This is a genomic window from Streptomyces sp. R-74717, from assembly GCF_047305335.1.
In the GTDB taxonomy this organism is placed as follows: domain Bacteria; phylum Actinomycetota; class Actinomycetes; order Streptomycetales; family Streptomycetaceae; genus Streptomyces; species Streptomyces atratus.
In genome coordinates this window covers 2,982,843-3,902,754 of sequence record NZ_CP102361.1, presented here as the reverse complement: position 1 = coordinate 3,902,754, position 919,912 = coordinate 2,982,843, and the positions used below count along the sequence as shown (strand labels likewise).

The 919,912-nt window shown below is 69.9% G+C and carries 807 protein-coding genes, 9 tRNA genes, 35 pseudogenes and 3 riboswitches (1 of these 854 running past the window's edge); of the genes and pseudogenes, 505 read left to right on the top strand and 346 right to left on the bottom strand.

Going from position 1 to position 919,912, the window contains the following annotated elements:
• Window positions 1-821, top strand: partial view of an NADP-specific glutamate dehydrogenase gene (gdhA, locus tag NRF20_RS17530; protein ID WP_398632122.1) — the 3' portion only. The gene continues 517 nt to the left of window position 1, outside the view; the window shows 821 of its 1,338 coding nt (coding positions 518-1,338); the start codon falls outside the window, past its left edge; it ends in the stop codon at window positions 819-821.
• Window positions 822-1,002: 181 nt separating this feature from the next.
• On the opposite strand, the gene NRF20_RS17525 is transcribed toward gdhA, so the two are convergent.
• Complete coding sequence (locus NRF20_RS17525; protein ID WP_413752865.1) at window positions 1,003-2,037, bottom strand: hypothetical protein; 1,035 nt, start codon at window positions 2,035-2,037, stop codon at window positions 1,003-1,005.
• 352 nt (window positions 2,038-2,389) lie between these two features.
• Between NRF20_RS17525 and NRF20_RS17520 the strand changes: the two are divergent.
• Window positions 2,390-2,773 (top strand): annotated as a pseudogene (locus NRF20_RS17520) (IS701 family transposase); the annotation flags it as partial.
• 136 nt (window positions 2,774-2,909) lie between these two features.
• Here the strand turns inward: NRF20_RS17520 and msrA are convergent.
• On the bottom strand, window positions 2,910-3,575 hold the full coding sequence (msrA, locus tag NRF20_RS17515; protein ID WP_413752864.1) for a peptide-methionine (S)-S-oxide reductase MsrA: 666 nt from the start codon (window positions 3,573-3,575) through the stop codon (window positions 2,910-2,912).
• Window positions 3,576-3,646: 71 nt separating this feature from the next.
• Window positions 3,647-4,750 carry a hypothetical protein gene (locus tag NRF20_RS17510; protein WP_398632125.1) on the bottom strand — a complete coding sequence of 368 codons (1,104 nt, stop codon included), beginning with the start codon at window positions 4,748-4,750 and terminating at the stop codon, window positions 3,647-3,649.
• A gap of 68 nt (window positions 4,751-4,818) precedes the next feature.
• Between NRF20_RS17510 and NRF20_RS17505 the strand changes: the two genes are divergently transcribed.
• Entirely contained in the window at window positions 4,819-5,964 is a 1,146-nt protein-coding gene (locus NRF20_RS17505) for a cystathionine gamma-synthase (RefSeq protein ID WP_266358457.1), read from the top strand.
• Between the two features lie 65 nt (window positions 5,965-6,029).
• On the opposite strand, the gene NRF20_RS17500 is transcribed toward NRF20_RS17505, so the two are convergent.
• The 4 genes from NRF20_RS17500 to NRF20_RS17485 all read right to left on the bottom strand — a co-directional run bounded on the left by NRF20_RS17500 (window position 6,030) and on the right by NRF20_RS17485 (window position 7,646).
• Window positions 6,030-6,221 (bottom strand): DUF1059 domain-containing protein, encoded by a 192-nt coding sequence (locus NRF20_RS17500; protein ID WP_413752863.1) that lies wholly within the window; start codon window positions 6,219-6,221, stop codon window positions 6,030-6,032.
• Between the two features lie 64 nt (window positions 6,222-6,285).
• Window positions 6,286-6,537 (bottom strand): hypothetical protein, encoded by a 252-nt coding sequence (locus NRF20_RS17495; RefSeq protein WP_398632127.1) that lies wholly within the window; start codon window positions 6,535-6,537, stop codon window positions 6,286-6,288.
• Window positions 6,534-7,028 carry a sigma factor-like helix-turn-helix DNA-binding protein gene (locus NRF20_RS17490; RefSeq protein WP_413754567.1) on the bottom strand — a complete coding sequence of 165 codons (495 nt, stop codon included), beginning with the start codon at window positions 7,026-7,028 and terminating at the stop codon, window positions 6,534-6,536. The genes NRF20_RS17495 and NRF20_RS17490 overlap by 4 nt, the downstream gene beginning before the upstream one ends.
• An 87-nt stretch (window positions 7,029-7,115) precedes the next feature.
• A complete protein-coding gene (locus tag NRF20_RS17485) occupies window positions 7,116-7,646 on the bottom strand; it encodes a MarR family winged helix-turn-helix transcriptional regulator (RefSeq protein ID WP_398632129.1) in 531 nt (176 codons plus the stop codon).
• Window positions 7,647-7,802: 156 nt separating this feature from the next.
• On the opposite strand from NRF20_RS17485, the gene ilvA reads away from it, so the two are divergent.
• Window positions 7,803-9,032 (top strand): threonine ammonia-lyase, encoded by a 1,230-nt coding sequence (ilvA, locus tag NRF20_RS17480; protein WP_398632130.1) that lies wholly within the window; start codon window positions 7,803-7,805, stop codon window positions 9,030-9,032.
• A 320-nt stretch (window positions 9,033-9,352) separates the two neighbouring features.
• On the opposite strand, the gene greA is transcribed toward ilvA, so the two are convergent.
• Both greA and NRF20_RS17470 read right to left on the bottom strand, forming a co-directional pair.
• A complete protein-coding gene (greA, locus tag NRF20_RS17475) occupies window positions 9,353-9,850 on the bottom strand; it encodes a transcription elongation factor GreA (protein WP_266358450.1) in 498 nt (165 codons plus the stop codon).
• Window positions 9,851-10,033: 183 nt separating this feature from the next.
• Complete coding sequence (locus tag NRF20_RS17470; protein ID WP_266358449.1) at window positions 10,034-10,450, bottom strand: DUF4307 domain-containing protein; 417 nt, start codon at window positions 10,448-10,450, stop codon at window positions 10,034-10,036.
• A gap of 152 nt (window positions 10,451-10,602) precedes the next feature.
• On the opposite strand from NRF20_RS17470, the gene mca reads away from it, so the two are divergent.
• Together mca and NRF20_RS17460 are read left to right on the top strand one after the other, a co-directional pair.
• Window positions 10,603-11,484: a mycothiol conjugate amidase Mca gene (gene mca / locus NRF20_RS17465; RefSeq protein WP_398632131.1), complete on the top strand. Its 882-nt coding sequence runs from the start codon at window positions 10,603-10,605 to the stop codon at window positions 11,482-11,484.
• Window position 11,485: 1 nt separating this feature from the next.
• Window positions 11,486-11,725, top strand: a complete 240-nt coding sequence (locus NRF20_RS17460) for a hypothetical protein (RefSeq protein WP_398632132.1) — start codon at window positions 11,486-11,488, stop codon at window positions 11,723-11,725.
• 109 nt (window positions 11,726-11,834) lie between these two features.
• Here NRF20_RS17460 and NRF20_RS17455 read toward each other — a convergent pair whose 3' ends face one another.
• Window positions 11,835-15,095 carry a tetratricopeptide repeat protein gene (locus NRF20_RS17455; protein ID WP_413752862.1) on the bottom strand — a complete coding sequence of 1,087 codons (3,261 nt, stop codon included), beginning with the start codon at window positions 15,093-15,095 and terminating at the stop codon, window positions 11,835-11,837.
• 125 nt (window positions 15,096-15,220) lie between these two features.
• Here NRF20_RS17455 and NRF20_RS17450 point away from each other — a divergent pair, with 125 nt between their 5' ends.
• The gene (locus tag NRF20_RS17450) at window positions 15,221-17,251 is read left to right on the top strand and encodes a thioredoxin domain-containing protein (RefSeq protein WP_413752861.1); all 2,031 of its coding nucleotides are present in this window, start codon (window positions 15,221-15,223) and stop codon (window positions 17,249-17,251) included.
• 38 nt (window positions 17,252-17,289) lie between these two features.
• On the opposite strand, the gene NRF20_RS17445 is transcribed toward NRF20_RS17450, so the two are convergent.
• The 3 genes from NRF20_RS17445 to trhA form a co-directional block, all read right to left on the bottom strand.
• Entirely contained in the window at window positions 17,290-17,931 is a 642-nt protein-coding gene (locus NRF20_RS17445) for a TetR/AcrR family transcriptional regulator (protein ID WP_413752860.1), read from the bottom strand.
• A 2-nt stretch (window positions 17,932-17,933) separates the two neighbouring features.
• Complete coding sequence (locus NRF20_RS17440) at window positions 17,934-19,451, bottom strand: MFS transporter (RefSeq protein ID WP_398632136.1); 1,518 nt, start codon at window positions 19,449-19,451, stop codon at window positions 17,934-17,936.
• A gap of 151 nt (window positions 19,452-19,602) precedes the next feature.
• A complete protein-coding gene (gene trhA, locus NRF20_RS17435) occupies window positions 19,603-20,301 on the bottom strand; it encodes a PAQR family membrane homeostasis protein TrhA (protein WP_398632137.1) in 699 nt (232 codons plus the stop codon).
• Between the two features lie 196 nt (window positions 20,302-20,497).
• On the opposite strand from trhA, the gene NRF20_RS17430 reads away from it, so the two are divergent.
• The gene (locus NRF20_RS17430; protein WP_266358440.1) at window positions 20,498-22,348 is read left to right on the top strand and encodes a phosphoenolpyruvate carboxykinase (GTP); all 1,851 of its coding nucleotides are present in this window, start codon (window positions 20,498-20,500) and stop codon (window positions 22,346-22,348) included.
• Between the two features lie 274 nt (window positions 22,349-22,622).
• Window positions 22,623-24,368, top strand: coding sequence for an Ig-like domain repeat protein (locus NRF20_RS17425; RefSeq protein WP_413752859.1), 1,746 nt, complete (start codon window positions 22,623-22,625; stop codon window positions 24,366-24,368).
• 51 nt (window positions 24,369-24,419) lie between these two features.
• Here the strand turns inward: NRF20_RS17425 and NRF20_RS17420 are convergent, their stop codons facing one another.
• The 4 genes from NRF20_RS17420 to NRF20_RS17405 all read right to left on the bottom strand — a co-directional run bounded on the left by NRF20_RS17420 (window position 24,420) and on the right by NRF20_RS17405 (window position 28,185).
• Complete coding sequence (locus tag NRF20_RS17420; protein WP_398632139.1) at window positions 24,420-24,830, bottom strand: hypothetical protein; 411 nt, start codon at window positions 24,828-24,830, stop codon at window positions 24,420-24,422.
• 98 nt (window positions 24,831-24,928) lie between these two features.
• Entirely contained in the window at window positions 24,929-26,140 is a 1,212-nt protein-coding gene (locus tag NRF20_RS17415; protein WP_413752858.1) for a pyridoxal phosphate-dependent aminotransferase, read from the bottom strand.
• Window positions 26,141-26,419: 279 nt separating this feature from the next.
• A complete protein-coding gene (locus NRF20_RS17410) occupies window positions 26,420-27,277 on the bottom strand; it encodes an arylamine N-acetyltransferase family protein (RefSeq protein ID WP_413752857.1) in 858 nt (285 codons plus the stop codon).
• Window positions 27,274-28,185, bottom strand: a complete 912-nt coding sequence (locus NRF20_RS17405; RefSeq protein ID WP_413752856.1) for an NAD(P)-dependent oxidoreductase — start codon at window positions 28,183-28,185, stop codon at window positions 27,274-27,276. Before NRF20_RS17405 ends, NRF20_RS17410 begins: the two co-directional genes overlap by 4 nt.
• A gap of 96 nt (window positions 28,186-28,281) precedes the next feature.
• Here NRF20_RS17405 and NRF20_RS17400 point away from each other — a divergent pair, with 96 nt between their 5' ends.
• Entirely contained in the window at window positions 28,282-28,629 is a 348-nt protein-coding gene (locus NRF20_RS17400) for a winged helix-turn-helix transcriptional regulator (RefSeq protein WP_413752855.1), read from the top strand.
• Between the two features lie 22 nt (window positions 28,630-28,651).
• On the opposite strand, the gene NRF20_RS17395 is transcribed toward NRF20_RS17400, so the two are convergent.
• A complete protein-coding gene (locus NRF20_RS17395) occupies window positions 28,652-29,380 on the bottom strand; it encodes a two-component system response regulator (protein WP_398632143.1) in 729 nt (242 codons plus the stop codon).
• Window positions 29,377-33,681: a HAMP domain-containing protein gene (locus tag NRF20_RS17390; RefSeq protein WP_398632144.1), complete on the bottom strand. Its 4,305-nt coding sequence runs from the start codon at window positions 33,679-33,681 to the stop codon at window positions 29,377-29,379. Before NRF20_RS17390 ends, NRF20_RS17395 begins: the two co-directional genes overlap by 4 nt.
• Before the next feature lie 123 nt (window positions 33,682-33,804).
• On the opposite strand from NRF20_RS17390, the gene NRF20_RS17385 reads away from it, so the two are divergent.
• The 4 genes from NRF20_RS17385 to NRF20_RS17370 all read left to right on the top strand — a co-directional run bounded on the left by NRF20_RS17385 (window position 33,805) and on the right by NRF20_RS17370 (window position 38,592).
• Entirely contained in the window at window positions 33,805-35,718 is a 1,914-nt protein-coding gene (locus tag NRF20_RS17385) for a SpoIIE family protein phosphatase (RefSeq protein ID WP_413752853.1), read from the top strand.
• Window positions 35,719-35,778: 60 nt separating this feature from the next.
• A complete protein-coding gene (locus NRF20_RS17380; RefSeq protein WP_413752852.1) occupies window positions 35,779-36,675 on the top strand; it encodes a DUF3626 domain-containing protein in 897 nt (298 codons plus the stop codon).
• 30 nt (window positions 36,676-36,705) lie between these two features.
• Window positions 36,706-37,572 carry an AraC family transcriptional regulator gene (locus NRF20_RS17375; RefSeq protein WP_413752851.1) on the top strand — a complete coding sequence of 289 codons (867 nt, stop codon included), beginning with the start codon at window positions 36,706-36,708 and terminating at the stop codon, window positions 37,570-37,572.
• Between the two features lie 159 nt (window positions 37,573-37,731).
• A complete protein-coding gene (locus NRF20_RS17370; RefSeq protein ID WP_398632148.1) occupies window positions 37,732-38,592 on the top strand; it encodes a serine protease in 861 nt (286 codons plus the stop codon).
• Between the two features lie 66 nt (window positions 38,593-38,658).
• On the opposite strand, the gene NRF20_RS17365 is transcribed toward NRF20_RS17370, so the two are convergent.
• Window positions 38,659-39,480 (bottom strand): TetR/AcrR family transcriptional regulator C-terminal domain-containing protein, encoded by an 822-nt coding sequence (locus NRF20_RS17365; RefSeq protein ID WP_398632149.1) that lies wholly within the window; start codon window positions 39,478-39,480, stop codon window positions 38,659-38,661.
• 84 nt (window positions 39,481-39,564) lie between these two features.
• Between NRF20_RS17365 and NRF20_RS17360 the strand changes: the two genes are divergently transcribed.
• Window positions 39,565-40,416: a siderophore-interacting protein gene (locus tag NRF20_RS17360; RefSeq protein ID WP_413752850.1), complete on the top strand. Its 852-nt coding sequence runs from the start codon at window positions 39,565-39,567 to the stop codon at window positions 40,414-40,416.
• On the opposite strand, the gene NRF20_RS17355 is transcribed toward NRF20_RS17360, so the two are convergent.
• Window positions 40,411-42,039, bottom strand: coding sequence for an N-acyl-D-amino-acid deacylase family protein (locus tag NRF20_RS17355; RefSeq protein ID WP_413752849.1), 1,629 nt, complete (start codon window positions 42,037-42,039; stop codon window positions 40,411-40,413). The two genes, NRF20_RS17360 and NRF20_RS17355, sit on opposite strands and share 6 nt — an antisense overlap.
• A gap of 98 nt (window positions 42,040-42,137) precedes the next feature.
• Window positions 42,138-43,427, bottom strand: coding sequence for an amino acid deaminase (locus NRF20_RS17350; RefSeq protein WP_413752848.1), 1,290 nt, complete (start codon window positions 43,425-43,427; stop codon window positions 42,138-42,140).
• Window positions 43,428-43,630: 203 nt separating this feature from the next.
• Here NRF20_RS17350 and NRF20_RS17345 point away from each other — a divergent pair, with 203 nt between their 5' ends.
• The 4 genes and pseudogenes from NRF20_RS17345 to NRF20_RS17330 all read left to right on the top strand — a co-directional run.
• Window positions 43,631-44,683: a sugar kinase gene (locus NRF20_RS17345; protein WP_398632153.1), complete on the top strand. Its 1,053-nt coding sequence runs from the start codon at window positions 43,631-43,633 to the stop codon at window positions 44,681-44,683.
• A 73-nt stretch (window positions 44,684-44,756) separates the two neighbouring features.
• Window positions 44,757-45,515 carry an IclR family transcriptional regulator gene (locus NRF20_RS17340; RefSeq protein WP_398632154.1) on the top strand — a complete coding sequence of 253 codons (759 nt, stop codon included), beginning with the start codon at window positions 44,757-44,759 and terminating at the stop codon, window positions 45,513-45,515.
• Between the two features lie 6 nt (window positions 45,516-45,521).
• Window positions 45,522-45,941, top strand: coding sequence for a RidA family protein (locus NRF20_RS17335; RefSeq protein ID WP_413752847.1), 420 nt, complete (start codon window positions 45,522-45,524; stop codon window positions 45,939-45,941).
• Window positions 45,942-46,031: 90 nt separating this feature from the next.
• Window positions 46,032-46,181, top strand: a pseudogene (locus tag NRF20_RS17330) (GntP family permease); the annotation flags it as partial.
• A gap of 75 nt (window positions 46,182-46,256) precedes the next feature.
• On the opposite strand, the gene NRF20_RS17325 reads toward NRF20_RS17330, so the two are convergent.
• Entirely contained in the window at window positions 46,257-48,248 is a 1,992-nt protein-coding gene (locus tag NRF20_RS17325; RefSeq protein WP_413752846.1) for a serine/threonine-protein kinase, read from the bottom strand.
• Window positions 48,249-48,426: 178 nt separating this feature from the next.
• Complete coding sequence (locus NRF20_RS17320; protein ID WP_413754566.1) at window positions 48,427-50,091, bottom strand: chitinase; 1,665 nt, start codon at window positions 50,089-50,091, stop codon at window positions 48,427-48,429.
• Window positions 50,092-50,855: 764 nt separating this feature from the next.
• Here NRF20_RS17320 and NRF20_RS17315 point away from each other — a divergent pair.
• The 14 genes from NRF20_RS17315 to NRF20_RS17250 all read left to right on the top strand — a co-directional run bounded on the left by NRF20_RS17315 (window position 50,856) and on the right by NRF20_RS17250 (window position 62,889).
• A complete protein-coding gene (locus NRF20_RS17315; protein ID WP_398632157.1) occupies window positions 50,856-51,722 on the top strand; it encodes a hypothetical protein in 867 nt (288 codons plus the stop codon).
• Between the two features lie 75 nt (window positions 51,723-51,797).
• Complete coding sequence (gene cpaB, locus NRF20_RS17310; RefSeq protein WP_114246363.1) at window positions 51,798-52,505, top strand: Flp pilus assembly protein CpaB; 708 nt, start codon at window positions 51,798-51,800, stop codon at window positions 52,503-52,505.
• Between the two features lie 7 nt (window positions 52,506-52,512).
• A complete protein-coding gene (locus NRF20_RS17305) occupies window positions 52,513-53,817 on the top strand; it encodes a CpaE family protein (protein WP_398632158.1) in 1,305 nt (434 codons plus the stop codon).
• Window positions 53,818-53,820: 3 nt separating this feature from the next.
• A complete protein-coding gene (locus NRF20_RS17300; RefSeq protein ID WP_398632159.1) occupies window positions 53,821-54,312 on the top strand; it encodes a TadE family protein in 492 nt (163 codons plus the stop codon).
• A complete protein-coding gene (locus NRF20_RS17295) occupies window positions 54,309-54,701 on the top strand; it encodes a TadE/TadG family type IV pilus assembly protein (protein ID WP_266358410.1) in 393 nt (130 codons plus the stop codon). The genes NRF20_RS17300 and NRF20_RS17295 overlap by 4 nt, the downstream gene beginning before the upstream one ends.
• Window positions 54,702-54,759: 58 nt before the next feature.
• Window positions 54,760-56,097: a CpaF family protein gene (locus NRF20_RS17290; protein ID WP_266358409.1), complete on the top strand. Its 1,338-nt coding sequence runs from the start codon at window positions 54,760-54,762 to the stop codon at window positions 56,095-56,097.
• Window positions 56,098-56,107: 10 nt separating this feature from the next.
• The gene (locus NRF20_RS17285) at window positions 56,108-57,046 is read left to right on the top strand and encodes a type II secretion system F family protein (RefSeq protein WP_266358407.1); all 939 of its coding nucleotides are present in this window, start codon (window positions 56,108-56,110) and stop codon (window positions 57,044-57,046) included.
• Between the two features lie 14 nt (window positions 57,047-57,060).
• Entirely contained in the window at window positions 57,061-57,948 is an 888-nt protein-coding gene (locus tag NRF20_RS17280) for a DUF5936 domain-containing protein (RefSeq protein WP_266365282.1), read from the top strand.
• Window positions 57,949-57,999: 51 nt separating this feature from the next.
• Window positions 58,000-59,316 (top strand): sensor histidine kinase, encoded by a 1,317-nt coding sequence (locus tag NRF20_RS17275; protein WP_413752845.1) that lies wholly within the window; start codon window positions 58,000-58,002, stop codon window positions 59,314-59,316.
• 68 nt (window positions 59,317-59,384) lie between these two features.
• Entirely contained in the window at window positions 59,385-60,494 is a 1,110-nt protein-coding gene (locus tag NRF20_RS17270; RefSeq protein WP_413752844.1) for a response regulator, read from the top strand.
• Between the two features lie 254 nt (window positions 60,495-60,748).
• Window positions 60,749-60,979, top strand: coding sequence for a hypothetical protein (locus tag NRF20_RS17265; protein ID WP_266358403.1), 231 nt, complete (start codon window positions 60,749-60,751; stop codon window positions 60,977-60,979).
• Complete coding sequence (locus NRF20_RS17260; RefSeq protein WP_413752843.1) at window positions 60,979-61,587, top strand: pilus assembly protein TadG-related protein; 609 nt, start codon at window positions 60,979-60,981, stop codon at window positions 61,585-61,587. Before NRF20_RS17265 ends, NRF20_RS17260 begins: the two co-directional genes overlap by 1 nt.
• A gap of 31 nt (window positions 61,588-61,618) precedes the next feature.
• Window positions 61,619-62,230 (top strand): hypothetical protein, encoded by a 612-nt coding sequence (locus NRF20_RS17255; RefSeq protein WP_266358399.1) that lies wholly within the window; start codon window positions 61,619-61,621, stop codon window positions 62,228-62,230.
• Between the two features lie 8 nt (window positions 62,231-62,238).
• Complete coding sequence (locus NRF20_RS17250; RefSeq protein ID WP_398632163.1) at window positions 62,239-62,889, top strand: OmpA family protein; 651 nt, start codon at window positions 62,239-62,241, stop codon at window positions 62,887-62,889.
• A 60-nt stretch (window positions 62,890-62,949) separates the two neighbouring features.
• Here NRF20_RS17250 and NRF20_RS17245 read toward each other — a convergent pair whose 3' ends face one another.
• The gene (locus NRF20_RS17245) at window positions 62,950-63,141 is read right to left on the bottom strand and encodes a hypothetical protein (protein ID WP_398632164.1); all 192 of its coding nucleotides are present in this window, start codon (window positions 63,139-63,141) and stop codon (window positions 62,950-62,952) included.
• Window positions 63,142-63,152: 11 nt separating this feature from the next.
• Window positions 63,153-64,004 (bottom strand): helix-turn-helix domain-containing protein, encoded by an 852-nt coding sequence (locus NRF20_RS17240; protein ID WP_398632165.1) that lies wholly within the window; start codon window positions 64,002-64,004, stop codon window positions 63,153-63,155.
• A gap of 312 nt (window positions 64,005-64,316) precedes the next feature.
• On the opposite strand from NRF20_RS17240, the gene NRF20_RS17235 reads away from it, so the two are divergent.
• The 8 genes and pseudogenes from NRF20_RS17235 (at window position 64,317) to NRF20_RS17200 (ending at window position 68,367) form a co-directional block, all read left to right on the top strand.
• A complete protein-coding gene (locus NRF20_RS17235; RefSeq protein ID WP_413752842.1) occupies window positions 64,317-64,856 on the top strand; it encodes an ATP-binding protein in 540 nt (179 codons plus the stop codon).
• Window positions 64,857-64,901: 45 nt separating this feature from the next.
• Window positions 64,902-65,173, top strand: a pseudogene (locus NRF20_RS17230) (transposase); the annotation flags it as partial.
• A gap of 535 nt (window positions 65,174-65,708) precedes the next feature.
• Window positions 65,709-65,971, top strand: a pseudogene (locus NRF20_RS17225) (histidinol-phosphatase); the annotation flags it as partial.
• A 6-nt stretch (window positions 65,972-65,977) separates the two neighbouring features.
• Complete coding sequence (locus NRF20_RS17220; RefSeq protein ID WP_398632167.1) at window positions 65,978-66,829, top strand: hypothetical protein; 852 nt, start codon at window positions 65,978-65,980, stop codon at window positions 66,827-66,829.
• Between the two features lie 9 nt (window positions 66,830-66,838).
• On the top strand, window positions 66,839-67,144 hold the full coding sequence (locus tag NRF20_RS17215; RefSeq protein WP_413752840.1) for a hypothetical protein: 306 nt from the start codon (window positions 66,839-66,841) through the stop codon (window positions 67,142-67,144).
• Between the two features lie 167 nt (window positions 67,145-67,311).
• A pseudogene (locus tag NRF20_RS17210) lies at window positions 67,312-67,536 on the top strand (hypothetical protein); the annotation flags it as partial.
• A gap of 12 nt (window positions 67,537-67,548) precedes the next feature.
• Complete coding sequence (locus NRF20_RS17205) at window positions 67,549-68,160, top strand: hypothetical protein (RefSeq protein WP_398632169.1); 612 nt, start codon at window positions 67,549-67,551, stop codon at window positions 68,158-68,160.
• Between the two features lie 21 nt (window positions 68,161-68,181).
• On the top strand, window positions 68,182-68,367 hold the full coding sequence (locus NRF20_RS17200) for a hypothetical protein (RefSeq protein ID WP_398632170.1): 186 nt from the start codon (window positions 68,182-68,184) through the stop codon (window positions 68,365-68,367).
• Window positions 68,368-68,498: 131 nt separating this feature from the next.
• Here the strand turns inward: NRF20_RS17200 and NRF20_RS17195 are convergent, their stop codons facing one another.
• The 4 genes from NRF20_RS17195 to NRF20_RS17180 form a co-directional block, all read right to left on the bottom strand.
• Window positions 68,499-71,099 (bottom strand): MDR family MFS transporter, encoded by a 2,601-nt coding sequence (locus NRF20_RS17195; protein ID WP_398632171.1) that lies wholly within the window; start codon window positions 71,097-71,099, stop codon window positions 68,499-68,501.
• A gap of 404 nt (window positions 71,100-71,503) precedes the next feature.
• The gene (locus NRF20_RS17190; RefSeq protein ID WP_398632172.1) at window positions 71,504-72,808 is read right to left on the bottom strand and encodes a serine hydrolase domain-containing protein; all 1,305 of its coding nucleotides are present in this window, start codon (window positions 72,806-72,808) and stop codon (window positions 71,504-71,506) included.
• Window positions 72,809-73,040: 232 nt separating this feature from the next.
• Entirely contained in the window at window positions 73,041-73,856 is an 816-nt protein-coding gene (locus NRF20_RS17185) for a GPP34 family phosphoprotein (RefSeq protein ID WP_398632173.1), read from the bottom strand.
• A 239-nt stretch (window positions 73,857-74,095) separates the two neighbouring features.
• Window positions 74,096-74,674 carry a hypothetical protein gene (locus NRF20_RS17180; protein ID WP_413752839.1) on the bottom strand — a complete coding sequence of 193 codons (579 nt, stop codon included), beginning with the start codon at window positions 74,672-74,674 and terminating at the stop codon, window positions 74,096-74,098.
• A 460-nt stretch (window positions 74,675-75,134) separates the two neighbouring features.
• Between NRF20_RS17180 and NRF20_RS17175 the strand changes: the two genes are divergently transcribed.
• From NRF20_RS17175 to NRF20_RS17155, 5 genes are all read left to right on the top strand, one after another.
• Complete coding sequence (locus tag NRF20_RS17175; RefSeq protein ID WP_398632175.1) at window positions 75,135-76,004, top strand: LLM class F420-dependent oxidoreductase; 870 nt, start codon at window positions 75,135-75,137, stop codon at window positions 76,002-76,004.
• Between the two features lie 289 nt (window positions 76,005-76,293).
• A complete protein-coding gene (locus tag NRF20_RS17170) occupies window positions 76,294-76,833 on the top strand; it encodes a hypothetical protein (protein WP_398632176.1) in 540 nt (179 codons plus the stop codon).
• A gap of 106 nt (window positions 76,834-76,939) precedes the next feature.
• Window positions 76,940-78,292 (top strand): Dyp-type peroxidase, encoded by a 1,353-nt coding sequence (locus NRF20_RS17165; protein WP_413752838.1) that lies wholly within the window; start codon window positions 76,940-76,942, stop codon window positions 78,290-78,292.
• 115 nt (window positions 78,293-78,407) lie between these two features.
• Window positions 78,408-79,586, top strand: coding sequence for a PP2C family protein-serine/threonine phosphatase (locus NRF20_RS17160; protein WP_398632178.1), 1,179 nt, complete (start codon window positions 78,408-78,410; stop codon window positions 79,584-79,586).
• A 52-nt stretch (window positions 79,587-79,638) separates the two neighbouring features.
• The gene (locus NRF20_RS17155; RefSeq protein ID WP_398632179.1) at window positions 79,639-79,842 is read left to right on the top strand and encodes an isocitrate lyase/phosphoenolpyruvate mutase family protein; all 204 of its coding nucleotides are present in this window, start codon (window positions 79,639-79,641) and stop codon (window positions 79,840-79,842) included.
• 48 nt (window positions 79,843-79,890) lie between these two features.
• Here the strand turns inward: NRF20_RS17155 and NRF20_RS17150 are convergent, their stop codons facing one another.
• A complete protein-coding gene (locus NRF20_RS17150; protein ID WP_398632180.1) occupies window positions 79,891-80,394 on the bottom strand; it encodes a DinB family protein in 504 nt (167 codons plus the stop codon).
• Window positions 80,395-80,616: 222 nt separating this feature from the next.
• Between NRF20_RS17150 and NRF20_RS17145 the strand changes: the two genes are divergently transcribed.
• From NRF20_RS17145 to NRF20_RS17135, 3 genes are all read left to right on the top strand, one after another.
• Window positions 80,617-81,210 (top strand): hypothetical protein, encoded by a 594-nt coding sequence (locus NRF20_RS17145; RefSeq protein WP_266358375.1) that lies wholly within the window; start codon window positions 80,617-80,619, stop codon window positions 81,208-81,210.
• A gap of 217 nt (window positions 81,211-81,427) precedes the next feature.
• Entirely contained in the window at window positions 81,428-83,707 is a 2,280-nt protein-coding gene (locus NRF20_RS17140) for a Tox-REase-5 domain-containing protein (protein ID WP_413752837.1), read from the top strand.
• Between the two features lie 50 nt (window positions 83,708-83,757).
• Window positions 83,758-84,486: an Imm52 family immunity protein gene (locus NRF20_RS17135; RefSeq protein ID WP_266358373.1), complete on the top strand. Its 729-nt coding sequence runs from the start codon at window positions 83,758-83,760 to the stop codon at window positions 84,484-84,486.
• A 56-nt stretch (window positions 84,487-84,542) separates the two neighbouring features.
• Here NRF20_RS17135 and NRF20_RS17130 read toward each other — a convergent pair whose 3' ends face one another.
• The 3 genes from NRF20_RS17130 to NRF20_RS17120 form a co-directional block, all read right to left on the bottom strand.
• Window positions 84,543-84,992 carry a DUF3592 domain-containing protein gene (locus NRF20_RS17130; RefSeq protein ID WP_413752836.1) on the bottom strand — a complete coding sequence of 150 codons (450 nt, stop codon included), beginning with the start codon at window positions 84,990-84,992 and terminating at the stop codon, window positions 84,543-84,545.
• A 20-nt stretch (window positions 84,993-85,012) separates the two neighbouring features.
• On the bottom strand, window positions 85,013-85,597 hold the full coding sequence (locus tag NRF20_RS17125; RefSeq protein ID WP_413752835.1) for a hypothetical protein: 585 nt from the start codon (window positions 85,595-85,597) through the stop codon (window positions 85,013-85,015).
• A gap of 61 nt (window positions 85,598-85,658) precedes the next feature.
• Window positions 85,659-87,656: a hypothetical protein gene (locus tag NRF20_RS17120; protein ID WP_266358371.1), complete on the bottom strand. Its 1,998-nt coding sequence runs from the start codon at window positions 87,654-87,656 to the stop codon at window positions 85,659-85,661.
• Between the two features lie 608 nt (window positions 87,657-88,264).
• On the opposite strand from NRF20_RS17120, the gene NRF20_RS17115 reads away from it, so the two are divergent.
• A complete protein-coding gene (locus tag NRF20_RS17115; RefSeq protein WP_413752834.1) occupies window positions 88,265-90,745 on the top strand; it encodes an FtsX-like permease family protein in 2,481 nt (826 codons plus the stop codon).
• A gap of 240 nt (window positions 90,746-90,985) precedes the next feature.
• Window positions 90,986-92,221: a hypothetical protein gene (locus NRF20_RS17110; RefSeq protein WP_413752833.1), complete on the top strand. Its 1,236-nt coding sequence runs from the start codon at window positions 90,986-90,988 to the stop codon at window positions 92,219-92,221.
• A 24-nt stretch (window positions 92,222-92,245) separates the two neighbouring features.
• Here the strand turns inward: NRF20_RS17110 and NRF20_RS17105 are convergent, their stop codons facing one another.
• Complete coding sequence (locus NRF20_RS17105) at window positions 92,246-93,301, bottom strand: Lrp/AsnC family transcriptional regulator (RefSeq protein ID WP_413752832.1); 1,056 nt, start codon at window positions 93,299-93,301, stop codon at window positions 92,246-92,248.
• A gap of 85 nt (window positions 93,302-93,386) precedes the next feature.
• Here NRF20_RS17105 and NRF20_RS17100 point away from each other — a divergent pair, with 85 nt between their 5' ends.
• The 3 genes from NRF20_RS17100 to NRF20_RS17090 are packed head-to-tail and all read left to right on the top strand — an operon-like array spanning window position 93,387 to window position 97,635.
• Window positions 93,387-94,649, top strand: coding sequence for an MFS transporter (locus tag NRF20_RS17100; protein WP_413752831.1), 1,263 nt, complete (start codon window positions 93,387-93,389; stop codon window positions 94,647-94,649).
• Entirely contained in the window at window positions 94,646-95,935 is a 1,290-nt protein-coding gene (locus tag NRF20_RS17095; RefSeq protein WP_398632190.1) for an amidohydrolase, read from the top strand. The genes NRF20_RS17100 and NRF20_RS17095 overlap by 4 nt, the downstream gene beginning before the upstream one ends.
• 35 nt (window positions 95,936-95,970) lie before the next feature.
• On the top strand, window positions 95,971-97,635 hold the full coding sequence (locus NRF20_RS17090; RefSeq protein WP_398632191.1) for an amidohydrolase: 1,665 nt from the start codon (window positions 95,971-95,973) through the stop codon (window positions 97,633-97,635).
• 234 nt (window positions 97,636-97,869) lie between these two features.
• Here NRF20_RS17090 and NRF20_RS17085 read toward each other — a convergent pair whose 3' ends face one another.
• Complete coding sequence (locus NRF20_RS17085) at window positions 97,870-98,253, bottom strand: DUF192 domain-containing protein (protein WP_398632192.1); 384 nt, start codon at window positions 98,251-98,253, stop codon at window positions 97,870-97,872.
• A 112-nt stretch (window positions 98,254-98,365) separates the two neighbouring features.
• Here NRF20_RS17085 and NRF20_RS17080 point away from each other — a divergent pair, with 112 nt between their 5' ends.
• The 3 genes from NRF20_RS17080 to NRF20_RS17070 all read left to right on the top strand — a co-directional run bounded on the left by NRF20_RS17080 (window position 98,366) and on the right by NRF20_RS17070 (window position 100,570).
• Entirely contained in the window at window positions 98,366-99,166 is an 801-nt protein-coding gene (locus tag NRF20_RS17080) for a prepilin peptidase (protein ID WP_398632214.1), read from the top strand.
• 74 nt (window positions 99,167-99,240) lie between these two features.
• Window positions 99,241-100,044 (top strand): class I SAM-dependent methyltransferase, encoded by an 804-nt coding sequence (locus tag NRF20_RS17075; RefSeq protein ID WP_398632193.1) that lies wholly within the window; start codon window positions 99,241-99,243, stop codon window positions 100,042-100,044.
• 67 nt (window positions 100,045-100,111) lie between these two features.
• Window positions 100,112-100,570: a hypothetical protein gene (locus NRF20_RS17070; RefSeq protein ID WP_266358362.1), complete on the top strand. Its 459-nt coding sequence runs from the start codon at window positions 100,112-100,114 to the stop codon at window positions 100,568-100,570.
• Between the two features lie 99 nt (window positions 100,571-100,669).
• Here NRF20_RS17070 and NRF20_RS17065 read toward each other — a convergent pair whose 3' ends face one another.
• Window positions 100,670-101,821, bottom strand: coding sequence for a winged helix DNA-binding domain-containing protein (locus tag NRF20_RS17065; RefSeq protein ID WP_398632194.1), 1,152 nt, complete (start codon window positions 101,819-101,821; stop codon window positions 100,670-100,672).
• Window positions 101,822-101,872: 51 nt separating this feature from the next.
• On the opposite strand from NRF20_RS17065, the gene NRF20_RS17060 reads away from it, so the two are divergent.
• A complete protein-coding gene (locus NRF20_RS17060; RefSeq protein ID WP_398632195.1) occupies window positions 101,873-102,400 on the top strand; it encodes a hypothetical protein in 528 nt (175 codons plus the stop codon).
• A gap of 225 nt (window positions 102,401-102,625) precedes the next feature.
• Here NRF20_RS17060 and mgrA read toward each other — a convergent pair whose 3' ends face one another.
• Entirely contained in the window at window positions 102,626-103,666 is a 1,041-nt protein-coding gene (gene mgrA / locus NRF20_RS17055) for an L-glyceraldehyde 3-phosphate reductase (protein ID WP_398632196.1), read from the bottom strand.
• A 200-nt stretch (window positions 103,667-103,866) separates the two neighbouring features.
• Between mgrA and NRF20_RS17050 the strand changes: the two are divergent.
• The 4 genes and pseudogenes from NRF20_RS17050 to NRF20_RS17035 all read left to right on the top strand — a co-directional run bounded on the left by NRF20_RS17050 (window position 103,867) and on the right by NRF20_RS17035 (window position 109,189).
• Window positions 103,867-104,629, top strand: a pseudogene (locus NRF20_RS17050) (isoprenyl transferase).
• A gap of 587 nt (window positions 104,630-105,216) precedes the next feature.
• The gene (locus NRF20_RS17045) at window positions 105,217-106,539 is read left to right on the top strand and encodes a PhoH family protein (protein WP_093896785.1); all 1,323 of its coding nucleotides are present in this window, start codon (window positions 105,217-105,219) and stop codon (window positions 106,537-106,539) included.
• Between the two features lie 390 nt (window positions 106,540-106,929).
• Complete coding sequence (locus NRF20_RS17040; protein WP_413752830.1) at window positions 106,930-107,634, top strand: lytic transglycosylase domain-containing protein; 705 nt, start codon at window positions 106,930-106,932, stop codon at window positions 107,632-107,634.
• Between the two features lie 136 nt (window positions 107,635-107,770).
• Window positions 107,771-109,189 carry an AI-2E family transporter gene (locus NRF20_RS17035; protein ID WP_398632198.1) on the top strand — a complete coding sequence of 473 codons (1,419 nt, stop codon included), beginning with the start codon at window positions 107,771-107,773 and terminating at the stop codon, window positions 109,187-109,189.
• Window positions 109,190-109,258: 69 nt separating this feature from the next.
• On the opposite strand, the gene NRF20_RS17030 is transcribed toward NRF20_RS17035, so the two are convergent.
• Together NRF20_RS17030 and NRF20_RS17025 are read right to left on the bottom strand one after the other, a co-directional pair.
• Complete coding sequence (locus NRF20_RS17030) at window positions 109,259-109,804, bottom strand: alkyl hydroperoxide reductase (RefSeq protein WP_093896788.1); 546 nt, start codon at window positions 109,802-109,804, stop codon at window positions 109,259-109,261.
• A gap of 12 nt (window positions 109,805-109,816) precedes the next feature.
• Window positions 109,817-110,371 (bottom strand): peroxiredoxin, encoded by a 555-nt coding sequence (locus tag NRF20_RS17025; RefSeq protein ID WP_031083404.1) that lies wholly within the window; start codon window positions 110,369-110,371, stop codon window positions 109,817-109,819.
• Window positions 110,372-110,502: 131 nt separating this feature from the next.
• Between NRF20_RS17025 and NRF20_RS17020 the strand changes: the two genes are divergently transcribed.
• Complete coding sequence (locus NRF20_RS17020) at window positions 110,503-111,462, top strand: hydrogen peroxide-inducible genes activator (protein WP_398632199.1); 960 nt, start codon at window positions 110,503-110,505, stop codon at window positions 111,460-111,462.
• A 59-nt stretch (window positions 111,463-111,521) separates the two neighbouring features.
• On the opposite strand, the gene NRF20_RS17015 is transcribed toward NRF20_RS17020, so the two are convergent.
• The 5 genes from NRF20_RS17015 to NRF20_RS16995 form a co-directional block, all read right to left on the bottom strand.
• Window positions 111,522-113,930, bottom strand: coding sequence for an FtsX-like permease family protein (locus tag NRF20_RS17015; RefSeq protein WP_413752829.1), 2,409 nt, complete (start codon window positions 113,928-113,930; stop codon window positions 111,522-111,524).
• Window positions 113,927-114,613 carry an ABC transporter ATP-binding protein gene (locus tag NRF20_RS17010; RefSeq protein ID WP_398632201.1) on the bottom strand — a complete coding sequence of 229 codons (687 nt, stop codon included), beginning with the start codon at window positions 114,611-114,613 and terminating at the stop codon, window positions 113,927-113,929. The genes NRF20_RS17015 and NRF20_RS17010 overlap by 4 nt, the downstream gene beginning before the upstream one ends.
• A complete protein-coding gene (locus tag NRF20_RS17005) occupies window positions 114,610-115,134 on the bottom strand; it encodes a PadR family transcriptional regulator (RefSeq protein WP_266358344.1) in 525 nt (174 codons plus the stop codon). Before NRF20_RS17005 ends, NRF20_RS17010 begins: the two co-directional genes overlap by 4 nt.
• A 71-nt stretch (window positions 115,135-115,205) precedes the next feature.
• A complete protein-coding gene (locus tag NRF20_RS17000; protein WP_329833796.1) occupies window positions 115,206-115,451 on the bottom strand; it encodes a hypothetical protein in 246 nt (81 codons plus the stop codon).
• Window positions 115,448-116,419, bottom strand: coding sequence for an SPFH domain-containing protein (locus NRF20_RS16995; protein WP_413752828.1), 972 nt, complete (start codon window positions 116,417-116,419; stop codon window positions 115,448-115,450). Before NRF20_RS16995 ends, NRF20_RS17000 begins: the two co-directional genes overlap by 4 nt.
• Before the next feature lie 220 nt (window positions 116,420-116,639).
• Here NRF20_RS16995 and NRF20_RS16990 point away from each other — a divergent pair.
• Window positions 116,640-118,873: pseudogene (locus tag NRF20_RS16990) on the top strand (transglycosylase domain-containing protein).
• Between the two features lie 74 nt (window positions 118,874-118,947).
• On the opposite strand, the gene NRF20_RS16985 reads toward NRF20_RS16990, so the two are convergent.
• The 4 genes from NRF20_RS16985 to NRF20_RS16970 form a co-directional block, all read right to left on the bottom strand.
• Entirely contained in the window at window positions 118,948-120,417 is a 1,470-nt protein-coding gene (locus NRF20_RS16985; RefSeq protein WP_398632204.1) for a catalase, read from the bottom strand.
• A 133-nt stretch (window positions 120,418-120,550) separates the two neighbouring features.
• On the bottom strand, window positions 120,551-122,482 hold the full coding sequence (locus NRF20_RS16980) for a SpoIIE family protein phosphatase (RefSeq protein ID WP_398632205.1): 1,932 nt from the start codon (window positions 122,480-122,482) through the stop codon (window positions 120,551-120,553).
• 371 nt (window positions 122,483-122,853) lie between these two features.
• Window positions 122,854-123,552: a DUF402 domain-containing protein gene (locus NRF20_RS16975; protein WP_398632206.1), complete on the bottom strand. Its 699-nt coding sequence runs from the start codon at window positions 123,550-123,552 to the stop codon at window positions 122,854-122,856.
• Window positions 123,553-123,590: 38 nt separating this feature from the next.
• A complete protein-coding gene (locus tag NRF20_RS16970; protein ID WP_398632207.1) occupies window positions 123,591-125,015 on the bottom strand; it encodes a class II fumarate hydratase in 1,425 nt (474 codons plus the stop codon).
• Between the two features lie 106 nt (window positions 125,016-125,121).
• Here NRF20_RS16970 and NRF20_RS16965 point away from each other — a divergent pair, with 106 nt between their 5' ends.
• Window positions 125,122-126,651, top strand: coding sequence for a ricin-type beta-trefoil lectin domain protein (locus NRF20_RS16965; protein WP_398632208.1), 1,530 nt, complete (start codon window positions 125,122-125,124; stop codon window positions 126,649-126,651).
• 61 nt (window positions 126,652-126,712) lie between these two features.
• On the opposite strand, the gene NRF20_RS16960 is transcribed toward NRF20_RS16965, so the two are convergent.
• The 3 genes and pseudogenes from NRF20_RS16960 to NRF20_RS16950 all read right to left on the bottom strand — a co-directional run.
• Window positions 126,713-128,014: a M18 family aminopeptidase gene (locus NRF20_RS16960; RefSeq protein WP_398632436.1), complete on the bottom strand. Its 1,302-nt coding sequence runs from the start codon at window positions 128,012-128,014 to the stop codon at window positions 126,713-126,715.
• A gap of 426 nt (window positions 128,015-128,440) precedes the next feature.
• Window positions 128,441-129,808 (bottom strand): MFS transporter, encoded by a 1,368-nt coding sequence (locus tag NRF20_RS16955; protein ID WP_398632435.1) that lies wholly within the window; start codon window positions 129,806-129,808, stop codon window positions 128,441-128,443.
• Window positions 129,805-130,134: pseudogene (locus NRF20_RS16950) on the bottom strand (hypothetical protein); the annotation flags it as partial. The pseudogene NRF20_RS16950 and the gene NRF20_RS16955, both read right to left, overlap by 4 nt.
• Here NRF20_RS16950 and NRF20_RS16945 point away from each other — a divergent pair.
• Window positions 130,075-130,284, top strand: coding sequence for a hypothetical protein (locus tag NRF20_RS16945; RefSeq protein WP_398632442.1), 210 nt, complete (start codon window positions 130,075-130,077; stop codon window positions 130,282-130,284). The pseudogene NRF20_RS16950 and the gene NRF20_RS16945 overlap by 60 nt on opposite strands.
• Before the next feature lie 115 nt (window positions 130,285-130,399).
• On the opposite strand, the gene NRF20_RS16940 is transcribed toward NRF20_RS16945, so the two are convergent.
• Window positions 130,400-132,067, bottom strand: a complete 1,668-nt coding sequence (locus NRF20_RS16940) for a fumarate hydratase (RefSeq protein WP_398632434.1) — start codon at window positions 132,065-132,067, stop codon at window positions 130,400-130,402.
• Window positions 132,068-132,264: 197 nt separating this feature from the next.
• Between NRF20_RS16940 and NRF20_RS16935 the strand changes: the two genes are divergently transcribed.
• Together NRF20_RS16935 and NRF20_RS16930 are read left to right on the top strand one after the other, a co-directional pair.
• Window positions 132,265-132,927 (top strand): DUF1707 domain-containing protein, encoded by a 663-nt coding sequence (locus NRF20_RS16935; protein WP_398632433.1) that lies wholly within the window; start codon window positions 132,265-132,267, stop codon window positions 132,925-132,927.
• Between the two features lie 200 nt (window positions 132,928-133,127).
• On the top strand, window positions 133,128-133,511 hold the full coding sequence (locus NRF20_RS16930) for a WhiB family transcriptional regulator (protein WP_266358321.1): 384 nt from the start codon (window positions 133,128-133,130) through the stop codon (window positions 133,509-133,511).
• Between the two features lie 125 nt (window positions 133,512-133,636).
• On the opposite strand, the gene glpX is transcribed toward NRF20_RS16930, so the two are convergent.
• Complete coding sequence (gene glpX / locus NRF20_RS16925) at window positions 133,637-134,668, bottom strand: class II fructose-bisphosphatase (protein ID WP_398632432.1); 1,032 nt, start codon at window positions 134,666-134,668, stop codon at window positions 133,637-133,639.
• 142 nt (window positions 134,669-134,810) lie between these two features.
• Between glpX and NRF20_RS16920 the strand changes: the two genes are divergently transcribed.
• Window positions 134,811-135,329, top strand: coding sequence for a DUF4245 domain-containing protein (locus NRF20_RS16920; protein WP_266358314.1), 519 nt, complete (start codon window positions 134,811-134,813; stop codon window positions 135,327-135,329).
• 94 nt (window positions 135,330-135,423) lie between these two features.
• Here the strand turns inward: NRF20_RS16920 and NRF20_RS16915 are convergent, their stop codons facing one another.
• The 4 genes from NRF20_RS16915 to NRF20_RS16900 all read right to left on the bottom strand — a co-directional run bounded on the left by NRF20_RS16915 (window position 135,424) and on the right by NRF20_RS16900 (window position 139,300).
• Window positions 135,424-136,014 carry a malonic semialdehyde reductase gene (locus NRF20_RS16915; RefSeq protein ID WP_266358313.1) on the bottom strand — a complete coding sequence of 197 codons (591 nt, stop codon included), beginning with the start codon at window positions 136,012-136,014 and terminating at the stop codon, window positions 135,424-135,426.
• A gap of 274 nt (window positions 136,015-136,288) precedes the next feature.
• Window positions 136,289-136,555: an exodeoxyribonuclease VII small subunit gene (locus NRF20_RS16910; protein WP_114246423.1), complete on the bottom strand. Its 267-nt coding sequence runs from the start codon at window positions 136,553-136,555 to the stop codon at window positions 136,289-136,291.
• 104 nt (window positions 136,556-136,659) lie between these two features.
• The gene (gene xseA / locus NRF20_RS16905) at window positions 136,660-137,871 is read right to left on the bottom strand and encodes an exodeoxyribonuclease VII large subunit (protein WP_398632431.1); all 1,212 of its coding nucleotides are present in this window, start codon (window positions 137,869-137,871) and stop codon (window positions 136,660-136,662) included.
• Between the two features lie 40 nt (window positions 137,872-137,911).
• Complete coding sequence (locus NRF20_RS16900) at window positions 137,912-139,300, bottom strand: APC family permease (protein WP_413752827.1); 1,389 nt, start codon at window positions 139,298-139,300, stop codon at window positions 137,912-137,914.
• A 74-nt stretch (window positions 139,301-139,374) separates the two neighbouring features.
• Here NRF20_RS16900 and NRF20_RS16895 point away from each other — a divergent pair, with 74 nt between their 5' ends.
• Together NRF20_RS16895 and ppgK are read left to right on the top strand one after the other, a co-directional pair.
• A complete protein-coding gene (locus NRF20_RS16895; RefSeq protein ID WP_398632429.1) occupies window positions 139,375-140,364 on the top strand; it encodes a 4-hydroxy-3-methylbut-2-enyl diphosphate reductase in 990 nt (329 codons plus the stop codon).
• A 67-nt stretch (window positions 140,365-140,431) separates the two neighbouring features.
• Window positions 140,432-141,172, top strand: coding sequence for a polyphosphate--glucose phosphotransferase (gene ppgK / locus NRF20_RS16890; protein ID WP_266358306.1), 741 nt, complete (start codon window positions 140,432-140,434; stop codon window positions 141,170-141,172).
• An 88-nt stretch (window positions 141,173-141,260) separates the two neighbouring features.
• Here the strand turns inward: ppgK and NRF20_RS16885 are convergent, their stop codons facing one another.
• Window positions 141,261-141,866 (bottom strand): DUF6542 domain-containing protein, encoded by a 606-nt coding sequence (locus NRF20_RS16885; protein WP_398632427.1) that lies wholly within the window; start codon window positions 141,864-141,866, stop codon window positions 141,261-141,263.
• A 242-nt stretch (window positions 141,867-142,108) separates the two neighbouring features.
• On the opposite strand from NRF20_RS16885, the gene ychF reads away from it, so the two are divergent.
• Window positions 142,109-143,197 carry a redox-regulated ATPase YchF gene (gene ychF, locus NRF20_RS16880; RefSeq protein WP_266358303.1) on the top strand — a complete coding sequence of 363 codons (1,089 nt, stop codon included), beginning with the start codon at window positions 142,109-142,111 and terminating at the stop codon, window positions 143,195-143,197.
• 83 nt (window positions 143,198-143,280) lie between these two features.
• On the opposite strand, the gene NRF20_RS16875 is transcribed toward ychF, so the two are convergent.
• The 3 genes from NRF20_RS16875 to NRF20_RS16865 all read right to left on the bottom strand — a co-directional run bounded on the left by NRF20_RS16875 (window position 143,281) and on the right by NRF20_RS16865 (window position 144,532).
• Window positions 143,281-143,544 carry a type II toxin-antitoxin system RelE/ParE family toxin gene (locus tag NRF20_RS16875; protein ID WP_398632426.1) on the bottom strand — a complete coding sequence of 88 codons (264 nt, stop codon included), beginning with the start codon at window positions 143,542-143,544 and terminating at the stop codon, window positions 143,281-143,283.
• Window positions 143,537-143,806 carry a type II toxin-antitoxin system Phd/YefM family antitoxin gene (locus NRF20_RS16870; RefSeq protein WP_072483971.1) on the bottom strand — a complete coding sequence of 90 codons (270 nt, stop codon included), beginning with the start codon at window positions 143,804-143,806 and terminating at the stop codon, window positions 143,537-143,539. Before NRF20_RS16870 ends, NRF20_RS16875 begins: the two co-directional genes overlap by 8 nt.
• 219 nt (window positions 143,807-144,025) lie before the next feature.
• Entirely contained in the window at window positions 144,026-144,532 is a 507-nt protein-coding gene (locus NRF20_RS16865; RefSeq protein ID WP_413752826.1) for a DUF2004 domain-containing protein, read from the bottom strand.
• Between the two features lie 306 nt (window positions 144,533-144,838).
• Between NRF20_RS16865 and NRF20_RS16860 the strand changes: the two genes are divergently transcribed.
• Window positions 144,839-146,257 (top strand): ATP-binding protein, encoded by a 1,419-nt coding sequence (locus tag NRF20_RS16860; protein WP_398632423.1) that lies wholly within the window; start codon window positions 144,839-144,841, stop codon window positions 146,255-146,257.
• A gap of 174 nt (window positions 146,258-146,431) precedes the next feature.
• On the opposite strand, the gene NRF20_RS16855 is transcribed toward NRF20_RS16860, so the two are convergent.
• The 6 genes from NRF20_RS16855 to NRF20_RS16830 all read right to left on the bottom strand — a co-directional run bounded on the left by NRF20_RS16855 (window position 146,432) and on the right by NRF20_RS16830 (window position 152,765).
• Window positions 146,432-147,772, bottom strand: a complete 1,341-nt coding sequence (locus NRF20_RS16855; RefSeq protein WP_398632422.1) for a hypothetical protein — start codon at window positions 147,770-147,772, stop codon at window positions 146,432-146,434.
• The gene (locus NRF20_RS16850) at window positions 147,769-149,757 is read right to left on the bottom strand and encodes a hypothetical protein (protein ID WP_398632421.1); all 1,989 of its coding nucleotides are present in this window, start codon (window positions 149,755-149,757) and stop codon (window positions 147,769-147,771) included. The genes NRF20_RS16855 and NRF20_RS16850 overlap by 4 nt, the downstream gene beginning before the upstream one ends.
• A complete protein-coding gene (locus tag NRF20_RS16845; RefSeq protein ID WP_398632420.1) occupies window positions 149,754-150,545 on the bottom strand; it encodes a toll/interleukin-1 receptor domain-containing protein in 792 nt (263 codons plus the stop codon). The genes NRF20_RS16850 and NRF20_RS16845 overlap by 4 nt, the downstream gene beginning before the upstream one ends.
• A gap of 319 nt (window positions 150,546-150,864) precedes the next feature.
• Entirely contained in the window at window positions 150,865-152,121 is a 1,257-nt protein-coding gene (locus NRF20_RS16840) for a helix-turn-helix domain-containing protein (RefSeq protein ID WP_398632419.1), read from the bottom strand.
• A gap of 52 nt (window positions 152,122-152,173) precedes the next feature.
• Entirely contained in the window at window positions 152,174-152,632 is a 459-nt protein-coding gene (locus NRF20_RS16835) for a hypothetical protein (protein WP_398632441.1), read from the bottom strand.
• A complete protein-coding gene (locus tag NRF20_RS16830; protein WP_351198590.1) occupies window positions 152,541-152,765 on the bottom strand; it encodes a CPCC family cysteine-rich protein in 225 nt (74 codons plus the stop codon). The genes NRF20_RS16835 and NRF20_RS16830 overlap by 92 nt, the downstream gene beginning before the upstream one ends.
• A 445-nt stretch (window positions 152,766-153,210) precedes the next feature.
• On the opposite strand from NRF20_RS16830, the gene NRF20_RS16825 reads away from it, so the two are divergent.
• Both NRF20_RS16825 and NRF20_RS16820 read left to right on the top strand, forming a co-directional pair.
• Window positions 153,211-153,492, top strand: coding sequence for a type II toxin-antitoxin system Phd/YefM family antitoxin (locus tag NRF20_RS16825; RefSeq protein ID WP_398632418.1), 282 nt, complete (start codon window positions 153,211-153,213; stop codon window positions 153,490-153,492).
• Window positions 153,489-153,743 (top strand): Txe/YoeB family addiction module toxin, encoded by a 255-nt coding sequence (locus NRF20_RS16820; RefSeq protein WP_398632417.1) that lies wholly within the window; start codon window positions 153,489-153,491, stop codon window positions 153,741-153,743. Before NRF20_RS16825 ends, NRF20_RS16820 begins: the two co-directional genes overlap by 4 nt.
• Window positions 153,744-153,884: 141 nt before the next feature.
• On the opposite strand, the gene NRF20_RS16815 is transcribed toward NRF20_RS16820, so the two are convergent.
• A complete protein-coding gene (locus NRF20_RS16815) occupies window positions 153,885-154,682 on the bottom strand; it encodes an AfsR/SARP family transcriptional regulator (RefSeq protein WP_413752825.1) in 798 nt (265 codons plus the stop codon).
• 110 nt (window positions 154,683-154,792) lie between these two features.
• On the opposite strand from NRF20_RS16815, the gene NRF20_RS16810 reads away from it, so the two are divergent.
• From NRF20_RS16810 to NRF20_RS16780, 7 genes and pseudogenes are all read left to right on the top strand, one after another.
• On the top strand, window positions 154,793-155,326 hold the full coding sequence (locus tag NRF20_RS16810; RefSeq protein WP_398632416.1) for a redoxin domain-containing protein: 534 nt from the start codon (window positions 154,793-154,795) through the stop codon (window positions 155,324-155,326).
• A 73-nt stretch (window positions 155,327-155,399) separates the two neighbouring features.
• On the top strand, window positions 155,400-155,579 hold the full coding sequence (locus NRF20_RS16805; RefSeq protein WP_093896832.1) for a hypothetical protein: 180 nt from the start codon (window positions 155,400-155,402) through the stop codon (window positions 155,577-155,579).
• Window positions 155,580-155,652: 73 nt separating this feature from the next.
• On the top strand, window positions 155,653-156,186 hold the full coding sequence (locus NRF20_RS16800) for a MauE/DoxX family redox-associated membrane protein (protein WP_398632415.1): 534 nt from the start codon (window positions 155,653-155,655) through the stop codon (window positions 156,184-156,186).
• Between the two features lie 15 nt (window positions 156,187-156,201).
• Window positions 156,202-156,756: a TlpA family protein disulfide reductase gene (locus NRF20_RS16795; RefSeq protein ID WP_398632414.1), complete on the top strand. Its 555-nt coding sequence runs from the start codon at window positions 156,202-156,204 to the stop codon at window positions 156,754-156,756.
• Window positions 156,753-158,585, top strand: a complete 1,833-nt coding sequence (locus NRF20_RS16790; RefSeq protein WP_398632413.1) for an ABC transporter ATP-binding protein — start codon at window positions 156,753-156,755, stop codon at window positions 158,583-158,585. The genes NRF20_RS16795 and NRF20_RS16790 overlap by 4 nt, the downstream gene beginning before the upstream one ends.
• On the top strand, window positions 158,582-159,064 hold the full coding sequence (locus NRF20_RS16785; RefSeq protein WP_398632412.1) for a S26 family signal peptidase: 483 nt from the start codon (window positions 158,582-158,584) through the stop codon (window positions 159,062-159,064). Before NRF20_RS16790 ends, NRF20_RS16785 begins: the two co-directional genes overlap by 4 nt.
• A 109-nt stretch (window positions 159,065-159,173) precedes the next feature.
• Window positions 159,174-159,263 (top strand): annotated as a pseudogene (locus NRF20_RS16780) (type II toxin-antitoxin system YoeB family toxin); the annotation flags it as partial.
• A gap of 40 nt (window positions 159,264-159,303) precedes the next feature.
• Here NRF20_RS16780 and NRF20_RS16775 read toward each other — a convergent pair.
• Window positions 159,304-160,038 carry a carbonic anhydrase gene (locus tag NRF20_RS16775; RefSeq protein WP_398632411.1) on the bottom strand — a complete coding sequence of 245 codons (735 nt, stop codon included), beginning with the start codon at window positions 160,036-160,038 and terminating at the stop codon, window positions 159,304-159,306.
• 968 nt (window positions 160,039-161,006) lie between these two features.
• Here NRF20_RS16775 and NRF20_RS16770 point away from each other — a divergent pair.
• From NRF20_RS16770 to NRF20_RS16760, 3 genes are all read left to right on the top strand, one after another.
• On the top strand, window positions 161,007-161,753 hold the full coding sequence (locus NRF20_RS16770) for an IPT/TIG domain-containing protein (protein WP_398632410.1): 747 nt from the start codon (window positions 161,007-161,009) through the stop codon (window positions 161,751-161,753).
• A 328-nt stretch (window positions 161,754-162,081) separates the two neighbouring features.
• Window positions 162,082-163,317, top strand: a complete 1,236-nt coding sequence (locus NRF20_RS16765; RefSeq protein WP_413752824.1) for an IPT/TIG domain-containing protein — start codon at window positions 162,082-162,084, stop codon at window positions 163,315-163,317.
• Window positions 163,318-163,437: 120 nt separating this feature from the next.
• Window positions 163,438-163,581, top strand: coding sequence for a hypothetical protein (locus tag NRF20_RS16760; RefSeq protein WP_398632408.1), 144 nt, complete (start codon window positions 163,438-163,440; stop codon window positions 163,579-163,581).
• 129 nt (window positions 163,582-163,710) lie between these two features.
• Here the strand turns inward: NRF20_RS16760 and NRF20_RS16755 are convergent, their stop codons facing one another.
• A complete protein-coding gene (locus NRF20_RS16755) occupies window positions 163,711-166,338 on the bottom strand; it encodes a discoidin domain-containing protein (protein ID WP_413752823.1) in 2,628 nt (875 codons plus the stop codon).
• Window positions 166,339-166,414: 76 nt separating this feature from the next.
• Window positions 166,415-167,512 (bottom strand): threonine synthase, encoded by a 1,098-nt coding sequence (locus tag NRF20_RS16750; protein WP_398632406.1) that lies wholly within the window; start codon window positions 167,510-167,512, stop codon window positions 166,415-166,417.
• A gap of 254 nt (window positions 167,513-167,766) precedes the next feature.
• Between NRF20_RS16750 and NRF20_RS16745 the strand changes: the two genes are divergently transcribed.
• Complete coding sequence (locus tag NRF20_RS16745; RefSeq protein WP_398632405.1) at window positions 167,767-169,350, top strand: S8 family peptidase; 1,584 nt, start codon at window positions 167,767-167,769, stop codon at window positions 169,348-169,350.
• A gap of 107 nt (window positions 169,351-169,457) precedes the next feature.
• On the opposite strand, the pseudogene NRF20_RS16740 reads toward NRF20_RS16745, so the two are convergent.
• A pseudogene (locus NRF20_RS16740) lies at window positions 169,458-170,087 on the bottom strand (glycoside hydrolase family 18 protein); the annotation flags it as partial.
• A gap of 203 nt (window positions 170,088-170,290) precedes the next feature.
• Here NRF20_RS16740 and NRF20_RS16735 point away from each other — a divergent pair.
• The 5 genes from NRF20_RS16735 (at window position 170,291) to NRF20_RS16715 (ending at window position 175,448) form a co-directional block, all read left to right on the top strand.
• Complete coding sequence (locus tag NRF20_RS16735; RefSeq protein WP_398632404.1) at window positions 170,291-171,043, top strand: GntR family transcriptional regulator; 753 nt, start codon at window positions 170,291-170,293, stop codon at window positions 171,041-171,043.
• 395 nt (window positions 171,044-171,438) lie between these two features.
• Window positions 171,439-171,621: an SPOR domain-containing protein gene (locus NRF20_RS16730; RefSeq protein ID WP_256102713.1), complete on the top strand. Its 183-nt coding sequence runs from the start codon at window positions 171,439-171,441 to the stop codon at window positions 171,619-171,621.
• 42 nt (window positions 171,622-171,663) lie between these two features.
• Complete coding sequence (locus tag NRF20_RS16725) at window positions 171,664-172,068, top strand: (deoxy)nucleoside triphosphate pyrophosphohydrolase (protein ID WP_093896846.1); 405 nt, start codon at window positions 171,664-171,666, stop codon at window positions 172,066-172,068.
• Between the two features lie 223 nt (window positions 172,069-172,291).
• Complete coding sequence (locus NRF20_RS16720; RefSeq protein WP_266358264.1) at window positions 172,292-172,720, top strand: ATP-binding protein; 429 nt, start codon at window positions 172,292-172,294, stop codon at window positions 172,718-172,720.
• A gap of 193 nt (window positions 172,721-172,913) precedes the next feature.
• Window positions 172,914-175,448, top strand: a complete 2,535-nt coding sequence (locus NRF20_RS16715; protein ID WP_413754565.1) for a SpoIIE family protein phosphatase — start codon at window positions 172,914-172,916, stop codon at window positions 175,446-175,448.
• 84 nt (window positions 175,449-175,532) lie between these two features.
• Here the strand turns inward: NRF20_RS16715 and NRF20_RS16710 are convergent, their stop codons facing one another.
• Entirely contained in the window at window positions 175,533-176,246 is a 714-nt protein-coding gene (locus tag NRF20_RS16710; protein ID WP_398632403.1) for a PspA/IM30 family protein, read from the bottom strand.
• A gap of 63 nt (window positions 176,247-176,309) precedes the next feature.
• On the bottom strand, window positions 176,310-178,436 hold the full coding sequence (locus tag NRF20_RS16705) for a TPM domain-containing protein (protein ID WP_413754564.1): 2,127 nt from the start codon (window positions 178,434-178,436) through the stop codon (window positions 176,310-176,312).
• Between the two features lie 143 nt (window positions 178,437-178,579).
• Here NRF20_RS16705 and NRF20_RS16700 point away from each other — a divergent pair, with 143 nt between their 5' ends.
• Window positions 178,580-179,629, top strand: a complete 1,050-nt coding sequence (locus NRF20_RS16700; RefSeq protein ID WP_398632439.1) for a glycoside hydrolase family 18 protein — start codon at window positions 178,580-178,582, stop codon at window positions 179,627-179,629.
• Between the two features lie 27 nt (window positions 179,630-179,656).
• Here the strand turns inward: NRF20_RS16700 and NRF20_RS16695 are convergent, their stop codons facing one another.
• From NRF20_RS16695 to NRF20_RS16675, 5 genes are all read right to left on the bottom strand, one after another.
• Window positions 179,657-181,126 (bottom strand): glucoamylase family protein, encoded by a 1,470-nt coding sequence (locus NRF20_RS16695; RefSeq protein ID WP_398632401.1) that lies wholly within the window; start codon window positions 181,124-181,126, stop codon window positions 179,657-179,659.
• A gap of 241 nt (window positions 181,127-181,367) precedes the next feature.
• Entirely contained in the window at window positions 181,368-182,570 is a 1,203-nt protein-coding gene (locus NRF20_RS16690; RefSeq protein WP_398632400.1) for a glycoside hydrolase family 1 protein, read from the bottom strand.
• Between the two features lie 110 nt (window positions 182,571-182,680).
• On the bottom strand, window positions 182,681-183,589 hold the full coding sequence (locus NRF20_RS16685) for a carbohydrate ABC transporter permease (RefSeq protein ID WP_266358255.1): 909 nt from the start codon (window positions 183,587-183,589) through the stop codon (window positions 182,681-182,683).
• Complete coding sequence (locus tag NRF20_RS16680) at window positions 183,586-184,578, bottom strand: carbohydrate ABC transporter permease (RefSeq protein WP_413752822.1); 993 nt, start codon at window positions 184,576-184,578, stop codon at window positions 183,586-183,588. Before NRF20_RS16680 ends, NRF20_RS16685 begins: the two co-directional genes overlap by 4 nt.
• A gap of 5 nt (window positions 184,579-184,583) precedes the next feature.
• The gene (locus NRF20_RS16675; RefSeq protein WP_398632398.1) at window positions 184,584-185,834 is read right to left on the bottom strand and encodes a sugar ABC transporter substrate-binding protein; all 1,251 of its coding nucleotides are present in this window, start codon (window positions 185,832-185,834) and stop codon (window positions 184,584-184,586) included.
• Window positions 185,835-186,087: 253 nt separating this feature from the next.
• Here NRF20_RS16675 and NRF20_RS16670 point away from each other — a divergent pair, with 253 nt between their 5' ends.
• Entirely contained in the window at window positions 186,088-187,077 is a 990-nt protein-coding gene (locus NRF20_RS16670) for an acetylxylan esterase (RefSeq protein WP_413752821.1), read from the top strand.
• A gap of 149 nt (window positions 187,078-187,226) precedes the next feature.
• Here the strand turns inward: NRF20_RS16670 and NRF20_RS16665 are convergent, their stop codons facing one another.
• Complete coding sequence (locus NRF20_RS16665; protein WP_398632396.1) at window positions 187,227-187,454, bottom strand: hypothetical protein; 228 nt, start codon at window positions 187,452-187,454, stop codon at window positions 187,227-187,229.
• Window positions 187,451-187,651: a hypothetical protein gene (locus NRF20_RS16660; protein WP_398632395.1), complete on the bottom strand. Its 201-nt coding sequence runs from the start codon at window positions 187,649-187,651 to the stop codon at window positions 187,451-187,453. Before NRF20_RS16660 ends, NRF20_RS16665 begins: the two co-directional genes overlap by 4 nt.
• A 111-nt stretch (window positions 187,652-187,762) precedes the next feature.
• On the opposite strand from NRF20_RS16660, the gene NRF20_RS16655 reads away from it, so the two are divergent.
• Window positions 187,763-188,503, top strand: coding sequence for an XRE family transcriptional regulator (locus NRF20_RS16655; protein WP_398632394.1), 741 nt, complete (start codon window positions 187,763-187,765; stop codon window positions 188,501-188,503).
• Between the two features lie 4 nt (window positions 188,504-188,507).
• Window positions 188,508-188,978: an NUDIX domain-containing protein gene (locus NRF20_RS16650; protein ID WP_398632393.1), complete on the top strand. Its 471-nt coding sequence runs from the start codon at window positions 188,508-188,510 to the stop codon at window positions 188,976-188,978.
• Window positions 188,979-189,143: 165 nt separating this feature from the next.
• Here the strand turns inward: NRF20_RS16650 and NRF20_RS16645 are convergent, their stop codons facing one another.
• A complete protein-coding gene (locus NRF20_RS16645) occupies window positions 189,144-190,196 on the bottom strand; it encodes a LacI family DNA-binding transcriptional regulator (RefSeq protein WP_398632392.1) in 1,053 nt (350 codons plus the stop codon).
• A 183-nt stretch (window positions 190,197-190,379) separates the two neighbouring features.
• Here NRF20_RS16645 and NRF20_RS16640 point away from each other — a divergent pair, with 183 nt between their 5' ends.
• The 3 genes and pseudogenes from NRF20_RS16640 (at window position 190,380) to NRF20_RS16630 (ending at window position 191,812) form a co-directional block, all read left to right on the top strand.
• Window positions 190,380-190,847, top strand: a complete 468-nt coding sequence (locus NRF20_RS16640) for a MarR family winged helix-turn-helix transcriptional regulator (RefSeq protein WP_413752820.1) — start codon at window positions 190,380-190,382, stop codon at window positions 190,845-190,847.
• Between the two features lie 76 nt (window positions 190,848-190,923).
• Window positions 190,924-191,217: pseudogene (locus NRF20_RS16635) on the top strand (MFS transporter); the annotation flags it as partial.
• Between the two features lie 40 nt (window positions 191,218-191,257).
• Window positions 191,258-191,812, top strand: a complete 555-nt coding sequence (locus NRF20_RS16630) for an isochorismatase family protein (protein ID WP_413752819.1) — start codon at window positions 191,258-191,260, stop codon at window positions 191,810-191,812.
• Window positions 191,813-191,815: 3 nt separating this feature from the next.
• On the opposite strand, the gene NRF20_RS16625 is transcribed toward NRF20_RS16630, so the two are convergent.
• On the bottom strand, window positions 191,816-192,070 hold the full coding sequence (locus tag NRF20_RS16625; protein WP_413752818.1) for a hypothetical protein: 255 nt from the start codon (window positions 192,068-192,070) through the stop codon (window positions 191,816-191,818).
• A 285-nt stretch (window positions 192,071-192,355) separates the two neighbouring features.
• On the opposite strand from NRF20_RS16625, the gene NRF20_RS16620 reads away from it, so the two are divergent.
• The 8 genes from NRF20_RS16620 to NRF20_RS16585 all read left to right on the top strand — a co-directional run bounded on the left by NRF20_RS16620 (window position 192,356) and on the right by NRF20_RS16585 (window position 203,741).
• On the top strand, window positions 192,356-194,740 hold the full coding sequence (locus tag NRF20_RS16620) for an ABC transporter family substrate-binding protein (RefSeq protein ID WP_413752817.1): 2,385 nt from the start codon (window positions 192,356-192,358) through the stop codon (window positions 194,738-194,740).
• Between the two features lie 403 nt (window positions 194,741-195,143).
• On the top strand, window positions 195,144-197,015 hold the full coding sequence (gene typA, locus NRF20_RS16615) for a translational GTPase TypA (protein WP_398632387.1): 1,872 nt from the start codon (window positions 195,144-195,146) through the stop codon (window positions 197,013-197,015).
• A gap of 134 nt (window positions 197,016-197,149) precedes the next feature.
• Window positions 197,150-197,359 (top strand): hypothetical protein, encoded by a 210-nt coding sequence (locus tag NRF20_RS16610; protein ID WP_398632386.1) that lies wholly within the window; start codon window positions 197,150-197,152, stop codon window positions 197,357-197,359.
• 492 nt (window positions 197,360-197,851) lie between these two features.
• A complete protein-coding gene (locus tag NRF20_RS16605; RefSeq protein WP_398632385.1) occupies window positions 197,852-199,495 on the top strand; it encodes an ABC transporter substrate-binding protein in 1,644 nt (547 codons plus the stop codon).
• Between the two features lie 144 nt (window positions 199,496-199,639).
• Window positions 199,640-200,566 (top strand): ABC transporter permease, encoded by a 927-nt coding sequence (locus tag NRF20_RS16600; protein WP_398632384.1) that lies wholly within the window; start codon window positions 199,640-199,642, stop codon window positions 200,564-200,566.
• The gene (locus NRF20_RS16595) at window positions 200,559-201,524 is read left to right on the top strand and encodes an ABC transporter permease (protein ID WP_398632383.1); all 966 of its coding nucleotides are present in this window, start codon (window positions 200,559-200,561) and stop codon (window positions 201,522-201,524) included. The genes NRF20_RS16600 and NRF20_RS16595 overlap by 8 nt, the downstream gene beginning before the upstream one ends.
• A 14-nt stretch (window positions 201,525-201,538) precedes the next feature.
• On the top strand, window positions 201,539-202,597 hold the full coding sequence (locus tag NRF20_RS16590) for an ABC transporter ATP-binding protein (RefSeq protein ID WP_398632382.1): 1,059 nt from the start codon (window positions 201,539-201,541) through the stop codon (window positions 202,595-202,597).
• Window positions 202,590-203,741 (top strand): ABC transporter ATP-binding protein, encoded by a 1,152-nt coding sequence (locus NRF20_RS16585; RefSeq protein ID WP_398632381.1) that lies wholly within the window; start codon window positions 202,590-202,592, stop codon window positions 203,739-203,741. Before NRF20_RS16590 ends, NRF20_RS16585 begins: the two co-directional genes overlap by 8 nt.
• A gap of 325 nt (window positions 203,742-204,066) precedes the next feature.
• Here the strand turns inward: NRF20_RS16585 and NRF20_RS16580 are convergent, their stop codons facing one another.
• The 5 genes from NRF20_RS16580 to NRF20_RS16560 all read right to left on the bottom strand — a co-directional run bounded on the left by NRF20_RS16580 (window position 204,067) and on the right by NRF20_RS16560 (window position 210,187).
• Complete coding sequence (locus NRF20_RS16580) at window positions 204,067-205,152, bottom strand: ABC transporter ATP-binding protein (protein WP_266358229.1); 1,086 nt, start codon at window positions 205,150-205,152, stop codon at window positions 204,067-204,069.
• Window positions 205,153-205,178: 26 nt separating this feature from the next.
• A complete protein-coding gene (locus tag NRF20_RS16575) occupies window positions 205,179-206,144 on the bottom strand; it encodes an ABC transporter ATP-binding protein (RefSeq protein ID WP_266365265.1) in 966 nt (321 codons plus the stop codon).
• A 71-nt stretch (window positions 206,145-206,215) separates the two neighbouring features.
• Window positions 206,216-207,196, bottom strand: coding sequence for an ABC transporter permease (locus tag NRF20_RS16570; protein ID WP_398632380.1), 981 nt, complete (start codon window positions 207,194-207,196; stop codon window positions 206,216-206,218).
• A 93-nt stretch (window positions 207,197-207,289) separates the two neighbouring features.
• Window positions 207,290-209,077, bottom strand: coding sequence for an ABC transporter substrate-binding protein (locus tag NRF20_RS16565; protein WP_413752816.1), 1,788 nt, complete (start codon window positions 209,075-209,077; stop codon window positions 207,290-207,292).
• A gap of 75 nt (window positions 209,078-209,152) precedes the next feature.
• Entirely contained in the window at window positions 209,153-210,187 is a 1,035-nt protein-coding gene (locus NRF20_RS16560) for an ABC transporter permease (protein ID WP_266358224.1), read from the bottom strand.
• Between the two features lie 786 nt (window positions 210,188-210,973).
• Between NRF20_RS16560 and NRF20_RS16555 the strand changes: the two genes are divergently transcribed.
• The 6 genes from NRF20_RS16555 (at window position 210,974) to NRF20_RS16530 (ending at window position 217,519) form a co-directional block, all read left to right on the top strand.
• A complete protein-coding gene (locus NRF20_RS16555; protein ID WP_398632377.1) occupies window positions 210,974-212,605 on the top strand; it encodes an ABC transporter substrate-binding protein in 1,632 nt (543 codons plus the stop codon).
• 119 nt (window positions 212,606-212,724) lie between these two features.
• Entirely contained in the window at window positions 212,725-213,648 is a 924-nt protein-coding gene (locus NRF20_RS16550) for an ABC transporter permease (RefSeq protein ID WP_398632376.1), read from the top strand.
• Window positions 213,641-214,615: an ABC transporter permease gene (locus NRF20_RS16545; RefSeq protein WP_398632375.1), complete on the top strand. Its 975-nt coding sequence runs from the start codon at window positions 213,641-213,643 to the stop codon at window positions 214,613-214,615. The genes NRF20_RS16550 and NRF20_RS16545 overlap by 8 nt, the downstream gene beginning before the upstream one ends.
• Window positions 214,616-214,628: 13 nt before the next feature.
• Window positions 214,629-215,606 (top strand): ABC transporter ATP-binding protein, encoded by a 978-nt coding sequence (locus NRF20_RS16540; protein WP_093896876.1) that lies wholly within the window; start codon window positions 214,629-214,631, stop codon window positions 215,604-215,606.
• Complete coding sequence (locus tag NRF20_RS16535; RefSeq protein ID WP_413752815.1) at window positions 215,596-216,804, top strand: ABC transporter ATP-binding protein; 1,209 nt, start codon at window positions 215,596-215,598, stop codon at window positions 216,802-216,804. Before NRF20_RS16540 ends, NRF20_RS16535 begins: the two co-directional genes overlap by 11 nt.
• A gap of 196 nt (window positions 216,805-217,000) precedes the next feature.
• Window positions 217,001-217,519, top strand: a complete 519-nt coding sequence (locus NRF20_RS16530; RefSeq protein ID WP_413752814.1) for a hypothetical protein — start codon at window positions 217,001-217,003, stop codon at window positions 217,517-217,519.
• A 425-nt stretch (window positions 217,520-217,944) separates the two neighbouring features.
• Here the strand turns inward: NRF20_RS16530 and NRF20_RS16525 are convergent, their stop codons facing one another.
• Entirely contained in the window at window positions 217,945-220,077 is a 2,133-nt protein-coding gene (locus tag NRF20_RS16525; RefSeq protein WP_398632372.1) for a prolyl oligopeptidase family serine peptidase, read from the bottom strand.
• A 166-nt stretch (window positions 220,078-220,243) separates the two neighbouring features.
• Between NRF20_RS16525 and NRF20_RS16520 the strand changes: the two genes are divergently transcribed.
• The 8 genes from NRF20_RS16520 to NRF20_RS16485 all read left to right on the top strand — a co-directional run bounded on the left by NRF20_RS16520 (window position 220,244) and on the right by NRF20_RS16485 (window position 227,810).
• Window positions 220,244-220,438, top strand: coding sequence for a hypothetical protein (locus tag NRF20_RS16520; RefSeq protein WP_266358214.1), 195 nt, complete (start codon window positions 220,244-220,246; stop codon window positions 220,436-220,438).
• A gap of 71 nt (window positions 220,439-220,509) precedes the next feature.
• Entirely contained in the window at window positions 220,510-221,409 is a 900-nt protein-coding gene (gene mshB, locus NRF20_RS16515) for an N-acetyl-1-D-myo-inositol-2-amino-2-deoxy-alpha-D-glucopyranoside deacetylase (RefSeq protein ID WP_398632371.1), read from the top strand.
• Entirely contained in the window at window positions 221,406-221,849 is a 444-nt protein-coding gene (locus NRF20_RS16510; RefSeq protein ID WP_398632370.1) for a DUF6113 family protein, read from the top strand. Before mshB ends, NRF20_RS16510 begins: the two co-directional genes overlap by 4 nt.
• A gap of 175 nt (window positions 221,850-222,024) precedes the next feature.
• Window positions 222,025-224,121: a hypothetical protein gene (locus NRF20_RS16505; RefSeq protein WP_413752813.1), complete on the top strand. Its 2,097-nt coding sequence runs from the start codon at window positions 222,025-222,027 to the stop codon at window positions 224,119-224,121.
• 218 nt (window positions 224,122-224,339) lie between these two features.
• The gene (locus NRF20_RS16500; RefSeq protein ID WP_413752812.1) at window positions 224,340-225,278 is read left to right on the top strand and encodes an ABC transporter ATP-binding protein; all 939 of its coding nucleotides are present in this window, start codon (window positions 224,340-224,342) and stop codon (window positions 225,276-225,278) included.
• Window positions 225,272-226,027, top strand: a complete 756-nt coding sequence (locus NRF20_RS16495; RefSeq protein ID WP_398632367.1) for an ABC transporter permease — start codon at window positions 225,272-225,274, stop codon at window positions 226,025-226,027. Before NRF20_RS16500 ends, NRF20_RS16495 begins: the two co-directional genes overlap by 7 nt.
• A complete protein-coding gene (locus NRF20_RS16490) occupies window positions 226,024-227,202 on the top strand; it encodes a sensor histidine kinase (RefSeq protein WP_398632366.1) in 1,179 nt (392 codons plus the stop codon). The genes NRF20_RS16495 and NRF20_RS16490 overlap by 4 nt, the downstream gene beginning before the upstream one ends.
• On the top strand, window positions 227,199-227,810 hold the full coding sequence (locus tag NRF20_RS16485; protein ID WP_266358208.1) for a response regulator transcription factor: 612 nt from the start codon (window positions 227,199-227,201) through the stop codon (window positions 227,808-227,810). Before NRF20_RS16490 ends, NRF20_RS16485 begins: the two co-directional genes overlap by 4 nt.
• A gap of 68 nt (window positions 227,811-227,878) precedes the next feature.
• Here the strand turns inward: NRF20_RS16485 and NRF20_RS16480 are convergent.
• The 3 genes and pseudogenes from NRF20_RS16480 to NRF20_RS16470 form a co-directional block, all read right to left on the bottom strand.
• Window positions 227,879-228,134: pseudogene (locus NRF20_RS16480) on the bottom strand (coagulation factor 5/8 type domain-containing protein); the annotation flags it as partial.
• A gap of 91 nt (window positions 228,135-228,225) precedes the next feature.
• Window positions 228,226-228,948, bottom strand: a complete 723-nt coding sequence (locus NRF20_RS16475) for a class F sortase (protein ID WP_398632365.1) — start codon at window positions 228,946-228,948, stop codon at window positions 228,226-228,228.
• Window positions 228,949-229,094: 146 nt separating this feature from the next.
• On the bottom strand, window positions 229,095-230,192 hold the full coding sequence (locus tag NRF20_RS16470; protein ID WP_413752811.1) for a hypothetical protein: 1,098 nt from the start codon (window positions 230,190-230,192) through the stop codon (window positions 229,095-229,097).
• 664 nt (window positions 230,193-230,856) lie between these two features.
• On the opposite strand from NRF20_RS16470, the gene NRF20_RS16465 reads away from it, so the two are divergent.
• Both NRF20_RS16465 and NRF20_RS16460 read left to right on the top strand, forming a co-directional pair.
• The gene (locus NRF20_RS16465; RefSeq protein ID WP_413752810.1) at window positions 230,857-232,872 is read left to right on the top strand and encodes a GTP-binding protein; all 2,016 of its coding nucleotides are present in this window, start codon (window positions 230,857-230,859) and stop codon (window positions 232,870-232,872) included.
• Window positions 232,873-233,097: 225 nt separating this feature from the next.
• Window positions 233,098-233,391 (top strand): hypothetical protein, encoded by a 294-nt coding sequence (locus NRF20_RS16460; RefSeq protein WP_398632362.1) that lies wholly within the window; start codon window positions 233,098-233,100, stop codon window positions 233,389-233,391.
• Between the two features lie 48 nt (window positions 233,392-233,439).
• On the opposite strand, the gene NRF20_RS16455 is transcribed toward NRF20_RS16460, so the two are convergent.
• Together NRF20_RS16455 and NRF20_RS16450 are read right to left on the bottom strand one after the other, a co-directional pair.
• Entirely contained in the window at window positions 233,440-234,297 is an 858-nt protein-coding gene (locus NRF20_RS16455) for a tetratricopeptide repeat protein (RefSeq protein ID WP_398632361.1), read from the bottom strand.
• Between the two features lie 18 nt (window positions 234,298-234,315).
• Window positions 234,316-235,317 (bottom strand): GNAT family N-acetyltransferase, encoded by a 1,002-nt coding sequence (locus NRF20_RS16450; RefSeq protein ID WP_413752809.1) that lies wholly within the window; start codon window positions 235,315-235,317, stop codon window positions 234,316-234,318.
• Window positions 235,318-235,434: 117 nt separating this feature from the next.
• Here NRF20_RS16450 and fdxA point away from each other — a divergent pair, with 117 nt between their 5' ends.
• On the top strand, window positions 235,435-235,755 hold the full coding sequence (gene fdxA / locus NRF20_RS16445; protein WP_018956287.1) for a ferredoxin: 321 nt from the start codon (window positions 235,435-235,437) through the stop codon (window positions 235,753-235,755).
• A 123-nt stretch (window positions 235,756-235,878) separates the two neighbouring features.
• Window positions 235,879-236,976: a bifunctional succinyldiaminopimelate transaminase/glutamate-prephenate aminotransferase gene (locus tag NRF20_RS16440; protein ID WP_413752808.1), complete on the top strand. Its 1,098-nt coding sequence runs from the start codon at window positions 235,879-235,881 to the stop codon at window positions 236,974-236,976.
• A gap of 75 nt (window positions 236,977-237,051) precedes the next feature.
• Here the strand turns inward: NRF20_RS16440 and NRF20_RS16435 are convergent, their stop codons facing one another.
• Both NRF20_RS16435 and NRF20_RS16430 read right to left on the bottom strand, forming a co-directional pair.
• Window positions 237,052-237,480, bottom strand: coding sequence for an ATP-binding protein (locus tag NRF20_RS16435; protein ID WP_413752807.1), 429 nt, complete (start codon window positions 237,478-237,480; stop codon window positions 237,052-237,054).
• A 287-nt stretch (window positions 237,481-237,767) separates the two neighbouring features.
• A complete protein-coding gene (locus NRF20_RS16430; RefSeq protein ID WP_398632437.1) occupies window positions 237,768-238,715 on the bottom strand; it encodes a hypothetical protein in 948 nt (315 codons plus the stop codon).
• A gap of 61 nt (window positions 238,716-238,776) precedes the next feature.
• On the opposite strand from NRF20_RS16430, the gene dapE reads away from it, so the two are divergent.
• Both dapE and NRF20_RS16420 read left to right on the top strand, forming a co-directional pair.
• A complete protein-coding gene (gene dapE / locus NRF20_RS16425) occupies window positions 238,777-239,856 on the top strand; it encodes a succinyl-diaminopimelate desuccinylase (RefSeq protein WP_413752806.1) in 1,080 nt (359 codons plus the stop codon).
• 87 nt (window positions 239,857-239,943) lie between these two features.
• Window positions 239,944-240,693 (top strand): TIGR00730 family Rossman fold protein, encoded by a 750-nt coding sequence (locus tag NRF20_RS16420; RefSeq protein ID WP_114246479.1) that lies wholly within the window; start codon window positions 239,944-239,946, stop codon window positions 240,691-240,693.
• Between the two features lie 122 nt (window positions 240,694-240,815).
• On the opposite strand, the gene folP is transcribed toward NRF20_RS16420, so the two are convergent.
• Window positions 240,816-241,688, bottom strand: a complete 873-nt coding sequence (folP, locus tag NRF20_RS16415) for a dihydropteroate synthase (protein ID WP_413752805.1) — start codon at window positions 241,686-241,688, stop codon at window positions 240,816-240,818.
• 104 nt (window positions 241,689-241,792) lie between these two features.
• On the opposite strand from folP, the gene NRF20_RS16410 reads away from it, so the two are divergent.
• On the top strand, window positions 241,793-242,248 hold the full coding sequence (locus NRF20_RS16410; RefSeq protein ID WP_413752804.1) for a cell division protein DivIVA: 456 nt from the start codon (window positions 241,793-241,795) through the stop codon (window positions 242,246-242,248).
• Window positions 242,245-242,832 (top strand): DNA-3-methyladenine glycosylase I, encoded by a 588-nt coding sequence (locus NRF20_RS16405; RefSeq protein ID WP_398632356.1) that lies wholly within the window; start codon window positions 242,245-242,247, stop codon window positions 242,830-242,832. The genes NRF20_RS16410 and NRF20_RS16405 overlap by 4 nt, the downstream gene beginning before the upstream one ends.
• A gap of 14 nt (window positions 242,833-242,846) precedes the next feature.
• Here the strand turns inward: NRF20_RS16405 and NRF20_RS16400 are convergent, their stop codons facing one another.
• The gene (locus NRF20_RS16400) at window positions 242,847-243,659 is read right to left on the bottom strand and encodes an enoyl-CoA hydratase/isomerase family protein (RefSeq protein ID WP_413752803.1); all 813 of its coding nucleotides are present in this window, start codon (window positions 243,657-243,659) and stop codon (window positions 242,847-242,849) included.
• 313 nt (window positions 243,660-243,972) lie between these two features.
• Between NRF20_RS16400 and NRF20_RS16395 the strand changes: the two genes are divergently transcribed.
• The gene (locus tag NRF20_RS16395; protein ID WP_003966491.1) at window positions 243,973-244,140 is read left to right on the top strand and encodes a DUF3117 domain-containing protein; all 168 of its coding nucleotides are present in this window, start codon (window positions 243,973-243,975) and stop codon (window positions 244,138-244,140) included.
• 153 nt (window positions 244,141-244,293) lie between these two features.
• On the opposite strand, the gene NRF20_RS16390 is transcribed toward NRF20_RS16395, so the two are convergent.
• A complete protein-coding gene (locus NRF20_RS16390; RefSeq protein WP_266358193.1) occupies window positions 244,294-244,959 on the bottom strand; it encodes an O-methyltransferase in 666 nt (221 codons plus the stop codon).
• A gap of 182 nt (window positions 244,960-245,141) precedes the next feature.
• Between NRF20_RS16390 and sigE the strand changes: the two genes are divergently transcribed.
• From sigE to NRF20_RS16365, 5 genes are all read left to right on the top strand, one after another.
• A complete protein-coding gene (gene sigE, locus NRF20_RS16385) occupies window positions 245,142-245,903 on the top strand; it encodes an RNA polymerase sigma factor SigE (RefSeq protein WP_176740275.1) in 762 nt (253 codons plus the stop codon).
• A complete protein-coding gene (locus NRF20_RS16380; protein ID WP_398632354.1) occupies window positions 245,900-246,913 on the top strand; it encodes a zf-HC2 domain-containing protein in 1,014 nt (337 codons plus the stop codon). The genes sigE and NRF20_RS16380 overlap by 4 nt, the downstream gene beginning before the upstream one ends.
• Before the next feature lie 122 nt (window positions 246,914-247,035).
• Window positions 247,036-248,697 carry a trypsin-like peptidase domain-containing protein gene (locus NRF20_RS16375; RefSeq protein ID WP_398632353.1) on the top strand — a complete coding sequence of 554 codons (1,662 nt, stop codon included), beginning with the start codon at window positions 247,036-247,038 and terminating at the stop codon, window positions 248,695-248,697.
• 99 nt (window positions 248,698-248,796) lie between these two features.
• Window positions 248,797-249,282 carry a sec-independent translocase gene (locus NRF20_RS16370; protein WP_413752802.1) on the top strand — a complete coding sequence of 162 codons (486 nt, stop codon included), beginning with the start codon at window positions 248,797-248,799 and terminating at the stop codon, window positions 249,280-249,282.
• 118 nt (window positions 249,283-249,400) lie between these two features.
• On the top strand, window positions 249,401-250,060 hold the full coding sequence (locus NRF20_RS16365; RefSeq protein WP_398632352.1) for a hypothetical protein: 660 nt from the start codon (window positions 249,401-249,403) through the stop codon (window positions 250,058-250,060).
• A 152-nt stretch (window positions 250,061-250,212) separates the two neighbouring features.
• On the opposite strand, the gene NRF20_RS16360 is transcribed toward NRF20_RS16365, so the two are convergent.
• From NRF20_RS16360 to NRF20_RS16350, 3 genes are read right to left on the bottom strand one after another with little or no spacing between them, the layout of a single operon-like run.
• A complete protein-coding gene (locus tag NRF20_RS16360; RefSeq protein WP_398632351.1) occupies window positions 250,213-251,346 on the bottom strand; it encodes an Mrp/NBP35 family ATP-binding protein in 1,134 nt (377 codons plus the stop codon).
• A 44-nt stretch (window positions 251,347-251,390) separates the two neighbouring features.
• Window positions 251,391-251,948, bottom strand: coding sequence for a DUF1003 domain-containing protein (locus NRF20_RS16355; RefSeq protein ID WP_413752801.1), 558 nt, complete (start codon window positions 251,946-251,948; stop codon window positions 251,391-251,393).
• Window positions 251,938-253,212: a magnesium transporter MgtE N-terminal domain-containing protein gene (locus tag NRF20_RS16350; RefSeq protein WP_413752800.1), complete on the bottom strand. Its 1,275-nt coding sequence runs from the start codon at window positions 253,210-253,212 to the stop codon at window positions 251,938-251,940. Before NRF20_RS16350 ends, NRF20_RS16355 begins: the two co-directional genes overlap by 11 nt.
• 203 nt (window positions 253,213-253,415) lie before the next feature.
• Here NRF20_RS16350 and NRF20_RS16345 point away from each other — a divergent pair, with 203 nt between their 5' ends.
• Window positions 253,416-254,183, top strand: coding sequence for a hypothetical protein (locus NRF20_RS16345; RefSeq protein ID WP_413752799.1), 768 nt, complete (start codon window positions 253,416-253,418; stop codon window positions 254,181-254,183).
• A 95-nt stretch (window positions 254,184-254,278) separates the two neighbouring features.
• Here NRF20_RS16345 and NRF20_RS16340 read toward each other — a convergent pair whose 3' ends face one another.
• Window positions 254,279-254,800 carry a hypothetical protein gene (locus tag NRF20_RS16340; RefSeq protein WP_398632347.1) on the bottom strand — a complete coding sequence of 174 codons (522 nt, stop codon included), beginning with the start codon at window positions 254,798-254,800 and terminating at the stop codon, window positions 254,279-254,281.
• Between the two features lie 12 nt (window positions 254,801-254,812).
• Entirely contained in the window at window positions 254,813-255,928 is a 1,116-nt protein-coding gene (locus tag NRF20_RS16335) for a magnesium and cobalt transport protein CorA (protein ID WP_266358178.1), read from the bottom strand.
• Between the two features lie 409 nt (window positions 255,929-256,337).
• On the opposite strand from NRF20_RS16335, the gene NRF20_RS16330 reads away from it, so the two are divergent.
• The gene (locus NRF20_RS16330; RefSeq protein WP_398632346.1) at window positions 256,338-256,922 is read left to right on the top strand and encodes a suppressor of fused domain protein; all 585 of its coding nucleotides are present in this window, start codon (window positions 256,338-256,340) and stop codon (window positions 256,920-256,922) included.
• A gap of 101 nt (window positions 256,923-257,023) precedes the next feature.
• Here NRF20_RS16330 and NRF20_RS16325 read toward each other — a convergent pair.
• A pseudogene (locus NRF20_RS16325) lies at window positions 257,024-258,255 on the bottom strand (MFS transporter).
• Between the two features lie 158 nt (window positions 258,256-258,413).
• Here NRF20_RS16325 and NRF20_RS16320 point away from each other — a divergent pair.
• The 3 genes from NRF20_RS16320 to NRF20_RS16310 all read left to right on the top strand — a co-directional run bounded on the left by NRF20_RS16320 (window position 258,414) and on the right by NRF20_RS16310 (window position 260,816).
• Complete coding sequence (locus NRF20_RS16320; RefSeq protein ID WP_266358173.1) at window positions 258,414-259,052, top strand: DUF6758 family protein; 639 nt, start codon at window positions 258,414-258,416, stop codon at window positions 259,050-259,052.
• 110 nt (window positions 259,053-259,162) lie between these two features.
• On the top strand, window positions 259,163-260,029 hold the full coding sequence (locus tag NRF20_RS16315; RefSeq protein ID WP_398632344.1) for a PHP domain-containing protein: 867 nt from the start codon (window positions 259,163-259,165) through the stop codon (window positions 260,027-260,029).
• Window positions 260,030-260,210: 181 nt separating this feature from the next.
• Window positions 260,211-260,816, top strand: a complete 606-nt coding sequence (locus tag NRF20_RS16310; protein WP_093897497.1) for a MarC family protein — start codon at window positions 260,211-260,213, stop codon at window positions 260,814-260,816.
• A 77-nt stretch (window positions 260,817-260,893) separates the two neighbouring features.
• Here the strand turns inward: NRF20_RS16310 and NRF20_RS16305 are convergent, their stop codons facing one another.
• The gene (locus NRF20_RS16305) at window positions 260,894-261,046 is read right to left on the bottom strand and encodes a hypothetical protein (protein WP_198676864.1); all 153 of its coding nucleotides are present in this window, start codon (window positions 261,044-261,046) and stop codon (window positions 260,894-260,896) included.
• A gap of 221 nt (window positions 261,047-261,267) precedes the next feature.
• Between NRF20_RS16305 and NRF20_RS16300 the strand changes: the two genes are divergently transcribed.
• The gene (locus NRF20_RS16300; protein WP_093897496.1) at window positions 261,268-262,155 is read left to right on the top strand and encodes an NYN domain-containing protein; all 888 of its coding nucleotides are present in this window, start codon (window positions 261,268-261,270) and stop codon (window positions 262,153-262,155) included.
• 17 nt (window positions 262,156-262,172) lie between these two features.
• Here NRF20_RS16300 and NRF20_RS16295 read toward each other — a convergent pair whose 3' ends face one another.
• Both NRF20_RS16295 and NRF20_RS16290 read right to left on the bottom strand, forming a co-directional pair.
• Entirely contained in the window at window positions 262,173-263,021 is an 849-nt protein-coding gene (locus tag NRF20_RS16295; RefSeq protein WP_413752798.1) for an alpha/beta fold hydrolase, read from the bottom strand.
• A 132-nt stretch (window positions 263,022-263,153) separates the two neighbouring features.
• Window positions 263,154-265,001 carry a DEAD/DEAH box helicase gene (locus tag NRF20_RS16290; RefSeq protein WP_413752797.1) on the bottom strand — a complete coding sequence of 616 codons (1,848 nt, stop codon included), beginning with the start codon at window positions 264,999-265,001 and terminating at the stop codon, window positions 263,154-263,156.
• Between the two features lie 619 nt (window positions 265,002-265,620).
• Here NRF20_RS16290 and NRF20_RS16285 point away from each other — a divergent pair.
• A complete protein-coding gene (locus NRF20_RS16285; protein ID WP_398632341.1) occupies window positions 265,621-266,334 on the top strand; it encodes a ferritin-like fold-containing protein in 714 nt (237 codons plus the stop codon).
• A 50-nt stretch (window positions 266,335-266,384) separates the two neighbouring features.
• Here the strand turns inward: NRF20_RS16285 and NRF20_RS16280 are convergent, their stop codons facing one another.
• The 4 genes from NRF20_RS16280 to NRF20_RS16265 form a co-directional block, all read right to left on the bottom strand.
• Window positions 266,385-266,654: a hypothetical protein gene (locus NRF20_RS16280; protein ID WP_398632340.1), complete on the bottom strand. Its 270-nt coding sequence runs from the start codon at window positions 266,652-266,654 to the stop codon at window positions 266,385-266,387.
• 222 nt (window positions 266,655-266,876) lie between these two features.
• Window positions 266,877-267,104, bottom strand: coding sequence for a DUF3107 domain-containing protein (locus NRF20_RS16275; protein WP_218105578.1), 228 nt, complete (start codon window positions 267,102-267,104; stop codon window positions 266,877-266,879).
• 142 nt (window positions 267,105-267,246) lie between these two features.
• Window positions 267,247-267,888: a TetR/AcrR family transcriptional regulator gene (locus tag NRF20_RS16270; protein ID WP_030915445.1), complete on the bottom strand. Its 642-nt coding sequence runs from the start codon at window positions 267,886-267,888 to the stop codon at window positions 267,247-267,249.
• 168 nt (window positions 267,889-268,056) lie between these two features.
• Entirely contained in the window at window positions 268,057-268,269 is a 213-nt protein-coding gene (locus tag NRF20_RS16265) for a hypothetical protein (RefSeq protein WP_266358163.1), read from the bottom strand.
• Window positions 268,270-268,378: 109 nt separating this feature from the next.
• Between NRF20_RS16265 and NRF20_RS16260 the strand changes: the two genes are divergently transcribed.
• The 12 genes from NRF20_RS16260 to moeZ all read left to right on the top strand — a co-directional run bounded on the left by NRF20_RS16260 (window position 268,379) and on the right by moeZ (window position 283,342).
• On the top strand, window positions 268,379-269,341 hold the full coding sequence (locus tag NRF20_RS16260) for an alpha/beta fold hydrolase (RefSeq protein WP_398632339.1): 963 nt from the start codon (window positions 268,379-268,381) through the stop codon (window positions 269,339-269,341).
• Window positions 269,342-269,349: 8 nt separating this feature from the next.
• Complete coding sequence (locus tag NRF20_RS16255; protein ID WP_413752795.1) at window positions 269,350-270,615, top strand: DUF3152 domain-containing protein; 1,266 nt, start codon at window positions 269,350-269,352, stop codon at window positions 270,613-270,615.
• A gap of 166 nt (window positions 270,616-270,781) precedes the next feature.
• A complete protein-coding gene (locus NRF20_RS16250; protein ID WP_322110005.1) occupies window positions 270,782-270,877 on the top strand; it encodes an Ms4533A family Cys-rich leader peptide in 96 nt (31 codons plus the stop codon).
• Between the two features lie 228 nt (window positions 270,878-271,105).
• On the top strand, window positions 271,106-272,830 hold the full coding sequence (locus NRF20_RS16245) for an ABC transporter substrate-binding protein (protein ID WP_398632337.1): 1,725 nt from the start codon (window positions 271,106-271,108) through the stop codon (window positions 272,828-272,830).
• Window positions 272,831-272,832: 2 nt separating this feature from the next.
• Window positions 272,833-273,816 carry an ABC transporter permease gene (locus tag NRF20_RS16240; protein WP_413752794.1) on the top strand — a complete coding sequence of 328 codons (984 nt, stop codon included), beginning with the start codon at window positions 272,833-272,835 and terminating at the stop codon, window positions 273,814-273,816.
• A complete protein-coding gene (locus NRF20_RS16235) occupies window positions 273,813-274,802 on the top strand; it encodes an ABC transporter permease (RefSeq protein WP_266358154.1) in 990 nt (329 codons plus the stop codon). Before NRF20_RS16240 ends, NRF20_RS16235 begins: the two co-directional genes overlap by 4 nt.
• Window positions 274,799-276,418: a dipeptide ABC transporter ATP-binding protein gene (locus tag NRF20_RS16230; protein WP_413752793.1), complete on the top strand. Its 1,620-nt coding sequence runs from the start codon at window positions 274,799-274,801 to the stop codon at window positions 276,416-276,418. Before NRF20_RS16235 ends, NRF20_RS16230 begins: the two co-directional genes overlap by 4 nt.
• A 190-nt stretch (window positions 276,419-276,608) precedes the next feature.
• A complete protein-coding gene (locus NRF20_RS16225) occupies window positions 276,609-278,456 on the top strand; it encodes a DUF3492 domain-containing protein (RefSeq protein WP_398631211.1) in 1,848 nt (615 codons plus the stop codon).
• Between the two features lie 604 nt (window positions 278,457-279,060).
• Window positions 279,061-280,119 carry a hypothetical protein gene (locus NRF20_RS16220; RefSeq protein WP_398631210.1) on the top strand — a complete coding sequence of 353 codons (1,059 nt, stop codon included), beginning with the start codon at window positions 279,061-279,063 and terminating at the stop codon, window positions 280,117-280,119.
• 181 nt (window positions 280,120-280,300) lie between these two features.
• Window positions 280,301-281,266, top strand: a complete 966-nt coding sequence (locus tag NRF20_RS16215) for an NAD-dependent epimerase/dehydratase family protein (RefSeq protein ID WP_398631201.1) — start codon at window positions 280,301-280,303, stop codon at window positions 281,264-281,266.
• Window positions 281,254-282,078: a spherulation-specific family 4 protein gene (locus NRF20_RS16210; RefSeq protein WP_398631200.1), complete on the top strand. Its 825-nt coding sequence runs from the start codon at window positions 281,254-281,256 to the stop codon at window positions 282,076-282,078. Before NRF20_RS16215 ends, NRF20_RS16210 begins: the two co-directional genes overlap by 13 nt.
• Before the next feature lie 85 nt (window positions 282,079-282,163).
• A complete protein-coding gene (gene moeZ / locus NRF20_RS16205; protein WP_093897483.1) occupies window positions 282,164-283,342 on the top strand; it encodes an adenylyltransferase/sulfurtransferase MoeZ in 1,179 nt (392 codons plus the stop codon).
• A 93-nt stretch (window positions 283,343-283,435) separates the two neighbouring features.
• Here the strand turns inward: moeZ and NRF20_RS16200 are convergent, their stop codons facing one another.
• From NRF20_RS16200 to NRF20_RS16190, 3 genes are all read right to left on the bottom strand, one after another.
• Entirely contained in the window at window positions 283,436-285,013 is a 1,578-nt protein-coding gene (locus NRF20_RS16200) for an alpha/beta hydrolase (protein ID WP_398631199.1), read from the bottom strand.
• A gap of 141 nt (window positions 285,014-285,154) precedes the next feature.
• A complete protein-coding gene (locus NRF20_RS16195; RefSeq protein WP_398631198.1) occupies window positions 285,155-286,756 on the bottom strand; it encodes an alpha/beta hydrolase in 1,602 nt (533 codons plus the stop codon).
• Window positions 286,757-286,894: 138 nt separating this feature from the next.
• Window positions 286,895-289,723, bottom strand: coding sequence for a lysylphosphatidylglycerol synthase domain-containing protein (locus NRF20_RS16190; protein ID WP_413752791.1), 2,829 nt, complete (start codon window positions 289,721-289,723; stop codon window positions 286,895-286,897).
• Between the two features lie 173 nt (window positions 289,724-289,896).
• On the opposite strand from NRF20_RS16190, the gene NRF20_RS16185 reads away from it, so the two are divergent.
• Complete coding sequence (locus NRF20_RS16185; RefSeq protein ID WP_398631196.1) at window positions 289,897-290,322, top strand: MGMT family protein; 426 nt, start codon at window positions 289,897-289,899, stop codon at window positions 290,320-290,322.
• Window positions 290,323-290,534: 212 nt separating this feature from the next.
• Window positions 290,535-294,041 (top strand): ATP-dependent helicase, encoded by a 3,507-nt coding sequence (locus tag NRF20_RS16180; protein WP_413752790.1) that lies wholly within the window; start codon window positions 290,535-290,537, stop codon window positions 294,039-294,041.
• Window positions 294,042-294,084: 43 nt separating this feature from the next.
• Here the strand turns inward: NRF20_RS16180 and NRF20_RS16175 are convergent.
• A pseudogene (locus NRF20_RS16175) lies at window positions 294,085-294,198 on the bottom strand (SAM-dependent methyltransferase); the annotation flags it as partial.
• 215 nt (window positions 294,199-294,413) lie between these two features.
• Here NRF20_RS16175 and NRF20_RS16170 point away from each other — a divergent pair.
• The 3 genes from NRF20_RS16170 (at window position 294,414) to nudC (ending at window position 300,527) form a co-directional block, all read left to right on the top strand.
• Window positions 294,414-297,926: a UvrD-helicase domain-containing protein gene (locus tag NRF20_RS16170; protein WP_413752789.1), complete on the top strand. Its 3,513-nt coding sequence runs from the start codon at window positions 294,414-294,416 to the stop codon at window positions 297,924-297,926.
• Between the two features lie 214 nt (window positions 297,927-298,140).
• Window positions 298,141-299,535, top strand: coding sequence for a dipeptidase (locus NRF20_RS16165; RefSeq protein ID WP_413752788.1), 1,395 nt, complete (start codon window positions 298,141-298,143; stop codon window positions 299,533-299,535).
• A 44-nt stretch (window positions 299,536-299,579) separates the two neighbouring features.
• Window positions 299,580-300,527: an NAD(+) diphosphatase gene (gene nudC / locus NRF20_RS16160; protein ID WP_398631193.1), complete on the top strand. Its 948-nt coding sequence runs from the start codon at window positions 299,580-299,582 to the stop codon at window positions 300,525-300,527.
• A 99-nt stretch (window positions 300,528-300,626) separates the two neighbouring features.
• Here the strand turns inward: nudC and NRF20_RS16155 are convergent, their stop codons facing one another.
• Entirely contained in the window at window positions 300,627-300,881 is a 255-nt protein-coding gene (locus NRF20_RS16155) for a mycoredoxin (protein WP_093897475.1), read from the bottom strand.
• Between the two features lie 158 nt (window positions 300,882-301,039).
• Between NRF20_RS16155 and NRF20_RS16150 the strand changes: the two genes are divergently transcribed.
• The 5 genes from NRF20_RS16150 to NRF20_RS16130 all read left to right on the top strand — a co-directional run bounded on the left by NRF20_RS16150 (window position 301,040) and on the right by NRF20_RS16130 (window position 305,073).
• Window positions 301,040-303,292, top strand: a complete 2,253-nt coding sequence (locus tag NRF20_RS16150; RefSeq protein ID WP_398631192.1) for an ATP-dependent DNA helicase UvrD2 — start codon at window positions 301,040-301,042, stop codon at window positions 303,290-303,292.
• Between the two features lie 164 nt (window positions 303,293-303,456).
• Window positions 303,457-303,789: a hypothetical protein gene (locus tag NRF20_RS16145; protein ID WP_398631191.1), complete on the top strand. Its 333-nt coding sequence runs from the start codon at window positions 303,457-303,459 to the stop codon at window positions 303,787-303,789.
• Between the two features lie 172 nt (window positions 303,790-303,961).
• Window positions 303,962-304,330: a WhiB family transcriptional regulator gene (locus NRF20_RS16140; RefSeq protein ID WP_030915514.1), complete on the top strand. Its 369-nt coding sequence runs from the start codon at window positions 303,962-303,964 to the stop codon at window positions 304,328-304,330.
• A gap of 32 nt (window positions 304,331-304,362) precedes the next feature.
• Window positions 304,363-304,686 (top strand): hypothetical protein, encoded by a 324-nt coding sequence (locus NRF20_RS16135; protein WP_093897531.1) that lies wholly within the window; start codon window positions 304,363-304,365, stop codon window positions 304,684-304,686.
• A 171-nt stretch (window positions 304,687-304,857) separates the two neighbouring features.
• Complete coding sequence (locus tag NRF20_RS16130; protein ID WP_398631190.1) at window positions 304,858-305,073, top strand: hypothetical protein; 216 nt, start codon at window positions 304,858-304,860, stop codon at window positions 305,071-305,073.
• Window positions 305,074-305,125: 52 nt separating this feature from the next.
• On the opposite strand, the gene NRF20_RS16125 is transcribed toward NRF20_RS16130, so the two are convergent.
• Both NRF20_RS16125 and NRF20_RS16120 read right to left on the bottom strand, forming a co-directional pair.
• Complete coding sequence (locus NRF20_RS16125; protein ID WP_413752787.1) at window positions 305,126-306,520, bottom strand: ABC1 kinase family protein; 1,395 nt, start codon at window positions 306,518-306,520, stop codon at window positions 305,126-305,128.
• A gap of 41 nt (window positions 306,521-306,561) precedes the next feature.
• Window positions 306,562-307,707, bottom strand: a complete 1,146-nt coding sequence (locus NRF20_RS16120; protein ID WP_413752786.1) for a ThiF family adenylyltransferase — start codon at window positions 307,705-307,707, stop codon at window positions 306,562-306,564.
• Between the two features lie 219 nt (window positions 307,708-307,926).
• Between NRF20_RS16120 and NRF20_RS16115 the strand changes: the two genes are divergently transcribed.
• The 4 genes from NRF20_RS16115 to NRF20_RS16100 all read left to right on the top strand — a co-directional run bounded on the left by NRF20_RS16115 (window position 307,927) and on the right by NRF20_RS16100 (window position 311,807).
• Window positions 307,927-308,550 carry a M48 family metallopeptidase gene (locus NRF20_RS16115; RefSeq protein WP_266358130.1) on the top strand — a complete coding sequence of 208 codons (624 nt, stop codon included), beginning with the start codon at window positions 307,927-307,929 and terminating at the stop codon, window positions 308,548-308,550.
• 107 nt (window positions 308,551-308,657) lie between these two features.
• A complete protein-coding gene (locus NRF20_RS16110; protein WP_413752785.1) occupies window positions 308,658-310,340 on the top strand; it encodes a TerD family protein in 1,683 nt (560 codons plus the stop codon).
• Between the two features lie 11 nt (window positions 310,341-310,351).
• A complete protein-coding gene (locus NRF20_RS16105) occupies window positions 310,352-311,032 on the top strand; it encodes an AIM24 family protein (RefSeq protein WP_398631186.1) in 681 nt (226 codons plus the stop codon).
• 19 nt (window positions 311,033-311,051) lie between these two features.
• Window positions 311,052-311,807, top strand: coding sequence for an AIM24 family protein (locus NRF20_RS16100; RefSeq protein WP_398631185.1), 756 nt, complete (start codon window positions 311,052-311,054; stop codon window positions 311,805-311,807).
• Between the two features lie 85 nt (window positions 311,808-311,892).
• Here NRF20_RS16100 and NRF20_RS16095 read toward each other — a convergent pair whose 3' ends face one another.
• Both NRF20_RS16095 and NRF20_RS16090 read right to left on the bottom strand, forming a co-directional pair.
• A complete protein-coding gene (locus NRF20_RS16095; protein ID WP_398631184.1) occupies window positions 311,893-312,441 on the bottom strand; it encodes an NUDIX hydrolase in 549 nt (182 codons plus the stop codon).
• Entirely contained in the window at window positions 312,438-313,889 is a 1,452-nt protein-coding gene (locus NRF20_RS16090; RefSeq protein ID WP_398631183.1) for a zinc-dependent metalloprotease, read from the bottom strand. Before NRF20_RS16090 ends, NRF20_RS16095 begins: the two co-directional genes overlap by 4 nt.
• 192 nt (window positions 313,890-314,081) lie before the next feature.
• Here NRF20_RS16090 and NRF20_RS16085 point away from each other — a divergent pair, with 192 nt between their 5' ends.
• From NRF20_RS16085 to NRF20_RS16070, 4 genes are all read left to right on the top strand, one after another.
• Window positions 314,082-315,224: an SDR family oxidoreductase gene (locus NRF20_RS16085; RefSeq protein WP_398631182.1), complete on the top strand. Its 1,143-nt coding sequence runs from the start codon at window positions 314,082-314,084 to the stop codon at window positions 315,222-315,224.
• Between the two features lie 99 nt (window positions 315,225-315,323).
• Window positions 315,324-315,785: a molybdenum cofactor biosynthesis protein MoaE gene (locus NRF20_RS16080; RefSeq protein ID WP_398631181.1), complete on the top strand. Its 462-nt coding sequence runs from the start codon at window positions 315,324-315,326 to the stop codon at window positions 315,783-315,785.
• A 128-nt stretch (window positions 315,786-315,913) separates the two neighbouring features.
• The gene (locus tag NRF20_RS16075; RefSeq protein ID WP_398631180.1) at window positions 315,914-316,084 is read left to right on the top strand and encodes a hypothetical protein; all 171 of its coding nucleotides are present in this window, start codon (window positions 315,914-315,916) and stop codon (window positions 316,082-316,084) included.
• 144 nt (window positions 316,085-316,228) lie between these two features.
• Window positions 316,229-317,317: a PDZ domain-containing protein gene (locus tag NRF20_RS16070; RefSeq protein ID WP_398631179.1), complete on the top strand. Its 1,089-nt coding sequence runs from the start codon at window positions 316,229-316,231 to the stop codon at window positions 317,315-317,317.
• Between the two features lie 30 nt (window positions 317,318-317,347).
• Here NRF20_RS16070 and NRF20_RS16065 read toward each other — a convergent pair whose 3' ends face one another.
• Entirely contained in the window at window positions 317,348-317,917 is a 570-nt protein-coding gene (locus NRF20_RS16065) for a PPA1309 family protein (RefSeq protein ID WP_266358114.1), read from the bottom strand.
• A gap of 128 nt (window positions 317,918-318,045) precedes the next feature.
• Here NRF20_RS16065 and NRF20_RS16060 point away from each other — a divergent pair, with 128 nt between their 5' ends.
• The 4 genes from NRF20_RS16060 to NRF20_RS16045 all read left to right on the top strand — a co-directional run bounded on the left by NRF20_RS16060 (window position 318,046) and on the right by NRF20_RS16045 (window position 323,608).
• Entirely contained in the window at window positions 318,046-320,976 is a 2,931-nt protein-coding gene (locus tag NRF20_RS16060) for a UPF0182 family protein (protein ID WP_398631209.1), read from the top strand.
• 52 nt (window positions 320,977-321,028) lie between these two features.
• A tRNA-Met gene (locus tag NRF20_RS16055) sits at window positions 321,029-321,102 on the top strand.
• 213 nt (window positions 321,103-321,315) lie between these two features.
• The gene (locus NRF20_RS16050) at window positions 321,316-323,454 is read left to right on the top strand and encodes a tetratricopeptide repeat protein (RefSeq protein WP_398631178.1); all 2,139 of its coding nucleotides are present in this window, start codon (window positions 321,316-321,318) and stop codon (window positions 323,452-323,454) included.
• A gap of 80 nt (window positions 323,455-323,534) precedes the next feature.
• Window positions 323,535-323,608, top strand: a tRNA-Met gene (locus NRF20_RS16045).
• Window positions 323,609-323,671: 63 nt separating this feature from the next.
• Here the strand turns inward: NRF20_RS16045 and NRF20_RS16040 are convergent.
• From NRF20_RS16040 to NRF20_RS16025, 4 genes are all read right to left on the bottom strand, one after another.
• A complete protein-coding gene (locus tag NRF20_RS16040; protein ID WP_398631177.1) occupies window positions 323,672-324,814 on the bottom strand; it encodes an ABC transporter substrate-binding protein in 1,143 nt (380 codons plus the stop codon).
• Between the two features lie 32 nt (window positions 324,815-324,846).
• Window positions 324,847-325,716, bottom strand: a complete 870-nt coding sequence (locus NRF20_RS16035) for an ABC transporter permease (protein WP_398631176.1) — start codon at window positions 325,714-325,716, stop codon at window positions 324,847-324,849.
• Entirely contained in the window at window positions 325,713-326,522 is an 810-nt protein-coding gene (locus tag NRF20_RS16030; protein ID WP_413752784.1) for an ABC transporter ATP-binding protein, read from the bottom strand. The genes NRF20_RS16035 and NRF20_RS16030 overlap by 4 nt, the downstream gene beginning before the upstream one ends.
• A gap of 197 nt (window positions 326,523-326,719) precedes the next feature.
• Window positions 326,720-327,139 (bottom strand): Fur family transcriptional regulator, encoded by a 420-nt coding sequence (locus tag NRF20_RS16025; protein ID WP_413752783.1) that lies wholly within the window; start codon window positions 327,137-327,139, stop codon window positions 326,720-326,722.
• A gap of 161 nt (window positions 327,140-327,300) precedes the next feature.
• Here NRF20_RS16025 and NRF20_RS16020 point away from each other — a divergent pair, with 161 nt between their 5' ends.
• Window positions 327,301-328,752, top strand: coding sequence for a catalase (locus tag NRF20_RS16020; protein WP_413752782.1), 1,452 nt, complete (start codon window positions 327,301-327,303; stop codon window positions 328,750-328,752).
• Between the two features lie 74 nt (window positions 328,753-328,826).
• Here NRF20_RS16020 and NRF20_RS16015 read toward each other — a convergent pair whose 3' ends face one another.
• Both NRF20_RS16015 and hisN read right to left on the bottom strand, forming a co-directional pair.
• On the bottom strand, window positions 328,827-329,231 hold the full coding sequence (locus NRF20_RS16015) for a cyclic nucleotide-binding/CBS domain-containing protein (protein ID WP_093900550.1): 405 nt from the start codon (window positions 329,229-329,231) through the stop codon (window positions 328,827-328,829).
• Between the two features lie 164 nt (window positions 329,232-329,395).
• Window positions 329,396-330,196, bottom strand: coding sequence for a histidinol-phosphatase (gene hisN / locus NRF20_RS16010; RefSeq protein WP_413752781.1), 801 nt, complete (start codon window positions 330,194-330,196; stop codon window positions 329,396-329,398).
• A 118-nt stretch (window positions 330,197-330,314) separates the two neighbouring features.
• Here hisN and NRF20_RS16005 point away from each other — a divergent pair, with 118 nt between their 5' ends.
• Window positions 330,315-330,932 carry a TetR/AcrR family transcriptional regulator gene (locus NRF20_RS16005; protein ID WP_413752780.1) on the top strand — a complete coding sequence of 206 codons (618 nt, stop codon included), beginning with the start codon at window positions 330,315-330,317 and terminating at the stop codon, window positions 330,930-330,932.
• 122 nt (window positions 330,933-331,054) lie between these two features.
• On the opposite strand, the gene NRF20_RS16000 is transcribed toward NRF20_RS16005, so the two are convergent.
• The 4 genes from NRF20_RS16000 to NRF20_RS15985 all read right to left on the bottom strand — a co-directional run bounded on the left by NRF20_RS16000 (window position 331,055) and on the right by NRF20_RS15985 (window position 334,622).
• Window positions 331,055-331,378, bottom strand: coding sequence for a DMT family transporter (locus tag NRF20_RS16000; RefSeq protein WP_093900541.1), 324 nt, complete (start codon window positions 331,376-331,378; stop codon window positions 331,055-331,057).
• Between the two features lie 90 nt (window positions 331,379-331,468).
• Complete coding sequence (rsgA, locus tag NRF20_RS15995) at window positions 331,469-332,485, bottom strand: ribosome small subunit-dependent GTPase A (protein ID WP_266358104.1); 1,017 nt, start codon at window positions 332,483-332,485, stop codon at window positions 331,469-331,471.
• Between the two features lie 3 nt (window positions 332,486-332,488).
• Window positions 332,489-333,805 (bottom strand): 3-phosphoshikimate 1-carboxyvinyltransferase, encoded by a 1,317-nt coding sequence (aroA, locus tag NRF20_RS15990; RefSeq protein ID WP_398631170.1) that lies wholly within the window; start codon window positions 333,803-333,805, stop codon window positions 332,489-332,491.
• Window positions 333,806-333,908: 103 nt separating this feature from the next.
• Window positions 333,909-334,622 (bottom strand): M50 family metallopeptidase, encoded by a 714-nt coding sequence (locus NRF20_RS15985; protein WP_398631169.1) that lies wholly within the window; start codon window positions 334,620-334,622, stop codon window positions 333,909-333,911.
• A 65-nt stretch (window positions 334,623-334,687) separates the two neighbouring features.
• On the opposite strand from NRF20_RS15985, the gene NRF20_RS15980 reads away from it, so the two are divergent.
• The 9 genes from NRF20_RS15980 (at window position 334,688) to NRF20_RS15940 (ending at window position 343,104) form a co-directional block, all read left to right on the top strand.
• A complete protein-coding gene (locus tag NRF20_RS15980; protein WP_398631168.1) occupies window positions 334,688-335,503 on the top strand; it encodes an SOS response-associated peptidase in 816 nt (271 codons plus the stop codon).
• A gap of 29 nt (window positions 335,504-335,532) precedes the next feature.
• A complete protein-coding gene (locus NRF20_RS15975; RefSeq protein ID WP_398631167.1) occupies window positions 335,533-336,192 on the top strand; it encodes an alpha/beta family hydrolase in 660 nt (219 codons plus the stop codon).
• Between the two features lie 322 nt (window positions 336,193-336,514).
• Window positions 336,515-337,171, top strand: coding sequence for a sigma-70 family RNA polymerase sigma factor (locus NRF20_RS15970; protein ID WP_189273941.1), 657 nt, complete (start codon window positions 336,515-336,517; stop codon window positions 337,169-337,171).
• Complete coding sequence (gene rsrA, locus NRF20_RS15965; protein WP_114246548.1) at window positions 337,168-337,488, top strand: mycothiol system anti-sigma-R factor; 321 nt, start codon at window positions 337,168-337,170, stop codon at window positions 337,486-337,488. Before NRF20_RS15970 ends, rsrA begins: the two co-directional genes overlap by 4 nt.
• A gap of 154 nt (window positions 337,489-337,642) precedes the next feature.
• Window positions 337,643-339,088, top strand: coding sequence for an HD-GYP domain-containing protein (locus tag NRF20_RS15960; protein WP_413752779.1), 1,446 nt, complete (start codon window positions 337,643-337,645; stop codon window positions 339,086-339,088).
• Entirely contained in the window at window positions 339,085-340,377 is a 1,293-nt protein-coding gene (locus NRF20_RS15955) for an HD-GYP domain-containing protein (RefSeq protein ID WP_398631165.1), read from the top strand. Before NRF20_RS15960 ends, NRF20_RS15955 begins: the two co-directional genes overlap by 4 nt.
• Window positions 340,378-340,468: 91 nt before the next feature.
• Window positions 340,469-341,461: a tetratricopeptide repeat protein gene (locus NRF20_RS15950; RefSeq protein ID WP_398631164.1), complete on the top strand. Its 993-nt coding sequence runs from the start codon at window positions 340,469-340,471 to the stop codon at window positions 341,459-341,461.
• A gap of 97 nt (window positions 341,462-341,558) precedes the next feature.
• Complete coding sequence (gene def / locus NRF20_RS15945) at window positions 341,559-342,197, top strand: peptide deformylase (protein ID WP_114246551.1); 639 nt, start codon at window positions 341,559-341,561, stop codon at window positions 342,195-342,197.
• Window positions 342,198-342,411: 214 nt separating this feature from the next.
• The gene (locus NRF20_RS15940; RefSeq protein ID WP_413752778.1) at window positions 342,412-343,104 is read left to right on the top strand and encodes a D-Ala-D-Ala carboxypeptidase family metallohydrolase; all 693 of its coding nucleotides are present in this window, start codon (window positions 342,412-342,414) and stop codon (window positions 343,102-343,104) included.
• A 63-nt stretch (window positions 343,105-343,167) separates the two neighbouring features.
• Here NRF20_RS15940 and NRF20_RS15935 read toward each other — a convergent pair whose 3' ends face one another.
• The gene (locus NRF20_RS15935; protein ID WP_398631162.1) at window positions 343,168-344,142 is read right to left on the bottom strand and encodes a GlxA family transcriptional regulator; all 975 of its coding nucleotides are present in this window, start codon (window positions 344,140-344,142) and stop codon (window positions 343,168-343,170) included.
• 81 nt (window positions 344,143-344,223) lie between these two features.
• Here NRF20_RS15935 and NRF20_RS15930 point away from each other — a divergent pair, with 81 nt between their 5' ends.
• Window positions 344,224-344,436: a hypothetical protein gene (locus NRF20_RS15930; RefSeq protein ID WP_398631161.1), complete on the top strand. Its 213-nt coding sequence runs from the start codon at window positions 344,224-344,226 to the stop codon at window positions 344,434-344,436.
• On the opposite strand, the gene NRF20_RS15925 is transcribed toward NRF20_RS15930, so the two are convergent.
• The 5 genes from NRF20_RS15925 to NRF20_RS15905 form a co-directional block, all read right to left on the bottom strand.
• A complete protein-coding gene (locus tag NRF20_RS15925) occupies window positions 344,433-345,452 on the bottom strand; it encodes a ribonucleotide-diphosphate reductase subunit beta (protein ID WP_398631160.1) in 1,020 nt (339 codons plus the stop codon). The genes NRF20_RS15930 and NRF20_RS15925 overlap by 4 nt on opposite strands.
• Window positions 345,452-347,863 (bottom strand): ribonucleoside-diphosphate reductase subunit alpha, encoded by a 2,412-nt coding sequence (locus NRF20_RS15920; RefSeq protein WP_398631159.1) that lies wholly within the window; start codon window positions 347,861-347,863, stop codon window positions 345,452-345,454. Before NRF20_RS15920 ends, NRF20_RS15925 begins: the two co-directional genes overlap by 1 nt.
• A 137-nt stretch (window positions 347,864-348,000) precedes the next feature.
• A riboswitch (cobalamin riboswitch) is annotated at window positions 348,001-348,142 on the bottom strand.
• Window positions 348,143-348,293: 151 nt separating this feature from the next.
• A complete protein-coding gene (gene mctP, locus NRF20_RS15915) occupies window positions 348,294-349,931 on the bottom strand; it encodes a monocarboxylate uptake permease MctP (protein WP_398631158.1) in 1,638 nt (545 codons plus the stop codon).
• Window positions 349,928-350,182, bottom strand: coding sequence for a DUF3311 domain-containing protein (locus NRF20_RS15910; RefSeq protein ID WP_266358086.1), 255 nt, complete (start codon window positions 350,180-350,182; stop codon window positions 349,928-349,930). The genes mctP and NRF20_RS15910 overlap by 4 nt, the downstream gene beginning before the upstream one ends.
• 267 nt (window positions 350,183-350,449) lie before the next feature.
• On the bottom strand, window positions 350,450-351,214 hold the full coding sequence (locus NRF20_RS15905; protein ID WP_266365254.1) for a GntR family transcriptional regulator: 765 nt from the start codon (window positions 351,212-351,214) through the stop codon (window positions 350,450-350,452).
• Between the two features lie 279 nt (window positions 351,215-351,493).
• Here NRF20_RS15905 and NRF20_RS15900 point away from each other — a divergent pair, with 279 nt between their 5' ends.
• The 4 genes from NRF20_RS15900 to NRF20_RS15885 all read left to right on the top strand — a co-directional run bounded on the left by NRF20_RS15900 (window position 351,494) and on the right by NRF20_RS15885 (window position 356,250).
• Complete coding sequence (locus tag NRF20_RS15900; protein WP_398631157.1) at window positions 351,494-352,780, top strand: extracellular solute-binding protein; 1,287 nt, start codon at window positions 351,494-351,496, stop codon at window positions 352,778-352,780.
• Window positions 352,781-352,879: 99 nt separating this feature from the next.
• The gene (locus NRF20_RS15895; protein ID WP_114246561.1) at window positions 352,880-353,872 is read left to right on the top strand and encodes a carbohydrate ABC transporter permease; all 993 of its coding nucleotides are present in this window, start codon (window positions 352,880-352,882) and stop codon (window positions 353,870-353,872) included.
• Complete coding sequence (locus NRF20_RS15890; RefSeq protein ID WP_398631156.1) at window positions 353,869-354,699, top strand: carbohydrate ABC transporter permease; 831 nt, start codon at window positions 353,869-353,871, stop codon at window positions 354,697-354,699. The genes NRF20_RS15895 and NRF20_RS15890 overlap by 4 nt, the downstream gene beginning before the upstream one ends.
• Before the next feature lie 9 nt (window positions 354,700-354,708).
• Complete coding sequence (locus NRF20_RS15885; protein WP_398631155.1) at window positions 354,709-356,250, top strand: glycoside hydrolase family 3 protein; 1,542 nt, start codon at window positions 354,709-354,711, stop codon at window positions 356,248-356,250.
• A gap of 448 nt (window positions 356,251-356,698) precedes the next feature.
• Here the strand turns inward: NRF20_RS15885 and nagB are convergent, their stop codons facing one another.
• On the bottom strand, window positions 356,699-357,484 hold the full coding sequence (nagB, locus tag NRF20_RS15880; protein ID WP_393694751.1) for a glucosamine-6-phosphate deaminase: 786 nt from the start codon (window positions 357,482-357,484) through the stop codon (window positions 356,699-356,701).
• A gap of 196 nt (window positions 357,485-357,680) precedes the next feature.
• Here nagB and NRF20_RS15875 point away from each other — a divergent pair, with 196 nt between their 5' ends.
• Complete coding sequence (locus NRF20_RS15875) at window positions 357,681-358,751, top strand: SIS domain-containing protein (RefSeq protein ID WP_413752777.1); 1,071 nt, start codon at window positions 357,681-357,683, stop codon at window positions 358,749-358,751.
• Window positions 358,752-359,266: 515 nt separating this feature from the next.
• A complete protein-coding gene (locus NRF20_RS15870) occupies window positions 359,267-360,733 on the top strand; it encodes a histidine kinase N-terminal domain-containing protein (RefSeq protein WP_398631208.1) in 1,467 nt (488 codons plus the stop codon).
• Between the two features lie 174 nt (window positions 360,734-360,907).
• Here the strand turns inward: NRF20_RS15870 and NRF20_RS15865 are convergent, their stop codons facing one another.
• The gene (locus NRF20_RS15865) at window positions 360,908-361,165 is read right to left on the bottom strand and encodes a WhiB family transcriptional regulator (protein ID WP_003953983.1); all 258 of its coding nucleotides are present in this window, start codon (window positions 361,163-361,165) and stop codon (window positions 360,908-360,910) included.
• 319 nt (window positions 361,166-361,484) lie between these two features.
• Window positions 361,485-362,453: a diacylglycerol/lipid kinase family protein gene (locus NRF20_RS15860; RefSeq protein ID WP_398631153.1), complete on the bottom strand. Its 969-nt coding sequence runs from the start codon at window positions 362,451-362,453 to the stop codon at window positions 361,485-361,487.
• Window positions 362,454-362,691: 238 nt separating this feature from the next.
• Between NRF20_RS15860 and NRF20_RS15855 the strand changes: the two genes are divergently transcribed.
• Entirely contained in the window at window positions 362,692-363,069 is a 378-nt protein-coding gene (locus tag NRF20_RS15855) for a hypothetical protein (RefSeq protein ID WP_266365251.1), read from the top strand.
• 146 nt (window positions 363,070-363,215) lie between these two features.
• On the opposite strand, the gene NRF20_RS15850 is transcribed toward NRF20_RS15855, so the two are convergent.
• The 3 genes from NRF20_RS15850 to NRF20_RS15840 form a co-directional block, all read right to left on the bottom strand.
• Entirely contained in the window at window positions 363,216-364,169 is a 954-nt protein-coding gene (locus NRF20_RS15850; RefSeq protein ID WP_398631152.1) for an RNA polymerase sigma factor SigF, read from the bottom strand.
• On the bottom strand, window positions 364,166-364,579 hold the full coding sequence (locus NRF20_RS15845) for an anti-sigma regulatory factor (RefSeq protein ID WP_073781878.1): 414 nt from the start codon (window positions 364,577-364,579) through the stop codon (window positions 364,166-364,168). The genes NRF20_RS15850 and NRF20_RS15845 overlap by 4 nt, the downstream gene beginning before the upstream one ends.
• 230 nt (window positions 364,580-364,809) lie before the next feature.
• Window positions 364,810-365,070 carry a UBP-type zinc finger domain-containing protein gene (locus NRF20_RS15840; protein ID WP_266358079.1) on the bottom strand — a complete coding sequence of 87 codons (261 nt, stop codon included), beginning with the start codon at window positions 365,068-365,070 and terminating at the stop codon, window positions 364,810-364,812.
• A gap of 35 nt (window positions 365,071-365,105) precedes the next feature.
• On the opposite strand from NRF20_RS15840, the gene NRF20_RS15835 reads away from it, so the two are divergent.
• Complete coding sequence (locus NRF20_RS15835; protein ID WP_398631151.1) at window positions 365,106-366,710, top strand: Na+/H+ antiporter; 1,605 nt, start codon at window positions 365,106-365,108, stop codon at window positions 366,708-366,710.
• A 16-nt stretch (window positions 366,711-366,726) separates the two neighbouring features.
• On the opposite strand, the gene NRF20_RS15830 is transcribed toward NRF20_RS15835, so the two are convergent.
• Both NRF20_RS15830 and NRF20_RS15825 read right to left on the bottom strand, forming a co-directional pair.
• A complete protein-coding gene (locus NRF20_RS15830; protein ID WP_398631150.1) occupies window positions 366,727-367,662 on the bottom strand; it encodes a 1-aminocyclopropane-1-carboxylate deaminase/D-cysteine desulfhydrase in 936 nt (311 codons plus the stop codon).
• A gap of 34 nt (window positions 367,663-367,696) precedes the next feature.
• Window positions 367,697-368,428, bottom strand: coding sequence for an XRE family transcriptional regulator (locus NRF20_RS15825; RefSeq protein ID WP_398631149.1), 732 nt, complete (start codon window positions 368,426-368,428; stop codon window positions 367,697-367,699).
• Window positions 368,429-368,790: 362 nt separating this feature from the next.
• Between NRF20_RS15825 and NRF20_RS15820 the strand changes: the two genes are divergently transcribed.
• Window positions 368,791-369,009, top strand: a complete 219-nt coding sequence (locus tag NRF20_RS15820; RefSeq protein ID WP_266358076.1) for a hypothetical protein — start codon at window positions 368,791-368,793, stop codon at window positions 369,007-369,009.
• A 389-nt stretch (window positions 369,010-369,398) separates the two neighbouring features.
• On the opposite strand, the gene NRF20_RS15815 is transcribed toward NRF20_RS15820, so the two are convergent.
• From NRF20_RS15815 to NRF20_RS15795, 5 genes and pseudogenes are all read right to left on the bottom strand, one after another.
• Window positions 369,399-369,782, bottom strand: a complete 384-nt coding sequence (locus NRF20_RS15815) for a VOC family protein (RefSeq protein WP_266358074.1) — start codon at window positions 369,780-369,782, stop codon at window positions 369,399-369,401.
• Window positions 369,783-369,889: 107 nt separating this feature from the next.
• A pseudogene (locus NRF20_RS15810) lies at window positions 369,890-370,039 on the bottom strand (1-aminocyclopropane-1-carboxylate deaminase); the annotation flags it as partial.
• Between the two features lie 43 nt (window positions 370,040-370,082).
• Window positions 370,083-370,489: pseudogene (locus tag NRF20_RS15805) on the bottom strand (N-acetylmuramoyl-L-alanine amidase); the annotation flags it as partial.
• Between the two features lie 84 nt (window positions 370,490-370,573).
• Complete coding sequence (locus tag NRF20_RS15800) at window positions 370,574-371,770, bottom strand: globin domain-containing protein (protein ID WP_398631148.1); 1,197 nt, start codon at window positions 371,768-371,770, stop codon at window positions 370,574-370,576.
• A gap of 95 nt (window positions 371,771-371,865) precedes the next feature.
• Window positions 371,866-372,315 carry an RrF2 family transcriptional regulator gene (locus NRF20_RS15795; protein WP_398631147.1) on the bottom strand — a complete coding sequence of 150 codons (450 nt, stop codon included), beginning with the start codon at window positions 372,313-372,315 and terminating at the stop codon, window positions 371,866-371,868.
• Window positions 372,316-372,493: 178 nt separating this feature from the next.
• Here NRF20_RS15795 and NRF20_RS15790 point away from each other — a divergent pair, with 178 nt between their 5' ends.
• The 5 genes from NRF20_RS15790 to NRF20_RS15770 all read left to right on the top strand — a co-directional run bounded on the left by NRF20_RS15790 (window position 372,494) and on the right by NRF20_RS15770 (window position 377,465).
• Window positions 372,494-373,900, top strand: coding sequence for a family 2B encapsulin nanocompartment shell protein (locus NRF20_RS15790; protein WP_398631146.1), 1,407 nt, complete (start codon window positions 372,494-372,496; stop codon window positions 373,898-373,900).
• Between the two features lie 90 nt (window positions 373,901-373,990).
• A complete protein-coding gene (locus tag NRF20_RS15785; protein ID WP_398631145.1) occupies window positions 373,991-375,085 on the top strand; it encodes a family 2 encapsulin nanocompartment cargo protein polyprenyl transferase in 1,095 nt (364 codons plus the stop codon).
• A gap of 185 nt (window positions 375,086-375,270) precedes the next feature.
• On the top strand, window positions 375,271-375,939 hold the full coding sequence (locus NRF20_RS15780; protein ID WP_398631144.1) for a DUF6304 family protein: 669 nt from the start codon (window positions 375,271-375,273) through the stop codon (window positions 375,937-375,939).
• A gap of 180 nt (window positions 375,940-376,119) precedes the next feature.
• Entirely contained in the window at window positions 376,120-377,103 is a 984-nt protein-coding gene (locus NRF20_RS15775) for a DUF1648 domain-containing protein (protein ID WP_398631143.1), read from the top strand.
• A gap of 2 nt (window positions 377,104-377,105) precedes the next feature.
• Window positions 377,106-377,465, top strand: coding sequence for a GntR family transcriptional regulator (locus NRF20_RS15770; protein ID WP_398631142.1), 360 nt, complete (start codon window positions 377,106-377,108; stop codon window positions 377,463-377,465).
• Window position 377,466: 1 nt separating this feature from the next.
• Here the strand turns inward: NRF20_RS15770 and NRF20_RS15765 are convergent, their stop codons facing one another.
• Window positions 377,467-377,922, bottom strand: coding sequence for a group II truncated hemoglobin (locus NRF20_RS15765; RefSeq protein ID WP_398631141.1), 456 nt, complete (start codon window positions 377,920-377,922; stop codon window positions 377,467-377,469).
• Between the two features lie 191 nt (window positions 377,923-378,113).
• Window positions 378,114-378,770 (bottom strand): snapalysin, encoded by a 657-nt coding sequence (snpA, locus tag NRF20_RS15760; RefSeq protein WP_398631207.1) that lies wholly within the window; start codon window positions 378,768-378,770, stop codon window positions 378,114-378,116.
• 267 nt (window positions 378,771-379,037) lie between these two features.
• Between snpA and NRF20_RS15755 the strand changes: the two genes are divergently transcribed.
• The 5 genes from NRF20_RS15755 to NRF20_RS15735 all read left to right on the top strand — a co-directional run bounded on the left by NRF20_RS15755 (window position 379,038) and on the right by NRF20_RS15735 (window position 383,238).
• Window positions 379,038-379,991, top strand: coding sequence for a LysR family transcriptional regulator (locus NRF20_RS15755; RefSeq protein WP_398631140.1), 954 nt, complete (start codon window positions 379,038-379,040; stop codon window positions 379,989-379,991).
• 85 nt (window positions 379,992-380,076) lie between these two features.
• Window positions 380,077-381,084, top strand: coding sequence for an NAD-dependent epimerase/dehydratase family protein (locus tag NRF20_RS15750; RefSeq protein WP_398631206.1), 1,008 nt, complete (start codon window positions 380,077-380,079; stop codon window positions 381,082-381,084).
• Window positions 381,085-381,297: 213 nt separating this feature from the next.
• A complete protein-coding gene (locus tag NRF20_RS15745) occupies window positions 381,298-381,657 on the top strand; it encodes a DUF952 domain-containing protein (RefSeq protein WP_266358061.1) in 360 nt (119 codons plus the stop codon).
• The gene (locus NRF20_RS15740) at window positions 381,654-382,571 is read left to right on the top strand and encodes an NAD(P)H-binding protein (RefSeq protein WP_398631139.1); all 918 of its coding nucleotides are present in this window, start codon (window positions 381,654-381,656) and stop codon (window positions 382,569-382,571) included. The genes NRF20_RS15745 and NRF20_RS15740 overlap by 4 nt, the downstream gene beginning before the upstream one ends.
• 43 nt (window positions 382,572-382,614) lie before the next feature.
• The gene (locus NRF20_RS15735; RefSeq protein ID WP_398631138.1) at window positions 382,615-383,238 is read left to right on the top strand and encodes a nucleotidyltransferase domain-containing protein; all 624 of its coding nucleotides are present in this window, start codon (window positions 382,615-382,617) and stop codon (window positions 383,236-383,238) included.
• Between the two features lie 7 nt (window positions 383,239-383,245).
• On the opposite strand, the gene NRF20_RS15730 is transcribed toward NRF20_RS15735, so the two are convergent.
• Window positions 383,246-383,857: a TetR/AcrR family transcriptional regulator gene (locus NRF20_RS15730; RefSeq protein ID WP_398631137.1), complete on the bottom strand. Its 612-nt coding sequence runs from the start codon at window positions 383,855-383,857 to the stop codon at window positions 383,246-383,248.
• A gap of 102 nt (window positions 383,858-383,959) precedes the next feature.
• On the opposite strand from NRF20_RS15730, the gene NRF20_RS15725 reads away from it, so the two are divergent.
• Window positions 383,960-385,432, top strand: coding sequence for an MFS transporter (locus tag NRF20_RS15725; RefSeq protein ID WP_398631136.1), 1,473 nt, complete (start codon window positions 383,960-383,962; stop codon window positions 385,430-385,432).
• Window positions 385,433-385,501: 69 nt separating this feature from the next.
• On the opposite strand, the gene NRF20_RS15720 is transcribed toward NRF20_RS15725, so the two are convergent.
• Window positions 385,502-385,981, bottom strand: coding sequence for a VOC family protein (locus NRF20_RS15720; RefSeq protein ID WP_413752776.1), 480 nt, complete (start codon window positions 385,979-385,981; stop codon window positions 385,502-385,504).
• A gap of 368 nt (window positions 385,982-386,349) precedes the next feature.
• Between NRF20_RS15720 and NRF20_RS15715 the strand changes: the two genes are divergently transcribed.
• Window positions 386,350-386,467 (top strand) — tRNA-OTHER (locus NRF20_RS15715).
• A gap of 322 nt (window positions 386,468-386,789) precedes the next feature.
• Here NRF20_RS15715 and fxsT (NRF20_RS15710) read toward each other — a convergent pair.
• From fxsT (NRF20_RS15710) to NRF20_RS15685, 6 genes are all read right to left on the bottom strand, one after another.
• The gene (gene fxsT, locus NRF20_RS15710; RefSeq protein ID WP_413752775.1) at window positions 386,790-390,566 is read right to left on the bottom strand and encodes an FxSxx-COOH system tetratricopeptide repeat protein; all 3,777 of its coding nucleotides are present in this window, start codon (window positions 390,564-390,566) and stop codon (window positions 386,790-386,792) included.
• Window positions 390,563-390,961 (bottom strand): hypothetical protein, encoded by a 399-nt coding sequence (locus tag NRF20_RS15705; protein WP_413752774.1) that lies wholly within the window; start codon window positions 390,959-390,961, stop codon window positions 390,563-390,565. Before NRF20_RS15705 ends, fxsT (NRF20_RS15710) begins: the two co-directional genes overlap by 4 nt.
• Before the next feature lie 79 nt (window positions 390,962-391,040).
• Entirely contained in the window at window positions 391,041-391,394 is a 354-nt protein-coding gene (locus tag NRF20_RS15700; RefSeq protein WP_413752773.1) for an ASCH domain-containing protein, read from the bottom strand.
• Between the two features lie 658 nt (window positions 391,395-392,052).
• Window positions 392,053-392,655 carry a hypothetical protein gene (locus NRF20_RS15695; protein ID WP_413752772.1) on the bottom strand — a complete coding sequence of 201 codons (603 nt, stop codon included), beginning with the start codon at window positions 392,653-392,655 and terminating at the stop codon, window positions 392,053-392,055.
• 35 nt (window positions 392,656-392,690) lie between these two features.
• Window positions 392,691-393,188, bottom strand: a complete 498-nt coding sequence (locus NRF20_RS15690; protein WP_413752771.1) for an NUDIX domain-containing protein — start codon at window positions 393,186-393,188, stop codon at window positions 392,691-392,693.
• A 35-nt stretch (window positions 393,189-393,223) separates the two neighbouring features.
• A complete protein-coding gene (locus NRF20_RS15685) occupies window positions 393,224-394,579 on the bottom strand; it encodes a tetratricopeptide repeat protein (protein WP_413752770.1) in 1,356 nt (451 codons plus the stop codon).
• 223 nt (window positions 394,580-394,802) lie between these two features.
• Here NRF20_RS15685 and NRF20_RS15680 point away from each other — a divergent pair, with 223 nt between their 5' ends.
• From NRF20_RS15680 to NRF20_RS15665, 4 genes are all read left to right on the top strand, one after another.
• Complete coding sequence (locus NRF20_RS15680) at window positions 394,803-395,552, top strand: hypothetical protein (RefSeq protein ID WP_413752769.1); 750 nt, start codon at window positions 394,803-394,805, stop codon at window positions 395,550-395,552.
• A 76-nt stretch (window positions 395,553-395,628) separates the two neighbouring features.
• Entirely contained in the window at window positions 395,629-396,540 is a 912-nt protein-coding gene (locus tag NRF20_RS15675) for an aminoglycoside phosphotransferase family protein (protein ID WP_413752768.1), read from the top strand.
• 1 nt (window position 396,541) lies between these two features.
• On the top strand, window positions 396,542-397,234 hold the full coding sequence (locus NRF20_RS15670) for a class I SAM-dependent methyltransferase (RefSeq protein WP_413752767.1): 693 nt from the start codon (window positions 396,542-396,544) through the stop codon (window positions 397,232-397,234).
• A gap of 35 nt (window positions 397,235-397,269) precedes the next feature.
• The gene (locus NRF20_RS15665; protein ID WP_413752766.1) at window positions 397,270-397,848 is read left to right on the top strand and encodes an HAD domain-containing protein; all 579 of its coding nucleotides are present in this window, start codon (window positions 397,270-397,272) and stop codon (window positions 397,846-397,848) included.
• Window positions 397,849-397,913: 65 nt separating this feature from the next.
• Here NRF20_RS15665 and NRF20_RS15660 read toward each other — a convergent pair.
• Window positions 397,914-398,126 (bottom strand): annotated as a pseudogene (locus tag NRF20_RS15660) (mobilization protein); the annotation flags it as partial.
• On the opposite strand from NRF20_RS15660, the pseudogene NRF20_RS15655 reads away from it, so the two are divergent.
• Window positions 398,124-398,705, top strand: a pseudogene (locus NRF20_RS15655) (site-specific integrase); the annotation flags it as partial. The pseudogenes NRF20_RS15660 and NRF20_RS15655 overlap by 3 nt on opposite strands.
• Before the next feature lie 7 nt (window positions 398,706-398,712).
• On the opposite strand, the gene sodN reads toward NRF20_RS15655, so the two are convergent.
• Window positions 398,713-399,108 (bottom strand): superoxide dismutase, Ni, encoded by a 396-nt coding sequence (sodN, locus tag NRF20_RS15650; protein ID WP_093899557.1) that lies wholly within the window; start codon window positions 399,106-399,108, stop codon window positions 398,713-398,715.
• A 180-nt stretch (window positions 399,109-399,288) separates the two neighbouring features.
• Here sodN and sodX point away from each other — a divergent pair, with 180 nt between their 5' ends.
• A complete protein-coding gene (gene sodX, locus NRF20_RS15645) occupies window positions 399,289-399,747 on the top strand; it encodes a nickel-type superoxide dismutase maturation protease (RefSeq protein WP_327278033.1) in 459 nt (152 codons plus the stop codon).
• Here the strand turns inward: sodX and NRF20_RS15640 are convergent.
• Window positions 399,651-400,280 carry a CGNR zinc finger domain-containing protein gene (locus tag NRF20_RS15640; RefSeq protein WP_398631133.1) on the bottom strand — a complete coding sequence of 210 codons (630 nt, stop codon included), beginning with the start codon at window positions 400,278-400,280 and terminating at the stop codon, window positions 399,651-399,653. The genes sodX and NRF20_RS15640 overlap by 97 nt on opposite strands.
• Window positions 400,281-400,370: 90 nt before the next feature.
• On the opposite strand from NRF20_RS15640, the gene NRF20_RS15635 reads away from it, so the two are divergent.
• The 3 genes from NRF20_RS15635 (at window position 400,371) to NRF20_RS15625 (ending at window position 402,532) form a co-directional block, all read left to right on the top strand.
• The gene (locus NRF20_RS15635; RefSeq protein WP_398631132.1) at window positions 400,371-401,132 is read left to right on the top strand and encodes a class I SAM-dependent methyltransferase; all 762 of its coding nucleotides are present in this window, start codon (window positions 400,371-400,373) and stop codon (window positions 401,130-401,132) included.
• 147 nt (window positions 401,133-401,279) lie between these two features.
• Window positions 401,280-401,768: a SigE family RNA polymerase sigma factor gene (locus NRF20_RS15630; protein WP_266358045.1), complete on the top strand. Its 489-nt coding sequence runs from the start codon at window positions 401,280-401,282 to the stop codon at window positions 401,766-401,768.
• Window positions 401,765-402,532 carry a hypothetical protein gene (locus NRF20_RS15625; protein ID WP_398631131.1) on the top strand — a complete coding sequence of 256 codons (768 nt, stop codon included), beginning with the start codon at window positions 401,765-401,767 and terminating at the stop codon, window positions 402,530-402,532. The genes NRF20_RS15630 and NRF20_RS15625 overlap by 4 nt, the downstream gene beginning before the upstream one ends.
• An 88-nt stretch (window positions 402,533-402,620) precedes the next feature.
• Here NRF20_RS15625 and NRF20_RS15620 read toward each other — a convergent pair whose 3' ends face one another.
• From NRF20_RS15620 to NRF20_RS15610, 3 genes are read right to left on the bottom strand one after another with little or no spacing between them, the layout of a single operon-like run.
• Window positions 402,621-403,388, bottom strand: coding sequence for an amino acid ABC transporter ATP-binding protein (locus NRF20_RS15620; protein WP_398631130.1), 768 nt, complete (start codon window positions 403,386-403,388; stop codon window positions 402,621-402,623).
• A complete protein-coding gene (locus NRF20_RS15615) occupies window positions 403,385-404,323 on the bottom strand; it encodes an amino acid ABC transporter permease (RefSeq protein WP_398631129.1) in 939 nt (312 codons plus the stop codon). The genes NRF20_RS15620 and NRF20_RS15615 overlap by 4 nt, the downstream gene beginning before the upstream one ends.
• 27 nt (window positions 404,324-404,350) lie before the next feature.
• A complete protein-coding gene (locus NRF20_RS15610) occupies window positions 404,351-405,307 on the bottom strand; it encodes an ABC transporter substrate-binding protein (RefSeq protein WP_398631128.1) in 957 nt (318 codons plus the stop codon).
• Window positions 405,308-405,829: 522 nt separating this feature from the next.
• Between NRF20_RS15610 and NRF20_RS15605 the strand changes: the two genes are divergently transcribed.
• From NRF20_RS15605 to NRF20_RS15585, 5 genes are all read left to right on the top strand, one after another.
• Window positions 405,830-407,041, top strand: coding sequence for an NADP-dependent malic enzyme (locus tag NRF20_RS15605; RefSeq protein ID WP_398631127.1), 1,212 nt, complete (start codon window positions 405,830-405,832; stop codon window positions 407,039-407,041).
• Between the two features lie 219 nt (window positions 407,042-407,260).
• Entirely contained in the window at window positions 407,261-408,226 is a 966-nt protein-coding gene (locus NRF20_RS15600; protein ID WP_413752765.1) for a zinc-binding dehydrogenase, read from the top strand.
• Window positions 408,227-408,270: 44 nt separating this feature from the next.
• Window positions 408,271-409,671, top strand: a complete 1,401-nt coding sequence (locus NRF20_RS15595) for a cellulase family glycosylhydrolase (RefSeq protein ID WP_413752764.1) — start codon at window positions 408,271-408,273, stop codon at window positions 409,669-409,671.
• 67 nt (window positions 409,672-409,738) lie between these two features.
• Window positions 409,739-409,948 carry a sigma factor-like helix-turn-helix DNA-binding protein gene (locus NRF20_RS15590; protein ID WP_093899545.1) on the top strand — a complete coding sequence of 70 codons (210 nt, stop codon included), beginning with the start codon at window positions 409,739-409,741 and terminating at the stop codon, window positions 409,946-409,948.
• Entirely contained in the window at window positions 409,948-410,511 is a 564-nt protein-coding gene (locus NRF20_RS15585) for a Clp protease N-terminal domain-containing protein (protein WP_398631124.1), read from the top strand. Before NRF20_RS15590 ends, NRF20_RS15585 begins: the two co-directional genes overlap by 1 nt.
• 27 nt (window positions 410,512-410,538) lie before the next feature.
• On the opposite strand, the gene NRF20_RS15580 is transcribed toward NRF20_RS15585, so the two are convergent.
• Window positions 410,539-411,531, bottom strand: a complete 993-nt coding sequence (locus NRF20_RS15580) for a helix-turn-helix transcriptional regulator (protein WP_413752763.1) — start codon at window positions 411,529-411,531, stop codon at window positions 410,539-410,541.
• A gap of 1 nt (window position 411,532) precedes the next feature.
• Window positions 411,533-412,390, bottom strand: a complete 858-nt coding sequence (locus NRF20_RS15575; protein WP_398631122.1) for a DUF4097 family beta strand repeat-containing protein — start codon at window positions 412,388-412,390, stop codon at window positions 411,533-411,535.
• Window positions 412,391-412,553: 163 nt separating this feature from the next.
• Here NRF20_RS15575 and NRF20_RS15570 point away from each other — a divergent pair.
• A pseudogene (locus NRF20_RS15570) lies at window positions 412,554-413,234 on the top strand (hypothetical protein).
• Here NRF20_RS15570 and NRF20_RS15565 read toward each other — a convergent pair.
• Window positions 413,235-413,417 carry a DUF6104 family protein gene (locus NRF20_RS15565; protein WP_014176503.1) on the bottom strand — a complete coding sequence of 61 codons (183 nt, stop codon included), beginning with the start codon at window positions 413,415-413,417 and terminating at the stop codon, window positions 413,235-413,237.
• A 185-nt stretch (window positions 413,418-413,602) separates the two neighbouring features.
• Between NRF20_RS15565 and NRF20_RS15560 the strand changes: the two genes are divergently transcribed.
• The 13 genes from NRF20_RS15560 (at window position 413,603) to fxsT (NRF20_RS15500) (ending at window position 435,693) form a co-directional block, all read left to right on the top strand.
• Window positions 413,603-414,220 (top strand): CU044_2847 family protein, encoded by a 618-nt coding sequence (locus NRF20_RS15560; RefSeq protein WP_413752762.1) that lies wholly within the window; start codon window positions 413,603-413,605, stop codon window positions 414,218-414,220.
• Window positions 414,217-416,328, top strand: coding sequence for a trypsin-like peptidase domain-containing protein (locus NRF20_RS15555; RefSeq protein WP_398631120.1), 2,112 nt, complete (start codon window positions 414,217-414,219; stop codon window positions 416,326-416,328). Before NRF20_RS15560 ends, NRF20_RS15555 begins: the two co-directional genes overlap by 4 nt.
• A 94-nt stretch (window positions 416,329-416,422) precedes the next feature.
• Entirely contained in the window at window positions 416,423-417,454 is a 1,032-nt protein-coding gene (locus NRF20_RS15550) for an AAA family ATPase (RefSeq protein ID WP_398631119.1), read from the top strand.
• A gap of 7 nt (window positions 417,455-417,461) precedes the next feature.
• The gene (locus NRF20_RS15545) at window positions 417,462-421,037 is read left to right on the top strand and encodes an SAV_2336 N-terminal domain-related protein (RefSeq protein ID WP_413752761.1); all 3,576 of its coding nucleotides are present in this window, start codon (window positions 417,462-417,464) and stop codon (window positions 421,035-421,037) included.
• A gap of 303 nt (window positions 421,038-421,340) precedes the next feature.
• Complete coding sequence (gene fxsA / locus NRF20_RS15540) at window positions 421,341-421,538, top strand: FxSxx-COOH cyclophane-containing RiPP peptide (protein ID WP_398631118.1); 198 nt, start codon at window positions 421,341-421,343, stop codon at window positions 421,536-421,538.
• A gap of 157 nt (window positions 421,539-421,695) precedes the next feature.
• The gene (locus tag NRF20_RS15535; protein ID WP_413752760.1) at window positions 421,696-422,940 is read left to right on the top strand and encodes an FxsB family cyclophane-forming radical SAM/SPASM peptide maturase; all 1,245 of its coding nucleotides are present in this window, start codon (window positions 421,696-421,698) and stop codon (window positions 422,938-422,940) included.
• Complete coding sequence (locus NRF20_RS15530) at window positions 422,937-424,328, top strand: aKG-HExxH-type peptide beta-hydroxylase (RefSeq protein ID WP_398631116.1); 1,392 nt, start codon at window positions 422,937-422,939, stop codon at window positions 424,326-424,328. Before NRF20_RS15535 ends, NRF20_RS15530 begins: the two co-directional genes overlap by 4 nt.
• 80 nt (window positions 424,329-424,408) lie before the next feature.
• Window positions 424,409-427,402 carry an FxSxx-COOH system tetratricopeptide repeat protein gene (fxsT, locus tag NRF20_RS15525; RefSeq protein WP_398631115.1) on the top strand — a complete coding sequence of 998 codons (2,994 nt, stop codon included), beginning with the start codon at window positions 424,409-424,411 and terminating at the stop codon, window positions 427,400-427,402.
• A gap of 85 nt (window positions 427,403-427,487) precedes the next feature.
• A complete protein-coding gene (locus NRF20_RS15520) occupies window positions 427,488-427,901 on the top strand; it encodes a CU044_2847 family protein (protein WP_398631114.1) in 414 nt (137 codons plus the stop codon).
• Window positions 427,898-428,863: an AAA family ATPase gene (locus tag NRF20_RS15515; RefSeq protein WP_413752759.1), complete on the top strand. Its 966-nt coding sequence runs from the start codon at window positions 427,898-427,900 to the stop codon at window positions 428,861-428,863. The genes NRF20_RS15520 and NRF20_RS15515 overlap by 4 nt, the downstream gene beginning before the upstream one ends.
• Window positions 428,864-428,869: 6 nt before the next feature.
• Entirely contained in the window at window positions 428,870-430,819 is a 1,950-nt protein-coding gene (locus NRF20_RS15510) for a hypothetical protein (RefSeq protein WP_398631112.1), read from the top strand.
• Window positions 430,809-432,134: a CHAT domain-containing protein gene (locus tag NRF20_RS15505; protein ID WP_398631111.1), complete on the top strand. Its 1,326-nt coding sequence runs from the start codon at window positions 430,809-430,811 to the stop codon at window positions 432,132-432,134. The genes NRF20_RS15510 and NRF20_RS15505 overlap by 11 nt, the downstream gene beginning before the upstream one ends.
• Window positions 432,124-435,693: an FxSxx-COOH system tetratricopeptide repeat protein gene (fxsT, locus tag NRF20_RS15500; protein WP_413752758.1), complete on the top strand. Its 3,570-nt coding sequence runs from the start codon at window positions 432,124-432,126 to the stop codon at window positions 435,691-435,693. The genes NRF20_RS15505 and fxsT (NRF20_RS15500) overlap by 11 nt, the downstream gene beginning before the upstream one ends.
• Window positions 435,694-435,866: 173 nt before the next feature.
• Here the strand turns inward: fxsT (NRF20_RS15500) and NRF20_RS15495 are convergent, their stop codons facing one another.
• From NRF20_RS15495 to NRF20_RS15450, 10 genes are all read right to left on the bottom strand, one after another.
• Window positions 435,867-439,706, bottom strand: coding sequence for a multifunctional oxoglutarate decarboxylase/oxoglutarate dehydrogenase thiamine pyrophosphate-binding subunit/dihydrolipoyllysine-residue succinyltransferase subunit (locus tag NRF20_RS15495; RefSeq protein ID WP_413752757.1), 3,840 nt, complete (start codon window positions 439,704-439,706; stop codon window positions 435,867-435,869).
• Between the two features lie 257 nt (window positions 439,707-439,963).
• Window positions 439,964-441,040 (bottom strand): ATP-binding protein, encoded by a 1,077-nt coding sequence (locus tag NRF20_RS15490; protein WP_266358016.1) that lies wholly within the window; start codon window positions 441,038-441,040, stop codon window positions 439,964-439,966.
• A complete protein-coding gene (locus NRF20_RS15485; protein ID WP_014154105.1) occupies window positions 441,037-441,774 on the bottom strand; it encodes a response regulator transcription factor in 738 nt (245 codons plus the stop codon). The genes NRF20_RS15490 and NRF20_RS15485 overlap by 4 nt, the downstream gene beginning before the upstream one ends.
• 224 nt (window positions 441,775-441,998) lie before the next feature.
• Complete coding sequence (locus NRF20_RS15480; protein WP_398631108.1) at window positions 441,999-442,691, bottom strand: spermidine synthase; 693 nt, start codon at window positions 442,689-442,691, stop codon at window positions 441,999-442,001.
• Between the two features lie 220 nt (window positions 442,692-442,911).
• Complete coding sequence (locus NRF20_RS15475; protein ID WP_398631107.1) at window positions 442,912-443,541, bottom strand: hypothetical protein; 630 nt, start codon at window positions 443,539-443,541, stop codon at window positions 442,912-442,914.
• Window positions 443,538-444,839, bottom strand: a complete 1,302-nt coding sequence (locus NRF20_RS15470; RefSeq protein WP_413752755.1) for a hypothetical protein — start codon at window positions 444,837-444,839, stop codon at window positions 443,538-443,540. Before NRF20_RS15470 ends, NRF20_RS15475 begins: the two co-directional genes overlap by 4 nt.
• Window positions 444,836-445,636, bottom strand: a complete 801-nt coding sequence (locus tag NRF20_RS15465; RefSeq protein ID WP_398631105.1) for an ABC transporter ATP-binding protein — start codon at window positions 445,634-445,636, stop codon at window positions 444,836-444,838. The genes NRF20_RS15470 and NRF20_RS15465 overlap by 4 nt, the downstream gene beginning before the upstream one ends.
• 10 nt (window positions 445,637-445,646) lie before the next feature.
• On the bottom strand, window positions 445,647-446,591 hold the full coding sequence (locus NRF20_RS15460; RefSeq protein ID WP_398631104.1) for a zf-HC2 domain-containing protein: 945 nt from the start codon (window positions 446,589-446,591) through the stop codon (window positions 445,647-445,649).
• A gap of 14 nt (window positions 446,592-446,605) precedes the next feature.
• On the bottom strand, window positions 446,606-447,217 hold the full coding sequence (locus NRF20_RS15455; protein ID WP_398631103.1) for an RNA polymerase sigma factor: 612 nt from the start codon (window positions 447,215-447,217) through the stop codon (window positions 446,606-446,608).
• A 155-nt stretch (window positions 447,218-447,372) separates the two neighbouring features.
• The gene (locus NRF20_RS15450) at window positions 447,373-448,308 is read right to left on the bottom strand and encodes a LysR family transcriptional regulator (protein WP_398631102.1); all 936 of its coding nucleotides are present in this window, start codon (window positions 448,306-448,308) and stop codon (window positions 447,373-447,375) included.
• A gap of 134 nt (window positions 448,309-448,442) precedes the next feature.
• On the opposite strand from NRF20_RS15450, the gene NRF20_RS15445 reads away from it, so the two are divergent.
• Window positions 448,443-449,711 (top strand): MFS transporter, encoded by a 1,269-nt coding sequence (locus NRF20_RS15445; RefSeq protein WP_398631101.1) that lies wholly within the window; start codon window positions 448,443-448,445, stop codon window positions 449,709-449,711.
• A 373-nt stretch (window positions 449,712-450,084) separates the two neighbouring features.
• Here NRF20_RS15445 and NRF20_RS15440 read toward each other — a convergent pair.
• Window positions 450,085-450,285: pseudogene (locus NRF20_RS15440) on the bottom strand (IS5/IS1182 family transposase); the annotation flags it as partial.
• Window positions 450,286-450,821: 536 nt separating this feature from the next.
• Here NRF20_RS15440 and NRF20_RS15435 point away from each other — a divergent pair.
• Entirely contained in the window at window positions 450,822-452,147 is a 1,326-nt protein-coding gene (locus tag NRF20_RS15435) for a DUF4157 domain-containing protein (RefSeq protein WP_413752754.1), read from the top strand.
• A 631-nt stretch (window positions 452,148-452,778) separates the two neighbouring features.
• Entirely contained in the window at window positions 452,779-455,211 is a 2,433-nt protein-coding gene (gene lon, locus NRF20_RS15430; protein WP_398631099.1) for an endopeptidase La, read from the top strand.
• A gap of 123 nt (window positions 455,212-455,334) precedes the next feature.
• On the opposite strand, the gene NRF20_RS15425 is transcribed toward lon, so the two are convergent.
• Complete coding sequence (locus NRF20_RS15425) at window positions 455,335-456,093, bottom strand: polysaccharide deacetylase family protein (protein ID WP_413754563.1); 759 nt, start codon at window positions 456,091-456,093, stop codon at window positions 455,335-455,337.
• A gap of 226 nt (window positions 456,094-456,319) precedes the next feature.
• The gene (locus tag NRF20_RS15420; protein WP_266358002.1) at window positions 456,320-457,177 is read right to left on the bottom strand and encodes a lysozyme; all 858 of its coding nucleotides are present in this window, start codon (window positions 457,175-457,177) and stop codon (window positions 456,320-456,322) included.
• Window positions 457,178-457,405: 228 nt separating this feature from the next.
• Here NRF20_RS15420 and NRF20_RS15415 point away from each other — a divergent pair, with 228 nt between their 5' ends.
• Complete coding sequence (locus NRF20_RS15415; RefSeq protein ID WP_398631098.1) at window positions 457,406-457,903, top strand: MarR family winged helix-turn-helix transcriptional regulator; 498 nt, start codon at window positions 457,406-457,408, stop codon at window positions 457,901-457,903.
• Between the two features lie 29 nt (window positions 457,904-457,932).
• Here the strand turns inward: NRF20_RS15415 and NRF20_RS15410 are convergent, their stop codons facing one another.
• Window positions 457,933-458,718 (bottom strand): hypothetical protein, encoded by a 786-nt coding sequence (locus NRF20_RS15410; protein WP_398631097.1) that lies wholly within the window; start codon window positions 458,716-458,718, stop codon window positions 457,933-457,935.
• A gap of 365 nt (window positions 458,719-459,083) precedes the next feature.
• Between NRF20_RS15410 and NRF20_RS15405 the strand changes: the two genes are divergently transcribed.
• The 5 genes from NRF20_RS15405 to NRF20_RS15385 are packed head-to-tail and all read left to right on the top strand — an operon-like array spanning window position 459,084 to window position 464,848.
• The gene (locus tag NRF20_RS15405; protein ID WP_398631096.1) at window positions 459,084-462,053 is read left to right on the top strand and encodes a nitrate- and nitrite sensing domain-containing protein; all 2,970 of its coding nucleotides are present in this window, start codon (window positions 459,084-459,086) and stop codon (window positions 462,051-462,053) included.
• Complete coding sequence (locus NRF20_RS15400; RefSeq protein WP_398631095.1) at window positions 462,050-462,529, top strand: roadblock/LC7 domain-containing protein; 480 nt, start codon at window positions 462,050-462,052, stop codon at window positions 462,527-462,529. The genes NRF20_RS15405 and NRF20_RS15400 overlap by 4 nt, the downstream gene beginning before the upstream one ends.
• Window positions 462,526-462,939, top strand: coding sequence for a DUF742 domain-containing protein (locus NRF20_RS15395; protein ID WP_266357999.1), 414 nt, complete (start codon window positions 462,526-462,528; stop codon window positions 462,937-462,939). The genes NRF20_RS15400 and NRF20_RS15395 overlap by 4 nt, the downstream gene beginning before the upstream one ends.
• Window positions 462,920-463,570, top strand: a complete 651-nt coding sequence (locus tag NRF20_RS15390; protein ID WP_398631094.1) for a GTP-binding protein — start codon at window positions 462,920-462,922, stop codon at window positions 463,568-463,570. The genes NRF20_RS15395 and NRF20_RS15390 overlap by 20 nt, the downstream gene beginning before the upstream one ends.
• Before the next feature lie 30 nt (window positions 463,571-463,600).
• Window positions 463,601-464,848, top strand: coding sequence for a styrene monooxygenase/indole monooxygenase family protein (locus NRF20_RS15385; protein WP_398631093.1), 1,248 nt, complete (start codon window positions 463,601-463,603; stop codon window positions 464,846-464,848).
• 84 nt (window positions 464,849-464,932) lie between these two features.
• Here the strand turns inward: NRF20_RS15385 and NRF20_RS15380 are convergent, their stop codons facing one another.
• The 5 genes from NRF20_RS15380 to NRF20_RS15360 all read right to left on the bottom strand — a co-directional run bounded on the left by NRF20_RS15380 (window position 464,933) and on the right by NRF20_RS15360 (window position 470,928).
• Entirely contained in the window at window positions 464,933-466,108 is a 1,176-nt protein-coding gene (locus tag NRF20_RS15380) for an NlpC/P60 family protein (protein WP_413752753.1), read from the bottom strand.
• Window positions 466,109-466,274: 166 nt separating this feature from the next.
• A complete protein-coding gene (locus tag NRF20_RS15375; RefSeq protein ID WP_413752752.1) occupies window positions 466,275-468,824 on the bottom strand; it encodes a PQQ-binding-like beta-propeller repeat protein in 2,550 nt (849 codons plus the stop codon).
• Between the two features lie 81 nt (window positions 468,825-468,905).
• Window positions 468,906-469,172, bottom strand: a complete 267-nt coding sequence (locus NRF20_RS15370) for a hypothetical protein (protein ID WP_114246624.1) — start codon at window positions 469,170-469,172, stop codon at window positions 468,906-468,908.
• Between the two features lie 17 nt (window positions 469,173-469,189).
• The gene (locus NRF20_RS15365) at window positions 469,190-469,945 is read right to left on the bottom strand and encodes a TetR/AcrR family transcriptional regulator (protein ID WP_413752751.1); all 756 of its coding nucleotides are present in this window, start codon (window positions 469,943-469,945) and stop codon (window positions 469,190-469,192) included.
• Between the two features lie 47 nt (window positions 469,946-469,992).
• Window positions 469,993-470,928 carry an AurF N-oxygenase family protein gene (locus NRF20_RS15360; RefSeq protein WP_413752750.1) on the bottom strand — a complete coding sequence of 312 codons (936 nt, stop codon included), beginning with the start codon at window positions 470,926-470,928 and terminating at the stop codon, window positions 469,993-469,995.
• Window positions 470,929-471,108: 180 nt separating this feature from the next.
• Here NRF20_RS15360 and NRF20_RS15355 point away from each other — a divergent pair, with 180 nt between their 5' ends.
• The 6 genes from NRF20_RS15355 (at window position 471,109) to NRF20_RS15330 (ending at window position 481,193) form a co-directional block, all read left to right on the top strand.
• Window positions 471,109-472,221: a ferritin-like domain-containing protein gene (locus tag NRF20_RS15355; protein ID WP_398631088.1), complete on the top strand. Its 1,113-nt coding sequence runs from the start codon at window positions 471,109-471,111 to the stop codon at window positions 472,219-472,221.
• Entirely contained in the window at window positions 472,218-472,397 is a 180-nt protein-coding gene (locus NRF20_RS15350; protein ID WP_398631087.1) for a hypothetical protein, read from the top strand. The genes NRF20_RS15355 and NRF20_RS15350 overlap by 4 nt, the downstream gene beginning before the upstream one ends.
• Before the next feature lie 244 nt (window positions 472,398-472,641).
• Complete coding sequence (locus NRF20_RS15345; protein WP_398631086.1) at window positions 472,642-474,498, top strand: hypothetical protein; 1,857 nt, start codon at window positions 472,642-472,644, stop codon at window positions 474,496-474,498.
• Window positions 474,495-477,503, top strand: coding sequence for a helicase HerA domain-containing protein (locus tag NRF20_RS15340; RefSeq protein ID WP_413752749.1), 3,009 nt, complete (start codon window positions 474,495-474,497; stop codon window positions 477,501-477,503). Before NRF20_RS15345 ends, NRF20_RS15340 begins: the two co-directional genes overlap by 4 nt.
• Window positions 477,500-479,509, top strand: a complete 2,010-nt coding sequence (locus NRF20_RS15335; RefSeq protein WP_398631084.1) for a hypothetical protein — start codon at window positions 477,500-477,502, stop codon at window positions 479,507-479,509. Before NRF20_RS15340 ends, NRF20_RS15335 begins: the two co-directional genes overlap by 4 nt.
• A 475-nt stretch (window positions 479,510-479,984) precedes the next feature.
• On the top strand, window positions 479,985-481,193 hold the full coding sequence (locus NRF20_RS15330; protein ID WP_413752748.1) for a hypothetical protein: 1,209 nt from the start codon (window positions 479,985-479,987) through the stop codon (window positions 481,191-481,193).
• Between the two features lie 205 nt (window positions 481,194-481,398).
• Here NRF20_RS15330 and NRF20_RS15325 read toward each other — a convergent pair whose 3' ends face one another.
• The gene (locus NRF20_RS15325; protein ID WP_398631082.1) at window positions 481,399-482,283 is read right to left on the bottom strand and encodes an alpha/beta fold hydrolase; all 885 of its coding nucleotides are present in this window, start codon (window positions 482,281-482,283) and stop codon (window positions 481,399-481,401) included.
• 118 nt (window positions 482,284-482,401) lie between these two features.
• On the opposite strand from NRF20_RS15325, the pseudogene NRF20_RS15320 reads away from it, so the two are divergent.
• A pseudogene (locus tag NRF20_RS15320) lies at window positions 482,402-482,557 on the top strand (ADP-ribosylglycohydrolase family protein); the annotation flags it as partial.
• 23 nt (window positions 482,558-482,580) lie between these two features.
• Here the strand turns inward: NRF20_RS15320 and NRF20_RS15315 are convergent.
• The 9 genes from NRF20_RS15315 to ligD all read right to left on the bottom strand — a co-directional run bounded on the left by NRF20_RS15315 (window position 482,581) and on the right by ligD (window position 493,092).
• Window positions 482,581-483,057 carry a DUF3291 domain-containing protein gene (locus tag NRF20_RS15315; RefSeq protein ID WP_398631081.1) on the bottom strand — a complete coding sequence of 159 codons (477 nt, stop codon included), beginning with the start codon at window positions 483,055-483,057 and terminating at the stop codon, window positions 482,581-482,583.
• The gene (locus NRF20_RS15310) at window positions 483,054-484,121 is read right to left on the bottom strand and encodes an amidase family protein (RefSeq protein ID WP_398631080.1); all 1,068 of its coding nucleotides are present in this window, start codon (window positions 484,119-484,121) and stop codon (window positions 483,054-483,056) included. The genes NRF20_RS15315 and NRF20_RS15310 overlap by 4 nt, the downstream gene beginning before the upstream one ends.
• Window positions 484,122-484,125: 4 nt before the next feature.
• Window positions 484,126-485,583 carry a peptidoglycan D,D-transpeptidase FtsI family protein gene (locus NRF20_RS15305; protein WP_398631079.1) on the bottom strand — a complete coding sequence of 486 codons (1,458 nt, stop codon included), beginning with the start codon at window positions 485,581-485,583 and terminating at the stop codon, window positions 484,126-484,128.
• A 118-nt stretch (window positions 485,584-485,701) separates the two neighbouring features.
• Complete coding sequence (locus NRF20_RS15300) at window positions 485,702-487,081, bottom strand: FtsW/RodA/SpoVE family cell cycle protein (RefSeq protein WP_413752747.1); 1,380 nt, start codon at window positions 487,079-487,081, stop codon at window positions 485,702-485,704.
• A 122-nt stretch (window positions 487,082-487,203) separates the two neighbouring features.
• On the bottom strand, window positions 487,204-488,571 hold the full coding sequence (locus NRF20_RS15295; protein ID WP_413752746.1) for an ATP-binding protein: 1,368 nt from the start codon (window positions 488,569-488,571) through the stop codon (window positions 487,204-487,206).
• Window positions 488,568-489,344 (bottom strand): hypothetical protein, encoded by a 777-nt coding sequence (locus NRF20_RS15290; RefSeq protein ID WP_398631076.1) that lies wholly within the window; start codon window positions 489,342-489,344, stop codon window positions 488,568-488,570. Before NRF20_RS15290 ends, NRF20_RS15295 begins: the two co-directional genes overlap by 4 nt.
• Before the next feature lie 101 nt (window positions 489,345-489,445).
• Entirely contained in the window at window positions 489,446-489,775 is a 330-nt protein-coding gene (locus tag NRF20_RS15285; protein ID WP_413752745.1) for a zinc-ribbon domain-containing protein, read from the bottom strand.
• Window positions 489,772-491,952 (bottom strand): HEAT repeat domain-containing protein, encoded by a 2,181-nt coding sequence (locus NRF20_RS15280; RefSeq protein ID WP_413752744.1) that lies wholly within the window; start codon window positions 491,950-491,952, stop codon window positions 489,772-489,774. The genes NRF20_RS15285 and NRF20_RS15280 overlap by 4 nt, the downstream gene beginning before the upstream one ends.
• A 243-nt stretch (window positions 491,953-492,195) precedes the next feature.
• Window positions 492,196-493,092, bottom strand: coding sequence for a non-homologous end-joining DNA ligase (gene ligD / locus NRF20_RS15275; protein ID WP_398631073.1), 897 nt, complete (start codon window positions 493,090-493,092; stop codon window positions 492,196-492,198).
• A 61-nt stretch (window positions 493,093-493,153) separates the two neighbouring features.
• On the opposite strand from ligD, the gene NRF20_RS15270 reads away from it, so the two are divergent.
• The gene (locus NRF20_RS15270; protein WP_413752743.1) at window positions 493,154-494,218 is read left to right on the top strand and encodes a Ku protein; all 1,065 of its coding nucleotides are present in this window, start codon (window positions 493,154-493,156) and stop codon (window positions 494,216-494,218) included.
• Window positions 494,219-494,232: 14 nt separating this feature from the next.
• Here NRF20_RS15270 and NRF20_RS15265 read toward each other — a convergent pair.
• Window positions 494,233-495,126, bottom strand: a pseudogene (locus NRF20_RS15265) (RNA-guided endonuclease InsQ/TnpB family protein); the annotation flags it as partial.
• Window positions 495,127-495,188: 62 nt separating this feature from the next.
• Between NRF20_RS15265 and NRF20_RS15260 the strand changes: the two are divergent.
• The 6 genes from NRF20_RS15260 (at window position 495,189) to NRF20_RS15235 (ending at window position 501,444) form a co-directional block, all read left to right on the top strand.
• On the top strand, window positions 495,189-495,434 hold the full coding sequence (locus NRF20_RS15260) for a hypothetical protein (protein WP_266357959.1): 246 nt from the start codon (window positions 495,189-495,191) through the stop codon (window positions 495,432-495,434).
• Window positions 495,435-495,664: 230 nt separating this feature from the next.
• Complete coding sequence (locus tag NRF20_RS15255) at window positions 495,665-496,243, top strand: IS607 family transposase (protein WP_413752742.1); 579 nt, start codon at window positions 495,665-495,667, stop codon at window positions 496,241-496,243.
• Window positions 496,240-497,748: an IS607 family element RNA-guided endonuclease TnpB gene (tnpB, locus tag NRF20_RS15250; protein ID WP_413752741.1), complete on the top strand. Its 1,509-nt coding sequence runs from the start codon at window positions 496,240-496,242 to the stop codon at window positions 497,746-497,748. Before NRF20_RS15255 ends, tnpB begins: the two co-directional genes overlap by 4 nt.
• A gap of 19 nt (window positions 497,749-497,767) precedes the next feature.
• Window positions 497,768-499,717, top strand: a complete 1,950-nt coding sequence (locus tag NRF20_RS15245) for a protease pro-enzyme activation domain-containing protein (protein ID WP_413752740.1) — start codon at window positions 497,768-497,770, stop codon at window positions 499,715-499,717.
• Between the two features lie 268 nt (window positions 499,718-499,985).
• Window positions 499,986-500,705, top strand: a complete 720-nt coding sequence (locus NRF20_RS15240) for an HNH endonuclease family protein (RefSeq protein WP_413752739.1) — start codon at window positions 499,986-499,988, stop codon at window positions 500,703-500,705.
• 361 nt (window positions 500,706-501,066) lie between these two features.
• Entirely contained in the window at window positions 501,067-501,444 is a 378-nt protein-coding gene (locus NRF20_RS15235; protein ID WP_413752738.1) for a hypothetical protein, read from the top strand.
• A gap of 96 nt (window positions 501,445-501,540) precedes the next feature.
• Here NRF20_RS15235 and NRF20_RS15230 read toward each other — a convergent pair whose 3' ends face one another.
• The 3 genes from NRF20_RS15230 to NRF20_RS15220 form a co-directional block, all read right to left on the bottom strand.
• Window positions 501,541-503,124 carry an SWIM zinc finger family protein gene (locus NRF20_RS15230; RefSeq protein ID WP_413754562.1) on the bottom strand — a complete coding sequence of 528 codons (1,584 nt, stop codon included), beginning with the start codon at window positions 503,122-503,124 and terminating at the stop codon, window positions 501,541-501,543.
• A gap of 302 nt (window positions 503,125-503,426) precedes the next feature.
• On the bottom strand, window positions 503,427-504,137 hold the full coding sequence (locus NRF20_RS15225; RefSeq protein WP_413752737.1) for a hypothetical protein: 711 nt from the start codon (window positions 504,135-504,137) through the stop codon (window positions 503,427-503,429).
• Window positions 504,138-504,518: 381 nt separating this feature from the next.
• Window positions 504,519-504,590, bottom strand: a tRNA-Arg gene (locus tag NRF20_RS15220).
• A gap of 218 nt (window positions 504,591-504,808) precedes the next feature.
• Here NRF20_RS15220 and NRF20_RS15215 point away from each other — a divergent pair.
• The 25 genes from NRF20_RS15215 (at window position 504,809) to NRF20_RS15095 (ending at window position 530,776) form a co-directional block, all read left to right on the top strand.
• Window positions 504,809-505,243 carry a response regulator gene (locus NRF20_RS15215; protein ID WP_398633700.1) on the top strand — a complete coding sequence of 145 codons (435 nt, stop codon included), beginning with the start codon at window positions 504,809-504,811 and terminating at the stop codon, window positions 505,241-505,243.
• A 55-nt stretch (window positions 505,244-505,298) separates the two neighbouring features.
• On the top strand, window positions 505,299-506,294 hold the full coding sequence (gene nrtL, locus NRF20_RS15210; RefSeq protein WP_413752736.1) for an ArgS-related anticodon-binding protein NrtL: 996 nt from the start codon (window positions 505,299-505,301) through the stop codon (window positions 506,292-506,294).
• Between the two features lie 26 nt (window positions 506,295-506,320).
• Entirely contained in the window at window positions 506,321-507,712 is a 1,392-nt protein-coding gene (gene lysA / locus NRF20_RS15205; protein ID WP_413752735.1) for a diaminopimelate decarboxylase, read from the top strand.
• A gap of 95 nt (window positions 507,713-507,807) precedes the next feature.
• Entirely contained in the window at window positions 507,808-509,100 is a 1,293-nt protein-coding gene (locus NRF20_RS15200) for a homoserine dehydrogenase (RefSeq protein WP_413752734.1), read from the top strand.
• A gap of 6 nt (window positions 509,101-509,106) precedes the next feature.
• Window positions 509,107-510,177: a threonine synthase gene (thrC, locus tag NRF20_RS15195; protein WP_398633703.1), complete on the top strand. Its 1,071-nt coding sequence runs from the start codon at window positions 509,107-509,109 to the stop codon at window positions 510,175-510,177.
• A 379-nt stretch (window positions 510,178-510,556) separates the two neighbouring features.
• Window positions 510,557-511,474 (top strand): homoserine kinase, encoded by a 918-nt coding sequence (gene thrB, locus NRF20_RS15190; protein WP_114246665.1) that lies wholly within the window; start codon window positions 510,557-510,559, stop codon window positions 511,472-511,474.
• A 393-nt stretch (window positions 511,475-511,867) separates the two neighbouring features.
• Window positions 511,868-513,886, top strand: coding sequence for a transcription termination factor Rho (gene rho, locus NRF20_RS15185; RefSeq protein WP_398633704.1), 2,019 nt, complete (start codon window positions 511,868-511,870; stop codon window positions 513,884-513,886).
• A 424-nt stretch (window positions 513,887-514,310) separates the two neighbouring features.
• Window positions 514,311-515,414 carry an LCP family protein gene (locus NRF20_RS15180; protein WP_398633705.1) on the top strand — a complete coding sequence of 368 codons (1,104 nt, stop codon included), beginning with the start codon at window positions 514,311-514,313 and terminating at the stop codon, window positions 515,412-515,414.
• A gap of 142 nt (window positions 515,415-515,556) precedes the next feature.
• Window positions 515,557-515,781 carry a 50S ribosomal protein L31 gene (rpmE, locus tag NRF20_RS15175; protein ID WP_019764351.1) on the top strand — a complete coding sequence of 75 codons (225 nt, stop codon included), beginning with the start codon at window positions 515,557-515,559 and terminating at the stop codon, window positions 515,779-515,781.
• A gap of 155 nt (window positions 515,782-515,936) precedes the next feature.
• Window positions 515,937-517,013, top strand: coding sequence for a peptide chain release factor 1 (gene prfA, locus NRF20_RS15170; RefSeq protein WP_398633706.1), 1,077 nt, complete (start codon window positions 515,937-515,939; stop codon window positions 517,011-517,013).
• Window positions 517,014-517,055: 42 nt separating this feature from the next.
• Window positions 517,056-517,901 (top strand): peptide chain release factor N(5)-glutamine methyltransferase, encoded by an 846-nt coding sequence (gene prmC, locus NRF20_RS15165; protein ID WP_266357934.1) that lies wholly within the window; start codon window positions 517,056-517,058, stop codon window positions 517,899-517,901.
• A gap of 64 nt (window positions 517,902-517,965) precedes the next feature.
• On the top strand, window positions 517,966-518,613 hold the full coding sequence (locus tag NRF20_RS15160) for an L-threonylcarbamoyladenylate synthase (protein WP_266357932.1): 648 nt from the start codon (window positions 517,966-517,968) through the stop codon (window positions 518,611-518,613).
• Window positions 518,610-519,251, top strand: a complete 642-nt coding sequence (locus NRF20_RS15155; RefSeq protein WP_329840020.1) for a protein-tyrosine-phosphatase — start codon at window positions 518,610-518,612, stop codon at window positions 519,249-519,251. The genes NRF20_RS15160 and NRF20_RS15155 overlap by 4 nt, the downstream gene beginning before the upstream one ends.
• Window positions 519,252-519,407: 156 nt before the next feature.
• Window positions 519,408-520,673, top strand: coding sequence for a serine hydroxymethyltransferase (gene glyA / locus NRF20_RS15150; protein ID WP_398633707.1), 1,266 nt, complete (start codon window positions 519,408-519,410; stop codon window positions 520,671-520,673).
• 92 nt (window positions 520,674-520,765) lie between these two features.
• Window positions 520,766-522,151: an MraY family glycosyltransferase gene (locus NRF20_RS15145; protein ID WP_398633708.1), complete on the top strand. Its 1,386-nt coding sequence runs from the start codon at window positions 520,766-520,768 to the stop codon at window positions 522,149-522,151.
• Window positions 522,152-522,413: 262 nt separating this feature from the next.
• Window positions 522,414-522,851: a hypothetical protein gene (locus NRF20_RS15140; protein ID WP_413752733.1), complete on the top strand. Its 438-nt coding sequence runs from the start codon at window positions 522,414-522,416 to the stop codon at window positions 522,849-522,851.
• 228 nt (window positions 522,852-523,079) lie between these two features.
• Window positions 523,080-523,889 carry a F0F1 ATP synthase subunit A gene (atpB, locus tag NRF20_RS15135; protein ID WP_266357923.1) on the top strand — a complete coding sequence of 270 codons (810 nt, stop codon included), beginning with the start codon at window positions 523,080-523,082 and terminating at the stop codon, window positions 523,887-523,889.
• Window positions 523,890-523,970: 81 nt separating this feature from the next.
• A complete protein-coding gene (gene atpE, locus NRF20_RS15130) occupies window positions 523,971-524,234 on the top strand; it encodes an ATP synthase F0 subunit C (RefSeq protein WP_266357922.1) in 264 nt (87 codons plus the stop codon).
• Between the two features lie 42 nt (window positions 524,235-524,276).
• Window positions 524,277-524,822, top strand: coding sequence for a F0F1 ATP synthase subunit B (locus tag NRF20_RS15125; protein ID WP_413752732.1), 546 nt, complete (start codon window positions 524,277-524,279; stop codon window positions 524,820-524,822).
• Window positions 524,819-525,634, top strand: coding sequence for a F0F1 ATP synthase subunit delta (locus NRF20_RS15120; RefSeq protein ID WP_398633711.1), 816 nt, complete (start codon window positions 524,819-524,821; stop codon window positions 525,632-525,634). The genes NRF20_RS15125 and NRF20_RS15120 overlap by 4 nt, the downstream gene beginning before the upstream one ends.
• Window positions 525,635-525,772: 138 nt before the next feature.
• Window positions 525,773-527,344 carry a F0F1 ATP synthase subunit alpha gene (gene atpA, locus NRF20_RS15115; protein ID WP_266357918.1) on the top strand — a complete coding sequence of 524 codons (1,572 nt, stop codon included), beginning with the start codon at window positions 525,773-525,775 and terminating at the stop codon, window positions 527,342-527,344.
• A 3-nt stretch (window positions 527,345-527,347) separates the two neighbouring features.
• Window positions 527,348-528,262, top strand: coding sequence for a F0F1 ATP synthase subunit gamma (locus NRF20_RS15110; RefSeq protein ID WP_266357917.1), 915 nt, complete (start codon window positions 527,348-527,350; stop codon window positions 528,260-528,262).
• The gene (gene atpD, locus NRF20_RS15105; protein WP_266357916.1) at window positions 528,262-529,704 is read left to right on the top strand and encodes a F0F1 ATP synthase subunit beta; all 1,443 of its coding nucleotides are present in this window, start codon (window positions 528,262-528,264) and stop codon (window positions 529,702-529,704) included. The genes NRF20_RS15110 and atpD overlap by 1 nt, the downstream gene beginning before the upstream one ends.
• A 110-nt stretch (window positions 529,705-529,814) precedes the next feature.
• Window positions 529,815-530,189, top strand: coding sequence for a F0F1 ATP synthase subunit epsilon (locus NRF20_RS15100; RefSeq protein WP_266357915.1), 375 nt, complete (start codon window positions 529,815-529,817; stop codon window positions 530,187-530,189).
• A 140-nt stretch (window positions 530,190-530,329) separates the two neighbouring features.
• Window positions 530,330-530,776 (top strand): DUF2550 domain-containing protein, encoded by a 447-nt coding sequence (locus NRF20_RS15095; protein WP_266365238.1) that lies wholly within the window; start codon window positions 530,330-530,332, stop codon window positions 530,774-530,776.
• A gap of 122 nt (window positions 530,777-530,898) precedes the next feature.
• Here the strand turns inward: NRF20_RS15095 and NRF20_RS15090 are convergent, their stop codons facing one another.
• The 3 genes from NRF20_RS15090 to NRF20_RS15080 all read right to left on the bottom strand — a co-directional run bounded on the left by NRF20_RS15090 (window position 530,899) and on the right by NRF20_RS15080 (window position 534,789).
• Window positions 530,899-532,776 (bottom strand): glycosyl hydrolase family 18 protein, encoded by a 1,878-nt coding sequence (locus NRF20_RS15090; protein ID WP_398633712.1) that lies wholly within the window; start codon window positions 532,774-532,776, stop codon window positions 530,899-530,901.
• Between the two features lie 169 nt (window positions 532,777-532,945).
• Window positions 532,946-533,596, bottom strand: a complete 651-nt coding sequence (locus tag NRF20_RS15085) for a response regulator (RefSeq protein ID WP_266357913.1) — start codon at window positions 533,594-533,596, stop codon at window positions 532,946-532,948.
• Entirely contained in the window at window positions 533,593-534,789 is a 1,197-nt protein-coding gene (locus NRF20_RS15080) for a sensor histidine kinase (RefSeq protein ID WP_398633743.1), read from the bottom strand. The genes NRF20_RS15085 and NRF20_RS15080 overlap by 4 nt, the downstream gene beginning before the upstream one ends.
• A gap of 151 nt (window positions 534,790-534,940) precedes the next feature.
• On the opposite strand from NRF20_RS15080, the gene NRF20_RS15075 reads away from it, so the two are divergent.
• The gene (locus NRF20_RS15075) at window positions 534,941-535,483 is read left to right on the top strand and encodes a hypothetical protein (RefSeq protein ID WP_398633713.1); all 543 of its coding nucleotides are present in this window, start codon (window positions 534,941-534,943) and stop codon (window positions 535,481-535,483) included.
• 54 nt (window positions 535,484-535,537) lie between these two features.
• Here the strand turns inward: NRF20_RS15075 and NRF20_RS15070 are convergent, their stop codons facing one another.
• From NRF20_RS15070 to NRF20_RS15060, 3 genes are read right to left on the bottom strand one after another with little or no spacing between them, the layout of a single operon-like run.
• A complete protein-coding gene (locus tag NRF20_RS15070; RefSeq protein WP_398633714.1) occupies window positions 535,538-536,110 on the bottom strand; it encodes a cob(I)yrinic acid a,c-diamide adenosyltransferase in 573 nt (190 codons plus the stop codon).
• Window positions 536,111-536,123: 13 nt separating this feature from the next.
• Entirely contained in the window at window positions 536,124-536,873 is a 750-nt protein-coding gene (locus tag NRF20_RS15065; RefSeq protein ID WP_398633715.1) for an ABC transporter permease, read from the bottom strand.
• A gap of 13 nt (window positions 536,874-536,886) precedes the next feature.
• On the bottom strand, window positions 536,887-537,669 hold the full coding sequence (locus tag NRF20_RS15060) for an ABC transporter ATP-binding protein (protein ID WP_398633716.1): 783 nt from the start codon (window positions 537,667-537,669) through the stop codon (window positions 536,887-536,889).
• 90 nt (window positions 537,670-537,759) lie between these two features.
• Between NRF20_RS15060 and NRF20_RS15055 the strand changes: the two genes are divergently transcribed.
• From NRF20_RS15055 to NRF20_RS15040, 4 genes are all read left to right on the top strand, one after another.
• Window positions 537,760-538,401, top strand: a complete 642-nt coding sequence (locus tag NRF20_RS15055) for a TetR/AcrR family transcriptional regulator (RefSeq protein WP_398633717.1) — start codon at window positions 537,760-537,762, stop codon at window positions 538,399-538,401.
• Window positions 538,402-538,566: 165 nt separating this feature from the next.
• Window positions 538,567-539,415 (top strand): 3-hydroxyacyl-CoA dehydrogenase family protein, encoded by an 849-nt coding sequence (locus tag NRF20_RS15050; protein ID WP_398633718.1) that lies wholly within the window; start codon window positions 538,567-538,569, stop codon window positions 539,413-539,415.
• A 235-nt stretch (window positions 539,416-539,650) separates the two neighbouring features.
• Window positions 539,651-539,974: an STAS domain-containing protein gene (locus tag NRF20_RS15045; protein WP_266357903.1), complete on the top strand. Its 324-nt coding sequence runs from the start codon at window positions 539,651-539,653 to the stop codon at window positions 539,972-539,974.
• Window positions 539,975-540,223: 249 nt separating this feature from the next.
• Window positions 540,224-542,743, top strand: a complete 2,520-nt coding sequence (locus NRF20_RS15040) for an ATP-binding protein (protein ID WP_398633719.1) — start codon at window positions 540,224-540,226, stop codon at window positions 542,741-542,743.
• Between the two features lie 53 nt (window positions 542,744-542,796).
• Here NRF20_RS15040 and nucS read toward each other — a convergent pair whose 3' ends face one another.
• Window positions 542,797-543,468 (bottom strand): endonuclease NucS, encoded by a 672-nt coding sequence (gene nucS, locus NRF20_RS15035; RefSeq protein WP_093898543.1) that lies wholly within the window; start codon window positions 543,466-543,468, stop codon window positions 542,797-542,799.
• Between the two features lie 262 nt (window positions 543,469-543,730).
• Between nucS and NRF20_RS15030 the strand changes: the two genes are divergently transcribed.
• On the top strand, window positions 543,731-544,123 hold the full coding sequence (locus NRF20_RS15030) for an SCO5389 family protein (protein WP_014154035.1): 393 nt from the start codon (window positions 543,731-543,733) through the stop codon (window positions 544,121-544,123).
• A 77-nt stretch (window positions 544,124-544,200) separates the two neighbouring features.
• Here the strand turns inward: NRF20_RS15030 and NRF20_RS15025 are convergent, their stop codons facing one another.
• Complete coding sequence (locus NRF20_RS15025; RefSeq protein ID WP_398633720.1) at window positions 544,201-545,244, bottom strand: LLM class flavin-dependent oxidoreductase; 1,044 nt, start codon at window positions 545,242-545,244, stop codon at window positions 544,201-544,203.
• A gap of 209 nt (window positions 545,245-545,453) precedes the next feature.
• Here NRF20_RS15025 and NRF20_RS15020 point away from each other — a divergent pair, with 209 nt between their 5' ends.
• Entirely contained in the window at window positions 545,454-545,783 is a 330-nt protein-coding gene (locus tag NRF20_RS15020) for an ATP/GTP-binding protein (RefSeq protein WP_266357897.1), read from the top strand.
• Window positions 545,784-545,821: 38 nt separating this feature from the next.
• Here the strand turns inward: NRF20_RS15020 and NRF20_RS15015 are convergent, their stop codons facing one another.
• The 7 genes from NRF20_RS15015 to mce all read right to left on the bottom strand — a co-directional run bounded on the left by NRF20_RS15015 (window position 545,822) and on the right by mce (window position 555,608).
• Window positions 545,822-546,694, bottom strand: a complete 873-nt coding sequence (locus NRF20_RS15015) for an ABC transporter permease subunit (RefSeq protein WP_398633721.1) — start codon at window positions 546,692-546,694, stop codon at window positions 545,822-545,824.
• Window positions 546,691-547,854, bottom strand: coding sequence for an ATP-binding cassette domain-containing protein (locus NRF20_RS15010; protein ID WP_398633722.1), 1,164 nt, complete (start codon window positions 547,852-547,854; stop codon window positions 546,691-546,693). The genes NRF20_RS15015 and NRF20_RS15010 overlap by 4 nt, the downstream gene beginning before the upstream one ends.
• Before the next feature lie 205 nt (window positions 547,855-548,059).
• A complete protein-coding gene (locus tag NRF20_RS15005) occupies window positions 548,060-548,839 on the bottom strand; it encodes an ABC transporter permease subunit (RefSeq protein WP_266357893.1) in 780 nt (259 codons plus the stop codon).
• 5 nt (window positions 548,840-548,844) lie between these two features.
• The gene (locus NRF20_RS15000) at window positions 548,845-549,879 is read right to left on the bottom strand and encodes an ATP-binding cassette domain-containing protein (protein ID WP_398633723.1); all 1,035 of its coding nucleotides are present in this window, start codon (window positions 549,877-549,879) and stop codon (window positions 548,845-548,847) included.
• Between the two features lie 117 nt (window positions 549,880-549,996).
• The gene (locus NRF20_RS14995) at window positions 549,997-550,935 is read right to left on the bottom strand and encodes a cellulose-binding protein (protein WP_398633724.1); all 939 of its coding nucleotides are present in this window, start codon (window positions 550,933-550,935) and stop codon (window positions 549,997-549,999) included.
• Between the two features lie 184 nt (window positions 550,936-551,119).
• On the bottom strand, window positions 551,120-555,016 hold the full coding sequence (gene scy / locus NRF20_RS14990; protein ID WP_413752731.1) for a polarized growth protein Scy: 3,897 nt from the start codon (window positions 555,014-555,016) through the stop codon (window positions 551,120-551,122).
• Between the two features lie 163 nt (window positions 555,017-555,179).
• Complete coding sequence (gene mce / locus NRF20_RS14985; protein ID WP_266357886.1) at window positions 555,180-555,608, bottom strand: methylmalonyl-CoA epimerase; 429 nt, start codon at window positions 555,606-555,608, stop codon at window positions 555,180-555,182.
• 135 nt (window positions 555,609-555,743) lie between these two features.
• Between mce and NRF20_RS14980 the strand changes: the two genes are divergently transcribed.
• The 4 genes from NRF20_RS14980 to NRF20_RS14965 all read left to right on the top strand — a co-directional run bounded on the left by NRF20_RS14980 (window position 555,744) and on the right by NRF20_RS14965 (window position 563,022).
• A complete protein-coding gene (locus NRF20_RS14980; RefSeq protein ID WP_398633726.1) occupies window positions 555,744-556,943 on the top strand; it encodes an acetyl-CoA C-acetyltransferase in 1,200 nt (399 codons plus the stop codon).
• A gap of 62 nt (window positions 556,944-557,005) precedes the next feature.
• Window positions 557,006-557,962 carry a methylmalonyl Co-A mutase-associated GTPase MeaB gene (meaB, locus tag NRF20_RS14975; RefSeq protein ID WP_266357882.1) on the top strand — a complete coding sequence of 319 codons (957 nt, stop codon included), beginning with the start codon at window positions 557,006-557,008 and terminating at the stop codon, window positions 557,960-557,962.
• Window positions 557,963-558,203: 241 nt separating this feature from the next.
• Complete coding sequence (locus tag NRF20_RS14970) at window positions 558,204-560,687, top strand: protein kinase domain-containing protein (protein WP_413752730.1); 2,484 nt, start codon at window positions 558,204-558,206, stop codon at window positions 560,685-560,687.
• A 28-nt stretch (window positions 560,688-560,715) separates the two neighbouring features.
• A complete protein-coding gene (locus NRF20_RS14965) occupies window positions 560,716-563,022 on the top strand; it encodes a protein kinase domain-containing protein (RefSeq protein WP_413752729.1) in 2,307 nt (768 codons plus the stop codon).
• 20 nt (window positions 563,023-563,042) lie between these two features.
• Here NRF20_RS14965 and NRF20_RS14960 read toward each other — a convergent pair whose 3' ends face one another.
• Window positions 563,043-563,639, bottom strand: a complete 597-nt coding sequence (locus NRF20_RS14960; protein WP_413752728.1) for a PepSY domain-containing protein — start codon at window positions 563,637-563,639, stop codon at window positions 563,043-563,045.
• A gap of 119 nt (window positions 563,640-563,758) precedes the next feature.
• Between NRF20_RS14960 and NRF20_RS14955 the strand changes: the two genes are divergently transcribed.
• Window positions 563,759-564,421 carry a response regulator transcription factor gene (locus NRF20_RS14955; protein ID WP_398633730.1) on the top strand — a complete coding sequence of 221 codons (663 nt, stop codon included), beginning with the start codon at window positions 563,759-563,761 and terminating at the stop codon, window positions 564,419-564,421.
• The gene (locus NRF20_RS14950) at window positions 564,418-565,887 is read left to right on the top strand and encodes a sensor histidine kinase (protein WP_413752727.1); all 1,470 of its coding nucleotides are present in this window, start codon (window positions 564,418-564,420) and stop codon (window positions 565,885-565,887) included. The genes NRF20_RS14955 and NRF20_RS14950 overlap by 4 nt, the downstream gene beginning before the upstream one ends.
• Window positions 565,888-565,908: 21 nt before the next feature.
• On the opposite strand, the gene NRF20_RS14945 is transcribed toward NRF20_RS14950, so the two are convergent.
• The 4 genes from NRF20_RS14945 to NRF20_RS14930 form a co-directional block, all read right to left on the bottom strand.
• Entirely contained in the window at window positions 565,909-566,385 is a 477-nt protein-coding gene (locus NRF20_RS14945) for a MarR family winged helix-turn-helix transcriptional regulator (RefSeq protein ID WP_266357875.1), read from the bottom strand.
• Window positions 566,386-566,511: 126 nt separating this feature from the next.
• A complete protein-coding gene (locus NRF20_RS14940; protein ID WP_093898561.1) occupies window positions 566,512-567,276 on the bottom strand; it encodes an AIM24 family protein in 765 nt (254 codons plus the stop codon).
• Window positions 567,273-567,923, bottom strand: a complete 651-nt coding sequence (locus NRF20_RS14935) for an AIM24 family protein (protein WP_351256246.1) — start codon at window positions 567,921-567,923, stop codon at window positions 567,273-567,275. The genes NRF20_RS14940 and NRF20_RS14935 overlap by 4 nt, the downstream gene beginning before the upstream one ends.
• The gene (locus NRF20_RS14930) at window positions 567,923-568,555 is read right to left on the bottom strand and encodes an AIM24 family protein (protein WP_398633744.1); all 633 of its coding nucleotides are present in this window, start codon (window positions 568,553-568,555) and stop codon (window positions 567,923-567,925) included. Before NRF20_RS14930 ends, NRF20_RS14935 begins: the two co-directional genes overlap by 1 nt.
• Before the next feature lie 280 nt (window positions 568,556-568,835).
• Between NRF20_RS14930 and NRF20_RS14925 the strand changes: the two genes are divergently transcribed.
• On the top strand, window positions 568,836-569,186 hold the full coding sequence (locus tag NRF20_RS14925; protein ID WP_398633732.1) for a DUF3817 domain-containing protein: 351 nt from the start codon (window positions 568,836-568,838) through the stop codon (window positions 569,184-569,186).
• Entirely contained in the window at window positions 569,183-569,476 is a 294-nt protein-coding gene (locus NRF20_RS14920) for an MTH1187 family thiamine-binding protein (protein ID WP_030971479.1), read from the top strand. The genes NRF20_RS14925 and NRF20_RS14920 overlap by 4 nt, the downstream gene beginning before the upstream one ends.
• A 67-nt stretch (window positions 569,477-569,543) precedes the next feature.
• Here the strand turns inward: NRF20_RS14920 and NRF20_RS14915 are convergent, their stop codons facing one another.
• Entirely contained in the window at window positions 569,544-570,542 is a 999-nt protein-coding gene (locus tag NRF20_RS14915) for a DUF5937 family protein (protein WP_413752726.1), read from the bottom strand.
• 74 nt (window positions 570,543-570,616) lie between these two features.
• Between NRF20_RS14915 and NRF20_RS14910 the strand changes: the two genes are divergently transcribed.
• The 4 genes from NRF20_RS14910 (at window position 570,617) to NRF20_RS14895 (ending at window position 574,845) form a co-directional block, all read left to right on the top strand.
• Window positions 570,617-572,119, top strand: a complete 1,503-nt coding sequence (locus NRF20_RS14910; protein ID WP_398633734.1) for an MFS transporter — start codon at window positions 570,617-570,619, stop codon at window positions 572,117-572,119.
• A 10-nt stretch (window positions 572,120-572,129) separates the two neighbouring features.
• On the top strand, window positions 572,130-572,639 hold the full coding sequence (locus NRF20_RS14905) for a MarR family winged helix-turn-helix transcriptional regulator (RefSeq protein ID WP_114249309.1): 510 nt from the start codon (window positions 572,130-572,132) through the stop codon (window positions 572,637-572,639).
• A gap of 64 nt (window positions 572,640-572,703) precedes the next feature.
• The gene (locus NRF20_RS14900; RefSeq protein ID WP_398633735.1) at window positions 572,704-573,036 is read left to right on the top strand and encodes a DUF3817 domain-containing protein; all 333 of its coding nucleotides are present in this window, start codon (window positions 572,704-572,706) and stop codon (window positions 573,034-573,036) included.
• 108 nt (window positions 573,037-573,144) lie between these two features.
• A complete protein-coding gene (locus NRF20_RS14895) occupies window positions 573,145-574,845 on the top strand; it encodes a methylmalonyl-CoA mutase (RefSeq protein ID WP_413752725.1) in 1,701 nt (566 codons plus the stop codon).
• Here NRF20_RS14895 and NRF20_RS14890 read toward each other — a convergent pair.
• Together NRF20_RS14890 and NRF20_RS14885 are read right to left on the bottom strand one after the other, a co-directional pair.
• A complete protein-coding gene (locus NRF20_RS14890) occupies window positions 574,821-576,275 on the bottom strand; it encodes a sensor histidine kinase (RefSeq protein WP_413752724.1) in 1,455 nt (484 codons plus the stop codon). The genes NRF20_RS14895 and NRF20_RS14890 overlap by 25 nt on opposite strands.
• The gene (locus tag NRF20_RS14885) at window positions 576,272-576,952 is read right to left on the bottom strand and encodes a response regulator transcription factor (protein WP_413752723.1); all 681 of its coding nucleotides are present in this window, start codon (window positions 576,950-576,952) and stop codon (window positions 576,272-576,274) included. Before NRF20_RS14885 ends, NRF20_RS14890 begins: the two co-directional genes overlap by 4 nt.
• Window positions 576,953-577,016: 64 nt before the next feature.
• Between NRF20_RS14885 and NRF20_RS14880 the strand changes: the two genes are divergently transcribed.
• Window positions 577,017-578,144: a UDP-N-acetylglucosamine--N-acetylmuramyl-(pentapeptide) pyrophosphoryl-undecaprenol N-acetylglucosamine transferase gene (locus NRF20_RS14880; RefSeq protein ID WP_413752722.1), complete on the top strand. Its 1,128-nt coding sequence runs from the start codon at window positions 577,017-577,019 to the stop codon at window positions 578,142-578,144.
• 28 nt (window positions 578,145-578,172) lie between these two features.
• Window positions 578,173-579,192, top strand: a complete 1,020-nt coding sequence (locus tag NRF20_RS14875) for a GDP-mannose 4,6-dehydratase (protein ID WP_398633740.1) — start codon at window positions 578,173-578,175, stop codon at window positions 579,190-579,192.
• Here the strand turns inward: NRF20_RS14875 and NRF20_RS14870 are convergent.
• Window positions 579,183-579,809, bottom strand: coding sequence for a TetR/AcrR family transcriptional regulator (locus NRF20_RS14870; protein WP_413752721.1), 627 nt, complete (start codon window positions 579,807-579,809; stop codon window positions 579,183-579,185). The genes NRF20_RS14875 and NRF20_RS14870 overlap by 10 nt on opposite strands.
• A gap of 397 nt (window positions 579,810-580,206) precedes the next feature.
• On the opposite strand from NRF20_RS14870, the gene NRF20_RS14865 reads away from it, so the two are divergent.
• From NRF20_RS14865 to NRF20_RS14845, 5 genes are all read left to right on the top strand, one after another.
• Window positions 580,207-581,187, top strand: a complete 981-nt coding sequence (locus tag NRF20_RS14865) for a tetratricopeptide repeat protein (RefSeq protein WP_413752720.1) — start codon at window positions 580,207-580,209, stop codon at window positions 581,185-581,187.
• A 600-nt stretch (window positions 581,188-581,787) separates the two neighbouring features.
• A complete protein-coding gene (locus tag NRF20_RS14860) occupies window positions 581,788-582,429 on the top strand; it encodes a DUF6230 family protein (protein WP_413752719.1) in 642 nt (213 codons plus the stop codon).
• Window positions 582,430-582,525: 96 nt separating this feature from the next.
• Complete coding sequence (locus NRF20_RS14855; protein WP_413752718.1) at window positions 582,526-583,095, top strand: DUF6114 domain-containing protein; 570 nt, start codon at window positions 582,526-582,528, stop codon at window positions 583,093-583,095.
• The gene (locus tag NRF20_RS14850) at window positions 583,085-584,326 is read left to right on the top strand and encodes a hypothetical protein (protein WP_413752717.1); all 1,242 of its coding nucleotides are present in this window, start codon (window positions 583,085-583,087) and stop codon (window positions 584,324-584,326) included. Before NRF20_RS14855 ends, NRF20_RS14850 begins: the two co-directional genes overlap by 11 nt.
• Before the next feature lie 75 nt (window positions 584,327-584,401).
• The gene (locus NRF20_RS14845) at window positions 584,402-584,542 is read left to right on the top strand and encodes a hypothetical protein (RefSeq protein ID WP_398634837.1); all 141 of its coding nucleotides are present in this window, start codon (window positions 584,402-584,404) and stop codon (window positions 584,540-584,542) included.
• A 73-nt stretch (window positions 584,543-584,615) separates the two neighbouring features.
• Here NRF20_RS14845 and pyk read toward each other — a convergent pair whose 3' ends face one another.
• From pyk to pta, 3 genes are all read right to left on the bottom strand, one after another.
• A complete protein-coding gene (pyk, locus tag NRF20_RS14840; RefSeq protein WP_398634838.1) occupies window positions 584,616-586,046 on the bottom strand; it encodes a pyruvate kinase in 1,431 nt (476 codons plus the stop codon).
• Between the two features lie 74 nt (window positions 586,047-586,120).
• The gene (locus NRF20_RS14835) at window positions 586,121-587,368 is read right to left on the bottom strand and encodes an acetate kinase (protein ID WP_413752716.1); all 1,248 of its coding nucleotides are present in this window, start codon (window positions 587,366-587,368) and stop codon (window positions 586,121-586,123) included.
• Window positions 587,365-589,446: a phosphate acetyltransferase gene (gene pta / locus NRF20_RS14830; RefSeq protein WP_413752715.1), complete on the bottom strand. Its 2,082-nt coding sequence runs from the start codon at window positions 589,444-589,446 to the stop codon at window positions 587,365-587,367. The genes NRF20_RS14835 and pta overlap by 4 nt, the downstream gene beginning before the upstream one ends.
• Window positions 589,447-589,752: 306 nt before the next feature.
• Here pta and NRF20_RS14825 point away from each other — a divergent pair, with 306 nt between their 5' ends.
• Both NRF20_RS14825 and NRF20_RS14820 read left to right on the top strand, forming a co-directional pair.
• The gene (locus NRF20_RS14825) at window positions 589,753-590,778 is read left to right on the top strand and encodes an ATP-dependent 6-phosphofructokinase (RefSeq protein WP_093897439.1); all 1,026 of its coding nucleotides are present in this window, start codon (window positions 589,753-589,755) and stop codon (window positions 590,776-590,778) included.
• A gap of 241 nt (window positions 590,779-591,019) precedes the next feature.
• Window positions 591,020-592,027, top strand: a complete 1,008-nt coding sequence (locus NRF20_RS14820) for a hypothetical protein (protein ID WP_413752714.1) — start codon at window positions 591,020-591,022, stop codon at window positions 592,025-592,027.
• A gap of 30 nt (window positions 592,028-592,057) precedes the next feature.
• Here the strand turns inward: NRF20_RS14820 and NRF20_RS14815 are convergent, their stop codons facing one another.
• From NRF20_RS14815 to NRF20_RS14805, 3 genes are all read right to left on the bottom strand, one after another.
• Window positions 592,058-592,696 (bottom strand): XRE family transcriptional regulator, encoded by a 639-nt coding sequence (locus tag NRF20_RS14815; RefSeq protein ID WP_266365231.1) that lies wholly within the window; start codon window positions 592,694-592,696, stop codon window positions 592,058-592,060.
• Window positions 592,697-592,845: 149 nt separating this feature from the next.
• Window positions 592,846-593,520: a response regulator gene (locus NRF20_RS14810; RefSeq protein ID WP_266357842.1), complete on the bottom strand. Its 675-nt coding sequence runs from the start codon at window positions 593,518-593,520 to the stop codon at window positions 592,846-592,848.
• Window positions 593,517-595,208: an ATP-binding protein gene (locus NRF20_RS14805; RefSeq protein ID WP_398634842.1), complete on the bottom strand. Its 1,692-nt coding sequence runs from the start codon at window positions 595,206-595,208 to the stop codon at window positions 593,517-593,519. The genes NRF20_RS14810 and NRF20_RS14805 overlap by 4 nt, the downstream gene beginning before the upstream one ends.
• A 131-nt stretch (window positions 595,209-595,339) precedes the next feature.
• On the opposite strand from NRF20_RS14805, the gene NRF20_RS14800 reads away from it, so the two are divergent.
• From NRF20_RS14800 to NRF20_RS14780, 5 genes are all read left to right on the top strand, one after another.
• Window positions 595,340-596,710, top strand: coding sequence for a cation:dicarboxylate symporter family transporter (locus tag NRF20_RS14800; RefSeq protein WP_398634843.1), 1,371 nt, complete (start codon window positions 595,340-595,342; stop codon window positions 596,708-596,710).
• Between the two features lie 100 nt (window positions 596,711-596,810).
• Window positions 596,811-597,215 (top strand): MerR family transcriptional regulator, encoded by a 405-nt coding sequence (locus NRF20_RS14795; protein WP_114246729.1) that lies wholly within the window; start codon window positions 596,811-596,813, stop codon window positions 597,213-597,215.
• 3 nt (window positions 597,216-597,218) lie between these two features.
• Window positions 597,219-597,560, top strand: coding sequence for a thioredoxin (gene trxA / locus NRF20_RS14790; RefSeq protein ID WP_398634845.1), 342 nt, complete (start codon window positions 597,219-597,221; stop codon window positions 597,558-597,560).
• Window positions 597,561-597,750: 190 nt separating this feature from the next.
• Window positions 597,751-598,164, top strand: a complete 414-nt coding sequence (locus tag NRF20_RS14785) for a YciI family protein (RefSeq protein ID WP_398634846.1) — start codon at window positions 597,751-597,753, stop codon at window positions 598,162-598,164.
• A 1-nt stretch (window position 598,165) separates the two neighbouring features.
• A complete protein-coding gene (locus NRF20_RS14780; RefSeq protein ID WP_413752713.1) occupies window positions 598,166-599,428 on the top strand; it encodes an RNA polymerase sigma factor in 1,263 nt (420 codons plus the stop codon).
• A 143-nt stretch (window positions 599,429-599,571) separates the two neighbouring features.
• On the opposite strand, the gene NRF20_RS14775 is transcribed toward NRF20_RS14780, so the two are convergent.
• Complete coding sequence (locus tag NRF20_RS14775) at window positions 599,572-600,633, bottom strand: MarR family transcriptional regulator (RefSeq protein ID WP_413752712.1); 1,062 nt, start codon at window positions 600,631-600,633, stop codon at window positions 599,572-599,574.
• Window positions 600,634-601,575: 942 nt separating this feature from the next.
• Between NRF20_RS14775 and NRF20_RS14770 the strand changes: the two genes are divergently transcribed.
• Both NRF20_RS14770 and NRF20_RS14765 read left to right on the top strand, forming a co-directional pair.
• The gene (locus NRF20_RS14770; protein ID WP_413752711.1) at window positions 601,576-602,442 is read left to right on the top strand and encodes a helix-turn-helix domain-containing protein; all 867 of its coding nucleotides are present in this window, start codon (window positions 601,576-601,578) and stop codon (window positions 602,440-602,442) included.
• Complete coding sequence (locus NRF20_RS14765; protein ID WP_398635201.1) at window positions 602,439-602,624, top strand: DUF397 domain-containing protein; 186 nt, start codon at window positions 602,439-602,441, stop codon at window positions 602,622-602,624. Before NRF20_RS14770 ends, NRF20_RS14765 begins: the two co-directional genes overlap by 4 nt.
• Here NRF20_RS14765 and NRF20_RS14760 read toward each other — a convergent pair.
• Both NRF20_RS14760 and NRF20_RS14755 read right to left on the bottom strand, forming a co-directional pair.
• Window positions 602,564-603,010, bottom strand: a pseudogene (locus tag NRF20_RS14760) (transposase family protein); the annotation flags it as partial. The gene NRF20_RS14765 and the pseudogene NRF20_RS14760 overlap by 61 nt on opposite strands.
• Window positions 603,011-603,076: 66 nt before the next feature.
• Window positions 603,077-603,526, bottom strand: a complete 450-nt coding sequence (locus tag NRF20_RS14755; protein WP_413752710.1) for a DUF3995 domain-containing protein — start codon at window positions 603,524-603,526, stop codon at window positions 603,077-603,079.
• Window positions 603,527-604,099: 573 nt separating this feature from the next.
• Here NRF20_RS14755 and NRF20_RS14750 point away from each other — a divergent pair.
• Window positions 604,100-604,420: a hypothetical protein gene (locus NRF20_RS14750; RefSeq protein ID WP_413752709.1), complete on the top strand. Its 321-nt coding sequence runs from the start codon at window positions 604,100-604,102 to the stop codon at window positions 604,418-604,420.
• 65 nt (window positions 604,421-604,485) lie between these two features.
• Here NRF20_RS14750 and NRF20_RS14745 read toward each other — a convergent pair whose 3' ends face one another.
• A complete protein-coding gene (locus NRF20_RS14745; RefSeq protein WP_413752708.1) occupies window positions 604,486-604,797 on the bottom strand; it encodes an NIPSNAP family protein in 312 nt (103 codons plus the stop codon).
• 159 nt (window positions 604,798-604,956) lie between these two features.
• Here NRF20_RS14745 and NRF20_RS14740 point away from each other — a divergent pair, with 159 nt between their 5' ends.
• Complete coding sequence (locus tag NRF20_RS14740) at window positions 604,957-605,853, top strand: NAD(P)-dependent oxidoreductase (protein ID WP_413752707.1); 897 nt, start codon at window positions 604,957-604,959, stop codon at window positions 605,851-605,853.
• Between the two features lie 56 nt (window positions 605,854-605,909).
• On the opposite strand, the gene glgB is transcribed toward NRF20_RS14740, so the two are convergent.
• From glgB to NRF20_RS14720, 4 genes are all read right to left on the bottom strand, one after another.
• Entirely contained in the window at window positions 605,910-608,345 is a 2,436-nt protein-coding gene (gene glgB / locus NRF20_RS14735) for a 1,4-alpha-glucan branching enzyme (RefSeq protein WP_413752706.1), read from the bottom strand.
• Between the two features lie 146 nt (window positions 608,346-608,491).
• Complete coding sequence (locus NRF20_RS14730) at window positions 608,492-609,892, bottom strand: maltokinase N-terminal cap-like domain-containing protein (protein ID WP_398633942.1); 1,401 nt, start codon at window positions 609,890-609,892, stop codon at window positions 608,492-608,494.
• A gap of 238 nt (window positions 609,893-610,130) precedes the next feature.
• A complete protein-coding gene (gene treS / locus NRF20_RS14725) occupies window positions 610,131-611,837 on the bottom strand; it encodes a maltose alpha-D-glucosyltransferase (RefSeq protein ID WP_413752705.1) in 1,707 nt (568 codons plus the stop codon).
• On the bottom strand, window positions 611,834-613,885 hold the full coding sequence (locus NRF20_RS14720; protein WP_413752704.1) for an alpha-1,4-glucan--maltose-1-phosphate maltosyltransferase: 2,052 nt from the start codon (window positions 613,883-613,885) through the stop codon (window positions 611,834-611,836). The genes treS and NRF20_RS14720 overlap by 4 nt, the downstream gene beginning before the upstream one ends.
• Window positions 613,886-614,596: 711 nt before the next feature.
• Between NRF20_RS14720 and glgP the strand changes: the two genes are divergently transcribed.
• On the top strand, window positions 614,597-617,200 hold the full coding sequence (gene glgP / locus NRF20_RS14715) for an alpha-glucan family phosphorylase (protein ID WP_413752703.1): 2,604 nt from the start codon (window positions 614,597-614,599) through the stop codon (window positions 617,198-617,200).
• A gap of 144 nt (window positions 617,201-617,344) precedes the next feature.
• Here the strand turns inward: glgP and NRF20_RS14710 are convergent, their stop codons facing one another.
• On the bottom strand, window positions 617,345-619,378 hold the full coding sequence (locus NRF20_RS14710; protein ID WP_398633939.1) for a M4 family metallopeptidase: 2,034 nt from the start codon (window positions 619,376-619,378) through the stop codon (window positions 617,345-617,347).
• A gap of 696 nt (window positions 619,379-620,074) precedes the next feature.
• Here NRF20_RS14710 and NRF20_RS14705 point away from each other — a divergent pair.
• The 3 genes from NRF20_RS14705 (at window position 620,075) to NRF20_RS14695 (ending at window position 623,836) form a co-directional block, all read left to right on the top strand.
• Window positions 620,075-621,211 carry a patatin-like phospholipase family protein gene (locus tag NRF20_RS14705; RefSeq protein WP_398633938.1) on the top strand — a complete coding sequence of 379 codons (1,137 nt, stop codon included), beginning with the start codon at window positions 620,075-620,077 and terminating at the stop codon, window positions 621,209-621,211.
• Entirely contained in the window at window positions 621,162-623,522 is a 2,361-nt protein-coding gene (locus tag NRF20_RS14700) for a hypothetical protein (RefSeq protein ID WP_413752702.1), read from the top strand. The genes NRF20_RS14705 and NRF20_RS14700 overlap by 50 nt, the downstream gene beginning before the upstream one ends.
• A gap of 170 nt (window positions 623,523-623,692) precedes the next feature.
• Complete coding sequence (locus NRF20_RS14695; RefSeq protein WP_398633936.1) at window positions 623,693-623,836, top strand: hypothetical protein; 144 nt, start codon at window positions 623,693-623,695, stop codon at window positions 623,834-623,836.
• 32 nt (window positions 623,837-623,868) lie between these two features.
• On the opposite strand, the gene NRF20_RS14690 is transcribed toward NRF20_RS14695, so the two are convergent.
• The 5 genes from NRF20_RS14690 to NRF20_RS14670 form a co-directional block, all read right to left on the bottom strand.
• Complete coding sequence (locus NRF20_RS14690; RefSeq protein ID WP_413752701.1) at window positions 623,869-624,891, bottom strand: alcohol dehydrogenase; 1,023 nt, start codon at window positions 624,889-624,891, stop codon at window positions 623,869-623,871.
• A 122-nt stretch (window positions 624,892-625,013) separates the two neighbouring features.
• Window positions 625,014-626,786, bottom strand: coding sequence for an ABC transporter ATP-binding protein (locus NRF20_RS14685; protein ID WP_413752700.1), 1,773 nt, complete (start codon window positions 626,784-626,786; stop codon window positions 625,014-625,016).
• Entirely contained in the window at window positions 626,783-628,486 is a 1,704-nt protein-coding gene (locus tag NRF20_RS14680; RefSeq protein ID WP_398633933.1) for an ABC transporter transmembrane domain-containing protein, read from the bottom strand. Before NRF20_RS14680 ends, NRF20_RS14685 begins: the two co-directional genes overlap by 4 nt.
• Window positions 628,399-628,929, bottom strand: a complete 531-nt coding sequence (locus NRF20_RS14675; protein WP_398633932.1) for a hypothetical protein — start codon at window positions 628,927-628,929, stop codon at window positions 628,399-628,401. The genes NRF20_RS14680 and NRF20_RS14675 overlap by 88 nt, the downstream gene beginning before the upstream one ends.
• Window positions 628,926-629,186 carry a hypothetical protein gene (locus NRF20_RS14670; RefSeq protein WP_398633931.1) on the bottom strand — a complete coding sequence of 87 codons (261 nt, stop codon included), beginning with the start codon at window positions 629,184-629,186 and terminating at the stop codon, window positions 628,926-628,928. Before NRF20_RS14670 ends, NRF20_RS14675 begins: the two co-directional genes overlap by 4 nt.
• 108 nt (window positions 629,187-629,294) lie before the next feature.
• Between NRF20_RS14670 and NRF20_RS14665 the strand changes: the two genes are divergently transcribed.
• Both NRF20_RS14665 and NRF20_RS14660 read left to right on the top strand, forming a co-directional pair.
• Complete coding sequence (locus tag NRF20_RS14665; RefSeq protein WP_398633930.1) at window positions 629,295-630,131, top strand: helix-turn-helix domain-containing protein; 837 nt, start codon at window positions 629,295-629,297, stop codon at window positions 630,129-630,131.
• Window positions 630,128-630,343, top strand: coding sequence for a DUF397 domain-containing protein (locus tag NRF20_RS14660; RefSeq protein WP_398633929.1), 216 nt, complete (start codon window positions 630,128-630,130; stop codon window positions 630,341-630,343). Before NRF20_RS14665 ends, NRF20_RS14660 begins: the two co-directional genes overlap by 4 nt.
• Window positions 630,344-630,403: 60 nt before the next feature.
• On the opposite strand, the gene NRF20_RS14655 is transcribed toward NRF20_RS14660, so the two are convergent.
• A complete protein-coding gene (locus NRF20_RS14655; RefSeq protein ID WP_413752699.1) occupies window positions 630,404-631,357 on the bottom strand; it encodes an SDR family NAD(P)-dependent oxidoreductase in 954 nt (317 codons plus the stop codon).
• A 53-nt stretch (window positions 631,358-631,410) separates the two neighbouring features.
• Here NRF20_RS14655 and NRF20_RS14650 point away from each other — a divergent pair, with 53 nt between their 5' ends.
• Window positions 631,411-631,830 (top strand): MerR family transcriptional regulator, encoded by a 420-nt coding sequence (locus tag NRF20_RS14650; protein ID WP_398633927.1) that lies wholly within the window; start codon window positions 631,411-631,413, stop codon window positions 631,828-631,830.
• Between the two features lie 383 nt (window positions 631,831-632,213).
• On the opposite strand, the gene NRF20_RS14645 is transcribed toward NRF20_RS14650, so the two are convergent.
• Window positions 632,214-633,497, bottom strand: a complete 1,284-nt coding sequence (locus tag NRF20_RS14645) for an NAD(P)/FAD-dependent oxidoreductase (RefSeq protein ID WP_413752698.1) — start codon at window positions 633,495-633,497, stop codon at window positions 632,214-632,216.
• 205 nt (window positions 633,498-633,702) lie between these two features.
• Window positions 633,703-634,377 carry a helix-turn-helix domain-containing protein gene (locus NRF20_RS14640; protein WP_398633925.1) on the bottom strand — a complete coding sequence of 225 codons (675 nt, stop codon included), beginning with the start codon at window positions 634,375-634,377 and terminating at the stop codon, window positions 633,703-633,705.
• A 183-nt stretch (window positions 634,378-634,560) separates the two neighbouring features.
• On the opposite strand from NRF20_RS14640, the gene NRF20_RS14635 reads away from it, so the two are divergent.
• Window positions 634,561-635,769, top strand: coding sequence for a cytochrome P450 (locus tag NRF20_RS14635; RefSeq protein WP_413752697.1), 1,209 nt, complete (start codon window positions 634,561-634,563; stop codon window positions 635,767-635,769).
• Window positions 635,770-635,772: 3 nt separating this feature from the next.
• A complete protein-coding gene (locus NRF20_RS14630) occupies window positions 635,773-635,985 on the top strand; it encodes a ferredoxin (RefSeq protein ID WP_413752696.1) in 213 nt (70 codons plus the stop codon).
• Window positions 635,986-636,043: 58 nt separating this feature from the next.
• Here NRF20_RS14630 and NRF20_RS14625 read toward each other — a convergent pair whose 3' ends face one another.
• Window positions 636,044-637,918, bottom strand: a complete 1,875-nt coding sequence (locus NRF20_RS14625) for an ABC transporter ATP-binding protein (RefSeq protein WP_413752695.1) — start codon at window positions 637,916-637,918, stop codon at window positions 636,044-636,046.
• Window positions 637,915-639,786 carry an ABC transporter ATP-binding protein gene (locus NRF20_RS14620; protein ID WP_413752694.1) on the bottom strand — a complete coding sequence of 624 codons (1,872 nt, stop codon included), beginning with the start codon at window positions 639,784-639,786 and terminating at the stop codon, window positions 637,915-637,917. Before NRF20_RS14620 ends, NRF20_RS14625 begins: the two co-directional genes overlap by 4 nt.
• Window positions 639,787-639,971: 185 nt before the next feature.
• Between NRF20_RS14620 and NRF20_RS14615 the strand changes: the two genes are divergently transcribed.
• The 4 genes from NRF20_RS14615 to NRF20_RS14600 are packed head-to-tail and all read left to right on the top strand — an operon-like array spanning window position 639,972 to window position 643,643.
• Window positions 639,972-640,874 (top strand): ABC transporter ATP-binding protein, encoded by a 903-nt coding sequence (locus NRF20_RS14615; protein WP_413752693.1) that lies wholly within the window; start codon window positions 639,972-639,974, stop codon window positions 640,872-640,874.
• Window position 640,875: 1 nt separating this feature from the next.
• Window positions 640,876-641,652 (top strand): ABC transporter permease, encoded by a 777-nt coding sequence (locus NRF20_RS14610; protein ID WP_398633920.1) that lies wholly within the window; start codon window positions 640,876-640,878, stop codon window positions 641,650-641,652.
• A 31-nt stretch (window positions 641,653-641,683) separates the two neighbouring features.
• On the top strand, window positions 641,684-642,973 hold the full coding sequence (locus tag NRF20_RS14605; RefSeq protein ID WP_398633919.1) for a sensor histidine kinase: 1,290 nt from the start codon (window positions 641,684-641,686) through the stop codon (window positions 642,971-642,973).
• 19 nt (window positions 642,974-642,992) lie between these two features.
• Window positions 642,993-643,643: a response regulator gene (locus NRF20_RS14600; RefSeq protein WP_383973624.1), complete on the top strand. Its 651-nt coding sequence runs from the start codon at window positions 642,993-642,995 to the stop codon at window positions 643,641-643,643.
• A 3-nt stretch (window positions 643,644-643,646) separates the two neighbouring features.
• Here NRF20_RS14600 and glgX read toward each other — a convergent pair whose 3' ends face one another.
• On the bottom strand, window positions 643,647-645,881 hold the full coding sequence (gene glgX, locus NRF20_RS14595; protein WP_398633918.1) for a glycogen debranching protein GlgX: 2,235 nt from the start codon (window positions 645,879-645,881) through the stop codon (window positions 643,647-643,649).
• Between the two features lie 429 nt (window positions 645,882-646,310).
• Here glgX and NRF20_RS14590 point away from each other — a divergent pair.
• The 6 genes and pseudogenes from NRF20_RS14590 to NRF20_RS14565 all read left to right on the top strand — a co-directional run.
• Window positions 646,311-646,496, top strand: a pseudogene (locus NRF20_RS14590) (hypothetical protein); the annotation flags it as partial.
• Between the two features lie 261 nt (window positions 646,497-646,757).
• Entirely contained in the window at window positions 646,758-648,011 is a 1,254-nt protein-coding gene (locus tag NRF20_RS14585) for an Ig-like domain-containing protein (protein ID WP_398633917.1), read from the top strand.
• Between the two features lie 30 nt (window positions 648,012-648,041).
• Window positions 648,042-648,809 carry an enoyl-CoA hydratase/isomerase family protein gene (locus NRF20_RS14580; RefSeq protein ID WP_114246758.1) on the top strand — a complete coding sequence of 256 codons (768 nt, stop codon included), beginning with the start codon at window positions 648,042-648,044 and terminating at the stop codon, window positions 648,807-648,809.
• Between the two features lie 251 nt (window positions 648,810-649,060).
• The gene (locus NRF20_RS14575) at window positions 649,061-649,576 is read left to right on the top strand and encodes an ATP-binding protein (protein WP_413752692.1); all 516 of its coding nucleotides are present in this window, start codon (window positions 649,061-649,063) and stop codon (window positions 649,574-649,576) included.
• Between the two features lie 359 nt (window positions 649,577-649,935).
• Entirely contained in the window at window positions 649,936-650,757 is an 822-nt protein-coding gene (locus NRF20_RS14570) for a polysaccharide deacetylase family protein (protein WP_398633915.1), read from the top strand.
• Window positions 650,757-651,914 (top strand): hypothetical protein, encoded by a 1,158-nt coding sequence (locus tag NRF20_RS14565; protein WP_398633914.1) that lies wholly within the window; start codon window positions 650,757-650,759, stop codon window positions 651,912-651,914. Before NRF20_RS14570 ends, NRF20_RS14565 begins: the two co-directional genes overlap by 1 nt.
• 48 nt (window positions 651,915-651,962) lie before the next feature.
• Here NRF20_RS14565 and NRF20_RS14560 read toward each other — a convergent pair whose 3' ends face one another.
• Window positions 651,963-652,601 carry a GNAT family N-acetyltransferase gene (locus NRF20_RS14560; protein WP_398633913.1) on the bottom strand — a complete coding sequence of 213 codons (639 nt, stop codon included), beginning with the start codon at window positions 652,599-652,601 and terminating at the stop codon, window positions 651,963-651,965.
• Window positions 652,602-652,755: 154 nt separating this feature from the next.
• On the opposite strand from NRF20_RS14560, the gene NRF20_RS14555 reads away from it, so the two are divergent.
• Entirely contained in the window at window positions 652,756-652,971 is a 216-nt protein-coding gene (locus NRF20_RS14555) for an EF-hand domain-containing protein (RefSeq protein WP_266357792.1), read from the top strand.
• A 72-nt stretch (window positions 652,972-653,043) separates the two neighbouring features.
• Here NRF20_RS14555 and NRF20_RS14550 read toward each other — a convergent pair whose 3' ends face one another.
• The 3 genes from NRF20_RS14550 to NRF20_RS14540 are packed head-to-tail and all read right to left on the bottom strand — an operon-like array spanning window position 653,044 to window position 656,241.
• Complete coding sequence (locus NRF20_RS14550) at window positions 653,044-654,531, bottom strand: carboxylesterase/lipase family protein (RefSeq protein ID WP_398633912.1); 1,488 nt, start codon at window positions 654,529-654,531, stop codon at window positions 653,044-653,046.
• 9 nt (window positions 654,532-654,540) lie between these two features.
• A complete protein-coding gene (locus tag NRF20_RS14545) occupies window positions 654,541-654,693 on the bottom strand; it encodes a hypothetical protein (RefSeq protein WP_413752691.1) in 153 nt (50 codons plus the stop codon).
• A gap of 54 nt (window positions 654,694-654,747) precedes the next feature.
• Complete coding sequence (locus NRF20_RS14540) at window positions 654,748-656,241, bottom strand: long-chain-fatty-acid--CoA ligase (protein ID WP_413752690.1); 1,494 nt, start codon at window positions 656,239-656,241, stop codon at window positions 654,748-654,750.
• A 178-nt stretch (window positions 656,242-656,419) separates the two neighbouring features.
• On the opposite strand from NRF20_RS14540, the gene NRF20_RS14535 reads away from it, so the two are divergent.
• The gene (locus NRF20_RS14535; protein WP_413752689.1) at window positions 656,420-657,862 is read left to right on the top strand and encodes a PucR family transcriptional regulator; all 1,443 of its coding nucleotides are present in this window, start codon (window positions 656,420-656,422) and stop codon (window positions 657,860-657,862) included.
• Window positions 657,863-658,063: 201 nt separating this feature from the next.
• Here NRF20_RS14535 and NRF20_RS14530 read toward each other — a convergent pair whose 3' ends face one another.
• The 14 genes from NRF20_RS14530 to NRF20_RS14465 form a co-directional block, all read right to left on the bottom strand.
• The gene (locus tag NRF20_RS14530) at window positions 658,064-659,071 is read right to left on the bottom strand and encodes a terpene synthase family protein (RefSeq protein ID WP_413752688.1); all 1,008 of its coding nucleotides are present in this window, start codon (window positions 659,069-659,071) and stop codon (window positions 658,064-658,066) included.
• Window positions 659,072-659,572: 501 nt separating this feature from the next.
• On the bottom strand, window positions 659,573-660,991 hold the full coding sequence (locus NRF20_RS14525) for a DUF6177 family protein (protein WP_413752687.1): 1,419 nt from the start codon (window positions 660,989-660,991) through the stop codon (window positions 659,573-659,575).
• Window positions 660,992-661,073: 82 nt separating this feature from the next.
• Window positions 661,074-665,045 (bottom strand): type VII secretion protein EccCa, encoded by a 3,972-nt coding sequence (gene eccCa / locus NRF20_RS14520; protein WP_266357787.1) that lies wholly within the window; start codon window positions 665,043-665,045, stop codon window positions 661,074-661,076.
• A gap of 61 nt (window positions 665,046-665,106) precedes the next feature.
• Window positions 665,107-666,366 carry a MinD/ParA family protein gene (locus NRF20_RS14515; protein WP_413752686.1) on the bottom strand — a complete coding sequence of 420 codons (1,260 nt, stop codon included), beginning with the start codon at window positions 666,364-666,366 and terminating at the stop codon, window positions 665,107-665,109.
• Between the two features lie 53 nt (window positions 666,367-666,419).
• Entirely contained in the window at window positions 666,420-667,793 is a 1,374-nt protein-coding gene (eccD, locus tag NRF20_RS14510) for a type VII secretion integral membrane protein EccD (protein WP_413752685.1), read from the bottom strand.
• A 102-nt stretch (window positions 667,794-667,895) separates the two neighbouring features.
• A complete protein-coding gene (locus NRF20_RS14505) occupies window positions 667,896-668,207 on the bottom strand; it encodes a hypothetical protein (protein WP_266357784.1) in 312 nt (103 codons plus the stop codon).
• 281 nt (window positions 668,208-668,488) lie between these two features.
• Window positions 668,489-669,283 carry a DUF6508 domain-containing protein gene (locus NRF20_RS14500; RefSeq protein ID WP_413752684.1) on the bottom strand — a complete coding sequence of 265 codons (795 nt, stop codon included), beginning with the start codon at window positions 669,281-669,283 and terminating at the stop codon, window positions 668,489-668,491.
• Window positions 669,284-669,317: 34 nt separating this feature from the next.
• Window positions 669,318-669,716, bottom strand: a complete 399-nt coding sequence (locus NRF20_RS14495) for a hypothetical protein (protein WP_398630413.1) — start codon at window positions 669,714-669,716, stop codon at window positions 669,318-669,320.
• Window positions 669,717-669,730: 14 nt separating this feature from the next.
• Window positions 669,731-672,268 carry an ADP-ribosyltransferase gene (locus NRF20_RS14490; RefSeq protein ID WP_413752683.1) on the bottom strand — a complete coding sequence of 846 codons (2,538 nt, stop codon included), beginning with the start codon at window positions 672,266-672,268 and terminating at the stop codon, window positions 669,731-669,733.
• The gene (locus NRF20_RS14485; RefSeq protein WP_413752682.1) at window positions 672,265-672,672 is read right to left on the bottom strand and encodes a DUF6507 family protein; all 408 of its coding nucleotides are present in this window, start codon (window positions 672,670-672,672) and stop codon (window positions 672,265-672,267) included. Before NRF20_RS14485 ends, NRF20_RS14490 begins: the two co-directional genes overlap by 4 nt.
• Before the next feature lie 65 nt (window positions 672,673-672,737).
• Window positions 672,738-673,049, bottom strand: a complete 312-nt coding sequence (locus NRF20_RS14480; protein WP_398630410.1) for a pore-forming ESAT-6 family protein — start codon at window positions 673,047-673,049, stop codon at window positions 672,738-672,740.
• 21 nt (window positions 673,050-673,070) lie between these two features.
• Window positions 673,071-673,403, bottom strand: a complete 333-nt coding sequence (locus tag NRF20_RS14475) for a hypothetical protein (RefSeq protein ID WP_398630409.1) — start codon at window positions 673,401-673,403, stop codon at window positions 673,071-673,073.
• A gap of 327 nt (window positions 673,404-673,730) precedes the next feature.
• Window positions 673,731-674,018 (bottom strand): DUF397 domain-containing protein, encoded by a 288-nt coding sequence (locus NRF20_RS14470; RefSeq protein WP_413752681.1) that lies wholly within the window; start codon window positions 674,016-674,018, stop codon window positions 673,731-673,733.
• Window positions 674,000-674,842 carry a helix-turn-helix domain-containing protein gene (locus NRF20_RS14465; RefSeq protein ID WP_413752680.1) on the bottom strand — a complete coding sequence of 281 codons (843 nt, stop codon included), beginning with the start codon at window positions 674,840-674,842 and terminating at the stop codon, window positions 674,000-674,002. The genes NRF20_RS14470 and NRF20_RS14465 overlap by 19 nt, the downstream gene beginning before the upstream one ends.
• Window positions 674,843-675,011: 169 nt before the next feature.
• Between NRF20_RS14465 and NRF20_RS14460 the strand changes: the two genes are divergently transcribed.
• The 3 genes from NRF20_RS14460 to NRF20_RS14450 are packed head-to-tail and all read left to right on the top strand — an operon-like array spanning window position 675,012 to window position 675,897.
• Window positions 675,012-675,236, top strand: a complete 225-nt coding sequence (locus NRF20_RS14460) for a hypothetical protein (RefSeq protein ID WP_413752679.1) — start codon at window positions 675,012-675,014, stop codon at window positions 675,234-675,236.
• Complete coding sequence (locus NRF20_RS14455; RefSeq protein ID WP_413752678.1) at window positions 675,233-675,517, top strand: hypothetical protein; 285 nt, start codon at window positions 675,233-675,235, stop codon at window positions 675,515-675,517. The genes NRF20_RS14460 and NRF20_RS14455 overlap by 4 nt, the downstream gene beginning before the upstream one ends.
• Entirely contained in the window at window positions 675,514-675,897 is a 384-nt protein-coding gene (locus tag NRF20_RS14450; RefSeq protein ID WP_413752677.1) for a hypothetical protein, read from the top strand. The genes NRF20_RS14455 and NRF20_RS14450 overlap by 4 nt, the downstream gene beginning before the upstream one ends.
• 165 nt (window positions 675,898-676,062) lie before the next feature.
• Here NRF20_RS14450 and NRF20_RS14445 read toward each other — a convergent pair whose 3' ends face one another.
• Window positions 676,063-677,292: an amidohydrolase gene (locus NRF20_RS14445; RefSeq protein WP_413752676.1), complete on the bottom strand. Its 1,230-nt coding sequence runs from the start codon at window positions 677,290-677,292 to the stop codon at window positions 676,063-676,065.
• Entirely contained in the window at window positions 677,289-678,620 is a 1,332-nt protein-coding gene (locus NRF20_RS14440; protein ID WP_413752675.1) for an MFS transporter, read from the bottom strand. The genes NRF20_RS14445 and NRF20_RS14440 overlap by 4 nt, the downstream gene beginning before the upstream one ends.
• A gap of 206 nt (window positions 678,621-678,826) precedes the next feature.
• Here NRF20_RS14440 and NRF20_RS14435 point away from each other — a divergent pair, with 206 nt between their 5' ends.
• Window positions 678,827-679,852 carry an Lrp/AsnC family transcriptional regulator gene (locus NRF20_RS14435; protein WP_413752674.1) on the top strand — a complete coding sequence of 342 codons (1,026 nt, stop codon included), beginning with the start codon at window positions 678,827-678,829 and terminating at the stop codon, window positions 679,850-679,852.
• Between the two features lie 17 nt (window positions 679,853-679,869).
• Here NRF20_RS14435 and NRF20_RS14430 read toward each other — a convergent pair whose 3' ends face one another.
• Together NRF20_RS14430 and NRF20_RS14425 are read right to left on the bottom strand one after the other, a co-directional pair.
• A complete protein-coding gene (locus tag NRF20_RS14430; protein WP_413752673.1) occupies window positions 679,870-680,085 on the bottom strand; it encodes a hypothetical protein in 216 nt (71 codons plus the stop codon).
• Complete coding sequence (locus NRF20_RS14425; RefSeq protein WP_413752672.1) at window positions 680,075-681,553, bottom strand: UbiD family decarboxylase domain-containing protein; 1,479 nt, start codon at window positions 681,551-681,553, stop codon at window positions 680,075-680,077. The genes NRF20_RS14430 and NRF20_RS14425 overlap by 11 nt, the downstream gene beginning before the upstream one ends.
• 159 nt (window positions 681,554-681,712) lie before the next feature.
• Here NRF20_RS14425 and NRF20_RS14420 point away from each other — a divergent pair, with 159 nt between their 5' ends.
• The 4 genes from NRF20_RS14420 (at window position 681,713) to NRF20_RS14405 (ending at window position 686,668) form a co-directional block, all read left to right on the top strand.
• Window positions 681,713-683,092, top strand: a complete 1,380-nt coding sequence (locus tag NRF20_RS14420; RefSeq protein ID WP_413752671.1) for a dihydroorotase — start codon at window positions 681,713-681,715, stop codon at window positions 683,090-683,092.
• A 2-nt stretch (window positions 683,093-683,094) separates the two neighbouring features.
• Window positions 683,095-683,889 carry an IclR family transcriptional regulator gene (locus NRF20_RS14415; RefSeq protein ID WP_398630397.1) on the top strand — a complete coding sequence of 265 codons (795 nt, stop codon included), beginning with the start codon at window positions 683,095-683,097 and terminating at the stop codon, window positions 683,887-683,889.
• 128 nt (window positions 683,890-684,017) lie between these two features.
• Window positions 684,018-685,304 (top strand): M20 family metallo-hydrolase, encoded by a 1,287-nt coding sequence (locus NRF20_RS14410; protein WP_398630396.1) that lies wholly within the window; start codon window positions 684,018-684,020, stop codon window positions 685,302-685,304.
• Window positions 685,305-685,318: 14 nt separating this feature from the next.
• A complete protein-coding gene (locus NRF20_RS14405; RefSeq protein WP_398630395.1) occupies window positions 685,319-686,668 on the top strand; it encodes an MFS transporter in 1,350 nt (449 codons plus the stop codon).
• A gap of 273 nt (window positions 686,669-686,941) precedes the next feature.
• On the opposite strand, the gene NRF20_RS14400 is transcribed toward NRF20_RS14405, so the two are convergent.
• Complete coding sequence (locus tag NRF20_RS14400) at window positions 686,942-687,835, bottom strand: LysR family transcriptional regulator (RefSeq protein ID WP_398630394.1); 894 nt, start codon at window positions 687,833-687,835, stop codon at window positions 686,942-686,944.
• A gap of 281 nt (window positions 687,836-688,116) precedes the next feature.
• Here NRF20_RS14400 and NRF20_RS14395 point away from each other — a divergent pair, with 281 nt between their 5' ends.
• The 4 genes from NRF20_RS14395 (at window position 688,117) to NRF20_RS14380 (ending at window position 691,124) form a co-directional block, all read left to right on the top strand.
• Entirely contained in the window at window positions 688,117-688,797 is a 681-nt protein-coding gene (locus NRF20_RS14395; protein ID WP_398630393.1) for a CatB-related O-acetyltransferase, read from the top strand.
• Window positions 688,794-689,729, top strand: coding sequence for a virginiamycin B lyase (locus NRF20_RS14390; RefSeq protein ID WP_398630392.1), 936 nt, complete (start codon window positions 688,794-688,796; stop codon window positions 689,727-689,729). Before NRF20_RS14395 ends, NRF20_RS14390 begins: the two co-directional genes overlap by 4 nt.
• Window positions 689,726-690,073 carry a YciI family protein gene (locus NRF20_RS14385; RefSeq protein WP_398630391.1) on the top strand — a complete coding sequence of 116 codons (348 nt, stop codon included), beginning with the start codon at window positions 689,726-689,728 and terminating at the stop codon, window positions 690,071-690,073. The genes NRF20_RS14390 and NRF20_RS14385 overlap by 4 nt, the downstream gene beginning before the upstream one ends.
• Window positions 690,074-690,188: 115 nt before the next feature.
• Window positions 690,189-691,124 carry a GNAT family N-acetyltransferase gene (locus NRF20_RS14380; RefSeq protein WP_398630390.1) on the top strand — a complete coding sequence of 312 codons (936 nt, stop codon included), beginning with the start codon at window positions 690,189-690,191 and terminating at the stop codon, window positions 691,122-691,124.
• Between the two features lie 68 nt (window positions 691,125-691,192).
• Here the strand turns inward: NRF20_RS14380 and NRF20_RS14375 are convergent, their stop codons facing one another.
• The 6 genes from NRF20_RS14375 to gcvT all read right to left on the bottom strand — a co-directional run bounded on the left by NRF20_RS14375 (window position 691,193) and on the right by gcvT (window position 696,654).
• Window positions 691,193-691,585, bottom strand: a complete 393-nt coding sequence (locus tag NRF20_RS14375) for a type II toxin-antitoxin system VapC family toxin (protein ID WP_398630389.1) — start codon at window positions 691,583-691,585, stop codon at window positions 691,193-691,195.
• Complete coding sequence (locus tag NRF20_RS14370) at window positions 691,582-691,860, bottom strand: hypothetical protein (RefSeq protein WP_413752670.1); 279 nt, start codon at window positions 691,858-691,860, stop codon at window positions 691,582-691,584. Before NRF20_RS14370 ends, NRF20_RS14375 begins: the two co-directional genes overlap by 4 nt.
• A gap of 362 nt (window positions 691,861-692,222) precedes the next feature.
• The gene (locus NRF20_RS14365; protein ID WP_398630387.1) at window positions 692,223-693,605 is read right to left on the bottom strand and encodes an L-serine ammonia-lyase; all 1,383 of its coding nucleotides are present in this window, start codon (window positions 693,603-693,605) and stop codon (window positions 692,223-692,225) included.
• 184 nt (window positions 693,606-693,789) lie between these two features.
• On the bottom strand, window positions 693,790-695,049 hold the full coding sequence (glyA, locus tag NRF20_RS14360; protein ID WP_266357742.1) for a serine hydroxymethyltransferase: 1,260 nt from the start codon (window positions 695,047-695,049) through the stop codon (window positions 693,790-693,792).
• Window positions 695,050-695,069: 20 nt separating this feature from the next.
• Entirely contained in the window at window positions 695,070-695,447 is a 378-nt protein-coding gene (gene gcvH, locus NRF20_RS14355) for a glycine cleavage system protein GcvH (protein WP_266357740.1), read from the bottom strand.
• Window positions 695,448-695,538: 91 nt separating this feature from the next.
• The gene (gcvT, locus tag NRF20_RS14350; protein WP_398630386.1) at window positions 695,539-696,654 is read right to left on the bottom strand and encodes a glycine cleavage system aminomethyltransferase GcvT; all 1,116 of its coding nucleotides are present in this window, start codon (window positions 696,652-696,654) and stop codon (window positions 695,539-695,541) included.
• 141 nt (window positions 696,655-696,795) lie between these two features.
• Window positions 696,796-696,893, bottom strand: a riboswitch (glycine riboswitch).
• 159 nt (window positions 696,894-697,052) lie between these two features.
• Between gcvT and NRF20_RS14345 the strand changes: the two genes are divergently transcribed.
• The 16 genes and pseudogenes from NRF20_RS14345 (at window position 697,053) to NRF20_RS14270 (ending at window position 712,829) form a co-directional block, all read left to right on the top strand.
• Complete coding sequence (locus NRF20_RS14345; protein WP_266357736.1) at window positions 697,053-697,730, top strand: AAA family ATPase; 678 nt, start codon at window positions 697,053-697,055, stop codon at window positions 697,728-697,730.
• An 80-nt stretch (window positions 697,731-697,810) separates the two neighbouring features.
• Complete coding sequence (locus NRF20_RS14340) at window positions 697,811-698,581, top strand: enhanced serine sensitivity protein SseB (protein WP_398630384.1); 771 nt, start codon at window positions 697,811-697,813, stop codon at window positions 698,579-698,581.
• A 180-nt stretch (window positions 698,582-698,761) separates the two neighbouring features.
• Window positions 698,762-699,544, top strand: a complete 783-nt coding sequence (locus NRF20_RS14335) for an enhanced serine sensitivity protein SseB C-terminal domain-containing protein (RefSeq protein ID WP_266357733.1) — start codon at window positions 698,762-698,764, stop codon at window positions 699,542-699,544.
• A gap of 449 nt (window positions 699,545-699,993) precedes the next feature.
• Complete coding sequence (locus NRF20_RS14330; RefSeq protein WP_266357731.1) at window positions 699,994-700,998, top strand: ABC transporter permease; 1,005 nt, start codon at window positions 699,994-699,996, stop codon at window positions 700,996-700,998.
• A 95-nt stretch (window positions 700,999-701,093) separates the two neighbouring features.
• Window positions 701,094-702,869 carry an ABC transporter substrate-binding protein gene (locus NRF20_RS14325; RefSeq protein ID WP_398630382.1) on the top strand — a complete coding sequence of 592 codons (1,776 nt, stop codon included), beginning with the start codon at window positions 701,094-701,096 and terminating at the stop codon, window positions 702,867-702,869.
• A 145-nt stretch (window positions 702,870-703,014) separates the two neighbouring features.
• The gene (locus tag NRF20_RS14320; protein ID WP_398630428.1) at window positions 703,015-704,016 is read left to right on the top strand and encodes an ABC transporter permease; all 1,002 of its coding nucleotides are present in this window, start codon (window positions 703,015-703,017) and stop codon (window positions 704,014-704,016) included.
• Window positions 704,013-705,113: an ABC transporter ATP-binding protein gene (locus NRF20_RS14315; RefSeq protein ID WP_266357727.1), complete on the top strand. Its 1,101-nt coding sequence runs from the start codon at window positions 704,013-704,015 to the stop codon at window positions 705,111-705,113. The genes NRF20_RS14320 and NRF20_RS14315 overlap by 4 nt, the downstream gene beginning before the upstream one ends.
• Before the next feature lie 14 nt (window positions 705,114-705,127).
• On the top strand, window positions 705,128-706,333 hold the full coding sequence (locus NRF20_RS14310) for an ABC transporter ATP-binding protein (protein WP_398630381.1): 1,206 nt from the start codon (window positions 705,128-705,130) through the stop codon (window positions 706,331-706,333).
• 18 nt (window positions 706,334-706,351) lie between these two features.
• On the top strand, window positions 706,352-707,023 hold the full coding sequence (locus NRF20_RS14305) for a trimeric intracellular cation channel family protein (protein WP_266357723.1): 672 nt from the start codon (window positions 706,352-706,354) through the stop codon (window positions 707,021-707,023).
• 180 nt (window positions 707,024-707,203) lie between these two features.
• Window positions 707,204-708,073 carry a thioesterase family protein gene (locus NRF20_RS14300; protein ID WP_413752669.1) on the top strand — a complete coding sequence of 290 codons (870 nt, stop codon included), beginning with the start codon at window positions 707,204-707,206 and terminating at the stop codon, window positions 708,071-708,073.
• 51 nt (window positions 708,074-708,124) lie between these two features.
• Window positions 708,125-708,391 (top strand): annotated as a pseudogene (locus NRF20_RS14295) (helix-turn-helix transcriptional regulator); the annotation flags it as partial.
• Window positions 708,392-708,460: 69 nt separating this feature from the next.
• Window positions 708,461-708,799: a PadR family transcriptional regulator gene (locus tag NRF20_RS14290; RefSeq protein ID WP_266357719.1), complete on the top strand. Its 339-nt coding sequence runs from the start codon at window positions 708,461-708,463 to the stop codon at window positions 708,797-708,799.
• Window positions 708,796-709,689: a hypothetical protein gene (locus NRF20_RS14285; RefSeq protein WP_266357717.1), complete on the top strand. Its 894-nt coding sequence runs from the start codon at window positions 708,796-708,798 to the stop codon at window positions 709,687-709,689. Before NRF20_RS14290 ends, NRF20_RS14285 begins: the two co-directional genes overlap by 4 nt.
• Window positions 709,690-710,041: 352 nt before the next feature.
• A complete protein-coding gene (locus tag NRF20_RS14280) occupies window positions 710,042-711,268 on the top strand; it encodes an acyltransferase family protein (protein ID WP_398630379.1) in 1,227 nt (408 codons plus the stop codon).
• Between the two features lie 173 nt (window positions 711,269-711,441).
• Window positions 711,442-711,576: pseudogene (locus tag NRF20_RS14275) on the top strand (DUF4190 domain-containing protein); the annotation flags it as partial.
• Window positions 711,577-711,659: 83 nt separating this feature from the next.
• On the top strand, window positions 711,660-712,829 hold the full coding sequence (locus NRF20_RS14270; protein ID WP_413752668.1) for a cysteine desulfurase family protein: 1,170 nt from the start codon (window positions 711,660-711,662) through the stop codon (window positions 712,827-712,829).
• 36 nt (window positions 712,830-712,865) lie between these two features.
• Here NRF20_RS14270 and NRF20_RS14265 read toward each other — a convergent pair whose 3' ends face one another.
• Complete coding sequence (locus NRF20_RS14265) at window positions 712,866-713,546, bottom strand: N-acetylmuramoyl-L-alanine amidase (protein WP_398630377.1); 681 nt, start codon at window positions 713,544-713,546, stop codon at window positions 712,866-712,868.
• Window positions 713,547-713,607: 61 nt separating this feature from the next.
• Between NRF20_RS14265 and mnmA the strand changes: the two genes are divergently transcribed.
• Entirely contained in the window at window positions 713,608-714,738 is a 1,131-nt protein-coding gene (gene mnmA / locus NRF20_RS14260) for a tRNA 2-thiouridine(34) synthase MnmA (protein ID WP_413752667.1), read from the top strand.
• Between the two features lie 246 nt (window positions 714,739-714,984).
• On the opposite strand, the pseudogene NRF20_RS14255 reads toward mnmA, so the two are convergent.
• Window positions 714,985-715,124: pseudogene (locus NRF20_RS14255) on the bottom strand (IS5/IS1182 family transposase); the annotation flags it as partial.
• A gap of 94 nt (window positions 715,125-715,218) precedes the next feature.
• A pseudogene (locus NRF20_RS14250) lies at window positions 715,219-715,311 on the bottom strand (pyridoxamine 5'-phosphate oxidase family protein); the annotation flags it as partial.
• A 209-nt stretch (window positions 715,312-715,520) separates the two neighbouring features.
• Here NRF20_RS14250 and NRF20_RS14245 point away from each other — a divergent pair.
• On the top strand, window positions 715,521-716,255 hold the full coding sequence (locus NRF20_RS14245; protein ID WP_398630375.1) for a dienelactone hydrolase family protein: 735 nt from the start codon (window positions 715,521-715,523) through the stop codon (window positions 716,253-716,255).
• 443 nt (window positions 716,256-716,698) lie between these two features.
• On the opposite strand, the gene NRF20_RS14240 is transcribed toward NRF20_RS14245, so the two are convergent.
• A complete protein-coding gene (locus NRF20_RS14240) occupies window positions 716,699-716,893 on the bottom strand; it encodes a DUF397 domain-containing protein (RefSeq protein ID WP_398630374.1) in 195 nt (64 codons plus the stop codon).
• A gap of 11 nt (window positions 716,894-716,904) precedes the next feature.
• Entirely contained in the window at window positions 716,905-717,699 is a 795-nt protein-coding gene (locus tag NRF20_RS14235) for a helix-turn-helix domain-containing protein (RefSeq protein WP_398630373.1), read from the bottom strand.
• Between the two features lie 341 nt (window positions 717,700-718,040).
• Between NRF20_RS14235 and NRF20_RS14230 the strand changes: the two genes are divergently transcribed.
• Window positions 718,041-718,505 (top strand): ATP-binding protein, encoded by a 465-nt coding sequence (locus NRF20_RS14230; RefSeq protein ID WP_413752666.1) that lies wholly within the window; start codon window positions 718,041-718,043, stop codon window positions 718,503-718,505.
• A 76-nt stretch (window positions 718,506-718,581) separates the two neighbouring features.
• Here the strand turns inward: NRF20_RS14230 and NRF20_RS14225 are convergent, their stop codons facing one another.
• Both NRF20_RS14225 and NRF20_RS14220 read right to left on the bottom strand, forming a co-directional pair.
• Entirely contained in the window at window positions 718,582-719,382 is an 801-nt protein-coding gene (locus NRF20_RS14225) for an alpha/beta fold hydrolase (RefSeq protein WP_398630371.1), read from the bottom strand.
• Between the two features lie 95 nt (window positions 719,383-719,477).
• Window positions 719,478-719,813, bottom strand: a complete 336-nt coding sequence (locus NRF20_RS14220) for a DUF427 domain-containing protein (protein ID WP_266357695.1) — start codon at window positions 719,811-719,813, stop codon at window positions 719,478-719,480.
• A 120-nt stretch (window positions 719,814-719,933) separates the two neighbouring features.
• Here NRF20_RS14220 and NRF20_RS14215 point away from each other — a divergent pair, with 120 nt between their 5' ends.
• From NRF20_RS14215 to NRF20_RS14135, 17 genes are all read left to right on the top strand, one after another.
• A complete protein-coding gene (locus NRF20_RS14215; RefSeq protein ID WP_114246802.1) occupies window positions 719,934-720,473 on the top strand; it encodes a TIGR00730 family Rossman fold protein in 540 nt (179 codons plus the stop codon).
• A 42-nt stretch (window positions 720,474-720,515) separates the two neighbouring features.
• Complete coding sequence (locus tag NRF20_RS14210; RefSeq protein ID WP_398630370.1) at window positions 720,516-721,205, top strand: SDR family oxidoreductase; 690 nt, start codon at window positions 720,516-720,518, stop codon at window positions 721,203-721,205.
• A gap of 47 nt (window positions 721,206-721,252) precedes the next feature.
• The gene (locus NRF20_RS14205; protein ID WP_413752665.1) at window positions 721,253-722,278 is read left to right on the top strand and encodes a methionine synthase; all 1,026 of its coding nucleotides are present in this window, start codon (window positions 721,253-721,255) and stop codon (window positions 722,276-722,278) included.
• A gap of 30 nt (window positions 722,279-722,308) precedes the next feature.
• Window positions 722,309-724,501 (top strand): NAD-dependent DNA ligase LigA, encoded by a 2,193-nt coding sequence (gene ligA, locus NRF20_RS14200; RefSeq protein ID WP_413752664.1) that lies wholly within the window; start codon window positions 722,309-722,311, stop codon window positions 724,499-724,501.
• Between the two features lie 358 nt (window positions 724,502-724,859).
• Window positions 724,860-727,019, top strand: coding sequence for a putative bifunctional diguanylate cyclase/phosphodiesterase (locus NRF20_RS14195; RefSeq protein ID WP_398630367.1), 2,160 nt, complete (start codon window positions 724,860-724,862; stop codon window positions 727,017-727,019).
• Between the two features lie 199 nt (window positions 727,020-727,218).
• Window positions 727,219-727,515: an Asp-tRNA(Asn)/Glu-tRNA(Gln) amidotransferase subunit GatC gene (gene gatC / locus NRF20_RS14190; protein WP_015036350.1), complete on the top strand. Its 297-nt coding sequence runs from the start codon at window positions 727,219-727,221 to the stop codon at window positions 727,513-727,515.
• A gap of 5 nt (window positions 727,516-727,520) precedes the next feature.
• Complete coding sequence (gatA, locus tag NRF20_RS14185) at window positions 727,521-729,023, top strand: Asp-tRNA(Asn)/Glu-tRNA(Gln) amidotransferase subunit GatA (RefSeq protein WP_266357687.1); 1,503 nt, start codon at window positions 727,521-727,523, stop codon at window positions 729,021-729,023.
• On the top strand, window positions 729,020-729,259 hold the full coding sequence (locus NRF20_RS14180; protein WP_266357685.1) for a hypothetical protein: 240 nt from the start codon (window positions 729,020-729,022) through the stop codon (window positions 729,257-729,259). The genes gatA and NRF20_RS14180 overlap by 4 nt, the downstream gene beginning before the upstream one ends.
• Before the next feature lie 15 nt (window positions 729,260-729,274).
• Window positions 729,275-730,783 (top strand): Asp-tRNA(Asn)/Glu-tRNA(Gln) amidotransferase subunit GatB, encoded by a 1,509-nt coding sequence (gene gatB, locus NRF20_RS14175; RefSeq protein WP_114246808.1) that lies wholly within the window; start codon window positions 729,275-729,277, stop codon window positions 730,781-730,783.
• 54 nt (window positions 730,784-730,837) lie between these two features.
• Window positions 730,838-730,975 (top strand): hypothetical protein, encoded by a 138-nt coding sequence (locus NRF20_RS14170; protein WP_398630366.1) that lies wholly within the window; start codon window positions 730,838-730,840, stop codon window positions 730,973-730,975.
• 132 nt (window positions 730,976-731,107) lie between these two features.
• Window positions 731,108-733,234 (top strand): phosphocholine-specific phospholipase C, encoded by a 2,127-nt coding sequence (locus NRF20_RS14165; RefSeq protein WP_398630365.1) that lies wholly within the window; start codon window positions 731,108-731,110, stop codon window positions 733,232-733,234.
• Window positions 733,235-733,317: 83 nt separating this feature from the next.
• Entirely contained in the window at window positions 733,318-734,793 is a 1,476-nt protein-coding gene (locus tag NRF20_RS14160) for a hypothetical protein (RefSeq protein WP_413752663.1), read from the top strand.
• 185 nt (window positions 734,794-734,978) lie between these two features.
• Window positions 734,979-737,225: an MMPL family transporter gene (locus NRF20_RS14155; protein WP_413752662.1), complete on the top strand. Its 2,247-nt coding sequence runs from the start codon at window positions 734,979-734,981 to the stop codon at window positions 737,223-737,225.
• Window positions 737,225-737,779 carry a GNAT family N-acetyltransferase gene (locus NRF20_RS14150; protein ID WP_266357675.1) on the top strand — a complete coding sequence of 185 codons (555 nt, stop codon included), beginning with the start codon at window positions 737,225-737,227 and terminating at the stop codon, window positions 737,777-737,779. Before NRF20_RS14155 ends, NRF20_RS14150 begins: the two co-directional genes overlap by 1 nt.
• 73 nt (window positions 737,780-737,852) lie before the next feature.
• Window positions 737,853-738,533 (top strand): hypothetical protein, encoded by a 681-nt coding sequence (locus NRF20_RS14145; RefSeq protein ID WP_398630362.1) that lies wholly within the window; start codon window positions 737,853-737,855, stop codon window positions 738,531-738,533.
• A 411-nt stretch (window positions 738,534-738,944) separates the two neighbouring features.
• Window positions 738,945-739,130 carry a hypothetical protein gene (locus NRF20_RS14140; RefSeq protein WP_398630361.1) on the top strand — a complete coding sequence of 62 codons (186 nt, stop codon included), beginning with the start codon at window positions 738,945-738,947 and terminating at the stop codon, window positions 739,128-739,130.
• 69 nt (window positions 739,131-739,199) lie between these two features.
• The gene (locus tag NRF20_RS14135; RefSeq protein WP_413752661.1) at window positions 739,200-742,358 is read left to right on the top strand and encodes a helix-turn-helix transcriptional regulator; all 3,159 of its coding nucleotides are present in this window, start codon (window positions 739,200-739,202) and stop codon (window positions 742,356-742,358) included.
• A gap of 21 nt (window positions 742,359-742,379) precedes the next feature.
• Here NRF20_RS14135 and NRF20_RS14130 read toward each other — a convergent pair whose 3' ends face one another.
• From NRF20_RS14130 to NRF20_RS14120, 3 genes are all read right to left on the bottom strand, one after another.
• Window positions 742,380-742,682 carry a DUF6191 domain-containing protein gene (locus tag NRF20_RS14130; RefSeq protein ID WP_398630427.1) on the bottom strand — a complete coding sequence of 101 codons (303 nt, stop codon included), beginning with the start codon at window positions 742,680-742,682 and terminating at the stop codon, window positions 742,380-742,382.
• Window positions 742,683-742,713: 31 nt separating this feature from the next.
• The gene (locus NRF20_RS14125; protein ID WP_398630359.1) at window positions 742,714-743,892 is read right to left on the bottom strand and encodes a PQQ-dependent sugar dehydrogenase; all 1,179 of its coding nucleotides are present in this window, start codon (window positions 743,890-743,892) and stop codon (window positions 742,714-742,716) included.
• Between the two features lie 177 nt (window positions 743,893-744,069).
• The gene (locus NRF20_RS14120; protein WP_398630426.1) at window positions 744,070-745,026 is read right to left on the bottom strand and encodes an aldo/keto reductase; all 957 of its coding nucleotides are present in this window, start codon (window positions 745,024-745,026) and stop codon (window positions 744,070-744,072) included.
• Between the two features lie 169 nt (window positions 745,027-745,195).
• On the opposite strand from NRF20_RS14120, the gene NRF20_RS14115 reads away from it, so the two are divergent.
• The 7 genes from NRF20_RS14115 (at window position 745,196) to NRF20_RS14085 (ending at window position 755,662) form a co-directional block, all read left to right on the top strand.
• Window positions 745,196-746,146: a 2-hydroxyacid dehydrogenase gene (locus NRF20_RS14115; RefSeq protein ID WP_398630358.1), complete on the top strand. Its 951-nt coding sequence runs from the start codon at window positions 745,196-745,198 to the stop codon at window positions 746,144-746,146.
• Window positions 746,147-746,562: 416 nt separating this feature from the next.
• Window positions 746,563-749,400, top strand: a complete 2,838-nt coding sequence (locus tag NRF20_RS14110) for a putative bifunctional diguanylate cyclase/phosphodiesterase (protein WP_398630357.1) — start codon at window positions 746,563-746,565, stop codon at window positions 749,398-749,400.
• Between the two features lie 217 nt (window positions 749,401-749,617).
• Complete coding sequence (locus NRF20_RS14105) at window positions 749,618-751,474, top strand: acetolactate synthase large subunit (RefSeq protein WP_398630356.1); 1,857 nt, start codon at window positions 749,618-749,620, stop codon at window positions 751,472-751,474.
• Between the two features lie 22 nt (window positions 751,475-751,496).
• On the top strand, window positions 751,497-752,024 hold the full coding sequence (ilvN, locus tag NRF20_RS14100) for an acetolactate synthase small subunit (protein WP_018102507.1): 528 nt from the start codon (window positions 751,497-751,499) through the stop codon (window positions 752,022-752,024).
• Window positions 752,025-752,124: 100 nt separating this feature from the next.
• Window positions 752,125-753,126 (top strand): ketol-acid reductoisomerase, encoded by a 1,002-nt coding sequence (ilvC, locus tag NRF20_RS14095; RefSeq protein ID WP_037690024.1) that lies wholly within the window; start codon window positions 752,125-752,127, stop codon window positions 753,124-753,126.
• A 276-nt stretch (window positions 753,127-753,402) separates the two neighbouring features.
• Window positions 753,403-754,995, top strand: a complete 1,593-nt coding sequence (serA, locus tag NRF20_RS14090) for a phosphoglycerate dehydrogenase (protein ID WP_398630355.1) — start codon at window positions 753,403-753,405, stop codon at window positions 754,993-754,995.
• A 76-nt stretch (window positions 754,996-755,071) separates the two neighbouring features.
• A complete protein-coding gene (locus tag NRF20_RS14085) occupies window positions 755,072-755,662 on the top strand; it encodes a TetR/AcrR family transcriptional regulator (RefSeq protein WP_413752660.1) in 591 nt (196 codons plus the stop codon).
• 127 nt (window positions 755,663-755,789) lie between these two features.
• On the opposite strand, the gene NRF20_RS14080 is transcribed toward NRF20_RS14085, so the two are convergent.
• Window positions 755,790-756,932 carry a PucR family transcriptional regulator gene (locus NRF20_RS14080; protein WP_413752659.1) on the bottom strand — a complete coding sequence of 381 codons (1,143 nt, stop codon included), beginning with the start codon at window positions 756,930-756,932 and terminating at the stop codon, window positions 755,790-755,792.
• A gap of 179 nt (window positions 756,933-757,111) precedes the next feature.
• On the opposite strand from NRF20_RS14080, the gene NRF20_RS14075 reads away from it, so the two are divergent.
• Together NRF20_RS14075 and pruA are read left to right on the top strand one after the other, a co-directional pair.
• Window positions 757,112-758,038, top strand: a complete 927-nt coding sequence (locus NRF20_RS14075) for a proline dehydrogenase family protein (protein ID WP_266357658.1) — start codon at window positions 757,112-757,114, stop codon at window positions 758,036-758,038.
• Between the two features lie 47 nt (window positions 758,039-758,085).
• On the top strand, window positions 758,086-759,717 hold the full coding sequence (gene pruA, locus NRF20_RS14070; RefSeq protein ID WP_398630352.1) for an L-glutamate gamma-semialdehyde dehydrogenase: 1,632 nt from the start codon (window positions 758,086-758,088) through the stop codon (window positions 759,715-759,717).
• A 99-nt stretch (window positions 759,718-759,816) separates the two neighbouring features.
• Here the strand turns inward: pruA and NRF20_RS14065 are convergent, their stop codons facing one another.
• Window positions 759,817-760,287 carry a DUF1877 family protein gene (locus tag NRF20_RS14065; protein ID WP_398630351.1) on the bottom strand — a complete coding sequence of 157 codons (471 nt, stop codon included), beginning with the start codon at window positions 760,285-760,287 and terminating at the stop codon, window positions 759,817-759,819.
• Between the two features lie 90 nt (window positions 760,288-760,377).
• Between NRF20_RS14065 and NRF20_RS14060 the strand changes: the two are divergent.
• Window positions 760,378-760,698 (top strand): annotated as a pseudogene (locus NRF20_RS14060) (aminoglycoside 2'-N-acetyltransferase); the annotation flags it as partial.
• A 9-nt stretch (window positions 760,699-760,707) separates the two neighbouring features.
• Here the strand turns inward: NRF20_RS14060 and NRF20_RS14055 are convergent.
• Complete coding sequence (locus tag NRF20_RS14055) at window positions 760,708-761,571, bottom strand: NAD-dependent epimerase/dehydratase family protein (RefSeq protein ID WP_413752658.1); 864 nt, start codon at window positions 761,569-761,571, stop codon at window positions 760,708-760,710.
• Between the two features lie 134 nt (window positions 761,572-761,705).
• Here NRF20_RS14055 and NRF20_RS14050 point away from each other — a divergent pair, with 134 nt between their 5' ends.
• Window positions 761,706-762,542, top strand: a complete 837-nt coding sequence (locus NRF20_RS14050) for a helix-turn-helix transcriptional regulator (RefSeq protein ID WP_398630425.1) — start codon at window positions 761,706-761,708, stop codon at window positions 762,540-762,542.
• Window positions 762,543-762,560: 18 nt separating this feature from the next.
• On the opposite strand, the gene NRF20_RS14045 is transcribed toward NRF20_RS14050, so the two are convergent.
• Window positions 762,561-764,594, bottom strand: coding sequence for a phosphocholine-specific phospholipase C (locus NRF20_RS14045; protein WP_398630349.1), 2,034 nt, complete (start codon window positions 764,592-764,594; stop codon window positions 762,561-762,563).
• A 192-nt stretch (window positions 764,595-764,786) separates the two neighbouring features.
• On the opposite strand from NRF20_RS14045, the pseudogene NRF20_RS14040 reads away from it, so the two are divergent.
• The 18 genes and pseudogenes from NRF20_RS14040 to NRF20_RS13955 all read left to right on the top strand — a co-directional run.
• A pseudogene (locus NRF20_RS14040) lies at window positions 764,787-765,092 on the top strand (LysR substrate-binding domain-containing protein); the annotation flags it as partial.
• Between the two features lie 184 nt (window positions 765,093-765,276).
• Complete coding sequence (locus tag NRF20_RS14035) at window positions 765,277-765,405, top strand: hypothetical protein (protein ID WP_093772350.1); 129 nt, start codon at window positions 765,277-765,279, stop codon at window positions 765,403-765,405.
• A gap of 266 nt (window positions 765,406-765,671) precedes the next feature.
• Window positions 765,672-766,715 carry a 3-isopropylmalate dehydrogenase gene (locus NRF20_RS14030; RefSeq protein ID WP_398630348.1) on the top strand — a complete coding sequence of 348 codons (1,044 nt, stop codon included), beginning with the start codon at window positions 765,672-765,674 and terminating at the stop codon, window positions 766,713-766,715.
• A 403-nt stretch (window positions 766,716-767,118) separates the two neighbouring features.
• Window positions 767,119-768,207 carry a branched-chain amino acid aminotransferase gene (locus NRF20_RS14025; protein ID WP_413752657.1) on the top strand — a complete coding sequence of 363 codons (1,089 nt, stop codon included), beginning with the start codon at window positions 767,119-767,121 and terminating at the stop codon, window positions 768,205-768,207.
• Window positions 768,208-768,518: 311 nt separating this feature from the next.
• On the top strand, window positions 768,519-768,968 hold the full coding sequence (locus tag NRF20_RS14020; RefSeq protein WP_398630346.1) for a hypothetical protein: 450 nt from the start codon (window positions 768,519-768,521) through the stop codon (window positions 768,966-768,968).
• 53 nt (window positions 768,969-769,021) lie between these two features.
• Window positions 769,022-769,717, top strand: coding sequence for an ABC transporter ATP-binding protein (locus NRF20_RS14015; RefSeq protein ID WP_413752655.1), 696 nt, complete (start codon window positions 769,022-769,024; stop codon window positions 769,715-769,717).
• Window positions 769,714-771,978 carry an ABC transporter permease gene (locus NRF20_RS14010; RefSeq protein ID WP_413752654.1) on the top strand — a complete coding sequence of 755 codons (2,265 nt, stop codon included), beginning with the start codon at window positions 769,714-769,716 and terminating at the stop codon, window positions 771,976-771,978. The genes NRF20_RS14015 and NRF20_RS14010 overlap by 4 nt, the downstream gene beginning before the upstream one ends.
• A 132-nt stretch (window positions 771,979-772,110) precedes the next feature.
• On the top strand, window positions 772,111-772,791 hold the full coding sequence (ureA, locus tag NRF20_RS14005; RefSeq protein ID WP_266357642.1) for an urease subunit gamma: 681 nt from the start codon (window positions 772,111-772,113) through the stop codon (window positions 772,789-772,791).
• Window positions 772,788-774,476, top strand: a complete 1,689-nt coding sequence (locus tag NRF20_RS14000) for an urease subunit alpha (RefSeq protein WP_329835353.1) — start codon at window positions 772,788-772,790, stop codon at window positions 774,474-774,476. Before ureA ends, NRF20_RS14000 begins: the two co-directional genes overlap by 4 nt.
• Before the next feature lie 19 nt (window positions 774,477-774,495).
• Window positions 774,496-775,509, top strand: a complete 1,014-nt coding sequence (locus NRF20_RS13995) for an agmatine deiminase family protein (RefSeq protein ID WP_413752653.1) — start codon at window positions 774,496-774,498, stop codon at window positions 775,507-775,509.
• Window positions 775,510-775,512: 3 nt separating this feature from the next.
• Window positions 775,513-776,136, top strand: coding sequence for a TetR/AcrR family transcriptional regulator (locus NRF20_RS13990; RefSeq protein ID WP_413752652.1), 624 nt, complete (start codon window positions 775,513-775,515; stop codon window positions 776,134-776,136).
• Window positions 776,137-776,217: 81 nt separating this feature from the next.
• Window positions 776,218-777,558 (top strand): MFS transporter, encoded by a 1,341-nt coding sequence (locus NRF20_RS13985; RefSeq protein ID WP_413752651.1) that lies wholly within the window; start codon window positions 776,218-776,220, stop codon window positions 777,556-777,558.
• A 279-nt stretch (window positions 777,559-777,837) separates the two neighbouring features.
• Entirely contained in the window at window positions 777,838-779,445 is a 1,608-nt protein-coding gene (gene cimA / locus NRF20_RS13980; protein ID WP_266357631.1) for a citramalate synthase, read from the top strand.
• A 65-nt stretch (window positions 779,446-779,510) separates the two neighbouring features.
• Window positions 779,511-779,776 (top strand): annotated as a pseudogene (locus tag NRF20_RS13975) (family 1 glycosylhydrolase); the annotation flags it as partial.
• A gap of 210 nt (window positions 779,777-779,986) precedes the next feature.
• Window positions 779,987-781,351, top strand: a complete 1,365-nt coding sequence (locus tag NRF20_RS13970) for a hypothetical protein (RefSeq protein WP_398630342.1) — start codon at window positions 779,987-779,989, stop codon at window positions 781,349-781,351.
• Window positions 781,352-781,515: 164 nt separating this feature from the next.
• The gene (locus NRF20_RS13965) at window positions 781,516-784,197 is read left to right on the top strand and encodes a SpoIIE family protein phosphatase (RefSeq protein WP_398630341.1); all 2,682 of its coding nucleotides are present in this window, start codon (window positions 781,516-781,518) and stop codon (window positions 784,195-784,197) included.
• A gap of 137 nt (window positions 784,198-784,334) precedes the next feature.
• Complete coding sequence (locus tag NRF20_RS13960; protein WP_398630340.1) at window positions 784,335-784,781, top strand: hypothetical protein; 447 nt, start codon at window positions 784,335-784,337, stop codon at window positions 784,779-784,781.
• A gap of 444 nt (window positions 784,782-785,225) precedes the next feature.
• Entirely contained in the window at window positions 785,226-786,269 is a 1,044-nt protein-coding gene (locus NRF20_RS13955) for an NAD(P)/FAD-dependent oxidoreductase (protein ID WP_398630339.1), read from the top strand.
• 155 nt (window positions 786,270-786,424) lie between these two features.
• On the opposite strand, the gene NRF20_RS13950 is transcribed toward NRF20_RS13955, so the two are convergent.
• Complete coding sequence (locus tag NRF20_RS13950) at window positions 786,425-787,042, bottom strand: YceI family protein (RefSeq protein ID WP_398630338.1); 618 nt, start codon at window positions 787,040-787,042, stop codon at window positions 786,425-786,427.
• Window positions 787,043-787,270: 228 nt separating this feature from the next.
• Between NRF20_RS13950 and NRF20_RS13945 the strand changes: the two genes are divergently transcribed.
• The gene (locus NRF20_RS13945; protein ID WP_266357621.1) at window positions 787,271-787,795 is read left to right on the top strand and encodes a hypothetical protein; all 525 of its coding nucleotides are present in this window, start codon (window positions 787,271-787,273) and stop codon (window positions 787,793-787,795) included.
• A 65-nt stretch (window positions 787,796-787,860) separates the two neighbouring features.
• Window positions 787,861-788,251: pseudogene (locus tag NRF20_RS13940) on the top strand (DUF4185 domain-containing protein); the annotation flags it as partial.
• Between the two features lie 310 nt (window positions 788,252-788,561).
• Here the strand turns inward: NRF20_RS13940 and NRF20_RS13935 are convergent.
• From NRF20_RS13935 to sigJ, 3 genes are all read right to left on the bottom strand, one after another.
• The gene (locus NRF20_RS13935; protein WP_398630337.1) at window positions 788,562-789,119 is read right to left on the bottom strand and encodes a YcxB family protein; all 558 of its coding nucleotides are present in this window, start codon (window positions 789,117-789,119) and stop codon (window positions 788,562-788,564) included.
• Window positions 789,120-789,161: 42 nt separating this feature from the next.
• Window positions 789,162-789,593, bottom strand: coding sequence for a hypothetical protein (locus NRF20_RS13930; RefSeq protein WP_413752650.1), 432 nt, complete (start codon window positions 789,591-789,593; stop codon window positions 789,162-789,164).
• Between the two features lie 112 nt (window positions 789,594-789,705).
• The gene (gene sigJ / locus NRF20_RS13925) at window positions 789,706-790,605 is read right to left on the bottom strand and encodes an RNA polymerase sigma factor SigJ (protein WP_398630335.1); all 900 of its coding nucleotides are present in this window, start codon (window positions 790,603-790,605) and stop codon (window positions 789,706-789,708) included.
• A 101-nt stretch (window positions 790,606-790,706) separates the two neighbouring features.
• Between sigJ and NRF20_RS13920 the strand changes: the two genes are divergently transcribed.
• Both NRF20_RS13920 and NRF20_RS13915 read left to right on the top strand, forming a co-directional pair.
• A complete protein-coding gene (locus tag NRF20_RS13920; protein WP_266357613.1) occupies window positions 790,707-791,069 on the top strand; it encodes a hypothetical protein in 363 nt (120 codons plus the stop codon).
• A gap of 418 nt (window positions 791,070-791,487) precedes the next feature.
• Window positions 791,488-791,808, top strand: a complete 321-nt coding sequence (locus tag NRF20_RS13915) for a hypothetical protein (RefSeq protein WP_266357611.1) — start codon at window positions 791,488-791,490, stop codon at window positions 791,806-791,808.
• Between the two features lie 97 nt (window positions 791,809-791,905).
• Here NRF20_RS13915 and NRF20_RS13910 read toward each other — a convergent pair whose 3' ends face one another.
• A complete protein-coding gene (locus tag NRF20_RS13910; RefSeq protein ID WP_413752649.1) occupies window positions 791,906-793,135 on the bottom strand; it encodes a glycoside hydrolase family 64 protein in 1,230 nt (409 codons plus the stop codon).
• Between the two features lie 219 nt (window positions 793,136-793,354).
• Between NRF20_RS13910 and NRF20_RS13905 the strand changes: the two are divergent.
• From NRF20_RS13905 to NRF20_RS13885, 5 genes and pseudogenes are all read left to right on the top strand, one after another.
• Window positions 793,355-793,762, top strand: a pseudogene (locus NRF20_RS13905) (ATP-binding protein); the annotation flags it as partial.
• Between the two features lie 172 nt (window positions 793,763-793,934).
• Window positions 793,935-794,513: an AAA family ATPase gene (locus NRF20_RS13900; protein ID WP_413752648.1), complete on the top strand. Its 579-nt coding sequence runs from the start codon at window positions 793,935-793,937 to the stop codon at window positions 794,511-794,513.
• A gap of 10 nt (window positions 794,514-794,523) precedes the next feature.
• On the top strand, window positions 794,524-795,360 hold the full coding sequence (locus NRF20_RS13895; RefSeq protein WP_413752647.1) for an IS5 family transposase: 837 nt from the start codon (window positions 794,524-794,526) through the stop codon (window positions 795,358-795,360).
• A 72-nt stretch (window positions 795,361-795,432) separates the two neighbouring features.
• Window positions 795,433-795,864: an ankyrin repeat domain-containing protein gene (locus NRF20_RS13890; RefSeq protein ID WP_398630330.1), complete on the top strand. Its 432-nt coding sequence runs from the start codon at window positions 795,433-795,435 to the stop codon at window positions 795,862-795,864.
• A 154-nt stretch (window positions 795,865-796,018) separates the two neighbouring features.
• Window positions 796,019-796,891 (top strand): MBL fold metallo-hydrolase, encoded by an 873-nt coding sequence (locus NRF20_RS13885; RefSeq protein ID WP_398630329.1) that lies wholly within the window; start codon window positions 796,019-796,021, stop codon window positions 796,889-796,891.
• 81 nt (window positions 796,892-796,972) lie between these two features.
• On the opposite strand, the gene NRF20_RS13880 is transcribed toward NRF20_RS13885, so the two are convergent.
• The 3 genes from NRF20_RS13880 to NRF20_RS13870 all read right to left on the bottom strand — a co-directional run bounded on the left by NRF20_RS13880 (window position 796,973) and on the right by NRF20_RS13870 (window position 799,537).
• Window positions 796,973-797,440, bottom strand: coding sequence for a hypothetical protein (locus NRF20_RS13880; RefSeq protein WP_413752646.1), 468 nt, complete (start codon window positions 797,438-797,440; stop codon window positions 796,973-796,975).
• A 186-nt stretch (window positions 797,441-797,626) separates the two neighbouring features.
• Window positions 797,627-798,601, bottom strand: coding sequence for a GlxA family transcriptional regulator (locus NRF20_RS13875; protein WP_413752645.1), 975 nt, complete (start codon window positions 798,599-798,601; stop codon window positions 797,627-797,629).
• Window positions 798,602-798,700: 99 nt separating this feature from the next.
• Entirely contained in the window at window positions 798,701-799,537 is an 837-nt protein-coding gene (locus tag NRF20_RS13870) for a S1 family peptidase (RefSeq protein WP_398630326.1), read from the bottom strand.
• A 157-nt stretch (window positions 799,538-799,694) separates the two neighbouring features.
• Here NRF20_RS13870 and NRF20_RS13865 point away from each other — a divergent pair, with 157 nt between their 5' ends.
• From NRF20_RS13865 to NRF20_RS13845, 5 genes are all read left to right on the top strand, one after another.
• On the top strand, window positions 799,695-800,753 hold the full coding sequence (locus NRF20_RS13865) for a GlxA family transcriptional regulator (protein WP_398630325.1): 1,059 nt from the start codon (window positions 799,695-799,697) through the stop codon (window positions 800,751-800,753).
• Window positions 800,754-800,894: 141 nt separating this feature from the next.
• Window positions 800,895-804,767: an endo-alpha-N-acetylgalactosaminidase family protein gene (locus NRF20_RS13860; RefSeq protein ID WP_398630324.1), complete on the top strand. Its 3,873-nt coding sequence runs from the start codon at window positions 800,895-800,897 to the stop codon at window positions 804,765-804,767.
• 89 nt (window positions 804,768-804,856) lie between these two features.
• Complete coding sequence (locus NRF20_RS13855; RefSeq protein WP_413752644.1) at window positions 804,857-807,202, top strand: polysaccharide lyase 8 family protein; 2,346 nt, start codon at window positions 804,857-804,859, stop codon at window positions 807,200-807,202.
• Window positions 807,203-807,547: 345 nt separating this feature from the next.
• A complete protein-coding gene (locus NRF20_RS13850) occupies window positions 807,548-809,131 on the top strand; it encodes an acyl-CoA carboxylase subunit beta (RefSeq protein WP_114246860.1) in 1,584 nt (527 codons plus the stop codon).
• Between the two features lie 65 nt (window positions 809,132-809,196).
• Window positions 809,197-809,400 carry an acyl-CoA carboxylase subunit epsilon gene (locus NRF20_RS13845; RefSeq protein WP_398630322.1) on the top strand — a complete coding sequence of 68 codons (204 nt, stop codon included), beginning with the start codon at window positions 809,197-809,199 and terminating at the stop codon, window positions 809,398-809,400.
• Between the two features lie 163 nt (window positions 809,401-809,563).
• Here the strand turns inward: NRF20_RS13845 and NRF20_RS13840 are convergent, their stop codons facing one another.
• The 8 genes from NRF20_RS13840 to NRF20_RS13805 all read right to left on the bottom strand — a co-directional run bounded on the left by NRF20_RS13840 (window position 809,564) and on the right by NRF20_RS13805 (window position 820,032).
• Entirely contained in the window at window positions 809,564-810,145 is a 582-nt protein-coding gene (locus tag NRF20_RS13840; RefSeq protein WP_014048542.1) for a GTP-binding protein, read from the bottom strand.
• Window positions 810,126-810,731 (bottom strand): DUF742 domain-containing protein, encoded by a 606-nt coding sequence (locus tag NRF20_RS13835; RefSeq protein ID WP_398630321.1) that lies wholly within the window; start codon window positions 810,729-810,731, stop codon window positions 810,126-810,128. Before NRF20_RS13835 ends, NRF20_RS13840 begins: the two co-directional genes overlap by 20 nt.
• An 89-nt stretch (window positions 810,732-810,820) precedes the next feature.
• A complete protein-coding gene (locus NRF20_RS13830) occupies window positions 810,821-811,234 on the bottom strand; it encodes a roadblock/LC7 domain-containing protein (RefSeq protein WP_030980891.1) in 414 nt (137 codons plus the stop codon).
• Between the two features lie 53 nt (window positions 811,235-811,287).
• Window positions 811,288-814,428, bottom strand: coding sequence for a nitrate- and nitrite sensing domain-containing protein (locus NRF20_RS13825; protein ID WP_413752643.1), 3,141 nt, complete (start codon window positions 814,426-814,428; stop codon window positions 811,288-811,290).
• A 347-nt stretch (window positions 814,429-814,775) separates the two neighbouring features.
• Window positions 814,776-815,357 carry a GTP-binding protein gene (locus NRF20_RS13820; RefSeq protein WP_072487286.1) on the bottom strand — a complete coding sequence of 194 codons (582 nt, stop codon included), beginning with the start codon at window positions 815,355-815,357 and terminating at the stop codon, window positions 814,776-814,778.
• A complete protein-coding gene (locus NRF20_RS13815) occupies window positions 815,338-815,745 on the bottom strand; it encodes a DUF742 domain-containing protein (protein ID WP_398630319.1) in 408 nt (135 codons plus the stop codon). The genes NRF20_RS13820 and NRF20_RS13815 overlap by 20 nt, the downstream gene beginning before the upstream one ends.
• 132 nt (window positions 815,746-815,877) lie before the next feature.
• Complete coding sequence (locus tag NRF20_RS13810; protein WP_003966009.1) at window positions 815,878-816,300, bottom strand: roadblock/LC7 domain-containing protein; 423 nt, start codon at window positions 816,298-816,300, stop codon at window positions 815,878-815,880.
• Entirely contained in the window at window positions 816,301-820,032 is a 3,732-nt protein-coding gene (locus NRF20_RS13805) for a nitrate- and nitrite sensing domain-containing protein (RefSeq protein WP_413752642.1), read from the bottom strand. It abuts the gene before it with no gap.
• 580 nt (window positions 820,033-820,612) lie between these two features.
• On the opposite strand from NRF20_RS13805, the gene NRF20_RS13800 reads away from it, so the two are divergent.
• The 10 genes from NRF20_RS13800 to NRF20_RS13755 all read left to right on the top strand — a co-directional run bounded on the left by NRF20_RS13800 (window position 820,613) and on the right by NRF20_RS13755 (window position 825,196).
• Window positions 820,613-820,807 carry a hypothetical protein gene (locus tag NRF20_RS13800; RefSeq protein ID WP_413752641.1) on the top strand — a complete coding sequence of 65 codons (195 nt, stop codon included), beginning with the start codon at window positions 820,613-820,615 and terminating at the stop codon, window positions 820,805-820,807.
• 81 nt (window positions 820,808-820,888) lie between these two features.
• Entirely contained in the window at window positions 820,889-821,665 is a 777-nt protein-coding gene (locus NRF20_RS13795; protein WP_114246867.1) for a fumarylacetoacetate hydrolase family protein, read from the top strand.
• Window positions 821,658-823,130, top strand: coding sequence for a glutamate--tRNA ligase (gene gltX, locus NRF20_RS13790; RefSeq protein ID WP_398630316.1), 1,473 nt, complete (start codon window positions 821,658-821,660; stop codon window positions 823,128-823,130). The genes NRF20_RS13795 and gltX overlap by 8 nt, the downstream gene beginning before the upstream one ends.
• 218 nt (window positions 823,131-823,348) lie before the next feature.
• Window positions 823,349-824,068 carry an HAD family hydrolase gene (locus NRF20_RS13785; protein ID WP_413752640.1) on the top strand — a complete coding sequence of 240 codons (720 nt, stop codon included), beginning with the start codon at window positions 823,349-823,351 and terminating at the stop codon, window positions 824,066-824,068.
• 87 nt (window positions 824,069-824,155) lie between these two features.
• A tRNA-Gln gene (locus NRF20_RS13780) sits at window positions 824,156-824,227 on the top strand.
• A 25-nt stretch (window positions 824,228-824,252) separates the two neighbouring features.
• A tRNA-Glu gene (locus tag NRF20_RS13775) sits at window positions 824,253-824,325 on the top strand.
• Window positions 824,326-824,385: 60 nt separating this feature from the next.
• A tRNA-Glu gene (locus NRF20_RS13770) sits at window positions 824,386-824,458 on the top strand.
• An 8-nt stretch (window positions 824,459-824,466) separates the two neighbouring features.
• Window positions 824,467-824,538: transfer RNA gene (locus NRF20_RS13765), tRNA-Gln, on the top strand.
• A gap of 25 nt (window positions 824,539-824,563) precedes the next feature.
• Window positions 824,564-824,636, top strand: a tRNA-Glu gene (locus tag NRF20_RS13760).
• A gap of 92 nt (window positions 824,637-824,728) precedes the next feature.
• The gene (locus tag NRF20_RS13755; protein ID WP_398630424.1) at window positions 824,729-825,196 is read left to right on the top strand and encodes a monooxygenase family protein; all 468 of its coding nucleotides are present in this window, start codon (window positions 824,729-824,731) and stop codon (window positions 825,194-825,196) included.
• 59 nt (window positions 825,197-825,255) lie between these two features.
• Here the strand turns inward: NRF20_RS13755 and ndgR are convergent, their stop codons facing one another.
• On the bottom strand, window positions 825,256-825,972 hold the full coding sequence (ndgR, locus tag NRF20_RS13750) for an IclR family transcriptional regulator NdgR (RefSeq protein ID WP_030928691.1): 717 nt from the start codon (window positions 825,970-825,972) through the stop codon (window positions 825,256-825,258).
• 174 nt (window positions 825,973-826,146) lie between these two features.
• On the opposite strand from ndgR, the gene leuC reads away from it, so the two are divergent.
• The 4 genes from leuC to NRF20_RS13730 all read left to right on the top strand — a co-directional run bounded on the left by leuC (window position 826,147) and on the right by NRF20_RS13730 (window position 829,323).
• Window positions 826,147-827,571 (top strand): 3-isopropylmalate dehydratase large subunit, encoded by a 1,425-nt coding sequence (gene leuC / locus NRF20_RS13745; RefSeq protein ID WP_398630314.1) that lies wholly within the window; start codon window positions 826,147-826,149, stop codon window positions 827,569-827,571.
• A 5-nt stretch (window positions 827,572-827,576) separates the two neighbouring features.
• Window positions 827,577-828,170, top strand: a complete 594-nt coding sequence (gene leuD / locus NRF20_RS13740) for a 3-isopropylmalate dehydratase small subunit (protein WP_383077747.1) — start codon at window positions 827,577-827,579, stop codon at window positions 828,168-828,170.
• Window positions 828,171-828,274: 104 nt separating this feature from the next.
• Window positions 828,275-828,502, top strand: coding sequence for a hypothetical protein (locus NRF20_RS13735; protein ID WP_072487271.1), 228 nt, complete (start codon window positions 828,275-828,277; stop codon window positions 828,500-828,502).
• 143 nt (window positions 828,503-828,645) lie between these two features.
• A complete protein-coding gene (locus NRF20_RS13730) occupies window positions 828,646-829,323 on the top strand; it encodes an HU family DNA-binding protein (RefSeq protein ID WP_398630313.1) in 678 nt (225 codons plus the stop codon).
• A 91-nt stretch (window positions 829,324-829,414) separates the two neighbouring features.
• Here the strand turns inward: NRF20_RS13730 and NRF20_RS13725 are convergent, their stop codons facing one another.
• Window positions 829,415-829,618, bottom strand: coding sequence for a hypothetical protein (locus tag NRF20_RS13725; protein WP_093899138.1), 204 nt, complete (start codon window positions 829,616-829,618; stop codon window positions 829,415-829,417).
• 10 nt (window positions 829,619-829,628) lie between these two features.
• Window positions 829,629-830,312, bottom strand: a complete 684-nt coding sequence (cofC, locus tag NRF20_RS13720) for a 2-phospho-L-lactate guanylyltransferase (protein ID WP_266357579.1) — start codon at window positions 830,310-830,312, stop codon at window positions 829,629-829,631.
• A gap of 149 nt (window positions 830,313-830,461) precedes the next feature.
• Here cofC and NRF20_RS13715 point away from each other — a divergent pair, with 149 nt between their 5' ends.
• The 3 genes from NRF20_RS13715 (at window position 830,462) to NRF20_RS13705 (ending at window position 833,494) form a co-directional block, all read left to right on the top strand.
• Entirely contained in the window at window positions 830,462-831,214 is a 753-nt protein-coding gene (locus tag NRF20_RS13715; RefSeq protein ID WP_398630312.1) for a lysophospholipid acyltransferase family protein, read from the top strand.
• The gene (locus NRF20_RS13710) at window positions 831,211-832,221 is read left to right on the top strand and encodes an NAD(P)H-dependent glycerol-3-phosphate dehydrogenase (RefSeq protein ID WP_398630311.1); all 1,011 of its coding nucleotides are present in this window, start codon (window positions 831,211-831,213) and stop codon (window positions 832,219-832,221) included. The genes NRF20_RS13715 and NRF20_RS13710 overlap by 4 nt, the downstream gene beginning before the upstream one ends.
• A 115-nt stretch (window positions 832,222-832,336) precedes the next feature.
• On the top strand, window positions 832,337-833,494 hold the full coding sequence (locus NRF20_RS13705; RefSeq protein WP_266357574.1) for a D-alanine--D-alanine ligase family protein: 1,158 nt from the start codon (window positions 832,337-832,339) through the stop codon (window positions 833,492-833,494).
• A gap of 52 nt (window positions 833,495-833,546) precedes the next feature.
• Here the strand turns inward: NRF20_RS13705 and NRF20_RS13700 are convergent, their stop codons facing one another.
• Both NRF20_RS13700 and NRF20_RS13695 read right to left on the bottom strand, forming a co-directional pair.
• Window positions 833,547-834,035, bottom strand: a complete 489-nt coding sequence (locus tag NRF20_RS13700) for a DUF3515 domain-containing protein (RefSeq protein WP_398630310.1) — start codon at window positions 834,033-834,035, stop codon at window positions 833,547-833,549.
• A gap of 20 nt (window positions 834,036-834,055) precedes the next feature.
• Window positions 834,056-834,289: an Lrp/AsnC family transcriptional regulator gene (locus tag NRF20_RS13695; protein ID WP_093899132.1), complete on the bottom strand. Its 234-nt coding sequence runs from the start codon at window positions 834,287-834,289 to the stop codon at window positions 834,056-834,058.
• Between the two features lie 336 nt (window positions 834,290-834,625).
• On the opposite strand from NRF20_RS13695, the gene NRF20_RS13690 reads away from it, so the two are divergent.
• The gene (locus tag NRF20_RS13690; protein ID WP_266357571.1) at window positions 834,626-835,597 is read left to right on the top strand and encodes a thiamine-phosphate kinase; all 972 of its coding nucleotides are present in this window, start codon (window positions 834,626-834,628) and stop codon (window positions 835,595-835,597) included.
• 10 nt (window positions 835,598-835,607) lie between these two features.
• Window positions 835,608-836,160: pseudogene (locus NRF20_RS13685) on the top strand (bifunctional hydroxymethylpyrimidine kinase/phosphomethylpyrimidine kinase).
• 85 nt (window positions 836,161-836,245) lie between these two features.
• On the opposite strand, the gene rpmB reads toward NRF20_RS13685, so the two are convergent.
• The gene (rpmB, locus tag NRF20_RS13680) at window positions 836,246-836,431 is read right to left on the bottom strand and encodes a 50S ribosomal protein L28 (RefSeq protein WP_030928661.1); all 186 of its coding nucleotides are present in this window, start codon (window positions 836,429-836,431) and stop codon (window positions 836,246-836,248) included.
• Window positions 836,432-836,689: 258 nt separating this feature from the next.
• Between rpmB and NRF20_RS13675 the strand changes: the two genes are divergently transcribed.
• Entirely contained in the window at window positions 836,690-838,303 is a 1,614-nt protein-coding gene (locus tag NRF20_RS13675; protein WP_398630309.1) for a DAK2 domain-containing protein, read from the top strand.
• Window positions 838,304-838,323: 20 nt separating this feature from the next.
• Here the strand turns inward: NRF20_RS13675 and NRF20_RS13670 are convergent, their stop codons facing one another.
• On the bottom strand, window positions 838,324-838,647 hold the full coding sequence (locus NRF20_RS13670) for a hypothetical protein (RefSeq protein ID WP_413752639.1): 324 nt from the start codon (window positions 838,645-838,647) through the stop codon (window positions 838,324-838,326).
• A 67-nt stretch (window positions 838,648-838,714) separates the two neighbouring features.
• On the opposite strand from NRF20_RS13670, the gene recG reads away from it, so the two are divergent.
• From recG to mutM, 8 genes are all read left to right on the top strand, one after another.
• Window positions 838,715-840,940 carry an ATP-dependent DNA helicase RecG gene (gene recG / locus NRF20_RS13665; RefSeq protein ID WP_413752638.1) on the top strand — a complete coding sequence of 742 codons (2,226 nt, stop codon included), beginning with the start codon at window positions 838,715-838,717 and terminating at the stop codon, window positions 840,938-840,940.
• 96 nt (window positions 840,941-841,036) lie between these two features.
• A complete protein-coding gene (rsmD, locus tag NRF20_RS13660) occupies window positions 841,037-841,621 on the top strand; it encodes a 16S rRNA (guanine(966)-N(2))-methyltransferase RsmD (RefSeq protein ID WP_413752637.1) in 585 nt (194 codons plus the stop codon).
• Between the two features lie 26 nt (window positions 841,622-841,647).
• Window positions 841,648-842,127 carry a pantetheine-phosphate adenylyltransferase gene (gene coaD, locus NRF20_RS13655; protein WP_189279123.1) on the top strand — a complete coding sequence of 160 codons (480 nt, stop codon included), beginning with the start codon at window positions 841,648-841,650 and terminating at the stop codon, window positions 842,125-842,127.
• Window positions 842,128-842,226: 99 nt separating this feature from the next.
• A complete protein-coding gene (locus NRF20_RS13650) occupies window positions 842,227-843,300 on the top strand; it encodes a cell division initiation protein (protein WP_266357564.1) in 1,074 nt (357 codons plus the stop codon).
• Window positions 843,301-843,447: 147 nt separating this feature from the next.
• The gene (locus NRF20_RS13645; protein WP_398630305.1) at window positions 843,448-844,119 is read left to right on the top strand and encodes a YceD family protein; all 672 of its coding nucleotides are present in this window, start codon (window positions 843,448-843,450) and stop codon (window positions 844,117-844,119) included.
• A gap of 2 nt (window positions 844,120-844,121) precedes the next feature.
• Entirely contained in the window at window positions 844,122-844,295 is a 174-nt protein-coding gene (gene rpmF, locus NRF20_RS13640) for a 50S ribosomal protein L32 (RefSeq protein ID WP_003965982.1), read from the top strand.
• Between the two features lie 19 nt (window positions 844,296-844,314).
• A complete protein-coding gene (rnc, locus tag NRF20_RS13635; RefSeq protein ID WP_398630304.1) occupies window positions 844,315-845,139 on the top strand; it encodes a ribonuclease III in 825 nt (274 codons plus the stop codon).
• Window positions 845,140-845,232: 93 nt separating this feature from the next.
• Window positions 845,233-846,102, top strand: a complete 870-nt coding sequence (gene mutM, locus NRF20_RS13630) for a bifunctional DNA-formamidopyrimidine glycosylase/DNA-(apurinic or apyrimidinic site) lyase (RefSeq protein ID WP_413752636.1) — start codon at window positions 845,233-845,235, stop codon at window positions 846,100-846,102.
• Here mutM and NRF20_RS13625 read toward each other — a convergent pair.
• A complete protein-coding gene (locus NRF20_RS13625; RefSeq protein WP_398630302.1) occupies window positions 846,075-846,503 on the bottom strand; it encodes a winged helix-turn-helix transcriptional regulator in 429 nt (142 codons plus the stop codon). The genes mutM and NRF20_RS13625 overlap by 28 nt on opposite strands.
• Window positions 846,504-846,576: 73 nt before the next feature.
• Window positions 846,577-847,527 (bottom strand): CAP domain-containing protein, encoded by a 951-nt coding sequence (locus NRF20_RS13620; RefSeq protein ID WP_413752635.1) that lies wholly within the window; start codon window positions 847,525-847,527, stop codon window positions 846,577-846,579.
• A 145-nt stretch (window positions 847,528-847,672) separates the two neighbouring features.
• On the opposite strand from NRF20_RS13620, the gene NRF20_RS13615 reads away from it, so the two are divergent.
• The 5 genes from NRF20_RS13615 to NRF20_RS13595 all read left to right on the top strand — a co-directional run bounded on the left by NRF20_RS13615 (window position 847,673) and on the right by NRF20_RS13595 (window position 854,186).
• Window positions 847,673-847,954 carry an acylphosphatase gene (locus NRF20_RS13615; protein ID WP_398630300.1) on the top strand — a complete coding sequence of 94 codons (282 nt, stop codon included), beginning with the start codon at window positions 847,673-847,675 and terminating at the stop codon, window positions 847,952-847,954.
• A gap of 209 nt (window positions 847,955-848,163) precedes the next feature.
• Window positions 848,164-848,304, top strand: coding sequence for a hypothetical protein (locus NRF20_RS13610; protein ID WP_229846040.1), 141 nt, complete (start codon window positions 848,164-848,166; stop codon window positions 848,302-848,304).
• An 88-nt stretch (window positions 848,305-848,392) separates the two neighbouring features.
• Window positions 848,393-848,605 carry a hypothetical protein gene (locus NRF20_RS13605; RefSeq protein WP_018551753.1) on the top strand — a complete coding sequence of 71 codons (213 nt, stop codon included), beginning with the start codon at window positions 848,393-848,395 and terminating at the stop codon, window positions 848,603-848,605.
• A 317-nt stretch (window positions 848,606-848,922) separates the two neighbouring features.
• A complete protein-coding gene (gene smc / locus NRF20_RS13600) occupies window positions 848,923-852,543 on the top strand; it encodes a chromosome segregation protein SMC (RefSeq protein ID WP_413752633.1) in 3,621 nt (1,206 codons plus the stop codon).
• A 224-nt stretch (window positions 852,544-852,767) separates the two neighbouring features.
• Entirely contained in the window at window positions 852,768-854,186 is a 1,419-nt protein-coding gene (locus NRF20_RS13595; RefSeq protein ID WP_398630298.1) for a sugar porter family MFS transporter, read from the top strand.
• A gap of 75 nt (window positions 854,187-854,261) precedes the next feature.
• Here NRF20_RS13595 and NRF20_RS13590 read toward each other — a convergent pair whose 3' ends face one another.
• Complete coding sequence (locus tag NRF20_RS13590) at window positions 854,262-855,227, bottom strand: LLM class flavin-dependent oxidoreductase (protein ID WP_398630297.1); 966 nt, start codon at window positions 855,225-855,227, stop codon at window positions 854,262-854,264.
• Between the two features lie 58 nt (window positions 855,228-855,285).
• Window positions 855,286-856,686, bottom strand: coding sequence for a purine-cytosine permease family protein (locus NRF20_RS13585; RefSeq protein ID WP_413752632.1), 1,401 nt, complete (start codon window positions 856,684-856,686; stop codon window positions 855,286-855,288).
• Window positions 856,687-856,794: 108 nt separating this feature from the next.
• On the opposite strand from NRF20_RS13585, the gene ftsY reads away from it, so the two are divergent.
• Window positions 856,795-858,006, top strand: coding sequence for a signal recognition particle-docking protein FtsY (gene ftsY / locus NRF20_RS13580; protein ID WP_413752631.1), 1,212 nt, complete (start codon window positions 856,795-856,797; stop codon window positions 858,004-858,006).
• 166 nt (window positions 858,007-858,172) lie between these two features.
• Here the strand turns inward: ftsY and NRF20_RS13575 are convergent, their stop codons facing one another.
• Window positions 858,173-858,832, bottom strand: a complete 660-nt coding sequence (locus NRF20_RS13575; RefSeq protein WP_398630294.1) for a bifunctional DNA primase/polymerase — start codon at window positions 858,830-858,832, stop codon at window positions 858,173-858,175.
• 422 nt (window positions 858,833-859,254) lie between these two features.
• Between NRF20_RS13575 and NRF20_RS13570 the strand changes: the two genes are divergently transcribed.
• The 5 genes from NRF20_RS13570 (at window position 859,255) to ffh (ending at window position 866,939) form a co-directional block, all read left to right on the top strand.
• Complete coding sequence (locus tag NRF20_RS13570) at window positions 859,255-860,730, top strand: hypothetical protein (RefSeq protein ID WP_398630293.1); 1,476 nt, start codon at window positions 859,255-859,257, stop codon at window positions 860,728-860,730.
• Between the two features lie 343 nt (window positions 860,731-861,073).
• Complete coding sequence (locus NRF20_RS13565; protein WP_398630292.1) at window positions 861,074-862,432, top strand: ammonium transporter; 1,359 nt, start codon at window positions 861,074-861,076, stop codon at window positions 862,430-862,432.
• Window positions 862,429-862,767, top strand: a complete 339-nt coding sequence (locus NRF20_RS13560; RefSeq protein WP_093899110.1) for a P-II family nitrogen regulator — start codon at window positions 862,429-862,431, stop codon at window positions 862,765-862,767. Before NRF20_RS13565 ends, NRF20_RS13560 begins: the two co-directional genes overlap by 4 nt.
• Window positions 862,768-862,796: 29 nt before the next feature.
• The gene (locus NRF20_RS13555) at window positions 862,797-865,256 is read left to right on the top strand and encodes a [protein-PII] uridylyltransferase (protein ID WP_398630291.1); all 2,460 of its coding nucleotides are present in this window, start codon (window positions 862,797-862,799) and stop codon (window positions 865,254-865,256) included.
• Window positions 865,257-865,388: 132 nt separating this feature from the next.
• Window positions 865,389-866,939, top strand: coding sequence for a signal recognition particle protein (gene ffh / locus NRF20_RS13550; RefSeq protein WP_266357542.1), 1,551 nt, complete (start codon window positions 865,389-865,391; stop codon window positions 866,937-866,939).
• A gap of 59 nt (window positions 866,940-866,998) precedes the next feature.
• On the opposite strand, the gene NRF20_RS13545 is transcribed toward ffh, so the two are convergent.
• From NRF20_RS13545 to yhfZ, 8 genes are all read right to left on the bottom strand, one after another.
• The gene (locus NRF20_RS13545; protein ID WP_398630290.1) at window positions 866,999-868,240 is read right to left on the bottom strand and encodes a phosphopentomutase; all 1,242 of its coding nucleotides are present in this window, start codon (window positions 868,238-868,240) and stop codon (window positions 866,999-867,001) included.
• A 26-nt stretch (window positions 868,241-868,266) separates the two neighbouring features.
• Entirely contained in the window at window positions 868,267-869,430 is a 1,164-nt protein-coding gene (locus tag NRF20_RS13540; protein WP_413752630.1) for an alanine racemase, read from the bottom strand.
• Between the two features lie 2 nt (window positions 869,431-869,432).
• A complete protein-coding gene (locus tag NRF20_RS13535) occupies window positions 869,433-870,548 on the bottom strand; it encodes an aminotransferase class V-fold PLP-dependent enzyme (RefSeq protein ID WP_266357539.1) in 1,116 nt (371 codons plus the stop codon).
• A gap of 2 nt (window positions 870,549-870,550) precedes the next feature.
• Entirely contained in the window at window positions 870,551-871,507 is a 957-nt protein-coding gene (locus NRF20_RS13530) for a phosphotriesterase (protein WP_413752629.1), read from the bottom strand.
• A gap of 35 nt (window positions 871,508-871,542) precedes the next feature.
• Window positions 871,543-872,877: a YhfT family protein gene (locus tag NRF20_RS13525; protein ID WP_398630287.1), complete on the bottom strand. Its 1,335-nt coding sequence runs from the start codon at window positions 872,875-872,877 to the stop codon at window positions 871,543-871,545.
• Between the two features lie 41 nt (window positions 872,878-872,918).
• A complete protein-coding gene (locus NRF20_RS13520) occupies window positions 872,919-873,275 on the bottom strand; it encodes a DUF2620 domain-containing protein (protein WP_398630286.1) in 357 nt (118 codons plus the stop codon).
• A gap of 67 nt (window positions 873,276-873,342) precedes the next feature.
• Complete coding sequence (locus NRF20_RS13515) at window positions 873,343-873,729, bottom strand: PRD domain-containing protein (protein WP_266357532.1); 387 nt, start codon at window positions 873,727-873,729, stop codon at window positions 873,343-873,345.
• Between the two features lie 86 nt (window positions 873,730-873,815).
• Complete coding sequence (gene yhfZ / locus NRF20_RS13510; protein WP_114246907.1) at window positions 873,816-874,754, bottom strand: GntR family transcriptional regulator YhfZ; 939 nt, start codon at window positions 874,752-874,754, stop codon at window positions 873,816-873,818.
• A gap of 167 nt (window positions 874,755-874,921) precedes the next feature.
• Here yhfZ and ftsH point away from each other — a divergent pair, with 167 nt between their 5' ends.
• Window positions 874,922-876,835: an ATP-dependent zinc metalloprotease FtsH gene (gene ftsH / locus NRF20_RS13505; RefSeq protein WP_398630285.1), complete on the top strand. Its 1,914-nt coding sequence runs from the start codon at window positions 874,922-874,924 to the stop codon at window positions 876,833-876,835.
• A gap of 34 nt (window positions 876,836-876,869) precedes the next feature.
• On the opposite strand, the gene NRF20_RS13500 is transcribed toward ftsH, so the two are convergent.
• Window positions 876,870-877,730: an SAM-dependent methyltransferase gene (locus tag NRF20_RS13500; RefSeq protein ID WP_398630284.1), complete on the bottom strand. Its 861-nt coding sequence runs from the start codon at window positions 877,728-877,730 to the stop codon at window positions 876,870-876,872.
• Window positions 877,731-877,968: 238 nt separating this feature from the next.
• Here NRF20_RS13500 and proS point away from each other — a divergent pair, with 238 nt between their 5' ends.
• The 18 genes from proS (at window position 877,969) to NRF20_RS13410 (ending at window position 892,474) form a co-directional block, all read left to right on the top strand.
• Window positions 877,969-879,384: a proline--tRNA ligase gene (gene proS, locus NRF20_RS13495; RefSeq protein ID WP_398630283.1), complete on the top strand. Its 1,416-nt coding sequence runs from the start codon at window positions 877,969-877,971 to the stop codon at window positions 879,382-879,384.
• A 215-nt stretch (window positions 879,385-879,599) separates the two neighbouring features.
• Entirely contained in the window at window positions 879,600-880,193 is a 594-nt protein-coding gene (locus NRF20_RS13490; protein WP_030928573.1) for a hypothetical protein, read from the top strand.
• 157 nt (window positions 880,194-880,350) lie between these two features.
• On the top strand, window positions 880,351-880,794 hold the full coding sequence (gene rpsP, locus NRF20_RS13485) for a 30S ribosomal protein S16 (RefSeq protein ID WP_114246909.1): 444 nt from the start codon (window positions 880,351-880,353) through the stop codon (window positions 880,792-880,794).
• Window positions 880,795-880,796: 2 nt separating this feature from the next.
• Window positions 880,797-881,036, top strand: coding sequence for an RNA-binding protein (locus NRF20_RS13480; RefSeq protein WP_005311361.1), 240 nt, complete (start codon window positions 880,797-880,799; stop codon window positions 881,034-881,036).
• A gap of 79 nt (window positions 881,037-881,115) precedes the next feature.
• Window positions 881,116-881,700: a ribosome maturation factor RimM gene (rimM, locus tag NRF20_RS13475; RefSeq protein ID WP_398630282.1), complete on the top strand. Its 585-nt coding sequence runs from the start codon at window positions 881,116-881,118 to the stop codon at window positions 881,698-881,700.
• A complete protein-coding gene (trmD, locus tag NRF20_RS13470) occupies window positions 881,700-882,521 on the top strand; it encodes a tRNA (guanosine(37)-N1)-methyltransferase TrmD (protein WP_266357523.1) in 822 nt (273 codons plus the stop codon). The genes rimM and trmD overlap by 1 nt, the downstream gene beginning before the upstream one ends.
• Before the next feature lie 129 nt (window positions 882,522-882,650).
• Complete coding sequence (gene rplS, locus NRF20_RS13465; protein ID WP_093899094.1) at window positions 882,651-883,001, top strand: 50S ribosomal protein L19; 351 nt, start codon at window positions 882,651-882,653, stop codon at window positions 882,999-883,001.
• Between the two features lie 45 nt (window positions 883,002-883,046).
• Entirely contained in the window at window positions 883,047-883,817 is a 771-nt protein-coding gene (gene lepB / locus NRF20_RS13460) for a signal peptidase I (protein ID WP_398630281.1), read from the top strand.
• The gene (lepB, locus tag NRF20_RS13455) at window positions 883,810-884,886 is read left to right on the top strand and encodes a signal peptidase I (RefSeq protein ID WP_398630280.1); all 1,077 of its coding nucleotides are present in this window, start codon (window positions 883,810-883,812) and stop codon (window positions 884,884-884,886) included. The genes lepB (NRF20_RS13460) and lepB (NRF20_RS13455) overlap by 8 nt, the downstream gene beginning before the upstream one ends.
• Window positions 884,786-885,700, top strand: coding sequence for a signal peptidase I (gene lepB, locus NRF20_RS13450; protein ID WP_398630423.1), 915 nt, complete (start codon window positions 884,786-884,788; stop codon window positions 885,698-885,700). The genes lepB (NRF20_RS13455) and lepB (NRF20_RS13450) overlap by 101 nt, the downstream gene beginning before the upstream one ends.
• Window positions 885,701-885,751: 51 nt before the next feature.
• Complete coding sequence (gene lepB / locus NRF20_RS13445) at window positions 885,752-886,498, top strand: signal peptidase I (RefSeq protein WP_398630279.1); 747 nt, start codon at window positions 885,752-885,754, stop codon at window positions 886,496-886,498.
• Window positions 886,488-886,976, top strand: coding sequence for an NUDIX hydrolase (locus NRF20_RS13440; protein ID WP_398630278.1), 489 nt, complete (start codon window positions 886,488-886,490; stop codon window positions 886,974-886,976). Before lepB (NRF20_RS13445) ends, NRF20_RS13440 begins: the two co-directional genes overlap by 11 nt.
• A gap of 64 nt (window positions 886,977-887,040) precedes the next feature.
• Window positions 887,041-887,349, top strand: a complete 309-nt coding sequence (locus NRF20_RS13435) for a DUF2469 domain-containing protein (RefSeq protein ID WP_003965949.1) — start codon at window positions 887,041-887,043, stop codon at window positions 887,347-887,349.
• Window positions 887,350-887,485: 136 nt separating this feature from the next.
• Entirely contained in the window at window positions 887,486-887,845 is a 360-nt protein-coding gene (locus NRF20_RS13430) for a YraN family protein (protein ID WP_266357517.1), read from the top strand.
• Window positions 887,845-889,470, top strand: a complete 1,626-nt coding sequence (locus NRF20_RS13425) for a YifB family Mg chelatase-like AAA ATPase (RefSeq protein WP_413752628.1) — start codon at window positions 887,845-887,847, stop codon at window positions 889,468-889,470. The genes NRF20_RS13430 and NRF20_RS13425 overlap by 1 nt, the downstream gene beginning before the upstream one ends.
• Window positions 889,467-890,711: a DNA-processing protein DprA gene (dprA, locus tag NRF20_RS13420; RefSeq protein WP_398630277.1), complete on the top strand. Its 1,245-nt coding sequence runs from the start codon at window positions 889,467-889,469 to the stop codon at window positions 890,709-890,711. The genes NRF20_RS13425 and dprA overlap by 4 nt, the downstream gene beginning before the upstream one ends.
• Window positions 890,712-890,953: 242 nt before the next feature.
• A complete protein-coding gene (gene whiG, locus NRF20_RS13415; protein WP_093899085.1) occupies window positions 890,954-891,790 on the top strand; it encodes an RNA polymerase sigma factor WhiG in 837 nt (278 codons plus the stop codon).
• Between the two features lie 117 nt (window positions 891,791-891,907).
• Window positions 891,908-892,474, top strand: a complete 567-nt coding sequence (locus NRF20_RS13410; protein WP_398630422.1) for a TetR/AcrR family transcriptional regulator — start codon at window positions 891,908-891,910, stop codon at window positions 892,472-892,474.
• Window positions 892,475-892,554: 80 nt separating this feature from the next.
• On the opposite strand, the pseudogene NRF20_RS13405 reads toward NRF20_RS13410, so the two are convergent.
• A pseudogene (locus tag NRF20_RS13405) lies at window positions 892,555-893,172 on the bottom strand (M23 family metallopeptidase); the annotation flags it as partial.
• 277 nt (window positions 893,173-893,449) lie between these two features.
• Here NRF20_RS13405 and rpsB point away from each other — a divergent pair.
• The 10 genes from rpsB to NRF20_RS13355 all read left to right on the top strand — a co-directional run bounded on the left by rpsB (window position 893,450) and on the right by NRF20_RS13355 (window position 904,266).
• Complete coding sequence (gene rpsB, locus NRF20_RS13400) at window positions 893,450-894,388, top strand: 30S ribosomal protein S2 (RefSeq protein WP_413752627.1); 939 nt, start codon at window positions 893,450-893,452, stop codon at window positions 894,386-894,388.
• Between the two features lie 102 nt (window positions 894,389-894,490).
• Window positions 894,491-895,327, top strand: coding sequence for a translation elongation factor Ts (gene tsf, locus NRF20_RS13395; RefSeq protein ID WP_398630275.1), 837 nt, complete (start codon window positions 894,491-894,493; stop codon window positions 895,325-895,327).
• A gap of 159 nt (window positions 895,328-895,486) precedes the next feature.
• On the top strand, window positions 895,487-896,263 hold the full coding sequence (gene pyrH / locus NRF20_RS13390) for a UMP kinase (RefSeq protein WP_266357511.1): 777 nt from the start codon (window positions 895,487-895,489) through the stop codon (window positions 896,261-896,263).
• Window positions 896,264-896,443: 180 nt separating this feature from the next.
• The gene (frr, locus tag NRF20_RS13385; protein ID WP_093899080.1) at window positions 896,444-897,001 is read left to right on the top strand and encodes a ribosome recycling factor; all 558 of its coding nucleotides are present in this window, start codon (window positions 896,444-896,446) and stop codon (window positions 896,999-897,001) included.
• On the top strand, window positions 897,001-898,086 hold the full coding sequence (locus NRF20_RS13380) for a phosphatidate cytidylyltransferase (RefSeq protein ID WP_398630274.1): 1,086 nt from the start codon (window positions 897,001-897,003) through the stop codon (window positions 898,084-898,086). The genes frr and NRF20_RS13380 overlap by 1 nt, the downstream gene beginning before the upstream one ends.
• 101 nt (window positions 898,087-898,187) lie before the next feature.
• Entirely contained in the window at window positions 898,188-899,294 is a 1,107-nt protein-coding gene (gene rlmN, locus NRF20_RS13375) for a 23S rRNA (adenine(2503)-C(2))-methyltransferase RlmN (RefSeq protein WP_093899078.1), read from the top strand.
• A 41-nt stretch (window positions 899,295-899,335) separates the two neighbouring features.
• Window positions 899,336-899,452, top strand: a riboswitch (TPP riboswitch).
• A 74-nt stretch (window positions 899,453-899,526) separates the two neighbouring features.
• The gene (locus NRF20_RS13370) at window positions 899,527-900,636 is read left to right on the top strand and encodes a thiamine ABC transporter substrate binding subunit (protein WP_266357477.1); all 1,110 of its coding nucleotides are present in this window, start codon (window positions 899,527-899,529) and stop codon (window positions 900,634-900,636) included.
• Between the two features lie 161 nt (window positions 900,637-900,797).
• Window positions 900,798-902,411 carry an ABC transporter permease gene (locus NRF20_RS13365; RefSeq protein WP_266357476.1) on the top strand — a complete coding sequence of 538 codons (1,614 nt, stop codon included), beginning with the start codon at window positions 900,798-900,800 and terminating at the stop codon, window positions 902,409-902,411.
• Between the two features lie 2 nt (window positions 902,412-902,413).
• On the top strand, window positions 902,414-903,439 hold the full coding sequence (locus tag NRF20_RS13360) for an ABC transporter ATP-binding protein (protein WP_398630273.1): 1,026 nt from the start codon (window positions 902,414-902,416) through the stop codon (window positions 903,437-903,439).
• A gap of 374 nt (window positions 903,440-903,813) precedes the next feature.
• Window positions 903,814-904,266: an SRPBCC domain-containing protein gene (locus NRF20_RS13355; RefSeq protein WP_398630272.1), complete on the top strand. Its 453-nt coding sequence runs from the start codon at window positions 903,814-903,816 to the stop codon at window positions 904,264-904,266.
• Between the two features lie 12 nt (window positions 904,267-904,278).
• Here the strand turns inward: NRF20_RS13355 and NRF20_RS13350 are convergent, their stop codons facing one another.
• The 5 genes from NRF20_RS13350 to NRF20_RS13330 all read right to left on the bottom strand — a co-directional run bounded on the left by NRF20_RS13350 (window position 904,279) and on the right by NRF20_RS13330 (window position 909,533).
• A complete protein-coding gene (locus NRF20_RS13350) occupies window positions 904,279-905,400 on the bottom strand; it encodes an LOG family protein (protein WP_266357471.1) in 1,122 nt (373 codons plus the stop codon).
• A gap of 55 nt (window positions 905,401-905,455) precedes the next feature.
• Window positions 905,456-906,625 (bottom strand): hypothetical protein, encoded by a 1,170-nt coding sequence (locus NRF20_RS13345; protein WP_398630271.1) that lies wholly within the window; start codon window positions 906,623-906,625, stop codon window positions 905,456-905,458.
• Window positions 906,607-907,344, bottom strand: coding sequence for an ABC transporter ATP-binding protein (locus NRF20_RS13340; protein ID WP_398630270.1), 738 nt, complete (start codon window positions 907,342-907,344; stop codon window positions 906,607-906,609). The genes NRF20_RS13345 and NRF20_RS13340 overlap by 19 nt, the downstream gene beginning before the upstream one ends.
• 333 nt (window positions 907,345-907,677) lie before the next feature.
• Complete coding sequence (locus NRF20_RS13335; protein ID WP_266357465.1) at window positions 907,678-909,057, bottom strand: aspartate aminotransferase family protein; 1,380 nt, start codon at window positions 909,055-909,057, stop codon at window positions 907,678-907,680.
• Window positions 909,042-909,533: an Lrp/AsnC family transcriptional regulator gene (locus tag NRF20_RS13330; protein WP_030928325.1), complete on the bottom strand. Its 492-nt coding sequence runs from the start codon at window positions 909,531-909,533 to the stop codon at window positions 909,042-909,044. The genes NRF20_RS13335 and NRF20_RS13330 overlap by 16 nt, the downstream gene beginning before the upstream one ends.
• Before the next feature lie 178 nt (window positions 909,534-909,711).
• Here NRF20_RS13330 and NRF20_RS13325 point away from each other — a divergent pair, with 178 nt between their 5' ends.
• The 3 genes from NRF20_RS13325 to NRF20_RS13315 all read left to right on the top strand — a co-directional run bounded on the left by NRF20_RS13325 (window position 909,712) and on the right by NRF20_RS13315 (window position 913,105).
• Window positions 909,712-911,151 carry a gamma-aminobutyraldehyde dehydrogenase gene (locus NRF20_RS13325; RefSeq protein WP_266357463.1) on the top strand — a complete coding sequence of 480 codons (1,440 nt, stop codon included), beginning with the start codon at window positions 909,712-909,714 and terminating at the stop codon, window positions 911,149-911,151.
• A gap of 190 nt (window positions 911,152-911,341) precedes the next feature.
• Window positions 911,342-912,505 carry an ABC transporter substrate-binding protein gene (locus tag NRF20_RS13320; RefSeq protein WP_413754561.1) on the top strand — a complete coding sequence of 388 codons (1,164 nt, stop codon included), beginning with the start codon at window positions 911,342-911,344 and terminating at the stop codon, window positions 912,503-912,505.
• Between the two features lie 54 nt (window positions 912,506-912,559).
• Window positions 912,560-913,105 carry a hypothetical protein gene (locus NRF20_RS13315; RefSeq protein ID WP_413752626.1) on the top strand — a complete coding sequence of 182 codons (546 nt, stop codon included), beginning with the start codon at window positions 912,560-912,562 and terminating at the stop codon, window positions 913,103-913,105.
• A 1-nt stretch (window position 913,106) separates the two neighbouring features.
• On the opposite strand, the gene NRF20_RS13310 is transcribed toward NRF20_RS13315, so the two are convergent.
• The 6 genes from NRF20_RS13310 to NRF20_RS13285 all read right to left on the bottom strand — a co-directional run bounded on the left by NRF20_RS13310 (window position 913,107) and on the right by NRF20_RS13285 (window position 918,968).
• Entirely contained in the window at window positions 913,107-914,315 is a 1,209-nt protein-coding gene (locus NRF20_RS13310; RefSeq protein ID WP_398630268.1) for a serine hydrolase domain-containing protein, read from the bottom strand.
• Between the two features lie 109 nt (window positions 914,316-914,424).
• Window positions 914,425-915,117: a response regulator gene (locus tag NRF20_RS13305; RefSeq protein ID WP_266357456.1), complete on the bottom strand. Its 693-nt coding sequence runs from the start codon at window positions 915,115-915,117 to the stop codon at window positions 914,425-914,427.
• Window positions 915,114-916,319: a sensor histidine kinase gene (locus NRF20_RS13300; protein ID WP_413752625.1), complete on the bottom strand. Its 1,206-nt coding sequence runs from the start codon at window positions 916,317-916,319 to the stop codon at window positions 915,114-915,116. Before NRF20_RS13300 ends, NRF20_RS13305 begins: the two co-directional genes overlap by 4 nt.
• 12 nt (window positions 916,320-916,331) lie before the next feature.
• Complete coding sequence (locus NRF20_RS13295) at window positions 916,332-917,138, bottom strand: SAM-dependent methyltransferase (protein ID WP_398630266.1); 807 nt, start codon at window positions 917,136-917,138, stop codon at window positions 916,332-916,334.
• A 68-nt stretch (window positions 917,139-917,206) separates the two neighbouring features.
• On the bottom strand, window positions 917,207-917,911 hold the full coding sequence (locus NRF20_RS13290; RefSeq protein ID WP_398630265.1) for a glycerophosphodiester phosphodiesterase: 705 nt from the start codon (window positions 917,909-917,911) through the stop codon (window positions 917,207-917,209).
• A 22-nt stretch (window positions 917,912-917,933) separates the two neighbouring features.
• Window positions 917,934-918,968, bottom strand: a complete 1,035-nt coding sequence (locus tag NRF20_RS13285; RefSeq protein WP_413752624.1) for an adenosine deaminase — start codon at window positions 918,966-918,968, stop codon at window positions 917,934-917,936.
• A gap of 134 nt (window positions 918,969-919,102) precedes the next feature.
• On the opposite strand from NRF20_RS13285, the gene NRF20_RS13280 reads away from it, so the two are divergent.
• Complete coding sequence (locus tag NRF20_RS13280; protein WP_413752623.1) at window positions 919,103-919,828, top strand: DUF4190 domain-containing protein; 726 nt, start codon at window positions 919,103-919,105, stop codon at window positions 919,826-919,828.
• The last annotated feature ends 84 nt before the right edge of the window (window positions 919,829-919,912 follow it).

Sequence of the window (919,912 nt, the reverse complement as noted above, 5' to 3'; positions counted from 1 at the left end):
TCGGCTATCTGTTCGGCCAGTACAAGCGGATCACCAACCGTTACGAGTCCGGTGTCCTCACCGGAAAGGGCCTGGGCTGGGGCGGCGCCCAGGCGCGCACCGAGGCGACCGGGTACGGCTGTGTGCTCTTCACCGCCGAGATGCTCCGCAGCCGTGGCGAGTCCCTCGACGGGCAGCGCGTCGCCGTGTCGGGCTCGGGCAATGTCGCGATCTACGCGATCGAGAAGGCCCAGCAGCTCGGCGCGACCGTGGTGACCTGCTCCGACTCCAACGGGTACGTCGTGGACGAGAAGGGCATCGACCTCGCCCTGCTCAAGGAGATCAAGGAGGCCGGCCGCGGCCGGGTCTCCGAGTACGCGGAGCGCCGCGGCGAACACGTCAAGTTCGTCCCCGGCACCGGCCTCTGGAACGTCGCCTGCGATGTGGCCCTGCCGTGCGCCACGCAGAACGAACTGCACGAGGCCGACGCCCTGGCCCTCGTACGCAACGGCGTGAAGGCGGTTGCCGAGGGCGCCAACATGCCCACCACCCCGGAGGCCGTACGCCTCCTCCAGGACGCGGGCGTCGCCTTCGCCCCCGGCAAGGCGGCCAACGCGGGCGGCGTGGCCACCAGCGCCCTGGAGATGCAGCAGAACGCCTCACGCGACTCCTGGACGTTCGCCCACACCGAGGAGCGGCTCGCGGAGATCATGCGCCACATCCACGACTCCTGCCACATGGTCGCGGAGCGCTACGGCAGCCCGGGCAACTACGTGGTGGGCGCCAACATCGCCGGCTTCGAACTGGTCGCGGACGCGATGCTCGCCCAGGGGCTCATCTGATCCCGCCGATCCGACGCCACACCGGTCCGGCCGCCCTCCGCGGCCGGGCCGCTGGTGGTGGCGTCGCCGGAACGACCAGTCGCGCCGGTGGACGGCGTCGTACACCGGCTGGGTGAGGTGCTGCATCTCGTTATGCCGCCCGGCATCCCGACGGATGCCGGGCGTTCGCCCCACCGGTCGGTCAGGCGGAGAACTCACTCTTGTAGAAGACGCTTGACTCGAAGGAATCCGGTTCGGTCGATGTGATCTTCGAGGAGTAGCCAAAGGCGAGCCTGGGCGCTCCGTTGAACCGCCAGATGGCGATTCCCTGGGCCTCGCGGCCGGGGAGGGAGTCGCCGGCGTTCGTGAGGAACTTCTCGACATAGCTCGACCCGGTGTCGTTCAGGTCGAGGGTGACGAGGTAGGAGGAGCGGTTCGGGCCGCCGAAGATGAGATATGCGTAGCGGCCGCAGGAGGTGATGCCTTGGAAGGAGTCGGCGTCGGTCAGCCCCAGCTCCTGGTTGGTCGGGATCGCCCGCTCGGTCAGGCGATAGCCGTCGCTCAACCGCCCGGCCACGGCGTCGGCGAGGGTGAAGACGGCGATGCGCCAGGGGCGAGTGGCGCTCCCTGAGTGGTAGCGGAAGAGCACGCGGTCGTAGTGCGTGTCGATCGCCGGCCGCGGGCTGTGGGCGAAGCTGGAGACCGTAGGGGTTCGGTTGTAGATGGAGGAGGACGTCGTCTCCAGTGTCCCGTCATCCACCCAGCGGAAGCGGGCGATTCGGGTACCGGCGTCGTTGACCGAGTGGCTTTCGATCCATATGTAGGGCGAGTTGCCCGCACCGGCCGTCTCCACGCCCATCGACGAGCCGTGGCCGAAGCCGTGGATGGCCATCGTGCTCAGGACTTTGCCGAACAGGTCCGTCTTGCTCAGCCACAGATCACCGGTGTCGCTGCCCACCTTGTGCTGGGCGAAGTAAATGTTGTCGTTGACACTGTCGTAGGCGAACGACTGCATCGCCCAGTTGGGCTGATGGAGCGTCTGGCGCCAGACGGGATTGCCGCCCGCCCCCGGCAGATAGAACTTCGGCGAATCGGGTACTGCCGCATACGCCGGACTTGCTGCAAGCAGCGAGCCGCCGCCGAGCACTACCGCCCCTGCGGCCAGCTTGATGCCGCCGGTAAGCAGGCTTCTGCGGCCGTGCGTTGGGCGGGCTGCGCTCTCTAAGGGGTCAGTCACGTCGCCACCTCTCCATCGACAACAGGGTCGAGCGGCGAATCTAGCAGTCGGCCCAACAGCGTTGCCAGGAACTGTTGTCGATCACGTGCAGTTCGCCGAGTCCTGCCGTAGATCGTGATTTTGCTGCAGGGGGCGGTACGGAGACGGCCGCGGCCACCGGTGATCATCGTGGGTTGTGAAGACATCGAACGATCAAGCGGTGGCCGCAGGTCACAGCGTTGACCCCGCCTTCCGGCAGGCCGGATTCGAGGCTCTGATGGACCGGATCGCGGGCCGGTTCGCACGGGTCGAACCGCGTCGCCGGGCCCGGGACTTCATCCTGGGCCTGCTGCTGTGGGCCGCGCCGCAAGCCCGCAGCGTCGGCTACGTCCTGGCCGTCGCCTGCGACCACCAGATCGCCACGAAGGCGGGCAAGCTGCGAGCCAACTCGCTGGTCAAGAAGCTGCCGAAACGGGCCTGGCAGACGTTGTCCGCCGGATCCGGCGCCAAGGGTCAGCGCCGCTACGCCTGGGCCCTGGCCGACATCGCCGACCCACGGCCCGGGCACCGCCAACTGCTGATCCGCCGCAACCGATCAATCGGTGAATTCGCCTTCCGTCGCTGCTACTCACCGTCACCGGCCCCGCTGACCGCGCTGGTGCGATGAGCCGGGCGTCGCTGGACGGTGGAGAAGACGTTCCAGGCAGGAAGGGGTCCGGGCGGACCGGACCGACACCAGGTCCGCCGCTTCACCAGCCGGCGCCACCAGCCGTTCCGCCCCGAACGCAAGAGACCCCGCCAGGATCGCGCCGGGCGGGGCTCGCTGCGGGCCGTCGGATGAGCCCTGGCCACCAGCTGGTCAGGGCTCACACTGTGCAGACTCTTCGCGTCTGTCACTCTCCTGCCGGAGCGATCCCCACCGGGCAGGAGACCCCCGTCCCGCCGATCCCGCAGTAGCCAGCCGGGTTCTTGTCGAGATATTGCTGGTGATATGCCTCGGCCGGCCAGAACGTGCGGCCCTGGGCCGGGAGGATCTCCGTGGTGATCTCGCCGTAGCCGGAGCCCGCGAGGACCTTCTGGTAGGCCTCGCGGGAGGCTGCCACGGCTGCCGCCTGCTCGGGGGAGTGGGTGTAGATCGCCGAGCGGTACTGGGTGCCCACGTCATTGCCCTGGCGGAAGCCCTGCGTCGGGTCGTGGGACTCCCAGAACAGCTTCAGCAGCTCGGAGTACGAGACGATCTTCGGGTCGAAGACCACGCGGACCGCCTCCGTGTGTCCCGTCAGGCCCGAGCAGACCTCTTCGTACGCGGGGTTCTCCGTGTAGCCGCCCTGGTAGCCGACGAGCGTCGTCCAGACGCCGTCCGCCTGCCAGAACTTGCGCTCGGCGCCCCAGAAACAGCCCAGCGCGAAGTCCGCGACCTCCAGACCCTCCGGGTACGGGCCCAGCAGCGGGTTGCCGAGGACCGTGTGGCGGGACGGGACGGTGAATTCGGGGGTGGGGCGGCCCTTCAGGGCCTCCTCGGGGGTGGGGAGCTGGGGGGTACGGCGTTGCAGGAACATGCGGGGGCTCCTCCTGGGGTCGGTTTGCCCTGGCTACAACGCACCCGGGACGTCATGGATTCCGCACGCGGCTACCGCGGCAGCGTCGCCGGGTTGCCGCCGTTCGCTTCGTAGCCGGCGACCGCCAGTGCCCGGTAGACCGTGTACTCGGCGGCCGGGTCGGGGCTCTGGGTCCACGGCAGCGCGCCCACATGGCCGTCGATGTGGATGAGCTGGTTCATCGCCTCCGACCAGCGCTCCATCCGGACCAGGAACAGCACCAGCAGATGGCGGACGTGCGCGAGCATCGGATCGTCGGCGCGGGCCGCGTGCACCGCGAACAGGGCGCCCTCGACCGCCTTGGTCACCACCGCGCTCCGGTAGAAGCCCTGCACGAGATTGACCTCGGGCAGATGCTCGTACACCGCGAAGAGCGGCAGCGCGGCCAGCAGCGAGCCCTGCGGGGCACGGGCGGCGGCCGTGGTGGCGAAGCGGTCGGCCTCCTCGCGGGAGCCGTGCCACTTCTCGCACCAGAAGTGCAGCGCGGCGATGTGCGCGCCCATGTGCGCCGGGGCCCGGTCGATCACCTTCGCCCAGAGCCGGTCGAACTCCTCGTGCGAGTAGCCGAGTCCACGGGAGACCGCCAGCTCGACGAGGTACGGAACGGGGTCGCCCGGCGCCAGCAGCGCCGCCTCGCCGCAGACCGTACGGGCCTCCTCCAGGATGATCCGGAAGTCGTCCGTCCCCGCGGTCGACGAACGCCACGCCTGCTGCACCAGGAATTCGGCGTGCACCGCCGCACCGCCCGCGTCCTTCGGCGCATCGGCCCGCCACTTGCGCAGCCATGAACCACCGACACCGGGCTGCTGCGCCAGCTCCAGCGAGGCGGCACCGGCGAACGCCTGCACCCGCTGCCACCGCACCTCGCCCTCCTTGGGCGTACCGGCCAGCAGCTGCGAAGCCGCCCGCCAGTCCTGGGAACGCTGCACGACATCGAGCACATCGAGAAGATCCTGGTCCGGGCCCGGCAGCCGGATGTCCAGCTCCTCCTGGCGCACGAAGCCGTAGGTGTCCGGATCGGCGGCGTCCGGGGAACCGGGTGCGACCTGACGGATACCGCCGCGGCGGCGCAGTACGAAGGGGCCGATGACCGCGGCGAGCATGCACAGTGCGATCAGGAACCAGAGAATCTCCATGCCCCCATTGTCACCGGACGGCCCGGTAGCCCGGTGGGCGCCCTCGCGACGAACTACGCTCGGGCCCCATGAGCGACCAGCACAGCTTCGAGACTCTCGCGATCCACGCGGGAAACACCGCCGATCCCCTCACCGGCGCCGTTGTTCCGCCCATTTATCAGGTGTCCACGTACAAGCAGGACGGCGTGGGCGGACTGCGCGGCGGCTACGAGTACAGCCGCAGCGCCAACCCGACCCGTACCGCCCTGGAGGACAACCTCGCGGCCCTGGAGGGCGGCCGCCGCGGGCTCGCCTTCGCCTCCGGCCTCGCCGCCGAGGACTGCCTGCTCCGTACGCTGCTCACCCCCGGCGACCATGTGGTCATCCCGAACGACGCCTACGGCGGCACGTTCCGGCTGTTCGCGAAGGTCGTCTCGCGGTGGGGCGTCGACTTCTCGGTCGCCGACACCTCGGACGTGACGGCGGTACGGGCGGCGATCACCCCGCGCACCAAGGCGATCTGGGTGGAGACCCCGTCCAACCCGCTGCTCGGCATCACCGACATCGCCGCGATCGCCGGTGTGGCCCGCGCGGCGGGTGCACGACTGGTCGTCGACAACACCTTCGCCAGCCCCTATCTCCAGCAGCCCCTCGCCCTGGGCGCCGACGTCGTGGTGCACTCCACCACGAAGTACATGGGCGGCCACTCGGACGTCGTCGGCGGTGCGCTGATCGTCAACGACCCCGAACTGGCCGAGGAGTTGGCGTACCACCAGAACGCGATGGGTGCGGTCGCCGGACCGTTCGACGCCTGGCTGGTGCTGCGCGGCATCAAGACCCTCGCGGTCCGCATGGACCGGCACAGCGAGAACGCCACGAAGATCGCCGATCTGCTGACCCGGCACCCCAAGGTCACCCAGGTCCTCTACCCGGGGCTGCCCGAGCACCCGGGCCACGAGATCGCCGCCAAGCAGATGAAGGCCTTCGGCGGCATGGTGTCCTTCCGCGTCGTGGGCGGCGAGGACGCGGCGGTCCACGTCTGCAACCGGGCGAAGCTGTTCACCCTCGGTGAGTCCCTGGGCGGCGTCGAGTCCCTCGTGGAGCACCCGGGCCGCATGACGCACGCATCGGCGGCCGGCTCCCCGCTGGAGGTGCCGGCCGACCTCGTCCGGCTCTCCGTCGGCATCGAGTCCGCCGACGACCTGATCGCCGATCTGACGCAGGCACTCGGCTAGAGGCTCCCGGGGCCGGACAGAGGCGGGCGGGCTCGATCGTTCGGACCCGGCCGCCCCCGGCACCCTCAGACGCCGGCCTTCTCGTCGTCCAGCGACGCCCGGATCTGTTCGCGCAGTTCCGGGCTGTCGGTGTGCTCATGGGCGGAAACCGCGTGCTCCGCCGCGGCCCTCACGACTTCCTCTTCCTCGCCGGAGATGGTGAGCGAGCAGTTCGTGACGCTCGGATACTTGCGGCAGTCGGCGACTTTCCTGGTCATCACAGCCTCCTCGGCCGGTTCCCCGTGACGCCACGTTCCAGGATAGTTCGCCCCGGATGGGCCCTCACCAGTCGTCCAGCGGCGGCGTCGTCTCGGTGGGAGGCAGTTGCCACGGCTGCGCCTTCAGCGCCCACACCGTGAAGGCGACCACCGCGGCGAACGCCACCAGCAGCACCAGCCTGCGGGCGAAACGGCGTCGTCGCAGCAGTCGGCCGCCGCGTTCCGTCGCCCGCTGTGCCAGGTCGGCGGGCACCTGCGGATGCGGAACGTCCAGCATGCGCCGGACCTCGTCCTCGCGGTTGCCGCTGCGGCTCATGGCGCGACCCCCAGCGGCCGTTGCAACCCCCGCCGCGCCGTGGGCCGGCGGGTGCCGCGCATCGTGGCCACCGAACGGTTGCAGATCGCCCGGACCTGCTCCACCGGAAGCCCGAGCAGCGCCGAGGCCTGCTCCTCCGCGACGCCCTCGTACAGCCGCAGCACGAGAACGAGACGCTCCTGCGGCGTCAGCCGGTCCAGCAGCCCGCCGCGCGGCCGGTGGTGCCGCCAGACCTCGTGGGCGAACCGGATGGCCAGCTCCCGCCGGGTGCGGTCGTACGGGTCCTCGCCGCGCAGCCGTCCCCACTGCGCGTACGTGCGTGCCAGCGCGGCCGTGAGCATCCGCCGGGCCCGGGGGTTCGCTCCGGGCGGCTGCATGGGCTCGGCGGTCAGCAGCGTGGCCGTGTGCAGCAGTCGGCCGGCCGCGCCCGCCACGAAGGTCTCGAACTCCTGGGCGCGGCGCCGTTCCCGGCCCGCCTGGCGCTCTCGCACAGTCCTCATCCGAGCCGTTGCCGGGCTCCTGGTCAAGAGGCGTGCGCCCGACAGCCTGCGCAGCACCTTCAGGTGCTGCCGCTCCCGCTAGCCGGCCGGGGGCGCCTGGGGCGAGGTCTGGCGGGCGGCCAGTGCCAGATTGAACCGGGTGAGCAGCGTGCAGAACGTCTCGCGCTCCTCGGCCGTCCAGTCGTCCGTCACCTGTGTCATGAGCTCTCGCCGGGATTCGCGGACCTCGTCCAGCCGTGCCAGGCCGCGCGGCGACAGCTGGAGCACGACGGCACGGCCGTCCTCCGGGTGCGAGGTGCGCTTGACCAGACCGGTGTCGACAAGGGGTGCGACCTGCCGGGTCACGGTCGAGGAGTCGATCCCCATGCCTGCGGCCAGTGCCTTGACGCCCATCGGGCCTTCCCGGTCCAGCCGGTTGAGCAGCAGATAGGCAGCCCGGTCCATGGAATTGCGCACCTGGCCGACACCGCCGAGGCGGGTCTGCTCGGCACGGCGGGCGAATACCGCGACCTGGTGCTGCAGCGCATCGAGGACGTGGTCGGAACCCGTGGGTCCGGGGGTGGCGCCCCCGGAAGGAGACGCAGCTGTCGTCATGTCCTGAGGGGGCATGGCCGGGGGCTCTCTTCGTGCGGTGTCGGATGGGTGGGGGACAGAGTACGCGGCCACGGGGCAACGCGTACCAGTGCTGCACAAACCTGTGGACAACGGCTCAGGACGGGACCGCACAAGGCGTCCGGCACCGTGCCGAGCTGTAAGACTTACTGTATGAACTTCCGCGCGCCCGGCCATTTTCCCCCACTGATCCTCGACGACATCCGCGGGGCGCAGAAGATGCTTTCCGGTGTGGCCAGAGTGACCGCCATGGAAGGCAGCCGCCACCTGACCGAGCTCGTGGGCGCACCGGTCCACTTCAAGTGCGAGAACCTGCAGCGGACCGGTTCGTTCAAACTGCGTGGTGCCTATGTACGGATCGCGGGCCTGTCCCCGGTGGAGCGGGCGGCCGGAGTCGTAGCCGCGAGCGCCGGAAACCATGCGCAGGGTGTCGCACTCGCCTCTGCTCTGCTCGGCGTACGGTCGACGGTCTTCATGCCGGTCGGGGCGCCGCTGCCGAAGGTGGCCGCCACCCGCCAGTACGGGGCACAGGTCCGGCTGCACGGCCATGTCGTCGACGAGACGCTGGCCGCCGCCCAGGAGTACGCGCAGGAGACGGGTGCGGTCTTCATCCACCCCTTCGACCACCCCGACATCATCGCCGGCCAGGGCACGGTGGGCCTGGAGATCCTCGAGCAGTGCCCCGAGGTGCGCACCATCGTCGTCGGGATCGGCGGCGGCGGTCTCGCCGCGGGCATCGCGGTGGCGGTCAAGGCGGTCCGGCCCGATGTGCGGATCGTCGGCGTGCAGGCGGCGGGCGCGGCCTGCTACCCGCCGTCGCTGGCCGCGGGGCACCCGGTGTCGATCGGCACGCTGAACACGATGGCGGACGGCATCAAGGTGGGGCGCCCCGGCGATGTGCCGTTCGAGCTGGTCAGGGAGCTGGTCGACGAGGTCCGTACGGTCTCCGAGGATGAGTTGTCCAGTGCGCTGCTGCTCTGTCTGGAGCGGGCGAAGCTGGTGGTGGAACCGGCCGGTGCGAGTCCGGTGGCGGCGTTGCTGAGCGATCCGAAGTCGTTCCGCGGGCCGGTGGTCGCGCTGCTGTCGGGCGGCAATGTGGACCCGTTGCTGATGCAGCGCATCCTGACCCACGGCATGGTGGCGGCCGGCCGCTATCTGAGCCTGCGGCTGCGGCTGACCGATCGGCCCGGCGCGCTGGCCACGCTGCTGGCCGTGCTCTCGGTGGTCGACGCCAACGTTCTCGACATCGGCCATGTGCGGACCGATCCCCGGCTCGGGCTCACCGAGGTCGAGGTGGAGCTGCAGCTGGAGACGAAGGGGCCGGAGCACTGCGAGGAGGTCTCGGCGGCGCTTCACGACGCGGGCTATCTGGTGATGAGCTGAGCCTCGCGTGTCGCGACGTATCGCGGCCTGTGGGCCCTGTCGAGCCGGCGAGCTGCGCCGCCGACCATGCACGAGCTCGTTGGAGGGCGAGGCGCCGGCGATTACTTCGTCCTGGACGGCACCTGCACGCCCGCCGGCCCCGTCTACGCGCCAGTCGCCGGATAGTGCGGCGACACCCGAGGCGGCCGTCGCACTCGCGCGGCGTCACCGCCGGGCGGGCGCGACGCGCCCCGGGGCTTCGCCGTCGGACGCCACGCCGCACATGGGGGGGAGCCTCCGACCCGTCGGGCCGGAGGCTCCCCCCCATCAGTGGTGCGGGATCAGCCCGTGTAGGGCTTCGCCGCGAGAATCTTCACGGTGGCCGTCTTGCCGTTCGGCAGCTCGTACTCGGCGTCCTCGCCCATCTTCTTGCCGTTCACGCCGGTGCCGAGCGGCGACTGCGGGGAGTACGTCTCGATGTTCGAGCTCGCGTACTCGCGCGAGGCGAGCAGGAAGGTCATCGTGTCGTCCGGGTCGCCGTCGAAGGCGATCGTCACAACCATGCCGGGCTCGACCACGCCGTCGTCGGCAGGTGCCTCGCCGACCTTCGCGTGCTCCAGGAGCTGGGTGAGCTGGCGCACCCGCAACTCCATCTTGCCCTGCTCCTCCTTGGCCGCGTGGTACCCGCCATTCTCCCGGAGGTCACCCTCCTCACGGGCCGCCGCGATCTTTACGGAGATTTCCGTGCGCGCGGGACCAGACAGGTACTCCAGCTCGGCCTTGAGCTGGTTGTACGCCTCCTGCGTGAGCCAGGTGACGTTTTCGCTGGTCTGGGTCACAGGGTGCTCCTCGTCGGTACTGGGAATACAAAGCATCGCCCTACCCGTAAGCATGTGCCTCCACGGGTGGGCGAAACCACGAGCCTAACAATTCCGCAGGAAAAGGGGGAGAAGGTAAACCGTCAGGACTGCGTATGTGCAGGTCAGCGGCAACAACAGCGTTTCAGCGTCGGCGTGCGGCGGTCACTGTGCCGCCCCGCCGTCGTCGGTACAGCCCAGCAGCTCGACGCTGGTCGCCCTGGCTGTCGTACGCAGCGACAGGACGCGGTCGATACGGTCCGTGCGGTCGTCGAAGCGGAAGTCCTTGCGAGCCACGTCGCTGCCGTCCTCGTGCTGCGAGCGGAGCGTGCAGTAGCCCTTGGTGTCGGTGCCCTTGCGCACCTCCAGGTGCACATCGACCCGCTCGTCCGAGACGACCTTGAACTTGATCACCTCGGCGCTGATGCCCTGGCCGGCGATGTAGTCGTATCCGATCCAGCCGACCACGCCGAGAAGGGCGACGCCCAGCACCGAACCGATGATCTTGAGCTTGCGGTCCGCGCGCTGGTCCGCGGAGCGGCCGTAGCGGTTCTCCGGAAGCGCTTCGCGCACCGCAGTCATGATCGTTCCTCCCGTACCGGGGATCGAGGAATTTTCCACCCCCCGGTTCGGTCACTATAGAAGCCTGCCACCCGCCCCCCGACCGCCACCCCGAACCGACGTCCCTTCGGGACGGCACCTCTCCATGGCGTCCAACCAACGAGGATCGAGTCTTGACTGAGCAGCTGCGACTGATGGCCGTTCACGCCCACCCCGACGACGAGTCGAGCAAGGGCGCGGCCACCATGGCCAAGTATGTGTCCGAGGGGGTGGACGTGCTGGTCGTGACCTGCACGGGAGGCGAGCGCGGCTCCATCCTCAACCCGAAGCTCCAGGGCGACGCGTACATCGAGGAGAACATCCACGAGGTGCGCAAGAAGGAGATGGACGAGGCCCGGGAGATCCTGGGCGTCGAGCAGGAGTGGCTCGGCTTCGTCGACTCGGGCCTGCCCGAGGGTGACCCGCTGCCGCCGCTGCCCGAGGGCTGCTTCGCGCTGGAGGACGAGGAGAAGGCCGCGGGGCGTCTCGTCCGCAGCATCCGTGCGTTCCGGCCGCAGGTCATCACGACGTACGACGAGAACGGCGGGTACCCGCACCCCGACCACATCATGACCCACAAGATCACGATGATCGCGTTCGACGGCGCGTCGGACACCGAGACGTTCCCCGAGTCGGAGTTCGGTCCGGCCTGGCAGCCGCAGAAGCTCTACTACAACCAGGGCTTCAACCGGCCGCGCACGGTGGCGCTCCACGAGGCGCTGCTGGCCCGTGGCCTGGAGTCCCCGTACGGCGAGTGGCTGAAGCGCTGGAAGGAGTTCGAGCGTGACGAACGCACGCTGACCACGCATGTTCCGTGCGCGGACTTCTTCGAGATCCGCGACAAGGCGCTGATCGCGCACGCGACGCAGATCGACCCCGACGGCGGTTGGTTCCGCGTCCCGATGGAGATCCAGAAGGAGGTCTGGCCGACCGAGGAGTACGAGCTGGCGAAGTCTCTCGTCGATACATCCCTCCCCGAGAGCGACCTCTTCGCGGGCATCCGCGACAATGCCTGATATGTACGCGACCCAGGCACTGACCGACCTCGTTCCGCTTGCCGATGAGCTCGACAAGAACAAGGTGACCCCCGGCGTTCTCGGCTTCATCGTCTTCGCGGCGCTCGCCGCAGGCGTGTGGCTGCTGATGAAGTCCATGAACCGGCACATGGGCAAGGTCGACTTCGAGGAGGCCCCGGACCCGGAGGCGACGTCCGGTGACGCCGTTGCCGCGGGTGCGGGGTCCGCGAAGCGGAAGTAGGCGCGGGGCGGTACCGGGGTGTCCGGTAGCCGCCCCGTTCGCCCGGCGCCGGACGGGGCGGTTGTGCCCGGCCGGGGTCAAGGACATCCTCGATCGCCGGACGGGCCGGTCATGGCCGGACAGGTACGCCCATGACCTCCCGTGCGTGGCGTGTGGGCGTCATGCCCAGGCGCCACGCCTGCCAGCCGTCCTCCAGGTCCACGCCGCGGTTCAGCACCACGGTGAACGCCTCCGCGCAGTCCTCCAGCTTGCTGTCGCGCGTCGGGTGGCCGGCCAGGAGCAGGTCGGCCAGTTCCTGCTGGGCCACCACCGTGCCCACCTCGCTGCCGCCCGGTGACGCGTACGGCAGCAGCGTGCACCGCAGGAAGCGGGCCCAGTCCTCGCCCCGTTTGTCGCCGTAGGACTCGAACAGCTCGGCCGCCTCGCCGCACAGCTCCAGCGCCTGCGGGGCGCGGTTGTTGCCCGCGTCGATCAGGGCCAGCTCCAGGCACGTCCAGGCCTCGCCGTGGGCGACCCCGATGCGCCGGAAGTCGGCCCTGGCGTCGACCAGGAGCTGGCGGGCGAAGCCGGAGTTGCGGAGGTTTCCGGTCTGGGCGGCCCGCTGGTCGCGGGTGACCCGGCCCGAGTGGTGCCGGGCGCATGCCAGCCCGTATGTGTCCCGCATCCGGGAGAACATCGTGCGCGCCCGCTCCAGCTGCCGTACCGCCTGGTCGGTGTCGCCGTTCTCCTCCAGGGCCTGGCCCAGGTAGTACAGCGTCCACGCCTCGCCGCGCGCGTCCTCGTTGTCGCGGTGGCGGGCCAGGGCCCGGTCCAGCTGCTCGACGGCCGGGGCCGGGTCGCCGTCCAGCAGCCGCGCGCGGGCCAGCTGGGTCAGCGCCCACGCCTCGCCGCGCTCGTCGCGGGTGCGGCCGTACAGGTCCAGGGCCGTACGCAGCGCCTCCTCCGCCCGCTCCACGTCGCCCATCCGCAGCAGGGTCTGGCCCAGCTGGAACTGCGTCCACGCCTCGCCGTGCAGCGACTCGCCCTCCCGGTGCAGGGCCAGCGCGGTGTCCAGGAGATTCAGCGCCTGTGCGACATGGGCCCGGTCGCGTTCCACGGCGGCCAGGGCGTGCAGCGACCAGGCCCGGTCCTCGGCCTGCTCCTCGGAGGACTGCAGCTCGATCGCCTCGCGCAGCCGCGCCGACGCCTCGGTCAGATTGCCCTGGTGGTGCAGGGTGATGCCGAGCGAGCAGAGCGCCAGCGCCGTACCCGCCTCGTTCTGCGCCTCGCGGTACAGCCCGACGACCGACGACAGCGTGGTGCGCGCCTTGTCCAGCTCGCCGAGCTGACGGGCCGCGATGCCGGTACGCCACTGCACGGACCGCTCCAGCAGCCCCTTGTCCACGGCCTGCGTCAACTCGCTGATCTCGCCCAGCCGGTAGAGGTCGCCGCGCAGCAGGCAGTAGTCGCACAGCGCGCCCAGGAGATCCAGTACGGCCCCCTGGTCGACGTCCTCGGCGTGCCGCAGCGCCGAGGTGATGAAACTCGACTCGTCGTCCAGCCAGCGCAGCGCCGAGTCCAGCGAACCGAACCCGTGCGAGCCGAACTGCCCGGCCCGGGTGGACATCTTGCCGTCCACCATGCGGATCACGGCACCGGCCAGCTCCGCGTAGTTCTGGATCAGCCGCTCCTGGGCCGCGGTACGGTCCGCCACCTCCTCCTCGTCCCGCAGCCGGGCCAGGGCGAAGCCCCGCACGAGGTCGTGCAGCCGGTAGCGCGAGCCCCGCACATGGTCCAGGAGTCCGGCCCCGGCCAGCGCCGTCAGCAGCCGCTCGGCCTCCTGCTCGTCGGCCGAGAGCAGCGCGGCCGCCGCCGCGGCGCCCAGGCTGGCCCGCCCGGCCAGCGCGAGCCGCCGCAGCAGCCGCCGCGCCTGCTCGGACTGGTCGGTGTAGCGCAGCCACAGCGCCCGCTCGACCGGTGCGACCGGGCCGTACGCGGCGAGATCGGTGGCGAGCGCGCTGCGGGTGCGTGGACCGAGCGAGGAGCCCGCTATGCGCAGCGCCAGCGGCAGCCCGCCGCACAGCTCGACGACCGTGTCCGTCGACTGGGAGTCGTACGGCCCCTGCTCCTGTGCCTCGGCCGCCTCGCGCAGCAGCTCCTCCGCGCCCGCCGCGTCCAGTGCGCCGACCGGCAGCTGATGCACCCGGGCCGGGATGTCGGCGGGCAGCTCCAGGGGCTCGCGGGCGGTGACGAGGACGAGGCTGTCGGAACGCTCGGGAAGCAGCGTGCGGACCTGGGCCGCGTTGCCGGCGTCGTCGAGGACGATCGTCACCGGGGTGCCGGTCAGATGCTGGTGGTACAGCTCGCTCAGCCGCCGCACCTGCTGCTCGGCAAAGGCCCTTCCCCGAGTTCCCGACTCCGCTCGACCGGGGGAGGCCCCCTCCCGGAACAGCAGCTGCTCGCGGGGCGCGCCCAGCCGGTTCAGCAGATGCAGCAGCGCGTCACGTGTCGGCAGCGGCGCCTGGCCGGCCACGTCGCCGCGCAGGTCCACCACGCACGCGCCCCGGAACTGGTCCTTCAGGCTGTGCGCCGCCCATACCGCGAGCGTGGTGCGCCCGGCGCCCGGCGCACCGTACAGGACGACGACGGTCGGCTTGGTCTCCGCCGACGCACGGGCCTCCCGCACCCACTGCGCGATCTGCGCCAGCTCGGCCCGCCGCCCGGTGAACGGCCCCTCGGACGCGGGCAGATGGCCGAACGACTGCTCGAGGATCGTGCGCGTACGGGCCGCTGCGCTGCGGTCCCCGCCGCGCAGCGACGGGGCGGTGCGCGACTGCGCGGGGACCTTTTTCGCCGGGGTGCGCGACGAGGGGTTAAGCATCCGCTGCTGGTCGAGGAATGGACGGATGCCCCGTACCTCCAGCGCCGCAAGCCACTGCAGCCGCAGCTGTTCGGCGCCGCCGGGCTGCCCGAGCGCACCTGCGCGCCGGTGGGCGGCGGGCCAGTGCGATGCGGTGATCCTGGCGACGGTCGCCGTGGCCCCCGCGACCGCGACGACGGCGCCCGCGCCGAGGGCCGGCCCCGCCGCCGTACCGAACGCGACATCCGCGCCGAAGGCGGCGACCGCGGCAACTCCGGTCACCAACAGGGGAGTTCCCATGGCCGACCGGCTGAAGCGCTGCGACAGCGGCTGCTGTCCGGCCTCCGCCGCGTCCAGCGCCTGGAGATACGCGGCGTACTCGTCGGCCGCACCGGCCGCCAGGGAATCGAGCGCGGCCCGCCCGCGTGTCGTCAGCGCACCGGCGTCCGCCCGGCCGCCCGACCGCCGTACCTCCTCCTCGACGGCGCGTACCAACAGCCGTTCGGCTTCCGCCCGATGGCTGTCCCGCATGTGCGTCCCCCTCCGGATACGACGATTGCAACTGCCCCTGCTGTCATCGCCGCCCAGTGTGCTGGGTACGGCGCGTCAGCGCGAGAGAGCGATGCGATCAACCGGGCCTGAGAGAGGATGTGGGTATGCCGAATCGCCTGGACCGTGAGACTTCCCCGTACCTCCTCCAGCATGCCGACAATCCGGTCGACTGGTGGCCCTGGTCGCCCGAGGCTTTCGAGGAGGCACGCAGGCGGAATGTGCCGGTGCTGCTCAGCGTCGGCTACGCGAGCTGTCACTGGTGTCATGTGATGGCGCACGAATCGTTCGAGGACGACCGGGTCGCGGCCTATCTGAACGAACACTTCGTCCCGGTGAAGGTCGACCGGGAGGAGCGGCCCGACGTCGACGCCGTGTACATGGAGGCGGTGCAGGCGGCGACCGGCCAGGGCGGCTGGCCGATGACCGTCTTCCTGACCGCCGACGCCGAACCCTTCTACTTCGGCACGTACTTCCCGCCCGAGCCGCGCCACGGCATGCCCTCCTTCCAGCAGGTGCTCGAAGGTGTCGCGGCCGCCTGGTCCGACCGGCCCGACGAGGTCGCCGAGGTTGCCGGACGCATCGTCCACGACCTCACCCAGCGCTCCCTGGCACACGGCGGCGAAGGCCTGCCGGGCGAACCCGAACTGGCGCAGGCGCTCCTCGGGCTCACCCGGGAGTACGACGAGAAACGCGGCGGGTTCGGCGGCGCACCCAAGTTCCCGCCGTCCATGATCATCGAGTTCCTGCTGCGCCACCACGCCCGCACCGGGGCCCAGGGCGCCCTCGACATGGCCGCCGACACCTGTGCGGCGATGGCCATGGGCGGGATGTACGACCAGCTCGGCGGGGGTTTCGCACGCTACTCGGTGGACCGGGAGTGGATCGTTCCGCACTTCGAGAAGATGCTCTATGACAATGCGCTGCTCTGCCGGGTGTACGCACACCTGTGGCGGTCGACGGGCTCGGACCTGGCCCGCCGGGTCGCTCTGGAGACCGCCGACTTCATGGTGAGCGAGCTGCGCACGCCGGAGGGCGGTTTCGCCTCCGCGCTCGACGCCGACAGCGAGGACGGGGCCGGCCGGCATGTCGAGGGCGCGTACTACGTATGGACGCCCGAGCAGCTGAGGGAGGTCCTCGGCGGTCAGGACGCGGCTTTCGCCGCCGAGCACTTCGGGGTGACGGAGGAGGGCACGTTCGAGGAGGGCGCCTCGGTCCTCCGGCTCGCGCGGACGGGCACCGTGGTGGACGCGGACCGGGCCGCCGACGTACGGGCCAAGCTGCTGGCCGCCCGGGAGCTGCGCCCGCGTCCCGGGCGGGACGACAAGGTGGTCGCCGCCTGGAACGGCCTGGCGATCGCCGCCCTCGCCGAGACGGGCGCGTACTTCGACCGGCCCGATCTGATCGAGCGCGCCACCGAGGCGGCGGATCTGCTGGTACGGGTGCACATGGGGGACGTGGCCCGGCTGACCCGTACATCGAAGGACGGACGGACCGGCGGGCACGCCGGGGTCCTGGAGGACTACGGCGATGTCGCGGAGGGTTTCCTCGCCCTGGCCGCGGTCACCGGCGAGGGCGTCTGGCTGGAGTTCGCCGGCTTCCTGCTCGACATCGTGCTGCAGCACTTCACCGGCGAGGGCGGGCAGCTGTACGACACGGCGGACGACGCCGAGAAGCTCATCCGCCGCCCGCAGGACCCCACCGACAGCGCTACCCCGGCGGGCTGGACGGCGGCGGCCGGTGCGCTGCTCTCGTACGCCGCTCACACCGGCTCGGAGGCCCATCGCACCGCCGCGGAGGGGGCGTTGGGCGTGGTGAAGGCGCTCGGCCCGCGGGTTCCGCGGTTCATCGGCTGGGGGCTCGCCGTCGCCGAGGCGCTGCTCGACGGGCCGCGCGAGGTCGCGGTCGCCGGGCCGGTCGGCGGCGAACTGCACCGTACGGCGCTGCTGGGGCGGGCGCCCGGTGCGGTGGTGGCGGCGGGTGAGACGGCAGGGACGGAGTTCCCGCTGCTGGCGGACCGGCCGATGGTGGGCGGGGCGCCGACGGCGTATGTGTGCAGGCACTTCGTCTGCGATGCGCCGACGACGGACCGGGAGGCGCTGGCGCGGAGCCTCGGATCGAGCCCGTCCGACGACTGAGGAAGGAGCCGTCCGGGGACTGGAGGGCGAAGCCCCGGCTACAGCGTCAGCCCGCCTTCGAGCGTGTCCAGCGCCTGGTTGATCATCGCGATCAGGTCGCCCTCCTGACCGTGCTCGCCCCAGTACAGCGTCACCTCGCGCAGCGCCCCCAGCACCGCCGCGATGAACACCCTGACCTCCAGGTCGTCGGGGCTGCGGCCGCTGCGGTCGGCGAGTGCCCGGGCCAGCACCTTCGCCGTGTCCGACATGGTCTCCGTCATCCGCGCCCGGATGGCGGGGACCTCCACCATCAGCCGGGTGCGCTGCCGCAGTTCCTCCTCCTCGCTCGCGAGGAACGCCGTCAGCGCCTTGGCCATGATGAACCGGAGCGACTCCAGCGGCGGTTCGTCGGCCGGCCGGTTGCGCAGCTCGGTCTCCATGATCGGGTCGTACTCGTCGGTGAGGACGATGTCCTCCTTGGTCGCGAAGTACCGGAAGACGGTGCTCGGCGACACCTCGGCCGCCTCCGCGATCTGCTCGATCGTCGTGGCGTCGTACCCCTGCTCGGAGATCAGCCGATAGGTCGCCCGGCGGATCGCGATCCTGGTCTTGAGCTTCTTCCGCTCGCGCAACCCCAGTGGGGGCGGCGTTCCGGGGGCGGAAACGGAAGGGGGACGAGAGGTGGCGGCCATGGTCGTCATTGTCAGGCATCGGCGGGTGCCGGGGCCACGTCCGACCGCTCCCGCGAGGGGGTGGGGAGGTTCGTCAGGAACGCCCCGACCAGCAGCGCGGACACCAGGGCCGTGACAGCGATGACGAGCAGGACCACGCTCATGCCGTGGACGTACGCCGCGTCCGCGGAGCCGGCCAGCCGCTGCGCGCCGAGCTTCGCCGCGACGACATGGGCGGCGACGACCGAGTCCCCGGCCGCGTCCGCGGCGGCGGCCGGTACGCCGGTGGTGTCGAGCCGGCCGCTGTACGCACCGGCGAGCAGGCTGCCCAGAAGCGCGATCCCGAGGGCGCTGCCCGTCTGCCGCACGGTCATCAGCAGCCCCGATCCGCTCCCCGCACGGTCCGCGGGCAGGGCGGCCAGCGCGGCGTCCATCGCGGGGACGACGGCGAAGCCGAAGCCGACCCCGGCGACGGAGAGCCACAGCGCCGTGAAGCCGTAACCGCTGTCGACCGTCGTACGGCTGCCGAGGAGCGCGGCGAAGGCGAGCACGACCAGGCCCGCCGTCATCGTGGCGCGCGCCCCGAACCGCTGGGTGACGGGGGCGCCCGTCTTCGCGGCGACGATCAGCCCGCCCATCATCGGCAGCATCCGCAGCCCCGTACCGAAGGCGTCGTGGCCCAGGACTGCCTGGAGGTAGCCGGGCAGGATGAACATCAGCCCCGACATCACGAACATCACCAGGGTCGCGGCGAGCGCGCTCAGCAGGAACGGCCGCTGCCGCAGCAGCGACATGTCGAGCATCGGGCGTTCGGCGCCGCGTTCCCGTACGACGAGCGCACCGATCAGTACGGCACCGGCGGCCAGCATGCCCATCACCAGCGGGTCGCCCCAGCCGCGTCCGGGAGCCTCGATGATCGCGTAGATCAGCGCGCCGAGACCGGTCGCGGTCAGGGCGGTGGAGACGGCATCGACCTTCGGGGAGGCCGGGTCGCTGGTCTCCGGGAGCAGGAACACGCAGGCGGCGATACCGATCGCCACCATCGGGATGTTGATCAGGAAGATCGAGCCCCACCAGAAGTGGTCCAGCAGCCAGCCGCCCAGGATCGGGCCGAGCGGCAGCCCGAGCGCGGACGCGGCCGAGACGATGCCGATGGCCTTGACCCGGTCCTCGGGCGCGCCGAACAGCGACGGCAGCACGGCCATCGCGAGCGGCATCACGAGCGCCGCGCCGATGCCCATCACACAGCGGGCGGTCACGACGGCGGGCACGGCGTCGGCGAGCGAGCCGATGAGCGAGCCGAGCAGAAAGATGCCGAGGCCGGTGATGAGCATCCGGCGACGGCCGAACCGGTCACCGAGCAGCCCGGCCGGGAGCATCAGAGCGGCGAAGACCACGACGTATGCGTCGGCCATCCACTGCTGCTCGCCGGTGGTCGCGCCGAGCTGTTCGGCCATGGTCGGCAGCGCCACGTTGAGGATCGTCATGTCGAATCCGAGGACGAGCATGCTCGCGACCAGCGCGCCCAGGGCCCACCAGCGTCGGTTCATGGGAATGCTCCTTCGAGAGTCACGGTTAAGTGAAAGTAACTCTCAAAAGATGGTGAGTGTCAATGTGTATCGCCTGTCCGGGCCCGGGAATGACGAATGGCCGCGGCTTTCGAGCCACGGCCATTGCGGGGGAGGAGGTGGAAGGGAGTGCTCAGCTGTGGTTGTAGGCCACCAGCGAGATGCCGACGTAGTGCACGACGAAGGCCGCCAGGGTCAGCGAGTGGAAGACCTCGTGGAAGCCGAACCACCGCGGTGACGGATTGGGCCGCTTGATGCCGTAGATGACACCGCCGGCGCTGTAGAGCAGCCCGCCGGCGACGACCAGCACCAGTACCGCGATCCCGCCGGTCCGCATGAAGTCCGGCAGGAAGAAGACCGCGGCCCAGCCCATCGCTATGTAGCAGGGCGTATAGAGCCAGCGCGGGGCGCCGACCCAGAACACCCGGAAGGCTATGCCCGCGGTCGCCGCCGCCCAGACCGCCCACAGGAGCGGCGTCCCGGTCGACTCGGGGAGCAGGAGCAGGGCCAGTGGAGTGTAGGTGCCCGCGATGATCAGAAAAATATTGGCGTGGTCGAGCCGGCGGAGCACCGCCTCGCCGCGCGGACCCCAGGTGCCGCGGTGGTAGAGCGCGCTCACGCCGAACAGCAGGCACGCGGTCAGGACGTAGATGCCGCAGGCGATCCGGCCGCGGGCGCTGTCCGTCAGCGCGATCAGCACGATCCCCGCGACGATCACGGCGGGAAACATTCCGGCGTGCAGCCAGCCACGCATCCGTGGTTTCACCGGGACGGCGTCGGACTCGGCTGTTTCCAGCCCGGCTGGCTCGGGCGCGGCGGCGGCAGCAGTCATTCCCGCATCGTACCTACGCAACCGTAGGTAGCGAATGCGAGTGGCGATGCTCACGTGGGCGGCCCCCTGGACATATGGGCGAATCGGTCGGATGATCAAATGAGTGCGTTCGGCACCGGATGAGCGGCTACGAAGCATCCGGGTCGCGGCCCCCACGGGGCGACTACCAAACAGACACCCTCACCAAGGAGCGATCGTGGCGCGCGACATCGCGGCTCCCCTCACTGCCCCCACCGACCACCAGGAGCTCGTTTCCTGGGTGAATGAGATCGCAGCCATCACCGAGCCGGACCGGGTGGTCTGGTGCGACGGCTCCGAGGCCGAGTACGAGCGCCTGTGCGGGGAGCTCGTGGCCAAGGGCACGTTCACGAAGCTGGACGAGATCAAGCGCCCGAACTCCTACTACGCCGCGTCCGACCCCAGTGACGTCGCGCGCGTCGAGGACCGCACCTTCATCTGCTCCGAGAAGGAGGAGGACGCGGGCCCGACGAACCACTGGAAGGCCCCCGCCGAGATGCGGGCCATCTTTACGGGGGAAGAGGGAAACAGCTTCACCGGTGAGAAGGGTGTCTTCCGCGGCTCCATGCGCGGTCGCACGATGTACGTCGTCCCGTTCTGCATGGGCCCCGTCGGCTCCCCGCTCTCCGCGATCGGTGTCGAGATCACCGACTCCGCGTACGTCGCCGTCTCGATGCGCACCATGACGCGCATGGGACAGGCCGTCCTCGACGAGCTCGGCACCGACGGCTTCTTCGTCAAGGCCGTCCACACGCTGGGCGCGCCCCTGGAAGAGGGCCAGGAAGACGTTCCGTGGCCGTGCAACACCACCAAGTACATCTCGCACTTCCCCGAGGACCGCGAGATCTGGTCGTACGGCTCCGGCTACGGCGGCAACGCCCTGCTCGGCAAGAAGTGCTACGCGCTGCGCATCGCCTCCGTCATGGCGCGTGACGAGGGCTGGCTCGCCGAGCACATGCTGATCCTCAAGCTCACGCCGCCGCATGGTGAGCCGAAGTACGTTGCCGCCGCGTTCCCGAGCGCCTGCGGCAAGACAAACCTCGCCATGCTGGAGCCCACGATCTCCGGCTGGACCGTCGAGACCATCGGCGACGACATCGCCTGGATGCGGTTCGGCGAGGACGGCCGCCTCTACGCGATCAACCCCGAGGCCGGTTTCTTCGGCGTCGCGCCCGGCACCGGCGAGCACACCAACGCCAACGCCATGAAGACCATGTGGGGCAACTCCGTCTTCACCAACGTCGCGCTCACCGACGACGGTGACGTCTGGTGGGAGGGCATGACGGAGACCGCTCCGGCCCACCTCACGGACTGGAAGGGCAACGACTGGACGCCCGCGTCCGACACGCCCGCCGCCCACCCCAACGCCCGCTTCACCGTCCCGGCCGGCCAGTGCCCGATCATCGCGCCCGAGTGGGAGGACCCGAAGGGCGTGCCGATCTCGGCCATCCTCTTCGGTGGCCGCCGCGCCTCGGCCGTACCGCTGGTCACCGAGTCCTTCAACTGGCAGCACGGCGTCTTCCTCGGAGCCAACGTCGCCTCCGAGAAGACCGCCGCCGCCGAGGGCAAGGTCGGCGAGCTGCGCCGCGACCCGTTCGCCATGCTGCCGTTCTGCGGCTACAACATGGGCGACTACATGAACCACTGGATCAAGGTCGGCGCGGACAAGCCGGACCAGTCGAAGCTCCCGAAGATCTACTACGTGAACTGGTTCCGCAAGAACGACGCGGGCAAGTTCGTGTGGCCCGGCTTCGGCGAGAACAGCCGCGTCCTGAAGTGGATCGTCGAGCGCCTGGAGGGCAAGGCCGAGGGCGTCGAGACGCCGATCGGCGTCCTGCCCGCCAAGGGCGCCCTGGACACCGAGGGCCTGGACCTCTCCGACTCCGACCTGGACTTCCTGCTCGACGTCGACAAGGAAGTCTGGCGCGAGGAGGCGGGGCTGATCCCCGAGCACCTCAACACCTTCGGTGACCACACGCCGAAGGAACTGTGGGACGAGTACCGCGCGCTGGTCCAGCGCCTGGGCTGACGCCCCCGGGCGCACCCCGTGCGGGTGCGCCCCCACCACCCCGCGGCCGGGTCTTTGGACATCCGCCCTGACCTGTGGGGTCAATGACCCGCCGCGGTACGGCCCCCGGAATCCCCTCACGGTTCCGGGGGTCGCCCTTTCCCGCCCCTTTTATAAAGAACGTCCAGGCATCGCCATATCCTTGCGCACAACACCTCCACAACGCTTGGATGTTCCTTCACATTGCCTCCGGCCGAGCCGACCGGGGGGCCAACCGGGCCTGTGGGGGACTCAGTTGAACAAGATCCGGCACCATGGACGCATCGCGGCGACGCTGGCCGCGCTGACACTCAGCACCGCGGGACTCACCGCTCTCGCTCCGCCCGCCGCGCACGCGGCCGACGGCCCCGTGGCCGGCGACACCGTGGCCAAGCTGCCGATCTCGTCGTACTCGGCCATGGTCGTCGACTCCGTGCACGAGCGGGTCTACCTCACGGACGACCGCAGGGACCGGACCGCGAACCAGGTCCACGTCTACAACTTCGAGGGGCAGAAGGTCGGTTCGCTGCCCACCGGCACCGCGCCGTCCGGAATGGCCCTCAGCACGGACAGTGGGACGCTCTACGTCTCGCAGTCCTCGGGGATCCTCGCGTTCGACACCGTGACACAGGAGCGCACCGGCTTCGCCTTCACCGCGTACGACGCGGGCTGCCCGCGCGATGTCGCCTTCGCCGGCGGCAAGGAGTGGCACACCGAGACGCCGTACGACTCGGGCTGCGACACGAACTGGACCTGGCTGTACGGCACGAGCGGCAACCGGTCCGTCGACACCGGCTGGAACGCCGCGGGCCGGCTGCGGCTGGCGAGCGGCCCCGAGGCGCCCGACCGTGTGGTCATGGCACAGACCCGCAGTACGGGGGAGCCCAACCCGTTCCTCACCACGTTCGACGCGAGCGGCGACACGCTCGTGCGCGGTCCGGAGCGCCGGTTCGCGGACAGTGAGGGCCAGGGCGCGCTCGACATGAAGGACGTCGCCCAGTCCGCCGACGGCCGGCGGATCGCAGTCGCCGACGCCGCCTACGGCGCCGGCACCCGGCTCCTGGACGCCGCGGACCTGTCCGACGCGGCGACCGCGTACCAGCCGCTGCCCGAAGGGGTCAGGGCGTCCGCGGTCGCCTTCAGCGGTGACGGCAAGCACATCGCACGGGGCGCCGCCGCGACCGGGTCCACGGCCGACCTGCTGGTGCAGCCCGCGGACCCGGCGGACGGTACGGCTCCGCTGGAGTTCGCCTTCGAGGGCGCGCTCGACGGGGACCGGATCGCGCCGCGCGGGCTCGGCTGGTCGAAGGACGGGGCGCGCCTCTTCGCCGTCACCACCAACGCGTACGGCAGCGAGTACTGGCTGCACGGCATCCAGCCCCCGGCCGCCCAGTACGACTCCCGCTTCACCGGCACTCTCTCCACCGCACCGGGGCGGCCCGTGGTCGGCGAACCCCTCGGCATCCGGGGCCGGTTGGAGCTGGACGGGCCCGCGCCCACCGAACCGGTCAGGGTGACCGCGGTACGCCACGACGCGAACGGCGACCGTAAGTTGGCCCCCGTCGAGGTCGATGCCGACGGTTCGTTCACCGTTCTCGACGTCCCGTCGCTGGTCGGCGACGCCACCTACAGCGTTTCCTTCACCGGTGACATCACCCACCGTCCGGCCGAGGACATCACGCTCTCCGTCGCGGTCGCCAAGGCCCCGACCACCATCACGCTCACGGCCCCCGCGGAGGCGACGAAGAGCGCGGGCCTGACGATCACCGGCACCCTGACCGGTCAGGGACGTCCGCTCCCCGCCGGGATCACCCTGTCCGTGCAGCGCACCGACAGAAAGGGCACCGGCACACTGACATCGGCAGCCGTCGCGCCCGACGGCACCTTCACGGTCAACGACCTGCCCCGGGCCGCCGGCCAGGTGACGTACGAGGTCGGCTACCCGGGCGACGACCTGCACAGCGCATCGACGGCTTCGGCGACGGTACGGGTCCGCAACTAGTCATGGGTGACACCCGGTCCACGCGCCTCGGCGGCCCGTGGACCGGGGCCGTCAGAGGGCGCCGACCAGTCGCGAGGGGGCGGCGGGGGCGGTGGCAGCGGCGACCGCCGACGTGTGGGCGTCCATGCGCTCGGCCGCGAGAATCGCGACGGCCGTGTCGGCGCGGGACGCCGCCACCACCAGTGCGCGGCCCGCGAGGGCATGGGCGCGGCGGTGCAGCGCGAGTGCGGGTGCATCGGTTCGACCGGCGTGCCGGGCGGGCGGCGCGCCGCGCAGCCTGGCCACCTGCTCGGCGATGCGGTCGCCCGCCGCGCCGAGGTCCAGCTCGTCGGTGACCGCGAGAAGTGCGGCCAGGTGTCCGGCGAGCTGGATGTCCAGCTCTTCCTCGCGGGAACGGTGCGGGAAGTCGTCGGCGTGGTCGGCCGGTGTGTGGACCGATTTGGTGCGGATCGGTTCGTACATGGATGGCCTCCTGGTGTTGCTGTGGAACCATCCTACATTGGATTCAGTCTAAAGTTATCTGCAATCGATGCCGGGGTGGAGGGAGGACCGGCCGCCCGCTAAGGCTGGCCGTATCCGTCCAGGAAGTGCGCGATCCGGGTCACCGCGTCCGTCAGGTCCTCGGTCGAGGGCAGCGTCACGACACGGAAGTGATCGGGCTCCGGCCAGTTGAACCCGGTACCGTGCACGACCATGATCTTCTCGGCCCGCAGCAGGTCGAGGACCATCTGCCGGTCGTCCTTGATCTTGTAGACCTTGGGGTCGAGGCGCGGGAAGAGATACAGCGCCCCCTTCGGCTTCACGCAGGTCACGCCGGGGATCTGGGTCAGCAGGTCGTACGCGACATCCCGCTGCTCCAGGATCCGCCCGCCCGGCAGCACCAGATCGTTGATCGACTGCCGCCCGCCGAGCGCGGTGGCCACGGCGTGCTGCGACGGCATATTGGCGCACAGCCGCATATTGGCGAGGATCGTCAGCCCCTCGATGTACGAGGAGGCGTGCGCCTTCGGACCGCAGACCGCCATCCACCCCGAGCGGTATCCGGCCACCCGGTAGTTCTTGGAGAGTCCGTTGAAGGTGAGCACCATCAGATCGGGCGCGATCGTCGCGGTCGGTGTGTGGGTCGCTCCGTCGTACAGGATCCGGTCGTAGATCTCGTCGGAGCAGACGACCAGATTGTGGCGCCGGGCGATCTCCGTCAGCCCGCGCAGCATTTCGTCGTCGTACACCGCACCCGTCGGATTGTTCGGGTTGATGATCACGAGCGCCTTGGTGCGGTCGGTGATCTTCCGCTCGATGTCGGCGAGGTCCGGCATCCAGTCGGCCTGCTCATCGCACCGGTAGTGCACGGCCGTACCGCCGGCCAGCGACACCGAGGCGGTCCACAGCGGATAGTCCGGAGCCGGTACGAGGACCTCGTCGCCGTCGTCCAGCAGTGCCTGCATCGACATCTGGATCAGCTCGGAGACGCCGTTGCCCAGGTAGATGTCCTCGACGTCGAGGTCGATCCCCTTGGTCTGGTAGTGCTGCATCACCGCCCGCCGTGCGGACAGCAGCCCCTTCGCATCGCCGTAACCGTGCGCCCCGGAGAGGTTGCGCAGTATGTCTTCGAGAATCTCGGGCGGGCACTCGAACCCGAACGCGGCAGGGTTGCCGGTGTTCAGCTTGAGGATGCGGTGACCGGCTGCTTCCAGCCGCATCGCCTCATCGAGCACGGGGCCCCGGATTTCGTAACAGACATTGGCGAGCTTCGTGGACTGGATGACCTGCATGTCTGGGAGCTTACGACTGCGTTTCACGCGCCGCCCGGGCTTTCCCCTCCGGTTCCCCCACCCGGGTAACCCCGGCGCCCCGCTCCGTCTTCCATAACCATGCGCCCACCGCCCCCGAACCGTGGGAACGCCGGTCCGGGACGGGGCGGGGCTTGGAATGGGCCGGAACGGGGGCGTGACCTACGTGGACGGGTGAGATGCGCCACGTGAGCGGCAGTGTTCGGGGCGTGAGGGGCGCGGGGGCGGGGCGTTGGGGGCGCGAGGGGCGCTTCGCTCCCGTCAATCCGGCAGCCGTGTGTCCCGGGGGAGGTGGATGCCGAAGTCGGCTGCCAGTACCCGGAGCACCTCGGCGCCGTCGGCCAGCTCCCGTTCCTCGCGGGTGCCGTCGTTCGCCGTGACCGCGAGTGTGCGGCCGGTGAGGGACAGGTGGGCGTCCGGGGTGGTGCGCTGGACGTACACCTGGTGCTGGAACGGGGAGCGCGGGTTGGTCGCGATGTGCCAGTTGATGACTTCGTAGTCCGGCGCCTCGAACGGTTCCAGCGTGAAGGCGTACTGGGCCTCCCACCTCCCGTCGGTGGTCTGCGCCTGGAGCTCCCACTGCTCCAGCGGCCCGTCGTGCGGGGTGTTCACGAGCCGGTGGCGGCGCGGGGAGTCGTACAGCTCCGCGTCCGCGACCAGGGGGATCGGCTCCAGCAGCGAGCCGGCGGCGCCGAAGCCGACATCGGCCAGATACGGGGTCGGCCCGCCCGGCACCTCGGCGCGCATCAGCATGTGGGTGCGCGGCCGTACGTCCCCGGGCCCGGCCCCCAGCACGACCCGTGCGCAGAGCAGCGTGATCCTGAACCCGAGCGCGGTCAGCGCAGCGGCGAGCAGGGTGTTCTGCTCGTAGCAGTACCCGCCGCGCCCACCCCGTACGAGCTTCGCCTCCAGGTCCGCGAGCGCGAGCGAGGGCGCCTTGCCCAGAACGGGGTCCAGGTTCTCGAACGGGATGCTCAGTGCGTGGGCACGGTGCACGGAGCGCAGCACCTCCGCGGTGGGCCGGCGCTCCCCGGTCCAGCCGATGCGGGCGAGATAGGCGTCGAGGTCGAGGCCGGGGGCGCTGCGGTGGCCGTGGTCGGCTTCGCGGTCGGATGTCATGCGCCGACCGTACGCAATCGGGTGGGTCGGAGTGCCAGCAGGTCGACCACACCCGTCGTGCTCTCGTTGCCGCGCCCGTCCGCGAGGAGACGTTCCATCAGGGCAAGGTACGGAGCCAGCAGTTCGGCGCTGACCCCCTGCTCCTCGGCCGTGCGCAGCAGGGTGGCGTTGCCCGCGACCTGCATGGCTAGGTTGGACACCACCCCGCGCGTGTAGTCCCCGTCGGCCAGTTGGGCGGCGGCCGCGTGCACGGAGGACGTCATGGCGACGAGCCAGTCGGCGAGCAGCGGGGCGAAGGCCGTCGGCTCGATGTTCTCCTTGCGGATCAGGGCGAACGCGTGCGAGACCCCGGCGAACATCCCGTTCATCGCACTCAGCAGCGCCACGTCGTGCAGGGCGGCGAAGCCGGCGTCCTCGCCGACGTAGGAGGTGCCGGCCGGTACGGCCAGGGTTTCGCGGTGGCTGTCGAAGAGGGTGCGGGAGCCGCTGTAGAAGACATGGGCGCCGGAGCCAGGGGCTCCGATCATCGGCGGGACCGCCATGATCCCGCCGTCCACGAAGTGGACCCCGCGCTCGCGGGCCCGGATGGCGCGGGCGCGGGCCTGGCCGGGAGTGGAGGTGGTGAGATTGACCAGGTCCTTGCCGGCCAGGTCGACACCGGCCAGGGCCTCGTCGACCGAGGCGTCGTCGAGCAGGCAGACCACGACCAGCCTGCCGGCCGCCACCGCCTCGGCAACGGTCCCTGCGACGGCCGCCCCTTCGGCGGCGAGCGGCTCGGCCCTGCCGGGGCTGCGGTTCCAGACGGTGAGCGGATGCCCGGCGGCGAGCCAGGCGCGGGCGAGCGCGGTACCCATGGCACCGAGCCCGAGGAGAGTGAGCGGCGACTTCTCAATGGCGTTGTCGGTCATGCCGATTAGGCTTGTCGCAGGCCCGGAAGTCATCAAGTACGCACTTCCAAGTGGGTGGTTACCACCGGGTGAGCGAGCAGGTGGGAGGGGTGGACCATGGGTACGGTACGGAGGCCGGGGGCGTACGTCTGCGGGATCGACGCGGCGATGGACGTGATCGGCGGCAAGTGGAAGGTACTGATCCTCTGGGCGCTCAATGAGCAGGTGTGCCGCTTCGGTGAGTTGCGCAGGATGGTCCCGGGGGTGACGGAGAAGGTGCTCACGTCACATCTGCGGGAGCTGGAGGAGGACGGCATCGTGCGCCGCGAGGTGCATGCGGAGGTGCCGCCGCGCGTGGAGTATTCGCTGACCCCGCTGGGTGTCGGACTCAACGAGGCGCTGAGGCCGCTCGGTGCGTGGGGAAGGGAGAACATCCTTCAGGACACGGCGTCGGCCCAGCCGTGACGCATCACGTCCGGGCGCGTTCCTATGCCTCGCGGGCCGCCATCAGTCGCTCCACGGCCTGTTCCAGTTCGACGATGCGGTCGGCGAGGTCGGCCCGGCCGGGGCTGTCTGCATCCCGTAGCAGGAGTTCCGCCTGGGCGAGTTGGCCGGCGACCTCGGCGAGCCGGTCGGGCGCTTGTGGGGGTGCCGGGTGTTCCGCGGGACCCGTGGGGTCCGCGTGGTCCGTACCGTACGACGGCTCGGCGGGTGCGCGAGCCGGGTCGGGGGCGGCCGACGGGATCCCGGGGTGGCCGCCGTCGGCCGTCAGGAGGCGCTTCAACTGGTCTGCCTGGTCGACGAGTTGGCGGTTCTTGCGGTGCAGGTCGAGGAAGACGTTGACCTTGGTCCGCAGTAGCCAGGGGTCGAACGGCTTGATCAGGAAATCGGCGGCGCCGACCGTATAGCCGCGGTAGGCGTAGTTCGGATCGACTGCGGCACCGGTCAGAAGGATGATCGGGACGTCCTTCGTCTGGTCGAGACCCTTGATGTTGGCGGCGGTCTCGAAGCCGTTCATGCCCGGCATCATCACGTCGATGAGCACGACCGCGAACTCCTGGCGCAGCATCGCCTTGAGGGCTTCCTCGCCCGATTGCGCGCGGACCACTTGGGCCAGCGAGCCGAGTACGGCTTCGAGAGCGACCAGATTCTCCTCCATGTCGTCGACGATGAGGATGCTGGAGGTCTCCGATGCTGCTTCCCGTGTCGCCGTCATGATGGCCGCCCTGTTGTGTCGTTGTCGTCGTCCCCGTCGGTGAGGGTGTCGCCGCCGCCCTGGTCCGGCAGGGAGCCGCTCTGGTCCCGGTCCGTGGAGCGGGCGTTGTCGGAGGGATCGGGCCGCGGCTCCGGCGAAGTGCACTGCGGGTCGAGGAGCCGGCAGATCACGGACAGCAGGCGGTCGACGTCCACCGGCTTGGGGACGTAGTCGTTCGCGCCGCTCTCGATGGCCTTCTCGCGGTCACCGGGCATGGCCTTCGCGGTGAGCGCGATGACCGGCAGGTCCGCGAAACGAGGTGTGCGGCGGATCGCCGCGATCATCTCGTATCCATCCATTTCGGGCATCATGATGTCCATCAGCACCAGTGATACGTCAGGTGTCCGATCGAGGACCTCAAGGCCCTCGCGGCCGTTCTCCGCGTACTTGACGCTGATGCCGACGCGGCCCAGCACATGTGTCAGTGCGAAGACGTTCCGGATGTCGTCGTCGACGATGAGGATGCGACGGTTGGCCAGCACGTCGGCGGCGCGGCCGCTCAGCCAGTCCTTGAGCCGGGTCGTCTCCGGCCAGCTGACGCCGTCGTCGCCGCCGTCGGGCCGGGTTCCGGGGCGGGACAAGGACTCCTGAGTGCTGAGCGCATCGGCCTGCGCGGCTCCGGGCCGGGCCGCGGGCCGGCCGGCCAGGCGGGTGGGTCCGGTGATGGCTCGGGTGGCGTCGCTCGCGGGGCGCGGTTCGACCGCGGGGACGGCGTCGGAGGGCGGACTTGTGTAGTGCGCGGGGACGAAGAGGGTGAAGGTGGAGCCGACGTCCGGCTCGCTCTCGGCGATGATCCGGCCGCCGAGCAGGCCCGCCATCTCCCGGCTGATGGAGAGGCCGAGCCCGGTGCCGCCGTATTTGCGGTTGGTGGTGCCGTCGGACTGCTGGAACGCCTCGAAGATCGCGTCGAGCTTCTCCGGCGGGATACCGATTCCGGTGTCCTTGACGCTCAGAGCGATGACGGCGTCGGCGTTGCGCAGCGTCTCCTCCTCGAAGTCCGAGGGCGTCGCGCGTTCGACGAGCAGTTGCACTCCGCCGGACGAGGTGAACTTCATAGCGTTGGAGAGGAGGTTGCGGAGGATCTGCTGGAGACGCTGCTCGTCGGAGAAGAGTTCGAGGGGGACGTCCTCGCCGACCTTGATGTCGAACGACAGGCCGCGGTCCAGGGAGAGCGGCTGGAACGTCGCCCGTACGTAGTCGAGCAGCTTGATCAGCGGCAGCGTCTTGGGATGTACATCCATCCGGCCTGCTTCGATCTTCGACAGATCGAGGATGTCGTTGATCAGTTGCAGCAGGTCGGAGCCCGCCCGGTGGATGGTGACGGCGAACTCCACCTCCTGTGGGGAGAGGTGGCCGTCGGGGTTGTCGGCGAGCAGCCGGGACAGCACGAGGAGCGAGTTGAGCGGGGTGCGCAACTCGTGCGACATGTTTGCCAGGAATTCCGACTTGTACTGGGAGGACGTGGCCAGCAGCGCCGCCTTCTCCTCCAGCTCGGCGTTGGTGAGCTGCAACTCGTCGGAGCGCTTGCGTAGTTCGGCGGTGAGGCGCTGGGACTCCGAGAGGAGCGACTCGGTACGGGAGTTGGCGATGATGGTGTTGATGGAGACACCGATCGTGTTCACGAACTGGTCGACAAAGGCGAGGTGGACCTCGCTGAAGCGGCTGAACGAGGCCAGTTCGATGACTCCGAGCACCCGGTCCTCGAAGAGGATCGGCAGGATGACGACGCTGGCCGGGGGTGCTGCGCCGAGGCCGGAACTGATGGTGATGTATTCCGTGGGGACCGCCTCGATGAGGATCCGCCGTTTCTCCGTCGCGGCCTGGGTGATCAGACCCCAGCCGGGGGCGTCGAGGCTCATCCGGGTACGCCGACGGCGGCCTTCGGGCTGCCCGGTGCCGTAACCGGCCAGGAGCTCAAGGTCCTCGCCGGGTGCCGCACCCGCCTCGGCCAGGAAGAACGCGCCGTACTGGGCGTTCACCAGAGGGGTCAGCTCGCGCAGGATCAGGTCGGCGACCTCGACCAGGTCGCGGTGGCCCTGCATGAGTCCGGCGATACGGGTCAGGTTGGACTCCAGCCAGTCCTTGGCGCGGGTGGTCTCACGGAGGTTCGCCACCATGAGGTTGATGTTGTTCTTCAGGGCGGCGACCTCGCCCTGGGCCTCCACCGAGATGGAGCCGGACATGTCGCCCTGCGTGACGGCGCTGGCGACCTCGGCGATCGCGCGCACCTGGGTGGTCAGATTCAGTGCCAGCTCATTGACGCTGGTGGTCAGGCCCTTCCATGTCCCGTAGACACCCTCCACCCGGGCCTGGCCGCCCAGCTGCCCCTCGCTGCCCACCTCGCGGGCCACTCGTGTCACCTCGGAGGCGAACGCGGAGAGCGTGTCGACCATCGTGTTGATCGTGGACTTCAGTTCCAGGATCTCGCCGCGCGCGTCGACGTCGATCTTCTTCGACAGGTCACCCTCGGCGACCGCGGTGGCGACCTGGGCGATGTTGCGGACCTGGGAGGTGAGGTTGTCGGCCATGAAGTTGACGTTGTCGGTGAGGTTCTTCCAGACCCCCGAGACGCCGTGGACCTGGGCCTGGCCGCCGAGCCGCCCTTCGGTGCCGACCTCGCGGGCCACCCTGGTCACCTCGTCCGCGAACGCCCGCAACTGCTGGACCATCGTGTTGACGGTGTCCTTGAGCTCCAGGATCTCGCCGCGCGCGTCGACGTCGATCTTCTTCGACAGGTCGCCGTTGGCGACGGCGGTGGTCACCTGGGCGATGTTGCGGACCTGGGACGTCAGATTGAGCGCCATGCGGTTGACGTTGTCCGTGAGGTCCTTCCAGACCCCGGAAGCACCCCTGACCTGCGCCTGACCGCCCAGGTTGCCCTCGGTGCCGACCTCGCGGGCGACCCGGGTCACCTCGTCGGCGAAGGCGGAGAGCTGGTCGACCATGGTGTTGATCGTCGACTTCAGCTCCAGGATCTCCCCCTTGGCCTCCACCGTGATCGTCTTGCCGAGGTCGCCCTCGGCGACGGCGGTGGCGACCTGGGCGATGTTGCGGACCTGGGAGGTGAGGTTGTCGGCCATGAAGTTGACGTTGTCGGTGAGGTCCTTCCAGACGCCGGACACGCCCCTGACGTGGGCGCGGCCGCCGAGCTGGCCCTCGGTGCCGACCTCGCGGGCGACCCGGGTGACCTCGTCGGCGAAGGCGGAGAGCTGGTCGACCATGGTGTTGATCGTCGACTTCAGCTGCAGGATCTCGCCCCGCGCGTCCACGGTGATCTTCTGACTGAGGTCGCCGTTGGCGACGGCGGTGGTCACCTGGGCGATGTTGCGGACCTGGGACGTCAGGTTGGATGCCATGAAGTTCACGTTGTCGGTGAGGTCCTTCCAGACCCCGGACACGCCCCTGACCTGGGCCCGGCCGCCGAGCTGGCCCTCGGTGCCGACCTCGCGGGCGACCCGGGTCACCTCGTCGGCGAACGCCCGCAGCTGGTCGACCATGGTGTTGACCGTGAGCTTCAGCTCCAGCAGCTCGCCGGTGGCTTCGACCGTCACCTGCTGCGTCAGGTCGCCGCGGGCCACCGCCGTCGTCACGACCGCGATGTCCCGCACCTGCGCCGTCAGCCGGGACGCCATCGTATTGACCGCTTCGGTCACATGGAGCCAGTCGCCCGACAGCCCCTGCGCCTTCGCCCGGCCGCCGAGACGGCCCTCGGTGCCGACCTCGCGGGCGACCCGGGTCACCTCGCCGGTGAAGAGGGAGAGCTGGTCCACCATGCGGTTCACACCGATGCCCAGGCGTCGCAGGTCGCCGCGGAGCTGGCGGCTCCCGTCGTGCAGATCGACGTGCTGGGTCAGATCGCCGTCCGCGACGGCGTCGAGCACCCGGGTGGCCTTGGCGACGGGCACCACCAGCGCTTCGAGCACCGTATTGGCGGCCTCGATGTTCGTCGTCCAGGTCCCCGAGCCGGGACTCGCCGAGATCCGCTCGTCCAGCCGTCCCTGTCGGATGATCTCGTGGCGTACCCGCTGGAGCTCCGAGGCGAGATGCGCGTTCCGCGCAACGATCTGCTGGAAAACCCCGGCCATTTCGGCCGGCACACCGTCGGGCAGGGTGGCTCCGCCCCGTTTCTCCGAGTCCTCCACTCGCGCCGTGAAATCACCGTCGCACAGAGCCTTCATCGCAGCGAGCAACGGGCGCAGATCGCTCGTACGAACCCACTGTCCGTCTTGCTCCGTGCCGGGCCGGGTCGGGGCCAGTGCCATGGAAACACCCTCCGCCCAAGATCCATTGGTGCTCACCAAAGGTCCATTTGGTCGTGCTTGTCATAGTATAAAGCGCACGAAAGTACTCTTTCTCGTGCGTATTTGGTGCATACGGGAGGAACGGTGATCCCGTTGTCCGTACACGCGAGCCAGTCCGTGTCCAGGAAGGGGCTGTCGGCGAACCAGCTGGCGGCCGCCCGGGCGCGGGAATTCGTGTGTGCGGCGCTCGAGGGGTGGACGGCGGCGCTCGCGGACGGGGGCGGGGGAGAGTCGTCGGCCACCGAGGCGGGCGCGGCCCCTGTTCCGGCGCGGGTCCCCGAGGAGATCGAGGAGCTCGTAGACGACGCCGTCCTGCTCGTCAGCGAACTGGTCACCAATGCCGTCATGTACGCCGGCACCGATATCGACGTGGTCTGCCGCCTGGAGCGGAACCCGGCCACCCGGGTGGGCGTCGTCGTGGAGGTCGTGGACCGTCACCCCTCCAGAGGGGTACGCGGCGGAGTGGACACCCGGCACGGTGAGCCCGGCTACGGCCTCCAGCTGGTGAACGCGCTCTCGGAGTCCTGGGGTGTGACCTACCGGAGGGCGGAGAAGCGGGTCTGGTTCCGGCTGGAGGGCGCGGAGAGAGAGACACCTGCGACGGATCCGGCCTCCTCCGGGCCCGGTGCCACCGAGCCCGGCAGCGACGCACGGTCCCGTGACGCAGGGCCCCCCGTACATCCGGCGCAAGCCCACGAGCACGCCCCCTCGGAGTGGGCCGACCGCGGTGGCCCGTCGTTCCTCGCCGAGACCAGCGAACTCCTGGCGGGCCAGCTCGACGAGGCCATGGTCACCGCGCTCGCGGCCCAGATGCTCGTACCTCGGCTCGCGGACTGGTGCGGCATCTGGCTCAGCACGCCGGGGAGCGGCCTGCAACTGTCCCGGGTCTGGCACGCCGACGAACAGCGCATGACTCCGCTGCGCGAGGAACTGGAACGGATTCCGCCGCCCACCGCGCTCCGCGCCGGGGGTACGCCCTGGCCGTGGCCGGAGAGTGCCGGCGCCGACCGTGCGGGCGGGTCCGCGTTCGCCTTCCCGCTTGTCGCCCGCGACACCGACCAGGGCGTACTGCTGCTCGGCCGGGCCGGGCAGCCGCAGATGACCGACACCGTGGTGCGGATGGTGCAGGACGTGGCCCGCAGGGTCGCGCAGGCCGTCTTCACCGCCCGCCAGTACACCCGGCAGCGCAGTATCAGCGCCGCGCTCCAGCGCAGGCAGCTGCCGGCGACGCTGGCCACGATCGCCGGCGTCGACACGGCGATCGTCTACGAGCCGCACGGCGAGGGCCAGACCGTCGGCGGCGACTTCTACGACATCTTCCCGATGGGCGAGGACCACTGGTGCTTCCTGCTCGGGGACGTACAGGGAAAGGACCCGGAGGCGATGTCCGTCACCGGTCTCGCCCGGCACCTGGTGAGGTTGCTGGCGCGCGAGGGCCATGGCGTCGAGTCGGTGCTCGGCCGGCTGAACGTCGCCATGGCGGAAGAGAGCGCCGAGGCATTCGCGCTCGGCGCGGAGCAGACGGGCTCCCGCTTCCTGAGTCTGCTGTACGGGGAGCTGACGGTCGACCCGGGCGTGGCCGGAGCCCGCTGCACGGTCGCCAGCGCAGGTCATCCCCCGGCGCTGCACCTGTTCGCCGACGGCAGGGTGGAACCGGCCTCCGAGCCCCAGATGCTGCTCGGCATCGATGAGGGCGCCGAATTCCGGGCCGGCACCTTCCGCCTGGCGCCCGGCGAGACGCTGTTGTGTGTGACCGACGGCGTCACCGAACGCCGCTGTGGCAACTGGCAGCTGGACGACAACGACGGTCTGGCCGATGTGCTCCGGCAGGGTATGGGACTGGGTGCGAAGGCACTTGCGGAGCACGTGCGGCGCGCGGCGCACGACTTCGGGGTGGGGCCGGTCGAGGACGACCTCTCGGTACTGGTGCTGCAAGCGGTGGCGCAGGACTCCTGTGAGCGGCGGACCCGAACGTCGGCCTGGGCGGGCAAGGCCTGATACCGGCGGCCGGACGCAATCCGGGTGCGGCGGCGAACCGCGCTCCGGCACACTGCGCCGGTGAACGCATCCCCATACCCGTCGCCGCAGGTGCGGGCCCTGAGCCATGTCGAGTCCCGGTCCGCGGGCAGGCCGCTCGACCCCACCCTGCCCCTGACGCTGAACTTCCATCCCGACCGGATGGCGGGCGGCCGGCCGATCCTGGTCCGGCTGGCCGAGGACGGTGTCTATCGTTCGCAGTTCGTCACCGGCACCGGCAACGGCGGCCTGACCGCGCATCCGGGCGGTGACCGGTGGCGCTGGGAGAGCCGGATCTTCGACGGTGCTTACGACGACGCGCCCCCCGAACAGCGGCCGGTGTACGGGGCGTTGAACTTCCGCCGCAGAGCCGTCGGCGCGGCACCGAGGTTCGGGTCCTCGCACTTCCGGCTGACCGCGGACACTCTCCCGCGTGCCACGTTCTGCTACCCGGACAGCGCTGCCGAGCCGACGGACTTCGGCGTCGCGTCCGGTACGCACCTCATCGAGTTGGCCGAGGCCGACGACCGGGACGCGCTCGACGACTACATCGAGGCGCAGATCCATGGCCCGGTCGTCCTCGACCGCCATGTCGAGGCCCTGGTGCTGGACCCCGGCTACCGGTCCACACCCGTGGAGGAGGCGGCCCGCCGGCTCCCCTGCCGTACGGAGTGGCACGCCGGATTCCGGCTGACCGTCGAGCAGCTGCGGCGCCACCCCGACTACCGGGGTGCGGAGTTCGTGGATCTCGGCGCCGAGATCGCACAGGACGGCCTGCTCGACCCCCGCATCATCGGAGACGCGGCCCGCACCGGCCGGTACGAGCTGCAGTCGCTCAAGATGGTCTGGCACTGCCTCGCCCGCTTCGGCGCACCGCCGCACCCGACCCGACCGATCCGGGCACAGAATGTCGGGTCCGCCGGGGTGCGTGCTTCCTAACGTGAGTGCTCGTAAGGGAAGGAGTCCGGGGTGCTGGAGCGGCTGAACCAGGCCATGGAGCACATCGAGAGCCGCCTCGATGAGCGGATCGATGCGGCCGAACCGGCGCGGATCGCGCTGACGTCGGAGTACCACTTCCGGCGGATGTTCTCGGCGTTGGCCGGGATGCCCCTGTCGGAATACATCCGGCGCCGGCGGCTGACGCTCGCGGGTGCCGAGGTGCTGGCAGGGGAGCGGACGCTGCTGGAGATCGCGGTGCGCCACGGCTACACCTCGGGGGAGGCGTTCGCGCGGGCGTTCCGGGCCATGCACGGCGTCGGCCCCGGCGAGGCCAGACGGACCGGTGCGGCTCTGCGGTCCCAGCCCCGGATGTCCTTCCATCTCGTGGTCGAAGGGAGCAGCAGCATGCGGTACCGGATCGTGGAGAAGGAGGAGTTCCGTGTGGTCGGGAAGAAGGCGCGGGTTCCGCTCGTGCACGAGGGGGTGAATCCGGCCATCGCCGAGTTCATCCGGGGTATCGGACAGGAGACGGTGCGGCGTATCGCGGAACTGTCCGACCAGGAACCGGAGGGAATCGTCTCGGTCAGCGACAACCTCGCCGACAGCCGGGCGGAGGGGACCGAACTCGACTACTACCACGCCGTGGTGACCGGTGGGGCCGCGCCCGAGGACCTGGACGCACTGGTGGTCCCGGCGGGCACCTGGGCCGTCTTCGAGAACTCCGGGCCCTTCCCGCAGGCACTTCAGTACCTGTGGCGGGATGTGTTCACCCAGTGGTTCCCGTCAAATCCGTACCGGAGCAGGCCCGGTCCCGAGATCCTGCGCACCCGGGTGTCGCAGGATGCCGGACAGGCCGACGCGGAGCTCTGGATCCCGGTGGAGCGGACCACGGTCTGAGACCGGGGGGCTCGGTCCGGACGGCCTGAGACCCGGCGGCTTGAAACCGCCCCTTGTGGGGGCCCCTGCCGTGCGCCAACATGCGCATGTCAAAGCCGAAGGAACTTCGGTCGCAGGGGCCACTTGGGCCCTGCGCAGGTCACTGGAGGGGACCCCCACATGAAGAAGCCTCTCGTCGGCGCGCTCTTCACCGTTCTGCTGCTCGGGGCGGGAATCGCACCCGCGACCGCGGCCGCCGGCCACGACGCGGCAGCGACCGGCACCGTCAAGACGAAACTCGCGCCCAAGGCGGTCAACTTCGCCGGGACCGTCGCGCTCAGCAACTGTTCCGGCTCCGTCGTCCGTACCCCCGACTCCCAGCCCACCGACCCCGCGCTCGTGCTCTCCAACGGGCACTGCATGGAGTCGGGATTCCCGGGACCGGGCGAGGTCGTGTTCAACCAGCCGTCCACCCGGAGCTTCACCCTGCTGAACGCCTCGGGCAGCGGAGTCGGCACCCTGCGGGCGAGCAAGATCGCGTACGGGACGATGACCGACACCGACATATCGGTGTACCAACTCACCCGCACCTACGCCCAGATCGAGAGCACCTACGGCATCAAGGCGCTGGAACTCAACACCGCGCACCCGGTCCAGGGCACCGCGATCACGGTGGTCTCCGGCTACTGGAAGCGCACGTACGCCTGCAATGTGGACGGTTTCGTCTACCGCCTCAAGGAGGGGGCGTGGACCTGGAAGGACTCGGTCCGCTACACCTCCGCCTGCCAGACCATCGGCGGTACGTCCGGCTCCCCGGTGATCGACAACGCGACCGGCAAGGTCGTCGCCGTCAACAACACCGGCAACGAGGACGGGCAGCAGTGCACGGACAACAACCCGTGCGAGGTCGACGAGAGCGGCAATGTGACGGTGCGCCAGGGCATCAACTACGCCCAGGAGACCTACGGCATCGTGCCGTGCATCGGTACCGGCAACAAGTTCGACCTGAGCCGGCCGGGGTGTGCCCTGCCCAAGCCGTGAGTCCGTGAGCCACGCCGCCGCCGCGATGCCGACCGGGCACCGCGGCGGCGACGCGCGCTCGTGGGGTCACGGAGTGCCCATCCGCCGGATCGCCGCCTCGATCCCGTCGAGCAGCACATCGAGTCCGACGGCGAACGTCTCCCGCGCCTCGCGCTCCAGGTACGGCATCGCCTCCTCGCCGGGGGCGGAGGGCGGCTGCTGCGGGGTGCCCTCGCTCTCCATCGCGCTCAGGCTCGGATAGCGGTCCGCGAAATCGGGCGCCACCTCGCCCAGCAGCGCCGAGCGGGCGAACCACCACTCCTCGTCCGACTCGCCCGTCACCGCCGCGGCCTGCCGCGCCTCGGCGACCGTCCCGGCGCAGCCGCGGACGAAGTGGGACAGCGTGCCGACCAGCCGCCGCACGAGCGCGGCTTCGAGCCCGGTTTCGTCCAGCAGGCGTACGAGCGTGTCCAGGCCGGCGTACTCGTGGGGGCCGAGGACCGGGCGGGCCTGGGAGACCTGGAGCACCCAGGGGTGGCGGAGAAGGAACGCGAGCGTGTCCCGCGCCCAATCGGTCAGTCCCGTACGCCAGTTGTCGATGCCGGCGCACTGGGTGGGCAGCTCGGCGTGGACGGCGTCGTACATCAGGTCCAGCAGCTCGCTCTTGCTGGGGACGTAGGTGTAGAGCGCCATCGCCGTACGGCCCAGCCGCTCGCCCACCGCGCGCATCGAGAGTGCGCCCATGCCGTCCTCGTCCGCGACGGCGATCGCGGCGGTCACGATCGCGTCCACGCTCAGCCCCGGCCTGGGGCCAGGCCCGGGGCCGCGGCGCGGCTGCGCCGGCTGCTCGGCGCGCCACAGCAGGGACATCGAACGGCGGGCGTCGCCCTGTCCGGCAAAGACCACCACTTGCGACTCCTTACGCCATAAAGTAACTTCGCCGAGATAATTCCTTACGGCATAAACTATCAGTCGCAGAGAGTGGGTGCCGCGATGGGGCAGGCATTGCCCGTGTCGTACGTACGGGTCGTGGGCGTGGAGCGGATCACCCCGCGGACAGCACGCATCACCTTCGCCGGGGACGCACTGGCGGAGCTCATGGAGGACCGGCCCGACCAGCAGATGAAGCTCTGCTTCCCGAGGGAGGGGCAGGAGGTGCCCCGGCTGCCGGAGCCCGACGTCGACGACACGTACGGCATGCGGTGGTACGAGGCGTACCTCGCGATCCCCGAGCCCGAACGTCCGCTGATGCGGAGCTTCACGGTTCGCGCGTACGACCGGCGGCTCGGCCTGATGGCCGTCGACTTCGTGCTCCACGGCGACGAAGGACCCGCCGCCAGCTGGGGCCGGGACGCGCGCCCCGGGGACGTCCTCGGCATGGTCGGCCCGTCGTCGATGTACGCCCGGCCGCTGCCCGCCGCCGACTGGCTGCTGCTGGCCGGGGACGAGACGGCGCTCCCGGCGATCGGGACGCTCCTGGAGTCCCTCCCGGCCGGGGCGCGGGCGCTGGTGTACGCCGAGGTGGCCGACGAGGCGGAGGGGCAGGTGCTCGACTCGCCCGGCGAGGTGACCGTCCACTGGGTGCACCGGGACACGGGCGAGACGTTGACGGAGGCGGTGAGGGGTGCCGAACTGCCCGCCGGGTCCGGTGCGGCATGGCTGGCCGGTGAGGCCGGGGCGGTACGGGCCCTGCGCCGTCATCTGGTCGAGGAGCGCGGACTGCCCAAGGGGGCCGTGGAGTTCAGCGGCTACTGGCGGGAGCGCCTCACCCAGGACGACGCCCCGACCGAGGAGGACCTGGCCTGGGCGAAGGAGCGTGCGGCCGAGGGCCCGGAGACCTCATAGGTGCTGGAGGCGTCCCTCGCCCCGCACCGCCTTCCCCGCCAGCACCTGGGTCCGGCGGCCGTCCTCGATGACGAAGCGGCCGTCGATCAGTACATGCGGGATGCCGGTCGGCAACGTACGCGGCTCCTCGAACGTGGAGCCCGCCGCCACCGTCGCCGGGTCGAAGAGGACCAGGTCCGCGCGGTAGCCCTCGCGTATGTGTCCCCGGTCGGTCAGACGCAGTCGCTTCGCCGGGCGGGAGGTGAGGTGGGCGACGCACTCCTCCAGTGACAGGATGCCCAACTCCCGTACGTAACGGCCGAGATACTGCGGGAACGTGCCGTACGCGCGCGGGTGCGGCTTGTCGCCCTGGAGGATGCCGTCGCTGCCGCCGGTGTGCACACGGTGGCGCATGATCTGCTGGACGTTCTCCTCGTGGCCCACGTGCTGGAGGATCGTGGAGCCGAGCCGGTCCTCGATGAGCAGCCGGCGTGCGGTCACCCAGGGGGCCTCGCCGCGCAGGCGGGCGGACTCGGCCACCGTACGGCCGACATGGCCGGCGAGGCCGGGGACGCCGACGCCCGAGATCTCGATCGTGTCCCACTCGATCGGCACGCCGTGGCAGCCGTCCGAGCCCAGCACCTCCAAATGGTGCCGGATCCGCTCCGCCGCCCTGTCGTCCGCGAGGCGGGTGAGGACCGATTCCGGTCCGCCCTCGCTCGCCCAGCTCGGCAGCATCGCGACGAGGGTCGTGCAGCCCGGCGTGTACGGGTAGGTGTCGAGGGAGATGTCCGCGCCCGCGTCGAGGGCGTCGTCGAGCAGGGCGAGGAGGTCCGGCGCCCTGCCCTTGTTCACGCCGAAGTTCATGGTGGCGTGGGCGAGGTGGAGGGCGCAGCCCGCGTTCCTGGTGAGCTGCACCATCTCCTCGTACGCGCCGAGCGCGCCCGCCCCGTACGAGCGGTGGTGCGGGCAGTAGTAGCCGCCGTACCCGGCCACCACCCGGCACAGTTCGGTGAGTTCGGTGTCGTTCGCGTACATGCCGGGGGTGTACGTGAGGCCGGAGGACATGCCGACCGCGCCGTCCGCCATGCCCTGGGCGACGAGCTCCTTCATCCGGGTCAGCTCGGCGTCGGTGGCCGGGCGGTCCTCCCAGCCCATCGCGTACATCCGGACTGTGCCCTGCGGGATGAGGTAGGCGGCGTTGACCGCGATGCCCTGGCCGTCGAAGTTGCGGTCCAGGCGGTCCAGATATTCACCGACCGTGCGCCAGTCGAAGTCGAGGTCCGAACCGTCGCCGTTCCAGCCCGTGATCGTCTTGCGTACCTCGGCGAGCGTGCGGTCGTCGACCGGGGCGTACGACAGGCCGTCCTGGCCGAGGACTTCGAGCGTGACGCCCTGTGCGGCCTTGGCGCTGTGATCGGGGTCGCGGAGCAGCGCGAGATCGCTGTGCGCGTGCATGTCGATGAAGCCGGGGGAGAGGGCGAGTCCGTCGGCGTCGAGGGTGCGGCGGCCGGTGGGGCGCGGGCCGGGGGCGTGTTCGGGGTGGATCTCGACGATCCGGCCGCCGCCGATGGCCACGTCTGCGCGGTGGGCGGGGGTGCCGGTGCCGTCGACGACATGTGCGTCACGGATGACCAGGTCCATGGAACGGGCCGCCTTTCGCCAGGATCAAGCCCCTTTGGCGATCGAGGAGCGGGGGTCCGGGGGCGGAGCCCCCGGGTACGGGGAGGGGCGGGCAGAGGTCAGAAGAACGTGCGGATGTAATCCGTGACCGTGCCGTCCGCCTCCACCAGAGGAATCAGCTGCCACTTGTCGAAGCTCGTACACGGGTGCGACAGACCCATCCCCACCCAGTCACCCACTTCCAGCTCCGCGCCCGGCTCCGTACGCACCCACGTGTGCTGGTCCGACAGACCGCTGACCGCGACACCCTTCGCGGGCCGGACCGAGCCGTCGCGGCCGGACCGCACGACCTGTGCCTGCGGGAGGTCGAGGTCGTACGCCGCATCCCGCTTGCCCGCGTTGAGGAACGCCTGTTCGGGGGAGGGTCGGGAGACAACCTGGGCCCAGAGCCGGAAGGCGGGCTGCAGGGCCCCCTCCTCCGGGACGCGGTTGAACGGGGTGCTGTGGCGGTAGTGGCCGTTGTCGTGCGAGACGTACGCCCCCGAGCGCAGCAGCTTGAGCACCGGACCGGAGAGTTCCGGGATCCGGGCGAACACGTCCGCCACCGCGTCGAACCACGCACTGCCGCCCGCGCTGATCACGATCCCCTCGTCGGCCGCGGACGCCGCGAACCGGCCCGCGCGGTCGAGGTCGACGGCCAGCGCGACGAGCCGGCGCAGCCACTCCCGTACCCGCTCGCCGGACGCGTCCGGCACCTCGGCCTCGTAACCGGCCACGCCCACCAGCCGCAGCGTCGAGGCCGCGGCCACCGCATCGGCGACCGCCGCGCACCCGGCCTCGGTACGGACACCCGTACGCGCACCCTCGCCCGCGCCCAGCTCCACGACGACGTCCACGGGGCGGGAGGCGCCCGCCGCCCGCAGTGCCTCGTCCATCAGCTCCACGCCACGCACCGAGTCGACGTAACAGATGAAGCGGAAGTCCGGATCGGAGTCCAGCTCACCGGCCAGCCAGCGCAGGGCCACGGCGTCGACGAGCTCGTTGGCGAGGAAGATCCGCCGGATTCCGTACGCCCGATAGACCCGCGCCTGGTGCGGCACGGCCGCGGTGATGCCCCAGGCGCCGTGCTCCAGCTGGCGGGCGAAGAGCTGCGGTGACATGGAGGTCTTGCCGTGCGGGGCGAAGGCGAGCCCGTGGCGCTCCGCGTACGTCTCCAGAAGGGCGAGATTGTGCTCGACCGACTCGGCGGACAGAGCGAGCACCGGGGTGGTGAAACCGCCCGTGAACAGACTGCGTCGCTCGGCGGCGAGGGCGCCGACGCTCAGGCCCTCCGCGTCGGGCGGGAGCGCCTTGAAGCGGTGGTCGACCAGCTCGTCGGCAAGTCCGGCCACAGGACGGTCGGCGGCCAAAGGGGGCCTCCTCGATCGAAGTGTTCGTTGCAGCATATGCAACACCCATTGCGCATATCGCTTGACGCTGTCTAACATCCGAGCCGACGCCGGGTCAATGCCGAGAGCCGGCAGCCGGCGCCGCACCACCCCGAACCACTGCCCCGCCGCACCCGCCACAGCCGCCGAATCACCGAACCAGCCGACCCCGCGAGGAGCCCCGAGTGTCCGGAACCCCGGCCAGGACCGCCGAAGCCACCACGGCCGCCGAAGTCGTGTGCCTCGGCGAGTCCATGGTGACGTTCCTGCCGTCGCAGCCCGGACGCCTCGCCGACGTACCCTCCTTCGGCCGCGGCATCGGCGGCGCCGAGTCCAATGTCGCCTGCGCGCTCGCCGCCGCCGGGCACCGGGCGGCCTGGGTCAGCAGGGTCGGTGCGGACGGGTTCGGGGACCATCTCGTCGAGGCGGTCGCCGGCTACGGGGTCGACACCTTGGCCGTGCAGCGCGATCCGGCGCGGCCCACCGGGATCTACTTCCGTACGGCGACGGACCGGGCCACCGATGTGCACGAGGTCGCGTACTACCGGGCCGGGTCCGCCGCCTCCGCGATGTCCCCGGACAACGTCCCGTACGAGGCGCTGTCCGCGGGCCGCGTCCTGCATCTGTCCGGCATCACGGCGGCGCTCTCCGCCGACTGCCTGGCCCTGCTCCACGACCTGACCGCCCCCCGGACCGGTCGACCGCTGATCTCCTTCGACGTCAACCACCGGCCGGGCCTGTGGCGCGACACCGACGCGGCCCCCGAGGTGCTCCTGGACCTGGCCCGCCGCTCCGACCTGGTCTTCGTCGGCGAGGACGAGGCGGAGGAGGCGTGGGGGGTGAAGGGTGCGCAGGCGATTCGCGCGGCACTGCCGGAGCCGGAGGTGCTGGTCGTGAAGCGCGGGTCCGACGGGGCGACGGTCTTCTCGGACGCGGGCGAGGCCGACACCGTCACCACCGTCCCCGCCCTCCGGGTCGACGTCGTCGCCCCCGTCGGCGCCGGTGACGCCTTCGCCGCCGGGTTCCTCTCCGCCACCCTCCGCGACCTCCCCGTACGCGACCGCGTCCGGCACGGCCACCTCATGGCCGCCGCCGTCCTCACCGTCCCCGGAGACCTCACCGCCCCTCCCGCCCGCGCTCACGCCGACGCCCTTGCCGCACTGGACGACGACGCCTGGGGGAGACTTCGTCTCGGCCCCGGGTGGACGGGGCACGACCAGGAGGTACGCACGACGTGAGCGAGCGCAGCGAGCGAACGGACAAGAGGGGCGCCCCGGGCGACGACCGGGCCGAGGGCAGCGAGGCACGCGTATGAGTCAGACCGTCGACCGGGCGCTGAGCATCCTGCCGCTGCTCGCCCAGGGGCCCGCCGACCTCGGGCAGGTCGCCGAACAGCTCGGCGTCCACAAGTCCACCGCGCTGCGCCTGCTCCGTACGCTCCACGAGCACGGACTCGTCTACCGCCAGCAGGACCAGCGCTACCGCCTCGGCGCCCGACTCTTCGCGCTCGCGCAGGAGGCCGTCGAGAACCTCGACGTACGGGAGATCGCCCACCCCCACCTCGTCGAACTCAACGAGAGCTGCGGCCACACCGTGCATCTCGCGGTGTACGAGGAGCACGAGGTCCTCTACATCGACAAGGTCGAGAGCCGCTACCCGGTCCGGATGTACTCGCGGATCGGCAAGCCCGTCGCGATCACCGTCGCCGCCGTCGCGAAGCTGCTCCTCGCCGACCTCACCGAGCCCGAGCGGCGCGCCATCGCCGAGAAGCTCGACTACCCCATGTACACGTCCCGTTCGACCCCGAATGCCGGTGCCTTCCTCAAGGAGCTCGCCGTCGTCCGCGAACAGGGCTGGGCCACCGACCTCGGCGGCCACGAGGAGTCCATCAACTGCATCGGCGCCCCCATCCGGGGTGCGGACGGGCGGGTCGTCGCCGCGATGTCGGTCTCCGCACCCAATGTCGTCGTCACGGCCGAGGAACTCCTCACCCTGCTTCCCCTGGTGCGCCGCACCGCCGACACCATCAGCCGGGAGTACTCCGGCACCAACCAACCCAAGAAAGCCTGAACAGCCATGACCGAGAAGATCGCCCTCACCCCGAGCACCCACACCACACCGCCCGCGAAGTTCTCGCACGGCGTGAAGAAGGGGAACATCCTCCAGGTCGCCGGCCAGGTCGGCTTCCTCCCCGCCGACAGCGTTTCAACTGGCCTGGCCCCGACCCCCGCCGGTCCGACGCTGCGCGAGCAGACCCTCCAGACTTTCGCCAACGTCAAGGCGATCCTGGAGGAGGGCGGCGCGAGCTGGGACGACGTGATGATGATGCGCGTCTACCTCACGGACGTGGACCACTTCGCCGAGATGAACGAGATCTACAACGCCTACTTCGGCGAGCAGAACCTCAAGGCGGCCCCCGCTGCCCGTACGACGGTCTACGTCGGCCTCCCCAAGGGGCTGCTGATCGAGATCGACGCGCTCGCGGTCCTCGGCTGAACCAGCTGATCCACTTGCCGCACCCGCTGCACCGCATCACCACGCACGGCACGGCGCCCAGCACCACGGCAGCGCCGTGCCGCGCTCCCCCTCGGCCATGTCACGATCACCATCGGCCTCGGCGCGATCCTCGAAGTGTCCGGCGGAGCCGAGGTGTTGAGCGCCCGCTTGCTGAACCTCTTCGGCGAGAAGCGCGCCCCGCCCGCCATGGGCCTGACCAGCCTCATCTTCGGCATCCCACGCCTTGCCGGCCACACTCTGCCGGCCACACTCTGCCGGGTGCCGGGTGCCGGGTGCCGGGTGCCGGGTGCCGGGTCAGGACTGGCGGGTGCAGACGATGTTCTTGTCGCCGTCGACCTTCCAGTACCAGTACTGCTGCCCGGAACCCGCCGGACAGATCTGGCCGCTGTACGACTTGGGCGCCCGGTAGTAGCCGGTGATCTGCACGATCGAGTAGCCCGCGAGCGGCACACGGTCGGAGTTGCAGTTCCAGACCACCATCAGATCGGCCCGGCCGTTCCCCTTCAGGTCGGCGGGAAAGCACTGGCCCTTACGGAACTGACGCGACAGACAGAGGGTCGTGTCGAACCCGTCGTCCGCCGAGTGGTGCCACTCGCCGCGACCGTTTTCGCTGCCGCAGTCGTAGGGGGAACCGGAGGTGGAGGTGGCGCTGGTGACGTAGACATAGGCGTTGGCGGAATCGCAGTCGACCCGGAGGGGTACCGAGGCGCTCCACCTCCCGTGCCCGTCGTCGTAGACGTTGAGGCAGTCGCCGGAACGCACGGCGCGGAACGCCAGGTCCGTGGCATCGGGGGTGGGCGTGGGAGTGGGGGTCGGGGTCTGCCTCGCAGTGGAACCGTAGGCACTCCCGCCGGACGCGGTGCTGCTGGTGCTGCCCGTGGTGCTGTTCGTGCCCGAGGATTCCCAGGGCTGCCAGATCACGAGTACGAAGAAGAGGACCGGGATGAGCAGCCAGCCACTGCCGGAGGACTTCTTCGCCGCCGGTGTCGTTGGTGTCGTCGGTGTGGGTGTGCTGCGGGGTGCCGACGCGGACGACGACGAGGACGACGACGGCCGTGCTGACGAGGCACGGGCACGCCGCGCGGCCCGTTCCCGTTCGGCCCGCTCGTGCTCCTCGGCGGCGCGCTCCCGTTCCCGCGCGGCGCGCTTCTCCGCCCGTTCCCGTTCGGCCCGCTCGTGCTCCTCGGCGGCGCGCTGCCGTTCCCGCGCGGCGCGTTCCCGCAGCCGCCGCAGGTGCGCCTCGCGCTCCTCGGTGTACATCCGGGTGGTGTTCGGCGGCGGCACCACGCTCGTGCGCTGGTCGACGGTCGGGGCTTCCGGTTCGATCCGGTTCGTGCGCGCGAGGTCCCGGCCCTGGGCCGCGTACTCCCCGATCAGCGCCGTCCAGCGCGGCGGCAGCCAGCGACTGCCGCTGTGCGTCGCCGGCATCCCGGCCTGGTCCGCCCGGAACCGGCCGAGCAGATCCGCGGGCGTGGGGCGTTGGGCCGGGTCGGTGGCCAGGCAGGGGCGGATCGTCGGGACGAGTTCCTTCGGCAGCCCGCCGAGGTCGAGTTCGCCGCGCTGGACCCGGGCGAGCAGGCGCAGAGTGTCGCCGTCCGCGCGGTACGGCGGCCGCCCGGTGGCCAGCAGGAACAGGGTCGCGCCCAGCGAGTACACGTCCGAGGCGGCCGTGGACGGCTCGCCGCGCGCCTGCTCGGGCGAGGTGAACGCGATGGTGCCCAGGGTGAGACTGGTGCGGGTGAGGTCGCTGGCATGGGATATGCCGAAGTCGATCAGCCGGGGGCCGTCGAGCGGCAGCAGAACGTTCTGCGGCTTCACGTCCCGATGCACGATGCCCTCCCGGTGGAGGGTGACCAGTGCCTCCGCGGTGCCGGCCGCCGCCCATCGCACGGCCGATGCGGGCAACACCCCGCAGGTGCGGACCAGTTCGGAGAGCGGGGGAGCGGCGATGTAGTCGATGGCCATCCAGGGGCGCTCGGCGCCCGGGTCGGCGTCCCGTACCCGCGCGGTGTGCGCGCTGTCGACCCGTTGCGCGAGAGTCACCTCCCGGGCGAACCGTCGCCGGTCGACATCGCTGACGTCCCCCTCGGCGAGCAGCGTCTTCACCGCGACGAGCCCACCGGCGCCCTCGGCTCCCCGGCCGAGCTCCCCGGGGCCCTGCCCGCCGTCGCTCCGGGCCAAGTAGATCCGCCCCATGCCGCCGGAGGCCAGCCGCCCGATCAGCCGGTAAGGCCCGAGCACCGCCGGATCGTCCGCGCCCAGCGCCTGAACCCGCGCCCCGGCCATGTCACTCCCCCTGTCGCACCTCCGTGCCTCCCACCACGGTGGCACGTGGACGCCCACGAGGCCATGGGCCGGACCTGTCCCGGACAGCGCGCCCGGATCCGGGACAGGCCCGGGACACGCATGCAGCAGCGCCGCCGGGGGAGCGGCGGCGCTGCTGGTCACTGATGCCGGACGGTGGTTACGGCAGGCCGTGCACGTGCGGGGCCACCGCGTTCGACCAGGCGTTGCCCGACGTGGCGTCCCAGTTGGTCGACCAGGTCATCGCACCGCGGAGACCCGGATACGTCTTCGCGGGCTTGAACGTGCCGCAGTTGGTGCCGACGGCCAGGCAGTCCAGGGCCGCGTTCACGATCGACGGCGAGACATAGCCGCTGCCCGCGCCGCTGGTGGAGGCGGGGACGCCGAGACCGACCTGGGACGGGTCGAGGCCGCCCTCCAACTGGATGCAGGCGAGCGCGGTGAGGAAGTCCACCGAGCCCTGCGAGTAGACCTTGCCGTCGCAGCCGAGCATCGAACCGCTGTTGTAGTACTGCATGTTCACGACGGTCAGGATGTCCTTGATGCCGAGCGCCGTCTTGAAGTACTCGCCCGAGGTGGACTGCATGTCGATGGTCTGCGGCGCCATCGTGATGACGAGACCGGACCCCGCCTTCTGCGACAGCGAGCGCAGCGCCTTCGTCATGTACGTGGCGTTGAGACCGTTCTCCAGGTCGATGTCGACGCCGTTGAAGCCGTACTCCTGGATGAGCGAGTAGACCGAGTTGGCGAAGTTGGTGGCGGAGGCGTCGCTGTTGACCGAGACGGACCCCTTCTCACCGCCGACCGAGATGATGACGTTCTTCCCGGCCGCCTGTTTCGCCTTGATGTCGGCCTTGAACTGGTCGACGGTGTAGCCGTTCAGGCCCGCCGTGTCGAGGTTGAAGGTGACGGCGCCCGGCGTGGTCGTGGCGTCGGCGAAGGAGACCGCGATGATGTCGTAGTTCGCGGGCACGTCGCTGAGCTTCTGTACGGTCGCGCCGTTGTTGAAGTTCTGCCAGTAGCCGGTCACCGCGTGCTTGGGCACCGAGGTGCCGGGGTTGGGGTTGCCGCCCGACTGGGCCGTACGCCCGCTGACCGTCGCGGACTTGACGGACTCACCGGCCGCGTTGGTGGCGGTCACCGCGAACCGGTACGCCGTGTCGGCGGCCAGACCTGTGATCGTGGCGGAGGTCCCGGTGGACGTGGTGACCTTGGCGCCGTCCTTGTAGACGGTGTAGCCGGTCGCGCCGGACACCGCGTTCCAGGACAGGGCGATGGAGGAGGGCGTGGTCGCGCCGACGGTGAGACCGGCGGGCGCCGCGGGGATCTCCGGCGCGGGGTCGGTGCCACCACCACCGTCGGGGCCGCTGACCGAGATGTCGTCCGCCAGGTAGGCGGCCTGCCCGTACCAGCCGTGCGTGTACACCGTGACCGAGGTGGTGCTCGGGCCGGTTTTGAAGCTGGTGGTGAGCTGGGTCCAGCTGCTGGAGCCGGGGGACCAGGTCGACACATCGGTGGTACCGGTACCGCTCGCCCCGATGTACGCGTACCCGCCCTGCACCCAGGAGCTGAGCGTGTACGTCGAGTCGGGCCTCACGGCCACGGTCTGGGTGCACTTCGCGTTGTCCTGGCCGGCCGGGGTGGCCTTGAGGGCGGCGGTGCCACCGTGCACGGGGGAGGAGACGGTGGTGCCGCTGCCGCCGGAACAGGTCCAGTCGGCGAGCCCCGACTCGAAGCCCGCGTTCTTGGCGACGTTGACATCGGCGGCCTCGGCGTTGGTGACGAGACCGGTGGCGGTCAGCGCGCCGGCCGCGAGGACGGCCATGGCTCCGCCGAGGAGCGGCCGGGTGTGGCGCCTGCGGATTCTGTGGCCGCTGACGGGGGAAGGTTCCACTTGCTGCCTCCGTGGGGGAGTTGGGGATGCCGGCGGGGTACCTGGACTGAGCCGGTGGGGTCGACCGGCGGTACCCCGGGCCGTCCGGGGAGTGACGCGGAGATGAAGGGGGTGTGGAGTTGAACGACGGGGGCCACCGCTGGCCGATAAGCTGGTCCAGACCAATCGAGTTGTCAAGACCTCTGGCAATGACAGCTGTGTGCGCGGCGCTCGCCGGGCCGCTCCGTGGTCGCCCCGACAGTCACCCGCGAACGGCCGTTCAGAGGTTCCGCAACGGCCGTGGGGCCCCAACAAATTGACGATTTGTTGATCCCGCGTGCCCCTCGTGCGAGTGACGCGGCCCAGATGCTCGGACAGTGACGATCCGGTCCCGCCGGAGCCCCGTGCGGCAGGTTCCGCATCCGGCCTGACGTGCGGAGATGAATTTCCGAGGGCAGGTAATCGGAAGGTGGATTCGTAACACTCCGCAGTGGTGCAGGAGTTAACGATTTTCGATTTGGTCCGTTTTAGTATGGAGATGTTGTGCAGGCGGCCCGCACAGGTTGTCGTACTGACCTCCGAAAAGTGTTCTCTGCCAGGTAAGACGTGGATAAAGTGCTGAGGCAGAACCGCGGAGCAGGAGCGATTGCGGCCGACGTCATGACCGTCGTTTGGCCGGAGCCGAAACGGGGAACAGCGTGCCGACCGCAATAGCAGTGACCAATGCTGATTTGGTACTACCTCCGACCGACCAGCAGACACCGACAGCAGCCCTGCTGCAGTCCCCCGACGCCCAGGCGTTGGAGATGGCCATCGGTGACATGCACGTGCTGCTCGAACAGCACGGCTACGTCGTCGCCGTGTACCCGACCGGCATCGCGCCCGCCCATGAGCGCCGGCTCTACTCCGTACGGTCCGTGCTGGAGAGCGACCGCATTGCTCTGCTCAAGGTGGACCTCCCCCCCTTGGGCGTCGCCGTACTCGTGAGGCAGCTCCGCCAGTTGTCCATCTGTGACTTCAGCCCGGGAGTGGTCGCCTCCGCCGCCCGGCTGCTGTCGCACTACATCCACGCGGGCGCCCTGCTGAACTCCGTCACCAAGTTCGACCGGGTGCCGGTCGACCTCAGGACGCACGCCAAGTCGTGGGTGCCGGGCTCCCAGTTCGCCGTGGTCGCGGGGCCGGAGCCGCAGCTCGTCAAGGTCGGCCCGAAGACGGACCCGCCGGCCGGCCCGGAATTCGCCACGCACCTGATGATCGCCAAAGGGCAGTCGCAGTCCGAGTGGGTGAAGCAGACCCTGGCACCTGCGTGGCAGGTCCAGTCCATTCACGAGGCCGCGCTTCCTTCCGGTTCCCCAGCATGGTGGGGAACCGGAAAATTGGTTGAATTCGCTGCCTATCTTCCAGACATCTCCGTCCTGTACCAACTGGTTTCCTCCGTACGTCGCGAGAACTGCCACTGGTGCGGAATGGACCTCATCGGTGACCGCTGCGGGTTCTGCTCCTCCCCGCTACCCGCAGCCGAGAACCGAGTGCACTCCGCCGGTGTCCTCAGCCAGGGAGCGCCCGCACCACCGCAGTCCTAGCGCTTCCGCTTTCCTCCGTAGACGCCCTCCTGTCCGCTGCCCCACGCATCCGATTCGAACGAGGTTGTCCGGCCCATGAACTCCCGCCAGCGCCGCGGCGTGATACTCCTGCTTTTGTCGGTTCTGTGCGCCTTCGGCGCCTTCGCCGGCGTGCTCTCGGTGATCAGCGATGTCAACACCAAGGTCGGCCCCGAGGTCTCGGCCTACCAGCTGAAGTCCGATGTGGCGCCCTATACCGCCCTGTCGTCCGGGCAGTTCGAGAAGATCTCGATGCCGAAGCGCTGGCTCTCCACCAACGCGGTGACCGACCTCTCCGAGGTGAACGGCAAGATCGCCGTCACCCAGCTGCGCAAGGGCTCGCTGCTTCAGTCCGACATGATGCAGAAGCGCCCCGAACTGCAGCCCGGGGAGCAGGAGATCGCCATCATGATCGACGCCGCGACCGGCGTCGCGGGCAAGATCACCCCCGGTGCCACGGTCAACATCTACGCCACCTTCGCCGGTGAGCGCGACGGAGACCCCTCCCAGTCGAAGGTCATCGTCTCCAACGCCAAGGTGCTGGACGTCGGCAAGCTGACCGCCCTGGAGCCGAACCGCGACGGCAAGTCCAACATGGGCACCGAGGCCGTCCCGATCACCTTCGCACTCAACACGCTCGACACCCAGCGCATCGCCTACGCCGAGTCCTTCGCGGAGCACGTACGCCTCGCGCTCCTGGCCTCCGGCAGCGACAGCACCATCCGCCCGGGCGACCGCACCTACACGATCGACAAGGACAAGTGAGGATCGCATGACCACCAGGATCCTCCCGGCCGTCGGTGACGTCGACGCGGCCAGATCCGTCACCACCCTGCTCAGCCAGCTCCCCGACGCGGAACCGGCCACTCCGGTCACCGACTCGACCCAGCTCATCGACACCCTCGCCCGGCTCGCGGGCGAATCGCTCGACGAGCTGCCCGAGGTGGTGCTGGTCCATGAGCGGATCGGTCCGGTGCCTGCGCTGGAACTGATCCGGGAGGTCTCCCTGCGCTTCCCCGCCATCGGGGTCGTGCTGATCACCGCCGATGTCACCCCCGGCCTGTTCTCGTCCGCGATGGAGTCGGGGGCGCGCGGTGTCATCACCCTGCCCCTGAGCTACGAGGAACTGGCCAGCCGGATCCAGTCCGCCGCCCAGTGGTCCGTCGGCGTCCGCCGCCACCTGAGCACCGGGGCCGATGTCTTCACCGGCCCCGGCGGTACGGTCATCACGGTCAGCGGCGCCAAGGGTGGCGTCGGGGCCACCGTTACGGCCGTACAACTCGCCCTGGCGGCCCAGGCGTCCGGACGTACCGTTGCCCTGGTCGACCTGGACCTCCAGGCCGGTGACATCGGCTCGTACCTCGATGTGCAGTTCCGGCGTTCCATCGTCGACCTGTCGACCATCACCGACATCTCGCCGCGTGTCCTGTCCGATGCCGTGTTCAGCCACGGCACCGGCCTCGCGCTGCTGCTGGCCCCCGGTGAGGGCGAGAGCGCCGAGGAGGTCAGCGACCGCTCGGCCCGGCAGATCGTCAGCGCCCTGCGCTCGCGCTACGAGGTCGTGGTGATCGACTGCGGCAGCCAGCTGCAGGGAGCGAGTGCCGCGGCCATCGAGATGGCCGACACGGCGCTGCTGGTCACCACACCGGATGTGATCGCGGTGCGCGGTGCCAAGCGCCTCGTACGGATGTGGGACCGGCTCCAGATCCGCAAGGCGGAGGAGACGGTCACCGTCGTCAACCGGTTCATCCGCAACACCGAGATCCAGCCGCAGCTGATCGAGAAGATCACCGGGACCCGGACGGCCAACACGGCCGTTCCCGCGAACTTCAAGGAACTCCAGAGCGTCGTCGACGCGGGCCGGCTGCACGAACTCGACTCCAAGAGCACCGTCAAACAGGCCCTCTGGGCCCTTGCGGGCGAGCTGGGCATCGTGAAGGTTCCTGAGAAGGCCGAGAAGAGCGGCGCGAAGAGCGGCGGAATGTTCAAGAACGACCGAGGCTCGATCGGCCGCCCACGCGTCGGCCGACGCGACGGCGACGCCCGGAACCGGGCGACGACCAAGGGGGCAAGTTGACCAATGGCACTTACCGAGACGACAGACACGGAGATACGGGGAAGGCGTTACGGTGATCCGTCCCCGGCGCGGGGACTGACGCGCGGCCCGGACCGGGGCCGGCTGCGGGGCGGGCTGTGCGGCCGTAAGCGGGACCGCGGCCAGACCGCGATCGAGTTCCTGGGCGTCACACCGCTGATCATCCTGCTGTGTGTCGCGCTCTGGCAGTGCGCGCTGATCGGCTACACGTTCTCCTTGGCGGGGAACTCGGCGGATGAGGCGGCGCATCAGGGGGCCATCTCGGAGGGCTCGCGGGGGCGGGCATGCCGGCACGCGGCTGAGAGGGGCCTGCCGAAGGTCTGGCGGGAGTCGATGAAGCGGACGACGTGCGATGACTCGTCCGGGTTGTACAAGGCCACGGTGAAGCTGCGGGTGCCGGTCCTGGTGCCCGGTGTACTCAACTGGCCCATGACTGTCGAGGGCAACGCCGCGTCGCCGCTGGAGGCCGAGCGATGAGCACGCGCACACCGGGCCGGAGGACCGCCGCACCCCGCCGGGACCGCGGCCAAGTCGCCATCGAGTACATGGGCTTCATTCCGCTGCTGCTTCTGGTGGGTCTTCTCACGATCCAGCTGGGGGTCGCCGCGTACGCCGTCAACCAGGCGGGCACCGGTGCCCGCGCGGCGGCGCGTACCGCCAGCCAAGACGTGTCGCACGGAGATCCCGTGAGGGCAGGCCGCGAGGCGATGAGCGACTGGCTCGGCAGCTACAGGAATTCGCGGTTCAGCCGAGATGCCGGGTCCGGCGAAGTGACCTACACCACCCGCGTGAAGATCCCCTCCGTCGTGCCCGGTATCGACGACTGGGGCTGGGCCAGGCGCAGTTCCACCATGCCGCGAGGGTGACCGGCGCCCGCACCGCACGACCGGGGCACCACAGTTTTTCTGAACGAGGAGTTACGCAATGAGTCTGCGGGCACGCATGACCGCCCCCGAGAAGAACGGCGGGGCGCGGGAAGACAGCCACATGGTGGCCACCTACCGCGCCAAGCTGCTCGAAGAGATCGACCTGGCGGAGATGTCCTCGCTCGCCGCCGCAGACCGGCGGGCCCGGCTGGAGCGCGTGCTCAGCCACATCATCAGCCGCGAGGGCCCGGTCCTCTCGACTGTCGAACGCACCCAGCTGATCCGTCGGGTCGTCGACGAGGCCCTCGGTCTCGGCATTCTGGAACCGCTCCTCGAAGACGCGTCCATCACCGAAATCATGGTGAACGGACCGGACCAGATCTTCGTCGAGCGCAGCGGCAAGGTCGAGCAGCTGCCGATGCGCTTCAGTTCGCACGAGCAGCTGATGCAGACCATCGAGCGCATCGTGTCGACGGTCAACCGCCGTGTGGACGAGCAGAACCCCATGGTCGACGCGCGTCTACCCAGTGGCGAACGTGTCAACGTGATCATCCCGCCGCTGTCGCTGACCGGCGCAACGCTCACCATCCGACGGTTCCCCAGGGCCTTCACGCTCCAGGAAATGATCAATGTCGGCTCGCTCGACGAGCAGATGCTGATCCTGCTGTCCGGACTCGTCCAGGCCAAACTCAACGTCATCGTCTCCGGCGCCACCGGTACCGGAAAGACGACGCTCCTCAACGCGCTCTCCGGCCTCATCCCCGACAGCGAGCGCATCGTCACCATCGAGGACTCCGCCGAGCTCCAGCTCCAGCAGAGCCACGTCATCCGGCTGGAATCACGCCCGGCCAACGTCGAGGGGAAGGGCCAGATCACCATCCGTGACCTGGTCCGCAACTCCCTTCGTATGCGCCCCGACCGCATCGTCGTCGGTGAGGTCCGTGGCGGCGAGTCGCTCGACATGCTCCAGGCTATGTCGACCGGTCATGACGGCTCGCTCGCCACCGTCCACGCCAACAACGCCGAGGACGCGCTCATGCGTCTGCAGACTCTGGCCTCGATGTCCGAGATCAAGATCCCGTTCGAGGCACTGCACGACCAGATCAACAGCGCCGTCGACGTCATCGTCCAGCTCACCCGGCACGCCGACGGTTCCCGCAAGATCACCGAGATCGCCGTTCTCGACTCGCACGGTCGCGATCCCTACCGCATCGTGACCGTCGCCCGGTTCGACGCCCAGCCGATGGACGCCGAGGGGCGGATCAACGGCGAGTTCAACTACCTCCCGCTCCCGCGCAAGATCGCCGAGCGTCTCTACATGGCCAGCCAGCCCGTCCCGCAGGCCTTCGGGGTCGCCGAATCCGCCGAACAGCTCGCCACCCGAGAGGCCAACTAGGTACCGTGCCATGACGAATCTTCCTCTTCTCACCATCGGCGTCACGCTGCTCTGCGGTATCACGGGTGTCGCGGGCCTGCACGCCTACTCCGGCGGCAAGGCCGACCGGGACGCGCTGGTGGACCGTCTTTCGCACACCGGCCACATCCCGGAGACCGGGCGGCACCGCCGCTTCCGGGGCCTCGACACCAGGCTGCGCAAGACCGGCCTGGGCCGGAAGCTCGAACTGAAGCTGGCCGCCACCGGCCTGGACATCACCCCGGGCGAATTCTTCGTCTACGCGCTAGCCGCCATGGCCGGACTGTGGATGATCGCCTCGTCGATCCTCGCCAGCTTCTTCGGCCCGGTAGCCGCGCTGATCGGCCTGTGGGGCACCAACGCCTTCCTGAACTGGCAGCGGACCAAACGCACTGAACGGTTCATCAACCAGCTCCCCGAGCTCGCACGCATTCTGGCCAACGCCACCCAGGCAGGCCTCGCGCTGCGTACGTCCATCGGCATGGCGGCCGACGAGATGGAGAACCCGGCGGGCGAGGAACTGGCCCGGGTCTCCCGCCGCCTCGCCGTCGGTGAACCGCTCGACGACGCACTGAGCGAGCTGACCGACCGGCTGCCTTCCCGCGAACTCGTCGTTCTCGTGACCACGCTCGTCCTGTCCAACCGGGCCGGCGGTACGGTCGTCAGCTCGCTGCGCAACCTCACCGAGACGCTGGAGGAGCGCAAGGAGACCCGGCGCGAGGTCAAGACCCAGCTCTCCCAGGTCACTGTCACCGCTTACGCCGTCCCCATCTTCGGCCTGGGCGCCATGCTCCTGATGAACGCGGTCATGCCCGGCGCGCTCGACCGCATGACCGGTGCCTTCATCGGCCAGGTCGCGGTGGTCATCGCCATCACCCTGTACACGATCGGATTCATCGTGATCCGCCGCATGTCCCGGATCGACGTCTGATGAGCGGGGGAAACATGGACCTGCTGCTCGCCGGCCTCATGGGCCTCGCGGTGTACGGCGCCATCGCCGGTATCCGCATGTATCGGGCCGACGCCAAGCTCCCCGGCGACCTCGCGATCGCCCTGGAGGTCGGCTCCACCCGCACCAGCGCGGTCGGTTCCGGCATCGACCGGCTCGGCATGCGCTGGGCCCCTGCGGTCCTGCGGATGATGGGCCCCAAGGCCGTCAACAAGAAGCGCCGCCAGATCGACCTGGCGGGCAACCCGGGCGGTCTGACCATTGACCGCTACGCCGCCCGCCGGGCCGTCTACGGCGGCCTCGGGCTGCTCGGCGCATTCACGATGATCATCCGTGGGCAGCTTTTCCTCTCTCTGGTGCTGATCGCCTTCGGACTGTTCTGGGTCGAGGTCGGTATCTGGTCAGCGGTCCGCGTCCGCCGCGACCACATCGACCGGACGCTCCCCGACTTCCTCGATGTCCTCGCCGTCGTGGTCTCTGCGGGCCTCGGTTTCCGCCAGGCTCTGGCACGCGTCGCCGAGAAGTACGAGGGCCCCTGGGCCGACGAACTGCGGATCACGCTGCGCCAGATGGACATGGGCGTCAGTCGCCGTGAGGCCTTCGAGCAGTTGCGCAAGCGCAATGACTCGGAGCAGGTGGCCATGTTCGTGACCACGCTCCAGCAGGGCGAGGAACTCGGTGCGCCGATCGTCGAGACGCTGATCCAGATCGCCAACGACATGCGGCGCACCGACGCCCAGAACGCCCGCCGGAAGGCCGCCAGGGCCGTCCCCAAGGCGACCTTCGCGGTTACGACCTTCCTGCTTCCCGGAACCCTTGTGCTGCTGACGGTCGGCTTCGTCTACGGCGCCAACGTCGACTTCAGCTTCCTTACAGGCGGATGACGTGAACGAGGTGGGCGGTGGGCAGGACGGCCGGAGGGAGGTGACAGGCTCATGTCGTTCCAACTCGGTGGCATCCAGACCGGACTGAATGCTGAGGTGCGTCAGGCGATCGCCGATCCCGGTTCGCGTCCGGCGTTCGCGATCCAGGTCAACGCGCTCCAGGCGATGTGCAGGCAGGTTTTCGGCTTCCGGCTCGCGATGATCGCCATAGCCACACCGTTCGCGATCAGCCACACCGCGTCGGGTCCGGCCTCCTGGTTGATCGGCTCGGCCATCCTCGTCACCTTCATGGGCTCGTACTTGCTGTTCCGCGACTGGGAACGCTTCGGACCCGTACTCCTGCGTCACCCCTGGCTGCTCGGCATAGACGCCTTCTTCGGCGCCCTGCTGCTGATCACCGCCAGCCCCGAGTCCACCCTCGCGTACGTCACCGTCTGCACCCCGCTGCTGGCGGGACTCGTCTACGGATGGCGTGGCGCGGCGGTCTTCGCCGCACTTCAGACCGTCATCGTCCTCGGCGTGTACGGCACCGACCCAAAACTGCAGCCCGCCGACGCCACGGCGCTCCTCCTCCCCGGCTTCTGCATCATCGCAGGGGCGGTGGGTGTCACCCTGCGCAATCTGCTTCTGCGCTTCGGCACAGCCAGCCAGGCCCTCACCGAGACCCGGGCCCGACTCGCTGTGAACGAGGCCGTGGAGGGCGAACGGACCCGGCTCGCACGAGAGATGCACGACTCGGTAGCCAAGACTTTGCACGGCCTGGCCCTGGCTGCCGACGGCCTGGCCGGCTCCTCCGACCGCATGGACCCGCTCACCGTCAAACACCAGGCCGAGCTGGTCGCCCGCGCCGCCCGGCGGGCCGCCGCCGAATCCCGCGAGCTTCTCTCCGACCTGCGCCGCGAGTCCGGACTCGACGGCGGCGTGGACGTAGTACGCGAACTCCGGGCCCGCGCAGAGGACTTCACACGACGCCACACACTCACAGCCACCTTCCGACTGCTTAACGACACCCCTGTCCCCAACGTCCCCCAGGCGGTTGCGCGCCAGCTGCTCACCGTCGCCTCCGAAGCGATGGAGAACGCCCACCGACACGCCCAACCCACCTACCTCGTCGTACTCGCAGGCGTGAAGGGTGACGTCCTGCGCGTCAGCGTGTACGACGACGGGCGCGGCCTACCCGCAGGCATCACACTCGACGACCTCCGGCACGCCGGGCACTTCGGTCTTGTCGGCATGGTCGAACGCGCCGCATCCATCGGCGCCCGCATCCGTATCGGAAAGGGGCAGGCGGCCAAGGGCACCGAAGTGCGCCTGGAACTCCCGATCGCCGCTCTCAGCACCGCGACAGAAGCAGAACAGCCCGACTGAACAGCAGCCGAACTGAGCAGCGCCAACTCCACCCTCACCCCCCATAGAACCCTGAGAGGAGGTCGCAGATGCCGGACGACGTCTCCCGCGCGTCGGGCCAGAACTGGGCAGCACAGAACCACGCCTCCCAGCACACGTCCTCGCACGTCACCCCGCTCAACTCGCAGCCCAGCTCCAACGAGTTCCCCGTCCCCGCCTCCGTCCCCCAGCAGTCCGCGGCATCCGAGTCCATGCCTCCCTTCCCCGCCGGGCCGCCCACGCCTGTCCCCGGCGCCCTGCGGGTCGTCGTCGCCGACGACAACCCAGTGGTCCGGGCCGGTCTGGGCGTACTGCTCTCCGGCCGCGACGACATCGAAGTCGTGGCCGAGGCCGCAGACGGCCGCCAGGCCTACGACATGGCCGTACTGCACCGCCCGGACGTCGTCCTGCTCGACGTCCGCATGCCCGGCGTCGACGGCATCTCCGCCCTGCCCCACCTCGTTCAGGTCGCACCGGTCATGATGCTGACCTACAGCCGCGAGAGCGAGATCGTCCACGAGGCCCTGCGCCTGGGTGCGGGCGGCTATCTGGTCCACGGCGAGTTCACGGCCGACCAACTGGTGCAGGCGGTACGCGACACCAAGAATGGCCGGGCCCACTTCACGGCCACTGCGGCCAACGCCCTCCTCGCCCACATGCGTCAGGGCCCCGGACCACAGGGACGACCGCTCCCGGAGGGCCTCGGCGCGGCCCTGACCACGGGCGTTCCGTACCAGGGGCCCGGCTACGACAACCACGCCCCGAGTCCGGTCCAGCAATACGGTGCGCCTGCACATGCACCCAAGCCCGAACCGGCCCCACCTGCGGCGCGACCGGTCCGACCATCACAGGGTCTTTCGCATCTGCAACCGGTTGTGGCACAGTCTTCCATGACTGGGGGGCCGGAGGTCCCCCTCAACAGGCGGAAGTACGGGCTGAGTTCACGGGAGGTGGAGGTCATGGAGCTGATCGCGTCAGGCATGAGCAATCAGCAGATCGCCGCCACCTGCTTCATCAGCGAGAAGACGGTCAAGAACCACATCAACCGCATCTTCACCAAGCTGCACAGCGCAAGCCGCAGTGAGGCCATCGCCCGTTGGCTCGGCACGGCCCCCACGGCGGGACCAGGGGTGCGCGGGACCGGTGGTCACCGTGGCTGAGTGGGGAAGCCGGAACGGTAGGGGGGGCGCGGCCGTGGGCTCGGGGCGTGGCGCCCGGCGCGTGTCGGCACAGGCCCAACTGACTGTTTGGGCCCGGGAATGGGCCCTGGGACCCTCCGGTGGCCGGGGTGCCCAGCCGTATGTTTCTCATGTCGCCAGCGGCACCGGCCAGGAGGAAGCCGGTACCGCTGGCGACGCCAAAGAAGCGTGCGAGTCGGCCGGCTACCGGTCGGCCGAACCCGGAGGGGAACACCATGTCGGACATCACCCTGAAGACCGTCGTCCGCGTCCAGGGCTGGGCCAACACGGCCGTGAGCCGCATCCAGAAGCGCTACGAGAACATGGACCGCGGTCAGACGGCGTTCGAGTACCTGGGCATCATCCTGGTGGTCGTGGCGATCATCGGTGCGATTGTGGCCACGGGTATCGGCAGCGCGATCAGCGAGAAGATCAAGGGCTTGGTGAACACCATCAAAACCAAGTAATGAGGCATCGCACCCGTACCGATGCAGGGCAGGCCTTCCCCATCTACGTAGTGATGGTGGCGGGTCTGCTCTTCCTCGCGTTCGTATTCTTTGCCGTTGGCAAGGCCGCAGCCTTGCGCAATGGAGCCCAGGGGGCTGCGGACGCCGCGGCCCTGGCTGCCGCGCAGGAGACTCGTAAGCAGTTCGAGGGACCGTTCCTCGCTTCGCTTCCCGGCAAGATGTTGGATCCCTTTCTGCGGGCCCACCCGGTTCTGGGATGCCCTGCGGCCTACGGGCTGGCCTCAGCGAATGGGGCGCGCGTTACGCGCTGTCGGCCGATTCCCGGCGGCCTTCGAGACCGGATCAGGGTTGAGGTCAAGGGCCGTGACCCGGTGGACTCGCCGGTGGTTCCCGATACGGAGAACACGTTCGCGGAGACCAAGGCCACTGCTGTCATCGAGTTCCGCTGCCCTGATTGGGAGTCCGTTGACTTCAACGACGACGGAGTCCAGGACATGTACTTCTTCACCTGCAGGGGCGGCGAAATGCTCGAAATCGAGCCAAGCAATCCCAAGCCCTGGTCCAAGGTGAGCAAGATTCTCTACGACGTGCACCTGGTCGACAAGTGACAGCGAACGACGAGTAAAGGAATCAAAACCCATGAGCATTCGGTGCTCTACCAAGTCCCGAAGGGCAGTTGCCGTCGTCTCGCTGACGGCGGCGCTGGCCCTGGCCGTCAGCGGCTGCGGTGCTGATGGCGGCGGAAAGACGAACGATGCCGGTTCGTCGTCGTCCTCCACGCCCTCCAAGCCCTCCGAAGAGGACAAGGGGGCGAAGCAGGAGGACACCGCCGCCGGGGAGAACGTGGACCCGAATGTGAAGCTCGCCGAGGTCAGAGGAAACGGGCTGACTCTCGTGATCAATCAGGCGAAGCGTGACTCCGGAGGGTTTGTCACGATTCAGGGCGAGATCAAGAACGTGAGCGACAGGACGCAGAACTCCAGTGGGTGGGAGGGCGCGGAAACTGCGATCGTCAACGCCAACCCGAACTCTGTTGCAGGTGCAACACTGGTAGATAAAGCAGGCAAGAAGCGCTACTACATTCTCAGGGACACGGAGAGCCGTTGCCTTTGCACCACCGGTATCTCGACGCTGTCGGTGGGGGAATCAACTCCCATCTTCATGCAGTTCCCAGCGCCTCCAAGCACGACGACTGAGGTCGACTTCACCCTGCCGACGTTCGCGACGACTTCCCTGAAGATTTCAGGGTGACGGCCGACATGACCTACAACCGAACTCGGCTGAAGCCAATCGGCGCTGCCGGACTTTCTGTCGCGGCAGCCATGGTGGTGGCGACTGTCACGTTGTTCGGAGCGTCGTCGGCGCTCGCCGACGACGGCCCAAGCGTGCCCCCTGGCACCGAGACGACGTCAGTGCCCCCGGTCAAGCTCGACCCCAACGACCCCGATCTGAAGATGCCCGAAGGCGGCACGCTCGCCCCCGCCAAAGTTCTCGACATCGTTCAGGTGATCGAGGACGAGGGTGGGGACGAGCGTCGCGAGGACAGCAACGCGAACATCAAGTTCGCGCTCCAGGCCGAAGTCCTCTTCGGCAAGGACAGCGCCAAGCTGAGCTCCGCCGCCAACTCCCGGATCGCGGCCATCGCCGCCGAGATCAAGAAGCAGAACGCCACCAAGGTGCGCGTCTTCGGCTTCACCGACAACCTCGGTTCCTCGGCCCACGGCGACGTGCTGTCCAAGCAGCGCGCCAACGCCGTGCAGTCGGTGCTGGTCAAGGAGCTGGGATCGACGGTCAGCTTCGAGATCCGCGGTTACGGCGAGCAGTACCCGATCGCCGACAACAGCACGGAAGAGGGCCGCAAAAAGAACCGCCGCGTGGAGGTCTCCTTCCCGCGCGGTACCTCTTCCTGAGGCACCCGCACACACAGGAGCCCGGCACCGCGAGCGCGTCGCGGTGCCGGGCCCTTGCTGTCACAGCAGGTGGTCGGCCTTGCCGGCCTTGATGTCACGGATCATCTGCTGAAGCGCTTCGCGGCTGTCGGTGAGGAAGTGCTCCTCCGCACCCGCGACGGCGACGTAGCTGTTGCCCTGTTCGTCGGTTCCGATCCGGAAGCAGGAGTTACCTTCTCCGCAGAATGAGTCTTCCCAGTTGACGTCCGACATCGGTCATCTCCTCAGAGTTGGCGTGCGATGTTGTGGATGAAGTCCCGCGACTTGGCGGGCGGCAGCGCGATCCCTTCCATCCAGTCCAAGTGGGCCCGGTACTTCGTCAACTGCGCGTCCGAGTGGACGAAGAGGGGTCCGTGCGAGTTGTCGATCTGCACGGTGTCGAGCTGAGGAACCGGTCCTTCCGCGTACAGAACGGTCTGCCCAGCGCCGGGGAAGGCGCCCGCCTCGAAAGGAATCACCAGCAGCGTCACATTGGCCTGCTCGGACTTCTTCAGCAGGTGGTCGAGCTGGGCGCGTGCCACGGAGCGTCCGCCGAACTGCATTCGGAGCGCCGCCTCGTGGACGATGCCTGTGTACGGTGGGGGCGTATCCCTGTCCAGAACTTCTTGGCGCTCCATGCGATGTGCAAGCCGCAGCGCGATCTCCCGCTCCGGCAGCTGGGGGATCACCACTCGGAAGAGGGCCAGGGCGTGATCCGAGGTCTGGAGGAGGCCCGGGATGTGCATCGAGTACGCAGCTCGCATGCGGAGCGCGTGTGCCTCCAGTTCGGCGATGTCGAGCAGACCGTGAGGCAGCGTGCCTCGATACCTCTCCCACCAGCCGCGCCCGCGCGGGTGGGCCATCTCGACGAGTGCGTCGACGTACTTCTCGTCTGTGCAATCGCAGTTGCAGGCCAGCGTGCGTAGGCGGTCCGGGTTGATGGGGCGTGTGCCAGCCTCGATGTTCGAGATCTTGCCACGGTCGACGCCGAGCAAGCCGGCTGCGAACTCGGCAGAGACATCGGCCGATGTGCGCATCCTCCGCAACTCGGCACCGAGCCGCTTCTGACGTTCGGTAGGAGACGTCCTCGCTGCCATGCCGTTCCTTTCCGTGTGCGGTCACCGGCAGTCTGCCGCGTGCGCGTGCGAAGCGACCACGAAAGGGTTCATTCACCAGAAGTAGAGGGTTATTTTGCCCCTCTAGAGCTACATTGGGTTACGCACCGCTCACACAGCGACGACGAGCCGGAAGTGCATCGCGCGGTCCTGCCCGCAACCTCCTTCCCTGGGAGGGGTAGCCCCGCGTCAGGGAGACAAGCCACTGCTCGTCCGCAACGCAAGAGCCACTCGTGCGCGCCCACGCGAAAGAGGGACACCGCCAACTCGCCACCCGTATCAGGGGAGTCAGCCATGCACTCATCTCCACTCGCCGCACTCTGCCCGGCCGTCGCCGAGACGCGTACGCCGGTCCCGTATCCGCATCCCGGCAGCCCGCATCCCAACACCCAGCAGTACCCACAGCCGTATCTGCGCTCCAAGGGCCGCTCCAGCCGTGGACTCGCGATGAGCTTCACCCTCCCCGGCGACATCCGCAGCGCGCTCATCGGCCGCACGGCCATCGCCGCCGCTCTGAAGGCACACGGGCTCGCCCCGTACATCTGGCCGACCACGCTCGCGGCGTCCGAACTCATCGCCGTCACAGCCAGGATGAGCCCGGGAAAGGAGCTCTACGTATCCCTGCGTCACCGGGACGACGCGTTCCGCCTCCTCGTCTGGGACCAACACCCCCACCACCTCAACCCGGACGTGGCCACACTCTGCGAGACGCGGCGTCGGCAGGCGCTCTGGCTGCTGGCGGCTGTTGTGGACGACTGGGGCGGGGAGTGGGGCGCCTGCGAGGCCAACCCGCCGCAGCGAGGCATCAAGTCATGGGTTCAGCTGCCCCGTTGAGACTCGCGGCGATGGGCTTGCGCCCGCGCCCCCGCGCGACCACGCCGCGACGCGCTCGCGCGCTGGATCGTCCAGGTCCGCGCAGCCGACCTGCCCCATCTGCACGCCTTCACCCGGGGCCTGGACCGAGACCGCGACGCTGTGACCGCCGCGTTCACACTCCCGTACCACAACGGCGGAACCGAAGGTGTCAACACCAAGACCAAGCTGTTTGCGCGGCAGATGTACGGGCGGGCACCTTCACCCTCCTCCGCCACCGCATTCTCCTCGGCTGGCACCATCCTCCGTCACCACCGGAAGTGAGACAGGGCCGTTGACCGTACAGACCCCGATTATGCAAAGAAAGTCCAGCTGTCTCAGCAGGGAGTGTCGGCAAGGTTCCGGCGCTCGCCGGACCGCCATCTGACTCGCCCCCGACCTTAAGGGCGGATTCACCCGGAGGTTGCGGGACGACGGGAGGCTGCAGGCGTCGGCCGGCAGCCGCCCCGCGGGGCGGCCGGGCGTTGCGTGTTCGTGAAGGGAGCGGCTGTCGGAGACCACCGCCGGGCATACGGCGGGACTTCGGCGGCATTTCGAAAGTCGGCGTCCTCATCGCGCGCAAACTGGACCACCAAACCGCAAGGTATGAATCGCATGAAATGTCCTGGCCGAGGCTTAGCCGATAGCACGCACCGATCGGAAGCGGCCCACTGAGTGCTGAAGCGGAGCGCACTCGTGAGAGGCGCTGACCCGCTCGTATGTGAGCCGCTCCCGGTGCGGCCGCGGCGCTCTTTGACGGCACTTGTGTGACGGCGCTGCCACGCACCACGACGAACCGATATCGCGGCCGGCTCACTGCTGCCGGCCCACGAGTGGCGGGCGCCGGACACCCGGGTGGTGCACACCTCCGACGTGTCGGAGCGCGCCGGGACGTACACCCTCACCATCCCTGTCGAGGCCGGGTCAAGTCCTTCTACCTGCGGCTGCGCGGCAGCGACGGCAAGCGCAACGGGGCGGGCTACCTGGGCGCCTCGATCGACCCCAACGGACCGATTCCGCACGTGCCGGGCGACGGCAGCCCCTGGCTCGACACGTGGTTCTACACCAACCCCATCTTCATTGAGACGGAAGGCTGAAAAGCCATGAAGAAGTTCCTCGTGCTCCTCGGGGCACTGGCCCTGGCCACCACCGGAGGAACAGCGACCGCCGTCGCCTCCTCCCCCTCCTCCGGCACGTGGACCGAGACCGGCGTCTCGTACGTCGACTCGCGCGCCGGCGGCCAGGGCCTGGCGTCCCGGAGCAATGGCAGCCTGCTGTTCCGCGGCAACGGCTCCATCCCCCAGGACCTCAGAGACCAGGGCTGGACCCACATCGGCGACCCGGAGATCGCCCGCAACCGCATCTTCGACGCCTACCAGGGCAATGGCGGCGCGACAGCCAAGATGTTCGCCGTCACCACCCCGGGCGGAAAGCGCTTCGTCTACACGCACCAGCTCGAAGGCGACGAGCGGATGAACAACTCCTTCGCCGCCGTCTCTCCCGACGCGCAGTGGCTGGTCTCGGGCGAATGGGACCAGCAGGACCGACTCCTGGTCTTCCCCGCACCGGTCTTCAACGCCCAGGCCCCCGCGGGTGGCGGCGAGCTTCCCGAGGCAGGCCGGATCTCCCTGGACCACCCGGTCCGGGACATCCAGGGCTGCGACTTCGTCTCGGCGACGCGCCTGGTGTGCGCCTCCGACGACAGCACCCTGTCGCTGTGGCCGGTGGAGCGCCCGCTGTTCCAGGTGGACCTCGACCGCGCGCTCGACGGCAAGCCCGTCACCGGCCACGTCTCCGTCATCCTCCCCCTCCCGCAGCGCTCCGCCTGCGCGGGAACCGGCTTCGAGACCGAAGGCGTGGACTACGACGCCCGCACTGGCACCCTGCGGGTCGAGATGATCCCGCCCGGCGAGTGCGCCGCCTCCACCGCCGTCTACACATACAGCGCGCACTGACAGCGCTACATGGACTCCGTCAAGGAGGGCATCGAGTGGTTCGAGTGGGAGTACGGCGGCAAGGTCTACAACCAGGGCGTCGGCGGCGTGGACTTCTCCAAGCAGCCCAAGCAGCCCAAGCAGCCCAAGCAGAACATCCCCTGCACCCGGTTCAACGTCGAACACCGCAACCTGGACACCACCACCAAGACGTCCCTCCAGTCCGATGACGTCTCCTGCCGGGACACCGATACCCTCTACCTCGGCGGCAGCGGCAACGTGGCGGCCGCCCTGGTGTGGTGGATGCGCCGCAGGCGTCAGGACGCCACCGGCTGAACTGACCGGCGGCGATTCGCACGTTCAACACGAGAAGAGCCCCACCCCCCCGAAAGGCGAGGGGTGGGGCCCTTCTCGTTATGCGCTCTACGGCTTATACCAGTTGCACATGTGGTCGATGATGAAGATGGGGTTCAGGGCGTGGTCCCACGACACGTCAGGGCCCAGCGTCGATGACCGTGCTGATCGTGGCGCCCAGCCCGGTCACGGCCGGTCTGGCAATCGGCACAGGCGTGGTGTACGCCGGCTGCCTGATCTGGGACAACCACGAGGCCATCGGCGACGGCATCGAGAAGGCCGGGGATTGGGTGGGTGACAAGGCCTCGGACATCGGGGACGGTATCGCCGACGGGGCGAAGAAGCTGGGCAGCGCCCTCAACCCGTTCGACTAGCGAGGGAAAGACATGCACACGACCATCAGCCCGTTCACGCTCGCGTACTGGAAGGAGCAACAGCCTGCCGGGCGCACGAAGTTCGGCTGGCAGGGCACTTCTCCGGAGTTCGGCGACATCCGGGTGGTGTACCCGGCGGGTCGGGACCTGCCGAACGTGATCGTCACGGATGTGCGCGGTGGTCTGATCCCCACGGCCACGTTCGAGACGCGTGGCGTGCACACGGACGTCGCGTCGATGCCGACCCTCAACCGCGCGACGCTCCGGGTGGGCGACGGGCTCGTGCGGATGAGCCGGAACCGGTGGGCGCCGACGCACCGGGGACGCTCCCTGCACATGACGTATCTGGGCGACACGTACAGGCTCACGGCGATCAACCGCCGGGCGTACAAGCTGTCCCGGCAGCCCGACGCCGAAGACCCCGGTGTCGTCATCACGGTGCGGCAGTCGGGCCTCGGAAGCGGCAGGAAGGTAACCGTGCAGGCGGCGGGCCGGGTCCTGCCCGCCGACATCTCCCTCGCGGCTCTCTTTTCCGGAGTCGACCGGTCCGTGCTCACGCGGCGCGGCGCCGTACGGGCGGGCTTTTCGAGAGTCCTCAACTTCTGGGCCGAGTCCCAGTCCTGAGCGACTACCAAGTGCGTGTGTATGCCTTCGTTCGACATTTCCCAGTCCCGCTTCCGGCCGACAGACGAGCATGTGATCGTGCTCTCCGAGCCGACGGCAGGGGGCGAGGTGCCCGACGAGTTCGCGGCGGCCCGGAAGGAACTGCTGGACTGCGGTCTGATCGAGGAGGACGGGAAGCTGTCCCCTCTGCTGCTGCCGCTGATGTGACGGCTTTCGGAGACCGTGACCGGACCGCTCCGCCGACCGCTTCGGCCGATCGACCCGGGCCATCGAGAACAGTGCACGCAGCACGTCCTGAGGGCCCGTACCCGGTCGGGCGGATCGACCGGTGCACGGGGTCAACGGGAGCCGGGGCCACCACTCGGAGCCTTGGCCGTGACCAGCAGGCCGGCGAGCAGGCCCGCGAGCAGCGTGAGGCCGACCGCCCACCAAAGGATGACGGAGTAGCCGCCCAGGACCGCCCTGTCCGTCTCCCTTACGACGTCGGACAGTGCCGCCGGAAGGTTCTGTCTGCTGAGCAGGAAGCCTTGCTCGACTGCTTTGGTCAAGCCCTCAGGAACGCCTGACACGTGATCCAGCTGGGCGGAGATCACCGAGGCGAGGATGGTGCCGAACAGGGGCGAGGCGGCCCAGTTGCCCGACTGCTGGGCCGTGTTGACCATTGCCGAGGTGCCGCCGGAGTCCTGCGGGGCGATCCCGCCGGTCGCGGTGGCGAAGAGCGGCATGAAGGCCAGGCCCAGACCGAAGCCGACGAGGAGGGTGCCGGGCAGCACCTGGGTGGCGTACGCGCTGTCGGCGTCGAGGCCGGTCAGGAGCGCCAGTCCGATCGCCGTCAGCACCAGGCCCGGCACGATGAGGCCGCGGGGCGCCAGTCGGCGGTACAGGCGGGCGGAGACCTGGGTGGAGGCGATGACGACCGCACCGGCCATGGGCAGCAGGGCCACGCCGATCTGGGACGGGGTATAGCCGCGGGCACCCTGCAGGTACCTGGTCAGTACCAGGTGCAGGGCAAACATGCCCATGCCGATGAAGGCCAGGGCGAGGCAGGAGCCGACGCGGTTGCGGTCCTGGAAGACGTACGGCGGCAGAAGTGGGTCGGTCGTCCTGGTCTGCCACCAGGCGAAGACCAGGAGCAGGGCGAGCCCGCCCACGAGGAGGACCACGACCAGGGGATCGGTCCAGCCGCGCGGTTCGGCCTTGCCGAAGCCGTAGACGAGGGCGGCAAGCCCGACGGAGCCGAGCAGCAGGCCTGGAACGTCGAGGCGGGCAGGGGAGCGGACCGGGCTGTCGTGCACGAGGGCGGCCGCACCGATCACGGCGGTCACGGCGAGCGGGATGCCGGCGTACAGGCACCAGCGCCAGCTCAGACTTTCGATCAGCCATCCGCCCGCGAACAGGCCGATCGCCGTTCCGCCGCCGGCGATCGCCGCATAGATCCCGAAAGCCCTGCCTCGCTCCTTCGGATCGGTGAAGCCGGCCGACACCAGGGCCAGCACGGCCGATGAGAGCAGCGCGGCGGACGCGCCCTGCAGGACGACGGCCCCGATGAGCACGCCGAAAGAAGGGGTCGAGCCGCCGAGCGCGCACGCCACCGCGTAGCCGACCAAACCGGTGATCAACGTCCGTTTGCGGCCGAGGAGATCAGCGATGTGTCCGCCGAGCAGCAGCAGTGCGCCGAATGCCAGTCCAGAGGCGAGGGGCAGCGAGTTCAGGTCGTCGGCATTGGGGTGAAGGTCGGTGTGGATGGACGGCAGTGCCATGTTCGTGGTCGTCGTGCCGATCAGCACCAGCAGCTGCGCCAGCGCGGCCACCCCCAGTCCCCACCACCGCCTGGGGTGCGGGCCATGGACGTCGGCCGGCGCCGGTGACGGGGGCCAGGCACCGGGAGCCGGGCCCGCGGATGGTGCGAACCCCGGCGGCGCCGGGCGGAGGTCCGCCGGCGTCGTCGGGGTGTAGGCGGGAGGCGGGGGAAGTGGCTGAGGCTGCGGGGGACGCTCGGCCTGGGCGGGGATACGCGGGTCCGGCTGCACGGCCCGTGTCTCCGGGGTGAAGTCCAACAACTGGGCCGCATGGCGTCCGAGTTGGGCAAGCACCGAGCCGGGTAGCCATTCGCCGTCCTGGTCGGTGGCCGTGCGGGCGGCCACATCGGCGGGCGTGGGCCGCTGTGCCGGGTCCTTGTGCAGGCATTCGCGTACGAGATCGACGAGTGACTCCGGTACGCCGGTCAGGTCCGCTTCCTCCTCCGCGATCCGGAAGAGGTGTGCGTTCAGGCCGGTTTCCGTGGCGCCGAAGAGGAGGCGGCCGGTGGCGGCGTAGACGAGGACGGCACCCAGGCAGAACACATCGCTGGCCGGGGTGAGTTCGAGGCCGCGTACCTGCTCGGGCGACATGAAGCCGGGGGATCCGATGAGCATCCCGGTGCGGGTGTGCAGGCTGTCCCCGGCGAGGCTGTCCATGGCCCGCGCGATACCGAAGTCGATCACGCGCGGGCCGTCCACCGTCACCAGCACGTTGGACGGTTTCAGGTCGCGGTGGATCAGGCCCGCCCCGTGGACCGACTGCAGAGCCACCGCCAGGCGGTTGGCGAGGGTGCGGACCGAGTGCTCGGGCAACGGCCCGAAGTCCTTGGCGACCACAGTGGTCAGATCGGGCCCGGGGATGTACTGGGTCGCCACCCAGGGCACCCGGGCCTCGGTGTCGGCGTCGAGCACGGCTGCCGTCCAGGTCCCGCCCACCCGCCGGGCAGCCGCCACCTCGCGTGCGAACCGCTTACGGAATTCCGGGTGCTGGGCGTGCTCGGCCTGCACCACCTTCACAGCCACGGTTCGCCCGGCTTCCGAGCGGCCCAGGTATACCAGACCCATGCCGCCCGCGCCCAGACGGGCTATCAGGCGATACGGGCCGATGTGCAACGGATCCTCGGTGATCAACTGGTCCACGGCAACAAGGTAGTTGAGGAGCCCGGGCCTCGGTGTCGAATCACGGTGAATCACCGACGTATGCGCGGCCGTGCGCGGAGGGGAGTCCTCCGTGTACCCTCCGCGCCGGCGTCCGCAACCGGCCCCATCAGGCGCCCTCGAAGCCCAAGCGCGCGGCGCGTTGAACGGCTGCCCGTGCGGGCGCTCGGCTGGGAAAGAAATCAAGCCGAGCACCTGCGTGAAAGGCTCACGGCCTGATCAACACGACCATGTGTATGCAAGCGCGCTCCTCTGCCACGGACCATCCGGTCCGCCGGTGACGTTCAGAAGCTGATGTCGGTCATACAGGACACCGTAGCGGCGACTTCCGGCGCCGCTACGGCGAGTTGACGACTCCCGGCATCAACGAGGACGGTCCGGCGCGTTCAGCCCTCGGCCCGGGGGAGAGCGGCGAACGAATCGGGGAGGGAGTCGGCGACAGGGGTGGGGAGCCGATCCGTCGAGAGCGACGCCTTGCTCGTGGCGGCCGGGGCCTTGCCGCAGAACTCCGCCTCGATCACGTTGACGTAGAGCGATCCGTCCTGCAGCCAGTCACCGTTGACGTTGAACGTCAGCTGGTGCTTTCCGTCCTGCGTGCCGACCATCGCGGACAGGGAGCCGTTCGTACGGCCGCTCTTGCCCACCACCTTCACGCCGCAGGACAGCTGCGCGAACTCGACCCCGAGTCCGTACCCGGTCCCGTCGCCGGCCGGTACCTCGGCAAGCATTTCCTTCGTCTGCGTGGGTGGCAGCAATTCGCCTCGTATCAGGGCACGTTGGAAACGGTTGAGGTCGCCGGTGGTGGAGATGATGTCGCCGGACGCGCCCAGCCAGGTCATGTTCTGCTCGGTGGCGTCGTGGATCTCGGCGTCGGGGGTGTCCTGGTGGAAGCGGGAGTAGGCGACGGGGTGCGGGTCCGGCATCTGCGGCGCCGTGCCGGGGAACGACGTCCCGCGCAGCTTCAGCGGCCGGATGATGCGGCGGGCGGCCTCCTGCGCGTACGAATGGCCCGTCGCCTTCTCGATGACCATCCCGGCTATCACGAAGTTGGTGTTCGAGTACAACGGCGCCTTCTCCGGATCGGGCCGCGGCGGGTACTTCAGCGCGATCGCCACCAGTTCCTCGGGCGTGTGGGTGTCGTACCGGTGCTCCGGGAAGCCGGGGCCGGCGGCGTCGTGCACGAACTCGGGGTCCGAGGTGTGGTTGGCGATGCCGCTGGTGTGGTTGAGCAGTTGACGCAGGGTGATCCTGCTTCCGTCGTACCCGTTGCCCCGCACCAGGCCGGGCAGCCATGTCTCGACCGTGTCGTCCAGGCTCAGCTTCCCCTCCGCCTCCAGCTGGAGCAGGACGGTCGCGATGAACGTCTTGGTGATGCTGGCCCCGCGGAAGTGGTCACCGGACGAACGCTCACGGCCGGTGGCGGTGTCGGCGTGACCGGCCGCCCCGTACCAACTGTGCTTGATTTCCGTTGAGTTGGCGGCGACTCCGGGTTGTCCGCCCTTCTCGACCAGATCACGCAGCGCGGCCCCGGTCGCCTCGTGGCCGTGCGGTGAATGTGCCGACTGTGCCGACTGCGGTGGCTGTGCCGCATGTGCGGAGTGGGTGAGTGCAGGCGGGGCGAATGCGGACGCTCCCACGGCCGCGGTCACCGCCAGAGCGAGCGAGGAGGTACGTGCAGCCCGTTGCCTCATGCGTCTTGCCTCCAGGTCACCGGGAGGGCAGGTGATGCCCTCCCGGTGCCATTGACGCGCAACGCGGGCCTCAGGGTTGATCGTTGGGGCGGCTCGCCGGGGTCACCGCTTGGGTGCCTTGGCCGTGACCAGCAGGCCGGCGAGCAGGCTGGCGAGCAGTGTGTGCCGGCGTCGGCTGCGGGGCTGGAACGACGCCGGGGAACAAGGGGCGTGCGACTCCCGGCTGTCGGTGTCACCAGCCGCCGTGGCCGTTGTCCCCGTGGCCGCCGCCGTGGTGGCCGGTGCCGCCCGCGCCACCCTCGGACCAGCTGCCCGGGTCCAGGTCGTGGCCGAGGCCGTGGCCGCCGGTGGTGAAGTCGGCGTAGAGGTCGCTGAGTTCGTCGATGAGTTGGCGGGTGAGGACGTCGGCGCCGGTGGTCAGTGCCGCAGCGAGTTCCTCGTCGGCGGCCGGAGCCGCTCTGGCGGTTGCGGGGGTGAGGCGGTCGGTCGCGGTGAGCGCGGCCAAACGGCGGCGGTCGGTGATGCCCCGCAGGCCGGGGTAGGCGGCAGGGGCCAGGCCCGCGGTCTGGACGAGGGCGGCGAGGGTCAGGTCGCGGTCGGCGGTGGACGTCGAGGAGCCGGAACGGACCACGCTGTCGAGGCGGGCCAGCAGCGCCCGGCGGCGCGGCAGGTCGACGGAGAGAATGTCGTGGCGCTTACGGCCGCTGGGGTCGCGCCACCGGCGGACCCGGACCGCCCTCTGGTCCTCCAGCCGGGAGAGGTACTCGGTGGTGAGGGAGCGCGGTGTCCGGCGCAGCCAGTCATTGAGGCTGGGCGGGGGCGCAGTCGCGCCCAGACTGTGCAGGACGTTGTTCAGGCGGCGGTCCTCGACGCGCCGGGGGTCCGACACCTCGATCCGTCGGGGGCCGAGGGCGATCCGTCCGGCCAGGCCCAGATCCGCCAACTCCGAGGCCCGCAAGGCGAACCGGAGCCGGTCCTCGGCCCGTATCCGGATTCGCCGCCTGCCCGGGACTATCGCGAGCAGGAGCAGTTCATCCCCCGTGGTCATACGCGCCAGGGTATGCGCGGCCGTGCGCGGAGGGGAGTCCTCCGTGTACCCCCCGCGCCGGCTTCCGCAACCGGCCCCATCAGGCGCCCTCGAAGCCCAAGCGCGGCAAGGATTCCCAGCGCGCGGGCCGGACATTGGGCCGTCAGGCGTTGAGGTCGCGTCCGGCATCGGTCATCCCCTCGGAGTTGGCGTGCGATGTTGTTCTGCGGCGATCATTCCGATGCTGAGTGCGGAGCCGCTCACGCCGGGCCGGACGCGGCGACCTGCGTGCTCGGCGCGAGCCCGTCGTTCAGCTCGGCCCTGTCCGAGGCGAGCAGCCAGGACCCCGAAGGGCCACGGGTGAAGGTCAGTGTGTGGGGGAGTGAGTACTCCTCGCACTCCGGGGCTCCTTCCGCTGCTTGAGCGGAAGTGAACGGGGGGTAGAGGCGGGTGTCCTCCGTGATGTGCAGTGTCACGGTGTCACCCTCCTCGGCCGCGTCGTTCACCGTCACATCGACCGTGGCGCGGATGTACCCGCCGTCGGCCTGCCGGTAGGCGCGGCCTTGACGGACCAGCGCGGCGAATTCCGCCCGCAACTCGGCCCGCATCGACGGTGTGGCCGCGGCCGGAGGTTCAGCGGTGGGGGACTGAGCGGCGGCCCGGGTCACCAGGTCGGCGCGTTGTTGCAGGTAGCTCTGAGTGAGCTGGGACAGCCGGGCCCGGTCTGCCGCCGCGGGGGGCCGGGGAGCGAAGTTCGCCGATGCTGTGACGCCACCCGCGATTGCTGCCGCAGTCAGTGCCGCGGCGAGGACGCTCATACGTGATTCGCGTGCCCGCACGTGTTTCCTCCCGGAGGCGTATGAACGGTCGGGATCGAAGATGTCCTTTGCGGCGTCGACGTCGGCAGCGAGGCGAAGCCGTGTCCGAGAAGGGCCCATCTTTGACCCGTATGCGTCGGTCGGGCGGCAGGAACGGCGTTGTAACGCGTGAGCCGCACACCCGGGCGACCCCGGCGGTATCCGTGGCGCACTCGTGCCGAGCGCAGGGTCCGCTCGGCCGGGCGTACCGAAATGCCGATGACTCCGACCTCGCATAGCGTGACGAGGGACTACATAAGGTAATTGAATGGATGCGAGCGGGCTCACGGAACGTGCCACCATCGCGAGGAACCTGCCGGACCGCGAGTACGTGAGCGTCGACGCAGTGCAGAGCGAGTACGCCAAGCACGCGTCCTGAACACTTCGGCCGGGGCGGCGACGCAGTCCCGGCCCGCTCTCCCTTGACCCGCGGAGGTCGGACGTGAATCTCGGCTTGCACTACTGGAACTACTCGACACCGGCCGACCCCGCGCTCATCGCGCCGACGCTCGCGGAGTCGGTGCGGATCGCCGAACAGGCGGGGATCTCGTCGTTCACCGTGATGGATCACTACTTCCAGATGGAGACCGGGCAGACCTTCGCCGACGACCCGATGCTGGAGGGGTACACCACGCTCGGCTACGTGGCGGCGCTGAGCGAGCGCATGACGCTCGGCCTGATGGTCACGGGTGTGATGTACCGGCACCCCGGGCTGCTGGCGAAGATCGTCACCAGCCTCGATGTGCTGTCGCGCGGCAGGGCCAGGCTGGGTATCGGCGCCTCCTGGTACGAGCGGGAGCAGTACGGGCTCGGAGTGCCGGTGGTTCCGGTCGCCGAGCGGTTCGAACGGCTGGAGGAGACGATCCTGATCTGCCTGCAGATGTGGAGCGACGACAACGGCCCGTTCCGGGGCCGTCATTACCAGCTCGCCGAGACGCTGTGCGTGCCCGAGCCGATCGGCGAGCGCCCGCCGATCATGATCGGCGGCGGGGGCGAGAAGAAGACCCTGCTTCTGGCCGCCCGGTATGCGGACGCCTGCAATCTGTTCGCCACCGACCTGGAGGAAGTGGCCCACAAGCTCGATGTGCTGCGCGCCCACTGCGCCGCGGAGGACCGTGACTACGACGCCATCGCGAAGACCGTGATGTACAACGGTCCGGTGCTGGCCAGGCCGGACGCGTTTCTCGCGGACGCGGAGGCGTACGCGAGCCTGGGCATCAGCGAGATCCAAGTGCTGCCCGACCGGCACCCGGTCAGCTTCACCCACCAGGTCGCCGAGCACATCGCACCTGGCATTGCCGCAATGGGGTAGCCGGACAGGGCAGGACTTCGGGAGGGCGGGGTTGTTCACCACCCCGGCGCCCTTGGCGCCGCACCGCCCGACCAGGTGCATTGACCGCAGTGTTGTCGACGCGGCTGATGGGTGGGTTGCCCTGTGCTGGTGAGGCGCGGGCGGCGCGGCGCGGTCATCATGGGAGATGAGGGCGATGGCGCCTCGTCCCCGAGCGCCTGGCGACCCTCGCACGGATGCGTGGCAGGAGAGGCCCACCATGGCTGCGACGACAGATGCAACCCCGTCAGCCCAGCCCGAGCGTCCGGGCATGAAAGATGGGGTGTGCAGCGAGTTCACCGTCTTTACCAAGATCAAGCCGGGTCATGCGGATGCGCTGCGTGAGGACCTTGCCACGCTCGCCAGCGGGTCGGATGACGTGGAGGGCCGTGCGGCGTTGCGCCAGATCGGGACCCTGCACGACGCACGCCACGTGATTTTCGACAACGACACCCGGTTCATGTTCGCCAGCGTCTTCGACGGCTCCTGGGACACCTACATCGACGACTTCGCCAAAACGGTGGTCGGGGCCCACTTCGACAAGGTCTTCTCGCACTCCGAAGGGTTCCCCGGCGTTGCCGATCCGGGGGTGAAGGACTGGTTCGTCGCCCGCCAGGCGCCCGCGGGGGTCTTCGTCAGCTCCTACCCCGATCTGACCGTTCAGCAGATCTGGAAGGACCAGCGCGTGGACGAGGCGTTCCAGGCGGTGCTGGACACCCCCGAGTTCCGGGCGGCGCTGGACAATCCGGCCAACGCCGAGTTGCTGGCCACGCCGGCCTTCCAGAAGCTGATGGAGGAAGCCGCAGCCTAGAACCCGGACACAACCGACCTCGGCGCGTCATGGACCGCGCCGGCGGGTGCGAGTCGGCCGCCGCGGGGTTGTCCCGTTGAAGACCGATGTGGAGGCACAAGCGATCATGAACGCGGCGGCAAGCGCGAGCGGAGCGGGCGTGGGCGTCGAGATCGACGACGTCCAGAGCGGGGCATTGCGTCCACGGCCGGTGCCGTACGAGGGAAGGTTCGTCTTCCTGCATGTCGATGACCGCCACGCCGGGCGTTCCCTGCTGCGGCGGCTGCTCCCGGCGGTGGAGGGTGGTTTCCCCAGTGTGGACCCGAGCCAGGATGCCTGGGTGGCGGTGGCGTTCACCCACCAGGGACTGCGGGCCCTGGGCGTGCCCCAGGAGTCGCTGGACAGCTTTCCGGAGGCGTTTCGTCGGGGCATGGCCGCACGTGCGGGCCTGATCGGCGACGTGGGCGAGAGTGCCCCGGCCCATTGGGAGGCACCGTTCGGAACGGGCGAGGTTCATATCGCGTTGAGTGCCCTCTCTCCCGACACGGCGCGGCTGGAGAGGGCGCTGGAGCGGGCCCGCGCCGCGTACCAGGACACACCCGGTGTCCAGGTGATCTGGCAGCAGGAGGTCCGCCAGCTCCCGACCGGGCGCACCACCTTCGGATTCCGCGACGGCATCAGCTATCCGAACATCGAGGGCGTGGGACTGCCCGGCTCCAACCCGCAGGAAGCCCCCATCAAGGCCGGCGAATTCATCCTCGGCTACCCCGATGAAACCGGCAGTCTGCCGCCCATGCCCAGCCCCGATGTGCTGGGGCGTAACGGGACCTACGTGGCCGTGCGCAAGATCCACACCAACGTGGCGGCCTGGCGCCGGTACCTGCGCGCGAACAGCTCCAGCGCCGAGGAGGAGGCGCTCCTGGCGGCGAAGATGGTCGGGCGCTGGCCCAGCGGGGCACCGCTGACGCTGGCCCCGGAGCACGATGACCCGGAGCTGGCGGCCGACCCGCACCGCGTCAACAACTTCCTGTACCGGGAGAACGACGACCGGGGCTTCCGGTGCCCCGCCGGCGCGCACATCCGGCGCAACAACCCCCGCGATGCCACCATCATCGGCGACGCACGGATGCACCGCCTCATCCGCCGCGGCACCACCTACGGCCCGCCGCTGCCCGAGGGCGTGCTGGAGGACGACGGCGCCGACCGGGGCCTGGTCGGAGCATTCATCGGGGCCCACCTTGAACGACAGTTCGAATTCATCAAGGCCGAGTGGCTCAACGACGGCAACTTCATCGGCTACCCCGGCGAGAAGGACCCGGTAGCCGGGCATCACGACGGAACCGGCAGCGCCACCATCCCGGAGAAGCCGGTCCGGCGCCGCCTGCAGAACCTGCCCAGCTTCGTGGTCACCCGAGGTGGTGAGTACTGCTTCCTGCCGGGTCTGCGCGCCCTGCGCTGGCTCGCCGAACTGGAGGACTGAGGGCCTGTGCCACCCGGGACGCGGTCTGCGGGGCAGCCGGCCAGGAGTGCGGCGAGCGCCGTACGGGGCCCGGTGAGGTCGCGGTGGCAGGCGCCCAGGAGGTGCTGAGGGGCATATGGGTGTGCGGCGTCTGTGGGATCACTTCCTGGAGCATCCAGCCGGCGGTGGGCTGGTGGCGATCCCGTTCGTGCTGATTGTGACGATCACCTGGGTGGATGTCTACAGCGGGCGCGATGTCCATCTGGGCCCGCTGCTGGTCATCGCGCCCGCTCTGACCGCCTCCCTCGCCGGGCCGCGGCTCACCGCTCTCGCCGGGGTCCTGGCGGTGACGGCCCAGGTGCTCATCGCTGTCTTCCTCGGCGGACTGACCACGCCCAACCACCTGGCGCAGATCATCGCGCTGACCGGGCTCTCCGCTCTGGTGGCTTTCCTGCGGCTTGTGCGGGAGCGGCGCGACCGGGCGCTGAGCCTGGCACGCTCTGTGGCGGAGACGGCTCAGCGGGTTCTGCTGCGGCCTCCGCCACGCCGGATCGGGCCGTTGCAGGTGGCATGGCTGTATATGTCCGCCGAGGACGAGGCCGAGATCGGGGGTGATCTGTTTGCGTTCGCCCGCGCCGAGCATGCCGCGACCCGGGTGGCCATCGGCGATGTCCGGGGCCACGGGCTGGCCGCCATCGGTGAGGCCTCGCTGGTGCTGGGGGCATTCCGTGAGGGCGCTCACCGGTATGCCACCCTCCCCGGGCTGGTAACCGCCCTCGAAGACAGCGTCTCCCGGAACCTGGAGGACGTGGCGGACACCGAACGCGACGCCGGCGAGCACTTCATCACCTGCCTAGTCCTGGAGATCCCCGACGACGCCCTGCCGACCGCCGAGATGATCAACTGTGGGCATCCCCCGCCTCTGCTGGTGCGTGATCAGCGGGTCACGGTCCTGTACGCCCGACAGCCCCTGCCTCCGCTGGGCGTGAGCGATCGACCCATCGAGGACGACCGCGTCGACCCGTTCACCTTCACATGCGGTGACATGCTCGTCCTCTACACCGACGGTGTCATCGAAGCCCGTTCGCCGTCCGGAGCGTTCTACCCGCTCGCCGAACGGGTCGCCTCCTTCCCCGCCACCAACCCCGATACCCTGCTGCACCACATCCACCGCGATCTGCTCGCCCACATCGGCGGCCACCCCGCCGACGACGCCGCCCTCCTGGTCATCGAACGCGCTTCTTCTCACCGGCCGCATCTCACGCCCCGACCCACCGACGGCCACCACCGGCACCACCCCGGCGGAGCAGACTGACCGGGCGGGCGCGGACCTCTTCCTCAACGTCCGTATCGACACGTACCTGGGCATGGCCGAACCGGGCGCCCCGACCGTCGCCGAGCTGGGCGCCCTCGGCGTGGCCCGCGTCAGTCTCGGCTCGGGCGTGGCGCAGGCCGCGTACGCTGCCGCCCGCCGCGCCGCGCGGGAGCTCTTCGAGACCGGTGACTACGGCTCTCTCGCCGGCGGCATCGCCTTCCCGGAACTCGACGCGCTGTTCTCCGGGACCCGCTGACCGGCCCACCACGGATCAGCGTGACAACCACCGTGCCGGCTCGGCCGACTAGACGCCGGTGGTGCCGTCGACGATCTCCCGGATCATGTCGAGGTGGCCGTTGTGCCGCGCGGTCTCCTCGATCAGGTGCAGCACGATCCAGCGCAGATCGGGATGCCGGCCGTCCCTGCGCGGGCGCTTCGCCGGCGTGTCCAGGTCGGTGGAGGCGACCAGTGCGCGATAGCGGGTGGTCCGTGCCTCGTACTCCGACAGCAGATCGGTGAGCGGAATGTCCACCGCGATGCGCATCTCGCGGTCGGGGTCCTCGTCCGTCCACGGCCCTTCGTCCTCGCCGCCGAGGAAGGCCACTTCGAACCAGTAGTACTCGACCCAGCTGAGGTGGTTGATCAGCCCGGCGACCGTCATCAGGGGCGAGCCGGGCAGCGGGGCGCGGCGGGCATCGTCCGGTGAGATGCCCTCGCATTTCGCGCGTGCGGTGTCGCGGGCGTAGTCGAGGAAGGTGGCCAGCTGGGTGCGCTCGTCCCATGCGGGAGGCGAATCGGTGCGTGTCATCGGCGTACACGATCTGCGATGTCCGGCCCCCTGTCCATCGCTTTGTTCCAATGGGGCCCGCCCCTGGGTCCGTGGGCCCAAGCCCGGGCGGGCGGAGCTGATTACGCTCGTACGCGACCAACCATGAGCCCACCTGACCAGGCGCCCGCCATGAGCGCCTGCCCGGCGTGCCCATGCGCACCTGGATCTGCACGCTCCACCACTTCTTGGGGTGATGTGTCGATGAGTGACGGTTTCTTCTACTCGTACCACCTCGGCTGGAGCCGCCCGGATGCCGAGTCGCTCTTCGGTGATCTCGACGCGGCAGGACTGCGGCTCAGACACCCCGTCACGAGACGGGTCACGCTCCTCGGTCCGGGGCCGGATCCGTGGGGCACTCCTTCGTGGGTGACCAGGGAGCAGCTTGTGCTCCTGGCCGGCCTGCAGCGGCTCGACAGGGTCGACTTCCTGCTGTGGGTGAACAGCGGAGCCTTGGTTCCGGCGCGCATCCGGCGGATGGGGGACGGAGTCGTCGCGCTCGAATTCGGATTCGGGCGGCTGGCGCGGGACGAGCAGGAGGTGGCCGCGCGGGCGATCAGAGAGGCGATAGGGCGGGCCTCCGTGCTCTGCATCGGCTTCGTGGTCGACCGGGAGGGCGCTTCCGCGGCGACCGACTGGAGCGGTGTCGTCATCAACGGCACGACATTCTTCGACAGTTGGCCGGACACGCTCGCCGTTCGGCATGAAATCGCGGCGATGCAGCCGCAGTTGTCCGGAGTGGCGTCATACGAACAGTCGCCGTGGATGCTGTTCGGAAGCGAGGTCCCCATCCGGTAGCGGGGCCGTTCCCTGACCTTCTGCATATCTGCAACTCCGGGCGGAATCCGTAACTTTGAGCCCCGCATTGGGTCCTGAGGCCCATGCCCGAAGGGTGCCGATGTGGTCGGATGCGTGGAGTGGCTGAACTGTGGCTGCACACCGGCAAGCTGGGGGACTCGTCGTGTCTGGCATAGGCGGATTTGCGGTTTCGGGTGGCGCCGGTGGGGGTGCTGCTGTGGCCCAGCAGGGCAGGCAGCCGCTGCCGCGCCCGTTGCAGGCGGTGCTGATCCTCGTCCGGGTCCTCTTCGCGGCCGCGGTCCTGGGCGGCGCCGGTGTGCTGACGGTGGCGTCCGCGGTCAATGAGGTCGACGGCCAGCTGCTCGGTCTGCTGCTGTACGCGGCGCTGCCGAGCGTGACCGCATTCGTGCTCTCGCTGTATCTGCGGACCGGCGGCATCTGGATCTGGCGCGGACTCCTGGCCGTACACGTCTGGCTCACCCTCGGCGCGCTGGCGACCCTCGGCGGGGACGGCGGCGGGCGAGGCGTGACGCAGCTGGTGATGCCCGTCGCCGTTGTCATCATGCTGTTCCGGCCGAGCTCGCGCGACTGGTTCGACCTTCCCCTCGAACAGCGGGTGCCGCACCGGCCGTTCAGCATCGCGCGGATGATCAAATGGCGCCGCGACGACGGCGGTCAGACCGCGATGGAATACCTGGGCATGGTCCTGGTGGTCGTGGCTCTCATCGGCGGACTCATCGCCACGGGCATCGGCGCCCAGCTGACCGGTCAGATGCGGAACGCGATCTGTCAGCTGACCGGAAGCGCGTGCCCCGCGCCCGGGGGCGATGTGGTGGCGGGGGACGGGAAGAACTCCGGGGGTACGGAGTCCGGGGGAGCCGGCTCGGGCTCGGGCGGACCGGAATCCGGTGGCGCGGTTGCGGCCGGTGGTACGGACTCCGGAGGGGCGGACGCAGCCGGTGGCTCCGACGCGGCCGGTGGTTCCAGCGCGGCCGGTGGTTCCGGCGCCGCCGGCGGCTCCGGTTCCGGCAGCTCCGGCGGAGGCGACACCGCCACCCAGGTCGACGACGGCGGCGACGACGTGGACACCTCCGGGGAACCGGACGGTGGCGACGATGTGGACGGCAGCGGCAACGGCGGCGACGAGAAGCCCGGCGAGAGCTGCACCTCCGGCGTCGGCGCGTTCTTCTCCTGTGCCGCACACCAGACCGGTGGCTTCTTCGAGGGCCTGGTCGGCGACGGGCTGTGGGGCGACATCACCGGCACCTTCGACACGATCATCCACCCCGTCAAGGCGTGGAACGGCCTGAAGGACTACGGCAAGAGCCTCGGCGACAAGTGGAGCCAGGACTCCAAGGACGCCGGGGACAAGTGGTCCAAGGGCGACTACCTCGGTGCGGTCTGGGACTGGACCAAGGCGTCCGGCGGCACCGGGGTGAAGGTCCTGGACGACATGTTCATCGGCGACGACGTCCGCGACATGTGGAAGAGGGGCGACGAGGGCCAGGCGATCGGCACCGGCCTGTGGAACATCGGCTCGCTGTTCATCCCCGGCTACGGCGAGGCCAAGCTCGTCGGCAAGTTCGGAAAGCTGGGCAAGCTCGGGAAACTCGGCAAGCTCGGCGAAGTGGCCGAGAAGGCCTCGGAGGCCGCGGCCAAGGCGAAGAAGGCGGCCAAGGCGGGCGATGTCGGGGCCGCCGAGAAGGCCGCGAAGGAAGCGCAGCAACACGCCGACGATGCGGCCGAGCAGGCCGGCCTCAAAGGCTGCACGGTCGGCATGGGCGGCCACGTACGAGTCCCGTACGGCGGCGGTGCAGGCATGGGAATGCCCGGCTCGGGCACCGGCGTCCTGGCCGCGGCCCGCACGTCCGTGCCCGTCGGGTTCCTCGCCGGAAAGTGCGACGAGGTCGACCCGGAGAAGAAGGCGGCCGCCGACGAGGCCCAGAGGCTGGCCGACGAGGCGAAGAAGGCGGCGGCCGCGGCCAAGCGGAAGCAGGAGCTGGAGCGCGCCCAGAACCTTCCGAAGCCGGCCTGGTACAAGGACCTGAAGGACCCGCCGGCCGGGGCCAAGGACGGCGGGGAAGGCAACTGGAACGAAATCAAGCCGGGCGTCTGGAGCTACCCGACCGAAATGGGTGCCCGTTATCAGGAGCAGATCTCCAAGGTGGGTCGCGGCAAGGAGTACCGGGTCCCGCTGGACAAACTCACCGGAAAGCCGGTCGACTTCGACGGCTGGGACGCCTCGCGCGGCACCTACCTCGAAGCGAAATACGGGTACAAGGGCAAGGACTACTACAACGCCGACACCGGGACGCTCACGTCGAAGGTCGCCGACCGGTGGGCGGACCAGGCGCGCCGTCAGGTCGACGCGGCACGTGGCAAGCCGGTCGAGTGGCACCTGTCCGACCCGGACGTCGCCGAGGCGGCGCGAGAGATGTTCGAGGACCGGGGCATCCCGGTTAAGGTGATCCACACCCCGGGGGACGTGACCGGCTGAACGCCGGGCGGGGTGTGGAACCGCAGACCGGAGCCCGAGGAGAACGTGTCGTGCTGAACGTGGTGGTCAACGGCTTCTGGGGCCTTCGCGGGGAATCCGTTCAGGCCGTCGCCGAACGCTGGTCCGGCACGCTCAGCGCGCTCAAGGACATCGACGGCCCGACGTTCGACGTATGGCACGAGGCCGGTGACGACCTCCCGTCCGATCCCGTGCTGGAGCCCTCGGTCCCCGCACTGGCGGAGTACATCGAGCGGAAGAACACGGGCCCCGACCTCGACGTGGTGGGCTACACGACGTCGCTGTGGGCGCAGAACCTCCCTGCGGCGCGCGTGTCCATGGCGATTCACGCGGGCAGTACCTCGCACTACGCGGTGAACTCCGTCTCGCTCGCCTTCCGGTCGCGCGAGGTGGACGAAACCGCGGAGGTGATCCGGCGCGCTCCGGAGATCCTGCGCCTCCTCGCGGAGAACTGGGAGATCGACGCCGGGCAGGTGTACGACAGGCCCCAGTATCGGGCGGTGGCCGAGCGGTTCGACCTGGCGAACAGCGACCCTCGCTGCGGCCGTGCGGTCTTTCTCTCCGCCGGCCGTGCCGCCCTCGCACCCGAGGGGCTGCCCGGTACGTACGTCCGCACCACACACGGTGGACTGGTCATCGACCTCACCCGTGGCGGTACGGAGTCCCCGGCCATCGAGACGATCATCGAGGCGAACACACGACTGCGGGCTGCCGGGGCGCTGGAAAAGCTCCCGGTGCCGTTCGACCGGGCCACGTTCTGACCCCTGCGCGCCCGTGAGCGGCGTGTCTCAGAGTCAACCCGTCAGATCCAAACCCGTCAGAGCAACCCCCGCATCGCCGCGAACCCGGCCAGCAGCCCCACCGCGAACACTCCCAGCACGACCGCGAACACCGCGGGCATCACCACCGGCCCCCACGCCCCCGGGCCCGCCACCGTGGCGTGCTTCGACGGGGCCGCCGGGTCGTAACTGACCCGGACCGGCGCCCCGACATCGAAGCCGAACGGCCCAGGGGCGTGGTCGGTGAACTCGATGTCGCGGCCGTCGCGGGTACGGAACGCGAAGACGTACTCGGTGACGTAACTCCGGTCCATGCCCGGCCCCCGGTCGACCGTCCGGCGGTCCGCGCACCGGCCCTCGGCGTGTTCGCCGTGCCGGACCAGCCGCAGCACCCGATGCAGGCGCAGCGCCGAGCGGACGGCGAACGCGCCGAGGAACAGGCCGAACAGAAGCAGGAACGTGGCCGTGCCGCCGGGCAGTATCTGCATGAACGAGCGCCCCTGATCCGCTACTTGACGGTGATCGACTCGACGAACGCGTCGAGGTCCTGCCGGCTCAGCGAGCCCTTCACCGCATTGATCCGGACCGCGAACGGCACGTCCTTCGAATCGACGCCCGCCACCACGACGCCCGTCATCTCGGTGCCCGGCGCCGGGGTCCGCTCCTTGCCGCTCGACGTGAACTCGTAGTCGATCCTGCGCGCCTCACGGGCGCTCTCCGCACCCGCCAGCCGCACGTCCGACGTCTCCTTGCGGGTCGCCCCGAGACCGATACCGGCACCCGCCGCAGCCGCCGCCTCACCGGCGTCGTCCACGCCGGTGGCGAAGTCGAGCTGCACGGAGACCATGCCGGTGCGCAACCCGCCCTCCTCCTTCAGCGCGACGGCGGCGTTGGCCTTGGCGCGGTCGGCCGCGGGCTGCTCCTTGTAGCCCTCCTTCTCGGGGTAGCCGACGGAGAGGCTCTTGGTGTCGAGCTTGCCCCAGCCCTCCGGGACCGCGGCGGCGTCGTCGCCGCAGCCGGTGAGCAGGGCGAGGCCGATGGCGGCGGCAGCAGCTGCGCCGATTGCCCGGGACATCTTCATCGTCGTCGTCATCGCCTATCGCCTCGTCGTCGTGCGTGGTTGCTGCGCACCGTAGCCGTACCCGATGTACGAACTACTTCGCGCAGTAGCTGTACGGAAGGTACGAGCGCTTGTCGCCCTGCGGAGCCCCGAGGAACTGCGCGTCCGTCAGTGTCTCCTTCTTGTGCTCGTCCGAGATGGAGAATCCGAGACTCATCCCGAGCGATACCTCGAAGCCGAACTCCTGGGCGTCCGTCTCACCGTGGTACTTCATGGTGCTCGACAGGCCGTCCTGGAACATCAGCTGGTCGAACGGGTCGGTTCCGGTGGGCTTCTGCTGCATGGAGTGGTCGCCGAACATGTACTCGAACGGGGCGGTGTTGTTGCCGGAGCCGTCCAGCCACTGCTCGGCGACGGCCCGCTTGTCCTCGGTGGCCTTGTCGGTGTCCTTGCCGAAGACGATCGAGTTCGTCAGGACCTTGATGCCGGTCTCGCCGGAGGAGTCGGTGCCGCTGACCTTGCCGCCGCGCTTGTCCTTGCCCTTCTCGCCGTTGTCGCCGCTGACGTCACCCTTGTCGGACGTCGAACCGTTCTCGACGGTCTGGGTCATGTCGATGCGGACGATCTTGCCGGTCTTCTGGTCGCGGGTGACGGTGATCGCCCCGGTCCGGCTGTCCTTCGCGGCGGCCGTGCCGCCGAGCGGACCGGCCGAACCGCCGACCTTGCCCTCCAGTTCGAGCTTGGCGGTGTACGTGTACGACTCGTTGCCGTTGACGTCGTCCTTGGTGATGGTCACCTCGGGGGAGAACTTGGCCTTGCCGCCGAGCTTGGCACCGAGTTTGGTCTCGTCGCCCGCGCTGATGGAGAGGCCGCCGTCCGCGTACACATTGAGGCCGACGGTCGAGTACGAGATCTTCTTGTCGCCGATCTTGCTCTCGACGTCCTTCTTCTTGTCGGCCCACTTCATCCCGGAGTACCAGCCGCCGCCGTAGCCACCGCTGTACTTGGTGGAGGTCTCCCACATCTTCATTTCCTCGATGTCGTCCCGCATCTTCTTGGCGTCCTCCTCGCTCTTGAAGACCCAGGTGTCACCGTTGGTGATCTTGATGCCGCCGCCGACGTCCACATCGGCCTTGCCCAGCTTGCCGAGCTTGACGCCGGGGGTGCTGGCGGTGGCGCCCGCCGAGGCGGCGTCCGTGAACGTCATGTAGACCAGCTTGTCGTTCTCGTCGACCTTGCCGTCCTCGTTCACATCCGTCTTGGCCTGGCTGACCTTCTGCTGGAAGCCGTACTCGTTGCCCCACTCGAACCAGCCGATCTTGACCTTGCCGCCGACGGTGTCGGAGATGCTGGAGACCTGGCACATCTTGGGCTCGTAGTCGGCGTCCGTCTTCGGCTTCGCGGTGGTGTCCCCGCCGCCGGTGGAGCAGCCGGCACCGCCGCCGCCCATCGAATTGATCGCGCAGCGGATGCGTTCCCCGATCTGCCCGCCGACACCCGCCATCGCCATCGCGCCGATCATCGTGACGACGAGGATGATCACCCCGAGGTACTCCATCGCGGTGGCGCCGCTGTCCCGCCAGGAGTACGGCTGGTACGGCGCGGGAGACTGTTCCTCGCGGTCGTCCAGCAGCCGGTCGACGGCCAGCCCCACGGCCGAGCCGGTCACCAGCGAGACGATCGGCATCAACGTGCCCTCGAAGCCCGCGAGATGCCAGGACACGGCGAATCCGTAGGCGAGCGCGGCCAGCGGGACACCCAGGGAGGCGAGCAGCGTCAGAAGGCGGGACTCGCGCTGTTCGTCGGGCAGGACGCGGGCCGATGCCAGGACCGTGAGCACGGTCGTGATGACGTTCGGTACGTGCAGCAGGGCGAGGCGCCAGCCGAAGGACGTGAGCCGTTCGTCGGTGGCGAGCATCTCGACGAGCCCGCGCGACACCAGATATCCGGCGGCGATGTAGACCAGGGCACCGGCGGCCCAACTGCGGGTCAGCGCAAAGAACACGCCACTGCTCGCGCCGGAACCACCACCCCTGCTCCCCGGCGGTATGTGGCCCGCGCTTCCGCTTCCCCAGCCCCCGCCACCACTCACGGTTCTTCCTCTCCGACGCCCATGTGCCATGCCTGTGCCTGCAGTTCTGCATTCGGGTGTGGGCGTGAGCGTACGGGTGTACGGGCCGGGTGACCTGGGCCCTTGGCCCCAAAGTCGGGCCCAACGGGCGATGCCCGGCGCCGCCCGCGGGGCGCGGGGGAGCCGGGCATCGGGGAGTGGCGGTCCGGGACCAGTCCAGATCGTCCGCGAACGTTCCCACGCGTTCGGCGACTTCCGGCTTCCGGACCCGCAGCACGGCGAAGCCGACGACCAGCGCGCCCACGAACACGTACGGCAGCACATTCAGCGGCCAGGCCGGGACGGGCCAGGGTGCGGAAGGCGCGGGCCGCGGCCGCCAAGGCGTCGCGGCCCGCCGGCCGCCCGCCACCTCGCGGCTCAGTGCGGCAGCGGCTCACCCTGTCATTGCCGTTCTGGGGGGAGGTCAGGGGTGGCTACCTCTGAGGGTGGAGGCGGTGAAGGGCGGGGGCCACCTGGGGCTGATCGAAGTGAGTACCTGATGCTGACGGGGCCGGGGGGAGCGGTTCATAGGCTCGGTGGTGCTCCTGACAGCACGTCATGACTGCTCAGGGCGGAAAAGCCGAGGGAAGATGACGACGTACCGATACACCGTTGCCGAACTGCGCGGGCAACTGCGGCAGCTGGTCCTGACCGGGGCCGCGATCGCGCTGGGGGTGGCCTTCCTGATCGCCTCCGTCAGTGGGAGCGGGGCACTGGTGGACTCCTTCAGCCAGACCGCGAGCGCCGAAGTCGGGCCCGGCGACGTGCAGGTGACCCCCGCGGCGAAGGGAGCACTGGACACCGACACGGCCGCCCGAGCGCGGCAGGTGGCCAAAGTGGCCGGAGTGTCGCTGCGGCTGACCGGCCGGGGCGGGGTGCTGACCGCGGACCGGCGGCCGCTGGGCGACGCCGCGGTGGTGAGCTCGGTCGCCGCCGACCCGGCGCTGCGCTGGCAGTTGCTGAAGGACGGACGGTGGCCGAGCACCCCGGGCGAGGTACTGCTCGACGCCGACACCGCGCGGCGGATCGCCGCCGCGCCCGGCGCGGACATCCGGCTGGTCCGCGCCGACGGCGGCACCGCAACCGCCCACCTGGTCGGCACCCTGGACGGCCGCGGCGCGCCCAGCTTCGCCGGACACCCGATCATCGGCGTCCCGGACGGCGCGGTGCAGCGGTACGCCACCGGCGTCACCGCCACCCAGCTCGACGTCCGGCTTCTGCCGGGCGCCTCGCGGGCGCGCGGTGCACAGACGCTGCGCGCCGCTCTCGGCCCCACTGCCGAGATTCGCACCCGAGACGCGTCCGTCGCCGAGGCGACCAGGCAGAGCAAGACCCTCTACGGAGTGGTGCTGATCGCCGCGCTCTCCTTCGTCCTGATCGCCCTCGCGGTAGCGCGGATGGTGGTCAGCAACACCTTCTCGGTGGTGCTGGGGCAGCGGACCCAACAGCTCGCCCTGCTGCGCTGCGTGGGCGCCGACCGAGCGCAGATCCACCGACTGATCCGCCGCCAGGGCCTGCTGCTCGGAGCGGGCGCTTCGGCCGCCGGGGCGCTGCTCGGGACCGGGCTCTGCGCCGCCGGTACGGCGTTGGCCCATGCCGCCGACCTCGGGCCGGTACACCTCTCGCTCCTGCCATCCGCGGTGACCGTCGTGTCGGCCTGCCTGTTCGGCGTCCTGCTCACCCTGCTGGCCGTCCGCGGTCCTGCCAAGGCCGCCTCGGCGGTGCCGCCGTTGGCCGCGCTCGGTGGTACGCACAGTGCGGGCGGCGGCCCGACCCGGCTGCGCGCCGCGGCGTGGTCCGCGGCCCTGCTGCTCGCGGGTGTGGCGCTGCTGGCACTCGGGGTGGTGGCCGGACCGCCGCTCTCCCTGCTCGCAGTCACGCTCGGCGCGATCTGCAGCTTCTTCGGGGTGCTGAGGCTCAGCCACCGGCTGCTGCCGGCGGTCGTCGCGGCGCTGGGCGCCCCCGCACGGCGGCTCGGCGGCACAGCCGGGCGGCTCGCCACCCAACAGCTACGGCTCAACCCCGCGCGGACCGGCGCCACCGGTTCGGCGCTGCTGCTCGGGGTGACTGTGCTGGTCAGCGCCGTCACCGCACTGGCGATCACCTCCAACTCCCTGATGCCGATGGTCTCCGCGCGCCAGCCCGGAACCTTCTCGGCAGCCACCACCAGCGGCCCGCTGCCCGCGGGGGCACTCGGCACGCTCGGTGCGCAGCGCCAGCTCGTCGTCACGCCGGTCCGCTCGGCAACCGTGGAGATCGACGGCCACGGCACCCTGGTGGCCGCCGCCGACCCGGCCCGGCTCAACGCCCACACCGACGGCATCGACCGGGCCCGCGCGCTCGCCGACGGCGCCGCGCTCAGCGGCCTCGACAACGGCGGCGTGCGCCAGGTCGCGGGGGCGATGGGCCGACCCGGTACCACTCTGCGGATCGAACCCGGGCGCAGCAGCCTGCCCTTCACACTCCAGAGCGGGGCCGTCCTGCTGGTGACACCGGCGACCCTGGACCGGCTCGCCCCCGGCGCGGCCGTCACCACGGCCTGGATCAGCCCCGCCCAGGGCACCGACCACCTCGCTGCCCGCCGGGCCATGGACCGGGCCCTGGCCGACTACCCCCACGTCCGCGTCACCGACACCGCGGCACAGGCGCAGAGCCTGCGATCGCTGATGGACCGGATGATGCTGATCACCGTGGCGCTGCTCGGCTTCTCGGTCGCCATCGCCGGACTCGGCGTCGCGGCCACCCTGATGCTCAGCGTCAGCGAACGCGCCCGCGAGATCGGCATGTTGCGCGCCATCGGAATGTCCCGTCGGCAGCTGCGCCGCATGCTCACCCTGGAGGCACTACTGCTGTCCCTGGCCGCCGCGGTGATCGGCACCGCCCTTGGCCTCGGCTACGGCTGGGCGGCCGCCCGATCGGTCACCTCCACAGTGGGAACGATCGGCGGTCCACCCGTACTTCTGGTACTGGCAGCGCTGGGACTGACCGTGCTCACCGGACTCGCAGCCGCCATCCTGCCGGCCCGACGGGTCGGACGGATGACCGTCATCGCCGCGCTCCGCACGGCGTAACACCTGCGAGGGCAACCCAGGACAGCGGTCGACCCCCGGGGTGCGGTGGGTGCGCGCGGCGGCCGCGGGCTGGGTACAGGGGCAAGCCCGCCGCCACGACGGCTTCGGCCCACCCCGGTGGTGGCGGCCGGCTGACGCCGTCCGATCTCGGGTCAGCCACTGCACCGGGAAGGCAGGTCAGCTACGAGCAGGCCCGGCCCGCATCGGGTGGGGCCACCCGCTGCGGAGATAATCGGCAGCATGCCCGACGACGATCCGGCCGCCCAGGCCCCCGCCCCCGCACAGCGGCTCGTGCGGCAGCGCAGCCGCCGAACGCAGCCGCGACCGCCGTATCCCCCCGCCCGTGGTCGCCTCGCCACGGCCCTCGCGGCGGCGGCACCGGCCCTCGGGGCGTACGCGGCCGTGCGCCTGATCGGTCTCGTCGTCCTCGCCGCCGCCGCGGCAGGCGCCGACAGGAGCGCCTTCCATCTCCTCGGCGAGCGCTGGGACTCCGTCTGGTACCAGCGGATCGCCGAGAACGGCTACGGCTTCACCGCCACCCTCCCGAACGGCGACATCCACTCCGACTTGGCCTTCTTCCCCCTGCTGCCCGCTCTGGAACGCGGTATCGCCGAGCTGACCCCGCTCTCCCTCGCGGGCGCCGGACTGCTGGTCGCCTGGGTCGCCGCGCTCTTCGCCGCCTGGGGGATCTACGCCGTCGGGGCGCATCTGTACGGGCGTCGGGCAGGGGTGGTGCTGGCGGCGCTGTGGGGCGTGTACCCGACGGCGTTCGTCCAGTCGATGGCGTACACCGAAACCCTGTTCACCGCGTTCGCCGCCTGGGCGCTCTACGCCGTACTGACCCGGCGCTGGATCGTGGCGGGCGCCCTGTGCGTACTCGCCGGGCTGACCAGGCCCTCCGCGGCCGCGCTCATCGCCGCCCTCGCGATCACCGCCGCGGTCGCGCTCGTGCGGGAGTGCCGGGCCGGCCGGACGGACGGCATCGTCCGCCGCAACGCACGGATGCTGACCGGTACCGCACTCGCGCCGCTGGGCTGGCTCGCGTACGTGGTGTTCGTCGCCGTACGGGAGGGCAGCCCCTTCGCGTACTTCGACGTCCAGGCACAGTGGGGCAACAGCATCGACGGAGGCGTGGCGCTCGCCTCGTTCATCCTCGGGCTGCCGCTGCCCGGCGCGCTCGGGCTGTGCGCGGCGCTGGTGGGCCTGGGATGGGTGGTGTTCCTGTGCGTACGGCAGCGCCAGCCGCTCCCCGTGCTCGCCTACTGCATCGCCGTCGTCGTCATCGCACTGATCGGCTCCGGGTACTTCGGGTCCAGGCCGCGGCTGATGATGCCCGCGTTCCCGCTGCTCCTCCCGCCCGCCGTCGCGCTGCTGCGGCTGCGCACCACGGCCCGTACGGTGACGGTCGTCGCCGTGCTCGCGGTGGCTTCGGCGGCCTACGGGGCGTGGACGCTGCTCGGCTCCGGCCCGCCGTGAGCGCGAGCCGGTGCGTGAGCCCGGTCAGGGCCGGGGCGGGTCCAGGGGGATGCGGCGGGTCGCGCGGCCCTGGGTGTCCAGGAGCCAGCCCATGCGCTTGGGGGAATGCAGCGCCACCGTGCGGTCCTTGACCTCCAGCGTCGGGAAGCGTTCCGCCAGCAGCATCTCGAACGGGCCGATGGCGTTCAGGCCATGGAGCCAGACGATGACCAGGAGGTTGTGCGGTCCGCTGACGGAGACGCACATACGGACCTGCTCCATGCGGGCCAGCGTGTTTCCGGTGTGTTCGAGGTGGGCGTGCGGGACGGCGACCCGGTAGATCACCATGGTCGACAGACCGGCCAGGGGGTGGGCGATGTCGCAGCGGAAATTGACGTCGCCGTGGTGGATCAGGCGCTGGACCCGGCGCCGGGCGGTGTGCTCGCTCATCCCCGTCGCGGCGCCGAGCTCGGTGTAGCCGAGCCGCCCGTTGGCGCCGAGGGCGGTCATCAACGCCCGGTCCTGCGGGGACGGCCTCTCGCGCATGTCCGTGCTGTACGTGGACTGCCGCGCGGCACGCGGAGCCGGGAGCGTGGCACGCCCCGCCGGTTCCATGGCCCGGATCCGCCAGTCGCCGCCTTCGCCGTAGAGCGTGATCCCGAGCCGGGTGCGGGTGGAGCGCAGCCCCGGCAGGCCGCCGATGGTGCGGTGGACCGACTGGCCGAGCGTGGGCAGGTCGGTGGCGGCGACGGACAGGAAGAGGTCGAAGTCCCCGGCGGTCTCGTCGATGCTGAAGACCCAGGGCAGTTCGGCCAGGGCGGCGCTGATCGCTTCGAGGGAGCTGGGCCGGCAACGCACTTCGACATAGGAGACCGTGGCCGATTTCGGCGGGTAGTAGGCGGTGATCCACGCCAGGCGGTTGGTGCGCAGACGCTCCCAGCGGCGGGCCGCGGTCGTCGCGTCCACGCCGAGCGCCCGGCCGATACGGGTCCACGGTGCACGGGGCGCGGCCTGGAGTGCGTCGACGAGGGCGAGGTCCAGTTCGGAGAACCGTGTGTCGGAATCCGGTGCATCCGGTGAGCCGGCGACGCTTTCCTGCATTTTCGGTCCTTCCTCGCGCGCAGGCCGGATCGTAGGGGCACTTCCCGGCCGACAGCCAGTATCGGCCACTGTAGAGAGGAGTGCCGTGCCTGCTCTGCGCCCGCGAGTCCCGCGCCCCGAGGACGCGAACCGCACGGTCAGGACCACAGTGGTGCTGCTGTTCGCCGCCTGGCTGGTCGACTACACCGACCGGCTCGTGATCAACCTCGTACTGCCGTCCATCGGTGAGGACTTCGACCTCAACCGGGGACAGCAGGGCCTGATCGTCTCCGCCTTCTTCCTCGCCTACGCTGCCTGCCAGATCCCCGGCGGCATGCTCGCCGACCGCTTCGGCGGCAAGCGGGTCACCTGCTGGGCCCTGCTGGTCTGGTCCCTGTTCACGGCGCTGACCGGTCTCGCATGGTCCTTCGCCGCTCTGCTGGTGCTGCGCTTCGCCTTCGGAGCTGCCGAGGGGATCTTTCCGCCCGCCGGGACGAAGGTGCTGGTCGAGCGGACCACGCCCGAGGAGCGGATGGGGGCCAACGGGCTGATCATGAGCTCGAACGCCCTCGCCGCGGTGGTGACACCGCTCGCCGTCGCACCGCTGATCGGCGTCTTCGGCTGGCGCTCCGCCTTCTTCTCGACGGCGGCGCTCGGCGTCTTTGTCCTGGTGGCGATACGGATGCGGCTGCCGCAACCGCTGCCCCGTGCGGAGCCGGAGGCCGGGGCGCAAGGCGGCCGGGGCGTCCGTGACCTGCTGCGCATGGGCGTGCTCTGGCGCTTCGCGCTGATGATGTTCGGCTACTGCGTCATCGTGTGGGGCCTCAACACCTGGATTCCGTCCTATCTCAGCGATGAGCGCGGCATCTCCCTGACCTCGGCCGGAGCCCTCGTCGCGATTCCGGCACTGGGGGCAGCCGCGGCCACGATCGTCGGCGGCCGTCTGGCGGACCGTTTCGAGGGCCACCACCGGAAGGTGATCGTGCCGGGGATGACGGTGGCCGCGCTCGCGCTGCTTCTGATGGCCTTCTCGGCCTCCATCGTCGGCTTCGTCGTCTTCGGGACGCTCGCCATCTTCGCCGCCTCCCTCTGCTACATGCCGATCTTCGCGGTGCCCCTGCGCAGCCTCGCTCCCGAACAGGTCGGAGTGGGCAGCGCGGTGATCGTCTTCGGCGGACAGGTCGCCGGCATGGTCGCCCCGCCCGTCATGGGCGTGCTCGCCGACACCTTCTCCTTCCAGGTCGCCTTCGCCTTCCTCGTGCTGGGCGCGGTCATCGCCGTGGTCATGGCCGTCGCGACCCCTCAGGACACCGCGTCCTTCCTCGCTTCCTCCGCACGCCGTACCCCTCTCGCATTGGAGCACTCATGACTGCCTCGGTCACCTCGCTGCTGTCCGGACTGGACGGCGAACTGCCCGGCCTGCGCAACCTGTACAAGGACCTGCATGCCCACCCGGAGCTCTCGTTCCAGGAGGTCCGTACGGCGGGAATCGTCGCCGCCCGGCTGCGGGAGCAGGGCTGGGACGTCACCGAGGGGGTGGGCACAACCGGCGTCGTCGGCGTCCTCACCGCGGGCGACGGGCCGGTGGTGCTGCTCCGCGCCGACATGGACGCACTGCCCGTGAAGGAGGAGACCGGACTTCCGTACGCCTCCACGAGGACCGGGGTGGACGCGGAGGGCAACGAGGTCCCGGTCATGCACGCCTGCGGCCACGACATGCATGTCACCTGTCTGCTCGGCGCCACCGCACTGCTGGCCGCCAACCGGCACGCCTGGCGCGGCACCGTCGTCGCGGTGTTCCAGCCCGCCGAGGAGATCGGCGGGGCCCCGGCCATGATCGACGACGGTTTCCTGGAGCGTTTCCCGCGCGCCGAGATCTGCCTGGGTCAGCATGTGGGGCCCGTCCCCGTGGGGTTCGTCGGCACCCGGCCCGGTCCGGTGATGGCTGCGTCCGACAGCGTGCGGGTGCGGCTGTTCGGGCGGGGCGGGCACGGGTCGACGCCCGAGGCGACCGTGGATCCCGTCGTGATGGCCGCCGCGATCGTGATGCGGCTGCAGACGGTGGTCTCCCGCGAAGTGGGGGCGGCGCAGCAGGCGGTGGTGACCGTGGGCTCGATCCACAGCGGCACCAAGGAGAACATCATCCCGGACACCGCCGACCTCAGGATCAACATCCGCAGTACGACTCCCGCCGTACGGGAACGGGTCCTGGAGGCCGTCAAGCGGATCGTCCGCGCCGAGGCCGCCGCCTCCGGCGCCCCCAAGGAACCCGAGATCACGGACTTCAACGGCTTCCCGGTCACCGTCAACGACCACGAGGCCACCGCCACCGTCCAGGCCGCGCTCACCCAGGTGCTGGGGGAGGGACACGTCTTCACCCTGCCCCAGCCACTCACCGGCAGCGAGGACTTCGGCGTCTTCGGCACCGAGCTCCAAGTGCCCTCGGTCTTCTGGCACTTCGGCGGCGCCGACCCTGCCGCGTTCAAGGACATCGACCCCGACTCGCTGCTGGAGAACGGAATCCCCGCCGAGATCCCCGGCAACCACTCGCCGCTGTTCGCACCGGTCATCGACCCGACCGTCGAAGTCGGCGTGACATCGCTGCTGGCGGCCGCCGCGCAGTGGCTGAAGGCCGGCGCCGACACCACCCGATAGCCACTGCGCACGACAGAACGACGGAGGAGAGAACCATGAAACAAGCCCCCGAACTGATCTTCGTCGGCGGTCCGGTCCTCACCATGGACCCCGAACGCCCCCGGGCCGAGGCACTCGCCGCACGGGCCGGCGTGATCACCGCAGTCGGCGGCAGGGACGAGGTGCTGGCCCTGCGCGGCCCCGGCACCCAGGTCGTGGACCTGGCGGGGCAGGCGCTCATGCCGGGATTCGTCGAGGCCCACGGCCACCCGACGACGATGGCCCTGGCCATCGCCCCGCCCGCGGTGGACGTGCGCCCGTTCACCGTGCCGACCGGCGAGGCCGTTTACGCCCGGATACGGGAGGCCGTGGCCGCGGCGCCCGGCGAGCCCGTGGCCGTGTACGGGATCGATCTGCTGCTCCAGCGCGATCTTCCGCTTCCCACCCGGGAGCTGCTCGACGAACTGTGCCCGGACGCCCCGCTCGTGGTGTTCACCGCCAGCGGCCACGCCGCCTACGCCAACACCGCCGCCCTGAGTGCCGCGCGGATCACCCGGGACACCCCCGACCCGGCCGGGGCCCGTTTCGTCCGCGACGCCGACGGCGAACCCACCGGTGAGGCCCAGGAGGGCGCCGCCGTCGAGGCGTTCATGTGGGTCGTGGCAGGCGACCGGCTCCAGCCGGCGAAGCTCGCCGCCGCGCTGGAATGGTCGTACGCCGAGCACGCCCGGGTCGGCATCACCACCGCCGCCGACCTGGCGACCGAGCCGGGCCTGCTCGCCGCACTGCGGGCCGCCGCCGAACACCCCCGGGCGGCCCTGCGCGTCCGGTCGTACCTCATCGGCACTCCCGAACTGGCCGCCGACCCCGAACGGCGCTTTTCCGGACACGCCCCGGCCGCCGAGCTGTTCGGCATCTCCGGCATGAAGCTGTGGGCCGAGGGCACCGCATGGCAGGGCACCATCGCCACCAGCTTCCCGTTCCAGGACAACGAAGCCACCCGCCGCATCGGCCTGGACCCCTGCGCCCACGCACCCATGAACTACAGCCCCGGTCAACTCGCCGAGCTGGCCGTCGCGTTCACCGCCCAGGGCTACCCGATGGCCTGCCACGTCCACGGCGACGTCACCTTCGACGCCGTGCTCGACGCGTACGCCGAGGCCGGCGCCGACGACCCGGAGCGGCTGCGGGCCATGCGGCCGCGCATGGAGCACTGCGGCGCGGTCACCCCCGACCAGTACCGCCGCGCCGCCGCCATGGGCGCCACCGTCAGCCTCTTCATGGACCACATCCGCTGGTGGGGCGATGTCCTCGCGGACGATCTGTTCACCCCCGAGATCGCGGAACGGTGGATGGCCGTGCGCTCGGCCTGGGACGCCGGCCACCGCGTCTCCCTGCACAACGACGGCATGTGCTCACCCACCGACCCGCTCGCCTCCGTCGCCACGGCCCTCACCCGCCGCACTCCGGCCAGCGGCCGCGTCCACGGCGCCACCGAGCGCCTGACGATCGACGAGGCGCTGCGCGCGGTGACCACCAACCCGGCGTGGCAACTGCACCTGGAGGACGAGATCGGCATGCTGCGCCCCGGGATGCGGGCCGACCTGGCGGTCCTGACCCAGGACCCGTACGCCGTACCCGCCGAGCGCTACGAACGGTTCCAGGAAGAGGTCGCCGTCTCGGCCACCTACCTCGGCGGCCGCCCCACCTGGACGGCGTGAACGAGGAGTCGTACGTGTGAGAGCGGCCCGGCTGCCCGGTACGTGAGGGCAGCCCGGCCGCCCACGCCTCAGAGCCTGTCGGGTGACCTCTGACCGGGCGGCCACGCCCTGGCACGCACGCTTCCGGCGTTGCCGAAATGCCCTAGTAGCTCCGCTACGAGGCCATCCCGGCGCCTTGGAATCGCACGCACCATGCCGCGTCCGCTCTCCGATCGAAGGTCACCCGACAGGCTCTCAGCCCCGGCTCTCCTGCGTCTGGACGATCCGCACCCGCGCTCCCGGCCGCAGTCCCCACTTCTCCATCGCCCCGGCCTCCGACTCGATCACATGCCGGGCCCGCAGCCGCGGCATCCCGAGCCGGCCCGGCTTCATCGTGTGCACGGCGACCACCCTGAACTTCCGGTCCAGGTACGCCACGTCGATGGTGAACCGCATCCGGAAGGTGTGCACACTCCCGCACGGGGTGATCAGCAGGGCGCCGTCGATCCCGTCCTGCCCGAGCAGCCCGCGGCTCCTGGCCCGGTACGTGGCCGCGATCCGCAGCGGTATCTCCGGCTCCTGCCCTCCCCGTGGATCGGTGACCGTCAACGTCCCATTCCCATTGCGCCATTGAGCCATGGCCAAGACGGTAGCGTCCGGTGACGGCCGCTGGGTCCACAACGGTGCGCAGTGGGCCCCAGGACCCATGACCCGTGCCCGGCACCCGCCTAGGGTCTGCTCCGTGTACGTCATGCTGACAGTGCTCGCCGCACTCTGGGGCGCAGCGGCCGGACTGCTGGTCCCGCGCGCCGCCTACCGGTTCTCCGTCGAACCGGAGGACGCCTGGCGGGACACCTGCCCCGCGGGCCACGCCCTGACCGGTGCCGCCCGCGGCTGGCTCGGCTCCACCCGGTGCGCCATGTGCGCGGCGGCGGTGCCGGTCCCCACCGCTCCGGGCGCCGAGCCGGGAGACCGGGGCGGCGGGGAAGACACCGCGCAGCCCGCGGCGCGCTACGCCCCCGGTGTCCTCGTCCCCGTCGTCACCGCGCTCGCCTGCGCCGCGCTCGCAGCGGCCACCGGACTCCGGCCCGAGCTCGTCGTCTGGCTGCTGCTGGCCCCCGTCGGCGTACTCCTCGCGACCATCGACCGCCGCGTCCACCGCCTGCCCGACCGGCTGACCCTGCCCGCCGCGGGGGCCGTCGCCGTACTTCTGGGCGTTGCGGCGCTGCTCCCGGAGCACGGCGGATCCTGGCTGTCCGCCCTGCTCGGCGGTGCGGCCCTCGGCGCCTTCTACTTCCTGCTCTTCCTCATCAATCCGAACGGTATGGGCTTCGGGGACGTCAAGCTCGCCCTGTCGCTGGGCGTGGCCCTCGGCTGGTACGGCTGGGCCGTGGTGTTCGCCGGGGGCTTCGCCGGGTTCCTGCTCGGTGCGGTGTACGGGTTCGGGCTGATGGTCCTGAAGCGGGCCGGGCGCAAGACCGGCATCCCGTTCGGACCTTTCATGATCACGGGCGCGCTGCTGGGCATACTGCTCGGCTCACTGGCCGCCTGACCGCTGCTCGGCCTGCCGCCCGCCCCGCCGTAATGAGGTCGCGCGGGCCACCGCCCGGCTGACACCATTCCCGTATGGCCGGAACACCCGCAGAAGCAGCAGAACACGCACGGTTCGACGCCCTCGTCGCGGAGGCCGCCGCCGTTTCCGTCGACGGCTGGGACTTCTCCTGGCTCGATGGCCGGGCCACCGAACAGCGCCCCTCCTGGGGCTACGCCCGCGCCATGGCGGACCGGATGGGACGGGCCGGGGCCGCGCTCGACATCCAGACCGGCGGCGGCGAGGTCCTCGCCTCCGTACCGAAGCTGCCGCCGCTCACCGTCGCCACCGAGTCCTGGCCGCCGAACATAGCCCGCGCCACCGCACTCCTGCACCCGCTCGGTGCGGCCGTGGTCGCCGATGCGGACGAGCCGCCGCTGCCGTTCGGCGACAACGCCTTCGACCTGGTGGTCAGCCGGCATCCGGTGACCACCTGGTGGTCGGAGATCGCACGGGTGCTGACCCCCGGGGGCACGTACTTCTCGCAGCAGGTCGGCCCGGCGAGCGTCTTCGCGCTCGTCGAGTACTTCCTCGGCCCGCAGCCGCCCGAGGTGCGCGGCGCCCGCGACCCGGAGAAGGCACGGGCCGAAGCCGAGGCGGCCGGGCTCGAAGTCGTCGATCTGCGGATGGAGACGCTGCGTACCGAATTCTTCGACATCGGCGCCGTCGTCTACTTCCTGCGGAAAGTGATCTGGATGGTGCCGGGCTTCACCGTCGAGAAGTACCGGCCGGAACTGGCCGCGCTGCACCACCGGATCGAGACCGAGGGGCCGTTCGTGGCCCACACCACCCGATTCCTGATCGAGGCCCGCAAGACCGAGGCCCGTGAACCGGAGTAGGCCGTGCCCCCTGCTTTCGCCCGGAGGGTGCGACCCTGGACGGTGAGCGCATGGGAGGGAACCGGCCATGAGGGTGGGGAACGAAGGGGAAGCACCGCGTGTCCCGCGGCAGGGGAGGGCCGACTGGCTCAGAGGTGCACGGATCGTCGGAGTGCTCGGCGTCTTCTACCGGCCGGAGGGGCGGATGGGGGAGCCGGAAGCCGTCGAATTCCTGCTGGCCGACGGCCAGTCGGTGCTCCTGACCTGCGCCTCCGACCGGACCCTGCATGTCGGCCCCGGTGCCTGGCCGAGGCTGCCCGACTGGTGCGTACCGTCGGGACAGTGGGAGTTCGCCGCCGTGTCGAACCTGCCGCAGCCGCCCGACGGCGGCTGGACCGTCACCCGCACCGAGGAGCGCAGGGACGAGAAGGGCGAGGTGCACGAGGCCGTCATCCGGTGCGAGGGCGGACGCTTCGTGGTCATCGGCGGTGACACCGTGTCGATCCGCTTCACCCGCGGCCACCGGGGCGCACCGGCGAGGGGCTGATGTGCCGGTTCCCGGCCCGTCCGGTGATCGAGGACAAAACGGCGACCGGACGGGCCCGGTGAACCGATGCTGTCGCAGCACCGGCCGCGCCGGCAGGCGCTACGCGTGCGGCCCCACCGCCACCTTCCCCACTGTCAGTTCCGGCTTGCCCTCGAGCACTTCGCCGACCCGCGCCACCTGCTCCTCCAGCCCCCGCAGCTGCCCGGCCGTGAGCGGTGACAGCGGCTCCACCGTCACCGCGATCCGCCGGCCCGACCGGCGCTGGTGCCACACCCCGGCCACGGTCCCGTCGATCAGCAGCACCGGGAAGTTCCCCGCCTGGCCACCCGCCAGCGCACGGGTGTACGCCACCCCGGGGAAGAGCTTCTCGCGCGGCTGGGACGCGATGAGATACGCGTCGAAGTAGGGGAGCAGCCGCACCCCGCGCACCGGCTCCACCGGAAACGCGGTGTCGCCCGCCACCAGCCAGGCCGGCTCCCCCTCGTACGCCACCTCCTCGATCTCCCCGCGCGCGGCCATCCCCGCGAACAGCTCCGCTGCCCAACGCTTCGGCGCCGCGAGCCACTTCGCGAAGTGCTGGGGCGTGGCCGGACCGTACGCGTACAGATAGCGGTGTACGAGACGGGCGAGCGCCTCCGGACCGTCGAGCGGGACGGCGTCCGGGCGGGTGTAGGTGACCTTGCGGCCACGACCGGCCGCGAAGCACAGCGCGCCGCGGTGACCCGCAAGATGCATCACCTGCCGCCAGCGCGGCCACATGCCCTGGAACGCGGGCATCACCCGGTCCCCGGCCCATGCCCCGGCACGTTCCACCACCGCGTCCGAGAGCTCGTCGACGGTCAGCTCGGCCCCGGTCAGCGCGTCCGCGATCGCGGCGAGCACGGCCTCGGTCTGCTCCGGCGTCATCCGGACATCCTCGGGCAACGGATTGCGTCCGGCCGGTACGGCGGACAACGCACCGGTCCACATGGGCAGTTCGGCCATCGGCAGCAGATGGACGGTGCCGCGCGGCCCGTGCGTCTTGACCAGGGCGCGCTCGGTCCACAGTGCCTCGCGCACATCGGTACGGGTCGCGCCCGCCGTCCGCAGCCCGACGGAGAGCTCGGCGGCCGACAGCACCTGGGCGTGCGCGGCCGGCAGCGCGCCGACCACATCGGCCGGGGTGAGGTGCACCGGGGCGGCGAGCCCCTGACGTTCCATCCGGCGCGCGTTCGCCCCGGTCCAGGTCACGGTCGCGGTTCGTGTCGTCATGATGAGGAAACTAGCGGCCCATCAGGTCAGGTCCTGTCCCATACTCGGCCCATGACCTCTGCGAGACGTACAGCCAAGGCTCTCGCGACTGCCTCGGTGCTCCTCCTGACGCCCGCCCTCGCCGGCTGCGGCACGGAGCGGGCCGGGGACGCCGGACCCGGCGCGGGAGACAGCCCTCCGGCCGTGGGCGCCTCCCCCTACGTCGAACCGGGCGCCGGCGACGGCGCGCCGCACTACCGGGAGAACCACGCCTTCCAGTCCACCGCCGGGCTGTCCCCGGCCGACCGGGCCAAGGGCGATGCCGAAGTGGTGAAGGTCGAGGCGGGCCTGGCCGGCATCGCGGAGGGCCGCAAGACCACCGAGTCCCAGCTCCATGAGGCACTCGCCGGTCTGGGATACCGCCCCGAGACCATCTCCACCGGCACCTTCGGACCCCACCGCAACACGTTCATCATCGACCTCGGCCCGATCTGTGTGGAGGGGGCCCTGGACGGCATGGTCAACGGGCTCGTCAAGGCCGAGGCCCACGGCCGCTACCTCGAAGGAACCGGCTGCGTAAAACCGGTCGGCGGCCACTGAGGCCCCACCGGATGCCGTGCTCGCACCGGAGTCCGGCGAATTCGGAGAGTAATTATGGAGTGGCGTGGCACGCAGCATCACTTACGAAGGGTTATGGTGGAAACCCCCCCTCGGGCCGGTCCGTATCCCCCCCCACGGACCGGCCCGTTTTTTGTGGGCCCGCTGTGCGGACCGCGTGGCGGCCGTGTGCCGACTACGTATCGGCCCCGTGAAGGCCGCCCCCGGTCAGCTCCGTCCGGCCCAGATGTTGGTGCCCGCGGTGTCCACGGCGAAGGTGTCGATCTCCTTCAATTCCTCGGCGGACAGCGGCGCCCCGGCAAGCGCCGCGACGTTCTCCTCCAACTGCTTCACGCTCGAAGCGCCGATCAGCGCCGACGTCATACGGCTGTCCCGCAGCACCCAGCTGAGTGCCAGCTGGGCGAGTGACTGCCCGCGCCGCTGGGCGATGTCGTTCAGTCCGTTCAGCCGGCGCAGCACCTCGTCGGAGAGCAGGCCCGGGTCCAGGGACTTGCCCTGGGTGGCGCGCGAGCCCTCCGGGATGCCCGTCAGGTACTTGTTCGTGAGCAGGCCCTGGGCGAGCGGCACGAAGGAGATGCAGCCCATGCCGGCCGTCTCCAGGGCGTCGAGCAGCCCGTCGTCCTCGATCCAGCGGTTGATCATCGAGTAGGACGGCTGGTGGATCAGTGCCGGTACACCCATCTCCCTGAGCAGCCGGGCCGCCTCGGCGGTCTGCTCCGCGTTGTACGAGGACACACCCACGTACAGCGCCTTGCCCTGCTGTACGGCGGAGGCCAGCGCCCCCATCGTCTCCTCCAGCGGAGTGTCCGGGTCGAAGCGGTGGGAGTAGAAGATGTCGACGTAGTCGAGCCCCATCCGCTTCAGCGAGGCGTCGAGCGACGACAGCAGGTACTTGCGGGAGCCCCACTCGCCGTACGGGCCGGGGTGCATGTCGTAGCCGGCCTTGGTGGAGATGATCAGCTCGTCCCGGTACGGGGCGAAGTCCTGCCGGAACATCTTGCCGAAATTGAGCTCGGCGGAGCCGGGCGGCGGCCCGTAGTTGTTGGCCAGATCGAAGTGGGTCACCCCGAGATCGAAGGCGCGGCGCAGGATCGCCCGCTGGGAGTCCAGCGTGCGGTCGTCGCCGAAGTTGTGCCAGAGGCCGAGGGAGATGGCCGGGAGCTTGAGACCGCTGCGGCCGGTGCGGCGGTATTCCATGGAGTCGTAGCGCGAACCGGCGGCCCGGTAGAAGAGAGGAGAATCAGTCACGTTTCTCTCCTTATCACGGACTTGTGACAGGCCGAGTTGGGCCGGTGCGCCGCCTGCGCAGTAATGTGGCGGCTTCGGGGACTGCCACGGCACGGCGGGGCGATGGACTCTGCGGAGTAGTGCGGCGATCCCCAGGGGGGACGACCCCGGGCCCCGGGCAATGGGGCGGGCGGCCCGCACGGAACCGAGAGGTGAACTCAGTGAACTTGCGCGACCTGGTGTACGGGCTCTACGCGCGCCGGGTGGAGGCCCGCCTCGACCACACCCAGGTGCCCAAGCACATCGGCGTCATCCTCGACGGCAACCGGCGCTGGGCGAAGGCGTCCGGTGGCACGGCCGCGCAGGGGCACCAGGCCGGTGCGGACAAGATCCAGGAGCTGCTCGGCTGGTGCAGTGAGACCGATGTGGAAGTCGTCACACTCTGGCTGCTCTCCACGGACAACTTCGACCGGCCCGAATCCGAGCTGACGCCGCTCCTCGGCATCATCGAGAACACCGTGCGCGACCTCGCAGCGGACGGGCGCTGGCGGGTCCACCACGTCGGCACGCTCGATCTGCTGCCCGCCCACACCCAGACCGTGCTCAAGGAGGCCGAGCAGGCCACGGCCGACATCGACGGGATACTGGTCAATGTCGCCGTCGGCTACGGCGGGCGCCAGGAGATCGCGGACGCGGTCCGCTCGCTGCTGCTGGATCACTCCGCCAAGGGGACGTCCTTCGAGGACCTGGCGGAGATCGTCTCCACCGACCTGATCTCCGAGCACCTCTACACCCGGGGCCAGCCCGACCCGGACCTGGTGATCCGCACCAGCGGCGAGCAGCGGCTGTCCGGTTTCATGCTCTGGCAGAGCGCGCACTCCGAGTACTACTTCTGCGAGGTCTTCTGGCCGGCCTTTCCGCCGTGTCGACTTCCTGCGGGCGCTGCGCGACTACGCAGCCCGCCACCGCCGCTACGGCGGCTGACACCGCCGCCAGGCTCCCGCCGTCTGGCTCATGGGGCGCACTGCCCCCCCGGCAGGGCGCCGCTCCCGGCGGCACCGGTTCCGTCCTCGATCGCCGGACGGGCTTGAGTGGTGCCGCCCATCCGGACGGGCCCGGGTGACAACCCTGGCCCACCACTCCCAGCCCGTCGGGGACGACAATCCCAGCTGGTCCGGCATTTCCAGCCCGTCCGAGGCGGCAATCCCAGCCTGTCCGGCGTTTGAGGACGGAACCGTCGAGGCGGTGGCCCCGCACCTGACGTGCCCGGACGCACCGACCAAGCTCACCCGCCCGCCCCAGGGCGGCATGGCTTCGCGTGTTCGAGGGAATACCCCTGACAGGTCGACGTCCGGTCACAAACCAGGCGGACGTCGTGTCCAAGTGAGCGGCATGGAGTCCGCTCGCCCGGGAGGCCTCTTGCACACGAAGGACCGTACATACAGTGCGGCCGACGCGGAGGGCCGGCGCTCGGCCCGTGCATCGGGGCCGCAGCCCGGTCCGTCCTCTCCCATTGGGATGCTCCGCGACGCCGTCGCACCCCAACCTCGTCCGAGGGGGTACGTCCTTCCGTGGTGACCAGCACAAAGCGCCGCATGTCCGACAGGCGCACCTATGTTCTCGACACCAGCGTCCTGCTGGCCGATCCGAACGCCATGGCCCGGTTCGACGAGCACGAAGTCGTGCTCCCGATCGTCGTGGTCACGGAACTGGAGGCCAAACGGCACCACCCGGAGCTGGGATACTTCGCCCGGCAGGCCCTGCGCCTGCTGGACGACTTCCGGACCCGGTACGGCCGGCTGGATGCCCCGATCCCGCTCGGGGATCTGGGCGGGACACTGCGTGTCGAACTCAACCATTCCGACCCCGGCGTACTGCCCGCCGGATACCGGTTGGGGGACAACGACTCACGGATCCTCGCGGTCGCGCGCAACCTCCAGGCCGAGGGGTACGACGTCACGGTCGTCTCCAAGGACCTGCCGCTGCGTATCAAGGCGTCCTCGGTCGGCCTCCTCGCCGAGGAGTACCGCGCCGAACTCGCCATCACCGACTCCGGCTGGACGGGAATGTCGGAACTGCCCCTCGCCGCCGAGCAGGTGGATCTGCTCTACGGGGAGGAGACGCTGTACGTCCCCGAAGCCGCCGAACTGCCCGTGCACACCGGACTGGTCCTCCAGTCCGAACGCGGCAAGGCGCTCGGCCGGGTCACCGCCGAGGGGAACGTGCGCCTGGTGCGCGGCGACCGGGAGGTCTTCGGCATCCACGGCCGCAGCGCCGAGCAGCGCATCGCGCTCGACCTGCTCCTCGACCAGGACGTCGGCATCGTGTCGCTGGGCGGCAGGGCCGGCACCGGCAAGTCGGCGCTGGCGCTCTGTGCCGGTCTGGAAGCCGTCCTGGAGCGCAGGCAGCACCAGAAGGTGATGGTCTTCCGCCCGCTGTACGCGGTCGGCGGGCAGGAACTGGGCTATCTCCCCGGCACCGAGGCCGAGAAGATGAGCCCCTGGGCGCAGGCCGTCTTCGACACGCTCTCGGCGGTCGCCGGACGCGAGGTGATCGAGGAGGTGCTGGGGCGCGGCATGCTGGAGATCCTGCCGCTCACCCACATCCGGGGCCGCTCGCTCCACGACGCCTTCGTGATCGTCGACGAGGCGCAGTCCCTCGAACGGAACGTACTGCTGACCGTGTTGTCCCGGATCGGGGCGAATTCCCGGGTGGTGCTCACACATGACGTGGCCCAGCGGGACAACCTCAGGGTCGGCCGGTACGACGGAGTCGTCGCCGTGGTCGAGAAACTGAAGGGCCATCCGCTCTTCGCGCATGTCACGCTCAGCCGCTCCGAGCGTTCGCAGATCGCCGCGCTGGTGACCGAAATGCTGGAGGAAGGCCAGATCTGATACGGGATACGACAGTTGGTGCCGCCCGGCGAGCGAAGCAGCTTAGCCGGGCGGCATCATGTCGCGGCGGCATTTCCGAAAAACACTTGCTCCGAACGAGGTGTGAGCTTTCACACGCAACGGAGAATTGCCTACCGGCGTGCCGTTCCGGCAGAGTCTTGCTTCCGTCAGGCCCCGCATACGGCACACCCGCACCTCCAGAGGTGCCACGCACCACACAACTCAACAATCGCCGTCCGTATGCCGCCCGCGAGCACCACGCGGCACTCCCCCAGGGGAGTTGCCCACCGGGTCCGTGCCTCCCGTGACCCAAGCAGTAGGGAGGCCAGCGCCAGGGGCACGATTGCGTCCGCGAGGTCACCTAAGCGGGCGATGCTGGAAGGACACCGTGTGAGCCGGATCTCGGTCCGGGGGTTCGCCGTGGCATCTGCCACAGCCGTAACCACCGTTGGCGCCGTTGTAGGCGTTGCCTCGGGCAGCACTCCCGCTGTCGATGACAACAACTTCGAGGCGACCGCAGCCGACACCACGCTGCTCGCAGACATCCCCGCGGGCCAGCAGGCCCAGGTGCAGACCGCCTCGCTGACTCAGCAGGCCGATGCCCAGGCATCCGCGGCTGACGCGGCGGCGAAGAAGTCCGTGGAGGAAGCGGCCCGCATCCAGGCCGCCAAGGACGCCAAGTCGAAGAAGCAGGCGGCCGAGAACAAGCTGGAGCAGGAACGCCAGGACAAGAAGGACGCGGCCGAGCGCGCCAGCCGTTCCGAGATCCGCAGCGCCTCCTCGTTCGCGCAGCAGGGCTCGTACACCGTGGCCCAGGTTCAGGCGATCGCGCGTCAGATGGTGCCCGCCGACCAGTTCCAGTGCTTCAGCAACATCGTGAGCCACGAGTCGACCTGGAACTACCGGGCGAGCAACCCGTCTTCCGGTGCCTACGGCCTCGTCCAGGCGCTGCCGGGCACGAAGATGGCGTCCGCCGGCGCCGACTGGCAGACCAACCCGGCCACGCAGATCAAGTGGGGCCTCAGCTACATGGACGGCCGTTACGGCAGCCCGTGCGGTGCCTGGTCCTTCTGGCAGGCCAACACCTGGTACTAGAACCTTCCGAGGTTCCGGTCTCAACTTCGCGAAGCCCCTCGCCGTCCTACGGTGAGGGGCTTCGCGCGTGTACGGTCGTCCCGGACGGCTCGGCGGGGGAGCGGTGGGGAGAGAGCACGGGGGAAGGGGAACGATCATGTCGAAGCTTCCGGGGTGGCTCGGCCGTCTGGGCGCCGAACTGACCGAACTGGGCGAGCGGCTGGAGCAGCGCAGGGTCGAGGCCGTGGGGGTTGAGGGCGAGGGGGGCGAGGCCGCGCCGATCGAGCTGCCGGAGACCGCCGCCGTGCCCTCTGTCGTGCCTGTCGGAGCCATACCGGCCGAGGCGGGCCGGCGTGCCGCCGTGGCCGACCGTGTGCCGCCGCCTCCCGCGTACGCCCCCTCCGTGGCGGCCCGGCCCGATCCGGTCGCGGCGATCCCCTGGGGCATGCGCGTCGCGGCCGAGGCGTCCTGGCGGCTGCTCGTCCTGGCGGGCACGCTCTATGTGCTGATGAAGGTCATCAGCGCCGTACAGCTGGTGGTTCTGGCCTTCGTCGCCGCGCTGCTCGTCACCGCGATGCTGCAGCCGACCGTCGCCCGGCTGAGGCGGTACGGTCTGCCGCGCGGACTGGCCACCGCGGTCACGGCGATCCTGGGCTTCGTCATCATCGGGCTGGTCGGCTGGTTCGTGGTCTGGCAGGTCATGGACAACATCGACACTCTCTCCGACAAGGTGCGGACGGGTATCGATGACCTGAAGAACTGGCTGCTCGACAGCCCCTTCCATGTCACCGAGCAGCAGATCAACGACGTCGCGAAGAACCTCAGCGACACCATCGGCACCAACACCGAACAGATCACCTCCGCCGGGCTGCAGGGCGTCACCGTGATGGTGGAGGTCCTCACGGGGATGCTGCTGGCCATGTTCTCGACGCTCTTCCTGCTGTACGACGGGAAGCGCATCTGGCACTGGGTGCTGAAGCTGGTGCCCGCACAGGCCCGGCCGGGTGTCGCGGGCGCCGGGCCGCGCGCCTGGCGGACCCTGACCGCCTATGTGCGGGGCACGGTCCTGGTGGCGCTGATCGACGCGATCTTCATCGGCCTCGGGATCTGGTTCCTCAAGGTGCCGATGGCGGTGCCGCTCGCCGTCTTCATCTTTCTCTTCGCCTTCATCCCGCTGGTCGGCGCGGTGATCTCCGGAGCGCTCGCGGTGGTCGTCGCGCTGGTCACCGAGGGCGTGTTCACCGCGCTCATGGTGCTGCTCGTGGTGCTCGCCGTGCAGCAGATCGAGGGCCATGTGCTGCAGCCGTTCATCCTGGGACGCGCGGTGCGGGTGCATCCGCTCGCCGTCGTCCTCTCGGTCGCCGCGGGCGGCATGGTCGCCGGCATCGGCGGAGCGGTCGTCGCGGTGCCGCTGGTCGCGGTCACCAATACGGTGGTCGGCTATCTGCGGTCGTACGGGCAGGAGGAAGCCCTGCGGCACGCGCCGTCCCCGCGCGGGGCGACCGCGATCGACGTCGCCCCGACGCCCGCACCGGGATCGCCGCCCGAGGACAGCGGCGACAAGAAGACCGATTGAACAGAAGAAGGGCCCCGGGGACGGTCGGTCGTCCCCGGGGCCCTTCTCGTACAAGGGGTACTGCTGGTCCTACTCGGCGAGCACGGCCTCGGCATCGAGGGTCACGCCGACCGCCTGGATCACCGAGGCAATCTTGACGGCTTCCTGAATGGTCTCACGGTCCACGCCGGCCTTGCGCAGCACCTGCTCGTGGGAGTCCAGGCACTGGCCGCAGCCGTTGATCGCGGAGACGGCGAGCGACCACAGTTCGAAGTCGATCTTCTCCACGCCGGGCTTGCCGATGACGTTCATCCGCAGGCCCGCACGGAGCGTCCCGTACTCGGGGTCCGACAGCAGGTGCCGGGTCCGGTAGAAGACGTTGTTCATCGCCATGATGGCGGCGGCCGACTTCGCGGCGGTGTACGCCTCCGCGGAGAGGTTGGCCTTCGCCTCCGGCTCCAGCTCGCGCAGCACCTTCGGCGAGCGCGAGGCGATCGCGCAGGCCAGGACGGTGCCCCAGAGCTGCTGCTGCGTAAGAAGCCCGGTGTCGTCGGCGTGTCCGATGACCGAACCGAGGTTCAGCTTCAGGTCCTTGGCGAAGTCCGGAACGGCGGCCTTCAGTTCGTCGAGTGCCATGTCGCTGTCAGCTCACTCGCCCGAGAGGAGCGCGACCGGGTCGAGGGTGTTCTCGCCCTTGGTCCAGTTGCACGGGCACAGCTCGTCGGTCTGCAGGGCGTCCAGGACCCGCAGGACCTCCTTGGGGTTACGGCCCACGGAACCGGCGGTCACCATCGTGAACTGGATCTCGTTGTTCTGGTCGACGATGAAGACGGCGCGCTGGGCGAAGCCGTCCTCGCCCTCGATGCCGAGGTCACGCATGAGCTCGTGCTTCGAGTCGGCCATCATCGGGAAGGGCAGGTCGGTCAGGTCCGGGTGGTCCTTGCGCCAGGCGTGGTGCACGAACTCGGAGTCACCGGAGAAGCCGAGGATCTGGGCGTCACGGTCGGCGAACTCGTCGTTCAGCTTGCCGAAGGCGGCGATCTCGGTGGGGCACACGAAGGTGAAGTCCTTCGGCCACGCAAAGACGATCTTCCACTTGCCCTCGTAGGTCTTGTGGTTGATCTGCTCGAACTCCTTGCCGCTCTCCAGCGAGACACAAGCAGTCAGGTCGAACTCGGGGAACTTGTCACCGACAGTGAGCACGCGCTCTCCTTGCAGCGTAGGAATTCCCTGTTGCGGGAGTTCCTGAGGGTTGGACGATCTCCACCTTGGCACAGGGTGCATTGATCGCGGAAATAGCTACACTCGGTTGTGATGATCGGAGGTGCCTATCAGTGGCGCAGAGTAATAAGGGCAATCGGATCAAACAGCCCAGCCTGTCGCAGCTGCGCGCCTTCGCGGCCGTCGCCGAATATCTGCACTTCAGGGACGCGGCGGCAGCAATCGGGATGAGTCAGCCGGCACTGTCCGGAGCCGTGTCGGCGCTGGAGGAGGCACTGGGTGTCCAGCTCATCGAGCGTACGACGCGCAAGGTGCTGCTCTCGCCGGCCGGGGAGCGGCTCGCGGTCCGGGCCCGGGTGGTGCTGGAGGCCGTGGGCGAGCTGATGGAGGAGGCCGAGGCGGTCCGGGCGCCGTTCACCGGAGTGCTCAGGCTCGGCGTGATCCCGACCGTCGCGCCGTATCTGCTGCCGACCGTGCTGCGGCTGGTCCACGAGCGCTACCCGGAGCTGGACCTCCAGGTGCATGAGGAGCAGACCTCCTCGCTGCTGGAGGGGCTGGCTGCCGGAAGGCTGGATCTGCTGCTGCTCGCCGTGCCGCTCGGGGTGCCGGGAGTGGCCGAACTTCCGCTCTTCGACGAGGACTTCGTGCTGGTGATGGAGCGGGAGCACTGGCTGGGCGGGCGCACCGACATTCCGCGCGAGGCCCTGCGCGAGCTGCCGCTGCTGCTGCTCGACGAGGGGCACTGCCTGCGCGACCAGGCGCTCGACATATGCAGGGAGGCGGGGCGTACGGGGGGTGCGCCGGTCACCACGACCGCGGCCGGGCTCTCCACGCTGGTGCAGCTGGTCGCCGGCGGGCTCGGGGTGACGCTGCTGCCGCGTACCGCGGTGACGGTCGAGACCGGTCGCAACGATGCGCTGGCCACCGGGTATTTCACGGATCCCGCACCGTCGCGGCGGGTGGCGCTGGCGATGCGTACGGGGGCGGCGCGGCAGGAGGAGTTCGAGGAGTTCGCGGCGGCGCTGCGGGTGGCGATGAAGGCGCTGCCTGTACGGGTGACGGCGGGCGCGTAGAGCGGGCGGAAGGGGTGCGGTCCCCCGGGGGACCGCACCCCTTGCGGGCTACCGCGCCATCACTCCGTGCGCAGGCCGTCCGGCCGCATCAGGCGCCACAGCGATGGCAGCGAGACCAGAGTGACCAGCAGGATCAGTGCCGCTCCCGCGCCCGTCATCGGCAGGAACAGCCACCAGTCGGTCACCTTCTTGGCGATCATCCAGATCATCACCGCCCCCAGGCCGAGACCGCCCGCGACGGCCACCACCAGGCCGATGACCACGGGTACGGCGGTCTGCCAGAGCACCGACCAGCCGAGCGTGCTGCGCCGGGTGCCGAAGGCGACCAGGACCGAGAGCAGGCGCTTGCGCTCACGCAACTGCTCCAGCTGCGAGACCAGCATCGCGGCGGCGATCAGCAGCAGGGTCGCGGTCGCGCCGACCTGGAGACCGGTCTGCACACTGGCGTACTGCCGGTCGCGGGCCACCGAGCTCAGGGTGACGACCCGCATCCCCGGGTCGAGCCGGGCCGCCGTGTTCCGTACGTACTCGGCGACGTCCTTCACGCTCCGGTCCACCTGGATCTGCGCGTTGGTCTGCGCGTGCGGCAGGGTGCTCGGGTCGATCGCGCCGACCGTCGCCATGATGCCCCAGCGGTCCTGGCCCATCGGATCGCGGCGGGTGAGAACAGTCGGGGTGTCGGCGGGCAGGGTCCACAGCTTCGACTTCTCGCCGGGCTCCGATCCCGCCTGGTAGTTGAGTTCGACCGCCTTGCCCTTGCGGGCGGTCTCGTCCATCCACTCGGCCATGCCCTTGTCCCTGGGGTGGACGACGAACGCGTCGCCCTCCTTGCAGGAGCCGATCCGGGCGATCTCGCGCAGGGTCGCGCAGTCGCCGACGGTCAGCGAGGTGGTGGGCTGGATTTCGTCGTCCTTGTACCTGCCCGGCTTGACGGCGTACGACTCGACCGTGCCGATGACCGCCGTCACGCCCTCGGTGGCCCGGAACTCCTTGATGGTCCGGGTGGCCGCTTCACCGGTGACGTTCTCGGAGAACGTGTAGAACTGGGCGCGTGTCGGGTCCTGGCCCGTCATCCGGTTGAACTCGTCGCCCACCGCGGCGAACAGCATCTGCAGCGCCACCGCACCGGCGACCGCGACCGTGATGCCGCTGACAGCGCGGGAGGCCGCGCCGCTGCTCAGCTGGAGCCTGCGGGTGGCGAGCTGCCAGGGCACCGGGCCGCCGCGCAGCCGGTTCACGCACGCCTCGACCAGCCAGGGCAGCAGCAGCGCGAGCCCGACCAGGACCAGTACGGCGCCGCCCGCGATCGGATACGGGTTGACCGGTGAGTACTCGTCGACCTTGCCGGTCAGCCCGAGCACCGCAAGGCCCGCGACCGGCATCAGCAGCCGCCACCAGAGCCGGCGTCTGCGGCTGTGGCCGTTGCGTACGACGCCGAGCGGTTCGATCACCACCGAACGCAGGGCGGTCAGCGTGACGAGTACCGCCGCCACCGGAACCGCGACGGCGATCAGGGCGGCCAGCAGGGGATCGGGGACCAGGTCCGACGGGAAGGCGCTGACGTCCCACACCTCGACGTAACCCATGAACTGACGCCCCACCAGGAAGAACACCAGGCCGGTCAGCAGGCCGAGCACCGCCCCGAAGAACGCCTCGCCGGCCGCGATCCGGCGGGTCATCCGGATGTCCGCACCGACCAGTCGCAGTGCGGCGAGCCGACGGTCGCGGCGGTCGCCGCCGAAGCGCACGGCCGTCGCGATGAAGATCGCGACCGGTACCAGCAGCACCACGCAGATCATGATGATCAGCACGATGAGGATGGGCGGCATCTCCTTGGCCGGGCCCGGGTCGCCGTAAGCGGCGATCCGGTGGCCGCCGCCCTTGGGGGTCAGGGTGTCGCTGCCCGCGTAGAAGAGCAGCTCGCGCGGGGAGACCAGGCCCGCGTCGGCGATCGTGCCGGTGATCCGGTACGGCAGACGCTCCTTGAGGAGGCTGCCCTCCGAGGAGCCCAGCAGCTCCTTCAAGGCGGGGGAGACCACCATTTCGTCCGCGGCGGGGAAGCCCGCCACGCCCGGCGGGACGACCGGGTGGGCACCGTCCGCGCGCATCAGGAAGCCGCCGATGGTGCGGCCGCGGTACTCCGTCTCGGCGTTGATCCGGAGGACCGAGGTGTCCGACTTCTCTGCCGTGGCGTCGGGCGATTCGGAGATCTTGGTCTCGGCGCGGGCCTGATCACGTGCGGAACGTTCGTCGAGCAGATGGGGTGCGGAGGCGGCGACCAGCAGCAGTGCCACGCCGAGGCCGACGCCGACGGCGGTCAGCAGGGTGCGGGTCCAGCCCTCCCGCCCGCCGGAGACGGCGAACCGGACGCCGAGGCCGAGATCGCGCAGCAGGGCGGCGATACCGGTGGGCCCGGTGGGCCGGGGCGGTGCGTCGGCCGGGGCGTTCTTCTGGTCGAGCAGGGTCATACCGCGTGCTCCAGGTCGCGGGCCCGGCCGTCGCGCACGGTGACGTCGCGGTCGGAGTACGCGGCGACCCGGGCCTCGTGGGTCACCAGGACCACGGCGACATTGGCGGACCTGGCCGCCTCGGTGAGCAGCTCCATGACCCGCTCGCCGTTGAAGGAGTCCAGGGCGCCGGTCGGCTCGTCGGCGAAGATCACCTTCGGCGATGCGGCCAGCGCACGGGCCACGGCGACGCGCTGGCCCTGGCCGCCGGAGACCTCGCCGGGGCGCTTCGCGCCGACGGTGTCGACCTCCAGGCGCTCCAGCCAGTGACGGGCGGTGCGTTCGGCTTCTTTGCGCCTGGCGCCGCTCAGACGGAGCGGCAGGGCGACGTTCTCCACGCAGGTCAGCTCGGGGACGAGCTGGCCGAACTGGAAGACGAAGCCGAAATCGGTGCGGCGCAGAGCGCTGCGTTCGGCGTCCGACATCGCGGAGAGCTCGCGGCCCGCGTAGGTGATCGTGCCCTTGTCGGGGGTGACGATTCCGGCGAGGCAGTGCAGCAGGGTCGACTTGCCGGAGCCGGACGGGCCCAGCACGGCGACGACCTCGCCCGGGTGGATGGAGAACGAGGCGCCGTCGAGCGCGGGCGTGGACCCGTACGACTTGTACAGGCTGTCGGCGCTGAGCAGTGAGCCGGCGGGGGTCATGCGCGCACCTCCGCAGCGAGCCGGTCCAGCCGGGCGGCGGTCAGTTCCAGCCAGCGCAGATCGGCTTCGAGGTGGAAGAGCGCGTGGTCGCAGATCAGCTGATCGGCGAGATCGCCCTTGCGCTTGCGGTCGGTGAGGATGCGCATGAGGCGCAGGTGTTCGGCGCGCTGGGCGTCCAGCAGGGCCTCGGCGCTGCGGCCGGTGAGCAGGGCCAGGACGACCTTGGTGTAGAGCGTCGACTGGAGGTACGGCTCGGGCTTCTCCGGCTGCGCGAGCCAGGTGCCGACATCGGTGATGCCTGCCTCGGTGATGGCGTACCGCTTGCGCTCGGGGCCGCCGCCGCTCTCGATGCCGTCGACCTCGACGAGGCCGTTCTTCAGGAGCCGGGACATGGTCGAGTAGACCTGGCCGTAATGCAGGGGGCGGTCGTGGCCGAACTTCTCGTCGAACGTGCGCTTGAGGTCGTAGCCGTGGCGGGGGCCGGACTCCAGTAGTCCGAGCAGGGTGTGGCCGATAGACATGCACAGCACTGTACACGGCGTGTATACCTCGGGTGTATACCCGGGGGCTCCCCCTGGGGGACCCACAGTCCTCAATCGCCGGACGGGCTCGACTTGTCCTTCGGGGGACGCCCCCGGCGGGGGATCGGGCGGGCCGTGCCCGGCAGGCGGCCCGCTTCTGCCAGCGCCCTGCGCAGCAGGAACTCGATCTGGGCGTTCGCGCTGCGCAGCTCGTCGGAGGCCCAGCGGGCCAGCGCATCGTGCACCGCGGGATCCAGCCGCAGCAGCATCTGCTTGCGCTGCTGCGGCTGCCTGCGCCCGGGGGTCTCTTCCGTCACTGGTAAAGAGTGCCCGTATTGAGGACCGGCTGCGCGGCGCGGTCACCGCACAGCACCACCATCAGATTGCTGACCATGGCCGCCTTCCGCTCCGAGTCCAGCTCGACGATGTCCTGCTCGGCGATCCGGGTCAGCGCCATCTCGACCATGCCGACCGCACCCTCGACGATCTGCTGCCGGGCCGCGACCACCGCGCCGGCCTGCTGGCGCTGAAGCATCGCGGAGGCGATCTCGGGGGCGTACGCGAGATGGCTGAAGCGCGATTCGATGATCCGCACGCCGGCGGCCTGGACCCGGGCGGTCAGCTCCACGGCAAGCTTCTCGGTGATCTCCTCCGCGTTGCCGCGCAGGGAGAGGCCGCCCTCCTCGTGGGCGTCGTACGGGTACTCGATCGCGATGTGGCGGACGGCCGCCTCGGTCTGGGTGGCGACGAATTCCAGGAAGTCGTCGACCTCGAAGAGCGCCTGCGCGGTGTCCTCGACCTTCCAGACGACGATCGCGGCGAGCTCGATCGGGTTGCCGTAGGCGTCGTTGACCTTCAGGACCGCGGTCTCGTGGTTGCGGACCCGGGTGGAGATCTTCCGGCTGCTGGTGAGCGGGTTGATCCAGCGCAGCCCGTCGGTACGGATCGTACCGACGTACCGGCCGAAGAGCTGGATCACTCGCGCCTCGCCCGGTGCGACCATCTTCACACCCGTCATGCAGAAGAACGAGGCGATGACGAGCAGGACGCCGAGGATCAGGACCGGGACGCCCACGCCGTTGTTCCCGTTCGAGCCGACTATGCCGCCGACGATGGCGAGACCGATGCCGGCGATCACTCCGATCACGGTCAGCAGCAGGCCGAGGCCGCCGGGAATGCTGTGCGCCGCCACCTCCCTCACCTGCGGTTCGGGCATCTGAGGGGCGTCGGGCGTGAGATCGGCGGCCAGGGTGGCCACGGCGTGCGGATCGTGTTGGTCGGACATGGGATCCCCCGTTTCGAAGGCGTGCTCGGTGCTAGCAATGTGATTACACATTATCTGGATTCGCAACCATGGGCACCTCTCGTGAGTCGGTTCCCTAGAGAACGGTGCTGATTGTCACGTACGCAAAAGGCCGCATCGCTTGCTTTTTGTCCCTGCCGACAGTGTTAGCTGGCTGGGCTGAGCTGATCTGGTCGAGCAGAGAAACAGGAGCAACACAGCGATGGGTCGAGCGGATGCGCGACGAGCCCAGCGGCGCGGAGCGCGGCGGGGTGCGAAGAGCGGCGGCATACGCAGACTCTTCACCTGGCGGAAGATGCTGGGCACGTTCTTCGGGTTCTGCCTGCTGATCATGGGCGCCTTCGTGGCGCTCTACCTGTACGTGGACATACCGAAGGCCAACGCCCTGGCCGAGCGGCAGAGCAACGTCTACCAGTACAGCGACGGCACCGTGCTGACCCGTACCGGTAACGGGGTCAACCGCCAGATCGTGGATCTCGCCGAGGTCCCCAAGGAGGTGCAGCACACCTTCGTCGCCGCCGAGAACAAGACGTTCTACAAGGACCAGGGCGTCGACCTGAAGGGCACCGCTCGCGGCCTCCTCAACACGCTCTCAGGCAAGGGCAAGCAGGGTGGCTCGACCATCACCCAGCAGTACGTGAAGAACTACTACCTCACGCAGGACCCGACGGTCAGCCGCAAGCTCAAAGAGCTGGTGATCTCGCTCAAGGTCGACCAGAAGAGGGACAAGAACTACATCCTCGCCGGGTACATCAACACCGCCTACTACGGGCGGGGTGCCAGCGGGATCCAGGCCGCCGCGCAGGCCTACTACGGGGTCGACGCCAAGGACCTCAACGTCTCCCAGGGTGCCTATCTGGCCGCGCTGCTCCAGGCCCCCAGTCAGTACGACTGGGCAGTCGCGACGCCCACCGGCAAGAAGCTCGTCAAGGAGCGCTGGGGCTACACGCTCGACAACATGGTCGAGATGCACTGGCTCGACAAGTCCGAGCGCGACACCCTGAAGTTCCCCGTCCCGGACAAGCCCAAGCCCGCCCGCGGCATGGAGGGACAGACCGGCTACCTCGTCGATGCCGCCAACAAGGAGCTGGACAAGCAGGGCATCACGGAGGACGTGCGGCGGGCCGGCGGCTGGACCTTCACGCTCAACATCGACAAGAAGCGGCAGAAGCAGCTGGAGAAGGCCGTCGACCGCCAGCTGGAGTCCAAGCTCGACCGCAAGGACAACAAGGTCGACGCGACCGTCCAGGCGGGTGCCACCTCCGTCGATCCGAAGACCGGCGCCGTCGTCGCGCTCTACGGCGGGGTGGACTACGTCAAGCACTACATCTCCAACGCCACGCGTCGGGACTACCAGCCCGCCTCCACCTTCAAGCCGCTGGTGCTCGCCTCCGCGCTGGAGAACGAGGCGAAAACCCAGGGCGGCGATCTGATCGGCGTCAACACCCGCTACGACGGCACCAGCAAGCGGCCGGTCGTGGGCAGCGACACGCCGTTCGCCCCGGAGAACGAGGACAACCAGAGCTACGGCAACGTCACCGTGCAGACCGCGATGAACAAGTCGATCAACTCGGTCTTCGCGCAGATGGTGGTCGACGTCGGCCCGCCCGCGGTGAAGGAGACGGCACTGTCGCTCGGCATACCGGACCAGAACTTCCCCGAGCGCCCCGCCATCACACTGGGCACGATGAACGCCTCGACCTGGGACATGGCGGGCGCGTACGCCACGCTCGACAACCACGGCAAGAAGGTCACCCCGTTCATCGTGAAGTCCGCCAAGAACCGCGACCGGACGGTCGAGCCGGCCAAGGGCATCGGCGACCAGGTGATCAGCCGCAAGTCCGCCGACACCGTGACCTCCGTCCTGAAGGGCGTCGTGGACAGCGGCTCAGGCCGGGCGGCCAACACCTCGGCCTACGAGGCGGCCGGCAAGACGGGCACCTCGGAGAACAACAAGGCCGCCCTGTTCGCGGGCTACACCCCGGAGCTCACCACGGTCGTGGCGCTCTTCGGTGAATCCCCCAAGGACGGCGGCGGCCAGGTCAGCCTGACCGGTACCGCCAACTCCGGCCGGGCCAACGGTGGCGGGTTCCCGGCACAGATCTGGGCGGACTACACGCTCGGTGCGCTGGGCGGCGGCTCCAGTGCCCAGTTCGACTTGCAGGACGTCGAGCGCGGCGAGGTCACCGTGCCGACGACCCCCTCGAACACCCCCTCGGCGCCGGAGAGTCCCACGCAGCCGCCGTCCCAGGAGCCGAGCCGGCGCAGAGCCCGAGCGACAGGCCCAGCCAGTCGACCAGCCAGTCGCCGGAGCCGCCGCCGAGCCAGTCGCCGGAGCCGCCGCCGAGCCAGTCCCCGGGTCTGCCGGGCGAGGGAGGGGACCCCGGACGGCCGGGCAACGGCAACAACGTCGCGAACAACCCGCCCGGACAGTGAGGCCGTGAGGACATGAGTGAGGGGCGGTGCCGACCGGCACCGCCCCTCACTCATGTCAGCCGCGTATGGCGGTGTCAGCCGCCGTTGACCTTCTTCGCGATCCGGTCGCCGAGGTCCTTGTCCACGTTGCGCCAGTACTGCAGCGACCGCTCCAGGACCGGGGCGCTCACCCCGTCCAGCAGATGGCCGGAAATGTTCGACACCAGCCGATCACGCGCCGCGTCGTCCAGGACCTTGCGCACCATCGTGCCCGCCTGGCCCCAGTCGTCGTCCTCGCGGTGCAGCTTGTAGGCCTCGTGCACCATCTCGCCCGCCGTGGCCCAGCCCGCCGGGTCGCCGTAGCGTTCGGTGTCCGCGGCCGGACCGCCGTACGAGTTCGGTGCGTAGACCGCTCCCGTACGAGCCGGCTCGTACCGCATCGGGCCGTCCTTCGCGTACGAGTTCCGGCCGAACCGCGGACGGTTCGGCGGCAGCTGCGCGTAGTTCGGGCCGATCCGGTACCGGTGGGTGTCCGGGTACGAGAAGAGCCGGCCGAGCAGCATCTTGTCGGGCGACGGACCGATGCCGGGCACCAGGTTCGACGGCTCGAAGGACGCCTGCTCGATGTGGACGAAGAAGTCCTCGGGGTTCTCGTTGAGCGTCATCCGGCCGACTTCGATCTCCGGGTAGTCGCCGTGCGGCCACACCTTCGTGAGGTCGAACGGGTTGAACCGGTAGTCCGGCGCATCGTCGAACGGCATGATCTGGACGTACAGCGTCCAGCTCGGGTGGTCGCCGCGCTTGATCGACTCGAACAGGTCGCGGCGGTGGACGTCGCCGTCGCTGCCTGCGATCTCGTCGGCCTCGGCCTGGGGGTAGAAGTCGATGCCCTGGTCGGTCTTGAAGCGGTACTTGACCCAGAACCTCTCGCCGCCCGCGTTCACCCACATATAGGTGTGCGAGCTGTAGCCGTTCATGTTGCGATACGTCTTCGGGATGCCGCGGTCGCCCATCAGCCAGGTGACCATGTGCGCGGACTCGGGGGAGAGGGTCCAGAAGTCCCACTGCATGTCGTGGTCACGCAGGGCACTTTCCGGGCGGCGCTTCTGCGAGCGGATGAAGTCCTGGAACTTCATCGGGTCGCGCACGAAGAAGATCGGCGTGTTGTTGCCGACCATGTCGTAGTTGCCGTGCTCCGTGTAGAACTTCAGGGCGAACCCACGAGGGTCGCGCCAGGTGTCGGGAGAGCCCTGTTCACCGGCGACCGTGGAGAAGCGGGCGAGCATGGCGGTCTGCTTGCCCGGCTGGAAGAGGTCGGCCTTGGTGAACTGGCTGACGTCGTTGGTCACCTTGAAAATGCCGTAGGCGCCGGAGCCCTTGGCGTGGACCACTCGCTCGGGGACCCGTTCCCGGTTGAACTGGGCCATCTTCTCGATGAGGTAGTGGTCCTGGAGCAGGATCGGACCGTCGGATCCGACAGTGAGCGAGTGTTCATCGCTCTCCACCGGGATTCCGGCGTTGTTCGTGGTGTAGGGGGTGTTCTTGGTCTTCGATTCCTCAGGCACGAGCGTCCTCCCGTCGGTGGGGTTTCGGTCAGGTCGTCTCGTTCACGACTGAAGTCAACTCCGCCGACAGGAGGACGGCAACATTTGGCTACCGTCCGTGCAGGGCTCTTGTCCGCCCCCGGCCCGGACCCCTTTACTGGCCCCGGGCCGGCATCTCGAACCAGACCACCTTGCCGGTCGAAAGACGCGTCGCGCCCCACCGTCTGGCCAGCCGGTTCACGAGGAACAGGCCGCGGCCGCCCTCGTCCATGTCCCGGGCCCGGCGCTGCCGGGGCAGCTGCGGTGCGTCGTCGCCGACCTCGCAGCGCAGGATGTCGGTGCGCAGCAGCCGCAGCGTCACCGGCCGCTCCGCATAGCGCACCGCGTTGGTCACCACCTCGCTGACCAACAGCTCCACCGAGTCGGAGAGATCGTCGAGCCCCCAACGGTTCAGCGCCCGGCGGGCCAGCCTGCGGGCCCGTCCCGGAGCTGTCTCCTCCGGTTCCAGGTGCCAGTACGCGACATCACTTGGCGCGATCCCGTCGAACCGGGCGGCCAGCAGCGCGATGTCGTCGTCCCGGTCGCCGGGGCCGAGCATGTCGAGCACGTCGTCGCAGAGGGCCTCCAGCGGCGGCGAATGATCCTGGCCGGTGAGCCGGGCGGTGGCGGCGAGGCGTTCGCGCAGCTGCTCGATCCCGGTCCAGACGTCCCGCAGCCGGGACTCCACCAGACCGTCGGTGTACAGGAGCAGCGTGGCGCCCGCGGGAGCGTCCAGCTCGACGGCCTCGAAGTCCACACCGCCGACGCCGATCGGAGCGCCGGGCGGCACCCGCAGCACCTCCGCGCGGCCGCCCAGATGGAGCAGGACGGGCGGCGGATGTCCGGCGTTGGCGATGGTGATGCGGTGCGCGACGGGGTCGTACACCGCGTACAGGCAGGTCGCCATGCGGTCGCTGCCGAGCCGCTGCGCCTGCTCGTCGAGGTGGTGCAGCACCTCCTGCGGCGGCAGGTCGAGCCCGGCGAGGGTCTGCGCGGTGGTGCGCAGCTGGCCCATGATCGCCGCGGACGTCATGGAGTGCCCCATGACGTCGCCGACGACCAGGGCGACCCGGCTCCCGGGCAGCGGGATCGCGTCGTACCAGTCGCCGCCGACCCGGGCCGTCTCGGCGGCCGGGAGATAGCGGGAGGCGAGCCGGACACCGGTCGGCTGCGGCAGCGAGTCGGGCAGCATGGTGCGCTGAAGCTCGTCGGCGATGTACGCCTCGCGTCCGTACAACACGGCCTTGTCGATGCCGAGCGCGGTGTGCGTCGCCAGCTGGGCGGCGACCAGCAGGTCATTGGCCTCGAAGGGCGGCCGTTCGGTCCCGCGCAGGAAGACGGCGGCGCCGATCACCCGTCGCCGTCCGCGCAGCGGGGCGAGGATCGCACGGTGTCCGGTGGGTGCGGTCCGTCCGGTGCCGAGCAGTTCGGGCAGCGCGGCCCGGGCCGCTGCGGAGTCCCCGAAGACCGGCCGTACACCGCGCAGCACCTCGGCGAGCGCGCCGCCCGAGCGGACCTCGCACAGCTCGGCGGCCGGGGGCAGATCGCCGTGCGGATCGATGACGGGCAGCCGCAGTCGTTCGATCTCCGAGGAGGTCTCGGTCTCCTCCTCGTTTAAACGCAGCCGGTCCGACCGGCGCAGCCGCAGCACGAACGGGGAGACCGGCCGCTCGTCGCCGACCGGGAGCGGGTCACGGAGGTAGACCAGTATGGCGTCGGAGAACGTCGGCACGCTGGCCCGGCACAGGCCCAGCACGATCTCGTCCAGGTCTATGCCGCGGGCGATCCGCCGGGTGGCGGCCCCCACGAAACGCAGCCGGTCGCCCTCGCGACGGGCCGCGGCCTGTGGGTCGAGTCCTGCGGGGCCGGGGTTCGCCGCGGAAGGCGCCGGATTCGTTCCCGGCCCCGGCGCCGGGGCCGGGCCGGGGATCGCGGCGGTGGCAGGGGAAGCGGCCGGCGCGGCATCCTGCTGCCGCGGCCGGGTGCGTTCCTGCGACCGGGCGGCAAGAGGCTGCCGGCCTTCGTGGGAGGTGGGATGCTCCGTCACGCGTGGGGTTCCGTCCGTCCGGGCCGGTTGTATGAGGCAATCACCTCGTGGGGCGCTACTGTGCCCCGGCAAGAGCGGCGATAACAACGGCTGTCACCGGATGCCCCCGAACGAGGGGCCGAAACCGGATGCCCGCAGCGTGGTTCGGTGACAACGTTTCCGGCGACAGGGCGGGCGAAAGCGAGCACGTCTCCACCCCCTCGTAGTGGCTCAGGCGATTCATACGACTGATGCTGCTCATACAGCTCATGCAGTGCGTGGTGCTCGTGCGATGACTTGCGGTCAGTTCCGGTGCCGCGTCCGCCGGTTGGAGCGGAGCGGCCCTCCGGAGGACGATCCTACGGTTGCCCCCCTGGGGTGCATCAAGGGTCTCACGACGGCATATGCGAGGGGGTACGGTCCCAGTCATCCGGGAGCGCGGGAATCCGCCAGCGCGGATCGGGCCGCCAGTCCTCCCAGCCGTCCCGGAACGGTGCGCCCCAGTTCCGGATCACCTCGACGGCCGCGAGGCCCGCCTCCCGTACCCGCTGCGCGGTCTGCGGGGCCATCAGACCGACTCGCTGCGCCTGGGCGAACTCGTCCTCGTCGCGCCAGACCCAGCTGCGGTCCGGGTAGACGGAGATGTCGAGAAAGTGATCCTCGGAGTCGATGCCGCCCGCCCAGCGGGTGCGCGGCTCCTCCAGGTTCACGTACCAGCTGCGGAACTGCCAGCCGGGCTCCCAGAACAGCCAGACCGACCAGGGGACACCGGGACGGGCGAGCTTCAGCACGCCGTTGCCCAGCCATGTCGAGCGGGCGGTGGTGCGCGGGGCGGTGTAGCGGGTGGCGAGCGGCTCGTCGTGCACCTCGGTGCCGTTCGCCAGCACCGGCTTCACACACTCGGTGCCGGGTGCCACCCATACGGCGAGCAGCTCGTCGGTGTCCTGGACGACGGTGACGGGGCGGCAGATGTGGACCGGGCCCTGGGCATGAACAGGCGCGGCGCCCCGCCGCAGCGGGCTGTTGCCGCGGTAGCGCCACAGGATCTGATCGCCCGGCGCCCAGTGCTCGATGTATCCACTACCTGCCATGGGCAGATCTTAGAGGGGCCTCCTTGTCGCGACGCATGTCACGGGCGGGTCATGCGCAACACGTCCAGCGCCTCGTCGAGCTGCTCCACCGTGAGATCGCCGCGCTCGACATATCCCGAGTCCAGCACCACCTCGCGGATCGTCCTGCGCTCGGCCAGGGACTTCTTGGCGACCTTCGCCGCCTCCTCGTAACCGATGTACTTGTTCAGCGGGGTGACGACGGACGGCGAGGACTCCGCGTACTCCCTGGCCCGCTCCACGTTCGCGGTGATCCCGTCGACCGTACGGTCCGCGAGCAGCCGGGAGACATTGGCCAGCAGTCGCACCGACTCCAGCAGATTCTTCGCGATGACCGGAAGCATCACATTCAGTTCGAAATTGCCCGCCGCGCCCGCGACGGCGACCGTCTGGTCGTTCCCCATCACCTGGGCCGCGACCATCAGAACGGCCTCGGGAATGACCGGATTCACCTTCCCCGGCATGATCGACGAGCCCGGCTGGAGGTCGGGAAGGCTGATCTCGGCCAAACCGGTGCGCGGCCCGGACGCCATCCAGCGCAGATCGTTGGAGATCTTGGTGAGCGAGACGGCGAGGGTACGAAGCTGGCCGGACGTCTCCACGAGCCCGTCCCGCGCGCCCTGCGCCTCGAAGTGGTCCCTGGCCTCGGTGAGCGGCAGCCCGGTGGCGCGGGCGACCTCGGCGATGACGGCGGCGGAGAAGCCGGGCGGGGTGTTGATGCCGGTGCCGACGGCCGTGCCGCCCAGCGGCAGCTCGGCGAGGCGGGGGAGGGAGGCGCGCAGCCGCTCGACGCCGTACCGGACCTGTGCCGCGTAGCCGCCGAACTCCTGGCCCAGAGTGACGGGTGTGGCGTCCATCAGATGTGTACGCCCCGACTTCACGACCGTCGCGAACTCGGCGGACTTGCGTTCCAGGGCGGCGGCCAGATGGTCCAGCGCCGGGATCAGCTCGCCGGTGACGGCCGCGGTCGCGGCGATGTGGATGGAGGACGGGAAGACGTCGTTGGACGACTGCGAGGCGTTGACGTGGTCGTTGGGGTGGACCTCGCGGCCCAGGCGCTCGGTGGCGAGGGTGGCCACGACCTCATTGGTGTTCATGTTGGACGAGGTGCCGGACCCGGTCTGGAAGACATCGATCGGGAAGTGTGCGTCCCAGCGCCCCCCGGCGACCTCCTCGGCGGCCTCCTGGATCGCCAGGGCGATGTCCGGGTCGAGCACCTTCAGCTCGGCGTTCACCTTGGCAGCGGCCGCCTTGATCCGGGCCAGGGCTTCGATATGGGCCCGCTCCAGGCGCTGGCCGGAGATCGGGAAGTTCTCCACCGCGCGCTGCGTCTGGGCCCGCCATCTGGCGTCCTTCGGCACCCTCACCTCGCCCATCGAATCGTGCTCGATGCGGAAATCCGTGCCGCCCGCGGGGGTCTGTGCGGGGACCTGTGCGTCGTCCATGGGGTTCAACCTCCTGAAAAAGTTGAGCACTTGTCTCGTTCTGTGTATTCCCAAGTCGCCTACCGACCAGTAAATACCGGGGGTAACCACAACCCGGGGAGGCGCAATGAGGCGCACCAGGCACAGACTTCGCTGTACGCTCGCGGCCGCCGTGGCCATGGCGGCGGCATTGGGCGGCATGGCCGCCGCCACAGGACCGGCGGGCGCGGCAGACCGGTCCGGTATCACCACTACCGCATCCACCCCCCTGTCGCCCGAGCTGGAGGCCATCCGCGCCGCCGAAGCCACCCGGCTGTACGGCGACCCGGCCGAGCGCCCGCTCGCCGACCGCAAGACCGGGCTGATCTCGCTCGGCGACAGCGAGATCTCCGGCGAGGGCGTCGGCACGTACGAGGCGGGCACGAACGGCCCCGACAACTGGTGCCACCGCTCGCCCGATTCGGCCATCCACCGCACCGGGATCCCGGCCGACGTCACGTACAACGTCTCCTGCTCCGGCGCGTACACCGGCAACATCGTGATCGGCGGATCGAAGCAGTACGCCGACGAACTCGTGCAGAGCGACAACCTCGCCATCAAGGCGCGCAACACCCGTATCAAGATGATCGTGCTGGTCGCCGGCGCCAATGACGACCTCCAGTTCGGCCCGGTCATGACGGACTGCGTCCAGCGCTGGGTGCTCTCCCAGGGGACCTGCCAGCCGAAGTACGAGGGCGGCTGGCAGGCGCGCGTCGACGGACTCGTCCCCAAGGTCGAGAAGACGGTGCGCGATCTGAAGACCGTCATGTCCGACGCCGGATACGGCAACAGCGACTACAAGCTCGTCGTCATGGGATACCCGAGCCCGATCGGCCCGGACTTCTCCGACAACCCGGACTTCCCCGGCAAGCTTCCCGGTGGCTGCGCCGGATACGACTCCGACGCCGCCTGGGGCCGCAACGTCGCGGTCCCCGCCTTCGAACGCGGCATGCGCAAGGCCGCCGCCGACACCGGAGCCGTCTACCTCGACAACTCCCGGCTCTTCCACGGCCACGAGGTCTGCAGCGAGAACACCTGGGCCCGCGGCCTCTACATCGACCTGTCGCACTTCCCGCCGGACTCCAACTCCGTCCGGCAGTCCTTCCACCCGAACGCGCGCGGCCACGCCGCCTTCGCCTCCTGCCTGACCCGGATCTACAACTCGTCCCTGCGCGAGGCGAGCTGCGCAGACCCGGCGAGCACCGGATCGCCCGTCCTGCAGGCCGCGGCGTGGGACGACGTCTTCAAGCCCCTGAAGAACGAGGCCACGGGCACCTGCGTGGACGTCCCCGCCTCGGTGACCCGCAACGACACCGAGATCGGCGGCTGGGACTGCCACGGCGGCCGCAACCAGGGCTGGTGGTACGACTCCGGTACGAAGAGCATCGTGACGGAGCTGAGCCACGACCGGTGCCTCGACGTGCCGGGCGCCGACTACAAGGCGGGCGCCACGCTCATCGTGTGGGACTGCTCGGGCGCGGCCAACCAGCAGTTCGTCAGGCAGTCGGGCACCTTGCGCCCGGCGGCCTCGACCGGGCTGTGCCTGACGCTCGCGGCGGCCAAGGACCCGCTGAAGCTGCAGAGCTGCGACGGCAGTGCGAAGCAGCGGTTCGCGTAACTCCTTCCCGCGGTGAAGGGAGGGGCGGGGCGGCCTCGGCCGCCCCGCCCCTCCCGGTGTGTCAGCCGGACGTCACGAACGCGGCCAGGACGGCCGCCAGATGACCGGGGTCGTCGGCCCCGCACAGCTCGCGCGCCGAGTGCATGGACAGCCCCGGCACTCCCACATCGACCGTCGGGACACCCAGCCGGGCCGCGGTGAGCGGGCCGATCGACGTGCCGCACGGCATCGCGTTGTTGGAGACGAACGGCTGCCACGGCACACCCGCCCGCTCGCACGCCGCCGCGAACACCGCCATGCCGGTGCTGTCGGTGGCGTAACGCTGATTGACGTTGACCTTGACCGCGGGGCCGCCGTTGGGCAGCGGATGATGGCCCGGATCGTGCCGTTCCGCGTAGTTGGGGTGCACCGCGTGCGCCATGTCGGCGGAGATGCAGAAGGCGCCGGACAGGGCGCGGGAGAAGTCCTCGCAGCTGCCGCCGCGCGCGGTGACCGAACGGCCGAGGACCCGCTCCAGCAGGGGGCTCTGCGCGCCCGTCTGTGAACCGCTGCCGACCTCCTCGTGGTCGAAGGCCGCCAGGACGGGGATGTACGAGGGATCGTCGTCAGCGGTCGCCGCGCCCGCCAGGGCCGTGACGCCCGCATGCACCGACACCAGGTTGTCCAGCCGCGAGGACACCACGAACTCCCGGTCCGCGCCGAGATACCCGGGCGGCTGGGTGTCATGGAGCATCAGATCCCAGCCGAGGACGTCGCCCCGGTCCACCTCCGCGGCCGCCGCGACCCGGCGCAGCAGCGAGCCCTCCTCGGGCGCCCCGAGCGCCCACAGCGGGGCGAGATGGCGCTGCCGGTCCAGGGCGAGTCCCTCATTGACCGTACGGTCCAGATGGATGGCCAACTGGGGTACCCGCAAAAGCGGTTCGTCGATCTGTACGAGCCGGGACCCGACCCCGCCGCCGGGGCCGCGCAGCGCGAGCCGCCCCGAGATGCCCAGATCGCGGTCGAGCCAGGTGTTCAGCGGAACGCCGCCGTAGATCTCCACGGCGATCTGCCGCCAGCCCGCCGAACCGGTGTCGGGGGTGGGCTTGACCCGCAGATTCGGGGAGTCCGTGTGTGTGCCGACGATCCGGAAGGGGGTGTGCGCGGGGGCGCCCTCGGGGGCGTACCAGGCGATCAGGGCACCGCCGCGGGCGACGAAGCTGCCGCCGGTCGTGCCCGTCCAGTCGTCCGTGCCGCGCAGTTCGCGGAAGCCGGCCTTCTCCAGGCGCCGGGCGGCACTCGCCACCGCGTGGTACGGGGAAGGGCTGGCCCTGATGAAGGACAGAAGGTCGTCGGCGTGGCTGCGGTGGGGAAGCGGCGTCATACGGCGTCCGCCTTTCCGGTGTTCGACGGTGAGGGGAGGGTGGGCGAACCCGCGCCGAACCGCTGGGCGCGGCGCGGTGCGGTGTCCGGGGTGTGGGGGGTGGCGGCCATTTCCTGGTTCTCCAGGACTGCTTCCTGATGCCCCGGGTCGGCGGAGTGCTTCAGGAACCTCCGACAACCCACCGCAGCGGCCCGGCAAGGCGCAAGTCCGCGGCGCGGCCCGCTGCGTGAAATCGGCGGTGCCGGACCGGCCGCCCGGCGCCCGGGGCCGAGCTGACCGGGCGTGTACGGGGCCCGTGCCGGAGCGTCCGGGAAGACGCTGCGGAGGGCCGGGCCCGGCGGCACCCCGTTCCCGGGCGCCGCCCGGGTCCGCCGGCCACGCATGGGTGCGTCTCAAGATTGGCTGAATTCCGTCGTACGCGAACCCTCACCGCACCTGCCCACTGCGATCGGCACCGGAGCGGGGCGCGGGGACGTGATCTCGCCTTTGCGGCCCCGTCACCCTGATCAGGAACACCACGGCGATCACGATGGCCGCCCCGTGCGACCAGGCGACGACGGTCAGCGGGCTGTGGCTGTCGAGTGCCACCGCGACCAGGATCATGCCGACGCCGAACCCGAGATTCTCCACCGTCGCGGAGAGCCCGAACGCATGACCGCGCAGTTCGGCGGGGAGCGTCTGCAGATGCGAGGTGTACGAGACCTCGGTGAGCCCGTCGGCCGACCCCGCGACCAGTGCGATCACGGCGGTCGCCGCCGACGGGAACCCGGCGAACGCCAGAATGAACGCCCCGGACATCAGACACGTGCCGTACCCGAACCCCGGTGCACCCACCGACCGCCCGGTGCGCTTGATGTACCGCTGGATCAACTGCTGCGCGACGACGTTCCCCAGCGCCCACAGACACCAGAACGCGCTGACGAACACAGCAGGGTGCGAGGCATCGAGCCCGGCGGAGTAGACCGGCAGCGCGGCGTTGTGGGAGGACGAACCGAAGGCGTCCGCACCCCGCAGCACCACCATCAGACCGAGACCGGGCGCGGCGGCCGACCTGAGGAACGCCCCCGGCATCCGCCGCCGCCCCGTCCCGGTCCCCCGCTTGCTCTCCTGCGTACGTCCGCCGGAATCCCCCTCCGGTTCCGGCCGGGCGTCCTTCCCCCTGCCCCCGCCCGCGATCGGCAGCAGGGCCACCGTCACGGCGCAGACCACAAAGGTGGCCATGTCCACCACGAACGCGGCGGTGTAGCCGACCAGCGAGACCACCACACCCGCCGAGGCGAAACCGGCCACCATGGCCAGTGAACGTCCGGTGATGGAAAGGGAGTTGGCCCATGACCGCCGCTCGTCGCCCACCATCTCGGGAATGGAGCTGCGCAGCGACACCATGAAAAGCGTTCCGCAGGCGCCCACCACCACGGAAACGGCCATCAGGGCGGCCGTCCGCATCCCCTCCGGCGCGAAGACCAGCAACAGCATCACCGCCGCCTGCGCCACATTCGTCCACAGCATGAGGCTCTTGGCCGTGAATCGGGCGAGGAGACCGCCGGCAGCGAGTCCGGCGAGAAATCCGGACCCCAGTCGCACGGCCATGAACAGGCCCATCGCAAGCGCTCTGCCCGTCGTCTCGTAGACGAACAGATTGAGCGCCACCATATTCAGGAAGGTGCCGTACGAAGAGAGGGAGTATCCGGCGACGAGGAATCGATAACGGCGCTCGCCGCGCGCCGGGCCGGCCGGATCGATGGCCGGTGCGCGGTCCGGCCAGTCATCCGCCTGTTCGATGTCTTGTGTCACCGGCCCATAGTCACCAGTCGTGCTGCCCCATGGCCTCCGGATTGCACGAATGTAATCTGCATGGTTTTGGCATCCTCCCCTCCCTGGGGGGAGGGGATTCCTGGCTCACGTCGGCTGCGGACCGGCGGTCCGTCAGCTCTTGCACGATCAGCACCAGCCGGGTTGAGACCAGCCCGGACGAGCATCACGCGGGCGGAGTTCTTGTCCCTGAGGGATACGGCTCCGCACGCGGTGTACGAGTAGGTTCGTTCTGACAGAGGTAGTGCGTGCTTGGTTCTCGCTCCGCACTGCGCGCAGCCCATGGTGGTGTGCGCGGGGTGGACAAGGTGCTCTTGTCCAGCCTGGCCGGGCCGCACTTCTCATCTTCGGTATGGGCCTTCTTCGACCGGGCGCAGCTCTCGTTCCAGATCCACCGGCACCGCGCCCACTCCGCTTCCGGCGCGGCGGCTGCGGTGGACGACACACGAAGCCGGTAGGCGTACCGGGCATGCCCGGCATTCTCCCCGCTCCGGTCGCCATGACCCCCAACCTGGCCGCCCCCACTGACAACGCCCGCGGGCCGTATGTCGTGCCTCGGCACGCCTCAGCTCATCAGGCGAGACCCGGACCCCGCACCGGAATGCTGGTGAACGTCGGTGCCGGGGCGGGCTCGGTGAAGAAGTCGTTGCCCTTGTCGTCGACGACGATGAACGCCGGGAAGTCCTCGACCTCGATCTTCCAGACCGCTTCCATGCCGAGCTCCTCGTACTCGACCACCTCGACCTTCTTGATGCAGTCCTGCGCGAGGCGCGCCGCCGGTCCGCCGATCGAGCCGAGGTAGAAACCGCCGTGCGCGTCGCATGCGTCAGTGACCTGCTTGGACCGGTTGCCCTTGGCCAGCATCACCTTGGAGCCGCCCGCCGCCTGGAACTGCGCGACATAGCTGTCCATACGGCCGGCCGTCGTCGGGCCGAAGGAGCCGGAGGCGTATCCCTCGGGCGTCTTCGCCGGGCCCGCGTAGTAGACCGGGTGGTCCTTCAGGTACTGCGGCATCTCCTCGCCCGCGTCCAGCCGCTCCTTGATCTTGGCGTGCGCGATGTCGCGGGCCACGACCAGCGGACCGGTCAGCGAGAGCCGGGTCTTGACCGGGTACTTGGTCAGCTCGGTGAGGATGTCGTCCATCGGCCGGTTCAGGTCGATCCTGACGACGTCACCCGCCTCGTCCAGGTGCTCGTCCGTGGTGTCCGGCAGGAAGCGGGCCGGGTCCTTCTCCAGCTGCTCCAGGAAGACACCCTCGGCCGTGATCTTCGCGGTGGCCTGGCGGTCCGCCGAGCACGACACGGCGATCGCGACAGGCAGCGAGGCACCGTGGCGGGGGAGGCGGACGACGCGCACGTCATGGCAGAAGTACTTGCCGCCGAACTGCGCACCGATCCCGATCTTCTGCGTCAGCTCGAAGACCTTCTCCTCCAGCTCCTTGTCCCGGAAGCCGTGACCGGTGGGGGAGCCCTCGGCGGGCAGCTCGTCCAGGTAGTGCGCGGAGGCGTACTTCGCGGTCTTCAGCGCGAACTCGGCCGACGTACCGCCGACGACGATCGCCAGGTGGTAGGGCGGGCAGGCGGCCGTACCCAGCGAACGGATCTTCTCCTCCAGGAACTTCATCATGGAGGCCTCGTTCAGCACGGCCTTCGTCTCCTGGAAGAGGAACGACTTGTTGGCCGAGCCGCCGCCCTTTGCCATGAAGAGGAATTTGTAGGCGCCGCCGTCGGTGGCGTACAGCTCGATCTGCGCGGGCAGATTCGAGCCGGTGTTCTTCTCCTCCCACATGGTGAGCGGAGCCATCTGCGAATAGCGGAGGTTGAGCTTGGTGTACGCGTCGAAGATGCCGTGCGACAGGGCCTCTTCGTCACCGCCCTCGGTGAGTACGTTCTGCCCGCGCTTGCCCATGACGATCGCGGTGCCGGTGTCCTGGCACATCGGCAGGACACCCGCGGCGGCGATGTTCGCGTTCTTCAGCAGGTCGAGCGCGACGAACTTGTCGTTGGACGACGCCTCGGGGTCGTCCACGATCCGCCGCAGCTGCGCCAGGTGGGCGGGGCGCAGGTAGTGCGAGATGTCGTGCATGGCCTCGGCAGCCAGGGTGCGCAGCGCCTCCGGGGCGACCTTGAGGAACGTACGGCCGTCGGCCTCGAAGGTGGATACGCCCTCGGAAGTCACCAGACGATACGGCGTGGTGTCCTCTCCCAGAGGGAGCAGATCGGAGTACGCAAACTCTGGCATTACGGCCATTCCTCACTCGGCAGACGGCGGCTGACCTCCCTTGGGCAGCGCACCCACCAGGGTAGAACGCCGCGCGGGCACCGAAGCTGTGAGGTAAGGCTCAGTTCGGCATCCGCACGGGAGCGGCGCGGGGCGCGACACGGCGGAGGCGTGGTGGGGGCTAGTCGCGATCTATCGCGTTTGGGTACGCTGGGCCGGTGGACCTCGAAAAGCACCCCCAACAGCCCGTGGCCCCGGCGGAGCCGGCCGGTATTCGCGCCTCCGACGCGGACCGTGACCGGATCGCGGACATCCTGCGCGAGGCGATGGCCGAGGGCCGGCTCACCGCCGAGGAACACGCCGAGCGGGTCGATGCGGTCTACCGCGCCAAGACCATCGGCGAACTGGAGCCGCTGGTACGGGATCTGCCTGCCCCCGGGGGCGCCACGCGCTCGGCCGCCGAGCCCGGCGCCTTCGGCCACGAGAGTCCCACGGGCCCGGCCGAGAACCTGGTGGCGATCTTCAGCGCCTCCACCCGTAAGGGCCGTTGGCGGGTCGGCGGCCGTACGAACGCCTTTGCGCTCTTCGGCAGTGTGGAGATCGATCTGACCGAGGCGCTTTTCGGTCAGAGGCTCACGGTGATCAATGCGACCGCCATCTTCGGAAGTGTCGAGATCAAGGTCCCCGAGAACATCTCGCTGCGCGGCAGCGGCACGGGCGTCTTCGGCAATTTCGAAGTCGCCACACTGGAATCCGCGGACCCCGAAGCGCCAGTGGTGGTCGTCAATGGCTATTCGGTGTTCGGCAGCGTCGAGGCGAAGCCCAAGCGCGGGAAGTTCATTGCGGATCTCCAGGACCGGCTGCGCAAATACCTCGGCTAGGACCCGGCTGGGAACGGCGCGGTCCGTCCTGCTGCGAACTCTTCCGAACTGCTCTGAACTCCTTCGAGAACAAGCCATATTCCTGACCGGCCGCAATTCCGCAGCCCGGATCGAGTGCCACTCAGTGCATAGGCGTGCGTACAGCGGGTAGGGAGTGCTGCATCGTCTCTCGCTCGCGAAGCCGTCGTCAGGAGTGGACCGTGCTGCAACTGCCGCATCAGCCCCTGCAGGTCGCCGCCCTCCCTCCCCAGCGCACCCCCGCGCGGGAGGACCAGGCCGGCCCCTGGCACTCGGAGGCGGTGTGCCGCCGGGACGAAGCCGGGCTGTTCTTCGCCCCGTCGAAGGAGCCGACTGCTGCCAGACTCGCGCGCGAGGAGTCCGCGAAGCGGGTCTGCGCGCGCTGCCCGGTGATGGTCGAATGCCAGGAACACGCACTCATGCAGCCGGAGCCGTACGGGGTGTGGGGCGGCCTCACCGCTGCCGAACGCCGTGTGGTGCTCGCCCGTCGCAGACGGCGCGAGATGGAGCTCAAGGCATCGTCCGCATCCTCCGCCGCGGCGGGCCGCATAGCCGCGGCGGGCTGACCGGCCGACGGGGTGCCGGAGGCATGCCTGAACCAGTGCCCTCGCGTCCGCACCGCGAAGAGGCGCCCCCACCGCACACGGGGGCGCCTCTTCGCGTTCTGCTCCCCGAACCTCGGGAGCGGGACCTACTTCGCGCGGTCGAAGTCGATCGCGCTGTAGGCGCGCAGCTTCGACAGCCGGTGGGTCGAGTCGATCTTCCGGATGGTGCCGGACTTGGACCGCATGACGATCGACTCGGTGGTCGCCGTTTCCGCGCGGTACCGCACACCGCGCATCAGCTCACCGTCCGTGATGCCGGTCGCGACGAAGAACACGTTGTCGCCGCTGACCAGGTCGTCGGTGGACAGGACCCGGTCCAGGTCGTGCCCGGCGTCCAGCGCGCGCTGCCGTTCGGCCTCGTCCTTCGGCCAGAGCTTGCCCTGGATGACACCGCCGAGGCACTTTATGGCGCAGGCGGAGATGATGCCCTCGGGGGTGCCGCCGATGCCCATGAGCAGGTCGACGCCGGTGCCCTCGCGGGCGGCCATGATCGAGCCCGCGACATCGCCGTCGGAGATGAACTTGATCCGGGCGCCGGTCTCCCGGATCTCCTTGACGATGCCGTCGTGGCGGGGGCGGTCGAGGATGACGACGGTGACGTCCTCGGGGGCGGAGTTCTTCGCCTTCGCGACACGGCGGATGTTCACCGAGACAGGCGCATCGATGTCGACGAAGTCGGCGGCCTCGGGGCCGGTGACCAGCTTGTCCATGTAGAAGACCGCGGACGGGTCGAACATGGCGCCGCGGTCGGCGGCGGCCAGTACGGCGATCGCGTTCGGCATGCCCTTGGCGTTCAGGGTCGTACCGTCGATCGGGTCAACGGCGATGTCGACCTCGGGACCGGTGCCGTCACCGACGCGCTCGCCGTTGAACAGCATGGGGGCCTCGTCCTTCTCGCCCTCGCCGATGACGACGACGCCGTTCATCGAGACGGTGGAGACGAGGGTCCGCATGGCCTTCACGGCGGCGCCGTCGGCGCCGATCTTGTCGCCACGGCCGACCCAGCGCCCTGCTGCCATGGCGGCGGCCTCGGTGACCCGGACCAGCTCCAGGGCGAGGTTGCGGTCGGGGGCCTCCGGGGAGACCTCTAGCTGAGACGGCAGATGATGCTCGGACATCGGAGCGCACCTTTCTGTACGGCGACGACCGGAAGAGGGTGCTCTGACTCTATCGTCAGGTCGACAGAATGAGCAGACCGGGTCACGTATGAGCGGGCTGCCCCCGGGCCGGGCCCATCAGGCCTAATGCGACCATGGACCCGTGGCTAGCAAGCGAGGCAAGCAGACAGTGCGGGACATGTTCCTGTCGATGGCGGTGGTCTCCGCTGCGGCAGGGCTCGTTTACATCTTCATTCCGCATGACGAGAACGCCAACCCGGTCAAGGCGGTCGACTACCGGGTGGAGCTCCTGACGGCGCGGCGTGCGGCACCGTACCCGGTGGCCGCGCCGGACGGACTGGCCAAGGAGTGGAAGCCGACCTCGGTCAGTTATGACCGCAAGGCGGGCAACAGCTGGCACCTGGGCTTCCTGGACCCGGAGGGCAAGTACGTCGCGGTGGAGCAGTCCACGTCCCCGGCGAAGAAGTATGTGACCGAGGTCAGTCAGGACGCCAAGAACACCGGGCGTACGCAGCAGGTCGCGGGCGAGACCTGGCAGCACTGGAAGGGCGAGAAGTACGACGCCCTCGTGCGCCAGGACAAGGGTGCGACCACGGTGGTCACGGGTTCCGCCTCGCCGGAGCGGCTGGCGGAGATGGCCGCCGCGCTCAAGTCGTCCTGATGTCCTGTACGGGGCATCTGCCTCGTACACGGCGTACGGAGGAGGCCCTGGAGCACTTGATGCTCCAGGGCCTCCTCCGTACGCGTGGCGACGGTCAGACGGTCGTGACGACCTCGTCGTAGGCGAGGCGCGGCAGACGCGGGAACCAGGCGTCCTCGGCCGGCTTGCCGATGTTGACGACCATCAGCACCTTGTGGTCGCCGTCCAGGAACTCCTTCTCGATGCCCGCGGCGTCGTACCCGGTCATCGGGCCCGCGGCGAGGCCGGCGGCGCGGACGCCGATGATGAAGTACGCGGCCTGCAGCGCACCGTTGAGGGTGGCGGACGACTCGCGGACCGGGCGCTCGGAGAAGAACGCGTCCTTGGCCTGCGGGAAGTGCGGCATCAGGGCCGGGAGCTCCTCGTGGAACTCGTTGTCGGCGACCAGGATGGCGACCAGCGGTGCGGTCGAGGTCTTCGGCTGGTTGCCCTCGGCCATGTGCTTGACGAGGCGTGCGCGGGCCTCGTCGGAGCGGACCAGGACGACGCGCAGCGGCGACTGGTTGAACGCGGTGGGGCCGTACTTGACCAGGTCGTAGATCGCCTGGACCTGCTCCTCGGTCACCGGCTCGTCGGTGAAGGTGTTGGCGGTGCGGGCCTCACGGAAGAGGAGGTCCTGGGCGGCGGGGTCAAGAGCGAGGGACATCTTGCGTTTTTACCTTCCGGGCGTACACGGGGATCAAGCAACGCGGCCACGCTACGGGAGAGGTAGGTTAACTTTCAACTAAAAGTGCAACGGAGTGATCTGTTCCACAGTGCGGGCCTCTTGTGCCATTCGTCGGCAAGGGCTCCGATCGCGGGCGCCGCCTGCCGCGCGCCCGCGTCGCCGTGGTCGGCCTCGTCCGAAAAGTCGGGACAAGCGGGACAGCCGGGCAAGCCAGGGAGCCGGAAGCCGGGCGACCGGGCAAGTCGGGGAGGCCTCAGCCGTTGTCGGCTGTCGTGCCGCCGCCGCTCTCCTGGAGGTCGGCCGGCCCCGCCAGGGCCGCGTCCAGCCGTGCGCGCGCGCCTTCGAGCCAGTGCCGGCACACCTTCGCCAACTCCTCGCCCCGCTCCCACAGCGCGAGGGACTCCTCCAGCGTCGTACCGCCCGCCTCCAGGCGGCGTACCACCTCGATCAGCTCGTCACGGGCCTGCTCGTATCCGAGCGTGCCCGCGGCACCAGCCGTCGTAGTCCCGTCGTCCGTCATGCGCCCCACCCTACGTTCCGGCCCATCAGGAGCCTCCTGCCTCGCCCGTCATCGCTTTCGCGCCGCCTCGGCGCCCGTCCGCCCCGCACCGAACCCCCGCTCACTCACTCGCTCACCCGCACCGCGAACTCGCCCCCCGAAACCCGCGCCCGAAGCACCTCGCCCGGCGCCCCCGCGTCCGCGGGAGCCCGCACCACATGGCCGTCCGCCCGCTGCAGCACCGCATACCCGCGCTCCAGCGTCGCCGCGGGCGACAACGCGACCACCCGCGCCCGGGTATGGGCGAGCTCCGAGTCCGCCCGGTCCAGCAGATGCCCCAGCACCCGCCGGCCCCGCCCGATCAGCGCATCGATCTCCGACGCCCGCTCGTCCACCATCCGCTGGGGATACTCCATCGCGGGCCGGCCCAGCGCATGCGCCAGCCCCCGCTCCTCCCGGTCCAGCAGCCCCCGTACCGTCCGCAGTGCACGGTCCCGCAGCTGCTGCACCCGGTCCAGCTCCTCGCCCACATCGGGCACGACCTTCTTCGCCGCATCCGTCGGAGTGGAGGCCCGCAGATCCGCGACCAGGTCGAGCAGCGGGGAGTCCGGCTCATGACCGATCGCCGACACCACCGGCGTACGGCACGCGGCGACCGTACGGATCAGCTGCTCGTCCGAGAACGGCAGCAGGTCCTCCACACTGCCGCCACCCCGCGCCACCACGATCACGTCGACGTCCGGGAGGTCGTCCAGCTCCTTCACGGCCTGGACGACCTGATTCACCGCGTGCACCCCCTGCACCGCCGTGTTGCGCACCTCGAACCGGACTGCGGGCCACCGCCGCCGCGCGTTCTCCAGGACGTCGCGCTCGGCCGCCGAGGCCCGGCCGCAGACCAGTCCGATCAGCTGCGGCAGGAACGGCAGCGGCTTCTTCCGGTCGAGCGCGAAGAGTCCCTCCGAGGCCAGCGACTTCTTGAGCTGCTCAAGCCGGACCAGCAGCTCACCGATGCCGACCGGCCGTATTTCCGTGGCCCGCAGGGACAGCTGGCCGCGGGGCGCGTACCACTCCGGCTTGGCGAGGACCACGACGCGGGCGCCCTCCGTCACCACATCCGCGATCCGGTCGAAGACCTGCCGGAAGCAGGTCACGCTCACCGAGATGTCGTGCGACGGGTCGCGCAGCGTCAGGAACACCACCCCGGCGCCGGGCCGCCGCGACAGCTGGGTGATCTGCCCCTCGACCCAGACGGCCCCGAGCCGGTCGATCCACCCCCCGATGAGCCGTGACACCTCGCCGACGGGCAGCGGGGTTTCCGCGGACGTATTGAGAGCCATGCGAGCGAGCGTATCCGCCACCACGGACAACAAGGCAGCCCTACACGGCCGGGCCCCGCCCCCACTGCACCGCCAGCACCACCAGTCCCACCCCCAGCCAGCACACTCCCACCACCTGTGCGCTCGCGGTCGCCCCCACGATCACCGTGATCAGCACCCCCGCACCCACCACCGGCACCAGCACATGCCGCCACCAGCTGGGCGGCCCCTCCATCCGGCGTACGGCGAACCAGCCGACCACCGACGCGTGCAGCAGCACGAACGCCGTCAGCGCACCGACGTCGACGACCGACACCAGATGGTCGAGACCGTCGGCGCGCCGGGCCGCCCACACCGCCGCCACCAGCGTCACCGTCGCGGCGAGCAGGATCGCGACCCGCGGCACCCCGGACCGCGGGTCGACCTTGGACAGCAGCGAGGGCAGCCGCCGCTCCCTGGCCATCGCGAACAGCAGCCGCCCCGCGGCCGCCTGCCCGGCCAGTGCCGCGAAGGCTGCCCCGATCGCCTTGCTGACCGCCACCAGATCGTGCAGCCAGGTCCCGACCGCAAAGTCCACCGTGTCGTAGAACGCCGACCCCTGGGCGGCCGGATCGGCGGCCAGCTCCGCCGACGTCATCGGCTCCAGCAGCGCTGCCAGATACCCCTGCGCCACGAACAGCACACCCGCGAGCACCAGACAGAACAGCACCGCCCGCGCCACCTTCGACGAGCCCCCCGTCACCTCCTCCGCGAACGAGGCGATCGCGTCGAAGCCCAGATACGACAGCACGGCCACCGACACCGCCCCCAGCACCGCCGAAGCGGAGAAGCCGGAATCGCCGGTGAGCGGGGTCAGCCAGCCGCGCTGCGCCCCGTCCCGTACAAGAACCACCACCGCCGACACCAGGAACACCAGCAGCACCGCGATCTCCATCGCGAGCACCGCGAAGCCGACCCGAGCGGCAGCCCGTACACCCCAGAGATTGAGCAGCGTGGTGATGACGACCGCGAGCGCCGTCCACACCCACCGCGACACCGACGGCACGAGCGAGTTCAGCGCGATCCCGGAGAAGAGATAGGCGACCGCGGGAATCAGCAGATAGTCGAGCATCGCCATCCACCCGGCGATGAACCCCGGCCCTTCCCCGAGCCCCTTGCGGGCGTACGCGAAGACCGAGCCCGCCAACGGGGCGACCCGCACCATCTGGGCGTAGCTGAAGGCTGTGAACGCCATCACCACGGTCGCCGCGACATAGACCAGCGCGACCGCACCGTCCGATTTCGCATCGAGTGTGCCGAATACGCCGACGGGCGCCATCGGAGCGATGAAGAGGAGCCCGTAGACCACCAGATCCCGGAAGCCGAGTGTCCGCCGGAGCCTGCCCTCCTCCTGGTGCGCTCCCTTCGCCTCCGTGCCCCCGCCGCCGCTGCCGCCGCCCGTCCCCGACATGAGCCCTCCGTCGATCGCGTACGCATCAGTCTCGCGACCGGGCCGATCTTCCGCGCGTTCGGCTCGGCCTTACGATGGGACGCATGACTGCTACGACACCCCGCCGCGTCCTGCTCGCCGCTCCCCGTGGCTACTGCGCGGGCGTGGACCGTGCCGTGATCGCCGTGGAGAAAGCCCTGGAGCAGTACGGCTCCCCGGTGTACGTGCGCCACGAGATCGTCCACAACAAGTACGTCGTGCAGACCCTGGAGAAGAAGGGCGCGATCTTCGTCGAGGAGACGGCGGAGGTCCCCGAGGGCTCGATCGTGATGTTCTCCGCGCACGGTGTCTCGCCGACCGTGCACGAGGAGGCGGCCCAGCGGAAGCTCGCCACGATCGACGCGACCTGCCCCCTGGTCACCAAGGTCCACAAGGAAGCCGTCCGCTTCGCGCAGGACGACTTCGACATCCTCCTGATCGGCCACGAGGGCCACGAGGAGGTCATCGGCACCTCCGGCGAGGCCCCCGAGCACATCACGCTGGTCGACGGCCCCGAGGACGTCGCCGATGTCGAGGTGCGCGACCCGTCGAAGGTCGTCTGGCTCTCCCAGACCACGCTCTCCGTCGACGAGACGATGGAGACGGTCGGCGCGCTCAAGGAGAAGTTCCCGCTCCTGGTCTCGCCGCCCAGCGACGACATCTGCTACGCCACGCAGAACCGCCAGATCGCCGTGAAGCAGATGGGCGCGGACGCCGACCTCGTGATCGTCGTCGGCTCCAAGAACTCCTCGAACTCGGTCCGCCTGGTCGAGGTCGCCCTCGGCGCCGGTGCGAACGACGCCCATCTGGTCGACTTCGCCGACGAAATCGACGAGGCCTGGCTGGAGGGTGTCTCCACGGTCGGCGTCACCTCGGGCGCGTCCGTTCCCGAGGTCCTGGTCGACGGCGTCCTGGCGTGGCTCTCGGAGCGAGGTTTCGAGGACGTGGAGATCGTGAAGGCGGCCGAGGAGTCCATCACGTTCTCGCTGCCCAAGGAACTCCGCCGCGACCTGCGCGCCGAGGCCGCGGCGCTCGTGGAGAAGTGACGGCTTCCTGCCGACGGCTTCCCGTTCCGGGAAGTGAGCCGGGCCACCTGCCCGTACCGTGGATTGCATGCAGATCTTCGGCGTGGACATCGGCGGATCCGGGATCAAGGGTGCTCCCGTGGACCTGGACCGCGGAGACCTGGCGCAGGAGCGCCACAAAGTACTGACACCGCACCCGGCCACGCCCAAGGACGTGGCCGATTGCGTGGCCGAGGTGGTCGGTCATTTCGACTGGTCGGGCCCGGTGGGCATCACCTTCCCGGGCGTCGTCACGAGCGGCTGCACACGCACCGCGGCCAATGTCGACAAGGGCTGGATCGACACGGACGCCCGCGGACTGCTCGGCGACAGACTCGGCCTTCCCGTCACCGTCCTGAACGACGCCGACGCGGCCGGCATCGCGGAGATGGCGTTCGGCGCGGGGCGCGGCCGCAAGGGGACGGTGATCGTACTGACGCTCGGTACGGGAATCGGCAGCGCCCTCTTCATCGACGGCAGGCTCGTCCCCAACACCGAGCTGGGCCACCTGGAGCTGAATGGCCACGACGCGGAGAAGCACGCCTCCACCAAGGCCAAGGAGGACGAGCAGCTGAGCTGGCACCACTGGGCGCACCGGGTGCAGAGGTACCTGACCCATGTGGAGATGCTGTTCTCGCCCGAGCTCTTCATCATCGGCGGCGGAGTCAGCCGCAAGGCCGACAAGTTCCTGCCGCTGATCGAACATGTACGGGCCGAGATGGTGCCGGCGGAGCTGCAGAACAACGCGGGCATCGTGGGAGCGGCGATGGCGGCGGCGAACACGGCGTAGGGCCCACCCGGCTGTCCCGCCCTGCCCTGCGGCCCCCGGTCAGCGCCGGGGGCGACGCGGCCGCCGTTCCTCGGCCCCCGGCCCTTGGTCAGTGCTGGGGGCGACGGGGCGGCTGGGCGGGCCGCGCTGTCTGCGCGGCGAGCAGCATCCGACGCTGACGTTGCCGCTGCCGCATCAGCCGTACCTTCCGTACGGTCGCGATGAGCCCGGCGATGAGCGTTCCGCCGTACAGCCACCCGGCATGTACGGCGAGCGCGGTGACGAGCGCCATGGTCTGGCCGCCGAAGCCGCCCGTGCCGCCGGAGATCGGGATGACGCCGACGGCGAATGCGATCGGCACGATGATCGGCGCGGTCACCAGGTCCGCGGGCCGTACCCACAGCGCGGTCAGCGCGCTGACCGGCAGGAACAGCACCCCGAACACCGTCGATGAACCGTCGAGGACCAGCCGGTCGAGGCACGCCAGCAGGAACATGGAGGCGGCGGCGAAGAGGCCCGCACCGATGCCGGTCAGCCGGGGATTCGGCAGCCTGCGCAGCGCGAGAACGGCAGGCGGCACCGGCCGGGACCGGCCCTCCGGCTTCGCGTCCATCACCCGATAGACGGCGGCGGCTTCGTCGATGGTGCCCTGCGGGGACAGCGGGGCCTGCCGAGACTGCCTGCGCTGCGGGGGACGTGTCCTGTGCTGCTCCACCGGGACAACGTAGGTCGACGGGCGGGAGGAAACAGGTGCGGGACACGCGCTTTGGGCGACCTAGGGGGTGAGTTCGATGCCACACGGCCGAACGGGAACCGAATCGACGCCCGACCGGACCCGTGGTTGCCCGGTCGCCCCCGCCCGTAAACTGGAGAATCGGCCCACCCGGGCCAGAGGCATCGTCCGCCCGTCCCACCCCCTCCTCATCCCTCCTCCTCACTCCTCAGGAAGTCGCCAACGTGTCGCTCACGATCGGAATCGTCGGCCTGCCGAATGTCGGCAAGTCGACCCTGTTCAACGCCCTGACCAAGAACGACGTGCTGGCGGCCAACTACCCGTTCGCCACGATCGAGCCGAATGTGGGCGTCGTCGGCGTCCCCGACTCGCGCCTGAACAAGCTGGCGGAGATCTTCGGCTCCCAGAAGCTGCTCCCCGCGACGGTCGACTTCGTCGACATCGCCGGCATCGTCCGAGGCGCTTCGGAGGGTGAGGGCCTGGGCAACAAGTTCCTCGCGAACATCCGCGAGTCCGACGCGATCTGCCAGGTCATCCGCGCCTTCAAGGACGAGAACGTCGTCCACGTCGACGGCAAGGTCTCGCCCAAGGACGACATCGAGACGATCAACACCGAGCTGATCCTCGCCGACCTCCAGTCCGTCGAGAAGGCCGTCCCGCGCCTCACGAAGGAGTCCCGCCTCCAGAAGGAGAAGGTCGCGGTCCTCGCCGCGGTCGATGAGGCCCAGAAGATCCTCGAGTCCGGTCAGACCCTCTTCGCCGCGGGCATCACCGCAGGCACGGAGAAGGGCAAACTCCTCCACGAGCTGCACCTCCTCACCACCAAGCCCTTCCTCTACGTCTTCAACGTCGACGAGGACGAGCTGGTCGACGAGGACTTCAAGAACGAACAGCGCGCCCTGGTCGCTCCCGCCGAGGCGATCTTCCTCAACGCCAAGATCGAGTCCGAGCTGATCGAGCTCGACGACGACGAGGCCCTCGAACTCCTCCAGTCCATGGGCCAGGAGGAGCCCGGCCTCGCCACCCTCGGCCGCGTCGGCTTCGACACCCTGGGCCTGCAGACCTACCTCACGGCAGGCCCGAAGGAAGCCCGAGCCTGGACGATCAAGAAGGGCGCCACAGCCCCCGAGGCGGCCGGTGTGATCCACACCGACTTCCAGAAGGGCTTCATCAAGGCGGAGATCGTCTCCTTCGAGGACCTGGTCGAAATGGGCTCGGTCGCCGAGGCCCGCGCCAAGGGCAAGGCCCGCATGGAGGGCAAGGACTATGTGATGCAGGACGGGGACGTGGTGGAGTTCCGCTTCAACGTCTGATTGGACGTGAATAACGGCCTGACCTGCGAGAAGGCAGGTCAGGCCGTTGTGCTGTCCGCAGTAGTCCGCAGAACCTGAAGCGGCTACGTGTCGTAGACCGTGGAGCGGTGTCCGACGTGTACGACCCACACCACTAGTTCCCCGTTGTCGATGGTGCAGAAGACGCGATAGTCGCCGACTCGTAGGCGGCGGCGCTCAGGCTGGGATACAAGTGCCGTGGTGTTGAAGCCGAAAGGGTCGCTCTCCAGCTCTGCCAGTTTGGCCAGGATACGAAGCGCCATGTCGCGAGGGATCTTGCGAAGCTCGGCCTGGGCCTCGGGTCGGAACACCGTGCGGTAGTCACTCACTGCGTGCCAGCGTCTCCCTCATCACGTCCTCGATCGGGACGCCGGCGGCCGGGCTCGCCATGCGTTCGTCGATGATGCGGTTGATCTCGCGCTCTTCCCACTCCTGGTACTTGCGCAGCACCTCGATCGAGACCACGGCGGCGACCTGCTTGCCGCGGCGGGTGATGACAGTGGGCATGTCGTCGCGGTCGGCCCGTTCGACGACTTCGGCCAAGTGAGCGCGTACGTCGCGGATGGACTCTATGGGCAGCGGCTGAGTCATGCCCCAAGGGTACCGAGTGTGCCATGTGTACACAATCTGGGTTGCATGCACTCGTTGGGATGAGCTGCCGATTGGGTGGCTGATTCCGGGACAGGGATCCGGGAGCAGTTCTTTCCATTACCCACGCCGGCGCGGTCCGGGTCTTCAGCGCCCAGGACCGATGCGCCGTGCCCCGTTCGGTGCTGCCGGGTTGCCACCACCGAGGCGGGGCTGACGCCGTCAGCTTTCCCAGTCGACGGAAACCACGGCCCCGTCGCGGGCCACCTTGACGGCGAGGAGTTCGTCACTGGTCGCAGCGTCGATCGTGTAGTCCATGACGATCCGGGCCTTGGCCTCGCCGATCAGGTGCCACAGCCCGATCCGAACGGGGTGCATGGCTGCAGTGAACGCGTCGGCGCTGATCGCTTCGCCGTTCGCTTCCCGGGTGAGGCGTTTGATCACCTCGACGTCGTCGAGTTCGGCGGCGTGGTGGTCGATGAAGTGGCGATCCTGCTGCAGGTCCTCACGGATTGCCGCGCGAGCTGCGGTGTCCAGGGCCGGCAGGTGGGCCAGGTGCGTCGCGAACGCATCCAGTTCTCCCTCATCCAGCCCGGAGCTGGGTTCGGCCCACAGTCGGACTTCGACCTCACTGCTTCCCAGCGCGGCTGTGCCTTCCCAGATGACTTCCGTCTCGTCCACCGGCGGAACCTCAAGGTGCCCGAAGTAAGGGTGATCGATACTCTTCATGGGGCCTGTCATTTCGATGGGCGGGAACGCTTGAGAAGTAGTGAACGTTCCTGGTCCAGGTTACGACCTCGATCATTCCGTGCGCGGGTACCGGTTCTGTCGGTACAGCGCCTCCGGTGTCACCTGTCCGTACACGATGCGCGCGCGCGGTCTGCTCGAAACGACAACCCTGAGTGCACACCGGTGCGCAGACTGTCACCACGTCTTAAGGCTCAGTCGACACGTCTGCCGAGGGTCACGAAGGCAATCACTAACCTCTATGTTGCTAACATTGTTGTTAGTGTAATGGGTGGAGGTCGACCAGACGTGGTGGATTTTGTAGGACGTCGCCAGGAGCTGGCGACGTTGGAGCGAGAGCTGCAGAAGGTGGCGGCAGGGATCGGCGGGGAGCGGCCCGGTCGGTGCGTGATGTTGCGTGGGCGGCGCCGGGTGGGCAAGTCGCGGCTGGTCGAGCGGTTTGCGGAGCGCTCCGGAGCCCCTTTCTTGTTCTTCGCTGCGACTGGTGCATCCCCCAGGGATGATCTGGCACGGCTGGCCAGGGATGCCCAAGTGTCGACGCTGCCGTTGGCGGGGCTGGTGGCCGCCGCGCGGCCGGAGAACTGGGATGCCGCGTTCGACGTGCTGGCCGCGGCGCTGCCCGCCGACCGGGCGAGCGTTCTGATCATCGACGAAGTGCCGTACCTGATGGATACCGACGGCGCCTTTGAAGGGATGCTGCAACGGGCCTGGGACCGGGTGCTGGAGACCAAGCCGGTGCTGCTGGTCCTCATCGGCTCCGATCTGTCGATGATGGAGGCACTGAACACCTACGGACGACCCTTCCATCAGCGCGGCCGGGAGATGGTGCTGGGACCGCTCAACCCCGCCGAGGTGGGGCAGATGCTTGGGCTGGATCCGGCGGAAGCCTTCGACGCCGCACTGGTCACCGGCGGGCTGCCGCTGATCTGCGCAGAGTGGCCGCGCGGCGCAGGGCTGTGGGACTTCCTCGGCGAGGCGCTGAGCGATCCGGTCTCGGCCCTGCTGGTGTCGGCCGAGCGTTCGCTGGCCGCCGAATTCCCCCCGCAGGTACAGGCGCGCAAGGTGCTGGCGGCCATCGGGAGTGGCGAGCGGACCTTCACCAATATCGCCCGTGCAGCCGGCGGGATCGGGGCCACGCCGCTGCAGCGAGCTCTGGAGCTGCTTACGGACAAACGGATCGTCGCCGGCGAGCTGCCTGTATCGCTGCGCCCGTCGAAGGACCGCCGCTACCGGGTGACAGATCCGTACCTGCGGTTCTGGCTGCACCTGCTCGGCCCGTCGATGGAGGAGATCGAGCGGGGGCGGGGCGATCTGACCTTGGCGCGCATCCGGGAGAACTGGACCAGCTGGCGTGGTCGGGCCGTCGAGCCTCCTGTCCGTGAGGCCCTGGCGCGGATACTGCCCGACGACCGGCTGCCCGCGGCCCCCGCAGTGGGCGGCTACTGGACCCGCACCAACGACATCGAGATCGATATCGTCGGGGCCGACCGCGCCCCCATCGCCAAGGAGCTGTTCTTCGTCGGCTCCATCAAGTGGCTGGAGCAGTCGCCCTTCGACCGGCATGACTTGGCCGCTCTGCATCGGCACCGGGCTGCCCTCACCGACGAACCTGTTCCAGTCGTGGCGGTTTCGCGTAGTGGAGTCGACTGTCCGGGGCTCGACGCCACCTACGGCCCCGGCGATTTGCTGACCGCCTGGCCGTTGTGAGTGGCGGATGTCAGGTGAGGTAGGGGAGTCGGTGAGGCCTCGGTCGCTTACCGGCGCTGTTGTGCAGCGTTGGCGGTCCTGAGCCTCCTCGTGCCCAGGTCCCGGGACAGGAAAGGCTCCCCCGCCGCGGTGTGCGGTGAAGGGGGAGCCTCGGAGGACCGACCGTCTACCGGATCAGCTCCTGTCCTCGTCGTCCTCGTCCTGTGCGCGAGGTGCGGCGGGCCGGTGCGGGCTGTGCGAGGTGTCCCAGAAGTAGGGAGGCGCCATGTCGTCCTCGCTCGTCTCCTGCCGGTCTTGGTTCCGTTCGCCTGCGCCGCTCTCCGCGGACCCCGGCGTGAACGTGTCCGCGTCGGCATCCGGGTCCGTCGCCGCGTCGGTGAACGGCGCGCCCTCGGGGGCTTGGAAGCGCGGCGACCAGGGCCCGGTGGTGTCCCCCTCGCTCGGAGGCTCACCCTCCGGCCCCTCGTCGGGCGCCGGGAGAAGGGTCCGCCTGATCTCCTCGGCGGCCTCGTCCAGCCCGGCCGCCTCCAGGCTCCGCACCACACGGTGCACGAACACCGTGTACTCATCCATGTCCGGCTTCAGGCCCACCGCCGCCAGCAGCAGGAGCAGCCGATCCGAAACCCCCACTTCCTCCTCGCGGTCGAACGTCCCTCCTCCCTGGGCGTGTCCGTCCCACAGCGGGCCTCCGACGGTTGCTTCGGTCCGCGCGTCCACGGGCGGGACGAGCAGGTGCCGGAAGATCTCGGGCACCTCCTCGTTCTTGGCCGCCGCCGAGATCTGGGCGAGCGGACCGATCATGTCGACTGCCTTCTCGATGTCGTCCTCGTGACGGGCCAGCCACCACACCACGGCGCTGCCCGTGCTCTTGAGCACGTCGTCACCGAGGTAGCCCCGCTTGTTGCGCTCGTGCTGACGCTCGTACTCCCAGAGCTCCTCGTCCTTGCGAAGGTCGTTCAATTTCCGCAGGCGCTCGCGGTCGGCGGGGGCGAGGGTCAGTGTCACATCGGCCGCCAGGGCCTTCACCCGTCCGCTCCGGTCCGGGAGCGGGGCGCCCAGCTCCCCTTCCAGGAGATACCGTGCGAAGCTCGCCCGGCCGGGCTCCTCGTGGCGGACGACCTGCAGGGCCCGGCTGACGACCGAGGAAACGGCGAGGGCTGGGGAGGCGCCGTCGGACCAGTCGGCGTGGTCGGGGACCGGCCTCCACCACACGGTGGCGGAGAAGAGGAAGTCGTAGCCGTCCGTTGCGCTCGGCAGCGCCGCGTCGACCACCCGAGTCTCCTGGTACGGCTGCTCCGTCGGCGCCGCGGGCGGCTCAGCTTCCTCGGGCTCGTACGGATCGGCCGACGCGCGGCCACCGCTGAGGACAGTCATCACGAGCAGCAGGGAGCCCGAGGATGTGACCATGGACATGAAGCCCCACAGCCACGCCGACCAGTGCAGGAGGTTTCCGAGAACAGCCGGTGCGAGGCCGCAGAGAGCGACGAACAGCAGGCTGGGAAAGCGGTGTTTCATCGTGCCTCTTCCGCGGTCCGTGGTCCGGCGCCCGCACGCTTCGTACTCTCCGTGCGGACGTACTGCGCGTTGTCGATGTGCTGCCAGAAGAGGGCGGCGACGGCCGCCCGGGACGGGTGGGGCCTGGGCCCCGCCCAGTCGCAGGCGATGGCGTAGAGGCGGTGCAGAGCGGCCGTGCGGCCGTGTGCCGCCCCGACCATCACGCCCAGCGCCATCTCCCGCGTACTGTCGCCCGCCGCGGCGTTCAGCCAACTGCTCACCAGCGGGTTCCAGAGCTCCGTCGGCGGATGGGAGAAAACCGTCTCCCAGCCCAGGAACAGGTCCGGCCACGGCGGCGGCTCCGGTGCCCGGTCGCTCCTCAACAGTTCAGCGAGCAGCTGGAGATGGAGCTCTGCCCCGCGCGGCTCCCGACGCGTCCGGTCCCGCAGGCGGTCGATCAGTAGCCGGTAGGGCCGACGGTCGCGGCCGGCGAAGTCGAGAAGTACTTCCCGGGCCCCGCGTGCCGCCTCCCCCTTCCGTACGGCGAGGTAATGGAGCCGCACCATCGCCTGATCCGGGTGCGTCGCGCCGAGGCTCTGGAGGCAGGCAGCGGTCAGGACGCGAACGAGACCGTCCGACAAGGGGCCGGACCTCGCGCACTCGTACATCCGTCTGCGGAACCATCCCCCGAACCTCTCGTGGCTGAGACCGAGTTCGAGGGCCGCCACGGCTCGTGGGTCGCAGGACGCCCCGGTCGCGTGGTCCGCCCAGCGGACCACAAGGTCGAAGAGGTGGTCGGGCCGCCCGACGGCCAGGGACCGCTCGCCGAAGCGGACGACGACGTTCACCCGGTCGTCGGTGGTCAGACCGCGGAGCCCGGCGGCATGGCCGATCCAATTCCTGAGGTCGTCGCGCGTCCCGGGGAAGTTCGCCCAGAAGTACGTCCGTACCGCGTCGGCGTAGGCCAGCCGCCCGAAGTGGAGCCGCCCTTCCAGGTCCCGCTCGATCCCGAGCGTCGCCAATCGCTCCCCGAAATCCGTCCGTGCGAGCTCGGTTGTCGTCTCTTCCTCGTGCCTCACCGTCCTCATCAAGCCGTGCCACGCCTCGTAGACGGTGTCGGCGCGGGCCTCCTCGAACACTGCCGCCGCAAGCAGCAGGGCCCGCTCGGGCGCGGTGCGGACCGTGGCCACCTGCCGGCCCACCTCACCGGCACGGTCGGTCACCGCGTGCATCGCCTGGTCGAGCCATCCCGCGAAGTCGACGCCGAACCGGCCGCTGTCGCGAGCAGACCTCACCAGCCCCGCGAGCCGCGCCAGTTCCCGCATGGGGGAGCGTTCGCACAGGCGCTGGAGGTCGTAGCTCCCCAGGTCCGTGGAGTGGAAGGCCATCCGGTCCATACGGAGGTACCGGGTGACGACGGCGATCCCCCGAGGGCGCCCCAGCGCCACCGTGTGCGGTTCGAGCTCCGGCGCGTGGGCGTGCTCCATGCCCGACGGCAGGACGACCACCATGTGGGCCCCCGCCTCCTGGACCTGTGACCGGCGCACGACCAGGAGGCGCTGGGCCTTGGCATACTCCTCCTCGTCGGCGATCCCGGAGAGGTCGAGGAGGAAGCGGTCCCCCTCGCCGGGGGCGAGAGTGGCCTCGTCCTTGGCCGTGGCGGGAAGCTCCTCGAACCGGTCCTCCTCCTGCTCCTCTTCATCGCCTGCGCCCTCACCGAGCTCGTGCAGCAGCATGATCGCTGCGGCGCGCCGGCCGCTGCCGGGCGCAGCCTCCAGCAGCACCACCGATCCGGGCTTCTCCAGGCAGTCGGCGGCGATGCGATAGCCCACCGGCCGAACGAACCGGTCGGCCAGGCGCACCCGGTCCTCTCGGACGATCCGGAGGGACTCGACCCCTTTGCGGATCATCCAATCCGCGCCGCCGTAGAAGACGTACTGGGGCCCTACGCCATTGTTCACCGGGCCACGCGGATCGTTGACGCTGACGCGGTCCTGCTCGGTCATCGTCCGTCGTCCGAGCGCCGACGCTCGCGCTCGAAGCGTTGGTGGACCGTACCGCTGTTGTCGCCCGCGGTGAACTGGACCCCGGTGTTGTCGCCCTCGAAGTGGGGAGCGTTGTACTGGTGCCCCCCACCGGTGTTCACGGGCCCCTGCGGTTCGTTGACGAAGGTGCCGGACAGATCTCCGTTGAGGTTTCCGATGCCGCGCACGCGCTGTTCGACGTCGCGCGTCCGCATCCTGGTGTGCCTGGCATCCTTGGCCGACTTCTTATGGGACTTCGCCTCCGCCCGCTCCTGCGCCGCACGGGCGTCGCGGTCCACCGCACCCAGCTCGGGCAGGAGCCGGGCGAGGGTGTCGCCGAGCGCCGTCAGGTCCGATTCGGCGTTGCGGTGGTCGAACCGCCTGTACTGGCAGTCCGCCAGCTCCAGCAGATCGTCCGGAAGGACGGAGCGGTCGATCCTCGTGGCCTTTCCGACGAGCACAGGGATCACCAGGACCCCGCGGTCGAGCGCGGTCTGGATCTCGCGACGGGTCCAGTCCTGCTCGGCTTCGAGGGCGGGGCGGCCGTCGGCCCCCCGCACCTCCGCCCAGCGCGGGCCGATCACGGCGAGGAGAGCCTCGCACTCCTCCACCGCCCTGACCAGTTCCACTGGGAAACGGCGTCCGGGCTCGATCGAGTTGCTGGCGAAGAAGATCCGCTCGTCGCCGAACCGACGGGCGAGTTCCCGAGCGATCATGGTCGCTGCGGACTCCTCGTCGCCTGTGCGGTAGTTGACGAAGACGTCGGGCATGAAGGTTCCCTTCGTGAAAGGAAGACGGGGTGAACGGGCACGGGGCTGTGGACCGGGGCTCCGGTCCGCCCGGGCCATGAGGTCCCGACTGTGTGGACCGCATGGCGCATCCACGGGAGGGCGTGCGGATGGAGGGGCGCCGCCTGGTGCGTCACTGGTCGCGGGCAGCCCGAAGAAGCCGGGGGCGCGATGCGACGCGTCGAGCGGTGATCAGAGGGTTCCGCCGGGGATCGTGGGATCCGGAGGGGCGGAGGGCCGGAGGGACCGGGTAGTCCGGCGAGCCGGGCGGCTCGAGTCTGTGTCGGTCGTGGAGGGGCTGTCAGTCGTGCAAGGGGGCGAGCACGCGTGCCAGCGCGGGCTGCAGATCACGTACGGAGCGGCTGCTCCGGAACCGGGAGAGTTCCCGTGCGAGACGCCGGACGTCGCTGTTCACCGTCGCCGAGGGCACGGCCGGCATCACTTCCAGGAGATCCCCGGCGATCGCGCACGCGTGCTCGACCTCCCCGGAGGCGGCATGGGCCAAGGACCGGCGGAAGCCGTACCGGGCGCGGGTACGCAGCGCGTGCGGCGGGAGGCGGCGGTACTCCCGGTCGAGTACCTCGGCGGCGGCCTTGGGACGGCCGAGGTCGTGCAGGCACCAGCCGGTCGACATCGCCGCCGGATCGCTCACATGGGAGGTGCCGATCACGGGCTCGGCGCCATTGCGGGCGTCGTCGCTGGCAAGCAGTTCCCGCGCCCTGTCGAGGCTGCGGAGGCAGTCGACTTCGTTGCCGACGAGCGCGTGCCCCTGGGCCTCCCGCTGGGCCGCGAGTCCCCGGATGCGCGGCGGGAGTTCGCTGCTTTGGGCGCGGCGGGCCAGGGCGACGGTGCCAGCGGCGTCCCCGCCGTACATTGTGACCAGGGCGCGTCGCACCAGTGCGTAGGAACCGAGGTACGGGTCACCCCCGGCGCGCGCCAGTTCGGCGGCCTCGCCCGTCCAGCCGAGTGCCGCGTCGCTGTCCCCGGCCTCCTGGGCCATCCAGCCGGTGAACTCCGCGAACCGCGAGGCGAGCAGGAGCGCAGGGGCCCGAGAAACGGACCGGGCGTCGGCGGCCAGCCCGGCGATCATGCGAGTCTGCGTCTCCAGCAGGGGCAGCAGGACCTTGGGTGCGGTGGACTGACCGAGCTTCCGCAGCTGGTCGAACTGCATGCGGAAGGAGGGCAGGAGGGGGTCGTCGGCGGAGGACAGCGCCTGACTGCCGAGTTTCAGGCCGAGGTCGATCAGCGCTCCCGTACCCGCCGAGAGGACCGCCCGGCGCCCGACGAGCCAGCGGCTCGGACCGGCGGGGGATTCGGCGGTGCCCGAGTCCGAGTCCGTCTCGGGTCGGGTGACCAGGCGCTGCAGCTCGCCGTCCGCGCCGAGGAAGGCGTCGCACCGCCGGGCTAGTTCGGGGGACGCGGAACGCTCCCCGCGCTCGACCTTGCTTATGTGCCCCTTGTCGTAGTTGAGCGCCACGGAGAACTCAGTCAGAGTCAGCCCCGCTTCTACTCGTAAACGGCGAAGTTCCGGGCCAAAACGTAAAGTCGTGCTCATCATCAACCTCCCCTTGAACAGTGACCGCGAGAGCCGTCCGCCCTCACGGGAGCCGTCATCCGACGATCACCGGTCGACACGAAACCCGACGGCGAACACCTGCTGTGACGGCGTCGTTTCGGTCCGCATCCGAAAGTGAGTCTGGCACGACGCGCGCCTGGAGAATCGGGGTTCGGCGGTGTTGCCCGTTGCCTCTTTCGTTCTCCGTTGTTTCCCGTCCGTTTCTTGGAGTGACCGGGGTCGACCGCGATCGGTGCATAGCGATCGAGAATGACAGGATCACGGGCGGGGTCCAGTCGTTCACGAAGTCGCAGCGCTCGTCGATCCAGGTGGGGGCGACGAAGATGTTGTCGCCGGCGGGAGCTTCGGAGGCTTCCAGCAGGGGCCAGGTGCGGGACTCTTCGACCAGGTGCTCCCAGGGCTCAGTCCAGTCGAGTTCCCAGTCCAGGCCGGTGCCGGAGACGCCGTACGTGCGGCCGGCGTCCACCTGCCAGAACTGGGAGTGGAGGATCACTTGGACGTGGTCGGCCAGGTCGTTGATGGATGAGGGAGACCTTGTTCGCCCCGCCATCCATGGTGGGCCACCGAAACTGGATGGCGTCGTCCTCCCAGAAGCAGACAGGGTAGATGGCGTACGCGCCGGGCATCTCGTCCAGGACGAGACGCCCGCAGCAGGGACAGGGGTAGCGGTCGCTCACCTGCGCAGTCTCGTTGCAGGCCATGCGGGTGCGCCATGGATTTCTCTGCCGCGGCGCCCCCGGCCAGTCCGCAGTCAGTCCGCAGGACACTCGTAAACAGCCATCGGGACCCAACGCATGTCAACTGAGAAATGGCTGGTCAGAGCCCTGGACGGGACTCCGCCGCAGGTCAGGATCAGACCGCAGACATTCCGCTTCAACGTGTGAGCGGATGAAATAACACCAAGTTGGCGGCCTGGCGGACATGCAGGTCAGATGGGGTCGGCTCTTCCGGGAGTCGGCCCCTTGCTGTTTCCCGTGCTGAGATATCTGACCCTTCGTCGGCCAAGTTGCCTCTCGCGAGGCCGCCGAGAGTGGTACGTTATTAGGTACCACTTCATGGAAGGGGCGGCTCATGTCGATAACCGCGAGCGAAGCCCGCAAAGCTCTCTTTCCGCTGATCAAGAAGGTCAACGACGATCACGAGGCCATCGAGATCGTCTCCAAGCATGGCAATGCCGTGCTCATCTCGGCCGAGGACTACGCGGCGCTGCGCGAGGGCTCGTACCTGCTGCGCTCTCCGGCGAACGCACGGCGACTGCTCAAGGCGTACGAGAACGCCCTGGCCAACACCAATGTGTCGGAGCGCGAGCTGATCGATCCCGACTCGGCGGACGCTGGTGCGGGTGCTGCGTGAGGCTTGTCTTCGAGGATCAGGGCTGGGAGGACTACACGTCCCGGCTCAAGAACGACCGCAAGATGCTCGCTCGGATCAACAAGCTCATCGAGGACGTCAAGCGTGACCCGTTCTCGGGAATCGGCAAGCCTGAGCCGCTGAAGTACCACTTGCCGGGGGCTTGGTCGCGACGGATCGACGATGAGCACCGCCTTGTCTACCTGGTCACGGACAAGGAGGTCGTGATCCTCGCGGCCCGCTACCGCTACTGATCGCTGAGCGCTCGGCGCGTGCTGGAACCTCTCTCCCGTGCTGGAATCGCGCTGGGACGGGCCCCGAAGCAACGATTCCGTCACCCGTCATCACCCCTGCTGACCTCCACCGTGCCGGGTTGGCGGGGATGCGGCGGTGCATCACACGGCGCCCAGGGCGCCACAGCGGAAGATGCCGCGGTCCACCGGACTGTCCCGCAGGATCGCCTCCTGCAGATCCTGCAGCTCGCGGCTCAGATCCAACCCCAGCCGCGCGGTCATTTGTGCTCGCGCCGAGGACAGCACTCGCAGTGCATCCGCGCGACGGCCGCACTCGTAGAGCGTGGCCGCACGGAAGGCCAAGAGCATCTCGTGTTCCGGATAGTCCTCGGTGAGCCGCGCGAGCTCCGCGGCAAGCGACCAGTAGTTACGCAGCTTGAACTCCGCCGCGACACGCAGCAGTTGCGCCGAGATCAGCAGTTCGTCGAAAGCGGTGCCAACACCTCGGCGGGTCCGCTCGGATGCGACGTCCTCCAGCACCGCCCCCCGCCACTCGGCCAGGGCGGACGAGGCGAGTCGTGAAACCTCCTGCGGCTCGGTGCACCGCTGAGCCCGGTTGACCAGCTGAGTGAAGCGGTGCAGATCCACCAGCTGCGGATCGCCGGTCAGGGCGTACGTCGAACCGCTCCGCACCAGCCGCACCGACCCGTCGCACCCGCCCTGGCGAAGGCTCGCCCGCAGCCGGCAGACATCCACATACAGATCGGCCCGGGACCGCGGTCGTTCGTCCTCGTCCGACAGCAGGTCGATCAGCCGGTCCATCGGGAGCGGCCGGCCCATCTCCAACAGGAGCAAACCCAGCAGCAGACGCTCGCGGCGGCGACCGATGGCTCTGGGGCGTCCGTCGACGGTCCACTCAACTCTGCCGAGCACTCGAAAATGCGACCCCGTGGCAAGCATGGCGGCAATGATGCTCAGCTCGTCATGTTCCTGGCAAGGTCTTGGCATCCTCCCGACAGGCCCCACCTATCACACTGCTCTCCCGTGCAACCGCGCCAGGGGGTCGAAACTTGCCTTACGTCATTGCCGGTCTGGTGCTCGTCGGAGCCGTCGCCCTGCTCAACCTCGTCCTGCTCGTGGTTATCCTGCGTCGCTGGCAGGAGCTCGAAGTCGTGCGCCGACGCGACGACTTCGCAGTCCAGGGGCCGCAACCCGGGGACGGACTCCCGGACTTCACCGCCACCGCGCTCAGCGGCCGGACCCTGACCCAGGACGACTTCCGCTCCGGGGAGCTGCTGCTGGGCGTCTTCTCCCACGACTGCCCGTCCTGCACCGACAGCCTCCCCGACTTCGCCGAACGGGCCGACCGGGCCCGGGCAGCAGGCGGCCGGGTCCTGGCCCTGGTGATCGGCGCCGAAGCCGGCGAGAGCAGCCTGACCGCCCAACTCGTCGGGCCGGCGGACGAGGTGGTACCGGAGCCCGAGGCATCACCACTGTTCCGCGCCCTGCGCGTCCCTGCCTTCCCCACGATCCTCAGCTACCAGGACGGCGTTGTCGCCGCTCCCTCCGTCGCCGGCCGCGAACCGGTATCGGCGGCCTCCTGAACCCCGGTGCGAGCGCGGACCGCGGTCGCACCGCGGAGTACGCACATCCCATCCACACAGGAAGAGGAGAACCATGCGCACACTCAAGGCCGGTGCGGGCCGCCTGATCGAGCGGATTCTGCCCAAGGCCGAAGCCGAGGCAGGCTGCCCGCCGGACTGCTGGACCGAGTGGAGCACCAGCGCCCAGCGATGCCGCCGCTGCTGCTACACGGGCGCGTGCGGGGTCAGCTGCGGCAGCTGGAACTACTGCTGAACAACCACGGGGCGGGCCGCGTGCGGCTCGCCCCGTGCCCGCCGGTCCAGGACCCATTCTTTCGGAGTCACCCTTGTCCGACCTGCTGCTCGTCTGCCGCCTGACGCTGATCTGCGTGCTGGCCGTGGCCGGCCTCGCCAAGCTGCGCGACCGCCGCCGATTCGCCACGGCACTGGGCGACCTCACCTACCTACCAGCCGCTGCCCGGCCGGCTCTCGCCGTCCTGGTGCCCGTGGCCGAGCTCATCGCCGCCGTGCTCCTCGCACTGCCCCGGACGCTCACCGCGGGCCTGGCCGTCGCCGCCGCCCTGTGCGCGACATTCAGTGCCGTCGCCGTCACCACCATGCGGCGCCGCAGCTCCGCCGGCTGTCCCTGCTTCGGCAGCAGGACCACCGTGCCCATGGGCCCCTGGCATGTCGCCCGCAACGCCACACTCACTGTGCTCGCCCTCCTCGGCGGCGCCATCGCCCTCACCCACGGCACCACCACCCCCCTCAGCGCTCCCGCGCTCGCGCTCGCCGTCGCCACCGCCGGCTATCTCACCGCGTTCGCCGTCTTCACCGACGACCTCGCCTTCTTCTTCTCCGCCCGCACCGGCCAACGCTGAAAGGACGATCACGCAGTGAGCTACGCCATCGCCGGCCTCGCCCTTCTGGCCGCCGTCACCCTCCTCAACGCCCTCCTCACCTTTGCGGTCATCAAACGCTGGCGCGCCACGATAGCCGCCCCCGCCCCGGTCGCCGCGGCCTCGGGCCCCCCGGCCCTTGCCGTACACGAAGGTGACCACACCCCCGCTTTCACCTTGCACACCCCCCGAGGCGAAGTCAGCGAATCCACCCTGGCCGGGCACCCCGCCCTCATCTGTTTCCTCCGCCCCGACTGCGGGCCCACCAGGGAGAGCCTCCCCGAGATCCAACGGTGGGCCGAGGCGAACAGCCCGTCAGACGCGCATCTCGTCGTCGTCATCAGCGGGCAGCCCGCCGACGCCGGTCCCCTGCTCGAAGCAGTCGGCCCGCACACCGAACTCACCGCCACCGAACCGCCGAACGGTCCAGTCGCCGGCGCCTTCGGCGTACGCCACCACCCCACCTTCGTCCTCCTCGACGCTGACGGGACCGTCACCGAGACAGGCATCGGCCAAGGTTCCCTGCCCGCGCTCAACCTGCTCGCCGCATGAGCAGGCAGTCCACCCCCCGCACGGCCGAATTCCTGCGGGGCCTCACCGCAGTGCTCGCCCTGACGCTACGGGCCTGCCCCGGGGCCCTCGCCGTCCGCGTCGCCACCGTCGTCATCGCGGGTACGGCCCCCGTAGCCGCCTCCTGGCTGCTCAAGTACGTGGTCGACAGCCTCACCGCGGACGACTTCCGCGTCGCGGACCTCAACTGGGCCGCGATCGGCATCGGCCTGCTCACTGTCCTCCTCGCTGCCGGCTCAGCCGTCTCCTCGTACGCAGACGGCCGTATCCGCCGCGCCACCTCCACCCAGGCCCAGAGCGACCTACTCAAGGCCGTCAACCGGCTCAGCGGTCTGTCCAAGCTCGAACAGCCCGCCTTCCACGACCGCCTCCAACTCGCCATCCAGAGCGCGCAGGGGGCCGAGCGCATCGTCGGCGCGGCACTCCAGGGCGCCCAGGGGATCCTCACCATGGCGGGCTTCCTGGGAAGTCTCCTGCTCATCAGCCCCACCCTGGCCGCCGTCCTCGTCGTCGCGGCCGTTCCGGCCCTCTTCGCCCACCTGGCCAACAGCCGTCATCGCGCGGACATGTTCTGGCGCACCAGCAATCTCGCCCGCCGCCAGATCTTCTACCGAGGGCTCCTCACCGACACCCAAGCGGCGAAGGAGATCCGCCTCTACGGCCTCGGTGACTACTTCGCGCAGCGCATGCGTGCCGATCTCGACAGCATCAACGGGCAGGAGGAGCACCTCGACCGCCGCCTCGCCACCTACGAGACGGCGCTCGCCGCCCTCGGAGCCGGCGTCTCCACAGGCGCACTCGTCTGGGGTGTGCACCAGGCCGCCACCCATGCCCTCACCGCCGGTGACGTATCCCTTCTCGTCGCGGCCCTCGCCGGCATGCAGACGGCACTCATCAGCCTGGTGGGGTGCATCGCCCAAAGCCACCAGACGGCCCTGCTGTTCAGCCACTACCTGCATGTCACCCAGGTCCGGGACGACCTCCCCGCCCCGGCCGCCCCGATCGCCCCGCCGCCGCTGAGCCGCGGCCTCGAACTCCGGGACGTCTGGTTCCGCTACTCCGACGACGGACCGTGGATCCTCCGCGGCATCAGCCTGACCATTCCGCACGGCACCAGCCTGGCCATCGTCGGTCTCAACGGGGCCGGCAAGAGCACCCTTGTCAAACTTTTGTGCCGCCTCTACGACCCGCAGCGGGGCAGCATCCACTGGGACGGCATCGACCTCAAGGACTTCCCTGCGGACCAGCTGCGCCGGCGAGTCAGCGTTGTCTTCCAGGACCCGATGGAGTACGACCTCACCGCCGGGGAGAACATCGGCCTCGGTGACCTCGGCTCTCTCCACGACCATGGGCGCATCCACGCCGCCGCCGCCGACGCGGACATCCACACCGCCCTCGCCCGCCTCCCACAGGGGTACGACACCATGCTCAGCCGGATGTTCTTCCCCGACGACACCGAAGACACCAGCCCCGGCGTCCAACTGTCGGGCGGCCAGTGGCAGCGCCTCGCGCTCGCCCGGTCCCTGATGCGTTCCGAACGGGATCTCATGATCCTTGACGAACCCAGCACCGGCCTCGACGCGGTCGCCGAACGCCACGTCCACGACCGGCTCACCTCACTCCGCCAGGGCGCGACGAGCATCCTCGTCTCCCACCGCCTCAACACCGTCCGCGCCGCAGACGCCATCGTCGTCATCGCCGACGGAACCGTGCAGGAGGCAGGCACCCACGAACAGCTCATGACCGCCCACGGCACCTATGCCGAGCTCTTCACCACGCAAGCCGAAGGCTACGAGGAGACCGTCCGGTGACCGCCGCAGCCCCGGTGCTCCTCGCCCTCGCAGGACTCCTCGTCCTTGCCGCAGCCCTGTTGCTGGCGCGTGGGCGGCTGGTGGCCGTGACCGTCCGCGGGCACAGCATGTCGCCGACCCTCATGCCCGGCGACCGGATCCTCATGCTCCGCGGCAGACGCCGTGTCGCCACGGGCCGGGTGGCCGTCGTCGTCGCACCCCACCCCGAGCACGGCTGGCACTCCCCCACGGGCACCACGACCGACTCGTGGTACGTCAAACGCATCGTCGCCGTCGCCGGAGAGCCCGTACCGCACTGGGCCGGCCGATGCCCCGGTACCCACGTGCCGCCGGGCATGCTCGTCCTCCTGGGCGAGAAGCCGGGCTCGATGGACTCCAAACAGTGGGGCTACTGCCCCGAGGACAAGCTCATCGGAACTGTCCTGCTCCGCCTGCGGGCCGCTGCGGCTTCTGGTGCACCTTCTTCGCTTCCTTCTTGAGGCCGGCACGTACCGTACTGGGACGGTGCTGGGATGGCCCGCGCCAGAACGACATCTGTGCAGGTGGCAGCTCTGTGCTCGGCATTCCGCTTCAATGCCCGACACGCTTTGGTCGCGACGGATCGACGATGAGCACCGCCTCGTCCATCTGGTCACGGACAAGGTGACCGTCATCCTCGCTGCCCGCCATCACTACTGACCGCGGAGCGGTTCCGGGCGGGAGGGCGGCGTCCGGCCGGTCAGGAAGGCGCGCCGGCCAGGACTTCCACCTTGCCGGTGTCGAGCGAGTAGTAGGCGCCGACCACGGCAAGGGCGCCCCTTCCCACGAGTGGGGCCAGGTCCTGGTTGGAGCGCAGGTCGGCTGCGGTCAGCTTGACCTGGGCGCGGGCCATGGTCTCGATCGGGTCGCCGCCGCCTTCCCGGACGGCCTGCTCGTACGCCGGCCGCAGAGCCTTGGTGATCGCCTCCAGGTTGCCGGGCAGCGGTTTTCCGTCACGGATGGAGTTGTACGCCGCTTCGACGGCGCCGCAACGCTGATGCCCGAGGACCACGATGAGCGGAGTGCCGCTCGTCATGGGCCCGTACTCCACGGAACCCGTGACCACCGGACCGACCGCCTCCCCGCCCGTGCGCATCACGTAAAGGTCACCCAGTCCGGTATCGAAGAGGAGTTCAGGCGGCACCCGGGAGTCGATGCACGAGAGGATCGCCCCGAAAGGTTCCTGCTTCTGGGCTACGAACTGGCGCCGGTCCGGATCCCGGTCGGGGTGTTGGAGGTCTCCGCTCACCCAGCGCTTGTTGCCGTCCATCAGCCTCGTGAATGCCGCGGCGGGCGTGGTCGGCCGCGCTTCCGGCGCAGTACTGGTCGCCAACGGGGTGGCGCTCGTCGATGAGCAACCCGCAAGCGCGACCGAGGCGACCGCGAGTCCGCCGGCGAGCAGAGTCCTGCGATCCGGATGTCCCGCTCTGTCCATCGGTCGTTCCTCTCACTCTGCTGAGACGCGTCCGTACGTCCTGACCCGGGTGATTGTTCAGCGCGGTGGGAGAGCCCGACGGCAGGCGCAAGCGGGCGCGGGCTGCTTTGGCCACCGACGGCCCACAGAACCGGCTCGGGCGGCGGCATGAGCGCCAGCAAGGCGGGCCTGCAAAGCGTGAGTCCACGCCGGCCCCGGCAAATCCAGTAAGGGTGGGCACGGCAGGATCCCGAGCCTTCGATGCCGTCGCCGAACTCGCCTGCGTCGCCGGCTGGAAGCACCGCGACCTCCGCACGAATCTCCTCCAGGAGACGGCTCCTTCCCTGGTTTTGCGCCGGGTGCGTCCGTTGCCGGGAACGGGGCAGTTGCGTGGTGGTTCCTGGGGGGCGCGTGGTGGGAGAGACGGCGGATTCGACTCCCCCGGCGTGCCGATCGATCCGCCCCTGCGCGCTCGTCCGTTCAGGTGGCTATCCGTCAAGATGCTTGTGTCATATTCCATTCGTATGGGTCACTTGGGTGACCGAACCGGTGGGCCGCCCATCCCTCTCCGGGGGAGCGCGGAACCGTTCTGTTCGCCGACCGTCCATGCATGACGGACCTCGGCATCGTTTGCTCCGGATGGCCGCGATGGGCGCCCCCGTAGAGGACTTGGATCCGACCAGTCGCCCCTGCCAGGTAGCGGCAGGGGCTGGTGTGACAGCCCCCCGGCCTCTGCAAGGGAGCGGTGCGCGAACCATCCGCGCACACCGAGTACCTCTTCATCGAGGCCACGAGCGTGGGTCGGCTGCGGCGTCCGGGGCCCGGCGGCCCGCGACACGGCTCATCACGGCTCCGAGCACCCTGCGCGAGGACGGCCGGGTCCGACAGCGGCCCGGCGTTCGAAGCCATGGCCATGGGTCTTGATCCGGACCCGGCTCTGATTCAACTGCCTTATTCGAGAGTTCAGTTCAAAAACACGGAGGACGACCATGCCAATCACTCCGAACCAGGGCTCCACCGGTGGCGGTACCACCGTCACCGTCACGGGCACCAACCTCACGGGCACCACCGCTGTGCTCTTCGGCACCAAGCCGGCGACCGGCGTCACCAACGTCTCGCCCACCCAGGTCACCGCTGTCTCGCCGTCCGGCTCCGGCACGGTCGGCGTGACGGTGACCACCCCGGGCGGAACCAGCAACCCGATCCCGTTCTTCTATGTCGGCGCCCCGTTCAAGTCCGGTCTGAGCGTGAGCTCGGGCGCCACCGCAGGCGGCAACACCATCACCATCAGCGGCACCGGCCTGTCCACCGCCACGGGGGTGTCCTTCGGCGTCAACACCGTGACGCCGACGGTGCTGTCGGACAGCCAGATCAGTGTCGTCGTGCCCGCGGGTGCGGCAGCCGGGCCGGTGGGCGTCAGTGTGACGACCGCCGGAGGCACCAACAACGGTCTGTCGTACACATACATCGACGTCCCGACCATCACCGGGATCACTCCGGCTTCCGGACCGGCGTCCGGCGGAACCGCGGTGACCATCACGGGCACCAACCTGACCTCGACGAGCCAGGTCACGTTCGACTCGGTGCCGGCACCGTTCTCGGTCATCAACGCGACGACGGTGTCCGCCGTCACCCCGCCCGGGACCGTCGGTGCGGTCGACGTCGGTCTCTCCAACCCTGCGGGCACAGCCACGGACGTCGGCGCCTTCACGTACGTGACAGGCCCCGGCATCTGATCCGTCACGGCTGCGGTACCGACTGCCTACGCGGCACAGTGCCCGGCGCCGGTACCGCCTCCGGATGCATGACGTCCGCCCCGGTCCGGGAGATTCCGCGCCCGGCCGGGCGGGCAACCAACCTGCACCACTCGCTCATCGCCGCCCGGCCAGGAGGTCCGGGCGGCGCCCCGAGCAGCGCATTCCGATCTCCGTACCCCGTCCACAGCGCCCCGATCACATCCCGCGGATCACACCACCCGACAGGAGAACGGCTTTGGAGAGCTCCGACAGCTCAATGCCCCGCGCTGCACAACCGTCGACGGCCGCGGCGGCCCCCGCAATCACCGTGACCAGCCCCTTCTCGGGGGCCGCCGGAACGGTCGTCACACTGACCGGCACCGGATTCACCGGCGCGACCGCGGTCATCTTCGGCGGTACTCCCTCCGCTTCGTTCACCGTGGTGTCCCCGACCGAGATCGCCACGCTCGCCCCGACCGGTGCGGGCACGGTACAGATCGCGGTGACCACGCCCGGTGGAACCAGCAACGCCATTGGCTTCACTTACACGATCGCGACGCCCGCGATCAGTTCCGTCACTCCCAACCAGGGGTCGGTCGAGGGCGGGAACACGGTCATTTTGACCGGAACCGACTTCACCGGCGCCACCTCGGTCCGTTTCGGTACCGTGGCCGCCGCGTTCCTTGCCGTCTCCGCGACGCAGGCCACCGCGGTCGCCCCCGCCGGGCCCCCCGGCACCGTCGACGTCACGATCACCACTCCGGGCGGCACCAGCGCCGGGATCCCCTATACATATGTCGCCGTTCCGGTTCTGAGCAGCGTGACTCCGGCCCAGGGACCACTCGTGGGTGGGAACAGCATCACCTTGTCCGGGACCGGCTTCACCGGAACGACCTCCGTTCGCTTCGGGGCGAACGCGGCGAGTTCGTTCACCTTCGTCTCGGCGACCCAGCTGACTGCCGTTGTCCCCACCGGCGGCCCGGGTCCGGTTGCCGTCACGGTCACCACGCCCGGCGGTACCAGCACCCAGGCCGTCCCCTACTACTACCTCGCCGCACCGGTGATCAGCGGCATCACCGCCGGGTCCGGGCCGGTGAGCGGTGGCGTGCCCGTGACGCTGACCGGTGCGAATTTCCTCCAGGCCACGGCGGTGCGCTTCGGTGTGAACTCGGCGACCCCTTACACCATTTTCTCGGCCACGGAGATCAGAACGGTATCGCCACCCGGTGTCGCCGGCACCGTCCCGGTCACCGTCACCACGCCCGGTGGCACGAGCAACGGTGCGGCCTACGTATATCTGGGTGCCCCGGTCGTCGCTGGTCTGGTGCCCAACCAGGGGCCGTTGGCAGGCGGAACCACGTTGACTCTCACCGGCGTCGGACTGACGTATGCCACCGCAGTACTGTTCGGCGCCGTGCCCATCGGCTTCACCGTGGTCTCCGACACTCAGCTGACAACCACGGCACCGCCCGGCGTGGCGGGCGCAGTCACCATCAGGGTCATCACCCCCGGTGGCACCAGTGTCGGCGTTCCTTACACCCGACTCGGCCCACCCGGCATCTGAGAGGTCCGGCACGCAACTTGAGGAGAGATGCCGGCCGGTGTGTGGGCGGGGATGTGGCTCGACGGGCAGGCCGGTCGGCTCGGCGAACCGGTTCGGTGGGTTTCCGAGGGGGCCCGGCCCATGGAAAATCGCGGCCATGAGCGAAGAGTCGTCGACAGCACGCAGGGCTACGTGGGCGTGTACCGGGGGAAGCCGGCCCTGGGGCGGGCCTACGCCTCGCATCTGGTCGAGAAGGGTGCCCGCTACTTCCAACCGCAGGGCTGAACTGCCGACTTCAGTGGTGTTTCAGCCGGCTCACCCATCACAGCGGAAGCATGCGCACCAGCGCGTCGAGCACGCTGCGCCATCCAGCCGCTCCGGCGGCCGGCGAGGCATCCGGCCGGGCGGCCGCTCCTAGGGCTGCACGACCCTCAACTCCCGTACGCCCACCGGCTTCGCCGCGTCATCCGAAGTGACCAGCAGCCGCACCTGACGGGCCGTCGCCCCCGGCCGGTACGGCTGCCAGTCCGTGCCGTTCACCGATGTCTCCAGGCGGTAGGAGGAGAAGCGTGCGTCCGTCCACTCCGGCTCGATCGAGGTCACCGGGGCCGCACGCCCCAAGTCCACCGTCAGCGCGCCCGTCGCGCCGTGCGGGGACCAGGACGTGGCCGGGCTGCCGTCCACCGCGGCGACCGCGTACAGGCCGGGGGTCTCGGAGGTCGCCGTCGCCGGGCGGCAGCGGGCCGCGTCCGTCGTCCGGGCGAGGTCGGGGCGGCGGGTGGCGAGGGCGAGCGTGCCGGTGAGGAGGCGCGGGCCGGTGGGGGTGTGGACGGTGAAGGGGGCGCCGGAGAGCAACCGGACCGTCGTCGTCAGGGGGCCGATCGCGATGTCGAACGTACGGCCCCGGTAGCGCAGCCCCGTCAGAGTGACGCCCTTTCCCAGCTGCGGCGGCAGCAACGGATCGAGGCGCACCCCGTCCTCCCGCAGCCGAAGACCCGTCAGACCGTGTGTGAAGACCTGGAGGAATCCCCCCTTCCCGGTGAGGAAGTCCTGGGCGGGGGAGCCCGACAGCGGGTCCTGTGCGCCCGCTTTCGCGCCCCGGGCCTCGCTGAACAGGGCGTACGGGCCGCGCATGAACGGGCGCACGGCGCGCTGGAGATATGTGTACGTTGCGCAACCGGCCTCCCCGATCGTGGCGGCGTCGATCGCATGGACCGAGTCCGTCATCGCCGGGCCGTCCGGATCGGTGCGCGCGGCGTAGTAGTCGAGCGTGGACGCCCGGGCGCCCGGCTCCATCGGCCACTCGAGCGGGTAGATGAGCAGCACCGTGTCGGCCTGTTTGATCGTCGAGCCGTTGTAGCCCGCGTACTGGAGGAAGAGTTTCCGCTTCGGGTCGTACGGGATGCGCAGACCGTCCGCGACCCGCGTCCACTCGGCCGGTGCCGGGTGCCCGAGCAGTTGCGCCGCGCGGGTGGCGTTGCGCAGGGCCGTGGCCGCGACCGCGTTGGTGAAGACCCCGTCGGTGACGCCGTTGCTGTACTCGTCGGGGCCCGCGACGTCCTTCACCGAGTAGCTGCCGTCGCCGTTCGCGGTGGCCCGCGAGGCCCAGAAGTCGGCGATCCCCTGAAGCAGCGGCCAGCCGTGCCCGGCCAGCCAGTCGCGGTCCCCGGTCGCCAGGTAGTACTGCCAGACCGCGAGCGAGACATCGCCCTGGAGGTGGTTCTGGGTGAGGCAGTGCGGGGGGTCCCAGCTCTGGCACTCGGTCCAGAGGTTGCCCTTGCTCGCGCTCGTCCACGGGTAGAACAGCCCCCGGAATCCCAGCTTCTGCGCGTTGGTGCGGGCAGCTCCGCGCGTGCGGTAGCGGTACTCGACGACGGAGCGTGCCAGTTCGGGGCGGGTGACGAGCAGCGCCGGGTACATCCAGGTCTCGGCGTCCCAGAACACTGAGCCCGCGTAGTCGTCGCTGGTCAGACCGGTCGGAGCGATGCTGTCGCGGGACCCGGTCCGGGTGGAGGCGAGCAGTCCGTACTGCGCCGACCGCAGCCACCTCTGCAGCTCGGGACTGTCCGGTACGGAGATGTCGGCCGCCCAGGCCTGTCGCCAGGCGGCGGCGTTCGAGGCGAGGACACCGGACCAGCCGCGCCGGGCCGCGCGCCGGGACGCCTCGCCGGCGGCTGTGCGCGGGGCGGACGAGGTGAGCGCGGTGTCCACTCCGACGTACTTCTCGAAGGTGTATGTGCGTCCGCTGCGCACCCGGACCGTGCTGCGTACCCGGTCGGTGCCGGGTACCTGCCCCGACTTCGATCCGCCGGTGCGCATCGTCTGGACGATCGCGCCCGCTGTCCCGGTGCCCTGTGTGCGGAACGTTCCGTCGTCATTGAGCGTGATCCGGCGTGCGCCCCGCGGGTCGAGGCGGCCGGTGACGGTCGCCGTACCGTTCCAGTGCGGTGTCATGCGCAGCCGCACGGCGCCGGTGTGCACATCGGACCGGTCGGCGAGCACCTCGTACGTCAGGTCCGTCGTGCGCCCGTCGGCCGTGGTCCAGCGCAGCGACGTACGCACCAGGCCGCAGCGCAGGAACACTGTCTGGCGGTAGTGCGAGATCCGGCCCGGAGGCGTGGCGGAACCGTAGGTCTCGTTGCCGACGCGTACGTCGAGCGTCGTCCAGCTCGGCAGTGCGGCGATCACCTCGCGGCCGGCCGCGAGGTTCTTGTCGCGCCCGAACAGGCCGGAGACGAAGGCGCCGTCGTAGCGCGGAGTGAACAGCGGCCAGCCGGTCCTCCCGCCCGAGGCGGCATAGCCGGCGCCCGTGGCGGGCACTCGATGGGCCAGATATCCGTTGCCGACATAGGGGTCGTAACCGGCGGCCTCACCGAAGCGGGTGGAGGTCGGCGCCCAGGCGGGGTCGGTGTCCCGGCCGCAGGCCGTGGACGAGGGCGGGAGGGGAGCGGCGGCGTACGAGAGGGGCGGCAGCGGTGCGATCAGGGCGCCCGCGACCAGAGACGTCAGGGACGTGAGGAGACAGAGGCGCGAGAGGCTCACCGTATGAAGGTATGGACGCGTGCGCCGAGCGGCGGTGCACGGCGCGCGGCGCGCGGGTGAACGGCCGTCGGCCCTGTCAGCCGGCGAGGCCCGTTTTGAGGCCAGCGCCGCACAGGGGCACGACGACGCTCCGGTCCGTCCAGCCGCCGACCGCGGCCCAGCAGGCGACGCCCGTCGTCTCCACGTAGAACCCGCGGGCGGCCAGATCCAGCTGTGCCGTACGGATCTGATCCTCGGTCACCGTGAGGAAGGTGCCGCCCGATTCCCGTACCGCGGCCAGGATGGCCCGGGCGCGCGGCGGGCGGGGGATGGCGATGCCCTCGGCGAGGGTGGGGGCGGCCGCGCCGGCCGGGGCGTCGAGCAGTCCGTCCGCTTCCGCGCGGAAGGCGGCGGCCAGCGGTGACACGGCCTCGGCCTGTACGGCGATCAGCGCCGGGCGTTCGTCGATCAGCCCCTGGGCGTGGAGTTCGGCGGTGGCCAGGGCCGCGCCGAGGAGGAGTGTGCCGTTGCCGACCGGTACGGCGATGGCGTCCGGCAGGTGGCCGCCGAGGTCCTCCCACATCTCGTACACGTAGGTCTTCGTGCCGTGCAGGAAGTAAGGGTTGAAGACATGCGAGGCATAGAAGGTGCCCGGGGTGTCGGCGGCGGCACGGGCGGCCAGCGCGGTGGCCTCACGGTCGCCGGGAACGATCTCCAGGCGGGCGCCATGGGCCCGGATCTGCTCGGTCTTCTTCGGTGACGTGCCCTCGGGGACGTACACCGTGCAGGGGAGCGAGGCACGGGCGCAGTACGCGGCGACGGCCGTGCCCGCGTTGCCGCTGCTGTCCGCGATGACGCGCTCGGGCGAGAGGCGGCGGGCCAGTTCGGCGAGCATCACGGCGCCGCGGTCCTTGAAGGAGAGCGTCGGCATCAGGAAGTCGAGCTTGGCCGTGACCGTGCCGGTGAGCGGGACGAGCGGGGTGCGGCCCTCGCCGAGGGTGGTCGTGGGTGCGGCGAGGGGCAGCGCCTCTTCGTAACGCCACAGTGAATTGACGCGTCCGGTCAGTGAGTTGAGCGAGAGCGGCCCGGCGACCTCGAAGTCGAGGTCCCAGGGGCCGCGGCAGACCGGGCAGCACCAGGTGAGGGCGGTGGTTTCGGCGCGGGTGCCGTCCTGCGGACAGAGATACATGGCCATGCCCGTCAGCATGTCAGGTGTGTGGCGGCTGAGTGGCGAAGGTATGGCACACGTCAACGCGCCCTTGTGTGATTCCCATGGATCGGTCAATCTTTCGCTGTCGGCCGGGCCGTGGGCAGCGCGGAATCCGAAGCGATTGATTGTCATGCCCATGCTATTCGAGTCCACTCGACTCGGTCCGGCCCGGCCCTGCCCCACCTCCATTTCCCATGGAACCCCCCACCAGCGCACCGCAATCGAGGAGGACCCCTCACATGTCAGTGATGCGTCACACCCCCCACGCGCGTCGAAGACTCGCCGCGGCGAGCGTCATAGCCGGTGCCGCCCTCGCGCTCTCCACCGCGGCGGCGTTCCCCGCCGCCGCGGCCGGGACGGCGGCGGAAGGCCGGATCGAGAACGCGGGTGCCCCGGGCACGATCAGCGGCAGTTACATCGTCACGCTCGACGAAGCGGCGGCCGACGCCGGCTCCGCGCAGGGCAAGGCGCTCGCCAAGGAGTACGGCGCCAAGATCAAGAAGACCTACCACGCGGCCCTCAACGGCTACGCGGTCGAACTCTCCGCCGCACAGGCGAAGAAGTTCGCCGCGGACCCGGCCGTCGAGTCCGTCGTGCAGAACAGGACCTTCACGGTCTCCGGCACCCAGCCCTCGCCGCCCTCCTGGGGGCTGGACCGGATCGACCAGAAGACCCTGCCGCTGAACCAGAGTTACACCTATCCCGACAAGGCGGGCGAGGGTGTCACCGCGTACATCATCGACACCGGTGTCCGGATCACCCACAGCGACTTCGGCGGCCGGGCCTCGTACGGCTACGACGCCATCGACAACGACAACACCGCGCAGGACGGCTACGGCCACGGCACCCATGTGGCGGGCACCGTCGCCGGTTCGGCGTACGGCGTCGCCAAGAAGGCGAAGATCGTCGCCGTCCGGGTCCTCGACGACAGCGGCTCCGGCACGACCGCGCAGGTCGTCGCGGGCATCGACTGGGTGACGGCGAACGCCGTCAAGCCGGCCGTCGCCAACATGAGCCTGGGCGGCGGGGCGGACTCCGTGCTCGACGCCGCCGTACGGAAGTCCATCGCGTCCGGCATCACCTACGCGGTCGCCGCGGGCAACGAGTCCACCGACGCCTCCACGAAGTCCCCGGCACGGGTCACCGAGGCCATCACGGTCGGCTCCACGACCAGCACGGACGCCCGCTCCAGCTTCTCCAACTACGGCAGCGTGCTGGACATCTTCGCCCCGGGCTCGTCGATCACCTCGGCCTGGAACACCGGCGACAGCGCCACCAACACGATCTCCGGTACGTCGATGGCGACCCCGCACGTCGCCGGCGCCGCGGCCCTCTACCTGGCCGACCACCCGAGCGACAGTCCGGCACAGGTCTCCGCCGGACTGGTTGCCGCAGCCGGCACCGGAGTGGTGACGAGCCCGGGTACGGGCTCCCCGAACCGGCTGCTGAATGTCGGCAGCGGCACCACCACGCCGCCGGGCAAGAAGTTCGAGAACACGACGGGCTACACCATCGGCGACAATTCCACCGTCGAGTCGCCGATCACCGTCACCGGTGTCACCGGCAACGCGCCGGCCACGCTGAGCGTGCCCGTCAATATCGCGCACACCTACATCGGCGACCTGAAGATCGACTTGGTCGCGCCCGACGGTTCGGTCTACAACCTGAAGGCGTACGGGACGGGTGGCAGCAGCGACAACGTGGTCACCACCTACTCGGTGAACGCCTCGTCGGAGGTGGCCAACGGCACCTGGAAGCTGCGGGTCGGCGACAATGCGGCGGCCGACACCGGGAGGATCAACTCCTGGGCCCTGCAGTTCTGATGACGGCTCCGTAAGCCATTGAGCGTGTGTGGGGCGGCCGCATCCGCGGCTGCCCCACACACCGTGCGCCGGCGCCGGTCGAGGCCCCGGTCGACCGCGGTCATCAGCTCGCCGCCGCCCGTGACGCCGGTCCGGCCCTGACCGTAGAACGGCATGCCCATCACCAGCTTGCGGGCAGGGGCGCCGCGCTCGATCCAGTCGCGGACGGTCTGGTCGACGCTGAAGTCGCCCTTCGCGTACAGCGCGGACTGCTGGGCCGTGGTCGCCTCGCCGGAGACATGGAAGTCGTATCCCTGGAGGTTGACGAAGTCGAAGTCCCGCATGATGCGGCGCACATCGAAGCCCGCATAGATCTTGGCGGGGGCGGTGGGGACGAACGCGGAGAGGTCGTAGTGCTTCGGCTTCGTGCCGCGGCCCCTGCCCTTCTGCGTCTTCGCGCTGCTCTTCGCGCAGGCGTCGAGCCGGGTGCGGAACTCGTGCACCGGCGCGGTGAAGTTCCGCTTGTCCTCGGGGCGGTGGACCGTGTCCGTGTCACCGGCGGAGCCGGGCCACTCCCAGTCGATGTCCACGCCGTCGAAGAGACCGGCCGCGGCGCCCTGGTCGCCGCGCGTTCCGTCCACCGGCAGGTTGCCCTTGATGTACAGGTCGATGCAGGAGGAGACGAACGCCTTGCGGGAGGCGGCGGGGCGGGCCGCGTCCGAGAAGTGGGTGGACCAGCTCCAGCCGCCCATGGAGAGGAAGCTATTGGTCTGGACCAAAAGGGGGCAAGGGGCTGGGGGGAGCCTGGCCGGAAGGGGCGGAGCCCCTGCGGCGGCCGGCGGCGGGATATGCGCGAGGTTGTGATGAATCATCACTTCGGGTGAAACTCTGGCCTGCGCTTGCGATCCACAACCGACGGTTGTCAGGCTGTTGCAGACTGTCAATCTGTTGGGAGTGGCCTGTGACTTTCGGTGAGCAGCCCGCCTATCTGCGCGTTGCGAGCGATCTGAGAGAGAAGATCGTCAACGGTTCGCTGCCGCCGCATGCGCGCCTGCCGTCGCAGGCCCGTATCCGCGAGGAGTACGGAGTCTCGGACACCGTCGCGCTGGAGGCGCGCAAGGTGCTCATGGCTGAGGGCCTGGTCGAGGGGCGTTCCGGCTCCGGTACGTATGTGCGTGAGCGCCCGGTTCCGCGCCGGATCGCCCGTTCCGGCTACCGGATCGGGGCCGGGGCCAGCCCGTTCCGTCAGGAGCAGACGGCGGACGGGGTGCGCGGGACCTGGGAGTCCCGCAGTGAGCAGGAGGGCGCAAGTGGTGAGATCGCCGAGCGCCTCGGCATCGAACCGGGCGACCGGGTGATGCGTACGAGATACACCTTCCGGGAGGCGGGGGAGCCGATGATGCTCTCCACATCCTGGGAACCCCTCGCCGTGACGGGGCGTACGCCGGTGATGCTGCCGGAGGAGGGCCCGTTGGGCGGCTGCGGGGTGGTCGAGCGGATGGCCGCGATCGATGTCGTCGTGGACAACGTGGCCGAGCAGGTCGGCGCGCGGCCGGGGCTGGCGGAGGAGCTCCTGGCGCTCGGTGGCGTACCGGGTCATGTGGTGATGGTGATCGAGCGTACGTATTACGCATCGGGTCGCCCGGTCGAGACGGCGGACGTGGTGGTGCCCGCTGACCGTTTCCGGATCGCCTACCACCTTCCGGTCAGGTGAGCGATACCTGGAGGGCGCCGTCCGGCGTCGGTGACGGCAGGTCAACGCCCTGTCGGGTCGCGTAACCGAGGGGCGGTCACCGGCTGTAATGGATTGTCATGTCCTGCTCCTTCCTTCCCGTTCGTAGCCGCACACCGGAAGACGAACGGGCCCCGTCCTCGGGCCGGTGTCGACGGTGCGTACGGCGACGGACCGGGGACGCAACTGCCGCAGGGGGCGCATCCCACCGGGTGCGCCCCCTTCTCATGGCCGGATCGGTATCTCTTTGTGTAATTACGTATCCGTTGAGTGAAGGTCAGGCGTAGGCTCCGGCATATGCGTACTGCGGTTTCCTGGGGATCCTTAGAGACGTGCATGCCGTTCGAGGGAGGGGCGCGATGCTGGGGAGGGGGGCGATGAGCGACAACGGTGCCGAGCTCCCTTGGCTGGTGATACGGCAGGACGACAACGGCAATCGCTACCGCGTCGGCAGGTATGCCACACAGGGCGAGGCCCAGAAGACTGCCGACAAGCTCGACAGTCACGGCCACAAGCAGCTCTATTGGGTGGAGCGCATCGGGCAGAGTGCCCGGCCGTAGAGCGTCTGCAAGGAGTCGGGCGGGGGCGTTACGCTCCGGCTCATGAACGATCGTGTGGTGGTGGCCGGAGCCGTTTACGACCGGGGCCGCCTGCTGGCCGCGCGCCGCAGCGCCCCGCCCGAGCTGGCCGGCCGGTGGGAGCTGCCGGGCGGGAAGCTGGAGCCGGGGGAGAGTGGCGAGCAGGCGCTCGTACGGGAGCTGCGCGAGGAGCTCGGCGTGGAGACGGAACCGCTGGAGCGCATCCCCGGTGAGTGGCCGCTGAAGCCCGGGTACGTACTCCGGGTGTGGACGGCCCGTCTGGTGTCCGGGGTGCCCGCACCGCTCCAGGACCATGACGAATTGCGCTGGCTCGGGCCCGGCGAGAGCGACGCGGTCGACTGGCTGGATCAGGACCTGCCCGCGGTCGCGGAGGCGATGCGCCGCCTGCCGGACGGTGCGCCCCGCTGACGCGGAACGCTGCGGCGAGCGCTGTCGGCGTGGATTGCGGCATGATTCCGGTGGCGCGCGCCGATGACCCCGTGCGCCCCTCTCTCTGCGTACGTCTGTTCGTGCGCGCGGCCATACACCCGTACGCCCCACGTGTCGACCCCGGCGATAGTTCGCCCCAAATATCGGGTATGTCCTGATTAACCCCCGTAAACAGGACGTTCCTCGTTGCTGGTCTTGGGAAGTGGTCGGCGTGATCGACACCGAAGGCGACTGCGCCGAGTGGACCTTTCCGGCTGTGCCGGGCGCCGTGCGTTCCGCGCGGCATGCGGTCCATGAGGCGTTGCGCGGCTGGGGGCTCGACGCTGCCGTCGGGGATATGACAGTTCTGCTGGTCAGCGAGTTGGTGACCAACTCCATGCAGTACACATCGGGCCCCATCGGCGTACGTCTGCTGCGCCCTCATCTCAACGGTGACGCTCCCGCCGCCCGTCCCGGACTGCTCGTGGAAGTCTCCGATCCGCTTCCGGATCCGCCCACCGAACGTATGGCGGGACCCGATGACGAGGGCGGCAGAGGACTGCAGCTGGTGGCCTGTTCTGCTCGCCGCTGGGGGACCAGACGCGGGAAGACCGGCAAGACCGTGTGGTTCGAGCTGGCCCTGCCTGGTTAGGAGTGGGGTGGGACGCACAGCGATCACCAGAGGTCGGGCAGAACCTGGCTGAAAGGGACTGAGACCGTGCTGTGATCGTGAACGCCGTGTCGGTAGGGGCCGTAGTGCTGAATACTGCGGGCAGGACCGGTCCGGTGTGTGAGCTGGAGGGGACGGTCGCGTGAGCGAAATACCTGGGACAGCGGGCGACATTGTGTGGCAGAGCAGCCCGCCTGGCTCGATCTATGACTACATCAGGGTCGCCTCCTTCTCGATCGGCCCCGACGGCCTGATCGAGCAGTGGAGCCGGCGGGCCGCCGGTCTCTTCGGCGTTCCCGCAGACAAAGCGGTAGGCATGGATCCGGTCGAGGCGTTCATGCCCGCCGAACTGCGCGGGGACGGCCACCGCCGGGTCCGCGAGATCCTCGACGGCAAGGAGTGGACCGGCCTCGTCCCCTTCCGGATACCGGACGAGGATCCCGTGCACGGTCTCGCCGAGATCTATGTGATGCCGAGCGAGACGGGCACCGGGGAACGCGCTGCGCTCTGCATTGTCGTGGACGTCCGCGCGCTGCGCCGGATCGAGACGGACCTTGCTGCGTCACAGGCCATATTCGGCCAATCTCCCTTCGGTTTCGTGCTGTTCGGTACGGACCTCACGGTGATACGGGCCAACCAGCGCTTCGCCACCGTCTTCGGCGGTCAGGCCGCCGACCACCGCGGCCGTACGGTCGACGACTATCTCTCCCGCCCCGAGGCCGACCGGCTCACCGCCACGCTGGAGCGCGTTCTGGAGACCGGCGCGTCCGTCACCGATCTCCAGCTCGTCGGCACCGCGCCCGGCGACAGTGACAACCGCCACTGGTCCATGAACCTCTACCGCGTGCACAGCGGATCGGGCCGCCCCATCGGCATCGCCGGACTGGCCACCGATGTGACCCGACGGCACATCGCCGCCCGCGAGGCCGCCAGCGCCCGCCGCAACCTCGCCCTGCTCAACGAGGCCAGTGCCCGTATCGGCAACTCCCTCGACCTGGAGACCACCGCCCGCGAACTCCTCGATGTCGCCGTGCCCGGCTTCTGCGACCTCGCCTCCGTCGACCTCTACCAGGGGCTGCTCACCGGCGACGACGCGCCACCCGGCAGCTGGGATTCGCTCCGTCAGGAGTCCGTCGGCGGCTCCGCCGAACTGCGCCGCGTCGCCCTTGCCAGCGCCGTGTCGGACGCCCTGCCCGCCACCGCCGCGGACACCGCCGCACCCGACAGGGGCACCGGCCCGCCCGCGCTCGGCGCCGTACACCGCTTCTCGTACAACTCGCCCTGCGCCATTGCCCTGCGCACCGGTCATGTCGAGGATGTGCCCGGCGACGACCGGGGCTTCGTCCAGTCCACGCTCGCCGTACCGATGGTCGCCCACGACACGGTGGTCGGTCTCGTCCAGTTCTCCCGTACGAAGGGCAGCGAACCCTTCGGCGAGAGGGACCGTGCACTGGCCACCGAACTTGCCGCCCGCGCCGCGGTCTGTATCGACAACGCCCGCCTCTACCGGCGCGAGCACGAGCGCGCACTGATCCTCCAGCGCAGCCTCCTGCCACCCGGCGACCCCGTGGCCGCCGGCCTGGACATCGCGTGCCGCTACCTCCCCGGCAACACGGCCACCGAGGTGGGTGGCGACTGGTTCGACGTGATCGAACTCCCCGGCCACCGGACCGCCCTCGTCGTCGGCGACGTCATGGGCCGTGGCCTGCGCGCCGCCGTGGCCATGGGCGAACTGCGCACCGCCGTACGGACCCTGGCCCTCCTGGACCTGGAACCCGCCGAGGTGCTCTCCGCACTCGACGAGGTCGCCCGCGGGCTCGGCACCCCCGGCGGCGGCACCCAGTGGCCCTCGAGGGCCGCCCACAAGTCCCGCGAGGCAGACCTCTCCGAGGTCTACCTCGCGACCTGCGTCTACGCGGTCTACGACCCGGTCACCCGGCGGTGCACCTTCGCCAACGCCGGCCATCTCCCCCCTGCCGTGGTCGAGCCGGGCGAACCGGCCATGCTGCTCGACGTCCCGCCCGGGATGCCGCTCGGCGTCGGCGGCGAACCCTTCGAGGAGGTCGAGGTCGAGCTGAAGGAGGGCGCCCTGCTCGCCCTCTACACGGACGGCCTCGTCGAGTCCCGCGACCATCCGCTCGACGAAGGACTGGATGCCCTGCGCGGTGCGCTCATCGAACCGGAACGGCCGCTCGAAGACGTCTGCGACCACGTACTGACCACCCTCGACACCCGGCACGGCGAGGACGACATCGCCCTGCTCATGGCCCGCATCCGGGGGCTGCCGGCCGATGCCGTCGGCGACTGGCGGCTGCCCCGCGAACCCCGCTCCGTAGGCCGCGCCCGCGAACTGGCCCGTGGCCGGCTGCTCGCCTGGGACCTCGAGGAGCTGGTGGACACCACCGAACTACTGGTCAGCGAACTGGTCACCAACGCCCTGCGGTACGGGGAGGGCGAGATCCGGCTCAGGCTGCTGCTCGACCGTACGCTCGTGTGCGAGGTATGGGACGCGGGTCTCGTCCAGCCGCGGCGGCGGCGGGCACGCGACACCGATGAGGGCGGGCGTGGGCTGCAGCTGGTCGGGCTGCTGAGTGTGGCCTGGGGGTCGAGGCGGACACCGCGCGGCAAGACCGTCTGGTTCGAACTGGCGCTGCCCGACGGGGAGCCGGCCGCCGAGCGCACGGTCGAGCAGCTGCTGAGCATGTTCTGAGCGGTTCGGGAGGCCGCCGAGGGCTCCTGCCCGCCATAGCGCCTCCGGCGGCGCCGCCCCGTCATCAGCCCGCCGGGACCGCGGTCACGAGGCCGTTTTCAGGGCGGCGAGACGGGCCTCGACCTCGGCGCTGTCGCCCAGGCTGTCCAGTTGCTCGAACTGGGCGTCCAGGGACGACGCGGCGAGCTCCTGCTTGCCCAGCGCCTTCGCCTCCTCGCGCCGTACCTTGTCCTCGAAACGGCTGAGTTCACTGGTCGGGTCGAGCACATCGATGTTCTTGACGGAGTCCATCATCCGGTTCTGCGCCTGGGCGGACTTGGCGCGTGCGACGAGCTCGTCACGCTTGGACTTCAGCTCCGTCAGCTTGGTCTTCATCTGGTCCAGGCCGGACTTGAGCTTGTCCACCACCTCGGTCTGCGAGGCGATGGTGGGCTCCGCGGTCTTCGCCTCCTTCTCCGACTGGAGCTGACGGCCGAGCGCGACCTTGGCCAGGTTGTCGAACTTGTCCGCCTCCGCGCCCGCCCCGGCCGCCCGCAGCTCGTCGGCCTTGCGACTGGCGGCGAGCGCCTTGCCGCCCCACTCCTTGGCCGCGTCGACGTCCTCCTGGTGGTCCTGTTCCATCAGCCGCAGATTGCCGATGGTCGCGGCGACCGCCTGCTCGGCCTCCGAGATGTTGGCCGTGTAGTCGCGGATCAGCTGGTCCAGCATCTTCTGCGGATCCTCCGCCTGATCCAGCAATGCGTTGATGTTGGCCTTCGCCAGCTGGGTGACGCGGCCGAGGACGGTCTGCTTGGTCATGGCACCTCTCCTGTGTGTGAACGCGTGCGAATGAAGCCTTGAGCCGGTGTCCGTGCCGTCGGCTCAGAAGCGGCCGCCGCCGCCCCGCCGGCCGCGCGTGCCCCCGCCGCCGAAGCTGCCCGGCCCGCCGCCCCCTCCGTAACCCCCGCCGAAGCCTCCTCCGTAACCCCCGCCGCCGCGGCCGCCCCCGCCGCCGCCCAGGAGTCCGCCGAGGATGATCCCGCCGAGCACCGCGCCGCCGACCCCGCCGCCCCCTCCCTGCATACCGCCCGGACCGCTCCGGCCCCCGTACGACCGCACATCCTGTTCGGCCAGGCTCCGGGCCTGCCCGGCCAGGGAATCCGCCTGCTGCGCCTGGGCCAGCGCGCCCTGGGGATCGCCGGTCCCGGCCAGTTCACGGGACCGGTCGAGCCGCCGCTGGGCCTCCGCGAGGCGGGTCCGGGCCTGGCTGCCCACGGCTCCGCGGTTGGTGGTGATGCAGTCGGCTGCGGCGGCGATCGCCGAACGCGCGGTGAGCGTCGCCTGGTCGAGGAGGGAGCGGGCCCGCCGGTCGCCCTGCTCCTGCTCACGGGCGCCGGCCAGCGCCTCGTCGAGCGCCGCATCGGCCTCCTCCACCCTGCGCAGTGCGTCGATGGGGTCGTACGGACCGGCCTGCATCTCCCCCTTCACGTCACCGAGCACCGACTCCGCGCGCGCGATCCGGCCCCGTAGGTCCGCCGTCGACACACCCTCCGCGGTGCCTTCGAGCAGCCCGCCCGCATCGGCCAGGTCGGTTTCCGTCTCGGTGAGGGCGGCAGGCAGTCTGCCCGCTGCCTCCATGAGTTCCCGGCTCCGCCGGTCCACGGCATCGACGAGGGTGGTCGCCTGGTCGACAGCGCCCTCGGCGGCCCGTACATACACCGCCGCTGCGGCGTTGTTCCCGCTGTCCACCGACTGCCGGGCCCGGTTGAGACCGGACGTGGCGAAGACGAGCCGGTCCTTGGCCTGCTCGACGGCACCGGCGACCGGCGCGGAGGCCGACTCCGCGTACCGGCTGCGCATCGCCGTCAGAGCGGCCTCGGCAGCGGAGACGCGGCCGGCGAGAGCGCGGAAGGCGGTCTCGGCCGTGGCCAGGGCCTGCGGAGCGTTACGTTCCAGGGCGCGCAGCCGGTCGAAGTCCTCGGACACGGCGTCGAGGCGGGTGTTGGCGTCCGCGCAGCGGCTGATGATCTCGTCCAGCATCCGGCGCCGCGTCGCGTCGTCCTCGGGAAGGGCGTCGTCCAGCTGCTGGCGCAACCGGAACGCGGCCGTCAGCTCGCCCTTCGCGTAGGTGACGGCCTCGGTGAAGGGGGCCGCGGCCTCTTCGCCGAACTGGGCGGTGGCAAAACCCAGTTCCTCCTCACTGGTGCGGACCGCGTCGTCGGTGTCCACCAGCAACTCCTTCGCTCGGGCATCGAGCTCCGGCAACGGAGTCGGTGGCCGGGGCGGCGGGCCCGATCCGGCGGAGCCCGGACCCCAGCCGGTCGCACCGGGCGTGGTGCGGGTCGTGGCCCGCCTCCTGCGCCGGGTGTACGCATAGCCGGCGACCGCTGCCGCCCCGCCGACGACGACCACAGGCAGAATCAGGTCCGCGGCACTCGTCCCGCCGGAATTCCCAGTTCCGGGATCGGCGACGCCAGGCGTGATCGTCGGGGTGGGCACGGCCTTGTCGGCCAGCACCGCGGAGTACCCGTTCGCGGCGCCGATCGCCGCGCCGGCCCAGTCGTGCTCCCTGAGCGCGGGCTCGATCGCTGTGTCGGCCACGTCCTGGAGCTGGGCGTCGGTGAGGCGTGAGCCCTGTTCGACGGTGTACGCGTACTGCCGGTCGTGGGTGGCGACGGCGAGCAGGACGTCCTCGCGGCCGAGGCCGTTGCGGTTGGCCGTCTCATCGGCCCAGCTCTGCGCGGACCGGCCGGAGAAGTCACGTACGTAGACCACGAAGAGCTGGATGCGGCGGTCGGCGTACAGCCGGTCGAGCGCGGCCGTGACCTGGTCCCTGCGGTCCCCGAGCGCCCCCACCTTGTCGGTGATCTGCCCGTCCTTGGACAGGGTGACGGGATCGTCGGCGCGAGCGGTCAGCGCGGCGGGAAGGGCCAGCCAGCACACCGTCAACAGCACGGCGAGAAGGGCCCGGCCCGGTATGGGTATCCGGGTACGGCTCACGAGCGGCATCACATTTGTGAGGCTATGTCCACCCTCTGTCACCCGCGACCGGGCGATCGGGCCCGGATTCGGGAACGATGCCGTTCATACTGCGACAGCACACCGGCATCAGGCATTCAGGGGGGACGGACGTGCGGACGCGGATGAAGCGCATGACTCAGGCCGTACGGAACCGGGCGGCCCGGTTCCGCTGGAGCGGGCTGTGGAGGACCTGGCCGAGACGGATCGCGCTGGGAGCGGTCCTGGTGATCGTGATACCGGTCCTCACCGCCGGTATCGCCCTGCGGCTCAACTATTCAGGTGAGCCCGGCGACGGCACCCGCACCCGTGGCCACGATGCCATCTGGCTCGGCCACGCCTGGGTCGACGGGCGCAAGGACGACGCAGACCTCGCCGCGTTCGCCGCCCGGATCAAGGGGACCGGGATCAAGGACCTGTACGTCCACGCCGGGCCACTGGAACACGACGGCACCCTGCCCGCCGCCCGCTACCCCCGGGCGCGGTGGCTGCTCGACGCCGTACACCGCACCCTGCCCGGCATCCGGGTCCAGGCCTGGCTCGGCGACAAGCTCGCCACCGAAGGGCCCGACGGGCTGCGCCTGGAGCGGGCCACGTCCCGAAGCGCTGTCGTCGCATCGGCCCGGCAGATCCTGGACGCCGGGTTCGACGGCGTCCATTTCGACCTGGAGCCGCTGCACTCCGGCGACGGCCACTACCTCTCGCTCCTCGACGACCTGCGCGGGCTCACACGGGCCCGCAAGGTCCCCCTGTCGGTAGCCGCCCACCAGATCGACCCGCTGCCGGCGGCGCACAGGGTGGTGGGGGCGCTCAGTGGCCGCCAGAAGTGGTGGTCGCAGAAGTTCTTCGGGCAGGTCGCACGCCGGGTCGACCAGATCGCCGTCATGTCGTACGACACCTGGATGCCGCTGGAGGGCATGTACGGCGGTTACGTCGCCGAGCAGACCGCGCTCGCCCTGGAGGTGACACCCCCGAAGACCGAGCTGCTGATGGGGCTGCCGTTCTTCCACGAGAACGACCTCGGACACCACGAGGCGGCGGAGACGGTCGCGGCCGCGGTCCGGGGCACCAGACTCGGGCTGGGGCGCACGGACCGCGGCCGGGAACGGTTCGGGGTCGCGCTCTACGTCGACTTCGCGGCGCGGGACGGCGACTGGGCGGCGTACCGGAAGGGCTGGAACTGACCTCCGCGCACGCCGCCACAGGGCAGATCAGATGGAGAAGCGCTCCTTGGCGAGCAGCGGACGCACCTTCGACTGGAACCCACCGGTCCGGAACGGCCGCTGCAGCAGGCCCGGGCGGATCGCCTGGGCCAGCGCCGCGGCGATCATGCCCTGGTCGAGAGCGAGCACGTAGTCGCTGACCCGCCCGGTGCCGACGTTGACGGAGTCCCGGAATCCGTATCCGGCGTGGTAGGCGCCGAAGTCGCGGTCGAGCGCACGCAGGTTGGCGATCGCCTCGTCCGGCGCGTAGGGCAGGGCGAGGAAGGAGGCGTGCGGGGTGACCACACCGTTGGTGAACGCCGAGGGGGGCGGCAGCGGCTCACCGTCCGTGGTGTACGTACGGTCGGTGTTGGAGGCGTATCCGTCCACCTGCATGCCGATCGCGTCGACGCCGTACTCCTGGTACCCGCCCTCGGGAATGTTGGCGGGGGAGAAGCCCCAGTACCCGTACTCCGCTTCCTTCATACCGTGTTCGATCTGGCTGCGGACGTAGCGCCGGTGTGTGAGGCCCCAGGACCGCGGCGACCACTCCGGCTCCGGTACGAACAGCGGCACCATCAGAGCCTCGAACATCGACCCGCCCCAGGTGGGGACGATCTTCCGGCCGCGGTGGGTGTAGTGCCCCTGCCAGACGCGTACGCCGTCCATGGCGACGTAGCTGCCCTGCGGGTGCTGCTCCTGCCCGTGCTCGGGGAGCATCGTGCGCAGCAGGTGCCAGTAGTGGTCGGTGGGCAGCGAGCCGTCCGCGATGCCCAGGTAACTTGCCATGCGCGGCTCGGTGTTGAGCGCGCCGTAGTGATGGCCGGTGGGCTCCTCGGTGTCGGTCCAGAATCCGCCGCGCAGCTGGCCGGGGCCTGCGACGGGGTCGGCCGGGTCGTACGGCGTGTAGTAGTACGACCAGTCGGCGGTGGCCAGGATGCGGGCGATGCGGGGGCGCAGCGCGGGCGAGGCGTCGGCGGCGATGCGCAGACCGGTGATCAGCCAGGCGTTGTCGACGGAGGAGAGGAACGGACGCACCGGGTCGCCGCTGCCGGGCCACTCGGTCAGGACCGAACCGTCGTGCGCGTCGTACCAGTTGAGCCAGAACCCGTGGTGGCGCTCCAGCTTCTCGACGGCCCCGACGGTGCGCTCCAGCCTGCGTTCCATCGTGGCATCGCTGATCACGCCGAGCCCGGCCGCGGCGACGGTCGACCAGAGGCCGCAGCCGATGTTGGTGGGGGACGTCTGGCGCGACTGGACGGGGGCGGCGCCGCTGACGTCGATCTTGTCGACGGCGAGACCGAAGTCGGTCGTCATCGCCTCGATCGAGCGATAGGTGTCGCGGAACCAGCGCAGGAGCAATGCTGTGTCCGAGCCGTGCACGGATTGCGCGGCGCCTGCTGAAGGCGCGGATACGGCTCCGAGGGACAGGGCGGCAGCCCCTGTTCCCGCGGCGGTGAGAAACGTACGACGGTCCATTAAAACCCCTCGAAGAAGAGCCACCGACTGTGGGCGGTGGGCGGATTTCGTTCGTCGGTCGTGGCTGAGGGCGCGGGGCGCCGTGATGCGTACGGCACCCGCGCGGGCGCCGCACGTGGGCGGGGCTGGACACGGGCGGCGCCGCGCGCGGGCAGAGCTGTACGGGAACCGGCGTCCGTCAGGTACCGCCGGTTCCCGTACGGGCGGGAGCTGTCAGGTCGCTCCCGGTCGGGGGCCGAGGTCAGTCGGCGATGCGCGGCAGTGCGCGCGTGCGGCCCATCTCGCCCAGCCAGACGGCGGACGGCTTGGGCAGGCGCTCGAAGGTCTCCGGGTTCCAGCCGATCAGACCGAAGGTCGGCTTGTAGGAGCCCCACTCGTAGTTGTCGAGCGCGCTCCAGGCCAGGTAGCCCTGGATGTTCAGGCCGTCCTCCAGCGCGGACGCGACCTCGTTCAGCGCGCCGGTGTAGTAGTCGATCCGGCGGCTGTCGTCGTCGGTCGCGATGCCGTTCTCGGTCACGATCAGCGGCACGTCGTTGCCGAGGACCTCGGCGGTGTGGCGCAGCGCGTAGCCGACCGCGGAGGGGTAGTACTCCCACTGCGTGAGGGTGCGCTCGACGCCGTCGGCCGTGGGTATGGGGCCCTCGGTGCCGATCTTGGTCCGGGTGTAGGACTGCACACCGATCCAGTCGTCGCCGCGGGCGGCCTCGATGAAGATGTCCTCGCGGGGGTGACGGTAGGCCGCGGTGACCTCCTCGGCGCCGGGCAGGGCCTGGTAGACCTGGTTGGCGATGGTCCAGCCGACCTGGATGCCGGCGTCGATCGCCTTGACCTCCTTGACGGCCGCGTGGTGCGCGGCGATGACGGCCTGGGTGGTCTCGTCGTCGGGGGTCGGCAGACCGGCGGGCGGGAAGCTGTTGTCGCCCCGCTTGGCCTGGCCCGCCATCACGGCGATCATGTTCGGCTCATTGATGGTGCAGACGTGGCTGACGCCCTCGCCGATCACCGGTGCACAGGCCGCGACGTAGCGGGCGAAGAGCTCGACCGCGCCGTCGGCGGTCCAGCCGCCGCGCGCCTCGAACCACTGCGGCACGGTGAAGTGGTGCAGGGTGATCATGGGGCGCAGGCCGCGCTCGACGGCGCCCTCGACCATGCGGCGGTAGTGGGCGAGTTCGGCCCGGGAGAACTGGCCCTCGGCCGGTTCGATCCGCGCCCACTCGATGGAGAACCGGTAGTCGGTGAAGCCCAGACCGGCCAGCGTGTCCATGTCCTCGTGCCAGCGGTGGTAGCTGTCGCAGGCGTCCAGACTGGGCTCCTGGATGTGGGTGCCCGCGGCGTGCTCCTTGACCCACCAGTCGCTGTTGGTGTTGTTGCCCTCGATCTGGTGGGCGGCCGTGGAGGCGCCCCACAGGAAGCCTTCGGGGAACGGGACCTGGGTGTGAGTCATCGCAAACTGTCTTTCTGGTGATGAAGGGGTGTGGCCGGCGGGGGGGTGGGGTGCGGCCTCGTACGTTTCGGTGGGGCGGCCGGGACGGGCCGGCCTGCCCGGGGGGACGGCTACTTCATGCCGGCCGTCGCGATGCCCTGGGTGAAGTGCCGCTGGAGCGCGATGAAGACGACCAGGACCGGCAGCACGATCAGGAAGGACCCGGCCATCAGCATGCCGTTGGACCCGCCCGCCTTGTTGGGGTCGGTGGCGAAGGTGGCCAGGGCGACCGGAAGGGTGTACTTGTCGGGGTCGTTGGTCGCGATGAGCGGCCAGACGAAGTTGTTCCAGGAGCCCAGGAACGTGAAGATCGAGAGCGTCGCCAGGGCGGGCTTCACCAGTGGCATCACGATCCGCCAGAAGATGTACCACTCACCGGCGCCGTCCATCCGGGCCGCTTCCAGCAGCTCGTCCGGGATCGACTGCATGAACTGCCGCATCAGGAAGACACCGAAGGCTCCGGCGGCGAACGGCAGCACCAGACCGGCGTACGAGTCGATCAGCTGCAGCTTGCTCATCAGCACGAAGAGCGGCAGCAGCATCAGGTTGCCGGGCACCATCAGGGCGCCGAGAACCAGGCCGAAGATCTTGTTGCGTCCGGCGAAGTTCAGCTTGGCCAGGGCGTACCCGAGCATCGAGCAGAACACCAGGTTCGAGACGGTGACCAGCACCGCCACGATGACCGAGTTCATGAAGTACAGCGGCAGATCCAGCTTGTCGAGCAGGTTCCGGAAGTTCTCCAGGGTCCACTCGGTCGGGATCCACACGGGCGGGCTGGCCGTCAGCTCCTGCGGCGTCTTGAAGGCCGAGAGCGCCATCCACAGGAACGGCGCCGACATGATCAGCAGGCCGATGGAGAGCAGGACGTAGACGAGGACGCGCTTCGGGCTGCGAGCCTTCTTCGCGCCCGGCTGCGGCGCGTCCTGGGGCTTTTTCGCAGGCGCCGTCGAGACGGCGCCCGGTGCACTGGTGGCGCTCATTTCGTGTTGTCCTTCAGCAGTCGGAGCTGCAGCACCGTGATGCCCATGATCACTACGAAGAGGACATACGCCATGGCACTCGCATAGCCCATGTGGAAGAAGTTGAAGCCCTCGCGGTACATGTTCAGCGAGACCGTGAGCGTGGAGTCCGAGGGACCGCCCTGGGTCATCACGAACGGCTCCTCGAAGACATTGAGGTAGCCGATGGTCGTGATCACCGTGGCGTAGAGCAGCGTGGGCCGCAGCAGGGGCACGGTGATGCCCTTGAACTCCTGCCAGGCTCCGGCACCGTCCAGCCGCGCGGCCTCCCGTACCTCGGTGGGAATGGCCTGCAGACCGGCGATGAAGAGCACCATGACCGTGCCGAGGTTGCGCCAGACCGCCATCGCGATCATCGAGGGCATGGCGAGCGTCTCGGAGCCCAGGAAGTCGGGCGAGGTGAGACCGACCTCGGAGAAGAGGCCCGCGATGAGTCCGTCGGCGGGGTCGAGCACGAACCGCCAGACCACGGCGACCGCGACGATGCTGGTGACCACCGGGGCGTAGAAGCCGACGCGGAAGAAGGTCCGGGCCCGGTCGATGCCGTTGTTCAGCAGTACGGCGACGACCAGCCCGAGGAAGATCGTCAGGGGGACACCGATCACCACGAAGTACGCCGTGTTGAACAGCGACTTGAGGAACTTGTCGTCGCTGAACAGATTGACGTAGTTCTCGAAGCCGATGAAGTTCGCGTCCAGCGGGTGCGTGACATTGCGCAGCCCGAAGTCGGTGAAGCTCATCGCCAGCGTCGCGAGGATCGGGAGCGCCATGAAGACGAGGAAGAGGACGAGGAAAGGAGTGGAGAACAGCCAGCCGGCCAGGTTCTGCACGCCCATCGAGGACTTCTTGCCACCCCGGCGACCTGCGGGCCCGGTGGCCGGGGACTCGGAAGCCCCCGGCCCGGCCTGCACCTTGGCCGACTGAGCGGCCTTTGAGGTCATGGTGCGCATGACTCCTACTTCACGAGGCCTTCGATTTCGGACTGGGCCGTCTTGAGCGCGTCCTCGGCGGACGCCTTGCCCTGGGTGACCTTGGCGATGGCCTGGTCGACCTTGTCGGTGATCTCCGTCCAGTTGGACAGCGACGGGGAGGACTTGGCGGTGTCCATCTGCTTCTTGAAGACCTGGAGGTTGGCGTCGTCGGCGAGGTCGCCGGAGGTCCAGGCCGAGGTGTTGGCCGGCAGGTCCTTGGTGCGCTTGTACCAGTCGGCCTGGCCCTCGGTGTCGGTCAGGTACTTGATGAACTCCGTGGCGGCAGCCTTGTGCTCACTGTCCTTGGAGATCACCAGGGAGGAACCGCCGGCCATGGAGACGGAGGACTTGTCGGCGGGCACATTGGCCACCGCCCACTTGCCCTTGAGCTGCGGCTGGCCCTCGTTCAGCAGGGTGACGTGCCAGGGGCCGCCGAAGAACATCGGGACGCGGCCGTTGCCGAAGTCCTTCACCACGTCGTAGCCGGGCTGCACGGACTTGTTGGAGAGCCCCTTGTCGAAGTACGAGCCGTACTCCTTGAGCGCCTTGACGGCCTCGGGGCTGTCGATGACGACCTCGCCCTTGTCGTTGACGATCTCGCCGCCGGCCGAGTACAGGAAGGAGTAGAAGTTCTGCACCGTGTCCAGGCCGCTGGGCTGGATGGACAGGCCCCACTTGGTTCCGGCCTTCTTCTGGTAGGCCGAGGCGAGGTCCTGCATCTCCTTCCAGTCGGTCGGAGCCTTGGTGATGCCGGCCTTCTCGGCCAGGTCGGTGCGGTAGTAGAGGACGCGGGTGTCGACGTACCACGGCACGCCGTACGCCTGACCGTCCACCTCGCCCTGCTGCCAGCCGGACTGGAAGAAGTCCTTCTCATTGAACGTCTTGGTGTCGACCGGCTCCAGAACGCCGAGCTCGGCGAACTCGCCCATGTAGCTGCCGCCCATCTGCGCCACGTCCGGCAGGGTGCCGGCGGCGGCCGCGGAGACCAGCTTCTGGTGGGCGACGTCCCAGCCGACCGGGGTCACCTTGACGGTGATGTTCGGGTTGGCCTTCTCGTACACCTTGGCCACATCTGCGAGCTTCTCGCCCTCGGCCCCCATGGCCCAGACGGTGAGCGTCTGCTTCTTGTCCGCGGCGACGTCGTCGCCACCGGAACTGCCGCACGCGGTGAGACCGAAAGTGAGCGCGGCTGCGACTGCGATACCGATCGAGGCGTTTCTGGCGGTGCGGGGCATGGAGGGCTCCTCCTCGAGCAATCCGAATGTATGCGCTGCCTGTAAGCGCATACATCACTCTGCGACAGAGATTCAGGAATCCGCAAGAGGGTGCTAGGTCACACTCGTGCAACGTGCTGGACATCTGAATGTTCAACTTGGCACGGTAAGCGCGATGTTTGTGGAATTGGGAACGATGTGACCTATTCCGCGGCGTTGATCCGCGTGCTCAACGGTCTGCACCGGCAGGGGTGGGGGCGATATTGTCGTGATCATGGCTCCGTTCGAACATGATTTCCCCTTCGATCCGGCTTACGGGCGCACGCTCGACGACCTGCTGCTCATCCCCGCTCCCGCCGCCCCGGACGACTTCGACGCCTTCTGGCGGGCCCGGTACGAAAAGGCCCGCAAGGTCGCCACGGAGCCGGAGATCGGCCCGCTGGAGGACGAGCGCGATGGCGTACGGATTCACGGCGTGACGTTCACGTCGGTGGGCGGGGTGCGGCTCGGGGGCTGGGTCGTGCTGCCCGCCGAAGGGAGCGCGGAGTACGGATTCGTCTTCGGGCACGGTTACGGAGGCCGGCAGGAGCCGGGCCCCGACGTGCCGCTGCCGTTGCCCCGGGCGGCGGCGATCCTGCCCTGCGTACGGGGCATGGGAGCGCGTAGCCTGCATCCGGGCATCCCGGACGCGGCCGACGGCCATGTGCTGCACGGCATCGAGTCGCGCGACAGCTATGTCATCGGCGACTGCGTGGCGGACCTGTGGTGCGCGGCGTCGGCGCTGCACGAGCTGGTGCCGGAACTGGCGCCCGGGGAGGGCGGCCCGCGGCTCGGATACCTCGGAGAGAGCTTCGGTGGCGGGCTCGGTGCGCTGGCTCTGCCCTGGGACGACCGGTTCGGGGCCGCGCAGCTGACCGTGCCGACCTTCGGCAACCATCCGTTGCGGCTCACGCTGCCGTGTGTGGGCAGCGGGGAGGCGGTGCGGGGTTATCACCGGGAGCACCCCGAGGTCACCGAGGTGCTGCGGTACTTCGACGCCGCCACGGCCGCGACGCGGCTGGAGCTGCCCACGCTGGTGGCTGCGGCACTCTTCGATCCCTCGGTGCCGCCGCCGGGGCAGTTCGCCGTGCACAACGCGCTGGCCGGTGAGCACGAGCTGCGGGTGCTGAGCGCGGGGCACTTCGAGTACGAGGGGCTGGCGGCGGAGGTGGCGGAGCTGCGGGCGGACCGGCGGCGGTTCTTCGGGGCGCGGCTGGGGCGGTGACGTGGGGGTGGGGTGGTGACCGGGGTTGCGGCCCCTGCTGCCCGCGGCATCGCACGTCAGGGTCCAGCCCACACACGATCGGCGGTGCGAGCGGGGCGAGGGCCTGCGCGCCGGGTTGTACTGATCGCCGCCGCTCAGCGGACCGCGGTCTACTCGTCGCGAGTCACCCGGGCGTGATCCGTCACCACCCGCCGGAACAGGTCGTGCCCGGTGCGCCCGCTGTGGCCGAGCGCCCAGTCCTGGGCCCCGGCCTGCTCGTCCCGGGCGCCGGATTCGGCTACGCAGCCATCAGCGACACAGAATGCTTCGAATGCCACCCTGCTCTCGGGGGCGTGCCGGATCGTGTGCGCCACGTAGCGATACACGGTGCGTGTCATCGGTCGCCCCTCCCGTGCGGATGCTGACGGATCTCGACGTTGCAGTCCACGACACCGGAGAGGTCTCGCAGCCGATAGCACTCGGTGCGCTGCGCCAGCAGCGCCGTGCACACATCGCAGCCGGGGTCTTCCGGCTCGGGGTCCGGCGGGGGAAAGGGATTGCGCTGTTCGATCTGCTGCCACAGTCCCCGTGTCATGCCATGTCCTTTCACCGCCGCTGATGACGAGATCGTCGTGCCGGTCACCGGGACGGTGGAACCTCGTACGTTTCCCACTTCGGGACGTCCCGCGGCATGTAGAACGTCCATATGCAGAACGAGCGGTTAAGAGCCGCCATGGCATCCGGCGGGTGGACTCATGCCACCCTTGCGAGCGTCACGGGCGTGGACCCCAAGAGCGTGGAACGGTGGGTCAACCTTGGGCGCACTCCTCGACGGGCCACGGCGCTGCAGGCCGCCGAGACCTTGGGCGAGGACGTCCACGCACTCTGGCCGGCGCTCCGACAGGCACGCGCGGCACGCGCCGTCAGTCCGGAGCTCGTCGCTCTCTACGACCAGCGGGCAGACCTTCCGGTATCCGTGTTCGTGGATCTCCTCGGGGTGGCAAGTGAGCGGATCGACATGCTGGTCTACGCGGCAGTGTTCCTGCACGAGGCGTTTCCCCGGTTGAACGATCTTCTCCGGGAGCGTGCTGCCGACGGGTGCGAGGTCCGGATCGCGGTAGGCGACGCCGACAGCGAAAACGTGCAACAGCGAGGGCGGGAAGAGAAGTTCGGGCACGGTATCGAATCGCGCTGTCGACTCGCTCTCCTGCACTACCGGCCGCTGGCCGACGTACCAGGGATCGAACTGCGGACACACTCCACGACGCTCTACAACAGCCTGTTCCGGGCGGACAACCAGGTGTTGGTCAATGCCCACGTCTGGGGCGTGAACGCGTACGGTGCGCCCGTGTGGCGCCTTCGCCGCCATGGCGACGGGGGCTTGTTCGACACCTACGCGGACAGTTTCAACGCCGTGTGGCAGACAGCGCGTCCCGTGGAGGAGTGATCCGATGGCCCGGACCGAGTACTACGACGATCCCCACGCGCCCAAGCCGAACAGCATGGTCGTGGCAGCCTCGGCGGTCGTCACCGACAGCGAGGGCCGCATCCTCCTGCAACGCCGCCGGGACAACGACCTGTGGGCCCTGCCTGGCGGAGGTATGGACCTGAGCGATTCGCTGCCCGGCACGGCCGTCCGCGAGGTCAAGGAGGAGACCGGATTCGACGTGGAGATCACAGGGCTGGTCGGCACATACACCGACCCCCGGCACATCATCGAGTACAGCAACGGGGAGGTGAGGCGACAGTTCAACGTCTGCTTCACCGCGCGCATTACCGGGGGTGCGCCGGCCATCTCGGACGAGAGCACGGAACTGCGCTTCGTGAAACCGGCAGAACTCGACTCACTGCCCATGCACCACACGCAGCGCCTTCGGCTGCGCCACTTCCTGGAGCGCCGCCCTGCCCCCTACCTGGGGTAGCGGCGCACTGGCCGAACCTGCCCCGGAACTCACGTGGCCTTCCAGGGGCCGATTCCGGCGCAAACACCGGTGGGTTCGCCCTTGGGCCGGCTTGAACGGCGAGGGTTTCGTCTTCAGGGGCCGGACGGGCTTGACGTGCCGGGGGGCCTTGGCACGCCGCCCTCGTCAGCCGCAGCCGCAGCTCGCGCGGTGGATCACCGATACCGGAAGCATGAGCGACACCGGCTCGCGCCCGCTGTCGCCCAGGCGCTGCACCAGCAACTCGACTGCCTGCTCGCCGAGTTGGCGGATCGGCTGCCGTACGGTCGTCAGCGGCGGCCGTACGATCCGGCTCAGCGGAATCCCGTCGAATCCGGTCACCGCGATGTCCTCGGGCACCCGCACCCCGCGCCGCTCCAGCGCCCGCAGCGCGCCCACCGCCATCTGGTCATTGGCGAACAGCACGCCCTGTGGCCATTCGGGCCCCCGGTCGAGCAGCGCCTCGGCTGCCCGCGCGCCCTCGGCCTGCGTCATCATCTCGGCCCGCAGGTCCGGTTCGTCCGGCACCGGCAGTCCGGCCTCGCGGCAGGCCTCCTGGAAGCCGAAGAACCGCGCCTCGGCGTCCGGCGAGTCGACATCGCCCCCGACGAAGGCGAGCCTGCGCAGCCCGTGGTCCTCGATGAGATGGCGGGCCAGTTCGCGCTCCCCGTCGGCGTTCGCGACGACGATGTGGTCGAGATGGTCGATCTCGCGAGGTCCGGCGAGCATCACCACCGGCAGTCGGCGCGAAATCACTTCGAGGTCCTCGGTCGGCACGGTCCGCGCCAGTACGGCGAAGCCGTCGACCCGTCCCGCAACCTTCGCGACGCTCTCCGGTCCGCCCTCCAGTGAGGCGGCGATCAGCAGCGCGTATCCGTGCCGGCGCGCCGCCCGCTCCATGCCGCGGATGATCTGGTCGGAGTAGAGCATCACCGCGTCGTCGGCGTCGCTGTCGGCCTCCGCGTCGGCCTCGGCGTCGGGATCGGCCATGTCGGGGAAGCAGAGACCGAGTACGCCAGTGGTCCGGCTGGCCAGGCCCCGGGCGTTCCCGCTGGGTACGTAACCGAGCTGGCGGGCGGCTTCGAGGACCCGCTCGCGGGTCTGGGCGCGTACCGAATCGGGGGTGCGGTAGACCCGCGAGACCGTGGCAATGGAGACGCCCGACCGCTCGGCGACGTCGTACACCGTTGGGGCGCTCACTCGACCGACCGTCCGCTTCTTCTTCCGTACCCAAGCACCTGCTGTTGCACGTACCACCCTCTTTTGAAAGCGCATTCACCCTAGATCGCGGGCCGCGTGACGAGCAAGACCGTCCCCGGTCCCTGGCCGAAAAATAGACAGGCAACCTTGCAAGATGGCCTGTGTATTTTCTACGCTGGAGGCATGCCGGAACCCACCGAAGCCATGCCCGCCGACCCTCACGCCGAGCTGAGCGCCGAGCAGATGGCGACGCAGCTCACCGCCGTGGTCAGCCGGCTGCTGCGGCGGCTGCGCACCACCTCGTCGGACAGCCTGCTCACGCCGACGCAGCGCTCGGTGCTCGCCAGGCTGGAGCGTGAGGGCCCGGCCACCACGGCCGCGCTGGCCCGTGCCGAGTACGTACGTCCGCAGTCCATGCGGCTGACCCTCGGCGCACTGGAGAACCAGGGCCTCGTCGAGCGGGCGCCCGATCCGGCCGACGGCCGGAAGTCGGTGATGTCGATCACGGAGACCGGACTCGCGACGCTCGCCGCGGTCCGGGCAGCCAAGCACAACTGGCTCGCCGAGGCCATCGCCACCGAGCTCGACGGGGCCGAACGCCGCACGGTCGCCGAGGCCGCCGATCTGCTCGACCGACTGATCGGGAAGTGACCGGACGAGCGTCCGGCCGCGGGACGACCGGCCGGCAGGCGCCCCCGGAAGCGATGCCCCGGACAGCATCGGAACCGCCGTACTGCTGCTCGCCGGGGCCTGCTTCGGCATCCCGCAGGGGCTGACCGGTACGAGCGACCAGGCCGCCGTCCAGGCGTACGCCCCGCCCGAGAGCATCGCCTCCGCCGCCGGACTCCAGCGCACCGCCCAGTACATCGGGGCCATCACCGCATCCAGCCTGATCGCTCTCGGCTACGGACAGTCGGCGAGCGACAGGGGGCTCCACCTCATGGCAGCGGTCTCCGTCGTACTCGGCCTGCTGCTGATCGTCCTGACCGTCACCGACCGCGCCCTGCGCACCCGTACCTGAACCCCACCGATCGAACAGTCCCCCTCAGAGGAGCGCCACCATGACCGCCACCACCCTGGACCCGAAGACTGCCCTGGTCGTCGTCGACCTCCAGAAGGGCATCGTCGGCCTGCCCACCGACCCCCACCCCGCCGCCGACGCCGTCGCCAACTCCGCGACCCTCGCCGACGCCTTCCGCGCCAAGGGCCTCCCGGTCGTCCTGGTCCGTGTCACCGGTGGCGCCCCCGGCCGCAACGAGGGGCCGACGCAGTCCGGACAGCCGGCCGCCGACTGGGCGGACATCGTGCCCGAGCTCGGCCCGCGCGAGGGCGACATCGTGGTCACCAAGCACACCTGGGGCGCCTTCCACGGCACCGACCTCGACCTCCAGCTGCGCCGCCGCGGCGTCACCCAGGTCGTCGTCACCGGCATCGCGACCAGCATCGGCGTCGAGTCCACCGCCCGCTCCGCCCACGAGTACGGCTACCACGTCACTGTCGCCACGGACGCGGTCGCCGACATGGACGCCGACACGCACCGCAACAGCGTCGAGAAGATCTTCCCGCGCCTCGGCGAGACGGACACCACCGCGGCGATCGTCAAGCTGCTCGGCTGACCTTCACGTCCGGTCCCCGCGCCGGCCGATCTTGTTCCCCAGCCACACCAACGGGTCGTACTTGCGGTCCACGGCCCGCCGCAGTTCCCTACCAGGCAGGGCGCGTCGACGGGTTCGGTGCGACCGGCGGCTTCGAGCGGCGCCTTGCCCGGCTTCCGCCTCGCGCAGCCGGGCAAGGCTCCGCTCCAGCCGGCCGACGGTGCCGACCAGGTCGTCGAGACAGTGCTGAACCGCCGTCAATTCTTCTTGCAGTGACATGACTTGCTCTCACTTCCGCGGTCGCGGGCGGTCATGTTCATGCGCCTGAGAGTGTCGCGCGTCACACCCCGATTGTGAAGAGTGCGGGCCTTCCCGGTCTCGCGGGGTGTTCCGCCGCACGGGTGAGGTTCGGGGGCGCTGACGCCGTGTCTGCGCCGCCTCTCGCGCGAGGGCGCTTTCAGTGGACGGACGGAACCAGTGTGATCAACTGTAAATGCCACCAGAAACGCACAATCCGGCCCATCCGTGTGCGGGTGGGCCGGGCCGGCCCCGGAGGTATCAGCCATGTCCCACGTCGGCGTCCCGAGGGGGACGGCCCGAAAGCGCCGCTCGCTCGCGCTCCTCACGACGGGTGTGCTGACGCTCCCCGTGCTGGCCGGCTGCAGCTCCGACGACGGCGGCGGCTCCACCGGGGCCGCCGCTCCTCAGGACATCGCGGTCGCGGCCCGGAATCTGGTCGCCGCAGGGGGCACGGTCAACTGGGCGATCGACGCCGTGCCCACCACCCTCAACGCCTTCCAGGCCGACGCGAACAGCTCCACCACCCGCATCGCGGGCGCCCTGCTGCCGACGCTCTTCCCGCTGGACGCCAAGGGCAGGCCGCAGCTCGACCCGGACTATCTGGAGTCCGCGAAGGTGGTCGAGCGCGAGCCCAGGCAGGTGGTGCTCTACCGGATCAACCCGCAGGCGGTGTGGAGCGACGGCCGGGACATCGGGGCGCCCGACTTCGTGGCCCAGTGGCGGGCGCTGAACGGCAAGGACTCGGCGTTCTGGACCGCCCGCAACGCCGGCTACGAGCGGATCGAGAAGATCGAGCGCGGCGCCGACGACCAGGAGGTCCGGGTCACGTTCGCCAAGCCGTACGCGGACTGGCGCTCGCTCTTCTCGCCGCTGTACCCGAAGGAGGTGACCGGCTCCCCGGACGCCTTCAACGACGGCGCGCGGACCACCCTCAAGGCCACCGCAGGACCGTTTCGGCTGGGCAGCGTGGACACGGCTGAGGGCGAGGTCACCCTGGTCCGCAATCCGCGCTGGTGGGGCGGCCGGGCCAAGCTCGACTCACTGGTCTTCCGGGCCGTCAAGCCGCAGGACCGCACCGAGGCCCTGACCGAGGGGAAGGTCGACGTCGCGGACGTCGACGCCGCGGCGGCGCACCGGATCGTGCAGGCGGCCGGCGACAAGGGCGGCAACGGACAGCCGCTCGCCCAGGGCCCCGGTTCCGGGACCGGCCCGGCCGCCGCACTGCGCTCCTGGGCCGAGGCAAACGGCTCGGACGAAACGGCGGCGGCGGCCGCCCAGGCGGCCAGGGAGAAGAACCGGGCAGCCGCCGAGGCGTATGCCGCCGAGCAGGGCAGGCTGCGCGCGTATGCGGTCCGCAAGTCGCTGGAGCCCGCCTACACCCAGCTCGCGCTGAACGGTGAGTCCGGGCCGCTCGCCGACGACCGGGTACGCAGGGCGGTCGCCCGGGCCCTGAACCGCCAGGAGCTCGTCGACACCGTACTCAAACCGCTCGGCCTGCCCGCCACGCCGCTCGGCAGCCACCTGGCCCTGGCCGGACAGCCGGCGTACAAGGACAACAGCGGCGCACTCGGCGGCCAGGACACCGAGGAGGCGCAGGCGCTGCTGGCCGACGCGGGCTGGACGCGGGAGGGCGCGGTCAGGAAACCGGACGGCGCCAAGGCGGGCAGCGAGGTCGAGAAGAAGGGCGCGAAGAAGAAGGACAGCACCGCCGGGAAGGACGGCAGGGCGGCCCCGTCCGAGAAGCCCGGCAAGACCGGCACCGGCGACGGCAAGGCCGACAACGCCGCTCCCGAGGGCGAGCACGCCGCCGACGATGTACAGGCCGTCGTCGGCGGCGACAACAAGCCCGGCGACAGCGACGGAGCCGGCAACGCCCCCCAGGTCCTCGCCCCCGCCCCCGCCGCCGCGTTCCACAGCGCCGCTCTGCTGCGCCAGGCCGGACACCTGGCCGAGACCGGCACCACCGAGGACGTCCCCTCCGAGGTCGCCGCCCAGGACCAGCGGCCGGGCGGCGCCGCCGGTGCGTACGCCCCCGCGGGCACCGCGGCCCCCGCCCAGGCCCCCGGCGCGCGCCGCGGCCCGCTCGGCAAGGACGGCAAGGCGCTGAGCCTGCGCTTCGTCCTGCCGGCCGGTCCCGGGTCGGAGCCGCTGCGTGCCGTCGGGGACAAGATCGCGGCGATGCTCGATTCGATCGGCATCGGTACGGCCATCACCAAGGTCTCCGACGACAGCTACTTCCAGGACCACATCGCTTCCGGCGACTACGACCTGGCGCTGTACTCCTGGCCCGCCACCGCCTACCCGGCGACCGACGACCGCCCGATCTTCGCCAAGCCGGTGCCGGCCACCGACGGCTCCCTGCTGGTCGAGCAGAACTACACCCGCGTCGGTACGGACCACATCGACCAGCTCTTCGAGCAGGCGGTCTCGGAGCTCGACGAGGGGACCGCCCGGGATCTGATGGAACAGGCGGATGCCCGGATCTGGGCCGCCGCGGGATCGATTCCGCTTTATCAGCGTCCGCAGCTCGTGGCGACCGACAGAAAGCTGGCGAACATCGGCGCCTTCGGCTTCGGCGCACCCCGCTACCAGGACATCGGTTTCAAGAAGCCGCAGCCCGCCGGAGCTCCGGCAAACAAGAAGAAGTAGCAGGTCAGAACGGCGCCGGAAGCTCAGAACTGGCTCAAGTCCCTTGCCCGCCGGGGTGTCGGCGGGCAAGCTCGTATCCCGACCGGACCCGAGCCGCTCGCCCCCCACATGCCCCCCACGGGACCTTGCGGAGCCCCCACGGATCCCCCCACGGATCCCTCCGCATCCCTCTTCTCCTGCCACGCGCACTCACCTGGCGCACCCCCGGTACTGAGGTAATACCGGCCGAATATCGGTTGAAGAGTGGCTTAAGACCGGTCTCGCGGATCGGGCCGGGAAGCCCGGGACGCGCCAGCCCCGTACCATGGGGGGTAGCCGTGGCGCGTCCGCCCGGCGGGCGTACGAGGACCCGAGAGCGACTGAGACGCCTGATCCCACGATCCGAGAGAAGCGCAAGCCACCCATGCCCACGCGCCACGACATCCGTAACGTAGCCATCGTCGCCCACGTCGACCACGGCAAGACCACGCTGGTCGACGCCATGCTCAGGCAGGCCGGCGCCTTCGCCGCGCACGCCGCCGAGAACCTCGACGAACGCATGATGGACTCGAACGACCTGGAGCGTGAGAAGGGCATCACGATCCTCGCCAAGAACACGGCGGTGAAGTATCACCCCAAGGACGGCGGGGACCCGATCACGATCAACATCATCGACACCCCCGGCCACGCCGACTTCGGCGGCGAGGTCGAGCGCGGTCTGTCGATGGTGGACGCGGTCGTGCTGCTCGTCGATGCCTCCGAGGGCCCGCTCCCGCAGACCCGCTTCGTGCTGCGCAAGGCGCTCTCCGCGAAGATGCCGGTCATCCTCTGCATCAACAAGACGGACCGTCCCGACTCCCGGATCGCCGAGGTCGTCGACGAGACGTACGACCTGTTCCTGGACCTGGACGCGGACGAGGACCAGATCGAGTTCCCGATCGTCTACGCCTGCGCCCGTGACGGCGTCGCCTCGCTGACCAAGCCGGAGGACGGCACCGTCCCGCAGGACAGCGAGAACCTGGAGCCGTTCTTCTCCACGATCCTGTCGCACGTCCCGGCCCCGGAGTACGACGACGAGGCCCCGCTGCAGGCCCACGTCACCAACCTGGACGCCGACAACTTCCTCGGCCGTATCGCGCTCTGCCGCGTCGAGCAGGGTGAGCTGCGCAAGGGCCAGACCGTCACCTGGATCAAGCGCGACGGCACGATGTCCAGCGTCCGCATCACCGAGCTGCTGATGACCGAGGCGCTCACCCGCAAGCCGGCCGAGAAGGCGGGCCCGGGCGACATCTGCGCCATCGCCGGTATCCCGGACATCATGATCGGCGAGACCCTGGCCGACCCCGAGAACCCGATCGCGCTGCCGCTGATCACGGTCGACGAGCCGGCCATCTCGATGACCATCGGTACCAACACCTCGCCGCTCGTCGGCAAGGGCGGCAAGGGCCACAAGGTCACCGCCCGCCAGGTGAAGGACCGCCTCGACCGCGAGCTGATCGGTAACGTCTCGCTCCGCGTCCTGGACACCGAGCGCCCCGACGCCTGGGAGGTCCAGGGCCGCGGTGAGCTCGCGCTGGCCATCCTCGTCGAGCAGATGCGCCGTGAGGGCTTCGAGCTCACGGTCGGCAAGCCGGAGGTCGTCACCAAGCAGGTCGACGGCAAGACGCACGAGCCGATCGAGCGCATGACGATCGACTCCCCCGAGGAGCACCTCGGTGCGATCACCCAGCTGATGGCGACCCGCAAGGGCCGCATGGAGACGATGACGAACCACGGTTCGGGCTGGGTCCGCATGGAGTGGATCGTCCCGTCCCGAGGCCTCATCGGCTTCCGTACGGAGTTCCTGACGCAGACCCGCGGTACGGGCATCGCGCACTCCATCTTCGAGGGCCACGAGCCGTGGTTCGGCGAGCTGCGCACCCGTCACAACGGCTCGCTGGTCGCGGACCGCGCGGGTTCGGTGACCCCGTTCGCCATGGTCAACCTCCAGGAGCGCGGTGTCATCTTCACCGAGGCGGGCACCGAGGTCTACGAGGGCATGATCGTCGGCGAGAACTCCCGCGCCGACGACATGGACGTGAACATCACCAAGGAGAAGAAGCTCACCAACATGCGTGCGGCTTCCGCGGACACCACGGAGAACGTGGTCCCGGCCCGCAAGCTTTCCCTGGAGCAGTCCCTGGAGTTCTGCCGCGAGGACGAGTGCATCGAGGTGACCCCGGAGACCGTGCGTATCCGCAAGGTCGTCCTGGACCAGAAGGAGCGCGGCCGCGCCGCTTCGCGCGCCAAGCGCTGACCAGCGCATCTCCTGCAGCAGGACGGCCCGTTGCCTCAACTCGGTTGAGGCAACGGGCCGTTGCCTTATTGAGCCATGGAGCTCCACTGCTTCCAACGGCCGGACGCTGGACGTGGGAAGCCTGTCGGTGGTCGATGACACCAAGACGGTGTGGAACAAGGGGTACGGCTGGTGTCTCCCGAAGGGGGGCGGTCGACAAGGCGTACGCCATCAACAAGACGCTGAAGGTCAAGAAGCACAAGGCGTACCTCATCATCAGGGGGAAGATCGCAGACGCGGCGAATGAGCGCGTCGAGTGCCACCAGATCTCGCACGTGTACTTCTACCTCAAGCAGAAGTCGTAGCCCTGTGGCGGCAAGGCGTGTCAGCAAGCGCTGCGGCTGACACGCGCTCGGATTCCTGAGGCCCGGCCTCGCCCGGCAGTGGGCGAGGCCGGGCTGCTGCATGTCGCGGCCGGGGAGCGGGACGCCTCGGCGTCATCGAAAACCCTTGACGTCAAATCCATTTCGGGTGGCATGTGTCCGGAAAGCGGTCATCACTCTCCGGGGGTTGCGTTAACAGTCCGTTTCGGGCGTGTCTGTCTGGGATCGCTTTGTCCGGATTTCGGTCAACCGTGCCCTGTCGATGTTGTCAAACCGAGACCCTTTAAGTGTGGTTTACGGCCCGGCCGTACTTAATAGTTGGCTCCATTGAGCTCGGGTCAATGGGTCACGCACTGTGGGGGGTGCCGACTCACGAGCACACTCAGGGCACTGAAACGATCACCGTCAGGGGTGTCGGTGTATCACTCCAGTGCCCTTCTTGTAGTCAAAAGTGGACTCATGAGGAGGAAACCCATGCGTGGTGCCAAGAGCGCCAAGTGGGTCGCGGGAGCGGCCGTCATCGCCCTGGCCGCGACCGCCTGTGGTGGTAGCGACAAGGGCAGCGACAATGGCATGAACTCGGGCAAGGCGGACCCGAACGGGATCCTGACCGCCCAGCTCAGCGAGCCGCAGAACCCGCTGCAGCCGGCGAACGCCAAGGAGAGCCAGGGCAGCCGTGTCCTGGGCGCCATCTTCGCCGGCCTCGTCAGCTACGAGCCCGGCACCGGCAAGCTCACGTACGTCAACGCCGAGTCCGTGACGCCCAACGCGGACTCGTCCGTGTGGACCGTCAAGCTCAAGCCGGGCTGGAAGTTCCACGACGGCACCCCCGTGACCGCCAAGTCCTACGTGGACTCCTGGAACTGGTCCGCGAACGTCAAGAACAACCAGACCAACTCCAGCTGGTTCCAGGACATCAAGGGCTACGCGGATGTCCACCCGGACAAGGGTGACCCGAAGAAGACCGAGATGGAAGGTCTGAAGGTCGTTAACGACAACACCTTCACGATTTCCCTGAGCGGTCCGGTCTCGTACTTCGCGTACAAGCTGGGCTACGACGTCTGGGCGCCGCTGCCCGAGTCCTTCTTCAAGGACCCGAAGGCCGCCGGTCAGAAGCCGATCGGCAACGGTCCCTACAAGTTCGTCTCGTGGGACCACAACAAGCTGATCAAGGTTCGGAAGTTCGACGGTTACCAGGGCCCGAACAAGGCCAAGAACGGTGGCATCGACTTCAAGAACTACACCACCGCCGAGGCCGCCTACTCGGCCCTGCGCTCGGACCAGCTCGACTGGATCGAGCAGGTCCCCGTGACCGCGCTGAAGAACTACAAGCAGGACCTCGGCGACCGAGCGATCGACCAGGAGTACTCCGCGGTCCAGTCGATCGTCCCGGCGTTCTACACGAAGCAGTTCAAGGACATCAACCCCAAGGTCATCCAGGGCCTGTCGATGGCGATCGACCGTGACACGATCACCAAGACCGTCCTCAACGGCACCCGTACCCCGGCCGACTCGTTCGTTGCCCGTGGTGTGCTCGGCTACAAGGCCGGCGCCCTCGGCGACATCGTGAAGTACGACCCGGCCAAGGCCAAGGCCCTCATCAGCGAGGGTGGCGGCGTCCCGGGCAACAAGATCTCGATCCAGTTCAACGCGGACCAGCCGCACAAGGCGTGGGTCGACGCGGTCTGCAACAGCATCCGCCAGGCCACCGGTGTCGAGTGCGTCGGCGACTCCAAGCCGGACTTCGCGACCGACCTGAACGCCCGTGACGGCAAGAAGGTCAAGTCCATGTACCGCGGTGGCTGGGTGCTCGACTACCCGGTCAACTCGAACTTCATGCGCGACCTGTACGGCACGACGGCCGCCGGTAACACCAGTGGCTACTCCAACAAGGCGTTCGACGAGCTGGCCTCCAAGGCTGACAAGGCGAAGACCCTCGACGAGACCGTGAAGATGTACCAGGAGGCTGAGCAGCTCCTGGCGAAGGACATGCCGGCGATCCCGCTCTGGTTCTACAAGGTCAACTCGGGTCAGTCCAAGAACGTATTCGGCAAGATCGTTTACGGCCAGGACGGCGACCCCATCTTCACCGACGTTCAGGTGAAGTCGAAGAAGTAAGTTTCGGGACCTGCCGGCCGGTGCCGCCCTCTGGAACGGATGGCGGCACCGGCTCGCGGGCGTTGGCCCGGCAACCTCCCCCCACAACCCCGCGGTGGAGACCATGTGTAGGCCATCGCCGACCCCTCACGGCATGGAGGCATGATGGGGCGTTACGTCGCTAGGCGACTGCTCCAGATGATCCCGGTGTTCATCGGGACTACTCTGTTGATTTTCCTTATGGTCCACATCCTTCCCGGTGATCCCATCCGGGCGATGTGGGGTGACAAGGCGGCCGACCCCGCACAGGTCGCGGAGCTGCGTCACAAGTTCGGGCTGGACCAGTCCCTTCCCATGCAGTACATCAACTACATGAAGGACCTGTTCCAGCTGGACTTCGGCGAGACCTTCGGCGGTCGTCCCGTCTGGGACGAGATGTCGAGGGCCTTCCCTGTCACGATCCGTCTGACAGCCGTTGCGATGGCCATTGAGATGATCGTCGGTCTCAGCCTCGGCGCGTGGGCCGGACTCAAGGCGGGCAAGGCACCGGACACCGGCGTGCTGATCTTCACGCTGGTCGTCATCTCGATCCCCGTGTTCATCCTCGGCTACGTGGCCCGGTTCCTCTTTGCGGACACACTGCATTGGGTCGCGCCAAACGTCGAAGACTCGATGGACATCACGCAGTTGTTCCTGCCGGGCTTCGTCCTGGCCATGCTCTCCATGGCGTACGTCGCCCGACTGACGCGTACGACCTTCGCCGAGAACCTGCGCGCGGACTACATGCGCACGGCGCTCGCGAAGGGGCTGCCGCGGCGTCGCATCGTCGGGGTGCACCTGCTGCGCAACTCGCTGATCCCGGTGGTCACGTTCCTCGGTACGGACGTCGGCGGCTTCATCGGCGGCGCGGTCGTCACCGAGGGCATCTTCAATGTCCAGGGTGTCGGCAATCTGCTCTACCGGGCACTCCAGCAGCGTGAAGGTTCCACCATCGTCGGTGTCGTCACCGTATTCGTACTGATCATTCTCGTGATCAACCTGATTGTCGACCTGCTGTACGCGGTCCTGGACCCGAGGATCCGGTATGCCTGACGTGACCAAGGATCAGAGCATCAAGGACACCGAAGTGGACGCGGTCGCGTCTGCGCCGGCGGACGCCGAGAGTCCCGTCAGGGAATCCACCGGCAAGCCTCGCGGTCTGTGGGGTGATGCCTGGTTCGACCTGCGCCACCGCCCCATGTTCTGGATATCGGCGAGCCTGCTCGTCCTGCTGCTGGTGATCGCGGCCTTCCCCGGCCTGTTCACCGGCACCGACCCGCGGGCCGGCGATCTTACCAACCACTACCTGCAGAAGCCCGAGTTGGGGCACTTCTTCCGGGCCGACTGGTTCGGCTACGACGTTCAGGGCCGCTCGATCTACGCCCGGGTGATCTACGGAACCCGTGCCTCGATCCTCGTCGGTGTCGGCGTCACCGTGGCGATCACCGTCGTCGGCGGTCTGTTGGGTCTGCTCTCCGGATACTTCGGCGGCTGGCTCGACGCGATCATCTCCCGGGTCACGGACATCTTCTTCGGACTGCCCTTCCTGCTCGGCACGATGGTCGTCCTGAACGCCTTCGCCGAGCGCAAGGTGTACGTCGTGATCGCGGCCCTCGCCTTCCTGGGCTGGACCTCGATCTGCCGCGTGATGCGTGCCTCGGTGATCACCGCGAAGCAGGCGGACTATGTGACGGCGGCACGTGCTCTCGGCGCGGGGACCGGCCGGATGCTGTTCCGCCATGTCCTGCCCAACGCCCTCGCGCCGACCATCGTGGTCGCCACCATCGCCCTCGGTGGCTTCATCTCGGCCGAGGCGACGCTGTCCTACCTGGGCCTGGGTCTCGCCGACCCGACCATCTCGTGGGGCATCGACATTGCCTCGGGCAGCGAAGAGATCCGTAACAACGTGCATGTACTGCTGTTCCCGGCAGGAATGCTCAGCCTCACGGTCTTCGCGTTCATCATGCTCGGCGACGCGGTGCGCGACGCACTCGACCCGAAGCTGCGCTGAGGAGGGCGTACGACGTGACCATCATGGACAAGACAGCAGACATCCCGGCGCCCCGTGCCGGGGGGTCGGACGACAGCCCGCTCCTCGAAGTGCGCGACCTGCACGTGGAGTTCCACACCCGTGACGGAGTCGCCAAGGCCGTCAACGGTGTGAACTACAGCGTCGACTCGGGCGAGACCCTGGCCGTGCTCGGCGAGTCCGGTTCCGGCAAGTCCGTGACCGCTCAGGCGATCATGGGCATTCTCGACATGCCGCCCGGCAAGATCCCGCAGGGCCAGATCCTGTACCGCGGCCAGGACATGCTCACCATGAGCTACGAGGAGCGGCGGAAGCTCCGCGGCCAGAAGATCGCGATGATCTTCCAGGACGCGCTCTCCTCGCTCAACCCCGTGCTCTCGGTCGGCTACCAGCTCGGCGAGATGTTCCGTGTCCACCAGGGACTCTCCAAGAAGCAGGCGAAGGCCAAGGCCATCGAACTGATGGAGCGGGTCAAGATCCCCGCAGCCAAGCAGCGGGTGGGCGACTATCCGCACCAGTTCTCCGGCGGTATGCGCCAGCGCATCATGATCGCCATGGCGCTGGCCCTGGAGCCGGACCTGATCATCGCGGACGAGCCGACCACCGCGCTCGACGTGACGGTCCAGGCCCAGGTCATGGACCTGCTCAAGGAACTGCAGACCGAGTTCAACATGGGCCTGATCCTGATCACCCACGACCTCGGCGTCGTCGCCGACGTCGCGGACAAGATCGCGGTCATGTACGCGGGCCGGATCGTCGAGACCGCGCCGGTGCACGAGCTCTACAAGCGGCCCGCGCACCCGTACACCCGCGGTCTGCTCGACTCGATCCCGCGCCTGGACCAGAAGGGCCAGGAGCTGTACGCGATCAAGGGTCTGCCGCCCAACCTGCTCAAGATTCCCTCCGGCTGCGCCTTCAACCCGAGGTGCCCCAAGGCGGAGGACATCTGCCGCACGGAGATTCCGGCTCTGGTGCCGGTCTCCGAGCAGGACGGCAGCGAGCTGCCCGGCCGCGGCAGCGCCTGCCACTTCTGGAAGGAGACGATCCATGGCTGAGCTCGACAAGACGGACGGATCGTTGGACAGCACCCCGAACGTCACCGACGTCGTGACCGTCGACGCCGCCGACGAGACGGCGGCGGTCGCGGCGATCGAGGCCCCGGTGGAACGCGGTGAGCCGATCCTCCAGGTGCGCAATCTGGTCAAGCACTTCCCGCTGAGCCAGGGCATCCTCTTCAAGCGCCAGGTCGGCGCGGTCAAGGCCGTGGACGGGGTCTCCTTCGACCTCTACCAGGGCGAGACGCTCGGCATCGTCGGCGAGTCGGGCTGTGGCAAGTCCACGGTCGCGCGGCTGCTGATGACGCTGGAGACGGCCACGTCCGGCGAGGTCTTCTACAAGGGCCAGGACATCACCCGGCTGTCCGGGCGCGCGCTGAAGGCGGTGCGCCGCAACATCCAGATGGTGTTCCAGGACCCGTACACCTCGCTGAACCCGCGTATGACGGTCGGCGACATCATCGGCGAGCCCTTCGACATCCATCCGGAGGTGGCCCCGAAGGGGGACCGGCGCAGAAAGGTCCAGGATCTGCTGGACGTCGTCGGGCTCAACCCGGAGTACATCAACCGCTATCCGCACCAGTTCTCCGGCGGCCAGCGCCAGCGCATCGGCATCGCCCGCGGCCTCGCGCTCAACCCGGAGATCATCATCTGCGACGAGCCGGTCTCCGCGCTCGACGTGTCGGTGCAGGCGCAGGTCATCAACCTGATGGAGAAGCTCCAGGACGAGTTCAACCTCTCCTACGTCTTCATCGCGCACGACCTGTCCATCGTCCGGCACATCTCCGACCGGGTCGGCGTGATGTACCTCGGCAAGATCGCCGAGATCGGTACGGACACGGAGATCTACGAGCACCCGACGCACCCTTACACCCAGGCGCTGCTGTCGGCGGTCCCGGTCCCGGACCCGGAGGCCCGCGAGCGCGGCGAGCGGATCATCCTCACCGGTGACGTCCCGTCGCCGGCGAACCCGCCGTCGGGCTGCCGCTTCCGTACGCGGTGCTGGAAGGCCCAGGACAAGTGCGCCACGGAGATCCCGCTGCTGGCGATCCCCGAGCGCTTCAAGTCCGTGGACTCCCCGGTTGCGCACGAATCGGCATGCCACTTCGCCGAGGAGAAGGACGTCGTCGGCGCGGCCTCGTAGTACGGCGCGTGTGACTCGGAAGGCCCGGAACCTCAGGTTCCGGGCCTTCCGCCGTGGTCGACGGACTGTCACCGTCCGCGTTCATGCCGGTCCGGCGACGTCCCGGGGGCGGGCGGCAGCATGCGGCCGTTCGGCGCGCGGACTTACGGAAGCGCCCGGAACCGATCGGTTCCGGGCGCGTCTCCCGTTTACCCGGAACCGGGCTCGCAGATGGCTCGGGTCAATGGGCTCACGTGCTCGGTTCTTCGGGCCGGGGAGCCCAGCGTCCAAGGACCGATCGGGTCCGTGTCCGCGAGGCGCCCGGGGGCTGGCCGGGTCAGGGGTGTCAGGCCTCGGCCTTGGGGTCTTCGGTGGTCTTTTCGAGCTTCGGTCCGTCCGAAGCCGTACGGGCTTTCGGGACGGACGACACGGACCGGGAGTCCTCGGGGTAGTGACAGGCCGTCAGATGGCCTTCCCGGTTGCCTTCGACCCGCACCAGTGGCGGCGCCTCGCTCGCGCACTTGTCCGTCGCCTTCCAGCAGCGTGTACGGAAGCGGCAGCCCGACGGCGGGTTGACCGGGGACGGCACATCGCCGACGAGCCGGATGCGCTCACGGGCAGGTGTGTCGTCGGCGGTTGCCTCGGGCACGGCGGAGAGCAGCGCCTTGGTGTACGGGTGACGCGGGTTGCCGTACAGGTCCTCGCGATCGGCGATCTCCACGATCCTGCCGAGGTACATGACCGCCACGCGCTGCGAGAAGTGGCGTACGACGGCCAGGTCGTGGGCGATGAACAGGAACGCGATACCGAGTTCCTTCTGCAGCTTCTGCAGCAGGTTCACCACCTGGGCCTGGATCGACACGTCCAGCGCCGAGACAGGCTCGTCGGCCACGATCAGCTTCGGTTCCAGTGCGAGCGCACGGGCCACGCCGATGCGCTGGCGCTGGCCGCCGGAGAACTCGTGCGGGAAGCGGTTGTAGTGCTCCGGGTTGAGTCCGACGATCTCGAGCAGCTCCCGTACGCGCGCCTCGCGACCGCCCGCCGGACTGATGTCGTTGATCTCCATCGGCGCGGTGATGATCTTGCCAACGGTCTGGCGCGGATTCAGTGAGGCGTACGGGTCCTGGAAGATCATCTGGATCTCGGAGCGGACCGGGGCCAGCTGCTTGCGTGAGGCGTGGGTGATGTCCTGCCCGCGGTAGCTGATCCGGCCGGCCGTCGGCTCAAGGAGCCGGGTGATCAGCCGGCCCGTTGTCGACTTGCCGCAGCCGGACTCGCCGACCAGGCCCAGGCTCTCGCCCTCGCCGACGGTGAAGTCCAGCCCGTCGACGGCCTGGACCGCGCCGACCGTCCGCCGGATCGGGAACCCGCCCTTGATCGGGAAGTGCTTGGTGAGTCCGGAGACGTCCAGGAGGGGATCTGTGCTGCTCATTGTAGGGAAGTCCCGTCTCTTGTACGTCAGTTGGGCCGGGTGCCGGCGAAGTCGGCGAAGAACTCGGTGCGCTGCTCCGCGGTGAGGTGACAGGCGGCCCCGCGCCCGGCCACCAGCTCCAGCGGCGGCTGGTCGGTCGCACAGCGGTTGCCGCCGACCTGCTCGGTGAACGAGCACCGCGGATGGAAGCGGCAGCCGGTCGGCGGGTTGAGCAGGCTCGGCGGGGAACCGGGGATCGGCGACAGCGGTACGTCGACCGGTCCTTCGAGGCTCGGCATGGACCCCAGCAGACCCCAGGTGTACGGGTGCTGGGGTGCCCGCAGCACCTCCTTCTTGGTGCCGCGCTCGACACAGCGCCCGCCGTACATCACCAGCACGTCGTCCGCGATGTCGGCGATGACACCGAGGTCGTGGGTGATGAAGATGATCGAGGTGCCGGTCTCCTGCTGGAGGTCCTTGAGCAGGTCCATGATCTGGGCCTGCACGGTGACGTCCAGCGCGGTGGTCGGCTCGTCCGCGATCAGCAGCTCCGGGTTGCAGACCAGCGCCATGGCGATCATCGCGCGCTGGCGCATACCGCCGGAGAACTGGTGCGGGTAGTCGTCCACCCGCAGATCGGGCTGGGGAATGCCCACCTTGGTGAGCATCTCGACGGCCCGGGCCCGGGCGTCCCGTTTGGAGGCGCCGGTGTGCTTGCGGAACGTCTCGCCGATCTGCTTGCCGATGGTGTGGTACGGCGAGAGCGAGGCCAGTGCGTCCTGGAAGATCATGGCCATCTTGTTGCCGCGCAGCCGCTCCAGCTCCCGCTCCGAGGCGGCCAGCAGATCCTGGCCGTCGAGCAGGATCTCGCCCTCGATCTCGGTGTGGTCGGGGTGGTGCAGGCCGAGGATCGTCAGGTTGGTGACGGACTTGCCGGAGCCGGACTCACCGACGATACCGAGGGTCTTGCCCCTCTCCACATCGAAGGACAGCCCGTCGACGGCCTTGACCATGCCGTCTTCGGTGGAGAAGTGCACGCGCAGATCGCGTACGGAGAGGAAGGGGGTGCTCACTGGATCTCTCCCTAGGCGAGGCGGACGCGTGGGTCGATGAGGGCGTAGACGGCGTCGACGACGATGTTGAGGACCACGATCGCGGTGGCGGCCACCATCATCACGCCGAGCAGTGTCGGCAGGTCATTGGTGGATACGGCCTTGACCGAGAGTGCGCCGATGCCCTGGAGACTGAAGGTCTTCTCGGTGATGATCGCGCCACCGAGGAGTACGCCGAGGTCGAGGCCGAAGATCGTGATGATCGGTCCCATGGCCCCGCGCCAGGCGAATCTGAAGAAGACGGTCCGCCGGGAGAGGCCCTTGGCGCGGGCCGTCCGCACATAGTCCTCGCTCAGCGACTCCACCAGCTGGGACCGGGCCATACGGGTGTAGTTGGCCGTGAAGATGACGGAGAGGACCAGCCAGGGCAGCAGAAGGCCGGAGAACCAGGCGGCGGGATTGTCGGTGAGCGGTGTGTAGCTCGGTCGGTCCAGCAGGTGCAGCTGGTCGGTGAGGAAGTACATGGCGACCACGCCGACGATGTAGATCTGCAGCGAGGAGGCGATCAGCGACGCGGAGGAGGCGACCTTGTCGAGCAGCTTGCCCTGCTTGACCGCGGCGAGCATGCCGGTGCCGACGCCGAAGATGACGAAGACGAAGGCGCTGCCGACGGAGAGCGAGAGGGTGGTCGGGAACCGGTCGACGATGGTGCCGAAGACCGGCTCGCGGTTGATGAACGAGTAACCCAGGCAAGGGGCCGGGCAGTGACCGTACGACGCGTAGTCGCGACCGACGAAGACCCCTTGCAGCCAGTGCCAGTACTGCACCGGTATCGGGTCGGCGATCCCCAGGTTCTGCCGTACCAGCGCGAGTGTCTCGGGAGTGCAGACCTTGCCGCAGGCTACCCGGGCGGGGTCGCGCGGGGCGGTGTAGAAGAGGACGAAGACCAGGGCGCTGATGATCAGCAGGATGACCGCGGCGCCGACGACACGGCGGAGAAGAAAGCGCAGCATGGCAGTGGGTTTTCCTGACGGATGCCGAGAGGGAGGAGGGGGAGCGGGTGACTCTCCGCTGGAGAGTCACCCGCTCCCCGCGGGGGCCGTTCGTCAGGCCTTGACGTACGTCTTGTAGAGCAGCGTCGCCGAGAACAGCGGGTCCATCATGGCGCCGCCGACCTTGGAGCCGTACAGGTAGAAGCGCCGCTGGAAGGTCTCCGGGATGATCGGGGCGACCTCGTCCATGATGCGCTTGTCCAGCGCGGCCCAGGCCTCACCGGCCTTCTTCTGGTCGCTGATGACGACGTTCTCCTTGATGGCGGCGTCGATCCAGTCGACCTTCGTCTGGGAGACGTTGTTCTGGCCGTTGCCGACGGAGGCGCTGTCGAAGAGCGGCTGGATCATCGTGTACGCCGTCGGCCAGTCGGGCGACCAGCCGAACCACATGACGTCGAAGCTGTTGTCGACCTGCTGGATCTGGTCGTAGTACGAGGTCGAGTCGACGGCCTTGATGACCGGCTTGAAGCCGGCCTTCTTGAGCGCGTTCTCGATGACGACGGCCGTCTTGTCGTACGTCGGGCTCTGCGGGTACGCGTAGACGACCTTCTGGCCGAGCTTGCCGGCCTTCTTGAGGATGGCCTTGGCCGCCGCGGCGTCTCCCTGCGGCGTCTTCAGCTTGCCGTAGAGGTCGAACTCCTTACGGCCCAGGATGTCGGGGCTGAGGATGGTGGACGCGTAGTCGCCCGCGGACGGCCCACCGTAGATCTTGCGGATCTGCTCCAGCGGCCAGGCGGTGTTGAGCGCCTTGCGCACCTCGAGGTCGGTGGTGCGCTTGCAGTTGATGGCGTAGTAGTACGTGCCGGTGAGCAGACCGTTGAACGTGCGCTTCTTCAGCTCCGGGTCGCTGAGCACCTTCTGCATGCGCTCGGCAGGCACGTTCTTGTAGATGGAGACCATCTGCTGGTCCTTGCCCTGGTCCGCGATGAACCGGTCGGTGGACTCCAGCGAGGTGGGGCCGAACTCGAACTCGAAGCTGTCCGGGTAGGCGTTGCGGATCGGGTCGGTCGCCGGGTCCCAGTGCTTGTTGCGTGTCAGCGTCATCGACTTGTCGATGGAGCGGTGCTTGACGATGTACGGACCGCAGGAAGCCGGCTGCTTGTCGTACTTCTCCTTGGTGTCCAGCTTCGGCGAAGTGGCCGAGTAGCAGCTCATGGCCAGCGTGAAGTTGAAGTCCGGGCGGGCTTCCGCCAGCTTGAAGGTGATCGTCTTCTTCGCCTTGTCGGTAACGATCGAGTCCAAGTGCTTCCCGCTGTAGGGGCCTTCGTAGCCCTTGCGCCAGTCGCCCTTGCCGGTCAGGGCCTGCTGGACGTAGGCAGCGCCCTCGGTGATGAACGGCGCCCACGAGCGCTCGATGCCGTGACGGACGTCCTCGACCGTCAGTTCGCTGCCGTCCTGCCACTTGAGACCGTCCTTCAGCGTGAAGGTCCAGGTCTTGTTGTCGGCGGACGCGGTGCCGACATCGGTGGCGAGGTCGCCGACGAGGGTCGTGGCGCCCTTCATGTCGATCTTGTAGCCGGTGAGGCCACGCGCGAACATGAGCGCCCCGGAGGAGTTGAACGCGAAGTAGATGCGCTGCGGGTCGAGGTGGGAGAAGTCGTCCTCGGAGACGCCGTAGATCGTCCCGCCCTTCTTGGCACCGGGAACCTCCGGGGCCGGACCCGTCGAGTCCTCCTTGGTGCCGATCTTGACGGTGGCACCGGTGTACTCGGTCGCGCCCGCCTGCGGCGTGCCCTTGCCGCCGCCTCCGCCGGCGTCACCGCTGCTGCACGCGGAGAGAACGAGTGAGCCGCCCGCCGCGACGGATGTGGCGATGACGAAGTTTCTGCGGGAGAGAGACATGGCAACCTGCCCTGGTCGATGAAGAGGGACGAATGATCCGGCGGAGCCCCGTCGCTCCGGTCCGGGGCGGAACTGTCAGCGCTTGGTCTTCGGGTCGAGAGCGTCGCGAACCGAGTCACCGAGAAGATTGAAGGCGAGGACGAAGACCACCATCGACACCCCCGGGAAGAGCATGAAGGTGATGTCGTCCTGGTAGACATCGGCGCCGCGTTGAAGCATCACGCCCCAGTCGGGCGTCTTCGCGGTCAGTCCGACACCGAGGAAGGCGAGTCCGGCCTCGGCGGTCACGAACATGGGAAGAGCGAGGGTCGCCTGGATGAGGATCGGCGTCCACAGGTTGGGCAGCAGTTCCTTGAAGATGATCCGGGCGGGCGAGGCGCCGGTCACCTTGGCCGCCTCGACGAACTCCCTCTCACGCAGGGCGAGTACCTCGCCTCGCAGCAGTCGCGCGATGGACGCCCAGCCGAACGCCGTCATCACCAGGATGAGGCTGGTGACAGTCAGCCAGATCGGGGTGGATTCCTCCGGCGAGACCAGGATCGACATGAGTACCGGCCAGAACGCGATGAAGAACAGCGTCGAGGGGAACGCCAGCAGGATGTCGATGACCCGGCCGATGAAGTAGTCCGTCTTCCCGCCGAGGTAACCGGCGGTCACACCGATCACGATGCCGAGGACGGTCACCAGGAGCGTCGTCACGCCGGCGATGAACAGCGAGTTGCGGATGCCGTAGACGAGGAAGGTGAAGAGGTCGCGGCCGAGCTGCGGTTCGATGCCGAACCAGAAGTCGCTGCTGATCCCGCCATTGGGCTTGATCGGAAAGCCGAAGTCGTTGAGCAGGCCCTCTTGGTCCTGGCCATAGGTCGTATGCGGATCCTTGCCGTAGACCTTGGAGATCAGTGGCGCGCAGATGGCCACCAGGAAGAAGAAGATGACCACATAGGCCGAAATCATGCCGGTGCGGTCGCGCCTGAAGCGCCGCCAGGCAAGCTTTCCCGGCGAACGGCCGTCGCCGCCCTTGAGGGCCGAAGGGTCCGGCGCCTGCTGCGTCTTCGCGTCCGCGTCCGCGTCCTCAATGGGCGTGGCTGCGTTGGAGGTTGGAATCGTCATGGTGCTCCTGGCCCGGAGGGTCGAAGGACTCCGCAGGCACACCTACGGGCTACCCGGACTTTTTCAACGCAATTCATGCAGGGTCAATGAATGTCTGTCCCCCTTGGGGCGCTCTTTGGAATATTGACCAACTCATGACCTTCAGAGGGGCGTATCTTTGCCTCCGTTTGTTTCTTTCGGGGGTGCGTTTGTGGCTGTTCGGGGGAAATCCGGCAATGAGTTCGCTATTCGGGCGCCGGTGTCTCGGAATTCGTACATCCAGTCAAGTGGGTGCGTGGTCGATGCGCGTTCGATGCGCGGTCGTTATCGCCCCAGTCCTTGTGCGGATCGGCGTCCGGCGCCCTCGCGGCAGGCCTTTGGGCGGTCGGTCCAGGGCGGGCCGGGTGGTCTCGATGTGGTCTGCGACGGTGTTGGAGCCCGCGTTGCCGGGCCGCAGCAGGGGCGCCTCCGGGGGAACTCGATGTCGTGGCGAGCCGCAGGCTGCAGTGGTTCGTGGCGCTCGTCGCCGTCTGTCTCGCGCTCACTTGTTCGATCCGCGCGGAGCGGATCGCGGTCGGAGCCGTCGGCCCGGCGACTGCGAGGGTGCCGGTGAGGCGGGAGGCCGTCAGGTCGGAGGTCACGGGGGGCGAACGCGGCGGGCTCGTGGCCGGTCTGCGCGAACCCGACCCTCCAGCGCCACTCGGGACGGTTCCGATGCGCCCGAATGGGTGGAGTAAATGTGTGCAATGTGCTTTATGCGGTGATATTTGACTCCAAGTGAGACGGAGCACAACGAGGAGGCACTCCATGCGCGGAGCCACACCGGCCAAGTGGGCGGCATGTGCGGTGGCCGTCGCCCTGGCGGCGACGGCATGTGGCGGAGGGGGTAGCAGCGGTGGTGGCGGTGGTGCCGACGGAATCGTGAGCTCCTCCTGGGGTGACCCGCAGAACCCGCTGGAGCCCGCCAACACCAATGAGGTGCAGGGCGGCAAGGTCCTCGACATGATCTTCCGGGGACTCAAGAGGTACGACCCGAAGACCGGCGCGGCCACCAACATGCTCGCCGAGAAGATCGAAACCAGGGACAACCAGAACTTCACGATCACCGTGAAGGACGGCTGGACCTTCAGCAACGGCGAGAAGATCACCGCGAAGTCGTTCGTGGACGCCTGGAACTACGGGGCCCTGCTGAAGAACAATCAGAAGAACGCCTATTTCTTCGGTTACATCGACGGATACAACAACGTCCACCCCGAGTCGGGCAGCTCCAGGGCGAATACGCTCTCCGGCCTCAAGCTCGTCAACGACAAGACCTTCACGGTCAAGCTGATGCAGAAGTTCTCCCTCTGGCCCGACACCCTCGGCTACCCGGCCTTCGCCCCGCTGCCCAGGGCCTTCTTCACCGACCACGCCGCCTGGGTGTCCAAGCCGATCGGCAACGGCCCGTACATCATCGACAAGTACACCAAGGGCTCGTCGATGAACCTGCGCAAGTGGGACAAGTACCCCGGGGACGACAAGGCGCAGAACGGCGGCATCGACCTCAAGGTCTACACGGACAACAACACCGCCTACACCGACCTGACGGCCGGCAACCTCGACCTCGTCGACGACGTGCCCGCGTCGCAGCTGAAGAACGTCAAGGCGGACCTCGGCGACCGGTACATCAACACCCCGGCCGGCATCATCCAGACCCTCGCCTTCCCCTTCTACGACAAGAAGTGGGACACCCCCGGCGGCATCAAGGTCCGCCAGGGCCTGTCGATGGCGATCAACCGCGATCAGATCACCAGTCAGATCTTCCAGAAGACCCGCACCCCCGCCTCCGACTGGACCTCCCCGGTCCTCGGCGTGGACGGCGGATTCAAGAAGGGGCTGTGCGGCGCGCCCTGCGAATACAACGCGGCGAACGCCAAGAAGCTGATCCAGGAGGGCGGCGGCATCCCCGGCGGCCAGCTCAAGATCTCGTACAACGCGGACACCGGCTCCCACAAGGAGTGGGTCGACGCCGTCTGCAACAGCATCAACAAGGTGATGGGCAACAACAAGGCGTGCGTCGGCGCCCCGGTCGGCACCTTCGCCGACTTCCGCAGCCAGGTCTCCCAGCAGAAGCCGACCGGCGCCTGGCGGGCCGGGTGGCAGATGGACTACCCGCTCATCCAGAACTTCCTGCAGCCGGTGTACTACACCGACGCCTCGTCCAACGACGGCAAGTGGAGCAACAAGCAGTTCGACGGCCTCGTCGACAAGGCCAACGCCGAGTCCGACAAGGCCAAGGCCGTCTCGACCTTCCAGGACGCGGAGAGGGTCCTGGTCGCGCAGATGCCCGTGATCCCGCTCTGGTACCAGAACGGCAGCGCCGGCTACTCGGACCGGATCACCAATGTGTCGCTGAACCAGTTCAGCGTCCCGGTGTACGAGCAGATCAAGGCCAAGTGACCCGTTGAGGCCGGGTGGCCGGTGCGCTTCCCGGCACCGGCCACCCGGCTTCCGTATCCCGTCGACGCGTCACTCCCCAGCCCCGCGCCTCTGCCCCCCCGCGACCCCCGGAGCCCTTCATGGGACGTTATGTGATCCGGCGGCTGCTGCAGATGATCCCGGTCTTCTTCGGCACCACGCTGTTGATCTTCCTCATGGTGAACGTGATGGGTGACCCCATCGCGGGCCTCTGCGGCGAACGCCAGTGCGATCCGGCGACCGCAGCCCAACTCCGCTCGGAATTCGGCCTCGACAAGCCCGTCTGGCAGCAATACCTGACCTACATGGGCAACGTCTTCACCGGCGACTTCGGCACCGCGTTCAACGGGCAGAAGGTCACCGAACTGATGGCGACGGCCTTCCCCATCACCATCCGGCTCACCATCGTGGCGCTCTTGTTCGAGATCGTCATCGGCATCAGCCTCGGCGTCGTCACCGGTCTGCGCCGTGGCCGCCCCATCGACACCACCGTGCTGATCCTGACCCTGGTCGTCATCTCCATCCCGACCTTCGTCACCGGTCTGCTGCTCCAGCTCCTCCTCGGTGTGAAGTGGGGGATCATCCATCCGTCCGTCTCCTCGGAGGCGCCGGTCAACGAACTCATCATCCCGGGGCTCGTCGTCGCCTCCGTCTCCCTGGCGTACGTCACCCGGCTCACCAGGACCTCGATCGCCGAGAACGCCCGCGCCGACTATGTCCGTACCGCCGTCGCCAAGGGCCTGCCCAGGCGCCGCGTGATCATCCGGCATCTGCTGCGCAACTCCCTGATCCCCGTCGTCACCTTCATCGGTACGGACGTGGGCGCCCTGATGGGCGGGGCGATCGTCACGGAGCGGATCTTCAACATCCACGGCGTCGGCTATCAGCTCTACCAGGGCATCCTGCGCCAGAACTCCCAGACCGTCGTCGGGTTCGTCACCATTCTGGTCCTCGTCTTCCTGGCGGCGAACCTGATCGTCGACCTGCTGTACGCCGTACTCGACCCGAGGATCCGCTATGCCTGAGCAGACACCGGACGAGGCGATCTCGTCGACCGGAGCGGGAGGCGTGATGGACCTCGCCCTGGAGGAGGGTGCGACCCTCGAAAAGACACCGGGCGGCCCCGAAGGCACCGGCCCCGCCGAGAAGCCGCGCAGTCTGTGGTCCGACGCCTGGCGGGACCTGCGCCGCAACCCGGTCTTCATCATCTCCGCCCTGATCATCCTCTTCCTGGTGATCATCTCGATCTGGCCGTCACTGATCGCGGACCAGGACCCACTCAACTGCAACCTGGGCAAGGCCCAGGAGGGCTCACAGCCCGGCCATCCCTTCGGCTTCGACGGACAGGGCTGCGACGTCTACACCCGGACCGTCTACGGGGCCAGGAACTCGGTGACCGTGGGCGTCTGCTCCACTCTGGGAGTCACCCTGCTCGGCGGCTTCCTCGGCGGCCTTGCCGGCTTCTACGGCGGCCTGTCGGATTCGTTCCTCTCCCGTATCACCGACATCTTCTTCGGTATCCCGGTGGTCCTCGGCGGCCTGGTCTTCCTCTCCGTGGTGCCGAGCTCCACCGTCTGGCCGGTGATCGGCTTCATCGTGCTGCTGGGCTGGCCGCAGATCGCCCGTATCGCACGAGGCTCGGTCATCACCGCCAAGCAGAACGACTACGTCCAGGCGGCCCGCGCGCTCGGCGCCTCCAACTCCCGGATGATGCTGCGCCACATCGCGCCCAACGCGGTCGCTCCCGTGATCGTCGTCGCGACCATCGCCCTGGGTACCTACATCGCTCTGGAGGCGACTCTCTCGTTCCTCGGCGTCGGCCTGAAACCGCCTGCCGTCTCCTGGGGCATCGACATCTCCGCCGCGGCCAACTACATCCGCAACGCCCCCCACATGCTGCTCTGGCCCGCCGGAGCGCTGGCGATCACCGTGCTCGCGTTCATCATGCTCGGCGACGCGGTGCGCGACGCCCTCGACCCCAAGCTGCGCTGAGGAGCCCGTTGCCATGTTGCTCGAAGTGCGCGATCTGCACGTGGAGTTCCACACCCGCGACGGGGTGGCCAAAGCCGTCAACGGGGTCAACTACTCGGTGGCCGAGGGCGAGACGCTCGCCGTCCTCGGCGAGTCCGGCTCCGGCAAGTCGGTCACCGCACAGGCGATCATGGGCATTCTCGACATGCCCCCGGGAAAGATCAGCGGCGGCGAGATCGTCTTCAAGGACCGCGATCTGCTGAAGATGAAGAAGGAGGAGCGCCGGAAGATCCGCGGCCAGGAGATGGCCATGATCTTCCAGGACGCGCTCTCCTCCCTCAACCCCGTGCTCAGCGTGGGGGAACAGCTCGGCGAAATGTTCGTCGTCCACCGCGGGATGTCCCACAAGGACGCCAGGCTGAAGGCCGTCGAGCTGATGGACCGGGTCCGCATCCCGGCCGCCAAGGAACGCGTCGGGAACTACCCGCACCAGTTCTCCGGCGGCATGCGCCAGCGCATCATGATCGCCATGGCGATGGCGCTGGAACCCTCGCTGATCATCGCGGACGAACCCACCACCGCCCTCGATGTGACCGTTCAGGCCCAGGTGATGGACCTGCTCGCCGAGCTCCAGCGCGAGCTCAACATGGGACTCATCCTGATCACCCACGACCTGGGCGTGGTCGCGGACGTGGCCGACTACATCGCCGTGATGTACGCGGGCCGGATCGTCGAGTCGGCCCCCGTCCACGAGATCTACAAGGCCCCCGCCCACCCGTACACCAAGGGCCTCCTCCAGTCGATCCCGCGCCTGGACCAGAAGGGCCAGGAGCTGTACGCGATCAAGGGCCTGCCGCCCAACCTGCTGCACATCCCGCCCGGCTGCGCCTTCAACCCGCGCTGCCCGATGGCTCAGGAGATCTGCCGAGGTGAGGTACCGCCCCTCTTCGAGGTGGCCCAGCACCGTGAGAGCGCCTGCTACTTCTGGAAGGAGACGCTCGATGCACGCTGAACCGGGGAGCACCCGCGTGGGCGGCGAACCCATTCTGCAGGTACGCGATCTGGTCAAGCACTACCCGCTGACCCAGGGCATCCTGATCAAGAAGCAGATCGGCGCCGTCAAGGCGGTCGACGGGGTCTCCTTCGACCTGGCGGCGGGCGAGACGCTCGGCATCGTGGGGGAGTCGGGCTGCGGCAAGTCGACCGTGGCCAGGATGCTGGTGCATCTGGAACAGCCGACGGCCGGTGCGATCAGGTACAAGGGCGAGGACATCACCAAACTGTCGGGGCGCGCCCTGAAGGCCGTGCGCCGCAACATCCAGATGGTGTTCCAGGACCCGTACACCTCGCTCAACCCCCGGATGACCGTCGGCGACATCATCGGGGAGCCGTACGAGATCCACTCCGAGGTGGCCCCGAAGGGCGACCGGCGCAGGAAGGTCCAGGATCTGCTGGACGTCGTCGGGCTCAACCCGGAATACATCAACCGTTATCCGCACCAGTTCTCCGGCGGCCAGCGCCAGCGCATCGGCATCGCCCGCGGGCTGGCCCTGAACCCCGAGATCATCGTCGCCGACGAACCCGTCTCCGCCCTCGACGTCTCCGTGCAGGCCCAGGTCGTCAACCTGCTGGACCGGCTCCAGGCGGAGTTCGGGCTGAGTTACGTCTTCATCGCGCACGACCTGTCGATCGTCCGGCACATCTCCGACCGGGTGGGCGTGATGTATCTGGGCCGGATCGTCGAGATCGGCACCGATGAGCAGATCTACGACCACCCCACGCATCCGTACACCCAGGCGCTGCTGTCCGCCGTCCCGGTGCCGGACCCGATGGCCCGCGAGCACCGGGAGCGGATCATCCTGCACGGCGATGTCCCCTCGCCCGCCAACCCGCCCTCCGGCTGCCCGTTCCGCACCCGCTGCTGGAAGGCGCAGGAGCGGTGCGAACGGGAAGTGCCGCTGCTGGCGGTTCCGGCGGTCTTCCGGCTGACGGGCACACCGGCCGGGCACGATTCGGCCTGCCACTTCGCGGAGGAGAAGCAGGTGGTGCCGCCGGAGGGGCTGCTGGAGACGCCGGGGGAGAGGGTGGTGGGGGAGGCGGTTTCGCAGGAGAAGGCGGACGAGTCCGGCCAGGAGGACGCCCTGGGCCCGTCCGACGCGGCGGGCCGGGAGGACGGGCCGCCGCCTTCCGGGAGCAGCCGGGCCGGCTGACCGCAAACACGTTAACGCGCGGGCAACTTGGCTGTCTCACCTCCGATATACGAACGCGCCACCATGGTCGGCGTACGGCCGTGCGGGTGCCGTGAACCGGCCGGGGGCCGTCAAGTCTCCCCGGCCGGTTGCCCGTTCGCGCATCGCTCGGACAACTCCCTTGTCCGGCCGGCGGCGACGGTGGAGTATCGCTCGCGTGATACTCACACGGGGGGCCAGGATCACCGGCGCCGTTCTCTGCGCCCTGCTCGCGGTGATCGTCGCCGGCTGGCTCGTACGGGATTTCAGGGCGGTCGAGGAGCCCGCGGATCTGGTGCGGTACTGGGCCGGTTACTACGACGTGCGGCTCTCCGCGGTGCCCACCACCTCGGCCGACGACGTGGCGCTGCTCGTGGTGTATCTCGTCGCCGTCTTCGCGGCCCTGCGGTCCTCGGTGGCCGCCACCGCCCTGGTCGCCACCGGAGTGGTGACGCTCGCCATGCGACTGCCCGGACTCTGGAACATCGGCGAGTCCGCGATGAGCGCCCGCTTCGCCGACGACCTCCGTACCCGTGCTCTGGTCTGTGCCTTCGCGGCCCTCGCGGCGGGCATCGCGCTCGTCATCACCGCGGGGGCCGGACGCAGACCGCCGCACGACTTCTCCGAACGCACACCGACCCGGCCGGGCCAGGGCGCGAGTGTGACCGCCTTTCTGCCCTCGTTTTGGCGAACATGAGCACGATTGAGTGAACGGTGTTCCGGTCTGTGGGTGTGCTTGGCTGGGTGTGTGTGACGTGTGTGGCGCGATCTGGGACGCCGGGTGTGGTGTCAGCAGTCGGGGCCCCCGTATCACCGGAGTGATGGTTCGGGGCCTCCCCGTCGCCTCTGGCCACACCCACATGGCCAGGTCGTAGGGATTCCGCCCACCTGGGACGGACCGCATACGTGATATGCGTCGCCGCCCAGGACGAGAAAGCGGAGGACCAGTGCGCCCAACACCGTTCGGGGCGTGCCAGTGAGACAGGACCCACTTCTGCTCACTGCCCAGGAACGGTACGGCTATCCGCCGCCCGGCGTCTTCGGTCCGCCGCCCCCGTCCCAGCCACCACCCGGCTGGTGACGGGCGCGGCCGGAAGTGATCACCGGGCGCCGCCGGTCAGGTCACCCCCGCAGCCCCAACGACCGCTTCAGGAAGTCCACCTGGAGCAGCAGCAGATTCTCCGCCACCTGCTCCTGCGGCGTCATGTGCGTCACCCCGCTGAGCGGCAGCACCTCGTGCGGGCGCCCCGCCGAGAGCAGCGCCGACGACAACCTGAGCGAGTGCGCGACCACCACATTGTCGTCCGCCAGACCATGGATGATCATCATCGGCCGGACCTGGTCCGCGGCCTCGGAGAGCCCCTCGTCCGTCAGCACCGAGTTGTGCGCGTACACCTCCGGCTGCTTCGCCGGGTCGCCGAGATAGCGCTCGGTGTAGTGGGTGTCGTACAGCCGCTGGTCGGTCACCGGCGCGCCCACCACCGCCGCGTGGAAGACATCCGGCCGCCGCAGCACGGCCAGAGCCGCCAGGTAGCCGCCGAACGACCAGCCCCGGATCGCCACCTTGCCGAGGTCCAGCGGGAACCGCCCGGCGAGCGCGTGCAGCGCCTCGATCTGATCGTCAACGGTGAGGACGAGGTTGTTCTTGACAGCCTTCTCCCAGCCCGGTGAACGCCCCGGTGCGCCCCGGCCGTCCGCGACGACCACCGCGAAGCCCTGATCGGCGAACCACTGCGACGTCAGATGCGGATTGTGGGCGGCGAGAACCCGCCGGCCGTGCGGACCGCCGTACGGATCCATGAGTACCGGAAGCGGGCCGTCCGACTCCTTGTACCCCTCGGGGAGCAGCACGGCGCACGGAATCCGCCGTGCGCCCCCCTCGGTGAGGTGCACCCGCGCCGACAGAACCGGCTCTTCCGCATGGCTTGCGACGGTGGCGATCCTCCGGCCGTCCCGGAGCACGTCGGCACGGGCCCCCGGCCGCTCCAGCGAGTGGGAGACCAGCACCGTCACGTCGCCCGCGCGGACGGCCGAATGCACCCCTGCCCCTTCGGAGACCCGCTCGACGCCCAGCTCATTGACCCGGTACACATGGCTCTCACCGATCTCCGGCTCCGCGGCCTCCTCGCCCGCCGACGCCGAGACCAGGACATCCGACTCACCGATGTCCAGGACCGCCTGGAGCTGCAACTGCGCCCCGGTCAGCAGCCGGTCGCCGACCGCGAGCACCCGCGCCCCGCCCTCGTCCGCGATCCGCACGAGCCGCCCGTCCGGCGCCCAGGCGGGCACACCGGGGAAGATTTCCAGCCAAACAGGGTCCTCGTCGACATGTACCGTCCGCGTCGTACCCGTCTCCGTGTCCACCGCGAGGAAGAGCTGGCTCTGCTGGTCCCGGGCCTGCACGAGCAGCAGTGGAGCCCCGGCCGACGACCAGTGCACCTGTGCCAGGTACGGGTGGCGCGCCCGGTCCCAGAGCACTTCGGTACGGGTGCCGTCCAGGCCCACCACGAAGAGCCGCACCTCGGCGTTGGGCGTCCCGGCCGCCGGGTAGGCGACCTCGGCCGGCCTGCGGTCCGGGTGTGCGGGATCCGCGATCCACCACCGCTGTACGGGGCTGTCGTCGACTCTGGCGACCAGCAGCCGGTCCGACTCCGGTGACCACCAGAAGCCCCGCGAGCGCTGCATCTCCTCGGCCGCGATGAACTCCGCGAGGCCGTAGGAGACGTTCGCGCCCTCCGGCTCCGCGAGCGCCCGGTCCCCGTCGCCCTCGGCGCCCACGACGCGCAGCGCGCCCTTCGACACATACGCGATGCGGCGCCCGTCCGGTGACGGCCTCGGGTCGATCACCGGGCCCGGAACCGGCAGCGCACGCGCCGTACCCGCCCGCAACTCCGCGACGTACACCTTCCCGGAGAGCGCGAAAGCGGCCAACTCGGCCGCCGCGTCGACCGCGTAGCCGACGATCCCCGATGAACCCTCACGGCTGCGCTCGCGCCGGGCCCGCTCCTGGGCCGACAGCCGCTCCGCCGAACCGCCGAGCAGCGTCTCGGGGTCGGCGACGACGCGCTCCTTCGGCGTACCGCCCGCAGGCAGATCCAGCACCCACAGCCGTCCCGACCGGTCCGTGCCGGAGCCCGACCGCAGGAAGATCACCCGCTCCCCGTCGGGTGAAACGGTGAACGCACGGGGAGCGCCGAGGGTGAATCGCATAGTCCTGGCGTGCTGACGCGGAAATGAGATCTTCTGCGAAGTCATGGGCCCGAACCTAGTCCCCGACCGCCCGGTCGTGCGCCCCTCGTGCTGCTGTGCCCCGATCAATGCGGTGCCACGGATAGTTATGATCCGTAGCGCTTGGTGGGTATGAACCTGCTGGCTCCATGTGTGCTGCCCGTCCCGACCGTACTGATGGAGGTGAACCGCCGTGGCACTCTCGATTTCGGCGGTGGTGCTGCTGGCGATCGTCGTCTTCCTGCTGATCCGGAAATCCGGACTGAAGGGCGGACATGCGGTGGTCTGCGCGCTGCTCGGTTTCTATCTCGCCAGCTCGTCCATTGCGCCCAGCATCTCGAACCTGACCACGAATGTGGCCGGGATGATCGGAAGCATCAAGTTCTGAGACCCGGCTCGTCGGCGGCTCGTGCGCGGGCGCGGTCGGCCGGGGTCTGCCCGGCTCGTAGGCTGGTCCCCATGACGGACCATCCCGCCCGGCGTCTGCTCCTGGTGCACGCGCACCCCGACGACGAGTCGATCAACAACGGCGCCACCATGGCCAGGTATGCGGCCGAGGGTGCCCAGGTCACCCTGGTGACCTGCACGCTCGGCGAGGAGGGCGAGATCATCCCGCCCGCGCTCGCCCGTCTCGCGGCAGACCGGGACGACACCCTGGGCCCCTACCGCCAGGGCGAACTGGCCGCGGCGATGAAGGAGCTCGGGGTCACCGACCACCGGCTCCTCGGCGGTCCAGGACGCTTTCGCGACTCCGGAATGATGGGCGCCGAGCAGAATCACCGCCCCGGCGCCTTCTGGGACGCGGACGTGGACGACGCAGCCCAGTACCTCGTGGAGGTGATCCGCTCGGTGCGCCCGCAGGTCCTCGTCACCTACGACCCCGACGGTGGCTACGGGCACCCCGACCACATCCAGGCGCACCGCGTCGCGATGCGCGCGGCGGAGCTCGCCGCCGATCCCGCGTACCGCACCGGAGCGGGCGCGGTGCACACCGTCGCCAAGATCTACTGGAACCGGGTGCCGCGTTCGGTCGCCGAGGAGGGCTTCGCGCGCCTGCGGGACACGGTGCCGGACGCGTTCCCGGGGATCGCCGCCATCGACGACGTACCGGGTGTGGTCGACGACACAAGGATCACCGCGCAGATCGACGGCTCCGCCCATGCGGCGGCCAAACGCGCGGCGATGCGGGCCCATGCCACGCAGATCGCCGTGGACGGCCCCTTCTTCGCCCTCTCCAACGACCTCGGCCAGCCCGTCTTCACCACCGAGTACTACGAGTTGGTACACGGCGCCTCCGGGGCCCCTCAAGGGGCGCGCGAAGACGACCTGTTCGCCGGTGTACCGGGGGCGGAACAATGAGCGGCAAGCAGCGCACCCCGCGCACCGGCGCACCCACCCGGGACGTTCGGGCCACCGGTCTCGCCGCGCCCCTCAACCCCGGGCGGATCGCCGCCCATGCGGGCCTCGCCGTTCTCGGCGCGCTCGTCGGGATCGCCGGGGCGCTCGTCCAAGCCGCCTGGTTCCCCGGCGGGTTGCTGCTCGCGCTGGCCGCCTGCACCGGGCTGTTCTACGGCGGGCGCTGCGTCTTCGGCACCCAGTTCGGCGCCCTGGCACCCGCGGCGGGCTGGCTGATTTCGGTCCTTCTTCTGTTCGGCGGACGACCGGAAGGCGACTATGTCTTCGGTGATGAAACGGGCCTCACCCTTTTCATGCTGGGCGGGATGGCGATCGCTGTGATCTGTGCCACCATGTCGCGGTCGCCTCAACCGGGCGCCGACAGCGGCCGACCTGGCAAGTAAAGTGCCACGTCCGATCCCGTAATGCCCCTTGTCCGTCCGGTGGTCACGCAGTCGTTTCCCCCGGTCGCGGGGTGTCTGTCGGCGGCGGCCAGTATGGTGGTTTGCGCGCCGAGCCGTCCCCTGGCCTGCGGCATGGGGGAAGTACGGGCGGCGGAGCCAATCGGGAGAACCTGCTTTGAGTCGTGAAACTGACAGTTCGTCCTCCGGGCCCCAGGGGCGCGGGGGAGCCGCGTACCCCTCGGGGACGCCGCCGTACGGATCCCGCCAGTATCCGTCGCTGCACCCTTCGCAGGACGCCCCGGAGGGGGCCTCGGGGCCTGCGGACCCGCCTCAGTCCGAGGAACCGAGAACCGAGACGACGCTGACGACGCGCATCCGGATCAACATTCCGGGCTCGCGCCCCATCCCGCCGGTTGTCATGCGTACGCCCATGAGCGACGCCGACACGGCCGAAGGCGAGCGCACGGGCAGCATTCCGCGCCCCGGCTCGCCCGCGCCGGGCGGCGCGTCGGGTGCGTCCGACGCCAACCCGGGCGCCGAGGCGAGAGCCGGTTCTTCCGCGCCCGCGGAACCGGCTGCCGAAAAGCCGGCCAGGGAGAAGAGCGGCAGCGACTGGTTCGCCCCGCGCAAGGCCCCCACGAACACCTCGGTCGTCGGCGGCAGCGGCAGCGGCAGCGTTGCCGGTGGCGCCGACGGCCCCACGGGCGAGGCGCCCACCCCGCCCCGCGCCGACCTGCCGTACTTCTCGGACGGCCCGCAGCGCACGGGCGACCAGGACGCACCCCGCCCCGGTGGCAGCGCCCTCGACGAGTTCGGCCACGGCGGCCCCGCAGCCGGCCCGCGCCCCACGCCGAACCTCGGGGTGCGTACGCCGGGCCCCTCCGGACCCACCACGGGCCCGGTCACCGGCACCTCGTCCCTCACTCCGAATCTCGACGGAGCGGGCGGCCCGGGCCCCGGCGGTCCGCGAGGCTCCGGTGGTCCCGCGGGCCCGCAGGGTCCCGGCGCATCCGGTGGCGTGCCCCCGCGGATGTCCGACGACACGGCGGTGCTGACGCCCCAGTTCGCGGCCCCCGCCTCCGCCGGGCCCGGCGGCAACGTCTCCGGTGACACGCTCACCAGCGGCATCCCCGTCGTTCCGCCGGAGCACCGCTCGCCGTCCCTGTTCCCGAGCGCGGGCGGCCCCGGTGGCGGGCGTCCCGATCTGACGCCCCGTATTCCGGATGACGCGATGGGCACCGGACCGGCAGGACCCGGCGGTCCCGCAGCCCCGGCGCCCGCCCCCGCCGCCCGTCCCGCCCCGGCGCCCGCGCCTGCGAAGAAGAAGGGCCGCTCCAAGCTGGTCCTCCTCTGCGCCGGCGTCGTCGGTCTGCTCGGTGTCGCGTACGGCGCCGGACTGCTGGTGAACCACTCCGACGTCCCGAAGGGCACCACCGTCCTCGGCGTCGACATCGGCGGCGGCACGAAGGAGGAGGGCGTCGCGAAGCTGGACGCCGCCCTCGGCAAGCGCGCCGAGACTCCCCTCCAGCTCTCCGTGGACGGCAAGAAGACCGAGCTCGCACCGGACAAGGCCGGGCTCGGCCTGGACAGCCAGGAGACCGTGCGCTCCGCCGCGGGCAGCGACTACAACCCGGTCTCCGTCATCGGTTCCCTCTTCGGCGGCAAGCGCACCGTCGACCCGGTGATCCCGGTCGACGAGGAGAAGCTCGGTGTCGCGCTGACGGACCTGGCGGGTGTCTCCGGCTCGGCCAACGACGGCACGATCAAGTTCGAGCCGGGCAAGGCCGTCGCCGTACCCGGCAAGTCGGGTAAGGCGCTGGACGTCAACCAGTCGATGATCTCGGTGCGCGACGCGTACCGGGCCCAGGTGCAGACGGGCAAGGCGGCCACCGTCGAACTGCCGGTCACCTCCCGGGAGCCCACCATCAGCAAGGCCGAACTGGACCGGGCGATGAAGGACTTCGCGAAGCCCGCGATGTCCGGCCTGGTCACCATCAAGGCCGGGCCCAAGCAGATCCAGTTCGGCCCGGCGAAGTCGCTGCCGCAGATCCTCACGATGGTGCCGGTCAAGGGCCGGCTGGTCGAGCACTACGACAAGAAGGCCATCGACACCCTCTGTGACGGCGTCTTCGACGGCATCATGATCACCAAGGGTGACGGCAAGAAGCACCAGCTCAGTGCGGACGATGTGGCGCATGCCATGCAGACCGCGCTGCTCGGCAGGACCCCCGCCGAGCGGACCGCCACGATCGGCCTGAACGGCAACGGATAACCGCCCCACCGCGGCGAACCGCACCGCACAACCGCCCCCGTCCGGACCCCCGGCCGGGGGCGGCGTCGTGTCCGGCGACGTACGGCACTGCAGCCACGTCGTGTTCCGCAGACGTATGGCACGACAGCGGCGTCATGCGCGCGGCATGACATCTGTCATCCCGTTTCCACGACCCGCGGCCCTGCCGGACGTACCTCCTTCTCCGCCAGGCTGGACGCATGACAACGACAGCCACCGAGGCCACCGGGGCGAAGACCGCCGTGGTCCGCTTCGACCGGGCCAGCAAGGCGTACGGAGCGGTACGCGCCGTCGACGGACTCACTCTCGACCTGCACTCCGGCGAGACCGTGGCGCTCCTCGGCCCCAACGGCGCCGGAAAGTCCTCCACCCTGGACCTGCTGCTCGGCCTGCGCACCGCCGACTCCGGTTCCGTCCGGGTCTTCGGCACGACCCCGCAGGGCGCCATCGCCGCGGGCCGCGTCGGCGCGATGCTGCAGAGCGGCGGTCTGATGGAGGACGTCACGGTCCAGGAGCTGGTCCGCCTCGCCTGCGATCTGCACCCCAGGCCCTACCCGGTGGGCGAGGTGCTGTCCCGGGCCGGCATCGCGCAGATCGCCGACCGCCTGGTCAACAAGCTCTCCGGCGGCCAGGAGCAGCGCGTACGGTTCGCGCTCGCCACCGCCGGGGCCAACGACCTGATCGTCCTCGACGAGCCGACCACCGGCATGGACGTCACCGCCCGTCAGGCCTTCTGGGCCACGATGCGGGAGCAGGCCGAGCAGGGCCGTACCGTCCTGTTCGCCACCCACTACCTCGAAGAGGCCGACGCGATCGCCGACCGCGTCCTCGTCCTCCACAAGGGCCGGCTGCTCGCCGACGGCACCGCCGCAGAGATCAAGGCGAAGGCCGGAGCCCGCCGGATCTCCTTCGAACTGGAGGGCCCGGTCGACGAAGCGGCCCTGCGCGCCCTGCCGTTCCTCTCCGCGCTCGACATCACCGGCAACCGGGTCCGCATCCAGTCGCACAACGCCGACGCGACCGTGCACGCCGTCTACACACTCGGCCTCTACCCGCGCGAGCTCGAAGTCGCGGGGCTCGGCCTGGAGCAGGCCTTCGTCGCCATCACCGAGGCCGAGGAGGCCAGGACCGCATGCTGAGTTTCTTCTCGTGGGCGTTGATCAGGCTCGAAGTGACCCGCACCCTGCGGAACAAGAAGTTCATGTTCTTCTCGGTCATCTACCCGTCGGTGATCTATCTGCTGATCTCCGGCACCCGGAACACCACCGACAAGGTCCCGCACAGCGACCTCACCCTCCAGGCTTTCTTCATGGTCTCGATGGCCTCCTTCGGCGCGCTGACCGCCGTCCTCATGGGCAACAGCGAACGCATCGCCAAGGAGCGTGAGAAGGGCTGGGTCCGCCAGCTCCGGCTCACCGCACTGCCCAGCCGCGGCTACGTCCTGGCGAAGATCGCCGGTGCGGCGATGGTCACGCTGCCCTGCATCGTGGTCGTGTTCCTGGTCGCCGCCGGCGTCAAGCACGTACGGCTGGACACCTGGCAGTGGTTCGCGCTGGCCGGGGTCATCTGGGCCGGTTCACTGGTCTTCGCCGCGCTCGGGGTCGCCATCGGCTACGTCGCCAGCGGTGACGCGGTCCGCCCGATCACGATGATCATCTACTTCGGGCTCTCCATCCTCGGCGGTCTGTGGATGCCCAGCGCCACCTTCCCGCAGTGGCTGCAGAACATTTCCGAGTGGCTCCCCACCCACGCGTACGCTTCTCTCGGCCAGGCGATCGAGATGGGCGGCTCGCCACACGCCAAGGACGTCGCCATCCTCTGCGCCTACTTCCTGATCTTCGCGGGCGGCGCGGCGTGGCTCTACCGGAAGGACACCCTGAAGGCGTGAACGACGAGGAGACGTCCGCAGGCATCGAGTTCGCCGCGACGGGCCGCCGACAGGTGTGGATCAAGCTGTTATGGATCGGCATCTGGCTCGCCTTCATGAGCGCCCCGGTCAAGGATCTGGCCGACGGCGACCACACGCCGTGGGCGACCGCGCTGGGCGCACTCGGTCTGCTGGTCTTCGTCGGGGCCTATCTGGCCCTGGTCTTCCGCCACACGTCGAAGGCCCTGGACCGGCGCGCCGTCCACACGACGATCGCCTTCCTCGGCGCCCTCGCTGTCGTCCTCTCCCTGACGCTCGGCGCCGCGTGGCTGGTCCTCTTCGTGTACGTGGCGGTCTCCGTCGGCGCCACCATGCCGCTGAGGACCGCCCGTTGGCTGATCCCCGTGGTCGTCGCCGCACTGGTCGGCATCGGGCTGACCGTCGACCACCCCCGCGAGATCATCACCGCGCTGGTCTTCCCGGCGCTGCTCGGCGGGTTCGCGATGACCGGAGTACGGCAGCTGATCCGCACGACGATCCAGCTGCGCGAGGCCCGCGCGACCGTCGCCCAGCTCGCCGCCAACGAGGAGCGGCTCAGGCTCGCCCGCGATCTGCACGACCTGCTCGGCCACTCGCTCTCGCTCATCACGCTCAAGAGCGAACTGGCCGGGCGGATGCTCCCCGACCACCCGGAGCAGGCGGCCGCCCAGGTCGCGGACATCGAACAGGTCAGCCGCCAGGCCCTGGTCGACGTACGCAGCGCCGTCACCGGTTACCGCCGGCCGACCCTCCCCGGCGAACTGGCCGGAGCCCGTACCGCGCTCGCCGCCGCGGGCATCACCGCCGACGTCCCGGCCGAGGCCCCCGACGGCCTCCCCGAGAAGCCGGAGGAGGTGCTCGCCTGGGCGCTGCGCGAAGCCGTCACCAATGTCGTACGCCACAGCAGCGCCCGGCACTGCACCGTCACCCTCACCCCGCGCCAGACCCTCGACGGCAGGGTCCTCGAACTCACCGTCGCGGACGACGGCGTCGGAGCCGCGGGTACGAAACCGGGCAACGGCCTCACCGGCATCACCGAACGCCTCGCCACGGTCGACGGCACGCTGACCTCCCGGGCCGGTAACTCCGGTTCCGGTAAAGGCTTCACCCTGACCCTGAGTGTTCCGCTCGGTTCCGGCCTAGGATCCACGGAATGAGCATGATCAGACTCCTCCTCGCCGAGGACCAGTCCATGGTGCGCGAGGCCCTCGCGGCGCTCCTCGGCCTGGAACCCGACATCGAGGTGGTGGCCCAGGTCGCCCGCGGCGACGAGGTGCTGGCCGCGGCCCACGAGCACCGCATCGATGTGGCGCTCCTGGACATCGAGATGCCGGGCATGACCGGTATCGACGCGGCGGCGGCACTGCGGCGCGAACTCCCGGCCGTGAAGGTCGTCGTCGTCACCACCTTCGGCCGCCCCGGCTATCTGCGCCGGGCCATGGAGTCGGGCGCCGACGCCTTCCTGGTGAAGGACGCGCCCGCCGCCCAACTGGCCTCGGCGGTACGGAAGGTGCTGGCGGGAGAGCGGGTCATCGATCCCACGCTCGCGGCGGCCGCACTCGCCGACGGGGCGAGCCCGCTCACCGACCGCGAACGCGATGTGCTGCGCTCGGCTGCGGACGGCTCCACCAACGCGGAGATCGCGGCCGCGCTCCACCTCTCGCAGGGGACGGTCCGCAACTACCTCTCCATGGCGATCCAGAAGATGGCGGCCCGCAACCGGGCCGAGGCGGTCCGCATCGCCCACGAGAAGGGCTGGCTGTAGAGCCGTAGCAGCAGGCCGGGGCCCGGCCGCCGTTGTCGCCGCGACCGGACCCCGCTCCGTTCCACCGGCTACGGAAAGGACATCACCCGCGACGGAACGGTGCTCGTCACGGACGTAGGGGATCCGGTGTCGTCGATGACGTGCTCGTACTGTCCCTGACCGCCGAGCCACCAGCAGATCGCGCAACCTCACGCCCGGCTTCACCGGCACCTCGAAACCGTGGTCCTGACGGATCGTCGGGTCGACGTTTTAGTAGCAGTAGCTGCCCAGGCCCCAGCCCTCGTGGGTGCTGACGGAGTCGTCGACCTCGATGGCCCGTGACCCCGTTGTCCGGGACGACGGTCGCAAGCCCCAGGCCGAGCACGACCGTGTCGGCACGGTCGATCTCGATGGGCCGGTCGACGCCGACCGGCCGTCAGCCATTCTTGGAGGATTCGAGGTGGGCGAAGGCCACCACGTTGTCCTCGTAGTGCTTGGCCTTCCTGTTGTACGGGCCGCCGCAGGTGATCAGGCGCAGCTGAGCGGACGGGGTGTCCGAGTAGACGCGCTTGTTCGGGAACTTCGCCTTGCTGAACGTCTCGACGGAGTCGACCTCGAATGTGGCGACCGAGCCGTCTGCGCGGGTGATGTCGACCGTGGAACCCGGCTTGAGGAACTGGAGCTGCAGGAACACGGCCGGACCGGTCGTCGTGTCGACATGGCCCGCCACGATCGCGGCACCACGCTCGCCAGGGGTGACACCGCCCTTGAACCAGCCCACCAGGTTGCTGTCGTTCGGGGGCGGCGGGTTCAGCCGACCGTCGGCGCCGATGGACAGTTTGGTGAACGGTGCCTTGACGGCGAGGGACGGAATCTGCAGCCGCGTCGGGACGGAACGCGACATCGCCGGGCCGACGGCGGGCGCCGACGGGGTGACGGGTCGGGGCGCGGCATGGGAGCCGAGGACCTCGGGTACGGCTGCGGGCGCGACGGCGGCGGGTGGGGCCGGCGGCTTGTCGTCGACCGAGGTTTCGATGGAGTCGTAGATCAGGAGCATGCCGACCCCGGCTGCCACGGCGGGCCACATCAAGGCGCGGCCCAGTGTGGTTCCGGGGGCAGTCCGGGTTGGGATGGAGCCGGGAGACTGCGGGGCGGCCATGGGAACGTGCCTTTCGGTCGTGCGGTGTTGGAGAGGGAGGGGGTGCGGGGGTGGGGGCGGTGGTGTGCAATCGAAGCCGCCGCGGCCGCCGCCCCGAGGGACGACGGCCGCGACAAACGAAACGACCGGTCAGCCGTTGGGCCCGGTCAGGCGATCGCACCGCCCGACGACTGGCGACGGCGCAGCTTGTACGCACCGACGCCGATGCCGCCGATCAGCAGCGCCGAGCCGGCGGCCAGGCTGCTGCTGGTCGTAGCCATCCCGCCGCCACCGGCGTTGACGCCACCGCTGGGCTTGCTCTCGTTCTGGCCGCTGCTGCCGCCTTCGTCGCTGCCGCGGCCACTCTCGTCGCCGCCGCTGCCGCCTTCGTCGCCGCCGCGGCCACCCTCGTCGCCGCCGCTGCCACCTTCGTCGCCGCCGCGGCCACCCTCGTCGTCGCCGCCACGGCCGCCCTCGTCGCCGCCACGGCCGCCCTCGTCGCCGCCACGGCCACCCTCGTCGCCGCCGCGACCGCCTTCGTCGTCGGTGATGACCCGGGCCATGAAGCCGCCGCCGGCGTTGACGCCACCGCTGGGCTTGCTCTCGTTCTGGCCGCTGCTGCTGCCGCCTTCGTCGCTGCCGCGGCCACTCTCGTCGCCGCTGCTGCCGCCTTCGTCGCCGCCACGGCCGCCTTCGTCGCCGCCGCGACCACCTTCGTCGCCGCCGCGGCCACCCTCGTCGCCGCCACGGCCACCCTCGTCGCCGCCACGGCCACCCTCGTCGCCGCCGCGACCGCCTTCGTCGTCGGTGATGACCCGGGCCATGAAGCCGCCACCGGCCTGAACGCCACCGCTGGGCTTGCTCTCGTTCTGGCCGCTGCTGCTGCCGCCTTCGTCGCTGCCGCGGCCACTCTCGTCGCCGCCGCTGCCGCCTTCGTCGCTGCCGCGGCCACTCTCGTCGTCGCCGCTGCCGCCTTCGTCGCTGCCGCGGCCACCCTCGTCGTCGCCGCCGCGACCGCCTTCGTCGCCGCCGCGACCGCCTTCGTCGCCGCCGCGACCACCCTCGTCGCCGCCGCGACCACCCTCGTCGCCGCCGCGACCGCCCTCGTCAGAGTCGGACTTTCCGTTCTCGTCGCTGCGCGAGGACGAGGATCCCTTGTTGTGTCCCGAATCCGCGGCCGTGGCCATGGCGTAGGCGGAGGGACCGGTAATGGCAAGGACCGCTGTGACAGCGGCCGAAGCGAACAGTGTGCGGGCAGAGCGCATCTGAACACATTCCTTCCGCCGCAACTGCGAAGAGTGACAGGGCGTCGACTCAGGGTGGCGCAGTGGCGACATGATCTACCGTCAGTCCGAATGTCACTTTGCGCCAACGCAAAATGCCGCATCGAGGTCATGTCGTGGGCCCTTCGGGTGGCGAAAAGCCAATAATCACCCGTTGGACTGCACGCAGCGCCACGTGAGGTTTGGGCGACGACGGTCCACTCGTTTGCCGACACTTCGGCGCAGTGGTCCAATCGCCGCCCGGCTCGGAAATGATCCCCCGGCGAGCTTGAACAGCCCGTTGGGGAACTGGAGTTGAGGAGACTTGCTCTCCTTGCCCGGCGAGACGTGCACGCGCGGTGACTGGCGGGACTCCGCCCGGAGCCATACTTTGAATTTGCATGACGGCGTACGCGACGCGCCGATGCGCAGGCGCCGATCTACTTTTCCTCGGCTGCCGGGTATGGAAGCGCAGGAGGTGGGCACGCGGGCTCCGGCAGGAACCCCCGGCTCAGTGAATGCCCGGCTGGTAAATCGGTTGCCGCTCGGGGTGGCCGCCTGCTGTACTCCCCCTCCAGTACTCGATCGACCGAGGAGAAGATCATGCGCGGAATTCTCATGTTCATTCAGACGGAAATTGCCACCGATCTTGAAGACATGGAGTTTCGTGCACACGCTGAATCTGGGAATTCTGGCGCATGTCGACGCCGGTAAGACAAGCCTGACCGAGCGGCTGCTCCACACCGCCGGTGTCATCGACGAGATCGGCAGCGTCGACGACGGGAGCACCCGGACCGATTCCCTGGCACTGGAACGACAACGCGGCATCACGATCAAGTCCGCAGTCGTGTCGTTCGCCATCGACGACATCACGGTCAATCTGATCGACACACCCGGTCACCCGGATTTCATCGCCGAGGTGGAACGGGTGCTGAACGTGCTCGACGGTGCTGTACTGGTCATCTCCGCCGTGGAGGGCATACAGGCGCAGACCCGTGTTCTGATGCGGACACTGCAACGCCTGCGCATTCCGACGCTCATTTTCGTGAACAAGGTCGATCGCGGCGGTGCGCAGGACGAGTCCCTTCTGCGGAGCATTTCGGAGAAACTGACCCCGGCTGTGCTCGCCATGGGATCGGTCGACGGGCCGGGCGGCCGGGACGCCCGCTGCACGCCGTACACCGGTGCCGATGCGGACTTCACGGACCGGCTGATCGAGCTTCTCGCCGACCACGACGACGCACTGCTGGCCGCGTACGTCGAGAACCCGGCGCCGCTCCCGTACAGCAGGCTGCGCGAAGCGCTGTCCACGCAGACCGGGCAGGCGCTGGTGCATCCGGTGTTCTTCGGCTCGGCGATCACCGGGGCGGGTGTGGACGCCCTGATCAGCGGTGTCAGGGAGCTGCTGCCCGCGGGCGAGGGGGATGTCGACGGGCCGGTCTCGGGCACCGTCTTCAAGGTGGAACGGGGGCCGGGCGGCGAGAAGGTCGCCTACGTCCGGATCTTCTCGGGCACGGTACGGACACGTGACCGGCTGCCGTTCGGCCGGGGCGAGGGGCGCGACGAGGGGAAAGTGACCGCGATCAGTGTCTTCGACCGAGGCTCGGACGTGCGCGAAGCGGCGGTCGGCGCAGGCCGGATCGCGAAACTCCGGGGCCTCGACGGCATTCGGGTCGGCGATACGGTCGGCGTATCGGACACGACCGCGCCGAGCCATTGGTTCGCCCCGCCGACACTGGAATCGGTCGTGGTGCCCTGCGCTCCGGCGAGCAGGGGCCAGCTGCATTTCGCGCTCGCACAACTGGCCGAGCAGGATCCATTGATCAATCTGCGGCAGGACGACATCCGGAAAGAAGTGTCCGTCTCGCTCTACGGGGAGGTGCAGAAAGAAGTCATCCAGGCGACGCTCGCCGATGAATTCGGAATCGATGTCACCTTCCGCAAGACCACGACCATTTGCCTGGAACGGCCGAACGGCAGCGGGGCGGCGTACGAGGTCGGCGACCAGGATCCGAATCCTTTTCTGGCGACCATCGGTCTTCGGGTCGATCCCGCCCCGATCGGCAGCGGCATCGAGTACCGGCTGGAGGTGGAGCTGGGATCGATGCCGTTCTCCCTGATGAGAGCGGTGGAGGAGACCGTCGGGGAGACCCTGCAGCAGGGAATCCACGGCTGGCAGGTCACCGATTGCGTCGTCACCATGACGCACTCCGGCTACTGGCCCCGGCAGAGCCATTCCCACGCCGTTTTCGACAAGAGCATGTCGAGCACCGCCGGGGACTTCCGTAATCTGACCCCTCTGGTCCTGATGAGTGCGCTGAAGGAGGCCGGCAGCACGGTGTACGAGCCGATGCACCGCTTCCGTCTGGAACTCCCCGCGGACCTGCTGGGTCCGCTCCTGCCGGTACTCGCACATCTGCGGGCCGCCCCCGGGACACCGTCCGTGCAAGGTGCGACATGTGTGCTGGAGGGAGAGATCCCGGCGGCGCGGGTCCATGAACTGCAACAACAGCTCCCGGCCCTGACGCGCGGCGAAGGGGTCCTCGAATCCGACTTCGACCGCTACCGGGCGGTCGTCGGTACGCCCCCGGACCGGCCACGCACCGACCGCAATCCGCTCAACCGCAAGGAGTACCTCCTGCACACGGTGCGCAGGATCGCCGGACGGGAGGATGCCCGCTGACAGGGTCCGGTCCGGCCGGGACTCAGCCACCACGCGCCGCCCCGGCACGTTCCCGGCCCGTACACGCTCTGCTTCGGGCGGCTCGACCGGCGCGACGGGGAACGGCACTGCATCGGCCGGATCGGGCTGCCCGCCGAGTCCGCCGACGACGACCCGCTGCTGCTCGACCGGCGTGCCCCGGCGGCCCGCGCCTTCTACGTCGCCACACCCGCGGCTCCGCACGGGGTGCGCAGGCGCCGCCACCTCGCCGCCCGGGGCCGGCAGGTCGTCCGGCTCGACGACGAGGTGCTCGACCGGGACGGCGTACCGGACAGCGAACTGACCGGCGAGGCCGCCCTGCTCGCCTCCCTCGACGCCGGGCGCACCGGCCGTATGCACGACATCGTCGCCACCCTCCAGGCCGAGCAGGACGCGATCGTCCGCTCCGACCGCCGAACACGGGCGACGCAACGGCTGGGCATCGTGCACGAGGGACCGGCGCCCGCGGTACCGGCGGCGGCGGTGACGGAACGGCGCTGAGACGGGGACACGGCGCGGCGGCCCGTCCGCCCCCGTGCCCCCGCCCCGCTAGTTCAGCAACGCCCGCGCCGCTCGTGCCCGTCGCCGGATCGCCTCCGCCGCCTCGGGTTCGACCCGGTCGACCACATCCGCGTACTCCTCCATCTCCGCCGCCCCGCGCAGAAACTGCCCGCTCTGTACGAGCAGCTGCGCCCGCTCGTAGCGCAGCCTGGCCGGATGCGAGGGCAGCAGCAGCGACAGGTCCACCGCCCACAGCGCCACATCCGTCCGCTCCGGACGGGCCGCCGCCCACGCCCTGATGTTGTTCAGGATCCGCAGCACGATCTCCAGCGGCCGCGCGGGCACCAGCATCGACTCCTCGAGCGGCTCCCCGGTCGCCCCCGCCACCAGCAGCTCCGCGTCCTGCCCGGTCATCGGCCGGCCGCCGTCGAACGGGTCGGCCAGCACCCGCTCCGAAGGATCGCCGAATCCGACGACGAAGTGACCGGGCAGCGCCACCCCGTACACCGGAGCGCCCGCCCGCCGCGCGACCTCGATCCATACCACCGACAGCAGGATCGGCAGCCCGCGACGCCGACGCAGCACCTCGTGCAGCAGCGACGACTCCAGCCGCTGGTAGTCCGCCGACGAGCCCGCGAAGCCGCACCGTTCGCCGAGGAATTCGGCAAGGGCCGAGGCCCAGGCCCGGCCGCCCCGCACCCCGTACGGAAGCCGGCCCGCCAGCTCGTCCAGTTCGATCTGCGCCGCGTCGATCCCGTTCGCGTCCAGCGCCGGGTCGGCCACCGCGCCCAGCAGCAGGCAGAGCAGCGCGAGGTCCGGCCGCTCGGCGCGCGCCTCCTCGGCGAACTGCCGGCGCAGCTCGTCCGGGCCGGGGCGCTCGGGCTGCTCGGGGTGGTGAGGATTCATCGGGCTCTTCCGCCTCCGTCACGCCGACCGGAAGTGGTGATACCGGTGATGGACCGCGAACCCCATGCGCTCGTACAGCGCCCGCGCCCCCTCGTTGTCCGTCTCCACCTGGAGCCACGCCGCCGACGCGCCCTCGTCCAGGGCCTTGCGGGCGAGCGCGGTCATCACGGCGGTGGCGAGCCCTCGGCGCCGGTACTCGGGACCGACCTCGACAGCCATGAAGCCGGCCCACCGTCCGTCCACCACGCACCGTCCGATCGCCGCGGGCGGTGCGCCCCCGGTGTCACCGGGCACCGAGGCGAACCACACCGAGGGGCCGCCGCGCAGTACCTTCAGGACGTGCGGCCCCGGGGCGTCGAAGCGCTGATAGCGGGAGAGCCACGTCTCGTCGAGGTCCCGGCTCAGCCGCACCTGCGACACATCCGCGTCCAGATCACCGATCGGCGCCAGCGCGGCGATCCGTACCTCCGCCGTCACCTCGCGCCGCCATCCGCGCTGCTCCAGCTCCGCGCAGAGCTGTTCCTGGGTGCCCTCGGCGCCGGTCGCGGTCTGGATGTACGCGGGCAGGTCCCGCTCCCCGTACCACTGCCGTACGCGCCCGAGCGCCTCGTCGAGCGGTACACCCGGATCGCCGAGCGGCAGCACGGAGTTGGCGCGCCGGGTGAACCCCTGCGCGGCGCGCAGCTGCCAGTCGCCCAGCGGCTCGCTCTCCACCGGCTGCCAAGCGCGGGCACAGACGGGTGCGAGCTCGTCGAAGGAGGCCGCCGGGCCACGCCGCCGGGCCGGGGCGGCGGGCACGACCTTGCCCGCCACCAGCGTCGATTCCGCGATACGGACAGAGTCACCGCTCTTCGTTGTGATCGACAGCACACCGCTGTCCCAGGATGTGAGAACACCGACCGTGTCGGTGAACTTCGGGCCCTGCGAGCCGCGCTCGGCCGTACGCCGGACTGATACCCGTTTGCCCACGTCAGCCGGTGTAATTCGGACTTCGAGTTGTCCGCCGATGGTGAATTCCACAGCTCTGTCCGCCCCTCCTGTTCGGTTCGTGCCCGGAAACGGAGATACTAGGGGCGGGCATCGACGACGCCGCGCTCCCGCGCGAGAGCCAACGCCCTACCGAGGAGGAACGACAGCGTGACCTACGTCATCGCGCAGCCTTGTGTCGACGTAAAGGACAAGGCCTGCATCGAAGAGTGCCCCGTCGACTGCATCTACGAGGGCCAGCGGTCCTTGTACATCCACCCGGACGAATGCGTCGACTGCGGAGCCTGTGAACCGGTGTGCCCGGTCGAGGCGATCTTCTACGAGGACGACACCCCGGAGGAGTGGAAGGACTACTACAAGGCGAACGTCGAGTTCTTCGACGACCTCGGGTCGCCCGGTGGTGCCTCCAAGCTGGGCCTGATCGAACGCGACCACGCGTTCATTGCTGCGCTGCCGCCGCAGAACCAGTAGTCAGCGGCTGGCACGTGCGTCGCCCCGGTCCCGTACGGCTCGTCACCGTGCGGGACCGAGGCGTTTCCACGCCCGAGCGCCCCGAGCAACCCTCGGAACCCCCGTACGAGAAAGCAGAGATCCGTGTCCGCAGTCTCCTCCCGTCTCCCGGTCTTCCCCTGGGACAAGCTCGCGCCCTACAAGTCGACGGCCGCCGCCCACCCGGACGGCATCGTGGACCTGTCCGTCGGCACGCCCGTCGACCCGGTGCCCGAGCTGATCCAGCGGGCGCTCGTCGCCGCCGCGGACAGCCCCGGCTATCCGACGGTGTGGGGGACCGCCGAGCTGCGTGACGCGATCACCGGCTGGGTGGAGCGGCGGCTCGGCGCGGTCGGGGTGGCGCACGAGAACGTCCTGCCGGTCGTCGGGTCCAAGGAGCTGGTGGCCTGGCTGCCGACGCAGCTCGGTCTCGGCGCGGGCGACAAGGTGGCGTACCCGCGCCTCGCCTACCCGACGTACGAGGTGGGCGCCCGGCTCTGCGGCGCCGAGCCCGTCGTCTACGACGACCCGACGGAGCTGGACCCGGCAGGCCTGAAGCTGCTCTGGCTCAACTCGCCGTCCAACCCGACCGGCCGCGTCCTGTCCAAGGACGAGCTGATCCGGATCGTCGCCTGGGCGCGCGAGCACGACGTGCTGGTCTTCAGCGACGAGTGCTACCTGGAGCTGGGCTGGGAGGCCGAGCCCGTCTCCGTACTGCATCCGGACGTCTGCGGCGGTACGTACGAGGGCATCGTCGCCGTCCACTCGCTCTCCAAGCGCTCCAACCTGGCCGGATACCGCGCGGCCTTCATCGCGGGCGACGCGGCCGTGCTCGGCGAGCTGCTGCTGATCCGCAAGCACGGCGGAATGATGACGCCGGCCCCCGTCCAGGCGGCGACCGTCGCGGCGCTCGGCGACGATGCGCACGTCGCCGAGCAGCGGACCCGGTACGCGGACCGGCGCGCTGCCCTGCGCACGGCGCTGGAGGCCCACGGCTTCCGGATCGAGCACAGCGAGGCGAGCCTCTACCTGTGGGCGACGCGCGACGAGCCGTGCTGGGAGACCGTGGCGTACCTGGCGGAGCTCGGTGTTCTGGTGGCACCGGGCGACTTCTACGGGACGGCCGGTGACCGCTTCGTACGCGTCGCGTTCACGGCGACGGACGAGCGGGTGGCCGCCGCGGTCAAGCGGCTGGCCCGATAGCGGGCGGTACACGCGAGGGGCCTCGGGAGTGCGCACTCCCGAGGCCCCTCGCGTGTGATGTGCCGACGGATCGGGTCAGCCGATCGGCAGACCCTGGGTGGGCAGACCCTGGGTGGGCAGGCCCTGGGTGGGCAGGCCGCCGTGGGGCGCGGCACCGGCAGCGCCGCCGAGGACCTCGCCCGCGCTGCCCGCGGCACCGCCGGCGGCGTTCTGCACGGTGGGGGCGGCCTGGGTGCCGGCCTTGCCGATGGTCTTGCCCGCGGCCGGGAGGGTCGTCCCGACGATCTTGCCGCCGGTCGCGCCCGCCGCCTTGGTGCCCTGCTGGGACGCGCCGTCGACCGTCTTGCCGAGGCCGGTGCCGTCGACGGTGGTCAGACCGCCGAGCTCCGGGGCCTGCGGGAGCTCCGCGGCACCTGCGGCACCGGCCGCGCCGACCACGGGGGCCGCACCCGCGGCGATCAGCAGCGCGGCACGGGCGATCCGGCGGGTCAGGGGGAGGGACATGATGCTCCTTGGACGGGATGAGGAATCTGTCTGTCCGTTGACCGGACGCAATGACAACCGTCGCAAGGGCGGGGGAGGTTGCGGTGGATCGAGGTAAAGAGTCGGTAATGCGTCACATAATCCACAACGGAGGAACCCGGGCGGACGCCGCATTCCCGGATGGCCCGATGAACCGTCACTTCCCTTTGCCCGCAAGGGAAGTGAGGGATCGTGGAGGGGTGGCGGGGGGTGTCGTGCCAGGGGACGTTTCGTGCCGACCGGATAACGCCTTCGGGTGACCGCCCGTACTAGTGTGCGAGTCGTATACGGACTTCGGTGGTGCCCGATTCCGTACGCTCTGTCCGCCAGCCCGACCCGGCCTTCCACACCCGGCCCGCGTACGTGACCTCGTCCAGTCGGAGCGCCTCGGACTGCGCGACCGCCCAGTGCGCGAGCTCCCAGCCGCGCCGCGCCGAGTCGTCGTCCCCGGAGGTGCGGGCCGCCCGCACCGGCACCGAGACCGTGCTCGTCGCCGACGCACCGGCCGCGGCCTTCCCGTCCTTTGGCGACGGCTTCTTCGCGGGCAGTACATCCTTGCCGAAGGCGCGGACCAGCTCCGCCCGCACCTTCGCCGCATCGGCCGTCGCAGCCGTCGTCCGCGGCGGCGTGCAGTTCAGCGAGGCAGGCGTACGGCCGGTCAGCGCTGCCGCCAGCAATGCCGCATCCGGCTCGTGCTTCGCGTACGCCTGCGGGAAACCGCTGCGCTGGACCCGCTGCGCGGCGACCGTCAGCGGCAGCCGTGAATAGCCGGGGACCTCGGCCAGATGCCGGTAGAACTCCCCCGCGGAGTAGACCGGGTCCAGGATCTGCTTCTCGGTGCCCCAGCCCTGCGAAGGGCGCTGCTGGAACAGCCCCAGCGAGTCCCGGTCCCCGTGCTCGATGTTGCGCAGCCCGGACTCCTGCAACGCGGTCGCCAGCGCGATCGTCACCGCCCGTTCCGGCATCCCGCGCGAGGTGCCGACCGCGGAGATCGTCGCGGCGTTCGAAGCCTGCTCCGGGCTCATCCGATACGTACGGCCCTGGCCGGCCGAACCGTCGGCGGACTCCACGGTGCACCCTTCGGTGAACTTGCTGCCGGTTATGTACTGCACGGTCAGATAGCCGCCCAGTGCGGCGAGCACGACAAAAGCAGCCGCGATGCGGAAGAGGCGGCTGCGGCCGGTGTGTCGGCGGGCGGGGGAGACGGTCCGGGGCACGGAGCCACCGTACTGGAGTGCCCGGCCGGGTCCGAGGGCCCAGTCCTTTAGGGTCGCTTCCATGTCCGAAAGCACGCTTGACCTCACCCTGGACGGCCCGGCGCTCACCGCCCGGCTCGTCGACTTCCCGTCGGTCAGCGGTCAGGAGGAGGAGCTCGCCGACGCGATCGAGGCGGCGCTGCGCACCCTCCCGCATCTGACCGTCGACCGGCACGGCAACAACGTCGTGGCCCGGACGAACCTGGGCCGTGCCGAGCGGGTCGTGCTCGCCGGACACATCGACACCGTGCCGATCGCCGACAATGTGCCGTCCCGGCTCGACGACGACGGTGTGCTGTGGGGCTGCGGCACCTCCGACATGAAGTCGGGCGTCGCCGTCCAGCTGAGGATCGCCGCGACCGTGCCCGAGCCCAACCGCGACCTCACCTTCGTGTTCTACGACAACGAAGAGGTCGCCGCGCACCTCAATGGGCTCGGCCACGTGGCCGACGCCCACCCCGAGTGGCTCGCCGGAGACTTCGCGGTCCTCCTGGAGGGCACCGACGGCCAGGTCGAGGGCGGCTGCCAGGGCACCCTGCGGGTCTTCCTCCGTACCGAGGGGGAGCGGGCCCACTCCGCCCGCAGCTGGATGGGGTCCAACGCCATCCACGCCGCCGCCCCGGTCCTGGCCCGCCTCGCCGCGTACGAACCGCGCCGCCCGGTCATCGACGGTCTCGAATACCACGAGGGCCTCAACGCCGTACGGATCGAGGGGGGCGTCGCCAACAACGTCATCCCGGACGCGTGTACCGTCGTCGTCAACTACCGGTACGCCCCCGACCGCACCGCCGAGGAGGCCCTGGCCCACGTCCACGAGGTCTTCGCGGACTGCGGCGTCGTCGAATTCACCGTCGACGACCACTCGGGCGCGGCCATGCCCGGCCTCTCCCACCCGGCTGCCGAGGCGTTCATGGCGGCGGTCGGCGGCACCGCCCGCCCCAAGTTCGGCTGGACCGACGTCTCCCGCTTCAGCTCCCTCGGCGTTCCCGCGGTGAACTACGGACCCGGTGACCCGCTCCTCGCGCACAAGCGCAACGAACACGTGGCGGTCGACCGGATCACCCACTGCGAGGAGCGGCTCCGCTCCTGGCTCACCAGCTGACCCACGGCATTCCCCTGTCCGTAACCTCCGTCGATCTACCCTGACCTGACACAGATGGTCATCGATCGTCGTCGGAGGGAGCAGGTCATGGGCAACCCCGAGGGAGCGCACGTCCCCGAGGAGCAGCGGCAGGGCCCGGTACTGCGCCGCAGGGACCAGGTACAGCCCGGCACCACCGATCAGCGGCTGCTGGACACCGAGGGCGACTCCGAGTGGGTGCACACCGACCCATGGCGGGTGATGCGCATCCAGTCGGAGTTCGTCGAAGGATTCGGAGCCCTCGCCGAGCTGCCGAGCGCCATCAGCGTCTTCGGCTCGGCCCGCACCCCGGCCGGCGGGCCGGACTACGAGGCGGGCGTAAGGATCGGCAAGGCCCTGGTCGAGGCCGGCTTCGCGGTGATCACCGGAGGCGGACCCGGAGCCATGGAAGCGGCGAACAAGGGGGCGCGGGAGGCGAAGGGCGTCTCGGTCGGCCTCGGCATCGAGCTGCCCTTCGAGTCCGGCCTCAACCCGCACGTCGATATCGGCGTGAACTTCCGCTACTTTTTTGTCCGAAAAACAATGTTCGTGAAGTATGCCCAGGGATTCGTCGTTCTGCCCGGCGGCCTCGGCACCCTGGACGAGCTCTTCGAGGCCCTCACCCTCGTCCAGACGGGCAAGGTCACCCGCTTCCCGATCGTGCTGTTCGGCACCGCGTACTGGAGCGGGCTCGTGGACTGGCTGCGGGACACGGTGGTGGCGCAGGGCAAGGCGTCCGAGCACGACCTGCTGCTGTTCCACGTCACGGACGACGTGGACGAGGCGGTCGACCTCGTGACGAAGGAGGTCGGCCGGTAGTTCGAGCCCCGCCGGCGATGGAGGAGCGGGGTCCGGGGCAGAGCCCCGGTTTCAGGAAGGGGCGGGCAGGGGGGCAAGGCCCGCCGCAGGCGCCCCGCCCTCCCCGCCACCTCACGCCCCGGCTACGCCAGCCCCCTCCGTGCCACCGCCGGCTCCCGGTGCCCCGCGATGGACGCCACCATGTCCAGCACCTGCCGCGTCTCCGCCACCTCGTGCACCCGGTACACCTGCGCCCCCAGCCACGCGGACACGGCTGTCGTCGCCAGCGTCCCGATCACCCGTTCCTTCACCGGCCGGTCGAGCGTCTCCCCGACGAAGTCCTTGTTGGACAGCGATACGAGGACCGGCCAGCCGGTCTCCGCCATCTCGCCGAGCCGTCGCGTCGCCTCCAGCGAGTGCCGGGTGTTCTTCCCGAAGTCATGACCGGGGTCGATCATGATCCCGTCCGGCCGCACCCCGAGTCCGACCGCCCGCTCGGCCAGCCCCAGCGTCACCCGCAGGATGTCCGCCATCACGTCGTCGTACGCGATCCGGTGCGGCCGGGTCCGCGGCTCGGCGCCGCCCGCGTGCGTACACACCAGACCGGCGCCGTACCGCGCGGCGACCTCTGTGAGCTTCGGGTCGACGCCGCCCCACGCGTCGTTCAGCACATCCGCACCGGCCTCGCAGACCGCCTCGCCGACATCGTGGCGCCAGGTGTCGACGCTGATCACCACATCCGGGTGGCGGCGCCGCACCTCCGCGACGAACCCCACCGTGCGACGGGCCTCTTCCTCGGCGGTCACCTCTTCACCGGGGCCCGCCTTCACACCCCCGATGTCGACGATCGCCGCGCCGTCCGCGATCGCCTGCTCGACCCGGGCCAGCGCCGGCTCGTCCCGGAACGTCGCGCCCTGGTCGTAGAAGGAGTCCGGGGTGCGGTTCACGATCGCCATGATCACCGGCTCGTGCGCACCGAATTCACGCCGCCCCAGCCTGAGCGCACCGCTTCGCATCCCGTGTTTCTCCTCTGGTAGATCGCCCGGTGGGTCGCCTGCGACCCTAACTGTCGGCACCGCATGGCACGATCGGACCCGGACAGGTTTCCGCTCCCGGGGAGATGCGCGTGTTCTGGTTCTTGCTGCTGGCGATGGTGGTGGTCGTGGCCGCGGTCACCCTCGCGGTGGTCGGCGGAGGGAAGAGCGCCGTCCTGCAGGACGTGGCGCCCGAGCAGCTGACCGACCCGCTGCCCGCGACGCGTCCGGTCGGCCGCGCGGATGTCGAGGCGCTGCGGCTGCCGGTGGCCGTACGTGGCTACCGCATGACGGATGTCGACGAGGCGCTCGGCCGGCTCGGCGCCGAACTCGCCGAGCGGGACGCGCGGATCGCGGAACTGCAGTCGGCGCTGGCCGGCGTGCAGGCGGCCGCGGTCGGCGGCCCCGATCTCCTCAAGCGGCCGCAGCTGACGCGGGAGCGGCCGGAGGGCCGTCCGAGAGCGCCGTGGGAGGCGCCCCGACAGGAAGACCAGCAGGACCCGCAGCGGACAGAGCACCCCGGAGAGGAGCCCCAGCGATGAGCGGCGGCGCAGAAGCGGCCCCGGACGGCGGTCTGCGCTGCCCGTGGGGGCTCTCCACCGAGGACTACCTCACGTACCACGACACCGAATGGGGCCGCCCCGTCCACGGCGACGACGCCCTCTTCGAACGGCTCTGCCTGGAGGCCTTCCAGTCGGGCCTTTCCTGGCTGACGATCCTGCGCCGCCGGGAGGGCTTCCGTTCCGCCTTCGCCGGGTTCAAGATCCCCGCGGTGGCGGATTTCACCGACGCCGACAAGGAGCGCCTCCTCGCCGACGCCGGCATCATCCGCAACCGGGCGAAGATCGACGCGACCCTCGCCAACGCCAAGGTGCTGGCCGACTGGCGCGCCGGCGAGCTGGACGAGCTGATCTGGTCCTACGCCCCCGACCCGGCCGGCCGCCCGGCCCCGCGCACTGTCGGCGACGTTCCCGCGGTCACCCCGGAGTCCACGGCGCTGGCCAAGGACCTCAAGAAGCGCGGTCTGCGCTTCGTCGGACCCACGACGGCCTACGCCCTGATGCAGGCCTGCGGCCTGGTCGACGACCACCTGGCCGACTGCGTGGCGCGCGGCACCGAGGCGTAGACCCGCCCCGGCGGCTACCGGCCGAGGTACTTCGGCTTCTCCTTGTTGAGGAACGCCTGCACCGCGATCGAGTGGTCCTCGGACGCGCCCGCCTTCGTCTGGAGCTCGTCCTCCCTCTCCAGCGCCTCGCTCAGCGTGCGACCGGCACCGTAGGCCAGGGACTCCTTCAGCGCCGCGTACGCCACCGTGGGACCGGACGCCAGGGTGCGGGCCACGGCGGCGGCCTCCGCGGCCAGGTCGGCGGCGGGCACCAGCTTGTTCACGATGCCCAGCTCATGGGCGTCCTGCGCGGAGATGGAGCGCGGGAAGAGCAGCAGGTCGGCGGCGCGGCTCTGCCCGATCAGGCGGGGCAGCGTCCAGGAGACGCCCGAGTCGGCGGTGAGGGCGACCCCGGCGAACGAGGTGTTGAACGAGGCAGTGTCGGCGACCACCCGGTAGTCGCAGGCGAGCGCGAACCCGAAACCGGCACCGGCGGCGACACCGTTGACCCCGGCGACGACCGGCTTGGGCATCCCGGTGATGGCCCGCACGATCGGGTTGTAGTGCTCCTGCACGGTGCTCAGCGCGTTGCCGCTGCCGGACTCACGGGCCTCGTCGAGCTTGCCGACGTGCTCCTTCAGGTCCTGGCCGACGCAGAAGGCGCGCCCGGTCGCGGTGAGCAGAACGGCCCGTACGGCCGTGTCGGCCGCCGCGGACTTCAGCGCGTCACGGAGTGCCACCTTGGCCGCGGTGTTCATGGCGTTCATCGCGTCGGGACGGTTGATCGTGATCGTCGCGAGTCCGTCGCTCACTTCGTAGAGCACGCTGTCCGCCATCTGGTCGGCCATTTCGCTGTCCCTTCTGCACCTCGGGCAATGCCTGTCCAGGCAAGCATGGCCGACTCGGGCGGGAGCGAACATGTGACCTGCGTCTAACAATTGCGCCCCGATGGAGGGGTGAAGGGGACGGAGTATCGCAGCTGGATCGCCGAATTGGGTGGTTTTGAGAGAGCGCGTTGCGCAAGCGATGCCGACCGATGTTGGTCATTGGGGTCTGTGATGCGGGATAATGGCCTGGAAGCAATGTGTTCGATGCCGGTGACACAGCGCCTGTCATGGGGCCGCCGGTTGTGATGAGCTGGTTTCAGGAAGGGGAACGAGCATGGCGGCCATGAAGCCGCGGACGGGCGACGGCCCGCTCGAGGTGACAAAGGAGGGGCGGGGCATCGTCATGCGCGTTCCGCTCGAAGGCGGCGGTCGGCTTGTTGTGGAGCTGACTCCGGACGAGGCCGATGCACTCGGCGATGCCCTCAAGAAGGTCGTCGGCTGAGCAGAGGCGCCCACACTTCATCACTGCCCCGGCACGGTATCCGTGCCGGGGCAGTGATGCGTTCACACTCAACAGAATCAAGCCCGTCCGGCGATTGAGGGCACCCGGCTGCTTCCAGGTGCGAGGACACGGGGCAGGAACCCTGCCGGCCCCTCAGCCCCGCCGCACCGCGCACAGCAACCCGTCGCCCACCGGCAGCAACGTTGCCATCAGCTCCTGGCTCTCCCGCACCGCACGCAGCAGCTCCCGCAGTCGCAGCACCTCCGCGGGCTGCGCCGCCGAGTCGACCGTACGGCCGTCCGCGAAGACACCCTCGAAGCAGACCAGTCCACCGGGTCGCAGCAGGCGCAACGATTCAGCGAGACAGTCCAGGCTCTCCAGCCGGTCGCCGTCGCAGAACACCAAGTCGTATCCGCCGTCCGCGAGCCGCGGCAGTACGTCCAGGGCGCGGCCGGGAATGAAACGGGCCCGATTGGCGGCGAACCCCGCTGCCCGGAACGCCTCACGGGCGAACTGCTGGCGCTCGGGCTCCGGGTCGACCGTGGTCAGCACCCCGTCGGGCCGCATGCCATGCAGCAGATAGAGTCCGGACACGCCGGTCCCGGTGCCGATCTCGGCCACCGCTTTGGCATCCGTCGTGGCAGCGAGCAAGCGCAGCGCGGCGCCGGTACCTGGCGACACCGAGCGGAGCCCTGCCTCCCGAGCCCGGTCCCGGGCCCAGCGCAATGCTTCGTCCTCGGCGACAAAGGCGTCGGCGAACGCCCAGCTCGTCTGCCGGTTGGCGGTAATGACCCTCTCCTGTCCCCGTAGTTGGCGCAACGGTGACTGTATCCGCTGCACCCGGGAACCCGCAGATGGGACCGGGCGTTATGCAGGGGCAGGGGAAAGCCCGTGGAACCGGCCCGCAGATCGGGTCCGGGAGACACGGGCCGGCGGTTCCCGGGGTGATCCCCGGCCCCAGCAGGAAAAAGGCTTATCCGGAGCTAACGGGCGAGGTCGCTATGGTAGGGGCTCCACTGGACACCACCAGAGCCGATAGGGGAGGTGCGGCTGCGCCTGTGGATCGGGGAGGAGTGCTGCGGCGCTTTCTCAGGTCGGCGGGTGAGCCGAAATCCGTGACCAACATCGCTGACCGTTCTTCCAACGAATCCGCACCGACCGCGACCTTCGCCTCAGATGCGGACTCCCAGGCGTGGACGCCACCCTCATGGGAAGAGATCGTCAGCACGCACAGCGGCCGTGTCTATCGCCTTGCCTACCGGCTGACGGGCAACCAGCACGATGCGGAGGACCTGACACAGGAGGTCTTCGTGCGCGTGTTCCGGTCGCTGTCGACCTATACGCCGGGCACCTTCGAGGGCTGGCTGCACCGCATCACGACCAACCTGTTCCTGGACATGGTCCGTCGTAAGCAGCGGATCCGCTTCGACTCCCTCGGCGACGACGCCGCCGAGCGGCTGCCGAGCCGTGAACCGTCCCCGCAGCAGGTCTTCAACGACACCCACTTCGACGCGGATGTGCAGCAGGCGCTGGACACCCTTGCGCCCGAATTCCGTGCCGCTGTCGTGCTCTGTGACATCGAGGGCCTCTCGTACGAGGAGATCGCCGCGACACTGGGCGTGAAGCTCGGTACCGTGCGCAGCCGTATCCACCGCGGTCGCTCGCATCTGCGCAAGGCGCTGCAGCACCGTTCGCCCGAGGCCCGTGCCGAGCAGCGCTCGCTGGCGGGCGCGATCCTGGCAGGGGAGGGCGGAACGGCGTGAGTGGCACAGTTCCGACCCCTGCGGAACAACACCTGGGGGACCGGCTTGCCGCGCTTGTCGACGGTGAGCTGAAACACGACGCCCGAGAGCGGGTGCTCGCCCACCTTGCGACCTGCGCCAAGTGCAAGGCCGAGGCTGCCGCCCAGCGGCGCCTGAAGAGTGTCTTCGCACAGTCGGCCCCGCCTTCGCCGTCCGAGGGCTTCCTTGCCCGACTGCAGGGCCTTCCCGGGGGACCGGGGGGTGACGACGACAACCGGGGGAAACCATTCGGCGGCTCCGGGCGCTTCGCCGACGGGCCCGGTCCCGTGATTCAGTCGTCCGGCAGCCGCACGGATTCGCCGGGGAATTCGCCACTGGGGAGTTTTGGCTTCCTCCCGGCCCCGCACGGCTCGACCGCCGTACTGCCGGGCGGCTCCTCCCGTTCGGGCTTCCGGATCCATGAGGTCGGCCGTGAGGGAGACCGCTCGCCGTGGCGCGGCCGGAGGTTCGCCTTCGCAGCGGCCAGCGCCGTATCGCTGGCGGCCATCGCCCTGGGCGGTGCCCTGCCGACAGGGGCGGGTCCCAGCTCCCCGGCCCGGGCCGCGGGCGCCGGAAACACGGTGAACCCGCTCGACACCGCATCCCGCAGCGAGAGCGGCAGCTCGGTGAGCCGCCGCGGCGCCGGCAGCCAGGGGACCCCTGCCGCTACGGAGGCGGGCGACCGCTCGACCGCAGCCGCTGCCCCACCACCACCCGTGCCGGAGGCCACACCAGCGGTGCCTTCCACCGCTCCCGCGCTGCTCTCCACGGGAAGTCTCGCGGAGAACACCTTCGCCGTTCAGGTTCTGACCAATGTGTCCGCGCCACCGCTGATACGCCCGACCGGCACCACCCCGCTCTTCGCCCAGGTGCTCGGACGACCGGCCTCACAGCCCCCGGAGCCCTCCGCGCCGCCGTCCTGGACGCCGCCGTCGGCCGCGGCCCTCCCCACCCCCGCCGATCGCGGTCTGCCGCTTTCCTCCCGGCGCTGAACGGGGTCTGCGCCGGGGTCTGCGCAGACATTCGCAAACCTGGTTGAATTCCGGGAGGAATTCCGGGACGGACGCCCCTGCCGGGGCGTGCAGAGGCCAGACGCGGCAGTTGCGGGGAGAGCATGGAAGACGGGAAGTCCACCGGGCCGAAGGCGAAGTGGTGGAGCCGGCCCACGGCGGGAGGCACCACCCGCACCGCGCCGGACGAGCCGACCCCCGTCGAGGAACCGGCGCCCACGGTCGATGTGACGGGCGCGACGGGCGTGACGGAGGCACACGCAGCCGACGTGCCCCCTCAGCCGTCGGCACCCGAGCCGGTGTCATCCCCGCCCGTACCCGAGCCGGTGCCGTCCGTAGCGGCCACGCAGCCCGTGGCGCCCCTGCACGAGCCCGATCAGTACAGCACCCCGCCGTACGGCGGACCCGGCCCCTGGGCGCCCGCTCCACCCGTACAGCGACCGGTCCCGACCCCGGCACACGGCACCCCCGTACCCCCGCAGTACGCGGGTACGAACGGCGCCGGTATCCCCACCTCACCCGCCCCCGGCTTCACGCCCCCGCCTCAGCAGCCGCAGCCGCAGTCGACGCAGTGGCTCCAGTACGACCCCTGGGGTGCGCCCCGGCAGCCACTGACCAACCCGGGCCCGCCGCTCGGGGCCGACGGCGGCCGCAAGAAGAACCGCCGCGGCTCCCTCCTCGTCGGTGCGGTGCTGCTCGCACTGGTGGCGGGCGGCATCGGCGGCGGCATCGGCGCCTATATCGAGCGCAACGGCGGCCTCACCCAGGTCGAGCTTCCGCAGACCGGCCACAACACCGGCGGCCGCGCCCCCGACAGCGTCGCGGGGATCGCCGCAAGCGCTCTGCCCAGCGTGGTCACTCTCCATGTCAGCGGCACCACCGAATCCGGCACCGGCACCGGCTTCGTTCTCGACAAATCCGGCCACATCCTCACCAACAACCATGTCGTCGCCCCGGCCGGGTCCTCCGGCGAGATCACTGTGACGTTCAGCGGCGGCGAGACCGCGCGCGCCGAAGTCGTCGGCAAGGACAGCGGTTACGACCTGGCCGTGGTCAAGGTCACCGGCGTCTCCGGCCTCAAGCCGCTGCCGCTGGGCAACTCCGACAATGTGCAGGTCGGCGACCCCGTGGTGGCCATCGGCGCACCCTTCGACCTGTCCAACACCGTGACCTCCGGCATCATCAGCGCCAAGGACCGGCCGATCACCGCGGGCGGCGAGAAGGGCGACGGCAGCGACATCAGTTACGTCGACGCGCTGCAGACCGATGCCCCGATCAACCCGGGCAACTCCGGCGGTCCGCTCGTCGACACCGACGCCCATGTCATAGGCATCAACAGCGCCATCCGTGCCGCCGACAGCGGTTCGAGCACCGAGGGCGGGCAGGCAGGGTCCATCGGTCTCGGCTTCGCCATCCCGATCAACCAGGGCAAGCGGGTCGCCGAGGAACTGATCAACACGGGGAAGGCCACCCACCCGGTGATAGGCGTCACCTTGGACATGAAGTACACGGGGGACGGCGCCAAGGTCGATACGAAGGGTGCGGCCGGCAAGCCCGCTGTGACGCCCGGCGGGCCCGGTGCCAAGGCCGGGATCAAGCCGGGTGACGTCATCACCGAGGTCGACGGCAGGCGGGTGCACAGCGGCGAGGAGCTGATCGTGAAGATCCGCGCCCACCGGCCCGGCGACCGTCTGGACCTCGGCCTGACCCGTGGTGGTAAAGACCTGTCCATCTCTTTGACTCTTGGTTCGGCAACCGGCACGTGACAGCCACGGGACGCTACCGCGCGGACAGTTTCGACCGGTACCGTGGGCCGGGTCCGGACCACGACCGACCTGGTCGCGGAGAACACGAGGAGCAACAAGGTGTTCAATGACATAGGCGCACTCGAGCTGGTGACGCTCGCGATCCTGGGCGTGCTGGTCTTCGGTCCGGACAAGCTGCCCAAGGTCATCCAGGACGCCTCGCGCTTCATCCGTAAGATCCGTGAGTTCTCGGAGAGTGCCAAGGCGGACATCCGTACGGAGCTCGGCCCGGAGTTCAAGGACTTCGAGTTCGAGGACCTCAATCCCAAGACGTTCGTCCGCAAGCAGCTCATGGACGGCAATGACGATCTGGGGCTGAAGGAGATCCGCGAAAGCTTCGACCTGCGCAAGGATCTGGCCGAGGTCACCGACGCGGTGAACGGCCGGGAGAACGCGGCCGTGGAGTCCGCGGACTTCCGGAGCGGCGTGTCGAGCGGCTCGGCGATCACCGCGGCCAACGGCTCCGCCGGTACTCCGGACCTGCTCAAGAAGCGTGAACAGCCCGCGAAGGACGACCGCCCGCCGTTCGACGCAGACGCCACCTGACAGCAGTCAATCCCGGCTCGTCCGGACGGTATGGCTATTCTCCATCTGTCCGGTTGTGAGGACGCCCGTGGGGGGCGGGCCGCTCCGGACACAAGGGATCGAGGAGGCGGCCGGGCAGATGGAGACGACCAGTCGGGTGGGCGCGGAAGGTGCGCCGAGCACAGTCACCGCAGAAGGGGTATCGGCGGCCCGGCGTACTGTCGACGGTTATCTGGCAGCTCCGTTTCCCTGGTACGGACTGGACGAGGCCTTCACCGGGCCGCGTTGGCGGATGCAGGTGGGAACCGCGGCGGACGGCACTGTGCAGCACGGTTCCATCGGGCACGGTGACGAGCCGTCGGTACGGGCCGACGCGGGTGTCGAGAAACAACGATTCGCCGTCGTCGTGACAGTGGGCAGCAGCCCGGTGCGGCGCAGCGGTGACGGTACGGGGGTTCTGGACGCGACCACTGTCTCCTCCGCGGCCTGGCTGGCCGGGTCCGGCCTGCTCGCCTGTACATGGCCCCCGCAGATGGATCACACACTGCGTGACGACTGGCTGGACCAGCAGACGGAGACTGCGTTCGAACTCGCCGACGATCTCGACGGTCCCGCATGGTCGGCGCTGTCGCTGCCGGTGGACGGTGTCCCGCTGCCGTTCCACTACCGCGAGTCCGAGTTCGGCTGGGTGCTGGCGGGGTCGGCGCACGGCGGGGTGCACATCGGGGCGTACGGGCGGGGGATGAGCGCGTACGGGCTGGGGTTCTCGGTGGTCGGCGACATCACGACGTACGCGTAGGCCGGGGCGGTGGGCGGTGACCGGTCATGGCCGGTTGCCGCTTTGTCGTCGATCGCCGGCCGGGCTCGAAGATGTCCTCAAACGCCGACCAGGCTCGGTTTCGCCGGACGGGCCCGGAAACCAGGCCCGTCCGGCGATGCCTTCGTCCCCGCTCAGAACTTGTTGCGCGGGGTGATTCCCAGCGACATGCCCGCCAGGCCGCGCTGACGGCCTCCCAGCTTGTCCGCGATGGTGCGGAGTGCCTTGCCGGCCGGGGAGTCGGGGTCGGACAGGACGACCGGCTTGCCCTCGTCGCCACCCTCGCGCAGCCGTACGTCGATCGGGATGGAGCCGAGCACCGGCACCTCCGCGCCGACCGTCCTCGTCAGGCCCTCGGCGACCTTCCGGCCACCGCCGGTACCGAACACGTCGACCATCTCGTCGCAGTGCGGGCACGGAAGCCCCGACATGTTCTCGACGACACCGACGATCTTCTGGTGGGTCTGCACGGCGATCGAACCGGCCCGCTCGGCCACCTCGGCCGCGGCCTGCTGCGGGGTCGTGACGACCAGGATCTCGGCGTTCGGCACGAGCTGTGCCACCGAGATCGCGATGTCACCGGTGCCCGGCGGCAGGTCGAGCAGCAGGACGTCCAGGTCGCCCCAGTACACATCGGCGAGGAACTGCTGGAGTGCTCGGTGCAGCATCGGTCCGCGCCACACCACCGGGGCGTTGCCCGGGGTGAACATGCCGATGGAGATGACCTTCACGCCGTGCGCCGACGGCGGCATGATCATGTTCTCGACCTGGGTCGGCTTGCCGTCCGCGCCGAGCATCCGCGGCACGCTGTGCCCGTAGATGTCCGCGTCCACGACACCGACCTTGAGGCCGTCGGCCGCCATCGCGGCCGCCAGGTTCACCGTGACCGACGACTTGCCGACGCCGCCCTTGCCGGATGCCACCGCGTAGACCCGGGTCAGCGAGCCGGGCTTGGCGAACGGCACTTCGCGCTCAGCCGTGCCGCCGCGCAGTGAGGACGCGAGTTCCTTGCGCTGTTCGTCGCTCATCACGTCGAGCGTGACGTCGACGCGTGTGACGCCTTCGACCTTCGCCACCGCTTCGGTCACGTTCTTGGTGATGGTCTCGCGCATCGGGCAGCCGGACACCGTGAGATACACCGTGACAGCGACCGCACCGTCAGCATCGATCTCGACCGACTTCACCATGCCGAGTTCGGTGATCGGACGGTGGATCTCCGGGTCGTTCACTGTCGCCAGTGCCTCAAGCACCGCGTCTTCCGTAGCCATACGGACGATGTTACGGCGCCTGCTGCTACGCGCGAGTAGCCCCCTCAGCGGTCTTCGTCACTCTCGGCCGGGAGTAGGGCATGCCGGCCGCCCAGGTCCCTCATGAGGTCTTCCAGTTCGGAGCGGATCCAGTCGCGGGTGGCGACCTCGCCGAGCCCCATCCGCAGTGCCGCGATCTCGCGGGTGAGGTACTCGGTGTCCGCGATGGAGCGCTCGTTCTGCTTGCGGTCCTGCTCGTAGGTGACCCGGTCGCGGTCGGCCTGCCGGTTCTGCGCGAGCAGGATCAGCGGGGCCGCGTACGAGGCCTGGAGCGAGAGCATCAGCGTCAGGAAGATGAACGGGTACTGGTCGTACCGCCATGCCGTCGGCGCGAAGATGTTCCACAGCACCCAGACGATGATGACCAGCGTCATCCAGGAGATGAAGCGCCAGGTGCCCAGGAAGCGGGCGATCCGCTCGGAGAACCGGCCGAACGTCTCGGGGTCGTACTCGGGAAGCAGCCGCCGCCGCGGGGCCTTCGGCTGGTCCAGCCGGGAACGGGGCGGGCGCGCGATGCCCGAGGCACCCGTCGGCGTCCCCTTCGTGCGGTCCTCAGCGGCCACGTGCGACCTCCTCCTCACCGTGGAAGTCGGTCTCCCGCCAGTCCTCGGGCAGCAGGTGGTCGAGTACGTCGTCGACGGTCACAGCGCCGAGCAGGGATCCGCTCTCGTCCACGACCGGCACCGAGACCAGGTTGTACGCGGCCAGATAGCTCGTCACGGCCGACAAAGGGGTGTCCGGGGTGAGGGGGACGAGATCGCTGTCGACGATCGAGCTGACCAGGGCGTACGGGGGATCCCGCAGCAGCCGCTGGAAGTGCACGGTGCCCAGGTACTTGCCGGTCGGTGTCTCGTCCGGCGAGCGGCACACGTACACCTGGGCGGCGAGTGCGGGGGACAGATCCGCCTGCCGGACCCGTGCGAGCGCGTCGGCGACCGTCGCGTCCGGCCGCAGAATGATCGGCTCGGTGGTCATCAGACCGCCGGCGGTCCGTTCCGCGTACGCCATGAGGCGTCGCACATCCGCCGCGTCGTCCGGACGCATCAGGGCCAGCAGCCGCTCCTTGTCCTCCTCGGGCAGTTCGGACAGCAGGTCGGCCGCGTCGTCCGGGTCCATGGCCTCCAGGACATCGGCGGCACGCTCCTCCTGGAGCTTGCCGATGATCTCCACCTGGTCGTCCTCGGGCAGCTCCTCCAGTACGTCGGCGAGCCGGTCGTCGTCGAGCGCAGCCGCTACCTCGGCTCGTCGCTTCGGCGACAGATGGTGCAGCGCGTTGGCCACGTCGGTCGGGCGCAGCTGCTCGAACGTGGCGACCAGGGACTCGGCGCCCTGCCCGTCCTCCTCCAGCGAGAAACCACTGACCGCCGACCATTCGACCGTCAGGGTCTCGCCCTTGCGCCGCAGCGCCCCGCCCTTGCCCTTGCGCACGAAGTACTTGTCGATCTCCCAGTCGCGACGGGCCGGAAGCTGCGACACGGAGACATCGAGGACGGTGACCTCCTCACCGGTCTCCACGAGGTGGACCCGTCGGTCGAGGAACTCGCCGAGCACCAGGCGTTCGGTGGGCCGCTGTTCGAAGCGCCGCATGTTGACGACACCGGTGGTGATGACCTGACCGGACTCGATCCCCGTCACCCGGGTCATAGGGAGGAAGATCCGGCGGCGGCTGAGCACCTCGACGACCAGGCCGAGCAGCCGGGGCGGCCTGTCGCCGACCCGCAACATCGCGACCAGGTCGCGGACGCGGCCCACCTGATCGCCGTTGGGGTCGAAGACCGGGACGCCGGCGAGGTGCGAGACGAAGACCCGGGAGGCGCCTGCCGCCATGGTGCGCCTCCTTCTTCCGTGTACGACTTCTCTGTCCGGTCCGTTTGACAGCTAATTAACCGTTATGACGGGATCAGGCTAGCCCGTACCGCTCCGGGCTGCCCCGGTGGATCCGTCCGTACGGCTCTCTGCCGGAAGGCGTGAACGGCACAGGTACGCTGCCGTCTGCCACCCCCGCCATGCAGATGAGAGGCAGTGCGCCCGTGACCTCTTCCGTTCCGCCCGTCCGGGCCCGACGCCGCCGGACCACGCTCGCCGTTGTGCTCTGCGCGGGGCTGACCGCCGCTCTCACGGCGTGCGGGGGCGAGGATCCGGACAAGGGGACCAACGGCGTCGGCAAGCTCGCCGCCACGGAGATCGAGAAGAAGGCGCAGACCGCAGCAGACTCCGCCGATGCGGTGCGCCTCGCCGGGACGCTGGTCAGCAAGGGCGGCACGTACAAGCTCAATATGCAGCTCAAGGAGAAGGGCGGCATCGGCTCCGTCGTCTCGAAGAACAGCACCTTCGAGCTGCTGCGGATCGGTGACGAGCTCTATCTGAAGGCGGACTCGGGGTTCTGGAGCCACGACGAGAAGTCCGGCGCCGACAACGACGCGGGCGGGGCGGCCGCGGACAAGCTCCAGGACAAGTACGTGAAGGTGCCCGAGGACGACCCCACGTACAAGCAGCTGCGCGGTTTCACGGACAAGGAGACCCTGCTCGACGGGTTGCTCACCGTGCACGGCACCCTCAACAAGGGCGACCGGGGGAAGGTCGGACCGACCCGGACCGTTCAGATCATGGGTGGCAAGGGCGAGGGCGGAACGCTCGACGTCTCGCTGGAGGGCACGCCGTATCCGCTGCGTTTCGCGCGCGGCGGCGGCGGGGGGATCGTGACGCTGTCGGACTGGGGCAAGGACTTCACGCTGGAGGCCCCGGCGAAGGGCGACACGGTCGACTACGGGCAGCAGCTGCCCAAGACGTCCTCCTGAGAGCGGGCCGCACGGCACGCGGTCCAGGAGGTGGCCCCGTCCGGCGGATCAGAGGCTCTGCCCGGTGGATCAGCGGCGGACAGGCCCTGCCCCGGTCAGCCCTTGCGTGCCCGCTTCAGCAGCCGCGGCAGTCCGGCCGGCACCGGCCGCCGCGTGGTCGCGGGCGTCGGCAGGGGCACGGCGGCCAGCGAGCCGTCCGGCAGTTCCGTACGGAATTCGCCGGGTGTCAGCCGCAGCACCCGGCATTCGCGCGCCCACCGCTCCGTCATCTGTTCGGCGTCCGGTGCGTTCAGCCGCTTGCCCTTGAGCTCGGCGACGGCGGCCTCCCATTCCTCGGAGTGCGGTGCGAGCTCTGCCACGGCGGCCGTCCAGGCGACCAGCCGGCCGCCCTTGTCCTTGCTCCGCACGGTCACCTCGGCGGCGGACCCGTCGCCGAGACCGGCCGGGAGCGGCTGCTCGCCGGGGCCGTCGCCGACCAGATGCGCCGCACCCTCGTGCCACACGTGCCACAGCGCCCGTGCGGGCCCGGTGCCCCGCACCCAGATGAGGCCCGACTTCTTGGTGGCCTCCTCGACGAGAGCCCGGCCCAGCGGCACGTCAGCGGCAGCAGCAGTCATACCCGAACTCTATTAGAGCCAGCCGTTGCGCTTGAGTGTGCGGTGGATGGAGAAGCAGACCACTCCGATGACGCCCAGCACCATCGGGTAGCCGTACCTCCAGCCCAGCTCGGGCATGTGCTTGAAATTCATGCCGTAGACGCCGCAGATCATCGTCGGTACGGCGACGATGGCCGCCCAGGACGTGATCTTGCGCATGTCCTCGTTCTGCGCGACGGTCGCCTGCGCCAGGTTGGCCTGGAGGATCGAGTTCAGCAGTTCGTCGAAGCCGATGACTTCTTCGTGTACCCGCGCCAGGTGGTCGGCGACGTCGCGGAAGTACTTCTGGATGTCGGGGTCGATCAGCCGCATCGGCCGCTCGCTCAGCAGCTGCATCGGCCGCAGCAGCGGCGACACTGCCCGCTTGAACTCCAGGACCTCACGCTTGAGCTGGTAGATCCGGCCGGCGTCCGAGCCGCGCGGGCTGCCCTTCGCGGGGGTGGAGAAGACCTCGATCTCCACCTCGTCGATGTCGTCCTGGACGGCGCCCGCCACCGCGATGTAGCCGTCGACGACATGGTCGGCGATGGAGTGCAGGACCGCGGAGGGCCCCTTGGCGAGCAGCTCGGGGTCGTCCTGCAGCCGGTGCCTCAGTGCACGCAGCGAGCCGTGGCCGCCGTGCCGGACGGTGATGACGAAGTCCCGGCCGGTGAAGCACATCACCTCGCCGGTCTCGACGACCTCGCTGGTCGCGGTGAGCTCGGTGTGTTCGACGTAGTGGATGGTCTTGAAGACGGTGAAGAGAGTGTCGTCGTACCGCTCCAGCTTCGGCCGCTGGTGGGCGTGGACGGCGTCCTCGACGGCGAGCGGGTGGAGGCCGAACTCGCGGGCGATACCGGCGAATTCCTCCTCGGTCGGCTCGTGCAGGCCGATCCAGGCGAAGCCGCCCTCCTCGCGCACCTGGAGCATCGCCTCGTGCGGCGTGCGGCAGGTTCCGGTCTCCACGCGCCGTCCGTCGCGGTAGACCGCGCAGTCGACGACCGCGCTGGAGGCGGACGGGTCACGGGTGGTGTCGTAACTGTTGTGCAGGGCGTTGCTCTTGCGCAGGGACGGGCGCACGGCGGCGCGCAGGTCGCGGATCATCGACATGGCTGGCTCCTTCACGGAGGGCCGTCGTCGGGCACGTGGAACAGCCCGGAATGGGGACGTGTGCTCACGTCCGCAAAGCGGGCGGCACCGCAGCGGCGCGATGACGGCGTTCGCTACAGACAGGCAAAAAAGGGGTGCTCTTCCGTCGTGCGCAATGCCATGGGCCTTGACCGAGAAGGCTTCAGATCACCGAAGAGAGGTGAGGAGCGGAAGAGCGGTTGGTACTGCACGGTCGACTTCGATCCATTGCAGCCCCACCTCCTCCAGCCGGTCCCCCGTGGGGGATGACGTGTCGTCGGGACTGAGAGCGACGCTTCTGCGTGCTGCCCCGACCAGCGGCCAAGACTATCAGCCGACTGAGGGCCAATCTTTTACTTTGCCCGTTCCATACGCGTCCTATGCTCGCAGGATGGGAGAAATTCTTGCTCTGGTCGAGGCCCGGCTGCTGACGGCCCTCGGCGAACCGGACGCGCGCGCCGCAGTGACGTTTCTCGGGACGGACCGCATCGAGGTGCTCCGCTTCACCGACCGTGATGTGGTGCGCTACGCCACGCTCGGCATGTCCGCACAGCCGATGGCCGATCCGACCGCGGCCCTCGCGGACCCGGTGAAGGGACCACGCGCCGAGCTGGTCCTCTCCGTGCGGGCCGGTCTTGCCGACACCGACAAGGTCCTCCGCGGGCTGGCGGTGCTGGCGGCCTCGCCGCAGGTCGAGGGGTTGATCGTGGCGCCCGGCGCCTCGCTGGACCTCGGTGAACCGCTCTGGCCCGGGGCGCCGTTCAGCTCCGTGCTGGTCGCCGAGTCGGGAGGTCTGGTCGAGGACCTCGAGCTGGACGAGCCGATGGAGCCGGTGCGGTTCCTGCCGCTGCTGCCGATGACGCACAACGAGGCGGCGTGGAAGCGGGTCCGCGGGGCGCAGGAGCTGCAGGAGCGGTGGCTGTCGCACGGGATGGATCTGCGTGATCCGCTGCGTGCCTCCGTGGCGCTGGACTGAGACGCAGGACCGACCGGCTGAGTGGTGCCGGGCATACGGGAAGCCCCGCCGCGCAGCCAGGAGGGGGGCCGCGGGCGGGGCAGAACCGGGTTTCGTCGCGGTCAGTTGGCGAAGACCGTGACGCCGTCCTCGGTGGCGTGCTTGGGCTCCAGCTCCTCTGCCTCGTGGGTCAGCGCCGTACGCCGGACCCAGACGACGACCGCACCGACGACGGCCGCGATCGCGGCGACCACGAACGGGATGTGGATGTTGCTCCACTCCTCGATCTTCGGTGCGAGGTACGGGGCGGCGGCCGCGGCGAACCAGCGGACGAAGTTGTAACCCGCGCTCGCCACCGGGCGCGGCGCGTCCGACACACCGAGCGCCAGCTCCGTGTAGACGGTGTTGTTCATGCCGATGAAGGCGCCGGAGACGATCGTGCAGGCGATGGCGGCTGTGTGGTTGCCGTATCCCAGGATCACGAGGTCGACGGCGAGCAGTACCAGCGAGGCGCCGAGCACCTTCAGCGACCCGAAGCGCTTCTGCAGTCGCGGGGCGACGAGCACCGAGAAGACCGCGAGCAGCAGACCCCAGGCGAAGAAGACCGCGCCCGACTTGTACGGCGTCATGTTCAGCACGAACGGTGTGAACGCCAGGATCGTGAAGAACGCGTAGTTGTAGAAGAACGCCGAGGTCGCGACGGAGGCCAGGCCGCCGTGGCCGAGCGCCTTGATCGGGTCGAGCAGCGAGGTCTTCCTTGCGGGCTTGGGCTGCTCCTTCAGGAACGCCGTGATGCAGATGAAGCCGATCGCCATCAGCGCGGCCGTGCCGAAGAACGGGTAGCGCCAGCTGACGTCACCGAGCAGGGCGCCGAGCAGCGGTCCGCAGGCCATGCCGAGACCGAGCGCCGACTCGTAGAGCAGGATCGCCGCCGAGCTGCCGCCGGCCGCCGCACCGACGATCACGGCGAGCGCGGTCGATACGAAGAGCGCGTTGCCCAGTCCCCAGCCGGCCCGGAAGCCGACGAGTTCGGCGACGGACGACGAGGTGCCGGAGAGCGCGGCGAAGACGACGACGAGCGCGAGGCCGGTCAGGAGCGTCTTGCGTCCGCCGATCCGGCTGGACACGAAGCCGGTGACGAGCATCGCCACGGCGGTGATCAGGAAGTACGAGGTGAAGAGCAGTGACACCTGGCTCGGCGTCGCCTCCAGGCCCTTGGCGATGGACGGGAGAATCGGGTCCACCAGGCCGATTCCCATGAATGCGACAACAGACGCGCCCGCCGTGGCCCAGACGGCCTTCGGCTGGCGCAGGATGCTGCCCGCTCCTGATCGAACGGATCCTCTCCCTGCATGGGTCTTCTCGCTCTCCATTAGATCGTTGCGTTATGCACAGAATAAGTTAGAGGGGCTAATGAATGCAAGTTACATCTAATTGTTGCTGGCAGGAACCGCGCTGCGGACGGGTGATCATCCTTGACGCGGCGACGGTCCTGGAGGACCGTTGGACGCTATGAGGGGCGAACCCAGTTGCCCGAAGTGTGGAGGCCGGGTCAGGGCGCCCGGTCTCTTTTCCGACACCTGGCAGTGCGCGGTGCACGGCAGTGTGCAGCCGCTGCAGCCGGTCATCCCGCCCAGCGTCGAGGCGCTGAGTGTGGTGGTGCAGCGCGCCCAGGTCCCGGTGTGGATGCCCTGGCCGCTGCCGGTGGGCTGGCTGTTCACCGGTGTGGCGAGCGCGGGTGACGACCGCAGTGGTGGTCGCGCCACCGTCGTCGCCTGTTCCGGCCCCGGTCCCGTCGGCGGTATCGGGGAGCTGCTGCTCGTCACCGAGGAACTCGGCGTCGGACTCGGGGCGCGCTACGCCGGGATCGACGGCCTCGACCCCGGCCCCTATCTGCACGTCGACGGCCCGCCGGACGTGAAGATGCTCGCCGCCGGCCGCCCCACCCCGCTCTGGAACGTCAAGGGAGCGCCCGAGGACCGGGCGGTCTTCGCGGGCGAGGCGCGTGGGCTCTGGCTCTGGGCGATCGTCTGGCCCGAGCAGTCGGGGCTCCTGATGTACGACGAGCTGGTGCTCGCCGATCTGCGCGAGGCCGGGGGTGAGATGGACCTCGTACCGTGCGGGGCGCTCACGCCGCGCCTGCTCAACTAGGGCCTGCCCGGCGAACCGGCCCTGGCACCTCGGGTGCCCGCAGGGCACCGCTCGAATGCCGGTTATCCTTGGATGTCCCCTTGTCCGGCCCGAGCACTGGAGTACGCGTCGTGCGCATCGACCTGCATACCCACTCCAGCGCGTCGGACGGTACGGACACCCCCGCCGAGCTCATGCTGGGTGCAGCGGCCGCAGGCCTCGACGTCATCGCCCTCACCGACCACGACACCGTGCGCGGCCACGTCGAGGCGATCGCCGCCCTTCCGGAGGGGCTCACCCTCGTCACCGGCGCCGAGCTCTCCTGCCGGATCGACGGCGTGAGCCTCCACATGCTGGCGTACCTCTTCGACCCCGATGAGCCCGAGCTGGCACGCGAACGCGAGCTGGTACGGGACGACCGGGTGCCGCGCGCCCGGACCATGGTGGGCAAGCTCCAGGCGCTCGGCGTTCCGGTCGAGTGGGAACAGGTCGCGAGGATCGCCGGGGACGGATCGGTCGGCAGGCCGCACATCGCCACCGCGCTCGTCGAGCTGGGTGTCGTCGAGACAGTCTCCGACGCCTTCACGCCCGAATGGCTCGCGAACGGCGGACGCGCGTACGCCGAGAAGCACGAACTCGACCCCTTCGACGCGATCCGGCTGGTCAAGGCCGCCGGTGGCGTCACCGTCTTCGCCCACCCGCTCGCCGTCAAGCGCGGTGAGGTAATGCCCGAGTCGTCGATCGCGCGGCTCGCCGCCGCAGGCCTCGACGGCATCGAGGTCGACCATATGGACCACGACGAGCCGACCAGGGCCAGGCTGCGCGGGCTCGCCCGGGAGCTGGGGCTGCTGACGACCGGGTCCAGCGACTACCACGGCAGCCGCAAGCCCGTCGGACTCGGCGAGTACACCACCGACCCCGAGATCTACGGCGAGATCACCCGGCGCGCCACGGGAGCCTTCCCGGTGCCGGGCGCCGGCGGACCCCGCCCCGCGTAACGACGCACGCGTCGTCGCCGGGGCGTGAAGCCCCTCGCCGCCCTGCCGAGCGGCCGGACGCGTACCGCCACTCGTCCCACTACTGCGTTCCACTTCCGCGCACCCGGCCGCCAGGCCGCCGTCATGGCTTCGGGGTGCGCTCCTTCAGGTCATTTCTCGCTCTCTTCTCGCAAGGCTCACTGTGTTCGACGTCGCTGTCTTCGGATCCCTTTTTCTCACGCTTTTTGTGATTATGGATCCCCCTGGGATCACCCCGATCTTTCTTGCCCTCACCGCCGGCCGCCCCGCGAAGATGCAGCGCAGGATGGCGCTGCAGGCGGTGGCCGTCGCCTTCGGTGTGATCGCCGTCTTCGGTGTGCTCGGCCAGCAGATCCTCGACTATCTGCATGTCTCCGTACCCGCCCTGATGATCGCGGGCGGACTGCTTCTGCTGCTGATCGCGCTCGATCTACTGACCGGCAAGACCGACGAGCCGACGCAGACCAAGGATGTCAATGTGGCGCTCGTACCGCTGGGCATGCCGCTGCTTGCCGGGCCTGGTGCGATCGTGTCGGTGATCCTCGCGGTGCAGCACGCCGACAGCGTGGGAAGCCAGATCTCGGTCTGGTCGGCGATCATCGCCATGCACATCGTGCTCTGGCTGACCATGCGCTACTCGCTGCTCATCATCCGGGTCATCAAGGACGGCGGTGTCGTGCTGGTGACCAGGCTCGCCGGAATGATGCTCTCCGCCATCGCCGTGCAGCAGATCATCAACGGGGTCACCCAGGTCATCCAGAACTCCTGACGGTGCTCGCGGACACCACAGCGCCCCCGTACGGACCTTCCGTACGGGGGCGCTTCGTCTTTGAGCGTCGTAATGCGTTACGAAGCCGAGCTTTCGGCCGGGCGGATATAGATGCGCTGGCCTATGGCTGCGGCCTGCTGCACGATCCGGTTGACGGAGGCGGCGTCCACGACGGTGCTGTCCACGGCGGTACCGTCGACATCGTCGAGTCGCATGATCTCGAAGCGCATAAGGCTTCCCTTCGTCTGATCCTCCTGCTGGAGAACTACTGGGAGGACGGGTGACCCGTCCGCAAGGATGAGAGCGCCCGACACCTATGTCTTGCGCTCCACGAGGTGTACAACGGCTTGCCTCCTGCAAACATTCCCTACGCTAAGGAAATTTTTTGGATGTCTAAGTACCAGCAGTTCACCGAGCGCGATCCGGCGACGAGGCCCACGACGAGGCCCGAATGAACGAGGCAGAGATCCGTGAGCGCCTGGACCGCACCAACGAGCTGCTCCAGCGCGTGCTCGCCGAGGTGTCGAAGACACCCTCCACCCACGCGATCTTCGTGGACGCGGGCTATGTGTACGCCGCGGCCGGACTGCTCGTCACCGGCACCGAGGACCGCCGCTCCTTCGACCTCGACGCGGAAGGGCTGATCGAGGCCTTCATCGACAAGGCCCGCACGATCTTCGCGGACAGCAGACTGCTGCGCGTGTACTGGTACGACGGAGCCAGGCGACGCATCCACACCGTCGAGCAGCAGTCCATCGCCGAACTTCCCGACGTCAAGGTCAGACTCGGCAACCTCAACGCCAACAACCAGCAGAAGGGCGTCGACTCACTCATCCGCACCGACCTCGAATCGCTCGCCCGGCACCGCGCCATCAGCGACGCGGCGCTGGTCGGCGGCGACGAGGACCTGGTGTCAGCGGTCGAGGCGGCGCAGGGATACGGGGCCCGGGTGCACCTGTGGGGCATCGAGGCGGGGGAGGGGCGCAATCAGGCCGAACCGCTGCTCTGGGAGGTCGACAGCCAGCGCACCTTCGACTTGGACTTCTGCCGCCCGTACGTCACCAGACGCCCCGTCACCACCTACGAGGACGACACCCCCGCGCCCTCGCGCGAAGACGTTCGCTTCGTCGGTGCGCAGATCGCCGCTGCCTGGCTGGCCGCCCGGGGCCGTGAGTCCCTCGCGGATCTGCTGCCCGGACATCCGTACCTGCCGGGCTCCGTCGACCAGGACCTGTTGGTCGAGGCCGAACGGCTGCTGCAGCACTCGCTGCGTGGCCACGCACATCTGCGGCGGGCGCTGCGTGACGGTTTCTGGCAGCACCTGCAGGCGCAGTACTGAGTTCTGACGCCCGTCGCCTACAGGCCGTCCCAGAAGGAGACGAGCGCGGCCGCCGTCTGCTCGGGACGGTCCGTATTGGGGGAGTGCTCGGCGCCCGCGATCCGGGTGCGGTGCGCGCCCAGCCGCTGGGCCATCTCGTCGAGCAGTGGCACCGGCCAGGTGTCGTCGCGCTCGCCGGAGAGCACATGGAGGGGCAGAGGTACGGCGGCGAGTTCGGTCACCCGGTCCGGCTCGGTCACCAGCTGGCGGCCGGTGGCGAGCAGCTGGGCGGGCTGGTGGCGCAGCCAGCGCCGGCGCAGAGCCTCGCCGTCCGTCGCCGCGTCCTCGGGCGGATCGAGGGCGCGCATCGCCTCCCACACCTCGGCCATGCTCAGCGTCGCGAGTGCGTCGCCGAGCATCTTCACCTTGAGCTGCTGGGCCTCGGTGACCTGTGCCGGTCCGGACGACATGAGGGTCAGTGAACGGAACGGTGAGGCGTCCAGCAGTACGGCGGCGCGGGCGATCTGCCCGCCGAGCGAGTGCCCGACCAGATGCACGGGGCCCTCGCCGCCGACGCCGGGAGCGGTGGCCTGCGCGAGCGCATCGCGGGCCAACTCGCCCTGTGCGTAGTCCTCTTGACGGGTCGTCCCCTCGGTTTCGTACTGCCCGCGACCGTCCACGGCGACGGTCCGGTACCCGGCGGCACAGAGCGGTTCGAGGAGTGCGATGAAGTCCTCCTTGCTGCCTGTGTAACCGGGCAGCAGGAGGGCGGTACCGCGCGGTGCGGTGCGCGGCGAGGCGTCCAGCACGGCGAAGTCCCCGCGCGCGGTGCGGAGCTGGCGGGCGTGGGCGCAGGGGGGCGGGGCGAAGGTGGGCGGCCGACTCATGGGACGAGGTTATGTCCTCGAACGCCGGACGGGCTTGAGGATGCCCTCAAGCCCGTCCGGCGAAATCAAGCCCCTCAGGCGTTCGAGGAGCAGGGTCCGGGGCGGAGCCCCGGATCGATCAGAGCTCCGTGCTCAGCCCTCGGTCCTGGCGGCAGCCGCACGCGGCGCCCGCCGCCTCCGCGGCTTCGCCTCGCCCTCGGCGGCCGGGGCCTGGGCCACAGCCTCCGTCTTCGGCTTGGCCGCCGCACGGGTGCGGCGACGCGGCTTGGTCTCCGGGTTGGGCTCGGAGATCGGCGCGATCTGGAAATCGACCTCGTCCTCGGCAGGCTTGATGACGCGGGCGCGGCGACGCGGCTTGGTCACCGTCCTCGCCTCGGGCACCGGCTCGGCGATGGGCGCGATCTGGAAGTCGACCTCGTCCGCGACCGGCTTCACGACGGCGGCCCGGGTGCGGCGGCGGCGCGGCTTGGTCTCGGTCGCGGGCTCGGCCTCGACCTCGGTCGTCGTGGCGACGGCGGTGGCCGGAGCCTCCACCGTGGTCACAGCGGCCTCGGCTGCGACGTCCGGGGTACCGACGCGGGTACGGCGACGGCGGCGCGGCGTACGCGGCTCCGACGGGGCGTCGTCCACCTCGGTGGACGGGGCCGGCACCGTGGCGGCGGTGGCGGCGGCCTCCTCGACCGCGGAGCCGCCCCGCGTACGACGACGCTGACGCGGCGTACGCGGCGCACGCTCCTCACGGACGGCGGGCGCCGAGGACGTGGCGGAGGACTTGCGACCGCGGCCGCCCGTCTCGCCCAGGTCCTCGATCTCCTCGGCCCGCAGACCCGCACGGGTCCGCTCGGCACGCGGCAGGACACCCTTGGTGCCGGCCGGGATGTCGAGCTCCTCGAAGAGGTGCGGCGAGGTGGAGTACGTCTCGACCGGGTCGTTGAACTTCAGGTCCAGCGCCTTGTTGATCAGCTGCCAGCGCGGGATGTCGTCCCAGTCGACCAGCGTGATCGCGATGCCCTTGGCGCCCGCACGGCCGGTCCGGCCGATGCGGTGGAGGTACGTCTTCTCGTCCTCCGGCGACTGATAGTTGATGACGTGGGTCACGCCCTCGACATCGATACCGCGGGCCGCCACGTCCGTGCAGACGAGCACGTCCACCTTGCCGTTGCGGAACGCGCGCAGCGCCTGCTCGCGGGCACCCTGGCCCAGGTCGCCGTGGACTGCGCCGGACGCGAAACCGCGCTTCTCCAGCTGCTCGGCGATGTCGGCGGCCGTGCGCTTCGTACGGCAGAAGATCATCGCGAGTCCGCGGCCGTTGGCCTGCAGGATGCGGGAGACCATCTCGGGCTTGTCCATCGAGTGGGCCCGGAAGACATGCTGCGAGATGTTCGCGACGGTCGCGCCCTCACCGTCGGGCGAGGTGGCGCGGATGTGCGTCGGCTGAGACATGTAGCGCCGCGCGAGGCCGATGACGGCGCCCGGCATGGTCGCCGAGAACAGCATCGTCTGCCGCTTCGGCGGAAGCATGGTGATGATCTTCTCGACGTCGGGCAGAAAGCCCAGGTCGAGCATCTCGTCGGCCTCGTCGAGCACGAGTGCGCGGACGTGCGAGAGGTCGAGCTTGCGCTGTCCGGCGAGGTCGAGCAGTCGGCCCGGGGTGCCGACGATCACATCGACGCCCTTCTTCAGGGCCTCGACCTGCGGCTCGTACGCGCGGCCGCCGTAGATCGCGAGAACGCGGACGTTACGCACCTTGCCGGCGGTCAGCAGGTCGTTGGTGACCTGCTGGCAGAGCTCGCGGGTGGGGACGACGACCAGCGCCTGCGGTGCCTCGGTCAGCTGCTCGGGCTGGGCCCGGCCCGCCTCGACATCTGCGGGGACGGTGACGCGCTCCAGCAGCGGAAGACCGAAACCGAGCGTCTTGCCGGTACCGGTCTTGGCCTGTCCGATGACATCGGAGCCGGAGAGTGCGACGGGGAGCGTCATCTCCTGGATGGGAAAGGGGGACACAATGCCGACGGCCTCAAGGGCCTCGGCCGTCTCGGGAAGGATCCCGAGTTCTCGGAACGTAGTCAGGGTGCTGCCTCTTCTGTGAGACGCGGTCCGAGGCGAACGCTGGGGGTCGTACCGTGCCGGGGTTGGTCATCCGGCCGTGGATGGGCCGGGTGGCGCGGGACCACTGCCGTCGCTCGAGCGCTCGTGCCGCTGAGGGGGCCCCTCATCTGCGGTCGCACATGGCGTACGCCCCGCGTGGAGGGCTGTCGGGTCGGAGCCGATCGGGCCACCGACCGGGCATCCTCATTGGATTTCGTTCACGCCGCAGGTACATCCAAAATACTCAGTAGCGCAATACCACTGTACCCCGGATTCACGCACATGTGTTGGGTGGTACGTCACGAGAGGGCCTGTCCGACAATGACCGGACAGGGTCTTCCCTCAAGCTGAGCGCGGACTATTCTGCGCTTCGTGACTCCTCCCCGGAGGGGCTTCTCACTTGGCTGCCAGACAGCTTCATGACGGACAAGCCCTGCCCGGCGCGGCGAAGCGCAGTAGGGAAGCTATCAGCTGTATGCGATGCATCACAGCCGATTCAGAAAGGATTGCCGTGGCCGAAAGCGAGCACACGCAGGTCGCTGCCCAGGGCTGGGAGCAGGCCTCTGCCGACCCGCAATACAGGGCGGCGGTTGTCGACCTGCTCGGAGCACTTGCGTACGGGGAGCTGGCGGCCTTCGAGCGGCTCGCCGAGGACGCCAAACTCGCGCCGACGCTGGCCGACAAGGCGGAGCTGGCAAAGATGGCCTCCGCCGAATTCCATCACTTCGAGCGGCTGACGGACCGGCTGACCGCGATCGAGGTGGAGCCGACGGGCGCGATGGAGCCGTTCGCCAAGGCGCTCGACGACTTCCACCGCCAGACCGCGCCGTCGGACTGGCTGGAGGGCCTGGTCAAGGCCTACGTCGGCGACTCGATCGCCAGTGACTTCTACCGTGAGGTCGCCGCCCGGCTCGACTCGGACACCCGCTCCCTCGTCCTCGCCGTGCTCGACGACACGGGGCACGGCAACTTCGCCGTCGAGAAGGTGCGTGCCGCGATCGAGGCCGACCCGCGTGTCGGCGGGCGGCTCGCGCTGTGGGCGCGCCGGCTGATGGGCGAGGCGCTCTCGCAGGCACAGCGAGTGGTGGCCGACCGCGACGCACTGTCGACGATGCTCGTCGGGGGTGTGGCCGACGGGTTCGACCTGGCGGAGGTCGGGCGGATGTTCTCGCGGATCACCGAGGCGCACACCAAGCGGATGGCCGCGCTCGGGCTCGCCGCGTAGTCGGTTCACCGGGGCCGTCCGGCGTTCGTCCCCGCAGGTGTCGGACGGCTTCAGGCCGCCGCTGATCGGCTCAGGCGGTGGTTACCGGGGCGGACCAGCAGCGAGAGCGTCACGGCCCCGATCAGCACCGAGCCGATCAGCGTGGCCACGACGTGGTCCGGGCCCAGCACCGAGTGCATGAGAAACGCACCGAACACCGCTCCCAGAGCGCCGGTGGTGAAGACGGCACGGCGGGACGGGAGCCGGTGCGGCAGCGAGCGGAGCGCCACCCAGGCGAGGGCGAGCCCGAGCACAGCGGAGCCGAGGAATTCCAAGATCACAGATGATCACCTCGCGAGTTGCGGGGCGGGTAAATCGGTCGTTAGCGGTACTACCCGAGGGTTGCGGTACGCAACCCTCCTTGAACAGGGTTCGCACAGGAATCGCCCGGCTGACGGAAACGCGGACGCGGACGCGGGCCGAAAAGCGGGCCGGAACGGAAAGCGGCCCGATGGGGAATTCCCACCGGGCCGCTGCCACGGTCACCGCTTCGAGCGTGCTGCCTACAGCGCGCCGAACCCCACGCGGCGCGTGCTCGGCTCGCCGATCTCCACGTACGCGATCCGGTCGGCCGGCACCAGGACCTTGCGGCCCTTCTCGTCCGTGAGGCTGAGCAGCTGCGCCTTACCGGTGAGAGCCTCGGCGACCGTGCTCTCGACCTCTTCGGCGGAAAGCCCGCTCTCCAGAACGATCTCCCGGGGCGTGTGCTGCACCCCGATCTTGACCTCCACGGCTATGTCCCTCCGACGGTCAGTCCCTGCGCGGTGAACCGCGCCGTACGCAGCACACATTAGCCCGCTGAGGGGACCCGCCAGCGGTCGGCGGGCAACGCCCGCAGCGAACACGGGCGCCGGCCGCACCCGGCGGCTTCCGTCAGTGCTGATCGATGCCGTGCAGCGGGAAGCCCGCGATGCCCCGCCAGGCCAGCGAAGTGAGCAGCTGCACCGCTGTGTCCCGCGGAATGGCGGACTGGCTGGAGAGCCAGTAGCGGGCGACCACCTGGGAGACACCGCCCAGACCCACCGCGAGCAGCATGGACTCGTCCTTGGACAGTCCCGTGTCGCCGGCGATGACGTCGGAGATGGCCTCCGCGCACTGCAGCGAGACCCGGTCGACGCGCTCGCGCACCGCGGGCTCATTGGTCAGATCCGACTCGAAGACCAGCCGGAAGGCGCCGCCCTCGTCCTCGACGTATGCGAAGTACGCGTCCATCGTCGCGGCGACGCGCAGCTTGTTGTCGGTCGTCGACGCCAGCGCCGTACGGACCGCCTGGAGCAGCGACTCGCAGTGCTGGTCGAGCAGGGCCAGATAGAGCTCCAGCTTGCCCGGGAAGTGCTGATAGAGCACCGGCTTGCTGACCCCTGCCCGCTCGGCGATGTCGTCCATCGCGGCGGAGTGGTAACCCTGCGCCACAAATACTTCTTGCGCGGCGCCCAGCAGCTGGTTGCGTCGGGCGCGGCGAGGCAGTCGAGTGCCCCGCGGGCGCGCCGCCTCGGTCTGCTCGATGGCTGTCACGCCGCCTCCCAAAATTGTGATCGGACACAGCTTTTCCATGCACGCTGCGCCGTACAGCCATCGTACTTTTGGGTAACCCGGGTGTGCGCGGCGCGGACGCAGAATTTCACGGACCGGACGGCTGCGGTAGCCACAGATTCGTCGACCGATGGGGCAAAGCGGGGCGTATCAGCGGTAATCATCTTCATCCTGTGTGACCACACGAGCCTGCTCCGCCGCATCGGCCTCATTGGCACTGTCCCGGTCGATGTCCAGCGGTTCGTCCTGCCGCTGCTGGAGATCGGCCTGCTGCTCGGCGGCGTCCGCCCGGGGCGTCTCCTGGTCCGGTTCGTCCGGCTGGATGTCCTCGAAGGTCTCCGGGTCGCTGGGGTCGACCGTCATGGTGACTCCCTTCCTTGCTTCGAGCCTAGGAGCTACCCCTGCGAGCCGCTATGCGGTGTGTGACCGCGAACACATGAACCGCGGTGTGATCGTCTCGTAACATTGCCGCATGTCTTCGACCGAGCTGCCGGGAGTCCGCGCCGCCACCGCGGTGGCCCCCACGGCGAGCGCCGTCGGCGTCGCGGAGGGGGAGAAGCTGCGCTCCGTCGCGCTGCCCGGACTGACGCTGACCGTCCGATCCCGGCCGCCGGAGCGGACCGGGCTGCCGCCCGCGCTCTATGTGCACGGGCTCGGCGGCTCCTCGCAGAACTGGGCGGCGCTGATGCCGCTGCTCCAGGGCCTGGTGGACGGCGAGGCGGTCGACCTGCCCGGTTTCGGCGACTCGCCGCCGCCGGACGACGGCAACTACTCGGTCACCGGGCATGCCCGTGCCGTGATCCGGTTCCTCGACGCGGGGGAGCGCGGGCCCGTCCATCTGTTCGGCAATTCGCTCGGCGGTGCCGTGGCCACCCGGGTTGCCGCGGTCCGCCCCGACCTGGTGCGCACCCTCACCCTCATCTCGCCCGCGCTCCCCGAGATCCGGGTGCAGTGGCCCGCCGTACCGACCGGACTGCTCGCCGTTCCGGGCGTCGCAACCCTGTTCGCCAGGATGACCAGGGACTGGACCGCGGAAGAGCGCACGCGCGGCGTCATGGCACTCTGTTACGGCGATCCGGCGCGCGTCTCCGAATCGGGCTTCCGTGAAGCGGTGGCCGAAATGGAGCGCCGGCTGGAGTTGCCGTACTTCTGGGACGCGATGGCGCGCTCGGCACGTGGCATCGTCGATGCGTACACGCTGGGCGGGCAGCACGGACTGTGGCGCCAGGCCGAGCGGGTGCTCGCACCGACCCAGCTCGTGTACGGCGGACGGGACCAGCTGGTCTCGTACCGGATGGCACGCAGGGCGTCCGCGGCCTTCCGCGATTCGCGGCTGCTGACACTGCCCGACGCGGGGCACGTGGCGATGATGGAGTACCCGGAGGCGGTCGCCCAGGCGTTCCGGGAGCTGCTCGACGAACGTGGCGGGAGCTGATCCGGGGCGTGGGACGACATAGTCGAAAGGGCCCCGAACCCACGGGGTCCGACATCGAGGCCGCCGTCGCGGATACAGGCGTTGATCGCGAGGGCGTGCGTCCGGGGCCCGGCAGCGGGCGGCGCCGGAGGCCGGCCGGCGCACCGGCCGATGCGGAGGGACACGCCCCGTTCCGGCAGGCCGGTCACGTCCGCGGCGGCCACCCCGAACAGCGTGAACCCGGCGGCGGCTGGGGGACCGGGCCGCAGCAGACGGTGCCCCGGCGCCAGCAGCAGGTCGGTACCCGGCCGCTGGTGCCGGGACCGCGGCGCGATTTCGTCGAGGCGTTCGACACGCCCCCCGCACCCCCCGCACCCCGTGGGCCTTCCGCCCCGCCGGCCGATCCGTACAGCTCGGTCGGCGAGCGGGACGAGCGGCCGCCGCAGGGCGACGCCGACGCGCCGACGCCCGCCAAGGACGGCAAGGACGGCAAGGGCGTCAGGGGCCGCACCTTCACCGGTATCGCGGCCGCCGCGGTGACCACCGTGCTCGCGGTGGTCGTGGCCGGGCAGGTCGCCCAGGACAGCGGTGGGACCAGTGCCGCGCAGCCCGCGGGCGTCGACCGGGACGGCACCGACGGCGCCTCCCGCTCGGACGACCGGCCGACCCCGAAGGTGGCGCAGGTCAAGTCCCCTTCGTATGCGGAGAAGATGGCCAAGGCGTATCCGCTCTCCCCGAAACTCCATGGGTCCGGGAAGTTCGAGGCGGTTCCGGGTACGGCGAAGGCCCCGGGAAGGGGCCACAAGTACCGCTACCGGATCGATGTCGAGCAGGGCCTCGGGCTCGACGCCTCGCTCTTTGCCCGGGCCGTCCAGGAGACGCTCAACGACGACCGCAGCTGGGCGCACGACGGTGCCATGACGTTCGAGCGGATCTCCTCCGGCGACCCCGATTTCGTGATCACCCTGGCCAGTCCCGGGACCACCGGGGACTGGTGCCGGAAGTCGGGCCTGGACACGACCGAGGACAACGTCTCGTGCGACTCCGCGGCGACCGAACGAGTGATGATCAACGCCTACCGCTGGGCGCAGGGGTCGTCGACGTTCGGCCCGGACAAACTCTCCGCCTACCGCCAGATGCTGATCAACCATGAGGTCGGTCACCGGCTGGGGCACGACCATGTGAGTTGTCGCACGCCGGGAGCCCTCGCTCCGGTGATGCAGCAGCAGACCAAGTCCCTGGACATCGGCGGGATCAAGTGCCGGCCCAACGCCTGGGTGTATCCGGGCAGTTGAATCGAAAAGGGCCGGGCCGGGAGGTATGCCGGGCCGCCTCGTCGATCGGCCCGGGCTCCGCCGTCATCTGCCGGTCGGTGCGTCCGCGCCCCATGTTGTCCGCATATTGAGATGGTCGTCTCATTTTGCGTTGACATCTCCTGGGCGGTGATCCATATTTCTCGGCATGTCACGCAGCCCCGTCACCCCCGAACGCGCCGCCATAGAGCTGGCGCTCATCGGCGTGACCGGGCACAGCGTCGCCGACATCCACTGTTGCTGACGCCTGCCCGAGCGCGCGTCGGCCCTCTGCCCGAGCCCTGAACCGGCCCGGGCGGCCATGCACGACTGCCGCGCCTGGGCGCACTCCGTCCGCAGGCGCGACAGTTTCAGTGTTCCGGTCATCCTTCTCCATGTGCCGACCGGTTGTGTGCACTCGCTCCCGTTGCTGCCTGCACGGAAATTCCCTCCGTTCTTTTCTTCAGGCAGTACTCCGAGAGGTCACCTTCCGATGCGTCAACCGTCCGTCATATCGCGCCGCGTGGCAGCGGCCGCCGCAGTACTCGTCGTGGCTGCGGGTGCCGCGGCCTGCGGGCCCCAGGACAGCAAGGACAGCGACGGCAATTCCGGCGCAGCGGGCACGCCCGAGAAGGGCGGCACGCTCACCGTCCTCAACAGCAAGCCGCAGGAGGACTTCGACCCCGCCCGGCTCTACACCTCCGGCGGCGGCAACGTCCCGTCCCTCGTCTTCCGTACGCTCACCACCCGCAACCGGGAGGACGGCGCGGCCGGCGCGAAGGTCGTCCCCGACCTGGCGACCGACCTGGGCAGGCCCAGCAAGAACGCCACCGTGTGGACGTACACCCTCAAGGACGGCCTGAAGTACGAGGACGGCACCGCGATCACGAGTGCCGATATCAAGTACGGCATCGAGCGCTCCTTCGCCGCCGAGCTCTCCGGCGGCGCGCCCTACCTGCGCGACTGGCTGATCGGCGGGGCCGACTACCAGGGCCCGTACAAGGACAAGAAGGGCCTCGACTCGATCGAGACGCCCGACGCGAAGACGATCGTCTTCCACCTCAACAAGCCGGAGGGTGAATTCCCCTTCCTGGCCACGCAGACCCAGACGACCCCCGTGCCGAAGGCCAAGGACAAGGGCACCAAGTACGAGGAGCACCCGGTCTCCTCGGGGCCGTACAAGGTCGTCAAGAACGAGGGCGACGGCGAGCGCCTCGTCCTGGAGCGCAACCCGCACTGGTCGGCCGCGACCGACGAGGAGCGCAAGGCCTACCCCGACCGGATCGACGTGCGCTCCGGGCTCGACTCCGCCGTCATCAACCAGCGCCTCTCCGCATCGCAGGGTGCCGACGCGGCCGCCGTCACCACCGACACCAACCTGGGCCCGGCCGAGCTCGCCAAGGTCACCGGCGACAAGAAGCTCGCCGCCCGCGTCGGCACCGGCCACTTCGGCTACACCAACTACATCGCCTTCAACCCGAAGGTGAAGCCGTTCGACAACCCGAAGGTGCGCCAGGCGATCTCGTACGCCGTCGACCGCTCCTCCGTGGTCAACGCAGCCGGCGGTTCCTCGCTCGCCGAGCCCGCCACCACCTTCCTCCCCGACCAGAAGGCCTTCGGTCACACCCCGTACGACCACTTCCCGGCCGGGGAGTCCGGCAACGCCGCCAAGGCCAAGGAACTGCTGAAGGAGGCCGGCTACCCCAAGGGGCTGACCGTCACCCTCACGCACTCCAACGACAAGGACTTCGCCACCAGCCCGGAGATCGCCACCGCGCTCCAGGAGGCGCTGAAGAAGGCCGGCATCACCGTCAAGCTCCAGGGCCTGGAGAGCAACGACTACTCCGACACGGTCTACAACGTGAAGAGCGAGCCCGGCTTCTTCCTCGGCGGCTGGGGCGCCGACTGGCCGTCCGGCGGTCCGTTCTTCGCACCGATCTTCGACGGACGCCAGATCGTCAAGGCCGGGTACAACTTCAACTCCGCCCAGTTGAACGACCCCGCGGTCAACAAGGAGATCGACGAGATCAACAAGCTGACCGACCTGAGCGCCGCCGCGAAGCGCTGGGGCGCGCTCGACGAGAAGGTCGGTGAGCAGGCACTGACCGTGCCGCTGTTCCACCCGGTCTACAAGCGCCTGTACGGCGAGTCCATCAAGAACGTCGTGATCAGCGACTGGACCGGTGTGCTCGACATCTCGCAGGTCGCGGTCAAGTAACCATGGCCGAAGCCCTACTGGCCGAGGAGGCGGGGGCCGTCAAGGCCCCCGCCTCCGGGGCCCATCCGTTCTGGCGGAGGCTGCGCGCCCGGCGCGCAGCCCTCGTGGCGGCCGTCGTCGTCGCCCTGCTGGTCCTGATCGCGCTCGCCGCACCGCTGCTCGCGGGCATCGAGGGCCAGGACCCCACCACGTACCACCCGGATCTCGTCGACTCCGCCACCGGCGGGGTACCGCTCGGCTCCTTCGGCGGGATCAGCGCCGAGCACTGGCTCGGCGTCGAACCGCTCACCGGACGCGATCTGTTCGCACGCGTCGTCCACGGGGCACGGGTCTCGCTCGGCGTCGCGCTCGCCGCCACCCTGCTCCAGGTGGTCATCGGGGTCGGCGTCGGCCTCGCGGCCGGGCTCGGCAACCGCTTCGTCGACCAGGCACTCAGCCGGGTCACCGACGTCGTGGTCGCGCTGCCCGTCATGGTGATCGCGCTCGGCGCGCTCGCCGTCGTCCCCACGAGCTTCCCGCGCCCGGTCCTGATCGCCGTGATCATCGGCCTGGTCGGCTGGTCCGGCATCTCGAAGATCGTGCGCGCCCAGACGCTCGCGCTGAAATCGCTCGACCATGTCTCCGCCGCCCGGCTCAGCGGCTGGGGCTCCTGGCAGATCGCCAAGCGCGAACTGCTGCCCGCACTGGCCGCGCCCGTCATCACGTACGCCGTGCTGCTCTTCCCGGCCGACATCGTCGTCGAAGCGGCCCTGTCCTTCCTCGGCGTCGGCATCAAGCCGCCCACACCCTCCTGGGGGCAGATGCTCAGCGACGCCGACACCTGGTACCAGGCGGCGCCCACCTATCTGCTGATCCCCGCCCTGCTGCTCTTCGTCACCGTGCTGGCGCTGACCGTCCTCGGCGAGGGCGTACGCACCGCACTCGACCCACGCGCCGAATCCCGGCTGCGGATCGGCACCGGCCGGAAGAAGGAGGCCGACGCATGAGGTGGTTCCTGCTCAGGCGCCTCGGCGGGGCGCTCTTCGTGCTGCTCGCGCTCAGCATCGTCGTCTACGCGGCCTTCTACGTCGCCCCCGGCAACGTCGCACAGATCGCCTGCGGTCCGCGCTGCTCGCCCGCGCAGGTGGCACAGGTCAGCGAACAACTGCACCTGGGCGACCCGTTGTACATGCAGTACGCGCATTTCCTCCAGGGGCTCCTCGTCGGCCGCGACTACTCGACCGGAACCGGGGTGCTGCACTGCCAGGCGCCCTGCCTGGGGCTCTCGTACCAGAGCGACCAGCAGGTCACCGAGCTGATCCTGGCCAAGCTCCCGGCGACCGCCTCGCTCGCCGTCGGCGCCTTCGTGCTGTGGATGCTGCTCGGTGTCGGCACCGGGCTGCTGTCGGTGTGGCGGCGCGGCCGGCTGACCGAGCGCATCCTCACCGGGATCACTCTGGCCGGCATGGCCACACCGGTCTTCGTCATCGGTCTGCTGCTGATCATCATCCTGGTCACGGCGCTCCAGATCCTGCCGTTCCCGGACTATGTGCCCCTCACCGAGAACCCCGAGCAGTGGGCCTGGAACCTGCTGCTGCCCTGGATCTCGCTGGCGCTGGTGTCCGCGGCCCCGTACGCCCGGATGACCCGGGCCTCGATGCTGGAGACCCTGGCCGAGGACCATGTGCGCACCTTCAGGGCGTACGGGGTCAGCGAACGGGCGCTCGTGGGGCGGCATGCGCTGCGCGGTGCGCTGGCGCCGGTGATCGCGCTCGGCGCACTGGACATCGGCTCGATGTTCGGCGGCGCCGTACTCACCGAATCCCTCTTCGGGATTCCGGGGGTCGGCCGGGAACTCGTCGACGCCGTGAAGCACGTGGACCTTCCGGTGGTCGTCGGTCTGGTGCTCGTCACCGGATTCTTCGTCGTCCTTGCCAATGCCGTCGCGGACATTCTGCAGGCGATGGCCGACCGACGGGTGGTGCTGGCATGAGCCTGGTCGAAGTCTCCGATCTCTCGATCTCGTTCGGCGACGTACGCGCGGTGGAGAAACTGTCGTTCTCGCTGGAGGCCGGCGGCGCACTCGGCGTCGTCGGTGAGTCCGGCTCCGGCAAGAGCGCGTCGGCGTACGCCCTGCTCGGACTGCACCGGGGGACCGGGGCCAGGGTCGGCGGCTCGATCCGCGTCGCCGGGGTGGACGTGACCGCGGCGGACGACGCGGAACTACGTGCCCTGCGGGGCGCGAAGGCGGCGATGGTCTTCCAGGACCCGCTGTCCTCGCTGGACCCGTACTACGCGGTGGGCGACCAGATCGCCCAGGTGTACCGGGTCCACAACCGCGCCTCCCGGCGGGTGGCGCGGGCCCGGGCCGTCGAGGTACTGGACCGGGTCGGGATTCCCGACGCGGTACGGCGCTCCCGGTCCCGGCCGCACGAGTTCTCCGGCGGGATGCGGCAACGGGCACTGATCGCGATGGCCCTGGCCTGCGAACCCCAGTTGCTGATCGCCGACGAGCCGACGACCGCCCTGGACGTCACCGTCCAGGCCCAGATCCTGGACCTGCTGCACAATCTGCGGCGGGAGACGGGCATGGGGTTGCTGCTGGTCACGCATGACGTGGGCGTGGCGGCCGAATCGGTCGACGAGGTACTGGTCATGCAGTCGGGGCGGGCGGTGGAACGGGGGCCGGTGGGCGAGGTGCTCGTGGCGCCGCGCGAGCAGTACACGCAGGCGCTGCTGGCGGCGGTGCCGCGCATTTTGGCCCGCCCGGCGGCCTCGGACGAGAAGCCGGCCGCGGACGAGGGCGAGGCATCCGTCGATGGTGAGGAACTCGTCGGGAGCGAGCCGCTCGTCGAAGCCGTCGACGTCCGGCAGGTGTTCGGCAGGGGCAAGTCCGCCCTCGCCGCCGTCGACCGTGTCTCCCTCACAGTCCGGCGCGGCGAAACCCTCGGCATCGTCGGCGAGAGCGGCAGCGGAAAGACCACCCTCGGGCGGATGCTCGTCGGACTGCTGGAGCCCACCTCCGGGCGGCTCACCCGTCGGGCCCGGGTGCAGATGGTCTTCCAGGACCCCGTCTCCTCCCTCAACCCGCGCCGCTCGATCGGCGAATCGGTCGCCGACCCGCTGCGGGCTTCCGGGGAGCGCGACGAGGTCGTGATCCGGGCCCGGGTACGGGATCTGCTGAAGCGGGTCGGGCTCGATCCCAAGCAGTACGACCGCTACCCGCACGAGTTCAGCGGCGGACAGCGCCAGCGCGTCGGGATCGCACGGGCGCTGGCCGCCGAGCCGGAACTGATCGTCTGCGACGAGGCCGTCTCCGCACTCGATGTGACGACCCAGGCCCAGGTGACCGCCCTACTGGCACAGTTGCAGCGGGAGCTGGGGCTCGCCCTGGTCTTCATCGCGCACGACCTCGCCGTCGTACGGCAGGTCAGCGACCGGGTCGCCGTCATGCGACGGGGCCGGATCGTCGAGGAGGGGGAGGCGGACCAGGTGTACGGAGATCCCCGGGACCCGTACACCAAGCAGCTCCTGGCGGCCGTTCCCGCGCTCGATCCGGCGCTCGCGGCAGTGCGCCGCGCAGCCCGCAAGGAACTGGCCGCTGCCTGACCCTGCGTGACCGCTGGCTCCCATAGCGCGACAGAACGCTATCGGGGTGGGAAAGTTACGACGGTTCACCCCTTTCGGTGGCGCGACGGACAACCGTCCGTCGCGCCACCGGCGTATCCCCTTACGGTCGTCCCGCTGTGAGTCGCCGTTCCGACGGCGGCCGACCACAAGGGAGATCGGGGGTGTGCTCGTGCGGATCGGACTCCTCACCGACGGTGGTTATCCGTATGCGACCGGTGAGTCCAGACTCTGGTGCGACCGTCTGGTGCGCGGACTCTCGCAGCACGAGTTCGATCTCTTCGCGCTCAGCCGCTCCGCCGAACAGGAAGCGCAGGGCTGGGTCCAGCTTCCGGCACAGGTCAGCCGGGTGCGGACGGCGTCGCTGTGGACGGCCGACGAGGACGTTCTGGGCACCCACGCCTCCAAGGGGCTGCTCGCCCGGATGGTGACGGGCGGGGGCGGACGCTCGTACGGGCGGCGCGAACGACGGCGCTTCACGGCGTACTTCACGGCGCTCGCGACCTCTGTCTGCACGGCGGGTGCGACAAGCGGCGAGGACGCCGCCACAGGCGCGAGCGGGGGAGCGGGTTTCGGCGAACGGAGCGAGGACGGGCGTACAGGGCGTACGGCCGCCGGCGTCGCGGACGCGCAGTTCACGGACGGCCTGTACGGACTGGCCGAACTGGCCCGCGAACACGGGGGGCTCCCAGCGGCGCTCCGCTCCGAAACCGCCGTACGCGTGCTCGAAGCCGCCTGCCGGGCCCCGGGCACCGGGCGCACCGTCCAGACCGCCACCGTCCCCGACTTCCTCGCCCTCGCCCGGGAGCTCGACCGGGTACTGCGCCCGCTCTCCCTCGACTGGTACGACGAGGAGAGTCTCGACGCGGTCGACCTCTGCCACGCCACATCCGGTGGTGTCGCGGCGCTGCCGGGGCTGCTGGCCAAACGCTTCTTCGGGGTACCGCTGCTGGTCACCGAGCACGGCGTGCAACTGCGGGCGCACTACCTCGCAGCGACCGAAACCCCCCTGAGTGCGCCGGTACGCGCCCTGCTCGCCAACTTCCACGGACGGCTCGCCACCGAGGTGTACCGGCAGGCCGCGATCGTCACCCCCGGCAACACCCACGCCCGCCGCTGGCAGGAACGGTGCGGTGCCGAGCGCGAGAAGCTGCGCACAGTCCACCCCGGCATGGAGTCCGGCCGGTTCACGGCCCTGGGGGAGAGCGGCGACAGCGGTCCCGACGACACGCTGGTCTGGGTCGGCCGGATCGAGCCCGCCAAGGACCTGATCGCGCTGCTGCACGCCTTCGCGGAGGTGCGGAAGGCCGAACCGGACGCCCGGCTGCGGATCATCGGCGCTCCGGCGCAGGGCTCGGAAGGCGCCACCTATCTCGCGCACTGCCGGGCGCTCGCCGCCCAGCTGTTCCCCGACGAGGCCACGGACGCACACGCCGTCGGCGACAACCCGGTCTCCTTCGAGGACATCGGCGGAGCCGAGGTGCCGGATCTGTCGGAGGCCTATGCGGCGGGCGGGGTCGTCGTCCTCTCCAGCGTTGTCGAAGGCTTCCCGATCAGCCTCGTCGAGGCGATGTTCTGCGGACGGGCCACGGTGTCGACGGACGTCGGCGCGGTGGTCGAAGTCATCGGCGGTACCGGACTCGTGGTGCCCCCGCGCAATCCCAGGGCGCTCGCCGACGCCTGCCTCGCACTGCTGCGCGACCCCGAGCGCCGCGCGCGGCTAGGAGCGGCGGCGCGCGCCCGCGCGCTCGAACTCTTCACTGTCGAACAGAACCTCGCGGCATTTCGCGGCATCTACCTGGAGCTGATCTCGCACGCCCCGGTGCGCAGGGAGGCCGACACGGTGAACGCCGACGGCGAACCGCGCCCGTTCGCCACTCCGCCCGAGGCACACGTTCAGGGCCCGTGGACGGCCTCGGGCCCCGCCCCGGCAGGCGCGGCCGACCGCACACCCCGCTGGGCCGCCGAGCCCAGGACCGTCTGCGCGGGAGCGCGGGGAGCGGGTGGCGGCGATGTGTGAACAGCAACAAGGGACGGCCGGGCCGGGCCGCAGCGGCGGGCCGGGACGGTCCGACGCAGTCGGCGACGATCACGGAGGAATCACCATGGGCGGCCCGACCGAGGTGTCCGACGCACCCGCCACACCGACCACCGGCGGAAGCTGGGACCTCCGCTCGCAGGCGCTCGTCTCCGAGCCCCTCGTCGCCGAGATCTCGGAGCCGGTGTGGGGCCCGTCGAACCCGGACCCGGCAGCGGCGGCAGCTGCGGTCGAGCCCGTGGGCGTGCCGGACGATGCTGCTCGGAACGAGGCTTCTCGGGGCGTCGAGGCCGGTTACGCATCGGCCGAGGCCGGTCCCTTTACGGCTCCGGACGCCGAGCCCGCCTCCGCACCGAAAACCACGGAGAGAACGGCCACGCAGAAGGCGGCCCCTGAGGAAGCGGCCACAGATGAAGCGGCCACGGAGAAAGCCCCCGCAGAGAACACCGCCGCAGAGCAGGTTCCCGCAGAGCAGACCTCCGCAGAGAGGGCCGCGACTCCCCGCGCCCCCGAGATCGCGCGCGCCGCTCCGGCGCGCAAGCTCAACGCCTCGCGCCGCGGTCCCGCCGACCCTGTGAAATCGCTGATGCACCGCCACCGCGAGCTGTGCGAGCGGGCCGTCGATCCGCTGGAGATCGCCGCCGGGCTCGAAGCCCATGGCGTCACCGACCGCGCCGCCGCCCGCTACCGGCACCGCGATGTCTTCTCGCTCGCCGAGGAACTCTTCGCCCGGGTACCCGCCGTGGCGGGGGAGCCCGCAACAGCGCTCCCCGCGCCGGAGCGCGACACCGAGACGCGCGCCGCCTGGTCGCTCCGCGCACTGGTGCCGGGCGCGGCCTGCATCGCGACCGCCGGCGCACTGAGGCTCACCGAGGGGGTGCTCGGAGGCCAGGGACGGCTTGCGATCGCCCTCACCGGAGCGCTCGTCGGCATCGTCGGACTCGCCCTCAGCCTGCGCAGCGGCCCCCTGCACGCCGAAGACCGGTCCTCGGGCACCGCCCATGTGTACGGCTGCTGGCTCCTCGGCTATGTCCTGTACGGCGAAGCGCTGCTCGACCAGGTACTCAGCGGCGGCCCCGAAGGCCCCTGGACGCTCACTCCCGCACCGCTGCTGGGGCTGGCCCTCTCCGTCGCCCCGGCCGCTTGGTGCGCGCACCTCTTCTCCGTACACGCACACCGCAAACTCATCGGCAGCCGCGCACTGGAGGAGTTCGCCGCAGGTGTGCGCCCCCTGCTGTTCGGAGCCGTCGCACTCCACCTGTGCGTCCTCGCCGTGCTGCTCTACGTCGCGCATCTGGGGTACGGGGGCGGCGGTGCCTTCGTGGGGGCGGCCGCGCTCGGTGTGCTGCTCCTGCTGGCCAGGCTGCTGACCGTGCACGGCTTTCCCGAACCCGCCGCCGTCGGACTCGCCTCCGCCTGTGCCCTCGAAGCGCTGGCACCCGCCCTGGTCCTGGCCGGGCGGCTGCCCGGTCTGCACTTCCTCGCCCGTCCCGTCGACGCCCTTGTCATGGCGGCCGGCACCGGAGCCGTACCCGCCGTCGCCTGTGGCGCAGCCGCGCTCGGGCTGCTGATCACCGCCACCGTCGCCCTCTCCCGGGCATCCGCCCACACCGCACCCGGCGACGAAACCCGCACCACCGCGTAACCCGCGTGACCGAAGCCGCACCACCGCTCCGCCCCCATGTACGAACCACCGGCACGCCCCCCGCGGAGCCGACGCCGCGGGTCCTTCCCCGTACCGCACCACACTTCCTCAAGGAGACACCGGACATGACCCCCCAATCCCCCGCACCGGCAGCCCGCCGTCGGCACCGAGGGGGTGCGCGATGAGGGTGCTGCTGCTCGGCGCCAACGGATTCCTCGGCCGGTTCGTGGCCGACCGCCTCCTCGCCGACCCCGCCGTGCACCTCACGGCGCTCGGCCGCGGCGACGACGCCGACGTACGGTTCGACCTCGCCGGCGGCAGCCCCGGCGCGCTGACCCGCTTTCTGGATGCCGTCCACCCAGGGGTCGTCGTCAACTGCGCGGGCGCCACCCGCGGCGGGGCCCGCGATCTGACCCGCCACAACACCGTCGCCGTCGCCACCGTCTGCGAGGCAATGCGACGCAGCGGCTGTACGGCCCGTCTCGTCCAGGTCGGCTGTTCGTCGGAGTACGGGCCCTCGCAGCCGGGCTCATCGACCGCGGAGGACGCAATTCCGCGCCCCGGTGGCCCGTACGGCGTCAGCAAGCTCGCAGCCACCGAACTCGTCCTCGGCTCCGGCCTCGACGCGGTCGTGCTGCGGGTCTTCTCCCCGGTCGGTCCCGGCACCCCGGCCGGTTCCCCGCTCGGCAGGCTCGCCGAGGCGATGCGCCGGGCCATGCAGTCCGGCGACGGCGAGCTGAAGCTCAGCGGCCTCGGCGTGCAGCGCGACTTCGTCGACGTACGCGATGTCGCGCGCGCCGTGCACGCCGCCTCGCTCTCCGCCGCGCAGGGCGTCGTCAACATCGGCACCGGCCGCGCCGTGCGGCTCCGGGACGCGGCCGCCGTGCTCGCCAGGGTCGCCGGATACGCGGGCGCACTCCACGAACTCGACGCGCCCCCGCCCCGGCTGCCCATCGGCGCCCCGCGCACCTCCACCGAGTCGGTCATCGAGCACCTCTCGGCGGCCCCCTCCCCCTACCCGGACGGCTGCGGGGCCTGGCAGCAGGCCGACGTCCGCACCGCCAGGGACCGGCTCGGCTGGCGCCCCCGGATCAATCTGGAGGAGTCCCTCGCCGACATCTGGATGGAGGCGGCGTGCCGTATCTGACCCCCACCGAGACCGCCCGCCGGACCAGCGGCGCCGAACAACTCGGCTTCGGCGTTCCCGGTTACGCGCATCCGCTGCTCGCCCCCACCGAATGGGCCGAGCTCACCCGCCCCGGCACCCCGCTGCACTGGGCGGTCCTCAACATCGACAACGGCCCCGGCACCCGCCCCGATCCGCACTGTCTGGAGGCCGCGGGCCGGCTCCGCAACGCGCGGGAGCGGGCCGTGCACGGCGAAGCCCCGCAGGACTCCATTCGGGCGGCGGGCGGCCGGCTGCTCGGCCACCTCGATCTGGCCTTCGGCAGCCGCCCCTTCGGCGAGCTGATCGCCGACGCGCAGTCCTTCCTCGACTGGTACCGCGTCGACGGCTTCCATCTCGGCCGGTGCCCGGCCGGGCGTGCCGACCTCGCGGCGGTCCGCCGTCTCACCAGCACACTCGCCACGCTTCTCGAACACGGCGACCACGGGGAGGAGCGCGGGCTGCTGGTGCTGGGACTGGGCACCCATCCGCATCCGGGCTATGCCGAGGCCGCCGACCAACTGGTCACCTTCTCCGGACCGTGGACCGACTACCGCTGGTCGCAGGTGGCGGAGTGGACCGCCGCCTATCCGCCGGAGCGGTTCGCGCACTTCGTCCACGGCGTTCCGCGTACCCACCTCGAAGAGGCCGTGCGCATCGCCCGCTGGCAGGGCGCGGGCACGATTTTCTTCACGGACCGGGACAACCAACACGGACGAACAGACCCATTCGCGGCGCTGCCCAGGTACTGGGACGAAATCGTCTCGCGGATCGGACCTGGTATCTCGGAATGAGAAGGGGCGTGGCAGTGTTACGGCAAGAACAACCGTACGTAGATGAAGTACGTAGAAACCGACCACCTGCATTGTTGAGGTTCCTGTGTCGCTGCCACCCCTGGTCGAGCCAGCTGCTGAGCTCACCGTCGACGAGGTCCGCAGGTACTCCCGCCACCTGATCATCCCGGATGTCGGGATGGACGGACAGAAGCGGCTGAAGAACGCAAAGGTGCTCTGTGTCGGCGCCGGCGGTCTCGGTTCGCCGGCCCTGATGTACCTGGCCGCCGCAGGTGTCGGCACGCTCGGCATCGTGGAGTTCGACGAGGTCGACGAGTCGAACCTGCAGCGCCAGATCATCCACAGCCAGGCCGACATCGGCCGCTCCAAGGCCGAATCCGCCAAGGACTCGGTGCTGGGCATCAACCCGTACGTGAATGTGGTCCTTCACGAGGAGCGGCTCGAAGCCGACAACGTGATGGACATCTTCGCCCAGTACGACCTGATCGTGGACGGCACGGACAACTTCGCCACCCGCTATCTGGTCAACGACGCAGCCGTACTGCTGAACAAGCCGTACATCTGGGGCTCGATCTACCGGTTCGACGGCCAGGCGTCCGTCTTCTGGTCCGAGCACGGCCCTTGCTACCGCTGCCTCTACCCGGAGCCACCCCCGCCGGGCATGGTCCCCTCCTGCGCCGAGGGCGGCGTGCTCGGAGTGCTCTGCGCCTCGGTCGGCTCCATCCAGGTCACGGAGGCCATCAAGCTGCTCGCCGGTATCGGCGACCCGCTGGTCGGCCGGCTGATGATCTACGACGCCCTGGAGATGCAGTACCGCCAGGTCAAGGTCCGCAAGGACCCCGACTGCGCGGTCTGCGGCGAGAACCCGACCGTCACCGAGCTCATCGACTACGAGGCCTTCTGCGGCGTCGTGTCCGAGGAGGCCCAGGAGGCGGCGCTCGGCTCCACGATCACTCCCAAGCAGCTCAAGGAGTGGATCGACGCGGACGAGAAGATCGAGATCATCGACGTCCGTGAGCCGAACGAGTTCGAGATCGTCTCGATCCCCGGCGCCCGGCTGATCCCGAAGAACGAGTTCCTGATGGGCAACGCCCTCCAGGGCCTCCCGCAGGACAAGCGCATCGTCCTGCACTGCAAGACCGGTGTCCGCAGCGCCGAGGTCCTCGCGGTCCTCAAGTCGGCGGGCTTCGCCGACGCGGTGCACGTGGGCGGCGGCGTGATCGGCTGGGTCAACCAGATCGAGCCCGAGAAGCCGGTGTACTAAGACCGACCGGCAAATGGGGGGCGGCGCTCAGCACGCCGAAGGGGCCGGTCCGCGCGCTGCGGACCGGCCCCTTCGGCATGCACACGTCCCGCGTCACGAGCAGGTCTTGCCGTCCGCCGGGACCTTCCCGTCGAGGAAGTAAGCGTTCACGGTCGACGTCACACACGTGCTCTCGCCGTACGCGCCGTGCCCCTCACCCTTGTTGGTGAGCATGATGCCGACGCCCTTGCCCAGCTCGTCCGCCATCTTCTGCGCACCTTCGTAGGGCGTCGCCGGGTCACCGGTCGTACCGACCACCAGGATCGGGCCGGCGCCCGGAGCGCTCGTCTCCGGGTTGTCGTGCTCACCCTTCACCGGCCACTCGGCACACCAGCCGGCCGTGTCCCACGCCAGGAACGGGCCGAACACCGGGGACAGCTTCCGGAACTCGGGGAGCATGGCCCTGGCCTCGGCCGCCGTCGGCCGGAGCTTGCTGTCCGCGCAGGAGATGGCGCGCTGCGAGTGGTTCTGGGTGTCGTAGTGCCCCTTCTCGTCACGGCCGTTGTACGCGTCGGCCAGCTGGAGCAGCATGTTGCCGGTGCCGCTCTTCTCGGCTTCGTCCAGCGCCTGGGTCAGATACGGCCAGTTGCTCTTGGAGTAGAGCGGCATGACGATGCCGGTGATGGCCAGCGACTCGTTGAGCTCGCGGCCCGAGGTGGTCGGCAGCGGCTTCTTGTCGATCCGCTCCAGCAGCCGGGCGATGTGCTGCGTCCCGGCCTTCGGGTCCTGGCCGCGGTCCTTGAGGTAGTTCTCCAGCGCCCGCTGGAAGCCGGTCGCCTGGTTGCGGGCGTGCCCGATCGTGTCCGCGGTCGGGTCGACGACGGCGTCCAGGACGGTCCGGCCGACGTTCTTGGGGAAGAGGTGTGCGTAGGTGCCGCCGAGCTCCGTGCCGTACGACATGCCGAAGTAGGTGAGTTTCTTGTCGCCGAGCACCTCACGGATCAGGTCCATGTCCCGGGCGGCGTTCGTCGTACCGACGTACGGCAGGACCTTGCCGGAACGGCGTGCGCAGCCGGCGCCGAAGTCCGCGCCGTCCTTCATGAACGCCGCCTCCTCCGCCGCCGTGTCCGGAGTCATGTCGACCTTCCGGTTGGCATCCTCCGTCTCCTTGTCGGTACGGCAGTTCACTCCTGCGCTGCCCGTGACCCCGCGCGGGTCGAAGCTCACCAGGTCGTAGCGGTCGTTGAGCTTCTTGTACGAGCCGGCGGCGCGCGGCAGTATCGAGACGCCCGAGCCGCCCGGGCCGCCGAAGTTGAACAGCATCGCGCCGAGGCGCCGGCCTTCGTCCCGGGCCTTCTTGCGGATCAACGCGATCCCGATGGTGTCGCCGTCCGGCTTCGCGTAGTCCAGCGGCACCTTGACCGTCGCGCACAGCCAGTCGCCACCGGGTGCGCTGCCGCCCGCGGGGGCCTTGCAACTGTTCCAGTCCGGCCGCTGGGAGGTGAGGGTGGCGGGCAGCTCGGGCATGCCGGGCTGCCCGCTCGGCGTGGACGACCGGCCGGGCGAGGGCGCCGCACCGCGGTCCGTCCTGTCGGCCGGCTTGTCGTCCGTACCCGCGTCACAGCCCGCGAGCAGCCCCGTCAGCAGAAGTGCGGCGCCCGCCAGAGCCCCGGCGCGTGCGTGTCCGACCACGTGTACGTCCCTCCCCGATGTGCCTGTACATACGACGTACAGAAAGTGCGCCCATGCTAGGTCCTGTTGTCGAACTGCCGTCTGCCGTGGGGGCGGCGACGGCAGTTCGACGACAGGACCCGGGCCGTTCGAGACGGTGAATTATTTGCAGACCGTCCCGGCCGCCGGAACCTTGCCGTTCAGCAGATAGTCGCCCACGACCTTCTGCACACAGGCGTTGCCGCTGTTGTACGCGCCGTGCCCCTGGCCCTCGTACGTCATCTGCACACCGACGCCCTTGCCCAGCGCGTCGGCCATTGCCTTCGCCCCCTTGTACGGGGTCGCCGGGTCGCCGGTGTTGCCGATGACGAGGATGGGGGCAGCACCCGGGGCGCTGACGTCCGGGGTCTCCCAGACGCCCGCCACCGGCCAGCCGGTGCAGGCCATCAGACCCCAGCCCAGATAGTCACCGAAGACCGGCGAGGCGGACTGGAACTCCGGGAGCTTCGCCATGGTCTGGTCCGCGGTGAACCGCTGCTTGGAGTCGGCGCAGTTGATGGCGGTGTTGGCGGCCATCGAATTGTCGTAGCGCCCGTCGGTCTCACGGCCGTTCAGCGAGTCCGCGAGAGCGAGGAGCAGCGCGCCGTTCCCGCCGTCGGCCTCGTCCACTCCCTGCTCCAGCAACGGCCAGGTCTCCTTGGAGTAGAGGGAGGCCGCGATGCCGGTGATGGCCAGGGACTCCGTCAGCTGCCGGGATCCGATCCCCGGGATCGGCTTCTTCTCCAGCCGGGTGAGAAGGCCGGAGATCCCCTGCTCGACCTCCTTCCCGGTGGAACCGGGGAGCTTGCAGGCACCGCCGCGGTTCACGCAGTCCTTGGCGAAGTTGTCCAGCGCGAGCTGGAACCCCTTGGCCTGGCCGAGCGAGGACTGCTCGGAGTCCAGGGTCGGGTCGACCACCCCGTCCAGCACCGACCTGCCGACGTTCTTCGGGAACAAGTTGGCGTAGACGCCGCCCAGTTCGGTGCCGTACGAGATGCCGAAGTAGTACAGCTTCTTGTCTCCGAGCACCTGACGCATCAGATCCATGTCGCGGGCGGCGTTGGTGGTGCCGACGTAGGGGAGCTCCTTGCCGGAGTTCTTCTTGCAGGCCAACGCGAACGTCTTGATGTCCTTGACGAAGGCATTCACCTCGGCGCTGTCGTCCGGAGTGACATCGGTCTCGTAGCGGGCGTCGAGCTGCCGGTCGGTCTCGCACTCCACGCCCGCACTGCGGCCGACCCCGCGCGGGTCGAAGCTGACCAGGTCGTAACCGGCGCGGAGCTTGTCGTAGTCGGTGCCGAAGGCGGGCAGGGTGGCGACGCCGGAAGCGCCGGGGCCGCCGAAGTTGAAGATGAGGGAGCCGATCCGCTTGTCCGGATTCTTGGCCCTGGCCCGGATGAGTGCCAGCTCGATCGTCTCGCCGCCCGGATTCGCGTAGTCGAGCGGGACCTTCATGAAGGAACACTCCCAGGGGGTGCCGCCGGGCAGGGGCGACGGGGTGTTTCCGCCGCCCTGTGCGGGGGACGGTGCGGGGCAGGGCTTCCACGTCAGCTTCTGGGAGGCGAGCTGGCCGGAGCTGCTCGCCTCGGCGGCATTCGCCGGAACCGGAGAGCGCGGCGGCCCGTCCGGGTCGTCCTTGGTGCCGCTCTCCGAGCAGGCGGTGATGGGAAGGAGCACGGTGACGGCGGCGGCGAGAGCGGCGGCACGCAGGGCGGAGGTCCTCATGGCCCCATCGTGCGGCGGGAACCGGACCCGTGCACGAGGCACCGGTCCAAGCGGGTGGCCGGGGCGCCCTCCGGTAGCCCGACCGGCCCTACGGACAGGCGCGCTACGGCTGAGGAACCGTCAGCTCGCCCTTGCGGGTCAGAGCTCGCCCTTGCGGGTCAGATGGTTGAAGCAGAGCCAGCCGGGAAGCACCGGCAGCCACAGCGTCAGCAGTCGGTACAGCAGAACGGCCGGTGCCGCGACCTCCTTCGGCAGGCCGACCGCGATCAGCCCCAGCGTCAGCGCGCCCTCGACCGCGCCCATTCCGCCCGGTGTGGGTGCCGCCGACCCCAGCGCGTTACCGGCCAGGAAGACCACCGCGATGCTCGCGTAACTGAGATGCGGCACATCCGGGCCGCTGAACGCCCGGACCGACGCGTCCAGACACATCACGAACAGGCCGGTCAGCAGCAGCATTCCGCCGATGCCCGTCAGCAGCTTCTGCGGCCGCTGCACCACGTCGAGCATGCGCGGCACGACTCCGGCGAACAGCGACCGCACCCGCGTCACCACGAACTTCCGCAGGAACGGAACCGCCGTCACCACCAGCACCAGCACCGCGACCGTCAGCAGCCCGGCGATCACGGTCCTGGAAGGAGTGAGCGAGGACGGGGTCTTCTCGGTACCGGTCAGATAGCCGAACGCCGCCAGCAGCAGAATGTGGCAGCCGAGACCGAACAGCTGCGAGGCGCCGACACTCGCCACGGCGAGGCCCGGACGAACCCCGGCACGCTGCAGGAAGCGGGTGTTCAGCGCCACACCGCCGACCGCGGCCGGGGCGACGATCTTCACGAAGGACCCGGCGACCTGTGCCAGCACGGTCTTGCCGAACGGCACCCGCTCCGGCACGAAGCCCAGCAGGCTCATCGCCGCCGCGACATAGCTGAGGGCCGAGAAGCCGACCGCGGCCGCCACCCAGCCCCACTCCGCCTGCTCGACGACCGCACCGAAGTCGGCCTGGGTGACCTGCGAGATGAGGAAGTACGCGGCGATGGCGCCGGCGATGCAGCTGACCAGAGTACGTGCCTTGATGCGCTCCAGCCGTACCGGTTCGACCGGTGCCTGCGGCCGGATCAGCAGCACCTGCTGCCGCATCTGGGAGAGCAGATCCTCCTCGCGCGCCTCTTCCAGCGCGTCGTCCATGGCCCGTTTCTCGGCCTGCTTCTCGTTGCGCAGCGACTTGCGGGCGGCCTTGTGGTCCGGCACCGGACCGGCGGTGGAGGTCTCCTGAGCCGCTCCGTGTTCGAGCGCCCTGGCACGCTTGGCCGCGTCCGACGCATCGAGCACCGCCTGGCGCTCGCGCTGCGAGCGTTCCCGGGCGAGCCGGCGCAGGGTCGCCCGGGTGGAGCGGCTCAGCGCGATCGGCTGGAGCAGCGGCAGACAGTCCGCGACGGCATCGGGGCCGAGCACCTCCAGAGCACCGGCGACGGCCCGCTCGGCGCCCACCCGCAGACCCGTGGTGGTCAGCAGCTGAGCGACGTCCATCCGCAGGACCAGATCACCGGCCGCGATCTCGCCGCCGCGCAGATCGGTGACGAACACCTTGCCGGAACGATCGACCAGGATGGCATCGCCGGTGAGCCTGCGGTGCGCGATCCGCCGCGACTGGAGCGCCTTCACCTGGCGCCAGGCGCCGCGCACCAGCTCGTCGGTGATCTCCGAGTCCTCCAGCGCGTCCAGGGAACGGCCGCCGATGTGTTTGTACACCAGCATCACGGCGTCGGGCCCGAGCTCGGAGGTGGCGATCAGCTTGGGTGCGTTGGCCCCGGCGGCGATCGCCGCGTACGCGAGCAGCGCCTCCTGCTCCAAAGCCTGACGCAGCGACTGGATGGAGCGGCGCTGGGTGATGCCGCGCAGGGTGAGCCTGCGCCACACCCGGTAGAAGAAGCCCTGGGCCTGTTGCTCGCGGTCGACGACCGTCACATCGAGTGGTGGCCCGTCCTCCAGGGTGACCAGATAGCGGCGCCCGCGGTCGCTCTGATCGCCGGAGTCGGGTGTGTCCTCGGCGCGCATCGCGGTGACCGGGCGGAAGCCGACACGGCGCAGACCGGCCATCAGATGCTGACCGGTCGGCCGTACGTTCGGCGAGCCGACCGCGTACAGCGTGCCGTACGCCACGGTCCAGCCGATCAGCACGGTGAGGATGATCGAGAACGGGGTCGTGTATCCGCCGACCAGCATGGCGAACGCGTCGAGCAGCAACACCACCCACAGCACGACCCGCCAGCGCGGCCGTCTCGCCATCCCGACCGCCGTCATATAGGCGATCACGGGGGCGAGATAGCCGTGCACGGGATCGGTGAGCGCGTCACCGGGCTGCGGCTGGGTCAGGGCGTCCTGAATGGTGCCGGGGGCGGACTTGGCCACCCAGAGGTCGGTGGCGAGCGTGACGCCGTGCGCAAGTACGGCGGCGAGCACGCCGTCCGCGATCCGCAGTCCGTCGCGTTTGATCAGCCGCTCGATGGCGAACGCGACCGGAACGAGCAGCACGGCGATGCTGGAGACCAGACCGCCGGTCTTGATCAGGATGTCGGGCGCCTGGCCGGTTCCCTTGCTGATGTCCTGTTCGAGACCGGCGGTCGTGCCGTGGGCGAACGCGGCGACCGAGAGCAGGACGGCGATCGCCAGGACCCCGATGAGGAGCCGCATGAGATCGGAGGGGCGGTGCACCCGGGCGGCGAGCAGCGGCTCGTCTCCGGAGACGCGCTCGGTCTGTTCCGCCGCGGCGGACGAGAGCGTCGAGCCGACCGGTTGCTCGGGGACCTCCCCGTGCTCCGCACCGGACTTTTCCTGCTCCGCAGCGGGCTTCTCGGCGGGTCCGTCCGAAGCGTCCGGATACTGCTCGGCGTCGGGGGCGTCCGCCGCCTTCGGTGGCTGCACGCCCTGCTCCTTCGTCGCCTCTGATTGGTCTTCGTGTTCTCGTATCACCGGTCACCGCCCGCACGATGGTGGCACGGCCCGGCGACAGAGGAGGGCATCAGGGTGCACTGCGCGGACACGCGAAGCGCAAGATACGCTCCTTTGCCCCCGCACGCACGCTCCGTGAAAGGGCGCACACGGACCGGGCCGGGCTGTCGGTGGCGTACGGCAGGATGGGCCGGATGAGCCAATACCGGACCAGCGGCGACGGGACCAGCGACGACCGGACGATCGACGAGTTGCCGGAGTACGCGGAGCGGGTGCTCGATGTCGCCGAGCTGATTCCGCCCGGCCGTGTCATGACGTACGGAGATGTCGCCGAGTGGCTGGGCGACGGCGGCCCGCGCCAGGTCGGCCGGGTCATGGCGCTGTACGGGGCCGCGGTGCCGTGGTGGCGCGTGGTGCGCGCAGACGGGGCGCTGCTGCCCGGCCACGAACTGCGGGCGCTGGACCACTACCGCGAGGAGAGCACCCCGCTGCGCGAGGCGTCGCGCAGCGCGGAGGGCCATCTGCCGCGACTCGACATGAAGCGGGCACGGTGGGACGGCGTCACCGGCGGTGCGGGCGCGGACGCGGACAGGGACAAGGGCGGAGGTGCTCACATCTGACAGCTTCCGCCATTCGGGGGCACAACGGGCGGCGCCGGGCCCGGCGCGTGATGCGGAACACGAAGCGATGCGCGACGGCACCCATGACGCGGAACGTGACGAGGCACGCAGCGGACTCGCCCCGGACCGCGCCCTCGCTGGCGTAGCGTCGACAGTTCGCGGCACGCACCGCACCCTCAGCACCAGCACACCCACCAGGACCGGCGATCCACGTGAGCTCCTCCTCCTCCACCCGGCGCAGTCCGCACCGTCAGGCACGGCAGGGGGTCCCCCCACGCCCGCAGGGGCCTAGCGGGAGGACCGCGGGCGCGTACCGACTGGTGCGCACCCCGCCGGGCTCCGTGGATCCCCCTCTCCTGGACGCGGCGCAACGTGCGGTGGTTGATCACCCCGGAGGCCCGCTCCTGGTGCTCGCCGGACCGGGCACCGGCAAGACGACCACGCTCGTCGAGGCGGTCGCCGCACGTGTCGCACGGGGCGGCGACCCGGCCCGCATCCTGGTCCTCACCTTCAGCCGCAAGGCCGCCGTGGAGCTGCGCGACCGGATGGCCGCACGGCTCGGTGCCGCCCGCGGTCCGCAGGCCACCACGTTCCACTCCTTCTGTTACGCACTGGTCCGCGCCCATCAGGACGCCGACCTCTTCGCCGAACCGATGCGGCTGCTCTCCGGACCGGAGCAGGACGTCACCGTCCGCGAGCTGCTCGCCGGCCAGCTCGAACTGGAACAGGACGGCTTCACGCACATCCGCTGGCCGGACGAGCTGCGGGCCTGTCTGACCACGCGCGGTTTCGCCGACGAGGTACGGGCGGTGCTCGCCCGCAGCCGTGAGCTGGGCCTGGGCCCGGACGCGCTGACCGACTTCGCCCGCCGCACCGGCCGCCCGGACTGGGGCGCCGCCGCCGAGTTCCTCGCCGAGTACCTGGATGTGCTGGACGCACAGGGGGTGCTGGACTACGCGGAGCTGGTGCACCGGGCGGTGCTGCTCGCGGAGTGCCCCGAGGTGTCGGCGCTGCTGGCCGGGCAGTACGACGCGGTATTCGTGGACGAGTACCAGGACACGGACCCGGCACAGGTGCGGCTGCTGCATGCACTGGCCGGCAACCGGGGGAGCGCCCCGGGGGCCGGGGGCGGCCGGGACCTGATCGCCTTCGGTGACCCGGACCAGTCGATCTATGCGTTCCGGGGTGCCGACGTGAACGGCATCCTCGACTTCCCGGAGATGTTCCGGCGGGCGGACGGCGCCCCGGCACCGGTCGGCGTCCTCACGACCTCGCGCCGCTCCGGCGGACAGCTGCTGGCCGCCACCCGGCTGCTCACCCGGCGGATGCCGCTGACCCGGCTGCCCTCGGCGAAGGTCCGCGCCCACCGGGAGCTCGCCGCGGTCCGCGAGGGCGGCAGCGTGGAGACGTACACCTACCCGACCGCCTCCGCCGAACTCGACAACATCGCCGATCTGCTGCGCCGGGCGCATCTGGAGGACGGCGTCCCATGGAACGAGATGGCGGTGCTCGTACGGGCCGGGGGCCGCACGATCCCCTCGGTGCGCCGGGCCCTGACCTCGGCGGGCGTCCCCGTGGAGGTCGACGGCGACGACCTCCCCCTGCGCCATGAACCGGCGGTGGCCCCGCTCCTGACGGCCCTCCGCGCAGTCGCCGCAGCGGCGCTGCGCCGGGGCGCGCCGGGCGCGGAGGCGGAGGCCCCGGCCTCGGAGGGTGCGGAGACTCCCGACTCGGAGGTCCGAGAGGGTGCGGATGCCCCGGCTCCTCCTTGCCAGGAGCCCGATCAGGCTCCCGTCCGGGACCCCGAAAAGGCTCCCGGCCGGGAATCCGCCCCTGAAGGGTCCTCCTGGCTGGACACCGAGACGGCCCTGACCCTCCTCACCTCCCCCCTCGGCTCCATGGACGCGGCCGACCTGCGCCGGCTCGGCCGGGCCCTGCGCGACGAGGAGCGGGCCGCCGGGAATCGCGTACCGGCGCCCTCCGGCGACCTGCTGGCCCGCGCGCTCGCCGAGCCCGAACGGCTCGTCGCGCACGATCCGGCGTACGCCCGCGGCGCCCAGCGACTCGGCGCGCTCCTGCGCAAGGCGCGCGAGCTTCTCGAAGGCGGCGGTACCGCGGAAGAAGCCCTGTGGGAGCTGTGGGCCGGCACCCCGTGGCCGGGGCGGCTGGAGCGTGCCGCGCTGCGCGGCGGTGCGGGCGGCCGCAACGCCGACCGCGACCTCGACGCCGTCTGCGCGCTCTTCGACACCGCGGCCCGCGCCGAGGAACGCACCGGCGGGCGCGGCGCGCTCAACTTCCTGGAGGAGGTCGACGCCCAGGACATCGCCGCCGACACCCTCTCCAGGCGCGCGGTGCGACCCGACGCCGTACGGCTGATGACCGCACACAGGTCCAAGGGCCTGGAGTGGCGCCTCGTCGTCGTCGCAGGCGTGCAGGAGGGGCTCTGGCCGGACCTGCGCCGCCGCGGTTCGCTCCTCGAAGCGGACCGGATCGGCCGCGACGGCCTGGCCGAACCGCTCACCCCCGGCGCCCTCCTCGCCGAGGAACGCCGCCTCTTCTACGTCGCTGCGACCCGCGCACGCGAACGGCTCGTCGTCACCGCGGTCAAGGCGCCCGCCGACGACGGCGACCAGCCGTCCCGCTTCCTCACCGAGCTCGGCGTCGAACTGCGCGATGTCACCGGCCGTCCGCGCCGGCCGCTCGCCGTCGCCGCGCTCGTCGCCGAACTCCGCGCCACCACCGTCGACCCCGACGCCTCGGACGCCCTGCGCGAGGAGGCCGCCCACCGCCTCGCCCGCCTTGCCGCGCTCACCGACGACGAGGGCCAGCCGCTCGTACCCGCGGCCCATCCCTACCGCTGGTGGGGCCTGTACGAGCCCACCCGCTCCGCCGTCCCGCTCCGCGACCGGGACCAGCCCGTGTCCCTCTCCGGCAGCGCGCTCGACCAGCTCGCCAACACCTGCGCGCTGCAGTGGTTCCTCGGCCGCGAGGTGAAGGCGGATGCCCCGGCGACGGCCGCACAGGGCTTCGGCAACGTCGTCCACGTACTCGCCGACGAGGTGGCCTCCGGGCGTACCCCCGCCGATCTGGCTGTTCTGATGGAGCGGCTGGACTCGGTCTGGGACGGCCTCGTCTTCGACGCCCCCTGGAAGTCCCAGCAGGAGAAGGAACAGGCCAGGGCCGCCCTCGAACGCTTCCTGCACTGGCACGTCATGGACCGCACCGGCCGCACCCCCGCCGCGAGCGAGCACGACTTCGACGTGACGCTGGAGGCGGGGGAGTACGAGGTACGCATCCGGGGCTCCATGGACCGCGTCGAACAGGACGCCGAGGGCCGGGCGTACGTCGTCGACTTCAAGACCGGCAAGCAGTCCCCGACCAGGGACGAGGTCGCCCGCCACCCCCAGCTCGCCGTGTACCAGCTGGCCGTCCGGGAAGGGGCGGTCGACGAGATCTTCGACGGCAGCCGTCCCGTGCCCGGGGGCGCCGAACTCGTACAGCTGCGACAGCCCGCCCCGAAGAAGGAGGGCGGCGACGCCCTTCCCAAGGTGCAGGCCCAGGAACCGCTCTCCGGTGAGTGGGTCCCCGACCTCCTGGCCACGGCCGCCGGCCGGGTCCTGGACGAACGGTTCACCCCCACGACCGGCCAGCACTGCACACACTGCACCTTCCGCGCCTCGTGCAGCGCACAGCCGGAAGGCCGTCACATCCTGGAGTGAGAGCCTTCCGGCTGCTCGGTCAGGGCATGAGGGCCACCACGACGTGGACGGCATTCGCGGCGCCCGCCGCCTCACGGTCGGCGGGGCAGTCGTCCTTGACACCGAGAAATACGTCATACACCCGAGCCGGACGCGCCTTGGCCGTATCGGTGCGCCGGTGCGGGCCGGAGACGTCGGGACCGGATGCGGCGAGTGCTCATGAGGTCGCCCTCGCAAAGGAGTTGAGGTGATCAGCGCTCAAGCCGGTCCGGACCCGGACCACCGGGCGCCCCTGTTGCGGACCGCCGGCCGGGCCTGCTGCGGGCCACCGGCCCGCCCGGACCGTCCGGCGGTCCCGGCACGTTGTCAGTGCGCGCGGTTAGCCTCTGTCGGGTGTCCTCACGCATCACCGATCCCGAGCAGCTGAAGGAGCTCCTCGGGATCCCGTTCACCCCGGAGCAGACGGCCTGCATCACAGCGCCGCCCGCCCCGCAGGTGATCGTGGCCGGAGCCGGGTCGGGGAAGACCACGGTGATGGCGGCGCGCGTGGTGTGGCTGGTGGGGACCGGCCAGGTCGCCCCGGAGCAGGTCCTCGGACTCACCTTCACCAACAAGGCGGCGGGCGAGCTCGCCGAGCGCGTCCGCAAGGCCCTGATCGCGGCCGGGGTCACCGATCCGGACGTCATCGACCCGGACAACCCCCCGGGCGAGCCCAGCATCTCCACGTACCACGCGTTCGCCGGCCGGCTCCTCACCGAGCACGGGCTGCGCATCGGCCTCGAACCCACCACCCGCCTCCTCGCCGACGCCACCCGCTACCAGCTGGCCGCCCGCGTACTGCGCGAGGCGCCCGGCCCCTATCCGGCCCTGACGAGGTCGTTCCCCACGCTGGTCAGCGATCTGCTGGCCCTCGACGCCGAGCTGGCCGAGCATCTCGTACGTCCCGAACAGCTCGCGGAGTACGACACCGACCTGCTCCGTACGCTGGAAACGGCCCGGCTGACCAATGCCGAGCTGCGCAGGATTCCCGAGGCCGCCCAGGCCCGTCGTGAGCTGCTGCAGCTGACCCGCCGCTACCGCGAGGCCAAGAAGAGCCGCGACGTCCTCGACTTCGGCGACCAGATCGCCCTCTCCGCCGAGCTGGCCCTCACCCGCCCCGAGGTCGGCGCGATCCTGCGCGACGAATTCCGCGTCGTACTGCTCGACGAGTACCAGGACACCTCTGTCGCCCAGCGCCTGCTGCTCTCCGCCCTCTTCGGCAGGGGCCCCGAGGCCAGGGTTACGGAGGCGGGGACCGGGGCGAAGTCCGGCGCGACCACCGGGGCGGTGGCCACCGGTCATGCCGTCACCGCCGTCGGCGACCCCTGCCAGGCGATCTACGGCTGGCGCGGTGCCTCCGTGGCCAACCTCGACGACTTCCCGCTCCATTTCCCGCACGCCGACGGCACACCCGCCACCCGCTACTCCCTCAGCGAGAACCGCCGCAGCGGCGGCCGCCTCCTCCACCTCGCCAACGGCCTCGCCGCGCCCCTGCGCGCCATGCACGAAGGCGTCGAGGCACTGAGCCCCGCCCCGGGCGCCGAGCGTGACGGCATCGTCCGCTGTGCCCTGCTCCGTACCCATACCGAAGAGATCGACTGGCTCGCCGACTCGATCGCCCACCTCGTGAGGACCGGAAAGGCGCCCGGCGAGATCGCCGTCCTGTGCCGCACAGCGGGCGACTTCCCGGAGATCCAGGCCGCGCTGGTGGCCCGCGACATCCCGGTCGAGGTCGTCGGCCTGTCCGGGCTGCTGCACCTGCCCGAGGTCGCCGACCTCGTCGCAGTGTGCGAGGTCCTCCAGGACCCCGGCGCCAACGCCTCCCTGGTCCGGCTGCTCACCGGCCCCCGCTGGCGGATCGGCCCCCGCGACCTGGCACTCCTCGGCCGCCGCGCCCGCCTCCTCGTCCACCGCGCCGCCCATGGCGACGAGGACGACTTCGACCCCGACCGCCGCCTCGCCGAGGCCGTCGAAGGCATCGACCCGGCCGAAGTGATCTCGCTCGCCGACGCCCTGGACACCTTCCTCGAATCGGGCGGAGGAGAGGACGACGGACTTCCGTTCTCCACCGAGGCCCGCATCCGCTTCGCCCGCCTGGCCGCCGAACTGCGCGACCTGCGCCGCTCGCTGGCCGACCCCCTCATGGACGTGCTGCACCGCGTCCTCGCCACCACCGGCCTGGAGGTCGAGCTCTCCGCATCGCCGCACGCCCTGGCCGCCCGCCGCCGAGAGACTCTCGCCAACTTCCTCGACGTCGCGGCCCGCTTCGCCGCCGTCGACGGCGAGGCCACCCTCCTTGCTTTCCTGGGGTTCCTGCGCACGGCAGTCCAGTACGAGAAGGGCCTGGACAACGCCCTGCCCGGCGGCGAGAACACCGTCAAGGTCCTCACCGCCCACAAGTCCAAGGGCCTGGAGTGGGACGTCGTCGCGGTGCCCGGCCTGGTCACCGGACAGTTCCCCAGCAGCCAGTCCCGCGACGCCTGGACCTCCCAGCCCAAGGTCCTCCCGCACGCCCTGCGCGGGGACACGGCCACCCTCCCCGTCATCCACTCCTGGGACGCCAAGGGGCTCAAGGGCTTCAAGGAGGAGATGAAGGAGCACCAGCACACCGAGGAGCTCCGCCTGGGATACGTCACCTTCACCAGGCCCCGCACCCTGCTGCTCGGCTCCGGCCACTGGTGGGGCCCGACCCAGAAGAAGCCGCGCGGCCCGTCCGACTTCCTGCATGCGCTGTACGAGCACTGCGTGGCCGGACACGGCGAGATCGAGGCCTGGGCGGACGAACCGGCCGAGGACGAGGAGAACCCGGCCCTCGCCGAGAAGGAGGCCGACCGGGCGTGGCCGCTCCCCCTGGACGACACCGCCCTGACCCGCCGCCGGGCCGCCGCGGACACGGTGATGGCACATCTGGAGGCCCTGGCCGCGGCGGGGGGTGTTCCGGATGTGTACGAGGCGCCGTCCGACGCGCCGGGTCCGTACGACGATCCGTACCACGCCCCTTACGACGACGACCCGTTCCCCGACAGCGAGGAGTACCCCGGCGAGGCCGACGACTGGGACGCCCTGTCGACGGAGCCCCCGCCGGCCCCGGCTCCCACGCCGCACGCCCCCGCTCCCACACCACATGTCCCGGCGGCCCGCATGCCTCAGCCCGCCGGGGAACAGCGCCTCACCCCCGAGGAGTCCCGCACACTCGCCTCCTGGGACCGCGACCTCGACGCCCTCACCGGCGAACTGCGCCGCGCCCGCGCCACCGTGCGCGACGTCCTCGTACCCGCCTCGCTCTCCGCCACCCAGCTGCTGCGTCTCGCCGACGACCCCGACGGCTTCGCCCAGGAGCTGGCCCGCCCCATGCCGCGGGCCCCGCAGCCCGCGGCCCGCCGGGGTACCCGTTTCCACGCCTGGGTGGAGTCCCGCTTCGAGGAGCTGCCGCTGCCCATGCTCGGGCCGGACGAGCTGCCCGGCGGCGACGGGAGCGACGCCGAGATCGCCGACGAGCGCGACCTCGCCGCACTCAAGGAGGCCTTCGAGCGCACCCCGTACGCCCGCCGTACGCCGTACCGCGTGGAGACGCCGTTCCAGATCACCCTGGCCGGCCGGGTGATCCGGGGCCGTATCGACGCGGTGTACCGCACCGGGGACACGTACGAGATCGTCGACTGGAAGACCACCCGCACCAACACCGCCGACCCCCTCCAGCTCGCGGTCTACCGTCTGGCCTGGGCCGAGCTGCACGATCTGCCGCTCACCGACGTCACCGCCACGTTCCTGTACGTACGCAGCGGCGAGACCGTCCGCCCCACCCGCCTCCCGGGCCGGGCGGAGCTGGAGCGGCTCCTGCTGGACGAGCCACCTCCCACGGGCTAGTGCCTCACCCTGCGGGGGTTTGCCCCGTCGCGCCGCCCAGCACGCACGCTCGCGGCGTTGCCGGAATGCCCAAGTAGCTCCTTCCCCAAGCTCTCAGCTTCGTTCGAGCAGGGGAGACCCCATCCGAGGGCATTCCGGTGCCTTGCGGTCGCACGCACCGGACGACGCTCCTCGGAGGGCAAACCCCGCTGGGCGAGGCACTAGGCTCAAGGCCATGAGCGACACCCCGGACAGCGCCGTCCGTACGTACACCGAACAGCACCGCACAGCCTTCCTCGACGACCTCGCCGACTGGCTGCGCATCCCGTCCGTGTCCGCTCAGCCGGTCCACGACGGGGACGTACGATGCAGCGCCGAGTGGCTGTCCGCCAAGCTCAAGGAGACGGGCTTCCCGGTCACCGAGATCTGGGAGACGCCCGGCGCTCCCGCGGTCTTCGCCGAGTGGCCGTCCGACGACCCGGACGCCCCGACAGTCCTCGTCTACGGGCACCACGACGTGCAGCCCGCCGCCCGCGAGGACGGCTGGGACACCGACCCGTTCGAGCCGGTGATCCGCGACGGCCGTATGTACGGGCGGGGCGCCGCCGACGACAAGGGGCAGGTGTTCTTCCACACCCTCGGCGTCCGGGCCCACCTCGCCACCACCGGCCGCACCACCCCGGCCGTCAACCTCAAGCTGCTGATCGAGGGCGAGGAGGAGTCCGGTTCACCGAACTTCCGCGCCCTGGTCGAGGAGCGGGCCGCCCGGCTCACCGCAGGCGCCGTGATCGTCTCCGACACCGGTATGTGGGACGAGACGACCCCCACGGTCTGCACCGGCATGCGAGGCCTCGCCGAGTGCGAGATCGAGCTGTACGGCCCCGAACAGGACATCCACTCCGGCTCGTTCGGCGGCGCGGTCCCCAACCCGGCGACCGCCGTGGCCCGGCTCGTCGCCGCACTGCACGACGCGGACGGACGGGTCGCGATCCCCGGTTTCTACGACGGGGTGGCGGAACTCACCGACACCGAGCGCGCGCTCTTCGCCGAGCTGCCCTTCGACGAGGCCACCTGGCTGCGTACCGCCAAGTCACGAGCGGCGTCGGGTGAGGCCGGCCACTCCACGCTGGAACGCATCTGGGCCCGCCCCACCGCCGAGGTCAACGGCATCGGCGGCGGCTACCAGGGTGCCGGAAGCAAGACGATCATTCCGTCCTCCGCCCTGGTGAAGATCAGCTTCCGGCTGGTCGCGGGCCAGGACCCCGACCACATCCAGCAGGTGGTCAGGGCCTGGGCCGAGGCACAGGTCCCGGCCGGTGTCCGCCACCGGATCACCTTCGCCCCCGCCACCCGCCCCTGTCTGACCCCGCTGGACCACCCCGCTCTGCAGGCCGTGGCCCGCGCCATGGGACGGGCCTTCGGCCAGAAGATCCTCTTCACCCGCGAAGGAGGCTCGGGACCCGCCGCCGACCTTCAGGACGTGCTCGGCGCACCCGTCCTCTTCCTGGGCATCTCCGTACCGTCCGACGGCTGGCACGCCCCCAACGAGAAGGTCGAACTCGACCTCCTGCTCAAGGGCGTGGAGACAGCCGCCCACCTCTGGGGCGAGCTGGCCGCCGCACTCCGCTGAATCCTCTGAACACCCGATCCATCCCGGGGGAGTAGGAAGCACCTGTGAGCACCTTCGACAACGCCACCACAGACCGGCCCATCGGTCTCACGGCGCCCAGCGGCATCGACCGCGCGGCGCACCACCGCCTCGACGAGGCATGGCTGTCCGCCGCGTGGAGCCACCCGACCACCCGTGTGTTCGTCGTCTCCGGCGGGCAGGTGCTGATCGACGACACGGCCGACGGCGGTACGGAGATCGTCATGACCCCGGCCTTCGAGGCCCCGGTCACCGAGACCCACCGCTACTTCCTCGGCACGGACGAGGACGGCGTCAGTTACTTCGCGCTCCAGAAGGACTCCCTGCCCGGCCGCATGGACCAGCCGGCCCGCCCGGCCGGCCTGCGCGAGGCCGGACTGCTGCTCGGCCCCCGCGACGCGGGGCTGATGGTGCACGCGGTGGCGCTGGAGAACTGGCAGCGGCTGCACCGCTTCTGCTCCCGCTGCGGCGAACGTACGGTCATCGCGGCGGCCGGCCACATCCGTCGCTGCCAGGCCTGCGGCGCCGAGCACTACCCGCGCACCGACCCCGCGGTGATCATGCTGGTCACGGACGACCAGGACCGGGCCCTGCTGGGCCGTCAGGTGCACTGGCCGGAAGGCCGCTTCTCGACGCTCGCGGGCTTCGTCGAGCCGGGGGAGTCGATCGAGCAGTCCGTGGCCCGCGAGGTGTTCGAGGAGGTGGGCGTCACGGTCGGCGAGGTCGAGTACATCGCCAGCCAGCCCTGGCCGTTCCCGTCCAGCCTGATGCTGGGCTTCATGGCGCGGGCGACCTCGTCGGAGATCGACGTGGACGGCGAGGAGATCGAGGAGGCCCGCTGGTTCTCCCGCGAGGATCTGACGGCGGCCTTCGAGTCGGGCGAGATCATGCCCCCGTTCGGCATCTCGATCGCGGCCCGCCTGATCGAACTCTGGTACGGCAAGCCGCTCCCGAGGCCGGGAACCGTCGGCTGACGCACGGCGTACGGGCTGCGGCGCCCCCGGACGCGTACAGGAACGCCCCCTCCGGTGCTCGACCGGAGGGGGCGTTCTTGTGCTGCGGGAGCGGCGGGATCAGGCGGCGAGCGCCTGCTTCACCTGGGCCAGGGACGGGTTCGTCATGACGGCCTCGACACCCGTGGAGCCGACCACCAGGACGGTGGGAACGGTCTGATTGCCCCCGTTGGCCTTCTCGACGAAGGCCGCGGAGTCCGGGTCCTGCTCGATGTTGATCTCGTTGTACGCGATGCCTTCGCGGTCCATCTGGCTCTTGAGTCGACGGCAGTAGCCGCACCACGTGGTGCTGTACATCGTCACAGTGCCCGACATGTCTTCGCGCTCCTCTGTCTCGTCAGTCTTGTCAGACTCGTCTGTCTCATCCGTCTCATCCGGCACGCGGAGAAGCTGGAAAGTGCGTCGCCGCACGGAAAGGGAACGTACGTGAGCCGACCACCATTCCCGCCGCCGCCCCCGCATTAGTACGACAGATGCGGCCCCCCTGTGGACAACCTCCGCGCCCGCCTCTTCCGACCTGGCAGCATGGCGGGGTGACAGCAGCAACGCATTCCTCCCTTTTCCCACAGGTTCCCGAGTCGGCCGATGCCGTGCTCGACGGCCTGGACCCCGAGCAGCGCGAGGTCGCCATGGCCCTGCACGGCCCGGTGTGTGTGCTGGCCGGAGCCGGTACGGGCAAGACGCGTGCGATCACGCATCGCATCGCCTACGGGGTGCGCGCGGGGATACTCCAGCCGGCAAGTGTGCTTGCCGTCACGTTCACCAACCGGGCCGCGGGCGAGATGCGGGGACGGCTGCGCCAGCTCGGCGCGGGCGGGGTGCAGGCGCGGACGTTCCACTCCGCCGCCCTGCGCCAGCTCCAGTACTTCTGGCCGAAAGCGGTCGGCGGTGACCTGCCCCGGCTGCTGGAGCGCAAGGTCCAGCTGGTCGCCGAGGCCGCGGCCCGCTGCCGCATCCGGCTCGACCGCAACGAGCTGCGCGACGTCACCAGCGAGATCGAGTGGTCCAAGGTCACCCAGACCGTGCCCGCCGACTATCCGGCGGTGGTCGCCAAGACCCAGCGGGACGCCCCGCGCGATCCGGCCGAGATCTCCCAGATCTATGCGATGTACGAGCAGTTGAAGCGCGACCGCTCGGTGATCGACTTCGAGGATGTGCTGCTTCTCACCGTCGCCATCCTTCAGGACCGCCACGACATCGCCGACCACGTCCGCCGCCAGTACCAGCACTTCGTCGTCGACGAGTACCAGGACGTCAGCCCGCTCCAGCAGCGGCTGCTCGACCTCTGGCTCGGTGACAGGGACACCCTGTGCGTCGTCGGTGACGCCAGCCAGACGATCTACTCCTTCACCGGAGCCACCCCCGACCACCTGCTGAACTTCCGCACCCGCCACCCCAACGCGACGGTGGTCAAGCTGGTCCGGGACTACCGCTCCACCCCCCAGGTCGTCCATCTGGCCAACGGGCTGCTCGGCCAGGCCCGCGGCCGTGCCGCCGAGCACCGGCTCGAACTGGTCTCGCAGCGCGAGCCCGGCCCCGATCCCGTCTATACGGAGTACGCGGACGAGCCTGCGGAGGCCGAAGGCACCGCTCGCCGCATCCGCGATCTGATCGCTGCGGGCGTCCCGGCGGGCGAGATCGCCGTGCTCTACCGGGTCAACTCCCAGTCCGAGGTCTACGAGCAGGCCCTGGCCGACGCGGGCGTGCCGTACCAGCTGCGGGGCGCGGAGCGCTTCTTCGAACGCGCGGAGGTACGGGAGGCGGGCATCGCCCTGCGCGGCGCGGCCCGCGCGGGGGGCAACGACTCCCTGCTCGACGACGCGGAGGGGCTGCCGGCGGAGGTGCGCGCGGTGCTCTCCACCAAGGGGTGGACCACGAAGCCGCCCGCAGGCTCGGGTGCTGTGCGCGACCGCTGGGAGTCCCTGGCCGCACTGGTCCGGCTCGCCGAGGATTTCGAACAGGCCAAGCCGGGGGCGACGCTCTCGGATCTGGTGGCGGAGCTCGACGAGCGCGCAGCCGCCCAGCACGCCCCCACGGTCCAGGGAGTCACACTCGCCTCGCTGCACTCGGCGAAGGGCCTGGAGTGGGACGCCGTGTTCCTGGTCGGGCTGAACGAGGGCATGATGCCGATCACCTACGCCAAGACCGACGAGCAGATCGAGGAGGAGCGTCGGCTGTTGTACGTCGGCGTCACCCGGGCGCGCTTCCATCTCTCGTTGTCATGGTCGCTGTCCCGCTCGCCCGGCGGCCGTGCCGGACGGCGCCCGAGTCAGTTCCTGAACGGACTGCGCCCCGGCTCGGTGGCCCTCGGTACGCGCGGCGCGGCCGGAGGCGGCGGGATCGAACGGGGCCCCGGACCGGTCGTCAAACGCGGCCGCCGCGGCCCTGCCCGGTGCCGGGTCTGCGGCAAGACCCTCACCGATGCGGGCGAGATGAAGTTGATGCGCTGCGACGACTGCCCCTCAGACATGGACGAGGCGCTGTACGAGCGGCTGCGCGACTGGCGGGCGGTCCGGGCGAAGGAGATCGGCCAGCCCGCGTACTGCGTGTTCACGGACAAGACGCTGATGGCGATTGCCGAGGCGGTGCCGGGCAGCGCGGGCGAACTGGCCGGGATCTCCGGGGTCGGCGCGCGGAAGCTGGACCGGTTCGGGACCGCGGTCCTTGCCATTTGCGCAGGTGAGACGGTGGAAGAAGGGCTCGGGGACGCCGTTGACGAGGTGTGAGAAAAACTCGTCGAAAAAATAGTTTGCGCCCGCCCCAGTCATCACCATAGGTTCTTAACCACGGGAACAGCGGCTTCTCTGAAGCCCTGGTCCTGTGCTGTACTTATCCGAATACGCAGGACCGGCCCGCCGGTCCCCCGAGACGCCGAGAGGAGGCGATTGAAGTGATCAGCATCATCGAGACCAACAAAATGACCGATCTCTCGGTCGTCTCCGCCTGCTCGCTCGGCCTCGCCTGCTCTTCGGAGTTCTCGCTGCGTGGCACCGGTCTGTCCGGCATTTCCGCCGTCAGCCCGCTGTCCCTGTCGACCCTCCCCGTGCGGGAGCGCAATGAGCGACCGACCCAGGCACCGGCAGCAGCAGTAGCGAAGGGGCAGGCCCAGGCCTATGCCTTTGCGGCCGTCGGTGCAGGAGCGGAATCCGGCGCCAAGAAGCAGACGATGCACCACACGATGTGGGCCTTCCGTGGGCCTGAACCCTGGAGTGATCCAGCCTGATTCAGAATCAGGTCGGCGCCTTCAGGGCCGCGGAACCCCACTCGGGATCCGCGGCCCTTTTGTTTTGTCCAAACGGACGAGACAGCGCGAAGGAGCCTCGGGACCAGCAACACCCGGTACCAGCCGCCCCCGGCCAACAGGCCGGAACGACCAGACGAGGACACCACCCACCGTGCAACTCGAAGCGCACGCCCCGTCCGTACCGCCTTCCGAAACGATCCCGCCGCCCGGCCTCACGGAGGACTCCACCTTGATCCCCCTCACTGCGCTCACCGCGCTCGACGACGCCATCGAGAACCTCGGCGTGCCCGTCCCCTGCCGCTCCTACGACCCGGAGGTCTTCTTCGCCGAGTCGCCGGCCGACGTCGAGTACGCCAAGTCCCTCTGCCGTACCTGCCCGCTCGTCGAGGCCTGCCTCGCCGGCGCCAAGGAGCGTCGCGAGCCGTGGGGCGTCTGGGGCGGCGAGCTCTTCATCCAGGGCGTTGTCGTTGCTCGCAAGCGGCCGCGTGGCCGTCCGCGCAAGAACCCGGTCGCGGCGTGACCGCCGGACTGGGGGTCACGGCCCCCAAGCCCATGAAGCGCATCGGAACCATCGACCGCCCCCACACCCACGATCCCCGAAATCAGGCACCAATGTCCGTCCCCACGAATGAGCCCGTCGGCTCCGCAACACCGAACGTCACGATCATCGGCGCGAACGACTCGCGTCAGAACAGGACCCGCGAGATGCAACTCATCCCAGAAGCCCTGGCTCGTGCTCATATGCACGACCGCCTGAGGGAAGCCGACGCGCAACGCCAGGCCGTGCGCCTGGTCGCCGCGCGCCGGATGCAGCGCCGGGCCGAGCGCGCCTCGATGCGCGCCCGCCGTGCGCTGGCCATGGCAGTCATGCACTAGTCAGGCCGAACACCAGCAGCACCCGCTGCTGGGCAGCCGCTTTGCCCAGCAGCAATCAGTACCCATAGTCAGGTCAGTACCCCTTCCGCGGGGCCGGTCCGAACGGGCCGGCCCCGCGGTCGTGCTGTGTGGTGCCGCGCGGCACGGCAGAGACGGAGGTATCGTCACGAGGTGGACGAGGAGACTCATCACCGGATTCAGCAAACCGTGCAGAGGGACGCCGACGTGGTCGTCTGTGCCCTGTGCGGTACCTCCGCCGACAGCGAGAGCGCACCGCCGACCTGGATCTGCTCCGTGGAGAACGGCAGGCACCAGTACTTCTGCGAAGAGTGCGCCCGCACTCATATCAGGGCGATCGAGAGCCGTCTCGACTCTGCCTGGTGGTGACGCCCCTGGTGGTGCCGCCCGGGCCCGACGGTCCGGGGGCTCGAAGACTGCCCTAGGCGCCGGCGGGTGCTTCTCCCGCCAACTCCTGTACCACGGACTCCTGCTCATCTTCCGTCAGGAAGCCCGGCATCCAGGACTCCAGTTCGTCACGCAGCCGTACCGCCGCACCCAGCTGGCACAGCACCCCGATCGTGCTCAGCGTCACCCGGTGTATCAGCAGATAGGAGGGCGGCAGATTCAGCTGCTTGCCGAGCTGATGAGCGGGGGAGCGGGGATCCGCAATCCGGGCCGCCTGATTGCGCATCCAGCTCCGGGTGAAGGTGAATTCCTCCACCTGGGCCGGCTCGATGATCGGGAGGAGATAGTCGAGCACCGCAACCGGGTCGAGGTCGATCGAGTCCTTGACGAACCCTTCCTCGCGCAACAGTTCGTACACCGCATCCGCATCACCCGAAAGCGTCAGCCGCAGGGAGTCCCCGATCGGCCGCGGCAGACCACCCGGCAGCCGGTCAACCGTGCCGAAGTCCAGCACTCCGAGGCGCCATTGCCCGGCCTCGCCGGCATCGTCCTCCGGGGGCAGCAGCCGGAAGTTGCCCGGATGGGGGTCCGCGTGCAGCAGCCCGGTGCGCGCCGGGCCCGAGAAGAGAAAGCGCGCCAGCAACTGGCCGGCCCGGTCCCGCTGCTCCGGCGTGCCCTCCACGATCACGTCGGCCAGCGGAACACCGTCCATCCACTCCGTCACCAGCACCTGGTCGGACTGGTGCACCACACCGGGGATCACCACATCAGGGTCGGCCGCGAACTCCTCGGCGTGGTCCCGCTGCGACCGTGCTTCCTGCTCGTAGTCCAGCTCCTCCGAGACCCGGTCGCGCAGCTCCGTGATAAGCGGCTTGACGTCCATTCCGGGGATCAACGGACCGAGCAACCGGGCGAACCTGCTGAGTTGGGTCAGATCCGAGAGCAGCGCCTCTCCGGCGCCCGGGTACTGCACCTTCACCGCGACTTCCCGCCCGTCTTTCCACACCGCCCGGTGCACCTGACCGATCGATGCGGCGGCCGATGGCTTGTCCTCGAATTCGAGGAAGAGCTCCCGCCAGTCCTTGCCGAGCCGCTCCTCCAGCACGGCGTGCACGGCGCCGCTGGGCATGGGAGGTGCGGCTTCCTGCAGTTTGGTGAGCGCCGCCCTGTACGGTCCGGCGACCTCCTCGGGCAGCGCAGACTCGAAGACGGACAGGGCCTGCCCCAGCTTCATCGCCCCGCCCTTCAACTCGCCCAGGACCTTGAAGAGCTGATCCGCAGTGCGCTGCTGCACCTCCCGGGCGACCAACTCCGCCGACTTGCCGCCGATTCGCTTGCCCAGACCCCAAGTGGCGCGGCCGGCGAAACCCAGTGGCAGGGCGGCCAACTTGGCGGTACGGGTGACCGCTTTCCGGGGAAGATCAGACATGAGCCCCTCCAAATCCCAGACTGCCGTACCGTGTGCGGCGGTTACCCGGCCATTGTGTCGTGCGCCGCTTCGACCCCGGAGACGCGCTCCCCCTCAGTGTGCCCAGCCGCTCCGCAGGAACAGCCGAGGTGCGCCCCGATCCGCTCGGACCGCCAGTCCAACAGCGGCAGCGCGGCCTCCCAGCGGGTCCCCGTGCTGGCGGGCAGCTCCCCGTCCAGAAAAGACAGTGCGTGGGCGGCCGCCAGACCGGCCACCGCAGTCGCCAGCCCCAGGTCACAGGCCTGCACGGCGGTGCGCCGCCCGGACTGCCACTGAGACAGCATCCTGGGCCACTGTTCATCCCGGTCCGCACGCTCCAGCGCCAGACACCCCGCGCACGCCGTACCCCCGGGCAGGACCAGGGGACCGACCACTCCTGTCGCCTCCATCACTCCGGCATAGAGATGGGGAGTCCCCGAAGCGATCCACGGTTCGGCCGGACGCGGGTCGGGGGCGTACACACCTAGGCCGTCGCGAGGGGCGACCACGATCAGTGACAGACCCGGCTCACCACCCGCCGAGGAACCCGCCGTCTCCGATGCCCGGGGAGCCGAACCCGCGGCGGACCTGCGCACCAACTGCCGGGCGGCGGTGTCCCTGCGCTCCCCGACGGCAGCCGGTGGGAGCCCGCCGGGTGAGACGTCCCACGGCTCGGTGCACCCGCCGTCCAGAACCTCCACCCGGCCCACCCCGGATCCGGACAGCACCGCCGCGATCGCGGCACCGACCCGGCCGGCACCCCGCACCTGGACCCGCATCGCCCGGCGGGCCGCCAGCCGTCGCATCCCGCCGCCCGGCTCGGGATGGACGACGGAGAGCGACGCCAGATCGGGGCGGTGCCGCTCCAGGGCGCCGGGCCGGTTCCGTAACGCATCGGTCTCCGGGCCGACAGCCCGCACATCGTCGATCAGGCCCGCATCCATCAATCGGCCCACCAGTGTGTCCACTTGAAGGTCCGACAGATCCAGCGCACGGGCTTCCTCGCGCAGCAGCGGCAGGCCGCGCGTACCGTCGAGCAGTTCCAGGAAACAGCCCGTTGCGATATCAATCGGACTGAGCTTCACCGCATGAGCGGGGGTCACCCCGAATTGCACGGTGCCCCGGCCGCGCCATGCGCGGCGCAGTGCGGGCTTCAACATCGGATACACGGCGTTCCCCCGGTCTGTGTTCCATGATCTCTGTGCGTGGGCTGTGGCCCGGATCTCCGCGAGATCCGTTGTCAGAATGCAGGCCGGCGTCGAAGTGTGCAGAAAGTTATCCACAGGCATGGGGTATTAGTCGTTCAAATGGTGCATGCCGTGGAGCGGATCAAGCGCGAACCGTCCGGAGACGGGACTTCCCCCACTGGCACCGGGTAACGTCATGGCGTGCCCGCCGACCCGTCACCCGGATTCACCGGGGAGACCCCCGCGCGCAGCGCCGGAACCCATCCGCGCAGCGCGGCGGACCGTCCGCCCCGCGCCTCGGCAACGAGCGCGGTCGAGGTCCGCAGGAGCAATCGCCGCAGCAGAACGGTCTCCGCGTACCGGGAGGGAGACCGCACCATCGTGCTCATCCCTGCCCGGATGTCGGAGGCCGAGGAGCAGCGCTGGGTGAACGTGATGCTCGACAAACTCGCGGCCCAGGAGAGCAAACGCATCCTCGGCGACAGCGAACTCGCCGAGCGGGCCGAACGGTTGTCCGCCCAGTATCTTCAGGGCCGGGCCAGACCCGCGTCGGTGCGGTGGGTGACCAATCAGAACACCCGATGGGGTTCCTGCACCCCGGCGGAGGGCAGCATCCGGCTGTCGCACCGGCTGCAGGGCATGCCCGAGTACGTTGTCGACTACGTGCTCGTCCATGAGCTCGCGCATCTGCTGGTCCCCGGTCATGGTCCGCGATTCTGGCGGCTGCTGGAGGCGTACCCGCGGACCGAGCGGGCTCGCGGCTACCTCGAAGGGGTGGTGGCGGCCGACCGGCTGCCGCATCTTCCTGCTGCGCGCGGCGAGTGACGTTCGGCGATTCTGTACCGGGTGTGTACCGACTTAGCTCAATGTCGGAGTTTGCGGTTAGCCTGGCGCGACGCATTCACATTCGGGATGGGGGACGGTCGTTACGCATGGCCAGGGAATTCCAGCGCGGCCACAAGGCCAAGATCAGCGATCTCACGCCGGGGACGGACCTGTACGTAGGTGTGCAGATCGCCGGCCCGGGACTGACCTTTGACATCAGCTGCTTCGGCCTCGATGTCAATGAGCAGCTCTCCGACGACCGGTATTTCATCTTCTTCAATCAGCCTAAATCGCCCGAGGAGTCCATTCAGCTCCTCGGCGCCCAGGCCGGTGACACCGAGTCGTTCCGCGTCACTCTGGACCGCATTCCGGCGAACATCCACAAGCTGTCGTTCACGGCGACGGTCGACGGCGCCGGGCAGATGTCCCAGGTCGGCCCCGGGTACATCCGGATCGTCGCGGGTGGCGAGGAAGTCGTCAGGTACGCCTTCAACGGTTCGGAGTTCACCACCGAGCGTGCGGTGATGCTGGGCGACTTCTACCTGAAGGACGTCTGGCGGTTCGCCGCCGTCGGCCAGGGCTTCGACGGTGGCCTCGACGCGCTGCTGAAGAACTTCGGCGGCGAGGTCGCCGAGGAGGAGCCCGTCGCACCTCAGCCGCAGGCAGCCGCCCCGTCGTTCGCCCCGCCCGCCCAGGCAGCCGCACCCGCGCCCGCCCCGTCCTTCGGCACCCCGGCAGCGCCGCAGGCACCCCAAGCCCCGCAGCCGGCCCCGTCCTTCGGCGCCCCGGCCCCCACGCCGCAGCAGATGCAGGCCGCGCCGACGATGGCAGCCCCGATGGCACCGCACGGTGGCACGGTGCCACCGCCCGCCCCCGCTCCGGCTCCGTACGGGCAGCCGGGACAGCTGCCCCAGCAGCCGCAGTTCGGGCAGATCCCCGGCCAGCAGCCCGCCGCCCCATACGGGCAGCAGGCCCCCGCTCCGTACGGCCAGCAGGCTCCTGCTCCGTACGGCCAGCAGGCTCCTGCTCCGTACGGCCAGCAGGCTCCTGCTCCCTACGGCCAGCAACCTCCCGGAATGCAGCCGCCAGGTATGCCCCAGGGCGTACCGCAAGGCGTGCCGCAGGCCGGGGCAGGTCTTCAGGCCGCGCTCCAGCCGTACAAGGAGACGGCCACGGGGCAGCGTTGGACCCCGCAGAACCAGCAGCTCATGAGGGTCGACCTCACCATGGGCGGTACGCCCGTGCTCGCCCGCCAGGGCAGCATGGTGATGTACCAGGGCAAGGTCGACTTCAGCTACAAGGGTGCCGGTTTCGCGGGCCGCATCGTCGGCAATTCCACCGGCCAGGAAATGCAGCTGATGCGCTGCACCGGCCGCGGGCAGGTCTTCCTCGCCGAGGACGGCTCCCATCTGCACGCCATCGAGCTGCAGGGCGACGGCATCTGCGTCTCGGCGGAGAACGTCCTCGCCTTCGACGAGTCGCTGCAGTACGAGGTCCGCAGGATCGAGGGCCACGGCATCCCCGGCGGCGCCCTGTTCACCATGCAGTTCCAGGGCACCGGCACGGTCGTCGTCAAGACCCACGGCGTCCCCGTCGTCCTGCCCGTCACCCCGACCACCTTCGCCGACTGCAATGCCGTCGTGGCGTGGTCGTCCGCGTCCCAGGTGATCATCTCCAGCCAGGTCCGGCTGCGCCGCAACGCGTACCCGGGACACAGTGGAGAGACCGTGAACCTTCAGTTCCGGGGCGCTCCCGGCAACTTCATCGTCGTCCAGCCCTACGAGGTCTGAGGGAGCCCGTCATGAACCAGCAACTCGCGGGCTACGCCCCGACACCCGTCACGGCCCGTATGGAGAACCACGGCCGCACGATGCTCAAGGTCGCCATGGCCACCGGCCAGGACCTCTACGCACGTACCGGCTCGATGGTCGCGTACGAGGGCTTCATCCAGTACGAACCCAACCCGCCCGCCGTCCGCCAGATCGCCTCCCAGTGGATCACCGGCGAGGGCGCACCGATCATGAAGTGCTCCGGCGACGGACTGCTCTACCTCGCCGACTACGGCGCCGATGTGGTCGTCATCAACCTCAACAACGACTCCCTCTCGGTCAACGGCACCAACGTCCTCGCCTTCGACGGCCATCTCACCTGGGGCGTGGAGCGGGTCAAGGGCCTCGCCAAGTTCGCCGGCCAGGGCCTGTGGAACGTCTGCATCTCGGGCACCGGCTGGGTCGCCATCGCCTCGCGCGGCACACCGATCGTCGTCGACTGCGGACGCGGCGAGGACGAGACCTACGTCGACCCGGACGCCCTCGTGGCGTGGTCCCCGAACCTCAAGGTGAAGGGCAAGCGCAGTTTCAAGGCAACCTCGCTCATCGGGCGGGGCAGTGGCGAGGCGTACCAGATGGCATTCTCCGGCCAGGGCATCGTCGTCGTACAGCCGAGCGAGGACAGTACCGACCGCCTGCGGGCCCGGAACTGAGGGGGAGGGAGAACACACCATGCAGAGTCCGCTTTTCAGCTACACGGAACAGCAGTCCCAGGACAGGTACACCGTCCAGAACCCGCAGCTCCTGCGGGTCTCGCTGACCGGCCAGGACGACGTCCTCGCCCGCAAGGGCGCCATGGTCGCCTACCAGGGACTGATGGAGTTCGACGGCGAGTACCAGTCGCACGGGCAGCGCCGCGCCCGCGCGAGCACCGGCGAGGGACTCGACCTGATGCGCTGCTCCGGGCAGGGCACCGTGTACCTCGCCAACCTCGCGCAGTACATCCATGTCGTGGACGTCGACCATGACGGCATGACGGTGGACAGCGCCTACGTCCTGGCGCTCGACTCCTCGTTGCACACCGAGGTCATCGCGGTGGACAGCCAGTACGGCATTTCGGGCACCGGCAAGTACCAGCTCAACATCTCCGGCACCGGCAAGGTCGCTCTGATGACCTCGGGCCAGCCGCTGATGATGCAGGTCACGCCGGACAAGTACGTCAACGCCGATGCCGACGCGATCGTCGCCTGGTCCAGCTCGCTGCGCGTGCAGATGCAGGCCCAGACGCACTCCTCGGGCGTCTGGCGGCGGCGTGGCAACACCGGCGAGGGCTGGGAGCTCAGTTTCCTCGGCCAGGGCTTCGCCCTGGTCCAGCCGAGCGAGGTACTGCCTCCGCAGAACCACGAGATCGGCCAGGGCATCCGGGCCCAGTACGGAATGGGCCAGCAAGGCGCCCACGGCCAGAACCAGAACAACTCCTGGAACTGAGCCGCAGCGCATCGGCACGGACGGACAACACGGGTGAGGGGCGGTCTCCCCGGAGACCGCCCCTCACCCGTGCCACATGTCGCCCCTACCGGCGCTGCTCCAGCGCTGCGCGGACGCGCGTCATCAGCCGTACGACCGATGTATCGGCCACCGACGCGACCTCGTCGTACGGGAACCAGCGCAGGTCCAGCGATTCGTCGCTGATCTGTTCCGTCGCGTCCGACGGCGCCAGCGCCGCGTACTGCACATCCAAATGCCAGTGACAGGGTGCGGGGATCCGGTGGCGGTCCAGCGTCACCGGTCCACCCGCGAGCAGAGTCAGGCCGCTGATGCCGGACTCCTCGGTGGCCTCACGCAGCGCCGCGGTGGCCAGCGTGCCGTCCTGCGGCTCGCAGTGGCCGCCCATCTGCAGCCACATCTGCAGCTTGCGGTGCAGGGTGAGCAAGACCCGGCCGCGCTCCGGATCGATCACCAGTGCGCTGGCCGTCAGATGTCCGGCTTCGCAGGCCTTCCACATGCCGTCGGGGTGCCGGGCCAGATGGTTCAGATAGACCTGCCGCAGATCGTCCTGGGCCGGGTCCGCCGGGTTCTCGTACCCCTTCAGTACAAGAACGGCGTCGTCGTACAGGCTCACCGGTCGGTTTCGCCCTTGCCGTCACTCTTCCGGTCGTCGGCTCCCTCGGAGCCCGCGTCGCCCGCTTCACCCTCGGGCTTCTGCGGACCCTTCGCGGCCTCTCCGAGCATCTTGTCCAGCTCGGAGAAGTCCAGCTGCTCGTGGTGCACAAAGCCGTCCGGATCGTCCAGGTCCTGGGCGGTCGGCAGCATGTCGGGGTGCTCCCACAGGGCGTCGCGCCCGTCGAGACCGCGGGCGTCCGTGAGCGACGCCCACAGGCGCGAGGCGTCACGCAGCCGCCGCGGACGCAGCTGAAGGCCGATGAGGGTGGCGAACGTCTGCTCGGCCGGCCCGCCGGAGGCGCGGCGCCTGCGCATGGTCTCGCGCAGTGCGTCCGCCGAGGTCAGACGGGACTTCGCCGCCTCATGCACCACTGCGTCCACCCAGCCCTCGACCAGTGCGAGCGCCGTCTCCAGCCTGGCCAGAGCGGCCTTCTGCTCCGGCGTGTCCTCCGGCTGGAACATGCCCTGCTGAAGGGCGTCCTGCAACTGCTCGGGCTGCGACGGGTCGAACTGGCCGACCACATCCTCCAGCTTGCTGGTGTCGACCTTGATGCCGCGCGCGTACCCCTCGACGGCGCCGAACAGATGCGAGCGCAGCCACGGAACATGGGCGAAAAGCCGCTGGTGGGCGGCCTCGCGCAGGGCCAGATACAGCCGCACCTCGTCCTGCGGCACGCTGAGGTCCTTGCCGAACCTCTCCACATTCAGCGGAAGGAGTGCGGCCTTGCCCGCCGGGCCCAGCGGCAGCCCGATGTCGGTCGAACCGACCACCTCGCCCGCCAGCACACCGACGGCCTGCCCGATCTGCTGGCCGAACATCGCGCCGCCCATGGACCGCATCATGCCGATCAGCGGGCCCGCCATCGCCTGCATCTCCTCGGGCAGCACATCGCCCATGGCCAGACCGACGCGCTCGGCCACCGGGTCGACCAGCTTCTGCCAGGCGGGGAGGGACGCCTCGACCCACTCCGCACGGCTCCACGCCACGGTGGAGACCGAACCGGAGGGCAGCGACGTCACGCCGTCCAGCCAGAGGTCGGCAAGCCGCAGCGCCTCGTCGACCGCGGACCGCTCGGACTGGCCGACGCTCGCGTCCTTGGTGCCGTCCGGCGTGCCCTGCGAGACCGTCTGGCGGGCGATCTGCTTGGCCATGTCCCAGTTCACGGGACCGCCCTCGTAGCTCAGCATCTGGCCGAGCTGCTGGAAGGCCGCACCCAGGTCGTTGGGATTCATCGTGCCGAACATCGCCGCGAACGGGTTGTCCCCGCCCGCGCCGGGCCCGAAGCCGAACGGGTTCGCCGGCCCGCCGGAACCCTGCCCACCTCCGGTGGGGTCCTTCTTCTTGCCCTCGTCGCCGTTCTCCGGCTCCTCCGGCGGAAGGCCGAATCCGAATGGGGTGTCACTCACGGGTTTCCTCGGCTCGTAGGGCCGCCGGCTCGAACCGACGGCGACTGCCCGACATCACCATCCAGCGTAGACACCAAAAGTCCGCTTGGGGCCTCAGTGCTCCGCCGGCTCCCGGCCTGCGGCAGGATGGACGCCACCTGGTACGTACGCGTCATTCGGGTACGTACTGAAGACAACCGCTGGAGACGCCCGGTGAGTTCCCCAGATCCTCAGGTTCGCGCAGCGCGAAACCTGTCCGACCCCTCGACCGAGAACAAGCCCGTAAAGAGCCGCTCCAGGAACCGTGGCCCCGTCGTCGCGGTCACCGGAGCCGCGGGGGGCGTCGGTGAGCTGCTCACCGCACGCCTCGCGGCGTCCGAGGAGATCAAGCAGGTCATCGCCATCGATGAACGCCGAGGAGAAGTCTCCGAGGTGACCTGGCACATCCTCGACGTACGGGATCCCGCCATCGCGGAGAAGCTGCGTGGCGCAGATGTCGTCGTGCATCTGGCACTTGATCTCGACCTGGAGACCGACCCCGCCGCCCGCACCGCCTACAACGTGCGCGGCACTCAGACCGTGCTGACCGCCGCCGCGGCCGTCGGGGTCCACCGGGTCGTGCTGTGCACCTCGGCGATGGTCTACGGGGCGCTGCCCGACAATGACATCCCTCTCGCCGAGGACGCCGAACTGCGTGCCACGGCGGAGGCCACCGGCGTCGGCGACCTCCTGGAGATCGAACGGCTCGGGCGTCGCGCACCCCGCGCCCACCCCGGCCTCAATGTCACCGTGGTCCGCCCCACCGTCCTGGTCGGCGGTACGGACACCGCGCTGACCCGCTACTTCGAGTCGCCGCGCCTCCTGGTCGTCGCCGGATCACGCCCCGCCTGGCAGTTCTGCCACGTCGACGACCTGGTCACGGCCCTGGAGTACGCCGCGCTGGAGAAGATCGACGGCGAGTTCGCGGTCGGCTGCGACGGCTGGCTCGAACAGGAGGAGGTCGAGGAGCTCAGCGGCGTCCGCCGGATGGAACTGCCCTCCGCCGTGGCACTCGGCGCCGCCGCCCGGCTGCACCGGATCGGCCTCACCCCGTCCCCGGCGGGCGATCTGGCGTACACGATGCACCCGTGGGTGGTCAGTGTGAGCCGGCTGCACGACGCGGGCTGGCGCCCGAGCTGGACCAACGAGGAGGTGCTTGCCGCGCTCCTCGAAGAGGTCGAGGGCCGGCACACCGTCGCCGGACGCCGGCTCGGCCGCAAGGACGCCACCGCGGCGGGTGCCGCCGGTGCGACCGTGGCGCTGCTCGGCACCGCCGCCCTGGTCCGCCGCGCTCGTAAGGCCCGCCGCCGGATCTAGGCGGCTGCGGTCCGTCTGTAGAAGGCTCCAAGGTCAGGGGCGGTCCGCCGGTGGAAAACGCTATTCCGCGATGTCGGTGCGGTACGGCACCATGGCCCCATGGCTTCCACCCACGACCATCCCGGCGAGCAGGCGGCAAGCGACCCCATCCGGCTGCTGGCGATTCGCGACACGCCGTTGTCGGTCGACGAGATCTTCCGGGCGGTCGGGGACGACGCCGCGGGCGGCACGGCGCTCTTCGTGGGTGCGGTGCGCAACCACGACGGCGGTCAGGACGTCGGTGCGCTCGGGTACTCCTGCCACCCCTCGGCTCAGGACGAATTGCGCCGGGTGGCCGAGAAGGTCGTCGCGGAATTCCCGGTCCGGGCACTGGCCGCCGTCCACCGGGTGGGCGACCTCCGAGTGGGCGACCTCGCTGTGGTCGTCGCCGTCTCCTGCCCCCACCGCGCCGAGGCGTTCGAGGCGTGCCGCAAGTTGATCGACGACCTCAAGCACGAGGTTCCGATCTGGAAGCACCAGCGCTTTTCGGACGGCACCGAGGAGTGGGTAGGCGCGTGCTGAGCGCAAGCCGATCGGGTGGTCGGCCGCCCCGATTTGCGTAACCGCACCCCTGCCGTGAGCGTTGGTCCTGCAGATGGTTAATCTGCTGATCGGTCAGTTGCGGTCGCTCATGGGGTAGGGAGGTCGTAATGGCAGCACTCGCTTGGTTGCTGATTCCGCTTTTCGCTGCACTCGGTGCTGCGATATGGGGAAGCTGGGCCACCCGCAATCGCACGGCCGGTGATATCTCAGAACTCGCCGGGTACGCCCGGTTCCGTGAGGCGATGGAGAAATCGCACTCCGGTTCCGATGTCGTCTGATCCTCCATCGAACGTACGCAGTCGCCAATCCGCACAGCGGTGCCGGCTGCCGACGCCCTCCGGCACAGCGCCACGCCCGGCTCCACGCCCCGTCCGGACCGGCCCCGACGGTGCACCGACAGACCCTTCCCGTACTGTCGTTCCATGCCACGCCGCACCGCGACGATGCTCGCCTCCACGCTGATCCTCATCGCGCTGCTCTGCGCAGGCGTGCTGATTCCCGTGCCGTATTCGGAGATGTCTCCGGGCCCGACCGTGAACACCCTCGGCAAGGTCGAAGGCGAACCCGTCCTGCAGATTTCCGGACACAAGACGTACCCGACGTCCGGCAACCTCAATATGACGACGGTCAGGGTCACCGGCGCCGACTACAACATGAACCTCGTCGAGGCCGTCTACGGCTGGCTGGCCCACGACAGTGTGGTCGTACCGCACGACACGCTCTACCCCGACGGCAAGACCGAGCAGCAGTCGACGCAGGAGAACGCCGAGGAGTTCAGCCAGTCCCAGGAGAGCGCCAAGGTTGCCGCCCTGACCGAACTGGGCATCCCGGTGTCGTCGCGCGTCGTGGTCTCCACGGTCATCAAAGGCAGCCCCGCCCAGGGCAAGCTGCACGCCGGCGATGTGATCAAGCAGGTCGACGGCAACGCGGTGAGGCAGCCCGAGGACGTCGCGAAGCTCGTCACCCGCCACAAGCCCGGCGAGGACGTCACGTTCACGATCATCCCGGCGAAGACGGCGCAGGCGGCCGAGAAGGCAGGCAAGGAACCCGAGGGCAGCCGGAAGGTCGTCATCACCACCGCGAAGGCTCCCAAGGAGAACCGCGCGATCGTCGGCATCCAGGCCGGGACGGACCACACGTTCCCGTTCCGGATCGACATCAAGCTCGCCGATGTCGGCGGCCCGAGCGCAGGTCTGATGTTCTCCCTGGGCATCATCGACAAGTTGACGCCCACCAAGCTCACGGGCGGCAAGTTCATCGCGGGCACCGGCACGATCGACGACAAGGGCAAGGTCGGCCCGATCGGCGGCATCAACATGAAGCTGGTCGGCGCGCGCGACGCGGGCGCCCGGTACTTCCTGACGCCGAACGACAACTGCAAGGCCGCAGCCTCAGACACCCCGAGCGGACTCACGCTGGTGAAGGTGAAGACGATCGACGACGCGAAGAAGTCGCTGGAGAAGATCCGGGCGGGGGACACGGCCGACCTGCCGAGCTGTTCGGCAGGCTGACCGCGCCCCCTCGGCGGGGACGCGGCGGGGTCAGGCCTCGAAGGTCGCGGCCAGGGCGTCGGCCAGCCCGGGCACCAGGCCGGCGCCGGTCCGCACCTCGCTCGGGGAGTCCTTCTCGCGGAGCCGTACGGCCGACTCGCGCGTACCGTCCCGAAGGACGGCCACCGTCATCCGCACCTCCTGGCGCTCCGGGTGCTTGGCGACCCACTTGGTCAGCTGGGCATCGCTGAGCCCCTCCGGCACGGAGGCCTCGGCGGACGGCGGCAGCATCAGCCGCTCCACCGTCATCGCGCATCCGATCACCGCGTCGGGCCAGGCGATCGTGGCGAGGAACTCGTCCAGAGCGGTGCCCGGCGGAAGCTCCTCCTGCTCGATGGGGGTGAGTGAGGCGGTCGGGGAGTCGGAGCTGTCGAGACCGAGCTGGGCGGCGAGGCCCGGCTCCTGGGTCCGCAGCCGGGCGGTGTCGACGAGAGCGAAGAGCCGGGCCGGCTGGTCCCAGCCGAGGCCGGAGATGTACTCGTCGATTTCGAGCACGGCGACGGTGAGGGGGCTCGCGGCCATCGGGGGGCCTGAGGGGGAAACGTTGGGCATGGCCAACATCCTGCCTCCTTCTGCCCCGGGAACGGGAACTAGGTAAAGCCTCAGTAAGTTGCATAGGTGGGCTCTACGATCGCTGGGCCCGCTTCACACGACCCGCGAACTTCGAGGTGCGCACGTTGGCTTTCCAGATGCCGGACCGCGGCGGAGGCCCGACCGGGCCACGGATCAGAGTCGGCCGCCCGTCCCGGCGCGCCCGTACCCTGCTCATGACACTGGGCGTCCTGGCGGTTCTCGCCATGGCGTTCGTCATGTTCGCCGGGTTCTGGACGGACTGGCTCTGGTACCGGTCGGTCGCGTATTCGTCCGTCTTCACCACCACCCTGTGGACCAAGATCGGGCTGTTCCTCGTCTTCGGACTGCTGATGGCGATCGCCGTCGGCCTGAACATCTGGCTCGCGCACCGGCTCCGGCCGCCGCTGAGCGCGATGTCGCTGGAACAGCAGAGCCTGGACCGCTACCGGATGAGCCTCGCCCCGTACAAGAAGTGGGTGCTGCTCGCGATCACCGCGCTCGTCGGACTGATCGCCGGAGCATCCGCCTCCGGTCAGTGGCGCACCTGGCTGATGTATGTGAACGGCGTGGCGTTCAACCAGAAGGACCCCCAGTTCCATCTGGATGTGTCCTTCTACGCCTTCGACCTGCCCTGGTACCGCTTCCTGCTGGGCTTCGGCTTCGCGGCCACGGTGCTCTCGCTGATCGCTGCCGCGCTGACCCACTATCTGTACGGCGGCCTCCGCATCACCAGCCCCGGCGCGCGGGCGACCGGCGCGGCCACCGGCCATCTGTCGGTGCTGCTCGGTGTCTTCGTCTCGCTGAAGGCCGTGGCGTACTGGCTCGACCGGTACGGCCTGGCCGTGAAGTCCAGCGACTTCAAGGCCACGGACAACTGGACGGGCCTGCGGTACGTCGACGCCAACGCCTACCTTCCGGCGAAGACCATCCTGTTCTGCATCGCCGCGATCTGCGCCGTGCTCTTCTTCGCCACGCTCTGGCGCCGCACCTGGCAGCTTCCGATGATCGGTCTCGGTCTGATGGTGCTCTCGGCGATCCTGATCGGCGGGCTGTATCCGGCGATCGTGCAGAAGTTCCAGGTCCAGCCGAACGAGCAGGCCAAGGAAGCGCCGTTCATCCGGAAGAACATCGAAGCGACGCGTGACGCGTACGACATCGACAGCGCGCAGGTCGACGACTACTCGGGCAAGAGCACGACGAACGACGACGCCAAGCTGCGCGCGAGCGCGGACGATGCGGCCAGTTACCGGGTGATGGACCCCAACGTCGTCTCCCCGGCCTTCCAGCAGCTCCAGCAGAAGAGGAACTACTACCAGTTCCCCAAGACGCTGGACGTGGACCGCTACAAGGACGCCGCCGGCAAGGACCAGGACACGGTCATCGGTCTGCGTGAGCTCAACCTCGACGGCATCCCCAAGCGCAACTGGATCAACGACCACTTCACCTACACCCACGGCTACGGCGCCATCGCGGCCCGGGGCACGACGACCGGCAAGAACCCGAAGGGTTCCCCGGACTTCACCGAGTCCGGTCTGCCGACCACGGGTGAGCTCGGCAAGTACGAGCAGCAGATCTACTACGGCGAGAAGACCGAGCAGTACTCCATCGTCGGCGGGCCCCAGAAGGAGCTCGACTACGAGGAGGACGGCGAGAAGACCACCAGCTACCAGGGCAACAGCGGGGTCAGTCTCTCCAACGCCTTCAACCGCGCCGCGTACGCCGTGGCGTTCAGCGAGCCGCAGATCCTCTACTCGGGGGCCATCGGCGAGGGCTCGCGGATTCTCTACAACCGCACGCCCAAGGAGCGCGTCGAGGCGGTCGCCCCGTGGCTGACCATCGACGGCGACGCCTACCCGGCTGTGGTGAACGGCCGCATCCAGTGGGTCGTCGACGCGTACACCACCACCAACGGCTACCCGTACGCCTCCCGTACGACGCTCGGTGACACCACGGCCGACTCGCTGACCACCAACCAGCGCGCGGTCGTCGCCCAGCAGAACCAGGTCAACTACATCCGCAACTCGGTGAAGGCCACCGTCGACGCGTACGACGGCAAGGTCAAGCTCTACGAGTGGGACACCGAGGACCCGGTCCTCAAGACCTGGCGCAAGGCGTTCCCGGGGACCGTGGAGCCCAAGGCGGACATCCCGCAGGAGCTCAGGGATCACCTGCGGTACCCGCAGGACCTGTTCAAGGTGCAGCGCGAGCTGCTCACCCGCTACCACGTCACCAACCCCGCCCAGTTCTACAGCGGTAGTGACGCCTGGCAGGTCCCGGACGACCCGACCAACAAGGAGTCCGGTGCCGTACCGCCGTACTACCTGAGCATAAAGATGCCGGACCAGACGGCCCAGAAGTTCTCGCTGACGACAACGTTCACCCCGAAGGGGCGGCCCGACCTCGGGGCGTTCATGGCGGTGGACGCGGATGCGGCCAGCAAGGACTACGGCACGATAAGGCTGTTGAGAGTCACCACCACGGTGAAGGGGCCCGGTCAGGTACAGAGTGAGCTCAACGGCAACGACGATGTCGCCGAGTTCGTGAGAAACCTCAAGGGAACCGACTCCGACATCGAGTACGGCAACCTGCTGACCGTGCCGCTCGAAGGAGGCTTCCTCTATATCGAGCCGGTGTATACGCGCGGTGGCACGCAGAACTATCCGCTGCTGCGCAAGGTCGCCGCCTCTTACGGGTCGAAGACCGTCTTCGAGAACAGCCTCGGCGAGGCGCTCAACGCGGTCTTCGGGGTGACGGGCTCCGGCACCACCGAGCCGCCGGCGGAGACCACCCGGCCACCGGGCACCACGCAGCCACCGGCCACCGGTGACGCGGCGCTGAAGAAGGCGATCGCGGATGCGCAGAAGGCCTACGCGGAAGGCGAGGCAGCCCTGAAGAAGCAGGACTGGAGCGCCTACGGCAAGGCCCAGGCGGATCTGCAGGACGCGTTGCAGCGCGCTGCGGCCGCCCAGCCGAAGTCAGGCAGCGCAAATAGTGCGGGCAATTCGGGCGATGCGGATAAAGCGTCCGATGCCGGCAGTGGTGGCTGAGTAACTCGGTAAAGACTCATCCCCGCGTCGTGGTACGGTTTGAACACAACGACGCGGGGTGGAGCAGCTCGGTAGCTCGCTGGGCTCATAACCCAGAGGTCGCAGGTTCAAATCCTGTCCCCGCTACTGATGGACGAAGGCCCGGATCCTTTCGAGGATCCGGGCCTTCGTCGTGCCGCGACGACTTTCTTGTGCGGTGGGTGTGAAGTGCGGTTCGCGGGGCACGAGTTGAGCCCGGGCGTGTTTGACTTATCTCTCTGTGGGCATGTCGACAAAACGCTGAAGTGACCTCACTGGCCGCGATATACCAGGTGTACGCGGGTTGTAGGTGGTGCGACGATGGTATTTATGGGGGACAGGGCAACTCTGTTGGAGACAGGGCGGTTTGTGCAGCGTCGCGTTCATCGGTCGGATAGCGTGATGAATGCGGCTTTTGGAGTTGCTGCCGCGGAGAACAGCGAGACCGCCGAAGCCACTGAAACCACTGAGATCATCGGGACGACCGAGACCGCCGAGACTGTGGGGTGTGCCGCGACCGTCGAGAGCACAGAGAGTGCAGGGAGCACGGGGGGCGCCGGGAGCGCCGGAGCCATTGAGGCCGCAGAGAATCCCGAGACCCCGGAGAGCCCCGAGACCCGGGAGAGCCCGGAGAGCGCCGAGAGCGAGGCGCGCCACCGTCGCGCCGCCGATGCCGGGGACACCACGTCGATGAGCGTCCTCGGTGCCCTGCTGCTGCGCCGCGGCGATCTGGACGGTGCCGAGTCCTACCTGCGTGCGGCCACCGCCGACGGCGACCGGGCCGCGGCCAACAACCTGGGCGTCCTCCTCCACCAGCGCGGATACACCGACGACGCGGCCGGCTGGTGGCGTATCGCAGCCGTCGCGGGTTCCGCCGCCGCGGCACACGCCCTCGGCCGCCACTACCGCGAGCGGGGCGACGAGCCCGGCGCCGAGTACTGGCTGCGGCAGTCCGCCGAGCAGGGCCATGCCCTGGGTGCATACGCCCTCGCCGACCTGCTGGAACACCGCAGCGACGTCGGCGCCGAACGCTGGCTGCGCGCCGCCGCCGAGCAGGGGCACCGGGAGGCCGCGTACCGCCTCGCGCGCATGCTGGACCGCAACACCGCCGACGATCCGCACGACGCCTTCGGCCGCCCGGGCCTGGGACCGGCACCCGGCCCCGGACCCGGCGCGGGCGCCGCCGGTCGTCCGGGTGCCGCCGCCCGTGTGCGCTCGGACGACGGCCCCATGGCTGGTCCGGCGACCGGGCGCGTGGGCGAGGCCGAGCAGTGGTACCGGCAGGCCGCCGCGCGTGGTCACCGGCGTGCCGCCCTGCACCTCGGCGCCATCCTCGAACAGCGCGGCGAGCCCAAGGAGGCCGGCCGTTGGTACCTCATCTCCGCGAAGGCCGGCGAGGCGCGGGCCGCCTGCGCGCTCGGATTCCTGCTGCGTGACGCGGGCGACGAGGAGAGCGCCGCCGTGTGGTGGCTGCGCGCAGCCCAGGACGGTGACGGAAACGCCGCCAACGCCCTGGGCGCCCTGCACGCCGCCCGTGGCGAGCAGCAGACCGCCGAGCGCTGGTACCGCGCCGCCATGGACGCGGGCGACGTCAACGGGGCCTACAACCTGGGGCTGCTCTGCGCGGCCCAGGACCGTACGCCGCAGGCCGAGCAGTGGTACCGCCGCGCCGCGTACGCGGGCCACCGCGAGGCCGCCAACGCACTGGCCGTACTCCTGCTCCAGGCGGGCGACGCGACCGGCGCCGAGCCCTGGTTCTCCAAGGCAGCCGAGGCGGGCAGTGTCGACGCGGCCTTCAACCTCGGCATCCTGTACGCCGGACGGGACGAGGACCGGACGGCACTGGTCTGGTACGAGCGCGCCGCCGCGGCAGGCCACACCGAGGCGGCGCTCCAGGTCGGCATGGCCCTGCTGCACCACGGCGAGGAGCAGGCGGCCGAGCGCCATCTGCGCTGCGCGGCGGGCGGCGGCAGCGCCGAGGCCGCCTTCCGGCTGGCCGGGGTGCTGGACTCGCGGCAGCCGCCGCCCGGACCTCCCGCGCTCGGCGAGCCGATGCCGGAGAAGACCGAGTGCGAGGAGTGGTACGAGCGGGCCGCCGAGCAGGGGCATCGCCGCGCCCAGGTGCGGGTCGGGATGCTCGCGGCGGCCCGTGGCGACGTGGACAGCGCGGCCCGTTGGTACCGCGAGGCCGCCGAGTCGGGCAGCCGCAACGGCGCCTTCAACCTCGGGCTGCTGCTGGCCCGCGAGGGCAGCGAGCGCGAGGCTGCGCTGTGGTGGAGCCGTGCCGCGAACGACGGGCACGGTCGGGCCGCCCTGCGCCTCGCCCTGCTGGCCGCCCGCCGCGGGGAGCTCACCGAGGGGCAGCGCTGGTGCGCACGGGCGGTCGAACTGGGCCCGGCGGAGGTCGCCGAGCGGGCTGCCCGGCTGCGCGAGGCGCTGCATCAGGAGCTGACCGCGTAACGGTGCGCGGCGGCCTCCGCGCGGCCCGCAGAAACGGATTTGCGCTGGTCCAGGGCGTCACGTACTGTTGGTTTCAACGACGCGGGGTGGAGCAGCTCGGTAGCTCGCTGGGCTCATAACCCAGAGGTCGCAGGTTCAAATCCTGTCCCCGCTACTGAACGCAGAAGGCCGGATCCTTTAGAGGGTCCGGCCTTCTGCGTATACCCCCGCGCGTGAGTCAGAGCTTGTGGCCCACTGCCTCCGAGTACATCGCCCGGTCGACGGCCTTCGCCTCCGGCACCGGGGCGCCCTTCGAGACACCCGAATCGGCGTACGCTTCCTGCAGCCGGTCCGTCGTGCCCTTCCGTATCTCCCAGTCCATCCGCATCGACGGGGTCGACCGCAGCGTGGCCTCGTCGGTCTTCATCAGCTTCGCCAGCTCGGCGACGAACGCGGGATCGGACTTGTAATCGCCGGCGAAATAGGTGTTCACCGTCCGGATGTAGGCGCGGAGAAAGGCGACGCCCGCGTCCGGGTCCTTGTTCAGCAGCGTCGGGCCGAAGAGCAGGCCGCCGAGCGGTTCACCGACGGGCTGGCCGCCCAGGAACGCGTACTTCTTGTCGCCGTCCACCTTGCGCCAGATCGGGTCGAGCAGCCAGGCCGAGTCCACGCCGCCGTTCTGCAGCGCGGTCAGCACATCCGCGGAACCGAGCTGCTGGAAGCTGATCTTGTCGAGGCCGCCGCCGTGCTTCTTCAGGGAGGTGTCCATCGGGTACGCGATGACCGAACCCTTGCCGATCATCGTGCCCATCTTCCGGCCCGCCATCTCGACGTGATCGGCGCTCTCGCCGGCCTTGAGACGCACCCACAGGCCGCTCTTGGAGGTGGGGTCTGGGGAGAAGTTCCCTGCCACCCACTTGATGTCGAAGCCGCCGTGGATGCCGTTCATCACGGCTGCCTCGGGAGCCGCCCACTGGGCGTCCACATCGCCCTTGGCGAGCAGCGGCAGGGCGTCCGGGGTGGGCAGCACCTTCAGTTCGACATCCAGTCCCTCTTTCGCGAACTCACCCTTCGCCACCGCGACCTGGAGCGGAGCGACGTACTCCGCGCTCAGGGTGCCGGTGGCGACGGTGATCTTCCGCTTCTTCGCCAGGGGCTGGGCCGCCGGGGCGCCCTTGTCGCAGCGGGCCGGTTTCCGGTCGGGGGCGAGGTCGGCCGGGTCGGTCCAGCTGACGGCGCCACAGCCCGCGACGGGCTTGACGGTGCGCGGCGCGGCGGCGGCGCTGTCGCCGGCGGAGTCGTTTCCGGCGCAGCCTGCCGTGCCGAGCAGGGATGCCGTGACGAGCACGACGGTGCAGGTGAAGGGGGTGTGTGTACGCACAGTGCCTCCGTACGAAGAGCCTGGGGAGCCGTTCAGGACTGGCTGCGGCCGCGGTCGCGTGGGGCCCACGGTGTGAGCAGCCGCCCGGCGATCCGCACCACTTCGGAGAAGACGACACCGAGGACCGCCACACACACGATGCCGACGAACATCACGTCGTTCTGGAACAGCGCCCGGGAGTCGAAGATCAGATGGCCGAGACCGTCGGCCGCGGCGATCTGTTCGGAGGCGACGATGACGAGCACGGCCACCCCTGCCGCGATCCGTGCCCCGACCAGGACCGCGGGCAACGACGCGGGCAGCAGCACATGGCGGAACATCTGCCAGGGCGAGGCGCCGAAGACCTGACCGGCATCACGGTGGCCGACCGGGACGGCGAGCACGGCCGCCATGGTGGAGATCCAGACGAAGAAGAAGACGGTCGCGGCAACCAGGGCGATCTGCGGTCCTTCACCGAGGCCGAACATATTGAGGAAGACCGGCAGCAGGGCCAGCTTCGGCACGACGTACAGGGCATCGAGCAACGGCTCCAGCGCCGCCCGTACGAGTGAGAGCGAGCCCATCAGAAGGCCGAGCGCGTATCCCGCGACGGTGCCGATCGCGTAGCCGCCGAGGACCCGCTTGAGCGTGGCCCACACATCCGGCCACAGTTCACCGGCGCCTGCCCGGTCCCAGCCGTCCGCCAGGATGGTGGAGGGCGCGGGGTAGACCCGGTCGTCGATCCAGGACTGTGCAGCGGCCAGTTGCCAGAGCAGCACGAGGAGCAGCGGTACGGCGACGGCGAGCGTGAGTTCCAGGGCGCGGCGCCTGCGGTGGGTGCGTACCGGATGCAGCTCCTGCGGGCCCGGTCTGCGGATCAGGACGCCGTCGTCGGGCTTCGTGGCGTTCACGGTGACGGTCATGCCGGGACCGCCTCCCTGCGCACCTCGCCGCGCAGAAGTTCCCACAACTCGCTTTTCAGCGCGGTGAATTCGGGCGCCGACCGGACCCCGCCGGTGCGCGGCCGGCCGAACGGCGGGCGGCGCTCGGCGATGATCCGCCCCGGTCTGGCGGACATCACCAGCACCCTGTCCCCGAGCACGATCGCCTCTTCGAGGCTGTGGGTGATGAAGAGGGTGGTGGTACGGGTGGTCTGGGTGAGGTCGAGCAGCTCGTCCTGGAGGATCGTGCGCAGCTGGGCGTCGAGCGCTGCGAACGGCTCGTCCATCAGCAGCATCTCGGGTTCGACGGCGAGGGCGCGGGCGATCGCGACCCGTTGCCGCATCCCGCCGGAGAGGGCGGCCGGATACGCCCCCGCGAAGTCGGAGAGCCCCATCCGGGCCAGCCAGTCGCGCGCCCTGGCGTCGGCCTCCTTGCGCGGTATGCGCTGAATGTCGAGACCGAACCGGACATTGGCGAGCACGGTCTTCCAGTCGTAGATCCCGTAGTCCTGGAAGATCATCGCCGCCGGACGGGGTGAGGTCGTACGGATGGACAGCTCGCCGGAGCTGGGGCGGAGCAGTCCGGCGGCGATCCTGAGCAGCGTGGACTTGCCGCAGCCGGACGGGCCGACGATGCAGGTGAACTCGCCCGGTGCGATGGAGAGGTCGAGCGGGCCGAGGGCGGACAGGGCCTTGGCGCCGCGCCCGAACGAGCGGGTGAGCGCGTCGGCGCGGAGTTTGGGACTGGTGGCTGCGGTTGTGGGTGGGGTCGGGTGCGGATCTCCCACGGGTCTCTCCTCGTGCGTATCGAGGTGCGGATCCGCCGCGGGGCGGACGTGATCGCCGCAGACGATATGACTACCCGTCAGATTCGGGAAGGGGGTGCGCGCGTGCTGGGGGCGGGGATGTGTGTCGGCCCCAGCGAGTGTTCATGCGGAAGGCCCCGGTGCGCGTAATGCTCGCACCAGGGTCTTCGCGGCAGGACTCAGGTCGTCGCGGCGCAGTTCGGGCAGATGCCGCGGTAGGTCACCTCGACATTGGAGACCGTGAAACCGAACCGCTCGTCGCTCGGCAGATCCGCCAGCGGGTCGCCCGCCGGGTGTACGTCGCGGATGGCGCCGCAGCTCGCGCAGACGAGGTGGTGGTGGGGGCGGTGTGCGTTCGGGTCGTACCGCTTGGCCCGGCGATCCGTGGAGACCTCGATGACCTCGCCGAGCGTCACCATCTCGCCCAGGGTGTTGTAGACGGTGGCGCGGGAGATCTCGGGCAGCTTGGCGACGGCCCGGGCGTGGACCTCGTCAGCCGTCAGGTGTACATGCTCCCCGTCGAGGACCTCGGCCACGACGCGCCGCTGCGCGGTCATGCGCCAGCCGCGTCCGCGAAGTCGTTCCAACAGGTCACTCATGGGAACAAGCCTAACAGTGGGGGGACCGGGTCCCGAACGGGTGTGACTTTGGATGCTCGCTTGACTTGGACTATGTCCATTGTAGGATCGGGACCGGCATACGCCAAGGGACAGGCTGTGCAGGACATGACGAATGTGCAGGAACGACGCAGGAGGCGCACGTGACGCAGGGACCGCTCACCACGGAGGCCGGCGCGCCGGTCGCCGACAACCAGAACAGCCAGACCGCGGGCGTCGGCGGTCCGGTCCTGGTGCAGGACCAGTCGCTGCTGGAGAAGCTCGCGCACTTCAACCGCGAGCGCATTCCGGAGCGCATCGTGCACGCCCGCGGCGCCGGTGCATACGGCACGTTCACCCTGACCCGCGACGTCTCGCAGTGGACGCGGGCGAAGTTCCTCTCCGAGGTCGGCAAGCAGACCGAGACGTTCCTCCGCTTCTCGACCGTCGCGGGCAACCTCGGCTCCGCCGACGCGGTGCGCGACCCCCGCGGCTTCGCGCTGAAGTTCTACACCGAAGAGGGCAACTACGACCTCGTCGGCAACAACACCCCGGTGTTCTTCATCAAGGACGCCATCAAGTTCCCGGACTTCATCCACACCCAGAAGCGCGACCCGTACACCGGCTCGCAGGAGGCGGACAACGTCTGGGACTTCTGGGGTCTGTCGCCCGAGTCCACCCACCAGGTGACCTGGCTCTTCGGTGACCGCGGCATCCCGGCAACGCTGCGCCACATGAACGGGTACGGCTCGCACACGTACCAGTGGAACAACGAGGCCGGCGAGGTCTTCTGGGTCAAGTACCACTTCAAGACCGACCAGGGCATCAAGAACCTCACCCAGGCCGAGGCCAACAAGCTCGCCGGTGAGGACCCGGACAGTCACCAGCGCGATCTGCGCGAGGCGATCGAGCGCGGCGACTTCCCGTCCTGGACGGTGCAGGTCCAGATCATGCCGGCGGCCGAGGCGGCCACGTACCGCTTCAACCCGTTCGACCTCACCAAGGTGTGGCCGCACGAGGACTACCCGCCGATCGAGATCGGCAAGCTGGAGCTCAACCGCAACCCGGAGAACATCTTCGCGGAGACCGAGCAGTCGATCTTCAGCCCCGCCCACTTCGTGCCGGGCATCGGTCCGTCTCCGGACAAGATGCTCCAGGGCCGGCTCTTCGCCTACGGCGACGCCCACCGCTACCGCGTCGGCATCAACGCCGACCACCTGCCGGTGAACCGTCCGCACGCCACCGAGGCGCGGACGAACAGCCGGGACGGCTACCTGTACGACGGCCGCCACAAGGGTGCGAAGAACTACGAGCCGAACAGCTTCGGTGGCCCGGTCCAGACGGACCGGCCCCTGTGGGAGCCCACCTCGGTCGCGGGTGAGATCGGTACGCACGAGGCCCCGAGCCATGCCGAGGACAACGACTTCGTGCAGGCCGGAAACCTCTACCGGCTCTTCTCCGAGGACGAGAAGGCCCGGCTGATCGACAACCTCGCCGGGTTCATCGCCAAGGTGTCGCGCGATGACATCGCCGAGCGCGCGATCAACAACTTCCGCCAGGCGGACGGCGACTTCGGCAAGCGTCTGGAGGCCGCGGTCCAGGCCCTGCGCGGCTGACAAGGACGCCTGTCGTCGACGGTGGGCCGGTTCCCTCTTCGGAGGGGGCCGGCCCGCCGGTCGTTCATGGGGGCTCAGCCGACGAGTTCCGCGTGGTGGCGGCGCCTGGTGGGCGCCCAGCAGCGCAGGATGTCGCGGACCGAGACGATGCCGACGGGCCCGTGGTCGTCCAGCACGATCAGGTGGCGGAAACCGCCGTGCGTCATGGCCTCCGCGGCCTCTTCCAGGGTCCAGGTGGGCGCGGCGAAGACCACATCGGTGGTGGTGTGGGTGGCGGCGGTCTCGACATCGGGGTTCTGGCCGGAGCCGACCGCGTTGAGGATGTCGCGCTCGGTGAGAATGCCGAGCCCGCTGGTGTCCTGGTCGAGGACGACTGCGGCTCCGATGCGGCGGACCGACATCAGCCGGGCGGCCTGGCGGAGCGTATGGGTGGGTCCGATGGTGAGGACCAGCGTGCTCATGGCGTCACGGACGAGCATGAAGAGAGCCACCTCCTTCGTGAAGCGACTGCGTGAGCCGGTTCACAAGTTCACAAGCGGGGGACTCTCAGAGTTGCACCGATGCCTGACCGGAACAAGGGGGGACGAGATCATCCGAGGGGCGTGCGGTGGTGCGCGACGCCCCTCGGGGGGCGTGATCCGGATCAGTAGCGCTGGTTCAGATAGCCCAGGAGCTCGTGGTGGAGCAGTCCGTTCGAGGCCGCCGCGTTGCCGCCGCCGGGGCCGGACACTCCGTCCAGGCTGGTGAACTTCCCGCCCGCCTCCTGGACGATGATCGCGTTGGCGGCCATGTCCCAGAGCGAGAGCTCCGGCTCCGCGCAGATGTCGACCGATCCCTCGGCGACCATCATGTACGGCCAGAAATCCCCGTACCCGCGAGTACGCCAGCAGGCCCTGGTCAGCTCCATGAACCCGTCGAGCCGGCCCTGCTCCTCCCAGCCGCTCAGCGACGCGTACGCGAACGAGGCGTCCGTGATCCGCTCCACCTTCGACACATGCAGCCGGGTCGCGGACGTCAGACTGCGGCCGGAGAACGCCCCCGCACCCTTCGCCGCCCACCAGCGCCGGTTCAGCGCGGGGGCCGATACCACGCCGACCACCGGCTGGAACCCTTCCTCACCGGCCTCCATCAGGGAGATCAGCGTCGCCCAGACCGGCACGCCGCGTACATAGTTCTTGGTGCCGTCGATCGGGTCGACGACCCAGCGCCGCGGGCCGGTGCCTTCGATTCCGTACTCCTCGCCCAGAATCGCATCGCGCGGGCGCGCCCGATGGAGGTGGCCGCGGATCAGCTCCTCGGCGGCCTTGTCGGCCTCGCTCACCGGCGTCATGTCCGGCTTGGTCTCGACCTTGAGATCCAGAGCCTTGAACCGGTTCATCGTCGCCGCGTCGGCGGCGTCCGCCAGCACATGGGCGAGGCGCAGATCATCGTGGTAATCGGGCATGTCGTCACAGTATCGACCGCAGGTGAACAGAGCTACAGGACCCCGCGGCCGCTCGGACCATTGACAGTCCCCGCAAGCGCGTCAACTCTGGGACGCAGAGCCCTTGGCGCGGGAGGCGATGATGCCCACAGCGCGAGACGCATTGCTGGACGCCGCCCTCTCGGCACTGGTCGGCCTGCCCTGGTCGGCGGTGCGCATGGTCGATGTCGCGTCCGCCGCCGGAGTCTCCCGGCAGACCCTCTACAACGAGTTCGGCAGCAAGGACGGCCTGGCCCGCGCCCTGGTCCGGAGCGCCGCCGACGGCTATCTGGCCGGTGTCGACCGGGCGCTGGGATCAGCAGGCGGTACGGGGGACAGGCTGGCGGCCACCGCTGCCTGGACCGTCCGCGTCGTTCGAGCGAATGCCCTGGTCAGGGGGCTGCTCACGGGCTGCTGGGGTGAGCGGTTACCCCGTCCCGTACACCCCGTGGCGCCGACCGCATCGCTCGTGCCCGCCCAGCGGCGCGCCGATGCCGGGACGCCGACGCCCGCCGAGCTGCTCGGCCAGGTCGGAGCGCGAGCGGTGGCCGCCCTCGACGAGGGACGGCCACCGCACGACCCGGAGGTACTGGCTGCGACCTGCGAGATCGCGCTGAGGCTCGCACTGAGTTACGCGTTGGTGCCGACTCCACCGGGGACGGAGGGGGAGGTGGCACCGCTGGTGCGCGAGGTGGTGGAGTGGCGGCCGACCGGGTGACCGCTCGGTGCGCGAGGCGGAGCAGCGGTCGCGGGCCGGGTGACGGCGCCGCGGGCGCCGGTCACGCCGCCGCGTGCCACTTCCCGCGAACGGTTGCCGGGGTGTGAGTGCGCGACGCGCGGTCAGTGGGACGAGCCCGAGAGCTGCAGTCCGATCACTCCGACGATCACCAGCGAGATCGAGACCAGCTTGAGGGTGGAGACCACGTCGTCGAGGAAGACCATGCCGTAGATCGCGGTGCCCGCCGCGCCGATGCCCGTCCATACGGCGTAGGCGGGCCCCACGTCGAGTTTCTTCAGCGACAGCGTCAGCAGACCGAAACTGCCGAGGGCGAAGATGCAGAACGCGACGGTCGGCCAGAGCCGGGTGAAACCGTGCGAGAGTTTCAGACAGACGGCGAAGCCGGTCTCCAGAAGTCCTGCGACCACGACCAGCAGCCACGCCATCGTCAGTGCCCTCCCACGTCGGTGACCGCCTCGCCTCGCTGGGCGTGATTATGCACTTACCTGCGGCAGCAGATCGCAAACGTGCCGGGGTCAGTCGCCTTCGCGTCGCTCCCGGGTGGACATCAGCCGCCGCAGCGATTCCAGCCGTGCCGGATCTGCGTGGCCGTCCGCCACCCAGGCATCCAGGGCGCATTCCGGTTGATTGCTGTCGTGGGTGCAGCCGCGCGGGCAGTCCTCGGTGCCCGGCTCCAGGTCCGGGAACGCGTGGATCACCCGGGACGGGTCGATGTGGTTGAGCCCGAAGGAGCGCACACCGGGGGTGTCGATCACCCAGCCGCGGTAGTCGGGCAGGGGGAGCGCCAGCGCCGATGTGGTGGTGTGCCGGCCACGGCCGGTGACCGCGTTGACGACCCCGGTGGTACGCCGCCGGTCCTTCGGTACGAGTGCGTTGACCAGCGTCGTCTTCCCGACACCGGAGTGCCCGACGAACGCGGTGACCCGGTCGTGCAGCTGCTCGCGGACCCGCTCCGCCGCGTCGCCGTTCTCCAGCTCCTCGCGGCTGGTGACGATGAACGGGACACCCAGCGGGGTGTACGCCTCCAGCAGCTTGTCCGGGGAGGCCAGATCGGACTTGGTCAGCACCAGGAGCGGGGAGAGCCCGCCGTCGTACGCGGCGACCAGACAACGGTCGATCATCCGCGGGCGGGGTTCCGGATCAGCCAGTGCGGTGACGATCGCCAGCTGGTCGGCGTTGGCGACGACCACCCGTTCGTACGGATCGTCGTCGTCCGCTGTCCGGCGCAGCACCGAGCGGCGCTCACCGATGCGGACGATGCGGGCAAGGGTGTCCTTGTCGCCGGACAGATCGCCGACGATGGAGACGGTGTCACCCACCACGGCGGCCTTCCGGCCCAGCTCACGGGCCTTCATCGCCATGACCGTACGGCCGTCGACGAGACAGGTGAGGCGGCCGCGGTCGACGGTGAGGACCATGCCCTCCTCGGCGTCCTCGTGCTTCGGGCGGGTATGCGTGCGAGGCCGGTTGCCCTTCGGGTTGGGGCGGAACCGGATGTCGTCCTCGTCGGGGTTCTTGCCGTAGCGGCGCATGTCTCAGGCCCCGAGCATTCCGGTCCACATCTGCGGGAAGTCCGGCAGGGTCTTGGCGGTTGTCGCCACGTTCTCGATCTCCACTCCGGGGACGGCAAGGCCGATGATCGACCCCGCGGTTGCCATCCGGTGGTCGTCGTACGTATGGAAGGTACCGCCGTGCAGCGGCCGGGGCCGGATGCGGAGCCCGTCGGCGGTCTCGGTGACGTCGCCGCCGAGCTCGTTGATCTCCTTGGTGAGCGCGGCCAGCCGGTCCGTCTCGTGCAGCCGCAGATGAGCAACACCGCTCAGGTTGGACGGGCCGTCGGCGAGGGCCGCGACCGCCGCGATGCCCGGGGTGAGCTCGCCGACCTCGCCGAGGTCGACGTCGATGCCGTGGATACGGCCCGAACCGGTGAACGTGAGCCCGCGCTCGGTCAGCTCGCAGCTGCCGCCCATCGCGGTGAAGATCTCCCGCAGGGCGTCACCGGGCTGGGTGGTGCGCTCGGGCCAGTCGGGGATGGTGACCCGGCCGCCGGTGACCAGCGCGGCGGCGAGGAACGGCTGGGCGTTGGAGAGGTCGGGCTCGACGGTCAGATCGCGGCCGAGCAGGGCGGAGGGGGAGACCCGCCAGACGTTCGGCTCGCCGCCCGTCTCCGGCTCGTCGACCTGGGCGCCGACGGCCCGCAGCATGTCGACAGTCATCCGGATGTGCGGCATGGAGGGGAGTCTCGCGCCGGTGTGGCGCACCTCCACCCCCTGGTTGTAGCGCGGGGCCGACAGCAGCAGCGCCGAGACGAACTGGGAGGACGAGGAGGCGTCGATCGATACCGGTCCGCCGTCCAGCGCACCGCCGCCGTGCACGGTCATCGGCAGCGAGCCGCGCCCGTCGTCGTCGATCCGGGCGCCCAGTACCCGCAGCGCGTCGATCACGCCGTTCAGCGGGCGTTCGTACGAACGGGGGTCGCCGTCGAAGCGGATCGGGCCGTCGGCGAGGGCCGCGACCGGCGGCAGGAAGCGCATGACCGTCCCGGCATTGCCGACAACGATCGTGGTGGGGCCGTGCAGCCCGGCCGGGATGACCCGCCAGACCTCGCCGGAGCCGTCCGGGCCGACGCCTTCCTCGATGCCGACGCCCATCGCGCGCAGCGCCTCGGCCATCAGCAGGGTGTCGCGGGAGCGCAGCGGGCGGCGCAGCCAGCCCGGCTCGGCGGAGAGAGCGGCGAGGACGAGGGCGCGATTGGTGACCGATTTCGATCCGGGCACGGTGACGGTCGCGTCGACGGCGCCGCTCGCTCGGGGGGCGGGCCAGAGGGCGGGGTGCACGGCACTTTCGGTCATGGACCTCACTTTAGTGGCTCACCGCAAACCCGAATATCGATCAAATGAGACGAAACCGGTATGTAACGCAAGCGTGGTAGGTGTCGCCGGGCGGCACCGGCCCTCACATGCCGAGCAGCCAGCGCCCGCCGCCGATCAGTGAGCAGAGCGACACCGAGTGGAAGAGGAACAGCCAGAGCGCGGCCGGCACATCCGTCAGCCGCGACAGCTGGTCCGCGTCCGAGTCCGGCGCACCGCCGTGGCGGCGCTTCGACTGGAGCTCGAAGGCCGGGCGTACGCCGCCGAGCAGCAGGAACCAGACCACGGTGTATGCGAACAGCGACTGCACGGCGGGCGAGGCGAGCCAGGACACCAGCAGGAAGGCCGACCCGGTGAAGATCACCGTCAGTGCCCCGTACACATTGCGAATCATCACCAGCATCACCGCGAGCAGTGCGGTGGCCACCCACAGCAGCAGTGTGATCCTGCCGTCGACCAGCAGCCACGCCCCGCCCAGGCCCAGCAGGGGCGGGGCGGTGTAGCCCGCAGCCGCGGTCAGGATCATCCCGATGCCGGTCGGCTTGCCGCGGCTGACCGTCAGTCCGCTGGTGTCCGAGTGGAGCCGGATTCCGGACAGCTGCCGTCCGGTGAGCAGTGCGATCAGCCCGTGCCCGCCCTCGTGCGCGATGGTGATCGCGTTGCGGCTCAGCCGCCATATCAGGTTCGGTACGACGGCGATCAGTGCGAGTGTTCCGGTCACCACCACCAGCCACTGCTCGGGCGCGGGCTGGGTGCCGAAGACGCGGTCCCACAGATTGCCCAGATCGGTGCTGTCCATGGCGTGGGCGGCTCCTTGCGGTATCGGCGTCTTGTCGTCGTGACGGTCGTGGCAGTCTGGCACTTATGTGCGGACGGTATGCAGCGAGTCGGCGGCCCGAGGATCTGACCGGACTCTTCCGGGTCGAGAGGTGGGAACCGGCGGAGACCTTGGCGCCCGATTGGAACGTGGCGCCGACCAAGGAGGTCTACGCCGTACTGGAACGTCCTGTGAAAGACGCAGATGATCAGCGTCCGGTTCGCCAGTTGCGCGCCCTGAAATGGGGGCTCGTACCGTCCTGGGCGAAGTCTCCCGAGGGTGCCGCACGCATGATCAACGCCCGTGCGGAAACCGTGCACGAGAAGCCGTCCTTCCGCCGCCCCTTCGTCTCGCGGCGCTGCATCCTGCCCGCCGACGGCTACTACGAGTGGGTCACCGGTGCGGATGAGCGGCAGCTGGAGGAGAAGGGGAAGAAGAAGCGGCCCCGCAAGCAGCCCTACTTCGTGACACCCGCCGACGGATCGGTCTTCGCGATGGCCGGACTGTACGAGTTCTGGCGCGACCGGACCCTGCCGGACGATCATCCGATGGCCTGGTGGGTGACCTGCTCGGTGATCACGACCGAGGCGGAGGCCACCCCGCTCGCCGTCGCCCCCGCCGAGGGCCCGGCCACGCTCGCCGACATCCACCCCCGGATGCCGCTGATGCTGACCCCGGACCGGTGGGACGCCTGGCTCGACCCGTCGCGCACCGACATCGAGGAGCTGAAGGGGCTGCTCACACCGCCGCCGGGCGGGCTGATGCGGGCCTATCCGGTGGCCACGGCCGTCAGCAACGTCCGCAACAATGGTCCCGAGCTGCTGGACGAGCTGGCCGCGCCGGAAGCGAGCACGCTCTTCTGAGGCTCTTTCGACCGGGCAGGATGGGGTGCGTGAGTACTGCAGAGACAGGCCGCAGGGCCGAGACGGTCGACACGGAAGCCGGGCCGGCCAGGATCACCTGGCTGCCCGCCGAGAGCCCGAAGAACGCCCGCCTGGTGCTCGCGGTCAGCCATGGCGCGGGTGGCGGCATCGAGACCCGCGACCTGCGTGCCCTGGCCGCCGCGCTGCCCGCCCACGGGGTGACCGTCGCCCTGGTGGAGCAGCCGTGGCGGGTCGCCGGCAAGAGACTCGCGCCCGCCCCGAAGACCCTGGACACCGGATGGCGGGGCCTGTGGCCCGCGCTCACCGCCGCGGGGCTGCCCGTCGTCGCGGGAGGGCGCAGCGCCGGGGCACGGGTGGCCTGCCGTACGGCGGCGGAGCTCGGTGCCCACGCCGTCCTCGCGCTCAGCTTTCCGCTGCATCCTCCGGGGAAGCCGGAGAAGTCCCGCAAGGACGAGCTCCTCGGATCCGGAGTACCCACGCTCGTCGTGCAGGGCGGCAACGACCCGTTCGGGCGGCCCGCCGAATTCCCTCCGGGGGAGTACGAGATCACCGAGGTGCCGTACGGCGACCACGGGTTCGCCGTACCGAAGAAGTCCGGCCTGACCGAGGATCAGGCGATGGAGATCCTCACCGCCGCCGTGACCGCGTGGCTGTCCACCCTCCTCTGACGTACGCACCCTACGGGTGGAGCCGCTCACAGCCACCGCGGAAGCCCGTGCACACCCCCGGGAATGTTGAGCGAGGGGCCACTGTTGTGGGTGACATCGGTACATCAACGTCGTATGTGGAGAGGGAGTCCGTCGCATGGGTTCGACCATCTGCCCGCGCCGCTCGAACGCCGCTGACCTGGAGTGGACGGTCCTGCATGCGGCCAAGACCACTCCCGAGCGGGCACTGAGCGGATCGGATCGACAGCCCGTCTCGAAGCAAGGTCGACTATTCTCCGATTCGAGCGGGTCCGGTTTCGGCTCCGCCACAGCGTTGGAGGAGGTGGGTCCGGTCACTGGGACCGACACAGGGACCGACGACGGCCGCGCACAGGAGACGACTGCCGAGCGCAATGCGCGCTTCGAGCGGGACGCTCTCGGTTTCCTCGATCAGATGTACTCGGCCGCGCTGCGCATGACGCGCAACCCCGCAGACGCCGAGGACCTGGTCCAGGAGACGTACGCCAAGGCGTACGGATCCTTCCACCAGTTCCGTGAGGGCACCAACCTCAAGGCGTGGATGTACCGCATCCTCACCAATACGTTCATCAACTCGTACCGCAAGAAGCAGCGCGAACCTCAGCGCAGCGCCGCCGAGGAGATCGAGGACTGGCAGCTGGCGCGCGCCGAGTCGCACATGTCGACCGGTCTGCGCTCCGCGGAGTCGCAGGCTCTCGACCACCTGCCCGACTCGGATGTGAAGTCTGCTCTGCAGGCGATCCCCGAAGAGTTCCGCATCGCCGTGTATCTCGCCGATGTTGAGGGCTTTGCCTACAAGGAGATCGCGGACATCATGGGGACTCCCATCGGTACGGTGATGTCCCGACTGCACCGGGGCCGCCGCCAACTGCGCGGCATGCTGGAGGACTACGCCCGTGAGCGCGGGCTCGTCCCGGCCGGTGCCGGAGAGTCGGACGATCGGAAAGGCTCGGGCTCATGAGCTGCGGAGAGCCGCACGAGACGGACTGCTCAGAGGTCCTCGATCATCTCTACGAGTTTCTCGACCACGAGATGCCCGACAGCGACTGCTCCAAGTTCGAGGTGCACTTCGAGGAGTGCTCCCCGTGCCTGGAGAAGTACGGCCTGGAACAGGCCGTGAAGAAGCTGGTGAAGCGCTGCTGCGGCCAGGACGACGTGCCGACCGATCTGCGCTCCAAGGTGATGGGCCGGATCGACCTGATCCGCTCGGGGCAGGCGGTGCCCGAGCAGGACGTGACGGCTTCGGAGACCGGTCAGCCGACCGTCGCCAAGGAGTGACGCCCGGCGGCCGTCACTCGTAGCCGCGCCCCGTATCTCCCGCGTCCCGCGCACATCACCCGAATGTGCTAATCGGGCTCATCGACGCTCGACGGGACACACAACTCGCTAGCCTGGCGCCTTCATTGACCACGTTGGGGGGCGGGCGGGGCGGGTGAGAGCCACACGCGGGGCGGCGCGCGCGTACATTCTGACGGCCGCGGTCGGCGCCCTGTTATGTGTGCTCCCCGCGCTGGGAACGGGCGCCGGGACGACCCCGTGGTCCACCGTCGGACTGCTCACCGGGCTCTATCTGGTCTGTGAACTCCCCGGGCGCTGCCCCTTCTTCGGCAGCTCCGTGCCGATCGGCGCCGGATCGTTCTTTCCGCTGCTGCTCGCCGCCGCCTTTCTGCTGCCGCCGGCCGCGGCCGCCCTGGTCGCGATCCCCGGATCACTCGTCGGCCCGGTGGAGGCCCCGCCCGCCACCGCACGGCGTGTCTGGCGGACCGCGCAGCTCGCCGTCACCGTCTGGGCGGCCTCGTCCGTACACGGTCTGCTCGGCGGTGCCGCCACGCTCGGCGGCACCGGTACCGGCCCCGACCGGCTCCCCGACCTCCCGTACGCCCTGCTGCCCGCCTGCGCCGCCGTCCTGGCCTTCAGTCTCGTCCTGACCGCTCTGGACGGCTCCATCCTGGTCGCGGCCGAACGGCTGCCCGTCCGGCGTGCCTGGAGCGGACTGCTGTCCCGCTCGCTGGGACCGCATCTGGTGCACGGCCTCGCCGGGCTGATGATGGCCGTCCTGTGGCGCGGTCCGTACGGGCCGCTGTCCGCGCTCATCGTCCTGCTGCCGATGTACATCTCCTGCTGGGTCTTCGCCCAGTACCACCGCGAGCACGCCGCCCACCGCGCCACCATCAGGGCACTGGTGCAGGCCGTCGACATCAAGGACACGTACACCCGCGGTCACAGCGAACGGGTCGGACAGGCCTCCGTCCTCATCGCCCGCGAACTGGGCATGGACCAGGGCCGGCTGGAGGTTCTCCGGTTTGCCGGCATCCTGCACGACGTGGGCAAACTCGGCGTTCCCACCCGGGTGCTCCGCAAGGACGGACCGCTCACCCCTCAGGAGCGGCGGGTGATCGAACTGCATCCGGAGTACGGGCACGAGATCGTCCGCTCCATCGGCTTCCTCGGCGAGGCGCGGGCCGCGATCCTGCACCACCACGAACGGCTCGACGGCAGCGGCTACCCGTACGGGCTCAGCGGGCGGGAGATCCCCGAGTTCGCACGGGTCGTCGCGGTGGCGGACGCCTTCGACGCGATGACGTCGACCCGGTCGTACCGGCGGGGGAGACCGGTGCCCGCGGCGCTGGAAGAGCTGAAGCGGTGTGCGGGTACGCAGTTCGATCCGCAGATGGTGCGGGCGCTGGTGCGGGCGGTGGGCCGGCACGGGTGGTCGGCGGCGACGGCGGTGGTGACGGCGGACGAGGCGATGTGGCGACCGCGGAGGGAGGGGACGGCGGGCGGGGGCGCCGGAGCCGTCCGGGGGCTGGTTCGTCCTCGACCGCCGGACGGCCCCGGCACCCCCGGTCTGCAGCCGTCCGCGGACCGTCGCCGATGACCCGGGCCGGGACGCGCTTGCCCCCCGTCGTCCTCGCCGTCCGCGGCGCAGCTGCGATGCTTGCCGTCGCCGGGCTCGGCCACACCCTCTGGGACGGTGTCCACGAACCCGGACACGCCCTCGCCTTCGGGGTGCTCATCACTGTCGGTGAACTGGCCCGCTGGGGTGCGCTTCCCGGCGAGCGCGAGCCCGCGCCGCTCGGAGCCGCCGGAGCACTCGCGTACGCACTCCTCGGCGGCAGCGGCGGCGCCCCCACCACCCACGGCGTCCTCCAGGTGGTAGCCGTACTCGTCGCGGCACAGCTCGTCGCCTGTGTGCCCCATGTGGCACGCGGCAGCGGACCCGCGCCCGACCAGGTGGCTCGCCGTATCCTGACCGTCGCCTTCGCCGCCGTGTGCTTCCAGCCGATGTACAACTCCGACCGCACCGCGGACTGGTTCGGCGAAGGCCCGTACTACGTGCTCTTCATGCTCCTGTCCCTCGTCCTGACCGCCCTGTGCGACGCTGTGCTCGCCGCCCTGCTGCTGCGCTCGCGCACCGTCCCCCATGGCTTCAAGAGCATGGGAGGTACCCCCCTCCCATACGGGCCGCTGCTCCACGACGAGCTGCGCGCCCTGATCGGCATCGGGTCGGCGGTCTGCGCGACCGGGGTCGTGATGGCCCTCGGGGTCGCCGTCGCGGGGCTGTGGGCGCTGCCCGTCCTGTGTCTACCGCTGCTGCTGACCCAGGTCTCGTTCCGCCGGTTCGTCGCCGTGCGCACCACCTACCGGCAGACGATCACCTCGCTCGCCCGGTCCACCGAGATTGCCGGATACACCCCGCACGGGCATGCCCGCAGGGTCGCGGTGCTCTGCACGGCCGTCGGACGTGAGCTGGGGCTCTCCGGGAGCGATCTGACCGTGCTGGAGTACGCGGCCCTGATGCACGACATCGGCCAGCTCTCCCTCGTCGACCCGGTCCCGGAGGGGGCGACAGCCACCCTGCCCGCCGCCGAGCAGCGACGCATCGCGCTGCTCGGAGGGGCCGTGGTCCGGCAGACCGGGGTGGACACCGAGGTCGCCGTCGTGGTGGAACGGCAGGCCGACCCCTATCGCGAGCAGCCGTTGTCCGCCAGGATCGTCAGGGCCGTCAACGCATACGACGACCTCTCCGGGGAAAGTCTCATCGGGCCGCTGGGTGCGCTGGAACAACTCAGGCTCGGTACCGGCCACGACTATCAGCCCGAGGTCGTGGAATCACTGGCCAGGGTCCTGGCCCGGGGCGGTCTGGCCCCCGTCCTGCCTGGGTAACCCATGGGTAATGAGCGGGTGTCCGGCCCGGCATGGTTGGATGCGAAGAGGAGCGGAAAACGAGGGTGTCCAGTCGGGACAGGCGGGAATCGTGAGGATCTTCGGGAAGGTACGGCATCGGCCCTCCGCGTCTTGGCGGCAGGCCACGGACCGCGCGTTCACGCTGATCGGCGACGGCCGGTACGAGGACGCGGGCGCGCTGCTGACACGTGCGGCGGACCTGGAACCCTGGCTCTCCGAGTCGTGGTTCAACCTGGCGTTGCTGCACAAATTCCGGCATGACTGGGAACAGGCGAGAGCTGCCGGCCTGAGGGCCGTCGCGCTGCTCGACAAGGAATCCGGTGCTCCCGACTGGTGGAACGTCGGGATCGCCGCCACCGCACTGCAGGACTGGCCGCTGGCGCGCCGGTCCTGGCAGGCGTACGGCCTCAAGGTGCCGGGCGCGGGCCAGTACACCTCGGCGGCCAACAGCGAACCGGTCGGCATGGAGCTGGGCAGCGCCGCGGTACGGCTGTCGCCGGAGGGCGAGGCCGAGGTCGTCTGGGGCCGCAGGCTCGATCCGGCCCGGATGGAAGTGCTCTCCATCCCGCTGCCGTCGTCCGGCCGCCGCTGGGGCGAGGTCGTCCTGCACGACGGCGTGCCGCACGGGGAGCGGGTCACCGCGGCCGGACCCTCGTACCCCGTCTTCGACGAGATCGAGCTGTGGGCGCCGTCCCCCGTACCCACCTGGGTCGTGCTGCTCGAAGCGGCCACCGAGGCGGACCGGGACGCCCTGGAGCAGCTGGCATCCGACGCCGGATTCGCCGCCGAGGACTGGTCGTCCTCCGTGCGGCTGCTCTGCCGGGCCTGCTCGGAGAGCCGGATGGAGAGCGACGAGGGCTACGGCGAGCACCTGGACCCGCACGACCACAGTGAGCCGGGTCATCCGGGTCCGCTGGGGCACCGCACCGCCGGTGAGCTGTGGGTGCCCGAGCGCGAGTGCGGGATAGCGGCACCGGCCGGACTGGTGCGCGGACTGCTGGACGGCTGGGTGGCGGACAGCCCGGACAGCCGTGAGTGGCGGGATCTCGAAGAAGTCTGCTGATCGGTGCCCGTAGGCTGTACGGGCACCGATCGCGGTGCCCGGGCCCCGGTCCATCGGATGTCCGGGTTTCAGGTTTTGAGGAAGGCGTACGGCGGACATGGCGCAGCAGGAGACGGACGAGCAGATCAGCGTCGACGACGAAGGTTTCGTCGTGGACACCGAGGACTGTGAGGCGCGCGAGGCGGCACATCGTGAGCGCGGCACCTCCCGTCCGATCACGGTCGTGGGCAACCCGGTGCTGCACAAGGAGTGCAAGGACGTCACCGAGTTCGACGACGAGCTGGGCCGGCTGATCGACGACATGTTCGCGAGCCAGCGGACGGCGGAGGGCGTGGGCCTTGCTGCCAACCAGATCGGCGTCGACCTGAAGGTCTTCGTCTACGACTGCCCGGACGACGACGGTGTGCGGCACGTGGGCGCCGTCTGCAACCCGGTGCTGGAAGAGCTGGCGCCCGAGGACCGGGTCCTGGACGACTCCAACGAGGGCTGCCTCTCCGTCCCGACGGCGTACGCCTCGCTGGCCCGCCCGGACTACGCGGTGGTCCGCGGGCAGGACGCCAAGGGCAACCCGGTCAAGATCCGCGGCAACGGCTACTTCGCCCGCTGCCTCCAGCACGAGACGGACCACCTGTACGGCTACCTGTACATCGACCGGCTCTCCAAGCGGGACCGCAAGGATGCGCTGCGGCAGATGGCGGAGAACACGCCGCGCTACGAGACCGTGCCGAACGACTGAGCATCCGGTTGCCACCGGGCGGGCCCGGTCTCCCTTGCGAGGGCGGCCGGGCCCGCCGTTTCCGTCCCTGGGTGGATCGTCAACTGTCGTTTGTCCGTGTGCAGTTGACGCGCGTCGACCAGTCCGACAAGCTCTCTCACCACATCTCCGTCGTGGTGGGGAGCCCCCTCAGCTCAGACGCACCGCACAACTCCTGCTGGGTCTTGTCATGACCATGGCTTTCGCCTTGGGTGGGGCCGTGGTGACCGCCGGCACCGCACAGGCCGACGGCTGCTACACCTGGACCCGCACACTGTCCCCCGGCGCCACCGGCAATGACGTCGTCCAGCTCCAGATACGGGTGGCCGGCTACCCCGGCTACAACTCCGTGCTCGCCGTCGACGGCTCCTACGGACCGGCCACCACCGCCGCCGTCAAGCGCTTCCAGGCCGCCTACGGCCTCGCCGCCGACGGCATCGCGGGCCCGGCCACCCAGGCCAGGATCTATGAGCTCCAGGACAACGACTGCACCCCGATCCACTTCACGTACGCCGAGCACAACCAGTGCAACACGACCTGGGCGGGTGGTGCCGTCGCGGCGGGCACGGCGAAGGCCAACGCCCTGAGCACCATGTGGAAGCTGGAAGCGCTGCGGCACGCGCTCGGTGACCAGTCGATCCGGATCACCAGCGGCTTCCGCTCCACCTCCTGCAACAGTGCGGTCGGCGGCGCGTCCAACAGCCGTCATCTGTACGGGGACGCGGCCGACCTCGGCGCCGGACCGCACGCCCTGTGCACCCTCGCCAAGGAGGCCCGCAACCACGGCTTCAACGGGATCCTCGGCCCGGGCTACCCGGACCACGGCGACCACGTCCACGTCAACCAGGGCCCCAGCCACTTCTGGTCGGCGCCGAACTGCGGCATCTGACACACGAGGGCCCCGTACGCCGGTCCGTCCGAACCGGCGTACGGGGCCCTTCCGTGCTCCGCGTCAGGCTACTTCGGTCATCGCGCTCGGGCCGCGGAAGGTTCGACGGTATGCATTCGGCGTCGTGCCCAACGATCGTACGAACTGATGGCGCAGCGCGGCGGCATTTCCGAAGCCGGTGCGACCGGCGATGGTGTCCACCGTTTCATCGGATGTCTCCAGCAGATGCTGTGCCAGCAGCACCCGCTGGCGGAGCAGCCAGCGGTACGGAGTGGTACCCGTCTCCTGCTGGAAGCGACGGGCGAAGGTGCGCGGCGACATGTGTGCCTGTACGGCGAGCTGTTCGACGGTCATCTCCTGATCGAGGTGGCGCTCCATCCAGACCAGCGTCTCGCCGACCGTGTCGCACCGGGTGCGGGGCAGCGGCCGCTTGATGTACTGCGCCTGCCCACCGTCCCGGTGCGGCGGCACCACCATGCGGCGGGCGATCGCGTTGGCGACATCGGGGCCGTACGCCTGCCGGACCAGATGCAGACAGGCGTCGATCCCGGCCGCCGTGCCCGCCGATGTGATGACCGGGCCCTCGTCCACGTACAGCACATCGGGTTCGACGACGGCCCGCGGGAAGCGGCGGGCCAGCTCCGAGGCGTGGCGCCAGTGGGTGGTGCAGCGGCGCCCGTCCAGCAGTCCGGCCGCGCCGAGCACATATGCGCCGGAGCAGACGCTCAGCACGCGTGCCCCCCGGCCCACCGCCCGGCGCAGGGCGTCGAGGACCTCTTCGGGGTAGTCCCGCCGGATGAAGTGGCTGCCGGCCGGCACGGCGATGAGATCGGCCTCGTCCAGACGGTCGAGTCCGTGCGGCGTACTGATGGTGAACCCGGCATGGGTCCGCAGCACCGGGCCCTCGGCGGAGACCACGGCGAAATCGTGGACCGGCAGGCCCTCGTCGCTGCGGTCGAGGCCGAAGACCTCGCACAGCACACCCAGTTCGAAGGGGTGGACCTCGTCGAGCAGCAGGGCGGCGACATTCTTCAGCATGGAGCAAGTGTGGCAGTAATTCGATGCTCTATGACAGTCCTGCCACTGCCGCAATCCGTCCGTGCGGACGAGAGTAGAGGCATGAACACATTCCTGAACGTCCTGGCCATAGCTGCACTCATCGCCCTCTTTCTGCTGCCCACCCTCGCCGGGCTCGCCCGGGAGCGCCGCATCGACCGCGAGCTGCGGGAAGCGGAACGGGAACGGGGGGACGCGCCACCGGAAACGGCGGATGCCGCGCAGCCGGTGACGGATGCGCGGCGCCCCTACCTCAGAAGCTGGGCCAGGATCTAGAAGTCGTCGTCGAAGGCGACCGAGCCCTCCACCGCCACCTGGTAGGCGGACGGCCGGCGCTCGAAGAAGTTAGTCAGCTCCTGCACGCCCTGCAGCTCCATGAACGAGAACGGGTTCTCGGAGCCGTAGACGGCCGGGAAGCCCAGCCGGGTGAGCCGCTGGTCGGCCACGCACTCCAGGTACTGGCGCATGGACTCGGTGTTCATGCCCGGCAGCCCGTCGCCGCACAGATCCCGGCCGAACTGCAGCTCCGCGTCGACAGCCTCCTTCAGCATGTCGGCGACCTGCTGCTGGAGCTCGTCGTCGAAGAGGTCCGGCTCCTCCTTGCGGACGGTGTCCACGACCTCGAACGCGAAGTTCATGTGCATCGTCTCGTCACGGAACACCCAGTTGGTGCCCGTGGCGAGACCGTGCAGCAGACCCCGCGAGCGGAACCAGTAGACGTACGCGAACGCGCCGTAGAAGAACAGCCCCTCGATGCACGCCGCGAAGCAGATCAGGTTCAGCAGGAAGCGACGGCGGTCGGCCTTCGTCTCCAGTCGCTCGATCTTCTCGACCGAATCCATCCACTTGAAGCAGAACTGCGCCTTCTCACGGATCGACGGAATCTCCTCGACCGCGTCGAACGCGGCGGCACGGTCGTCCGGATCGGGCAGATACGTGTCGAGCAGCGTCAGATAGAACTGGACGTGCACGGCCTCCTCGAAGAGCTGCCGCGACAGATACAGCCGCGCCTCGGGGGAGTTGATGTGCTTGTACAGCGTCAGCACGAGATTGTTGGAGACGATCGAGTCACCCGTCGCGAAGAACGCGACGAGCCGGCCGATCATGTGCTGCTCGCCGGGGGAAAGCTTGGCGAGGTCGGCGACGTCGGAGTGGAGGTCGACCTCCTCCACCGTCCAGGTGTTCTTGATCGCGTCGCGGTAGCGCTCGTAGAAGTCCGGGTAGCGCATGGGCCGCAGAGTCAGTTCGAAGCCCGGGTCGAGCAGGTTCTTCTCGGAGTTGGTGGAGCTCATTACTGGCAGGCCTCGCAGGACTCGGGGTTTTCGAGGGAGCAGGCGATCGCGTCCGCGTCGGGAGCCTGGGCCTGCTGCACGGGAATGGGGGCGGCGGCCGAGGCCTGGCCGGAGGCCGCACGGGCGATCCGGGTCGCCGGGCGCGAGCGCAGGTAGTACGTCGTCTTCAGCCCCTGCTTCCAGGCGTACGCGTACATCGAGGAGAGCTTGCCGATCGTCGGCGTCTCCATGAACAGGTTCAGCGACTGGCTCTGGTCGAGGAACGGCGTACGGGCCGCTGCCATGTCGATCAGACCGCGCTGCGGGATCTCCCACGCCGTGCGGTACAGCGCCCGTACGTCCTCCGGGATCCAGGCGAAGCCCTGCACGGAACCGCTCGCCTCGCGCAGTGCCTCACGGGTCCGCGCGTCCCACACGCCGAGCTGCTTCAGTTCATCCACCAGATATGCGTTGACCTGGAGGAACTCGCCACTGAGCGTCTCGCGCTTGAAGAGGTTGGAGACCTGCGGCTCGATGCACTCGTACACCCCTGCGATCGAGGCGATCGTCGCCGTCGGCGCGATGGCGAGCAGCAGCGAGTTGCGCATCCCGGTCTTCGCGACCCGGGCGCGCAGCGCGTCCCAGCGCTCCGGCCAGTTCAGCTCGGTGTCGTAGTGGTCGGGGTGCAGCACACCGCGCGCGGCACGCGTCTGGGACCAGGCGGGCAGCGGTCCGGACCGCTCGGCGAGCTCGCAGGACGCCTCGTAGGCGGCGAGCATGATCCGCTCGGAGATCTTTGTGGAGAGCGCGCGGGCCTCGGGGGAGTCGAACGGCAGCCGCAGCTGGAAGAAGACGTCCTGCAGACCCATCGCACCCAGGCCGACGGGGCGCCACTTCGCATTGGACCGGCCGGCCTGCTCGGTCGGGTAGAAGTTGATGTCGACGACCCGGTCCAGGAAGGTCACGGCCGTGCGGACAGTCGCGTCCAGCCGCTCCCAGTCGATGCCACCGTCGGCGACGAACGCACCGAGGTTGACCGAGCCCAGGTTGCAGACGGCCGTCTCGCCGTCATCGGTGACTTCGAGGATCTCGGTGCACAGATTCGACGAGTGGACGACGCGGCCCGGCTCGGCGGTCTGGTTCGCGGTCCGGTTGGAGGCGTCCTTGAACGTCATCCAGCCCTGGCCGGTCTGCGCGAGGGTACGCATCATCCGGCCGTACAGCTCACGGGCCGGCATCGCCTTGCGGGCCAGCCCCTTGGCCTCGGCTGCCCGGTACGCGGCGTCGAACTCGTCGCCCCACAGGTCGACCAGCTCGGGCACATCGGCGGGTGAGAACAGCGACCAGTCGCCGTCCGCGTCGACCCGGCGCATGAACTCGTCCGGGATCCAGTGCGCCAGGTTGAGGTTGTGCGTACGCCGCTGGTCCTCACCCGTGTTGTCGCGCAGCTCCAGGAACTCCTCGATGTCCGCGTGCCATGTCTCCAGGTAGACGGCGGCGGCGCCCTTGCGGCGGCCGCCCTGGTTCACGGCGGCGACCGAGGCGTCGAGCGTCTTCAGGAACGGCACGATGCCGTTGGAGTGCCCGTTGGTGCCGCGGATCAGCGAACCGCGGGCGCGGATGCGGGAGTACGAGAGGCCGATGCCGCCCGCGTGCTTGGAGAGCCGTGCCACCTGGTGATAGCGGTCGTAGATCGAGTCGAGCTCGTCGAGCGGGGAGTCCAGCAGATAGCAGGAGGACATCTGCGGATGCCGGGTGCCGGAGTTGAACAGGGTCGGCGAGGACGGCAGGTAGTCGAGCCGGCTCATCAGCCCGTACAGCGCCGCGACTTCGTCCAGGGCGCGCTTCGAGTCGTCCTCGGCGAGCCCGGCCGCGACGCGCAGCATGAAGTGCTGCGGCGTCTCGATGACCTGGCGGGTGTGCGGGTGACGCAGCAGATAGCGGCTGTACAGCGTCCGCAGCCCGAAGTAACCGAAACGGTCGTCGGCGCCGTCGGTCAGCGAACCCTCCACCAGTGCGTCGAGCGCGGCCGCGTGCAGCGCGACGAACTCGGCGGTGCGGTCCGCGATCAGGCCCTCTCGGTGCCCGACGGCCACCGAGGCGGAGAAGGACACCGCGCCCTGGCCCGCCGCCTCGTCCGCGATGGTGCGGGTCAGCAGCCTGGCCGCGAGCCGGGAGTAGGCGGGGTCCTCGGAGATCAGCCCCGCGGCGGCCTCCGTGGCCAGCGAGCGCAACTCCGCCTCGTCCGACCGGGCGTTACGGCCGCGCAGCGCGGCGGCGGCGACGCGACCGGGGTCGGTGTCGGGCAGATCGACGGTGAGGTCGGTCAGGGTCCGCAGCAGTGCGGTTCCCGGTCCGTCGTGTGCGGTTCCCTCGGACTCGGCCGCTTCGGACACGGCGACTGAAGCCGGATCGGCTGGCGCGATGGTCACGTGGTGCTCTCCCTCGCTCGGCTCGGGGCCGGCGGGGAGCGGGGCAGCCGGGCAGAGGTGGGCCCGCGTCGGGCAGCACTCATCACGGCGTCCACCGGCCCATCCGCGAGGCCCGGACGTCTGGCATCCGGTTCGGTCGAGCCGGATGCGCTGTCGGCAGGCCCTCGGACTTACCTGAGGGTGCGCAAAAGCGCACCGAATACACCGTTGCGGGACAGTTCCGGATTCGCACCGGATTTCCCTGCGGCGACAGCGAGCACGAGCATACATGTGGGGGCCGCTGGATGGGACGGCCCCCACATGTTGTGTCGCGCAACAGAAGTCGAGCCGACGGGACAAGCCGTGAGATCCCCTGCCGGAGCAGACGGACGGCCCGCCACGCCCCGCTGAAGGGGCGCGACGGGCCGTCGTCCGGCCGTGGGAGCGGTCGTCAGTGGCCGCCGCCCGGGGCCCCCGCCGTGGCCGGCGGGAGCTCCGCTTGGACGCTCGGGTCGCCCGCGTCGGCCGTGTAGTCGGCCGGGGAGGTCTCGTCGATCCCGGCGGGTGCCTTCACGGCGTTCAGAACGAAGGTGAGCACCACCGTCACCACCACGTTCAGCACGAACGCGGTCAGGCCGATGTAGCCGATCTCGCCGATGCCCGGGATCTCCTTGGACGACCCGCCGAAGTGCGCCTGGGTCGGGCTGGCGACCCCGTACGCGGCCACCGTCCCGTACACCATGCCGACCGCCCAGCCCGCGAGCAGTGCCCAGCGGTGGAACCAGCGGGTGAACAGGCCGCCGACCAGGGCCGGCATCGTCTGGAGGATCCAGATCCCACCGAGCAGCTGGAAGTTGATCGCGACCGTCTTGTCCATGGTGAGGACGAAGGCGAGCGCGCCGACCTTCACCAGCAGCGACACCAGCTTGGAGACCTTGGTCTCCTGTTCCGGGGTCGCGTCCGGCCTGAGGAAGTCCTTGTAGATGTTGCGGGTGAAGAGGTTCGCCGCGGCGATCGACATGATCGCGGCGGGCACCAGAGCCCCGATTCCGATGGCGGCGAACGCGACCCCCGCGAACCAGTCGGGGAACATGTTCTCGAACAGCTGGGGGATGGCCAACTGCCCGTTGTCCACCTTGATCCCGGCGGCGATCGCCATGAAACCGAGCAGCGCCAGCAGGCCCAGCATCAGCGAGTACAGCGGCAGGATCGTGGTGTTGCGCCGGATCACATTGCGGCTGCGGCTGGAGAGCGTCGCCGTGATCGAGTGCGGATACATGAAGAGCGCCAGCGCCGAGCCCAGCGCCAGTGTGGCGTAACCCCATTGGCCCGCTTCACCCGGCGCGAGCGCGCCGCGCGGTTTGCCGGTTGCCGGGTTGGTCTGGGAGAACGCATCGCCCGCCTTGGCGAAGATGTCGTCGAAGCCGCCGAGCTTGATCGGGATGTAGATGATCGCCACCGCGATGACCAGGTAGATCAGTCCGTCCTTGACGAACGCGATCAGCGCCGGCGCCCGCAGACCGGACGAGTAGGTGTACGCGGCGAGCACTGCGAACGCGATCAGCAGCGGCAGGTCCTTGATGAACCAGTGGGTGTTCTCTCCACCGCCCACGCCCATCACGTCCAGCACGGCCTGGATGCCGACGAGTTGGAGCGCGATGTACGGCATCGTGGCGAGGATGCCCGTGACGGCGACCGCCAGCGAGAGCCCCTTCGAGCCGAAGCGCCCGCGGACGAAGTCCGAGGTGGTCACGTACCCGTGCTTGTGCGAGACCGACCACAGCCGCGGCAGGAAGGTGAAGATCAGCGGGTACACGAGGATCGTGTACGGCACGGCGAAGAAGCCTGCCGCGCCCGCCGCGTAGATCGCCGCGGGAACGGCGACGAAGGTGTACGCGGTGTACAGGTCGCCGCCGAGCAGGAACCAGGTGACCCAGGTGCCGAACGAACGTCCGCCCAGGCCCCATTCGTCGAGGCTGGCGTCGTTCTCGGCCTTCCGCCAGCGCGCCGCCAGGAAGCCCATGACCGTGACGGCCAGGAAGAAGAAGATGAAGACGCCGAGCGCGACGCCGTTCACGCCGTCCTTCATGCCGACGCACCCCCCTTGCGGGCGCGCTGGTCACGCTGCCACAGCTTGTACGCGATCATCGTGAGTGCGGTGGAGATCAGCACCCAGAGCATCTGGTACCAGTAGAAGAACGGAATGCCGATGAAGGTGGGGTCCACCTTCGCATACGAACTCACCCAGAGCATCGCCACGAACGGCGCGATGAGACAGAGGGCGATGACCACCCGCACGGGGGTGACTGTGGGCGGTTTTCCTTCTGGGTCTGCTGGCATGCGGCGACTCCGTCCCCTCGCTGATCACCTGGTGTAATGCGCAGGAAATCTAGGGGAGGCTTCCGGTCACCGTCACCCCCTGTCCGCATTGCGGTCCGGCAACGGTCCCATGTTCGGGCGCGAATGTTCGGAATGTTGTCAAACGTACGACACTTGGTCTGCGCCAAGGTGTGCCAACGGCCCCGTGGAGTGGTGGATTCCACGGGGGCCGAGACGGTTGCGCCCAGGGGTGCGTGGCCGGAATCAGTCGGCCGACGCACCCGGACCTCAGTCCGTCGGCCGCTTCAGGCGCGCCACGAACTTGTACCGGTCGCCCCGATAGACCGAGCGCACCCACTCCACCGGCTCGCCCTGCCCGTCGAGCGAGTGCCGGGACAGCATCAGCATCGGCAGGCCGACATCCGTACCGAGCAGTCCGGCCTCGCGCGGGGTGGCGAGCGAGGTCTCGATGGTCTCCTCGGCCTCGGCCAGCCGGACGTCGTACACCTCCGCCAGGGCGGTGTAGAGCGAGGAGTACTTCACCAGTGAACGGCGCAGCGCCGGAAAGCGTTTGGCCGAAAGGTGCGTGGTCTCGATCGCCATCGGCTCCCCGCTGGCGAGCCGCAGCCGCTCGATCCGCAGCACTCGCCCACCGGTCGTGATGTCGAGCAGCCCGGCGAGCGTGTCGTCCGCCGTGACATAGCCGATGTCCAGCAACTGGGACGTCGGTTCGAGCCCTTGGGCGCGCATGTCCTCGGTGTACGAGGTGAGCTGCAGGGCCTGTGAGACCTTCGGCTTGGCGACGAAGGTGCCCTTGCCCTGGATGCGCTCCAGCCGGCCCTCGACGACCAGTTCCTGGAGTGCCTGGCGCACGGTCGTGCGCGAGGTGTCGAACTCGGCGGCCAGGGTCCGTTCCGGTGGCACGGGGGTGCCCGGCGGCATGGTGTCCGTCATGTCGAGGAGATGTCGCTTCAGCCGGTAGTACTTCGGGACGCGCGCCGTCCGCGTGGCCGCGCCCGTCTCGTTCTCCGTACTGCCCCCGTCGGCACCCATGGCCCGCCTTCCCGACTGCTGCGTTGCTGCCGTCACCGGCTCCTCCGTCTGTCGCGGCTCACATGGTGGCACGGTCCGGTCACGGCTCGTCGCCCTCCCTCAGGTGTCGGTCCTGTAACGGACGCGAGTGCACTTCTTATACACCCTTGACACCCCTAAAGGTCTAGGCCAAGCTCCCGGTGCTGGTCTAAACCATTAAAGACCAGGTCCAGCCCCAGCAGTACTCGTCGAATGTCTTCGCGGTGGGCGGGGTTGCAATATCCCTGAGGAGGGTTTGGCGTGAAGCGCAAGCTCATCGCGGCGGTCGGCGTCGCGGGCATGATGATCGGCCTCGCGGCGTGTGGGTCCGACGACGGCGACAGCAACAGCGGTAAGAAGACCGGCCCGGACAGCTACAAGGGCGAGACGCTCACCGTCTGGACGATGTCCGGATCGAACCCGCCCGGGTGGACCAAGACGGTCACCGATGAGTTCGAGAAGAAGACCAAGGCCAAGCTGAAGATCGAAGTCCAGGACTGGAACGGTATTCAGCAGAAGGTCACCACGGCCCTCTCCGAGTCCAACCCGCCGGACGTCCTGGAGATCGGCAACACCCAGACCCCGGCGTACGCCAAGACCGGTGGCCTCGCCGACCTCGGTGACCTGAAGAAGGAGATCGGCTCCGCCTGGGCCGACGGCATCAACCAGCCCTCCATATACGACGGCAAGCAGTACGCCCTGCCGTGGTACGTGGGCAACCGCGTCGTCATGTACAACAAGAAGGTCTTCAAGGACGCCGGTATCACCGAGACGCCGAAGACCCGTGCCGACCTCTTCAAGGCGTTCGACGCCATCAAGGAGAAGGGCGACGCCGAGCCCGTCTACCTGCCCGGCCAGAACTGGTACTTCTTCGACGGTCTGCTCGTCGGCAAGGACGTCTCGCCGGTCAAGAAGGAGGGCGACAAGTACGTCTCCAACCTGGCGGACCCGAAGGTCGCCGAGGCCATGGACGTGTACAAGCAGTACCAGTCCTACTCCAAGGCTCCCAAGGACAAGGACGAGGCCACCCCGCAGCAGGCCGAAGTCTTCGCCAAGGGCAAGACCGGCGCCATCATCGCCATGGGCTACGAGGCCGGCACCGCCATCAAGGCCAACCCGAAGCTCAAGGACGACATCGGCTTCTTCACCATCCCCGGTGAGACGGCGGACAAGCCCGAGGGCGTCTTCCTCGGCGGCTCCAACCTCGCCGTCGCCGCGGGCAGCAAGAAGCAGGAGCTGGCCAAGGAGTTCCTGAAGATCGCGCTCTCCGAGAAGAACGACGGCGCGCTCATCAAGGAGGCCGGCTGGTCTCCGAAGAACGACGCCATGCAGCAGTACACCGTCGGCCAGCCCGCCGCCGAGGCGGCCGGCCCGGCCGCCGCCAAGTCCGGTGGCACCACCCCGCTGATCCCGGAATGGGCGCCGGTCGAGAACCCGCCGAACCCCATCAAGACCTACATGACGCTGGTCCTGCAGGGCAAGTCGCCCGCCGACGCCGCCAAGCAGGTCGAGGGCGAGCTCAACAAGCGCCTCAGCCAGCAGCAGTAATCGCAGTAACGCGTCCCGCGCCGGGGCGGCGGGTCTCGAACCGCCGTCCCGGTTGTACGCACCGTTCCGTGTAGGGCTTTGTTGGAAGAGATGGCGAGCATGGCAGTGCAAACCGATCCCTCGGATGTGGCCAAGACGGTCGCAGTCCGCGGGCAGGACGGGAAAACACCCGTCGGGCAGCACGGGGGAAGCAAGCGGAAGGTGGGTATCGGCACAGCGCCGTACCTGCTGATGGTTCCCGCGCTTGCGGTGACGGCGATCTTCCTCGGGTATCCCTTGGTCAAGAACGCCATGCTGTCGTTCCAGAACCTCAATATGGGACAGCTGATCCAGCATGTCACCGAGTGGAACGGCTTCGAGAACTACCAGGAGATCCTCACCGGTGAGGACTTCTGGAAAGTCACGCTCCGCACGATCGTGTTCACCGGCGTCAACGTCGTTCTGATCATGATCATCGGCACGCTGGTCGGACTGCTGCTCGCCCGTCTCGGCAAGAAGATGCGCCTCACCCTGATGGTCGGCCTGGTGCTCGCCTGGGCGATGCCGGTCGTGGCCGCGTCCACCGTGTTCCAGTGGCTGTTCGCCTCACGCTTCGGCGTCATCAACTACGCGCTGGACAAGCTCGGCTGGCACTCGATGGCCGACTTCAACTGGACCGGCTCGCAGTTCTCGACCTTCTTCGTGGTCACCCTGATGATCGTCTGGCAGTCGATCCCGTTCGTGGCGATCAACCTGTACGCGGCGACCACCACCATCGCCAAGGAACTGTACGAAGCCGCCTCACTCGACGGCGCCGGCGTCTGGAAGAGCTTCACATCGGTGACGTTCCCGTTCCTGCGGCCCTTCCTCTACGCCACGACCTTCCTCGAGGTCATCTGGGTCTTCAAGGCCTTCCCGCAGATCTTCACCATCAGTGAGGGCGGCCCCAACCGCCTCACCGAGACACTGCCGATCTACGCCTTCGTCGAGGGTGTCGGCAACCAGCACTACGGCATGGGCGCGGCGATCTCCCTGCTGACCATCCTGATCATGCTGGGGCTGACCTCGTACTACCTCCGCATCGTTCTCAAGCAAGAGGAGGACGAGCTGTGAAGCGCTCACTGCTCGGCCGCATCTGGCCCAACGCAACGGCGATCGTCCTCTTCGCCGCACTGGTCTTCCCCGTCTACTGGATGTTCAGTACGGCGTTCAAGCCGACCGGCGACATCATCACCGAGACGCCGGTCTGGTTCCCGACCGACGTCACGTTCGAGCACTTCAAGACGGCGTACCACGCACCGAACTTCCTGGCCCTGGTCAGGAACTCGCTCACCGTCACGCTGCTCGCCGTGGTCTTCTCGCTGGTCATCGCGCTCTTCGCGTCGTTCGCGCTGGCCCGGATGCGGTTCAGGGGTCGTAAGAGCATGATCCTGGTCTTCATGATCGCGCAGATGGCCCCCTGGGAAGTCATGGTCATCGCGATCTACATGCTGGTCCGCGACGCCGACATGCTCAACAGCCTGGTGCCGCTGACGCTCTTCTACATGGTGATGGTGCTTCCCTTCACGATCCTGACGCTGCGCGGCTATGTCGCGGCGGTGCCCAAGGAGTTGGAGGAGTCGGCCATGGTCGACGGCTGCACCCGCCCGCAGGCCTTCATCAAGGTGATCCTGCCGCTGCTCGCCCCCGGCCTGATGGCCACCTCCCTCTTCGGCTTCATCACGGCGTGGAACGAATTCCCGCTGGTTCTGATCCTCAACAAGGACCCCGAGGCCAAGACACTTCCGCTGTGGCTCTCCCAGTTCCAGAGCCAGTTCGGCGACGACTGGGGCGCGACCATGGCGGCGGCCTCGATCTTCGCCATCCCGATCCTCATCCTCTTCGTCTTCCTACAGCGCAAGGCCGTCAGCGGCCTCACCGACGGCGCCGTGAAGGGATAACACCGCTCCATGACCACGCTGATATCCACCACGGACACCATCACGCGCGACGCTCTCGCCGTCCTGCAGCCCGGATTCACCGGCACCACCGCCCCGGACTGGTTGCTGCGCCGGGTCGACGAAGGCCTCGCCTCCGTCGCCCTGTTCGGCCGCAACATCCGGACGTCCGAGCAGGTTGCCTCGCTCACCGCCCAGCTCAGGGCCGAGCGCGACGATCTCCTCGTCGCGATCGACGAGGAGGGCGGTGACGTCACCCGCCTCGAGGTGCGTACCGGCTCCTCCTTCCCCGGCAACCTCGCGCTCGGCCACGTCGACGACGTGGCGCTGACCCGCGCGGTCGCCCAGGAGCTGGGCCGCCGGCTCGCCGAGTGCGGCGTCAACCTCAACTGGGCGCCGTCCGCGGACGTCAACTCCAACCCGGGTAACCCGATCATCGGTGTGCGGTCCTTCGGCGCCGACACCGAGCTCGTGGCCCGGCACACCGCCGCGTACATCGAGGGCCTCCAGACCGCAGGAGTTGCCGCCTGCACCAAGCACTTCCCCGGGCACGGCGACACCGCGATCGACTCGCACCACGCGATGCCGCGCATCGACGTGGACCTGGAAACGCTGTACGCCCGTGAACTGGTGCCCTTCCGGGCGGCCATCGCCGCGGGTTCCAAGTGCGTGATGAGCGCGCACATCCTGTTGCCCGCCCTCGACCCGGACCGCCCCGCGACGGTGAGCCCGCGGATCCTCACCGGTCTGCTGCGCCAGGAGCTGGGCTACGACGGCCTGATCGTCACCGACGCCGTGGAGATGCAGGCCATCGCCGGGACGTACGGCATCGAGCGCGGCTCCGTCCTCGCGATCGCCGCGGGGGCCGACGCCCTGTGCATCGGTGGCGGTCTGGAGGACGACGGCACGGTGCAGCGGCTGCGCGACGCGCTGGTCGCGGCGGTGCGCAGCGGTGAACTCGCCGAGGAGCGGCTCGCGGACGCGGCCGCACGGGTACGTGCGCTCGCGTCCTGGACACGGGGGGCCGAGGGAGCCGGTTCGCAGCCGGGCGCGGCAGTGCGGGAGGGGACCGCGCCCGGCACCGGGATCGGTTCCGGCATCGGCCTGGTCGCGGCCCGCCGCGCGGTGAAGGTGACCGGCTCCGCCGAGCCGCTGACCGACCCCGCCTACGTTGCCGCGTTCACCTCCGCGTCGAACATCGCGGTCGGCGACGAGACCCCGTGGGGCGTCGCCGCGGAGCTGGGCCGGCTGCTGCCGGGCACGGAGACCGACACGTACAGCAGCGAGACCGAGGCACCCGTCGCCGCGGTACTGCGGGCCGCGGGGGAGCGGCGCATCGTCGTGGTCGTCCGCGACGCCCACCGCCATGCCTGGATGGCCGAGACCCTCGACGCCCTGGTGGCGGAGCGACCCGACACGGTTGTGGTCGAAATGGGCGTCCCGCAGGCGGCCCCCAGGGGCGCCCCGCACATCGCCACCCACGGCGCGGCCCGCGTCTGCGGCCTCGCGGCCGCGGAGATCATCGCCGGGGGTTCACAACTGCTGGTCCAGTAGCTTGTTTTGGCGAACATGGGCACGATTGAGTGAACGGTGTTCCGGTCTGTGGGTGTGCCTGACTGGGTGTGTGTGACGCGATCTGGGACGCCGGGTGTGGCGTCAGCAGTCGGGGCCCCCGTATCACCGGAGTGATGGTTCGGGGCCTCCCCGTCGCCTCTGGCCACACCCACATGGCCAGGTCGTAGGGATTCCGCCCACCTGGGACGGACCGCATACGGGATACGCGTCGCCGCCCAGGACGAGAAAGCGGAGGACCGGTGCGCCCAACACCGTTCGGGGTGTGCCGGTGAGAGCAGGACTCACTTCTGCTCACTGCCCAGGAACGGTCGGATCAAGCCCGTCCGGCGATTGAGGACAAGCACGTCCGCAGGACGCGTAACGGCATACGAGAGGGCCGGGACACCCTTGCAAGGGTGCCCCGGCCCTCTCCCCACGTCCGGGACGACTAAAGACCCTGCCACAGCGGCTTCGCCGCATACGTGGCGCGGAAGTAGTCCGCCAGTTTCAGCTTCGACGCGGCAGCCTCGTCCACCACCACCGTCGCATGCGGATGCAACTGCAGCGCCGACGCCGGCACGATCGAGGCCACCGGCCCCTCCACCGTCTGTGCCACGGCGTCCGCCTTGCCCTCGCCGGTGGCGAGCAGGATCGGGTGGCGGGACTCCAGGATGGTGCCGATGCCCTGGGTGATCACGTGGTGCGGCACCTGCGTGATGTCGTTGTCGAAGAAGCGCGCGTTGTCGACCCGGGTCTGCTCGGTGAGCGTCTTGATCCGGGTACGGGAGGCGAGCGAGGAGCACGGTTCGTTGAAGCCGATGTGCCCGTCGGTGCCGATGCCGAGGAGCTGCAGGTCCACCCCGCCAGCCTCGGCGAGCGCCTTGTCATAGGCCTGGCAGGCGGCCAGGACGTCCTCGGCGGAGCCGTCGGGGCCCATGAAGGAGGCCTCGGACAGGCCGAGCGGTTCGACGACCTCGCGCAGCACCACGGAGCGGTAGGACTCGGGGTGGCCCGCGGGCAGCCCGACGTACTCGTCGAGCTGGCAGATGCGGGCGCGCGAGGCGTCCACGGCGCCGGAGCGGACCTTGGCCGCCAGCGCCTGGTAGATGGGCAGCGGGGTAGAGCCGGTGGCAACGCCGAGAAGGGCGTCGGGCTTGCGGCTCAGCAGGGCGCCGATGGCCTCCGCGATCAGTTCGCCGCCTGCCTTGGCGTCCGGGACGATGACAACTTCCACGCGGGGCCTGCCGATCTGAAGAGTTGAATCGTGTGGTATAGACCAATCGTGACCCAATCTAGCAGAAGCCGGTAACGCGGACACGACGGCCGTACCCGTTCCGGCCGCGGCCCGCTGGCGGGTGTCCGGTTCGCCGTGGTCGACTGGGTCGAACGGCGTTCCTGACGCACCGGGACACCCCTGGGAGGCACTCGACATGTCCGCCACGATTTCGGCAGGGGGGAGCGAGCGGCCGGGCCGGATCATGTCCGGCGAGATGGCCGAGCAGCCCGGGGTGCTGCGGCGCATCCTCGACCGGGGCGCCCCGAGGATTCGCGAGGTGGCCGCCGAGATCGCGGCGAAGAAGCCGCGCTTCGTCCTCCTCACCGCCCGCGGTACGTCGGACAACGCCGCGCTCTACGCCAAGTACCTGCTGGAGATCCGGCTCGGGCTGCCCTGCGGTCTCACCTCGATGTCCACCATCACCGCGTACGGCGCCAAGCCGGACCTCAAGGACGTCCTCGTCGTCACCGTCAGCCAGTCCGGTGGCTCGCCCGATCTGGTGGCCTCCGCCAGATCGGCCCGTGACGCCGGCGCGATCACCCTGGCCGTCACCAACAACCCGGACTCGCCGCTCGCCGCCGTATGCGAGCACCACATCGACATCCTGGCGGGCCCGGAGAAGGCCCTCCCGGCAACCAAGACGTACACCGCGTCGCTGCTGTCCCTCTACCTCTTCGTGGAGGGGCTGAGCGGCGGCGACGGGGCGGCCGCCGCGATCCTGCCGGAGCTGGCCGAGGCGATCCTGGCCCGCAGGGACGAGGTCAAGACCCTGGCTTCGCGCTACCGCTTCGCCGAGCGCATGGTCATCACCTCGCGCGGCTACGGCTATCCCACGGCCAAGGAAGCGGCCCTGAAGCTGATGGAAACCAGCTACATCCCGGCCCTCTCCTACTCCGGCGCCGATCTGCTGCACGGCCCGCTCGCCATGGTCGACAACATCTCCCCGGTGATCGCCGTCGTCACGGACGGCCGGGGCGGCCAGGCCCTCCAGTCGGTCCTGGACCGGCTGCGCGGCCGTGGCGCGGATCTGTTCGTGGTCGGCCCGAAGGCCCAGGTGGAGGCAGCGTCCGCGGGTTTCGTGCTGCCGACGGCGGGGGTCGCCGAAGAGGTCCAGCCGATCCTGGAGATCCTGCCGCTGCAGATGCTGGCATACGAGGTGACGATCGCCCGCGGTCAGGACCCGGACGCGCCACGTGCGCTGGCCAAGGTCACCGAGACCCGCTGATCACGGGGCGGGGCACGGGCGACGCCCGTGGAACACCCGCGGGCCGCGGCGCCGGGACGGGACCCTCAGCCCGTCCGGCACCGCAGCCCGGAGTTAAGACCGACCACCACCTGGGGGGCGGCGTCGCCGGGTTGGGCACGCACATCTGCGGCGTTGTCGTCAATCACCAACGCTCCGCGTTGGCTCAATCCTCCGCCTTGCAGCTGCACGCACCCAACCCCGCTCCTTCTCCCACCCCCCAGGCGCCGGGCGGTCTGCTCGGCCGGCGGTGTGCGGTGCCCCCGGCCGGGGAGAGGTGCCTGCGCAGTCAGGGCAGAGAGCGCGGGTACCTCGATCCACTCTCCTGTGCGGGGAGAGTGGAAGTTCTGTCTTGAGCATTGTGGACTAGACCATTCGCCCGTGTCCATCCATCGGACGGCCGCAATTTTCCGGGCCCCCCACCCTTACACGTACGGCCGGGTCGTTCGGTTCGGAGCCATTGCCCATCCGCGGGTACGCTCGCACACGTGCCCTCCATGAACGACCTCGTCCGCCAGCACACAGCCCTCAGTGACACCGACCTGGAGTGGCTGCATCTGCTGGTCTCGGAGTGGCAGCTGCTCTCCGATCTGTCCTTCGCCGACCTCGTGCTGTGGGTTCCCACCCGCGACGGCACCCGCTATGTGTCCGTGGCCCAGATGCGGCCCAACACCGGTCCCACCTCCTACCAGGACGACATGGTCGGCCACTTGGTGCCGCGTGGCCGCCGCCCGCTGCTCGACGCGGCGCTGGACGAGGGCCGGATCGTGCGCGAGGGTGACCCGGAGTGGCGCGAGGAGGTGCCGGTACGGGTCGAGTCGATCCCCGTACGCCGTGAGGGCCGGGTCCTCGGAGTCATCGCCCGCAACACCAACCTCCTGACCGTCCGTACACCGTCCCGGCTGGAGCTCACCTACCTCCAGTCGGCCTCCGACCTGGCCCAGATGATCGCCGCCGGGGCCTTCCCGTTCCCCGGCCAGCAGGTCGACATGGACGCATCGCCGCGCGTCGGCGACGGGCTGATCAGGCTCGACGCCGACGGAGTCGTCCAGTACGCCAGCCCCAACGGTCTCTCCGCGTACCACCGCCTCGGCCTCGCCTCCGACCTGGTCGGCCAGCACCTGGGCGGGATCACCGCCGAACTCGCCCCTTCCCGCGGCCCGGTCGACGAGGCCCTGGTCAAACTCGCCAGCGGATACGCGCCCCGTGAGTTCGAGGTCGAGTGCGCGGGCGGGGTGATCCAGCTCCGGGCGATCCCGCTCAAGCCCAAGGGGGTCAGGATCGGTTCCCTGGTCCTCCTCCGGGACGTCACCGAACTGCGCCGCCGCGAGCGGGAGTTGATCACCAAGGACGCCACCATCCGGGAGATCCACCATCGGGTGAAGAACAACCTCCAGACCGTCGCTGCCCTGTTGAGGCTCCAGGCCCGCCGGATGGACTCCGCCCAGGGCCGCGAGGCGCTCAATGAGGCGGTACGGCGCGTCGGTTCGATCGCCATCGTCCATGAGACGCTGTCCCAGAATCTGGACGAGCGGGTGGAGTTCGACGAGATCGCCGACCGGGTCATCGCGATGGTCGCCGAGATCTCCCCGGGCAAGGTCACCTGTCGCCGTACGGGACGCTTCGGCATTCTCGACGCAGAAGTGGCCACGCCGCTGGCGATGGTGCTCACCGAGGTCCTGCAGAACGCCCTGGAGCACGCCTTCACCCTCGCCGAGTCCGGCACGGTGGAGGTGTCGGCGGTACGCGGCGGTTCCTCCGCCGGGACGCGGCTGCTGATCACGATCCAGGACGACGGCTGCGGACTGCCCGAGGGTTTCGACCCGCAGCGCGCCGGCAACCTGGGGCTGCAGATCGTGAGGACGCTGGTGGAGGGCGAGTTGAGCGGCACCTTCGGCATGGTCCCGGCCCCGGACCGCGGCACCCGGGTCGTCCTCGACATCCCGGTCCGCGCCGAGAAGTAGCCCCGGCGGCCGGCAAGGTACGAACACAGCAGTGAGCCCGGACCGTTGATCACGGTCCGGGCTCACTGTTCATGCATGCGCTTCGGGGGTACTGCGCGCTGCGACTCGGGGGGCGGGGTTGTGCGTACGCTCTGTACGCGCCGCCTGGCTGAGGCTCGTAGCGGTGGCGTCGGATCAGGCGCTGGCGTTACGCGCCCGGTTGCGAGCGGCACGGCGCTTCATCGCGCGGCGCTCGTCCTCGCTGAGGCCACCCCAGACGCCGGAGTCCTGGCCGGACTCGAGCGCCCACTGCAGGCACTGCTCCATGACGGGGCAGCGACGGCAGACGGCCTTGGCTTCCTCGATCTGCAGCAGCGCAGGACCGGTGTTGCCGATGGGGAAGAACAGCTCGGGGTCTTCCTCACGACAAACGGCGTTGTGACGCCAGTCCATGGCTGCTACCTCTCCTTGGTATTACATACTGGTGCTTGTGAATGTGAACGCTTTCACGAATCCCCCCGCAGGTGACGGGCCGACGCCCAGATGAACTGGTTGTGGTCCTGTGAAGTGAGGAGGGGTTCTGGCTCTCAGTGGAGGCCGTTGTTGCGGGCCGTCCCGATCGCCATGTAGAGATTCGCAAACCTCAGCTGCGGATACAACCCCTTCTGGAAACTTTTTTTTGATTCCTCGGTGTCGACTAGGTCACAGCCGTACTTCTATGGGGTGGAGCCCAGCCCAAACGTTCGAGTTAAAGGACTTTGGTCCCTTCCACTCACACAATCACACGCAGTGCACGGCGTACGCCTGTGAACGTCACACTGGTGCGCACTCCCAGATGGTCGCCGTCCATCTGGAAGGGCAGCGGCACCTTTGAATGCAAGGTGAAGTCCGTGAGGTCATGCAGTGAAACGGCGTGCTTACCGGACGGGCCCTTCTCCGGGCTCGAAGTGAGCAGCTGGGTGCCGTAGCGGGCGACCGCCGGGGTGGAGAGCCGCTTCAGTCCGAGCACGTCCAGGCCGGTGTCGAAGGTGGCCTTCGGGGAGGCGTACATGGGGCGATTCCCCAGGTACGTCCACGGAGCCGTGTTGGAAATTATGGACAGCGCGAGGTCGGTGACCGGTTCCTGTCCGGGCGTATCCAGCGTGATCGCCCCGTGCCGCCGGTGCGGCTCCTCCAGGAATTGCCGGACCACCTGGCGTACATACAGTGCATGCGTCGAGCGCTTGCCGCGTTCGCGCTGCTGTTCGACCCGGCCGACCACGCCCGCGTCGAATCCGAGCCCGGCGCAGAAAGTGAACCAGCGCTCCGGAACCGACTCGTCCTCGGTGCCCGGAGTGCCGGCCGCCAGTCCGAGACCGACCGTGCGTTCGGTGCGGTTGGCGAGCGCGTCCAGGATCGCGCCGGTCGCCTCCACCGCATCGTTGGGCAGGCCCAGGGCGCGCGCGAAAACATTGGTGGAGCCACCGGGAACCACCGCGAGACTCGGCAGGTTGTCCAGGTCGGGGCCATTGTGGAGCAGACCGTTGACGACCTCGTTGACCGTGCCGTCGCCGCCCAGGGCGACCACCAGGTCGATCTCTCCGGAGTCCGCGGCCTGCCGCCCCAGGTCCCGGGCGTGGCCCCGGTACTCCGTGGTCACGGCCTCCAGCTTCATCTCGCTGGCCAGCGCGTGGATGAGCACATCACGCGTCCGCGCACTGGTGGTGGTAGCAGCTGGATTGACCACAAGGAGTGCGCGCATGACGGCCAGACTACCTACCGCGTGGTATCGCTCTGAAGTCCTGCCCCATGACCTTCACTCTCGGTGACGACTCGGGGGCGCTCGGACGGGGCCGTCCGTTTCCCGTACGGTTCCCGACCCCGGCTTCGCTTTCGCAGGGCCGGGATGTCAACCTGCAAGGGTGAGTACTCAGCAGAACACGCCCTCCTCGTCGCCTTCGCCGTCGGCCGGACCGGCGAAGCCGAGCAGGATCACTCTCGTGGCCGGACTCACCGCCCTGGAAGGGGCGGCGCTCGTCGGCGGCGGGATCTACATGCTGGTGATGGGGCTGCTCGGGCACCCCGAGAGCCCGCAGCAGGCGGAGATGGGCGGCCTCACGCTGATCGCGCTCGGCCTGATCCCGCTGTTCGCCGCGCGTGGTCTGCTGCGGCGGCGCAGCTGGAGCCGCGGCCCCGCGCTCATCACGCAGATCATCGCGCTTCCGGTGGCCTGGACGCTGCTGAGGTCCCACGGCGCACTGATCCCGGCCGGGATCGTCCTCGCCGCGGTGGTCCTGACGGCGCTCTACCAGCTGGTCAGGCCGACGACGGTCGAGGCACTCGGCATCCGCCGACCGGGCACCACGCCGGACGCCTGAGCCGGATGCCCGGTGTCCGGGCCGGGCGAGGCGGCCTTCGGGTGCCGGCGACTCCCCGGGGCGCAGGCGCTGCACGCGCGAGCCGACTGCCCCGCGCGGGCACGGCCGTTTCCGCCGGCCCCCTGCGCCCGGACCGGCCCTTCGCGCTACTCCTCGACGAGCAGCCGCTCGCGCAGCTGCGCCAGTGTGCGGGCCAGCAGCCGCGAGACGTGCATCTGCGAGATGCCGACCTCCTGCGCGATCTGCGACTGGGTCATGTTGCCGAAGAAGCGCAGCAGCAGAATCCGCTTCTCGCGCGGCGGCAGGTCCTCCAGCAGAGGCTTGAGCGACTCCCGGTACTCGACGCCCTCCAGCGCCTCGTCCTCGGAGCCCAGCGTGTCCGCGACCGCCGGGGACTCGTCGTCCGTGTCCGGCACGTCCAGCGAGAGCGTGCTGTACGCATTGGCCGATTCCAGGCCCTCCAGGACCTCTTCCTCGGAGATGCCCAGCCGCTCCGCCAGCTCGTGCACCGTCGGCGAGCGGCCGTGCTGCTGGGAGAGTTCGGCCGTGGCCGTGGTGAGCGAGAGCCGCAGCTCCTGGAGCCGGCGCGGCACCCGGACCGCCCAGCCCTTGTCACGGAAGTGGCGCTTGATCTCGCCGACGACCGTGGGGGTCGCGTACGTCGAGAACTCGACGCCGCGGTCCGGGTCGAACCGGTCCACCGACTTGATCAGGCCGATCGTGGCGACCTGGGTCAGATCATCCAGCGGCTCGCCGCGATTGCGGAACCGGCGGGCCAGATGCTCCACGAGCGGCAGATGCATCCGCACCAGCTGATTGCGCAGCTCCGCCTTCTCGGCCGACCCGTCGGGAAGCTTGCGCAGTTCGATGAACAGCGCCCGCGCCCCGCTGCGGTCGTGTGGATCGTGGTGCCTGTGCTCGCTCATCTGGCCTGCCTGCTCCGCCTGCGACTGCTCCACCGCGACCGTACGGCCCGCAGGCCCGCCCGCCCCGTCCACCGGATGGGGCAGGGCCTGCTGTTCCGGGATGCCTGCTGCGCGCACCACCCCTGGTCGGATCGTCTCGTCCCGCACAGGACCGTCCCCGTTCCCGTTGCTCACGCCGGCCCGGGTCCCGCGCCGCGCTGTTTGTAGAGGCTGATGCTGACAGTACGGTCGTCGGCGACCGAGGAGTCGACCTTTCCGGCCAGTGCGGAGAGCACCGTCCATGCGAAGGTGTCTCGCTCCGGCGCCCGGCCGTCCGTCGTCGGGGCCGACACCGTCACCTCGAGAGAATCCTCGATGAGCCGGAAGACGCAGCTGAGGACTGAGCCCGGCACGGCCTGCTGAAGCAGGATCGCGCAGGCCTCGTCGACCGCGATGCGAAGATCCTCGATCTCGTCGAGAGTGAAGTCCAAGCGCGCTGCGAGACCGGCCGTTGCCGTACGCAGCACCGACAGGTAGGCACCCGCAGCGGGCAGCCGGACCTCTACGAAGTCCTGATTCCCGGGCTCGCCTGCGATCTGGGACACCCTCACCTCCAAGGTGGCACAAACTCTTTCGAGGATCCGGGAAGGGTGCCCCGGAGCCATGCGGTACGTCTTCGGTCTGGTCCGGCGACGCTATCGCGATCCATGATGCCGTGTCGCCGGACCCCCAGCCCATGGCTGTCACTCATGGTAAGCCCATGAGTACACACGGTGGGTAGAGGTCTGCGACGGTCAATTGCGAACAACCGGCGCCGGTTTGACGTACCCAGGCGTCAGACGATCGAACCGTCCTCGAAGCACCAGCGCCAGCTTTCGCCCGCCTCGAAGCTCCGCATCACCGGATGACCGGTCTCCTTGAAGTGGGCGGTGGCGTGCTGCAGCGGCGACGAATCGCAGCAGCCGACATGACCGCAGAGCAGACAGAGCCGTAGCTGCACCGGGTGGGTGCCCGCCTCGAGGCACCCGAGGCAGGTCTCGCTGCGCGGGGCCGGCTCGGGGCGCGGCAGTTCGGACACGTGCGCGCAATCACTCATGATTGTCAGGTTACGACGGATGCGAGGACCGTGAAATGGACGCATTGCCGCTGGTGGCATTGGTCGCGGCCAGTGCGGCCGTGGCGGGGGCCGCCCGCCGCACCCCGGTGCCGGCCCCCCTGCTGCTGGTCACGGTGGGGCTGATCGCCTCGTATCTGCCCGGGGTGCCGACGTACACCCTGGACGCGCACATCGTGCTGCCGCTGCTGCTGCCGCCGTTGCTCTATACGGCGGCCGTCGACAGCTCGTACCTCGACCTGCGGGCCAATCTCCGGCCGGTCGCGCTGCTCTCCGTCGGTTACGTCCTGTTCGCGACCGTCGCGGTCGGCTGGCTGGCGTACCGCCTCGTGCCGGACCTGCCACTCACCGCCGCGCTGGTGCTCGGCGCGGTCGTCGCCCCGCCGGACGCCGTCACGGCCGCCGCGATCGCCCGCCGGGTCGGGCTGCCCGGCCGGGTCACGACGATCCTGCAGGGTGAGTCCCTGGTGAACGATGCCACCGCGATCACCGCCTACAAGGTGGCGCTCGCCGCCGCCGTCGGCGAGGGTATGAGCTGGGGTGCCGGGATCGGCGAATTTCTCCTCGCCGCGGTCGGCGGCGTCGTGGTCGGCCTGGCGCTGATGGTGCCGCTGCACTGGCTCCGTACGCACCTCAAGGAAGCCCTGCTGCAGAACACGCTGTCGCTGCTGATCCCCTTCGTGGCGTACGCGGCGGCCGAACGCGTACACGCCTCCGGAGTGCTCGCCGTGGTCGTCGTCGCGCTCTATCTGGGCCACCGCTCCTGGCAGGTCGACTTCGCGACCCGGCTCCAGGAGGCGGCCGTCTGGAAGATGGTCGCGTTCATCCTGGAGTCCGCGGTCTTCGCGCTGATCGGGCTCCAGCTGCCCTTCGTGCTGAAGGGGCTCGGCGCGTACGCGGTGGCAGATGCCCTCTGGTACGCGGTGGCCGTGTTCCTCGCCGTCGTCGTGGTCCGCTTCATCTGGGTCTACCCGGCGACGTATCTGCCCAGGTGGCTGTCGAAACGGATCAGGGAGCGCGAGACCGAGACCAACTGGACGGGGCCGCTGATCGTCGGCTGGGCCGGGATGCGCGGAGTCGTCTCGCTCGCCATCGCCTTCTCCATCCCCCTGCTCACGACCGACGGGCATGCCTTCCCGGCCCGCAATCTGGTGTTGTTCCTGACCTTCACCACCGTCATCGGCACCCTCGTCGTGCAGGGGCTCAGCCTGCCGCTGCTGGTGCGCGTCCTGAAGCTTCCGGGGCGCGATGCGACGGCGGAGACCCTGGCCGAGGCGCAGGCGCAGAGCGAGGCGTCCACGGCCGCCGAGGCGCGCCTGGAGGAGCTGCTCACCGACCGGCGCAACTGGCTGCCGGGACCGCTCACCGACCGGCTGCGCACCGTCCTGGAGCGCCGCCGCAACGCGGTGTGGGAGCGACTGGGTGCGGCCAATCCGGTGACCGGGGAGTCGGCAGACGACACGTACCGGCGCCTGGCCAGGGAAATGATCGAAGCCGAGCGCGAGGTCTTCGTACGGCTGCGGGACGAGCGGCAGATCGACGACGAGATGCTCCGCACGCTGCTCAGACGGCTCGACCTGGAGGAGGCGGCGGCCTACCGGGAGGAGTCGGAAGCGCCTTAGGCCGGGTGGGATGCACCTACGGCCGGCCCGTGACGACGGCCGCGACCGTGGTTCCCGCGGGGAACACGCCCTCCTCGGCCAGAGCGGTGAGTGCGTACAGCAGCTTGGCGACATAGAGGCGCTCGACGGGCAGCCCGTGCCGCTGCTCGAAGTCGTCCGCGAAGGCGTGCAGCTGCGGGGTCGTACGGGCGTAGCCGCCGAAGTGGAAGCGTTCGTCCAGGGACCACGACCCGGCGGGCCCGCCGAACGCCTCCTGCTGCAGTTCCCGTACCGCGTCGCCGAGGAAGCCGCCGCGCAGCACCGGGATGCCGAGGGCGCGCTGCCCCGGTGCGAGGCCGGCGGCCAGTCCGGCGAGGGTGCCGCCGGTGCCGCAGGCGACCGCGGCCACATCGGCCCGGCCGCGCAGCTCGCGGCCCAGCTCCGTACAGCCCTGTGCGGCCAGGGCGTTGCTGCCGCCCTCCGGGATGACGCAGCACTCCCCGAAGGCGCTCAGCAGCCCCGCCAGGACGTCTGGATCGGCCTTCGCGCGGTACGTCGTACGGTCCACGAAATGCAGGGTCATTCCGTCGGCGGCGCAGCGGGCGAGCGAGGGGTTGAGGGGACGGCCGGCCAGTTCGTCACCGCGTACGACCCCGATGGTGGGGAAGCCGAGCAGCCGCCCGGCGGCGGCGGTGGCCCGCAGATGGTTGGAGTACGCGCCGCCGAAGGTCAGCACGGTGCGCCCCGCGGCGGCCCGCAGGTTGGGGGAGAGTTTGCGCCATTTGTTGCCCGGAGGGTACAGCTCCACTGGTCCAAGCGCAGCCGTATCCCAGTCCAGCGTGGTGTGAATGAGATCGTCCCGCTTGAGCAGCAGCCGAACGCCCTGGCGGGCGAATCGGTCGTCGTGGACTTCTTCCAGGGGGGAGGGCGGCCGGGGCTGGAGTGCAAGGGCGAGATTTACGGGCTGGCTCACCCTGTCATTGTCGCTCTGACCGTTGGCCGCGCGTTCACGGCGTCCGGGGTACGCCCCGGTTCCACAGTTCCTCGGCGTGCTCGGCGAACCTGTCGAACATCCCGCTGTCGCCCTGGCGGCGCAGATGCAGGAGAGGCGAGTCGTGGCCGACGAGCCGGGCCAGGTGGGGTGTCACGAGTGCGTCGTGGTCGAACCTGAACACGGACAGGGATACGTGGTTCACGGCATCCTCGGCGCTGCTGAATCGCGTTTCCAGGCCCTCCAGCGGACCAAGCCGTCCCAGGTGCTCCAGGCTGATCCGGATGCGCGTTGCGACGCTCAGGGCGACGTCCTCGATGGCCTCACGCTGGCGGGTCACTTCCCCGTCGGGATCACCGAGCAGGAAGCGCACCCGGCATCCCTCTGAGATCTTCCTGCGCAGTGTGTCGACGAATGCGGGTTGCTCCAGCCACACGAAGTAGTTCGTGTATCCGGCCAGGAAGATGTCCGTCGTGGCACCTTCGATCAGTTCGCCCCACACCGTCGACGGGCAGGCCGATCGGTACGGGTATGCGTGTACCAACTCGCGGTCGTGACCGGTCTTCACGCGTTCCTGTACGGCCTTCGGCCAGATCATCTCTTCGTCCACCTTCAGCGCCCGGCACGCGTCGACACGGTTCCTTGCATGAGGTACCAACTCGGAATCGGCCAGCCACCGTTCCACGGTCTTGGGTGCCACGCCGATACGGGCGGCGAGTTTCCGTGGCGAGAGCTTGGCGTCTGCCATAGCCGATCGTAGAGCGACGTTCAAGACTTCCCCCAGCGACGTTTGGGCCTTTTTGAACCGTAGTGCTCAACGGTCCAACTGTCCGTGGTTCGTCGCGAGATACGTCCGCAAGGGGCGAGCAGCATCGCAGCCATGACGGCACACAGGACGACGATGGACAAGCCCGTGCACCTTCAGCTCCCTCCGGAACCTCCCCGAGCGGCGGAGGGGTGCGATGTGTGCGCGGCCCTGGTCGAGCAGAGGCAGGAGGCAAAGGCGCGAGGCGACTACTCGGCCGAGACGGACGCGAACGTGGAGATCCGTAACCACCCTCACAGGAGGAGGGGACGCCGACGATGACACAGGGGGCGAGGAGGATGGAGATGCGGCAGTGGCGCGAGGGCCGCAAGGTGGCAGAGGACGCCACGGAGGCGCTGAAGGCAGCTTTCGCGGCACGCGGCTTCCGTGCCGACCGGATCGGCCACCTGCGGCCCGTGGTGACTCACTCGGGGCGGCCCCACGTCCATCTGGGGACGCTCCCCGCCGACATGGTGGAGTGCCTGGCAGAGGCTCTCAGGCGCTGTCAGCCGCCGACGCCGTAGCGGTCTTCTGGCAGAACCGAGCGCCCATCGGTAGCCAGCGGCTGATGATGAACGCAGGCCTGAGGCTGATCGGCTTAACTTTTCTCTACTTGCTCAAGGGCGCGCCTTCGGCGCGCCGGGCGGCCAAGTCGCCTCGGCCGGGCATGCGGCCTGGCGGTCGGTCCCGACCGAACGACAGCTGCCCAGCCGCATCGCTGCCCGAGCCGCAGAGAAAGTAGCCGCCGATCGCATCGTGCGCCCCTCCTCCGCTGCTTCGGCGGGGCGCCGACCTTCCAGAGGCCGTGCGGCTGGGGCGGGCGGCGCCGTGAGGCTTTACTGATCGTTTCAGAATCATGTGCAGAGCTGAGGACCGCGGCGGGGCTGTGACTGGAGTGGTATTGCAGGTGCCGTCAGATGCCTTCGGTTTCTTCCTGGGGAGTGACGAGACAGAAGGGGTGGCCGACGGGGTCGGCGTACACCCGGTACCCGATTGGCTTGTCTGACCCGTCAAGCAGTGTGGCGCCCAGTGCAAGTACCTGTGGCTCAGCTACGTCGAGATCCGTGACCATGACGTCAATGTGCATCTGTTGAGGGTGTTCAGGATTGGACCATTGCGGCCGCCGGTAGTCGTCGACCTTTTGAAACGCCACGACTTCCGTACCTGACGTGCTACCGAGCACGACGAACTCAGGGGTGTCCTCCAGTCGTGAGAGCGACAGCAGTTTCTCGTAGAAGGCGGCGAGCGCGGATGGGTCGGGGCAGTCGATGACGGTGGTCCACAGATGTCCGATCATCTCGCCGAGTATGCCGCGTGATGCTGACGCCCGCTCCGACGCGCACCGGCTCACCGTCCGGCCCCATCAGCGGCTCATCCCAGATCAGCCCGACTAACACCAGTCGGCTTGTATCTGGGGAGAGCGGGGTGGATCAGATCGTCGCGTTTGAGCAGCAGCCGTACGCCGTGGCGCGCGAAGCGTACGTCCTCGGCCGGTTGCAGGGGTGAGGGGAGCACCGGCTGCGGGCGGGAGAGGTCGAGTGCTTCGGAGGGCATGCCGCAATTGTCGCCGTGCCATGCCGTGCCGGGTGGGTGCGGGTCATTTCAGGCGGTCGTGGATCCGGTCCCGCATGGAGTGCATCGAGAAGCCGCGGGGATCGATCTTGCCGGGCTGCCACTCCTTGTGGCCGATCACTGAGCGGGACGTCCAGCCGTGGTGACGGCAGACCGCGGCGGCGGCCTTCTCGATCGCCCGTTCCCGTCGGTGTTGGCCTCGTTGTCGGACGTGAGGCGCTTCTCGGCGACGACGGCGCGCAGTACGTCGTCGTCGCCGAGTCCGGCGTGGTTGGCGCGGCCGTAGCCGACCAGGTGGATCCGGCCGTCCTTGGCGATCACGCCGTGGCACAGCGGGCCGGGCAGCTCCGGATGGCCGTCGCGGCAGATGCGGACGGTGGAGGCGGTGCCCTCGGTGGCCGTGTGGTGGATCATCACGCCGCTGACCGGGCCTTAGGGTTTCCGGCCCATCCCCGGACCGGCTGTTCGGTCCGTGTGCAAGCCGATCCGGTCAATTCCGCGAGCAGTGGGTTGGGTTCAGCCCTGGGCGAGCCACAGGTCGGGGCCGAACACCTCGTAGTGGATGTCCGCCGCCGGGACGCCCTTGGCCAGCAACTGGGTGCGTACGGCCCGCATGAAGGGCAGTGGTCCGCAGAGGTAGGCGTGGGTGCCGGGGGCGATCGCGAGGCCGCTCAGATCGACCCGGCCGGTGCGGTCGGCGGGGTGGCCGGGCTCCGGGGTCTCGTACCAGAAGTGGGCGACGGCGTCGGGGAGTTTGCCGGTGAGCAGGGCGTGGTCGGTGCGCATCGCGTGGTCGGAGGGGGAGCGGTCGCCGTGCACGACGGCGACCGGGGCGCGGTGTCCGGTCGCCGCGAGGTGTTCCAGCATCGACAGCATCGGGGTGCAGCCGATGCCCGCGGAGGCGAGCAGGAGCGGGGCATCGGCGGAGTCGAGTACGAGATCGCCGTACGGGGCGGAAACACGCAGCCGGTCGCCCGCCCCGACCTCGGCGTGCAGATGACGGGAGACCTCGCCGTCGGGCGAGCCGCCGTCGTGCACCCGCTTGACGGTGATCGAGCGGAGCGGGGAGCCGGGGGCGCTGGAGAGGCTGTACTGGCGGATCTGGCGGGCCCCGTCGGGGAGTTCCACCTGTACGGAGACGTACTGGCCGGGGCGGAAGGCGGGGGCGGGTGCGCCGTCTGCCGGGCGGAGCTGGAAGGTGGCGACATCCGCCGTCTCCTCGATCCGGGTGGCCACCTCCCACTCGCGCCACACGTCACCGGCGACGACGCCCTGCTGTGCGTACAGCCGCTCCTCGATCGAGATCAGGGCGCCCGCCATCAGCCAGTAGACCTCGTCCCAGGCGGCGGCGACCTCCGGGGTGACTGCGTCGCCGAGCACCTCGGCGATGGCGGCGAACAGATGGGTGTGCACGATGTCGTACTGCGCGGCGGTGACGCCGAGCGAGGCGTGCTTGTGCGCGATCCGGCTGAGCATCACGTCGGGGCGGGTGTCCGGGTGCTCGACCAGCTGGGTCGCGAAGGCGGCGATGGAGCCCGCGAGAGCCTGGCGCTGGGCGCCGGACGCCTGGTTGCCGCGGTTGAAGAGGTCACGCAGCAGCTCGGGGTGGGCGTCGAAGAGCTTGCGGTAGAAGAGATCGGCGATGTCTCCGATGGCCGCTCCCACGGCGGGGAGGGTGGCACGGACGGTGGCGGTCGACGTCTCGGAGAGCATCGGTGACTCCTGGGTTCTTGAATTGGTATCTGAGATTCACATTTTTGGGCAGTGTGAAACCGGGCGATGGCGCCCGTGGTGCGGTGCGCGGTGGCTCAGTCGGCGGCCGGGCGGCCGCTGCTGATGCCGATGAGCAGTGGACCGGTGGGGGAGGTGACGAGTTCGGTGACGGTGATCGGATCGAGCGAGGCGTAGAAGGCCTCCTCCGCCTGGCGCAGGGCGCCGCGCAGCCGGCAGGCCGAGCGCAGGGGGCAGGGGGTGGCGCCCTCGCACTCGACGACGTCGCCGGGTCCCTCCAGCTCCCGGACGAGTCCGCCGATCGAGGCGGCCCGGCCCGCTCCGGTGAGGCTGAGCCCGCCGCCGCGGCCCCGGCGCGCCTCGATGAGGCCGAGGTGCTGGAGCTTGGCGACGACCTTCGCGGTGTGGGTGTACGGCACCTGCATGGTCGCCGCCACCTCCCGGGTGGTCGGCGGGTCCTCGTTCTCCACGACGGCGAGGCGCATCAGTACGCGCAGCGCCACGTCGGTGAATCTCGTCAGCCGCATGATGGACACGGTAGATAAGTTGCATCAGGGATGCAAATTAATGGGACCCGTGGACATCGCTGAACGTCGTGCCCAGACCAAAGCCCGAATAGTCGCACTCTTTTGTGTAATGGCGTGCCGACTCTCCGTGCTGAAAGGCTTCTTCACGCAGGTCAGCCGATGATCGAGAGGACGTCAGATGTCCGTTGGTGAAGAGGTTCAGAACGCGCCGGTGCCGCCGCAGCAGAGTCTGGGCACGGCAGCGGCGCGGAACCTCGCGACGACCACCAAGTCCGCTCCGCAGATGCAGGAGATCACCTCACGGTGGCTGCTGAAGATGCTGCCGTGGGTGCAGGTACAAGGTGGCACCTACCGGGTGAACCGCAGGCTGAGCTACTCGGTCGGGGACGGCCGGGTGACCTTCGTGCAGACCGGTGACCGGGTCACGGTCATTCCCGCCGAGCTCGGAGAGCTGCCCGCCCTGCGGGAGTTCGACGACGAGGAGGTGCTCGGCGAACTGGCCCGGCGGTGCGAGCAGCGTGAAATTGCCGCGGGCCAGGTTCTGGCCGGCGCCGGGGAGGCGGCGGACCGTGTCTTCCTCCTGGCGCACGGCAAGGTCGAGAAGGTCGGCACCGGCCTGTACGGGGACGAGACAGTGCTCGGGGTCCACGCCGACGGGGCGTATTTCGGCGACCACGCCCTGATCGACGGCGACGCCGTCTGGGAGTACACGGCCCGTGCCGTCACCGCCTGCACGGTGCTGACGCTGAGGCGGGCCGACGTGCTGAATCTCGCCGAGCGCGCGGATTCGCTCCGCACCCATCTCGCCGGACTGCTCAGCATTCCGCAGCAGCGCACCAACAAGTACGGCGAGGCGGAGATCGATCTCTCCGCCGGCCATGTCGGCGAAGCCGTCGTCCCGCATACATACGTGGACTATGAATCGGCGCCGCGTGAGTACGAACTGAGCGTCGCCCAGACCGTGCTGAAGGTCCACAGCAGGGTCGCCGACCTCTACAACCAGCCGATGAACCAGACCGAGCAGCAGTTGCGGCTCACGGTCGAGGCGCTGCGCGAGCGCCAGGAGCACGAGCTGATCAACAACCGCGAGTTCGGTCTGCTCAACAACTGCGACTACGGGCAGCGCCTCCAGCCGCACGACGGGGCGCCCAGCCCCGACGACATGGACGAACTGCTCTCGCGCCGCCGCGGCTCGAAGCTCTTCCTCGCGCATCCGCGGGCCATTGCCGCATTCGGCCGTGAGTGCAACAAGCGCGGTCTGGTGCCGGAGAGCGTGGAGGTCGGCGGACACCATGTGCCGGCCTGGCGGGGCGTACCGATCTTCCCGTCCAACAAGATCCCGGTCACCGATGCCCGGACCACGTCGATCATCTGCATGAGGACGGGTGAGGCCGAGCAGGGCGTCATCGGACTCCAGCAGACCGGCATCCCCGACGAGATCGAGCCCAGCCTGTCGGTCCGGTTCATGGGCATCGACGAGCAGGCGATCATCTCCTATCTGGTGACGGCCTACTACTCCGCAGCCATCCTCGTACCGGACGCCCTCGGCGTACTGGAAAACGTAGAGGTCAGCCGCTGGCGGTAGCCATCGGGGGCCCGGACGGCGATGTCCGGGCCCCCGTCAACCTCCGCCCCCGGGCAGCCGTGCCCGGGGCGGCCTCGGGAGGACGCCCCAGTGAAGACCCACCACGCACTCCAACCGCCCACACCCCGGGCCCCGGGTGACAACGACCCGGCCGCCCTCGCAGTGCAGGGCCATGAGGCCACAGCCCTCCTGGAACAGACCCGCACCCTCGTCGATCCCCAACTGCGCGCCGCCGTCGACTCCTTGCCCGGATCGATCCGCCGCGTAGCGATGTACCACTTCGGCTGGCAGCAGGCCGACGGCACCCCGTCATCGGGACGGGCGGGCAAGGCGATCAGGCCCGCGCTCGTCCTCGCCGCCGCCCGGGCGCTGGGCGGCGACCCGCAACGGGCGGTACGGGCAGCCGTCGCCGTGGAGCTGGCCCACAACTTCACCCTGCTGCACGACGACGTCATCGACGAGGACCGGACCCGCCGGCACCGGCCCACGGCCTGGGCGGTCTTCGGTATCCCGGACGCGGTCATCGCCGGTGACGCCATGCTTGCCCTCGCCCAGCGGCTGCTCGCCGAGGACGCCGGCCCGGCCTCGGCCCGCGCCTCGGCGAGGCTCTCGACCTGTGTCATCGAGCTGTGCGCAGGCCAGCAGGCCGACTGCGCCTTCGAGGAACGCGGTCCGCACGAAGTCTCACTGGACGAGTGCCTGACCATGGCCACCGCCAAGACGGGAGCCCTGCTCGGTTGCGCCTGCGCACTGGGTGCGCTGTATGCCGGCGCGGGGGAGCGGGCGGTCGGCGCGATGGACGGATTCGGCCGGGAGGCGGGCCTCGCCTTCCAGCTCATCGACGATCTGATCGGTATCTGGGGGGATCCGGCACAGACCGGAAAGCCGGTCGGGGCGGATCTCGTCGCCCACAAGAAGTCCCTGCCCGTGGTCGCCGCGCTGACCTCCGGCACGCCCGCAGCGGCCGAACTGGCCGCGCTCTACCGGGGACCGATGAATACACCCGGTGAGGTGAGCCGCGCCACCGATGCCGTCGACCGGGCCGGTGGCCGGGACTGGGCGCAGATCTGCGCGGCCGACCGGATGGCACGCGCGGTCCACCACCTGTCCCGGGCGGTCCCCGACCTGGCCCCGGCGGGCGATCTCCTGACCCTGGCGGAGTTCGTCACCCGCCGGACGCACTGAGCACGGAAGGAGGGAGCGGTACGCGGAGCGGGATCGGAGGGGGCGCGGAGAAAGGAGCGGAGAGCCGAGACCGGTGAAGGAGGCGGAGAAGGAGAACGGAGCAAGGTGCCGAGGTCACAAGGCCCGTGAGACGAAAAGGAGGGCGACCGGGCGACTGTCATGGGCACGGGCTACAGTCCGTGCCCATGACAGATGAGTCATGGGCAGGGTGGTACCGGGACCGACAGGGTTCCGACGCCGTCATCCTCACCACCGACGGACAGCAACTCCGCCTCCGGACCAGGGGCATCGACTTCGAGGGCGAAAGCTTCGACAGCCTCACCCCGGTGGCCGGCACACCACCGGCCGACGACCTGTTCGCCCTGGTGGACGGTGCGTTGGGCGACTGTGTCCTGGAATGGGACCTGCCGCTCCCGGTCCTCTGGGACGGAGCCGTCCATCAGGCCACGCTCGGTTGCCTGTTGTCGCTGCGCCGCCCCGATCCGTATCTCTACCTGGAGCTGCAGTTCGGCGGGGCGGCCTACGGGTCCCATCGTGCGGAGAGCGACTTCGCGTCCGCCCTCGCCACGATCCAGCGCGCCCTGCCGCCCGGCGTGCGCCTGCAGACCTGCATCGCCTGCGCCTTCTCGGACTACTTCCCGTCCCCCGGCCGCGGCCTTTCCGGCGGCCTCGCATGCTTCCGGGGCGCCAAGGACGCCTACCGCGGGGCGGCCGGTGAGGGCGATGTCCTGGATCTGTGGGACCGGCGGACCGGATTCGTCCAGGAGATCTGGAGCTGCCGCGAGTACGAGCCCCGCCCGGAGCGAGGCGTCGGCACCGGGCACCGGGGTGCGTTCCCGCTGGAGCTGGCTTGATCTTCTCCGCCTGACCGGTTGTTGCCGCCCTCCAGTTGCTCGTCGGACTCTTCCCGACCACGACGAGGGCGGTCCGTACCTCATCCCGCCATCCCCGACGGCATGCCATCCCGACGGCATGCCGTCAAAGCTTTGCCACACCTCCATTGTTCTATTAGCATGCAAACAATGGAGGTTTTCATGATGCGTAAGAATCTGGGCCGCGCGACTCTCGTCGCCCTGCCGTTCCTGCTCGCGCTCGTCGCCGATCTGGTGCTGCTCGCCGTCTTCCGCGACCGGCTTCCCGGACAACTGGCCAGTCACTTCCGGGCCGATGGCCGGGCGGACGGCTATGCGGGGCAGGTGTGGCACGCCGTGGCCAACGTTCTGCTGTTCGCCGTGACCGGTGCTCTGTGGGCCCTCACGGTGGTGCGGGGGAAGTTCTACGGGTGGGCCCACCGCTGGCTGGTCGCCGGTGGATATGCCTTCGCCGGATTCCTCGGCTGGGTGATGGCAGCCGTGCTGCTCGCCAACGTGGATGCCGGTGAGAATGCGCAGGGGGAGGCGCAGGGTGTGTCGTTCCCGATGTGGCAGCTCGCCGTCGCCCTGGGGGTCGCCGTGCTCGCCGGGGGGCTCGGGATGGTGCTGGCCGCGCTCGGTCCCGTACCGAAGCAGCCGGCCGCGACCGGGCAGGCCGGGGACGGTGCGCGGATCGCGCTCGCCGACGGGGAGGTCGCCGGATGGGCGCGCAGCGCCGGGAGTTGGTGGCTTCCGCTGATCGCGCTCGCGCTCGTGGCCGGCGGGGTGGTGCTGCTGTTCGTCTCGGGCTGGGCGGCCGCGATTCCGCTGCTGCTCCTCGGTGTGCTGCTGGCTGCCTTCGCCCGGCCGTACGTGGTGGTGGACCGGCGCGGCATCACCATCTCGGGAATGCTGCCCTGGCCGCGCCTCAGGGTGCCGCTCGACCGGATCGAGGCCGCGACCAGCAGGGACATCAACCCCCTTGCGGAGTACGGGGGCTGGGGGTATCGCATCCGCCCAGGACGGAGCGGTGTCATGATCCGCTCCGGTGAGGGAATCGTGGCGACACTGGCCGGCGGCCGGGACTTCGCGGTGACCGTCGACGATTCGGCGACCGGCGCCGCGCTCCTCAACACCCTCATCGACCAGCGCCGAGCGGAGCACTGACCATGCTCTTCCGCGTCGATCCCACCTCCACCGTGCCGCTCGGTGATCAGATCGCGGCGTCCGTGCGCCGCGCCGTCGCCGAGGGGACGGTGACGCCGGGCGAACGTCTGCCCGCCGCCCGGGTGCTCGCCGATTCCCTGGGGGTCAATGTCCATACGGTGCTGCGGGGTTATCAGCAGCTCCGAGAGGAGGGGCTGATCGAACTGCGCCGGGGGCGCGGTGCGGTCGTCACCGGCGGCGCATCCCCGCACCGGGCCCGGCTGCTGGAGCGCGTACGCGAAGTGGCCGCGGACGCACGCGAGCTGGGGATGACGGAGGACGAGCTGCTGACCCTGGTCCGTACCGCACTCAACAACCCGTAGGTCAGCGCAGTCCGTCCCAGCCCCAGCGCGGCGTCGGGCCGGGATCGCCGAGGTCCTCGCCGACCGGGGACGCCGACACATCGCGGGCGACGCCCGTGCCCCAGTCGAAGTACTCCAGGACCCGGCGGCGCAGCAGCGCGTCGTCCGGGAGCTCCTTCTCGACGGCGTCCGTCATCAGCTCCATCCAGCGCAGCCGCTGCTGCTCGGTGATGGACAGCCCGAGGTGGGCGCGCAACAGGGTCTGGTGACCGCCGTGTTGCGCGGTGAAGTCGGCGGGGCCGTCGAAGATCTCGGCCAGCCAGACGGCGACATGCTCGATATGGGTCGGGGTGAAATCCGCGAAGACGGATGCGAGCAGCGGATCCGCCAGCACGTTGTCGTAGAAGGTGTTGCTCAGCCGGTGCAGTGCGTGCATGCCGCCGACGGCTTCGTGCAGGGAACCGGAACGCTCGCTCACGCTCGTACCTCCATGGGGACGGCCCGCCTGTGGTGGCCGTTTCCAGCATCCCCCGGAACGAGTGGCGCGGCCCGGCCTGTTCGCTGCGGGCGGATCAAGTGGGGGCGAGCGTTCACCTGTCCGTCAGAGGCCCAAGGGGCCACCCCGTCCTACGAGGTGGCCCCCGGTGCCGCTGAGCAGCCGGACAGCAATCAGGAGCCGCTGCGTGCCAGTGCGGCCGCGAAGCCGTTCTGCCACAGGTAGTTCACCTGGCTGCGCTCGTTCGCGTTGGGATACGGGTTGGTGCAGGACGTGCCGGGACCGCCGCCCGACATCAGCTCGCTGCACGGACCGGAGTAGTGGTCCGGAAGGCCGAGCACGTGACCGGTCTCGTGCGCGGTGACGCGGGTCGAGTCGTACTGCTGGTTCTGTGCGTAGTCCAGGAAGATGTACCCGTTGCCGTGCCCGTCGGTGCTGGCGTACGAACCGCTCGGGTCGTTGCCCTCGTAGTAGGCGAAGTCGGCGTTCGAGCCTTCCTGGAGCCGGACGTTGGAGACCGAGCTGTTCCAGATCTGCGCACTGCTGGATATCTCGGTGCGGAAGCTCGGTGCGTTGGCGGTGCTGTAGACGATGGTGACCGCCTGGGCGCCGGGGTTCGCCGCCCGCTTCTTGGCGACGGACTTGGCGACCGCCTCGAAGAACGCCTTGTTCGCGGCGGCGCTCTCGTGCGACCCGGAGCCGGAGGTGTAGCCCGCGTGGGCCTCCGAGGCGGCGGCGGGGGGTGTGGCGGGTGCGGGAGGGGAGGCGATGGCGGGTGCGGTGCCCAGCGCGGCCGCGAGGCCGAAGCCGAGGCCGACCACGGCCGACATGACGGTCCTGGGGTGTCTCATGGGGGGTCTCCTACCGATTACCTGTCCGATGAACCCGTCCGGTCATCGGACTCGGACGGGGTGCGGTACGCAGAGAGTGTCGGGGAGCGGAAGCCGTGGCGGATGATGTCAACCGGCGATAGCACCGGCTTATCGCCATCCCCGGTGCCGTTGTCGACGTCTCCACCAACTCCCGGTGAATTAATGGACTTTGATGGGATTGGGGCGTCTGGTGCGACCGTGGCACGCCGTCCTACGCTCGACCGTATGGAGCTTGAGGTGAGACACCTCAGGGCGCTGTGCGCCATCGCCGACACGGGCAGCCTGCACCGAGCGGCCCGCAGGCTGGGCGTGAGCCAGCCCTCCCTGACCACCCAGTTGCGGCGGATCGAGAACACTCTGGGCGCCGAGTTGTTCAGCCGCGAACGGACCGGCTGCCGGCCGACGTTGCTCGGCCGCGCCGTCCTCAGCCGGGCCCGCCCCCTGGTCGACGGAATGACCGCCCTGGTCAGCGAGGCGAAGGCGGAGGCCGAAACGGTCCGCGCCCCGGGCCCCCGGCTGCGCATCGGCTGCACCGCGAGCCGGGTCATCGGCGGCTGGCTGCGCAGGCTGCGGCTCCGGCTGCCCGGCACGGACATCTCGCTGCGGGTCGACGTATCGGCCAGTGCCCTGCTGCATACGGTCGATGCGGGCGGGCTCGATGTCGCCTTCGTGCACGAGGTCGAGGGCTGTCCGCTGGCCATCCCGGAGGGCCTGGAGCAGCGCGTACTCCTGGACCGCGAACCGCAGTTCATCTCCATGGCCCGGGACCATCCGGCCGCCGACCGGCCCGTGGTCGACCTCGGGGACCTGGCCGCCGACCGGTGGATGGTCGACCCCACGGTGGACGGCGAATGGGACGGGCTGCGCCGGGTGTTCGGCGAGGCGGGCCTCGCGCCGACCGTCCTGCACGGCGACTACCTCACCGCCGCGTCCCTCGTCGTGCTCGGCGAGGCGGTCGCACCCTGCCAGCCCACCTCCGGGCCGCGCGACGACATGGCGATCCGTCCGCTGCGCGACGACCCCCTGGCCGTAAGGCTGCTGCTGGTGTCCCGGCCGGGCGCCGACATGGCGACGGTGTACGGGGAGCTGGAGGCGGCCTACCGGGAGGCGGCCCAGCGGGCGGCCGGGTACCACCAGTGGCTGCTGCGCAACCGCAGCCCGCTCGCCCGCACACAGTGAAGGACCGCTGTCCGATTCCGCCGAGAGCGAGGACCTGTTCCACCCCGGCCGTCCGGCGGGCAGAGTCGGTCCCATGAGGCTTCTGATGCTGGGCGGAACGGAATTCGTCGGTCGCGCCGTGACCGAGGCGGCGCTCGCGCGCGGCTGGGAGGTCACGGTGTTCCACCGCGGCCGTCACGCACCCCCGCAGGGCGTGACGGAACTCCTCGGTGACCGCACCACCGGCGACGGTCTCGCCGCGCTGGCCGCAGCCGCCGGCCGCCACAGGGGTACGCCCGAGTGGGACATGGTCGTCGACACCTGGAGCGGCGCCCCCTCGGCCGTACGGGACGCGGCCCGTCTGCTGGCCGACCGGGCCGCCCGGTACGCGTACGTTTCCAGCCGTTCCGTGTACGACTACCCGGCCCCGGCCGGTCTGCCCGAGGACGGCCCGCTGGTGGCCGGTGCCTCGCCCGACGCCGGTGGGGATGTCTCGTACCCCCTTGCCAAACGCGGCGGCGAACTGGCCGCACTCGACGCCTTCGGGGACCGCGCCCTGCTGGCCCGCGCGGGACTGATCCTGGGCCCCTGGGAGAACGTGGGCAGACTGCCCTGGTGGCTGCTGCGGATCGCCCGCGGCGGGCTCGTACTGGCCCCGGGGACACCGGACCTGATGCTCCAGTACATCGACGCCCGCGACCTCGCCGATTGGCTCCTGGACGCGGGGCGCGGTGGTCTGCACGGGCCGTACAACCTGGTCAGCCGCCCCGGCCACGCCACCATGGGGCAACTGCTGGACGCCTGTGTACACGCCACCGGCTCAGATGCGGAACTCCGCTGGACACCCGCTGAGACCATCCTCGCGGCAGGTGTGGAGCCCTGGAGCGACCTGCCGGTCTGGCTGCCGCCGGGCGAGCTGTACGACACCATGCACCGGGGCGACGTCAGCAAGGCGTACGCGGCCGGTCTGCGTTGCCGGCCGGTGGACGAGACGGTCGCCGATACCTGGAAGTGGCTGGTCGAACTGGACGGCGCGGCCCCGCAACGGCCGGACCGGGCCGCGGTCGGCCTGGACCCGCGGGTGGAGGCCGAACTGCTGGCGGATACGGCCTGAGGCGCGCTCGCGCGCACGGCGTGCCCCGATGCGGCCCTACGTACCGGGGCATCCGGGTGCATCGGAAACCGGCCGGCCCATCCCTCGCTCCCGAACACGGGTTCCCGCGGCGGTGAATGGATTCTCGGCGCCATCGTGGCAGTTCTGCTCGATGCCGGATCGGCGGCCACGCTGATGGCCCGCAGGACGCGTCGGCGCAGCTAGCTTTGGCCCATGGCCGAACTGCTGCTGCACCTCACCGAAGGCCCCTTGTGGGAGGCGGCCCGCGGGATCGGGACGTACGAGATGTCCACCCGCGGCCGCACCCTGCACGAAGAGGGCTTCATCCACTGCTCGCTGCCGCACCAGCTCGCAGGCGTGGCCGAGATGCTGTACGGCGCCGGGAGCCGGGCCGGGGCCGGCGACCAGGATCTGGTGGTCCTCGTCATCGATCCCGCCCGTCTCCCGGCACCCGTACGGTACGAGTCCGTCGCGCCCGGCGGCGAGGAGTTCCCGCACATCTACGGCCCCGTCCCGGTGGACGCGGTCGTGGAGGTGCGCCCCTGGCTGCGAAAGGAAGGCGACCCCGCATGAACCCCCCACCCCCCACGGACCCGGGCGCCCCCATCGTCGCCGTCACCGGCGCGAGCGGTGCGGTCGGCGGCCGTGTCGCACAGCGCCTGGTGCGCGCCGGTGTGCCCGTGCGGCTCCTCGGCCGCGATCCGTCCCGGCTGCCGGAACTGCCCGGCGCCGTCGCCGCACCGCCCGCCCCCTACGGTGACGGGGAGGCCATGCGCCGCGCCCTCGCCGGGGCGCACACGCTGTTCCTCGTCTCGGCGCACGAGAGCCCCGACCGGGTGCGCCAGCACGCGACGGCCGTGGACGCGGCGGTCGCCGTGGGCGTCGAACGCATCGTGTACATCTCGTTCCTCGGCGCGGCGCCGGACGCCACGTTCACCTTCGCCCGGGACCACTGGCACACCGAGGCGCACATCCGGGCCACCGATGTCCGCTACACCTTCCTGCGCGACAGCCTGTACCTCGCCGGCCTCCCGGCGATGACCGGAGCCGACGGGGTGCTGCGCGGTCCCGGCGGCGACGGCCGGGTGTCGGCAGTGGCGCACGAGGACATCGCGGACGCCGCGACCGCCGTGCTGCCGGCCGGCACCGAGAGCGTCGACACCCGCCACGACGGGCTCACGTACGACCTCACGGGCCCCGAGGCGTTCACTCTCGCCGAAGCGGCCGAGGAGATGGGCCGGGTCACCGGCCGGACCATCACCTACGTACCGGAGACCCGCGAGGAGGCCTATGCCTCACGGGCGCAGTACGGTGCCGAGGACTGGGAGGTGGCCGGCTGGGTGACGTCGTACGAGGCCATCGCCACCGGCGAGATGTCCACGGTCTCGGACGCCGTACCGAACCTCACCGGGCATCCGGCGATGAGCCTGGCCACCTATCTGAGGGAGCATCCGGACAGCTATCGGCATCTGCTGAAAACGGACTGACCGCACGGCGGGCGACACCGGAAGAGGAGAGGGGCCGCAGCCCATGCGTACGGAGACCCCCTGGGGCCCATGGGATCCGGCCCCGCTCGAAGAGGCCGCCCGCCTCTTCGCTCCGTTGCGCGTCCCCTGGTGGATCGCGGGCGGATACGCGGTCGAACTCGCCGTGGGCCACACCTTCCGGGACCACGGCGACATCGACGTACTCCTGCTCCGCCGCGACCAGCTCACCGCCCAGCAGATCCTGGCGGGCTGGGAGTGGTGGGCCGCCGATCCTCCCGGCACCCTGCGCCCCTGGCTCCCCGGCGAGGTCCTGCCGCGTCACGTCCACGACATCTGGTGCCGCCCCGGGCCCGCCGAGCCCTGGCGCATCCAGCTCATGCTCGACGACGCGGAGGGCACCGACTGGCTGTTCCGCCGTGATTCCCGCATCCGGCTCCCCCTCGACCGGCTCGGCCGGGTCTCGAAGGACGGCGTCCCGTACCTCTCCCCTGAGGTACAGCTCCTGTACAAGGCCAAGTCCCCGCGGCCCAAGGACGAACAGGACTTCGCGACGGCGCTGCCGACCCTCACCGCGGACCGGCGTGCCTGGCTGACCGAGACGATCACATTGGCCCAGGGCGCCGACCACCCGTGGGCGGCGCGTCTGCGTGCCCACCCGGCCGGCTGACCACCCCTCACCTCACGTACGCACCCGCCCGTGCCGCCGCGGCCGCGGCCGTGGCGGCGCGATCCGCCGCCGCCTCGTCGAGCGGGTCGCCGCTGGCCAGCAGCCGGTAGTAGAGGGGGGCCGATACGGCGCGGATCACCTCGTCCGCGTCCGTGCCCGCGGGCAGTTCCCCGCGTTCGACGGCCTCGGTGACGCAGCCGGACCACTCCTTGATGCGGATCGCGTAGAAGCGGTGCAGGGCCTCGGCCGTGCGCGGGTCGCAGGTCGCCGCGGCGATCACGGACTTGAAGAGGGCGCCCTGCCGTGGATCGGTGAGGGTGGCGACCACCAGCCGGGCATTGGCTCGGAGGTCCTCGGTCAGGGAACCCGTGTCCGCACGGGGTGAGGACTGCTCGGCCATGTCGTCGAGCAGGTCGGCGATCAGGCCGGTGGGGGTGGACCAGCGCCGGTAGACGGTCGTCTTGCCGACTTCCGCGCGGCGCGCGACATCGGCGAGGTCCAGGCGGTCGAAGCCGTGCTCGGCCAGGGCGTCGCCTGCGGCCCGCAGGACCGATTCACGGACCCGGGCGGTACGGCCACCGGGCCGGACGGTGCCGGGCTCCACACCCTCAGAAGTCATAACGGGTCTCCAGTTCCATTAGTAAAGCTTCCTCTGCTACGGTGACTCGCACATTAACGGAACTCTAGTCCCATTAATACCTCTCCCTGAGGAAGGGCAGCCATGTCCGCACCCAGCCGGGCCCAGTCTTCCGGCACCACCGATGCCGCTCCCGCCGTGCCATCCCCGAAAATCCGCATGACCGGACGGCAGAAACTGGTCCTCGCTCTTCTCCTCGGCGCCCAGTTCATGATCGCCGTTGACTTCTCGATCCTGAACGTCGCACTGCCGGTCGTCGGCGAGGGCCTCGGCTTCCCCCTCTCCCACCTGCAGTGGATCGCCACCGCGTTCGCGCTCGCCGCCGCCGGCTTCACGCTGCTGTTCGGCCGCATCGCCGATCTCGTGGGCCGTAAACGGCTGTTCCTGGGCGGCATGGTCGTCCTCGGTCTCTCCTCCGCCCTGGGCGGTCTCGCCACCTCGCCCGAAGTCCTGCTCACCGCACGGGTGTTGCAGGGTCTCGCCACGGCGGCGGTCACCCCGGCCGGACTCGCGCTGCTGACCACGGCCTTCAAGGAAGGCTCGCTGCGGGAACGCGCGCTGGGTCTCAACGGCGCACTGATGTCCGCCGGATTCACCGCCGGAGCCATCCTCGGCGGTCTGCTCACCGATCTGCTTTCCTGGCGCTGGGCCTTCTTCATCAACGTGCCCGTGGCCGCCCTGGTGGTCTTCCTCGCCCCGGCCGTCATCACCGACTCGCGCCCCGCACGACGCTCCCGGCTCGATGTCCCCGGAGCCGCGACCGTCACCGGCGGACTGCTTCTGCTCGTCTACGGACTGACCCGGGCCGGCGAGTCCGGCTGGACCACGCCCACCACCCTGGCCGCACTCCTCGCAGGTCTCGCGCTCCTCCTCGGCTTCTGGGCCGTCGAGAAGAGGGCCACGGCGCCCCTGGTCCCTGTACGCATCCTGAAGCGGCGCAGCGTCATCTGGGGCAACACTGCCGGCCTGATCGCCTTCGTCACCGAGACCTCACTGGTCTTCCTGCTCACCCTCTATCTCCAGGAGGTCCTCGGCTACTCACCGCTCGCCACCGGTCTCGCCTTCGGCGTCCTGGGCATCGGCACCGTGACCGGCGGCACGTTCGGCGGCCGTGTGGTCGGCCGGTACGGCAGCCGTACGACCATCGTCACCGGCGGCGTCATCCAGGCCGTCGCCACGCTGTCCCTGGTCGCGCTCGGGACATCGGGGGCCTGGATCTGGCTTCTGCTCGCGGCCACCTTCATCGGCGGCATCGGCAACATGCTGATGATCGTCGGCTTCATGGTCACCGCGACCTCCGGTCTCCCCGACGAGGAACAGGGCCTGGCCACCGGCCTCGCCACTATGACCCAGCAGGTCGGTATCACCATGGGCATCCCGGTGATGAGCGCCGTCGCCACCGCCCGGATGTCCGCCCTCGGTGACACCGGGCCCGAGGGTGTCCTGTCGGGAGTCTCGGTGGCGATCCTGGTCGACTCGGCACTGGTCCTGGCCGGCGCCCTGCTCGCCGGCGCCTTCCTCGGTCCGCGTCGAGCGGGTGGTGGCGCGCGTCGGTGAGCAACGGCCCGCCCGCCGATGACGCGGAGATGCCGGACGGATCGGCCCCCGTCCGGCATCTCCGCCCCGTCAGCCCTCGTCGTGCACTTTCTGCAGCGCGGCGATGTCCAGCTTCTTCATGGTCATCATTGCCGCGGTGGTCCGCGCGGCCTTCTCGGCGTCCTGGTCGCCGATCAGATCGATCAGCGCCTCGGGGACGACCTGCCAGGAGACGCCGTATCTGTCCTTCAGCCAGCCGCAGGGCCCCTCTTCGCCCCCGTCGGTGAGACTGCTCCAGTAGTAGTCCACCTCGTCCTGGTCCGAGCAGTGGATCTGGAACGAGATGGATTCGTTGAAGGTGAACTGCGGTCCGCCGTTCAGCCCTACGAACTTCTGGCCGTTGATCTCGAACTCGACCGCCATCACCGACCCGGCGGGCCCGGGCCCTGCTTCGGTGTAGCGGCCGATCCTGCCGAGGCGGGAGTTCTTGAAGACCGAGAGGTAGTACTCCGCCGCCTCCTCGGCCTGCCCGTCGAACCACAGACATGTGGTGAAGCCCTCGGTGGTCATCGCTGTCTCCTGTCGTGAGCGCATGTCCGTCGTGCGCGCATGTCCACCCATACCGACTGATCCCGTACCGGAAACTCATCGGTCGCATATCGCATAGGGGGCATCGGTGGCGCCCCGGCCCACGGCGGACAGCCGCGGCTCAGCGGGTGTCCGGCCCGGGCCGGGACCATTCCCGTCCGCCACGTACGAAGAGGGGTATCAGCGCCGTTCGGCTCCACACGGCCCCGACTGGACGAGCGCCGGTGAGGTCATGGTGGCGGCGGAGACCTCGCCGGGCGGTGTGACCCTTGCGCCGGACAAACAGCTGTCTTCTGCCGGGTGTTGACTCTACGCTCCCCGGAACGGGACTGCGCAGTCCCGCAGGTTGCGGAGCCGTGGCAGAGCGGCCCATTGCGATCGGCGTGCGGGAGGTCCCCCTCATGCCGACTGAGGGGGTTCGGGCGGACCTGCCCTCCCCGTCCGCGGGTTCGAATCCCGCCGGCTCCGCAGCCGATCGGCTGACCGCATCTCCCGTACGTCTCCCGGACGTTCCGGGGACGCCGAAGGGCCCGACCGGTCGAAGCGGTCGGGCCCTTCTGGCTGCCCGCTGGACTGCGGCGCGGCCGCGGTCGCCGGGGCGGGGCGATCAAGCCTTCTTGGTCTCCTAGTAATGGGCCGGGTCGGTGACCTGCGGCGATGGCTGCCGCAGGTCGCTGACCTGGCCTTTTGGTGATGGCTGGCGATGGGGTGCGACGGTCCTGATCGGGTGTCCTGCGGACTGTGTGCGGACTGCTCTACCTCTGGTGTGCGGATCGTGTAGCTGCCGATGCTAGGAATCGCCATCGTCGGCACGCACTGCCATCAGCACCCGTTGCAACGTGGTGATATGTGGATCCCCATCCGGCCGGACTTCCAGGGTGCGGTCCAGCAGAGCTTCGAGCTCCTCCTGTGCGGCGCGTGGCTGTCCGGCCTCCCACAGCAGCTGAGCTCGACGGTAGCGTGCGTCCCAGACTGAGTCGTGTTCCGCACCGCGTGTACGCGCCCAACCGGCCGCCACTTCCTTGAACTCCTCAGCGCTTTCCGCCGGCTGCCCTGCCCGGCTCAGACTCTCACCGAGGTTCTTGCGCGCTAGCAGCGTCTCCGGATGGTCAGGCCCCAACGCGCGGTCCCGACGCTCCACGACGTCACGAAACCGGGGAATAGCCTCCGTGAGCTTTCCCTGGTTTCCCAGCGCCATGGCCAGATTGTGATTATTTGTCAGAGTCTCGGGATGGTCGACTCCGAGGGCCTTCCGGCACGCGGACAATGCATCGCGGTACTCCGTCTCCGCTTCAGGGAATCGCTCCTGATCGGCCAGTAGATACGCCAAGTTCCCCTGCACGGAGAGGGTCCTTGGATGATCAGGTCCCATGACGCGGGCACATACCGACAGGACTTCCCTGAATGCGGCTTCGGCTTCGGCGGCGAACCCCCTGTCATCCAGAATGCGGGCGAGGGAAAGCCGAGTGGTGAGCGTCTCGGGATGCTCAAGCCCGTGCCTACGTTCCTGGATCTGCAGGATCGCCGAGTGCTCCCTCTCTGCCGCGTCGGGATTGCCCTGAATGCGCATGACGACGGCGAGGTTATGTCGTAGCGTCAGTACCAGGGGTTGATCGTCGGAGTGCTTACAGGCTGCGTCTCTCAGCGCTTCGCGGTAGACGGAAGCTGCCTCGTCGAGACTTCCGAAGTCTTTCAGCGCGACCCCGAGACTGTTGCGGGCGGTAATCGTGTCGGGATGCGCGGGCCCGGACTTCTGTCGTTCCTGGTCGGCGATCTCCCGCAACTGACGGATGGCCTCCCGCAGCCTTCCACGCGCGTGCAACACCGCCACCAGGTCGTGCCGGACGTCCAGACGCCCCCCGTCGTGCTCCGGCAGAGCATTCAGCGCTTGCTGCAACTGCGCCTCGGCTTCGGCAAGGCTTCCCTGTTGCAGCAGGAGCGTGCCCAGCGATGCTCGGACACTGGCGACGTTGCGGTGGGAGCTGCCAAGCACGGTCTCCTGGAGGGCCAGGACATTGCGCACCTCGGATATGGCTTCGTCCGTTCGCCCGACGCGTCCCAAGGCCATGGCCCACTCGTAGTGGGCGTTGAGCGTGACTGGGTGATGTTCGCCGTGGCGCGCAGTCGCCGAATCCAAGATCGACCTGTACTCCGATTCCGCCTCGGTCAGTTCGCCCAAAGAGCGGAGTGCCGCAGCACGGCTGTTACGACCTGCCAACACGTTGGGGTGGTCGTCGACGAGCTGCCTTTTCTGCGCGTCGGTCAGCTCCGCGAATACCGCCGCAGCGCTCTTCGCGTCGAGCTCCCCTTGTTGTGTGAGCAGTAGGGCCATGCTGTGACGCGCGTCGAGCGTCTCGGGATGATCGGGCCCCAGGATGCGTGTCCGAGCGTCCAGCACGGCCCGAATCTCGGCCTCCGCTGCGGTGAATTCCTGTCGCAGGACGAGGGTGATGGCCAGGTTCGCACGAGTGATCAGCGTGGATGGGTGCTCAGCTCCGAGAACCTCTTCTTCCAGTTCGAGAACCTGGCGGAAGACCTCCTCGGCACGCTGGTTCTCCCCCTGATCGCGCAGAGAGATCGCGAATTCGTGCTGGGCTTCAAGGACATCGGGGTGCTCTTCTCCCAGCTCGGCTCGCAGTCCTTCCAGCACCAGTCTTCCCTCGTCCGCAGCTTCACCGAGGCGGCCCATGCCTCTGATGCAGATGGCACGACCGTGCCGCGAGCGCAACGTGGTGGCGGCATCGGCGCCGAACAGTCGGGTCTCATGACGGATCACCTCGTCGTACTCGCGCTCCGCCTCCTCTAGCTTTCCTCGCTGACATGCCACTCTCGCCCGCTGGTAGCGCACGGTCAGGGTGGTGGAGTCTGCCTCCCCGAACTGCCTGACGCACTCCTCCGTAATGCGGTCAAGTTCGGACTCCGCCGCCGTCAGATCGCCCATCTCCTCGACTGCAATGGCCCGGTGCCTGCGGATATTCACCCTGACCCAGGGAGCGGCTTCTGCAGAATCAGCACGCTCCAACGCTTCGTCCGCCAGTTCGCAGGCCGCCGCGTACTCGCCTCGGAAGTGCAGGTAGGAAACAGCGACCCCGGCACCGATCAACAGGCCGTTGAGACGGTCATCGGCCGTGGCACCCCATCGCGGCAATCGTCGCAGCATCACCTGCCAGTGCGGGATGAGCCCCTGCCAAGCCGGCCAGGAACTCGGATCCCGCGGATTCTCCATGTAGGGAGTGGCTGTCACCAGCAGATCGGCAGCCGAGTCCCATACCTCTCGGTAGGCCCCGGGCTCCGTGAGGAGTGGGGCGACCGACACCTCGGCCACGAGCCGGTGGATCTGGTAGACGGGTTCCGTCGAACCTGTGTTGACCCCGATGAGGCCGAACCTGCGAAGACCGCCCATGGCAGTTCTGATTGCCCGGGGCGGAAGTTTCGCGGGCCACATCGGCAGAGTGGCAATGGCGGAAATGTTGAGCAGAGCGTTCGGCAGGGAGACGGTCGGGGCGAAGCAGGACAGCAACTGCAGCAAGCTGCGGGCATGCTCTGTGCCCTGCCGTTCGAGGAGGGACAGGGACAGCTCCCACGTACCGGCAATGGTCCGGCGGGCCCGGTCTTCCTCGTTGCGTAGATCCCCGTGCACGCCCTCGGCCGCGTCGTCGAGGAACAGCGGGGAGCCGTCGAGCACGTCGGAGTATTCGGCGAAGGTCTGTGCTTCGGCCAGTGGATCGCCGTGTGCCATGGCCAGGTATGTGCCCGCCAAGTGCAGTGCAAGGGGTAGGGAGCCCAGCCGGTCGGCCAGAGCCCTGGCGGAGGCCGCGTCCCCTGCCTCACGAGCCAGTTCTTGGAGGACCTGGCCTGCGAATTCGAGTTCCAGGACCTCAAGTCGGTGGAAGCGTGCGATTCGGTCGCCCCAGGATCGCTTGTTGCCGTCGCGCGTGGTGACGAGGACGCCACGTGACATGCCGATCGGGGGCCTGACCCAGCCCGTGGCGTCGGCAAGCGCGGCGCCTGGGCAGGACAGTACGTTGAGATCGTCGGCATCGTCGAAGACAAGCAGCCAGGGGCGGTCCAGGTTCGCCAGATGGCGCCACACCAGATCGGCTGCAGGCCGTCCGCCCTTCTCCCAGGCATGGGCGACGTGCTCGGCCGGGGCTCCGGCGCGGAGAGCCGCCTGCTGCATCCCGTCGGCCACGGCAGCTGCGGATCCGGCCTGGATCCAGAAGACCTCGGCTCCGGCCTTCTTGGCCCGCTCGGCTGCGCTCAGGGCGACCGTCGTCTTCCCCACTCCGCCCATCCCGGACAGGACTTGGATACGCGGATCGTCCACGGTCTGTGTGAGGGCCGTCAGGATGCTGTCACGCCCCAGCACGGCCTGCGGAAGCCTGCCGTAGGGAGCCTCTACCGAGCCGAGTGCGAGCAACTCCTGCAAGGATGGGGTGGGGGAGCTGAGGCCCGTGACGTTAACGGTGACCGAATCGTGGAAATGCGCCGCCGGAGCGTTGAGACCCGTGGAGCCCAGGACGCTGATAGCTGTCGTGTCCCGAGCGGGTTCGGGGCTCGTCGTCATCGTGCTTGCTCGGACTGACCGAACGACATGTGCACCTCACCGTTGAAGGTTCCCCCAGGCGCATTGAGCCCCTGGGATCCGTGCACGGTGTTGGTAGTGGAGCCAACGGGCTTAGCGAGGAGTGACAACCACTCCTCCATCTCACGACGGAACTCAGGGTCGGCCGCGGCCTCACGACGTAGGGCCTCACCAAGTAGAGCGACGGCAGCTGGATCGTTGCTATTTCGCGCGTCTAGGACGGCGACAGCCTGGTCATTGCGCGAGAAGCGGCTCCGGAGACGCTGCCAGAGATCCGTTACGACTGCCTCGCTCAGGCTTCCGCTGGCACCACCCAGCGCCGCAATTGCCAGCTCGGCCAACGCTAAGTCCATCTGAACCCCCAGGATGTCGATCACCTTAATCGTGCTAGGCGCCATTTTAGTGATGAGAAGCCACTTGAGGCTGGTCTTGGCTAAACGGTCGGCCCCACCTGCTTCAGCGACTGGTGCGCGTGATCTCGATGGCGAGGGCGAGGGCTTCCTTCTCGGGGCCGTAGATGGTGCGGATGTTGGCCAGTTGCTGGTTGCGGGTGGCGGTCGGGTTGACGTTGGATGGGCCCTCGCCGTCGAGGAGGGCGCCGAAGTCGGGGTATTCGGTGACGCGGAGGACCTGCACGTCGCAGGTCTCGTCGGTGCCCTTGATGCGGAAGCGGATGATGTCGCCGGCGGTGAGGTCGGCGAGGTGCGGGTACTTGACCCCCACCTCGACGGTCTTGGTGCCCGCGGCGAGGAGCTCGAAGTACTGGCGGCAGAGGTTGAGCTCGCGGACGCGGGCGGTGCGGTCGGTCATCGGGAGGGAACGCTCCTGGAGGACGGTGCGACCATCAGGCGGCCGATCTCGGCGGCCGAGTACGAGCTCGAGAGGTGGTTGATCCGAAGCGGGTTTCTTGTGGAGAGGCGATCTGCTGGCTCAGTCGTGCCTCTGAGGCACCGGCACGAGTTGGCGTGGAACATCGGCTGAAGCGTCGGAATCGGATGTGCGCTTCGCTCTCCGAAGCGGGCTCGGGCATGGGCGCTGCGAGGCGGGGAAGGTGCCGCAACGTGGTGGGGATTCTGCCTGTTGCCAAGTAGGGGATCTGCACCACGAGGTAGATCAGCGGAGCGAGGAGAAGCAGGTACTCGGCGCTGAGCCCAAGGGCCTTGAATCCCGCGATCAGCCCGACTCCGGTGAGGAAGGCCAGGAGGTGAGCCATGACCATACGCCACGGGAGTGGTCCCTCTGCGGGCACGGACTCTGCAGGCGCAGATTCTGCCGAAGAGACCATGTTCAAGGGCTCCTGACGCCCAAGGGCGTCGATCAGGTGCACGATGTGCTCGGCGAGCACCCTTACCTGGGAACGATCACGAAGGCTGGTCTCGAATGCGCTCTCCAAGCGCCGGGACATGCCGGCGCACCGCGTCAACAAGGCTGCACGCGGTCCTGGCTTGCGTGAGACACCGAACTGGGCCTACGTGATGAGCGCGTCGCTGAGTCTCTCTACGTTCCTGCTGAGCTGTGCCGTCGTCACGGAGGTTGCTTGGCTCCCGTCTGCCTGGGTCTGGCAGGCCACGAGCGTGCTCACGGCAGCCCACTGCGCATAGGCAGGGGACCGTCCTCGTCTGATGGCTATCAGGTCGAGCTGGACGTAACACACCGTGAGCAAGAAGAACGCATACGACGGCAGCCACATCTCCATGGCCATGTCCCAGTGGTGCTCCATGAGCGCGGTGAGTAACGCACCCGTGCAGACGGTGATGAGACACAGGAGAAGGAGGGAGACGGAAACCACCCGACGGCCTCGCTCGGCCAGGTCCCAGACCTTCAGCTCGGCCTCTCCCCACTGCTTCGGATTTTGGATTCCCAGCCCGTTCAGCGCGCCTTCGGCTTCGTGGATCAGAGTCCGCACCCGTGTGTCCGTGCGGCCCCGCAGGAAGGACGTTCGGTTGAGCAGTCGTCCTGGCTTTCTGACAGGGCGGGCCACAAATACGAAACCGGCCAGAACTGCGGTGGGGGTCACAACAGTGGCTAGAGCTGACATGGCCGCATAGAAGTGAAAGAGGAGCTTCAACACCGGTCCCTTCAGTCCCTGCGGGGTTTGGGACCCCTCTACCTCCAGCCGTCGAGGGAAACCTCCGGACCTCCCGTGAGGTACCGGTGTAGGGCGCTTGACGTGGTGTCCACGAAGTTCTCGGGGACTGCGCCGGCGTCGACCCAGCAGACCTGGGCGTGCTTGCGGGGTTCGCGGTTCTCGGGTTCGCCGGTCCAGTCGTGGGCGGCGAAGACGACGGTGAGGAAACCGTTGGGGGCCTCGACGCCCCAGGCGCCGTGGATGATGTGGGCGACCTTGAGGGACTCGGGCTTCACGGTCAGACCGGTCTCTTCGTACAGCTCGCGGACGGCCGTCTTGGTGATGGGTTCGCCCGGCTCGCTCTTGCCGACGGGGAGGTCCCACATGCCCTGGGCGAACTTGGCGTTCTCGCTGCGCTGGAGGAGGACCACGCGATTGGTGGCCTTGTCGTGGACGATGACCGCGGCGACCAGCAGGGTCATCGATTCGAGCGCCGGCTTGAGGGCCTTCGGCTGGTCGTCGGTCTGCTGGGGCACAGGGGTTCCCTTCGTCGGGCGGGTTGTTGGGCATGTTAGGCGAGGGCTTCGCGGGCGCAGCGGGCGAGATCGGCGGCGCCGGGAACGCGGCGGCGTTGGTAGACGGCGAGCGTGGAGCGGATTGAGGTGATCGCCTTGCGGGTGCGGTCGGAGGTCATGCCCTCCATGAGGACCAGGGCTTGGGTCCAGGCGGCGACGGCTTCGTCGGCGCGGGCCTGGGCGGCGAGGCTGTCGCCGAGGTCTGCGTGGGTGAGGGCGTGGACGCGCTTGTACTTGTCCGGGTCCCAGCGGGTGAGCGCGTCCCGGTGCTGCTGCTCGGTGCCGATGTGGTCGGCGAGGTCGGTCAGAGTGCGGGCGGTGTGGCTGGCCACGGTGCCGGCGGCGGGGCCGCTGACGCGGGAGTAGCTGGGCTGGGGGCCGTCGTCGCGGAGGAGGGCGTCTTCGGCAGCGAGCAGGGCGCGCGCGGCCAAGGGGTGTTCATCGACGGCCGCGTAGGCGCGGGCGTGGGTGATGTGGAGGAGAGCCTCGGTCTGACCGTCGATGTGGCCGAGGCCTGTGCGGAGGGCGCCTTCGACAAGGTCGACGCAGTGGTGGGGCTGCTTGAGGCTCAGGGCCTGGTGGGCGAGGGCGCGCATCATCCAGGCGGCGTGGCCGTGGGGGTCGGCTTCGCAGGCGAGCTTGTAGCCGACCTGGTAGTAGCGCTGGGCGGCGCCTTCCTCGCCGAGGTCGTGGTGCTTCCACCCTGCGAGGTAGGCGAGTTCGGCGACGGCGCCAAAGGCGGCCCGGCGTAAGCCTTCGCTGGGGAAGCGTCCGCGCAGCATGGGGGCGGCTGTGTCGGCGAGGTACGCGGTGACGGTGGTCAGGCCGTGCCCGCCGCCGAGGCGCTCGTCGGCCGCGCTGAAGGCCGCGGTGATCTGCCGTACGACGTCCACGTCCTCCGCCCCGACCAGGGACGTGCCGGTGCGAGCGCGGAGCATGCGGGCGGTGGCCTCGTGGTCGTAACCGAGCGGCATGGCGACGCCAGCGGTGGTGAAGGCCGCGATGGCGAGGAAGCGGCGCCGTTCGACGTCGGCGCGGCCCAGGTCGGTGACGGCGAGGACGGGGTCGGATTCCGCCTGCTGGTCGGCCTCGCCGGAGCGGAGACCGATCTCGGTCTGGGTGATCGTGCGCCCCGCTCGACGGGACAGTGCTTCGGCGAGGTACTGGCCTACTCGGCCCGACGGGGCACGAGTGCCGTTCACCCAGTGCGAGATGGCCGACTTGTTGGTCTGGAGGATCTCGCCGTTCTCGGCGGCGATGCGCCGCACGTCTCGGGCGAGGGCCTCGTAGGTGCAGCCGACCGCGTCGATGACGTCGCGCAGACGGGAGTTGGGGTCTCTCTGCGCCGCCACGATCGCCTCCACTCCGGAGCTGTAAACCGCGTATACCGCTTCAGCTGCCTTCCACCGTACCCACTGAGCGTGACCACGGGTTCACTTATCAGCAGCCGCCCGGAACGGTGCGACCGTGATCCAGGCTCCCCCTTGGTCCGGGCGGCTCCCCGAAGTTCCGTACGCCCACACCAGGCTCGGGCATTCCTGTGCCCGAACCTGGCCGATCAGAGACGGAGACACAGTGACCACCATCGACACCACGGCCATCACGGTCGAGCTGCCCGAGGCGTTCGACCCGCGCTGGAGCCGCCTGCCCGGCATCCAGGTCGAAGGGCAGCGCATCACCATCGACCCGGACGAGTACTTCTTCCGCTTCGAGTCGAACACCTGGCTCGTCGCCGACTGGGAGCTGGTCAAGCGCCAGCTCCTGGACGTGGACGAGACGACCGAGAGCGCGGTCGAGCAGCTCGCGCTCGACTTCATCAAGAACCACGGCGAGTCCACCCCCGACGCCGCCCGCGTCCTGGCCACCGCCTACGAGGTGTACGCGTACCTCTTCCGCGACGAGCACCTCACCGGCCTCGGACTCCCTCAGATCACCGCCGACCACATGCGGATGCTCCGCGAGGCCGCCACGCTCATGGCGCTCAACAAGGTCGAGCTGGACGGGCACATCTCCAACGTCGGCCCGTGCTGGTTCTTCCCCGCCGCCACCTCCGTTGTCTTCGACCTGGACGACGAGATGGGCGGGATGCTCGACGAGGTCTACCACGGGGGCTGGTTCAACGAGCACCGCCGGATCGAGTCCATCAAGGCCCACGCCGCCCTTGGCGGCCGGCTCGTGCACGGCTGCCAGTCCGTGCCGGACCAGTCCGGCGGCGTGGTCGCGCCCTACGGTGCCTCGATGGCCAACTTCCGTGACGACCTCGCGGCGTTCAAGGCGGGCTGGATCGAGCAGGTCTACGCCCACCGCGTGAACCCCGCCGCGTAACCCACCCGATCAGGCTCCGGGGCGGGTCGGCATCTCTCGCCCGCCCCGGACGCCACCATCTCCCCGGAGCCCTCCCGTGACCACGAACCCAAGCGCCGAACTCCTCGACAACCTGCTCACCGCGACCGGCCAGACCATCGCCGTACGGGAGGAGGTGCGCGTGTGGTCCATGTCCGGAGTCGAGCGCGTCACCTTCCCCGACGGCACCACGGCCATCTTCAAGTACGCCAAGAAGCCGTTCGACTGCGAGGACCAGGCCCTCCGCCAGGCCCAAACCCTCGGCGTTCCCGTCCCCCAGGTCCACGCCTCCGCCGTCCTGGACGGCTGGCTCGGCATGCTCCTGGAGGACCTCGGACCGTCCGTCCGCGAGGCGGACGACCTCGACGGCGTCGCCGCGGCCGTGATCCTGCACGGCACCCGTACGGCTCCTCCCTTGCCCGTCCTGGACAAGGAGCGGCTGCGCACGCTGCCGGCCAGGGCGCTGGAGCACCTGGGACGGCTGCGCAAGGCCGACCGGTGGCAGGACGCCGACGACGTCGAGGACGTGCTCGACCGGATCGCCCAGGCCGCCGAGGCCCGCTCGGCCGGAGCGACGATTGCCCCCTTCGGCTGGGTGCACTCCGAGTTCCACCCCACCAGCCTCCACATCGGTAAGCATGGGTGGCGGCTGCTCGACTTCGCCCGCGCCTTCACCGGCCCCGGCCTGCTCGACCTCGCCAGCTGGCACGGCACCATCGAGCCCCCGCACCCCGTCCGCCTGCGCGCCTTCCTGGAGCAGTACGTCACCGCCGGCGGCACCCCCGACGCCCTCGCCCCGCGTGGCGGGCTCACCGCCGAGAACTGGGCCCTGGGCTGGCACCGCATGTGGGCCGTCGAGTGGTTCATGGAACAGGCCATTCGCTGGATCGACGACCCGGCCACCGACCCCGCCTACATCAAGGCCGTGCGCCGCCACCTCACCGACGTCCTCCGCCTCCTGGAGATCTGACGTGCTCGCCCAGGCTTCCCCGTGGCACGTCCACGCCCTCCAGCGCACCGCCGCCGGACTCGCCGAACCCCTCTCCGTACCTGCCCGGATGGAATGGACCACGAGACCCGGCCAAGGTCCTGGCGCCGAGGCCCTCGACCCCGACCTGCGCGGCAAGCGACTCCTGGAACTCGGCTGCGGCCCCGGCCACAACGCCGCTCACCTGGCCACCCGCCATGGCGCCCACGTCGCCGGCGTCGATCTGGTCGGCCTGCAGGTCCGCCGAGCCCGCTCCCACTACGGACGGCTGAACAACCTCACCTTCGTCGCCGGCCACGCCCTGCACTACCTGCATGCCTCCGACGAGCAGTTCGATGCGATCTACTCCGTCTTCGGCGCTGTCGGACTCGTCGCCCCAGAGCTCCTGCTGCCGGCCATCGCGGCGCACCTCAAGCCCGGTCGGATGCTCGCCTTCTCCGTCCCCCACCCGCAGCGCGGCGGCCGAAGCCCCTCCGGCGACGACCGGCCTCGCCGCGACTTCGTCACTCTCCCCGACCGCACGCGACTGCCCATCGCCCGTTGGGAGTTCGATACGGATCGCTGGGAGAAGCACCTCAGCAATGCGGGCTTCTGGCTCACCTCGGCCCAGGAGTTCCACGACTCCCGCATGGGCCACTGGCCCACCGCCCTGCTGATCCGCGCCCGCAAGCTCTGACAGCCGCCCTCGCCCCGGCTCACCCTGGAGGACCGATGCGCCTGCCCTACCTGCTCCTCGACGTCGACGGCGTCCTCATACCCTTCCCTGACGCCGACGGGTCCACCCCGGCCACACACACTCGCCACGACGTCGTCCCCGCCGGCCGCAGCGCAGATAACCCGGTCACCGTCTGGCTCGACCCCGCCCACGGCCGCCTGCTCATGGCCGTGATCCGTACCGGCCTGGTCACCCCCGTCTGGTGCACCAGCTGGCGGCAGGACGCTGCCACCCTTATCGGCCCCCTCCTCGACCTCCCCACCTGGCCGTACGTGGAGCTCCCCCGTCCCCAGATCACCACCAGCCACCCCAACGGCTACCTTTGGAAGCGCGACCACGTCGAGACCTGGCTCGGCGAAGCACCTGCCATCTGGATCGACGACGACTTCACCAGCCTCGACCACGACTGGGCCGAAGAGCGTACTACCCGTGGCGCGGCGACCCTCCTGATCCAACCTGCCCCCCGTGCCGGGCTTCAGGCTGAACACCTGGCCGAGGTCCGGGCGTGGGCAGGGCGGCTGCTCACTGTGCAGGCTGCTGCACCCGCTGCTCCGAGCGAAACCGAAGCAGCCTGACGCGAATCCTGGGCAGAAGGGCCGATGCCCTCGCCACGAAGCGTGGCGAGGGCATCTGACCGGGGTCAGCGCTGACGACCCCGCTCTCCGGGCCTCATGGACACTGGAGTGGCCGGTGGGTGTGGCGTGGCGGTCAGGGACGATGTGCCGTTGACGGCGCTTCGCCTGCGAGCCGCTTGAGCCCGCCTGTTCGGTTGAGCGGTGATGCGCCAGTTGAGAACCTCGGCTGGGCGCTCGGCACTGTCGAGTTCCCGCTGGGTGCCGACCGTGGCCAGGAGGTAGGGGAGTTGCTCGATCTGAAGGTCTCGGACGTCGACTTCAAGAGCGGCACGATCCGCGTCGAACGCCAGCGGCTACAGTCCGGCCTGATCGGCCCGCCGAAGACCGCCAAGTCCCGGCGTACCGTCCCGGTTGGCGAGGTCGTCACTGACGCGCTCCTCACGCACCTCGCCGCGCGCCCCTCCAAGGAGTGGCTGTTCACGATGGAGGAGGGCGAGCCCCTCAACTACCGCTGCTGGAAGGCCGAGTGGAACTGCGCCCGCAGGACGCTCCAGGCGGCGGAGAACGACGCGGCCGAGTGCGAGGGCCGCAAGCCCGTCGAGCTGCCCCACATGGTGACCCACGACCTGCGGCACTTCTACGCCTCCGCGCTCATCGCCGGCGGCGCGAGTGTCAAGCAGGTGCAGTTGGTCCTCGGCCACGCGTCCGCCGTCATCACGCTGCGGATCTACGCCCACCTGTGGCCGGGCGAAGAAGACCGCACCCGGTCCGTCATGGACGCCGTGCTCGGCGGCCTGCGGACCGGGTGCGGACAGGTAGGCGATGCGACCCGCGAAAGCGCAGGTCAGGCGGCCTAGCCAGAGATCAAGCCTTCTTGGTCTCCCAGAAGATCTTGTCGATCTGGGCGATGTAGTCCAGTGCCTTCTGGCCCGTCGCCGGGTCCGTGGAGGCCTTCGCGGCCGACAGCGCCTTCAGGGCGTCGTTGACCAGCTGGTGCAGCTCCGGGTACTTCTCGAAGTGCGGGGGCTTGAAGTAGTCGCTCCACAGCACCGAGACGTGGTGCTTGGCGAGCTCGGCGCGCTGCTCCTTGATGACCACCGCGCGGGCCCGGAAGTGCGGGTCCTCGTTGGCCTGGTACTTCTCCTGGACGGCCTTGACGGACTCCGCCTCGATGCGGGCCTGGGCCGGGTCGTACACGCCGCAGGGCAGGTCGCAGTGGGCGCTGACCTTCACCTTGGGGGCAAACAGGCGGGAAAGCATTGAGCTGTCCTTCCTCGTGATCGTCTTCTCAGGTGGGACATTACTCCGTGAGAGACGGGATTTAGTGGGTGCCCCCATGGGCTTAGGCCAAAAGTCCAGGGTGAGGATGGGTCCAGTGGCCGAATGTACGGAACGCTGTACGGGACGGTGTACTGGACGGACCGGGGAGGTGTTGGAGAGATGCGGGAGGTGCCGGAGTTGCCTGAGCTGACGCAGGAGCAGCCCGGGCGAGGGCTGGCTGCGCGCGTGCCGTTCCAGGTGGTGGAGGTGACGGGGCCGTCGATGGTGCCCACGCTCCATCACGGGGACTGGCTGCTCGTGCAGTACGGGGCGACGGTGCGCCCCGGGGACGTGGTGATTCTGCGCCATCCGTTCCAGCAGGATCTGCTGATTGTCAAGCGGGCCGCCGAGCGCCGCAGGGGCGGCTGGTGGGTGCTGGCCGACAACACCTTCGCGGGCGGTGACAGCACGGATTACGGGACGGTGCCCGAGGAGCTCGTGCTGGCCAGGGTCCGGGCGCGCTACCGGCCGCTGAAGAAGGATCAGCGGTCGCTGTGGGGTGTGGTGACCTGGGCGGTCTCCGCGCTGCGGCCGGTGTCGGCGGCCCGTTCCGTCTCCAGGCGCTTGCGGGCCCGGTAGGCGGCCACGTTGGCGCGGGTCGCGCAGCGGTCCGAGCAGTAGCGGCGGGAGCGGTTGGTCGAGGTGTCGAGGTAGGCGTTGCGGCACGGCGCCGCCTCGCACAGGCCGAGCCGGTTCACACCGTACGAGGTGAGATGGAAGGCGAGGCCCATCGCCGCGATGGCGGCGTACCCGGCCGTCGCGTTCGACGGATGGTCGGCCAGGTGCATGTGCCAGTCCGGCTTGCCGTCCTCGTCGCGGAGATCGTGTCCGGAGATCTGCGGGCTGACCGGGAACTCCAGCAGCAGTGAGTTGAGCAGGTCGACGGCGAGTGTCTCGTCTCCGCCGTCGGCTGCTTCGAAGACCGCGCGCAGCCGTGCCCGTACGGACCGGAAGCGGGTCACATCCGCGTCGGTCGCCCGCCGGGCCGCCTGTCCGTTGGCGCCGAACAGCTCGCGGACCGCCTCGACGGAGGTGAGGGAGTCCTTGTTGCGGGCCGGCTCCTCGGTGTTGACCAGACGCACGGCATAGTCCGAGTAATAGGCCAGTTCCACTTGTAGTCCTTACGGCGTCGGTCTAAAGTCGATGCAGCGAACGGTGTAATAGGCAGTTGCGGTTCCAGGGTATTACATGGGAGGCTCCTCGTGGCGGAGACAACGACAGGTACTGACTGGGCGGCCTGGCAGGAGAGCTGGGACCGGCAGCAGGAGTGGTACATGCCCGACCGCGAGGAACGGTTCCGGGTGATGCTGGACATGGTCGAGGCCATTGTGGGGCCCCGGCCGAGAGTGCTCGACCTCGCATGCGGTACGGGAAGTATTACGGACCGGCTGCTCAAGCGGTTCCCCGAGGCCACCAGTACGGGCGTCGACCTCGACCCGGCGCTCCTCGCCATCGCCCGCGGCCACTTCGACGGCGACGAGCGCGTCAGCTTCGTCACCGCCGACCTCAAGGACCCGGACTGGGCAGGGCAGTTGCCGTACGACTCGTACGACGCCGTCCTCACCGCCACCGCCCTGCACTGGCTGCACGCCGAACCGCTGACCGCGCTCTACCGGCGGATCGGCGGGCTCGTCAGGGAGGGTGGGGTGTTCATGAACGCCGACCACATGATCGACACCAAGACCCCCCGTATCAACGCGGCCGAACGCGCCCACCGCCACGCAACCATGGACCGCGCCAAGGCCGAGGGTGCCCTCGACTGGGTGGACTGGTGGGCCCTCGCCGCCAAGGACCCGGTCCTTGCCGGGCCGACCGCGGAGCGGTACGAGATCTACGGCGAGCACGCGGACGGCGACATGCCGTCCGTGCGGTGGCACGCCGACACCCTGCGCGAGGCGGGGTTCGGCGAGGCGCGGGCCGTCTGGGCGTCGCCGTCGGACACCCTGGTGCTCGCGGTGAAGTAGCGGCAGCATGCGCAGGAAGGGGCGGTACGGGCAGCGGCCCGTACCGTCTCTCTCTTTTTCTGTCCTCTGCTGCAACCCGCTGTGCGTCCCACCGCACTGGAAGGGTGAGACGGTCCGCACCCGCGGGCCCGGAGAGGGGCGCTGACGATGCGGATCGATGACGATGCCGCGCTGCACGCCTTCGTCGAGGGCAGACGTACCGCGTTGTTCCGCAGCGCGTACCTGCTGTGCGGCGACCGGCACGAGGCCGAGGACCTGGTCCAGGCGACGCTGGTCAAAGTGGTGCTCGGCGGACGGCGGCACGGGCGGCTCGACAACATCGAGGCGTACGCACGCAAGACCCTGGTCAACACCTACATCGCGGCCCGCCGCCGGTTCTGGCGGCGCGAACAGTCGTACGGCGAACTGCCCGACCGCGCGGGCCATGTGCCCGACACGGACACCGGCCTCGCGGTGCGGGCGGCCCTCGCCCGGCTCACGGCCAAGCAGCGAGCCGTACTGGTGCTGCGCTACTGGGAGGACCTGAGCGTCGAGGCCACGGCCGAGCTGCTCGGGATGCGGGAGAACACGGTCAAGAGCCACGCGGCTCGGGGGTTGGCGGCGTTGCGCGCCGAGATGGCAGAGGAATTGGTATGAACGACGTGCATGAGCTGCTGCGGCGGGCCGCCGACAACGCGGGGCAGCCGGTCATCTCCACCCAGGCGGTGTACGCCGGAGCCGCCCGGGTGCGACTGCGGCGCCGGGTCACCGTATCTGCGGCCGCACTCGCCGTGGTCGCCGCCGGAGTGGTCGCGGTACCGGGCCTCGCCTCGGGGACGAAACCGAAGGAGTCGTCGGTGGCGGCCCCGGCCGAGCTCACGGGGAACAGCGGCAGGGTCGAGCAGTTGGTCAAGCTGCTGCCCAAGGACGTGGGGAGCGTCGAACAGGTCTCGCTGGCCGTCATCATCAAGAACGCCACCCCCGAGCAGGCCAAGGAAAACCCGGTGGGGCCGCTGGACGGGCAGTACGCCGTCCGCAGGGACGGCGGCGTCGGCTACCTCACCGTCAGCATGATGGCCGCGGAGTCCGTCGCGAAGAAGTTCGGCGGACTTGATCCGGCCGCGGATCTGTGCAAGCCGAACCGTGGGGAGCATCGCCCGGCGGACTGCGTACGCGAAGAGCTTCCGGACGGGCGGGTACTGACTATCTGGAGCGACCCGATGAACTATGAGGGCACGCCCCTGTGGGGGCCCGAGCTCGTCGGCCGGCTCACCCTGAAGGACGGCGGGCTGCTGGCCGTCCGCAACAGCACCGGTCTCAAGAGCGAGCAGGCACAGGGCCCGCTCCTCAAGACCCCGCCGCTCACCCGCGCCCAGATGCGGACCTTGATGCTCAGCCCGGAACTGATGCCGAAGAAGTAGAGAACAGAAAGCAGGCGGCAGGAGCGGGGGCACGGAGAGGAGGGCGGTGCGGACCCGGATCGGTCCGTACCGCCCTCCTCGCGCGCTCCTAGAGCACCTTCGACAGGAACGACTTCGTCCGGTCGTGCTGCGGGTTGGTCAGTACGTCGCGCGGGTGGCCCGACTCGACCACCACGCCGTCGTCCATGAAGACCAGCGCGTCGCCGACCTCACGGGCGAAGCCCATCTCATGGGTCACGACGATCATCGTCATGCCGTCCTCCGCGAGACCGCGCATGACGTCCAGGACATCGCCCACCAGCTCCGGGTCGAGCGCCGACGTCGGCTCGTCGAAGAGCATCAGCTTCGGCTCCATGGCCAGGGCGCGGGCGATGGCCACCCGCTGCTGCTGGCCGCCGGAGAGCTGGGAGGGGTAGTTCTTGGCCTTGTCGGCCAGACCCACCCGGTCCAGCAGCCGCTCCGCCCGGGCGCGGGCGACGGCCTTGGACTCGCCCTTTACCTGGACCGGGGCCTCCATGACGTTCTCGATCGCCGTCATATGGGGGAAGAGGTTGAAGCGCTGGAAGACCATGCCGATGTCCCGGCGCTTCAGAGCGACTTCGCTGTCCTTGAGCTCGTAGAGCTTGTCGCCCTTCTGGCGGTAGCCCACCAGCTCGCCGTCGACGTACAGCCGGCCGGCGTTGATCTGCTCCAGGTGGTTGATGCACCGCAGGAAGGTCGACTTGCCGGAACCGGACGGGCCGATCAGACAGAAGACCTCGCGGGGGGCGACCTCCAGGTCGATGCCCTTGAGGATGTGCGCGGCGCCGAAGGACTTGTGGACGCCCTGGGCCTTCACCATCGGGTGCGTGGTCATCGGGCCACCTTCGGACGACGGAACAGGTTCAGGTTGGCCCGCAGGCGCTGCAGCGGAGTGGGCGGCAGGGCCCGCAGCGACCCTCGGGCGTAGCGGCGCTCCAGGTAGTACTGGCCGACGCTGAACACACTCGTCAGGGCCAGGTACCAGATCGAGGCGACGAACAGCATCTCCATCACCGCGAACGAGGTGGCCGCGATGTCCTGGGCGCTGCGCAGTAGATCCTGGTACTGGACGGCGACGACCAGCGACGACGTCTTGAGCATGTTGATGAACTCGTTGCCCGTCGGCGGGATGATCACCCGCATCGACTGCGGCAGCACGACACGCCGCATGGTCTTCGCCTGGGTCATGCCCAGCGCGTGGGATGCCTCGGTCTGGCCCTCGTCCACCGACTGGATGCCGGCCCGGACGATCTCCGCCATGTACGCGCCCTCATTGAGGCCGAGGCCCAGCAGGGCGGCCAGGAAGGGAGTCATGACATCGGTCATCTCGTCCCGGTAGAACCCGATGTCGAGGATCGGGAAGATCAGGGCGAGGTTGAACCAGATGAGCAACTGCACGTAGACCGGAGTGCCCCGGAAGAACCAGATGTACAGCCAGGCGATCGTGCTGGTCACCGGGTTCTTGGACAAGCGCATCACGGCGAACAGCACGCCGAGCACCAGGCCCAGGGCCATGGAGGCCACGCTGATGTAGACCGTGTTCCGGAGGCCGGTCAAAATGCTGGGGTCGAACAGCTTGTCCGGCACGGTCGCCCAGCGCACGTTGCCCTGCGAGAAGGCGTACACAAGCCCGACGAGCAACGCGAGCACGACTACGGCGCTGACCCAGCGCCCGTAGTGGCGTACCGGGATGGCCTTGATGGCCTGGGGCGGGACCCCGTCCGGCACGGGTATCACCCCGGACGGAATCTTCTTGATCTTGTTGTTCACAACGACTGCCCTTCAGCGGTGCGCGGGTCAGGAGCCGCCGTTGACGACTGCTTTGGTGACCGCACCGTCACCGGCGCCCCACTTGTCGAGAGCGGCCTTGTAGGTGCCGTCGGCAATGATCGCGTCCACGGCGGCCTGGAGCGCGTCACGCAGCTGCGTGTTCTTCTTGTCGACCGCGATACCGAACGGGCCGGCGTCCCCCTTGTTGGCGATGGCCTCGAAGTCGTTGCCTCCTCCCGCCGACTTGGCGATGTACGCGGCGACCGGGGAGTCGTTCAGGTCGGCGACGGCGCCGCCCGACTTGACCCGGGTCTGGGCCTCGGCGTCGGTCGGGAACGCCTCGATGGAGATCTTCGCCTTGCCGTCCGTCGCGCACTTGGCCGACAGGTTCTTGGCAGCGGTCTCGTACGTCGTACCGCGCTGGACGGCGAGCTTCTTGCCGCACAGGTCGTCGACGGACTTGATGCCTTCCGGGTTTCCCTTCTTCACCAGGATGCCGGTGCTGGCGGTGAAGTAGTCGACGAAGTCGACACCCGTACCGGTCTTCTTGCCCTTGCTGTCCAGTCCCTCCTGGCGGGCCTTGGTGTCGCTCATGGAGGACATGACTACGTCGTAGCGGCCGGTGGGCAGTGCGCCGAGCAGGGTGTCGAAGGTGCCGGAGGTGAACTCGAAGCTCACGCCGAGCTGCTTGCCCAGGGCCGCGGCGATGTCGGGGTCGACACCGACGATCTTCTCGCCCTGCTTGATCTCCATCGGGGCGTATGTGGCGTCAGTGCCGACCTTGATGACGCCGGCCTTCTGGATGTCGGCCGGCAGCTTGGCGAAGAGCGGTGCGCTGTTCTCGCTGCCGCCCTCCTTCTTCGGGGTGTCCGAGTTCGTCTGGTCGCCGCAGGCGGTCAGCAGCATGGTGCCGGCGACCGCGATGGCGCCGACCGCTGCAATCCGGGACTTCGCGGCCGTACGACGTGTGGTGCTTGCGGTCATGATCGGGTTCCTCCGGCAGGTGAGGGTGGTGGTGCCAGGCGGTATGACAGGCGATGTCGGATGTCGCCGCCCTGTGCGATTACGGCATCTTGCCATTCGAATTTGCCCAAACAGGGGGCCAGCCATGTCAAAATCGGGTAACGGGCGATCCCCGAACCTCAAGGGGCCGGTACATCAAGGCCGGACCATCTGTGGGGTTTTCTTCTTGACACCGGAGGATTTTCGGAGCGTCTCGACCGGTGAGCGTCATTTCGCCAGTTGGCCGACTTGTCCAGATATTCGACTATGAGTCACATCACCGCGTCGATATGGACTCGTCCGTGACGTGGTCCGTCCGGTAAGAAAGACCTTTACACCCCTCATCCGGGGCTCAGGGCGCGTGTGCGGCGCGCCCGCGCGTATGAATCTCCCCTGTCGGGGCGGGTCAACCGCCGGGCACAGGGAACGTACGCGGTGCCCGCCCACCCCTCCTCAATCAGGAGTGGCCACCCTCAAACGTTGAAGACTTAAGGGGTCAACACCATGGCAGCGGAGATCGTCAATCCTCGCAGCGACAGCACCACCGACAGCGACACCGAAGAGCCGTTCGATCCGGCCTTCGCGCTCCACCGCGGCGGCAAGATGGCCGTGCAGGCCACCGTTCCCGTCCGTGACAAGGACGACCTGTCCCTCGCATACACGCCCGGCGTCGCCAAGGTGTGCAGCGCCATCGCCGAGAATCCCGAGCTGGTCCACGACTACACCTGGAAATCGCAGGTCGTCGCCGTCGTGACGGACGGCACCGCGGTCCTCGGCCTCGGCGACATCGGTCCCGAGGCGTCCCTCCCCGTGATGGAGGGCAAGGCGATTCTGTTCAAGCAGTTCGGCGGCGTCGACGCGGTCCCGATCGCGCTCGCGACCACCGACGCGGACGAGATCGTCGAGACGGTCGTCCGGCTCGCGCCGTCCTTCGGCGGCGTGAACCTGGAGGACATCTCGGCGCCGCGCTGCTTCGAGATCGAGCGCAAGCTGCAGGAGCGGCTCGACATCCCGGTCTTCCACGACGACCAGCACGGCACCGCCGTCGTGACGCTCGCGGCCCTGCGCAACGCCGCGAAGCTGTCCGGCCGGAGCCTCGGCGAGCTGCGCGGCGTCATTTCCGGCGCCGGTGCGGCCGGGGTGGCCATCGCCAAGTTCCTGCTGGAGGCGGGGCTCGGCGATGTCGCCGTGGCCGACCGCAAGGGCATTGTCAGCCGGGACCGCGAGGATCTGACGGACGTCAAGCGCGAGCTGGCCGAGCTCACGAACCGGGCCGGGATCTCCGGTCCGCTGGAGCGCGCGCTGGCCGGTGCGGACGTCTTCATCGGGGTTTCCGGCGGTACGGTGCCCGAGGCGGCCGTCGCCTCGATGGCGCCGGGGGCGTTCGTCTTCGCGATGGCGAATCCGAACCCCGAGGTTCACCCCGACATCGCGCACAAGTACGCGGCCGTCGTGGCGACCGGGCGTTCCGACTACCCGAACCAGATCAACAACGTGCTGGCCTTCCCCGGCATCTTCGCGGGTGCGCTTCAGGTCCGGGCCTCCCGGATCACCGAGGGCATGAAGATCGCTGCGGCGAATGCGCTGGCGGATGTCGTGGGCGACGAGCTCGCGGCGGACTACGTGATTCCGTCGCCGTTCGACGAGCGGGTGGCTCCTGCGGTCACGGCCGCTGTGGCCGCGGCGGCGCGGGCGGAGGGCGTGGCTCGGCGCTGAGGTCCGGGGCGGGGCGGGGTACGGGTTTCCGGGTGCGGGGTGCGGGGTGCGCCTGCGGCGGGCTTGCCCCCACCCCGCCCCTTCCCGTAACCGGGGGCTCCGCTCTCGGACCCCCGCTCCTCGATCGTGGGAGGGGCTGATTCTGCCCCGCCCCTGCGCGGTGCGTGTCACACCCGTGGCTGGTTACGTCGGCGCGCGCCCCGGCCTATCGTCAAGGCCATGTTCGCCGCCTACGCATCCCGCATCGACCGCGACCACCCACTCAACGGCCTTGAGCTGGGCGAACGTCCCGCCCCCGAGGCGCGTCCGGGCTGGACGACCGTCAGCGTCCGGGCCGCTTCCCTCAACCATCACGATCTCTGGTCCCTGCGCGGCGTCGGTCTCGCCGAGGACAAGCTGCCGATGATTCTCGGCTGCGACGCCGCAGGGGTCGACGAGGACGGCAACGAGGTCGTCCTGCACTCCGTCATCGGGCAGACCGGGTACGGCGTCGGCCCGAAGGAACCCCGTTCCATTCTCACCGAGCGCTACCAGGGCACCTTCGCCGAGCAGGTCACCGTCCCCATCTGGAATGTGCTGCCCAAGCCGAAGGAGCTCACCTTCGAGCAGGCCGCCTGTCTGCCGACCGCCTGGCTCACCGCGTACCGGATGCTCTTCACCAACGCCGGGGTGCGTCCCGGTGATTCGGTCCTCGTCCAGGGCGCGGGCGGCGGCGTCGCCACCGCCGCGATCGTGCTCGGCCGGGCGGCCGGGCTGCGGATCTACGCCACCAGCCGCGACGAGGCCAAGCGCAAGCGCGCCGTCGAACTCGGTGCGATCGAGGCGTACGAGCCGGGTGCGCGGCTGCCGCAGCGCGTCGACGCGGTCATCGAAACGGTCGGCGCCGCCACCTGGTCCCACTCGGTGAAGTCGCTGCGCCCCGGCGGCACGCTCGTCATCTCCGGCGCGACCAGCGGCGACCGGCCCTCGCACGCCGAGCTGACCCGGATCTTCTTCCTGGAGCTGAAGGTCGTCGGCTCGACCATGGGCTCCAAGGACGAGCTGGAGGATCTGCTGGCGTTCTGCGCGACGACCGGCGTGCGGCCCGTCATCGACGAGGTGCTGCCGCTGGACCGGGCCCGCGAAGGGTTCGAACGGCTGGAAGCGGGCGACCAGTTCGGAAAGATTGTGCTCACCTGCTCTTGAGGAGTAAGGGGTGAGCTGCTCTGATCTGCGCCATGCGAATACGGATGCGGATACGGACAGGCAGCGTACTCACCTCGATCGTCACTTCGTTCGTGCTCGCGGCGGGGGCCCTCGCCCCCGCCGCCGACGCACGGCCCGCACCACCGGACCGGACCGGCATCCCCCGCCTCACCGACGACGAGGGCCGCACCCTCACCCTGCGCGGATGGAGCGTCGCGGACAAGGCGAACAGCGGTGACCAGGCGCTGACCGCCATCACCGAGAAACACTTCCGCGATCTGCACGCGAAGGGCTTCGACTTCGCCCGGCTGCTCATCTTCTGGGACGACCTGGAGCCGCGCCGGGGCCAGTACAGCATCGCGTATCTGCGCAAGATCGACCGGGTCCTGGACTGGGCGCGGAAGTACGACATCCGGGTGGTGCTCGATGCCCACCAGGACGTCTTCGGCCCGGCGTTCGGCAGTCGGGGCATCCCGGCCTGGGCGACCCGTACCGACGGTCTGCCCTTCACCCCGCACCCCGACGACTGGTTCTCCGAGTACTTCGAGCCCGCCGTGCAACGCGCCTTCACCCATCTCTACGAGGATCCCGATCTCCAGCGCGCCCAGGCGCAGATGTGGAAGGTCGTCGCCGACCGCTACGCGCACCACCCCGCCGTCCTCGGCTACGACCTCATCAACGAGCCGATGGGGGAGATGGAGGAAGGGGAGGACCTGGCGACGGCTGCCCGCCGCATCGAGGCCCAGCAGCTCACCCCGATGTACAACAGGCTGGCCCGTGCGGTCCGTTCGGTGGACCGGGCCAACTGGCTGTTCGTCGAACCCACTCCCATCGTCGGCGAGGGCGTCCCCACCGGGCTTGGGGTGATCAAGGACCACCGCACCGTCTACGCACCGCACTTCTACAACGCCGCGATGGAGGCGGGCGGCGACTACGACCCGTCGGCGGGCTGGATCGAGTCGTACGAGGCCGCCGTCACCGCGTACCCGGAGCAGCGGCACATCCCGGTCGTCGTCGGCGAATGGGGCCCGCTGAACAACAAGCTCCCGCAGATGGGCCGCTTCTACCGGGACGCGATGGCCTCCCTGAGCCGCTACAGCTCGGGCTGGGCGGGCTGGGTGTGGTGCTACGGCGGCGGTTACTGCGCGCTGGACAAGGACGGTGCGTTCGCGAAGAACAAGGAGCGGACCGCCACACCGTACGCACCCGCCGTCGCCGGAACCGTCCACTCCGACACGTACGACGACACCGCCGGCGTCTACCGGCTCTCCTACACGGCCGGCCGCCGCGGCACCACGGAGGTCTCCCTGCCGCCGACGGCCGGCCAGTGGCGGGTCTCGGTGGACGGCCACGCCACGGTCCGAAGGCACGGGGGAGAGGTGCTTGTCCAGGCCCGCAAGGGGGCTCGCGTCACGGTCACGGTGACCTGGGCGGCGCATGGCTGAGCCGGTCTCCGCAGCATCCTTGTCAATCGTGGTTGACAAGGATGCCATGTCAACGTAAGTTGACATCATGACCGAAGCAACGGATCTCGCCGCGCGCGCCGGTGACCACGACCCCCGGGTGGGGCTGCGGGCGGTCGCCGCACTGCGACGGCTGCTGGAGCAACTCGAAGCCGTGCAAGTCAGAAGTGCCCGCGTGAAGGGCTGGTCGTGGCAGGAGATCGCGGCCGAGCTGGGCGTCAGCCGACAGGCCGTGCACAAGAAGTACGGGAGGCATTGATGTTCGAACGATTCACCAAGAGCGCCCGGGCGACCGTGACCGGCGCCGTGACCCACGCCGAACGGACCGACGCCGAAACGGTCACCGAGGAACATCTGCTGCTCGCCCTGCTGGACCGGCGGGCCGGCCGGGCCTCCTTCGCCATCACCTCGCTGGGCCTCGTCGACCGTCGCGCGGCGGTCGAGGCCGATCTGGTCACCGCGCGCCGCCGTGGCGGGCTGACCCGGGCCGATACGGACGCACTCGCCGGTATCGGCATCGACGTCGCCGAGATCGTCGCCCGTGTCGAGGAGGCCCACGGGGAGGGCGCGCTGGACAGGGCCCGGCGGCGCGGGGCGGGGCGTCGCCCGTTCGCCCGCGGGTCGAAGGACGTCCTGACGAAGACGCTGCGGATCGCGGTGGGGCGCGGAGACCGTTTCATCGGCGATGAGCACCTCCTTCTGGCGCTCACCGCCCGCCCCGGCGTGGTCGCCGACGTACTCGCCGCACACGGGGCGACGTACGAGGCGGTGAACCGAGCGTTGTACGGGGACGGAGGCGATCTCAGCCCGTCCGGGGTTTGAGGGCCGGGGCTCCGTCCCCGGCCCGCGTCAGCTCCCCGCGTCGTCCTTCCGCAGCAGCGCACCGATGTGGGCCGCCGCCGTCGACAGATGGCGGCGGGCCTCCGTCAGTTGCTCCTCCGTGACGCCCTGGTCCCGGGCCGCGTCGCGGATGTCGTCGCGGAAGCGGTCGAGCAGGCGGTCCAGATCGCGGGCCGGGTCGCCGGTCCCTGCGGCGTCCTTGCCCCATTCCGGGTCGGCGTCGGCGGGCTCTGGCTTGATGTACGGGGGCCAACTGCCCGTCCTCGCGAAGCTGCCCAGCTGACCGGTGATCTCGGCCAGCCCCTCCCGTACGCCCGAGGGCCAGTCGCCCCGCGCGAAGTGCTCCTGGACCTGGCGGGCGGCGTTCTGCATCTGCTCGCGCGCCCTGTCCTGGGCCTCCTTGGCCTGGCGGCGGGCCTGCTGGGCGTCCTCGCGGGCGCGGCGGGACTCGTCCTTCGCCCGGCGGGCCTGCTCCTTCCACTCCTGCTTGGCTTTGCGCAGCTCCTCTTTCGCGGCGCGCCATGTCTCCTTGTCGCCGAAGTCGCCGAGGTCGCCGAGGTCGCCGAAGGTGGACTCCCGGTCGCCCTTGCGGCCGGTGGGGCCGGCGGAGGTGTGCCTGGTCTCGTGCGCCGCGACCCGCATCTCGCTGCGCAGCTTGCCGGCGGCGCCGCGTACATCGTCCCGGATCTCGGCGGCGAGTTCGGAGACGGATTCCCTGATCTCCAGTTCCAGATCAGCGAGTTCGCCCGTGCGGTCGGCCAGTTCGGCGCGGCCCGCGTCGGTGATCGAGTAGACCTTGCGGCCGCCCTCGGTGGCATGGGTGACGAGACCCTCGGCCTCCAGCTTGGCGAGGCGCGGATAGACCGTGCCCGCCGAGGGCGCGTACAGCCCCTGGAAGCGCTCTTCCAGGAGCCGGATCACCTCGTAGCCATGGCGAGGGGCCTCGTCGAGCAGCTTCAGCAGATAGAGGCGGAGGCGGCCGTGGGCGAATACGGGGGGCATGTCAGAGCACCTTTCCGGTCGGCTCGGCATCGTACGGATCGTCCTCGGCCGGTGGGCGGCGCAGCAGGGCGATCGATCCCGAGACGGTCGTCGCCCTCAGCTTCCCGGTCCCGGCGCCGAGCGTGCCGGTGATCTTCTTCGCCCCCCACTGGCCGCTGACCCGCAGATCCTCGAAGCCGTTGGAGACGGCGCCGCTCGCTGTGTTCGCCTCGACCTTCGCGTCCGCCGGGTGCGGCAGCCGGATGGCGACCTCGCCGGAGATCGTGGCCAGCTGGATGTCCGTGGGCTTCCCGGTCGGGTCCAGGTCCAGGACCATGTTGCCGCTGACCGAGTCCGCCCGGACCGAGGCCCCGGCGCCCTCGATGACCGTCAGGTCGCCCGAGACAGTCCGGAAGCGCAGATCGCCGGTGACCGACTGGGCCTCCACGCTGCCGGAGACCGTCTCGGCCCGGACCGGACCTGCGAGCCCGACGAGCGTGGTGTCGCCGTTGACGCCCCGTATGTCCGTGCGCCCACGGATTCCGGATACGACGGCTCCGGCGCCGATCACACCCACCTCCACCGCCGACCCGGCCGGCACGGCGAGCGAGACGACCGCGCTGCGGTGCCAGCCCTTGCGGTCGAACCACTCGAGGAAGCCGTTCCACGGCAGGCCCTCGTACGCGACCGTGAGGGCGCCGTCCTCCTGGGTCACGATCAGCGGCGGGCCCTCGATCGCGGAGACCTCCAGCCGGGCGGTCGGCTCCTCGGTGCCGACGACATTGACGGTGCCCCCGACGATGCGCACATTGAGCGATGTCACGGGGTCGTCGAAGGTCAGCTTCTGGGGCTCGGCGATGGCCCATGTCGACACAGGCATGGATCTGGCCTCCCGGGGAGCGCGGAATGACGCAACATATCGCGTCTCTTGCAGAACACGATATATCGCGGATCGTGGAAGTCAAGGGAAGGCGAGGGCGTCACGATGCCGTCGATCGATCAAAGGGCGTCGAATATGGGCAAATTGCCCTGCCCTGTGGGACATGAATGCGACATCCCCCGTGGGGGCACTGCTGCCGTGCCGAACCCGAGAACGTACGGCCGGTGGCCCATCTGCTGGGCGAGCAGATGCTGCTCGCGCCCCCCCGGAGACGGGTGGGCCGTCCTCGTGCCCGAGGGGAAGCCCTGGCAGAACGATGGCGGGGGTACGGACGCGGAGCCGGTCGACCGGGTCGTGGCCGGCCGGGCCACGGCGCTCGCGCCTCGACCCCGTAGCGGATGTCCAGGCACTCGAAGGGCTGACCCGCCCGGACCCGGACGCCGATGCCCGCATCCGGCCGCGCGGGCTGCTCGCCGTCCTCAGCCGTATCGGCCTGGCCCTCCCGCCCGGTCCGGACCCGGACACACCCGGCGACCGCCTGTACGCGGCGGCCGACGACCGGCCCGAAGCGGAACCGATCACCTGGACCGGCCGGCGCGAGGCGGTGAAGGTTGAACTCGACGCGGTAGGGAGCAGCCGCCTCGGCCCCTGGATGCGCGGCCCCGGAGCCCGCGTACTGGGCGGCGCCCAGGTGGCGGCCGGGCTGCCGCTCACCCTCTGGGGGATGAGCCGCCGCAGTGGCGGCTGGGTCTTGGCGGGGGTCTTGCCGATGACGCACGGAGCGCTCGGACTCACCTACGACCGGTTCAGGGCCGACGGGGCCGATGGCGTCGGGCCGGCCTGACTACTCGTCCTCGTCCTCGTCGTCGAGACGGGCCAGCCAGGTGGCGAGGCGCTCGACCGGCACCTCGAAATCGGGATTGAGATCGACGAACGTACGCAGCTGCTCGGCGAGCCACTCGAAAGTGATCTCTTCCTCGCCTCGCCGCTTCTCCAGTTCCTCGATACCGCGGTCGGTGAAGTACATGCGGCAAGCCTAATGCCTGGTGACAGCCCCGCGAAGGCCGGGAGTACGTCCCCGGGCGCGGTCCGCGGCAGCCGCGCGGGCCGGTCGAGAACCGGCCCGCCGTGCCCCGGCGTCATGGTCCATGTCTCTCGCATCGGCGGCGTACTGCCGTTAGCCTGCGGGTAGTTGGGGGAACGGGGGGTTTCATGAGTGACGGCGGGGCTCGTATCACGCGTATCGAGATGCCGGACGGCACACCGGTCTGGGCGCGGATCTCCGGGGCGGAGGAGCTGACGAAGCCCGCCCGGGGGCCGGCGTTCACGGACATCGGCTATGGGGGCCTCGCCGAGCAGGTGCAGGCCCGGGTCGAGAGCCTCCAGGCCGTCGTGACCAGCGTTGCGCGTTCGCTCGCCGAGCCGTTGCGGGCGGTGCGGCCCGACGAGGTCAGCGTCGAATTCGGCATCGAGCTCACCGCGAAGGCGGGCAAGGTCGTCGGCCTGCTCGCGGACGGCGAGGCCAAGGGCGGCATCAAGGTCACGCTGACGTGGAGCGGTGGCGGTCCGCCCGTCGATCCGGCCATCCCGGCGCAGACGGGGGCGCGTGGGGCGGGGCAGGCCGTGCCGCAGGTGGCCGCGCCCCCGGCCACGCAGGCTGCCCCGCTCATGCCGCCCCCGCCCTCCTCGCCGCCCGGCCATCCGCCCGCGCCCACGGCACCACCGGCGGCGGTCCCGGGCGCATCCGCGGGGAATCCGGACGCCGGGGCATCCACCGGCGCACCGGCGCATCCGGATGGGCCCGGGCCGGACACCGGAAGCCGGTCATGACCCAGCCGCCGGGCAGGGGCGCAGGGGGCGGCTCGGAGAGTACGTACCGTGCGCTGGCGGGCCTCGTGATGGCGGCGACCGTACGCATCCATCGCCCGGAGCCCGGGTATGCCCCTGACGGATCCGACAGAGGCTTCCTGGGGAGCGGCTTCTTCATCGCCCCGAGCTGGGTCCTCACGTGCGCGCACGTGGCGATGGAGGGGGAGGGGCGTCACGTGAACGTGGTCTTCAAACCGGACCCGGGCAGCGCCGAGACCGCGGTCGAGGGCACCGTGGTCGCCGCCCTGCCCGAGAGCCGCCACGCCACGGCCGGGCCCGGCGGCGCACGGGTTCCGGCGCCTTCGGGCGGCTGGCCCGCCCCCGACCTCGCGCTCATCCGGCTGCTGCGGCCCGTCGAGCACCCCTGTGTGTACGTGACCGAGCGTCCGGCGGGCATGTTCGGCGGCGGTTCGGTCCTCTACACGGGCTGGACCGACGGCGGGTCGGGGCAGCTGACCCGGTTCAGCGGGCGGTGCCAGGTGATGGGTACCTTCGGCGACTGGGCCGAGGACGACGAACAGATGCGGCTCGACGGCGACCGGATGTACCCGGGCCTGTCCGGCGGACCCGTGGTGGACCTGGCCCGCGGCGAGGTCGTCGGCGTACTCAAGTCGCGCTCCGACGGCACGACCGGCGGGACCTCGATCGGCGTCGAGCGGCTGCGTACGCTGCCCGTGCCCCCCGGAGCGGTCGCCGCCGAGTCCGACGACCCGTACCAGGCGGTGTTCCACGCCCACGACCGCTACCACGCCGACCGGCACACCAGCCCGGTCGGCACCGATCGGACCTGGGCCGATCTCCAGCGCGAACTGGGTGCCGGAGCGGGGCTCGCCCTCAGCCCCCAGCAACGCGTCGATCTGCTCGGCCGGCTCGCCGAACTCCCGCCCCCGCTCAGCACCCGCAGCCTCCTCGACCTCCTGGACCGGCTGCCGGACACCCACCCGGCCGAGCACCACGCGGCCCCGCGCGGCTGGCGCGACGGACTGGGGACGCTGTACGACGCCCCCGGCGGCGACGGCGCACTGGAACTGATCCTGCGCTACTGCATGAGCGCCCTCTCCGCCGAACGCCCTTACGTCCTGCCGTCCACCCCGCTCGCCGAGGCAACCCTGTGGGATTGGGTGAAGCGGATGGCCGAGGACCGGCTCTCCCGCAAGTTCCGTCATGAGCTTGCCGGGCTCCGGCACAACGGCCGGCACGCCCCGGGCCTCGAACACCTGCGAACCCCGGCGCCGACGCTCGAACCCGCCAGGACGCGCAGCGCCCCGTTCGTCCTGCTGGCGCTGGAGCCGCGCGGCTGGGAACGGGACCGCTACGACTGGCGGATCGGCGTCGCCCAGCACGGCGGGGACGTCCTGCCTGTCGCCGAGGACAGCCGGGGCACCGCATCTCAGGCCCTCCCGGCCCGGCTCGCGGGCCCGCTGGCGGAGGCGTTCCGGCGGTGCGACGAACCCGACGACCCCGCCGTGCTCCAGGTCGCGGTGGACCAGTCCCTCATGGATCTGGAGGTCGACGGATGGCGGGTGCCGCCCGACGGGAGGCCGCTCGGAGTGCTGCGCCCCGTGGTCATCCGCCGCCTGGACCACAGTCAGCTCCTGGCCGATGACGGGATCGACGAGCGCGAGGCGCGCTGGAACCGGACCAGGACCGCCGCGATGAGAGCCGCCGTCGTCGACTGCGAGGACGGCATGCGGGTACCCGTACCCGTGGTGGAGGAGCTGCGCCAACTGGCGTACGAGACCGTCCCGGTGCTCTGCCGCTACGGCGAACGGACCCACCCGGAGACCGCGGCCGGTCTCGGGCGGGTGCTCGACGGAGGCTTCGGCGTGGCCCTGTGGCGGCGCCGGGCGGCCGAGCCGACCGCGGTGTGCACGGACTTTCACCGGCGCGCCGCCGACGCGGTCGCCGAGGCCCGCATCGCCGTTCACCTCCCGAAAAAAATCCATGAGTTGAGACAGGGGGTGCATGCGGGCCGTGCGGAGACGTACTGGTCGAACGGTGTCGCCCTGTACTACGAAGATCCACATCATCCCCTGCCGGGCTCCGGGCAGTTCCTTGAGGCACCGTGAACGGCCGGGCCCTTACGGCGTGTACGCCGGATCGCTACCGTGATGCACGTTCGACTGCTGCCCCTGGCGGACGAGTGACGACGAGGAACGCGTTATGAGTGAACCCAGCGAGTGGCTCATCTACCGAGGGGCCGGCGAACCGCACGAGGGCATCGAGCAGCTGCCGCCCCCGCCGCCCTGGCGGGACTTCGGGGGCCGCGGTGCCCCGGCCCCCGACGAGCAGGACGGGGACGGATCCGCCGATCGTCGCCTCGGCGGCTACCGGCACATCGCCGAACTCCACCGGCCGGGCGCCGAAGAGCTCGAAATGATCAATGCCGCGCTCTATCTGCGGCGTCCGCTGCTGGTCACCGGCAGCCCCGGCGCCGGAAAGAGCACGTTGGCCCACTCCGTCGCGCATGAGCTCGGGCTCGGCCGGGTCCTGCGCTGGCCCATCGTCAGCCGCTCCGCGCTCCAGGACGGCCTCTACCACTACGACGCGATCGCCCGGCTCCAGGATGTACAGATCGCCGCGCACAGTGCGGCGGCCGGGGCGCCCGGCGCCGAATCGGCACAGAGCGTCGGCAGCTACATCCGGCTCGGGCCGCTCGGCACCGCGCTGCTGCCCTCGGACCGGCCGCGTGTACTACTCATCGACGAGCTCGACAAGAGCGACATCGATCTGCCGAACGACCTGCTCAATGTGCTGGAGGAGGGCGAGTTCGCCATCCCCGAACTGGAGCGGATCGCCGACCGGCTGCCCGATGGCGAGGCGCAGGTCCTCGACGACGACGGCAACAAGGTGAAGGTGAGGGGCGGCCGGGTGCAGTGCCGGTCCTTCCCGTTCGTGGTGCTCACCAGCAACGGCGAGCGGGACTTCCCGGCGCCCCTGATGCGCCGCTGCATCCACCTGGAGCTCGGACGCCCCGACCACCAGCGGCTCGCGACCTTCGTACGCGCCCACCTCGGCGACGAGGCGGCACGCTCCGGGGACGACCTCATCGCCCACTTCCTGGAACGCTCCCGCAGCGAACTCCTGGCCACCGACCAGCTGTTGAACGCGATCTATCTCACCGATGCCGCCGCCCCGGCCGGCCGTGACCGCCTCGCCGATCTGCTCATCCAGCGACTCGACAGGCCGAGGTGATGCGCTGATGGCCGACGGCAAGGCGCGGCACGGACCGGACGAGGGAAGCGGCCCCGACGGTGGCCCGGGTGACGCCGTGGAGCCTTATGACCCCCATGTCCCGGGTGAGGCAACGGGCGCTGAGCCCGAAGCTCCCGGAGCTGTCGGGCCGGTGCCGGAGCCCGGTCGCGAGCCGCAGCAACAGCCGCAGCCCGACTCCGAGCCGTACGGTGGAGGCCTGCTGCCCGCATTCGTCGCCCGGTTACGCGAAGCCGGGCTGGACCCCGACGCCGAGCAGCTCTGCGACGCCCTCTGGCTGGCCCGCTGGACCCGTCACCCCGACGCGCCGGACGACGAGGACGACGCGGCCACGCCGCTGCTGTCCGCCGGCCCCGCCCAGGTGGGCCGTCCGACCGGGCGGCCCACCCCGCAGGTGACCGGACGGGACGAAGCCCCGGACCCCGCCCCGGACGACGAGCCCGCGGAGCAGCGGGACCTCGGCGACGCCGACCGGCGGATCGCCCTCTACCCCGTACCCCGCACCGCGCCACCCGGCGGCCCCCGCCCGGACGGCACGGCCGGGCGCGGACGGAGCGCCGTCCGGGGCGGCCGGGCGAGAGCGCTCACCGTCGGTGTACCCGCCGCCCCCGCCCTCCCGGCGCCGCTCGAACTCCAGCGAGCCCTTCGCCCGTTGCAGCGCTACCGCCCGGCCGTGCCCCCGCTGCGCCGCACCCTCGACGAGACGGCGACCGCGGAGCTCAGCGCCCGGGCCGGCGGGATGATCATGCCGGTGTTCCGCGGTGCTTCCCGGGGCGAGGCGCTGCTGCAGTGCGTCATGGACGCCTCGTCCTCAATGCTGGTGTGGGACCGGATGTTCGGCGAACTCCAGGAGATCTTCGGGCAGTTGGGTGCCTTCCGGGATGTCCAGGTGCGCTATCTGCATCAGGGGCCCGACGGTGCGGCCGCGGTGAGCCGCAGCCCCGATCCGGCCGCCGCACCGCTGAACTCCGCGGACCGGCTGAGCGATCCGACCGGCCGTCGTGTCACCGTCCTCGTCAGCGACTGCGCCGGTCCGCTCTGGCACAGCGGCCGGGCCCACCGGCTGCTGCACCAGCTGGCCGGACAGGCCCCGGCCGCCGTGCTCCAGCCCCTGCCGCAGCGGATGTGGAACCGCACCAGGCTGCCGGTCACCTACGGTTCGCTGTCCCGGGGTGACGGGCCCGGCGGCGCCGCCGTACTGAAGGTCACGGAGCACGCAGGAACGGGGCCCGCCGTGCACCCGGGTGCTCTCGCGATTCCCGTACTCCCTCCGGTGGAAGGTGCGTTGGCGGCCTGGGCGAGGCTGCTCTCCGGCACCGGTGCGGGGCGGATCTCCGGAGCCGTCGGCTGGGTGCGGGCCGATCAGCCCGCGGCGGCCGCGCAGCGCCCCGGCGACGGGCTGTCCTCGCTCCAACTGGTCAGCCGCTTCCGTTCCGCGGCCTCTCCGGTCGCCGGACAGCTGGCCGTCTACCTCGCGGCGGCCCCGTTGTATCTGCCTGTGATGCAGCTGGTGCAGCGCACGATGCTGCCCCACTCCGGCCCGTCCGAACTCGCCGAGGTACTGCTGAGCGGACTGCTGACGCGGAGCAGGGCCGAGGACGGGGGTGAGGGCGGCGGCCAGTGGTACGAGTTCGCGCCCGGAGTCCGGGAAGCGCTGCTCGGTCCGCTGGGCCGGGACGAGGCGCTGCTCGTGCTCAAGCACTGCTCGCAGTACATCGAGCAGCGATTCGGGAAGGGCGGGCCGAACTTCCCTGCCCTCGCCTTCGCCCAGCTCGGAGAGGGCAGGGACGGATCGTCGCGGTCCACCCACACCACGGACACCATGGGGAACAGCGCGCCCGACGGGGAGATCGAAGAGGGTGACGAGAACGGGGAGAGCGGCGCAAGCGGCGGGTCGCGCGTCCCCCATCCCTTCGCCGAGGTCGCGGTCCGCGTACTGGAGCGTTTCATGCCCCTGCCCGAGCAGTTCGTCATCCAGACCGACCGGGACGGCTACCGGAACCCCGTCCAGACGCCGAACGCGGCGGTGGAGAGCGCCCGCGTCCTCGTGCGGCACTTCGAATCGGACAGCATGGTGCAGTACCTGATCGACGCCGTGCAGCTGCTGCGGGGGGCCACGGAGCGCGAGGAGCGGCCGGGCGCCGACCCCGAACTGTGGGCGGAGTACTCGCGCTGCGTCCTGCGGCTGTGGGAGGTCCAGGGCGACGCCGAACTGCTCCGCGAGGCCGAGTACGCCGCCGAACGGGCCACCGCGCACCCCGGGGCGGCACGCGAACGGGCCGTACTGGCGAAGGTGTTGCACGCCGCGGCCGACGACCGGCGGCGGCGCGGCGACCGGCGCGGCGCACTGGAACTGCTGCGGCGCGCCGACCGCGAGTACACGGCCGCCTGCTCGGCCCCCGGCCTGGATCCCGCCGAGGCCCTCCGACTGACGCTGGAGCGGGTCCGGGCCCTGGAGGCGCAGTGGCGGCTCGACGGCGACACCGCCCTGCTGCAGGCCGCGTACGGCATGCTGGAGGCGTTCGCCGACGTCTGGCCCGACCAGGAGAACCGGCCCGCCGCCCTGCCGCTGGCGCACGGCCGGACCCTGCTGAGGCTTGCCGGGGCCACCGTCGACACCGAACAGTCCCGGGTGTACGCCGGTCAGGCGGCGCGCTCCTTGCGCACGGCGTTCGAGCAGGGCGGCGGCCGGCACACCATGGGCACCGAGGTGCGCATCCTGCTGGACCTGGTGGACGCCCTGCTCGCCTCCGGCGAGGAGCCGGACGAGGCGGCGACCCTGATCGAGCAGGCCCTGGCGACCGTACGGGAACAGCGGCTGCGCGCCCTGCTCCAGACCCGGGCCGCCCGAGTCCGTGTCGCCCGTTACGAACACACCGGGAACCCGGATGAACTCGTGGACGCGGCCGACTGGTTCGCCCGCGCCGCGCGCGGCGTCCCGCGCGACTCGCAGGCCCACGCCGATCTGCTCGCCGAATGGGGCGGCACCCTGCTGCGCCGCGCCCAACTGCCCGACGGCCGGGCGCACATCGGCGCCGCGGTACGGGTGCTGCGCGACTGCCGTACGGAGACGGCGGCGGGCGGCGCGCGTCAGGCCGAGCGGCTGCTGATGCTGGGGCGGGCGCTGATGCTGCGGCACCGGGCCACCGAGGACCGGGTCGATCTACGGGAGGCCGAGCATCTCTTCGGGCTCGCGGCCCAGGAGGCGACCGACCCGCTGACCGCGGCGCGCTGCTGGCTGGAACTGGGCCTGTCCCACCTCGACGCCTCCCGGGTGCTGAACCGTCCGGCCCGGCTCGACGAGGCGGCCGAGGCGTTCCGGGACGCGGCCGATGCGGCCGGCGCGGCAGAAGCGGAGCTGGACAGTCCACAACAGGTCCGACAGGCGGTCGAGTTGGGTGCTACAGCCAACCACTGGCGGGGTATGACATACGAGAGGGCGGGACGTCCCCGGGCCGCACGCGAGGCGTACCGGGCGGCCCGCCGGGAATGGCGCAAACTGCCGGACGGCGGCGGCGCGGCGGGCGAGGCGACCGCCGAGCGGCTGGCCGAGCTGGAGCGCTGAGTGCCGGGCAGCGAGCTTTCGGGCGGGGTGGCCCCGGTGTGATGCGCTGTGGGCGGCGCGCGCTGTGCACGACCGGCGCACGACCGACGCCGGTCGATGGCATGCTCAAGAAGGCGTATGCCCGGTAGTGCGGGGCATCGGTACAGATGTGACCGGTGCGACTCATACCGGAGCCGGCAGCACGTGCGCCATCGCAACGCGAGCAGATGTAAGTGTGTCAGGGACGGGCTCAAGGGCATGCGCTCAACGGCGAGCGAGTCACCGCGAGGCCCGACGCGGCAGTACGCAGTACGGGGAGGCGTGATGAGCGAGTCGATACGCAACGGCGGGCCGGACGGTGGGCCGTCCGGCGGGCCGGATGCGCTGCCGGATCTGCTGGAACTCGATCTGGAGGCGTTGCGGACACTGGACCACCCGGTGCTCAGCGAGGTGGTCGCGGATCTGTGCGGCCGGGCCGAGCAGCCGCGGGAGATGCTGTGGGGATTCAACAACGCCTTCTGAGGCGGGGTGCCCCGCAGCTCCGCGGGACGGGGCCGGAGCCGCAGGGTTTCGGTCCGGGACCCGGTTGAACAGGACATCGCGGCCCGGGACGGGTTTGCCCGCACGGCAGGCCTGGGATACTCGCCTCGGGCCGGCAACGGGGGCCGTCCCGGCAGACATGCAGCACGGGGGTGCCGGAGTGTCTCGACAGGCGACGCCGCGCACACCACGGCGCGTGGACACCGGTGCCGTCGGCCGACTCCCGGTCCCCTTCGGCCAGTTCATCGTCAAGGTGCACGGCCGGTGCAATCTGGCCTGCCGCTACTGCTACCTCTACGAGGGCCCCGACCGCACCTGGCGCGCCCGCCCGGCCACCGCCGCACCCGCCGTCCTGGAGCGCACCGCGGACCGGATCGCCGAACACGCCGCGGCCCACGGACTGCGCAACGTCGCCCTCGTCCTGCACGGTGGCGAACCTCTCCTCGCGGGCGTCGACCGGCTGGCCGCCCTCGCCGACCGGGTACGCGACGTGGTGCCCGCGGACTGCGCCGTCCACACCACCGTGCAGACCAACGCCACCCTGCTGACCGACGCCCGCATCGCCGTCCTCGGCCGGCACGGCATACGCATAGGCATCAGCCTCGACGGCGGTCTGGCCACCCACAACACCCGGCGCACCGACCACGCGGGACGACCCTCCTGGCCCGCCGCCTCGCGTGGCGCCCGGCTCCTCGCCGACCGGCACCCCGACGCGTACGCGGGCATCCTCACCGTTGTAGACCCGCAGACCGACCCGGTCGAGATGTACGAGTCGCTGCTCACCCTGCGCCCACCGGCCCTGGACCTGCTGCTGCCGCACGGCAACTGGACGAACCCCCCGCCGGGCCTGCCCGATCCGGGGGCGGCCCCCACGGGGCCCGGACCGGACCGCCCGACCCCGTACGGCGACTGGCTCACCACCGTCTTCGACCGCTGGTGGCCGACCGGGCGCAGGGAGACCCGGGTACGGCTCTTCGAGGAGTGCATCGCCCTGCTGCTGGGCCTGCCCGCCGCAACCGAATCCCTCGGTCTCGACCCCGTCAACGCGATCGTGGTCGAGACCGACGGGACGATCGAGCAGGTGGACTCCCTCAAGTCCGCCTACGACACGGCCGCCGCCACCGGGCTCGACATCTTCTGCCACACCTTCGACGATGCCCTGCGCCACCCCGGCGTCGCCGCCCGGCAGGCAGGCGCCGACGCGCTCGCCGCCGCCTGCCGCGCCTGCCCGCTGCTGAACGTCTGCGGCGGCGGCCACTACGCACACCGCTACCGCGCAGACAACGGCTTCACCAACCCGTCCGTCTACTGCGCCGATCTCGAACGGCTGGTACGCCACATCGCGGGCCGGCTGTACGACGCAACCGCAGGAGCACACCGATGAGCCCCCCACTCCCGAACCACATGCTGCGCCAACTCGGCCGCACCGAGGGCGATGCCGAAACCCTCCGCTTTCTCGTACGCGACCAGGACACCCGCCGGCTCCTCCTTCTGCGCGCGCTGCTCGACGCAGCCGAGGCCGCCCCCATGACCATCTGTCCGCCCCGGGCGCTCGACCGGCTGCGCCAGGACTGGGCGCTGCTGGAGACGGCCGAACGCGCGGACCGATCCGCTGTGCGCACCGTCCTGTTCCACCCTCTCGCCGGGCCCTGGGCGCAGCGCTGCCTGCGCGGCCTCACCGGAGCCGCCTCCGGCACCGGACTTCCGGCAGACCTCGACCACTTGAGCGCACTCGCCGCCGCGGCGGCGATCCGGGCGGGAGTTGCGTTCACGACCCGGCTCACCGCACACGACGGCCTCCTCCCGCTGCCCACCCTGGGCGCCCTCCGCACCGCCTCGGGACCGGTCGACATCGCCTTCGCCGAAGGCGAAATGGCGGTGGGTGGGGCCGACGGCCGGCCACCGCTCACCGTACATACGGAACGGGACGGAACGGCCGGCTCGGCCGACCCGCGCTGGCTGCCCGTGCAAGCGCTGCCCGCCGTCATGCCCGGTATCGGACCCGTACCCCTGGACGACGTCGACCCGTACCGCACCGAGGGCGGCGGACTCCGACGCCACGGACTCAGCGCCGCCACCCATATCGACGACCACGAGCGCAAGGCCTGGACCGAGTCCTGGTCCGGAGTGGAGCCTTTGCTCCGCATCGGCGGCGAGCACCGCCTGACCGAAGCGGCCGTGCTGTTGCGCTGTCTGATACCGCTCGGCCCCCCGCCCGGCTCAGGGCCCACCGGCGAGGGCGCGGCGCACTGCAGCGGCACCAGGCGCGAGGCGTTCGGCGCCGTCCTCAGCAGCAAGCCGGCCACCCCCGCCTACTTCGCCTCCACGCTCGTCCATGAACTCCAGCACACCAAACTGGCCGCGCTCGGAGCCCTTGTGCCGCTGCACCACGAGGACGCGACACCACGCCACTTCGCCCCCTGGCGCTCCGACCCCCGGCCCTTCGACGGCCTCCTCCAGGGCGCCTACTCGCACATCGCACTCGCCGACTACTGGCAGCGGTTCGCGCTCGGCGCGCAACGCGTCACCCATCGCGACCTGGCCTGGGCCGAGCACGCCCGCTGCCGCGAACAGGTCGGGGCCGTACTGCCCGTGCTGGCCGGATCGGCGGCGCTGACCAGCGAAGGCCGGGTGGTGGTCAACGAGATGATCACGCTCTACCACCGTCTGGACGATTGTCCGCCTCCCACGGGTCATCTCGCGCGCGCGGAGGCGTACGTGGCCACCGCCAAGGTGATATGGCAGCAGAGGAACGGCTCGCGAAGGCAGTGAGCGGCCCCGTGATACCGGCCGGAGCGACCATGCTCCGGTGTATGTTGACAAGGCTCGCATCGAGGCAGGGAGACGGTTGAATGCCCGGAACGCGTAAGCAAGTTGGAACAACCGGGGCGCAGACCGTCACCATCAGTTTCGCCGGTTTCAACCGCGCCTGGGCGACGTGGATCGGAGACCGTCTGGAGCGCCGTGGAGTGACAGTCGTCCACCAGCGCTGGGACCCCCCGGTGGAGGTTCCGCTGGAGGAGTCGCTGCGGGATCTGACGCTGTCGCGCGGCCGCGTCCTGGTGATCCTCAGCGACTGGTACTTCCAGCTCGGCCCCCGCACCCACGACGAGTGGAACAGGGCCCTGCGCGAGGTCGTCGCCCCTGACCCCGACCGCTTCGTCGCCGTCAGCGTCACCACCTCCGCGCTGCCCGGCGCCACCTCGGTCTTCGGCGCCGCGGACCTGACCAACGTCGGCGCCGACGAGGCCGAGCGCCGGCTGCTCGTCCGCATGGGCCTGTCCACCGACCCGCTGCCCGAGTCCGTCGAGGCCGGGCAGGGGCCCCGGTATCCGGCCGACACCCCCGAGGTGTGGGGCGGGGTGCCGAGGCGCAACACCCGGTTCACCGGCCGGGAGGAGCTGCTCAGCAAGGCGTACCAGGCCCTCCAGGACGCCGGACCCGGCGCCGGGGTCGTGACGCTGCACGGCATGTCCGGTGTCGGGAAGACCCAGCTGGCCGCCGAGTACGTCTACCGTTTCGGTTCGGAGTACGACGTGGTGTGGTGGGTGCCCGCCGACCGCCGCGCCCTCTACCGCCAGAAGCTCGCCGAACTCGCCCCCGAACTGGGCCTGTCCACCGGCGCCGAGTACGGCGAGCGGCTGCGCGCGGTACGCGACGCGTTGCGTCGCGGCGAACCCCATTCCCATTGGCTCCTGGTCCTCGACGGCGCCGATGAACCCGAACACATCTGGGACCTGGTGCCGACCGGCCCCGGACATGTCCTGATCACCTCCCGCAACCCGGAGTGGAGCGAGCACAACAGCAACCTCGTCGAGGTCCCGGTCTACGACCGCGAGGAGTCGGTCGCCTTCATCCGCCGCCGGGCCCCCCGCCTGACCCCGGCCGAGGCCGACCAGCTCGCCGACGCACTCGAAGACCTCCCGCTGCTCCTCGACCAGACCGCCGGCTGGCTCAACGACTCCGACATGTCGGTCGAGGAGTACATCGAGCTCCTCGAAGGCGGCATCGACCAGGACGTCGTCAAGGTCTCCGCGGACTTCCCGCTCGCCTTCCAGACCGCCTGGTCGATACTGCTGAACAAGCTCAAGGACACCGTCCCCGAGTCCGTCGACCTGCTGCGCCTGTGCAGCTTCTTCGCACCCGGCTCCATCCCCGTACGGCTGCTGAAGGAGATGCCCCCCGGCGAACTGCCGGAACAGCTCTCCGGCCTGATGAACGACCCGCTGCTGTGGAACAGGGCGATCGGCCAGCTCCGTCAGTACTCCGTGGTCCGTCTGGAGTCCCACGAATCGGTCGTCGACGAGGCGTCATCCGGCGAATCGCTCTACATGCACCGCATGGTCCACCAGATCATCGGCAAGGACATGCCGGAACGGGACCGCCAGGAGTTCATCGATGTGGTCCGCCGGGCCCTCGCGGCCGCGGACCCCGGCCGGCCCACCGACACCCGCCTGTGGCCCGCCTACGCCGAGATCACCCCGCACCTGAAATGGGCCGACGTGCTCCGGAGCACCGACCCGGCGGTCCAGACCCTGGTGCTCAACTGCCTGCGCTACATGTACCTCTCGGGGGAGTACCGGGCCGGCATCAAGCTGGGTGAACGCGCCATGAAGGCCTGGCGGGAACTCCTCGGCGAGGATCACCCCAGGGTCTGGGACCTCAGCTACAACTACGCCAACGTGCTGCGGGCCGTAGGTGACTACGCCGGTACGGAAGCCATCGAACGGGCCGCTGTCGACCATCTGCGCAACGAACGCGGCGCACAGGACCTGGAACACCTGCGCGCCGCCGGTGGCCTCGCCGCCGACCTGCGCGGCCTCGGACGCTACGACGAGGCGCTGGAGATGTCGACCTGGATCCTCGGCGCCTACCGCGAACTGCTGGGCGACCAGGACTCGCGTACGCTCAACGCGCAGAACAATCTGGGCACTTCGATGCGCCTGCTGGGCCGGTACGAGGAGGCGCTCGAACTCAATCGGCGCACCCTGGAGTCCCGGCGCCACCTGCTGCGCACGCGCCACAGCTGGACGCTCTACTCCGAGATCAACTACGCCACCGACCTGCGCCTGCTCGGCAGGTACGGCGACGCCCTGTCGCTCCAGAACCAGAGCGCCCGGGTGCACCGGCTGGTCATGGGCCCCGACAACCCGCAGACCCTGCGCGCCGAGCACAACCTCGCTCTCTGCCAGTACCGCTCCGGGGAGCGTGCCAAGGCCGCGGCCCTGTTCACCCGGGTTCTCGAACGGTGTGAGCGTGTGCTGGGCGAGAACGATCCGCTGACGATGATGTTCGCCGCCAGCCAGAGCTTCTTCGCCCGTGAGCACGCCGACATCGACCGGGCCAGGGACATAAGCGAAAAGGTCGTCGGCGGTTATGTGGACATGCTCGGCTCGGGACACCCGTATGTGGCGGGAACCCGGGCCAACCATGCCCTGATCCTCCGCAACGTGGGGGAGCGGGACCACGCGCACACCCTCCTGGAGGAGGCGCTCGCCGACATGGCGCACGCCGTGGGCGAGAACCACCCCTGGACGCTGGGCTGCGCCATCAACGCCTCGGCGCTGCGCAACCTGGTGGGCGACCCGGAAGCCGCAGCCGCGCTGACGGACTCGGTCGTCACCCGGGCCATCGAGGTCCTCGGCCGGACCCACCCGCTGACCCTCTCCGCCCGGATCGCGCACGCCGCCGACCTGCGCGGTGTCCGGGACCGGCAGCGTGCGGACAAGATCGAGACGGAGGCGCTGGGTGACCTGGTGGCGACGCTGGGCGCCCAGCATGTCCACACGATCTCGGCGCGCTCCCGCAACCGTCCGTACTGGGACTTCGAACCACAGATGATCTGACATGGATCAGGCGAAGCGACGAGCAGTGTGATGGATCGTCAGTACCTTTGTGTGGCAGGCCTGTTGGAGTGCAGAAGGGGGACGAATGGCGGTCATTGTGGGGTCCGTAGTGCCCGGGGAGGACGGCCCGATACCCGTCGTGGTGGACGCCGAGGCGTACACACGCACCGGGGCACCGCCTGTCGACGCCGACTCGCTCTACGACCTGGAGGAGACCCGGGACGGCGGCGCCGCGCGGCGGGCTCTCGGCGCGGCCGGGGACCTGTACGGGGAAGGGCTCGATCTGGCCCGTCGATGCGCGTCGCAGGCCATGCGTCGGTTCGGTGATCTGGGGGAGGGGCTGCGGCCCGACGAGGTCGAGCTCCAGGTCGGCATCACCTTCGAGGCAGGTGTGGCGGCCGTGGTGAAGGCCGGGGCGGAAGCCCAGATCCAGGTCACCTTCCGCTGGCAGCCGGGCCAGGAGGGGCGGGCCGACTCCACGGCGGTGAACGCTTCATGAGTGGGGCCTCCTCGCCCGCTACCCCGCCCCGGCCGACGTCACCGATCCCCATCCTCCCGTACAGCCGAATCGTCGGGCAGGGCGAACTGAAACTCGCGCTGGAGCTCAACTTCATCGCCCCGGGCATCGGGGGCGTCCTCATCTCCGGGCAGCGTGGCACCGCCAAGTCCACCGTCGTACGCGCCTTCGCGCTGATGTCCGGCGGCACGCTGCCTGTCACCCTGCCGATCAACGCCACGGACGACCGGGTGCTCGGCGGCTGGGAGCTGGACGCCCTGATGCAGGGGGACCCGAAGAAGCAGCCCGGACTGCTCGAAGAGGCCCACGAGAAGGGGCTGTTGTACATCGACGAGGTCAACCTCCTGGACGACCACATCGTCAACATCATCCTGGATGTCGTCTCCACCGGAGTCCTTTCTGTCCAGCGGGAAGGCATGGACACCACCGCGCATGTTTCCTTCGGGCTCGTAGGCACCATGAACCCGGAGGAGGGAAGCCTGCGCGCCCAGTTGCTGGACCGCTTCGGGCTGATGGTGCCGACGGCCGAACTGGACATAGAGGACCGGCACCGGATGATCAGCACGGTGCTCACCTTCGAGGAGGAGCTCCGCACCGACGACTCCGCCTGGATCCGTGCCGCGGAGCAGGACAACGAGCGATTGCGCGGCCGGCTGCTTGCCGCGCGCGACCGGCTGCACCGCGTCCGGCTGGACGAGACGGTGACACGGCTCTGTGCCGAGGCCGCCGCGCGGACGGGTGCCGTCGGACAGCGCGGCGACCTGCTCGTGGCCCGGGCTGCCCGCGCGCTGGCCGCGAAGGACGACGCCGGGCGGGTCGGGCCCGCGCATGTGCGCCGAGTGCTGCCGCTCGCCCTGCGCCATCGCCGGCCCGAGTCCGCCCATGGTTCGGCCTTCGGCTGGGGACAGGACGAGGACGCCGCCGTCAGCGACCTGTTCGGCTGAGCGCCGATGTCCGCCCGGCCACCGCAGCCCGCGCTCGCGCAGGAGTCCGACGAACTGTCCCGCCGGCTGCTCACCGTGCTCGTCTGCGCCGCGCTCGAACCGGGGCTGCCTGGAGTCCTGCTCTTCGACCTGCCGCCGGAGCACCTCTCCGCAGTCACCGACGTGTTCGCCGGACTGGTCCGGATGGCTGCCGGGGATCCGCCCGGCACCCCGGTGCAGCGGTCTACGCTCAACGCGGCCACTGCTGACGAGGACCTGTGGTTACGTCCCCGAGTCCGCCGCGGCCCTGAAGGCATCGAGTTCACCGTCGTGCCCGGGCCGTTGACCGGGACGGGCACCGGCGCCTCGCTCGTCGTCGTGCCCGATCTCGCCCGGCTGAGTGTGCCCGGGACGCGCGCCGGCGTCCAGCTCCTCGGAGCCGATGTCGCCATCGTCGAGCAGACCGGATTCCGCCACCGGTGGAGGCCCCGCGAGCGCTGGCTCGCCGTCTGCCGCACCGAGGATGTCGAGCAGGTCTCGCCGCACCTCCTGGACCGCTTCCCACTCCGCCTCGCCGTCCCCGGTCTGCGGCCGGAACCGGAACCCGAACCGCTCGGTCCGCTCCCCGCCGCCTGGGCCGCGGCCCTGGACCCTCGTGGGCCCCGTCCGTCCCTGCCCCTCGACACCGAAGTCCCCCCACGCGTACTGGAGATGCTGGAAGCCCACGACGGCACCGGGCACCGAAGGACGCTCGCCCTGGCCCGCACCGCCCGCGCCCTCGCCCGACTGGAGGCAGCCGAAACAGGTTGTCACGGAGCCGGCGGTCACGGCTCCAGCCCTCACGGCTCCGCCCTTCAGAGCCCCGACCCGTTCCATGTCACCGCCCACCACGTCGACCGTGCCGCCCGCCTCATCCGGCTCCGTACCGTGCACCGGCCCTCCATCCCGCCAGGGTCCGGCCCCGGCTCCACCGGTCCGGATCTGCCAGAGCCCCGCCGGGTGGACGGCCGCCCCGCGCCCGGCGCGAACCAGGACCGGCACGACGTACCCGGCACACCCGTCCACTCCCCGGGAGCCGAAGAGCCGATCGGAGCGGCCAGCGCACCGCTGCCGGAGGACCGCATGCCGGTCGGTACGCCGTACCCCGAGGACACCGCAGGACCTCGGGCGGAAGGCAGCGAGCTGCGCAACCCCGCCCCGCGCCCGGCCGGCGCGCCCCGGACCGGGCGGGGACCCGTCGTCGGGGTGCGGCGTGCCCGTGACCTCTGGGACCTCGCCCCGGTCCGTACGGCAATGGAAGCTGCCAAGAACCGGGCGATCCGCGAGGGCCGCGACCGGCTGGTCATCGCTCCGCAGGACCTGCGCGGCTATGTCCGGGCGCCCGAACCGGTGACCCTGCTCACCCTCGTGCTCGACCACACCTGCCACCGGGACTGGGACTGGCACCCGGCGCTCGAACCGTTTCTGCAGTGGGCCTATGTCACCAGGGCCTCCGTCCAAGTCATCGAGGTCGGCAGCGGGGCAGCCGCCGACGAACTGCGGGCCGAGTCCTTCGCGGCCCGCTCCACCCGGGACCCGCGGATCGCTGTCGCGCTCACCCGGCCGCCCGGCCGCGCCACCCCGCTCGCCCACGGCCTCGACCAGGCAGGGCGCGCCCTGCGCCACGCCTTCCAGCACCACCGCACCGGACTCGTCGAGGCGCTCCTGGTGGTCGTCACCGACGGGCGTGGCAATGTGCCGCTCGCCGCGACGCACCGAGGCCGCCAGGACCGGGCCCCGGTGGGGCGGGCCGGGATCGAGGACGCTTTGGCGGCCGCCGGACGGATCGGCTCACTGGGCCGGACCCGGCTGCACTGCGTGGTCGTCGACCCGGGACACCGTCCGTACGCCGCTCTGCCGAGCGAACTCGCCCACGCGCTGCGCGGCAGGGTGATCGCGGGACGGCTGGACGACGAGGCGGTGAACCGTGCGCGATGAGCCGCTGCGGGCGATCCGGCGTCTCGGCCGACTGGCCGGGCAGGTGCTGCCCGCGCCACGCGCCGTCGCACCCGAAGGGGCACGGACCGGGCACCCGCAGGGGCTCGGCGCGGCGCCGGTGCACGCGAAGCAGCTCCCCACCACGACCTACGCCAGGGTCAAGGTGAAGCGTCACCACACACCGCACGGGGCACGGGAGGCCTTCGGCTTCGAGGCGTACTGTCCCGGAGTGCCGCCCCTGGAGTACCGCTCGGGCGAAGGCCAGCGACGGCCGCAGGCCATCAGCCTCGGCAACGCCCGCCAGGGCGGCGAGCCGCCGTCCGAGCTCCTGCGGTCCATCCGTCGCTGGTCCGGACACCAGCGCCCGCTGACCGACTGGATCAACCGCTGCCGCGCCGCCCACCAGGATGCCCTTCAGATCGTGTTCCTCGACCAGACCGGCTTCGACCTGCCGTGGGAGGCGCTGACCCTGCCCGCCGCACCGGAGGCCGGGCTCGCCGGCGGGCTGCTGGGGGCGCTCGTCGACATGGCGCGCTGGCTCGATGTGCGGCACGGACGGGACGACTTCCCGGCCGACGCGGCCGCTCCTGTCGGCAGTGTCCTCGGGTATTTCCACCACGACATGCGCTCCGACATGACGGTCTTCCACGGCTACGACCATCGACCGCACACCGGCATCGTCAGCTTCCTGAACAGTCTCGACGCGCACGACGCCGACCGGACCGGGCTGGTCTACATGGGCTGCCACGGCACTTTCGCCGATCAGCTCAGCGAACTCACTCTGGCCGACGTCACTTGGGCCGAGTACAGCGATCAGGAGATGGCCCTGCTGAGCAGGGACGGTTCACTGGTCTGTCTCAACGCCTGCCACTCCGGACGCCTGCTCGACTACGACGGCGACGGCCGACAGTATCTGCGCGGATTTACCGAGATCTTCCTCGGCAAGGGGGCGGGTGGCTGCATCGTCACCGCCGGAAAAGTCGGCGACGCCGAGGCCGGCAAGCTGATCCGTCAACTGGTCGAGACCGTGACCGCGGATCCCGCCCGCCCGGTGGCCCGCGCGCTGCGCGCCTTCCGCGCCGGGGCGCTCGCCGAATTCGAGGCCGGTGGAGGAGCCCGACTCCGGGCCGGGGACGGCATCCCACTCCAGGTCAGGGACGACGGCACCTTCGACGCGAGCGGACAGCGCCACGTCCTGCGGCTGCTCTACAGCCTGATGTTCCAGTACTACGGCCACCCCCTCAGCACCCTGCGCCTCACCGGCCCCCACGAGCACGGCGCGCGGGCGCGGGAGGGGGCCCAGCATGAGCGGTGACGAGCGGTCCCTGCTGATCGAACCGGTCGTGGGCTGGCTGCGCGAGGTGGAGCCGGGGCTGGTCCACTACGTCAGCGTCGACCTACGCGGCCCCCTCGACGCCGGGAACGAGCACGACAGCGAGGCGTGGCCCTACGACGAGGAGGAGTTGGCCTTCAGCGTGTCGCTGGACGGTGCGCCGCACTTCGTCTGTGAAGTGCTCGACGACCCCGGCGTCGTACTGCACCGGTTCGGCGGTACGTACGGCCCTGCGCGGTTCGTTGTCACGGCGGGCGAGGCCATCGGGCCCGCCGTGCTGCGGCTGACCATCTCCAACCAGTGGGGCATGCCGGTCCGCAAAGCCGAACTCCCCTGCCGTGTCAGGGAAGCGGCGTCGGACTCGAAGACGTCCCGAGCGGTCGCCGGACGTCTGCCGGGGCCGCCGCCCGGGCCACGCCCGGACACCGCACGGCCGTTCGACGGGTTGAGGGAACCGGAGGAGGACGGAGCGACGATCGCCGATGCCACGGCCGCGCCGCCGGTCAGGGCGACCGGGCTGCTGCGTGCTTTCCTGGAGCAGCTCACCAACCGTCGTGCGCAGTCACCGACGGGCGAGGCCACGGCTCGGCCGCCCGTGCCGCCGGCGCTGGAAACGACGCGGCCACCGGAAATCTCGGCCCAGCCCGAGGCCCGATCCGAGGCCTCGCCCGACAGGCAGCCCGATCCGCAGCCCGGCGTCAGCAGCGCGGTCACGATCAGCTTCGCCGACTTCAACCGCGCCTGGGCGGCGTGGATCGCGGACCGTCTGGAGCGTCGCGGAGTGCGGGTGGTTCTGCAACGCCGCGAGCCGCCGGGGGAAGTACTGCCGCCGGACGTGCCACCGGTGGAGATCCTGCGGCACCTGCTCCTGTCGCCCGGCCGCATCCTGCTGCTGCTCAGCGATTGGTACATTCAGCCCGGTCCGGACAGCCACGGGCAATGGAGCCGGGCCCTGCGCGAGGTCGTCGCGCCCGCCCCGGACAGGTTCGCGGCCGTCTCCCTCACCACCTCGGCGCTGCCCGCCGCGACCGCCGTGCTGCGTCCCGTCGGCCTCGTCGGCGTCGGCGAGGCAGAGGCCGAGCGACGGCTGCTGAACCGGCTGGACCTGCCCATCGACGCACTGCCCGAACTCGCCGCGGCCGGGGCGCGACCCCGGTATCCGGCCGATATCCCCGAGGTGTGGGGCGGGGTGCCGCGCCGCAACACCCGGTTCGCCGGACGCGACGAACTACTGAACCGGACGCAGCAGCTGTTCGTGGACGCCGGGCCGGGAAACGGCAGGGTCGCCCTGTACGGGATGTCCGGCGTCGGTAAGACCCAGCTGGCCGCCGAGTACGTCTACCGCTTCGGCTCCGAGTACGACGTGGTGTGGTGGGTGCCCGCCGACCGACGCTCCCTCTGCCGCCGGCGGCTCTCCGAACTCGCCCCGGCACTGGGTCTGTCCACCGGCGCGGAATACGGTGAACGGCTGCGCGCGGTGGCCGACGCGCTGCGCCACGGCGAACCGTACTCGCACTGGCTCCTGGTCCTCGACGGAGCCGACGACCCCGAACAGATACGGGATCTGGTGCCGGCCGGGACGGGCCATGTCCTGATCACCTCACGCCATCTGGGATGGGGCGAGCACGACAGCGCTCTCGTCGAGGTCCCGGTCTACGAGCGCCAGGAGTCGGTCGCCTTCATCAGCCGCCGCGCCCCGCGTCTCACCCCGGCCGAGGCGGACCGGCTCGCCGAGGCGCTGGAGGATCTGCCGCTGCTGCTCGACCAGACCGCGGGCTGGCTCAACGAATCCGAGCTGACCGTCGATGAGTACATCGAACTCCTCGCGGACGGCATCGACGCGGGCGTGGTCAAGGTTTCCGTGGACTTCCCGATCGTCTTCCGGACCGCTTGGGCGATCCAGCTGAACCAGCTGAGGGAAAGCGATCCAGAGGCCTTCGAGCTCCTTCGTCTCTGTGCCTTCTTCGCGCCCGGCTCCATCCCGGGACAGCTGCTGAACCGTGCGCAGCTGCCTGGTTCGCCCGTCGACGAATCCGGCCGCATCCGAGCCATGCGCCAGCTCCTGCGTCACTCGGCCGTCCGGCTGGAGACCAGCTCCTGGCCGATCGGCGACGGCGAAGCGCTCCAGCTCCACCGGGTGCTCCACCAGCTCGTGCACAGCCAGATCTCCGAGGACGACAGAGCCCCCTACCGCGCCGCCGCCCGGCACGCCCTGGCCGTATCCGACCCCGGTGACCCTGCCGACATCGATGCCTGGCCGGTGTACGCCGCCCTCACCCCGCACCTCAAATGGGCGGAGGTGCTGGAGAGCGCGGACCCGTCGGTGCAGCGACTCGTCCTCAACTGCCTGCGCTACATGTACCTTTCGGGAGAGTACGGCAGTGGAGTACGGCTCGCCGAGCCCGCCATGGAATCCTGGCGGTCACTGCTCGGCGCGACGCACCCGCGGATCTGGGACCTCAGCCACCACTACGCCAACCTGCTGCGCGCGCTCGGTGACTACCTCAGGAGTGAGGGCGTCGAACGCATGGCGATCGTCTCTCTGCGGGCCGAGGGCAGGGAGACGGACCCGGAACACCTGAGAGCGGTCGGCGGCCTCGCGGCTGATCTGCGTGGGCAGGGGCGCTACCAGGAGGCGCTGGCCCTTTCCGTCTCGATCAGGGACCGCTGCCTGACCCTCTTCGGCCAGGAGGACGGCCGTACGCTGAACGCGGACAACAACCTGGCCGTGTCGCTGCGCCTGCTCGGCCGGTACGAAGAGGCCCTGGCACTCGACCGGCGCACCCTCGCCCTGCGCCGGACCGTACTGCGCACGGGCGCGCCGGCCACCCTCTACTCGGAGATCAACTGTGCCATCGATCTGCGGCTGCTCGGGCGCTACCAGGAGGCCGAGAAGGAGCTGAGCCAGACGGTCCGCAGCCATCTGCGACTGATCGGGGCCGGTAATCCCCAGACGTTGCGCGCCCAGCACAGTCTCGCCCTGTGCCGGTACGCCATGGCGGGAGCGGCGGTGGCCCTGCCGCTGCTGATCGATGTACGGGAGCGCTGCCTGCGCATGCTCGGGGAACACGACCCGCTCACCCTGCTGATCACGGCGAGCGGCGCCTGCGTGGAGCGGGAGGCGGGCGACCCCGGGCAGGCGCGGGCGCTCCATGAGCAGGTGGTGGCGGGCTACCGGCGGATGCTGGGTCCGGAGCATCCGTACACCATCGGCACGCAGGGCAACACGGCCTTGATGCGATGGACGCTCGGGGACCACGACATCGCGCGCCACGGGATCGAGCAGGCCCGCACCCTGATGGCCCGTGAGGTGGGGGAGGACCACCCGTGGGCGATCGGCTGGGGGCTGAACGCGACGCTGGTACGGATCTGGACCGGGCAAGAGGCGGCCGCGCGAGAGCTGGGCCGGGAGTGCGCGGCCAGGGCGGCCACCGCGCTGGGGACCCGTCATCCGCTGGCCGTCGCCTGCCGGGCGGCCTACGCGATGACGCTGACGACCGACGACCCGCCGTTCCAGCCGTTCGAACCGCTCATCATCTGAGCACCGTTCGACGGTTGTTGCGTCGGGGGAGCGCTACGTCCGATGAGCGTGCCGTCCCGGGGGCGCTGCGGCTGAGGCACGAGTCCGCCCAGCCCGAAGGGCCCGGCCCCGCGATCAACTCGCGGAACCGGGCCCCTCGTCGTGCGTACAGCGACCGGTCAGGTCTCGAAGCGTCAGGCCTCGAAGACCTCGGCGACCAGCTGTGCCTGCTCGGCCTGGTGGCGCTTGGCCGAACCGACCGCCGGGGACGAGCCGTGCGGCCGCGAGATGCGGCGCAGACGCTCACCGTGCGGGACGTCGGCGCCGACGGCCAGGTCCAGGTGGTCGATCAGGTTCAGGGCGATGAACGGCCAGGCACCCTGGTTGGCCGGCTCCTCCTGGGCCCACAGGTACTTCTCGGCGTTCGGGTACTTGGCGATCTCGGCCTGGAGCTCGGCACCCGGCAGCGGGTACAGGCGTTCCAGACGGATGATCGCCGTGTCCGTGACACCGCGCTTCTCGCGCTCGGCCTCCAGGTCGTAGTAGACCTTGCCGGCGCAGAAGACAACCTTGCGGACCGCGTTCGGGTCGACCGAGTCGTCGCCGATCACCGGGCGGAAGCCGCCGGTGGTGAACTCCTCCGCCTTCGACGCCGCCGCCTTGAGGCGGAGCATCGACTTCGGGGTGAAGACGATCAGCGGCTTGTGGTGCGGGTTGTGCACCTGCCACCGCAGGAGGTGGAAGTAGTTCGACGGCAGCGTCGGCATGGCGACCGTCATGTTGTCCTGCGCGCACATCTGGAGGAAGCGCTCCGGGCGGGCGGACGAGTGGTCCGGGCCCTGGCCCTCGTAGCCGTGCGGCAGGAGCAGCGTGACGCCGGAGGTCTGGCCCCACTTCTGCTCGGCCGAGGAGATGAACTCGTCGACGACGGTCTGTGCGCCGTTGACGAAGTCACCGAACTGGGCCTCCCAGATGACCAGCGACTCCGGACGGGCCAGCGAGTAGCCGTACTCGAAGCCCATCGCCGCGTACTCGCTGAGGAGCGAGTCGTAGACGTTGTAACGGGCCTGGTCGTCGGCGAGGTAGAGCAGCGGGGTGTAGTCCTCGCCGGTCACCTGGTCGACGAGGACCGCGTGCCGCTGGCCGAAGGTGCCGCGGCGGGTGTCCTGGCCGGCGAGCCGGACCGGGGTGCCCTCCATCAGCAGCGAACCGATGGCCAGGGTCTCGCCCATGCCCCAGTCGATCGTGCCGTTCTCCACCGAGGCCGCGCGACGCTGCATCTGCGGCATCAGACGGGGGTGGACGGTGATCCGGTCGGGGATGTTGACCTGGGACTCCGCGATGACCTTCACGACCTCCTGGGAGACCGCGGTGGTCACGGCGACCGGGAACTCGGGCTGGACCTCGGGGGTGTGCGCCGGAGCCGGCAGCGAGGTGGCCTCGCGGACCTCCGCGAAGACCTTCTCCAGCTGGCCCTGGAAGTCCTGCAGCGCCTGCTCGGCCTCTTCCAGCGTGATGTCGCCGCGACCGATGAGGGACTCGGTGTAGAGCTTGCGCACCGAGCGCTTCTTGTCGATCAGGGTGTACATCTGCGGGTTGGTGAACTCCGGGTTGTCGCCCTCGTTGTGACCGCGGCGGCGGTAGCAGATGAGGTCGATCACGACGTCCTTGTTGAACGCCTGCCGGAACTCGAAGGCCAGGCGCGCGACACGGACGACGGCCTCGGGGTCGTCACCGTTGACGTGGATGATCGGCGCCTCGATCATGCGCGCCACGTCCGTGGCGTACATCGAGGAGCGCGAGGACTCCGGGGCGGCGGTGAAGCCGACCTGGTTGTTGATCACCACGTGCACGGTGCCGCCGGTGCGGTAGCCGCGCAGCTGCGACATGTTGAGCGTCTCGGCGACGACGCCCTGGCCCGCGAAGGCCGCGTCGCCGTGGAGCGCGACGGGCAGGACCGTGAAGTCGGTGCCGCCCTTGTTGATGATGTCCTGCTTGGCGCGGGCGATGCCCTCCAGGACCGGGTCGACCGCCTCCAGGTGCGAGGGGTTGGCGGCCAGCGAGACCTTGATCTGCTCGCCGTCCAGACCGGTGAAGGTGCCCTCGGCGCCCAGGTGGTACTTCACGTCGCCGGAGCCGTGCATCGACCGCGGGTCGAGGTTGCCCTCGAACTCGCGGAAGATCTGCGCGTACGACTTGCCGACGATGTTCGCCAGGACGTTCAGCCGGCCGCGGTGGGCCATGCCGATGACGACCTCGTCGAGGCGGGCCTCGGCGGCGGAGTCGATGACCGCGTCGAGCAGCGGGATGACGGACTCGCCGCCCTCCAGCGAGAACCGCTTCTGGCCGACGTACTTGGTCTGCAGGAACGTCTCGAACGCCTCGGCGGCGTTGAGCCGGCGCAGGATGCGCAGCTGCTCCTCGCGCTCGGGCTGCTGGGTGCGCGTGCGCTCCACCCGGTCCTGGATCCACTTGCGCTGCTTCGGGTCCTGGATGTGCATGAACTCGATGCCGGTGGTGCGGCAGTACGACTCTCGCAGCACACCGAGGATGTCGCGGAGTTTCATCATCGACTTGCCGGCGAAACCGCCGACCGCGAAGTCCCGCTCCAGGTCCCACAGGGTGAGGCCGTGCTCGGTGATGTCCAGGTCGGGGTGCTTGCGCTGGCGGTACTCCAGCGGGTCGGTGTCGGCCATGACATGGCCGCGGACCCGGTAGGAGTGGATCAGCTCGAAGACCCGCGCGGCCTTGGTGACGTCGCTGTCGTGCGAGGCGTCGATGTCCGTGAGCCAGCGGACCGGCTCGTACGGGATGCGCAGCGCCTTGAAGATCTCGTCGTAGAACTCGTTCTCGCCGAGGAGGAGCTGGGCGACGATCCGCAGGAACTCGCCGGAGGCGGCGCCCTGGATGACCCGGTGGTCGTACGTCGAGGTCAGCGTCATGACCTTGGAGATGCCCAGCTTGTTCAGGGTGTCCTGAGAGGTGCCCTGGAACTCTGCCGGGTAGTCCATCGCGCCGACGCCCATGATGAGGCCCTGTCCGGGCATCAGACGGGGCACCGAGTGCACGGTGCCGATGCCGCCGGGGTTGGTCAGCGAGGCGGTGACTCCGGTGAAGTCGTCCATGCCGAGCTTGCCGTTGCGGGCGCGGCGGACGATGTCCTCGTAGGCCTGCCAGAACTCGAAGAAGTTGAGCGTTTCGGCCTTCTTGATGGCCGCGACGACCAGCTGGCGGTCGCCGTTCGGCTTCACCAGGTCGATGGCCAGACCGAGGTTGACGTGGTCCGGCTTGACCAGGGTCGGCTTGCCGTCCTTCAGCGCGAAGGAGTGGTTCATCGCCGGCATGGCCTTGAGGGCCTGCACCATCGCGTACCCGATGAGGTGCGTGAAGGAGATCTTCCCGCCCCGGGCCCGCTTGAGGTGGTTGTTGATGACGATGCGGTTGTCGAAGAGCAGCTTCACCGGAACGGCGCGGACGGACGTGGCCGTCGGCAGCTCCAGTGAGGCGTTCATGTTCTTCGCGACGGCGGCCGACGGGCCGCGCAGCGTCACGTACTCGGGGCCGGCCGCGGCCTCGGTGGCCTCAGTCGCGGCAGGCTTGGCCGGGGCAGGAGCGGCGGCCTTCGCGGCCGGAGCCGGCGCGGCCTTCGCCGGGGCTGCCGGAGCAGCAGCAGCGGGAGCGGCCTGTACGGGCGCCGGAGCCGCGGGCGCGGGGGCCTTCGCGGCCGGAGCCGGGGCCTGCGCCGGAGCGGCCTGGGGTGTGGTGGCCGGTGCGGTGGCGGCCTGGGCCGGGGTCACCGCAGCCCCCGCGGCTGCGGCGCCGGGAACGGGCTTGTCCGCCGTGCCGGACGTACCCGGCTTGTAGTCGGCGAAGAAGTCCCACCAGGCGCGATCGACCGAACTGGGATCCTGGAGGTACTGCTGGTAGATCTCGTCGACGAGCCACTCATTGGGGCCGAAAGCCGCAGCCGGGTTCGTACCCGGGCTGGCTTGGTCGGTCGAGATGCTCGAGTTACTGGGGGACTGAGACGACACGGCGGCAACCGCCCTCTTCCGCTTCACAAGGTGATGGACAGCGGAAATCAAGGCTACGCCTCCTCAGCCGTTCCATGCAGGCCGGGCCGGTCTTCGTCGTGCAAGTCACATCGGAAGGCGGGTTTCGGCTCAGGAAATGGCGGGAAACAAGCATGGTTCCGCTTCACTTCGGGTACGCGGGACCGCGGCTACGGCCCCCTGGACCGTACCCCTTGAACAGAACACGTAGAACGTGCCCTTCCGGTTCGAACCCTATGTCAACCTCGCGGTTGCCGAATCCCCGGAAGAGTGACCTGGATGCGGCAGCCGCGAGCGGATTCGGCCACGCCGATTCGTCCGCCGTGCAGGTCCACCGCCCAGCGGGCGATCGCCAGGCCCAGGCCCGTACCGCCGTCGCTGCCCGGACCGTGCGGGGACGGCACCTCACCGCGGTTGAAACGCTCGAAGACCCGGTGCCGCTCGGACTCCGGAATGCCTGGGCCCTCGTCCAGGACCTCCAGTGCCAGGGATTCCGGTCCGGCCCCGCGCCGGGCCAGCACGGTGACCCGGCCGTGCGGCGGGCTGTGCTTGACAGCGTTGTCGATCAGATTGGCCACCACCTGGTGCAGCCGTTCCGCATCCGCGTGCGCGGTCAGCTCGGGCGGCGACACATCCAGATGCAGATGTACGTCCTTGCGGGTGTGGTTCCCGGAGCCGGAGGACAGCCGGCGGTGCGAGGCGGCGAGGTTCGCCTCCTTCAGTACGCCCGACAGATACGGCCACACCTCGAAACGGCGGGCCTTCAGCGTCACCACCCCGTTGTCCAGGCGGGACAGATCCAGCAGCGTCTCCACCAGCCTGCCGAGCCGCTCGGTCTGCTTCAGGGCCGTGCGCATCGTCTCCGGATCGGCCGAGGACACCCCGTCCACGACGTTCTCCAGCACGGCTCTCAGTGCCGCGATGGGAGTGCGTAGCTCATGCGACACATTGGCCACCAGCTCCTTCCGGTGCCGGTCCACGGCCTCCAGATCGTCCGCCATGCGGTTGATCGTCTGGGCCAGATCGCCGAGCTCGTCACGCCGGTCGGCGCCGCTCACCCGTCGGGTGTAGTCACCGTGCGATATCGACCGGGCCACGGTCGTCATCTCGTCCAGCGGCGCAGTCAGACCGTGCGCCACGAACTGGGTGATCAGCAGGGTCGCGATCACCGAGAACACCGTGATGAAGCGCAGTTCGGTCCTGGTGCGCAAGGCCACCATCAGCAGCCCGGTGGTGATGAACACCGAGACCACCACGAGCGTGCCCAGCTTGGCCTTGACCGAGAAAGGGCGCAGTCCGGAACCGGGCCGGGTCATGGCGCCGGGGTCTCCAGGGCGTAACCGACACCGTGCACGGTACGGATCCGCTCCGCACCGATCTTCCGGCGCAGCGCCTTGATGTGGCTGTCGACGGTACGGGTGCCGGAGGCGTCCGCCCAGTCCCAGACCTCGGCCAGCAACTGCTCCCGGGAGAGCACCGCACGCGGGGTGTTGGCCAGGCAGACCAGCAGATCGAACTCGGTCGGCGTGAGGTGGACGTCGTCGGCGCGCACCCGGACCCGGCGCTGCGCGTGATCGATCTCCAGCTCGCCGAGGCGCAGTATGCCGCTGCGCGGTGTCACCGCGGCCAGCGCCGCACGCTCGACCCGGCGCAGCAGGACGTGCACCCGGGCCGCCAGCTCGCGCATCGAGAACGGCTTGGTCATGTAGTCGTCGGCGCCGACCCCGAGGCCGACCAGCATGTCGGTCTCGTCGTCCCTGGCGGTCAGCATCAGCACCGGCACCGGCCGCTGGGCCTGCACACGGCGGCAGACCTCCAGGCCGTCGAAGCCGGGGAGCATGATGTCGAGCACCATCAGATCGGGCTGCCATGCCTCGGCCGCGTCCACGGCGGCGGGTCCGTCGAGTGCGGTCTGCACCAGAAAGCCCTCGGCCCGCAGCCGGGCGGAAATGGCATCGACGATTGTGGCGTCGTCCTCGACCACCAGCACCCGGCGCTGCGCGCCCGGCGTGGCCGCGACACCGTTGTGGGTGGTGTGTGTCTGTTCCATCGCCCCGCCCCTGCCCGCTCTCACGGGGGCCATTCCCCCGGACGCACGGTCTTCGCTTGTGGATTTCGTGGGTGATCCCCGTTACCGGTCAGCAGCGTAAAGGCAGCGGAGTGCTCTCGGCTACGCAGGGTGTAACGGCTTGGGTGCGACGAAGTGGCGGAGTGTCGGCCTTGTGGCGCTTGGCCCCCGGGCGTCCGGGGGTCACGGATACCCGGTGGGGGCTCTCAGTGCGTCCGAAGTGCGAGATGCACCACGTCGGGAACACCTCGGGCAACACTGACCTCTTCCGTCCTAACCCCAGTGAATCCGGCATTCCGCAAAGCTTGTTCGAACTCGGCGGACGGTTGTGCGGACCACACCGCGAGAACGCCGCCCGGTGTCAGCCGCTCCCGGCAGTCCGCCAGACCGGCGGGGGAGTACAGGCTCGTGTTGCCCTCCGTGACGGTCCAGTCCGGTCCGTTGTCGATGTCCAGGCACAGGGCGTCGTAACGGTCCGTAGTCGTATGCAGGTACGAAATGAGATCCGTCGTCAGGATCGCGGTCCGCGGATCGGCGAGCGCCGCACCGGAGATCCCGGCCAGTGGCCCCTCCAGATGCCAGTCCACGATCGCCTGCTCCCGCTCGACGACGGCGATCCGCCCCCACCGCGGCTCGGCGGCGGCCCGGACGAGCGAGAACCCCACCCCGAGACCCCCGATGAGCACCGCCGGTGCCTCCCGGTCGGCGGGCAGCGCGGCCAGCGCCGCGTCGATCAGCAGCCGCTCGGAACGCCCGTCGGAGGTGTCCATCAGAAAGCACCCGTTGGCGATGATCTCGAAGTCGTCCCCCCGCTCCCGCAGAACGACCTCGCCGTAAGGCCCTTCGCGGCGGTCGAGCGTGACGGGGGCGAGTGTGTCGGGGCCGTGGATGTCGGGCATGGTGCGGGTCTCCGGTGGATGGCGGACACGGTCACCGCCATCCTGGCCGCTCGACGCGGCCGAAGGCCAGCGGATTGCCGGATCCGCCCGCTCCATCCGATCCGCCCGGGGGGAGCGTGCACCGTTGCGCGGCCCGGGGCGTGCGACGGACGAGAGTTACGCGCTCCGGGGGCGCGCAACGTCCAGGGTTACGCGCTTTCCGGGCGCGCGCCGCCGAGAGTCACGTGCTCTCCGGGCGCGCGCCGCGCACCGCGAGGAGGGTCGCCCCGATCACGTACGCCGTCAGGGCCACCGCCCACGCCGCACCCTGCGGACCCGGCTGCATCGGCCAGGCCCACACCGCCGCTGCGCCGCCCGGGGTGTCGGGCACCGCCAGATAGACGGCGCTCCCGTAGACCGTCATCGGCAGCCAGCTCAGCCGGGCACCGATCAGGGCGGCGGAGGCCGCGGCCACCCCGGTCGCGCCGAGCACATTGCGCACCATGCCCGGTGCGCCGAACGCCTCCGGGTGCCCCGGGACCGCCGACGCGAGTGCTCCGGCCGTCAGCACGGTCAGGATCAGCAGATGCAGCAGCCGACGCGGCCACCAGCGGCGTACGGCGGTTCGGTCCAGCTCGTCGCTGTGCGCGTGCAGGCTGGTGCCGATCGCGGCGGAGGCGAGCAGCGGGGCCAGCACGATGACCGGTACGCGGGCGGTGTGGTCGAAGTACGGCTGGTCCTCCAGCCAGTGGGCCGCCCAGGCGGCGACGAGGGCGATGCAGGTCAGGGCGGCGGCGGTGAGGGGGAGGGCGCGGGAGCGGATATAGAGGACGGGGACGGGCGGTGTGGCGTGGATCAGTCGGTGGTTCACAGGACCGGGACCTCCGCGGGCGTGCAGTCCGCCGGGACGGCCAGGAAACGGCCGAGCCAGACCTTGCGCTGGGCGTCCGGCATGGCTTTGAGGCGGGCGAGATGGCGCGAGTTCGGATACCACAGCGAGTCCTCGCCGCTCAGCCAGGTGATGACGGCGTCAGCCGTGCGTGCCATCCGCTCGTCCTCCTTCCGGCCTTTCTCGTCCGGGCCGGCCTTGCAGTCACGGTTCACCAGACCGAGGGCGGTTTCCCGGACGTACCTGTGGGGATCGGTCAGCCGGTTCCGGGTGATGCCCCAGCCACGCCTCACGTGTGCGAGAGCGGCTTCGCCGTCCTTCGGGCCGGACTCGTTGTCCACGAATCTGAACGGTGCGCCCGGGACTCCCTCCAGCCGCGAGAACATCCCCTGCAACGCCTTGGACGCCTGGGGGAGCACCGGGGCATCGGAGGCTCTCATGCAGATCTGCGGTGTGCCGGGGGCGGCTTTCGTGCAGACCTTGCGCGCCACGGCCGGATCGTCACGGAACAGGTCCTCGCCCGTGTGCGCGATCAACGTTCCGGCCGCGATCGCCAGGGCTAGCGGAACAACGGCCAGGTGGCGCCGCCGTGCCGCGTACCCGAGCAGCACGGCGACGGCGATACCGCCCGTCCACGCCACCAGAACCGGGGCGAACCACCACACCGGTACGTATCCGTCCAGGATGAGTTTCTGTGCCGGGCTCAGGAATCGGGCTGCCACGTCCAGATAGCCCGGGAACCCGAGGCCGACGTACGCGCACACTGCCAGCACCGGAGCGATCAGCCGCCACCGCACCAACCGGCCGATGACGAACCCCACGAAGCCGATGGACAGCAGGAAACCGAGGTCCGTGGCGACGATCGAGATGGACGGGCTGCCTGCCCCGGTGTACGGAGCGGTCGCCGCGAACACCACGGCCAGCGCGAACAGATACCCGGCCGCCGCCCACAGCGCGATCGGCGTCGCGGCCGTCGTCGCCTGCGCGAGCCGGCTGCGCGGCACCGAGAGCAGCAGTTCCGCGGTACGGCGGCGATGCTCCCGGCCGCCCTGCCAGCACGCGGCCGCGGCGACGAGCGGACCGGCGAGCAGCCCCGCCGTCGAGTGCAACTGGTTCTGGGTCTCGCCCCAGCTGCCCTGCCACTGGGATGCCTTGCCCCACAGCGGAACGAGGACGGTGAGGGCGACCGCAAGCCCGGTCCAGGGGGCGAGGCCGTGCCGGAGCTCGGCCCACAGCGCGGTGTGCGTCCGACGGCGTACCGGTGCTTCGGGCTCCGTCATCGGTGCGTCACCGCCGCCCGGTGCGCCCGCAGCGCAGCGGTGTAGCCGCGCTCGATCGGGTTGCCGTCCGGCCCGTGCGCTCCGGTGTCCTTACCGCCGAGGGCCATCAGCTCCTGTGTCGTACCCCGGTAGGCGATCCGGCCCGCCTCGATCAGCGTCACCTCGGTGCAGGCCGCGGCGACATCCTCGACCAGATGGGTCGAGACGATCACGGTGGACGTGCTGCCCAGCTCGCGTATCAGCGCCCGGAACTCGACCCGCTGCTCCGGGTCGAGACCGGCGGTCGGCTCGTCGAGCAGCAGCAGGTCCGGATCGTTGACGATCGCCTGGGCGATGCCGACGCGCCGCACCATCCCGCCCGACAGGGTCTTCACCCGGGCGTCGATCCGGTCCGTCAGACCCACCCGGGCGACCGCATGCTCCACGGCCGCGGGCACCGCCGCCGCGTCCATCTCCTTGAGCCAGGCCACATAGGCGACGAACTCGCGGACGGTGAAGCCCGGGTAGTACCCGAACTCCTGCGGCAGATAGCCGAGCCTGCGCCGGACCGCCGCCCGGCTGCGATGGCCGGACTTCGCGCCGACCTCGCTGCCGAACAGCTCCACCCGGCCGCCGGACGGTGCGGCGACCGTCGCGAGCACCCGGATCAGCGAGGTCTTGCCCGCCCCGTTCGGCCCGAGGAGCCCGTGCACACCGGGTGCGAAGTCGAGGTCGACGGCGTCGAGCACGGCCGTTCTGCGGTGCCGCACGGTCAGTTTCCTGACCGTGACCGTGCTCATGACCGTGGTGCTGTTCATGCGTTCACGCTCACAACGTCTCCAGATGGTCGAAGGATCTACGGCGTGCGGCGAGCAGCGCGGCGCACACCAGCGCCCCGGCCGCCCAGCCGCCCTGTGCGGTGGGCCCTGCGAAGTACTTCGCGGCCTCGGCCGCCGGCTCGCCGATCTCCGGGGAAGAGCCGGCGAAGGCGGGCAGAAGCACGGCGGCAGCCCAGGCCACGGCGACGGACGAGGCGCCGGTACGGCAGCCGACGTACGAACCGAGGGCGAGCGCCGCCAGCGTCATCGCCAGCCCCGGCAGCAGCCATGCCGCCGGGCCCGGCCCCGCGGCGGACGGCGGAAGCGCGGCCCCGGCGAGGGTGAGCGCCGGGATGCTCACGCCGAGCACCGCGGCGGTTCTGGCCAGCAGCAGCCGCAGCCCGCCGGACGGGGTGGCGGCGGTGATCTCGTGCATCGGGTCCGTGTGCCGTCCGTAGGAGACGACGACCCCGGCGAGCGGCAGCACCGGCGCGATGACGAGGAGCAGCGGCCGCATGGCCGCGCCGAGCCCGGCCCCGTACGCCAGAGCGAGGGCGCCTACGGCCACCAGCACCAGCGCCAGCAGCCACGCACCGCGCAGCGCGGGCCCGGCGGCCCACAGCAGACGCCCGGCGCGGGTGGCGGACCCGGGAAAGCGGACGCGACCGTTCAGGACGGCCCGGGTCGAGGACGCGAGGAAGAGGAAGCGGACCTGGCTGCTCCGGACGGTCCCGCTCTCCGGAGCCCCATCCGCCGCCACCGCGGCCAGCACCCCCGCCCGCACCCCGTCCAGCAGCGCCGCTGCCTCCTGCTGTGCCCGTACCGCCGCCGAGACCCGTGCCGCGCACCCCCCGCACGTCTCCACGTGCTTCTCCAGGGACCAGGCGTCCGTCTCCGCCACCGAACCGGCTGCGTACCGCTCGGCCAGTTCTCCGCCCACGTGCCAGTGGGTCATGCCGTCGCCTCCCCTCATGCCGTGCCTCCCAGCGGACCGGCTTCCGGCGCCAGCAGTTCCAGCGCGGCGCGCAGCTCGCGTCTGGCCCGCATCGCCCGGGTCTTGACCGTGCCTTCCGGTATGTCCAGGAGCCGGGCCGTCTCACGGGTCGTCAGCCCGTCGATGACCGTCGCGCGCAGGACCTCGCGCAGCTCCGGCGAGATCCGGTCGAGTGCGGCGCCCACATCCCCGTACTCCAGACCGGCCAGCACCCGATCCTCGGCGGACGGCGCGGCGGCTGCCCATTCCTTGCTCCCGGCCCGCTCGGCCTCGGCCTGTGCGGCGAGACCGGCGCGGGCGTGGACCCGCTGCGCGTCCACCAGCCGGCGCGAGGCGATCACCCAGAGCCAGCCGCCGATCCGCCCCCCGCGGTGCGATCCGGCGGAGCGCCAGGCCGTCACGAAGGTGTCCTGAAGGACTTCCCGTACGGTCTCGGTATCCGCGCACCGTCTGCTCAGCCGGGCGAGCAGCCAGCCGGCGTGCCGGTCGTAGAGCGTCGCCAGGGCCGCCGTATCCCCCTGCGCGACGGCACGCAGCAGCGCGTCGTCGTCATTTCGGTCCTCCCCCGAGGGGCGCAACAGGCTCACACTCCCTCTATCGAGCACCGGACCCGAGTCGGTTCACACGTGGCTCAGGCACATGAGGCACACGGAGGGGGAGAGTCGGAGTGTGCCGACGGCCACGCCTGCCCTCGAGCCACCGTCCGTCGATCCGACCACGGTGATCGAAGACGCGGCGGCGTTCAGCGCGGAATCACCCAGCCCGGTGCCCAGGTCCCGGCGGCGTCGTGGCCGGCCGCTGTGGCGGCGAGGTGGGCGCGGAGGGTGGCCAGCGCTGGGTGGGGGTTGTCGCGGTGCCAGAGGAGCGAGTGCGGGTAGACGGGCGTCGGGTCGGTCACCGGGATGCGGCGCAAGTCGTGGCCGGTGGGCCAGATGAGGCGGGTGTGCCCGCCCATGAAGGTGGCCAGGGCCGGGGTGTCGGAGATGGTGTCGAGGAGCGCGTCGGAGCCGAAGTTGGGGCCGGTCGCCTCGATGGTGAGGCCGAACTCGGCGACGAGGTCGTGGTAGTAGGCGGCCCACTCGGTACCGGGGACGATGCCGGGCATCCAGATCCGGTGCCCGGCGAGCTGGGCGACGGTCACCGACCGGGCGCCCGCCAGCGCGTGGGCGGGGCCGGTGAGGAGCTGGAGCGGCTCGTCGAGCACCCGGACGGACTCGATGTCCTCGGGAAGGGGTCGGCCGGGCGCGGCGACGGCGCGGAAGGACGCGTCGATCGCACCGGACCGGATGGCGGCGATGGCTGTCTCGATCTCGAACAGCATCACCACGTCGAGGTCGATCTCGGGGTACGCGCGGTGGAATCCGCGCATCAGGCCCGACTGCGCGCCGCGCGAGGCGATCACGTCGACGCGCAGCGGACGGCGGCCGGTGCGCACGGACGCGACCGCGCGCTCGGCGACGCGCAGCAGCTCACGTGCGTGGGGCAGGAACGCCTGCCCGTCGATGGTGAGCTCGGCGCCGCGGGGGGCGCGGGTGAACAACCGCACGCCGAGGCTGCGCTCCAGCGCGGCGATGCGCTTGGAGACGGCCTGCTGGGTGACCGCCAGCTCGGCGGCGGCCTCCTGGAACTGCCCTGCGTCGGCGGCGGCGACGAAGGTCCGGACGGAGTTGAGGTCCATGTCGACACCCTATGAGCACAACCATTGGTTGTGGCCAGGCGGTCCTACGGTTGTTTGATCCCCGGGCCTGGTGCTCGCTTTGATGCTTCCGATCGCGGATCGGTTGTGCGAGTGAGCGGCGAGGGGCGGCGGGCATGAGGAGCGGGCACCGGCTGGGACATCTGCTCGGACATCGGCTGGGGCCGCGGTTCGGGTGGCTCTGGGGAGCGTACGGGACCAGCGCGCTCGGCACGTGGCTCGCCTTCGGCGCGTTCCCGCTGATCGCCATCCAGGTGCTGCACGCCGGACCGGCCGAGGTCGCCGCGCTCTCCTCCGTGGGGGCTGCGGTGGGCGCGGCCGTGGCGGTGCCGCTCGGCCCGTGGGTGGAGTTCCGCCGCAAGCGGACGGTGCTGATCGCGATGGACCTGGTGCGGTTCGCGGCGCTGCTGACGATCCCCGCCGCGTTCGCGCTCGGCGCGCTCACCTTCCTTCAGCTCCTGCTGGTCTCGATCGTCGTCGCGGCGGCCGACATCACCTTCCGCGCCGCCTCCGGTGCGTACCTGAAGACGCTGCTGCCGGCCGAGGACCTGCTCGTCGCCAACGGCCGGTTCGAGTCCACGGCCTGGACGACCACGATCATCGGACCGCCGCTGGGCGGCGCCGCGATCGGGCTCCTCGGTCCGGTGGCGACGGTGGTGGCCGACGCGGTCAGCTACCTGCTCTCGGCCCTGGGCATCCGCGCGACGGGCGGGCACGAGCCGCTGCCCGAGCGCCGGAAGGCCGCGCGCATGCGGGCCGGGGACCTGCTCGACGGTTGGCGGTACATCCTCGCCGACGCGACGCTGCGTCCGCTGTTCTTCAACACCGCCTTGTTCAACGGCCTGGTGATGGCGGTCCAGCCGCTGCTGGCCGTCCTGATGCTCGGCCGACTCGGGTTCGCACCGTGGCAGTACGGCCTCGCCTTCGCCGCGCCCTCGATCGGCGGGCTGCTCGGTTCGCTGCTGGCCCGACCGCTCGTCACCCGGTTCGGGCAGCACCAGGTCCTGGTCGTGGTCGGGACGCTGCGCGCGATCTGGCCCGTCGGCCTGGCCTTCCTGGGGCCGGGGACCGGCGGGCTGCTGCTGGTGATGGGCGTCGAGTCCGGGCTCATCTTCTGCTGCGGGGTCTTCAACCCCGTCTACGCCACCTACCGCCTCGAGCGCACCGCGACCGACCGGGTCGCCCGCACGCTGTCCGCCTGGGCGGTGACGACCAAGGCCTCGACCGCGCTCCTGACGGCCGTCTGGGGCGTGCTGGGCGGCCTGCTCGGCCCGCGCACGGCCATCGGCCTGGCCGGTGTGCTCCTGCTGGCGACCCCGCTGCTGCTCCCTCGCCGCGCGGCAACGCTTCCCTCCGAACCGGAGCCGGCCCCGAGCAGCGCCTGACGGGCCGCCACGGCCGTCACCGCTATCGGGCTGCGCCGCCCTTCTTCGGAGCGGAACCCCGCGCCCGGACGCAAGGTCACTCTGCACAACTCAAGATCACACGCAAAGTGATGCTGCAAAACGAAAGGTTCACCGTCACAGGACAGACCGTCACAGGACAGCGTTTGTCCGATGCGGCCGAGAGCCGCACCCATCGGCGGCCGTGACCAGCGAGACGAAAGGTAGGTCTGCACGACCGATGTCGAGGTTGTGCAGACCTACCTTTCGCTTTCCGCCCCAGCGGGCGCCCTGCTTGCAGCCACAGAGCCGACCGACCTGCGCAGATTGTCGGGTGACACCAGAACGTCAGCGGTCGGCGACACGAGAAGTGTCAAACCGAGACGATGGCCAACTGGTGTGGCGGCCAGGCAGGCTGACCACGCCGGGGGAACAGATCAGCGAAGTCCTCGTCGGTGAACAGCGGGCCCAGAGCTTCCCGGATCCGCATGCACGGACAGCCCTTCGGGAACGCCAGCCGGGCCACCTCGGCAGTCCGGGCCGGGCCCTTGCCCGGGACGTGCGGACGCAGCGACACTTCGATCACCTCACACGCGCACCCCCACGCCAACCGCACCCATCATCCCGCCACCACAAGGTCATTCGGAGCTCGCTGCCGAATTCGCCAACGGTGTCCTGGACATGACCGCGAGCAGCCATGCAACGGGGCTGTGCTGCCGCAGTGGACGCCAGATTCGGTGCGGCAGCGCCCAGGAGGGCGAGGCGGGCGTGGCAATCGAACCAGTGGCCGCCTGACACGACAGAACGCCACCCCAGTCACGGCGTCTTGCCGGGCAGGGCCAAGGCGACGGGGGACAAGAGGGCGTACGAGCAGGGTGGCGAAGCGCCGTAGGCCACATGTCCGGCGTTCCCAGCCCACCCGTCGGGCTCGGGACGCCGTTGTGCGTGTTCAATGCCGCTCGCGGATTCGCACGACCGACAGTTGCGTCAACCGGCGGTGCAGCTCGCCGCATTGTGCCCGTAAGGGCAGCTCTCGCCGCCCTTACGTACCTGGCCCCGGGGGCAACCCATCGCGTATGCAGGTAGGTAGTGATTCAGCGCAGAAGGGGCCCCATGCACAACCATGACGACGCCAGGACGACCGGCATCGAGCAGGGGCGTACCAGGGCCCGTAAGCCCGTGGCCGAAGGCGGGACACCGCCCCAAGGCATCCTCGCCCTACAGGGGACCGTCGGCAACGCGGCCGTCGTCCAGATGCTTTGTCGATCAGGCCACCCCGGGGCGCAGGAGCAGCACCAGCACGATGCCGGCTGCGGCCACGGAACCGGGCAGCCCGCTGTGCAGCGCTCGGCCGTCCACGAGGTGCTGCGCACCAGCGGCCGCCCCATGGGTGACTCGACGCGTACCGACATGGAGGCCCGGCTCGGCGCGGACTTCTCCGATGTCCGCATCCACAACGACAGCGCCGCCAAGGCATCGGCGGCCGAGGTGGGCGCTCGCGCTTACACCTCCGGCAGCCACATCGTCATAGGCGACGGTGGCAACGACAAGCACACCCTGGCCCACGAACTCACTCACGTCATTCAGCAACGCCAGGGTCCCGTCGCAGGCACGGACAACGGTTCGGGACTCAAGGTCTCCGACCCCGCGGACCGCTTCGAGCGGGAGGCCGAGGCGAACGCGACGCGGGCGCTGGCCGGAGCCGCACCGGTGCGGGCCGAGGGTTTGGAGAGCGGCACGGTACGCGGCGGGGGGCACGCCGTCCAGCGCATGGCGCAGGACGAGCTGAGCGCGGAACAGAAGGCGGTAGTGAAGCCCGTGCTGGAGCAGGCGACCGCGCTGGCCGACGCCGCCAAGAAGATCCTCTCCCACACGGACGCTGAGGAAGCGGACGAACAACTCGCCCTCTTCACCAAGTGGTTCGGCAACAAGCACGTCATGATCGAGGACGTTCGCGCCAAGTTCGCCACTCTGGCCTCCCGGCTCCCCAACCTCGAAAGCGAACTCGTTCCGTACAACCCGACGGAAGCGGTCGGCGAGAAGGACGGCGAACCGGAGTACGCGGATCAGGCATTCGTCGCGGCCTGGACCCGTAAGGGCGAAGTGATCCGGCTGACGAGCCTCTTCTGGTCGTGGTCGAAGAAGGAACAGGCCGAGTGCCTCCTCCACGAGTTGACACATATGCTCTGGGACACCAAGGACTCCTCCGGCTTCGGCCCGGAGAAGGCGCTCGCTCACGCCAAGGACAACCCCATGGGAGCCTGCGACTGCGCCTACAACTTTCAGTACTACGCGGCGGACGCACACAGGCGACCGGAGCTCCAGACCAAGCAGCGGGAGGAGTTCGCCGGGGTCCCCCTCGACATCGGGGACGGTTCGGGCTTCGACCTGTTCGGTTCCGACGACGACTTCTTTGGCGCAGGCTCGGATTCGGATTGAGCCGTCCGCCCCCGCCCCAGGGGGCTCCATCAACAGGAGCGCCCTGTACGCCCCAAGGGGCCCTGCCTCGGTCGCGTCCGTCGCCGCAGCCATCGCCGGGCTGACCGACGCCGGACTCCTGGTCCTCATCGACGACGACACCGCCGTCCTGGCCGACGACGTCCACTACAGCCTCCGCGACCTCGATCATGCTTGCTGCGGAGGCCATCGGAGCCACGAGAGAGACGCTCGTCGGAGAAGCTGTCAGCGACGCCTACGTCATGCGGTTCAAGAAGAACGTGACCATGTCTGAGGCAGCCGCAGCGTGGGAGCCCATCGTGGAGTCGCTGCTGGCCTTCGCCCCGGGCCGACTTCGGGACTCCCTGGTGACATCGACTCTGCGTAACCGGCAGGCGGTCGACACGGCGCTTCGCAACTTCCGCTCTCAGGTGGTGGCAGCACGCAAGCACAACCGAACAACCTACGAGCTCTTCATGGACCAGGTGGTGTCTCGGGGGACTGCAAAGCGAAGAGATCCACGTCAAAGGACAGCGTTCGCTCGATCGCTCACAGCGAACATGTGCTGGGGAACAATGAGCGGCTCAGGAGCATTGAGTCTGCATAGCTCAACTTGACTGCCGAAGGGGAGATCATGGCTACCGAGTCCAATGCGGTCACTCCGCTGGCCCTGCCCGTGCTGCCGCTCGACGACGAGGTCGTGCTGCCCGGGATGGTGGTGCCTCTGGACCTGTCCGACACCGATGTGCGCGCCGCCGTGGAAGCCGCACAGGCCGCAGCCCGGGAGGGCGGCGGCAAGCCCGAGGTGCTTCTTGTGCCGCGGATCGACGGGACGTACACCGGCACCGGTGTCATCGGCACCGTCGAACAGGTCGGACGGCTTTCGGACGGGGATCCGGGCGCGCTCATCCGCGGCCGTGGCCGGGTACGGATCGGGGCCGGGACCAGCGGACCGGGTGCCGCGCTCTGGGTGGAAGGGACACGGGTCGACGCGGTCGTCCCCGATCCGCTCCCCGGAGCCGCCGCCGAACTGGTCAAGGAGTACAAGGCGCTCGCCACCAGCTGGCTGAAGAAGCGTGGCGCCTGGCAGGTCGTGGACCGGGTCCAGCAGATCGAGGACATCTCCGCGCTTGCCGACAATTCCGGCTACTCACCCTTCCTCACCACTGCCCAGAAGGTGCAGCTCCTGGAGACCGTGGACGCGGTCGCCCGGCTGAAGCTCGCCATCCAGTGGCTCGGTGAACACCTTGCCGAGCAGGACGTCGCCGAGTCCATCGCCAAGGACGTCCAGGAGGGCGTCGACAAGCAGCAGCGCGAGTTCCTGCTGCGGCGCCAGCTCGAAGCCGTACGGAAGGAGCTCTCCGATCTCAACGGCGGTTCTGGTTCCGGCGCAGACGAGTCCGACGACTACCGGGCCCGCGTCGAGGCCGCCGATCTTCCCGAGCACGTCCGTGAGGCCGCCCTCAAGGAGGTCGACAAGCTGGAGCGCTCGTCCGACCAGAGCCCCGAGGGCTCGTGGATCAGGACCTGGCTCGACACCGTCCTCGAACTGCCGTGGACCGAGCGGACCGAGGACGCCTACGACATCCGCGGCGCCCAGGAGATCCTCGACGCCGAGCACGCGGGCCTGCAGGACGTGAAGGAGCGGATCACCGAGTACCTGGCGGTACGCAAGCGGCGCTCCGAGCGCGGTCTCGGCGTCGTCGGCGGGCGGCGCGGCGGTGCCGTGCTGGCGCTGGTGGGTCCGCCGGGCGTGGGCAAGACCTCGCTCGGTGAATCCGTCGCGCACGCCATGGGCCGCAAGTTCGTCCGCGTCGCGCTCGGCGGTGTACGGGACGAGGCGGAGATCCGCGGCCACCGGCGTACCTACGTCGGTGCCCTGCCGGGACGTATCGTCCGGGCCGTCAAGGAGGCCGGTTCGATGAACCCGGTCGTCCTGCTCGACGAGATCGACAAGGTCGGCTCCGACTTCCGGGGCGACCCGGCCGCCGCCCTCCTCGAAGTCCTCGACCCGGCGCAGAACCACACCTTCCGCGACCACTACCTGGAGGTCGAACTCGACCTCAGCGATGTCGTCTTCCTGGCGACGGCCAATGTGCTCGAGGCCATCCCGGAGGCCCTGCTCGACCGTATGGAGCTGGTCAGGCTCGATGGCTACACCGAGGACGAGAAGGTCGTCATCGCCCGCGACCACCTGCTCCCGCGCCAGCTGGAGCGGGCCGGTCTGGAGAAGGACGAGGTGACGCTCGACGAGTCCGCGCTGCGCAAGCTGGCCGGCGAGTACACCCGTGAAGCGGGCGTACGAAATCTGGAGCGGGCCGTCGCCCGGCTGCTCCGCAAGGTCGCGGCCCAGCACGAACTGGGCGACCGGGAACTCCCGTTCACGGTCACCGAAGCGGATCTGCGCGGTCTGATCGGCCGGCCCCACCACATCCCCGAGTCCGCCCAGGATCCCGCCGAGCGCCGCACCGCGGTGCCGGGCGTGGCCACCGGACTCGCGGTGACCGGTGCCGGTGGTGACGTGCTGTTCGTTGAGGCGTCGCTGGCCGACCCGGAGACCGGGGCGTCCGGACTGACCCTCACCGGTCAGCTCGGCGACGTCATGAAGGAGTCCGCGCAGATCGCGCTGAGCTTCCTGCGGTCGCACGGCGCGGAGCTGGAGCTGCCGGTCGCGGACCTGAAGGACCGCGGCGCGCACATCCACTTCCCGGCGGGCGCGGTCCCGAAGGACGGCCCGAGTGCCGGCATCACCATGACGACTGCGCTGGCCTCGCTGCTCTCCGGACGGCTGGTCCGTACGGATGTGGCGATGACCGGTGAGGTCTCGCTCACCGGACGGGTGCTGCCGATCGGCGGCCTGAAGCAGAAGCTGCTGGCCGCGCACCGGGCCGGGATCACCACCGTGGTGATCCCGAAGCGGAACGAGGCCGACCTGGATGATGTCCCGGCCGAGGTCCTGGACACCCTGGAGGTCCACCCGGTGACGGACGTCCGCCAGGTGCTGGAGATCGCCCTCGCCCCGGCCTCCGCGGCCAGGCGCGAGGAGAGGATCCCGGCCGCGGCGTAGGCGCCATGGCGTGACGGGCGTGGCACCACGTGCGCGACCGGTACGGACGGCCCGCCTTCCCGGCAACGGGCGGGCGGGCCGTTCCGCGTGCGCCTGGGGGCCTCGCTTCTCGGGACGTACGGCTCAGGGACGGTAGATGGTCCCCGGGACCGGCTCCGCGGGCGCCATCAGCTGCGGGACGGTGACAAAGGTGTAGCCCTGCTTCTTCAGCGCGTCGATGATGCCCGGCACAGCGGGCACCGTCCCCTTGTAGATGTCGTGCAGCAGGATGATGCCGTCCCGGCTCGCCTGGTCCAGGATGCGCTTCTTGATCAGCGCCGAGTCGGTCGTGGAGTAGTCCTTGGCGGTCGCGCTCCACAGGATCTGGGAGAGCCCCAGGTCCTTGCTGATGTCCGAGACGGTGTCGTCGGTACGGCCCTGCGGCGGGCGCATCAGGCGCGGCTTCTTGCCGGTGATCTCCGCTATCGCGTCCTGCGTCTTCTCCAGCTCGGCACGTATCTCGGCGGGCTTCTTGTCCGTCAGGATCTCGTGGGTCCAGGTGTGGTTGGCCACCTCGTGCCCCTCGGCGGCGAGCCTGCGCACGGTGTCGGGGTGCTTCTTGACGTGGTTCTTGCCCAGCAGGAAGAAGGTCGCGTGCACCTTCTTCTCCTTGAGGACGTCCAGCAGATGCGGGGTGTCCTCGCCCGGTCCCGCGTCGAAGGTCAGGGCTATGCACTTGGCCTTGCGGCAGTCCACCGGGCCGAAGGAGCCCTTGGCGTCGGAGCCTGCGTCGCCCCGCGCGGAGGCCGGAGCGGTGGTCTGCATGGAGCAGCCGCTCAGCGTCAGGGTGAGTGCCGTCACAAGAGCGGCGGCCAACCCCGTGCCGATCGACTTCGTCTTCATGGGCAAGGCGGGTCACTCCTCCGTAGCTGAACAAGGCGCACGGTGTGCGGCGAAGAAGGACTATACACACGGCGTATACGTCGGGTGCATAGAGGGCCTTCAGTGTCGGCGCGGAGGGCGAAATGCCTGATCAGGGGGCGTGAACAGGGAAGAGCCCCGGCGACTGGGTGGGTCGCCGGGGCCCTGCTGTGCGAAGTGTCGGACCGGGCGGGCGCGGCAGGCCGGCTCAGCCGTTGGCGAGGGCCTGTACGCGGTCGAGGGCGCCGTTGAAGTGGTTGTGGTCACCGACGTAGGGGCCGGACGAGGTGTACTGCCAGATCGTGTAGTAGCTCCAGCCGGCCGGGAGTTCGCCGACCGTGGTGTTGTAGCGGGCCACCCACAGCGGGTTGGTGGTGCCGAAGCTCGCATTGTTCCCGGTGCAGGTCTGCCACCAGCTGGTCGCGGTGTAGATGACCGCGTCGCGTCCGGTGCGCGCCTTGTAGGTGTTCACGAAGTCACGGATCCAGGACACCATGCCTGCCTGGGTCTTGCCGTAGCACTGCGCGCCGTACGGGTTCCACTCGATGTCGAGCACGCCGGGCAGGGTCTTGCCGTCCTTCGACCAGCCGCCCCCGTGGTCCACGAAGTAGTTGGCCTGGACGGCGCCGCTCGTGGTGTCCGGGGTGGCGAAGTGGTACGCGCCCCGGATCATGCCGATGTTGTACGAGCCGTTGTACTGCTGGGCGAAGTACGGGTTCGTGTAGTACGTGCCCTCCGTGGCCTTGGTGTAGGCCCATTTCACGCCGCTGTTCCAGAGAGTCGCCCAGTCGACGTTGCCCTGGTGGCTGCTGACGTCCACACCTTCGGTCTGGACGGCGCGGGTGTCGCGCGGCAGTCCGCCCTGGCCGTCGTGGGCGACGACGCCCATGCCCATCGTGGCCGTGCCGCGCGCGGGTTTCTTGGCCGCGGCGGCGGTGTCGTGGGTGCCCGCGGCGCTCGCCGCGCCGGGCAGGGTGAGGAGGAGGGAGAGGGCTGCGAGCAGGGTGCCGGCCGCGGCGAAGCGCGAGCGGCGGGATGTTCCGGATCTGGATCTGAGCACCGGCATGTGAGTGCCTCCGAGGCCTTGGTGGGGGGGACGTGCTGATCCCAGGGGGACGCCGGGCGAACCCCTGTCGGCATGTCGTGGTGTGAACATGCCATGCATGACGCTACGCACGTAGACCCGCGCTGCGGAAGGGGGCCTGTGTGCTGCCGTTGGTCTACGCCTGCGAAATACTGACCAAGCTGCGGCGATGACCAGCGGCGAAAGAAACTTTCAGCGGCAGGAAAGCTCATGAGGGGTGTTGACGTGCACGGGAGCGAAAGCGGTAGTGAACCCGGCGCGAGCGGAGAAAGTGGTGTGGACCACGCATTCCTTGCCCTGGAGCGGGAGTTGGCCGTCTTTCTGCGCCGGGCGCGGGCCAGCTCCGGGGAAATGGCGCGCGAGGTCCACCCCGAACTGGAGGCCGCCGCATACGGACTTCTCGTGCGGCTGGAGTCGGCCGGGCAGCAGCGGGCCACCGATCTCGCGGCCTACTTCGGGGTCGGCAAGGCGACCATGAGCCGTCAACTGCGTGCCCTGGAGGCCCTCGGGCTGGTGGCGCGCGAGCCCGATCCGGCCGACGGCCGGGCCTCCCTCGTCCACCTCACCGCCGAGGGTCTGGCCCGCTACCGCAGTGTCCGCGACGCCCGACGCGACCGCTATGTGCGCAAGCTCGCCGACTGGGACCGGGCCGAGGTGGCCGAACTGGCCCGGCTGCTGCACCACTTGAACGCCCGGGCCGAGGACTGAAGCCCCGGCCCGCCCTCTCCGGTGTGCCGTCACAGCACCGCGTAGACCGCCGTCGCGTCGTCGTGGGTCTTGCTGCGGTGCAGATACGTGCGCTCCGAGTCCGCGTCCTCCAGTGCCCTGACGCGGTCGATCAGCCCCTGTGGGCCTTCCTTGTGGAGCACCCCGAGGCAGTCCGCCCAGTCGCCGGCGCGGAACATCTCGGTCCAGCGGGCTGCCCCGTCGGTCAACGCGGCCAGCGCCCGCACCTGGCCGAGCGGGGTGCGCCCGATGACCGCGCGGGCCGCCACGGAGGGGTCGGCGGCGGCGGTGAAGAAGCCGCCCTCCTTGTTGCGCACCTGTGCGTCGGTGATTGCTTCGTCGGCCAGGGAGCCCGGCGGCAGGCGGTCCAGCCGGTCGTCGAGGAGGGGGTGCACGGTTCCGTCCGACGCCTCGAACAGCAGTACGGAATCGGACAGCACCAGGTGCTCGATCTCGTGTTCGTCCCAGCGCGCCATGACGACCGTGGCCTGCGGCGTCCTTGCGTGAGAAAGGTCACACGAGGAGCGGTGTGTATCGGCGGTGTGCCGGATGGACTCGGCCAGGATCTCCTGGAGGGTCAGATCCCGTCGCGAACCGGACAGTTCGACCAGTGAGCCGCCCAGCCGTGCGGTGAACCAGGGGACCGAGTGCGCACAACCGTCGTCATCCTGCGGCGGAGTCACTCCGTCGAGCAGGATCAGCGTCCCACCCTGGCCGGAGGCGGGCAGGGCGGTGGCGGCCCAGTCCTCGTTCGGTCGTTCAGTGCTGCCGGCGACGGTGGCGAGTTCGATTCGCATACAGCCAGTCTGCACGACGCCTTCACGAGCCCTGCACTGCCCATGGTTGGCCTGTACCGGCAGGTCAGGCGGATGTCCGGAGCGGAAGGAAAGGCTCCGTACGGCGTGCGGGCGGGCATCCTGCCAAAGCCTGGGCGGAAGTTCCAGCCGACGGCCCAGGTGTGCCGGACGCGCCCCCGGGGGAGACTTGTTCGTCAACTCCGGAGTGATGTTCACTCGTTCAGGTGGCGGAGTGGTTTATGCGCGCCCCCCTCTCAAAAGCGCTGGAATGGTCAGAAGCCGTACCAGGGGGCGGGGCGCTCGTTCACATGTGACCGTGCGTCACCTCTGCTTCAAGGGCGGACGAGTCAAGAATGCGAGCACCGGTGCAGAAGAAGCGGCCTCGGAGCAAGGGCAGCAAACACAGTGGTTCCGGGGTGACGCCTCCGGCACCCGCCGAGAGCGAGAGCACCCGTCGCACCGTGCGCGTACGCAGCCGGCTGGTTGCCGGTGTCGCGGTCGTCGGTATCACCGTCATCGCCGCGGGCGCACCCGCGGCCCTCAGTGCTTCCTCCGACCTGAACGAGTCGCAGCGGCTGGTCACCCTCGCCGAGCTGAACCAGCAGGCCATCGCGCTCGCACACGCCCTCGCGGACGAGCGTGACGAAGTCACCGCCTACATCGCGGCCGGCCGTGAAGAGAAGTCCGGCCCCACGGCGGAGGGAAAGGGCGACTCCGGCAGCCCGAGCGCCCGCGTCGACCGGCAGGTGGACGAGATCAGGAGTGCGGCCCCGGCCGCACTGCGCCGCGACCTCTCCACCATTCCCTCCCTGCGCCGCGACGCGCTCAGCGGCAAGGGCACCGCGCTGGAGGCCCATCAGGCGTACTCCGAGGTCATCGCCAAGCTCCACGACCTCGCCGACGAACTCGCCGAGAAGACCCCGCCGCGCGCCGCCGAGTCCACCCGCGCCCCGCTCGCCCTCGGCCGGGCCACCGAGCAGGCCTCCGCCACCCGCGGGCTGCTGATCGCCGCGCTCTCCGTACCCCGCAAGGTCACGAACCCGCAGATCGACCCGATCACCGGGCTGCCCGTCCAGACCCAGGGCGAAGGCAGCAGCAAGGACGACCGCACCCGTGACGAGCTGAGCGCCGCCGCCCAGCAGGCCCGGGTCCGTGAACTCTCCTCGCTCGCCGACTTCGACCAGGCCGCGGGCTCCACCGCCCGCGACAAGCTGTCGTCCACCGTCACCGGGCCCGAGGTCAACAGCGCGGAGAAGTACCTCAACTCCCTCACCGACCGCCCAGAGCTGTCGGACTCCGACCAGAAGGCCAACAGCAAGAAGGTCGAGGCGGCACTCTCCGCCCGGATCGACCGGATGCGGGGTGTCGAGTCCGCCCTCGGCACCGCACAGGTCCAGCGCCTGGAGCAGCTGCGCGACGACGACGTCACCGCGCTGGAACTGCGGATCGCGCTGCTCGGCGGCTGTCTGCTGATCGCCGTCGGCGTCTCCACCGCCGTGGCCCGCACCCTCACCCAGCCGCTCGCCGTCCTGCGGATCGGTGCCGCCCGCCTCGCCGCGGAACCCGCCACCGCCGAACCGGTCCGCTACACCGGCCGCAACGACGAATTCGCCCAGGTCGTACGGTCCATCAACGCCCTGCACGGCCAGCTGCACGGACTGCTCCACGAGTTCAACGGCCGCTTCGAGAGCCTGCAGACCGAGCGTGCCGAGCTGATCGCCGGACGCGAGGCCCTCACCGTCCAGCGCGCCGAACTCCAGGTCATGGCCTCCGACCTCACCGCCCAGCTGGAGCGGCTGAAGAACACGGTCCACCACACCTTCGTCAACCTCTCGCTGCGCACCCTCGGTCTCGTCGAGCGTCAGCTCGGTGTCATCGAGAACTTGGAGGAGCGCGAGCACGACCCCGAGCGGCTGGCCACCCTCTTCAAGCTCGACCACATGGCCACGGTCATGCGCCGCCACAGCGAGAACATGCTGGTCCTCGCGGGCGCCGAGCACGGCCACGGGCATGCGGGCCCGATCCCGCTGGTCGACGTGATGCGTGCGGCCGTCTCGGAGATCGAGCGGTACGAGCGGGTCACCATCCAGTCGCTGCCTCCGCACGCCCAGATCGCCGGTTTCGCCGCGGACGACCTCAGCCACCTCGTCGCCGAACTCCTGGAGAACGCGACTTCCTTCTCACCGCCGGATTCCCATGTCCAGCTCTCCGGCTGGCTGCTGGAGACCGGCGAGGTGATGCTCTCCGTACAGGACGAGGGCATCGGGATGTCCGCCGTACGGATGGGCGAGCTCAACACCCGGCTCGGCGACCCCACGTTGTTCGAGGCGGGCGAGCAGAGTGCGGACGGGGCCGGGCTCGGCCTCCAGGTCACCTCCCTGCTGGCCGCGCGCCACGGTGTACGGGTCCAGCTGCGTGACCACGTGGGCACCGGCGGGGTCACGGCGGTCGTCGTCCTGCCCACGACCCTGCTGCCGAAGGCGCCACCGGCCGCCGCCACACCACCGCCGGTGAAGGTCCCCGGGGACGCCCCCGCGCTGAACCTGCCGGGGTCGGTCGCCGAGGCCAACTCCAACGCACTGCCGGAGCGTACGCTCGCCCTGCCCGGCGACCCCCTGATCGCCGCGGCCGAGCAGACGATCCGTGAGTCCGGGGCGACCTCCGAGCCAGAGCCCGTGACCGTGCCCGGGCACGCGGCGGGCAACGTCCCCGCACCCGCTCCGGCCGCCGCCGAGGCCGAGACCACGATGCAGGTACGGCTCCCGGTGGTTCCGGAGTCCGCGGACGCCCCCGAGTTCACGGCGCCCGACCCGTACGCCATCGGCCCCGACCGCCACGAGCGCACCGCCGACGAGTCCCCGGAGCCGTACACCGCTCCGGCGCCGGCCCCCACGCCGTACACCGCCCCGGCTCCCGCGCCCGCCCCGGAGCCGTACACCGGCCCCGCCCCGGTCCCCGCGCCCGTCGCCGACGCCCTGCCCGGCCCCCGGCAGCCGGAGCAGCACTCGCAGCTGCAGCAGGAGCGCATCACGGACAAGGGGCTGCCCAAGCGCACCCCCAAGGTCGTCAAGCCCACCGCGGCACCCAGCACCGAGCGCAAGGGCAGCCTGGACAAGGAGGCGCTGCGCCGTCGGCTCGGCGGCTTCCACCAGGGCGCGAAGGACGGCCGCCGGGACGTCGAGGCGGAGATCGCCGAGATCACGGCGACCCAGCCGTTCCCCGGAGCCCCCGTACACGCCCCGCACCCCGCACTCACCGAGCACAGTGAGCCGGCCGACCGTAGCGACGGCCGAACCGATGAGACGGGGGACACAGTCGAGGAGGCACGCAGTTGACTGCGCCCAGCACATTCGGGCTGAGTACCGAGGCCCGGAACCTTCACTGGTTGCTGAGCAATCTGGTGGAGGAGGTGCCAGGGGTCCACTCGGTCACCGTCGTCTCGTCCGACGGACTGATGCTGCTCTCCTCCGACCCCGGCCATCTGACCACTCGGAACGCCGGACGGCAGGACGGCCCCAAGGGCTCCAGCGCCGACCTGGCCACCATCGTCTCCGGCATCGGCAGCCTCACCGTCGGCGCCGCCAAACTGATGAACGGCGGCGGCGTCAAGCAGACCATGGTCGCCATGGACGAGGGCAGTGTGTTCGTCATGTCGATCAGCGACGGCTCGCTGCTCGGTGTGCACGCCACCCCGGACTGCGACATGAGCGTCATCGCCTACCACATGGCGCTCTTCGTCGGCCGAGCCGGACACGTACTCACCCCCGAACTCCGCAGTGAACTGCGCAAATCGATGGAGAGCGCCCAGTGACGCCCCCTGCTGAACCCGCCCGCAGGCTCCCCGTCCGCGGGTCCGACCGAAGGCCCGCACGGGTCCGCCCGTACTCGCTCACCGGCGGTCGCACCCGCTTCGGCCACGTCCTGCTCGTCGAGACGTTCGTCGCCGCGCTCGAAGCGCCCGAGGAGCGCCGCGAGCTGACCAACGGCAACCTGGCCACCCGCGTCATGCCGGAGCTCCAGGCCATCGTCGAAATCTGCCGCCGGATGCGTACGGTCGCTGAGATCTCCGCCCTGTTGAAGATGCCGCTCGGTGTGGTCCGGGTGCTGCTCAGCGACTTGGCCGACCAGGGAAAGATCCGCGTGTACGGGACCGGTCACGGCACCGGCCAGCCCGACCGCGCACTGCTCGAAAGGGTGCTCAATGGACTCCGCCGTCTCTGAGTCGCCGCTCTTCGCCCCGCGCCAGCCGGGGGCCAAGGACCAGGCCGAAGAATCGCTGCAGGCCTGGCAGTTGGACCGCACCAGGGCCCCCATCGCCACGAAGATCGTGGTCGCGGGCGGGTTCGGCGTGGGCAAGACGACCTTCGTGGGGTCGGTCTCCGAGATTACCCCGCTGAAGACCGAAGCGATGATGACCCAGGCCAGCGAGGAGACCGACGATCTCTCCGCGACACCCGACAAGGTCACCACGACCGTCGCGATGGACTTCGGCCGGCTCACGCTCGACGACGACCTCGTGCTGTACGTGTTCGGCACACCGGGCCAGCAGCGCTTCTGGTTCATGTGGGACGACCTGGTGCGCGGCGCGATCGGTGCGGTCGTGCTCGCCGACACCCGGCGGCTCGCCGACTGCTTCCCCGCACTCGACTACTTCGAGAGCTGCGGTCTGCCGTACATCGTCGCCGTCAACCACTTCGAAGGAACGCCGGGGTTCGAGGCGGAGGACGTCAGGGAGGCCCTGACTGTCCCGCCGCACGTGCCTGTTGTGATCATGGACGCGCGTAACAAGATCACTGTCGTCGAGTCGCTGCTGGCCCTCGTCGGCCACGCCCTCGACGCCACCCCGGCATAGCTCGCACGCAACACGTAACGGAGAACCGCGATGCGGAAGATACTCATAGTCGGAGCCGGTCAGTCCGGTCTCCAGCTCGCCCTCGGACTGCAGTCCCGAGGGTACGAAGTCACCCTGATGTCCAACCGCACCGCCGACGAGATCCGCTCCGGCCGGGTCATGTCGACGCAGTGCATGTTCGACACGGCGCTCCAGTACGAGCGTGACTACCAGCTCAACTTCTGGGAGTCCCAGGCCCCGCGCATCGAGGGCCTCGGCGTCTCGGTCGCCGCGCCCGACTCCTCGCGCGCCATCGACTGGGTCGGAAAGCTGGACGGCTTCGCCCAGTCCGTCGACCAGCGCGTGAAGATGGCCGGCTGGATGGAGACCTTCGCCCAGCGCGGCGGGCAGCTCGTCATCCACGGTGCCGCCGTCTCCGACCTGGACTACTTCTCCCGCACCTACGACCTGGTGATGGTCTCCGCGGGCAAGGGCGAGCTGGTCTCCATGTTCGGCCGGGACGCGTCCCGTTCGCCGTTCGACACCCCGCAGCGCGCCCTGGCCGTCGCGTACGTCCACGGCATGGGCCCGCGCCCCGAGCACCCCGAGTTCGACGCGGTCCGCTGCAACCTGGTCCCCGGCGTCGGCGAGCTCTTCGTGATGCCGACCCTGACCACGTCCGGCCGCGCCGACATCCTGTTCTGGGAGGGCATCCCGGGCGGGCCGCTCGACGCGTTCCAGGGCATCAAGGACCCCTCCGAGCACCTCGCCAAGACGCTGGAGCTCATGGAGCGGTTCACGCCGTGGGAGTACGCCCGCGCCACCAAGGTCGAACTGACCGACGCCAATGGCACCCTGGCGGGACGCTACGCCCCGACCGTTCGCAAGCCGATCGGCCGACTGCCCAGCGGCGGTCTGGTGCTCGGTGTGGCGGACGTCGTCGTCGCCAACGACCCGGTCACCGGCCAGGGCTCCAACTCGGCCTCCAAGTGCGCCAACGCGTACCTGGAGTCGATCATCGAGCATGGCGACCGGGAGTTCGACGCGGACTGGATGCAGGCCACGTTCGACCGTTACTGGGACACCGCGCAGCACGTCGTGAAGTGGACCAACGCGATGCTCGGCGTTCCGCCGGAGCACGTGCTGAACCTGATCGGCGCCGCCGGCCAGCTCCAGCCGGTCGCCAACCGCTTCGCCAACGGCTTCAACAACCCGGCGGACTTCGAGAACTTCTTCTTCGACCCGGAGAAGACCAACGCGTACCTGGCCGAGGTCTCCGGGGCCGCGTCGGCCGCCTGACCACAGCAGCCGGGCCGAGTCCCGTCGGGAATCCGACGGGACTCGGCCCGGCTGCCATGTGCGGACGTCACGGCCCCCGGCCGGCTACTGCTCGGGCGCCGACGACGAGCTGTACCCCGCGTCCGAGCCCGAGGACGCCCCCAGCGGGAGCTGCGGCGGCTTGAACGCGGACAGTGGCGTGTTCTGCGGATCCGGCCGTACGGCACCCAGCAGCGGATTCGACGCCACCGGCGAGACCTTCACCTGCGAGCCCGGCCGGGGTGCCTGCACCACCTGGCCGTTGCCGATGTACAGCGCCACATGAGTGGCCTTCGGGAAGTAGATCACCAGGTCACCCGGGCGCAGTGCGTTGAGCGGTACCTTCGGCAGCTGCCGCCACTGCTCCTGCGAGGTCCGCGGAATGACCCGGCCCGCCTTCGCCCAGGCCTGCGAGGTGAGCCCCGAACAGTCGAACGAGTCCGGCCCCTCCGCGCCCCACACATACGGCTTGCCCACCTGCCCGATCGCGTACTTCACCGCCTCGCCGCCCGCGCGGGACGGCGACCTGGTCGAGGACAGGGCGCCCGAGGCGGCCAGGGCGCCCTGAGCCTTCGCCGTGCCCTGCTGTTCCAGCCGGGACAGCTCGGCGAGCTGCGCGCCGGAGAGCGTGGCCAGTCTCGTCTCGACGGCCTTGAGCCGCGACTGCACCGCGTCCCGCTGCTTCTTCTGCTTCGTGGCCAGAGCCTGCTGCCGGTTCAGCACCTTGCGGGACTCGGCCGCCAGGTCGTCGGCGCGCTTCTCGGCGCCGGTGAGCCGCTTCACGGTGGCCGCCCGTCCGGCCGCCGCACGCCGGATCACATGCTCCTGGTCCAGGAGGTGCTCGGGATCACGGGCCAGCAGGAGCTGCATGTACGAGGAGATGTCGGACTGCCCCTGGTACTGCTCACGGGCCAGCTGCCCCGCCTCGCCGCGGCTGTCGGACAGCGCGGTCCGGGCGGCGACGAGGGAGGCGTGGAGCTTCTTCGTCTGCGCCTTGCGCTTCTTCAGCTCCGCGGCGGTCCCGTTGTACGTCTCGGTGGCCTCCTCGGCCTGCTGGTACAGCTTCTGCAGCTCGGTGAGCAGCTGGGCGACGCTCTTGTTCGTGGCCGCGGGGGCGGCGGGCGACTTCGCGGCGGGGCCCGCGGCGGGGCCCGGGTCCACGGGTGCGGCGGCTGCCAGCGAGGTTACGACTAGCGTGGTCAGGGTCGCAGTGCAGACCGCACGCAGGACTCCGCCTGACACGACATCACCTCCGGTGACGGGGCGAGTCATGGGACTCCCCCCATGAGTGAGCGCAAGGAATCAAATACGGTCACTCGGTGTCACGAGATGCAAGAACCGTGCGGTGTGGCGGCAGACGGGTTCGCCCGGAAGGCGGTGGGCGGGTGCGGACCTCCTGGACCTTCGCTCAGGCGACCGGGAAGGCGTAGAAGATCCGGTCGCGCTGGACGACGGCGGTCTTTCCGGCCGCCAGCACCCGGTACGGAGCGGTGACTGTGGGCCCCTTCGGGTCCTGCGACCCGATGTCCTGGAACTTCCACAGGCGTCGCCCGTCCTCCGCCGCGAACGCGGTGACCTGGGCCCCGTCCGCGGCCAACAGTGTCCTGCCGGTCGTGCTGAGCGTCACCGCGGGGGCGGCGGTGCCGGGTGCCGCCTCCGTCGAGCGCCGCCAGCGCAGCCGCCCCGTCTCCCGCTCGACCGCGCCCACTTCCTGGTTGCGGTTGGTGGTGTGCAGAAGCGTTCCGGTGGCGACGGGGGTCCCGTACGGGGTCCCGGTGGTGCCGTTCAGCGTCCACTTCGGCTTGCCTGCGGGGATCTCGAAGGCCTGGAGATCGTCACCCACCGCCGCGTACAGCAGGCCCCGTTCGTCGCCCATGGCCGCCCCGTCCGGTGCGATCGTGCCGAACGACCTGCTCCACAGCAGCTTTCCGGTCTTCTGGTCGAAGCCCCGGAAGACGGCTTTCCCCTTGGCGGCCTTCACGTCGCCGGGTGTCAGCGTGCCTGTGCTCTGACGTATGACGAAGTCGTCCTGCCCGACAGCGATCAGCCGGTAGACGGGGGCGGCCGGTCCGCGCCCGGTGGGCACGGCGGTCCGCCACAGCTCCTTGCGCTGCAGGACGTCGTAGGCGAAGAGGTACGACTTGACGACCTGAGTGTCCTTGCCGCGCTTCTTGCCCTTCTTCGGCGCCGGGGCCTTGACCGTGACCTTGTGGGAGCCGGTGAACCAGACCACCGGTCCGAAAGTGCCGACGACCCCCGACACCGCGAGGTTCGGCGCCCCGGTGAACCCGTCCGCGTATCCCGCCCGGTGCGCGACCTTGCCGTCCTTCGGCGACAGCCACAGGAACTCGGACGGACCGGCGACGAAACAGAGATCCTGCCCGGCCGGCAGTGCGGCCTGTCCCTTGGCGGCGTCCGTGTTCTCCCAGACCCGGCGCCCGGTACGCAGATCGATGCCGGTCGCCCCGCTCTCGCTGGTCAGCACCAGCAGCCGGTCGTTCCAGAGGGCGGCGGTGAGCGGCGGAGGTTCGGCCGCCGGGTGCGTGTACACCCAACGCGGCTGAGGCGGCAGCCCCGCGACGGTGGGACCGCTGCGGCTCGGCGCGGGCTTGGGGTCGTCCGCCGTCCCCCCGTCACCGGACCCGAGGGCGAGCACCCCACCCCCGCCGACCACCAGCCCGGCGGCCCCGGCAGCGAGCCCGATGAAGAGGCTGCGCCGACCGACGGCAGGGGAGGCGGGAGCGGCTGGGGCGGGGGCGGGAGCCGCGGGGACCGGCAGCGGGCGGGGCGGCAGCGCAGCGACGGGCGGGAGCACGGCAGGAAGCCCGGCGGCGGGCGCGGCAGGGGGTGCGGTGAGTTCGCGAGGTACGGACAGCTGGGTCGTGGGCCGGTCGGTCCTCGGGACGTGACGCCCGATGTCACCCAGTTGAGTGGTACGGGTGTCCGGGGCGGGGGCGAGTTCACGGCCGGGCGCGTCGGCCGGTGCGCCCGATGGTGCGGCGTCCGCAGGTCCGTCGGCGGGCCCGTCGACCGGCGCGTCCACCGGATGACCGGCCGAGACCAACTCCCGGACCCTCGCTCCCTGTTCCGTCATCGCAGCCGTCAACCGCTCCGGCAGCCAGTCGCCCTTTGCCAGCCCCGCCGCCCCCTCGAGGGCCAGCTCCGCCGCCACCGTCCCGGCACTCGGCCGGTCGGCCGGGTCCTTCGCGAGGCAGCGGGCGATCAGATCACGCAACTCCTCCGGTACCGCCCCGAGTTCGGGGTCCGTGCGGGCGATCCGTTCGGCGCCCTCGGCGGCCGGGCCGTCGGCGAGCGGGGTCGTGCCGGTCGCCGCGTACGCCAGCAGCAGGCCCAGCACGAAGAGGTCCGAGGCCGGTCCGGGCTCCTCTCCCTCAACTTGTTCCGGGGTGAGATAGCCGAGCCGTACGGACAACTGCCCGCCGGGCCGGGCCTCGGCAGCGGCCGCAGCGCCCAGCGGACCGAACGCGGTGAGTCGCGGCCCGTCCTCGGCCAGCAGCACCGTCCCGGGAGCCAGGCCCTGGAGCACGGCTCCGGTGGCGTGCACACGGGAGAGGGTCTCGGCGATGCCCGCGCCCAGTATCCGCACGGCACGCTCGGGAAGCGGCCCCGCGACCTCGATCGCCTCGGAGAGCGTCAGCGCCGGTACGTAGGGGCCGGCCGTCCACGGCAGGTCGTCGTCCGCATCATCGGCCGGGGTGTCGAGCTGCGGCTGGACCCAGCCGCCGGCCAGCCGGTCCGCGGTGCGGGCCTCCGCCTGGAAACGGCGCCGGAAGGCGGGCAGCGCGGCGAGTTCGGGGCGGGCGGCGGTGACCACCACGGGTCTGTCCGCGGCCGCGTCGTGCGCGAGGTACTGCACGGCGCTCGCGGTCTCGCGGCACCGGGCCAGCACGGTGTACGGACCGATGCGGCGTGGATCGTCCTGACGCAGCGCCTCCATGGCGCACCCCCTTGCTGACCGTGCCCGGCACCAGAGCGTCGATCTTAGACCGATCCCTCCGTCCCGCCGGGTGGCGCACCCTCAGTCCGGCTTCGACCAGGGCCACTTGGGGCTGTGCCGCGCACGGCCCTCGGGGGCGTACTCGTACACCCAGCCCCGCGGAATCCCCAGCCGTTTGGAGTGACCGGCGGGCACCCGGCGGTACGCGTACACGGTGGCGGGCCCGCCGTCGGCGGCCGGCACCGGGACCTCGTACCACTTGGGCGGATGACCGGTCGGACCGACGAGCACGGGCAGGACCCGCCCGTCCAGGGGGCCGCCGGTGAAGGGGGTGTTCTCGCTTCTCACCGTCCCAGTCTGACCGATCAGCCCTCGGGCAGCAGATGGGCCGCCCCGCCGACCACCGGGATCAGCCGTTCCGCCAGTCGCCCGGCCGGACCTGCGGCGTTCTCCAGAGGCAGCAGTTCCGCCACTGCCGACGCGGTCTCCGGGTCCGTCGCCGCCGTCGCGGCCAGCAGCGCGATCAGCTGGTCGACCAGCCAGTCGCGCAGATCGGCCGCGGCGGGCTGCTTCCCCTCGTCCAGCCATATCAGGGACGCCGCTTCGACGGCCGCGATCCAGGTGCGCACCATCATCCGCAGCCGGGGTCCGGGCTCGGCCCCCGCATCCGCGCCGCCCCGGCCCAGGTGCAGCAGGATCTGCTCGGCCGCCGCCCGGCGCACCTCGTCGACGATCGCGGTCGTACGGGAGGTCTCGACGACGCTCCCGCCGCGCAGCAGGGCGCTGAAACCGGCGTCGTGCTCGTCCACGAAGGCGAGATAACGGTCGAGCACCCGCAGCACCCGCTCGGTGGGCGGCCCCACGGGCGGCTCGCTGAAGCACAGGATCAGTTTCTCGGCGGCCGACCTCAGCGCCGCCTCGTACAACTGCTGCCGCCCGCCCGGGAAGTATCGGTACACGAGCGGGCGGGACACTCCGGCGACCGTCGCCACCTCGTCGAGCGAGACCTCGTCGGGGGCCCGGTGTGCGAACAGGGTGAGCGCCGCACCGAGGAGCTGGGCGCGGCGCTCCTCGACGCTGAGCCTTCGGTACGCACGGGTCGGCGGCGCGGCAGTGGTCATGCCATGAAGCCTAAGCGCTCCGCCCGAACGGGCAACGGGGCGTCGGCTCAGGCGAGCAGGCCGGAGCTCTTCCACAGCCTGCGTCCCACCCCGTTGAGTACCCCGATGTCGTCCAGGAAGTCCGTCAGCCGCTTCGCGCCGGTCTGCATGATCTCCGCCCGGTGGCCGCTCGCCTTCACCTGGGCGACGGCCTCGCGGCGGTCCAGGCCGACGTTCTCGTACACCAGCGGGTTGATGAAGCAGACGGAGAAGACACGGGCCGCCTCGCCGCAGCTCACCCGGGTGAACTCGCGCTCCCAGCGCGGGGCGGTCACCATCTGGCGGCGCAGTTCCTCGCGGGCGTACCGGACGTGCCGTGCCTCCTCGACGACATGGATGCGGGTCACACCGCGCACCAGCGTCTGGACGCGCTCGTCCGGGAACGTCAGCCGCTGCATCCAGTCGAGTATCTCCTCGCCCAGCAGGGTCGCGGCGAACGAACCGGGCGTGGTGGAAACGGTCTTCAGCACGCGTGCGAGGTTGTGATAGACGCGCGGTACGGGGTAGTCGGGCGACCCGCTCCACTTGATCATGCGGCCGAACATCATCGAGTGCCGGCACTCGTCGGCTATCTCGGTGAGCGCGTAGCGGACGTGGTTGCTGGTCACCGGCTTGTCGTAGATGTGCCGGACCAGCAACTGCATGAGGATGATCTCGAACCAGATGCCCAGTGAGGCCAGCGACGCCGCCTCGTGTCTGGCCAGGTCCGACCGCTGCTCCTCGGACATCCTCCGCCACAGCGGGGTGTCGTAGAGCGAGACGAGCTCGGGCGGCCAGAACCACTTGCCGACCTCGACCGCCGAGTCCCAGTCGAGTTCCTTGTCCGGATCGAAGGAGTGCTTGGCCGAGGATTCGAGCAGCCGCTCGGCGATCTGCTCGCGGTCCCGGAGCGGGCCGAGTGCATCGCGAAGCAACTGCACGTCCCGTTCGGTCACTGTCGTCATGGCTGGAGGCACCTCACACATCGGTTACCGGCGGTCACTCCTTATGAGACTCTCCGTCAGCAAGGCCGTCAATCCCCTGCGCACGACTTGTTGACCCGGCGTCTACCAACGTGTGAACCTGCCAACTGACGCAACCTCCACGGAACTTATCGGAGCACGCAAGGCGAGAAGGAGCCGTCCGTGTCGACACACGACCTCTACACCACCGCCCCCGACACACCGCTGTGGCAGGTGCCCGCCTCCGGCGCCGCCCGCTTCAGCTGGGACTACGACGACGGTCGCGAACGCCTGCTCGCCCTCTACCAGAAGGGCAAGGACAAGCAGTGGGACGGCAACAAGCGCATCGACTGGTCCCTGGAGGTCGACCCCGCCGACCCGCTCGGCACCCCGGACGACGTCCTCACCCTGTACGGCACGCCGCACTGGGCGAAGATGACCGACAAGGACCGGGGCGAGCTGCGCAAGCACTACACCGCCTGGCAGTTCAGCCAGTTCCTCCACGGTGAGCAGGGCGCCATGGTCTGCGCCGCCAGGATCGTGGAGTCCGTCCCCGACCTGGACGCGAAGTTCTACTCCGCGACCCAGACCATGGACGAGGCCCGGCACGCGGAGATATACAGCCGGTTCCTGCACGAGAAGGTCGGGATGCTCTACCCGGTCAACGACAACCTCCAGGGCCTGCTCGGCGACACCCTGCGCGACTCCCGCTGGGACATGCCCTACCTCGGCATGCAGGTCCTCATAGAGGGCCTCGCCCTGGCCGCGTTCGGCATGATCCGCGACACGACGACCAAGCCACTGCCCAAGCAGATCCTCGCGTACGTCATGCAGGACGAGGCCCGGCACGTCGCCTTCGGCAGGATGGCGCTTCGCGACTACTACAAGCAGCTGAGCGACGCCGAACTGCGCGAACGCGAGGAGTTCGTCATCGAGGGCTGCTATCTGATGCGCGACCGGCTCAGGGGCGTCGAGGTGCTGGAGAACTTCGGCATCGGCAAGCGGGAGGCCGAGGAACTCTCCGAGCAGTCACCGTTTCTGCAGCTCTTCCGCAAGCTGCTGTTCAGCCGGATAGTGCCGTGCGTCAAGGACATCGGCCTGTGGGGCGAACGGCTCCAGAAGGCCTACGTCGACATGGGCGTCTTCGAGCTCGGCGACTCCAACCTGGACCTGCTGATGGCCCAGGACGAGGAACTGGCCGAACAACTGGACCGGGACCGTTTCGCGGCGGAGGAACAGGCCAGGGTCGCGGAGGTCGAAGAGGCGATAGCGCAGGGCGAATCGAGGAGCGGGTGATCTTCCACGATCCGGCCCGTGCCGTCTGGGTCGCCGACATCGAGGGCTCACGCCGCCGGGTCCCGTCCGATCGGCCTGCCGGCCTGCTCGACAAGGCACCGACCGCCATGGCGAAGGCCGTGGTCGCCCTGGTCGCGATCCGTGTACTCGGCCCGAAGGACCCCACTCGGGCGTAACGGGCACCGCAGGCAACCACGACACCGGTGCGCAGCCGGAACTTTCTTGGTTTCCGGTGCCTCTCCCAAGGATCCGCGAACCCGCCGGCTTGCCACGGGGTACCACCGTCCCGAAGAGTGACGATGCATCAAGTTTAGTCGTACCACGGTGACTTCGAGTCAAAAGCGCTTCCTCATGTGTGCGGGAGCTGACAGGCGCCACCCGTAGGGGCCACGATGCTCCCACATCGAACGGGGGGCCTTGATGAGTGCTGCCGAGAGCGAGACCCGGAGCGAGACGGATGCCGGTGCGGAACTGGCACTGCGCGTCTTCACCGGGGACGAGCGTTGGGGCTGGGAGTTCGTCCAGCCGCCCGAGCCCCCCGCACACCGGGACGCCCACAACCCGCCCGCGTACACCGAGCCCTCCGGCGGCGAGGTCCGCGCCATGGAGGAGCGGGCCATGACCGGTAAGAAGAACAAGGGCTCCGGCTGCCTCCTGCTGCTGGCAGGCGTCGTCGCCTTCATCGCCGGCGGAGCGGTCGTCGCCGCGGTCGTCGTCGTCCTCGTCATCGCCGTACTGATCGCCAGCTCCCCGAGCGTCAGGCTGAGGGCCGCCCGAAGCCGCCTGGAGGCCGCTCGCACCCACGCCCGGCGTGACTACGAGCAGCGCCGGCGCGCCTGGCAGAGCCGGATCGACGCCCACCGCGCGGAACACCTGCGGCACAACGAGACGCTGGACACCTGGTTCCCGCTCTCCCTGGCATCCAGGCCCAGCCGGATCGACGTCTTCGGCGGCACGGGCAACGGCTGGGCGAGCCTGCTCGCCACGGTCGGCGGGCCGCTCCTCGGCAGCGGTCAGTCGCTCGTCGTCCTCGACCTCACCCAGCAGGCCGTCGCACTCGAACTGGCCGGGCTCGCCGCACGCCGCGACATCGCCGTCGCGCACGTGCCCATGCCCGGCGCCCTGCTCAACGTCGATCTCCGTGAGGAGTTCACTCCCGAGGAACTGGCCGAGACAATGGCGGAAGCGGTGGGCACCATGCGCCCGCCCGGCGCCGACGTGGACCTCCACACCATCGACGTGGACGTGGTCCAGACCGTCGCGGAACTGCTCGAAGGACCGGTGACCTTCACCCGCCTCGCCGCCGGCCTGCGCGTCCTGCTCCGCGTCTACGACGCCGCCCCGGACGCACCGGGCGCGCTCAGTGCCTCCGAGGTCGAGTCGATCACCCGGGCCATCGACCTCCTGGGCCAGGGCGAGCGCGTCCAGAACGAACTCCGTTACGTACGGGCGCAGACAGAACTGCTCACGCCGAGAGGGGAAGAGGCTGCGGTCCCCGGCGGCCGGGCAGCGGACTGGTGGCAGGCTGCGGGGCTGACGATCGTCACGACCGAGGACTCCGTGCGCCGCCGCAAGGACCTTACGGACCGCTTCGTGTTCTTCCGGCTGCTCCACGCGCTGCGCACGCGTGCCGTGCCGCACGGATCGGGGACGCTCGTCGTCGCCGGAGCTGACCATCTCGGCCGCGACGCCCTGGAATCGATGGCCCGGGAGGCAAGGACTGCCGGGATCAGGCTCGTGTTCCTGCTCGAACACCTGCGGGAAGGCACCGTCCAGGTGGCCGGTGGATCCGACAGCGCGACGGTGTTCATGCGCATGGGCAATGGCGAGGAGGCCAAGGCAGCCGCGCAGTTCATCGGGCAGGAACACAAATTCCTCGTGAACCAGCTGACCCGGCAGATCGGGGAGACCCTCACCGAGGGTCGCGGCAGCAGCTACGGCTACCAGCGGGGCGTGTCGGACACGGACGGCTTCAACCGGGGTGGCGGCATGTCCGGCAGCACCTGGGGGAGCTCACGCTCCGTCTCGACCTCCCTCTCCCGCAGCTGGCAGGACTCCACGAACACCTCCACCGCCCGTTCGACGACGAACGGCGAGAATCTCAGCCGGGTCTACGAGTTCGCGGTCGAGCCCACCCAGCTCCAGGCTCTTCCGGTGACCGGACTGGTCCTCGTCGAAGCCGGTCCGGGCGGCCGTCGCGTCGTGTTCGGGGACTGCAACCCCGGAATCAACTTCCTGCCCCGGCTGTCCGCCCGGCCCCGCGCGAGCCTGACGTGAGCGCAGGCATCGGGGCCGGCCCGGGCCGGCCCTCCGCACTCGACGCGTACCGTTTCCACCGCCTGCTCACCGTGCCCCGGCGGCCGGAGGACCCCCGTGCGGATGACCGTACGGCCGCCCAGCTCACCGCCGCGGTGACGGCGGCCCACGCCGTGCTCTCCCACCACGGGTCAGGGCACCCGACAGGGCTTGCGGCAGCATGGATCCGCCCGGGCCGGCACCGGCCGCTGCACTTCCTTGTGGGTGGAGCGCCCCACTTCCCGCCCGCCGGCGAAGAACCCGCCGAGGACGGCGCGGGACGCCCCTTGCGCTACCCGCCCGGGTCCACGGCCCGGGACGTCCCGCCGGGCGAGGCCGGCGCGCTGCTGGAACGGATGCCGTGCTGGCTGCCCTGCCCCGGATCCCACGACGCCCTGCGCCTGGGCGACGACGAGCGCGCCCTGCCCACCGAACGCCGCAGCTCGTTCGACGATGCCGTGGCCCACCTTCCGGACGCCTTCGCCTGGCTCGTCCTGGCCGAGCCTGTCCCGTACGAGCGACTGGAACAGGAGCGCGCGGCACTCGCCGTGCAGTTGCCGCGGCTGCGCCAGCGCGAGAACTCCGCCGCCGACCGGGTGGCGGCGGACCGGGCCGAGGCCCGCTACCGCGAGCTGACCCGGGCACTCGCCACCGGGGTGTGGAACGTACGCGTACTGGTCGGTGCCGAGAGGCCCGAGTCGGCGCTCGCCTCGGCGGCCCTGCTGTGCGGCGCGGGCGACCTCGACGACCTGCCGTACGTCCTCGTACCAGCGCGGCACCCGGTACCGCTCGCCGAGGCACTGACCGCAGTCACGCCGCAGCCGGCCTCCGGATCCGGACCACCGGGCAGCGTCCCCTTCGTCGCTCCCGCGGAACTCGTCGCGGCGCTGGCCCGGCCGCCCAAGAGGGAACTGCCCGGGATCCGTACGGTGGCGCCGAACCGTTTCGACGTCACCTCGGACGACACGGGGCAGGCCTCGGACGGCTTCCTCATCGGCGACATCCTCGACGAGGCCCTCTCGCCCGCCGACCAGCTCCACGTCTCGCGTTCCACCCTCAACCGGCACGCCTTTGTCTGCGGAGCGACCGGATCCGGCAAGTCCCAGACGGTGCGGACCCTGCTCACCGCCCTGTCCACGCACGAACGGCCGATCCCCTGGCTGGCCGTCGAGCCGGCGAAGGCCGAGTACGCGCGCATCGCCGGACGCCTCGCCGCGGCGGGGGGACCCGAGCGCGCCCGGCGCGTCACCGTGATCCGGCCCGGTGACGTGGACGTGGCCCCCGCCTCCCTCAACCCGCTGGAGCCCGAGCCGGGCTTCCCGTTGCAGAGCCACGTGGACCTCGTGCGGGCCCTCTTCCTCGCGGCGTTCGAGGGGCACGAGCCCTTCCCGCAAGTGCTGTCGCGGGCACTGTCCCAGTGCTACACGGCCGCAGGATGGGACCTTGTCACCGGCGAGCCGCGCCCGGCCCACAAGCCGAAGTACGTGCTGAGCGAGCCGGACGAGCCTCGCACGGCCGTCTACCCGACCCTGGGCGAGCTCCAGGCGACCGCCCGGCAGGTCGTGGAGATGATCGGGTACGGCAAGGAAGTCACCGCGGACGTACGGGGCTTCGTCGACGTCCGCATGGGCTCGCTGCGGGAGGGCGCGCCGGGCCGGTTCTTCGAGGGCGGCCACCCCCTGGACATCGCCGGGCTGCTCGCCGGGAACGTGGTCCTGGAACTGGAAACGATCACGAACGACCAGGACAAGGCCTTCCTCATCGGCGCCGTACTCATCCGCCTGGTCGAACACCTGAGGGTCCACCACGGTGCCGGAGGAGTGCCGCTGCGTCACGTCCTCGTGGTGGAGGAGGCGCACCGGCTCCTGAAGAACGTCGAGGACGGCCCCGCGGCCGCGGCCGTCGAGCTCTTCGCCTCGCTCCTGGCCGAGATCCGGGCGTACGGCGAGGGCGTCGTCATCGTCGAGCAGATCCCCAGCAAGATCCTGCCCGACGTGATCAAGAACAGCGCGCTGAAGATCATGCACCGGCTCCCGGCGGAGGACGACCGCCGGGCGGTCGGCGCCACGATGAACCTCCAACAGGAGCAGAGCGAGAACGTAGTCGCCCTGCCGCCCGGACGCGCGGCCGTCGCCGCCGACGGCATGGACCGGCCCGTTCTGACGGCGATCCCGCACGGGGAGCACGACGAAAGCGCGAAGGAGGCCTCGGCTGAGCCACCGTTGCTGGGCAGCCGCAGCCCGCTCTGCGGAGCCTCCTGCCGTCGCGAACCGTGCACGCTGCGCACGATGAACGACTCCCACCACCGCTCCGTGGAGCCCCTGCCCCTGATCTGGACGGACGTGGCCGCCTCGGCCCAGGCAATGGGCAAGGCCGCCCCCGGCCCTGCCGACGCGGTCCGGGCCTCGCTGAAGGCACTCCCCGAACGGCACCTGGAATGTACTCTCGTGTACGCGGTGGAACGGGCCGTCTCCGCGCGCGAGTCCCTGATGCGCGACGAGGTCGACCCGGGGGACTTTGCGGAGCGCCTGTACGCCACGCTGTCCGCGGCACTGCTCGGCACCCCGGCCCCGACCAGGGACCCGCGCCGCTACACGTACGCCAACTACCGCTTCCGGGACGTCCTGGAAGCCATTCAGCGGGCCCGGAAGGCTGATCCGGACGGGCCGCACAGCTACCCGGACCACACGGCCGAATGGGCGTCCCGCGGCCTGGTCCTGACCGGCACCTCCGGGGCTGACCACCGCCTCCAGGTCCGCGCCCTGCCGGGGTACGGGCCGGAGAAGGTCCATGCCCGGGTCGGCGACGTGGACCGCAGCGGTCTGCGCGACGCGGTGGTGGCGGTGACGGGCGGCACGACGGAGGAGCACGTCAGGCGGGCGTTCGCCCTGGCTTGCGCGGAGGGGCCGAGGCTGCGGTCGGTGGTGGCGGAGACGGCGGCACGGGTGGCGCAGGTGTGCGCCCTGGGGAGGGAGGCCCGTTCATGAGCGAACTCGGTGCTACGCCCGGCGTGGCAGACGCTCCCCCACCCCCACCGCCCCCGCCTCCGGTCGACACAAAGGCGTCCCGGGACGGCGACGTGCCGGCAGAGGCCGACGAGAGCACCGGTGCGCAGGACGCCGCCCAGGAGGGGGTGGACGACGCAGGGGACGGCGACGTCCCGGAGCCCGAGCACGCAACGGACGAGCCCAGGCCTGCCGCCGAGGAGCTGACGGACGGCGACGTCGGCACGGACGAGGTGCAGACGGAGCAGCCCACGGCCGAGGATCCGCCGTCGGTGCCCGATACTCCGGACCCGGCCGAGGAGGTGATCGAGGATCCGCCGTCGGACCCGGACTCCCCGGAGCCGGTTGAACCGTCCGAGCCGGAGATGATCGAGGATCCGCCGTCGGACCCGGACTCCCCGGACCCGGTTGAACCGTCCGAGCCGGAGGTGATCGAGGATCCGCCGTCGGACCCGGACTCCCCGGAGCCGGAGCCGGAACCCGAATCCGGCGAACAGGGTGCGAAGGGTGCGCAGGACGCCGCCCCGTCGGTCGACCCGCCACCGGACGAGCCGGCCACGGAGCCGGAGGACATCACCGCGGAGAAGGTGCAGCCGTCCGAGCAGCCCAGGCCTGCTGCCGAGGAGCTGACGGACGGTGACGTCGGCACGGACGAGGTGCAGACGGAGCAGCCCACGGCCGAGAAGGTGACCGAGGATCCGCCGTCGGACCCGGACTCCCCGGAGCCGGAGCCCGAATCCGGCGAACAGGGCGCGAAGGGTGCGCAGGACGCCGCCCCGTCGGTCGACCCGCCACCGGACGAGCCGGCCACGGAGCCGGAGGACATCACCGCGGAGAAGGCGCAGCCGTCCGAGCAGCCCAACCGGCAGGAGGCGGACGCACAGACGCCGGACCCGGACCGCCCGGCGCGGGCCGAGACCGACCCTCAGGCCGCCCCCGAGGCCGGGGCGGCGGGGAACGGCGACGAGGCGAACCCCAACGACGAACTGGGCGACGCGATGGGCGGCTTGGCCGAGAGCACGGCGAAGGTGGTCGAGACGGGGCTCGACGCCACCGTGGACCTCGTCGAGCAAGCCGCGAACGCCGTGGACGAGGCCGCCGCCGGCGCATCCTTCGACGCCCGCGCTGATGCCCTCCGCGCCGGAGCGGACGGCGACCGGATGCCGGATACGCGCTCGGACGCCGTACCGCCTCCCACCGACGCGCCGTCGGATGGAGAGTGGGAGGACGGTGATCCGCCAGCGGAGTACGCGGGGGAGCGCGAGCAGACGGGGACGCTCGAGGGGCAGCCCACCAATCCGTGGCTCAACCTTGGACGCCAGTCGGCGGACGCGGAGACGGCAACGGACAGCGGGGGCGCCGGGGTGCCCCCGGACGATCCCGACGACCCGGGTTCTGCCGCTGCTGCCGATGGCCCCGACCCCGACGACGGAGGCACACCTGGCGAGCACCCGCGGCGCCAGTTCTTCCGTCCCCAGCCTGCCGACGCGGACACGGCCGACGCGGACACGGCCGACGCGGACAGGGCCGACGTGGACACGGCCGACACCCGTCCCGACCCCGGTGCGCCACCGAGGGACGACAGAAACGGGGACGACGAGGACGGGCCTGACACCTACACGAAGGAGCTGAAGGTCGAAGGGCTCGAACTCCACCCCGATGTCGAGCGCATGCGCGGGGCCAACATGGCCAGAGCCGTCGCGGCCCAAGAGGTGTACGAGGCGTCGCGGGCGGCTCAAGACGGGGTGGGGCTGGACCAGGCGGCCGAAGGCCGGGAGGGGCCGGACCAGGAGCGCGGCGAACGCCAGGGACCGAGCGCGCGAGACGCCGAAGCAGCGCGTGCGCTGGTGGGACTTTCGAGTGGCCGCGACTTGGCCCGGACCGCCGTGAACCACGTGCCCAGTGTGCCCGAGGTCACACAGGCCCCGCAGAGGAGTCTGGAACAGCGTCGGGGTCTGGGCCTTGGGAAGAACAAGGGGCCGAGGTAGGGGAAGGGCCAGACATGAACGGCGGGAGCGTGCGGGTCGGGACGACGGCGGTGTGGGTGGCGCAGGTGTGCGCCGGGGAGAGGGAGACGCGTTGATGAGTGAACTCGGTGGCATCTCCGACGCGCCGCCTCCCCCGCCGCCTCCGCCTCCGGTCGACGCGGAGGCGTCCGGGGACGGGGACGTGCCGGAAGCGGCTCACGAGGTCACTGGTGTGCAGGTCGTCGGTCGGAATGGGGCGGACGACGCAGGGGACGGGGACGTCCCGGAGCCCGAGCACGCAACGGACGAGCAGCCCACGCCCGCCGCCGAGGAGCTGACGGACGGCGACGTCGGCATGCAGGAGACGAGGGCGGAACAGCCTGCGGACGAGCCGTCGTCGGCGGGGCAGGAACCCCCGGACACCACCGAGCCGCCCGGTCCGGTGGTGTCCGCGGACCCGCCTGACCGGCCGGACTCCTCGGCCACGTCGGACCCGGTGATCGAGGACTCCCCGACGGCACTGCACTCCCCGAACCCAGAGCAAGTGCCGGAGGGCACCCAGCTGGTCGACCCGGCGGAAGACCTGTCCCGGGCTCCGGAGGCAGCCGAGCGTCCGGAACAGGTCGAGGCTGCGGACGAGGCGCAGGACGGCTCGGACCACGCATCCGCCGAGACAGGTCGGCCCGAGCAGTCAGGCATGCCTGAAGAGGAACCGAGGCCCGTCGAACAGGGCGACGTGCAGCAGCCGGACGCGGCGACACCCACCGCGGATACGGACACGGTCTCGGACCCGGACCGTCCGGGTTCGGCGGACACCGGCGGCGCGCCGGGGACCGAGGTAAGAGGCGATCAGGCCCTCCCGACCGACGAAGCCGGCGAGGCCCCCGCCCCCGACGACATCCGCCTTCCGGACGAGGCCGAGGCCGCGTCCGACGACAGGGATACGGACGAGCTTGTCGGGGAGTCGGTGGAACTGACGGAAGCGCGCGTTGCCGAAGATGCCGACGATTCGTCGCCGGAGGCCGAAACGGCCGATCAACTTGTCGACGGATCCGAGGCTGACGGGTCGAACGGCACGACGGAAGACGTCAAGCGCGAAGAAGGGGTCGAAAACGCCGTACCGGAATCGGGCGACGACGACACCCAGCTCCAGGAACCCGAAGACACCATCGCCGTCCGCAGCACCGAGGAGAAGGGAGCATCGGACCGCCGACAGGAAGTCGGGCCCCGTGCTCAGATAGATGCGGCACTCAAGAGCGATTCCGGGCGGCCACCTCAGAGCATCCAAGAAAGAGCACGTCAAGCGATCGGAGCGATGAGGAACTGGGCGAACAACACCTATCTCGGACGCCGGTTGGCAGGGAGGCCCATGGAGCCCTGGTCAAGCAACCGCAGCTTTTACCGGAGTCTGGAAGGAGCACGTCCCGCAGCGAATGCAACAGTCGGCGACCTGCTTGATCTGACGCGCGGAAATCCCACCATCGGGTACAAGGATGTCAACGCGAAAGGTCGGTCGGACGACGACCTGATCAATTCTGCTTTCGCCCCTCGTGACGGGCAGTACATCTCGACACACGTTGACCAGCCGGGTGTGATAGGGCAAGGAAATCATAGGGCCATGGAGTTGTTGAGGCGTGCCAAAGATCCGGGTAACGCCAACATTGAATTGACCACGCCGATATTCATCCACCGCGTCGGAGAGTGATGCAGCATCCAAGCAGGCAGCAGCACGGTCGGGTTCCGCGAGAGGTCGGCCGCCCTGACGGCGGACTCGGCCATCATCGAAGGAGGGGTGTGAGTTCTGCGGGGCAACGGGCGGCCGTGAGTGGTGTTCCAGCCCCGTGACCTGCAACTACAGGATGAAAACAACTCGCTGAGGACAGAACGGCCGTCCGACGGGGACCCGGGACTCAGAGCCTCGAGACGAATCCCCGCACCAGCTCGGCCACCTGCTCCGGAACCTCCAGCAGCAGCGCGTGCGTCGCCCCGATGCCCTGGGCCGTGACGCCCGCCCGCTCCGCCGCCAGCTCCGCCAGATCCCGGGCCAGGCCCTGCCCGTACGCCTCCAACAGCTCGTCCAGCCACTCCAGGCCGGGCGTCGGCGGCACCCGGTGCAGGGCCCGGACCAGCAGCAACGGGCAGGGGACACGGCGGAACAGCGCGAACAGATCGAGGCCGTCCAGAGCATCCAGCATCTCCAGCGCGCACTCCCGCTCCGGCAGCAACTGCCAGCCGCCGTCGTCGAGTTCCCGCACACTCGCGCGGAACGACGCCTCGGCCCGCTCGTAGGGGATGCCCAGCCCCATGCTGTACGTGGCCTGCTGCTTCACGTACTGCGCAGGCATCCGCTGTCCCGCCGACGCCCGGGCCATGTCCCCGATGTCGGCCAGCCGCCGCGTCACCTCGTCCGGGTCCAGCCCCGGGTACTGCGCGGGCGTGCCCCACCAGAAGCCGTCCAGGTTCACCGCCCCCGACGCCCGGTCCGGCCGCTCGGCGGCGTACAGCGCGGCGACCATCCCGCCCAGCGAATGCCCGACGGGGACCACGGCGCCCGGGACCTCCAGGGCGGCGAGGGTCTCGTCCAGGTCGCTCAGCACCGCGTCGAACGACCACGACGCAGCGGCGCTGCGGCCGTGCCCGGGCAGGTCCACGGCGAGCACCCGGTGGCCGGCGGTGAGGTGCGGGGCGACGGCGTCCCAGTCGGCGAGGGAACGCGAGGCCGCATGGAGCAGGAGAAGGACCGGCCGGTCACCGTCGTCGGGGCCGCCGTGGTCGCGTACATGAAGAACGGTCATGCAGCCACGGTAGGGCGCGAAAAGCGGCTCGAGATCATTCGACAGCATGACGGAACGGGGCACTTTCCAGGGCCATAATGGATGTACGCCGTCCGACGGTCCCGGAAGGATGGCGCGTATGACGACTCCGCCCCCGCCCCTCACCGCAGGCTCCCCAGCCGCCCGCCGAAGCCTTGAAGCACTGGCCCTGGGCGATGCGTTCGGCGAGCGGTGGTTTCCTCTCTTCCGCGAGCCCCGGCAGGCATTCGACGAGAGCAGGGCGCGTCGCACCCCCCGAGGAGCCGCCCGACCGCCCGGTCAGCCCGTCGCGGCAGGTGCCGGGAAGGACTTCCGCAGAGTGAACGCCCGCTCCGTGGGCCCGTGTTCGCGCAGATGGAGCAGGCGCTCCTCGGCGTCCTGCACCGTCGGGCGCACGCCTGTCGGCACCCACCACAGGGCCGTCATGGCCTCCTCCACCCGCTCGAACCACTCGCGCCGCCGCGCCAGCAGCTCGCGGTGCTGCCCCTGGTACATGAACGCCGTCAGTGCGTCCGTGTCGCGCCACACCGACATGTTCACGATCAGCCAGGTGTCCCCGAAGACCGGTACGTCGGTGGCGTTGCCGGATTCGCTCTGCAGCCGCCAGACGAAGCCGGCGGCCTGGTCGGCGACCGCGTTCACCGGATCGAGGGCGTCGACGAAGTCCTTCAGCTCGGGGGAGTCCAGGGGGAATCTGAGGCGGGCCATGTTCACCTGGGCCAGCTCATGGCCGGTCTGTCGGTCGATGTGAGTCATGACCGCACGGTAATCAGCACGTTCTCCACCGCAAGGGCCATTCCGAGCAGTGAGACGTCCGCCCCGCGCTCTGCGGCCAACTGCAGTCCGACCGGGCAGCCGTCCGCCGTGAACCCGGCGGGCACACTCGCGGCGGGATGCCCGCTGAGATTGAACGCCCAGGTCAGCGCGGTCGAGTAGAGATCGCCCGGACCGTCGTGGCCATGCGGGCGGTTGGGAGTGGTCGGGGTGAGCAGCAGAGGGATACGGGAGAACAGGGCGTCGAGCCGGAGGTCGTTCTCGCGGCGGATCTCCGTGGCGGCCGGGGACGGCTCGCCGCCCCGGACCGCCTGCCACGCCTCTCGCGGGTCGAGCAGCTCGCACGTACGGTCCACGAGCCGCACCACCCCGCCCGCCACGAGGCGCCCCACCGCTCGCCGGACGACCGACCCGACTTCCGGGTCGACCTCCGCGTACCCCAGATCGGGGCTGAAGACAGCGGGGATCGGAAGGTCCGCCGTCGCCGGTCCGCAGCCGTCCAGGACACAGCTCAGATAGGTCCGGGCCTGGGCCGCCGAACGGGTCAGCACCCCGGCGGAGGCGAGCCCGGACCGGTCGGGGGAGGGCAGCAGGCCGTTCGTCGTCTTCAGGCCGAACACCCCGCACCACGCCGCCGGAATCCGTACCGACCCCGCCCCGTCGCTGCCGGTCGCCAGCCCCACCAGATCCGCCGCGACCGCCACCGCCGAGCCCGCCGAGGAGCCGCCGGGTGTGCGCTCGGGATGCCACGGGTTGACCGTACGGCCGTGCGCGCCCAGCCCCCAGGTCTGCCAGGGTGTGCCGGGGCCGGGCACCGAGGTCGCGCCGACCGGGACGCCACCGGCCGCGACCAGTCGCCGGGCCGCGTACGAGCGGATACCGGCCGGCCCCTTGACGGCGAACGGCATACCGGCCAGCGGAAGCCGGCGGGCCCGATCCTCGTCGGCGAGCGCCCTCTCGGGCCACACCTCGATGAACGCGCACAGGCGCGGATCCTCGCGCCCGATCCGCTCCAGCGCCCGGCCCACCTCGCCCGCATCCGTCACGCGGTCATTTTCCCAGAGCCGCCTGCATGACGGAACGGGCGATCGGGGCCGCGCTGCCGCCGCCGCTGATGTCGGCCCGGTTCGCGGCCGCGTCCTCGACGACCACGGCGACCGCGACGGCCGGCTGCGCCGAGTCCTGCGCCTGTGCCCAGGAGATGAACCAGGCGTAGGGCCTGCCCGAGTTGTCGATGCCGTGCTGTGCGGTGCCGGTCTTGCCGCCGACCTCCACCCCGTCGATCGCGGCGTTGGACCCCGTGCCCTGCTCCACGACGTCGACCATCATCCGCCGCAGCTGCACGGCCGTCCGAGGGCTCATCGCCTGGTGGTAGGTGTGCGAGCCGTTCCGGTGGACGGTCGAGCCGCTTCTCGTGGTCGTACGGTCCACCAGATACGGGTACTTGAGGTCGCCGCCGTTCGCCACGGCCGAAGCCACCATCGCCATCTGGAGCGGTGTCGCCGTCGTGTCGAACTGCCCGATCGACGAGAGAGCCAGCTGGTCGTCGGACATCTCGGTGTCGAAGTTGCTCTTCGCCACCCCCGACGGGATCTTCAGCCCGGTGTCGTTGAAGCCGAACTTCCGCACCGCGGCCACCATGCCCTTCAGCCCGACCCGCACCCCCAGCTCCGCCATCACGGTGTTGCAGGAGACCCGGATCGCCTCGGCGAGCGAGGCGTTCTCGCAGCCTTCCGCCTCATTGGGGAGCGTGGTCGACGTACCCGGCAGAACATAGGGGGACGGGGTGTCGGTCTCGTTGTCGGGGTCGGTGACGACATCCGTGTCGAGGGCGGCCGCCGCCGTCACGATCTTGAAGGTGGAGCCCGGCGGATAGGTCTGCCGGATCGCCCGGTTGAGCATCGGCTGGCTCTTCGCCGCGTTCAGCTGCTGCCAGGCGTCGGTGACCGACGAACCGGTGCCGGAGAGCAGCCCGGGATCGTACGAAGGGGTCGAGACCAGCGCCAGGATCCTGCCGGTCGACGGCTCGACGGCGGCGACCGCGCCCCGCCGCCCGCCGAGCCCGTCGTAGGCGGCGCGCTGCATCGAGTCCTTGATGGTCGTGACGACATTGCCGCCGGGCTGCTGGCTGCGGGTGATCTCGTTCCACAGCGGGAACGGGGCGAGCATCGAGTCGGTGCCGGAGAGGATGCCGTCCTCGGCGTTCTCGATCAGGGTCGTGCCGTACGTCTGCGAGGCGTAGCCGGTCACCGGTGCGTACAGCGGGCCGTATCTGTACGTGCGCTCGTACTTGAGCTGCTCGCCGGTGTCCTCGGTGCCGGTGACGGACTTGCCGCCGACCAGGATGTTGCCGCGCGGCTGGCTGTAACGGGCGATCGTGAGGCGGCGGTTGGCGGGATTGTTGTCCAGGCTGTCGGCATCGAAAACCTGGATGCGGGCGGCGTTCAGCAGCAGCGCCACGAGCAGCAGCAGACAGAGCGCGGCGGCCCGGCGGATGTAGCGGATCACGGCCTGGCCTCCGGGGTTCGCGGCGGGTACGGGATCACGGCCCGCGAGTACGGGATCACGGCCCGCGGGTACGGGATCACAGTTCGCGGGGGCGGGGTCGCAGTGCGCGGGGACGGGATCACAGCTCGTCCTCCGCCATCGGCGCGATGACTCCGGTCTCCACCTGGTCGGGGCGGGGTCTGCGGGCCTGGTCGCTGACCCGGATCAGCAGCGCCACGATGATCCAGTTGGTGACGACGGACGAACCGCCCTGGGCGAGGAACGGCATCGCCATGCCCGTCAGCGGGATCAGTCCCATCACCCCGCCCGCGATCACGAACACCTGGAGCGCCAGGATCGAGGCGAGACCGATCGACAGCAGCCGCCCGAACGGGTCGCGCAGGGCGAGGCCGGCCCGGTAGCCGCGGGCGACGAGCAGTGCGTACAGCAGGAAGACCGCGGTCAGTCCGGTCAGGCCGAGTTCCTCGCCCGCGGTCGCCAGGATGAAGTCGGACTTGGCGGCGAAGCCGATGAGGATGGAGTGGCCGAGCCCGAGCCCGGTGCCGAGCATCCCGCCCGCGGCGAAAGCGAACAGCGACTGTGCCAGCTGGCTGGGGCCCCGGCCAGCGTCGATGGACGCGAACGGGTCGAGCCAGTCCTGGACCCGGCTGTGCACATGTGGTTCGAGGGAGCCGACGACGAACGCGCCGACGGCGGCGAGCAGCAGACCCACCGCGATCCAGCCGGTCCGGCCGGTCGCCACGTACAGCATGATCACAAAGAGGCCGAAGAAGAGCAGCGAGGTGCCCAGATCGCGTTCCAGGACCAGCACACCGACGCTGAGCAGCCAGATCGCCACGATCGGGCCGAGCACCCGGCCGGTGGGGAGCTGGAGCTTCCAGATCCTGCGGCCGGTGTGGGCGAGGGCGTTGCGGTTCGCGGCGAGATACGCGGCGAAGAACACGGCGAGCAGGATCTTGGCGAACTCGCCCGGCTGGAAGGAGAATCCGCCGACCCGGATCCAGATCTTGGCGCCGTTCACCGCGGGGAAGAAGATCGGCACGATCATCAGGACCAGGGCGGCGGCGACCGAGAGATAGGCGTACCGCTGGAGCACCCGGTGGTCGCGGAGGAAGACGACCACCCCGATGAAGAGCGCCACGCCGAGCGTGGACCAGATCAGCTGGGTGGGGGCCGCCTGGTCCTTCGGGGTCTCCAGGTCGAGCCGGTAGATCAGCACCAGGCCGAGCCCGTTGAGCAGTACGGCGATGGGCAGCAGCAGCGGATCGGCGTACGGGGCACGGAAGCGGACCGCGAGATGGGCGAGGAGGGCGAGCAGCCCGAGGCCCGCGCCGTAACCGGCCACATCGGGCGGGACCGCGTCGTTCCTGGCCAGGCCGACGGCGGCGTAGCCGTAGACGGAGATGAGGACGGCCCCGACGAGGAGCAGCAGCTCGACTCCGCGCCGCTTGGGCAGACGTAGTTCGGGCGGGGGTGCGTCCGCCGTCGTTGCGGTCATGCCACGCAACGTAGCAAGAGGTGGTGTTTATTTCCCTTATGTCATAGCGGGTATGTCCACAGACGTGTTCATGAGTGTCTGCCCGGCGGCAGGTGTCGGGCGGGTGTCCGGCTGACGCCCCCTCACTCCTCGTGATGCGGCCCGGATTCCGGCTCGTCCCGGCCTTCCGGCACCTCGTCGTCCAGCCGTACGTACTCGGGGAGCGTCAGCCGGGCCACCGCCCCGCCGTCCTCGGCGTTGGAGAAGGTGAGGTCGGCGCCGATCACCTCCGCCTGCCCGACGGCGATGGTCAGCCCGAGACCGTGTCCCTTGCCGCCGCCCTCGGTACGGAACCGCTGCGGGCCGTCGGCCAGCAGATAGTCCGGAAATCCCGGCCCGTGATCGCGTACGGTCACCACCGGTCCGTCGACCGTCAGTACCACCGGGGGGCGGCCGTGCTTGTGCGCATTGGTGATCAGATTGCCCAGCACCCGCTCCAGGCGACGCTTGTCGGTCTCGACCTGTACGCGCTCCTGCGGTCGCCCTGCGGCGGTTCTCCCGAAATGGATCCTGGTCTCCGTTCCGGATGCGCCCACCACGCGTTCGACGAGCGGCGCCAGTTCGTGGACGTCGAGATCGACCTGCTCCGTACGGGCGTCCAGCCGGGAGATCTCCAGCAGATCCTCCGTCAGCCCCCTCATCGTCCGGACCCGGTCCCGTACCAGTTCGGAGGGCCGCCCCGGCGGCAGCAGTTCGGCGGCGGCCGAGAGACCGGTCAGCGGGGTGCGGAGCTCGTGCGCCACATCGGCCGTGAACCGCTGCTCGGTCAGCAGCTTGCGCTGGAGCGTGGACGCCATCGTGTCCAGCGCACCGGCGACGATCGCCACCTCGTCCTGCGGGCGCGAAGGGTCCGCCGTGCGCGGGTCGCCGACGCGGGCGTCGAGATCGCCCGCACTGATCCGGCGGGCCACCCGGGCCGTCTGGTGCAGCCGCCGGGTCACCCGGGTGACGGCGAACGCGCCGACGAGCAGGGTGGCGCCGGTGGCCAGCAGGGAGGAGCCGACGATCGCCCCGTCGAGATTGTTGATCGTGCGGGCACTCTGGCTGTAGTCCACTTCCGTGGCCAGCGCACGGCCGTCGGCCGGAGCCGCCGCCCACATGACCGGATGCCCGTTGTGATGGGCGACGAGCGTGCCTCGGTGGCCGCCCGCGGCCAGTGCGCGCAGGGAGGCGGGCAGTCCCGGAGGGTCGATGCCGGAACCCGGCGGGAGCGGCTCGCCCGTCTCGTACGCGGCGGTGACGTCCTCCAGCCGGGACAGCGCCTGTTCGCGGGCCTGGCGGACGGTCTGATGGGTCACCTCGGTGTGGACCAGCACGCTCAGCAGCGCGGCGAGGGCGCAGCACATCACGGTGATGAAGACGGCCGACTTCCAGGTGAGCGTCGCGGTCCAGGCAGGCGCGCGCAGCCCGCGCCGCTTCGTTCCGTGCCGCCCGGCCCCGCGCCGCCTCATCGGCGCTCCGCGGAAACGCCGACGGACGGTGTGGCGGTGGGGCCGGCGGTGGTGGATCCGGTTGTCGGACCGGTGGTCGTGGGGTGCGGCTGCGGGGCCCGGGACGCGGGCATCCGCAGGATCTCGTCCCGGGTGGGCAGCATCGCGCGCTGCCTGCCGTCCCAGGACCAGGCGGTGCGGTACTCGTACCCGGTGATGGCCGACGGCACCCGCATGATCAGATCCCGCCCGGCCAGCTCGACGCTGATCACGGCGTCCGCGGTGGACAGGATCCGGGTCAGCCCGCCCGCCTCCGGCATATAGACCCGTACGGAGAGCTGGCGGCCGGGCAGTCGGACGCCGAGCACCATCTCGTCCTTGCCGTCGCCCGTCAGATCGCGGAAGTAGGGCTGCAGCACGGGACAGGAAGCCGGTTCGGTATGGCACGCGACGATGTGGCGGACTGTGTCGGCGGGGAGGCCGGCCGTGCCGCTGGACCGGTTGGGCCGGGCCTTCAGGCCCGCCTGCACCACCGCCACCGGATCCAGCCGGTGCACATCGCCGTCCGGCACCTCGATCCCTGGGATGTGTGCGGTCTCGCCCTCGCCGTAGTCGTACGGGGCGGCGGAGGCCGGCGGCAGCTCGGGCCAGAGCCGGGCGGGCCCGATGGCGGTCGGGGTCGCTCCGGCGCTCCGCAGCCCGCCGCCGGTGCCGCAGCCGCCCAGCAGCACTGCGCCGACGACGGCCCCGAGGGCCGCCGCCGTGCGGCGCTGCAGTCGGCGATGAGGACGCATGGCACCCTCCCTTCCCGTGGTCTGTGCCTCATAGACCTTATTCGGAAGGAAGTCATTTTTGTCTATTTAGTGCCGGTTGGGGCGCTGTCCGGGATGCTGCTTCAGCGCTGGTACGGGTTCTGACCCTGTCCGCCGGGCGCGTATCCCGGCTGTCCCTGTCCCTGCGCCTGCCCGAACGGATTGCCGTCCTGCGAGGCGGCATGCTGCGCCAGCACCTGTTCGGCCTGCTCCTTCGGGATCTGCTGCTCCCCGCCGCAGAACGTGCACTGCGTCGCGAACTTCGTCGAGAACGGGAACAGCGGCACGAAGAACAGCGTGAACTTCGTGACCCGCTTGCGCAGCGTGTGAGCGGCCGGGTTGCCGCACCAGCCGCAGACCATCGTCAGGATGGCCAGTTGGTACAGATAACCCCGCGTACCGAAAATGATCACGTTGTGGGTCCCTTCCCCGTATTACCCAGAAGCGCCTGACGGCAGAGCGCCAGCAGCTTTTCGTCCTCGTATGTGTCGTGGCTGCCGTATCCACCGTCCATCGCGTTGTGACGGCGTACGGAGGCGAGTTCGGCGCGCAGCACACGTGCCACATCCGACCCTGCACCAGCGACACCCGTCCGCGCCAGACATTCCGCCACCCGGACCCGGACATGACGGTTCTGCTCCCAGGCCGCCAGGAGCACCGGCACGGACTCCTCGGCCCGCCCGGACACGTCCCACAGCGCGATCGCCGCATCCACCCGCAGCCACAGCTCCTCGTGCCCGAGCAGTGCGCGCAGCCGGGGCGCCGTCACCGCCGCCCGCGTCCCGAGCCTGCCCAACGCGTTCACAGCGGAGCGCCGCTCGTGGGCCCGCTCCGCCTGCAGGCCCTCGATCAGCACCGGCAGCACGGCGTCGGCGTCCCCGTCGACCGCCCACAGGGCCTCCGCGACCTCCGTCGCCGAGGTGCTCCCGGGACGGCGCAGCAGAACACGCAGCTCCGGTACGGCACTGTGCGCCGCGGGCCCGAACGAACCGAGCGCCCGCAGCGCCGCCGTACGCAGCCACTCGCCCCGGTACTCCGGCGCACCGCGCAGCATCCGCAGCACCTCCGGCATCGCCTCGTCCGCCCGTAGCGCGGTCAGCGCCGTGAACAGCGGGCTCGCTTGGTCGTACCCCCCCTCGTGGAGACGGACCTCGCCGAGCCTGCGGCGCAGCAGAGCGGTCAGCGGGGCCGCTGCCGTCCCCAGACAGCCGATGGCGAATCCCACATCGTGCGGGACCTCGGGCCGTTCCAGCGCGGCGGCCAGCGCGGGCACGGCACGGGCATCCCCCAGCCTGGCCAGCGCCTTCACCGCGCTGCCGAGCCCCGGAGGCCCGCTCGGCCAGTCCTGAACCCAGGCGCCGGGGTCCGCCGCCACCCGAGCCGCCAGCGCATCGGCGGCGGGCGCGGCGAGCCCGAAGAGCTCCTCCAGCACATGCGCGGCGGTCTCGGCCAGCCGCGGCTCGGGGGTGGCGAGCTGCTCACCCACCAGCCGGACCAGCTCCTCGTACGAGCCGCGCCAGGCCCGGATCAGCCCGCTGCTCATCCGGAGCGCGTCGATCCGCTGCTGGTGGTCGGGGCTGCGCAGCTGATCCGTCAGCAGCGCCGTCCGCTCGGCGACCCGGTCGTCGAGCCCGACATGCAGCGTTCGCAGCAGGTCCGCCGTCCAGGGGGCGGTGCGCCCCGAAGTCTCCTCGTCGGACAGCCCCCGCAACTGCCCCACCAGGGTCACCGGCGCGGCCCGCTCCTCGACGGGCGGCTCCCCGGTCCCGGCCGCCTCCGAGTGCGCGTCGACGGCCGCGACTGCCTCGGCCGAACCGGCCTGCGCATCGACCGCGGGAGCCGCCCCAGCCCGGCGCACGGGCACCGAGCGCAGCTGCCGCAGCAGCCCCGTCACCACTCGTACGACATCGCCCGGCAGCTCATCCGGCGCGCACCGCGCCAACTGGGCCAGCGCGGCGAGCCGCAACCCCGGCGGGAAACCCTCACCGGTCAGCCGGGTCAGCCAGCCGGCCGCCTGCCCGGCCAGCGCACGATGCCGCAGAGCGACCCGCCCCGCGGCCTCGACCAGGGCGAGCCGTACCTCCTCGGCCGGCTCCACCGGCAATCGCTCCCGCAGCAGCGCGAGGACCTGAACGGGGTGGCTGTGGAGCGTGGCGAGCGCCAGAGGCGCGGAGAGCCGCGCGCCCGGGTCCTCGTCGGCCATCAGCTCGAAGAACACCCCGGCACCCGCGGTGACGGCGGTCGCCGCCATCGCGTAGTTCGCCGCGCCCTCGATCTCGTCCTCGTCGATCTCGTCCTCGTCGTCCCCGTCCAGATCGATGCCGCCGATGCTGGTGAGCAGCTCGACGATGCTGCCCCGGTCCTGAACGCCCGGATCCCCGACCAGCTCGAAGAGAAACGGAATACAGGCCAGCGTGCATGCGTACACATCACCCTGGTGGTGAACGGCCCCGTACATGCCGTCCAGCGCCGCCTCGCGCTCCGCCGGATCGGCGGACGCGAGACCCCGCAGCATCGACGGCACATCATCGGCAGGCCCGTAGGCATGCTCCATCGAGGCCCAGTCGACCTCGTCGATCCCTGCGAACACGCCATCGCCTCCCCACGCAATTCCACGAAGCAGTGTCTGCGAGGAGTCTGCACCACGGCTCGGACACTCCGCCCTCCACATGCGGTCTTTTCCTGACGGACATGACAAGATCGTCCGCTATGCGCTATGCGCTCCGGGGGCGAATTTCGGACGCGTCGACCGACCGATGAAAGCAGTCCGTCCGGCGATCGAGGACAGGACGGCGGCCACCCCGACCCGGCCCCGGACCCCCGCCCCTACCGTCTACCGTGCAGTCGGCAACCGCCCTGCCCGGTCCGGATCGATGAGCGGTTCCAGCAGATCCCCGTACCGCTTCAGCCGCGCCCCCATGTCACCGGCCAGAAAGACCAGCTTCCCCGGCGCCCGGCACTCCTCGATCTCCGCCCAGGTGACGGGCGCCGAGACGGTCGGTTCGGGCCGGGCGCGCAGCGTATAGGGCGTGGCGGTCGTCTTCGCCGCCGCGTTCTGGCTGAAGTCGACGAACACCTTCCCCGGCCGCAACGCCCGCGTCATCCGGTGCACGACCAGCTCCGCAAGCTCCTGCTCCGCCTCGACGGCCAGCCCCTTCGCGTACGCCGACACCCGATCGGCGGGGGTGGGCTCCAGAGGTACGAGCAGATGCAGCCCCTTCGACCCCGAGGTCTTCCCGTACGCGAGCAACCCGTCCGCCGCCAGCCGCTCACGCAGCCACAGTGCCACCGCGCAGCACTCCACCACGGTCGCGGGCGCACCGGGGTCCAGGTCGAACACCATCCGGTCGGCGATCCCGGGCGCGTCGGCCTGCCACTGCGGCGTGTGGAATTCCACCACCAGATTGGCCGCCCACATCAGCGAGGCCAGATCCTGCACGACCACCTGTCTGGCCTGCTGGTCCTCATGGTGCGCAACGGTGGTGGTCCGTACCCAGGACGGCGTACCCGGCGGCGGATTCTTGGTGAAGAAGCGCTGCCCGTCCGGCCCGTCGGGATAGCGCAGGAAGGACACGGGCCGGTTGCGCAGATGCGCGAGCAGGGCCCCCGCCGCGGTGGCCGCGTAGTAGTGGAGCACCTCGCCCTTGGTGGTTCCGGTGGCCGGATACAGCACCTTGTCGAGATTGCTGAGCGCCAGCCGCCGCCCCTCCACCTCTGTGATCGGCGTCATACGATAAGAATCACATGTTTCCCTGATCTATAGGTATCTATACGAACACAAGGGGTGAACAGTGCGGTCCATCTGGAACGGTGCCATCTCCTTCGGGTTGGTCAGCATCCCGATCAAGCTGGTCAACGCCACCGAGAACCATTCGGTCTCCTTCCGCCAGATCCACCTCGCCGACGGCGGCCGGATCCGATACCGGAAGGTCTGCGAGATCGACGAGCAGGAGGTCACCGCCGCCGACATCGGCAAGGCGTACGAGGACGCCGACGGATCGATGATCCCGATCACCGACGAGGACCTCAGCTCCCTCCCGCTCCCCACCGCAAAGACGATCGAGATCGTCGCCTTCGTGCCGGCCGCTTCGATCGACCCGCTCCAGATGGACGCGGCGTACTACCTCTCCGCCAACGGGGTCCCGGCGGCCAAGCCGTACACCCTGCTGCGTGAGGCGCTGAAGCGGAGCCAGAAGGTCGCCGTGGCGAAATACGCGCTGCGCGGCCGCGAACGGCTCGGCATGCTGAGGGTGGTCGACGATGTGATCGCCATGCACGGCCTGCTCTGGCCGGACGAGATCCGCAGCCCCGAGGGCGTCGCCCCACAGGCCGAGGTCACGGTCCGCGACGTCGAACTCGATCTGGCCGACGCGCTGATGGCCACCCTCGGTGAGGTCGACATGGAGTCGCTCCACGACGACTACCGCGAGGCGGTCGAGGAACTCATCGCGGCGAAGGCGGACGGCCGGACCCTGGAGCCGGCGGAGGCGGACGCCTCGGGCGGCAAGGTCATCGACCTGATCGCAGCGCTGGAGAACAGCGTCCGGGCCGCGAAGGAGGCCCGTGGCGAGGAGCCGGAGACCGCCGGGGAATCGGCAGACGCGCCCGTCGCCGAGGTCACCTCGCTCACCGGCCGCAAGAAGTCGGGCGGAACCGGAGCGAAGAAGAAGGCCACGGCGTCCACCAAGAAGACGGCCGCGAAGAAGTCGACGCCGAGCAGGGCACCCGTCAAGAAGACCGCCGCACGGTCGACGGCGAAGTCGTCCGCCAAGACGACGGCGAAGAAGACCACCGCGAAGTCGGACACGAAGCCGACGACGAAGAAGGCGGCCCCTCGCAAGCGCGCCTCGGCCTGACAGGCGCGTTTCCGCCCCCATCCGGCGTCGGCGATCGAACGGTTGAGGCCCGCTTTGGCCGCTGCCCCGTTGGGCAGGAAGCCGCCTGGCGTCTCGGGGTCGGGCTTCGGTGCGGGGGCCTTGCTCATGTTGCGGATCTTGAGGTCTTCGTGCGCGATGAAGTCGTGCTCTCGGACCGGGCCGAGCGCGGTCTTGTGTGCGTGGTCGAGCCGTTGGCGTCGCACCTTGCCGTGCAGGGTCGCGACCTTCTCCACGGCCCGCTGGTGGTTGCGGGTGCGATCCTTGGCCTTGCGGCGTGGGAACCGGGACAGTGCCCGCTGGACTGCTTGGAGCTTGGCGGCGGCCTTGAGGGCGTGGTGCGGGTTGGGGACGTGCACACCGTTGGAGTCGGTGAGGAACGCGGCTATGCCGAGGTCGATGCCGACCACGCTGCCGGTCCTGGGCAGCGGTTCGGGCTGGTTGTGCTCGGCGGTCAGCACGACGAACCACCTACGGCCCTCGCGCTTGACGCTGACGGTCTTGACCTTGCCGACCACCGCGCGGTGCTGATTGACCTTGACGTGCCCGACGCCCTGGAAACGCACTCGCGTGACCGAGTCGTGCGGGGTGGAGTCCCAGCGGCAGCCGTCGCCGTCCTTGGGGAAGTCCACCGTGTCGAACCAGTTCACGCCACGAAAGCGCGGGTAACCGGGCCTGTCCCCGGCCTTGATCCGCCGGAAGAACGCTGCAAACGCCTTGTCCAACCGGCGAAGCGTCGCCTGCTGCGAGCTGAACGACCAGCGGCCGTGGCGCTCGGAGTCGAACGCCCGGATGTCCTTCAGCTGCCCGGACTGCTGCCCGTACGTCACGCTCGTCTTCGAGGGGTGCCGGTAGGCGTCGCGGCGTTCTTGCAACGCACCGTTGTAAAGCCGGGCCGGTGACAGGGAAGGTCAGCATCGGGGGGTGCGGCAGTTGCAGGTCGTACTCCTGGGTGAGCGGGTCCCTGTCGGCCTGCAAGGCCAAGGGGAAGAGCTATCCGCATGCGACGCTGTGGCTGCCCGCGGGTGAGTACCACTTCCTGTACAGGCACCGAGGAGGTCCCTCCTCCGGCACGAGCGTCACCAGCTATGCGGACGGTTCGAAGATCCAGCCCGGGTATCGGTACACCGGCTGCACGTATGTGACCAGTTCGACCTCGCCCGGCACCGGCCCGACGGACTCGGTTCCGAACACCTGAGGGCGTATTTCCGCAGATTCTCCGTGAACTACCCCATCACCAAGGCCACTTGATCGATTCTTGGTGAATGCATGCCCCCTGCATGAGGCGTTCCTCGCCAGAGTGGCGCATTACATGTGCACATCATCCGGCACATGCTCCACACGCGAAGAACCACATCGCAGGGGGTGAACGACAGTTCCCATTTCTTTCAGTGGATATCGGTCATCCTCGGTGAATATCCTGATGTTGTGAAGCTTTCCGAGTGGGCGGCGCGCAACGGTGTGCATTACCAGACCGCGTGGACCTGGGCGAAGGAGGGCCGTATGCCGGTCCCGGTCGTCCAGACGCCGTCGGGTACGTGGCTCGTGACCGAGTCCGTCCCGCAGGCTGCGGGACGGGTCGTGGCGTACTGCCGTGTCTCGTCCGGTGACCAGAAAGCGGACCTGGAGCGCCAGGTCGCCCGGACCGTTCAAGGCGCAACGTCCCAGGGTCTCGCGGTCGCTGACGTGGTGACGGAGGTCGGCTCCGGCTTGAACGGGCGCCGTCTCAAGCTGCACCGGCTGCTCGCCGACCCGGGTGTGGGGACGATCGTGGTCGAGCACCGTGACCGCCTCGCCCGGTTCGGAGTCGAGCACCTGGAGGCCGCCCTCTCGGCCTCGGGGCGGCGCCTGCTCGTCCTTGACCCGGCGGAGACCGCCGACGATCTCGTACGGGATATCACCGAGGTCCTGACCTCGATGTGCGCACGCCTGTACGGCCGGCGCTCCGCGAGGAACCGCGCCGCGCAGGCAGTCGCCGTTGCCACCGGCTCGGAGGTGGCCGGATGAAGAAGTTCAAGTCCCGGCCCGGTTTCACCGTCCTCGCGCACAAGCTCGCGCTGGACCCGAACGCCACGGCCAGCCGCCACCTGCACTCGCACGCAGGTGCCGCGAGGGCAGCGTACAACTGGGCGGTCGCGTACATCACCGCCGCGTGGTGGCAGCGCAAGGCCGAGCAGTCCTACGGCATTCCCGAGGACGAGCTGACACCGTGGCGGTCATGGTCACTGCCCTCGCTGCGCAAGGCGTTCAACGAGGACAAACGCACCAACCCGCGTTTCGCCGACTGGTGGGGGGAGAACTCCAAGGAGGCATACAACACCGGTCTGGCAGGCGCGTCGGCGGCGTTCGACAACTACGCGAAGTCGAAGAGCGGTAAGCGCAAGGGCCCAAGGATGGGCATCCCCCGCTTCAAGCCGAAGCGGAAAGCGTCCCTGACCTGCCGGTTCACCACCGGAACGATCCGTATCGAACCTGACGGCAGGCACATCACCCTGCCCAGAATCGGCACCATCCGCCTCCACGAACACCGGGCCGACCTGCGTGCCCTCGCCGACGCGGGAAACATGCGGATCCTGTCCGCGACGATGCGTCTGGACCGGGGCCGCTGGTTCGTGTCGTTACAGGTCGAGGAGAAGCGTCAGCTGGTGAAGGTCGCTCGCCCGGACGCGGCGGTCGGTATCGACCTCGGCATCAAAACCCTCGCCGTCCTCGCGGACAGCGACGGTGTCCTCGCTACGGAACCCAACCCACGCCACCTCGACCGCGCGCAGAAGCAGCTGCGCCGCGCCAGTCGTGTCGTCTCGCGCCGCCAGGGCCCCGACCGGCGCACCGGGCAGCAGGCATCGAAGCGGTGGGAGCAGGCGAACCAGGCGCGGAACAAGGTGCACCACCGGGTCACGAACCTCCGCGAGGACACCCTCCACAAGATGACGACCCGCCTCGCCTCCGAGTACGGCACGATCGTTGTCGAAGACCTCAACGTTGCCGGCATGGGCCGCAACCGGCGCCTGTCCCGCCGCGTCGCGGACGCCGCGTTCGGCGAGATCCGACGCCAGCTCACCTACAAGACCCGCCGGCACGGCACACGACTCGTCGTCGCCGACCGCTGGTTCCCCTCCTCGAAGACCTGCTCCCGCTGCGGTGCGGTGAAAGCCAAACTGCCCCTCAGCATGCGCGTCTTCGAGTGCGACAACTGCGGCCTCGTCATCGACCGGGACGCAAACGCCGGACACAACCTGGTCGCCCTCGCGACCCGCACCACAGGTACCGGAGTGGCCGGAGACCTGGACTCCGCCAAGGCGGAGTCGAAGCCCCGTGGAGCCGACCACAAGACCCGCACCACCCGCCCGCGCCGCAAGGCCGGGACGGGGCGGGCAGGTGGCACAATCCCCAGCCCTCGGGCCGGGAAGGAAACGGGAGACCGCCAACAAGCCACCAGGGCACAACTCGTGCTCTGGTGGCCCGTTACGGACCATTCCGGTGGAAACACCGGGATTGCTGAAATCACTTGATGATCAATGCAACGGTTACATGAGAACCAGCCGCGCGAGAAGTCGCGCCGCGCTGAGCATGGCAGCGACACTGCCGCTGCTTGCCGGTGCGCTCGCCCTCGGGATACCGAACGCCAGCGCGGACTCCGCGCCGAGCGGGCGGGACGCGCTGCGGGGAACCAAGCCTGTCTGGGCGACCGCCAAGGCCGACCAGGGGGCCACGTCCGACAGCAACAAGGTCAGCGTCCGGGTCCATCTGGCCGGACGGGACGCGAAGGGGCTGGCCGCCTACGCCGCTGCCGTGTCCGACCCGCAGTCCGCTTCGTACGGGAAGTACCTGAGCGCCGAACAGGCGCAGGCCCGGTTCGGGGCCACTCAGCAGCAGATCGACCAGGTCAGCCAGTGGCTGAAGTCGAACGGGCTGACCGTCACCGGCGCTAACCGGCACTACGTCTCGGCCACCGGTGATGTGGCCACCGCCGAGAAGGCGTTCGGCACCCAGCTGCACAACTACCGCAAGGGCAGCCGGACCTACCGCGCCCCGGCCTCCACCGCTTCCGTGCCCGCCGGGCTGAGCGATGCCGTTCTCGCCGTCTCCGGCCTGGACAACGCGCCGCACAAGTCGAGCCACGACGAGACGCTGCCGCCGCCGGACGCGGTGTTCCGCAACTCCGGCCCCTTCTCCTCGTACTACGGCTCGAAGACCGCGTCGACGCTGCCGAGCGCCTACGGGTCCCAGGTGCCGTACGCGGTCAAGGGCTACACCGGCAAGCAGCTGCGCGCCGCGTACGGTGCGGGCGACTGGACCGGCAAGGGCGTCACCGTCGCGATCACTGACGCGTACGCCTCGCCGACCATCGCGAAGGACGCCGCCGAGTACGCCAGGCGCAACGGCGACGCCCCGTACCGTCGCGGGCAGCTCAGCCAGGTACTGCCGGCCGACTACACGAAGACCGAAGAGTGCGGGGCCTCCGGCTGGTACGGCGAGGAGACCCTCGACGTCGAGGCCGTGCACGCGGTCGCGCCCGCCGCCGACATCGTGTACGTGGGTGGCGCCTCCTGCTACGACGCCGATCTGCTGGACTCGCTGAACAAGGTCGTCGACCACCGGCTCGCGGACATCGTGTCCAACTCCTGGGGCGACATCGAGGCCAACGAGACCCCGGACGTCGCGGCCGCGTACGACCAGGTCTTCAAGATGGGCGCGATCGAGGGCATCGGCTTCTACTTCTCGTCCGGCGACGACGGCGACAACGTCGCGTCCACGGGCACGAAGCAGATCGACGTCCCGTCCAACTCCGCCTGGGTGACGTCGGTCGGCGGCACCGCACTGGCCGTCGGCAAGAACGACACGTACCAGTGGGAGACCGGCTGGGGCACGCTGAAGGCGAGCCTCGCCGACGACGGCAAGATCTGGACCGGCTTCCCGGGCGCGTACACCTCCGGCGCGGGCGGCGGCACCAGCTCGTCCGTGAAGCAGCCGTTCTACCAGCGCGGAGTCGTCCCGGACTCGCTCGCGCAGGCGAACGGGAAGAAGCGGATGCGCACGGCCCCGGACATCGCGGCCGTCGCCGACCCGAACACCGGCTTCCTGGTCGGCCAGACCCAGACGCTGCCCGACGGATCGCTCGGCTACGACGAGTACCGCATCGGTGGTACGTCGCTGGCCGCGCCGGTCATCGCCGGTGTCCAGGCGCTCGCGCAGCAGGCCCGGCACGGTCTGCCGATCGGTTTCGCCAACCCGGCGATCTACGCCCGGTACGGCTCGAAGGCGTACCACGACGTCACCGACCACCCGCTGGGCCCGAACCGTGACCTCGCGGTGGCCCGGGTCGACTTCGCCAACGGCTTCGACGCGGCGGACGGCGTACTGACGTCGGTGCGCAGCCTCGGCAAGGACGCCTCGCTCAACGCGGTCAAGGGGTACGACGACGTGACGGGCGTCGGGACTCCGGCGGCCGGTTACGTGAACTCGTACCGCCGGCACTGACGGACGAGCTAGATGTCCTGACTGCCCCGGGACTACGGCCCGGCTGCGGGCGGAGAACGCACCCACTGAGGATGTCTTCGCCGAGCTGGCACGATACGCAGAAATCTATGACCGCATCGACAAGCACCCGCTCAACGGCAGCGAGGGCAGGTTCCTGTACCGGCTGAAGGTCATGCAGACCTCCACTCCCATGCCCTTGCTTCTGTTCCTCTACGGCCTGGGCGACGACGTACTGCCGCCTCTGCGACGTCGGCGCGCCATCCGCGCCATGGACAGTTACCTCGTCCGCCGGGCAATCCTCAATCTCAGCAACCGCGACTACAACCACGTCTTCCGCGACCTTGTCGCAGCCGCATCCAAGCAGCCGGAAACCGCTGACGAAGCGGTCATCACAGCGCTGTCGGGGATGCAGGGCCACCATCGTCAGTGGCCCACCGACATCGACTTCAGGACCGTTCTGGAGCAGGACCCGCTTTACACGCGCCTCTACAGGCATCGGGTACGGATCCTGCTGGAGGCCCTGGAAGATGCGCTGCGCACCGACCACACCGAGCAGCTCACCGTGCCGGTCGGCGCGGATCTCGGATCCAAGCTGACGATCGAGCACGTCATGCCACAGAGCTGGCGCGACAACTGGCCGCCGCTGGAAGACGATCCCGACGAGGGTTCCGGTCGTGACGAGCTGGTCCATTCGCTCGGCAATTTGACGTTGGTGACCGCCCGCCTCAACCCCACGCTGGGAAACATGGCATGGGACGACAAGCGGAAATGGCTCGGTGAGCACAGCCTCCTCCGGCTCACTCACGGCACATTGCTCAACCCCCCAGCGGGGGCCGACATCAGCGCTTTCGGCGACTGGAGCTCCTCGTGGGACGAGCACCGGATCCACGCCCGAGGGGCTCACCTCGCCTCCTTGGCTGTGGGGATCTGGCCGTCGGAGGCGGATCTCCGGGCCATCCCGGTGCTCGATCCCTCAGAGGGGGCATGAGCGGGTGGCCTCGGCGGAGGGGTATCTCCGGCCCGTCAGAGGGAGTGCTCGACCGCTGCCGCCGGAAGAAGATGCGCGGGCGTCACGACGTCGTGGCCGGCCGGGCTGGTCCGTCGCAACGCCAACCAGGCATAGCGAGAAGCCCCGTCGTTCGGGACGGGGAGGAGTCACGAGGTTTCTTTGACCGAAGTACCGGGGCCGGTCACCGTACAAGGCCGAGGTGCCCTGCAGTCGCGTCCCCTGTACAAGAGCACGCTCGGCCCCTTGCGGTTCCCCGGTACGACCCCGGACCGGCGGAGGCACGAAGGCACGAAAGACCGACCGGCCGCCGGTCGCAGTGGACCGCGCCTATGCTCACTGGATGGAGCAGAGCGAAGTGGTGAAGCGTGTCGTGGGAATCCTCACGGAGGCGGGCGAGATCCGCCGGCTCCTCGAAGAGAACGTGGACCGCGACGATGTGGAAACCGATCCGAGCGTGGTGACCGCGCTCCTGAACGAGACGATGCCCCGGATCACGATCCCCGAGGACGCCTCGATCGAAGAGGTCGCGGTCCTTGTCGGTCGGGAGGTGGGCGGCGCGGTGGAGCAGCTGGTCGGCGCGTTCACCCTGGCCTTTGCGATGCTGGCCCAGGTGCACGACTCCGGGCAGACGGACGTGACCTCCGCCGACGTGCTGCAGGACCTGGCACTGCGAGCGGAGCAGCTCGGTTCCGGCGGTTCGGAGGACATGGGTCCGTAGACCGCACGGCCCGAGCCGACCGGCAGTCGCTCGTCCGTCGCATCGGACTGAGGTATGCCGTCCTCCGTGCCCACAGGTGTTCGTGCGGCTGGAGGGTCACAGGCCGCGCTGGTCGAGGAGCCGCATGAGATTCCGCTTGCGCTTGTGGGCGGCTCGCAGGGCAGCGACGTACGACATGAACTCGTCCTCGGTGCCCAGGCGACGGTGGCAGTCGCGGACGCTCAACAGCAGGCTGGTCAGCTGCTCGTAGATCGTGTTGCCGGTCTGCTTTGTGAGAGGTTCGGCCAGGCGCAGGTAGACGCGGAGCGCGTCGGAGGGACGAGAGGCGCGTGCCTGGTCGGCGAGGGCGAGCCACTGCCGGTCGTGGGCGCCGGTCTCGGCCGCGGCCTGCCAGGCGGTGGCGATGTCTTCGTCGTCGAGCAGGGCGTCGATCAGGACAGGCCTGCCGTACCAGGACTGCTGCCGCTGTTGCGCATCGGCCCGCAGCAGCGCGAGAGCTCGCTCGCGTTCTGCCTGCCAACAGCCGGCTGCCTGCGCCGCCGTACGCAGCTGCTGGTATGAGGTCAGGGAACGGCGGGCTGCGAGGGTGTCGCGGCGCAGGTCGACGGCGTCGGAGAGTCGATCCGCGCGGGTGTGACGGTCGCAGAGGTAGTCCACCAGGGCGATGTCGGGAGTGACGGGGCCGGACGCTTCCTCGATGCCGCGCTCCGCCCACCGGAGGGACTCGTCGGGACGGCCCGCGGTGTCCAGTTCGCGGGCGATGACCAGGTGGGTGCTGCCGTCGGGTGCGAGGTCTGCCGAGTGAACGGCGATCACGGTGTCCACATCATTGCCCGCCCTGGCCAGCCGCTCCATCAGGTACTTCTCCGCCCACCCGGTGCGGTTGCCGCGCCACGCCTCGACAGCCAGCTGCCGTACGGTGACCATGCCTTGCTCTCCGAGGACATCCGCGTAGTCGAGCGGGTCGATGTCCGTCAGGCCGTCCAGGTCACTGAGCACATGCCGGACGAGCCACCGCCCGGTCTCGTCCGGGTCCGGACGAGCCGTGCGGCACGCGTCGAGATGGGCTTCGGCGAGAGCGGCCCCGACCTCGCTCAGCTGCCCGTCGGAGTCGTCGATGCCGTCCTGCACCTCGCTCAGCAGCCGCATCGCCTCTCGCGACAGGTGGATCGCGTCCTCGGCCCGCCCGGTGGAGGCCAGCGCGGTGATCGCGGACACCGCCTGCGCGGCTTGTTCGCCATACGCGCGGGCATCGGCGTACTCGACGTATCCGTACCGCGCGAAGGGGGTGATATCGAGGAGTTCACGGATCCGGGTACGGACCTCGGCCAGGTCTCCGCGGGCGCTGGCCGCCCGCAGTTCCAGGCGGCGGCGTACCTGCCGGTCCTCGGCGATCTGTTCCCGGACAAGGGCGAGGAGTTCGTCCCTGGAGAGCCCGGCCAGCCACACGTCCAGCTTCTGCGCACGACTCCGGGCTCGGCTGCGCTGCCGCGGCAGTTCAGCCCCCTCGGCGAGCGCGGTCAGGCCGAGTGCGACCAGGTGCTTGCAGAAGTTGCCTTCCACGCCGTACGGGCAGTCGCACTCCCCACCCAGCCTGCCGGGTCCGCCGAGGGTCAACTCCACCGCGTACGCGTCCGTCCCATGAACCGTGGCCGTGATCCAGCCGTCGCCCACTTCCATGGCGGTCACCGCATCCACGTATCCCTGGCCTCGCTCGAAGGAGCGCGGACCGGCCAGCGCGCGCAGGTCGTTCTCGTCGAATCCCGTATTCCGTGCCACACGGTCATTCAACCGGAGGGCGGGAGCATCGCTCTGCGGCGTTCAGGAATCTCACTTTCGGGGACCCGGAGCCGCGCCCCACACTTGCGGAAGCGTCGTTCACTGCTGCTCGCTGCGGCCCGGCCCCGACCGTTACGGCTGCACGGGGCAATCAGGCGTGGTGGGCGCCGCGCCGACGCGATCAGGAATCGATGTCCAGCGCTCTATGGACCGGGGCTCGCCGGAGGCGGCGTCACGGCCGGTTCGATGGTCGACCGGACATAGATCCGAGTGGTGCCGGGCCCGAATTCGTGCGCGAACAGGTCGATGCAACGCCGGAGGTACTTGCCTTCAGGGGACTCGAGGTCATCGGGGCAAAGGCTGGTCTTCTGCAGTCCTTGAACGATCGTCTCCGGCTCGGCCAGCCCAAGATGGGCGAAAGCGGCAGCAGGCCGGTAATCCTTCTTCTCGGGATGGAAGTTTCCGATCATCTTGGTGCCCTTCCGGACAAGCCGACCCGTGTACGCTTCCGCCTCCTCGCTGGGTAGAACGAAGGACAGCAACCCCGTGTCGTAGCGCTGCCCGACCTTGTAGCCCGCACGCCGGTCCGATGCCGCCTCCGGGATACGGATGCCCATCTGCCCGCTCATCCAGACTGGGGTGGCCCCGTCCTCCCAGCAGCAGTTCATCTCCTGGTCCGACTGGTCCGACGACACATCGTCAGCGACGCAGGCAGCTACGCCGATCGCAGCGGCGACACACGTGACGAACACCAGAATGATGACGACGGCGACCGGCAGCCGCCGGTGAGGCGTGGGCTGCTCGTCGGCAGCGTTCTTGCTGGAGCTGTTCAGCGGGTGGATTTCTATCGCCCTTCTCGCTGCTCGCGGCCGGGGTCTGTGCGGTCGCCCTCGCGCCCGATCCTGCGCCGTCATCAGGTGGCCCGGCTCGCATTCTGCGACCCGCTGACCGGACAGTCCATCCGGGCCGAGCGCCGCAGCCGTGCCGGCGTCGTCGCCCTCGCTCCCTCGCGCCAGGAAGGGAAGCCGAGTCGTCACGCAACGGTGCCGTAATCGACCTGTCCGTCCGACCCCCGACGTCGGAAGCTCGCGGAACGGCTGGACCGTGGGCCGGTGGTTCAGGGCTGCTGGCCCACCCCTGGGCCTCACCTGCGGCGATGCTCCAAGGTTCCGTCCACTGCTCGTCCACGGACCCCGACATGCAGCCGCTCCGGGCGGCATCCGCCTGCGCATACGCGAAGACCCCGGCCTCAGCGTTTCCGCTGGTGACGGGGTCTTTAGGCACTTCAACCGAAGTGCCCTCGGCAGGATTCGAACCTGCGCACACGGCTCCGGAGGCCGATGCTCTATCCCCTGAGCTACGAGGGCGTATCGCTGTGGTGCTCGGCGACGGGTGAAACACTACCAGCTTCCGCAGGGTGTCCGTGAACAGGTATTTCCGCGCTGTCGGAGGCGGCGGTACGGGCCGCGCAGCGGGGCCGTAGGGGTGGTCCCGGGTACATCCGGCCATCCCCTGCGCCACTCGTCCGGGGCCGGAAATAGGCAAAACCCGGACGCAGCCCCTACGCCCCGCCTACTCTCGGAGTGTGTCAGGGGCTTGTGGCCGCGTGCTTGTTGTCGACGACAACAAGGTCATCCGGCAGTTGATCAGGGTCAATCTTGAGCTTGAGGGCTTCGAGGTCGTGACCGCGGCCGATGGTGTCGAGTGTCTGGATCTGGTGCATCAGGTCTGTCCCGACGTGATCACGCTCGATGTCGTCATGCCCCGGCTGGACGGTCTGCAGACCGCCACCAGATTGCGCTCCGATCCACGGACCAGACATCTGCCGGTGGCGGTCATCAGTGCGTGTACACCGTACGAGGTGGACAGCGGGGTCGCCGCAGGCGTCGATGCGTTCCTGGCGAAGCCCTTCGAGCCGAGCGAGCTGGTGCGGCTCGTACGGCAGTTGACGGACAGGGGGGACCCGCCGTCGGTCGACGGCAGACACGGTGCCGGGAGGGCGGAGAGCGCCGCGGGGTGACCGCATGGCGAAACCGGGTCGCGGGGCGCCCCTCTTTCTCCCATACGCTTGTCCTGTGACCCCCGCCGATCTCTCCAGGACCGTGCTGCACGCCGTGCGCCGCGCGGTCGACGAGGACGCCTTGCGTGCGCCCGTGCCCGCGCGCGTGCGGGTGGAGCGGACACGGCCGGGCGGGCGTGGGGACTACGCCACTGCCGTCGCCCTCCAGCTGGCCGGGCCCGCCGCGCTGCCGGCCAGGGAAGTGGCCGAGATCCTTCGGGAGCGGGTGCAGGGGGCGCCGGGGATCGGTGGTGTCGAGGTCACCGGGCCCGGGTTCCTGAACTTCACCCTGGACGGTGACGACGGCCTGGCCGCCCTTGTCCGCGCCATTGAGGCGCGCGGTACCGAGTACGGGCACGGGGACGCCCTCGTCGGCGTCACGGCCTCTTTCGTACCCGTCGACGAGCTGCGCGCCCTCGTCGTCACCGGGGCCGTCGAGCGGCTGCTCCGGTCCCAGGGGGCGGAAGTCGGGGCGCGGGCGGCCGACGGGGAGGCGCTGCATGTGGTGCCCGTGCCCGCCGCGGACCGCGATCTCTTCGCATGGCTCGGGAGCGACGCCGCGCGCTGGGCACTGCTGCGGGCCGCCCCGCACGACCGGGCCCGGTACACAGGCAGCGATGAGCTCCTCGTACAGCAGGAAAGCAATCCGTTGTTCCGGGTGCGGTACGCGTACGCCCGGACCAGGGCCCTGAGCCGGAACGCTCAGCAGCTCGGGTTCCGTGCCGCCTACGAGGAGAGTGTGGACGCGCCCGCGCTCGGTGCACTCCTCGCCGACCATCCCGGTGTGCTCGCCGCCGCCGCCCGCCACCGTGAGCCCGACCGGCTCGCCCGGCAGCTGGAAGCGGTCGCGCAGGCCTTCTTCGACTTCCACGACGGCGCCGCCCCGCTCCCCGTCGGTGACGAGAAACCCTCGGCCGCCCACCGCTCCCGGCTCGCCCTTGCCGAAGCCGCCGGGACGGTGCTGGCAGGCGGCCTGTCCCTGCTCGGCATCAGCGCACCCGAAGTCCTCTGAGAGACCCGAGAGAGCAGAGCAACACGATGAGCCGATCCGCACACCCCGCCGGGCCCCGTCACGCCGATGTCATGACGGAGGGGCACTACACGGCCCCGCCCGCCGATCTCAACGTCCTGGACGAGAAGGTCTGGGCCCGTACCGTGGCCCGCAACGAGGACGGTGCGGTCACCGTCGGCGGGATCGAAGTGACGCGACTGGCCGAGGAGTTCGGCACCCCCGCCTACTTCCTCGACGAGAGCGACTTCCGGGCCCGCTGCCGGGCCTGGGCCGACGCCTTCGGACCGGGCGCCGATGTGTTCTACGCCGGGAAGGCGTTCCTGTCGCGGGCGATCGTGCGCTGGCTCAAGGAAGAGGGGCTCAACCTCGACGTCTGCTCCGGGGGAGAGCTGACCTGCGCACTGGACGCCGGGATGCCCGCCGAGCGCATCGCCTTCCACGGCAACAACAAGACCGTCGCGGAGATCGAGAGGGCGGTCACCGCAGGCGTCGGGCGGATCGTGCTCGACTCCTTCCAGGAGATCGCCCGGGTCGCGCACATCGCGCAGGGGCTCGGCAAGCGGCAGCGCGTACAGATCCGGGTGACCGTCGGCGTCGAGGCGCACACCCACGAGTTCATCGCCACCGCACACGAGGACCAGAAGTTCGGGATCGCGCTGGCCGGGGGACAGGCCGCCGAGGCGGTGCGCCGGGCGCTCACCCTCGACGGGCTCGAACTCATCGGCATCCACTCGCACATCGGCTCGCAGATCTTCGACATGGCCGGCTTCGAGGTCTCCGCCCGGCGCGTGGTGCAGCTGCTCGCCGAGGTGCGCGACGAGCACGGCATCGAGCTGCCCGAGATCGACCTGGGCGGCGGGCTGGGCATCGCCTACACCTCCGAGGACGACCCGCGCGAGCCGCACGAGATCGCGAAGGCGCTCGGCGACATCGTCACCCGTGAGTGCGAGGCGGCCGGGCTCGCCACCCCGCGGATCTCCGTCGAGCCGGGGCGCGCCATCGTCGGCCCCACCGCGTTCACGCTGTACGAGGTCGGCACCATCAAGCCCCTGGAGGGGCTGCGCACGTACGTCAGCGTCGACGGCGGCATGTCGGACAACATCCGCACAGCGCTCTACGACGCCGAGTACAGCGTCGCGCTCGTCTCGCGCACCTCCGACGCCGAGCCGATGCTCGTGCGCGTCGTCGGCAAGCACTGCGAGAGCGGCGACATCGTGGTCAAGGACGCGTTCCTGCCGTCCGACCTGGCGCCCGGCGATCTGATCGCCGTGCCCGCCACCGGTGCGTACTGCCGCTCCATGGCGAGCAACTACAACCATGCCCTGCGCCCGCCCGTCGTCGCCGTGTGCGACGGGGAGGCGCGAGTGATCGTCCGGCGCGAGACAGAGGAAGATCTCCTGCGTCTCGATGTCGGCTGATGAAATAGATGTCTCAGGATCCGGACGAGTGGCAGAAACTCCCGTCCGGTGAGTGAGACTGGTCCACACATCAGATGTAAAGGAAACGAGGTCGGATGATGCGTACGCGTCCGCTGAAGGTGGCGCTGCTGGGCTGTGGAGTGGTCGGCTCAGAGGTGGCGCGCATCATGACGACGCACGCCCACGACCTCGCCGCGCGCATCGGCGCGCCGGTCGAGCTCGCCGGTGTCGCCGTGCGCCGGCCCTCCAAGGTACGGGAGGGGATCGACCCCGCACTGATCACCACCGATGCGACAGCCCTGGTCAAACGGGGTGACATCGACGTCGTCATCGAGGTCATCGGTGGCATCGAGCCCGCTCGTGCCCTCATCACCACCGCCTTCGAGCACGGCGCGAGCGTCGTCTCCGCCAACAAGGCTCTGCTCGCCGAGGATGGCGCCGCTCTGCACGCCGCCGCCGAGCAGTACGGCCGGGACCTCTACTACGAGGCCGCCGTGGCCGGCGCCATCCCGCTCGTACGGCCGCTGCGCGAATCCCTCGCCGGTGACAAGGTCAACCGGGTCCTCGGCATCGTGAACGGCACCACCAACTTCATCCTCGACAAGATGGACACCAGCGGCGCCGGTTACTCCGAGGCGCTCGACGAGGCCACCGCTCTCGGGTACGCCGAGGCCGACCCGACCGCCGACGTCGAGGGCTTCGACGCCGCCGCCAAGGCCGCGATCCTGGCCGGAATCGCCTTCCACACCCGGGTGAAGATCGGCGAGGTGCACCGTGAGGGCATCACCGAGGTCACCGCCGCCGACATCGCCTCGGCCCGCCGCATGGGCTGCACCGTCAAGCTCCTCGCCATCTGCGAGCGTGCCGCCGACGGACAGTCCGTCACCGCGCGCGTGCATCCGGCGATGATTCCGCTGAGCCACCCGCTGGCCTCTGTCCGTGAGGCGTACAACGCGGTCTTCGTCGAGGCCGAGGCGGCCGGACAACTCATGTTCTACGGCCCCGGCGCCGGTGGCTCGCCGACCGCCTCCGCGGTCCTCGGCGACCTCGTCGCGGTCTGCCGCAACAAACTCAACGAGGCCACAGGCCCCGGCGAGTCCGCGTACACGCGCCTGCCGGTCAGCCCCATGGGCGACGTCGTCACGCGGTACCACATCAGCCTCGACGTGGCCGACAAGCCTGGCGTACTCGCCCAGGTCGCGACGGTCTTCGCCGAACAGGGCGTATCGATCGATACCGTCCGCCAGCAGGGCAAGGATGGCGAGGCCTCCCTCGTCGTCGTCACCCACCGCGCGCCCGACGCCGCCCTCTCGGCGACCGTCGAAGCGCTGCGCAAGCTCGACACCGTGCGCGGTGTCGCCAGCATCATGCGTGTTGAAGGGGAGTAAGGACCCATGACCAGCAAGGGCACCCACCAGTGGCGTGGCATCATCGAGGAGTACCGGGACCGCCTTCCGGTTACGAGCACGACGCCGGTCGTCACGCTTCGTGAGGGCGGTACGCCGCTCGTCCCCGCTCAGGTCCTCTCCGAGCGCACGGGCTGCGAGGTGCACCTCAAGGTCGAGGGCGCCAATCCCACCGGGTCCTTCAAGGACCGCGGTATGACGATGGCGATCACCCGGGCCAAGGAGGAGGGCGCACAGGCCGTCATCTGCGCCTCCACCGGCAATACCTCCGCCTCCGCCGCCGCGTACGCGGTGCGGGCCGGAATGGTCTGCGCCGTCCTCGTGCCGCAGGGCAAGATCGCGCTCGGCAAGATGGGCCAGGCGCTGGTGCACGGCGCCAAGATCCTCCAGGTCGACGGCAATTTCGACGACTGCCTGACGCTGGCCCGCTCGCTCTCGGACAACTACCCGGTGGCGCTGGTCAATTCGGTCAACCCGGCCCGTATCGAGGGCCAGAAGACCGCTGCGTTCGAGATCGTCGACGCGCTCGGCGACGCCCCGGACATCCATGTCCTCCCGGTCGGCAACGCGGGCAACATCACCGCGTACTGGAAGGGTTACAAGGAGTACGCGGGCGACAGCATGTCCACGCACACCCCGCGCATGTGGGGCTTCCAGGCCTCCGGCTCCGCGCCGATCGTCCGCGGCGAGATCGTCAAGGACCCGGCGACCATCGCCACCGCGATCCGGATCGGCAACCCGGCCTCCTGGCAGTACGCGCTGGACGCCCGGGACGAATCGGGCGGTTTCATCGACGAGGTGACGGATCGCCAGATTCTGGCCGCCTACCGGCTGTTGGCCTCCCAGGAGGGCGTCTTCGTCGAGCCCGCGTCGGCCGCGTCCGTCGCGGGTCTGCTGAAGGCCGCCGAACAGGGCAAGGTCGACCCGGGTCAGAAGATCGTCTGCACGGTCACCGGCAACGGGCTCAAGGACCCCGACTGGGCCGTCGCGGGCGCTCCGCAGCCGGTCACGGTCCCGGTCGACGCGGCCACCGCTGCCGAGAAGCTGGGCCTCGTGTAGACCCTGGGGCCGGTCGACAGGAGCCGGGCTCGGCTGTCGGTGAGAAGCCCGGCGCTCCTGCCTGCGGGAGCCCGGCTCACCGCCGGCAGGAGCCACTTTCGTCTGTTGGTAAGAACCCAGCTCAACCGCCCCTTTTCGGGGCGGAGAGCGCATAGGAGGCGGGCGACACGCATCGTGCGCCTCCTGTGCGCCCTATGTCGCCACAGAACCTTCCTTCGATAAGCTGTACCCAACCCGCCCCGCCGCATCTGCCGCGGTGCAAGGGCCGTTGTGGCCGTCGGTTTCCCCGGAACTCCACTCCCCGCCGCCACGACCTCCCGCCAGCATCGAGAAAACGCTTCACCACCCCCGCTGTCTCACAAGGAGAGTCGTCTAAGCGATGGCCGGTCCCGCCTTCCGAGCCGCCGCCGTCCGGGTGCGCGTCCCTGCGACCAGCGCCAACCTGGGCCCGGGTTTCGACGCCTTCGGCCTGTCGCTGGGGCTGTACGACGACGTCGTCGTCCGCGTGGCCGACTCCGGACTGCACATCGACATCGCGGGTGAGGGCGCGGACACGCTGCCCCGCGACGAGAGCCACCTCCTCGTACGCTCCTTGCGCACGGCCTTCGACCTGCTCGGCGGACAGCCCCGCGGCCTGGAGATCGTCTGCGCCAACCGCATCCCGCACGGGCGCGGCCTCGGCTCCTCCTCCGCCGCCATCTGTGCCGGCATTGTCGCCGCCCGCGCCGTGACGACGGGCGGTGACGCCCGGCTCGACGACGCCGCGCTGCTGGAACTCGCCACGGAGATCGAGGGCCACCCCGACAATGTCGCGGCCTGCCTGCTCGGCGGGTTCACACTTGCCTGGATGGACGGCGGATCGGCCCGCGCCATCAGGATGGATCCCGCAGATTCCATCGTTCCGGTGGTTTTCGTCCCCAGCAAGCCGGTCCTGACCGAGACCGCGCGCGGACTGCTGCCGCGCACGGTCCCGCATGTTGACGCCGCCTTCAACGCAGGCCGTTCCGCGCTCCTCGTCGAGGCCCTGACCAGACACCCCGAGCTGCTGCTCACCGCCACCGAGGACCGGCTGCACCAGGAGTACCGCGCCCCGGCGATGCCGCAGAGCGTGGAACTCGTGAACCGACTGCGCGCCGACGGCGTCCCCGCAGTCATCTCCGGTGCCGGGCCGACGGTGCTCGCACTGGCCGAGGACGGTGCGGCCGACAAGGTCGCACAGCTGGCGGGCGAGGGATGGGCGGCCAATCGGCTCACTCTCGACGCCCCGGGTGCGAGTGTGCTGCCGCTCGCCCCGTAGCCGAGAAGTGATTGCCGGTGAGTGAGAGGGGGAATGTTTGTTGGAGCCGGTAGTGTTAACCTCAAGTCTGCAACCGACGTCTATGTGGCGCGTTGCTTCGTGTCCCTTTCCGGGACCACCAATTCTTCCGGGAGCCTCCCCAACTGCCTGAGCAGCCTGCCTGAGCAGTTTCGTGCACGCTCCGGAACCGGCACGACACCCCTCGCTTGTCCAGGAGTGGGCCGAGCAGGGGGATGCTCGCGCCGGACCCTTGCACACCTTCATCTCTCCGCCGTACCCGGCGGACCACCGCCCCGGCACGGTCCGCGATCCGCAAGATCACAGACCGCAGTCGGACAGCACAACCGGTCGCCGAGCCAGAAGGCCGACGTCCGCTCCAGGGAAGGACCCTTCGTGAGCGACACCACCGATCTGATGGGCGTGACTGCCGACAAGAGCGTCGACAGCGCTGCGCCCGCCGAAGGTGCTGCCACTGGCACCACCGCACGGCGCCGCCGCTCCGGCACCGGCCTTGACGGCATGGTCCTGGCCGAGCTGCAGCAGGTCGCGTCCGGCCTCGGCATCAAGGGCACTGCGCGGATGCGCAAGGGCCAGCTGATCGAGGTCATCAAGGAGGCGCAGGCCGGTAGCTCCGCCGCGCCCAAGGCCGCCGCGCCCGCCGCGGATGCCGAGACCAAGCCGAAGCGCCGTGCCACCTCCAAGGCGCGCACCGTGGACGAGTCCGCGGCCGCCGCGCCCGCCGAGAAGGCCGCCGCGCAGCAGCAGATCGACATCCCCGGCCAGCCGGCCAGTGACGACCAGCCCACGGGTGAGCGTCGTCGGCGCCGTGCGACCGCTCAGGCGGGCAGCCCGGAGACCAAGGCGGAGAGCAAGCCGGCCGCCGAGGCCAAGGCGGAGACGCAGGCCGAGCCGAAGAGCGACGACCGCACCGACGCCAAGGCCGAAGCCGCCGCCGACACGGCCGAGGGCCGCCGGGGCGACCGCCAGGACCGCGGCCAGCGGGGCGACCGTCAGGAGCGCGGCGAGCGCGGGGAGCGCCGCGACCGTCAGCGCGACCGCCGCGGCAAGGGCGACGAGCAGGGCGGTGGCCAGGGCCAGCAGGGCGGCCAGCGCCAGCAGCGCCAGGGCCAGCAGCAGGGCGGCGGCCCGCAGGACGACGGTTACGACGACGAGGCAGGCGGTCGTCGCGGTCGTCGCGGCCGCTACCGCGACCGCCGTGGCCGCCGTGGCCGCGAGGACTTCGCCAGCGAGGTTTCCGTCTCCGACGACGACATCCTGATCCCCGTCGCGGGCATCCTGGACATCCTCGACAACTACGCGTTCATCCGGACCTCCGGCTACCTGCCGGGCCCGAACGACGTGTACGTCTCGCTCGCCCAGGTCCGCAAGAACGGCCTGCGCAAGGGTGACCACGTCACCGGTGCGGTGCGCCAGCCCAAGGACGGCGAGCGTCGCGAGAAGTTCAACGCGCTGGTCCGCCTCGACTCGGTCAACGGCATGGCGCCCGAAACCGGCCGCGGCCGCCCGGAGTTCCAGAAGCTGACCCCGCTCTACCCGCAGGACAGGCTCCGCCTGGAGACCGACTCCAACGTCCTGACGACGCGGATCATCGACCTGGTCGCACCGATCGGCAAGGGCCAGCGAGGCCTGATCGTGGCCCCGCCGAAGACCGGCAAGACCATGATCCTGCAGGCGATCGCCAACGCGATCACGGTCAACAGCCCCGAGTGCCACCTGATGGTCGTTCTGGTCGACGAGCGTCCGGAAGAGGTCACCGACATGCAGCGGTCGGTGAAGGGCGAGGTCATCTCCTCGACCTTCGACCGTCCCGCCGAGGACCACACCACCGTCGCCGAGCTGGCCATCGAGCGCGCCAAGCGTCTCGTCGAGCTGGGCCACGACGTGGTCGTCCTGCTGGACTCGATCACCCGCCTCGGCCGTGCGTACAACCTCGCGGCCCCGGCATCCGGCCGCATCCTGTCCGGTGGTGTCGACTCGACCGCGCTGTACCCGCCGAAGCGCTTCTTCGGTGCCGCGCGCAACATCGAGGACGGCGGTTCGCTGACCATCCTGGCCACCGCGCTCGTCGAGACCGGCTCGCGCATGGACGAGGTGATCTTCGAGGAGTTCAAGGGCACCGGCAACATGGAGCTCAAGCTCGACCGGAAGCTCTCGGACAAGCGCATCTTCCCGGCGGTGGACGTCGACGCGTCCAGCACCCGTAAGGAAGAAATCCTGCTCGGCAGTGACGAGTTGGCCATTGTCTGGAAGCTGCGCCGGGTGCTGCACGCGCTCGACCAGCAGCAGGCGATCGAGCTCCTCCTGGACCGGATGAAGAAGACCCAGTCCAACGCGGAGTTCCTGCTCCAGATCCAGAAGACGACGCCGGCTCCGGGCAACGGCAACGACTGACGTCGTCCCCGGATCGGCTGAATCACAGGGCCGCCCTCGTCACTCCGGTGGCGAGGGCGGCCCTGCGTCGCAGGACCCGCGAATGTGACGCAGTCGATTCGACCCTTTCGACCGATCCGAGACCTTCGCCACACAACCGCCACGACGACAGGGGTCACCACGATGTCTGCACCTGGCAAGAAACCGCAGGTGAGCGCGGGATCACCAGCTGTTCATCAAGGTCGCGCGTCCCTTTTGTCCTCACACGGACGTGACAGGTCGCTGTGCAACCCTTCTTCGTGCCGCGACGTCGTACGAAGTGGCAGCAAGTCGCCGAAGCCGACGAAACCAGTGCCCGAACACCGCTGCAGGGGCCAGGGCCTGCCCCGGCGGATCAGGGCCGGACAGGCCCTGGCCGGGAGAAGCTGACGACAGAAGGAGACGGATGACCGAGCAGAGCGGGAGCGGCGGCCGAATACGCCCCACCGGCAAACGCCGGAAGAGGCCTTCCCGTCGCCGCAGGGTGACGGTGATCGCCGCCTGGACCCTGGCCGGTGCCGTGGTCGTCGGCGGGGGCGGGCTCGGATACGCCTACTTCAAGCTCAACGGCAATCTCAAGGCCGTCGACATCAACGCGGCGCTCGGAAAGAACCGCCCCGACAACGTCGACAACGGCTCCGAGGACATCCTCGTACTCGGCTCGGACTCCCGCTCCGGCGCGAACTCGAAGTACGGCGCCGACGAGGGCACGGCCCGTTCCGACACCGCAATGGTCGTGCACATCAACAAGGGCCACAAGAGCGCCTCCGTCGTCTCCATCCCGCGCGACACGCTCATCACCCGCCCCGACTGCACCAGCGACACCAGTGGGCAGCCTGTCGCGGGCGAGCAGCGCGCGATGTTCAACACGGCGTACGAGGTCGGCGGACCGGCCTGCGCGGTCAAGACCGTCGAGTCCATGTCCGGCATCCGCATGGACCACTACCTCGAAGTCGACTTCACCGGTTTCAAGAAGCTCATCGACGAGCTGGGCGGCGTGAAGATCACCACCACGAAGGCGATCAACGACTCCAAGAGCCATCTGAATCTGGAACCCGGCACCCACACGCTCGACGGCGAGCAGTCGCTGGGCCTCGTCCGCACCCGCAAGAGCGTCGGCGACGGCAGCGACCTCGGCCGTATCCAGCTCCAGCAGGCGTTCATCAAGGCGCTGATGGAACAGGTCAAGAGCGTCGGGGTGTTCTCGAATCCGAAGACTCTCTTCGACCTCGCGAACACGGCGACAAAGGCCGTCACCACCGACTCCGACCTGGGTTCGGTCGAGCAGCTCACCAGCTTCGCGAACGGCCTCAAGGGGCTCGGCTCCAAGGACGTCCACATGGTCACCCTGCCCGTGCAGTACGACCCGGCGGACCCGAACCGCGTCGTACCGCTGGAGGAATCCGCCCAGCAGGTGTGGGCGGCGCTCAAGCACGACAAGGCCATCCCCGCCTCCGCCACTGAGAAGTCGGCGGGCGACAAGGGTGTCGCGGGCGGCATCGTCCAGTGACAGGGCAGGCCGGGAATAGTTGCGGCCCGCCCCCGGTTTTGGGAGATACGGCCGGTCCTGGCAGACTGGTACGTCGGCCCCGGTTCACGGACGCGCAATCCGCGCGTACGACCCGGCGCCCTCCCGAACCTAGGAGAAACCCTTGAAGCGCGACATCCACCCCGAGTACGTCGAGACGCAGGTCAGCTGCACCTGTGGCGCGTCGTTCACGACCCGGAGCACCATCGACGGCGGCACCATCCGCGCCGATGTCTGCTCCGAGTGCCACCCGTTCTACACGGGCAAGCAGAAGATCCTCGACACCGGTGGCCGCGTGGCCCGCTTCGAGGCCCGCTTCGGCAAGGCTGCCGGCTCCGCCAGCAAGTAGCGAGCCACTGCGCCGGTTCTCGGCGCCCTCTTCCCGGGGGCGTCGGGACCGGCGTTTTTTTCCGGCCCGGGGTACGGGCCGTCCCCGTACCCGGGCCCGGACAGCATCAGGCTGTCCAGCAGGCACGTTTGAGTGAAGAAACCAGGAGCCCGAAGATGTTCGAGGCGGTCGAGGAACTGATCGGTGAACAGGCCGATCTTGAGAAGAAGCTCGCGGACCCGGCGGTCCACGCCGACCAGGCCAACGCGCGCAGGCTCAACAAGCGCTACGCCGAGCTGACCCCGATCGTCGGCACGTACCGCTCCTGGAAGCAGGCCGGGGACGACATCGAGACGGCGCGCGAGCTCGCCGCCGACGACCCCGACTTCGCCGCCGAGGTCAAGGACCTGGAGAAGCAGCGCGAAGAGCTCACCGAGAAGCTCCGCCTCCTCCTGGTCCCGCGCGACCCCAGCGACGACAAGGACGTGCTCCTGGAGATCAAGGCGGGCGCGGGCGGCGACGAGTCCGCCCTGTTCGCCGGCGATCTGCTGCGGATGTATCTGCGCTACGCCGAGCGCGTCGGCTGGAAGACCGAGATCATCGACTCCACCGAGTCCGAGCTCGGCGGCTACAAGGACGTCCAGGTCGCCGTGAAGACCAAGGGCGGCAACGGCGCCACCGAGCCCGGCCAGGGCGTGTGGGCCCGGCTGAAGTACGAGGGCGGGGTGCACCGCGTGCAGCGGGTGCCGTCCACCGAGTCCCAGGGCCGTATCCACACCTCGGCCGCCGGTGTGCTCGTCACACCCGAGGCCGAGGAGGTCGACGTCGAGATCCACGCCAACGATCTCCGTATCGACGTCTACCGCTCCTCGGGCCCCGGCGGCCAGTCCGTCAACACCACGGACTCGGCGGTCCGCATCACCCACCTGCCGACCGGCGTCGTCGCCTCCTGCCAGAACGAGAAGAGTCAGCTCCAGAACAAGGAGCAGGCCATGCGTATCCTGCGTTCGCGACTGCTCGCGGCCGCCCAGGAAGCCGCCGAGCAGGAAGCTTCGGACGTACGACGCAGCCAGGTGCGTACGGTCGACCGTTCCGAGAAGATCCGTACATACAACTTCCCGGAAAACCGGATCTCGGACCACCGCGTCGGCTTCAAGGCGTACAACTTGGACCAGGTGCTCGACGGCGACCTGGATACCGTGATCCAGGCCTGTGTCGACGCCGACTCCGCCGCCAAGCTCGCCGCCGCATAAGACCGAGCCCGCCCCGCCCGTAACCCCGTACGGAGAACCGCGATGAACCTGCTGCTCGCCGAGGTGGCCCAGGCCACCCAGCGGCTGGCCGACGCCGGTGTGCCTTCACCGCGATTCGACGCGGAGGAGCTCGCCGCGTTCGTGCACGGCGTCAAGCGGGGCGAGCTGCACCGTGTGCCGGACGCCGACTTCGACGCCCGCTACTGGGAGGCCATCGCCCGCCGCGAGGCCCGCGAACCGCTGCAGCACATCACCGGACGCGCCTTCTTCCGCTACCTGGAGCTACAGGTCGGACCCGGTGTCTTCGTCCCCCGTCCGGAGACCGAATCGGTCGTCGGCTGGGCGATAGACGCCGTCCGCGCGATGGATGTCGTCGAGCCGCTCATCGTCGACCTCTGCAGCGGATCGGGCGCCATCGCCCTGGCCATGGCGCAGGAGGTTCCCCGCTCGCGCGTGCACGCCGTCGAGCTCTCCGACGACGCCGTGAAGTGGACCAGGAAGAACGCCGAGGGGTCGCGGGTCACCGTGCACCACCAAGACGCGCTCACGGCCGTTCCCGAGCTCGACGGCCAGGTCGACCTGGTCATCTCCAACCCGCCGTACATCCCGCTCACCGAATGGGAGTACGTGGCACCCGAGGCCCGTGACCACGACCCGGAGATGGCCCTCTTCTCCGGCGAGGACGGCCTCGACACCATCCGCGGCATCGAACGCACCGCACACCGCCTGCTGCGTCCCGGCGGCCTCGTCGTCATCGAGCACGCCGACACCCAGGGCGGCCAGGTGCCGTGGATCTTCACGGAGGAACGCGGCTGGGCCGATGCGGCCGACCATCCCGACCTGAACAACCGGCCGCGGTTCGCCACGGCCCGCAAGGCCATGCCGTGACCGGCTGCCACCACCCGCACGACCCGTACCCGCCATACCCGTACATGCTTGAGGAGGCCGGCTGATGGCACGGCGATACGACTGCAACGACGCGACCGACCGTACGACGGGTCTGCGTGAGGCCGCGTCGGCCGTCCGCCGCGGCGAACTGGTCGTGCTGCCCACCGACACCGTGTACGGGATCGGTGCGGACGCCTTCAGTTCCGAGGGCGTCGCCGACCTGCTGGACGCCAAGGGCCGCGGCCGCAACATGCCGACGCCCGTCCTGATCGGCTCCCCGAACACCCTGCACGGACTGGTCACCGACTTCTCCGAGCAGGCCTGGGAGCTCGTCGACGCCTTCTGGCCCGGTGCTCTCACGCTCGTCGCCAAGCACCAGCCGTCGCTGCAGTGGGACCTCGGGGACACCCGCGGCACCGTCGCCATCCGGATGCCGCTGCACCCGGTCGCCATCGAGCTGCTCACCGAGGTCGGCCCAATGGCCGTCTCCAGCGCCAACCTCACCGGACACCCGGCCCCCGAGGACTGCGACGCCGCCCAGGAGATGCTCGGCGACTCCGTCTCCGTCTACCTCGACGGCGGCGCGACGCCCGGCATCGTGCCCTCGTCGATCGTCGATGTGACCGGCAAGGTCCCCGTACTGCTGCGCGCCGGTGCGCTCTCCGTCGAGGAACTCCGCAAGGTGGTACCCGACCTCGAGGTGGCCAATTGACCGCCCCTGAGGGGCGTGGCATAGCGGGGCAGGCCGACACTTTCCGCATCCTCCACGTCAGCACCGGCAATGTCTGCCGCTCACCGATCACCGAGCGGCTGACCCGGCACGCCCTGGTGGACCGCCTCGGCGATCCGCTCAGCGGCGGACTGATCGTGGAGAGTGCGGGCACCTGGGGCCACGAAGGCGCCCCCATGGAAGCCAATGCCGAGATCGTCCTGGCCGACTTCGGCGCCGACACCACCGGCTTCGTCGGCCGGGAACTGCTCGACGAGCATGTGATCCGTGCCGACCTGGTGCTCACCGCCACCCGCGACCACCGGGCACAAGTGATCTCGATGGGTCACTCGGCCGGCCTGCGGACCTTCACCCTCAAGGAATTCACCCGGCTGGTCCGGGCCATAGACCCCGCCACGCTGCCCGACCCGCGCGACGAGGGTGTGGTCGAGCGCGCCCGCGCACTGGTCCGTGCCGCGGCCGCGTTGCGCGGCTGGCTGCTGGCCCCCACCGCCGATGCCGACGAGGTGTACGACCCGTACGGCGCCCCGATCACGTTCTTCCGGTCCATCGGCGACGAGATCAACCAGGCCCTCGACCCGGTCGTCACCGCACTGACCGGCGTACCCGCCCCGCACTGACGCTTGCGCCTGCGCCACTCTGACGGCCGTACACACGGGCCCGGTACCAGGGGCCCAACGGGTGTACGGCGTCGCCGCACAGCAGGCAGGGGGGCCGTCACGGGCCTACATTGGAGCTGACGTCAGCGCACCCCTCCCCAGGCCCGGAGCCGTCAGATGCCGGTCACCACTCCTGCCGCACCCACCTTCGCCGCCGGGAACGCCCTGCCGCAGGATTTCGGCGCCCTGCTCCGGGAGGACCCGGAGATCGCCGCCGTGCTGCTGGAGGAGCTGCAGCGGCAGTCGAGCACCCTGCAGCTGATCGCCGCCGAGAACTTCACCTCGCCCGCGGTCCTCGCCGCCCTCGGCTCACCGCTGGCCAACAAGTACGCCGAGGGCTACCCCGGCGCCCGCTACCACGGCGGCTGCGAGCAGGCCGACGCCGCCGAACGCATCGCCTGTCGGCGGGCCACCTCGCTCTTCGGCGCCGAACACGCCAACGTCCAGGCGCACTCCGGCTCCTCCGCCGTCCTCGCCGCGTACGCGGCCCTGCTGCGCCCCGGCGACACGGTGCTCGCGATGGGACTCCCGTACGGCGGACATCTCACCCACGGCTCGCCCGCCAACTTCTCCGGCCGCTGGTTCGAGTTCGTCGGTTACGGGGTGGACTCCGAGAGCGGCCTGATCGACTACGAGCAGGTGCGCACCCTGGCCCGTGCGCACCGTCCCAAGGCGATCGTCAGCGGCTCGATCTCGTACCCCCGCCATCCCGACTACGAACTGTTCCGGGAGATCGCCGACGAGGTGGGCGCGTATCTCATCGCCGATGCCGCGCATCCGATGGGGCTGATCGCCGGGGGAGCGGCGCCGAGCCCCGTCCCGTACGCCGACGTGGTCTGCGCGACCACGCACAAGGTGCTGCGCGGTCCGCGCGGCGGGATGATCCTGTGCGGTGCGGAGCTGGCCGAGCGGATCGACCGGGCGGTCTTCCCGTTCACCCAGGGCGGCGCGCAGATGCACACGGTCGCCGCGAAGGCCGTCGCGTTCGGGGAGGCGGCCACTGAGGCGTTCACGGCGTACGCCCATCGGGTGGTGGCCCATGCCCGGGTGCTGGCCGCAGGTCTGGAGGCCGAGGGCTTCGAGGTCACCACGGGCGGCACGGACACCCACCTGATCGTCGCGGACCCGGCTCCGCTGGGCGTCGACGGGCCCACTGCCCGTACCCGGCTGGCGGGGGCGGGCCTGGTGCTGGACACCTGCGCGCTTCCGTACGGGGACGCCCGGGGCATCAGACTCGGTACCGCAGCCGTCACCACCCAGGGCATGGACGACGCCGACATGGCACGGCTGGCCGTGCTCTTCGGAGCGGCGGTACGTGAGGAGGGCGACATCCGCGCGGAGGTTCAGGAACTGGCCCGGAAATATCCGCCCTATCCGGGGTAGACGTGGTCCGTGCAACCATCGGCCCGGCCTCCGTGTCCTCAACCATGAGCCCGACGTAGTTAAGGTGTGGGCTGAGATGGCCGGCGAAATCTATGGGGCAGCCCGTGCGTGATTACCTGCTGACGCTCTGTGTCACGGCCGCGGTTACCTATCTGCTGACCGGCCCGGTGCGCAAGTTCGCCATCGCGGTCGGGGCGATGCCCGCGATCCGTGCGCGTGACGTCCACCGAGAACCGACACCGAGGCTCGGTGGCATCGCCATGTTCGGCGGACTGTGCGCCGGACTGATCGTCGCGGACCATCTGTCCAACCTTGACAGCGTCTTCCAGCTCTCCAACGAACCGCAGGCGCTGCTCTCCGGGGCCGCGCTGATCTGGCTGATCGGTGTTCTGGACGACAAGTTCGAGATCGACGCACTGATCAAGCTCGGCGGGCAGATGATCGCCGCCGCGGTCATGGTCATCCAGGGCCTGACGATCCTGTGGCTGCCGATCCCCGGCGTGGGCACCGTCGCGCTCACCCAATGGCAGGGAACACTGCTCACGGTCGCCCTGGTCGTCATCACCATCAACGCGGTCAACTTCGTCGACGGCCTGGACGGTCTCGCGGCAGGCATGGTGTGTATCGCCTCCGCCGCGTTCTTCCTGTACACGTACCGGCTCTGGTACGGGCACATGATCGAGGCGGCGGCCCCCGCGACGCTCTTCACGGCGATCCTGATGGGCATGTGCCTGGGCTTTCTGCCGCACAACATGCATCCGGCCCGGATCTTCATGGGCGACTCGGGTTCGATGCTGATCGGCCTGGTGCTCGCGGCGGGTGCGATTTCGGTCACCGGACAGGTCGACCCGGACACGATGAAGCTCTTCGCCGGCAGTGAGCGGGAGGCCACCCACGCGATGCTGCCGGTCTTCATCCCGCTGCTGCTGCCGCTGACCATCATCGCGATCCCGGCCGCCGACCTGGTGCTGGCGATCGTGCGGCGCACATGGAACGGCCAGTCGCCGTTCGCGGCGGACCGCGGCCATCTGCACCACCGGCTGCTGGAGATCGGCCATTCGCACAGCAGGTCTGTGCTGATCATGTACTTCTGGTCGGCCCTGATCGCCTTCGGCGCGGTCGGCTACTCCGTGCACTCGGCGTCCCTGTGGATCGTGCTGGTGATCATGGGGCTGAGCGCGCTGGGCCTCGTACTGCTGCTGATGCCCCGTTTCACCCCGCGGGCGCCGTACTGGGCGGAACGCTTCGTACCGCCCCGCTACCGCCGTCGCCGCAGCGAGGACGAGGTGCCCGAGGCGGAACCCTCATCCGCACACGAGGCCCAACAGGGGCCGCTGGAGACGCAGATGGGGCAGGAGGGGCGCGAGCTCCCGGAGCGAGCCCCGATCGTCGTGGGAGTCTCCGGCGTCAACGGGGCGACTGCCATCGGCCCCCGTTCGCGTATTTCGGACAGAGATAAGGCTGATTCCTCGCACTGACGATTCGGTCATCGAGGGGCATTACCAGACAATGCGTTGAGTTGTCTTGCTCACACGCGCGGATTCATTCTCATGTGTGACAGCAAGCACACTTTCTTGGTAAAGACCTCATCAAATAGTTTGTGATACCGTTCACGAAGCCCGGTGACGGAGTTGAAGGACCTGAGTACCACGGTCCATCGGCCCGAGGCATCGACTCGGACCGGGCCTACGCTCGTCCATGACGACACCCTGCCCACCCCCTGCAAGCGGAGCTGCCGCCATGCCGTCCAACGACGTCCGGACTCTCCTTCAAGCCGCCGTACCCACCGCTGTCGCCGGCGCTGTTGCCGCTGCCGTCAGTGCTGGCGTTGCTGGTGGCAAGGGAGCCCTGGGCGCGGTCGTTGCGGCGATCGTGGTGATCCTCTTCATGGGGATCGGACTCGGGGTCCTGCAATGGACCGCCAAGTCCTTCCCGCAGCTGTTCCAGGCGATGGGGCTGATGCTCTACACGGCACAGCTCCTGTTGCTGTTCATCTTCGTCGCGTCCTTCAAGGACACCACGATGTTCAACCCGAAGGCCTTTGCGATCACGTTGGTCGCGACCACGCTCGTGTGGATTGCCGCACAGGCGCGCGCATACATGAAGGCCAAGATCCTTTACGTCGAACCCGAGGCCGACAAGGGTGAAAAGCCCCAGAACGCGGGTTCGAAGTCGTGAAGGGTAGGGGCGGGATAAGTGCGGGTTCACGACCCTGCTATCGTCCGGTTCCAACTGCGGCACTGCGGGCGCGGGCATGCGAGCTGACGCCTGTCCCAGCGCGAGGCTCGATGTCGAACCGCCCCGCCCACGTCCGTAAGACCACCAGTCCAGTGCCGACCCGCGGCTGCGCGCCGCGCCGACACAACGAGGTTGCCGTACCTATGCGCCACGCTGAAGGAGCCCGCGGTGAGTGCTGACACAACGCTTGCCTTTGATGCGAGCTGCCACCTTTTCTCCGGATGCGGGTTCCCGGCACCGGGCCTCCACACCTTCCTGTACGAGCCCATGTTCTCCGTGGGCAGCTTCGACTTCACCAAGCCGATGCTGCTCGCGCTGCTGGCCTCGATCCTGATCGTCGCCTTCTTCTGGGCGACGTTCAACAAGCCGAAGCTGGTGCCAGGCAAGGTCCAGATGGTCGGTGAGGCGGGTTACGACTTCGTCCGCCGCGGCATCGTCTACGAGATCATCGGCAAGAAGGACGGCGAGAAGTACGTCCCGCTGATGGTGTCCCTGTTCTTCTTCGTGTGGATGCTCAACCTCTGGTCGATCATTCCGCTCGCCCAGTTCCCGGTCACCTCGCTGATCGCCTTCCCGGCCGGTCTGGCGCTGATCGTGTACGTCCTGTGGGTCAGCCTGACCTTCAAGAAGCACGGCTTCGTCGGCGGCTGGAAGAACATCACCGGCTACGACAAGTCGCTCGGCTGGGTCATGCCGCTGGTCGTCGTGATCGAGTTCTTCTCGAACCTGCTGATCCGGCCCTTCACCCACGCGGTCCGGCTCTTTGCGAACATGTTCGCCGGTCACCTGCTGATCGTGATGTTCACGATCGCAAGCTGGTACCTGATGAACGGCATCGGCATCGCCTACGGCACCGTGTCGTTCGTCATGGTCCTCGTGATGACCCTGTTCGAACTGTTCATCCAGGCCGTCCAGGCGTACGTCTTCGTGCTCCTGGCCTCCAGCTACATCCAGGGCGCGCTCGCAGAGAGCCACTGAGCCAGCCCACAGCTCATCAGTCCAACCAGACGTCCGGTGGCCAACCCCCACCGGGTCCGTGAAAGAGAAGGAAGTAACGGCATGTCCGCTGCTCTCGAATTGGTCAACCTCGCCGCTGACGGTTCCGCCAAGACCAACGTGGTTGGCAACGTCGCCTCGATCGGCTACGGCCTCGCGGCGATCGGCCCCGGCGTCGGCGTCGGCATCATCTTCGGTAACGGCACCCAGGCCCTGGCCCGTCAGCCCGAAGCTGCCGGCCTGATCCGTACCAACCAGATCATGGGTTTCGCCTTCTGCGAGGCGCTTGCCCTCATCGGCATCGTCATGGGCTTCGTCTACCAGTAAGCCGGACCGACAAGCCCAACCCCTTTTATGGAAGGCACTGATGTGAACGCTCTGTTCCTTGCGGCGGAGGCGGAGACCCAGAATCCCCTCGTCCCGCATCTCGACGAGCTGGTCATCGGTCTGCTCGCCTTTGCCATTGTCTTCGGCTTCCTCGCGAAGAAGCTCCTTCCGAACATCAACAAGGTTCTGGATGAGCGCCGTGAGGCGATCGAGGGTGGCATCGAGAAGGCCGACGCGGCCAAGCTCGAGGCCGAGAGTGTGCTGGAGCAGTACAAGGCTCAGCTCGCCGAGGCCCGGCACGAGGCCGCTCGTCTGCGCCAGGAGGCGCAGGAGCAGGGCGCCGTGATCCTGCAGGAGATGCGGGCGGAAGGCCAGCGGCAGCGCGAGGAGATCATCGCTGCCGGTCACGCCCAGATCGAGGCCGACCGCAAGGCTGCGGCTTCCGCGCTGCGTCAGGACGTGGGCAAGCTCGCCACCGACCTGGCCGGCAAGCTCGTCGGCGAGTCCCTCGAGGACCACGCCCGGCAGAGCGGCACCGTCGACCGTTTCCTCGATGAGCTCGAGGCGAAGGCCGAGGCTGTCCGATGAACGGCGCGAGCCGCGAGGCACTGGGTGCCGCACGTGAGCGTCTCGACGCGCTGACCGACAGCACGTCGGTCGACGCGGCGAAGCTCGCCGAGGAGCTGGCCGCCGTAACGGCGCTGCTCCAGCGCGAGGTCTCACTGCGGCGAGTCCTGACCGACCCGTCGCAGGCCGGCGAGGCCAAGGCCGAGCTGGCCGGACGACTGCTGCGCGGTCAGGTGGGCGGCGAGACCGTCGACCTGATCTCCGGCATGGTCCGCTCCCGCTGGTCGCAGTCGCGTGACCTGGTCGACTCGGTCGAGGAACTGGCGAACACCGCAGACCTCACCGCCGCCCAGCGCAGCGGAGACCTCGACGACGTCGAGGACGAGCTGTTCCGGTTCGGCCGGATCGTCGCCTCCGACAAGGAGCTGCGCGCCGCGCTCACCAACCGGTCCGCGTCCGTCGCCGCCAAGAGCGAGCTGCTGCGCAGCCTGCTCGGCGGCAAGGCACGGCCCACCACCGAGCGCGTCGTCGTGCGGCTTGTCACCCAGCCGCGTGGACGTAGCCTGGAAGCGGGACTCGAGTCCCTCTCCAAGCTTGCCGCGGAGCGCCGGGACCGCATGGTCGCCGTGGTCACCTCGGCAGTGCCGCTGAGCGATCAGCAGAAGCAGCGTCTCGGCGCCGCACTGGCGAAGATCTACGGACGGCCGATGCACCTGAATCTCGATGTGGACCCCACGGTCCTCGGCGGGATCACGGTGCGGGTCGGTGACGAGGTCATCAACGGCACCATCGCGGAGCGCCTCGACGAGGCGACCCGTCGCATGGCCGGCTGACGAGCGCAGCGCAGCAACAGAACAGAGCAAGACCAGCGGCCCGGTTGGGCCGTGCAGAAATTGCAGAAGATTCCTGGGGGTCGGCCCCCAGACCCCCTTAAGAAACTTCGGGCCCAACAAGGAGAGCAGGGAACCCAGATGGCGGAGCTCACGATCCGGCCGGAGGAGATCCGGGACGCGCTGGAGAACTTTGTCCAGTCGTACAAGCCGGACGCGGCCTCGCGCGAGGAGGTCGGTACGGTCAGCGTTGCCGGCGACGGCATCGCAAAGGTCGAGGGTCTTCCCTCGGCCATGGCGAACGAGCTGCTGAAGTTCGAGGACGGCACCCTCGGTCTCGCCCTCAACCTCGAGGAGCGCGAGATCGGTGCGATCGTCCTCGGCGAGTTCAGCGGCATCGAAGAGGGCCAGCCGGTGCAGCGCACCGGTGAGGTGCTCTCCGTCGGCGTCGGCGAGGGTTACCTCGGCCGCGTCGTCGACCCGCTCGGCAACCCGATCGACGGTCTCGGCGAGATCGCGACCGACAGCCGCCGCGCCCTCGAGCTGCAGGCCCCTGGCGTCATGGTCCGTAAGTCGGTGCACGAGCCGATGCAGACCGGCTACAAGGCCGTCGACGCCATGGTGCCGATCGGCCGCGGCCAGCGTCAGCTGATCATCGGTGACCGTCAGACGGGTAAGACCGCTCTGGCCGTCGACACGATCATCAACCAGCGCGACAACTGGCGCACGGGCGACGTGAACAAGCAGGTGCGCTGCATCTACGTCGCCATCGGTCAGAAGGGTTCCACCATCGCATCCGTGCGTGGTGCCCTGGAAGAGGCCGGCGCGCTCGAGTACACGACCATCGTCGCCGCCCCGGCGTCCGACCCGGCCGGCTTCAAGTACCTGGCGCCGTACACCGGTTCGGCCATCGGTCAGCACTGGATGTACCAGGGCAAGCACGTCCTGATCATCTTCGACGACCTCTCGAAGCAGGCCGACGCCTACCGCGCCGTGTCGCTTCTGCTGCGCCGTCCGCCGGGCCGCGAGGCCTACCCGGGCGACGTCTTCTACCTGCACTCGCGTCTGCTGGAGCGCTGCGCGAAGCTCTCCGACGAGATGGGCGCCGGTTCGATGACGGGCCTCCCGATCGTCGAGACCAAGGCGAACGACGTGTCGGCGTTCATCCCGACCAACGTCATCTCCATCACCGACGGCCAGTGCTTCCTTGAGTCCGACCTGTTCAACGCCGGCCAGCGTCCGGCCCTGAACGTCGGTATCTCGGTCTCCCGTGTCGGTGGCTCCGCCCAGCACAAGGCCATGCGCCAGGTCTCCGGCCGACTCCGTGTCGACCTCGCCCAGTACCGCGAGCTGGAGGCGTTCGCCGCCTTCGGTTCCGACCTGGACGCGGCCTCCAAGGCGTCGCTGGAGCGCGGTAAGCGCATGGTCGAGCTGCTGAAGCAGCCGCAGTACTCCCCGTACCCGGTCGAGGAGCAGGTCGTCTCCATCTGGGCCGGCACCAACGGCAAGATGGACGACGTCCCGGTCGAGGACATCCGTCGCTTCGAGAGCGAGCTGCTGGAGTACCTGCGCCGCGAGCGCAAGGACCTCCTGACCAGCATCGCCGAGGGCGCCAAGATGTCCGACGACACGCTGCAGTCGATCGCCGACGCGGTCGCCGCCTTCAAGCAGCAGTTCGAGACCTCGGACGGCAAGCTCCTGGGCGAGGGCTGATCGATGGGCGCTCAGCTTCGCGTTTACAAGCGCCGCATTCGCTCCGTCACCGCCACGAAGAAGATCACCAAGGCGATGGAGATGATCGCCGCCTCGCGCATCGTCAAGGCGCAGCGCAAGGTGGCGGCGTCGACGCCGTACGCGACCGAGCTCACCCGTGCGGTGACCGCGGTGGCGACCGGCTCCACCACCAAGCACCCGCTGACCACCGAGGCCGACGCTCCGTCGCGGGCCGCGGTCCTGCTCATCACGAGCGACCGCGGTCTGGCCGGCGGTTACTCCTCCAACGCCATCAAGGCCGCGGAGCGACTGACCGAGCGGCTGCGGAGCGAGGGCAAGGAGGTCGTCACGTATGTGATCGGCCGCAAGGGTGTCGCCTACTACGGCTTCCGCGAGCGCAAGATCGCGGATTCGTGGACGGGCTTCACCGACAGCCCGACGTACGCGGATGCGAAGCGGGCCGCGGCCCCGCTGATCGAAGCGGTCACCCAGGAGACCGCCGAGGGCGGCGTGGACGAGTTGCACATCGTCTTCACGGAGTTCGTGTCGATGATGACGCAGAACCCGGTGGACAACCGGATGCTGCCGCTCAGCCTCGACACCACGAAGGACGAGGACAGCAAGGGCGAGATCCTGCCGCTGTTCGACTTCGAGCCGTCGGCGGAGGATGTCCTAGACGCCCTGCTTCCGCGGTACGTCGAGAGCCGGATCTACAACGCGCTGCTGCAGGCCGCTGCTTCCGAGCACGCTGCCCGCCGCCGCGCGATGAAGTCGGCCACCGACAACGCCGGTGAGCTCATCAAGAGCCTCTCCCGGCTTGCCAACGCGGCCCGCCAGGCCGAAATCACCCAGGAAATCAGCGAGATCGTCGGTGGTGCCAGTGCGCTGGCCGACGCGACCGCGGGGAGTGACAAGTAATGACGACCACAGTTGAGACGGCCGTTGCCACGGGCCGCGTCGCCCGGGTCATCGGCCCGGTCGTCGACGTGGAGTTCCCCGTCGACGCGATGCCGGAGATCTACAACGCGCTGACCGTCGAGGTGGCCGACCCGGCCGAGGACGGCAAGCTCAAGAAGCTGACGCTCGAGGTCGCCCAGCACCTCGGCGACGGCGTGATCCGCGCGATCTCGATGCAGCCCACCGACGGCCTGGTCCGCCAGGCCCCGGTGACCGACACGGGCGCCGGCATCACGGTGCCGGTCGGCGACATCACCAAGGGCAAGGTGTTCAACACCCTTGGCGAGATCCTGAACAAGCCCGAGGCCGAGGCCGAGGTCACCGAGCGCTGGCCGATCCACCGCAAGGCGCCCAACTTCGACCAGCTCGAGTCCAAGACCGAGATGTTCGAGACCGGCGTCAAGGTCATCGACCTTCTCACCCCGTACGTCAAGGGTGGAAAGATCGGTCTGTTCGGTGGTGCCGGTGTCGGCAAGACCGTTCTGATCCAGGAAATGATCTACCGCGTCGCCAACAACCACGACGGTGTGTCGGTGTTCGCGGGCGTCGGTGAGCGTACCCGTGAGGGCAACGACCTCATCGAGGAAATGACCGACTCGGGCGTCATCGACAAGACGGCGCTTGTCTTCGGCCAGATGGACGAGCCGCCGGGCACGCGTCTTCGTGTGGCGCTGGCCGGTCTGACCATGGCGGAGTACTTCCGCGATGTGCAGAAGCAGGACGTGCTCTTCTTCATCGACAACATCTTCCGGTACACCCAGGCCGGCTCCGAGGTGTCCACCCTGCTCGGCCGTATGCCGTCCGCGGTGGGTTACCAGCCGAACCTGGCCGACGAGATGGGTCTGCTGCAGGAGCGCATCACGTCGACCCGCGGTCACTCGATCACCTCGATGCAGGCGATCTACGTCCCCGCGGACGACCTGACCGACCCGGCCCCGGCCACCACCTTCGCCCACCTCGACGCGACGACGGTTCTCTCCCGTCCGATCTCCGAGAAGGGCATCTACCCGGCCGTGGACCCGCTGGACTCCACGTCCCGGATCCTGGACCCGCGTTACATCGCGCAGGACCACTACGACACCGCCATGCGGGTCAAGGGAATCCTGCAGAAGTACAAGGACCTCCAGGACATCATCGCCATTCTCGGTATGGACGAGCTCGGCGAGGAGGACAAGCTCACGGTCTTCCGCGCCCGTCGCATCGAGCGATTCCTGTCCCAGAACACCCACGTCGCCAAGCAGTTCACCGGCGTGGACGGTTCGGACGTTCCGCTCGACGAGTCGATCGCCGCGTTCAACGCGATCGCCGACGGTGAGTACGACCACTTCCCGGAGCAGGCGTTCTTCATGTGCGGTGGCATCGAGGACCTCAAGGCCAACGCCAAGGAGCTCGGCGTCTCCTGAGCCCATGGCTCACCGAGGGGGGCGGGTGCGTCCCGTCCCCCTCACCACGCCCCGTAGAATTGACCCAACACCCGGCATGAACGGCCGGGTGGTGACCCGAGGAGCCACCCTTGGCTGCTGAGCTGCACGTCGAGCTGGTCGCCGCGGACCGCAGTGTCTGGTCCGGCGAGGCCACCCTGGTCGTCGCGCGCACCACGTCCGGCGACATCGGCGTCATGCCCGGTCACCAGCCGCTTCTGGGTGTGCTGGAATCGGGCCCGGTGACGATCCGTACGAGCGACGGCGGGACCGTGGTCGCCGCTGTGCACGGCGGTTTCATCTCGTTCGCGGACGACAAGCTCTCGCTGCTCGCGGAGATCGCGGAGCTGGCGGACGAGATCGATGTCCAGCGCGCCGAGCGTGCGCTGGAGCGTGCGAAGTCGGACACGGACGCCGCCTCCGAGCGGCGCGCCGAAGTGCGACTGCGTGCGGTGGCGGGGCGCTAGCGCACCGCGACACGTAGCTTTACCCTCAGCCGCGGCCCGAGCTGGAGACCACTCCAGACCGTGCCGCGGCTGAGGCGATGCAGGTGCAGGTGCGGTTCTGGCGGTATCCGTTACTCGACGACGCGAGGAGGTCGGTGGAGATGTACCTCGCGCTGTGGGTGGGCGGGCTGGTCGTCGCACTGATCGCGGTTGGTCTCTTCGTCTTCGGTCTGCGCCGGCGGCTGATTCAGCGCTCCGGTGGGACCTTCGACTGCAGCCTGCGATGGAATGTGCCGGAGGAGCCCGATCTCTCGGGCAAGGGCTGGGTGTACGGGGTCGCCCGGTACAGCGGTGACCGGATCGACTGGTTCCGGGTCTTCTCGTACGCTCCCCGCCCGCGCCGGGTCCTGGAGCGTTCCGCGATCGAGGTGGTCGCCCGTCGGCTGCCCGAGGGCGAGGAGGAACTGGCGCTCCTGTCCGACGCCGTGGTGCTCGGCTGTCTCCATCGTGGGACCCGCCTGGAGCTGGCCATGAGCGAGGACGCGCTGACCGGGTTCCTCGCCTGGCTGGAGGCGGCTCCGCCCGGCCAGAGGGTGAACGTGGCCTGAGTCCGAGGTTCGTTCGACGTGGCCTCGGGCCGTACCGCAGCTGACGAAAAACCGGGGAGACAGGGGGGCGGACCTGTCTCCCCGGCTGCTTTCCGGGGTTGTGCGCGGTACTGAGTGGTGGGTTACTTCAGACCGTTGTTGATCGCGCCGACGAGTTCACCGCCCGCGGTGTCACCGCTGAACTCCCAGAAGAACGCGCCTCCCAGGCCCTGGCCCTTCGCCCAGGTCATCTTGGACGCGATGGTGGCCGGGGTGTCGTAGCTCCACCAGTTGGTGCCGCAGTGTGCGTACGCCGTACCGGCGATCGTGCCGGTGGCCGGGCAACTGGTCTTCAGGACCTTGTAGTCCTCGATGCCCGCTTCGTACGTACCGGGGGCTGCCCCGGTGGCGGTGCCGCCGGGCGCGTCCTGGGTGACACCGGTCCAGCCGCGGCCGTAGAAGCCGATGCCGAGCAACAGCTTCGAGGCCGGTACGCCCTGGGCCTTCAGCTTGGCGATGGCGTCGGCGGAGTTGAAGCCGGCCTGCGGGATGCCGCTGTAGGAGGTGAGCGGGGAGTGCGGGGCGGTCGGGCCCTTCGCGTCCCAAGCGCCGAAGAAGTCGTACGTCATCACGTTGTACCAGTCCAGGGACTGGGCGGCGCCTGAGTAGTCGGTGGCGTCGATCTTGCCACCGGCGGAGGCGTCGGCGGTGATGGCGGCCGTCACCAGGTTGTTGCTGCCGAACTTCGTGCGCAGCGCCGAGGTGATGCCCTTCAGGGCGGCCGGGCCGCTGGTGTCGCAGGTCAGACCGCAGGCGTTGGGGTACTCCCAGTCGATGTCGATGCCGTCGAAGACATCGGCCCAGCGGGGGTCCTCCACCAGGTCGTAGCAGGACTGGGCGAACGCGGCCGGGTTCTTCGCGGCCTCACCGAAGCCGCCGGACCAGGTCCAGCCGCCGAAGGACCACAGGACCTTGATGTTCGGGTACTTCGCCTTGAGCTTGCGCAACTGGTTGAAGCTGCCGCGCAGCGGCTGGTCCCAGGTGTCGGCGACGCCGTCGACGGACTTGTCGGCGGTGTACGCCATGTCGTAGTCGGCGTAGGCGTCACCGATTGCGCACTTGCCGCCGGTCACATTGCCGAAGGCGTAGTTGATGTGGGTGATCTTCGCGGCCGAACCCGAGGTGTCCAGGTTCTTGACGTGGTAATTCCGGCCGTAGACGCCCCAGTCGGTGAAGTAGCCGAGGTTGACCTTGCCTCCGGTGCCGGGGTCGGGGTTGCCGCCGCCACCGGTGGTGTGGACCTTGACCGCGCCGCTGACCGGACCGGTCTGGTCAGCGGTGTCACGGGCCTGCACGGTGTACGAGTAGTCGGTGCCCGCGGTGAGACCGGTGTTGGTGTACGTCGTACCGGTGACCGTGGCGACGACGGCGCCGTCGCGCAGGACGTCGTAGTTCTTGATGCCGTTGTCGTCGGTCGCGGCGGTCCAGCTCAGCTTGGCCGAGGTGTCGGTGATGGAGCTCGCGGTGGGGGTGCCCGGCGCCGAGGGGGCGTTGTCGCCGGGGACGCTGCCGCCGTCGCAGGAGGCGCCGTTCAGCTTGCAGCCGGTGGGGGCGCCGGAGCCGGTGCCGTTGAAGCCGAAGGAGACGCTGGCGCCCGGTGCGACCGAGCCGTTCCAGCCGACGTTCTTGGCGGTCCAGTGGGTTCCGGAGCTGGTCACGGTGGCGTCCCAGGCGGAGCTGACCGCGGTGCCCGAGGGGAAGTCCCACTCGATGGTCCAGGAGGAGAGGGCGGTGGTGCCGGTGTTCTTCACCGTCCACTGGCCCTCGAAGCCGCTGCCCCAGTCGGACTTCTTGAGGTACGTGGCGGTTGCCGAGGTGGCGGCTTCGGCGGGGGAGGCCAGGCCGACCATCGCGGCGAGCGGGAGAAGCAGTGCGGTGAGGCCCGCGACCGCTCTGGATCTGGTGGCTCTTCCGGTCCCGAGTCTGAATCGGGGCCGGCGTAGGGGGGTTTCAGTGCTCAACGGTGCTCCTCGGGTGAGGTCCGGACAAACGGGGGTGGTCCGTGGACTGCAAACCCTGCGCCGCCCTGAGCACGCCTTGTCATGGCGCACTCACCGCAGTGTGTTCGGTGAGATTAGGAAGGTCTGGACCAATCGTCAAGAGGTCCAGACCAAAGTTCGGAGCTGCACCTCAGATGCCCAACTCCCGTGCAAGTACTGCCGCCTGGACCCGGCTGCGCAGCTCCAGCTTCCCCAGCAACCTGCTGACGTGCGTCTTGACGGTCGCCTCGGCCATCGAGAGCCGTACCGCGATCTCGGCATTCGACAGCCCCGCGCCGAGACAGCCGAGTACCTCCCGCTCCCGCCGGGTGAGTGCATGGAGCACCGCAGGGTCGGGCGCGTTCGCAGGCCGTACGGGGGTGGTCCCGGCGAACTCCGCGATCAGACGGCGCGTCACGGCCGGGGCGATCAGCCCCTCGCCGCGCGCCACCGTACGTACTGCTTCGAGCAGATCGTGCGCATCGGTGTTCTTCAGCAGAAAGCCCGCCGCTCCCGCCCGCAGCGCGCCGAAGACGTACTCGTCCAGATCGAACGTCGTCAGCACCAGCACATCCGCGAGCTGTTCGGCCACCACCTGCCCGGTCGCCGACACCCCGTCGAGGCGCGGCATCGACACGTCCATCAGCACCAGATCCGGCCGCAGTTCGCGGGCCAGGCGCACCGCCTCCTCGCCGTCCCCGGCCTCGCCGACGACCTCGATGTCCGGCGCGCTGCGCAGAATGAGCACCAGCCCCGCACGGACGGCCGACTGGTCCTCGGCGACCACAACCCGGATCGTCATGCCCTCACGGTCCCTTCTTCCACGGGCAGTTCGGCCCGTACCCGCCAGATCTTCGTCCCGCCACCGGCGCTCACCGGACCCGCCTCGATCTCTCCGCCCAGCAGTGCCACCCGCTCCCGCATCCCCACCAGGCCGGCCCCCGACCCGGGTGCGCGCGGCCCGGGACGGTCGCCGAGCACACTGCTGACCTCCACCGTGAGCAGTTGCCCGGCCCGCCCGAGCCGTACCACGACCGGGCCGGGCGCGGCATGCTTGAGCGCGTTCGTCAAGGACTCCTGCACGATCCGGTAGGTGGCCAGCTCGACCGGCGCGGGCAGCGGGCCCTGGTCGCCGCGGCTGTCCTCGAAGGTGCAGGTCAGTCCGCTCGACGCGGCGTTCGTACGGGTCTGCTCGACCAGTGCGTCCAGCGAGGCGAGCGTCGGCGAGGCGCTCGGCTCCGGGTTGGCGCCGCCGGTGCGGAGCAGCCCGATCAGCCGGCGCATCTCGGCGAGACCGTCGACGCTGTTCTCCCGTATCACCCCCAGCGCTTCGCGCGAGGTGCCGGGGTCGTCGATGGAGAGGGCGGCGGTGGAGTGGATGGCGATCGCGGAGAGATGGTTCGCCACCATGTCGTGCAGCTCGCGGGCCATCCGGGTGCGCTCGGCGGTCACCGCCTGGGCGCGGTCCATCTCGGCCAGCAGCGCGGTCTGCTCGGCGCGCAGCCTGGCGGTCTCGGCGGCGTCGCGGTGGTTGCGGACGCTGACCCCGGTGATGGCGGGCCCGAACGAGACCACCCCGGTGATGACGCCGATGAGCAGCGCCTGGGGATTGCGGAACCACGCCAGGAACCCGATCGTGACCGCCACCGTGATCAGGAAGGTGGTCACCGGGATCCGGCGGGCGGCTGCCGGTGTCCCGTACAGCACGGCCGCGTACATCAGATCCGTGAACATCATGACCGTCGCCAGATTGCCGACGGTGAACTGGTCCGCGACCAGGGCGAGCGTGCCGATGACCAGCGCCGTCTGCGGGGCGGTCCTGCGGACCAGTTCGAGCGCCGAGACGACGGCGAGCGGCAGCAGGGAGATCCAGGGGGCGACGAGGGTCCGGTTGTCCTGCATGTGCAGCCCGAGCATCCACAGGAACAGACCGCCGCAGAGACCGATGGCAGCGATGAGCACGTCGTGGCGGTGCGGGCGGGCGAAGGAGAGCACCCTCCTATCCAACACGGCGGTTTCGCCGCGGACCTCCGTACCGGGGGCGAGGTACGAGTACATCGAAGGATGCAGTCACGGTTCGTCACTGCCGACGACGATTCCGGGCGCCGCGGCCCGAAGACTGGGAGGGACCGAAAGGGGAAGTGCTGTGATCGTCACGCTGATCGTGCTCTGCGAAGTCGGCTTCTGGGTGCTGCTGGCTGCCGGGCTCGCACTGCGGTACCCGGCGAGGAAGCCGCGCCTGGGTGCGGCCGTGCTGCTGTGTGAGCCGCTGCTGGAGGTCGTGCTGCTGGTGGTGACGGCCATCGACCTGAAGAACGGGGCCGAGCCCGACTGGAAGCACGGGCTCGCCGCGGTCTACATCGGCTTCACGGTGGGGCTCGGCCACTCCACGATCCGCTGGGTCGACGCCCGGGTGGCCCACCGCTTCGCGGGCGGGCCGCCGCCGGTGAAGCCGCCCAAGTACGGCATGGAGCGCGCGGCGCACGAGTGGCGGGTCGCGGCGCGGTGGACGGTCGCGGCCGTGACGGCGCTGGCGCTGCTGCAGGCGGCGATCTGGTACGTGGGCGGGGACGGGGATGTGACGTCGCTGCAGTCGTGGCAGCAGAAGATGCTGTTCGTGATCGGGATCAACGTGGTCATCGCGGGGAGCTACACGGTGTTCCCGAAACGGGAGGGGGCGGGGCGCTGAGAAGTGGGACGGGCTTGATCTTCAAGCCCGTCCGCCGCTTGAGGACAACAACCGCTACCGCTCGCCGCCAGGTACCCACAGCACGTCGCCGACCTCCTTGTTCGCCGTCCTCGCGAGGATGAACAGCAGGTCGGAGAGGCGGTTGAGATACGTTGCCGTCAGCGCGTTCATCACCTCACCGTGTACCTCCAGGGCCGCCCACGTGGACCGCTCCGCACGCCGGACCACCGTGCACGCCTGGTGCAGCAGCGCCGCCCCCGGCGTACCGCCCGGAAGGATGAAGCTGCGCAGCTTCTCCAGCTGCTCCAGGAAGTGGTCGCAGTCCGCCTCCAGCTTGTCGACGTAACTCTGCTCGACCCGCAGTGGTGGAAGCTTCGGGTCCTCGACGACCGGCGTCGACAGATCCGCGCCCACGTCGAACAGGTCGTTCTGCACGCGGACGAGGACCTTCACGACATCCTCGGAGAGCTGCCCGAGCGCGATCGCCGTACCGATGACGGCATTGGCCTCATTGGTGTCGGCGTACGCGGAGATCCGCAGATCGGTCTTGGCGGTCCGGCTCATGTCGCCGAGGGCGGTGGTGCCCTGATCGCCGGTGCGGGTGTAGATACGTGTCAGATTGACCATGTGGCCAGCCTAGTTACGCACCGGCCCTGCGGAAGACGCGTGTGCCCACCGTCACGGCGAGTGCCGCGAAGCCGAGGGCGACGAGGGCGCCGTACAGCATGGAGGCGGTGGCGTACTGACCGATGTACGCGTCCCGGATCGCGTCCACCGGATAGCGCAGCGGCATGAAATGGGAGAGGACGTCCAGCCAGCCGGGCGCGAGGGCCATCGGCAACATCAGGCCCGACAACAGCATCGAGGGCATGGAGACCGAATTCACGATCGGGCCGAACTCCTGCGGCCGCTCGACCTTCAGCGCCACCGCGTACGACAGGGAGCCGAGGGAGACGGTCAGCAGGGCGACGAACGCGAACCCGACGAGCACCCCGGCGAGCGGCGCCCGCAGACCCATGAGCAGCGCGGCGAGAACCAGCAGCACTGCCTGGAAGACGAACAGAGCGGCATCCCGCAGCACCCGGCCCAGCAGCAGCGCGAGACGGCTGACGGGCGTGACGCGCATCCGTTCCACGACCCCGTAGTTCTTCTCGACGATGATCGAGAATCCCGAGAACAGGCCGCCGAACAAGCTGAGTTGAAGCAACAGCCCAGGCACGAGCACCTGCCAGGAACTGCCGCGCGACCCCAGGGGCAGGTTGGTCAGGAGCGGTCCGAACAGCAGGAGGTAGAGCAGCGGCATCAGCACGCCGAAGAGGATCTGGAACTTGGAGCGCAGGGTCTGGCGGGCGTAGCGCCCGAAGATCAGCGCGGTGTCCTGCAGAAGCATGTCTCTCGACGTCCTATACGGCTACGGGGGTGGAGTCGGCCGGCGCCGGGCCGCGGCCGGTGATGGCGAGGAACGTGTCCTGGAGGGTCGCGTCGATCGAGCCGCCGTGCGCCAGCTTCAGCGCGCTCGGCGTGCCCTCGGCCACCACGACGCCCTTGTCGACGATCACGAGCCGGTCGGAGAGCGCGTCCGCCTCGTCGAGGTAGTGCGTGGTCAGGAAGACCGTGGTGCCGTGCTCGTCGCGCAGTCGGCGGACCAGGTCCCAGAGGTCCGCGCGGCTCGCCGGGTCCAGACCCGTCGTCGGCTCGTCGAGGAACAGGACGCGGGGGCGGTGCGTGAGCCCCATGGCGATGTCGAGGCGGCGTCGCTGGCCGCCGGAGAGAGCCGCGGTCCTGCGGTCCAGCAGGTCCACCAGATCCAGGTCGCGTGCCAACTCCTCGGCACGCTCGATCGCTCGGGGCTTTGTCAGACGGTAGAGCCGCCCTTGGGTGACCAGTTCCTCCCGCACGGTCACATTCGGGTCGACGCCGCCGGACTGTGCCACGTAGCCGACGGCTCGGCGCACTCCGAGGGGGTCGGTGGCCAGATCGCAGCCGGCCACGGTGGCCGCGCCTCCGGTGGGCGGCAGCAGGGTCGTGAGCATACGCAGGGTCGTGGTCTTTCCCGCCCCGTTCGGGCCGAGGAAGCCGAGGATCTCGCCCGGCGCGACGGTCAGGTCGATGCCACGCACCGCCTCGACCGGGCCGCGTTTCGTCTGGAAGGTACGGGCCAGGCCGGCCGTACTGATGATGGTCATGCGCCCAGAAAAACAGAGTCACTGAAATTTTGCAATGACATCAAAAATTCAGCGAGCCCAGAACGAGATCGTGCCGCCTACGATGTGGCCATGGCAGAGGGGCTCAGGGAGCGAAAGAAGCGGCAGGCCAGACAGCACATCTCGGATGTGGCCACGGGGCTGTTCCTGGAGCGCGGGTTCGACGCGGTGACGATCGCCGAGGTCGCCGAGGCGGCCGATGTCTCCGTCAACACGGTCTACAACTACTTCCAGGCCAAGGAGGACCTCTTCCTCGACCGGGCCAAGGGCAGCGTCGCCCGCCTCTCGCGCTTCGTGCGCGCCCGCGACAAGGGCGAGTCCGCGGCCGTCGCGGTGCTGCGCGAACTGCGGGGCGAGGTGGAGGCGGTGTCGCCCCAGGTGGGCCTCATCGACGGCTACGACCGCTTCATGAAGGTCGTGGAGGGGGCGGCCGGGCTCCGGGCCCGGCTGTGGCACATGCAGCAGGAGAGCCTGGTGCTCCTTGAGGAGACCCTGCGCGAGGAGACCGGCGCGCGGCCGGACGACCTGCTGCCGTCGCTGATGGCCGGGCAGATCAATTGGGTGCACACCACCCTTCTGGCGCTCATCGGGCGCGAGATGATGGCCGGCCGTCCCCTCGACGAGGTCTCCCGCGAGGCCCTCGGCCTGCTCGACGACATGGAGGACCTCTTGAGTGAGAAGGTCCTCAACTACGCCCGGCGCGCCGCCGAATGACGTGTCCCGGTGTGATGTCCGTCATGTGAGACGTGACGCGCATCTCTTCGCGGTCACAGGGCCCCTCACGGGTACTAATCTCCGCCGGAGAGCATGTGAACAACCGTTAGGACCGGCCGTGCAGGGACCAGCTGCAGAGGCGAACAGAAACCAAGGGGTGCAGACGTGGCCAGGAAGCTCGCCGTCATCGGAGCCGGACTCATGGGATCCGGCATTGCGCAGGTCTCCGCCCAGGCGGGCTGGGACGTCGTGCTGCGCGATGTCACCGACGCGGCCCTGACCCGTGGCCGTGACGGCATCAAGGCCTCGTACGACAAGTTCGTCTCCAAGGGGAAGCTGGAGGCGGCCGACGCCGAAGCCGCGCTGGCCCGCATCACCACCACCACCGACCTCGACGCGGTCGCCGACGCGGATGTCGTCGTCGAGGCCGTCTTCGAGAAGCTCGAGGTCAAGCACGAGATCTTCCGGGCCCTCGACAAGATCGTCCGGGATGACGCCGTCCTCGCCTCCAACACCTCCGCGATCCCGATCACCAAGATCGCGGCCGTGACGGAGCGCCCCGAGCGCGTCGTCGGTGTGCACTTCTTCTCGCCGGTTCCGATGATGCAGCTCTGCGAACTCGTACGCGGCTACAAGACCAGCGACGAAACCCTCGCCACCGCACGGGAGTTCGCCGAGTCCGTCGGCAAGACCTGCATCGTCGTCAACCGTGACGTGGCCGGCTTCGTCACCACCCGGCTGATCTCGGCGCTCGTCGTGGAGGCTGCCAAGCTGTACGAGTCGGGCGTCGCCACGGCCGAGGACATCGACATCGCCTGCAAGCTGGGCTTCGGCCACGCCATGGGCCCCCTGGCCACGGCGGACCTGACCGGGGTCGACATCCTGCTGCACGCCACGAGCAACATCTACACCGAGTCCCAGGACGAGAAGTTCGCCGCGCCGGAGCTGATGCGCCGGATGGTGGATGCAGGTGACATCGGCCGCAAGAGCGGGCAGGGCTTCTACACGTACTGATCGTTTTCGGTCCTCCGGTTGCCTGATCTGCCGTCGGTCGGGCCCGGAGGTCCGGGGGGCGTCTCCCGGAGTCGGTGGATCCGTGTGGTCCTCGCCGGGCCTTAGTCACTCCACGGGGTGAATTCGGTATCGGTTCACTTACAGACGGCAACTTCCCTGTCGCTGTCGCAGTCAGTTGTGACAGAGACAGAACAGACAGACGAACCTTGCTACGGAGCAATTCCGGGGAGCGCATATGCACATCAGGGGCGACCACGCCGAGCTGGTCGTCGGGGGCCGCCTCGACGTCCGAAGCGCGGCGGACGCCCGTACGGCCCTGCACTCGGCCCTCGACAACGGAGTCGGCGACCTGGTGCTCGACCTGACCGAGCTGGATTCCTGGGACGCCACCGGGCTCGGCGTCATCATGGGCGCACACCGCCGGGCCGGTCGGGCCGGACGACGGCTGGTGCTCCGTGGCGTGCCGCCGCAGATGCAGCGCCTGCTGGTGGCGACCCGGCTGCACCGCATTCTGGCCATCGAAGGCGGAATCGCCGCAGACTCCCTGCCGCGCGTGTAGGGCTTGTCCGGCCCCGACCCGGTGGACGGGCCGTGACCGTGCGGCGCCGCCGAAGGTGCACAATCCGCACGAGAGAGTGCGCTTCGGACGGCGTGGCCCCCCGACTGTGCGCGGACACTGTGCGACGGTCTAGGGTTCGGCCGTCCGCCGATTGACGAACCCACCAGGCGGACACCGGACCAGAAGCGACAGCGGGGCGTGCGAGGCCGGGCGGGGCAATCGTGCGCGACGCGTCTGGGGGCTTTGGCGATGGACCCGACACACCGGGGGCCGGAAGAGTACGGCCGGGACAACGACAGCTTCGGTGAGGGAACCGGCCGGCGACGGCCGTCCGGCGATCCGTCCCCGAACTCTCAGCTCCGTTCGGGCAGGGGAGGCCCCATTACTCCGGAGTTCGGTCAGCAGACGCCACAACAGGCGCGCGTCGTCCGGCTCATATCGGGTGACTACCTCCTCACCGTCAACCCGGTCGACGGCAGCGAGGTCGAGCTGTGCCCGCCGGGGGAGCAGCCCGATCCGCCGGTCCGGCGCACCGCGGCTGAGCGCGCCGACCGCGAACGCGCCACCGCACCGCCCGTGCCGCCGGGGCCGCCCGCCCCCCAGCTGCCCCTCCTGGAGCGTGCGGAAGAGCGCGAACGGCTGGCACGCCTGCTGGCCCGCGGCCGCTCGGTGCGGCTCACCGGACCGGCCGGATCCGGCCGTACGGCACTGCTGAACGCCGTCGCCGCCGACTGCGCGGACCTCGCACCGGACGGAGTCGTACGGCTCTCCGGCTACAAGCGGACCGTCACCGACCTGCTGTACGGGCTCTTCGAGGCCGTCCATGACGCGCAGCTGCACCGGCCCGACCGCGCCGGTCTCCTCGAAAAGGTCCGGAGCATCGGCGCCGTCGTCGTACTCGACGACCTGGAATTCGGCGGGGCCGCCCTGGAGGAGCTGCTCGACGCCACTCCGGAGTGCGCCTTCCTGTTCGCGACGACTCCGGATGTCGCCGCACCCACCCCGGACTCGCACCTCGAAGAGGTCTTTCTCGCGGGCCTCGGCCGCAGCTCCTCGGTCGACCTGCTGGAGCGGGTCGTCGAGCGTCCGCTGACCGAGGAGGAGGCGAACTGGGCGGGAGATCTCTGGTTCGAGTCCGAGGGGCTGCCGCTGCGCTTCGTCCAGGCGGGCGCCCTGCTGCGTCAGCGCGACATGCTGCGCACCGACCCCGACGCGTACAGCGGCCTCGACAGCCGGTCCCTCGACGCACCCTTCGGGCACGACGAGGACGTCGACGGCGTCCACATACCGCTGCCCAGTCTCGGCGAGGGCGCGGCGCCCGCCGCACTGCTCGCCTCACGGCTGAGCGGGCCCGCCCGCGACACCCTGCGCTTCGCGGTCGCGCTCGGCGGCGAGGTGCCGCACCAGGCGCATCTGCCGGCGCTGGTGGGGGACACCCACGCCGACGCCGCGCTCGGTGAACTGGCCGGCTGCGGACTGCTCTCCCCGGCCGGTCCCCGCTACCGGCTGGCCGCCGGAGTCCTCGCCCAGCTGGAGGCCGCCGGATACGGCGAGGACGGCATCGACCGGGCCCGGACGGCGGCCCAGCACTACGCCTGGTGGGCCGGGCATCCCTCGGTCACCCCCGCACGGGCGACCGCCGAGGCCGACGCGGTCGTCGCGGCGATGGCACAGCTCGTCCCCGGCGACGGGGCGGGGCAGACCAGCGTGGCCGTGCTGCTGGCCCGCAGCGCCTCCCCGGCCTTCGCGGCAGGACTGCACTGGGGCGCCTGGGAGAGGGCCCTGCGGATCGGCCAGGAGGCGGCCAGGATCGCCGGAGAGGTCGCCGAAGAGGCGTACTTCCACCATGAGTTGGGCGTCCTCGCACTCTGCACCGGAAATCCGGACCGGGCCAGGGCGGAGCTGGAGACCTCGATCAGCATGCGCGGGGCGATCGCCGACAAGTCGGGCGCGGTGGCCGGACGACGCGCGCTCGCCCTGGTCGAGGACCGCTCCGGCGGCCCACTGCCCGGCGGACCTGCCCCGGTGGGCGAGGACGTGCCGGCCCCGCGGTACGAGCAGCCGGTGCCACCGCCCGTCGGCCCGACGGCAGCCGTGACGCAGACGCTGTCACGGCCGTACGAGGACGCCACCGCGGTGATATCCCGGCAGAGCGCCCCCGCAACCCCCTCGGGCGCGCGGGGAGGCCGTTTCGGAGCGCTGGGCGGGGCCCGGCGTAATCTGGTCGCGGCGGGCGTGGGCGTCCTCCTGGCCGGTGTGCTCGGCACGGTGGTGGTGCTGGGGACGCCGTTCGGTGACGGCGATGCCCAGGGCAATCCGGGTGTCACGACCGAGGAGCCGGCGGGCCAGGACGACAGCGGGGACGGAATCCCGGCCGACGGGCCGACGGACGGCTCGACCCCCGGAGACACGGCATCCAGCGGCAGCGCGGTGACGCCGGGCCCGTCGGGCAGCCAGGCCACGCCCGGCGTGAGCGGTACGCCGTCCACGGACTCGACGGGGCCGAGCGACACCCCGTCGTCGGACACACCGTCCAGCGACAAGCCGTCGTCGGGCAAGCCGACCAAGTCGTCGTCCCCGACGAAGTCGTCCACGCCGACGAAGCCGAGCAGCCCGAGCCCGACTCCGACGGAGACCGACTCCCCGGACCCGACGGACTCGGCAACCGAGACCCCGCCGACATCGCCGAACACCTCCGACTCGGCGAGCGGGCCTTCTTCTTCGTCCTCAGCGGCGGCCAGTGCGGACAGCAGTCCGACCATGGCCTGAGCGGAGCTCTGCGGACGCCGGACGGGCCATGCACGTCCGGCGTCCGCGGAACGTCAGAACAGACGCAGCTTGTCGTCCTCGATGCCGCGCAGCGCGTCGTAGTCGAGCACCACACAGCCGATCCCGCGGTCCGTCGCCAGCACCCGCGCCTGCGGCTTGATCTCCTGAGCCGCGAAGATGCCCTTCACCGGGGCGAGGTGGGGATCGCGGTTGAGCAGCTCCAGATAACGGGTCAGCTGCTCCACGCCGTCGATGTCGCCGCGCCGCTTCAGCTCCACGGCCACGGTCTGGCCGTCGGCGTCCCGGCACAGGATGTCGACCGGTCCGATGGCGGTGAAGTACTCACGGCGGATCAGGGTGTAGCCCTCGCCGAGTGTCTCGATCCGGTCAGCGAGGAGTTCCTGCAGATGTGCTTCGACGCCGTCCTTGATGAGGCCCGGGTCGACACCCAGCTCATGGGACGAGTCATGGAGGATTTCCTCCATCGTGATGATCAGTTTCTCGCCCGCTTTGTTGACCACGGTCCAGACGCCCGCGGTGTCGTCGGCGCCCTCCTTGAGGGTGCAGGGCGGTGACATCCAGTTGAGGGGTTTGTACGCCCTGTCGTCGGCGTGGATCGACACGCTCCCGTCCGCCTTCACCAGGATCAGACGGGGAGCGGAGGGCAGGTGGGCCGTGAGCCGGCCGGCGTAGTCCACGGAGCAGCGGGCGATGACGAGACGCATGGTCGGCAACGCTACTCGACGACGGGTGCTCCACGCGATTCTCCCTCCGCCGCCCCTCCGGGCCCCGGACCGGGGCCCCAGGGGCTTGCCCCTCTTTGCTCCCCTTCGTTATTGGCCGGTTGTGTTCCCAATCTCCTGGTGCGGCCAGGACTGCACCCTTACCGTGGAAGCAGGAGGTCGCCGTCTGTGCACGCTGCGTCGCCGTCCTCCTTCCCTGCCCGTAAGGCCCCGGCCCGGCGTCGGGGTCGCGAGAGGAGAACCCATGTCGCTCGACGTCTCACCGGCGCTGTTGGAACAGGCCGAGCGAGGCGAGGTCGACGAAGCCGACTTCGTCGACTGCGTCCGGACCTCCCTGCCCTACGCATGGGAGATGATCAGCTCTCTGGTGGCTCAGCTGAAGGTCGACGGCGGACAGTTCGCCGACAACCAGACGCCCCCGCCGGACGAGCAGGCACGTGGTCAGCTGCTGCGCGCGCTCGCGAGTGATGCGATACGTGGCGCTCTGCAGCGGCACTTCGGGGTGCGTCTGGCATTCCAGAACTGCCACCGCGTCGCGGTGTTCCCGCTGGACGCCTCGGTCGACGAGCGTCTGGCCCGCTTCACCTCGGTGAGGGGCCAGTTGCTCAATCAGTCGCCCGAACTACGGGACTGCTAAACGCTTCTGCTGCCGTTCCGGGCCGCGGGAGGTGCAACTGGCTCCGGGGCGGCAGCCCCCGTACCTCTTACGACTGCTTATGTGAGCAGCGGCAGTACTTCAGTGCCCAGCCGCGCTACGTTCTCCTCCGTGGCCGCCAGATCTCCCGAACCCTCCACCAGGAGCGCGAAGCGGGTGATGCCTGTCCGCTCGGCGGTGGCCGCGAGCCGGTCGGCCGCGAGCCGGGGCGGGCCCGCCGGATGAAGGCCGCACAGCAGCTCCGTATAGGCGACCGGGTCGCGCATTACCCGGTGCCGGCCGTCGACCGTCACATGGGCGTCCAGGCCCTGTCGCAGCCAGCCCGGCATCGCCTTCACGAGCGTCTCCACGGCGTCCTCGGCACGGTCGGCGATCTGGGCCACTCCTGCGGACACATGTCCGGCCTCCCGGACGCTCTCGGGCGAGCGGCCCGCGGCGAGGGCGGCGGAGCGCCACAGGGCGACCATCTCGGCCTTCTCCTCGTCCCCGCAGTGCATACCGAGCAGCATCGGCAGACCGTTCTCCGCGGCGAGCCTCACCGTCTTCGGCGAGGTGCACGCGACGACCACCTCGGGACCGCCGGGGCTCTCGCCGCCGTCCACGTCGAGCAGTTCGTCGGCCCGGGGGACCACCGCCACCTCGCGGAAGCCGTATCGCTCCCCGCTCCCCGCCACGCGGGGTTTGCCCAGCCAGTCGAGCAGCAGCTCCAGGGACTCCGGGAAGCCCTTCTCATACGCCTCCAGGCCCCCGCCGAACACCTCCAGATCCACCCAGGGGCCGCCCCGGCCGACACCGAGCGTGAACCTGCCGCCGCTGGTGAGATGGAGCAGCGCGGCCTGTTCGCCCAGCGCGACCGGGTGCTGGGTCGGCAGCACGCTCACAGCCGTACCCACCCGGATTCTCCGGGTGCGGCCGAGCAGCAGCGCGGCCAGGGTGACGGCGGACGGGCAGACCCCGTACGGCACGAAATGATGTTCTGCCAGCCAGACCGAGTCGAGCCCGGATTCCTCCGCGACCTCGGTGGACCGGATCGCGCGATGCAGCGCTTCTCCCGGCCCCTGTCCCGGAAATTGGGCTGCCAGTACGAACGTTCCCACACGCATCGCCAATTACCTCCTTGCGGCCGACGCGGCTCTCCCCTACTGGCAACAACGTCTGACACGTGCCAAAGGCACGGTCCGGGGGCAGGTTGTTGCGATTTTCCGGTAACTCACCCCGCCCGGGACGCCGTCCTGTGCGGTGCGGGGCACTCGCTCGGCCGAATGGCCCTACGCTTGACGGGAACTGCCCAGCCTGCCCCGTGAGGTGTCACGTGTCCCCGCGCCGCAACCGCCCCCGAGGCGGCGAGAGTCCCCACGACAGCGCAGCGGAGCCGGGGGCCCGATACGGCGGCGGCGGACGCACCGAACAGTGGCATGGCGAGGAGTGGTCGGTCCGCCCGGTGAGCGGCGCGAGCGCGGCCGGCAAGCGGTACCGCTGCCCCGGCTGCGACCAGGAGATCCCGTCCGGCGTCCCGCACCTGGTGGCCTGGTCCGAATACAGCGGGATCGACGACCGCAGGCACTGGCACAAGGCCTGCTGGAACGCGAGGGACCGCCGCACCACGCAGGTGCAGCGGTCCAGGAACGCGCCTCGCTACTGAGCTCCGGCGGCCGGCGAAGGCCGGCCGCCGGTGACCGGTCAGACGTCGCGCTTCTCCAGCGACGCATAGGCACCGGCCATGGCCACGGCCGTGACGCCGAGCATGATCCACAGCGGGTCCCAGCCGGACGGACCCGACCCGGTGACCGAGGTGTCGTAGAACGCGCCGAGCTGGCTGGGGATGGAGTACTCGAAGAACGCCTGCCGCAGGTCGCTGAGCGACTCCGCGAACATGAACATGGCCAGCACGAGCGGCAGCAGCACCACCCCGATCATGATCGTGATCGCACCCGCGGAGTGCCGGATGAGAGCGCCGATCGCGAGCGAGAGCAGGCCCAGCGTCGCGATGTAGAGACCGACGCCGACAGTGGCGCGCAGCCAGGCGTCACCGGTGGGTGCCTTGCCGTCGAGCATGGCCGTCTGCAACGCTCCGACCAGCGCGGTCGTCACGGTCGTGATGACGAAGGTGAGCAGGAAGAAGACGATCGCCTTCGCGGTCAGCACCCGCGCACGGTCGGGGCAGGCCGTCAGCGTCGTACGGATCATGCCGGTGCCGTACTCGGAGGCGATGGTCATCACGCCGAGCGTGATCACACAGATCGAGCCGAGCAGCACCCCGAAGAAGCCGAAGCTGAGCACCGGGGTGTCGCCGACGTTGGCGTCGGCGGTGGCGACCGCGATCGCGGCAAGCAGTCCGAGGCCGAGGAGCAACACGATCATGACGCCGAGCGTCCACATGGTGGAGCGCACCGAACGGATCTTGGTCCACTCGGAAGCGAGGGCGTCGCCGAGGGTGGCGCGGCGTACCGGGATCGGTGAGGCGTAGAGCCCGGCCGGTGCGTCCTGCCAGTTCTGCTGCGGGACCGGGGCCTGCTGCTGGTACGGCGCCTGCGGGGTCGGCGGTGTGGTCATCGGGCGTCCTCGCTGGTCTCGCGCTTGGTCAGGTCTGCGGGGGCTGCGGCGGGCGCCGCCTGGGCTGCAGGGGCCGGAGCGACGGGCGACGCCGGAGGTCCCGCGTACGGGTTCTGTCCGGGCGGCGGCGGGGCGTACCAGCCCTGCTGCGGCATCTCCGGGACCGGCGGCTGCGGCGCCCCGTAACCGGGCTGCTGTCCGTACCCGCTGTGCACCGGCTGCTGCAGCCCGGCCTTCTGGTCCACCGTCGAGCGGTAGTCCACGGCGCCCTGCGTCATCCGCATGTACGCCTCCTCGAGCGAGGCCTGGTGCGGCGAGAGCTCCCACAGCCGGACGTCCGACTCGTGTGCCAGATCGCTGATCCGTGGCAGCCGCAGACCGGTGATCCGCAGGGCCCCGTCCGGCTCCGACATGACCTGGCCGCCCGCCTCGGTGAGCGAGGCGGTCAGCTTCTCCCGCTGCTCCTGCGCACCGTCCGCGACCCGCACCCGGGCGAAGTCGGCCGAATTGGCGGAGATGAAGTCCTTGACGCTCATGTCGGAGAGCAGCTGCCCGCGGCCGATCACGATCAGATGGTCGGCGGTGAGTGCCATTTCGCTCATCAGATGGCTGGACACGAAGACCGTACGGCCCTCCGACGCCAGCATCTTCATCAGATTGCGGACCCAGAGGATGCCCTCGGGGTCGAGACCGTTGACGGGCTCGTCGAAGAGCAGCACCTGCGGGTCGCCGAGCAGCGCCGCCGCGATGCCGAGCCGCTGGCCCATACCGAGCGAGAAGCCCTTGGACCGCTTCCGTGCGACGTCGTGGAGACCGACGACACCGAGGACCTCGTCGACCCGGGCGGCCGGGATGCCGGCGAGCTGGGCGAGCGAGAGAAGGTGGTTACGGGCGCTGCGCCCGCCGTGCACCGCCTTGGCGTCCAGCAGCGCACCCACCTGCCGCGGAGCGTTCGGCAGGCTGCGGAAGGGGTGGCCGCCAATCGTGACATGGCCGGAAGTCGGTCGGTCCAGGCCCAGCATCATGCGCATGGTGGTGGACTTGCCCGACCCATTGGGACCGAGGAATCCGGTGACGGCTCCTGGCCGCACCTGGAAGGAAAGGTTGTAAACGGCCGTCTTCGCGCCGTAGCGCTTGGTCAGGCCGACTGCCTCGATCATGCTCCAGCCCCACATCGACTTCGTCTGTCGTCGGGGCCCAGGCCGTTCGGCCGCACACCCCCGTAAGAGTTAAGAGGATATCCAGGCATTGACGGTTCCGAACAAGTCGTCACGAGAGCGCATCGCCTCCCCGGCAGAGCGGACGGAACGCTTCCGGGCCGGCAGGTCTTGCGTCCGCCCACCGGCCACGGGTCCCGCCCACCGGTCATGCGTCCCGCTTCTTCAGTACGAGATAGCCGCCTGCCAGCGCGGCCGCCACCCATGCGATCAGAATGCCGAGCCCGCCCCACGGCCCGTACGGAGCAGGGTTGCTGTTCATGGCATCCGGAACAACCTGCATGATCTTGGATCCGGCCTGGTCGGGGAAGTAGCGGGCGACCTTCTTCGCGCCCGGGACCGCCGACAGGATCTGGGAGACCAGGAAGAAGAACGGCATCAGGATGCCGAGCGACAGCATGGAGCTGCGCAGCATCGTCGCCACACCCATGGAGAAGATCCCGATCAGGCCCATGTAGAGGCCGCCGCCGACGACCGCGCGCAGGACATTCTCCGCACCGATGTCCGTGCGATGGTCGCCGAGGAGGGACTGCCCGAGGAAGAACGAGACGAAGCTGGTGGCGATGCCGACCACCAGGGCCAGCACACCGGCCACCGCGACCTTGCTGAAGAGGAACGAACCGCGCTGGGGCACGGCCGCCAGCGAGGTGCGGATCATGCCCGAGCTGTACTCCGTACCGACCACCAGCACACCGAAGACGACCATGGCCAGCTGGCCGAGGACCATGCCGGAGAAGCTGATGAGGGTCGGGTCGAAGGTGGCCCTCTCGGCCACGGGGAGGTCGTCGAACTGGGCGTTCATCAGGGCACAGAGCGCCGCGCTCATCGCGACGGTGACGACGAACGCGGAGATCAGGGTCCAGACGGTCGACGAAACCGTACGGATCTTGGTCCACTCGGAGGTAAGGACCGCGGGTACCGATGCCATCGTCGTCACGCCCCCTTGCCGGTGCCGGAGATGCCCGTTACGCCCGGCGTGCCGTTCCCGGCCGTGCCGGCGGCGGTCTGCCGGTTCCACTCGTCGCCCCAGTGCGGGCCCACGGGCGGCGGTGCCTCACCGAGCTCCGAGTGTGCGTGGTACTCCACGGAGTCCGCCGTCATCTGCATGAAGGCTTCCTCCAGTGAGGCCCGCTGGGAGCTCAGTTCGTGCAGCACGATCTGATGCCGGGCGGCGAGCTCCCCCAGCGCCTCGGTGGTGGCGCCGTCGATCTCCAGCGTGCCGCTGCCCGTCTCGACCACGATCAGGCCCTCCTCGTGCAGCACATCGCGCAGCCGTTCCTGCTGCGGGGAGCGCAGACGCACATAGCTGCGGGAGTTCTGGTGGATGAAGTCGGCCATCGAGGTGTCGGCGAGCAGCCGGCCCTGGCCGATCACGATCAAATGGTCCGCGGTGAGGGCCATTTCGCTCATCAGATGCGAGGAGACGAAGATCGTCCGGCCTTCCGCGGCGAGCGCCTTCATCAGATTGCGGATCCAGTGAATGCCCTCGGGGTCGAGACCGTTGACGGGCTCGTCGAAGAGCAGCACCTGCGGGTCGCCGAGCAGCGCCGCCGCGATGCCGAGCCGCTGGCTCATACCGAGGGAGAAGCCCTTCGACTTCTTCCTCGCCACCGCGCTCAGGCCGACGGTGTCCAGTACCTCCGCGACCCGGCTCTCCGGGATGCGATTGCTCTGCGCGAGACAGAGCAGATTGTTGTACGCGCTGCGCCCGCCGTGCATCGACTTCGCGTCGAGCAGAGCCCCGATGTACTTGAGGGGTTCTTCCAGGTCGCGGTAGTGCTTGCCGTCGATGCGCACCGAACCGCTGGTCGGGTTGTCGAGATCCAGCATCATCCGCATCGTCGTGGATTTGCCCGCACCGTTGGGGCCCAGAAAGCCCGTCACCATTCCAGGTCTGACGCGGCACGAAAGCCGGTCGACGGCAACCTTGCTGCCGAAGCGCTTGGTGAGACCAACAAGCTCGATCATGCGTTCACGCTAGAACGGCCGCGCGCCCGGCGCCACCACAAGGGCGGAACCGGGCGCGCGAGGAGGGTGCTGAAGATCTTCAGTGTCCTCCTGGGGTACAGCTGCGGTACTGCGGGGTCAGCGGCTCTGCTGAGCCGGGACGCCGCGGGTGACCGGCTCGTCGTCGGCGGGGGAGCCGGCGGCGGCCACCGCGGCACCGGTCAGCGTCGCCAGCATCTCGCGGACGTTGGTCAGCTGAGCGTTGATCGAGTCGCGGCGGTTGGTGAGCGCCGCCAGCTCGCGCTCCGACTCGCTGCGGATCCGGTCGGCCTTCGCGTTCGCGTCGGCCACGATGTCCTCGGACTGGCGCTGCGCGGTCTCCACCGTCTGACGGGCCCGGCGCTCGGCGTCCGTACGGAGCTTCTCGGCCTCCAGGCGGAGCTGCTCGGCGCGGTGCTCGATCTCGGCGAGGCGCTTCTCGGCCTTGGCCTGACGGGACGCGAGGTCGCGCTCCGACTGGTCGCGGCGCTTGGCGAGGTTGGTCTCGAAGTCCGCGGCGGCCTGGGCGGCCTTGGCGCGGGTCTCCTCGAAGAGGGCGTCCGCCTCCTCGCGCTTCTGCGCCGCGTCCTTCTGGGCCTCGGTGCGCAGCGAGGTGGCCTCACCCTTGGCCTTCTCGACGATACGAACGCCCTCGTCCTCGGCCTTCGCCTTGCGCTCGGCGGCGAACGACTCGGCGTCGTTGCGCACCTGCTGGGCGGCCGACTCGGCGAGCTCACGGTGCTGCTCGGCGGCGCGACGGGCCTCCTCGCGCAGGTCCTTCGCCTCCTCCTCGGCCAGGCGGAGAATCTTCTCCACGCGCGCGCCGAGACCGGCGTACGACGGCTCCGCGTCGTTCACCTGGGCCTGGGCGTTCTGCGTTTCGAGGTGCAGCTCCTCGATGCGCTTTTCCAGAGACGTGATGCGGGCGAGAGCGCTATCACGGTCGGCGACGAGCTTGGTAATGCGGTCATCCACCTGACCGCGGTCGTATCCACGTCGCACGAGCTCGAAGCCGAAGGGGGAGGAAGGGTCGCTCATGAGGTTCCTGTCGAATGAGACCGGTGAGGTGTTAGAGGGAATCCTAGGTGCCCGAGCGGCGTGTCATCGAGTGGATGCCCGTTTGATCTGGAGAATGACACCCCTTTTGAGTGGCTAACCCCCGCAACTCTTGCCACTCGGAGGGTTGAACGTCCTTGACGAAGCACGGGAGATGACAGGGCGGCTACCCCCCGGACGACTTGCCACTCGATCGAGTGCCCGCTGAGGCACCGGCTTTGACGCCACCGGCGGAGCCGCCACCCGCGCCCTTGCCGCCGGCAGCCGGCGTCTCGAACGACTCCAATGCCTCCAGCACGTCCTGGACACGGGAGATTTCGGTGTTGATGTCCTCGCGCCGGCGCACCAGCAGGTCGAGCTCGCGCTTGCCCTCGTCCACCGTACGCTTCGCCTCGACCTCGGCGTCGGCCCGCAGCTTCTCGGCCTCACGGACCAGCGTGGCCTTCTTCTGCTCGGCCTCCTTCAGCAGCGCCTCGGCCCGCTTCACCGCCGCGATCCGGACCTTGCTCGCCTCCGAATTGGCGTCCGCCAGCAGCTCCTTGGCCTTGGCCGCCGCGTCGTCGCGCTGCTCGGTCGCCGCCTTCATCAGGTTGTCGACGCGCTCGCCCGCCGTCTTCATCTGCTCGGAGGTCTCCCGCCGGGCCCGGTCGTGCAGCTCCTCGATCTCGCTCTCGATCCGGGTCCTGAGCTCCTCGGCACGCTCCCGGATGGCCGTGGAGTCCCGGCGCGCGCCGACCAGCAGCTCGTCCGCGTCCGTACGGGCGCGCTCCACCAGGGAGTTGCCCTCGACGGTTGCCTCCGAGGTGATCCGCACGGCCTCCTTGCGGGCCACGCCGACCATCGTGTCGGCCTGCTCCTCGGCCTCGGTGGCGGCGCGCAGCGCCTCCTCCTGGGCCTTGTTGATGAGCTGGTCCGCCTGCTCGGCGGCATCGGCACGGCGCTTCGCCGCGGCCTCCCGCGCCTCGTCGAGCAGCCGGTCGGCCTCCTGACGGGCCTCGGCACGCATCTGCTCGGCCGCCGCCTCCGCGTCGGCGCGTACCTGCTCCGACTCCTCGTGGGTGCGGGCCGCGTGCTGCTGCGCGGAGCCGACGGTGGCCGCCGCCTCCGCACGCAGCCGCTCGGCCTCGTCCGTGGCCTCGTCCGTCACCCGGGCCGCCTGCTGCGTCGCCTCGTCCGTCACCCGGGCCGCCTGCTGCGTCGCCTCGTCGACCAGCCGGGTCGCCTGCTGTGTCGCCTCGTCGACGAGCCGGGTGGCCTGTTGCGTCGACTCCGTACGGATCCGCTCGGCCTCGCTCGTCGCCTCGCCCACCAGCCGGTCGGCCTGGGTCGCGGCATCGGAACGCATCCGGTTGGCGTCCTCACGGGCCTCGGCCCGGCTGCGAGCCGCGTCCTGCTCGGCCGAGGCCAGCGCGTCGGAGGCCTCGGTACGCATCCGCTGGCTGTACTCCGCGGTGTCCGCGCGCAGCCGCTCCGACTCGCTGATCGCGTCGGAGACGGTCCGCTCGGCCATCGCCTTCGCGGCCTCGGACTCCTCCTGCGCCTCCCGGCGGATCCGGGCCGCGTCCTCGCCGGCCCGCTCCCGCTCCGCGTGCGCATCGGAGCGGACCCGGTCCGCCTCCTCCTGCGCCTCGGACTTCGTCCGTTCCGCGACATGCTCGGCGGCGGAGCGCAGTCCGGCGATCTCCGCCTCGGCCTGCTCCTGCAGCCCGTTGACCGAATCCCGTACCTGCTGGGCTGTCTGCTCGGCCGCGGAGACCAGCTCGGTCGCCCGGCTGTCCGCCTCCTCGACCAGACGCTGCGCCTCGGCCTGCGCCTGCTCGACCCGCTTGCGGGCGGATGCGAGAAGCTCCTCGCTCTGCTCGCGGGCCCGCTCGCGCTCCTGGTTCGCCTCGGTGCGCGCCGCGTCGAGGGTCTCCTCGGCCTCCCGGCGGCGCCGGTTCGCCTCCTCCTGCGCGGCGGCCAGCGCCTCGGCGGCCTCCGTGCCCACCCGCTCCGCGGCGGCGGCGGCCTCGGAACGCACCCGGTCGGCGCTCTCCTGCGCCTCGGACTTGAGCCGCTCCGCCTCGGCGGCCGCCTCGCTGCGCAGCCGTACGGCGGCGGACTCGCCCTCCGCACGCGAGCGCGACGCATCCGCCGCGGCCTCGTCGCGCAGCCGCTCCGCCTCGGTCTCCGCCTGTTCCTGCAGCGCCCGCAGCCGCTCGGCGGCCTCCGCGCGCAGCCGCTCGGACTCCTCGTTCGTCTCACGCCGGATGCGCTCCGCCTCGGCGCGCGCGTCCGTGAGCGCCTGCTCGGCGGTGGTGACCTTGGCCTCGGCCTCGGTGTGCAGCCGGGTCAGCTCGTCGGCCGCCTCCGCCTGCCGGGCCGCGACCGCACGCTCGGTCTCCTCGCGCAGCTCCGCCGCCGCCTGCTCGGCCGTGGCGGTGGTGGACCGGGCCTGCTCCTCGGACTCGGTACGCAGCTGCTCGGCCTCGGCGCGGGCGCGCTCCAGGGCCTCCTCGGCCTGCTTGCGCAGCGCGGTGGCGCGCTCCGCCGCTTCGGTACGGACCCGCTCGCTCTCCGTGCCCGCGGTGGTGCGCAGCTCCTCCGCGTCCGCCTTCGCCTTGGACAGCAGCTCCTCGGCGGTCTTCGCGCCTTCCTCGATCTGCTGGACGGCCTCGCGGCGGGCCTCGCCACGGATCCGCTCGCCCTCGGCGACCGCCTCGGAGCGCAGCTGCTCGGCCTCGCCGCGCAGCCTGCGCGCCTCCTCCTGCAGCTCGACCGTCTTGGCCCGGTACTCCTTGGTGTCGTCCTTGGCCGCGCCCTTGAGCTGATCGGCCTGCGCGGCGGCCTCGCCGCGCAGCCGGTCCGCCTCGGTCTCCGCCTCGCGGCGGATCCGGTCGGCCTCCTCGCTCGCCGCCCTGGTGGTGGACTTCGCGTCCTCGGATGCCTTGGTCAGCACCTCCTCGGCGGCCCTGGCGGCCTTGGCGAGCTGGGCAGCGGCGTCCTCGGCGGCCGCCGTGCGGGCCTTCTCGGCCGCCTCGGACTTCAGCCGGTCCGCCTCGGCGCGGGCATCGGCGAGCGCCTGCTCGGCGTCCGCCTTGAGCGACTCGGCGTCCTTGGTGGCCTCGCCGACCAGCCGGGCGATCTCCGACCTGGCCGTACGGGTGCGCTGCTCGTTCTGCGACTCGGCGGCGGCCAGCCGCTTGACGGCGGCCTCCTTCGCCTCGCCGGTGACCTTCTCGGCCGCCAGGCGGGCCTCGCGCAGCTGGGTCTCGGCCTCCTGCATGCGCTGCTCGGCGGCCCGGTTCAGCTCGGCGGTCTGCTGCCGGGTCTGCTCGGTCTCGGCCGTCGTCGACGTACGCAGCTGCTCGGCGTGGCTGGTGGCCTCCTGCGCCTGGCTGGAGGCGGCGTTCAGCAGCCGCTCGGCGTCCTTGCGGGCGCGCAGCAGGATCGCCTCGGCCTCGGCACGGGCAGACTCCGCCTCGGAGCCGAGCCGCTGCCGGGTCTCGTCCGCCAGCCGGCCCGCCTCGGCGCGCGCGGCCGCCAGGGACTGCTCGGCCTCGGCCCTGGACTCCTCCAGCAGCCGGCGCGCCTGGGACTCGGTCCTGGCCCTGAGCTGCTCGGCCCAGGCGACGTTCTCGTTGACATGGGACTCGACGGTCTGACGGCGCTCGGCCAGCTCCTGGTCGAGCTGCTGGCGCCGCTGCACGGCCTCGTTGTGCAGCTCGGCCTGGAGCCGCGCCTGGTGCTCGGCATGCTCCTGCAGGATCCGCTGCGTCTGCGCACGGGCGTCACGGAGCTCCCGCTCCGCGTCGGTCCGCAGCTGCTCGGCCTGGATCTGGGCATTACGGAGCAGTTGCTCGGCCTGATAGCCGATGTCCGCGCTGTCGTATGCGGGACGGGTCGCGAGATTGCGCCGAGCCTCGTGCAGCTTGGCGCGCAAGACCTCGACCTGGTAACCGAGGTCCTCGGCGTGCTGAACGGCCTTCTCCCGGTCGGTCTTCAGCCGGTCCATCTCGGCTTCGAACCGCGAGAGATGGTCGTCTTCAGCTCGGTGGCTCTCCTGGCGTTCGTAGCCCCGCACTGCGCGGTCCCATCCGTCCCCTGGTCGCAACTCTCCAACGAGTACCGTTCGCCGGTGAACGGTCCCCCGGGGAATGGTGACAGATCACGGCTGGGGACGCGGCGCGGCCCCGACCCGGCCCCGGCCCGGAACAGCCCACTCTACCGGGCCAGGTATCCGGAGGTCAGTGCTCCGCTGCGGACGTGACCAGTTCGGTGAGGACGCCGTGGCAGTCCTTGGGGTGCAGGAAGGTGATCCGGGACCCCATCGAACCGGTCCTGGGCTCGTCGTAGAGCACCCTGACCCCCTTCTCCCGGATGTCCGCCGCGTCGGCGTCGACGTCCGCGGTGCCGAAGGCGATGTGGTGGACACCCTCCCCGTTCTTTGCCAGCCACTTGCCCACGGCCGAGTCCTCCCGGGTCGGCTCCAGCAGCTGGAGGTAGGAAGCACCGCCGTCGGACGTATCGTTGATCTTGAGCATGGCCTCCCGGACGCCCTGCTCCTCGTTGACCTCGGAGTGGAACACCTCGAAACCGTAGGTCGAGCGGTAGAACTCGACGGTCTTGTCGAGGTCGAAACAGGCGATCCCGATGTGGTCGATTCGCGTCAGCATGCAACCAGTGCAGCGCGACACCGATGGTTACGCAACGTGCGCGCGATCACACCCGCTGCCGGATGACGGGCGAGGTACCGCTCAGTACATTCATGTAAACCCTCGTTCACTCCTAATCCCAAGGGGCTGCGCCTCATGTCAGGAACGACCGGTACCACCTCAGTGATCGTCGCGGGCGCGCGTACGCCCATGGGCCGCCTCCTCGGCTCGCTGAAGAGCTTCTCCGGGGCCGATCTCGGCGGCTTCGCCATCAAGGCCGCGCTGGACCGGGCCGGCATCGGCGGCGACCAGGTCGAGTACGTGATCATGGGCCAGGTCCTGCAGGCCGGTGCGGGCCAGATGCCGGCCCGCCAGGCCGCGGTCAAGGCGGGCATCCCGATGAACGTCCCCGCGCTCACCGTCAACAAGGTGTGTCTGTCCGGGCTCGACGCGATCGCGCTCGCCGACCAGTTGATCCGCGCGGGTGAGTTCGACGTCGTCGTCGCCGGTGGCCAGGAGTCCATGACGAACGCCCCGCACCTGCTCCCGAAGTCCCGCGAGGGCTACAAGTACGGCGCGATCGAGATGCTCGACTCGATGGCGTACGACGGTCTGACCGACGCCTACGAGAACATCCCGATGGGTGAATCCACCGAGAAGCACAACACCCACCTCGGCCTGAACCGCGCCGACCAGGACGAGATCGGCGCCCTCTCCCACCAGCGCGCCGCCGCCGCCCAGAAGAACGGCATCTTCGAGGCCGAGATCACCCCGGTCGAGATCCCGCAGCGCAAGGGCGACCCGGTCCTCTTCTCCAAGGACGAGGGCATCCGCCCGGAGACGACCGCGGAGTCCCTCGGCAAGCTGCGCCCGGCCTTCACCAAGGACGGCACGATCACCGCGGGCACCTCCTCGCAGATCTCCGACGGCGCCGCAGCGGTCGTCGTCATGAGCAAGACCAAGGCCGAGGAACTGGGCCTGGACTGGATCGCCGAGATCGGCGCCCACGGCAATGTGGCGGGCCCGGACAACTCGCTCCAGTCGCAGCCGTCCAACGCCATCAAGCACGCCCTGAAGAAGGACGGCCTGGAGGTCGCGGACCTCGACCTCATCGAGATCAACGAGGCGTTCGCCGCAGTCGCCGTCCAGTCGATGAAGGACCTCGGCGTCACCCCGGAAAAGGTGAACGTCAACGGCGGCGCCATCGCGCTGGGTCACCCGATCGGCATGTCCGGCGCCCGTGTGGTGCTGCACCTGGCGCTGGAGCTGAAGCGGCGCGGCGGCGGCACCGGTGCGGCGGCGCTGTGCGGCGGCGGTGGCCAGGGCGACGCGCTGATCATCCGCGTCCCCAAGTAGGAACGGCCCGGGCAAGCAGTACGTAGTACACGTAGAGCACTCAGCGAGTGAACGGAGCGGTGATGGTGGACGTCCCCACCCTGGTCGAGCAGGCCCGTGCGGGCCGGCCGCGGGCCGTGGCCCGGCTCATCTCCCTGGTGGAGGGGGCGTCGCCGCAGCTGCGCGAGGTGATGGCGGCCCTGGCACCGCTGACGGGCAACGCGTACGTCGTCGGCCTGACCGGCTCACCCGGTGTCGGCAAATCGACATCGACGTCGGCGCTGGTCTCGGCGTACCGGCGGGCGGGCAAGCGGGTCGGCGTCCTGGCCGTCGACCCGTCCTCCCCGTTCTCCGGCGGGGCGCTCCTCGGCGACCGGGTCCGGATGTCGGAGCACGCCTCCGACCCGGGCGTCTACATCCGCTCCATGGCCACCCGCGGACATCTGGGCGGTCTCGCCTGGTCGGCACCGCAGGCGATCCGGGTGCTGGACGCTGCGGGCTGCGAAGTGATCCTGGTGGAGACGGTGGGCGTCGGCCAGTCGGAGGTGGAGATCGCCTCCCAGGCCGACACCTCCGTCGTCCTGCTGGCGCCCGGCATGGGTGACGGCATCCAGGCAGCGAAGGCCGGAATCCTGGAGATCGGCGATGTATACGTCGTCAACAAGGCCGACCGGGACGGCGCGGACGCCACCGCGCGCGAGCTCAACCACATGCTGGGCCTCGGCGAGTCCCGCGGTCCCGGCGACTGGCGGCCGCCGATCGTGAAGACGGTCGCCGCCCGGGGCGAGGGCATCGACGAGGTCGTCGAGGCGCTGGAGAAGCACCGGGCGTGGATGGAGGAGCACGGAGTGCTCGCGGAGCGGCGCATGGCCCGTGCGGCCCACGAGGTCGAGACGATCGCCGTCACGCGGCTGCGTGAGCGCATCGGCGATCTGCACGGCGACCGCCACATCGGCGCGCTCGCCGAACGCATCGTGGCGGGGAGCCTCGACCCCTACGCGGCGGCGGACGAGCTCGTGGCAGGACTCACCGGGGCCTGATCCCGTCCGGACGGGTCCGGGAGTGGCGTGCGGGCCGCTTCCGGGACCGCCCGGCGCCAGTGCGGACCGTCGCGCCACGCATCCTCGTCCCTGACCGCTGAAGATGCGTCAGTTGTGGTCCGGGGGCGTGCTTTCCGTGCTGACCGGCGCTGCGACCGGTGATGTGTCCGTGGCAGGATTACGGCCGGATACGTGAAGTGAGTGTCCGGCGTTTCATGCGTACCGACGGGGGGAGTGGCGCATGCTGGGTCCGCTGCGGGAGGACTCGCCCAGACGGATCGGTCCCTACGGGATACGGGCCCGGCTCGGCGTGGGTGGCATGGGAGAGGTCTTCCTCGGTACCCGGGACGGAGGCGGCGAACCGGTCGCCGTCAAGACGGTCCGCCGCGACGTGGCCCAGGACCCCGGCTTCCTGGGCCGCTTCCGCCGGGAGATCACCGTCGCCCGGTCCGTCGTCGGCCCCCATCTCGCCCCGCTGCTCGACGGGGACGCCGACGCCGAAGTGCCCTGGCTCGCCACCGGATACGTGGCCGGACCGACTCTGTCCGCCGCCGTCCGCAGGGCGGGCGCGATGGACGAGGCCGAGGTACGGATGCTCGGCGCCGGACTGGCCCGCGCCCTGGCGGCCGTCCACGCGGCAGGGATCGTCCACCGCGATGTGAAGCCCGGCAATGTGATGCTCGCGTCGGACGGTCCGCGGCTCATCGACTTCGGCATCGCCCGGGATGCCGGCGCGACCCCGCTCACCACCACCAGTCGCATGGTCGGCAGCCCCGCCTTCATGTCCCCGGAGCATGTGGCGGGCAGCGGACGCGTCGTCCCCGCCTCCGATGTGTTCTGCCTCGCCTCCGTGCTCTGTTACGCGGCCACCGGACGCGACCCCTTCGGGGACGGCCCGGTCGCCGCCGTGCTCTACCGGGTCAAGTACGTCGAGGCCGATCTCGACGATGTGCCCGAGGCGCTCCGTGCCGTCCTCGAGGACTGCCTGGTCGCCGACCCTGCCTCCCGCCCCACCGTTGCGGAACTCGCACAGCGGCTCACCCCCGACGCGGCCGCACGGTGGCCGGAACCGGTGGTGCAGCACATCGCCGAGTACGAGCGCGAACTGGCCCGGGTCATGGCGCTGGGCGGCCCGCTGCTGCCCGGGTACACACCAACCGAAGCGGCCACCGGAAGCCATGCCGCACCCCACCAACTGCCCCCCCAGGGAACCGACTTCACCCCGGGCCTGCACATCGCACCCACCCAGGGCCCCGGCCTCGCACAGCCGCCGCGCCGCTCCCGCCGCGCCCTGGGCGCGGCCCTCGCGGCGCTGATCGTGCTGGGTGCGGCCACCGGGGGCATCCTGGCCTGGCGCAACAACCGCGACACCCCCAACGAGGCTTCTCCCGGCGGCGGTTCGCCCGCAGCCGCCAAGATCGTGGCCGGTGTGGACGAGAACGGCGGCCCGGACGGCTCGGGCACTGTCCCGTACGGACGCGAGGTCCGGCCGACGGGGTGGAAGAAGTCCTGGACGGGCAAGTTTTCCGGGGCCCCGATCGGTTGTGCCGCAGGCCGTGATGTGGTGGTCTGCCGACTGGTCGACGGTACGTACGAGGCGGTGTCGGCGGCCGACGGTCGCCGGATGTGGACGCTCGACACCGGACAGAGTTCGAACAGGGCGGGCTGGGGCCCCCGTAACCAGTTCTTCATGCCGGCCAGTGCCACCCGGCCCACCGTGTACGACGACACCGTGCTGCTTGCCGCGGGCGGACGGCTGCAGTCGGTGGACGCCCGTACCGGCACGGTCCGTTGGGAGACCCGGTCGGGTGGAGCGCACAATCTGGACAGTGCGCCGGTCGTCGTCGACGGCCTGGTCTTCGCCGCGACCACATCGACGCCTGAGGACGCAGCGCTCGCCGCGTACGACCTGAAGACCGGCGCCCGCAAGTGGCAGAAGCCGCTGACCCCGCAGGACATCTCCAACGCCCAGAACGGCAACTTCTGGCCGGTCGCCACCGACGGCAAGGTGGTGTACGCAGTTGGCGAAGAAGCACCGAAGGCGTTCCGGCCGAAGGACGGCTCATTGCTGGGCACGGCCGGAGGCGAGGCCGTGCAAGCTTCCGGGGACGGGACGAATTCGGGGTGCGGGTCGCTCCGGGTGCGTGGCCGCTACGCCTTCTGCGACGCCTACGTCTCCAACGACGCCCCGTCCGGTTTCGGCGACGACGTGGCCGTGCTGCGGTTCGCAGCCGGGACGCTCCAGACGCAGGGGCGGGTGCCGGTGGACTCCTCGCTCGTCGCCGGCGCGTCGCTGACGGCACTCGGCGACCGGGTGATCACGCTGCGGCGGAGCAGTGAGCACGAGTCGGGTGTGCCGGACGAGATCGTCGTCGTGGGCCGCGACGGCGGCCGGGCACTCGGCCGGTTCCCGCTCGGCGGGAAGGCGGCACAGGGCATGAGCAACCCGGTCTCCAACCCCATGATCGTCGCGGACACGGTGGTGTGGGCGGACAGCACGAAGCTGTACACGGTCCCGATCCGCCCCGACGGCACCCTGGGCTCACTCACCAGGACCCGGATTCCGGGCGCTCCGGGCCCGACCAGGACACCGACGTACGACTCCGTCACCAACGGCGTCGATCTGGAGCAGGAACTGCTCGACCCGCAGGTGCTGCCGGTCGGCGGTGTCGTGCATGTCGTGTACGACGACGGCACCGCGGTTTCGGTGCCGCTGCCCAAGTGAACCGTCGGACGATGAAGGGGGCCGCGCAGTGATCGAGCCGCTTCCGGCAGGCCGGGCCCGGTTGATCGGCCCCTACCAGCTGCTCGGGCTGCTGGGCGCGGGCGGCATGGGCGAGGTGTACCTGGCCCGGCCGGCCGGTGCGCGGGACACCCTCGCCGGGCTGGTCGCGCTGAAGACCGTGCGCCCGGATCTCGACCTCGACGACGGCTTCCGCATTCGCTTCCGCCGTGAGATCGACGCGGCGGGTGCCGTACGCAGTCCGTACACGGCGGCCCTCGTCGGCGGCGATGCGAGCGGCCGGCTGCCCTGGCTGGCGACCGAGTACGTCCCCGGCCCCTCGCTCGCCGAGGCGGTGACCCGAGGCGGGCCGATGCCCGAGCAGGTCGTACGGGAGATGGGCGCCGACCTCGCCCGCGCGCTCGCCGACATGCACGCCGTACGCGTACTCCACCGCGACCTCAAGCCCGGCAACGTGCTGCTCGGCACCGACGGGCCGAAGGTGATCGACTTCGGGATCGCGCAGGCTTTCGACGCCACCCAGCTGACCCGGACCGGTGTCGTGGTGGGCAGCCCCGGCTACATCTCGCCCGAGCACGTCAACGGCTCACGGTCGCTCGTACCGGCGTCGGACGTGTTCTGCCTCGGTGCGGTGCTCGCCTTCGCGGCGACCGGGCGGGGGCCGTTCGACGACTCCGACATGGCGGCCGTGATCTTCCGGATCGCCCAGGGCGAGGCCGAGCTGTCCGGCGTGCCGACGCAGTTGCGTGTGGTGATCGAGGAGTGCCTGCGCAGCGACGCCGCTGCCCGGCCGACCCCTCAACAGCTGGCCGACATGCTGCTGTCGGGAGACCGGGCGGGCGTGGCGGCCGGTGGACCGTTCCCCTGGATGGAGGCGATACAGGGGCAGCTCGCCGCGCACGCGGCGGGCGCGCGCGCCGTCGTGGCGGCGGCTGCGCCGTCGGCTGCCGCACCACCGGTCCCGTCCGGTGCCCCACACCCCGGCGGGCCCGCCCTCGCTCCGACACCCGTCGTGCCCGTGTCCGTGTCCGGCGACGGCAAGGGCAACAAGGGACTGTGGATCGGGCTAGCGGCAGCGGCCACGGCGGTGTGCGTGGTGCTGGGGGCGGTGCTGCTGCCGGGACTCTTCAAGGGGGACGGCGGGGGCGACGACAACGCGGGCGGTGGCGCGCGACCGACCGCCTCGGCTGCGGACTCCGTGCGGACCGAGGCAGGACCCGCAGTTGTGCCCGACGCCGACGCCGGCCGTACCGGGGATTTCGGTGCCGCCGCCGCGGACGTCTCCAAGAAACCGGCGGGCTGGAAGGCATGGAAGGCCAAGATCGCGGACGGTCCGGTGGAGTGCGTACTCGCGGGTGCGTCCTTGGTCTGCGGCGGCCCGCAGCGCATCACCGTGCTGGACGCCGCGAACGGCAGGCGCAAGTGGCAGACACCGCCGGGAAAGACGGCCGCCGGCCCCGCATCGGTGGCCGCGGTCCTCGGCACCACCGTGTACGCCTTCGAGGACGGTGCCCTGGTGGCGCTCGGTCTGGCCGACGGTGCGGAGAAGTGGCGGGAGCCGCTGCCCGGCGGTACCCGGGTGGCCGACTCCGTCCAGTCGGGCGGAGTTCTGTACTACGTCACGAGGGCCACCGGCACGGGTGCGGACCGGATCCTTGCCCACCAACTCACCGTCAAGCACTCCCGCAAGTGGGACAAGCCGTGGGACGACCCGGCCCCCGAAGCCGAACTGCTCCTCGCCGAGGGCCGGCTCGTCGCGGCCGGCGACGGCGTCACCGTCCTCAGGAGTGCGGACGGCGCACGGCTGGGAGCCATCGGTGCCGGTGACATCACCTGCCGTACGCCGGTCCTGAAGGGCAAGGAACTCCTCTGCGCGGGCTCGAACGGACTGACGGTCGTCGATGTGACGGCCCCGCAGAACCGACGGCCGATCGCCGCCGGCGTGGACATCGCCTACCGGCCCGCAGTGTCACGTGACGGCAAGGTCGTGGTGAGCAGCCGGACGCGGGTGTACGCGTTCGGCCTGGCCGACGGGAGGCAGTACTGGGCGACGTACGACGGCGGCGAGGGGCTGGATGTCGCGGGCCGGTTGGCCGTGGCCGGTGACAACGCCGTTGTCGTGGGCGGGTACGGGCTCAACGCCTTCGCCATGGCCTCCACAGGGGAGGCGGACGACACGGGCTCGCGCCTGCCCACCGAGTGGCCCGGCGAGCCGGGAGACCCGCTCGACCCGGCATCGATCTCGTTCGTCGGTCGGGGCGACGCGGTGTTCCTGAGCTTCGGCGACGGGACGGTCATCTCCGTCTACGAACCCTGACGGTCCGCCGGGAGGCGCCCTCAGTCGTCGTCCCCGTGGTCGTCGTCCCCGTCGTCCGACCGGTCCGCCGTCACCTTGCCCGTGCTCGCGTCGACGTTCAGCTCGTGCTGCCTGCCGTCCTTGCCCTGGACGTCGACCTCCCAGTGCAGCGCCCCGCCGCTCCGGCCGTCGCTGTCGTCCAGGTCGATCGACGTCACGGTCCCGGGGTTCGCCTTCAGCGCGGCGTCGACCGCCGCGTCCAGCGACACGGGGGCCGACCGGGGGGCGTGCCGGTCGCGGTCGTCGTCATCGTCGGAGACGTGCTTGCCGAGCACCTTGCCGTTGCCCGCGTCCACCGTCACGTCGTGCCAGACCTTGTCGGAGCCGTACACATCGAGCTCCCAGACGAGTCTGCCGTCCTCGTCGTCCAGCTCGGCCTCGGTGACCGTGCCGGGGACTGCCTTGACGGCGGCCGTGATCGCGTCTCCCACGGCGACACGGGCGGTGTCACCGCTCGTCGCGCTGCTCCGGGGCTCGCGGTCGTGGCTGTCGTCGTCCGCGAAGGCGACCGCTGTGGCGGCTCCGCCGCCGACGAGCACGGCCGTGGTGACCGCGGCGATGACGATCTTGCGCTTCATGAGGGTTCCTCCCTGATCGGGTGGCCGGTTTCGACAAGGTCCACACTGCCCGGGTGATGCTGAACGCAGCCTGAAGCCACCTGAAGCCGTCTTCAGGTTCCGTTTGCGACCCTGTGCGTATGCGCCTGTTGATCGTGGAGGACGAGAAGCGGCTGGCGATGTCCCTGGCCGGGGGACTCACCGCCGAGGGCTTCGCCGTGGATGTCGTGCACGACGGTCTCGAAGGGCTGCACCGGGCCGCCGAGGGGGCGTACGACCTCGTCGTCCTCGACATCATGCTGCCCGGGATGAACGGCTACCGGGTCTGTGCCGCCCTGCGCGCCGCCGGCCATGAGATGCCGATCCTGATGCTGACGGCGAAGGACGGGGAGTACGACGAGGCGGAGGGCCTCGACACCGGGGCCGACGACTACCTGACCAAGCCCTTCTCGTACGTCGTGCTGGTGGCCAGGATCCGGGCGCTGCTGCGGCGCCGGGGCGGCGGTTCCGGCTCGCCGGTGGTCACCGTCGGCTCCCTGCGCATGGACACCGCCGCTCGCCGGGTGCACCTCGGTCCGGCCGAAATCACCCTCACCACCAAGGAGTTCGCGGTGCTGGAACAACTTGCGTTGCGGTCCGGGCAGGTGGTGAGCAAGGCGGACATCCTCGAACACGTCTGGGACTTCGCCTACGACGGCGACCCGAACATCGTCGAGGTGTACGTCAGCGCGCTGCGGCGCAAGCTCGGCGCGGCCGCCATCCGTACGGTGCGCGGCGCCGGATACCGGCTGGAGGCGCTGTGAGATCGGTACGGGCCAGGGCCGCACTCGGTGCCACGGTCGTGGTCGCGGTCGCCCTCGTCGGCGCCGGGCTCGCCGTACTCCTCGTCCTGCGCGCCAACCTCACCGACCAGGCGGGGCTGCAGGCGGAGGTGGTGGCCCGTGAGGTGGCCGGGCAGCTGGCCCTCGATGTGCCGTACGACCGGCTGGAGATGCGCGAGGAGGAGGACCATCCGGTCCAGGTGACCGACGAGGACGGGCGCGTGGTGGCTGTCTCCAAGGACCTGGAGGCGATCTCCGGCACCGGCACGGATCAGGTCACGCCGGCCCCGTCACCGGCCGCGGGAAGCTCCACCGGGTCCGGCGACGACGGAAGGGACGACGACGGACGCGGTGACGACGACGGCGACGACAACGGCGGTCACAGCATCCCCGGCCGGGGTGAAGTCGACTCCGGTGAACCGGACTTCAGCAACGGCACCGCCACCGTCGACGGGGACACGGCCGACTACCGCTTCGCGTCGGTCCGGGCGACCACATCGGCCGGGGTGACCCTGACCGTCCACGCGGGAGCCCCGCTGGCCGCCGAGCAGGAGGCCGTGGGCACTGTGCGCGGGGCGATGCTGATCGGGCTGCCGGTGCTGCTGCTCGTCGTCGCCGGGGTCACCTGGCTGGTGACCCGGCGGGCGCTGCGCCCGGTCGAGGGAATCCGGCGCGAGATGGCCGCGATCACCGCGTCCGAGGATCTGAGCCGACGGGTGCCCGAGCCCGGTTCGCGGGACGAGATCGCCCGGCTGGCCCGTACCACCAACGAGACCCTGACGGCCCTTGGGGCATCGGTGGACCGGCAGCGGCGCTTCGTGGCGGACGCCTCGCACGAACTGCGCAGCCCGATCGCCTCCCTGCGCACCCAGTTGGAGGTGGGTGCCGCGCATCCGGAGCTGCTGGACGTGCCGGGCGCCGTCGCCGACACCGTACGGTTGCAGGCGCTGGCGGCCGATCTGCTGCTGCTGGCCCGGCTGGACGCGGGGGAGCGGCCGGGGCGTACGACGCTGGATCTGGGCGCGCTGGTCCATGAGGAGGTCTCGCAGCGCACGGGCGACCGGATTCCGGTGGCGGTGTCCGTGCCGGACTCCGGTGTGTTCGAAGTGGCCGGTTCGCGCGGGCAGTTGGCGCGGGTGATCGGCAATCTGCTGGACAACGCCGAGCGTCATGCGGAGCGCGCGGTGGCGGTCTCGCTGCGTGCGCAGCGGGGCGGCGTGGTCGTCGCGGTCACCGACGACGGGGCGGGGGTGCCGCCGGACGAGCGCGAGCGGATCTTCGAACGTTTCGTACGCCTCGACGACGCCCGTACGCGGGACGAGGGCGGCGCCGGTCTCGGCCTGGCCATCGCCCGTGACGTCGCGGCCCGGCACGGCGGCCGGCTGACGGTGGACGGTGCGCCGGAGGGCGGCGCACGGTTCGCGCTGTGGCTGCCGAGCGCCGGTTGAACACCGCTCCCGCCGCGCAGGTCACACCTTGCCGCGGCGCCCCCGCAGGTGATCCGCGACCGGTGCCAGTGCCGCGTGGAGGTCCGCCAGTGCCTCCGGCGTCAACAGGTCCATGAAGTGCTTGCGCACCGACGCCACGTGGTGGGGCGCCACCTTCCGCATCGTCTCCGCACCCTCATCGGTGAGGACCGCGAACAGTCCGCGCCGGTCCGACTCGCAGTTCTCCCTGCGGACCAGTCCCGCGCTCTCCATGCGGGTGATCTGGTGCGAGAGCCTGCTCTTGGACTGCAGCGTCGCGGCGGCGAGGTCGCTCATCCGCAGGCGCTGGTCGTCCGACTCCGAGAGGTTGACCAGGATCTCGTAGTCGTTGTTGGTCAGGCCGAACGGCTGGAGATCCTTCTCCAGCTGGTGCATCAGCAGCCTGCTGACGTCCAGGTGGGTGCGCCAGGCGCACTGCTCCGCGTCGTTCAGCCAGCGAGTGGCCGTCTCGGTCTCCATGTATGGATTCTACCTAAGAAGTTGAAAGCCGGACGAAGGTGGGGGAGTGTGACGCCCGGCACCGGTCCGTGGACGGGCCCGGGTGCGAGGTGCGGACGTTCGACGTCACACTCCGCAGACTACCGTTCACAAACCGAAGCGGCGTTGGAGGTCCCCGAGCTGACCGGGCAGACGGGGTGCGGAGCCAGGTTGACCCGCACCACCCGGCACCCCGGCCTGCGCCGGCGTCGCCCCCGTCGGCTGCTCGGGCATCAGGATCTCGGTCGACTGGAGCAGCACCGTACCCGCCCCGACGAACTCGAACTGGTGCTCCTCGCCCGACGTCCCGCCGATCCCGGTCAGCGACCTGAGCCCGCCCATCACGCCCGTCATATAACCGTGGTCGTAGTGGTGGCACGGCGAGGGGCAGTCCGCCCAGCCCACCAGCGCCTGCGGATCGACCCGCAGCGGCGGCTCCATGAAGACCACCGGACCGTTGGACGCGGCCACGAACTTTCCCGTACCGATCAGTGTCAGAAAGCCCGGCACGATGGACTGCTTGAGTGCCAGGGTCGGCTGGTACGCGAGGAGGTTGCCGGACCGGATCGTAAGGTTCCCGTCCTCCAGGTCGTACGAGTTCACGTCGAAGGCGCGGTCGGCGAGGAGCATCTTGCCGCTGCCTTCGGCCACCACCCAGTCGCTCGCGTGCAGCGGCGAGTGGAAGCTCGTACGGATCAGCCGCTCGAAGCGGCCGTGGCCGATGCCGTTGAACTCGATCCGCCCGTAATAGGCGATCATCTTGCCCTTCTGCAGGAACCACTGGCTCCCCTTGAGCTCCACGCAGAAGGTGTACGAGTTGACGTTGTCGTCCGACGGCAGCGTCATCGGGTCGAAGACCACGGGCGTGCTCACAGCTTCTCCTCCGAGGCCTGGACGTACACCGCGCCACTGCCGCTCAGCTCCAGCTGGAACGCCTCCCCGGAGCCGCGCCCCACCATGTCGCGCCAGCCGAGCGCGGTGGAGAGCTTGTTGCGTACGTCGCCGTGGTGGGCGACATACGCCTGCGGGTCCACATGCACCTCGCGGCCCGGCGTGATCGGCAGCTCGATCACCCCGCCGTGCGCCATCACCGCGACCGCGCCATGACCCTTGAGGGTGGTGGTGAACAGGCCCTGCCCGGTCACCTGGCCGCGCACCATGCCCATCACCCCGCCCTGCGAACCCATGAACATCGTGCCCTGCTGCAGCGTCCCGTCGAAGGCGAGCAGCCGGTCGGCCTCCACGTAAAGGGTGTCGCCGGACAGGTTGATGACCTGGATGTGGTGGCCGCCGTGGCCGAACATCACTGTGCCGCTGCCTTCGACGGTCATCAGCGGCGTCGCCTCATTGGCCACCCGGCGGCCGATCATCGACATGACGCCCCCCTGGCCGCCCTGGATGTTCGGGGTGAACGACACCTCGCCGCGGTAGGCGAGCATCGCGCCGCGCTGGCTGTACATCTTCTGGCCGGGGAGCACCGTCGCCTCGACCATCTTCGAATTGATCTCACGGAACGGCATCAGACATCGCCCCCGATGGTGTTCCGCTCACTCGGCTGCACGTAGACGAGTCCCTCGCCCTCGAACCGGATCTGGAAGGACTCGCCCGAGCCCTCGCCCATCAGCGTCCGGAAGTTCACCCCGGACTGGAAGTGCTGTTGCAGATTGCCCTGATGCGCGACGTAGGCGCCGGGGTCGACGAACAACGGGTACTGGGCCGAGACCCGCAGCGCCACGGCCGAACCGTCCGACAGGATCGCCACCTGCCCGGTGCCCTCGACGGTGGTGGTGAACAGGCCGTTGCCCGTCGCCCCGCCGCGCAGGCCGGTGAAGGCGGTTCCGGTGCGCAGCCCGGCGTCGGTGCAGAGCAGGTTGCTCGCCTCGACATGGAGCTTGTCGCCGTGCAGCGAGACGAGGCTGATCTCGCTCGCGCGGTCGGCGAAGTAACAGGTGCCCTGCCCGGTCACCTCCATCACGGTCATCTGCTCGCCGGTCAGCCGGCGGGTCACCATGCCGCGCAGGCCGTCGCCGCCGCCGGTCATCTTCTTGAACGTCATCCGGCCGTCGTACGCGACCATCGAGCCGTTCTTCGCCTTGACGGCGTCGCCGGCCAGGTCGACGGCGAGCGTTCTGCTGCCTTGGAGTCGGAACATTGCCACGGATCGACGGTATCGGCAGGACCCCGGCCGGGACAGGGCCTTGGGGAGGAACCGGCACCCTGAACCGCCCCTGATACGCATCCGGTACGGGACCCGTACGTGATCGGGACGTATCCCGCACGGGGATACGAGGAACGGACCGGGGCCCGGCGGCGGCACGTGACCGGACACATACGGCCCCCGGCGCCGAGCGCCGCCCGTGCCGATGCCACAATGGGTTGCGCTTGTGCCTGTATTCACAAGCTGTCACGATCCTCCCACCGAAGGTGCCCTCGTGGACATCAAGACCGCTACCGCCCTGCACCGGCTGCGCCTCATCTCGATTCCCGAGGCGCTCTCCTTCCCTGCGCTGATCATCTTTGGCTCGATTCTCAGCCGGGTCTCCGACATCGACTTCCTGATGATGCCGCTCGGCATCATCCACGGTGTGCTCTTCGTGATCTACGCCGTCCTGCTGCTCGACGTCTGGTCCAAGACCAAGTGGCCGCTGAAGCGCGTCGCGTTCTTCTTCCTGCTCGCGCTGCTGCCGTTCGGCGGGCTGTACGGCGACAAGGCGCTCAAGCGCTACGAGGCCGACGGCGTCATCGCCGCCCGCGCCCGCCGGGAAGGCGTGGTCAGCGCGTGATCGTCGCGTTCTCGGTCAGCCCGCTGGGCGTCGGTGAGGACGTCGGCGAGTACGTCGCCGACGCCGTCCGGGTCGTCCGCGAATCCGGGCTGCCCAACCGCACGGACGCCATGTTCACCTCCATCGAGGGTGAGTGGGACGAGGTCATGGACGTCGTCAAGCGGGCCGTCGCCGCCGTCGAGGCCCGCGCCGGACGCGTCTCCCTCGTGCTGAAGGCCGACATCCGCCCCGGTGTCACCGACGGCCTGACCTCCAAGGTCGAGACGGTCGAGCGGTACCTCGCGGACTGACGCCCCGTCCGGTCCCGTGACCCGACGAGCCCCCGGTCCCATTCGGCCGGGGGCTCGTCCGGTCCCGTCACTCCTGCGGGCGGTGTTCCGGCACGGCCAGGGCGATCCCGAGCGGCGTCCGCTCGTACAGCACCTGATGTCCGTACCGGCGCGAGGTGAGCAGCCCCGCCGCGCGCAGCACGGACAGATGCTCCGACACGGAGGAGAGCGCGAGGCCCAGCCGGTGCGCGAGGGTGCTCGTCCCGGCCGGTTCGTCGAGCGCGCACAGAACATCGGCCCGCGCCCGCCCGAGCAGCCGCGCGAGCGTCTGTGGAGTGCGGTCCGCGGGGGCCGTCCACAGACTGCCGATCCCGCGCGCCGGGTAGATCACCGCGGGCTGCCAGGGCGGCTCGTACCCGCTGACCACATTCGGCCAGGCGAAGACGCTCGGCATCAGGACGAGGCCTTGCCCGCCGAGCACCCGGGAGTGCCGGCCCTTCATCCCGATCAGCGAGAGCGTCGAGTCCGTCCAGCTCAGCTGGGGGCTCAGCTCGCCGAGCAGCCGGGCGAAACCGACCTCGGCGAGCCGGCGCGAGTGGTACGCGATATCCGCCTCCAGCAGCGCGCGCAGCCGCGGCCAGTCCGGCTCGACCAGCACCTGCCAGGCCTGCTCCATCAATGCGGCCAGCTCACGCAGCGTCCGCGCGGGATCGGCGAGCACCGCCCGTCCGGCGGGGGAGTCCAGCGCCCCCGGCTGGTCGGCGAGCGTCAGCGCCAGATCCTCATGGATGAGCGACGGATCGATGGCGCGTACGCCGGTGATCTCCTCCTCGAACGAGGCATAGGGCCCGATCGGGGGCGGGCAGAGGAAGTCCGGGTTGTGCCCGCTCTCCGGCATCAGCAGCCACAGCGGTCCGAGGTCGAGACCTGCGGCGGCGCTCCGGACGCGCCTCAGCCAGGTTTGGTGGTAGCCGTGCTGCCCGGGGCGCAGAAGGGTGCGCACCGCGGCCTGCGTCTCCCAGAGCGGGGAGACGGCGAACCGGCAGCGGAGCAGATCCTTCTCTTCGAAATGCAGATGGAACGGCATCGGCGGCCCCCGCGAAGATTCGGCGTCAGCCGAAAGTCTACGGAGCGGGGGCCCCGGTCCTTCAAGCTGCGGCCATGCCGAGCTACAGCCCCACCCCGGAGGACGGCTCCCGCGACGCGACGGACACCTCGACCGGTCCCGCGGCCCCTTCGCCCCACGACCCGTCAGCCGCGCCCCGCGCCGCGCGCGCCCGTCCGGCCGGACCGGTGCCGACCTCGGCTCCGCCCCCGGAGCGCGCCGACCCCATTGACCCGAACCCGTCGCCCGCGCTCCGGGCCGCGGCTCCCGCTGCGGACGTACTGCCTGACGACCCCGCCCCCGGCAGGCCCCGCGGCTACCGCGCCGTCTTCGCCGTGCGGGAGTTCCGGGCCGTCTTCGCCGCGCATCTGCTCTCCCTCCTCGGCGTCGTCGTCAGCGAGCTCGCCCTCACCGTCCTCGTCTACGACCTCACCGGCTCACCGCTGCTCAGCGCCCTCACCTTCGCGCTCGGCTTTCTCCCTTACCTCGTCGGCGGCACCCTCTTCGCCGGCGTCGCCGACCGCTACCCGGCCCGCCGGGTCCTCGTCACCTGCGATCTGATCTGTGCGGGCTGCGTCGCCGTCATGGTGCTGCCCGGCACCCCGGTCGGCGGCCTCCTCGCGCTGCGCTGTCTCGTCGCCTCCGTGTCGCCCGTCTTCACCGGGACGCGGATGGCCGCGCTCACCGACATCCTCGGCGAGGGCGACCTCTACGTACTGGGCCGGTCGCTGCTGCGGATCGTCTCGCAGAGCGCACTGCTGACCGGTTTCGGTGTCGGCGGTGTGCTGCTTGCCGCGCTGTCCGCACGCGGGGCGATCACCATCACCGTCGGTACGTTCCTCTGCTCGGCGGCCCTGCTCCGCCTCGGCACCCGCGACCGGCCCGCCAGGACCGGCGGTGACCGCGGCGGCGCCCTGTTCAAGGAGTCGCTCGCCGGCGCCCGCATCGTTCTGGCCGACCGGAGGATCCGTGCGCTGATGCTGCTCTTCTGGGTGCCCGCGCTGTTCGTCGTCGCACCGGAGGCGCTCGCCGCCCCGTACGCGGACGAGACCGGCCTCGGCCCGGCTGCCCTCGGGCTTCTGATGTGCGCGATGCCGGTCGGCCACATCGCCGCCGAGTTGTACGCGGGAGCCGTGCTGACCCCCCGTGTCCGCTCCCGGATCGTGCTGCCGGTGGCCGCCGCCGGGCTGCTTCCGCTCGGCCTGTACGGGTTCCGTCCCGGTCTGCCGCTGACGCTTGCGGCACTCGCTCTGGCCGGGGTGGGTGCGGCGTACATCATCGGCCTCGACCAGTGGTTCGTCGACGCCCTCCCGGAAGAACTCCGCGGCCGGGCCATGACCCTGCTCACCGCCGGACTGATGACGCTCCAGGGCATCGGCATGGCGCTGGCCGGGCTGGCCGCCGAATTCGTCCCCGTGCATCTGGTGGTCGCGGGGTCCGGGGTGATCGGTACGGTGTGCACGCTCCTGCTGGTCCGCGAAGTCAAGGCGACAGCGCCCGCACGCGGTCTTCGGACCGAAGTTCGAGACGGGGCTGACCAGCATATGACCAGTGGGTAAGGTCGGTGCCGTGCCGAAGCCGCTCAGTCTCCCCTTCGATCCCATCGCCCGCGCCGACGAACTCTGGCAGCAGCGCTGGGGCCCGGTGCCCTCGATGGGGGCGATCACCTCGATCATGCGCGCGCAGCAGATCCTGCTCGCCGAGGTCGACGCGGTCGTCAAACCGTACGGCCTGACCTTCGCGCGGTACGAGGCGCTGGTGCTGCTCACCTTCTCCAAGGCCGGTGAGCTGCCGATGTCCAAGATCGGTGAGCGGCTCATGGTCCACCCCACCTCCGTCACGAACACGGTGGACCGGCTGGTGCGCTCCGGCCTGGTCGCCAAGCGCCCCAACCCGAACGACGGCCGCGGAACCCTCGCCTCCATCACCGACAAGGGCCGCGAGGTCGTCGAGGCGGCAACCAAGGACCTGGTCGACATGGAGTTCGGGCTAGGGGTGTACGACGCCGAGGAGTGCGCGGAGATCTTCGCCATGCTGCGGCCGTTGCGGATCGCGGCCAAGGATTTCGAAGAGGCATAGGACGACATTTCGAGGGCCCGGCCCGCTGCAAGATCGCCCCGGGTGTCCGGTTACGCTCGATGCCATGAAACGCAGTGTGCTGACCCGGTACCGGGTGATGGCCTACGTCACCGCAGTCATGTTGCTGGTGCTCTGCACCTGCATGGTCTTCAAGTACGGCTTCGAGATGGGCAAGGATCTGACGCTCGTCGTCTCCCAGATCCATGGCGTGCTCTACATCATCTACCTCATCTTCGCCTTCGACCTGGGCTCCAAGGCGAAGTGGCCGGTGGGCAAGCTGCTCTGGGTGCTGATCTCCGGCACGATCCCGACGGCCGCGTTCTTCGTCGAGCGCAAGGTCGTCCGCGAGGTCGAGCCGCTGGTCGCCGACGGTTCTCCGGCCGCCGTCGAGGTCTGAGCCGCCCGGGCGATCCCGGCCCGCCCCGCACCACCCGAACCGCCCCGTGCGAAGCACCGGGCGGTTTGCCATCGACATTTACTAGGACGTCCTAGTAAATTCGATGGTATGGACGCTGACGCGATCGAGGAAGGCCGCCGCCGCTGGCAGGCCCGTTACGACAAGGCCCGCAAGCGTGACGCGGACTTCACCACACTCTCCGGGGATCCCGTGGAACCCGCGTACGGCCCCCGCCCCGGGGACACGTACGAGGGATTCGAGCGGATCGGCTGGCCCGGCGAGTACCCCTTCACCCGGGGGCTCTACCCGACCGGCTACCGCGGCCGGACCTGGACCATCCGCCAGTTCGCCGGCTTCGGCAACGCCGAGCAGACCAACGAGCGCTACAAGATGATCCTCGCCGCGGGTGGCGGCGGGCTCAGCGTCGCCTTCGACATGCCGACACTGATGGGCCGCGACTCCGACGACCCCCGCTCGCTCGGCGAGGTCGGGCACTGCGGCGTGGCCATCGACTCCGCCGCCGACATGGAGATCCTCTTCAAGGACATCCCGCTCGGCGACGTCACGACGTCCATGACGATCAGCGGACCCGCCGTCCCCGTCTTCTGCATGTATCTGGTCGCCGCCGAGCGTCAGGGCATCGACCCGGGCGTGCTCAACGGCACGCTCCAGACCGACATCTTCAAGGAGTACATCGCGCAGAAGGAGTGGCTCTTCCAGCCCGAGCCCCATCTGCGCCTCATCGGCGACCTGATGGAGCACTGCGCCCGCGACATCCCCGCCTACAAGCCGCTCTCCGTCTCCGGCTACCACATCCGCGAGGCCGGGGCGACGGCTGCGCAGGAGCTCGCGTACACCCTCGCAGACGGCTTCGGTTACGTGGAGCTCGGCCTCTCCCGCGGGCTGGACGTCGACACCTTCGCGCCCGGTCTCTCGTTCTTCTTCGACGCGCACCTCGACTTCTTCGAGGAGATCGCCAAGTTCCGCGCGGCCCGCCGCATCTGGGCCCGCTGGATGAAGGAGACGTACGGCGCCAGGACCGACAAGGCGCAGTGGCTCCGCTTCCACACCCAGACCGCCGGTGTCTCGCTCACCGCCCAGCAGCCGTACAACAACGTCGTACGGACGGCGGTCGAGGCGCTCTCCGCGGTCCTCGGCGGCACCAACTCGCTGCACACGAACGCCCTCGACGAGACCCTCGCGCTCCCCTCCGCGCAGGCCGCCGAGATCGCGCTGCGCACCCAGCAGGTGCTGATGGAGGAGACCGGCGTCGCCAATGTGGCCGACCCGCTGGGCGGTTCCTGGTACGTCGAGCAGCTCACCGACCGGATCGAGGCCGACGCCGAGAAGATCTTCGACCAGATCAAGGAACGCGGCGCCCGGGCCCACCCGGACGGGCAGCACCCCATCGGGCCCATCACCTCCGGCATCCTGCGCGGTATCGAGGACGGCTGGTTCACCGGCGAGATCGCCGAGTCCGCCTTCCGGTACCAGCAGTCGCTGGAGAAGGGCGACAAGCGCGTCGTCGGCGTCAACGTCCACCACGGCTCGGTCACCGGCGACCTGGAGATCCTGCGGGTCAGCCACGAGGTCGAGCGCGAGCAGGTCCGGGTGCTCGGCAGCCGCAAGGACGCCCGCGACGACGCACGGGTCAAGTCGGCGCTGGACGCGATGCTGGCCGCCGCCCGCGACGGCTCCAACATGATCGGGCCGATGCTCGACGCGGTACGGGCCGAGGCGACGCTCGGCGAGATCTGCGGGGTTCTGCGCGACGAGTGGGGCACCTACACGGAGCCGCCAGGCTTCTGACGGGCGCGGGGGAGGGCCTCGCCGCCCGGCCGGTCCCCGCCCTCGAACGTCAGCGTGAACAGCGCTCCGCCGCCCGGCGCCGCCCGTGCCGTCAGATCCGCGCCATGAGCCCGGGCGATCTGCCGGGCCATGGCCAGTCCCAGCCCCGAGCCCGGCAGCGCACGGGCCGCGTCGGCGCGGTAGAAGCGGTCGAAGACGTACGGGAGGTCCGCCGCCGCGATCCCGGGACCGTGGTCGCGGACCGTCACCTCCAGCCCGTCCCCGAACGCGGTCAGAGCGATCTCCACCGGGGCGCCCGGCGGGCTGAACTTGGCCGCGTTGTCCAGCAGATTGGTCAGCAGCCGACTCAGGCGGGCGGGCACGCCGGGCCGGGTCATCTCCGCCGCCGGGGGCGCGATCTCCAGCAGGAAGTGGGTCTCCGGCCAGTGTGCCCGGGCCGTGGTCACCGCATGCCCGGCCAGGTCCGCGATGCGTACCTCCTCCAGCAGCGGCAGCGGCTCCTCGTCCCGGGCCAGCTCGATCAGGTCGTTCACCAGGCCGGCCACCTCGCGGATCTGCCGGCCCAGCGCCTTCGCCGCCCGGTCGCGCTGCGCCGGCGTCAGCCGGTCGGCCCGGGCCAGCAGCTCCGCGTTGGTGCGCAGCGCGGTCAGCGGGGTCCGCAGCTCGTGCGAGGCGTCCGCGACCAGCCGGCGCTGGGCGGTCACCGACTGCTCCAGCTCACCGAGCATCGTATTGAAGCTGGCCGCCAGCCGGGTCACTTCGTCCTGGCGCCCCGGCGGCCCCGGCGGCAGCTCGATGCGGTGGCGCGGGTCCCGGGTGGCCGCGATCCGCTCGGCGGTCGAGGTCAGCCGGGCCACGGGTGCCAGGCCGGTGCGGGAGACTCCGTAACCGAGCGCCGCCGCCAGCAGGACGCCCGCCCCGCCGACCGCCGCCAGCAGTACGGCAGCCTGCCGGACGCCCTTCTCCACCGGGTCCGAGCGCAGCGCCACCTGGAGCGCCCGCCCGTCACCGAAGCGAGTCGTGAGCATCCGCAGGGGCTGCCCGAAGCGGGTGATGTTGCTGAAGTACGGGGCCCGGTCGCCCGCCGCCACCTCTCGTACCGGAGCGGAGACCGGCAGCGGATAAGCCTCGCCCGGGTCCGCCGCCGGGGCGGCCGGGACCACCTGCGCGCAAGCGGGCGCGGAGAGGTACCGGCACTCGCCGGCCAGTACCTGCGGGCCGCCGCCCCGGTTCTCCTGGATCAGCCGCGTCGCGGACTGCGTCAGATTCAGGTCCAGCTGGTGCAGCAACTCGTAGCGGATCACGAAGAAGGCGGCCGTGCACACCCCGACCGCGACCAGTGCCACCGCCGCCGAGGCCGCCAGCGCCAGCCGTGTACGCACCGGGCGCCGACGCCGCCACCGGGCGCCCAGCCGGCGCACCCCGCTCATGCCACGTCCAGCCGATAGCCGAGACCGTGCACCGTGTGGACGAGCCGCGGTTCACCGCCCGCCTCCAGTTTGCGGCGCAGGTAACCCACGTACACCGCGAGCGAGTTGGAGTCCGGCCCGAAGTCCTGCCCCCAGACGCGCTCCAGGATCATCGCGCGGGGGAGCACCTGGCCCGGGTGGCGCAGGAGCAGTTCCAGCAGGGCGGCCTCGGTGCGGCTGAACTCCATTGGGCGGCCCGCTCGTCGCCCCGTGCGGGCCACCGGATCCAGTGTCAGGTCCGCGAAGGACAGTTCCGCCCCGTCCGCCGCGGGCTGGGCGGCCCGCCGCAGCAACGCCCTGACCCGGGCCACCAGTTCGTCCAGCGCGAACGGCTTCACCAGATAGTCGTCGGCGCCCGCGTCCAGGCCGTCGACGCGCTCGCTGACGGAGGCCAGGGCGGTGAGGACCAGGACCGGGGTCCTGTCCTCCATCGCGCGCAGCCGACGGCACACCGCGAGCCCGTCCAGGACCGGCATCATCACGTCCAGGACCAGCGCGTCGGGCTGCCAGGACGCCACCGCCGAGAGCGCGGCCAGGCCGTCGCCGACCCCTCGTACCTCATACCCCTCCACGCTCAGCCCGTCCTCGACGGCGGCCCGCACTTCCGGCTCGTCGTCGGCCACCAGAATCCTGTTCATACCCCGAAGGATGCCAAAGCGGACTCTTAGAACCTTCTTAAGCCGCTTCCCGAGAGTGGTGGCCATGCGCACACCACTCTCCGTCGTGATCGGTGCGGGCGGCACCGGCGGCCACATCTATCCAGGGCTCGCTCTCGCCGAGGCCCTGCGCCGCGCCGACCCGGACGCGGTCATCTCCTTCGTCGGGACCGAGCGGGGCCTGGAGACGACCCTGATCCCGGCGGCCGGATACCGGCTGCACACCGTCGACATGATCCCCTTCGACCCCGCGCTGGGAGCCAAGCGCTTCCTGCTCCCGGCCGCCCTCCTGCGCTCCGGCGCCCAGTGCCGGTCCATTCTGCGCACCCAGCAGGCCCAGGTCGTCGTCGGCATGGGCGGCTACCCGAGCGCCCCCGCCGTCCTCGGGGCCCGGATGGCCGGGCTGCCCAGCGTCATCCACGAGTCCAACGCCGTCCCCGGCCGCGCCAACCAGTTCGCTGCCCGGCTCACCGAACACCTCACGGTCGCCTTCGACGGCAGCCGCCCGCACCTGGCGGGCGGAGAGCGGGCCCGGACCGTCGGTATGCCGATCGCCGCCTCGCTGGCCGCCCTGGACCGCCCCGCGCTCCGCGACGAGGCCCGGGGCGCCTTCGAAATACCCGCCGGAGCCCGCGTCGTCCTCTTCAACGGCGGCAGCCTCGGCGCGGCCCGGCTCACCGCGGCCGCGGTCGGCCTCGCCGCCCGCTGGCGCGACCGCCGGGACGTCCACCTCCTGATCAAGACGGGTCCGGCGGCGCTCGCGGAGACCCGACAGCGGCTCGCCGACGCGGGCGCGGGCCCGGTCGCGCAGGCCGTCCCCTACCTGGACCGGATGGACCTCGCCTACGCCGTGGCCGATCTGGTGGTCTGCCGGGCCGGGTCCGCCACGATCGCCGAACTCGCGAGCACCGGGGTGCCCGCCGTCCTCGTGCCGTACCCGCACGCCCCCGGCGACCACCAGACCCACAACGCCCGGGTGCTGTCCGATGTGGGTGCCGCATACCTCGTACCGGACGCCGAAACCACTGCCGACCGGCTCGCCGCCGTCGTCGAGCCGCTGCTCACCGACCCAGGCAGGCTCGCCGCGATGGGCCGCGCCGCCGACCCCGGCAACCATGCGCGGGCTGCCGACCTGCTCGCTGCCACCGTCATCCGCCTCGCCACCGCCCAGTAACCCCGCCCACCGCAAAGGAATTCACCGCATGAGCACCGACCGCAACAGCCGCAGCATCGACTGGAAGGGCCGCACGGTCCTCGTCACCGGCGCCGAGGGCTTCATCGGCTCCACCCTCGTGGACCTGCTCGTCGAACGCGGCGCGCACGTCCGCGCGTTCGTCCACTACAAGCCGTACGCCGAGAAGGGGCACCTCGCCCGCTACCTCGACGACCCGCACAGCCCCGTCGAGATGATCGCCGGGGACATCGGTGACGCGGGCCGTGTGATGGACGCGGTCGCGGGCTGCGACACGGTCTTCCACCTCGCTGCGCTCATCGGCATCCCGTACAGCTACGACGCGCCGGCCGCGTACGTCCGCACGAACGTCGTCGGGACCGAGAACATCGCCGAGGCGTGCCGCCGCCACTCGGTGCGCCGCCTGCTGCACACCTCCACCAGCGAGGTGTACGGGAGCGCGCTGACCGCCCCGATCAGCGAGAGTCACCCGCTCCAGCCGCAGTCCCCGTACTCCGCCTCGAAGATCGGCGCCGACATGATGGCGCTCTCGCACTGGCACGCCTTCGAGCTTCCGGTGACCGTCGTCCGCCCGTTCAACACCTACGGCCCGCGCCAGTCCGCCCGAGCGGTGATTCCCACGATCCTGGCCCAACTGCACGCGGGCGCACGGGAGATCCGCCTCGGCTCACTGACCCCCACCCGGGACTTCACGTACGTCACCGACACCGCGGCCGGATTCCTGGCGCTGGCCGACTGCGACCGGGCCCTGGGCGAGAGCGTCAACCTCGGCACCGGCCGGGAGATTTCGGTCGGGGACCTGGCGAAAGCCCTGATCGCCGCGTCCGGTCGGGACGCGGAGGTGGTGGTGGACCCGGCGCGGCTGCGGCCCTCCGGCAGCGAGGTCCAGCGGCTGCTGTCCGACAACACCCGGGCCCGCGAGTGGGCGGGCTGGCGGCCCGAAGTCTCCCTGGAGGAGGGCCTGGAGCGGACCTCCGCCTGGGTGGAGAAGCACCTCCACCTCTTCGCGCCGGGGCGCTATCAGGTCTGAGCCCCTGCCAGCCCGAGCAGCAGCACAGAGGTGAAGCTGCGCGCCCACTCGGCGTCCACCGGCTCGGCGCTCACCAGCGTCCGGTGCACCACGGCACCGGCGATCACATCGAAGATCAGGTCCGCGTTGCGGGCCGCCGTCTCGGCATCGTCCTCGTACGACAGCTCGCCGCGGGCCTGGGCGCGTTCCCGGCCGAGGACGACCAGGCGCTTCTGCCGGTCCACGATGGCCGACCGGATCCGCAGCCGGAGCGAATCGTCCCGGGTGGACTCCGCGACCACCGCCATCAGCGCGGTGCGGGTCTCCGGCCGCTCCAGCAACGCGGCGAACTGGAGCACGACGCCCTGCACATCGGCCGCCAGGCTGCCCCGGTCGGGGAGCTCCAGCTCGTCGAAGAGGACCGCGACCGCGTCAACGACCAGCTCGTTCTTGCCTGCCCAGCGCCGATAGAGGGTTGTCTTCGCGACCCCCGCCCGGGTCGCCACATCGCCCATGGTCAGCTTCGACCAGCCGAGATCGACCAGGGACGCCCGGGTCGCTTCGAGGATCGCGGCATCGGCTGCGGCACTGCGCGGACGTCCTGTCCGGGAGGGGGTTTGGTCGCTGTGGCTCAGCATGCGGTGACCATACCGGTCAGTAGCAAGAACGGGACGGCCCCGGTGTTCGTGAGACAGATCACCGGGATCATCTGTTCGAGAGAGCCTATTGGCAGTTACGCTACGGGTCGTAGCGTAAGGAAGGCGGCCAAGACGCCGCGTCCCGCGCCACGAACGAGCGACAGCCACAGGCGCCGGGTGGGGACCCGGAGCCGCACCAGGCACTGGGCGGGGGCCCAGCTGCCGAACCAGGGTCTTTCAGGGGCCCACCGGGGGTTCTTTTCGGCCCCTTCCGGGGTCCTTCGCGGGGCCCGGGACCGTGTCTGTCCGCCCGCCCCGCACACCGGCCGGGGTCGCGGACCGATCCGGTTCCCGTCTCGCTTTCCGTATCGGCGTGCCAAGGGGGGAGGATGTACGTATGCAGCCTAGGAACATGTCCATGAGCGGCGTCGTCGACCTCGCCGCGGTGAAGGCGGCCGGCGAGGCCAAGGTGAAGGCGGAGCAGGCCCGTGCCGAGGCCGCCCGGCAGGGTGGTGGCGGTGCCGTGCCGCCGTCCGCCCTGGTGATCGATGTCGATGAGGCGGGCTTCGAGAGCGACGTCCTCCAGCGCTCCGCCGAGGTCCCGGTCGTCATCGACTTCTGGGCCGAGTGGTGCGAGCCGTGCAAGCAACTGGGGCCGCTCCTGGAGCGCCTGGCCCATGAGTACAACGGCCGCTTCGTGCTGGCCAAGGTCGATGTCGACGCCAACCAGATGCTGATGCAGCAGTTCGGCATCCAGGGCATCCCGGCGGTCTTCGCCGTCGTCGCCGGGCAGGCCCTTCCGCTCTTCCAGGGCGCGGCCCCCGAGGCCCAGATCCGGCAGACGCTCGACCAGCTGATCCAGGTCGGCGAGGAGCGGTTCGGGCTCACCGGAATCGTGGTCGACCAGGACGCGGCCGTCGCCGAGGGGGCCGGCGAGGCTCCTGTCGAGGAGCCCGCCGGTCCGTACGACGCCCTGCTCGAAGCGGCCGTACAGGCCCTGGACGCCAGCGACTTCACCGGTGCCATCGAGGCGTACAGGAACGTCCTGTCCGACGACCCGGCCAACATGGAGGCCAAGCTCGGTCTCGCCCAGGCCGAACTGCTCGCCCGGGTCAAGGACATGGACCCGCAGCAGGTCCGCAAGGACGCGGCGGAGAACCCGGCCGATGTCACGGCGCAGCTCGCGGCCGCCGATCTGGATCTGGTCGGTGGTCATGTCGAGGACGCCTTCGGGCGACTCGTCGAGACGGTGCGCCGTACTTTCGGCGACGACCGGGACGCGGCGCGGGTGCGGCTGCTGGAGCTGTTCGAGGTGATCGGCCCCGACGATCCGCGGGTCGGCGCCGCGCGTACGGCGCTGGCGCGGGTCTTGTTCTGATGTGACAACGCGGCCGTGGCACCCCCGGGGTGCCACGGCCGTTTTCGCGATCAGGCGATAAGAGACGGCCCCGCTTTACCAAATCTTGATAAAAGTACGGCCTGTTACTCGCAGTAAATCACTCCCCGGGATCTGTCCGTATAAAGGCCCCGATTTTCCCTTTCGTCCTTCCGCTCGACGCCACCCTGTGTGGCCGGGTGGTATCAGCGGGTCGCGCGTCGGTTATCGGGCCGTTACTAGCGAGTAACGAACCCCCTTGTGTCACGGGCGGGAATGCACCACGATCGGCCAGGCTCGGTCCAATAACGCCGCCCCGGCTGCCAGTCGGCGCGGCGGCCCTGTTGGGTCCCCACCGAGTGGGTCGGCGGCAGTGGCGCCGACTCCGGACAGGGGGGTTCCTGCCGTCCGGCAGGGCCTGTCCGAACAGGTTGCGCGAATGCGTGGCCAGTGGTTGTCGCTCGGGGGTGATCGCCGGTGATTCGGACGCGGTTCCTGCCTCCGTACGCGGGCGCTCTCCTTTCCGAGGACGTAGCACTTCTCCCATCCCAGGACGGGCCCTCGCCCGTACCGGAGATGTACGTCCGAGAAGGAGGAAAATTTATGAGTTCCCAGGTTCGTGGCGGCACCAGATGGAAGCGTTTCGCTCTGGTCATGGTGCCGAGCGTCGTGGCGACCGCCGCAGTGGGTGTCGGTCTCGCGCAGGGCGCCCTCGCGGCGTCGTTCAGCGTGTCCGGCCAGAGCTTCAAGGTGCACGCGGACAAGCTCGTCGGCCACAACTTCGTCCAGTACGGCAGCATCGCCACCGGCAAGGACCTCAAGGGCAATGACGCGGCGCACGCCGTGGCCGTGTCCGGCTTCAGTGACGCCACGATCACCAACATGTGCCAGTCGGTGGTCACTCCGAACCTTCCGTTTGGTCTCGGCAATGTCACGCTGCAGCTGAACGCGGGTACGAACCCGAAGAAGCCGGTCAAGGCGACCAACCTGTACCTGGATATCGCCGAGCTCGACGCCGACGCGTACTTCGAGAACATCGACATCGGTGTGGCGGCCGGTTCCGTCGGCAAGCCCGGCATCCAGTCCGGTACCGAGAAGGCCGTCAACCCGAACGGCTTCGCGCAGCGCGCCGAGACGGCCGTGCTGAAGGACGTGAAGCAGGAGGCGTGGGCGACCACCGCGGGCACCTTCAAGCTCAGCAACCTGAGCCTGCGGCTGCACAGCGGCGTCAAGGAGTGCTACTAAGCGCTCGCCCGGGTGGCCGGAGCGCTCCCTCGGGGTCTCCGGCCGCCCACCCTTTTCTCTTCTCACAGCAGTACCGGTTCCAGGGAGCTGTTTTCCATGAGCCCCGAGTCCACAGGGCAGAACGAGCACTACCTCCGCGTCTTCCGGCGGGGATTCCGCACCTGGCGGGGTAACCGGCCGTTCTGGGCGGGCCTGTTCACCATGGTGGGTGGTCTACCCATCGCGTACTTCCCGTACGCCAACATGCACCTCGGCAACATCACGCTGGCGATGTCCACGACCGCCGGTGCGGGATCGCTGATCATCGGGGTCCTGCTGATCACGCTGGGCCTCACGATGTGGTTTCACCACATCGTGAGAGTGTTCGCGGGAGTCGCCGCGATCCTGCTGGCGCTCATCTCCATACCGGTCGCCAACATCGGCGGATTCCTGATCGGCTTCCTGTTCTCCCTGCTCGGTGGGGCGCTCTCCATATCCTGGGCCCCGGGCGAGCCGAAGCCCGACCCCGCGGATGCCGGTGCGGAAGGCTGGACGTCCAAGGACGCCGGTCCCGGGACGCAGGAGCCCGAACCCGAGTTCCACAGCACGGCAGCGGTGCCCCAGCAGCAGCCGGAGCAGTACGACACGACAGTCGAGGCCGACGGCGGGAGGCATCGTGCGGGGTGACGAGACGCAGCTGAACTCGACCGGGGAGGACCTCCGGACGAGAAGCGGACCGCGCCACGCGGCCCCCAGGAAGTCGTTGCTGACGAAGCTGCACATACCCGCGGGCAAGGCCTTCGCGCTCGCCGCGATGCCGACGGCCGTCTTCGTGGGCATGGGGCTCACGCCCAAGCTCGCGCTGGCCGACGACAGCTCGGACATTCCCTTCGCGCCCGGCCCCTGCGTGACCCGCTCCGACGAGCCGAGCGAGTCGCCGTCCCCGTCCGCATCGGAGACCAAGTCCCCGTCCCCGTCCGCCACCGATTCCGGTGACACGGGCGACACGGCCACACCGGAGCCCTCGGCGACCCCGTCGGCGAGCGACGCGGCGAAGCCGGAGACGAAGGCCGCCGACGCACCCGCGGCCTCGCCGAGCGCCTCGCCCACACCCACGAAGTCGACGAACCCGCTCGACCCGCTGGGCGTCGGTGACGCACTCAAGGACCTCTTCGACGGACCGGACAAGGAGACGGCGAGCCCGTCCCCGAGCGCCACCACCGCGTCCCCCAAGCCGTCGCAGAGCTCCACGACCGAGCCTGCGGAAAAGGCTACGGACGCCGCGAAGGAGACGGCCGACAAGACCGCCGCTGCCATCCGCGAAGCCGCCGACAAGGCCGGCAAGTCGGTCGAGGAGCTCGACGACAGCGCCAAGGGGCTGGACGTCAAGAAGGACGAGGACATCCCGGACGGCGCCAAGGAGCGCTTCCCGTGTCCGACCGCCGACCCCGAGGCACTGGCCGCCGCCGACCTCGAAACGGGCATCCCGCTGCTCCCCACCGACCCGTGGATCCTGGACAGTTCGCTGCTCACCCTCAACGGGCTCGACTACAAGGGCATCGTCGAGGTGAAGACGCAGGACGGCACCATCAAGAAGGTGCTGAAGTTCACCGCGAGCTCCGTCGACATCAAGGACCTTCACCAGCTGACGGTCGGTCCGAACGGGACCACGGCCCACGTCCAGGCGCGCAAGGGCTCCACGTCCACCATCCGCAACGGCACCGTGACGATGTACACGGAGGAGCTGAAGGGCAATCTCTTCGGCCTCATCCCGGTCACGTTCAGCCCGCAGACACCGCCGCCGCTGAACGTCCCCTTCGCCTTCTTCACCAAGGTCAAGGTGACCCAGGCCGGCCAGTTCGGCGGCTCGCTCACGGTGCCCGGGCTGCACAACTACTTCACCGGCGGCAACAGCTAGCCGACACCGACCCGTTCGGGAGCCGCACAACGACTGTGGCCCGCACCCCGTTGTTCAGGGGTGCGGGCCACAGTCATGTGCTCACTTCTCCGTGGCGCGTTCTTCGCACTCGTGGAAGATAGCCGCAGTGGCCACTTCTTCGTTCCCGACGATCCGTTCCGGGCAGCCGGCGGAGAGGCCGAGGCGTGGCGGGAGTTGGCCGAACGGCTGCCCTGACACATGACAGTGCTCCGTCTTCCGTGTGAGAGGACGGAGCACTGTTCATGTCCGGGTGAAGGCCACGAACACGTCAGTCGCGCGCCCCGCCCCCCACGTGGTGCACCCGCACCATGTTCGTCGTGCCCGGGATGCCGGGAGGCGAGCCGGCCGTGATGACCATCGTGTCGCCCTCGTTGTAGCGGTCCAGCTTCAGGAGCTCCGCGTCGACCAGGTCCACCATCGCGTCCGTGTTGTCCACGTGCGGTACGACATGGGCCTCGACGCCCCAGCTCAGTGCGAGCTGGTTCCGGGTGGACTCGTCCGTGGTGAAGGCCAGGATGGGCTGCGCCGCACGGTAGCGGGAGAGGCGGCGGGCCGTGTCACCGGACTTGGTGAAGGCGACCAGTGCCTTGCCGTTCAGGAAGTCCGCGATCTCGCAGGCGGCACGGGCCACCGAACCGCCCTGGGTGCGGGGCTTCTTGCCCGGCACCAGCGGCTGCAGGCCCTTGGAGAGCAGCTCCTCCTCGGCGGCGACGACGATCTTCGACATCGTCTTGACCGTCTCGATCGGGTACGCGCCCACGCTGGACTCGGCCGACAGCATGACCGCGTCCGCACCGTCCAGGATCGCGTTGGCGACGTCGGACGCCTCGGCGCGGGTCGGCCGCGAGTTGGTGATCATCGACTCCATCATCTGGGTCGCCACGATCACCGGCTTGGCGTTCCGCCGGCAGAGCTCCACCAGGCGCTTCTGCACCATCGGGACCTTCTCCAGGGGGTACTCGACGGCCAGGTCGCCACGGGCGACCATCACACCGTCGAACGCCATGACGACGCCCTCCATGTGCTCGACGGCCTGCGGCTTCTCGACCTTGGCGATGACGGGGACCCGGCGGCCCTCCTCGTCCATCACCTTGTGGACGTCCTTGACGTCATTGGCGTCCCGTACGAAGGAGAGCGCCACCAGGTCGCAGCCCATCCGCAGGGCGAACCGCAGGTCCTCGACGTCCTTCTCGGACAGGGCCGGGACGTTGACCGCCGCGCCGGGCAGGTTGATGCCCTTGTGGTCGGAGATGACACCGCCCTCGATGACGATGGTCTTGACCCGGGGGCCCTCGACCGCGACGACCTTCAGCTCGACGTTGCCGTCGTTGATCAGGATCGGGTCGCCCTTGGCGACGTCGCCGGGCAGGCCCTTGTAGGTCGTGCCGCAGATCGACTTGTCACCGGGGACGTCCTCCGCGGTGATGGTGAACTCGTCCCCGCGGACCAGCTCGACGGGGCCCTCGGCGAACTTCGCCAGGCGGATCTTCGGGCCCTGGAGGTCGGCGAGCACACCGACCGCGCGGCCGGTCTCGGCGGCGGCCTTGCGGACCCGGTCGTAACGACCCTGGTGCTCCTCGTGGCTGCCGTGACTGAAGTTGAAGCGGGCCACGCTCATGCCGGCCTCGATCAGAGCGACGAGCTGCTCATGGGAGTCGACGGCGGGACCGAGTGTGCAGACGATTTTGGAACGGCGCATGAGGCGGATCCTATCGGTTTGTTTCGCTACGGAATATTCCGTCTGGTGGAAGGTACAAAGGGGCGCGGGGGTGCTCAGTTGTGGGCCTGTCCGACGAGTGCGAAGGTCTGGACGGCGATCTCCAGTTCCTCGTCCGTCGGCACCACGGCGACCGCGACCCGTGCGTAGTCCGGCGAGATCAGCCGCGGTGCGCCGGACCGTACGGCGTTCAGATCCGCGTCCACCGCCAGGCCGAACTCCTCGAGACCGGTGATCGCAGCCTCCCGTACGGGCGCCGAGTTCTCCCCGACCCCCGCCGTGAACACCACGGCATCCACCCGCCCGAGGACCGCCGAATAGGCGCCGATGTACTTCTTCAGCCGGTGCACATAGATGTCGAACGCCAGCGCCGCACGCTCGTCGCCCTCGTCGATCCGGCGCCGGATCTCCCGCATGTCGTTGTCGCCGCAGAGCCCGACCAGACCGCTCTTCTTGTTGAGCAGTACGTCGATCTCGTCCGTCGACATCCCGGCCACCCGCTTCAGGTGGAAGGTGACGGCCGGATCGACGTCGCCGGAACGCGTGCCCATCACCAGCCCTTCCAACGGGGTCAGCCCCATCGAGGTCTCCACGCACCGGCCGCCCGCCACCGCCGACGCCGAGGCGCCGTTGCCCAGGTGCAGCACGATGACATTGACCTCCTGCGGGGTGCGTCCCAGCAGCTCGGCGGCCTTGCGGGAGACGTACGCGTGCGAGGTGCCGTGGAAGCCGTAGCGCCGGATGCGGTGCGCGTCGGCGGTCTCCACATCGATCGCGTACCGCGCCGCGTACTCCGGCATCGTCGTGTGGAACGCCGTGTCGAAGACCGCCACCTGCGGAAGGTCCGGGCGCAGGGCCTGGGCGGTACGGATGCCGACGATGTTCGCCGGATTGTGCAGCGGGGCCACCGGGACCAGGCGCTCGATCTCCTTCAGCACCTCGTCGTCGATCACCACGGGCTCGGTGAACCGCAGCCCTCCGTGCACCACCCGGTGGCCGATCGCCGCCAGCGCGGGGGAGTCCAGACCGAGTCCGTCGGCCGCCAGTTCCTCGGCCGCCGCCTTCAGCGCGGCCTCGTGATCGGCGACCGGGCCGATGCGCTCGCGCGGTTCGGCGCCGCCGACCAGCGGGGTGTGCACCAGCCGGGAGGTCTCCTCGCCGATCCGCTCGACCAGTCCGACCGCCAGCCGGGAGCGGTCGCTCATGTCCAGGAGCTGGTACTTCACCGACGAGGAGCCGGAGTTGAGAACGAGTACGCGATTCGCGGCCACGGTGGAGGAGCCTTCTGCGGTCGGGGTGGTCATGCGGTTCGCTCCTCGCCCTGTGCCTGGATCGCCGTGATGGCCACGGTATTGACGATGTCCTGGACGAGCGCGCCCCGGGACAGATCGTTGACGGGCTTCCGCAGCCCCTGGAGCACCGGCCCGACAGCCACGGCGCCCGCCGAGCGCTGCACGGCCTTGTAGGTGTTGTTGCCGGTGTTCAGGTCCGGGAAGATCAGCACCGTCGCCTGACCCGCCACCTCGGAGCCGGGCAGCTTTGTCGCGGCGACGCTCGGCTCCACCGCGGCGTCGTACTGGATCGGACCCTCGATCCTCAAGCCCGGCCGGCTCTCGCGCACCCGGTCCGTCGCCTCGCGCACCTTGTCGACATCGGCGCCCGAACCCGAGGTGCCCGTCGAGTACGACAGCATCGCGATCCGCGGCTCCACGCCGAAGCGGGCGGCGGTCGCGGCCGACTGCACCGCGATGTCCGCGAGCTGCTCGGCGTCCGGGTCCGGGTTGACCGCGCAGTCGCCGTACACCAGGACCTTGTCGGCGAGGCACATGAAGAAGACGGAGGAGACGATCGAGGCGTCCGGCTTCGTCTTGATGATCTCGAACGCGGGGCGGATCGTCGCCGCGGTGGAGTGCACGGCCCCGGAGACCATGCCGTCCGCGAGCCCCTCCTGAACCATCAGGGTGCCGAAGTAGTTGACGTCCGCGACGACGTCGTACGCCAGCTCCACCGTGACCCCGCGGTGCGCGCGCACCTGTGCGTACCGCTCGGCGAACGCCTGGCGCAGCTGTGAGCTCTGCGGGTCGATGAGCTGCGTACCGGCGAGATCGATGCCGAGGTCGGCGGCCTTCTTACGGATGACGTCCACGTCGCCGAGGAGCGTGAGGTCGCAGACATCGCGGCGCAGCAGTACGTCCGCGGCGCGCAGCACCCGTTCCTCGGTGCCCTCCGGCAGGACGACCCTCCGCCGGTCGGCGCGGGCCTGCTCCAGCAGCTCGTGCTCGAACATCATCGGGGTGACGCGGCCGCTGCGGGCCACCGAGATCCGGTCCAGCAGGGCGCCGGTGTCCACATGGCGCTCGAAGAGGCCCAGCGCGGTCTCCGCCTTGCGGGGCGTCGCCGCGTTCAACTTGCCCTCCAGTGCGAAGAGTTCACCAGCGGTGGGGAAGGAGCCGCCGGCCACGGAGACGACCGGGGTACCCGGTGCGAGTCTCGCGGCCAGCCTGAGTATCTCCTCGCCGGGGCGTTCGTTCAGGGTCAGCAGCACACCCGCGATGGGCGGGGTCCCGGCGCTGTGCGCGGCCAGCGAGCCGACCACCAGATCCGCCCGGTCCCCGGGCGTGACCACCAGACAGCCCGGTGTCAGCGCCTTCAGCATGTTCGGCAGCATCGCACCGCCGAAGACGAAGTCCAGCGCGTCCCTGGCCAGCCCGGAGTCGTCGCCGAGCAGCACCGTGCCGCCGAGCGCCGCGGTGATCTGGGCGACGGTCGGCGCGGAGAGCGCCGCATCGTCCGGCAGGACGGAACAGGGGACGGGCAGCCGGGCCGCCAGCCGTTCCGCGATGACATCGCGGTCCTCGGCCGCCACCCGGTTCACGATCATCGCGAGGACATCGCAGCCCAGGCCGGCGTACGCCCGGTAGGCATTGTGGGTCTCGGCCCGCACGGACTCCGCCGGCTGGCCCTTCCCGCCGACCACCGCGATGACCGAGGCGCCGAACTCATTGGCGAGGCGGGCGTTGAGCGCCAGCTCGTCGGGGAGCTGAGTGGCGGCGAAGTCGGTGCCGAGGACCAGCACCACCTCGTACTTCCGGGCCACCTGATGGAAGCGTTCGACGAGCCGGGAGACAAGTTCGTCCGTACCCTGCTCCGCCTGGAGCGCGGACGCCTCGTGATAGTCCAGCCCGTAGACCGACGCGGGATCCTGGGAAAGCCGGTATCGGGCCCGCAGCAGCTCGAAAAGCCGGTCGGGTCCGTCGTGGACGAGCGGCCGGAACACCCCGACCCGGTCCACCTGACGCGTCAGGAGCTCCATGACTCCCAGATCGACGACCTGGCGGCCGTCTCCCCGGTCGATCCCGGTCACGTACACGCTGCGCGTCACGCGTGCTCTCCCGTCCATTTTTGCGGTTTGGGATGGTATTGCCATGTTGACGATACCTGCGGGGGCCAAGGCGCCGCCCGCCGGGCGAAAGACCCTCCGCGAAGGGCCGTAGGACCCCCGCCCGTCCGGCCGGACCGCCGCCCGATTCACTGCCGCATCCGGCGGAACACCCGTGCGGGAATCCCCGGAGCGGCCGAGAACGCGAGGTCCAGACCTGACGTGGGACAATCGTTGTGGCTCACGGTACGGGGGATTCTGTAGTCGCCCCCGAAATGCACGGCACTAGCGAGCAGGAGATACAGCACGATGCGCATCGGAGTTCTCACCGCAGGCGGCGATTGCCCAGGCCTGAACGCAGTGATCCGGTCGGTCGTCCACCGTGCCGTGGTGGGGCACGGTGATGAAGTCATCGGCTTCGAGGACGGGTTCAAGGGACTCCTCGACGGCCACTTCCGCCCCCTCGATCTCAACGCGGTCAGCGGCATCCTCGCCCATGGCGGCACCATTCTCGGCTCGGCCCGGCTGGAGCGCGACCGGCTGCGCGAGGCCGCCGAGAACTGCGCCGAACTGAGCCGCCGCTACGGCATGGACGCCCTCATCCCGATCGGCGGCGAAGGCACCCTCACCGCCGCGCGGATGCTGTCGGACGCCGGAATGCCCGTCGTCGGCGTCCCCAAGACCATCGACAACGACATCTCCGCCACCGACCGCACCTTCGGCTTCGACACGGCGGTGGGCGTCGCCACCGAGGCCATAGACCGCCTCAAGACCACCGCCGAATCGCACCAGCGGGTCATGGTCGTCGAGGTGATGGGCCGCCACGCCGGCTGGATCGCGCTGGAGTCCGGAATGGCGGGCGGCGCGCACGGCATCTGCCTTCCCGAGCGCCGCTTCCAGGTCGAGGACCTGGTCAAGATGGTCGAGGAACGCTTCGCACGGGGCAAGAAATTCGCGGTCATCTGCGTCGCCGAGGGCGCGCACCCGGCCGAGGGCTCCATGCCGTACGCCAAGGGCGAGATCGACCAGTACGGCCACGAGCGTTTCCAGGGCATCGGCAACCGGCTGGCCATCGAGCTGGAGACCCGGCTCGGCAAGGAGGCCCGGCCGGTCATTCTCGGCCACGTGCAGCGCGGCGGCACGCCGACCGCGTACGACCGGGTGCTCGCCACCCGCTTCGGCTGGCACGCGGTGGAGGCCGCGCACCGGGGCGACTTCGGCCGGATGACGGCTCTGCGTGGCAACGACATCAAGATGGTTCCGCTCGCGGACGCCATCACCCAGCTCAAGACGGTGCCGGCGGACCGGATGGACGAGGCGGAGTCGGTCTTCTGACCGCGGACGCGCGCGGCAGCGTCACAAGCAGTGGCCGGCGGCCCTGACCGTCCCCCCGTGGACGGTCAGGGCCGCTTGCCGTTCCCCCAGCCCTCGGGGCCGTTCCGGAAGGTCAGGGCCGGACGGGCCGTGGTGCCAAAATCCACTCTTGAGTCGGCGGCCCGGATCAACAAGGCTTATCCCTGTCCCGGACATGTCCCAACTCTGTCCGGGCGCGGATCCCAGGGGAGGGACACAGCACATGGTGGTCGAGGGAAGGGCTCCGGATCCTCGGGAGGCGCGGAGTGCGGCCGAGTTCATCGCCCTGTTACAGGTGCTCAAGGACGCGTCCGGTCTGACGTTCCGCGAGCTGACGCTGCGGGCTGACGCGGTCGGGGACGTCCTGCCGCGCTCCACGATCGCCAACATGCTCGGGCGTACGTCGGTCCCGCGCGAAGAGCTCCTCGCCGCTTTCGTACGGGCCTGCGGCTGCGGGCCCACGGAGATCGAGGACTGGCTCGGCGTACGCAAGGAACTCGCCGTGCACGGGCAGCGGGCCGCGACAGCTCAGGCGGCCGAGGACGAGGGCGGCACGGAGGAGGAGGCCGAGGAGGTCCCGGGGGCGTCGGCCGAGGAGTCGCCCGAGCCGCCCGCCGGCCCGCCCCCTGCCCGGCGTCGGCCCCGGACCTTCCTGGTGGCCGCCGTCTCCCTCCTGGTGCCGGCCGCCGCCGCGGTGACCGTCGCCCTCCTCGTACGCGACGAACAGCCAGGACCCACCCCTGTCGCCGGACCCGTGGCGGGGCGGACGGTGCAGATCCGGTCCGTCCACTCCGGGCTCTGCCTCTCCGAGAAGCGGGGAACCGACAGCGGCCGGATCCACCAGGTGCCGTGTGACGAGGAGACGATCCCGGCCTTCTCCCTCAAGCCGCTGGGCGACGACGTCTGGCGGATTGTGACCGACCACCCGGACTTCGGCCCCGGCTGCACAGGTATCTGGGACGGGATGCGGGAGGCCGGAGCCTTGATGCAGGACCAGGAGTGCGGCAAGCGCGGCGACGCGGAGGCGTTCTGGATCGAGCCGCAGGGCCATCCCGTCAAGGGCTACCGGATCCGTCCCGCCCACACCCACCTGTGCGTCGGCGCCAAGGCGGGCAGCAGCAAGCCCGACGCCGAGATGGTGCAGATGGGCTGCGACGGGGTGGACCTCGGGGTGGACCGGGGAAGCCTGTTCTCCTTCGACCCGGTGGCCTCGGACGCGGCCGGCGGCTGAGAACAGCACGGCCACCGGAGCCCCGGTGGCTCAGACGCTCGTCCCCTGCACCCCCGCCGTCCGCCAGAACCGTTCCACGATCTTCGCCAGGAACTCCCGCCCCGCATCGCCCGTCGACCCCGCCCGCTCCGTACCCGTGCTGCTCCAGCTCAGCGTCGACACCATCAGTGCCTGGTAGTCGGCGTGCAGCTGTTCCAGTACGTCCTGCAGGAACCCGCGCTCCAGCGGCACCAGCTTCGCCACCGGCCGGACATGGGCCTGCCAGCGCGTCGTCACCGCACCGCGCAACAGCTCCGCCAGCTCCTCGTCCCGGCCCGACACCGTCACGACCCCGGCGGCCGTCAGCCCCAGTACCTCGCTGAGCACCGCGGACTGGCGCTCGTTGCCGCGCCAACGCCCCGCCTCCTCCATCCGCAGATACGCGGAGGCGGTCAGCCCCAGCAGACGCGCCAGCTCGTCGACGGCCAGCTCCCGGGCCACCCGGTGCTCCCGCAGAGTGCGCGCGGCGGTCAGCAGCTCGCCCGGCGAGCACCACAACACCCCGGCCAACGCCGTGAGTTCGTACTCGCTCGGGACAGCGAGCCCGCGCTCCCAGGCGGCCACCGTCTCGGCGCTGATACGGAGCCCGTACTGGGCTCCGAGACCATAGGCGACATGGCCTGGAAGCATCCCCAGGGCCTCGCGGAGTCGACGCGCGGCGGGGGCGTTGAAGGGCGGGGAGGGGTGCACGGCCCCACCGTAGGAGCCGGCACGCCCTCTGACTACGGTGTGTTCCGCCGATATCACGGCTCGTAGGAACGTCCTAGTGCCGTACGGGGTCAGCGGCCCTGGGCCACCCACCGGTAGTGCAGCTCCGGGCGTCCGATCTGACCGTACTGCGGGCTGCGGACCGCGCGCCCCACCGTCACCAGATGTTCCAGATAGCGGCGCGCGGTGATCCGCGAGATGCCCAGCTCCACCCCGGCCGCGCCCGCCGTCACTCCGTCCGGGGCGGCCCGCAGGACGCGGGTGACGGCCTCCAGCGTCGGGCCGCTCAGCCCCTTCGGCAGCCGGGTCGGCTGTGGCGCGCGCAGCGCGCCGAGCGCCCGGTCCACCTCGTCCTGACCGCTCGCCTCACCGGCTGCCGCGCGGAACTCGGCGTAGCGGACGAGCCGGTCGCGCAGCGTGGCGAAGGTGAACGGCTTCAGCACGTACTGGACGACACCGAGCGACACCCCTTCCCGGACCACCGTCAGATCACGCGCCGACGTCACCGCGATGACATCCGCCGAGTGCCCGGCCGCGCGCAGCGAGCGCAGCAGCTGCAGACCGTGCCCGTCGGGCAGATACAGATCCAGGAGCAGCAGATCGACCGGCGTACGGTCCAGCGCCCGCACCGCCTCCGCACGCGAGTGCGCGACCGCGGCCACCGTGAATCCGGGGACGCGGCCCACGTACAGCTGATGGGCGTCCGCGGCGACGGGATCGTCCTCGACGACCAGCACCTGGATCATGCGGTGGCCTCCTTCGTGGTGTGCGTCGTGCGGCTGCCGATGGCCAGCGGCAGCCGCACCGTGAACTCCGCACCGCCGTCCGGGCCGCGGTCCAGCGCCACCGTGCCGGCGTTGCGATGCACCGCCTGCTGTACGAGGGCCAGCCCGATCCCCCGGCCCGCGCCGTGCGTCGACCAGCCCCGGTCGAACACCTCGGCGGCGTCGTCCGGATCGATCCCGGCCCCGGTGTCGGCGACCCGCAGCAGCAGCTCGCCCTCCCCGGCGAGCGCGGTGACGGTGACCCGGGCGCGGGCGGACCGGCCCGGCACTGTTTGCCGCCGGCCGGGCACGGCTCCGGGGCCCGGTGTACCGGTCACCGCCTCCGACGCCGCGTCCACCGCGTTGTCGATCAGATTGCCGAGGATCGTCACCAGGTCCCGTGGCAGCAGGGTCGCGGGCAGGGCGCCGTCGTCGATCAGGCTGTCGTCCGCGAGCACCAGCTCCACCCCCCGCTCGTTCGCCTGCGCCGCCTTGCCGAGCAGCAGTGCCGCCAGCACCGGTTCGGCGACGGCGCCCACCACCCGGTCGGTGAGGGTCTGGGCCAGTTCCAGTTCGGCGGTCGCGAAACCCACCGCCTCCTCGGCCCGGCCGAGCTCGATCAGCGAGACGACCGTGTGCAGCCGGTTCGCCGCCTCGTGCGCCTGCGAACGCAACGCCTGGGTGAACCCCCGCTCCGAGTCCAACTCACCGGACAGCGCCTGGAGTTCCGTGTGATCGCGCAGCGTCACGACCGTACCGCGCTGCTCGCCACCCACCACGGGGCGGGTGTTGACCACGATCACCCGGTCCGCCGTCAGATGCAGCTCGTCGACCCGCTCCTCGGAGGCGAGCAGCGCACCGGTCAGCGGTGCCGGCAGATCGAGGTCGGCGACCCTGCGCCCGACCGCGCCCGGCTCCAGCCCGAGGAGCTCCCGGCCCGCATCGTTGATCAGCGCGATCCTGCGCTGCCCGTCGAGCATCAGCAGACCCTCGCGCACCGCGTGCAGCGTGGCTTGGTGGTAGTCGTGCATCCGGCTCAGCTCGGTGGCGTTCATGCCGTGCGTGTGCCGCCGGAGCCGGGCGTTGATCACATACGTGCCGATGCCGCCGAGCGCCAGCGCCCCGCCCGCCGCCAGCCCCAGCGCCCCGAGCTGGGCCCGCACCTGCGAGGAGACCCGCTCGACCGTGATGCCGGCGCTGACCAGGCCTGTGATCCTGCCGCCGTCCCGGATCGGGGTGACGACCCGGATCGACGGGCCGAGCGTGCCGGTGTACGTCTCCGCGAACGTCTCGCCGCGCAGCGCCCGCGCGGTGTGGCCGAGAAAGGGCTCCCCGATCTGGTCAGCGTCGGGGTGCGTCCAGCGGATCCGGTCCGGGCTCATGATCGTGACGAAGGCGATCCCGGTGTCCCTGCGAACCTTCTCCGCGTACGGCTGCAGCACGGCGGACGGGTCCGGGGTACGGATCGCCTCCCGTACGGACGGCGAGTCGGCGATCGCCAGCGCTGCCGTCCTGACCTGCCGGGTCGCGGTCTCCTTCGCCTGTGCGCTGCCGGAGACGTAGGCGAAGAACGCACACCCCGCCACCACGGCCGCCACCAGCACGACCTGCATGGCGAAGAGCTGGCCGGCCAGGCTGCGAGGACGGGTACGGGGGCGGGGGAGGCGCATGACCACAGTCTGCCTGGCCGAAAACATATGAACGAAATGCACGTAACGGTGACCACCGTCACAGGGGGGCGGGATAGTCACCAAGCCCCCCAGGGACGGGGGAGCGACCAGGACGAGCCGAGGAGAAGCCCGTGGAAGTGGCAGCCGCCAAGCGGGACCGTACGCATTATCTGTATCTCGCCGTGATCGCGGCTGTGGGCCTCGGCATCCTCGTGGGCTTCGCGGCCCCGGACGTTGCCGTCGAGCTCAAGCCGATCGGTACCGGCTTCGTGAACCTCATCAAGATGATGATCTCGCCCATCATCTTCTGCACGATCGTGCTGGGCGTCGGCTCGGTCCGCAAGGCCGCCAAGGTCGGCGCGGTCGGCGGTCTCGCCCTCGGCTATTTCCTGGTGATGTCGACCGTGGCACTCGCCATCGGTCTGCTCGTCGGCAACATCCTGGAGCCCGGCCAGGGCCTCCACCTCACCGAAGCGGTGCGCGCCGCGGGCGAGAAGCAGGCGGCGGGCGCCAGCGAGTCCACCGTGGACTTCCTGCTCGGCATCATCCCGACGACGATGGTCTCCGCCTTCACCGAGGGCGAGGTGCTGCAGACCCTGCTCGTCGCACTGCTCGCGGGATTCGCACTCCAGGCCATGGGCTCGGCGGGCGAACCGGTCCTGCGCGGCATCGGCCACATCCAGCGCCTCGTCTTCCGCATCCTCGCCATGATCATGTGGGTGGCCCCGGTCGGCGCGTTCGGTGCGATGGCGGCGGTGGTCGGCGAGACCGGCGTAGACGCCCTGAAGTCCCTCGCGATCATCATGGTCGGCTTCTACGTCACCTGCGCGATCTTCGTCTTCGTGGTGCTCGGCACGATCCTGCGACTGGTCGCCGGGGTCAATCTGCTGGCTCTGCTGAAGTATCTGGGCCGCGAGTTCCTGCTGATCCTCTCCACCTCCTCGTCGGAGTCCGCCCTGCCGCGGCTCATCGCGAAGATGGAGCACCTCGGGGTCAGCAAGCCCGTCGTCGGCATCACCGTGCCGACCGGCTACTCCTTCAACCTCGACGGAACCGCGATCTACCTCACGATGTCCTCGCTCTTCATCGCCAACGCGATGGGCGACCCGCTGAGCGCGAGTGAGCAGATCTCGCTCCTGCTGTTCATGATCGTCGCCTCGAAGGGCGCGGCCGGAGTCACCGGCGCGGGCCTCGCCACCCTCGCGGGCGGCCTCCAGTCGCACCGCCCCGGACTGGTCGACGGCGTCGGACTGATCGTCGGCATCGACCGCTTCATGAGCGAGGCCCGCGCCATGACGAACTTCGCGGGCAACGCGGTGGCCACCGTCCTGGTCGGCACCTGGACCAAGGAGATCGACAAGGAGCGGGTGGACCAGGTCCTGTCCGGTGCGCTCCCGTGGAACGAGCAGATGCTCAACCAGGACGCCGAGCACGGCGACGGCACGAACACCGTTCCCGAGCCGCGCGACGGTGGCCAGGAGCCCGCCATGGCGAAGGTCTAGACACCGAATACCCAGCACAGCGGCAGGGCCGTCGCGGGAGCTCCCGCGACGGCCCTTCGTGCTTGCCTTGACGTCTGCGTAAAGGTCTACGGTCGAAGGCATGCGAATCGGGGAGCTGGCCGAGCGGGCCGGGACGACCACGCGGACTCTGCGGTACTACGAGTCACGCGGACTGCTGCCTGCGCGGCGGGCCGGAAACGGGTACCGGGCGTACGACGAGGACGATCTGCGTCTCGTCCAGCAGATCCGGACCCTCCAGGACTTCGGCTTCGAACTGGAGGAGACCCGGCCGTTCGTCGAGTGCCTGCGCGCCGGCCACCCGGCCGGTGACGCCTGCCCCGCCTCGCTCGCCGTCTACCGGCGCAAGCTCGGCGAGCTCGACTCGCTCATCGAGCAGCTCCAGGCGGTACGCGCCCAGGTGGGCGCACAGCTCGCGAAGGCCGAACTGGAGGCCGCGGCAGAGCTTCCCGGCGGTCCGGAACCACGTTGTGAACTGGGAGGATGACAGATGATTCATGCAGAGGGCGTGGCCGAGGTCACCGACACCACCTTCGACGGGGAGGTGCTGGCGGCCGACCTCCCCGTACTGGTCGAGTTCACCGCCGACTGGTGCGGCCCGTGCCGCCAGCTCGCCCCCGTGCTCAGCGCCGTCGCCGCCGAGGAGGCCGAGCGCATCAAGATCGTCCAGCTCGACGTCGACACCAGCCCGGGGATCGCGAGCCGGTACGCGGTGCTGTCGACGCCGACCCTGATGGTGTTCCGCTCCGGCGAACCGGTGAAGTCGATGGTGGGCGCCCGTCCCAAGCGCAGGCTGCTCCAGGAGCTGGAGGACGTGTTCGAGACGGCGTGAGGCGGGGCGTGGAGGACATGCATGCCCTCCACGGCGGACAACTCATCGGTCCGGCTCGCCGACGCTCATCTACGAGAGCCAAAAAATTCGGACGGCGATTTCGCACGGCGATGTCGAGAACCCGTGACTGGCTCCGTCCCCGCGGTGAACGAGACCAGAATGGGTCGCACCAGCACCGAGGAGAAACACCATGGCCAAGTATCTGCTGCTCAAGCACTACCGCGGCGCTCCGGCGGCGGTCAACGACGTACCCATGGCCCAGTGGACGCCGGAGGAGATCTCGGCGCACGTGCAGTACATGAACGACTTCGCGGCCCGGCTGGAGGGGACCGGCGAGTTCGTCGACGGGCAGGCGCTCGCCCCCGAGGGGACGTGGGTGCGGTACGACGGTGAGGGGCGCCCGCCCGTTACCGACGGCCCGTTCGCCGAGACCAAGGACCTCATCGCCGGCTGGATGGTGATCGACGTCGACAGCTACGAGCGCGCCGTCGAACTGGCCGGGGAACTGTCGGCCGCCCCCGGGGCGGGCGGGAAGCCGATCCACGAGTGGCTCGAGGTGCGCCCGTTCCTGGGCGTGCGGCCCACCATCGCGGAATGCCACTGAAGTGAACGAGGCCCTGCTCCGGAGCCTCACACCGAGTGTGCTCGGGATCCTCGTCCGCCGCGGAGCCGACTTCGCGGCGGCTGAGGACGCCGTGCAGGACGCGCTGGTCGAGGCGGTCCGCGTCTGGCCGGCCGACCCGCCACGGGATGCGAAGGGCTGGCTGGTCACCGTGGCCTGGCGCAAGTTCCTCGACGCGACCCGGGCGGACACCGCCCGCCGCCGGCGTGAGGACCTCGTCGACGAGGAGCCGGCGCCCGGGCCCGCGCCCGCGGTGGACGACACGCTCCAGCTCTACTTCCTGTGCGCACACCCGTCGCTGACGCCGTCGTCCGCGGTCGCGCTCACACTGCGCGCCGTCGGCGGGCTGACCACCCGCCAGATCGCCCAGGCCTACCTGGTGCCCGAGGCGACCATGGCGCAACGCATCAGCCGGGCCAAGCGCACCGTCTCCGGCAATGGGGTATCCCCTGCTCAATGGGGTCTCCCCTGCTCGAACGAAGTTGAGAGCTTGGGGAAGAAGCCGAGAGCTCGGGGAAGGTTCGACCAGCCCGGCGACGTCGCCACCGTGCTGCGCGTCCTCTACCTGGTCTTCAACGAGGGCTACTCGGGCGACGTCGACCTCGCCGCCGAGGCCATCCGGCTCACCCGGCAGCTCGCGGCCCAGGTCGACCACCCCGAGGTGGCTGGGCTGCTCGCCCTCATGCTGCTCCACCACGCCCGGCGCGCCGCCCGGACCGCGCCCGACGGCAGCCTGGTGCCGCTCGCCGAGCAGGACCGCGGCCGGTGGGACACCGAGTCGATCGCCGAGGGCGTCGGGATCCTGCAGGCGGCCCTCGCCCGCGACCGGCTGGGCGAGTTCCAGGCCCAGGCGGCCATCGCGGCACTCCACGCCGACGCGCCCACCGCCGAGGAGACCGACTGGGTGCAGATCGTCGAGTGGTACGACGAGCTCGCGCGCCTGACCGACAGCCCGGTCGTCCGGCTCAACCGCGCGGTGGCCGTCGGCGAGGCCGACGGACCGCGCGCCGGCCTGGCGGCGCTCGCGGCGCTGGACGACTCTTCCCCAAGCTCTCGGCTTCGCTCGAGCAGGGGAGACCCCATCCCCCGCCACGCCGCGGTGGCGGCGTACCTCCACGAGCGCGACGGCGACCTGGCGACGGCGGCACGGCTGTACGCCGAGGCGGCCCAAAAGGCACCCAACCTCGCCGAGCGCGACCACCTGATGCGCCAGGCCGCCCGGCTCAACGCCCGCGGGTGCCGCTGACGGGTCGCGCTCACGCGTTGCCGGCGGGGCACTCAGCGACGATGACAGGCGCGCTGGAGGCGCCCGCCCCGGAGAACCTGCGCCACCTCGGCCGCGACCACCTCGACGTGGTGAACCTGCGCATCGTCGGCACCGAGGTCGTGTCAGGGGCGCTTGAGCATGCCCCGGAGTTCGGCGACGAGGCCGCGGACGTCGCGTTCGGCGTCGGCTCCGGTGGCCTGCTCGTGTACGGGGTCCAGGTCGGGTGTGTGGCAGGGGCGGCAGAGGCCGTCGGGGAGTGCTCCGGGGTGGCCGGGTGTGCCGCATTCGGTGCATTCGGCCATGAGACGCCGGGTGGGAGTGTCTGGTGTGGCGGGTGTTGGGGTGATGGGCAGGTGGGGTGGGATCTTGTCGTTGAGGCGGCGGCGGACGAAGCCGATGGGGGAGCCGACCCGGGCGGGGATGCCGGAAGTGAGGGCGTGGGTGAGGTAGTTGGCGTCCACGCCCCGGGCGAACCACTGGGCGGCCAGTGGTTCCAGGACGGCGCAGTCGGCGGCCGAGAGGGCCAGTCGCGCTTCGATTCGGCCCAGTTGGGCCAGAGCGAGGTACGCGGACGAGGGGTGCCCCGGGGCCGGCTCGGGGGTCCGCTGCTGCGGTACGACGGGTACGGGAGCGGGCGAGGCGGGCTGCGCTGCGGGCTCGGCCGGTGTTGCGGGGGCCGGGGTCGGCGGTTGTGCCCCGGCTTGGGGAGCGGGTGCTTCCGCGGGGACCCGGGGCGGCAGCTGGGGAGTGGTGGTTGCGGCTGCTTCCTGGGATGCCCGGTCGTTCTCGGCGTCCAGGAAGGCGCCCCACCATTCGTTGTCCCGGGCAGTGCGGGACCAGAAGGTGCGGGTGACCCAGCGGACCTGGCCGCGCTCCTCGACCCGGCACTGGGCGTGCCGCAGGTGACCGGCCACGCCCAGGGCCCTGAGGGCGCTGCCGACGGCCATCTGCCCGTACAGGGGGATGTTCCTGGCCAGCGACTTGATGTCCATGGCCGCACCGTCGGGCAGGTGGTCGACGTACCCGGCGATGTAGCGTTCACGCTCGGGCAGCAGCATGAAGTCATCGGCGCGCGACGGGCATTGGTCCGGTGCGGATCGCTTGCCATAGCCGCGGTTGGCCTTCGGGTATGGGCGCGAGGATGCGGGCGCACGCAGGGCAGGGCTAAGGTTCTCAATAGCCACGAGATCGGCCGTCTTTCGATCTTGAGGTGAGACCCCGGCCTGGTGCTCGAACACCGCGTCGGGGTCGTTTCGTTGGGGGCACCGTAAGCAGCCGCGACAGCGCGCCGCAAGCTGGTCAAGATTAGTCGTACTTGCTGGCCGTGACCGTATGGGAGGACAGGGAGGTTTCTCCAACCCCCTTCCTTCACCCACCGGTTGATCAAGAGCGCTCGAATCCCGGAGCCCGGATTTCGACCCCCGGATCCCGGAGCTCAAGCGTCGGGCCCAGCCCTTTCCTCGTGCCCACGAAAGAGTGAATCAGCCGGTCCCGGAGCTCGAACCCCGACCCTCGAAGCCCGGAACTCGGGTTCCGATCCGCAGTGTGGCACTGCTCGACCAGCGGAGCCGGACGCGGCTACCGCCCGGTCGTGGCACTTCGCAGGCTCCCAGCCAGTAGGCCGCATTGTGTTGCAGCGCCTGAGTTGCGGCTTCTCGCTCACCGCTGACTCCTCAGGAATCGTGTATCCCACGGCACCCCCCTAGTGCACGGATTATCGGCTAAACCCACAATGCGATTGGCCAGCGTGCCGCGAGGTGATCATGAGAGGCAGGCGGGGATGATCCCAATGAGCCGGAGCAATTGATCACGTCTCGCCGACCTCAAGGCCACGAACCGGGGTGCACCGTCACGAATCGTGCAGGTGCGGGGCAGTGCCGTCTCGGCCCTCGGCCAGCACACCTTCAGCGACCTGAGCCCAAGTGCAAACACTTACGGTGACGGACACTTGGCGAGGGGCCGGTGGTGATGAGTTGCTGTTCAAGGAATGCAGCCCGGTCGTATGCCCATGCGCCAGATCTGCAACCCGTACGCTCAGTCAGCGTGCGGGTGCGGAGAGTGGACGCCGCCCGTGACGACGCGTGACCATGGGTGGATTGGCGGGACGGTACGTGGAGGTGGGCGGGTTGGACGAGACGGTGGGCGCGGGTGGCTCCTGCGGAGGCGCGCCCGGTAACGGTGGTGCGGAGCCGGAGAGTTCGAACAGTCTGAAGGCGTTCGGGGAGGTCGTGAAGGCGTTCCGCAAGCGGGCGCGGCTGACGCAGGAACAGTTCGCACCCCTGGTGCGGTACTCGGTGCCGACGGTGGCCTCGATCGAGCAGGGGCGACGCTTCCCGCCGACGGACTTCGTGGACCGGGCGGAAGAGGTACTGGACGCGTTCGGGACGCTGCGGGGTGCGGCGCGGCATCTGTCACGGCGGCCTGGGCTGGCGAGTTGGTTTCGGCAGTGGGCGCGGCTGGAGGCAGAGGCGGTGAGCCTCTACACGTACGAATGCCGTTTGCTTCCCGGGCTGTTGCAGACGGAAGCGTACGCGCGGCGGCTGTTCATCAACCAGTTGCCGCCGTTGGGTGATGAACAGATCGAGGCGCAGTTGGCGGCTCGGTTGGAGCGTCAGCGGTTACTGCGGGAGCGGCCGAACACGGCTTACAGCTTCATCCTGGAAGAGCACCTGTTCCTGCGGCGTACGGGTGGGGAGGGCGTGACGCGGGAACTCATCGAGCATGTGCTGGGGCTCGCGGAGCTGCGGAACATCGAGATCCAGGTGATGCCGCTGGTGCGGGAGGATCACGCGGGGCTGCACGGTCCCATCCGCCTACTGGAGACGCCGGACAACCGATGGCTCGGCTACTCCGAAGGCCAGGAGAACGGTCAACTCATCCCAGACTCCGTCGTGGTCAGCAAGCTCCAGATGCGATATGCCAGGATGCGATCACAGGCTCTTACTCTGGAAGACTCCAAGAGCCTGTTGCGGCAGATGCGAGGAGCAGCATGATCACCACAGAACTGGCCTGGTTCAAGAGCAGCTACAGCAGCGGGTCTGGCGACGATTGCGTTGAGGTGGCGGTGGCACCTGTGACGGTTCACGTACGGGACTCGAAAGTTGAGCAGAGTCCTCAGCTTGCGCTCTCGCCCACGTCGTGGACGAGCTTCGTCTCATACGCCGCCCAGGCCTGACCGAGCGCCCCGTGCCGGTTCACGGCTTGGACAGGGGCGGTGAGGCGGGTGGTGCTGCACCGCAGCTTGCACAGGAGCCGCCAGGTCTCGAGGGTGGCCATGGCCTGCTCGCCGAGCGCCCCGGTCTTCGCGTGGGAGACGTTGACGGCTCGCTGACCTGGGGACAGCCGCTCCCAGCGGCTGCGGTAAGGCACGCGCACCGTACCGCCGGCGCCTTGGTAGCCCTTGTCGGCCCAGCAGCGGACGCCCGCCTCGGCCGAGGCGTCGAGGATGCCGTGGATACGGGCGGCACGGGCGTCGCGGACCGCGCCGGGCAGCGCCAACGAGGCCCACAGCAGCCTTCCCGCCGGGTCGGCGACGACCTGCACGTTCATCCCGTGCTTGCGAGGTTGTGAGCGACAGCGCCTGTCGCCGATGAGTGTTGCCCGGCTTCGGCGCGAACACACGGTGCGTCAGCGCGGACCGGTCTGGAGCAATGGGGAGGGGGCACGCCTGCCGGCTTTCAACGCGGACATTCCGAAGGCCAGCCCACCCGCGATGAACCAGGGGTTCCACAGCACCAGGGTCCAGAACCGTTGCCCCGCACTCACGCTGCTATCCAGGTGCGTGACGTCCGTCAGCAGCAGGAACTCAATGGTGATGCCTCTCGTCAGCAGGATGAAGCTGACTCCCCAGCCCAAACACGTCAGGATCCGTCTTGCCGCTCCCTGCGGATGTGACTGAGCGAGCAGCCATGCCAGCAAGGCGCCGACCAGGCAGAGAGTCCCCACACCCCACAGACCCAACAGCACGAACCACAGCGGGCGCGCGGTGGCGAGCTGCCGCCCGGCGGACACGCTCAACCCCACATCGCCGCCGACAGCCCAGTAGAAGTGGGATGCAGCAAAGATCAACGCCCACAAACACGCCACGTACCTCCACAGCCAGACTGATTTCGCCCTCAGCGACACGTGCCCCACCCCTCGATGACGATCACCGCTTCGGCTCATTCTGTCTGCTCGTGCGATCCCGGATTCACGAGATTTGAGGAAACCCAAGCCATGACGGGGGACGGCCGTACGGGCTCTTCAAGTGTGACCAAGAAGTGGGCCCGTGCGGCCTTGTCCCATCCTGCCTGCACCGGCATCTCCCGCACATCGCGGCGACTTGATCGAGGAGTTGGCCGTTCGCGACGCCGGGCGCTCGGCAGACCGGACAGGGATCGAAGGGCGGAACTGGACAGATCGAGTCCTGATGGGTAGACAAGCACACGATGCTCCGGGCGGACGGGTTGATCTGTTCGACAACCCGTCTACCAGGAGCTTCGCCTCTTCCCGCACTCGGCTCGGCGCCAACTCGGCCCGCCGGCAATCAGGTCGGAAACAGCGCACCGCGCCGACCCCTTGAGAAAGGGCTCCGATGAAAATCGCGTGTACTGCGATGCTCACCTTCACCGTGATCACCGTCGTTGGCCCAGCGGTCGCAATGGCCGGCTCTTGAGCGCCCGTCGGCAGATCATTGCCGCCTGGGCGGGGCTGTGCCTGGTCGGCATCGCCGCCACCTCCGCCCTCAACGCCGAGCCGTACACGGACAAGCCGGTGTCCCCCGTCGAGGAGCCGACGCCGACAGGCACGTACGCCGTCGACTGCCAGGAGATCGCCGACGACATCGAACAAGCCCGCGCCGAGGCCAAGCGCGAGCAGCAGGAAGCGCTCAACCCGTCCGCGACCCCTGCGTACCGGAGCACAGCCAGGGACTGGGCGGTGCCGAAGGAGTGCGCGGACGAACTCGAAGACCGCGGCCTGAAGACACGCTGAGGATGGCGCATGCCGCGAACAGCTACGCGAAGGCGTCACCAGTGCGAACGCGGCCTGACGCAGCATTAGGACATGACGTCGAGCGGCCGAAGGAAGCGGCGCTCGTACCGCTTGATGCAGCGGGTGCTACGAGCCAGTTCGAAGGCATCCTGGCACTCCGGGTCGGACATGCTGTCCGTGCGGTACTGCTCGTACGCGGCGAGACTGGGAAAGGAGAAGAGGGCGTACGCGATGTCGCTGTCGCCCTCACTCGGCAGGAAGTAGCCGTGGTGTGTGCCGCCGAAACGGTTGACGAGCCCGACCCAGCGGCGGCCGTATTCCTCGAAGTCCTCAAGCTTGTCGGCGTCGATCTCGTATTTCAGATGAACAGTGATCACGCACACATGATGCTGCATGCCGGTTCGGGCTCGAAGGCGGCCCATGTGCTCCGAGTTCCGAGCCTCGGTCGGCCTGGCCTGGATGCTTTCCTTTTGGTGGGTATCTGAGAAATAAGTGGGTTCTTGGCGGGTGCATACGCCGTGATGACCATGGTGCGTATGCCTACGCATACGAACACCTCGTCCACACCCGCCACCGTCACCGTCACCGTCATCGGCCTCGGCGCCATGGGCCAGGCACTCGCCGGCGCCCTCCTGGATGCCGGCCACCGCACCACCGTCTGGAACCGCTCCCCGGGCAAGGGGGAAGAGCTCGTCGCCCGCGGAGCGGTCCGAGCCGGATCGGCCGAAGAGGCCGTACGGGCAAGTGAGTTGGTGGTCGTCTGTGTCGTCGACCACGAGGCCTCGCAGCAGATCCTGGCCCCGCTGACGGACGCGCTCGCCGGACGCGTCCTCGTCGACCTCACCTCGGACACCCCGGACCGTGCCCGTACCTCCGCGGCCTGGGCCGACGCCCATGCGCTCGACTATCTGGCGGGCGCCATCATGGTGCCGGTCGAGGTGATCGGCGGGCCGGAGGCGCTGATCTTCTACGCCGGGTCGCAGTCCGCGTACGACAGGTACGAGGCCGTGCTCAAGGCGCTCGGCGCGGGCGCCCCGTTCCTCGGCCCGGATCACGCCCTCGCCGCCGCGTACGACATGGCGATGCTGGACTTCTTCTACGGCAGCATGGCGGGGCTGGTCCACGCCTTCGCCCTGGCCCGGGCGGAGAACATTCCCGCTGCCGCCATCGCCCCGTATCTGCGGACCATTGTGAACATCCTGCCGCCCATCGTGGCCGGGACGGCGGCCGACATCGACGGGAAGGAGTACAACGGCGCGGGTGCCAACCTCGCCATGATGACCGCCGGTGTCGATCACCTGCTGCACGCGTCCCGCAGCAGGGGGCTGGACACATCCCAGCTGGAGGCGATCAAGGCCGTCTGTGACCGTGCGATCGCCAAGGGGCACGGCGCCGATTCATGGGCGAGCACGGTCGAGGCGCTCGGCGGCTGAGCGGGCCCGGTGCGGGGCCCGCGGCCAGGAGCCGGCCGCGGGCCCCGCGGGTGGACTCAGACCGGCTTCAGCCAGACCGTCGCCAGCGGCGGCAGCGTCAGCAGGATGCTGCCGGGCCGGCCGTGCGCGGCCACCGAATCGGGTTTCAGCGGCCCGGGATGGTGTACGTCGCTGCCGCCGTACCGCGCGGCGTCCGTGTTGAGGACCTCCGCCCACGCGACCTGATCACCGAGGACGTCCGGGACGCCGATGCGGTAGTCGTGCCGTACCACCGGGGAGAAATTGCTGACGGCGAGGAGCGGCGAGTCGTGCGCGTCGTAGCGCAGGAAGGCGAAGGCGTTGTCCTCGGCCGCACCGCCGTCCACCCAGTCGAAGCCTTCCGGGACGGTGTCGCGCTGCCAGAGCGCAGGGGTGGCGCGGTACACCGCGTTCAGGTCGCCGACCAGGGTGCGTACGCCCCGGTGGTCGCTCTCCGCCTCGTACGAAGGGTCGAGCAGCCACCAGTCCGGACCGTGCCCCTCCGACCACTCCGCGCCCTGGGCGAACTCCTGGCCCATGAAGAGGAGTTGCTTGCCGGGATGGGCCCACATGAAGCCGAGGTACGCCCGGTGGTTGGCGCGCCGCTGCCACCAGTCGCCGGGCATCTTGCTGACCAATGCCTGCTTTCCGTGCACCACCTCGTCGTGCGAGATCGGCAGGACGTAGTTCTCGCTGTACGCGTACACCATCGAGAAGGTCATCTCGTTGTGGTGGTACTTGCGGTGCACCGGCTCCTTCGACACGTACTGCAAGGAGTCGTGCATCCAGCCCATGTTCCACTTCAGCCCGAAACCGAGCCCGCCGAAGCCGTCGGGGCCGACGTGGTGGGTGGCGCGGGTGACGCCGTTCCAGGCGGTGGACTCCTCGGCGATGGTGACGACGCCCGGATTGCGCCGGTAGACGGTTGCGTTCATCTCCTGGAGGAAGGCGACGGCGTCCAGGTTCTCCCGGCCGCCGCGCTCGTTCGGGGACCATTCCCCGTCCTCGCGCGAGTAGTCGAGATAGAGCATCGAGGCGACGGCATCGACCCGCAGCCCATCGATGTGGAACTCCTCGCACCAGTAAGTGGCGTTGGCGACAAGGAAGTTGCGTACCTCCTTGCGCCCGTAGTCGAACTCCAGCGTGCCCCAGTCCGGATGTGCCGCCCGTGACGGGTCCGAGTGCTCGTACAGCGGGCGGCCGTCGAACTCCGCGAGCGCCCAGTCGTCGCGCGGGAAGTGCGCGGGCACCCAGTCGACGATGACGCCGATACCGGCCCGGTGCAGCGCGTCGACGAGGAAACGGAAGTCGTCCGGTGTGCCCATGCGCGACGTCGGGGCGTAGAAACCGGTGACCTGATAGCCCCAGGAACCGCCGAAGGGATGCTCGGAGACCGGCATCATCTCCACATGAGTGAACCCCAGATCCCTGACGTAAGCAGGGAGTTGTGAGGCCAGCTGACGGTAGGTGAGTCCCGGCCGCCAGGACGGAAGATGCACCTCGTACACGGAGAACGGCGCCTCGTGCACCGGTAGGTCCCCGCGGTGCGCCATCCACTCCTGGTCCTGCCACTCATGGTGCGATGCCGTCACGATCGAGGCAGTGGAGGGCGGTACTTCGGTACGGCGGGCCATCGGGTCGGCGCGTGTGGTGTGCGAACCGTCCGGACGGCAGATGTCGAACTTGTAGAGCGCGCCCTCCCCGATCGCGGGCAGGAACAGCTCCCACACCCCGCTGGAGCCGAGCGAACGCATCGGGAAGCCGCTGCCGTCCCAGTAGTTGAAGTCCCCGACGACCCGCACACCGCGGGCGTCGGGAGCCCAGACGGTGAACCGGGTCCCCGCGACCCCCTGGTGTTGCATGGGCTGAGCGCCGAGGGCGGTCCACAGCTCCTCGTGGCGTCCCTCGCCGATCAGATGCAGATCGAGATCGCCGAGCGCGGGCAGGAAACGGTACGGATCCTGCACCTCGATCTCGTTGTCCTCGTAGGCGACCAGGAGCTGGTACTCGGGGAGTGAGGGCATCGGCAGCAGCCCGGAGAAGAGGCCGTCGCCGTCGTCGTGCAGCTGCGCCCGCAACCCCTTGGCGAGCACGGTCACGGACCGCGCGTACGGGCGCAGCACCCGGAAGGTCACACCGCCACGGACCATATGGGTGCCGAGCAGGTCGTGCGGGGCGTGGTGCTCGCCGTGGAGCAGCCGGGCCCGGTCGTCCTCGTCGAGGGGGCGCGCCTGGCGTACTCCCTGACTGCCGGCGCCCCGGCGAGGACGCGGCGACGGGCCGCCGTCACCGGTTCCGGCGGCTCGCTTGCCCACAGGTTTCTTCCGCTTGGCCGAAGCGTCCGGTTCCAAGGGGGGCGGGGTGGCCGCCTCCGCCGGGGCCGCGGGGGGTGCCGTCCCGGTCGGTGTGAGCAGAGGGACTTGGGGGACCTCGGTGGCGGCGGGCGTTTTGCGGGACGGCTTGCGGGCGGTCACGGGGACAGCCTCCTCGGAGGGTGTTGTCGGGGCGGAACAGGGCCGGACGGGGCGGAGCGCGGGGGAGGGACGAGGCGGGACGGGGACGGGCGGTGGTGCGGGTGCGACGGCGGCGGGTCCGCCGGCGGGCGACGGCACCCGGGCCGTCAGCCGGCGACGGCGGCCAGTCGCTGGATCGCCGCCATCGGAACCGGCAGCCAGTCGGGCCGGTGCCGTGCCTCGTACAGCACCTCGTACACCGCCTTGTCGGTCTCGTGGGCGCGCAAGAGCTCCGGTTCGCTGCGCGGGTCGACGCCCGAGGCCTTGGCGTACCCCTCGCAGTAGGCGGTCCGGCAGCGTGCCGCCCACTCGGCGTTCCACGGGCGGTGCGAGCGGGCCGCGTAGTCGAAGGAGCGGAGCATGCCGGCGATGTCGCGTACCGGTGGCTGCGGACGCCGGCGCTCGGGCAGTGGTCTGGCCGGTTCGCCCTCGAAGTCGATCAGTGACCAGAAACCGTCGGCCGCGCGCAGCGTCTGGCCGAGATGGAGATCGCCGTGGACCCGCTGTGCCACCCAGTTGTGACCCCGGTGACCCAGTGCGGCCACCGCGTCGAAGGCGGTGCGCAGCCCGGGGACGTACGGCATGAGCGCCGGTACCGCCTGCGCGGCGGCTTCCAGCCGCTGCACCATCGCGGCGGCGAGATGCTCGGTCTGGGAGCGGCGCAGGGCAGGCGTCGGCAGGGCAGTGGCGAGCGCGGTGTGCACCTCGGCGGTGGCCCTGCCGAGCGCGTGGGCCTCGACGGTGAAGTCGTGGCCCGAGGCGAGGGCCCGCAGGGCGAGCTGCCAGCCGTCCTGTGCGCCGCGCAGGAACGGCTGAAGGACGCCGAGGGTGAACGGCCCCGGGGCGGTGGCTTCGAACCAGGCGACGGGGGCGGGCACCCGTCCGCAGCCCTCGCGCGCGAGCGCGAGCGGCAGCTCCAGATCGGGGTTGGTGCCCGGGAAGATCCGGCGGAAGATCTTGAGGATGTAGGCATTGCCGTAGACGAGCGAGGTGTTGGACTGCTCGGTGTCGAGCACGCGCGGCGCCAGCCCCGCGGCGATGGGGGCGCCGCCCCCATCGAAGCGCAGGGCGCCGAGGGTGCCGGGGGTACGGAACCGTTCCAGCAGGAGTTCGGCCAGGCGCGGGTCGTGCAGCCCCTCGTAGACGGTGCGGCCGGCGAGCGGTCCTTTGGCCACATGGCCGATGAGTGCGGGCGCCAGCAGTGGCGGCAGCGCGGACCTTACGCCGAGCAGCAGTTGGTAGCAGTCGTCCGGCGACTGCGCGGGCATGGAGGGCTGGTGAACCCGGACCAGCAGATGGAGCAGCCCGGTCCCGGTGCGGGTGCCGACGGAACCGGTGCCCACCGGCAGTATCTCGGTCGCCGACACCAGCGAGAACGCGGTGATCGGCCGGCCCTTGCCCGCGAACCACCGCTGCCGGGGCAGCCATTCGTGCAGCAGGGGGGCGAGAGACGGGAGCAGGGCTGTGCTGTCAGCCAGGTCGACCCGAGTGGATGCAGCCTCCGACATGGCATCGCGTCCTTTCCCCGGGCACACCACAGGATGCGAAGAGTGTCCCGGATTGCGGCAATAGCTGTCCGGCTGTGCGGGACGTGTCGGGTCAGGATGGTCCGTACGGACTCGACTCGAAGGGATCGAAACGCCAGATGGGACCCGGAAGGGACCGGAAGTGTTCGATGTGGGTGAGAGTGCCCCGTGCGGGGCGGCGGAAACCGCCCCGCGGTTGGTGGTGCGCAGTGACGCCGGGTCAGCTCGGCGGCACGTCCTTGCGCAACCGGAACCAGTAGAACCCGTGTCCCGCGAGAGTCAGCAGGTAGGGCCACTGACCGATGGCGGGGAAGCGCACCCCGCCGATCAGCTCCACCGGATGACGCCCGGTGAACGACCGCAGATCCAGCTCCGTCGGCTGTGCGAACCGCGAGAAGTTGTGCACGCACAGCACGAGATCGTCCCCGTGCTCCCGGGTGAAGGCGAGCACGGCGGGGTTCGACGACGGCAGTTCGTTGAACGAGCCGAGACCGAAGGCGTGGTTCTGCTTACGGATCTCGATCATCCGCCGCGTCCATTGCAGCAGCGACGACGGGGAGGCCATCGCCGCCTCGACATTGGTGACTTGGTAGCCGTAGACCGGATCCATGATCGTGGGGAGGTAGAGCCGCCCGGGATCACTGGAGGAGAACCCGGCGTTCCGGTCGGGAGTCCACTGCATCGGAGTGCGTACGGCATCCCGGTCGCCCAGCCAGATGTTGTCGCCCATGCCGATCTCGTCCCCGTAGTAGAGGATCGGGGAGCCGGGCAGGGACAGCAGCAGCGCTGTGAACAGCTCGATCTGGTTGCGGTCGTTGTCCAGCAGGGGTGCCAGCCGCCGCCGGATACCGATGTTGGCCCGCATCCGTGGATCCTTGGCGTACTCCGCGTACATGTAGTCGCGTTCTTCGTCCGTGACCATTTCGAGGGTGAGCTCGTCGTGGTTGCGCAGGAAGATTCCCCACTGACAGTTCTTCGGGATCGCCGGTGTCTTCGCCAGGATTTCGGAGACCGGGTAGCGGCTCTCGCGCCGGACGGCCATGAAGATCCGTGGCATCACAGGGAAGTGGAATGCCATGTGGCACTCGTCGCCGCCGGCCTGGAACTCGCCGAAGTAGTCGACGACATCCTCCGGCCACTGATTGGCCTCGGCGAGCAGCACGGTGTCCGGGTAGTTCGCGTCGATCTCCTTGCGTACCCGCTTGAGGAAGTCGTGCGTCTCCGGGAGGTTCTCGCAGTTGGTGCCCTCCCGCTGGTAGAGATACGGAACGGCGTCCACGCGGAATCCGTCGATGCCGAGGTCCAGCCAGAAGCGCAGTGCGGAGATGATCTCCTCCTGCACCGCCGGGTTCTCGTAGTTGAGATCGGGCTGGTGGGAGAAGAACCGGTGCCAGTAGTACTGCTTGCGCACCGGGTCGAAGGTCCAGTTGGACGTCTCCGTGTCGACGAAGATGATCCGGGCGTCGGGGAACTGTTTGTCGTCGTCGGCCCAGACGTAGTAGTCGCCGTACGGCCCTTCCGGGTCGGTGCGGGACTGCTGGAACCAGTCGTGCTGATCGCTCGTGTGGTTCATGACGAAGTCGATGATCACGCGCATCCCGCGCTGGTGCGCGGCGTCGACGAACTCCACGAAGTCGGCCAGATCGCCGAACTCCGGCAGCACGGCGGTGTAGTCGGACACGTCGTAGCCGCCGTCGCGCAGCGGTGACTTGAAGAACGGCGGCAGCCAGAGGCAGTCGACGCCCAGCCACTGCAGATAGTCCAGCTTGGCGGTGATGCCCTTGAGGTCGCCGATGCCGTCGCCGTTGGAGTCCTGGAAGGACCGGACGAGTACCTCGTAGAAGACGGCGCGCTTGAACCAGTCGGGATCGCGGTCCTTGGCCGGGGTGTCCTCGAACAGGTCGTGGACGGGCTCATTGACGATCATGGTGTGGGTGACCCTCCGGTCGGCGGGGACGGTCGCAGGACGACGATGTGCGCGGGCGTGACGCCCGGCTCCAGACGCACATAGAAGGTCCTGCCCCAGTGATAGGTGTCGCCGGTGAGCTCGTCGCGCACCGGCACGCTCTCGTGCCGGTCGAGGCCGAGTTGCGGCATGTCCAACGAGACCGTGGCCTCCTGGGTGTGGTGCGGGTCGAGGTTGACGACCACCAGAACGATGTTCGAACCCGAACGCTTGCTGTACGCGATCAACGCGTCGTTGTCCGCGGAGTGGAAGTGCACATCGCGCAGCTGCTGCAACGCCGGGTGGCGGCGCCTGATGCGGTTGAGTGAAGTGATGAGCGGAGCCAGCGAACGGCCCTCGCGCTCGGCCGACTCCCAGTCCCTGGGCCGGATTTCGTACTTCTCCGAGTCGATGTACTCCTCGCTGCCGGGCCGGATCGGGGTGTTCTCGCACAGCTCGTACCCCGCGTACACGCCCCAGGTCGGGGAGAGCGTCGCGGCGAGAACGGCCCGCGCCTCGAAGGCCGGACGGCCCCCGTCCTGGAGGTAACCCGGCAGGATGTCCGGGGTGTTCACGAAGAAGTTGGGCCGCATGGAGGAGGCGGATTCGCCCGACAGCTCCGTGACGTACTCGGTGATTTCCTGCCGGGTGTTGCGCCAGGTGAAATACGTGTACGACTGCTGGAAGCCGATGGCGGCGAGCGTCTTCATCATTGCGGGCCGGGTGAATGCCTCGGCCAGGAAGATCACATCCGGGTCGGTCCGGTTGATATCGGCGATCACCTTCTCCCAGAAGATCACCGGTTTGGTGTGCGGATTGTCGACGCGGAAGATCCGTACCCCGTGACCCATCCAGAAGCGCAGAATCCGCAATGTCTCCCTGACCAGGCCGCGCAGATCCTTGTCGAAGGCGATCGGATAGATGTCCTGGTATTTCTTCGGCGGATTCTCGGCGTAGGCGATGGTGCCGTCGGCGCGATGGTGGAACCATTCGGGGTGTTTCTCGACCCAGGGATGGTCGGGAGAACACTGGAGTGCAAAATCCAGCGCGATCTCCATGCGCAGGTTGCGGGCGGTCTCGACGAAATGATCGAAGTCGTCGAGGGTGCCCAGCTCGGGATGGACCGCGTCGTGACCGCCCTCGGCCGAGCCGATCGCCCAGGGCACGCCCACGTCGTGGGGAGCGGGGGACAGCGAGTTGTTGGGGCCCTTGCGGTGGGTGGTTCCGATGGGGTGGACGGGCGGGAGATAGACGACGTCGAAACCCATGGCGGCGACAGCTGGAAGCCGCTCGGCAGCCGTACGGAAGGTGCCGCCGATGATTCTCGCCGGCTGTTCCGCAGTCTTTCCCGGCTTTCCCGCCCTGCCCTTCTTCTTCGCCCCGGCCGGTTCGGCCGGTTCGAACCTGGCGCCCTCCGAGCGGGGGAACAGCTCGTACCACGAGCCGAACAAGGCCCGTCGGCGCTCGACCAGCAGAGGAAGCGGGCGGGACGCGGTGACCAGTTCGCGCAGCGGGTGACGGGCGAGCGCGGCCTGCGCCTCGGGGACCAGCGCCGCGGCGAGCCGGGCGGCGGCCGGGCGGGAGCCGTCGCGCAGTGCGTCGGCCGCGTCCAGCACCGCCTCGCGCCCGTCCCGCTTGGGTACGCCCGCGGCGGCCCGCTCGTACAGCTCGGCGCCCTCCGCCAGGACGAGCGTGGTGTCGATCCCTGCCGGGATCTTGATCAGGGCGTGCTGTCGCCAGGTGGTGACCGGGTCGCTCCAGGCCTCGACCGTATACGTCCAGCGGCCCTCGGAGACCGGGGTGACATCGGCGCCCCAGCGGTCGGTGCCGGGGGCGAGCTCGCGCATCGGCGTCCAGGGACCGGGACGCCCGCTCGGATCCAGCAGGACCACATTGGCGGCGACGGCGTCATGACCCTCGCGGAAGACGGTCGCGGTGACCTGGAAGGTCTCTCCGGCAACGGCCTTGGCGGGCCTTCTGCCGCAGTCGACGAGGGGACGGACGTCGAGGACGGGAATGCGACCGATCATGGAATCACCTGGGGACTGGAGCTCGGGCTGAACGGGGCGCGATGCGGCCGCGGAGGGCGAAATACGCGCACCGCGACCGATGGGGTCCGTCCTTTCTAGCTGCTCCGTTGACGGCTGACGGGGTGTGGGCATGGCCGCTCCTGTCCGCATTCACTCGAATGGCACTCGAACTGCTGGGGCGCGGATGTGTTGCGCGGATGTAAACCGGATGAAAACCGGTCCCGCAGGTGCCTCGCATTCGTGCTGCATTCGCGTGGTCCCGGGATGGACTCGGGCTGTGTACCGGAGAAGCCTTCCCATGCTTCTCGGGGGGCCAATCCGGTGGTGTGTCAACTACTCGGGCGTATCTGTGACGACCTGAATGCGCCGAGCGCCGCCCCGCGTGCCCGGGGCTCGCCGGCGCCCCTCCGGACGCCACTGGGCAGCTTTCCCCTTGGTGCGAAGTGCCACAAGACCGAACGAGGGGATGGAATCGGCCATTACCTATGTGGCGGATGTGCCTGGACCGGCCGTTCGGGGCCCCGGATGCGGATGATGTGGGGTCGGGCGGGGCGGAAACGGGGCGGGCGACCCGGCCGACGGCACGCTTTGTGAGCCGGTCGCGCGCCGTGGCTGCGGCGCACGGCCCACCGTTGACGTCAAGGGTGACGGAGAGGCGCACACCGTGGTGCGTCCCCTCGGATTCGTACGTCCCCTGTAAAGGTGGAATACGTGAAGGCCATTCGTCGACTCACCGTGCGTCCCGTCCTCCCCGATCCCCTTCAACCACTCAGTGACCTCGCCCGCAATCTGCGCTGGTCCTGGCACACCGAGACCCGTGAGCTCTTCCAGGCCGTCGACCCGGAGATCCGGCGGACGGCGGAATGCGACCCCGTGCGGCTGCTCGGTGCCGTGTCCGCCGGGCGACTCGCCGAGCTGGCACTGGACGAGCAGTTCCTGCACCGGCTGGCCGAGGTGTCCGCGGACCTCCGGGACTACCTGGACGGTCCCAGGTGGTACCAGGAGCAGCTCGCCCAGGGAGCAGAGCTGCCGGCCGCCGTTGCCTACTTCTCACCCGAGTTCGGCGTGACCGCCGCACTGCCCCAGTACTCCGGCGGGCTCGGCATCCTCGCCGGCGACCATCTCAAGGCTTCCAGCGATCTGGGCGTCCCCCTCATCGCGGTCGGCCTGCTCTACCGGCACGGCTACTTCCGCCAGAGCCTGTCCCGCGACGGCTGGCAGCAGGAGCACTATCCCGTACTCGATCCGAACGAGCTGCCGCTCACCCTGATCCGCGAAGCCGACGGGACCCCGAGCCGGGTGGTCCTCGCCCTTCCCGGTGGCCGTTCGCTGCACGCCCACATCTGGCAGGCCCAGGTGGGACGCGTACCGCTGCTGATGCTCGACTCCGACGTGGAGGAGAACGCGCCGGGCGAACGCGAGGTGACCGACCGGCTGTACGGCGGCGGCAGCGAGCACCGGCTGCTGCAGGAGATACTCCTCGGCATCGGCGGCGTACGGGCCGTGCGGACGTACTGCCGCCTCATGGGGCATCCGGCGCCCGAGGTGTTCCACACCAACGAGGGGCACGCCGGCTTCCTCGGACTGGAACGCATCCGTGAACTCTCCGGCACCGGGCTGGACTTCGACTCCGCGGTGGAGTCCGTGCGGGCCGGCACGGTCTTCACCACCCACACGCCCGTGCCCGCCGGGATCGACCGGTTCGACCGCGAACTCGTCGCCCGGCACTTCGGGGACGACGGCGAACTCCCGGGAGTGGGCGTCGAACGCATCCTGCAACTGGGCATGGAGACCCACCCCGGCGGTGAGCCCGAGCTCTTCAACATGGCGGTGATGGGGCTGCGGCTCGCCCAGCGGGCCAACGGGGTCTCCACCCTCCACGGGTCGGTCAGCCGCGAGATGTTCGCCGGGCTGTGGCCGGGCTTCGACGCCGCGGAGGTGCCGATCACCTCGGTGACCAACGGGGTCCACGCACCCACCTGGGTCGCGCCCGAGATCCTCCGGCTGCGCAAGGGATACGGCGGCGCTCCCGGACGCTGGGACTCCGCCGCCGACGTCCCGGACCGGGAACTCTGGGACCTGCGGCGGGCCCTGCGCGGACAGCTGGTCGCCGAGGTGCGCGAGCGGCTCTACGCCTCATGGCGCACCCGGGGCGCCGAAGCGGCCGAACTCGGCTGGATCGACAGCGTGCTGGACCCGGACGTGCTGACGATCGGCTTCGCCCGGCGAGTGCCCTCGTACAAGCGACTGACGCTGATGCTGCGCGACCGCGACCGGCTGAGGGAACTGCTGCTCCACCCGACCCGCCCGATCCAGATCGTCGTCGCCGGCAAGGCCCACCCCGCCGACGACAGCGGAAAGCGGCTGGTGCGGGAGCTGGTGCGGTTCTCCGACGATCCCCGGGTGCGCCATCGCATCGTGTTCCTGCCGGATTACGGGATGGCCATGGCGCAGAAGCTCTACCCGGGCTGCGACGTCTGGCTCAACAACCCGCTGCGCCCCCTGGAGGCCTGTGGTACGAGCGGCATGAAGGCCGCGCTCAACGGCTGCCTCAATCTCTCGGTCCTCGACGGTTGGTGGGACGAGTGGTTCGAGCCGGACTTCGGATGGGCGATCCCGACGGCCGACGGTCTGGCCATGGACGAGGACCGCCGTGACGATCTGGAGGCGGGCGCCCTTTACGAGCTGATCGAGGACAGGGTCGCGCCGCGCTTCTACGACCGGGGCGGCGAAGGGCTCCCCGAGCGCTGGATCGAGATGGTCCGCCGCACGCTGAGCACCCTCGGGCCCAAGGTTCTGGCAGGTCGCATGGTGTCCGAGTATGTGGAGCGGCTGTACGCGCCCGCCGCGATCGCCCAGCGTGCGCTGGATCCCGGCACGGCCCGGCAGCTCGCCGACTGGAAGGCCAGGGTCCGCGCCGCCTGGCCGCGCGTCGCCGTCGACCACGTGGAGGCCGTGGCGCCCAGTACGGAGGGCGGCTCGGCCGAGCTGGGGTCGACGCTGGTGCTGCGGGTGCGGATCGCCCTCGGGGTGCTGGAGCCGGCCGATGTGGAGGTGCAGGCGGTGGCCGGCAGGGTGGACGCCGCCGACGGGATCTCGGACGCCCAGGTCTTCCCGCTGAAGCCCGCCGGGGGTCAGGACCTGGAGGGCCGCTGGCTGTACGACGGTCCGCTGGCCCTCGATCGCACCGGGCCGTACGGCTACACGGTCCGGGTGCTTCCCGCCCATCCGCTGCTGGCGACCAGCGCGGAGCTCGGCCTGGTGGCACTGCCCACGGAGTCGATGGGTGACGGCGCGGGTCCGTTGATGCGCTGACGCACCGTCCTGTGGGGCCCGGCACCTGCGGGCGGTTTCTGGGGATCGCCGCAACTGACCCGAGCCTGCCGCGAACAGGAAACCGCCCGGGAGGAGCGTGCGCTCCTCCCGGGCGGCTGTGCCGGATCAGGTCCGGCCCGGGGTTCAGAAGGTCAGCTTGAAGCTGTTGATCTTGCCGGTGTCACCCGAGTAGACGTCCTGGACCTTCAGCTTCCAGGTGCCGTTGGCCACCTCGGACGAGGCGTTGACCGTGTAGGTCGTCTGGACGTTGTCCGCCGAGTCGCCGGCCGAGGAGTTCTTCAGCCGGTAGGCCGTGCCGTCCGGGGCGACGAGGTCGATGACCAGGTCACCGCGCCAGGTGTGGGTGATGTCCACGCCGACCTTGAGGGTGCTGGGCGCGTTGCCCGTGACACCGGTGACGTTGACCGAGCTGGTGACGGCCGAGCCGTGGTCCGGGATGGCGACGGCGGTGCTGTTCTCGAAGACCGTGCCGCCGGGGTCGGTGCCGCCACCGGGGCGCTGGCCGACGTTGATGCCGGCCCAGGCGTCGGCGACGGACTTGTACTCGGCGCTGGTCGTGCCGTACAGCTCACCGGCCGCGGCGAGGGTGCCGGTGCGGGCCGCCGCGTAGTTCGTCGTGGAGGTGAACTTGGTGGTGAGCGCCTTGAACCAGATCAGGGCGGCCTTGTCGCGGCCGATGCCGGTCACCGGCAGACCGTCGGAGGTCGGGGAGTCGTACGAGACGCCGTCGATGACCTTGGCGCCGCTGCCCTCGGAGAGCAGGTAGAAGAAGTGGTTCGCCGGGCCCGAGGAGTAGTGGACGTCGATGTTGCCGATGCCCGAGTACCACGAGTCCTTGGACGCGCCGTCCTTGCTGGGCTTGTCCTGGTAGCGCAGCGGGGTGCCGTCGCCGTTGATGTCGATCTTCTCACCGATGAGGTAGTCGCCCTTGTCGGTGGCGTTGTTGGCGTAGAACTCGACCGCGCTGGCGAAGATGTCGCTGGTCGCCTCGTTGAGGCCACCGGACTCACCGCTGTAGACCAGGTCGGCGGTGGCGGAGGTGACGCCGTGCGTCATCTCGTGCGCGGCCACGTCGAGGGAGGTCAGCGGGTTCGCGTTGCCGCTGCCGTCGCCGTACGTCATGCAGAAGCAGCTGTCGTCCCAGAAGGCGTTGACGTAGTTGTTGCCGTAGTGGACGCGGGAGTACGCACCGACGCCGTCGCCCCGGATACCGGTGCGGCCCTGCACGTTCTTGTAGTAGTCCCAGGTCTCGGCCGCGCCGTAGTGCGCGTCCGCGCCGGCGGTCTCGGCGTTCTGCGGGGTGCCGTCGCCCCAGACGTCGGTGGACTTGGAGAACAGCGTCCCGGTGCCGGAGGAGCCGTGGTTCAGGTTGTACGTCTTGTGGTTGCCGCGGCCCGTGTCGGTCAGCGTGTACGACGGTGCGGTGCCGAGGGTGACCTGGCCGCTGTACTCGGTGTTCCCGGTGCCGTTCTCGATGCCCTGCCACTCGTACAGCTTCGCGCCGGTGCTGGCGTCGGTGATGACGTGCAGCTGGTTCGGGGTGCCGTCCTCCTGGAGCCCGCCGACGACGGTCTCGTAGGCGAGCTGCGGCTTGCCCTGCGCCATCCAGACCACCTTGCGGGGCGCCCGGTCGGCCTCGGTCTTCTTGGAGCCGTCGGCCTTGGCGAGCCCGAGCGCCTGCTTCTCGGCAACGGCGGGCGCGACATCGGCCGTTGTGTCCACGGCCTTCAGCTGGCCGCTGGTGACCTTGGACGCCTTGGTGACACCCTCGGTCGCCCCGGACTTGGTCTCCTGGACGACAAGGTCGCCACCGAGCACCGGAAGTCCGGCGAACGTGCGCTCGTAACGCGTGTGCGTGGTGCCGTCGTTGTCCTGGACGACGTCCTTGACGACGAGCTTCTCCTGGGAGCCGAGACCGAGCTCCTTGGCCGTGGCCGCCTTGGTCGCGTCGGCCTCGCGGATCAGCTCGGCGCGCTTGGACGGGGTGAGCTGCTTGGCCAGGGCACCGTGGTCGGCGCCGGCGGCCGCCGGTACCGCTGCGGTGGCGCTGCCGGGAGTGGCAGTGGCCGTACCGGTCTGGACTCCGACGGCGAGGAGGGCTGCTGCGGCTATCAGAGCGCCGGTCGCGGTGGCACGACGGCTGGGCGTGGATCTCACGCGGACTCCTTCTGCGAGGGGGGTACCGGCGGCAGGGTGAGCCGACGGGAAGAACGAGAAGTGCGCAGAACGGGGTGAAGAGTGTCAGCCGGAAGATGGTCCTGTCAGGACCGCGTCAACAAGTTGGCCGGAAGTCGTTCGTTGCCGGAAAGGTCATGTTCGTTAAGCGGACGTTTCGCCGATCATCATCGCGATGCCGTAAGAGGCCGAGCGGCCGGAATTCGGGGAGAGGGGCGGGGCGGGCCCGAATCGGCCGTATTCGAACAGCGGGTCCGGTGGCGGGTGGTCGCCGCTGGCCGAGATGGTGGTGGGATGTGGCTGATTTCTTTCCCTTTACTCGAGGTTGGACGGCTCGGCCCGGTGCCTTGTACCGCCCGAGGTTCGGTGCCGGAGGTTGTTGCGGTGCGCGTACGGCCCTTGGGCGCGCGCGAGTGGTGCGTACGGGGCGCCGCGGGTGGTGCCTGTACACGACCGGAGTCACCGGACGGTGACTTCAGGCCCCATGTCCTGTGCCCCGTCGGTCGCGGGGTGCGGTCATCCGGCGCGGTCATCCGGCGCTACGGACGGAAGCAAGCAGAAAGCCCCGCTCCTCGACACACGTCGGGGGACGGGACTTTCGCGGACGGTCTCCCGTATCGCCGCCAGGCACCCTGCGCGCGGTACCGCCGTGGCGTGTGATGGCGGGAGAACCTGGGCATGGTCCAGCCGGGGGGTGGTGCCATGCGGGTGCGCGATTCCGGGAGCGGGGCCGAGTACTGGGATCCGGCCCACCCCGTTCTGGAGATCCTGCGCGCCCGGCGCGCCTCCGGGAGCCTGCCGGGGCGGCGTGACGACGGGGCCAGAGTGGCCCTCGCCGTGGAGGGCGGCGGCATGCGAGGGGTGATCTCCGCGGCGATGCTGTCCCAACTGGAGGACTACGGCTACCAGAACGCCTTCGACGTGGTGTACGGCTGCTCATCGGGCGGCATCAACGGCGCCTACTTCCTTGCCGGGCAGACCTGGTATCCGCTGTCGATCTACTACGACGACCTGGCGACCAAACAGTTCGTCGACTTCTCCCGGGTGTTGCGGCGGCGCCCGATCCTGGACCTGTCGTACTCCTTCGACCGCGTCATGGAACGGGTCAAGCCCCTCGACTACGAGGCGGTCATCAGGTCGCCGATACCGCTGGCCGTGCCGGTCACCGACGTCGACGCCCTGCGGACCGTCGTGCTGCGGGACTTCACCTCCCGCCAGGACCTCAAGGCCGCGCTGCGCGCCTCCGCCTGGCTGCCCATCGCGCTGCCCGGCACGGTCCCGACGCCCGACGGACGGCGCGCCGTCGACGGTGGGGTGCTCACTGCCCTGCCGTTCCGGCTCGCGATCGACGACGGCTGCACGCACATCCTCTCCCTCAGCACCCGCCCGATGCGGTCGACCGCCGGTGAGATCTCCCTGCTGCACCGCCTCACTTGCCTGCACCTGGAGCGGATGCGCACCGGTCTCGGCCACGGCTACCTGGCGGCGATCCGCCGGAAACACACGGACCAGGACTGGCTGCGCCGGATGCGTACGGCCCCGGAGGCCGGCGCGCCGTACGTCCTCGATCTGGCGCCGCTGCCCTGGATGCCCGAACTCAAGCGGCACGAGCTGAACCAGCGCCGGCTCCTCGACAGTGCGCGCATGGCGTACGGGATCGCCTTCTGCGCCACCGAGAGGCGGTCCGTCGAGCTGATCCGCCACGGAAGCATCCGAACCATGCCGAGACTGATGGTGGTGGACACCGCGAATGGAGAACCGAGGCGTGACACCGGACCTGCTGGTCGCGGCACTGAGCGAGCTGACGGGGCATAGCGAACGGCACCTGGCACGGTTACGGGACCTGCTGCAACTGCCCGCCGACGGCGCATCGGAGACCGCCCGGCAACGGGCCCGCCGCCTCACCTCGTGGCGGCGCCTGCTGCAGGACATTCCGCTGGACGAGCGCTCCTTCGACGACCGATTCGGGCCCGGCGGCCGACGGGACACGATTACCGGCCTGACCGCCTGGTGCCTGGGCCACCGCGCGCAGAGCGAACGACGCCGGGCGGGCCAGTCCGAACTTTTCGGCTTCGCCGGCCTGTACCTGCTGACCCTGCTGGGCCTTGCCGAATCCGAGGCCCAGCGCTCGCTCCCGCAGCCTCCGCCCGGCCCCGGCCACGGCGACGGCCGGGCCCTGACACACGACTGCGGCGCCGTCTGCGACGTGCTCGTCGCGGAGGAGGCGGTCGCGGAGGCCGTCGCCGAGATCTACCACCCGGGGTCTCGCCCCGGACGGCGTCGCGCGGACGCGGCCATGGAGCCCGCCGAGCGCGAATGGCAGGCGATGCGACGGGAGTTGCGGTTCCACCGGCACGGCAGCACCTCGGTGATCCTGCGCGGCACCACGGCGGGCGCCGTGCACGGCACCCGCCCGGAGTTCGCCCTCAAGCTGATCCTGTACCCGTTCACCAGGATCCCGACCCTCACCCGCGCCACGCGCGAGTACGCCGAGACGTACGGCACCGCCGACATCGGCTCACGGCACCTGGTGCGCGTCTGGGCAAGCTTCGACAGCTGGATCCTGATGGACTTCATCGAGGGCAGGACGCTCGCGGAAATCCTCCGCGAGGAGTGGGATCCGCACACGGCCGGTACGGGCCGGGCGCTCTCGCTCCGGCTTGACCGGCTCCAGGAGAAAGGGGTGCTGCTCTTCGAGGCGCTGGAGGATCTGCAACGCATCGCACGGGACGCCCCCGTGCACGGCCGCCTCAAGGGCGTGCACGCCGACCTCTCCCCGTCCAACATCATCGTGTCCGAAACCGACGGCGCGTTCAGACTCATCGACCTCGGACGCAACTACCTCTACACCCACACCATCACCGGCACCTCCGGCATCGAGTCCTCCTGCATCGCCCCGGAGGTCAGGGCCGGCGACAGCGAGATCGCCCGCGCCGACCTCTACTCGCTCGGCCGACTGCTGATCCTCTTCGGCGCCGGACGCGCCGACACCGACGGCGTCGTCCCGGACATCTTCTACATGCGCGCCGTGCAACTGGCGCGCTTCATCGAGGACCTGATCGACGCCGACCCGGCGCGCCGACTGCTCGTCTTCACCACCGGCACGGAACATACTTTCTCCTTCAGCGAGTTGAAGAGCGCTTTTCTTGCCGAACTGGAGATGGCACAGGCCGCCGAGAACGGCGAGTCCGATCTGCGGACCGAGACCGGCTGGCGGGCGCTGCCGGGGCTGCTGCGCCCCCTGTCCGGGGACCCGGGCCGGGAGTGGCGGCTGTGGCGGATGTACCGGCAGCAGAGCGCCCGCCCCGATGCACACCGCAGACCCTTCGCCACCTGGCTGCTCGTCTGGTCGATGGTGTCCGCCCTGATCTGGGCGGTGACGAACACCACCGTCATCACCTGGCTGCTGCGAGACTTCGAGCTCGACTGGGGCAACAAGCTGGTGGAACTGGTGCAGCACCTCGACGGCGGCAGCGACGGGCTCCCGATCGTCGACTCATGGCGGCACGCCGACTACCAACTGCCGGACTGGCGGGCCAACCTCCCGGCCCGGATGGTCGGGCTCTCCTACGCCATCGCGGCGCCGAAGTACTACCAGACCCTGTTCTCCGGCCTCACACCGCTCACCATCGGACGGCGGGCCGGCGGGCTGAGCCGACTGGCCCTGGCAGCCGAGGTGGTCATGCGGGCCATGGCCGTCGTGCCCTGCCTGCTCGTCCTGGCGATCACCCTCGTCGAACCCCGCTGGTGGCCCCTCAACTCCGCGATCGGGCAGTGCCTGACCTGTCTCGCGAACTTCCTGGTCCTCGCCTACGTCCGTGCCGTCATCGCCCGTTCGCGCCGGCTCGGCCTCAGTACGGTCCCGGGTGAGGACGGCAAGATCACCGGGCTCTCCGCGCTTACCCAGTGGGTGCCGACCTCGCTCTTCTACGCCACGGCCGTGCTCACCATCGGCACCTTCCTGTACCTGGAGATACTTCACGACGCCTACGTGTACGCGCTTGCCTTGACCTCGACCAACATCTTCCTCTTCTACGTCATCAAGTGCGGCATAGGAGGCCCGGCGGTACGGGTGGTGATGGTCCGCACCTCTCTGGCCGCCGAACGCGTGGCCCGGTGCCGGTAGTCGTCGGCCCGAAGCACCGGCATCGACCAGATGCAGGTTCCTCGTGATCGTCAGCGCTGAGTCCTGCGGAAACACCGAAATCCGGGCTGTATGCGCAACGCTGTTGTCGGTTGAGGATGCGCAACCACCGAGATCGTCGACCATGCCCTGGTGACCCTCGCCGCCGACGCATGAACATGGCCGCGGCCGGTGCCGCAGTCGCGATGGCCGGTGCCGCCGTTCTCTCCGTCGCCCTGCTCCGGGGCACGGGCCCCGTACCGGCCGACGGAGCGGGCAGCGGCGCCCCTACAGAGGAGAAGCGACGGCCGCGGTGAAGAGCCGCCACCCCCGTGCGGCGCCGGGTGCGTCAGCGGGTGGTGAGTACCATCCGGAAGCGGGCGGCACCGGACATCATCTTCCGGTACGCCTCGGTAGCCCCGTCCAGCGGCACGGTCTCGGTCATCGGGCGGATTCCGTACAGGGCGCTGAACGCCATGGTGTCCTGTACGTCCTGCGCGGTGCCTGACGGGTGGCCCCGGACGACCTTGCCGCTCATGAGCAGCTGAGCCGGGCTGATTCCCAGCGGCTCGGGGTCCGCGCCGATGACCACCAGCTCACCGCGGGGGGCGAGCCCTTCCACGGTCGCCGTGATGGCCCCGGAGTTGGCGGCGGTGGCCAGGACGACCCTGGCGCCGCCGAGGGCCTGCAGCGCGTCCGCGACGGAGGTGTCCGCCGTGCTGTCGATGTAGTGGTGCGCGCCGAGCTCCTTGGCGAAGTCGGCCTTGGCGGCTCCGCGGGCGATGGCCACGGTCTCGAAGCCCATCGCGGCCGCGTACTGCACCCCCAGGTGGCCGAGCCCGCCGATGCCGAGCACGGCGACCAGGTCACCCGGCCGGGCGGAGCTGCGCCGCAGCCCGTTGTACGTGGTCACTCCCGCACAGGCCATGGGCGCCGCATCGGTCGCCGCCAGTGCTTCGGGGATCCGGGCCAGGGCGTCCGACGGTGCGATCACCGTCTCGGCGTAGCCCCCGTCGTACGCCCATCCGGGGACCTTCAGGTTCCGGCACACGACGAAGTCGCCCTGCCTGCAGGGTGTGCAGTGGCCACAGCTGCCGCCGAACCAGCCCACCGCCACGCGGTCGCCCACCTGCCAGGCGTTCTGCGTCCCCTCACCGAGCTCCTCGATCCGCCCGGCGATCTCATGCCCGGGGACCAGCGGGAACCGTACGCCCGGAACCGCGTCGTCCACGAAGAGGGAGTCACTGTGGCAGACCCCGCAGGCATCCACGGCCACTCGTACGTGGCAGGGGCCCGGCTGCGGCATCTCGCGCTCGACGATCTCGAACGGACCGCCGGCGGCGGTGACCTGCGCGGCTCGATAGACGCTCATCTGGATCTCTCCGGAGTACGGGTGGACGGCCCCCGGAATCAGCAGACCAGCTCCGGCCCGATCGCGCGCGCCGGGCGGAGCGGACGGGGGGCCGGGCCCCGCCGCGGCCGCGCGTCGCCGGCTCAGGAGGAAGGCGGGCCTTCACCGTGCCATGAGCGCCAGAGCGCGGCGTAGGCGCCGTCGGCCGCCACGAGATCGTCGTGGGTGCCGAGTTCGGTGAGCCGGCCGTCTTCCATCACGGCCACTCGGTCGGCGTCGTGGGCCGTCTGCAGGCGGTGTGCGATGGCGACGACGGTCCGTCCTTCGAGGACAGCGGCCAGCGCCCGCTCCGTGTGGCGGGCGGTCCTCGGGTCCAGGAGTGCGGTGGCCTCGTCGAGTATCAGCGTGTGCGGGTCGGCCAGCACCACGCGCGCCAGGGCGAGCTGCTGTGCCTGGGCGCCATCCGGCCGATGGCCCCCGGGGCCCAGATCGGTATCCAGGCAGTCCGGCAGCTCGTCGGCCCACTCGGCACCGACGGCAGCGAGTGCCGTGCGCAGTTCGGCGTCGGTGGCGCAGGCCGAGGCGATCTGCAGGTTGTCCCGGACCGTGCCGAGGAATACGTGGTGCTCCTGGGTGACGAGGACGACGTGTTGGCGCAGCTGGTCGGGGGCCAGGTCGGCGACCGGGACCTGTCCTACCGTCACCGAGCCGGTGCGCGGTGCGTCCATGCCGGCCAGCAGTCTGCCCAAGGTGGTCTTGCCCGCACCGGAGGGACCGACGATCACCAGTCGCTCGCCCGGTTGGACCGTCAGGTCGACGCCGTGCAGGACGTCGTCCCCGGCGTCGTAGGCGTAGCGCACATCGGCCACTTCAATCCGGTCGTTGGCCGGTGCGGGGGAGGTGGCCGGTGGTACGTGCGCCGCCAGGGCGAGGCCCTCGACCCTGGCGAAGGAGGCGCTGCTGCTCTGGAGCTGTTCCAGCCGCTGGAGGATGGTGTCCAGGGGCTGGGAGAGCTGCCGCAGATACAGGGCCGAGGCGACCACCGCACCGAGGCTCACCGTGCTGTGGTCGTGTAGTACGCCGCCGATCAGCAGGACACCGGCCACCGGAATGACGTACGAGACGTCCACGGCAGGGAAGAGCACACTGCGCAGGAACAGCGTCCGCGTCCGGGTGGTCCAGCACTCTTTGATGGCCTCCTGGCACGCCGTGACACGGCGCTGCTGAAGCCCGAGGGCCTCGACGGTGCGGGCCCCGGCGGCGGTGGCCGCGAGCTGCTCCGCGAGAGCCGAGTTGGCGGCTCCCTCGGTCAGGTACGCGGTGAGCGCCCGGCGCAGATACCAGCGCGCGGCGAACCAGATCCCGAGCAGGCCCAGCACCCCGCACGCACCGAGCAGCGGGTCGAGCGCGAAGACCGCGCCGAGGATGAACAGCGCCTGGACCGCAGCGATGAGGACCTCGGGCCCGGCGTCCCGGAGGGTGGCGCCGACCGCGGCGACATCGGTGGTGCCGCGGGTCATCAGATCGCCCGTGCCGGCCCGCTCGACCACCCGGGCGGGCAGCGCGAGCGCCCGGTCGGCGAACTCCTCGCGGATGCGCGCCAGGGTCCGCTCGCCGAAGCGGTGTCCGACGTAACCGGCGCAACGGACCAGGAGGAGCTGAACCACGGCGAAGACGAGGATGGTGAGCGCCAGGCGGTCCACCGCGGCCACCCCGGCGCCGGCCCCGACCTCGTCGACGATGCGGCCGAGCAGCCACGGGCCGACGAGCCCGGCACCGGCGGCCAGCGCGTTGAGGCCGATCACGGCGGCGAAGGCGCGACCGTCCAGCCGGATCAGCCGCAGCGCCGCCCGGCGTATCCGGGCCGGTTCGGCGATGGGCAGCGCCTGGGGCGTCGGTTCGGATCCGGCGGTCATCGCACGGCCTCCCGGGACGGTGGGAGGGTTCCTTCGCCGGCGGGGTCGTCGTCCGCGCCGCGGGACACCAGAAGGTGGTAGCCGGGCTCCCGGTCCAGGAGTTCACGATGGCTGCCGACGGCCGCGACGCAGCCGTCGACCAGGTAGTACACGGTGTCCGCCTGGTCCAGCAGGAGCGGTGAGGTGCTGGTGACGACCGTGGTGCGGCCGGAGCGTGCGACGCGCAGCCGGGTCGCGATGGCCGCCTCGGTGTGCGCGTCGACCGCCGAGGTGGGCTCGACCGCCAGGAGCACCTCGGGATCGGCCAGGAGGGCCCGGACCAGCCGGACGCGCTGGCGCTGGCCTCCGGAGAGGTTGCGGCCCTGCGCGTCGACGGGCGAGTCGAGTCCGTCCGGCAGACCGCGGACGATGTCCTGCGCCACGGTCGCGTACAGGGCGCGGGCGATGGACTCCTCGTCCCGGTCCCGGGCGCCGCCGATCACCTCGCGCAGCGGACCGGCGAACAGATCGGCCTCGTTGTCCGCGACCAGGATCCGCCGGCGCACCTGCGTCAGATCGATCTCGTCGAGGCGTATCGCGCCCCAGGTCGCGGCCGACCCGGTGAACCGGCCGAGCCGCTCGATGACCGCCGCGGACTCGGACGGCCGGGCGGCGGCCAGCGCGGTCAGCCTCCCGGGCGCCACCTCCACGCCGGACGCCGGATCACGGAGCGTGGACGGCGAACCGGGCCCGTCCAAGGCTGCGTTTTTGTCGACGGAATCGGGCTCCAGGTCCAGGAAACGTATGACCCGGCGGGCCGCGACCAGTCCGCGGCTGAGGTCGTAGCCGCCCTCGATGAAGAACGAGACCGGCACCACGAGCACCGCGGCGTATCCGTACACCGCGACCAACTCGCCGACGCTGATGGTCCCTTGAGCGGCCATCCGGGCCGCCAGCCAGGTCACGGCCCCGAGGAACAGGGTGGGCAGGCCGACGCCGAGGGCCTGGATCCAGCTGGTCACCGCGCCGACGCGGTACCCCTCCGCCCGCAACTCCTGCGAGCCGCGCCGGTAGCGCTCGGCGTACACCTCCTTGCCGCCGATGCCGTTGAGGACGCGCAGGCCCCCGATCATGTCCTCGAAACGGCCGGCGAGCCCGCCCTGCCGCTCCCGGTACGTCGCCTCGACGCCCTGCAACCGCCCCAGCAGCGGGCCGACCAGCACCGCGAGCAGCGGCACTCCGAGCAGCACCACGGCGGCGAGCAGCGGCTCCACGGCCAGCAGCAGCGCGGCTACGACGACGAAGGCGAGGACCGCGCCGACACCGGGGCCGGTGATGGTCAGCGTGCTGGCGATCACGCCGACGTCGCCGAACCCGATCGTGACGACCTCCCCGGCCGTGACCCGGCGCGGCAGCGCCCCGCCCAGCCGGGTCGCCTGCGCGACCACGGCCCGCACGGAACGGAAGGCGGCGTCCAGCCGCACCTTGGTCATCGTGCGGTGCCGCATGATGGCCAGCCACGCGTTCAGCACCCCCACACCCAGCAACGCCGCGACCCAGCCGGCCAGTGCGGGCCACCGCTCCGGTTGCAGACCGTCGTCGATGGCGCGGGACAGCAGGTACGGCGGCAGCGTCAGACAGACCATCCAGGCGCTGCCGAGCAGCGCACCGGCGGCGACCCGGCGGCGCTGACAGACGATGAGCCACCACAGGTACCGCATGGCGCTGCGACGGTCGGGAGGTCGTATGGGGTGCAGCGAGCGATTCCTGATCTTGATCCCTCCCCGGGCTGGCAGCGGAACGCGGTCGCGGGTGCCTGCGCCATGGATCGTACGGACAGTGTGTACGTGCAGTCCGCGTCGGGGACGACGACGAGGAGCGGGGCGCCGGTCTTGATGTGTGCGTGGGCGTCGCGTTGCCTCTCGCAGTCCTCGTACCAGGCGCGGAGTTCCGCGAGGTGGCCGAGGTACGGGTCGAGGCCGAGCCGGTCCACGATCCACAACGCCTGTCCGCCGAGCCATCGCAGTGCGAGGACGGGGGAGATGGTCCGGAAGGTGCCCAGGACGTACCGCGCTGTCTCGTCGGCGCCGCACACGAGCCCTTCGGCGACCGCCGCGCACCGATAACTCGCGGGGTGAGGCGGCTCGTTCACGTCGCCGGTCACAGGATCCGCCCCTCGCTCCGGGCGTTGCACCGCGCGATCTCGGCCCGCAACCGCTCTATCGGACTCGGAGCCCGCACGTTCGCGGGTTCCGCCTCCCACTCCGTACCGCCGCAGACCGGCCGCAACGACCAGTACGGGCCGGACGTCCCCCGGAACTCTCCCACCTGGTCACGACGGTTGGTGTCCACCAACAGCGTGCCGGGTGACGGCGGTTGTGGGGGCTTCTGCTCGTTCGGGGGGCCGTTTTGTACAGACACGGGCCACTCCTCTCCGTAACGGTTCCGCTACTGGGGCGGCTTAGCGTGGCCTAGAGTCGAAGGAGTCTTCAACTTGTTGAGCACGAACGGAAAGTCAGGTGACGGCCGTTGAACCGCAAGGAGTTGGACCCAGAGAGCAGTCCGGAGGCCGCCTTCGGTGCACGCATCCGCAGCTTGCGTGAGGCTCGCGGATGGAAGCAGGAAGCGTTAGCTGCGCATATGGGGTACTCCGGCACCCATATTTCCGCCGTCGAAACTGGTCGCAAGATGCCGACTCTTCGGTTCTCGCGCAGTGCGGACCATATCTTCGGAACCGGGGACACGGCCGACACATTCGAACGCCAGTGGCGAGAGCTCCGGCACGGCTCACTGCTGGAAGGCTTCCCGCAGTACGTGGGACACGAGGGACGCGCAGTAGAGATCCGGCTGTACGAAATCGGGATCATCCCCGGCCTGTTGCAGACGCCGGAATACGCCCGGGTTCTTGCGGACAGCGCCGTGCGGCGAGGGGCGATCGCCCCCGAACAGGCAGCCGAGCGGGTCTCGTTCCTGGCGGAGCGGCAGGCCGCGCTGGTACGCGCCCGCCCTCCCATGATGCTGGTGGTGATGGACGAGAGCTGCATCCACAGACGGATCGGCGGGGACGAGGTCATGGGCGCTCAACTCGACCGGTTGGCGGAGTTCGCCGAACTGCCGAACACTGTGCTCCAGATCGCTCCGTACGACATAGGGGAGCGGCGTCCGTTCAACCTTCCGATGAACCTGCTGACGCTGTCGGACATGTCCGTGATCGCGTACGCGGAATCCCAGATGCGGGGGCATCTGGAGCGCGATACGGCCTCCGTACTTCCCCTGTTGACGGCCTACCATCAGCTACAGGCCGAAGCGCTGTCCCAGGCGGCATCGGTGGCCATGATCAACGAGGCACGAAAGGGCACCCCGTGACGACCACGACCGAGTCCCCCTGCTGGTTCAAGTCTTCGTACAGCGACAACGGCGGCAACTGCGTGGAGGTCGCCGCCAACCTCGTCGCCCCGCTCGGCGTGGTCCCCGTCCGCGACTCCAAGAACCCGAGCGGCCCGGTGCTGAACACCTCCGCCGCGTCGTTCGCCGCGTTCGTGGCGGGGGTCAAGGCCGGAGAGTTCGGCGCCGTCTGAGCGCCCGGCCTCTGCCCGGCAATCGCATCGACTTGAAGATCGTCGGCGGGATGGCTGTTGTTAGGTGAACATGTCCAGTTCGGTGAGCTCGCTGGAGAGTTGCCAGAGCCGGGCTGCCGCGTCCGGGTCGACGGCCCAGGGCTTGACCCCACCGATGAGCATATCGTCGGTGTGGGCGGGTTCGGCGATGTCGCAGTCCTGACAGTACGCGCCACCGTGGCCGTCGAGCAGTGGTGATGTCGCAGCCCATACAGCCGTCGCCGCGCCTTGTGCCGGCGTCTTGAATCCGGCTGTCGGCGTGCCGTCCGGGGTGATCCAGCCCTGGGCCATCTGCTCGTCACGGGAGATGTGCCGCTGGAGCGAGGTCAGGATGCTGCCCGGGTGGACCGCGAAGGCGTGCAGCCCGCTGTCGGCGCCGAGCGCATCGAGATGCACGGCGAAGAGGGCGTTTGCGGTCTTGGACTGCGCGTAGGCCAGCCACCGGTCGTAGCCATCACGGAAGTGGAGGTCGTTCCAGCGCATGTCGGAAAGAAAGTGACCGGACGAGGCCACCGAAACCACCCGTGCCCCTTCCGCCAGTGCCGGGCGGAGACGGTTGGTGAGAGCGAAGTGGCCGAGGTGATTGACCGCGAAGTGCGCCTCCCAGCCCGGGCCGACGCGTGTCTCCGGGCAGGCCATGATGCCCGCGCCGTTGATGACGAGATCGAGGGTGCGCCCGGTCTCCAGGAAGCCGGTCGAGAACGCCCGGACGCTCTCCAGGTCCGCCAGGTCGAGGACGTGCACCTCCGCCCGGGGGACGTCCCGCAGGGCCTCTTCCGCCGCGGCGGACCTGCGTGCGGGGGCGATGACATGTGCTCCCGCCCGGGTGAGGGCAAGTGTGGTCTCCAGCCCGAGGCCGGAGTAGCCGCCGGTGACCAGGGCGGTCTTGCGCGTCAGGTCGATCCCGGCGAGGACGTCGTCCGCCGTGTTGTGGGCGCCGAATCCGGTGCCGGACTTGCGTTGCTGTGTCGTCATGATCGCGACGTTAGAATCTAGACTGCGCTCTAGGTCAAGGTACTGTCTGCGGCATGGGCAAGCATGCGGGTGATCTGTCGATCGGAGAGGTCGCCGAAGCGACCGGATTGAGCGTGCACGCTCTGCGGTTCTTCGAACGCGAGGACCTCTTCCTCCGACCGATCCCCCGTTCCAGCGGCGGGCAGCGGGTTTACGAGCTCGCAGACGTGGAGTGGCTCCTGCTGTGCAACCGGCTCCGCGCATCGAGCATGCCCATCGTCATGCTGAAGGAGTTCGCCCGCCTCGTCCGGTCGGGCCCGGGCAATGAAGCGGAACGTCTGGTGCTGCTGCGGGAGCACGAGCAGGCCGTACGGGCCAAAATCTCCGACTTGAACGCAGACCTGAGGGTCATCCACAGCAAGGTCGTCGCCTACGAGAAGCACGTCTGCGACGGGACCGCTGCCGGGGTCTGGGCGCCGACACCGTCTCGCTGAGTCAGCAGACTCCTCGCTCCCGGGCCTCGGGGAGCTTCCGCGCAACTCACGCGCTGGTCCTCCCGTTGGCGGTGACATGTGGGACAACCCTTGGGGGCGTTTCCGCTTGGGGAAGAACAACTGGCAGCGCGGAGCCCTGCGTACGAACGCGCCAGTTCCCGAACCCGCTGATGGCTGCTTCGCGCGACCCGCACGGGCGAGGTGGGCGACGGCGCGGCGGCGCCAGTTCGACGTCCACCAGAAGGCGCCGAGGAACAAGGCAAGGCCGGGAAGCAGGAGGATGGGGCTGGCCACATTGTTCTCCGGCTGGGCCCATGCCTTGATGCCGGTTCCGGCCTCCTGAGCGTTCAGTTGGCGTCGAGTCGACGGGGGAGGGGAGCCGGTCATGATCCTGTGTGTGACAGCTGCGCGGGTGGCGCAGCTGCCCCACGATGCTTGATGTTGACGGCCGAAGCCTTGGCCACTGCCAGGGGGTTCAAGAAACGCAGCGGACCGATCAGGCGGGATGCGAACAGATGCATGTGCCGCGCCAGCGATGCGTCGCGCGCTGCCGCCGAGAACATCAGCCGTTCCACGGGGTTGAACGGGCGGGCCTTGGCGTAGTCGGCGGCCAGGTACTGGTGACCGCACAGTCGGCGCCGGTGTCTGCGTGCGTACACCACGAGCGACCTGTCGAGGTCGCCGCGACCGGTCGCGGCCGAGGCGACCGCCTCTGCCAACCATTGCGCGGACTGCAGAGCCCACCCGCATCCCACTCCCCACAGAGGATCGCCGGTCAGGGCGGCGTCGCCGATGAACGCGACGCCCGGTGCGGTCGGATTGCGGCTGTGAAGCGGGTAGTTGACGGTGCCGATGATCTCCGTGATGCGCTCGGCGGAGTCGACGGGCGGTGCTTCGGGCAGGGCGCGGACGAATTCGAGGAAGCTACCCTCCAGGTCTTCCCGGAAGGCCGGCAGCCGCTTCTTGTCCGGGAGCACAGCGATGACCGTCACTTTGTCGTCGTTGGGAAACGCGTACGCCATGTCGGGCTCCAGGAACCAGGCGTGACCGATCCCGCCGTGCAGCGGAAGATCGCGGAAGTGGGCGAGATAGCCGAACCGTGTGTTCTCGTACTGCCGGGCAGGCACCTCGGCGAACTTCGCCACGGCCGAGTCCTTGCCATCGGCGCCGACCACCAGGCGGGCCCGGATCTCGCGCTCGCCCTGTGGTGTCGACGCGCGCACCCCCAAGGTTCGCCCTGCTTCCCGGACCAGCCCGGTCACACGGTGACCGAGGAGCAGATCGACGCCAGGGGTCTTTGCCGCATGGGACCTGATCAACGGGTCGAGGGTGCTGCGCCGAATGTTGTACCCGTACGGCAGCTCGGGGCCCCCTGGCGCGGCCCTCGGCTCGATCCATCCCCAACGGGTGTACCAGCGGGCCTTGTTGCGGACGGCCCCCGCCTTCTCCACAGCGGGGACGAGGCCGAGTTCGTCCAGCACCGGGTAGGCGTTGGCCGTGATGGAGTGGGTGCACAGCACCTTGTACGTTTCGGGGTCGGAGCGGCGTTCCAGCAGTGCCACGCGGACACCGCGTCGAGCGAGCAGGATCGCCGCGGCGCTGCCGGCGAGGCCGGCTCCGCTGATGACGACGTCGTAGTCGTACACCGCGCTCTCAGGCTTGGTCATGCGCCGATCGCCCCCTTCGGGATGTGGTGCCGTCGGTGGGAGTGGTGCAGTGCACTACTGTCAGGCACATGACCAATTGTAGGGAGCTGTGGATCGGGTGATGTGCGATCAGGCCGGGCCGGGCAGTGGTTCATCGCCCGGCGCAGGTGATCCGGGGCGTCCTCGGGAACTGGTCAGCCGGCTGCCCGGGTTCGTCCGGGACCCATCACGCCAGGAGGTCGCGCCAGCGGTCGGCCGACTCCAACGTGTCCAGGCTGACCTGTTCCAGGAACGCGCCTGACCTGGCCTGCCGCTGCCCCACGGGGCTGTCGGGTCCGTACGTCTGTGCCGAGGCCATCGCGGCCCGCGCCGCCTCGAGCGTCTGCCGCGCGCTGATCACGACGGAGTGGTACCAGGCCTCGTCGTCGATCACGTAGACGTCGCGACGCCGCTGCGGATCGCGTTCGCGCCGGACATAGCCGTGCTGGACGAGGTAGTTGACGGCCACGGAGACGGAGGCGGGGCTGACCTCCAGCCTGCGGGTCAGCTCGGCCGCGGTGCGCCTGCCGTCCTCGGACAGCAGCAGGTCGACGTGCACGCGTGCTGTCATCCTCGGCAGCCCCGCCCGGACCGCCATCTCGATGATCTCATCGCCCGTTGCGCCACTCGGCGGTCCGGCCGTGCGCGGGGGTGCCGGTGTGCCACGCCGCGCACGCTGGGCCGTCGCCCGGTGCGCCCGCTGGGGCTGGTAGTCGCTGGGGCCGCCGTTGCGTCCGATCTCCCGGCTGATCGTCGAGGTCGGCCGGTCGAGCCGCCTCGCGATCTCGGCGTAGGAGAGCCCGTCGGTGAGTCCGGCCGAGATGCGCTGGCGGTCCTGCTGGGTCAACCGTTCTCCGGGCATGCCGTCAGTATTGCTTTCGCCGCCATTCATTGCAACGCGATATTGCATTCGGGCCCAGCGTCATTGCATCAATATTCCGCTACTCACCTGGGGGAATGCTTTTCTGTCGATTGACGCCATTCTGAATGCAACGTAGCTTTCGAGCATCGTCAAACGCGTACTATCGCGAGATGAGGAATGGTCATGGGTGAATCGCTGCACACCGTTACGACGATGCCGACGGCGCGTCGGTCCGGCTGCCCCTTCGACCCGCCGGCGGAGCTGGTCGATGCCCGCAGGCACGGCCCCATCAGCGGGTACACCTTCCCCGGCGGAAAGCCCGGCTGGCTGATCACCGGATACGACCTGGTCAGGGCGGTCCTGGCCGACCAGCGGTTCAGCTCGCGCAAGGAGCTCCTGCTCCACCCGACCATCGACTACGGCGACATGAAGTCACCCCCGGCGCCGCCCGGCGAGTTCCTCCTCATGGACGAGCCCCGGCACAGCCGCTACCGAAAGCCGCTGATGGGCAAGTTCACCGTACGGCGGATGCGCCTGCTCACCGAGCGCGTCGAGCAGATCACCGCCGACCACCTGGACGCCATGGAGGAGGCCGGGCCGTCGGCGGACCTGGTGACCGCGTTCGCCAAGCCCGTCCCCGCCATCGTGATCTGTGAACTGCTGGGGGTGCCGTACGAGGACCGGGGGTCCTTCCAGGAGCAGGTCGACTCGTTCATGAACGGGGAGACGAGCGACGAGGACCTGATAGCGGCCTACACCGCGACCCAGGAGTACCTCGCGGAACTGGTGGCCGCCAAACGCGCGAACCCCACCGACGACGTGCTCAGCGACCTCACCACCGACAGCGATCTGACCGACGAGGAGCTGAAGGGGATCGCCCTGGTCCTGCTGGCGGCCGGGTTCGACACCACCGCGAACATGCTGGCCCTCGGCACCTTCGCGCTGCTGCGCAACCCGGAGCAACTGGCCGCGCTGCGCGCCGATCCCACGCTCGCCGACCGGGCTGTGGAGGAGCTGCTGCGGTACCTCAGCGTCGCCAAGACGTTCATGAGGACGGCGCTGGAGGATGTCGAGGTGGGCGGCCGGACCATCAAGGCCGGCTCGCCGGTGATCCTGTCGTACAACACCGCCAACCGCGACCCCGAGCGCTTCGCCGATCCCCACGTGCTCGACCTCGGCAGGCAGGACGGCGGGCACCTGGCCTTCGGCCACGGCATCCACCAGTGCCTGGGGCAGCAACTGGCCCGCGTCGAGATGAGGGTCGCGTTCCCCGCGCTGTTCAACCGCTTCCCCACGCTGCGCCTCGCCGTACCACCCGAAGAGGTTGCCCTGCGTCCGGAGATCGCGGACATCTACGGGGTGAAGAGCCTCCCGGTCACCTGGGACGCGTGACCGATGAGGATCACTGTGGACGCCGAGCTCTGCGTCGGCTCCGGAATGTGCGTGTTGACGGCCGGCGAGGTGTTCGACCAGCGTCAGGACGACGGCAAGGCGATCGTGCTGCGACCCGAGCCGCCCGCCGAAACGCGGGACTCGGTTCGCGAGGCCGTCGATCTGTGCCCTGCCGCAGCGATCGCCCTGTCGAGCCCCGGTCCCCCTGCTTCATAGGTGGGCGCCCATGGACGGTCTCCATCCGCCCCACCAGGCGCCCCGAGCTGGATGCCGCTCACGTCAGGCTCTCCCGCCATGCCCGGTGCAGCCCGGCGAAGCGGCCCGTGCCGGCGATGAGTTCGGCCGGGGCGCCGTCCTCCACGATGCGGCCGTGCTCCATCACCAGGACCCGGTCCGCGATCTCCACCGTGGAGAGGCGGTGGGCGATCACCACCGCGGTGCGGCCGTGCAGCACCGTGTCCATGGCCCGCTGTACCGCCCGCTCGCCGGGAATGTCCAGGGAACTGGTCGCCTCGTCGAGGATCAGGACGGCCGGGTTCGCCAGCAGGGCCCGTGCGAACGCGACCAACTGGCGCTGACCGGCCGAGATCCGGCTGCCCCTCTTGCGTACGTCCGTGTCGTATCCCTCGGGCAGTCCGGCGATGAAATCGTGTGCGCCGATCGCCTTGGCGGCCTGCTCGATCTCCTCACGGGTCGCGTCAGGGCTGCCGATCGCGATGTTCTCGGCGACGGTCCCGGAGAACAGGAACGCCTCCTGGGTCACCATCACCACACCCCGCCGCAGCTCGGGCACGGCCAGATCCCGCAGATCGGTCCCGTCCAGCAGCACCCGGCCGTCGGTCGGGTCGTAGAAGCGGGCCAGCAGCTTGGCGAGCGTCGACTTGCCCGCGCCCGTCGAACCGACCACGGCCACGGTCTGGCCGGCCGGGACGGTCAGATCGAAGCGGGGCAGCACCTCGCCGCCCGTCCGGTAGGCGAACCGTACCGAGTCGAAGACGACCTCGCGGCCGGGGTGCTCACCCGTGAGGGCGGGCAGCTCCCGCGGATCCGACGTCTCGGGGACGGAAGGGGTCTGGGCGAGCAGGCCCGCGATCTTCTCCAGCGAAGCCGAGGCCGACTGATAGGAGTTGAGAAACATGCCGAGCCGGTCGATCGGGTCGTACAGCCGGCGCAGATAGAGCACGGCCGCGGCCAGCACACCGAGTGCCAGGGTGCCCGACGCCACGCGGTACGCACCCCACAGCACGATCCCGGCGACCGCGGTGTTGGCGACCAGCCGGGAGCCGACCACATAGCGCGCCATCTCCAGCATCGCGCCGCCGTTCTTCCAGGCGTGTGCGCTGTTGAGGTCCTCGAAGTGCCGGTCGTTGATGCGCTCGCGGCGGAAGGCCTGGACGGGACGGATGCCGTTCATCGACTCGGCGAACTTCACGATGACCGCGGCGATCGCCGTCGACCGCGCCGCGTAGAGCACTCCGGCCCGCTGCTGGTAGAGCCGTACCAGCAGATACAGGGGTACGAAGGAGAGCACCGCGACCGCGCCGAGACCGAAGTCCAGCCAGAGCAGCACCAGCGAGATGGAGACGAAGGACAGGACGATGCCGATCAGCTCCTGGAGCCCCTCGCTGAGCAGTTCCCGCAGCGACTCCACATCCGTGGTGGAGCGGGAGATCAGCCGGCCCGAGGTGTAGCGCTCATGGAAGTCCACGCTCAGGGCCTGTGCATGGCGAAAGATCCGCCCGCGCAGATCGAGCAGCACGTCCTGGTTGATCCGGGCGGAGGCCCGGATGAACGCGTACTGCATGCCCCCCGCGGCCGCCGAGCACAGCGCGTATCCCACGGCCACCGCGATCAGCGGCCCGTAGTCCTTGTCCCGGAAGGCGGGCACACCGCTGTCGATGGCGTAGGCGACGAGCAGCGGGCCCGTCTGTACCGCCGCCTGCTGGATCAGCAGCAACAGCGCGGACACCATCACCCGGCCCCGGTGCGGCCGGAGCAGCGACATCAGCAGTGTGCGGGTCGCACCACGGGGCGTGGGCAGATCGTCCCGGTCGAACTGATCCCCGGCGCCGTCGGAGGGGGACGGGCCCTCGGGCTTCTTCCGCGCATCGCGCCGGTCGGCGGGCCCGGTCGTCGTCGTACTGGTCATCGGGTGCGGCCCTTCTCGGCAGGGACGTCCGGCACAAGGCGGTCCTCGTCGGACGGGTCGGGGAAGGCGTCTTCGGCAATGGCACCTTCCTGTGCGCTTGTGGCGCCGGACATCAGCCAGGCGTACTCCGCGCTGCCGCGCAGCAGTTCCTGATGGGTGCCGACAGCGGTGATCCGGCCCTCCGACAGCAGCGCCACCCGGTCCGCCAGCATCACGGTGGACGGACGGTGCGCGACGACGATCGCCGTCGTCTCCTCGAGCGCTTGCCGCAGGGCGGCCTCCACCAGCGCCTCCGTGTGCACATCCAGGGCGGAGAGCGGATCGTCGAGCACCAGGAATCGTGGCCGGCCGACCACGGCGCGGGCCAGCGCGAGCCGTTGCCGCTGTCCGCCGGAGAGACTGAGCCCCTGCTCGCCGACCTGGGTGCCGATGCCCTCGGGCAGGTCGTACACGAAGTCGGCCTGCGCGACCGCGAGCGCCCGCCGCAGCTCTTCCTCCCCGGCGCCTTCGGCGCCCATCAGCACGTTCTCCCCGACACTCGCCGAGAAGAGCGTCGGCTCCTCGAACGCCACGGACACCAGCTCGCGCAGCTCCTGCCGGGGCATGGCGGCGATGTCCCTGCCGTCCAGCGTGATCCGCCCCGCGGTCGCCTCGTGCAGTCGCGGTACGAGCGCGGTGAGCGTCGTCTTCCCGGAACCCGTGGCCCCGACCAGGGCCATCGTCTCGCCGGGGCGGATACGCAGATCGATCCGGGACAGTACGGGTACGGAGCCGGCCTCGGCGTCGGGGTAGCGGAACTCCACCCCCTCGAACACCATTTCGCCCTGACCGGCCGTGTCCTTCGGCGCGCGGCCGTCGACGGCGGCCGCGTCGTCCTCCTCGGCCACATCCATCACTTCGAAGAACCGCTCGGTCGCCGTCGCCGACTCCTGGCTCATCGCCAGCAGGAAGCCGATCGACTCGATCGGCCACCGCAGCGCGAGCGCCGTGGAGAGGAAGGCGACCAGCGTGCCCGCCGAGAGCCCGCCGTCCGCGACCTGGACCGCGCCGAGGACCAGCGCCGCCCCGATGGCCAGCTCGGGGATCGTGGTGATGGCGGCCCAGATGCCCGCGAGGAGGCGGGCCTTGCTCAGCTCCGTGGTGCGCAGTCGCTGTGAGAGGGCACGGAACGCGAGGGCCTGGCTGCGGTGCCGGCCGAAGCCCTTGATGATGCGGATGCCGAGCACGCTCTCCTCGACGACCGTCGTCAGATCGCCGACCTGATCCTGCGCCTTGCGCGCCACGAGCGAGTACTTCGTCTCGAAGACCGAGCAGAGAATCACCATCGGGACCACCGGGGCGAGCAGCACCAGTCCCAGCGTCCACTGCTGCATCAGCAGAATGATGAAACCGATCAGGATCGTCGTTCCGTTGACCAGCAGGAAGGTCAGCGGAAAAGCCAGGAACATGCGCACCAGCATCAGGTCCGTGGTCCCGCGCGAGAGCAACTGCCCCGACGGCCAGCGGTCGTGGAACGCCACCGGCAGCCGCTGCAGATGCCGGTACAGGTCGGCCCGCATCGCCGCCTCGACCCCTGCCAGCGGCCGGGCCACCATCCACCGTCGCACCCCGAAGAGCGCGGCCTCGGCGAGGCCCAGCAACAGCAGATACAGCGCGCCGAGCCAGACGCCGCCCGGGTCGCGGCCGGCCACGGGGCCGTCGACGATCCACTTCAGTACGAGAGGGATCACCAGGCCGATGCAGGAAGCGACTATCGCGACCAGAGCTGCGCCGAACAGGCGCTTGCGTACCGGCTTCACATAGGGCCACAACCGCAGCAGGGAGCGCACGGTGGACCGGTCCTTGGGCTCTACATGTTCTTCGGGCATCACAGGCGAGCCTACGGTTCACCTCTGACATCGCTCATGTGGTTTTTCGGCCGTCCGGCGGTGACGGAGCCTCATGACCGGCCCTGCGGACCGCTGGTAGTACCCCGTATCAACCGATCGGCTGATGCCGCCTCGAGCGCGATGGACGATGGTGCGCCGGTCCCCGCGACGCGATTCTCGTAGGCATGGCAATCATCGAAGTGAACGGGGTGCACAAGGCCTACGCCGGGCGCCCCGCGGTGGACGGAGTGAGCTTCGCCGTCGACGAGGGGGAGATCTTCGGGATCCTCGGACCCAACGGTGCGGGCAAGACCACCACCGTCGAGTGCGTCGAGGGGCTGCGGGTTCCCGACGCCGGTACGGTCCGCGTCGCCGGCCTCGACCCGGTCGCCGACCACGACCGGGTGACCCGGCTGCTCGGCGCCCAGCTCCAGGAGAGCGAACTGCAGCCCAAGATCACCGTGGCCGAGGCGCTGGAGCTGTACAGCGCCTTCTACCCGGACCCCGCCGACTGGCGTGCGCTGGCCGAACGACTCGGTCTGCACACCAAGTACGGCACCAGGTTCGCCAAACTGTCCGGCGGCCAGAAGCAGCGGCTGTCCATCGCGCTCGCCCTGGTCGGCAACCCGAAGGTCGTGGTCCTCGACGAGCTGACCACGGGTCTGGACCCGCGGGCCCGCCGGGACACCTGGAAGCTGATCGAGGACGTACGCGACAGCGGCGTGACGGTCCTTCTGGTCACCCACTTCATGGAAGAGGCCAGCCGGCTCTGCGACCGGGTTGCCGTGATCGACAAGGGAAAGGTCGTCGCCCTCGACACCCCGTCCGGCCTGATCAGCGGGGCCGGCAGCACCACGGTCATCTCCTTCACGCCTTCACAGCCGCTCGACGACACCGAGCTGGGCCAGCTGCCCGGGGCGGTCTCCGTCGAGCAGAAGGACAGCCGGGTCGTCATCAACGGCACCGACGAGACGGTCAACGCGGTGATCTCGCTGCTGGCCCGCCACCGCATCACCGCACACCAGCTCCGCGTCACCGAGGCAACGCTGGACGACGCCTTCCTCGACCTCACAGAACAGGCGGCCTGAGATGACCACGGCGAACCCGGCCAAGGCGATGGACGCACCCAACCCATGGGCAGCGGTTCTCAGGACCGAGACACGGCTCTTCCTCCGCGAACCCGGCAGCCTGTTCTGGATCCTCGTCTTCCCGACCGCGCTGCTGACGATCCTCGGCCTGATCCCGTCCTTCCGGGACCCCGACGACGCGCTCGGCGGCCGCCGCGTCATCGATCTGTACGTACCGGTGTCGGTGCTGCTCGCCATGATCATGGCCGGACTGCAGGCCATGCCGCCCGTCCTCACCGGCTACCGCGAGCGCGGGATCCTGCGCCGGATGTCCACCACCCCGGTACGCCCCTCCGCGCTACTCACCGCGCAGATCGCCCTGCACGGCGCCGCCGCCCTCGGCTCCGCCGTACTGGCGATGGCCGTCGGCCGGGTCGCCTTCGGCGTCGGACTGCCCGGACAGCCCGTCGCCTACGTCCTGGCGCTGCTCCTGTCGACGGCGAGCGTGCTGACCCTCGGCGCACTGCTCTGTGCCCTCTCCCGTACGACCAAGGCGGCCGCCGCCATCGGTTCGGTCGTGAACCTCCTGATGATGTTCACCGCCGGCGTCTGGATCCCGGTGCAGAGCATGCCCGACACCCTCCGGAACATCGTCCGGTTCACCCCGTTCGGAGCGGCGTCCGAGGCGCTGGACCGGGCGGCGTCCGGCAGCTGGCCTGGCTTCACCCAGCTCGGCGTGATGGCGCTGTGGACGGCGCTGGTGACGCTGCTCGCGACCCGTCTGTTCCGCTGGGAGTGACCGGCGCGCCGGAGACGGGGAGACTGCACCCATGAAGGCGTGGGACACGGCGACGGCACACCGGAACGACACGATGAGCGCCGAGCTCGGGTGGGAACGGTTCTTCAGGTACGGGCCCTACGGGCTCCTCGGCCTGAGCACGTTCGTCTCGGCCGTGAGCGCCCCGCTCCTCATGGACCGCGCGGACGTGCACGCCGCCGTGGTGCTGGTGCCCGTCGCTCTCGCCCTCCAGCTCTGGTGGGGGCGGGTCGGGCCGGTCGTTGCCCCCAAGGCGCGGGCGTCGCAGTTCTACTACGTCGCCCGCACCCTGATCGGCTTCGCGCTGACCTGGTGCAACCCCTTCTACTCGGTGTTCGCGATCCTCGGATACTTCGACACCGGCCGGCTGCTCCCGCAGCGGGCCGTCCGTCCCGCGCTGCTGGTCACGGCCGCCATCATGGCGGGCGCGCAGTGCGGCAGCGGCCTGCCGCCGGTCTCCCTGATGAACTGGTTCGCCTTCGCCGCCCTGTTCGGTCTGCACGCGACCCTCACCATGGTCTTCGCCAGGATCGGCGACCGAGAGGCCGAGCACGCCCGCACCCAGGTCGACACCATCGCCGAACTGGAGTCCGCCAACGCCCGCCTCGAACAGGCCCTCGCGGAGAACGCCGGCCTGCACGCCCAACTCCTCGTCCAGGCCCGCGAGGCGGGCGTCGCCGACGAGCGGCGCCGACTGGCCGCCGAGATCCACGACACTCTCGCGCAGGGCCTGACCGGCATCATCGCCCAGCTCCAGGTGGTGACCTCGATCGCCGACACCGACCCGGCGCTGGCCCGGCAGCACCTCGATCGCGCCGCCGCCCTCGCCCGGCACAGCCTGGGGGAGGCGCGCCGCTCGGTACACGATCTGGTCCCCGCCGCACTGGAGCACGACGACCTCCCCGGCGCGCTGAAGAAGACGGTCGTCGGCTGGGGGGAACGCCACGGGGTCCGGGCCGAGTTCACCGTCACCGGTACCGTCGAGCCGCTCCACGACGAGATAGCCGCCACCCTGCTCCGTATCGCCGAGGAAGCCCTCGCCAACGCCGGCCGCCATGCCGGGGCCTCACGGGTCGGCATCACCCTGTCCTTCATGGGCGACGAACTCACCCTGGACGTACGGGACGACGGCTGCGGCTTCGACCGGGCCGCCCTGCCGCCGTACAGCGGCGCGGGCGGTTTCGGGCTCGGCGGCATGCGGGCCCGCGCCGAACGTATCGCAGGCACCGTAGAGGTGGAGACGGAGCCGGGCCGCGGCACTGCGGTCTGCGCCCGGGTGCCGCTGGTTCAGCACAGCCGATGACCAGTACGGTTGGCCTGCCATGGCTGAGGATTCTGCACGCGTCATCACACTCGTCGTCGTCGACGACCACCCCGTCGTACGGGACGGTCTGCGCGGCATGTTCGATTCGGCCCCCGGCTTCCGGGTCCTCGGGGAGGCGTCGAACGGGGTGGAGGGCGTCGACCTCGTGGCACGGCTCGACCCCGATGTCGTCCTGATGGATCTGCGGATGCCGGGCGGCGGCGGAGTCGCCGCCATCGCCGAACTGACCGGGCGCGGCGCCCGGTCCAAGGTGCTCGTCCTGACCACGTACGACACCGACTCCGACACTCTCCCCGCGATCGAGGCCGGCGCGACCGGCTATCTGCTCAAGGACGCGCCCCGCGACGAGCTGTTCAACGCCGTCCGCGCCGCCGCCGACGGCCGCACCGTGCTTTCGCCCGCCGTCGCCTCCCGCCTGATCTCACGGGTGCGCACCCCGGCGGCGCAGGGCAACGAGTCGCTGTCGGGCCGTGAGCGCGAGGTGCTCGAACTCGTCGCGAAGGGCACCTCGAACCGGGAGATAGCCGCCGAGCTGTTCATCAGCGAGGCCACGGTGAAGACCCACCTCACCCATATCTTCGCCAAGCTGGGCGCCAAGGACCGGGCCGCCGCCGTCGCGGTCGGCTACGACCGGGGCATCCTCGGCTGACCCTCACTCCCTGACCCGCAGCAGCAGCACCGACCTGGCCGGTACGGTCAGCAGCCCGCCGCCCCGGTGGACGGTGCCGGGTGCCACGGCCTGGTCCTCCCGCGAGGTGTCCAGGACCAGTTCGTAACTCTGCGCCCACGGCGGCCCGGGAAGCCGGAAGTCGCCCGGCCGGTGGTCGGCGTGCAGGATCGTCAGAAAGCTGTCGTCCGTGACCTGTTCGCCGTGTGCGTCCCGGCCGGGGATGTCGCGTCCGGAGAGATAGAGCCCGACCGTGGCCGCCGGTGCGTACCAGTCCTCCTCCGTCATCTCCGCCCCCTGCCGGGTGAACCACGCCAGGTCCCGCAGCCCGTCCGCCGCCTGCGCCCGCCCGGAGAAGAAGGCGCGGCGGCGCAGCACCGGGTGCCTGTGGCGCAGGGTGAGGACCCGGGAGGTCAGCTCGGTCAGCGCCCGCCACTCGGGCCGGCCGAGCAGTGACCAGTCCAGCCAGCTGATCTCGTTGTCCTGGCAGTACGCGTTGTTGTTGCCGCCCTGCGTACGGCCCATCTCGTCGCCCGCGACCAGCATCGGCACACCTGTCGACAACAGCAGTGTGGTGAGCAGGTTGCGCAGCTGACGGCGGCGCAGCGCGTTGACCGCGGGGTCGTCGCTCTCGCCCTCGGCTCCGCAGTTCCAGGCCCGGTTGTCCGAGGTGCCGTCCCGGTTGCCTTCGCCGTTGGCCTCGTTGTGCTTCTGCTCGTAGCTGACCAGATCGCGCAGGGTGAAGCCGTCGTGCGCGGTGACGAAGTTGACCGAGGCGTACGGGCGCCGGCCGCCCCATGCGTACAGATCGCTGGATCCGGTCAGCCGGTAGCCGAGATCCCGTACGTCGGGCAGGGTGCCGCGCCAGAAGTCCCTTACGGCGTCCCGGTAGCGGTCGTTCCACTCGGTCCACAGCGGAGGGAAGGCGCCCACCTGGTAGCCGCCGTTGCCGACGTCCCACGGCTCGGCGATCAGCTTCACCCGGCGCAGCACCGGGTCCTGGGCGATCACCGCGAGGAAGGGGGAGAGCATGTCGACGTCGTGCATCGAGCGGGCCAGCGCGGCCGCCAGATCGAAGCGGAAGCCGTCGACGCCCATCTCCGTGACCCAGTAGCGCAGCGAGTCCGTGATCAGCCGCAGGACGTGCGGCTGGACGACATGCAGGGTGTTGCCGCAGCCGGTGTAGTCCGCGTATCTGCGGGCGTCGGACTGGAGGCGGTAGTAGCCCCGGTTGTCGATGCCGCGCAGCGACAGCATGGGACCCAGCTCGCTCGCCTCCGCCGTGTGGTTGTAGACCACATCGAGGATCACCTCGATCCCGGCGTCGTGCAGGGCCCGCACCATCCGTTTGAACTCGCCGACCTGCTGGCCCGCGGTCCCGCTCGCCGAGTAGCCGGCGTGCGGGGCGAAGTAGCCGATGGAGTTGTAGCCCCAGTAGTTGTGCAGGCCGTGCCGGAGCAGATGGTCCTCGTGGGCGAACTGATGCACCGGCAGCAGTTCCACCGCCGTGACCCCGAGCCGCTGCAGATGGCCGATGGCCGCCGGGTGGGCGAGACCGGCGTACGTGCCTCTCAGCTCCTCGGGGATTTCGGGGTGCAGCTTGGTGAAGCCGCGTACATGCAGCTCATAGATGACGGAGTCCGCCCACGGGGTCTTGGGCCGGCGGTCCTGCGCCCAGTCGTCGTCGTCATGGACCACGACACCCTTCGGTACGTACGGAGCGGAGTCCCGTTCGTCGCGCACGGTGTCGGCGACCTGTTGGTGCGGCCAGTCCCTCACATGGCCGTACACCTCGGCCGGGAGGGTGAACGAGCCGTCCACGGCCCGTGCGTACGGATCGAGGAGCAGCTTCGCCGCGTTCCAGCGGGCACCGGTCCAGGGGTCCCAACGGCCGTGCACCCGGTAGCCGTACCGCTGACCCGGCCGTACGCCCGGCACGAAGCCGTGCCAGATCTCATGGGTCAGCTCGGTCAGCGCAAGGCGTGTCTCGCTCCCGTCCTCGTCGAAGAGGCAGAGCTCGACGGCCTCCGCGCCGCCCGCCCAGAGCGCGAAATTGGTGCCCGCCACCCCGTCGGGGCCCACCCGGAAGCGGGCCCCGAGCGGCATCGGGGCGCCGGGCCACACGGCGGGCGGCCGCCTCGGCACGGCCTCCCGCGCACTCTCCGGCACGGCCGTCGTCTCCGTCTCCTGCACTGCCTCCTGCTCGGCTGCGCTCGACACCTGCTCGCCTCCCGCGGCTCGTGGGGACCGGCACCGAAAGGGAGCGCGCGGCGTCCCGGCCGCGGCTCCCCGAGTGTGGTCCTCCCCTCTGTTCTGCCCACACGGCGGCCCGCACTCACGTTTCCCCCGACCGGCCCCCGTCGTTGGGGGGACGTGAACCACGTAGCGAAGAAGGCGGTGGCGAGCTCGGCCACCGTGCTGACATGGGCAGGTCGTCGTGCCGGCCGTACTGAGCGGCTGCACCGGTGCCTGATCCGTCTTCAGCGGGAAGGCATGCTCACCGCAGGAGGCGATCCTGAGCACCCCGCTGGACGGGGCGAAGAACATCGGTCCGGACGACCGGATGGAGGTGAAGGTCCCCGACAGGCTCTCAGGCTCGCCTCCGAGTGCAGCGTCGACGCGGTCGCCCTGGACGGCGCCGGGAACCGCTGCGTCGGGCTGCTCGATGTGGAGGGTGGCAGCAGCGACACCCCGGCCGCCCGGTTCTTCGATCGGACGCTCATCGGCGATGTGATCGAGGTCGTCAACTCCAAGGACGAGCATGTGGCACCGGACAACGGGCACGGAGGCCGGAATCCGAACCGGACCCGGTGGAAGGCCGGCTCGGCCCTCCGCCGAGGCCCCGTCGGATCCCCCGGGGCCTGTCCGGCGGATCAGGACACGGACAGGCCGGCCGGCCCCGCCGCACCCATACCCCGTGTCACCTGGCGAAGTCCCGGGACAAGTTGGGACTGAACGGTGACATCCGCGGGGTCATCTTCCCGCGATCGGTGTGATTATCTTTCGCTGAGCGCGCATGTGCAGCGCGCGGGGGCGGGGGCCTGCGGGCTCCCAGGGTCTTGGCGGGGCCAGACCGTGTGAGGGGAGACGAGCACATTGAACGGGCAGCCGATATCGGGGACATCGGCCGGGGCGAACAGCGGGCGGCGCGGGCGAGGGGCCACCGGACTGCTGGCTCTGGTACTGGGTGCGCTCCTGTTGCTGGTGACGGCGTGCGGCGGGGGAGACGACGCCGGCAGCGCGGGCAAGGGCCGCAAGGACGGGTCGAAGGTCGACGACACCACCGCCTCGCAGGCCGTGGTGACCATTGCGCCGAAGGACAGGGCGGACTCCGTCGCCACCAGTGGGGCACTGAAGATCTCCGCCGAGCAGGGGAAGCTGACCACGGTGAAGGTCGCCGACCCCAAGGGCACCGAGGTCGAGGGGAAGATCGCGGCGGACGGCACGAGCTGGACACCGGACCAGCATCTGGCCGCGGCGACCCAGTACAAGGTCCACGCGGTCGCCAAGGACGCGAAGGGCCGTGAGTCGGCGAAGGACACCAGCTTCACGACGCTGGTCCCGCAGAACACCTTCATCGGGCAGTACACCCCGGAGGACGGTTCCACGGTCGGCGTCGGCATGCCCGTCTCGATCCACTTCACCCGTGGCATCACCGACCCGGCAGCGGTCGAGAACGCCATCAAGGTGACGGCCGAGCCTTCCGTACCGATCGAGGGCCACTGGTTCGGCAACGACCGCCTCGACTTCCGCCCCGAGAAGTACTGGGCCGCGGGAACCAAGGTGACCGTGAAGCTCAACCTCGACGGCGTCGAGGGGCGTCCGGGCGTCTACGGCAAGCAGGCCAAGACGATCTCCTTCACCATCGGCCGCAGGCAGGTCAGCAACGTCGACGCGAGCACGCACCGGATGAAGGTCGTCCGCGACGGCAAGCAGATCAAGGACATCCCGATCTCGGCGGGTGCCCCGGCGACCACCACGTACAACGGCCAGATGGTCATCAGCGAGAAGCTCAAGGTGACCCGGATGAACGGTGACACCGTCGGCTTCGGCGGCGAGTACGACATCAAGGACGTGCCGCACGCGATGCGCCTGTCCACCTCGGGCACCTTCATCCACGGCAACTACTGGGGCGCTTCCGGGGTCTTCGGCACGACCAACACCAGTCATGGCTGTGTCGGTCTCCAGGACGTGCGTGGTGCCTGGAGCAAGAAGACCGCGGCGGCCTGGTTCTTCGACAACTCGCTCATCGGCGACGTAGTGGTCGTGAAGAACTCGCAGGACAGGACGATCCAGCCGGACAACGGCCTCAACGGCTGGAACATGTCCTGGTCGGAGTGGACCAAGTAGCTCGCGTTAGCCCCGGTTAACCTGCCTCTCATGACCGCAACCCTCGAAGTAAGTGACGGCGTCGGCACGATCCTGCTGGACCGTCCGCCCATGAACGCCCTGGATGTCGCCACCCAGGACCGGCTGCGTGAACTCGCCGAAGAGGCGACCCGGCGCGACGACGTGCGTGCCGTGGTCCTCTACGGCGGCGAGAAGGTGTTCGCGGCGGGCGCGGACATCAAGGAGATGCAGGCGATGGACCACACGGCGATGGTCGTACGGTCCAAGGCGCTGCAGGACTCCTTCACCGCGGTGGCCCGGATCCCCAAGCCCGTCGTCGCCGCAGTCACCGGCTACGCACTGGGCGGCGGCTGCGAGCTGGCGCTCTGTGCCGACTTCCGGATCGCCGCCGACAACGCCAGGCTGGGCCAGCCCGAGATCCTGCTCGGACTGATCCCCGGAGCGGGCGGCACCCAGCGCCTCGCCCGGCTGATCGGCCCCTCCCGGGCCAAGGACCTGATCTTCACCGGCCGCCATGTGAAGGCCGAGGAGGCCCTGACGATCGGTCTGGTGGACCGCGTGGTGCCCGCCGCCGAGGTGTACGAGCAGGCGCAGGCCTGGGCCGCCAAGCTGGCGAAGGGGCCCGCCCTCGCGCTGCGCGCCGCCAAGGAATCCGTCGACGCCGGCCTGGAGACGGACATCGACACCGGGCTCACGATCGAGCGGAACTGGTTCGCCGGTCTGTTCGCCACCGAGGACCGGGAGCGCGGTATGCGCAGCTTCGTGGAAGAGGGTCCGGGCAAGGCCAAGTTCCTCTGACCGAACGCCAGTTGGGCACAGAGTGACGCGGATTCATCCGTGCGGGCGGATTGGCCGGGCCTCAAAGGAGCCTTGAGGCCCGGCCGGTCGAAGGGGCTGGCAATCTCGCTCGGAGGCATTATCTGTGCAGGTCAGATGAGGTGTGTCGGGCCGCATTCTGCCAGTGGCATATGCCTACCGACCTCTCCGGATTGATGCGTTCCGGGGTGCGGATTCCTTTGGAACGGCCCCGGAGTGCTCGCCTTGCGGCCATGATGGTGTGCATGGCGGGCCTGGAGGGTGTGGAACAGCCGCGACCGCGCAGCGGCGCGACAGCGGCACGCTGGATGCCGGCGGTCGACGACGAACAGGCGTTCAAGGCGCTGGAGTTGTTCGGAAACCCGGCGGAGGGTGAAGTCCGGCTGCCGTCCCGCCCGGAGTCCGCGGCCACCGCCCGAAGGCTCACCTCGTGTGTGATGCTGCGTCAGTGGGCGCTCTCCCCGCAAACCGCCGAATACGCCGTACTGCTCGTCTCGGAGCTCGTCGGCAATGCGGTACGGCACACCGGCGCCCGGGTTTTCGGGTTACGGATGCTGCGCCGTCGCGGCTGGATCCGGATCGAGGTGCGTGACCCCTCGCGTGGACTGCCGTGTCTGATGCCCGTCCAGGAGATGGACACCAGCGGCCGGGGGCTCTTCCTCGTCGACAAGCTCTCCGACCGGTGGGGCGTGGACCTGCTGCCGCGCGGCAAGACCACCTGGTTCGAGATGCGGATCTCCGACCGCTGACCTCCGGCGGGCTCGTGCCCGGATGCACAGAAGCCCCCGGTCTGCCGTGGTGCGGCGCTTCGGGGGCTGCTGTGTGGGGGCCGTGAAATGGGGGGTGTGTTCACGGCCGCTCGTGACGACCGAGCTCGGGTCAATGCGGTCGTGTCACCGACTATGGCAGACCGGCGACCTCACCGCCAAAGGTGCAAACGGTGTATTCGCTGCCATAGTGCGACATTCTTCAGGTGAATCGCAGGTGTGATGGGTCACTTGCCTGGAAAACCATGAATATTTATGAGATTCAGCGGGTGATTCAATCGTGTCACCCAGATGCTCATATATTGTCATTCTTTGTTCGTTTTGCCCCTACTGTTCTTCACATGAACGCCTCCGACACACCGGTGCACCGCCGCAGCGCTCTGCGCGCGGGAGCAGGGGCCGCCATCGCCGGTGCCCTCACCGCCGGATGCGCGGACCACGGCGACGCCGCCGGTACGTCGGCCAGGACCGTGCCGACCGCAGTGAGCCCGAAGAACCTCGTCACCGCGACCACCCGGCCCGCGGCCCCGCACCCCGCGCCCGCCCCGCACCGCTTCCCCGGGCAGCCGGTCCAGATCGACCACGGCCCCCGCGACCGCGCCCGAGTCGCCCTCACCTTCCACGGCCAGGGCGACCCCGCCATCGCCCGGACCGTACTTGCCGAGGCCGAACGGGCCCACGCCCGGATCACCGTCCTCGCCGTCGGCAGCTGGCTCGACGAGCACCCCGAGATGGCCCGCCGCATCCTCGACGGCGGCCACGACCTCGGCAACCACACCCAGCGCCACATCGACATCTCCTCGATGGGCGAGGCCGAGGCGTACGCGGAGATCACCGGCTGCGCCCAGCGGCTGCGCCGGCTCACCGGCTCCATCGGCACCTGGTTCAGGCCCTCCCGCACCCGGTACGCCACCCCGCTCGTCCAGCGGCTCGCCGCCAGGGCGGGCTACCCGCACGTCCTCTCGTACGACGTGGACTCCCTCGACTTCACCTCTCCCGGCGCCGCGGCCGTCACCCGCAAGGTGGCCGGGGAGATCCGCAACGGATCGGTGGTGAGCCTGCATTTCGGCTACGCGGACACCGTCGCCGCCCTGCCTCTCCTCCTCACCGAAATCGACCGCCGCCGACTGCGCGCGGTGACGACCACGGAGCTGCTGACCTGATGCCTCCCTCCACCAAGCTCACCGCGGCCCTGCTCGGGGGCGTCCTGCTGGCGGTACTCACCGGCTGCGGCACTTCTGCCGAGAAGGGGAACGCCGAGGCCGCCGCACCGTCCGGCAGAGCGAAGCCCGCGCTGCCCGGCATGCCACCGGTGCTCGACGCCAAGGACGTCTACGCGGCCGACCGGCCGGGGAAGCTCTCCCCGGTCGTCAAGGACTTCCCGTCCCGCGTGTACGTCCCCAACACCAACTCCGACACGGTGTCGGTGATCGATCCCGCGACGTACAAGGTCATCAGGACCATCAAGGTCGGCCGCCAGCCGCAGCACGTCGTCCCCTCCTGGGACCTGAAGACCCTCTGGGTCAACAACGACATCGGTGACAGCCTCACGGCCATCGATCCGGCCACCGGGAAGGTGAGCCGCACGGTGCCCGTCTCCGACCCGTACAACCTCTACTTCACACCGGACGGCAAGTACGCCGTGGTGATGGCCTCGATGGACCGCCAATTGGTCTTCCGTGACGCCCACACCATGAAGACGGCCAAGGCCGTCCCGGTCAGCTGCGCGGGCGTCAACCACGCCGATTTCTCCATGGACGGCCGGTACTTCATCGTCTCCTGCGAGTTCTCCGGCGAACTCCTCAAGGTCGACACGGCGCAGATGAAGGTCGTCGGCCGGCAGAAGCTGCCGTTCAAAGGCGCGATGCCGCAGGACGTGAAGCTGTCACCCGACGGCGGCACGTTCTACATCGCGGACATGATGGCCAACGGGGTGTGGGTGCTGGACGGGAAGAAGTTCACCACCCCGAAACTGCTGCCCACCGGCAAGGGTGCCCACGGCCTCTACGTCAGCCGCGACTCCGAGGAGATGTACATCTCCAACCGGGGCGAGGGCTCCATCTCCGTCTTCGACTTCGCACAGCGCAAACTGGCGAAGAAATGGCGCCTGCCGAACGGCGGCAGCCCCGACATGGGCGGAGTCTCGGCCGACGGCAAGGTGCTCTGGCTGAGCGGGCGTTACAACTCCGAGGTGTACGCGATCGACACCGCCAGCGGCAAACAGCTCGCCCGGATCCCGGTGGGCAGCGGCCCGCACGGACTCGCCGTCTACCCGCAGCCGGGCCGCTACTCACTCGGCCACACCGGCGTCTTCCGCTGACGGCCCGGCGCCGGCCACGAGCCGTGACCCAGCTGACCCGCTGAACACTCACCCCGCGACCAACAGGGCCTCCGAGCCCACCGGTCGGTAGCCCGCCGCCTGGAACGTCCGCACACTGCGGGCGTTCCCCGGCGACTGCTGCGCCCACACCACCGCGTCCGGCACCAGATGCCGGGCCGCCCGCGCCAGCCGTTCCCCCAGCCGCCGGCCGCGCGCCTCCTCGGCCACCTCGACCGCGGTCTCCCAGCGCCCCGCGACTCCCCGGCCGAGGATCACCACACCGCCGTCGGCGGACCAGACCCGCACCTCGTCGCGGTACTTCATCGCCCGCGCCACCCGAGGATGCTCCGGGTCCTCGATCTCCCGCAGCGCGATCTCCGGCTCGCCCGGCAGCGCGTCCGCGACCGTCAGAAGATCAATGGTGTTCATGTGCCGGCCGCTCCGGGCCAGCAGCGCGCTCAGGAAGTACGGATTCATCGTCGCGGCGAGCGCGTCACCGGGGGTGGCGGCCAGCAGGGCCCGCACCCACCGCGGATCCTCGTCGGTGAACACCACCGAGTGCGCGGTGAACGCCAGCACTCCCGCATCCCGGGCGCCCGGCTGCCCCACCACCGTCGTGGACCCGTCCGGCGGGGGAAACCGTCCGTGCGCCGCAGCCGCCAGGATCTTTGCCAGTGTGTCGTCCATCGGCGTCTCGCTCCCCGGTCCCGAACGCGGTCCGCCGGGCGGCGGACTCCCCATCCATGATCGACTACCGGCCGCCGCGACCGCCATCCGTCGCGCCCGTTAATCTGACCCCCGTCAGTCAGACACTGGTCAGGCATTACGAAGGGGCGAAACTGTGGCGGACATCGAGTCGGCACGCAAGGCATTCCAGCGGTTCGATCAGAACGGCGACGGGCTGATATCGGCTGCCGAGTACAAGAGCGTGATGGCTCAGCTCGGCGACCCCTACGTCACCGAGCCGGTGGCCCAGGCCGTCATCAACTCGCACGACGCCAATGGCGACGGGCTGCTCACGTTCGACGAGTTCTGGGCGGCGCAGAACAAGGGCTGATGCCGGGAGGACCCCCGGCCCGCGGGCCGGGGGCCGCCGCCCGCGCCGTTGCCGGCGGCGGACCGACCGGTGTCAGGTGTTCCTCCGGTACGGTGCCCAGCCGCGCAGCTCCTCGTCGCGCGGGGCGCTCACCACGGCGGGCGCTTCGGGGCCGAAGCCCATCACCGGGCGGGACGTGTCCCAGGCGGGCCAGCCGGGATCGCCGGAGGCGGCGAACCGCACCCACGCCGCGTGCATCGCGTCGGCCAGCTCCTGCGGGGCGTCCTCGCCGGCCAGAGCCACCGCGTCGGGCCGGTCCAGTGTGTCGAAGACGAAGGCGATCTCCAGCGCGTGACAGGCGCCGAGCCGCAGCACGGGGGACGGCCAGCCGAACTCGTAGAGATGGGTGCTCCCCGAGGCACCGGCGCGCGCATCGGCCACCCGGTTCAGCGGGACGCGCAGCAGCAGATCGGTGGCCAGCGCCCCGAGCAGCTCACCCGGAGTGGCACCAGGCCGGTTCGCGCGGTACGTACGCGCCGTGGCGCCCGGCACCTTGAACTTCAGCAGGGCCAGCCGCAGCTTGATCCTGGACAGCCGCTCCGTCAGACCGCTCGGCACGAACCAGAGCCGGTACTCCTCGCTGTTCGTGCCCATCAGCAGATCGACGTCGTTCGCGGCGCCGTCCAGCAGCGCTTCGAGCGGATCTCGGGGCAGCAGATCGCCGTCCACCACGATCTGGAAGGAATTCCCGCCGGTCAGCGGGGAGCCGCCGGAAGTCACCTCGGTCTGCGCCGCCAGGAGCTGCGCCGGGTCCACCGCAGCCAGCGCCCCGGCCGTCGCCGCGGCCCCCAGCCGTTTCGCGATCAGCTCCGTGGTGCGGCGGGCAGCGGCGTCCAGGGGCAGCGCGGTCGGCGCACCGCTCTGCAGCACCGCACGTCGGAACAGGCCCTTGGCTCGCGGGGCGGCCAGCAGGGCGGCGATGCTGATGGCCCCCGCCGACTCACCGCACACCGTGACCAGGTCCGGATCGCCGCCGAACGCCGCGATGTTGTCCCGCACCCAGGCCAGCGCCGCGAGCTGATCGAGCAGCCCCCGGTTGGCGGGCGCGTCCGGGAACACCCCGAACCCCTCAACGCCGAGGCGGTAGTTGACCGACACGAGGACGACGCCGTCACGGGCGAACGCCGCCCCGTCGTACACCGGCACGGCCGACGAGCCGTGCAGCAGCGAACCGCCGTGGATCCAGACGAGGACGGGCAGCCCGGTACGGGCCGGGGACGGCGTCCACACATTGAGGTTGAGGCAGTCGTCGCCGGGCACGTCGGGATCGGGCAGCAGCCGGTCCAGCGGCGGGGAGTACGGCCGCTTGGGCGCGGTCGGCCCGAACGCCACCGCTTCCCGTACCCCCTCCCAGGGCTCGGGCGGCTCCGGCGCCCGGAAGCGGCGGGCGCCGACCGGCGCAGCCGCGTACGGGATACCGCGGAACACGGCGACGCCCTGCTCCAGCGCGCCGCGCACCGCCCCGTGGACCGTGCTGACCTGCGGTGACGTCTTGGATATGGGAGGGGGTACGGCAGTCATGAGGTGGTTTCAGCCCTTCTGCGGCGCCGCGAACGTGGACGGTGCGGTTGCGGAGAGTGCGACGGTCGACGAGCCGGATGGATGGTGGGTGCGGGAGCCGTCGGGGTGCAGCACGGTCTGCTGCCCGCGGCCGGGGCGAGGGGGGCGTGCGGGGGCGGTCATGGCGGACGTGGCTCCGGTCGTCGTCGGTCGGGGCGCCGACGTCGGCCGGATGGATCAGGAAGAGGCGGCCGTCAGCGCCCGCTTGAGGACCTTGCCGGTCGGGCCGAGCGGCAGCGTCTCGGTGAATCGCACGATCCGCGGATACTTGTGCCGGCCGAGCCGGTCCCGGGACCAGGCGATCACGTCCTCCTCCGTCACCGCACCCGCATCCGCGCGCAGCACGACGACCGCGCAGATCTCCTCGCCGCGCGCCTCGTCCGGCACGCCGATCACCGCGACCTCGGAGATCGCCGGATGGCGCACGAGCACCTCTTCGACCTCACGCGGATAGATGTTGAAGCCGCCCCGGATGACCAGGTCCTTCTTCCGGTCGACGATGCTCAGGAAGCCGTCCTCGTCCCGCACCCCGAGATCCCCGGTGCGGAACCAGCCGTCGACCAGGGCGGCGGCTGTCGCCTCCGGATCGTCGAGATACCCCGCGAAGACATTGTGGCCGCGCACCACGACCTCGCCGACCTCGCCGTCCGGCAGCAGCACCACGGCGTCCTCGACCGCCGCGTCCGCGACACCGATCTCCACGCCCCAGACCGGGTGGCCGACCGTGCCGGGTCGCCGGCCGAGCTCCGGCTGGTTGAAGGTGGCGGCGGGGGAGGTCTCGGTCAGCCCGTAACCCTCCAGGACCTGCGTCGCGAAGGTCTCCTCGAAGCGTTCGAGTACGGCGACGGGGAGCGCGGCGCCGCCCGAGACGGCCGCGCGCAGAGTGAGACGGTGCGTCGTGCCGTCCTTCGCCGCCGCCTCGACAAGTGCGTGATACATCGTCGGTACGCCCATGAAGACGCTGACGCCCTCGGCGGCCAGCAGTTCGAGTGCGCCCGCGCCGCTGAAGCGCGGCATGAGGACGAGCGTGGCCCCTGCCCGTAGCGTCGCGTTCATCGCACAGGTCTGCCCGTAGCTGTGGAACAGCGGCAGACAGCCCAGGACCACGTCGTCGATGTCCAGCCCCACCAGGTCGTGGGCGATCACGGACGCGTTCATCACGATGTTGAGATGGGTGAGAAGCGCACCCTTCGGCCGCCCGGTCGTGCCGCTCGTGTAGAGGATCACCGCGGTGTCGTCCGGCGCCGCGGGCTCCGGCGCGGGCAGCGGGTCACCGTCCGTCGGCACGCCGCGCACGGCCCGCACCCCCGCGGCACGCGCCCCCTCCTCGGCCACCGGCCACAGCGGACCACCACTGATCAGCGCAACGGAACCGCTGTGCCGCAGTACGTACGCCACCTCGTCGGCCACCAGCAGCCCATGCACCGGTACGACCGTCGCCCCGGCGGCGAGCGCCCCGTAGTACGCGTACAGGAAGTCCGCCGAATTGGGCAGCAGCACCGCCACCCGGTCACCCGGACGCACCCCGGACGCCCGCAGCGCGCCCGCGCAGCGCAGCGTCCGGGCCCACAGCTCCCGGTAGGTGAGCCGTGTGCCCGAATCGACCACGGCGACGCGGTCGGGATACCTGCGGGCCGACTCGCGCAGGACAGTGGCGACGCTGAGAAACATGACACGCTCCAGGAAACATGGTGTTCACACGGCTGCTGCTGCTCAGAATCAGCCGCCGGCCCGTCTCCACACAATGTGCAGATGCCCACCATGCGCCTGGTCCACCTGGGCAGCAGCCCCTCGGAGATGTAGGCGACAAGGCATCCGCCTATCGGGAGGGTGGCGCTAGCCTTCCGGCATGGCGGACAATCCCGGAGCCCGGACCCCTCGCGGCGACGACCACGGCAGCGGCGGCGCCGACGGGGAGCTGCGCCGCGCCCTGGCCGTCGCTCTGGTGCCGCAGATCGACGAACTGACCCGGCGGGTCGTCGCCGACATCCACGCGCACAGCGGCACGTACGCCTCCGGCGCGCCCGTCAGCCGGGACGATCTGTGGGAGATCTGCCGCGACAATCTGCTGCGGGCACTGGAGGACTTCGGCGGACTGCCCCCCAGCGGGGGTGACTTCGAGTACGCGGCGCGCGAGACGGGACGGCGGCGCGCGGAGCAGAACGTACCGCTGGACACCGTGCTGCAGGCCTACCGGCGCGGGGGCCGGGTGATGTGGCAGGTGATGGCGGAGCACCTGCGGGCGACACGGGCCGGTGGGGCCGGTGGGGCCGGGCGGGGGCAGGACCCCGCAGGCGTGGTCGCGGGCGACCGGGATACCGAGCTCGACATGGCGGGCGCCGTGTGGGAGACCATCGACCGCTACTCGCTCGTGATGGCCGAGTCGTACCGGCTGACCCAGCTGGAGATGCAGGGCCGCCAGGACACCCGCCGCGTCGCTCTCTTCGAGGCCCTGCTCGACGGGCGCGGGGACGACCCGGCGGTCGCCGCGGCAGCCTCCGCCGCGCTCGGAGTGCCGGTCCACGACCGGTACGTCATCGTCGTCGCCGCCCAGGACCCGGCCGCGCCGCCCAACCCGGCGCCCGTCCTCGACGACCACGGCATCTGGTCCTTCTGGCGGCCGAGATCGGGCCGGTACGCGGGAATCGTACGGCTGGCCGCGGGGGAGTCCGGCGTACTGCTCGACCTGCTGCGCCACCGCACCGGTGCCACCACGGGTGTATCACCGGAGTTCGACCGGCTCGCCCAGGCGGGCCGGGCCCTGCGGCTGGCCGAGCAGGCCCTGCGTACGCTGCCCGCCGGCAGCGGCGAGGCCGCGGCGTTCGACGACCGGCTGGCGGAGGTCCTCCTCGTCGGCCGGCCCGAGATCGCCGAGCGCATCGTCACCACGCAACTGGGCGCCGTTCTGGACGCGGCGGCCGAACGCGACGCGCTGCTCAGCACGCTGCGGGTCTGGCTCGACAGTGGCTGCTCGGCGGCGCGTGCCGCCGAGCTCCTCTACTGCCACCGCAACACGGTCCTCAACCGGATCGGCCGGATCGCCGAACTCACCGGCCGTTCCGCGGAGTCGGGCGAGGCGCGGCTGGGGTGGGCACTGGCCCTCAGGGCGTTGCCGCTGAGGGGCGCCGATGGGGAACCGGCGCCCACGGAGGACCACGTGGGCCAGGAGGGTGCTGAAGATCTTGGCCGGGCTCGCGACGCCCGGCACGCACATCTGCGGCGTTGCCGAAACGCCCTGATAGCTCCTTCCCCAAGCTCTCAACTTCGTTCGAGCAGGGGAGACCCCACCTGAGGACGCTCCGGCGCCTTGCAGCTGCACGCACCGAACGCCGCTCCCTGATCCGGCCAAGATCTTCAGCACCCTCCTGGAGACGAACACTCCGGAGATCCTGTCGACGACGACCGGAGGCGGCGCGGAGGCCGGAGGCCTGCCGTCGGGCCTCCGGAGACCTGCCTGCTGCCTCCGGCCCCCGCGCCGTGCTCTGCCGTCCGGTCAGGCGGCGAAGTGCCGTGACAGCGACTCCCGTTCGTCGATCTCCACCAGATCGGGACGGGTGTAGCGTTCCGCGCGGGCGTGGTAGTCGAAGTCGCCCCGGACCAGACCGCGGTAGTCCTGCACGCACCGCTCCAGCGCGGCCCGGGTGGGGCCGTGGATTCCGGCCGCTTCTATTTCGTCGATCAGTTCCTTCTCGGCGCGCTGCACCCGTTCCGCTATCTCGGCGAGCTGCCCCCCGGCCTCGTCGACGGCCTCCTGGAGTGTGAATCCGCTGTCGCGCTGAATGAGCCGTACCGCATTGTGCTCGTAACCGAGCAGTGCCTCCTTCTCGAAGGAGCAGATGTCGTTGCAGAGCCCCGAGTGATCGGTTACGGCATTGCGCAGGGCGATATACGCGGGAAGGCTCCGGGCCGATTCCGGAAGGTCGATGCTGGCGGTGATCTCATGCAGATCGAGGAAGGGCTGCATGGCCACCGAATCCCGGCGGTGCTTCACGAATTCGTTCCTGGTCGGCACCTGCCCGGCGGCCCGTTCCACCGCCTCGGCGTAGTAGGTCCACAGCCAGGAGACCGTGTCCCGCCGGAACTGCCGGATCCAGCGCGGCGAGCGGTCGTGGTACGTCCGGGCCCGCAGGCCCACGAGCGCGTGCTCCATGGCGCCGCGCGGCTGTTCGCCGTCGAGTACGGCCACCAGCCGGTCGATCGCCGCCTCGCACATGCGGGGATCACGTCCGGCGGGGCCGTCGTCGAACTCGTCGTCGACGAGGAAGGCCCAGAAGAGCCACTGGCAGAAGAGATCGAGATGCTGCTGTGAAGCAGTGGGGAATATGAGGGATATCCAGAGTTCGGGCCTGGTCCGGATCATCTTCTTCCGGGCCATCGGGGAGAGTGCGAGACCATTGGATTCGGCCCACTCCCAAGCGGCCTTCCTGGTCTCCTCGATGCCGGGATTGCATCCCGCGCTCTGGAACGGCATATGAAACTCTGGCAGCGCAATCTGGCTCATTGGTGCCCCTCGTCGAGACGATGCGGATGAACGATACGAACGGGTATCTGATCGAATTCACGCGTCGGCGCCAGTACGCATCGGGGTGCGGGCCGCCTGCTCCCGCCCGGCCCTGGCCAGAGGGCCACCGTACGAGATGAGCCGGTCATCCCTGCTCACTCTCCTCCGTCGGGGGTCGGGGCATCGGGGCCGGGCTCGCGGGCCCGCGGTGGCAAGCGCCCTTGGCTCAGGACGGCGGCATCACCATGCGTGACCCACAGTCAACCCGCTGTGGGTGAGGGAGGGAAGTCGTGTGTGACCGAAATTGCGCGATCGTCATGGAACGAGTGAATATCTCTGAGCAGTTGGTGATCTCTTGGGGCGATCGCTGTGCCGACGGCGCAGACGCCTGCGAAGCCCGTCGATTTCAGGCCGATCCGGGGCCGTTCCTCGCCAGCGCCCGGACACGCCTGAGGGCCCCCGGGCCGCACTTCCTGACCCAGAGGTTGGCGCACGCCTCGCTCAGGCGCCCTTCAGATGCCGCATCAGTCGCTCGAAGTCCTGCCACCCCGACAGATCCGACGGGTCGCCGGGCAGCGGGTAGTACAGCGCCGGACGGGACCTCGGACCGAGCTGGACCGGCGGCTCGGACAGCGGGGTGCGCCGGGCACGGTCGCCGGGCATCTCGCGGACCTCCTCCGCGCCGAGCACGAAGGCCAGCGGGACACCGGGCCCCTCGAAGCGCGGCGGAACGGCCAAATCGCGCCGTGCCTTGCGGAGTTGGACGAGCATCGACTGCAGGTGATGGCGGGTGGCGAGCACCTCCGCAGCCCGGGGCAGGGCGTCCAGCGGCGGCTCCTCGTCGGGCCCGTAGCCGAACGCCAGCGTGACGTCCTCCTCCACACCCGCCTTCGTACGGCTGATGCGGACCGTCGCCAGACCCGGCCGGTCCGGGCTGCCGACCACCACGATCCAGGTCGGCTCGGGCGCCCTCTCGAAGGCGACATCGGTCAGCCGGCGCAGCGACCAGGGGAGGTTGGCGGGCTCCGCGGTGCCCCAGCCGGCCGGAGCCTCGCCGGTCAGCTCGCGCCACACCGACTCCAGGGCACCGCCGAGCACCAGCCGGTCGTCCGCGGGGTGGACCGTGCGGAACGAGACGGCCAGCTGACGCTCGCCGGTGTTCGCGACCTCCTGGTAGGAGGCGGCCACCGGCGTGCGCGGGTCCCCGGGGACCGGGTCGGCCGCCTCGACCGGTGCGAACAGGCCGTTCTGCCAGCGCAGTACGGCACCGGACAGGCCGTCGTAGTAGCCGTCCTCCTCGTCCTGCACCACCCAGCGGGATGGCCAGCCGCTCAGGCTGTTGCGTACGGCGGGGGAGAGCGTGGCCCCCGGCGAGGTGACGATCTGGAGCCCCAGCTCGGCATGGGCGGCGGCCCGGAAAGCGTCCGAGAGCCAGGCCGTCATGGCGATCACCGGGCGGTCCTGGATGACGACGGCGACCTTGTCGGTGAGGGCGTCGACGGCGGGCTGCGCGGCCGCGGGTGTGGGCGCGACGCTCACGCCCTCGGTCTTCACCACGGCGAGGGAACGCGCGGCCTCCGGCGGCCAGGCGGAGCCCCCGGCCAGCGTGGCGAGCCGGGCCGCGAAGGTGCCCGCGAGCAGCTCGGCCTCCTCGACGCCGGTGGTGGCGCGGGCCTCCGTCCACCAGAACGGAACCGGGGGCGCGGTGGCCCCGAGCAGCCGCTCGGCCTCGCCCGCGACCTGCACCAGCAGTGGTGCCTCGACGGAGACGAGCGGCCGGCCCTGCTCGTCGCAGAGCTGCACGACGGCATCCTCGCCCGTCGTCCCCACCAACTTGTCGGGGCCGCCCGCGAGCAGACCCGCGAGCACGGTCAGCGGGTCGGGCATGCGCCGGGTCAGGGCGATGACGTCCTTGGTCATGTGGTCGGCCGTTCCTTCTTCGTCCGGGGTGCGGATGTGCTGCGGGGCGCGACCCGCGGGTACGGGGCGGTTCCCCGGTGCGTCACTCGGCGGTGTACACGGTCTGGATCAGGCGGTTGGGCCGGCCCCTGCGGATGAACACACCGCGGCCCGCCGGCTGCTGCGCGGCGTACACACCGGGGAACAGCTGGCCCTCGCTGCGGTCGCCCGCCATGAGGAGCGCCGAGGCACCCGACTCGCGCAGGCCCAGCACCAGCGGGTCGTACATGCCGCGCGACGCGCCCGCGACGCGGCGCGTCAGGACGAAGTGGAGCCCGATGTCGACCGCGGACGGGATGTACGGCAGGAACGGGTCGAGCGGCGCCTGGCCCGCGGTGGTCAGCACGTCGTAGTCGTCGACGAGGATCACGATCCGCGGACCGCTGCCCCAGCTGCCGGGCTCCAGGTCCTCGGTGTCCGCCCGGTCGTCGGGCAGCCGCTTCTCCAGCTCGGTGGCGATACCGGCGGCGAGGCCCGCGCACATCTTGGGGTTGTACGCGTAGCCGCCGCGGAACTCCTCGGGGATCGCGCCACGCAGGCCGCGCCGCGGGTCCATGACGGCGAAGACCAGCTCCTCCTCGCCGTAGCGCTCGATGAGTCCTCCGGCGATGGTCTTCAGCAGGTTCGTCTTGCCGCACTCGCTGTCGCCCATGATCAGCAGGTGCTGGTCGTGGTGGAACAGGTCGAGCATGGCGGGGGCGAGCGCCGTCTGGTCCAGGCCGATCGGCACCCGCCGGGGCTCGGCGACCGGGCCCGGCAGCAGATGCGGCTCCAGGATGTGCGGCAGGATCCGTACCGGCTGGGCGACCTCGCCGCTCCAGGTGGCGCGGACCGTGCGGGCCGTGTGCTCCAGGACAGCGCCGAGGTCCGAGGTGTCGGCCAGCCCGTCCGTACGCGGCAGCGCGACCTGTGCGAAGAGCTTGCCGTCGGTGAGGATGCGGCCCGGCTCGTCCGGCGACAGGGTCTGGGCGAGCTTGCGGTCGATGCTGGACTCGCTGGGGTCGTTCAGACGCAGCTCGACACGGGTGCCGAAGTTCGACTGGGTGGCGATGCGTACGTCGTTCCAGCGGAGCATGCCCGCGACGACATGGATGCCGTAGCCGCCACCGCGCTTGAGGATGTCGACGACGGCGTCGTCCAGCTCGTCGAAGTCGTCGCGCAGCGCGCCGAAGCCGTCGATGACGAGCACGATCTCTGCCGAGGCCAGCTGGGGCAGCCGGCCCGCCGCGTGCAGGGAACGCAACTGCTCCACGGAGTCGATGCTGTGCTCGCGGAACAGCTCCTCACGGATCGCGAGCATGCCCCGCACTTCCTCGACGGTGCGTCCCGCGCGCTCCCGGTCCGCACGGCCGGCCACCCCGCCGACGTGCGGCAGGCCCGACACGGCCTGGAGGCCGCCGCCGACCAGGTCGAGGCCGTAGACGCCGACCTCCTGCGGGGTGTGCGTCAGCGACAGCGCGAGAGCGAGCGTGCGCAGGAGAGTGGTCTTGCCGGACTGCGGACCGCCGATGATCGCGGCGTGGCCGCCCGCCACCGTCAGGTCCAGATACCACTGGCCCTGCCACTGCTTGGTCGGGTCGTCCAGCAGACCGAGCGGCACCTGGAGCGGACCCCTCCGCTTGGCCAGCTGCATCCCGCGCGGGCCGACGTCCAGCGGGCCCGCGACCTTGTCCAGGGCGATGGCGTCGGGCAGCGGCGGCAGCCAGATACGACGCACCGGACCGGCCGCGCTGCGCAGCTGATCGACGATGACGCCCATCTCGGTCGGCCCGGTCTCACGCCGTCGCGCCTTCGGCTCCTCGCCCGGACCCTCCGGCTCGGCCAGAGTGTTGAAGGCCTCGTACTCAAGAGCGAGAGGACCGGTGTCCTCCTCCTGCGTACGCTGCACCGGGCCCCGGTACGCGCCCGAGACATAGCTCGCCTTGAACCGCTCGTAGTGGCTGGTGTCGACCTTCAGATAGCCGAACCCGGGCAGCGGCGGCAGATGGAAGGCGTCCGTGGTGTCCAGGACCGTACGGGACTCGTCGGCGGAGAAGGTACGCAGACCGAGGCGGTACGAGAGATAGGTGTCCAGGCCCTTGAGCTTGCCGCCCTCGATGCGCTGGCTGGACAGCAGCAGATGCACACCGATGGAGCGGCCGATGCGCCCGATGGACAGGAACAGGTCGATGAAGTCCGGCTTTGCGGTGAGGAGTTCACCGAACTCGTCGATGACGACGAACAGATGTGGCAGCGGGTCCAGATCGGGCCGCCGGTCGGCGCGCAGCGCCGCGTAGTCACCGATGTCGGCGACATTGCCCGCGTCCTTGAGGACCTGCTGGCGGCGCTTGACCTCACCGGCGAGCGAGGCGTGGACGCGCTCGACGAGGCCCGCCTGGTTCTCCAGGTTGGTGATGACACCGGCCACATGCGGCAGGTCCGCGAACGGAGCGAAGGTCGCACCGCCCTTGTAGTCGACGAGGACCAGGGCGAGGTCCTCCGGCGGGTGCGTGGCCACCAGGGCGAGTACGAGGGTGCGCAGCAGCTCCGACTTCCCGGAACCGGTGGCACCGACACACAGCCCGTGCGGGCCCATGCCCAGCTCGGAGGACTCCTTCAGGTCGAGGAGCACCGGCTGGTGGGAGTCGCTGATGCCGATCGGCACGCGCAGGAAGGCACGTTCGCCGCGCGGCGCCCACAGGTGCGACAGATCGAGCTGCGCCACGTCGTCGATGCCGAGCAGGTCGGCGAAGTCGACGGGCCCGGACAGCGGGGCGTCGACGAGCGACTCGGCGGACAGCCGCATCGGCGCCAGCATCCGGGCCAGGCCCTCGGCGAACGGGATGCTGACCTCGTCCACGGTGCCGTGGGCACTGATCGGCTCCTGCTCACGCAGGTCCTCGATGACCACCCGGTCGCCGTCGACGGTGATCCGGACGCTGACGTGTCCCGGCTCCTGGACCCGGTGTTCGAGCAGGTGCAGCACGCTGACACTCATCTCACGCAGGCCGACCGCGTCGTCGGGGCGCGGCAGGTCGACGGCGTCCTCGCCGTGCCCGTCGGTGACGACGAGCAGCCGGGACGTCATGGACAGCGCGTCCTTGCCGGACAGGCCGCGCCGCACCTCGGCCGCGTACGAGGCGCGACGGCGCAGCTCCGGGCCGATCTGGCGGGCGAGCTGGGGCGCGGAAGGGGCGATCCGGCGCGCGGCGACGGGGCCGTCGAACTGCTCGGGGTCGAGCAGATGCGGCATCCACTTGGCCCACTCCCAGTCGGCCAGCCGGTCGCCGGGCACGGCGAGTGCCATCGCCACGTCGTCGGGGGCGTGCGTGGCCGCGGTCTGGACGAGCAGGGCGCGTGCGACGCGCAGACAGTCCTCGCGGGGGCCGATGACGCTGATGTTGCCGACCCGGTCGAGCGGGACGGTGAGCGGCAGTTCGGTGCCGGTACGGAAGCGGTCCATCAGCGCCGACGCCTCGTTGAGCATGAAGAGATCGGGCGGCGAGAGGACCGACGAGCCCTGCTGGGCGACCTTCAGATCGCGTACCGGCATCTCACCGGTGCCGACGCGCACCCGCAGGAAGTCGCCGTCCAGACGGCGGCGCTCCCACACCCGGGCCGGGTCACGCACTATGTCGTACAGGGCGTGCGGCGGCGGATTGAGGATGTCGGCCCGCTCGGCCCGCTTGCGCTCCTCGTCGGAGAGCTCCTCGCGCAGGTCCTCCAGATAGGCGAGGTAGGCCTCGCGCTGGGTGCGGCGGGTGCGCTGGGCCTTGCCACGCTGCGAGAAGACGAGCGCGACGGAGCCGATGACGGTGACGACGAGGATGATCGCGCCGAGCCCGGCGAACTGACTGTTGCGTACGACCGTCATCATCACGACTGACGACATCACACCGGCGACGGGCAACAGCGACATCGCGATGTTGCCCGACTTGCCCTCGGGCAGGTTCGGCGGGGCCTCGATGGTGCGCGCCTCGGAGGCGGCCGGCGGCCGGGTGGTCCTGGCCGGGCGGTGGATCAGTCGGGTACTCATCGTCGTCCGTCACTCGGGGTCGGGCTCGGCATCGGGGATCAGTGGTGCTGCTGATCGGTGGTCAGTGGTGCTGCTGGGAGAGCCGGAACACATCCGCGGCGAGACGGGTGGCGGCCTCTCTGGTCGCGTGCGCCAGGAGCTCGGTACGGATCGCGCCGCCGGCCGCCAGATGCCGGTCGTACGGCAGGACCTGGACACCCGCTCCGGTGGACTTGAGCTTCTCGGCGGCCTCGTCGAGGTCGAGTCCGGGGTGCGGCACCAGTTCGCTGAGCACGACTACCGTGCCGGCGATCACATGACGGGGCAGCGACTGCATCCACTGCAGCACCGCGTACGTACTGGTGATGCCCTCCAGCGTGGCGGGTGCCGCCAGCACGCGGGCCTGCGCGGCGGACAGCGCGACCCGGGCGACCTCGGCCGGCAGCGTCTCGCAGTCGACGACGGTGACACCGAAGTAGCGGCGCAGCGAAACCATGACCCGCTCGTACGCCCTGCTGTCCAGCATCGCGCCGATCTGGCCCTGACTCCCGGGCAGCAGCCAGGCGTTGCCCGGCAGCTGGACGAGATAGCCGGTGATGTCCAGCAACGACATCTGCGGCTCGATGATGCCCGCCAGGTCGCCGGTGGTCCAGCGCAGCGTCTCGGCACCGAGTCGCAGCGGCAGCGAGCCGAGCGCCGGGTCGGCCTCGACGAAGAGGACCGGGTCCTGCCGGTAGTGCGCGTACGTGGTGCCGAGCAGCGCGGCGACGGTCGACTTGCCTGCGCCGCCCCGGATGGAGGTGACGGCGATCTGCCGGCCGGTCGTCACGGGCTGCTGGAGCATCTCGGCGGTGGCCGTGGTCCTGGCGACCTCGCGCGCGGCCGACGAGGACACGCTCACCCGCAGGGCGCGCGCGGCCCGTGCGGCGAACGGCTCGCCACGCCGCGCCTTGCGCCCGACGGCGGCCAGCCCCCTGTCCACCACGGGCCGGGAGTCGGGGGTGCGGTGGGGGCGGGTGCCGGGGGTGTACGTGGCCTGGGCCTGGGCCTGCTGCGGCTGCCCGACGGGGTGAGCCGCCATCGGCTGCTGTTCCTGGTAGGCGGCGTACTGGGCTGCCTGCTGCTGTTCCTGGTGGCCGGCCTGCGGCTGGGGCGTCCCGTACGTGGGGGCGCTCTGTGCGGGGAGGCCGGGGTTCGACGCGGGGGCGGCGAACGGCTGACCGCCCTGCCCCTGCGCGGGGGCACCGTACCCCTGCCCGCCAGGGCCCTGCGCGCTCTCCTGGGCGGCACCGCCCCTCATGGCGCGCAGCACATCGCCCTGCCAGTTGTCTTCGTTCGGCATGTCTGCCCTTCTTTTTCGCCCTGCTGCCCCGCCCGGAGCACCTGCGCGTCGACTCAGAACTTGTTGAGCAGCTGTCCGTACACGCCGAACACACCGACGGCGAGCGGGAAGAGCCCCACCACGCCGATGGATTCGACCAGATCGGCCATGCGTCGCAGCCGGACCTGCGCATGCTCGGGCGGCTGCACCGCCAGGACGAGCAGCGGGAGCACCGCCGCCACGCACAGCAGGGCGAGCGGTCCGGCACCCCCGGCGTGCTGCATCCACAGCACGACGAGGCGTACGACCAGGATCGCGGCGGCGGCGAAGAGCGCCACGACCTCGGCGACCAACGGGAAGGCGCGTGCCCGGGAGAGCAGCACGAGGGCCACGAGCGAGGGGAGCGCCACGGTCCACACGGACGGCCGGTCGGCCAGGGTGAGCAGCCAGCCGCCGGCCGCCGCGGAGACCGCGGTGACCACCGTCGCGAGGGCCAGGCCGCGGTGGGTGGCCGCGAGCGCGTTGCCCACCTGGTGGCGGCTGACCGAGACACCGCCGGAGCGGCGGTCGTCGAGTGCGGTGAGCCCCGACGCCGCCAGCGCGAGCCGGGGAAGCAGACCGAGCAGCACCACCGAGAAGACGGCCATGACGGCGCCGAGCCGGGCCAGGTCGTCCTGGACGGCGGCAACGGCCTCCCACACCACAACGATTGCGGTGGTCGCCACGGCACCGATGAGCCCGCCGCGGCCGAGCGGCGAGAAGTAGCCGAGAAGCACCAGCATCAGGACGAGCGCCCCCGCGACGCCGGCGAGCCGCGAAGTCCCCGACCAGTCGTACGCATCCGCGGCGGTCCACGCGGTGGCGATGCCGAGGCTGCCCGAGGCGAGCAGAAGCGCGGTCGCCAGACCCCGGTTGCCCTGCCCGATCCTGGCAACGAGCGCACCGGCAGCCAGCAGCACGAGCGTGACGGCCACGAGGGCGCCGGTCAGGGCTTCGAGGGCGAACTCGCGGCGGGCGAGCAGCGCGGCGATCACCGCGAAGGCCACGGACGCCACACCCGCACTGGTCCGGCGCGCGGCGGGACGCCAGCGCCAGGCCTGCAGGTCGAGGTCGTCGGCCACCAGATCGGTGACATCGTGCACGACCGGGGCGGGGGGCGCGGAGTGGGCCCGGACGAGCCGGAGCACGGCGCCGTCCGCGATCCCTGCCGAGGACAGTGTGCTGTCGTGCGGCAGCGCGGAGCCGTCCGACGTGATCAACTGCCGTGTCATCGGGCGCGCGGCGGCCCGGTCGTCCAGCAACTGCAGAATGTCCGGCAGCAGCTGCCCGATCGGCGTATCGGACGGCAGGACGATATCCGCCCGGCGTCGCTCACCGACCAGGGTCACCCGGCTGAGCTGCGCTCGGGAAGTCGTTGCTGTGCTCACCACTTTACGGGAACCTATCATCGCGACGTTTGAGGAGTCGGGCAGCTTGGCGTGCCCATGCTACTAGCGCCTTCTCCGTCCCCTTTGCGGGGAACTCTTTCTGAATTTGCCGGAGTTACCGAGTTACTGGGGATTTTTCGCTGATTCCCCACTTTTCTCCGGTTGTGCCGATTTCATCGGCTGCTCGTACTGCTGTTCCTGGCGCTGCTGCTTCTGCTGCTCGGCCTTCTGCTTCTCCAGCATGTTCTGGATAAACGACCACCCGACACATCCCGCGCACAGCACGGCCGCGATGGCGATACCCGCGAAGACCTTCCCGAGCCGCTCGTCCGCCGTGCGCCGCGCCCGCTGCGCGCCGAACAGCAGCGCGTCCCGCATCCTGCGCCGGCGTACCGCCACCGACTCCAGAAGCTGGCTGTCGTAATCCCGTGCCATTCGTCTCGTCGTCCGTTGCCTCAGTCGTACGTTGCGTCGGTCATGGTTGCTGCATCACCGGCCGTCGGTCCCAGGGCCGGTGGCCGGGGGCGGGTTACTCCCGCTCGCTCCTGCTCGCTCCGAAGGAGCGGCATATTCCGCATCAGTCGACGCGCACCGTACGGGAATCCCCCAATTAACTCCTGCAACATAAGGCATGGGCGAGGAGGCAGTACAGCCCAGGTTGTGGCGTGAGCACGTTGTGGAGCGAGCGAGAACAGCCAGCGCCGATTCCGCATTCGTCAGGGATCGTCATGGGTGCCGGCGACCTCGGTCGCGTACCACGAACACAGCGACTCGGCCACGGCGTCGATGAGTCCGTCCTTCGCCGCCCGGGCAATCGTCCCGTCCGAGAACCGCTCCCCGCGCACCACGGCCGTGGCCGCGCGCACGGCGTCGGCCGGGCTCATCCGGCCGTCGAGCGGCACGGTGGGTGGCGGATTGTCCTGCCAGAGGTACGCGGGTGTCACGGCGCCGACAGCGGGCAGGGCCCGGACCACGCGTTCGAGCCGCCTGCTGTGCAGCGGATAGCTCATCTGCCGGGTGCCGTCCGGCTGCTCCCCGCCCTTGGACCACTGGACGTCACGGTCCTCGTCCGTCAGCGCGGCGAGCCCTTCCCTCAACCGGCGCCACGCGTCGGTGTTCTCACGGTCGAGCTGGGCCAGCAGACGCCGGTCGTCGGCTGCGGTCACGACGTGGGCCAGCTCCGTGAGCGCCGCCAGGGACGGGGCCGCGGTCAGGGAGCCCGGGACGATGTGGCTGACACACCTCGGGTCCGAGCCGCGGACCAGCTCGGCGAGCGCGGCTGTGGGTGCGAGCCCGCGCGCCTTGGCCTCGTCGAGCTTTGCGGACCACCCGAGCCCTTCGTTGAAACCGGCCCGGTCACCGGCGGGCCGCAGGCACCAACCGGCGGCGTCGGCCGCGTCATTGGCCCACAGGTAGCCCATCGCCTCGCCGCGGGCGTTGGCGACGGTGAGGTGGTGGACCGGCCTGTCGGTCTCGCCGCGGTAACGCGGTGCGTCGGGGTCGTACGTCATGATCCGCTCGTGCCGTGGGCGTCGGTGCGCGACCTCAGCCCCCGCTTGCCAGTTCCTTGAGTGCGGCGAGCGACGGAGCCTCGGCCAGTGAGCCGGGTACGACGCCGCTGCCCTTGATGTCGCTCGTGTCCCGGACCAGTTCGGCGAGCAGGGCAGTGGGAGCGATCCCGCGGGACTTCGCGTCCCGCAGCTTCCTGAGCCACGCGGCTCCGGCGTTGATCGCGGCGGCTCCCAGCCCCTGCGGCGTCACCCAGCCGGCGGCGTCACCCTCGTCATTGGCCCATACGTAGCCGATCACCACGCCGTCGCTGTCGGCGACCCGCACGTACTGAACGGGCCCCTGCGCGACACGGTTGTAGCGGGGCGGCCCGGCGACCCGCTTGAGCTGCATGTCTTCCTCGAAGCGCGGATTGGGTCGGTTCTCGCTGGTCATACGCTCTTCCTCTGTCACTTCGGCAGGACTTCGCCGTACACCTGGGCCTGTCCGGCCTCGTCCACGAAGACTCGGGTCACCCGGTACTCCGAGCCGCGCCCGAGAAGGATCTCACGCTCGGTCACGCCGTAATGGCTGACCTTCTCCAGCCACAGCGCGGGCGTCCCCTTCGGGACCCGCAGGTGGAGGATGGCGTCCTTGCCCGCGAAGCTGGGTACCGGGTGGTTGCCGAGCGATGTGGACAGATAGCCCTCGTCACCGTACGTGCCACCCAGCATTTCGAGAGGCGAGTCGAGGTCGAGGTGCCCGATGCCCGTGCCGCGCACCACCATGACGTCCTCGGGCACGGGGCGGCTCGACATCACCCGGTCCATCTCGCTGATGTCGTGCAGCACCTCGGGCCTGGGACCGTAGTAGGGGTCGTTCCGCAGGTAGCCGTTCATGTCCTTGTACGAGGGGAACGAGTCGCCCGTGTAGTCCCGGAGCGCCTGCTGTGCGGACGGGTCCAGGTTGTCCACGTAGTCGTTCCAGTAGTCCCGGCCGTACTGGATCGCGTCGAAGTCGTCCGCGAACGGCACGGTGCCGTCGGTCAGTTCGGCGGCGGCGACCCGGTGCTTCTCGGCGATGGAGAGTGCGTCGAAATCGGCTTCCGACACGTGGGGCGTGTACGTGAAGTCGTCCGCCGTGCCGCCTGTGCCGGGCCCGTCCGCACCGTGGTGGCCGGCCGTCGTCGCGTCGTCGGCGCCGTGCAGGGCGTCACCTGCGGCGCCGTGCGGGTCCACATGCCCGCCGTGGTCGCCGGCGTGCGCCGCGTCGTCGCCGTGTGCGGCCACATCGTCTGCGTGCCCGCCGCTGTGCGAACCGTCGTGCCCGTGCATGCCCGGTCCGTCGTGGCCCGGAGTGTGCGGGGCGTCCGTCGTGTGCGGGTTGCCGGCGGGCACGTCATGGCCGGGACCGTGGGGTCCCGTGGGCGGCAGGTCGTGCCCCGGAACCGTGTGACCCGGGATGTCGTGCCCCGCGCCTGCCGGGAAGTGGTCGGCGGGAACGTGACTGCCGACGCCGCCCGGAACATGGCCGGGTGCGTGGCTTGCCGGGTCGAAGGCTGCCGGGGCGGGACCGAACGATCCGTTCGGTACGTGACTGGGTACTCCGCCCGGTACATGGCTGCCCGCACCGTGCGGCACGTTGTCGAAGCCGCCGCCCGGCGTGTGCGGCGCCATGCCGGGGAAGCCGCTTCCCGCGTGAACTCCCGGCGCCATCGGCTGCTGAATCTGCCAGGACGACGGCAGGCCCGACGTATGGGGGACCGTGTCGTGCGGGATCGGAGTCGTTTCGACCACGCCGTTCGGAGTGACCAGGTTGCCGTTGGGCTCCAGGAGGCGCCCATCGGGCAACTGCACGGAACCGTCGGGAAGTTTGGGGATCTCGATGTTGCCGATGCCCTTGAGGGCCTTGGTGATGTCGCCGATCTTGGAGAGGCCGGCGCCTGCGCCCTTGGCGATGTAGGTCATCGGGTCGATGACCTTGCCGGCCTTTCCGGCGACGGACAGGACCTTGGCGACGGCGCCGGCCTTGCCGGCTCCTGCGGCTGCTCCGCCGGCGCCGCCGGTGAAGACGGTGGTGAGGACGTTGAAGGTGACGGCTCCGGCGGCCCGTCCGGGGTTCTTGCCCCATTCGTCCCAGGCGACCAGGGCCTTGCCGGTTTCCTTCATCGCGGTGCGTGAGTCGCGGAGCCAGGAGGGGAGTTTGTCGTCGGGCAGGGCCCAGAACAGGGTGCCCGCGCCGGGGATCGAGGAGATGACGAGGCCGGTGGCGAGCTGGGCGAGTCCCTTCCAGGCCTGGCCCATGGCGTCCCAGCCGCCGAACCCGACCAGGGTGCCGAGGCCCTTGATGGTGCCCCATACCCCGTCGACGATCAGGCCGTCCCAGACGAACGACTTGACCCAGTGCCCGACCTCCCAGACGTGGTGCTTCTCCTCGACGGGGTCGCCCCAGGGGAGTTTGGCGTTCTTCAGGTCGTCCGCGTTGAACCCGTACTGGTCCTTGCGTTCGGATCCGTCGCCGGCGACCATCTGGACGCCGCCGGGGATCAGGGCGGTGATCTTGTTGTGGCAGGTGCGTTCGGCGGCCCAGAACGCGGCGACGGTCGCGGTGATGTCGTCGCGGAGCTGGTTGTGCTCGTCGACCTTGTCCTCGTCGTACTCCCAGTCGTCGTCGTCCTTGTTCGCGTTCACGAACTTCGTCGCATCCGCCTTCAGCCGCTCCAGCTTCGTGACCAGCGGACGGATCTCCGTCGCGTAGTCCGACAACGACGAGGCGACCTTCTCCAGATCGTCCGCGAACCCGTCCGCCCGGTCCTTGACCGGCTTCGTCGTCGCGAAGAGCTGCTCGGCCTCGGGAGCCTGGTAGTAGGCGGACAGGGCCTGGAAGTGGGTGTGGACGGACGAACCGGTGTCGCGGATGTGCCCGGCGTCCGTCTTCAGGCTGGCGTGGTCCTTCTCCAACTGACCCAGATCACCGGTGTACTGCGGAATCGCCCCGGGCTTGATCACTTGTCCTGCACCCCGGGCTTCTTCGGATCCAGATCCACCGCACCGAGCGCCTTGCGCTGGGCCTCGGCGGCCATCTCCAGGTCACCGTTCAGATAGGCCGTCGTCGCGTCGACCGCGCCCTGCAACGACTTCCCCGCCCGCGCCGCGATGAACTTCAGATCCGGCGTGGTGTGCTCCGCGAACTGCGACAACGCGAGCGCGACAAGACCGCCCGCGGCCTTCTCCCCGTCCTTGCCACCACCGCCATCACCGCCGCCTTCGGCGCTGATCGTGCCCGCACTCGACGCCGCGGACGTCAGATGATCCCCGTACGACGTCGCATACGTCTGGATCTTCCCCGCGACCTCACCCGTCGTCTTCAACACGCCAGAAATACCCTGCGGCTTCAGATCCCAGCCGGTCATGCGCTACCTCATGCTCCCCGTTACCGCCCCGCCCCGACCCGCCCCCAGGCAGGCCCCCCGGCGAGTCAGCCGATGTTGTCGACCGCGGCCTTGGCGCGCGTGATCGTGTGCTGCGCCGTTCCGTCGTTCTTCTCCAGCGTCGTCTTCAACAGCTGGATGATGCTCTTGACCTCCTGCGACGAACGGTTCCACCGCAGTTCCTTGCCGTGGTACTCATCCGCCACACCATCCGCCGCGAAGTCCGCCATCGCGGCCTTCACCTGCGCGTCACGCGCCGCGATCACTTCCTCCAACTGCGCGATCACCACCTGGATATTGCCCTGCGCATCCGCGGACGCACCCGTGTCGTACGAACGACGATCACTCTGACCAGCCATCAGAAACCCAACCCCCGTCTGTCAGCGGCCGCCGAAGCGCGCCGCGTCGAAATTCGCCGCCGACATCTGCTGCCGCGCGTTGTCACCCTGCTCCTGATCACCCGAGCCGAACGCCGACTCCATCCCCGACTGACCACCGAGGAGAGCCGACAACGAACCGTTCAACGCCGCCGTGATCTCGTCCGACCGCCCCTTGAACGAATCGAACGCCACACGCCCCGCACCGTTGAACTTCCCCTCCAACGGCTGCGCGGCCTGCACCAGCTGACGGATCAACGTACCGAGATCAGTACTCGACCCACGCGACTTCGACGACAGCGTCGAAAGAACCTGCGCCCCCATGTCGAACTTCATCCAGTCCCCCTGTCGAGCTGTGCAAACAAATGTGCTGCCATGCCTATCAATTCCACGGTGCGGGAGGCAATCGAGGTCCTCAGGGCTGTGGAGAGGCTGTGACAGAGCCGCCGACGGTCCGGTGCAGGCAATGAGGTGCAACGACGGAGCACTTGACCCGGCCGTGGCGGGCAGACGGTCACTCCGGCACAACCGGCCTCCCGAGGATCTTCAGCCGATCTTCACGTCGTACACACGACTGAAAGTGGCGAGCCGAGGGCCTGGCCCAGCACGCATCCGGCCCTCGCCGCTTGGCGAGGGCCGGTCGTTCGGAGGCTGTTGCACGGCTCAGGCGGTGAACTCACCGCTCTTGGCGGCGGTCACGAACGACGACCAGGCGGCCGACTCGAAGATGAGCGCGGGGCCGTCCGCGTTCTTGCTGTCACGTACGGGCACGACGGCGGGGAAGCCGTCGGCCACCTCGATGCAGTCGCCGCCGTCCGTGTTGCTGTAGCTGGACTTGCGCCAGGCGGCGGAGCTCAGGAAGTCGTCGGAGACCTCGATGCACGCGCCGCCGTCGGAGTTGCTGTAGCTGCTCTTGCGCCACGTCGCGTTGCTCAGGTCGATGGCTCGCACGGCACTTCCTCCAACATCCGCATGATGAACTTCCGTGACTTGACCGGGGGCAGCGCCAGGTCACGCACCGCATCATATCTGCGTTGCACGTGCTCAACCCTGCCTGTTTCCTCGATCAGTTCACCACGCACGTCGTTCTCGGTGTAGGCCACCGTACGACCGTCCGGCAGCCGCAGAAACCACGCTTCGGTGCTCGTCAGGCCGTGCGGACCGGCGCTGAACGGCAGTACGTGGAGTGTGATGTTCGAGCGGTCCGAGGCCTCGGCCAGATACTCCAGCTGCTCCCGCCATGCCTCTGCGTCGCACATCTGCGTGCGCAGCACCGCCTCGGAGAGGATGACGCGGAACGGCGGTGCGTCGTCCCCTTCCAGCAGCCTCCGCCGTCCTATGCGGGCTTCGACCTGCTGGTTCAGCTCTTCGCCTCTGGTGCCGCCTGCCGCGAGCGCCTCGCGTGCGTACCTGCTCGTCTGGAGCAGACCCGGCGGCCTACTCACCGCGTAGTGCCACAGGCTCACCGCCTCGGCCTCCAAGGTCATGTACCGGCGGTACTGCTCGCGGAACTGAGTCGGATCGCCGACCGCCAGTTCCCAAAGCGTGAGCAGCAGGCCGGGCGTTCCGTAGTGCTGGTCGAGCGCCTGCACGACCTCCGGACCGCCGAGGGTCTCCCCGCTCTCCATCTTGCCGAACAGCGACCAGTCCCAGCCGAGCACATCGCCGAGCCTGCGCAGGCTGTGACCGTTCTGCGAGCGGAGTGACCGCAGCTCCTCGGTGAACCGTTGGCGTGGTTGCTGGCTCCGACCTGTGACCACCCGTCTCGGCGGCATGACGTACTCCTCCGTGGAAGGTGTGGAACTACCGTCACACGGCCGGGAAGTAGAGCCCGCCGGTGGTGTCCGTTCCCCGTTCCGGGTCCATTCTCGTAGTGCCCGGAACACGCACAGTAGTCGAAGTCCTCGCACCTCACTCAGGTGTTGGACGAACGGAGCGGAACCCATGACGACGCAGCGGCGAGCGGTCAGGAAGATCAACGAAGCCGAGGAAGCGCGCGACACACTCGGCGCGGCGCTCCGGCGGGCAGGCATCCAGCTTCCCGCGCTGGACGTCCGTCCTGTGTCGCGCACCGACGTATCCGGATACGCCTTGGTGACCCTCGGTGAGTGCTCCGCGCCCGTGGCCCGCGCGCTGGCAGCGGTCATCGAGAAGGGGGCGGCGCGGTGACCCGGCGCGTGTTCCGCTACGTACCGTTCACCATCGAGCAGGACGCGACGGCGGAGCCGGAGTACGAGGTCCGCTGCGTGTCCGGCGACGAAACCGAGTGCGGCGCGCGCTCCGGTGCGTACAGCCATCCGGCGCCGGTCGAGGAGTGGCAGCGCCGGCACACGCAGGAGACCCGGCACCGGCGCTACCACCGGCACTTCCGCGACTACGCGGTCATGCGCCCGACGGCCGAGTCGAGTGAGCCGGGTGAGCCGGCGCGGGCGAGCGGGAGCGCGGTGTGAGCTTCGCTCCGGCCGTCGAACGTCCGTGGCGCGATGCGTGGCCGGTCGTCGCGCGGACGGACGACGGCAACGCGTGGGTGACGGGCGACTGCTGGCTGTACTGCCGCCGCGAGGGCGTGCGCGTGCTGTGGATCGGCTCCGTGAAAACTCCTGGTGCGATGGGTGACCTGTACGCGTGCGGCCCGTGCGTCGCGGAACTCGACCACATGGTGCGCGTCCAGTCGCACGGCAAGGACGCGCCTGCCGGGACGGAGACCAGGAAGAAGGTCAAGGCCAAGAGCAAGACCGGGAGCAGATCCGAGGCGTGCGAACACCGGCAGACCGAGAAGCGCGACGGCAAGACCCACTGCCGCAGCTGCGAACGACAGCTCTACCTGTGACCGGACGCCACCAACCGGACCTTCGCCGACTGCGCCGAAGCCTTCCCCGAGCCGATCACCGGCCCGGGGCGAAACGCCCGCCTGGACATGTGCTCACACGGCAGAGTCCTCAACGAGTCGCACTTTGACGCACGTTGGCCGCAGGACCAGTCATCGGCAGGCGCACTAACGATGTTCGATTCCACCCCGGGATCGGAACCCAGCGCTGCTCAGTCGCCCCTTCACCCCGCCGAGCAGCCGGGCCCGCTGCTCGGGATCGCGTGCGAGCTCCGCTCCGACCAGCGCCATTGCCGCAGCCCCGTCGAGCACCGCCGAGTCGGCGGAGGGCGACGCTCCGTGCTCCGCGAACTCGGCCGTGTGGTGGGCGGCGTCGCCGATCTCGTAGCCGATGGTCGGGTGGATCGCCGGCAGCACCTGCGAAACGTTGCCCATGTCGGTCGACGCGATGTGCTCACCCGCGCGCGACACCGGGGTCCGTCCCAGGGCCCTGAGCGCCCGGACGTACGCGCCGGTCATGAACTCGTCCTGCCGCAGGTCGGCGAACTCTTCCCCGCACGGAGTGATTTCCAGCTTCGTCCCGGTGGCGAGCGCGCCGGCCTCCAGGCAGGCGCGGACCCGGGCCTTCGCCCGGCGCAGCCGGGTCACCGAGTCGGCCCGGATCTCCACCGCCGCTTGCGTATGTGCGGGGATGACGTTGGGCGCCTGCCCGCCCTCGGTGACGATGAAGGAGACGACCAGCCCCGGCTCGAGCTGCTGCCGCAACAGCCCGACTGCGTGGTAGGCCACCGAGATCGCGTCGAGCGCGTTCGCGCCCTCCCACGGCGCGGTCGCGGCGTGGGAGGGCCGGCCGGTGTAGTCCGCGGTCCACTGGGTCATCGCCAGTGAGGAACCGCCGACCTCGTCCTGCCCGCCGGCGTGAACCATCATCGCGGCGGCGACATCGTCGAAGACCCCGGCCCGCAGGAGAATCGCCTTGCCGCCTCCGGCTTCCTCCGCAGGCGTGCCGATGAGCTTGACGCGGATACCCAGCTCGTCGGCGACTGCGGCCAGGGCCAGCGCGCCGCCGGTCGCGGCGGCGCCGTTGACGTTGTGCCCGCACGAGTGTCCGATCCCCGGCAGGGCGTCGTACTCGGCGCAGAAGCCGATCGTCAGGTCGCCGGTCCCGCGCGTGGCGGTGAACGCCGTTTCCAGACCGCCGACGCCCCGCTCGACGGCGAACCCGGCGGCCGCGACGAGGTCGGCGATCTTGGCGCAGGACCGATGCTCCGCGAATGCCGGTTCCGGTTCCCGGTGCAGGCTGTGGCTGAGCTCTACGAGCCCGTCGGACCAGCGGTCGACTGCATGCGCGATCGCGGCCGCGATGTCGGCCGGCACGCCGGCGTGTTCGGTGTTCACCGGGACTCCTCTCGCTTGCGGTAGCACAGGCCCAGGCCCGCGCCGACAACCGCGACACCGGCGCATACGGACCACAGCCAGGTGTACGCGTGCGGGGTCACGCCCGCCGAGGTCTGGTGGGCCGACATGATCGCGCCCACGACGGACGCTCCGATGGCTGCGCCGAACGACAGCGCGAGCTCGTTGATGCCCGCCGCCATGGCGGTGTCCTTCTCCGGGACGCACTCGACGCACAGCGCGCGGGTCGAGGCCTGGTAGCCGCCGAAGCCGAGGCCGAGCAGTGCGATCGCGGCGAGATACTGCGGCGCCGTGTGGTGCCACACCAACAGGATCAGGAACGACGCGGCGATGACGAGGCCGGAGAGCGCGAGCGTGTGGCGCTCGCCGAACTTGCGCAGCAGCGTCGCGGTGGCGAGGGAACTGCCGAGGGCGAAGACGTTGAGCGCGAGGGCGACCAGTGCGATCGCCTGCGGCCCGTAGGCCAGCCCGAACCCGGCCTTGTCGGGCGAGGAGCCCAGGAAGACGGCGTTCGCGCCGAAGAAACCGATGGTGGAGAACGCCAGGCAGAACGTGACCCCCGAGACGATGGCTACGGGTGGATCGACCAGCATCCGCAGGTTGACGAGCGGGGTCGTCGCCCGCGCCTCGACAGCGATCCAGGCGGCCAGGGCGAGCAGCCCCCCGGCCATCGAGCCGACCGTGCGGGCCGAGGTCCAGCCCCAGCTGCCGCCGAGCGAGAGCGAGGCCACCACGCCGACGAGGCCGAGCGTCAGCAGCGCGAATGCTCGCAGCGGCAGGCGCTCGCCGGTGGGCGGAGCCCCTTCCGGGAGCAGCAGGCCCGCGATGACGGCCAGGACCGCGAACGGCACCGCGACCCACAGACCCAGGGCCGCGGAGTGCTCGCTGAGCGTGCCCGAGATGACGCCGCCGACGCCCACCGAGGCGGTCAGCGCGCCGACGAGGAGGCCGACCCCGGAGCGGCGGTGCTCCGGCGCCCGGTGCCTCAGGATGCCGATGAGCAGTGGCATGAAGCCGACGACGGCGGCCTGGAGCACGACGCCGACGGAGATCGTGAGCTGGCTCGGCCAGGCCGCCATCAGCAGGGATCCGACGGTGACGAGCGCGATGGACACCCGCAGGAAGAGGCGGTGGCCGTATGCGTCGCCGAGCTTGGCGAGCAGTGGCGTCCACACGGCGAAGGCGAGCTGGGACAACAGGTAGATCCGGGTCTGTCCCGCGTCGGTGATGTGCAGGGCGCCGCCGAGCGAGGGCAGGAGCGGCGTGAGGTAGCCCTGGGTCACGCCGCTCAGCAGCTCGACGAGGGCCATCGAGCTCAGGAGCACCTTGACGGGAGTGTGCCGCTGTGTGACGGCTTGCTCCCGCTGTGGTGGCTTTGTCCGCATCATTGACCTCGACTTCGACGGCGTTGGGAACCTGGGTACTTGGGCGGCCCGCTCCACACTGTGGGTGACGCGCATCACTCAACTCGTCAACTGGCCCATATTTGACACAGCGGGGCGTCAGACTGCCCGATATGAACACTCGTCCCGGGTCGGAACTCGACATCTCGCTCATCGACGCGCTCCAGCTGAACCCTCGTGCCGACTGGGCCGAGCTCGCCGGGGCGCTGGGCCACTCGCCGAAGACCTTGGCCAGAAAGTGGAGTGCGCTGTCCGAGCGCGGCCTGGCCTGGATCGCGATCGGCCCGGGCCCGGCGTTCGTCCGCCACGGGTGTGCGGCGTTCCTGGTTGTCAGCTGTCGGCCGCATGCCAAGCGCGATGTGGCCGCAGCGCTGATCGCTGAGCCAGCCGTGGTCTCGGTGTCCGCGACGTCGGGCGGGGCGGACTTCCTGGTCGACGCCTTCGCTCCGAGCCTCGACGACCTGGCCCGACTGCTGAGTGAACGGATCGAGACCATCGGCGGGATCGTCTCTGTGACAACGCTGGTCGCGCTGGCGACCTATCGGGAGGGGTCGCGGTGGCGGGTGCAGGCGCTGGACCTGCAGCAGTCCGCCCTGCTGACACGGCCGCAGGCCGGGGTGGCTCGCAGCTCGGGCCCTTCGCTCGACGATCTCGACCGCCTTCTGCTCGAGGCGCTGTCGCGCGACGGGCGGCAGTCCTGGACGGACCTCGCCGACCGGTGCGGAACGACTGGACCCACTGTTAGGCGCCGCGTAGGGAAGATGATCGATTCCGGCCGGATCGCCCTGCGCTGTGAAGGCGCGAACGCCCTTGTCGGGCCGATCGTCCCGACCACGTTCATGATCTCGGTGCCGCCGGACGAGGTGAACCGGGTCGGGGAGGTGCTCGGCAGAATTCCGAAGTGCCGGGTCCTGGAAGCGATCACCGGACCGTCGAACATGCTGCTGACGATGTGGTTCCGCAGTACCGCCGAGATCGCGCCCTTCGAGGCCGCGCTGGTCCGCGAGCTCCCGTCCATCGTCATCGCGGACCGATTCGTCAGTCTCCGGACGTACAAGCGGGGAGGCCACATTCTCGATGCGGAGGGGCGGAGCACCGCGTTGATCCCGCTGACGTCGATCTTTGCCGGGCCGAATTGACCGGGCGGCGGGCGGTGCTACGGGATGCGCCGGTCCGTCCGGGGCGAGGGGACACGCCGGTACCGCGACTCCCGCGTCAGCGCACCGCCCTTGGAGGCAGCCACGTGACCGGCCGGGCCGACTCCGGTGAGCGCGGCGACGACGCGGCTCGGTGGCTCGAACCCGTGTCCTTCGCCGATCACGTCGTTCCCCTCCCGCCGGAGGCGGCGGCGCGGCGCGGGTTCATCGGCCATCTTCGTGTGCGTCGTGGAGAGCGCCCCAGAGCACCGGGGTCGGCCGCACCTTGCCGCCGAGGCCGTCGCTCGTCAACCACCCGTGCACCCGGTCCATTGTTTCGCGCGGCGGGACGGCGAGCTCGTTTCCCGCCACGCGGTCGCCCGGCTTCGCTGTCGCGTCCATGCCGACCTTCGTCACGGTGCCGTCCTGCTGCATGGGCACGTTGCGGTCGCACGGGACGGCCGGCACCAGGACGAGGTCCCGCTCCCAGCGCATCCGGCTGGTGCGGGCCCATTGGACGTGTTCGGCGTCCCAGACGTCGACGTCCGAGTCGACGACGGTGACCTGCTTGATCATGCTCACGGCAGCGAAGCAGCCGAGGATCGCGCGCTTGGCCTGCTTGCGCTGTTCCGGAGGGAGAGCGACGACGACGTCCACGCGCCCACCCCCGGAGAGAGTCACCGCGAGATCGGTGGCCCGACAGCCGAATCCGCGCAGCGCATGCCGCAGGCCGGCGGCGATCGGCAGCGCACCGAGGAAGGAATGCTCGGCGGCGAGGCCCGGGAGGATCACCTGGACCGAGGCGTCGGCCCGCCTGGTCACTGCGGTGACCTCGAGGGTGCATCCGTCGCCGTAGTCCTCGTACATGCCGTGGTATTCGCTCACCAGGCCCTCGTGGACCGGTCGGTCGACCCGCAGCACACCCTCGATGACCACCTCCGCGTCGGCGGGCACGAGCACGTCGCTCGTCGTGGCCCTGACGACCCGGACGGGCTCGCCGAGCAGATGACCCGCGTGCTCCAGTTCGTCGTCCCCGAGGCCGAGATAGAAGCACGCCGCCAGCTGGATGGCGGGGTGGCTGCCCAGCGTGACCGCGACGGGCAGGCCGCGACCCGCGGTCGCCGCCGAGCGCGCGAGGGCGCTGAGGTGGTGGTTGGGGGCGATCCCGACGAACCCTGTCGTCTCTTCCAGCGGCTTGATCCGGGCGTAGGAGGCGTTGCGGTGACCGGTGACCGGGTCGTGGGCGACGATCATTCCCGCGGTGATGTACCCGCCCGAGTCCTTCTCGAAAAATGTGGGCGTGACGACCTCGCGCCAGACGTCTGCCGCGGGGAAGCGGCGCTCCTGGCACGGGGCGACCGTGACCTCCTCGGTCGGCTGCCGGGAAGCGATGGCCGCGGACAGTGCGTCCAGAATGCCGGACTTCGGCACCCCCAACGCTGCCGCGATCCGTTCGCGATCGGTCAGCACATTGCCGACGACGGGCAGCGCCGAACCCCTGACGTCGGTGAACCGCACCGCGGGGCCCCGATCCAACAACGCGAGCACACCGCCGAGTTCGAACCGTGGGTCCACCGGCCGGTCGATGTCGACGAGCTCCCCGCGGCGCGCAAGGGCCTCGACGAGGCCGCGCATCGACTGATCGTCCCCACGGCCCGCGCCGGCCCCGACCTCGGCGTCCGGGCCTGTCGAATCTTCTTCCATGTCCGCGTCCTTCGAAACTCGTCCACACCGTACGCAACCCGGTCGATCCGGTCCGACCGGTTGCCGATTGTCGGTCCCGACGACGGAGTGGTCCACATGATTCCCGATCTACGGGAATCATGTTTTCGCGCCGCCGGCAGGGTGCCACCTTTGCCTGCCATGGAAGCAACTCACGGCCGGCCGGACGCCGACCTCATCATCACCGGAGTGGTGCCACTCGGAGAGGGCGCCTTCCAGCGCGGGTGGGTCGCCGTCACCGACGGCCTGATCACCGGCGTCGGTCCCGGCCGACCGCCGGTCCCGGGCACGCGGCGGATCGATGCCGGCGACTCCTTCGTCCTGCCGGGTGCGGTGGACGCCCATGTGCACTCCTACTCGCATTCCGGGGAAGGGCTGCGGGCCTCCACGTCGGCGGCGGCCGCCGGCGGAGTGACCACGATCGTCGAAATGCCCTTCGACGCGACCGGCCCGATCCACAGCACCGAGCGCCTCGACGCCAAGCTGGCGAAAGTCGCGGAGGAGGCGGTCGTCGACGTCGCGCTGCTCGGCACCCTCGCTCCAGGAGGGGGATGGCGGCGCGCCGAGGAACTGGTCGGCGCGGGGGTGGTCGGATTCAAGGTGTCGCTGTTCGACACCGACCCGTTCCGGTTCCCGCGCATCTGCGACGCCGAGCTGCTGAGTGTGATGAAGGCGGTCGGTGAGGCCGACTCCGTGCTGTGCGTGCACGCCGAGAACAACGAGATCATCCAGGCGCTGCTGGCCGACGAACGTCATCGCGCCGCGTCGGACCCCCGCGTGCACGGCAGGACCCGGCCGCCGGTGTCGGAGACGCTCGGCGTGCTCACCGCCATGGAGATCGCCGCGCACCAGGGCAACGCGCTGCACCTGTGCCATCTGTCGCTGGGCCGCTCGGCCGACCTGGTGCGCTGGTATCGGGAGCAGGAGGTCGACATCACCTTCGAAACCTGCCCGCACTACCTGGTCTTCACCGAGGACGACATGGTCGAGCAGCGTGGCCGGTTGAAGATCAACCCACCGCTGCGGGACGAGGCGAGCCGGGAGGCAATGTGGCGGGCGGTCAGTACCGGTCTGGCCGCGGTCATCTCCTCCGATCACGCTCCCTGGCCGCTGGAGTTCAAGGACCATCAGCGAATCCTGGACAACCATTCCGGAGCCCCCGGCACCGAGACGCTGGTGGCCACCACACTCGGTGCGTGCCTGCGCCGCTACGGGGCCGGCCCGGAGTTCTCCCGGGTCGTGGCCGCGCTCACCAGCAACCCGGCCGAGCGATACGGCATCGGACATCGCAAGGGCCGGCTCGCGCCCGGATACGACGCCGATATTCTCGTCCTCACCCCGACCGAGGACTGGCGGATCGACGGCTCGGCCCAGCAGTCCAACGCTGGGTGGAGCCCCTATGACACGTATGTCCCCGGCGCTCAGGTCGCACTGACGCTCAGCCGCGGCACGGTCGTCTGGGACGCCGACAAGGGACTCACCGGCTCCCCGGGCCGCGGGCTGCAGGTGCGTCGGAGGTGACCATGGCGATCGAGCGGCCGTCGGCCGGCGAGCTGTCGTCCCTGGCCCGCGGAATGCGGATTCTCGAGTTCATCCAGGACCGGGGGCAGGCGCAGGTGGCCGAGGTGGTCGAAGCACTCGCCATCCCGACGTCATCGGCGTACCGCTACATCCGGCTGCTGAAGAGCGCGGGGTTCCTCGCAGAGGTCAACGGCGCACTGCTGCCGACGGATCGGCTCACGGACCGCTCGGTCGACCGGAGCGAGCACCTGGTGGACATCGCCCGTCCGGTGCTCACACGGCTCCTCCGCCGCAGCGGGCTCGACGTCGCGCTCACCGTGCGCGTGCACACCGCGGCGTTGTGCCTCGACACCCGGCGCGGCGGATCCGGTGGCGTGGCGCTGCATCCCGGCGAGGTCCTCGCGCTGTACTCGGGGGCCAGCGCGACCCCGCTGCTGGCGACCGCCCCCGAGGCGGTGCGCCGGCAGGTCCTGCAGGGCAGGCTGCAGCGGTTCACCGCCGCCACCCCGGACGCCGCCGCTCTGCGGGAGGAGCTCGCCGGTATCCGCCGACGCGGTTACCACGTGACGCACGGCTGGCTGACCCCGGGGATGAGCGCGCTCGGGGTACCGGTGATCGTCGCCGGTTCGTGCCTGTGCACGGTGTCCCTGGTGGGCCGGCATGCCGAACTCGCCGACGTGACCGGGCCGCTGGCGCTGCTGCGCACCGCAGTCGACGAGATCGGCGCCGGCCTTCCGCACGCGGTGTCCCGCGCCTGGCTGTCGCCGGACGCAGAGGGCTCGCGCGGCGAAATCTGAATTTTCCTCAGGCCGGGGCAACCACAGGTGCCCCGGAATGCACGTTGATGGCAAGGAGACTCGATGCGTGAAAATACTGCCGTAGCCGCCCGCTGTGGTGCGCTCGGCGACGGCCGGAAGCAGGGCGCGTGATCAGCGACCCGGAGCTCATCACACCGAATGTCGAGCGAATGTCCGAACGGTTCGCCGCCCTCGCCGAGTTCCACGACTCGACGGTGCCGGGGTGGAGCCGGGAGGTGTTCTCCGAGCCGTACCGCGCCTCCCGCGACTGGGTACGACGGCAGATGGCCGATGCCGGGCTCGCCCCGGTGACCGACGCGGCCGGGAACATCGTCGGCAGGCTGCCAGGACGCCGTGGCGGGGGGCCCGCCCTGGTCACCGGGTCGCATACCGACACGGTGAGTCAGGGCGGGCGCTTCGACGGGATCGTGGGCGTGCTTGCGGGGATCGAGGTCGCGCAACGGCTCCGGGAGACCGGCACCCGGCTGGAGCACGACCTGACGGTCGTGGACTTCCTGGGAGAGGAAGCCAACGACTTCGGTATCTCCTGCATCGGTTCCCGGGCTGTCACCGGGGTGCTGCGGGCCGAGCACCTCGACCGCGTCGACGGAACCGGAACCCGGCTGGGGGACGCTGTCACCGGTTTCGGACTGGACCCACAGCGGATGCTGCGGCAGGCCTGGCGCCCGGCTGATGTGCACGCCTACGTCGAGTTGCACATCGAGCAGGGGCCGCTGCTGGAACGATCGGGCACGAGCGTCGGCGTGGTGACCGCGATCGCCGGGATCGACCGGCTGCTGCTGCGCTTCGCCGGCCAGTCCGGACATGCGGGCACCACCGCGATGGACGAACGGCACGACGCGCTGGTCTCCGCGGCTGCGGCCGTGCTCACTGTCGAGCGGGTCGGTTGCGGGGCGCCGGTGCACGGCGTGGCAACCCCGGGCTGCATCGAGTCGAGCCCCGGCTCGATGGGGGTGATCACCGATCAGGCCCGGCTGTGGGCGGAACTGCGCAGCGTGGACGGCTCCTGGCTTCGCGGTGCGCGCAAGCAGATCGTCGATGAGGTGGTGGCGGAGGCCCGGCGCCGCGGCGTGCAGGTGGATGTCGACCACCTCACCGATCAGGACCCGGTACCCACCGCGGAGCCGGTGCAGGACGTGATCGGCCGGTCCGCGGACGCACTCGGCCTCTCCTGGCAGGCGGTGCCCTCCGGTGCGGGACACGATGCCGCGCACCTGGCCCGGCTCGCGCCGATGGGCATGATCTTCGTCCCCTCGGTGAACGGGCGCAGCCACTGCCCCGAGGAGTTCACCGCGATCACCGACATCGAGCAGGGGGTGCACGTACTCGCGAGCACCCTGATGTCGCTGGATCGCATGTCATTGGACCGGCACGCCGTCGTGCGCGGTGTGTAGGAGGCGGAACCGCAATGGCTGCAGACACTGTCGCCCGGCGCTCGGTCGTCGCGGCGTCCCTCGGCAACGCGATGGAGTGGTACGACTTCACGGTCTACGCGTTCTTCGCCGGCTACATCGCCCGCAACTTCTTCCCGAGCGACGATCCCAAGTCGGCACTGATCGGCGCCTTCGTCGTGTTCGGTACCGGATTCGTGGCGCGCCCGCTCGGCGCCGTGGTGATTGGCCTGTACGGCGACAGGAGGGGCCGCAAAGCCGCACTGACGCTCTCCATCGGGACCATGGGTGCCGGAACACTGGTGCTCGCGCTCACCCCGTCCGCCGAGTACATCGGGATCGCGGCACCGATCCTGCTCCTCGTCGCCCGTCTCCTGCAGGGGTTCTCCGCAGGCGGGGAGATCGGGGGCGCTGCGGCCTTCCTCGTCGAGCACGCCCCGCCGGACCGGCGGGCCCAGTACGCGGCGTGGCTGCAGGGCTCCATGGGGGTGTGCAACCTCATCGCCGCAGTCGCGGGGGTCACCATCACCACCGTGCTCCCCGAGTCGGCGGTGAACGACTGGGCGTGGCGGCTCCCGTTCATACTCGGCCTGCTGATCATCCCGGTCGGCGTCTACATCCGCCGACGACTTCCCGAGACGGAGGCATTCGAGCAGAACAACGCCGAGGCGAAGCAGCAGCGAAGTCCCGTCCTGCGGTTGGTCCGTGAGTACCGAGGACAGATCCTGACCGGCTTCCTGTTCTCCGTGCTGTGGACGATCTGTGTGTACGCATTCGTCATCTACGGGCCGACCTATTACGCGAGCACGCAGACCGGACTCGGTTTCACCGCTCGACAGACGTTCCTGGCATCGCTGGTGGGCAATGTCGTCCTGATCGCGGGCTGCGTGGTCGCCGGCCGCGCGGCCGACCGGATCGGCGCGAAGCGGGTGGTGGTGGCCGGTGCGCTCACCCTGCTCGTGCTACCGCTGCCCTGCCTCCTCTGGTTGCACGCGCAGCCCGCCCTCCTGGTGCTGCTGGTCGTGCACAGCCTGCTGTGCGCGGGTGTCTCCGCGTTCGCCGGGGTCGCGCCGTCCGTACTGCCCCGGGCCTTCCCGGTTGCCGTGCGTGCGACAGGGGTGGCGCTGAGCTACAACATCGCCGCAACCCTCTTCGCGGGGTTCACGCCGGCTCTCATGGCTTGGGCGACCGCTTCCGTGAGCCCCTATGCCCCGGCGCTGTGGGTGGCGATCGCATCCGTGGCCTGTCTGCTCGCGGTGCCGGCACTGTTCCGTCAGATCGCGGGTGCGGAGGAACGGGAGCCGCACCTTCCCCGGATGCACGGACCTGTTGCTGTGCCGACGGACCGGCTCGACGTCGGACGCTGACGGCCGGGTGAACCGTGCCGGGCCATCCGGATATCGGCTGATGCCCCTGCGGTTCTTACGTATCGGCTGATGCTCACCGAGTCCAGCCGTTGTTGCCGGTGCAGGGGCCGAAGCCAGTCGCGGGTTGCCAAGGTGTTGCTGGTGGCGGGCGCCCTGGCACTCGACGTGTTGCTGACCCACTGGACCGAGCAGGCACCGCTGATCACTTCCCTGGTGTCGACCCTGGTCGTAGCCTTCGCCGGGCCTCCTTACCGACGCCGGCACATCCCGTCTCTACCGCCCGGTCGCGTCCCCGCAGTCCGTCGCCGCCTCGGCGAGTGCGCGTACCAGTGAGGTCGCGCGGTCCGTGCGCCAGATCAGGGCCCACTGGACGGGCGGGGCATCGTGGAGGGGGAGGTAGACGACGTCAGTCTGCGCGTTGTAGCGCCGCCCCTCGTCGGGGACTGTGCAGACCGCGTCGCCTGCCGCGACGTGGGCAAGGATCTCGTAGAAGGTGGCGACGGCCGGGCCGCGGCGGACGGGGCGCCCGGTCGGCGTGCGGGCCGGCAGGACGGCGGTCTCCCAGTAGGCGGGAATGGGGCCGTTCAGGCGCGGCACGATGTGGTCGCCGAGCACCTCCATGCTCACCGACTCCTGCCGGGCGAGCGGGTGATCCGCGGCCACCATCAGGTGGAGCGGTTCCTCGCGCAGCACCACTCCGACGGTCAGGTCGGGCTCGCGGACCGGCAGCCAGGTGGTCACCGCGTCGACCTTGCCGACTCGCAAGGCTCCGAACGGATCGCTGAAGAACACTTCCCGGAACCGGAGTTCGGCGGACGGGTGCCGGGCCCGGAAGTGGGTCAGGACCGGGGCCATGTCGTGCATCTGCGCGCCCATGACTCCCAGCGTCAGAGTGCCGGCCGGGTGGCGGGCGACGGCGGTCACCTCCGCCATGGCTTCCTGGATGCCCTCGTATGCCGGCTTCAGCCGCTGGAGCAGTACCTCTCCGACGGGGGTCATCCGCACATGGCGGCTGGTGCGCTCGAAGAGCTGGGCACCGATGGCACGTTCCTGTTTCTTGATCGCCTGGCTGACACGGGCTGGGGAGACACGCAGGCGTTCGGCGCTGCGGCCGAAGTGGAGCTCCTCCGCGAGCGTCAGGAAGATCTCTATATCCCGTAGTTCCATCTTGTCCCCCGATTTCCATCCTGAACCCCGGATTCGTGAACCTCTGGGTTAACGACCACAACAAGATCGGCCGTTGTTCCCGGGCTGCCCGGTACGCATGCTGGGTACCGGGCCGGGAGGCCGCCTCCCGCAGGTGACATGAGGCGGCAGGACCGGCCCGCTCAATTCGGCCGATGGTCCGAAAGACGCGGACCGCGCGGAAGGTGCGTACCCCATCGGTCATGGGGCCTCGCCACCCGGGCTCCGCCCGCCGAGCACGAACCCCACGGAGAGATTCCCGCGTGACATCTGACCCGAGCGCTGCCCAGACACCTGACCCGGCCACCATCCATCCACTGCCTGCCCAAGAGCGGGTCGTCTTCCTCAAGCCACTGGTCGCCGGGACGAACGTCGTGGTGGGTGACTTCACCTACTACGACGACCCCGACGGCGCGACAGATTTCGCGCAGCGCAATGTGCTGTACGCCTACGGTCCGGAACGGCTGATCATCGGCAAGTACTGCGCGATCGCCACGGGCACCCGGTTCCTGATGGCGGGCGCTGACCACCCGTCGATGGGGGTGTCCACCTTCCCCTTCACCATGTTCGGCGGGGAGTGGGCCGAGCGGACCCTCGACATCGTCACCGGTATGCCCAGCCGCGGGGACACGGTGGTCGGCAACGACGTGTGGTTCGGATACGGAGCCACCGTGATGCCGGGGGTACGGATCGGCGACGGCGCAGTGATCGCGGCCGGAGCACTGGTCACCGCCGACGTACCGTCGTACACCGTCGTGGGCGGAAACCCGGCCAGGACGATCAGACAGCGCTTCGACGACAGCGACGTCGAACGACTGCTGCGGGCCGCATGGTGGGACTGGCCCGTCGAACTGGTGACCGCGCACGCCCGGACCATCATGGCCGGTTCCCCCCAGGACATCGAGCGCATCGCCGCCGCCGAAGGTCTGGAGCAGCAGCAGTGACGACCCGGACCGTCGAGGAGTACGCGGTGTCCGGTCGCGACAGCGGCCCGTACGCGATCACCACCGGCCCGGACGGCGCGCTGTGGTTCACCATGGTGCACAGCGGCAGGATCGGTCGGCTCGTACCGGGACAGGAGCCGACCAGTCATCAGCTCGCCCCGGACTGCGGCCCGACGGTCATCAGCAACGGGCCGGACGGCGCGCTGTGGTTCACCGAGTACCGGGCGCACCGGATCGGCCGGATCACGACGGCCGGCCGGGTGACGGAGTTCGCGCTGCCGACCGCGGAGTGCGGGCCCTTCGGTATCGCCGCGGGGCCGGACGGCGCGCTGTGGTTCACCGAGACCGCCGCCGACCGTATCGGCCGCCTCGCCATCGACGGAACGGTCACGGAGTACCCGCTGCCGCGCACCGGCGCGTTCCCCTCCGCGATCGCCGCGGCGGGGGACGCGATGTGGTTCACGATGAACCAGGCCAACGCCATCGGCCGCATCGGCATGGACGGCCGCATCACGGTCCACGAGCTGCCCACCGAGGCGGCCGCGCCGGTGGGTATCGCCGCCGGCCCGGACGGGAGTGTCTGGTTCACCGAGATCGCCGCCGGTCAGATCGGTCGGAGAGCACCCGACGGCCGGATCACCGAGTACCCCCTGCCCGACCGCTCGGCCCGGCCGCACGCCGTCACCACCGACGCCGACGGCACGGCGTGGTTCACCGAGTGGGGCGGCAACCGCGTCGGCTCGATCACCTCCGACGGCACGGTCACCGTCCACGACCTGCCCACCCCGGCCTCCGAGCCGCACGGGATCACGGTGGGCCCGGACGGCGCCCTGTGGACGGCCCTGGAGACAGGCGCACTGGCCCGCATCAAACCGACCACCACCAGAACCACCATTACCACCAAGAACACCGAACAGAGGAACGCCTCATGAAATACGCCCTCGTGATCTTCGAGACGCACGCGTCACGCGCCCGGATCCAGGCCGACCGCGATGCCCACCGGAAGGCGTACGAGACCTGGATCGGCGAGCTCGCGGCAGCGGGCAAGCTGGCGGGCGGCGACGCCCTCGACACCGAGCACCAGGGCCCCGTCACCGTGCGCAAGACGGCGGACGGATCCGTAGCGGTGACCGAGGGGCCCGTGCACAGCGGCGAGGAGACCCTCGGCGGCTGGTTCGTGCTGGAGGTGGCCGACCACGCCGAGGCCATCGAGCTGGCCCGCGGCTTCCCCACCTCGGAGGCGCTCGAAATCCGCCCGATCCTCGAATCGGCCTGAGCAGCATGCGGCCCTCGCTGCCCTCTGCCCGGACACCCGGCGTGCCTGACCAGCACGACATACCGGGTCCGGAGCGCTGTACCCCTTCACAGGAGTTGACTTGACACTGACATCGGTGAGCTACCGACCCCTGACCGGCCCCGAGGAGATCGATCTCTTCTGCCGGCTCTCCTACGTCCTCGACCACGAACTGACCGATGACTTCGCCAATGGCTGCCGCCGCCCCGAGTGGGCCTGGGTGGCCCTGGACGGCGACCGTCTCCTCGCCCGGCTTGCCTGGTGGACGACCCCGGGCGGTGACGTCCCGCTGCAGTTCGACTTCTTCGACATCGACGACACGCTGCCCCGGGCCGACCGCGACGAGATCGGCCTGCGGCTGTTCAAGATGGCGACGGCGACCGTCTTCCCGGCGGGCGCAAAGCTGCCGGAGTACGGCCGCTTCGTCCCGCCCGACTGGCACCATGAGCCCGCAGCCCGCGAGGTGGTCGAATCCCGCACGCGCGTGCTGGAGAGCACGGGCGCACGGCTGCTGGTCGAGCGGCTGCGGCTGCAGTGGACCCCGTCGTCCCTGCTCCCGGAGTCCAAGGGGCGTCTCGTCTTCCGCCCGGTGGCCGACCGTGAGGACCTCCTCGCCCTGATGACCCCGGTCATGGAGGGCACCCTCGACGCCCACGGCCAGGCGGACCTGGCATCCGGACTGAGCCCGCGCGAGGCGGCGGAACGGCACTACGACGGAGAGTTCGCCAGGTTCAAGAGCCCGCACGAGTGGTGGCGCATCGCCGAACTCCCCGACGGTGGCGGTCCGGTGGGCTTCGTGGTCCCGGCCCGCAACAGCTACCACCCGATCATCGCGTACATCGGTGTCCTGCCCGCACACCGCGGCAACGGCTACATCGACGAGATCCTCGCCGAGGGCACCCGCATCCTGGCCACCGAGGGCGTCGACCGGATCAGGGCATCGACGGACCTCGGCAACGTCCCCATGGCGAAGTCCTTCGCCCGCGCCGGATACGTCAACTTCGAACGCTCCCTCAACCTGGTCTGGGACTGACCTCACCTGCCACGTCTCGGGATTTGCTGTGGCGGGGCAGATCTCTCGGCCATGAGTTGCGGCGCGGGTCAGATCTTCACCACGCGTACGCCAGGGCCGCTCAGCATCAGGAGATCTTCGGGGTCTGAGGTCAAGATGGTTACTGGAGCGGGCGAGACCAGTGCGGTGGCAGCCACGAGGGAGTCGAGGGCGTATTTGTGGCCGTGCAGGCCGGCTGCGGCGAGCAGCTTGCTCGCGTGGCGGGCGATGGCTTCGGTGGGCGGGACGATGTTGACGCGGGAGACGGCGTAGTCGAAGCGGGCCTGGTTCGTCCTGGGGTCGCGGGCCTCGACGAGGGTCACCGAACTCGTGACGACACGGATGTCCTCCGCCTCGGCCGCGGCCAGCCACTCGGTGAGCTCGGGGGTGCGCCGTACGAGCTTGGACAGGCCCTCGCAGTCCAGCACGAGCGTGCCGCTCACGCGGCGTCCGCCGAGCCTGCCGTGTCACCGCGCAGGATCGCCCGCTTGGCGTCGACCGCCGCCTGGTCCACCGGGCCGTGCTCGGCCTCCGCGTCTTCGATGAGTTCGCGCAGTCGGTCCCGTTCCAGTTGGCGCTGGATGAGGGCTTCGACGTAGGCGGACATGCCGCGCTTGCCGGTGCGTGCCTTGAGGGCGGCGATGGTGCCTTCGTGGAGGGAGACGGAGACCGGGCGGACAGGGCCTTCGCCGGGGGCAGGGGCGGGGGTGGTGGCCATGCAGCACATTAACAAAAGTCTTGTTATTCGGGGGTGATTCTGTGGCGTTGCGGCTCGACCGGAGGCTGGTGGTGGATGACCGCGCGGGGTACAGATCCTCCGTGATCATCAAGCGCCCGGTTGGTACCCCTCCAGCGCGCGCGGGGGATCGATTCGATGCACTCCGGCGGCGGCTGACGGTCAGGGCGGATCGGAACAGTGACCGAGGATGCCACGAACCACCAGGTCAGCCGCCCATTCCGTGGGATCTCCCGGGGACTTTTCGGGGACTTTCCGTCTGTCCCATGGACATTCCGCCGCGTAAGCAGGGAAGGCCCTGACAGCGCTGAAAGAAGCAAACGCGCTGGTCAGGGCCTGTTCCCTCAGCACTCGATGATGTTCACCGCGAGCCCGCCCCGCGCCGTCTCCTTGTACTTCACGCTCATGTCCGCGCCCGTCTCCTTCATGGTCTTGATGACCTTGTCGAGGGAGACCTTGTGGCTGCCGTCGCCGCGCAGCGCCATCTTCGCCGCCGTGACGGCCTTGACCGCGGCCATGCCGTTGCGCTCGATGCACGGGATCTGGACGAGACCGCCGACCGGGTCGCAGGTCAGGCCGAGGTTGTGTTCCATGCCGATCTCGGCGGCGTTCTCGACCTGCTCGGGGGTACCGCCGAGGACCTCTGCGAGGGCGCCCGCGGCCATGGAGCAGGCGGAGCCGACCTCGCCCTGGCAGCCGACCTCGGCGCCGGAGATGGAGGCGTTCTCCTTGAAGAGCATGCCGATGGCTCCGGCGGCGAGGAGGAAGCGGACGACGCTGTCCTCCTTCTCCGCCTCGGTGGCGCCACCGGCCGCGAAGTTCATGTAGTAGTGCAGCACGGCCGGGATGATGCCCGCGGCGCCATTGGTGGGTGCGGTGACGACGCGGCCGCCCGCCGCGTTCTCCTCGTTGACCGCCATCGCGTAGAGGGTGATCCACTCCATCGCGAGGGTCTGCGGGTCGCCCTCGGCGCGCAGCTGGCGGGCGGTGTTCGCGGCGCGGCGGCGGACCTTGAGGCCGCCGGGCAGGATGCCCTCGCGGGACATGCCGCGCGCGACGCAGGCCTGCATGACGCGCCAGATGTCGAGCAGGCCCGAGCGGATCTCGTCCTCGGTGCGCCAGGCCTTCTCGTTCTCCAGCATCAGCGAGGAGATGGACAGACCGGTGTCCTTCGAGAGCCGCAGCAGTTCGTCACCGGTGCGGAAGGGGTGCTTCAGCACGGTGTCGTCGAGGACGATCCGGTCCTCGCCCACTGCGTCCTCGTCGACGACGAAGCCGCCGCCGACGGAGTAGTAGGTCTTCTCCAGGAGAGGGACGCCCTCGTGGTCGAAGGCGAAGATCGTCATGCCGTTGGCGTGGTACGGAAGTGCCTTGCGGCGGTGCAGGATCAGCTGCTCGTCGGCGTCGAAGGCGATCTCGTGCATGCCGAGGAGGTTGATCCGGCCGGTGGTACGGATCCGCGCCACCCGGTCGTCGGCGGACTCCACGTCGACGGTGCGGGGCGACTCGCCCTCCAGGCCGAGCAGGACGGCCTTGGGGGTGCCGTGGCCGTGACCGGTCGCCCCGAGCGAGCCGTACAGCTCGGCGCGTATGGAGGCGGTGTGGGCGATGAGGCCCTCGTTCTTCAGCCGGCGCGCGAACATCAGGGCGGCGCGCATCGGGCCGACCGTATGGGAGCTGGACGGGCCGATGCCGATCGAGAACAGGTCGAAGACCGAGATGGCCACGGGGGACTCCTAAGGGTTGGTAGACGCCGTTGTCTGCCGGGTGATGCGGTACGGGCCGGTTGGCCCGAAGAGCAGCGGGGGACAAGGGATGGGGCACCGCGCCCACTGTCCAGTGTGCGCGGTGCCCCGCCCGAAACGTGACGAACTGTGTCCCGGATTACTTCGGGACAACCTGTGACCCGGACTACTTCAGGCCGGGATACAGCGGGAACTTTTCGGCCAGCGCGACGACGCGGGCCTTGAGGGCATCCGCGTCATAGGACGGCTTGAGCGCCGACGCGATGATCTCCGCGACCTCGGTGAAGTCCTCGGCCTGGAAACCGCGGGTGGCCAGGGCCGGCGTACCGATCCGCAGACCCGAGGTGACCATCGGCGGCCGCGGGTCGTTCGGGATGGCGTTCCGGTTGACCGTGATGCCCAGCTCGTGCAGCCGGTCCTCGGCCTGCTGGCCGTCCAGCTCGGAGTTGCGCAGGTCGACGAGGACCAGGTGGACGTCCGTACCGCCGGACAGCACGGAGACACCGACCTCGGTGACGTCCGGCTGGACCAGGCGCTCGGCGAGGATGCGGGCGCCGTCCAGGGTGCGCTGCTGGCGCTCCTTGAACTCCTCGGTCGCCGCGACCTTGAACGAGACCGCCTTGGCCGCGATCACGTGCTCCAGCGGACCACCCTGCTGGCCCGGGAAGACCGCGGAGTTGATCTTCTTGGCGAGCTCCTGCGTCGACAGGATGACGCCACCGCGCGGACCGCCGAGGGTCTTGTGCGTGGTGGTCGTGACGACATGGGCGTGCGGCACCGGGTTGGGGTGCAGACCCGCGGCCACCAGGCCGGCGAAGTGCGCCATGTCGACCATCAGGTACGCGCCGACCTCGTCCGCGATGCGGCGGAAGGCGGCGAAGTCCAGCTGACGGGGGTACGCGGACCAGCCGGCGACGATCAGCTTCGGCTTGGACTCCTTGGCCAGACGCTCGACCTCGGCCATGTCCACGACGCCGGTCTCGTCGACGTGGTACGGGACCACGTTGTAGAGCTTGCCGGAGAAGTTGATCTTCATGCCGTGGGTCAGGTGGCCGCCGTGGGCCAGGCTCAGGCCCATGATCGTGTCGCCCGGCTTCAGCAGCGCGAACATCGCGGCGGCGTTGGCCTGCGCACCGGAGTGCGGCTGGACGTTCGCGGCCTCGGCGCCGAACAGCGCCTTGATGCGGTCGATGGCGATCTGCTCGACGACGTCGACGTGCTCACAGCCGCCGTAGTAGCGGCGGCCGGGGTAGCCCTCGGCGTACTTGTTGGTGAGGACGGAGCCCTGGGCCTCCATGACCGCGACCGGAGCGAAGTTCTCCGAGGCGATCATTTCGAGGGTGGACTGCTGACGGTGGAGCTCGGCGTCGACAGCGGCGGCGACGTCCGGGTCCAGCTCGTGGAGGGAGGAGTTGAGAAGCGACATCAGGTGGTCCCTTGGGGTCTTTAGTTGCCGGAGAACTCGGTGTACTCGTCGGCGGAGAGCAGGTCCTTCGGCTCCTCCGCCATACGTACCTTGAACAGCCAGCCGCCCTCGAAGGGGGCGGAGTTCACCAGCGACGGGTCGTCCACGACGTCCTGGTTCGCGGCGGTGACCTCACCGGTCACCGGCGAATACAGGTCGCTCACCGACTTGGTCGACTCCAGCTCACCGCAGGTCTCGCCCGCGGTCACCGTGTCACCGACCTCGGGGAGCTGGGCGTAGACGACATCGCCGAGCGCGTTGGCCGCGTACTCGGTGATACCGATCGTGGCCACACCGTCCTCGACGGCCGACAGCCACTCGTGCTCCTTGCTGTAACGCAGCTGCTGGGGGTTGCTCATGACCTGAATTCTCCTGTACGCGGGGGGGTGCTGATGAACGGTGGTCTTACGGTGTGAGACGCGACTGCGTCACTTCCGATGTGCGCGGACGTCACTTCTGGCGCTTGTAGAACGGCAGCGCCACGACCTCGTACGGCTCGTGGCTGCCCCGGATGTCCACTGCGACGCCTTCGGTACCGGGCGTGGCGTGCGCGGCGTCCACGTAGGCGATGGCGATCGGCTTGCCGAGCGTCGGCGACGGGGCTCCGGAGGTGACCTCGCCGATGACCTGGCCCTCGGCGACCACGGGGTAGCCGGCGCGCGGCACCCGGCGGCCCTCGGCGATCAGGCCGACGAGCTTGCGCGGCGGGGCGGTCTCGGCGCGCTCGGCGGCGGCCTCCAGGGCCTTGCGCCCCACGAAGTCGCCCTCCTTCTCGAACTTCACGACCCGGCCGAGACCGGCGTCGAACGGGGTGAGCTCGGTGGTCAGCTCGTGCCCGTACAGCGGCATGCCCGCCTCCAGGCGCAGCGTGTCGCGGCAGGACAGGCCGCACGGGATCAGGCCACGGGAGGCGCCCGCCGCCGTGAGGGCCTGCCAGAGCTGCTCGGCGTGCTCGGGGGCGACGAACAGCTCGAAGCCGTCCTCGCCGGTGTAGCCGGTGCGGGCGATGAGGGCGGGGACACCGGCGACCGTGCCGGGCAGACCGGCGTAGTACTTCAGACCGTCCAGGTCGGCATCGGTGACGGAGGCCAGGATGGCGGGGGACTCGGGGCCCTGGACGGCGAGCAGCGCGTACGCGTCGCGGTCGTCGCGCACCTCGGCGTCGAAGCCGCCGGCCCGCACGGTCAGCGCGTCCAGCACGATCTGGGCGTTCCCGGCGTTGGCGACGACCATGTATTCGGTGTCACCCAGGCGGTAGACGATGAGGTCGTCCAGGATCCCGCCGTCCTCGGCGCAGATCATCGTGTAGCGGGCGCGGCCCACGGCGACGGTGCCGATGTTGCCGACCAGCGCGAAGTTCAGGAAGGCCGCGGCCGCGGGGCCGGTCACGGTGATCTCGCCCATGTGCGACAGGTCGAAGAGACCGGCCCTGGTGCGCACCGCGTTGTGCTCGTCGCGCTCGCTGGCGTACCGCAGGGGCATGTCCCAGCCCGCGAAGTCGGTCATGGTCGCGCCCAGCGAACGGTGCAGGGCATCGAGGGCGGTGAGACGGGGGGCGGTGCTCATGGATATGGCTCCCAGGGCATGACGACGAGGACAATCCCTCCCCATCTGTCATCGGAACCTGAGAGGTTCGCCGAGAGCCCCCTGAAGGGTTCGGCTTGCACCTTGGGTGGAGCCGCAGAGCGGCCCGCTTTTCAGATCTGCCTCATCCACGCGGTACGGGGCCTGAGAGATTCAAGGGAGGAACTTGCTCCTTCGGCGCCCGGCACATGCAGTGACCGGAACTCTCCCGCGCGGATTCAAGCGGCCTTTATGCAGTTGGCCGGGTCATCATTGCATGCATCGCACTGGAGTGGGGCCCCGGTCCCTCACGGGAAATCAGCGGCGTGGACGGTTGTATCGCATTACCTTTTCTTTACACTTCATGGGCATACGTGGGGTGACCCGACAGGGGGAGGGCGATGACGTTGCAGCGGTACGCGACGACCGCGGGGGTCGCGCACGGCGCGATGCCCGCACAGCCAGGGGCTCCGGCCACGGAGACGCTCGGCACGCACGCGCCCGTCGTGCGGGATCTGCGGGAGCGGGCCGGGCGCAGCCCGCGCAGCCTGCACTTCGCGGCGGGCGACGTGGTGGTGGTCTCCGGGCTGCCCGGCAGCGGCAAATCGACGCTCATCCGGCGGGCGGTCACAACGGTCCGTGCCATCGACTCCCAGGACACCCGGGACCGCTGGGCGCGGCTGATGCCCCGTTTACTCCCGTATGCCCTCTACCGCCCCCTCGTCCGCGTCGCCCACTACTGGGGACTGTGGCGGGCGCTGCGCTCCGGGGAGTCCGTCGTCGTCCACGACTGCGGAACCCAGGCGTGGGTACGCGGCTGGCTGGCCCGTGACGCGCGGCGCCGGGGCCGTGTCCTCCACCTCGTCCTGCTCGACGTCACACCGCAGACGGCGAGGGAGGGGCAGCGGGAGCGCGGACGCGGGGTCTCCGGATATGCGTTCGCCCGGCACCGCAGGGCGGTGGGGAGACTGCTGCTGAACACCGAGACCGGCCTGCTGCCGCCCGGGTGCGTTTCGGCGGTGCTGCTGGACCGGGAAGCGGCGGGGAAGCTGGGCCGGATCGTGTTCGCGGACGCATAGGGCCTGGGGGTGAGGGGCCGGAGGGCCTGGCGGCCGGACGCTAACCTTCTGCCGGAAGGCTCGAGCAAGAAGGGGAAGCAGTGGACATTCCGGCACAGGTCCAGTCCCATCCGCAGAGCGGATGGCCGGCCAATGAGCTCGAAGAGGTTCTGATGGCCTCGGTGGGCAGCCCGGAGGCGGGCGGACGGCTCGTCGAGGTGCTCGGGCGCAGCCACGTCTGGGTGCCCCTGCCGGGCGGCGGCGGACCCGACTCCTCCGACCTGGACCTGCCCACGCTGGAGATCGAGGGCGCTCCGTACGTTCCCGTGTTCAGCTCCGAACAGCAGTTCCTCAGCTGCGTCGGTACCCAGATGTCCTTCGCCGTCGCGCCCGCCCGCGAGTTCGCCCGCGGCCTGCCTCCACAGCTCGGCATCGCCGTGAACCCGGGCGGCGCCGTCGGGATGCCGCTGCCGCCGCCCGCCGTGGCCGAGCTCTGCCGCGCCGGACGCACCCCGCTGGACGGGCCGGCCAGCGGAGGCAGGGTCCGGCTGTACGAGCCGGCCTGGCAGGAGGAGCCCGTCGACTTCCTCTCCGCGGCGGCCGGCGAATTCGAGGAGAGCGGTGTCGTGCTCACCGCCCGCCGGGCGCTGGCCAGCATCGAGGGCGGCGAGCCCGTCCTCTTCATCGGCGTCGAGTTCTCCACCTGGGAGGGTGCCGGGCGCAACGCCCCGTTGGACGCCCTCGGCCGTGCGCTCGGCCGGGTCGAGGTGCCCTGGCCGGTCAATCTGGTCCTGCTCGATGTGGCTCAGGACCCGGTCGGCGACTGGATGCGGGAGAAGGTCCGGCCGTTCTACCAGCGCGCGGGCCAGTAGCGCCCGGCACGGCGCCCGCGGACGCCTTCGGAGCGGATCAACGCGTCGACCCAAGGCGTCAAGTCGGTGTCAGGACCGGCGCATAAGCTGGTTTGATGGCTGGTGCCACGGCACCATGCCGCACCCGTGTGCCCCGGGAGCGGCGGGCCGACACAGTGGATCGAAGAGGGGCGGGACCAGGTGAGTGCGTCAGGCACCGCGGCGGCCGGGCAGGTCGAGCACATGCTGCGCCAAGTGACGCCCGGGCGCTACGACGCGTACGAGGCACTGCTGCAGGCCCTCGCGAACGGCCGGATCTGGATGCTCCTCTGGCACGGCCAGGCGGGCTCGCCCGACGCCCAGTACGGGAACATGGAGATCGACGGCCTCGGCTACGCGCCCTGTGTGACCTCCGCCCAGGAGCTCTCGGCCAGCGGCTGGAACCGGGCCCATGAACTGGTGGGCGGCCGCGACATCGCCCGCGCCCTCTTCCCCGACCGCTGGGGCATCTGGCTCAACCCGCACGCCCCGGGCGGCGGCGTAGGCATCCCCTGGCTGGATCTGCGCCGGATCGCCACCGGCCTCGACCGGATGCCCGCGGGCCCGCTCCGGCTCACCGAACCGGCCGTCGAGATCCCGCAGTTCTACGCCCTGCTCTCGCAGAACGCCCATCACACCCCCGCGATCCGCTCGCTGCGCCGCGCGTGGGTGCAGCCCGCGCTCGGCGTCCCGTATCTCGCCATCGGTCTCGACCTCTACGACACGAGCCAGACCTCGGTCGACGCGGTGCGAGCGATGATGCAGCAGTCGATCGGCGCGGTCCCGGAGGGGCTGCCCGTCTCCACCGTCGCGATGTCCGACGAGTACGACCCGGTCGCGATGTGGCTGCGTGCCAACTCCCGTCCGTTCTACGACCGCGAGGCCCACGTACCGGCGGCCCCGGTGACGGGCTACGGCTACCCGCCGCCGCAGGGCGCGTACTGATCCTGCCGGCAGCGGAGTTGCATCTCCCCGGCACCCGAAATGTCGCTGTACGCACCCGACTTCCGGAATGCGGCCGCCCACCCCCGTCCGCGCCCGGGTGAACCGGCACGTCGCCCGGACCCTCGTCACGGGCCGGAACTCCCCCATGTCCGAGTTTTCCCTGCTGGGGGTGTCTGATGGTGAAAGCGACGCGAATCTACGCGCGTGCCCCCTTCCGCCTCAACTGACCAGTGTTCGAGGGGCGTTCACTTCCGTCCGGATAACGGAACACCCCTGACCGCATCACGGTTAGGCATCCATTCGCCTGACGCTATGGCTACCTCGCGCGACGGCAATGAAGACTCCGGCAGCAAGGGCGTCTTGCCGCCTCTGCGTACGACTGACTGATCGCGCCGCCACAGCGGCCAGTTCGGCCCGGCCACCGCCGGTTGAGAGGGGTCCTTGCCACGATGACGGCACCACTGCACGAGCCGACCACGGAAGCGGGCCCGATCGCGACCGGCGGTCCCGCAGCCGACTCCGGGGTGAAGAAGGTCGAGGGGCGCTCCCTCAAGCAGATTGCCTGGAACCGCCTGAAGCAGGACAAGGTGGCTCTGACGGGTGGCATCGTTGTCCTCGTCCTGATCGTGGTGGCCGTCTTCGCGCCCCTGATCGTGGGCCTGCTGGGACACCCGCCGAACGATTTCCACCAGGACAAGCTCGATCCGCTGACCAATCTCCCCACGGGGCCCCTCGGCGGCGTGAGCGGCGACTTCCTCTTCGGTGTCGAGCCCAACAAGGGGCGCGACATCTTCAGCCGGATCGTCTACGGCGCCAGGATCTCGCTGCTCGTGGCGTTCCTGGCGGCCCTGGTCGCCGTGGCGCTCGGCACGCTCTTCGGGATCATCGCCGGCTACTTCGGCGGCTGGGTGGACGCGGTGATCAGCCGGGTGATGGACGTGCTGCTGTCCTTCCCGCAGCTCCTTTTCATCATCTCCCTCGTCTCGGTCCTCCCCGACGACCTGCTCGGCCTCACCGGCAGCGGGGTGCGCATCGCCGTGCTCGTCGCCGTCATCGGCTTCTTCGGCTGGCCGTACGTGGGACGCATCGTTCGCGGCCAGACGCTTTCGCTGCGCGAACGCGAGTACGTGGAAGCGGCGCGCAGTCTCGGCGGCGGACGGACGCACATCCTCTTCCGGGAGCTGCTGCCGAACCTGGTGGCGCCGATCACCGTCTACGCGACGCTCATGATCCCCACCAACATCCTGACCGAAGCGGCCCTCAGCTTCCTCGGCGCCGGTGTGCGGCCGCCCACGGCCTCCTGGGGCGGAATGCTGCGGGACGCCCTGGAGACGTACGAGCACGACCCGATGTTCATGGTCTTCCCCGGCGTGACGATCTTCATCACCGTACTGGCCTTCAACCTCTTCGGGGACGGGCTGCGCGACGCCCTGGATCCCAAGGGGACCCGATAGCCCACGACTTGCCCCTGCCGCACTGTCAGGTGGCTCTTCCCATGGTTCTCCGGCAAGCAATGGCCTGGGACCGCGATCTCGGAGGTTACGAGAAAATGTCCACAGTTACCTCGAAACGACGGCTCACCGCTGGTGCGGCCCTCGTGGTCGCGGCGCTGATGACCACCACGGCGTGCGGCGGCGGCGACGACGGCGACAGCGGCGGCGGCAAGGCGAAGGGCGCCGGCTTCAACGCGGCGTTCAACAAGGTCGCCAACGCGTCCACCAAGAAGGGTGGAACGCTGAAGATGGTCGGCAAGCAGGACCTGGACTCCGCCGACCCCCAGCGTGCCTACTACGGCATGGCCTGGGACTTCATGCGCTTCTACACCCGCCAGCTGGTCACCTACGACACCAAGCCGGGCGCCGCCTCCACCAAGCTGGTCGGCGACCTCGCCACCGGCCCCGGTGTGATCTCGGACGGTGGCAAGACGTACACGTACAAGCTGCGGGACGGCATCACCTGGGAGGACGGCTCCAAGCTGACGTCCAAGGACGTCAAGTACGGCATCGAGCGCATCTGGGCGACGGACACCATCACCGGTGGCCCGCAGTACCTGAAGCAGACGCTGGACCCCAAGGGCGAGTACAAGGGCCCCTACAAGGACTCGTCCCCGGACAAGCTCGGTCTGAAGGCGATCGAGACGCCCGACGACAACACCATCATCTTCAAACTGCCCAAGCCCAACGGTGACTTCGAGCAGTTCCTCGCCATGCCGTCCGGCACGCCCGTGAAGGCGTCGCAGGACACCAAGGCGAAGTACACCCAGCGGCCGTTCTCCTCGGGCCCGTACAAGTTCGAGTCGTACAAGCCGGGCAAGAGCATCGTGCTCGTCCGCAACGACAAGTGGCAGAAGTCCTCGGACCCGGTCCGTGCTGCGCTCCCGGACAAGGTCACGGTGACGATCTCCGCCAACCTGGAGGAGAACGACAAGAAGCTGATGGAGGGCGACTACGACGTCGACCTCAACGGCACCGGCATGACCCAGTCCGGTCGTGTGACCGCCGTCCAGGACCACAAGGACAGCGTCGACAACATGCAGACGTCCTTCGTCCGCTACGTCGCGCTCGTCCACACGGCGAAGCCGCTGGACGACGTCCACTGCCGCAAGGCCGTCTTCTACGCCACGGACTTCGCGGCCCTGCAGCAGACCCGCGGTGGCGAGATCGCCGGTGGCGCGATTGCCAACAGCACCCTGCCGGCCTCCATCAAGGGCCACAGCGACTACGACCCGTACGGCGTCCTCGCCCGCAAGGGCAAGCCGGACGCCGCCAAGGCCAAGGAAGAGCTGAAGGCATGCGGTAAGCCCACCGGCTTCACCACCAAGCTCAGCGCCCGTAACAACAACCCGGGCGAGATCGACACCGCCGAGGCGCTCCAGGAGCAGCTCGGCAAGGTCGGCATCAAGATCGAGGTCGACCCGATCGACGGCGCCGAGTCGTCCAGCATCACCGGTTCGCCGTCCGTCGTGAAGAAGCGCGGCTACGGCATGACGATGAGCGGCTGGGGCCCGGACTTCCCGTCCGGCCAGGGCTTCGGTCAGCCGCTGTGGGACAGCCGGTTCCTCTCGGAGACCGGCAACTACAACGAGTCGCAGATCAAGGACCCGCAGATCGACAAGCTCTTCGACGACGCGATCGCGGAGACCGACGCGGACAAGGCCGGCGAGATCTACAAGGCTCTCGACAAGCGGATCCTCGACCAGGCCGACTGGATGCCCTTCATCTACGAGAAGAACATCACCTGGCGCGGTAAGCGACTGACGAACGCCTACATGTCCGACGCCTACAACGGCCGTTACGACTACGTCTCGCTCGGCGTCGTCAAGTAATCGCTGTAGTCAACAGCATGTGCAGTCAACCCGGTTGACTGCTCCACCGCCGCCGAAACCCGCCAGTCCGAAGGGCAGGTGATGGCCCGGGGCGGTGGTCGGGAGCCCCCACAAGGGGTTCCCGGCCACCGGCGGGCCGCGCACAGTGCTTGCTTATCTCATCCGGCGCCTGTTCGCCGTAGTCATCATGGTGCTCGTCGTACTGCTCGCGACCTTCACCATCTTCTTCATGCTGCCCAAGTGGGCGGGTCAGGACGTCGCCGTCCTCTTCGCCGGCAAGGCCACGGGTGCCGAGCAGCTCGCGGGCATCCGGATCAAACTGGGTCTCGACGACCCCCTCCTCGTCCAGTTCTGGGACTTCGTCAAGGGCATCCCGATGGGGCGCGACTACGCGAACGGTGACGACGTCACCCACTGCGCCGCTCCCTGCTTCGGCTACTCCTTCCGCACGGAGGTACCGGTCTGGACCACGCTCAAGGACGCCCTGCCCGTCACCGGTGCGCTCGCCGCCGGTGCCTGCGTCCTGTGGCTCCTCGGCGGTGTCGCCACCGGTGTCGTGTCCGCGCTGAAGCGCGGCAGTATCTGGGACCGTGCCGCGATGACCACCGCCCTCGGCGGCGTCTCCCTGCCGATCTTCTTCACCGGCATGGTCGCGATGGGCCTGTTCGTGCACAACCTCGGCTGGGTGCACATCGCCGACAACCTCTCCACGGACGACAGCATCGGCACCTGGTTCCAGACACTGGTCCTGCCGTGGATCGTGCTTGCCTTCCTGAACGCCGCGATGTATGCCCGGCTCACCAGAGCCACCATGCTCGAAGTGCTCGGCGAGGACTACATCCGCACCGCCCGCGCCAAGGGGCTGGGCGAGGGCACCGTCATCACCCGGCACGCCCTGCGTTCCGCGATGACGCCGATCCTCACCGTCTTCGGCCTCGACATCGGCGTGCTCCTCGGTGGCGCCGTCCTCACCGAGTCCACGTTCAACCTGCCGGGGCTCGGACTCGCGGCGGTCCAGGCCATCAGCAACAAGGACCTGCCCGTGATCCTCGGCGTCACGCTGTTCGCGGCTCTCGCGATCGCCGTCGCCAACCTCGTCGTCGATATTCTGTACGCCGTCATCGACCCGCGAGTGAGGCTGGGATGACCGAACTGCACAAGAGCGGTGCCGCGCTGGGCGAACCTGCCCCGGCCGGCTCGCCCGCTCCCACCGCCTTCCTCGAAGTGCGCGACCTCAAGGTGCACTTCCCGACCGATGACGGTCTGGTCAAGTCCGTCGACGGGCTCAACTTCCAGCTGGAGAAGGGCAAGACCCTCGGCATCGTCGGCGAGTCCGGCTCCGGCAAGTCCGTCACGTCGCTGGGCATCATGGGCCTGCACACCACGGGCCAGTACGGAAAGCGCAAGGCGCAGGTCTCCGGCGAGATCTGGCTGGACGGCAAGGAACTGCTGTCCGCGGACCCCGACGAGGTGCGCAAACTGCGCGGCCGCGACATGGCCATGATCTTCCAGGACCCGCTGTCCGCGCTGCACCCGTACTACACGATCGGCAAGCAGATCGTGGAGGCGTACCGGGTCCATCACGACGTGGACAAGAAGACCGCCCGCAGGCGGGCGATCGAGATGCTCGACCGGGTCGGCATCCCACAGCCCGACAAGCGCGTCGACAGCTACCCGCACGAGTTCTCCGGCGGGATGCGCCAGCGCGCGATGATCGCCATGTCGCTGGTCAACAACCCCGAGCTGCTGATCGCCGACGAGCCGACGACCGCCCTGGACGTGACCGTCCAGGCGCAGATCCTCGACCTGATCCGGGACCTGCAGAAGGAGTTCGGCTCCGCGGTCATCATCATCACCCACGACCTGGGCGTCGTGGCCGAGCTCGCCGACGACATCCTGGTGATGTACGGCGGGCGCTGCATCGAGCGCGGACCGGCCGAGAAGGTGTTCTACGAGCCCCGGCACCCCTACACCTGGGGTCTGCTGGGCTCGATGCCGCGCCTCGACCGCGACCAGACCGACCGGCTCATCCCGGTCAAGGGTTCCCCGCCGTCGCTCATCAACATCCCGTCGGGCTGCGCCTTCAACCCGCGCTGCCCGTACGCGGATGTGCCCAAGGACGACGTGACCCGCACCGTACGGCCCGAGCTGCAGGAGGTCGGCAGCCGGCACTGGGCGGCCTGCCACATGTCGCAGGAGCAGCGGGAGCGTATCTGGACCGAAGAGATTGCGCCCAAGCTGTGAGCGAGGACAAGGCCGTGACGAGCGAGGACAAGGGCGTGGACGTTCCGGCGCAGAGGTCCGCCGGGAGCGGCGCGGCGGTCAAGGACGCAGCCTCCCCCGAGGTGCTGCTCAAGGTGACCGGGCTGCAGAAGCACTTCCCCCTCAAGAAGGGGCTGCTGCAGCGCAGTGCCGGCGCCGTGAAGGCCGTCGACGGGCTCGACTTCGAGGTGCACTCGGGCGAGACCCTGGGCGTCGTCGGAGAGTCCGGCTGCGGAAAGTCGACAATGGGCCGGCTGATCACCCGGCTGCTCGAACCCACCGCGGGGAACATCGAGTTCGAGGGGAGGGACATCACGCACCTCGGCGTCGGCGCCATGCGCCCGATGCGCCGCGACATGCAGATGATCTTCCAGGACCCGTACTCCTCGCTGAACCCCCGGCACACGATCGGCACGATCGTGGGTGCCCCCTTCAAGCTGCAGGGCGTCACGCCCGAGGGCGGCGTCAAGAAGGAGGTGCAGCGGCTGCTGGAGGTCGTGGGCCTCAACCCCGAGCACTACAACCGCTACCCGCACGAGTTCTCCGGCGGTCAGCGCCAGCGCATCGGGATCGCCCGCGCGCTCGCGCTCAACCCCAAGCTGGTCGTGGCGGACGAGCCGGTGTCGGCGCTGGACGTCTCGATCCAGGCGCAGGTCGTGAACCTGCTCGACGACCTCCAGACCGAGCTCGGTCTGACATACGTGATCATCGCCCATGACCTCTCGGTCGTACGGCACGTGTCGGACCGGATCGCGGTGATGTACCTCGGCAAGATCGTGGAGCTGGCGGACCGCGAGTCGCTCTACAAGGCGCCGATGCACCCGTACACCAAGGCGCTGCTCTCGGCGGTCCCGATCCCTGACCCGAAGCGCCGTTCGGCCAAGAGCGAGCGCATCCTGCTGAAGGGCGACGTGCCGTCGCCGATCTCGCCGCCCAGCGGCTGCCGCTTCCACACCCGGTGCTGGAAGGCGACGGAGATCTGCAAGACGCAGGAACCGCCACTGGTCGCGCTGAAGACCGGGCACCAGGTGGCCTGCCACCACCCGGAGGACGCGCCCGACCAGGCGCCCGGCGAGACGGTGACGGCGGCGGCGCGCGAGGCGATCGAGATCGTCAGGGTGCAGAAGCCGGAGGCCGACGAGACCGCCGCGGACGACGGCGCCGCATCGTCCGATACGCCGGAGGACAGCCCGAAGGAGTAGTACCGGCACAATTGCCCGGTGCTCAACGAACTGTTCACGCCCTCCGTCCAGCATGCGCTCGACATCGCCGGAATCTTCGTCTTCGCGATCTCCGGCGCACTGCTCGCCGTACGCAAGAACTTCGATGTCTTCGGCATCGCGGTACTCGCCGAGGTGACCGCGCTGGGCGGGGGGCTGTTCCGTGACATTGTCATCGGGGCGGTCCCGCCCGCGGCGTTCACGGATCTCGGCTACTTCATCACCCCGCTCCTCGCCGCCGGCCTGGTGTTCTTCCTGCATCCGCACGTCGAACGGATCCAGGTGGGCGTCAACGTCTTCGACGCGGCCGGCCTCGGGCTGTTCTGCGTCACGGGCACGGTCAAGGCGTACGGCTACGGCCTCGGCCTCACCGCGTCGGCGGCCCTGGGGCTGGCCACCGCGGTCGGTGGCGGTGTGCTGCGCGACGTACTGGCCAACGAGGTGCCTTCGCTGCTGCGCTGGGACCGGGACCTGTACGCGGTACCCGCGATGGTCGGCGCCGCCATGATCGTGCTGTGCATCCGCTTCGACGCGCTCAACGCGTTCACCAGCGGCACCGCGGTCATCATGGCCTTCGTGCTGCGGCTGCTGGCGATGCGCTACCACTGGCGGGCCCCGCGCGCCTACAACCGGCGGTCGGCGACGGCCGAGGAGGGCCCCGCGGCCACCTGACGCGACTTCGCGCCCGCCCGGGACCAGGGTGGGTGCGAAGTCCCGTACGCATGTCGCGGGATCGTCGGACCGTCTCCATGGGACGGACCCCGGACGCCGAGCCCGCGTCCGGCTGCGCCGACGTCTTCCGGGCACCTAAAAGCTACCGCTTAGTAATACAATCGGTGTACGGTGCATCGCATGGCACAGGCAGCAGCGCAGACGGCTCAGGCCGCGCAGGCAACCATCGGGGACAGCGAATTCGACCGCGACACCGCGGTCACCCTTCGCGAGGGCGGCGTCTATGACGCCGAACTCTCCGCTGGATGGACGATCCTCGGGGCCGTCAACGGCGGCTATCTGCTGGCCGTGCTCGGCCGCGCACTCGGCGAGGCCCTCCCGCACCCGGATCCCTTCTCGGTCTCCGCGCACTACCTCACCGCATCCGCCCCAGGCCCCGCGGTGATCCGGACCCAGGTCGTCCGCTCCGGCCGTACGCTCTCGACCGGCCAGGCATCTCTCTTCCAGTTCGCGCAGGACGGCACCGAGATCGAGCGCATCCGTGTCATCGGCACCTACGGTGACCTGGACACGCTGTCCGACGAGGTCCGCACATCGGCGAAGCCGCCGGCCATCCCGCCGCTGGAGCGCTGCCTCGGCCCGGCCGACGGCGGCCCTGCCCCGATCCCCGGCGGCTCCGCCATCACCGAGCGGCTCGACATCAAGATCGACCCGGCGACGGTCGGCTGGGCCGTCGGCGCCCCGTCCGGCAAGGGCGAGATGCGCGGCTGGTTCGGCCTCGCCGACGGCCGCGACGCCGACCCGCTCTCGCTGCTGCTCGCCGTCGACGCGCTGCCGCCCACCTCGTTCGAACTGGGCCTCAAGGGCTGGACGCCGACCATCGAACTCACCACCCACATCCGCTGCCGCCCCGCCCCCGGCCCGCTGCGCGTCTCCATCACCACCCGCAACCTCGCGGGCGGCTTCCTGGAGGAGGACGCGGACGTCTGGGACAGCGCGGACCGGCTGGTGGCCCAGTCCCGCCAACTGGCGCGGGTGCCGCGCGCATAGCCGGACGGGCGCGGCGGGCGGGGCGCGGAGGGGTAGGGGGGAGCCGGTGACGTGAAAGCCGACCGGCTGCTCCCGATCCTCCTGCTGCTCCAGACCCGCGGCCTGATGCCCGCCACCGAGCTCGCCGAGCGCCTCGAAGTCTCCGTACGCACCATCTACCGGGACATCGAGGCGCTCTCTGTTTCCGGCGTCCCGGTCCATGCCGAGCGGGGGCGGCGCCGCGGCATCGCGCTGCTGCCGGGATTCCGGACCGATGTCACCGGGCTCACCGCCGACGAGGCGCGCGCCCTCTTCGTCCTCGCCGCCGAGGGAGCCTATTTTTTCGCTCGCTCCGCACTCCTGGGGGCCGCTGGCGTCATATGTCGGTGAATGACATATGGTTCTCACATGACTGATCGTGCGATGCAGGAACCGACCCTGCTCCTCCTCACCGCGCTCGCGGACGAGCCACGCCACGGCTACGCGATCGCGCGCGAGGTGGAGGCGATCTCGGGCGGCCGGGTCAAGATGCGGACCGGCACGCTGTACGGCGCGCTGGAGCGCCTGTTGCAGCAGGGGCTGATCGAGGTCCACAAGGAAGAGGTCGTGGACAGCCGGCTGCGGCGCACCTACACCTTGACCACCCCCGGACGCGAGGCCCTGGCCACCGAAGCCGAACGGATCGCGGCCACCGCGCGCGAGGCCACTCGGCGCCTCGGCGTCATCGGCAAGGCGGCCACCACGTGAACCCCGTACTGCTGCGCCTGTATCCGGCGGGCTTCCGTCGCGCGTTCGGCAGCGAGATAGCCGAGGCCTACCAGGAGGCGACCGAGGGGGCGGGCCCGCGCGCCCGCCTCCGCGAAGCCGCCGATGTCGCCTTGCACGCCCTGCGGCTGCGTCTCGGCATCGGCTCCGCGTACCCGGGCGGCCGGCTCTTCGCCAGTGCCGCCCCGTTCGGCCTGGCGGCGACGGCCGCGTACGCCGCCTTCAACCTCATCGGCAACGCCGGCGACTGGTACGTCATGCGCACCGCCGGGACCGACGGCAGCGCGGGCCCGCTCCTGACCCTGATGAACGGCTGCTACCTGCTGACCCTGATCGGCGCGGTCGTCGCCTTGGCCGGACGCCACCTCCCCGGCGTGCTGTGCGCGGTCGCCGGGACCGTGGGCTCCTCGGCCAGTTTCCTCTACCCGATCTGGCGCACGCCGCCCGACCTGCGGTGGGAGCTCGTCGGTTTCCTCCTCGCGCCGATCCTGATCGCCGCCCTCCCGCTCGCCTGCCCGCCCGACCTGCGCCCGGCCCGCCGGGTGCGGAGCGGGGCGGGGGTGTTCGCCGTGGCGGTGTGGGCCGTTCTGCTGGTGGCCGCCATGGTCGTGATCGACCCGCTCGGGATCGGGCCCGTCCTGCCCTGGCGGCTGGGCGTCCCGCTCGCCGCGGCCCTCGTCCTGGCGGGCCGCCAGGCCTTCGCCGGGATCCGCAGCACCACCGGGCTCGCCTTCGCCGCGACACTGTTCCTCGTCACGCTGTACTTCTCGGGCTGGGTGAGCACCGAAGAAATCCTGACGGCCGTCGGCGCCGTCGCCGTGGCCCTGCGCATGCGCCGCGGGAACGGCTCCGACACCGCCAACCCGGCCTGACCGCAGGCGAGCCGGTGAGATCAAGGAGCAGAGCGGACCGTTCCGGTCAGCCTCGATAGCACTCCCGCTTCCGGCTTCCCGCTTCCCTCGGCGATCCGGCGTACAGCCGCGTGTGCACGGCCGTACGCGTGACGTCCGAGCGACCTCTCCCCGACGGCTCCTGCCCGCCTCATGGCGACCGAGCCGGCGGCGTGCCCCGGACCTCGCGGGTCCAGCGCCACTCGCGACGTCCCAGAACACCCCGTCATGTCCCCACCCTGCCACCGGCGTCGCCGGTGGCCAGGAGCGGCATGCCCTCCTCCTTCCCTCAACGGCGGCCTTGAGCACCGGCCGCCTCGCAACAGGAGATTCCATGTCCGAGTCCGCACTCCGCGAAGCCGCCCGCAACCTGCTCCGGCCCGCCCGGGCAACGCCGGCGCGACCATCGGGTGCCTCCACCAAGGGCGGTCGCCTGGCCGCGATCGACGCGCTGCGGCTCCTCGCGGCCGTCGCCGTGGCGGCCTACCACTACGTCGGCACCCCGACCCCCCGCTTCTGGGGCGAGAACCACGACCTGCCGCAGGCGGCACCGCTGCTCCACGCCGTCAGCGGCTACGGCTGGCTCGGGGTGGAAGCATTCTTCCTGATCAGCGGCTTCGTCATCTGCATGAGCTGCTGGGGACGAACCCCCGCACAGTTCGCGGTCTCCCGCATCGCCCGGCTCTTCCCGCTGTACTGGGCGGTCGTGCTGATCGTCGTGGTCATGGGAACCGTCGCGGTGCTCGTCGGCCAGCGGTCAGGGGCGCCCACGGACCTGCGCACCACCCTCGGCAACCTGACGATGATCCCCGGGCCGCTGGGCGTGGACTTCACCGCCGGCGTCGCCTGGACCCTCTGGGTGGAAGCCCGCTTCTACCTGCTCATGGGGGCTCTGCTGCTGATCGGCCTGACCTACCTGCGCGTCGTGGCCTTCGGATTCCTCTGGCTGGTTCTGGCGTCCATCGGCCGCGAACTGAACTCCACCGTCCTGGACGAGCTCCTGCTGAGCCAGTACGCCGGACTCTTCGTGACCGGCATCGCCTGCTACCTGATGCACCGCTTCGGCCCGAACCTGCTCCTGTGGCTCCTCACCGGCTTCGCGTGGTGCTACACCCTGACCGTCCTCGACGACCGCGTGGCCACGCACCCCACTTCCGACTGGGGTGCCAGCGCCGCCGTGCTCACCGGCTTCCTCGTACTGCTCGCCGTGGCCGGCCTCAGCAGGCTGCGCCACCTCCAATGGCGGACCTTCGTCTACGCCGGAGCCCTGACCTACCCCTTCTACCTGGTCCACCAGAGCGTCGGCATACCCGTCGCCCGCGGCGTCCTCAAGGCCGCCCCGGCGCTCGGCCTTCTCCCCGCGATCGCCCTCGGCCTCCTCTTCTCCCTCCTGCTGGCCGCCACCCTGAACCGCCAGGTCGACCGCAGGCTCGGCCCGCTCCTGCGCCGCCACCTCACCGCGGCCCTCGACCCCGCCCCCGCGGAGCTCCGGCCCCGTAGGCAACGGGGCGTGGCGCCCCGGGCATTGGCGCCCGCGAAGGCCGGCCCGGCAGGCGATTGACACCGCACCGCCGGCCGGGGGCCTGGTACTGCAACCGCATGTGGGGGTCATGGCCTCGGCGTGGGTAGTGGCAGCGGCGGGCTTGGCTGCGGCGTCGGAAGTGTGGCCAGCGCCGACGGTGCTCGTCGGAATGGCAGTGGGGCGTGATGCCGATGTGCCCGATCAGTCGGCGGATCACCGCCCTGGCCCGTTCCACCTCCCGTCGGGGCCGTGCCTGCCTGGGGCTCGCGCTCGGCATCGCCGACCTCGTGGTGCCGGCCTGCCTGGTCACCGGCTCCGGCACCATCTCCTGGAACTTCGCAGGCTGACCGGGGCCGCGACCGGTGCGCGGGGCCGGGCTGCGATGCGCCCGGCATACGCCCCGCCGCAGGCTCGTAGAATCGAGCCCATCATGGCTTACCTCGACCACGCCGCGACCACGCCGATGCTTCCGGAGGCGATCGCGGCGATGACCGCCCAGCTCGCCGTCACCGGTAACGCGTCCTCACTGCACGCCGCCGGGCGGCTGGCCCGCCGTACCGTCGAGGAGTCGAGAGAGACCCTCGCCGATGCCCTCGGCGCACGCCCCAGCGAGGTGGTCTTCACCTCCGGAGGTACCGAGGCCGACAACCTCGCGGTGAAGGGTCTGTACTGGGCCCGCCGCGCTGCCGACCCCCACCGCACCCGGGTGCTGGCCAGCCCCGTCGAGCACCACGCGGTGCTGGACGCCGTCGACTGGCTCGCCGAGCACGAGGGTGCGAACGTCGAATACCTCCCCGTCGATCTGTACGGACGCGTCCACCCGGACGCACTGCGCGAGGCGATCCTCCGTAACCCCGACGATGTCGCGCTGGTCACCGTGATGTGGGCCAACAACGAGATCGGCACGATCATGCCGGTACGTGAACTGGCGGACGTGGCCCGCGAGTTCGACGTACCGATGCACGCCGACGCGGTGCAGGCGTTCGGGCAGCTGGAAGTCGACTTCGCCCGGTCCGGTCTTGCCGCGATGACGGTCAGCGCGCACAAGATCGGCGGACCGTTCGGCATCGGCGCGCTGCTGCTCGGCCGCGAGTACACCCCCGTACCCGTGCTCCACGGCGGTGGCCAGGAGCGGCACGTCCGCTCGGGCACCCTGGATGTGCCCGCCATCGCCGCCTTCGCCGTCGCGGGGCGGCTGGCCGCCGACGGGCGCGAGGAGTTCGCCCACGAGATCGGCGGACTCCGCGACGACCTCGTCGCGGCCGTGCTGGCAGCCGTCCCCGACGCCGTCCTCGGCGGCGACCCGGCGCCGGGCGGCCGCCTCCCCGCCAACGCCCACTTCACCTTCCCCGGCTGCGAGGGCGACTCCCTGCTCCTGCTGCTGGACGCCCAGGGCATCGAATGCTCCACCGGCTCCGCGTGCACCGCGGGGATCGCCCAGCCGAGCCACGTCCTGCTGGCCACCGGCACCGCCCCGGACCTGGCCCGCGGCACCCTGCGCTTCTCGCTCGGCCACACGTCCACCAAGCAGGACATCGACGAGGTGGCCCGCGCCATCGGCCCGGCGGTGGAACGGGCACGGACGGCGGGACTCAGCTGAAATCGAGCCCGTCCGGCGATCGGGCGGCCCTCGTGGTCACCGCGCGCCCGCCGCCCTGACCAGCTTCAGATACCGCTCCCAGTCCCAGTGCTTCCCCGGATCGGTGTGGTCGGTGCCCGGCACCTCCACATGCCCGATGATGTGCTCGCGGTCCACCGGCATCCCGTACCGCCCGCATATCGCCGCCGTCAGCCGCGCCGACGCCCCGTACATCGCCGCCGTGAAGTCCTGCGGACGGTCCACGAACCCCTCGTGCTCTATGCCGACACTGCGCTCGTTGTACGACCTGTTCCCCGCGTGGAACGCCACATCCAGCTCACGGATCATCTGTGCCACATGGCCGTCCTTGCGCACCACGTAGTGCGCCGCCGCCCCGTGTTCCGGGTCCTGGAAGACCTTCACAGCGCTCCGGTAGCTGCCCTGGGTGACATGGATGACGACCCGGTCGATCGGGTAGTCGGCGGGGCGGTCGGCCCGCCGCCAGTTCGCCGGGGACGCCGATATCCACTCGGCCCGCGCGTAGTCCAGCTCGCCCGGCGTCCGGGGCTTGTCCACCCCCGGCAGCCGCCACCAGGCATGCTCCAGCTTCTCCCGCGCCAGCGCGGCCGTACCCACGGCCGTGACGGCAGCGCCGATCAGCAGCCCGCGCCGACTGATGCGGTGCCCGGACTTCGCCGTCGCGGAGCCCTTGGCGCCCGCCGTCCCCTTGGTCCCCATGTGATCCAGAACGCATATCCGTGAGCGTTCGGTTCCCGGCGCCCCGTACTCTGGTGGAGCTATGACTGAGACTTCCCAGCGCCCCCTCCGCGTGCTCGCCGCCATGTCCGGCGGTGTCGACTCCGCCGTCGCCGCGGCCCGTGCCGCCGAGGCGGGCCACGACGTGACCGGTGTGCACCTCGCTCTCTCCGCGAACCCGCAGTCCTTCCGTACCGGAGCGCGCGGCTGTTGCACGATCGAGGACTCCCGCGACGCGCGCCGCGCCGCGGACGTCATCGGTATCCCGTTCTACGTCTGGGACCTCGCGGAACGCTTCCGTGAGGACGTCGTGGACGACTTCATCGCCGAGTACGAGGCCGGGCGCACCCCCAACCCGTGTCTGCGCTGCAACGAGAAGATCAAGTTCGCCGCGCTGCTCGACAAGGCCCTCGCGCTCGGCTTCGACGCCGTGTGCACCGGCCACTACGCCACCGTCGTACTGAACGAGGACGGCAGCCGCGAGCTGCACCGCGCCTCCGACATGGCCAAGGACCAGTCGTACGTCCTCGGCGTCCTGGACGAGAAGCAGCTCGCCCACGCGATGTTCCCGCTCGGCGACACCCTCACCACCAAGGACGAGATCCGCGCCGAGGCCGAGCGCCGGGGCCTGGCCGTCGCCAAGAAGCCCGACAGCCACGACATCTGCTTCATCGCCGACGGCGACACCCAGGGCTTCCTGGCGAGCCGCCTCGGCACCGCCGAGGGCGACATCGTCGACGAGTCGGGCACGAAGGTCGGCACCCACGAGGGTGCCTTCGGCTTCACCATCGGCCAGCGCAAGGGCCTGCGCATCGGCCACCCCGCCCCCGACGGCAAGCCGCGCTACGTCCTGGACATCTCCCCGGTCAACAACACGGTGACGGTCGGCCCGGCCGAGTCCCTCGACGTCACCGCCCTCACCGCCATCAAGCCCCGCTGGTGCGGCACCGCCCCGGCCGGCCCCGGCGCGTACACCGCCCAGCTCCGCGCCCACGGCGGCGAGACCGAGGTCACGGCGGAACTGGTCGACGGCACGCTGAACGTCTCGTTCACCGAGCCGGTACGGGGCGTGGCCCCCGGCCAGGCGGTCGTGCTGTACGACGGCACCCGCGTGGTCGGCTCGGCGACGATCGCAACGACGGTGCGGCGGGAGACGGCGGCGGCGTCCGGCTGACCGACCCTGACCCGTCCCGGCCCCGGCTGACCGCCGGGGCTGGGCACTGCCAGGGCGGACGTCATAGGCCGCTGCTGCGGACCGTCCGCATGTGATGCAGATACGGACGGGGTCGGCCTCCCTGTCCCGCCGGGAGGCCGAGGGCGCTGCTGCGTTTCCGGGCGCCGTAACTTCGGCAGATGGCCACGGTGGCTCAGCTTTGGGGCTCTTGGGACAGCAAGGCCAGTGGCAATGAGCCCTGCCTCGCTATCCGGCGAGGACGAGGTTGTTCAGGCGTGCAATGCCGGCATGGCGTGGTGGACGCCGTCACCCTTGAGACGACAGTCGCGGAGGATCTTCCAAGTCTTCATGCGGGCGAAGCCGTGCTCGACGCTGTCCGCTACCTGGTCGACAACGCGGTGCCCGAGCTGTCCGCCACACCCGTGCCGGACCTGTTGCGGCGCGACTTCACCGCCACCGTCCCGTGTCAGCACGGGCTGTCTACCGTTCCGGCCTGGTCCAGAACTGCCGGGGCGCGAAACCCTCGCGCCGCAGCCAGTGCTCGGTATAGACGATCCGCTCGGCCTCAATTACGTCGGCTTTTGTCCGGTGGGCTACGCTGTGCGGCCATGAATACCGGGACGGCATTGCGCCACACACGGATTGGTGACCCGGTGCTCTTCTGAGCGCCGTACGGGCCGGTGCGGGCCCGCTGTTCGATCGAGGATCTTGCGCTGCTGCGCGGGCTCCGCCTCCGTCGTGTTGATCACAGGCTCGACACATCAACCACGACAGGAGAATTCATGCCCACCAAGACGCTGCAGATTCCCACCACGGACGGCCAGGCCGACGCCTTCGCCGCCTTCCCCGACCACGGCGAGCGGCACACAGGGGTGCTGATGTACGCGGACGGCTTCGGTATCCGGCCCGTGCTGCGGGAGATGGCCCGCGAACTGGCCGGGCACGGGTACTACGTGCTCGTCCCCAACCTCTTCTACCGGAACGGCCCGGCACCGGTGATCGACCTTCCCCAGCACATCGGAGAAGAGGTCCGGCCCGCGCTCATGGCCCAGTTGATGCCCTTGATCGAGGCGCACACCGCCGAACGTGTCCTGAGCGACGCCGACGCCTACCTCAGGTTCCTCACCACCCAGCCCGAGGTCGGCGCCGGACCGGTCGCGGTGACCGGCTACTGCATAGGCGCCCTCCTGGCGATGCGCACCGCCGCGGCCCACCCCGGCCAAGTGGCCGCCGTCGCCGGATTCCACGGCCCCGTGGGCGCGGACGGGCCCGACGCCCTCGCCGAGATCACCGCCCAGGTCCACTTCGGCCACGCCGAAAGCGACCTGACGCCCGAGACCCTCGGCGAGCTCAACCGGGCCCTGGACGCCGCCGGTGTCGGCTACACCTCCGAGATCTACCCCGGCACCGTCCACGGCTTCACCATGTCCGACACCGACGCCTTCAACCCCTCCGCATTGCAGCGCCACTGGGACCGCCTGCTCCCCCTCCTCGACCGCACACTGGCCAACAGTTGAGACTCCGGCTCGGAAACCAAGCCTGAAGTACACGGCTGCGACCAGCAGACGGCGCGGCGGGCCACACTGATGTCGGCATGGCCGTGGCCCGCCTGGCCACCGAACGCTGGATGGCCGACGAGTAGGCCGACTTCGTCCGGGAGCTTTCGGCTGGCGCGGCGGAATCGCTCACCGTCGCCGCCGGGGCGTCCCCGGCGAGCGGGGCATCCCCGGCCGTGACGGCTGTCTCAGCCAATCCAGTCCACCTAGGTCAGCGGCATCTGCGGCGACTAACTTCGCTGAGAAGAGACATGATTCATCGACAATCGCTGTCGCTTGAATTGAAAGCCAGTGGTCGCCGGGTTCAAGGCCGACACCGCCGGGTGGTTCCTTCTGCAGATCCCCCCTTTACACGCCCCGGCAGCATGCTGGTGGAGGCTCTGGCCCGATGACTGGATTCCAGGTCAGCCGATGTCGCTATAGCCGGTCTTTACTCCCAGCACAAGTGCACGCAGCGCATCCCGGCTTGTCACCAGAACGGCATTCGGGCTCTCGCTCTCGCGCAGCGCAACGCCGTCGGCTCCCGACGCAGCGACCTCGACGCAATTGTTGCCGCCGCCTGCGCAGAACGAAGAGCGCTGCCAGTCACGTTCGGGCATGTCTTGACCTCTCACAGCTCGCGGGCGATGGACCGGATGAGCCCCCGCGACTCTTCAGCAGAGAGTGCGGAGCCTTCTATCAGGTCCAAAAGGGAACGATAGTTCCCCAGCGGCGTCGGGGCATCAATGAATTGGCCGCCGAATGATGTGTCGAGTTGGACCGTGTCGAGCTGCGGGACGGAGCCCTCGGTGTAGAGGACTGACTGTCCGGCGCCGTGGAAGGGGCCCGCACTGAACGGGATGACCAGCAGAGTCACGTGATCCAGTTCGGATGCATCCGCGAGATAGGCGAGCTGTCGGCGGGACACATCCCGACCGCCGAACTCCAGCCGCAGTGCGGCCTCATGGATGATGCCGAGGTATGGAGTCGGGTTCTCTCCGGTGATGACGGCCTGCCGGCCCATGCGGTGGGCTACCCGGAGTTCCACCTCCAGCCGGGGCAGCTGCGGCACCGCGAAGTCGAAGATCGCCCGCGCGTGCTCCTCGATTTGAAAGAGGCCTGGCAAGTGGACAGTCTGTGCCGTGCGGATGCGCGTAGCGAAGTGCTCGATCTCGGAGACGTCGAGATGCCCGTCGGGGAGTTTGCCTCGGTACTCGTCCCACCAGTGCCGCGCCCGTCGACCGCCTGCCATCGAGGCGAGTGCATCGATCAGCGCTGAGTCCGGGCACCCGTAATGGCAGGCGATCTGGCGGACACGTTCCTCGCTGAGCCCGGTGCGGCCGGCCTCGATGTTGGAGATCATCGTGCGGTCCGCGCCGAGCATTGCGGCCGCCTCCAGGATCGAGATGCCGGCCTGCTCGCGCATGCGCCGGACTTCAACGGCCAGGCGCCGCTGGCGGCCTGTGGGTGCATTTCGTGGAGCCATGGGTCCTCTCTCGTGCGCGCACAGTCTTGCAGGGGCCTGCGAAGCGGTCCAGCGAGTCAAATGACGACTCACTCATTCGTGGAAAAGTGCTCACATGTGAGTCACAGTGCTTTAGTTTGTGACCTGCGCCGCCGACGTGACCGTGTGTTACGGAAGCGCACCGCTCCACCCCGCCCACCCAGTAAGGCGGCCCCGGACCGGCATTGCCACCGTCACCCGACCGCAACCATCGCTGGCGCACGACCACTTGAGACCACTCGCACGCACCCCAGGAGGTGCCCGTGAGGGCTGAATCCACCCCCTACACCCCGTACACCCACCACCCCGCCCCCATCCCGTTCGCCGACCCCTGGCAGTACGAGCTCGCCTTCCCCTGCGACCCGCGCAGTCCCCGCATCGCCCGTACGACCCTCCGGGCCATCCTCGGTGCTCACGAACTCGACGAACTCATTTACCGAGCCGAGCTGTTGACGTCGGAGCTGACCACCAACTCCGTACGGCACACCAAGGGGCCCGCCGCCGTGCGGCTCCAATGGCGGCACCCTGTGCTCCGGATCAGCGTCTGGGACATGAGCCCGGACCTGCCCAAGCCGTACGCCCCGCCCGCCGATCCCCACGCCGAAGCCGGGCGAGGTATGGCCATCCTCGAACTCGTCGCCGACCGCTGGGGCGGGTGTGCCATAGGGGAGGGGGCGTACGGGCCGGGCGGCAAGACCGTCTGGTTCGAGCTCGCGCTCGGAACCTGAGCGCGGCGATGGCGAGGCCCCGCACAGCCACGCCCGACCCCTGTACGGGCGTGACCGCACAGGGCGGACCGTGGGGTCAGGAAGCCTGGCGCGCGTACATGTCCCTGCCGAAGAACTCCGCCAGGACCGGGGCCACCGCCTGCGGCGCCAGTTCGCGGGTCTGGCCCGTCAAGGTGCGGTGGCGGGCGCGCGGGAGTGCGTCCGCGAGGGCGCGGGTCGCCAGCCGTGCCGGGGTGGGGCTGAAGCCGCCGCAGACCACCAGCGTGCGTGACGTGACGGACGCGAACCGTTCGGCCGGGATCGAGCCGTCGCCGAGCAGTGCATCGTCGTACGCGAGTGTGTGCGCCAACGACACCAGGCCGGGCCACAGCGGTGCACGTCGCATCCGGGCGATCATGTCGGCCGGGACACCTGTCATGGACAGGAACAGCTCCACGGCCCCGCCGCGGTCCCCGGCGGACAGCAGCCGGTGCAGCCGGACCGTGCAGCATGCCTTGAACTGCACCCCCGAGGCCCCGGGGGTGTAGGGCGGTTCGTACACCGCCAGCAGGTCCACGGGGAGGCCGGCCGCCTGCGCCTCCAGGGCCAGCGCCCCGCCGGCCCCGACGCCGAACACCGAGGCCCGGCCACCCACCACGGCGACGAGCGCGGCCAGGTCCCCGATCTCGCGTTCCACCGCGTACGGCCCGCTGTCGCCGCTGGAGCCGCGGCCGCGCCTGTCGTACGTGACCACCTCGAAGTGCGGCGCGAGGAGGCGCGCGAGGGGAGCCTCGGTCGCCGCCGTGCTCAGTGCGCCGCCCACCAGGATCACCGGTGGTCCTTCACCTCGGCGCCGATACGCGATCGAAGTGCCGTCGCGGGAGAGAGTCTTGTCCATGTGAAGATTGACTGCGCTGCCGCGGAAAAGTCATCGCTTCGGCCGAGAATTTTTTGAGATTCTTCAATTCCCAAGGCCAGAGCGGTGCTTGACGATCAGTCGGAGATCATCTCGGTGTCGTAGAAGCAGAAGTGATCCTTGATCGCGGCGACTTCGGGCTTGGGTTCCGGATACGCCCAGACGAGATCCGCCGCGTCCGGCAGTGACCAGTAGGAGGCATCGCCCTTGAACGGGCAGTGAGTGTGAGTGTCCGAAGCCGTCAGAAGTTCCGTACGGACGTCCTCGGGCGGCAGGTAGTAGCGGACCGGACAGCCCGTCTCGCGCAGTACGAGCGGGCGCCGGCTCTCGGCGAGCACCTGCCCGTCGCGCACCACACGTACGTGCTCGGTGCCGGGTTCGACGGTGATGACATGGCCTTGTGTGGAAGTCATGTTTGGTTCAGCCGCCTCGCGGGCCGATTTCTTCCCCCTTCTTCCCCTTTCTTCCCCGGTGCCGGCCGGTTCTCCGCCCGGCCGCCCGGGCGTGTCAGTGGTGCCCTTTACGGTGTCTGCATGAACATCTGCGTTTTCCTCTCCGCCGCCGACCTCGACGACCGCTACACCCGGCCCGCCCGCGAATTCGCCGAAAGGCTCGGCCGGGGCGGACACACACTGGTCTGGGGAGGGTCGGAGAGCGGGCTGATGAAGGTCGTGGCCGACGGGGTGCAGGAATCGGGCGGACGGCTGGTCGGGGTGTCGGTCGACTTCCTGGCCGCGAAGGCGCGTACCAATGCGGACGAGATGGTGATCGCGCGCGATCTCGCCGAGCGCAAGGCGCTGCTCCTGGAGAAGGCCGACGCGGTCGTGATCATGGTGGGGGGCACCGGGACGCTCGACGAGGCGACCGAGATCCTGGAGCTGAAGAAGCACGGCAAGCACGACAAGCCGGTGGTCCTGCTCAACACGGCGGGCTTCTACGACGGGCTGCGCCAGCAGTTCCAGCGTATGGAGGACGAGGGCTTCCTGCCCCTTCCGCTGACCGACCTGGTGTTCTTCGCGAAGGACGGCGTGGGCGCCCTGGCCTACCTGGAGGAGTGGTCCGGCCTGCGGTGACGCGGCGGCGGGGTGCGATCAGCGGGGTGCGATCATGGGGGCATGTCCACTCATGTCATCACCGGCGCAGGCTCCGGCATCGGCGCAGCCGTCACCCGTCGGCTTCTGGAGCGCGGTGACGAGACCGTGCTGCTGGCCCGTGACGCGGGCCGCGCGAAGGAGCTGGCCGCTCTCCACCCCGGCGCCCGTACGCTCGTCGGTGACCTCTCCAACCCGGACCGGCTCTCCTGGGCGTTCGCCCAGCAGGCGATGCCGGAGCGGGTCGACTCGCTGCTGCACGTCGCGGGCGTCGTCGAGCTCGGCAAGGTCGGTGACCTCACGCCCAAGGCATGGCACTTCCAGCTCAACGCCAACCTGGTCGCACCCGCCGAGCTGACCCGGCTCTTCCTGCCGCAACTGCGGGTCGCCCAGGGCCATGTGCTCTTCGTGAACTCGGGCGCCGGTCTCGCGGCGCACGCCGAGTGGAGTGCGTACGCCGCGAGCAAGCACGGCCTGAAGGCGCTCGCCGACTCGCTGCGCCAGGAGGAGCACGCGAACGGCGTCCGGGTGACGTCCGTCTATCCGGGGCGCACCGCCAGCCCCATGCAGGCCAAGGTCCACCAGCAGGAGGGCAAGGAGTACGACCCCTCCCGCTGGATCGACCCGGAGTCGGTGGCCACCACGATCCTGATGGCCGTCGACCTGCCCCGCGACGCCGAGGTCAACGACCTCACGGTGCGCCCCGGGCGCTGACCGCCACCACCGACCGGACGGGCCGGCCACGGCCTTAGGCTTCCCGTGTGAGCGAGAAGAGCAAGTTCAGGGGTTGCCCGGCCACCGGAATCGGTTCCATGCCCGGGGGAGACGCACGGGAGGCGGCGAAGACCGTCACCGGGTCCTTCGGGGACGGCGAGGGCCTGCCGTATCTGGCCGAACTGCCGGCCCGCGGGCCCGGTGCGGACATGATCGGGCGGACCATCGGGCTGCTCGTCGACCTGTACGGCCATGTCGAGCCCAGCGGCTGGCGGATCAGCGACCGGCCCGGACGGGACACCCGCCGGGCCAGGTCCTGGCTCGGCGAGGACCTCGACGCGCTGGAGGAGTTCACCCAGGGGTACGAGGGCCCGCTCAAGGTCCAGGCGGTCGGTCCCTGGACGCTGGCCGCCGCACTGGAACGGCGGGGCGGCGAGGCCGCGCTCGGCGACCCGGGGGCCTGCCGCGACCTGGCGGGCTCACTGGCGGAGGGACTGCGCGCCCACCTGGCGGAGGTGCGGCGCAGGGTGCCGGGCGCCGAAGTGATCCTCCAGCTCGACGAACCGTCGCTGACCGGCGTACTGCGCGGGCGGATCAGGACGGCGAGCGGCTACCGCACCTACCGGGCCGTCGACCGCCAGGTCGTGGAGGGCACCCTGCGCGATGTCCTGGCGGCGGCCGGGGACGGGGCGACGGTCATTCACACCTGTGCACCCGATGTGCCGTTCGCGCTGCTGCGCCGGGCCGGGGTCGACGGTATCTCGTTCGATTTCTCGCTGCTCACCGAGCGTGAGGAGGATGCGATCGGGGAAGCGGTCGAGGGCGGCACCCAGCTCTTCCTCGGGGTGGTGCCGGGCACCGACCCGGCCTCGGGTGATTTGTCAGACCCGGGCGGTAGCGTCATGGGTGTCAGGACGCTGTGGCGCAGGCTGGGGCTGAATCCGGGGACTCTGACGGAGTCCGTGGTGATCACCCCGTCGTGCGGGCTCGCGGGTGCCTCGCCCGCGTATGCGCGCGCCGCGCTCGCCCACTGCGCCAGGGCCGCGAGATCGCTCGCAGACAACCCTGAGTAACGGGGCAACGGGTAACGGGAGGACGAGACGATGGCCGGCGAACAGCAGATGTCAGTGCCCGCACAGGATCAGGAGCAGCACGCACTGCTTGCCGAGCAGATCGAGGAGCACCGCTTCCGGTACTACGTGAACGACCAGCCGGTCGTGAGCGATGCCGAGTTCGACCGGCTGATGCGCGCGCTGGAGGCCCTGGAGGAGACGTATCCGCAGCTGCGCACGCCGGATTCACCGACACAGAAGGTCGCGGGGCCGTACCAGACGGAATTCACCTCCGTCGAGCACCGCGAGCGGATGCTCTCGCTGGACAACGCCTTCGACGACCTGGAGTTGGCGGCCTGGGGCGAGCGGATCGCCAAGGACGTCGGCGCCACCGGCTATCACTTCCTGTGCGAGCTGAAGGTCGACGGACTTGCGGTCAACCTCACCTATGAGCACGGGCGGCTGACCCGGGCCGCGACCCGCGGCGACGGCCGCACCGGCGAGGACATCACCCCCAATGTCCGTACGATCGCCGAGATCCCGCACCGGCTGAAGGGGGACCGGATTCCGGCGCTGGTCGAGATCCGCGGCGAGGTCTTCTTCCCGATGGAAGCCTTCGAGGAGCTCAACGCCCGGCTCGTCGAGGCCGACGACAAGCCGTTCGCCAACCCGCGCAACGCGGCGGCGGGTTCACTGCGCCAGAAGGACCCGAAGGTCACCGCCACCCGCCCGCTGCACATGGTGGTGCACGGCATCGGCGCCCGCGAGGGCTTCGACATCGACTGCCTCTCGCACGCCTACGAGCTGCTGCACGAATGGGGTCTGCCCACCGCCAGGCACAACAAGGTGGTGGACTCCCTCGACGAAGTGCGGGAGTTCATCGTGTACTTCGGCGAGAACCGGCACTCCGTGGAGCACGAGATCGACGGCGTCGTCGTCAAGCTCGACGAGATCCCGCTCCAGGGCCGGCTGGGTTCCACCTCGCGCGCCCCGCGCTGGGCGATCGCCTGGAAGTACCCGCCGGAGGAGGTCAACACCAAGCTGGTGAACATCCGGGTCGGTGTCGGACGCACCGGCCGGGTCACCCCGTACGCACAGGTCGAGCCGGTCGAGGTGGCGGGCTCCGAAGTCGAGTTCGCCACCCTCCACAACCAGAACGTGGTGAAGGCGAAGGGCGTCCTCATCGGGGACACGGTGGTGCTCCGCAAGGCGGGCGATGTGATCCCGGAGATCCTCGGCCCGGTCGTCGATCTGCGTGACGGCACCGAGCAGGCATTCGTGATGCCGACGCACTGCCCCGAGTGCGGTACGGAGCTGCGGCCCATGAAGGAGGCCGACATCGACGTCCGCTGTCCCAACGCCCGGTCCTGTCCCGCGCAGTTGCGGGAGCGCCTTGCCTATCTTGCGGGCCGCAAGTGCCTCGACATCGACCACTTCGGTTACGTCGCGGCCGCGGCCCTGACCAGGCCTCTGGAGCCGGCCGAGCCGCCGCTGCGGGACGAGGGCGATCTCTTCGGGCTGACCGTCGAGCAGCTCCTGCCGATCCGGGCCTATGTCCTGGACCAGGACAGCGGACTGCCCAAGCGCGACCCGAAGACCGGCGAGGAGAAGACCGCCTGGGTCTTCGCCAACCAGCAGGGCGAGCCGAAGAAGAACGCCCTCGCCATGCTCGACGCCATCGCCGCGGCCAAGGACGCCCCGCTGGCCCGGATCCTCACCGGGCTCTCCATCCGTCATGTGGGCCCGGTCGCGGCCCAGGAGCTGGCCCGTCAGTTCCGCTCCATGGACCGGATCGACGAGGCGACCGAACAGGAGCTGGCCGATGCGGACGGGGTCGGCCCCATCATCGCCGCCTCGGTCAAGCAGTGGTTCGCCGAGGACTGGCACCGGGAGATCCTGCGCAAGTGGCGGGAGGCCGGGGTCCGGATGGAGGACGAGGGAGCGGGGGAGGAGGTCGGGCCGCGCCCGCTCGAAGGACTCACGGTCGTCGTCACCGGCACGCTGGCCGGACATACCAGGGATGGCGCGAAAGAGGCGCTCCAGAGCCGTGGGGCCAAGGTGACGGGTTCCGTCTCGAAGAAGACCTCTTTCGTGGTCGTGGGTGACAACCCCGGTTCGAAGTACGACAAGGCGATGCAGCTGAAGGTCCCCGTGCTGGACGAGGACGGCTTCGCCGTACTGCTCGGACAGGGGCCGGACGCCGCGCGCGAGGCGGCCGTACCCGTCGAGGAACCGGCGGAATAGGACGGATCTCCGTCGCATAACCGGCGCAACGGGGCGGAACCTCGTTGGCCGGCCCCGAAATGGGGTCGATCGGCGGATGAGTGGTGAACGGGTGGGCAGAAAGGGTGTAGACGGACGGACAGGGACAAGGGTTGTCGTCGGGGGGCCGGGTTCACCCGATCGGCGCATAGCAGATGCTGACGGACGGTCGGTTCGCATTCGGGCAAGAGCTGTAGAGCGCTGCCCGTAGACGCCTTCTGCGGCCTACTGTTGAGATGTGCACCTGCCGTGCCCGGCCACGGTGTGGGAAATCGGGTCGTGGTGGCATGGAGCTGAACCATCGGGCGACATCGGCACCGCCGGCTGTGAGAGGGACGGAATGAAACCGACCGAGAGCGCCGCACCGGTGTCGCGGCTGCAAGGTTTCGTCGGCCTCACGCCCAAAGTGGGTGCCGTCGTCGTGGCGATCGCCGTTGTTCAGCTCGCGACCGGTTTCTACCGGACCGTGAGTGAAGGACACGCACTCTTCCCCGACGGCAGGGCCGGCTGGTCCCTCGCCGTCCTCACCGGAATCATCGTCGGGCATCTGGTCGCGCTCGGACGCGACCGATGGTGGGGCGGCACCGGTTCCGGAGCCGCCCTCACCCTTGCCGTGCTGCTCCTCTACGGCTGGGTGCCCGCCGGTCTGGTCAGCCTGGTCGTCGTCGTCCTCGTCGGCGTGGCCCGCAGACACCGCTGGCGGCAAGGGCTGCTGCACGGCGCGGTGGACATCCTGGGGATAGGCGCGGCAGCCCTGGTGCTCGCCGCGTTCGGTGAGGTGCAGACCGTCGAATCGCCCTGGCAGCCACTCCACTGGGGCATCGCCGCCGTCCCGGAAGTCCTCCTGGCCGCCTCCACCTACCTTCTGGTGACCCGGGTCCTGCTGTGGTATGCGCGGGCACCCCAGGGCGGCGGGCTGCCGACCATCGCCCGCACCGCCCTGCTGCGCCAGGGCCTCGTCGCGGTGGCCCTGCTCGGCATCGCACCGCTGATCTGCGTCGTCTCGATGGCCATGCCCGTACTCCTGCCACTCTTCGCGGTCCCGCTGATCGCCCTGGACTCCACCCTCTGGATCGCCCGCGCCCGGGCCGAGGAGCAGCTGCGCGACCCGCTGACCGGGCTGCCCAACCGGCAGTGGCTGCTGGAACGCACCTGGGCGGCCCTGGAGGACGCCGAGTCCACCGGCGCCAGATCCGCTCTCGTCCTGATCGACCTCGACCGTTTCCGTGCGGTCAACGACACCCTCGGTCATCTGGCGGGGGACCGCCTGCTGCTGCAGATAGCGGAACGTCTCAGACTGGCGCTCCCGCGAGGAGCGGAGGTCGCGCGGCTGGGCGGTGACGAATTCGCCGTGCTCCTGCCGACCGCGGACTCCACCACCAGCGCCCAGCGGGTCGCCCGCCATCTGGTCGCTGAGCTGTCCTCCCCGCTGGACCTGGACGGTCTGACCCTGGTGCTGGAGGCGAGTGCTGGAGTCGCCGTCTACCCGGACCACGCGCTGGACGCCGAAGGGCTGCTCAGGCGCGCGGACGTGGCGATGTACCAGGCCAAGCGCGACCGTACGGGCGTCGAGGTGTACGAGTCGAAGCGGGACAGCAACACCCCGGACCGGCTCGGGCTCCTCGGCGACCTCCGGCGTGCGCTGGACGCCGGGGAGGTGGAGCTCCACTACCAGCCGAAAGTCCGCTTCGACGGCCAGGTGGCCGGCCTCGAAGCTCTGGTGCGCTGGGTGCATCCGGAGCGCGGCCGGGTCCCTCCGGACGAGTTCATCGCCATCGCCGAGTCGTCCGGCCTGATGCCGCACCTCACGGAGTACGTCCTGGAGACGGCGCTGGCCCAGGTCGCCCGGTGGAGGGCGCAGGGGCTCTTCGTCCCGGTCGCGGTCAACGTCTCCCCGCGCGATGTCCACACCCCCGGATTCGCGGGCGGCGTCGCGGCACGGCTCGCCCGGCACGGCGTCCCGGCCGGGGCGCTGCAGCTGGAAATAACAGAACATGTGCTGCTGGAGGACCCGCAGCGCGCCGCCGACACCCTCGCCGGACTCACCGGGCACGGCGTGAAGATGTCCCTCGACGACTTCGGCACGGGGTACTCCTCGCTGGTCCATCTGCGCCGGCTGCCGGTCAGCGAGCTGAAGATCGACCGGTCCTTCGTGGCCCGTCTGGCCGTCGACAACGAGGACGCGGAGATCGTCCGTTGCACCATCGACCTGGCCCACTCGCTCGGTCTGCTGGTGGTCGCGGAAGGGGTCGAGGACGACGAAACCTGGGAGCGGCTGCGGGATCTGCGCTGCGATGCGGTGCAGGGGTGGCTGGTCGCCGCTGCGATGCCGCCGCAGGAGACGACGGCCTGGCTGCGGGCGCGAGGTGAGCACGGGTGGCGACGGCCGGCGGAGCTGGCGGCTGCGGCGGCGGCCGCCGCGGCCGCCGCCGGTGCGACGCCCGAGCTGGAGCAGCGGCCGTCCGGGCGGGCGGTCGAGTCGAGGCCCGCGACGACATGAGCGCGGGGGTGCGGTGTGCGGGCACCGGTGGAGTCCGGCGGCCGCTCTGTCCCCAATTGCCCAACGGGCCTGAACCGGGCTCGCCGGACGGACTCGAATCTGTCGCCTGACCAGGGCGTTCACCCGGGTGGCGGGAGTGGCTGCGGGCGACACCATAGGATTGGGCCAAAACCACACACCAACCCCTGAGGATCGCTGCATGCCTGGCATCACGCGCGAGGAGGTCGCCCACCTCGCCCGGCTGGCGCGTCTGGAGCTGAAGGGCGAAGAGCTCGATCACTTCGCCGGACAGCTCGACGACATCATCGGCGCGGTCGCCCGCGTCTCCGAGGTCGCCGACCAAGACGTACCGCCGACCTCCCACCCGCTGCCGCTGACCAACGTCATGCGCGCGGACGAGGTCCGTCCGTCGCTCACCCCCGAGCAGGCGCTTTCCGGCGCCCCGGCCCAGGAGCAGCAGCGTTTCAAGGTGCCGCAGATCCTGGGGGAGGACTAAAAGTCATGACGGACAACAGCACCATCATCAAGCTCACCGCCGCCGAGATCGCCGCGAAGATCGCCTCCGGCGAGCTCACCGCCGTCGAGGTCACCGAGGCCCACCTGGCCCGGATCGACGCGGTCGACGAGAAGGTCCACGCCTTCCTGCACATCGACCGCGAGGGCGCGCTCGCGCAGGCCCGTGCCGTCGACGCGAAGAAGGCGGCCGGTGAGAAGCTCGGCCCGCTGGCCGGTGTCCCGCTCGCGCTGAAGGACATCTTCACCACCGAGGGCATGCCGACCACCGTCGGCTCCAAGATCCTCGAAGGCTGGATCCCGCCGTACGACGCGACCCTCACCAAGAAGCTGAAGGCCGCCGACGTCGTCATCCTCGGCAAGACCAACATGGACGAGTTCGCCATGGGGTCCTCCACCGAGAACAGCGCCTACGGCCCGACCGGCAACCCGTGGGACCTCACCCGTATCCCGGGCGGCTCCGGCGGTGGCTCCTCGGCCGCGCTCGCGTCGTACGAGGCCCCGCTCGCCATCGGCACGGACACCGGCGGATCCATCCGCCAGCCCGCGGCCGTCACCGGCACCGTCGGCGTCAAGCCCACCTACGGCGGCGTCTCCCGCTACGGCATGGTGGCGTTCTCCAGCTCCCTGGACCAGGGCGGGCCCTGCGCCCGTACCGTCCTGGACGCGGCCCTGCTGCACGAGGTGATCGCCGGGCACGACCCGATGGACTCGACGTCCATCGACGCCCCGGTCCCGCCGGTCGTCGAGGCTGCGCGCAGCGGCAGCGTCGACGGCATGCGCGTCGGTGTCGTCAAGCAGTTCGCGGGTGAGGGCTACCAGGCCGGTGTCGTCCAGCGCTTCAACGAGTCGGTCGAGCTGCTGAAGTCGCTCGGTGCCACGATCGTCGAGCTGGACTGCCCGTCGTTCGACCTGGCGCTGTCGGCGTACTACCTGATCGCGCCGTCCGAGTGCTCCTCCAACCTGGCCCGCTTCGACGCCATGCGTTACGGCCTGCGGGTCGGCGACGACGGCACGAGGTCCGCCGAGGACGTCACCGCGCTCACCCGCGAGGCCGGCTTCGGCGACGAGGTCAAGCGCCGCGTCATCCTCGGTACGTACGCCCTCAGTTCCGGCTACTACGACGCGTACTACGGCTCGGCGCAGAAGGTCCGCACCCTCATCACCCAGGACTTCGAGAAGGCCTTCGAGCAGGTGGACGTCATCGTCTCCCCGACGACGCCCACCACCGCCTTCCCGATCGGCGAGCGCGCCGACGACCCGATGGCGATGTACCTCGCGGACCTGTGCACCATTCCGACCAACCTCGCCGGCAACTCCGCCATGTCGCTGCCCTGCGGCCTGGCCCCGGAGGACGGCCTGCCGGTCGGACTGCAGATCATCGCCCCCGCCATGAAGGACGACCGGCTGTACAAGGTCGGAGCCGCCGTCGAGGCCGCCTTCGTGGAAAAGTGGGGCCACCCGCTGCTGGAGGAGGCTCCGTCGCTGTGAGCGCACTGACCAAGGCCAAGGGCTTCAAGAAGTCCAAGACCGGTACGTACCTGTCCATCGGCACCACCGCTTTCGGGGCGCTCGGCGTCATCAAGCAGGCCAAGAAGGCCCGCTTCGAACACGACACGCTCCGACTGATCGACGCCGTTGTCTCCGCCGCCGCCATCGCCACTGGTGTCGCCCTGCTGCTGCGCGAACTCAAGCGCATCGGCGATGACGACGTACTGCTGGGCTGAGAGGGAAGTTTCACCGTGACTGTCACTGACCTGGTGTCGTACGAGGACGCGCTCGCGTCCTACGACCCCGTCATGGGCCTGGAGGTCCATGTCGAGCTCGGCACCAAGACCAAGATGTTCTGCGGCTGCTCGACCGAGCTCAAGCAGGACGCCAACTCCCAGACCTGCCCGGTCTGTCTCGGCCTGCCCGGCGCACTGCCGGTCGTCAACGAGATCGGCGTCGAGTCCGCCATCAAGATCGGCCTCGCGCTGAACTGCGAGATCGCCGAGTGGTGCCGCTTCGCCCGGAAGAACTACTTCTATCCGGACATGCCGAAGAACTTCCAGACCTCCCAGTACGACGAGCCGATCGCCTACAACGGCTATCTGGACGTCCAACTGGAGGACGGGGAGATCTTCCGGGTACAGATCGAGCGTGCCCACATGGAGGAGGACACCGGCAAGTCGACCCACGTCGGCGGTGCCACCGGCCGTATCCAAGGCGCGTCCCACTCACTGCTCGACTACAACCGTGCGGGCATCCCGCTCATCGAGATCGTCACCAAGCCGATCGAGGGCGCGGGCGCACGCGCACCCGAGGTCGCCAAGGCGTACGTCGCCGAGCTCCGCGAGCTCATCAAGGCGCTCGGTGTGTCGGAGGCCCGGATGGAGATGGGCCAGATGCGCTGCGACGTCAACCTGTCGCTGCGCCCCAACGGCACCGAGACGTTCGGCACGCGCTCCGAGACGAAGAACGTGAACTCGCTGCGTTCCGTCGAGCGCGCGGCCCGCTTCGAGATCCAGCGCCACGCCGCGGTGCTGAGCTCGGGCGGCACGATCGTGCAGGAGACCCGGCACTTCCACGAGGAGGACGGCTCGACCACGGCCGGCCGCATCAAGGACAACGCCGAGGACTACCGCTACTTCCCCGAGCCCGACCTGGTGCCGGTCGCCCCGGCCCGGGAGTGGGTCGAGGAGCTCCGGGGCGGCCTCCCCGAGCTGCCGCGGCTGCGCCGCAACCGGCTGAAGGAGGAGTGGGGTGTCTCCGAGCACGACATGCAGTCCATCCTCAACGCCGGTGCGGTCGACCTGATCGTCGCCACGACCGACGCGGGCGCCCCCTCGGACCAGGCACGCAAGTGGTGGATGGGCGAGCTGGCCCGTAACGCCAACGAGACCGGCCGCGGCCTCGACGAGCTGCCGATCACCCCGGTGCAGGTCGCCAGGGTGGCCGAGCTCGTCACCGCGGGCGACCTCAACGACAAGCTGGCTCGCCAGGTCATCGAGGGCGTCCTCGCGGGCGAGGGCGACCCTGACACCGTCGTCGAGAAGCGCGGCCTGAAGGTCGTCTCCGACGAGGGCGCGCTGGGCACGGCCGTGGACGAGGCGATCGCCGCCAACGCGGCCATCGCGGACAAGATCCGTGGCGGCAAGGTCGCGGCGGCGGGCGCGCTCGTCGGCGCGGTCATGAAGGCCACCCGCGGCCAGGCGGACGCGGCCCGCGTGCGTGAGCTGATCCTGGAGAAGCTCGGCGTCGAGGGCTGATCCCGTCCCCCTGAGTGGGCGGTTTCCGTACGTCCCTGAAGGGGCGGTGCACCTGTGAGCCGGGTGCACCGCCCCTTCACCCATGCGCCCGACCTCGGCCACTTCACCCGCCTCGGGCTGCTGACCGTACCGGCGACGCCGGCCGTGTCGACGGTCGCGCTGTGGGGTGCGCTGCAGCTGATCGGGGTGTGACCGGATGCGGGGCGCGGTTGGACTTTCCCGGCCGGCCTATTGGACGTTCACCACCGAGCCGCACGAAATCCTTCCCGGCGCCACCTGGCTTGATTAGTTTCCGGGTTGAACGACAGGACTCGGGAGGCTCACTTGACCACGGACATTTCACGGCGACGGCTCTTCGCGCTCGGCGGCGGTGCACTCGGCGTCGCGGCTGCGGGGTCGCTGCTTCCGCCGTCGCTGCAGGCCGCGATTGCCGCGCAGCCGGCACATTCGGCGGGGTCCGGTGGCGGTGACGGGCTCGGAGCCATCAAGCATGTGGTGATCCTGATGCAGGAGAATCGTTCCTTCGACCATTACTTCGGGACGCTCCGGGGAGTACGCGGCTTCGGCGACCGCAACGCCGTCGAACTGCCCTCCGGCAAGCCGGTCTTCGAGCAGCCCGCTCCGCTGGGCACCTCTGTGCTGCCGTTCCCGGTGCGGGACGCCGCCGAGGCGCAGAAGAAGGACCTCCAGTACATCGGCGCGCTCGACCACTCCTGGAGCGGTGGCGGCAAGGCATGGGCCGGGGGGTGGATGAACGGCTGGGTGACCGCGAAGACGGCTGCCACCATGGCGTACTACGACCGCCGTGACATCCCGCTGCACTACGAACTGGCCGACACCTTCACGGTCTGCGACGCCTACCACTCCTCCATCCACACCTCGACCAGCCCCAACCGCAACCACCTGTGGAGTGGCAAGACGGGCAACGAGGCGAACGGCAAGCGGGCCGTCAGCAACGACGCGTACGACGAGGGCACGCACCCCGGGTACGACTGGGACACGTACGCGGAGCGGCTGGAGAAGGCCGGGCGCAGCTGGCGTACGTACACCGAGTGGGAGAACTTCACCGACAACCAGATCGAGTTCTTCGCCACCTTCAAGGCGATCGCCCGCAAGGCGCTGGCGAAGACCGGCGGCCATACGTACATGGAGTCGTTCTACTCTGCGGTACGGGACGCGGACGCCACGGAGCGGGAGCGGCTGTTCGGTCTGCTCGAAGAGGGTGTCGCCACCCTGGACAAGGCCGAACGCAGCCTCTTCGAGCGTGCGTTGCGCCGGGTGGAGACCGGAACGCTGGCCGATGAGTTCGCCAAGGACGTGGCGGCGGGCACGCTGCCCGAGGTCTCCTACCTGGTGCCGTCGGCCGTCGACTCCGAGCACCCGAGTGTCTCCTCGCCGATCCACAGCGCGACGATCGTCTACAAGGTCCTGGACGCGCTGGGCAAGCACCCCGATGTGTGGCGGCACACCGCCGTCCTCATCAACTACGACGAGAACGACGGCTTCTTCGACCACGTGCCGCCGCCGGTCGCGCCGCCCGAGGTGACCGAGGAGCGATGGGAGGGCAAGCCCACCGGTCTCGGGATTCGGGTGCCGCTGCTCGTCGTGTCGCCGTGGACCGTGGGCGGCTACGTCTGCTCCGAGGTCTTCGATCACACCTCCGTGATCCGGTTCCTGGAGCGCTGGACCGGCGTGAAGGAACCGAACATCAGCGACTGGCGGCGCACCGTCACCGGCGATCTGACCTCGGCCTTCGACTTCAAGCATGCGCGGCGCCGGCCCGAGGTGGAGCAGCCCGGCGCCATCCCGCCGTTCAGCGGACGCTGGGCGCCGAAGCCGCCGCTCGTGCAGCACATGCCCGTACAGGAGCCCGGGGCCCGCCCGGCCCGCGCGCTGCCGTACCAGCCGGACGCCCAGGCCAAGCTGGTGGACGGGGCGGTGCAGGTGGCCCTCAGCAACACGGGGCGCTCGTCCGCGCACTTCGCGCTGTATCCGTACGCGGGGGAGTTCCCCGCACCGCAGCACCGGGATGTAAGGGGCACGGCGCAATGGACGGTGCCCCTTACCGGTGCGGCGTACCGGTTCACGGTGACGGGGCCGAACGGCTTCCGGCGCGAGTTCGCCGGGCCCGCGAAGGACGGCGTTTCGGCCGGGGCCGAGGTCGCCTCGCGGGTCGACGCGCATGAGCGGGATCTGCATCTCACCCTGCGCAACACGGGACGGACGACACTGACCTTCACCGTACGGCCGCTGGGCTACGTCGACGAGGCGGACCTGCGGGACTGGACCAGGACCGTCAAGGTCAAGCCGGGACGCAGCCGTACGGTCGTGCACTCGGCGGCCGACGCACACGGCTGGTACGACCTGTCCGTCACCGTCGACGGGGACGATGTCTTCCGGCGACGCCTGATGGGGCACATCGAGAACGGCCGGGCGAGCGTCTCCGGCTGACGGGCCGCCCGGCGGGCCGCCATTACGTACGGGAGTTCGGCGCCCACCGGAACCGCCGCGGCGCGGCCGGCGTTTCCTTGATCATGAATGGACTGATCGAGAAATGGGCCGGAGTCACGGCGGGCGCCGCCCCCGAGGAGGCGGACCCCGTCGTCCTGGAGTGCGCCCGCCTGCTCGCCGCCGAACCGGATGGCGAGCAGGCGGTCCTGCTGACCTTCGGGCTGGTGAACATGGCGCGGTACGTCCTCGGGCGACGCGGCGCCCCCGTCGAGCGGTCCGTGGTGGACGCGCTCGGCGCCGCCGCCGAGGCCATGGACGAGCAGTATCTTCAGGCCGGCGGTTGCGGGCACGCGGCTCATCCGTACACCGGGAGCCTGGAGGAGTGGGACACGGACGCGGACGCGCTGCTCGACGCGCCGGACGTCCAGGTTCCGCTCGCTGCGTGGGACAGGGCCGAGGCCTGCCCCCGCAACGCCGCCGGATGGGCGCGGACAGCCGCCGATGTGGTCCTGCCGGGCAGCACGGAGGGCATCCCCGAGATCATCCCGGAGAGCCACCGGAGCAACATCAGCAGCCTGGGCAGTGTGCTCAACGACTATCCGAACGGCGATCCGTTCTGGGACCTGGAGGTCCACGCCACACCGCCCAGCAGTCTCTCCCGGGCCGCACTCGCCGGCTATGTCGTCGTCGCCCACGCGAACTGCTGGTACGCGGGGTCGGGCCGGATCAGACAGCGGTCGCTGCTCGACGACATGATCGAGGGCCTGGAGTCCGTACTGCCGCTGCTGCCGGACGAGACGTGCGCGCACGAGGACGGCGAGCACCCGGCACTGAACTCCGGCAGCGACCAGCAGGCAGCCGAGGGCATCCACCTGCAGAGCCCCGGCGGCCGGACCGTCCTGCGCGAGGAACACGAGGACGGATACGGGGCCTCGCTGGAGGCGTGGACCTGCACCACCTTCCTGCGCGCCCTCGCCGTCGAGGCCCGCGACCATCTGCGCGAAGCGGTCGACACCCTCTTCGGCACCCGGGAGACGGCACATCTGAACCCGGTGTACCTGCGCCCCGACGGCCGGCTCGACATCAAACCGCTGAGCGAGCGGCATGTCCCGTTCAAGGACGAGACAGCCTCCGAGGAGGCGGCGCTCTGGGCGGCCCGGCGGTACGAGCAGCTCGGCCCCGACGGACCCGCGCTCGACCGGACCGTCCTGCTGCTCCTGATGGGCACGGCGGCCGATTCCCTGGAGCTGTCGTACGGAATCGCCCGCGAGATCCTCGGCATCCTCCGTACCGCTGCCGCCACCCTGCCCGGCGGCGCATGCGCCCACGCGGACGGCCATGCGCCCGGCCATGAGCGCACGTCCGACCGCTTGGCCCGCATCGCGCACCTCTACGCCCCCGACGCGTGCCCCGCCCCCGGCCCGGACTCCGGCCAGGGCTTCGTGAGCGAGGTGCTGACCTGCCCCGTCCATCTGGCGGAGGCCGTGGCGAAGGGCATCGCGGAGATCGAGGAACAGTTCGAGGAAGAACTGGAGGCGGAGGAACGACGGGCCGAGTGAGGTGGCCGGAGGGCGTTGTGGCTCGGGGGCCACAGTAATTCCTGTGGCCCTTGTGAGTAAGGCCACGAAAGCGACAAAGGATCACCATCGGCTGCCAGAGTGGCGGTTCTCAGGTCATGTGTTCTTTGCGGGTAATTCATGTTTTGTCCCGGTGAAGATCCACGAACCCTCAGGGAGCACGTCCGTTGGCCGCCATTGCCCGCTGGTGCATCAGGCACCGCCTCGTCGCCGTCCTCATCTGGTTCTTCGCTCTCGGCGGCGCAGCCACCGCGGCGGGCTTCGCGGGTTCTGCCTACTCCAACGACTACGACGTGCCCGGTACGGAGTCCGGCCGGGCCGCCGAGCTCCTCAAGAGTGGTTTCACGGACCTCGGCGGTGACACGGACACCATTGTCTGGCACACCACCGACTCCACCGTGCGGGCCGCCGATGTCCGGCAGACGATGACCCGGACCCTGCACGCGGTCGAGGAACTGCCCGGTGTCGGCGCCGTCACCGGGCCGTACGGGGCGTCCGGCGCCGGTCGGATCAGCGAGGACGGACACATCGCCTACGCCACGGTCACCTTCGACCAGCAGTCCGACGACATCCCGGTGCAGCAGGCCCGGGCGGTCGTCGACACAGCGAAGGCTGCCGCCGGCGACCATCTCCAGGTGGAACTGGGCGGCCCGGCCGTCGCCCTCACCGAGGCGCCGTCCGTCCACTTCAGCGAGGCCATCGGGGTCGTCGTCGCAGCGGTCGTCCTGTTCCTCGCCTTCGGCTCGCTCGCCGCCAGCATGCTGCCCATCGCCACTGCTCTCGTCTCCGTCGGCACGGCGTACGCGGGCATCGTGCTGCTGGGCCATGTGATGACCGTCGCCGACTTCGCCCCCATGCTGGGCATGCTGATAGGGCTCGGCGTCGGCATCGACTACGCGCTGTTCATCGTCACCCGGCACCGCAGAGGACTGCGCAGAGGCATGACCGTCGCCGAGGCGGCGCAGAACGCCGTCGCGACGACCGGGCGGGCCGTCGTCTTCGCCGGAGCCACCGTCTGTACAGCGCTGCTCGGCATGCTGATCCTGCGGCTCGGGTTCCTCAACGGTGTGGCGATCGCCGCCTCGCTCACCGTCGTCCTGACCGTGGCCGCCTCCGTGACCCTGCTGCCCGCACTGCTGTCCTTCATCGGCATGCGGGCGCTGAGCCGGCGCGAGCGCAGAAGGCTCGCCGAGCGCGGGCCGCAGCCCGAACTGCCCACCGGCTTCGCCGCCCGCTGGTCCGCGTTCGTCGAACGCCACCCCAAGCTGCTCGGGGCGTGCGCCGCCGTGGTGATGCTGGTCCTCGCGCTGCCCACGTTCTCCCTGCATCTGGGCACGTCCGACCAGGGCAACAACCCCTCCTCGTCGACCACCCGTCAGGCGTACGGCCTGCTGGCCGACGGATTCGGACCGGGCGTCAACGGCCCGCTGACGATCGCCGCACAGCTCGACGGCGCGGACGACCGGCTGGCGATGGACGGCCTGCCGGACGTCCTGCGAGCCACCGACGGCGTGGCCTCGGTGGGCCCGGTCACGTACAACAACAGCGGCAGTGCGGCCTTCATCTCCGTTGTGCCGAAGTCGTCACCGCAGTCGCAGGAGACCAGCGCGCTCGTCGGCCGGCTGCGTACGGACGTCCTCCCGCAGGCCGAGGCGAACACCTCGCTCCGGGCCCATGTGGGCGGTGTGACGGCCGGCTACGACGACTTCGCCCGGATCATCATCGGCAAGCTCCCGCTCTTCATCGGCGTCGTCATAGGGCTCGGCTGTCTGCTCCTGCTGCTGGCCTTCCGGTCGATCGGCATTCCGCTGAAGGCCGCCGCGATGAATGTGGCGGCCGTCGCCTCCTCGTTCGGAGTCGTTGTCGCGATCTTCCAGTGGGGGTGGGGGAGCGAGCTGCTGGGGCTGGGCAGCTCGGGGCCCATCGAACCGTTCCTGCCGGTCATCATGGTGTCCGTACTCTTCGGGCTCTCCATGGACTACCAGGTGTTCCTGGTCGGGCGGATGCACGAGGAGTGGCTGGAGACCGGTGACAACCGGCGGGCGGTGCGGGTCGGCCTCGCCGAGACCAGCCGCGTGATCAACTCCGCGGCCGTGATCATGATTTCGGTCTTCCTCGCCTTCGTCCTCAGCGGGGACCGGGTCATCGCCATGTTCGGAATCGCGCTCGCCGCGGCGGTCGCGCTCGATGCCTTCGTTCTCCGTACGCTGCTGGTCCCCGCCCTGATGCATCTGCTGGGCGGAGCGAACTGGTGGCTGCCGCGCTGGCTGGACCGGCGGCTGCCGCGGATCAGCATCGAGCCTCCGGAGTGCCGCGCGCCGCATGGGAAAATCCCGAAGGCAGCGAAACCGGTGGAACCGGTGGAAACTGCGCAGGCAGTGCAAGCGGTGGAAGCGATTCGAGAAGGAGCATGATGTTCGCGATATCCCTGGGCGACGACGGAGCGGAACTGCGTCCGCTGGAGATCTGGCAGGCGGCGGAGTTCCTCGCCCATATGGACCGGGCCCGCGAGATCGTCGACCCCTGGATCCCCTTCGCCTCGTTCGCCACCGACCTGGACTCGGCGCGCGCCCTGCTCCGGCGGTACGCGGAGAAGCAGGCGGCCGACACGGGGCGCCTCTACGGCATCTGGCTGGACGGCACGCTCGTCGGCGGTGTCCTGTTCCGGATCTTCGACACGGAATCCGGGAACTGCGAGGTCGGCTGCTGGCTGGAGCCGGCGGGGGAGGGGCGTGGCCTGGTCACCCGGGCGGTACGGAAGCTGATCGACTGGGCGGTGTACGAGCGCGGCATGCACCGCGTGGAGTGGGACGCGTCCGCCGCGAACACCCGAAGCATCGCCGTGGCCAAGCGGCTCGGTATGACACGCGACGGGGTGCTGCGCGAGAACTACCTGTACCGCGGCGAGCGGCACGACTCGGAGATCTGGTCCGTACTGGCCCGGGAGTGGCGCGCGCAGAAGGCCTGAGGCCGGGGCAGGGGGGACCGGCCGGCGACGGGCGTTAAGAAGGTTCTCATACGGGCCGCCTAGCGTGCGGGACATGAACCCCGGAACTCCCAAGAACCCCACCACTCCCACTGGCCCCGCCGCTCCCGCTGTTCTCGACGCCGAGGAGACCGTGGCCGGGGAGAACACCGCCAAGGACGCGGCGTACAGCCTCGACAAGGGGGCGGCCGAAGCCGAGGGAGAGCCCACGGTGGCCGACGACGCCGGGGCGGGCTCCGCCCCGGACCCCGCCCAGGACGATCCGGATGCCGCCTTCAAGGACTCCGATGACGACTCCGACTTCACGGACCCCGACTTCGACGACTCCGGCAAGGAGTCGTCCGGACTCGCATCGGCCGCTGCGGCCGTGGCCGCCGCCGGTCTCGGTGTCGTCGCGCTGAGCGGGTCCTGGACCGGCAAGGTCGCCGCCGAGCGCGAGACCCTGATCGGGCAGATCAAGACCTCGAGCGGTGGCACCGCGGCCCAGCAGATCTCGGAGATCTACGGCGACGCCTGGCACTCCACCGCGCTGGTCAACGGCCTCTTCGCACTGCTCGCCCTGCTGGTCGGCGTCTTCGCCCTGGTCCGCCCTGCCTTCGGCGCACCCTCCCCGCATCCACAGCCCGGCTGGGTGCGTGCCGTCGCGACCGCCGGCATCGCGCTCGGTGTCCTCGGCTTGGTGATCTCCGCCGGCATGTACTTCGACCTCATCTTCGCTCTGCCGACCGCCCAGTGAGTACGTACCGCCCTACGGCCGTCTAGGACCGACCGGCAAATGGGGGGCGGCGTCGCGGGGCTGGGCACGCGCATCTGCCGCGTTGTCGTCAATCACCATGGCTCCTTCCCCAAGCTCTCGGCTGCGCTCGAGCAGGGGAGACCCCATCTGTCTCAATCCTCCGCCTTGCAGCTGCACGCACCCAGCCCCGCTCCTTCTCCCACCCCCCATTTGCCGGTCGGTCTAAGGCATCCACCCGGGCGGCCCGGCCCGGGTGCGGCAGTGCCCGCACCCGGCTAAGGCCCCCCACCCCGCGAAGATGCGGAACTCGCCCGATGCGGCGACACCCCCTGGGAGACGACAGTGGGGGCACGGCAGAAGCACTGCCGCCCCCCCAGGCCCCAACGGGCCGTCGTCCTCAGGGAGAAGCACATGTACATGCTCGAACTCCACAAGCTGAACGCGATCGAACTGCGGCGCCGTGCCGAGCAGGAGCGGCTTGCCGGGGAGGTCCGTCGGGCCCGCCGCGCCGTCCGCAGGGCTGCCCGTGAATCCGTACGCAAGGAGGCCGAGGGGCCGGTGAGTACGGACCGGAACTGGTTCGTCCACGCCGCGTAGTAGTCGTGTGACGGCCTCGCGATGCCGGACGATCCGATTCTGGGGCCCGCACCGTCGGACCCATGTGCGATGCTCGGCGACGTGGAGACCAGGTCCGTCAGTCCCGTGTTCGTCGGCCGCGCAGGTGAATTCGCCTCGCTCGTCGAGGCGCTCACCCGCGCCACCGCAGAGGACACCGGCCGGGCCGACCGCCCCGGCGGCGAGCCGCAGGCGCTGCTCATCGGTGGCGAGGCGGGCGTCGGAAAGACGCGGCTGATCGAGGAGTTCCTCGCGGCGGCGGCGCGCCGCGAGGCCGTCGTCGCCGTCGGCGGCTGCGTCGAGGTCGGTGCCGACGGCCTGCCCTACGCCCCGTTCTCCACCGCCCTGCGCGCCCTGCGCCGCACCCTGCCCGACGAGATGGCTGCCGCCTGCGCCGGGCAGGAGGGTGAACTGGCCCGGCTGCTCCCCGAACTCGGCGAGGCCGACCGGGACGCCACCGACGAGCACAGCACCGCCCGCCTCTTCGAACTCACCGCCAGACTCCTGGAGCGCATCTCGGCGCAGCGCGCCGTCGTCCTCGTCCTGGAGGACCTGCACTGGGCCGACGCCTCCACCCGGCATCTCCTCGCCTATCTCTTCCGCACCGTGCGCAGCGGCCGCCTCGTCGTGATCGGCACCTACCGCTCCGACGACATCCACCGCCGCCACCCCCTGCGCCCCCTCCTCGCCGAACTGGACCGGCTCCGTACCGTCCTGCGGATCGAACTCGCCCGCTTCAACCGCGCCGAGGTACGCCGCCAGCTCACCGGCATCCTCGCCGCCACCCCCGAGGCAGCCCTGGTGGACGAGATCTTCGAACGCTCCGACGGCAACGCCTTCTTCGTCGAGGAACTCGCCTGCAGCCTGGAGAGCGGCGACCGCTCCCGACTCTCCGACTCGCTGCGCGACCTGCTGCTTGTCCGCGTCGAAGCGCTCCCCGACGACGCCCAGAAGATCGCCCGGATCGTCGCCGAGGGCGGCTCCACCGTCGAGTACGAACTGCTGGCCGCGGTCGCCCGGCTCACCGAGGACGAACTCATCGAGGCGCTGCGGGCGGCCGTCGGAGCCAACCTGCTGCTCACCACCCCGGAGGGCAACGGCTACCGCTTCCGGCACTCCCTGGTCCGCGAGGCCGTCAGCGACGATCTGCTGCCCGGCGAGCGCTCTCGGCTCAACCGGCGCTATGCGGAAGCCCTGGAGATCGATCCCACCCTCGTCCGCGCCGGTGAACGGGCCACCCGGCTCGCCAGCTACTGGTACGGCGCACACGATGCCGCCAAGGCCCTGCCCGCCGTACTGAAGGCCTCGGTCGAGGCCCGCCGCCGCTACGCGTTCTCCGAGCAACTCCGTCTGCTGGAAAGGGCGATGGAGCTGTGGGACGACGCCCCCGATGACGTGCGCCGCACCCTGCGCCCCATCGACTACGCAGAGAGCTACCCGGTTTGCGGCTGCGACCCCGACACCACCCCGTTGCGCTATCTCGACCTGATGGCCGAGGCCACCGTCGCCGCCCGGTTCGGCGGCGAACGCGAACGGGCCCTGGCCATCGCCAAGAAGGCCATGCGCGTCCTGGACGGCGAGGACGACCCGCTGCGCGCCGCCTGGTTCTGGGTCCAGCGCTCCCGGCTGATGCAGGACCTCACCCGTGGCGACGGATGGCAGGAACTGGCCACCGCCCAGGAGCTCGTACGCGGCCTGCCCCCGTCCGTCGTGCATGCCGATGTGCTGATGAGCGTGGCGGGATGGGGGGCCTTGCACCGCCCGGGCGCCGAGACGCTGCAAGCCGTCGACCGGGCCGTGGAGTACGCCCGGCTCGTCGGTGACGAGTACATCGAACTGCACGCCAGGCTCACCCGTGGCTGGCTCAGCGCCGACGCGGGCAGTGTCGACGGGGGCATCGCCGAGATGTACGCGGTCCGCGACCGCGCCGATGAACTGCACCTGGTCGGCATCATGAGCCGGGCCGGCATCAACCTCCCCTCCGCCCTCGAATCCATGGGCCGCTCCCTGGAGGCCGTGGCCGCCGCGGACCACGGCATCGACATCAGTCGCAGCCACGGCATCGCCGACATGGAGGCATGGGTCCGCTGCAACCAGGCGACCTCGTTCTTCTCCCTCGGCCACTGGGACGAGAGCCGTGCGACCACCGACGCGGCGGCCCGCGCCGCCCAGTCCAGCAAGGCGCAAGGGCTCGTCGCCTCACGCCGTACCGAACTGGCCCTCGCCCAGGGCGACCTGTCCGAGGCGGAGATTCAACTCGCCCTGACCCGACGCTGCTTCGGCTCCCGCGACCCGCAGCCCCAGCACCTCATCAACCCCGTACGCCACGCCGTGATCCTCGCCGTGCAGCAGGGGCGTCTCCCCGAGGCGCGGGCCGCGTTCGAGGCGCAGGCGGAGCAGGGCTTCCCGCCCGGCACGCAGCGGTATGCCCTGCCGCTGCTCCATGTCGCCGCCGCTGCCGAGGCCGACGCCCGGGGTCTGCCCGCCGCCGAACCCGGCCGGCCTGCGATCCTCGCCGGTATCCGGACCCACCTGAAACGGCTGCCGATGCTCATTCCCATCTGGGCCGCCTACGGACTCCTGGTCGATGCCGAGCTGGCCCGGGCGGAGGGTCACGACACCCCCGACCACTGGTCCCGCGCCGCCACCGCATTCGGCCCCCTGCACCGCCCGTACGAGCTGGCACAGATCCGCCACCGCTGGGCCGAGGCCCTTCTCATCGCCGCCGGCGACCGGTCCGCGGCCACCACCCTGCTGCGCGAGGCCCACCGCACCGCCGGGCGACTCGGCGCGCGCCCGCTGACCGAGACCATCGAGCTGCTGGCCGGACGCGCCCGCATCGCCCTCACCACCTCCGAGCGGTCCCCGGCCCACGGCACCGCCCAGGAGATACCGGTCGCCGTCACCGTCCCCGCCCAGGACGGCATCACAGAGGGGGCGGCGAACCGGGATCAGACCGAGGACCACCTGCGCGAGGCGGCAGCAGCCGCGGTGGAGTCCTTCGGGCTGACGCGACGCGAACAGGATGTGCACCGTCTCGTCGCAGCCGGTCACACCAACCGCAGGATCGCCGAGGAGCTCTACATCTCACCCAAGACCGCGAGCGTGCACGTCTCCAACATTCTCGCCAAGCTCGGCGTCTCCAGTCGCGGTGAGGCGGCCGCCCTGGCCCATCGGCTCCGCCTGTACCCGGCCCGGAACGCCTCCTGATACCGGGGGCGTCCGACCCGCCTACGGCCGCGCGTCCGGACCGGCCTCCGGAGCGTCCGGGGTATCGGTATCCGGCCCGGACGCCTCATCGAGGTCGTCCGCTGCCCGGTCCGGGTCCGGTATCGCGTCTGTCGCGCCACGGTCCGCCCCAGGACCGCCGTCGGTACCGGACGCCTTGACGATCACCTTTCCGGAGGCCAGGTCTATCGGCCCGCGCCCAGGGTCGCCGACACCGAGATCCACCCGGGTCAGCTCCAGCCGCTTCTGCTCCTCGGCGGCATGCTTACGGCCCGGCGCGAAGAGTTCCTCGAAGAAGTTGAACACCGGTCGCACGCCCTTTCGCCTGCTGTAGCCGCTACCGCACCTCCAGCACCAGGATCCTGTCGTCTCCCGGCTTCGGGGTGCCACGGGTGTCCGTATTGCTCGTGACCAGCCAGAGCTTGTTGCCGCCCGCGGCAAGCACCGTGCGCAGACGCCCGTACTTCCCCTTCAGGAACGATTGCGGGGCCGCCAGGGATTCCTTGCCGGACAGCGGAATCCTCCAGAGCCGCTTACCGCGCAGGCCCGCCATCCAGATCGAACCCTTGGCGAAGGCGATCCCGCTCGGGGACGCTTCGGACGGCTTCCACTGTGCCACGGGATCGATGAAGCCCGGCTTTCCCGCCTTGCCCTCGACCTCCGGCCAGCCATAATTCCCACCCGGCTCGATCAGGTTCAGCTCGTCCCAGGTGTCCTGCCCGAATTCGGACGCCCACAGCTGCTTCTGCCCGTCCCAGGCCAGCCCCTGCACATTGCGGTGCCCGTACGAATACACCACGGAGTCGGCTTCCGGATTGCCGTGCAGCGGCTGGCCGTCCGGGGTCATCCGCAGGATCTTGCCGGCCAGCGACTTCTTGTCCTGCGCGAGCCCGGTGTCCCCCGTCTCCCCGGTGCCCGCGTACAGCATGTGATCCGGGCCGAAGGCGATCCGCCCGCCGTTGTGGATCGAGCCCTTCGGGATGCCCCGCAGAATCGTGTCCGGTGCACCCAGCAGCCGGCCGGGCGTCGTACCGTTCTCGTCGTACTGCATGCGCGCGATGCGGTTGTCGGACTCGGTCGTGAAGTACGCGTACACCAGATGGTCCGAACCGTACGTGGGGGAGACCGCGATCCCCAGCAGCCCTCCCTCCCCACCGGGCGACACCCCGGGCACGGCGCCCAGCAGGGTCTTCTTGCCGCTCTTCCCGTCGATCCGGGTGATCGTGCCCTTGTCGCGCGAGGAGACCAGCAGGTCGCCGCCGGGCAGCTCCGCCAGCCCCCACGGCGAGTCGAGGCCCTCGGTGAGCGTGGAGACCACCTCCACCGAGCCCTTCGCCGGTGGCAGGGCCACCGGCGCGGACGGGGAGGCCGACGGGCCCGAGGCGGCAGGGGAGGGGCGGGACGGCGACGGCATGTGCCCGACGCCCGCCGCACCGCCGGAACCGTTCCCCGAGGAACACCCCGCGGTCAGCAGCAGCGTGCCCGTGGCCAGCACGGCCACCGCTGCGTGACGCATGCCTCGGTGCCGCCCCCGACGACCCGCAGGGCCTTGTACAGATCCGAACAGAACACCGCGCACAGCACCGATCCCTTCGACGGCCACCCGACTACTGTTCCTACACCGCGGCCCCGCCCCGGGTACCCGATGCCCGCCGGTTTTCTCGGTCGGTGATCACGGATGCGGGGCCGGAGGTCAGTCCCACGACCCCCGCGCCGGGGGCAGCCGGGCGATCTCCACGAGATCCTGCGCGGTCAGCGTCAGCCCGGCCGCCCCCGCGTTCTCCACCGCCCACCGCTCCCGCTTGGTCCCCGGCACCGGCACCACGTGCGGCCCCTGCCGCAGCACCCAGGCCAGCGCCACCTGCGCCACGGTCGCCCCGTGCCGCTCCGCGATCCGCCGCAGCCCGACCACCACCGGCTGGTTCGCCGCCATCATCTCGGCCGTGAACCGCGGATGCCTGGCCCGCAGGTCGTCGGGCTCGAAGCCCTGTCCCGGGGTCAGCGTGCCCGTCAGATAGCCGTTCCCCAGGGGCATCGCCGCAAGCAGCCCCACACCCCGAGCCGAGCACCACGGAAGCAACGACTCCAGCGCCTCCGGCGACCAGACCGACAGCTCCGCCTGCACCGCGCTCACCGGGAAGACCTGTTGCACCCGCTCCAGCTGACGGATCGTTTCGTCATGCATTCGGGCACCCGGCCGACGTGAAGCCCGCGCCCCGACCGCACAGAGTCCGAGCGCTCGCACCTTTCCGGCGGTCACCAGCTCCGCCATCGCGCCCCAGGTCTCCTCGACCGGCACCTCGGGATCGGCCCGGTGCAGCTGGTACAGATCGATCACATCGGTCTGCAGCCGCCGCAGCGAGGCGTCACAGGCCCGCCGCACATAGCCGGGGCGGCCATTGGCGACGATGTGCTGATCGCCCACCAGCAGCCCGCACTTGGTGGAGACGAAGGCATCGGACCTGCGGCCCTTCAGCGCCCGGCCCACCAGCAGCTCATTGGTGAAGGGGCCGTACATGTCGGCCGTGTCGAGCAGTTGGACGCCCGCGTCGAGCGCGGCGTGCACGGCACGCAACGCACGGTCACCGCGCTGCTGCGACGCGCTGTACGCCCAGTTCATCGGCATACAGCCAAGACCGACCGCACCCACGGCGAGCGCCGCCGCACCGAGACTCCTGCGCTCCAACTCCCCGAACCCTCCCTAAGGTCCCGTGACGACAGGACCTCGGCCCCGCCGTCACGGGACCACACCGCACCCCAAAGTAACCTCTGCCGGCCGCCGCCCCTCGCGCAGCCTCCCGGGGATTAGCCTCCTGGCCATGACTTCGACGAAGACTCCCGACGTATGGATGCCGTTTCCCGCCGACGAGATCGAAGGACTCCCCGAGGGTCTCAACTACCACTTCTGGGACGGTGCGCAGGATTACCCGGCCGACCCGGCCCACTGCGCCTTCTACGTCGTGCCGTACATGAAGGGTTCCCAGGTCGCGGTCCGTCCGCTCGCCGGCATGGCACAGGTCCAGATCGTGCAGACGCTCACCGCGGGCATCGACCATGTCGAGCCGGGGCTCGGTCTGCTGCCGGCCGGGGTGCGGCTGTGCAATGCCAAGGGGGTCCACGAGGCGTCGACCGCGGAGCTCGCCCTCGCCCTGATCCTCGCCTCCCTGCGCGGCTTCCCCGGGTTCGTCCACGGCCAGGACAAGGAGGAGTGGCGGGCCGGCTTCTACCCCGCGCTCGCCGACAAGTCCGTGCTGATCGTGGGGTACGGATCCATCGGGGCCGCCATCGAGGACCGGCTCGAACCCTTCGAGTGCGCGCGGGTGGCGCGCGTCGCGCGCTCTGCACGGACAACAGCACGCGGCCCCGTACACACACTCGACGACCTGCCCGCACTCCTGCCCGAAGCCGACGTCGTCGTGCTGTCCACCCCGCTGAACCCGTCCACCCAAGGGCTGGTGAGCGCGGAGTTCCTTGCCGCGATGCGGGACGGAGCGCTGCTCGTGAACGTCGCACGGGGCGGCGTCGTCGACACCAAGTCGCTGCTGCTCGAACTCGAGTCCGGTCGGCTGCGTGCCGCCCTCGATGTCACCGACCCGGAACCGCTGCCCGCCGGTCATCCCCTCTGGCATGCTCCGAACGTCCTGATCACTCCTCATGTGGGCGGCAGCACCTCGGCATTCGAGCCGCGCGCCAAGCGTCTGGTGGCCGGACAGCTGAACCGTTTCGCCATAGGGGAGCCGGTGCAGAACGTCGTACGCACCACCGGCTGACCACGCTGCGGGTCCGTACGACTGCGTAACGTTCCGACAGGCCCTCTGATCGTCACGGAGAGTAGATAAACTATGTCCCTGAGTGACTGGTCTGGTGTATCGTCCCGAAAGGGGCGCTGAGCCGAGGAAGGGACTGCGCCGGGGAGGACGCAACACGCGAGGGGGCGACGGGCGATGTACGGCCGAGGGGTGAACGATCCGGCACCGCAGGGCAGCCGACGGCGACCGGGGCCTGTTCCGGGTTTCCCGTCGTCCGCCCGGAGGGCGGGCGACACGGCATCCGGTGCGTGCGATCGCCGGGCGGAGGGCCGTCCTCGTACTGGACGCTCTTGGACGAGCCCGACAACGGGAAACCCGGAACAGGCCCCGGTCGGGCGCCGGGTGCGTGCGCACCCGGCGGCGTCGGGTGCGCCCCGGTGAGCGCGCCGGCCGGCGCCCTCGAGGCGTTGCTCTCACGGCGGTCCACCACCGGCGGCGCATCCGCACTGGTCCTGCAGGTCCTGGTCGGCCTCGTCTGCGGCGGTTACGCGGTGGGGGCGGCCCTCGGCTGGGGTTCTTCGGAACTGGCGCTCATCATGGGGGATCTCGGCCTCAGCGCCGCCGCGCTGGTCGCGGCCGTCTCGTGCTTCCTCTACGCGCGGACCGGCGGCGACCGGTTCCGGCCCGCCTGGCTGCTGTTCGCGCTCTCCTCGCTCATGGCCGCAGGAGGCAATGCGGTCTGGGGCTGGTACGAGGTCGTGCTCGGGCGCCCGGTGCCCAGCCCCTCCCTCGCCGATGTCTTCTACCTCTGCTTCGCACCACCCGCCATCGTCGGGCTGCTCGTCCTCGCCAAACGCCCCGTCACCCGGGCCGGATGGTTCTGTCTCGCGCTGGACTCCTGGCTGATCGGCGGATCGCTCCTTACGCTCTCCTGGAGCCTCGCCCTCGCCCATACCGCGCATCTCGTGGATGCCGAGGGCGCGAGCGTGGCCCGCGCGGCGCTCGCGCTGGCCTATCCGCTGCTCGACATCGTGCTTGTCTCCATGGTGCTGGCCCTGCACTTCCGGCGGTCCAACAGCAACCGCTCCGCGGCGAACACCGCCGTTGCCGCACTCGCCCTGACGGTCCTGTCCGACGCCCTGTTCACCTCCCCGCTGCTGCGCCAGACCTACCACTCCGGCCAGTTGCTGGACGCGGGCTGGTTCGCCGGTTCCCTGCTCCTCGCGTACGCACCCTGGGGCGCGAACAGCGCAAAGGACAACGCCTTCCCGCCACGGGGCGCGCCGCGCCCCACCAGCCGGCCCATCGCGGGATCGCTGGCCGCGCTGACGCCGTATCTCGCCGCCGCCGTCTGCACTCTCGGCATTCTCTACAACGTCACCGAGGGCCGCAGGGTGGACCGCGTCGTGGTCTTCACCGGCTGCACAGTGGTGCTCGCCCTGGTCGTCCGGCAGGGCATCATGCTCGTCGACAACATCGCCCTCACCCAGGAGCTGGCACAGAAGGAGAACCACTTCCGCTCCCTGGTGCAGGGCTCCAGCGATGTCATCATGATCGCCGCCCCCACCGGCGTCCTGCGCTACGTCAGCCCCGCCGCCGCGGGGGTGTACGGGCGCGATGCCGACGACCTGGTCGGTGCCGAGCTCGCCTCGATCATCCACCCCGAGGACCTGGGGCGGGTGGTCCACGAGGTACGCCGGTTCCTCGCCGCCTCTCCGGGGGAGGAGCCCACCACCCGGATCGAGTGCCGTTTCAGATCCGGCACGGGCGACTGGCTCAATGTCGAATCCACGGTCAACCGCCACCAGGGCGGGCTGATCCTCAACAGCCGCGATGTGACCGAACGGGTGCGGCTGCAGGCCCAGTTGCAGCACAATGCCGAGCACGACCCGCTCACCGACCTGCCCAACCGCGCCCTGTTCACCGAGCGGGTGCGCCAGGCACTCGGCGGCCGCCGCTCCGGCGACCCCGGCACCGCCGTGCTCTTCATCGACCTCGACGGCTTCAAGGCGGTCAATGACCGCCTCGGCCACCAGGCGGGCGACGAGCTCCTCATCCAGGCCGCCCGCCGCCTCCACGAATCCGTACGGGCCGGCGACACGGCGGCCCGCCTCGGCGGTGACGAATTCGCGGCCATCATCCTCGGCGACGGCATCCGTGAGCAGTCCGCCCGGGAATGCCAGGTCCACGAGATCGCCGACCGGCTGCGCCTCACCCTCTCCCAGCCGTACCGCATCGGCACCGGCGATGTCCGGGTCGCAGCGTCCATCGGGGTCGCCTTCGCCGAGCCCGGCATCTCTCCGAGCGACCTCATGCGCAACGCCGACCTCGCCATGTACCGCGCCAAGGCGGGCGGCAAGAACCGCGTCGAGCTGTACGCCCCGCAGATGCAGGCCGAAGTCGTACGCCGCTCCGAGCTGGCGGCCCGGCTGCGCACCGCTCTGCGCGACGGCGAGTTCGCCCTGCTCCACCAGCCCGTGGTGCATCTCGCCAGCGGCACCGTCGCCGCCGTCGCCGCCCAGGCCCGCTGGCGCTCCGCCCAGGGCATCCTGTTCACCCCGGCCGAATTCCTTCGCGTCGCCGAGGACAGCGACCGCACCGCCGAACTCGGCCGCTGGCTCCTCGAAGAGGCCGTCGAGCAGGCCGCCGACCGGGCCAGGGCCGGCCATCCGGTCTCCGTCGCCGTTCGGCTCTCCGCCCGCAGGCTGCTCGACAAGGGGATGCCGTTCGGCTCCGTCGAGGCGCTGCTCACCCGGCACAGCCTGCCCTCCGGCGCCCTGATGATCGAGGTCGCCGACAGCGACCCCCGGATCTCCTTCGACGAACTCGAACAGCGTCTCATCGCGCTGCGCCGACTCGGTGTCCGCATCGCGCTCGACGGCTTCGGCAGTGGATACGCCGCGATCAACGCCCTGCGTCGGCTTCCCATCGACGTACTGAAACTGGACCGCGGTCTCGTCGAGGGTGTCGTGGAATCCGCCCGGCTGCACAAGATCACCAGCGGCCTCCTGCGTATCGCCTGCGACCTCGGCATGCAGTCCGTGGCCGATGGTGTCGACGTACCGGAGCAGGTTCTCGCGCTGCGCGCCATGGGCTGTACGCACGGTCAGGGAATGGCCTTCTCCGGGCCGCTCGACGAGTACCGGCTGCGCCGCGCCCTGGCCCGCGGCGAGTTTCCGGTGCCCGGCAGTGCCACCGCCCAGCCGGTCCTGGCCGGCGGCTCGATCCCACTCCTCAGCGGCTCACATGTTGAGATGCCCGTCCCACCCACTTGACACGTTGTATGCGTCGGAGAGAGGGTCAATGCCATGCGCACCCGAATTCTCGTACTTGGAAAGCGCGTCGGCTGAAGCAGAGTCCCTCACTGACACTCTGCAGACCACACCGGCGCGCTCCCCTCGCTTGCCTCACGGCACGAGGGGTTTTTTGTTGCACTAACACCAGGCAAACCCTCGTAAAACACCCGCAAAAACCCTCAGCTTCGAGAAGAGAATGCCGATGACCGAGCAGGCCACCGGGGCCCACCATCCCCAGCCGCGGGCCCGTAACGGCGGATCGCCCGCCGCCACCGTTGAGCACGTCACGGGCGCGCAGTCCCTCATCCGGTCTCTTGAGGAGGTGGGGGCCGACACGGTATTCGGCATTCCCGGCGGTGCCATCCTTCCGGCGTACGACCCGATGATGGACTCCACCCGGGTCCGTCATGTGCTGGTCCGTCACGAGCAGGGCGCCGGACACGCCGCCACCGGCTACGCACAGGCCACCGGCAAGGTCGGCGTCTGCATGGCCACCTCCGGCCCCGGCGCCACCAACCTGGTCACGCCGATCGCCGACGCCCACATGGACTCCGTCCCGCTGGTCGCGATCACCGGCCAGGTCGCCTCCAAGGCCATCGGCACGGACGCCTTCCAGGAAGCAGACATCTGCGGCATCACGATGCCGGTCACCAAGCACAACTTCCTGGTCACCAAGGCCGAGGACATCCCGCACACCATCGCCGAGGCCTTCCACATCGCCTCCACCGGCCGTCCGGGCCCCGTCCTCGTCGACATCGCCAAGGACGCCCTGCAGGCGCAGACCACGTTCAGCTGGCCGCCCACCCAGGACCTGCCCGGCTACCGCCCGGTCACCAAGCCGCACGCCAAGCAGATCCGCGAAGCCGCCAAGCTGATCACCCGGGCCAAGCGCCCGGTGCTGTACGTCGGCGGCGGTGTTATCAAGGCGGGGGCCACCGCCGAACTGAAGGTCCTCGCAGAGCTCACCGGAGCGCCCGTCACCACCACACTGATGGCGCTCGGCGCATTCCCCGACAGCCACCCGCTGCACGTCGGAATGCCGGGCATGCACGGTGCGGTCACCGCCGTCACCGCGCTGCAGAAGGCCGACCTGATCGTCGCCCTCGGAGCCCGATTCGACGACCGCGTCACCGGCAAGCTGGACAGCTTCGCCCCGTACGCCAAGATCGTCCACGCCGACATCGACCCGGCAGAGATCGGCAAGAACCGCGCCGCGGACGTCCCGATCGTGGGCGATGCCCGCGAGGTCCTGGCCGACCTGGTCCAGGCCGTCCAGGCCGAGCACACCGAAGGTCACGTCGGTGACTACGACGCCTGGTGGAAGGACCTCAACCGCTGGCGCGACACCTACCCGCTCGGCTACGACCTGCCCGAGGACGGCAGCCTCTCGCCGCAGCAGGTCATCCAGCGCATCGGTCAGCTCGCCCCCGAGGGCACGATCTTCGCGGCGGGCGTCGGCCAGCACCAGATGTGGGCCTCGCACTTCATCCAGTACGAGCAGCCCGCCACCTGGCTGAACTCCGGCGGCGCCGGAACGATGGGTTACGCGGTCCCGGCCGCGATGGGTGCCAAGGCCGGCATGCCGGACCGTACGGTCTGGGCGATCGACGGCGACGGCTGCTTCCAGATGACCAACCAGGAACTCACCACCTGCGCGCTCAACAACATCCCGATCAAGGTCGCCATCATCAACAACGGGGCGCTCGGGATGGTCCGCCAGTGGCAGACCCTGTTCTACAACCAGCGGTACTCCAACACCGTGCTGCACTCCGGCGCCGACACCGAGGGCGTCCCGGCGAAGGGCACCCGCGTCCCGGACTTCGTCAAGCTGTCCGAGGCCATGGGCTGCCACGCGATCCGCTGCGAGGACCCGGCCGACCTGGACAAGGTCATCGAAGAGGCCAACTCCATCAACGACCGCCCCGTCGTGATCGACTTCATCGTCCACGAGGACGCCATGGTGTGGCCGATGGTCGCCGCCGGCACCTCCAACGACGAGGTCATGGCCGCCCGCGGGGTCCGCCCCGACTTCGGCGACAACGAAGACGACTGAGAGACAGAGAGAGACCGACTCCATGTCCACCAAGCACACGCTCTCCGTCCTGGTCGAGAACAAGCCCGGTGTCCTCGCCCGGATCACCGCCCTGTTCTCCCGCCGCGGCTTCAACATCGACTCGCTCGCGGTCGGTACCACCGAACACCCCGACATCTCGCGCATCACCATCGTCGTCAATGTCGAGGACCTGCCGCTTGAGCAGGTGACCAAACAGCTCAACAAGCTGGTGAACGTCCTGAAGATCGTCGAACTCGAGCCGTCCGCTGCGATCCAGCGTGAGCTCGTCCTGGTGAAGGTCCGCGCCGACAACGAGACCCGCTCCCAGATCGTCGAGATCGTTCAGCTGTTCCGCGCCAAGACCGTGGACGTCTCCCCGGAGGCCGTCACGATCGAGGCGACCGGCGGCGCCGACAAGCTGGAGGCCATGCTCAAGATGCTGGAGCAGTACGGCATCAAGGAGCTGGTCCAGTCCGGCACCATCGCCATAGGGCGCGGCGCGCGCTCGATCACCGACCGTTCGCTGCGCGCCCTCGACCGTTCGGCCTAGGCACCGCAACTTCGCCGCTCGTATGGCGAGACCCGAAAACGTATCTGACGCACCCCGCCGTACGGTGGGACGCAACACCTGCACACCAAGGAGAGACCCAGTGGCCGAGCTGTTCTACGACGACGATGCCGACCTGTCCATCATCCAGGGCCGCAAGGTCGCGGTCATCGGCTACGGCAGCCAGGGCCACGCCCACGCGCTGTCGCTGCGCGACTCGGGTGTCGACGTCCGTGTCGGTCTGCACGAGGGCTCCAAGTCCAAGGCCAAGGCCGAGGAGCAGGGCCTGCGCGTGGTGACCCCGTCCGAGGCCGCCGCCGAGGCCGACGTCATCATGATCCTGGTCCCGGACCCGATCCAGGCCCAGGTCTACGAGGAGTCCATCAAGGACAACCTCAAGGACGGCGACGCGCTGTTCTTCGGCCACGGCCTGAACATCCGCTTCGACTTCATCAAGCCGCCGGCCAATGTCGACGTCTGCATGGTCGCCCCGAAGGGCCCGGGCCACCTGGTCCGCCGTCAGTACGAGGAGGGCCGCGGCGTTCCGTGCATCGTGGCCGTCGAGCAGGACGCCTCGGGCAACGGCCTGGCGCTCGCCCTGTCGTACGCGAAGGGCATCGGCGGCACCCGCGCCGGCGTCATCAAGACGACCTTCACCGAGGAGACCGAGACTGACCTGTTCGGTGAGCAGGCCGTCCTCTGCGGTGGCACCGCCGCCCTGGTCAAGGCCGGTTTCGAGACCCTGACCGAGGCCGGTTACCAGCCGGAGATCGCGTACTTCGAGTGCCTGCACGAGCTGAAGCTCATCGTGGACCTCATGTACGAGGGCGGCCTGGAGAAGATGCGCTGGTCCATCTCGGAGACCGCCGAGTGGGGCGACTACGTCACCGGCCCGCGGATCATCACGGACGCCACCAAGGCCGAGATGAAGAAGGTCCTCGCGGAGATCCAGGACGGCACCTTCGCCAAGAACTGGATGGCCGAGTACCACAACGGTCTGCCCAAGTACAACGAGTACAAGAAGGCGGACAGCGACCACCTCCTGGAGACCACCGGCCGTGAGCTGCGCAAGCTCATGAGCTGGGTCAACGACGAGGACGCGTAACCCGTTCGCCCCGGGGGCGGGTCTCCTGACCCGCCCCCGCGGTGTTCCCCCCTTGTTTCACCGCTGGAAGAGGCGGCGTCGTACGTGTGTACAAGTCGTCCACCCCCGTGTGGGTGATCCTTCCATCGGGGCGCAGTATGCGTCCTGGCGCATGACTACACTTCTCCACACATACACGCGTCAGGCCCACAGTGTCGTGCGTCTTCCACGCGGCAAGCCCCTCCACCGCCTGCGGCCGTCGGGACGGCCGTCCGCACTGGACTTGTGAGGACTCACGTGAGCTCGAAACCTGTCGTACTCATCGCTGAAGAGCTGTCGCCTGCCACGGTTGACGCCCTGGGTCCGGATTTCGAAATCCGGCACTGCAACGGCGCGGACCGCGCCGAGCTCCTCCCCGCGATCGCCGATGTCGACGCCATCCTGGTGCGCTCCGCCACCAAGGTCGACGCCGAGGCCATCGCCGCCGCGAAGAAGCTGAGGGTCGTCGCCCGCGCGGGCGTCGGTCTGGACAACGTCGACGTCTCCGCCGCCACCAAGGCCGGCGTGATGGTCGTCAACGCGCCGACCTCCAACATCGTGACCGCCGCCGAGCTGGCCTGCGGTCTGCTGGTCGCCACCGCGCGCAACATCCCGCAGGCCAACACCGCCCTCAAGAACGGCGAGTGGAAGCGCTCCAAGTACACCGGCGTCGAGCTGAGCGAGAAGATCCTCGGCGTCGTCGGCCTCGGTCGCATCGGTGTACTGGTCGCTCAGCGCATGTCGGCCTTCGGTATGAAGATCGTCGCGTACGACCCCTATGTGCAGCCCGCGCGTGCCGCCCAGATGGGCGTCAAGCTCCTTACGCTGGACGAGCTGCTCGAGGTCGCCGACTTCATCACCGTGCACCTGCCCAAGACCCCCGAGACGCTGGGCCTGATCGGCGACGAGGCGCTGCACAAGGTGAAGCCCTCGGTGCGTATCGTCAACGCCGCGCGCGGTGGCATCGTCGACGAGGAGGCGCTCGCCTCCGCCCTCAAGGAGGGCCGGGTCGCCGGCGCCGGTCTCGACGTGTACACGAAGGAGCCCTGCACGGACTCCCCGCTGTTCGAGTTCGACCAGGTCGTCTGCACCCCGCACCTCGGCGCCTCCACCGACGAGGCCCAGGAGAAGGCGGGCATCGCGGTCGCCAAGTCCGTGCGCCTCGCCCTCGCCGGTGAGCTCGTGCCGGACGCGGTCAACGTCCAGGGCGGTGTGATCGCCGAGGACGTACGCCCGGGCCTGCCGCTCGCCGAGAAGCTCGGCCGGATCTTCACGGCGCTCGCGGGCGAGGTCGCGGTCCGCCTCGACGTCGAGGTGTACGGCGAGATCACCCAGCACGACGTCAAGGTGCTCGAACTCTCCGCGCTCAAGGGCGTCTTCGAGGACGTGGTCGACGAGACCGTGTCGTATGTGAATGCCCCGCTCTTCGCGCAGGAGCGCGGTGTCGAGGTCCGCCTCACCACCAGCTCCGAGTCGCCGGACCACCGCAACGTGGTCACCGTCCGCGGCACGCTCTCGGGCGGCGAGGAGGTCGCGGTCTCCGGCACGCTGGCCGGCCCCAAGCACCTCCAGAAGATCGTAGCTGTCGGCGAGTACGACGTGGACCTGGCGCTGGCCGACCACATGGTGGTGCTGCGTTACGAGGACCGTCCCGGTGTCGTCGGCACGGTCGGCCGGATCCTCGGCGAGGCCGGTCTGAACATCGCGGGCATGCAGGTCTCGCGGACGGACGCGGGCGGCGAGGCGCTGGTCGTACTCACCGTCGACGACGACGTCCCGGCGTCGGTTCTCACCGAGATCTCCACGGAGATCGGTGCCGCATCGGCCCGTACGGTGAACCTGACCGACTGACGGCCCAGGGCCCCGCGTACCCGGCATCTAGACGTGCGTCTTACACAGGCGTCTGCATGCCGGGTACGCTGCTTTCATGGGACACCGTGAGGATCTGCTCGAAGGCGCCAAGCGCTGCCTGCTGGAGAAGGGGTACTCCCGGACGACGGCGCGCGACATCGTGGCCGCCTCCGGTACGAACCTCGCCTCCATCGGCTACCACTACGGCTCCAAGGAGGCCCTGCTCAACCTCGCCTTCCTCAAGGTGACGGAGGAGTGGGGCGATGTGCTCACCGAGCGGCCGGACGTGGACACGGACGGCGGCGACGGCGGGCCCCGGTCGCCGCTCGACCAGTTCCGCGACACCTGGGAGCGGGTGATCGACAGCTACGGGCAGACCCGGTCCGTCTGGCAGCTCCAGATGGAGGTCGTCTCCCGGATCGACGAGGACCCGGAGCTGCAGAAGGCCCTGGCGGGCCCGCAGCGCGCGGGGCGTGACGGGCTCGCCCAGAACATGCTCGGCATCGACCCGGAGACGGACCCGGAGAAGGCGCGGGTGGCCGGGCTGTTCTGCCAGGCGCTGCTCGCGGGTGTGATGGTGCAGTGGCTGATGGACAGTGAATCGGCGCCGTCCGCACAGGATCTGACGGACGGTCTGAAGGTGGTGCTCGAAGGACGGGTGCGTTAGGAAGGGCCTGGAGTCGGCGTCCGGGTCGGGCCGAGCGCCCGGGGTCCGGGGCGACGGCTGCGCCCGCGAACGCCGACGGGCTGATGGGGGCTACCGGATGCGTCGGGCCCGGTGGCGGCGCGCGGGATCAGAGCCGCGCGCCCTTGAGTGTCATGTGCAGCAGGAGCCGGTCCTCGCCGTCGTTGAGATCGAGGCCGGTGAGCTGCTGGACCCGGGAGAGCCGGTAGTAGAGCGTCTGGCGGTGGATGCCGAGTGCGGTGGCCGTACGGGACGCCTGGCCCGCGCAGTCGAGGAACACCTCGGCGGTGCGGGCCAGATCCTTGTGCGGCGGGGTGAGCAGGGCGCGGACCGCGGGATCCGCGGCCGCTTCTGCGGGGAGCGCGGTCAGCAGCCGGTACGGACCGATCGCCGACCATTCGGCGACCGGGCCGAAGCGGGACTCGGCCGCCGCCGCGCGGGCCGCGGCCGACGCCTCGTGCCAGGCCTCGGCCAGGTCCGCCAGGCCCCGGCGGGGCACCGCGACCCCCGCGGTGGCGTACCCGCCCGCGGAGGAACGCAGCCGGTCCGCGGCGGTGAGCGCCGGGTCGAGGACATCGCTGGAGCGCAGCCGGATCAGCGCGGCCAGCGAGGGGACCCCGGCGGCCCCGGGAGCCGGAACCGAGGCCAGCGCCGATGCCGAGGACACCGTACGGACCGATGGCGGATCGTCGGTCCACGGGGTCACGCACACCACCGTGTGCAGGCCCTCCGCGTCCCGGCCCAGCGCCTCGTGCAGCGCGGCCACCGCCATGTCGCGCTGCCAGCCCCGCCCGGCGGTGAGGACCGCACCGAACTCCCGGGACAGATCCGTGCCCGCCCGCGCCTCGTCGGAGAGCAGCCCCCCGATCCGGGCCGCCACTTCCATCGCCGCCTTCAGCTGCTCGTCGGTCGGCCCGGGGTCCGCGTCGAGCAGCCATACGTAACCGAGCACGACACCCCGATGGCGTACCGGCAGACAGATACGGCCCCGGAACACCCCGGCCTCCGGGGCGGCCGGAATACGGACCGGGCCGGTGGCGCGGGCGATGCCGAAGCCCTCGAACCAGGCGCGCACCGCGGGCGTGGAGCGCCGGGTCAGGATCGAGCGGGTGCGGACCGGGTCCATCGCCGTGTCGTCGTCGCTGTCGTGGGCGCCGAAGGCGACCAGGCCGAAGTCCCGGTTCTCCAGCGTCGCGGGGGCGCCGAGCAGCCCGGAGATCTCGTCGACCAGCTCCTGGTAATCGCCCTTCACCCGGCCATTCTCGCACCCCTTCAGACATATGTCTGAGATCCCGGGAATGGATGCGTGACAGCTGTCGATGGCACACCATCGGAGGGATCCTTAGATTTCACGGTGGTTCTCCGTGCTGTACCGCTCTGTTCCTTATCTGCCGGTACGGCCTTCGTTCGTACTTTCCGTGGAGGTGCCCCGTGCTGGGTCCCGTGATTCTCGCCGCGTCCCGCAGCGACAAGATGCGCCGTTTCATCTCGGCCGCACCTGGCACCAAGCAGGTCGTCGACCGGTTCATCGCCGGGGAGACCGTCGACCAGGTCGTCCCGATCATCGAGGACGCCGCCGACAAGGGCCTCGAAGTCACCCTCGACGTGGTCGGCGAGGACATCACCACCCCTGAGCAGGCCGCCGCCGCCCGCGATGCCTACCTCGAACTGATCGAGCGCCTCAAGGACCTGGGCCTGGGCACCAAGGCCGAGATGTCTGTCAAGCTCTCCATGTTCGGCCAAGCGCTGGACGGCGGCCACGAGCTGGCGCTCGCCAACGTCCGCCCGGTCGTCGAGGCCGCTGCCGCGATCGGCACCACGGTCACGCTGGACGCCGAGGACCACACCACCCTCGACTCGATGTTCGCCATCCACGAAGAGCTGCGGAAGGACTTCCCGCAGACCGGCTGTGTGATCCAGGCGTACCTGTTCCGCACCGAGGAGGACGCCCGCCGCCTGGCCGCAGCCGGCAGCCGCGTCCGCATCGTGAAGGGCGCCTACAAGGAGCCCGCCTCCGTCGCGTACCAGGACAAGGCCGAGATCGACAAGGCGTACGTCCGCATCCTGAAGACCCTGATGGAGGGCGAGGGCTACCCGATGATCGGGTCGCACGACCCGCGTCTGATCGCCATCGCCCAGGAGCTGGCCCGGAAGGCCGGGCGCAAGCTGGACGAGTACGAGTTCCAGATGCTGTACGGCATCCGCAGCGACGAGCACATCCGGCTCGCGGCCGAGGGCCACCGGATGCGCGTGTACACCGCGTACGGCACCGACTGGTACGGCTACTTCATGCGCCGCCTCGCGGAGAAGCCGGCGAACCTGCTGTTCTTCGGCCGCTCCATCCTCACCAAGGGCTGACCTGCCCGGCTGACCCCCACCCCCTGACACAAGGAGACAAGGCACTCATGGACGCTGTTACTCAGGTCCCCGCGCCGGTCAACGAGCCGGTCCACTCCTACGCCCCGGGTTCCCCGGAGCGTGGCCGCCTGGAGGCGAAGCTCAAGGAGCTCAGCCAGAACCCGATCGACCTTCCGATGACCATCGGTGGCGAGAAGCGGATGGGTGGCGGCGAGCGCTTCGACGTCGTGCAGCCGCACAACCACAAGGCCGTCATCGGTACCTTCGCCGGCGCCACCGAGCAGGACGCCCAGGACGCGATCGACGCCGCGCTGGCCGCCGCCCCGGCCTGGCGCGCGATGTCCTTCGACGACCGCGCCGCGATCATCCTGCGCGCCGCCGAGCTGCTGTCCGGCCCCTGGCGCGAGACGCTGGCCGCATCCACGATGCTCGGCCAGTCGAAGACCGCCCAGCAGGCCGAGATCGACACTCCCTGTGAGCTCGTCGACTTCTGGCGCTTCAACGTGCACTACGCGCGCCAGATCCTCGCCGAGCAGCCCCCGGCCAACTCGCCGGGCGTGTGGAACCGCATGGACCACCGCCCGCTGGAGGGCTTCGTCTACGCGATCACGCCGTTCAATTTCACGGCCATCGCGGGCAACCTGCCCACCGCCCCCGCCCTCATGGGCAACGTCGTGGTGTGGAAGCCGTCCCCGACGCAGACCCACGCCGCCGTGCTGCTGATGCAGCTTCTGGAAGAGGCGGGTCTGCCCAAGGGCGTCATCAACCTGGTGACCGGTGACGGCATCGCCGTCTCCGAGGTGGCCCTGAACCACCGCGACCTGGCCGGTATCCATTTCACCGGTTCGACCCCCACCTTCCAGCACCTGTGGAAGACGGTCGGCAACAACATCGCCAACTACCGCACCTACCCGCGGCTCGTCGGCGAGACCGGCGGCAAGGACTTCGTCGTCGCCCACCCGTCGGCCGACCACGCCGTGCTGAAGACCGCGCTCACCCGTGGCTCCTTCGAGTTCCAGGGCCAGAAGTGCTCGGCTTCCTCCCGTGCGTACGTCCCGGCCTCCATCTGGAACTCCGGTTTCAAGGAGAAGTTCGCGGCAGAGGTCGACTCCATCACCATGGGTGACGTCACCGACCTGTCGAACTTCATCGGTGCCGTCATCGACGAGCGCTCGTTCGCCAAGAACAAGGCCGCGATCGACCGCGCCAAGTCCGACCCGTCCTGCACGATCATCGCGGGCGGCACGTACGACGACTCGGTGGGCTACTTCGTCCGCCCGACCGTCATCGAGTGCAGCGACCCGGAGAATGAGGTCTTCACGACCGAGTACTTCGGCCCGATTCTCGCCGTGCACGTCTACGAGGACGACAAGTACGACGAGATGCTGGAGCAGATGGAGTCGGTCTCCGACTACGCGCTGACCGGTTCCGTCATCGCGGGCGACCGCGCCGCGGCTGCGCACACGATGGAGAAGCTGCGGTACGCCGCGGGTAACTTCTACATCAACGACAAGTCGACCGGTGCCGTCGTCGGCCAGCAGCCCTTCGGTGGCGGCCGTGCCTCGGGTACGAACGACAAGGCGGGCGCCCCGCAGAACCTGCAGCGCTGGACCCTGACCCGGGCCATCAAGGAGACGCTGGTTCCGCCGACCGACTACACCTATCCCCACCAGGGCTGACGCCCCCGGGGCGCCGCACCCCCGGCGCCCGCCACGAATTCCGCCTCCCGCCCGGTTCCCCTGCCGGCCGGGAGGCGGTTTCCATTCCGGGGCCTTCCCTCAGTAGAGGAACCGCTTCACCACCGCGTCGCCCGCCTCCGCGGCCCGCCCGTAGAAGTCCAGCACCTGCCGGTAGTGGTGGGCGAAGACATCGCGGACCTCGGGCTCCGGCCAGCCCCAGTGCGCGCCGACACCCCCGGCGGCCGCGCGCCACAGCTCGTCGAACGGATGGGTGCGGAGGAACTCCGCCGCTTCCCGCACCTCCCCGGCCTCCAGAGTCACCGACGGCGCTTCGATTCCGGCCGGGTCCTCGTGGACGGCCCCGCCGAAGACCGGGAGCTCGCAACTGCCATGGCCGGGCGGTGCGGTGAGGCACAGCTTGTGCACCTCGGAGAAATCCTTGGAGATGTTCAGATCCGTCTCCAGGCGGTCGAACTCGTCGTCCGTGTCGGCAAAGACCGCCGCCACCCCGGCGAAGTGCTGCGGCAGCCCGGTTGCCGGAACAGCCCGTGCCTGCATGCTGAAGCTCATCGTCGCCCCTCCTGCCGGGCCGCTGTCCGCGGGCCCCCTGCTCATGAACGGTAGGGGCGCCCACTGACAACGGCCCGGGCCGACGGGTGAGCCGGCTACGTGGAGGCCGTGGCCGTCCGCGCCGACCGTCGGCGGGAAGGGCTCGGCGGGCGCGTGATGGCCACGCTGGAACAGGTCATCGACGGGGCGTACGCCTTCGGGGCCCTGTCCGCATCGGCTGCCGGGGCCGCACTGTACGCGGGGCGCGGCTGGCAGACGTGGCCGGGGCGGATCGCCGTACTGGGGCTGAGCGGCGTGGAACCGCTGCCGGACGAGGAGGGCAGTACGTATGTCCGTGGCGCGGCCGGACGACCGCTGCCCTCCCCGTCCCGCAAGCTGATCTTCGACTGGCGCGACGGCGATGTGCTGTGACGGGAACTGCTACAGGGCCCCCGCGTCCCGGGCCGTCCACACCGATGGATACAGCGGCCGGTAGCCCAGTTCGTCGCGGGCCCGCAGCGTCGAGGTGATTCCGTACCACGGATCGGGGTCGACCAGGTCCGCCGACTTGTCCGGTACCGCAACCCCGTTGAGCTGGTGAAGCTCCGCCGCCGTCACCGGGGCGTCGTCCGAGAAGTGGTAACGGCGGCCCGCCGCACCCGGTGCGTACAGCAGCTTCAGCAGGCCCTGGGCGACGTCCGCGTGATGCACCATCTGAAGGCGCTGGTGGCCGGCCCAGTGGACCACCCACTGCATCGCCTCCGCCACGTGCGGGTCGCCCTCGCCGTAGACGAACGGCAGCACCGCGACCCGCACGTCGAGCCCGTGGTCGCGGTGCAGAGCCATCAGCCCCTCCTCGGCCGCGGCTTTCGACTCCGGGTAGGCACCCCAGAGCATGCCGCCGGGCATGCTCGCGTCGTCCTCCGTCAGTGGCCTGCCGCGTCCGGCCCCGTACGACAGGTTCGTGCTGATCTGCACGAACCGCCTGGTGCCCGCCTCCAGCGCGGCCCGGCCCAGCGCCACGGCCGCAGCGTGGTTGACCGCCCAAGCCTCGTCGTCCGGCACCCCGCGGAACGCCGCCGCGATGTTCACCACCGCGTCCGCCCCGGCCAGTGCCTTGCGCACGGCCTCGGGGTCCCGCAGATCACCGGTCGCGACCTCGGCCCCCAGCGCCGCGAACGGTGCGCCCCGTTCCTCGTCCCGCACGATCACCCGCACCGTGTCACCAGGGGCTGCCCGCTGCATCAGACGCGGGACGAACCGCCGGCCGACCTCACCCGTGGCACCTGTCACCAGAATCGACATCATCGGTTCCTTTCGTCGTCTTCGTCGGCCATCACCCTGCGACGGGACGGCGACCGGGGGGAGAGACGCGGTCATCCGGGGACCGGCACTCCCTGGATCCCGGTCCCCGGGCGGGTCATGCTGGGTACGTGGACCTGGACCGATCCGAACTCGCCGACTTCCTGCGCCGCTGCCGCACCCGCCTCGAACCGGCCGACGTCGGGCTGACCGCCGGTTCCCGGCGGCGCACCCCGGGGCTGCGGCGGGAAGAGGTCGCCCAGCTCACCGGCGCCTCCGTGGACCACTACACGCGGCTGGAGCAGGGCCGCGGCTCACGCCCCTCACGCCAGATGCTGTCCGCCCTGGCCAGGGCGCTGCGGCTGAGCGAGGACGAGCGTGACCATCTCTTCCATCTGGCGGGCGAGGAGCCGCCGCGCGCCAACCACGGCCCGACCCAGCATGTGCGCCCCGGTCTGCTGCTGGTCCTCGACCGGCTGCACGACGTGCCCGCCCAGGTCTTCAGCGACCGCGGCGAGATCCTCGCGCAGAACGCCATGGCCGTGGCGCTGGCCGGGGAGAAGGAGCCGGGTCACAACATCATCCGGTCCTGGTTCACCGTTCCGGACAGCCGTACGCTCTTCCCGCCCGAGGATCACGAGGCGCATTCCCGCAACCATGTCGCCCAGCTCCGCGCGGTGTCGGCCGCACGCCCCGACGACCCTCCGCTCGTCGCGCTGGTCCGTGAACTGCGCGCGGTGAGCGCCGAGTTCGAGGAGCTGTGGACCGAGCACCAGGTGGCGATGCGGCGCGCCGAGCACAAGCGGTTCCTGCATCCGGTCGTCGGTGAACTGGATCTGGACTGTGAGGTCCTGGTCACCGCCGACTGCGGGCAGCGGCTGGTCATCCACACGGCCCGGCCCGGCACCGGGACGTACGAGCGGCTGCAGCTGCTGAGGGTGGTGGGCCTGCAGGACCTGACCGCCGGGGTATGACGGTCAGGTCCTGGCCGGTCAGCCGCTGATGCTCGCCGCACCCGTCTCGATGTGGCCCGTGTACCGGCGCGACCATGTGCTGTCCGCGTCGGCCGTGACCGTGAAGTCGTACCAGCCGTTCTGCCCGGCGACGGCGTTGAAGCAGTCCTCCGTGGAGCCGCCCGCTGCCACGGTGTACGTCCACGGGCCGTCGGCACGGTAGTTGTTCGACGTGAGGGTGAACTTCACCGCTGCCGTGGACGCGTTGGACAGCCGGAACCAGATGGCGGCCTTGCCGGTGTCCGGCGCGGTGGCGTACCGGGCGGCGACCTCCAGGCTCTTGCCTGCCTTCGTGGCGTCCCCGGTGAAGCGGCGCAGGAACCGGTTGGGGCCGGCCATGGTGATGTCGTACTTCCCGCCGCCGTACCCCGTACCGATGTTGAAGTAGTCGGACGCCGTCCCGCCCGCGTCGACCGTGTACTGCCAGGGTTCGGTCGAGCGGTACGCGGTCGGCTGGATCGAGAAGTGTGCGGCGCTCTTCGCGGGGGCGCCCTGGTTGGCCATGGAGAACCAGGCCAGGATCTTCCCGGCGGTACCGAACTCCAGCCGGTCCAGGTTGCCGTTCGTCTGGTACGGCAGTGCACGGGCCGGGCGGGTGCCGGGCTCCTGCGCGGGCAGCGCGTTGGTCTGCGGGGCCGGGTTGGGCAGCGGGGCGCAGGTGCCGATGCCGATCACCTTGGCGGTGGAGGGCAGCGACGGCACTCCGTACACCGGATGCGCGAAGTCGAAGACCCCGGTCAGGTCACCGGTGACCTTGCGGCGCCAGGCACTGATGTTCGGGCAGGCGGCCGGCTTGCCGATGGCCGAGGTCCAGGTCTCCAGGAAGCGCAGCACCGAGGTGTGGTCGAAGACCTCGGAGCTGACCCAGCCGCCGCGGGTCCACGGCGACATCACCAGCATGGGGACGCGGAAGCCGAGGCCGTACGGGACGCCGTTCAGGAATTCGTCGGCGGTGTTCGCGGGCGGCGCCGGGGGCGGCACATGGTCGAAGAAGCCGTCGTTCTCGTCGTAGTTGAGGAACAGGACGGTCGAGTCGAAGACCTCGGGACTGGCGGCGAGCGCCCGGTACACCAGGTCGACGAAGTGCGCGCCGTCACCGGGCGGGGCGTAGGGGTGCTCGGAGAAGGCCTGGTTCGCCACCACCCAGGACACCTGGGGCAGCGTGCCGTTCAGGGCGTCGGCCTTGATGGCGGCGGCGATGTCGTCCGGTGTCGAGCCGGTGGTGGCGGGCACGGATGCCATGGCCCGGTCGTGCAGGGGGCTGCCGGGGGCGGCGTCGGTGAACTTCTTGAAGTAGGCGAGACCGTTGTCGCCGTAGTTGTCCTGCGCGTTCTGGTAGACCTTCCAGCTGACCCCGGCCCGCTCCAGGGCCTCGGCGTACGTCTCCCAGGTCAGGCCCGACTCGTCGCCGCCGTCGTGGCTGGACGAGTCGACCTTGCCGCTCCACAGATAGGTCCGGTTGGGGCCGGTGGCGCTCAGCGTGGACGAGAAGTAACCGTCGCAGATGGTGTAGTTGTCGGCCAGCGCGTAGTGGTAGGGGATGTCGCCGCGGTCGAGGTAGCCGAGCGTACGGACGTTGCCCACCCCCCACACCCAGTTGTCGAGCCGGCCCTTGTTCCAGGCGGCGTGCTGGGAGGACCAGCTGTGCGGCAGATCGCCGTTGCACTGGGCGAGGGTCTCGCCGTCGGCGCCGCCCGCGGCGGGCGTGGCGCTCAGCTTCCACGGGTACTGGCGGCCGAGCACGTTCGGCTGGTTGAAGACCGGCTGCCCGCCGGGGAGGGTGATCGCGGCCCGGTCGGAGAAGCCGCGCACCCCCTTGAGCCTGCCGAAGTAGTGGTCGAAGCTGCGGTTCTCCTGCATCAGGATCACCACGTGCTTCACATCGGTGATGGTCCCGGACGCCGAGGCAGCCGCCGTAGTGGCCGCAGCCGGTCCGGCCGTTCCGGGTATCGCGGCGCCCGCCGCCACACCCGCGCCCAGCGCCACAAAGCTTCTCCGACTGACCGGTCGCATCCGTCCGCCTTCGCCTCGCGTGTGCCTCGGTGGCACATCGAGCGCAAGGGTCCCGGGGATGGCGGGCCGGGTCCAGGGATGTGCGGAGCGGAAAAGGTGAACACTTGGTCAACTTCTCGGCCCTCGACGCGACGACCGGGCCGTCGGCCTGCCGGCCGCGCCGGACAGGCCGGGACGGCCCGGCGGAAGAAGCAGGAGTGGATCCCGCATGCGACGGCCGAGGGCGACGGAGCGGTGCTCTCGATGGTGTCCCGTGGTCTCGGTATGACGATCAGGCCGGAGCTCTCACTCGAAGGAGCACCGGACACGGTCGGGATCACGGCTCTCGGGCCGGGGCGACCGATGCGTTCGGTCGGCTACGTCACCACCCCTGAGCAGGCACAATCGCTCGCTGTCCGGGCTCTGATCCAGGAACTGAGGGCGCGCGGCCGTAAACCTCCGTCTCAGATAGTAGGAAGTCCGAGTAATTGTGGAGACAGACCGGCCGAGCTGTCCTAGCTTTGTAGGAGCCGAACGTCTCGCTAGATCCAGCGACTGGCGGTCGTGAGTGTGCGCCCCTGTGCAGGCAACCCCTGCGGCGCCCGCTCCCCGCCCCTTCCGGCGCCTCGAAATCCCGATCTCGAAATCACGTTCACGATTTTTCGATCTCGAAATCCTAGCGATCTCAAGGAGTCGATCCACCATGGCCGAGACGACTGTCCGCCGAGTCCGTCACACCCACCGCCCGACCGAGTCGGAGCGCCAGAATGCCGCCGCCGCCCTGCAGCGGGCCCTGGACCGCAGGGACAACGGCGGCTCCACGGGCCACTGAGACCGCCCCGAGGGCCGGTCGTGGCGACCGGCCCTCGGGGCGGTCAGCGGGGGATCAGCCGCGGCTGATCTTGAAGTGGTCGATGCGCTCGCCCGACTCGGCCAGTGCTCGCCTCCGTAAGTGGGGCGATTTTCTCCCTGATGCCCGCGTGTGCGGTGCACCTTGAGTTGGGTTCCTGGTTCGCCCGAGCGCACCCTGACAGGGCTCGGGTGTCCGCATAGTGGACGTGGCGTGTCATGGTGTGGGACGCGCAGTAGGGTGCGGACATGTCTCGCAGCATCAATCTCGCAGTGATCCCTGGTGACGGTATCGGCCAGGAGGTAGTGGCTCAGGGCCTCAAGGTCCTCAATGCTGTTCTCCCGCAGGATGTGAAGCTGGAGACCAAGGAGTTCGACTTCGGCGCCAAGCGCTACCACGCGACCGGTGAGACCCTCACCGACGCGGATGTCCAGGCGCTCAAGCAGCACGACGCGATCCTGCTCGGCGCGATCGGTGACCCCTCGGTTCCGTCCGGCGTCCTGGAGCGCGGCTTCCTGCTGAAGCTCCGTTTCCTCTTCGATCACCATGTGAACCTGCGGCCGTCGAAGCTCCTCCCGGGTGTCGCGACCCCGCTCAGGGGGCAGCCGGAGATCGACTTCGTCGTGGTCCGCGAGGGCACCGAGGGCCCGTACACCGGCAATGGCGGCTCGATCCGCACCGGCACCCCGCACGAGGTCGCCACCGAGGTCTCGGTCAACACCGCCTTCGGTGTCGAGCGTGTGGTCCGTGACGCCTTCGCCCGCGCCCAGGCCCGCCCGCGCAAGAAGCTGACGCTGGTCCACAAGAACAACGTGCTGACCTACGCCGGGCACCTGTGGACCAACATCTTCAACAAGGTCGCGGCCGAGTTCCCGGACGTCACCACCGACTACCTGCACGTGGACGCGGCGACGATCTTCCTCGTCACGCAGCCCGAGCGCTTCGACGTGATCGTCACCGACAACCTCTTCGGCGACATCATCACCGACCTTGCCGCGGCCGTCTCCGGCGGCATCGGCGTTGCGGCCTCGGGCAACATCAACCCGAGCGGCGAATTCCCCTCGATGTTCGAGCCGGTCCACGGCTCCGCCCCGGACATCGCGGGCCAGGGCAAGGCCGACCCCACGGCCGCGATCCTCTCTGTCGCCCTTCTGCTGCGCCACCTCGGCTACGAGGCCGAGGCCGTACGCATCGAGGACGCCGTCTCCGCCGACCTCGCGGAGCGCGACAGCACGACCACTCGTACCACCGGCCAGATCGGCGACGCGCTCGCGGTACGCGTAGCGAGCTGACCCGACGACTCCATTTTCGAAGCCGCCGGGTCGCAACCGCACCCGGCGGCTTCTCCTATGCGGTCCCGGGTGCCACCATCGACCACTGGACCGCATTCACGTCATTTCGTGCACGGCCACCCGGGAGCGATAATCGAACGGGGCCGTGGCTCGCGGTTTGGACCGACCGACACATGGAGGGTGGAAGAAGGAGCGGGATCCGGTGCGTGCAGCTGCAAGGCGGAGGATTGAGGCATGGCGGAGCCATGGCGATTGACGACAACGCCGCAGATGTGCGTGCCGGAGCCCGCGACGCCACCCTCCATGTGTCGGCCGGTCCAAAGGCTCGGACGTCCTAGCACCTGTCTGACAGGAGCGGCGTGAGCGCGGTCCAACACACACAACCGGTGAAGGACACGCACACATGACGACGCCCACGATCGAGCTCAAGCCCTCCTCGAACCCGCTGTCCGACGCGGAGCGCGAGGCGATCCTGGTCAAGCCCGGATTCGGCCGCTACTTCACCGATCACATGGTGACGATCCGTTGGACCGAGGGCCGCGGCTGGCACGACGGCCAGCTCGTCCCCTACGGCCCGCTCTCCCTCGACCCCGCGACCACGGTCCTGCACTACGCGCAGGAGATCTTCGAGGGCCTCAAGGCCTACCGTCGGCCCGACGGCTCCGTCGCCACGTTCCGCCCCGAGGCGAACGCCAAGCGTTTCCAGGCGTCGGCGCACCGGCTGGCCATGCCGGAACTGCCCGTCGAGACGTTCATCGAGGCGTGCGACGTGCTGGTCCGGCAGGACAAGGCATGGGTTCCGGCGCACGGCGGCGAGGAGTCGCTCTACCTGCGCCCGTTCATGATCGCGACCGAGGTCGGCCTCGGCGTGAAGCCCGCCAACGAGTACCTCTTCGTCGTCATCGCCTCGCCCGCCGGTGCCTACTTCCCCGGTGGCGTCAAGCCGGTCTCCATCTGGCTCTCCGAGGACCGCGTCCGCGCCGTCCCCGGCGGCATGGGCGACGCCAAGACCGGCGGCAACTACGCGGCGTCCCTCCTCGCCCAGGCAGAGGCCGCGGAGAAGGGCTGCGACCAGGTCGCCTACCTCGACGCGGTCGAGCACAAGTGGGTCGAGGAGCTCGGCGGCATGAACCTGTACTTCGTGTACGGGGACAAGATCGTCACCCCGGCCCTGACCGGCTCCCTGCTCGCCGGCGTCACCCGTGACTCGCTGCTCAAGGTCGCCCGCGACCTCGGCTACGAGGCCGAGGAGGGCCGCGTCTCCATCGACCAGTGGCGGACCGACACCGCGAACGGCACCCTCACCGAGGTCTTCGCCTGCGGCACCGCAGCCGTCATCACCCCCGTCGGCACCGTCAAGTCCGCGGGTGGCGAGTGGACCCAGAGCGAGGGCGCGCCCGGCGAGGTCACGATGAAGCTGCGTGAGCGCCTGCTGGACATCCAGCGCGGCGTCGCCGAGGACACCCACGGCTGGATGCACCCGCTCGGCTGATCAGCCGGTTCCGTACAGACGAAGGCCGCGCCCGGCTGCTTGCCGGGCGCGGCCTTCGTTGTGCTGTGCCGGGCTGTCGCCATGTCCTGATCTGTGCAGTCGCATACCACCGTGGCGCTTCAGTACGTCACTCGAATCATCGAAGTGCCGTTTCTGGATCAGGCTTTGCAGAGTCTGCACAAGTGAATCCGTGGAGTCCGGGATGCGGCGCTCCAGGTTGCGGAAATCCAACTGACCTGTGAATGCAGGGGTGTTAAGGTGCCGGTTCCGCGATCAAGTGCGGACTGACCAACAACAAACGGGAGAACGCAATGAATCGAAAGCTGACCGTCGGTGTGCTTGCCGCCGGACTCTTTCTGACCGGTGCGGGGACCGCGTTCGCAGGTGCGACCGGGGGGAACAAGGACGTCGGGGCGGCCGCCTCGTGGCACAAGATCCCGACCCTCTCGAGCTCGGGCGTCAAGTTCAAGAACGGCTACTACAAGTTCGAGGCGCCCGGCGCCAAGTACGGAGCCTTCCACTGGAAGGGCGACCTCCAGGACACCTCTGCGGGCGACGGCCACAATGTCTATGTTCAGGTCAAGGTCGAGGGCTACAACTGGAACCGCTATAACGGCAAGCAGAAGAAGACCGTCCACAAGGACTACTACACGTACGACGGCGCCGCCCGGTACACCAGCGACGCCTGGATACGTGCCTGCCGTGACCGCGGCTCGTTCCACCCCGACAACTGCTCGGTGACCAAGCACTACAAGCGGTAGTCGACCACCGCGCACGCAGTCGGCCCGGGTCCCCGCCCCGGGCCTTTCACCTCTTGGGGGAAGCGATCAGTACGTCAGAAGTCCTCAGTGCCACGGGAGTCGACCTCTCCTACGGCTCCACGCTCGCCGTCCGTGACGCACACCTGTCGCTGACCCGCGGCGAGATCGCGGCGATCACCGGAGCGAGCGGCTCCGGCAAGTCCTCGCTGCTGTACTGCCTCGCGGGCGTGTTGCCGCCTGCCCGGGGCCAGGTGCGGTTCGAGGGCCGGGCGTACGACCAGCTGGACGACGAGGACATCAGCGCGCTGCGCCGCGAGCGGTTCGGTTTCGTCTTCCAGTACGGCGAGCTGCTCCCCGAGCTGACCATCGAGGAGAACACCGCTCTGCCGCTGCGTCTCGCCGGACAGCGCAAGCGCCCCGCCCTCGAAGCGGCCGGCGAGGTGCTCGACCGCCTCGGCATGGCCGATCTGCGCCAGCGCCGCCCCTCGCAGGTCTCCGGCGGACAAAGCCAGCGCGTAGCCGTCGCGCGGGCGCTCGTACACCGGCCCGCCGTGGTCTTCGCCGACGAACCGACGGGCTCGCTCGACAGCGCCAATGCCGCCACGGTCCTGCAGGAATTCCTGGGACTGGCCCGCTCACAGGGCACCGCCGTGCTCCTGGTCACCCATGACCCGAGCGTGGCCGCCCGGGCCGACCGGCGTTACACCATGGCCGACGGCGTGCTCGAGTCGAAAGGCCGGGCCTCATGAGGGAGTTCCTCCTCGGCCTGCGTCTGCTGTTCGGCTCCGGGCGCGGCAACCGGACACGCTTCCTGCTGATGGCCCTGGGCGGGTCGCTCGGGGTGTGCTGCCTCGCGCTCGTCCTCACGATCCCGGCGATCCTCGACGCCCACGACGGCAGGTCCGCCGACCGGGAACCTCAGGTCTTCGTGGGCAAGAAGGCCGGGCAGCCCACCCTCGTGCTCCAGCGCTCCGACCCGCACGGCTCCAAGCCGTTCAGCCGCGTCTTCCTCGCGCGCGGCGCGAACGCCACGCCCGCGCCGCCCCCCGGTCTGACCGGACTTCCCGGCCCCGGCGAGGTGTACGTCTCGCCCGCGCTGCGCGATCAGCTCCGGCGGGAGCCCGGACTCAAGGGGCTGCTGCCCGGCACGGTGAAGGGCCTGATCGGTCCCGCGGGTCTGACCGATCCCAATGAGCTCTACGCCTACGTCGGCACCAGCAGGGACCGACTCGGCGGCGAGGCAAGGGCGTTGAAGGGCTTCGGCTCCGATCATCCGCCCACCACGGCCGTTGAGTCCTCAACCCTCGACATCCTGCGCTTCACGCTCGCCGCGCTGGTCCTGCTGCCCCTCGCTGTCTTTCTCTCCGTCTGTGCCAAGCTCTCCGCAGCCAGCCGTAACCGGCGCCTTGCGGCCCTGCGTCTGCTCGGCCTCAGCGCCAAAGGCACCCAGCGCGTCAACGCCGCCGAGACCGTTGTCGCGGCGCTGCTCGGTGCGGCACTTGGGCTCGCCGAGTTCTGGCTGCTCAACCAGATCATGGCCAGGACGGGCCTGCCCGGCCTGAAGTGGTACCCGGGCGACGGTGCTCTGTCCGCCACCACCATCGCCGTCTGCCTGCTCGGCTGCCCTGTTCTCGCCTGGTTCGTCGGCCGGGCCAGTGCCCGTGCGGCTGCCACCGATCCGCTCAGCACCCGGCGCAGCGCGGTGCCCCGTGCGCCCCGCCTCTGGGGCGGCCTTTTGCTCGTCAGCGGGCTCGGCATCGTCGTCGGCTACTGCGCGACGGGTTTCACCGACCACCCGGCGCAGAGCACCGGCATGAACTCCCTGCTGGTTCCCGGGGGTGTGCTGCTCACCGGGCTCGGCCTCGTGATGACGATGCCGCTGCTCTCGTACGCCCTGGCCAGGTGGCTCGCCCGCTCGGGCAGCCTCACGCTCAACCTGGCCATGCGGCGCAACGAAGTCGAGCCCGGCAGCGCCATGCGTGTGGTCACAGGGCTTGTCCTGCTGGTCTTCTCCGCGTCGCTCGCCCAGGGCGTCCTGGTCGAGGAACGCCAGATCACCCACAACGACTCGCCCTCGCAGGAGTACGGCCTGTCGCTGTCCCGGCTCACCGAGGACCAGCAACGGCAGTTGCGCGACGTCCCCGGTGTGCGCACGCATGCCCTCGTCATGGAACCGCGGACCGGCCCCGACGCCGGATCAGGCTCGCAGGCCCCCGCCCTGGTCGCCACCTGCGCCCAGTTCGCGAAGCTGGTGCGGCACGCCGAGGGCTGTATGGATGGCAAGGTGCTGCGCCTGAGTGACCCGGACGTGTCGGAACAGCCGCTCACCACGTCGACCTTCCGCATGATGAAGGGCGGGCAGCAGGCATCCCTGGAGGTCCATGTGCCGCGCACCACCGTCCTGTTCGACGGATTCGACGTCACCAACGTGCCGAGCCCCGGCCTGCTCGTCCCTCCTTCGGCGCTCCCGGCGCACGCGGTACCTGTCTCAGCCACGCTCGTCCTGGCCAGTGCCTCCGACCCCGCCACCGTGCGTGCCGTCCTCGACCGCATCGGCGCCATCGCGCCCACCGCCGATGTCGACCCGGCCGGCATCAACATCGACGGCCTCCAGCAGATCACCGTCATCGAGACGCTGCTCGCGCTGGGCATGGTGATGGGCCTGGTGATCGGCGTCGCGGCATTCCTCGTCTCGGTCACCGACCGCGCCGTGGAACGCCGCCCGCAGGTCACGGCCCTCGCCCTGATCGGCGCCCGCGCACGCACCCTGCGGCTCGTCCAGTGCACGCAGGTCGTACTGCCGCTCGCCATCGGCCTGGTCCTCGCTCTGGTGGCCGGAAAGGCCGCCGAGTCCGCGTACCTGATCACCGGCGGCGGCGAGATCTTCTGGGACGGTGCGGGCGTCCCGCTACTGGTGGCAGCCATGATCGGCGTCCTCGTGCTGGCGGTGGCGGGCACCCTGCCGCTCGTCGGCCGCCGCATCGACCCGGAGCTGATCCGGCGCGACTGACCGGCCGCCGTATCGATTCGCCGTGACTGACCGGTCGCACGATTGGAGCGCTGTTCGAAAGGGTTGACGACGTACTTCCGCTTCCTGCCCACCCCTGGTTAGAGTGCTGCTCTAACCAGGAGGTGTGCGGGCGTGCGACTGACCCCGACGGAACGTGACCGGCTGCTGCTCTTCGGCGCTGCCGAACTGGCCCGGGCCCGCCGCGCCCGAGGGCTGAAGCTCAATGTCCCCGAGGCGACCGCTCTGATCGCGGACACGGTCTGCGAGGCCGCCCGCGACGGGCGCAGGCTCGCAGAGGCCATCGAGGCCGCACGGTCCGTGCTCGGTCCCGACGATGTCCTTCCGGGGGTCGCCGATGTGGTGACCGAAGTCCATGTGGAGGCCGTCTTCGACGACGGTTCGCGGCTCGCCGTGGTCTCCCGGCCGCTGGGCGGCGGGCTCGGCGACGACGCTCCCGGGGCCGTCGTCCCGGGTCCCGCCACGCCCGAGCCGGAACCGGCGGCGCGCCTCGCCGTCCGCAACACCGCGACCGTGCCGGTCTCAGTGACGTCGCACTTCCACTTCTTCGAGGCCAACCCGCGGCTCGACTTCGACCGGGCGGCGGCGTACGGGATGCGGCTCTGCGTCCCCGCCGGGTCCTCCGTCCGCTTCGGGCCGGGGGAGTCGGTGGAGGTGGGGCTGGTGCCCATCGGCGGAGACCGGATCGCCATCGGGTTCGCCGGACTGGTCGACGGACCGCTCGACGCGCCCGGCGCACGCGAAGAGGCCCTGCGGCGCGCGGTGGCATGCGGATACCTGGGAGCAGAGCGATGAGTATCGATCGTCACGAGTACGCCTCCGTACACGGCCCGCGTGCCGGGGACCGGGTCAGGCTCGGTGACTCCGGGCTGACCGTCCGCGTCGAGTCGGACGCACAGCAGTACGGCGAGGAGTTCCTCGCCGGATTCGGCAAGACCGCCCGCGACGGGCTGCATCTCAAGGCCGCAGCCGTCCGGGACACCTGCGATGTCGTCATCAGCAATGTGCTGGTCATCGACGCCGTGCAGGGCATCCGCAAGGTGTCGATCGGTATCCGCGAGGGCCGGATCTCGGCGATCGGGCGGGCCGGTAACCCGGACACCCTCGACGGCGTCGATGTCGTCGTCGGCACGGGGACGACGATCGTCTCCGGCGAGGGGATGATCGCGACGGCGGGCGCTGTCGACACCCATGTCCATCTGCTCTCGCCGCGGATCATGGAGGCATCGCTCGCCTCCGGTGTCACCACGATCATCGGCCAGGAGTTCGGCCCTGTCTGGGGTGTCGGCGTCAACTCGCCCTGGGCCCTGCGCCATGCCTTCAACGCGTTCGACGCCTGGCCGGTCAACATCGGCTTCCTGGGGCGCGGTTCGTCCTCCCACGAGGCGCCGCTGGTCGAGGCGCTCGCGGAGGGCGGGGCCTGCGGCTTCAAGGTCCACGAGGACATGGGCGCCCACACCCGCGCCCTGGACACCGCACTGCGGGTCGCCGAGGAACACGACGTCCAGGTCGCCCTGCACAGCGACGGACTGAACGAGTGCCTGTCGGTCGAGGACACCCTGCGTGTCCTCGAAGGCCGCACGATCCACGCCTTCCACATCGAGGGCTGCGGCGGCGGACACGTCCCCAACGTCCTCAAGATGGCGGGCGTCGAGAACGTCATCGGCTCGTCCACCAACCCGACGCTGCCCTTCGGCAGGGACGCGGTCGCCGAGCACTACGGGATGATCGTCTCCGTACACGACCTCAAGACGGACCTGCCGGGCGACGCCGCCATGGCCCGCGACCGCATCCGCGCCGGGACGATGGGCGCCGAGGACGTCCTGCACGACCTGGGCGCCATCGGTATCACGTCCTCCGACGCACAGGGCATGGGACGGGCCGGTGAGACGGTACGCCGCACCTTCGCGATGGCCGGGAAGATGAAGGCCGAACTCGGCCCGATGGACGGCGACGGCCCCGCGGACGACAACGCCCGGGTGCTGCGCTACATCGCCAAGCTCACCATCAACCCCGCCATCGCCCACGGCCTCGCGCACGAGATCGGCTCCATCGAGACCGGGAAGCTCGCCGACATCGTGCTGTGGCGGCCCGAGTTCTTCGGTGCGAAGCCGCAGCTCGTGCTGAAGTCCGGCTTCCCGGCGTACGGGGTCACCGGCGATCCCAACGCCGCCACCGACACCTGCGAACCCCTGGTCCTCGGACCGCAGTTCGGAGCGTACGGAGCCACCGCGGCCGATCTCTCCGTGGCCTTCGTCTCGCAGGCCGCGACCCAGCTCGGTGCGGACCTGATGCCCACGCGCCGGCGCCGTGTCGCAGTGCGCGGCACCCGCGGCATCGGCCCCGGCGACCTCGTCCACAACTCCCGTACCGGAGAAGTCGCGGTGGACGCCCACAGCGGTCTGGTCACCCTGGACGGCGACCCGCTGCGCTCCGAGCCTGCCGACTCCGTCTCCCTCAATCGCCTCTACTTCCTCTGACACCTTTCAAGGACGCTTCATGACCTTCCGCATGCCGCCCGAGTGGGCCCCGCACGAACGCACCTGGATGGCCTGGCCGGGCCCCAACCCCACCTTCGACACCGACGCCGAACTGGACGAGGCCCGCAGTGCCTGGGCCGCCGCCGCCCGCGCCGTCCGCCGCTTCGAACCCGTCACGATGGTCGTCGGCCCGGGCCAGGAGGACAGCGCCCGCGCACTTCTCGGCCCGGACATCGAGCTGGCCGTCCGCCCGCTCGACGACGCCTGGATGCGCGACATCGGCCCCACCTTCGTCAGTGACGGGCGTCAACTGGCCGCCGTCGACTGGACGTTCAACGGCTGGGGCGCCCAGGGGTGGGCCCGCTGGGAGCATGACCAGCACATCGCCCGCTCCGTCGCCGATCTCGCGGCCGTCCCCGTACACAGCTCCACGCTCGTCAACGAGGGCGGCGCCATCCATGTCGACGGCGAGGGCACCGTCCTGCTCACCGAGACCGTCCAGCTCGGCAAGGAACGCAACCCCGACTGGACCCGCGAGCAGGTCGAGGCCGAGATCCACGCCAGGCTCGGCACCGAGAAGGCCATCTGGCTGCCTCGCGGACTGGCCGGTGACTACGGCACGTACGGCACCCTCGGTCATGTCGACATCGTCGCCGCCTTCGCCCGCCCCGGCACCGTCGTCGCCCATGTCCAGCCGGACCCGGCCCACCCCGACCACGAGATCACCCGTGAGACCGTCCGCATCCTGCGCGCCGCCACCGACGCCAGGGGCCGCTCCCTGAACGTGGTGGAGGTCCCCGCGCCCACCGTGCTGAAAGCCGACGGGGAGTGGGTCGACTACTCCTACATCAACCATTACCTCTGCAACGGCGGCGTGGTTCTCTGCGCCTTCGACGACCCGCGCGACAAGGAGGCGGCGGCGATCTTCGGTGAGCTGTTCCCCGACCGTACGGTGACACTCGTCGACGCCCGTACGATCTTTGCCGGCGGTGGAGGCATCCACTGCATCACGCAGCAGCAGCCGAAGGTCTGAACCGTGCCCCCCGCTCCACGCCGTCGCAACACCGCCCCGCCCCGCGAGGAACTGCTGGCCGCCGCCATGGCCACCATCGCCGAACAGGGCCTCGACGGCCTCACCATGGCCGGGCTCGGCCGTGAGGTCTCCATGAGCAGCGGACACCTCCTCTACTACTTCCGCACCAAGGACGAGCTGCTGCTCCAGACCCTGGAGTGGAGCGAGGGCCGGCTCGGCGCACAGCGGCGCAATCTGCTGTCCGGTCCGGCGACGGTCCGCGAACGGCTCGACGCGTACATCGATCTGTACCTCCCCGACGGTCACCGCGATCCGCACTGGACGCTCTGGCTGGAGGTCTGGAACCGCTCGCAGAACGCCGACGACGACGCACGCGCCCGGCAGGCCGCGATCGAGGGCGCCTGGCACCGTGACCTGGTGGCTCTGCTGGCGGAAGGCGCCTCGCGCGGGGAGTTCCGTACCGTCGACGCCGAACGGTTCGCGACCCGGCTACGCGCCCTGCTCGACGGGTTCAGCGTCCATGTCGCGGTCGGCATCCCCGGCACCAGCCGCTCCCAAGTCCTCGACCAGGTCCGGGAGTTCATCGACGACTCGCTCACCGCCCCGGAGCGGCCCGCTCTGCCGTGAACTAAACGCACTCAAGTACGCGTGATCGTTGCCCGTTGCGGGCTTGTTGTGTTCCCGGCTGTTCGGGCACGGTGGCGGACCATGGGACGAGAGCAGTGGAAGAAAATCTGGGTCGGCTCCGCCGGCAACATGGTCGAGTGGTTCGACTGGTTCGTGTACGCGACCTTCGCCGTCTACTTCGCGGATTCGTTCTTCCCCGAAGGCAACGAGACCGCCAACCTCATGAACACCATGGGCATCTTCGCCGTCGGCTTCTTCATGAGGCCGGTCGGTGGCTGGATGCTCGGCCGGATCGGTGACCGCAGAGGACGCAAGGCCGCGCTCACCCTCACCGTCACCCTCATGTCGGCCTCCGCGATCCTCATCGCCATCGCGCCGACGTACGACGTCGCGGGATACGGCGGTGTCGCCGTCCTGCTGGTGGCCCGGCTGCTGCAGGGCCTCAGCGTCGGGGGCGAGTACGCCGCCAGCGCCACCTATCTGACCGAGGCGTCCGCGCCCCACCGGCGCGGCTTCGCCTCCAGCTTCCAGTACGTGTCCATGACCGCGGGACAGCTCATCGGCCTCGGCCTCCAGATCATCCTGCAGCGCAACATGTCCGATGCGGCCCTGCACAGTTGGGGCTGGCGCATTCCGTTCATCGTCGGTGCGCTCGGTGCCGCGATCGTCTTCTATCTGCGCCGCTCGATGCTGGAGACCGAGGTGTACGCGGAGTCCGGCGCCGCCGAGCAGGAGGACCGCGGCACGCTGAAGGCGCTGTGGCGGCACAAGCGCGAGGCGTTCCTGGTGATGGCGCTGACCATGGGCGGGACCGTCGCGTACTACACGTACACGACCTATCTCACCAAGTTCCTCTCCAAGAGCGCCGGCATGGAGAAGTCCACCGCCTCGCTCGTCAGCTTCTGCGCCCTGTTCGTCTTCATGTGCATCCAGCCGCTGGCCGGACTGCTCTCCGACCGGATCGGCCGCCGCCCGCTGCTGATCACCTTCGCCGTCGGTTCGACCTTCCTGACCGTGCCGATCATGTCGATGCTCAAGCACGCGGGCACCTTCTGGCCCGCGTTCGGCCTGGCGCTCCTCGCCCTGGTCGTCGTCACCGGCTACACCTCGATCAACGCCTGTGTGAAGGCCGAGCTCTTCCCGACCGGCATCCGCGCCCTGGGCGTCGCCCTCCCGTACGCCATCGCCAACGCGATCTTCGGCGGTACCGCCGAGTACGTGGCGCTCTGGTTCAAGAAGTCGGGCGTCGAGTCCGGCTTCTACTGGTACGTGGCGGGCTGCGCCGCGGTCTCCCTGGTCGTCTACCTGACCATGCGTGAGACCCGCGACATCGACCTCGGCCGGGTCGGTGCCGACCGCAGGACAGGGCAGGCGGCCCCGGCGGAGTCGTCCGGAGCGACGGGCGTCACGCCCGCATCCTGAGACGGGCCACGGCACGGAGGCAGCCCTGTGCAAGACTGCCTCCGTGCCCTCGTTCGTCATGATTATCGGCAACAGGCGCGCCGGTCCGCAGTGACCGTCCCGTACCACCATGTGCGGCACGGCCACCGTGCCCCAGACCCGCGCGCAGACCTCTCGCACCCGCGAGGGGTTTTTTCGTTTTCCGGCCCTCACCTCGGCCGGGGCGAGGTGCGCGGGATGATGGGGGCAAGTGGAGCCAGATCGTCCGGATCCACTCATCCGACAGGAGTTCAGACCAGCATGACCACCAAGGCCAAGGCCACCGACGACAGTTTCCATGTCTTCGACACCACACTGCGCGACGGGGCCCAGCGTGAAGGCATCAACCTGACGGTCGCGGACAAGCTGACCATCGCGCGGCACCTGGACAACTTCGGCGTGGGCTTCATCGAGGGCGGCTGGCCCGGCGCCAACCCCCGGGACACCGAGTTCTTCGCCCGCGCCCAGCAGGAGATCGAGTTCAAGAACGCCGAGCTGGTCGCCTTCGGCGCGACCCGCAGGGCCGGTGGCAAGGCTGCCGAGGACCACCAGGTCAGGGCGCTGCTGGACTCCGGTGCCCCCGTGATCACGCTGGTCGCCAAGTCCCACGACCGCCATGTGGAACTCGCCCTGCGCACCACTCTCGAAGAGAACCTGGAGATGGTCCGCGACACCGTCTCCTACCTCCGTGAGAAGGGCCGCCGGGTCTTCGTGGACTGCGAGCACTTCTTCGACGGCTACCGCGCCAACCCCGAGTACGCCAAGGCCGTCGTCCGCGCCGCCTCCGAGGCCGGCGCCGATGTCGTCATCCTCTGCGACACCAACGGCGGGATGCTCCCGGCCCAGGTCCAGGCCGTCGTCTCCACCGTTCTCGCCGACACCGGCGCCCGGCTCGGCATCCACGCCCAGGACGACACCGGCTGCGCGGTCGCCAACACCCTGGCCGCCGTCGACGCGGGCGCCACCCACGTCCAGTGCACCGCCAACGGCTACGGCGAGCGGGTCGGCAACGCCAACCTCTTCCCCGTCGTCGCCGCCCTGGAACTCAAGTACGGCAAGACCGTCCTGCCCGAGGGCGCACTCGCCGACATGACCCGCGTCTCGCACGCGATCGCCGAGGTCGTCAACCTGACGCCCTCCACCCACCAGCCCTATGTGGGTGTTTCCGCCTTCGCCCACAAGGCCGGACTGCACGCCTCCGCGATCAAGGTCGACCCCGACCTGTACCAGCACATCGACCCCGCGCTGGTCGGCAACACCATGCGGATGCTCGTCTCCGACATGGCGGGCCGCGCCTCCATCGAGCTCAAGGGCAAGGAGCTCGGCATCGATCTCGGGGGCGACCGCGAACTCGTCGGCCGGGTCGTCGAGCGCGTCAAGGAGCGCGAGCTCAAGGGCTACACGTACGAGGCCGCCGACGCCTCCTTCGAACTGCTGCTGCGCGCCGAGGCCGAGGGCCGGGCACGCCGCTACTTCCGCACCGAGTCCTGGCGCGCCATCGTCGAGGACCGCCCCGACGGCACGCACGCCAACGAGGCGACCGTGAAGCTCTGGGCCAAGGGCGAGCGCATCGTCGCCACCGCCGAGGGAAACGGCCCGGTCAACGCACTCGACCGGGCGCTGCGCGTCGCGCTGGAGCGGATCTACCCGCAGCTCGCCAAGCTGGAACTGGTCGACTACAAGGTCCGCATCCTCGAAGGCCGCACCGGCACCGAGTCCACCACCCGCGTCCTCATCACCACGGGCGACGGCACCGGCGACTGGGCGACGGTCGGTGTCGCGGAGAACGTCATCGCGGCGTCCTGGCAGGCGCTGGAGGACGCCTACACGTACGGGCTGCTGCGCGCCGGGATCGAGCCGACGGAGTAACGCGGTCGGTCCTCGATCGCCGGAGGGGCTCGAAAGCGAGCCCCTCCGGCGATCGAGGAAGAAGCGACACCGTCTCCGAGGACGGACAGATCCACGACGCCGACCGCACCACCTACCTCGCCGACCACATCGCCGCCGTCGCGGCGGCCCGCGCCGAAGGGGCCGACGTCCGGGCTGCTTCGCCTGGTCGCTGATGGACAACTTCGAATGGTCCTACGGCTACGACAAGCGGTTCGGCATCGTCCGCGTCGACTGCGACACACAGGAGCGGACGCTCAAGGGCAGCGCCAAGTGGTACCGCGGCACGATCCGCCACACCCGCGACGCGTAGCTGCACAGCGCGCAGCCGCGCCCCTTCCGATGAAACGAACGGGAGCCCCACCATGCCCTCTCGACGCGGACCATCTGCTGCTCACCGGCGACCTCACCGGTGCGGTGGCGAAGCCGAAGGAGGCGTACCGGGCCACGTAGTCCCGTGAAGAGGAAGCAGGCCCGGGTGGGTGGTGGCGCACAAGCCGCCCACCTGGGTTAGCTTCGATATATGCGGAACAGGCTGTTCCCGACCTTGTTGGCCGGCCTGCTGCTGATTCTCTCGGTGGCCGTGCTCGCCATGGCACCCGCTGCGCCCCCAGCGGTGGGTGCATCCACCATCAATGATGTCGCGCAGGCGCTGCGCAAGAGCCCGGTGTACGTGGACCCGGCCGCCGCCGACCAGCTCTCCCCGGGCCGGGCGGCCGCCCTGACGAAGAAGATCAAGGACGCCGACAAGCCCGTGTTCGTGGCGGTGCTGCCGCGGACCTCGGCGTTCCCCGAGCAGAACCTGCTCACCGTCCTGCGCACCGACACCGGCATCACCGGCGTCTATGCGGTCCGCCTCGGCAACGGGTTCAACGCGGGCGCCGACCCCCGGGTGATGTCCACCCGAGCGGTCCAGAACCTCACCGCCGCCGTGAAGACACCCGGCACGGACACCGACGCCGCGACCCAGCTGAACGCCTTCGTCGACCGGGCCGTCGAACAGGCCCGGGGCAGCGCCCCCGCCTCCTGGGGCGGCTCCTTCGCGGGTGACGGATCATCGTCCACCGCCGGACTGATCACGGTCGGCGCGATCCTGGTGCTGGGCGCCGGCACGGCCTACACGATTTTCCGGCGCAACCGGAAGCGCAAGGAGGCCGAGGAGCGGTCCGCACTCGACAAGCTCCGAGTCGTCGTGGACGAGGACATCACCGCGTACGGCGAAACCCTGGACCGGCTCGACTTCCACCCCGCCGAGCCGGGCGCCGACGACAGCATGCGCGCCGACTACGAGAGGGCACTCGACTCCTACGAGAGCGCCAAAACCCGCATGTCAAAGGCCCAGCACCCGTCCGATGTGCGCGGGGCCACCCAGGCCCTGGAGGACGGCCGCTTCTCCCTCGCCGTCCTGGAGGCCCGCCGCAAAGGCGGTGAACCGCCCGCCCGCCGCCCGCCGTGCTTCTTCGACCCGCGCCACGGCCCCTCGGTCGCCGACGTCCGGTGGTCCCCGTCCGGCGGAACGGCCCGTGAGGTCCCGGTCTGTGCGGCGGACGAGATCCGGCTGCGCGAGGGCGAGGAGCCGCTCGGCCGCACGGTCGACACGGGCGACGGCCGCCGCCGCCCGTACTGGGAGGCGGGCCCGGCGTACGGCCCCTGGGCGGGCGGCTACTTCGGCGGCGGTCTGCTCCCCGGCCTGCTGGTCGGGACACTGCTCGGCTCGGCGCTTTCGAGCCCGGCGTACGCGGCGGAGTACGGCGGCGGTGACTTCGGCTCCGGCGGTGACTGGAGCGGCGGGGACTTCTCCGGCTCCGACTTCGACTCGTCGGGCTTCGACGGCGGCGGATTCGGCGGCGACCTCGGGGGCGGCGGCTTCGACGGCGGCGGGTTCTGAGCCACTGACCGGCTATCCCTCGGGCAGGTGCGATTCATGCTAGACCTGAAGTTATGTCTGGTATCGGCCGATTCCGGGCGAGGCTGCGACGCTCCGTCCGTCGACCACATCGGCACGATGGGGGGCGCTCGGGCCAAGCCACCCCCGCGCCGCCCGGTCGGGACATGGCCCACCGCTCCCCGGGCCGCGAACTGCTGTCCCTGTTCAGTGTGCGCACCGTGGCCGGCCAGGTCTTCTGCTTCGTGCTCGCGCTCGTACTCCTGCTCATCGCCGGCGGCGGGATCGCGCTGGTGCTGCAGGGCCGCCGCGACAGTCTGCAAGAGGCCCGGACGCGCACTCTGAGCGTGGCCGAGACATTCGCCCACTCGCCGGGGATCGTGCCGGCGCTGGACAGCAAGAACCCCACCGCGATCCTGCAGCCGCGTGCGGAGCAGGTCCGCAAGGACGCGGGAGTCGACAACGTCGTCGTGGCCAGCACCCAGGGCATCCGCTACACCCATCCCGACCCCGCGCTGATCGGCAAGCGCCTCATCGGCCCGTACGAAGAGGCACTGGCCGGCCACAGCTTCACCAAGAGCTTCTCCGGCAGCCAAGGTCCCTCGGTCAACTCGGTGGTGCCCGTTCCCCGGCTCGATGGTTCGGTTGCCGGCGTGGTGTCCGTCGGGCTCACCGACAAGTCGGTGAACAGCGTGGCTTCCCGGTCCATCCCGTTCAGCATTGCCGTCGCGGTGGCCGCCTTCGCGGTCACCGCGGGCGGCGCGGTGCTCTTGAGCAGACGGCTGCGCCGTCAGACACACGGGCTCGGACCGGCAGAGATGACCCGGATGTACGAGCACCACGACGCGGTGCTGCACGCGGTCCGCGAGGCCGTCCTCATCATCGGGGCCGACCACCGGCTGACGCTGGTCAACGACGAGGCCCGCAGACTGCTCGCCCTTCCCCCGGATGCCGAGGGCCGCGCGTTGACGGACCTCGGACTGGCCCCGGAGACTGCGGAACTGCTCGCCTCCGGCCGGACCGTCACGGACGAGGTGCTGCGCGTCGGAAACCGGCTGCTGGCCGTCAACCTCCGTCCGGCGGGCGCCGGTGGCGGGCCGCCCGCCACCGTGGCGACCCTGCGGGACACCACCGAGCTCCGCAAGGTCACAGGCAAGGCGGAACTCGTCCATGAACGCCTGCTGCTCCTCTACGAGGCCGGTGCCCGGATCGGCACCAGCCTCGACGTAAACCGGACGGCCCAGGAGCTGGCGGATGTGGCGACTCCCGGATTCGCCGACGTCACGAGCGTCGACCTCGCCGATCTCGCGCTCCCCGGGGATGAACCGACCATGCCGGACAGTGCCCCGCTGGACATGCGCCGTACCGCCATCGCCGCCACGGACCCGGACCAGCCCCTGTACTCGATCGGCCAACTGGTCGGATTCGTTCCCTCCAGGACCCGGGCCATGCGCGTGAACGTCGACGAGGTCGGGCTGGGTCCCGAGGTGATCACGCAACTGGGATGGCGGTACTGGGACCCCGAGCGGGCCTCGAAGATCCTGGACTACGGATTCCACTCGGTGCTCTCCGTACCGCTGCACGCACGGGGCGTCATCCTGGGCCTGGCCAACTTCTGGCGCGCGGGCAATCCCGAACCGTTCGACGAGGACGACCAGTCCTTCGCCGAGGAACTGGTGGCCCGGGCGGGCGTCAGCGTGGACAACGCCCGCAGGTACACACGCGAGCACGAAATGGCCGTGACGCTGCAACGCAGCCTGCTGCCCCGCGACCTGCCCGAGCAGAACGCCCTCGACGTGGCCCACCGCTATCTGCCGGCGCGGGCCGAGGTGGGCGGCGACTGGTTCGACGTGATCCCGCTGTCCGGCGCCCGGTTCGCACTGGTTGTCGGTGATGTGGTCGGACACGGGCTGCACGCCGCCGCCACCATGGGGCGGCTGCGCACCAGCATCCACAACTTCTCCGCGCTGGACTTCGCGCCCGACGAACTCCTCGGACATCTCGACGAACTGGTCAGCCGGATCGACCAGGACGAGGCGGCGGGCGACGGTGCCGAGATCGCCGGAGCCGGCTGCCTGTACGCGATCTACGACGCGGTCTCCGGAAACTGCTCGGTGGCCCGGGCCGGCCACCCCGGGCCCGTGCTGGTCCTCCCGGACGGCAGCGTCGAAGTTCCCGAGGTTCCGGTCGGCCTGCCCCTCGGCATCGGTGGCATGCCTTTCGAGGCGGCCGAGTTCCACGTACCCGAAGGGAGCCGTCTGGTCCTCTACACGGACGGTCTCCTCGAGAGCCGCGACCGGGACATCGACGCCGGCCTGGAACTGCTGCGCGCCTCTCTCGCCGGTCGCGACCGGACGCCGGAGGAGACCTGCGACGACGTGCTCGACGCGATGCTGTCCGGGCCGCCGACCGACGACGTAGCCATCCTCGTGGCCCGCACCCGCACGCTCGATCCGAACCAGGTCGCGCAATGGGCCGTGGCCACCGATCCGGCGGCCGTCGCCGGGGTCCGCAAGAACGTCGCCCAGTGGCTCTCCGAGCGTGGCCTGGACGAGGAGGCGTTCACCACCGAGCTGATCCTGAGCGAACTGGTCACCAACGCGGTGCGCTATGGCACAGGACCGATCGAGGTCCGCCTGCTGTACGACCGCAACCTGATCTGCGAGGTGTCCGACACCAGCAACACCTCACCGCATCTGCGCTACGCGGCGACGACGGACGAGGGCGGCCGGGGACTGTTCCTCGTCGCCCAGTTCGCCGAACGCTGGGGCACCCGCTACACCGAGACGGGCAAGGTGATCTGGTCGGAGCAGGCGGTCGGCGAATCGGGGACGGAGGAGGACGCTTGAAGCGCGCTGCGGAAGGCCGTGGGCGTTGTTGTCCGAAATGCCGACGGAGAGCCGCCGTGACACGCTGAATCGGGGGGTCTCGCCGGTCCCGGCACTGCTGGGCCGGACCGACGACTCTGCCACCCGAGGAGATCGAAATGGCCAGTGACACCCCCGGAGCCAAAGCGGGCTACAGGAACCCGAGCCCCTCGCACGCGCCCACATCCGGTACCACCGTCCTGGCAGCGGTCCTGATGATCATCGGCGGAGCGATGGCGATCTTCGAGGGGATCGCGGCCATCGCGAAGGGCCATCTGTTCGTCGTGACGCGCCACTACGTGTTCGATTTCAGCCTGCCGGGCTGGGGCTGGGTCCACCTCATTCTGGGCATCGCTTTCGTCCTCGCCGGCTGTGCCGTGTTCGGCGGAGCCCTGTGGGCGCGCTTCTTCGGTGTCGCCGTCGGTGGCCTGGGCGCGATCGCCAACTTTCTGTGGCTGCCGTACTACCCCTTGTGGGCCTTGGTGCTGATCGCCGTCAACATCCTCGCCGTCTGGGCGCTGTGCATGGGCATGCACCGAGAAGCGGACGCGGGCCTGACGGCCTGACCCACGTGCGAGAGTTCGCGCGCGAGGCGTCGGCCGACACATGGGGGGCGGGGGCGGTGTCCGGTTCGGCCCGCAACTGCTCATAAGTCGGGGTCAGTTGACGTAGCACCGCCTCCAGGGTCCAGTTGTCCCCGGTGGCGAGCGGGTGTTGCAGGCCGCCCGGGATCCGGGGCGGCTGCTTCAGTACGGCCGCGCAATCGGTCAGGCCGATCAGGTCCAGGCAGGCCGCCGCATCGCCGAGACGGCGCGCGCCGACGAGTACGCCGAACCCGGCCATCATGGCGCGGATGCCCGGCGCGAGTCCCTCGGCCACCTGGGAGGCAAGTGCCGGGTGGGGGCCCCGGCCCACACCGTGACAAGATCAAGAATTTGCCGCTTCGGCAAGGATGGTTGCCGATTGCGTGCTCTACCGTGGACGCTCTCCGGTGAACGGAGGTGCTTCTCATGAACGACATGAACGACGTGGATCAGCGGTACGACGTGGTGGTGATCGGCGGTGGAGCGGCCGGGCTGAGTGGAGCCGTATCGCTGGCCAGGGCGCGTCGATCGGTGCTGGTGGTCGACGCGGGCCGGCCGCGCAACGCCCCGGCGGCGCACGTGCACAGCTACCTGGGACGCGAGGGCACACCGCCCTCGGAGCTGCTGGCCGCCGGCCGTGACGAGGTGACCGGTTACGGGGGCGAGGTCGTCGAGGGCGCGGTGGTGGCCGCCGAGCGGCTGCCCGGCGGCGAGGGGTTCCGTGTCGTACGGGAGGACGGGGCTGCTGTCGTGGCGCGTCGGCTCCTGGTGACCACCGGCCTCGTCGACGAACCGCCCCCGGTGCCGGGCGTGGCCGAGCGGTGGGGGCGCGAGGTCCTGCACTGCCCGTACTGCCACGGCTGGGAGGTCGGAACCCGCCCGATCGGCATCCTCGCCACCAGCCCCCTGGCCGTGCACCAGGCGCTGTTGTGGCGCCAGTGGAGCGCGGACATCGCCTTCTTCGTCCATGCCGGGCCCGAGCCGACCGAGGAGGAGTACGAGCAACTGGCCGCGCGTGGCATCGCCGTGGTCGACGGGGAAGTGGCCGGTCTTGAGGTGACGGACGACCGGCTCACCGGGGTACGGCTGGCGGGCGGCCGGGTGATTGCGTGCGAGGCCGTCGTGGTCCAGCCCCGCTTCACCGCCCGCGCGGGCGTCCTCACGAGCCTGGGCCTGACGGCGGCCGAGCAGGAGATGGGCGGTCAGGTGATCGGCACATACATCGCCGCCGATCCGACCGGAGCGACGGAAGTCCCCGGCGTCTGGGTGGCCGGCAATGTCGCCGACCCGAAGGGGCAGGTCATCGGCGCCGCCAACGCCGGGATGCGGGCCGCCGCGGCGATCAATGCGGACCTGATCGCCGAAGAGACCCGACGGGCGGTCGCAGCCCGTCGCCGCGCGGCCTTCTCGGCGGCGGCGGAGCGCGAAGTCTGCGAGCGGGTGCTCGGGGAGCGACGACACGGGTTGTGACCGGCCGGTCTGCAGGGGCCGTACGAAGGGAGCGGCCCGTTCGGACTACGGCGGTGCGCGGTCCCGCCCGACGACGAGCGCCCGCCTTCCGGCCCCAGGCGGGGGAGGGGGGAAGACGGGCGCGCTCGGGTTCAGGCGTGAGGCAGCGGGAGGCGTCAGGCCTGCACTGCTGCGGCCTTGATCGCGGAGATGTCGAAGTTGAGCTTCACCTTGTCGCTGACCATCACGCCGCCGGTCTCCAGCGCCGCGTTCCAGGTCAGGCCCCAGTCGGAACGCAGGATGTCCGCGCTGCCCTCGAAGCCGACGCGCTCGTTGCCGTAGACGTCGGTGGCGGAGCCGTTGAACTCCAGGTCGATGGCGAGGGGGCGCGTGACGTCCTTGATGGTGAGGTCGCCGGTGATGCGGTACTTGTCACCGCCGAGCTGCTCGGCGTGAGTGGAGCGGAAGGTCATGAGGGGGAACTTCTCGGCGTCGAAGAAGTCGCCGCTGACCAGGTGGCCGTCGCGGTCGGCGATGCCGGTGTCGATGCTGGCGATCTTGACGTCGATGGAGGCGGCGGAGTTCGCGGGGTTGTGACCGTCGAGCTTCAGGCTGCCCTCGTGCTCGCCGAAGGAGCCGCGCACATTGGTGACCATGGCGTGACGCACGGTGAATCCGATGCTGGTGTGCGCCGGGTCGATCGTGTAGTCGCCGGTGAGGGCGGTCAGGGCCGGGTCCACGGCGGGGGCGGTGGCGGACGGGGCGTTGTTGTTCTTGCGGTTGAACAGAGCCATGGCTCCTCCTCGGGGGACGTGATCGAGTGGCGGTCGAAGTTGTTGTTTAACCTTCAACGAGATTGACTCTAGCGGCATCTAGTTCAAAGTTCAACATCAAGGGTGCAGATTGTTGTGAAGTGTGGCTCGCCTGCCGTCATCCGCGCGCTTTGTCCTCTGGCGGACGCGCGTAGAACTCGGGCACTATCTCCCTGCCCCTTATTTGTCATGAGCAGGAGGAATCCCCCCATGGTGTCCCGTATGACACTGCGCCCCGTCCTGACCGCCCTCGCCCTCGTCCTCGGCGTCCTCTTCGCCCCCGGCGTCGGCGTTCTCGGCAGCGGTGCCACCCAGGCCCACGCCGTCACGAAGCTCACCCACGCACAGGCCACCGCCCGGTTCAGCTCCTCCGGAATCACCTGGTCGTCCTCCGGCGGCTGCTCCAACCGCAACGTGGCCACCTGTACCTCGTTCGACCAGCTCAACCTGGCCACCGCCCAGGGCGCCCAGACCCTCAAGAGCGCCACGGGCTGCGCGCTGAACATCACCGGCGGTACCGAGACCGGGCACGCCAGTGGTACGTACTCGCACTGGAACGGCTACAAGCTCGACTTCGCCAAGTCCACCTGTCTCACGAACTACGTCCACGGCGTCTTCGCCTACATAGGGCTGCGCGGCGACGGTGCGCCCCAGTACCAGTCGGGTTCCGGCAATGTCTACGCGGACGAGGGCAACCACTGGGATGTGACGTACTACAACTGCGGCGGCTGCTGACCGCATGCCGTATTCGCCTGCGCGTGTGCCTCTGTTCACCGGAACAGGGGCACACGTTGGTGATGGCGCAGGGTGATGCGGGCGCGTACGAGCCCTGGGGATACGCCAATGGGGCATGGGGCTGGGGGGCTGTCCGGCCGGCGTCAGCGGGCCGCGTCGGTGGGGCGAGATCCGTTTCCGGGCCATCGACGGAAAATGCGCGCTCACCTGGCTCGACATGCCCCGCTCGACCCTCGCGCGCAGATCTTCCCGCTGCCGACCTCCAATCTGTTCGCCACACCCGAGCAGACGGTGATCGTGCCCACCGTGCCCGGCCTGGAGATCGGGAATGCGGTGGCGAGTCCGTACGGAGGATTCATCATCCCCGGATCGACGTTCGCCGACTGCCACATAGCCGTCAGCCAGTGGTACGACGACCAGAACTACCGGGTGATGCAGTACTGGATCAACGGGCTGGCCAACCTGGCTCCGTACTTCGCGGGTAGTTCGTTCAGGTCTGTGGCCAGCGGGGATGTGCGGGTTCCAGGCCAAGGAGGTCGAGCAGGTGGGGCTGGACGCCCCGGGTGATGGCGATGACGGGCGGGTCGGTGGCGCTGCCGACTCGCCGGGACGGTGGCCCGGGTGAGCAGTCCGGACAGCCGCCGCAGTGCGCCCACCACACCACGGCGAGCAGCACGTCAGCGGCCCGGTACAGGAGTCGGCCGCCGAGCGGCGCGCCCGCCGGGCCCGAATGCCGGTGCGGGCCTCTTCCGTGTACGCGCGTACGTCAGACGCGGGTGGTGTGCCGGTCGAGGAGGGCCCGCAGCCGGTCGACGTCGTCGGCCGTGCTCAGCCCGTGCTTGGGCAGGACCTCGAGGCACATGATGTTGGGGTCCCGGCTGAGCAGGACGAAGTGGCCGCGCGTCTCCCGGTAGCCCTGGAGGACCGACCACTTCTGGATGAGCGTGCTGTGGTCGCTGCTGGTGGTGATCCCGGCCGGGGACACGGTGGTGCGGTACTCGCCCTGCCATCCGACGATCCGCTGCACGTTGGCGGCCTGCAGCCGCGGGTAGCCGCCCACCACCAGGACGACGAACAGGAACAGAGCGGTAGAGACCACGTCGGCACTGCCCCGGTTTATGGTGCCCACCAGCCACTGCCCCACCCACAGTGCGAGGAACACGCTCCACAGCAGCAGCCCCCACCGTTTGATCCGCTTCCGGACCCGCAGACCGACCAGTGTGTCGGCGGGCTGCGGGCGGTACACCAGCTGCACCGCCGCCTCGTCCACGACATCGGCGGCGACTCCCGCGCTGTTGTTGGTGACTTCGCGGCCCTCGGCCATGGTCCCTCCCCGGTAAGACGACCCGCGGATCCTACCGGCCCCTCAATGCCGGGGCGGACGGCCGCCGTGGCGGGGCAGGCGGCGGTCGAGTATGCCGCGCAGCCGGTCGGTGTCGGCCCGGCCCGAGGCGCGCTGCGGCAAGTACTGGACAACGACCGAGTACGGGGCCGGGGACAGCAGGACGAATCCGGCAGCGGTCTCCACGTACCCGCCGAAGGTCTGCCGGCCCCGGCCGGTCTCCATGTGCGTGCCCGTGAAGCGCACTGCCTCGTCGGAGTCGGAGTCGGCGACGGTCACGGTCCACGGCCCGAGCGGGGCACTCATCCTGGCGTGCCGCGCGGCCAGGACGCCCGTCCGGGCGGCGAGGCCGAACAGGCGGCCCCCGAAGGCGAAGCCTGCGGCGACGAAGTCGTCCGCGAGCAGCCACACCGCCACCGCGAAGAACGTGAAGATCGATCGGGCGCCACCGGACACTGATCGATCGGGGTCACCACGCGATTCGCACCATCAATCGGATGCGGTCCGGTTCGGGCCCGGAACAACCCCTGCGGGAACCGAATCGGCGACCTGCGAAGTACGGGCCCAGCTAGCCGTCCCGCACCCACGGCCGCAGTTTCTCCGGATTGCGGACCACCCAGATCCGGGTGACGCGGCCGTCGGCGACATCGAACGAGGCTACGGTCATGACGGCGCCGGCACGCTGGGCCACCAGGCCCGGCACACCGTTGACCGACCGCTCCAGGAGTTCGAGCCCCGGAGCCTTGTCGGCTATGGCGACCATGTACTGGGCGATGCGCGCACCGCCTTCGATCGGGCGTAGGACGGTACCGACCATGCCGCCGCCGTCGGCGGTCATCACGGCGGCCGGGTCGAGGAGGTCGACGAGGGCCGCGATGTCCTTGGTCTCCCATGCCTCTTTGACATGCCGCACCGCGTCGGCCTGCCCGGCCGCCGTCACCGGAGCCCGCGCGACGCGCACCCGCCGCCGGGCGGAGGCCGCGAGCTGCTTGCAGGCCGCAGGGGTCCGGCCGAGGATGTCGGCGATCTCGGCGAAGGGGTACCGGAAGACGTCGTGCAGGACGAACGCCACCCGCTCGGCGGGTGTCATCGACTCCAGGACGACGAGGAAGGCCATGGTCACCGATTCGTCCAGGACCATCTGGTCGGCGGGGTCGGTGCCATGGACGTGGTCCCACTCGGCGTGGTCGGGCAGCGGGTCGGGCAACCACGCGCCGACATAGCGTTCACGCCGGGCCCGCGCCGAGCCGAGCACGTCCAGGCAGATGCGGCCGGTCACTGTCGTCAGCCAGGCGCCGGGGGACATGATCTCGTCCTGCCGACTTCGTGGCAGCGCGTACCAGCGCGCGTAGGCCTCCTGTACGGCGTCCTCGGACTCGGCCAGTGAACCGAGCAACCGGTAGGCGACATTGATCAGTTGGCGCCGCTCACCGGCTATCTCATCGGTGCTCGTCCCAGTCGTCCCCATGCTCCCGACCGCCTCCTCGCCTTACCTTTCGCAGGCCCGCGTCGTCGGGCTGGTGAGACCTTATCGATCTACTGCCCCCGGGCGGAAAAGGGGACCGCGGCATGGCAACCCAGGCGACGGCACAGCGCCGCTTCTCGTTTCTGCAGATCGCGATCACCCTGCAGACCCTGACCATCTTCCTTCAAGCGGTCTCCGCCGGATTGCTGCTGACCGCGTCCTACGGAGAGACGCTGCACAGCGTCGGAGCGCGCGTGATGTACGGGGCGTCGATGCTGTATGTGCTCGCGGCGGTGCTGGCGTGGAAGCCGGGCGGCGGCTCGCCCCGGCCCGTCTGGCACGCGTCCGGCTTCCTTGTCCTCGCCTCGGTCCAGGTCGTGCTCGGCATCGCGCACATACCGTCGGTCCATCTCCCCCTGGGCGTCCTGATGTTCGGACTGAGCGTGCTGGCGCTGGCGCGGCGCTGAAGTCCGATACGGCACATACCAGGATCAGCTGTGGCCTGTCCGGCGGATCAGGCCGCGTCAAGGGGCCCGCTCGCCTTTTGTACGGGTGAGCGGGGGCTGGCGCGTCGAGATGCATGCGGAGGAGGGCGACAACGAGGTGTTGACCGGACTGAGGGACGACGCACCGAGCTCACCGCCCACTGGCCACCGCGACGACGCCTCCGCTCACGGGGTGCAGGGGCCCCGGCGCACAGTGCGTAGCGGGGAAGGGCCGTCCGCCGTGTCGCCGGCACGCAGGCCCTGCTGCCCGGTGCAACGGCACTGGCGACGACACCCAGCAGTACGGACGCGAGTTGATCGACCCGTGCAACGCGTTGGAGAACTGCAACCAGCTGTCGCGCGCGACAAGTGAAGCCGATCGGACGTGAATACTGGGCCCATGCGGAAGTGGTCGTCGATAGCTGTGGGTGTGAACCTGCTGCTCGGGATTCCTGGTGTCGTTCCGGTGTGGTTGCTGTGGTACTTCGCCGCGAACTGGCCGCTCGCGGCCATGGGCTGGGCCCAGCGGAATCCGACGGAGAACGACGGCATGCTGCCATGGCTGCTGTTCGGAGCGCCGGTGCTGGCGCTGTTCGCTCTGGTGTGGTGGCTTTCCAACCGCCCCGTGCGACGCAGAGCCGCGCTGGACCCCCGGCTGTACTGGCCCGTGAGTGCGCTGGTGACCCTGGTGCCGTCGTTCACGCTCATGATCGTTCTATGAGAAGGGAACGGAAGACGGACGGAGCGAACCCTGGCCCCATGAGGGGCCCGGCCCCCTGCCGATGCGTCCGCAGGCGCATCGGCAGGGGGTTGATCGCTCAGGCCCCCACGGTCACCGTGAAGCGCCGCGGGTTGCCGTCGTTCGCGGCGCCCGAGACGTCCGGCTGCCCGTCGGGGCGTACGTCGTCGTACGGGAAGGCGTAGCCGATCGGGGTGTTGGCGTGCACCACCCGTGACCAGTGGTTGGTCGCCGCGCCCTGGTAGTAGTCGGCCGACGAGGTGTCGTTCGGCTGGTCGGGGTGGGTGAGCATCAGGGAGCGGTTGAAGCCGGCCGCGAGCCGGGCCAGCAGCGCCTTCTTGTCGTCGGAGTCACCCGGGTTGTTCGTGAACGGCCCGTGGTTGCAGGTGAAGACGTCCTTGGAGACCGGCTTGATGAAGGTGTGTCCACCGTCGAAGATGAGGACGTCGCCGCTGACCCGGCCGGTGCGGACGCCGCGACCGCCCTGGAGATCGATCCGCAGATCGGTGGAACGGTACTTCTCCCAGACCTGGTCGATGCAGGACGTGAAAACGTCGCGCAGCGGCATCTGGTCCGGACGGTCGAAGAACGGTGCCATCAGGTTCTGCGGCGAGATCACGCGCAGCACGCCGCCGTCCGCACCGCGGATCACCAGCCTGTCCCACGGCTGGCTGTCGGCGGCGGCCTGGGCGGTGAGGCCATCCGCGATCCGCTGCACGGCACCGTCCGGGAGCGGCGCCACGGTGTGCGTGGTGTCGCCCTCCAGGGTCAGGCCGATCGGCAGGGCGGTGACCAGGTCGACGTAGCTGATGTTCGCGTACAGCTGCTGAGGATTGAAGGTGAACTCGCAGAACGACCAGGTGCGGCCGTAGTTGACGTCGGTGGACGTCGCGAACGCCGGCTCGACCAGCGCGGGACCGGGGTTGAGATAGAAGGTCAGGGTGTCGTCACGTACGAAGTAGACGCGGGCACCGTACATCTGCGGAAGCGTCAGGACGACGGGCGCGCCGCCCGCTCCGTTCAGCGGGATGGCGCAGTCGACCGGCAGTGGGGTCTGTGGCGCGGCGGGGGAGTCGGGGCGGTAGACGCTGCCGTCGGCCCGCAGCAGCACCCAGCGGTCCGTGCCCTGTTCGTGGCCGGTGACATAGGCGTTGACCCTGCCCGGCAATGAAAGGTTCTCCAGGGCGAGTTCACAGGTTGCGGGGGCGGCGGACGCGCTCGGGCTCAGGGCGCTGCCCCAGGCGGGGTAGGTGAGGGTGGTCGCGGTGGCGGCAGCGCCGCCCGTCAGGAACAGTCTGCGCGAAATCACGAGAGGACTCCCGGGGTGTGTGGGGGGGCCACGGACGGGGCGATCGTGCGGGGAGTGAAGCCAACGGGGCGTCCGCGGTGGGCACCACTCTCGTGAGGGTCGCATCAGGCGTCAAGACTTATGACTGAGAGCGCTCTCAGACCCGTCAGAAGCCGTACAACTGCGTTGTACGGCCCGACGCGCTGATCAACGGTAGTGACGTTGTGTGACCTTGGCGGTGTGAACGAACCAACTCAACTCCCCCACTTCCGCGAGGCGTTCCACCGTCGGGAACGCCGGTCCGTGCCGCTCGTACGACAGTTCGTGCGCGAGGCGCTCGTCGACTGGGCGTGCGAAGCCCGCGCCGACGACGTACTGCTCTGCGTGAGCGAACTCGTCACCAATTCCCTGCTGCGCGGCGTCCCGCCCGGTCGCGGATTCCGTACCCACCTCTACCTGGAGCCGGCCGACGGCGTCCTGCGTGTCGAGATCCACGACAGCGGCGAAGGGGAGGTGCGCCTCGCCGATGAGGGCGCGACGCCCGATGCGGAGGGCGGGCGGGGGCTGCTTCTGGTGGCGGCGCTCGCCGACAAGTGGGGGGTGGGGGAGCGGAACCCCGGCAAGGTGGTGTGGTGCGAGTTCGAGGTGCGCGGCCGGACCCCGCGTGCGGCGTCGGGCGTGCCGCCCTATTTCGCGAGTGGGGTCTGGGACCCGAAGCACCAGGGCGTGTGTCGAAAGCGGATCGAGTGGTCGCTGACTCGGCGGAACATGGGGCAACACGTACTCTCAGGGCCCTGATCGCTGCGCTTGGAGAACTCGCATGAGCTTGAATCCGGTACCCATCGACCGTGAGCCGGCCGCCGGGGCTGTCCTGCTGACCGGCATCCCTGGGAGTGGGAAGTCCACGGTGGCTGCTGCGCTGGCCGGCCGGCTCCGGATGTCGGCCCATATTGAGGTGGACGCACTCCAGCAGATGATCGTCAGCGGTGGGCAATGGCCCTCGTCGGCCGAAAACGCGGAAGCCGACCGGCAGATCTTCCTGCGGGCTCGCAACGCGTGCCTTCTGGCGGAGAGCTTCGCGCGGGCGAGTTTCATCCCCGTGCTCGACGATGTTGTGGTCCGCCATGCCCACCTTGACTTCTACCGCACGACGCTGGCGGCAGTGCCGCTCCACATCGTCATCCTGGCTCCCGGCCCGGCGGTCGCGTGGCAGCGCAACCAGGCGCGGGAGAAGGCCTTGACCACGGACTGGTCGCCCCTGGATGAGGCGATGCGCTCCGAGCTCGGGCAGCAGGGAACCTGGATCGACAACACTGCGCTGACGGTTGAAGAGACAGTCGGGGCGATCCTGTCCGTGACCGGTCTGGCGGCCATCCCCGAAGTCGACCGACCTCTGTAGTGATCGCCATGTGACGCGTGGAGATCTGACGGATACCCAGTGGGCCCGGCCGGCGCCGTTGTTGCCCGGGGGCAAGAAGCCGGGACGTCCACCGATATGGACGAGGCGGCAGCTGATCGACGGCATACGGTTTCGGACCCGCACCGGCGTCCCGTGGCGGGACGTCCTGGAGCGGTGCGGCCTATGGGGACGGGTGTACGACTTGTTCCGCCGCTGGCAACGGGACGGCACCTGGCAGAAGATCTTCACCGAACTGCAGGCCCAGGCGGATGCCAGGGAACTCATCAGCTGGGACGTCAACGTCGGCTCCACCGTGTGCCGGGCCCACCAGCGCGCCGCCGGAGCGCGGGAAAAGGGATCTTCAGAAGGAGCCGCCCGGCGGCGTCGGCACCGAGCCGGACGACCACGGCCTCGGACGCTCTCGCGGCGGCCTGACAACCAAGCTGTATCTGGCCGTCGAGCAGGGCCACAAGCCGATGTCGATCGTGATCACCGCCGGACAGCGAGGGACTCTCCACAGCTCGAACCCGTCCTGCAGAGGATCTGTGTCTCCCGTCCCGGTGCGGGCAGGCCGCGTACCCGTCCGGACCGGGTCCGCGCCGACAAGGCGTACGCCTCTCGCAAGAACCGTGCCTACCTGCGCAGACGTGGCATCGGCTGCATCATCCCGGACAAGGCAGATCAGGCCCGCAATCGGAGGGAACTCGGCTCCCGCGGCGGCCGTCCGCCGAAGTTCGACCCGGGGGACTACAAGGCCGGCACGTGGTCGAGTGCGGCATCAATCGCCTCAAAAGGCACCGGGTCGTGGCCACGCGCTACGACAAACTCACGGTCCGCTACGGGGTGACCGTCCTCGTAGCGGCCATCAACGAATGGCTTTTACCAGGTGCTTTGCTCACCCTGTGGCTAGTCTGCAACCGTGAACAGACGGCGGCAAAAGAAACTGTCGGAGCGTCTCGTCGGGGCAGCGACATTCCGCGACAGCGCCCATATCAATGCACTACTGCGAGCCGGAGCCCGCCCAGAGACAAGCAACACCGAGGGCACCACGCCTCTATACGCGGCATCAGTCCACGGAGCCACCGACAACGTCCTCTGTCTGCTGGCAGCAGGGGCCTCGCCCAACACCGAAAGCGGACGCGGCGCGGAAGGCACACCCCTGTGCGCGGCGGCATGCTGGGGTCATACCGAAACGGTGCGTGCACTGCTCGCCCACGGCGCCAACCCAAATCTTCGCGAAGACCATGGCATGGGCCGATCCCCGCTTGAATGGGCGATAACCGGGCCCTACCCCGAGGTGATCGCCATGCTTCTCGCCGCAGGCGCCCGTCCGCACAACCGAACCACATGACGCCCACACCCGCCCATAGCGCCAGCTCTCGTGTTCCACTTTCGACACACGCCCTGGGGCGGCGGGGCCTACCGGTTCCGGTCGCGCGTGGGCTATCCCTGAAGCGGCGGCCCTCGACGGGGTCGCTTCCCGTGGAAGTGGAAGGAGCCCTGCCATGGCCGACTGGTACGTGGACGACCGCTGCACCAACTGCGACGTCGCCCGACAACTCGCGCCCGAGCTGATCGGCGAGGAAGGCGGAAAGTCGCGGATCCTGCGGCAGCCGAGCGACGAGGCGGAGACACGGCGCTTACACGCCGCCGTCTTCGCCTGCCACACCCGCTCGATCCGCCCCGCGTCGGGGCAGCCGGACCCGGCGCTCGACCCGTTTCCGATGGCGCTGGACGACGGCGTACTGGTATGCGGGCACAACTCCCAGCACACCGCCGGGGCCAACTCCTACCTGCTCCGGCGCCCGTCCGGCACGGTCATGATGATCGACACCCCGCGCTGGAGCCCCGGTCTCGCCGAGCGGTACGTGGCCGCGACGGGGCCCGTCACCGATGTGCTGCTCACCCACCGCGATCACGCCGCGCACGGGCGCCGCTATGCCGACCACTTCGGCGCCCGGCTGTGGATCCACGAAGGCGACCTCGACGCGGCACCGGACGCGGACCAGGTGATCCGGGGGCTCGACCCGGTGGAGATCGGCGAGGGTGTCACCGCCCATCCGCTGCCCGGCCACACCCGGGGCAGCGTGCTCTACCTCGCGGACGACCAGTACTGCTTCAGCGGCGACAGCTTCTACTGGTCGCGTACGACCGACGATCTGGAAGTCGCGGAGAGCGTGACCTGGTACTCCATCGAAGAGTTGGCCGCCTCTCTGGCGCGGACGGCGGGGCAGCTGCGGTTCGAGTGGGTGCTGCCCGGCCACGGCGACCGGCAGCGCCGGGACGTCGGCGAGATGTCCCGGCGGCTGCACGCGCTGGCAGAACGCACGGCGCTGTTGCGGCCCCGGCCGATCGACTTCACAGCCCTCCGCTGGTGACGTTCCACGTCTGCCGGTGACGCCTGCCGGACCGGCTCCACGCGGTCCGGCAGGCGCTCGGCCGGTGAGGCGAAACCGTGGTCAGTTCATCGCCATGACGGTCGGCTTCTCCGCGGCCATCAGCATGTACGGGGCCTGCGGATCGACGTTCATCGCTCCGACCCACCGGTTGTAGAACGCGGTACCGGAATTCGCGGTCGAGCTTGCGTTGACCTCGAACAAGGCGAATGCCCAGACGTTCGAGCAGATCAGGACGAACTCCTGCGCAGTGACATCACGAAGGGTGGCGGCGGCCGCTTTGGACCAGCGTCGATCGTTCTCGGCGAGGTTCTCGCCGATGAAGGCCCGGAGATCCTTGCGTGACGTCTGGTTGCGTTTGAAGACTTGTCGGTTGAACTGCCCTCGGGCGTACTGCGAGTTGAAGGGGTAAGGGACCCACATCCAGCTCCACCCCGGCCCGGTCCCGTTCCATTCGGCTTCCGCATCGGGATAATCGTGGTTGGAGATCACGGATTGGAAAGACTTACCCGGAGCGTCCAGCTTGAGCATGCTGCCCCCTGAGGTCATCCGTCGGTGAGCCGCGGCAGCGGACGCGCACCGCCCCACCGCGTGCTCGTCATTCGGTAGCAGGCTACGTGGAGGGCTTCCGGGTGAGGGCCGGCTTCGGGGAACTTTTCCACTGTTCCTGCACACACCCGTGGTCGACGGAGCAATCCCGGCCTGTTCAGAGCCTGTTCACCACTGTCCGTCCCGATGCGGCCCGTCTCGCGCGCGGGTCCGGTAGGCGCGTGGTGTGGTGCCCGTCAGCCGGGAGAAGTGGTGGCGCAGGCTGGCCGGCGAGGTGAAACCGCACCGGGCCGCCACTCGCTCCACCCCTTCGTCGGTGTCCTCCAGCAGTTCGCGGGCGCGCTCCAGTCTTCGTCGCAGCAGGTACTGGGCAGGGGTGGCACCGGTCTGTGCGTGGAAGCGGCGGTTGAGGCTGCTGAGACTGATCCCCGCGTGCGCGGCGAGGTCCGCCGGGGTCAGGGGAAGGTGAAGGCGGCTCTCCAGCCAGCGCAGCGTCGGTTCGATGCCCGCGCTCTCGGTGAGTTCGCGGTCGATGGTCTCCTGGACGCGGTCGCCGTGGGGCAGGAGCGGGGTGAGGAGTTCCCGGGAGGTCTCACCGGCCACCCGCTCACCGTGGTCCTGGGCCAGCAGGTGCAGGCAGACGTCCAGGCTGCCGAAGATCCCGGCCGAGGTGAGGAACCGGCCGTCGGTCACGACCGTGCCGATCGGATCGACCTCGATACGGGGGTGGAGCCGGGCCAGCTCCTCGGTGTGGCGCCAACCGGTCGTGGCGCGGCGGGCGTCGAGGAGTCCCGTGGCCGCGAGGGTGAAGACCCCCGTCCCGATCGCGCCGATACGGCAGCCGCGGGCGGCTGCGGCCCGGAGCGCCGTGAGCACCGGGGCGGTGGGCTCGTCGCGGGGGCCGTCGGCGTCCTGGCCGGGGATCAGGACGACGTCCGCGTCGGCGAGGCCGTCGAGCCCCCACGGGAGGGAGATCCGGAGCGGTGCGGGCGCCCCTGTGGCGGTGAGGCCGGGAGCGGCGCAGAGCCGTACCTCGTAGTCGGCGTCGGGGTGGCCGGCCGTCGCTGTCCCGAAGACCAGTCCGGGGGTGGTGAGCTGGTGTCCGGGGAGCCTGTCGGGCACAAGAACGGCGATTACGGCCATGTTCAGAATCTATCCGTGGGTGGGGGCGGGCGGAGCTGCGGTGGTCAGGGCTTACCCGGGCGGGCGACGGGCGACCCGCCCGCCCGGGTGCGTGCCGCGTCAGCGGTGCGCGTGGATGGTCTTGTTGATCCACTTGGAGTACGCGGGAACGTTGGTGTACATGCCGGGGCCGGTGCCGCAGGTCGGGTCGGTGTCTCCGTCGCCCGACGTGGCGCCGACCAGTTCCCAGCGTCCGTCCCGGCCGTGCTGGATCTGCGGGCCGCCGGAGTCGCCGAAGCAGGCCATGGCGCCCGGCGTCTTGCTGATCGTGCAGATCCGGGTCTTGTCGGCGCGGCCGGGCGAGCACTCGTTCACGGCGCCGATGCGGGTGTCCAGCTGCTTGAGCTTGTCCGGGAACACCGCATCGGGGAGGTGGTCGGTGTCCAGGATGGTGCCGAAGCCGAGCAGGCGCGTCGGGGTGCCGGGTTCGCCCACCGACTTGGCGATGCGGATGGGCTTCTCCTTGACCGGGCGGTCCAGCTCGACGAGCGCGATGTCGTTCCTGCTGGGGTTGGACTCGACGTCGTAGGCGGGGTGGGTGACGGTCCGCTTGATGTGGCGCACGGTGCCGCCGGACTCGCGGTCGTTGGAGCCGATGCGGACGATGCCGTCCAGCGCCTCCGGGCTGACGCAGTGGGCCGCCGTCACCAGCCAGCGCGAGTTGATCAGCGATGCGCCGCACTGGGCGTGCACCTCGCCGGCCCACTGCGGGAGCGTGGCCATGAACGGGTAACGCTGAGTGGCCTCCTGCCCGTTGACGATGGCGTTGGCGCTGCCGGACATCGCCGTGACACAGGCCGTCGCGGCCAGGGCGACGGCGGCGAACCGTCCCGCGCGGCGCGAGCGGGACTTACGGGACCGGGACGGGGCGGCGGACGTCGAACTGCGTGTGAACACGGGTAATTCCTTCGTTCGATGCGCATCGTGCGCGTGGTGGATGTGCGAACCGGCTGCCGGGCGTCGTCTCGCTTCCGGTGCCGCGCAACACCCATCCTGCGTACCGGCCCCGTCCGGAAAAAGCGGTCCTGATGTCACCCTCGGCTAAATTCTGGACATGTCAGTGATCGCCGTCCTCGCGCTCGACGGGGTGCCGGGCCATGAACTCACCGGGCCCGGAATGTGCTTCGGCACGGCCGCCCGGCGCCACCCGCATGTCGCGTACGAGCTGCGGTACTGCACCGCCCCGGGCTTTCGCGGGACCGGCTTCCCGGCGCCCTTCGCCGTCGACACGCCCTGGGGCCTGGACGGGCTGGCGGACGCCGACACCGTACTGCTGCCCGGCCACGCCGCCTTCCGCGACGAGCCGGACCCCGGGGTCACCGACGCCCTGCGGGCCGCCGCGGACCGGGGAGCCCGCATCGGCGCGTTCGGCACCGGGACGTTCACCCTCGCCGCCACCGGGCTCCTCGACGGACGCCGGGCGGCCACCGGGCGACAGTACGCGGCGGAGCTGGCGCGAGGCCATCGACTGATCGACGTCGATCCGGAGGGAACCGTCGTGAACGCGGATCCCTTCCACAGCGCGGCCGGAGTGCTCGGCGGCCTCGACCTCTGCCTGCACCTGATCACCCTGGACCACGGCACACAGGTCGCCATCGAGACGGAGCGGCAGGTCTTCATGCAGCTCCACGCACCCGCCGACGCCGATGCCGAGAAGGCCCCTGCCGCCGCATCCCGGCACCGGGCCGGCCCGCACTCCCTCGGGCCCACCACCCGGTGGATGGAGGCCCACCTCGACCACCCGCTGACGCTGAGCGACATCGCCGACCACGCGGGACTCACCGTGCGCGGCCTGAACCGGCGCTTCCGGGCCGAGACCGGGCTCTCCCCGCTCCAGTACCTGCTGCGCGCCCGCGTCCAGGCGGCGCAGCGGCTGCTGGAGCGCGGGGACGAGCCGGTGGAACGCATCGCCGTACGCACCGGGTTCGGCACACCCGCCAACCTGCGCCACCACTTCCAGCACCACACGGGCACCGGGCCGCGCGTCTACCGCACCGCATTCCGCTCCCTGGTGGCCACTCTGACCTGGGCAGAAGGCAAGAACGCCGAAGCGGCGGAGCCCGCAGCGTCCGGCGGCGCCGACGACCCCGGAGCGGACGGACGGCACGGCTGACGACCGAGCCGCGCACCCCGGGCGCCGAACTGCGGACACGTACCGTCCACTTGGACTTACGCAAAGCGGTTGTTGGACTGGAGGGCCCCCAGGGGCCGCACGTCGTTGACGCTGTCCAGCCACGGGGACTACTCAGGGCACATGTCGCGAAGATTCACTTCGGCGGGCGCTGTCGCCGCCGCCTCAGCCGCCGTCCTGGCGCTGGTGGGGACCGCGCTCCCCGCCACAGCCGCCGCCCCGTCACCCGCCGCAGTCGAGTCGGCCGTGCCCGCGGACGCCGCCGTCATCCAGTCCGCGCAGCTCTCGGTAGCCGTCGCCGACGACTTCCCGCGCGTCCTGGCGTACACCGACAAGGCGAGCGGCGATCGGCTGCTCGGAAGTACGCAGCCGGTCACCGCCGTCACCATCAACGGCACCGCACACCCCGTGAAGCTCAAGGGAGCACCCGAGGTCACCGCCTCGACGGCTCACTACACGCTGACCTTCACCGACCTGCCCGGCATCGAGATCGACGCCTCGCTCTCCGTCTCCGGACGCGCCACCACCTTCAAGGTGACGGCCGTCCGTGACACCGAGGCGTTCCGTGTCGGCACCATCGACATTCCCGGCCACGACCTGGTCTCCGTCGGCTCCACGGACACCGGCGCCGCCACCGCCTTCACGCGGCTGGACAACGACTCGACGAAGACCGCCGACGTCTTCGCCCGGGTCACCCCGGACACCGCTGCGGACCAGGCGCCTGTCGGTGCCTCGTACGCCCTCGTCAACACCGGTTCCCTCGCCGCGGCTGTGGAGTCCAACTCCTCGTACGACAAGCCCTCCGGCGCCACCGGCGGCGACGACGCCCGGTTCTGGCACCAGGCCCGCAAGGCCGACGACGGCAGCGTCCGGGTCGGTGTCTGGTCCGGCCAGTGGACCTACCGCGGGGACGGGGCGCCGAAGCCGGAGAGCGGGGACAACCTGCCCTGGGCGAAGGTTGTCGTCACCCCCGACGCCAACGGCGACAAGGCGGTCGACTGGCAGGACGGCGCCGTCGCGTTCCGCTCCATCGGCGTCAAGGCGCCCGGCAGCAAGGACACCCCGGACCGGGTCGTCACCCACATCCCGTTCAACTTCGCCAGCCAGGCCACCCACCCCTTCCTGCGTACCCTCGACGACGTCAAGCGGGTCTCCCTCGCCACCGACGGCCTCGGGCAGCTTGCGATCCTCAAGGGCTTCGCCTCCGAGGGCCACGACTCCGCCCACCCCGACTACGGCGGCAACTACAACAAGCGCGCCGGCGGGCTGAAGGACCTCAACGAGCTCCTGAAGGACGGCAAGAAGTGGGGTGCCACCTTCGGCGTCCACATCAACGACACCGAGGCGTATCCGGAGGCCAACGCCTTCGACGAGAAGCTCGTCGACAAGACCAAGCCTGGCTGGAACTGGCTCGGCCAGAGCTACTACATCGACCAGCGCCGCGACGTGAACAGCGGCGACCTCGCCAAGCGGATACAGCAGCTGCGCGACGAGACGGACCGCAACCTCAGCCTGCTCTACTTCGACGTCTACTACACGCACGGCTGGATCCCCGACAAGACCCTCCAGGAAGTGCAGAAGCAGGGCTGGAACGTCGCCACCGAGTGGGCCGACAAGTTCGAGCGCGGCTCGCTCTGGTCGCACTGGGCCAATGACCTCGACTACGGCCCCGCCACGAACAAGGGCCTCAACTCGAAGATCATCCGGTTCATCCGCAACGGTGAGAAGGACGTCTGGAACAACGACCCGGTCCTCGGCCAGACCGCGATCCAGGAGTTCGAGGGCTGGACCGGCGAGACCGACTGGAACGCCTTCAGTAACAACATCTGGCAGCGCAACCTGCCCGCGAAGTACCTCCAGCAGCAGAGCATCACCCGCTGGGACGGCAACGACATCACCTTCACCGGCGGTGTCCGGGGCACGGTCGAGGACGGAAAGCGCACGTTCTACGACCACGGCCGCAAGGTCCTGAGCGGCACCGACTACCTGCTGCCGTGGGACGGCGGCAAGAAGCTGTACCACTACAGCAAGTCCGGCGGTACGAGCAGCTGGGCGGTGCCGTCCACGGGCGCGTACACCGTCTACAAGCTCACCGACAACGGCCGGGTCAAGACCGGCACGGTCAAGCCCGTCGACGGGAAGGTCACGCTGACGGCCGAGGCCGGTCAGCCGTACGTCCTCTACCCGGACCGCGCGCCGATGGCCGCCGACCCCAAGTGGGGCGAGGGCACCCCGGTCGACGACCCGGGCTTCAACGAAGACGGGCTCGACGCCTGGTCGAAGACCGGAACCGTCGCCCGTGACACCGACGACCGGGGCCGCAACAGCGCCGAGCTCTCCGGCACCGGCACGGCGGGACTCTCGCAGAGCATCAACGGCCTCACGCCCGGCAAGCGCTACACCGCGTCCGCGCTCATCGAGGTCGAGCCCGGGAAGACCCGGCACACGACACTCTCGATCGGCGGGAAGTCCGTCGCCGTGGACCGCTCCACCGCCGAGGACTACGTCGCCGCGTCCGACCGGCACGGTACGTACTTCCAGCGGGCGAAGGTGAACTTCACCGCCCCCGCGAACGGCCGCGCCACGCTCCGTGTCGAAGCGGCAAAGGGCAGTGCTGCGAGCGTCCGGGCCGATGACGTACGGATCGTCGCGAGCGCCCCGGCGACCAAGAAGAACACCGTCGTGTACGAGGACTTCGAGGACGTCGACCAGGGCTGGGGCCCCTTCCTCAAGGGCGACGCGGGCGGTTCCACCGACCCCCGGACCGTCATCTCCCAGCTGCACACCCCATACACCCAGGCCGGCTGGAACGGAAAGCTCGTCGACGACGTCATCGGCGGCAAGGAGTCCCTCAAGGCCCACGAGGAGAACACTGGACTCGTCTACCGCACCGCCCCCTGGACCGTGCCGATGGCCGACGGCCACCGCTACAAGGTCGAGTACGACTACCAGTCCAGCCACGCCGGCGCCTATGAGTGGGTCGACGGCTACGACCGGATCACCGCAGGAGGAAACCCCGACTCGGTCGAGACCCGCACCACCGCCATCGGACAGCAGCGCACCACCGGCCACTTCAGCGAGACCGTCACCGCGGGCTGCGGCGACACCTGGACCGGACTGCGCAAGCGCGGCGACGCACCCGACGGAGCCGACTTCGTCCTCGACGCGTTCACCGTGACCGACCTCGGCCCGGCCCCCGCCTCCGAGCAGGCCGCCTGCGGCACGCTCACCGTCGACCCGGCGACCGAGACCCTGGAGCCGGGCACGGCCAACACCGTCAAGGCGAGCTTCACCAACTACGAGGCCACCGCGGCGACCGGTGTCGCGCTGAGCCTGACCGTCCCCGAGGGCTGGAAGGCCGAGCCCGTGGGCACCGTCACCTTCGACTCGGTCGCGGCAGGCGCCAAGGTCACCGGCAACTGGCAGGTCACCCCGCCGGTGGACGCCAAGTACCGGACGTACAGCCTGAGTTCCGAGGCGATGTACACGGTCGGCGGCGCACGGCGCACGCTCGGCGCACAGACCTCCGTGCGGACCCTGCCGCCGCCGCCCACCACGGACAGCTGGGCCAGCGACCTCGACTGGACGGCCTCCGAGAACGGCTGGGGGCCCGTCGAGCGGGACCTCTCCAACGGAGAGCAGGGCAGTGGCGACGGCACCCCGCTGAAGATCGGCGGCACCGCCTACACCAAGGGCCTCGGCAGCCACGCCCCGGCGAAGATCCGCTACTACCTGGGCGGCCGGTGCACCTCCTTCACCGCCCAGGTCGGCGTGGACGACGTACAGACCTCACGCGGCAGCGTGCAGTTCAGCGTCACGGCCGACGGCACCGAGAAGGTGAAGTCTCCGGTCCTGAAGGCCGCCGACAACGCCTGGTCGCTCACGGCGGACACCACCGGCGCCAAGTACGTCGAACTGGTCGTCGGCGACGGCGGGGACGGCAACGGCAACGACCACGCGGACTGGGGTGACGCACGCTTCCATTGCGGTAGTTGAGAGCGCAGGATGCGGGACGGGTGCCCATGGCGGGCACCCGTCCCGCACCTGCATGCGATGGCCTTTCCCCCGGCGAACTGGAGCCGTACATGCCGAACCCGCCCGTATGGTCACGCCGTACCCTGCTCGCCCTCTCGACCGCCGCCGCCCTGGCGGTCTCCCTCCCCGGTTCCGCGTCGGCCGCGTCGGCCGCCGAGGCCGACGAGTTCGACACCCTCCGTCTGCGCTGGACCGGGATCGCGCTCGGCGCCGGCTTCGACGCGGCCGCCGAACCGTACGCCTCCCGCCTCGCCGAAATCGGCACGCTCGCCCGGGGGTTTTGGGCCACGATGAGCCCGGCCGCCGAGTCGCTGTGGCCCGGCATCACGTACAACCCGCCGTCCGGCATCACCCAGGGATACAGCCGCCTGTGGACGATGACCCAGGCGTACGCCCAGCCCGGTACCGGATCGACCGGCGACGCCGCCCTGCTCGCCGACATCATCCGCGGCTACGACCACCTCGCCCGGACGGCCTACCACTCCTCCGTCACCCCGTACGGCAACTGGTGGGAGTGGCAGATCGGCAGCCCGCGCATCCTCATGGACATCACCTCCGTCCTGTACGAGCACCTGGGCGCGGCCCGCGTCGAGGCCGCCTGTGCCGCCGTCGACCACTTCATCCCCGACGCCGTGCTCCGCGACTACAGCGGCACCTCCACCGGCGCCAACCGCGTCGACCTGTGCCGCTCCATCGCCCTGCGCGGCGTCCTCGGCAGGGCGCCCGCGAAGGTCGCACTGGCCAGGGACGCGCTGTCACCCGTCTTTCCGTACGTCACCGGGGGAGACGGCCTGTACGCGGACGGGTCGTTCATCCAGCACACCACTGTCGCCTACTCCGGCACCTACGGCCAGGTCATGCTCGACGGCCTCGGCCGCCTCTTCGCACTGCTTGCCGGATCGACCTGGGCCGTCACCGATCCCAACCGGCAGATCATCCTGGACAGCGTCGAGCGCGCCTATGCGCCGCTGATCTACAACGGCCTGGTCATGGACAGTGTCAACGGCCGTGCCATCAGCCGCGGTTACCTGAAGAACGACGATCTTCAGGTGATGCGCAGCGACCACTTCCACGGGCAGGGCGTCATCGCCGGGATCGCCCTCCTCGCCGCGGGCGCCTCGGCGGCCGAGCGCGACCGGTGGCACGGCATGATCAAGGGCTGGATCGCCCGCGACCGGACCAGTCCGATCCTCACCGCCCGCCAGTTCGGCATCGCGGACCTGGCCCGGCTGCACGCGGCCTGGGCCGCCGCCGTACCGGCCGCGCCCGAGCGGGTGGGCCACCACCTCTTCGCCGAGATGGCCCGCGCCGTGCACCGCCGCCCGGACTGGGCCGCGGGCATCTCCATGGCCTCGGAGCGGATCTCGCACTACGAGTGCGGCAACGGCGAGAATCCGCGCGGCTGGCACACCGGCGCCGGAATGCTCTACTGGTGGCCGGGCGGGAAGGAGAACGACCAGTACACCGACTGGTTCTGGCCGACCGTCGACTTCTACCGCCTGCCCGGAACGACCGTGTCCACCAAACGGCTCGCCGACAAGGCGGGTGGCGAATGGGGCGCGCCCAAACCCGCGGTGAAATGGGTCGGCGGCGCCACGGACGGCGAATTCGGCGCGGTGGGCCAGCACCTCAAGGGCCTCGGCTCGACCCTGGACGCCCGCAAGTCGTGGTTCTGCGTCGCCGATACGGTCATCTGTCTCGGCGCCGGCATCACCAGCACCGACAAGGTCCCCGTCGAGACGATCGTCGACAACCGCATGCTCGGCGAGGACGGCACGGACCCCCTCATCGTCGACGACCGCACCGGCCCCCGCTGGGCCCACCTCGCGGGTCACGGCGGCTGGGTCTTCCCCGACGGCGCCGACCTGCGCACCCTGCGCGAGGACCGCACCGGCGCCTGGTCCGACATCAACACCACCAGCTCCACCGAGCGCCGGACCCGCCGCTACCAGACCCTCTGGCTCGACCACGGCACCGACCCGGTCGACGCCGAGTACGTCTACCTGCTGATGCCCGGCGCCTCCCGCAGAACCGTCGCCGCCCGCGCGGCCGACCGGCACTGGCTGACCGTGCACGCCAACACCGCCGCCGCACAGGCGGTCGCCGTCCGCTCGCTGGGGGTGACCGCCGCCAATTTCTGGCAGCCGGGTGCGGCCGGTCCGCTCTCCGTCACGGCCGCGGCGAGCGTGCTCGTACGGGAGGGGCGGCGTGCCACGACCGTGTGCGTCAGCGGGCCCGACCGGACCGGTGCGCCGGTGGACGTGGTCTGGGAGCGGCCGGTACGGGAGGTCGTCTCGGCGGACCCGGGGATCGAGGTACGTGCCACCGGCCGACGGCTGGCGCTGAGGGTCGAGCCGGGAACGGAGGGCGGCACCCTGCGGTGCGAGGTCCGGTAGACGCCGGGGCTCAGGAGGAGTGAGGAGCGGGGACGCAGGGCCGGGGTATTCTCGCGGAACCCCACCGTGCGTCCCGCCCCGGTGACCGGCACGGGAGCGGTGCGAGACCGGCCGGATGCCGTCCGCGAGGGCCGGCCCCCCCGACCGGACCACACTCCGAGGCTGACATGAGTGTGCGGCAGACCACAGTGCCCCTTTGTCGGACCCGCACAAAGACGGACCCATAAGGGCTGGTGCTTCGCCTGCATGTCCCCAAGGTTCTGTCAGGCTTCGCCAGGAAACAGGTTAGGAGACTGTACGGAGTCGACGGCAGGATTTACTTGCCCGGCTTCGTAGGGTCGGTACATGACCGTTGTGGACGAAACCCCGGGCGAGCCGAGTGACACCCGTGGCCGTGTGGCCGAACTGCTGGCGCTGCGCGAGCAGGCCCGGCGCGGACCGAGTGACCGGGCGACCGAGGCGCAGCACGCCAAGGGCAAGCTGACGGCGCGTGAGCGCATCGAGCTGCTGGTCGACCCGGGTTCGTTCAAGGAGGTCGAGCAGCTTCGCCGGCACCGGGCGACCGGCTTCGGCCTGGAGCAGAAGAAGCCGTACACCGACGGTGTCATCACCGGCTGGGGAACGGTCGACGGCCGTACGGTCTTCGTCTACGCGCACGACTTCCGGATCTTCGGCGGTGCGCTGGGCGAGGCCCATGCCACCAAGATCCACAAGATCATGGACATGGCCATCTCGGCCGGTGCCCCGCTGGTCTCGCTGAACGACGGTGCGGGCGCCCGTATCCAGGAGGGCGTCAGCGCGCTCGCCGGATACGGCGGGATCTTCCAGCGCAACACCCGGGCCTCCGGTGTCATCCCGCAGATCAGCGTGATGCTCGGCCCCTGCGCGGGCGGCGCGGCCTACTCCCCGGCGCTCACCGACTTCGTGTTCATGGTCCGCGAGACCTCCCAGATGTTCATCACCGGACCGGACGTCGTGAAGGCGGTCACCGGTGAGGAGATCAGCCAGAACGGCCTCGGCGGCGCCGATGTGCACGCCGAGACCTCGGGCGTCGCGCACTTCGCGTACGACGACGAGGAGACCTGCATCGCCGAGGTCCGCTACCTGATCGGGATGCTGCCGTCCAACAACCGGGAGAACCCGCCCACCGTGGCGAGCGACGACCCGGCCGACCGGCGCGGCGACGTCCTGCTCGACCTGGTGCCGGCCGACGGCAACCGCCCGTACGACATGCACAAGGTCATCGAGGAGCTCGTCGACGACGGCGACTACCTGGAGATCCACGAGCGCTGGGCCCGCAACATCATCTGCGCCCTGGCCCGTCTGGACGGCCAGGTCGTCGGCATCGTCGCCAACCAGCCGCAGTCCCTCGCCGGTGTCCTGGACATCGAGGCGTCGGAGAAGGCGGCCCGGTTCGTCCAGATGTGTGATGCATTCAACATTCCCATCATCACTCTTTTGGACGTACCCGGCTTTCTGCCCGGGGTGGATCAGGAGCACGGTGGAATCATTCGGCACGGTGCGAAGCTGCTCTACGCGTACTGCAACGCCACTGTGCCGAGGATCTCGCTGATCCTGCGCAAGGCCTACGGCGGGGCGTACATCGTGATGGACAGCCAGTCCATCGGAGCGGATCTGACCTATGCCTGGCCGACCAACGAGATCGCGGTGATGGGCGCCGAAGGTGCCGCCAACGTCATCTTCCGTCGGCAGATCGCCGACGCCGAGGACCCGGAGGCCATGCGGACCCGCATGGTCAAGGAGTACAAGGCCGAACTGATGCACCCGTACTACGCCGCCGAGCGCGGCCTGGTCGACGACGTCATCGACCCTGCCGAGACCCGCGAGGTGCTGATCGCCTCGCTCGCCATGCTCCGCTCCAAGCACGCCGACCTGCCGTCCCGCAAGCACGGCAACCCCCCGCAGTAGTCCGCAGCGTCGCAGCAACCCTGCCGAGCCCGCGAAGACCTGCCGAGAAGACGGAGAAACCACCCATGAGCACTGCCGCCGAGTCCGTGCTGCGTATCGAGAAGGGTCTTGCCGACCCCGAGGAGCTGGCCGCCATAACCGCGGTCCTGCTCGCCCGCGCCGCCGCCCAGCCAGCAGCGACCCCCGCCCACCGTGGCCGCGGCACCGCCGGATGGCGCCGCCTGGAACGCACCCCGGGCTTCCGTGCCCCGCACTCCTGGCAGGGCTGACAGACGCTCTCATGCGTGAGGCCCCGCACTCCTCCGGGAGTGCGGGGCCTCACGCATTGTGCGACTTTCGGCCACGCTCTGTCCTCGAACGCCGGACGGGCTCGAAAATCGAGCCTGTCCGGCGTTCGAGGACAGGACGGCTGCCGGGCGAACCGGCGAACCCCTACCGCAACCGAGCCATCAGCGCATGCTCCACCAGCGTGATCAGCGCACTCTTGGCATCCGCACGGTGCCGCGCGTCTGTCGTGAGAATCGGGGTGTCGGGTCCGATCTGGAGCGCTTCGCGGACCTCGTCGGGGGTGTAGGGCTGGTGTCCGTCGAAGCCGTTGAGGGCGATGACGAAGGGGAGTCCGCTGTTCTCGAAGTAGTCGACGGCGGGGAAGCAGTCGGCGAGGCGGCGGGTGTCGACGAGGACGACGGCGCCGATGGCGCCGCGGACCAGGTCGTCCCACATGAACCAGAAGCGGTCCTGTCCGGGCGTACCGAAGAGGTACAGGATCAGATCCTGGTCCAGCGTGATGCGGCCGAAGTCCATCGCCACCGTCGTGGTGGTCTTGTCCCCGGTGTGCGTCAGATCGTCGATGCCCGCGGACGCGGACGTCATCACGGCTTCGGTGCGCAGCGGATTGATCTCCGAAACGGCACCGACGAACGTGGTCTTACCCACGCCGAAGCCCCCTGCCACCACGATCTTCGCGGAGGTAGTGGAGCGGGCTGCTCCGCCGCTAGAGCTTGCGAAGTCCACTGAGCACCCTTTCGAGCAGTGTCACATCTGGCTGGCCGCCGGCGGACTCGTCGCCGCCGGGCTGATGGATAGCGACGAGTCCGGCCTCTGCCAGGTCGGCTACGAGGATCCGGGCAACGCCGAGCGGGATCGAGAGCAGTGCCGAAATCTCGGCGACCGACTTGATCTCGATGCACAGCCGGCAGATCCGCTGGTGCTCGGGCAACTGCCCTTGCAGCCGGGACGGATCGGCCGTGGTACTGACCAACGCCTCAATGGCGAGTTGGTAGCGCGGTCGGGTCCGGCCGCCGGTCATGGCGTACGGACGGACCAGCGGATTGTGCGCGGCCGGTGCGGCCGGCTCGGGGGCCTGCCGCGGCTGTACGGGCTGAATGCGGGGCGACTGGGGCGAGTCGTAGCGGTGCGGCCGCTGCGGAGGCCACCCGGGACCCGGCTGAGCGCCCTGCGGCGGCTGCGGAAAGGGCTGATACGGCTGCTGTGTGCCCTGCCTGCTGGGTGCGGAGGGGAAGTTGAAGCGATTGTCCCCGTGCTCACCCGGCACGTTCTGGCCACCGTCGTACCGGTGTCCTCCTGGGGGTTTTGTCACGATTCCTCCTCCGCCTGCCGGTCCCGATCCCAGTGGGTCCGCGCCACCGCACCTTATGGCTCAGTGGCGCGAAACGCACTGTCTGTCTACTAGTTAAGGAGACTCCCCTGAAGTTCGGCGCGGAGGTCCGGGGTGAGGACGGTGCCCGCACGGTCGACAAGTAGGGCCATTTCGTACCCAACCAGACCGATATCGGCGTCCGGATGCGCGAGAACGGCCAGCGAAGATCCGTCGGAGATGGACATGATGAACAAGAATCCGCGCTCCATCTCCACAACTGTCTGATTCACGGCGCCGCCTTCGAAGATCCGGGAGGCGCCCGCGGTCAGCGAGGTCAGACCGGAGGCGACAGCCGCCAGCTGGTCCGCGCGGTCGCGCGGAAAACCTTCGGACATGGCCAGCAGGAGTCCGTCGGCGGAGACCACCACCGTGTGCGACACCCCAGGGGTGTTGTCCACGAAGTTGGTGATCAACCAGTTCAGATTCTGCGCCGCCTGGCTCATCGGGCTCACACTAACGCTCCTGGTTGTAGGTATTACTTGCGTCCGAACCCGCGTTACGTCCCCGCAGCACGCCCCGCCGCAGGTTGCTCAACCTGCCGCGGACGTCCTCGGGGGCGCGGGAGACCTGAGGGCCGTCCTGCAGGGTCTGCTCCGCCGTGCCCTCGACCAGATTGGCCTTGGGCACCCGCCGGGGAAGTCCGGACGGGGTGACCCCGCCGGCCTTTCGGCTCCCGGAGCTTCTCGGCCCGCTCCCAGCGCTCGTCGTTCGCCGAGCGCCAGTCGTCGGAGCCGTTCCCGTTCTGCTGCGCAGGCGACTGCGGCTGCGGCAGTTCCTGCTGCGGCTGTTGCTGTTCGGCGACGGGCCGGTTGTTCCCGCGGCCGGTGGGCTGCCAGTGCTGCTGACCGCCCCGGCGCGGCAGACCGGCGTCGGTCAGCTCGTGGCCGGGGTTCGGGGTGGGCCCCGGACGGTCGAAGCCTACGCGTTCCTGCGGCTCGGCGGGGGTGCTCGGGGCAGATTCCGCTTCGACCTCAGCCGACGGCTCGTACGCGCCCTGGTAGGCGCTCTGATCCGCCCACCCATCCTGGTGGGGCTGGGGAGCGAACTGCTCCTCGTACGACGGCTGCGGGGCCTCACCGGCCGCATAGGCAGCCTCCGCATAGCCGCCCTGAGCGTGGTCGGGCTGCTCGGCAAAGCCCGTGTCGCCGCGGTAGGGGTCGTAGCCGCCGTCGTACGAAGCCTGCTCGTACTGCTCCTGCTGCAGGCCCTGCTGCGGCTCCGGGGCGTACCCGTTGTCGGCGTACTCGTTCCCGGCGGGCTGGTTCGCGGCGTACTGCTCCTGCGGGAACTGCGGGCGCTCGCCGACCGTCTGCGCCTCCAGCGCGGCCCGGCGCTCCTCACGCATCAGCGAGCGGCCCACCGGGTCCAGCTGCGTGGCGTCCACCGGCTGCTGCTCGTAGCGCGAGTCGTCGAAGCCGAGCTCCGCCGCCGTGCGCATCTGGGGCTGGTGCGGCGGCTGTTCGAAGGTCTGCTGCTGCGGAATGATCGAGGAGACGGTGAAGTCGTCCTGCGCGGCGACCGGTTCGCCACCGCCACCGTGGGTGATGGCGTCCGGCAGCATGACCAGCGAGGTCGTTCCGGCCTGCTCGCCCGAGGGACGCAGCTGGACCCGGATGCCGTGCCGGTCGGAGAGCCGGCCGACCACGAACAGACCCATCCGCTGGGACACCGCGGCGTCCACGGTCGGCGGGTTGGCCAGCTTGTGGTTGATGTCGGCGAAGTCTTCGGCGGTGAGGCCGATGCCCTTGTCGTGGATCTCGATCATCACGCGGCTGTCGGGCAGCCGGGTCGCGGTGACCCGCACCTTGGTCTGCGGTGAGGAGAACGTGGTGGCGTTCTCCAGCAGCTCGGCCAGCAGGTGCACGAGGTCGGTGACGGACTGGCCGTGGATCTCGGTCTCCGGCACCCCGGAGAGCTCGATGCGCTCGTACGACTCCACCTCGGAGGAGGCAGCCCGCAACACGTCGACCAGCGGGACCGGCTGGTTCCAGCGGCGGCCCGGCTCCTCGCCGGCGAGGACGAGGAGGTTCTCGCCGTTGCGGCGCATACGGGTGGCCAGGTGGTCCAGCCGGAAGAGGTTCTCCAGCTGGTCCGGGTCGGCCTCGTTGTTCTCCAGGTCGGTGATGAGGGTCAGCTGGCCCTCGATCAGCGACTGGTTGCGACGCGACAGGTTGGTGAAGATCGCGTTGACGTTCCCCCGCAGCATGGCCTGCTCGGCCGCCAGCCGGACCGCCTCGCGGTGAACCTGGTCGAAGGCGCGGGCGACCTCACCGATCTCGTCGTGGCTGTCGATCGGGATCGGCTGGACGCGGGTGTCGACCCGGCCCGGATCGGTCCTGGAGAGCTGGTCGACCAGCATCGGCAGCCGCTGCTCGGCGATCCCGAAGGCGGCCGTACGCAGCTGGCGCATCGAGCGGCTCATCTGTCGGGCCATCAGCCCGGCCAGGACGAAGGCGGCCAGCAGCGCGACGACCACGACGGCGGCGTTGATGACGGCGTCGTTCTTGGCGCTGGACGAGATGTCCGCGGCCTCGGTCACGGCCTTGTCGACGAGCTCGTCCTCGACCGTGGTGTAGCCGTCGAACTTGGCGGTGGCGGCCGCCATCCAGGTCTCGGGCGTGATGCCCTTCGCGGCCAGCTTCTCGGGCGACTTGCCCTGCCCGATCTGCTGGGCCATGCCGTCGAAGACCGAGCCGTCGACACTGGGCGGCGCGACGAACGGGACACCCGCGGCGTCGGCCTGCTCCTTCGCCTTCTTCAGCTTCTTCGCGCCGTCGGCCGACTTGGCGGCCATGACCTGCTTCAGCCGGGCTGCGTCGGCCTCCGTGCCACCGGAGACGAACTCGCCGAGCGCGATCTGCTCCAGGTAGTTGTACGAGCCGAAGGCTTTGACCTGGGCGTCGAACTTGGTGCCCTCCTGGTTCGGACGCACCAGCAGATGCATACCGATGGAGCGCTGAAGCGATCCTGCAGCCTTGGCGAGCTCGATCGCGTAAACCGTACGCCCGTAGCTGGTGATGTTGCCGGTGCCCAGACCGAGCTCGTTGCAGAACTCCATCAGGGAGTGCTGCACCTGGACGTAGCCCTCTTCCGTCTTCACCGGGTCCATGCCCTCGGCGTAGGCGGCCTTGCGCAGCTCGGGAAGCTTGGGCTCCTCCAGCCGGAACAGCTGAAGACGCCGCTCCAGGCCCTGCTTCTTGGGCAGGTCCTTCACGGCCGTGTCGAACTTGGCCGCGGCCGCGTCGGTGGTGGCCCGGACCTGGCTGACGGCAGCGGCGTCACGCTTGTTGGACAGCAGGGGCTGGGCGGAGAGGTCACGCTCATTGAGGAGCGCCTGACCGTACACGGAGGCCGCGCGCACGATCAGTGCGGTCTTCTCGGCGTCCTGCGCCTCCCGCCAGGTGTCGATCGACCCCTTCACCTGGAAGCCGCCCATGACCAGGCCGACCAGCACCGGGATCAGGAGGATCGCGTTCAGCCGCGTGGGCACCCGCCAGTTGCGCGGGGACATCCGGCTGCTGCTGCCACCGGACGCCACTGCCCCGGACACGGCGGCAGGCGACGCCGCGGCGCGCGGCGGCGGGGTGAAGTTGCCCCGCTCCTGCTGTGCCGCGGAGCCCTCGTTGCTACGCCTCACTCGACCAACAACCTCTCGGCGTCGGCACCTACGTTGTGCCGTTTTTCGTTCAGGGCCGTACTACTGGGGAGTTCGTCGAATTCCAGCACGGGGACCGGCCGCGTTCCAAACAGTCGGAACCAGCCATTCCGAGTGGTCCAGGCCTCAGATAAAACGGGCATAAAGAGCGAGCCCCGTCAAAAGGCGGGGCTCATGTGAGCACAGCGGTACCGATTGAATGCATCGGGTGTTGAACGCGGGACAATTCTCTGTCGAAACGTTATGAACACGGGGGCGGATCGTGTCAAAGGACACAGTCCACCCCCGTTTGGTTACGGTAACTGCCGTATATCAATACAGACTTGCGCCTACTTCAGCCGTGCCATCAGTGCGTGTTCGACGAGCGTGATGAGGCCGCTCTTGGCATCCGCACGGTGCCGCGCGTCTGTCGTGATGATCGGGGTGTCGGGTCCGATCTGGAGCGCTTCGCGGACCTCGTCGGGGGTGTAGGGCTGGTGTCCGTCGAAGCCGTTGAGGGCGATGACGAAGGGGAGTCCGCTGTTCTCGAAGTAGTCGACGGCGGGGAAGCAGTCGGCGAGGCGGCGGGTGTCGACGAGGACGACGGCGCCGATGGCGCCGCGGACCAGGTCGTCCCACATGAACCAGAAGCGGTCCTGTCCGGGCGTACCGAAGAGGTACAGGATCAGGTCCTGGTCCAGGGTGATGCGGCCGAAGTCCATGGCGACGGTCGTCGTCGTCTTGCCGCCGGTGTGCGTCAAGTCGTCGATGCCCGCGGACGCGGACGTCATCACGGCTTCCGTACGCAACGGGTTGATCTCCGAAACGGCACCGACGAACGTGGTCTTACCCACGCCGAAGCCCCCCGCCACCACGATCTTCGCCGAGGTGGTGGCGCGGGCCGCACCGCCGCTAGAGCTTGCGAAGTCCACTGAGCACCCTTTCGAGCAGCGTCACATCCGGCGTGCCGCCGGCCTCTCCATTGCCCGGCTGGTGGATGGCCACCATGCCGGCTTCCGCCAGGTCCGCGACAAGAATCCGGGCCACACCGAGCGGCATCGACAGCAGCGCCGAGACCTCGGCCACCGACTTGACCTCACGGCAGAGGTGGCAGATCCGCTGGTGCTCGGGGAGCAGCGTCCCCAGGTGCGCGGGGTCGGCCGTGGTGGAGACCAGTGCCTCGATCGCGAGTTGGTAGCGCGGTCGGGTCCGGCCGCCGGTCATGGCATATGGACGGACCAGCGGCTGGTCGCCTTCACTGTCGTACGACGCGTGGTGCAGTGCGCCGTACGGATCGGGTGAGGCGGGTGGCGGGGTCATGAATCCTCCGGGCGTGACAGCAAGGGGTCGGCTTGCCGTCTGAAGGGGCCGGTGGGGGGCTCTAGCGGCCGAACGGGCTGGGGATGAGGGCGTTACCTGGGGCAATCGAGTCTGTCATCGATCCACGGCCGCCTAGTGGAGCAGGCTGCCTTGGAGCTCGGCACGGAGGTCCGGGGTGAGGACGGTGCCCGCACGGTCGACCAGGAGGGCCATTTCGTACCCGACCAGACCGATGTCGGCGTCAGGGTGGGCGAGCACGGCCAGCGAGGAGCCGTCAGAAATGGACATCAGGAAGAGGAACCCGCGTTCCATCTCCACCACGGTCTGGCTGACGGCGCCGCCTTCGAAGATCCGGGAGGCGCCCGCGGTCAGCGAGGTCAGACCGGAGGCGACAGCCGCCAGCTGGTCCGCGCGGTCGCGCGGGAAACCTTCGGACATGGCCAGCAGGAGTCCGTCGGCGGAGACCACCACCGTGTGCGACACCCCGGGGGTGTTGTCCACGAAGTTGGTGATCAACCAGTTCAGATTCTGCGCGGCCTGACTCATCGGGCTCAACTAACGCTCCTGCTGGTGAGTGGGGCCGAGGGGAAAACTTCCGGTCGACTGGCTGTTGTTGGCCTGCCGTCCCTGCTGGATGCCCCGGCGGAGATTGGTCAACCGCCCGCGCACATCATCGGGCGCACGCGACACCTGAGGACCGGACTGATGGTTCTGCTGCTGGGCGGTGCCCGGCACCAGATTGGCGCGAGGTACCCGGCGAGGCAGTCCGGAGGTGGTCACTCCGCCTGCCGCGGGCTTCTTGGCCCGCTCCGCCTGCCGTACGAGTTCGTCGTTCGGCGAAGGGCGCCAGGAGCTCGTGGTGGCGCCCGTGTCGCCTCCGCCGCGGCGCGGCGCGGCGGGAGCGGGACGCTCCTGGGCCGACTGCTGCGGGAAGTCGGGCGCCTGCGGCTCGGCGGGCGGCTGCTGACCGCCCTGCTGCGGGCCGTGGAACCAGTTCGTCTCCAGGGTGTCGTACAGCGGCGTACGGCCGTCCCCGGGCCCGGCCGGAGGCAGCGCCTCGGGCTGCGGCTGCGGCGGCAGGACCGGGCGGTACTGCGCGTCACCGTTGGGCACGGCGGGCGGACGCGGGGCACCGAAGTCCCCGTTGTCCCGGCCGCGCTGACGCGGTGCCGGCAGGCCCTGGTCCTGCGCCCGATCGGGCTGCGGCTGTCCGAAGTCGGGGCGGGCGAACTGCGCGGTGCTCGCCGGGTCCTGCGGAGACTGGGCCTGCGGGGCCGGGGCCGAGAAGTCGGGGCGGGCGAACTCGGCGGTGGAGCCGGGGCCCTGCCGGTCGTCCATGGGCGGCCGCGGGGTGAGCGGTGGGCTCGTCGGCCGCTGGAACCGGCCGGTGGACTCGGGCTCCTCGTGGCCGCGCGGGGCGTCCAGCGGAGCACGCCGTGGCGCGGACGGCTCCTCGGTGCCCCAGCTGGTGGTCTGCGGGCGCTGCGGCTGCGGGTTGCCACCGGGCAGCTCGGCACGCGGACCGCCGACCGGGGGCAGCTGACGACCGGGGTCGACCGGACCGCCGGGCTGCTGGAAACCGCCCTGGCCGCCCGGGTTCTGCCGGGCCTGCTGCGGCTGCGGGGACTGCCACGGGCTCGGGCCGTTCGACCGGCCCTGCTGGTCGCCGCGGTCCTGGCGGCCGGGGTCCTGGCGGTGCTGGCCGAACAAGTCGGGCTGGGACGAGTCCGTACGGCCCGTTCCGTCGCCCTGGCCGCGGGCGCCGCGCCGGGCACCGTTGCCGAAGGCACCGGCGAGGCCACCGCCCTGACGCTGCGGCTCCTGACGCGAGGTGTCCTGCGGGCCGGTGTTGGACAGCCCGGCGGACTGGAAGCCGGCGTTCTGTTGGCCCTGCTGGTTCTGCGGCTGGCGGGGGCCGCCGTCACGCGAGGGCAGCGCGGCACGCGGACCGGAGCCCGCACCGACCTGACCGCGCGCGGCACCCGGCCCCGCGGCGAGCCGGCCTGCCGGGGCCGACGGAGCGCCTCCGAGGCCGGGACGGGAACCGTTGCCCGCGCCCGTACCGCTGCCACCGCCGAGCAGACCGCCGGGGGCGGAGGGCTGCTGCCCGGGTCCCGGCTTGGGGGCCGGCTGCTTGCCGCCGTGCGCGACCTCGACGGGGAGCATGACCAGCGCGGTCGTGCCACCTGAGTCCGAGGGCCGCAACTGGATCCGGATGCCGTGACGCAGGGACAGCCGGCCGACCACGAACAGACCCATGCGGCGGGAGACCGAGACGTCCACGGTGGGCGGCGAGGCGAGCCGCTCGTTGATCGCCGCGAGGTCCTCGGGGGAGAGGCCGATGCCGGTGTCGTGGATCTCGACCAGCACCCGCCCGTCGGGCAGCGCGTGACCGGTGACCCGGACCTTCGTCTGCGGCGAGGAGAACGACGTGGCGTTCTCCAACAGCTCGGCGAGCAGGTGCACGAGGTCATTGACGACGCGGCCCGCGACCTCGGTGGCGGGCACCGCGGCCAGTTCGATGCGCTCGTACTGCTCCACCTCGGAGGCGGCGGCGCGGAGCACGTCGACCAGCGGGACGGGGCGGGTCCACCGGCGGCCCGGCTCCTCGCCCGCGAGAACGAGGAGGTTCTCGCCGTTACGGCGCATACGGGTCGCGAGGTGGTCGAGCTTGAAGAGCGAGGACAGCTGGTCCGGGTCGGCCTCGCGCGACTCCAGTTCGGAGATGAGCGAGAGCTGACGCTGGATGAGGCCCTGGCTGCGGCGCGAGAGGTTGGTGAACATCGCGTTGACGTTGCCCCGCAGGAGGGCCTGCTCGGCGGCGAGACGGACGGCCTCGCGGTGCACGTCGTCGAAGGCCGCGGCCACCTTGCCGATCTCGTCCCGGGAGTGCACACCGACCGACTCGACCGAGGTGTCGACGTCCTGCGGGTCGGTCTCGGAGAGCTGCTTGACGAGCTCGGGCAGCCGGTCCTGGGCGACGCGCGTAGCTGTGTCCTGCAGTTGCCGCAGCGAGCGGATCATCGACCGGGCGACGACGAAGGCGCCGACCAGCGAGACACCGAGCACCAGCAGGATGAGCGCACCGCTGATGATCGCTTCGCGCTTCGACTCGTCGCGGAGCTCGCGGGCCTTGCCCTCCATGTCGCTGCGGAGGGTTTCCTCGATGGTCTTCATCGCCTGGATCTTGGTGGAGCTCTGGTCGTACCAGTCCAGATAGGAACGCCGAGGCATGCCGTCCATGCCCGAGGGGCCTTCCAGGACCTTCTTCGCGTAGGTCTCGGAGGCCTTGATCTCCGGGTTGCCCTCCTTCAGCGTGGCGATCAGCTCTTCGGCGTTGTTGCCGGTCGCCGCGTAGACCGCCTCGAAGGAGCGGAGCGCAGATTCTTCCTTTTGCAGCGCGCCGGCGCCGAACTGCTGGTCGTTCGGGTCGAGGTGCGGCTGCTTGCCGTTGCCGCCGGGCAGCGACGCGGCGATGATCGCCCGCTGGACCGAGGCGTACTCCTTGGCGGAGGAGAAGGCCGCCAGCGCCCGGGTCCGCTTGATCATCTCCGAGTTGCTGGTCGCCTGCGCCATGTCCTGCGAGAGGCTCAGCAGCGAGGTGATCAGCTGGCTGTACTGGTCGACGGTCTGGAGGCCGGGGGAGCCCTTGGCGTACGCCGTCTTGCGGATGTCGCGGATCGCGGCAAGCTGGCTGGCGATCTGGTTGACGCTCGAGTAGATGCCTTCGAGGGCCTCGTCGCCCGACGGGTCGCCGATCGAGTTCGTCGCGTCCAGGAAGGCCGTCTTCGCCCGGTCGGTCTTCTTGCGGGGCTCGGTGACCTTGAAGTCGTCGGCCTTCACGCCGTTGGACAGCGGACCCGCCGACCGGTCGCGCTCGTCCTGGAGCGCATTGGCGAGCGTGGTCGCCTGCGCGGTCATCTGGGTGAGCAGCTGCATGTGATCCAGCTGCTGGATGTCGTTCATGGAGTCGTTGATCCGCAGTCCGCCCAGCGTGGTCGCGGCGACCACGGGAAGGGCGAGCAGGGAGACCAGACGCGTGCTGATCCGCCAGTTGCGAAGAGCTACCCGCGAGCCGGTGCTGACGGGGCCCCGGGGCTTGAGCGACGAGATCGGATCGGTGCCGCTGCCAGACGTGGCACCGGGGTGCCGGTCGCGGTCACCGCTGTCGCCGGCCGAGGCCGGTCCGGGGTTCTGGGCGTGCTGGGGCGAGGAACCACGGTCGGTCCCGCCGCGCGGCTCCTGTTCCGCCGCAGCGCTGCCATCCCTCTTGAAACGTCCCTGCACTAGCGTCGCAACCTCTGGACCAGGCGTCCCTCCGCGCGAAGCGGGTGGGACGGTGTCGGCGTCGTGGGGCGTTGTGTCCGCCCCCTGGTGGTCGTTGAGCGACCGGCGCTTCTCCCCTTCCCGCCGCCACTCGGCGCTGCGTTGCGCCCCTGCGCGCCGGTCCGAAACCCGCGGCGGTGCGTGGAATTCCAGCACAGTGCCGGATCTCCAACAAGGGCCCCGTACCGGGCCGTGGCCTGGGTGACGCGTTGTGATGGGGGAGTAACGAACCGTGGAGCGTGTTCGCGGGCAAAGTGGACCATTAAGGGTGAATCGGTGGAGGGTGAAGGGTGTCCCAGTCGACATGATCAGGAGCGGAATCGCTCATTCAGTGGTGCAATGTCCGTTTCCGTCGGAGTGATCGACCGCCCGGAATGAGGCAATTGTCGACGCAGTCGTGAGGAAACTCACATGATGATCGTCGTCTCATCCGGGCTCCCGAAGGGAATTGGATGTTTAGCCTGACGCTTTACAGGGATGGCAAATCCGACAACCGGCGCCCCTCCGGGCGGCGCCCGTAACGACAGGGTCCGAACGGCAGATGAAGACGACGATGATGTTCCGCAACATTGCCAACCCCCGGCGCACCACGCTGGCGCACCTCAAGGACGCCGACGAGCTGCAGACGCCGGAACTGCCGGAACGCGCCGTCGAGCTGCCCACCCAGACGGCCAACCCCCGCCGCACCATCCTCATGGAAGCCCCGGTCACGGCCCCGGCCGCAGCGGCCGAGTAATGCGCGGTTGTCCCCCCTCACCCGCGTTAGCCTGGAGCGTCAGTCTTCAGCCAGCCAGCAAGTGAGGGGCGACAGCATCCCGTGCGCATCGCCAGGTTCTCCATCGACGGCAATGTCGCCTTCGGCGCCGTCGAGGGCGAGGGGCCCGATGGTCTCGTCCTCGACATCATCAAAGGCATCCCGTACGCCGAGTTCGAGCTCTCCGGCACCAAGGTCCCGCTGAGCAAGGTCCGCCTCCTGCCGCCCGTGCTCCCCAACAAGGTCGTGGCCATCGGCCGCAACTACGCGGAGCACGCCGCGGAACTCGGCAACGAGGTACCGGACGTCCCCGTCGCCTTCTTCAAGCCCACCACCTCGGTGATCGGCTCCGGCGACGCCATCGAGTACCCCTCCTTCTCCAACGAACTCCACCACGAGGCCGAACTGGCCGTGGTCATCGGCCGTATGTGCCGCGAAGTGCCGCGTGAGCGCGTGAAGGACGTCATCTTCGGCTACACCTGCGCCAATGACGTCACCGCCCGCGATGCCCAGAAGCGCGAGAAGCAGTGGGCCCGGGCCAAGGGCTTCGACACGTCCTGCCCGCTCGGCCCCTGGGTGGAGACCGACCTCGACCCCAGCGACCTGACCATTCAGGCCACGGTCAACGGCGAGCAACGCCAACTGGGCCGTACGAGCGACATGATCCGCTCCATCGAGGATCTGGTCGTCCACATCACGGAAGCCATGACGCTGCTCCCGGGCGATGTGATCCTTACCGGCACTCCCGCAGGGGTCGGACCCCTCCATGTCGGCGACGAGGTCGCCGTCACCATCGAAGGCATCGGCACTCTCACCAACAAGGTGATCAAGCGTGGTTAACGCAGCGGTTCGCGTACGTTTCTGTCCCTCCCCGACCGGCAACCCCCATGTGGGCCTGGTCCGCACCGCCCTCTTCAACTGGGCCTTCGCCCGCCACCATGGCGGCACCCTGGTCTTCCGCATCGAGGACACCGACGCGGCCCGCGACTCCGAGGAGTCCTACAACCAGCTCCTGGAGTCGATGCGCTGGCTCGGCTTCGACTGGGACGAGGGTCCCGAGGTCGGCGGCCCGCACGCCCCTTACCGCCAGTCGCAGCGCATGGACATCTACAAGGATGTCGCCGAGAAGCTTCTCGCAGGCGGGTACGCGTACCACTGCTACTGCACCACCGAGGAGCTCGACACCCGCCGCGACGCCGCCCGTGCCGCCGGCAAGCCGTCCGGCTACGACGGCCACTGCCGAGACCTCACGGCCGAGCAGATCGCCGCGTACGAGGCCGAGGGCCGCACCTCCATCGTCCGCTTCCGGATGCCCGACGAGGCGCTGACCTTCACCGACCTGGTCCGCGGCGAGCTGACCTTCCAGCCGGAGAACGTGCCGGACTACGGCATCGTCCGTGCCAACGGCGCCCCGCTCTACACGCTGGTCAACCCGGTCGACGACGCGCTGATGGAGATCACCCACGTCCTGCGCGGCGAGGACCTGCTCTCCTCCACCCCGCGTCAGCTCGCCCTCTACAAGGCGCTCATCGAGCTCGGCATCGCCAAGGACACCCCGGCCTTCGGCCACCTGCCGTACGTCATGGGCGAGGGCAACAAGAAGCTCTCCAAGCGCGACCCGCAGGCCTCGCTCAACCTCTACCGCGAGCGCGGCTTCCTGCCCGAGGGGCTGCTCAACTACCTCTCCCTGCTGGGCTGGTCGATCGCCGAGGACCGCGACATCTTCTCCATCGAGGAGATGGTGGCCGCGTTCGACATCAAGGACGTCAACGCCAACCCGGCGCGCTTCGACCTGAAGAAGTGCGAGCACATCAACGCCGAGCACATCCGCAAGCTGGATGTGAAGACGTTCACCGAGGCCTGCGGCCCCTGGCTGAAGGCCCCGTTCGCCACGTGGGCCCCGGAGGCCTTCGACGCGGACCAGTTCGCGGCGATTGCCCCGCACGCCCAGACCCGCGTCACGGTCCTGTCCGACATCACGGCCAACGTCGACTTCCTCTTCCTCGACGAGCCGGCCACCGACGAGGCGTCCTGGGCCAAGGCGATGAAGCAGGGCTCCGACGCCCTGCTCGTCACGGCCCGCGCCAAGCTGGCCGACGCCGAGTGGAACGCGGACGCCCTGAAGAACGCCATCCTCACCGCCGGCGAGGAGCACGGCCTGAAGCTCGGCAAGGCCCAGGCCCCGGTCCGCGTCGCGGTCACCGGCCGCACGATCGGCCTGCCGCTCTTCGAGTCCCTGGAGATCCTGGGCCGCGAGAAGACCCTGGCCCGCATCGACGCGGCACTGGCCAAGCTGACCGCGTAACCGTCCAGGTCACACCCTGAGGGGGCGGCCCCGGTTCACTCCGGGGATCCGCCCCCTCTGCCGTTTCTCGGCGGCTCGTCCGTCGGCACCCGCATGCAGGCCGCCCGGCGCAAAGGTTCGGCTCTGAGGACATCGACGACCTGAAGATTGTCTTCATCGGTCTGCAGAGCACCGCGAAACCCACCGCACTCGCCGCGTAGGAACCTAGGCTGGGCCCCATGACGATCCGCGCGGTCCTCTGGGACATCGACGACACGATCTTCGACTACACGGGCGCCGACCGCGTCGGCATGAGCAAGCATCTCGAACACGAGGGCCTGCCCGACGGATACGACTCCGTCGAGCAGGCCCTCGCTGCCTGGCGGACGATCACCGATGTGCACTGGGCGCGGTTCGCCGCCGGGGAGACGGACTTCCAGGGGCAGCGCCGGGACCGGGTCCGGGAGTTCCTCTCGCGGGCGCTGGAGGATGCCGAGGCCGACGACTGGTTTGCTCGGCACGCGGCCCACTACGAGGCCGCCTGGTCGCTCTTTCCCGATGTGCTGCCCGTACTGGATGCGCTGGCGGGTGGGTTCCGGCACGGGGTGCTGTCGAACTCCAGCATTCACAACCAGGACCGCAAGCTGCGCACGCTCGGTGTGCGGGAGCGGTTCGAGGCCGTGGTGTGCGCTGTGGAACTGGGCGTCTCCAAACCCGAGGCCGGTGCATTCCACGCCGCCTGCGACGCGCTGGCGCTGGAGCCGCATGAGGTCGCGTACGTGGGGGACGAGCCGGACATCGACGCGGGCGGCGCGGTTGCCGCGGGGCTGATGGGGATCTGGCTGGACCGGGGCGGACGGGGCGGGCGGCCCGAACTCGTCCGTATCAGCGGGCTCGATCAGCTGCCCGGTCTGCTGGCGGGCAATACCCGTTTTGGAGCGCCGGACACCTTCGGGTAATGTTCTTCCTGCGCCGCCCGAGCGGGACGGAAGATCCGAACGGGAAGCGCAAACCGAACAAGACCCCTCATCGGGGTTGAGTTTTGGTGGGCTATGGTGTAATTGGCAACACTACGGTTTCTGGTACCGTCATTCTAGGTTCGAGTCCTGGTAGCCCAGCGCAGAAATGCAACAGTAGTAACAAGCCCCCGTTGTGTAGCGGCCTAGCACGCTGCCCTCTCACGGCAGTAGCGCCGGTTCGAATCCGGTCGGGGGTACAGATCCTTCCCGCGAGATCATCTGGGTCGCACCCACGCTCTCGATGCAGGATCGCTAGGGCCCCCGTTGTGTAGCGGCCTAGCACGCTGCCCTCTCACGGCAGTAGCGCCGGTTCGAATCCGGTCGGGGGTACTTCACCATGGGCTATGGTGTAATTGGCAACACTACGGTTTCTGGTACCGTCATTCTAGGTTCGAGTCCTGGTAGCCCAGCGCAGAAATGCAACAGTAGTAACAAGCCCCCGTTGTGTAGCGGCCTAGCACGCTGCCCTCTCACGGCAGTAGCGCCGGTTCGAATCCGGTCGGGGGTACAACAGAACGACAGATGAGGGCCCCTCACCTCGGTGAGGGGCCCTCATCTGTCGTTCCCTCAGAGTCCGTACCGCCGGGCCGACTCCTCTTCCTGCGCCATCCTGCGCAGCGACATCAGCAGGGGCTCGTAGAGCACCGCCGACGCGACCGCCGTCTCCACCTGCTCCGCCTCTGTGGGGTGCGTCTCCATCATGTCCAGGTCCTGGACGGCGACTTGGTGCATGAGGCGGGCCTGCTCGGATACGCGCTGCTGTCCGGCTCGCCGCGGACGTACTGCGTCGTCCAGTACTGGGAGTCGAAGGAGAAGCTGTACGCGTACGCGAGCGCTCCCGACATGTTCCACCACAAGGCCTGGGCGATGATGAACCGCAAGGAGAAGAAGTCCCGGCAGCATGTGGGGCTGTGGCACGAGACATACATAGTGCCCGAGGAGGGCTACGAATCGATCTACGCCGATATGCCGGCCTACGGACTGGCCGCAGTGACCGGCGTACTGCCGATCGAGGGGCGGGGTCGTCGGGCGGCGGACCGTCTCGCGCACCGCTCGTCCGCGAAGTGAGGTTCTGAGAGGGGGGCCGCCACGACGCTGGGGCGGCCGGAAGGTATTTCCTGCGTACGTCAGCCGTTGCGGCGCAGGGCCTCGCTGAGCCTGGCCGCCGAGTCGATGACCGCCTGGGCGTGCATCCGGCCCGGGTGCCGGGTCAGCCGCTCGATCGGTCCGGAGACCGAGACGGCGGCGACCACCCGGTTCGAGGGGCCACGCACCGGCGCCGAGACCGAGGCGACGCCCGGCTCGCGCTCGCCGATCGACTGGGCCCAGCCCCTGCGCCGTACGCCCGAGAGCGCCGTCGCCGTGAAACGGGCGCCCTGGAGGCCGCGGTGCAGGCGCTCCGGCTCCTCCCAGGCCATCAGGATCTGGGCCGACGAGCCGGCCTTCATGGTGAGCGTGGAGCCGACCGGCACGGTGTCCCGCAGGCCGGACAGCCGCTCCGCCGCCGCCACGCAGATCCGCATGTCGCCCTGTCGCCGGTAGAGCTGCGCGCTCTCGCCGGTGATGTCACGGAGGTGGGTGAGCACCGGTCCCGCCGTGGCCAGCAACCGGTCCTCGCCCGCCGCCGCCGCCAGTTCCGCCAGCCGGGGGCCGAGAATGAAACGGCCCTGCATGTCCCTCGCCACCATGCGGTGGTGTTCGAGTGCCACGGCCAGTCGATGAGCCGTGGGTCGTGCGAGCCCGGTCGCCGCGACCAGTCCGGCGAGGGTGGCCGGACCGGACTCCAGGGCGCTCAATACCAGAGCTGCCTTGTCGAGAACGCCGACGCCACTAGAGTTGTCCATACGACGATACTCCCGTCTCACTCTGTGAAACGCAAGTTCAATTTTCGGCGGAAGTTGCGAACCTGTAGGGGCGGCCACACAACGGCCCGTAGCCACCGCCCCGCACGGGGGTCCGGACGGCGGCGCACCGAATCTCTAGTTGGGCCGGCGAAGACGCCGGCCGGAGGGAAAGCGATGGGTAGGACACTCGCGGAGAAGGTCTGGGACGACCATGTCGTCCGGCGCGCCGATGGTGAGCCCGACCTCCTCTTCATTGATCTGCACCTGCTGCACGAGGTGACCAGCCCCCAGGCCTTCGACGGCCTCCGTCAGGCCGGACGCCGGGTGCGGCGCCTCGACCTCACCATCGCCACCGAGGATCACAACACCCCGACCCTCGACATCGACAAGCCCATCGCCGACCCGGTCTCCCGTGCCCAGTTGGAGACGCTGCGCAAGAACTGTGCGGAGTTCGGTGTACGGCTGCACCCGCTGGGTGACGTCGAGCAGGGCGTCGTGCACGTGGTCGGCCCGCAGCTGGGGCTGACCCAGCCCGGCACCACGGTCGTCTGCGGCGACTCCCACACCTCCACACACGGTGCGTTCGGCGCGCTGGCGTTCGGCATCGGCACCAGCCAGGTCGAGCACGTGCTGGCCACCCAGACGTTGCCGATGGCCCGCCCGAAGACGATGGCGATCACCATCGACGGCGAACTGCCCGACGGCGTCACGGCCAAGGACCTGATCCTCGCGATCATCGCCCGGATCGGCACCGGCGGCGGCCAGGGCTACATCCTCGAATACCGCGGCTCGGCCATTGAGAAGCTCTCGATGGAAGCCCGGATGACCATCTGCAACATGTCGATCGAGGCCGGCGCCCGGGCAGGCATGATCGCCCCGGACGAGACCACGTTCGACTACCTGAAGGGCCGCGACCACGCCCCGCAGGGCGAGGACTGGGACGCCGCCGTCGCGTACTGGAAGACGCTGCGCACGGACGACGACGCGGTCTTCGACGCCGAGGTCGTCATCGACGCCGCAGAACTGGCCCCGTTCGTCACCTGGGGCACCAACCCCGGCCAGGGCGCGCCCCTGTCTGCCAACGTCCCCGACCCGGCTTCGTACGAGGACGCCTCGGAGCGCAACGCCGCCGAAAAAGCCCTGGAATACATGGGGTTGACCGCCGGCCAGCCGCTGCGCGAGATCAACGTGGACACCGTCTTCGTAGGCTCCTGCACCAACGGCCGGATCGAGGACCTGCGTAACGCCGCCGCGATCCTGGACGGCCGCAAAGTCGCGAGAGGCGTACGGATGCTGGTCGTCCCGGGCTCGGTCCGGGTCGCCCTGCAGGCCGTCGAGGAGGGCCTGGACAAGGTTTTCACCGCCGCAGGCGCCGAATGGCGGCACGCGGGCTGCTCGATGTGTCTCGGCATGAACCCCGACCAGCTGGCCCCCGGCGAGCGCTCCGCCTCCACCTCGAACCGCAACTTCGAGGGACGGCAGGGCAAGGGCGGCCGTACGCACCTGGTCTCCCCGCAGGTCGCCGCCGCCACCGCCGTGCTGGGCCACCTGGCCTCGCCGGCCGACCTGTCCGAAGCCCGTACGCCCGCCGGAGTCTGAGAATCATGGAAGCTTTCACCACACACACCGGCCGGGCCGTCCCGCTGCGCCGGAGCAACGTCGACACCGACCAGATCATCCCCGCCCACTGGCTGAAGAAGGTCACCCGCGACGGCTTCGAGGACGGACTCTTCGAGGCCTGGCGCAAGGACGAGAACTTCGTCCTCAACCGCCCGGAGCGCAGCGGCGCCACGGTGCTGGTGGCCGGTCCCGACTTCGGCACCGGATCGTCCCGCGAACACGCCGTGTGGGCGCTGCAGAACTACGGTTTCAAGGCCGTCATCTCCTCCCGGTTCGCCGACATCTTCCGGGGTAACTCGCTGAAGAACGGCCTGTTGACCGTCGTTCTCGACCAGAAGGTCGTCGACGCGCTCTGGGAGCTGACCGAGGCCGACCCGACCGCCGAGATCACCGTCGACCTGGAGGCGCGCCAGGTCCGTGCCGAGGGCATCACGGCCGACTTCGAGCTCGACGAGAACGCCCGCTGGCGACTGCTGAACGGGCTGGACGACATCAGTCTCACCCTTCAGAACGAAGCGGACATCGCGACTTATGAGGTGGCAAGGCCGACCTTCAAGCCGCGTACAATTAACGCCTGAGCAGCGCGTTTCCAGGACTGCGCCCCCTGCCATCTGGTAGGGGGCGCAGTCGCTTGTTGAGACCCCGTCGGGCGACAACTCGCCCCAGATGGCACAATCGGTGCATGGAACGCGACAGCCAACTCAAGCTTTACGGCCAAGTCGCCGACCGATTGAAGGAAGCGCACACAAGAGTGCGCGCACTGCAAGTCCCGGAGGGCGTAAGGATGGCGCTGTCCCGGAAGCTGTTGGTCATCACGGCCGCGGCTAAGCACGATCTCCCGGATGCGGCAAGGCGTCTGGACCGGTTGATGAAGGACCTCGATGAGGGCCGATTCCCCGAAGGTGACTGACTCTGCGGAACTGCGCAGCGGTCGACTTCGTTGCGGCACTAGGGTGATTAGCCCGTTTCGTGTTTGATTTGCGGTATATATCTGCCTAACGTGCGAAAACGCTTGAACACTTTCGTTCTGGCAATGTCTCCGAAGGGGAAGACGTGAACAAGGCGCAGCTCGTAGAAGCGATTGCCGACAAGGTCGGCGGCCGTCAGCAGGCCGCAGACGCCGTCGACGCGGTGCTCGACGCGATCGTCCGTGCGGTTGTCGCGGGGGACCGTGTCTCGGTCACCGGCTTCGGCTCGTTCGAGAAGGTCGACCGCCCCGCCCGCTACGCCCGCAACCCGCAGACGGGTGAGCGGGTGCGGGTCAAGAAGACCTCGGTGCCCCGCTTCCGCGCGGGACAGGGCTTCAAGGACCTGGTGAGCGGCTCGAAGAAGCTCCCCAAGCATGATGTGGCCGTGAAGAAGGCGCCCAAGGGCAGCCTCACGGGCGGTGTTGCCCGTACGACGACCAAGGCCGCGGCCAAGAAGGCCACCGCCAAGAAGGCCGTTGCGAAGAAGGCCACCGCCAAGAAGGCCGTGACCGCGGCGAAGACCGCCGCCGCCAAGAAGACCACGGCGGCGGCCGCGAAGAAGACCACCGCCGCGGCCAAGAAGACCACGGCGGCGGCCGCGAAGAAGACCACCGCCGCGGCGGCGAAGAAGACGACGGCCGCCAAGAAGGCCGTCGCCAGCAAGACCGCGCCCGCCAAGAAGGCCGCGGTGAAGAAGGCGCCCGCTAAGAAGGCCACGGCACGCAAGACCACGGCGAAGAAGGCCACTGCACGGAAGAAGTGAGGCCGAGCAGCGCAGGGCTACTCACGCGCCGGGCCGGGCTCCCCTCGGGGAGCCCGGCCCGCGGGCTGTTGTGGGCAGTGCGCGGAGCCGTTCAGAACGTCTGCAGCGTCACCAGCGTGATCCGTAGATCCGCGCCCTCGCCGGTGACCTCGATGCGCACCCGCTGCCCCGGACGCAGCAGCCGCAGACCGCCGGCGTCGAAGGCCCGGGCGTCGAATTCCACCGGGGTGCCGTCGTCGAGCAGCACACTGCCGGTGCGGGTCTCGGGGTCGTACGTGTACGAGGTCGCCTGCATGAACGGCAGCCTATCGGTCCCCGAGGGGCACTCCGGCGGCCCAGCGCCCCGCCGTGTGCGGGCCGACGCCCAGGGCCAGGGCCGCCCGCAGATCGTCGCCGGTGTCCACGTCCTGGCGGACCGAATCGATGCCGGTCAGGCCGATTTCCACCGCTCCGGAGTCCAGGTGCCGGGCCCGGGAAGAACCGCCGAAAGCCGGTCGCAATTCCACTCCCGGCGCAGCCGACAGAAATGTTGTACCGATTCCCGCCGCATCGGTGACAAATGCGCGGGGAAATGCGGCGGAAAAATTGAGTACCCGGGACAATTCTCCGGGGCGCAGCGCGGGCAGATCCGCATTGAGAGCGGCGAGAGCCGCCCCTGGCCGCTCGGCCCGCACGGTCCGCTCACCGTGCGCGAGGGCGGCGTTGAGCCCGCGGTCCGGTTCGTCGGGAACGATTCGCGCCCCGAGCGCCGCGAGAGCCGCCCCGGCCTCCGTGTCGTCCGTGACGACCACCACATCCCGTACCGCCGGGCAGGACAGGGCGGCGGCCACGGTGTCCCGGGCGAAGGCGAGGGCGAGTCGCGGGCGCAGCGCGGCGCCCGTCGCAGGTGCGAGCCTGCTCTTGGCCCGTGCCAAGGGCTTCAACGGGACGACCAGTGACCAAGGACCCGCCGGGTCGGTGTTCGTGGCGATCTGCCTCTCGATGCGCATCGCCGCTTATTCTCGCCTGCCGGTGCGAGAACCCGGGGGTTCGGTCCCGAAAGCGGGGCGTACGGTGTTCTCGACAGAGCAGGGGCCTGGGGCGAGACTTGACCGTCGGTAGCCAGGCAGCAGTCAGGTCCTTAGAGGAAGGTGTCCGAGTGTCCCGCCGCAGAATCGGCTTCTGGTACCGCCTGGCGGCGGTCATCGTGAAACCGCCGTTGGTGGTTCTGTTCAAGCGTGACTGGCGGGGGATGGAACACATTCCGGCCGACGGCGGATTCATCACTGCGGTCAATCACAACTCGTATCTGGACCCGCTTTCCTACGGTCACTTCCAGTACAACACCGGACGGGTGCCGCGGCTTCTCGCGAAGGCGGGCCTCTTCAAGACCCCCTTTGTCGGAATGATGCTGCGCGGCACCGGACAGATCCCCGTATACCGCGAGACGACCAATGCGCTGGACGCCTTCAGGGCCGCCGTCGACGCCATCGAGCGCGGTGAATGCGTCGCCTTCTATCCGGAGGGCACCCTCACCCGCGACCCCGACATGTGGCCGATGGCCGGCAAGACCGGTGCGGCCCGCGTCGCGTTGATGACGAAGGCCCCGGTCATCCCGGTCGCCCAGTGGGGCGCCAACCTGGCCATGCCGCCGTATGCCAGGGAGAACAAGCTCCGGCTCTTCCCCCGCAAGACCCTTCAGGTGCAGGCCGGACCGCCTGTCGACCTCTCCCGGTTCTACGACAAGGATCCGACGCCGGACGTCCTGCGCGAGGCGACCGAGGCCATCATGGCGGCGGTGACCGCGCAGCTGGAGACCGTGCGGGGCGAGAAGGCGCCCGCGGAGCCGTACGACCACCGCAAGGCCCGTGCAGAACAGCGGCGCAAGGCCGAAGGAAAGGGACCCAAGTGACGCACCCCGCAAAGGCAGCCGTCTTCGGAACAGGCTCATGGGGTACGGCCTTCGGCATGGTTCTCGCCGATGCCGGCTGCGAGGTGACCCTCTGGGGCCGTCGCGCCGAAGTCGCCGAGGCCGTCAACACGACCCGTACCAACCCGGACTATCTGCCGGGAATTGAACTCCCCGCGTCGATCCGGGCCACCACCGACGCCGCTCAGGCGCTGCGCGGCGCCGACTTCGCCGTGCTCGTGGTGCCCTCGCAGACACTGCGCGCCAATCTCGCCGACTGGGCCCCGCACCTCGGCTCCGACACCGTCCTCGTCTCGCTGATGAAGGGCGTCGAACTCGGCACCGCGAAGCGGATGAGCGAGGTCATCGAGGACGTCACCAAGGTCTCCGCGGACCGCGTCGCCGTCATCACCGGCCCCAACCTGGCCAAGGAGATCGCCGAACGCCGCCCCGCCGCGGCCGTTGTCGCCTGCCAGGACGAGTCCGTGGCCCAGCGACTCCAGACCGCCTGCCACACCTCGTACTTCCGCCCGTACACCAACACCGATGTGGTCGGCTGCGAACTCGGCGGCGCGGTCAAGAACGTCATCGGTCTCGCCGTGGGTATCGCCGACGGCATGGGTCTCGGTGACAACGCCAAGGGCTCGCTCATCACCCGCGGTCTCGCCGAGACGACCCGTCTCGGCCTCGCCATGGGCGCCGACCCGCTGACCTTCTCCGGACTCGCGGGCCTCGGCGACCTGGTGGCGACCTGCTCCTCGCCGCTGTCGCGCAACCACACCTTCGGCACCAACCTCGGCCGCGGCATGACGCTGGAAGAGACCATCGCCGTCACCAAGCAGACCGCCGAGGGCGTCAAGTCCTGTGAATCAGTGCTCGATCTGGCGCGCAGGCACGGCGTCGACATGCCCATCACCGAGACGGTCGTCGGCATCGTCCACGAGGGCAAGCCGCCGATGGTCGCACTGGGCGAGCTGATGTCGCGCAGCGCGAAACCCGAGCGACGCTGACGGGTTCGCCGGGAGGACCTGAGGAGGGCGCAAGCCGGTGAACGTCCGCGGTCATCGCTCCAGCGGCCCCGGCCACGCTGACGCGAGTGGTACCAGCAGGTACGCTCAACGCGATATGAGCAGCGAGAACCTCCCCCAGAGCCCGGAGCAGCAGCTCCGCAAGCCGCGCGTGGCCGTCGTGTTCGGCGGCCGCAGCTCCGAACACGGCATCTCGGTCGTCACGGCGGGTGCCGTCCTGAACGCCATCGACCGGACGAAGTACGACGTCCTGCCGATCGGCATCACGACGGACGGCCGCTGGGCGCTCACCGCCGATGAGCCCGAGCGCATGGCCATCACGGACCGGAAGATGCCGGACGTGGCCCAGCTGGCCGAGTCCACCGAGGGCGGCGTGGTGCTCTCCGTCGACCCCGGCAGCCGTGAAGTGGTGTACAGCGAGCCCGGCTCGGTTCCCAAGGCGCTCGGCGAGGTCGACGTCGTCTTCCCCGTGCTGCACGGCCCGTACGGCGAGGACGGCACCCTTCAGGGGCTCCTGGAGCTCTCCGGTGTGCCGTACGTCGGCGCCGGGGTGCTCGCCTCGGCGGTCGGTCAGGACAAGGAGTACATGAAGCGGGTCTTCACCTCGTTCGGGCTGCCGGTCGGCCCGTACGTCGTGGTACGTCCCCGCGAATGGGACACGGACCCCTCCGCTGCCCGCAAGCGCATCGTGGACTTCGCCGGTGACCACGGCTGGCCGCTCTTCATCAAGCCCGCCCGGGCCGGCTCGTCGATCGGCATCACCAAGGTCGACGATCTCTCCGGTCTCGACGATGCGATCGAGGAAGCCCGCCGCCACGACCCCAAGTTCCTGGTCGAGTCGCTGCTGCGCGGCCGCGAGATCGAGTGCGGGGTGCTGGAGTTCGAGGACGGACCGCGCGCCAGCGTGCCCGCCGAGATTCCGCCGGTGACCTCGCACGACTTCTACGACTTCGAGGCCAAGTACATCGACTCGGCCTCCGGGATCGTGCCCGCCCCGCTCACCGAGGAGCAGACGGCCGAGGTTCAGCGGCTGGCGGTCGACGCCTTCGAAGCCGTGTCCTGCGAGGGTCTGGTGCGGGCCGACTTCTTCCTCACCGAGGACGGCAGCTTCGTGATCAACGAGATCAATACGCTGCCGGGCTTCACCCCGATCTCCATGTACCCGCGGATGTGGCAGGAGAGCGGCGTGAGCTACCAGGAGCTGGTGGACCGGCTGATCCAGGCCGCGTTGAACCGGCCGACCGGCCTGCGCTGAGAAGACGAGACCCGCGCCGCAGGGCGTGTGCTCCGCAACGGGAGCGCACGCCCTACAGGCTGCTGGGAACCGTCTTGCGAATGGCCGGGGCGAACGCGGCCAACGGGCTCGCATCATGGGCGTACGCCGTCGAGAGACTCACCTCGACGTACGCCTTGCGGTAGGTCGTCGTAAAACGCGGACCGGCGTCCGCCGACTGCTCCAGCAGCCAGTTGACGCCGTCCGCCTCGACCCCCTTCGCCATGGGGTCGTCCATCTTCGCGGGCCGGGGGACGCCGCAGCGCAGTACGATCGCTCCGTCCCCCCACTCGGCGGTCAGTTCGGACTTCGTCCCGGTGTCACCGCGGTCGAGTCCGGCAACGGTCTTCGGCAGCTCCTTGTGCAGTGCACGGCAGTAGGCTGCGGCTTCCGGCGACGGCGTGGGAACCGTGATCGACGCCGCGGCGTCCGTTGAGGAGCAGCCCGCCGCGGCCAGCAGCAGCGCGGCAACGGACGGACCGAGAAACACGGGGTGGCGGAACCGGCGGCGCAATGATGTCACCGGCCCAGCGTAGACGGGGGCTACAGATGAACCACCGGGCAGGTCAGGGTTCTGGTGATGCCTTCCACTTGCTGGACCTTGGCGACCACCATGCGGCCGAGTTCATCGACCGTGTCGGCCTGGGCGCGCACGATCACGTCATAGGGGCCGGTGACGTCCTCTGCCTGGATCACTCCCGGAACTTTGGCGATGGTCTCGGCGACGGTCGACGCCTTGCCCACCTCGGTCTGAATAAGGATGTACGCCTGTACCACGGAACCTCCAGGGCGGCCACGAGGATCATGTGGGGGAAAGGGACGCCACGGTATCGCGTCGCCGCGGGCCGCGGGGAGACCTACGGGGCGGTTGACGTCCACAGCGTGGCGCACGCAAGACACAAGTTGACGTATCTCTTGACAGTACCGACAGCAGTGACGGCCCGCGACCGCATGTGCAGCGGTGCGGAAGAGCGTTGCGGGAGGGGGACAGACATGCCGATGAGAACCGGTGCAGACTGCTCCCTGCGGCGGCGGCCGGTCCACGATCCGGACCCCTGGCCGCTGAAGCAGCCCGGACGATCGTCCGGGGCGATAGATGAGAGGTGAGACTCGGTGAAGGGAACCGTGGGCGAGTTGGGGGAGTTCGGGCTCATCAGGGAGCTCACTTCCCGGCTCACCACCACTCCGGCGGTACGGCTCGGCCCCGGCGACGACGCCGCGGTCGTGTCCGCTCCCGACCGCAGGGTCGTGGCCAGTACGGACATCCTGTTGGAGGGACGGCACTTCCGTCGCGACTGGTCGACGGCGTACGACGTCGGCCGCAAGGCCGCCGCCCAGAATCTCGCCGACATCGCCGCCATGGGCGCCGTGCCCACCGCGCTGCTGCTCGGCCTGGTCGTCCCTGCCGAACTCCCGGTCACCTGGGCCGGCGAGCTGATGGACGGCATCCGTGACGAGTGCCAGGTCGCCGGCGCGGCCGTGGTCGGCGGCGATGTGGTGCGCGGCGAGACGATCACCGTCTCGATCACCGCACTCGGTGATCTGCGCAACCATGAACCGGTCACCCGGTCCGGCGCCCAGCCCGGCGACGTCATCGCCGTCACCGGCTGGCTCGGCTGGTCCGCTGCCGGATACGCCGTGCTCTCCCGCGGCTTCCGCTCGCCCCGCGCCTTCGTCGAGGCCCACCGGCGCCCCGAACCGCCGTACCACGCGGGCCCCGCGGCCGCCGGGCTAGGCGCCACCGCGATGACGGACGTGAGCGACGGACTCGTCGCCGACCTCGGGCACATCGCCGAGGCCAGCAAGGTCCGGATCGATCTGCGCTCCGGACTCATCGACATCCCCTCGCAGATGTCCGACATCGGTCAGGCCGTCGGCGTGGACCCGCTGCAGTGGGTGCTGACCGGGGGAGAGGACCACGCGATCGTCGCCACTTTCCCGCCGGACGTGAAGCTGCCCGCCCGCTGGAAGGTGATCGGCGAAGTCCTCAACCCCTCGGCGCTGCCACAGGTGACGGTCGACGGGGCGCCTTGGACCAGCAAGGGCGGCTGGGACCATTTCGGGGGCATCGAGGACGCCCCGTAGATTTCGGCGTGTGCCCATATCTGCTGCCGTACCCGCCCGCGTGTGCACCGCCGCCGGTTCCGATTCCGGCGGCGGTGCGGGCATTCGGGCCGATCCGAAGACGATGCCGGCGCTCGGTGTGCACGGAATGAGCGTGCTGACCGCCGTCACGGCCCAGAACTCGCTGAGGGCGCAGGGCGCCTGAGTTGCCCGTCGATGCCGTACGCGCCCGGTACCGCAGCGTGGTGGACGACCGGAATGCGGCAGACCACCACTGCGGTACCGGGCTTCGGGCCGCGCCGGGTCTTCATCAAGGGCGGGCATCTGCCCGGCGAGCCCGTCGATCTGCTGACGGACGGCGCCGAGGAGCACTGGCTGCGCGCACCGCGGCACGACAACCGCCACACCCACGGCACCGGTTGCAGCTCGCCTCGGCGATCGCCTGGTCACTGGCCCTGGGCCAGCACGTACCCACGGCGGTACGAGGCGCGAAGGCGCAGGTCACCGGGGCGATCGAAGCGGGCTTCCCGATGGGCGCCGGAATCGGCCCCGTCGACCACGGCCGGCGGACGCGCACCGTGTGAGGGCCCCAAGAGCGCAGCAAAAAGCCGGTCCACCGAGGTGGACCGGCTTTTTGGGCAACCGGAAGGCTGCGCTACGACGGGAACGTCAGCGCGCGACCTTGCCGGCCTTGATGCACGAGGTGCAGACGTTGAGCCGCTTCGGCGTCCGACCGACCACGGCACGCACGCGCTGGATGTTGGGATTCCAGCGACGGGACGTACGGCGGTGCGAGTGCGAAATGTTGTTGCCGAAGCCCGGCCCCTTGCCGCAGACGTCGCAGTTGGCAGCCACGGGTCACTCCAAAGACTTCAGATGCACTTACAGTGAATTCCGGCGCGCCGGAATCATTTGACTGAAGTGGCGGCGCCGGAGGAATGGCCCGACTCTCATCGGGCAACCGAAGCAGCATACAACGGCTGCGTCGGTAGAACGAAACTACCATGGGTTCCGCCGCCCCCTGTCCCGCCCCTGTCCCCGTCGGACCCGGCGCACGGGGCTACTCTGCGGTGCAGCCGGCCACGCACGGCCGATTTCGAGGAGGACCGACAGGTGCTGCAGACCGCCGACGACATGGACGCCGTCGCGGTGCGTACCTGGTGCTCACTGGCCCTGGAGGCACTGGGCCGGGAACGCGAGGCGATCGACGCGATCAACGTCTACCCCGTCGCCGACGGGGACACCGGTACGAACCTCTATCTCACCGTGGAGTCCGCGACCCAGGCCGTCGAAGCGGTCTTCGCCGCCCATGAGACCGGTACGACCGTGCCCGTCGCCGCCGACGCGGTAGGGGCCATGGCGCACGGAGCACTGATCGGTGCGCGCGGAAACTCCGGCACGATCCTGGCCCAGCTGTTGCGCGGGATGGCAGGGGTGCTGGCCGACGGGCACGACGCGGACCATCTGCGCCGGGCGCTCACCAGGGCCGCCGCAGCCGCCCGGCAGGCCGTCGCCCACCCCGTCGAGGGCACCGTGCTGACCGTGGCCACCGCAGCCGCCGAGGCCGCCGGGCGCACGGCGGACGACGCCGGGACCGCGGCGGTCGCACGGGCGGCGTACGAGGGAGCGCGGACGGCCCTGGAAGCGACCCCCGGACAGCTCGCCGTCCTCGGACGGGCGGGCGTCGTGGACGCAGGCGGACGGGGCCTGGTGACGGTGCTCGGGGCGCTCGTCGAAGCGGTCTCCGGGCAGGCTCCCGAGCGCACGTACGTGGCCGTGCCCGCGACCGTGGTCCCTGTGTCGCAGGACTGCGCGGAGGGCGGACCGGCCTTCGAGGTCATCTACCTGCTGGAGGCCACGGACGAGGCCGTGGACCGGCTGCGGACCCGGCTCGACGGCCTCGGCGACTCGCTCGTGGTGGTGGGCGGCGACGGGCTGTGGAACGTCCATGTGCATGTCGACGACGCGGGTGCGGCGGTGGAGGCCGGTGTCGAGGCGGGGCGGCCGTACCGCATCCGGATCACCCACTTCGGCGCGGACCGGGTGCACCCCCACATCGAACCCGTGCAGCGCGCGGTCGTCGTGGTGGTCCCCGGCGACGGGCTCCGCGGCCTGTGCAAGGAGGCCGGGGCGACGACGGTCCTGGCACGCCCCGGGGAGCCGCCCGCCAGTGGCGAACTGGTCGACGCGATCCGCCGGGCGCATGCCCGCGAGGTGGTTCTGCTGCCCAACGACGCGGAGCTGCGCCACACCGCCGCTGCCGCCGCCGAACAGGCCCGCGCGGAGGGTGTCCGGGTCGCCCTGATCCCGACCCGGGCCGCCGTCCAGGGCATCGCCGCCCTCGCCGTCCACGAACCCGACCGCAGCTTCGACGAGGACGTGGTGGCGATGACCGCCGCGGCCGGTGCCACCCGCTACGCCGAACTGGCCGTCGCCGAGCGGCAGTCCTGGACCATGGCGGGTATCTGCCAGGCCGGCGACATCCTGGGCCTGATCGACGGCGATGTCGCGGTCATCGGCGAGGACGTACCGGAAACGGCCCGGAACGTGCTGGACCGCATGCTGGCGGCGGGCGGCGAACTGGTCACCCTGGTCCTCGGCGAGGACGTTCCCGACAGCCTGGCCGACGAGCTGGAGGAGCACGTACGCGAGGGCTATCTGGCGGTCGACACGATGGTGTACCGGGGAGGCCTTCAGTGTGTTCCGCTGCTGATCGGGGTGGAGTAGGGCGGTCGGCGCGGGTGTCCTCAAGCGCCGGGCGGGCCCGGATTCTCGGCCAGGTACTTCGGCAGCGCCTCCGCCTCCGCCTCCGCCTCCGCCTCCGCCTCCGCCTCCGCCCGGCCCGTCTCGCCCGGTTCCTCGTCCCCGTACACATCGAGGACACCGCGGGCCCGTGCCCGGGCCGCGTCCGGGCTGTTCAGGCCCGCCTCCAGCCAGGCGGTCATCAGGCCGGCGGCCGTGCGCAGGCCGGGGAAGTCGGGCCCGGCCTCCGCGAAGCCGGGTCGGGCGATCCCGCGTGAGGTGATCGCGAGCCGGAGGCAGGGGAGCCGATCCCGGGGGCGTGGCGACAATTCCGACCAGCGGATTCCGGTGTTCCGCGTGGTGCCCGGCGGACATCTGTCAGTGGTGTGGTGTGCAATGGATCGCGTGTCTGCGTTCGATGAACCCCTCAAGAAGCTGCTCGGCGGAGCCACCGCGAAGGTGATGGCCGAACACCTCGACCTGCATACGGTCGGTGATCTGCTGCACCACTACCCGCGGCGGTACGAGGAGCGCGGTCGGCTCACGGCGCTGACCGACCTTCCGCTGGACGAGCATGTGACGGTGGTCGCCCAGGTCGCCGACGCACGCGTCATGATGTTCAACAACGGCCGCGGCAAGCGCCTCGAAGTGACCCTCACCGACGGCAACGGCCGCCTCCAGCTGGTCTTCTTCGGCCATGGCGTCCACAAGCCGCACAAGGAGCTGTTGCCGGGCCGGCGGGCGATGTTCGCGGGCAAGGTCTCCGTCTTCAACCGGAAGATGCAGCTGGCCCACCCCACGTACCAGCTGCTGGACGCCGAGTCCATCGACGGGGACGAGGCCACGGAAGCGGTGGACGCGTTCGCCGGGCGGCTGCTGCCGATCTACCCGGCCTGCAAGCAGCTGGACTCGTGGCGGATCGCCAAGGCCGTCGACACCGTGCTGCCCAGCGCGCGGGAGGCCGTCGACCCGCTGCCGCCGAGTCTGCGCGAGGGCCGCGGGTTCACCCCGCTCCCGGAAGCGCTGCTGAAGGTCCACCGCCCGCAGACCAAGGCGGACATCGCACAGGCCAGGGACCGGCTGAAGTGGGACGAGGCCTTCGTCCTCCAGGTCGCGCTGGCCCGCCGCAGATACGCCGACACCCAGCTCCCGGCAGTGGCCCGCAGGCCCAGGCCCGGCGGACTGCTCGACGCCTTCGACGCCAAGCTGCCCTTCACCCTCACCGAGGGACAGCAGAAGGTCTCCAAGGAAATCTTCGACGACCTGGCGACCGAGCACCCGATGCACCGGCTCCTCCAGGGCGAGGTCGGGTCCGGGAAGACCATGGTCGCGCTGCGCGCCATGCTCGCCGTCGTCGACGCGGGCGGGCAGGCCGCGATGCTCGCCCCCACCGAGGTGCTCGCCCAGCAGCACCACCGCTCCATCACCGAAATGATGGGCGAGCTCGCCGAAGGCGGCATGCTGGGCGGCTCCGACCTCGGTACGAAGGTGGTGCTCCTGACCGGCTCCATGGGGATGGCGGCCCGCCGTCAGGCGCTGCTGGACCTGGTCACCGGCGAGGCGGGGATCGTGATCGGCACGCATGCGCTGATCGAGGACAAGGTGCAGTTCCACGACCTGGGGCTGGTCGTCGTCGACGAGCAGCACCGCTTCGGAGTGGAACAGCGCGACGCGCTGCGGTCCAAGGGGAAGCAGCCGCCGCACCTGCTGGTGATGACCGCCACCCCCATTCCCCGTACGGTCGCGATGACGGTCTTCGGTGACCTGGAGACGTCCGTCCTGGACCAGCTGCCGGCGGGCCGATCGCCGATCGCCAGCCATGTCGTGCCCGCCAAGGACAAGCCGCACTTCCTCAGCCGCGCCTGGGAGCGGGTCCGCGAGGAGGTCGGGAACGGGCATCAGGCATACGTCGTCTGCCCCCGGATCGGTGACGACGCCGACGACGAGGCCGAGAAGAAGAACAGGAAGAAGGCCGCGGAGAAGGCGGCCGAGGAGGACGGGGAGAAGCGCCCGCCGCTCGCGGTCCTGGAGATCGCGGAACAGCTCGCCAAGGGTGCCCTCGCCGGTCTGCGCATCGAGGTGCTGCACGGCAGGATGAACCCCGACGACAAGGACGACGTGATGCGGCGCTTCGCCGCGGGCCAGGTCGACGTCCTGGTCGCGACGACCGTCATCGAGGTCGGGGTCAACGTCCCCAACGCCACCGCGATGGTGATCATGGACGCCGACCGGTTCGGCGTCTCCCAGCTCCACCAGCTCCGTGGCCGGGTCGGCCGCGGCTCCGCCGCCGGACTCTGTCTGCTGGTCAGCGAGGCCCATGAGGCCAGCCCCGCCCGCGCCCGGCTCTCCGCCGTCGCCGCCACCCTCGACGGCTTCGAGCTGTCCCGGATCGACCTCGAACAGCGCCGCGAGGGCGACGTCCTCGGCCAGGCCCAGTCCGGGGTCCGTTCCTCGCTGCGGATGCTCACCGTCATCGACGACGAGGAGGTCATCGCCGCCGCCCGCGAGGAGGCCGCCACGATCGTCGCCGCCGACCCGGAGTTGGAACACCTGCCCGAGCTGCGGATCGCGCTGGACGCGCTGCTCGACAAGGAGCGCGAACAGTACCTCGACAAGGGGTGACGGGTGCGCGGGCCCCATCCGCCACGACGCCATATCGTGGGTGGCACGGCGCCGCAGCATCCTGTGGGCCACCCACGAACCGAGGACCTGACACCCATGACCCGCGTGATCGCCGGCTCGGCCGGCGGACGCCGCCTGGCCGTTCCGCCCGGCACCGGCACCCGCCCCACCTCCGACCGTGCACGCGAGGGCCTCTTCTCCACCTGGGAAGCCCTCCTGGGCAGCCTCCGCGGCACCCGTATCGCGGATCTGTATGCGGGCTCCGGCGCTGTCGGCCTGGAGGCACTCTCCCGCGGCGCGGTCCACGCCCTGCTCGTCGAAGCCGACTCCAAGGCCGTCCGCACCGTCCGGGACAACGTCCGCACACTCGGCCTGCCCGGCGCCGAAGTCCGTACCGGCAAAGCCGAACAGATCGTGACGGGACCGGCGCCCGCGGAGCCGTACGACGTGGTGTTCCTGGACCCGCCGTACGCCGTGACCGACGACGATCTTGGCGAGATACTGCTCACACTCCGTGCCCAGGGGTGGCTCACAGCCGACGCCCTCGTCACCGTGGAACGCAGCACCAGAGGCGGAGAATTCAACTGGCCCAAGGGATTTGAGCCACTGCGGGCCCGTCGCTACGGCGAGGGAACGCTTTGGTACGGTCGCGCCGCCTCTACGTGCGAAGACGCACGATGACCGGACCGGAGAGCGAGGGAACCAAGTTGCGCCGCGCCGTCTGCCCGGGGTCATTCGACCCCATCACCAATGGACACCTCGACATCATTGGCCGTGCCTCGAAGCTGTACGACGTCGTACATGTCGCGGTGATGATCAACCAGTCCAAGAAGGGCCTGTTCACGGTCGACGAGCGGATCGACCTGATCCGCCAGGTCACCGCCGACTTCGGCAACGTCGAGGTCGAGTCCTTCCATGGCCTCCTGGTCGACTTCTGCAAGCAGCGCGACATCCCGGCGATCGTGAAGGGCCTGCGGGCCGTCAGCGACTTCGACTACGAGCTGCAGATGGCCCAGATGAACAACGGCCTCTCCGGCGTCGAAACGCTCTTCGTGCCGACCAATCCCACCTACAGCTTCCTGTCGTCCTCCCTGGTCAAGGAGGTCGCGACCTGGGGCGGCGACGTCTCCCACCTGCTGCCCCCGGTGGTCCACGAAGCCCTCACCGAACGCCTCGCTCAGCGCTGAAGAACTGACGAACCGTCACCAGGTGTCGGGCGGGCGCCGACTGGCCGTACAGTCGTCCCGTCCGTCTCCAAATCGGCTGTAGAGAGTGGCGAGCACACGGTGGACGTGCAGAAGAAGCTCGACGAGATCGTCGAGGCGGTCGGGAGCGCCCGGTCCATGCCCATGTCGGCTTCGTGCGTGGTCAACCGCGCCGAGCTGCTCGCGATGCTCGAAGAGGTGCGCGAGGCCCTGCCCGGCTCACTCGCCCACGCCCAGGAGCTCATCGGCGGCCGGGAGCAGATGGCCGAGCAGGCCCGTCAGGAGGCCGAGCGGATCATCGAGACCGCGCATGCCGAACGCACCTCGCTGATCTCCGGGACCGAGGTCGCCAGGCAGTCCCGCAGCGAGGCCGACCGCATCCTCGGCGAGGCCCGCCGGGAGGCCGAGGAGGTCCGTGCCGAGGCCGACGAGTACGTCGACAGCAAGCTCGCCAACTTCGAGGTCGTCCTCACCAAGACCATCGGCTCCGTCGACCGGGGCCGCGAGAAGCTCCTCGGCCGTGGCCAGGCCTTCGACGAGCATGGATACGAGGACCCGGACTTCGCCGAGGCCCCCGAGCGCAGCACCGATCCGGCCACGCTCCAGCGCCGTGCGGACGAATACGTCGACACGAAGCTCGGCGCCTTCGAGGCCGTGCTCGCCAAGACCCTGGAGGCGGTCGGCCGCGGCCGGCAGAAGCTGCACGGCCGGGTCGCCACCGACGAACTCGGCGCGCACGTGGCCGCCCAGGACGCGGCGGGCAATCAGGGGCACATGAGCGACGAGGACCACTGGGCCGGCCTCGCCGAGCTCGCCACCCCGCAGCCGCAGCCGGTGCACCAGCAGGTCCAGCCGCACTTCCCCGCCCAGGCCCAGCCGAGCTACGCGGAGACGTACGCGTACCAGGAGCAGCCGCAGCAGGACGTCTACGGATATCAGCAGCAGCCGGACCCGTACGCCGCCTATCAGCAGCAGGGCTACGACCAGAGCCAGGCCCAGACCCCGGTCCAGGGGTACGACGGCTGGCAGCAGCAGCCGATGCAGCCCCAGCAGGCGCTCCAGCCGCAGGGCGAGAGCGCCCTCGACGAGACCAGCCTGTTCGACACCAGCATGATCGATCTGGACCAGCTCCGCCGGTACGAACAGGAGCGCTGACCGGGCGGTACGGAGGCGGGGCGGACCGGATTGGGAGCTGGGCGGTGCGTCCAGTATCCTGGCTGTTCGGTCGCGCGTATGTCCGCGATCCCGGCTGCCCGTTTCGAATCCGAATCCGGTCGGCCCTCCCTACGATGCGCGATGCACATGATTTCGAAAGCAGGAAAAGCCCTGAACGGCCACCTCGACCACCGAAACCCCCTCGTGTTCGACACGCACGAGCTGGGTCGGCGTCCCGGTGCCCTCCAGCGGCTGACCCGCTCGGTGGACGCACCCGGTTCACCGGCCCTCGGCATCGAGGGGGTCATCGGTGTGCCGGAAGGCGCACCCGTGGAGTTGGACCTCCGTCTCGAATCGGTCATGGAAGGGGTGCTTGTCACAGGCACCGCCCGTGCGTCGGCCGAGGGGGAGTGCGTAAGGTGTCTGGAGCCGCTGCGCCAAGAGGTTGTGGCGGACTTCCAGGAGATGTTCTCGTACCCTGACGCCGATGACCGGGGCCGCAGCAGCAAGGCGGAACCGGCCGACGACGCCGAGGACGACGAGGACAGGCTCTTCATCGAGGACGGCCTGTTCGACCTCGAACCAGTGCTGCGCGATGCGGTGGTGCTCGCACTGCCGATGCAGCCGGTGTGCCGGGAGTCCTGTGCCGGTCTGTGTTCCGAATGCGGAATCAGGCTGGACGAGAACCCCGGTCACCACCACGATGCCGTCGACATCCGTTGGGCGGCATTGCAAGGACTCGCCGACACCGTTCAGGACGGCGAGAAGGACAACATGGGCGGCGCCGAAGCGGGCGTCGACGAGAAGCAGGAGAAGTAGCCGTGGCTGTTCCGAAGCGGAAGATGTCGCGCAGCAACACGCGCCACCGCCGGTCGCAGTGGAAGGCTGCGGTCCCCACCCTGGTTTCGTGTGAGCGTTGCCAGGAGCCGAAGCTGCAGCACATCGCGTGCCCCAGCTGCGGCACGTACAACAAGCGCCAGGTCCTCGAGGTCTGAGCGGCTGGTGAGAGGCCCGATGTCTGAGTTGTCCAACGCCAAGAAGCAGGCAGACAACGTCAACACAGCCTCGTCCCACACGCTTCTGGAAGGGCGGCTCGGGTATCACCTCGAGTCCGCCCTTCTGGTGCGTGCGCTGACCCATCGTTCGTACGCATACGAGAACGGCGGCCTGCCCACCAACGAGCGGCTCGAATTCCTCGGGGATTCGGTGCTCGGCCTGGTGGTCACGGACACGCTGTACCGCACCCACCCCGACCTGCCCGAAGGCCAGCTGGCCAAGTTGCGGGCCGCGGTGGTCAACTCGCGTGCACTTGCGGAGGTGGGCCGCGGCCTCGAACTCGGCTCCTTCATCCGGCTCGGCCGCGGTGAAGAGGGCACGGGCGGCAGGGACAAGGCGTCCATCCTCGCCGACACCCTTGAAGCGGTGATCGGCGCGGTCTACCTCGACCAGGGTCTCGGCGCGGCCTCGGAGCTGGTCCACCGGCTCTTCGACCCGCTGATCGACAGGTCCTCGAACCTCGGCGCCGGCCTGGACTGGAAGACCAGCCTCCAGGAACTCACCGCGAGCGAGAGCCTCGGCGTTCCCGAGTACCTCGTCACGGAGACCGGCCCGGACCACGAGAAGACCTTTACTGCTGCTGCTCGCGTCGGTGGTGTCTCGTACGGCACCGGCACCGGCCGTAGCAAGAAGGAAGCGGAGCAGCAGGCGGCGGAGTCCGCCTGGCGCGAGATCAGCGCCGCCGCGGAAGCGCGGGAGGCGGCGGCGAAGGCCGCTGCCGACGGAGGGGCCGCCGACACCCCTGCCGACCCGTCGCCGTCCACGGACGCCGCTCCGGCCTGACCCGAGAACCCCTCGGTGCGCAGCGCACCGAGGGGTTTTTCCTGCCCGGATATTCTTTTCATCTCTCCAGTTCACTGCTCCAGGAGCGACACCGTGCCCGAGCTGCCCGAGGTCGAAGTCGTACGACGCGGTCTTGAGCGCTGGGTCACCGGCCGCACGGTCGGCGACGTCGAGGTGCTGCACCCGCGTGCGGTCCGCCGCCATCTCGCGGGCGGTGTGGACTTCGCGGCCCGGCTCGGCGGCGCCCGCTTCGGAACGGCCATGCGCCGCGGCAAGTACCTCTGGATGCCGCTGAACGATGCGTCCAGCTCACTCCTGGGCCACCTCGGCATGAGCGGCCAGCTGCTCGTACAGCCGCAGGACACCCCCGACGAGAAGCATCTGCGCATCAGGATCCGCTTCGACGACTCGCTCGGCACCGAACTGCGCTTCGTCGACCAGCGGACCTTCGGGGGGCTCTCGCTCCACGAATGCGCCGCCGACAGCACGGACGGGCTGCCCGACACCATTGCGCACATCGCCCGCGACCCCCTGGACCCGGCCTTCGACGACGCGGCGTTCCACACGGCCCTGCGACTGCGCCGTACGACGATCAAACGCGCCCTGCTCGACCAGTCGCTGATCAGCGGAGTCGGCAATATCTACGCGGACGAGGCGCTCTGGCGCACCAAGTTGCACTACGACCGGCCGACCGCGACCCTCACCCGCCCCAAGTCGGCCGAACTGCTGGGCCATGTCCGCGACGTGATGAACGCGGCGCTCGACCAGGGCGGCACCAGCTTCGACAGTCTCTACGTCAATGTGAACGGTGAGTCCGGCTACTTCGACCGCTCGCTCGACGCGTACGGGCGAGAGGACGAGCCCTGCCACCGCTGCGGTACGCCGATGCGCCGCCGCCCGTGGATGAACCGCTCCAGCTACTTCTGCCCGCGCTGTCAGCGACCGCCGCGCACGGCTTCCTGAGCGCCGGTCTCCGGACTCGGGTGGGCCTCGTCGTAACGGTCACGGGCCTGGAGGACCTCGGGCATCCGGCCCTCGACGAGCTCGATCAGTCCGAGCAGCCGCTCGGCGACCTGCCGGCCCAGAGTCGTCAGCTCGTAGTCGACGCGCGGCGGATTGGTCGGCTGGGCCTTGCGGTGGACCAGACCGTCCCGCTCCAGGGCGTGGAGCGTCTGCGAGAGCATCTTCTCGCTCACCCCGTCGACCCGGCGACGGAGTTCGTTGAAGCGGAAGCTGCCCTCGTACAGCGCTCCCAGCGTCAGACTGCCCCAGCGTCCGGTGACATGCTCCAGGGTGCCGCGCGAGGGGCACTGTCTGGAGAACACATCAAAAGCGAGCGCGTCCAGACGGGTGTTCTCGTCCATGCCGACCAGCGTACGCCGCACAGCGCTTACCGCTGGGGTGCGCTTTCTCCTGGTGAGCTGCCCCCGGGAGTGCTCAGAAACCGAAGTCCTGGGTCCACCAGGGGCCGCCCGCACCGAAGTGCACGCCGACGCCGAGCGTCTTGTAATCGCAGTTGAGAATGTTGGCCCGATGGCCGGCGCTGCTCATCCAGGAGTCCATCACGGCCTGCGCGTCGGCCTGGCCGCGGGCGATGTTCTCGCCGCCGAGCCCCTGCACACCGGCCTTCGAGGCGCGGTCCCAGGGTGTCCGGCCATCGGGGTCGGTGTGGTCGAAGAAGCCGCGGGCAGCCATGTCGTCGCTGAAGTCCTGGGCCAGCGCGGCCAGCGGGGCGCTGGTCGTCACGGGGCTGCAGCCGACCTTCGCGCGCTCCTGGTTGACCAGGGTGAGCACAGCGGCCTGCGCGGAGCCGGCGGCGGCCGACGTCGGCTCCACGGACCTGCGGGCGGCCGGAGTGGAGGCCGCGGCCGTCGGCGCGGCCGACGACTTCTCGACCGCGGCCGGGGCGGTGCTCTTCCCGGCTTCCGTCGCAGCGGACTCGGACGACGTCGGAGATTCGGACGGCTTCGCCCGCCCGGTCGGTCCGGACGTTTTCGACGGGGAGGCGGACGACGGGGACCCGGTGGGGGACTCCGCCTTCGTCGGGCCGTCGGCGTGCCCGACGCCGCGGCCGGCCGCGGCGGACGCGGTGGCGCGGTCGGCAGGGGCGGTGGTGGAGGCGCCCTGGGTCAGCAGGTCCGGGGCTCCCTTGGTACGCACCTGGTCGGCAGCCGTGCCGCCGCCGACCGTGTAGGTGTCGCCGCCGGGCAGCAGACCGGAGGCGACCGCCACGGCCCCCACGGCCAGGGCCGCGGACGCGCCGATCAGTCCCGTACGAACAGGTATCCCGGACCGCTTCCTGCGGCGCGCGCCCCGGTGCCGCCCCGCGTCCCCCGCCGCGTGGTACTCAGCGGCAGGAGCTGCGGCGGAGCGTCGATGGCGTCCCATCTGCTGAGCCCTTCTGGGGGTCTGGACGCCGTTCTCGGCGTCAACATGATTCACCCGATGGGGTGAAGCTATTGCGACCGGACTGTAGCCCATGCCCTATCGGCAGAAAGTGTTCCGAGATCAATTGGCCGGTTAGCGTTCGGGCATGAACGAAGAGGTACGACTCACCGCCTGGGTACGCGGCCGAGTACAGCAAGTAGGGTTCCGCTGGTTCACCAGGGCAAACGCTCTGGAGATCGGTGGTCTCACCGGATTCGCCCTGAATCTCGACGACGGCAGGGTGCAGGTCGTCGCCGAGGGTCAACGTGAGAATTGCCACCGTCTGCTGGAATGGCTGCGCTCGGACGACACACCCGGGCGCGTTGACGGAGTCACTGAGATCTGGGACACCCCGCGCGGCGGATACGAGGGCTTCGCGATCCGCTGATCCGGGCTCGATCCGGGGCCGTCCCGGGAGGCTGTGTTCGGACCGTGTTCGACGGGCGGCGCGGGGTGACGGAGTGGGCGCTCATCTGCGTACACATGAAATGACCTGCGGAATGACCGGGTGGTTGCAAAGATTCGGTTGGCGTGCCAGGCTGCGGCAGTAAGGATGATCTCCACGCCCCCGAGGGTCCCGCAGGAGAGTCGCGCCGCATGATCGTCAAGCCGCGCGCCCCAGGCCGCCCGTCTCTACAGGGCGTGATCGTGTTGACCGTCAAACTTTTTGGTGAGACGCTGAAATCCCCGCGCACCTTAGCTGTTTGGCAGAGCTGTTTGGCAGCAGAACAGCAGTGAATACAGAGCACTGCCGAGCACCGCGGGTGCGATTCCCTCACGACCCACACCGCATCGGTCGGTCACTCAGTGTGGAGGACCATCCATCATGGCAAAGGCGCTTCTCGGTTACGTCGGCGGTTCCGACCCGCGACTCCTCGCCGAGATGCGACGGCTCCAGCAGCGCGTCCAGGACCTCGAATCCGAGCTCGTACGGATTCAGGACGAGAACGACGCACTCAATGCCGCCGCCCAGCACCAAGAGTCGCTGCTCGACAGCATCGACATCGACGTACCTCAGGCGGAGCCGGCACTGACCTGACCGATGGCCCCCAGGGCCGGTCGGGCTGCCCGCGTCAGCCGTCCGAGATCATCACCCGGATCGTCGCCGGATCATTGAAGATCACTGCTCTTGATCTGTCACCACCGTGACATGTCCTTGATCCGTCATGCGCTGCACCAGCAACACCGCACACGCAACACCGCACAAGAATTACAAGGGGCGCTTCGGCGTCCCTTCTTTCTTTTCCGCTCGGACCTGTGCGGGACCCGCCCCGGATCTACACCCCTTCCCTTACGGTCTGATGTGCCCTGCACCTTCATCAGCGAAACCGAGAGTGAAAGGTAGAGTCCGGCGGCGTGCACCTCAAGGCCCTGACCCTGCGTGGTTTCAAATCGTTCGCCTCCGCCACGACGCTGCGGTTCGAACCCGGTATCACGTGCGTCGTCGGTCCCAATGGGTCGGGCAAGTCCAATGTGGTGGATGCGCTCTCCTGGGTCATGGGGGAGCAGGGTGCCAAATCCCTGCGCGGCGGCAAGATGGAAGACGTGATCTTCGCCGGCACCACCGGGCGGCCGCCGCTCGGGCGGGCGGAAGTATCGCTGACCATCGACAATTCCGACGGCGCACTGCCCATCGAGTACGCCGAAGTGACGATCACTCGGATCATGTTCCGCAATGGCGGCAGCGAATACCAGATCAATGGCGACACCTGCCGGCTCCTGGACATCCAGGAACTTCTCTCGGACTCCGGTATCGGCCGCGAGATGCATGTCATCGTCGGCCAGGGCCGGCTGGACTCCGTACTCCATGCCGATCCGATGGGGCGGCGCGCATTCATCGAGGAAGCCGCGGGCGTGCTCAAGCACCGCAAGCGGAAAGAGAAGGCGCTGCGGAAACTGGACGCGATGGGGGCCAATCTGGCCCGCGTCCAGGACCTGACCGACGAGCTGCGACGGCAGCTGAAACCTCTGGGCCGGCAGGCGGCCGTGGCGCGCCGGGCCGCCGTCATCCAGGCCGACCTGCGCGACGCCAGGCTGCGACTGCTCGCCGACGACCTGGTGCGGCTGCACACCGCGCTGCGCAGCGAGATCGCCGACGAAGCGGCGCTCAAGCAGCGCAGGGAGGCCGCGGAGGCGGAGCTCAAGTCCGCCCTGGCGCGCGAGGCGGAGCTGGAGGACGAGGTACGGCGGCTGGCGCCGCGGCTCCAGCGGGCCCAGCAGACCTGGTACGAGCTGTCGCAGCTGGCCGAGCGGGTGCGCGGCACGATCTCGCTGGCCGATGCCCGGGTGAAGAGCGCCGGCGCCGCCCCCGAGGAGGAGCGGCGCGGCACGGGATTCAGGGACCCTGAAAGCATGGAGCGCGAGGCCGCCCGGATCCGTGAGCAGGAGGCGGAGCTGGAGGCCGCGCTGGAGGCGGCGGAACACGCACTGGAGGACACCGCCGCCCACCGGGCCGAACTGGAAAGGGAGTTGGCGGCCGAGGAGGGCAGGCTCAAGGATGCCGCCCGCGCCATCGCGGACCGTCGAGAGGGGCTCGCCCGGCTGAACGGACAGGTCAACGCGGCCCGCAGCCGGGCCGGTTCGGCGCAGGCGGAGATCGACCGGCTCGCCGTCTCGCGCGACGAGGCGCAGGAGCGGGCGGTCGCAGCGCAGGAGGAGTACGAACAGCTCAAGGCCGAGGTCGAGGGCCTGGACGCGGGCGACGCGGAGCTGGGTGAGCGGCACGAGGCCGCCAAGCGGGAACTCGCGGAGGCGGAGGCGGCGCTCTCCGCGGCCCGGGAGGCCGCCACCGCCGCCGAACGGAAGCGGGCGGCGGTCGCGGCCCGCCATGAGGCACTTGCCCTCGGTCTGCGCCGCAAGGACGGCACCGGTGTGCTGCTCGGCGCGCGGGACCGCCTGACGGGCCTGCTCGGTCCGGCCGCCGAACTCCTGACGGTGGCGCCGGGGCACGAGGTGGCGGTGGCGGCGGCACTGGGCGCGGCGGCGGACGCGGTCGCCGTGACGGACCCGGCCACGGCAGCGGACGCGATCCGGCTGCTTCGCAAGCAGGACGCGGGGCGGGCGGCGCTGCTGATGGGCGGGGTGCGGGATGCGGTGCCTGATCAGGGTGGTGCCGGTGGGGTCGATGGTGCCTCTGGTGTCTATGGGGTCGATGCGGCCGGAGCGCCCGCCGGAGGTCCGACCGCAGTGGCCGACCTCGTCCGCGGGCCCGTCGAACTGGTGGGCGCCGTACGGAGGCTGGTGCGGGACATGGTGGTCGTCGGCACCCTGGAGGATGCCGAGGATCTCGTTGCCGTACACCCGCAATTGACGGCCGCGACCGCCGAGGGGGACATCCTCTCGGCCCACTTCGCGCACGGCGGTTCCGCCGGGGCGCCGAGCCTCCTCGAAGTGCAGGCATCGGTCGACGAGGCCGCCGCCCAGTTGGAGGAACTGGCTGTGCGGTGCGCGGAGTTGACCGAGGGTCAGCGGCTCGCGGGGGAGCGGCGCAGCGCGAGCGCCGGGCTGGTCGAGGAGTTGGGGGAGCGGCGTCGGGCCGCCGAGCGGGAGAAGTCCGGGGTGGCCCAGCAGCTCGGGCGGCTCGCGGGGCAGGCCCGTGGCGCCGCCGGCGAGGCCGAGCGGATGACCGCGTCCGCCGCCCGTGCCCAGGAGGCGCTGGAGCGGGCGACGGAGGAGGTCGAGGAACTGGCCGAGCGGCTGCTCGTCGCCGAGGAGATGCCGGTCGAGGAGGAGCCGGACACCTCCGTACGCGACCGGCTCGCCGCCGACGGTGCCAACGCCCGCCAGACCGAGATGGAGGCCCGCCTCCAGGTGCGTACCCATGAGGAGAGGGTCAAGGGGCTCGCGGGCCGCGCGGACTCCCTCGACCGGGGCGCCCGCGCCGAACGCGAGGCCCGTGCCCGCGCCGAGCAGCGCCGCGCCCGACTGCGGCACGAGGCGGCGGTGGCCTCCGCCGTCGCGTCCGGCGCCCGTCAGCTGCTGGCCCATGTCGAGGTGTCCGTCGTACGGGCCGAGCAGGAGCGGGTCGCGGCCGAGGCGGCGAAGGCGGAGCGGGAGCGGGAACTGGCGGCCGAGCGCAACCGGGGCCGCGAGCTCAAGAGCGAGCTGGACAAGCTCACCGACTCCGTCCACCGCGGCGAGGTGCTCGGTGCCGAGAAGCGGCTGCGGATAGAGCAGCTGGAGGCGAAGGCGCTGGAGGAGCTGGGCGTCGAGCCGGCCGGGCTGGCCGCCGAGTACGGCCCCGACCAGCTCGTACCGCCGTCACCGGCCGCCGAGGGCGAGGAGCTGCCGGAGGACCCGGAGCACCCGCGCAACCAGCCGAAGCCGTTCGTCAGGGCCGAGCAGGAGAAGCGGCTGAAGTCGGCCGAACGGGCGTATCAGCAACTCGGGAAGGTGAATCCGCTTGCCCTTGAGGAGTTCTCGGCGTTGGAGGAGCGGCACAAGTTCCTCTCCGAGCAGCTCGAAGACCTGAAGAAGACCCGGGCCGATCTGATACAGGTCATCAAGGAGGTCGACGAGCGGGTCGAGCAGGTGTTCACCGAGGCGTACCGGGATACGGCCCGTGAGTTCGAGGGCGTCTTCTCGCGGCTCTTCCCGGGCGGCGAGGGGCGGCTCATCCTGACCGACCCGGACAACATGCTCGCGACCGGTGTGGACGTCGAGGCCCGGCCGCCCGGCAAGAAGGTCAAGCGGCTCTCCCTGCTGTCCGGCGGGGAACGCTCGCTCACGGCGGTGGCGTTGCTGGTCTCGATCTTCAAGGCCAGGCCGAGTCCGTTCTATGTGATGGACGAGGTCGAGGCGGCGCTCGACGACACCAATCTGCAGCGGCTGATCCGGATCATGGAGGAGCTCCAGGAGAGCTCTCAGCTGATCGTGATCACGCACCAGAAGCGGACGATGGAGGTCGCCGACGCGCTGTACGGCGTCTCGATGCAGGGCGACGGCGTCTCCAAGGTCATCAGCCAGCGGCTGCGCTGAGCCTTTACCCAATCTTCAACACTTCAACGTACCTTTTGAGTGTTCCTGCGTAGTGTGCGCCGATCGCAAATCTTGACTTCGAAACTTGAAGACATACTCTCTGAAACGTCGTCTTTACGTTCAAGTGGTGGCGGTCATGAAGTTATGCGCCACTTGGAAGAGCTCGCTCCCCCACAAGAGCTCGCCCCCACACCTGACGACGCTGCCAGGCATCAGGAGTACATGTGACCAGCACATCGCAGGGACCGGCGTCCGGGGCCCGAGAGGCCCATCCGGACCACCTCGGCCATGTCATCTTCATCACGGCAGCCGCTGCGATGGGTGGCTTCCTGTTCGGCTACGACAGTTCCGTCATCAATGGCGCCGTCGAGGCGATCCGCAGCCGGTACGACATCGGCTCGGGAACGCTCGCCCAGGTCATCGCCATCGCCCTGATCGGCTGTGCGATCGGCGCGGCCACGGCGGGGCGCATCGCCGACCGCATCGGCCGAATCCGCTGCATGCAGATCGCCTCCGTGCTCTTCACCATCAGCGCCGTCGGTTCCGCGCTTCCGTTCGCGCTCTGGGACCTTGCGATGTGGCGCATCATCGGCGGCTTCGCCATCGGCATGGCGTCGGTGATCGGCCCGGCGTACATCGCCGAGGTCTCGCCGCCCGCCTACCGTGGCCGGCTCGGCTCCTTCCAGCAGGCGGCGATCGTCATCGGCATCGCCATCTCCCAGCTGGTCAACTACGGCATTCTGCAGCTCGCCGACGGAGATCAGCGCGGCAAGATCGGCGGCATCGAGGCCTGGCAGTGGATGCTCGGCGTGATGGTCGTCCCCGCCGTCCTGTACGGACTCCTGTCGTTCGCGATCCCCGAGTCGCCGCGGTTCCTGATCTCGGTCGGCAAGAAGGACCGGGCCCGGCAGATCCTCGAGGAGGTCGAAGGCAAGAACGTCGACCTCGACGCCCGGGTGGCCGAGATCGAGACCGCCATGCACCGTGAGCACAAGTCCAGGTTCAAGGACCTGCTCGGCGGCCGCTTCGGATTCCTGCCGATCGTCTGGGTCGGTATCGGCCTGTCGGTCTTCCAGCAACTCGTCGGCATCAACGTGGCGTTCTACTACTCGGCGACGCTGTGGCAGTCCGTCGGCATCGACCCCTCGGCCTCGTTCCTCTACTCGTTCACCACGTCGATCATCAACATCGTCGGTACCGTGATCGCGATGGTGCTGGTGGACCGGGTGGGCCGCAAGCCGCTCGCGCTGGTCGGCTCCACCGGTATGGCCATCGCCCTCGCCTTCGAGGCCTGGGCCTTCTCCGCCCACCTGGTCGACGGCAAACTGCCGCACACCCAGGGCATCGTGGCGCTCGTCGCGGCCCATGTGTTCGTGCTCTTCTTCGCCCTGTCGTGGGGTGTCGTGGTCTGGGTCTTCCTCGGCGAGATGTTCCCGAACAAGATCCGCGCCGCCGCGCTCGGCGTCGCCGCGTCCGCGCAGTGGATCGCCAACTGGGCGATCACCGCGAGCTTCCCGAGCCTGTCCGACTGGAACCTGTCGGGCACGTACATCATCTACGCATGCTTCGCCACGCTCTCGATCCCCTTCGTGCTCAAGTTCGTGAAGGAGACCAAGGGCAAGGCGTTGGAGGAGATGGGCTAATCCCCGCTGCCCCTCTCCTCGACCACGGAATGCCCCGGCCCGCACCTGCGCGCCGGGGTATTCCGGTGGCCCGGGTCAACGCGCGACCGCCTCGCAGAACAGCCGCAGGCTGCGCCACCCCTCCTCGACGGGCATCCCGCCGCACAGCGGATGCAGCACCAGGCTGTCCAGTTCCCCGGCCGCCCCGGCGCACTCGTCCGGCGTGATGACCCGGTAGACCCCCTCCTCCCGCAGCTCCGCCACCGTCGTCGCCGCCGAGCGCACGGCCGAGCGGATGTCCTTGGACTGCCAGGAGGTGTACGTACGAGCCTCGTGCAGGAAGTGCTCGCCGTACTCCGCCCAGGTCCGGTCCGGGTCCTCGGACACATGCAGCAACGGCGTCTCGGCGGACGGCATCATGCAGAAGCCGTCCGTCCCGAATTCCGCACGCTGCTCGTGGTAGTACGCCTCCAGTTCCGGCAGATGCGCGCTCGGGAAGAACGGCAGTCCGAGCCGGGCCGCCCGCCGCGCCGCCGCCCGTGAGCTGCCGCCCACCAGCAGCATCGGGTGCGGTTGGGTGTACGGGCGTGGCGTGATCCGGACCGCACGGCCCCGGTACGGGAACGGTTCCCCGGTCCACGCCTGCAACAACGTCTCCAGGAGCTCGTCCTGGAGGCGGCCGCGCCTGCCCCATTCGACACCCGCCTGTTCGTACTCCTCGGGCCGGTAGCCGATCCCCGCCACCGTGACCAGCCTGCCCGCGCTCAGCAGGTCCAGGACCGCGATGTCCTCGGCCAGCCGCAACGGGTCGTGCAGGGGGCCGATGATCGCCGAGACGGTGACCGCGATCCGGCGGGTGGCGCCGAAGACCGAACCCGCGAAGACGAAGGGGGAGGGCAGCCAGGAGTTGGCGGCGCCGTGATGCTCCTCGGTCTGTACGGTGTCGACGCCGTGCTCGTCGGCGTACGCGGCCATCTCCAGCGCGGCACGGTACCGGGCCGAGAGCGACTCGGGGGTGGCATCGGGATCGACGAGATTGAACCGGACCACTGTGAAGGCCATGACACTTGTCCCCTGCGTCGGGCGGACTCGGCGAGGCGGGACACTAGCTGACGAAGCGTCAGAAGTGTAGAGGTGCGACGCCTCCGGGCCGTTCCCGGCCGTCGGGACGCGGCAGGATCGCGTACAGCGCGGCGGACACGGCGATCGTGGCCGCCCAGCCCAGTCCGTGGCGCCCGATCCAGGTGGCGGCGAGCGGGCCGGAGAACCACTCCACGCCGGTGAAGAGCAGGCCCACCACCAGGCCCACGGTCCACGCGGTCACGGCGGTCACGGCGAACCCTCCTGTGTACCAGTAGGCGCTGGCCGGTGTGGTGTCCAGGAGTGCCGCGGGGTCGTACGTACGCCCCCGCAGCTGATCCACACCGAAGACGCCGATCCATGCCGAGAACGTCACCGCGAGCAGCGTCAGAAAAGATACGAAGGAATCCAGGAAACCCGCCGCCGTCATCATCAGCAACGAGCCCAGAAACAGACTGATGGCGGCATTCACCCCGACCGCCCACGCGCGGGGGATCATGAATCCCAGCGTCTGTGCGGTGAATCCGGCCGAATACATCGACATCGCATTGATCAGCACCATGCCGGCCACGGCGATCAGCAGATACGGCACCGAGAGCCAGTCCGGCAGCAGGGGGCCGATGAACGAGACCGGATCCTGGGTGACTGCCAGGCCCGGCGTGGTGACCGCCATCACGGAGCCCATCAGCACCATCGGCAGAAACACGATCCCGGCGCCGCTCACGGTCGCCACGATCATCGCGCGGCCGGACGCGGTGCGCGGCAGATAGCGGGCGAAGTCGGGACCGGTGGGAACCCAGCTGATCCCGCCGGCCGCCAGTGTGCCGACTCCGGCGATCATCATTGCCGTGGGCCCGGCGGGCCTGCCCAGGACGTCCCTCCATTCGGTCCGGCCGATGAGGTGGATCAGTACGAGGACGCTGAAGCCTCCGAAGAGATACGCCGACCAGATGCAGCACGCCCGCAGGGCGTGCACGCCCAGCCCCGACACCAGGAAGCTGCTCCCCACGAAGGCGATCAGGGTCGCCATGATCAGGGTGTTGTTGCTCTCGATGGAGAAGAGCAGATTCAGCACGGCGAGCAGGGCGTAGGTGCCGGTTACGGCGTTCACCGTCTCCCAGCCCCAGCGGGCGATCCAGATCAGCGCACCGGGCAGCAGGTTGCCGCGCTGGCCGAAGACTGCCCGGGAGAGTGCCATGCCGGGAGCCCCGCCCTGTTTGCCCGCGATCGAGACCAGGCCGACCAGTCCGAAACTGAAGACCGGCGCCGCGATCGCGACGGCCAGTACCTGCCAGAAGTTCAGCCCGTTGAAGACGACGAGCCGCGCACCCATGGTGAGCAGCAGCACGGTCAGGTTCGCGCCGGCCCAGGTGGGGAAGAGGGTCCGGACCCGCCCGGTGCGCTCGCTGTCGGGGACGGGTTCCAGGCCACGGGTCTCCACAGGCAGGATCGTACCTTTACCGCCAAAAGGTGCATAACACCCGAGGGGATGCGAGATGATCTTTCGGGGCGGCCCCCCGCGGCGGACGTGACTGATACTGGGTGGGTTATGGAATTCGTCATCCTTGCTGTAGTCATCGCCCTGGTCGCGGTCGGCGTGATCAGCGGGCTCGTGGTCAGCAGCCGCAAGAAGAAGCAGCTGCCCCCGGCACCGTCGAGCACGCCGACCATCACTCCTCCCGCCGAGCCCCATGTCGGCGAGGAAGCCGAGACGCCGCGCGAGGAACCGCGCCGCACCATCGAGGAGGTCGGTCCCCCTTCGGCCGAGGCTCCCGCCGAGGAAGCCCCCGGGGCTGTCGAGCCGGAGGTGCCCGCCGCCCCCGCCCTCGAGGTGCCCGAGCCCACCGCGGGCCGTCTGGTACGGCTGCGTGCCCGGCTCGCCCGCTCGCAGAACTCCCTCGGTAAGGGGCTGCTCACGCTCCTGTCCCGCGACAACCTCGATGAGGACACCTGGGAGGAGATCGAGGACACGCTCCTCACCGCCGACGTCGGTGTCGCACCCACCCAGGAACTGGTGGAGCGGCTCCGTGAACGCGTCCGCGTTCTCGGCACCCGTACCCCCGAAGGGCTGCGCTCGCTGCTGCGCGAGGAGCTCCTCACCCTGCTCGGCACCGACTTCGACCGTGCGGTCAAGACGGAGAGTGGTGTCGACACCCCAGGTGTCGTGATGGTCGTCGGCGTCAACGGAACCGGCAAGACCACCACCACCGGCAAGCTGGCGCGGGTGCTCGTCGCCGACGGCCGCAGCGTCGTGCTCGGCGCTGCCGACACCTTCCGGGCCGCCGCCGCCGACCAGCTCCAGACCTGGGGCGAGCGCGTCGGCGCCCGCACCGTGCGAGGGCCCGAGGGCGGCGACCCGGCGTCGATCGCCTTCGACGCGGTGAAGGAAGGGATCGCCGAGGGCGCCGATGTCGTCCTCATCGACACCGCGGGACGGCTGCACACCAAGACCGGGCTCATGGACGAGCTCGGCAAGGTCAAGCGCGTCGTCGAGAAGCACGGACCGCTCGACGAGATCCTGCTCGTCCTCGACGCCACGACCGGACAGAACGGTCTGGTGCAGGCCCGGGTGTTCGCCGAGGTCGTCGACATCACCGGCATCGTGCTGACCAAGCTGGACGGCACCGCCAAGGGTGGCATCGTCATCGCCGTCCAGCGTGAACTGGGCGTACCGGTGAAGCTGGTCGGTCTCGGCGAGGGACCGGACGATCTGGCTCCGTTCGAGCCGGAGGCGTTCGTGGACGCCCTGATCGGAGACTGACGCCTCGCGCGCCCGCAACAGAGCCCGACCGCATGAGGCAACTGCGGTCGGGCTCTTCGTCCTGTCGGGCTCTGCGCCCGGGACTACCGGGCTCTGTGTCTGAGAGCGGCCACCGATTGAGCAACCCCGACGGCGGGGACCCCACCTCCGCGAAAGCGGCAGCGGTTCAGCCGCAGAGGGGCGCGCGATGGCAGCTGTACGCCAGCGTGCCCAGCAGCAGCCGCGCCTGCGGCGGTGCGGCAGCCGTGTCCAGCACGGGCGGGCGCAGCCACCGGACCGGGCCCAGGCCGCCCTCGTCGGACGGCGGGGCGGTGATGTGGCAGCCGGGCCCCAGCGCCCGCAGGTCCAGACCCGCGTCGTCCCAGCCCATCCGGTACAGCAACTGCGGTAGCTCGGCGGCGGCACCCGGGGCCACGAAGAACTGAGCCCGCCCGGCCGGTGTCATCGCGACCGGGCCGAGTGGCAGCCCCATCCGCTCCATGCGGACGAGGGCCCGGCGCCCGGCCGCTTCGGCGACGTCGAGGATGTCGAAGGTGCGGCCCACCGGAAGCAGCATCGAGGCGCCCGGCACCTGGGCCCAGGCGTCCGCCGCCGTGTCGAGTGTGGCCCCTGCGGGGACCTCGCCGGCGAAGTCCAGTGGATGGGCGCCGGGGGAGGGGCACCGCGCCTCCCCGCACGAGCAGCGGCCGGCTGCGGCCCGCGCTCCCGGCGCGACGGCCCAGCCCCACAGCCCTGTGTACTCGGCCACTGCCGTGCACTCGGCCGCACGGCCGCGGCGCCGTGAGCCGGTACGCATCTCGCGGATGCCGCCGATCGTGAAGCCCATGCCCCCTCCAACGTGTCCGACTCGCCAGTGGTTACGACGCGGAGTCAAATCGTGATGCTCCGTCGTTGCCGGCGATCCGTGGCGCGCCGGTGCACTCGGAGTCCTGCGGCATGTTCCATGCGGCCCGTCGTGCGTCACTGCGCCCACTGCTGATCGCCGTCTGTCAAGTGAATCGCGCCCGACGGTGGTGGCGTTCATTCGAAGGGGTGGCGAATGGTGGCGTTTCTGTAATCGCCCTCACGGAGGCGGTGATCGTGGGATTACCGTCGGTACACGAACCATGGAAGTATGTGCGCCCATGGGTATGCCGGAGGCAACTCGATTTCCTGTTCGATCGTGCGCGACCTCCGTACGGGCAGCATTGGATCAGGGCAATCCGGTAGTGGTTCGCGCGACAGTATTCAGCGGATGGGGGCGTTCCAGTGAGTGGCAGCGGCGCAGGCGATACGAATGCCGGTAAGCGCCCCAACGGGCAATTGGGCTCATGGTTCGTGCGCAGCGGCTGGTCCAAGGGCGAGCTGGCGCGGCAGGTGAACCGCCGGGCGCGCCAGATGGGCGCTCACCACATCAGCACCGACACCTCCCGGGTGCGGCGCTGGCTCGACGGTGAACAGCCGCGCGAGCCGATCCCGCGCATCCTCTCCGAGCTCTTCTCGGAGCGCTTCGGCTCCGTCGTCGCCATCGAGGACCTCGGGCTGCGCGTGGCGCATCAGTCACCATCCGTGTCCGGTGTCGACCTGCCCTGGGCGGGCCCGCAGACCGTCGCCCTGCTCAGCGAGTTCTCCCGCAGCGATCTCATGCTCGCCCGCCGCGGATTTCTCGGCTCCTCGCTCGCGCTCGCCGCAGGACCCGCCCTGATCGAGCCCATGCAGCGCTGGCTGGTGCCCGTCGCCGCCACCGGGCCCGCACAGCCGGAGTCGGCCGTTGCGGCCCGCCGACCCTCCCGGCTCTCCAGCCCCGAGCTCGACCTGCTGGAGTCGACCACCGCGATGTTCCGCCAGTGGGATGCGCAGTGCGGCGGCGGGCTGCGTCGCAAGGCCGTCGTCGGCCAACTCCACGAGGTCACCGACCTGCTGCAGGAACCGCAGCCGGCAGCCACTGCCAAGCGGCTTTTCCGCTGCGCGGCCGAACTGGCGGAGCTGGCGGGCTGGATGAGCTACGACGTCGGCCTTCAGCCCACCGCTCAGAAGTACTTCGTCCTCGCGCTCCACGCCTCGAAAGAGGCCGGCGACAAACCGCTCGGTTCGTATGTTCTGTCCAGCATGAGCCGCCAGATGATCCACCTCGGACGGCCCGACGACGCCCTCGAACTGATCCATCTCGCGCAGTACGGCAGCCGGGACTGCGCCACTCCGCGCACCCAGGCCATGCTGTATGCGATGGAGGCTCGTGCGTACGCCAACATGGGCCAGCCCAGCAAGTGCAAACGAGCCGTCCGGATGGCCGAGGACACCTTCCTCGATGTCGGGATCGACGGTGAGCCCGAGCCCGACTGGATCCGCTTCTTCTCCGAGGCCGAGCTCAACGGCGAGAACTCCCACTCGTACCGCGACCTCGCCTATGTCGCGGGCCGCAGCCCCACGTACGCCACGCTCGCCGAACCCCTCATGGAGAAGGCCGTCCAGCTCTTCGGCGAGGACGACGAGCACCAGCGGTCGTACGCACTCAACCTGGTCGGCCTCGCCACCGTCCACCTTCTCCAGCGCGAGCCCGAGCAGTCCACGGTGCTGGCCGAGAAGGCGCTGCGCGTGGCCAAGAAGATCCGCTCCGAGCGCGTCAACACCCGGCTCCGCAAGACCGTCGACACCGCTGCCAGGGACTTCGGAGACATTCCCGAGGTCACCAGGCTCACCGATCTCCTCACCGAGCAGCTGCCCGAGACCGCAGAAGCGGTCTGAGCCGCACCCCAGGCCCCGGCCACGGCGACCACCCCGCACAGACCGACTTCGGCTCCCCCAATTGCCAGGTCAGCGGGTGGTCGGCGTGGCCGGTTCGTGTTGCCGTTCCCGTACGGGAGAGTCGTAACCGCACCGTATGCGGCCCCGGCCGCAGAGTAGGCCCGGCCCCGGATACGCCACGGCCGGTTCATGGTGACGTAACACACCGGACCTCTTCGTCACTGTCGCGAAACACCGTGCGGCATCGGCGGAAATCGTGCTGGGCGAATCTCATGGCGCATAACCGGCCCGCACCCCGCTCTTATCGCCCGCACGCGGCCGCACCGACGACGAGGAGACGCCGATGCCCCCAGGCATCACGACGCTAGCCGCAGACGCCCCGACGCTGTCTGCCGCCAACACCGGGTTCATGCTCATCTGCTCCGCCCTGGTGATGCTCATGACCCCGGGCCTGGCCTTCTTCTACGGAGGCATGGTCCGCGTCAAGAGCACCCTCAACATGCTGATGATGAGCTTCATCAGCCTCGGAATCGTCACGATCCTGTGGGTGCTCTACGGATTCAGCCTCGCCTTCGGCACCGACATCGGCTCCGTCATCGGCTGGAGCTCGGACTACGTCGGCCTCAGCGGGATCGGTATCACCCAGCTCTGGGACGGCTACACGATCCCCGTCTACGTCTTCGCCGTCTTCCAGCTGATGTTCGCCGTCATCACCCCCGCACTGATCAGCGGCGCCCTCGCCGACCGGGTCAAGTTCACCTCCTGGGCCCTGTTCATCACGCTCTGGGTCACCGTCGTCTACTTCCCCGTCGCCCACTGGGTCTGGGGCGCGGGCGGCTGGCTCTTCGAGCTCGGCGTCATCGACTTCGCCGGCGGTACGGCCGTCCACATCAACGCAGGTGCCGCGGCGCTCGGCGTGATCCTCGTCATCGGCAAGCGCGTCGGCTTCAAAAAGGACCCGATGCGGCCGCACAGCCTGCCGATCGTCATGCTCGGTGCCGGACTGCTCTGGTTCGGCTGGTTCGGCTTCAACGCCGGCTCGTGGCTCGGCAACGACGACGGCGTCGGCGCGGTCATGTTCGTCAACACCCAGGTCGCCACCGCTGCCGCGATGCTCGCCTGGCTCGGTTACGAGAAGCTCCGCCACGGCTCCTTCACCACCCTCGGTGCGGCCTCCGGCGCGGTAGCGGGCCTCGTCGCCATCACACCTTCCGGCGGCGCGGTCAGCCCGCTCGGCGCCATCGCGGTCGGCGCCATCGCCGGTGTCCTGTGCGCCATGGCCGTCGGCCTGAAGTACAGGTTCGGTTACGACGACTCCCTGGACGTCGTCGGCGTCCACCTCGTCGGCGGTGTCGCCGGTTCCCTCCTCGTCGGCTTCTTCGCCACCGGCGGTGTCCAGTCCGACGCCAAGGGCCTCTTCTACGGCGGCGGCCTCGACCAGCTCGGCAAGCAGGCCGTCGGTGTCTTCGCCGTCCTCGCGTACTCTCTGGTCGTCTCCGCGATCCTCGCCTTCCTCCTGGACAGGACGATCGGGATGCGGGTCGACGAGGACGACGAGATCTCCGGCATCGACCAGGTCGAACACGCCGAGACCGCGTACGACTTCAGCGGAGCGGGCGGCGGCGCGGCCCTGCGCACCACGGCCTCCGCACCGGCACCGGGCACGACGGCAGCACCGCAGACGAAGAAGGTGGACGCATGAAGCTCATCACCGCAGTCGTGAAGCCACACCGGCTCGACGAGATCAAGGAGGCCCTCCAGGCCTTCGGCATCCAGGGCCTCACGGTCACGGAGGCCAGCGGTTACGGGCGCCAGCGCGGCCACACCGAGGTCTACCGGGGCGCCGAGTACACCGTCGACCTCGTCCCCAAGATCCGTATCGAGGTCCTCGTCGAGGACGAGGACTCCGAACAGCTCATCGACGTTGTCGTGAAGGCAGCCCGAACCGGCAAGATCGGAGACGGCAAGGTCTGGAGCGTGCCGGTCGACACCGCGATTCGGGTACGAACGGGCGAACGCGGCCCGGACGCACTCTGACCCACGGTCCCGAAACGAAAGGCAGCCGGGTGACGAGTACCGAAGCGACCACCGAATCCGAAGACTCGGAACCCAGCAGCTACGCGGCGGCCCGGCTGCGCCTCCTCCAGGAGAAGGCGCAGTCCGGGCCGCCGCGCCGTGCGGCCCTCGCATCGCTCACCGACGACTGGCTCACCGCGCTGTTCATCGCCGCGGCCGAACAGACCGGCGTCCGCGGCGCCGCCCTCGTCGCCGTCGGCGGCTACGGCCGCGGCGAACTCTCCCCGCGCAGCGACCTCGACCTCCTGCTCCTGCACGACGGCAACGCCGACGCCGGGGCCATCGCCTCCCTCGCCGACCGCATCTGGTACCCCGTCTGGGACCTCGGCCTCGCCCTCGACCACTCCGTACGCACCCCCGCCGAAGCCCGGAAAACAGCCGGCGAGGACCTCAAGGTCCAACTCGGACTGCTCGACGCCCGGCCCGTCGCCGGAGACCTCGGCCTCGTCGCCGCCCTGCGCACCACGATCCTCGCCGACTGGCGCAACCAGGCCCCCAAACGCCTCCCCGCCCTCGACGAGCTCTGCCGCGAACGCGCCGAACGCCAGGGCGAGCTCCAGTTCCTCCTCGAACCCGACCTCAAGGAGGCCCGCGGCGGACTGCGCGACGCCACCGCCCTGCGCGCCGTCGCCGCCTCCTGGGTCGCCGACGCCCCCCGCGAAGGCCTCGCCGAAGCCCGTCGCGTCCTCCTCGACGCCCGCGACGCGCTCCACCTCACCACCGGCCGTGCCACCGACCGCCTCGCCCTTCAGGAACAGGACCAGGTCGCCACCGCCCTCGGTCTCCTCGACGCGGACGCCCTGCTCCGCCAGGTGTACGAGGCCGCCCGCACCGTCTCCTACGCAACCGACGTCACCTGGCGCGAGGTCAACCGCGTACTCCGCTCCCGGTCCACGCGCCCCCGGCTGCGTGCCATGCTCGGCGGCGGCAAGGCGGCCTCCCCGGAACGCACCCCGCTCGCCGAGGGCGTCGTCGAGGCCGACGGCGAAGTCGTCCTCGCCCGCTCCGCCCGCCCCGAACGCGACCCCGTGCTCGTACTGCGCGCCGCCGCAGCGGCCGCCCAGTCCGAACTCCCGCTCTCCCGCCACGTCGTACGCCACCTCGCCACCGCCGCACGCCCGCTGCCGGTGCCCTGGCCCGCCGAGGCCCGTGAGGAACTCGTCACCCTCCTCGGCGCGGGCGAGGCCACCGTCCCCGTCTGGGAAGCACTCGAAGCCGAAGGACTGATCACCCGGCTGCTCCCCGACTGGGAACGCGTCCACTGCCGTCCCCAGCGCAACCCCGTCCACACCTGGACCGTCGACCGCCACCTCGTCGAAGCGGCCGTCCGCGCCTCCTCCCTCACCCGTCGCGTCGGCCGCCCCGACCTCCTCCTCGTCGCCGCACTCCTGCACGACATCGGCAAGGGCTGGCCCGGCGACCACTCCGTCGCCGGGGAGGTCATCGCCCGTGACATGGCCGCCCGGATCGGCTTCGACCAGCACGACGTGGGCGTCATCGCCACCCTCGTACGCCACCATCTGCTGCTCGTCGAGACCGCCACCCGCCGCGACCTCGACGACCCGGCGACCGTGCGCTCCGTCGCCACCGCCGTCTCCACCACCTCCACCCTGGAGCTCCTGCACGCCCTCACCGAGGCCGACGCACTCGCCACCGGGCCCGCCGCCTGGTCCACCTGGCGCGCGTCCCTCGTCGCCGACCTCGTCAAACGCGTTGCCGCCGTGCTTGCCGGACAGGCCCCGGAGGAACCGGAACCCGCCGCGCCCAGTGCCGAACAGGAACGCCTCGCCATCGAGGCCCTGCGCACCGGCGAACCCGTCCTCGCCCTGCACGCCCAGGCCGAGACCCCGAACGAGGACGGCGAACCGGAACCCGTCGGCGTCGAACTCCTCATCGCCCTGCCCGACCGCCCCGGCGTGCTGCCCGCGGCGGCGGGCGTCCTCGCCCTGCACCGCCTCACCGTGCGAGCAGCCGACCTGCGGGCCGTGGAACTCCCCACCGAGCTCGGCGAGGGCGAATTTGCCGACCTGCTGCTGCTCAGCTGGCGGGTCGCGGCCGAGTACGGCTCACTGCCGCAGGCCACCCGCCTCCGCGCCGACCTCGTACGCGCCCTGGACGGCTCCCTGGACATCCGGGCCCGACTCGCCGAACGCGAGGCCGCCTACCCGAGGCGGCGCGGGGTGAAGGCCCCGCCGCCGAGGGTGACGGTGGCGGCGGCCGGTTCACAGCTGGCGACGGTGATCGAGGTACGGGCCCAGGACGCCCCGGGACTGCTGCACCGGATCGGCCGGGCGCTGGAACAGTGCGAGGTACGGGTGCGCAGTGCGCATGTTTCGACGCTGGGTGCGAACGCGGTGGACGCGTTCTACGTCACGGATACGGACGGTGAGCCGTTGCCCGAGGTGCGGGCCGCAGAGGTGGCCCGGGAGGTCGAGAAGGCGCTGGGCTGAGCCCCGCTGCCGCGCCCACAGGCCCTCGTCCGCCTATGAGAATCGGGCGAGGGCTTTGTGTTTCCCGGGCTCCGGATACCCTTGGGGACGACTGACCTGCCCCGCCCCCGACCCTGAGGACCGACGAGCGCCGTGTTCGATACTCTCTCCGACCGCCTTAGCGCGACTTTCAAGAACCTCCGGGGCAAGGGCCGCTTGTCCGAGGCGGACATCGACGCCACGGCCCGCGAGATCCGTATCGCCCTGCTCGAAGCGGATGTCGCGCTGCCCGTCGTCCGCGCCTTCATCGGCAACGTCAAGGAGCGGGCCCGCGGCGTCGAGGTCTCCCAGGCGCTGAATCCCGCCCAGCAGGTCGTCAAGATCGTCAACGAGGAGCTCGTGGGCATCCTCGGCGGCGAGACCCGGCGGCTGCGGTTCGCCAAGAACCCGCCCACCGTGATCATGCTCGCCGGTCTCCAGGGTGCCGGTAAGACCACCCTCGCCGGAAAGCTCGGCCTCTGGCTCAAGGGCCAGGGCCACTCCCCGCTGCTCGTCGCCTGTGACCTCCAGCGCCCCAACGCCGTGAACCAGCTCAGCGTCGTCGCCGACCGCGCCGGTGTCGCGGTGTACGCGCCGCAGCCGGGCAACGGCGTCGGCGACCCGGTCCAGGTCGCCAAGGACTCGATCGAGCACGCCCGCTCCAAGCAGTACGACGTCGTGATCGTCGACACCGCCGGCCGCCTCGGTATCGACCAGGAGCTGATGCAGCAGGCCGCGGACATCCGCGACGCCGTCAGCCCCGACGAGATCCTCTTCGTCGTCGACGCGATGATCGGCCAGGACGCGGTCAACACCGCCGAGGCCTTCCGCGACGGCGTCGGCTTCGACGGCGTGGTGCTCTCCAAGCTCGACGGTGACGCCCGCGGTGGTGCGGCCCTGTCGATCGCCCATGTCACGGGCAAGCAGGTCATGTTCGCGTCGAACGGTGAGAAGCTCGAGGACTTCGACGCCTTCCACCCCGACCGCATGGCGTCCCGCATTCTCGACATGGGCGACCTGCTCACCCTGATCGAGCAGGCGGAGAAGACCTTCAGCCAGGAAGAGGCCGCCAAAATGGCCTCCAAGCTGGCGTCCAGCAAGGGCAAGGACTTCACGCTCGACGACTTCCTGGCCCAGATGGAGCAGGTCCGGAAGATGGGCTCCATCTCCAAGCTGCTCGGGATGCTGCCCGGCATGGGGCAGATCAAGGACCAGATCAACAACATCGACGAGCGCGACGTGGACCGTACCGCCGCGATCATCAAGTCGATGACCCCGAAGGAGCGCGCCGAGCCGACGATCATCAACGGCTCGCGCCGCGCCCGTATCGCCAAGGGTTCCGGTGTCGAGGTCAGCGCCGTGAAGAACCTGGTGGAGCGGTTCTTCGATGCGCGCAAGATGATGTCGAAGATGGCGCAGGGCGGCGGCATGCCGGGGATGCCGGGGATGCCGGGCATGGGTGGCGGTCCCGGTCGGCAGAAGAAGCAGGTCAAGCAGGCCAAGGGCAAGCGCAAGAGCGGCAACCCGATGAAGCGCAAGGCCGAGGAGCAGGCCGCGGCGGCCCGTCGCGAGCAGGCGGCGGCGCAGGGCGGTGCGTTCGGTCTGCCGGCGCAGGAGGACAAGAACTTCGAGCTGCCGGACGAGTTCAAGAAGTTCATGGGCTGATCGCCCGACGACATGCGCAGGGGGCGCCCACCGATGGTGGGCGCCCCCTGCGCATGTTCCTATGCGGCGTGCCGTCCCGGCCGCAGCGTCGTGCCGTTGGCCAGCCCCGCCGGGTCCAGGGACAGCGATGCGGCCGCGGTGGCGCCCACATCCGCGAGGCTGTCCGCGTCCGGCAGCAGTTCCACGCCGTCCGTGCCGGGCCGGTGGATCAGCACCGGCACGTACTCGCGGGTGTGGTAGGCGTGCCCGATCGTGGGGTCGTTTCCGTGGTCGCCGGTGACGATCAGCCGGTCGCCGGGGCTGTCGAGCAGCGCCACGAGCCCGGCGAGACCGGAGTCCACCTGCTCCAGGAGGCGTCCGTAGCGCTCGGTGTCCTGCTGGTGCCCCGCCAGGTCGGTCTCCTGGACGTTGGCGACGACGAGCGCGTCGCCGGGGGCGCGTACCGCTTCGAGGGTGCAGGAGAGCACGTCGGCGGTCTTCACGGCCGGGTGTCGCCGCGCCGCCTCGCAGGCCAGGATGTCGGCGGCCTTCCCCACCAGGGTGACCGGGATGCCGGCGCGGGCGGCCAGACCGGGGAGCTGGCGGGTGTGGTCGAGCTCGGCGCCCAGGTGCTGAACTTCCAGGCCGCCGTTGCGGTAGAAGCCGGTGGCGGGGGTGTCGAGTCCGACGGTTCCCGCATCGCCGGGGCGCACGAACTGCCTCAGCGGGCCGTCCGCGTGACCGCCGACCGCGATGACCCGGGCGACGGGCGCGACCGCGCGGACGGTACGGGCGACGGCGAGGATTCCGCCGGCGCCGTCGAAGGACAGGTCCTCCAGGCGGCCGGAGGCGTTCCAGTTGATCCCGGGGTCGGCCTCCAGGTTGTCGTGGACGAGGACCGTGCCGTCGACGACGAGGAGCGGCTTGCCGTCCAGCGGTTCGACGCGGTGGCCGGCTGCTTCGAGGGCGGCGGCCACCTCGGCCAGATGGTCGGCGAGCCGGGCCACGGTGACCCGGCTGAAGTCGGCGCCCATCATCGTCTGGTGGCCCGCGAAGGTGTCGGCGCCGGGATAGCCCAGCGCGGCGCGGCCCGCGGCGACGGGCAGATGGGTACGGCGGGCGAGGTCCTGGTGCGGGTGGACCAGGCCGAGACCCAGCGCGCCGAGCACCGGCAGGCGCAGCGGCCGGCCGAGGGCCGTGCGGCAGTGGTCGAGGACGTGTCCGCAGGTGTCGGCGGTGAGATCGCCGGGGCGCAGGGTGCCCGCGTCGGGCATGGCGCCGATGCCGAATCCGTCGATGACGACGATGACGGTCTTGGCCATGGGTGCCTCCTATTCAGGGGCCGGCCTTACAGGGCCCGGCCCTGGGCGTCGTACAGCCCGCTCAGCCGGGGTGTGCCGGAGGCGAGTCCGGAGACGACGGCGACGCTCGAGCGGGTGACGAAGATCTGGGTACGGAAGGCGAGCAGTGCGGTGTCGCCGAGCCGGACGTCCCGGCCGTCGGCGGGAGCGTCGAGCAGCCGGTAGTAGTCGATGTTCTCGGCGGGTGCGTCCTGTACGCCGAGGCGTGCGCCGGTGCGCGGCAGCAGGGCGCTGCGGATGTGGGACCGGGCGTAGAAGCCGCCGCCGCGGATTGCCGGGCGGCCGTCGTCGAGGGTGTGGGCGATCTCGCTGACGTACACGTACGCGGGCTTCTCGGGCTGCTGCGGGTCGAGGGCGTGCAGCGGGGTGGTGCCGGTGAGGGCGTGGCCGGGTTCGCCGTGGGTGGCGCCGAGTTCGGCGAGCAGCGGGAGGGACGCCATCGAGGTGGCGCTGGGGGCGCTCAGCTTCAGGTACTCGTGTCCCCGGGCGGCCAGGACTTCGCGGGCCTTGAGGGCGAGCGCGAAGTTGGGGGTGGCGCGGGGGATACCGGTCGCCGGGTCGCACAGGACGCAGGGGAAGGCGGTGACGCCCGCGATCCGGATGCCGGGCAGTCGCTCGGCGGCTTCGGCGAACGAGTCGAGGCGGCCGAGCGGGACGCCGCCCTCCTGGCCGGGGTAGACGCTGCCCTCGGCGCCTTCGAGCCGTACGAGAATGTCCTGGACGAAGCCGAGCCGCCGGGCGGTCTCGGACACGGCCCGGGCGTTGGCGAGGTCGAACACGGTGACGGTCTCGGGGCGCCAGGCCAGCATTTCGGGCAGTGCGCGGCGGGGGATCTGGACCAGGTGGCCGAGGTTGCCGGCCTGCGCGCCCGCGGCGTGCAGGGTGCGGGCCTCGGGCGGGTCGATGGCGGCGAACTCGGGGATGTGCCGGGCGACGGCCCTGATCAGCTCCGGGTTGCGGCCCAGCTGTTTGACGACGAACCAGAGGCCGATACCGACCCGTTCGGCCTCGGCCGCCAGCAGCGCGGCGTTCGCCTCGACGGCGTCGAGGTCCATCACATAGGTGTCGGGCGGGATCTCGCCACGCCGGTGAAGGGTGGCCGCGGCGTCGACGAGCTCGGGGTTGCGGGTGAGCACGGTGTCGAGAAACACGGTCAGCCGTCCTTCGGGTCGTTCAGCACGTCGAGCGAGCGGCGCAGGATGTCGATGACGAGATCCGCGCCCGCCCGCATCGGGTTGATGCGTACGGTCCAGTCGGCCAGCTCGGGGGAGTCGTCCAGGGCGGAGCTGGACATCCGGTAGAAGAGTGGCGCGATCTCGTAGCGTGAGTTGGAGCCGACGGGGTAGGGAGCGGCCCCGAAGCGGGCGGCGACGGCGGGCAGCTCCTTCGCGACCGGCCGGTCGAGGCGGACGAGCAGGCAGCGGTCCTGGGCGTTGGCGATCCGTACCTCGGCGACGCCGTCCACTTCGCCCGCGGCCAGCCGTTCGGCGACCTCGGCGCCGACCCGGGACTGCACGGACCACATGACCGGTACGTGGGTGAGGGCGCGCAGGGCGTCGAGCGCCTGATGGCCCTGGACCTGCCCGCCGCCGGAGTAGTTGTCGCGGCGGATGTGCCCGACCAGATCGCGGGCGCCGACCACGATGCCGACGCCTTCGGGGCCGTGCAGTTTGAACAGGGAGAAGCAGGAGGCGTCGGCGCCGAGCTCCACTCCGGAGGCGGGGGTGCGCATGACGGCGTAGTTGTCGTCGACGAGGGTGCGGACTTGGGCGGCCCGGCAGGCGGCGAGGACCTCCGCGGGGTCGTACGAGTCGGCGAGCCGCTGCCGGGTGTGCTGGACGTAGGCCCACCGGAACCGGCCGGACTCCAGGGCCTCGCGCAGCGCCCGCGCGTCGTTGAAGTCGACCTCGACGGTCCGTACACCGATGCCGCGCAGCGTGACCTCGGTGGTGCGGTAGACGGGGGCCCGGTGGATGAGCAGCGGGTCGCCCGCCCGTACGGCGGCGCCCAGGGCGGCGCGGATCGCGCCGGTGCCCGCGCCCTGGACGAAGGCGGCGTCCTCGGCGCCGAAGAAGTCCGCGAGTACGGCTTCGACGCGGGCGGTGGTGCGGGGGCGGCCGAGACCGGGGACGACGCCGGCGTCCGCGTCGAAGAGCTGGGGGCCCTCGAAGTGCGCGGCGGTGGCCTCCAGGAGCCGGAACTGTCTGGCGATCGCGTCGTCCAGTTCCACCGTCGCGAGCGGGAAGGTCTGCGGAAGTACAGGGCTCATGGTCAGAACTCCTCCACGCGCGCGCCGGTCAGGAAGCAGAGCGGATTACGGCGGGTCATCAGGTCGATCAGGTCGTCGTCGAGACCGGCAGCACGGGCCTCGGGCAGGAAACTCCGGAAGAGATGCCCGTATCCCCGGCCGCCCTCGTCGAGGAGGTAGCCGTGGCGGGAGATGTCGCAGCTGAGCAGCACCCGGTCGGCGTGCCCGGCCTCGACGAGGGCGAGCAGCAGCCGTAGCCGGGTGTCGTCGCTCTGGTAGCCGTCCTTGCCGACGGTGTCGAACGCGACGTACGCCCCGCTCGCCGCGAGCTCCTTGTGGACGGCGGGGTCGTCGAGCAGATCCTGGTGGCCGATGCTGATGCGATGGGCGGGCAGGCCCTCCCCGGTCAGCAGCTCCAGCTGGGCGATTCCGCCGCGGCCGAGCTGGGCGTGGGTGGCGACGGAGAGGCCGGTGGCGAGGGCGGCCCGCGCACTGGCGCGCAGCACCTTGGCCTCGGGCGCGGTCGGGGTGTCGCCGTGGCTGCCGATCTCGCCGAGAACACCGGGGCGGATGCCGGTGGCGCCGATACCGCCGTCGATCTCCTGGACGAGCGTGCCGGTGAGCTCCTCGACGCTGCTGCCGTCGATCTCGGGGGTGTGGAACGGTTCGTAGTACCAGCCGGTCGCGGCTACGACGGCGATCCGCGCGTCCCGGGCGATGCGGGCCAGGGCGCGGACGTCGCGGCCCATGCCGTGGCAGGTCAGTTCGACGACGAGGGAGAGACCGAACTCGGCGCGCAGGGCGGCGAGCTCGGCGGTGACCGCCGCGGAGTGGAGGCCCGGGTCGAGGACGGCCGCGCCGTCGCCCCTGTGGTCCAGGTCGAGGACGAGGTGCTCATGGGCGAGGGCGGGGCCGGCCACGGAATCGGCTGCGAGATCGCCGACGACGGTGCGCAGGACGGGCGGTGCGGGGTGGTTCATCGTGGGGGGTTCCTTCTTCGTGTACGTACCCGGCCTCAGCCCTTGATCGGGGTGAACAGGTCGAGCCAGTACAGGACGTTGAGGAGGATGCCGCCGACGATCACCGCGGCGGGAGCGGCGGCCATCTTCACGACCGGCCGGCCCATCGCCTCGTTCATCAGGTAGAGCCCGCCGACGACGAGGATGCCGAGTCCGCCGCCCATGGCGTTGGCGGCCATCAGCGAGCCGAAGAGGATCGCGAGCTGCAGGCTGTCCCCGATCGCGCTGCGCAGGTGTTCCGAGGAGTCACGGACGCTGGGGAGCTTGCCGAGAACCTTGCCGATGTACGAGAGGGCCAGGACCTCGGCGGCGAAGACGACGGCGCCGACGACCGCTGCCAGGAACGGGTTCGGCATCAGGTAACCGATGGGGTACACCAGCGTGAATCCCGCGATGCCGTACGCGCCGGAGGCCAGCGCGGTCGTCGCGATCAGCGGGATGAAGCCGAAGACCCGGTAGAAGTCGACCTGGGCGGCCTCGGAGTACTGCCCCTTGGCGATCAGGAAGCTGGTCGCTTCGCCGCCGCCGAATATGTGCATCTGGGCCAGCACACAGACTCCGGCGCCGAGCACCATGAACAGCGGGAGGTACTTGCGCAGGCGGGCCGCGCTGGTGCTGAAGAGCGAGGCCATCGGGTCGTCCTCCAGGACGGCTTCGGTGACACCCGCGGCCCGGTCGGCCCTGCGCTGCTTCATGTCCTTGGCGACGGCCAGGGCGATCAGCATCAGCACGCCGGCGGCCATGGCCAGCGACCCGGCGAACGTCTTCGGCCAGACCTTCATGGTCATGACCACCAGAGCGAGTTCCAGGACTCCGGCGACGGCGCCCCACTTGCGGCCGAACTGCTTGGTGATGGCGAGCACCGGGAACAGCGTGAAGAGGAAGAGGATCGGCGTCGACATCTGCTGCATGGCGGTGATGAAGTCGACGGGCAGGTCGTGCGCGACGTTGTTGGCGCCGTTCAGTCCGAAGACGACGACCGCGCCCCAGGCGCCGCCGAGGATCGGCGCGAGCCACTTCTTCGGCGCCAGCATGCCGAGGATGTCGGTGGGCAGGAAGACGAGCCACGGGTTGAGCACGCCGGTGGAGAGTGCCATCGGGGCGCCGAGTCCGAAGATGAACCCGGCGGAGAGGCCGAAGGAGACCGCCGTCGTCGCGCTGCGGGTGGTGCGCCCCTGGATGAAGTCCAGCAGGAACGGACGTACGCCGTCGTTGAAGACGGCCAGAGCCATGTGCGAGATGTACGCCGTCAGCGCACACAGGGCTATCACGGTCAGTTGCTGGGCCAGCGTGAAATCAAGGCTGGTACCGGCGGCGAGTGTGGTGCTCACGAATCACTCCTTCGTGCCCGGGACGGGGAGATGCGGCCGGATCAGCCGCGGGCGGCGATGGCGCGCGCCATGAGTGGGGCGATGGCGTCGATCTGGTCCATCGAGAAGCCGAAGACCTTCTTGCCGTCGGAGATCAGAGCGGTGATCTCCTCCTCGGTGGGCACGCTGCGGCCGAAGGTGTGGCAGGCGGCGCTGCCCATGAGACCGACGAGGACGCCGAGGGAGGCACCGGCACCGGTGTGGCACGTACCGAGGTAGTAGTCGGCCTGTCCGACACGGAGCTTCATCGCGGCGTCCATGTCGCTGGAGGTGACGACGTCGAGGGAGTCGATCCCGAGCTTGCCGATGGCCTGGGCGACCTCGACCTTGCCGACTCCGCCGGTGAGGATCTTCGTCATGGCTGTCTCTTCTCTCTGTGTCTGTTTCCGCGTGCCGGGACGTGTCCGTTCCGCGCGCCGGGGCCGGTCAGGAAGTGGGGGTGGCCGGTGACTGCTGAGCCAGGACGGCGAGGTGCATGCCGAGGAAATTGATCTCCGAGTCGGGGAGGGCGGCGCCCAGCTCCCGCTCGGCCCGCGTGGATACGGCGCGGGCGCGTTCGACGGCGTCGGGGTGTCCGGCGAGTTCGGCGGCGACCTGGTCGTCGGTGAGGAACTGCTCGATCGGTTCGCCGTCGAGGAGCCGGGTGAGCGCCATCATCAGATGGCTGGTCAGCATGCCCGCGGTCGCTTCGGTGACGGTGCGGCCGTCGGCTTCCAGGGCGGTCAGCTCGGCGGTGACGAAGTCGGCCACCTCGGGCCGGACCTGACCGCCTTCGCGGAAGAGCTGGATCCGCAGTGCGAGCTGGTCGTCCATGGTGGTCCTCCTAAAATCAACAGTAACCAGGATTCTGTATTTTGATCACGAGCGTGCCGCGAGATCTGCGTCACCCGACCCGCCGGTCAGTACGAGGGCACGCGCTCGCCCCGCAGTACTTCGCTCTGCAGCCGGGTCACCAGGGACAGATCGAGTGAGTCCCGGACCGCGGCGAGGGCCTTTGCCCCGTCGGTCCGGCCGATGACGGCAGCACGGGAGTTGCGCAGCGACAGCTCCCGGGTGACCTCGTCGCCGAGCGGGAGCACGTCGACGCCGAGCCCGAGCCGGTCCTGCACCTCGTCCAGGTTCCAGACGGTGGCGTCGACCTCGTTGCGGGCGAAGAGATCGCGCAGCTGCATGTACGAGACCTCCAGCCACTCGATGTCCTTCCGGCCGGCGAAGACCCGCTCCACGAGCATCCGCAGATCCTCGGAGGTGTGGTCGACGGCCACCCGCAGCCCGGGGGAGTCCAGGTCGACGCCGTGCCGCAGCAGCATGCCGTGTGCGCCGACGTAGGTGGCGGGGCCCAGGTCGGCGACCAGCTCCACCGGGTGCTCGGCGATCAGCTGGTCGGCCGCGAAGCGGGACAGGACGACGAGGTCGACCTTGCCCTCCAGCAGTGCGGCCGTACGGGCTCCGGCGCCCCGCATGAACGTGATCGCGAACGGGGCGCCCGCTTCCTCGAAGGCGCTGCGCAACCCGGTCGCCAGGCCTTCGTACCTGCGTGAGTACGGAAGCGGCATCGCGGCGAGCAGCGTGCCGAGTCCGGACAGCCGCCAGAGGACGGAGCGGTCCGAGCGGACGAGGAACGTGCCGAGATGGCCGCGGGCGGTCGTCTCGATCGCCCCGGAATCCTCCAGTAGCTGCAGGGCAGCCTGAACGGTCCCGTTTCCGCAGCCCAGCTCCTCGGCGAAGTCGCGCACGCGGGGCAGGCGGGTGTCCGGCTCATGGTTGAGCAGCAGGACGGCGAGCTGCCGGGCGGCGAGGCCGTTCCGAGTGAGGAAACGGTCATCGAAATCGTTCACGGATCAAACAGTAAACAGGATTCTGGATATTGACAAGGAGTTAGCTCGAGGGGTTCATCCGTCGGGCGTCGCTTCCCCCTGTGGGCCCATCGGAAGGGCTCACAGGGGGCTTTGGGTCGGTTTCTCGTCTAATGTCACATTCACTGGCTGTCGGCAGAGGAGCGCGCGTGACCACCCCCGTACCTCCCCGCGATCGAACCGATCAGCCGTGGCGTTCCGAGGGCGCACCGCCGCCTCCGCCGCCGGGCCGCAAGATGCCGGGAGGCTGGGGCGGGCTGCTGCTGACCGCGCTCGCCGTCTATCTGATCGCCAATCTGGTGCTCTCCTTCTTCAACGGGGCGGAGGAGCGGACGATCGCGTACACGGAGTTCAGTAAACAGGTCACCTCGGGCAATGTCTCCAAGATCTACTCCAAGGGTGATGCCATCCAGGGGCAGCTCAAGAAGGAGGCGAAGGTCCCGGGGAGCGACAAGAAATACACCAAGTTCGTCACTCAGCGGCCCGCCTTCGCGGACGACAACCTCTGGGCCGAACTGGTCAAGGACGACGTCACGGTCACCGCCGAGCCGGTCGTCCAGCAGCGCAGCTTCCTCGCCAATCTGCTGATCTCGCTGGCCCCGATGCTGCTGCTCGTCCTGCTCTGGGTGTTCATCGCCCGGCGGATGTCCAGGGGTATGGGCGGCGGGATGGGCGGCTTCGGGCGCAAGGCCCCGCCCAAGCCCGTCGAGTTGGAGGGCGCCAAGCGCACCACCTTCGAGGACGTGGCCGGGATCGACGAGGTCGAGGGCGAGCTCAACGACGTCGTGGACTTCCTGAAGAACCCGCAGGCGTACCGGAAGATGGGTGCCCGGATGCCCGGGGGAGTGCTCCTCGCGGGACCGCCCGGCACCGGCAAGACACTGCTCGCACGGGCCGTCGCGGGTGAGGCCGGGGTGCCGTTCTTCTCGGCATCGGCCTCCGAATTCATCGAGATGATCGTCGGCGTCGGCGCGAGCCGGGTGCGGGAACTCTTCGCCGAGGCACGCAAGGTCGCCCCCGCCATCGTCTTCATCGACGAGATCGACACCATCGGCCGGGCCCGCGGCGGCGGTTCCGGCATGGGCGGCCACGACGAGCGCGAGCAGACGCTCAACCAGATCCTCACCGAGATGGACGGTTTCTCCGGTTCGGAGGGCGTCGTCGTCCTTGCTGCCACCAACCGCGCCGACGTCCTCGACCCCGCCCTCACCCGGCCCGGCCGTTTCGACCGGATCGTTCAGGTGAGCCCGCCGGACAGAGGCGGCCGGGAGGCGATCCTGGAGATCCACACCCGGCAGATCCCGCTTGCCGAGGATGTGAACCTGGCCCAGGTCGCCGGTACGACCCCCGGTATGACGGGAGCCGATCTCGCCAACCTGGCCAATGAGGCCGCGCTGCTCGCGGTCAAGCGACGGCAGTCCGAGGTCAGCCAGTCCGACCTCTCGGACGCCCTGGAGAAGGTCCAGCTGGGAGCGGAGCGCTCACTGGTCATGTCGGACGAGGAACGCCGCAGGACCGCGTACCACGAGAGCGGGCACGCCCTGCTCGGCATGCTCCAGCCGGGCGCCGACCCGGTCCGCAAGGTCACCATCGTGCCGCGCGGCCGGGCCCTGGGCGTCACCCTCTCGACGCCGGACGCCGACAAGTACTCCTACACCGAGGAGTATCTGCGCGGCCGTATCATCGGTGCGCTCGGCGGCATGGCCGCCGAGCAGGTGGTCTTCGACGTGGTCACCACCGGCGCGGAGAGCGACCTGGAACAGGTCACCAACCTGGCCCGCGGCATGGTCGGCCGCTGGGGCATGAGCCGCAGGGTGGGCAGGCTGACGGCGATCCCGAGCGATGCCCAGCAGGCGTACGGACTGTCGGCGGCCCCGGCGACGCTCGACGCGGTGGACGGCGAGATGCGGCGCATCGTCGACGAGTGCTACGAGGTGGCGTGCCGACTCCTGGGCGAGAACCGGGACAGGCTGGACTCGCTGGCCGCGGCGCTGCTGGAGAGCGAGACGCTGGACGAGGCCGCGGCCTACCGTGCGGCCGGCATCACCCGTCTGGGCAAGTAGCGGCCGGTGGTGCATACGAGGTTCACGGAATGGCTCAGGTGGTGCACACGAGATAGCGGAAGACGTTCGGCATCCAGATCGTGCCGTCCCGGCGCCGGTGCGGATGCAGGGCCTCCGCGACCTCTTTGGCCACCTGGTCCCGGTCCGTCGCGCGCACCGCCGTATCGAAGAGCCGCGTCGACAGCAGCCCCCGCACCGCACTGTCCATGTCCGCGTACCCGAACGGGCACGCGACCCGGCCGGAGCCGTCCGGATTCAGACCGGCCCGGAACGCCACTTCTTCCAGATCGTCCCGGCTCCACGGCCGCCAGCCGCCCGTGCGCGGCGCCTGCGACCCGTCGGAGAGCCGGCCCGCCACCCGAAGCACCGGCGCCGTCGCGCACCGCTCCGGCGGACCCCACCCGGTCAGTACGACCGTGCTGCCCCGGGCGGCCAGCGGTACGGCGGACCGCAGCGCGTCCACGAGCCCTTCCCCGTCGCCGGACGAGCAGCCGATCGGGGTGAACGCGGTGAGCAGGTTGTACGGCGTTCCGTCGGCAGGGGCGGCCGCGGACGGATCGCCGTCCAGGAGCCTCGTATGCCCGGCCGGCGGCCCGGCGTCGCTCCCCGGACCGGGCAGCAGCCGGGCCCGGGCGAGTGCCAGCCGTTCGGCGTCGGTGTCGACGCCGGTGACGAGCGCCCCGCGCGCGGCCGCGATCAGCAGCGCGAGACCGGAGCCGCAGCCGAGGGAGAGCAGCCGGGTGCCGCTTCCCACTTCGAGCCGCTCGTACACCGCTTCGTACAGCGGTGCGAGCATCCGCTCCTGAATCTCGGCCCAGTCCCGGGCACGGTTACCGGAGTCCACCGGGGTGGCCGTGTGCGCGTGGCTGTGGTGCCGGACGAGCGTTGGTGTCATGGAAGCGCCCCAATCCGCCGAGAGGTCGGTCATGTCCGATCGGTCGTGCCCCGAGTGGATGTCTCCCTGTGCGTGTGCGCCCGCTCCCCCCGTATGTCAGAGAACTGCGCATCCGCGCCCGCGTCCAGGGGTCTGATGGCAATGCTTGCGTGCTCCGGTGGTGCGCCCGTGGGGACGGCCCGTGGAAGCAGGGCCCGTCGCCCTGTGTGATGGGCGGTATCGCCGTACGATGCGCGCCATGGCAAAGGCACCCGTTCTCACGCCCCAGGCCGAGGACTTTCCCCGCTGGTACCAGGATCTGATCAACAAGGCCGAACTCGCGGACAACGGTCCGGTGCGCGGCACCATGGTCATCCGGCCGTACGGATACGGCCTGTGGGAGCGGATGCAGCAGGAGATGGATGCCCGTATCAAACAGGCGGGCGCCCGGAACGCCTACTTCCCGCTCTTCATCCCCCAGTCTTACCTGACACGCGAAGCCGAGCACGTCGAGGGCTTCGAGCCGGAGCTCGCGGTCGTGACCCACGCCGGTGGAAAAGACCTCGAAGAGCCCGTGGTGGTGCGGCCGACGTCCGAAACGATCATCAATGAGTACTTCTCGAAATGGGTGCAGAGCTACCGGGATCTGCCGCTGCTGATCAACCAGTGGGCGAATGTCGTGCGCTGGGAGATGCGCCCGCGGGTCTTTCTCCGTACGACGGAATTCCTCTGGCAGGAGGGCCACACCGCCCACGCCACCTACGAGGAGGCCCGGGAGTACGCGGCGTACATCCACCGGGACGTCTACGCGGACTTCATGGTCAACGTGCTGGGCATCGATGTGGTCCTCGGCCGCAAGACCCCTGCCGAGCGCTTCGCCGGGGCCGTCAACACCCTGACGCTCGAAGGGATGATGCGGGACGGCAAGGCCCTGCAGTTGGGTACGAGCCATGAACTCGGCACCAACTTCGCCAAGGCATTCCACACCAGCTACCTGTCCAGGGAAGGCAGGCAGGAACTGGTCTGGCAGACCTCGTGGGGCTCGTCGACGCGCATGGTCGGCGGGCTGATCATGGCGCACGGCGACGATCACGGCCTCCGGGTGCCGCCGCGGCTCGCGCCCGTCCAGGCGGTCGTCCTCGCGGTCAAGGGGGACGAAGCGGTGCTGACCGCGGTCCGGTCCATCGGGGAGCGGCTGCGCGCCGCGGGGATCAGGACCGAGGTCGACGACCGCACCGACACCCCGTTCGGCCGCCGCGCGGTCGACTGGGAACTGAAGGGCGTGCCGGTACGGATCGAGATCGGCCCGCGCGATCTGGAGAACGGCACCGCGATGCTGGCCCGGCGCATTCCCGGCGGGAAGGAACCGGTCGCGATCGGGGCCCTGCCCGCGCTGCTTCCGGCGGTCCTCGAGGAGGACCAGGCGACGCTGCTGAGGGAGTCCCGGAGCCGGCGCGAGTCGTCCACCAGCGAGGTCGCGTCCGTCGACGAGGCCGTGGAGGCGGCGGCCGCGGGCGGCTGGGCGCGTATCGACTGGTCGGCCCTCGGTGCGGCGGGGGAGGCCCGGCTCGCGGAGCACGGGGTGTCCGTGCGGTGTCTGGTCGCCGAGGACGGGTCGGTGCCGGACGCGGACGACGCCCCCGGTACTGTCGCCCTGGTGGCCCGCGCGTACTGACGCGGAGCCGCTCGGCACTCCGGCGTACGGTTGCCGCCTACGCGTCCGGGCGTACGGGCCGCTACGTACCACCTTGGTGTGAGCTGTGAGACTTCTCCGCAGATCTGCGCACCCGCCCTCGTCAGGACGCATCAACGGCAACTGACTGGTACGTGCAAATTATTTGGGATGGCCCGGAATCGGAACACCTGGGCACTCGCGCTCGTTGTCACGACGTGAGCACGACACCACCTGTACTTGCCGCAGAGCTGGCGCAGGCGTGGGCCGACATTCAGCGGTACCACCCCGAGCTGCCGGATCTAGCCGCGCCCGAGTCCCTGATCGGAGAGTCCTCGTCCGCCTGTGGCGCCGAGCTCTCCTTCGAACGACTGCTGCACGAGGCAGTCCATGGCATCGCCGCCGCGAGAGGTGTCCGCGACACCTCGCGAGCCGGCCGTTACCACAACCGTCGATTCCTCGCGATCGCCGAGGAGCTGGGCCTCGACCATGCCGAGGAGCCCCACCCCAGCAGTGGCTTCTCGCTGGTCACGCTCAACCCCGAGGCCAAGCGCAGGTACCGCCCGACGATCGAGCGGCTGCAGCGCGCCCTCAAGGCGCATACGGTCGCCACCGCCGCCGACACCAAGCGTTCCTTCCGTGGCCCGGCCGCCCGGCACGGCTCCTCCGGAGGAGGCGTCCGCGTCAAGGCCGTCTGCGACTGCGGACGCAATGTGCGAGTCGTCCCGTCGGTCCTGGCGCAGGCGCCGATCGTCTGCGGTGGCTGCGGAAAGCCGTTCCGTATCCCGGAAGCCGCGGTCGCGGTGGGGTGACGCGATGTGGTGTGGCACAATGGCTAGCTGTACTCGACAGTCGCATAGGACCCCTCTCTCCTCCGGCTGACGCGTCCATCGGGCACCCGAGTACCGCAACCCCACGTGGCATCTTCGTTGTGCCCAACCACGTCATAGACCAGGAGACACCACTTCCGTGGCAGTCAAGATCAAGCTGAAGCGTCTGGGCAAGATCCGTTCGCCTCACTACCGCATCGTCGTCGCCGACTCCCGTACCCGCCGTGACGGCCGGGCCATCGAGGAGATCGGCCTGTACCACCCGGTGCAGAACCCCTCGCGCATCGAGGTCAACTCGGAGCGTGCGCAGTACTGGCTGTCCGTCGGCGCCCAGCCGACCGAGCCGGTTCTCGCGATCCTGAAGCTCACCGGCGACTGGCAGGCCCACAAGGGTCTTCCGGCCCCCGCGCCGCTGCTGCAGCCGGAGCCCAAGGCTGACAAGCGCGCCCTGTTCGAGGCCCTGGCCAAGGACACCGGCGAGGAGTCCAAGGGCGAGGCCATCACGCAGAAGGCGAAGAAGACCGACAAGAAGGCGGACGAGGCTGCTGACGCGGCTGCGCCCGCCGAGTCGACCGAGGCCTGAGCATGCTCGAGGAGGCTCTCGAGCACCTCGTGAAGGGCATCGTCGACAACCCCGACGATGTGCAGGTCGCCTCGCGCAACCTGCGCCGTGGTCGCGTACTCGAGGTCCGGGTTCACCCCGACGATCTCGGTAAGGTGATCGGCCGCAACGGCCGCACCGCACGCGCACTGCGTACCGTCGTGGGCGCCATCGGCGGCCGTGGCATCCGTGTCGACCTCGTCGATGTGGATCAGGTTCGCTGACAGAGTTGAACACCGGCACGGGCCGGGGAGGGCCATGCGCCCGCCCCGGCCCGTCGTCGTATGACAGGAGAGACACAAGGTGCAGTTGGTAGTCGCGCGGATCGGCCGTGCCCACGGCATCAAGGGCGAGGTCACCGTCGAGGTGCGTACGGACGAACCGGAGCTGCGGCTCGCGCCCGGGGCCGTACTCGCCACCGAACCGGCCACCGCCGGACCGCTGACGATCGAGACCGGCCGGGTGCACAGCGGACGGCTGCTGCTCCGCTTCGAGGGCGTACGCGACCGTACGGCTGCCGAGGCCCTGCGCAACACGCTCCTGATCGCCGAGGTCGACCCGGCGGAACTCCCCGAGGACCCCGAGGAGTTCTACGACCATCAGCTCATGGACCTCGACGTGGTCCTCGCCGACGGCACCGAGATCGGCCGGATCACCGAGATCACGCATCTGCCGTCCCAGGATCTCTTCATCGTCGAGCGGCCGGACGGCAGCGAGGTGATGATCCCGTTCGTCGAGGAGATCGTCACCGAGATCGATCTGGATGAGCAGCGCGCGGTGATCACCCCGCCGCCCGGTCTGATCGACGAGAGCCAGGCCGTGATCGCCTCCTCGCGCGACGAAGAGGGCGACGAGGACGAGGCGCCCGAGTCCGGGAAGGACGCCTGATGCGCCTCGACGTCGTCACGATCTTCCCGGAGTACCTGGAACCGCTGAACGTCTCCCTCGTCGGCAAGGCCCGCGCGCGCGGCCGCCTCGATGTGCACGTGCACGACCTGCGGGACTGGACGTACGACCGGCACAACACGGTCGACGACACCCCGTACGGCGGCGGCCCCGGCATGGTCATGAAGACCGAGCCGTGGGGCGAGGCGCTGGACGACGCCCTGGCGGGCGGGTACGAGGCCGGGGCGCACTCCCCGGTCCTCGTGGTGCCCACGCCCAGCGGCCGCCCGTTCACCCAGGAGCTCGCCGTCGAGCTCTCCGAGCGGCCTTGGCTGATCTTCACGCCGGCCCGCTACGAGGGCATCGACCGGCGGGTGATGGACGAGTACGCGACCCGCATGCCGGTCGTCGAGGTGTCCATCGGGGACTATGTGCTGGCCGGCGGGGAAGCCGCGGTGCTGGTGATCACGGAGGCGGTGGCCCGACTGCTGCCCGGCGTGCTCGGCAACGCCGAATCGCACCGGGACGACTCCTTCGCCCCCGGCGAGATGGCCAATCTGCTGGAGGGGCCCGTCTACACCAAGCCGCCCGAGTGGCGCGGCAGGGGCATCCCGGACGTCCTGCTCAGCGGTCACCACGGGAAGATCGCACGCTGGCGGCGGGACGAGGCGTTCCGTCGTACCGCGCTCAACCGGCCCGATCTCATCGAGCGCTGCGAGGCGAGCGGCTTCGACAAGAAGGACCGCGAGATCCTTTCCATCCTCGGGTGGTCGCCGGAACCCGGTGGCCGATTTTGGCGCAGGCCCGAGGCCGTGGAAGAATAAGCCGCTGCTGTACGTCCGGTGTGCGCCCCTGCCACAGGGGGAACGACGCCCGCCCGACGCGATCAGCGCCCCCATCTCCTTACTATCTCCCGTCGATGACCTGTGGCATCGGCGAAGAAAGCAGACAACATGGCTTCCCTGCTCGATGGCGTCAACGCCGCATCGCTGCGTACCGACGTCCCGGCGTTCCGCCCCGGTGACACCGTCAACGTCCACGTCCGAGTGATCGAGGGCAACCGCTCCCGTATCCAGCAGTTCAAGGGCGTAGTCATCCGCCGCCAGGGTTCGGGCGTCAGCGAGACCTTCACGGTCCGCAAGGTCTCTTTCAGCGTCGGCGTCGAGCGCACCTTCCCGGTGCACAGCCCGATCTTCGAGAAGATCGAGCTCGTCACCCGCGGTGACGTCCGTCGCGCCAAGCTGTACTACCTCCGTGAGCTGCGCGGCAAGGCCGCGAAGATCAAGGAGAAGCGCGACAACTGAGCTAACTCCCAGGTCCACAGGACGGCCGGATAAGCTCTGGCCCCGATGGACACGGAAGCCAAGCCCTCGGAGCGCGACCGCTCCTCCGCACCCGCAGCAGGGTCGGAGGAGGGGCCGCGCTCCTCGCGTATCCCGGACCGGTTGACCGCCTCGATCTCGTGGCGGCGGACCGCCGCACTCGGAGCCGTCTGCTCGGTCTTCGTGCTGCTCCTCAGCGCCTTCGTGGTGCAGCCCTTCCTGATTCCCAGCGGCTCGATGGAGCCAACACTGCGAGTGGGGGACCGGGTGCTGGTCAATAAACTGGCGTACCGCTTCGGCTCCGTACCGCAGCGCGGCGATGTGGTGGTGTTCGACGGCACCGGATCGTTCGTGCAGGAAGCTCCCCAGGAGAATCCCGTCACCGGGCTGCTGCACGGTGTGGCAGCGTCCCTGGGGCTGGCAGAGCCTGCCGAGACCGACTACGTGAAGCGGGTGGTGGGCGTGGGAGGCGACCGGGTGGTCTGCTGCGACAGGCGCGGAAGGGTCGAGGTGAACGGGCGGCCGGTCGACGAGGGCTACCTGTATCCGGGAGATGCGCCGTCCGGGGTGCGCTTCGACATCGTCGTGCCCGACGGCACGCTGTGGATGATGGGCGACCACCGCAGCAATTCCCGCGACTCGCGTGACCACCTGGGAGAGCCGGGCGGTGGCATGGTCCCGGTCGACATGGTGATCGGCAGGGTGGACTGGATCGGCTGGCCGCTGGGCCGGCTGGGCTCGCTGCCGGACAGTGCCGTCTTCGCCGGCGTACGGGCGACGGGCGGGGCCCATGGGTAACCGCGGGCGGCGGCAGGACGGGTCCGACGCCGAGATACCGCTGCCGACCGGCAGCCGGCCGGCTGCCGCGCGCTCACTGCCGACCAGGGCGGAACGGCGCAAGCTGGCCCGCAAGGTCAAGCGGCGGCGGCGCAGGTCGGCCGTGCGGGAGATCCCCCTTCTCATCACCGTGGCGCTGCTGATCGCGCTCGTGCTCAAGACCTTCCTGGTGCAGGCCTTCGTGATCCCGTCGGGGTCGATGGAGCAGACCATCCGGATCGGTGACCGGGTACTCGTGGACAAGCTGACGCCCTGGTTCGGCTCCAGGCCTCAGCGCGGCGATGTCGTCGTCTTCAAGGACCCGGGTGGCTGGCTGAAGCAGGAGGACGTCGGAAAGAAGGACTCGCCCGTCGTCGTCAAGCAGGTGAAGGAGGCACTGACCTTCATCGGGCTGCTGCCATCCGACGACGAACAGGATCTGATCAAGCGGGTGGTCGCGGTCGGCGGCGACACGGTGAAGTGCTGCGACAAGGACGGCCGGATCACCGTCAACGGCGTACCGTTGGACGAGCCGTATCTGCATCCCGGTAATCCGCCCTCCCTCATCAAATTCGAGGTAAAGGTTCCGGCCGGCCGGATCTTTGTGATGGGTGACCATCGGTCCAATTCGGCCGATTCGCGCTATCACCTGGACGAGCCGGAGCACGGCACGGTTTCCGAGAACGAGGTCGTGGGACGGGCCGTGGTGATTGCCTGGCCCTTCGGGCACTGGCGAAAACTGGAGGAACCGGCGACATTCGACTCGGTCCCTGACGCGCGCGCCGGGACGGCTGCTGCGTCGGGCCCGTCGAATAGTGTGTCGTCCAAGGATCCCAACGGAATGATCCCTCTCCCGACCCCTGCGGAACTCCCGCTCGTTATGGGAGTGGTGGGCCTGCACCGGCTAGGGCGCAGGCGGTGGCACGGAGTAAGGAGTGGATGTGGGGGATTTGGCGGTCGGCGCACGATCCGGACACGACGAACCCGAGGACCGGCCGGACAATCCGGAGAACGTCGAGTCCGCCGGGGCGGCGGACAACGCGGAGGGTGACGGCGACTCTCCGAACGGCGGTAGTACGTCCCAGAAGAAGCCACGCTCCTTCTGGAAGGAGCTGCCCCTGCTCATCGGCATCGCGCTTGTTCTCGCGCTGCTGATCAAGACGTTTCTGGTGCAGGCGTTCTCGATCCCCTCGGACTCGATGCAGAACACGCTCCAGCGGGGCGACCGCGTGCTGGTCGACAAGCTGACCCCTTGGTTCGGCGCGGAGCCCAAGCGCGGCGAGGTCGTGGTCTTCCACGACCCGGGCGGCTGGCTGGAGGACACCCAGACACCCAATCCGAATGTCGTGCAGAAGTTCCTCAGCTTCATCGGGCTGATGCCGTCCGTCGAGGAGAAGGACCTGATCAAGCGGGTCGTCGGAGTCGGCGGCGACACGGTGGAGTGCAAGAAGAACGGCCCGGTCATCGTCAATGGCAAGGCACTGGACGACCAGTCGTACATCTTCCCGGGAAACACCCCCTGCAATGACGAGCCGTTCGGCCCGATCAAGGTGCCCGAGGGTCGGATCTGGGTGATGGGCGACCACCGCCAGAACTCCCTCGACTCCCGCTACCACCAAGAGCTGCCGGGGGGCGGCACGGTCTCCAACGACGAGGTCGTCGGCCGGGCCATCGTTGTGGCGTGGCCGATCAACCGCTGGGCGACCCTGCCCGTTCCGAAGACCTTCGACCAGCCGGGGATCAACGACCAGTCGGGGATCAATACGGCGATGGGCCTGGCTCCGGGAGCACTCGGTGTAGCCGGAGCGCTGCCCCTCGTGTTGTGGCGTCGCAGGAGGCTGACCAGCGAGCGTACCGCCGGGTAGGGTGCCGACTCGGATCAGCGATTGTCGATCTCCGAGGTGGGGGACGCTGGGATGAGTGGAACAGGACGTACGGATGACGGCCACGGCCGGCTCGGCAGCATGCTGTCGGGGCTGGCCGTGGCCGTCGGCTGTGTGCTCTTCCTCGGCGGCTTCGCCTGGGGAGCCGTGGTGTACAAGCCGTACACCGTGCCGACCGAGTCGATGACACCGACGGTGCACGCGGGCGACCGGGTACTCGCACAGCGGATCGACGGCAGCGAGGTGCACCGGGGCGACGTGGTGGTCTTCACCGATCCGGTGTGGGGTGACATGCCGATGGTGAAGCGGGTCGTCGGGATCGGCGGAGACAAGATCGCCTGCTGCGACAAGGGCCGGCTCACCGTCAATGGCAAGCCCATTGAGGAACCGTATCTGCAGACCAAGGGCCTCGCCTCGGCGAACGACTTCACCGCGGATGTTCCCAAGGGGCAGCTCTTCCTGCTCGGGGACGAGCGCAGCGCCTCGCTGGACTCCCGGGTCCACCTGGACGACCCGGGACAGGGCTCCGTGCCGCGCAGCGCGGTGCAGGCCCGGGTGGACGCCATCGCCTGGCCGCTGGGCGGCATGGTCGGACGGCCGCAGACCTTCGCCTCCTTCCCCGGTGGGGTGTCGTCGCCCGGACCGCTGCGGCTGCAGCTCGGGGCCGTGGTGGTGGGTATGGTGCTCATCCTCGTCGGTGCCGCATACGGCCCGATCGCGGCACGGTCCGCGCGGTCGGCACGGAACAGGAGCGAAAGGGTGCCTGCCGGTGCGCGTTGAGGAGCGGAAGGTCGCCAGGGTGGTGCTCCTGGACTCCGACGACCGCATTCTCCTGATACATGGGTTCGAGCCGGAGGACCCCGAGAGCACCTGGTGGTTCACCCCCGGTGGCGGTCTGGAGGGCGACGAGACCCGGGAACAGGCCGCGCTGCGGGAGCTCGCGGAGGAGACCGGGATCACCGATGTCGAGCTGGGCCCGCTGCTCTGGCAGCGGATGTGCTCGTTCCCGTTCGACGGGCGCCGCTGGAACCAGGACGAGTGGTACTTCCTGGCACGTACGACGCAGACCGTCACCGATACCAGTGGGCTGACCGGGCTGGAGCAGCGCAGCGTCGCGGGTCTGAGGTGGTGGACCTCCGCCGAACTGTCGGTGGCGCGTGAGACGGTGTACCCGACCAGACTCGCCGAGTTGCTGTGCACGCTGCTCGACGAGGGTCCTCCGCGTACGCCACTGGTTCTCGCCCCCGAAATCGCCTAAGCGCCCAGGGGCGCCGCAGCCTGGCGCACAATGGGGGCACGCACGGCTGAAGGGGAACATGCCAATGAGCGCCGAGGACCTCGAAAAGTACGAGACCGAGATGGAGCTGAAGCTCTACCGGGAGTACCGAGATGTCGTCGGTCTGTTCAAATATGTGATCGAGACCGAACGGCGCTTCTACCTCACCAACGACTACGAGATGCAGGTGCACTCGGTTCAGGGTGAGGTGTTTTTCGAAGTATCCATGGCGGACGCCTGGGTCTGGGACATGTACCGGCCCGCACGGTTCGTCAAGCAGGTACGGGTGCTGACGTTCAAGGACGTCAACATCGAGGAGCTCAACAAGAGCGATCTCGAACTTCCGGGTGGCTGAGCCCGCTCCACGTGCTCTTCAGGGGGATGGATTCCCACTTCCGGGTGGCTGAGTTATCCACAATCCCGAAGTTGTCCACCAAGATCCACCAGCTGGGACCGGACGCGTCAGAGTCGGTGTCGGAGGTGGTGCCGATATGAACGCACGGGGGGCACTCGGGCGGTACGGCGAGGATCTGGCGGCGCGGCTGCTGACCGACGCCGGCATGGCCGTACTGGAACGGAACTGGCGCTGTCGTGCCGGTGAGATCGACATCGTCGCGATGGACGGCGACGCACTCGTGGTGTGCGAGGTGAAGACCCGCAGGGCGGGTGCCTTCGAGCATCCGATGGCAGCCGTCACACCGGTCAAGGCGGAGCGGCTGCGACGGCTGGCCGGGATCTGGCTCCACCGGCACGGCGGCCCGCCGCCCGGTGGGGTCCGGATCGACCTGGTCGGCGTGGTGCTGCCCAGGCGCGGAGCGCCCGTCGCCCAGCATGCGCGGGGGGTGGCCTGATGGGGTTCGCGCGGGCGTGTTCGGTGGCGCTCGTCGGCGTCGAGGGTGTGGTGGTGGAGGTCCAGGCGGACCTGGAGGCGGGGGTGGCCGCATTCACCCTGGTGGGGCTGCCGGACAAGAGCCTGGTGGAGAGCCGGGACCGGGTCAGGGCCGCGGTTGTGAACTCCGGGGCCGAGTGGCCGCAGAAGAAACTCACGGTGGGCCTGTCACCGGCCTCCGTACCCAAGGGCGGCTCCGGTTTCGATCTGGCGGTTGCCTGTGCGGTGCTGGGCGCGGCCGAGCGGATCGACCCGGCCTCCATCGCCGATGTGGTGATGATCGGTGAGCTCGGGCTGGACGGCCGGGTGCGGCCGGTTCGCGGCGTGCTGCCTGCCGTGCTCGCCGCGGCGGAGGCCGGGTACCGCCAGGTCGTCGTGCCCGAGCAGACCGCGGGGGAGGCGGCGCTGGTGCCCGGGGTCTCGGTCCTCGGGGTACGGAGCCTGCGGCAGCTGATCGCGGTGCTCTGCGACGAGCCGGTGCCGGACGAGCGGCAGGCTCACGACGAGGGGCGCCCCGACACCATGCTGGCCGGGCTGATGGTGCCCGGCGCGGGTATCGGCACCGGGCTCGCCCGGGTGCCCGGACAGGGTGATGGCAACCCACCGGATCTGGCGGATGTGGCGGGGCAGGAGCGGCCCCGCAAGGCGCTGGAGGTTGCCGCGGCGGGCGGTCACCATCTGCTGCTCTCCGGACCGCCGGGCGCCGGCAAGACCATGCTGGCCGAAAGGCTGCCGGCGATTCTGCCGACGCTGACCAGGAAGGAGTCCCTGGAAGTCACCGCGGTGCACTCGGTGGCAGGCATTCTGCCGCCGGGGGAACCACTGGTCACCCGTGCGCCGTACTGCGCACCGCACCACTCGGCGACCATGCAGTCGCTGGTGGGCGGGGGCAACGGGCTGCCGCGGCCCGGTGCGGTCTCTCTGGCCCACCGGGGGATTCTCTTTCTGGACGAGGCGCCGGAATTCTCCGTGCGGGTGCTGGACGCGCTGCGCCAGCCGCTGGAGTCGGGGCATGTGGTGGTGGCACGCAGCGCCGGGGTGGTGCGGCTGCCCGCCAGATTCCTGATGGTCCTGGCCGCCAATCCCTGCCCCTGCGGCCGGCACACCCTCAGCGGTGCCGGTTGCGAGTGCGCGCCCTCGACGGTCCGGCGCTATCAGGCGAGACTCTCCGGGCCGTTGCTGGACCGAGTGGATCTGAGGGTGGTTGTCGACCCGGTCAGGCGCGAGGACCTGATGGGGCAGGGCGGCAGGGGTGAGTCGACGGCCACTGTCGCGGCCCGGGTCCGGGAGGCCAGGGCGCGGGCGGCGGACCGCTTGGCCGGCACCGTGTGGACCACCAACAGCGAGGTTCCCGGACATGAGTTGCGGACCCGGCTGGTCGCGGCGCCGGGCGCGCTGATGGAGGCCGAACGGGACATGGAGCGGGGCGCGCTCACCGCACGGGGCCTGGACCGGGTGCTCAGGGTGGCGTGGACGGTCGCCGATCTGCGCGGTGCCGACCGCCCGGACGCCTCCGACATCGCGGTGGCGCTGGAACTGCGGACCGGGATCCCACGGGGCGCCTTGACGAAGGCAGGAGCGTCATGAATCCGCGGGCGGACCCCGGGCAGGGGCAGGAACGGGGGTGCCTTCCGGCCCGGGCCCCGGAGCGGGGCGCGGGGCCGGGGGTGGCGGTGAGCGATCGGGAACGGCTGGCGCGGGCTGCGCTGACCCGCATCCTGGAGCCGGGGGACGAGCGTGGAGGCCGCTGGCTGCGCGAGGTCGGTGCCGTTGAACTGTTACGGCGGATCACCACCAGGGACGGGGCCGCGGAGCGGCTGAGCGGAATGACTCCGAAACGTCTGGACGGATACCGGTTACGGGCCGAGAGTGCCGAGCCCGAGCGGGACCTGGCGGCGGTCGCCGTGCTCGGCGGGCGGTTCGTCTGCCCCGGCGACCGGGAATGGCCCAGCCAGCTCGACGACCTTGCAGACGCCAGGCCGACCGGTCTCTGGGTGCGGGGGCCGCGCGATCTGCGGCTCTGGGCGCTGCGCTCGGTCGCCGTGGTCGGCAGCCGTGCCTGCACACCGTACGGATCCCATATGGCGGCGAGTCTCGGCGCGGGGCTCGCGGAGCTGGGGTGGGTGGTCGTGTCGGGAGCGGCGTTCGGGGTGGACGGGGCAGCCCATCGTGGCGCGCTCGCCGTTGACGGGGCGACGATGGCGGTCCTGGCCTGCGGGGTGGACGTCGCCTATCCCCGGGGACATGCCGAACTGATCGGACGCATGGCGGAACAGGGGCTCGTCATCGGCGAATTACCACCGTCCGATCATCCGACCCGCAGCAGATTCATTCTGCGGAACCGGGTCATCGCCGCGTTGACGCGCGGGACGGTCGTGGTCGAGGCCGAATACCGCAGCGGTTCGCTGGTCACCGCACGCAGTGCGCAGCGGCTCGGCCGCTTCACCATGGGCGTGCCGGGCCCCGCCACCAGTGGGTTGTCAGCAGGAGTCCATGAACTCCTTCGCGGGGAGGGCATCCTGGTGACGGATGCCTCGGAAGTCGCCGAACTGGTGGGGGACATCGGCGAACTCGCTCCGGCCAGACGCGGCCCCGTACGCCCCAGGGACCTGTTGGACGCGGTCTCCGCCAGGGTTCTCGACGCGCTGCCGTCCCGCGGCGCCGTCGGCGGGCGCGATGTGGCCCGCGGCGCGGGAACCAGCATCGATGAGGCGCTCGGCAGACTGTACGAACTGCACTCACTGGGGTTCGTCGAACGCGATGGCGATGGATGGCGGTTGACGCCGAGACCGACATGCAATGGCGACGCGCGGCGAGGCGGTACTTGACCTGGAGCATTCGGGTGAAAAGGTGATGCCGATGACCTCGGCGGATCCTTCAGCGACGCCTCCGGGGCCGACGCACGTGGCGACGGCCCCGGACCTCAGTCATGTTCGATCGGCCGGAATCGCACTGCGCCGATCCACTGTCCTGCGCGGACCGCGACGCCTCAGTCACGCTACGCTCACATGAATTCCGACTCAGACACAAGTCCCCCAGCACTTCACAGCAGAACGGCTCAAGGCACCACATGCCCCAGCACACCTCCGGGTCTGACCGTGCGGCAGTACCACCGGCTGCGCGTGGCACTGTGCGCCCCCCTGCCCCCTCCTCGCTCGACGAGTTGTGGCGTTCATACAAGTCCACGGGCGACGAGCGGCTGCGGGAGCAGCTGATCCTGCACTACTCGCCGTTGGTGAAGTACGTCGCGGGCCGGGTGAGTGTGGGCCTGCCTTCCAATGTCGAGCAGGCGGACTTCGTCTCCTCAGGGGTGTTCGGACTGATCGACGCGATCGAGAAGTTCGACATCGAGCGCGCGATCAAGTTCGAGACGTACGCGATCACCCGCATCCGTGGCGCGATGATCGACGAACTCCGCGCGCTGGACTGGATTCCACGCTCGGTGCGCCAGAAGGCGCGGGCCGTGGAACGCGCCTATGCCACGCTTGAGGCGCAACTGCGACGCACCCCTTCCGAGCCGGAGGTCGCTGCGGAGATGGGCATCGCACTGGAGGAACTGCACGCGGTTTTCAGCCAGTTGTCGCTGGCGAACGTGGTCGCGCTGGAGGAACTGCTGCATGTCGGCGGCGAGGGCGGTGACCGGCTGAGCCTGATGGACACGCTGGAGGACACCGCCGCCGACAATCCGGTGGAGGTCGCCGAGGACCGTGAGCTCAGACGGCTGCTCGCCAGGGCGATCAATACGCTTCCGGAACGCGAGAAGACGGTCGTCACGCTGTACTACTACGAAGGCCTCACCCTCGCCGAGATCGGCAATGTGCTCGGGGTGACCGAGAGCCGTGTGAGCCAGATCCACACCAAGTCGGTGCTGCAACTGCGCGCGAAACTGGCCGACGCCGGACGCTGATACCACCGGTGGCCGCCGCCGGCCATGGCTGCTTCGGCCACTGATCGGGGCCGCACCCGCCCTCTCGAACACCGGTCGCCGTAGAGTGGATGCGTGCCCAGGATTCGAGCGGCCTCGGTGGCCGAGCACCGGACCATGCAGCGCGGCGCCCTCCTGGACGCCGCCCGCTCCCTGCTGTCCGAGGGGGGTACGGAGGCATTGACCTTCCCCGCCCTCGCCGAACGCACGGGCCTCGCCCGGTCCTCCGTCTATGAGTACTTCCGCTCCCGTGCGGCCGTCGTCGAAGAGCTCTGCGCCGTCGACTTCCCCGTCTGGGCGGCCGAAGTCGAGAACGCGATGGAACAGGCCATCACGCCCGTGGGAAAGATCGAGGCCTACGTACGCCGGCAGCTCGACCTCGTCGGAGACCGCCGCCACCGGGCGGTCGTCGCGATCTCGGCGAGCGAGCTGGACGCGGGCGCACGCGAGAAGATCCGGGCCGCGCACGGCGGGCTGATCGCCATGATCGTCGAGGCGCTCGGCGATCTCGGCCACGAGCAGCCGAGGCTGGCGGCGATGCTGCTGCAGGGCTCGGTGGACGCCGCGGTGCGGCGTATCGAACTCGGCGTGGCGGAGGAACCGGCCGTGATCGCGGACACCGCCGTCGCCATGGTCCTGCGAGGCGTACAGGGCGTACAGGACTGACGTCGGGGCCGTGCCGCGGCAACGACGAACAGAATGCCGGGGGCGGCGAGTCCGTCCCCGGCCCCCTCGGCCGAGGGGCGGGGCTCCGGCACGCCGAACACCGGCAGCAGCCGGGACGGCCCCCGTCGCAGCAGCTCCGGCGGCAGCAGCGACAGCGGATCCAGATATGCGTCGCCGCGCCGCAGTCCCCAGTGCAGACAGCCCGATGCGCAGTGGAAGGGCCCCGCCTCCACGACCGCCACTGCTTGTCCTGCGGTCACCTTCTCGTCCTTCGCGACCAGCGCGCGCACCGGCTCGTACGTGGTCCGCAGCGGCGGATCGCCGGTCCCGGCCACCTCGATCGCCACCACCCCGCGCCCCGCCACACGCCCTGCGAACGAGACCCGGCCCGAGGCCGCGGCGAGCACCGCCGTGCCCTGCTCTGCGGCGAGATCCACCCCGCGGTGGCCCCGTCCGTAGGCGCTGGCCGGCGGCTCCCATCCCCGCACGACGGCGGGCCGCCCGGAAAGGGGCCACAACCGGGCACCGTCCGGCCGGGGCGCCGGTGAGGGAGCAGGCGCGGGTGCCGGCTCTTCGGCTGCCGCGACCGGCGCGCCGCACAGCGCTGCGAGAAGGGCCGGCACCGCCACGAGCGCGGCGTCGCAGAAGCGGAATCTGCGCCTGAAAAGGGAAACGATCGAATCCGGTGTGCATCGCATGGCAGAACCGTCCCGCACCGCTCGGAATCGCGGGGATCATGAACCGGATCTGTGGACTACCGACCGGTTGTGGACAGCGCCGTCACCCGGCACCCGAGCTGTCCCGTACACTTCCTATGGCGATCCGGGTCACCGGGTCGACTTCGCACGCCCCGCCCCCTCCCTCTCTGCGGATGGTGGCCGCGCTCCTCGGTCCCTTGTGGCACGGCGCGTCGGGGCGTCAGGCGCGACAGCAATCCTGCGGTCGCGACAACCGAGCACCTCAAGGAGTACGGCCATGGCCGTCGTCACGATGCGGGAGCTGCTGGAAAGCGGCGTCCACTTCGGTCACCAGACCCGTCGCTGGAACCCGAAGATGAAGCGCTTCATCTTCACCGAGCGCAACGGCATCTACATCATCGACCTGCTCCAGTCGCTGTCGTACATCGACCGCGCCTACGAGTTCGTCAAGGAGACCGTCGCCCACGGCGGCTCCATCATGTTCGTCGGTACCAAGAAGCAGGCCCAGGAGGCCATCGCCGAGCAGGCGACGCGCGTCGGCATGCCGTACGTCAACCAGCGTTGGCTCGGTGGCATGCTCACCAACTTCTCCACCGTCTACAAGCGCCTTCAGCGTCTGAAGGAGCTCGAGCTCATCGACTTCGAGGACGTGGCCGCCTCCGGCCTCACCAAGAAGGAGCTCCTGGTTCTCTCCCGCGAGAAGGCCAAGCTGGAGAAGACCCTCGGTGGTATCCGCGAGATGCAGAAGGTGCCGAGCGCCGTCTGGATCGTCGACACCAAGAAGGAGCACATCGCCGTCGGTGAGGCGCGCAAGCTCCACATCCCGGTCGTCGCGATCCTCGACACCAACTGCGACCCCGACGAGGTCGACTACAAGATTCCGGGCAACGACGACGCGATCCGCTCCGTCACCCTGCTCACCCGCGTGATCGCCGACGCCGTCGCCGAGGGCCTCATCGCCCGTTCCGGTGCCGCCACCGGTGACTCGAAGCCGGGCGAGAAGGCCGCCGGCGAGCCGCTCGCCGAGTGGGAGCGCGACCTGCTCGAGGGCGACAAGAAGGCCGACACCGAGGTGCAGACCTCTGCCGAGGCCGAGAAGGTCGCGGACGCCGCCGAGACGCCGGCCGAGGCCGCTGCCGAGGCCCCCGCTGCCGAGGCCCCCGCTGCCGAGGCCCCCGCTGCCGAGGCTCCGGCCGCGGACGCCGAGCAGGCCTGACACCTCCGTCACGGCTGAATGACGGCGGGGGCCGGTGCCACGAGCACCGCCCCCGCCGTCCACCCGTAGATCTTTCAGACTTCGAGAGAGAAACACAGACTCATGGCGAACTACACCGCCGCTGACGTCAAGAAGCTCCGCGAGCTGACCGGCGCCGGCATGATGGACTGCAAGAAGGCGCTCGACGAGGCCGAGGGCAACGTCGACAAGGCCGTCGAGGCGCTCCGTATCAAGGGTCAGAAGGGCGTCGCCAAGCGCGAGGGCCGTTCTGCCGAGAACGGCGCCGTCGTCTCCCTCATCTCCGAGGACAAGACCTCCGGCGTTCTGCTCGAGCTGAAGTGCGAGACGGACTTCGTAGCCAAGGGCGAGAAGTTCCTGGCCGTCGCCAACGCGCTCGCCGCCCACGTCGCCGCGACCTCGCCGGCCGACCTGGCCACGCTGCTCGCCTCCGAGATCGAGGCAGGCAAGACCGTCCAGGCGTACGTCGACGAGGCCAACGCCAACCTCGGCGAGAAGATCGTCCTGGACCGCTTCGCGCAGTTCACCGGCGGTTACGTGGCTGCGTACATGCACCGCACCATGCCCGACCTTCCGCCGCAGGTCGGCGTGCTCGTCGAGCTGGACAAGGAGAACGCCGAGGTCTCCAAGGACGTTGCGCAGCACATCGCCGCCTTCGCCCCGAAGTACCTCAACCGCGACGAGGTCCCGGCCGAGACGGTCGAGAACGAGCGTCGTGTCGCCGAGGCCACCTCTCGCGAGGAGGGCAAGCCCGAGGCCGCCCTTCCGAAGATCGTCGAGGGTCGCGTCAACGGCTTCTTCAAGGACGTCGTCGTCCTGGAGCAGGCGTTCGCCAAGGACAACAAGAAGTCCGTCCAGAAGGTTCTGGACGAGGCCGGTGTCACCCTGAAGCGCTTCTCGCGCATCAAGGTCGGCATCTGAGTCCGTCCGCGAACAACGGTGGACCCCGATAGGGTCTGGTGCAGTCGTCGGCCGCACACATGCCGTACGACCGCAGAACTGACGAGGAGGCCATTGCCGCTGAGGGACACCAGACCCACCGGCAATGGCCTTCTTCGTATGTGCACGAGGAGAATCTCCATGAACAAGGGCGCGGACGCCGCAACAGGTGACCACAAGCGCGACGACGGCAAGGTACCCGGGCGCTTCATGCTGAAGCTGTCCGGAGAGGCGTTCGCCGGTGGCGGGGGTCTCGGTGTCGACCCCGACGTCGTACACGCCATCGCCCGGGAAATCGCGGCAGTCGTCCGCGACGGCGCGCAAATCGCGGTCGTCATCGGCGGCGGCAACTTCTTCCGCGGTGCCGAGCTCCAGCAGCGCGGCATGGACCGGGCCCGCTCCGACTACATGGGCATGCTCGGCACGGTCATGAACTGCCTGGCGCTCCAGGACTTCCTGGAGAAGGAGGGCATCGACTCCCGCGTCCAGACCGCCATCACCATGGGGCAGGTCGCGGAGCCGTACATCCCGCTGCGCGCCGTGCGCCACCTGGAGAAGGGCCGTGTCGTCATCTTCGGCGCCGGCATGGGGATGCCGTACTTCTCCACCGACACCACTGCCGCCCAGCGCGCCCTGGAGATCGACGCCCAGGGTCTGCTGATGGGCAAGAACGGGGTGGACGGGGTCTACGACTCCGACCCGAAGACCAACCCCGACGCGGTGAAGTTCGACGCCCTTGAGTACAGCGAGGTGCTCGCCCGCGATCTCAAGATCGCCGACGCCACCGCCATCACGCTCTGCCGCGACAACCAGCTGCCGATCCTCGTCTTCGAGCTGACCGCCACGGGCAATATCGCCCGCGCGGTCAAGGGTGAGAAGATCGGCACGCTCGTGAGTGACCAGGGCACCCGGGCCTGAGAACCGGGGGACCTTCCCGGGAAGTCAAGGGAAGGTCCGGGGCCTGCGGGGAACACCCCGGGACAGGTCCCGAAGGATGGACAACGGCCTGCCGGTCGGACACCGTGCAGGTGAGGACGCGACGCAGGACCCGCCGGGCCCGAGCACGCCGGGCCCACTCAAGACACGCAGGAGCACGTGGTGATCGAAGAAACCCTCCTTGAGGCCGAGGAGAAGATGGAGAAGGCCGTCGTCGTCGCGAAAGAGGACTTCGCCGCGATCCGTACCGGCCGTGCGCACCCGGCGATGTTCAACAAGATCGTTGCCGACTACTACGGCGCGCTGACCCCGATCAACCAGCTCGCCTCGTTCTCGGTGCCCGAGCCGCGCATGGCCGTCGTGACGCCGTTCGACAAGAGCGCGCTGCGCAACATCGAGCAGGCCATCCGCGACTCGGACCTCGGCGTCAACCCGAGCAACGACGGCAATATCATCCGGGTGACCTTCCCGGACCTCACCGAGGAGCGTCGCCGCGACTACATCAAGGTCGCGAAGACGAAGGCCGAGGACTCCAAGATCTCCATCCGGGCCGTGCGTCGCAAGGCCAAGGAGACGCTCGACAAGCTGGTCAAGGACAAGGAGTCCGGCGAGGACGAGGTGCGTCGCGCCGAGAAGGAGCTCGACGACACCACCGCGAAGTACGTCGCACAGGTTGACGAGCTGCTCAAGCACAAGGAAGCCGAGCTGCTCGAAGTCTGATGAACGACTCTTCCTGGGGCGCCCCGCAGGGAGCCGGCCGCTGGGGTGCGCCCGAGATGCAGGCCGCCCCGGCGGGTCCTGCATACGATGTGTATGACGCCCAGCAGACTCGGCCCATGCCCATAGTGCCGGACGTTCCCGACGCAGGTAGAGACGCTGACGATCGTGATGACCGGGACCAGGGGGCCGCACGCCTGAGCGGCGGCCCCCTGTACCGTGACGAGAAGCCGCAGGAGCCCATGTCCACCGCGCCACCGCCCCCGCAGAGGAAACGTGCGGGCCGTGATCTGCGATCCGCAATAGGGGTCGGTGTGGGGCTCGGCGCCGTCATCGTCGCCTCGCTGTTCATCGTGAAGGCCGTCTTCGTCGGTGTGATCGCCGTCGCCGTCGTCGTGGGCCTGTGGGAGCTCACCTCCCGGCTGGAGGAGCGCAAGGGCATCAAGGCGCCGCTCATCCCGCTGGCGGTCGGTGGCGCGGCGATGGTGGTGGCCGGATACGCACGGGGCGCCGAGGGCGCCTGGGTGGCGATGGCGCTGACCGCACTCGCGGTGCTCGTCTGGCGGATGACCGAGCGGCCCGAGGGCTACCTCAAGGACGTCACGGCCGGCGTGTTCGCCGCGTTCTACGTACCGTTCCTGGCCACCTTCGTCGCCATGCTCCTGACCGCGGACGACGGGCCGCAGCGGGTGCTCACCTTCCTGCTGCTGACCGTGGTCAGCGACACGGGTGCGTACGCCGTCGGCTGGCGCTTCGGCAAGCACAAGCTCGCGCCGCGCATCAGCCCCGGAAAGACCCGTGAGGGCCTGTTCGGGGCCGTCGCCTTCGCGATGGTCGCCGGTGCGCTGTGCATGCAGTTCCTGATCGACGGCGGTTCCTGGTGGCAGGGACTGCTGCTGGGGCTCGCGGTCGCGGCCAGTGCCACGCTCGGTGACCTGGGCGAGTCGATGATCAAGCGGGACCTCGGGATCAAGGACATGGGCACGCTGCTGCCGGGCCACGGCGGCATCATGGACCGGCTGGACTCGCTGCTGCCGACCGCCCCGGTGGTCTGGCTGCTGCTGGTGCTGTTCGTGGGTTCCGGCTGATCCCCGAGCTCTACTGTCCTGACCTGGGCTTTTACGAGTGAGGGTCCGTTGTCCACAGGGCGGCGGGCCCTCACCGTTCTGTCTGCGACACTGGATGAACCATGCCTAAGCCCGGAGAACTCACTTTCGTCGCGCCCCGCGGAGCCAAGAAGCCGCCGCGACATCTCGCCGACCTCACGCCCGCCGAGCGCAAGGAAGCCGTCGCCGCGATCGGCGAGAAGCCGTTCCGCGCCCAGCAGCTGTCACAGCACTACTTCGCGCGGTACGCGCACGACCCGGCCGAGTGGACCAACATCCCGGCCGGTTCGCGGGACAAGCTCGCCGAGGCGATGTTCCCCGACCTGATGTCGGTGGTCCGCCACATCAGCTGTGACGACGACACCACCCGTAAGACGCTGTGGAAGCTGCACGACGGGACGCTCGTCGAGTCTGTCCTGATGCGCTACCCGGAGCGGGTGACGATGTGCATCTCGTCGCAGGCGGGATGCGGGATGAACTGCCCGTTCTGTGCGACGGGGCAGGCCGGTCTCGACCGCAATCTGTCGACCGCGGAGATCGTCCACCAGATCGTGGACGGCATGCGCGCGCTGCGCGACGGGGAGGTCCCCGGTGGTCCGGCGCGGCTCTCCAACATCGTCTTCATGGGCATGGGCGAGCCGCTCGCCAACTACAACCGGGTGGTCGGCGCGATCCGCCGGCTGACCGACCCGGAGCCGGACGGGCTGGGGCTCTCGCAGCGCGGGATCACCGTCTCCACCGTGGGCCTGGTGCCCGCGATGCTCCGTTTCGCCGACGAGGGCTTCAAGTGCCGTCTTGCCGTCTCCCTGCACGCACCGGACGACGAGCTGCGCGACACGCTCGTCCCCGTGAACACGCGCTGGAAGGTGGGCGAGGTGCTGGACGCCGCGTGGGAGTACGCGGAGAAGTCCGGCCGCCGCATCTCCATCGAGTACGCGCTGATCCGGGACATCAACGACCAGGCGTGGCGCGGTGACCGGCTCGGCCGGCTTCTCAAGGGCAAGCGGGTGCACGTCAATTTGATCCCGCTGAACCCGACGCCCGGCTCCAAGTGGACCGCCTCGCGGCCCGAGGACGAGAAGGCTTTCGTCGAGGCGATCGCGGCACACGGAGTGCCGGTCACCGTGCGGGACACCCGCGGCCAGGAGATCGACGGGGCCTGTGGGCAGCTGGCGGCAGCCGAGCGCTGAGGCCGGAACGGCCCGTGTAACCTGGGCCTGAAATCAACTTCATATTCCGACAGGGGAGCGCCACAGCGCTGAGAGTGCGGCACCGAGAACAGGTCGGCCGCAGACCCTCTGAACCTCGCCCGGGTCATTCCGGGTAGGAAGTTCGGTCATCAACTCATGCTGTTGCGCCCTGCCCGCTTCCCCAGGGGCGGGGCCGCGTCTCTTCCTGGCCAAAACCCAGGAGGAATCCACAATGAGCACCACGCGCAGAACCAAGCGGCTTGCGGCGACGGCTGTCGTCGGCGCGCTCGGCGTCACGGCACTTGCCGGATGCGGGAGTTCCGACACGTCGGACTCCGGTTCCGGCGGCACGAAGAGCTCCGGTTCGAAGACCGTGACTCTCGTCAGCCATGACTCCTTCAACGCCTCCAAGGATGTGCTCAAGGAGTTCACGGAGGAGACCGGCTACACCGTCAAGGTGCTGAAGAGCGGCGACGCGGGTGTCGCGCTCAACCAGGAGATCCTGACCAAGGGCTCCCCCCGCGGCGATGTGTTCTTCGGCGTCGACAACACACTGCTCTCCCGCGCTCTCGACAGCGGTCTCTTCACGCCGTACGAGGCGAAGGGCCTCGACCAGGTGGCGGCAGGCACCCAACTGGACGCCGAGCACCGGGTCACCCCGATCGACACCGGCGACATCTGCATCAACTACGACAAGAAGTACTTCGCCGACAAGAAGCTCGCGCCGCCGCAGTCCTTCGACGACCTGGCGAAGCCCGCGTACAAGAACCTCCTCGTCACCGAGAACGCCGGGACCTCCTCGCCCGGCCTCGGCTTCCTCCTCGGCACCGTCGCCACTTACGGCGAGAAGGGCTACCAGGACTACTGGAAGAAGCTGAAGAGCAACGGCGTCAAGGTCGTCGACGGCTGGGAGCAGGCGTACAACGAGGAGTTCTCCGGCTCCGCGGGCGGAAAGAAGGCCAAGGCCGACCGGCCGCTCGTCGTCTCGTACGCCTCCAGCCCGCCCGTCGAGGTGCTGTACGCGAAGCCGCAGCCGGCCGAGGCCCCGACCGGGGTCGCCACCGGGACCTGCTTCCGTCAGATCGAGTTCGCGGGTCTGCTGAACGGTGCGAAGAACGAGGCGGGCGGCAAGGCCCTGCTGGACTTCCTGATCAGCAAGAAGTTCCAGGAGGACATGCCGCTCAACATGTTCGTGAACCCGGTCACCAAGAGCGCGGAACTGCCGGAACTCTTCACGAAGTTCGGCGCGACGGTGGACAAGCCGACGACCGTCGCCCCCGACGAGATCTCCAAGAACCGTGAGCAGTGGGTCCAGTCGTGGTCCTCGCTCGTAGTGAAGTAGCGAAGACTCCCGTACGCGGAACGGACGCGTGCGGGAAGGGCGAGCACGGGAAGAGCAAGCACGGGGAGGGGCCGCGCGGAAAGAGGCCGCGCGCCCGCTCCGGGCACGCGAACCTGGCGCGCGCAAAGGCGTGGCGGGGGAGCGCGGTGCGGCTCGGCCTGATGGCCGTGCCCGTCGCGTTCTTCGCGCTGTTCTTCGCCTACCCCGTCGCCGCGATCGTCGGCCGCGGGCTGAAGGTCGACGGCGTCTGGCAGTTCGGCCGGATCGGCGAGGTGCTGACCCGGCCGGACATCCGCGACGTCCTCTGGTTCACCACCTGGCAGGCGCTCGCCTCGACCGCGCTGACCCTGCTGATCGCGCTGCCCGGCGCCTATGTCTTCGCCCGCTTCGACTTCCCCGGCAAACAACTGCTGCGGGCGGTCGTCACCGTGCCGTTCGTCCTGCCGACCGTCGTCGTCGGGACCGCCTTCCTGGCGCTGCTGGGACGCGGCGGGTTCCTCGATGAACTCTGGGGCGTACGGCTCGACACCACCGTCTGGGCAATTCTGCTCGCCCATGTCTTCTTCAACTACGCGGTGGTCGTGCGGACCGTGGGCGGGCTGTGGTCACAGCTCGACCCACGGCAGGAGGAGGCCGCCCGGGTGCTGGGTGCCGGACGGTTCGCCGCCTGGCGGCGGGTCACCCTGCCGGCCCTCGCGCCCGCCGTGGCCGCCGCCGCGCTGATGGTCTTCCTCTTCACCTTCACCTCCTTCGGGGTCGTACAGATCCTCGGCGGCCCGGGGTACTCCACGCTGGAGGTGGAGATCTACCGGCAGACCGCCCAACTGCTCGCCCTGCCGACAGCCGCCGTGCTGACGCTGGTGCAGTTCGCCGCGGTCGGCGCGATCCTCGCCGTCCACGCGTGGACCGTACGGCGCAGGGAGACCGCGCTGAAGCTGGTCGACCCGGCACAGACCGCCCGCAGGCCGCGCGGCGCCGGGCAGTGGGCGCTGCTCTGCGGGGTGCTGCTGACGGTACTCGTGCTGATATTGCTGCCGCTCGGGGTGCTGGTCGAGCGCTCGCTGGACACACCCGGCGGCCATGGCTTCGACTTCTACCGCGCCCTGCGGTCCGCCGACGCCGGTGGCGGTACGTTCCTGGTCGCCCCGCTCGAAGCGATCTGGAACTCAACTCAGTACGCACTGGTCGCGACCGTCATCGCGCTGGTCATCGGCGGGCTCGCCGCCGCGGCGCTGACCCGGCGCGCGGGGCGGCTCGTCCGCGGCTTCGACGCCTTGCTGATGCTGCCGCTCGGGGTGTCCGCGGTCACCGTCGGCTTCGGCTTTCTGATCACGCTGGACAAGCCGCCGCTGGATCTGCGGACTTCATGGATTCTGGTGCCGCTCGCCCAGGCGCTGGTCGGTGTGCCCTTCGTCGTACGGACCATGCTGCCGGTCCTGCGGGCGGTGGACGGCCGGCTGAGGGAGGCGGCCGCGGTGCTCGGGGCGTCACCCCTGCGGGCCTGGCGGGAGGTCGATCTGCCGCTGGTGCGGCGGGCGTTGCTGGTCGCGGCCGGGTTCGCGTTCGCCGTGTCGCTCGGTGAGTTCGGCGCGACGGTGTTCATCGCACGGCCCGACCGCCCGACGCTGCCGGTGGCCGTGGCCCGGCTGCTGGGGCGGGCCGGGGAGCTCAACTACGGCCAGGCGATGGCCCTCAGCACCATTTTGATGGTGGTCTGCGCCTTCTCGCTGCTGCTGCTCGAACGTATCCGCACGGACCGATCCGGGGAGTTCTAGAGATGCTGACACTGGAATCGGCCACGGTGCGCTTCGGTGAGCGGGCGGCACTCGACAGGGTGGATCTGAAGGTCGCCGAGCACGAGATCGTGTGTGTGCTGGGGCCGAGCGGCAGCGGCAAGTCGACCCTGCTGCGGGTGGTCGCCGGACTGCACCCACCGGACGGCGGCCGGGTGCTGCTGGACGGCGCGGACCAGGCCGGGGTGCCGGTGCACCGGCGCGGACTCGGCCTGATGTTCCAGGACCACCAGCTCTTCCCGCACCGGGATGTCGGCGCCAATGTCGCCTTCGGGCTGCGGATGCGCGGGGTGTCGCGGCGCGATCAGGAGCGCAGGGTCGGTGAACTCCTCGACCTGGTGGGCCTGCCCGGCTCCGAACGGCGGGCCGTCGCCGCGCTGTCCGGCGGTGAGCAGCAGCGTGTCGCCCTCGCGAGGGCGCTCGCACCGAGCCCGAAGCTGCTGATGCTGGACGAGCCGCTCGGCCAGCTCGACCGCGGGCTGCGTGAACGGCTCGTCGTCGAACTGCGCACGCTCTTCGGACGATTGGGTACGACGGTGCTCGCCGTCACCCACGACCAGAGCGAGGCGTTCGCCCTCGCCGACCGGGTGGTGGTCATGCGCGACGGGCGGATCGCCCAGGTGGGCACCCCACTGGAGGTCTGGCAGCAGCCCGCCTCCGCCTTCGTCGCCCGGTTCCTCGGCTTCGACAACGTGGTGGAGGCGACGGTGGCCGGCACGGCCGCCGACACGGTGTGGGGCAAGGTGCCGGTGCCCGAGGGCTCGCCGCAGGGGGCGTGCGATCTGCTGGTGCGCCCGTCCGGGGTCCGGATCGGCTCCCCGGACGGGGGGCTGCGCTGCACGGTCGGGACGCGTACGTTCCGGGGCAACCATGTCGCCGTGCGGCTGACGCCGGTGGGCGGTCCGGTTTTGGAGGCGGAGTGTGCGCTGCGGGACGCCCCGGAGGAGGGCGCGACGGTCGGGGTCGGCTTCGACGCGGCGGAGACCGTCGTCCTGCCCGCCGTCTTCTGACCGGCCTCGCGCGTCCGGCGGAGGGCGCGGCCGGGTTCACTCGACCGGCCGAGCCTTAGACCGACCGGCAAATGGGGGGGTGGGAGAAGGAGCGGGGCTGGGCACGCACATCTGCGGCGTTGTCGTCAATCACCAACGCTCCGCGTTGGCTCAATCCTCCGCCTTGCAGCTGCACGCACCCAGCCCCGCTCCTTCTCCCACCCCCCCATTTGCCGGTCGGTCTTATCCGACGATCGTGCCCGCCGCCTCCCGGCGTCCGGAACTGCTGGAGCGGCCCGGACCGATCACACGCGGCGGGTCTGCGCAGTGATGTCCGTGCAAGCTGGAGGAGGACATGCGGCAGATCCGGAACGACTCCGAGAGGGACGGGAACAATGACTGAGTCAGCACGCGAGGGCATCGACATCACCCGCATCCTCGACGCCCCGCGGGAACTGGTCTTCGAGGCCTGGACGACGCCCGAGCACTTCGCCGCCTGGTACGGCGGGGACGCCGAGGTCCCGCTCGACCGGGTGTCGATGGATGTCAGGCCGGGCGGCGCCTGGAGCCTGGTCATCGTGGTGCCGGGCACTGAGATGCCCTTCCACGGGGTCTACCGCGAGGTCCTTGCCCCCGAGCGGCTGGTGTTCACGCTGAAGGACGCCACCGCACCTGCCGGCATCGAGGGCGAGACCGTCACCGTCACCTTCACCGACCGCGGCGACAAGACCACCGAAATGGTCTTCAAGCAGCGTGGCGGCAACCTCACGGCAGAGCAGTACGCGGCCGCCGAGGACGGCTGGGAGGCCTTCTTCGACGCGCTCGTGGCCCGTCTCGCGTCCCTCTGAAACGGCCTCGGCCTACCGTTTCGCCGACAACCGGGCGAGTGCCTCGGCGGCCTCGTCCACCGTGTCGACGAGCGCGATACGGGACTCCATCGGCCGGCTGCCGGCCAGCGCGCGCAGCAGTGGCCACGCGGGCAGCTCCCTCGTCCAGTGCGCGCGGCCGACCAGCACCATCGGGGTCGGCCTGCCGCGGGAGCCGTAGTAGTTCGGCGTCGCGTTGTCGAAGATCTCCTGTACGGTGCCGGCCGCGCCCGGCAGGAAGATCACGCCCGCCGTGGAGCGGGCGAGCAGCCCGTCCTCGCGCAGCGCGTTGGCGAAGTACTTGGCGATGTGGTCCGCGAACGGGTTCGGCGGCTCATGTCCGTAGAACCAGGTGGGGATCGAGACCGAGCCGCCGCCCGGCCAGCGCTCCCGTACGGCGAAGGCGGCCAGCGCCCAGTCGGTGACCGACGGGGTGAACGAGGGGGTGCCGGCCAGGAGTTCGCAGGCCTTGTCCAGCATCGGATCGGGGTGCGGCGCCGCGTACGCCCCGAGATTCGCGGCCTCCATCGCGCCCGGCCCGCCACCGGTGGCCACCGTCAGTCCGCTCCGGGCCAGCGTCCGGCCCAGCCGGGCCGCCGCCGCGTACTCCGCGCTGCCGCGGGCCGTCGTATGGCCGCCCATCACCCCGACGACAAAGGCGCCGGCGAGGTGTTCGTCCAGCGCGTCGGAGACCGCGTCGTCGTGGAGCGCACGCAGCATCGACGCGAAGGTGTCGCCGCTCGCCCGGGTCTCCTGGAACCAGCGGTACGCGCGGGCATCGGGCGTCGCCGCGTAGCCGCCGTCCGCCAGCCCTTCGTAGAGCGCGTCGGGGGAGTAGAGCAGGCCGCGGTATGGATCGAAGGGCAGTCCGGGCACCGGCGGGAAGACGAACGCACCGTCGGCCCGTACCTTCGCCGCCGTTCCGGGCGCCATCAGGCAGCCGAGGAAGACGGCACCGGCCGTATCGGCGGCCAGCAGGGCGGCTTCCCGGTCCGTCAGGTCGACGGACTGGACCCGGTGTCCGGCCAGCCTCCCGGAGGCGACCACCGCGTCGAAATCGGCGAGCGACTCGATCTCCGGGCCGGGTACGGGATTGCTGTCGTCCGGGTTGTCCACGTTGTCATGCTACGTAGCGGCCGAGGTGCACGGGCGTGGCCGGGACGCGGCGTCCTCAGGCCGTCAGCGGCAGCGCCGCCAGCTCGGCGACCAGCCAGGTCAACGGGGCGAAGACGACCAGCAGCGCGGCGGCGCGCAGGGCCGTCGCGGCCCACAGCACCGAGGCCGGGGCACCCAGCCGCAGCAGCGCCCGTGCCGTCCGGGTGCGGTCCTGCCTCGCCTCCAGCGCCGAGGTCAGCAGCGTCGCGGACGTACAGCCGAGGACGAGCACCGCGCCCAGTGCTGTGAGCGGGCCGAAGGGGCGCGGCCCCGTCCCGTGCAGCGCGTAGGCGGCGATCACCGCGGAGAGCACCGCACAGACCACACCGAGCGGCCCGCCGATCCGGCGCGCCTCGCCCATCAGCACCCGGCCGGCCAGCAGCCGTACGGCGCCGGGGCGCACCGCCTGGAGCAGCCGCCCGCAGAGATATGCCAGGCCGGGTCCGGCCATGGCCAGGCCGATCGCCGTCAGCGCCCACCCTGCCAGCACTCCGGCCGGGGTGGCGTCGAACCGGCCGGGGAGCGGGAGCAGGCTGCGCCCGTCGCCGCGGCTCAGGTACGCCTCTACGGCGAGGCCGGCCGCGATCAGCGCCACCCCCCACGGCAGCCCGGTCGAGGGCGTCGCCGAAGTGGGTGGCCGGTCCTCCGGTACCTCGTCCGGGACCGTCGCCGAGACCGGCCGGGCGCGCAGCGCCAGCCCGCTCGCCGTGGCCGCGGCCACCGGGACCAGGGCCAGCAGCAGGAGTACGGCCGCGAGCGGCAGCGGGGCGTCCGCGTCGAGCAGCCCTGCCGCCGCACCGTCGAACGGCAGCCCGGACAGATCGCCGCGCAGATGCAGGAAGAACAGCAGCGCCACCATCGACCCGAGGGTGCAGGAGACGGCTGTGGAGACCGCGGCGAGCACCGTGAGCCTGACCGGCCCGAGGCCCACGGCGGACAGCCCGGAGCGTGGCCGGGTACTCGGGTCCGTACGGGCTACCGCGACCGCGAACTGCACGGTGGCGGCGAGCGGTACGAAGCACCACAGCAGCCGCAGCACGGCCGCGGCGGAGTGCGCCGGGTGCCCCGATGCGTAGCCCAGGGCGCACAGCAGCAGGAAGCCGACCCCGGCGGAGGCGGCCGCGACCAGCAGCCGTCGCATCAGGACCAGCGGATGGGTACCCCGGGCTAGACGGAGAGCGAGCACGCCGCCCTGCCCTCCGCATCGGATACGCCGGGCAGGGCGACGGTGGCGACGGGGCGGCCGTCCAGCAACGGGACCATACGGTCGGCGAGGGCGGCGATTTCCGCGTCATGAGTGGCGAGCACGACCGTGATGCCGTGCGAGCGGGCCGCGCTGGTGAGAGTGCGCAGCACATGCGCCCGGTCGGTGCGGTGCAGGGTCGCGGTCGGCTCGTCGGCGAAGATCACCGAGGGGGAGGCGGCCAGCGCGCGGGCCACGGCGATCCGCTGGCGCTGCCCCTGGGGCAGCGTGTGCGGTCGCTTCTTGGCGCACACGCCGATGTCCAGCCGCTCCAGCCACTCCAGCCCGGTCTTCTTCGCCTCCCGGCGCGAGACGCCGCGCAGCAGCAGCGGAAGAGCCACGTTCTCCCAGGCGTTCAACTCCGGTACGAGCTGGGGCTCGGGGGCGATCCAGCCGAACTTGTCGCGCCGCAGCCGTTCGCGCAAGCGGGGGCCCATGGTGTGGACGGGGACGCTGTTGAACCACACCTCGCCCTGCTGGGGCACCAGTTGACCGGAAAGGCAGTGCAGCAGGGTCGTCTTGCCGCTGCCCCTGGGGCCGGTCACGGCGAGGATCTCGCCGTCGTGGACACCCACGGAGACGCCGGCGAGTGCGGGTGAGCCGTTGTGGGAGTGGTGCAGGGAACGCGCCCAGATCACGTCGTTGTCCGGCGGGGCCACCATGGCGTACACCTCGGTTCAGATCGCATGTCCCGTCCCCCTTACGGGGGAACGAAGAGGGGGCCGATCGGTCACTCGGCACCGTAAGGATTCGAACCGCGGTGTGGGCACAGCACACGGCCCGGGTGCGCTTCATCCCACTCGAATGGGCGCATCCGGGCCGTGTGGACCGTATGAAATGACCGCTGGAGGGCGGTCGAGCGGTGGTCAACCGGTGGTCAAGCCGCAGGGCCGTCCGGCCGATCACGGCCGGACGGATCCTGGCCCGTCGGGTGGACGGGCGGACAGGGCGATCGGCTGCCCGGTCCGTGGCCGGTCAGCCGATCGAACGGCCGGTCAGAGCTTGGTCCACGCCTCGGTGAGGACGGTGCGCAGAATGCCCTCGATCTCGTCGAACGTCGACTGGTCGGAGACCAGCGGCGGCGCGAGCTGGACGACCGGGTCGCCGCGGTCGTCGGCCCGGCAGTACAGGCCGTTGTCGTACAGCGCCTTGGAGAGGAAGCCGTACAGGACGCGCTCGGTCTCCTCGTCGGTGAAGGTCTCCTTGGTGGCCTTGTCCTTCACCAGCTCGATGCCGTAGAAGAAGCCGTTGCCGCGGACGTCGCCGACGATCGGCAGGTCGAGCAGCTTCTGCAGCGTCGTGTAGAAGGCGTTCTCGTTGTCCAGGACGTGCTGATTGAGGCCCTCGCGCTCGAAGATGTCGAGGTTGGCGAGGCCGACCGCCGCGGAGACCGGGTGGCCACCGAAGGTGTAGCCGTGCAGGAAGGTGTTGTCACCCTCGTAGAACGGCGCGGCGATGCGGTCCGAGACGATGCAGGCACCGATCGGGGAGTAGCCCGAGGTCATGCCCTTGGCGCAGGTGATCATGTCCGGCACGTAGCCGAACTTGTCGCAGGCGAACATCGTGCCGAGACGGCCGAAGGCGCAGATGACCTCGTCGGAGACGAGCAGCACGTCGTACTTGTCGCAGATCTCGCGCACGCGCTGGAAGTATCCGGGCGGCGGCGGGAAGCAGCCGCCTGCGTTCTGCACCGGCTCCAGGAAGACCGCGGCGACGGTGTCCGGGCCCTCGAAGAGGATCTCCTGCTCGATCTGGTCGGCGGCCCAGCGACCGAAGGCCTCCGGGTCGTCGCCGTGGATCGGGGCACGGTAGATGTTCGTGTTCGGCACCTTGTGCGCGCCGGGGACCAGCGGCTCGAAGGGGGCCTTGAGGGCCGGCAGGCCGGTGATCGACAGGGCGCCCTGCGGGGTGCCGTGGTAAGCGACCGCACGCGAGATGACCTTGTACTTGGTCGGCTTGCCCTGGAGCTTGAAGTACTGCTTGGCCAGCTTCCAGGCGGTCTCCACGGCCTCGCCGCCACCAGTGGTGAAGAAGACCTTGTTGAGGTCGCCCGGCGCGTAGTCGGCGAGGCGCTCGGCCAGCTCGACGGCCTTCGGGTGGGCGTAGGACCACACCGGGAAGAAGCCCAGCTCCTGGCCCTGCTTGTACGCCGCCTCGGCGAGCTCGTGACGGCCGTGACCGGCGTTGACCACGAACAGGCCGGACAGGCCGTCGAGGTAGCGCTTGCCCTGGTCGTCGTAGATGTAGGTGCCCTCGCCACGCACGATGGTGGGAACGGGCGCGTTCTCGTAGTCCGACATGCGGGTGAAATGCATCCACAGGTGGTCGTACGCGGTTCGGCTGAGGTCCTTGCTCACGGCTATCGGGTTCCCCACATATAGGTCTGCTTCTTGAGCTTCAGGTACACAAAGCTCTCGGTGGAGCGCACACCGGGGATGGCCCGGATGCGTTTGTTGATCGTTTCCAGCAGGTGGTCGTCGTCCTCGCAGACGATCTCCACCATCAGGTCGAAGGAGCCCGCGGTCATCACCACGTACTCGCACTCGGCCATGGCCGACAGCGCCTCGGCGACGGGATCGAGGTCGCCTTCGACATTGATGCCGACCATCGCCTGCCGTCGGAATCCCACGGTGAGCGGGTCCGTGACGGCGACGATCTGCATCACGCCCTGGTCGAGCAGCTTCTGGACGCGCTGCCGCACGGCCGCCTCGGAGAGGCCGACGGCCTTGCCGATCGCGGCGTACGGACGACGCCCGTCCTCCTGGAGCTGCTCGATGATTGCGAGGGATACGGCATCGACCGCTGGGGACGATCCGTTCCCGGTCCTGGAGTCTGCGCTGCGACTGGCCACGCATCCACTGTGCACCGGGACTCGTCGGTCTGGCAACCCCAGATCGATGAAATTCGTTGTCTGGGGGTCTCAATCTCACTGAATCCGAAGTTCACGGCGGTTGGGCATGTCGAAAGCGATACCTGAGCGACTAGGCTGGGCATCTCATCCATTGGACGTGTCGACAGGAGGGGTGGTTGTGACCACCGAGGTGCGCCGTCTGCGCAACTACATCAACGGAGAGTTCCGGGACGCCGCTGACGGGCGGACCATCGACGTGGTCAACCCGGCGACGGAAGAGGTCTACGCGACCTCGCCGCTCTCCGGCCAGGCCGATGTCGATGCCGCGATGGACGCCGCCGCGGCCGCTTTCCCCGCCTGGCGCGACGCCACGCCCGCCGAGCGCCAGAAGGCCCTGCTGAAGATCGCGGACGCCTTCGAGGAGCGCGCCGAGGACCTCATCGCCGCCGAGTCGGAGAACACGGGCAAGCCGATCGAGCTCACCCGCACCGAAGAGATCCCGCCGATGGTGGACCAGATCCGCTTCTTCGCGGGTGCCGCGCGGATGCTCGAAGGCCGCTCGGCCGGCGAGTACATGGAGGGCCTCACCTCGATCATCCGCCGCGAGCCGGTCGGCGTCTGCGCGCAGGTCGCGCCGTGGAACTACCCGATGATGATGGCCGTCTGGAAGTTCGCCCCGGCGCTCGCCGCGGGCAACACCGTCGTCATCAAGCCGTCCGACACCACCCCGGCGTCCACCGTGCTGATCGCCGAGATCATCGGCCAGATCCTCCCCAAGGGTGTCTTCAACGTCATCTGCGGCGACCGCGACACCGGCCGCGCGATGGTCGAGCACCCGACCCCGGCGATGGCCTCCATCACCGGTTCGGTACGGGCCGGCATGCAGGTCGCCGAGTCCGCCGCCAAGGACGTCAAGCGGGTGCACCTGGAGCTCGGTGGCAAGGCCCCGGTCGTCGTGTTCGAGGACACCGACATCGCCAAGGCCGTCGAGGGCATCTCCGTCGCGGGCTTCTTCAACGCGGGCCAGGACTGTACGGCCGCGACCCGCGTCCTGGTCCACGAGTCCATCCACGACGAGTTCGTCACCGCCCTCGCCAAGGCCGCCGCCGACACCAAGACGGGGCAGCCGGACGACGAGGACGTGCTGTACGGCCCGCTCAACAACGCCAACCAGCTGAAGCAGGTCAGCGGCTTCATCGAGCGGCTCCCCGCCCACGCCAAGGTCGAGGCGGGCGGCCACCGGGTCGGCGAGAAGGGGTACTTCTACGCCCCGACCGTCGTCTCCGGCCTCCAGCAGGACGACGAGATCATCCAGAACGAGGTCTTCGGCCCGGTCATCACCGTCCAGAAGTTCACGGACGAGGCCCAGGCCGTCGCGTACGCCAACGGTGTCGAGTACGCCCTGGCCTCCTCGGTGTGGACCAAGGACCACTCCCGCGCCATGCGGATGTCCAAGAACCTCGACTTCGGCTGCGTGTGGATCAACACCCACATTCCGCTCGTCGCCGAGATGCCGCACGGCGGGTTCAAGAAGTCCGGCTACGGCAAGGACCTCTCCGCGTACGGCTTCGAGGACTACACCCGCATCAAGCACGTCATGACCTCGCTCGACGGCTGATCCGTCGTCAGCTGCGGTGTGCGGCCCCGGGCATGAGCCCGGGGCCGTTTCTGTTCGGTATCGACGGCGGCACCGGCGACGGCATCGACAGGGTGTGCGGACGGAGCGTGCGCCGCTGGACGGTTGGTCCATTGTCTGCGCCGTCGCCGACCGGCATTCTGCGCAGGTGCGAGCAACCCCGAAGAACCCCATGTCCCGCCGGTCCCTGCTGCGCGCCTTCGGGGCCACAGCGGCCGGTGTCACGCTGGCCGGCTGCGGAGTGCCCGCCGCCTATGTGGGGCCCGGTGACCGCGCCGGACGCGACACATCGGCGCGTGACCGCTCCCTGCACTTCGCGAACTGGCCCCTGTACATCGACACCGATGACGAGGACACGTCGAAGCGGCCCACGCTCGACGCGTTCAGCAAGCGGACCGGGATCTCCGTCACGTACACCGAGGAGATCAACGACAACGACGAGTTCTTCGGGAAGATCAGCCCGGCCCTGATGAACCACCAGGAGACCGGCCGGGATCTGATCGTCATGAGCGACTGGATGGCCGCCCGGTTCGTACGGCTCGGCTGGGTCCAGGAGATGAACCGGGCCGAGCAGCCCAACGTCGCCAAGTACCTGGATCCGCAGCTGCGCTCGCCCGCCTTCGACAAGGGCCGGACGCACAGCGTCCCCTGGCAGTCCGGGATCACCGGCATCGCGTACAACCGCAAGAAGCTCGGCCGCGAGATCAAGCACCTGAGCGATCTGTGGGCGGACGACCTGCGCGGCAAGGTCACGCTGCTGTCCGGGCTCGACGAATCCTTGGCCCTTCTGATGCAGGGCAACGGCGTCGACGTCACCCGCTGGAAGCGGGACGACTTCTACGAGGTGTGCGACCAGGTGGAGAAGCTGGTGAAGAAGAGGCACATCCGCCGCTTCACCGGCAACGATTACATCAAGGACCTGTCGACCGGCGATGTGCTCGCATGCCAGGCCTACTCCGGCGATGTCATCCAGCTCCAGGCGGACAACCCGGAGATCGAGTTCGTGGTGCCCGAGGAGGGCGCCGAACTCTGGGCGGAGTCCCTCATGATCCCCAACCTCGCCCGCCACAAGCGCAACGCCGAGAAGCTCATCGACTACTACTACGAGCCGGAGGTGGCCGCGGAGCTGGCGACCTGGGTCAATTACGTCTGCCCCGTCCCGGCCGCCCGCGAGGTGCTGGCCTCCTCCAAGGACGAGGAGGCCGCCGCGCTCGCCGAGGACCCGCTGATCTTCCCCGACGACACCATGCGCAAACGGCTGGCGATCGCCCGGGACATCACCTCGGAGGAGCGCACCGAGTTCGCCAAGAAGTGGAACTCCATCGTCGGCTTGTGAAGCCCTGCCAGAGGTGACGAAAAGAGCCGGTAAACCCCGGCGTACGCTGCGGACATGAGCGAGCGACGCGCCCTGCAGAGGCGTATACGCGTGTGGTTGGTCGTCTTCATCGTCTGTCTGGTACTGAGTGGGCTGACCGCCTTCCCGCTCGTCCACGAACTCCGCTGGGCCGAGGAGCTGCTGAGCTCCTCGGCCTCGCCCGTCCCCGAGCACTTCCCGGCCCTGATGGAGTGGATCACCCGGGTCCGCACCGGTCTCGACGAGGCCGACGCGAAGTACCCCTTCGTGCTGTACGGCACCGACTGGCTGGCCTTCGCGCACCTCGTCATCGCGGTCGCCTTCTACGGCCCCTACCGAGACCCGGTCCGCAACATCTGGGTCATCGAGTTCGGCATGATCGCCTGCGCCGGGATCATCCCGCTCGCGCTGATCTGCGGACCGATCCGCGACATTCCCTTCTGGTGGTCGGTCATCGACATGTCGTTCGGCGTTTTCGGGGTGATCCCGCTGCTGGTCGTGCACCGCAAGATCAAGCGGCTGGAGGCCATGGAGCGGGCACCGCAGCCGGTGCCCGCCCCGGCGGCCGCGCCGGCGGTCTGAGTCAGCCGGACGACGGGGCGCCGAAGGCGGCCACCACGATGTTCATCGCCGTGGGATTCATGCCCTCACCCTTCGCGTCCGTCGCGTTGACGCTGTAGACGAGGGTCCGGGAGAGATCACGAGTGGCCGCAATGGCCGTGTTGTAGCCCCAGCGGCCACCCGTCTTGCCCCAGACCTCGCGCCCGCCCAGCTTCATCACCGACAGACCCACGCTGAACGCGGCAGGGCCGCCCGTGCCGTACTCGCGCACCGACGCGCCGGGCAGCGTGAACATCTCCTCCAGCAGCGGACCGCCCACCACCTGCCCGCGGAACAGCGCCCGGGTGAAGTGCTCCAGGTCGGCGGTGGTGGAGATCAGATCACCCGCCGCCCAGGCGTCCGTCGCCCCCCACACCGACACATCGCGCAGCTCGCCGGTCCCGTCGGTCCCGGTGAAGATCTGGTAGCCGTGGTTGTACGGGCCGCGGATCGTCGGGTCGGTGCCGGGGAAGTACGTGTCCTTCAGGTGCAGAGGCTTCAGGATGCGGCGGGAGACCTCGGCCGCGTAGGTGTGGCCGGTGACCTTCTCGATCAGAAGGCCCGCCACGGTGTAGCCGATGTTGGCGTAGTGCTGCTGCGTACCGGGCGCGAAGTCCGGCTCGTGGGACGTGGCTTCGCGTACCGTGTCCGCCGCGTCGTGCAGATCGAAGCGGTGCGCGTACCACTCGTCCAGGGTGTCGCCGCCGGAGCCGACGGACGGGATGCCGCTGGTGTGGTTCAGCAGCTGGCGCACCGTGACCTTCCGATAGCTCGCCGGGATCAGCTCCGGCAGATAGTGCCGGGCCGGGCGGTTCAGGTCGAGCTTCCCCTCGCCTGCCAACTGGAGCGCGACGGCGGCAGTGAAGACCTTGGTGACCGAACCGGCCCGGAAGCGGGCGTCCCGGTCCGCCGGACGGTTGGACTCCAGGTCGTGGACGCCGGAACTGCCCCGCCAGTTGCCGTCGCTGCCCGCGACCCGTACGAGTGCGGCCGTGGCGTCGGCCTTCGGCAGCCCGGCGATCGCGGCACGCAGGGCCTTCGCGTCCAGGGCCTCGGCGTCCGGCGCCTCCTGGATGGTCGTGGCGGCGGCCACCGGAGCGCGGGCTGCCGCGAGCGCCGGTCCGGCCGGGACGGCGGCGATGCCGAGGACCAGAGCGGCGGCGATGACGGTACGGGTAGCGCGGGTGTTCATGTCCGGTGCCTCCTGGGCGTGGGATCCGTAACTGCTGCTGGACTCCATCCTGTTGATCCGCAGGCCCCGGCGGATCACCCGGCCGAGCGGTCCTCGGCATGAGCTCCTCTCACCTGTGCGGGGGAGACGGGGGCGCTTGTCCCTCCGGAGAGGGAGTCACGACACCGCATTCGTACGCGCAGATCACCGCCTGGATCCGGTCGCGCAGGCCCAGCTTGGACAGCACATTGCCGACATGGGTCTTCACCGTGTGCTCGCTGACGACCAGCGCGGCCGCGATCTCCGCGTTCGACAGCCCGCGGGCCAGATGCAGCAGCGTCTCGTGCTCCCGGGCGGTCAGTACGTCCAGGCGCGCCGACGGTCCCACGGCCGAGGCGGCCGGGCGCGAGGTGTACTCCTCGATCAGCCGCCGCGCCACCGACGGCGCCAGCAGCGAGTCTCCGGCCGCCACCACCCGTACCGCGTGCACCAGGTCGTCGCGGCGCACGTCCTTGAGCAGGAAACCGCTCGCGCCCGCGTGCAGAGCCTCGTAGACGTACTCGTCCGAGTCGAACGTGGTCAGCATGACCGTCCGGCAGCCGGTCTCGGCGTTGATGGTGCGGCAGGCCTCGATGCCGTCCGTGCCGGGCATCCGGATGTCGAGCAGCGCCACCTCGGGGCCCAGCCGCCGCACCGCGTCGACCGCCGCGGCCCCGTCGCCCGCCTCGGCGACCACCTCGATGTCCGGCTGCGCGTCCAGGATCATCGCGAAGCCGCTGCGTACCAGCTCCTGGTCGTCGGCCACCACCACGCGGATCGTCAACTTCCCACTCCTGTCTGTGTCCGGGGCTGCGTCTGTGCCGGGGTGTGGGTCTGCGGAATCGTCACCCGGACCCGGAACCCCCGGCCGCCCGGGCCCGGGCCGGTGCCGGCCGTGCCGCCGTGTGCGGCGGCACGTTCCCCGATGCCGATCAGACCCATGCCTGCGCCGCCCGCGGAACCGCACCCGTCATCGGTGACCGTGACGATCAACGCCTTCGTCCCGTAATCCAGTTGAACGGAGACCGTGTCGGCGGCGGCATGTTTGACCACGTTTGTCAGGGCCTCCTGCACGATCCGGTAGACGGTGGCCTCGACAGCCAGGCCGAGCGGGCGGGCCGGGCCCGTGACCTCGTACGAGATCTCCAGACCGCTGCCGCGTACCCGCTCGACCAGTCCGGGCAGTTCGTCCAGTACGGGCTGAGGCTCGCGCGGCGCGCCCGGCACGCTCTCGTTCTCGCGCAGTACGCCGAGCATCCGGCGCAGCTGCACCATGGCGTCCCGCCCCGTCTCCGAGATCGCGTCGAACGCCGCCTCGGCACGCTCCGGTGCCGTGCGCACCGCCACCGGGCCGGCCTCCGCCTGCACGATCATCAGGCTCACCGCATGGGACAGGATGTCGTGCATCTCCCGGGCGATCCGGGCCCGTTCGCGCGCCGCGGCCTGCTCGGCCTCGATGCGGTGCGTCAGCTCCAGCTGACGGGCCCGGTCCTCCACCGCACGCAGATAGGCCTTGCGCGTCACGGCGAGCCGGCCGAAGGCGTAGGCCGCGGCGAACACGAAGAGGGAGAAGAGCAGTTCCCTGATGTCGTTGCTGTCGAGCCCGACCGAGCACAGCACCGCCAGTGTCGTGAGCACGGCGATCCCGGTCCGCTTCGGCGGCGAGGAGAGTTCGGCCACCGTGTAGAACGCCACGAGGCCGGTGTACGGAAGCGGCTGGCCCGGCCCGTCGACCGTGAACTTGTACAGACCGCCGGCCGCGAGCACGGCGATGAGGACCATGACCGGTGCCCGGCGGCGGGCGACCAGCGGCAGCACCATCAGGGTCGTCAGCCCGTACGCCGTCCACGTGGCGTCGGGCAGCTCCGGGGCGCGCGGCACGACGAACGGCATGGTCATGGCCGCCTGTACCAGCAGAGCGATGAGGAGGTCGACGGCGCGGGGACCGGCCCCGAGCACCCTCGTTCCGATGTCCCGTATCCGCATCGGGCGGCGCTGTCAGCGCTTCCGCGCCACTGCGCCGAACTGGGCGACCTCGGCCGTGCCGGAGCCCGGGGCGGCGCGCCAGCGCGCGCACGAGACGATACCCGGCTCGACGAGGTCGAGCCCGCTCAGGAACGCGGCGAACTCGGCGCGGCTGCGCGCGGTGATCGGCGGGGTGGCGTTCTCGTTCCAGAACCGCATCGCCGCCTCGTTGCCCTCGCCGCCCAGCTCCAGCGTGGGGTGGGTGAGTACCAGATGGCTGCCGGACGGCACCGCGTCCATCAGCGTCCTGACGATGCGCTGCGCCTCGTCCGTGTCGAGGACGAAGTTGAGGATGCCGAGCAGCATGACCGCGACCGGCTTCTTCAGGTCCAGCGTCGGTTCGACGGCCCGCAGGATCCGCTCCGGGTGGCGCGCGTCCGCCTCGATGTACTCGGTCGCGCCCTCCGGCGAGCTGGTGAGCAGCGCGCGGGCGTGCACCAGCACGGTCGGGTCGTTGTCGACGTACACGATGCGGGAGTCGGGAGCGGTGTGCTGGGCGACCTCGTGCGTGTTGCCTGCGGTCGGCAGGCCGGTGCCTATGTCGAGGAACTGGCCGATCCCCGCGTCACCGGCGAGATACCGGACGGCCCGCCCCAGAAACGCCCGGTCGGCGCGCGCCACTTCGCCGATGCTCGGATACATGCCGGTGACCTGGTCGCCGACAGCGCGGTCCACGGGATAGTTGTCCTTGCCACCGAGCCAGTAGTTCCAGACCCGCGCGTTGTGGGCGATGTCGGAACGGATGCGGTCGTTGAGAGGGGTGGTGCGGGCTTCGGTCACGTCTCTGCTCCTCTGGCTCCCGGCCTGGCATCACGGCGGATGCGGCGCTGTCCATGATGCCGGACCGATCAAGTGGAGCCGTTGGCCGAAGAGTTGGTGAGGACCCTCTGCAGGGCGTCGACCCGGTTGGTGGTGATCGAGTCGACACCCTGCCGGACGAGGCGGCGCATGGTGCGCTTGGTGTCGGCCGTCCAGGCGGAGACCAGCAGTCCGTCCCGGTGGAGACGGTCCGTCATCTCCCGGTCCACCAGGCCGAACCGGTAGTTCAGCCACCTCGGCCTCACCGCGTCGAGCAGCGCGGCACGTGGTGGCGCGAGTGTCGTCCAGGTCAGGGCGATCTCCGCGGACGGGTCGGCGGCGCGCACCCGCAGCATGGCATCCGGGCCCGCGCAGTAGTACGCCCGCTCACCGGCCCCGCACCCGCGCACCTCGCCGACGATCCTGCGTACCGAATCATCGGTGGAGCCGGGCAGATCGACCATGACGCGGTGCGTCCCGGCGGCGAGCAGCGCGTCGCGCAGCGTGGGCACACCGCCCCCGGTCAGCTCGGTGAGCTCCTCGTGGGTCAGTCGGTCGAGACGCACGTCATGGCCCCACAGCCGCTCCAGCGTGGAGTCGTGCAGCAGGACCGGTACACCGTCGCGGGTGACTCGCACATCGACCTCGACCGCGTCCGCCCCCCGTTCGAGGGCGGAGCGGATCGAGGGCAGCGTGTTCTCGCGGACACGGTATGGATCGCCGCGATGGGCTACGGCGGTGACAGTGGTGGCCATGGGGTCATTGTGGCCACCGGGGTCAGCGGCCGGTGCGCTCCAGCCAGTTCGTCGTGTACGTGTCGATCTCGGCGGCCAGCGTCCGCTTGCCGGCCGCGTCGAGGTACGACGCCTCGACCGCGTTCTTCGCCAGCGTCGCGAGACCCCGCTCGTCCAGACCGAGGAGACGGGCGGCCACCCCGTACTCGTTGTTGAGGTCCGTGCCGAACATCGGCGGGTCGTCGCTGTTGATGGTGACCAGGACGCCCGCCTGCACCATCTCCCTGACCGGGTGCTGCTCGATGTCGGCCACCGCGCGGGTCGCGATGTTCGAGGTCGGGCAGACCTCCAGCGGGATGCGGCGCTCGGCGAGGTGGGCCAGCAGCTTCGGGTCCTGGACGGAGTTGGTGCCGTGGCCGATGCGCTCGGCGCGCAGATGGGTCAGCGCGTCCCAGACGGTCTGCGGCCCGGTGGTCTCCCCCGCGTGCGGCACGGAGTGCAGGCCCTCGGCGATCGCCCGGTCGAAGTAGGGCTTGAACTGCGGGCGCTCCACACCGATCTCCGGGCCGCCGAGCCCGAACGAGACGAGCCCCTCGGGACGCAGGTCCACGGCGAGCCGGGTGGTCTCCTCGGCTGCTTCGAGCCCGGCCTCGCCGGGAATGTCGAAGCACCAGCGCAGAACGACCCCGAGCTCGGCCTCGGCGGCCTTGCGGGCGTCCTCTATCGCCTCCATGAACCCCTGCTCCGGGATGCCGCGCCGGGTCGAGCTGAACGGGGTGACGGTCAGCTCCGCGTATCGGATGTTCTGCCGGGCCATGTCACGGGCGACCTCGAAGGTCAGCAGCCGTACGTCCTCCGGGGTGCGGATCAGGTCCACGACGGAGAGATACACGTCGATGAAGTGGCTGAAGTCCGTGAACGTGAAGTAGTCGGCCAGTGCCTCGGGGGCGGTGGGGACCTTGGAGTCGGGGTGGCGCGCGGCCAGCTCGGCGACGATACGGGGCGAGGCGGACCCGACGTGGTGGACATGCAGTTCCGCCTTGGGCAGCCCCGCGATGAAGGGGTGCAGATCGGTCATCGGTTACTCCGGGGGCGTGGGACGGTTCGGGTGCCGGGCGCGGTCGGCCGGGCAGGGGACGGGGATCATCGTAGGCCGGGTCCTGCCGGACGGTGGTGGGCCGTAGCATGACGGGATCACGATGGGGGAGGCCCATGTCAGACAACACAGAGCAGCCCGCGGGCGGGGCCGCGCCGCGCGATCCGTGGGCTCCGCCGGACAGCAGGGTGCCGCTGGAGAAGCCGGCCGGTGATCCCCGGCCGCCTGCTGTGCACGATCAGCCGACGGCGACCTCGATGCCGAGTGTGGGGAACGGTCCCGCGCCGGCCACGGGACCGGGGTTCGGTGTGGGAGGGCAGGCCGGGCCGGTGTCCGGCTCCGGGGCCGGGTTCGGCCCCGGGGAGGTACCGCCGCCACCGATCGCACCGAACGGACCGGGGCAGCAGGTCCCGCCGGCCGCGGGGCAGTACGGCTACCCTGCCGCGCCGGCCCCGCAGTACGGCAGCTACCCGGGGTACACCGGCTACAACCAGGCACCCTGGGGCGGAACCACGCCGTCCAACGGCATGGGTACCGCAGCCATGGTGCTCGGCATCCTGGCCGTCTGTCTGTTCTGCATCTACGGGATACCCAGTCTGATCCTTGGGGCACTCGCCCTGATCTTCGGCATCCTGGGCCGCAAGCGGGTGCAGCGCGGTGAGGCGACCAACAGCGGTCAGGCGCTCGCCGGGATCATCATGGGGTCCATCGGCATCGTTTTTGGTGTGGCGATCATCAGCTTCTTCATCTGGCTGTTCGTCACCCACGCCGATGAATTCGACGACAACACGTACAACGACGACCCGTACTCCACGTCTCTGGTCGTCGACGTCGCGCGATAGCCGACGTCGAGCGCCGGTGCCGGAACCCCTGCGGTGCCGGTGCCGTATCCCACCCGATGGCCGGGCGGGCCGGGCTCCGGCCCG

Bases quoted from the DNA above. Each gene is read 5' to 3' on its own strand.
- msrA (WP_413752864.1), bottom strand. From the start codon at position 3,575: ATGTTCCTGCAACGCCGTACCCCCCAGCTCCCCACCCCCGAGGAGGCC.
- NRF20_RS17510 (WP_398632125.1), bottom strand. From the start codon at position 4,750: ATGGAGATTCTCTGGTTCCTGATCGCACTGTGCATGCTCGCCGCGGTC.
- NRF20_RS17505 (WP_266358457.1), top strand. From the start codon at position 4,819: ATGAGCGACCAGCACAGCTTCGAGACTCTCGCGATCCACGCGGGAAAC.
- NRF20_RS17500 (WP_413752863.1), bottom strand. From the start codon at position 6,221: ATGACCAGGAAAGTCGCCGACTGCCGCAAGTATCCGAGCGTCACGAAC.
- NRF20_RS17495 (WP_398632127.1), bottom strand. From the start codon at position 6,537: ATGAGCCGCAGCGGCAACCGCGAGGACGAGGTCCGGCGCATGCTGGAC.
- NRF20_RS17485 (WP_398632129.1), bottom strand. From the start codon at position 7,646: ATGCCCCCTCAGGACATGACGACAGCTGCGTCTCCTTCCGGGGGCGCC.
- ilvA (WP_398632130.1), top strand. From the start codon at position 7,803: ATGAACTTCCGCGCGCCCGGCCATTTTCCCCCACTGATCCTCGACGAC.
- NRF20_RS17470 (WP_266358449.1), bottom strand. From the start codon at position 10,450: ATGACTGCGGTGCGCGAAGCGCTTCCGGAGAACCGCTACGGCCGCTCC.
- NRF20_RS17460 (WP_398632132.1), top strand. From the start codon at position 11,486: ATGTACGCGACCCAGGCACTGACCGACCTCGTTCCGCTTGCCGATGAG.
- NRF20_RS17455 (WP_413752862.1), bottom strand. From the start codon at position 15,095: ATGCGGGACAGCCATCGGGCGGAAGCCGAACGGCTGTTGGTACGCGCC.
- NRF20_RS17450 (WP_413752861.1), top strand. From the start codon at position 15,221: ATGCCGAATCGCCTGGACCGTGAGACTTCCCCGTACCTCCTCCAGCAT.
- NRF20_RS17445 (WP_413752860.1), bottom strand. From the start codon at position 17,931: ATGACGACCATGGCCGCCACCTCTCGTCCCCCTTCCGTTTCCGCCCCC.
- NRF20_RS17440 (WP_398632136.1), bottom strand. From the start codon at position 19,451: ATGAACCGACGCTGGTGGGCCCTGGGCGCGCTGGTCGCGAGCATGCTC.
- trhA (WP_398632137.1), bottom strand. From the start codon at position 20,301: ATGACTGCTGCCGCCGCCGCGCCCGAGCCAGCCGGGCTGGAAACAGCC.
- NRF20_RS17420 (WP_398632139.1), bottom strand. From the start codon at position 24,830: ATGTACGAACCGATCCGCACCAAATCGGTCCACACACCGGCCGACCAC.
- NRF20_RS17415 (WP_413752858.1), bottom strand. From the start codon at position 26,140: ATGCAGGTCATCCAGTCCACGAAGCTCGCCAATGTCTGTTACGAAATC.
- NRF20_RS17410 (WP_413752857.1), bottom strand. From the start codon at position 27,277: ATGACATCCGACCGCGAAGCCGACCACGGCCACCGCAGCGCCCCCGGC.
- NRF20_RS17405 (WP_413752856.1), bottom strand. From the start codon at position 28,185: ATGACCGACAACGCCATTGAGAAGTCGCCGCTCACTCTCCTCGGGCTC.
- NRF20_RS17400 (WP_413752855.1), top strand. From the start codon at position 28,282: ATGGGTACGGTACGGAGGCCGGGGGCGTACGTCTGCGGGATCGACGCG.
- NRF20_RS17395 (WP_398632143.1), bottom strand. From the start codon at position 29,380: ATGACGGCGACACGGGAAGCAGCATCGGAGACCTCCAGCATCCTCATC.
- NRF20_RS17390 (WP_398632144.1), bottom strand. From the start codon at position 33,681: ATGGCACTGGCCCCGACCCGGCCCGGCACGGAGCAAGACGGACAGTGG.
- NRF20_RS17370 (WP_398632148.1), top strand. From the start codon at position 37,732: ATGAAGAAGCCTCTCGTCGGCGCGCTCTTCACCGTTCTGCTGCTCGGG.
- NRF20_RS17360 (WP_413752850.1), top strand. From the start codon at position 39,565: ATGGGGCAGGCATTGCCCGTGTCGTACGTACGGGTCGTGGGCGTGGAG.
- NRF20_RS17355 (WP_413752849.1), bottom strand. From the start codon at position 42,039: ATGGACCTGGTCATCCGTGACGCACATGTCGTCGACGGCACCGGCACC.
- NRF20_RS17340 (WP_398632154.1), top strand. From the start codon at position 44,757: ATGAGTCAGACCGTCGACCGGGCGCTGAGCATCCTGCCGCTGCTCGCC.
- NRF20_RS17335 (WP_413752847.1), top strand. From the start codon at position 45,522: ATGACCGAGAAGATCGCCCTCACCCCGAGCACCCACACCACACCGCCC.
- NRF20_RS17325 (WP_413752846.1), bottom strand. From the start codon at position 48,248: ATGGCCGGGGCGCGGGTTCAGGCGCTGGGCGCGGACGATCCGGCGGTG.
- NRF20_RS17320 (WP_413754566.1), bottom strand. From the start codon at position 50,091: ATGGCCGTCCTCGCGGCCGGCGCGCTGACCGCCACCGGTCTCGTCACC.
- cpaB (WP_114246363.1), top strand. From the start codon at position 51,798: ATGAACTCCCGCCAGCGCCGCGGCGTGATACTCCTGCTTTTGTCGGTT.
- NRF20_RS17305 (WP_398632158.1), top strand. From the start codon at position 52,513: ATGACCACCAGGATCCTCCCGGCCGTCGGTGACGTCGACGCGGCCAGA.
- NRF20_RS17300 (WP_398632159.1), top strand. From the start codon at position 53,821: ATGGCACTTACCGAGACGACAGACACGGAGATACGGGGAAGGCGTTAC.
- NRF20_RS17295 (WP_266358410.1), top strand. From the start codon at position 54,309: ATGAGCACGCGCACACCGGGCCGGAGGACCGCCGCACCCCGCCGGGAC.
- NRF20_RS17290 (WP_266358409.1), top strand. From the start codon at position 54,760: ATGAGTCTGCGGGCACGCATGACCGCCCCCGAGAAGAACGGCGGGGCG.
- NRF20_RS17285 (WP_266358407.1), top strand. From the start codon at position 56,108: ATGACGAATCTTCCTCTTCTCACCATCGGCGTCACGCTGCTCTGCGGT.
- NRF20_RS17280 (WP_266365282.1), top strand. From the start codon at position 57,061: ATGGACCTGCTGCTCGCCGGCCTCATGGGCCTCGCGGTGTACGGCGCC.
- NRF20_RS17275 (WP_413752845.1), top strand. From the start codon at position 58,000: ATGTCGTTCCAACTCGGTGGCATCCAGACCGGACTGAATGCTGAGGTG.
- NRF20_RS17270 (WP_413752844.1), top strand. From the start codon at position 59,385: ATGCCGGACGACGTCTCCCGCGCGTCGGGCCAGAACTGGGCAGCACAG.
- NRF20_RS17265 (WP_266358403.1), top strand. From the start codon at position 60,749: ATGTCGGACATCACCCTGAAGACCGTCGTCCGCGTCCAGGGCTGGGCC.
- NRF20_RS17260 (WP_413752843.1), top strand. From the start codon at position 60,979: ATGAGGCATCGCACCCGTACCGATGCAGGGCAGGCCTTCCCCATCTAC.
- NRF20_RS17255 (WP_266358399.1), top strand. From the start codon at position 61,619: ATGAGCATTCGGTGCTCTACCAAGTCCCGAAGGGCAGTTGCCGTCGTC.
- NRF20_RS17250 (WP_398632163.1), top strand. From the start codon at position 62,239: ATGACCTACAACCGAACTCGGCTGAAGCCAATCGGCGCTGCCGGACTT.
- NRF20_RS17245 (WP_398632164.1), bottom strand. From the start codon at position 63,141: ATGTCGGACGTCAACTGGGAAGACTCATTCTGCGGAGAAGGTAACTCC.
- NRF20_RS17240 (WP_398632165.1), bottom strand. From the start codon at position 64,004: ATGGCAGCGAGGACGTCTCCTACCGAACGTCAGAAGCGGCTCGGTGCC.
- NRF20_RS17235 (WP_413752842.1), top strand. From the start codon at position 64,317: ATGCACTCATCTCCACTCGCCGCACTCTGCCCGGCCGTCGCCGAGACG.
- NRF20_RS17220 (WP_398632167.1), top strand. From the start codon at position 65,978: ATGAAGAAGTTCCTCGTGCTCCTCGGGGCACTGGCCCTGGCCACCACC.
- NRF20_RS17215 (WP_413752840.1), top strand. From the start codon at position 66,839: ATGGACTCCGTCAAGGAGGGCATCGAGTGGTTCGAGTGGGAGTACGGC.
- NRF20_RS17205 (WP_398632169.1), top strand. From the start codon at position 67,549: ATGCACACGACCATCAGCCCGTTCACGCTCGCGTACTGGAAGGAGCAA.
- NRF20_RS17200 (WP_398632170.1), top strand. From the start codon at position 68,182: ATGCCTTCGTTCGACATTTCCCAGTCCCGCTTCCGGCCGACAGACGAG.
- NRF20_RS17190 (WP_398632172.1), bottom strand. From the start codon at position 72,808: ATGAGGCAACGGGCTGCACGTACCTCCTCGCTCGCTCTGGCGGTGACC.
- NRF20_RS17185 (WP_398632173.1), bottom strand. From the start codon at position 73,856: ATGACCACGGGGGATGAACTGCTCCTGCTCGCGATAGTCCCGGGCAGG.
- NRF20_RS17170 (WP_398632176.1), top strand. From the start codon at position 76,294: ATGAAAGATGGGGTGTGCAGCGAGTTCACCGTCTTTACCAAGATCAAG.
- NRF20_RS17165 (WP_413752838.1), top strand. From the start codon at position 76,940: ATGAACGCGGCGGCAAGCGCGAGCGGAGCGGGCGTGGGCGTCGAGATC.
- NRF20_RS17160 (WP_398632178.1), top strand. From the start codon at position 78,408: ATGGGTGTGCGGCGTCTGTGGGATCACTTCCTGGAGCATCCAGCCGGC.
- NRF20_RS17155 (WP_398632179.1), top strand. From the start codon at position 79,639: ATGGCCGAACCGGGCGCCCCGACCGTCGCCGAGCTGGGCGCCCTCGGC.
- NRF20_RS17150 (WP_398632180.1), bottom strand. From the start codon at position 80,394: ATGACACGCACCGATTCGCCTCCCGCATGGGACGAGCGCACCCAGCTG.
- NRF20_RS17145 (WP_266358375.1), top strand. From the start codon at position 80,617: ATGAGTGACGGTTTCTTCTACTCGTACCACCTCGGCTGGAGCCGCCCG.
- NRF20_RS17130 (WP_413752836.1), bottom strand. From the start codon at position 84,992: ATGCAGATACTGCCCGGCGGCACGGCCACGTTCCTGCTTCTGTTCGGC.
- NRF20_RS17125 (WP_413752835.1), bottom strand. From the start codon at position 85,597: ATGACGACGACGATGAAGATGTCCCGGGCAATCGGCGCAGCTGCTGCC.
- NRF20_RS17115 (WP_413752834.1), top strand. From the start codon at position 88,265: ATGACGACGTACCGATACACCGTTGCCGAACTGCGCGGGCAACTGCGG.
- NRF20_RS17110 (WP_413752833.1), top strand. From the start codon at position 90,986: ATGCCCGACGACGATCCGGCCGCCCAGGCCCCCGCCCCCGCACAGCGG.
- NRF20_RS17105 (WP_413752832.1), bottom strand. From the start codon at position 93,301: ATGCAGGAAAGCGTCGCCGGCTCACCGGATGCACCGGATTCCGACACA.
- NRF20_RS17095 (WP_398632190.1), top strand. From the start codon at position 94,646: ATGACTGCCTCGGTCACCTCGCTGCTGTCCGGACTGGACGGCGAACTG.
- NRF20_RS17090 (WP_398632191.1), top strand. From the start codon at position 95,971: ATGAAACAAGCCCCCGAACTGATCTTCGTCGGCGGTCCGGTCCTCACC.
- NRF20_RS17085 (WP_398632192.1), bottom strand. From the start codon at position 98,253: ATGGCTCAATGGCGCAATGGGAATGGGACGTTGACGGTCACCGATCCA.
- NRF20_RS17080 (WP_398632214.1), top strand. From the start codon at position 98,366: ATGCTGACAGTGCTCGCCGCACTCTGGGGCGCAGCGGCCGGACTGCTG.
- NRF20_RS17075 (WP_398632193.1), top strand. From the start codon at position 99,241: ATGGCCGGAACACCCGCAGAAGCAGCAGAACACGCACGGTTCGACGCC.
- NRF20_RS17070 (WP_266358362.1), top strand. From the start codon at position 100,112: ATGAGGGTGGGGAACGAAGGGGAAGCACCGCGTGTCCCGCGGCAGGGG.
- NRF20_RS17065 (WP_398632194.1), bottom strand. From the start codon at position 101,821: ATGACGACACGAACCGCGACCGTGACCTGGACCGGGGCGAACGCGCGC.
- NRF20_RS17060 (WP_398632195.1), top strand. From the start codon at position 101,873: ATGACCTCTGCGAGACGTACAGCCAAGGCTCTCGCGACTGCCTCGGTG.
- NRF20_RS17035 (WP_398632198.1), top strand. From the start codon at position 107,771: ATGTCGAAGCTTCCGGGGTGGCTCGGCCGTCTGGGCGCCGAACTGACC.
- NRF20_RS17030 (WP_093896788.1), bottom strand. From the start codon at position 109,804: ATGGCACTCGACGAACTGAAGGCCGCCGTTCCGGACTTCGCCAAGGAC.
- NRF20_RS17015 (WP_413752829.1), bottom strand. From the start codon at position 113,930: ATGACCCTGCTCGACCAGAAGAACGCCCCGGCCGACGCACCGCCCCGG.
- NRF20_RS17010 (WP_398632201.1), bottom strand. From the start codon at position 114,613: ATGACCCCCGCCGGCTCACTGCTCAGCGCCGACAGCCTGTACAAGTCG.
- NRF20_RS17005 (WP_266358344.1), bottom strand. From the start codon at position 115,134: ATGTCTATCGGCCACACCCTGCTCGGACTACTGGAGTCCGGCCCCCGC.
- NRF20_RS16995 (WP_413752828.1), bottom strand. From the start codon at position 116,419: ATGTCCGACCAACACGATCCGCACGCCGTGGCCACCCTGGCCGCCGAT.
- NRF20_RS16975 (WP_398632206.1), bottom strand. From the start codon at position 123,552: ATGGCAGGTAGTGGATACATCGAGCACTGGGCGCCGGGCGATCAGATC.
- NRF20_RS16970 (WP_398632207.1), bottom strand. From the start codon at position 125,015: ATGGACGACGCACAGGTCCCCGCACAGACCCCCGCGGGCGGCACGGAT.
- NRF20_RS16965 (WP_398632208.1), top strand. From the start codon at position 125,122: ATGAGGCGCACCAGGCACAGACTTCGCTGTACGCTCGCGGCCGCCGTG.
- NRF20_RS16960 (WP_398632436.1), bottom strand. From the start codon at position 128,014: ATGACGCCGCTTCCCCACCGCAGCCACGCCGACGACCTTCTGTCCTTC.
- NRF20_RS16940 (WP_398632434.1), bottom strand. From the start codon at position 132,067: ATGCCAGAGTTTGCGTACTCCGATCTGCTCCCTCTGGGAGAGGACACC.
- glpX (WP_398632432.1), bottom strand. From the start codon at position 134,668: ATGTCCGAGCATCATCTGCCGTCTCAGCTAGAGGTCTCCCCGGAGGCC.
- NRF20_RS16915 (WP_266358313.1), bottom strand. From the start codon at position 136,014: ATGTCCCTCGCTCTTGACCCCGCCGCCCAGGACCTCCTCTTCCGTGAG.
- NRF20_RS16910 (WP_114246423.1), bottom strand. From the start codon at position 136,555: ATGACGGACGACGGGACTACGACGGCTGGTGCCGCGGGCACGCTCGGA.
- xseA (WP_398632431.1), bottom strand. From the start codon at position 137,871: ATGGCTCTCAATACGTCCGCGGAAACCCCGCTGCCCGTCGGCGAGGTG.
- NRF20_RS16900 (WP_413752827.1), bottom strand. From the start codon at position 139,300: ATGTCGGGGACGGGCGGCGGCAGCGGCGGCGGGGGCACGGAGGCGAAG.
- NRF20_RS16895 (WP_398632429.1), top strand. From the start codon at position 139,375: ATGGGACGCATGACTGCTACGACACCCCGCCGCGTCCTGCTCGCCGCT.
- ppgK (WP_266358306.1), top strand. From the start codon at position 140,432: ATGCAGATCTTCGGCGTGGACATCGGCGGATCCGGGATCAAGGGTGCT.
- NRF20_RS16870 (WP_072483971.1), bottom strand. From the start codon at position 143,806: ATGACTCAGCCGCTGCCCATAGAGTCCATCCGCGACGTACGCGCTCAC.
- NRF20_RS16865 (WP_413752826.1), bottom strand. From the start codon at position 144,532: ATGAAGAGTATCGATCACCCTTACTTCGGGCACCTTGAGGTTCCGCCG.
- NRF20_RS16855 (WP_398632422.1), bottom strand. From the start codon at position 147,772: ATGAAACACCGCTTTCCCAGCCTGCTGTTCGTCGCTCTCTGCGGCCTC.
- NRF20_RS16850 (WP_398632421.1), bottom strand. From the start codon at position 149,757: ATGACCGAGCAGGACCGCGTCAGCGTCAACGATCCGCGTGGCCCGGTG.
- NRF20_RS16845 (WP_398632420.1), bottom strand. From the start codon at position 150,545: ATGCCCGACGTCTTCGTCAACTACCGCACAGGCGACGAGGAGTCCGCA.
- NRF20_RS16840 (WP_398632419.1), bottom strand. From the start codon at position 152,121: ATGATGAGCACGACTTTACGTTTTGGCCCGGAACTTCGCCGTTTACGA.
- NRF20_RS16830 (WP_351198590.1), bottom strand. From the start codon at position 152,765: ATGCCCGGCGCGTACGCCATCTACCCTGTCTGCTTCTGGGAGGACGAC.
- NRF20_RS16825 (WP_398632418.1), top strand. From the start codon at position 153,211: ATGTCGATAACCGCGAGCGAAGCCCGCAAAGCTCTCTTTCCGCTGATC.
- NRF20_RS16815 (WP_413752825.1), bottom strand. From the start codon at position 154,682: ATGCTTGCCACGGGGTCGCATTTTCGAGTGCTCGGCAGAGTTGAGTGG.
- NRF20_RS16805 (WP_093896832.1), top strand. From the start codon at position 155,400: ATGCGCACACTCAAGGCCGGTGCGGGCCGCCTGATCGAGCGGATTCTG.
- NRF20_RS16790 (WP_398632413.1), top strand. From the start codon at position 156,753: ATGAGCAGGCAGTCCACCCCCCGCACGGCCGAATTCCTGCGGGGCCTC.
- NRF20_RS16775 (WP_398632411.1), bottom strand. From the start codon at position 160,038: ATGGACAGAGCGGGACATCCGGATCGCAGGACTCTGCTCGCCGGCGGA.
- NRF20_RS16770 (WP_398632410.1), top strand. From the start codon at position 161,007: ATGCCAATCACTCCGAACCAGGGCTCCACCGGTGGCGGTACCACCGTC.
- NRF20_RS16760 (WP_398632408.1), top strand. From the start codon at position 163,438: ATGGAAAATCGCGGCCATGAGCGAAGAGTCGTCGACAGCACGCAGGGC.
- NRF20_RS16750 (WP_398632406.1), bottom strand. From the start codon at position 167,512: ATGGCCATGTATCTCTGTCCGCAGGACGGCACCCGCGCCGAAACCACC.
- NRF20_RS16745 (WP_398632405.1), top strand. From the start codon at position 167,767: ATGTCAGTGATGCGTCACACCCCCCACGCGCGTCGAAGACTCGCCGCG.
- NRF20_RS16730 (WP_256102713.1), top strand. From the start codon at position 171,439: ATGAGCGACAACGGTGCCGAGCTCCCTTGGCTGGTGATACGGCAGGAC.
- NRF20_RS16725 (WP_093896846.1), top strand. From the start codon at position 171,664: ATGAACGATCGTGTGGTGGTGGCCGGAGCCGTTTACGACCGGGGCCGC.
- NRF20_RS16710 (WP_398632403.1), bottom strand. From the start codon at position 176,246: ATGACCAAGCAGACCGTCCTCGGCCGCGTCACCCAGCTGGCGAAGGCC.
- NRF20_RS16705 (WP_413754564.1), bottom strand. From the start codon at position 178,436: ATGCCGCTCGTGAGCCGTACCCGGATACCCATACCGGGCCGGGCCCTT.
- NRF20_RS16700 (WP_398632439.1), top strand. From the start codon at position 178,580: ATGACTCAGGCCGTACGGAACCGGGCGGCCCGGTTCCGCTGGAGCGGG.
- NRF20_RS16695 (WP_398632401.1), bottom strand. From the start codon at position 181,126: ATGGACCGTCGTACGTTTCTCACCGCCGCGGGAACAGGGGCTGCCGCC.
- NRF20_RS16690 (WP_398632400.1), bottom strand. From the start codon at position 182,570: ATGACTCACACCCAGGTCCCGTTCCCCGAAGGCTTCCTGTGGGGCGCC.
- NRF20_RS16685 (WP_266358255.1), bottom strand. From the start codon at position 183,589: ATGAGCGCCACCAGTGCACCGGGCGCCGTCTCGACGGCGCCTGCGAAA.
- NRF20_RS16680 (WP_413752822.1), bottom strand. From the start codon at position 184,578: ATGCGCACCATGACCTCAAAGGCCGCTCAGTCGGCCAAGGTGCAGGCC.
- NRF20_RS16675 (WP_398632398.1), bottom strand. From the start codon at position 185,834: ATGCCCCGCACCGCCAGAAACGCCTCGATCGGTATCGCAGTCGCAGCC.
- NRF20_RS16670 (WP_413752821.1), top strand. From the start codon at position 186,088: ATGGCTCCGTTCGAACATGATTTCCCCTTCGATCCGGCTTACGGGCGC.
- NRF20_RS16665 (WP_398632396.1), bottom strand. From the start codon at position 187,454: ATGACACGCACCGTGTATCGCTACGTGGCGCACACGATCCGGCACGCC.
- NRF20_RS16660 (WP_398632395.1), bottom strand. From the start codon at position 187,651: ATGACACGGGGACTGTGGCAGCAGATCGAACAGCGCAATCCCTTTCCC.
- NRF20_RS16655 (WP_398632394.1), top strand. From the start codon at position 187,763: ATGCAGAACGAGCGGTTAAGAGCCGCCATGGCATCCGGCGGGTGGACT.
- NRF20_RS16650 (WP_398632393.1), top strand. From the start codon at position 188,508: ATGGCCCGGACCGAGTACTACGACGATCCCCACGCGCCCAAGCCGAAC.
- NRF20_RS16640 (WP_413752820.1), top strand. From the start codon at position 190,380: ATGCCGGAACCCACCGAAGCCATGCCCGCCGACCCTCACGCCGAGCTG.
- NRF20_RS16630 (WP_413752819.1), top strand. From the start codon at position 191,258: ATGACCGCCACCACCCTGGACCCGAAGACTGCCCTGGTCGTCGTCGAC.
- NRF20_RS16625 (WP_413752818.1), bottom strand. From the start codon at position 192,070: ATGTCACTGCAAGAAGAATTGACGGCGGTTCAGCACTGTCTCGACGAC.
- NRF20_RS16620 (WP_413752817.1), top strand. From the start codon at position 192,356: ATGTCCCACGTCGGCGTCCCGAGGGGGACGGCCCGAAAGCGCCGCTCG.
- typA (WP_398632387.1), top strand. From the start codon at position 195,144: ATGCCCACGCGCCACGACATCCGTAACGTAGCCATCGTCGCCCACGTC.
- NRF20_RS16610 (WP_398632386.1), top strand. From the start codon at position 197,150: ATGACACCAAGACGGTGTGGAACAAGGGGTACGGCTGGTGTCTCCCGA.
- NRF20_RS16605 (WP_398632385.1), top strand. From the start codon at position 197,852: ATGCGTGGTGCCAAGAGCGCCAAGTGGGTCGCGGGAGCGGCCGTCATC.
- NRF20_RS16600 (WP_398632384.1), top strand. From the start codon at position 199,640: ATGGGGCGTTACGTCGCTAGGCGACTGCTCCAGATGATCCCGGTGTTC.
- NRF20_RS16595 (WP_398632383.1), top strand. From the start codon at position 200,559: ATGCCTGACGTGACCAAGGATCAGAGCATCAAGGACACCGAAGTGGAC.
- NRF20_RS16585 (WP_398632381.1), top strand. From the start codon at position 202,590: ATGGCTGAGCTCGACAAGACGGACGGATCGTTGGACAGCACCCCGAAC.
- NRF20_RS16580 (WP_266358229.1), bottom strand. From the start codon at position 205,152: ATGAGCAGCACAGATCCCCTCCTGGACGTCTCCGGACTCACCAAGCAC.
- NRF20_RS16575 (WP_266365265.1), bottom strand. From the start codon at position 206,144: ATGGTCAAGGCCGTCGACGGGCTGTCCTTCGATGTGGAGAGGGGCAAG.
- NRF20_RS16570 (WP_398632380.1), bottom strand. From the start codon at position 207,196: ATGCTGCGCTTTCTTCTCCGCCGTGTCGTCGGCGCCGCGGTCATCCTG.
- NRF20_RS16565 (WP_413752816.1), bottom strand. From the start codon at position 209,077: ATGTCTCTCTCCCGCAGAAACTTCGTCATCGCCACATCCGTCGCGGCG.
- NRF20_RS16560 (WP_266358224.1), bottom strand. From the start codon at position 210,187: ATGACGATTCCAACCTCCAACGCAGCCACGCCCATTGAGGACGCGGAC.
- NRF20_RS16555 (WP_398632377.1), top strand. From the start codon at position 210,974: ATGCGCGGAGCCACACCGGCCAAGTGGGCGGCATGTGCGGTGGCCGTC.
- NRF20_RS16550 (WP_398632376.1), top strand. From the start codon at position 212,725: ATGGGACGTTATGTGATCCGGCGGCTGCTGCAGATGATCCCGGTCTTC.
- NRF20_RS16545 (WP_398632375.1), top strand. From the start codon at position 213,641: ATGCCTGAGCAGACACCGGACGAGGCGATCTCGTCGACCGGAGCGGGA.
- NRF20_RS16540 (WP_093896876.1), top strand. From the start codon at position 214,629: ATGTTGCTCGAAGTGCGCGATCTGCACGTGGAGTTCCACACCCGCGAC.
- NRF20_RS16535 (WP_413752815.1), top strand. From the start codon at position 215,596: ATGCACGCTGAACCGGGGAGCACCCGCGTGGGCGGCGAACCCATTCTG.
- NRF20_RS16525 (WP_398632372.1), bottom strand. From the start codon at position 220,077: ATGACTTCGCAGAAGATCTCATTTCCGCGTCAGCACGCCAGGACTATG.
- mshB (WP_398632371.1), top strand. From the start codon at position 220,510: ATGACGGACCATCCCGCCCGGCGTCTGCTCCTGGTGCACGCGCACCCC.
- NRF20_RS16510 (WP_398632370.1), top strand. From the start codon at position 221,406: ATGAGCGGCAAGCAGCGCACCCCGCGCACCGGCGCACCCACCCGGGAC.
- NRF20_RS16500 (WP_413752812.1), top strand. From the start codon at position 224,340: ATGACAACGACAGCCACCGAGGCCACCGGGGCGAAGACCGCCGTGGTC.
- NRF20_RS16495 (WP_398632367.1), top strand. From the start codon at position 225,272: ATGCTGAGTTTCTTCTCGTGGGCGTTGATCAGGCTCGAAGTGACCCGC.
- NRF20_RS16485 (WP_266358208.1), top strand. From the start codon at position 227,199: ATGAGCATGATCAGACTCCTCCTCGCCGAGGACCAGTCCATGGTGCGC.
- NRF20_RS16475 (WP_398632365.1), bottom strand. From the start codon at position 228,948: ATGGCCGCCCCGCAGTCTCCCGGCTCCATCCCAACCCGGACTGCCCCC.
- NRF20_RS16470 (WP_413752811.1), bottom strand. From the start codon at position 230,192: ATGCGCTCTGCCCGCACACTGTTCGCTTCGGCCGCTGTCACAGCGGTC.
- NRF20_RS16455 (WP_398632361.1), bottom strand. From the start codon at position 234,297: ATGAATCCTCACCACCCCGAGCAGCCCGAGCGCCCCGGCCCGGACGAG.
- NRF20_RS16435 (WP_413752807.1), bottom strand. From the start codon at position 237,480: ATGTCCCTCCCCCTGACCCGCCGGATCGCCCGTGCCGCGCTGCTGATC.
- dapE (WP_413752806.1), top strand. From the start codon at position 238,777: ATGTCCGAAAGCACGCTTGACCTCACCCTGGACGGCCCGGCGCTCACC.
- NRF20_RS16420 (WP_114246479.1), top strand. From the start codon at position 239,944: ATGGGCAACCCCGAGGGAGCGCACGTCCCCGAGGAGCAGCGGCAGGGC.
- folP (WP_413752805.1), bottom strand. From the start codon at position 241,688: ATGCGAAGCGGTGCGCTCAGGCTGGGGCGGCGTGAATTCGGTGCGCAC.
- NRF20_RS16410 (WP_413752804.1), top strand. From the start codon at position 241,793: ATGCGCGTGTTCTGGTTCTTGCTGCTGGCGATGGTGGTGGTCGTGGCC.
- NRF20_RS16405 (WP_398632356.1), top strand. From the start codon at position 242,245: ATGAGCGGCGGCGCAGAAGCGGCCCCGGACGGCGGTCTGCGCTGCCCG.
- NRF20_RS16400 (WP_413752803.1), bottom strand. From the start codon at position 243,659: ATGGCCGACCAGATGGCGGACAGCGTGCTCTACGAAGTGAGCGACGGA.
- NRF20_RS16395 (WP_003966491.1), top strand. From the start codon at position 243,973: ATGGCGGCCATGAAGCCGCGGACGGGCGACGGCCCGCTCGAGGTGACA.
- sigE (WP_176740275.1), top strand. From the start codon at position 245,142: ATGGTAGGGGCTCCACTGGACACCACCAGAGCCGATAGGGGAGGTGCG.
- NRF20_RS16375 (WP_398632353.1), top strand. From the start codon at position 247,036: ATGGAAGACGGGAAGTCCACCGGGCCGAAGGCGAAGTGGTGGAGCCGG.
- NRF20_RS16365 (WP_398632352.1), top strand. From the start codon at position 249,401: ATGGAGACGACCAGTCGGGTGGGCGCGGAAGGTGCGCCGAGCACAGTC.
- NRF20_RS16360 (WP_398632351.1), bottom strand. From the start codon at position 251,346: ATGGCTACGGAAGACGCGGTGCTTGAGGCACTGGCGACAGTGAACGAC.
- NRF20_RS16350 (WP_413752800.1), bottom strand. From the start codon at position 253,212: ATGGCGGCAGGCGCCTCCCGGGTCTTCGTCTCGCACCTCGCCGGCGTC.
- NRF20_RS16340 (WP_398632347.1), bottom strand. From the start codon at position 254,800: ATGACTGCTGCTGCCGCTGACGTGCCGCTGGGCCGGGCTCTCGTCGAG.
- NRF20_RS16335 (WP_266358178.1), bottom strand. From the start codon at position 255,928: ATGTCGATGATCCGCGACCTGCGCGCCGCCGTGCGCCCGTCCCTGCGC.
- NRF20_RS16330 (WP_398632346.1), top strand. From the start codon at position 256,338: ATGGGAGAAATTCTTGCTCTGGTCGAGGCCCGGCTGCTGACGGCCCTC.
- NRF20_RS16320 (WP_266358173.1), top strand. From the start codon at position 258,414: ATGAGGGGCGAACCCAGTTGCCCGAAGTGTGGAGGCCGGGTCAGGGCG.
- NRF20_RS16305 (WP_198676864.1), bottom strand. From the start codon at position 261,046: ATGCGCTTCGAGATCATGCGACTCGACGATGTCGACGGTACCGCCGTG.
- NRF20_RS16300 (WP_093897496.1), top strand. From the start codon at position 261,268: ATGAACGAGGCAGAGATCCGTGAGCGCCTGGACCGCACCAACGAGCTG.
- NRF20_RS16295 (WP_413752798.1), bottom strand. From the start codon at position 263,021: ATGAGTCGGCCGCCCACCTTCGCCCCGCCCCCCTGCGCCCACGCCCGC.
- NRF20_RS16290 (WP_413752797.1), bottom strand. From the start codon at position 265,001: ATGACGCTCCCCGTCGCACTCTCCGGCTCCGATGTCATCGGACAGGCC.
- NRF20_RS16265 (WP_266358163.1), bottom strand. From the start codon at position 268,269: ATGACGGTCGACCCCAGCGACCCGGAGACCTTCGAGGACATCCAGCCG.
- NRF20_RS16260 (WP_398632339.1), top strand. From the start codon at position 268,379: ATGTCTTCGACCGAGCTGCCGGGAGTCCGCGCCGCCACCGCGGTGGCC.
- NRF20_RS16250 (WP_322110005.1), top strand. From the start codon at position 270,782: ATGTCACGCAGCCCCGTCACCCCCGAACGCGCCGCCATAGAGCTGGCG.
- NRF20_RS16245 (WP_398632337.1), top strand. From the start codon at position 271,106: ATGCGTCAACCGTCCGTCATATCGCGCCGCGTGGCAGCGGCCGCCGCA.
- NRF20_RS16240 (WP_413752794.1), top strand. From the start codon at position 272,833: ATGGCCGAAGCCCTACTGGCCGAGGAGGCGGGGGCCGTCAAGGCCCCC.
- NRF20_RS16235 (WP_266358154.1), top strand. From the start codon at position 273,813: ATGAGGTGGTTCCTGCTCAGGCGCCTCGGCGGGGCGCTCTTCGTGCTG.
- NRF20_RS16230 (WP_413752793.1), top strand. From the start codon at position 274,799: ATGAGCCTGGTCGAAGTCTCCGATCTCTCGATCTCGTTCGGCGACGTA.
- NRF20_RS16220 (WP_398631210.1), top strand. From the start codon at position 279,061: ATGCACCGCCACCGCGAGCTGTGCGAGCGGGCCGTCGATCCGCTGGAG.
- NRF20_RS16215 (WP_398631201.1), top strand. From the start codon at position 280,301: ATGAGGGTGCTGCTGCTCGGCGCCAACGGATTCCTCGGCCGGTTCGTG.
- NRF20_RS16195 (WP_398631198.1), bottom strand. From the start codon at position 286,756: ATGAGGACCTCCGCCCTGCGTGCCGCCGCTCTCGCCGCCGCCGTCACC.
- NRF20_RS16185 (WP_398631196.1), top strand. From the start codon at position 289,897: ATGAGCCAATACCGGACCAGCGGCGACGGGACCAGCGACGACCGGACG.
- NRF20_RS16165 (WP_413752788.1), top strand. From the start codon at position 298,141: ATGAGCGACACCCCGGACAGCGCCGTCCGTACGTACACCGAACAGCAC.
- NRF20_RS16155 (WP_093897475.1), bottom strand. From the start codon at position 300,881: ATGTCGGGCACTGTGACGATGTACAGCACCACGTGGTGCGGCTACTGC.
- NRF20_RS16150 (WP_398631192.1), top strand. From the start codon at position 301,040: ATGCGGCCCCCCTGTGGACAACCTCCGCGCCCGCCTCTTCCGACCTGG.
- NRF20_RS16135 (WP_093897531.1), top strand. From the start codon at position 304,363: ATGAAGCGCATCGGAACCATCGACCGCCCCCACACCCACGATCCCCGA.
- NRF20_RS16125 (WP_413752787.1), bottom strand. From the start codon at position 306,520: ATGTCTGATCTTCCCCGGAAAGCGGTCACCCGTACCGCCAAGTTGGCC.
- NRF20_RS16110 (WP_413752785.1), top strand. From the start codon at position 308,658: ATGGCCAGGGAATTCCAGCGCGGCCACAAGGCCAAGATCAGCGATCTC.
- NRF20_RS16105 (WP_398631186.1), top strand. From the start codon at position 310,352: ATGAACCAGCAACTCGCGGGCTACGCCCCGACACCCGTCACGGCCCGT.
- NRF20_RS16100 (WP_398631185.1), top strand. From the start codon at position 311,052: ATGCAGAGTCCGCTTTTCAGCTACACGGAACAGCAGTCCCAGGACAGG.
- NRF20_RS16080 (WP_398631181.1), top strand. From the start codon at position 315,324: ATGGCTTCCACCCACGACCATCCCGGCGAGCAGGCGGCAAGCGACCCC.
- NRF20_RS16075 (WP_398631180.1), top strand. From the start codon at position 315,914: ATGGCAGCACTCGCTTGGTTGCTGATTCCGCTTTTCGCTGCACTCGGT.
- NRF20_RS16070 (WP_398631179.1), top strand. From the start codon at position 316,229: ATGCCACGCCGCACCGCGACGATGCTCGCCTCCACGCTGATCCTCATC.
- NRF20_RS16065 (WP_266358114.1), bottom strand. From the start codon at position 317,917: ATGTTGGCCATGCCCAACGTTTCCCCCTCAGGCCCCCCGATGGCCGCG.
- NRF20_RS16060 (WP_398631209.1), top strand. From the start codon at position 318,046: ATGCCGGACCGCGGCGGAGGCCCGACCGGGCCACGGATCAGAGTCGGC.
- NRF20_RS16050 (WP_398631178.1), top strand. From the start codon at position 321,316: ATGGTATTTATGGGGGACAGGGCAACTCTGTTGGAGACAGGGCGGTTT.
- NRF20_RS16035 (WP_398631176.1), bottom strand. From the start codon at position 325,716: ATGACCGTCACCGTGAACGCCACGAAGCCCGACGACGGCGTCCTGATC.
- NRF20_RS16025 (WP_413752783.1), bottom strand. From the start codon at position 327,139: ATGAGTGACCTGTTGGAACGACTTCGCGGACGCGGCTGGCGCATGACC.
- NRF20_RS16015 (WP_093900550.1), bottom strand. From the start codon at position 329,231: ATGCTCGTCCGTGACGCCATGAGCACGCTGGTCCTCACCATCGGACCC.
- hisN (WP_413752781.1), bottom strand. From the start codon at position 330,196: ATGCCCGATTACCACGATGATCTGCGCCTCGCCCATGTGCTGGCGGAC.
- NRF20_RS16005 (WP_413752780.1), top strand. From the start codon at position 330,315: ATGATGCCCACAGCGCGAGACGCATTGCTGGACGCCGCCCTCTCGGCA.
- NRF20_RS16000 (WP_093900541.1), bottom strand. From the start codon at position 331,378: ATGGCGTGGCTGCTGGTCGTGGTCGCAGGACTTCTGGAGACCGGCTTC.
- rsgA (WP_266358104.1), bottom strand. From the start codon at position 332,485: ATGCGCCGCTACGGCAAGAACCCCGACGAGGACGACATCCGGTTCCGC.
- aroA (WP_398631170.1), bottom strand. From the start codon at position 333,805: ATGACCGAAAGTGCCGTGCACCCCGCCCTCTGGCCCGCCCCCCGAGCG.
- NRF20_RS15985 (WP_398631169.1), bottom strand. From the start codon at position 334,622: ATGGACAGCACCGATCTGGGCAATCTGTGGGACCGCGTCTTCGGCACC.
- NRF20_RS15980 (WP_398631168.1), top strand. From the start codon at position 334,688: ATGTGCGGACGGTATGCAGCGAGTCGGCGGCCCGAGGATCTGACCGGA.
- rsrA (WP_114246548.1), top strand. From the start codon at position 337,168: ATGAGCTGCGGAGAGCCGCACGAGACGGACTGCTCAGAGGTCCTCGAT.
- NRF20_RS15955 (WP_398631165.1), top strand. From the start codon at position 339,085: ATGACCCGGGCCGGGACGCGCTTGCCCCCCGTCGTCCTCGCCGTCCGC.
- def (WP_114246551.1), top strand. From the start codon at position 341,559: ATGGCGCAGCAGGAGACGGACGAGCAGATCAGCGTCGACGACGAAGGT.
- NRF20_RS15940 (WP_413752778.1), top strand. From the start codon at position 342,412: ATGGCTTTCGCCTTGGGTGGGGCCGTGGTGACCGCCGGCACCGCACAG.
- NRF20_RS15935 (WP_398631162.1), bottom strand. From the start codon at position 344,142: ATGCTGAAGAATGTCGCCGCCCTGCTGCTCGACGAGGTCCACCCCTTC.
- NRF20_RS15930 (WP_398631161.1), top strand. From the start codon at position 344,224: ATGAACACATTCCTGAACGTCCTGGCCATAGCTGCACTCATCGCCCTC.
- NRF20_RS15925 (WP_398631160.1), bottom strand. From the start codon at position 345,452: ATGAGCTCCACCAACTCCGAGAAGAACCTGCTCGACCCGGGCTTCGAA.
- mctP (WP_398631158.1), bottom strand. From the start codon at position 349,931: ATGAAGGACGGCGTGAACGGCGTCGCGCTCGGCGTCTTCATCTTCTTC.
- NRF20_RS15910 (WP_266358086.1), bottom strand. From the start codon at position 350,182: ATGCCAGCAGACCCAGAAGGAAAACCGCCCACAGTCACCCCCGTGCGG.
- NRF20_RS15905 (WP_266365254.1), bottom strand. From the start codon at position 351,214: ATGGGTGCCGACGGGGGCAGTACGGAGAACGAGACGGGCGCGGCCACG.
- NRF20_RS15895 (WP_114246561.1), top strand. From the start codon at position 352,880: ATGGCAGTGCAAACCGATCCCTCGGATGTGGCCAAGACGGTCGCAGTC.
- NRF20_RS15885 (WP_398631155.1), top strand. From the start codon at position 354,709: ATGACCACGCTGATATCCACCACGGACACCATCACGCGCGACGCTCTC.
- NRF20_RS15875 (WP_413752777.1), top strand. From the start codon at position 357,681: ATGTCCGCCACGATTTCGGCAGGGGGGAGCGAGCGGCCGGGCCGGATC.
- NRF20_RS15870 (WP_398631208.1), top strand. From the start codon at position 359,267: ATGAACGACCTCGTCCGCCAGCACACAGCCCTCAGTGACACCGACCTG.
- NRF20_RS15865 (WP_003953983.1), bottom strand. From the start codon at position 361,165: ATGGACTGGCGTCACAACGCCGTTTGTCGTGAGGAAGACCCCGAGCTG.
- NRF20_RS15860 (WP_398631153.1), bottom strand. From the start codon at position 362,453: ATGCGCGCACTCCTTGTGGTCAATCCAGCTGCTACCACCACCAGTGCG.
- NRF20_RS15840 (WP_266358079.1), bottom strand. From the start codon at position 365,070: ATGAGTGATTGCGCGCACGTGTCCGAACTGCCGCGCCCCGAGCCGGCC.
- NRF20_RS15835 (WP_398631151.1), top strand. From the start codon at position 365,106: ATGGACGCATTGCCGCTGGTGGCATTGGTCGCGGCCAGTGCGGCCGTG.
- NRF20_RS15825 (WP_398631149.1), bottom strand. From the start codon at position 368,428: ATGGCAGACGCCAAGCTCTCGCCACGGAAACTCGCCGCCCGTATCGGC.
- NRF20_RS15820 (WP_266358076.1), top strand. From the start codon at position 368,791: ATGCGGCAGTGGCGCGAGGGCCGCAAGGTGGCAGAGGACGCCACGGAG.
- NRF20_RS15815 (WP_266358074.1), bottom strand. From the start codon at position 369,782: ATGATCGGACATCTGTGGACCACCGTCATCGACTGCCCCGACCCATCC.
- NRF20_RS15800 (WP_398631148.1), bottom strand. From the start codon at position 371,770: ATGCTCTCCGAGACGTCGACCGCCACCGTCCGTGCCACCCTCCCCGCC.
- NRF20_RS15795 (WP_398631147.1), bottom strand. From the start codon at position 372,315: ATGCGGCTGACGAGATTCACCGACGTGGCGCTGCGCGTACTGATGCGC.
- NRF20_RS15790 (WP_398631146.1), top strand. From the start codon at position 372,494: ATGTCCGTTGGTGAAGAGGTTCAGAACGCGCCGGTGCCGCCGCAGCAG.
- NRF20_RS15780 (WP_398631144.1), top strand. From the start codon at position 375,271: ATGACAGATGAGTCATGGGCAGGGTGGTACCGGGACCGACAGGGTTCC.
- NRF20_RS15775 (WP_398631143.1), top strand. From the start codon at position 376,120: ATGATGCGTAAGAATCTGGGCCGCGCGACTCTCGTCGCCCTGCCGTTC.
- NRF20_RS15770 (WP_398631142.1), top strand. From the start codon at position 377,106: ATGCTCTTCCGCGTCGATCCCACCTCCACCGTGCCGCTCGGTGATCAG.
- snpA (WP_398631207.1), bottom strand. From the start codon at position 378,770: ATGTCGGCCGTGGTCGGCCTCGGCTTCGGCCTCGCGGCCGCGCTGGGC.
- NRF20_RS15755 (WP_398631140.1), top strand. From the start codon at position 379,038: ATGGAGCTTGAGGTGAGACACCTCAGGGCGCTGTGCGCCATCGCCGAC.
- NRF20_RS15750 (WP_398631206.1), top strand. From the start codon at position 380,077: ATGCTGGGCGGAACGGAATTCGTCGGTCGCGCCGTGACCGAGGCGGCG.
- NRF20_RS15745 (WP_266358061.1), top strand. From the start codon at position 381,298: ATGGCCGAACTGCTGCTGCACCTCACCGAAGGCCCCTTGTGGGAGGCG.
- NRF20_RS15740 (WP_398631139.1), top strand. From the start codon at position 381,654: ATGAACCCCCCACCCCCCACGGACCCGGGCGCCCCCATCGTCGCCGTC.
- NRF20_RS15735 (WP_398631138.1), top strand. From the start codon at position 382,615: ATGCGTACGGAGACCCCCTGGGGCCCATGGGATCCGGCCCCGCTCGAA.
- NRF20_RS15730 (WP_398631137.1), bottom strand. From the start codon at position 383,857: ATGACTTCTGAGGGTGTGGAGCCCGGCACCGTCCGGCCCGGTGGCCGT.
- NRF20_RS15725 (WP_398631136.1), top strand. From the start codon at position 383,960: ATGTCCGCACCCAGCCGGGCCCAGTCTTCCGGCACCACCGATGCCGCT.
- NRF20_RS15720 (WP_413752776.1), bottom strand. From the start codon at position 385,981: ATGACCACCGAGGGCTTCACCACATGTCTGTGGTTCGACGGGCAGGCC.
- fxsT (WP_413752775.1), bottom strand. From the start codon at position 390,566: ATGACGACGAGCCCCGAACCCGCTCGGGACACGACAGCTATCAGCGTC.
- NRF20_RS15700 (WP_413752773.1), bottom strand. From the start codon at position 391,394: ATGACCGACCGCACCGCCCGCGTCCGCGAGCTCAACCTCTGCCGCCAG.
- NRF20_RS15665 (WP_413752766.1), top strand. From the start codon at position 397,270: ATGCGCCTGCCCTACCTGCTCCTCGACGTCGACGGCGTCCTCATACCC.
- sodN (WP_093899557.1), bottom strand. From the start codon at position 399,108: ATGCTTTCCCGCCTGTTTGCCCCCAAGGTGAAGGTCAGCGCCCACTGC.
- sodX (WP_327278033.1), top strand. From the start codon at position 399,289: ATGCGGGAGGTGCCGGAGTTGCCTGAGCTGACGCAGGAGCAGCCCGGG.
- NRF20_RS15630 (WP_266358045.1), top strand. From the start codon at position 401,280: ATGCGGATCGATGACGATGCCGCGCTGCACGCCTTCGTCGAGGGCAGA.
- NRF20_RS15625 (WP_398631131.1), top strand. From the start codon at position 401,765: ATGAACGACGTGCATGAGCTGCTGCGGCGGGCCGCCGACAACGCGGGG.
- NRF20_RS15620 (WP_398631130.1), bottom strand. From the start codon at position 403,388: ATGACCACGCACCCGATGGTGAAGGCCCAGGGCGTCCACAAGTCCTTC.
- NRF20_RS15610 (WP_398631128.1), bottom strand. From the start codon at position 405,307: ATGACCGCAAGCACCACACGTCGTACGGCCGCGAAGTCCCGGATTGCA.
- NRF20_RS15605 (WP_398631127.1), top strand. From the start codon at position 405,830: ATGGCAGCGGAGATCGTCAATCCTCGCAGCGACAGCACCACCGACAGC.
- NRF20_RS15600 (WP_413752765.1), top strand. From the start codon at position 407,261: ATGTTCGCCGCCTACGCATCCCGCATCGACCGCGACCACCCACTCAAC.
- NRF20_RS15595 (WP_413752764.1), top strand. From the start codon at position 408,271: ATGCGGATACGGACAGGCAGCGTACTCACCTCGATCGTCACTTCGTTC.
- NRF20_RS15590 (WP_093899545.1), top strand. From the start codon at position 409,739: ATGACCGAAGCAACGGATCTCGCCGCGCGCGCCGGTGACCACGACCCC.
- NRF20_RS15585 (WP_398631124.1), top strand. From the start codon at position 409,948: ATGTTCGAACGATTCACCAAGAGCGCCCGGGCGACCGTGACCGGCGCC.
- NRF20_RS15580 (WP_413752763.1), bottom strand. From the start codon at position 411,531: ATGCCCCCCGTATTCGCCCACGGCCGCCTCCGCCTCTATCTGCTGAAG.
- NRF20_RS15575 (WP_398631122.1), bottom strand. From the start codon at position 412,390: ATGCCTGTGTCGACATGGGCCATCGCCGAGCCCCAGAAGCTGACCTTC.
- NRF20_RS15565 (WP_014176503.1), bottom strand. From the start codon at position 413,417: ATGTACTTCACCGACCGCGGTATCGAGGAACTGGAGAAGCGGCGAGGC.
- NRF20_RS15560 (WP_413752762.1), top strand. From the start codon at position 413,603: ATGAGTGACGGCGGGGCTCGTATCACGCGTATCGAGATGCCGGACGGC.
- NRF20_RS15555 (WP_398631120.1), top strand. From the start codon at position 414,217: ATGACCCAGCCGCCGGGCAGGGGCGCAGGGGGCGGCTCGGAGAGTACG.
- NRF20_RS15550 (WP_398631119.1), top strand. From the start codon at position 416,423: ATGAGTGAACCCAGCGAGTGGCTCATCTACCGAGGGGCCGGCGAACCG.
- NRF20_RS15545 (WP_413752761.1), top strand. From the start codon at position 417,462: ATGGCCGACGGCAAGGCGCGGCACGGACCGGACGAGGGAAGCGGCCCC.
- fxsA (WP_398631118.1), top strand. From the start codon at position 421,341: ATGAGCGAGTCGATACGCAACGGCGGGCCGGACGGTGGGCCGTCCGGC.
- NRF20_RS15535 (WP_413752760.1), top strand. From the start codon at position 421,696: ATGCAGCACGGGGGTGCCGGAGTGTCTCGACAGGCGACGCCGCGCACA.
- NRF20_RS15530 (WP_398631116.1), top strand. From the start codon at position 422,937: ATGAGCCCCCCACTCCCGAACCACATGCTGCGCCAACTCGGCCGCACC.
- fxsT (WP_398631115.1), top strand. From the start codon at position 424,409: ATGCCCGGAACGCGTAAGCAAGTTGGAACAACCGGGGCGCAGACCGTC.
- NRF20_RS15520 (WP_398631114.1), top strand. From the start codon at position 427,488: ATGGCGGTCATTGTGGGGTCCGTAGTGCCCGGGGAGGACGGCCCGATA.
- NRF20_RS15515 (WP_413752759.1), top strand. From the start codon at position 427,898: ATGAGTGGGGCCTCCTCGCCCGCTACCCCGCCCCGGCCGACGTCACCG.
- NRF20_RS15510 (WP_398631112.1), top strand. From the start codon at position 428,870: ATGTCCGCCCGGCCACCGCAGCCCGCGCTCGCGCAGGAGTCCGACGAA.
- fxsT (WP_413752758.1), top strand. From the start codon at position 432,124: ATGAGCGGTGACGAGCGGTCCCTGCTGATCGAACCGGTCGTGGGCTGG.
- NRF20_RS15490 (WP_266358016.1), bottom strand. From the start codon at position 441,040: ATGACCCGGCCCGGTTCCGGACTGCGCCCTTTCTCGGTCAAGGCCAAG.
- NRF20_RS15485 (WP_014154105.1), bottom strand. From the start codon at position 441,774: ATGGAACAGACACACACCACCCACAACGGTGTCGCGGCCACGCCGGGC.
- NRF20_RS15480 (WP_398631108.1), bottom strand. From the start codon at position 442,691: ATGCCCGACATCCACGGCCCCGACACACTCGCCCCCGTCACGCTCGAC.
- NRF20_RS15470 (WP_413752755.1), bottom strand. From the start codon at position 444,839: ATGACGGAGCCCGAAGCACCGGTACGCCGTCGGACGCACACCGCGCTG.
- NRF20_RS15465 (WP_398631105.1), bottom strand. From the start codon at position 445,636: ATGAACAGCACCACGGTCATGAGCACGGTCACGGTCAGGAAACTGACC.
- NRF20_RS15460 (WP_398631104.1), bottom strand. From the start codon at position 446,591: ATGACCCACTGGCACGTGGGCGGAGAACTGGCCGAGCGGTACGCAGCC.
- NRF20_RS15450 (WP_398631102.1), bottom strand. From the start codon at position 448,308: ATGGACCTCAACTCCGTCCGGACCTTCGTCGCCGCCGCCGACGCAGGG.
- NRF20_RS15445 (WP_398631101.1), top strand. From the start codon at position 448,443: ATGAGGAGCGGGCACCGGCTGGGACATCTGCTCGGACATCGGCTGGGG.
- NRF20_RS15435 (WP_413752754.1), top strand. From the start codon at position 450,822: ATGCACAACCATGACGACGCCAGGACGACCGGCATCGAGCAGGGGCGT.
- lon (WP_398631099.1), top strand. From the start codon at position 452,779: ATGGCTACCGAGTCCAATGCGGTCACTCCGCTGGCCCTGCCCGTGCTG.
- NRF20_RS15425 (WP_413754563.1), bottom strand. From the start codon at position 456,093: ATGAAGACGAAGTCGATCGGCACGGGGTTGGCCGCCGCTCTTGTGACG.
- NRF20_RS15420 (WP_266358002.1), bottom strand. From the start codon at position 457,177: ATGCCGGTGCTCAGATCCAGATCCGGAACATCCCGCCGCTCGCGCTTC.
- NRF20_RS15415 (WP_398631098.1), top strand. From the start codon at position 457,406: ATGAGGGGTGTTGACGTGCACGGGAGCGAAAGCGGTAGTGAACCCGGC.
- NRF20_RS15410 (WP_398631097.1), bottom strand. From the start codon at position 458,718: ATGCGAATCGAACTCGCCACCGTCGCCGGCAGCACTGAACGACCGAAC.
- NRF20_RS15390 (WP_398631094.1), top strand. From the start codon at position 462,920: ATGGACTCCGCCGTCTCTGAGTCGCCGCTCTTCGCCCCGCGCCAGCCG.
- NRF20_RS15385 (WP_398631093.1), top strand. From the start codon at position 463,601: ATGCGGAAGATACTCATAGTCGGAGCCGGTCAGTCCGGTCTCCAGCTC.
- NRF20_RS15375 (WP_413752752.1), bottom strand. From the start codon at position 468,824: ATGGAGGCGCTGCGTCAGGACGATCCACGCCGCATCGGTCCGTACACC.
- NRF20_RS15365 (WP_413752751.1), bottom strand. From the start codon at position 469,945: ATGACCACTGCCGCGCCGCCGACCCGTGCGTACCGAAGGCTCAGCGTC.
- NRF20_RS15360 (WP_413752750.1), bottom strand. From the start codon at position 470,928: ATGACGACAGTGACCGAACGGGACGTGCAGTTGCTTCGCGATGCACTC.
- NRF20_RS15345 (WP_398631086.1), top strand. From the start codon at position 472,642: ATGAGTGCTGCCGAGAGCGAGACCCGGAGCGAGACGGATGCCGGTGCG.
- NRF20_RS15335 (WP_398631084.1), top strand. From the start codon at position 477,500: ATGAGCGAACTCGGTGCTACGCCCGGCGTGGCAGACGCTCCCCCACCC.
- NRF20_RS15325 (WP_398631082.1), bottom strand. From the start codon at position 482,283: ATGACCGTTCTTCATGTACGCGACCACGGCGGCCCCGACGACGGTGAC.
- NRF20_RS15315 (WP_398631081.1), bottom strand. From the start codon at position 483,057: ATGACTCACATCGACCGACAGACCGGCCATGAGCTGGCCCAGGTGAAC.
- NRF20_RS15300 (WP_413752747.1), bottom strand. From the start codon at position 487,081: ATGACCGCAACGACGGCGGACGCACCCCCGCCCGAACTACGTCTGCCC.
- NRF20_RS15295 (WP_413752746.1), bottom strand. From the start codon at position 488,571: ATGAGGCGGCGCGGGGCCGGGCGGCACGGAACGAAGCGGCGCGGGCTG.
- NRF20_RS15290 (WP_398631076.1), bottom strand. From the start codon at position 489,344: ATGCGTCCTCATCGCCGACTGCAGCGCCGCACGGCGGCGGCCCTCGGG.
- ligD (WP_398631073.1), bottom strand. From the start codon at position 493,092: ATGACGCCGATCACAGAGGTGGAGGGGCGGCGGCTGGCGCTCAGCAAT.
- tnpB (WP_413752741.1), top strand. From the start codon at position 496,240: ATGAAGAAGTTCAAGTCCCGGCCCGGTTTCACCGTCCTCGCGCACAAG.
- NRF20_RS15245 (WP_413752740.1), top strand. From the start codon at position 497,768: ATGAGAACCAGCCGCGCGAGAAGTCGCGCCGCGCTGAGCATGGCAGCG.
- NRF20_RS15240 (WP_413752739.1), top strand. From the start codon at position 499,986: ATGGACAGTTACCTCGTCCGCCGGGCAATCCTCAATCTCAGCAACCGC.
- NRF20_RS15235 (WP_413752738.1), top strand. From the start codon at position 501,067: ATGGAGCAGAGCGAAGTGGTGAAGCGTGTCGTGGGAATCCTCACGGAG.
- NRF20_RS15230 (WP_413754562.1), bottom strand. From the start codon at position 503,124: ATGGAAGTGGGCGACGGCTGGATCACGGCCACGGTTCATGGGACGGAC.
- NRF20_RS15225 (WP_413752737.1), bottom strand. From the start codon at position 504,137: ATGACGGCGCAGGATCGGGCGCGAGGGCGACCGCACAGACCCCGGCCG.
- lysA (WP_413752735.1), top strand. From the start codon at position 506,321: ATGAGCCGATCCGCACACCCCGCCGGGCCCCGTCACGCCGATGTCATG.
- NRF20_RS15200 (WP_413752734.1), top strand. From the start codon at position 507,808: ATGATGCGTACGCGTCCGCTGAAGGTGGCGCTGCTGGGCTGTGGAGTG.
- thrC (WP_398633703.1), top strand. From the start codon at position 509,107: ATGACCAGCAAGGGCACCCACCAGTGGCGTGGCATCATCGAGGAGTAC.
- thrB (WP_114246665.1), top strand. From the start codon at position 510,557: ATGGCCGGTCCCGCCTTCCGAGCCGCCGCCGTCCGGGTGCGCGTCCCT.
- NRF20_RS15180 (WP_398633705.1), top strand. From the start codon at position 514,311: ATGACCGAGCAGAGCGGGAGCGGCGGCCGAATACGCCCCACCGGCAAA.
- prfA (WP_398633706.1), top strand. From the start codon at position 515,937: ATGTTCGAGGCGGTCGAGGAACTGATCGGTGAACAGGCCGATCTTGAG.
- prmC (WP_266357934.1), top strand. From the start codon at position 517,056: ATGAACCTGCTGCTCGCCGAGGTGGCCCAGGCCACCCAGCGGCTGGCC.
- NRF20_RS15160 (WP_266357932.1), top strand. From the start codon at position 517,966: ATGGCACGGCGATACGACTGCAACGACGCGACCGACCGTACGACGGGT.
- glyA (WP_398633707.1), top strand. From the start codon at position 519,408: ATGCCGGTCACCACTCCTGCCGCACCCACCTTCGCCGCCGGGAACGCC.
- NRF20_RS15145 (WP_398633708.1), top strand. From the start codon at position 520,766: ATGGGGCAGCCCGTGCGTGATTACCTGCTGACGCTCTGTGTCACGGCC.
- NRF20_RS15140 (WP_413752733.1), top strand. From the start codon at position 522,414: ATGCCGTCCAACGACGTCCGGACTCTCCTTCAAGCCGCCGTACCCACC.
- atpE (WP_266357922.1), top strand. From the start codon at position 523,971: ATGTCCGCTGCTCTCGAATTGGTCAACCTCGCCGCTGACGGTTCCGCC.
- NRF20_RS15120 (WP_398633711.1), top strand. From the start codon at position 524,819: ATGAACGGCGCGAGCCGCGAGGCACTGGGTGCCGCACGTGAGCGTCTC.
- atpA (WP_266357918.1), top strand. From the start codon at position 525,773: ATGGCGGAGCTCACGATCCGGCCGGAGGAGATCCGGGACGCGCTGGAG.
- NRF20_RS15110 (WP_266357917.1), top strand. From the start codon at position 527,348: ATGGGCGCTCAGCTTCGCGTTTACAAGCGCCGCATTCGCTCCGTCACC.
- atpD (WP_266357916.1), top strand. From the start codon at position 528,262: ATGACGACCACAGTTGAGACGGCCGTTGCCACGGGCCGCGTCGCCCGG.
- NRF20_RS15095 (WP_266365238.1), top strand. From the start codon at position 530,330: ATGTACCTCGCGCTGTGGGTGGGCGGGCTGGTCGTCGCACTGATCGCG.
- NRF20_RS15085 (WP_266357913.1), bottom strand. From the start codon at position 533,596: ATGACGATCCGGGTTGTGGTCGCCGAGGACCAGTCGGCCGTCCGTGCG.
- NRF20_RS15070 (WP_398633714.1), bottom strand. From the start codon at position 536,110: ATGGTCAATCTGACACGTATCTACACCCGCACCGGCGATCAGGGCACC.
- NRF20_RS15065 (WP_398633715.1), bottom strand. From the start codon at position 536,873: ATGCTTCTGCAGGACACCGCGCTGATCTTCGGGCGCTACGCCCGCCAG.
- NRF20_RS15060 (WP_398633716.1), bottom strand. From the start codon at position 537,669: ATGACCATCATCAGTACGGCCGGCCTGGCCCGTACCTTCCAGACGAAA.
- NRF20_RS15055 (WP_398633717.1), top strand. From the start codon at position 537,760: ATGGCAGAGGGGCTCAGGGAGCGAAAGAAGCGGCAGGCCAGACAGCAC.
- NRF20_RS15045 (WP_266357903.1), top strand. From the start codon at position 539,651: ATGCACATCAGGGGCGACCACGCCGAGCTGGTCGTCGGGGGCCGCCTC.
- NRF20_RS15040 (WP_398633719.1), top strand. From the start codon at position 540,224: ATGGACCCGACACACCGGGGGCCGGAAGAGTACGGCCGGGACAACGAC.
- nucS (WP_093898543.1), bottom strand. From the start codon at position 543,468: ATGCGTCTCGTCATCGCCCGCTGCTCCGTGGACTACGCCGGCCGGCTC.
- NRF20_RS15030 (WP_014154035.1), top strand. From the start codon at position 543,731: ATGTCGCTCGACGTCTCACCGGCGCTGTTGGAACAGGCCGAGCGAGGC.
- NRF20_RS15025 (WP_398633720.1), bottom strand. From the start codon at position 545,244: ATGCGTGTGGGAACGTTCGTACTGGCAGCCCAATTTCCGGGACAGGGG.
- NRF20_RS15015 (WP_398633721.1), bottom strand. From the start codon at position 546,694: ATGACCACACCGCCGACCCCGCAGGCGCCGTACCAGCAGCAGGCCCCG.
- NRF20_RS15010 (WP_398633722.1), bottom strand. From the start codon at position 547,854: ATGATCGAGGCAGTCGGCCTGACCAAGCGCTACGGCGCGAAGACGGCC.
- NRF20_RS15005 (WP_266357893.1), bottom strand. From the start codon at position 548,839: ATGGCATCGGTACCCGCGGTCCTTACCTCCGAGTGGACCAAGATCCGT.
- NRF20_RS15000 (WP_398633723.1), bottom strand. From the start codon at position 549,879: ATGATCGAGCTTGTTGGTCTCACCAAGCGCTTCGGCAGCAAGGTTGCC.
- NRF20_RS14995 (WP_398633724.1), bottom strand. From the start codon at position 550,935: ATGAGCGACCCTTCCTCCCCCTTCGGCTTCGAGCTCGTGCGACGTGGA.
- mce (WP_266357886.1), bottom strand. From the start codon at position 555,608: ATGCTGACGCGAATCGACCACATCGGGATCGCCTGTTTCGACCTCGAC.
- NRF20_RS14980 (WP_398633726.1), top strand. From the start codon at position 555,744: ATGTCAGGAACGACCGGTACCACCTCAGTGATCGTCGCGGGCGCGCGT.
- meaB (WP_266357882.1), top strand. From the start codon at position 557,006: ATGGTGGACGTCCCCACCCTGGTCGAGCAGGCCCGTGCGGGCCGGCCG.
- NRF20_RS14970 (WP_413752730.1), top strand. From the start codon at position 558,204: ATGCTGGGTCCGCTGCGGGAGGACTCGCCCAGACGGATCGGTCCCTAC.
- NRF20_RS14960 (WP_413752728.1), bottom strand. From the start codon at position 563,639: ATGAAGCGCAAGATCGTCATCGCCGCGGTCACCACGGCCGTGCTCGTC.
- NRF20_RS14955 (WP_398633730.1), top strand. From the start codon at position 563,759: ATGCGCCTGTTGATCGTGGAGGACGAGAAGCGGCTGGCGATGTCCCTG.
- NRF20_RS14945 (WP_266357875.1), bottom strand. From the start codon at position 566,385: ATGGAGACCGAGACGGCCACTCGCTGGCTGAACGACGCGGAGCAGTGC.
- NRF20_RS14935 (WP_351256246.1), bottom strand. From the start codon at position 567,923: ATGCCGTTCCGTGAGATCAATTCGAAGATGGTCGAGGCGACGGTGCTC.
- NRF20_RS14930 (WP_398633744.1), bottom strand. From the start codon at position 568,555: ATGTTCCGACTCCAAGGCAGCAGAACGCTCGCCGTCGACCTGGCCGGC.
- NRF20_RS14915 (WP_413752726.1), bottom strand. From the start codon at position 570,542: ATGCCGTTCCATCTGCATTTCGAAGAGAAGGATCTGCTCCGCTGCCGG.
- NRF20_RS14910 (WP_398633734.1), top strand. From the start codon at position 570,617: ATGCCGAGCTACAGCCCCACCCCGGAGGACGGCTCCCGCGACGCGACG.
- NRF20_RS14900 (WP_398633735.1), top strand. From the start codon at position 572,704: ATGAAACGCAGTGTGCTGACCCGGTACCGGGTGATGGCCTACGTCACC.
- NRF20_RS14895 (WP_413752725.1), top strand. From the start codon at position 573,145: ATGGACGCTGACGCGATCGAGGAAGGCCGCCGCCGCTGGCAGGCCCGT.
- NRF20_RS14890 (WP_413752724.1), bottom strand. From the start codon at position 576,275: ATGAGCGGGGTGCGCCGGCTGGGCGCCCGGTGGCGGCGTCGGCGCCCG.
- NRF20_RS14885 (WP_413752723.1), bottom strand. From the start codon at position 576,952: ATGAACAGGATTCTGGTGGCCGACGACGAGCCGGAAGTGCGGGCCGCC.
- NRF20_RS14880 (WP_413752722.1), top strand. From the start codon at position 577,017: ATGCGCACACCACTCTCCGTCGTGATCGGTGCGGGCGGCACCGGCGGC.
- NRF20_RS14875 (WP_398633740.1), top strand. From the start codon at position 578,173: ATGAGCACCGACCGCAACAGCCGCAGCATCGACTGGAAGGGCCGCACG.
- NRF20_RS14870 (WP_413752721.1), bottom strand. From the start codon at position 579,809: ATGCTGAGCCACAGCGACCAAACCCCCTCCCGGACAGGACGTCCGCGC.
- NRF20_RS14865 (WP_413752720.1), top strand. From the start codon at position 580,207: ATGCAGCCTAGGAACATGTCCATGAGCGGCGTCGTCGACCTCGCCGCG.
- NRF20_RS14860 (WP_413752719.1), top strand. From the start codon at position 581,788: ATGAGTTCCCAGGTTCGTGGCGGCACCAGATGGAAGCGTTTCGCTCTG.
- NRF20_RS14855 (WP_413752718.1), top strand. From the start codon at position 582,526: ATGAGCCCCGAGTCCACAGGGCAGAACGAGCACTACCTCCGCGTCTTC.
- NRF20_RS14845 (WP_398634837.1), top strand. From the start codon at position 584,402: ATGTGCTCACTTCTCCGTGGCGCGTTCTTCGCACTCGTGGAAGATAGC.
- pyk (WP_398634838.1), bottom strand. From the start codon at position 586,046: ATGCGCCGTTCCAAAATCGTCTGCACACTCGGTCCCGCCGTCGACTCC.
- NRF20_RS14835 (WP_413752716.1), bottom strand. From the start codon at position 587,368: ATGACCACCCCGACCGCAGAAGGCTCCTCCACCGTGGCCGCGAATCGC.
- NRF20_RS14825 (WP_093897439.1), top strand. From the start codon at position 589,753: ATGCGCATCGGAGTTCTCACCGCAGGCGGCGATTGCCCAGGCCTGAAC.
- NRF20_RS14820 (WP_413752714.1), top strand. From the start codon at position 591,020: ATGGTGGTCGAGGGAAGGGCTCCGGATCCTCGGGAGGCGCGGAGTGCG.
- NRF20_RS14815 (WP_266365231.1), bottom strand. From the start codon at position 592,696: ATGCTTCCAGGCCATGTCGCCTATGGTCTCGGAGCCCAGTACGGGCTC.
- NRF20_RS14810 (WP_266357842.1), bottom strand. From the start codon at position 593,520: ATGATCCAGGTGCTGGTCGTCGAGGACGATCCCGTCGCCGCGGACGCC.
- NRF20_RS14805 (WP_398634842.1), bottom strand. From the start codon at position 595,208: ATGCGCCTCCCCCGCCCCCGTACCCGTCCTCGCAGCCTGGCCGGCCAG.
- NRF20_RS14795 (WP_114246729.1), top strand. From the start codon at position 596,811: ATGCGAATCGGGGAGCTGGCCGAGCGGGCCGGGACGACCACGCGGACT.
- trxA (WP_398634845.1), top strand. From the start codon at position 597,219: ATGATTCATGCAGAGGGCGTGGCCGAGGTCACCGACACCACCTTCGAC.
- NRF20_RS14785 (WP_398634846.1), top strand. From the start codon at position 597,751: ATGGCCAAGTATCTGCTGCTCAAGCACTACCGCGGCGCTCCGGCGGCG.
- NRF20_RS14765 (WP_398635201.1), top strand. From the start codon at position 602,439: ATGATCACCACAGAACTGGCCTGGTTCAAGAGCAGCTACAGCAGCGGG.
- NRF20_RS14740 (WP_413752707.1), top strand. From the start codon at position 604,957: ATGCCTACGCATACGAACACCTCGTCCACACCCGCCACCGTCACCGTC.
- NRF20_RS14730 (WP_398633942.1), bottom strand. From the start codon at position 609,892: ATGTCGGAGGCTGCATCCACTCGGGTCGACCTGGCTGACAGCACAGCC.
- treS (WP_413752705.1), bottom strand. From the start codon at position 611,837: ATGATCGTCAATGAGCCCGTCCACGACCTGTTCGAGGACACCCCGGCC.
- NRF20_RS14720 (WP_413752704.1), bottom strand. From the start codon at position 613,885: ATGATCGGTCGCATTCCCGTCCTCGACGTCCGTCCCCTCGTCGACTGC.
- NRF20_RS14705 (WP_398633938.1), top strand. From the start codon at position 620,075: ATGGTCCAGCCGGGGGGTGGTGCCATGCGGGTGCGCGATTCCGGGAGC.
- NRF20_RS14695 (WP_398633936.1), top strand. From the start codon at position 623,693: ATGAACATGGCCGCGGCCGGTGCCGCAGTCGCGATGGCCGGTGCCGCC.
- NRF20_RS14690 (WP_413752701.1), bottom strand. From the start codon at position 624,891: ATGAGCGTCTATCGAGCCGCGCAGGTCACCGCCGCCGGCGGTCCGTTC.
- NRF20_RS14685 (WP_413752700.1), bottom strand. From the start codon at position 626,786: ATGACCGCCGGATCCGAACCGACGCCCCAGGCGCTGCCCATCGCCGAA.
- NRF20_RS14680 (WP_398633933.1), bottom strand. From the start codon at position 628,486: ATGCGGTACCTGTGGTGGCTCATCGTCTGTCAGCGCCGCCGGGTCGCC.
- NRF20_RS14655 (WP_413752699.1), bottom strand. From the start codon at position 631,357: ATGACGACACAGCAACGCAAGTCCGGCACCGGATTCGGCGCCCACAAC.
- NRF20_RS14650 (WP_398633927.1), top strand. From the start codon at position 631,411: ATGGGCAAGCATGCGGGTGATCTGTCGATCGGAGAGGTCGCCGAAGCG.
- NRF20_RS14645 (WP_413752698.1), bottom strand. From the start codon at position 633,497: ATGACCAAGCCTGAGAGCGCGGTGTACGACTACGACGTCGTCATCAGC.
- NRF20_RS14640 (WP_398633925.1), bottom strand. From the start codon at position 634,377: ATGCCCGGAGAACGGTTGACCCAGCAGGACCGCCAGCGCATCTCGGCC.
- NRF20_RS14635 (WP_413752697.1), top strand. From the start codon at position 634,561: ATGGGTGAATCGCTGCACACCGTTACGACGATGCCGACGGCGCGTCGG.
- NRF20_RS14630 (WP_413752696.1), top strand. From the start codon at position 635,773: ATGAGGATCACTGTGGACGCCGAGCTCTGCGTCGGCTCCGGAATGTGC.
- NRF20_RS14625 (WP_413752695.1), bottom strand. From the start codon at position 637,918: ATGACCAGTACGACGACGACCGGGCCCGCCGACCGGCGCGATGCGCGG.
- NRF20_RS14620 (WP_413752694.1), bottom strand. From the start codon at position 639,786: ATGCCCGAAGAACATGTAGAGCCCAAGGACCGGTCCACCGTGCGCTCC.
- NRF20_RS14615 (WP_413752693.1), top strand. From the start codon at position 639,972: ATGGCAATCATCGAAGTGAACGGGGTGCACAAGGCCTACGCCGGGCGC.
- NRF20_RS14610 (WP_398633920.1), top strand. From the start codon at position 640,876: ATGACCACGGCGAACCCGGCCAAGGCGATGGACGCACCCAACCCATGG.
- NRF20_RS14605 (WP_398633919.1), top strand. From the start codon at position 641,684: ATGAAGGCGTGGGACACGGCGACGGCACACCGGAACGACACGATGAGC.
- NRF20_RS14600 (WP_383973624.1), top strand. From the start codon at position 642,993: ATGGCTGAGGATTCTGCACGCGTCATCACACTCGTCGTCGTCGACGAC.
- NRF20_RS14580 (WP_114246758.1), top strand. From the start codon at position 648,042: ATGACCGCAACCCTCGAAGTAAGTGACGGCGTCGGCACGATCCTGCTG.
- NRF20_RS14575 (WP_413752692.1), top strand. From the start codon at position 649,061: ATGATGGTGTGCATGGCGGGCCTGGAGGGTGTGGAACAGCCGCGACCG.
- NRF20_RS14570 (WP_398633915.1), top strand. From the start codon at position 649,936: ATGAACGCCTCCGACACACCGGTGCACCGCCGCAGCGCTCTGCGCGCG.
- NRF20_RS14565 (WP_398633914.1), top strand. From the start codon at position 650,757: ATGCCTCCCTCCACCAAGCTCACCGCGGCCCTGCTCGGGGGCGTCCTG.
- NRF20_RS14560 (WP_398633913.1), bottom strand. From the start codon at position 652,601: ATGGACGACACACTGGCAAAGATCCTGGCGGCTGCGGCGCACGGACGG.
- NRF20_RS14550 (WP_398633912.1), bottom strand. From the start codon at position 654,531: ATGACTGCCGTACCCCCTCCCATATCCAAGACGTCACCGCAGGTCAGC.
- NRF20_RS14545 (WP_413752691.1), bottom strand. From the start codon at position 654,693: ATGACCGCCCCCGCACGCCCCCCTCGCCCCGGCCGCGGGCAGCAGACC.
- NRF20_RS14540 (WP_413752690.1), bottom strand. From the start codon at position 656,241: ATGTTTCTCAGCGTCGCCACTGTCCTGCGCGAGTCGGCCCGCAGGTAT.
- NRF20_RS14535 (WP_413752689.1), top strand. From the start codon at position 656,420: ATGGCGGACAATCCCGGAGCCCGGACCCCTCGCGGCGACGACCACGGC.
- NRF20_RS14530 (WP_413752688.1), bottom strand. From the start codon at position 659,071: ATGAGCCAGATTGCGCTGCCAGAGTTTCATATGCCGTTCCAGAGCGCG.
- NRF20_RS14525 (WP_413752687.1), bottom strand. From the start codon at position 660,991: ATGACCAAGGACGTCATCGCCCTGACCCGGCGCATGCCCGACCCGCTG.
- eccCa (WP_266357787.1), bottom strand. From the start codon at position 665,045: ATGAGTACCCGACTGATCCACCGCCCGGCCAGGACCACCCGGCCGCCG.
- NRF20_RS14515 (WP_413752686.1), bottom strand. From the start codon at position 666,366: ATGCCGAACGAAGACAACTGGCAGGGCGATGTGCTGCGCGCCATGAGG.
- eccD (WP_413752685.1), bottom strand. From the start codon at position 667,793: ATGATAGGTTCCCGTAAAGTGGTGAGCACAGCAACGACTTCCCGAGCG.
- NRF20_RS14505 (WP_266357784.1), bottom strand. From the start codon at position 668,207: ATGGCACGGGATTACGACAGCCAGCTTCTGGAGTCGGTGGCGGTACGC.
- NRF20_RS14500 (WP_413752684.1), bottom strand. From the start codon at position 669,283: ATGACGTACGACCCCGACGCACCGCGTTACCGCGGCGAGACCGACAGG.
- NRF20_RS14495 (WP_398630413.1), bottom strand. From the start codon at position 669,716: ATGACCAGCGAGAACCGACCCAATCCGCGCTTCGAGGAAGACATGCAG.
- NRF20_RS14485 (WP_413752682.1), bottom strand. From the start codon at position 672,672: ATGACCGGCTGGGATCTGAAGCCGCAGGGTATTTCTGGCGTGTTGAAG.
- NRF20_RS14480 (WP_398630410.1), bottom strand. From the start codon at position 673,049: ATGGCTGGTCAGAGTGATCGTCGTTCGTACGACACGGGTGCGTCCGCG.
- NRF20_RS14475 (WP_398630409.1), bottom strand. From the start codon at position 673,403: ATGAAGTTCGACATGGGGGCGCAGGTTCTTTCGACGCTGTCGTCGAAG.
- NRF20_RS14465 (WP_413752680.1), bottom strand. From the start codon at position 674,842: ATGCCGCCGAGACGGGTGGTCACAGGTCGGAGCCAGCAACCACGCCAA.
- NRF20_RS14460 (WP_413752679.1), top strand. From the start codon at position 675,012: ATGACGACGCAGCGGCGAGCGGTCAGGAAGATCAACGAAGCCGAGGAA.
- NRF20_RS14440 (WP_413752675.1), bottom strand. From the start codon at position 678,620: ATGGCCCTCGTCGAGCTGCTGAGCGGCGTGACCCAGGGCTACCTCACG.
- NRF20_RS14435 (WP_413752674.1), top strand. From the start codon at position 678,827: ATGAACACTCGTCCCGGGTCGGAACTCGACATCTCGCTCATCGACGCG.
- NRF20_RS14430 (WP_413752673.1), bottom strand. From the start codon at position 680,085: ATGGCCGATGAACCCGCGCCGCGCCGCCGCCTCCGGCGGGAGGGGAAC.
- NRF20_RS14425 (WP_413752672.1), bottom strand. From the start codon at position 681,553: ATGGAAGAAGATTCGACAGGCCCGGACGCCGAGGTCGGGGCCGGCGCG.
- NRF20_RS14420 (WP_413752671.1), top strand. From the start codon at position 681,713: ATGGAAGCAACTCACGGCCGGCCGGACGCCGACCTCATCATCACCGGA.
- NRF20_RS14415 (WP_398630397.1), top strand. From the start codon at position 683,095: ATGGCGATCGAGCGGCCGTCGGCCGGCGAGCTGTCGTCCCTGGCCCGC.
- NRF20_RS14405 (WP_398630395.1), top strand. From the start codon at position 685,319: ATGGCTGCAGACACTGTCGCCCGGCGCTCGGTCGTCGCGGCGTCCCTC.
- NRF20_RS14400 (WP_398630394.1), bottom strand. From the start codon at position 687,835: ATGGAACTACGGGATATAGAGATCTTCCTGACGCTCGCGGAGGAGCTC.
- NRF20_RS14385 (WP_398630391.1), top strand. From the start codon at position 689,726: ATGAAATACGCCCTCGTGATCTTCGAGACGCACGCGTCACGCGCCCGG.
- NRF20_RS14370 (WP_413752670.1), bottom strand. From the start codon at position 691,860: ATGGCCACCACCCCCGCCCCTGCCCCCGGCGAAGGCCCTGTCCGCCCG.
- glyA (WP_266357742.1), bottom strand. From the start codon at position 695,049: ATGTCGCTTCTCAACTCCTCCCTCCACGAGCTGGACCCGGACGTCGCC.
- gcvH (WP_266357740.1), bottom strand. From the start codon at position 695,447: ATGAGCAACCCCCAGCAGCTGCGTTACAGCAAGGAGCACGAGTGGCTG.
- gcvT (WP_398630386.1), bottom strand. From the start codon at position 696,654: ATGAGCACCGCCCCCCGTCTCACCGCCCTCGATGCCCTGCACCGTTCG.
- NRF20_RS14345 (WP_266357736.1), top strand. From the start codon at position 697,053: ATGACGTTGCAGCGGTACGCGACGACCGCGGGGGTCGCGCACGGCGCG.
- NRF20_RS14330 (WP_266357731.1), top strand. From the start codon at position 699,994: ATGACGGCACCACTGCACGAGCCGACCACGGAAGCGGGCCCGATCGCG.
- NRF20_RS14325 (WP_398630382.1), top strand. From the start codon at position 701,094: ATGTCCACAGTTACCTCGAAACGACGGCTCACCGCTGGTGCGGCCCTC.
- NRF20_RS14315 (WP_266357727.1), top strand. From the start codon at position 704,013: ATGACCGAACTGCACAAGAGCGGTGCCGCGCTGGGCGAACCTGCCCCG.
- NRF20_RS14300 (WP_413752669.1), top strand. From the start codon at position 707,204: ATGGCACAGGCAGCAGCGCAGACGGCTCAGGCCGCGCAGGCAACCATC.
- NRF20_RS14290 (WP_266357719.1), top strand. From the start codon at position 708,461: ATGACTGATCGTGCGATGCAGGAACCGACCCTGCTCCTCCTCACCGCG.
- NRF20_RS14280 (WP_398630379.1), top strand. From the start codon at position 710,042: ATGTCCGAGTCCGCACTCCGCGAAGCCGCCCGCAACCTGCTCCGGCCC.
- NRF20_RS14270 (WP_413752668.1), top strand. From the start codon at position 711,660: ATGGCTTACCTCGACCACGCCGCGACCACGCCGATGCTTCCGGAGGCG.
- NRF20_RS14265 (WP_398630377.1), bottom strand. From the start codon at position 713,546: ATGGGGACCAAGGGGACGGCGGGCGCCAAGGGCTCCGCGACGGCGAAG.
- mnmA (WP_413752667.1), top strand. From the start codon at position 713,608: ATGACTGAGACTTCCCAGCGCCCCCTCCGCGTGCTCGCCGCCATGTCC.
- NRF20_RS14245 (WP_398630375.1), top strand. From the start codon at position 715,521: ATGCCCACCAAGACGCTGCAGATTCCCACCACGGACGGCCAGGCCGAC.
- NRF20_RS14240 (WP_398630374.1), bottom strand. From the start codon at position 716,893: ATGCCCGAACGTGACTGGCAGCGCTCTTCGTTCTGCGCAGGCGGCGGC.
- NRF20_RS14235 (WP_398630373.1), bottom strand. From the start codon at position 717,699: ATGCGCGAGCAGGCCGGCATCTCGATCCTGGAGGCGGCCGCAATGCTC.
- NRF20_RS14225 (WP_398630371.1), bottom strand. From the start codon at position 719,382: ATGGACAAGACTCTCTCCCGCGACGGCACTTCGATCGCGTATCGGCGC.
- NRF20_RS14220 (WP_266357695.1), bottom strand. From the start codon at position 719,813: ATGACTTCCACACAAGGCCATGTCATCACCGTCGAACCCGGCACCGAG.
- NRF20_RS14215 (WP_114246802.1), top strand. From the start codon at position 719,934: ATGAACATCTGCGTTTTCCTCTCCGCCGCCGACCTCGACGACCGCTAC.
- NRF20_RS14210 (WP_398630370.1), top strand. From the start codon at position 720,516: ATGTCCACTCATGTCATCACCGGCGCAGGCTCCGGCATCGGCGCAGCC.
- ligA (WP_413752664.1), top strand. From the start codon at position 722,309: ATGGCCGGCGAACAGCAGATGTCAGTGCCCGCACAGGATCAGGAGCAG.
- NRF20_RS14195 (WP_398630367.1), top strand. From the start codon at position 724,860: ATGAAACCGACCGAGAGCGCCGCACCGGTGTCGCGGCTGCAAGGTTTC.
- gatC (WP_015036350.1), top strand. From the start codon at position 727,219: ATGCCTGGCATCACGCGCGAGGAGGTCGCCCACCTCGCCCGGCTGGCG.
- gatA (WP_266357687.1), top strand. From the start codon at position 727,521: ATGACGGACAACAGCACCATCATCAAGCTCACCGCCGCCGAGATCGCC.
- NRF20_RS14160 (WP_413752663.1), top strand. From the start codon at position 733,318: ATGAATGGACTGATCGAGAAATGGGCCGGAGTCACGGCGGGCGCCGCC.
- NRF20_RS14150 (WP_266357675.1), top strand. From the start codon at position 737,225: ATGTTCGCGATATCCCTGGGCGACGACGGAGCGGAACTGCGTCCGCTG.
- NRF20_RS14145 (WP_398630362.1), top strand. From the start codon at position 737,853: ATGAACCCCGGAACTCCCAAGAACCCCACCACTCCCACTGGCCCCGCC.
- NRF20_RS14140 (WP_398630361.1), top strand. From the start codon at position 738,945: ATGTACATGCTCGAACTCCACAAGCTGAACGCGATCGAACTGCGGCGC.
- NRF20_RS14135 (WP_413752661.1), top strand. From the start codon at position 739,200: ATGCTCGGCGACGTGGAGACCAGGTCCGTCAGTCCCGTGTTCGTCGGC.
- NRF20_RS14125 (WP_398630359.1), bottom strand. From the start codon at position 743,892: ATGCGTCACGCAGCGGTGGCCGTGCTGGCCACGGGCACGCTGCTGCTG.
- NRF20_RS14115 (WP_398630358.1), top strand. From the start codon at position 745,196: ATGACTTCGACGAAGACTCCCGACGTATGGATGCCGTTTCCCGCCGAC.
- NRF20_RS14105 (WP_398630356.1), top strand. From the start codon at position 749,618: ATGCCGATGACCGAGCAGGCCACCGGGGCCCACCATCCCCAGCCGCGG.
- ilvN (WP_018102507.1), top strand. From the start codon at position 751,497: ATGTCCACCAAGCACACGCTCTCCGTCCTGGTCGAGAACAAGCCCGGT.
- NRF20_RS14085 (WP_413752660.1), top strand. From the start codon at position 755,072: ATGGGACACCGTGAGGATCTGCTCGAAGGCGCCAAGCGCTGCCTGCTG.
- pruA (WP_398630352.1), top strand. From the start codon at position 758,086: ATGGACGCTGTTACTCAGGTCCCCGCGCCGGTCAACGAGCCGGTCCAC.
- NRF20_RS14065 (WP_398630351.1), bottom strand. From the start codon at position 760,287: ATGAGCTTCAGCATGCAGGCACGGGCTGTTCCGGCAACCGGGCTGCCG.
- NRF20_RS14055 (WP_413752658.1), bottom strand. From the start codon at position 761,571: ATGTCGATTCTGGTGACAGGTGCCACGGGTGAGGTCGGCCGGCGGTTC.
- NRF20_RS14045 (WP_398630349.1), bottom strand. From the start codon at position 764,594: ATGCGACCGGTCAGTCGGAGAAGCTTTGTGGCGCTGGGCGCGGGTGTG.
- NRF20_RS14035 (WP_093772350.1), top strand. From the start codon at position 765,277: ATGGCCGAGACGACTGTCCGCCGAGTCCGTCACACCCACCGCCCGACC.
- NRF20_RS14030 (WP_398630348.1), top strand. From the start codon at position 765,672: ATGTCTCGCAGCATCAATCTCGCAGTGATCCCTGGTGACGGTATCGGC.
- NRF20_RS14025 (WP_413752657.1), top strand. From the start codon at position 767,119: ATGACGACGCCCACGATCGAGCTCAAGCCCTCCTCGAACCCGCTGTCC.
- NRF20_RS14020 (WP_398630346.1), top strand. From the start codon at position 768,519: ATGAATCGAAAGCTGACCGTCGGTGTGCTTGCCGCCGGACTCTTTCTG.
- NRF20_RS14010 (WP_413752654.1), top strand. From the start codon at position 769,714: ATGAGGGAGTTCCTCCTCGGCCTGCGTCTGCTGTTCGGCTCCGGGCGC.
- NRF20_RS14000 (WP_329835353.1), top strand. From the start codon at position 772,788: ATGAGTATCGATCGTCACGAGTACGCCTCCGTACACGGCCCGCGTGCC.
- NRF20_RS13995 (WP_413752653.1), top strand. From the start codon at position 774,496: ATGACCTTCCGCATGCCGCCCGAGTGGGCCCCGCACGAACGCACCTGG.
- NRF20_RS13985 (WP_413752651.1), top strand. From the start codon at position 776,218: ATGGGACGAGAGCAGTGGAAGAAAATCTGGGTCGGCTCCGCCGGCAAC.
- cimA (WP_266357631.1), top strand. From the start codon at position 777,838: ATGACCACCAAGGCCAAGGCCACCGACGACAGTTTCCATGTCTTCGAC.
- NRF20_RS13970 (WP_398630342.1), top strand. From the start codon at position 779,987: ATGCGGAACAGGCTGTTCCCGACCTTGTTGGCCGGCCTGCTGCTGATT.
- NRF20_RS13965 (WP_398630341.1), top strand. From the start codon at position 781,516: ATGGCCCACCGCTCCCCGGGCCGCGAACTGCTGTCCCTGTTCAGTGTG.
- NRF20_RS13960 (WP_398630340.1), top strand. From the start codon at position 784,335: ATGGCCAGTGACACCCCCGGAGCCAAAGCGGGCTACAGGAACCCGAGC.
- NRF20_RS13955 (WP_398630339.1), top strand. From the start codon at position 785,226: ATGAACGACATGAACGACGTGGATCAGCGGTACGACGTGGTGGTGATC.
- NRF20_RS13950 (WP_398630338.1), bottom strand. From the start codon at position 787,042: ATGGCTCTGTTCAACCGCAAGAACAACAACGCCCCGTCCGCCACCGCC.
- NRF20_RS13945 (WP_266357621.1), top strand. From the start codon at position 787,271: ATGGTGTCCCGTATGACACTGCGCCCCGTCCTGACCGCCCTCGCCCTC.
- NRF20_RS13935 (WP_398630337.1), bottom strand. From the start codon at position 789,119: ATGGCCGAGGGCCGCGAAGTCACCAACAACAGCGCGGGAGTCGCCGCC.
- sigJ (WP_398630335.1), bottom strand. From the start codon at position 790,605: ATGGGGACGACTGGGACGAGCACCGATGAGATAGCCGGTGAGCGGCGC.
- NRF20_RS13920 (WP_266357613.1), top strand. From the start codon at position 790,707: ATGGCAACCCAGGCGACGGCACAGCGCCGCTTCTCGTTTCTGCAGATC.
- NRF20_RS13915 (WP_266357611.1), top strand. From the start codon at position 791,488: ATGCGGAAGTGGTCGTCGATAGCTGTGGGTGTGAACCTGCTGCTCGGG.
- NRF20_RS13900 (WP_413752648.1), top strand. From the start codon at position 793,935: ATGAGCTTGAATCCGGTACCCATCGACCGTGAGCCGGCCGCCGGGGCT.
- NRF20_RS13885 (WP_398630329.1), top strand. From the start codon at position 796,019: ATGGCCGACTGGTACGTGGACGACCGCTGCACCAACTGCGACGTCGCC.
- NRF20_RS13880 (WP_413752646.1), bottom strand. From the start codon at position 797,440: ATGCTCAAGCTGGACGCTCCGGGTAAGTCTTTCCAATCCGTGATCTCC.
- NRF20_RS13875 (WP_413752645.1), bottom strand. From the start codon at position 798,601: ATGGCCGTAATCGCCGTTCTTGTGCCCGACAGGCTCCCCGGACACCAG.
- NRF20_RS13865 (WP_398630325.1), top strand. From the start codon at position 799,695: ATGTCAGTGATCGCCGTCCTCGCGCTCGACGGGGTGCCGGGCCATGAA.
- NRF20_RS13860 (WP_398630324.1), top strand. From the start codon at position 800,895: ATGTCGCGAAGATTCACTTCGGCGGGCGCTGTCGCCGCCGCCTCAGCC.
- NRF20_RS13855 (WP_413752644.1), top strand. From the start codon at position 804,857: ATGCCGAACCCGCCCGTATGGTCACGCCGTACCCTGCTCGCCCTCTCG.
- NRF20_RS13850 (WP_114246860.1), top strand. From the start codon at position 807,548: ATGACCGTTGTGGACGAAACCCCGGGCGAGCCGAGTGACACCCGTGGC.
- NRF20_RS13845 (WP_398630322.1), top strand. From the start codon at position 809,197: ATGAGCACTGCCGCCGAGTCCGTGCTGCGTATCGAGAAGGGTCTTGCC.
- NRF20_RS13830 (WP_030980891.1), bottom strand. From the start codon at position 811,234: ATGAGCCAGGCGGCGCAGAATCTGAACTGGTTGATCACCAACTTCGTG.
- NRF20_RS13815 (WP_398630319.1), bottom strand. From the start codon at position 815,745: ATGACCCCGCCACCCGCCTCACCCGATCCGTACGGCGCACTGCACCAC.
- NRF20_RS13800 (WP_413752641.1), top strand. From the start codon at position 820,613: ATGAAGACGACGATGATGTTCCGCAACATTGCCAACCCCCGGCGCACC.
- NRF20_RS13785 (WP_413752640.1), top strand. From the start codon at position 823,349: ATGACGATCCGCGCGGTCCTCTGGGACATCGACGACACGATCTTCGAC.
- ndgR (WP_030928691.1), bottom strand. From the start codon at position 825,972: ATGGACAACTCTAGTGGCGTCGGCGTTCTCGACAAGGCAGCTCTGGTA.
- leuC (WP_398630314.1), top strand. From the start codon at position 826,147: ATGGGTAGGACACTCGCGGAGAAGGTCTGGGACGACCATGTCGTCCGG.
- leuD (WP_383077747.1), top strand. From the start codon at position 827,577: ATGGAAGCTTTCACCACACACACCGGCCGGGCCGTCCCGCTGCGCCGG.
- NRF20_RS13735 (WP_072487271.1), top strand. From the start codon at position 828,275: ATGGAACGCGACAGCCAACTCAAGCTTTACGGCCAAGTCGCCGACCGA.
- NRF20_RS13725 (WP_093899138.1), bottom strand. From the start codon at position 829,618: ATGCAGGCGACCTCGTACACGTACGACCCCGAGACCCGCACCGGCAGT.
- cofC (WP_266357579.1), bottom strand. From the start codon at position 830,312: ATGCGCATCGAGAGGCAGATCGCCACGAACACCGACCCGGCGGGTCCT.
- NRF20_RS13705 (WP_266357574.1), top strand. From the start codon at position 832,337: ATGAGCAGCGAGAACCTCCCCCAGAGCCCGGAGCAGCAGCTCCGCAAG.
- recG (WP_413752638.1), top strand. From the start codon at position 838,715: ATGGATCGCGTGTCTGCGTTCGATGAACCCCTCAAGAAGCTGCTCGGC.
- rsmD (WP_413752637.1), top strand. From the start codon at position 841,037: ATGACCCGCGTGATCGCCGGCTCGGCCGGCGGACGCCGCCTGGCCGTT.
- NRF20_RS13645 (WP_398630305.1), top strand. From the start codon at position 843,448: ATGATTTCGAAAGCAGGAAAAGCCCTGAACGGCCACCTCGACCACCGA.
- rnc (WP_398630304.1), top strand. From the start codon at position 844,315: ATGTCTGAGTTGTCCAACGCCAAGAAGCAGGCAGACAACGTCAACACA.
- NRF20_RS13625 (WP_398630302.1), bottom strand. From the start codon at position 846,503: ATGGACGAGAACACCCGTCTGGACGCGCTCGCTTTTGATGTGTTCTCC.
- NRF20_RS13620 (WP_413752635.1), bottom strand. From the start codon at position 847,527: ATGGGACGCCATCGACGCTCCGCCGCAGCTCCTGCCGCTGAGTACCAC.
- NRF20_RS13615 (WP_398630300.1), top strand. From the start codon at position 847,673: ATGAACGAAGAGGTACGACTCACCGCCTGGGTACGCGGCCGAGTACAG.
- NRF20_RS13610 (WP_229846040.1), top strand. From the start codon at position 848,164: ATGATCGTCAAGCCGCGCGCCCCAGGCCGCCCGTCTCTACAGGGCGTG.
- NRF20_RS13605 (WP_018551753.1), top strand. From the start codon at position 848,393: ATGGCAAAGGCGCTTCTCGGTTACGTCGGCGGTTCCGACCCGCGACTC.
- NRF20_RS13590 (WP_398630297.1), bottom strand. From the start codon at position 855,227: ATGGCCTTCACAGTGGTCCGGTTCAATCTCGTCGATCCCGATGCCACC.
- ftsY (WP_413752631.1), top strand. From the start codon at position 856,795: ATGGAATTCGTCATCCTTGCTGTAGTCATCGCCCTGGTCGCGGTCGGC.
- NRF20_RS13575 (WP_398630294.1), bottom strand. From the start codon at position 858,832: ATGGGCTTCACGATCGGCGGCATCCGCGAGATGCGTACCGGCTCACGG.
- NRF20_RS13565 (WP_398630292.1), top strand. From the start codon at position 861,074: ATGCCCCCAGGCATCACGACGCTAGCCGCAGACGCCCCGACGCTGTCT.
- NRF20_RS13560 (WP_093899110.1), top strand. From the start codon at position 862,429: ATGAAGCTCATCACCGCAGTCGTGAAGCCACACCGGCTCGACGAGATC.
- NRF20_RS13545 (WP_398630290.1), bottom strand. From the start codon at position 868,240: ATGGCCAAGACCGTCATCGTCGTCATCGACGGATTCGGCATCGGCGCC.
- NRF20_RS13535 (WP_266357539.1), bottom strand. From the start codon at position 870,548: ATGAGCCCTGTACTTCCGCAGACCTTCCCGCTCGCGACGGTGGAACTG.
- NRF20_RS13530 (WP_413752629.1), bottom strand. From the start codon at position 871,507: ATGAACCACCCCGCACCGCCCGTCCTGCGCACCGTCGTCGGCGATCTC.
- NRF20_RS13520 (WP_398630286.1), bottom strand. From the start codon at position 873,275: ATGACGAAGATCCTCACCGGCGGAGTCGGCAAGGTCGAGGTCGCCCAG.
- NRF20_RS13515 (WP_266357532.1), bottom strand. From the start codon at position 873,729: ATGGACGACCAGCTCGCACTGCGGATCCAGCTCTTCCGCGAAGGCGGT.
- NRF20_RS13500 (WP_398630284.1), bottom strand. From the start codon at position 877,730: ATGACACCAACGCTCGTCCGGCACCACAGCCACGCGCACACGGCCACC.
- proS (WP_398630283.1), top strand. From the start codon at position 877,969: ATGGCAAAGGCACCCGTTCTCACGCCCCAGGCCGAGGACTTTCCCCGC.
- NRF20_RS13480 (WP_005311361.1), top strand. From the start codon at position 880,797: ATGCTCGAGGAGGCTCTCGAGCACCTCGTGAAGGGCATCGTCGACAAC.
- trmD (WP_266357523.1), top strand. From the start codon at position 881,700: ATGCGCCTCGACGTCGTCACGATCTTCCCGGAGTACCTGGAACCGCTG.
- rplS (WP_093899094.1), top strand. From the start codon at position 882,651: ATGGCTTCCCTGCTCGATGGCGTCAACGCCGCATCGCTGCGTACCGAC.
- lepB (WP_398630281.1), top strand. From the start codon at position 883,047: ATGGACACGGAAGCCAAGCCCTCGGAGCGCGACCGCTCCTCCGCACCC.
- lepB (WP_398630280.1), top strand. From the start codon at position 883,810: ATGGGTAACCGCGGGCGGCGGCAGGACGGGTCCGACGCCGAGATACCG.
- lepB (WP_398630279.1), top strand. From the start codon at position 885,752: ATGAGTGGAACAGGACGTACGGATGACGGCCACGGCCGGCTCGGCAGC.
- NRF20_RS13435 (WP_003965949.1), top strand. From the start codon at position 887,041: ATGAGCGCCGAGGACCTCGAAAAGTACGAGACCGAGATGGAGCTGAAG.
- NRF20_RS13430 (WP_266357517.1), top strand. From the start codon at position 887,486: ATGAACGCACGGGGGGCACTCGGGCGGTACGGCGAGGATCTGGCGGCG.
- NRF20_RS13425 (WP_413752628.1), top strand. From the start codon at position 887,845: ATGGGGTTCGCGCGGGCGTGTTCGGTGGCGCTCGTCGGCGTCGAGGGT.
- dprA (WP_398630277.1), top strand. From the start codon at position 889,467: ATGAATCCGCGGGCGGACCCCGGGCAGGGGCAGGAACGGGGGTGCCTT.
- whiG (WP_093899085.1), top strand. From the start codon at position 890,954: ATGCCCCAGCACACCTCCGGGTCTGACCGTGCGGCAGTACCACCGGCT.
- rpsB (WP_413752627.1), top strand. From the start codon at position 893,450: ATGGCCGTCGTCACGATGCGGGAGCTGCTGGAAAGCGGCGTCCACTTC.
- tsf (WP_398630275.1), top strand. From the start codon at position 894,491: ATGGCGAACTACACCGCCGCTGACGTCAAGAAGCTCCGCGAGCTGACC.
- pyrH (WP_266357511.1), top strand. From the start codon at position 895,487: ATGAACAAGGGCGCGGACGCCGCAACAGGTGACCACAAGCGCGACGAC.
- NRF20_RS13380 (WP_398630274.1), top strand. From the start codon at position 897,001: ATGAACGACTCTTCCTGGGGCGCCCCGCAGGGAGCCGGCCGCTGGGGT.
- rlmN (WP_093899078.1), top strand. From the start codon at position 898,188: ATGCCTAAGCCCGGAGAACTCACTTTCGTCGCGCCCCGCGGAGCCAAG.
- NRF20_RS13370 (WP_266357477.1), top strand. From the start codon at position 899,527: ATGAGCACCACGCGCAGAACCAAGCGGCTTGCGGCGACGGCTGTCGTC.
- NRF20_RS13365 (WP_266357476.1), top strand. From the start codon at position 900,798: ATGGCCGTGCCCGTCGCGTTCTTCGCGCTGTTCTTCGCCTACCCCGTC.
- NRF20_RS13360 (WP_398630273.1), top strand. From the start codon at position 902,414: ATGCTGACACTGGAATCGGCCACGGTGCGCTTCGGTGAGCGGGCGGCA.
- NRF20_RS13355 (WP_398630272.1), top strand. From the start codon at position 903,814: ATGACTGAGTCAGCACGCGAGGGCATCGACATCACCCGCATCCTCGAC.
- NRF20_RS13340 (WP_398630270.1), bottom strand. From the start codon at position 907,344: ATGGTGGCCCCGCCGGACAACGACGTGATCTGGGCGCGTTCCCTGCAC.
- NRF20_RS13320 (WP_413754561.1), top strand. From the start codon at position 911,342: ATGTCCCGCCGGTCCCTGCTGCGCGCCTTCGGGGCCACAGCGGCCGGT.
- NRF20_RS13315 (WP_413752626.1), top strand. From the start codon at position 912,560: ATGAGCGAGCGACGCGCCCTGCAGAGGCGTATACGCGTGTGGTTGGTC.
- NRF20_RS13310 (WP_398630268.1), bottom strand. From the start codon at position 914,315: ATGAACACCCGCGCTACCCGTACCGTCATCGCCGCCGCTCTGGTCCTC.
- NRF20_RS13300 (WP_413752625.1), bottom strand. From the start codon at position 916,319: ATGCGGATACGGGACATCGGAACGAGGGTGCTCGGGGCCGGTCCCCGC.
- NRF20_RS13290 (WP_398630265.1), bottom strand. From the start codon at position 917,911: ATGGCCACCACTGTCACCGCCGTAGCCCATCGCGGCGATCCATACCGT.
- NRF20_RS13285 (WP_413752624.1), bottom strand. From the start codon at position 918,968: ATGACCGATCTGCACCCCTTCATCGCGGGGCTGCCCAAGGCGGAACTG.
- NRF20_RS13280 (WP_413752623.1), top strand. From the start codon at position 919,103: ATGTCAGACAACACAGAGCAGCCCGCGGGCGGGGCCGCGCCGCGCGAT.